831 protein-coding genes, 10 tRNA genes, 3 pseudogenes and 1 riboswitch (1 of these 845 running past the window's edge) are annotated in these 916,599 nt (G+C 66.7%); of the genes and pseudogenes, 410 read left to right on the forward strand and 434 right to left on the reverse strand.

Features of this window, described 5'->3' with window-relative positions; genetic code table 11:
• The 4 genes in view from FHR20_RS04450 to mtaB are tightly spaced (at most 30 nt apart) and all read right to left on the reverse strand, a layout consistent with a single transcriptional unit that may run on beyond the window.
• Positions 1–1,207, reverse strand: partial view of a chloride channel protein gene (locus FHR20_RS04450; protein ID WP_167299368.1) — the 5' portion only. Its footprint begins 518 nt before the window's first position; only the first 1,207 of its 1,725 coding nucleotides appear in the window; it begins with the start codon at positions 1,205–1,207; its stop codon lies off the left edge, out of view.
• 30 nt (positions 1,208–1,237) lie between these two features.
• Positions 1,238–1,852: an inner membrane-spanning protein YciB gene (locus tag FHR20_RS04455; RefSeq protein WP_243857116.1), complete on the reverse strand. Its 615-nt coding sequence runs from the start codon at positions 1,850–1,852 to the stop codon at positions 1,238–1,240.
• A complete protein-coding gene (gene ftsY / locus FHR20_RS04460) occupies positions 1,845–2,780 on the reverse strand; it encodes a signal recognition particle-docking protein FtsY (protein WP_167298388.1) in 936 nt (311 codons plus the stop codon). The genes FHR20_RS04455 and ftsY overlap by 8 nt, the downstream gene beginning before the upstream one ends.
• A complete protein-coding gene (mtaB, locus tag FHR20_RS04465; protein WP_167298389.1) occupies positions 2,777–3,994 on the reverse strand; it encodes a tRNA (N(6)-L-threonylcarbamoyladenosine(37)-C(2))-methylthiotransferase MtaB in 1,218 nt (405 codons plus the stop codon). The genes ftsY and mtaB overlap by 4 nt, the downstream gene beginning before the upstream one ends.
• Between mtaB and FHR20_RS04470 the strand changes: the two genes are divergently transcribed.
• Positions 3,995–4,570 (forward strand): DUF924 family protein, encoded by a 576-nt coding sequence (locus FHR20_RS04470; RefSeq protein ID WP_167298390.1) that lies wholly within the window; start codon positions 3,995–3,997, stop codon positions 4,568–4,570.
• 43 nt (positions 4,571–4,613) lie between these two features.
• Here the strand turns inward: FHR20_RS04470 and FHR20_RS04475 are convergent, their stop codons facing one another.
• Together FHR20_RS04475 and FHR20_RS04480 are read right to left on the reverse strand one after the other, a co-directional pair.
• On the reverse strand, positions 4,614–5,288 hold the full coding sequence (locus FHR20_RS04475; protein WP_167298391.1) for a dioxygenase family protein: 675 nt from the start codon (positions 5,286–5,288) through the stop codon (positions 4,614–4,616).
• Between the two features lie 67 nt (positions 5,289–5,355).
• Positions 5,356–6,987: a putative bifunctional diguanylate cyclase/phosphodiesterase gene (locus FHR20_RS04480; RefSeq protein ID WP_167298392.1), complete on the reverse strand. Its 1,632-nt coding sequence runs from the start codon at positions 6,985–6,987 to the stop codon at positions 5,356–5,358.
• Positions 6,988–7,284: 297 nt separating this feature from the next.
• Between FHR20_RS04480 and ffh the strand changes: the two genes are divergently transcribed.
• From ffh to FHR20_RS04530, 10 genes are all read left to right on the forward strand, one after another.
• Positions 7,285–8,787, forward strand: a complete 1,503-nt coding sequence (gene ffh, locus FHR20_RS04485; RefSeq protein ID WP_167298393.1) for a signal recognition particle protein — start codon at positions 7,285–7,287, stop codon at positions 8,785–8,787.
• Between the two features lie 88 nt (positions 8,788–8,875).
• Positions 8,876–9,427 (forward strand): 30S ribosomal protein S16, encoded by a 552-nt coding sequence (gene rpsP / locus FHR20_RS04490; RefSeq protein ID WP_167298394.1) that lies wholly within the window; start codon positions 8,876–8,878, stop codon positions 9,425–9,427.
• Between the two features lie 3 nt (positions 9,428–9,430).
• Positions 9,431–9,922 carry a ribosome maturation factor RimM gene (rimM, locus tag FHR20_RS04495; protein WP_167298395.1) on the forward strand — a complete coding sequence of 164 codons (492 nt, stop codon included), beginning with the start codon at positions 9,431–9,433 and terminating at the stop codon, positions 9,920–9,922.
• Complete coding sequence (locus tag FHR20_RS04500; protein ID WP_243857117.1) at positions 9,919–10,644, forward strand: metallophosphoesterase family protein; 726 nt, start codon at positions 9,919–9,921, stop codon at positions 10,642–10,644. The genes rimM and FHR20_RS04500 overlap by 4 nt, the downstream gene beginning before the upstream one ends.
• 235 nt (positions 10,645–10,879) lie before the next feature.
• Positions 10,880–12,397 (forward strand): serine hydrolase domain-containing protein, encoded by a 1,518-nt coding sequence (locus tag FHR20_RS04505; protein WP_167298397.1) that lies wholly within the window; start codon positions 10,880–10,882, stop codon positions 12,395–12,397.
• 59 nt (positions 12,398–12,456) lie between these two features.
• Positions 12,457–13,035, forward strand: a complete 579-nt coding sequence (locus FHR20_RS04510; RefSeq protein WP_167298398.1) for a glycine-rich domain-containing protein — start codon at positions 12,457–12,459, stop codon at positions 13,033–13,035.
• Positions 13,036–13,040: 5 nt separating this feature from the next.
• The gene (locus FHR20_RS04515; protein WP_167298399.1) at positions 13,041–13,868 is read left to right on the forward strand and encodes a TIGR04222 domain-containing membrane protein; all 828 of its coding nucleotides are present in this window, start codon (positions 13,041–13,043) and stop codon (positions 13,866–13,868) included.
• 218 nt (positions 13,869–14,086) lie between these two features.
• Complete coding sequence (gene trmD, locus FHR20_RS04520; protein WP_167298400.1) at positions 14,087–14,836, forward strand: tRNA (guanosine(37)-N1)-methyltransferase TrmD; 750 nt, start codon at positions 14,087–14,089, stop codon at positions 14,834–14,836.
• Complete coding sequence (gene rplS, locus FHR20_RS04525; protein WP_167298401.1) at positions 14,833–15,219, forward strand: 50S ribosomal protein L19; 387 nt, start codon at positions 14,833–14,835, stop codon at positions 15,217–15,219. Before trmD ends, rplS begins: the two co-directional genes overlap by 4 nt.
• Positions 15,220–15,401: 182 nt before the next feature.
• Complete coding sequence (locus tag FHR20_RS04530; RefSeq protein ID WP_167298402.1) at positions 15,402–16,940, forward strand: hypothetical protein; 1,539 nt, start codon at positions 15,402–15,404, stop codon at positions 16,938–16,940.
• Positions 16,941–16,961: 21 nt separating this feature from the next.
• Here the strand turns inward: FHR20_RS04530 and FHR20_RS04535 are convergent, their stop codons facing one another.
• Entirely contained in the window at positions 16,962–17,414 is a 453-nt protein-coding gene (locus FHR20_RS04535; RefSeq protein WP_167298403.1) for a ferritin-like domain-containing protein, read from the reverse strand.
• An 85-nt stretch (positions 17,415–17,499) separates the two neighbouring features.
• Positions 17,500–17,877, reverse strand: a complete 378-nt coding sequence (locus FHR20_RS04540) for a VOC family protein (RefSeq protein WP_167298404.1) — start codon at positions 17,875–17,877, stop codon at positions 17,500–17,502.
• Positions 17,878–17,955: 78 nt separating this feature from the next.
• Here FHR20_RS04540 and soxR point away from each other — a divergent pair, with 78 nt between their 5' ends.
• Together soxR and FHR20_RS04550 are read left to right on the forward strand one after the other, a co-directional pair.
• Positions 17,956–18,423: a redox-sensitive transcriptional activator SoxR gene (soxR, locus tag FHR20_RS04545; protein WP_167298405.1), complete on the forward strand. Its 468-nt coding sequence runs from the start codon at positions 17,956–17,958 to the stop codon at positions 18,421–18,423.
• A gap of 157 nt (positions 18,424–18,580) precedes the next feature.
• The gene (locus FHR20_RS04550) at positions 18,581–19,441 is read left to right on the forward strand and encodes an OmpA family protein (protein ID WP_167298406.1); all 861 of its coding nucleotides are present in this window, start codon (positions 18,581–18,583) and stop codon (positions 19,439–19,441) included.
• Between the two features lie 123 nt (positions 19,442–19,564).
• Here FHR20_RS04550 and FHR20_RS04555 read toward each other — a convergent pair whose 3' ends face one another.
• Together FHR20_RS04555 and FHR20_RS04560 are read right to left on the reverse strand one after the other, a co-directional pair.
• A complete protein-coding gene (locus FHR20_RS04555; RefSeq protein WP_167298407.1) occupies positions 19,565–20,485 on the reverse strand; it encodes a S41 family peptidase in 921 nt (306 codons plus the stop codon).
• A gap of 18 nt (positions 20,486–20,503) precedes the next feature.
• A complete protein-coding gene (locus FHR20_RS04560; protein WP_167298408.1) occupies positions 20,504–21,091 on the reverse strand; it encodes a hypothetical protein in 588 nt (195 codons plus the stop codon).
• Between the two features lie 162 nt (positions 21,092–21,253).
• On the opposite strand from FHR20_RS04560, the gene FHR20_RS04565 reads away from it, so the two are divergent.
• Positions 21,254–23,476, forward strand: coding sequence for a S9 family peptidase (locus FHR20_RS04565; RefSeq protein ID WP_167298409.1), 2,223 nt, complete (start codon positions 21,254–21,256; stop codon positions 23,474–23,476).
• Between the two features lie 76 nt (positions 23,477–23,552).
• Here FHR20_RS04565 and FHR20_RS04570 read toward each other — a convergent pair whose 3' ends face one another.
• Both FHR20_RS04570 and FHR20_RS04575 read right to left on the reverse strand, forming a co-directional pair.
• The gene (locus FHR20_RS04570) at positions 23,553–23,771 is read right to left on the reverse strand and encodes a hypothetical protein (RefSeq protein ID WP_167298410.1); all 219 of its coding nucleotides are present in this window, start codon (positions 23,769–23,771) and stop codon (positions 23,553–23,555) included.
• A gap of 24 nt (positions 23,772–23,795) precedes the next feature.
• The gene (locus FHR20_RS04575; RefSeq protein WP_167298411.1) at positions 23,796–25,238 is read right to left on the reverse strand and encodes a patatin-like phospholipase family protein; all 1,443 of its coding nucleotides are present in this window, start codon (positions 25,236–25,238) and stop codon (positions 23,796–23,798) included.
• A 161-nt stretch (positions 25,239–25,399) separates the two neighbouring features.
• Here FHR20_RS04575 and FHR20_RS04580 point away from each other — a divergent pair, with 161 nt between their 5' ends.
• A complete protein-coding gene (locus tag FHR20_RS04580) occupies positions 25,400–26,428 on the forward strand; it encodes an aspartate-semialdehyde dehydrogenase (RefSeq protein WP_167298412.1) in 1,029 nt (342 codons plus the stop codon).
• A gap of 1 nt (position 26,429) precedes the next feature.
• Positions 26,430–26,867: a GFA family protein gene (locus FHR20_RS04585; protein WP_341786405.1), complete on the forward strand. Its 438-nt coding sequence runs from the start codon at positions 26,430–26,432 to the stop codon at positions 26,865–26,867.
• A 162-nt stretch (positions 26,868–27,029) separates the two neighbouring features.
• Here the strand turns inward: FHR20_RS04585 and FHR20_RS04590 are convergent, their stop codons facing one another.
• Positions 27,030–27,686 carry a hypothetical protein gene (locus FHR20_RS04590; RefSeq protein WP_208413398.1) on the reverse strand — a complete coding sequence of 219 codons (657 nt, stop codon included), beginning with the start codon at positions 27,684–27,686 and terminating at the stop codon, positions 27,030–27,032.
• Positions 27,687–27,822: 136 nt separating this feature from the next.
• On the opposite strand from FHR20_RS04590, the gene FHR20_RS04595 reads away from it, so the two are divergent.
• Positions 27,823–29,184 (forward strand): DUF418 domain-containing protein, encoded by a 1,362-nt coding sequence (locus FHR20_RS04595; RefSeq protein WP_341786406.1) that lies wholly within the window; start codon positions 27,823–27,825, stop codon positions 29,182–29,184.
• Here the strand turns inward: FHR20_RS04595 and FHR20_RS04600 are convergent.
• The 3 genes from FHR20_RS04600 to FHR20_RS04610 all read right to left on the reverse strand — a co-directional run bounded on the left by FHR20_RS04600 (position 29,108) and on the right by FHR20_RS04610 (position 32,271).
• Positions 29,108–30,583: a DHA2 family efflux MFS transporter permease subunit gene (locus FHR20_RS04600; protein WP_243857118.1), complete on the reverse strand. Its 1,476-nt coding sequence runs from the start codon at positions 30,581–30,583 to the stop codon at positions 29,108–29,110. The two genes, FHR20_RS04595 and FHR20_RS04600, sit on opposite strands and share 77 nt — an antisense overlap.
• Before the next feature lie 145 nt (positions 30,584–30,728).
• Positions 30,729–31,832, reverse strand: coding sequence for an HlyD family secretion protein (locus tag FHR20_RS04605; protein WP_167298415.1), 1,104 nt, complete (start codon positions 31,830–31,832; stop codon positions 30,729–30,731).
• Positions 31,825–32,271 (reverse strand): MarR family winged helix-turn-helix transcriptional regulator, encoded by a 447-nt coding sequence (locus FHR20_RS04610; protein ID WP_167298416.1) that lies wholly within the window; start codon positions 32,269–32,271, stop codon positions 31,825–31,827. The genes FHR20_RS04605 and FHR20_RS04610 overlap by 8 nt, the downstream gene beginning before the upstream one ends.
• 97 nt (positions 32,272–32,368) lie before the next feature.
• On the opposite strand from FHR20_RS04610, the gene FHR20_RS04615 reads away from it, so the two are divergent.
• The 4 genes from FHR20_RS04615 to FHR20_RS04630 all read left to right on the forward strand — a co-directional run bounded on the left by FHR20_RS04615 (position 32,369) and on the right by FHR20_RS04630 (position 36,247).
• Positions 32,369–32,812 (forward strand): GFA family protein, encoded by a 444-nt coding sequence (locus FHR20_RS04615; RefSeq protein WP_167298417.1) that lies wholly within the window; start codon positions 32,369–32,371, stop codon positions 32,810–32,812.
• Positions 32,793–33,557, forward strand: a complete 765-nt coding sequence (locus tag FHR20_RS04620; protein ID WP_243857119.1) for an alpha/beta fold hydrolase — start codon at positions 32,793–32,795, stop codon at positions 33,555–33,557. The genes FHR20_RS04615 and FHR20_RS04620 overlap by 20 nt, the downstream gene beginning before the upstream one ends.
• 61 nt (positions 33,558–33,618) lie before the next feature.
• Positions 33,619–35,454, forward strand: a complete 1,836-nt coding sequence (locus FHR20_RS04625) for a M2 family metallopeptidase (RefSeq protein ID WP_167298418.1) — start codon at positions 33,619–33,621, stop codon at positions 35,452–35,454.
• A gap of 52 nt (positions 35,455–35,506) precedes the next feature.
• Positions 35,507–36,247 carry an SIMPL domain-containing protein gene (locus FHR20_RS04630; RefSeq protein WP_167298419.1) on the forward strand — a complete coding sequence of 247 codons (741 nt, stop codon included), beginning with the start codon at positions 35,507–35,509 and terminating at the stop codon, positions 36,245–36,247.
• A gap of 35 nt (positions 36,248–36,282) precedes the next feature.
• Here FHR20_RS04630 and FHR20_RS23010 read toward each other — a convergent pair whose 3' ends face one another.
• The 4 genes from FHR20_RS23010 to FHR20_RS04645 form a co-directional block, all read right to left on the reverse strand.
• Entirely contained in the window at positions 36,283–36,414 is a 132-nt protein-coding gene (locus FHR20_RS23010; protein ID WP_279589387.1) for a hypothetical protein, read from the reverse strand.
• Positions 36,415–36,507: 93 nt separating this feature from the next.
• The gene (locus tag FHR20_RS04635) at positions 36,508–37,953 is read right to left on the reverse strand and encodes an AMP nucleosidase (protein WP_167298420.1); all 1,446 of its coding nucleotides are present in this window, start codon (positions 37,951–37,953) and stop codon (positions 36,508–36,510) included.
• A 99-nt stretch (positions 37,954–38,052) separates the two neighbouring features.
• Positions 38,053–38,307 carry a hypothetical protein gene (locus FHR20_RS04640; RefSeq protein ID WP_167298421.1) on the reverse strand — a complete coding sequence of 85 codons (255 nt, stop codon included), beginning with the start codon at positions 38,305–38,307 and terminating at the stop codon, positions 38,053–38,055.
• Between the two features lie 77 nt (positions 38,308–38,384).
• Entirely contained in the window at positions 38,385–38,867 is a 483-nt protein-coding gene (locus FHR20_RS04645) for a peroxiredoxin (protein WP_086129161.1), read from the reverse strand.
• A 102-nt stretch (positions 38,868–38,969) separates the two neighbouring features.
• Here FHR20_RS04645 and FHR20_RS04650 point away from each other — a divergent pair, with 102 nt between their 5' ends.
• Entirely contained in the window at positions 38,970–39,530 is a 561-nt protein-coding gene (locus FHR20_RS04650; RefSeq protein WP_167298422.1) for a YqgE/AlgH family protein, read from the forward strand.
• 40 nt (positions 39,531–39,570) lie between these two features.
• Here FHR20_RS04650 and FHR20_RS04655 read toward each other — a convergent pair whose 3' ends face one another.
• Genes FHR20_RS04655 through metE form a run of 3 tightly spaced genes read right to left on the reverse strand, consistent with a single transcriptional unit; the run spans position 39,571 to position 43,219 of the window.
• Positions 39,571–40,116, reverse strand: coding sequence for a hypothetical protein (locus FHR20_RS04655; RefSeq protein ID WP_167298423.1), 546 nt, complete (start codon positions 40,114–40,116; stop codon positions 39,571–39,573).
• Positions 40,117–40,175: 59 nt separating this feature from the next.
• Positions 40,176–40,919, reverse strand: coding sequence for an acyl-CoA thioesterase (locus tag FHR20_RS04660; protein WP_208413399.1), 744 nt, complete (start codon positions 40,917–40,919; stop codon positions 40,176–40,178).
• Complete coding sequence (gene metE, locus FHR20_RS04665) at positions 40,919–43,219, reverse strand: 5-methyltetrahydropteroyltriglutamate--homocysteine S-methyltransferase (RefSeq protein ID WP_167298424.1); 2,301 nt, start codon at positions 43,217–43,219, stop codon at positions 40,919–40,921. The genes FHR20_RS04660 and metE overlap by 1 nt, the downstream gene beginning before the upstream one ends.
• A 109-nt stretch (positions 43,220–43,328) precedes the next feature.
• A riboswitch (cobalamin riboswitch) is annotated at positions 43,329–43,524 on the reverse strand.
• 141 nt (positions 43,525–43,665) lie between these two features.
• Here metE and ahcY point away from each other — a divergent pair.
• The 3 genes from ahcY to FHR20_RS04680 all read left to right on the forward strand — a co-directional run bounded on the left by ahcY (position 43,666) and on the right by FHR20_RS04680 (position 50,831).
• Positions 43,666–45,066 carry an adenosylhomocysteinase gene (ahcY, locus tag FHR20_RS04670; protein ID WP_167298425.1) on the forward strand — a complete coding sequence of 467 codons (1,401 nt, stop codon included), beginning with the start codon at positions 43,666–43,668 and terminating at the stop codon, positions 45,064–45,066.
• A 237-nt stretch (positions 45,067–45,303) separates the two neighbouring features.
• Positions 45,304–48,342, forward strand: a complete 3,039-nt coding sequence (locus FHR20_RS04675; protein ID WP_167298426.1) for a TonB-dependent receptor plug domain-containing protein — start codon at positions 45,304–45,306, stop codon at positions 48,340–48,342.
• Between the two features lie 149 nt (positions 48,343–48,491).
• The gene (locus FHR20_RS04680; protein ID WP_167298427.1) at positions 48,492–50,831 is read left to right on the forward strand and encodes a PAS domain-containing sensor histidine kinase; all 2,340 of its coding nucleotides are present in this window, start codon (positions 48,492–48,494) and stop codon (positions 50,829–50,831) included.
• Positions 50,832–50,869: 38 nt separating this feature from the next.
• On the opposite strand, the gene FHR20_RS04685 is transcribed toward FHR20_RS04680, so the two are convergent.
• A complete protein-coding gene (locus tag FHR20_RS04685) occupies positions 50,870–51,334 on the reverse strand; it encodes a hypothetical protein (protein WP_167298428.1) in 465 nt (154 codons plus the stop codon).
• A gap of 68 nt (positions 51,335–51,402) precedes the next feature.
• On the opposite strand from FHR20_RS04685, the gene tsaE reads away from it, so the two are divergent.
• The 6 genes from tsaE to trxA all read left to right on the forward strand — a co-directional run bounded on the left by tsaE (position 51,403) and on the right by trxA (position 60,461).
• The gene (gene tsaE, locus FHR20_RS04690; protein WP_086129177.1) at positions 51,403–51,846 is read left to right on the forward strand and encodes a tRNA (adenosine(37)-N6)-threonylcarbamoyltransferase complex ATPase subunit type 1 TsaE; all 444 of its coding nucleotides are present in this window, start codon (positions 51,403–51,405) and stop codon (positions 51,844–51,846) included.
• A complete protein-coding gene (locus FHR20_RS04695; protein ID WP_208413507.1) occupies positions 51,843–52,823 on the forward strand; it encodes an aminoglycoside phosphotransferase family protein in 981 nt (326 codons plus the stop codon). The genes tsaE and FHR20_RS04695 overlap by 4 nt, the downstream gene beginning before the upstream one ends.
• On the forward strand, positions 52,820–53,581 hold the full coding sequence (locus FHR20_RS04700) for a nucleotidyltransferase family protein (RefSeq protein ID WP_167298430.1): 762 nt from the start codon (positions 52,820–52,822) through the stop codon (positions 53,579–53,581). Before FHR20_RS04695 ends, FHR20_RS04700 begins: the two co-directional genes overlap by 4 nt.
• A 129-nt stretch (positions 53,582–53,710) precedes the next feature.
• Positions 53,711–56,647, forward strand: coding sequence for a double-strand break repair protein AddB (gene addB, locus FHR20_RS04705; protein ID WP_167298431.1), 2,937 nt, complete (start codon positions 53,711–53,713; stop codon positions 56,645–56,647).
• Positions 56,631–60,062, forward strand: a complete 3,432-nt coding sequence (gene addA / locus FHR20_RS04710) for a double-strand break repair helicase AddA (protein WP_167298432.1) — start codon at positions 56,631–56,633, stop codon at positions 60,060–60,062. The genes addB and addA overlap by 17 nt, the downstream gene beginning before the upstream one ends.
• 54 nt (positions 60,063–60,116) lie before the next feature.
• The gene (trxA, locus tag FHR20_RS04715; protein WP_167298433.1) at positions 60,117–60,461 is read left to right on the forward strand and encodes a thioredoxin; all 345 of its coding nucleotides are present in this window, start codon (positions 60,117–60,119) and stop codon (positions 60,459–60,461) included.
• A 162-nt stretch (positions 60,462–60,623) separates the two neighbouring features.
• On the opposite strand, the gene argJ is transcribed toward trxA, so the two are convergent.
• Positions 60,624–61,850: a bifunctional glutamate N-acetyltransferase/amino-acid acetyltransferase ArgJ gene (argJ, locus tag FHR20_RS04720; RefSeq protein WP_167298434.1), complete on the reverse strand. Its 1,227-nt coding sequence runs from the start codon at positions 61,848–61,850 to the stop codon at positions 60,624–60,626.
• A gap of 56 nt (positions 61,851–61,906) precedes the next feature.
• Here argJ and FHR20_RS04725 point away from each other — a divergent pair, with 56 nt between their 5' ends.
• The 4 genes from FHR20_RS04725 (at position 61,907) to secA (ending at position 66,244) form a co-directional block, all read left to right on the forward strand.
• The gene (locus FHR20_RS04725) at positions 61,907–62,575 is read left to right on the forward strand and encodes a TonB family protein (RefSeq protein ID WP_167298435.1); all 669 of its coding nucleotides are present in this window, start codon (positions 61,907–61,909) and stop codon (positions 62,573–62,575) included.
• A 92-nt stretch (positions 62,576–62,667) separates the two neighbouring features.
• Positions 62,668–62,973 (forward strand): energy transducer TonB, encoded by a 306-nt coding sequence (locus FHR20_RS04730; protein WP_086129187.1) that lies wholly within the window; start codon positions 62,668–62,670, stop codon positions 62,971–62,973.
• 154 nt (positions 62,974–63,127) lie between these two features.
• A complete protein-coding gene (locus tag FHR20_RS04735) occupies positions 63,128–63,388 on the forward strand; it encodes a hypothetical protein (RefSeq protein ID WP_167298436.1) in 261 nt (86 codons plus the stop codon).
• Positions 63,389–63,502: 114 nt separating this feature from the next.
• On the forward strand, positions 63,503–66,244 hold the full coding sequence (gene secA / locus FHR20_RS04740; protein WP_167298437.1) for a preprotein translocase subunit SecA: 2,742 nt from the start codon (positions 63,503–63,505) through the stop codon (positions 66,242–66,244).
• 241 nt (positions 66,245–66,485) lie between these two features.
• On the opposite strand, the gene FHR20_RS04745 is transcribed toward secA, so the two are convergent.
• The 4 genes from FHR20_RS04745 to FHR20_RS04760 form a co-directional block, all read right to left on the reverse strand.
• Positions 66,486–67,082: a CC0125/CC1285 family lipoprotein gene (locus tag FHR20_RS04745; RefSeq protein ID WP_167298438.1), complete on the reverse strand. Its 597-nt coding sequence runs from the start codon at positions 67,080–67,082 to the stop codon at positions 66,486–66,488.
• A gap of 122 nt (positions 67,083–67,204) precedes the next feature.
• Positions 67,205–67,717 carry a phosphoribosyltransferase gene (locus tag FHR20_RS04750; protein WP_243857120.1) on the reverse strand — a complete coding sequence of 171 codons (513 nt, stop codon included), beginning with the start codon at positions 67,715–67,717 and terminating at the stop codon, positions 67,205–67,207.
• Positions 67,714–68,730: an adenosine deaminase gene (locus FHR20_RS04755; protein WP_167298439.1), complete on the reverse strand. Its 1,017-nt coding sequence runs from the start codon at positions 68,728–68,730 to the stop codon at positions 67,714–67,716. The genes FHR20_RS04750 and FHR20_RS04755 overlap by 4 nt, the downstream gene beginning before the upstream one ends.
• Before the next feature lie 133 nt (positions 68,731–68,863).
• Complete coding sequence (locus tag FHR20_RS04760; RefSeq protein ID WP_167298440.1) at positions 68,864–69,952, reverse strand: AraC family transcriptional regulator; 1,089 nt, start codon at positions 69,950–69,952, stop codon at positions 68,864–68,866.
• A 193-nt stretch (positions 69,953–70,145) separates the two neighbouring features.
• Here FHR20_RS04760 and FHR20_RS04765 point away from each other — a divergent pair, with 193 nt between their 5' ends.
• Positions 70,146–70,946, forward strand: a complete 801-nt coding sequence (locus FHR20_RS04765) for a sensor histidine kinase (RefSeq protein WP_208413400.1) — start codon at positions 70,146–70,148, stop codon at positions 70,944–70,946.
• Between the two features lie 89 nt (positions 70,947–71,035).
• Here FHR20_RS04765 and FHR20_RS04770 read toward each other — a convergent pair whose 3' ends face one another.
• The 13 genes from FHR20_RS04770 to FHR20_RS04830 all read right to left on the reverse strand — a co-directional run bounded on the left by FHR20_RS04770 (position 71,036) and on the right by FHR20_RS04830 (position 87,457).
• Positions 71,036–71,812 carry a 4'-phosphopantetheinyl transferase family protein gene (locus FHR20_RS04770; RefSeq protein WP_167298442.1) on the reverse strand — a complete coding sequence of 259 codons (777 nt, stop codon included), beginning with the start codon at positions 71,810–71,812 and terminating at the stop codon, positions 71,036–71,038.
• Entirely contained in the window at positions 71,812–72,783 is a 972-nt protein-coding gene (locus FHR20_RS04775; RefSeq protein ID WP_167298443.1) for an ABC transporter substrate-binding protein, read from the reverse strand. Before FHR20_RS04775 ends, FHR20_RS04770 begins: the two co-directional genes overlap by 1 nt.
• Positions 72,780–73,820 (reverse strand): NAD(P)/FAD-dependent oxidoreductase, encoded by a 1,041-nt coding sequence (locus tag FHR20_RS04780; RefSeq protein WP_167298444.1) that lies wholly within the window; start codon positions 73,818–73,820, stop codon positions 72,780–72,782. The genes FHR20_RS04775 and FHR20_RS04780 overlap by 4 nt, the downstream gene beginning before the upstream one ends.
• Positions 73,821–73,826: 6 nt before the next feature.
• A complete protein-coding gene (gene ectB, locus FHR20_RS04785; RefSeq protein WP_341786407.1) occupies positions 73,827–75,143 on the reverse strand; it encodes a diaminobutyrate--2-oxoglutarate transaminase in 1,317 nt (438 codons plus the stop codon).
• Entirely contained in the window at positions 75,140–76,795 is a 1,656-nt protein-coding gene (locus FHR20_RS04790; RefSeq protein WP_167298446.1) for a GMC family oxidoreductase, read from the reverse strand. The genes ectB and FHR20_RS04790 overlap by 4 nt, the downstream gene beginning before the upstream one ends.
• A 34-nt stretch (positions 76,796–76,829) precedes the next feature.
• Entirely contained in the window at positions 76,830–77,642 is an 813-nt protein-coding gene (locus FHR20_RS04795) for a cupin domain-containing protein (RefSeq protein ID WP_167298447.1), read from the reverse strand.
• Between the two features lie 14 nt (positions 77,643–77,656).
• Positions 77,657–78,994 carry a SidA/IucD/PvdA family monooxygenase gene (locus tag FHR20_RS04800; protein ID WP_208413401.1) on the reverse strand — a complete coding sequence of 446 codons (1,338 nt, stop codon included), beginning with the start codon at positions 78,992–78,994 and terminating at the stop codon, positions 77,657–77,659.
• Between the two features lie 26 nt (positions 78,995–79,020).
• Entirely contained in the window at positions 79,021–82,233 is a 3,213-nt protein-coding gene (locus tag FHR20_RS04805) for a non-ribosomal peptide synthetase (RefSeq protein WP_167298449.1), read from the reverse strand.
• Complete coding sequence (locus FHR20_RS04810; protein WP_243857121.1) at positions 82,230–84,071, reverse strand: methionine--tRNA ligase; 1,842 nt, start codon at positions 84,069–84,071, stop codon at positions 82,230–82,232. Before FHR20_RS04810 ends, FHR20_RS04805 begins: the two co-directional genes overlap by 4 nt.
• 59 nt (positions 84,072–84,130) lie before the next feature.
• Positions 84,131–84,556, reverse strand: a complete 426-nt coding sequence (locus FHR20_RS04815) for a hypothetical protein (RefSeq protein ID WP_167298451.1) — start codon at positions 84,554–84,556, stop codon at positions 84,131–84,133.
• Between the two features lie 154 nt (positions 84,557–84,710).
• Positions 84,711–85,100: a hypothetical protein gene (locus tag FHR20_RS04820; protein WP_167298452.1), complete on the reverse strand. Its 390-nt coding sequence runs from the start codon at positions 85,098–85,100 to the stop codon at positions 84,711–84,713.
• 474 nt (positions 85,101–85,574) lie between these two features.
• Positions 85,575–86,768: an ATP-binding protein gene (locus FHR20_RS04825; RefSeq protein ID WP_167298453.1), complete on the reverse strand. Its 1,194-nt coding sequence runs from the start codon at positions 86,766–86,768 to the stop codon at positions 85,575–85,577.
• Complete coding sequence (locus FHR20_RS04830) at positions 86,765–87,457, reverse strand: response regulator (RefSeq protein ID WP_167298454.1); 693 nt, start codon at positions 87,455–87,457, stop codon at positions 86,765–86,767. The genes FHR20_RS04825 and FHR20_RS04830 overlap by 4 nt, the downstream gene beginning before the upstream one ends.
• A gap of 644 nt (positions 87,458–88,101) precedes the next feature.
• Here FHR20_RS04830 and FHR20_RS04835 point away from each other — a divergent pair.
• Entirely contained in the window at positions 88,102–89,181 is a 1,080-nt protein-coding gene (locus tag FHR20_RS04835; RefSeq protein WP_167298455.1) for a serine hydrolase domain-containing protein, read from the forward strand.
• A 272-nt stretch (positions 89,182–89,453) separates the two neighbouring features.
• Positions 89,454–91,595, forward strand: coding sequence for a TonB-dependent siderophore receptor (locus FHR20_RS04840; protein ID WP_167298456.1), 2,142 nt, complete (start codon positions 89,454–89,456; stop codon positions 91,593–91,595).
• Between the two features lie 46 nt (positions 91,596–91,641).
• Here FHR20_RS04840 and FHR20_RS04845 read toward each other — a convergent pair whose 3' ends face one another.
• The gene (locus FHR20_RS04845) at positions 91,642–93,099 is read right to left on the reverse strand and encodes an alpha/beta hydrolase (protein ID WP_167298457.1); all 1,458 of its coding nucleotides are present in this window, start codon (positions 93,097–93,099) and stop codon (positions 91,642–91,644) included.
• A gap of 111 nt (positions 93,100–93,210) precedes the next feature.
• On the opposite strand from FHR20_RS04845, the gene FHR20_RS04850 reads away from it, so the two are divergent.
• The 4 genes from FHR20_RS04850 (at position 93,211) to FHR20_RS04865 (ending at position 98,529) form a co-directional block, all read left to right on the forward strand.
• Entirely contained in the window at positions 93,211–94,647 is a 1,437-nt protein-coding gene (locus FHR20_RS04850; protein WP_167298458.1) for a LytTR family DNA-binding domain-containing protein, read from the forward strand.
• A 134-nt stretch (positions 94,648–94,781) separates the two neighbouring features.
• The gene (locus FHR20_RS23120; protein WP_167298459.1) at positions 94,782–97,931 is read left to right on the forward strand and encodes an intermembrane phospholipid transport protein YdbH family protein; all 3,150 of its coding nucleotides are present in this window, start codon (positions 94,782–94,784) and stop codon (positions 97,929–97,931) included.
• 26 nt (positions 97,932–97,957) lie between these two features.
• Entirely contained in the window at positions 97,958–98,152 is a 195-nt protein-coding gene (locus FHR20_RS04860) for a YnbE family lipoprotein (protein ID WP_167299375.1), read from the forward strand.
• Complete coding sequence (locus FHR20_RS04865) at positions 98,152–98,529, forward strand: YdbL family probable chaperone protein (RefSeq protein ID WP_167298460.1); 378 nt, start codon at positions 98,152–98,154, stop codon at positions 98,527–98,529. The genes FHR20_RS04860 and FHR20_RS04865 overlap by 1 nt, the downstream gene beginning before the upstream one ends.
• Positions 98,530–98,547: 18 nt before the next feature.
• Here FHR20_RS04865 and FHR20_RS04870 read toward each other — a convergent pair whose 3' ends face one another.
• The 5 genes from FHR20_RS04870 to FHR20_RS04890 all read right to left on the reverse strand — a co-directional run bounded on the left by FHR20_RS04870 (position 98,548) and on the right by FHR20_RS04890 (position 102,375).
• Positions 98,548–99,249 (reverse strand): 2OG-Fe(II) oxygenase, encoded by a 702-nt coding sequence (locus FHR20_RS04870; protein WP_208413510.1) that lies wholly within the window; start codon positions 99,247–99,249, stop codon positions 98,548–98,550.
• Positions 99,250–99,377: 128 nt separating this feature from the next.
• Complete coding sequence (alkB, locus tag FHR20_RS04875; protein ID WP_167298462.1) at positions 99,378–100,028, reverse strand: DNA oxidative demethylase AlkB; 651 nt, start codon at positions 100,026–100,028, stop codon at positions 99,378–99,380.
• Positions 100,029–100,097: 69 nt separating this feature from the next.
• Positions 100,098–101,513: a sensor histidine kinase gene (locus FHR20_RS04880; RefSeq protein ID WP_167298463.1), complete on the reverse strand. Its 1,416-nt coding sequence runs from the start codon at positions 101,511–101,513 to the stop codon at positions 100,098–100,100.
• Between the two features lie 20 nt (positions 101,514–101,533).
• Positions 101,534–102,205, reverse strand: coding sequence for a response regulator (locus FHR20_RS04885; RefSeq protein WP_167298464.1), 672 nt, complete (start codon positions 102,203–102,205; stop codon positions 101,534–101,536).
• A gap of 32 nt (positions 102,206–102,237) precedes the next feature.
• Positions 102,238–102,375 (reverse strand): hypothetical protein, encoded by a 138-nt coding sequence (locus FHR20_RS04890; RefSeq protein WP_208413402.1) that lies wholly within the window; start codon positions 102,373–102,375, stop codon positions 102,238–102,240.
• Positions 102,376–102,665: 290 nt separating this feature from the next.
• On the opposite strand from FHR20_RS04890, the pseudogene FHR20_RS04895 reads away from it, so the two are divergent.
• Positions 102,666–102,986: pseudogene (locus FHR20_RS04895) on the forward strand (helix-turn-helix domain-containing protein); the annotation flags it as partial.
• A 20-nt stretch (positions 102,987–103,006) separates the two neighbouring features.
• Here the strand turns inward: FHR20_RS04895 and FHR20_RS04900 are convergent.
• From FHR20_RS04900 to FHR20_RS04915, 4 genes are all read right to left on the reverse strand, one after another.
• The gene (locus FHR20_RS04900) at positions 103,007–103,675 is read right to left on the reverse strand and encodes a hypothetical protein (RefSeq protein WP_167298466.1); all 669 of its coding nucleotides are present in this window, start codon (positions 103,673–103,675) and stop codon (positions 103,007–103,009) included.
• A gap of 61 nt (positions 103,676–103,736) precedes the next feature.
• Positions 103,737–104,309 (reverse strand): hypothetical protein, encoded by a 573-nt coding sequence (locus FHR20_RS04905; RefSeq protein WP_243857123.1) that lies wholly within the window; start codon positions 104,307–104,309, stop codon positions 103,737–103,739.
• Positions 104,310–104,567: 258 nt separating this feature from the next.
• Positions 104,568–105,656, reverse strand: coding sequence for a prolyl aminopeptidase (pip, locus tag FHR20_RS04910; RefSeq protein WP_167298468.1), 1,089 nt, complete (start codon positions 105,654–105,656; stop codon positions 104,568–104,570).
• Positions 105,657–105,754: 98 nt separating this feature from the next.
• The gene (locus FHR20_RS04915) at positions 105,755–106,753 is read right to left on the reverse strand and encodes a dipeptide epimerase (RefSeq protein WP_167298469.1); all 999 of its coding nucleotides are present in this window, start codon (positions 106,751–106,753) and stop codon (positions 105,755–105,757) included.
• 150 nt (positions 106,754–106,903) lie between these two features.
• On the opposite strand from FHR20_RS04915, the gene FHR20_RS04920 reads away from it, so the two are divergent.
• Both FHR20_RS04920 and FHR20_RS04925 read left to right on the forward strand, forming a co-directional pair.
• On the forward strand, positions 106,904–107,518 hold the full coding sequence (locus FHR20_RS04920) for an FMN-binding negative transcriptional regulator (protein ID WP_167298470.1): 615 nt from the start codon (positions 106,904–106,906) through the stop codon (positions 107,516–107,518).
• Entirely contained in the window at positions 107,515–108,954 is a 1,440-nt protein-coding gene (locus tag FHR20_RS04925; protein WP_167298471.1) for an amidohydrolase family protein, read from the forward strand. Before FHR20_RS04920 ends, FHR20_RS04925 begins: the two co-directional genes overlap by 4 nt.
• Here FHR20_RS04925 and FHR20_RS04930 read toward each other — a convergent pair.
• The 3 genes from FHR20_RS04930 to FHR20_RS04940 are packed head-to-tail and all read right to left on the reverse strand — an operon-like array spanning position 108,951 to position 112,725.
• Positions 108,951–110,225: a spinster family MFS transporter gene (locus FHR20_RS04930; protein ID WP_167298472.1), complete on the reverse strand. Its 1,275-nt coding sequence runs from the start codon at positions 110,223–110,225 to the stop codon at positions 108,951–108,953. The two genes, FHR20_RS04925 and FHR20_RS04930, sit on opposite strands and share 4 nt — an antisense overlap.
• On the reverse strand, positions 110,209–111,330 hold the full coding sequence (locus FHR20_RS04935) for a helix-turn-helix domain-containing protein (protein ID WP_167298473.1): 1,122 nt from the start codon (positions 111,328–111,330) through the stop codon (positions 110,209–110,211). The genes FHR20_RS04930 and FHR20_RS04935 overlap by 17 nt, the downstream gene beginning before the upstream one ends.
• 6 nt (positions 111,331–111,336) lie before the next feature.
• The gene (locus FHR20_RS04940) at positions 111,337–112,725 is read right to left on the reverse strand and encodes an amidase (protein WP_167298474.1); all 1,389 of its coding nucleotides are present in this window, start codon (positions 112,723–112,725) and stop codon (positions 111,337–111,339) included.
• A gap of 241 nt (positions 112,726–112,966) precedes the next feature.
• Between FHR20_RS04940 and dgcN the strand changes: the two genes are divergently transcribed.
• A complete protein-coding gene (gene dgcN / locus FHR20_RS04945) occupies positions 112,967–113,965 on the forward strand; it encodes an N-acetyltransferase DgcN (RefSeq protein ID WP_167298475.1) in 999 nt (332 codons plus the stop codon).
• Positions 113,966–114,172: 207 nt separating this feature from the next.
• Here the strand turns inward: dgcN and FHR20_RS04950 are convergent, their stop codons facing one another.
• The 7 genes from FHR20_RS04950 to FHR20_RS04980 form a co-directional block, all read right to left on the reverse strand.
• Positions 114,173–115,675: an alpha/beta hydrolase gene (locus FHR20_RS04950; protein ID WP_167298476.1), complete on the reverse strand. Its 1,503-nt coding sequence runs from the start codon at positions 115,673–115,675 to the stop codon at positions 114,173–114,175.
• An 18-nt stretch (positions 115,676–115,693) separates the two neighbouring features.
• Complete coding sequence (locus tag FHR20_RS04955; RefSeq protein ID WP_167298477.1) at positions 115,694–117,820, reverse strand: TonB-dependent receptor; 2,127 nt, start codon at positions 117,818–117,820, stop codon at positions 115,694–115,696.
• Between the two features lie 148 nt (positions 117,821–117,968).
• Positions 117,969–119,492 carry an L-piperidine-6-carboxylate dehydrogenase gene (amaB, locus tag FHR20_RS04960; protein ID WP_167298478.1) on the reverse strand — a complete coding sequence of 508 codons (1,524 nt, stop codon included), beginning with the start codon at positions 119,490–119,492 and terminating at the stop codon, positions 117,969–117,971.
• A 109-nt stretch (positions 119,493–119,601) separates the two neighbouring features.
• Entirely contained in the window at positions 119,602–121,002 is a 1,401-nt protein-coding gene (gene astD / locus FHR20_RS04965; protein WP_167298479.1) for a succinylglutamate-semialdehyde dehydrogenase, read from the reverse strand.
• Positions 121,003–121,117: 115 nt separating this feature from the next.
• Entirely contained in the window at positions 121,118–122,314 is a 1,197-nt protein-coding gene (locus FHR20_RS04970) for an aspartate aminotransferase family protein (protein WP_167298480.1), read from the reverse strand.
• A complete protein-coding gene (locus tag FHR20_RS04975; RefSeq protein ID WP_167298481.1) occupies positions 122,311–123,747 on the reverse strand; it encodes an FAD-binding oxidoreductase in 1,437 nt (478 codons plus the stop codon). The genes FHR20_RS04970 and FHR20_RS04975 overlap by 4 nt, the downstream gene beginning before the upstream one ends.
• Complete coding sequence (locus FHR20_RS04980) at positions 123,744–124,766, reverse strand: 2-oxoadipate dioxygenase/decarboxylase family protein (RefSeq protein ID WP_167298482.1); 1,023 nt, start codon at positions 124,764–124,766, stop codon at positions 123,744–123,746. The genes FHR20_RS04975 and FHR20_RS04980 overlap by 4 nt, the downstream gene beginning before the upstream one ends.
• A 95-nt stretch (positions 124,767–124,861) precedes the next feature.
• Between FHR20_RS04980 and FHR20_RS04985 the strand changes: the two genes are divergently transcribed.
• The 6 genes from FHR20_RS04985 (at position 124,862) to FHR20_RS05010 (ending at position 130,251) form a co-directional block, all read left to right on the forward strand.
• The gene (locus FHR20_RS04985; RefSeq protein WP_167298483.1) at positions 124,862–125,776 is read left to right on the forward strand and encodes a LysR substrate-binding domain-containing protein; all 915 of its coding nucleotides are present in this window, start codon (positions 124,862–124,864) and stop codon (positions 125,774–125,776) included.
• Positions 125,777–126,064: 288 nt separating this feature from the next.
• Positions 126,065–126,844: a sulfite exporter TauE/SafE family protein gene (locus tag FHR20_RS04990; protein WP_341786408.1), complete on the forward strand. Its 780-nt coding sequence runs from the start codon at positions 126,065–126,067 to the stop codon at positions 126,842–126,844.
• Between the two features lie 20 nt (positions 126,845–126,864).
• Positions 126,865–127,542: a DOPA 4,5-dioxygenase family protein gene (locus FHR20_RS04995; RefSeq protein ID WP_167298485.1), complete on the forward strand. Its 678-nt coding sequence runs from the start codon at positions 126,865–126,867 to the stop codon at positions 127,540–127,542.
• Between the two features lie 272 nt (positions 127,543–127,814).
• Positions 127,815–128,783: a methionine ABC transporter ATP-binding protein gene (locus FHR20_RS05000; protein WP_167298486.1), complete on the forward strand. Its 969-nt coding sequence runs from the start codon at positions 127,815–127,817 to the stop codon at positions 128,781–128,783.
• Entirely contained in the window at positions 128,780–129,445 is a 666-nt protein-coding gene (locus FHR20_RS05005; RefSeq protein ID WP_167298487.1) for a methionine ABC transporter permease, read from the forward strand. The genes FHR20_RS05000 and FHR20_RS05005 overlap by 4 nt, the downstream gene beginning before the upstream one ends.
• 8 nt (positions 129,446–129,453) lie before the next feature.
• Positions 129,454–130,251 (forward strand): MetQ/NlpA family ABC transporter substrate-binding protein, encoded by a 798-nt coding sequence (locus FHR20_RS05010; RefSeq protein WP_167298488.1) that lies wholly within the window; start codon positions 129,454–129,456, stop codon positions 130,249–130,251.
• 40 nt (positions 130,252–130,291) lie between these two features.
• Here FHR20_RS05010 and FHR20_RS05015 read toward each other — a convergent pair whose 3' ends face one another.
• Positions 130,292–130,903 (reverse strand): TetR/AcrR family transcriptional regulator, encoded by a 612-nt coding sequence (locus FHR20_RS05015; protein WP_167299377.1) that lies wholly within the window; start codon positions 130,901–130,903, stop codon positions 130,292–130,294.
• A 403-nt stretch (positions 130,904–131,306) separates the two neighbouring features.
• Here FHR20_RS05015 and FHR20_RS05020 point away from each other — a divergent pair, with 403 nt between their 5' ends.
• The 5 genes from FHR20_RS05020 (at position 131,307) to FHR20_RS05040 (ending at position 140,335) form a co-directional block, all read left to right on the forward strand.
• Complete coding sequence (locus FHR20_RS05020; protein WP_167298489.1) at positions 131,307–134,090, forward strand: TonB-dependent receptor domain-containing protein; 2,784 nt, start codon at positions 131,307–131,309, stop codon at positions 134,088–134,090.
• Between the two features lie 44 nt (positions 134,091–134,134).
• Positions 134,135–135,709, forward strand: coding sequence for a zinc-binding metallopeptidase family protein (locus tag FHR20_RS05025; RefSeq protein WP_243857125.1), 1,575 nt, complete (start codon positions 134,135–134,137; stop codon positions 135,707–135,709).
• A gap of 14 nt (positions 135,710–135,723) precedes the next feature.
• Positions 135,724–137,313 carry a long-chain-fatty-acid--CoA ligase gene (locus FHR20_RS05030; RefSeq protein WP_167298490.1) on the forward strand — a complete coding sequence of 530 codons (1,590 nt, stop codon included), beginning with the start codon at positions 135,724–135,726 and terminating at the stop codon, positions 137,311–137,313.
• A 310-nt stretch (positions 137,314–137,623) separates the two neighbouring features.
• Positions 137,624–139,111 (forward strand): DUF1800 domain-containing protein, encoded by a 1,488-nt coding sequence (locus FHR20_RS05035; protein ID WP_341786409.1) that lies wholly within the window; start codon positions 137,624–137,626, stop codon positions 139,109–139,111.
• An 18-nt stretch (positions 139,112–139,129) separates the two neighbouring features.
• Positions 139,130–140,335: a DUF1501 domain-containing protein gene (locus FHR20_RS05040; protein WP_208413403.1), complete on the forward strand. Its 1,206-nt coding sequence runs from the start codon at positions 139,130–139,132 to the stop codon at positions 140,333–140,335.
• Between the two features lie 165 nt (positions 140,336–140,500).
• On the opposite strand, the gene FHR20_RS05045 is transcribed toward FHR20_RS05040, so the two are convergent.
• Positions 140,501–153,940, reverse strand: a complete 13,440-nt coding sequence (locus tag FHR20_RS05045; RefSeq protein WP_167298492.1) for a beta strand repeat-containing protein — start codon at positions 153,938–153,940, stop codon at positions 140,501–140,503.
• Positions 153,941–154,104: 164 nt separating this feature from the next.
• On the reverse strand, positions 154,105–154,923 hold the full coding sequence (locus FHR20_RS23125) for a helix-turn-helix domain-containing protein (protein ID WP_167298493.1): 819 nt from the start codon (positions 154,921–154,923) through the stop codon (positions 154,105–154,107).
• Between the two features lie 525 nt (positions 154,924–155,448).
• Between FHR20_RS23125 and FHR20_RS05055 the strand changes: the two genes are divergently transcribed.
• Positions 155,449–157,878: a TonB-dependent receptor plug domain-containing protein gene (locus tag FHR20_RS05055; RefSeq protein WP_167298494.1), complete on the forward strand. Its 2,430-nt coding sequence runs from the start codon at positions 155,449–155,451 to the stop codon at positions 157,876–157,878.
• A 48-nt stretch (positions 157,879–157,926) separates the two neighbouring features.
• Here the strand turns inward: FHR20_RS05055 and FHR20_RS05060 are convergent, their stop codons facing one another.
• The 9 genes from FHR20_RS05060 to FHR20_RS05100 all read right to left on the reverse strand — a co-directional run bounded on the left by FHR20_RS05060 (position 157,927) and on the right by FHR20_RS05100 (position 169,982).
• The gene (locus FHR20_RS05060; protein ID WP_167298495.1) at positions 157,927–158,343 is read right to left on the reverse strand and encodes a hypothetical protein; all 417 of its coding nucleotides are present in this window, start codon (positions 158,341–158,343) and stop codon (positions 157,927–157,929) included.
• A gap of 195 nt (positions 158,344–158,538) precedes the next feature.
• Positions 158,539–160,614, reverse strand: a complete 2,076-nt coding sequence (locus FHR20_RS23130; RefSeq protein WP_167298496.1) for a porin family protein — start codon at positions 160,612–160,614, stop codon at positions 158,539–158,541.
• Between the two features lie 183 nt (positions 160,615–160,797).
• Positions 160,798–162,345 (reverse strand): amidase family protein, encoded by a 1,548-nt coding sequence (locus FHR20_RS05070; protein ID WP_167299379.1) that lies wholly within the window; start codon positions 162,343–162,345, stop codon positions 160,798–160,800.
• A gap of 28 nt (positions 162,346–162,373) precedes the next feature.
• Complete coding sequence (locus tag FHR20_RS05075) at positions 162,374–164,005, reverse strand: alkaline phosphatase D family protein (protein WP_167298497.1); 1,632 nt, start codon at positions 164,003–164,005, stop codon at positions 162,374–162,376.
• Between the two features lie 25 nt (positions 164,006–164,030).
• Complete coding sequence (locus FHR20_RS05080; RefSeq protein WP_167298498.1) at positions 164,031–164,399, reverse strand: hypothetical protein; 369 nt, start codon at positions 164,397–164,399, stop codon at positions 164,031–164,033.
• 68 nt (positions 164,400–164,467) lie between these two features.
• Positions 164,468–164,962, reverse strand: coding sequence for a hypothetical protein (locus FHR20_RS05085; protein ID WP_167298499.1), 495 nt, complete (start codon positions 164,960–164,962; stop codon positions 164,468–164,470).
• A 104-nt stretch (positions 164,963–165,066) separates the two neighbouring features.
• A complete protein-coding gene (locus tag FHR20_RS05090) occupies positions 165,067–168,429 on the reverse strand; it encodes a TonB-dependent receptor domain-containing protein (RefSeq protein ID WP_167298500.1) in 3,363 nt (1,120 codons plus the stop codon).
• Positions 168,430–168,550: 121 nt separating this feature from the next.
• Entirely contained in the window at positions 168,551–169,426 is an 876-nt protein-coding gene (locus tag FHR20_RS05095; protein WP_167298501.1) for a FecR family protein, read from the reverse strand.
• Positions 169,427–169,466: 40 nt separating this feature from the next.
• Positions 169,467–169,982 carry an RNA polymerase sigma factor gene (locus tag FHR20_RS05100; protein WP_208413404.1) on the reverse strand — a complete coding sequence of 172 codons (516 nt, stop codon included), beginning with the start codon at positions 169,980–169,982 and terminating at the stop codon, positions 169,467–169,469.
• Between the two features lie 310 nt (positions 169,983–170,292).
• On the opposite strand from FHR20_RS05100, the gene FHR20_RS23135 reads away from it, so the two are divergent.
• Complete coding sequence (locus FHR20_RS23135; RefSeq protein ID WP_341786428.1) at positions 170,293–170,418, forward strand: type IV toxin-antitoxin system AbiEi family antitoxin domain-containing protein; 126 nt, start codon at positions 170,293–170,295, stop codon at positions 170,416–170,418.
• On the forward strand, positions 170,381–170,602 hold the full coding sequence (locus FHR20_RS05105) for a hypothetical protein (protein ID WP_167298503.1): 222 nt from the start codon (positions 170,381–170,383) through the stop codon (positions 170,600–170,602). The genes FHR20_RS23135 and FHR20_RS05105 overlap by 38 nt, the downstream gene beginning before the upstream one ends.
• A 194-nt stretch (positions 170,603–170,796) precedes the next feature.
• Here the strand turns inward: FHR20_RS05105 and FHR20_RS05110 are convergent, their stop codons facing one another.
• Positions 170,797–171,090, reverse strand: a complete 294-nt coding sequence (locus FHR20_RS05110) for a helix-turn-helix domain-containing protein (protein ID WP_167298504.1) — start codon at positions 171,088–171,090, stop codon at positions 170,797–170,799.
• 255 nt (positions 171,091–171,345) lie between these two features.
• Here FHR20_RS05110 and FHR20_RS05115 point away from each other — a divergent pair, with 255 nt between their 5' ends.
• Complete coding sequence (locus FHR20_RS05115) at positions 171,346–172,077, forward strand: argonaute/piwi family protein (protein WP_208413406.1); 732 nt, start codon at positions 171,346–171,348, stop codon at positions 172,075–172,077.
• A 188-nt stretch (positions 172,078–172,265) separates the two neighbouring features.
• Here FHR20_RS05115 and FHR20_RS05120 read toward each other — a convergent pair whose 3' ends face one another.
• The 8 genes from FHR20_RS05120 to moaA form a co-directional block, all read right to left on the reverse strand.
• Complete coding sequence (locus tag FHR20_RS05120; protein ID WP_167298505.1) at positions 172,266–173,906, reverse strand: type I restriction-modification system subunit M; 1,641 nt, start codon at positions 173,904–173,906, stop codon at positions 172,266–172,268.
• On the reverse strand, positions 173,903–175,123 hold the full coding sequence (locus FHR20_RS05125; RefSeq protein WP_167298506.1) for an ATP-binding protein: 1,221 nt from the start codon (positions 175,121–175,123) through the stop codon (positions 173,903–173,905). The genes FHR20_RS05120 and FHR20_RS05125 overlap by 4 nt, the downstream gene beginning before the upstream one ends.
• On the reverse strand, positions 175,120–176,394 hold the full coding sequence (locus tag FHR20_RS05130; RefSeq protein WP_208413407.1) for a restriction endonuclease subunit S: 1,275 nt from the start codon (positions 176,392–176,394) through the stop codon (positions 175,120–175,122). Before FHR20_RS05130 ends, FHR20_RS05125 begins: the two co-directional genes overlap by 4 nt.
• Positions 176,395–176,431: 37 nt before the next feature.
• Positions 176,432–179,473, reverse strand: coding sequence for a type I restriction endonuclease subunit R (locus tag FHR20_RS05135; protein WP_167298508.1), 3,042 nt, complete (start codon positions 179,471–179,473; stop codon positions 176,432–176,434).
• A gap of 9 nt (positions 179,474–179,482) precedes the next feature.
• Positions 179,483–179,716 (reverse strand): type II toxin-antitoxin system Phd/YefM family antitoxin, encoded by a 234-nt coding sequence (locus tag FHR20_RS05140; protein ID WP_243857126.1) that lies wholly within the window; start codon positions 179,714–179,716, stop codon positions 179,483–179,485.
• A 440-nt stretch (positions 179,717–180,156) separates the two neighbouring features.
• A tRNA-Asn gene (locus FHR20_RS05145) sits at positions 180,157–180,231 on the reverse strand.
• A 73-nt stretch (positions 180,232–180,304) separates the two neighbouring features.
• Positions 180,305–181,075, reverse strand: coding sequence for an NAD kinase (locus FHR20_RS05150; RefSeq protein WP_167298509.1), 771 nt, complete (start codon positions 181,073–181,075; stop codon positions 180,305–180,307).
• Positions 181,072–182,061, reverse strand: a complete 990-nt coding sequence (gene moaA, locus FHR20_RS05155; protein ID WP_243857127.1) for a GTP 3',8-cyclase MoaA — start codon at positions 182,059–182,061, stop codon at positions 181,072–181,074. The genes FHR20_RS05150 and moaA overlap by 4 nt, the downstream gene beginning before the upstream one ends.
• Positions 182,062–182,120: 59 nt before the next feature.
• On the opposite strand from moaA, the gene FHR20_RS05160 reads away from it, so the two are divergent.
• On the forward strand, positions 182,121–184,103 hold the full coding sequence (locus tag FHR20_RS05160; protein WP_167298511.1) for a putative bifunctional diguanylate cyclase/phosphodiesterase: 1,983 nt from the start codon (positions 182,121–182,123) through the stop codon (positions 184,101–184,103).
• On the forward strand, positions 184,100–184,483 hold the full coding sequence (locus FHR20_RS05165; protein WP_167298512.1) for a hypothetical protein: 384 nt from the start codon (positions 184,100–184,102) through the stop codon (positions 184,481–184,483). Before FHR20_RS05160 ends, FHR20_RS05165 begins: the two co-directional genes overlap by 4 nt.
• A 2-nt stretch (positions 184,484–184,485) precedes the next feature.
• On the opposite strand, the gene FHR20_RS05170 is transcribed toward FHR20_RS05165, so the two are convergent.
• The 3 genes from FHR20_RS05170 to FHR20_RS05180 form a co-directional block, all read right to left on the reverse strand.
• Positions 184,486–184,995 carry a GAF domain-containing protein gene (locus FHR20_RS05170; RefSeq protein WP_167298513.1) on the reverse strand — a complete coding sequence of 170 codons (510 nt, stop codon included), beginning with the start codon at positions 184,993–184,995 and terminating at the stop codon, positions 184,486–184,488.
• A gap of 370 nt (positions 184,996–185,365) precedes the next feature.
• Positions 185,366–188,821 carry a transcription-repair coupling factor gene (gene mfd, locus FHR20_RS05175; RefSeq protein ID WP_167298514.1) on the reverse strand — a complete coding sequence of 1,152 codons (3,456 nt, stop codon included), beginning with the start codon at positions 188,819–188,821 and terminating at the stop codon, positions 185,366–185,368.
• Between the two features lie 6 nt (positions 188,822–188,827).
• Positions 188,828–189,094, reverse strand: coding sequence for an FAD assembly factor SdhE (locus FHR20_RS05180; RefSeq protein ID WP_167298515.1), 267 nt, complete (start codon positions 189,092–189,094; stop codon positions 188,828–188,830).
• A 188-nt stretch (positions 189,095–189,282) separates the two neighbouring features.
• On the opposite strand from FHR20_RS05180, the gene FHR20_RS05185 reads away from it, so the two are divergent.
• Both FHR20_RS05185 and recG read left to right on the forward strand, forming a co-directional pair.
• Positions 189,283–189,501 (forward strand): hypothetical protein, encoded by a 219-nt coding sequence (locus tag FHR20_RS05185; protein WP_086130900.1) that lies wholly within the window; start codon positions 189,283–189,285, stop codon positions 189,499–189,501.
• A 50-nt stretch (positions 189,502–189,551) separates the two neighbouring features.
• Positions 189,552–191,609 carry an ATP-dependent DNA helicase RecG gene (recG, locus tag FHR20_RS05190; RefSeq protein WP_167298516.1) on the forward strand — a complete coding sequence of 686 codons (2,058 nt, stop codon included), beginning with the start codon at positions 189,552–189,554 and terminating at the stop codon, positions 191,607–191,609.
• A gap of 71 nt (positions 191,610–191,680) precedes the next feature.
• Here the strand turns inward: recG and FHR20_RS05195 are convergent, their stop codons facing one another.
• Both FHR20_RS05195 and FHR20_RS05200 read right to left on the reverse strand, forming a co-directional pair.
• A complete protein-coding gene (locus tag FHR20_RS05195) occupies positions 191,681–191,980 on the reverse strand; it encodes a hypothetical protein (RefSeq protein WP_167298517.1) in 300 nt (99 codons plus the stop codon).
• A 349-nt stretch (positions 191,981–192,329) separates the two neighbouring features.
• Positions 192,330–193,898 (reverse strand): right-handed parallel beta-helix repeat-containing protein, encoded by a 1,569-nt coding sequence (locus FHR20_RS05200; protein WP_167298518.1) that lies wholly within the window; start codon positions 193,896–193,898, stop codon positions 192,330–192,332.
• A gap of 40 nt (positions 193,899–193,938) precedes the next feature.
• Here FHR20_RS05200 and FHR20_RS05205 point away from each other — a divergent pair, with 40 nt between their 5' ends.
• The gene (locus FHR20_RS05205) at positions 193,939–194,127 is read left to right on the forward strand and encodes a hypothetical protein (protein WP_167298519.1); all 189 of its coding nucleotides are present in this window, start codon (positions 193,939–193,941) and stop codon (positions 194,125–194,127) included.
• Between the two features lie 37 nt (positions 194,128–194,164).
• On the opposite strand, the gene FHR20_RS05210 is transcribed toward FHR20_RS05205, so the two are convergent.
• Positions 194,165–194,485 (reverse strand): PilZ domain-containing protein, encoded by a 321-nt coding sequence (locus FHR20_RS05210; protein ID WP_280279222.1) that lies wholly within the window; start codon positions 194,483–194,485, stop codon positions 194,165–194,167.
• Positions 194,486–194,596: 111 nt separating this feature from the next.
• Positions 194,597–195,823 (reverse strand): tyrosine--tRNA ligase, encoded by a 1,227-nt coding sequence (tyrS, locus tag FHR20_RS05215; protein WP_167298521.1) that lies wholly within the window; start codon positions 195,821–195,823, stop codon positions 194,597–194,599.
• Positions 195,824–196,110: 287 nt separating this feature from the next.
• Between tyrS and FHR20_RS05220 the strand changes: the two genes are divergently transcribed.
• The 6 genes from FHR20_RS05220 (at position 196,111) to FHR20_RS05245 (ending at position 203,200) form a co-directional block, all read left to right on the forward strand.
• A complete protein-coding gene (locus tag FHR20_RS05220) occupies positions 196,111–197,604 on the forward strand; it encodes an alginate export family protein (RefSeq protein ID WP_341786410.1) in 1,494 nt (497 codons plus the stop codon).
• Between the two features lie 42 nt (positions 197,605–197,646).
• Positions 197,647–198,162 (forward strand): DOMON-like domain-containing protein, encoded by a 516-nt coding sequence (locus tag FHR20_RS05225; protein WP_167298522.1) that lies wholly within the window; start codon positions 197,647–197,649, stop codon positions 198,160–198,162.
• Between the two features lie 63 nt (positions 198,163–198,225).
• On the forward strand, positions 198,226–199,422 hold the full coding sequence (locus tag FHR20_RS05230; protein WP_167298523.1) for an exo-beta-N-acetylmuramidase NamZ family protein: 1,197 nt from the start codon (positions 198,226–198,228) through the stop codon (positions 199,420–199,422).
• A gap of 44 nt (positions 199,423–199,466) precedes the next feature.
• The gene (locus FHR20_RS05235; RefSeq protein WP_341786411.1) at positions 199,467–200,669 is read left to right on the forward strand and encodes a hypothetical protein; all 1,203 of its coding nucleotides are present in this window, start codon (positions 199,467–199,469) and stop codon (positions 200,667–200,669) included.
• 36 nt (positions 200,670–200,705) lie between these two features.
• The gene (locus tag FHR20_RS05240) at positions 200,706–201,806 is read left to right on the forward strand and encodes a DUF2336 domain-containing protein (protein ID WP_167298524.1); all 1,101 of its coding nucleotides are present in this window, start codon (positions 200,706–200,708) and stop codon (positions 201,804–201,806) included.
• Positions 201,803–203,200, forward strand: coding sequence for a sensor histidine kinase (locus FHR20_RS05245; protein ID WP_286711349.1), 1,398 nt, complete (start codon positions 201,803–201,805; stop codon positions 203,198–203,200). The genes FHR20_RS05240 and FHR20_RS05245 overlap by 4 nt, the downstream gene beginning before the upstream one ends.
• 49 nt (positions 203,201–203,249) lie before the next feature.
• On the opposite strand, the gene FHR20_RS05250 is transcribed toward FHR20_RS05245, so the two are convergent.
• The 4 genes from FHR20_RS05250 to gltX form a co-directional block, all read right to left on the reverse strand.
• Positions 203,250–203,567, reverse strand: coding sequence for a hypothetical protein (locus tag FHR20_RS05250; protein WP_167298525.1), 318 nt, complete (start codon positions 203,565–203,567; stop codon positions 203,250–203,252).
• 87 nt (positions 203,568–203,654) lie between these two features.
• The gene (locus FHR20_RS05255; protein ID WP_167298526.1) at positions 203,655–203,903 is read right to left on the reverse strand and encodes a hypothetical protein; all 249 of its coding nucleotides are present in this window, start codon (positions 203,901–203,903) and stop codon (positions 203,655–203,657) included.
• A gap of 98 nt (positions 203,904–204,001) precedes the next feature.
• Positions 204,002–205,285: a citrate synthase gene (locus tag FHR20_RS05260; protein ID WP_167298527.1), complete on the reverse strand. Its 1,284-nt coding sequence runs from the start codon at positions 205,283–205,285 to the stop codon at positions 204,002–204,004.
• A 33-nt stretch (positions 205,286–205,318) separates the two neighbouring features.
• Complete coding sequence (gene gltX / locus FHR20_RS05265; protein ID WP_167298528.1) at positions 205,319–206,758, reverse strand: glutamate--tRNA ligase; 1,440 nt, start codon at positions 206,756–206,758, stop codon at positions 205,319–205,321.
• Positions 206,759–206,840: 82 nt separating this feature from the next.
• Between gltX and FHR20_RS23200 the strand changes: the two are divergent.
• Both FHR20_RS23200 and FHR20_RS23205 read left to right on the forward strand, forming a co-directional pair.
• Positions 206,841–207,617: pseudogene (locus tag FHR20_RS23200) on the forward strand (DUF4131 domain-containing protein); the annotation flags it as partial.
• A 124-nt stretch (positions 207,618–207,741) separates the two neighbouring features.
• Entirely contained in the window at positions 207,742–208,941 is a 1,200-nt protein-coding gene (locus FHR20_RS23205; protein WP_425057376.1) for a ComEC/Rec2 family competence protein, read from the forward strand.
• A 20-nt stretch (positions 208,942–208,961) separates the two neighbouring features.
• Here FHR20_RS23205 and lexA read toward each other — a convergent pair whose 3' ends face one another.
• From lexA to trpD, 7 genes are all read right to left on the reverse strand, one after another.
• The gene (lexA, locus tag FHR20_RS05275; RefSeq protein WP_167298529.1) at positions 208,962–209,654 is read right to left on the reverse strand and encodes a transcriptional repressor LexA; all 693 of its coding nucleotides are present in this window, start codon (positions 209,652–209,654) and stop codon (positions 208,962–208,964) included.
• A gap of 58 nt (positions 209,655–209,712) precedes the next feature.
• A complete protein-coding gene (locus tag FHR20_RS05280; protein ID WP_167298530.1) occupies positions 209,713–210,897 on the reverse strand; it encodes a molybdopterin molybdotransferase MoeA in 1,185 nt (394 codons plus the stop codon).
• A gap of 38 nt (positions 210,898–210,935) precedes the next feature.
• Positions 210,936–211,886, reverse strand: a complete 951-nt coding sequence (locus tag FHR20_RS05285) for a PilZ domain-containing protein (RefSeq protein WP_167298531.1) — start codon at positions 211,884–211,886, stop codon at positions 210,936–210,938.
• Positions 211,887–211,988: 102 nt separating this feature from the next.
• On the reverse strand, positions 211,989–212,642 hold the full coding sequence (locus FHR20_RS05290) for a glutathione S-transferase family protein (RefSeq protein WP_167298532.1): 654 nt from the start codon (positions 212,640–212,642) through the stop codon (positions 211,989–211,991).
• A gap of 176 nt (positions 212,643–212,818) precedes the next feature.
• The gene (gene moaC, locus FHR20_RS05295; RefSeq protein WP_167298533.1) at positions 212,819–213,286 is read right to left on the reverse strand and encodes a cyclic pyranopterin monophosphate synthase MoaC; all 468 of its coding nucleotides are present in this window, start codon (positions 213,284–213,286) and stop codon (positions 212,819–212,821) included.
• A 43-nt stretch (positions 213,287–213,329) separates the two neighbouring features.
• On the reverse strand, positions 213,330–214,118 hold the full coding sequence (gene trpC, locus FHR20_RS05300) for an indole-3-glycerol phosphate synthase TrpC (protein WP_167298534.1): 789 nt from the start codon (positions 214,116–214,118) through the stop codon (positions 213,330–213,332).
• A complete protein-coding gene (trpD, locus tag FHR20_RS05305; RefSeq protein ID WP_167298535.1) occupies positions 214,118–215,110 on the reverse strand; it encodes an anthranilate phosphoribosyltransferase in 993 nt (330 codons plus the stop codon). Before trpD ends, trpC begins: the two co-directional genes overlap by 1 nt.
• 125 nt (positions 215,111–215,235) lie before the next feature.
• Here trpD and FHR20_RS05310 point away from each other — a divergent pair, with 125 nt between their 5' ends.
• Positions 215,236–216,435, forward strand: coding sequence for a M23 family metallopeptidase (locus FHR20_RS05310; protein ID WP_167298536.1), 1,200 nt, complete (start codon positions 215,236–215,238; stop codon positions 216,433–216,435).
• A gap of 67 nt (positions 216,436–216,502) precedes the next feature.
• On the opposite strand, the gene FHR20_RS05315 is transcribed toward FHR20_RS05310, so the two are convergent.
• The 3 genes from FHR20_RS05315 to FHR20_RS05325 form a co-directional block, all read right to left on the reverse strand.
• Complete coding sequence (locus FHR20_RS05315) at positions 216,503–216,820, reverse strand: hypothetical protein (protein WP_167298537.1); 318 nt, start codon at positions 216,818–216,820, stop codon at positions 216,503–216,505.
• 107 nt (positions 216,821–216,927) lie between these two features.
• On the reverse strand, positions 216,928–217,512 hold the full coding sequence (locus FHR20_RS05320) for an anthranilate synthase component II (RefSeq protein ID WP_167298538.1): 585 nt from the start codon (positions 217,510–217,512) through the stop codon (positions 216,928–216,930).
• 11 nt (positions 217,513–217,523) lie between these two features.
• Positions 217,524–218,273 (reverse strand): phosphodiester glycosidase family protein, encoded by a 750-nt coding sequence (locus tag FHR20_RS05325; RefSeq protein WP_167298539.1) that lies wholly within the window; start codon positions 218,271–218,273, stop codon positions 217,524–217,526.
• Between the two features lie 114 nt (positions 218,274–218,387).
• On the opposite strand from FHR20_RS05325, the gene FHR20_RS05330 reads away from it, so the two are divergent.
• Positions 218,388–218,807: a hypothetical protein gene (locus FHR20_RS05330; RefSeq protein ID WP_167298540.1), complete on the forward strand. Its 420-nt coding sequence runs from the start codon at positions 218,388–218,390 to the stop codon at positions 218,805–218,807.
• Positions 218,808–218,846: 39 nt separating this feature from the next.
• Here the strand turns inward: FHR20_RS05330 and trpE are convergent, their stop codons facing one another.
• Positions 218,847–220,343 carry an anthranilate synthase component I gene (gene trpE / locus FHR20_RS05335; protein WP_167298541.1) on the reverse strand — a complete coding sequence of 499 codons (1,497 nt, stop codon included), beginning with the start codon at positions 220,341–220,343 and terminating at the stop codon, positions 218,847–218,849.
• A 4-nt stretch (positions 220,344–220,347) separates the two neighbouring features.
• Positions 220,348–222,282 (reverse strand): peptidylprolyl isomerase, encoded by a 1,935-nt coding sequence (locus FHR20_RS05340; RefSeq protein WP_167298542.1) that lies wholly within the window; start codon positions 222,280–222,282, stop codon positions 220,348–220,350.
• Between the two features lie 121 nt (positions 222,283–222,403).
• Here FHR20_RS05340 and tpiA point away from each other — a divergent pair, with 121 nt between their 5' ends.
• The gene (tpiA, locus tag FHR20_RS05345) at positions 222,404–223,156 is read left to right on the forward strand and encodes a triose-phosphate isomerase (protein WP_167298543.1); all 753 of its coding nucleotides are present in this window, start codon (positions 222,404–222,406) and stop codon (positions 223,154–223,156) included.
• Here tpiA and FHR20_RS05350 read toward each other — a convergent pair.
• Positions 223,104–224,501: an MFS transporter gene (locus FHR20_RS05350; protein WP_167298544.1), complete on the reverse strand. Its 1,398-nt coding sequence runs from the start codon at positions 224,499–224,501 to the stop codon at positions 223,104–223,106. The genes tpiA and FHR20_RS05350 overlap by 53 nt on opposite strands.
• A 93-nt stretch (positions 224,502–224,594) precedes the next feature.
• On the opposite strand from FHR20_RS05350, the gene FHR20_RS05355 reads away from it, so the two are divergent.
• Positions 224,595–225,632, forward strand: a complete 1,038-nt coding sequence (locus FHR20_RS05355) for an alpha/beta hydrolase (protein WP_167298545.1) — start codon at positions 224,595–224,597, stop codon at positions 225,630–225,632.
• A 65-nt stretch (positions 225,633–225,697) separates the two neighbouring features.
• Positions 225,698–225,937: a hypothetical protein gene (locus FHR20_RS05360; protein ID WP_167298546.1), complete on the forward strand. Its 240-nt coding sequence runs from the start codon at positions 225,698–225,700 to the stop codon at positions 225,935–225,937.
• Positions 225,938–225,991: 54 nt separating this feature from the next.
• Here FHR20_RS05360 and FHR20_RS05365 read toward each other — a convergent pair whose 3' ends face one another.
• Complete coding sequence (locus FHR20_RS05365) at positions 225,992–226,306, reverse strand: hypothetical protein (RefSeq protein ID WP_208413410.1); 315 nt, start codon at positions 226,304–226,306, stop codon at positions 225,992–225,994.
• Between the two features lie 106 nt (positions 226,307–226,412).
• Entirely contained in the window at positions 226,413–227,807 is a 1,395-nt protein-coding gene (locus tag FHR20_RS05370) for a leucyl aminopeptidase family protein (protein WP_167298548.1), read from the reverse strand.
• 210 nt (positions 227,808–228,017) lie between these two features.
• On the opposite strand from FHR20_RS05370, the gene FHR20_RS05375 reads away from it, so the two are divergent.
• The gene (locus FHR20_RS05375) at positions 228,018–230,450 is read left to right on the forward strand and encodes a membrane-bound PQQ-dependent dehydrogenase, glucose/quinate/shikimate family (protein ID WP_167298549.1); all 2,433 of its coding nucleotides are present in this window, start codon (positions 228,018–228,020) and stop codon (positions 230,448–230,450) included.
• 293 nt (positions 230,451–230,743) lie between these two features.
• On the opposite strand, the gene FHR20_RS05380 is transcribed toward FHR20_RS05375, so the two are convergent.
• The gene (locus FHR20_RS05380; RefSeq protein ID WP_167298550.1) at positions 230,744–231,652 is read right to left on the reverse strand and encodes a hypothetical protein; all 909 of its coding nucleotides are present in this window, start codon (positions 231,650–231,652) and stop codon (positions 230,744–230,746) included.
• Positions 231,652–233,061 carry a serine hydrolase gene (locus FHR20_RS05385; protein ID WP_167298551.1) on the reverse strand — a complete coding sequence of 470 codons (1,410 nt, stop codon included), beginning with the start codon at positions 233,059–233,061 and terminating at the stop codon, positions 231,652–231,654. Before FHR20_RS05385 ends, FHR20_RS05380 begins: the two co-directional genes overlap by 1 nt.
• Before the next feature lie 97 nt (positions 233,062–233,158).
• Between FHR20_RS05385 and FHR20_RS05390 the strand changes: the two genes are divergently transcribed.
• On the forward strand, positions 233,159–233,830 hold the full coding sequence (locus tag FHR20_RS05390) for a hypothetical protein (RefSeq protein ID WP_167298552.1): 672 nt from the start codon (positions 233,159–233,161) through the stop codon (positions 233,828–233,830).
• On the opposite strand, the gene rimO is transcribed toward FHR20_RS05390, so the two are convergent.
• The gene (rimO, locus tag FHR20_RS05395) at positions 233,827–235,158 is read right to left on the reverse strand and encodes a 30S ribosomal protein S12 methylthiotransferase RimO (protein ID WP_167298553.1); all 1,332 of its coding nucleotides are present in this window, start codon (positions 235,156–235,158) and stop codon (positions 233,827–233,829) included. The two genes, FHR20_RS05390 and rimO, sit on opposite strands and share 4 nt — an antisense overlap.
• An 80-nt stretch (positions 235,159–235,238) precedes the next feature.
• Positions 235,239–235,595, reverse strand: a complete 357-nt coding sequence (locus FHR20_RS05400; RefSeq protein ID WP_208413411.1) for a DMT family protein — start codon at positions 235,593–235,595, stop codon at positions 235,239–235,241.
• 184 nt (positions 235,596–235,779) lie between these two features.
• Here FHR20_RS05400 and FHR20_RS05405 point away from each other — a divergent pair, with 184 nt between their 5' ends.
• Together FHR20_RS05405 and FHR20_RS05410 are read left to right on the forward strand one after the other, a co-directional pair.
• Complete coding sequence (locus FHR20_RS05405; RefSeq protein ID WP_167298554.1) at positions 235,780–236,484, forward strand: tetratricopeptide repeat protein; 705 nt, start codon at positions 235,780–235,782, stop codon at positions 236,482–236,484.
• Positions 236,485–236,536: 52 nt separating this feature from the next.
• Positions 236,537–237,292 (forward strand): AAC(3) family N-acetyltransferase, encoded by a 756-nt coding sequence (locus FHR20_RS05410; protein ID WP_243857128.1) that lies wholly within the window; start codon positions 236,537–236,539, stop codon positions 237,290–237,292.
• Here FHR20_RS05410 and FHR20_RS05415 read toward each other — a convergent pair.
• The 3 genes from FHR20_RS05415 to serS form a co-directional block, all read right to left on the reverse strand.
• Positions 237,289–238,296, reverse strand: a complete 1,008-nt coding sequence (locus FHR20_RS05415; RefSeq protein WP_167298556.1) for a potassium channel family protein — start codon at positions 238,294–238,296, stop codon at positions 237,289–237,291. The two genes, FHR20_RS05410 and FHR20_RS05415, sit on opposite strands and share 4 nt — an antisense overlap.
• On the reverse strand, positions 238,296–239,408 hold the full coding sequence (locus FHR20_RS05420; RefSeq protein WP_167299385.1) for a M23 family metallopeptidase: 1,113 nt from the start codon (positions 239,406–239,408) through the stop codon (positions 238,296–238,298). The genes FHR20_RS05415 and FHR20_RS05420 overlap by 1 nt, the downstream gene beginning before the upstream one ends.
• A gap of 85 nt (positions 239,409–239,493) precedes the next feature.
• Entirely contained in the window at positions 239,494–240,771 is a 1,278-nt protein-coding gene (gene serS, locus FHR20_RS05425; RefSeq protein WP_167298557.1) for a serine--tRNA ligase, read from the reverse strand.
• Positions 240,772–240,861: 90 nt separating this feature from the next.
• Here serS and FHR20_RS05430 point away from each other — a divergent pair, with 90 nt between their 5' ends.
• From FHR20_RS05430 to FHR20_RS05445, 5 genes are all read left to right on the forward strand, one after another.
• Positions 240,862–241,305, forward strand: coding sequence for a host attachment family protein (locus tag FHR20_RS05430; RefSeq protein ID WP_167298558.1), 444 nt, complete (start codon positions 240,862–240,864; stop codon positions 241,303–241,305).
• 52 nt (positions 241,306–241,357) lie between these two features.
• The gene (locus tag FHR20_RS22670) at positions 241,358–241,942 is read left to right on the forward strand and encodes a hypothetical protein (RefSeq protein WP_208413412.1); all 585 of its coding nucleotides are present in this window, start codon (positions 241,358–241,360) and stop codon (positions 241,940–241,942) included.
• A 33-nt stretch (positions 241,943–241,975) separates the two neighbouring features.
• A complete protein-coding gene (locus FHR20_RS22675) occupies positions 241,976–242,113 on the forward strand; it encodes a hypothetical protein (protein WP_179188339.1) in 138 nt (45 codons plus the stop codon).
• Between the two features lie 511 nt (positions 242,114–242,624).
• A complete protein-coding gene (gene dksA / locus FHR20_RS05440; RefSeq protein WP_086130855.1) occupies positions 242,625–243,092 on the forward strand; it encodes an RNA polymerase-binding protein DksA in 468 nt (155 codons plus the stop codon).
• A 156-nt stretch (positions 243,093–243,248) separates the two neighbouring features.
• On the forward strand, positions 243,249–243,626 hold the full coding sequence (locus tag FHR20_RS05445) for a PilZ domain-containing protein (RefSeq protein ID WP_167298560.1): 378 nt from the start codon (positions 243,249–243,251) through the stop codon (positions 243,624–243,626).
• A 109-nt stretch (positions 243,627–243,735) separates the two neighbouring features.
• Here the strand turns inward: FHR20_RS05445 and FHR20_RS05450 are convergent, their stop codons facing one another.
• A complete protein-coding gene (locus FHR20_RS05450) occupies positions 243,736–243,888 on the reverse strand; it encodes a YdcH family protein (protein WP_078103281.1) in 153 nt (50 codons plus the stop codon).
• Between the two features lie 179 nt (positions 243,889–244,067).
• On the opposite strand from FHR20_RS05450, the gene FHR20_RS05455 reads away from it, so the two are divergent.
• Positions 244,068–244,265 carry a YdcH family protein gene (locus FHR20_RS05455; protein WP_137862129.1) on the forward strand — a complete coding sequence of 66 codons (198 nt, stop codon included), beginning with the start codon at positions 244,068–244,070 and terminating at the stop codon, positions 244,263–244,265.
• 71 nt (positions 244,266–244,336) lie between these two features.
• Positions 244,337–244,795, forward strand: a complete 459-nt coding sequence (locus FHR20_RS05460) for a DUF1465 family protein (protein ID WP_167298561.1) — start codon at positions 244,337–244,339, stop codon at positions 244,793–244,795.
• A 36-nt stretch (positions 244,796–244,831) separates the two neighbouring features.
• Here FHR20_RS05460 and FHR20_RS05465 read toward each other — a convergent pair whose 3' ends face one another.
• The gene (locus FHR20_RS05465) at positions 244,832–245,776 is read right to left on the reverse strand and encodes an NAD(P)H-dependent flavin oxidoreductase (RefSeq protein ID WP_167298562.1); all 945 of its coding nucleotides are present in this window, start codon (positions 245,774–245,776) and stop codon (positions 244,832–244,834) included.
• 180 nt (positions 245,777–245,956) lie between these two features.
• Between FHR20_RS05465 and FHR20_RS05470 the strand changes: the two genes are divergently transcribed.
• Positions 245,957–246,124, forward strand: coding sequence for a hypothetical protein (locus tag FHR20_RS05470; RefSeq protein WP_167298563.1), 168 nt, complete (start codon positions 245,957–245,959; stop codon positions 246,122–246,124).
• Here FHR20_RS05470 and FHR20_RS05475 read toward each other — a convergent pair.
• The 5 genes from FHR20_RS05475 to FHR20_RS05495 form a co-directional block, all read right to left on the reverse strand.
• The gene (locus tag FHR20_RS05475) at positions 246,121–246,546 is read right to left on the reverse strand and encodes a hypothetical protein (protein WP_167298564.1); all 426 of its coding nucleotides are present in this window, start codon (positions 246,544–246,546) and stop codon (positions 246,121–246,123) included. The two genes, FHR20_RS05470 and FHR20_RS05475, sit on opposite strands and share 4 nt — an antisense overlap.
• A 77-nt stretch (positions 246,547–246,623) precedes the next feature.
• Positions 246,624–247,148, reverse strand: a complete 525-nt coding sequence (locus FHR20_RS05480) for a gamma carbonic anhydrase family protein (RefSeq protein ID WP_086130850.1) — start codon at positions 247,146–247,148, stop codon at positions 246,624–246,626.
• 5 nt (positions 247,149–247,153) lie between these two features.
• The gene (locus FHR20_RS05485) at positions 247,154–247,384 is read right to left on the reverse strand and encodes a hypothetical protein (RefSeq protein ID WP_167298565.1); all 231 of its coding nucleotides are present in this window, start codon (positions 247,382–247,384) and stop codon (positions 247,154–247,156) included.
• Between the two features lie 113 nt (positions 247,385–247,497).
• Positions 247,498–248,433 (reverse strand): hypothetical protein, encoded by a 936-nt coding sequence (locus FHR20_RS05490; protein WP_167298566.1) that lies wholly within the window; start codon positions 248,431–248,433, stop codon positions 247,498–247,500.
• Between the two features lie 114 nt (positions 248,434–248,547).
• A complete protein-coding gene (locus FHR20_RS05495) occupies positions 248,548–250,005 on the reverse strand; it encodes a UxaA family hydrolase (RefSeq protein WP_167298567.1) in 1,458 nt (485 codons plus the stop codon).
• Positions 250,006–250,104: 99 nt separating this feature from the next.
• On the opposite strand from FHR20_RS05495, the gene FHR20_RS05500 reads away from it, so the two are divergent.
• Positions 250,105–250,524 carry a VOC family protein gene (locus FHR20_RS05500; RefSeq protein WP_167298568.1) on the forward strand — a complete coding sequence of 140 codons (420 nt, stop codon included), beginning with the start codon at positions 250,105–250,107 and terminating at the stop codon, positions 250,522–250,524.
• On the opposite strand, the gene FHR20_RS05505 is transcribed toward FHR20_RS05500, so the two are convergent.
• Genes FHR20_RS05505 through FHR20_RS05530 form a run of 6 tightly spaced genes read right to left on the reverse strand, consistent with a single transcriptional unit; the run spans position 250,521 to position 256,408 of the window.
• Complete coding sequence (locus tag FHR20_RS05505) at positions 250,521–251,405, reverse strand: RDD family protein (RefSeq protein WP_167298569.1); 885 nt, start codon at positions 251,403–251,405, stop codon at positions 250,521–250,523. The genes FHR20_RS05500 and FHR20_RS05505 overlap by 4 nt on opposite strands.
• Positions 251,398–252,417: a stage II sporulation protein M gene (locus FHR20_RS05510; protein ID WP_167298570.1), complete on the reverse strand. Its 1,020-nt coding sequence runs from the start codon at positions 252,415–252,417 to the stop codon at positions 251,398–251,400. Before FHR20_RS05510 ends, FHR20_RS05505 begins: the two co-directional genes overlap by 8 nt.
• Positions 252,414–253,706 carry a DUF58 domain-containing protein gene (locus tag FHR20_RS05515; RefSeq protein ID WP_167298571.1) on the reverse strand — a complete coding sequence of 431 codons (1,293 nt, stop codon included), beginning with the start codon at positions 253,704–253,706 and terminating at the stop codon, positions 252,414–252,416. The genes FHR20_RS05510 and FHR20_RS05515 overlap by 4 nt, the downstream gene beginning before the upstream one ends.
• Positions 253,703–254,659 carry an AAA family ATPase gene (locus tag FHR20_RS05520; RefSeq protein ID WP_167298572.1) on the reverse strand — a complete coding sequence of 319 codons (957 nt, stop codon included), beginning with the start codon at positions 254,657–254,659 and terminating at the stop codon, positions 253,703–253,705. The genes FHR20_RS05515 and FHR20_RS05520 overlap by 4 nt, the downstream gene beginning before the upstream one ends.
• Complete coding sequence (locus FHR20_RS05525) at positions 254,649–255,794, reverse strand: hypothetical protein (RefSeq protein ID WP_167298573.1); 1,146 nt, start codon at positions 255,792–255,794, stop codon at positions 254,649–254,651. Before FHR20_RS05525 ends, FHR20_RS05520 begins: the two co-directional genes overlap by 11 nt.
• Positions 255,791–256,408 carry a hypothetical protein gene (locus tag FHR20_RS05530; protein ID WP_167298574.1) on the reverse strand — a complete coding sequence of 206 codons (618 nt, stop codon included), beginning with the start codon at positions 256,406–256,408 and terminating at the stop codon, positions 255,791–255,793. The genes FHR20_RS05525 and FHR20_RS05530 overlap by 4 nt, the downstream gene beginning before the upstream one ends.
• A gap of 131 nt (positions 256,409–256,539) precedes the next feature.
• On the opposite strand from FHR20_RS05530, the gene FHR20_RS05535 reads away from it, so the two are divergent.
• Complete coding sequence (locus FHR20_RS05535) at positions 256,540–257,322, forward strand: DUF7847 domain-containing protein (RefSeq protein WP_167298575.1); 783 nt, start codon at positions 256,540–256,542, stop codon at positions 257,320–257,322.
• Between the two features lie 71 nt (positions 257,323–257,393).
• Here the strand turns inward: FHR20_RS05535 and FHR20_RS05540 are convergent, their stop codons facing one another.
• From FHR20_RS05540 to FHR20_RS05590, 11 genes are all read right to left on the reverse strand, one after another.
• Positions 257,394–258,740, reverse strand: coding sequence for a sensor histidine kinase (locus tag FHR20_RS05540; RefSeq protein WP_167298576.1), 1,347 nt, complete (start codon positions 258,738–258,740; stop codon positions 257,394–257,396).
• On the reverse strand, positions 258,737–259,417 hold the full coding sequence (locus FHR20_RS05545) for a response regulator transcription factor (RefSeq protein ID WP_167298577.1): 681 nt from the start codon (positions 259,415–259,417) through the stop codon (positions 258,737–258,739). The genes FHR20_RS05540 and FHR20_RS05545 overlap by 4 nt, the downstream gene beginning before the upstream one ends.
• A gap of 14 nt (positions 259,418–259,431) precedes the next feature.
• Positions 259,432–260,859, reverse strand: a complete 1,428-nt coding sequence (locus FHR20_RS05550) for an efflux transporter outer membrane subunit (protein WP_167298578.1) — start codon at positions 260,857–260,859, stop codon at positions 259,432–259,434.
• Positions 260,856–263,972 (reverse strand): efflux RND transporter permease subunit, encoded by a 3,117-nt coding sequence (locus tag FHR20_RS05555; protein WP_167298579.1) that lies wholly within the window; start codon positions 263,970–263,972, stop codon positions 260,856–260,858. The genes FHR20_RS05550 and FHR20_RS05555 overlap by 4 nt, the downstream gene beginning before the upstream one ends.
• A gap of 10 nt (positions 263,973–263,982) precedes the next feature.
• A complete protein-coding gene (locus tag FHR20_RS05560; protein ID WP_243857129.1) occupies positions 263,983–265,062 on the reverse strand; it encodes an efflux RND transporter periplasmic adaptor subunit in 1,080 nt (359 codons plus the stop codon).
• Between the two features lie 124 nt (positions 265,063–265,186).
• A complete protein-coding gene (locus FHR20_RS05565; protein WP_167298580.1) occupies positions 265,187–266,122 on the reverse strand; it encodes a hypothetical protein in 936 nt (311 codons plus the stop codon).
• Entirely contained in the window at positions 266,098–267,252 is a 1,155-nt protein-coding gene (locus FHR20_RS05570; protein WP_341786412.1) for a glycosyltransferase, read from the reverse strand. The genes FHR20_RS05565 and FHR20_RS05570 overlap by 25 nt, the downstream gene beginning before the upstream one ends.
• A complete protein-coding gene (locus tag FHR20_RS05575) occupies positions 267,240–268,010 on the reverse strand; it encodes a DUF2334 domain-containing protein (RefSeq protein WP_167298581.1) in 771 nt (256 codons plus the stop codon). The genes FHR20_RS05570 and FHR20_RS05575 overlap by 13 nt, the downstream gene beginning before the upstream one ends.
• A gap of 54 nt (positions 268,011–268,064) precedes the next feature.
• Positions 268,065–270,365, reverse strand: coding sequence for a TonB-dependent receptor (locus FHR20_RS05580; RefSeq protein ID WP_167298582.1), 2,301 nt, complete (start codon positions 270,363–270,365; stop codon positions 268,065–268,067).
• Positions 270,366–270,372: 7 nt separating this feature from the next.
• Complete coding sequence (locus FHR20_RS05585) at positions 270,373–271,305, reverse strand: FecR family protein (protein WP_167298583.1); 933 nt, start codon at positions 271,303–271,305, stop codon at positions 270,373–270,375.
• A 73-nt stretch (positions 271,306–271,378) separates the two neighbouring features.
• Positions 271,379–271,915, reverse strand: a complete 537-nt coding sequence (locus tag FHR20_RS05590; RefSeq protein ID WP_341786429.1) for an RNA polymerase sigma factor — start codon at positions 271,913–271,915, stop codon at positions 271,379–271,381.
• Between the two features lie 183 nt (positions 271,916–272,098).
• Between FHR20_RS05590 and FHR20_RS05595 the strand changes: the two genes are divergently transcribed.
• A complete protein-coding gene (locus FHR20_RS05595; protein ID WP_167298584.1) occupies positions 272,099–273,265 on the forward strand; it encodes a glycosyltransferase in 1,167 nt (388 codons plus the stop codon).
• Between the two features lie 301 nt (positions 273,266–273,566).
• Complete coding sequence (locus tag FHR20_RS05600) at positions 273,567–274,613, forward strand: rod shape-determining protein (RefSeq protein ID WP_422051131.1); 1,047 nt, start codon at positions 273,567–273,569, stop codon at positions 274,611–274,613.
• Positions 274,614–274,818: 205 nt separating this feature from the next.
• Here FHR20_RS05600 and FHR20_RS05605 read toward each other — a convergent pair whose 3' ends face one another.
• Positions 274,819–275,736, reverse strand: coding sequence for a hypothetical protein (locus tag FHR20_RS05605; protein ID WP_167298586.1), 918 nt, complete (start codon positions 275,734–275,736; stop codon positions 274,819–274,821).
• 707 nt (positions 275,737–276,443) lie between these two features.
• On the opposite strand from FHR20_RS05605, the gene FHR20_RS23140 reads away from it, so the two are divergent.
• The 13 genes from FHR20_RS23140 to FHR20_RS05670 all read left to right on the forward strand — a co-directional run bounded on the left by FHR20_RS23140 (position 276,444) and on the right by FHR20_RS05670 (position 286,634).
• Positions 276,444–276,935 carry a hypothetical protein gene (locus tag FHR20_RS23140; protein WP_167298587.1) on the forward strand — a complete coding sequence of 164 codons (492 nt, stop codon included), beginning with the start codon at positions 276,444–276,446 and terminating at the stop codon, positions 276,933–276,935.
• 32 nt (positions 276,936–276,967) lie between these two features.
• Positions 276,968–277,234 (forward strand): hypothetical protein, encoded by a 267-nt coding sequence (locus FHR20_RS23145; protein ID WP_167298588.1) that lies wholly within the window; start codon positions 276,968–276,970, stop codon positions 277,232–277,234.
• A gap of 1 nt (position 277,235) precedes the next feature.
• On the forward strand, positions 277,236–277,376 hold the full coding sequence (locus tag FHR20_RS23210) for a hypothetical protein (RefSeq protein WP_167298589.1): 141 nt from the start codon (positions 277,236–277,238) through the stop codon (positions 277,374–277,376).
• Positions 277,377–277,378: 2 nt separating this feature from the next.
• Positions 277,379–277,780, forward strand: coding sequence for a hypothetical protein (locus FHR20_RS05625; protein ID WP_167298590.1), 402 nt, complete (start codon positions 277,379–277,381; stop codon positions 277,778–277,780).
• Between the two features lie 70 nt (positions 277,781–277,850).
• Positions 277,851–278,003, forward strand: a complete 153-nt coding sequence (locus FHR20_RS05630) for a hypothetical protein (protein WP_167298591.1) — start codon at positions 277,851–277,853, stop codon at positions 278,001–278,003.
• A 199-nt stretch (positions 278,004–278,202) separates the two neighbouring features.
• On the forward strand, positions 278,203–278,757 hold the full coding sequence (locus tag FHR20_RS05635) for a hypothetical protein (RefSeq protein WP_167298592.1): 555 nt from the start codon (positions 278,203–278,205) through the stop codon (positions 278,755–278,757).
• A complete protein-coding gene (locus FHR20_RS05640) occupies positions 278,690–279,256 on the forward strand; it encodes a restriction endonuclease (RefSeq protein ID WP_167298593.1) in 567 nt (188 codons plus the stop codon). The genes FHR20_RS05635 and FHR20_RS05640 overlap by 68 nt, the downstream gene beginning before the upstream one ends.
• Positions 279,257–279,729: 473 nt before the next feature.
• Positions 279,730–280,527, forward strand: coding sequence for an SDR family NAD(P)-dependent oxidoreductase (locus FHR20_RS05645; protein WP_167298594.1), 798 nt, complete (start codon positions 279,730–279,732; stop codon positions 280,525–280,527).
• Between the two features lie 201 nt (positions 280,528–280,728).
• Entirely contained in the window at positions 280,729–282,183 is a 1,455-nt protein-coding gene (locus FHR20_RS05650; RefSeq protein WP_208413415.1) for a catalase, read from the forward strand.
• Positions 282,184–282,350: 167 nt separating this feature from the next.
• Positions 282,351–283,418, forward strand: a complete 1,068-nt coding sequence (locus FHR20_RS05655; RefSeq protein WP_167298595.1) for a zinc-binding dehydrogenase — start codon at positions 282,351–282,353, stop codon at positions 283,416–283,418.
• A 62-nt stretch (positions 283,419–283,480) separates the two neighbouring features.
• Positions 283,481–284,596, forward strand: a complete 1,116-nt coding sequence (locus tag FHR20_RS05660) for a redoxin family protein (protein WP_167298596.1) — start codon at positions 283,481–283,483, stop codon at positions 284,594–284,596.
• Positions 284,597–284,925: 329 nt separating this feature from the next.
• On the forward strand, positions 284,926–285,642 hold the full coding sequence (locus FHR20_RS05665; RefSeq protein ID WP_167298597.1) for a hypothetical protein: 717 nt from the start codon (positions 284,926–284,928) through the stop codon (positions 285,640–285,642).
• A 68-nt stretch (positions 285,643–285,710) separates the two neighbouring features.
• A complete protein-coding gene (locus tag FHR20_RS05670) occupies positions 285,711–286,634 on the forward strand; it encodes a LysR family transcriptional regulator (protein ID WP_167298598.1) in 924 nt (307 codons plus the stop codon).
• 3 nt (positions 286,635–286,637) lie between these two features.
• Here FHR20_RS05670 and FHR20_RS05675 read toward each other — a convergent pair whose 3' ends face one another.
• The 5 genes from FHR20_RS05675 to FHR20_RS05695 form a co-directional block, all read right to left on the reverse strand.
• On the reverse strand, positions 286,638–287,636 hold the full coding sequence (locus tag FHR20_RS05675) for an alpha/beta fold hydrolase (RefSeq protein WP_167298599.1): 999 nt from the start codon (positions 287,634–287,636) through the stop codon (positions 286,638–286,640).
• Between the two features lie 9 nt (positions 287,637–287,645).
• On the reverse strand, positions 287,646–288,434 hold the full coding sequence (locus FHR20_RS05680; RefSeq protein ID WP_167298600.1) for an alpha/beta fold hydrolase: 789 nt from the start codon (positions 288,432–288,434) through the stop codon (positions 287,646–287,648).
• 80 nt (positions 288,435–288,514) lie between these two features.
• On the reverse strand, positions 288,515–289,804 hold the full coding sequence (locus FHR20_RS05685) for an alpha/beta fold hydrolase (RefSeq protein ID WP_167298601.1): 1,290 nt from the start codon (positions 289,802–289,804) through the stop codon (positions 288,515–288,517).
• A gap of 13 nt (positions 289,805–289,817) precedes the next feature.
• On the reverse strand, positions 289,818–290,231 hold the full coding sequence (locus FHR20_RS22785; protein WP_167298602.1) for an Ohr family peroxiredoxin: 414 nt from the start codon (positions 290,229–290,231) through the stop codon (positions 289,818–289,820).
• Positions 290,232–290,498: 267 nt separating this feature from the next.
• On the reverse strand, positions 290,499–292,103 hold the full coding sequence (locus tag FHR20_RS05695; RefSeq protein WP_341786413.1) for an aldehyde dehydrogenase family protein: 1,605 nt from the start codon (positions 292,101–292,103) through the stop codon (positions 290,499–290,501).
• Between FHR20_RS05695 and FHR20_RS05700 the strand changes: the two genes are divergently transcribed.
• Both FHR20_RS05700 and FHR20_RS05705 read left to right on the forward strand, forming a co-directional pair.
• Positions 292,077–293,045: a GlxA family transcriptional regulator gene (locus FHR20_RS05700; RefSeq protein WP_167298603.1), complete on the forward strand. Its 969-nt coding sequence runs from the start codon at positions 292,077–292,079 to the stop codon at positions 293,043–293,045. The genes FHR20_RS05695 and FHR20_RS05700 overlap by 27 nt on opposite strands.
• A 104-nt stretch (positions 293,046–293,149) precedes the next feature.
• Positions 293,150–293,986 carry an alpha/beta fold hydrolase gene (locus FHR20_RS05705; RefSeq protein WP_167298604.1) on the forward strand — a complete coding sequence of 279 codons (837 nt, stop codon included), beginning with the start codon at positions 293,150–293,152 and terminating at the stop codon, positions 293,984–293,986.
• A gap of 127 nt (positions 293,987–294,113) precedes the next feature.
• Here the strand turns inward: FHR20_RS05705 and FHR20_RS05710 are convergent, their stop codons facing one another.
• Positions 294,114–295,457: an aminotransferase-like domain-containing protein gene (locus FHR20_RS05710; protein ID WP_167298605.1), complete on the reverse strand. Its 1,344-nt coding sequence runs from the start codon at positions 295,455–295,457 to the stop codon at positions 294,114–294,116.
• 99 nt (positions 295,458–295,556) lie between these two features.
• Between FHR20_RS05710 and FHR20_RS05715 the strand changes: the two genes are divergently transcribed.
• From FHR20_RS05715 to FHR20_RS05780, 14 genes are all read left to right on the forward strand, one after another.
• A complete protein-coding gene (locus FHR20_RS05715) occupies positions 295,557–296,315 on the forward strand; it encodes a sulfite exporter TauE/SafE family protein (protein WP_167298606.1) in 759 nt (252 codons plus the stop codon).
• Complete coding sequence (locus tag FHR20_RS05720; protein WP_208413417.1) at positions 296,285–296,977, forward strand: FMN-binding negative transcriptional regulator; 693 nt, start codon at positions 296,285–296,287, stop codon at positions 296,975–296,977. Before FHR20_RS05715 ends, FHR20_RS05720 begins: the two co-directional genes overlap by 31 nt.
• A gap of 32 nt (positions 296,978–297,009) precedes the next feature.
• Complete coding sequence (locus FHR20_RS05725; protein WP_167298607.1) at positions 297,010–300,078, forward strand: sensor histidine kinase; 3,069 nt, start codon at positions 297,010–297,012, stop codon at positions 300,076–300,078.
• Positions 300,079–300,107: 29 nt separating this feature from the next.
• Positions 300,108–300,710, forward strand: a complete 603-nt coding sequence (locus FHR20_RS05730; RefSeq protein WP_243857132.1) for a response regulator — start codon at positions 300,108–300,110, stop codon at positions 300,708–300,710.
• A 449-nt stretch (positions 300,711–301,159) separates the two neighbouring features.
• Positions 301,160–302,143, forward strand: coding sequence for a LysR family transcriptional regulator (locus FHR20_RS05735; RefSeq protein WP_167298609.1), 984 nt, complete (start codon positions 301,160–301,162; stop codon positions 302,141–302,143).
• Positions 302,144–302,289: 146 nt separating this feature from the next.
• A complete protein-coding gene (locus tag FHR20_RS05740; protein ID WP_167298610.1) occupies positions 302,290–303,624 on the forward strand; it encodes an epoxide hydrolase family protein in 1,335 nt (444 codons plus the stop codon).
• 156 nt (positions 303,625–303,780) lie between these two features.
• Positions 303,781–304,137, forward strand: coding sequence for a hypothetical protein (locus FHR20_RS05745; protein ID WP_167298611.1), 357 nt, complete (start codon positions 303,781–303,783; stop codon positions 304,135–304,137).
• A gap of 103 nt (positions 304,138–304,240) precedes the next feature.
• Positions 304,241–304,630: a winged helix-turn-helix domain-containing protein gene (locus FHR20_RS05750; RefSeq protein WP_167298612.1), complete on the forward strand. Its 390-nt coding sequence runs from the start codon at positions 304,241–304,243 to the stop codon at positions 304,628–304,630.
• A gap of 396 nt (positions 304,631–305,026) precedes the next feature.
• Complete coding sequence (locus FHR20_RS05755) at positions 305,027–305,188, forward strand: hypothetical protein (RefSeq protein WP_167298613.1); 162 nt, start codon at positions 305,027–305,029, stop codon at positions 305,186–305,188.
• Between the two features lie 859 nt (positions 305,189–306,047).
• Positions 306,048–306,578, forward strand: a complete 531-nt coding sequence (locus FHR20_RS05760; RefSeq protein ID WP_167298614.1) for a MarR family winged helix-turn-helix transcriptional regulator — start codon at positions 306,048–306,050, stop codon at positions 306,576–306,578.
• Positions 306,579–306,580: 2 nt separating this feature from the next.
• Positions 306,581–308,050, forward strand: coding sequence for an efflux transporter outer membrane subunit (locus FHR20_RS05765; protein WP_167298615.1), 1,470 nt, complete (start codon positions 306,581–306,583; stop codon positions 308,048–308,050).
• Positions 308,047–309,267 (forward strand): HlyD/EmrA/EmrK family protein, encoded by a 1,221-nt coding sequence (locus tag FHR20_RS05770; protein WP_167298616.1) that lies wholly within the window; start codon positions 308,047–308,049, stop codon positions 309,265–309,267. Before FHR20_RS05765 ends, FHR20_RS05770 begins: the two co-directional genes overlap by 4 nt.
• Positions 309,264–310,811 (forward strand): DHA2 family efflux MFS transporter permease subunit, encoded by a 1,548-nt coding sequence (locus tag FHR20_RS05775; protein ID WP_167298617.1) that lies wholly within the window; start codon positions 309,264–309,266, stop codon positions 310,809–310,811. The genes FHR20_RS05770 and FHR20_RS05775 overlap by 4 nt, the downstream gene beginning before the upstream one ends.
• Positions 310,812–311,001: 190 nt before the next feature.
• Entirely contained in the window at positions 311,002–311,901 is a 900-nt protein-coding gene (locus tag FHR20_RS05780) for a LysR family transcriptional regulator (protein ID WP_279589389.1), read from the forward strand.
• Between the two features lie 24 nt (positions 311,902–311,925).
• On the opposite strand, the gene FHR20_RS05785 is transcribed toward FHR20_RS05780, so the two are convergent.
• Both FHR20_RS05785 and FHR20_RS05790 read right to left on the reverse strand, forming a co-directional pair.
• Positions 311,926–312,390 carry a MaoC family dehydratase gene (locus tag FHR20_RS05785; RefSeq protein ID WP_167298619.1) on the reverse strand — a complete coding sequence of 155 codons (465 nt, stop codon included), beginning with the start codon at positions 312,388–312,390 and terminating at the stop codon, positions 311,926–311,928.
• A 239-nt stretch (positions 312,391–312,629) separates the two neighbouring features.
• Positions 312,630–313,499, reverse strand: a complete 870-nt coding sequence (locus tag FHR20_RS05790; RefSeq protein ID WP_167298620.1) for a LysR family transcriptional regulator — start codon at positions 313,497–313,499, stop codon at positions 312,630–312,632.
• Positions 313,500–313,604: 105 nt separating this feature from the next.
• Between FHR20_RS05790 and FHR20_RS05795 the strand changes: the two genes are divergently transcribed.
• Positions 313,605–314,243, forward strand: coding sequence for a LysE family transporter (locus tag FHR20_RS05795; protein WP_167298621.1), 639 nt, complete (start codon positions 313,605–313,607; stop codon positions 314,241–314,243).
• A 159-nt stretch (positions 314,244–314,402) separates the two neighbouring features.
• Here FHR20_RS05795 and FHR20_RS05800 read toward each other — a convergent pair whose 3' ends face one another.
• A complete protein-coding gene (locus FHR20_RS05800) occupies positions 314,403–315,146 on the reverse strand; it encodes a gamma-glutamylcyclotransferase (RefSeq protein WP_167298622.1) in 744 nt (247 codons plus the stop codon).
• Between the two features lie 252 nt (positions 315,147–315,398).
• Between FHR20_RS05800 and FHR20_RS05805 the strand changes: the two genes are divergently transcribed.
• The 15 genes from FHR20_RS05805 to FHR20_RS05875 all read left to right on the forward strand — a co-directional run bounded on the left by FHR20_RS05805 (position 315,399) and on the right by FHR20_RS05875 (position 333,112).
• On the forward strand, positions 315,399–315,848 hold the full coding sequence (locus FHR20_RS05805) for an ester cyclase (RefSeq protein WP_167298623.1): 450 nt from the start codon (positions 315,399–315,401) through the stop codon (positions 315,846–315,848).
• Between the two features lie 194 nt (positions 315,849–316,042).
• Positions 316,043–317,134, forward strand: a complete 1,092-nt coding sequence (gene ada / locus FHR20_RS05810) for a bifunctional DNA-binding transcriptional regulator/O6-methylguanine-DNA methyltransferase Ada (protein WP_167298624.1) — start codon at positions 316,043–316,045, stop codon at positions 317,132–317,134.
• 118 nt (positions 317,135–317,252) lie between these two features.
• Positions 317,253–317,897, forward strand: a complete 645-nt coding sequence (locus FHR20_RS05815; RefSeq protein ID WP_167298625.1) for a DNA glycosylase family protein — start codon at positions 317,253–317,255, stop codon at positions 317,895–317,897.
• 5 nt (positions 317,898–317,902) lie between these two features.
• On the forward strand, positions 317,903–318,532 hold the full coding sequence (locus FHR20_RS05820; RefSeq protein WP_167298626.1) for a hypothetical protein: 630 nt from the start codon (positions 317,903–317,905) through the stop codon (positions 318,530–318,532).
• Positions 318,525–319,172, forward strand: a complete 648-nt coding sequence (gene alkB / locus FHR20_RS05825; protein ID WP_167298627.1) for a DNA oxidative demethylase AlkB — start codon at positions 318,525–318,527, stop codon at positions 319,170–319,172. Before FHR20_RS05820 ends, alkB (FHR20_RS05825) begins: the two co-directional genes overlap by 8 nt.
• A 130-nt stretch (positions 319,173–319,302) precedes the next feature.
• Positions 319,303–319,545, forward strand: a complete 243-nt coding sequence (locus FHR20_RS05830) for a hypothetical protein (protein ID WP_167298628.1) — start codon at positions 319,303–319,305, stop codon at positions 319,543–319,545.
• 138 nt (positions 319,546–319,683) lie between these two features.
• Positions 319,684–320,250 carry a methylated-DNA--[protein]-cysteine S-methyltransferase gene (locus tag FHR20_RS05835; protein ID WP_167298629.1) on the forward strand — a complete coding sequence of 189 codons (567 nt, stop codon included), beginning with the start codon at positions 319,684–319,686 and terminating at the stop codon, positions 320,248–320,250.
• Positions 320,251–320,333: 83 nt separating this feature from the next.
• The gene (locus FHR20_RS05840; RefSeq protein ID WP_243857133.1) at positions 320,334–320,996 is read left to right on the forward strand and encodes a 2OG-Fe(II) oxygenase; all 663 of its coding nucleotides are present in this window, start codon (positions 320,334–320,336) and stop codon (positions 320,994–320,996) included.
• Positions 320,997–321,134: 138 nt separating this feature from the next.
• Positions 321,135–321,785: a methylated-DNA--[protein]-cysteine S-methyltransferase gene (locus FHR20_RS05845; RefSeq protein WP_167298631.1), complete on the forward strand. Its 651-nt coding sequence runs from the start codon at positions 321,135–321,137 to the stop codon at positions 321,783–321,785.
• Positions 321,734–323,089: an SWIM zinc finger family protein gene (locus tag FHR20_RS23150; protein WP_208413418.1), complete on the forward strand. Its 1,356-nt coding sequence runs from the start codon at positions 321,734–321,736 to the stop codon at positions 323,087–323,089. Before FHR20_RS05845 ends, FHR20_RS23150 begins: the two co-directional genes overlap by 52 nt.
• Positions 323,086–326,034 (forward strand): DUF6493 family protein, encoded by a 2,949-nt coding sequence (locus FHR20_RS05855; RefSeq protein WP_167298633.1) that lies wholly within the window; start codon positions 323,086–323,088, stop codon positions 326,032–326,034. Before FHR20_RS23150 ends, FHR20_RS05855 begins: the two co-directional genes overlap by 4 nt.
• Positions 326,035–326,574: 540 nt before the next feature.
• Complete coding sequence (locus FHR20_RS05860; RefSeq protein WP_167298634.1) at positions 326,575–328,266, forward strand: Hsp70 family protein; 1,692 nt, start codon at positions 326,575–326,577, stop codon at positions 328,264–328,266.
• Positions 328,267–328,307: 41 nt separating this feature from the next.
• Positions 328,308–329,927 carry a hypothetical protein gene (locus tag FHR20_RS05865; RefSeq protein WP_208413420.1) on the forward strand — a complete coding sequence of 540 codons (1,620 nt, stop codon included), beginning with the start codon at positions 328,308–328,310 and terminating at the stop codon, positions 329,925–329,927.
• 269 nt (positions 329,928–330,196) lie between these two features.
• A complete protein-coding gene (locus FHR20_RS05870; protein WP_167298636.1) occupies positions 330,197–331,414 on the forward strand; it encodes an integrase arm-type DNA-binding domain-containing protein in 1,218 nt (405 codons plus the stop codon).
• A 360-nt stretch (positions 331,415–331,774) separates the two neighbouring features.
• Complete coding sequence (locus FHR20_RS05875; protein ID WP_167298637.1) at positions 331,775–333,112, forward strand: tyrosine-type recombinase/integrase; 1,338 nt, start codon at positions 331,775–331,777, stop codon at positions 333,110–333,112.
• A gap of 242 nt (positions 333,113–333,354) precedes the next feature.
• On the opposite strand, the gene FHR20_RS05880 is transcribed toward FHR20_RS05875, so the two are convergent.
• From FHR20_RS05880 to FHR20_RS05905, 6 genes are all read right to left on the reverse strand, one after another.
• On the reverse strand, positions 333,355–333,657 hold the full coding sequence (locus FHR20_RS05880) for a hypothetical protein (RefSeq protein WP_167298638.1): 303 nt from the start codon (positions 333,655–333,657) through the stop codon (positions 333,355–333,357).
• An 82-nt stretch (positions 333,658–333,739) separates the two neighbouring features.
• Positions 333,740–334,708 carry a magnesium and cobalt transport protein CorA gene (locus FHR20_RS05885; protein WP_167298639.1) on the reverse strand — a complete coding sequence of 323 codons (969 nt, stop codon included), beginning with the start codon at positions 334,706–334,708 and terminating at the stop codon, positions 333,740–333,742.
• 19 nt (positions 334,709–334,727) lie between these two features.
• Positions 334,728–336,176, reverse strand: a complete 1,449-nt coding sequence (locus FHR20_RS05890; RefSeq protein ID WP_167298640.1) for a hypothetical protein — start codon at positions 336,174–336,176, stop codon at positions 334,728–334,730.
• Positions 336,176–336,625, reverse strand: coding sequence for a hypothetical protein (locus FHR20_RS05895; protein ID WP_167298641.1), 450 nt, complete (start codon positions 336,623–336,625; stop codon positions 336,176–336,178). The genes FHR20_RS05890 and FHR20_RS05895 overlap by 1 nt, the downstream gene beginning before the upstream one ends.
• The gene (locus FHR20_RS05900) at positions 336,622–337,545 is read right to left on the reverse strand and encodes a class I SAM-dependent methyltransferase (RefSeq protein WP_167298642.1); all 924 of its coding nucleotides are present in this window, start codon (positions 337,543–337,545) and stop codon (positions 336,622–336,624) included. The genes FHR20_RS05895 and FHR20_RS05900 overlap by 4 nt, the downstream gene beginning before the upstream one ends.
• Before the next feature lie 409 nt (positions 337,546–337,954).
• Entirely contained in the window at positions 337,955–338,341 is a 387-nt protein-coding gene (locus FHR20_RS05905) for a hypothetical protein (protein WP_167298643.1), read from the reverse strand.
• Positions 338,342–338,590: 249 nt separating this feature from the next.
• On the opposite strand from FHR20_RS05905, the gene FHR20_RS05910 reads away from it, so the two are divergent.
• Positions 338,591–339,088, forward strand: coding sequence for a GNAT family N-acetyltransferase (locus tag FHR20_RS05910; RefSeq protein ID WP_167298644.1), 498 nt, complete (start codon positions 338,591–338,593; stop codon positions 339,086–339,088).
• Positions 339,089–339,276: 188 nt separating this feature from the next.
• On the opposite strand, the gene FHR20_RS05915 is transcribed toward FHR20_RS05910, so the two are convergent.
• Positions 339,277–340,524: an outer membrane beta-barrel protein gene (locus FHR20_RS05915; RefSeq protein WP_167298645.1), complete on the reverse strand. Its 1,248-nt coding sequence runs from the start codon at positions 340,522–340,524 to the stop codon at positions 339,277–339,279.
• Positions 340,525–340,920: 396 nt separating this feature from the next.
• Here FHR20_RS05915 and kdpF point away from each other — a divergent pair, with 396 nt between their 5' ends.
• The 7 genes from kdpF to FHR20_RS05950 all read left to right on the forward strand — a co-directional run bounded on the left by kdpF (position 340,921) and on the right by FHR20_RS05950 (position 350,251).
• Positions 340,921–341,016, forward strand: coding sequence for a K(+)-transporting ATPase subunit F (gene kdpF / locus FHR20_RS05920; RefSeq protein ID WP_167298646.1), 96 nt, complete (start codon positions 340,921–340,923; stop codon positions 341,014–341,016).
• A 145-nt stretch (positions 341,017–341,161) separates the two neighbouring features.
• The gene (gene kdpA, locus FHR20_RS05925; RefSeq protein ID WP_167298647.1) at positions 341,162–342,865 is read left to right on the forward strand and encodes a potassium-transporting ATPase subunit KdpA; all 1,704 of its coding nucleotides are present in this window, start codon (positions 341,162–341,164) and stop codon (positions 342,863–342,865) included.
• Positions 342,866–342,875: 10 nt separating this feature from the next.
• Complete coding sequence (kdpC, locus tag FHR20_RS05930; protein ID WP_167298648.1) at positions 342,876–343,550, forward strand: potassium-transporting ATPase subunit KdpC; 675 nt, start codon at positions 342,876–342,878, stop codon at positions 343,548–343,550.
• 54 nt (positions 343,551–343,604) lie between these two features.
• Positions 343,605–345,647 (forward strand): potassium-transporting ATPase subunit KdpB, encoded by a 2,043-nt coding sequence (gene kdpB / locus FHR20_RS05935; RefSeq protein WP_243857233.1) that lies wholly within the window; start codon positions 343,605–343,607, stop codon positions 345,645–345,647.
• A gap of 49 nt (positions 345,648–345,696) precedes the next feature.
• Positions 345,697–348,363, forward strand: coding sequence for a sensor histidine kinase (locus FHR20_RS05940; protein WP_167298650.1), 2,667 nt, complete (start codon positions 345,697–345,699; stop codon positions 348,361–348,363).
• A complete protein-coding gene (locus FHR20_RS05945) occupies positions 348,356–349,093 on the forward strand; it encodes a response regulator (RefSeq protein WP_167298651.1) in 738 nt (245 codons plus the stop codon). The genes FHR20_RS05940 and FHR20_RS05945 overlap by 8 nt, the downstream gene beginning before the upstream one ends.
• A gap of 249 nt (positions 349,094–349,342) precedes the next feature.
• Positions 349,343–350,251 carry a LysR family transcriptional regulator gene (locus FHR20_RS05950; RefSeq protein ID WP_167298652.1) on the forward strand — a complete coding sequence of 303 codons (909 nt, stop codon included), beginning with the start codon at positions 349,343–349,345 and terminating at the stop codon, positions 350,249–350,251.
• Here the strand turns inward: FHR20_RS05950 and FHR20_RS05955 are convergent.
• The 25 genes from FHR20_RS05955 to FHR20_RS06075 form a co-directional block, all read right to left on the reverse strand.
• Positions 350,227–350,469, reverse strand: a complete 243-nt coding sequence (locus tag FHR20_RS05955) for a DUF2274 domain-containing protein (protein ID WP_167298653.1) — start codon at positions 350,467–350,469, stop codon at positions 350,227–350,229. The genes FHR20_RS05950 and FHR20_RS05955 overlap by 25 nt on opposite strands.
• Positions 350,466–351,743 carry a TraB/TrbI/VirB10 family type IV secretion system protein gene (locus FHR20_RS05960; protein ID WP_167298654.1) on the reverse strand — a complete coding sequence of 426 codons (1,278 nt, stop codon included), beginning with the start codon at positions 351,741–351,743 and terminating at the stop codon, positions 350,466–350,468. The genes FHR20_RS05955 and FHR20_RS05960 overlap by 4 nt, the downstream gene beginning before the upstream one ends.
• The gene (trbG, locus tag FHR20_RS05965; protein WP_167298655.1) at positions 351,740–352,738 is read right to left on the reverse strand and encodes a P-type conjugative transfer protein TrbG; all 999 of its coding nucleotides are present in this window, start codon (positions 352,736–352,738) and stop codon (positions 351,740–351,742) included. The genes FHR20_RS05960 and trbG overlap by 4 nt, the downstream gene beginning before the upstream one ends.
• The gene (trbF, locus tag FHR20_RS05970; RefSeq protein WP_167298656.1) at positions 352,735–353,418 is read right to left on the reverse strand and encodes a conjugal transfer protein TrbF; all 684 of its coding nucleotides are present in this window, start codon (positions 353,416–353,418) and stop codon (positions 352,735–352,737) included. Before trbF ends, trbG begins: the two co-directional genes overlap by 4 nt.
• 2 nt (positions 353,419–353,420) lie before the next feature.
• Positions 353,421–354,701, reverse strand: coding sequence for a P-type conjugative transfer protein TrbL (gene trbL, locus FHR20_RS05975; RefSeq protein ID WP_167298657.1), 1,281 nt, complete (start codon positions 354,699–354,701; stop codon positions 353,421–353,423).
• A gap of 1 nt (position 354,702) precedes the next feature.
• Positions 354,703–355,077: a putative entry exclusion protein TrbK-alt gene (gene trbK-alt, locus FHR20_RS05980; protein ID WP_208413421.1), complete on the reverse strand. Its 375-nt coding sequence runs from the start codon at positions 355,075–355,077 to the stop codon at positions 354,703–354,705.
• Positions 355,074–355,829 carry a P-type conjugative transfer protein TrbJ gene (gene trbJ, locus FHR20_RS05985; protein ID WP_167298658.1) on the reverse strand — a complete coding sequence of 252 codons (756 nt, stop codon included), beginning with the start codon at positions 355,827–355,829 and terminating at the stop codon, positions 355,074–355,076. The genes trbK-alt and trbJ overlap by 4 nt, the downstream gene beginning before the upstream one ends.
• Positions 355,826–358,261 (reverse strand): conjugal transfer protein TrbE, encoded by a 2,436-nt coding sequence (gene trbE / locus FHR20_RS05990; RefSeq protein WP_167298659.1) that lies wholly within the window; start codon positions 358,259–358,261, stop codon positions 355,826–355,828. The genes trbJ and trbE overlap by 4 nt, the downstream gene beginning before the upstream one ends.
• Before the next feature lie 10 nt (positions 358,262–358,271).
• A complete protein-coding gene (locus tag FHR20_RS05995) occupies positions 358,272–358,541 on the reverse strand; it encodes a VirB3 family type IV secretion system protein (protein ID WP_167298660.1) in 270 nt (89 codons plus the stop codon).
• Complete coding sequence (locus tag FHR20_RS06000) at positions 358,541–358,873, reverse strand: TrbC/VirB2 family type IV secretion system protein (RefSeq protein WP_167298661.1); 333 nt, start codon at positions 358,871–358,873, stop codon at positions 358,541–358,543. The genes FHR20_RS05995 and FHR20_RS06000 overlap by 1 nt, the downstream gene beginning before the upstream one ends.
• Positions 358,870–359,838: a P-type conjugative transfer ATPase TrbB gene (gene trbB / locus FHR20_RS06005; protein WP_167298662.1), complete on the reverse strand. Its 969-nt coding sequence runs from the start codon at positions 359,836–359,838 to the stop codon at positions 358,870–358,872. The genes FHR20_RS06000 and trbB overlap by 4 nt, the downstream gene beginning before the upstream one ends.
• Positions 359,839–360,005: 167 nt before the next feature.
• The gene (locus FHR20_RS06010) at positions 360,006–360,449 is read right to left on the reverse strand and encodes a CopG family transcriptional regulator (RefSeq protein ID WP_167298663.1); all 444 of its coding nucleotides are present in this window, start codon (positions 360,447–360,449) and stop codon (positions 360,006–360,008) included.
• Complete coding sequence (locus FHR20_RS06015) at positions 360,449–362,452, reverse strand: conjugal transfer protein TraG (protein WP_167298664.1); 2,004 nt, start codon at positions 362,450–362,452, stop codon at positions 360,449–360,451. Before FHR20_RS06015 ends, FHR20_RS06010 begins: the two co-directional genes overlap by 1 nt.
• 33 nt (positions 362,453–362,485) lie before the next feature.
• On the reverse strand, positions 362,486–364,237 hold the full coding sequence (locus FHR20_RS06020) for a relaxase/mobilization nuclease domain-containing protein (protein ID WP_167298665.1): 1,752 nt from the start codon (positions 364,235–364,237) through the stop codon (positions 362,486–362,488).
• Positions 364,238–364,559: 322 nt separating this feature from the next.
• Positions 364,560–365,315 (reverse strand): lytic transglycosylase domain-containing protein, encoded by a 756-nt coding sequence (locus tag FHR20_RS06025; protein WP_167298666.1) that lies wholly within the window; start codon positions 365,313–365,315, stop codon positions 364,560–364,562.
• Positions 365,315–365,653, reverse strand: a complete 339-nt coding sequence (locus tag FHR20_RS06030; RefSeq protein ID WP_167298667.1) for a DUF736 domain-containing protein — start codon at positions 365,651–365,653, stop codon at positions 365,315–365,317. Before FHR20_RS06030 ends, FHR20_RS06025 begins: the two co-directional genes overlap by 1 nt.
• A 33-nt stretch (positions 365,654–365,686) precedes the next feature.
• A complete protein-coding gene (locus tag FHR20_RS06035; RefSeq protein ID WP_167298668.1) occupies positions 365,687–366,220 on the reverse strand; it encodes a S26 family signal peptidase in 534 nt (177 codons plus the stop codon).
• Entirely contained in the window at positions 366,217–366,738 is a 522-nt protein-coding gene (locus tag FHR20_RS06040; protein WP_167298669.1) for a DUF2840 domain-containing protein, read from the reverse strand. The genes FHR20_RS06035 and FHR20_RS06040 overlap by 4 nt, the downstream gene beginning before the upstream one ends.
• Positions 366,735–366,980: a ribbon-helix-helix protein gene (locus FHR20_RS06045; RefSeq protein ID WP_167298670.1), complete on the reverse strand. Its 246-nt coding sequence runs from the start codon at positions 366,978–366,980 to the stop codon at positions 366,735–366,737. The genes FHR20_RS06040 and FHR20_RS06045 overlap by 4 nt, the downstream gene beginning before the upstream one ends.
• Positions 366,977–367,615 carry a ParA family partition ATPase gene (gene parA, locus FHR20_RS06050; RefSeq protein ID WP_167298671.1) on the reverse strand — a complete coding sequence of 213 codons (639 nt, stop codon included), beginning with the start codon at positions 367,613–367,615 and terminating at the stop codon, positions 366,977–366,979. The genes FHR20_RS06045 and parA overlap by 4 nt, the downstream gene beginning before the upstream one ends.
• A gap of 319 nt (positions 367,616–367,934) precedes the next feature.
• Positions 367,935–368,888, reverse strand: coding sequence for a replication initiator protein A (locus FHR20_RS06055; protein ID WP_167298672.1), 954 nt, complete (start codon positions 368,886–368,888; stop codon positions 367,935–367,937).
• Positions 368,836–369,102: a helix-turn-helix transcriptional regulator gene (locus FHR20_RS06060; protein ID WP_167298673.1), complete on the reverse strand. Its 267-nt coding sequence runs from the start codon at positions 369,100–369,102 to the stop codon at positions 368,836–368,838. Before FHR20_RS06060 ends, FHR20_RS06055 begins: the two co-directional genes overlap by 53 nt.
• A gap of 105 nt (positions 369,103–369,207) precedes the next feature.
• Positions 369,208–369,840, reverse strand: a complete 633-nt coding sequence (locus tag FHR20_RS06065; RefSeq protein ID WP_425057377.1) for a DUF2285 domain-containing protein — start codon at positions 369,838–369,840, stop codon at positions 369,208–369,210.
• Positions 369,725–370,024: a transcriptional regulator domain-containing protein gene (locus FHR20_RS06070; protein ID WP_167298674.1), complete on the reverse strand. Its 300-nt coding sequence runs from the start codon at positions 370,022–370,024 to the stop codon at positions 369,725–369,727. Before FHR20_RS06070 ends, FHR20_RS06065 begins: the two co-directional genes overlap by 116 nt.
• 156 nt (positions 370,025–370,180) lie before the next feature.
• Positions 370,181–370,477: a DNA -binding domain-containing protein gene (locus tag FHR20_RS06075; protein WP_167298675.1), complete on the reverse strand. Its 297-nt coding sequence runs from the start codon at positions 370,475–370,477 to the stop codon at positions 370,181–370,183.
• Positions 370,478–370,663: 186 nt separating this feature from the next.
• On the opposite strand from FHR20_RS06075, the gene FHR20_RS06080 reads away from it, so the two are divergent.
• Positions 370,664–370,924 (forward strand): helix-turn-helix domain-containing protein, encoded by a 261-nt coding sequence (locus tag FHR20_RS06080; protein WP_243857135.1) that lies wholly within the window; start codon positions 370,664–370,666, stop codon positions 370,922–370,924.
• A 21-nt stretch (positions 370,925–370,945) separates the two neighbouring features.
• Here the strand turns inward: FHR20_RS06080 and FHR20_RS06085 are convergent, their stop codons facing one another.
• The 3 genes from FHR20_RS06085 to FHR20_RS06095 form a co-directional block, all read right to left on the reverse strand.
• Positions 370,946–371,413: a hypothetical protein gene (locus tag FHR20_RS06085; RefSeq protein WP_167298676.1), complete on the reverse strand. Its 468-nt coding sequence runs from the start codon at positions 371,411–371,413 to the stop codon at positions 370,946–370,948.
• Positions 371,414–371,722: 309 nt separating this feature from the next.
• Positions 371,723–372,562 (reverse strand): DUF932 domain-containing protein, encoded by an 840-nt coding sequence (locus tag FHR20_RS06090; protein ID WP_167298677.1) that lies wholly within the window; start codon positions 372,560–372,562, stop codon positions 371,723–371,725.
• A 287-nt stretch (positions 372,563–372,849) separates the two neighbouring features.
• Complete coding sequence (locus FHR20_RS06095; RefSeq protein WP_167298678.1) at positions 372,850–373,161, reverse strand: DUF736 domain-containing protein; 312 nt, start codon at positions 373,159–373,161, stop codon at positions 372,850–372,852.
• 657 nt (positions 373,162–373,818) lie between these two features.
• Here FHR20_RS06095 and FHR20_RS06100 point away from each other — a divergent pair.
• Positions 373,819–374,154, forward strand: coding sequence for a hypothetical protein (locus tag FHR20_RS06100; protein ID WP_167298679.1), 336 nt, complete (start codon positions 373,819–373,821; stop codon positions 374,152–374,154).
• Here FHR20_RS06100 and FHR20_RS06105 read toward each other — a convergent pair whose 3' ends face one another.
• From FHR20_RS06105 to FHR20_RS06120, 4 genes are all read right to left on the reverse strand, one after another.
• Positions 374,155–375,057: a 3'-5' exonuclease gene (locus FHR20_RS06105; RefSeq protein ID WP_167298680.1), complete on the reverse strand. Its 903-nt coding sequence runs from the start codon at positions 375,055–375,057 to the stop codon at positions 374,155–374,157.
• Positions 375,050–377,053: an ATP-binding protein gene (locus FHR20_RS06110; RefSeq protein ID WP_167298681.1), complete on the reverse strand. Its 2,004-nt coding sequence runs from the start codon at positions 377,051–377,053 to the stop codon at positions 375,050–375,052. The genes FHR20_RS06105 and FHR20_RS06110 overlap by 8 nt, the downstream gene beginning before the upstream one ends.
• Entirely contained in the window at positions 377,043–378,362 is a 1,320-nt protein-coding gene (locus FHR20_RS06115; RefSeq protein WP_167298682.1) for an SIR2 family protein, read from the reverse strand. Before FHR20_RS06115 ends, FHR20_RS06110 begins: the two co-directional genes overlap by 11 nt.
• Positions 378,363–378,480: 118 nt before the next feature.
• Positions 378,481–378,633 (reverse strand): hypothetical protein, encoded by a 153-nt coding sequence (locus FHR20_RS06120; RefSeq protein WP_167298683.1) that lies wholly within the window; start codon positions 378,631–378,633, stop codon positions 378,481–378,483.
• A 76-nt stretch (positions 378,634–378,709) separates the two neighbouring features.
• On the opposite strand from FHR20_RS06120, the gene FHR20_RS06125 reads away from it, so the two are divergent.
• Positions 378,710–379,069, forward strand: coding sequence for a hypothetical protein (locus tag FHR20_RS06125; RefSeq protein ID WP_167298684.1), 360 nt, complete (start codon positions 378,710–378,712; stop codon positions 379,067–379,069).
• Between the two features lie 148 nt (positions 379,070–379,217).
• Here FHR20_RS06125 and FHR20_RS06130 read toward each other — a convergent pair whose 3' ends face one another.
• Positions 379,218–381,317 (reverse strand): ParB/RepB/Spo0J family partition protein, encoded by a 2,100-nt coding sequence (locus tag FHR20_RS06130; protein WP_167298685.1) that lies wholly within the window; start codon positions 381,315–381,317, stop codon positions 379,218–379,220.
• 477 nt (positions 381,318–381,794) lie between these two features.
• Here FHR20_RS06130 and FHR20_RS06135 point away from each other — a divergent pair, with 477 nt between their 5' ends.
• Complete coding sequence (locus FHR20_RS06135) at positions 381,795–382,532, forward strand: competence protein CoiA family protein (protein WP_167298686.1); 738 nt, start codon at positions 381,795–381,797, stop codon at positions 382,530–382,532.
• 12 nt (positions 382,533–382,544) lie between these two features.
• Here FHR20_RS06135 and FHR20_RS06140 read toward each other — a convergent pair whose 3' ends face one another.
• From FHR20_RS06140 to FHR20_RS06155, 4 genes are read right to left on the reverse strand one after another with little or no spacing between them, the layout of a single operon-like run.
• Entirely contained in the window at positions 382,545–383,651 is a 1,107-nt protein-coding gene (locus FHR20_RS06140; RefSeq protein ID WP_167298687.1) for a hypothetical protein, read from the reverse strand.
• Complete coding sequence (locus FHR20_RS06145; protein ID WP_167298688.1) at positions 383,639–384,526, reverse strand: hypothetical protein; 888 nt, start codon at positions 384,524–384,526, stop codon at positions 383,639–383,641. The genes FHR20_RS06140 and FHR20_RS06145 overlap by 13 nt, the downstream gene beginning before the upstream one ends.
• Before the next feature lie 51 nt (positions 384,527–384,577).
• Positions 384,578–387,139 (reverse strand): S8 family peptidase, encoded by a 2,562-nt coding sequence (locus FHR20_RS06150; protein WP_167298689.1) that lies wholly within the window; start codon positions 387,137–387,139, stop codon positions 384,578–384,580.
• Positions 387,140–387,193: 54 nt separating this feature from the next.
• Positions 387,194–388,201: an AAA family ATPase gene (locus FHR20_RS06155; protein ID WP_167298690.1), complete on the reverse strand. Its 1,008-nt coding sequence runs from the start codon at positions 388,199–388,201 to the stop codon at positions 387,194–387,196.
• A 244-nt stretch (positions 388,202–388,445) separates the two neighbouring features.
• Here FHR20_RS06155 and FHR20_RS06160 point away from each other — a divergent pair.
• Positions 388,446–389,206, forward strand: a protein-coding gene (locus FHR20_RS06160; protein ID WP_167298691.1) for an IS5 family transposase whose coding sequence is annotated in 2 segments (ribosomal slippage) — positions 388,446–388,770 and positions 388,770–389,206 — 762 coding nt in all. Because the reading frame shifts where the segments join, the coding sequence is not laid out codon by codon here.
• 381 nt (positions 389,207–389,587) lie between these two features.
• Here the strand turns inward: FHR20_RS06160 and FHR20_RS06165 are convergent.
• The 6 genes from FHR20_RS06165 to FHR20_RS06190 all read right to left on the reverse strand — a co-directional run bounded on the left by FHR20_RS06165 (position 389,588) and on the right by FHR20_RS06190 (position 395,404).
• A tRNA-Lys gene (locus FHR20_RS06165) sits at positions 389,588–389,663 on the reverse strand.
• A gap of 101 nt (positions 389,664–389,764) precedes the next feature.
• Positions 389,765–390,901 carry a rod shape-determining protein RodA gene (rodA, locus tag FHR20_RS06170; RefSeq protein WP_167298692.1) on the reverse strand — a complete coding sequence of 379 codons (1,137 nt, stop codon included), beginning with the start codon at positions 390,899–390,901 and terminating at the stop codon, positions 389,765–389,767.
• Entirely contained in the window at positions 390,901–392,934 is a 2,034-nt protein-coding gene (gene mrdA, locus FHR20_RS06175; RefSeq protein ID WP_167298693.1) for a penicillin-binding protein 2, read from the reverse strand. The genes rodA and mrdA overlap by 1 nt, the downstream gene beginning before the upstream one ends.
• Positions 392,934–393,440 carry a rod shape-determining protein MreD gene (gene mreD / locus FHR20_RS06180; protein ID WP_256924136.1) on the reverse strand — a complete coding sequence of 169 codons (507 nt, stop codon included), beginning with the start codon at positions 393,438–393,440 and terminating at the stop codon, positions 392,934–392,936. The genes mrdA and mreD overlap by 1 nt, the downstream gene beginning before the upstream one ends.
• Before the next feature lie 2 nt (positions 393,441–393,442).
• Positions 393,443–394,348 carry a rod shape-determining protein MreC gene (locus FHR20_RS06185; RefSeq protein WP_167298694.1) on the reverse strand — a complete coding sequence of 302 codons (906 nt, stop codon included), beginning with the start codon at positions 394,346–394,348 and terminating at the stop codon, positions 393,443–393,445.
• A gap of 15 nt (positions 394,349–394,363) precedes the next feature.
• Complete coding sequence (locus FHR20_RS06190; protein WP_086129461.1) at positions 394,364–395,404, reverse strand: rod shape-determining protein; 1,041 nt, start codon at positions 395,402–395,404, stop codon at positions 394,364–394,366.
• A gap of 152 nt (positions 395,405–395,556) precedes the next feature.
• Here FHR20_RS06190 and mutL point away from each other — a divergent pair, with 152 nt between their 5' ends.
• Positions 395,557–397,359 carry a DNA mismatch repair endonuclease MutL gene (gene mutL / locus FHR20_RS06195; RefSeq protein ID WP_167298695.1) on the forward strand — a complete coding sequence of 601 codons (1,803 nt, stop codon included), beginning with the start codon at positions 395,557–395,559 and terminating at the stop codon, positions 397,357–397,359.
• 131 nt (positions 397,360–397,490) lie between these two features.
• Here the strand turns inward: mutL and FHR20_RS06200 are convergent, their stop codons facing one another.
• The 6 genes from FHR20_RS06200 to rpsF form a co-directional block, all read right to left on the reverse strand.
• Positions 397,491–397,778 (reverse strand): hypothetical protein, encoded by a 288-nt coding sequence (locus tag FHR20_RS06200; RefSeq protein WP_167298696.1) that lies wholly within the window; start codon positions 397,776–397,778, stop codon positions 397,491–397,493.
• A 45-nt stretch (positions 397,779–397,823) separates the two neighbouring features.
• Positions 397,824–398,540 carry a CAP domain-containing protein gene (locus FHR20_RS06205; protein ID WP_167298697.1) on the reverse strand — a complete coding sequence of 239 codons (717 nt, stop codon included), beginning with the start codon at positions 398,538–398,540 and terminating at the stop codon, positions 397,824–397,826.
• A gap of 109 nt (positions 398,541–398,649) precedes the next feature.
• A complete protein-coding gene (locus FHR20_RS06210; protein WP_167298698.1) occupies positions 398,650–399,252 on the reverse strand; it encodes a CAP domain-containing protein in 603 nt (200 codons plus the stop codon).
• Between the two features lie 345 nt (positions 399,253–399,597).
• Positions 399,598–400,215, reverse strand: coding sequence for a 50S ribosomal protein L9 (rplI, locus tag FHR20_RS06215; protein ID WP_167298699.1), 618 nt, complete (start codon positions 400,213–400,215; stop codon positions 399,598–399,600).
• Between the two features lie 14 nt (positions 400,216–400,229).
• Entirely contained in the window at positions 400,230–400,454 is a 225-nt protein-coding gene (rpsR, locus tag FHR20_RS06220) for a 30S ribosomal protein S18 (protein ID WP_010543816.1), read from the reverse strand.
• Positions 400,455–400,467: 13 nt separating this feature from the next.
• A complete protein-coding gene (rpsF, locus tag FHR20_RS06225) occupies positions 400,468–400,857 on the reverse strand; it encodes a 30S ribosomal protein S6 (protein WP_086129467.1) in 390 nt (129 codons plus the stop codon).
• Positions 400,858–401,083: 226 nt separating this feature from the next.
• Here rpsF and FHR20_RS06230 point away from each other — a divergent pair, with 226 nt between their 5' ends.
• Positions 401,084–402,550 (forward strand): hypothetical protein, encoded by a 1,467-nt coding sequence (locus FHR20_RS06230; protein WP_167298700.1) that lies wholly within the window; start codon positions 401,084–401,086, stop codon positions 402,548–402,550.
• Positions 402,551–402,592: 42 nt separating this feature from the next.
• Here the strand turns inward: FHR20_RS06230 and FHR20_RS06235 are convergent, their stop codons facing one another.
• Together FHR20_RS06235 and FHR20_RS06240 are read right to left on the reverse strand one after the other, a co-directional pair.
• Positions 402,593–403,558: a hypothetical protein gene (locus tag FHR20_RS06235; RefSeq protein WP_167298701.1), complete on the reverse strand. Its 966-nt coding sequence runs from the start codon at positions 403,556–403,558 to the stop codon at positions 402,593–402,595.
• Positions 403,559–403,692: 134 nt separating this feature from the next.
• Positions 403,693–404,025, reverse strand: coding sequence for an RcnB family protein (locus FHR20_RS06240; RefSeq protein ID WP_167298702.1), 333 nt, complete (start codon positions 404,023–404,025; stop codon positions 403,693–403,695).
• Between the two features lie 222 nt (positions 404,026–404,247).
• On the opposite strand from FHR20_RS06240, the gene fabD reads away from it, so the two are divergent.
• The 8 genes from fabD (at position 404,248) to FHR20_RS06280 (ending at position 411,471) form a co-directional block, all read left to right on the forward strand.
• On the forward strand, positions 404,248–405,183 hold the full coding sequence (gene fabD / locus FHR20_RS06245) for an ACP S-malonyltransferase (protein WP_167298703.1): 936 nt from the start codon (positions 404,248–404,250) through the stop codon (positions 405,181–405,183).
• A 54-nt stretch (positions 405,184–405,237) separates the two neighbouring features.
• Entirely contained in the window at positions 405,238–405,654 is a 417-nt protein-coding gene (locus tag FHR20_RS06250; RefSeq protein ID WP_167298704.1) for a GxxExxY protein, read from the forward strand.
• A 22-nt stretch (positions 405,655–405,676) separates the two neighbouring features.
• Positions 405,677–406,414: a 3-oxoacyl-[acyl-carrier-protein] reductase gene (gene fabG / locus FHR20_RS06255; RefSeq protein ID WP_167298705.1), complete on the forward strand. Its 738-nt coding sequence runs from the start codon at positions 405,677–405,679 to the stop codon at positions 406,412–406,414.
• 28 nt (positions 406,415–406,442) lie between these two features.
• Entirely contained in the window at positions 406,443–406,979 is a 537-nt protein-coding gene (locus tag FHR20_RS06260) for a hypothetical protein (protein ID WP_167298706.1), read from the forward strand.
• A gap of 101 nt (positions 406,980–407,080) precedes the next feature.
• Complete coding sequence (locus FHR20_RS06265; protein ID WP_086129474.1) at positions 407,081–407,329, forward strand: acyl carrier protein; 249 nt, start codon at positions 407,081–407,083, stop codon at positions 407,327–407,329.
• 167 nt (positions 407,330–407,496) lie between these two features.
• Entirely contained in the window at positions 407,497–408,756 is a 1,260-nt protein-coding gene (fabF, locus tag FHR20_RS06270) for a beta-ketoacyl-ACP synthase II (RefSeq protein ID WP_167298707.1), read from the forward strand.
• 109 nt (positions 408,757–408,865) lie between these two features.
• Positions 408,866–409,777 carry an endolytic transglycosylase MltG gene (mltG, locus tag FHR20_RS06275; RefSeq protein WP_167299395.1) on the forward strand — a complete coding sequence of 304 codons (912 nt, stop codon included), beginning with the start codon at positions 408,866–408,868 and terminating at the stop codon, positions 409,775–409,777.
• Positions 409,778–409,860: 83 nt separating this feature from the next.
• Positions 409,861–411,471: a S10 family peptidase gene (locus FHR20_RS06280; protein ID WP_167298708.1), complete on the forward strand. Its 1,611-nt coding sequence runs from the start codon at positions 409,861–409,863 to the stop codon at positions 411,469–411,471.
• 8 nt (positions 411,472–411,479) lie between these two features.
• Here the strand turns inward: FHR20_RS06280 and FHR20_RS06285 are convergent, their stop codons facing one another.
• The 3 genes from FHR20_RS06285 to FHR20_RS23215 all read right to left on the reverse strand — a co-directional run bounded on the left by FHR20_RS06285 (position 411,480) and on the right by FHR20_RS23215 (position 413,199).
• Entirely contained in the window at positions 411,480–411,947 is a 468-nt protein-coding gene (locus FHR20_RS06285; RefSeq protein WP_208413423.1) for a group III truncated hemoglobin, read from the reverse strand.
• 326 nt (positions 411,948–412,273) lie between these two features.
• Complete coding sequence (locus tag FHR20_RS06290) at positions 412,274–412,624, reverse strand: hypothetical protein (protein ID WP_243857137.1); 351 nt, start codon at positions 412,622–412,624, stop codon at positions 412,274–412,276.
• A 143-nt stretch (positions 412,625–412,767) separates the two neighbouring features.
• A complete protein-coding gene (locus FHR20_RS23215; RefSeq protein WP_425057374.1) occupies positions 412,768–413,199 on the reverse strand; it encodes a polymorphic toxin type 37 domain-containing protein in 432 nt (143 codons plus the stop codon).
• 158 nt (positions 413,200–413,357) lie between these two features.
• Here FHR20_RS23215 and FHR20_RS06300 point away from each other — a divergent pair, with 158 nt between their 5' ends.
• The 5 genes from FHR20_RS06300 to FHR20_RS06320 all read left to right on the forward strand — a co-directional run bounded on the left by FHR20_RS06300 (position 413,358) and on the right by FHR20_RS06320 (position 418,997).
• Positions 413,358–413,570, forward strand: coding sequence for a hypothetical protein (locus FHR20_RS06300; protein ID WP_243857138.1), 213 nt, complete (start codon positions 413,358–413,360; stop codon positions 413,568–413,570).
• A gap of 594 nt (positions 413,571–414,164) precedes the next feature.
• Entirely contained in the window at positions 414,165–415,430 is a 1,266-nt protein-coding gene (locus FHR20_RS06305) for an RHS repeat protein (RefSeq protein ID WP_167298710.1), read from the forward strand.
• A 22-nt stretch (positions 415,431–415,452) separates the two neighbouring features.
• Positions 415,453–418,104 carry an RHS repeat domain-containing protein gene (locus FHR20_RS06310; protein WP_167298711.1) on the forward strand — a complete coding sequence of 884 codons (2,652 nt, stop codon included), beginning with the start codon at positions 415,453–415,455 and terminating at the stop codon, positions 418,102–418,104.
• A gap of 19 nt (positions 418,105–418,123) precedes the next feature.
• On the forward strand, positions 418,124–418,528 hold the full coding sequence (locus tag FHR20_RS06315; RefSeq protein WP_167298712.1) for a hypothetical protein: 405 nt from the start codon (positions 418,124–418,126) through the stop codon (positions 418,526–418,528).
• Positions 418,529–418,715: 187 nt separating this feature from the next.
• Positions 418,716–418,997, forward strand: a complete 282-nt coding sequence (locus FHR20_RS06320; RefSeq protein ID WP_167298713.1) for a hypothetical protein — start codon at positions 418,716–418,718, stop codon at positions 418,995–418,997.
• A 189-nt stretch (positions 418,998–419,186) separates the two neighbouring features.
• Here FHR20_RS06320 and eda read toward each other — a convergent pair whose 3' ends face one another.
• From eda to FHR20_RS06360, 8 genes are all read right to left on the reverse strand, one after another.
• Positions 419,187–419,777: a bifunctional 4-hydroxy-2-oxoglutarate aldolase/2-dehydro-3-deoxy-phosphogluconate aldolase gene (gene eda, locus FHR20_RS06325; RefSeq protein WP_167299399.1), complete on the reverse strand. Its 591-nt coding sequence runs from the start codon at positions 419,775–419,777 to the stop codon at positions 419,187–419,189.
• A 14-nt stretch (positions 419,778–419,791) separates the two neighbouring features.
• A complete protein-coding gene (gene glk / locus FHR20_RS06330) occupies positions 419,792–420,760 on the reverse strand; it encodes a glucokinase (protein WP_167298714.1) in 969 nt (322 codons plus the stop codon).
• A gap of 148 nt (positions 420,761–420,908) precedes the next feature.
• Entirely contained in the window at positions 420,909–422,729 is a 1,821-nt protein-coding gene (gene edd / locus FHR20_RS06335) for a phosphogluconate dehydratase (protein ID WP_167298715.1), read from the reverse strand.
• A 14-nt stretch (positions 422,730–422,743) separates the two neighbouring features.
• Positions 422,744–423,451: a 6-phosphogluconolactonase gene (pgl, locus tag FHR20_RS06340; RefSeq protein WP_167298716.1), complete on the reverse strand. Its 708-nt coding sequence runs from the start codon at positions 423,449–423,451 to the stop codon at positions 422,744–422,746.
• A 151-nt stretch (positions 423,452–423,602) separates the two neighbouring features.
• Positions 423,603–425,060: a glucose-6-phosphate dehydrogenase gene (gene zwf, locus FHR20_RS06345; RefSeq protein ID WP_167298717.1), complete on the reverse strand. Its 1,458-nt coding sequence runs from the start codon at positions 425,058–425,060 to the stop codon at positions 423,603–423,605.
• A 395-nt stretch (positions 425,061–425,455) separates the two neighbouring features.
• On the reverse strand, positions 425,456–426,397 hold the full coding sequence (argC, locus tag FHR20_RS06350; protein WP_167298718.1) for an N-acetyl-gamma-glutamyl-phosphate reductase: 942 nt from the start codon (positions 426,395–426,397) through the stop codon (positions 425,456–425,458).
• Positions 426,394–426,588, reverse strand: coding sequence for an SH3 domain-containing protein (locus FHR20_RS22795; protein WP_243857139.1), 195 nt, complete (start codon positions 426,586–426,588; stop codon positions 426,394–426,396). The genes argC and FHR20_RS22795 overlap by 4 nt, the downstream gene beginning before the upstream one ends.
• A gap of 118 nt (positions 426,589–426,706) precedes the next feature.
• Positions 426,707–427,057 (reverse strand): MarR family transcriptional regulator, encoded by a 351-nt coding sequence (locus FHR20_RS06360; RefSeq protein ID WP_086129485.1) that lies wholly within the window; start codon positions 427,055–427,057, stop codon positions 426,707–426,709.
• Positions 427,058–427,263: 206 nt separating this feature from the next.
• Here FHR20_RS06360 and secG point away from each other — a divergent pair, with 206 nt between their 5' ends.
• The 5 genes from secG to FHR20_RS06385 all read left to right on the forward strand — a co-directional run bounded on the left by secG (position 427,264) and on the right by FHR20_RS06385 (position 432,946).
• On the forward strand, positions 427,264–427,656 hold the full coding sequence (secG, locus tag FHR20_RS06365) for a preprotein translocase subunit SecG (protein ID WP_167298719.1): 393 nt from the start codon (positions 427,264–427,266) through the stop codon (positions 427,654–427,656).
• Between the two features lie 107 nt (positions 427,657–427,763).
• The gene (locus FHR20_RS06370) at positions 427,764–429,398 is read left to right on the forward strand and encodes a CTP synthase (RefSeq protein WP_086129487.1); all 1,635 of its coding nucleotides are present in this window, start codon (positions 427,764–427,766) and stop codon (positions 429,396–429,398) included.
• 183 nt (positions 429,399–429,581) lie between these two features.
• Entirely contained in the window at positions 429,582–430,145 is a 564-nt protein-coding gene (locus FHR20_RS06375) for a hypothetical protein (RefSeq protein WP_167298720.1), read from the forward strand.
• A gap of 108 nt (positions 430,146–430,253) precedes the next feature.
• Positions 430,254–430,889 carry a peptidylprolyl isomerase gene (locus tag FHR20_RS06380; protein ID WP_167298721.1) on the forward strand — a complete coding sequence of 212 codons (636 nt, stop codon included), beginning with the start codon at positions 430,254–430,256 and terminating at the stop codon, positions 430,887–430,889.
• Positions 430,890–431,089: 200 nt separating this feature from the next.
• Positions 431,090–432,946, forward strand: a complete 1,857-nt coding sequence (locus FHR20_RS06385; protein WP_167298722.1) for a methyl-accepting chemotaxis protein — start codon at positions 431,090–431,092, stop codon at positions 432,944–432,946.
• Positions 432,947–433,289: 343 nt separating this feature from the next.
• Here FHR20_RS06385 and FHR20_RS06390 read toward each other — a convergent pair whose 3' ends face one another.
• A complete protein-coding gene (locus tag FHR20_RS06390; RefSeq protein WP_167298723.1) occupies positions 433,290–433,760 on the reverse strand; it encodes an Hsp20 family protein in 471 nt (156 codons plus the stop codon).
• A gap of 251 nt (positions 433,761–434,011) precedes the next feature.
• Here FHR20_RS06390 and FHR20_RS06395 point away from each other — a divergent pair, with 251 nt between their 5' ends.
• Together FHR20_RS06395 and FHR20_RS06400 are read left to right on the forward strand one after the other, a co-directional pair.
• Positions 434,012–436,507, forward strand: a complete 2,496-nt coding sequence (locus tag FHR20_RS06395) for a TonB-dependent receptor (RefSeq protein WP_167298724.1) — start codon at positions 434,012–434,014, stop codon at positions 436,505–436,507.
• A 156-nt stretch (positions 436,508–436,663) separates the two neighbouring features.
• Positions 436,664–437,353, forward strand: a complete 690-nt coding sequence (locus FHR20_RS06400; RefSeq protein ID WP_167298725.1) for a hypothetical protein — start codon at positions 436,664–436,666, stop codon at positions 437,351–437,353.
• Here FHR20_RS06400 and FHR20_RS06405 read toward each other — a convergent pair.
• Entirely contained in the window at positions 437,347–438,171 is an 825-nt protein-coding gene (locus FHR20_RS06405) for a PAS domain-containing protein (RefSeq protein ID WP_243857140.1), read from the reverse strand. The two genes, FHR20_RS06400 and FHR20_RS06405, sit on opposite strands and share 7 nt — an antisense overlap.
• Before the next feature lie 365 nt (positions 438,172–438,536).
• Here FHR20_RS06405 and FHR20_RS06410 point away from each other — a divergent pair, with 365 nt between their 5' ends.
• From FHR20_RS06410 to FHR20_RS06445, 8 genes are all read left to right on the forward strand, one after another.
• Entirely contained in the window at positions 438,537–438,986 is a 450-nt protein-coding gene (locus tag FHR20_RS06410; protein WP_167298727.1) for a TadE/TadG family type IV pilus assembly protein, read from the forward strand.
• Between the two features lie 8 nt (positions 438,987–438,994).
• Positions 438,995–440,638, forward strand: coding sequence for a pilus assembly protein TadG-related protein (locus FHR20_RS06415; protein WP_167298728.1), 1,644 nt, complete (start codon positions 438,995–438,997; stop codon positions 440,636–440,638).
• Between the two features lie 62 nt (positions 440,639–440,700).
• Positions 440,701–441,021, forward strand: coding sequence for a PilZ domain-containing protein (locus FHR20_RS06420; RefSeq protein ID WP_167298729.1), 321 nt, complete (start codon positions 440,701–440,703; stop codon positions 441,019–441,021).
• Between the two features lie 358 nt (positions 441,022–441,379).
• Positions 441,380–442,630, forward strand: a complete 1,251-nt coding sequence (locus FHR20_RS06425; protein WP_167299401.1) for a lipoprotein-releasing ABC transporter permease subunit — start codon at positions 441,380–441,382, stop codon at positions 442,628–442,630.
• On the forward strand, positions 442,623–443,315 hold the full coding sequence (locus tag FHR20_RS06430) for an ABC transporter ATP-binding protein (RefSeq protein ID WP_167298730.1): 693 nt from the start codon (positions 442,623–442,625) through the stop codon (positions 443,313–443,315). Before FHR20_RS06425 ends, FHR20_RS06430 begins: the two co-directional genes overlap by 8 nt.
• Positions 443,312–443,977: a signal peptidase I gene (gene lepB, locus FHR20_RS06435; protein WP_167298731.1), complete on the forward strand. Its 666-nt coding sequence runs from the start codon at positions 443,312–443,314 to the stop codon at positions 443,975–443,977. Before FHR20_RS06430 ends, lepB begins: the two co-directional genes overlap by 4 nt.
• Positions 443,974–444,570, forward strand: a complete 597-nt coding sequence (locus tag FHR20_RS06440; protein ID WP_167298732.1) for a GNAT family N-acetyltransferase — start codon at positions 443,974–443,976, stop codon at positions 444,568–444,570. Before lepB ends, FHR20_RS06440 begins: the two co-directional genes overlap by 4 nt.
• Positions 444,567–445,046 (forward strand): glutathione peroxidase, encoded by a 480-nt coding sequence (locus FHR20_RS06445; RefSeq protein ID WP_167298733.1) that lies wholly within the window; start codon positions 444,567–444,569, stop codon positions 445,044–445,046. The genes FHR20_RS06440 and FHR20_RS06445 overlap by 4 nt, the downstream gene beginning before the upstream one ends.
• Here FHR20_RS06445 and FHR20_RS06450 read toward each other — a convergent pair.
• Both FHR20_RS06450 and FHR20_RS06455 read right to left on the reverse strand, forming a co-directional pair.
• A complete protein-coding gene (locus FHR20_RS06450) occupies positions 445,000–445,470 on the reverse strand; it encodes a hypothetical protein (RefSeq protein WP_167298734.1) in 471 nt (156 codons plus the stop codon). The two genes, FHR20_RS06445 and FHR20_RS06450, sit on opposite strands and share 47 nt — an antisense overlap.
• The gene (locus tag FHR20_RS06455; protein ID WP_167298735.1) at positions 445,470–445,979 is read right to left on the reverse strand and encodes a hypothetical protein; all 510 of its coding nucleotides are present in this window, start codon (positions 445,977–445,979) and stop codon (positions 445,470–445,472) included. The genes FHR20_RS06450 and FHR20_RS06455 overlap by 1 nt, the downstream gene beginning before the upstream one ends.
• Before the next feature lie 293 nt (positions 445,980–446,272).
• Between FHR20_RS06455 and FHR20_RS06460 the strand changes: the two genes are divergently transcribed.
• Entirely contained in the window at positions 446,273–447,529 is a 1,257-nt protein-coding gene (locus tag FHR20_RS06460; protein WP_167298736.1) for a hypothetical protein, read from the forward strand.
• A 56-nt stretch (positions 447,530–447,585) separates the two neighbouring features.
• Here the strand turns inward: FHR20_RS06460 and FHR20_RS06465 are convergent, their stop codons facing one another.
• The gene (locus tag FHR20_RS06465) at positions 447,586–448,047 is read right to left on the reverse strand and encodes an Lrp/AsnC family transcriptional regulator (protein WP_086129504.1); all 462 of its coding nucleotides are present in this window, start codon (positions 448,045–448,047) and stop codon (positions 447,586–447,588) included.
• Positions 448,048–448,227: 180 nt separating this feature from the next.
• On the opposite strand from FHR20_RS06465, the gene FHR20_RS06470 reads away from it, so the two are divergent.
• The 4 genes from FHR20_RS06470 to FHR20_RS06485 all read left to right on the forward strand — a co-directional run bounded on the left by FHR20_RS06470 (position 448,228) and on the right by FHR20_RS06485 (position 451,740).
• Entirely contained in the window at positions 448,228–450,468 is a 2,241-nt protein-coding gene (locus FHR20_RS06470) for a sensor histidine kinase (RefSeq protein WP_243857141.1), read from the forward strand.
• Between the two features lie 37 nt (positions 450,469–450,505).
• Complete coding sequence (locus tag FHR20_RS06475) at positions 450,506–451,486, forward strand: polysaccharide deacetylase family protein (protein ID WP_167298737.1); 981 nt, start codon at positions 450,506–450,508, stop codon at positions 451,484–451,486.
• 25 nt (positions 451,487–451,511) lie between these two features.
• Positions 451,512–451,588: transfer RNA gene (locus tag FHR20_RS06480), tRNA-Ile, on the forward strand.
• A 75-nt stretch (positions 451,589–451,663) separates the two neighbouring features.
• A tRNA-Pro gene (locus FHR20_RS06485) sits at positions 451,664–451,740 on the forward strand.
• An 11-nt stretch (positions 451,741–451,751) separates the two neighbouring features.
• Here the strand turns inward: FHR20_RS06485 and dctA are convergent.
• From dctA to FHR20_RS06500, 3 genes are all read right to left on the reverse strand, one after another.
• A complete protein-coding gene (dctA, locus tag FHR20_RS06490; RefSeq protein ID WP_167298738.1) occupies positions 451,752–453,080 on the reverse strand; it encodes a C4-dicarboxylate transporter DctA in 1,329 nt (442 codons plus the stop codon).
• A 127-nt stretch (positions 453,081–453,207) separates the two neighbouring features.
• Positions 453,208–453,441 carry a hypothetical protein gene (locus FHR20_RS06495; protein WP_086129506.1) on the reverse strand — a complete coding sequence of 78 codons (234 nt, stop codon included), beginning with the start codon at positions 453,439–453,441 and terminating at the stop codon, positions 453,208–453,210.
• Between the two features lie 184 nt (positions 453,442–453,625).
• Positions 453,626–455,008 carry a M20/M25/M40 family metallo-hydrolase gene (locus tag FHR20_RS06500; RefSeq protein ID WP_167298739.1) on the reverse strand — a complete coding sequence of 461 codons (1,383 nt, stop codon included), beginning with the start codon at positions 455,006–455,008 and terminating at the stop codon, positions 453,626–453,628.
• A gap of 212 nt (positions 455,009–455,220) precedes the next feature.
• Here FHR20_RS06500 and ettA point away from each other — a divergent pair, with 212 nt between their 5' ends.
• Positions 455,221–456,900 carry an energy-dependent translational throttle protein EttA gene (gene ettA, locus FHR20_RS06505; protein ID WP_137864789.1) on the forward strand — a complete coding sequence of 560 codons (1,680 nt, stop codon included), beginning with the start codon at positions 455,221–455,223 and terminating at the stop codon, positions 456,898–456,900.
• 143 nt (positions 456,901–457,043) lie between these two features.
• On the forward strand, positions 457,044–458,810 hold the full coding sequence (locus FHR20_RS06510; protein WP_167298740.1) for a methyl-accepting chemotaxis protein: 1,767 nt from the start codon (positions 457,044–457,046) through the stop codon (positions 458,808–458,810).
• A gap of 25 nt (positions 458,811–458,835) precedes the next feature.
• Here FHR20_RS06510 and FHR20_RS06515 read toward each other — a convergent pair whose 3' ends face one another.
• Entirely contained in the window at positions 458,836–459,636 is an 801-nt protein-coding gene (locus tag FHR20_RS06515) for a transporter (RefSeq protein ID WP_167298741.1), read from the reverse strand.
• Between the two features lie 61 nt (positions 459,637–459,697).
• On the opposite strand from FHR20_RS06515, the gene FHR20_RS23020 reads away from it, so the two are divergent.
• Complete coding sequence (locus FHR20_RS23020) at positions 459,698–460,648, forward strand: M28 family peptidase (RefSeq protein WP_167298742.1); 951 nt, start codon at positions 459,698–459,700, stop codon at positions 460,646–460,648.
• Complete coding sequence (locus FHR20_RS06525) at positions 460,645–461,562, forward strand: DUF2268 domain-containing protein (protein ID WP_167298743.1); 918 nt, start codon at positions 460,645–460,647, stop codon at positions 461,560–461,562. The genes FHR20_RS23020 and FHR20_RS06525 overlap by 4 nt, the downstream gene beginning before the upstream one ends.
• Positions 461,563–461,597: 35 nt before the next feature.
• Here FHR20_RS06525 and FHR20_RS06530 read toward each other — a convergent pair whose 3' ends face one another.
• The 4 genes from FHR20_RS06530 to FHR20_RS06545 form a co-directional block, all read right to left on the reverse strand.
• A complete protein-coding gene (locus FHR20_RS06530) occupies positions 461,598–461,978 on the reverse strand; it encodes a DoxX family protein (protein WP_167298744.1) in 381 nt (126 codons plus the stop codon).
• Positions 461,979–462,104: 126 nt separating this feature from the next.
• Positions 462,105–462,383 carry an acylphosphatase gene (locus tag FHR20_RS06535; RefSeq protein WP_137864784.1) on the reverse strand — a complete coding sequence of 93 codons (279 nt, stop codon included), beginning with the start codon at positions 462,381–462,383 and terminating at the stop codon, positions 462,105–462,107.
• 106 nt (positions 462,384–462,489) lie between these two features.
• Positions 462,490–462,966, reverse strand: a complete 477-nt coding sequence (gene greB / locus FHR20_RS06540) for a transcription elongation factor GreB (RefSeq protein WP_167298745.1) — start codon at positions 462,964–462,966, stop codon at positions 462,490–462,492.
• Positions 462,967–463,085: 119 nt separating this feature from the next.
• Positions 463,086–465,092, reverse strand: a complete 2,007-nt coding sequence (locus tag FHR20_RS06545; RefSeq protein ID WP_167299403.1) for a lytic transglycosylase domain-containing protein — start codon at positions 465,090–465,092, stop codon at positions 463,086–463,088.
• Positions 465,093–465,163: 71 nt separating this feature from the next.
• On the opposite strand from FHR20_RS06545, the gene dapA reads away from it, so the two are divergent.
• The gene (gene dapA, locus FHR20_RS06550) at positions 465,164–466,045 is read left to right on the forward strand and encodes a 4-hydroxy-tetrahydrodipicolinate synthase (RefSeq protein WP_167298746.1); all 882 of its coding nucleotides are present in this window, start codon (positions 465,164–465,166) and stop codon (positions 466,043–466,045) included.
• 22 nt (positions 466,046–466,067) lie between these two features.
• Here the strand turns inward: dapA and FHR20_RS06555 are convergent, their stop codons facing one another.
• The 4 genes from FHR20_RS06555 to FHR20_RS06570 all read right to left on the reverse strand — a co-directional run bounded on the left by FHR20_RS06555 (position 466,068) and on the right by FHR20_RS06570 (position 469,146).
• The gene (locus tag FHR20_RS06555; protein WP_286713093.1) at positions 466,068–466,790 is read right to left on the reverse strand and encodes a prolyl hydroxylase family protein; all 723 of its coding nucleotides are present in this window, start codon (positions 466,788–466,790) and stop codon (positions 466,068–466,070) included.
• Positions 466,791–466,821: 31 nt separating this feature from the next.
• Positions 466,822–467,505: a prolyl hydroxylase family protein gene (locus FHR20_RS06560; RefSeq protein WP_243857142.1), complete on the reverse strand. Its 684-nt coding sequence runs from the start codon at positions 467,503–467,505 to the stop codon at positions 466,822–466,824.
• A gap of 89 nt (positions 467,506–467,594) precedes the next feature.
• Positions 467,595–468,512, reverse strand: a complete 918-nt coding sequence (locus FHR20_RS06565) for an RcnB family protein (protein WP_208413424.1) — start codon at positions 468,510–468,512, stop codon at positions 467,595–467,597.
• Between the two features lie 121 nt (positions 468,513–468,633).
• Positions 468,634–469,146, reverse strand: a complete 513-nt coding sequence (locus FHR20_RS06570) for a (2Fe-2S)-binding protein (protein ID WP_167298749.1) — start codon at positions 469,144–469,146, stop codon at positions 468,634–468,636.
• A 77-nt stretch (positions 469,147–469,223) separates the two neighbouring features.
• On the opposite strand from FHR20_RS06570, the gene FHR20_RS06575 reads away from it, so the two are divergent.
• Positions 469,224–470,024, forward strand: coding sequence for a DODA-type extradiol aromatic ring-opening family dioxygenase (locus FHR20_RS06575; protein ID WP_167298750.1), 801 nt, complete (start codon positions 469,224–469,226; stop codon positions 470,022–470,024).
• An 83-nt stretch (positions 470,025–470,107) separates the two neighbouring features.
• Here FHR20_RS06575 and FHR20_RS06580 read toward each other — a convergent pair whose 3' ends face one another.
• The 3 genes from FHR20_RS06580 to FHR20_RS06590 form a co-directional block, all read right to left on the reverse strand.
• The gene (locus FHR20_RS06580; protein ID WP_167298751.1) at positions 470,108–470,866 is read right to left on the reverse strand and encodes a class II aldolase/adducin family protein; all 759 of its coding nucleotides are present in this window, start codon (positions 470,864–470,866) and stop codon (positions 470,108–470,110) included.
• A 96-nt stretch (positions 470,867–470,962) separates the two neighbouring features.
• Entirely contained in the window at positions 470,963–471,595 is a 633-nt protein-coding gene (locus FHR20_RS06585; protein ID WP_167298752.1) for a hypothetical protein, read from the reverse strand.
• A 147-nt stretch (positions 471,596–471,742) separates the two neighbouring features.
• Positions 471,743–473,140: a helix-turn-helix domain-containing protein gene (locus FHR20_RS06590; protein WP_167298753.1), complete on the reverse strand. Its 1,398-nt coding sequence runs from the start codon at positions 473,138–473,140 to the stop codon at positions 471,743–471,745.
• Positions 473,141–473,301: 161 nt separating this feature from the next.
• Here FHR20_RS06590 and FHR20_RS06595 point away from each other — a divergent pair, with 161 nt between their 5' ends.
• From FHR20_RS06595 to FHR20_RS06630, 8 genes are all read left to right on the forward strand, one after another.
• On the forward strand, positions 473,302–474,828 hold the full coding sequence (locus FHR20_RS06595) for an acyl-CoA carboxylase subunit beta (RefSeq protein ID WP_167298754.1): 1,527 nt from the start codon (positions 473,302–473,304) through the stop codon (positions 474,826–474,828).
• Positions 474,825–475,043 (forward strand): hypothetical protein, encoded by a 219-nt coding sequence (locus tag FHR20_RS06600; RefSeq protein WP_167298755.1) that lies wholly within the window; start codon positions 474,825–474,827, stop codon positions 475,041–475,043. Before FHR20_RS06595 ends, FHR20_RS06600 begins: the two co-directional genes overlap by 4 nt.
• A complete protein-coding gene (mce, locus tag FHR20_RS06605) occupies positions 475,040–475,462 on the forward strand; it encodes a methylmalonyl-CoA epimerase (protein WP_167298756.1) in 423 nt (140 codons plus the stop codon). The genes FHR20_RS06600 and mce overlap by 4 nt, the downstream gene beginning before the upstream one ends.
• A gap of 109 nt (positions 475,463–475,571) precedes the next feature.
• On the forward strand, positions 475,572–477,713 hold the full coding sequence (scpA, locus tag FHR20_RS06610; RefSeq protein WP_167298757.1) for a methylmalonyl-CoA mutase: 2,142 nt from the start codon (positions 475,572–475,574) through the stop codon (positions 477,711–477,713).
• Positions 477,710–478,384 carry a lysozyme inhibitor LprI family protein gene (locus FHR20_RS06615; RefSeq protein ID WP_167298758.1) on the forward strand — a complete coding sequence of 225 codons (675 nt, stop codon included), beginning with the start codon at positions 477,710–477,712 and terminating at the stop codon, positions 478,382–478,384. Before scpA ends, FHR20_RS06615 begins: the two co-directional genes overlap by 4 nt.
• Positions 478,374–479,375 carry a biotin synthase BioB gene (bioB, locus tag FHR20_RS06620; RefSeq protein WP_167298759.1) on the forward strand — a complete coding sequence of 334 codons (1,002 nt, stop codon included), beginning with the start codon at positions 478,374–478,376 and terminating at the stop codon, positions 479,373–479,375. The genes FHR20_RS06615 and bioB overlap by 11 nt, the downstream gene beginning before the upstream one ends.
• Entirely contained in the window at positions 479,372–479,653 is a 282-nt protein-coding gene (locus FHR20_RS06625; RefSeq protein WP_167298760.1) for a hypothetical protein, read from the forward strand. Before bioB ends, FHR20_RS06625 begins: the two co-directional genes overlap by 4 nt.
• Complete coding sequence (locus tag FHR20_RS06630) at positions 479,653–481,674, forward strand: acetyl-CoA carboxylase biotin carboxylase subunit (RefSeq protein ID WP_167298761.1); 2,022 nt, start codon at positions 479,653–479,655, stop codon at positions 481,672–481,674. The genes FHR20_RS06625 and FHR20_RS06630 overlap by 1 nt, the downstream gene beginning before the upstream one ends.
• Positions 481,675–481,912: 238 nt before the next feature.
• Here FHR20_RS06630 and FHR20_RS06635 read toward each other — a convergent pair whose 3' ends face one another.
• Positions 481,913–482,668 carry a creatininase family protein gene (locus tag FHR20_RS06635; protein WP_208413425.1) on the reverse strand — a complete coding sequence of 252 codons (756 nt, stop codon included), beginning with the start codon at positions 482,666–482,668 and terminating at the stop codon, positions 481,913–481,915.
• The gene (locus FHR20_RS06640) at positions 482,665–484,248 is read right to left on the reverse strand and encodes a benzoate-CoA ligase family protein (RefSeq protein ID WP_167298762.1); all 1,584 of its coding nucleotides are present in this window, start codon (positions 484,246–484,248) and stop codon (positions 482,665–482,667) included. The genes FHR20_RS06635 and FHR20_RS06640 overlap by 4 nt, the downstream gene beginning before the upstream one ends.
• Positions 484,249–484,466: 218 nt before the next feature.
• Here FHR20_RS06640 and FHR20_RS06645 point away from each other — a divergent pair, with 218 nt between their 5' ends.
• Positions 484,467–485,198, forward strand: a complete 732-nt coding sequence (locus FHR20_RS06645; protein WP_167298763.1) for an META and DUF4377 domain-containing protein — start codon at positions 484,467–484,469, stop codon at positions 485,196–485,198.
• A gap of 39 nt (positions 485,199–485,237) precedes the next feature.
• On the opposite strand, the gene FHR20_RS06650 is transcribed toward FHR20_RS06645, so the two are convergent.
• From FHR20_RS06650 to FHR20_RS06665, 4 genes are read right to left on the reverse strand one after another with little or no spacing between them, the layout of a single operon-like run.
• Entirely contained in the window at positions 485,238–486,668 is a 1,431-nt protein-coding gene (locus FHR20_RS06650) for an efflux transporter outer membrane subunit (RefSeq protein ID WP_167298764.1), read from the reverse strand.
• On the reverse strand, positions 486,665–489,853 hold the full coding sequence (locus tag FHR20_RS06655) for an efflux RND transporter permease subunit (RefSeq protein WP_167298765.1): 3,189 nt from the start codon (positions 489,851–489,853) through the stop codon (positions 486,665–486,667). The genes FHR20_RS06650 and FHR20_RS06655 overlap by 4 nt, the downstream gene beginning before the upstream one ends.
• On the reverse strand, positions 489,850–492,984 hold the full coding sequence (locus tag FHR20_RS06660; RefSeq protein ID WP_167298766.1) for an efflux RND transporter permease subunit: 3,135 nt from the start codon (positions 492,982–492,984) through the stop codon (positions 489,850–489,852). The genes FHR20_RS06655 and FHR20_RS06660 overlap by 4 nt, the downstream gene beginning before the upstream one ends.
• Positions 492,981–494,204: an efflux RND transporter periplasmic adaptor subunit gene (locus FHR20_RS06665; RefSeq protein ID WP_208413426.1), complete on the reverse strand. Its 1,224-nt coding sequence runs from the start codon at positions 494,202–494,204 to the stop codon at positions 492,981–492,983. Before FHR20_RS06665 ends, FHR20_RS06660 begins: the two co-directional genes overlap by 4 nt.
• Positions 494,205–494,706: 502 nt before the next feature.
• Here FHR20_RS06665 and FHR20_RS06670 point away from each other — a divergent pair.
• From FHR20_RS06670 to FHR20_RS06685, 4 genes are all read left to right on the forward strand, one after another.
• Entirely contained in the window at positions 494,707–495,279 is a 573-nt protein-coding gene (locus tag FHR20_RS06670; RefSeq protein WP_167298767.1) for a hypothetical protein, read from the forward strand.
• A gap of 67 nt (positions 495,280–495,346) precedes the next feature.
• Positions 495,347–495,796, forward strand: a complete 450-nt coding sequence (locus FHR20_RS06675; RefSeq protein WP_167298768.1) for a hypothetical protein — start codon at positions 495,347–495,349, stop codon at positions 495,794–495,796.
• A complete protein-coding gene (locus FHR20_RS06680; protein WP_167298769.1) occupies positions 495,796–498,327 on the forward strand; it encodes a TcfC E-set like domain-containing protein in 2,532 nt (843 codons plus the stop codon). The genes FHR20_RS06675 and FHR20_RS06680 overlap by 1 nt, the downstream gene beginning before the upstream one ends.
• Positions 498,315–499,022 carry a fimbrial biogenesis chaperone gene (locus FHR20_RS06685; RefSeq protein ID WP_167298770.1) on the forward strand — a complete coding sequence of 236 codons (708 nt, stop codon included), beginning with the start codon at positions 498,315–498,317 and terminating at the stop codon, positions 499,020–499,022. Before FHR20_RS06680 ends, FHR20_RS06685 begins: the two co-directional genes overlap by 13 nt.
• A 49-nt stretch (positions 499,023–499,071) precedes the next feature.
• Here the strand turns inward: FHR20_RS06685 and FHR20_RS06690 are convergent.
• From FHR20_RS06690 to gyrA, 3 genes are all read right to left on the reverse strand, one after another.
• A tRNA-Glu gene (locus tag FHR20_RS06690) sits at positions 499,072–499,146 on the reverse strand.
• A gap of 94 nt (positions 499,147–499,240) precedes the next feature.
• A complete protein-coding gene (locus FHR20_RS06695) occupies positions 499,241–499,588 on the reverse strand; it encodes a DUF952 domain-containing protein (RefSeq protein WP_167298771.1) in 348 nt (115 codons plus the stop codon).
• 138 nt (positions 499,589–499,726) lie between these two features.
• Entirely contained in the window at positions 499,727–502,495 is a 2,769-nt protein-coding gene (gene gyrA, locus FHR20_RS06700; protein ID WP_167298772.1) for a DNA gyrase subunit A, read from the reverse strand.
• Between the two features lie 169 nt (positions 502,496–502,664).
• Here gyrA and FHR20_RS06705 point away from each other — a divergent pair, with 169 nt between their 5' ends.
• Both FHR20_RS06705 and FHR20_RS06710 read left to right on the forward strand, forming a co-directional pair.
• On the forward strand, positions 502,665–502,964 hold the full coding sequence (locus tag FHR20_RS06705) for a PadR family transcriptional regulator (protein WP_167298773.1): 300 nt from the start codon (positions 502,665–502,667) through the stop codon (positions 502,962–502,964).
• Positions 502,961–504,034 carry an FtsW/RodA/SpoVE family cell cycle protein gene (locus FHR20_RS06710; protein WP_167298774.1) on the forward strand — a complete coding sequence of 358 codons (1,074 nt, stop codon included), beginning with the start codon at positions 502,961–502,963 and terminating at the stop codon, positions 504,032–504,034. Before FHR20_RS06705 ends, FHR20_RS06710 begins: the two co-directional genes overlap by 4 nt.
• Before the next feature lie 96 nt (positions 504,035–504,130).
• Here the strand turns inward: FHR20_RS06710 and FHR20_RS06715 are convergent, their stop codons facing one another.
• Both FHR20_RS06715 and FHR20_RS06720 read right to left on the reverse strand, forming a co-directional pair.
• Positions 504,131–504,562, reverse strand: coding sequence for a hypothetical protein (locus FHR20_RS06715; protein WP_167298775.1), 432 nt, complete (start codon positions 504,560–504,562; stop codon positions 504,131–504,133).
• A gap of 1 nt (position 504,563) precedes the next feature.
• On the reverse strand, positions 504,564–505,049 hold the full coding sequence (locus FHR20_RS06720) for a hypothetical protein (protein ID WP_167298776.1): 486 nt from the start codon (positions 505,047–505,049) through the stop codon (positions 504,564–504,566).
• A gap of 310 nt (positions 505,050–505,359) precedes the next feature.
• Here FHR20_RS06720 and dnaE point away from each other — a divergent pair, with 310 nt between their 5' ends.
• Together dnaE and FHR20_RS06730 are read left to right on the forward strand one after the other, a co-directional pair.
• Positions 505,360–508,833 (forward strand): DNA polymerase III subunit alpha, encoded by a 3,474-nt coding sequence (gene dnaE / locus FHR20_RS06725; RefSeq protein WP_167298777.1) that lies wholly within the window; start codon positions 505,360–505,362, stop codon positions 508,831–508,833.
• A gap of 132 nt (positions 508,834–508,965) precedes the next feature.
• Positions 508,966–510,558 (forward strand): long-chain fatty acid--CoA ligase, encoded by a 1,593-nt coding sequence (locus FHR20_RS06730; RefSeq protein ID WP_208413427.1) that lies wholly within the window; start codon positions 508,966–508,968, stop codon positions 510,556–510,558.
• Between the two features lie 43 nt (positions 510,559–510,601).
• Here FHR20_RS06730 and FHR20_RS06735 read toward each other — a convergent pair whose 3' ends face one another.
• Entirely contained in the window at positions 510,602–513,211 is a 2,610-nt protein-coding gene (locus tag FHR20_RS06735; RefSeq protein WP_167298779.1) for a M1 family metallopeptidase, read from the reverse strand.
• Positions 513,212–513,569: 358 nt separating this feature from the next.
• Between FHR20_RS06735 and FHR20_RS23225 the strand changes: the two genes are divergently transcribed.
• Positions 513,570–515,669, forward strand: coding sequence for a GDSL-type esterase/lipase family protein (locus FHR20_RS23225; protein WP_167298780.1), 2,100 nt, complete (start codon positions 513,570–513,572; stop codon positions 515,667–515,669).
• Positions 515,670–515,676: 7 nt separating this feature from the next.
• Here FHR20_RS23225 and FHR20_RS06745 read toward each other — a convergent pair whose 3' ends face one another.
• Positions 515,677–516,747, reverse strand: a complete 1,071-nt coding sequence (locus FHR20_RS06745) for a PA0069 family radical SAM protein (RefSeq protein WP_167298781.1) — start codon at positions 516,745–516,747, stop codon at positions 515,677–515,679.
• 52 nt (positions 516,748–516,799) lie between these two features.
• On the opposite strand from FHR20_RS06745, the gene FHR20_RS06750 reads away from it, so the two are divergent.
• Positions 516,800–517,141 (forward strand): VOC family protein, encoded by a 342-nt coding sequence (locus tag FHR20_RS06750; protein WP_167298782.1) that lies wholly within the window; start codon positions 516,800–516,802, stop codon positions 517,139–517,141.
• Positions 517,142–517,242: 101 nt separating this feature from the next.
• The gene (locus tag FHR20_RS06755; protein ID WP_167298783.1) at positions 517,243–517,755 is read left to right on the forward strand and encodes a YbjN domain-containing protein; all 513 of its coding nucleotides are present in this window, start codon (positions 517,243–517,245) and stop codon (positions 517,753–517,755) included.
• Positions 517,756–517,881: 126 nt separating this feature from the next.
• Here the strand turns inward: FHR20_RS06755 and moaB are convergent, their stop codons facing one another.
• Genes moaB through FHR20_RS06770 form a run of 3 tightly spaced genes read right to left on the reverse strand, consistent with a single transcriptional unit; the run spans position 517,882 to position 520,914 of the window.
• Complete coding sequence (moaB, locus tag FHR20_RS06760; RefSeq protein WP_167298784.1) at positions 517,882–518,409, reverse strand: molybdenum cofactor biosynthesis protein B; 528 nt, start codon at positions 518,407–518,409, stop codon at positions 517,882–517,884.
• Complete coding sequence (locus FHR20_RS06765; protein ID WP_167298785.1) at positions 518,396–520,195, reverse strand: lytic transglycosylase domain-containing protein; 1,800 nt, start codon at positions 520,193–520,195, stop codon at positions 518,396–518,398. The genes moaB and FHR20_RS06765 overlap by 14 nt, the downstream gene beginning before the upstream one ends.
• Before the next feature lie 2 nt (positions 520,196–520,197).
• Complete coding sequence (locus FHR20_RS06770) at positions 520,198–520,914, reverse strand: uracil-DNA glycosylase family protein (RefSeq protein WP_167298786.1); 717 nt, start codon at positions 520,912–520,914, stop codon at positions 520,198–520,200.
• Positions 520,915–521,041: 127 nt separating this feature from the next.
• Here FHR20_RS06770 and FHR20_RS06775 point away from each other — a divergent pair, with 127 nt between their 5' ends.
• The 9 genes from FHR20_RS06775 (at position 521,042) to FHR20_RS06815 (ending at position 531,556) form a co-directional block, all read left to right on the forward strand.
• Complete coding sequence (locus FHR20_RS06775; RefSeq protein WP_167298787.1) at positions 521,042–522,694, forward strand: electron transfer flavoprotein-ubiquinone oxidoreductase; 1,653 nt, start codon at positions 521,042–521,044, stop codon at positions 522,692–522,694.
• Positions 522,695–522,806: 112 nt separating this feature from the next.
• Positions 522,807–524,276, forward strand: coding sequence for a tetratricopeptide repeat protein (locus FHR20_RS06780; RefSeq protein WP_167298788.1), 1,470 nt, complete (start codon positions 522,807–522,809; stop codon positions 524,274–524,276).
• On the forward strand, positions 524,273–525,073 hold the full coding sequence (locus FHR20_RS06785) for a 4-(cytidine 5'-diphospho)-2-C-methyl-D-erythritol kinase (RefSeq protein ID WP_167298789.1): 801 nt from the start codon (positions 524,273–524,275) through the stop codon (positions 525,071–525,073). The genes FHR20_RS06780 and FHR20_RS06785 overlap by 4 nt, the downstream gene beginning before the upstream one ends.
• Positions 525,074–525,267: 194 nt before the next feature.
• Positions 525,268–525,990: an enoyl-CoA hydratase/isomerase family protein gene (locus FHR20_RS06790; protein ID WP_167298790.1), complete on the forward strand. Its 723-nt coding sequence runs from the start codon at positions 525,268–525,270 to the stop codon at positions 525,988–525,990.
• On the forward strand, positions 525,987–526,688 hold the full coding sequence (locus tag FHR20_RS06795; protein WP_167298791.1) for an N-formylglutamate amidohydrolase: 702 nt from the start codon (positions 525,987–525,989) through the stop codon (positions 526,686–526,688). The genes FHR20_RS06790 and FHR20_RS06795 overlap by 4 nt, the downstream gene beginning before the upstream one ends.
• Before the next feature lie 132 nt (positions 526,689–526,820).
• Entirely contained in the window at positions 526,821–528,542 is a 1,722-nt protein-coding gene (gene ilvD / locus FHR20_RS06800; protein WP_167298792.1) for a dihydroxy-acid dehydratase, read from the forward strand.
• The gene (locus FHR20_RS06805) at positions 528,523–528,978 is read left to right on the forward strand and encodes a hypothetical protein (protein ID WP_243857143.1); all 456 of its coding nucleotides are present in this window, start codon (positions 528,523–528,525) and stop codon (positions 528,976–528,978) included. Before ilvD ends, FHR20_RS06805 begins: the two co-directional genes overlap by 20 nt.
• Positions 528,975–530,369 (forward strand): NAD(P)H-hydrate dehydratase, encoded by a 1,395-nt coding sequence (locus FHR20_RS06810; protein WP_167298793.1) that lies wholly within the window; start codon positions 528,975–528,977, stop codon positions 530,367–530,369. Before FHR20_RS06805 ends, FHR20_RS06810 begins: the two co-directional genes overlap by 4 nt.
• Positions 530,360–531,556, forward strand: coding sequence for a class I SAM-dependent RNA methyltransferase (locus tag FHR20_RS06815; RefSeq protein ID WP_167298794.1), 1,197 nt, complete (start codon positions 530,360–530,362; stop codon positions 531,554–531,556). Before FHR20_RS06810 ends, FHR20_RS06815 begins: the two co-directional genes overlap by 10 nt.
• Positions 531,557–531,579: 23 nt before the next feature.
• Here FHR20_RS06815 and truA read toward each other — a convergent pair whose 3' ends face one another.
• Together truA and fmt are read right to left on the reverse strand one after the other, a co-directional pair.
• Complete coding sequence (gene truA, locus FHR20_RS06820) at positions 531,580–532,320, reverse strand: tRNA pseudouridine(38-40) synthase TruA (RefSeq protein WP_167298795.1); 741 nt, start codon at positions 532,318–532,320, stop codon at positions 531,580–531,582.
• Positions 532,317–533,255, reverse strand: coding sequence for a methionyl-tRNA formyltransferase (gene fmt / locus FHR20_RS06825; RefSeq protein ID WP_167298796.1), 939 nt, complete (start codon positions 533,253–533,255; stop codon positions 532,317–532,319). The genes truA and fmt overlap by 4 nt, the downstream gene beginning before the upstream one ends.
• 122 nt (positions 533,256–533,377) lie before the next feature.
• Between fmt and recR the strand changes: the two genes are divergently transcribed.
• From recR to FHR20_RS06840, 3 genes are all read left to right on the forward strand, one after another.
• The gene (gene recR / locus FHR20_RS06830; protein WP_086129561.1) at positions 533,378–533,974 is read left to right on the forward strand and encodes a recombination mediator RecR; all 597 of its coding nucleotides are present in this window, start codon (positions 533,378–533,380) and stop codon (positions 533,972–533,974) included.
• Positions 533,975–534,032: 58 nt separating this feature from the next.
• The gene (gene def / locus FHR20_RS06835) at positions 534,033–534,560 is read left to right on the forward strand and encodes a peptide deformylase (protein WP_167298797.1); all 528 of its coding nucleotides are present in this window, start codon (positions 534,033–534,035) and stop codon (positions 534,558–534,560) included.
• Between the two features lie 141 nt (positions 534,561–534,701).
• On the forward strand, positions 534,702–535,967 hold the full coding sequence (locus FHR20_RS06840; RefSeq protein WP_341786414.1) for a DNA recombination protein RmuC: 1,266 nt from the start codon (positions 534,702–534,704) through the stop codon (positions 535,965–535,967).
• Positions 535,968–535,980: 13 nt separating this feature from the next.
• On the opposite strand, the gene FHR20_RS06845 is transcribed toward FHR20_RS06840, so the two are convergent.
• The 8 genes from FHR20_RS06845 to FHR20_RS06880 all read right to left on the reverse strand — a co-directional run bounded on the left by FHR20_RS06845 (position 535,981) and on the right by FHR20_RS06880 (position 541,865).
• Positions 535,981–536,670: an META domain-containing protein gene (locus tag FHR20_RS06845; protein WP_167298798.1), complete on the reverse strand. Its 690-nt coding sequence runs from the start codon at positions 536,668–536,670 to the stop codon at positions 535,981–535,983.
• A gap of 75 nt (positions 536,671–536,745) precedes the next feature.
• Positions 536,746–537,546 carry a TrmH family RNA methyltransferase gene (locus FHR20_RS06850; RefSeq protein WP_167298799.1) on the reverse strand — a complete coding sequence of 267 codons (801 nt, stop codon included), beginning with the start codon at positions 537,544–537,546 and terminating at the stop codon, positions 536,746–536,748.
• 33 nt (positions 537,547–537,579) lie between these two features.
• Positions 537,580–537,834 (reverse strand): HPr family phosphocarrier protein, encoded by a 255-nt coding sequence (locus FHR20_RS06855; protein WP_373384898.1) that lies wholly within the window; start codon positions 537,832–537,834, stop codon positions 537,580–537,582.
• A gap of 14 nt (positions 537,835–537,848) precedes the next feature.
• Positions 537,849–538,256: a PTS sugar transporter subunit IIA gene (locus FHR20_RS06860; RefSeq protein WP_086129567.1), complete on the reverse strand. Its 408-nt coding sequence runs from the start codon at positions 538,254–538,256 to the stop codon at positions 537,849–537,851.
• 1 nt (position 538,257) lies between these two features.
• Positions 538,258–539,187: an RNase adapter RapZ gene (gene rapZ, locus FHR20_RS06865; RefSeq protein WP_167298800.1), complete on the reverse strand. Its 930-nt coding sequence runs from the start codon at positions 539,185–539,187 to the stop codon at positions 538,258–538,260.
• On the reverse strand, positions 539,184–539,609 hold the full coding sequence (locus FHR20_RS06870) for an HPr kinase/phosphorylase (protein ID WP_167298801.1): 426 nt from the start codon (positions 539,607–539,609) through the stop codon (positions 539,184–539,186). The genes rapZ and FHR20_RS06870 overlap by 4 nt, the downstream gene beginning before the upstream one ends.
• Positions 539,609–541,189 carry a sensor histidine kinase gene (locus FHR20_RS06875; RefSeq protein ID WP_167298802.1) on the reverse strand — a complete coding sequence of 527 codons (1,581 nt, stop codon included), beginning with the start codon at positions 541,187–541,189 and terminating at the stop codon, positions 539,609–539,611. Before FHR20_RS06875 ends, FHR20_RS06870 begins: the two co-directional genes overlap by 1 nt.
• Complete coding sequence (locus tag FHR20_RS06880; RefSeq protein ID WP_086129571.1) at positions 541,158–541,865, reverse strand: response regulator transcription factor; 708 nt, start codon at positions 541,863–541,865, stop codon at positions 541,158–541,160. The genes FHR20_RS06875 and FHR20_RS06880 overlap by 32 nt, the downstream gene beginning before the upstream one ends.
• Positions 541,866–542,040: 175 nt before the next feature.
• Here FHR20_RS06880 and FHR20_RS06885 point away from each other — a divergent pair, with 175 nt between their 5' ends.
• Both FHR20_RS06885 and FHR20_RS06890 read left to right on the forward strand, forming a co-directional pair.
• A complete protein-coding gene (locus FHR20_RS06885; RefSeq protein ID WP_167298803.1) occupies positions 542,041–543,648 on the forward strand; it encodes a phosphoenolpyruvate carboxykinase in 1,608 nt (535 codons plus the stop codon).
• 87 nt (positions 543,649–543,735) lie between these two features.
• Positions 543,736–544,056 (forward strand): hypothetical protein, encoded by a 321-nt coding sequence (locus FHR20_RS06890; RefSeq protein ID WP_167298804.1) that lies wholly within the window; start codon positions 543,736–543,738, stop codon positions 544,054–544,056.
• Positions 544,057–544,102: 46 nt separating this feature from the next.
• Here the strand turns inward: FHR20_RS06890 and FHR20_RS06895 are convergent, their stop codons facing one another.
• The 6 genes from FHR20_RS06895 to FHR20_RS06920 are packed head-to-tail and all read right to left on the reverse strand — an operon-like array spanning position 544,103 to position 550,447.
• Positions 544,103–545,845, reverse strand: a complete 1,743-nt coding sequence (locus FHR20_RS06895; RefSeq protein WP_167298805.1) for a serine hydrolase domain-containing protein — start codon at positions 545,843–545,845, stop codon at positions 544,103–544,105.
• 22 nt (positions 545,846–545,867) lie between these two features.
• A complete protein-coding gene (locus FHR20_RS06900; protein WP_167298806.1) occupies positions 545,868–546,701 on the reverse strand; it encodes a helix-turn-helix domain-containing protein in 834 nt (277 codons plus the stop codon).
• A gap of 32 nt (positions 546,702–546,733) precedes the next feature.
• Positions 546,734–547,102: a ribosomal maturation YjgA family protein gene (locus FHR20_RS06905; RefSeq protein ID WP_167298807.1), complete on the reverse strand. Its 369-nt coding sequence runs from the start codon at positions 547,100–547,102 to the stop codon at positions 546,734–546,736.
• 55 nt (positions 547,103–547,157) lie between these two features.
• A complete protein-coding gene (locus FHR20_RS06910; RefSeq protein WP_167298808.1) occupies positions 547,158–548,978 on the reverse strand; it encodes a DUF885 domain-containing protein in 1,821 nt (606 codons plus the stop codon).
• Positions 548,979–549,003: 25 nt separating this feature from the next.
• Entirely contained in the window at positions 549,004–549,453 is a 450-nt protein-coding gene (locus tag FHR20_RS06915) for an NfeD family protein (protein WP_167298809.1), read from the reverse strand.
• Position 549,454: 1 nt separating this feature from the next.
• Complete coding sequence (locus FHR20_RS06920; protein ID WP_167298810.1) at positions 549,455–550,447, reverse strand: SPFH domain-containing protein; 993 nt, start codon at positions 550,445–550,447, stop codon at positions 549,455–549,457.
• A gap of 93 nt (positions 550,448–550,540) precedes the next feature.
• On the opposite strand from FHR20_RS06920, the gene FHR20_RS06925 reads away from it, so the two are divergent.
• The 4 genes from FHR20_RS06925 (at position 550,541) to FHR20_RS06940 (ending at position 554,444) form a co-directional block, all read left to right on the forward strand.
• Positions 550,541–551,380, forward strand: coding sequence for an HpcH/HpaI aldolase/citrate lyase family protein (locus FHR20_RS06925; protein ID WP_208413428.1), 840 nt, complete (start codon positions 550,541–550,543; stop codon positions 551,378–551,380).
• A 39-nt stretch (positions 551,381–551,419) separates the two neighbouring features.
• Entirely contained in the window at positions 551,420–551,917 is a 498-nt protein-coding gene (locus FHR20_RS06930) for a hypothetical protein (RefSeq protein ID WP_167298811.1), read from the forward strand.
• Positions 551,886–553,343 (forward strand): IMP dehydrogenase, encoded by a 1,458-nt coding sequence (gene guaB, locus FHR20_RS06935; RefSeq protein WP_167298812.1) that lies wholly within the window; start codon positions 551,886–551,888, stop codon positions 553,341–553,343. Before FHR20_RS06930 ends, guaB begins: the two co-directional genes overlap by 32 nt.
• Before the next feature lie 216 nt (positions 553,344–553,559).
• Positions 553,560–554,444, forward strand: coding sequence for a phosphatase PAP2 family protein (locus FHR20_RS06940; RefSeq protein ID WP_167298813.1), 885 nt, complete (start codon positions 553,560–553,562; stop codon positions 554,442–554,444).
• 12 nt (positions 554,445–554,456) lie between these two features.
• On the opposite strand, the gene FHR20_RS06945 is transcribed toward FHR20_RS06940, so the two are convergent.
• Complete coding sequence (locus tag FHR20_RS06945; protein ID WP_167298814.1) at positions 554,457–555,218, reverse strand: class I SAM-dependent methyltransferase; 762 nt, start codon at positions 555,216–555,218, stop codon at positions 554,457–554,459.
• Between the two features lie 173 nt (positions 555,219–555,391).
• Positions 555,392–556,561, reverse strand: a complete 1,170-nt coding sequence (gene purT, locus FHR20_RS06950) for a formate-dependent phosphoribosylglycinamide formyltransferase (RefSeq protein ID WP_167298815.1) — start codon at positions 556,559–556,561, stop codon at positions 555,392–555,394.
• Positions 556,562–556,728: 167 nt separating this feature from the next.
• On the opposite strand from purT, the gene FHR20_RS06955 reads away from it, so the two are divergent.
• Both FHR20_RS06955 and FHR20_RS06960 read left to right on the forward strand, forming a co-directional pair.
• On the forward strand, positions 556,729–557,913 hold the full coding sequence (locus tag FHR20_RS06955; RefSeq protein ID WP_167298816.1) for an SAM-dependent methyltransferase: 1,185 nt from the start codon (positions 556,729–556,731) through the stop codon (positions 557,911–557,913).
• A gap of 29 nt (positions 557,914–557,942) precedes the next feature.
• Positions 557,943–558,458: a tetratricopeptide repeat protein gene (locus FHR20_RS06960; protein ID WP_208413430.1), complete on the forward strand. Its 516-nt coding sequence runs from the start codon at positions 557,943–557,945 to the stop codon at positions 558,456–558,458.
• Between the two features lie 98 nt (positions 558,459–558,556).
• Here the strand turns inward: FHR20_RS06960 and rsmA are convergent, their stop codons facing one another.
• The 4 genes from rsmA to FHR20_RS06975 all read right to left on the reverse strand — a co-directional run bounded on the left by rsmA (position 558,557) and on the right by FHR20_RS06975 (position 564,157).
• Complete coding sequence (gene rsmA / locus FHR20_RS06965) at positions 558,557–559,372, reverse strand: 16S rRNA (adenine(1518)-N(6)/adenine(1519)-N(6))-dimethyltransferase RsmA (RefSeq protein WP_167298817.1); 816 nt, start codon at positions 559,370–559,372, stop codon at positions 558,557–558,559.
• The gene (gene pdxA, locus FHR20_RS06970; RefSeq protein WP_341786415.1) at positions 559,369–560,364 is read right to left on the reverse strand and encodes a 4-hydroxythreonine-4-phosphate dehydrogenase PdxA; all 996 of its coding nucleotides are present in this window, start codon (positions 560,362–560,364) and stop codon (positions 559,369–559,371) included. Before pdxA ends, rsmA begins: the two co-directional genes overlap by 4 nt.
• Position 560,365: 1 nt before the next feature.
• A complete protein-coding gene (locus FHR20_RS22815; RefSeq protein ID WP_341786416.1) occupies positions 560,366–561,760 on the reverse strand; it encodes a peptidylprolyl isomerase in 1,395 nt (464 codons plus the stop codon).
• Between the two features lie 96 nt (positions 561,761–561,856).
• On the reverse strand, positions 561,857–564,157 hold the full coding sequence (locus FHR20_RS06975; RefSeq protein ID WP_341786417.1) for an LPS-assembly protein LptD: 2,301 nt from the start codon (positions 564,155–564,157) through the stop codon (positions 561,857–561,859).
• Between the two features lie 120 nt (positions 564,158–564,277).
• Here FHR20_RS06975 and FHR20_RS06980 point away from each other — a divergent pair, with 120 nt between their 5' ends.
• Both FHR20_RS06980 and ndk read left to right on the forward strand, forming a co-directional pair.
• A complete protein-coding gene (locus tag FHR20_RS06980) occupies positions 564,278–564,721 on the forward strand; it encodes a DNA polymerase III subunit chi (protein ID WP_167298820.1) in 444 nt (147 codons plus the stop codon).
• Positions 564,722–564,920: 199 nt separating this feature from the next.
• A complete protein-coding gene (ndk, locus tag FHR20_RS06985) occupies positions 564,921–565,343 on the forward strand; it encodes a nucleoside-diphosphate kinase (RefSeq protein ID WP_086129591.1) in 423 nt (140 codons plus the stop codon).
• A 110-nt stretch (positions 565,344–565,453) separates the two neighbouring features.
• Here ndk and FHR20_RS06990 read toward each other — a convergent pair whose 3' ends face one another.
• The gene (locus tag FHR20_RS06990) at positions 565,454–565,900 is read right to left on the reverse strand and encodes a hypothetical protein (RefSeq protein WP_167298821.1); all 447 of its coding nucleotides are present in this window, start codon (positions 565,898–565,900) and stop codon (positions 565,454–565,456) included.
• A 140-nt stretch (positions 565,901–566,040) separates the two neighbouring features.
• Here FHR20_RS06990 and FHR20_RS06995 point away from each other — a divergent pair, with 140 nt between their 5' ends.
• Positions 566,041–567,156, forward strand: coding sequence for a purine-nucleoside phosphorylase (locus FHR20_RS06995; RefSeq protein ID WP_167298822.1), 1,116 nt, complete (start codon positions 566,041–566,043; stop codon positions 567,154–567,156).
• A gap of 29 nt (positions 567,157–567,185) precedes the next feature.
• Here the strand turns inward: FHR20_RS06995 and FHR20_RS07000 are convergent, their stop codons facing one another.
• From FHR20_RS07000 to FHR20_RS07025, 6 genes are all read right to left on the reverse strand, one after another.
• Entirely contained in the window at positions 567,186–568,598 is a 1,413-nt protein-coding gene (locus FHR20_RS07000) for a sensor histidine kinase (protein WP_208413431.1), read from the reverse strand.
• Positions 568,595–569,314 carry a response regulator gene (locus FHR20_RS07005; RefSeq protein ID WP_167299412.1) on the reverse strand — a complete coding sequence of 240 codons (720 nt, stop codon included), beginning with the start codon at positions 569,312–569,314 and terminating at the stop codon, positions 568,595–568,597. The genes FHR20_RS07000 and FHR20_RS07005 overlap by 4 nt, the downstream gene beginning before the upstream one ends.
• A gap of 89 nt (positions 569,315–569,403) precedes the next feature.
• Complete coding sequence (locus FHR20_RS07010) at positions 569,404–569,826, reverse strand: EF-hand domain-containing protein (RefSeq protein ID WP_167298823.1); 423 nt, start codon at positions 569,824–569,826, stop codon at positions 569,404–569,406.
• 111 nt (positions 569,827–569,937) lie between these two features.
• A complete protein-coding gene (locus FHR20_RS07015) occupies positions 569,938–570,711 on the reverse strand; it encodes a thioesterase family protein (protein ID WP_167298824.1) in 774 nt (257 codons plus the stop codon).
• Complete coding sequence (locus FHR20_RS07020; RefSeq protein ID WP_167298825.1) at positions 570,708–572,231, reverse strand: class I adenylate-forming enzyme family protein; 1,524 nt, start codon at positions 572,229–572,231, stop codon at positions 570,708–570,710. Before FHR20_RS07020 ends, FHR20_RS07015 begins: the two co-directional genes overlap by 4 nt.
• 73 nt (positions 572,232–572,304) lie before the next feature.
• Positions 572,305–573,531, reverse strand: a complete 1,227-nt coding sequence (locus FHR20_RS07025) for a TCR/Tet family MFS transporter (protein WP_208413432.1) — start codon at positions 573,529–573,531, stop codon at positions 572,305–572,307.
• Positions 573,532–573,745: 214 nt separating this feature from the next.
• On the opposite strand from FHR20_RS07025, the gene FHR20_RS07030 reads away from it, so the two are divergent.
• The 8 genes from FHR20_RS07030 to FHR20_RS07065 all read left to right on the forward strand — a co-directional run bounded on the left by FHR20_RS07030 (position 573,746) and on the right by FHR20_RS07065 (position 585,196).
• On the forward strand, positions 573,746–574,966 hold the full coding sequence (locus FHR20_RS07030) for an acyl-CoA dehydrogenase family protein (protein WP_167298826.1): 1,221 nt from the start codon (positions 573,746–573,748) through the stop codon (positions 574,964–574,966).
• A 105-nt stretch (positions 574,967–575,071) separates the two neighbouring features.
• Positions 575,072–576,142, forward strand: a complete 1,071-nt coding sequence (locus tag FHR20_RS07035) for an acyl-CoA dehydrogenase family protein (protein WP_167298827.1) — start codon at positions 575,072–575,074, stop codon at positions 576,140–576,142.
• Positions 576,143–576,499: 357 nt separating this feature from the next.
• Positions 576,500–579,271 (forward strand): TonB-dependent receptor, encoded by a 2,772-nt coding sequence (locus tag FHR20_RS07040; protein WP_425057378.1) that lies wholly within the window; start codon positions 576,500–576,502, stop codon positions 579,269–579,271.
• Positions 579,272–579,387: 116 nt separating this feature from the next.
• Positions 579,388–579,762: a hypothetical protein gene (locus FHR20_RS07045; protein WP_167298828.1), complete on the forward strand. Its 375-nt coding sequence runs from the start codon at positions 579,388–579,390 to the stop codon at positions 579,760–579,762.
• Between the two features lie 55 nt (positions 579,763–579,817).
• A complete protein-coding gene (locus FHR20_RS07050) occupies positions 579,818–580,591 on the forward strand; it encodes a DeoR/GlpR family DNA-binding transcription regulator (protein WP_167298829.1) in 774 nt (257 codons plus the stop codon).
• A gap of 17 nt (positions 580,592–580,608) precedes the next feature.
• Positions 580,609–581,754: an MFS transporter gene (locus FHR20_RS07055; protein ID WP_208413433.1), complete on the forward strand. Its 1,146-nt coding sequence runs from the start codon at positions 580,609–580,611 to the stop codon at positions 581,752–581,754.
• 125 nt (positions 581,755–581,879) lie between these two features.
• Positions 581,880–584,111, forward strand: coding sequence for a TonB-dependent receptor (locus FHR20_RS07060; protein WP_167298830.1), 2,232 nt, complete (start codon positions 581,880–581,882; stop codon positions 584,109–584,111).
• A 14-nt stretch (positions 584,112–584,125) separates the two neighbouring features.
• Entirely contained in the window at positions 584,126–585,196 is a 1,071-nt protein-coding gene (locus FHR20_RS07065; protein WP_167298831.1) for a PepSY-associated TM helix domain-containing protein, read from the forward strand.
• On the opposite strand, the gene FHR20_RS07070 is transcribed toward FHR20_RS07065, so the two are convergent.
• Positions 585,193–585,909 (reverse strand): hypothetical protein, encoded by a 717-nt coding sequence (locus FHR20_RS07070; protein WP_167298832.1) that lies wholly within the window; start codon positions 585,907–585,909, stop codon positions 585,193–585,195. The two genes, FHR20_RS07065 and FHR20_RS07070, sit on opposite strands and share 4 nt — an antisense overlap.
• A gap of 59 nt (positions 585,910–585,968) precedes the next feature.
• The gene (locus FHR20_RS07075; RefSeq protein WP_167298833.1) at positions 585,969–587,207 is read right to left on the reverse strand and encodes a TetR/AcrR family transcriptional regulator; all 1,239 of its coding nucleotides are present in this window, start codon (positions 587,205–587,207) and stop codon (positions 585,969–585,971) included.
• A 142-nt stretch (positions 587,208–587,349) separates the two neighbouring features.
• On the opposite strand from FHR20_RS07075, the gene FHR20_RS07080 reads away from it, so the two are divergent.
• The 6 genes from FHR20_RS07080 to FHR20_RS07105 all read left to right on the forward strand — a co-directional run bounded on the left by FHR20_RS07080 (position 587,350) and on the right by FHR20_RS07105 (position 593,263).
• Positions 587,350–588,633, forward strand: a complete 1,284-nt coding sequence (locus FHR20_RS07080) for an acyl-CoA dehydrogenase family protein (RefSeq protein ID WP_167298834.1) — start codon at positions 587,350–587,352, stop codon at positions 588,631–588,633.
• Positions 588,634–588,736: 103 nt separating this feature from the next.
• Entirely contained in the window at positions 588,737–589,822 is a 1,086-nt protein-coding gene (locus FHR20_RS07085; protein ID WP_167298835.1) for a Zn-dependent alcohol dehydrogenase, read from the forward strand.
• Positions 589,819–590,835 carry a phosphotransferase family protein gene (locus FHR20_RS07090; protein WP_167298836.1) on the forward strand — a complete coding sequence of 339 codons (1,017 nt, stop codon included), beginning with the start codon at positions 589,819–589,821 and terminating at the stop codon, positions 590,833–590,835. Before FHR20_RS07085 ends, FHR20_RS07090 begins: the two co-directional genes overlap by 4 nt.
• Before the next feature lie 62 nt (positions 590,836–590,897).
• Positions 590,898–591,671 carry an SDR family oxidoreductase gene (locus FHR20_RS07095; protein WP_481883022.1) on the forward strand — a complete coding sequence of 258 codons (774 nt, stop codon included), beginning with the start codon at positions 590,898–590,900 and terminating at the stop codon, positions 591,669–591,671.
• 32 nt (positions 591,672–591,703) lie between these two features.
• Positions 591,704–592,489: an SDR family NAD(P)-dependent oxidoreductase gene (locus FHR20_RS07100; RefSeq protein ID WP_167298838.1), complete on the forward strand. Its 786-nt coding sequence runs from the start codon at positions 591,704–591,706 to the stop codon at positions 592,487–592,489.
• 54 nt (positions 592,490–592,543) lie between these two features.
• Positions 592,544–593,263 carry a TonB-dependent receptor gene (locus FHR20_RS07105; RefSeq protein WP_167298839.1) on the forward strand — a complete coding sequence of 240 codons (720 nt, stop codon included), beginning with the start codon at positions 592,544–592,546 and terminating at the stop codon, positions 593,261–593,263.
• On the opposite strand, the gene FHR20_RS07110 is transcribed toward FHR20_RS07105, so the two are convergent.
• Both FHR20_RS07110 and FHR20_RS22685 read right to left on the reverse strand, forming a co-directional pair.
• Positions 593,260–594,159, reverse strand: a complete 900-nt coding sequence (locus FHR20_RS07110; RefSeq protein WP_167298840.1) for a PhzF family phenazine biosynthesis protein — start codon at positions 594,157–594,159, stop codon at positions 593,260–593,262. The two genes, FHR20_RS07105 and FHR20_RS07110, sit on opposite strands and share 4 nt — an antisense overlap.
• Positions 594,160–594,184: 25 nt before the next feature.
• Positions 594,185–594,586 carry a hypothetical protein gene (locus FHR20_RS22685; protein WP_208413434.1) on the reverse strand — a complete coding sequence of 134 codons (402 nt, stop codon included), beginning with the start codon at positions 594,584–594,586 and terminating at the stop codon, positions 594,185–594,187.
• Positions 594,587–594,718: 132 nt separating this feature from the next.
• Here FHR20_RS22685 and FHR20_RS07120 point away from each other — a divergent pair, with 132 nt between their 5' ends.
• Positions 594,719–595,453 carry a pentapeptide repeat-containing protein gene (locus tag FHR20_RS07120; RefSeq protein ID WP_167298841.1) on the forward strand — a complete coding sequence of 245 codons (735 nt, stop codon included), beginning with the start codon at positions 594,719–594,721 and terminating at the stop codon, positions 595,451–595,453.
• A gap of 6 nt (positions 595,454–595,459) precedes the next feature.
• Here FHR20_RS07120 and FHR20_RS07125 read toward each other — a convergent pair whose 3' ends face one another.
• The 5 genes from FHR20_RS07125 to FHR20_RS07145 form a co-directional block, all read right to left on the reverse strand.
• Complete coding sequence (locus tag FHR20_RS07125; protein ID WP_167298842.1) at positions 595,460–596,353, reverse strand: acyl-CoA thioesterase; 894 nt, start codon at positions 596,351–596,353, stop codon at positions 595,460–595,462.
• A gap of 117 nt (positions 596,354–596,470) precedes the next feature.
• Positions 596,471–597,589, reverse strand: a complete 1,119-nt coding sequence (locus FHR20_RS07130; RefSeq protein ID WP_167298843.1) for an acyl-CoA dehydrogenase family protein — start codon at positions 597,587–597,589, stop codon at positions 596,471–596,473.
• A 108-nt stretch (positions 597,590–597,697) separates the two neighbouring features.
• On the reverse strand, positions 597,698–598,855 hold the full coding sequence (locus tag FHR20_RS07135; RefSeq protein ID WP_167298844.1) for an acyl-CoA dehydrogenase family protein: 1,158 nt from the start codon (positions 598,853–598,855) through the stop codon (positions 597,698–597,700).
• A 135-nt stretch (positions 598,856–598,990) separates the two neighbouring features.
• Positions 598,991–601,018, reverse strand: coding sequence for a 3-hydroxyacyl-CoA dehydrogenase NAD-binding domain-containing protein (locus tag FHR20_RS07140; RefSeq protein WP_167298845.1), 2,028 nt, complete (start codon positions 601,016–601,018; stop codon positions 598,991–598,993).
• Between the two features lie 132 nt (positions 601,019–601,150).
• Entirely contained in the window at positions 601,151–602,374 is a 1,224-nt protein-coding gene (locus FHR20_RS07145) for a serine hydrolase domain-containing protein (protein ID WP_167298846.1), read from the reverse strand.
• A 217-nt stretch (positions 602,375–602,591) separates the two neighbouring features.
• Here FHR20_RS07145 and FHR20_RS07150 point away from each other — a divergent pair, with 217 nt between their 5' ends.
• Both FHR20_RS07150 and FHR20_RS07155 read left to right on the forward strand, forming a co-directional pair.
• Entirely contained in the window at positions 602,592–604,295 is a 1,704-nt protein-coding gene (locus tag FHR20_RS07150; protein WP_167299416.1) for a class I adenylate-forming enzyme family protein, read from the forward strand.
• A gap of 64 nt (positions 604,296–604,359) precedes the next feature.
• Positions 604,360–605,496: a threonine aldolase family protein gene (locus FHR20_RS07155; RefSeq protein WP_167298847.1), complete on the forward strand. Its 1,137-nt coding sequence runs from the start codon at positions 604,360–604,362 to the stop codon at positions 605,494–605,496.
• 23 nt (positions 605,497–605,519) lie between these two features.
• Here the strand turns inward: FHR20_RS07155 and FHR20_RS07160 are convergent, their stop codons facing one another.
• Positions 605,520–607,016 carry a glycerol kinase gene (locus FHR20_RS07160; protein ID WP_167298848.1) on the reverse strand — a complete coding sequence of 499 codons (1,497 nt, stop codon included), beginning with the start codon at positions 607,014–607,016 and terminating at the stop codon, positions 605,520–605,522.
• A 72-nt stretch (positions 607,017–607,088) separates the two neighbouring features.
• Between FHR20_RS07160 and FHR20_RS07165 the strand changes: the two genes are divergently transcribed.
• The 3 genes from FHR20_RS07165 to FHR20_RS07175 all read left to right on the forward strand — a co-directional run bounded on the left by FHR20_RS07165 (position 607,089) and on the right by FHR20_RS07175 (position 608,616).
• Complete coding sequence (locus tag FHR20_RS07165; protein WP_380926226.1) at positions 607,089–608,327, forward strand: AI-2E family transporter; 1,239 nt, start codon at positions 607,089–607,091, stop codon at positions 608,325–608,327.
• Between the two features lie 46 nt (positions 608,328–608,373).
• Positions 608,374–608,450, forward strand: a tRNA-Asp gene (locus FHR20_RS07170).
• A gap of 89 nt (positions 608,451–608,539) precedes the next feature.
• Positions 608,540–608,616 (forward strand) — tRNA-Asp (locus FHR20_RS07175).
• Positions 608,617–608,623: 7 nt separating this feature from the next.
• Here FHR20_RS07175 and FHR20_RS07180 read toward each other — a convergent pair.
• From FHR20_RS07180 to FHR20_RS07195, 4 genes are all read right to left on the reverse strand, one after another.
• On the reverse strand, positions 608,624–608,851 hold the full coding sequence (locus FHR20_RS07180; RefSeq protein WP_167298849.1) for a DUF2842 domain-containing protein: 228 nt from the start codon (positions 608,849–608,851) through the stop codon (positions 608,624–608,626).
• Positions 608,833–609,384, reverse strand: coding sequence for a 5-formyltetrahydrofolate cyclo-ligase (locus tag FHR20_RS07185; protein WP_167298850.1), 552 nt, complete (start codon positions 609,382–609,384; stop codon positions 608,833–608,835). The genes FHR20_RS07180 and FHR20_RS07185 overlap by 19 nt, the downstream gene beginning before the upstream one ends.
• Positions 609,385–609,654: 270 nt before the next feature.
• Positions 609,655–609,957: a cell division protein ZapA gene (locus FHR20_RS07190; RefSeq protein ID WP_167298851.1), complete on the reverse strand. Its 303-nt coding sequence runs from the start codon at positions 609,955–609,957 to the stop codon at positions 609,655–609,657.
• Positions 609,957–610,142 (reverse strand): hypothetical protein, encoded by a 186-nt coding sequence (locus FHR20_RS07195; RefSeq protein WP_086129626.1) that lies wholly within the window; start codon positions 610,140–610,142, stop codon positions 609,957–609,959. The genes FHR20_RS07190 and FHR20_RS07195 overlap by 1 nt, the downstream gene beginning before the upstream one ends.
• Before the next feature lie 186 nt (positions 610,143–610,328).
• On the opposite strand from FHR20_RS07195, the gene tkt reads away from it, so the two are divergent.
• From tkt to FHR20_RS07210, 3 genes are all read left to right on the forward strand, one after another.
• The gene (gene tkt / locus FHR20_RS07200) at positions 610,329–612,305 is read left to right on the forward strand and encodes a transketolase (protein ID WP_167298852.1); all 1,977 of its coding nucleotides are present in this window, start codon (positions 610,329–610,331) and stop codon (positions 612,303–612,305) included.
• Positions 612,302–613,312 (forward strand): type I glyceraldehyde-3-phosphate dehydrogenase, encoded by a 1,011-nt coding sequence (gene gap / locus FHR20_RS07205; RefSeq protein WP_167298853.1) that lies wholly within the window; start codon positions 612,302–612,304, stop codon positions 613,310–613,312. The genes tkt and gap overlap by 4 nt, the downstream gene beginning before the upstream one ends.
• Positions 613,313–613,430: 118 nt before the next feature.
• Entirely contained in the window at positions 613,431–614,648 is a 1,218-nt protein-coding gene (locus FHR20_RS07210; RefSeq protein ID WP_167298854.1) for a phosphoglycerate kinase, read from the forward strand.
• Positions 614,649–614,771: 123 nt separating this feature from the next.
• Here the strand turns inward: FHR20_RS07210 and FHR20_RS07215 are convergent, their stop codons facing one another.
• A complete protein-coding gene (locus FHR20_RS07215) occupies positions 614,772–615,293 on the reverse strand; it encodes a TlpA family protein disulfide reductase (protein WP_167298855.1) in 522 nt (173 codons plus the stop codon).
• 180 nt (positions 615,294–615,473) lie between these two features.
• Here FHR20_RS07215 and FHR20_RS07220 point away from each other — a divergent pair, with 180 nt between their 5' ends.
• The 7 genes from FHR20_RS07220 to FHR20_RS07250 all read left to right on the forward strand — a co-directional run bounded on the left by FHR20_RS07220 (position 615,474) and on the right by FHR20_RS07250 (position 621,307).
• Positions 615,474–616,388 (forward strand): class I fructose-bisphosphate aldolase, encoded by a 915-nt coding sequence (locus tag FHR20_RS07220; RefSeq protein ID WP_167298856.1) that lies wholly within the window; start codon positions 615,474–615,476, stop codon positions 616,386–616,388.
• 155 nt (positions 616,389–616,543) lie between these two features.
• The gene (locus FHR20_RS07225) at positions 616,544–617,209 is read left to right on the forward strand and encodes an O-methyltransferase (RefSeq protein WP_167298857.1); all 666 of its coding nucleotides are present in this window, start codon (positions 616,544–616,546) and stop codon (positions 617,207–617,209) included.
• A gap of 22 nt (positions 617,210–617,231) precedes the next feature.
• Positions 617,232–617,918 carry a thiamine phosphate synthase gene (thiE, locus tag FHR20_RS07230; RefSeq protein WP_167298858.1) on the forward strand — a complete coding sequence of 229 codons (687 nt, stop codon included), beginning with the start codon at positions 617,232–617,234 and terminating at the stop codon, positions 617,916–617,918.
• A gap of 142 nt (positions 617,919–618,060) precedes the next feature.
• Entirely contained in the window at positions 618,061–619,023 is a 963-nt protein-coding gene (locus tag FHR20_RS07235; protein ID WP_341786431.1) for a L,D-transpeptidase family protein, read from the forward strand.
• Between the two features lie 5 nt (positions 619,024–619,028).
• Entirely contained in the window at positions 619,029–619,628 is a 600-nt protein-coding gene (locus FHR20_RS07240) for a M23 family metallopeptidase (protein ID WP_167298860.1), read from the forward strand.
• Positions 619,629–619,800: 172 nt separating this feature from the next.
• On the forward strand, positions 619,801–620,364 hold the full coding sequence (gene efp, locus FHR20_RS07245; protein WP_086129635.1) for an elongation factor P: 564 nt from the start codon (positions 619,801–619,803) through the stop codon (positions 620,362–620,364).
• A 127-nt stretch (positions 620,365–620,491) separates the two neighbouring features.
• Positions 620,492–621,307 carry an inositol monophosphatase family protein gene (locus FHR20_RS07250; RefSeq protein WP_167298861.1) on the forward strand — a complete coding sequence of 272 codons (816 nt, stop codon included), beginning with the start codon at positions 620,492–620,494 and terminating at the stop codon, positions 621,305–621,307.
• Positions 621,308–621,389: 82 nt separating this feature from the next.
• Here FHR20_RS07250 and FHR20_RS07255 read toward each other — a convergent pair whose 3' ends face one another.
• A complete protein-coding gene (locus tag FHR20_RS07255; RefSeq protein ID WP_167298862.1) occupies positions 621,390–622,379 on the reverse strand; it encodes an acyl-CoA thioester hydrolase/BAAT C-terminal domain-containing protein in 990 nt (329 codons plus the stop codon).
• 265 nt (positions 622,380–622,644) lie between these two features.
• Here FHR20_RS07255 and FHR20_RS07260 point away from each other — a divergent pair, with 265 nt between their 5' ends.
• The 24 genes from FHR20_RS07260 to FHR20_RS07375 all read left to right on the forward strand — a co-directional run bounded on the left by FHR20_RS07260 (position 622,645) and on the right by FHR20_RS07375 (position 643,641).
• Positions 622,645–623,019: an NADH-quinone oxidoreductase subunit A gene (locus FHR20_RS07260; protein WP_086129639.1), complete on the forward strand. Its 375-nt coding sequence runs from the start codon at positions 622,645–622,647 to the stop codon at positions 623,017–623,019.
• Positions 623,010–623,585: a NuoB/complex I 20 kDa subunit family protein gene (locus tag FHR20_RS07265; protein WP_086129640.1), complete on the forward strand. Its 576-nt coding sequence runs from the start codon at positions 623,010–623,012 to the stop codon at positions 623,583–623,585. The genes FHR20_RS07260 and FHR20_RS07265 overlap by 10 nt, the downstream gene beginning before the upstream one ends.
• A gap of 5 nt (positions 623,586–623,590) precedes the next feature.
• Complete coding sequence (locus FHR20_RS07270) at positions 623,591–624,490, forward strand: NADH-quinone oxidoreductase subunit C (protein WP_167299417.1); 900 nt, start codon at positions 623,591–623,593, stop codon at positions 624,488–624,490.
• Positions 624,490–625,725, forward strand: coding sequence for an NADH-quinone oxidoreductase subunit D (locus FHR20_RS07275; protein ID WP_167298863.1), 1,236 nt, complete (start codon positions 624,490–624,492; stop codon positions 625,723–625,725). Before FHR20_RS07270 ends, FHR20_RS07275 begins: the two co-directional genes overlap by 1 nt.
• Positions 625,725–626,045 (forward strand): hypothetical protein, encoded by a 321-nt coding sequence (locus FHR20_RS07280; RefSeq protein ID WP_167298864.1) that lies wholly within the window; start codon positions 625,725–625,727, stop codon positions 626,043–626,045. The genes FHR20_RS07275 and FHR20_RS07280 overlap by 1 nt, the downstream gene beginning before the upstream one ends.
• Complete coding sequence (locus FHR20_RS07285) at positions 626,038–626,373, forward strand: nuclear transport factor 2 family protein (RefSeq protein WP_208413437.1); 336 nt, start codon at positions 626,038–626,040, stop codon at positions 626,371–626,373. Before FHR20_RS07280 ends, FHR20_RS07285 begins: the two co-directional genes overlap by 8 nt.
• Positions 626,373–627,041, forward strand: a complete 669-nt coding sequence (locus FHR20_RS07290) for a complex I 24 kDa subunit family protein (protein ID WP_167298866.1) — start codon at positions 626,373–626,375, stop codon at positions 627,039–627,041. The genes FHR20_RS07285 and FHR20_RS07290 overlap by 1 nt, the downstream gene beginning before the upstream one ends.
• Positions 627,041–627,214: a hypothetical protein gene (locus FHR20_RS07295; RefSeq protein ID WP_167298867.1), complete on the forward strand. Its 174-nt coding sequence runs from the start codon at positions 627,041–627,043 to the stop codon at positions 627,212–627,214. The genes FHR20_RS07290 and FHR20_RS07295 overlap by 1 nt, the downstream gene beginning before the upstream one ends.
• Positions 627,215–628,513, forward strand: coding sequence for an NADH-quinone oxidoreductase subunit NuoF (gene nuoF / locus FHR20_RS07300; RefSeq protein ID WP_167298868.1), 1,299 nt, complete (start codon positions 627,215–627,217; stop codon positions 628,511–628,513). It abuts the gene before it with no gap.
• A complete protein-coding gene (locus FHR20_RS07305) occupies positions 628,510–629,172 on the forward strand; it encodes a hypothetical protein (RefSeq protein WP_167298869.1) in 663 nt (220 codons plus the stop codon). Before nuoF ends, FHR20_RS07305 begins: the two co-directional genes overlap by 4 nt.
• Positions 629,169–629,825 carry a hypothetical protein gene (locus FHR20_RS07310; RefSeq protein ID WP_208413438.1) on the forward strand — a complete coding sequence of 219 codons (657 nt, stop codon included), beginning with the start codon at positions 629,169–629,171 and terminating at the stop codon, positions 629,823–629,825. The genes FHR20_RS07305 and FHR20_RS07310 overlap by 4 nt, the downstream gene beginning before the upstream one ends.
• A gap of 1 nt (position 629,826) precedes the next feature.
• Positions 629,827–631,845 carry an NADH-quinone oxidoreductase subunit NuoG gene (nuoG, locus tag FHR20_RS07315; protein ID WP_167298871.1) on the forward strand — a complete coding sequence of 673 codons (2,019 nt, stop codon included), beginning with the start codon at positions 629,827–629,829 and terminating at the stop codon, positions 631,843–631,845.
• The gene (gene nuoH, locus FHR20_RS07320; protein ID WP_167298872.1) at positions 631,842–632,897 is read left to right on the forward strand and encodes an NADH-quinone oxidoreductase subunit NuoH; all 1,056 of its coding nucleotides are present in this window, start codon (positions 631,842–631,844) and stop codon (positions 632,895–632,897) included. Before nuoG ends, nuoH begins: the two co-directional genes overlap by 4 nt.
• Positions 632,894–633,349 carry a hypothetical protein gene (locus tag FHR20_RS07325; protein ID WP_167298873.1) on the forward strand — a complete coding sequence of 152 codons (456 nt, stop codon included), beginning with the start codon at positions 632,894–632,896 and terminating at the stop codon, positions 633,347–633,349. The genes nuoH and FHR20_RS07325 overlap by 4 nt, the downstream gene beginning before the upstream one ends.
• The gene (gene nuoI / locus FHR20_RS07330; RefSeq protein ID WP_167298874.1) at positions 633,346–633,831 is read left to right on the forward strand and encodes an NADH-quinone oxidoreductase subunit NuoI; all 486 of its coding nucleotides are present in this window, start codon (positions 633,346–633,348) and stop codon (positions 633,829–633,831) included. The genes FHR20_RS07325 and nuoI overlap by 4 nt, the downstream gene beginning before the upstream one ends.
• Positions 633,832–633,864: 33 nt before the next feature.
• The gene (locus tag FHR20_RS07335; RefSeq protein WP_167298875.1) at positions 633,865–634,476 is read left to right on the forward strand and encodes an NADH-quinone oxidoreductase subunit J; all 612 of its coding nucleotides are present in this window, start codon (positions 633,865–633,867) and stop codon (positions 634,474–634,476) included.
• Entirely contained in the window at positions 634,473–634,778 is a 306-nt protein-coding gene (gene nuoK / locus FHR20_RS07340) for an NADH-quinone oxidoreductase subunit NuoK (protein WP_086129652.1), read from the forward strand. The genes FHR20_RS07335 and nuoK overlap by 4 nt, the downstream gene beginning before the upstream one ends.
• Entirely contained in the window at positions 634,778–636,901 is a 2,124-nt protein-coding gene (gene nuoL / locus FHR20_RS07345; protein WP_167298876.1) for an NADH-quinone oxidoreductase subunit L, read from the forward strand. Before nuoK ends, nuoL begins: the two co-directional genes overlap by 1 nt.
• Complete coding sequence (locus FHR20_RS07350) at positions 636,898–638,508, forward strand: NADH-quinone oxidoreductase subunit M (RefSeq protein ID WP_167298877.1); 1,611 nt, start codon at positions 636,898–636,900, stop codon at positions 638,506–638,508. Before nuoL ends, FHR20_RS07350 begins: the two co-directional genes overlap by 4 nt.
• Positions 638,508–639,956, forward strand: coding sequence for an NADH-quinone oxidoreductase subunit NuoN (gene nuoN / locus FHR20_RS07355; protein WP_167298878.1), 1,449 nt, complete (start codon positions 638,508–638,510; stop codon positions 639,954–639,956). Before FHR20_RS07350 ends, nuoN begins: the two co-directional genes overlap by 1 nt.
• A gap of 47 nt (positions 639,957–640,003) precedes the next feature.
• Entirely contained in the window at positions 640,004–640,654 is a 651-nt protein-coding gene (locus FHR20_RS07360; RefSeq protein WP_243857145.1) for a biotin--[acetyl-CoA-carboxylase] ligase, read from the forward strand.
• Between the two features lie 11 nt (positions 640,655–640,665).
• Positions 640,666–641,442 carry a type III pantothenate kinase gene (locus FHR20_RS07365; RefSeq protein WP_167298879.1) on the forward strand — a complete coding sequence of 259 codons (777 nt, stop codon included), beginning with the start codon at positions 640,666–640,668 and terminating at the stop codon, positions 641,440–641,442.
• A gap of 101 nt (positions 641,443–641,543) precedes the next feature.
• A complete protein-coding gene (locus FHR20_RS07370) occupies positions 641,544–643,181 on the forward strand; it encodes an MBL fold metallo-hydrolase (protein WP_167298880.1) in 1,638 nt (545 codons plus the stop codon).
• Positions 643,182–643,356: 175 nt separating this feature from the next.
• Positions 643,357–643,641 carry a DUF1467 family protein gene (locus FHR20_RS07375; RefSeq protein WP_167299419.1) on the forward strand — a complete coding sequence of 95 codons (285 nt, stop codon included), beginning with the start codon at positions 643,357–643,359 and terminating at the stop codon, positions 643,639–643,641.
• A gap of 106 nt (positions 643,642–643,747) precedes the next feature.
• On the opposite strand, the gene FHR20_RS07380 is transcribed toward FHR20_RS07375, so the two are convergent.
• On the reverse strand, positions 643,748–646,057 hold the full coding sequence (locus FHR20_RS07380) for a coiled-coil domain-containing protein (protein ID WP_167298881.1): 2,310 nt from the start codon (positions 646,055–646,057) through the stop codon (positions 643,748–643,750).
• A gap of 73 nt (positions 646,058–646,130) precedes the next feature.
• Between FHR20_RS07380 and FHR20_RS07385 the strand changes: the two genes are divergently transcribed.
• The 4 genes from FHR20_RS07385 to FHR20_RS07400 all read left to right on the forward strand — a co-directional run bounded on the left by FHR20_RS07385 (position 646,131) and on the right by FHR20_RS07400 (position 649,301).
• Complete coding sequence (locus FHR20_RS07385) at positions 646,131–646,424, forward strand: Hpt domain-containing protein (protein WP_167298882.1); 294 nt, start codon at positions 646,131–646,133, stop codon at positions 646,422–646,424.
• Positions 646,425–646,500: 76 nt separating this feature from the next.
• Positions 646,501–647,388, forward strand: coding sequence for a hypothetical protein (locus FHR20_RS07390; protein ID WP_167298883.1), 888 nt, complete (start codon positions 646,501–646,503; stop codon positions 647,386–647,388).
• A 117-nt stretch (positions 647,389–647,505) separates the two neighbouring features.
• Complete coding sequence (locus FHR20_RS07395) at positions 647,506–648,354, forward strand: hypothetical protein (RefSeq protein WP_167298884.1); 849 nt, start codon at positions 647,506–647,508, stop codon at positions 648,352–648,354.
• A gap of 80 nt (positions 648,355–648,434) precedes the next feature.
• Positions 648,435–649,301: a hypothetical protein gene (locus FHR20_RS07400; RefSeq protein WP_167298885.1), complete on the forward strand. Its 867-nt coding sequence runs from the start codon at positions 648,435–648,437 to the stop codon at positions 649,299–649,301.
• 16 nt (positions 649,302–649,317) lie between these two features.
• On the opposite strand, the gene FHR20_RS07405 is transcribed toward FHR20_RS07400, so the two are convergent.
• The 10 genes from FHR20_RS07405 to FHR20_RS07450 all read right to left on the reverse strand — a co-directional run bounded on the left by FHR20_RS07405 (position 649,318) and on the right by FHR20_RS07450 (position 659,839).
• Complete coding sequence (locus FHR20_RS07405; RefSeq protein ID WP_167298886.1) at positions 649,318–650,496, reverse strand: vWA domain-containing protein; 1,179 nt, start codon at positions 650,494–650,496, stop codon at positions 649,318–649,320.
• 9 nt (positions 650,497–650,505) lie between these two features.
• Complete coding sequence (locus FHR20_RS07410) at positions 650,506–651,918, reverse strand: hypothetical protein (protein ID WP_167298887.1); 1,413 nt, start codon at positions 651,916–651,918, stop codon at positions 650,506–650,508.
• Positions 651,919–651,956: 38 nt separating this feature from the next.
• On the reverse strand, positions 651,957–652,535 hold the full coding sequence (locus FHR20_RS07415; RefSeq protein ID WP_167298888.1) for a CHAP domain-containing protein: 579 nt from the start codon (positions 652,533–652,535) through the stop codon (positions 651,957–651,959).
• A 152-nt stretch (positions 652,536–652,687) separates the two neighbouring features.
• Entirely contained in the window at positions 652,688–653,113 is a 426-nt protein-coding gene (locus FHR20_RS07420) for a GFA family protein (protein ID WP_167298889.1), read from the reverse strand.
• Positions 653,113–653,964 carry an AAA family ATPase gene (locus tag FHR20_RS07425; RefSeq protein WP_167298890.1) on the reverse strand — a complete coding sequence of 284 codons (852 nt, stop codon included), beginning with the start codon at positions 653,962–653,964 and terminating at the stop codon, positions 653,113–653,115. Before FHR20_RS07425 ends, FHR20_RS07420 begins: the two co-directional genes overlap by 1 nt.
• A gap of 52 nt (positions 653,965–654,016) precedes the next feature.
• On the reverse strand, positions 654,017–654,631 hold the full coding sequence (locus tag FHR20_RS07430) for a DUF6975 family protein (protein WP_243857146.1): 615 nt from the start codon (positions 654,629–654,631) through the stop codon (positions 654,017–654,019).
• Between the two features lie 310 nt (positions 654,632–654,941).
• Complete coding sequence (locus FHR20_RS07435) at positions 654,942–655,259, reverse strand: hypothetical protein (protein ID WP_167298892.1); 318 nt, start codon at positions 655,257–655,259, stop codon at positions 654,942–654,944.
• A gap of 173 nt (positions 655,260–655,432) precedes the next feature.
• Positions 655,433–657,460 (reverse strand): RNA polymerase sigma factor RpoD, encoded by a 2,028-nt coding sequence (gene rpoD, locus FHR20_RS07440; RefSeq protein WP_167298893.1) that lies wholly within the window; start codon positions 657,458–657,460, stop codon positions 655,433–655,435.
• A gap of 41 nt (positions 657,461–657,501) precedes the next feature.
• The gene (gene dnaG, locus FHR20_RS07445) at positions 657,502–659,385 is read right to left on the reverse strand and encodes a DNA primase (protein WP_167298894.1); all 1,884 of its coding nucleotides are present in this window, start codon (positions 659,383–659,385) and stop codon (positions 657,502–657,504) included.
• 1 nt (position 659,386) lies between these two features.
• Entirely contained in the window at positions 659,387–659,839 is a 453-nt protein-coding gene (locus tag FHR20_RS07450) for a GatB/YqeY domain-containing protein (protein ID WP_167298895.1), read from the reverse strand.
• Between the two features lie 125 nt (positions 659,840–659,964).
• Here FHR20_RS07450 and carA point away from each other — a divergent pair, with 125 nt between their 5' ends.
• From carA to FHR20_RS07475, 5 genes are all read left to right on the forward strand, one after another.
• Complete coding sequence (carA, locus tag FHR20_RS07455; RefSeq protein WP_167298896.1) at positions 659,965–661,128, forward strand: glutamine-hydrolyzing carbamoyl-phosphate synthase small subunit; 1,164 nt, start codon at positions 659,965–659,967, stop codon at positions 661,126–661,128.
• Positions 661,125–661,964, forward strand: a complete 840-nt coding sequence (locus FHR20_RS23155) for a ribonuclease E inhibitor RraB (RefSeq protein ID WP_167298897.1) — start codon at positions 661,125–661,127, stop codon at positions 661,962–661,964. The genes carA and FHR20_RS23155 overlap by 4 nt, the downstream gene beginning before the upstream one ends.
• 1 nt (position 661,965) lies before the next feature.
• Positions 661,966–665,295, forward strand: coding sequence for a carbamoyl-phosphate synthase large subunit (carB, locus tag FHR20_RS07465; protein ID WP_167298898.1), 3,330 nt, complete (start codon positions 661,966–661,968; stop codon positions 665,293–665,295).
• Between the two features lie 207 nt (positions 665,296–665,502).
• A complete protein-coding gene (gene greA / locus FHR20_RS07470; RefSeq protein ID WP_086129679.1) occupies positions 665,503–665,979 on the forward strand; it encodes a transcription elongation factor GreA in 477 nt (158 codons plus the stop codon).
• Positions 665,980–665,981: 2 nt separating this feature from the next.
• Complete coding sequence (locus tag FHR20_RS07475; RefSeq protein ID WP_167298899.1) at positions 665,982–666,617, forward strand: rhomboid family intramembrane serine protease; 636 nt, start codon at positions 665,982–665,984, stop codon at positions 666,615–666,617.
• Positions 666,618–666,636: 19 nt separating this feature from the next.
• On the opposite strand, the gene FHR20_RS07480 is transcribed toward FHR20_RS07475, so the two are convergent.
• From FHR20_RS07480 to FHR20_RS07500, 5 genes are read right to left on the reverse strand one after another with little or no spacing between them, the layout of a single operon-like run.
• Positions 666,637–666,855: a DUF4170 domain-containing protein gene (locus FHR20_RS07480; protein WP_137861039.1), complete on the reverse strand. Its 219-nt coding sequence runs from the start codon at positions 666,853–666,855 to the stop codon at positions 666,637–666,639.
• A 59-nt stretch (positions 666,856–666,914) separates the two neighbouring features.
• Entirely contained in the window at positions 666,915–667,226 is a 312-nt protein-coding gene (locus FHR20_RS07485) for a hypothetical protein (protein WP_167298900.1), read from the reverse strand.
• Complete coding sequence (locus FHR20_RS07490; RefSeq protein ID WP_167298901.1) at positions 667,226–667,558, reverse strand: DUF3618 domain-containing protein; 333 nt, start codon at positions 667,556–667,558, stop codon at positions 667,226–667,228. Before FHR20_RS07490 ends, FHR20_RS07485 begins: the two co-directional genes overlap by 1 nt.
• Positions 667,555–667,896: a phage holin family protein gene (locus tag FHR20_RS07495; RefSeq protein WP_167298902.1), complete on the reverse strand. Its 342-nt coding sequence runs from the start codon at positions 667,894–667,896 to the stop codon at positions 667,555–667,557. The genes FHR20_RS07490 and FHR20_RS07495 overlap by 4 nt, the downstream gene beginning before the upstream one ends.
• A gap of 15 nt (positions 667,897–667,911) precedes the next feature.
• A complete protein-coding gene (locus FHR20_RS07500) occupies positions 667,912–668,361 on the reverse strand; it encodes a hypothetical protein (protein ID WP_167298903.1) in 450 nt (149 codons plus the stop codon).
• 114 nt (positions 668,362–668,475) lie between these two features.
• Here FHR20_RS07500 and eno point away from each other — a divergent pair, with 114 nt between their 5' ends.
• The 6 genes from eno (at position 668,476) to FHR20_RS07530 (ending at position 674,320) form a co-directional block, all read left to right on the forward strand.
• Entirely contained in the window at positions 668,476–669,753 is a 1,278-nt protein-coding gene (gene eno / locus FHR20_RS07505) for a phosphopyruvate hydratase (RefSeq protein WP_167298904.1), read from the forward strand.
• 299 nt (positions 669,754–670,052) lie between these two features.
• Positions 670,053–670,496, forward strand: coding sequence for a hypothetical protein (locus FHR20_RS07510; RefSeq protein WP_167298905.1), 444 nt, complete (start codon positions 670,053–670,055; stop codon positions 670,494–670,496).
• A complete protein-coding gene (locus FHR20_RS07515) occupies positions 670,493–671,233 on the forward strand; it encodes a TorF family putative porin (protein WP_167298906.1) in 741 nt (246 codons plus the stop codon). Before FHR20_RS07510 ends, FHR20_RS07515 begins: the two co-directional genes overlap by 4 nt.
• Before the next feature lie 105 nt (positions 671,234–671,338).
• Positions 671,339–671,686 carry an FtsB family cell division protein gene (locus FHR20_RS07520; protein ID WP_167298907.1) on the forward strand — a complete coding sequence of 116 codons (348 nt, stop codon included), beginning with the start codon at positions 671,339–671,341 and terminating at the stop codon, positions 671,684–671,686.
• Positions 671,687–671,856: 170 nt separating this feature from the next.
• Positions 671,857–672,903, forward strand: a complete 1,047-nt coding sequence (gene pdhA, locus FHR20_RS07525) for a pyruvate dehydrogenase (acetyl-transferring) E1 component subunit alpha (RefSeq protein ID WP_167298908.1) — start codon at positions 671,857–671,859, stop codon at positions 672,901–672,903.
• A 1-nt stretch (position 672,904) separates the two neighbouring features.
• Positions 672,905–674,320 (forward strand): pyruvate dehydrogenase complex E1 component subunit beta, encoded by a 1,416-nt coding sequence (locus FHR20_RS07530; protein WP_167298909.1) that lies wholly within the window; start codon positions 672,905–672,907, stop codon positions 674,318–674,320.
• Positions 674,321–674,394: 74 nt separating this feature from the next.
• On the opposite strand, the gene FHR20_RS07535 is transcribed toward FHR20_RS07530, so the two are convergent.
• Genes FHR20_RS07535 through FHR20_RS07545 form a run of 3 tightly spaced genes read right to left on the reverse strand, consistent with a single transcriptional unit; the run spans position 674,395 to position 677,482 of the window.
• Positions 674,395–675,063, reverse strand: coding sequence for a TadE/TadG family type IV pilus assembly protein (locus tag FHR20_RS07535; protein ID WP_167298910.1), 669 nt, complete (start codon positions 675,061–675,063; stop codon positions 674,395–674,397).
• Positions 675,060–675,686 (reverse strand): TadE/TadG family type IV pilus assembly protein, encoded by a 627-nt coding sequence (locus FHR20_RS07540; RefSeq protein ID WP_243857147.1) that lies wholly within the window; start codon positions 675,684–675,686, stop codon positions 675,060–675,062. The genes FHR20_RS07535 and FHR20_RS07540 overlap by 4 nt, the downstream gene beginning before the upstream one ends.
• Complete coding sequence (locus tag FHR20_RS07545) at positions 675,683–677,482, reverse strand: TadE/TadG family type IV pilus assembly protein (protein ID WP_243857148.1); 1,800 nt, start codon at positions 677,480–677,482, stop codon at positions 675,683–675,685. The genes FHR20_RS07540 and FHR20_RS07545 overlap by 4 nt, the downstream gene beginning before the upstream one ends.
• A gap of 126 nt (positions 677,483–677,608) precedes the next feature.
• Between FHR20_RS07545 and FHR20_RS07550 the strand changes: the two genes are divergently transcribed.
• The gene (locus FHR20_RS07550; RefSeq protein ID WP_167298911.1) at positions 677,609–678,268 is read left to right on the forward strand and encodes a squalene/phytoene synthase family protein; all 660 of its coding nucleotides are present in this window, start codon (positions 677,609–677,611) and stop codon (positions 678,266–678,268) included.
• Between the two features lie 45 nt (positions 678,269–678,313).
• Positions 678,314–678,808 carry an EF-hand domain-containing protein gene (locus tag FHR20_RS07555; protein WP_167298912.1) on the forward strand — a complete coding sequence of 165 codons (495 nt, stop codon included), beginning with the start codon at positions 678,314–678,316 and terminating at the stop codon, positions 678,806–678,808.
• Here FHR20_RS07555 and trmFO read toward each other — a convergent pair.
• Entirely contained in the window at positions 678,781–680,124 is a 1,344-nt protein-coding gene (trmFO, locus tag FHR20_RS07560; protein WP_167298913.1) for a methylenetetrahydrofolate--tRNA-(uracil(54)-C(5))-methyltransferase (FADH(2)-oxidizing) TrmFO, read from the reverse strand. The two genes, FHR20_RS07555 and trmFO, sit on opposite strands and share 28 nt — an antisense overlap.
• A gap of 56 nt (positions 680,125–680,180) precedes the next feature.
• On the opposite strand from trmFO, the gene FHR20_RS07565 reads away from it, so the two are divergent.
• Genes FHR20_RS07565 through FHR20_RS07575 form a run of 3 tightly spaced genes read left to right on the forward strand, consistent with a single transcriptional unit; the run spans position 680,181 to position 681,598 of the window.
• Complete coding sequence (locus tag FHR20_RS07565; protein ID WP_167298914.1) at positions 680,181–680,825, forward strand: lysoplasmalogenase family protein; 645 nt, start codon at positions 680,181–680,183, stop codon at positions 680,823–680,825.
• Positions 680,822–681,253, forward strand: a complete 432-nt coding sequence (locus tag FHR20_RS07570; RefSeq protein WP_167298915.1) for a DUF488 domain-containing protein — start codon at positions 680,822–680,824, stop codon at positions 681,251–681,253. Before FHR20_RS07565 ends, FHR20_RS07570 begins: the two co-directional genes overlap by 4 nt.
• An 18-nt stretch (positions 681,254–681,271) precedes the next feature.
• Entirely contained in the window at positions 681,272–681,598 is a 327-nt protein-coding gene (locus FHR20_RS07575) for a VOC family protein (protein ID WP_167298916.1), read from the forward strand.
• 140 nt (positions 681,599–681,738) lie between these two features.
• Here FHR20_RS07575 and FHR20_RS07580 read toward each other — a convergent pair whose 3' ends face one another.
• The 9 genes from FHR20_RS07580 to FHR20_RS07620 form a co-directional block, all read right to left on the reverse strand.
• On the reverse strand, positions 681,739–684,462 hold the full coding sequence (locus tag FHR20_RS07580) for a PAS domain S-box protein (protein ID WP_279589392.1): 2,724 nt from the start codon (positions 684,460–684,462) through the stop codon (positions 681,739–681,741).
• 147 nt (positions 684,463–684,609) lie between these two features.
• On the reverse strand, positions 684,610–685,983 hold the full coding sequence (locus tag FHR20_RS07585) for a class II 3-deoxy-7-phosphoheptulonate synthase (RefSeq protein WP_167299422.1): 1,374 nt from the start codon (positions 685,981–685,983) through the stop codon (positions 684,610–684,612).
• Between the two features lie 288 nt (positions 685,984–686,271).
• Positions 686,272–687,228, reverse strand: a complete 957-nt coding sequence (locus FHR20_RS07590) for a hypothetical protein (protein WP_167298918.1) — start codon at positions 687,226–687,228, stop codon at positions 686,272–686,274.
• A gap of 105 nt (positions 687,229–687,333) precedes the next feature.
• A complete protein-coding gene (locus tag FHR20_RS07595) occupies positions 687,334–687,789 on the reverse strand; it encodes an SRPBCC family protein (protein WP_167298919.1) in 456 nt (151 codons plus the stop codon).
• Positions 687,782–688,117 (reverse strand): ArsR/SmtB family transcription factor, encoded by a 336-nt coding sequence (locus FHR20_RS07600; protein WP_167298920.1) that lies wholly within the window; start codon positions 688,115–688,117, stop codon positions 687,782–687,784. Before FHR20_RS07600 ends, FHR20_RS07595 begins: the two co-directional genes overlap by 8 nt.
• A gap of 61 nt (positions 688,118–688,178) precedes the next feature.
• Positions 688,179–689,114, reverse strand: coding sequence for an NAD(P)-dependent oxidoreductase (locus FHR20_RS07605; RefSeq protein WP_167298921.1), 936 nt, complete (start codon positions 689,112–689,114; stop codon positions 688,179–688,181).
• A 55-nt stretch (positions 689,115–689,169) separates the two neighbouring features.
• On the reverse strand, positions 689,170–690,633 hold the full coding sequence (gene cysS, locus FHR20_RS07610; RefSeq protein ID WP_167298922.1) for a cysteine--tRNA ligase: 1,464 nt from the start codon (positions 690,631–690,633) through the stop codon (positions 689,170–689,172).
• Between the two features lie 115 nt (positions 690,634–690,748).
• Positions 690,749–690,967: a hypothetical protein gene (locus FHR20_RS07615; protein ID WP_167297630.1), complete on the reverse strand. Its 219-nt coding sequence runs from the start codon at positions 690,965–690,967 to the stop codon at positions 690,749–690,751.
• A gap of 180 nt (positions 690,968–691,147) precedes the next feature.
• A tRNA-Cys gene (locus FHR20_RS07620) sits at positions 691,148–691,221 on the reverse strand.
• A 168-nt stretch (positions 691,222–691,389) separates the two neighbouring features.
• Here FHR20_RS07620 and FHR20_RS07625 point away from each other — a divergent pair.
• The 12 genes from FHR20_RS07625 (at position 691,390) to FHR20_RS07680 (ending at position 707,013) form a co-directional block, all read left to right on the forward strand.
• Positions 691,390–692,070 carry a protein-L-isoaspartate O-methyltransferase family protein gene (locus FHR20_RS07625; protein WP_167298923.1) on the forward strand — a complete coding sequence of 227 codons (681 nt, stop codon included), beginning with the start codon at positions 691,390–691,392 and terminating at the stop codon, positions 692,068–692,070.
• 14 nt (positions 692,071–692,084) lie between these two features.
• A complete protein-coding gene (locus FHR20_RS07630; protein ID WP_167298924.1) occupies positions 692,085–693,686 on the forward strand; it encodes a TolC family outer membrane protein in 1,602 nt (533 codons plus the stop codon).
• Positions 693,687–693,722: 36 nt separating this feature from the next.
• Positions 693,723–694,214, forward strand: a complete 492-nt coding sequence (locus tag FHR20_RS07635) for a DUF2497 domain-containing protein (protein WP_167298925.1) — start codon at positions 693,723–693,725, stop codon at positions 694,212–694,214.
• Between the two features lie 121 nt (positions 694,215–694,335).
• Positions 694,336–696,405, forward strand: a complete 2,070-nt coding sequence (locus FHR20_RS07640; protein ID WP_167298926.1) for an alpha/beta hydrolase family protein — start codon at positions 694,336–694,338, stop codon at positions 696,403–696,405.
• 82 nt (positions 696,406–696,487) lie between these two features.
• Positions 696,488–699,166 carry a valine--tRNA ligase gene (locus tag FHR20_RS07645; protein ID WP_167298927.1) on the forward strand — a complete coding sequence of 893 codons (2,679 nt, stop codon included), beginning with the start codon at positions 696,488–696,490 and terminating at the stop codon, positions 699,164–699,166.
• Between the two features lie 165 nt (positions 699,167–699,331).
• A complete protein-coding gene (locus FHR20_RS07650; protein ID WP_167298928.1) occupies positions 699,332–700,372 on the forward strand; it encodes a choice-of-anchor A family protein in 1,041 nt (346 codons plus the stop codon).
• A gap of 72 nt (positions 700,373–700,444) precedes the next feature.
• Positions 700,445–701,893: an MATE family efflux transporter gene (locus tag FHR20_RS07655; RefSeq protein WP_167298929.1), complete on the forward strand. Its 1,449-nt coding sequence runs from the start codon at positions 700,445–700,447 to the stop codon at positions 701,891–701,893.
• Positions 701,894–701,911: 18 nt separating this feature from the next.
• Positions 701,912–702,898, forward strand: coding sequence for a porphobilinogen synthase (gene hemB, locus FHR20_RS07660; RefSeq protein WP_167298930.1), 987 nt, complete (start codon positions 701,912–701,914; stop codon positions 702,896–702,898).
• Positions 702,895–703,431 carry a GNAT family N-acetyltransferase gene (locus FHR20_RS07665; RefSeq protein ID WP_167298931.1) on the forward strand — a complete coding sequence of 179 codons (537 nt, stop codon included), beginning with the start codon at positions 702,895–702,897 and terminating at the stop codon, positions 703,429–703,431. The genes hemB and FHR20_RS07665 overlap by 4 nt, the downstream gene beginning before the upstream one ends.
• Positions 703,428–703,970 carry a GNAT family N-acetyltransferase gene (locus FHR20_RS07670; protein WP_167298932.1) on the forward strand — a complete coding sequence of 181 codons (543 nt, stop codon included), beginning with the start codon at positions 703,428–703,430 and terminating at the stop codon, positions 703,968–703,970. Before FHR20_RS07665 ends, FHR20_RS07670 begins: the two co-directional genes overlap by 4 nt.
• A complete protein-coding gene (locus FHR20_RS07675; protein WP_167298933.1) occupies positions 703,967–704,497 on the forward strand; it encodes a GNAT family N-acetyltransferase in 531 nt (176 codons plus the stop codon). The genes FHR20_RS07670 and FHR20_RS07675 overlap by 4 nt, the downstream gene beginning before the upstream one ends.
• Before the next feature lie 233 nt (positions 704,498–704,730).
• Positions 704,731–707,013: a fused MFS/spermidine synthase gene (locus FHR20_RS07680; protein ID WP_167298934.1), complete on the forward strand. Its 2,283-nt coding sequence runs from the start codon at positions 704,731–704,733 to the stop codon at positions 707,011–707,013.
• Here FHR20_RS07680 and FHR20_RS07685 read toward each other — a convergent pair whose 3' ends face one another.
• Complete coding sequence (locus tag FHR20_RS07685) at positions 707,014–707,511, reverse strand: hypothetical protein (protein WP_167298935.1); 498 nt, start codon at positions 707,509–707,511, stop codon at positions 707,014–707,016.
• 82 nt (positions 707,512–707,593) lie between these two features.
• Between FHR20_RS07685 and FHR20_RS07690 the strand changes: the two genes are divergently transcribed.
• Positions 707,594–707,670, forward strand: a tRNA-Arg gene (locus FHR20_RS07690).
• 96 nt (positions 707,671–707,766) lie between these two features.
• On the forward strand, positions 707,767–708,054 hold the full coding sequence (locus FHR20_RS07695; RefSeq protein ID WP_167298936.1) for a barstar family protein: 288 nt from the start codon (positions 707,767–707,769) through the stop codon (positions 708,052–708,054).
• 5 nt (positions 708,055–708,059) lie between these two features.
• On the opposite strand, the gene FHR20_RS07700 is transcribed toward FHR20_RS07695, so the two are convergent.
• From FHR20_RS07700 to FHR20_RS07730, 7 genes are all read right to left on the reverse strand, one after another.
• Positions 708,060–709,361 carry an ATP-binding protein gene (locus tag FHR20_RS07700; protein ID WP_167298937.1) on the reverse strand — a complete coding sequence of 434 codons (1,302 nt, stop codon included), beginning with the start codon at positions 709,359–709,361 and terminating at the stop codon, positions 708,060–708,062.
• 70 nt (positions 709,362–709,431) lie between these two features.
• Entirely contained in the window at positions 709,432–709,644 is a 213-nt protein-coding gene (locus tag FHR20_RS07705) for a hypothetical protein (protein ID WP_167298938.1), read from the reverse strand.
• A 104-nt stretch (positions 709,645–709,748) separates the two neighbouring features.
• Positions 709,749–710,990, reverse strand: coding sequence for an N-succinylarginine dihydrolase (locus tag FHR20_RS07710; protein ID WP_208413439.1), 1,242 nt, complete (start codon positions 710,988–710,990; stop codon positions 709,749–709,751).
• Positions 710,990–712,000: an arginine N-succinyltransferase gene (locus FHR20_RS07715; RefSeq protein WP_167298940.1), complete on the reverse strand. Its 1,011-nt coding sequence runs from the start codon at positions 711,998–712,000 to the stop codon at positions 710,990–710,992. The genes FHR20_RS07710 and FHR20_RS07715 overlap by 1 nt, the downstream gene beginning before the upstream one ends.
• Entirely contained in the window at positions 711,997–713,205 is a 1,209-nt protein-coding gene (locus FHR20_RS07720) for a hydrolase (RefSeq protein WP_167298941.1), read from the reverse strand. Before FHR20_RS07720 ends, FHR20_RS07715 begins: the two co-directional genes overlap by 4 nt.
• Before the next feature lie 120 nt (positions 713,206–713,325).
• On the reverse strand, positions 713,326–714,240 hold the full coding sequence (locus tag FHR20_RS07725; protein ID WP_167298942.1) for a DUF481 domain-containing protein: 915 nt from the start codon (positions 714,238–714,240) through the stop codon (positions 713,326–713,328).
• Between the two features lie 44 nt (positions 714,241–714,284).
• On the reverse strand, positions 714,285–714,764 hold the full coding sequence (locus FHR20_RS07730) for an RNA pyrophosphohydrolase (RefSeq protein ID WP_167298943.1): 480 nt from the start codon (positions 714,762–714,764) through the stop codon (positions 714,285–714,287).
• Between the two features lie 121 nt (positions 714,765–714,885).
• Between FHR20_RS07730 and FHR20_RS07735 the strand changes: the two genes are divergently transcribed.
• The 6 genes from FHR20_RS07735 (at position 714,886) to FHR20_RS07760 (ending at position 722,743) form a co-directional block, all read left to right on the forward strand.
• Entirely contained in the window at positions 714,886–715,794 is a 909-nt protein-coding gene (locus tag FHR20_RS07735; RefSeq protein ID WP_167298944.1) for a histone deacetylase family protein, read from the forward strand.
• A 78-nt stretch (positions 715,795–715,872) separates the two neighbouring features.
• Entirely contained in the window at positions 715,873–717,816 is a 1,944-nt protein-coding gene (locus FHR20_RS07740) for a 2-oxoacid:acceptor oxidoreductase subunit alpha (protein WP_167298945.1), read from the forward strand.
• Between the two features lie 115 nt (positions 717,817–717,931).
• Positions 717,932–718,966, forward strand: a complete 1,035-nt coding sequence (locus FHR20_RS07745; protein ID WP_167298946.1) for a 2-oxoacid:ferredoxin oxidoreductase subunit beta — start codon at positions 717,932–717,934, stop codon at positions 718,964–718,966.
• 138 nt (positions 718,967–719,104) lie between these two features.
• Complete coding sequence (locus FHR20_RS07750) at positions 719,105–720,271, forward strand: acyltransferase family protein (protein WP_167298947.1); 1,167 nt, start codon at positions 719,105–719,107, stop codon at positions 720,269–720,271.
• Positions 720,272–720,323: 52 nt separating this feature from the next.
• Positions 720,324–721,565, forward strand: a complete 1,242-nt coding sequence (locus FHR20_RS07755) for an SAM-dependent methyltransferase (RefSeq protein ID WP_167298948.1) — start codon at positions 720,324–720,326, stop codon at positions 721,563–721,565.
• Complete coding sequence (locus FHR20_RS07760) at positions 721,562–722,743, forward strand: serine hydrolase domain-containing protein (RefSeq protein WP_167298949.1); 1,182 nt, start codon at positions 721,562–721,564, stop codon at positions 722,741–722,743. Before FHR20_RS07755 ends, FHR20_RS07760 begins: the two co-directional genes overlap by 4 nt.
• A 37-nt stretch (positions 722,744–722,780) precedes the next feature.
• On the opposite strand, the gene FHR20_RS07765 is transcribed toward FHR20_RS07760, so the two are convergent.
• On the reverse strand, positions 722,781–723,494 hold the full coding sequence (locus tag FHR20_RS07765; RefSeq protein ID WP_167298950.1) for an SDR family NAD(P)-dependent oxidoreductase: 714 nt from the start codon (positions 723,492–723,494) through the stop codon (positions 722,781–722,783).
• A 7-nt stretch (positions 723,495–723,501) separates the two neighbouring features.
• A complete protein-coding gene (gene purF / locus FHR20_RS07770) occupies positions 723,502–724,962 on the reverse strand; it encodes an amidophosphoribosyltransferase (protein WP_167298951.1) in 1,461 nt (486 codons plus the stop codon).
• 131 nt (positions 724,963–725,093) lie between these two features.
• Here purF and FHR20_RS07775 point away from each other — a divergent pair, with 131 nt between their 5' ends.
• The 9 genes from FHR20_RS07775 (at position 725,094) to FHR20_RS07815 (ending at position 734,906) form a co-directional block, all read left to right on the forward strand.
• Positions 725,094–725,348 carry a DUF7218 family protein gene (locus FHR20_RS07775; RefSeq protein ID WP_167298952.1) on the forward strand — a complete coding sequence of 85 codons (255 nt, stop codon included), beginning with the start codon at positions 725,094–725,096 and terminating at the stop codon, positions 725,346–725,348.
• 131 nt (positions 725,349–725,479) lie between these two features.
• A complete protein-coding gene (hisI, locus tag FHR20_RS07780; protein ID WP_167298953.1) occupies positions 725,480–725,836 on the forward strand; it encodes a phosphoribosyl-AMP cyclohydrolase in 357 nt (118 codons plus the stop codon).
• Entirely contained in the window at positions 725,833–726,339 is a 507-nt protein-coding gene (locus tag FHR20_RS07785; protein ID WP_167298954.1) for a hypothetical protein, read from the forward strand. The genes hisI and FHR20_RS07785 overlap by 4 nt, the downstream gene beginning before the upstream one ends.
• 204 nt (positions 726,340–726,543) lie before the next feature.
• The gene (locus FHR20_RS07790; RefSeq protein ID WP_167299423.1) at positions 726,544–726,963 is read left to right on the forward strand and encodes a MerR family transcriptional regulator; all 420 of its coding nucleotides are present in this window, start codon (positions 726,544–726,546) and stop codon (positions 726,961–726,963) included.
• Positions 726,964–726,980: 17 nt separating this feature from the next.
• Positions 726,981–728,783, forward strand: coding sequence for an acyl-CoA dehydrogenase C-terminal domain-containing protein (locus FHR20_RS07795; protein ID WP_167298955.1), 1,803 nt, complete (start codon positions 726,981–726,983; stop codon positions 728,781–728,783).
• Positions 728,784–729,534: 751 nt separating this feature from the next.
• Entirely contained in the window at positions 729,535–729,774 is a 240-nt protein-coding gene (locus FHR20_RS07800) for a hypothetical protein (protein ID WP_243857149.1), read from the forward strand.
• A gap of 82 nt (positions 729,775–729,856) precedes the next feature.
• The gene (locus tag FHR20_RS07805) at positions 729,857–731,734 is read left to right on the forward strand and encodes a hypothetical protein (protein WP_167298956.1); all 1,878 of its coding nucleotides are present in this window, start codon (positions 729,857–729,859) and stop codon (positions 731,732–731,734) included.
• Between the two features lie 23 nt (positions 731,735–731,757).
• Positions 731,758–734,325 (forward strand): RHS repeat domain-containing protein, encoded by a 2,568-nt coding sequence (locus tag FHR20_RS07810; RefSeq protein WP_167298957.1) that lies wholly within the window; start codon positions 731,758–731,760, stop codon positions 734,323–734,325.
• Positions 734,326–734,327: 2 nt separating this feature from the next.
• A complete protein-coding gene (locus tag FHR20_RS07815) occupies positions 734,328–734,906 on the forward strand; it encodes an Imm42 family immunity protein (protein WP_208413440.1) in 579 nt (192 codons plus the stop codon).
• A gap of 119 nt (positions 734,907–735,025) precedes the next feature.
• Here the strand turns inward: FHR20_RS07815 and FHR20_RS07820 are convergent, their stop codons facing one another.
• The 3 genes from FHR20_RS07820 to FHR20_RS07830 are packed head-to-tail and all read right to left on the reverse strand — an operon-like array spanning position 735,026 to position 747,828.
• The gene (locus FHR20_RS07820; RefSeq protein WP_167298959.1) at positions 735,026–735,436 is read right to left on the reverse strand and encodes a hypothetical protein; all 411 of its coding nucleotides are present in this window, start codon (positions 735,434–735,436) and stop codon (positions 735,026–735,028) included.
• 33 nt (positions 735,437–735,469) lie between these two features.
• Entirely contained in the window at positions 735,470–737,170 is a 1,701-nt protein-coding gene (locus FHR20_RS07825; protein WP_167298960.1) for a ShlB/FhaC/HecB family hemolysin secretion/activation protein, read from the reverse strand.
• Entirely contained in the window at positions 737,170–747,828 is a 10,659-nt protein-coding gene (locus tag FHR20_RS07830; RefSeq protein ID WP_167298961.1) for a YDG domain-containing protein, read from the reverse strand. Before FHR20_RS07830 ends, FHR20_RS07825 begins: the two co-directional genes overlap by 1 nt.
• 652 nt (positions 747,829–748,480) lie before the next feature.
• Between FHR20_RS07830 and FHR20_RS07835 the strand changes: the two are divergent.
• A pseudogene (locus FHR20_RS07835) lies at positions 748,481–748,753 on the forward strand (transposase); the annotation flags it as partial.
• Between the two features lie 195 nt (positions 748,754–748,948).
• Here the strand turns inward: FHR20_RS07835 and FHR20_RS07840 are convergent.
• The 9 genes from FHR20_RS07840 to FHR20_RS07880 all read right to left on the reverse strand — a co-directional run bounded on the left by FHR20_RS07840 (position 748,949) and on the right by FHR20_RS07880 (position 759,611).
• On the reverse strand, positions 748,949–749,449 hold the full coding sequence (locus FHR20_RS07840) for an SRPBCC family protein (protein ID WP_167298962.1): 501 nt from the start codon (positions 749,447–749,449) through the stop codon (positions 748,949–748,951).
• On the reverse strand, positions 749,446–751,926 hold the full coding sequence (locus FHR20_RS07845) for a heavy metal translocating P-type ATPase (RefSeq protein ID WP_167298963.1): 2,481 nt from the start codon (positions 751,924–751,926) through the stop codon (positions 749,446–749,448). Before FHR20_RS07845 ends, FHR20_RS07840 begins: the two co-directional genes overlap by 4 nt.
• Before the next feature lie 64 nt (positions 751,927–751,990).
• Positions 751,991–752,677 carry a ZIP family metal transporter gene (locus FHR20_RS07850; protein WP_167298964.1) on the reverse strand — a complete coding sequence of 229 codons (687 nt, stop codon included), beginning with the start codon at positions 752,675–752,677 and terminating at the stop codon, positions 751,991–751,993.
• 37 nt (positions 752,678–752,714) lie between these two features.
• Positions 752,715–753,116 carry a CopM family metallochaperone gene (gene copM, locus FHR20_RS07855; protein WP_167298965.1) on the reverse strand — a complete coding sequence of 134 codons (402 nt, stop codon included), beginning with the start codon at positions 753,114–753,116 and terminating at the stop codon, positions 752,715–752,717.
• 70 nt (positions 753,117–753,186) lie between these two features.
• Positions 753,187–753,513 (reverse strand): DUF190 domain-containing protein, encoded by a 327-nt coding sequence (locus FHR20_RS07860; protein WP_167298966.1) that lies wholly within the window; start codon positions 753,511–753,513, stop codon positions 753,187–753,189.
• Positions 753,514–753,524: 11 nt separating this feature from the next.
• Entirely contained in the window at positions 753,525–756,782 is a 3,258-nt protein-coding gene (locus FHR20_RS07865; protein WP_167298967.1) for an efflux RND transporter permease subunit, read from the reverse strand.
• A 3-nt stretch (positions 756,783–756,785) separates the two neighbouring features.
• Positions 756,786–757,949 (reverse strand): efflux RND transporter periplasmic adaptor subunit, encoded by a 1,164-nt coding sequence (locus FHR20_RS07870; RefSeq protein ID WP_167298968.1) that lies wholly within the window; start codon positions 757,947–757,949, stop codon positions 756,786–756,788.
• The gene (locus tag FHR20_RS07875; RefSeq protein ID WP_167298969.1) at positions 757,946–759,211 is read right to left on the reverse strand and encodes a TolC family protein; all 1,266 of its coding nucleotides are present in this window, start codon (positions 759,209–759,211) and stop codon (positions 757,946–757,948) included. The genes FHR20_RS07870 and FHR20_RS07875 overlap by 4 nt, the downstream gene beginning before the upstream one ends.
• 61 nt (positions 759,212–759,272) lie before the next feature.
• A complete protein-coding gene (locus FHR20_RS07880) occupies positions 759,273–759,611 on the reverse strand; it encodes a hypothetical protein (RefSeq protein ID WP_167298970.1) in 339 nt (112 codons plus the stop codon).
• Between the two features lie 87 nt (positions 759,612–759,698).
• Between FHR20_RS07880 and FHR20_RS07885 the strand changes: the two genes are divergently transcribed.
• On the forward strand, positions 759,699–759,947 hold the full coding sequence (locus FHR20_RS07885; protein ID WP_167298971.1) for a hypothetical protein: 249 nt from the start codon (positions 759,699–759,701) through the stop codon (positions 759,945–759,947).
• Positions 759,948–760,079: 132 nt separating this feature from the next.
• Here the strand turns inward: FHR20_RS07885 and FHR20_RS07890 are convergent, their stop codons facing one another.
• Both FHR20_RS07890 and FHR20_RS07895 read right to left on the reverse strand, forming a co-directional pair.
• Positions 760,080–760,466, reverse strand: coding sequence for a Rid family hydrolase (locus tag FHR20_RS07890; RefSeq protein WP_167298972.1), 387 nt, complete (start codon positions 760,464–760,466; stop codon positions 760,080–760,082).
• Positions 760,463–761,185, reverse strand: a complete 723-nt coding sequence (locus FHR20_RS07895) for a transporter substrate-binding domain-containing protein (RefSeq protein WP_167298973.1) — start codon at positions 761,183–761,185, stop codon at positions 760,463–760,465. The genes FHR20_RS07890 and FHR20_RS07895 overlap by 4 nt, the downstream gene beginning before the upstream one ends.
• A gap of 210 nt (positions 761,186–761,395) precedes the next feature.
• Between FHR20_RS07895 and FHR20_RS07900 the strand changes: the two genes are divergently transcribed.
• Positions 761,396–762,817: an aminotransferase-like domain-containing protein gene (locus FHR20_RS07900; RefSeq protein WP_167298974.1), complete on the forward strand. Its 1,422-nt coding sequence runs from the start codon at positions 761,396–761,398 to the stop codon at positions 762,815–762,817.
• A gap of 167 nt (positions 762,818–762,984) precedes the next feature.
• On the opposite strand, the gene FHR20_RS07905 is transcribed toward FHR20_RS07900, so the two are convergent.
• Entirely contained in the window at positions 762,985–763,425 is a 441-nt protein-coding gene (locus FHR20_RS07905; protein WP_167298975.1) for a hypothetical protein, read from the reverse strand.
• Between the two features lie 128 nt (positions 763,426–763,553).
• Between FHR20_RS07905 and FHR20_RS07910 the strand changes: the two genes are divergently transcribed.
• Together FHR20_RS07910 and FHR20_RS07915 are read left to right on the forward strand one after the other, a co-directional pair.
• On the forward strand, positions 763,554–763,775 hold the full coding sequence (locus FHR20_RS07910) for a hypothetical protein (protein WP_243857150.1): 222 nt from the start codon (positions 763,554–763,556) through the stop codon (positions 763,773–763,775).
• Positions 763,776–763,834: 59 nt separating this feature from the next.
• Positions 763,835–768,133, forward strand: a complete 4,299-nt coding sequence (locus tag FHR20_RS07915; protein WP_167298976.1) for an RHS repeat domain-containing protein — start codon at positions 763,835–763,837, stop codon at positions 768,131–768,133.
• A 497-nt stretch (positions 768,134–768,630) separates the two neighbouring features.
• Here FHR20_RS07915 and FHR20_RS07920 read toward each other — a convergent pair whose 3' ends face one another.
• Complete coding sequence (locus FHR20_RS07920; protein ID WP_208413441.1) at positions 768,631–768,957, reverse strand: phage portal family protein; 327 nt, start codon at positions 768,955–768,957, stop codon at positions 768,631–768,633.
• A gap of 1,636 nt (positions 768,958–770,593) precedes the next feature.
• On the opposite strand from FHR20_RS07920, the gene FHR20_RS07925 reads away from it, so the two are divergent.
• From FHR20_RS07925 to FHR20_RS07935, 3 genes are all read left to right on the forward strand, one after another.
• Positions 770,594–771,139 (forward strand): RNA polymerase sigma factor, encoded by a 546-nt coding sequence (locus tag FHR20_RS07925; protein ID WP_243857151.1) that lies wholly within the window; start codon positions 770,594–770,596, stop codon positions 771,137–771,139.
• A gap of 106 nt (positions 771,140–771,245) precedes the next feature.
• Positions 771,246–772,985, forward strand: coding sequence for a vWA domain-containing protein (locus FHR20_RS07930; protein WP_167298978.1), 1,740 nt, complete (start codon positions 771,246–771,248; stop codon positions 772,983–772,985).
• A 172-nt stretch (positions 772,986–773,157) separates the two neighbouring features.
• Positions 773,158–774,309 (forward strand): tetratricopeptide repeat protein, encoded by a 1,152-nt coding sequence (locus tag FHR20_RS07935; RefSeq protein ID WP_167298979.1) that lies wholly within the window; start codon positions 773,158–773,160, stop codon positions 774,307–774,309.
• 57 nt (positions 774,310–774,366) lie between these two features.
• On the opposite strand, the gene FHR20_RS07940 is transcribed toward FHR20_RS07935, so the two are convergent.
• A complete protein-coding gene (locus tag FHR20_RS07940; protein ID WP_167298980.1) occupies positions 774,367–775,491 on the reverse strand; it encodes a zinc-binding dehydrogenase in 1,125 nt (374 codons plus the stop codon).
• 221 nt (positions 775,492–775,712) lie between these two features.
• Between FHR20_RS07940 and FHR20_RS07945 the strand changes: the two genes are divergently transcribed.
• Entirely contained in the window at positions 775,713–775,880 is a 168-nt protein-coding gene (locus FHR20_RS07945) for a hypothetical protein (protein ID WP_167298981.1), read from the forward strand.
• 150 nt (positions 775,881–776,030) lie between these two features.
• On the opposite strand, the gene FHR20_RS07950 is transcribed toward FHR20_RS07945, so the two are convergent.
• The 3 genes from FHR20_RS07950 to FHR20_RS07960 all read right to left on the reverse strand — a co-directional run bounded on the left by FHR20_RS07950 (position 776,031) and on the right by FHR20_RS07960 (position 780,598).
• Positions 776,031–778,997 (reverse strand): TonB-dependent receptor, encoded by a 2,967-nt coding sequence (locus FHR20_RS07950; protein WP_243857152.1) that lies wholly within the window; start codon positions 778,995–778,997, stop codon positions 776,031–776,033.
• 120 nt (positions 778,998–779,117) lie between these two features.
• Positions 779,118–780,065, reverse strand: a complete 948-nt coding sequence (locus FHR20_RS07955) for a FecR domain-containing protein (RefSeq protein WP_167298983.1) — start codon at positions 780,063–780,065, stop codon at positions 779,118–779,120.
• Entirely contained in the window at positions 780,062–780,598 is a 537-nt protein-coding gene (locus FHR20_RS07960; RefSeq protein WP_167298984.1) for an RNA polymerase sigma factor, read from the reverse strand. The genes FHR20_RS07955 and FHR20_RS07960 overlap by 4 nt, the downstream gene beginning before the upstream one ends.
• Before the next feature lie 187 nt (positions 780,599–780,785).
• Here FHR20_RS07960 and FHR20_RS07965 point away from each other — a divergent pair, with 187 nt between their 5' ends.
• From FHR20_RS07965 to FHR20_RS07975, 3 genes are all read left to right on the forward strand, one after another.
• Positions 780,786–781,667: a metallophosphoesterase gene (locus FHR20_RS07965; protein ID WP_167298985.1), complete on the forward strand. Its 882-nt coding sequence runs from the start codon at positions 780,786–780,788 to the stop codon at positions 781,665–781,667.
• A gap of 96 nt (positions 781,668–781,763) precedes the next feature.
• Entirely contained in the window at positions 781,764–782,525 is a 762-nt protein-coding gene (gene mazG / locus FHR20_RS07970; RefSeq protein WP_167298986.1) for a nucleoside triphosphate pyrophosphohydrolase, read from the forward strand.
• Complete coding sequence (locus tag FHR20_RS07975; protein WP_167298987.1) at positions 782,525–782,821, forward strand: YciI family protein; 297 nt, start codon at positions 782,525–782,527, stop codon at positions 782,819–782,821. The genes mazG and FHR20_RS07975 overlap by 1 nt, the downstream gene beginning before the upstream one ends.
• 4 nt (positions 782,822–782,825) lie before the next feature.
• Here the strand turns inward: FHR20_RS07975 and hflX are convergent, their stop codons facing one another.
• Positions 782,826–784,115, reverse strand: a complete 1,290-nt coding sequence (gene hflX / locus FHR20_RS07980) for a GTPase HflX (protein ID WP_167298988.1) — start codon at positions 784,113–784,115, stop codon at positions 782,826–782,828.
• 12 nt (positions 784,116–784,127) lie between these two features.
• Complete coding sequence (gene hfq / locus FHR20_RS07985) at positions 784,128–784,613, reverse strand: RNA chaperone Hfq (protein ID WP_086129801.1); 486 nt, start codon at positions 784,611–784,613, stop codon at positions 784,128–784,130.
• Positions 784,614–784,913: 300 nt separating this feature from the next.
• Here hfq and FHR20_RS22825 point away from each other — a divergent pair, with 300 nt between their 5' ends.
• On the forward strand, positions 784,914–785,231 hold the full coding sequence (locus FHR20_RS22825; RefSeq protein WP_167298989.1) for a DMT family transporter: 318 nt from the start codon (positions 784,914–784,916) through the stop codon (positions 785,229–785,231).
• A 79-nt stretch (positions 785,232–785,310) separates the two neighbouring features.
• On the opposite strand, the gene ntrX is transcribed toward FHR20_RS22825, so the two are convergent.
• The 5 genes from ntrX to dusB are packed head-to-tail and all read right to left on the reverse strand — an operon-like array spanning position 785,311 to position 792,516.
• Positions 785,311–786,690 (reverse strand): nitrogen assimilation response regulator NtrX, encoded by a 1,380-nt coding sequence (gene ntrX, locus FHR20_RS07995; protein ID WP_167298990.1) that lies wholly within the window; start codon positions 786,688–786,690, stop codon positions 785,311–785,313.
• Positions 786,687–788,942, reverse strand: a complete 2,256-nt coding sequence (locus FHR20_RS08000; RefSeq protein WP_167298991.1) for a sensor histidine kinase NtrY-like — start codon at positions 788,940–788,942, stop codon at positions 786,687–786,689. The genes ntrX and FHR20_RS08000 overlap by 4 nt, the downstream gene beginning before the upstream one ends.
• Positions 788,943–789,002: 60 nt before the next feature.
• Positions 789,003–790,448 carry a nitrogen regulation protein NR(I) gene (gene ntrC / locus FHR20_RS08005; RefSeq protein ID WP_167298992.1) on the reverse strand — a complete coding sequence of 482 codons (1,446 nt, stop codon included), beginning with the start codon at positions 790,446–790,448 and terminating at the stop codon, positions 789,003–789,005.
• Positions 790,445–791,542 (reverse strand): ATP-binding protein, encoded by a 1,098-nt coding sequence (locus FHR20_RS08010; protein ID WP_167298993.1) that lies wholly within the window; start codon positions 791,540–791,542, stop codon positions 790,445–790,447. The genes ntrC and FHR20_RS08010 overlap by 4 nt, the downstream gene beginning before the upstream one ends.
• Positions 791,518–792,516 (reverse strand): tRNA dihydrouridine synthase DusB, encoded by a 999-nt coding sequence (gene dusB, locus FHR20_RS08015; RefSeq protein ID WP_167298994.1) that lies wholly within the window; start codon positions 792,514–792,516, stop codon positions 791,518–791,520. Before dusB ends, FHR20_RS08010 begins: the two co-directional genes overlap by 25 nt.
• Before the next feature lie 243 nt (positions 792,517–792,759).
• Here dusB and FHR20_RS08020 point away from each other — a divergent pair, with 243 nt between their 5' ends.
• Together FHR20_RS08020 and FHR20_RS08025 are read left to right on the forward strand one after the other, a co-directional pair.
• A complete protein-coding gene (locus FHR20_RS08020) occupies positions 792,760–793,884 on the forward strand; it encodes a bifunctional 2-C-methyl-D-erythritol 4-phosphate cytidylyltransferase/2-C-methyl-D-erythritol 2,4-cyclodiphosphate synthase (RefSeq protein WP_167298995.1) in 1,125 nt (374 codons plus the stop codon).
• Positions 793,885–794,023: 139 nt separating this feature from the next.
• Positions 794,024–794,569, forward strand: a complete 546-nt coding sequence (locus FHR20_RS08025; protein ID WP_167298996.1) for a CinA family protein — start codon at positions 794,024–794,026, stop codon at positions 794,567–794,569.
• On the opposite strand, the gene FHR20_RS08030 is transcribed toward FHR20_RS08025, so the two are convergent.
• Both FHR20_RS08030 and lipA read right to left on the reverse strand, forming a co-directional pair.
• The gene (locus FHR20_RS08030; protein ID WP_167298997.1) at positions 794,485–794,991 is read right to left on the reverse strand and encodes a type II toxin-antitoxin system RatA family toxin; all 507 of its coding nucleotides are present in this window, start codon (positions 794,989–794,991) and stop codon (positions 794,485–794,487) included. The two genes, FHR20_RS08025 and FHR20_RS08030, sit on opposite strands and share 85 nt — an antisense overlap.
• A gap of 43 nt (positions 794,992–795,034) precedes the next feature.
• On the reverse strand, positions 795,035–795,961 hold the full coding sequence (gene lipA / locus FHR20_RS08035; protein ID WP_167299426.1) for a lipoyl synthase: 927 nt from the start codon (positions 795,959–795,961) through the stop codon (positions 795,035–795,037).
• A 125-nt stretch (positions 795,962–796,086) separates the two neighbouring features.
• Between lipA and FHR20_RS08040 the strand changes: the two genes are divergently transcribed.
• Positions 796,087–796,716 (forward strand): carbonic anhydrase, encoded by a 630-nt coding sequence (locus tag FHR20_RS08040; RefSeq protein ID WP_167298998.1) that lies wholly within the window; start codon positions 796,087–796,089, stop codon positions 796,714–796,716.
• 28 nt (positions 796,717–796,744) lie between these two features.
• Here FHR20_RS08040 and FHR20_RS08045 read toward each other — a convergent pair whose 3' ends face one another.
• A complete protein-coding gene (locus FHR20_RS08045; RefSeq protein WP_167298999.1) occupies positions 796,745–797,419 on the reverse strand; it encodes an ankyrin repeat domain-containing protein in 675 nt (224 codons plus the stop codon).
• A 55-nt stretch (positions 797,420–797,474) separates the two neighbouring features.
• Positions 797,475–798,251, reverse strand: a complete 777-nt coding sequence (locus FHR20_RS08050) for a polyphosphate kinase 2 family protein (protein ID WP_167299000.1) — start codon at positions 798,249–798,251, stop codon at positions 797,475–797,477.
• A gap of 102 nt (positions 798,252–798,353) precedes the next feature.
• Between FHR20_RS08050 and FHR20_RS08055 the strand changes: the two genes are divergently transcribed.
• The gene (locus FHR20_RS08055; protein WP_167299001.1) at positions 798,354–798,980 is read left to right on the forward strand and encodes a DUF805 domain-containing protein; all 627 of its coding nucleotides are present in this window, start codon (positions 798,354–798,356) and stop codon (positions 798,978–798,980) included.
• A gap of 13 nt (positions 798,981–798,993) precedes the next feature.
• On the opposite strand, the gene FHR20_RS08060 is transcribed toward FHR20_RS08055, so the two are convergent.
• From FHR20_RS08060 to aspS, 6 genes are all read right to left on the reverse strand, one after another.
• Entirely contained in the window at positions 798,994–799,518 is a 525-nt protein-coding gene (locus FHR20_RS08060; protein ID WP_167299002.1) for a hypothetical protein, read from the reverse strand.
• A 2-nt stretch (positions 799,519–799,520) separates the two neighbouring features.
• Positions 799,521–800,894, reverse strand: a complete 1,374-nt coding sequence (locus tag FHR20_RS08065; protein WP_167299003.1) for a serine hydrolase domain-containing protein — start codon at positions 800,892–800,894, stop codon at positions 799,521–799,523.
• Between the two features lie 84 nt (positions 800,895–800,978).
• The gene (locus tag FHR20_RS08070) at positions 800,979–801,995 is read right to left on the reverse strand and encodes a 2-hydroxyacid dehydrogenase (RefSeq protein ID WP_167299004.1); all 1,017 of its coding nucleotides are present in this window, start codon (positions 801,993–801,995) and stop codon (positions 800,979–800,981) included.
• Positions 801,996–802,119: 124 nt separating this feature from the next.
• Positions 802,120–803,511: an L-serine ammonia-lyase gene (locus tag FHR20_RS08075; RefSeq protein WP_167299005.1), complete on the reverse strand. Its 1,392-nt coding sequence runs from the start codon at positions 803,509–803,511 to the stop codon at positions 802,120–802,122.
• A gap of 122 nt (positions 803,512–803,633) precedes the next feature.
• On the reverse strand, positions 803,634–803,936 hold the full coding sequence (locus FHR20_RS08080) for a hypothetical protein (RefSeq protein ID WP_243857153.1): 303 nt from the start codon (positions 803,934–803,936) through the stop codon (positions 803,634–803,636).
• A gap of 127 nt (positions 803,937–804,063) precedes the next feature.
• The gene (gene aspS / locus FHR20_RS08085; RefSeq protein WP_243857154.1) at positions 804,064–805,902 is read right to left on the reverse strand and encodes an aspartate--tRNA ligase; all 1,839 of its coding nucleotides are present in this window, start codon (positions 805,900–805,902) and stop codon (positions 804,064–804,066) included.
• A 408-nt stretch (positions 805,903–806,310) separates the two neighbouring features.
• On the opposite strand from aspS, the gene FHR20_RS08095 reads away from it, so the two are divergent.
• The 4 genes from FHR20_RS08095 (at position 806,311) to FHR20_RS08110 (ending at position 808,902) form a co-directional block, all read left to right on the forward strand.
• The gene (locus tag FHR20_RS08095; protein ID WP_167299007.1) at positions 806,311–807,027 is read left to right on the forward strand and encodes a hypothetical protein; all 717 of its coding nucleotides are present in this window, start codon (positions 806,311–806,313) and stop codon (positions 807,025–807,027) included.
• A 53-nt stretch (positions 807,028–807,080) separates the two neighbouring features.
• Positions 807,081–808,259, forward strand: coding sequence for a ribonuclease D (rnd, locus tag FHR20_RS08100; protein ID WP_167299009.1), 1,179 nt, complete (start codon positions 807,081–807,083; stop codon positions 808,257–808,259).
• On the forward strand, positions 808,256–808,546 hold the full coding sequence (locus FHR20_RS08105) for an I78 family peptidase inhibitor (protein ID WP_167299011.1): 291 nt from the start codon (positions 808,256–808,258) through the stop codon (positions 808,544–808,546). The genes rnd and FHR20_RS08105 overlap by 4 nt, the downstream gene beginning before the upstream one ends.
• A 71-nt stretch (positions 808,547–808,617) precedes the next feature.
• Positions 808,618–808,902 carry an I78 family peptidase inhibitor gene (locus tag FHR20_RS08110; protein ID WP_167299013.1) on the forward strand — a complete coding sequence of 95 codons (285 nt, stop codon included), beginning with the start codon at positions 808,618–808,620 and terminating at the stop codon, positions 808,900–808,902.
• A 70-nt stretch (positions 808,903–808,972) separates the two neighbouring features.
• Here FHR20_RS08110 and FHR20_RS08115 read toward each other — a convergent pair whose 3' ends face one another.
• The 4 genes from FHR20_RS08115 to FHR20_RS08130 are packed head-to-tail and all read right to left on the reverse strand — an operon-like array spanning position 808,973 to position 814,543.
• Entirely contained in the window at positions 808,973–810,472 is a 1,500-nt protein-coding gene (locus FHR20_RS08115) for a Ppx/GppA family phosphatase (RefSeq protein ID WP_167299015.1), read from the reverse strand.
• The gene (locus FHR20_RS08120; protein ID WP_243857155.1) at positions 810,469–812,619 is read right to left on the reverse strand and encodes an RNA degradosome polyphosphate kinase; all 2,151 of its coding nucleotides are present in this window, start codon (positions 812,617–812,619) and stop codon (positions 810,469–810,471) included. Before FHR20_RS08120 ends, FHR20_RS08115 begins: the two co-directional genes overlap by 4 nt.
• 47 nt (positions 812,620–812,666) lie before the next feature.
• Complete coding sequence (locus FHR20_RS08125) at positions 812,667–813,272, reverse strand: P-loop NTPase family protein (protein ID WP_167299018.1); 606 nt, start codon at positions 813,270–813,272, stop codon at positions 812,667–812,669.
• Positions 813,269–814,543 (reverse strand): heavy-metal-associated domain-containing protein, encoded by a 1,275-nt coding sequence (locus FHR20_RS08130; RefSeq protein ID WP_167299020.1) that lies wholly within the window; start codon positions 814,541–814,543, stop codon positions 813,269–813,271. Before FHR20_RS08130 ends, FHR20_RS08125 begins: the two co-directional genes overlap by 4 nt.
• A gap of 129 nt (positions 814,544–814,672) precedes the next feature.
• Between FHR20_RS08130 and purM the strand changes: the two genes are divergently transcribed.
• From purM to FHR20_RS08175, 9 genes are all read left to right on the forward strand, one after another.
• Entirely contained in the window at positions 814,673–815,767 is a 1,095-nt protein-coding gene (gene purM, locus FHR20_RS08135; RefSeq protein ID WP_167299022.1) for a phosphoribosylformylglycinamidine cyclo-ligase, read from the forward strand.
• Positions 815,760–816,341: a phosphoribosylglycinamide formyltransferase gene (purN, locus tag FHR20_RS08140; protein WP_167299024.1), complete on the forward strand. Its 582-nt coding sequence runs from the start codon at positions 815,760–815,762 to the stop codon at positions 816,339–816,341. Before purM ends, purN begins: the two co-directional genes overlap by 8 nt.
• A complete protein-coding gene (locus FHR20_RS08145) occupies positions 816,317–816,709 on the forward strand; it encodes an MmcQ/YjbR family DNA-binding protein (protein WP_243857156.1) in 393 nt (130 codons plus the stop codon). The genes purN and FHR20_RS08145 overlap by 25 nt, the downstream gene beginning before the upstream one ends.
• Before the next feature lie 102 nt (positions 816,710–816,811).
• Positions 816,812–817,012, forward strand: coding sequence for a hypothetical protein (locus tag FHR20_RS08150; protein ID WP_167299025.1), 201 nt, complete (start codon positions 816,812–816,814; stop codon positions 817,010–817,012).
• Positions 817,013–817,055: 43 nt separating this feature from the next.
• Positions 817,056–817,754, forward strand: coding sequence for an endonuclease/exonuclease/phosphatase family protein (locus tag FHR20_RS08155; protein WP_167299027.1), 699 nt, complete (start codon positions 817,056–817,058; stop codon positions 817,752–817,754).
• The gene (locus FHR20_RS08160; protein ID WP_167299029.1) at positions 817,754–820,048 is read left to right on the forward strand and encodes a patatin-like protein; all 2,295 of its coding nucleotides are present in this window, start codon (positions 817,754–817,756) and stop codon (positions 820,046–820,048) included. Before FHR20_RS08155 ends, FHR20_RS08160 begins: the two co-directional genes overlap by 1 nt.
• Before the next feature lie 74 nt (positions 820,049–820,122).
• Positions 820,123–820,461: a lipopolysaccharide assembly protein LapA domain-containing protein gene (locus FHR20_RS08165; protein WP_167299031.1), complete on the forward strand. Its 339-nt coding sequence runs from the start codon at positions 820,123–820,125 to the stop codon at positions 820,459–820,461.
• Positions 820,458–821,129 carry an orotidine-5'-phosphate decarboxylase gene (pyrF, locus tag FHR20_RS08170; protein ID WP_167299032.1) on the forward strand — a complete coding sequence of 224 codons (672 nt, stop codon included), beginning with the start codon at positions 820,458–820,460 and terminating at the stop codon, positions 821,127–821,129. Before FHR20_RS08165 ends, pyrF begins: the two co-directional genes overlap by 4 nt.
• 12 nt (positions 821,130–821,141) lie before the next feature.
• Positions 821,142–821,834 (forward strand): lysozyme inhibitor LprI family protein, encoded by a 693-nt coding sequence (locus FHR20_RS08175; protein ID WP_167299034.1) that lies wholly within the window; start codon positions 821,142–821,144, stop codon positions 821,832–821,834.
• On the opposite strand, the gene FHR20_RS08180 is transcribed toward FHR20_RS08175, so the two are convergent.
• Positions 821,828–822,577: an SDR family oxidoreductase gene (locus tag FHR20_RS08180; RefSeq protein ID WP_167299036.1), complete on the reverse strand. Its 750-nt coding sequence runs from the start codon at positions 822,575–822,577 to the stop codon at positions 821,828–821,830. The genes FHR20_RS08175 and FHR20_RS08180 overlap by 7 nt on opposite strands.
• A gap of 100 nt (positions 822,578–822,677) precedes the next feature.
• On the opposite strand from FHR20_RS08180, the gene FHR20_RS08185 reads away from it, so the two are divergent.
• Together FHR20_RS08185 and FHR20_RS08190 are read left to right on the forward strand one after the other, a co-directional pair.
• Positions 822,678–823,067: a winged helix-turn-helix transcriptional regulator gene (locus FHR20_RS08185; RefSeq protein ID WP_167299038.1), complete on the forward strand. Its 390-nt coding sequence runs from the start codon at positions 822,678–822,680 to the stop codon at positions 823,065–823,067.
• 40 nt (positions 823,068–823,107) lie between these two features.
• Positions 823,108–823,620, forward strand: coding sequence for a GNAT family N-acetyltransferase (locus FHR20_RS08190; RefSeq protein ID WP_167299039.1), 513 nt, complete (start codon positions 823,108–823,110; stop codon positions 823,618–823,620).
• Here the strand turns inward: FHR20_RS08190 and FHR20_RS08195 are convergent.
• Complete coding sequence (locus tag FHR20_RS08195) at positions 823,607–824,116, reverse strand: P-loop NTPase family protein (RefSeq protein ID WP_167299041.1); 510 nt, start codon at positions 824,114–824,116, stop codon at positions 823,607–823,609. The two genes, FHR20_RS08190 and FHR20_RS08195, sit on opposite strands and share 14 nt — an antisense overlap.
• Before the next feature lie 59 nt (positions 824,117–824,175).
• On the opposite strand from FHR20_RS08195, the gene FHR20_RS08200 reads away from it, so the two are divergent.
• The 7 genes from FHR20_RS08200 to FHR20_RS08230 all read left to right on the forward strand — a co-directional run bounded on the left by FHR20_RS08200 (position 824,176) and on the right by FHR20_RS08230 (position 830,358).
• The gene (locus tag FHR20_RS08200; RefSeq protein ID WP_167299043.1) at positions 824,176–824,805 is read left to right on the forward strand and encodes a phosphoribosylanthranilate isomerase; all 630 of its coding nucleotides are present in this window, start codon (positions 824,176–824,178) and stop codon (positions 824,803–824,805) included.
• A 90-nt stretch (positions 824,806–824,895) separates the two neighbouring features.
• Positions 824,896–826,155 carry a tryptophan synthase subunit beta gene (gene trpB, locus FHR20_RS08205; protein WP_167299045.1) on the forward strand — a complete coding sequence of 420 codons (1,260 nt, stop codon included), beginning with the start codon at positions 824,896–824,898 and terminating at the stop codon, positions 826,153–826,155.
• A complete protein-coding gene (locus FHR20_RS08210; protein WP_167299047.1) occupies positions 826,152–826,439 on the forward strand; it encodes a hypothetical protein in 288 nt (95 codons plus the stop codon). Before trpB ends, FHR20_RS08210 begins: the two co-directional genes overlap by 4 nt.
• A complete protein-coding gene (trpA, locus tag FHR20_RS08215) occupies positions 826,432–827,223 on the forward strand; it encodes a tryptophan synthase subunit alpha (protein WP_167299049.1) in 792 nt (263 codons plus the stop codon). The genes FHR20_RS08210 and trpA overlap by 8 nt, the downstream gene beginning before the upstream one ends.
• Positions 827,220–828,074 carry an acetyl-CoA carboxylase, carboxyltransferase subunit beta gene (accD, locus tag FHR20_RS08220; protein WP_137863614.1) on the forward strand — a complete coding sequence of 285 codons (855 nt, stop codon included), beginning with the start codon at positions 827,220–827,222 and terminating at the stop codon, positions 828,072–828,074. The genes trpA and accD overlap by 4 nt, the downstream gene beginning before the upstream one ends.
• 308 nt (positions 828,075–828,382) lie before the next feature.
• Positions 828,383–829,690: a bifunctional folylpolyglutamate synthase/dihydrofolate synthase gene (locus tag FHR20_RS08225; RefSeq protein WP_167299051.1), complete on the forward strand. Its 1,308-nt coding sequence runs from the start codon at positions 828,383–828,385 to the stop codon at positions 829,688–829,690.
• Between the two features lie 242 nt (positions 829,691–829,932).
• Positions 829,933–830,358 (forward strand): DUF6628 family protein, encoded by a 426-nt coding sequence (locus tag FHR20_RS08230; protein WP_167299053.1) that lies wholly within the window; start codon positions 829,933–829,935, stop codon positions 830,356–830,358.
• Here the strand turns inward: FHR20_RS08230 and FHR20_RS08235 are convergent.
• From FHR20_RS08235 to FHR20_RS08245, 3 genes are read right to left on the reverse strand one after another with little or no spacing between them, the layout of a single operon-like run.
• The gene (locus tag FHR20_RS08235) at positions 830,352–830,840 is read right to left on the reverse strand and encodes a DUF2939 domain-containing protein (protein ID WP_167299055.1); all 489 of its coding nucleotides are present in this window, start codon (positions 830,838–830,840) and stop codon (positions 830,352–830,354) included. The two genes, FHR20_RS08230 and FHR20_RS08235, sit on opposite strands and share 7 nt — an antisense overlap.
• Positions 830,837–831,598: a tetratricopeptide repeat protein gene (locus FHR20_RS08240; protein ID WP_167299057.1), complete on the reverse strand. Its 762-nt coding sequence runs from the start codon at positions 831,596–831,598 to the stop codon at positions 830,837–830,839. Before FHR20_RS08240 ends, FHR20_RS08235 begins: the two co-directional genes overlap by 4 nt.
• On the reverse strand, positions 831,598–833,271 hold the full coding sequence (locus FHR20_RS08245) for an AmpG family muropeptide MFS transporter (protein ID WP_341786419.1): 1,674 nt from the start codon (positions 833,269–833,271) through the stop codon (positions 831,598–831,600). The genes FHR20_RS08240 and FHR20_RS08245 overlap by 1 nt, the downstream gene beginning before the upstream one ends.
• A gap of 67 nt (positions 833,272–833,338) precedes the next feature.
• Here FHR20_RS08245 and FHR20_RS08250 point away from each other — a divergent pair, with 67 nt between their 5' ends.
• Together FHR20_RS08250 and FHR20_RS08255 are read left to right on the forward strand one after the other, a co-directional pair.
• The gene (locus FHR20_RS08250) at positions 833,339–834,463 is read left to right on the forward strand and encodes an aromatic ring-hydroxylating oxygenase subunit alpha (RefSeq protein WP_167299059.1); all 1,125 of its coding nucleotides are present in this window, start codon (positions 833,339–833,341) and stop codon (positions 834,461–834,463) included.
• A gap of 78 nt (positions 834,464–834,541) precedes the next feature.
• The gene (locus tag FHR20_RS08255) at positions 834,542–834,691 is read left to right on the forward strand and encodes a hypothetical protein (RefSeq protein ID WP_167299061.1); all 150 of its coding nucleotides are present in this window, start codon (positions 834,542–834,544) and stop codon (positions 834,689–834,691) included.
• Here the strand turns inward: FHR20_RS08255 and FHR20_RS08260 are convergent.
• On the reverse strand, positions 834,688–835,122 hold the full coding sequence (locus FHR20_RS08260; protein ID WP_167299429.1) for a response regulator: 435 nt from the start codon (positions 835,120–835,122) through the stop codon (positions 834,688–834,690). The genes FHR20_RS08255 and FHR20_RS08260 overlap by 4 nt on opposite strands.
• A 108-nt stretch (positions 835,123–835,230) precedes the next feature.
• Between FHR20_RS08260 and FHR20_RS08265 the strand changes: the two genes are divergently transcribed.
• Together FHR20_RS08265 and rsmD are read left to right on the forward strand one after the other, a co-directional pair.
• Positions 835,231–836,412 carry a pseudouridine synthase gene (locus tag FHR20_RS08265; protein ID WP_286711254.1) on the forward strand — a complete coding sequence of 394 codons (1,182 nt, stop codon included), beginning with the start codon at positions 835,231–835,233 and terminating at the stop codon, positions 836,410–836,412.
• On the forward strand, positions 836,409–836,957 hold the full coding sequence (gene rsmD, locus FHR20_RS08270) for a 16S rRNA (guanine(966)-N(2))-methyltransferase RsmD (RefSeq protein WP_167299062.1): 549 nt from the start codon (positions 836,409–836,411) through the stop codon (positions 836,955–836,957). The genes FHR20_RS08265 and rsmD overlap by 4 nt, the downstream gene beginning before the upstream one ends.
• Before the next feature lie 3 nt (positions 836,958–836,960).
• Here the strand turns inward: rsmD and FHR20_RS08275 are convergent, their stop codons facing one another.
• A complete protein-coding gene (locus FHR20_RS08275; RefSeq protein WP_167299063.1) occupies positions 836,961–838,121 on the reverse strand; it encodes a retroviral-like aspartic protease family protein in 1,161 nt (386 codons plus the stop codon).
• Positions 838,122–838,181: 60 nt separating this feature from the next.
• The gene (locus tag FHR20_RS08280; protein WP_167299064.1) at positions 838,182–839,438 is read right to left on the reverse strand and encodes an MFS transporter; all 1,257 of its coding nucleotides are present in this window, start codon (positions 839,436–839,438) and stop codon (positions 838,182–838,184) included.
• A gap of 124 nt (positions 839,439–839,562) precedes the next feature.
• Between FHR20_RS08280 and FHR20_RS08285 the strand changes: the two genes are divergently transcribed.
• The 3 genes from FHR20_RS08285 (at position 839,563) to FHR20_RS08295 (ending at position 842,619) form a co-directional block, all read left to right on the forward strand.
• Complete coding sequence (locus FHR20_RS08285; RefSeq protein WP_167299065.1) at positions 839,563–839,748, forward strand: hypothetical protein; 186 nt, start codon at positions 839,563–839,565, stop codon at positions 839,746–839,748.
• Between the two features lie 70 nt (positions 839,749–839,818).
• Positions 839,819–840,778, forward strand: a complete 960-nt coding sequence (locus FHR20_RS08290; protein ID WP_167299066.1) for a peptidyl-alpha-hydroxyglycine alpha-amidating lyase family protein — start codon at positions 839,819–839,821, stop codon at positions 840,776–840,778.
• A 119-nt stretch (positions 840,779–840,897) separates the two neighbouring features.
• Positions 840,898–842,619: a serine hydrolase domain-containing protein gene (locus FHR20_RS08295; protein WP_279589393.1), complete on the forward strand. Its 1,722-nt coding sequence runs from the start codon at positions 840,898–840,900 to the stop codon at positions 842,617–842,619.
• Between the two features lie 34 nt (positions 842,620–842,653).
• Here FHR20_RS08295 and FHR20_RS08300 read toward each other — a convergent pair whose 3' ends face one another.
• The 3 genes from FHR20_RS08300 to FHR20_RS08310 form a co-directional block, all read right to left on the reverse strand.
• Entirely contained in the window at positions 842,654–844,297 is a 1,644-nt protein-coding gene (locus FHR20_RS08300; RefSeq protein ID WP_167299068.1) for an inorganic phosphate transporter, read from the reverse strand.
• An 84-nt stretch (positions 844,298–844,381) separates the two neighbouring features.
• Positions 844,382–844,879: a hypothetical protein gene (locus FHR20_RS08305; protein WP_167299069.1), complete on the reverse strand. Its 498-nt coding sequence runs from the start codon at positions 844,877–844,879 to the stop codon at positions 844,382–844,384.
• 100 nt (positions 844,880–844,979) lie between these two features.
• Complete coding sequence (locus tag FHR20_RS08310; RefSeq protein WP_167299070.1) at positions 844,980–845,150, reverse strand: hypothetical protein; 171 nt, start codon at positions 845,148–845,150, stop codon at positions 844,980–844,982.
• Between the two features lie 99 nt (positions 845,151–845,249).
• On the opposite strand from FHR20_RS08310, the gene FHR20_RS08315 reads away from it, so the two are divergent.
• On the forward strand, positions 845,250–847,577 hold the full coding sequence (locus tag FHR20_RS08315; RefSeq protein ID WP_167299071.1) for an ATP-dependent helicase: 2,328 nt from the start codon (positions 845,250–845,252) through the stop codon (positions 847,575–847,577).
• A 42-nt stretch (positions 847,578–847,619) separates the two neighbouring features.
• On the opposite strand, the gene FHR20_RS08320 is transcribed toward FHR20_RS08315, so the two are convergent.
• Positions 847,620–848,909: a hypothetical protein gene (locus tag FHR20_RS08320; RefSeq protein ID WP_167299072.1), complete on the reverse strand. Its 1,290-nt coding sequence runs from the start codon at positions 848,907–848,909 to the stop codon at positions 847,620–847,622.
• A 190-nt stretch (positions 848,910–849,099) separates the two neighbouring features.
• On the opposite strand from FHR20_RS08320, the gene FHR20_RS08325 reads away from it, so the two are divergent.
• The gene (locus FHR20_RS08325) at positions 849,100–850,587 is read left to right on the forward strand and encodes a serine hydrolase domain-containing protein (protein WP_167299073.1); all 1,488 of its coding nucleotides are present in this window, start codon (positions 849,100–849,102) and stop codon (positions 850,585–850,587) included.
• Positions 850,588–850,605: 18 nt separating this feature from the next.
• Here FHR20_RS08325 and FHR20_RS08330 read toward each other — a convergent pair whose 3' ends face one another.
• Positions 850,606–850,938: a hypothetical protein gene (locus tag FHR20_RS08330; RefSeq protein WP_380926241.1), complete on the reverse strand. Its 333-nt coding sequence runs from the start codon at positions 850,936–850,938 to the stop codon at positions 850,606–850,608.
• A gap of 323 nt (positions 850,939–851,261) precedes the next feature.
• Between FHR20_RS08330 and FHR20_RS08335 the strand changes: the two genes are divergently transcribed.
• The 7 genes from FHR20_RS08335 to FHR20_RS08365 all read left to right on the forward strand — a co-directional run bounded on the left by FHR20_RS08335 (position 851,262) and on the right by FHR20_RS08365 (position 858,292).
• Complete coding sequence (locus FHR20_RS08335) at positions 851,262–851,792, forward strand: glycine zipper 2TM domain-containing protein (protein WP_167299074.1); 531 nt, start codon at positions 851,262–851,264, stop codon at positions 851,790–851,792.
• 130 nt (positions 851,793–851,922) lie between these two features.
• A complete protein-coding gene (locus FHR20_RS08340) occupies positions 851,923–852,564 on the forward strand; it encodes a hemerythrin domain-containing protein (protein ID WP_167299075.1) in 642 nt (213 codons plus the stop codon).
• Between the two features lie 63 nt (positions 852,565–852,627).
• Entirely contained in the window at positions 852,628–854,019 is a 1,392-nt protein-coding gene (locus FHR20_RS08345) for an MFS transporter (RefSeq protein WP_167299076.1), read from the forward strand.
• A gap of 122 nt (positions 854,020–854,141) precedes the next feature.
• On the forward strand, positions 854,142–855,473 hold the full coding sequence (locus FHR20_RS08350; protein WP_167299077.1) for an MFS transporter: 1,332 nt from the start codon (positions 854,142–854,144) through the stop codon (positions 855,471–855,473).
• Positions 855,470–856,390, forward strand: coding sequence for a cysteine synthase A (cysK, locus tag FHR20_RS08355; RefSeq protein WP_167299078.1), 921 nt, complete (start codon positions 855,470–855,472; stop codon positions 856,388–856,390). Before FHR20_RS08350 ends, cysK begins: the two co-directional genes overlap by 4 nt.
• A 73-nt stretch (positions 856,391–856,463) precedes the next feature.
• A complete protein-coding gene (locus FHR20_RS08360) occupies positions 856,464–856,781 on the forward strand; it encodes a hypothetical protein (protein ID WP_167299079.1) in 318 nt (105 codons plus the stop codon).
• A gap of 92 nt (positions 856,782–856,873) precedes the next feature.
• Positions 856,874–858,292, forward strand: a complete 1,419-nt coding sequence (locus FHR20_RS08365) for a cell wall hydrolase (protein ID WP_243857158.1) — start codon at positions 856,874–856,876, stop codon at positions 858,290–858,292.
• On the opposite strand, the gene FHR20_RS08370 is transcribed toward FHR20_RS08365, so the two are convergent.
• Both FHR20_RS08370 and FHR20_RS08375 read right to left on the reverse strand, forming a co-directional pair.
• Positions 858,289–859,731 carry a PH domain-containing protein gene (locus FHR20_RS08370; RefSeq protein ID WP_167299080.1) on the reverse strand — a complete coding sequence of 481 codons (1,443 nt, stop codon included), beginning with the start codon at positions 859,729–859,731 and terminating at the stop codon, positions 858,289–858,291. The two genes, FHR20_RS08365 and FHR20_RS08370, sit on opposite strands and share 4 nt — an antisense overlap.
• The gene (locus FHR20_RS08375) at positions 859,724–860,203 is read right to left on the reverse strand and encodes a PH domain-containing protein (protein WP_167299081.1); all 480 of its coding nucleotides are present in this window, start codon (positions 860,201–860,203) and stop codon (positions 859,724–859,726) included. The genes FHR20_RS08370 and FHR20_RS08375 overlap by 8 nt, the downstream gene beginning before the upstream one ends.
• Positions 860,204–860,620: 417 nt before the next feature.
• On the opposite strand from FHR20_RS08375, the gene FHR20_RS08380 reads away from it, so the two are divergent.
• Both FHR20_RS08380 and FHR20_RS08385 read left to right on the forward strand, forming a co-directional pair.
• Positions 860,621–862,354 carry a gluzincin family metallopeptidase gene (locus FHR20_RS08380; RefSeq protein WP_167299082.1) on the forward strand — a complete coding sequence of 578 codons (1,734 nt, stop codon included), beginning with the start codon at positions 860,621–860,623 and terminating at the stop codon, positions 862,352–862,354.
• 2 nt (positions 862,355–862,356) lie between these two features.
• Entirely contained in the window at positions 862,357–863,661 is a 1,305-nt protein-coding gene (locus tag FHR20_RS08385; RefSeq protein WP_167299083.1) for an MBL fold metallo-hydrolase, read from the forward strand.
• Between the two features lie 7 nt (positions 863,662–863,668).
• Here the strand turns inward: FHR20_RS08385 and FHR20_RS08390 are convergent, their stop codons facing one another.
• From FHR20_RS08390 to FHR20_RS08430, 9 genes are all read right to left on the reverse strand, one after another.
• Positions 863,669–864,313, reverse strand: coding sequence for a retropepsin-like aspartic protease family protein (locus FHR20_RS08390; protein WP_167299084.1), 645 nt, complete (start codon positions 864,311–864,313; stop codon positions 863,669–863,671).
• Positions 864,310–865,077, reverse strand: a complete 768-nt coding sequence (locus FHR20_RS08395; protein ID WP_167299085.1) for an MBL fold metallo-hydrolase — start codon at positions 865,075–865,077, stop codon at positions 864,310–864,312. Before FHR20_RS08395 ends, FHR20_RS08390 begins: the two co-directional genes overlap by 4 nt.
• Positions 865,074–865,853 carry a TatD family hydrolase gene (locus FHR20_RS08400; protein ID WP_167299086.1) on the reverse strand — a complete coding sequence of 260 codons (780 nt, stop codon included), beginning with the start codon at positions 865,851–865,853 and terminating at the stop codon, positions 865,074–865,076. Before FHR20_RS08400 ends, FHR20_RS08395 begins: the two co-directional genes overlap by 4 nt.
• The gene (metG, locus tag FHR20_RS08405) at positions 865,850–867,349 is read right to left on the reverse strand and encodes a methionine--tRNA ligase (protein WP_167299087.1); all 1,500 of its coding nucleotides are present in this window, start codon (positions 867,347–867,349) and stop codon (positions 865,850–865,852) included. The genes FHR20_RS08400 and metG overlap by 4 nt, the downstream gene beginning before the upstream one ends.
• Positions 867,350–867,427: 78 nt before the next feature.
• Entirely contained in the window at positions 867,428–867,748 is a 321-nt protein-coding gene (locus FHR20_RS08410) for a hypothetical protein (protein WP_167299088.1), read from the reverse strand.
• A gap of 53 nt (positions 867,749–867,801) precedes the next feature.
• The gene (locus tag FHR20_RS08415) at positions 867,802–868,779 is read right to left on the reverse strand and encodes an AAA family ATPase (RefSeq protein ID WP_167299089.1); all 978 of its coding nucleotides are present in this window, start codon (positions 868,777–868,779) and stop codon (positions 867,802–867,804) included.
• Between the two features lie 73 nt (positions 868,780–868,852).
• Entirely contained in the window at positions 868,853–870,019 is a 1,167-nt protein-coding gene (locus FHR20_RS08420) for a D-alanyl-D-alanine carboxypeptidase family protein (protein ID WP_167299090.1), read from the reverse strand.
• A 17-nt stretch (positions 870,020–870,036) separates the two neighbouring features.
• Complete coding sequence (locus FHR20_RS08425) at positions 870,037–871,236, reverse strand: SPOR domain-containing protein (protein ID WP_167299091.1); 1,200 nt, start codon at positions 871,234–871,236, stop codon at positions 870,037–870,039.
• Positions 871,220–872,245, reverse strand: coding sequence for a lytic murein transglycosylase (locus FHR20_RS08430; protein ID WP_167299092.1), 1,026 nt, complete (start codon positions 872,243–872,245; stop codon positions 871,220–871,222). The genes FHR20_RS08425 and FHR20_RS08430 overlap by 17 nt, the downstream gene beginning before the upstream one ends.
• Before the next feature lie 128 nt (positions 872,246–872,373).
• Here FHR20_RS08430 and FHR20_RS08435 point away from each other — a divergent pair.
• Both FHR20_RS08435 and FHR20_RS08440 read left to right on the forward strand, forming a co-directional pair.
• Positions 872,374–872,463, forward strand: a tRNA-Ser gene (locus FHR20_RS08435).
• A 20-nt stretch (positions 872,464–872,483) separates the two neighbouring features.
• Entirely contained in the window at positions 872,484–873,215 is a 732-nt protein-coding gene (locus FHR20_RS08440) for a hypothetical protein (protein WP_167299093.1), read from the forward strand.
• A gap of 34 nt (positions 873,216–873,249) precedes the next feature.
• Here FHR20_RS08440 and FHR20_RS08445 read toward each other — a convergent pair whose 3' ends face one another.
• The 18 genes from FHR20_RS08445 to FHR20_RS08530 form a co-directional block, all read right to left on the reverse strand.
• The gene (locus FHR20_RS08445) at positions 873,250–873,726 is read right to left on the reverse strand and encodes a hypothetical protein (protein ID WP_167299094.1); all 477 of its coding nucleotides are present in this window, start codon (positions 873,724–873,726) and stop codon (positions 873,250–873,252) included.
• A 141-nt stretch (positions 873,727–873,867) separates the two neighbouring features.
• Positions 873,868–874,125 (reverse strand): PilZ domain-containing protein, encoded by a 258-nt coding sequence (locus FHR20_RS08450; protein ID WP_243857159.1) that lies wholly within the window; start codon positions 874,123–874,125, stop codon positions 873,868–873,870.
• A gap of 136 nt (positions 874,126–874,261) precedes the next feature.
• Positions 874,262–874,492 carry a 50S ribosomal protein L31 gene (gene rpmE / locus FHR20_RS08455; protein WP_086130097.1) on the reverse strand — a complete coding sequence of 77 codons (231 nt, stop codon included), beginning with the start codon at positions 874,490–874,492 and terminating at the stop codon, positions 874,262–874,264.
• A 135-nt stretch (positions 874,493–874,627) separates the two neighbouring features.
• Positions 874,628–875,122, reverse strand: a complete 495-nt coding sequence (gene fabZ / locus FHR20_RS08460; RefSeq protein ID WP_341786420.1) for a 3-hydroxyacyl-ACP dehydratase FabZ — start codon at positions 875,120–875,122, stop codon at positions 874,628–874,630.
• Positions 875,119–875,877, reverse strand: a complete 759-nt coding sequence (locus tag FHR20_RS08465; protein ID WP_208413443.1) for an OmpH family outer membrane protein — start codon at positions 875,875–875,877, stop codon at positions 875,119–875,121. The genes fabZ and FHR20_RS08465 overlap by 4 nt, the downstream gene beginning before the upstream one ends.
• Positions 875,877–878,645, reverse strand: a complete 2,769-nt coding sequence (bamA, locus tag FHR20_RS08470) for an outer membrane protein assembly factor BamA (protein ID WP_208413444.1) — start codon at positions 878,643–878,645, stop codon at positions 875,877–875,879. The genes FHR20_RS08465 and bamA overlap by 1 nt, the downstream gene beginning before the upstream one ends.
• 69 nt (positions 878,646–878,714) lie before the next feature.
• Entirely contained in the window at positions 878,715–879,848 is a 1,134-nt protein-coding gene (locus FHR20_RS08475) for a M50 family metallopeptidase (protein ID WP_167299096.1), read from the reverse strand.
• The gene (gene dxr, locus FHR20_RS08480) at positions 879,845–881,005 is read right to left on the reverse strand and encodes a 1-deoxy-D-xylulose-5-phosphate reductoisomerase (RefSeq protein WP_167299097.1); all 1,161 of its coding nucleotides are present in this window, start codon (positions 881,003–881,005) and stop codon (positions 879,845–879,847) included. Before dxr ends, FHR20_RS08475 begins: the two co-directional genes overlap by 4 nt.
• Entirely contained in the window at positions 881,002–881,781 is a 780-nt protein-coding gene (locus tag FHR20_RS08485) for a phosphatidate cytidylyltransferase (RefSeq protein ID WP_167299098.1), read from the reverse strand. The genes dxr and FHR20_RS08485 overlap by 4 nt, the downstream gene beginning before the upstream one ends.
• Entirely contained in the window at positions 881,778–882,509 is a 732-nt protein-coding gene (locus FHR20_RS08490; protein WP_167299435.1) for an isoprenyl transferase, read from the reverse strand. Before FHR20_RS08490 ends, FHR20_RS08485 begins: the two co-directional genes overlap by 4 nt.
• 157 nt (positions 882,510–882,666) lie before the next feature.
• Positions 882,667–883,224 carry a ribosome recycling factor gene (gene frr, locus FHR20_RS08495; protein ID WP_086129886.1) on the reverse strand — a complete coding sequence of 186 codons (558 nt, stop codon included), beginning with the start codon at positions 883,222–883,224 and terminating at the stop codon, positions 882,667–882,669.
• 16 nt (positions 883,225–883,240) lie between these two features.
• Entirely contained in the window at positions 883,241–883,972 is a 732-nt protein-coding gene (gene pyrH / locus FHR20_RS08500; protein ID WP_086129887.1) for a UMP kinase, read from the reverse strand.
• Between the two features lie 83 nt (positions 883,973–884,055).
• Positions 884,056–884,463, reverse strand: coding sequence for a hypothetical protein (locus FHR20_RS08505; RefSeq protein ID WP_167299099.1), 408 nt, complete (start codon positions 884,461–884,463; stop codon positions 884,056–884,058).
• 64 nt (positions 884,464–884,527) lie between these two features.
• Positions 884,528–885,028 (reverse strand): hypothetical protein, encoded by a 501-nt coding sequence (locus tag FHR20_RS08510; RefSeq protein WP_167299100.1) that lies wholly within the window; start codon positions 885,026–885,028, stop codon positions 884,528–884,530.
• A gap of 90 nt (positions 885,029–885,118) precedes the next feature.
• Positions 885,119–886,045 carry a translation elongation factor Ts gene (tsf, locus tag FHR20_RS08515; protein WP_167299101.1) on the reverse strand — a complete coding sequence of 309 codons (927 nt, stop codon included), beginning with the start codon at positions 886,043–886,045 and terminating at the stop codon, positions 885,119–885,121.
• Positions 886,046–886,270: 225 nt separating this feature from the next.
• Positions 886,271–887,068 (reverse strand): 30S ribosomal protein S2, encoded by a 798-nt coding sequence (gene rpsB, locus FHR20_RS08520; RefSeq protein ID WP_167299102.1) that lies wholly within the window; start codon positions 887,066–887,068, stop codon positions 886,271–886,273.
• A 464-nt stretch (positions 887,069–887,532) separates the two neighbouring features.
• Entirely contained in the window at positions 887,533–888,333 is an 801-nt protein-coding gene (locus FHR20_RS08525) for a CDP-alcohol phosphatidyltransferase family protein (RefSeq protein WP_380926298.1), read from the reverse strand.
• Between the two features lie 38 nt (positions 888,334–888,371).
• The gene (locus FHR20_RS08530; protein ID WP_086129893.1) at positions 888,372–889,100 is read right to left on the reverse strand and encodes a phosphatidylserine decarboxylase; all 729 of its coding nucleotides are present in this window, start codon (positions 889,098–889,100) and stop codon (positions 888,372–888,374) included.
• Between the two features lie 108 nt (positions 889,101–889,208).
• Between FHR20_RS08530 and FHR20_RS08535 the strand changes: the two genes are divergently transcribed.
• From FHR20_RS08535 to FHR20_RS08545, 3 genes are all read left to right on the forward strand, one after another.
• Complete coding sequence (locus FHR20_RS08535) at positions 889,209–890,591, forward strand: cytochrome P450 (protein WP_167299103.1); 1,383 nt, start codon at positions 889,209–889,211, stop codon at positions 890,589–890,591.
• Between the two features lie 122 nt (positions 890,592–890,713).
• Positions 890,714–891,331, forward strand: coding sequence for a class I SAM-dependent methyltransferase (locus tag FHR20_RS08540; protein WP_167299104.1), 618 nt, complete (start codon positions 890,714–890,716; stop codon positions 891,329–891,331).
• Between the two features lie 78 nt (positions 891,332–891,409).
• The gene (locus FHR20_RS08545; protein ID WP_167299105.1) at positions 891,410–892,630 is read left to right on the forward strand and encodes an NADP-dependent isocitrate dehydrogenase; all 1,221 of its coding nucleotides are present in this window, start codon (positions 891,410–891,412) and stop codon (positions 892,628–892,630) included.
• A gap of 63 nt (positions 892,631–892,693) precedes the next feature.
• Here the strand turns inward: FHR20_RS08545 and FHR20_RS08550 are convergent, their stop codons facing one another.
• Positions 892,694–893,890 (reverse strand): acetyltransferase domain-containing protein, encoded by a 1,197-nt coding sequence (locus tag FHR20_RS08550; protein ID WP_243857160.1) that lies wholly within the window; start codon positions 893,888–893,890, stop codon positions 892,694–892,696.
• Between the two features lie 74 nt (positions 893,891–893,964).
• On the opposite strand from FHR20_RS08550, the gene FHR20_RS08555 reads away from it, so the two are divergent.
• From FHR20_RS08555 to FHR20_RS08570, 4 genes are all read left to right on the forward strand, one after another.
• A complete protein-coding gene (locus FHR20_RS08555; protein WP_208413445.1) occupies positions 893,965–896,010 on the forward strand; it encodes a TonB-dependent siderophore receptor in 2,046 nt (681 codons plus the stop codon).
• 147 nt (positions 896,011–896,157) lie between these two features.
• Positions 896,158–897,957 carry a cation:proton antiporter domain-containing protein gene (locus FHR20_RS08560; protein WP_167299107.1) on the forward strand — a complete coding sequence of 600 codons (1,800 nt, stop codon included), beginning with the start codon at positions 896,158–896,160 and terminating at the stop codon, positions 897,955–897,957.
• Between the two features lie 73 nt (positions 897,958–898,030).
• The gene (locus tag FHR20_RS08565; RefSeq protein ID WP_167299108.1) at positions 898,031–898,543 is read left to right on the forward strand and encodes a hypothetical protein; all 513 of its coding nucleotides are present in this window, start codon (positions 898,031–898,033) and stop codon (positions 898,541–898,543) included.
• A gap of 2 nt (positions 898,544–898,545) precedes the next feature.
• The gene (locus FHR20_RS08570; protein WP_167299109.1) at positions 898,546–899,058 is read left to right on the forward strand and encodes a hypothetical protein; all 513 of its coding nucleotides are present in this window, start codon (positions 898,546–898,548) and stop codon (positions 899,056–899,058) included.
• Between the two features lie 18 nt (positions 899,059–899,076).
• Here the strand turns inward: FHR20_RS08570 and alaS are convergent, their stop codons facing one another.
• The gene (gene alaS, locus FHR20_RS08575; RefSeq protein WP_167299110.1) at positions 899,077–901,758 is read right to left on the reverse strand and encodes an alanine--tRNA ligase; all 2,682 of its coding nucleotides are present in this window, start codon (positions 901,756–901,758) and stop codon (positions 899,077–899,079) included.
• Between the two features lie 217 nt (positions 901,759–901,975).
• Positions 901,976–903,223, reverse strand: coding sequence for a M24 family metallopeptidase (locus FHR20_RS08580; protein ID WP_167299111.1), 1,248 nt, complete (start codon positions 903,221–903,223; stop codon positions 901,976–901,978).
• 163 nt (positions 903,224–903,386) lie between these two features.
• On the opposite strand from FHR20_RS08580, the gene FHR20_RS08585 reads away from it, so the two are divergent.
• The 3 genes from FHR20_RS08585 to FHR20_RS08595 all read left to right on the forward strand — a co-directional run bounded on the left by FHR20_RS08585 (position 903,387) and on the right by FHR20_RS08595 (position 905,682).
• Positions 903,387–904,706 carry a dicarboxylate/amino acid:cation symporter gene (locus FHR20_RS08585; protein ID WP_167299112.1) on the forward strand — a complete coding sequence of 440 codons (1,320 nt, stop codon included), beginning with the start codon at positions 903,387–903,389 and terminating at the stop codon, positions 904,704–904,706.
• Positions 904,707–904,782: 76 nt separating this feature from the next.
• Positions 904,783–905,349 (forward strand): hypothetical protein, encoded by a 567-nt coding sequence (locus FHR20_RS08590; protein ID WP_167299113.1) that lies wholly within the window; start codon positions 904,783–904,785, stop codon positions 905,347–905,349.
• Positions 905,350–905,358: 9 nt separating this feature from the next.
• A complete protein-coding gene (locus FHR20_RS08595; protein ID WP_167299114.1) occupies positions 905,359–905,682 on the forward strand; it encodes a hypothetical protein in 324 nt (107 codons plus the stop codon).
• A 44-nt stretch (positions 905,683–905,726) separates the two neighbouring features.
• Here FHR20_RS08595 and FHR20_RS08600 read toward each other — a convergent pair whose 3' ends face one another.
• The 4 genes from FHR20_RS08600 to recA all read right to left on the reverse strand — a co-directional run bounded on the left by FHR20_RS08600 (position 905,727) and on the right by recA (position 909,533).
• Complete coding sequence (locus tag FHR20_RS08600) at positions 905,727–906,353, reverse strand: glutathione S-transferase family protein (protein ID WP_167299115.1); 627 nt, start codon at positions 906,351–906,353, stop codon at positions 905,727–905,729.
• On the reverse strand, positions 906,350–906,841 hold the full coding sequence (locus FHR20_RS08605; protein ID WP_167299116.1) for a hypothetical protein: 492 nt from the start codon (positions 906,839–906,841) through the stop codon (positions 906,350–906,352). Before FHR20_RS08605 ends, FHR20_RS08600 begins: the two co-directional genes overlap by 4 nt.
• Positions 906,838–908,232, reverse strand: coding sequence for an RNB domain-containing ribonuclease (locus tag FHR20_RS08610; protein WP_167299117.1), 1,395 nt, complete (start codon positions 908,230–908,232; stop codon positions 906,838–906,840). The genes FHR20_RS08605 and FHR20_RS08610 overlap by 4 nt, the downstream gene beginning before the upstream one ends.
• Before the next feature lie 221 nt (positions 908,233–908,453).
• A complete protein-coding gene (recA, locus tag FHR20_RS08615) occupies positions 908,454–909,533 on the reverse strand; it encodes a recombinase RecA (protein WP_167299118.1) in 1,080 nt (359 codons plus the stop codon).
• A 174-nt stretch (positions 909,534–909,707) separates the two neighbouring features.
• Between recA and FHR20_RS08620 the strand changes: the two genes are divergently transcribed.
• Positions 909,708–910,424: an MOSC domain-containing protein gene (locus FHR20_RS08620; RefSeq protein WP_167299119.1), complete on the forward strand. Its 717-nt coding sequence runs from the start codon at positions 909,708–909,710 to the stop codon at positions 910,422–910,424.
• Between the two features lie 44 nt (positions 910,425–910,468).
• On the opposite strand, the gene FHR20_RS08625 is transcribed toward FHR20_RS08620, so the two are convergent.
• The 5 genes from FHR20_RS08625 to smpB all read right to left on the reverse strand — a co-directional run bounded on the left by FHR20_RS08625 (position 910,469) and on the right by smpB (position 916,555).
• A complete protein-coding gene (locus tag FHR20_RS08625) occupies positions 910,469–910,831 on the reverse strand; it encodes a response regulator (RefSeq protein ID WP_167299120.1) in 363 nt (120 codons plus the stop codon).
• Positions 910,832–910,871: 40 nt separating this feature from the next.
• On the reverse strand, positions 910,872–913,268 hold the full coding sequence (locus FHR20_RS08630) for a hybrid sensor histidine kinase/response regulator (protein WP_167299121.1): 2,397 nt from the start codon (positions 913,266–913,268) through the stop codon (positions 910,872–910,874).
• Positions 913,269–913,346: 78 nt separating this feature from the next.
• A complete protein-coding gene (locus tag FHR20_RS08635; protein WP_167299122.1) occupies positions 913,347–915,428 on the reverse strand; it encodes a M13 family metallopeptidase in 2,082 nt (693 codons plus the stop codon).
• 73 nt (positions 915,429–915,501) lie between these two features.
• The gene (locus FHR20_RS08640; RefSeq protein ID WP_286710948.1) at positions 915,502–916,083 is read right to left on the reverse strand and encodes a DUF2062 domain-containing protein; all 582 of its coding nucleotides are present in this window, start codon (positions 916,081–916,083) and stop codon (positions 915,502–915,504) included.
• Positions 916,076–916,555: an SsrA-binding protein SmpB gene (smpB, locus tag FHR20_RS08645; RefSeq protein WP_086129916.1), complete on the reverse strand. Its 480-nt coding sequence runs from the start codon at positions 916,553–916,555 to the stop codon at positions 916,076–916,078. The genes FHR20_RS08640 and smpB overlap by 8 nt, the downstream gene beginning before the upstream one ends.
• Positions 916,556–916,599 lie beyond the last annotated feature (44 nt).

The following is a 916,599-nucleotide window of genomic DNA, read 5'->3' on the forward strand; positions in this document are numbered from 1 at the left end:
TGGCGGCCACCGCGACGCCGGTGATGCTGAAATCATGCGTCACTTCCAGCACCAGCAGCGACATGGTGAGCGGGCCGCCGACCACCGCCACGGCGAGCGCGGCCATGCCGACCACGGTGGCGTCGTCGGGGGCGAGGACATGGAGGCCGGGAATTTCCGCCAGCACCACCTGATAGAGCCGCCCGACCAGCGAGCCGAGGAACAGCGAGGCGAAGAACAGGCCGCCGCGGAAGCCGAAGCCGAGCGACAGCGCCGAGGCGAGCATCTTGAGCAGGATCGTCAGCGCCAGGCCGGCGATCGTCACTTCGGCCATCAGGTTGAGGTTGAGCGCACCATGCCCGCCGGAGAGCGTCTGGTGCGAGAGCAGGCCGAGCGGCACGAGCAGGAGCCCGCCGACCAGGGGCGCCCAATGCGCGGGCAGCGTCGAGCGATGCACGGCGCGCTCGACCAGCGAGACCATCCGCATCAAGGCGATCCCCAGCCCGGCGCAGAGCAGCCCGAGGATCGCGTAGAGCGCATAGTCGGCGGTGCCGATCGGGTGCATGCCGCCGGCCGCGATCACATAGGGCGTCATGCCCATCGCCCGCGCGAGCACGGCGGCGGCGAGCGCGGCGAGCATCACCGGGGCGACGGTGGCGGTGCTATAAGCGCCGAGCACCACTTCGAAGGCATAGAAGGCGCCGGTCAGCGGGGCGCCGAACGCGGCGCTGACGGCGGCGCCCGCGCCTGCCGCCATCAGCGTGCGCAAGTCGCTCCGCCGGAGCTTCATCTTCTGCCCGAGCAGCGATGCCAGGCCGCCGCCCGCCTGGGCATAGGCCGCCTCGAGCCCCACCGATGCGCCGAAGCTGTTGGAGAGCAAGGTGGTGCCCACCACCGTCGCCGTGTCCCGCGCAGGGATGCGGCCGCCGTGCAGCGCATTGGCTTCCACGATGTCGACGGCCTGGCGCCGGCGCAGGAACCACAGGACCAGGCCGAGCAGCGCGCCGCCGATGGGCAGGGCGATCAGCCGCCAGGGCGCGATCGCCTCCGCGGCGCTGAGATGCTCGCCTTGCGCCAAGCCGAACAGCAGCCGCTGGGTGCCGCGCGCGATCTGGCCGAGCGCGATCGCGCAAAGGCCCGCACCCACCCCGACCAGCAGCGCCAGTGCCAGGAACCCCGGGGCGCTGGAGCGGATCCGGCGGCGCAGCCAATTGGCCGCACGGACCATCGGATAGCGTGCGTGCGACACCGCGCCCGCTCACTCCTGGGGCGGGATCGGCGCGTCCTCGGGCTTTTCCAGCTGCAGGCCGTGCTTGAGCAGCAGCGGGATGTTGAGCATCGCGAACGCCAGCGTGACCGGGATCATCACCCAGGTCTTGAAGAGGACCCACTGATCCCAGGTGACGAACTGGCGAACGATTTCGTTCGCCACCGCGGCGGCGACGAAGAACAGCGCCCAGTTGATCGTCAGCAGCCGCCAGCCCTTGGCCGAGAGGCCCGGATAGGCCTGTTCGAGCAGCATCTGGAGCAGCGGCTTGTCGGCGATCACGCCATAGCCGAGCACGATCGCGAACATCGCATAGATGATCGTCGGCTTGATCTGGATGAAGGTCTGATCGTGGAAATAGAGCGTCAGGCCGCCGAACAGGAGCACGAAGGCGGCCGTGATCCACAGCATCGGCGAGACGTGGCGCGTCTTCCACCAGCTCAGCGCGATCGCCGCGGCCATCGCGACCATGAACGCCACGGTGGCGGCGAACACGCGCGCGAGCACCGGCCCCTGGGCCAGCGAATTGACCAGGAAGAACACCGCGAGCGGGCCATAGTCGATCAGCATCCGCACGCCGGGCGTGGCGGCCTTCTTCTCAGCCATTGGTAAGCTCCTCCACCCCGGCAATGATGCGCGCGACTTCCTGCGCGTCGAACGGACGCAGGTCGTCGACCTTCTCGCCCACGCCGATCGCATGGATCGGCAGGCCGTATTTCTCCGCCGCCGCGACGAGCACGCCGCCGCGCGCGGTGCCGTCGAGCTTGGTCATGACGAGGCCGGTCACGCCCGCGACTTCCTTGAACACTTCGATCTGGTTCAAGGCGTTCTGGCCGGTGGTCGCGTCGAGCACCAGCACCACGTCGTGCGGCGCCGCCGGATTGAGCCGGCCGAGCACGCGGCGGATCTTGGCCAGCTCGTCCATCAGCTCGCGCTTGTTCTGCAGGCGCCCGGCGGTATCGACGATCAGCACGTCGGTGCCGATCTCGGTCGCCTTCTTCACCGCCTCGAACACGATGCCGGCGGCATCGCCGCCCTCGACGCCGGAGACGATCGGCACGCCGATCCGCTCGGCCCAGGTGCGAAGCTGCCCGATCGCGGCGGCGCGGAAGGTGTCGCCGGCGGCGAGCATCACCGAATAATCCTGTTCCATCAGCAGGTTGGCGAGCTTGGCGATCGTCGTGGTCTTGCCCGAGCCGTTGACGCCGATGACCAGGATCACCTGCGGACGGGGAAAGGCCTCGATCTCCAGCTTCTTCGCTACCGGCTCGAGCGCCTTGGCGACTTCGTCGGCGACGACGAGGCGGATGCCGAGCTCCTCCATGTTACGCTCGAACTGGCCGTCGGCCAGCCGCTGGCGCACGCGCGCTGCGGTGGCGGGGCCGAGGTCCGAGGCGATCAGCGCTTCCTCGATCTCGTCGAGCGTCGCGTCGTCCAGCCGAGCCAGGCCCAGGCCGGCAAGGTTGCCGATCAGCCGGTCGGACGTCTTGCGGAAGCCGCCGAGAAGGCGCGCGTGCCAGCTGGGGCCGCTCATGCGATCAGCTTCCCGTCCCGGACGTCCACGATCTTGAGGCTCACAATCTCTCCGACTTGGCTTGGGGCGAGGCGGACCTCGGCGAAATTGCCGGCATGGCCCCGGTCGCCCGGGCGCTCTACCAGCACTTGCTGCGTGCTGCCTACCAGGCTTTGCAACCAGGCGGCGCGGATCCGGGCGGCGGCGGCGCGCAGGCGAGCGGCGCGGGCCTTCACCACTTCGGGCTCGACTTGCGGCATCTTCGCGGCAGGCGTGCCGGCGCGGGGGCTGTAGGGGAAGATATGGGCATGGACGATGCCGCATTCCCCGATCAGCGCCAGCGTGTTCTCGAACATGGCTTCGCTCTCGGTGGGGAAGCCGGCGATCAGGTCGGCGCCGATCGCGATTTCGGGGCGCGCCGCGCGCAGCCGCTCGACCAGCGCAACCGATTGGGCGCGGTCGTGCCGGCGCTTCATGCGCTTCAGCACCATGTCGTCCCCCGCCTGGAGCGAGAGATGGACGTGCGGCATCAGGCGCGGCTCCCCGGTGAGCAGGGCGAATAGCCGGTCGTCGACTTCGATTCCGTCGAGCGAGGAAAGCCTGAGCCGTCTAAGCTCCGGCACATGCGCCAATATGCGCTCGACCAGCTGGCCCAGGCTCGGTGCGCCGGGCAGGTCGGGGCCATAGCTGGTCAGGTCGACGCCGGTCAGCACCACTTCGGCATGGCTTTCGGCAAGCTGGGCGACGCGGTCGATCACGGCACCTGCCGGGACGGAGCGGCTGTTGCCGCGGCCATAGGGGATCGCACAGAAGGTGCAGCGATGGTCGCAGCCATTCTGCACTTCCACGAACGCCCGGGCATGCGTCGAGAAGCTGGCGGCGAGATGGGGCGCGGTTTCGCGCACGGCCATGATGTCCTGCACCGCCACCGGCTCGGGCGAGAGCCAGGCGTCGGGCCGCAGCTTCTCGGCATTGCCGATCACCCGGTCCACCTCGGGCATCGCCGCGAACGCTCTTGGGTCGATCTGCGCCGCGCAGCCGGTCACCACCAGCTCGGCGCCCGGCCGTTCGCGCCGAGCGCGGCGGATCGCCTGGCGGGTCTGCTTGACGGCCTCGTTGGTCACCGCGCAACTGTTGATCACGATCGTGTCGCGATCGGACAGTAAAGTGCGGATCGTCTCGCTCTCCGCGAGGTTGAGCCGGCAACCCAGACTGATGACGTGAGGGGATGACATTTGGCCGGTGATCTAGGCGCAGCTACACGCGATGTCCACGCGAAGACCCGCGAAATACTGGGCTTCTGGTTCGCGCTCACGCCCGAGCAGCATTTCGCCAGCTCGGCGAAGCTCGATGCGGAGATCAGGTCGCGCTTCGGGCCGCTGCGCGATCTGGTGCTGGGCTCGGGGGCCAGGGGCTGGCGCGACGATCCCGAGACCCTGCTCGCGGCGATCATCCTGCTCGACCAGTTCAGTCGCAACATCCATCGCGGCACGGCCCAGGCCTTCGCCGCCGATCCGCTCGCGCTGCAGCTGGCGCTGGAGGCGATCGGCAAGGGCTGGGATGCCGGAATGGGCAATGACCGGCGCCAGTTCCTCTATCTGCCGTTGGAGCATGCCGAGGACCCGGCGATGCAGAAGCTGAGCGTGGAGAAGTTCGGCGCGATGGGCGATGCCTATGTGCTCGATTTCGCCCGGAAACATGCCGAGGTGATCGCGCGCTTCGGGCGCTTCCCCAGCCGGAACGCGGCGCTGGGTCGGGAATCGACGGCGGCGGAGGCGGCGTTCCTCAACGAGGAAGGGGCGGGGTGGTAGCCTGTCGCTGGCGCCCGCCCTCCCGCGAGCGCATGAGAAGGCGTCAGGCCGCTCCAGGCCGCCCGCCCGCGGCATCCGGATGGCGTTCCAGCCTTATGTCGCGTCGTGCGAGCAGGACGCCGCCTTCGCCCTGGCCAAGCCGCACGATCCCGCTGCCGCCGCGCAGTTCCTGTCGGGCGCGATAGGCGGGCGTGACGCCGAACTCGCCATCGAACACCAGGTCGTCGACATAATAGGGTCGCCGGCCCGGCTCGCCGATGAAGAGATGGACGTGCGCGGGCATCGTCATGTCCGGATAGGGCGCCGGCTTGATCGTGTCGAAGGCATAGGTCCCGTCCGCGCCGGTCCTTGCCCAGCCGCGCAGCCGGCCGTGGCGGCGGCTCCATTCGGTCTCGCCGGTGCCATCGGCATAGAGGCCGCGCGCATTGGTGTGATGCGCATAGACGATCACGCCGGGCGCCGGAGTCCTCCCGTCCGCCGCGAATATGCGGCCGGTCAGGCGCATCCGCGCGCCGGGCTCCTCGGGCGGGGCGAGCGATACCCTTGCGGAAAGCATGTCCGGCGCGCGCTCGCCTACCGCCTGGCATCCTTCGCAGTCATAGAGGTCGGGCCGGGCTTCGGCATGGGCGCCGCCGCCGGATGGCAGGAACACGCTCGCGCTGGCCAGGCCGCCCGCGGCACCGCCCAATAGGACCAGAGTCGTTCGACGATCGAGCATGCCGATTTCTCCGCCTGCCATATGTGCCGGCTGCGAAGGATAGACGATGTCGGGCCCGGGCGGAAGTTCAGCCCGCCAGCCGCCGATCGTCCGAAGGCGCTGCGGGCGCTGCCTGTGCGCTCGATCCGGTCAGGATCAGCCGTCGCTCGGCAAGCAGGCGGCGCACGCCGCTCACCGACAGCGGCTTGCCATAATGCCAGCCCTGCGCCTTGGCGCAGCCCGCGGCGCGCAGTCGCTCCTCGATCGCGCCGTCCTCTACGCCCTCGGCGGTGATCGGCAGGTTGAGGCTCTCGCCCAGGCTGATGATCGCATTGACGATCGCGGCCGAGTCGGCGCTGGTGTTGAGCGACATGACGAAGCTCTTGTCGATCTTGATCCGGTCGAAGGGCAGCGCGCGCAGATGCGCCAGCGACGAATAGCCGGTGCCGAAATCGTCGAGCGCCAGCCGGGCGCCCTGATTCTTCAGGCTGCCGACGATCGACTGCGCCAGCGCCAGATTGTCGAACAGCGAACTTTCGGTGATTTCCACTTCGAGCCGGCTCGCGGGGAAGCCGGTCTCGGCCAGCACCTTGATGATCTTCTGCGCCAGCCAGGCGTCGCGCAGCTGCCAGGGCGAGATGTTGATCGAAAGCGTGAGTGCGGGATCCCAGTCGCGCGCGGCGACGAAGGCCTGGCGCATGATCGAGAGCGACAGGTCGGCGATCATTCCCGTCTCTTCCGCGATCGGAATGAACAGCTCGGGGGAAATCAGCCCGCGCGTGGGGTGCTCCCAGCGCGCCAGCACTTCGAAGCCGTGCAGCCGGTTGGTGGTCAGGTCCACCTGCTGCTCGAAATAGGGGACGATCTCGCCGCGCGGGATCGCGGTGCGCAGCCCGCTCTCCAGCTCGTTGCGGATCTGGAGTTCGCGCTCCATCGAATGATCGAACCAGGCATAGCGGTTTCGGCCCGATTTCTTGGCCGCGTACATCGCGATGTCGGCCGAGCGCATCAGTGCGTCGATGCTCGCGCAGTCGAAGTCCGAGCGCGCGATGCCCAGCGAGCAGGAGATGTGCAGGCGCAAGCCCTCCGCCTCGAAGGGCTGGGCCATGCGGCTGACCAGCCGCTCGGCGATGCGCTCCACCACGGCCGGTTCGGTGGGATCGAACAGGAAGCCGCAGGCGAACTCGTCGCCGCCCAGCCGCGCGGTGAGCGCGATCGGCGGCATGACATGCGCGATCTCGGCGGCGACGGCACGCAGCAGCGCGTCGCCCACGGCATGGCCGTGCATGTCGTTGATCGTCTTGAAATGATCGAGGTCGAGCATGATCATCGCCATGGCCTTGCGGCGGCGCTGGGCGCGGACGAACATCGCCGCGCCTTCCTCGGCAAGGCTGCGGCGATTGTAGAAGCCGGTCAGCGGATCGCGATTGGCGAGTTGCTGGGCGCGCTCCTCGGCGGCGGCGCGGACCTGCACCTCGTGGCTCAGCTCCGAATGCCGGCGCCAGCCGAACAGGATCAGCGCGACGTTGAGCAGCAATGCGATGACGAGCGTGCGGTCGGCGGGGGCGCCGCCTTCGAAATAATATTGCAGCGTCTTGGAGAGCACGGCGCTGCCGGTGCCGATGAAGAGCAGAATCGCGGCAACGCTGATCGCACCCGACAACAGGGCCGGGCGCGGGGCGCTTCGCGATAAGGCTTGTTCTTCGTGGTCCAGCGACATGCCGGGAACGATCCCCCAACTGCAACCGGGTTCGTTTCTCACGCACTCGGTATAGAACGGGTTAAGCCGACGGCATGTTCGCGCAATAAATGCAGTTCGCTCATTCCCCCGGCAGGCGCGGCGAGGCGTTTGATGCACTTGCCTCCCACGCTCCGATGGAGTAGGGGCCGCCGCGACCGTTCTCTTCGAACGCGAAACATTTGCCGCCCCGAGGGGCGACGCTGGCCGACGAGGTTTCGTCCGCCGGCGTGTTTTGCGTTTTGACGGGCCATGGTCGGATTTGGAGTTTTTTGGTCGATGTTCGAAAGTCTGAGCGAACGGCTGGGTGGCGTATTCGAGCGCCTGCGTGGTCGTGGCGCGCTGACCGAGGCCGATGTCCGCACCGCCATGCGCGAAGTGCGGATCGCCCTGCTGGAGGCCGATGTCGCGCTTCCGGTGGCGCGCGACTTCGTCGAGAAGGTGACCGAGAAGGCCATTGGCCACGAGGTGCTGCGCTCGGTCACGCCGGGCCAGCAAGTGGTGAAGATCGTCCACGACGCGCTCGTGGACATGCTGGGTCCGGACACGGCCGAGCTTTCGATCGACGTGACGCCGCCGGCCGTGATCATGCTTGTCGGCCTCCAGGGTTCGGGCAAGACGACCACCACTGCCAAGCTCTCGCGCCTGCTCAAGAGCCAGGGCAAGAAGGTGATGATGGCGTCGCTGGACGTGAATCGTCCCGCCGCGCAGGAGCAGCTCGCCGTGCTCGGCACCCAGACCGAGGTGCAGACGCTGCCGATCGTCGCCGGCCAGCAGCCGGTGGAGATCGCCAGGCGCGCGCTGAATGCCGCCAGGCTTCAGGGCTATGACGTCCTGATGCTCGACACCGCCGGCCGCCTGCACGTCGACCAGGCGCTGATGGACGAGATGAAGGCGGTGGCGGACATCGCCCGGCCGAACGAGATCCTGCTCGTCGTCGACTCGCTTACCGGCCAGGACGCGGTGAATGTCGCGACCAGCTTCTCCGAGCAGGTGCCGCTCACCGGCGTGATCCTCACCCGCATGGACGGCGATGCGCGCGGCGGCGCGGCGCTGTCGATGCGCGCGGTCACCGGCAAGCCGATCAAGTTCGCCGGCATGGGCGAGAAGCTCGATGCGCTCGAGCCCTTCCATCCCAAGCGTGTCGCCGGCCGTATCCTGGGCATGGGCGACGTCGTCAGCCTGGTGGAGAAGGCGGCGGCGGCGATCCAGGAGGAAGACGCCGAGAAGATGGCGGCGCGGCTGGCCAAGGGCCAGTTCGACATGAACGACCTGCGCGGCCAGCTTGCCCAGATGCGCCGCATGGGCGGCCTGGGCGCGCTCGCCGGCATGATGCCGGGCATGAAGAAGGCGCAGGCGGCGGTCGACCAGGTCGGCGGCGACAAGGTGCTGATCCGCATGGACGCGATGATCACCTCGATGACGCCGAAGGAGCGCGCCAAGCCCGACCTGATCAACGCCAAGCGCAAGATCCGCATCGCCAAGGGCTCGGGAACGACCGTGCAGGACGTCAACAAGCTGCTGAAGATGCACCTCGAGATGCAGACCGCGATGAAGCGGCTGAAGAAGATGGGCGGGCTCAAGGGCCTGATGGGCATGCTCGGCAAGGGCGGTCCGGGCGGCGGCATGGGCGGCGTCGGCAACGCGCTGGGCGGCGCCGGCCTGGGCGACATGATGGGCAAGCTGGACGGCCCCGGTGGCGCCGGCGGGCTTCCCGGTCTCGGCGGCCCCGGCGCCCCGCAGCTCCCGCCCGGTTTCGAGAATTTTCTGAAGAAGAAGTGATCCCCCGCCCAGCCGTCAGGCGGCGGGGCAACAACCAGACCAGACCCGGTGCATGCCGGGCTGACGAATACGAAGAAGGAAGATTGTAATGGCTATTTCCCTGCGTCTGTCGCGCGGCGGCTCGAAGAAGCGTCCGTACTATCGCATCGTCGTTGCCGATGCCCGCTCGCCCCGCGACGGCAAGTTCATCGAGAAGATCGGCACCTACAACCCGCTCCTCGCCAAGGACGATGCCAAGCGCGTCGTGCTCGACAATGATCGCGCCACCTACTGGCTGGGCGTCGGCGCGCAGCCGACCGACCGCGTCGCCCGCTTCCTCGACGCCGCCGGCCTCAAGGAGCGCACCGCCAAGAACAACCCGAACAAGGGCAAGCCGGGCGAGAAGGCCGTCGAGCGTGCCGAGGAGCGTGCCGAGAAGCTGAAGGCCGCCGAGGAAGCCGCCGCCGAGGCGAAGGCCGAGGCCGCCGCCGCTGCCGCTGCACCGGCTCCGGCCGCCGAGGAAGCCCCGGCCGAGGGCTCGAACGAGGAAGCCGAGGCTGTGATGGCCGCCGAAGTCGAAGCGGCGACCGAAGAGCCGACGGCGGAAGCCGAGCAGGTCGCCGAGGCGACCGCCGAAGAGACCCCGCCGGCCGAGGCGTAAGCCTTGTCCAGCGATCAGCCCGTTACGCTCGCCGTCGTGATCGGCGCGCACGGCGTGACGGGCGAGGTCCGCCTGAAGGTCTTCGCCGAGGACCTGTCGACGCACCGCCGGTTCAATGGCGGTGCGCTGACGCTGAAATCGGTGCGCGGCGGGCCGAACGGCACGATCGCGCGCTTCGCCGAAGTGGCCGACCGCAATGCGGCCGAGGCCCTGCGCGGGACCGAACTCAGCGTCCCGCGCTCGGCGCTGCCCCCGCTCGGCGAGGGCGAATATTATCATGTCGACCTGTTGGGTCTCCCCGCCGTCTCCGATGAGGGCGCGGCGCTGGGCAAGGTCGTGGCGATCGACAATTTCGGTGCGGGCGACGTGCTCGAGATCGAGCGGCCGGCCGACGAAACCGGCAAGGCCAAGCGCTTCATGGTGCCGATGATCCCCGCCGCCGTGCCCGAATGGGATGCCGAACGGCTGGTGGTGAGCGCCGCCTTCGTCGAATGACGCGCATCGCGGTCCTTTCCGACATCCACGGCAATCTTCCGGCCCTGATCGCAGTCGTCGCCGATGCCCGGGCGCGGGGCTGCACCCGCTTCGTCAACCTGGGCGACATCCTCTCGGGCCCGCTCTGGCCGGCCGAGACCGCCGCCTGGCTGATGGCACGCGACTGGCCGACCATCGCGGGCAATCACGAGCGGCAGGTACTCACCGATCCGCCGGCGCGGATGAACGCCTCCGATGGCTTTGCCAATGCCGTGCTGGGTCCTGAGGCGCTGGCCTGGCTGGCGGGCCTGCCGGCGACGCTGGCGCTGGAGGACATGTTCCTGTGCCATGGTACACCGGACAGCGACGTCGCGCCGCTCACCGAGACGCTGGCGGGCGCGAGCCTGCGCGCCGCGAGCGAGGCCGAGCTCGCCGAGCGGCTGGCGGGGCGCGGGGAGGGGCGCATCCTGTGCGGCCACACCCATGTTCCGCGCCTGCTGACGCTCCCCGGCGGGCGCCGCGTGCTCAATCCGGGCAGCGTCGGGCTCCAGGCCTATGACGACGATCATCCCCGGCCCTATCGGGTCGAGAATGGCGATCCGCTTGCCCGCTATGCGGTGATCGACGGGGAGGAGATCGGGCTCCATGCCGTCGCCTATGACCATCGCGCCGCTGCGCGAAAGGCGGAGGCGGAAGGGCGCCCGGACTGGGCGATCGCGCTGGCCACGGGGCGGATGCGCTGAATGTTCGCGCCGCTGCACCGAATTCTCACCCGAACCTGATTGGCCGCGGGCGGGCCCGGGCGGCATCCTGCGACCATGACGTGGATCGCCTGATCCTTCTGCTCCTCAGCATCGGCAGTGGAGCGAGTGCGGCAATCATCGGGCTGCTGGCCTGGTTCATATCCGAGGCATGGTTCGGCTGGCGCGCCCGCTAGGGGCCGGTTATCCTCCCCGCGAACATCGGGGGATATGCGCAATGAACTGGCACCGTACCGCGCTTGCCGTGGCGCTCTGCTGCCCGGCCATGCCGGCCGTCGCGCAGACGACGGAAGCGGCGCTCCAATCGCAGTTCGAGGCGATCGACCGCCAATTCGAGGCCTTCCAGCGCGATACGCCTGTGCCGGGCCTGGTTTACGGCATCGTCGCGGAGGGGCGTCTCGTCCATGTCCGCGGCATCGGCGTGCAGGATCTGGCCGAGAAGCGCCCGGTCACGGCCGACACGCTGTTCCGCATCGCCTCGATGACCAAGGCCTTCACTGCGCTGTCGATCCTGTCGCTCCGCGATGCCGGCAAGCTCTCGCTCGACGATTTCGCCGAGAAATACGTCCCCGAAATGCGCGGCTGGAAATATCCGACGACGGACAGCCCCCATATCCGGATCCGGGACCTGCTCTCCCATGTGGCCGGCTTCGTCACCGATGATCCCTGGGGAGATCGCCAGACGCCGATGCCCGAGGCCGAGTTCGCGAAGCTGCTCCGGGCCGGCGTTCCCTTCAGCCGCGTGCCCGAGACCGAGCACGAATATTCGAACTTCGGCTATGCGCTGCTCGGGCGGATCGTCGCCAAGGCGTCGGGCATGCCCTATCGCACCTATGTCGAGCGCACGATCCTCGCGCCGCTGGGCATGGGTTCGAGCGGATTCGAAGTGTCCGAATGGCCGATCGCGCGCCGCGCCATCGGCTATCGCTTCGAGGATGGCGCCTGGCGCGAGGAGCCGACCATGCGCGACGGCGCCTTCGGCCCGATGGGCGGGCTGCAGGTGAGCGCCAACGACTATGGCAAGTGGATCGCCTTCCTGCTCTCCGCATGGCCGCCTCGCGACGGGCCGGACACGGGGCCGGTCAAGCGCGCCACGGTGCGCGAACTGGCGCAGGGGCTGAACTTCGTGCGGGCCACTCCGCGCATGGGCGGCGCGGCCAAGGACGGCTGCACGCAGGCGGCCGCCTATGGCAAGGGCCTGCGCGTGTCGCAGGACTGCCAGCTCGGGCTGATGCTCCATCATGGCGGCGGCTATCCCGGCTATGGCTCGCACATGCTCCTGCTGCCCGGGGCGGGCGTGGGCATCTTCGTCTTCACCAACCGCACCTATACCGGTGCCGCGGGCACGGCCTGGGATGCGATGTTCGCGCTCGACAAGGCCGGTGCGCTCCAGTTCGCCGAGCCGCCGGCGACTCCGGAACTGGTTGCGGCCCAGCAGACCGCGCGGGCCATCTATGCGGCGGGCGACGTCTCCGTCGCGGGTTCCGCCCTCGCGATGAATTTCCTGATGGATCGCTCGGCCGAGGGGTGGCGCGGCGATCTGGCGGCCCTGCGCGCGCAGCTTGGGGCGTGCACGGGCAAGGTCGAGCCGCTCTTCCCGAGCGGCGCGCTCTCCGTCGCCTTTCGCTGGCACTGCGACAAGGGGCTGCTCGACGGCACGGTGCTGCTGGCCCCGACTCGTCCGGCGACCATCCAGGCATTGCGCTTCCGGCCGAAACCTGCCGCCAAGCCTTGAGCGAGCGAGGCGATCCGGGGGCTTGACATTTTAAACCTACTGAGTTAGTGGGAATTTAGATGAGCAAGGCCCCCGGTCTGTCTCGAACCCCCACCGGCCACCCGGTCTGGATGGCGCTTTCCCATTACACCATCGGTCCCGAGGATGCGGAGCTTAGCTTCGCGGCGCGGCTGGCGCGCGAGAATGGCTGGACCGGCGCCGAGGCCGAGCGCGTGATCGAGGAGTATAGGCGCTTCTGCTTCCTCGCGGTGACGGCCGATCATCCCGTCACGCCCTCGGACCAGGTCGACCAGGCCTGGCACCTGCACCTCACCTATACCCGCGACTATTGGGAGCGCTTCTGCCCCCAGGTGCTCGGCCGCGCGCTCCATCACGGGCCCACGGCCGGCGGGCGAATGGAGGGGCATCGCTATTTCACCCAATATGCCGAGACGCTGCGCAGCTACGAGCGCGTCTTCGGCGCGCCGCCCGCGGATCTGTGGCCCGACGCGGGGCGGCGGCTTCTGGAGGACCACAAGGCGCGCCGCGTGCATCCGCGCGACGCATTCATCGTGCCCCGGAGGCCATTCCGGATCGCGCTGCCGATCTTGTTCGCGGTGCTCTCCGTCCTGGTCCTGGGGTATCTGCTGAGGAGCTAGGACTTATGTCGCTCGGACCCTTCGATCTTACCGGCGGGCCGTTTCTCATCCTCTATGGCGGGCTGCTGATCCTGACGATCATCGCCGGCTTCACCATTCCGCGCTGGCTCAGGCCCGAAGGCCGCACGCCGCGCCGCATCGATACCGAAGATCTCGCCTGGCTGGCGGGCGGCGGCACCCGCCTTGCCGAAACCGTCGCTGCCCGCCTGCTCGCCACCCGCCAGCTGGCGATGGCGGGCAAGAACAAGTTCACGCCCAGCCAGCTCGGCGGAGGCACCCCGGTCGAGCGCAGCGTGCTCGCGCTGCCCGACGGGGCGAGTTGGGACCGGGTCGCCGGCGCAGTGGGCAGGCATGGCGAACGCCTCCGCGAACGGCTGATAGATGCCGGGCTGCTGATGGACGGGTGGAATGCGCTGCAGATGCGCTTCTTCCAGACGCTGCCCTATGTCCTGCTCCTTGGCTTCGGCTATGCCAAGCTGCTGATCGGCGAGGCGCGGGAGAAGCCGGTCGGCTATCTCACCGCGCTGCTGGTGGTCACCGGGATCCTCGCGCTGATCCGCTTCGCCGCGCTCGACCGGCGGACCCGCGCGGGACAGGAGGCGCTCGCCGAGGCGCGTGCGCGGAGCGAAAGGCTTCGCCGGGCTCCTGCCGGCGGCGAGACCGATCTCGCGGTGGCCCTGTTCGGTACCGTGGTGCTGGTCGGCTCGGACTGGGGCGGCTTCCACCAGATGCGCGCTACAAGCTCGGGCAGCGACGGCGGGAGCGGCGGCAGCGGTTGCGGCAGCGGCGGAGGGGGCTGTGGCGGCGGTGGCTGCGGCGGTTGCGGGAGCTAGCGGCCGCGCAGGATGGAGGCCGGGCGATCCGCGGGATCGTCCGGCCTCTTCATGTCAGGGCAGGGAGGCGCCCGACCTGACGTCGATCACCTTATCGCCCCGATAGGCGAGCACGCCGTCGATCGGCATCACCCGATCGATCGCTGCGGGCGGGAGCCGCGTCGATGATGTCGCAATCCGCCCCTTGCCAATCGCGTTCCCGGGGGGGAAAGGCTCCCATGCCCTTCGTCGCCACCATCCTCACGCTCTACCCGGAGATGTTTCCCGGTCCGCTCGGCATCTCGCTCGCGGGCAGGGGGCTGCGCGAGGGGCTGTGGAGCATGGAGGCCGTCCAGATCCGCGACTTCGCGACCGACAGGCATCGCTCGGTCGACGACACGCCGGCCGGCGGCGGAGCGGGGATGGTGATGCGCGCCGACGTGATCGCCGCCGCGCTCGACAGCGTCGTGCCGGGCCAGGGGCCCGCGCGCCCGATCCTCGCGATGACGCCCCGCGGCAAGCCGTTGACGCAGGATCGGGTCCGCGCGCTGGCCGACGGCCCCGGCGCGGTGATCCTGTGCGGCCGGTTCGAGGGGATCGACGAGCGATTGTTCGAGGCGCGCGACATCGAGCAGGTCTCGATCGGCGACTATATCCTCTCGGGCGGCGAGATGGCGGCGCTCACGCTTCTCGACGCTTGCATTCGCCTCATTCCCGGAGTAATGGGCGCGCCTTCCAGCGGCATGGACGAGAGCTTCGAAACGGGGCTGCTCGAATATCCGCAATATACCCGACCTGTCGAATGGGAAGGGCGCACGATCCCCGAAGTGCTGCGATCGGGGGATCATGCGAAGATCGAGGCCTGGCGACGCGCCCGTGCCGAGAGCGATACACGGCTACGGAGGCCGGACCTTTGGGAGCGCCACGAGGGCGCTCGGGTCCAACCTCCCTCTGGCGCGCGGCGACGAAAACAGGACGATGTGAAATGAACCTGATCCAGACGCTCGAAGCCGAGCAGATCGCCAAGTTCAACGCGGCGAAGAAGATTCCGGAGTTTCGCCCGGGCGACACCCTCAAGGTCGGCGTGAAGGTCGTCGAAGGCGAGCGCACCCGCGTGCAGAACTATGAGGGCGTGTGCATCGCCCGCTCGAACAAGGGCATGGGTTCCTCGTTCACTGTCCGCAAGATTTCCTTCGGCGAGGGCGTCGAGCGCGTCTTCCCGCTCTATTCGCCGAACATCGACAGCATCGAAGTGGTCCGCCGCGGTGTCGTGCGTCGCGCGAAGCTCTATTATCTGCGTGGCCGCACCGGCAAGTCGGCGCGTATCGCCGAGCGTCGCGAGGTCCGCACCGAGGCAGTTGCCGCCGAATAAGCCCGGCTGCATTCGAACGAGCGCGGGGCGCGGAGGCAGACGGCTTCCGCGCCCCGCTTCGTTTGCGCGCCATCGCGAGCTTCGTCGAGCGGGGCGGCGGGTTTGTCGCAGCACCGATTGAGACTCGGTCCCGGGCCGGGAACCATGCTTCCGAAGCCATGCCGGCATTTGGGGGACGATCGATGCAATCCCGGTTCCGTATCGCCATGCTGGTGTTCCTGCTGTTGCTCGGCCTCCTCCAGGCATTGCCGGCCGCCGCGCAGCGATCGCGGAGCCTGCCGCTCGGGGAGCGCAGGAATCCCGAGGCGAATGTCGAAAATTGGTTCATTCAGCTCGAAGAATATCAGCGCTACCCGCAGGTAGCGCGCGATCTGCGTTGCCAGGCCCTGCTCGAAGAGATCGCCTGGATGTATTTCGGCACCGAGAACCTGCCGAGCATGCGCATTCAGGGCGTGGACAAGCTCAAATGGGGCGCGCTGAAGCCCCGGATCTCCGCCGAGGAGGAGCGGTTGAGCGCCGCGCTTCGCAATGCCGCGCTGGCGCCGGCCGATCGCGCCTGGAACGCCGCGAAGCAATGGCCGGCATCTTCCTACAAGAACTATCTGAAACTCTACAACGGAGTCCGATATCACGCCGGACTTCATCTGGCCGGGGGGCGAGGCGCGCAGGCGCTGAACGCCCGTTCGTCCCAATGCCTGGCCGATCCCGCCGCGACTCCGCTCGCGCAACAGGTCCTGGCCTTGCTGGCCAAGCCGATCCGCGGCCTTCCCACGATGGCGGGAGTGAGCTTCATGCAGGGGCTGCCGATGCGCCTGCCGGGCTATCTCTATCAGCCCGAAGGATATCGGCACATCGTCTGCGCATCGCTCGTCGAAAGCATCGCCAATCAGCGTTTCGGCCATGTGCCGGGCGCCGGCGAGCCCATCCCGCAGGGTTGGGAAACCGGCGCTACGGCGCGCCTGTCGTCGCAAGCGGCGGCGTTCCGCAGCCTGCACGTTCGCACCGCCCGGGCAATCCATCAGGCGGGGATGGGCGCCGTCGGCGCCGTCACTCCCGCGGACAGGCAGGCATGGCAGCAGAGCTACAGCTTTGCGGCGGTTCGAGTCTCGGGGTTGGCGCAGAAGGGCGTGGCCGAGGAGAAGTTGCGCGATCCGGCGATGGGGTGCTCCGGCTTTGCCGGCGTGAAGGAGATACTCGCCCCTGCCGCCCCGGCCACGATGGCGAGCGGCCCGGTGGGAATAGGCTCCTGGCCCGATCGCCGCGTCGGCTATCTGGCCGATGACGCGGCGTTTCGCCCGATGTTCTGTTCGGCGCTCGTCCATGCCGCCTATAACTGGCGCGTCGTCGAGAAGGACTGGTTCCGGGCTCCGGCCGGGAAGCAGAGCCACTGGTCCCGCGCCGCGGGCTTCCCGGAGCCGGAGCCCGCATCCCCGGCCGAGTTGCAGATGCGCCAGGCCGTGCGCAAGGCGATACAGGCGTTGTACGAGGCGGGGCAGGTGGATGCGGAGGCGAAGCGCTGGGGCAATGGTCCGAACGCAGCCTACAGCGTCTATGGCGGGGACTATAACCTGTTGTTGAACAAGGCGCAGAGCATCGTGCAGGCGCGCAAGGCGGTGGCGGCGTTCAACGAGCCGCGCCTTGCCTGTGCCAGCTTGCCCCAACTCGCGCCGGTGCTGGCGGCGGTGCGGCAGCGGCTGGCGGCGGAGGACGGACGCCGCTAGCCGTCGCCGCGGCCCGGCGCGTCAGCCCGCCGCCTGGAGCAGGTCCCGCAGCTTCTTCGCCGTATCGTGCCCCTTGAGCACCGATGCATAGCATTCCCGAACCACGCCGAGCGCGCCCGTCGACATCCGCTCGTCGTGCAGCACGCGATCGAACTCTTCCTTCAGATAATCCTCGCCGCGCTCGATTTCGCTCAGGATCGCTTCGTCGCCGCCACCCAGCACTCGGCGCAGATCCTCCACGCGGCGATGGATGGTCGCGGCGGTCGAGCCATATTCCGCCGGCGTGCCGCCCAGCTCACGGCTCTTGGTCGAGAGCGCGTCGATCACGCGGCGGCGTTCGTCGGCCATATCGTCGAAAAAGGCGCGGAAGCGGCCGGCATCGGCGTGCCTGGCCGAATGTTCGTAGCCGCGCACGCTGTCGATGGTGGTGACGATCAGGTCGTCCAGCTTGGACACGTCGTGATTGGTGGACATGCGGGTTCTCCCTGCGATCGGAATTCGCTGGAAGAACCCGGCACGGCCGCGGCAGGTTGCCGAAAATTGATGGTTAGTCAGATATTCAGGCGTAGCTGACGATCTCGAATTCGGTCCCGTCATGGTCGAGGAAATAGAAGCGCCGGCCGGGATCGTAATCGGCATGGTTGAACGGGATCAGCCCGGCCGCGACGACGCGGCGCTCGATTTCGTCGAGATCGTCGACCAGGATGCCGACATGATTGAGCGGACGGCCCTTCTCGAAGGTTGCCTGATCGGGCGTCTCGGGCGGAGTGTAGACCGCGAGATAGGTGCGATCGTCGCCGACATGGATGGTACGGCCGCCGTCGCGCGCCGGGCCTTCCCAGCGGATGTGCCAGTCGAACAGGTCGCCGAGCAGCTTCGCCGCGCGCTCGGGGCTGCGCACCGTCACGTTCACATGCTCGATATAGGGTTGGGACATGGATTTCCTTTCCGGTTGGATGCCATGTCGCGAGCAGCTACAACCTCAACCTAAGTTCAGGTCAAGCGGGAAATCGACGTGCGCGGGAACGAGCTTCTGACGATCGGCGAACTGGCGGCGCGCACGGGCATCGCGGTCTCGGCCGTGCGCTTCTACGAAGGGAAGGGGATCGTGCATCCGATCCGCACGCGCGGCAATCAGCGCAGGTTCCTGCGTTCGGACATCCGCCGCATCTCCTTCGCACTGATCGCCCAGCAATTGGGCCTCACCTTGCCGCAGATCGCGGACGAGCTGCGCAAGCCGCCCGAGGGGCGCACGCCCACAAGCGAGGATTGGGCACGGATCAGCAGCGCCATCCGCCGACGGATCGAGGTGCAGATGGCCCGGCTCCAGCGCACGCTCGACGATCTCGACGGTTGCATCGGCTGCGGTTGCCTGAGCCTCCGGAAGTGCGCGCTCTACAATCCGGATGACCGCGCCGCGCTGAACGGCGCCGGTCCGCGTTTCATCCTCGTCTCGCGCAAGGTGGCGCTGGGCCTGGACTAAGGCATGGCTCTCGCGGGTCTCCGCCATCGGCTCGTCGCACGGCGCGCTCGAACCGTCCGCTCGGCGAGCGGGCGTTCCGGGCCTGTTCATCTGCCGGACAGCTTTACCGGAACACGCAAGGCGCGCCGGTGGGGGGCAATTTGAAGGAGGTTGCTCAATGCGTGTCATTTCCAAAAAGCAGGGGGTTCGCTTCCTGGCTGCCATGCTGGCCGTATCTGCGTCGGGCGGCGCATATGCGCAGCAGCAGAGCGCGCCCGATCCCAATATCGTCGTGAACGGTCCTGCCCCGTCCGCGATGACCGAAGGGCCCGAAATCAAGGGCGTCATCACCGCGCGCACCGGCGACAGGATGAAGGTCACGAGCGCCGATGGCGCAAGCACGACGATCGCCATCACCGACATGACGCGGGTCAAGGCGGGAGGCGGTCTGTTCGGTGGCAGCAAGCTCGCCCCGAACGCGCTGCTCAACGGACTGCCGGTCACCGTCAAGACGATGCAGGCGGACGGCATGCTGGTGGCGAGCCAGATCAGCCTTCGGAAGAACGACCTCAGGACCGCGACGATGATCCAGAGCGGAACGTCGCAGCGCTTCGAGGAGCAGGCGGCGGCTACCGAGGCCCTGCGCGGCCGCATGGCCGATATCGACAAGTACAACGTCAAGAGCACGACGAACGTGCACTTCGATGTCGGCAAGACGGAAATTTCTCCTCAGGACAAGGCCGAGCTCTGCACCGCCGCGAATTCGGCCGGGCAGACGGAGAATGCCCTGTTGCTGGTGGTCGGCTATACGGATTCGACCGGAAGCGACGACTTCAACCAGGAACTCAGCGAAAAGCGTGCCGGCCGCGTCATCAACTATCTGCAGCAGGTCTGCGGATGGAAGCCGTACCGCATGCTGACTCCGACCGGCATGGCCAAGGCTGATCCGGCGGCGAGCAACGACACGCCCGAAGGCAAGGCGCAGAACCGCCGCGTTGCAGTGAACGTCCTGGTCAGCAAGAGCGTCGACGGCCTGTAAGCTGCGGGAGCCGGGAGCGGCAATGTCGCTCCCGGCTCCATGCATGCCTCCGCAAGCGGCGGTGGCGTCCGGCAAGGGGGATCGTCGCGGAAGCTCGGAAAGCCGATATCCGGGCGACGGACCCTAACGTTGCCGGATGCGGGAAAGCGCCTCCTTCAGGACCAGGTCCTCCGCGGCGCCGATCGGCGGTCGTGGGATCGCGATGTCCGGCGCTACGCCCGAGACATCGTCCTTGCCATTTGGCCGGACGAAATGACTCTTGGGATAGGTCACCACGATCTGCGTCCCCGGCAGGGTGAAGGACTGGACGGATGCGAAGTTGGAAGCCACGTCGGCGGTTTCTTCTCCGATGACCTTCCCGAAACCATAGTCCTGAACGAGCGCGGCGACGGAGGTTGCGTTCGAATAGCTATGCCTGTTGATCAGCGCCCACACCTGTCCGTGGAAGCGAGGTTCGCCACGCGGCTGGACGAGGGGAAGATCATATTTGTATCGCGTGCCGTTCGGAGTGTGCGCCTCGGCATCCATCTGGCTGGCAAAGGAGGGATCGATCGGCGTTCCGGCGGCGCGCTGGCGGGCATAGTCCGCCTTGGTGGCTGCGCTTGCCTTCAAGGTGAAGGAGGAAGTGAACCGAAACGGCCGGGTAGCGAACCAGGCGACCATCGGATCGCTGAAGCTATTGTCCCCTCCCGGGTTGTTGCGCAGATCGAGGATCAGGTCGGTGGCCCCGCTCGCCAGGATCTTCCGGAAGCTGTCGTCGATAAAGGCCAGGAACGATGCTGCCTGATAGGAGGGAGCGGAGCCGGCCGATGGCTGTTCGATATTGAAGAACGGGCCAGGCCGGAGATAGGCGATCCCGTTGCCGAGCGGCTTGTACTCCCGGGTCGAGAAATCGGTGGCGAAGCTTCCGGTGGGATATTTTGCGGCGAGGGCGCGGCGCTGGGCCAGCGTCAGTGCGGGAACCGAGATCGTCTGGGGCCGTCCGGCAACGATCGCCGTCACTTCGATCGACGCGACCTGCCCCCGGTCGAGCCACAGCAGCACGGGAAAGCTCTCTTCCATCTACGCATGGGCCATATACGGCCGCTCCGCGGAGACGTAGCTGCCCAGGTGCGCGATGACGTCGTGGACCGGCTTGCCGTCGATCGCGATGATTTCGGTGCCGGCGCGTAGCTTGCCGCCATCATCCGCCGGTTCCGTCAGCAGGACCTTGTTTCCATCGACGCGAATGAACAACGGCAGCAGCGTCCCACCCCCCTGGAGGTAGGTCACGAACTCGACTACCGGCGCCTCGATGCGCGCATGGCCGATCTTCCCATAGGCCACGAATTTCTGGAACATCGTTGCGACTGCAACCGAGGTCATCGGCCCGCGGATGGAGTCGCTTAGCGTCCGGTAGAGCTTGTCATATTCGGCCTTGGAGCGATGGGCATAGAGATCGAAATGCGCTTGCTGCAGCGTTTCGTAGAGAAGCTTGAGATCCGAGCGAGCAACCTCCGGAGCAACGATCGACGGCAAGCCGGATTCCGGGGGCGCCGGCGGAGCGGTACTGGCAGCTGTCGGGTTCGTGGCCGCGAACGTCGCGAGCATGGCGAGGGCCAGTCTGATCTGCATGCCGGCATCGTAATCAATGTCGGTTGCCCCGATCAACTGGACGCTCCCGGGATCGGCACGAAATGCGAATGAAATGGAAACATCGTCGCGTGATTTTATTGCCGGAGCGCGCAAGATTCGTGAAGTGCGGCGCACCCGCCGGGGCTTTACCGCGCCGCGTTCCCCCGCAATAACGCTGCCCCAAGGAGAATGGGGTTTATGCGGAAATGGCTGGTCGGGCTTGCGATGCTGGGAACGCCGCTGATGGCGAATGACGCCTTGGCGCAGACGAAGGGGCTCACGCTCGAGCGCGTCTTCGCCAGCCCCGATCTGAACGGACCGCAGCCCCGCGCCGCCAAGCTTTCGCCCGACGGCAAGTTCCTGACGCTTCTGCGCAACCGTGCCGACGAGAAGGAACGGTTCGACCTGTGGGCGATGGACACGCGCACCGGCGAGTGGCGGATGCTCGTCGATTCGAAGAAGGTCGGCACCGGCGCCGCGCTTTCCGAGGCCGAGAAGATGCAGCGCGAGCGCGCGCGCATCGGCGGCAGCAAGGGCATCGTCGCCTATGACTGGGCGCCCGACGGCAAGTCTGTGCTCGTGCCGCTGGAAGGCGAGCTCTATCGCGCCGGAATCGACGGCACCATCGCGAAGCTGCCCGCCAAGGCCGGGCCCAAGCTCAATGCCGAGGTCAGCCCCGCGGGCGGCTATGTCTCCTGGGTGCAGGACCAGAATCTGGTGGTGCTGGGCGCGGCCGGGGGCGAGCCGCGCGCCATCACCGACGACGGCCGGGGCACCGTCCATTGGGGCGAGGCCGAGTTCGTCGCGCAGGAGGAAATGGCGCGGTTCAACGGCTATTGGTGGTCGCCGGACGACAAATATGTCGCGGTCGAGCGCTTCGACGAGGCGCCGGTGGGCATCGTCACCCGCGCCGCGATCGGCGCCGAGGGCACGCAGCTCTTCCAGCAGCGCTATCCCAAGGCCGGCACGCCCAATGCGAAGGTTGCGCTCTATGTGATGGACCCGCAGGGCGGGCACAAGGTTGCGGTGGATCTCGGTGCCGATGCCGATATCTATCTCGCCCGGGTCGACTGGTCGCAGGACGGCAGGACGCTCTACGTCCAGCGCCAGAACCGCGAGCAGACCGTGCTCGACCTGCTCCAGGTCGATCCCGCCACCGGCAAGTCGATCCTGCTGTTCAGCGAGAAGGCGCGCGCCAGGAGCTGGGTGAACCTCTCCAAGGCGCTCACGCCGCTCGGCGACGGCAGCCTGCTCTGGTGGTCCGAGCGCGACGGCCATGGCCATCTCTATCGCTTCGCCAAGGGCAAGTTCGCCCAGATCACCAAAGGCGATTGGGAAGTGACTCCCGATATTGTCGGCGTCGACGAGGCCAGGGGGCGCGTCTTCTTCCTCGGCAACAAGGACGGGGTGCTCGAGCGGCACCTCTATTCGGCCGACTATCGCAAGGGTGGGGCGGTGACGCGCCTCACCGAGGCCGGCTGGTGGAACGAGGCGGTGATGGACCTCTCGGGCACCCACGCGATCGTCAAGCGCTCGAACCCGAGCCAGCCCGCCCAGACCTATCTCGCCGATGCCTCCGGCAAGCGCATCGCCTGGGTGAACGAGAATGCGGTCACCGCCGCGGATCACCCCTACAACGCCTATCTCGCCGGCCATCGCGAGCGCAGCTTCGGCACGATCAAGGCGGCGGACGGCTCGGTGCTGCACTGGGAGATGATCACGCCGAAGCTGGAGCCGGGGAGGAAATATCCGGTGTTCTTCCAGCATTATGGCGGCCCGCATGCGCAGCAGGTGAGCAAGGCCTGGGGCGGCGCGCTCCAGCAATATCTCGTCTCGCGCGGCTATATCTGGTTCCAGCTCGACAATCGCGGCTCGGCCAATCGCGGCGTCGATTTCGAGAGCCAGATCTGGCACGCGATGGGCTCGGTCGAGGTCGAGGACCAGGTGGCGGGTGCCAATTATCTGAAGTCGCTGGACTATGTCGATCCGAACAAGGTCGTCACCTATGGCTGGTCCTATGGCGGCTACATGACGCTCAAGCTGCTGGAGAAGGCGCCGGGCGTGTTCGCCGCGGGCGTGGCCGGCGCGCCGGTGACCAAGTGGGAACTGTACGACACCCATTATACCGAACGCTACATGGGCGATCCGAACAAGGTGCCCGAGGCATACAAGGCGTCGGACAATATCGGCGAAGCGGCGAAGATCGCCGATCCGATGCTGCTGATCCACGGCATGGCCGACGACAATGTCGTGTTCGAGAACAGCACCGCGCTGGCGGCGACGCTGCAAAGGGCCGAAGTGCCGTTCGAGATGATGTTCTACCCGGGCCACACCCACAAGGTCGGCGGCCCCGGCATCAGCGTGCACCTGTGGAACACGATCCTCGACTTCCTCGATCGGAAGACGGGGGCGAAGCGCTAGCTCGGGATCGGGCGAGCGCCCGAGTTCCCGAATGGCCGGGCGAGGAGATCGCCCGGCCCCGGTCCCGGCCCGGCGCCTAGGCGCGATAATCGACGATGACGAAGTCCCCGAGGTCGGTGCGCTTGTACATCATCTCGAAACTGTCGTCGCGATCGTCCACGGGCCAATTCTCGCGCACGAACTTGGCGGTATCTTCCAGAAGCTGCGCCATTTCACGGGATCTCACGCCCCTGACGCTCACCCGGTGCGCGCCCCATTTCGCTGCACCCATCTCATCGTCGCTCGTATCGGTCATGCGCATTTCCTCCTGTGCTGAACGTCAGAATCTTCCCACTGCGCCCGGCATCGTCCCGTCGGGCCGCCGGCACACTGCCCGCGTCTCGGTGCCGTCATAATGGCACAAGTCGATCCACGGTTCGCCGCCCGTCGCGCGATTGCGGCCATAGTCCATCATGCAGCGCATGAAGCCGGGGACGAACATCGCCCCGCGCGCCGCTTCCTTGAGCGGTCCGCATTTGATGCCGCGGTCATAGGCCGGCGTATAGTTGCGATAGCCGTCGGCGCTGACGAACCAGACCGCGCCTCCCGGCCGGCCGAGCCGCAGCGCCGCGATCGAGCCGATCTCCAGCTGGTTGACCATGATCGCCTCGCTCCGCTGCACCGCGCGTAGCGCGTCGGCATGCGTGTCGATGTCGGCGGGATGGCCGGGCAGGACCGCCTGGTCGGGCGGTAGCCAGGTGGGGCCGTTGCGGATCACATAGATATCGCCCGCCGCCTGCGATGCCGCCTCGGGCTGGCGGTCCAGCAGCCGCGCGCGCTCCCTGCGGACCAGCTCGCTCGCCAGCCGCTGCGCGTCCGCCACCGAGGCGAGGAACACCGATTGGCGGACGCCGCCGTCATAATAGGTTTTCCCGTCGACCCGCACCTGCTGGTAGAAGGCCGGCACCGCCGCCGAGGCGAGCGCCGCGCCGGCCAGGCATTGCGTGGCGCGGGCGAGGTCTGCCGCGCCGTCGCCATAGGGGGCGAGCAGCTCCTGCACGTCGACATAGCCGAACTCGCCCGAATTCGCTTCGATGAACCCGAGCAGCACCTTGCGGCCCTTGGCGTCGCGCAGCGTCCTGACGATACACAGGCCCGCCCGGCCGGCGGGCGATGCCGGATCGTAGATCGCCGGGCAGATGCGTTGCTCGAAACGGCGTCGCAGCGGCTTCAGATTGGCCAGCGCGCCATTGATCGCGGCCATGGCCTGCCAGCGCTCGCGATCGATGATGTCGCTTTCCCGGGCCGGCGAATAGGCGTCGGCCAGCGCCTGGCGGATCGCCGCGCCTTCGCCGTCCTGCCGGTCGAGCCCGGCGCCCACGAACAGCGCCTGGAGCGCGCCGGTGCTCACGCCGGTTACCACGGCGAAATCGGGGAATTGGCGGTTCTCGACCAGCTGGTTCATCAGCCCCACGCCGAATGCGCCCCATTGGCCGCCGCCCGAGAGCAGCAGCAACGGCCGCTCGGGGCTGGGACGCGCGGCGAGGAAGGCGGGATCGCCGCGCAGCCGCGCGATTTCGGCCGCGGCGAGCCGGTTGGCGAGTTCGCGCTCGGCGGGGGGCAGCGTCTCCAGGTCGAGCGCGCGGATCTGGCGCTCGAGCGGGGTCAGCTCGATCGGATGGACGAAGGCGGCGAAATCGGCGCAATCGAGCTTGAGCGCGCCCTTGGCCGCGCAGCCGGCCAGGCTCAGCCCCAACAGCAGGATCGTCAGAATGCGGCCCATCATCCCCCCTTCATTCTTCCGCTACGCGTAACAAAATTGCGTGAAACCTGTCTCTGGCGAAATCGCCCAAAGCGGAGCCATGCCGTGAAACAAGCAGCCCTTGCTTGCGCACCTGCACCGATAGGCGTAGCGCGGCCCCAGTTTCCACCCTGGAGTATGTGATGGGCTACCGTGTCGTCGTCGCAGGCGCCACCGGCAATGTCGGGCGCGAAATGTTGAACATCCTGGCCGAGCGGGAATTCCCGATCGACGATCTGGCGGTGCTCGCCTCGTCGCGCTCGACCGGCGATATTATCGACTTCGGCGAGACCGGCAAAACCTACAAAGTCCAGAACATCGAGCATTTCGATCCGGCGGGCTGGGACATCGCCCTGTTCGCGATCGGCTCGGAAGGCTCGAAGCTCTACGCGCCCAAGTTCGCCGCCGCCGGCTGCACGGTGATCGACAATGCGTCGCTCTATCGCATGGATCCGGACGTGCCGCTGATCGTGCCCGAAGTGAATCCGGAGGCGATCGACGGCTATACCAAGCGCAATATCATCGCCAATCCGAACTGCTCGACCGCGCAGATGGTGGTGGCGCTGAAGCCGCTGCACGATGCCGCGAAGATCAAGCGCGTCGTCGTCGCGACCTATCAGTCGGTCTCCGGCGCGGGCAAGGCGGGCATGGACGAGCTGTTCGAGCAGAGCCGCAACATCTTCGTCGGCGACCAGGCCGAGCCGAAGAAGTTCACCAAGCAGATCGCGTTCAACGTGATCCCGCACATCGACAGCTTCCTGGAAGACGGCTCGACCAAGGAAGAGTGGAAGATGGTGGTCGAGACCAAGAAGATCCTCGATCCGAAGATCAAGGTCACCGCCACCTGCGTGCGCGTGCCGGTGTTCGTCGGCCATTCGGAAGCGATCAACATCGAGTTCGAGGACGAGATCTCGGCCCAGCAGGCGAAGAACATCCTGCGCGAGGCGCCGGGGGTGATGCTCGTCGACAAGCATGAGGATGGCGGGTACGTCACGCCGATCGAGTGCGTCGGCGAATATGCCACCTTCATCAGCCGGGTGCGCGAGGATTCGACGGTCGAGAACGGCCTGTCGCTCTGGTGCGTGTCGGACAATCTGCGCAAGGGCGCCGCGCTGAACGCAGTGCAGATCGCCGAGCTGCTGGGCCGCCGCCATCTGAAGAAGGCGGCCTGACGTGATCGCGGGCGGCTGCCGCTGCGGCGCCGTCCGCTACACGCTGGCGATGGACGATCTGCCGACCGTCTATTGCTGCCATTGCCTGAAATGCCAGAGCTGGGCGGGCAGCGCCTTCACCCAGCAGGCGCCGGTGCGCGCCGAGACGCTCGCCGTCGAGGGGCAGGTGGCGGAGTACAGCTTCGCCAATCCCAGCGGATCGGTGTCGCACCAGCGCATCTGCGGCACCTGCCACACGCGCATCTACAACACCAACAGCGCCTGGCCGGGCATCGCGATGCTGCGTGCCGGCACGCTCGATCGCAGCAACGAGCTGGTTCCGCGCGCGCATATCTGGGCAAAGCGCAAGCAGCCCTGGATCGCCATCGCCGCCGACGTGCCGCAATGGCCCGAAAGCGCGCCGATGGCGGAGTTCGTGGCGCTGCTGTTCCCGCGCTAGGGTTGAACCTCGTTCAGCTAATCCTCTCCCTCCGGGAGAGGAATTTGGGCGGCGCCTCGCGTCGCTGAATGTCAACAGATCCCAGGCTCAAGCCGCATTCAGCGAACCCCGTCATCCCCGCCTGCGCGGGGATGACGAAAGAAATCAAGGTCTAACCCTAGCTCAGCTGTCGCAGCTATAGTCGGGCGGGTAGATCGAGCGGCCGAGATCCTTGCGGACGCGCCGGGCCAGGCCGGTGGCCTCGCGATTGCCGAGCTTCTCGGCATGGGTCAGCACCTCCGTGAGCGGGCCCGAGCAGCCGCCGACCGAATTCAGCATCGCCACCATCCGCGAAGCGCGCACCGGCCCGTCGCCCGCGTTCTGGTGCGCCGGGGGAAACCAGCCGAGCCCGGCATATTTGCGCTGGCGATCTTCCCGGCTGTAGGAGGAGTCATCGACCGGATCGATCACTTGCGTGCCGAGCAGGATCATGCCCGCGGCGGCGGCCATGCTGCCGATCCGGGAGGGGCCCTTGGAGATCCGGTCGGGATCGGGCATCGCATAATAGCTGAGCAGCAGCGCGGCGACTGCGCGGGCGCTCTGGATGTCTTCCACCAGGGTCAGCGCGTCGGGATCCACTTCGATCCGGTCTGCCCGCGCGCGGGCGAAGGCGCCGCGCTCCTCGGCGGGAATGGTGGCGAGCGTGAATTCGGCGCCCTTGGCGGTCAGTTCGTGCAGCGCGACGTCGAGCTGCTCGATCGGGGCAGGGCGCGGCGGGGCGGCGGCGCCCAGCGCGAGCGCGGCGGAAACCATGGCGAGCAGCTTGATCCGCATGTGCATTCCCCTCTTCCCATTGCCCGATCATAGCCGGGATCGGTGCCTTGGGCGAGACGTTGCGGCGAAGCGCAAACCGTAGCGCGAACGGCGTCTTTACCGGGAATTGACTGATCCGCGCTAGAAGGAAGGCCTCTTACGGGTGGGCCGCGTGGTGGTGGAAACGAGCAATGCCGGATTGGCGCCCGTGCGCGGCAAGGCGCGTATCGACGTGCTCGACATGCTGCGCGGGCTGGCGATCCTCGGCATCTTCTACATCAACGTGCCCTATATGGCGGCGAGCGTCTGGACCTTCTCGGCCGACGTCCGGCTGATCGGCTGGACGCCGGCGGATCGCGACGCCTGGGTGGCGGTGAACCTGTTCTTTGCGGGCACGCAGCGCTGCCTGCTCGAATTCCTGTTCGGCGCCGGCATGATGGTGCTGGCCCGCAAGGCGATGGCGCCCGACGGGCCGGTGGCGGTCGCCGACCTCTATTACCGGCGCAACCTGTGGCTGCTCGCCTTCGGCCTGTTCGACGTGTTCGTGCTGCTCTGGCCCGGCGACATCCTGCACATCTATGCGCTCGCCGCGCTGTTCCTGTTTCCGTTCCGCACCTTGGGTCCGAAGACGCTGGTCGCGCTGGGGCTGGGCTGGGCAGTGCTCACCGGGCTCGGCATCCCCGAATATGGCGCGCGCGAATATGCCGCGCGGACGGAACTCGTGCAGCAGGTGGAGCGGGGCGAGCCCGCCGCGCTCGCCGAATGGCGCAAGCTCTCCGTCCATGTCCCCGATCCCGTGCGGGTCGCCCGCGAGCAGGCCGCGCATCAGGGCGGCTGGCTGCCCTATGCGAAGAATGCGTGGAGCTATTGGAGCTATCTCGCCGACGAATGGCTGCTCTGGGACGTGTTCGAGGCGTTCTGCACGATGCTGATCGGCGTCGCGCTGTGGAAATGGGGCGTGATCCAGGGGCTCAGGAGCGCGCGCTTCTATCTGTGGCTGCTGGTCGCCGGCTACGGCTTCGGCCTCACCGCCCGCGCGATCGGGCTGGCGGAGACGCTGAGCTTCGCGCCGGGCCCGCGGAGCCTGTGGATCACCGGCGAGTTCGCGCGCATCGCGATCGGGCTCGGCCATCTCGCGCTGGTCAACCTGCTGGTGAAGAGCCGCGCCGGCGCCGCTGCGCTGGGCGTGTTCAAGGCGCCCGGCCGCATGGCCTTCTCGCTCTATTTCCTCCAGCAGATCGTGGGGATGTACATCCTGTTCGCGCCCTGGGGCCTGCTGCCCTGGGGCCGATATGGCTGGGCGGAATCGGCGCTGATCTCGACGGTCGGCATCGTCCTGCTGGTGGCCTTCGCCAATCTCTGGATGCGCCATTTCGTCAGCGGTCCGCTCGAATGGGCCTGGCGCAGCCTCGCCTATGTGCGGTGGCAGCCGATGTTGCGGGCGGAGCCTAGTGCCCCGCCGCAGCCGGATCGTTCTCCACTTTCCCGCCCGGCTTCTGGAGCAGCACCACCAGCGGCACGCTGACCGCGGTGACGATCGCCATCAGCCAGAAATCGTTGAGATAGGCGATCATCGCCGCCTGCCGGTTCACTTCGGCGTCGATCAGCCCGGTGATCATCGCGCCCTGCTGGCCCATGCCCTGCACCAGCGAACCCAGGCCGTTCATCGTCGTCGCGGTGACGTGCTCGCCCAGATATTGGTGGCTGCGCTGGATGTTCTGCGCGAGGATCGCGCTCACGGCCGATATGCCCACCGACGCGCCGATGTTGCGGGTCAGGTTGAGCAGGCTCGATCCCTCGGTGCGGAAATGCGGGGGCAGGCCGGCAAAGGCGAGGCCGTTCAGCGGCATGAACACCAGGCCCAGGCCCAGGCCCTGGACGAAGCCGGAGACGATGAAGGGCGTGCTGCCCATCTCGAGCGTCCAGCCCGACATTTCCCACAGCGAAAGGGCCGCGATGGTGAGGCCGATCCCTACCGACCAGCGCGGATCGAGCCAGCCGCGCTGGATCAGCTGCGCGCCGACGAACATGGTGATCACCACGCCGAAGCCGCGCGGCATCAGCAGCATGCCGGTCTGGAACACCGAATAGCCGTAGAGATTCTGCAGCATCGGCGGCAGCAGCGCCATCGTCGCCATCATCACCAGGCCGATCACCAGCATGAAGAAGATGCCGGTCACCAGGTTGCGATGCCTCCACAGCTCGCGCTCGAACATCGGGTTCTTCGCGGTGAACAGGTGGACGGCGAACATCCACAGCGCGATCACGGCGACGAGCATCTCGATCCAGATCTCGGTCGAGGAGAACCAGTCCTGGTCCTGTCCGCGATCGAGCATCAGCTGGAGCGAGGCGATGCCCAGCGAGAGCAGGGTGAAGCCGAAGATGTCGAACGAGCGCCTGCGGATCGGGCGCGAGGGCAGCAGCCACCACAGGATGGCGAAGCAGACGACGCCGACGGGCAGGTTCACGTAGAACACCCAGCGCCAGTTGAAATTGTCGGTAAGATAGCCGCCGATCAGCGGGCCCATGATCGGGCCGACCATGATGCCCATGCCCCAGATCGACATCGCCTTGGGCTGGTCCTTCGGCGCGTTGATGTCGAGCATCACCGTCTGGCTCAGCGGATTGAGGAACGCCGCGGTGATCCCCTGGAGGATGCGGAAGGCGACCATCTCCTCCAGCGTCTGCGCCGCGCCGCACATGGCGGAGGCGATGACGAAGCCGACGGTGGCGATCAGGAACAGGTTGCGCGAGCCGATCCGATCGGAGAGCCAGCCGGTGATCGGGATCGCGATGGCCGAGGCGACGATGTAGCTGGTCAGCACCCAGTTGATCGTGTCGCGGGTGGCGCCGAGCGAGGCCTGCATGTGCGGGATGGCGACATTGGCGATCGTCGTGTCGAGGATCTGCATGATCGTCGCCATCATCACGCCGAGCGTGAGCAGGCCCTTGTACCTTACGGGGAGGGCGGCCCCGCCACCGCCCGGAGGGGCGGCTTGCGGGCGGGGAGGCGTGGGGGGAGACGCCTCACCCGCCCTGGTGGCGCGGCCGGGGGCTGCCGTCGCCATTTCAGTTGCACGCGCCCTTGAACACCACCTTCACATCGGCGGAGAGGCCGGCGATCAGCGCGCGCGGGCTCTTGTCGTCGATCGCGATGCGCACCGGCACGCGCTGGGTGACCTTTACCCAGTTGCCATTGGCGTTCTGGGCGGGGAGCACCGAGAATTCCGATCCGGTTCCGGCGCCCATGGATTCGACATGGCCCTTCAGCTTCAGGCCAGGATAGGCGTCGAGGGTCACGATCGAGCATTGGCCGACCCGCATCTTGTTGAGGTCGGTCTCCTTGAAGTTCGCATCGACCCAGGCCGGCCGGTTCGACACGATCGTCACCGCGGCGAGGCCGGTGATCATCTGCTGGCCCACCTGCAGGCTCTTGGTCTGGCTGACGATGCCGCTCACCGGCGCGCGCACTTCGGTGCGCTGCAGGTCGAGCAGCGCCTTGGCGAGCTGGACGCGGGCGGCCGCGATCGCCGGGTTCTCGCCGGGCACCGCCGCGCCGGTGGCGATCTTGGCGCGCGCTTCGGCGGCGCTGGCCTGGGCGTTCTGCAGCTGGGCGCGGGCCTGTTCCAGCGCATGCTGGGCCGACTGGAAATTGGCGCGGGTGGTGAAGCCCTGCTTCATCAGCGCGTTCTGGCGGTCGTAATTCTCCTGGGCGTTCTGGATCGCATCGTGCGCGGCCTGGATGTCCGCGCCCTTGCCCTGGTAGCTCACCTCGTCGGTATTGAGCTGCACCTGCGCGGCGGCGATCGCGGCCTGGGCCTGCGACACGGCGATCCGATAGGGCTCGGGGTCGATCCGGAAGAGCAGGTCGCCGGCCTTGACCGTCTGGTTCTCCTTCACGCCCACTTCGACGATGCGGCCCGCCACATCGGTCGAGACCGAGCTCTTGTCCTGCTGGACATAGGCATTGTCGGTCGAGACGCTGTTGCCGCCGGTGAAGTAGAAATAACCCATGATGGCCAGCAGGATGGCCGGCACGCCGAACATCAGCAGCGGGCGCAGCAGGCTGCGCTTCGGCTTGGCCGCGGGCGCCTCGGGCACGGTCGTGCCTTCGGTCGGGATGGTGATCTTGGTCTCTTCGGACTTTTCGATCTTCGGATCTGCATCAGCCATTTGCGGCCTCGTTGCCCTCTTGAACGGTGGTCAGGTTCGCGCGGAGCCCCTCGAGCGCCGCAATCAGTTCCTCGCGCTGCCGGGTGCTGAACCCCTGGAGCGTCTCTTCGATCAGATCGGCCGCGAGCACATGGAGCTCGTCGAGCACCGGCGCGGCCTTGTCGGTCAGGTGGATGCGCCAGGCGCGGCGATCGGCGGGATCGCGGCGGCGCTCGACAAAGCCGGCCTCCTCGAGCCGGTCGATCATCCGGCAGGCGGTGATCGGCTCGACCTCGAGCGCCTCGGCGAGCTGGCCCTGGTTGAGGCCGGGGCTGCGCGAGAGGATCTTGAGCACGCGCCACTGCGCCACGCTCGCGCCGCTCGTGCGCGCCCGCTCGTCGAAACGGCGGCGCAACAGGCGCGAGACATCGCTAAGAAGGAAACCCAGACTCTCGGTCATGCGCGGCACATAATAAGCATACTCATAGATTTCAATCGGCAACGCGATTGCATTGTGCGGCGCACCCATTGCAACGAACGAAACAGGAGGGCGAGCCATGGCAGAGGAAATGACCGGCGGATGCCAGTGCGGGCGGGTGCGCTATGTGGCGCAGGTGGCGGACGACGAGGCCTATCTCTGCCATTGCCGGATGTGCCAGCGCGCCACCGGCGGCGTCTCGATCGCGTTCAAGAACCTGAAAAAGGCCGATGTGCGCTGGGAGCGGGCGCCCGATCGCTACGCCTCGTCGCCGATCGCCGTGCGCGGTTTCTGCGCTACGTGCGGCACGCCGCTCAGCTTCGAATTCCCTGACAGCGCCAATATGGACCTGACGGTGGGCAGCTTCGACGCGCCGCACCGCTTCCGCCCGGTCCATCATTTCGGCGTGGAGAGCATGCACGAGCAGTGGCTCGACACGACCGGCCTCACTCGATACCGGACCGACGACAATCCCCAACTCGTCAAGCGCTGGATGGACTCCGTTGGCAAACTTCCCGACTGAAACGCACCGCTTCCCGAGCTTCGACGGCGTCGAGCTCGCCTGGACCGAAATGGGGCAGGGGCGGGATGCGATGCTGATCCATGGCTATGCCTCCACGGCGGAAGTCAACTGGATCAAATATGGCCATGCCGCGAAGCTGGCGGAGAAGGGCTTCCGGGTGATCATGCCCGATCTGCGCGGCCATGGACTGAGCGCGGCACCGCACGACGCGGCCAGCTATCCGCCCGACGTGACGATGCGCGACGCGCTCGCGCTGGTCTCGCATCTGGGTCTCGTCGATTACGATCTGGGCGGCTATTCGCTCGGCGCGCGCACCACGGTGCGGATGATCGTCGACGGCGGCGCCACGCCGCGCAGGGTGATGCTGGCCGGCATGGGGCTGGCGGGCATCGTCGCCGCTTCGCGCACCGGCACTTATTTCCGCCGCGTGCTCACCAATCTCGGCGGCTTCGAACGCGGCTCGAGCGAGTGGCTGACCGAGGCCTTCCTCAAGACCACCAAGGCCGATCCCGCCGCGCTGCTGCCGATCCTCGACACCTTCGTCGACACGCAGGAGGAGCATCTGGCGCGGCTCACCGAGGAGACGCTGGTCGTCGCCGGCGCCGAGGACGATCACAACGGCTCGGCGCACGAACTGGCGGACATGCTGCCGCATGCCACCTTCGTGGAGATCCCCGGCAATCACATGAGCGCGGTCACCCGGCCCGAGCTGGGGCGGGCGATCGCCGATTTCTTCGCGGCTTGACCGGCTGGCGGGGCGCGCGCATCGTCTCCGCCATCCAGAAAATCCGAGGGGAATTCCGTACATGATCCGCACCGGCATCTCGATGCTCGCGCTTGCCTCGCTGCTCGCCGCCGCGCCGCTGGGCGCGCGCGACCGCGACGGCGAAGCTGCCCAGGCCGCGCCCACCGCCGCCGACGCCAAGGCCTTCGTCGCCGATGCCGAGGCCAAGCTCTTTGCCCAGGGCGTCGTCGCCTCGCGCGCCGAATGGGTCTACGAGACCTATATCACCCCCGACACCGAGGCGCTGACCGCGCGCGAAGGCGCGGCGCTCACCAAGCTGCAGGTCGATCTGGCGCTGGGCGCGGCGAAGTTCGCCAATGTCGCCGGGCTCGACTATGACACCAGCCGCAAGCTCGGCATGCTCCGCAACAAGATCGTGCTGCCCGCCCCGGTCCGTGCCGGCGCGGCGGACGAGCTGGCGGCGCTCTCGGCCAAGATCACCGGCATGTACGGGGCAGGCAAGGGCATGCTGAACGGCAAGCCGATCAACGGCTCCGACATCGAGGCCGCGATGGGCGAGGAGCGCGATCCCGCCAAGCTCAAGGAGATGTGGGTCAGCTGGAACGACAATGTCGGCGCGCCGATGCGCCCCGATTACGCCAAGCTGGTCGGCATCGCCAATGAAGGCGCCAAGGGCCTGGGCTATGCCGATGTCGGGGCGATGTGGCGCTCGGGCTACGACATGGATCCGGACGCCTTCGCGGCGATGACCGACAAGATCTGGAACGACCTCAAGCCGCTCTACGTCGCGCTGCACACCTATGTGCGCCACAAGCTCAACGAGAAATATGGCGAGGCGGTCCAGCCCGCCAAGGGCCCGATCCGCGCCGATCTGCTCGGCAACATGTGGGCCCAGGAATGGGGCAATATCTACGACATCGTCGCCCCGGCGGGGTCGGGCAGCGTCGGCTATGACGTGGGCGAGCTCCTCAAGGCCAAGGGCTATGACTCGCACAAGATGGTGAAGGCGGGCGAGGGCTTCTACTCCTCGCTCGGCTTCAAGGAACTGCCCACAAGATTCTGGGAACGCTCGCAGTTCGTGAAGCCGGCGGATCGCGAAGTGGTGTGCCATGCCTCGGCCTGGGACATCGACAATGTCGACGACCTGCGCATCAAGATGTGCATCAAGGTCAATGCCGACGACTTCGTGACCATCCATCACGAACTCGGCCACAATTATTATCAGCGCGCCTACAACCAGCAGCCGGCGCTGTATCTCGACGGCGCGAACGACGGCTTCCACGAAGCGATCGGCGACTTCATCGCGCTGTCGATCACGCCCGATTACCTTGTGCAGATCGGCCTGCTCGACAAGAGCCAGGTGCCGAGCGCCGACAAGGACACCGGCCTGCTGCTCCGCCAGGCGATGGACAAGGTGGCGTTCCTGCCCTTCGGCCTGCTGGTCGACAAGTGGCGCTGGGGCGTGTTCTCGGGCCAGATCCCGACGAATGGCTATCAGGCCGGCTGGGACAAGCTGCGCCTGCAATATCAGGGCATCGTGCCGCCAGTGGCGCGCGACGAGACCAGGTTCGATCCGGGCGCCAAGTTCCACATCCCGGCGACCACCCCCTATACCCGCTATTTCCTGGCGCGGGTGCTGCAGTTCCAGTTCTACAAGGCGGCGTGCGACCAGGCGGGCTGGAAGGGCCCGCTCCATCGCTGCTCCTTCTACGGGAACAAGGAAGTGGGCGCGAAGCTCGACAAGATGCTCCAGATGGGCGCCTCCAAGCCCTGGCCGGACGCGCTGCAGGAATTCACCGGCACGCGCGAGATTTCAGGCAAGGCGATGGCGGAATATTTCGCGCCGCTGAAGAAGTGGCTCGATCAGCAGAACAAGGGCCAGCCGCAGGGGTGGTGATCTTCGGGGGCGGGCCGCAGGGCCTGCCCCCTTTGCATAGGGAGGTCCGTAAATGCTCAGATATGCAGTTGCTCTCGCCATGATCGCGCTGCCCCAGGCGGCAATGGCCCAGTCGGCGCCGGTGGACGGGCCGGTGACGGTGGAGATCGTCGCCGCGGGCGAGGCCAAGGTGCCCGCCAATCGCTTTCGCTTCTCGGTGAAGGTCGCGGGGAAGGGGGCGGACGACAAGGCGGCGGAAGCGGCGCTCGCCGCGAACCGCGCCAGGCTGGTCCAGGCGCTCGCCGCGAAGGGCATTCGCGAGGGGCAGCCGCTGGAGGGCGCCGGCGCCAATCCGCTCGCCAGCCTCGTCGGCGCCTTTACCGGGCATGGCAAGCCCAGCTTCGCGCTCGACACTGCCGATGGGAATGAAAAGCCGCAGTCGACGGCGACCGAGACGGTCTTCTTCGATGCGCCCACTCGTGCCGCGGCGACCGCTGCAAGTCCCATCGCCGAGGCCAATGGCGGGAAGATGGCCGATGAAGTGATTGCGCTGCTCGACGATTATGTAGGGCCGACGCGCCAGGCCAAGGCCGATGCCCTCGCCAAGGCCCGTGCCGAAGCGGCCGCCTATGCCACCACGCTGGGCCTGCGCCGCGCCACGATCGCACGGATCAGCGAGAAGCAGGACATGGTCGCCGGCTCGATGAGCTTCTTCCTGCAACTCATCGGCATGTTCGCCGGCAAGCAGGGCGCGGCGTCGGACACGGTGACGGTGAACGCCAACCTGTCGGTGGAGTTCCAGCTGAGCCGCTGACCCTTTCGTGCCGCCGTGACCTGACCGCTGAAAGCTCAGCCCGGCGGATCGCTGTCCGGGATCATGCTCTCGTCGGCGATCTGCGCGTCCCATTCGGCCGAGCTGTCGGTGCCGTCGGGCTGGTGCGCGCGGGGCGGTTCTTCCTGCGTTTCCTCGGGATCGATCATCGCGCGTCTCCTCAAAAGGCTCAACGCACCGACAATAGCACAGGTCGCTTCCCTATCCGTCATCCCGGCGTGCGCCGGGACGATGGGCGCGGCTCATCGGAACGGCGGCTCGTTGAACGCGCGCAGCTTGCGCGAGTGGAGGCGGGGGCCTTCGCGGCGCAACTCCTCGCAAGTCTCGATGCCGATCTTCAGATGCTCCGCGATGGCGCGCTCGTAGAAGCGATTGGCCTGGCCGGGCAGCTTCAGCTCTCCGTGCAGCGGCTTGTCCGAGACGCAGAGGAGCGTGCCATAGGGCACGCGGAACCGGTAACCCTGCGCCGCCAGGGTCGCCGATTCCATGTCGATGCCCACCGCGCGGCTCAGCGAGAAGCGCAGCGCCGACTTGGAATAGCGCAGTTCCCAGTTGCGGTCGTCGGTGGTGACGATGGTGCCGGTGCGCAGCCGCTGCTTGAGTTCCTCGCCGGATTGGCCCGAGACCGTCTCGGCGGCGCGGGCGAGGGCCAGCTGCACTTCGGCGATCGCCGGGATCGGGATTTCGGGCGGCAGCACGTCGTCCATGATGTGGTCGTCGCGCAGATAGGCATGGGCGAGGACATAGTCGCCGATCCGCTGGCTGGGGCGCAGGCCGCCGCAATGGCCGATCATCAGCCACGCCTCGGGGCGCAGCACCGCCAGATGGTCGGTGATCGTCTTGGCGTTGGACGGGCCGACGCCGATGTTGACCAGGGTGATGCCCGATCCGTCCGCGGCCATCAGGTGATAGGCGGGCATCTGGTGGCGCCGCCAGGCCGAGGTGTCGTTCAGCAGCCGGTCGGTATCGTCCCCGGCCTCGACCAGGATGCCGCCCGCGCCCGAGACGCCGGTGAAGCGGCTCCCCTCGCCCAGCTGGTCCACGGCCCAGCGGACGAACTCGTCGACATAGCGGTGATAGTTGGTGAACAGGATATACTGCTGGAAATGCTCGACCGGGGTGCCGGTATAGTGGCGCAGCCGGGCCAGCGAGAAATCGGTGCGCAGCGCGTCGAACAGCGCGAGCGGGCGGGTGTCGTCGGTCGACAGCCACAGCCCGTCGGCGATCTCGTCGCCGATATGCGCCAGTTCGGTCGCGGGGAAGTGGCGGCCCAGCTCGGTGACCGAGATCTGGTCCATGTTGGCGATGTGGCCGGGATCGAGGACATAGGGGAAGGGGATCTCCTGCCGCCCGGTGACGGCATGGACCTCGACGTCATAATCCTCGATCAGCAGGGTCAGCTGCTCGGTAAGGTAGCGGCTGAACATCGCCGGGCGGGTGACCGAGATGCGATACTCGCCTTCCTCGACCAGCCGGCCGAACGAGCGGCGCGGGGCAGGGCGGCCGCGCTCCTCGCCGCCGCGATAGACGAGGCGCAGCTCGGGATAGGCGAAGCTGCCATCGGTCCGGTCCTCCGGATTCGGCGGCGTGCCGTCGTTGATGTAGCGGTTCAGGGCAGCCTTGAGGCGATCGACCGAGGCGTTGTAGAGGCGCTCGAGATCGGCGACGATATCGGAAGCTTGAGTCATCTTCGAGGGCTAGAGCGCAAAGATGACGCTGGCAAGACCATGGGCCGGAACAAGTCCCGGCCCGGGCCCGGCCCTCCCCATAGGGGAGGGAAATTTTTCCTATTCCTTCGCCTTGGCGGGCGCCGGTTCCTTGTCGCCGCCCAGCTGGGTGGCGGCATAGGCGGCGCCGCCCACCGCGGCGGCGACTCCGGCGGCGATGCCGGCCGCGGCGATCGGGTGTTCCTTCACCGCGGCGACGGTGGCGTCCACCGCATCGCCGATCGCTTCCTGCGCCTGGGCAAGGAAGCTCTTCGCTTCTTGCTTGGCTTCCTCGATCGTCTCGGGAAGTGCGTTGGCAGTTTCGGTATCGGCCATGTCGGTCCCTTTCTGAAAAGCTCGCCGGATCAACTCCGGCGAGCCCTTCGCGGTTCCGTTACGCCGTCATGTCCGGATCACAGCCTTCCGAGCAGATATTCGGCCGAGCTGACCTCGAACTGGCCCGGCGCCTCGACATGGAGCTGCTCGACCACGCCGTCGTTCACCAGCATCGAGAAGCGCTGGCCGCGCGTGCCCATGCCGAACTTCGCGCCGTCCATGGTGAGATCCAGCGCCTTGGGGAAGTCGCCATTGCCGTCGGCGAGCATCGTCACCTTGCCGGCCACGCCGCTCGCCTGGCCCCAGGCGCCCATCACGAACGCGTCGTTGACGGCGGTGCAGGCGATCTCGTCCACGCCCTTCGCCTTGATCTCCTCGGCCTTCTCCACGAAGCCGGGCAGGTGCTTGGCCGAGCAGGTGGGCGTGAAGGCACCCGGCACCGAGAAGAGCGCGACCTTGCGGCCGGCGAAGAAATCGTCCGAGCTGGTCTGCTCGGGGCCGCCCTCGGTAACCTTGACGAAATTTACGCTGGGAATGCGGTCGCCAACCTGGATGGTCATTCTACTCTCCTCGGGAATGATGAGTCGCATGTCCCAATCGGCTCCCCGGCCATGATTTTCAAGCGTGGCGGAGCCGAAACGGTGCGGCTACGTTGATCGGCCATGGACTCGACGCGCTTCCTCACCGGCCAGTTTCTCCTCGCGATGCCCGGCATCGGCGATCCCCGCTTCGAACGCGCGGTGATCGCGGTGTGCGCGCACGATGTGGAGGGCGCCCTCGGCATCGGCATCGGCGACACGATCGACGGGCTGACGCTGCACGATCTGCTGGATCAGTTCGAGATCGAGCCCGGCGTCGCGCCCGACACGCCGGTGCATTTCGGCGGCCCGGTCGAGCCGCGCCGCGGCTTCGTGCTCCACTCGCCCGACTGGGGCGGGCAGGACACGATCGACGTGGGCGGCCGCTGGTCGCTTTCCGGCACGATCGATGTGCTGCGCGCGATCGCGGAGGGGACGGGGCCGTCCCGGTGGCTGGTCGCGCTGGGCTATGCCGGCTGGGGCGAGGGCCAGCTCGACAGCGAGATGGCGCGTCATGGCTGGTTCAACACCATGGGTACGCCCGACCTGATCTACGACATCGATGCCGAGGACCGCTGGACGGTTGCCTTTGCCGGGGCGGGCATCGATCCGCGGCTGCTGGCGAACAGCGCGGGCACGGCCTGAGACACGGGGCAGGGGACGGGCTGAAGACGGCGTGCCGGGATCAGTGCGTCGGGCCGGGTTCCGGCTCGTCGTCGCCACGGACGTAGACCTTGCCCTCCAGCATCTTGATGCGGATCAGCGTGTCCTTGTGCGGCGCGGTGCAGAAGCTGGAGGTGCCGCTGATCTCGGTCTTCTCATGCGTCTCGCGGTGCCGGAGCACGAAGCGCACGGGCAGGGTGCAGGTATCGGCGTTGCCCGTCTTGAAGCGCAGCGTCGCCTTGCTCGGCCAGAGCGGCTGGGCGAACTGGTTGTGGCTCCAGTGCACGCTCTGCCCCGGCTTGGCCGAGTCGAGGTAGAAGCCGATCACGTCATAGCCGCTGGTATCGTTGACGATCAGCACGCAGCCAAGGTTCCAGCAATTGTCCCGGACTTGCGTGCTGGCGCCGCGCATGATCGTCATCATCGACTGGGCGGCCTCGAAGGACATGCCGCGCGGCGGGATCGCGCCGGCGCTGTCCACATCCTGGGCGACGCCACCGTCCTGGGCGGCGGCGGGCTGGGCAACGGCAATGGCGAGCAGCGACGCGAAGGCGATGAACCGGAACATGGGCTTGGCTCGCATGATGGTTGGACGCCGGCGCATTCTGCCTTGCCCCGGGCGCTTCGTCACTTGCCAAAATGCGCGGGAGCCGTGGCGACCATCACGAATTCGGCCGAAGCCGCGCGGCGCCGCGCGGCGCTGAGCAGGTCCTCGGCCCATAGCTCCACCCGCACGCGCCGCGACCGATTGCCGCGCATGATGATGCGGGCGGCAAGCTCCACCATTTCGCCCTCGTGGATCGGCGTCGCGAAGTCGACGCGGTCGGAGGCGGCCATCACCATCACTTTCCGCGTGTCGCGCGTGGAGGCGATGAAGGCGGCCTTGCCGAGCATGCGCAGCGCGTCGCCGCCGAACAGCGTGCCGTAATGGTTGGTCTGGGGCGGGAACACCATGTCGGCCATCACCAGCACGCCCTCCGGTTCGGCTTCGGAGCCGGTCGGGGACGGGGCGAGGGGCGGCAAGCGGGTTGCCGCTCCCCCGCGCGCCACCAGCGTGAAGCGGCCGCGCGTGCACAGCCGCCGCTCCCCGCTGAGCAGCGCCTCGGCGACCAGCTCGACCTCGATATCGAGCGAGCGGGTGCCGACGCGGACCACGCGGCCCACCGCCTCGATCAGCTCGCCCTTCAGCGCGGGGGCGGCGAAGTCGATCCTCTCGGAGGCGGCGGTGACGAAGGGCGCCCGGCCATGGCGCGAGGCGGCGAGGAACGCCACCTTGTCCATGTGCGCGAGCGCCACGCCGCCGAACAGCGTGCCATGGTGGTTGGTGTCGCCCGGGAACACCATGTCGATGAGGCGGACGACACCCGCCATCAGGCCGGCTCCGCCACGCGCACGCGAAGCTCCCGCGCCGCGGAGACCATGGCGTCGATCGCCGGCTTCACTTCCTCCCATTTGCGGGTCTTCAGGCCGCAATCGGGGTTCACCCACAGCTGCTCGGGCGCGAGGTGCGCCTGGGCCAGCTGCATCAGCCGGACGATCTCGTCGACCGAGGGCACGCGCGGCGCATGGATGTCGTAGACGCCGGGCCCGATCGCACTCGGATAGCGATAGGCGGCGAAGCCTTCGAGCAGCTCCATCTGCGAGCGCGCGGTCTCGATCGAGATCACGTCGGTGTCCATCGCGCCGATCGCCGGCAGGATGTCGTTGAACTCCGAATAGCACATGTGCGTATGGATCTGGGTTGCGTCGCCCACGCCCGCGGCCGAGAGGCGGAAGCAATCCACCGCCCAGTCGAGATAGGCCTGCCAGTCGCGCTTGCGCAGCGGCAGGCCTTCGCGCAGCGCCGCCTCGTCGATCTGGATCGCCTTGCAGCCGGCTCTTTCGAGATCGACTACCTCGTCGCGGATCGCCAGCGCGATCTGGGCGCAGGAGGCCGAGCGCGGCTGGTCGTCGCGCACGAAGCTCCAGTTGAGGATCGTGACGGGGCCGGTGAGCATGCCCTTCATCGGCCTGGCGGTGAGGCCCTGGGCATAGCGCCACCACTCGACGGTCATCGGCTTCGGCCGCGAGACGTCGCCGAACAGGATCGGCGGGCGCACGCAGCGCGAGCCATAGCTCTGGACCCAGCCGTTCACCGTGAAGGCGAAGCCCGCGAGCTGCTCGCCGAAATACTGGACCATGTCGTTGCGCTCGAACTCGCCGTGCACGAGCATGTCGAGCCCCGCTTCCTCCTGCCAGCGGACGGTGCGTTCGGTCTCTTCGCGCAGGAACCGTTCGTACGCGGCATCGCCGAGGTTGCCGCGATTATGCTCCGCGCGGGCATGGCGCACCTCGGCGGTCTGCGGGAAGGAGCCGATCGTCGTGGTGGGGAAGGGCGGCAGCGCGAGGATCCCGGCCTGCACCGCGGCGCGCGCCGCATAGGGCGATTGGCGGCTGCGCATCGCCTCGGTGATCGATGCGGTGCGGGCGGCGACCAGCGGATCGTGGATGCGCGGCGAGACCTTGCGCGCCGCCGCGGCCCGGCCGGAAGCGGCGAGCTTCTCCGCCACCCAGTCACGGCCGCCGTTCAGCGCGTCCTTCAGCGTCACCAGTTCGTCGATCTTCTGCGCCGCGAAGGCGAGCCATTGCTTGATCTCGTCGTCGAGCTTCGGCTCGAGCGCGAGGTCGACGGGGACGTGGAGCAGCGAGCAGGAGGGCGCGAGGACGATGTCGCGCGTGGCCGCGACCGGCTCGATCCGGTCGAGCAGCTTCTCCAGGTCGGCGCGCCAGATGTTGCGGCCGTCGATCACGCCCAGCGAGAGCAGCAGCCCCTTGGGCGCGGCGACGAGGACCTTGTCGAACTGGTCCGGCGCGCGCACCAGATCGACGTGCAGTCCCGCGACGGGCAGGTTCACCGCCAGCGTGAGATTGTCCTCCAGCGCGCCGAAATAGGTGGCGAGCATGATCTTGAGGCCGAGGCGCGGCAGCTTGGCATAGACGCGGGTGATCGCGGCGCGCTGGCGCTCGTCCAGGTCGAGCGCGAGGATCGGCTCGTCGATCTGCACCCATTCGGCGCCGGCATGGGCGAGCTGGGTGAGCACCGCCGAATAGAGGCCGAGCACTTCGTCGAGAAAATCGAAGGGATCGACGTCGCGGCCCTTGGCGAGGCTGAGCCAGGTGACGGGGCCGAGCAGCACCGGCCGTGTCTCGTAGCCGAGCGCCTTGGCCTCGCGATATTCGTCGACGATCTTGGAGGAGGAGAGGGCGAGCTTCTGTCCCGCCGCCAGTTCGGGCACCATATAATGATAGTTGGTGTCGAACCACTTGGTCATTTCCTGCGCGGTATGGCCATGGCCGTGCGCGCAGCCCGCGCTCTCGCCCGTCGTCCCGCGCGCCATCGCGAAATAGGTGGCGAGGTCGGCCGTGCCCGCCGCGACGCCGTAGCGCTCGGGAATGGCGCCCAGCATCAGGCTGGTGTCGAGCACGTGATCGTAGAAGGAGAAATCGTTGCTCGGCAGCCAATCGGCACCGAGCGCGGCCTGGCGGGCCCAGGCCGCGGCACGCAGGCCCGCGGCGGCTTCGAGAAGCTCCGCCTCGGTGGACTTGCCGCTCCAGAATTTCTCGAGCGCGAATTTCAGCTCGCGCCGCGGGCCGATCCGCGGAAAGCCGAGCGTGGCAACAGTGACGGTCATGGTCTTCATACCCCGATGAAGGACGGGGGAGACCGGCTTGGACACAGGCATGCGCGGACGGTCGCCCGGCCGCGGCATGCAAGCGGCCAGACCGGGCACCCCGCCGGTGGACGTTATCGCGTCAAAGGCAGGTCTCCTGGCTCGCGGGTCAGCGCGGACGATCCGTCTTCCCAGGGCGGTGAGGCCCCAGTGACTCGCTTGGATCGCCGCTCGCCGCTTACAGTTGCGGGGGCAGCGCCGGACTTGCACCGGCTTCCCGTCTTAGCTTCCGGGCAAGCCGGAAGAACCTCGACGCCCCAAGCATCCGCTTGTCGAAGCTCCGCGTCAAGCGTCATATAAAGATATCTTTATATTTGGAATTGCACCTGCCCGGCGAAGCGGCTAGGGCGCCCCCATCGCGGCCGGCGATTCCCGGCGCGCAATCGATTCACATCTGGAGACAGCTCGTGGCTACCGTGCTCGACAAGGATTACGTCGTTAAGGACATCACTCTGGCGGATTTCGGCCGCGCCGAGATCAACATCGCCGAGACCGAGATGCCCGGCCTGATGGCGCTCCGCGCGGAGTTCGGCGCGTCGCAGCCGCTCAAGGGCGCGCGCATCACCGGCTCGCTCCACATGACCATCCAGACCGCCGTGCTGATCGAGACGCTGACCGCGCTCGGCGCGCAGGTTCGCTGGGCGACCTGCAACATCTTCTCGACGCAGGACCATGCCGCCGCCGCCATCGCCGCCACCGGCGTGCCGGTGTTCGCGGTGAAGGGCGAGAGCCTGGCCGAATATTGGGACTATGTCGGCTCGATCTTCGACTGGGGCGACGAGACCTGCAACATGATCCTCGACGACGGCGGCGACGCGACGATGTTCGCGCTGTGGGGCGCCAAGCTCGAGGCGGGCCAGTCGTTCGGCGAGCCGGAGAATGACGAGGAAGTCGAGATGCAGCGCGCGGTGAAGGAATTCATCAAGCGCAAGCCGGGCTACCTCACCGAGACGGTAAAGAACATCAAGGGCGTCTCGGAAGAGACCACCACCGGCGTGCACCGCCTCTATCACATCGCCAAGAAGGGCGAGCTGCCGTTCCCGGCGATCAACGTCAACGACAGCGTCACCAAGTCGAAGTTCGACAACCTCTATGGCTGCAAGGAATCGCTGGTCGACGCGATCCGCCGCGGCACCGACGTGATGCTGGCCGGCAAGGTCGCCACCGTCGCCGGCTTCGGCGACGTGGGCAAGGGCTCGGCCGCGTCGCTGCGCAACGGCGGGGCGCGCGTGCTCGTCACCGAGATCGATCCGATCTGCGCGCTGCAGGCGGCGATGGAAGGCTATGAAGTCGTCACGATGGAAGAGGCGGTCACCCGCTCGGACATCTTCGTCACCGCCACCGGCAATGCCGACGTGATCACCGCCGAGCACATGGCCGGCATGAAGAACATGGCGATCGTCTGCAACATCGGCCATTTCGACAGCGAGATCCAGATCTCGGGCCTGTCGAACTACAAGTGGACCGAAGTGAAGCCGCAGGTCGACCTGGTCGAGTTCCCGGACGGCAAGCAGATCATCATCCTGTCGAAGGGCCGCCTGGTGAACCTGGGCAACGCGACCGGCCACCCGTCGTTCGTGATGTCGTCGTCGTTCACCAACCAGACGCTGGCCCAGATCGAGCTGTGGACCAAGTCGGACACCTACAAGAACGACGTGTACGTCCTGCCCAAGCATCTCGACGAGAAGGTGGCCGAGCTGCACCTCGAGAAGCTGGGCGTGAAGCTCACCAAGCTCTCGAAGAAGCAGGCCGATTACATCGGCGTGCCGGTCGAGGGGCCGTTCAAGCCGGATCACTATCGCTACTGATCCCGCCGCGCGATCGCGCAGGAGCCGGAACGGGCCGCGTTCCCCATAGGGGGAGCGCGGCCCGTTTCGTTAACATCTCCGTTACTGTAACATTGTTGTAATTATGCAACGCGCCGAGAGAAAGCGTTGTGGACCCGCAACTAACCCACGGTTTCCTACGTCCTGCTCCTGCTTCGGACAAAGGCTAGCAACAATCGATTCCGAGGACGGGAAAGTCTTTTGCTAAAGGGATGTAGCATGCGTCGTTTTCTCTCCCCCCAGTACGACCGCCTTTCGCTGACCGCGTCTGCCGCGGTTCTTGCTCTCGCTTTGGTCGCCACGCCTGCGGTCGCGCAGACTGCCGACCAGACCCCGGCGCCCGCCGATACGCAGGACGATCAGCCTGCCGCTTCCGAGGGCACGATCGTGGTGACCGGCTCGCGCATCGCGCGCCCGGAGTTCGACACCGTGCAGCCGACCCAGGTGGTCGGCGCTGCCCAGATCGAATCCCGCGGCTACACCAATGTCGGCCAGGCGCTGCGTGAAATTCCGTCCTTCGGACCTCCGGGCAACAGCGCGGTCGGCGCGCAGTCGTCGTTCGGCCCGGCGCAGACCTTTGTCGACTTTTTCGGCCTCGGCACGCAGCGCACGCTCGTGCTGGTCAACGGCCGCCGCTTCGTCTCGTCGAACACCGCGAGCATCTTCGGCCCGGTCTCGCCGGGCAGCCAGGTCGACCTGAACAACATCCCGACCACGCTGGTCCAGCGCATCGAGACCGTCGCCATCGGCGGTGCGCCGATCTACGGCTCGGACGCGATCGCGGGCACCGTCAACATCATCCTCAAGAAGGATTATGAGGGCCTGGAGATCGGCGGCCAGTACGGCATCTCGCAGGAAGGCGATGCTCCCGAGGCGCGCATCAACGTCCTGGCCGGCAAGAACTTCGCCGGCGGCCGCGGCAACATCGTGATCGCAGCCGAGTACAACAAGACCACCGGCTTCACCTCGGCCGACCGGGCGATCACCGCGGCGGGCAATTTCTTCGGCACGCCGCCGGCCTCGCTGGGTTCGCCGTATCAGCGCCTGCTCTATCCGTCGCAGCGCTACACCGCCTTCACCTCGGGCGGCGTGCCGTTCAGCGACGACGACTATCTCGCCTCGCGCTCGGGCATCCGCGACGGCAATGGCCAGCTGCTCCAGTTCGGTCCCAATGGCCGCCTCGTCCCGCTCAATCTCGGCACCGTGATGCGCCAGGGCTATATCAGCAGCGGCGGCAACGGCTTCGACCTGCCGGCGCAGAGCAACCTGCTCACGAGCTCGGAGCGCTACCTGGTCAATGCGCAGGTCAATTATGAGCTGACCGACCATATCCGCGCCTTCGGCGAGGCCTGGTATTCGCACAACAAGGGCGTCAACCTGATCGACCAGCCCAACTACAACACCGCGCTGTTCGATGCCGCCGGCACGCCTGACGGCAATCTGCTGCTGTCGATCAACAACCCGTTCCTGAACCCCGCCGACCGCGCGACCATCGCGGCGAACCTGCCGGCGGGCGCCACCCAATTCTATGTCGGGCGTGCGCTTTCCGACCTGACCACCGGCCGCGCCGAGGCGAATGTCGAGACCTATCGCTTCGTCGGCGGCTTCGCGGGCGACTTCTCGCTCGGCAGCCGCCAGTTCCAGTGGGAAGTGTCGGCGAACTACGGCCGTTCGCAGACCGTCGGCAAGAACTACGAGATCGTCAACGACAACTTCTTCAACGCGCTCGACGCGGTGCAGGACGTCAACGGCAACATCGTGTGCCGCCCGGGCTACACCAATTCGCCGGCCCAGACGATCAGCAACACCTGCGCGCCGCTGAACATCTTCGGCGTCGGCCAGGCGAGCCAGGCCGCGAAGGACTATATCTTCGCGATCGCCCGTCCGGTCTCGACCAACGATCAGCTGGTGTTCAACGCGAACGTCACCGGCCCGGTGTTCTCGCTGTTCGGCAACGACGTCAGCGTTTCGCTCGGTTATGAGCATCGCCGTGAATCGACCAAGTTCGATCCGGGCTCCTATTATTACGGCCATGACAATGGTGACGGCACGCGTACCCAATATGGCCGCATCATTCCGATCGATCCGATCAGCGGCTCGTTCAACACCAACGAAGTGTTCGGCGAACTTCGCGTGCCGCTCGTCACGCCGGAAAACGGCTTGAGCTGGCTGAAGACGGTCGAGTTCGACGGTGCGGCGCGCTGGGTGCACAACTCGCTCTCGGGCGGCGATCTCACCTGGACCGCGGGCGGCCGCATCGGCTTCGTCCGCGACATCACCTTCCGCGGCAACTTCACCCGGTCGATCCGCTCGCCGGCCATCACCGAGGCGTTCAACCCGACCTCGCGGGCCTTCGACGTGGGCAGCGATCCGTGTGACACGCGCTATGTCGGCAGCGGCCCGAACCCGTCCGTCCGCAAGGCGAACTGCACGGCGGCAGGCATCGACACCACCAACTTCACGTCGAACTACAGCGACTTCACCGTGCCGGTGACGGTCTCGGGCAATCCGGGCCTCAGCAACGAGAAGGCGAATAGCTGGACGGTGGGCGCGGTGATCCAGCCGAGCTTCGCGCGCAGCTTCACGCTGGCGGTGGACTGGGTGGACATCAAGCTGACCGATGCGATCACCTCGCTCGGCGGCGATGACATCCTCAACGCCTGCTATGACTCGCCCAGCTATCCGAACAGCTTCTGCGGCCTTGTCGATCGCGACTCCACCGGCCAGATCACGATGATCCGCGAGGGCTATTACAACGCGGCGTCGTACAAGACTTCGGGCCTCACGGTCACCGCGGCCTATCGCCTGCCGCTGGAGCGTGTCGGGGTCAACAATGCGGGCGTGCTCGGCCTCTCGGTGAACTATTTCTACCGCGACAAGCTGGAGCAGCGCGTCGGCACCGGCGACGTCAACCACCTTGCGGGCGAGATCGGCTATCCGCACCATTCGGGCACGGCCAATTTCACCTATGAGAGCAAGGACTTCAACGCGCTCGTCCAGGCCCAGTATTTCGGCAAGGGCAAGTATGACGTGGACGAGGCTCCCAACGCCCGCAACATCATGGGCGTGGGTGACTGGTGGCTGTTCAACGCCACGGTCGGCACCCGGGTGAACGACCAGTTCAGCCTGAAGCTGATCGTCGACAACGTGTTCAACGTGAAGCCGCCCTATCCGGCGCCGGCCGGCGGCGGCACCGTGACCTATTATTCGGGAATTCTCGGCCGCTATGCGCGCATCGCGGCGAGCGTGAAGTTCTGATCGTCAATTCGCTTTGACGCGAGAACGAGGGGGTCCGGCTTGCCGGGCCCCTTTTCGTTCGCGCGCGGGCGGCATGCGGCCTTCCCGACCGGCGATGCATTGCCTAATGGTTGCGCCATGATAGTGCGCAAAGGGCGCGGGGACGCGGCTTGATTCATATTTCCCAGGCATCCGCGGTCGTCGCGGGAGCGGTCCTCGCGCTGCTGTTGATCGGTGCCGTCTGGGCGCTGTATCTGGGCCTGCGCGCCCGTGCCGAGGCCGTCGCGATCGCCGATGCCAATGCGCGTCTCTCCGCGCTGGTGAGCGGATCGCCGGCCCAGGCGATGCTGGTCCGCGCCGACGGCCGGCTCGAGCTGCCGCGCCGGCTGGGCGACTGGCTCGGCTTCCAGCAATTGCCGCGCGAACTGGCCGAACTGAGCGGAGACGGGGCAGGGCTGCTGCCCGAGGATGCCGAGGCGCTCGGCGTGCGCGTCGCCGCCGCGCAGAAGGCGGGCAAGCCGTTCAGCCTTTCCGTGCGGGCATGCGGCTCGGAGCGCGCGCTGCTGGTGATCGGCGAGCGGGCGCCCCAGGCAGTCAACGCACCGGGCGGCGTGGTGCTCTGGTTCCTCGACGCGACCGAGAGCCAGGCCGAGATCAACCGTCTCCAGCGCGAGGCCACGCGCCTGCGCGCCGCCTTCGACGCACTTACCGCACTGATCGAGGCCGCGCCGATGCCGATGTGGTACCGCGGCGGCGACCTGCGCCTGCTCATGGTCAACTCGGCCTATGTCGAGGCAGTCGAGGGCAAGGACGCCGAGGACGTGGTGGCGCGCGGGCTGGAGCTGGTCGAGGGGGTGGGGCTGGGCGGGCCGCTCGCCAATGCCGCGATCGCGCGGGATACCGGCGAACCGCAGACCGCGGCGATGCCGGCGACGATCGGCGGCAAGCGCCGGATGCTGCGCCTCCACGACGTGCCGCTGCCCACCGGCGGCGTCGCCGGCTTCGCGGTGGACATCGAGGAACTGGAGCAGGCGCGGGGCGGCCTGAAGCGGTTCGCCGCCGCCCAGCGCGCGATGCTCGACCGGATCTCGGCCGGCGTGGCCCAGTTCGGCCCGGATCGCAGCCTCATCTTTTCGAACCAGCCCTTCCGCCGCATGTTCGCGGTGAAGAACGAGTGGCTCGCGGACCGGCCCGAATTCGATCGCGTGCTCGATCGGATGCGCGAGGCCAATCGCCTGCCCGAGGTGCGCGACTATCCCGCCTGGAAGGCGGAGCGGCGCGAATGGTTCGTCGCGCCCGATGCGGTCGAGGAGACGTGGAGCCTGGGGGCGACGCACCTGCGCGTCGTCGCCCAGCCGCTGCCCGAGGGCGGGCTGCTGCTGCTGTTCGAGGACCGGACGCAGCAATTCGAGCTGCAGCGCGAACATGGCGAGATGCAGCAGGTGCGAACCGCCACGCTGGAGAGCCTGGCCGAAGCGGTCGCGGTGTTCGGCAAGGGGCGGCTCCAGCTGTGGAACCGCAAGTTCCGCCAGGTCTGGGACTTCGAGGACGCTTTCCTCGACGGCCATCCGCAGGTGCAGCAGCTGGTCCGCGCCGCCGGCCCCCGGCTCGCCAAGTCGGCGCGTGCCGAAGTGATCGGCGACCTGATCCGCATGGCCGCGCAGGATCGCCAGTCGCGCGGATCCAGCATCGCCTTTGCCGATGGCAGGCATTTCGACATCACCGCGGTGCCCTTGCCCGACGGCAATGCCCTGGTGACGATGCTCGACACCACCGATCACCACCGCGCCGAGCGCGCGCTGCGCGATCGTAACGAGGCACTGGAGGCGGCCGATCGGGTGAAGACCGCCTTCGTCGCGAACATGAGCTACGAACTGCGCACCCCGCTCACGTCGATCAAGGGCTTCGCCGAGATGCTGCACGGTGGCTTTGCCGGCCCGCTGAGCGCGAGCGGCGGGGAATATGCCGAGGCGATCCTGGTCTCGGTCGAGCGGCTGGGCCTGCTGATCGACGATGTACTCGACCTTACCCAGAGCGAGGGGGCGCCGCTGGAAAGGGCTCCGGTCGATATCGAGATCGCCGCGCAGAACGCGGCCGAGGCGGTGGCGCCGCTCGCCAAGGCCAAGGGGATCGAACTGGTGGTCGAGGATGCGGGCAGCGCGGGCAGCATCACCGGCGATGCCCGGCGGATCCGGCAGGTGATCGAGCATCTCCTGCGCCATGCCGTGGCGGCGACGCCCGAGCAGGGGCGCGTCCTGCTGCACCTCGACGGCAACCAGCGGGTGGCGCGGGTGATCGTTTCCGACAATGGCCCGGGGATGAGCCACGAGGCGGCGGCAGGCGCGTTCGATCGGTTCGCCCAGTTCGGCAATGCCCGGGGCGGCGAGCGGGCTACCGGGCTCGGCCTGCCGCTCGCCCGGCAGTTCGTCGAGGCGCATCGCGGCCGGATCGAGCTGATCTCGGAGCCGGGCGAGGGGACGCTGGTGACGGTGGAGCTGCCTCGGAAATAGCCGCTCCCCTTCCCCGGGAGGGAGGGGAGCGCACAGGCCTAGTCCCTCACCGGGCACTCCGGCGTGCCGGCGTTCGAATATTCCGGGGCGCTGTTCACGAGCCAGCCGCTCCGCTTCTCCTGCGCCTCGACGTCCGACGGGATCAGCGCCCATTCGCTGCGCGTGCACTGCTTCGACAGCGTGCCGTTCGCCCCGAACGGGCAATGGACCTTCACCGAGACGAAATAGCCGACATCGCTGGTCGTGCCGCGATAGGTGAAGTCCACCGCGTCGCCCGTATCCGTCCAGCTGGGCGAGCGATAATAGCAATGCTTGAAATGCGCGATACGGGCGCCGAGCTGCTCGCGCGTGCTGCCCGCCGGCGCGGAGAGCACATAGGCGTCGAGCCCTTCGAGCGAGACATCGCCCATGAAATCCTGACTGAAGAAATAGAAGACGAAGAATAGCGGTACGATGATCCGGTCGATCCAGCGGTGGGCGGGCGATCGCGCTTCCTCGTCCATTGCTGCCGATTCTCGCAGATATTCCTCAAGGAAGTGTTCAAGCCCGGTGCGGGTGATAAAGGAACGCCATGTTGTTGCGCTCGCCGGAAGAATCGCTCGAACTGGGCCGCCGCCTCGCCGGGCTGGCGCGCCCCGGCGACGTGATCGCGCTGTCCGGCCCGCTGGGCGCGGGCAAGACCAGCATCGCGCGCGGGCTGCTCGCCGCGCTCGGGCTGGAGGGCGAGGCGCCGTCGCCCAGCTTCGCCATCGTCCAGCCTTACGACCCGCCCGAAGTGCGCTTCCCGGTGCTCCATGTCGATCTCTACCGGCTCGACGATCCGTCCGAAGCGGCGGAGCTGGGCCTCGACGATGCCCGAATCGATTCGCTGCTGATCGTCGAATGGCCCGAGCGGCTGGGGGCGGCGGCGTGGCACGATGCGCTGTGGCTGTCCCTGGATGTGGCACCGGACGGCGCGCGCGCCTTGACAGCGAAAGTGCCGGCGGCATGGAAGGACCGATGGTTCCCGACATGAATCCGCCCGCCGCGGCGCCCGACTTCCTCACAGCCGCCGGTTGGGGTGGCGCCGAGATCCGCCCGCTCGCCGGCGACGCCTCGTTCCGCCGCTATTTCCGCGTGGTGGAACATGACCGCACCGCGATCCTGATGGACGCGCCGCCGCCGCACGAGGATCCGCGCCCGTTCATCAATGTCGCGCGCTGGCTGACCGGCAACGGCTTTGCCGCGCCCGAGATCCTGCACGAGGACCTGGCCGAGGGGCTGGTCCTGATCCAGGACTTCGGCGACGCCCGCATGCGCGAGACGGTCGACGCCGCGCCCGAAAGCGAACTGCGCCTCTACGAGGAAGCGATCGACCTGCTCATCCGCCTCGCCGCATATCCGGCGGCGGCCGAGCTGCGGCCCTACAGCCATGCCGAATATCAGCGCGAAGCCGCCCTGCTTCCCGAATGGTATTGCCCCGCGATCGGCCTCGACGTCGATCTGGACGGATACCGCGCCGCCTGGGATCAGGCGCTCGCGCCCGTCCTTGCGGGTCACACGCCTGTCACGGTGCTGCGCGACTATCATGTCGAGAACATCATGCTGATCGACGGTAGCGCGGAAACCTTGGGCCTTCTCGACTTTCAGGACGCGCTGGCGGGCCATCCCGCCTATGACCTCGTCTCGCTGCTGCAGGACGCGCGCCGCGACGTGCCCGAGGCGCTGGAGACCGCGATGCTCGATCGCTACAAGCGCATCACCGGCGCGGGCGATGCGTTCGACGTGGCCTATCACGTGCTCGGCGCGCAGCGGAACGCCAAGATCGTGGGCATCTTCACGCGCCTTTGGAGGCGCGACGGCAAGCCGCGCTATCCAGGCCTGTGCCCGCGCGTGTGGACCTATCTCAACCGCGACCTGCGGCACCCGGCGCTGAAGCCCGTCGCCGACTGGTTCGACGCCAATATCCCCGCCGACATGCGCGGCGATCCGCTCACCATCGCCGGCGCATGAAACAGTCCGCCACCTATTCGCTGCGCCCCAATCCGGACGTGGCCATGCCGGAGACGGCGATGGTGATGGCTGCGGGCCTGGGCAAGCGCATGCGCCCGCTCACCGTGACGCGCCCCAAGCCGCTGGTGGAAGTCGCCGGCAAGCCGCTGCTCGACCATACGATGGACCATCTGCGCGATGCCGGCATCAAGCGCGCGGTGGTCAACGTCCATTATCTCGCCGACCAGGTCGAGGCGCATCTGAAGGCCCGTGCCGGCGATATCGAAGTGCTGATCTCGGACGAGCGCGCCCAGCTGATGGAGACCGGCGGCGGCATCGTCCAGGCGCGGGCGATCCTGGGCGACAAGCCCTTTTTCACGGTGAACAGCGACACGCTCTGGGTCGATGGGCCTATCGACGCGCTCCATGCGCTGGCGGCGGCCTGGAACGACGAGAAGATGGACGCGCTGCTGCTGCTGGTGCCGCTGGCGCGCGCGTTCAGCCATCGGGGGCAGGGCGATTTCCGCCTCGATCCGCTCGGCCGCATCACCGAGCGCCGCAAGCCGGGCCGCCTCGCGCCCTTCGTCTATGCCGGCGCCCAGATCCTCCATCCGCGCGCGATCCGCGACTGGCCGGAGGGGCCGTTCTCCACGAACCTGTTCTGGAATCGCGCGATGGAACAGGGGCGCCTGTGGGGCGTGGTCCATCAGGGACTGTGGTTCGACGTCGGCACGCCGTCTGCGGTGAAGGAAGCCGAAGAGGTGCTGGCGACGGTGTGATTCTCCCGCTCTCCGTTTGCGGGGAGAGGGGGCGGGGCGTAGCCGAAGCCGGGAGGGGGAGTTATCCACAGCCCCCGCTCCCCGGCCCCCTCCCCTGAAGGGGAGAGGGAGATTAGGGTCGCCCAGCCCATGCCCACCGCCCTTCGCCTCTACGCCATCCCGCCGCACCGCGCCTTTGCGGATGCGCTCGCGAACGGGCTGATCAAGCGCTTCGGCAGCGACCCGATGGGCCTGGCCCGCGGGCTGGTCCTGCTTCCCAACAACCGTGCCAAGAAGGCCATCCAGGACGCGTTCGTCCGCGCCAGCGGCGGCGGCCTCCTCCTGCCGCGGCTCGTCGCGGTCGGCGATCCCGAGCTGGACGAGGCGGTGTTCGATGCCGCCGGCGATCCCGATCCCGTGCCGCCCGCCGTCCAGCCGCTCCAGCGCCAGCTGATCCTCGCCCGTCTCATCCAGCAGGCCGAGCCCCGCCACGACGCCGCCGAAGCCGTCCGCCTCGCCGGCGATCTCGCCGCCACGCTCGACCAGCTGCTCATCGAGGAAGTGCCGCCCCGCCGGCTCAAGGAGCTGGACCTGGGGCCCGAGCTTTCCGCCCATTGGGAGCGTTCGCTCAAGCTGTTCGAGATCGTCCTCGAACATTGGCCGAAGGAACTCGCCCGCCTGGGCCGCATCGATCTCGCCGACCGTCGCCGCCTGCTGATCGACAAGGTGGCGAAGCGCTGGAAGGCCGATCCGCCGGCGGGCTTCGTCTGCGCCGCCGGCATCACCGCCAGCGCGCCGGCCATTGCCCGGCTCCAACGGGTGGTGGCGGGGTTGCCCAAGGGGATGGTGGCGCTTCCCGACCTCGCCATCGCGATCTCCGATGCCGAATGGGACATGCTCGGGCCCCATGCGCCCGATCCCGTCACCGGCCGGCGCCGGCGCAACCTTGAGACCCACCCCCAATTCCATCTCAAGCTCCTGCTCGAGCGCATGGGCGTCCACCGCAGCGAGTTCGATCCCTGGCGTGCCGCCAGCGAGCATGATGCCGCGCCCTCGCGCAGCAAGGCGATCGCCTCGGCGATGCAGCCACCCGAGCTGACTCATGGCTGGACCACGCTTCCCGAGCGCGAGCGGCGGCTCGACGGCGTCCGCGCCCTCGAAGTCGCCACGCCTGCGGAGGAGGCCCAGGCCATCGCCCTGGCGCTGCGCCAGACGCTGGAGACCCCGGGCCGCACCGCCGCGCTGGTCACGCCCGACCGCGCGCTCGCCCGCCGCGTCGCCGCGCATTGCGCGCGCTGGGGCATCGCGATCGACGATTCCGCCGGCCAGCCGCTCTCGATCCTGCCGCCGGGAACCCTGCTGCTCGCGCTCGCCGATGCCGCCGCCCAGCGCTTTGCCCCATTGCCGCTGCTCACGCTCCTCAAGCACCCGCTGGTGATGCCCGGAACGCGGCCCGAATGGCTGGAGGGCGCTCGCCTGCTGGATCGCGCGCTGCGGGGGCCGCGCCCGGCGCCCGATCTTGCCGGTATCGATCGCTATCTGGCGGAGCAGGATGGCAGGGACGGGCCGCTCCGCCAGGCCGCCCTGCGCTGGTGGCCGGCGGCCCGCGTGCTGCTCGCCCCGCTCGAGACCGTCTTTGGCGGGGGGGCACAGCCGATCCCGGAGCTGCTCGCGGCGCTGCGCGAAGTCGCCCAGGCGCTGGGCGGCGACGGCCTGTGGAGCCGCGCCGAGGGCCGCGCCGCCGCGACTCTGCTCGACGATCTCGAGCGCGAGGCCGGGGACGGCCCGCGCCGCGCCGATCCGGACACGCTTGCGCCGATGCTGCGCACGCTGATGGACCAGATCGCCGTACGCCCGCCCCAGGGCGGCCATCCGCGCCTCGCCATCCTGGGCCAGCTGGAAGCGCGGCTGCAGACTGCCGACCTGATGATCCTGTCGGGCCTCAACGAAGGCGTCTGGCCGGGCCTGCCCGCGCCCGATCCCTGGCTCGCCCCGCGCATCCGCGCCGAACTGGGCCTGCCCGGCCTGGAGCGCCGCATCGGCCTGGCGGCGCACGACCTTGCCGGTGCGCTGGGCGCGCCGGAGGTGCTGCTCACGCGCGCGCGACGCGACGCCACTGCGCCGACCATCGCCTCGCGCTTCTGGCTGCGCCTCGAGGCGCTCGCCGGCGGCCTCGACCGGGCCCAGGATCTCGCCGCCTGGCTCCACGCGATCGATCGGCCGGGCGCCCATGAGCCTGCAGAGCGCCCCGAGCCGTCGCCCCCGGTCGAGGACCGCCCCAAGGCGATCTCGGTCACTGAAGTCGATCGCCTGAAGGCCGATCCCTACGCCTTCTACGCGCGCCGCATGCTGAAGCTCATGCCGCTCGATCCGGTCGATGCCGATCCCAGCGCGGCGTGGCGAGGCACGGCGGTGCACGATGTTCTTCAGAAATGGTTCGAACTCGACGGCTGCGATCCGGCGAAGCTGCGCGCGCGCGCCGAGGCGATGCTGGTGGACGCGCGCACCCATCCGATGATGCGCGCGCTCTGGCAGCCGCGGCTGATGGAAGCGATCGACTGGATCGCCCGGCAGATCGCCGAGGACCCGGAGCGCAAGGTGCTCGCGGTCGAGCTCGACGGCGACATCGAATTCGCCGGCGTGAAGCTGCGCGGCAAGTTCGACCGGATCGATCGCCTGCCCGATGGCGGCCTGGCGATCGTCGACTACAAGACCGGCCAGCCGCCCAGCACCCGGGCCGTCCGGGCCGGGTTCAGCCTTCAGCTCGGCCTGCTTGGGCTGATCGCCGAGCGGGGCGGGTTCGCCGATATCGAGGGCGTCGCGCGTGCCTTCGAATATTGGTCGCTCGCCCGTTCGCCGCGCACCGGCGGCTTCGGCTATGTCGACAGCCCCGTCGACCCGAAGAAGAAGGAGCCGATCCCCGCCGAGGAGTTCGTCGACATCGCCGCGCATCACTTCGCCGATGCGGTGCGCGCCTGGCTGACCGGCGACCAGCCCTTCACCGCCAAGCTGGTGCCGGAATATGCGCCCTATGCCGAATATGACCAGCTGATGCGCCGCGACGAATGGTATGGCCGGCGTGACTGAAGCCCGTCCCCTCCACCCGCTGAAGGGCAACCAGAGCCGGGCGAGCGACCCGGAGCGGCATGTCTGGCTGTCCGCCTCGGCCGGCACGGGCAAAACCCAGGTGCTCGCTGCCCGTGTCTGGCGCCTGCTGCTGCACGGCACCGATCCGGGTGCGATCCTCTGCCTCACCTTCACCAAGGCCGGCGCCGCCGAAATGTCGGAGCGCATCACGAGCCGCCTGGCGCGATGGGTGCGCATCGACGAGGGGAGCCTGCGTGCCGATCTCGCCGCGCTTGGCGAGACTGCGACGCCGCAGATGATCGGCAAGGCCCGCCAGCTCTTCGCCAAGGTGCTCGATGCGCCCGGCGGCGGTATCCGCATCCAGACGATCCACAGCTTCTGCCAGTCGCTGCTCGCTGCCTTTCCGATGGAGGCGGGGCTGGTTCCCGGCTTCCGCCCGCTCGACCAGCGCGAGGAAGCGGTGCTGGCGCGCGAGGCGCTGGCCGAGATGCTGGTCGATGCCGAGCGCGATGGGCGCGGCTGGATCGTCGACGCGGTGGGTGCGCTGTCGTTGCGGCTGGGCGAGGGCAAGGCCGAGGATTTCCTCAAGGCCTGTGCCAGGGAAGGCGAGGCGCTCGCCGGGTTGCCGATCCTGATCCAGCCTTTCCTGCGCGAGGCGCTCGGCCTGCCCGAGGGCGACGTGGATGCCGAGATCGCCCGGCGCTGCGGAGACGACGCCTTCGATCTCGGAAGCTTGCGCGCGCTCACGGTAATGAATGCCGACTGGGGCACGGCGCGCGGCCTGGAGCGCGCGGACATCGCCGCCGCCTGGCTGTCCGGATCCCCCGAGGCGCGCGCCGCCGGCCTCGCCGATCTCCATTCGATCTGGGCCACGGCCAAGGGCGAGCCGCGTTCCTTCGGCAAGGGCCAGGCACCGCAGGACCCGGCCTATGCCGATCATGCGATGCGCCTCTACGAGGCCTGCGCCGAACTGCTTGGCATGAAGACCCAGGCCGCCTATGCGGACCTGCTCGCTTCGGGCCTCGAAGCCGGCCGGGTCTATGCCGAGACCTATGCACGGGCCAAGCGCCGGCTCGGCGCGGTCGATTTCAACGACCTGATCCACCGCACCGTCGCCCTGCTCGCCGAGCCCGGCATGGGCGAATGGGTGCGCTTCAAGCTCGATTCCGCGACCGAGCATGTCCTGATCGACGAGGCGCAGGACACCAATCCCCAGCAATGGGCGATCGTCAGCGCGATTGCGGACGAGTTCTTCGTCGGCGAAGGCGCGCGCGCGGAGACGGTCCGCACCCTGTTCACCGTGGGCGACTACAAGCAGGCGATCTTCGGCTTCCAGGGCACCGACCCGATCTTCTTCCGCGCCGCCTTCGAGCGCTTCCTGGCAAAGTCGCGCATCCATCCCGATCCGGACTTCGACATGGCGCCGCGCGAAGTGGAGGAGCTGTCGCTCACCCACAGCTTCCGCTCGACCCGGCCGGTGCTCGAATTCGTCGATGCCGCGATCGGCGCGCTGCCGATGCCGGGCATGGGCGAGCTTTCCGATGTCGAGCCGCATGCCAGCGAAGTGCCCGGACCGGGCACCGTGACGTTGTGGCCGCCGGTCATCGAAGGCGGCAGCGAGGCCGACGAAGAGGCGTGGGTGAGCGATGCCACCCGCAAGCTCGCCGGCGACATCGCCCGGGCGATCAAGGGCTGGATCGGCACGCTCGACCTGGAGAGCAAGGGCCGCAAGCTGGCGCCCGAGGACGTGATGATCCTGGTCAAGCGCCGCGGCGAGCTGGCCTCGCTGATCGTCGCGCGCCTTTACGCAGAGGGAGTGCCGGTGGCGGGCGTCGATCGGCTGCGGCTGAACGCGCCGCTGGCGGTGCAGGACCTGCTTGCCGCCATCCGTTTCGCGCTCCAGCCCGAGGACGATCTGTCGCTGGCGTCGCTGCTGGTCTCGCCGCTGATCGGCTGGAGCCAGGAAGCGCTGATGGACGCGGCGGTCCGCGAGCGTGGCGGTCTCTGGCGGCACCTGCGCAACACCCAGCCTGCGGAGCGCCTCGCGCCGCTATACGCACTGCTTGCCCGCGCCGACATCGCGACCCCCTATCGCTTTCTGGAGGAACTGCTTTCCGGGCCCCTTGACGGCCGCCGCAAGCTGCTTCGCCGGCTGGGCGAGGAAGCGCGCGATCCGATCGAGGAACTGCTCAACGCGGCGCTCAACTTCGAGAAGCTGGCGACGCCTTCGCTGCAGCGCTTCCTGGACTGGTTCGATCGCGGCGATGTCGAGATCGTCCGCGACGCGGCCCAGCCCCAGGCGGCGGTGCGGGTGATGACCGCGCATGGTGCCAAGGGCCTCCAGGCGCCCCTGGTCATCCTTGCCGACGCCACGGTCGACCCGACGCGGTCCCCGCGCGACTTCCTGCATTGGGAACCGTCCGCGGCGCCCGGAAAGCTGCCGATCTTCCGGCCCCGCGCCGCTGAGCGGGGCGTGCTGGGGCAAGTCCTCGAACTTGCCGATGCTCGCGAACTCAGCGAGCATTGGCGCCTGTTCTACGTGGCTGCCACCCGGGCCGAGGAACGGCTGGTCGTGGCCGGTGCCCTGGGCCCTCAGGCCAAGGGCGTCCCTCCGCAGAAGAGCTGGTATGCCGCCAGCGCCGCCGCGCTGGACGCCCTGGGCGTGGCCGAGGGGGATATCCGCGAGTTCAAGGGATTGCAGCCCCAGGCGCCGCTTCCCGCCCGGCCCCGACCGGAACAGGGGCCCGTCGCGGCCTTGGCGCTTCCCGGATGGGCACGCCGCCCGGCACCCGAAGAGGCCCGCCCGCCGCGTCCGCTCGCGCCCTCCGCGCTGGGTGACGACGCCGTCGCCGATCCGCCGCCCACGCCAGCGCTGCGCGCCGCCGCCGAGCGCGGCCGGCTCCTGCATGCCCTTTTCGAGCGGTTGCCGTCGGTCGGGCCGGCCGAGCGCGCCGCCGCCGCGCAGCGCTGGCTGGCCGGGGCAGGGGGCGTGGGCGACCCGGCCCTGCGTGCCGAGCTCGTCGCCGCGGCCCTGGCAGTCACCGAGGATCCGCGCTTCGCCGAGCTGTTCGGCCCAGCCTCGCTGGGCGAGGCGCCCATCGCCGCAGTGGTGGGGGACGGGCTGGTCGTCTCGGGCACGGTCGACCGGCTGGTGGTCGCGCCCGGCCATGTCCGGGTGATCGACTTCAAGACCGGCCGCCGCGCGCCCGCGTCGCTGGACGACATTCCTCCCTATCACCTCCGGCAGATGGCGGCCTATGTCGCCGCGCTGGCGGTGATCTTCCCGGGGCGCACGATCGAGGCGGGACTGCTCTATGCGGCGGGGCCGGTGCTTCACCTCCTGCCGGCCGATCTGCTCTCGGCGCACAAGCCGGGCTTCACGGATATGGAGCAAAGCTTGGGCTTGCGCGCTTGACCCGGCGAGGTGCCATCATAAATTAGCGGCCGATATCGTATCAGGAGTTTGATCATGGCCACCAAGGCGACCACCGACGCCAGCTTTTCCGCAGACGTTCTCGAGGCCGGCAAGCCCGTGCTCGTCGATTTCTGGGCGGAATGGTGCGGGCCATGCAAGATCATCGCCCCGGCGCTCGAGGAACTGGCCGAGGAGCTGGCCGACAGGGTGGAGATCATCAAGATCGACATCGACGAGAATCCCGACGCGCCGACCAAATATGGCGTGCGCGGCATTCCGACGATGATCCTGTTCAAGGACGGCCAGCCGGCGGCGACTCAGGTCGGCGCAATGCCGAAGAGTGCGATCAAGCAGTGGGTCGAGCGCTCGCTGACCGCGGGCGCGTCGAACCTGGCCTGAAGCCCCGGCAACGGCGCAGGCGGGCCCATTTCTCCCCGTCTTCCCCGCGTTCTCCCCGTCATCCCCGCGAAGGCGGGGATACGGGACAGGGAGTGCGGGGGCTGCTGATTGCGTCCCCGCCCTGGCCGGCAGCGGCGCGAGGCACCCGCCGCACCGCGACGCTCAGCTGCGATAGTCCGCGTTGATCGAGATATAGCCGTGCGTCAGGTCGCAGGTCCACACGGTGGCGCGACCCTCGCCGAGACCCAGCTCGACGCCGATCTCGATCTCCCGGCCCTTCAGGTGCGCGGCGACGGGCGCTTCGTCATAGCCTTCCACGGCCAGGCCGTCGCGCGCCACCTGGGTGGCGCCGAAGCGAATGGCGAGCCTGTCGCGTTCGGCGGGTTCGCCGGCCTTGCCCACTGCCATCACCACGCGGCCCCAATTGGCGTCCTCGCCGGCGATCGCGGTCTTCACCAGCGGCGAATTGGCGATAGACATGGCGATCCGGTGCGCGCTGGCATCGCTCTCCGCGCCCTCGACGGTGATCTCGATCAGCTTCTGCGCGCCCTCGCCGTCGCGGACGACGAGCTGGGCGAGCTGGTGGCAGAGGTCCTGAAGCGCGGCGCGAAAGGCGTCGGCGCCGTCATCCTCGTCGCCTGCCAGCACCGCATTGCCCGCACTGCCGGTGGCGAAGGCGAGCACGGTGTCGCTGGTCGAGGTATCGCCGTCCACGGTGATGCACGAGAAGCTCTTGCGGTTGGCATCGCCCAGCGCGGCCTGCAGGAAGGCCGGATCGACTGCGGCATCGATGAAGAGGAAGCCGAGCATCGTCGCCATGTCCGGCGCGATCATGCCCGATCCCTTGATGATGCCGATCAGGCTGACGGTCTTGCCTCCGACCACCGCGCGCGTGACCGCGCCCTTGGCGAAAGTGTCGGTGGTCATGATCGTGGCGGCGGCGTCTTCCCAGCTGCAGGGCGGGGCAGCGAAGGCATTGTCGAGGCCCGCCTCGGCCTTGTCGATCGGCAGCGGCACGCCGATCACGCCGGTGGAAGCGACGAATATGTCGGAAGGCCGGCAGCCGAGATGCGCGGCGGCGCGGGCAGCGATCGCCTCTACCGCGGCACGGCCGCGATTGCCGGTGAAGGCGTTGGAATTGCCCGCATTCACCACCAGCGCGCGCGCCTCGCCCAGCGGCAGCGCCTTGCGGCACCATTCCACCTCGGGCGAGGGGCATCTGCTGCCGGTCAGCACGCCCGCCACCGCCGTTCCCGGCGCCAGCTCGATGAAGGTCAGGTCGCAGCGATCCCAGCTCTTGTATCGCGCCCGGGCGACGCGCGCGGTGACGCCGGGAATGGCCGGCAGGGCGGGGAAGGGAAGCGCGAGCGGGGAGCATTCGATGGACATGCGGGGACCTGTTGCTAAACTGGCGTCCGCTTCGGGGAAGCTGGGGGAAAGATCAAATGCTTTTGGTATTGTTGGCGGCGCTGGCGATGCAGCCCGCGCCGGCGGTGCAGGATGCGAAGAACGCGCGGAGCGCCGAGGGCGGGAGCAAGCCGGTGCCAAGGGGGATGCCGCAGAACTGGATCACCGACAGGGATTATCCGATGGGCTCGCGGCAGCGGCGCGAAGTCGGCGCGGTGGCGTTTCGAGTCGACGTGGATGCGAAGGGCGAGCCCGCCGCCTGCCACATCCTGGGGACCTCGGGCTATGAGATGCTTGATCTCGCCATCTGTCCGCTGCTGATGAAGCGTGCCCATTTCGCACCGGCGACCGATGTCGCGGGGAAGCCCGTGGCGGACTTCTACGACGGCCGCTTCTTCTGGCTGATCCCGGGCGGCGGGCACGCGGATCTGAACAAGCTGGCCGCCGAAGTCGGCAGGCCGCTGCCGCTGATCGTGGGGCGGCCGGAGCTTCCCGGGAGCTACGCCCATCCGGCGCTCCTGCGGGTTGTGTTCTTTGGCTCCAAGCCGCGGAGCTGCAACGTGGAACTGGGCACGGGCGACGCCGCGCTCGATGTCGTGGCCTGCGAGCAGACGATGGCGAAGATCGCCATGCCGGATCTCTCCACCCAGATCCGCCCGAGGCCGGACAGCCGGATGGTCATCGTGGGGTTCGAGGCGGCGAAATAGCCCCGGGGCCGGACCGGCCATGGTGGCGCGATGGACATCAGCGCCGCCGGTGATAGCAATGCGTCAGTCGCCGAAGACATGAAAGGCATCCGATGATTCTCGCTACCCTCCTGGCCCTTGCCGGACAGACGGCGCCGGTCGCGCCGGCTCCCATCATGACGATCACCGTGCAGAAGCTGCCCGCGAGCTATACCAAGGCGCCGGTAGTCCATCTCGACTTCGACAAGCAGGGCGCGGTCTCGGCCTGCACCGTCGAGCAGTCGAGCGGCAGTGCGGGTATCGACAAGGTGGCCTGCCAGCAGGTGCAGACGCTCAAATTGCCGGCCGAAAGCGGCAAGGCGCCGGAATCGCGCTCGGCTTCGGTGGATTTCGTCGCGGGCGGTGCCACGGCGCAATGATCCGCGCGGGCCGGGGCAGGCTTTGCCCCGGCCCGTTCCGACCTGCGACGGGCGGATACTCGCTTTCGATTGGACGAAGGCGATCGGAATTACTATGTCGCCGAAAGCGCGCCCCATGATGTTGGGGCGCCGGAACATTTGCGAGCTTCGTTTCTTGGAACTGCTGCTTCTCCTCACTGCCTTTCTCGCGAGCCTGACCGGTGCCGGTTCGGCCGATCGCGGCGGACTTCGGCAGATGCAGGGCGTGGCGGTGGTCCAGGCTGCCCAGGCGGCGCAGGCGGCGGTGCTTCCGGCCCGTCGCGCCGTGGCTGCGCTCCCCGTGCCGCTGCTGCGGCCTGAAAGGGTTCTTCCGCTCGCGGCCGTGCGGAACGCGCCCGCCGCCCTGCGCCTGCCCTTCGAGCGCCGGCTCGAATAAGCTTCCTCGCGGCCCGCTGAACCCGGCGGCCGTTCTTTCCGTTTTCGCATCCAAGCGGGCGCCGGCCGCAGCGGCGCGCCCGTCCGACCACCCTAGACATAGACTGGAAAATCCATGCTCGGCGGTTTTGCCAAGACCCTCTTCGGCTCCTCGAACGATCGCTATGTGAAGTCGCTCGGCAGCATCGTGAACAAGATCAACGGCTTCGAGCCGGCGATCTCGGCGATGAACGACGAGGAGCTTTCGAGCCAGACGGTGAAGTTCCGCGAGCGGCTCGCGAATGGCGAGAAGCTCGACGCGCTGCTTCCGGAGGCCTTCGCCACGGTGCGCGAGGCGGCCAAGCGCGTGCTCGGCCAGCGCCACTATGACGTGCAGATGGTGGGCGGCATCGTGCTCCACCGCGGCGAGATCGCCGAGATGCGCACCGGCGAGGGCAAGACGCTGGTCGCGACGCTGGCGACCTATCTCAACGCGCTGCCGGGCGACGGCGTCCATGTCGTCACCGTCAACGACTATCTCGCCAAGCGCGATGCGGAGTGGATGGGCCAGGTCTACAAGTTCCTCGGCCTCACCGTCGGCGTGATCGTGCCCAATCTCTCCGATCATGAACGCCGCGAGGCCTATGGTTCGGACATCACCTATGGCACGAACAACGAGTTCGGCTTCGACTATCTGCGCGACAACATGAAGTACGAGCGCGTCTCGATGACGCAGCGCCCGTTCAACTTCGCGATCGTCGACGAGGTCGACTCGATCCTGATCGACGAGGCCCGCACGCCGCTGATCATCTCCGGCCCCACCGACGACAAGTCCGAGCTCTACATGGGCGTCGACGCGGTGGTGAAGCAATTGGCGCCGGAGGACTATGAGAAGGACGAGAAGCAGCGCACCATCGTGCTGACCGAGGACGGCACCGAGAAGGTGGAGCGCATGCTCGAGGCCGCCGGGCTGCTCCAGGGCGCCAATCTCTACGACTTCGAGAATACCCAGGTCGTCCACCACCTGAACCAGGCGCTGCGCGCGAACGTGATGTTCAAGCGCGACATCGATTATATCGTGAAGGACGACAAGGTCGTCATCATCGACGAGTTCACCGGCCGCATGATGGATGGCCGGCGCTGGTCGGACGGCCTGCACCAGGCGGTGGAGGCCAAGGAAGGCGTCCAGATCGAGCCGGAGAACCAGACGCTCGCCTCGATCACCTTCCAGAACTATTTCCGCATGTATCCCAAGCTCTCGGGCATGACCGGCACCGCGGCGACCGAGGCACCCGAATTCTTCGATATCTACAAGATGAACGTCGTCACCATCCCGACCAATCTGCCGGTGCAGCGCGTCGACGAGGAGGACGAGTTCTACAAGACGCTCGACGAGAAGTTCGCGGCGATCGCCAGGAAGATCAAGGAACACGCCGTCAAGGGCCAGCCGGTGCTGGTCGGCACCGTCTCGATCGAGAAGAGCGAGATGCTCTCCGAGTTCCTGACCAAGGAAGGCGTGGAGCACAGCGTGCTCAATGCGCGCCAGCACGAGCATGAAGCGCATATCGTGGCCCAGGCGGGCCGGCTGGGCGCGGTGACCATTGCCACGAACATGGCCGGCCGCGGCACCGACATCCAGCTGGGCGGCAACCTCGAGTTCCGCACCCATGACGAACTGGCCGAGATGGAGGATGGCCCCGCCAAGGATGCCGCGATCGAGCAGATCCGCGCGGAGATCGCGGCGGAGAAGCAGAAGGTGAAGGAAGCCGGCGGCCTGTTCGTGCTCGGTACCGAGCGGCATGAGAGCCGCCGCATCGACAACCAGCTGCGCGGCCGCTCGGGCCGCCAGGGCGATCCGGGCCTGAGCCGCTTCTACCTGTCGCTGGACGACGACCTGCTGCGCATCTTCGGCTCGAACACGCTGTTCGCCAAGATGATGCGCAACAACATCGCCGATGGCGAGGCGATCGGCTCGAAGTGGCTGAGCAAGGCGATCGAGACCGCGCAGCGCAAGGTGGAGGCGCGCAACTACGACATCCGCAAGCAGGTCGTCGAATATGATGACGTGATGAACGACCAGCGCAAGGTGATCTACGAGCAGCGCGCGGACATCATGGACGCCGAGACGGTGGGCGACGTCGTCACCGACATGCGCGCCGAGACGGTGAACGCCATCGTCGGCGAATATTGCCCGCACGGCTCCTATCCCGAGCAGTGGAAGGTCGAGGAGCTGAAGGAGAAGGTGCTGAGCACCCTCAACGTCGATGCGCCGGTCGAGCAGTGGATCAGGGACGAGGCGCAGATCGAGCCGGAGATGGTCGAGGAGCGCATCCGCGAGGCCGCGGACAAGCTCGTCGAGGCCAAGGCCGTCGATCTGGAGCCCGAGACCTGGAGCCAGATCGAGAAGTCGATCCTGCTGCAGAATCTGGATCATCACTGGAAGGAGCATCTCGCGATGCTCGACGCGCTGCGCCAGGTCGTGCACCTGCGCGCCTATGCCCAGAAGACGCCGATCAACGAGTACAAGCACGAGGCGTTCGCGATGTTCGAGCGCATGCTGGGCCAGATCCGCGAGGATGTGACTCGCACGCTCGCCTTCGCCCAGTTCCGGATGGAGCCTGCGCCGCAGTTGCCCGAGCTTCCCGACTTCCTGACCACCCATATCGATCCGCTGACCGGCGAGGACGATACCTATGATTATGACGGCGGTGCGGCCGGGCTGATCACCACCCGCTTGCCGCAGATGGGCATTCCCCAGCCTTCGGCCGAGGAACTCGGCACCGATCCGGCGCAGTGGGAAGGGCTGGTCAGCCGCAACGCGCCGTGCCCCTGTGGCTCGGGCCGCAAGTACAAGCACTGCCACGGCCAGGTGGCATAACTTCTTCTGCAGTCCCCTCCCGCTTGCGGGAGGGGCCAGGTTGAGAACCCGAACAAGTATCTGATTCCTTGCCGTCATCCCCGCGCAGGCGGGGATGACGATTGAAGGAATATGAGGCCTCGACCTGGGAGAGGATCAACCTGGGAGAGGGGATGTCCCGATATCCCCAAACACAAAAGGGCAGACACAGCAGGCCCGCCCCCAACCCCTCCCGGTTGCGGGAGGGGCTTTTCGTGCGTTCTTACTTCGTGGCCGGCATCTGGATCGACGGGCCCAGGCGGCTGACCACCTCGTGCGCATCGAAGGCGCGCAGGTTGTCGGAGGGCTTGGGGCCCTTGCCCATCACCACTTCGGCCATCGCCTCATATTGGGTGACGGTGCGATAGTCCCAGTCGCGGTCGCGCCAGAAAGGGTCGTCGAAGAACGGATCCCAGCTGCGCCAGCCCCAGCGCGGACCGCGATAGAAGCGCCAGGACGGGCTCCAATAGCCCCAGGGCCCGGGGCCCCAGGCACCCGGCTCGCGCACGATATCGGTCTTCTTCTCGGTGTCGCGATCGGACAGGATGAAGTGATCGAAACCCTGTTGGAGCGTCAGCTCGGCGGCACGGTAGAGCAGGTAGCGCTCGACCGTCTCGCGCGAGGTGAGGCTGTTGCCGGAGAAGCTGATGCGGAAGCGGTTGCTTTCGATCTGCGTGTCCGAATAGCCGTTGCGGACAGCGGTGCCGTTGCCGGTGGCAGGCTGATAGGGGGTCGCGGTCATACAGGCGGACAGCGAGATGCTGCCGGCGAGGATGAGAGCAAGCGCTGCGAACCGAGGGCGCTTGGGAGTTCTCAACATGGTTCCTCCGAAGTTAAAGTCTGGGCACTGCTATGACGGAACGAACGCGCGCCGGCAGGGATGTGTCCACGATGGAGCGTGGCATATCCGCGATTGACGGAGGCTGAACAACCCATGCCAGATCACGCCAGGCGTTCGGGAACTTCCATCGCATCCTCGGCGAGCGTGTCGCGAGGCGCCATGGCTTCCCAGGGGAAGACGAACCAGTCCTTCTCGACCGAGCGATCGATGCGGCGGGAGCGATAATCGACCTGCTGCGAGGAGCGGAGATTGTCGAGCAGCACGGCGAAGCGGATGCGGCTGGCGATCGCGCCTTCGCCGGCAAGCGCGTTGCGGATCTCGCCGATCGTCTTGCCGCTGTCGTTGATGTCCTCGACGAACAGCAGCCGATCGCCGTCGCGCGTCCGCCGGGCGAGCACCGAGACCAGTTCCTCGCCGAACTGGGCGATCCTGGTCGAATGGTCGATCGAAACGAGCGGCAGGCCCATCCGGTGCGACAGGAACACCGCCGGCGTCAGCCCGCCGCGGCCGACGCCGACCAGCAGTGTCGGGTTCCAGGCTTCCGCGGCGGCGGCGATGGCGTGGACGCCCGCCACCATCTCCTCATGCGTGAAATGGGTGAAGACGATGCTCAAGCGTGTTCCTCCGCATAGGCGTCGACCCGGGCGAGGTGCGCGGCGACTTCGTCGTCGGAAAGAAAGGAACCCAGGAAACTGTTCCGCGCCAGCGTCACCAGGTCGCGGCGGCTGAGATCGCGGCCCTGCGCGATCGCCCGGTAATTGTCGGCGACATAGCCGCCGAAATAGGCGGGATCGTCCGAATTGACCGTGGCGCGCAGGCCCAGTTGCAGCATCCGGTCGATCGGATGCGCGTCGACCGAGGCGACGTTGCACAGCTTGACGTTGGAAAGCGGGCAGACGGTGAGCGTCATCGAGGAGCGGGCCAGGCGCGCGACCAGGGCCGGATCCTCGAGGCTGCGATTGCCATGGTCGAGCCGGTCGATCGCCAGCAGGTCGAGTGCCTCGGCGACATATTCGGGCGGCCCTTCCTCGCCGGCATGGGCGACGCGCTTGAGCCCCATCGCGGCGGCGGCGGCGAAGACGCGCTCGAACTTGGCAGGGGGATGGCCGAGCTCCGACGAATCCAGGCCGACGCCGGCGATCCGGTCGAGCCAGGGCTGGGCCTGGGTCAGCGTCTTGAAGGCATCCTCCTCGTCCAGGTGGCGCAGGAAGCAGAGGATCAGCTTGGACGTGATGCCGAGCCGCGCCTCGGCCGCCTCCATGCCGGCGAGCAGCCCGTTGGCGACCACGCCGAACGGAATGCCCCGATGGGTGTGCGTCTGCGGATCGAAGAAGATCTCGGCATGGACGACCCCGTCCTGCGCCACCCGCTCGAAATAGGCGAGGGCGAGGTCGTGGAAATCCTCCTCGGTGCGCAGCACGTCGGCACCGGCATAATAGATGTCGAGGAAATCCTGGAGGTTCGAGAATGCATAGGCGGCCCGCACTTCCTCCACCGAAGCGAAGGGAATGGCGACGCCGTTGCGCCGGGCAAAGGCGAACATCTGCTCGGGCTCCAGGCTGCCTTCGATGTGCAGGTGAAGTTCCGCCTTGGGTAGTCCGGCGATGAACGTGTCGAGGTCGTGCATCGTGCGAACATCGCAGGCGGGGCGAGGAGTCGCAAGGGGAGGGGCGCGGCCTGCGACGCGTCCGCCTGTGGCGCCGCGGGATCCCGGCTCGCTCCCCAACCGGAGAATGGCGCGCAATCGCGATTCCGCCGCATCATGGCGTCGGCACCTCGATCGCCTGCGCCCCGGCCGGGTCCGGGTCCCTGTCCTCCGCCGGGGCCGGGGCCGGGGCGGCCAGGGCATCCTCGCTCGCCGAACGGCGCCACGCGCTGGGCGACATGCCGAACTCGGAGGTAAACCAGCGCGTGAACGCGGCGGGCGAGGCATAGCCCAGCATCTCGCCGATCGTGGCGAGCGGCTGGACGTTGTTGAGCAGGTGGCGGACCACCAGCTCGCGGCGTATTCCGTTCAGCACCGCGCTGAAGCCGGCACCTTCGGCCTCCAGCCTGCGCTGGAGCGTGCGCGGCGAGACGCCGATGTGGCGCGCGACCTTCTCGATGGAGGCGTTGCCGGACGCGAGCAGGATGAAGAGCGCCCGGCGCGTCCGCTCCACTTCGGTGAGCGGGGGGGCCGCGGGCAGCTGCGTCTCGAAATAGCGGTTCGCATAGGCGGCAAGGTTCGAGCGATAGCCCGGGTTGCGGGCACGCAGCGTCTCGCGGCCATAGACGACGCCGTTCGCGTCGCTGCCGAAGCGCACCGGGCAGCCGAGCACCCGGTGGTGCACGTCCAGCGAGCGGGGAGCGGCATGCATGAAATGCAGGCATTCCGGCTTCCATGCGCTGCCCCCGATCTCGATGAAGACGCGCGAGAGCATCGCGGCCACCGCTTCATGGGCCTGGCGCGGCGCGAAATCGATGTTGCTGACGATCTGGGTCCGCACCAGCGCAGCGTCGCCCTCGATCTCGAGGCTGAAGGTGAGCAGGTCGCTCAGCAGATGCTGGTAGCGGATCAGCGTGCGGACGGCGTCGTCCAGCGTCTCCTGCTGCTGGAGGACGAGGCTCAACGGGCCGAGCGAGGATAAGTCGCGCCGCTCGGCGATCAGCATTGCGAAGTGCGGGCAGTTCGCTTCCATGGCCGAGCGCTCGAGGATCGAGGCGATCACGCCGCGGGGAAGCCGTTCCTCGGGGTTGCGGAGTTGCGACGGGCTGACGCCGATGTCGGCAAGAATGCGATAGGGATCGAGGCCAACTTCCAGGGCGACCGGGACATAGTCCATCAACATGGCCGCACGCCCCGAAGTCATGCCGGACCCTCCCCATGCCCGGCGTGCATCCGGGACGTTCCAATTCTTATGCAGGGTGACGTGAACTGCCAAGTGGTTGGCGTGAAATGCAAAGCAGTCTGGCGCAACTCGTCCTAATGAATCCGCGAATACTGGTTTCCATGGGCAGGAAATCGGAAGAACGGAGAAGTAAATGGGGTTCGATGGGGCATCGATGGCCAGGCGCAGCGCCGGCGCCGACGCATATGCATTGCGCGAGGCGCTCGATTCGGTGCGGTTTGCGGCGAATGATTCGCCGCGCGATCCCGGTGCGCCGGGGGATCCCGCGGCGCGCGCGCGGCTGACGGCGATGAGCGCGATGGCGGCGGCGATGGCGCATGAGCTGAGCCAGCCGCTGACTGCCGCGAGCAACTACATGCTGGGCTGCGCCGCGGTACTGCGCGAGCGGATCCAGGGGCTGGAGCAACTGCTCGGCTTCATCGAGGATGCCGCGGCCCAGACCGCGCGCGCCTCGGACATCGTGCTGCGCATGCGCAGCTTCGTGAAGACCGGCCGGATCGACGCGCGGCCGGAATGCCTGATCGAAATGCTCGACGCCGTGCGCCCGCGCCTGTCGTGCCTGGACGATGTCGACATGGTGCGCAGCTTCGCGCCGGGATCGACCTGCGTGCTGGGGGATCGCATCCAGATCGAGATGGTGCTCTCCAATCTCCTGCTCAACGCGGCCCAGGCGATGGGGGACAGCCCGGCCCGGCAGATCGCGATCTCGAGCTGGACCGAAGGCCCCCGGGTCCGCATCCGCGTGGCGGATACCGGCCCCGGCGTGCCTCCAGGCGTCCGCGAGCATCTGTTCGAGCCGATGGTGAGCACCAAGCCGGCGGGCACCGGCCTCGGCCTCGCCATCTCGCAGACCATCGTCGACGCGCATGGCGGCACGCTGACGCTCGAACCCTCCGAACCCGGCGAAGGTGCCGTCTTCGTCCTCGCCCTGCCGCGCGGTTCCGACTTCCTCTGATTTTTCCCCCCGAGGCCCGTCCGGCACGGGCGGGGCGTTTCGCAACTGGCATTCCGTGGGGCGCGCGGCGGGGAGCGCGAGCTGGGGTTCTAGTCGAAACTTGGTTCCGCCGCATATTCTGCCTCTCCGGTGGTGACGGACCCTCTGAACCCGTCCGGATCGTGGAGATCGATCGCGACCGGTCGGTTGCCGGACGGGGCCAATGCCACGGCAACGGCAGTGCCGTCGTCGGGTTCGATCAGCCTGACCTGCCAGGCGGCGTCGTCCGGCGCATAGGGGTCGCGGATGCCGAAATGCCCCGGCGCGACCTCGATGGTGTCGATTGCGTCGAACCCCAGCGCCAACCCTCTGCCCAGCGCCTTGGCATAGGCTTCCTTCGCCACCCAGCGCGCCAGCAGATAGCGTCGTCGGCGTTCTCCGGTGCCCAGGCAATGATATTGGGCGAGTTCGGCCGGCGAGAGCATCACCGGCGCGAGCAGGGGGTCGTCGCCGCCGAGCCGATCCTCGAGATCGATGCCCAGGCCGGCGCCGCAATCATGGCCGATCGCGAGGGCGATGGTGTCGCGTCCATGGGCGAATGCGATCGTGATTTCCCGCGGCGCGTCGCGCAGGGTCGCTCGGCCGTTGCAGTCGATGCCGACGCTCCAGTGTGCGCTCGCCGGCCCGAATTGCGCGCGCAGCAGGCGTGCCAGCCATGCGCGGCTGAGCAACTGGGTGTCGCGCGCTTCGGGCGCGCGGATTTCCTCCAGTCGCGCGCGCGCGGCGGCATCGAGTTCCGCGAACTCGGCCCCTGGATCGCGATGTTCTCCTTCGCGCGGCACCAGCCAGAGGGTGACGGTGCCGGATGGCCTCGGGGTTGTCCGCATCAGTTCGCCTCCACCGCAAAGGCAGGCGCGATCCGCAGCCAGTGCCAGTCGATACCCAGGGGTTCGCCCATCGCGTCGAACTCGATGGTGCCGAGGCAGGTGGGCCAACGCCGAATGCGCAGCACTTCGGCCACGGCCGCCGGGCCGGGGCCCGCGATTTCCACCGCTCCCGCCAATATCTCGAGGGCCGCGCGGCTGGTCAGCGCATAGGCGCCGCCGTTCGGCGCCGGGTCGGCGGCGCCGCCGAGCGCCGCCACTCGCAGGTCCGAACTGCCGGGACGGATCGCGTCGAGCAGATGCGGCGTGCGGCAATCGTCGCTCAGCAGCACGCGCGGGTGCGATGCCAGCCGTGGCAACAGCGCGGCCGCGAATGCATGGCGCCCGATCACCGCCACCGGCCCGGGCGGGAGCGGGGGTATCTCCGCGGGGCGATCGGCATCGATGCGCAGGGGCGTGCATCCGGCCGCGCGCAGCAGATCCTCGATCGCATCGCCAAGGCTCTTGCCATGGGCGATGCGCTGCGTGACCAGCACCGGGCGTTCCCCGGTGACGACCAGTTCCTCGGCGAACAGCCTGGCCTGGCGCAGATCATGGGCGCACAGCCGGAAGCAATGCGGCATCGCCCCGGTCAATGCGGGATGCGTCGCGCCGGGCGCCAGCAGCACCGCGCCGCCCCGGGCATAGAGGGGCGCCGCGGCGAGCGCGGATGCGCTGTTGAAGTGCCCGACGACCAGCCGCACGCCGCGCGCGTCCATTGCCCGTGCGGCTGCTGCGCCGCCCGCGGCGCTCGCTCCGTCGTCCAGCCACAGATAGCCGAGCTCCGGAAAGTCGTCGGCCAACACTGTCGCCGCCCGGAGCAGGTCGGCACCGTGCGGACCGGTATCGACCGCGAGGCCGATGGTGGTGCGCCCCGGCCCGGGCTCCGGCAATCGGGAGAGCAGGGCCGCCCATTCCGGCTCCGGCGCCGTCATGCGAGAGCCTCCACTTGGCCGCGGGCATGCTGCCAGACCAACTCCGCCACCAGCGGCGCCAGCTTGAAGCCACCACCATTGCAGCCCGCTACGACCCAGGCCCGCTGGTCGGTGCCCCTTACGGGTTCCAGGATGCGGGCGCCGTCGGCCGTGCGGGCATAGCGGCAACGCGCCTGGCGCACGAACCGCCATTCGATCGTGCGGAACGTCTCGGCGATCCGCTCGGACAGGGCGTCGCTGTCGAACGGGCCCCCCGGGACGGCAAGATCGCTGGCGGCGAGCTTGAGCATCGTGCCGGCCACCGGCGGCGCGGCCCACAGGTCGTCATGCGGACCGAAATCGACGAGAAGGGGCGCGCGCTCCCAGGCGCGCGGGGCGGAGAAATAGAACATCGTCTGGTCGACACCGGTGAGACGCGGCGCCAGCATCCGTATCACCTCGCCGGTTCCGGCCCCCGCCGCGACGATGGTCAGGTCGGGCGCGAACGCCTCGCCAGGGCCGAGGCGGAAGCGCCCCTCGCGGATCTCCTCCTCCAGGATGGGCCGATTGGGCAGGAGGCGGCAGCCGAGCCCCTCGATCAGCCGGACCATGTCGGTGACGATGCGATCGGCGAGCAGCACGCCGGCGCGGGGTGTCCATAATCCGCCGCCCTCCGGGTGGCGGCGCAGTCCCGGCACCAGGGCCGCCAGGCTGGCGCTGCCCACGCGCTGGCAGGGCCAGCCGGCGGCGCCCAGGAAGATCGAGCGCGCTTCCATGCGGTTGCCGAGCAGGCCCCCGGTCTGGCGGTAATGGCTGTGGCCGAGCCGCGACCAGAGCTCCGCCCAGCCGCCCAGTGCCCGTTCGATGGCATGGACGTCGGCTTCGGATTCCGCGCCCAGCGGATGGATCAGCCGGTGCTGGTCCCAGGAAGCCGCCGCCGGATTGGGCAAGGGGCCGGCATCCGCCAGCGTCACGTCCCAACCGGCGCGGAGGAAGCGCCACGCGGTCCACAGGCCGTTGATGCCAGCCCCCACCACGAGAAGGCTGGGCCCGCGCATTGCCGGTCAGGCCGTCTCGAGCGCAGTGGCGGGAGCGGGGACGACCTCGGCGATCGCCTCGCCCAGCAGATCGGCCGCTTCGTCGATCTCCGCCGCGGTGATCGTGAGCGGCGGCAACAGCTTCAGCACTTCGCTGTGCGGGCCGCAGGTCTCGACGATCAGGCCACGCGCATAGGCGGCAGCCGAGACTCGTCCGGCGACATGCGGGTCGCGCCAGGCCAGGCCGCGGATCATGCCCCGGCCGCGCAGCTCGAAGCCGCCCGGCCTGCCATGGCCCGGCAACGCGCGCAGCCGCGCATCGAGCTGCGCGGCGCTTGCCGCAATGCGCCGTTCCAGCCGCTCGTCGCACCAATGGTTCTCGATGGCGGCGGTTGCCGCGACGAAGGCGAGATTGTGACCACGGAAGGTGCCGTTATGCTCGCCGGGCCGCCAGCAATCATGTTCCGGCGCCATCAGCACCAGCGACATCGGCAGCCCCATGCCGCCGATCGCCTTGGACAGGCAGACGATGTCGGGCCGGATCCCGGATTTCTCGAAGCTGAAGAAGCTTCCGGTACGCCCGCAGCCCGCCTGGATGTCGTCCACGATCAGCAGGGCGTCATGGGCGCGGGCGATCTCGGCTATCGAGCGCAGCCAGGCGTCCGACGCGACGTTGATGCCGCCTTCTGCCTGGACGACTTCCAGCAGGATCGCCGCGGGAGGATCGATCCCGCTGCCGGGATCGGCGAGCATGTGCGCGAGATAGGCGGCCGTATCGATCTCGCTGCCGAAATACCCGTCGAAGGGCAGCCGGTCGACGCCGCCGAGGGGAATGCCGGCGGCGCGCCGCTTGGCGGCATTCCCCGTCGTCGCCAACGCGCCGAGCGATACGCCGTGATAGCCGTTGGTGAAGGCGATCACGGCGTGGCGGCCGGTGACCCGCCGCGCGATCTTGAGTGCCGCTTCGATGGCGTTGGTGCCGGTCGGGCCGGTGAACTGGATCTTGTAGTCCAGGTTTCGCGGCACGAGGATATGGCGTTCGAACGCGTCCAGGAACCGGCGCTTCGCCACCGTGTGCAGATCGAGCGCATGGACGATCCCGCCATCGGCCAGATAGCCGCTGATCGCCGCGACGATCTCGGGCGGATTGTGCCCATAGTTGAGCACCCCCGCGCCGGCCAGCAGGTCGAGATAGCGCCGATCCTCCTCGTCGAAGAGCTCGGCGCCCCGCGCCCGCGCGAATACCGCGGGGAAGTCGCGGCAATAGACGCGCACTTCCGATTCCAGCCGGGCGAAGGATGCGGTGCCGCCAGTCGCAATGTCGGCGCGGGCGCGCCGGCTCACGGGCGCTTGCCCCTGCCGAGGATCATGTCGGCGGCACGCTGGCCGATCATCGCGCATGCGGCGTTGGTGTTGCCGCTGACGACCTCGGGCATGATCGAGGCATCGGCGACGCGCAGGCCGGCGATGCCGTAGACCTTGAGCTCCGGATCGACCACGGCATCGGCGCCGAGCCCCATCTTGCAGGTGCTGGCGAGGTGATAGATCGTCCGCACGTTCTTGCGGACATAGTCGGCCATTTCCCTGGGCGTTCTCGCCGATCCGAAGTCGTGCAGCGGCGCGCCCGCAATGCCCTTGAACGCTCGCTGGCGCACCAGTTCGCGCGACAGCTCCATGCCCTTGATCATCACGTCGATATCGGCCTGGGTCTGCATGTAGTTCGGGTCGATCAGGGGCGCGACGGTATAGTCGGCCGACTTGAGCCGGATCCGGCCGCGGCTCGACGGCCGGACGACGGTTGGCGAGAAGGAGAAGGAATTGGCGTCGTCGTCGTCGCCCTGCCAGAAATGGAACTGGAGGTCGGGCGCGGCCGAGGGTGCGTGGCTCTGCGTCTTGACGAACAGCCCGGCCTGGACGCCGCTGGCCCAGAGCGGCGGCAAGGCGGGAAGGGCGTGATAGGCGACCGGCAGCACCGGATGGTCCTGCAGATTCTCGCCGACGCCCGGCAGGTCCAGGACGACGGGGATGCCGAGCGCGCGCAACGCGTCGGCCGGGCCGATCCCCGAACGCATCAGGATCGCGGGAGAGGTGACCGCGCCGGCGCACAGGACGATCTCGCGGCTTGCGCGCGCCTGCAGCGTCTGGCCGTCGAGCACATATTCCACACCCACCGCGCGGCCGCCCTCGACGATCAGCCGCTTGACCGGCGCATCGTGCCGGACGGTGAGGTTGGTGCGCCCCATCGCGGGATGGAGATAGGCCTTGGCCAGGCTGCACCGTTCCAGCCTTGGCTTGCCGTCGCGCAGCTCGGTGCGGATGGTGAACTGATAGAAGCCCGCGCCGTCCTGCTGGATCGCGCCGTTGAAGTTCCAGTCCGGCCCCTTGAAGCCCATCTGCACCGCCGCCTGCACGAACGCCGTGCCCGGCAGGCTCTTGTGCGGATAGTTCTGGACGGTGAGGGGCCCCTTGTTGCCGGTCAGCGGCCCGCGGATGTCGCGATTGCCTTCCGCCGCGATGAACAGCGGCAGCACGTCCTCATATGCCCAGCCCCTGTTTCCCTGATAGGCCCAATTGTCATAGTCGGCCCGGTTGCCGCGGATATAGATCATCGCGTTGATCGAGCTGCATCCGCCATAGGCCCTGCCGCGCGGCGCGGGGATGATGCGGCCGTCGATGTGCGGCTGGGGGATCGTCTGATAGTTCCAGTCGTAGATCGGGGAGCCCTTGGCCTTGTAGTAATTGTCGGGGTTCTGGATGATCGGGGTATAGTCGGTCGGGCCGGCTTCCAGCGCGAGCACGCGAAGGCCCGCCTTTGCGCTCAGCTGGTTGGCGACGACGCAGCCGGCCGATCCCATGCCGATGACGATATAGTCGAATTCGGTGTCCTGTGCGGCGATCGCCGCACGGGCGGATGCCGTGCCGGCGGCCGCCACGGTCGAGCCCAGGGCGCCCAGGAAACCGCGCCGGTTTAGAGTTGCCGTCTTCAGGTCCGTCATTGCTCCGCTCCCGCCAGAAACGCGAAGGATCGCGTCAGATCTTGCGTCCCGCCCACGCCACGCCATCGGCACCGCCCCACCAGAGGAACAGCACGACCAGCGGCTCCCCGGGCTGGTCGTTGGTCACGACGTGCTCGCATTCGGGTTCGAAATAGATGAGGTCGCCCTGGCCGATCGCGCGCTCGTGCGCGTTGAGCCGCAGGCTGCCGCTGCCCGACAGCACGAAGGCGAGCTCTTCCTCGTCATGGGGGAACAATTCGCTGGCCGTGCCCGGCGCGATGGTGGCGACGGCGCCGCCCCAGGGCGTGCGGACCCCGCCCTTCCACGGCAGCAGACGCCGGAACAGCGTGCCATATTCCATGCGCGGCTGGGCATCGGCCGCCCATTGCGCGGGAAGCCCGTCGAACAGCCAGCGCCGGTCCAGCGCGGCGCGGATCACGGCGTCGACCTGCGCGACCGGGTAGAAGCCGGTCAGGCCGTAGCGGATGCGCGCCATATAGGCATCGGTGGGCGAGGCGAAGCCATGGATCGTGCGCGGCAGCAGCACTTCCGCCTCGACGGTCTCCCCGCCGATCCGCGCCTGGATCGGCTGCAGCGCATAGTCGGGATCGGCCTGTGCGAGCTTCGCATGCTGTTCGGGCGTGATGCGATAGGCGACGCCGATCGCCTCCGCGCCGGGCGCCGGCACGATCGCCGAAGTGCCGCCGCCGAACGCCTCGCGATAGTTGACGAAGGCCAGCCGATAGTCCGCCACGCGCGCGGCGGCAAAGGCCTCGGGCTTGCCGAAATCCTCCGCGAAATGATCCGGATCGGTGCTCGAGCCATAGGTAAACAGCCAGGTGGACATGCGCGCGGCTCCGTTCAGCGGTTCCGGTTGGTCAGGAAGGATTCGAGGATCGTCTGGGCCTTCAGCGCGGTCATGCTGAGCGACGAGGCGTCGCTGGCGCCGTGGGTGCGCTCGGTGACGCCGTTCAGGTACAGCGCCGGGCCGAAGCCGGACGCGGTCCGGACGCGATAGTCGAGCGCGACTTCGGGTCCTCCGCTGGAATCGGTGACGATCCATTTGCGCAGCGGCTCGAGCAGCGGCGGGAAGGCGGGTTCGTGATAGCCGGTGCAGAGCACCACGATATCGGCGTCCACCATCCGTTCGGCACCGCTGAGTCCGTCGACGAAGCGGATCCGGAATCCCTCGCCGACGGGTTCGATCTCGCTGGCGGCGTGGCGGGCGATGACTTCGGCGCGCGTCGTGCCGAGCACGCGGTCCTCGTACATCCGCCAGTAGAGGCCCTGGCTGATGTCGATGTCCACCGCCGAGAAGTTGGTCAGGTGATATTCCTGTGCGGCCATGCGCCGCTTCTCGGGGGAGAGGGCATGGAAATAGGGCACCTGGTCGGGAAAGAAGACCTCGTTGCTGAAATGGCCGATATCGACGAGGCGGAACGGCAGGCCGCGATGCACCGAGGTGAGCTGCGCGTTGGGGAAATGGTCGTAGAGCCAGAGCAGCGTCTCGCCCGCGCTCTGGCCCGAGCCCAGCACGCAGATCTTGAGCGGCGCCGCGCGATCGAAGGCGGAGATCCGGTCGAGAAATCCCGCGCTGTGGAACATGCGCGGACCCAGATGCGGGCGGAACGGCTCGGGCACGCGCGGGAACTGGCCGGTGCTCACCACCAGGTTGCGCGCCGCCATCCGGCTGCCGTCATCCAGTTCGAGCTCGATCAGGTTCGGCGCGCCGTTGCGCATGGCCGCGGGGGCGATCGATCGCACCGCCAGCCCGTAGCGGACCAGCGGATCGAAATGGCGGGCGGTCCAGACGACATAGTCGTTCCATTCGACCCGGCTCACGCGCCCGCCGAGATGGCCGAACTGGAACAATCGGCCGGTTTCTTTGAGATAGCAGGCGAAGGTGAAGCGGCTGCGCGGGTCGCGCGGCGTGGCGAAGTCGCGGAGGAAGTGATGGTTGAGGTCGGCGCCGCGGATCAGCAGCCCGGGCTGCCAGGCAGGGCCGGGGCGCCGCTCGATGAACCGCAGGCTGGGTACCGAGGCGCCCTGCGGCTGGACGTCGCGCCAATCGCTATAGGCGGCGGCAAGGCTTATTCCGCCGGGGCCGAAGCCGATACAGGCAAGGTCGATGGCAGTGACCGCCGGCTCGGCGACGGTTTCGAGGACTTCGGCGGATTTCAATCCGGTTTCGTTGTACATCTGGCAGAGCCCCGTACTGGATTCGGTCAAAGGGATCGCCGCGGCCGGCGCAGCATCGCACTGAGATCGTCTTCCGCGATCGGCGCCGCGGCGACGGCTTCCGCCATCGCACCCAGCTTCGGCGTCTCGAACACCGCGCGCACCGGCAGCACCCGGCCCAGGCGCGCGCGGACATGGGCGACGAGCCGCGCGGCGAGCAGGGAATGGCCGCCAAGGTCGAAGAAATCGTCCTCGACGCCTTCCACCGCGGAGCCGAGCAGCGAGTTCCAGATCGCCGCCAGCCCGGTCTCGATCGGGCCCTCGGGCGCCCGGCCCGCATCGCGCTGATACCGGCCGGGTGCCGGCAGCACGCGCATGTCCACCTTGTCGTTCGCGGTGAGCGGCAAGCTGTCCATCATCACGATCGCGCTCGGCACCATGTGCCGCGGGAGGTGCTGCGCCGCATGATCGAGCAGCGCGGCCTCCCCCAGGCCGGCTTCGCTCGCGACGACATAGGCGACGATGCGCAGATCGCCCGGCATGTCCTCGCGGACGATCACCAGCGCTTCGCGGACCTGCTCGTGCTGGCGCAGCGCATGCGCGATCTCGCCCAGCTCGATGCGGAAGCCGCGGATCTTGAACTGCCGGTCGCGCCGTCCGATGAACTCGATATTGCCGTCGGCGCGAAAGCGGCCGATGTCGCCGGTGCGATACATCCGGGCATCGGGCCCGTCGGTGAAGGGGTCGGCGACGAACCGGGCCTCGCTGATCTCCGGGCTGTTGCGATAGCCGCGCGCGACGCTGGCGCCGCCGATATGGATCTCCCCCGGTACGCCGACCGGCACGGGTTGCAGGTCGGGATCGAGGACGTACAGGCGCACGCCGGGCATCGGTCGCCCGATCGGGATCACCGCGGGCTGTTCGCCGGCCAGGCATTCATACCAGCTGTTGTGGACGGTCGTCTCGGTCGGGCCGTAGAGATTGTGCAGCCTGGCATGGAGCCGCTCGAAGAAGCGCGACGGCACGTCGCGCGCCATGGTCTCCGCGCCGCACAGCATCCAGCGGACCGAAGCGTCGAGCAGCGCGATGCGGGGATGCTCGAGCAATACCGTGAGCGCCGAGGGGAGGAAGCACACGATGGTGACGCCCTCGGCGACGATCCGGTCGATCATATAGTCGAGGTCGCGCTGGCCGCCCGGGCGCACCATCACCGTGCTGCCGCCGGTTGCCAGCGGGAGGAAGAATTCCCAGACCGACACGTCGAAGTTGAACGGGTGCTTCTGAAGGAAACGGTCGGCCGAGGTCACCGCATATTGCTCGCGCATGCCCCAGAGATGGTGGATGACGCTGCGATGCTCGACCTCCACGCCCTTGGGCAGGCCGGTGGTGCCCGAAGTGAAGATCACATAGGCGAGCGTGCGGGCGGAGACCGCGACTTCGGGGTTGCCGATATCGGCTCCAGCCGCGGCATGCGCCCCGTCGATCGCGATCACGGGGGCTCCCGGATCGCCGGCCAGCTCCGCGAAGCGCTCGAGCGTCAGCACTGCCTTGGGTGCCACGCTGTCGATCAGATATTCGATGCGCTTCTGCGGCAATGTCGGGTCGATCGGCACATAGGCGGCGCCGGTCTTGAGCACGCCCATCAGCGCGACGATCATCTCGATGCTCTGCTCGCAGACCACCGGCACGCAAGTCTCCGGTCCCGCACCCAGTGCGATCAGCTGGTGGGCGATGCGATTGGCGGCGCGATTGAGCGCGGCGTAGCTGAGAGTCAGGTCCTCGAAGATCACCGCGACCGCGTCGGGATCGCGCGCCGCCTGTTCCTCGAACAGGCCGTGGATCGTCGCCGTGTCGGGATAGTCGAGCTGCACGGCGTTCCAGTCGTGCAGCATCGTCCGCTGCGTCGGCGCATCGAGCAGCGCGAGGCTGCCCAGCCGCGCATCCGGGCGGGCGACGGCATCGGCCAGCAGCGCGCGATAGGCACTGGCCATCGCCGCGATGGTGGCTTCGTCGAACAGGTCGCTGCGATATTCGAACGCGGCGGTGATGCCGGAGGCGCTCTCCCATAGTGCGACCGAAAGCTCGAACTTGGCGTTGAGCGACAGGCCGGGGCCGTCGACGGGCTCGCTCTCCGGCGTTGCCTCCGCCATCGTGCGCGGGGCGTTCTGCAGCACCAGCATGGTCTGGAACAGCGGGGTATGGGTGCGGCTGCGCTGCGGCTTGACTGCCTCGATCACCACCTCGAGCGGCACGTCCTGGTGCGCGAAGGCGTCGAGCACCGCCACGCGCGTCGCGGCAAGGAATTCGCGGAAGCTCTGCGTGCGGGCAGGCCGGCCCCGCACGAGCACATTGTTGAGGAAACAGCCGAAGATGTCGTCGAACTCGGCCCTTGGCCGGCTGCCGACCGGCGAGGCGACGATGATGTCGTGTTGCCCGCCCAGCCGCGACAGCAAGGCCTGATAGCCTGCCATCAGCACCATGTAGAGCGTGGCATTCTCCGCCCGTGCGAGCTGGTTGAGGCCGTTGCGCAGTGCGTTGGGGAAATGGACCACCCAGGTGCCGCCGCGCGCTTCGGGCTGCGGCGTGCGCGGCCGATCGAGGGGGAGGTCGAGCACCGGCGGCGCTTCCGAAAGCGTGCGTACCCAATGGTCGAGCTGTTCGGCATAGGCGCCACGCTCGACCTGGTCGCGCTGCCAGGTGGAGAAATGGACATATTGATAGTCGAGCGGCGGCAGCACGGGCGCGCGTCCGGCGACGTGCGCGGCACAGAATTCGGCGAGGTCCCGTGCGAACAGGTGCATCGACCAGCCATCGGCGATGATGTGGTGGAGCGCGATCACCGCCAGCGTCCCGGCCTCGCCGAGATCCGCATGGCGGCAGCGCAGCGGCGGCGCTGCCGCAAGATCGAAGGGAGTCGCGATCTCACCGGCAATCAATTCGGCCAGCGCCTCCTCGCGTGCCTCGGAGGGGAGCTCCGCGAAGTCATGGGCCGTCACCGCCGGCGTATAGGGTGCCAGCACGCATTGCCATGGCACGCCGTCGCGGTCCTCGAACAGCGTGCGCAGGCTGTCGTGACGCTCGATCATGTCGGCCATGGCCGCGGTGAGCAGCGTGGCATCGGTGCCGGGCGGCAGCGGGATGGGAATGACGAGGTTATAGCCGCTGTCGGAGGGATCGAGCTGCTGTAGCAACCATAGCCGCTCTTGCGCGAAGGAAGCGCGCTCCTCGTCGATATAGATCCGTTCCGCCGTCATCGTCATCGAGCCCTCCTCCGATTGGCACGCGGTGCGGGTTCGGTGCGCTCCGCAGGGGAAGGCGCTTCGGCCCTGGCCTCGGCGTTCGCTTCGATCGGTTCGCCTTCGGCCTCGGACGGAGCGGTTTCGATGTCGTCCGCGGGTGGTGCCGCTTCCGCTTCGGAAGTCGGTTCGGGCGGGGCCGGCTCGCTGCCGGGCCGCGCGGGCTCGAAATAGCCCGTGGTCGAGAGCGAGATCGCGGTGCCCGCCGTCGGCATCGCCGGCAGCAGCTCCCAGCGCGCCTCCGCCACCGCGCCGCGCTCGCCAAGGTCGCGCCACAAGCGATCGGCGAAGCCGGGCAGGATGGGCGCGGCGGCGAGCGCCAGGCTCCTGGCAAAGGCCAGCTCGACTGCCAGGGCGCCGGCCGCCTCGAGCGCCGAGGCAGGCTTTCCGTCGAACACCGCATGCTCGGCGCGGAAGCGGCGCGCGACGCGCACGATCTCGCTCAGCAGATGTGCGGCGCGACTGGGCGAGAAGCCCTGGACCGAGTAGCAGTGCGAAAGGTCGCCAAACAGGCTGGCGAGGCGGGCGAGGGCGAGCGGCGCACTGCGCGGCGCCGGCGCGAGCGGCACCATCCCGCCCGCCGCCTCGCAGCGCTTCGCAAGGTCCTTGAGCCAGTCGTCCCAGATGCCGATCAGCTCGTCGCGCCGCGTGGCCTCGAACTCGTCGAGCGTGAAGTTGGTCTGCTCGATCTCGGGCGCGACCCGCGCGAGATGGAAGCGCAACGCATCGGCATCATGCTCGCGCAGGAACGCGCCGGCCCAAAGGGCGTGGCCGCGGCTGGTGGAGAATTTGCTTCCGTCGAGGCGGAAGAATTCGTTGGTGATGAACCCGATCGGCGGGCGGAGCCGGGGATCGAAAGCCTGGAAGATGGCCGGGAACAGCACGACGTGGAAATAGATCGAGTCGAATCCGAAGCATTGGACGACATTGTCGAATCCCGTCCACGGCGTCTGCCAGCCGCCGGGGTTGCCCCTCGCCTCGGGCAGGAGGTCGGTAAGCGCCAGATAATGCGGGCCGAGCTCGAACCAGGCGGAGATGCGCTGATCGTCATAGCCGCTCGCGGGAACCGCGATGCCCCATTCGGCAGGCTGGGTGGCCGGCACGTCGGGCAGCGGCTGCGCCAGCATTTCGGCCACCAGGGCGCGGGCCCGCGGGTTCAGCCAGGCGCAGGCGAACGTAAACTCGGCGGCGCTGCGATAGCGCTCGAGCGGAAACCAGAGCTGGCGTAGCGGGCGGCGTTCGGGCGTGCCGCCGCAAGTGACGCAGGCAGGATCGATCAGATCCGCGCCTGCATTCGGTTTGCCGCAGGCCTCGCAGATCCCCCCGTCGCTCTCGGCATCGCAATGAGAGCAACGGCCACGCAGATGCGCTTCGAACGCGAAACGGTCGCAGGTGATGCAGAAGGGCTGATCGGTGGTCCGCTCCTCCAGCGCGTCGCGGTCAAGCAGGGTGCGGAAGAAGCGCTCGATGAATCCCGAATAGCGCGGCGATTGCGCCGGAGAGGCGAACAGATCGAGCGAGATGCCGGCGCTCGCCAACGACTCCCGAATTCGCGCGCCATTCTCCGCGGCTACGGTTGCAGGATCGCGCCCCTCCTGCTTGGCCATTCGCGCGACATAGCTTTGATGATCGTCACCGGCGGAGATGTAAGTCGCGCGTTCGCCGATCATTCGCAAATAGCGCGTCAGAATATCACCTGCGAGATAGGGGCCGGAAAGATGGCCGAGATGAAGGTCGCCATTAGGTGTTGGCGGACCCGCAGTAACAAGGTAGCTCACGAGACACCCCCGATATATTGTCATGAAATATCGAACGGATTCGTCCGTGGGAGATTGCTCGAGATTTCTGCCTCAAGTTCCTCTCACGGAGATTTGATCGTGATTAAAGTTGTTGCTGCAAATCTATCAGAATCAAATTTTTGTAAAAATGCTATTGTGTTCATTGTGGTGTGTTGTTCATCGACATCGATGAAATCTTTTTGAATCCAGAGATTTAATGCGTTCAAAAAATTGAAGGCAGCGCGCTGATGCGGTGGATTCATCCGCGATTTGAGATAGATGTTACGATGTTGAAGATGGCGACTCGTGATATATTTGAAGAATTCTACCGTAGGAGAGGTATAAAATAGAGCGCGACTCCATAACGATTCCTCGGAAAGTAACGAATTTCCATGGGCAGGGATCATGGCCATGGCAAGGTCGTGATTATGTCGAGCGCCGTCGGAAGGAGTACTGGCATCCCCGTTGCCCATGTCGACGCGGGGAGTTTGTCCGCTCCATGTTGTCACCACGGCATTCGATCGAGTGAGCCTCGTCGAGAGTGGGGCTATACTTGACGGGGTGATGAAACGAGTAGGCTCGTGGTTTCCTCCATTGTGGAGGCTGGCTGCGCGAAGCCTGGATCAGGCCGCCGGGCCGGGAGCGCTGTCTCGTATCGCCGTCTCAGGTTGCCAAAGGCCCCACCGCCACGACCAGCCCGCAACAGAGGAGAAGCGCGGCGACGGGCGTCATGAGCCGGCGTTCGGCCCGGCTCGGCGAGATCCGGTTCAGCGCCAGCGCGAGCGCGAGATAGAAGACTGTCGCCCAGGCGAAGCCAGCCGACCAGGCGCTGGGCAGAATTGCGATCAGACCGGCTCTGTCGAGGATGACGAGTGCAAGCGCCCCATAGATCAGGATCGCCATCCCGCTGCCGAATCTAAGGCGCGCGGGGAGTATCCGATACTGCCCGCCCCAGGCGAAGCGACCCAGCGGCACGCCGGCGATGAGGCAGAGCTGGAATATCGTGAGGCCAGCCAGAAGGCCGCAGAAGAGAGAGGCCGCGACGAGCATCATGATCAGGAGATGTTGCAGCGAAGATGAGGCAAGGGCGGGTCTCCCTGCCAAGCGCCTGCCGCAATATCCGGCGGTGCCGCCCGGAAATTGGTCAAGTGTTTCGATCCGCGGAAGGTGCGTGGTCCGGCACTTCCTCTTCCGTGTCGATCGCATATTGCAATCGCGCGGCTGCGACGGGATCGCCGTACCGATCGAGCAGCGCCAATGCCATTCGCATCAGTGAAAGTGCCACCGCACGGCTACGCTCTCCTTCGCTCACGACTTTGCACCATGATCCACACGGCGTTCTGTGGCCGATCTCTTCATGCGATCATGAAACCCCGCATCGCCCCGTCCATGCGCTGATCTAGGCCGCGAATGCTGCGGTTTTGAGAAAATTGTACGATTATTTGTACGAATTGTCGCGATACTCGATTTCGGCAACATGGGGCGGCTTTCCGCGAGCCTCTGTCCAAGGAGGCCAGGGCCTGCGGATCAGGCCGTATCGGGCGCGATGCCTGCCGGCAGGCGCAAGGTGAAGATCGCGCCGCCGCCATCATGGTTCGCCAATGTCGCGGTTCCATCATGCGCCTCGGCAATGGCGCGAACGACCGAAAGGCCGAGGCCGCTGCCCCCGCTGTGCCGCGCGCGCGATGTTTCGGCGCGCCAGAACCGGTCGAAGGCCTTGTCCATGGCCTCCTCCGGCAGCCCGGGGCCGTGATCGACGATCTCGAGCACCGCCCAGCCGCCATGCCGTGCGGTGCTGATGCGTAGCGGACCGCTTCCGGCGGCATAACGCTGCGCATTCGAAAGGACCGCTCCGATCATCTGGCGGATCCGGGCGGCGTCGGCGACGACAGCGGTCGGCCGAAGGAGAAGCACCGGCTCCAATCCCGCCGCCTCCAGATCGGGCCGGATCAGGGCGATGACCCGCTCCACCTCCAGGGCGAGGTCGATATGGTCGGGATTCAGGATCATGCGGTCCGATTTGGCCAGGTTGATGGTCTGGAGATCGTCCACCAGCTGCCCCAGCCCTTCCACCTGCAGCAGCAGGGACCGCATCTCTTCCTCTTCGCGCGCGAATATCCCGTCGATGGTCCCCTGGATGCGCCCGCGCAGGATGGTGAGCGGCGTGCGCAATTCATGGGCGATCGCAGCCGTGCTTTCCGCGAGCTCCCGCTCCGCGCGCTGCAGCGATTGCGCCATGGCGTTGAAGTCGTCGATGAGCTGCGCTTCCTCCACCGAGGCCCAGCGCACCAGCGGCGCCCGCGCCGACAAGTCGCCATCGGCCAGGCGCCGGGCGCTGAACGCGACGTCGTTCAGGGCGCGTGCCAGCTTGGCCAGGAAGATGCTGCCGAGGACGAAATCGCATATCGCGACGAACAGGAGGCAGATCAGCAGCGCGGTATTGCCGCGTTGATTGACCGTGTCCGTCAGTTCGTCCAGCTCCTTGATGACCTTGTCGATTCCGTTGAAATCGGGCACCCGGCCGGCCTCCAGCGCGGCGAGGGCGCGCTGGGCGGCAGGCGATGCGTTCTCCTTGATCAGGCGCTCTTCGTTGCTGGTCCATAGCGTCATCGCCACGAAGATCAGCACGCAATTGGTGATGACGATCACGACCAGCGCCGTCGCCAGCTGGCGCGCGATGGGCCAGCGGCGGCGCAGGCGGGCGCGCAACGCGGCGATCATGATGCCGCCAGCCGATAGCCGACGCCGCGCACCACGACGCAGAGACCGGTCATGCCGGCCCGGTCGAGCTTGCGGCGAAGGTTGCTGATATGGCTGTCCACGGTCCGTTCGAGCGCATTCCCCTCGGGCAGGCAGGCATCGACCAGTTCGGCGCGGTCGAACACGCGGCGCGGCGCCCGGAGCATGTGCGAGAGCAACCGATACTCGGTCAGCGTCAGGTCGAGCGGGATCGTGGCCGCATCGTTCAATACCGCCGCGGTATAGCTCAAGGTATCGAGCTGCAGCGCGCCGAACCGGATCAGCGATTGATCGGCGCCCGCACCGGCCGAGCGGCGCAGCACGGCCTTTACCCGCGCGACCACCTCAAGCGGATTGAACGGTTTCACGACATAGTCGTCGGCACCGATCCGCAGCGCGGAAAGCTTGTCAAGGTCCTCCGCCCGCGCAGTCGTCATGATGACCGGAGTCATGCCGCGCGCGCGGAGATCGGCCAGCACCGAAAAGCCGTCCCGTTTCGGCAGGCCGACGTCGAGCAGGACGAGATCGGGCTTCAGCGACTGGTGATGGATCAGCGCGACCTCTCCGTCCTGGGCGGTCACGGTCCGGTATCCCTCGCGCTCCAGATAGGAACACAGGATACGGGCAATCTGGGGTTCGTCCTCGACGATGAGGATCAGGGCATTTTCCACGATATTCTGCCTAATGAAGGATGTCCGCCATCCTGTGACCTGGTTATTCGGGGCGCGTGAAGATCATGTGGAGAAATGATGGAGGCGGTGGCCGGTTGCGGACGCGGCCCCTCGGAACCGCATCCGCGTGCCGGCAACCAGCCGCAGATCGTCGCGGCCGCCCCGTCCGATAGCGCCGGTTGCGCCAAGCGGGAAGGCCGCTGGCCCGCATCGATAGCGATCCCGGTCCGCCCGCCGCTCCATGCGCGATCGATCGGAGCGGCGGCGAACCGCCCCGCGTCACCACGGTGACGACCCGATCGTTCCAACCTGCAGTCTCGCCTTCATTGCGCGTTCTCCGTGAGAGCATGGGAGCGGTGCCGGGCGATCGTGCAGGCCGCGGCTAGAGGGTGTGGAGACCTTGTGCAGGCGCGGGCCTTCGTGCCGGCTGGCAATCCGTCCGGCGGATCGAGGCCGCGGACGGGTTGTGCCTCGCGCGCGCGATGGATCGTCGGAGAGGGGAGGGCGGCGCGCGGTCGCGCCTTCGCATTCGCTTCGCAGAGGCTCCACGCATTCTCCACGCAATGAAGGATGACCATCCTGAGAGGCGGCGACTCGCCGCGCGACCGTTTCGGCGGATCGCCTTCACGATCAGGAAAGCTGCCATGTCATCGTCCTCCCAGCCGGCCCCCGCATCGTCGCAGCCGATGACGGCGAGGCTGGATCTGTTCCGCGATGCCTTTGATTTGCCCGCGGCGGCGTGCGCCGTTTTCGATGCGGGTGGCGAAGTCGTCACCGCGGTGCGCGGCATCCGTCAGCTCGGCGGGACGGCCGCGACGATCGAGGACCTTTGGCATTATGGTTCGATCGGCAAATCCATGACCAGCCTGATGATCGCGCGTCTGGTCGAGGCGGGCGTGCTGCGCTGGGACATGACGGTGGGCGAGGGCCTGGCCGCAATGCCCGATGCGCGGGCCGGTGCGCTCCAGGACGTCACGCTGCTGGACCTCCTCGCGCATCGTGCCGGCCTGCCCGCCGATCCGTCGCGGCCGGGACTGGTGCGATATCTGCTTCTCGGCGGCGATCCCGGGCGGACGTCCGCCCGGCTGCTCGGCAACGCGCTGCGCGCATCGCGGCCGCAGCGCGACGGCGATTTCCAATATTCCAATCTCGGCTATGGCCTGGCCGGAGCGATCGCCATGGCCGCGACCGGCGAGGATTATCGCACCCTGATGCGCAGATATGTGCTGGATCCGCTCGAATTGCGTGGCGCGGGATTCGACCGGCCCCCGCAGGACGGTTCGCAGCCGGTCGAGCACCGGCACGCGCTATGGGGCGAAAAATGGGTGGCGCTGAAGCCGGGCAAGCGGGCCGTCGACGATCTGGATATCGTCCGTCCGTCCGGCGACGTCCATGGGCGGATCGTCGATCTCGCGCGGTACGGTGCGGCGCATCTGCGCCTGCTTGCCGATCCGGCCGCGCAGGCGGGGGTGCTGGGAACGCTCTATCGCCCGGTCGGCTGCGACCCCGAGCCGGGGGTCGACTGGAACTATGCGCTCGGATGGTGCGTCGAGCGGCCGACGGATGGGCGGCTGCTGCTATGGCATGCCGGCTCCACGGGCAGCTGCTTCGCCTATCTTGCGCTCGATCCGGGCGGGTCCTGCGGCTTCGCCTTCGCCACCAATGCCTTTTCCCCCACCTGGGACGAGGGCTTCATGACCCGGCTGCGGGCGGTGTGGCTTTGAGGTCGGCCGGCGCGCGGCCCTGCGGCACCCGGTAACGCGGGGGCCCCGCTCCGGCATTTGCAGATTTGCAATTGCTAATTAATCGCATTAGTGGCGCGCATCGGGAACGCGAATCATCGCTTCCGTCTTCGCGAACGGTTCACGCTCGCTCCATCTCCCGGATCTGCCGATCCGCCCCAGGGCGACGGCTCCATTCCGGCGGGAGCGATCGCGGCTGCATCCGGGACGGAGGGAAGGATGAGGCGCGGCGAAAGACAAGAAGGGGGACGATGATGCGCCGTTCGTTTCATTTGCTGCTGGCCGGCTCTGCCGCAATGTTCATGCCGGCGTCGCTCCACGCCCAGCACGCCCCGCAGCAGGGCACCGCAGCGGAGGAAGAGACCGGGGAGGGCATCGTCGTCACGGGCTATGGCCGGAGCGACCAGCCCACCACCGCCACCGGGCTGCACCTCACGCCGATCGAGACGCCGCAGACGATCAGCGTCATCACCCGGCAGCAGATCGACGACCAGGCGCTGATCTCGATCAACGACGCGCTCGATTTCGCCGTGGGCATTTCCAAGAAGGACATCGATCGCGGCCGCAGCGCGATCTCCGCGCGGGGCTTCGAGGTCCAGAACTTCCAGCTCGACGGTGCGCCGTTCGCCAACGGCAATGTCGGCTTCGGCGAGACGAGCACCGCGATTTACCAGCGCGTGGACCTGGTGCGCGGCGCAGCGGGCCTGATGCATGGGGCAGGGGATCCTTCCGCGGTCGTCAACCTGATCCGCAAGCACGCCGATGCCGACGCCTTCTCCGGTCAGGTCAGCCTCGAAGCGGCATCGTGGAACCGCTTCGCCGGAACCGTGGACGTGCAGTCGCCGCTCGATGCCGCCGGAACGGTGCGCGTGCGCGCCGTCGTCCAGGCCTATCGGCAGGACGGCTTCGTCGATCGCGAGGAGAAGAAGGGCCTCGTCCTCTATGGGGTGGTCGACGCCGATCTCGGTCCGCGCACGAAGCTGTCGGTCGGCGCCAGCTATCAGCGCGACGACCGCGACGGCGTGATGTGGGCGCAGCTTCCCTATTGGTATACCGACGGCACGCGGACGCGCTGGCCGCGCTCCAAGACCACCGGCACCGACTGGGGCTTCTGGAACACCACGGAGATTTCGGGCTTCGCCACCCTCACGCACGACCTTGGCGGGAAATGGAGCATCCGCGGCGACCTCGGCTACCACAAGGGGCTGGAGGAATCGCGGCTGCTGTGGCTCGATGGCATGCCCAACCGGGTGACCGGTGCCGGCATGGCCACCTCGGCCTATTGGTTCAAGGCCGATCCCGAGCAATGGAACGGCAGCATCCAGGCCAGCGGCCCGTTTTCGCTGCTTGGCGGCGAGCACGACCTGGCCGTCGGCGCGATGGTGAATCGCCTCACCGACGGATGGTCCAACCGAGATCCCGTCGCGATGGATCCGATCGCCGATTTCAACCATTGGGACGGGACGCTCGCCCAGCCGGCCTGGGGGCCGCGCTACGTGTCCAGCCGCGGTTCCACGACCCAGGCCGCGCTTTTCGCCACGACGCGGATCGGCCTGGTCGGCCCGCTCAAGCTCATCGGCGGCGGGCGGCTGAGCTATTTCCGGCGCAACGAGGAGGCCGCGGGGACGAGCCCGGCCTACCGGCTGACCTACAAGGGCGTGCTCACGCCCTATGCGGGGCTGGTCCTCGACATCACCCACAACCTGTCCGCCTATGCGAGCTATACCAAGATCTTCAAGCCGCAGGGCAATGTCCGCGACCGCAACGGGCGCCTGCTCAATCCGCTGGAAGGCAAGAATTACGAGGCCGGCCTGAAGGCGCTGCTGCTGGGCGGCAAGCTCCTGGCGACGGCGGCCGTGTACCGCATCGAGCAGGACAATCTCGCCGTTCCGGATCCGGGGCAGTTCGTGCCCGGTACGTCCAACCCGGCCTATCGCGGGGCGACGGGGACCGTCGCCAAGGGATATGAGCTCGAAGTCGTCGGCAAGGTCACCCGGCAATGGGACCTCAGCCTGGGCTGGAGCGACTATAGCGCAAAGGACGCCCAGGGCGTCGACGTGCTTGCGCACCAGCCGCGCCGGGCGTTCAACCTGGCGACCAAATACGCCCTTGCCGGCGCGCTCGACGGACTGAGCCTGGGCGGAGCGCTCAAATGGGAGAGCCGGCCGCCGGTGACCGCGCAGAATCCGGGCACCGGCATCGTGGAGCCGATCGGCCAGCCCGCCTATGCCATCGTCAATCTCATGGCCCGCTACGAGATGACCAGGCAGCTGTCGCTCCAGCTCAACGTCGACAATCTGTTCGACCGGACCTTCTACAGCGGCAACAGCTGGTTCCCCGGCTTCGTCTATGGCGAGCCGAGAAATGCGCGGGCGACGCTCAGATACAATTTCTGAAGCGCCGTCCGGAGACGGGGTGCCGGCCGCGCGGCACCCCGCCCGATCAAGCCACCTGGAACTTCGGCGGCGGCAGCGTCAGCCGGGTGTCGGCCACGGCCTCGCCGCGGAAGAAGCGCACCAGCAGGGGCTGCACCTCGGGATGCGCCTCGAAGACGTTGTGGCCGGCATTCTCGACGACGAGCCGGGACTTGCGCCGGAACTGCGCCGCCACTTCGTCCTGCTCGGCCAGGGGCGTGCGGCCGTCCAGCGATCCGGCAATCAGCAGGGCGGGGTGGTCGATGCGGATCGCGGCGCGGAAGCCGTCGCCCAGGTCGACGCCCGGGATGGCGCCCATCAGCTGCGGCATGGGGAAGTTCAGCGCCTCGCCCAGCACGGCGGTCCGCGCCTCGCGCCGGATCAGGGCCAGCCGGCGCGGCGATATTCCGGACGCCAGATCCATGGCCTCGGGCATTCCCCGCAGGTTCAGCAGGCCGGCCACGTCGCCCAGGAACGGCGTCAGCGCCGCGGTCTTGCCGGCATCCAGTGCCAGATAGAGGCCCGGCAGCATGGCGAGGGTGCGGGGATTGGCGATCAGCCCGCTCGCCAGCATCTGCACGCCGAAGCCGCCCATCCGGATCTCGGCCGGCGCGCCGTTCAGCGTGACCGCGGTCAAGGCCGGCTGCGCTTCCATCCGGGCATGCACGCGGCGCATCAGGGCCGACAGGTCCGGCACCGCCGCACGGGCGGCCGGGTCGGTGCCGAGCAGCGCGTCCACCTGGCGCAGATAGGCATCGATCCGTGCCGGCCGCTTCACCGTCTGGTCCTGGCCTTCCAGGCTGGACAGAGCCACGCGGTTCACTCTGTCGCCATGCCGCTTGAGCACGCTGAGCGCCAGGTGCGAGCCATAGCTGGTGCCCCAGAGGTCGATCTTCTCCGCGCCCAGATGCCGTCGCAGATCGTCGATATCGTCGGCGCTCTGCTCGGTATTGTAGCCGGCCATGGCCACGCCGGCCTTGGTCCAGTCGGCCCAGGCGCTCTGGAGTTCCGAACGGAAATAGGAGGTCAGCCCGGCTTCGGTGAATTCCGGCGCGGGACGCGTCGAGGCGGGCCGCTCCGGGATGGTGCTGGACAGGCCGGTGCCCCGCTGGTCGAAGGCGATGACGTCGGCCACGGCGCGCAGGGCCATGAAGATCGGAAAGCGCGGCCCGGTCGCCGCGCCGGTCGCCTCGCCGCCGGGTCCTCCGGCCAGGTAGATGATCGGCGGGCCCGGCCTGGCCGCCGTCGAGGGGAACCGGACATAGCCGAGCCGGATCTTGCGCGAACGGGGATCGCGGCGATCCTCGGGTACTTCGAAGAAGCCTCTTTCGGCATCGGTCTCCGCGTCGCGCCAGCCCTTGAAGCGGAAGGGGCCGGCCTGCGACGGAGGCGCGGTCTGCGCCGAGACGCGAGCGAACGCCAGGGCGGGAAGGGCGATGGCGGCGGCGGCGAGCAGGCCGCGGCGATTGAGCGATGTGCAGGTCATGCCGATGGCTGAGCCGCTCGCGGTGCCGACCGCCACCCCGCTTCGGTCAACGACAGCCGATCATCGGCGAATGGCGGTGCATCTCGGCGAGTGGAGCCCTAGAGGGGGCGCATGCGGCGAATCCTGTTCCTCACCATCCTCCTGATGGGCTTCGTGATCCCGGCCCGGGCCCAGGGCATTTCGTGGCAAGCCTGTCGCGGCGCGGCCGGTCCGGCGGGCCCGCTGCTGCGCGATTGCCACCCGATTCAGGATTTCGTCGACCCGCAGGGCCGCGAGCTCTGGATCCGCGCCGTCCTCGGCGCCCCGGCCGACGCCCGGCCGCGCGTCCTCTATGTGGCGGGCGTCGCCTCGTCCGAGGCCTGGCTCAACGGCCGGCACCTGGGCATCAACGGCCGCCCGGGCGCCACGGCGCAGGCCGAAATCCCCGGCCGCTACCAGGCGATCTTCCCGATCCGCGAAGGCGCCTGGCAGCCCGGCGGGAACCAGTTGGTACTGCATCTGTCGTCCTTTCATGGCGGCCTGCATTTCGCCCGCCCGATGAGCGCCCTGGCCGTGTTGCCCTATCCCCGTCCGCAACGCGTCGCGCCGCTGGCCGTCACGTTCCTTGCGGCCGGCAGCCTGCTGGCCGCTGTGTTCGGCTTCGGCGCCATCCATGCCATGCGCCGCACCGGATCGAGCCTGATCCTGGCCGGCATGGCCGCGGTCGCCACCTTGCAGGCGATCGTCGAGAGCATGCGGACGCTGTTCGACTATTCCTATCCCCTGCATGCTTGGCGAATGAGCGCCATCTGGGTGCTGGCGGCCAGTTTCGCGCTTCTGCTGGTGGCCTATGTCACGACCCGGTTCTTCCCCAGGGCCCGCGCGCCGATGATCGGCCTGGCCGTCGGCGTGATCGGTGCCACGGCGCTGCTTCCGGGCTTCGACATCAAGACGGCCTGGGCGCTGATCCTGGGGGTTGCGCTTGCCGTCGTGCCGGCTGCGGCGGGCGTGCGCCTGCGGGTTCCCGGCGCGCGGCCGGCCCTAGCCTATCTGGCGCTGTTCCTCGCCCTGGCCCTCGCATTTCCCGAATGGCTGGCCGATCTCTCCTATTTCCTGCTCGCCGCCGGCCTGGTGCTGCCGCTGCTGATGGTCGAAGTCGTTCGGCTCGGCCGGGACGATCGCGGCCGCGAGGCTGCCCTTACCCGCGCCGTCAGCCGCCCGGACCGCCTGACCGTGGCTTCGGCGCGGGGCGTCGAGCTGGTGCCGATCGCCGAGATCCTGGCCGTGGTGGGCGCCGACGACTATGTCGAGCTGCGGCTGGTCGGCGGCCGCAGCCTGCTGCATGCCGCGCGCCTCGACGGCCTGGCGGCGCAACTGCCGGGGAGCTTCCTGCGCATCCACCGCTCGGCGATCGCCAACCTGGCCCAGGCGCAACGCCTCGAGCGCGACGGCGATCGGTGGCGGCTATATCTGAGCGAAGGAGCGCCGCTGCCCGTCAGCCGCTCCCGCCAGCCCGCCCTGCGCGAGGCCCTGGACGTTCCTCCTGCCATGGCGGCGATGCCGGCATAGCGCATGGAGCAGAGGCAAGGTCGTGGCCGACGAATTCCCGTGCCGCTTGCCTTTGACGGAACCTTTGGGGGATGAAAATACTCTAGGAGATCGCGGCGCCGCAACCGAATGGGCGCTTGTTGGCTGGAGCGGGCGTGGACCTTAGTGACCAAGAAGCGGACGCCGGAAGCGCGCGAGCGGCTGCTCCGCGCGCGCCATGGCGTTGGCGCCGTGCGGCCATCGGTCTGCTGGTCCTCCTGGCCGTGGCGGTGGGGGCGGCATGGCTGCAGCGCCGCACGATCGCGCGCGGCTTCGTCGATCGCGAACTGGCCAGGCGCGGCGTTCCCGCCCGATATGAGATCGAGCAGCTGTCGCCCTGGCGGCAACGGCTGGTCAACGTGTCGATCGGCGACCCGCGCGACCCCGACCTCGTCGCGGACTGGATCGAGCTGCGTACGTCGCTCTACCCCTGGCGGGCGGAGGTGCTGGTGGCGAAGGCGGGCAAGGTCCGGGCCAGGGGCCGGATCGTCAACGGCGCGCTTTCGATGGGATCGCTGGACCGGCTGCTGCCGCCGCCATCGGGCAAGCCATTCTCGCTGCCCCGCCTGATCGTGGATGTCGCCGACGCCCAGCTCCGGCTCGACACCGGCGGCGGCCTGGTCGTGCTCGGCCTCAGCGGCAAGGGAATGCTGGCCGACGGCTTTGCCGGCACGCTGCGGGCCGACGCCTCCCGCCTGCGCATCGCGGACTGCGCCCTGGAGGGTGTCGCGGCCAGGATGCAGGTGGGCATCAGGCACGGGGCACCGCACCTCGACGGCCCGGTCCAGGCAGCGCGGATCGCCTGCGCGGATACCCATGTGACTCAGCTCCGTGTCGCGGTCCGGGCGGCGCTGGAAGCATCGCTGGCACGCTGGAAGGGCAGTGCCGACCTGGATGCCGCGGCCATGGATTCGCCTTTGGGGCAGTTGCGCCGGTTGCGTGGCGGCATCGGGTTCGATGGGGATGGCGCCCGTACGGAGGGCAGCGTCGCGCTGCGCTCCGGCGCGCTTGCCGCCGCGCAGGTCAGCGCGGGTTCGGCGGCGATATCCGGCCGCTATGCATTCGGCGGAACCGCTGCGTTCCAGGGCGAGGTCGCCCTGGAGGGAGCGGCATTGCCCGCGTCCCTGCTCGGCCGGGTCGCGGGCTATGGCAATGTCGGGCAGGGAACGCCGGTCGCGCCGCTGGTCCGCCGGCTCGTGCACGCCATGGGCGAAGCCGGCCGCGCCTTTGGCGGATCCGCGGCTCTCGAGCTCGCGATGCATGCCGATCGGACCACGCTCCGCGTGCGCCGGTTGGACCTTGCCGCGCGCTCGGGAGCGCGATTGCGTTTCGGCCAGGATACGGGGCTGGGGCTCGACCTGCGCGATGGCGGGCTCGATCTCGCGGGGCAGCTCTCGCTTGGCGGCGGCGGACTGCCGGATGCGGCGGTCCGCCTGTCCCGCCGGCCGGGGAGCCGCGAACTGCGCGGCACCGGCCTGGTGCGCCCCTATGTCGCCGACGGCGCCCGGCTCGAACTCTCGGGCCTCGATTTCAGCGTGCGCGGAACGGCTGGGGACGTACGGACCGCCATGACCTTGTCGGGGCCGGTGCGCGGCGGGCGCGTCGACGGGCTGTCGATGCCGCTCCTGGTGCACTGGGATGCGCAGATGCTCGCGGTGAACCCCCAGTGCAGCATGATCGGCTTTTCGCATGTGGCGATGGGCGGTGCCGTCCTGGACGGCGATCGCCTCAAGCTGTGCCCGCTCGGGCCGGCAATGGTCCGATGGGGGCCGCACGGGCTCGCCGGCGGTATTCGGCTCGCACAGCCGGAACTGAAGGGCAGCGTGGGCGACAGCGCCTTGCGCGTTGCGGCGGAAGCGGCACAGCTCGATCTGGCCGCCAGCCGGTTCACCGTCACCAGGGCTGCGGCGCGCCTGGGGGGCGATCGGCCGACCCGCCTCGATATCGGCCAGCTGGATGGCAGCTTCCGCTCGGGCCTGAGCGGGGAATTCGACGCGCTCGGCGGCCAGATCGGCGCGGTGCCGCTGCAGCTCTCGGAAGGCAAGGGCAGCTGGCATGTCGAGAACGGTGACTTCTTGCTGCGGGGCAGTTTCACCCTTGCCGACGCGGAGGCGGCGGCGCGCTTCGAGCCCCTGGCGGCGCCGAACGGCAGCTTGCGCCTGCACGACGGCAAGATCGACGCGCAAGCCGCATTCGTCAGCCCCAAGCACCAGCTGCCCGTGGGGACGGTGAAGATCGCGCATGACCTGGCCCGCGCGGAAGGACAGGCCCTGCTCGACGTGCCCGGCATCCGCTTCCATATGGACGGCCTTCAGCCCAGCGATCTCACTTCGCTGACCTATGGCGTGATCGCCGATGTGGACGGGCTCGTCGCCGGGACCGGCCGGTTCGGCTGGTCGGGCGACACGGTCGCCAGCACCGGCCATTTCACGGCGACCGATGTCGCCCTGGCTGCGGCCTTCGGCCCGGTGCAGGGGCTCACGACGCAGCTCGACTTCACCGACCTGCTGAACCTGCGCAGCGCGCCGGGGCAGACAGCCAATATAGCCGAGATCAATCCGGGCGTTCCGGTGCGCGGCGGCGTGCTGCGCTATCAGCTGCTCGACAGCCGCCGCGTGCGAGTGGAAGGTGCCCGCTGGCCCTTCGCGGGCGGCGAGCTCGTCCTGGATCCCACCGTCCTCGATTTCGACGTGGCGGGCGAGCGGCGGCTCACCTTCCATGTGAAGGGCGCCGACGCGGCGCTGTTCCTGAAGGAGATGGCCTTCGACAATCTGGATGCCACCGGAACCTTCGACGGCACCCTGCCGATGATCTTCGACGCGCGGGGCGGGCGGATCGAAGGCGGCGAACTCCGCGCCCGGACGGGCGGGCACATCGCCTATGTCGGCGAGGTATCGCGGCAGGATGTCGGCTTCTGGGGCAACATGGCGTTTCAGGCGCTGAAATCGCTGGACTACAAGGATCTCACCATCCGGATGAACGGCCCGCTGGCCGGGGAGATGATCACGGACATCGGCTTTTCGGGCGTGAGCCAGGGCAAGGGCACGAAATCGAACTTCCTGATCCGCAGGCTGGCGCGGCTGCCCTTGGTGTTCAACGTGCGGATCAGCGCGCCCTTCCGCCAGCTGCTGGACTCCATCCAGTCCTGGTATGATCCGCGCCGCCTCATCGAGCGCAACCTGCCGTCATTGATCGAGGAGCAGAATCGTGCACAGGAAGGCGCCAAGCCCGCCGTTCAGCCCCGAGAAAGCGCCCCTGTCCCATGAAAGGCAAGAATATGCAGCTTCGAAGCATGATACAGGCGTTGCCACACTGGATCGGGTACCTTGGAGCGGCACCGGCGATGCTCGCGGGCGGTTGCGTGAACGTGACCGCGCCCGACAAACCGATCGTCATCAACCTCAACATTTCGATTACCCAGGAAGTGGTCTATCGTCTCGACAACAAGGCGAAGGCCATAATCCAGGACCATCCGGGGATATTCTGATGCGCAAGTTGCTTCCCACCTTCAGCCTGGCCGCGGCGCTCGCGGTTGCCATCGCCGCGCCTGCCTTCGCGCAGCGGGATCCCGCCTATCAGGCGGCGCGCCAGGCCGGGCTCGTCGGCGAGCAGCCCGATGGCTATCTCGGCATCGTCGGCAGCCCGACGGCCGAGCTTCAGGCAATGGTGAACAACATCAACATCCAGCGGAAGCGCCAATATACCCAGCAGGCGGCGGCGAGTTCGACGGTCGAGCAGATGGCGTTCGTCACCGGCTGCAACCTGATCGCCCGCACCGTGGCGGGCGAGAAGTACCGGGCGCCCGATGGCCGCTGGCTCACCCGCGGCAGCGACGCGCCCGTCAGGGATCCCCGCTGCCTTTGAGCGGCGGGCGCCCCGGCCCTATGTCGCGTCGTGGAAGATGATCCCCAGGGTGTGGCGCGTGCCGGACCGCACGCGGCTCACGCCATGGCGCAGATTGACGCGATACGTGCCCCTCGTGCCTTGTACCGGGCGATGATGGACGGCGAATGCGACGGCATCGCCTTGTCGCAGCGGAACTATCTCGGCCCGGCTCTGCATGCGCGGCCGCTGCTCGGTCAGCACGAACTCGCCCCCGGTGAAATCCACTCCCGGCTCGGAAAGCAGGATCGCCACCTGGATCGGAAAGACGTGCGCGCCATAGAGATCCTGGTGGAGGCAGTTATAGTCGCCGGGGCCATATTGCAGGAGGAGCGGCGTCGGCCGACGCTGGCCAGCCGCATGGCATCGTTCGAGAAAGGATGCATGGTCGGCGGGATATCGCACGTCGATGCCCATACGGTCGTTCCACGCATTGGCGAGGTCCGCCAGGCGCGGATATAGCGCCGCGCGCAATTCGCCGACGAGATCGGGCAGCGGGTAGCGGAAGTAGCGATACTCGCCCTTGCCAAACCCGTGCCGGGCCATGTGCACCTGGCTTCGAAAGCGGCTCTCGTCGGAATAGGATGCCGCGATCGCGCGGCACGCTCCCGGGGCGAGCAGCCCGGGCAATATCGCCGAACCCTGGCCGTCCAGCTCCCGGGTAGCGGCCGGCCAATCATGGCCGGCGACCCGCGCCGCCATATTCTCCAAGGTCGTCAGGGTCATGGCATGCGCTCCTTGTGGTGCCTCGGGAGCATCGATATCGGGCGCTCAGGCTTGCCGAACTCCGGTCCTTGCTCTCGAACCTGCGACAATGGGTTCGATCGCGTTCAGCGGGCGCGTCGGAAGGTCAGGTTGATGCGCTGCCGGCCCAACTGGTCGTGGAAGCCGTCCTTCAGCTCCGCCACGCCGTGGAAGCGAAGGCGCGCCGGCCCGCCCCAGACGACGACGTCGCCATGATGCAGGGCGAACTTGCGTACCGGATCGTTGCGCCTGATCCCCCCGAACCGGAAGATGGCGGGCAGCCCGAGCGAAACCGAGACGATCGGTTGCGCGAAGTCCCGCTCGTTCCGGTCCTGATGCAGCGACAGGCGCGCGCCGGGCACATAGCGATTGATCAGGCACGCGTCCGGCCGGAATTGCGCATGGCCGGCCTGTATCGCCGCCAGTTCCGCCAGCGCCGCGAAGCATTCGGGCATCTCCGGCCATGGCTTGCGGGTTTCCGGGTCGATCGCGTCGTAGCGATAGCCGCTCCGATCGCTGACCCACCCGGCCGCGCCGCAGTTGGTCGTGGCGACCGACATGGCATGGCCGCCCGCCGTGACCATGTGCCGGAAGGGCGAAATGGCGGCGATGCCATGGATCGCCTCGATCAGCGCCGACGCGAACGGCAGTGCCAGTCCGCGCAGGAGCATCGCACCATCGGCAAGGGCTTCGCGTGCGGGTTCCTCCGCGAGCAGCGGAGTGAACAGGTCAGCCATATGCGCATCTTTCCGGCATCGCGAACGCCCTGCCGGCGGCGTCGATCCGCCGCACTCCGATCCTTGCCTTCAAATCGAGCCTGGGGCGCCTCGTCCCGCATCCCGATCGGCGTCGGAGGCGACGATCGATTTCTGGGCGAATTGCCATGCCTGCTTCCTGCGTGGCCTTGCCGGGCCGCTGGGGGCGATGGTGTCGGGGGGAGGGGGCACTGCCCGGAGCCTGACGACGCATCGCGTTCCATTCGGAGCGAGATTGTCGATCTCGAGCGTGCCGCCGCAGGCCGTCATGATCCGCTCCACGATGGACAGTCCCAGGCCGGCGCTGTCGGTTCGATTGGCGCCCTCCTTTCGGTAGCGCTTGATCTGCTTGGCCACGATCTCGACGGTGAAGCCAGGGCCGTCATCCGCCACGACCATGCTGCCGTCCTGCTCGACCCGGACCGAAACCGTGCAGCCCGCGGGCGTGTGGCGAACGGCGTTGTCGATCAGGTTCGTCAACGCGATCTGCACCAGTCCGGTTATGCCTTCTACCCAGGCATGAACGCCGGTGGGCGCCGTGAAGTTGATATCGTGATCCCGGCGAAGCGCGAGCGGCGCCATCACGCTGACCACTTCGCCGGCAAGCGCCACGGGATCGAATATCTCGACCCTTGGATGGTGGCGGTCCACGATCGCCAGGTCCATCAGCTGCTGGACCACGCGATTGGCCCGCTCGACGCCCAACTGCACGGCGTCGCGTTCGGGAGAAGGGTCGAGCGCTTCGAGACGCAGCGAGATAAGCGCCAGCGGCGTACGCAATTCGTGAGCGACATTGCCGATGAACTCGCCCTGGAAACGATAGCCGGCTTCCAGGCGGTCGAGGGCGTTATTGGTGGCGTGCACCAGAGGAACGGCTTCGAGGGGAACGCTCGTCGGCTCCAGACGGCGACCGATATGGTCCAGGCCGATCGCATCGGCCTGGCGGGCCATTCGCCGAAACCTGCCCGTCACGCGACCCAGGATGAGAAGCCCGATGATCAGCGAGGCGAACAGGGAGGCCGGAACGATCCAGCCGGAACGCTCGAGAAAGGTCGTGACCACATCGTCGACGATATGATTGGGAAAGGTTCGATCCTGCGCGACGACGATCCATTCCTGGCGCCCGGGCCGGGGGGCCGGGAGAGTCACCACGTCATAGCGACCATATTTGAAGAATATCGGCGTGTCGCCACGTTCGAGGTCGGCAAGGGGGATCGGAGGCAGGCCCGAACTGGACTCGAAGTCGAGGCCACCGGTATCGGTGACGCCGAGCCTGCCTTCGAAGGTGAAGCCGCCAGCCTGCGATCTTATGGGGCTGCCCGTTGCGATGATCAGAGCCTCATGCCTCAGCTTGTCCGCTACGAACTGATCGGCAGTCGTGCTCAGAAGATATCCGAGCAACATGGGCAGGAACACCGCCAGAAACAGCACGAGAACGACTTGAGACAGGAACAGCTGCCAGAACATCGATCTGGGGAAGTGAACCTTCACGAGTTCAGCAATATGTAGCCGATGCCGCGCACGGTCTTGAGCCTGACCTGTGCCGCAACGCTGTCCAGTTTTCGTCGGATCCGGTGGATATACACTTCCACTGCGTTCGAGCCCAGCATGTCCCCCGAGCCGAATAGCTGATCCTCGATGACGCGCTTGGAGAGGACATGGCCCGATCGACGCATCAGCAGCTCGAGCAGTTCGGCCTCGCGTTCCGAAAAATCGGCAGGCTCGCCTCCCACTCGCACTTCGCGGGTCCGGGTATCCAGCGACAGGTCTCCCACGGCGAGGAGATGTTCGACATAGCCGCCCTGCCGGCGGAGCACCGCGCAGATCCGCGCATGCAGTTCGGGAAAGAGGAAGGGTTTGACGATATAGTCGTCGGCACCGCTATCCAGTCCCTGGACGCGCATCTCCCCCTCGCCGCGTGCGGTCAGCACGAGAATTGGTTCCATGCGCTTATAGGCGCGCAGGCGCCGCAACAGGGCAAGGCCGTTCTCGTCCGGGAGACCGAGATCGAGGACGATGGCCGCATAGTTGATGGTCTGGATCAGGAGCTCGGCATCGCCCGCGGTCCTGGCAAGGTCGCAACGCACGTCGCGCTTCGCAAATGCCGAAACCATCGCATGGGCGAGGTCCGCATCATCTTCTACGATCAGCAAGCGCATCTAACTCGCTCCGTCGCGGCCAGGGGCCGCATCTAGTCAGGATCCGTCTCCGAACATGTCGGGGGCAAAATGCCGTCAGGATCGCCGGTGAAGGTATCGGCGGGCGCGCGGTCGGTCGGAAGCGCCGGATCGGTATCCACGTGGCCGTGCTCGATCATCGCCTTCGCCACGGCTTTCATCTGTCCCATTGCCGGACAGGATGGCGTGTACCTCATGAGGACGACTATCGTAGCGTTGCGCCGCGTCGACAAGCGGCTTCGCGTGGTGACGGGGCGGCTGTCGCCCTCCGGAAAACTCCCTAGCCACATGGCTGCCCGGTGGGCCGGGATAGTGCGGAATTCCGCCATTCCCCGACCGTGTCCCCCGGAAAGGCCGCGCGGGGCCTGTGCGGATTTGAGACAGCGCCCAATCGGCCGACATATACCCGTAAGGTTGGAGTAAGCAGCCTCGCCCACGAGGGGCTGGCCGAGTTTCGGCATGGCTGGATCTTCAGGGAAGCACCATGCGCGAGGCCAGTATCGGAGAATGCACCATGGAAGAACGAGCGCATTCCTATGACCATCTCACTCCCCGCGAACTGCAGGTCCTCGATCTCGCCGCCGGCGGTTTCTGTGCGAAGGAAATCGCCAGACGGCTCGAGATCAGTCCGAAGACCGTGGATCGCCACGTCGAGAACATTCGCCTGAAGCTTCGTGCCCGCAACCGCGCCCATATGATCCAGCTGGCGTTCCGGTTCGGTCTCCAAGGTCACCTCGACATTCCCTTCATCATCGCCGGTTGAGACAAGGCCCGTTGCCGCCCCTATTGCTGGGGCAGCGGCGGCGGCGGCGGCGGAAGCATGCCCTTGGGCGCTTGCGGCGCGAAGGCGTTCGTGCGTGCCAGGCGCGCGGCTTCCTCGTGGATCGCCGCCTGTACCGCCGGATTGTTCAGGTCCACCGGCCCGGCATTGGGGTTCCCGGGGATCGCGCGGCTGTTCGCGACGAGCATGGCCATGGGCGCCTTGCTGCCATCGGCGGCCCGATAGCGGCCGGGATCGGCGCCGGGGCATGTCGTGCCCGTGGCGGCGAAGAATGCATCGGCGCTCTTGCGATCCTGGCACATCCGGGCGACCGCGACATTGTCGAAGCCCATCGCATGCCATGCCGCGGCATCGGACCTGCGCGTACAGCCTTCGTCGCTGCGGCCGAAATTGAGGTTGATTCCGATCGGCCCGCCCGCAATGCCGCCGCCCGTGCCGATGAGGCAGGGATTGGCGCCGGCGAAATAGCTGCCCTGGACGCTCGGGGTGGTCCACTCATGCCCGCTATAGGTGACGGTCTCGTGGGCCGGAGCCTCGCTGACCGGACCGGTGATCGCCTCGACGGTCACCGCACTGTTGGTCGTGGCGGTATCCGACGTGTTCTGCTGGGCGTTGGCGGCTGTGGCACTGACCATCAGGACGAGGGTCGCCGCGACTGCTAGGTGCTTCATGATCGAACTCCTGAACGGAAAGGGAGGCGGGACGGCGGCTGCCGCCCCGCCTGTAAGCCTCCTATTCGACGGTCCAGCCGAGCGAGCCGAACCCGAACCCCACCAGTCCCACTGCTCCTGCGGCGTTCCAGTCGATGCTCGCTGCATTCACGTTGGTGGTGTTGGACGCATTGAAGTTGGCGGTGAACTTGTAGTCGCCGGCGCTCTCGCCGAAGTTCATCACCTGCATGTTCAACGCGGCGTTTCCGTGCGTCAGGCCGCCATAGACGCCGGCATTGTAGCTGTTGCTGGTGATCGATCCGACGCCCGAGGGGCTCACGCTGGAGCTGATCGAGGTGCCGGCGTCACCGACTCCGCCGACCACCGCATAGCTGGTGCCGCCGGGCAGGCTGTTGATGTTCATCGTACCGCCGAAACCACTGCCGGACGACGCCGACAGCTCGTTGTTGATGGTTCCGCTGACTCCGCTGGTGCTGGTGCTGCTCAGCGAGTCGGTATTGATGCCGCCATTGGTGAAACCGCCGACACCCACGCCGATACCTCCGCCGATGTTGCCGGAGCCCGACGATTGGGCGAGGGCCGGAGCGGCCGTGAGTACCGCCAGGGCTGCTGCGCCGATTGCAATAATCTTCATCATACATCTCCTACCGTCCCAGCGACTGCTGGTGGCCGGATTAGGACATGGGGGCAGGCTTACAGCTATCCGGCGGAACCCGCCCGATGCCTTCCGCCTTACAGCGCTCCAACATGCTAGGCCGTGGGGGATTTCCCGGGGGGCGTTAGCCGTGCGGAGGCGTTGCCGCGAAGGAAACATGTTTCCTTACAGCGGGATAGCGGTCGATCGTCTGCAAATCGATTCAGGGCCGGAAGGCGCCTCGGCGCCCGTCGGCGGTCAATCGAGCGGGGGCAGACCATCCATGATCGCAGTCAGCGCGAGTGCGTTCTCGCGTTCCATCGCGCTGTGCCCCGCATTCGTCACCACGAAGGTCGCGGGTTCGGTGCCCGCTTCCCGCAAGGCGGCGGCCAGCCGCGAGGCCTGGGTCAGCGGGCAGACCAGGTCGAACCTCCCATGGACGATATGCACCGGGATGCTCGCCAGCGTGGCAGCGTTGCGGACGAGGTGGTCCGGTTCCAGGAACAGCCCGTTGGCGAAATAATGCGCTTCGATCTGCGCGAAGCACAGGGCGAACACATCCTCGCCGAACTTCCCGCTGTCGTCGACGTCGGGGATCGCATTGGAGATGGTGCCTTCCCAGATCGACCATGCCAGCGCCGCCGCCAATTGCCGCTCGCGCTCCTGCTTCGTCGACGGCACTCGGTCGAAGATCGCCTTATAGGCCTTCATCACGTCGCCGCGCTCGGCAGGGGCGATCGGGGCCAGGAACCGGCGCCACGCTTCGGGATAGCTGACATAGGCGCCCGGCGCGGTGAGGGCGAACGGAGCATCCTCGAACGTCGCCGCATTGCCCTGATACATGAAGTCGAGATCCTCCGCCGCGCCCAGGAAGATGCCGCGCAGGATCAGGTTGGCGCAGTGATGGGGGTGGGCGATCGCATAGGCCATTGCCAGCGTGCTGCCCCAGCTTCCGCCGAACACGTGCATCCTTCCCTCGATGCCCAGCGCCGCGCGCAACCGGTTGATGTCCTCGATCAGATGCGGGGTCGCGTTGTTGGCGAGCGCGACCGCGGGGCCGGCGGATGCGACGGTCGGCTCGCTCTTGCCGCAGCCGCGCTGGTCGAACAGGACGATCCGATAGCGTCCGGGATCGAAATAGCGCGCCATGACGGGCGCGCAGGCCCCACCCGGACCACCATGGAGCACGATGACCGGCTCGCCGGCCGGATTGCCATATTCCTCCCAATAGAGGCGATGATCGGGATCGTGATCGACCTGCAACAGCCCGCTCCTGCGGGGTTCGGCCGCCGGATAGCGCCATTCGTCGACGATCTTGCTGGTGCGCTGGAGCAGGGAGAAATCCATATCCGTTTCCCGTATGTGGGCGATGCGCGGCGCCGGGCCGCATTCGGGCTGTATCCCGGGCAGGCGCACCGGCATAGCCGCCTGTCTCGCCGCGGTTGCTACGGTTCGCGTCGGCGCCCGCCGCCCCAAATCGCATCCGGGCAATGAATCAGGCCGTCGGCATAGCGGACGCCCGGCGTGCGATCCCGGGCGAGGAACGTGGGCCCGTCCAGGTCGCAAAGGTCGCATCGCTGGCCGAGGATGAAGGCGGGGGCTTGTGACCAGCTCGTGCCGGTCATGTTCCCGACCATGACGCCGAAGCCCATGCGGCGCGCATTGCGCTCCATTTCGAGCGCGTGCGTAAGGCCGCCGCACTTGTCGAGCTTGATGTTGACGAGGTCGACCAGGCCGACCAGCCCCTCGAGATCGTCGCTGTCCTGGACGCTCTCGTCCGCCGCGATCGGGATGGCGCGGTCGACATGGCGCAGGTCCGCATCTCGCCCGATCGCGAAGGGCTGTTCGATCAGCGTCACGCCGGCCGCGCGCAATATCGGCATGATCGCATCGAGCCCATCCGGATCGAAGCCGCGGTTTCCATCGACGGCGATCGCGGCATCGGGGCGAGCCGCGCGCACCGCCCTGACCCGTTCCCCGTCCTCGCCATTGCCTTCCAGCTTCAGCTTGATCTGGCGCGCGTGCGCCATGCCCGCCGCCTTCCGCGCCATTTCCCCCGGCGAAGCGATGCCGATCGTGAAGACGGTGGGGAGCGACCGTGTCCCTGACAGGCCGGCGAGCTGCCATACCGGCTTTCCGGCATGGCCCGCCTCGATTTCCCAGAGCGCGGCGTCGAGCGCGTTTCGTGCGCCCCCGGCCGGCAGCAGGCGCTGAAGCGCGGCGCGATCGATGCCTTCCGCGAGTATCGGCGCGAGCCGCGTCACCTGCTCGACGATCCGCGCCGAGGTGTCGCCCCGATAATAGACGCCGCATGCCTCGCCGCGGCCGATGACGCCGCGATCCTCGATCGTGACCACGGCGATCTCGGCATGGGTGAACGTCTCGCCGGAGATGCGGAACGGCTCCGCCATCTCCCATTGTTCGGCTCGTGCATCCACTTTCATCGCGGTTCCTCCCTGCTGCCGGCATAGAGGCGCGGCGCGGGCCGGCTTTGCAGTCCGGCGCGCGGTTTCGCGAATTCGCGGGTCGGATTGCAAAGCGGGGCGCGGCGCGATGTGGCTGTCTCTCCGGCCTGGCATCCGGAGGAACATCGAGTGCATTCGCCTTTCGCGCCCCGTTCGCCGGAGGATGTCGCCACACTGCTGCGCACGTGCCCGCTGGCATGGCTGGTGAGCGTCGATCCAGCCGGCGAGGTACTGAGCAGCCAGCTGCCGCTGCTGACGCTGCCGCCGGAGGATGGCGGGATGCTGTTGCTGGGCCATATGGCGCGCACGAACCCGCTGGTGGCGCGCCTCGGCGATCGGCCGCGTGCGGCGATCCTGTTCCAGGGGCCGAATGCCTATGTCTCGCCGAGTTGGTACGCCGATCGGGATTCGGCGCCGACATGGATCTATGTGAACGCGACGCTCACCGCCGACATCGCCCTGCGCGAGGATCTGACCGATCGCGCGATCAACCTGCTGGTCCACCAGATGGAGCAGGGCCGCCCGGAGCGCTGGCGCGTGGCGGAGATCGCGCACCGCTACGCCGCGCTGCGCGATCGCGTGATCGGGTTCACGGCGACGATCCTGAAGGTCGATGCGCGGTTCAAGCTTGCCCAGGACGAACCGCCGCCGGTGGTCCGCGAGACGCTCGACCATCTGGGGGATGACGCGCTGATCCGCTGGGTGGAAACCATGAACGCCGATCGGCTGGAGGCGGAGGCGTGATCGACCTTGCCATTCGCGGCGCGCTGGTGATCGACGGCACCGGTGCGGCGGGCACCGTCGCGGATGTCGCGGTGGAGGGTGACCGAATAGTCGCGATCGGCGGGAATATCGGCGGGGCGCGGGAGGAGCTCGATGCGGCGGGGCTCACGCTCGCGCCGGGCTTCATCGACGCGCATACGCATGACGACCGGCTGATTCTCGGCGGTGCGGACGCGATGCTGTGCAAGCTGTCGCAGGGAGTCACGACGGTGATCGTCGGCAATTGCGGGATCAGCCTGGCCCCGGTCGCGTTCGACAGCCGCCCGCCCGCGCCGCTCGACCTGCTCGGCGACGCGCGCTGGTGGCGCTTCCCCAGCTTCGCCGCCTATGCCGGGCAGCTGGCGGAGGCCCCGCCGGCGGTGAACGCGCTGGCGCTGGTCGGCCACATGCCGCTCAGGGTCGAGGCGATGGGGGGAGATACTGGGCGGGCGGCGACCGCCGCGGAAGTCGGGCGGATGGCGGCCCGGCTGGCCGAGGCGCTCGAACAGGGCGGGGCAGGCCTGTCGACCGGGCTCTGGTATGCTCCCGGCAGCGGCGCGGAGATGGACGAACTGGTTGCGCTCGCCCGGTGCGCGGCGGCGCGGAACGGGCTCTACGTCACGCATCTGCGCGACGAGGGCAACGCAGTCGAGGCGGCGGTCGCGGAAGCGATCGACATCGGCGTGTCCGGCGGCCTGCCGATCGTCATCAGCCATCACAAATGCACTGCCCCGGAGAATTTCGGCAAGTCGCGTGCGACGCTGGCGATGATCGACGCTTGCGCCACCCACCATCCCATCGGCCTGGACGTCTATCCCTATTGCGCATCCAGCACCGTGCTGCGCCCCGAATGGGTGCGCCCCGATATCGAGACGGTGGTGAGCTGGTCGGTGCCGCATCCGGGCCGCGCCGGACAGTCGCTCGCGGCGATCGCCGCCGAATGGCGGGTTCCGTTGCAGGAGGCGGCGGCGCGCCTGGTGCCGGCGGGGGCAGTCTATTTCTCGATGGACGAGGGCGAGGTGCGCCGCATCATGGCGCACCGGCTGGCGATGATCGGCAGCGACGGGCTGCCGCATGACGAGCGGCCCCATCCGCGCCTGTGGGGCACGTTCCCGCGCGTGCTGGGCCATTATGCGCGCGATCTGGGGCTGTTCCCGATCGAGACCGCCGTCCACAAGATGACCGGGCTGACCGCCGATACCTTCGGGATAGCCGGCCGCGGGATGGTGGCGGCGGGCGCCTATGCCGATCTCACCCTGTTCGACGCATCGCGCATCATCGATCGTGCCGATTTCGCCGCGCCGACCCGCTTGTCGGCGGGCGTCGTCGCGACCTGGGTGAACGGGCGGCTGGCCTATAGCGAGGCGAAAGGCGCGACCGGCGACTGCGCCGGGCGGCTGCTGCGGCGCGGCAGCTAGTCCAGCCCGTCCAGCCGTTCCAGGTCCTGGGGCACATGGCGGGCGGCAACCAGGTAGAAGGGGATCGAGGCCACCGCCGCTGCCACGCCGGCGAACATCGCGTATCGCAGCGAATCCGCGCCGAACACCGGCCGCAGCAGGTCGCTCAGCACCCCGATCACCAGCGGGCCGAGGCCGAGGCCGATCAGATTGCCGACGAACAGCTGGATCGCCGCGGCGCGCGCGCGCATTGCCGGCGGCGTGATCGTCTGGATCGTCGCGATGCACGGCCCGATGAACGCGGCGCTGAGCGAGACGGGGATGACCGCCGCCGCGATCGCGACCGCGACGTTGCCGGCCAGGAAGAACGGCACCCAGAAGGGAATCGAGATGACGGCGGCGATGGCCGGCGCCAGCAGGTTGCGATGGATGCCGCCGCGCCGCGCGGCGATGTCGGCGAACCGGCCCGAGGCATAGGTGCCCAACCCGCCGCCCAGCCCGACGATCAGCGCGAATGTCAGGCCCACCTCGGTCGAGCCCATGCCATGCGAGCGGATCAGGAAGGCGGGGACAAAGGCCGTGATGCCATAGCCGGAAAAGGCGCTCATCGCCGTTCCCAGCACGATGTAGCGATAGGAGCGCTGCCGCCACAGGAAGCCGAGCCGCGCGGCGGTGGGCGATGGCGATTGCACCGGCGCGGGCCGGGGCGGGTCGCGCAGGACCGCCATCGCCAGCAGGGTGAGCAGCAGGCCGGGCACGCCGGCGGCGACAAAGGCCGCGCGCCACCCATAGGCGTCGGCGATCCAGCCGCCCGCGAAGAAGGCGATCATCAGCCCGACATTGACGCCGGTGGCGTAGATCGCCTGCGCCGTCGCCCGTTCGGACGGGCCGTAGAGATCGGAGATGATCGATTGCGAGGCCGGCCCGGTGCCGGCTTCGCCGACGCCCGTCAGCATCCGCGCGACGACGAGCTGCCAGAAGCGCGCGACCAGCCCGCATGCCAGCGTCATCGCGCTGAAGCAGGCGAGCGAGGCGATGATGATCCGCGACCGGCTCATCCGGTCGGCGGCCAGTGCGATCGGCATGCCCAGCGTCGCGTAGAACAGCGCGAAGGCCGGACCGACCAGCAGCCCGAGCAGCGTGTCGGAAACCCGGAACTCGTGCTTGATATGCTCCAGGATGATCGCGAGGATCTGCCGGTCGATGTAATTGACGGCGTAGATCGCGCTCAGCAGCAGCACGATCGCGCCCCGCGGGATCCTCGCCCCGCGCGCCTCAGGCCGCATCGTCATCCCCTTCGCTCGCCGGCTTGGCGCCGCGCTTCAGGCTGGAGGCCAGGTGCCGCACGCGCAGCTCGTCGTTCGCCACCTTGCGCATCTGGATCGGCGAGACGCCGAACGCCGCCTTGAAGGCGCGCGTGAAGCTTGCGGCATGCTCATATCCGGTCTCCAGTGCGATCTCCATCATCGACATCCTGGAATCGCGGATGAGGTCGAGCGCCAGCTCCATGCGCAGCTTGTCGCGGATGCGGCCCACCGTCTCGCCATAGATCATGCGGAAGCCGATCTGCAGGCGGTGGCGCGTCATCCCCACCATCTCGGCGATCTCATGGATGCTGATCTGCTGGTCGATATTGTCGCGGATGATCTGCATCGCCCGCTTGAGCCGCCGGTGATCCTCCGCTTCGAACCGGCCGCCGAACTGCTCGCTGTCCGGCTGGGACAGGCCGAACAGGATGTGGCAGGCGAGCTCCAGCGCCTTGGCGGACATGAACGCGCCGCGAAAGGCGCGGGCGAAGGGCGGCGAGATGAGCTGATGCGCGGTGAGCGAGGCGAGCTCCGACAGCGGCACGTTGCGGACGGGATAGTCGCCGCCGTTGCGGACATACTGGGCGAGATCGGCGGGGATGTCGCTCTCGGTCAGGCCGGTAAGCTCGAAGAAGCGCCCGCGTTCGAAGTACAGGGTAACCCAACGCAGATGGTCACCCGCCTCGTAGACGGTGTCGAAGCTGCGCCCGCCGCCCGTGCCGTAGATGGTGCAATAGCCATCGGCGAGCTCGCCGTCGGTGCCCGCCGCATCGGTCAATCGGACATTGCCGTTGAGCACCGCCGACAAGGCGAGATAATCGTCGCACCGGTGGCTTCGGGCGAGCTGGCGGCGCGCCACCATGTTGACCAGAGCGACGCAGACGCCGTTGTGCAGCTCGTAGAATTCCCATCCGCCCTTGGCGACATTGCTGTCATATTCGTAGCGAAAGCCGAGACCGCCAGGTGTCGGATGGCTCCAGCCGTCCGATTTCCGCGTCGAGAGCCCCTCCGCGGCGGCCGGGTCGCGAAGCTGCGCCAGCATGTCGTGCAGGCTCCGGGAGAGGATCTCGGGCGGGGGCGGGTCGGCCATCGCGGGTCAGCCCATCTTCGCGCCGGGAACGCAGCCGGGCCAGCGATCCTGCCACGGCGCGGCCTGCTCGAGCTGGCGGGCCAGGTCGAGCAGCAGCGGCTCGCCGCCGCGCCGCGCGGCGAACATCGTGCCGATCGGTACGCCGTCCGGCCCCGGCTGGACCGGCAGCGACATTGCCGGATGGCCGGTCAGATTGTGCAAGGGCGTGTAGGATACATAATCGAACATCAGCTGCATGATGTGATCGAAATCCGCGTCCGGGGCCAGTTCCCCGATGCGCAGCGCGGGAAGGCCGAGCACCGGCGACAGGATGGCATCGGCATCGCCGAACGCGGAGTCCAGTGCGCGGCGGGCCTCCTCCGTCGCGCGGAACAGATGGTCGACATCGTCGATCGCGGCGCCGCCCGCCCATTCGCCCAGCCCCAGCGTCCAGGGCTCGACGGCACCGTCTGCGGCGGCGCCGAAACGCGCACGGGCCGATTGCAGCACGTCGCGCGCCAGATAGGCCCAGATCGCCTTGAACGCCACCATCACCGCCGGGCCGTCATAGGGCGGCGGCGCCTCGAACACATGGTGGCCCAGTTCCTCGCACAGCCGCGCGCTGCGCAGGGTGCTGGCGAGCACGTCGGGATGGGGCTGGTCGCCGTTCAGGTTGGTCGTGACCACCGCGATGCGCAACCCCTTCTCGCGGCGAGGCGCAGGCGAGGGCGCGTTCGCGGCAACCATGCCCATCGCCCATTCCACGTCGCGCACGCTGCGGGCGAGCAGCATGTCGCAGGCGAGCAGGTCCTCCATCAGGTGCGGCGCACGGGCGCGCCGGGTTGCGCCGCGCCCCGGCTTCAGGCCGATCAGGCCGCAGCACGAGGCCGGGATGCGGATCGATCCGCCGCCATCCGCCGCATGGGCCAGGGGCACCATGCCGGTCGCCACCGCGATGGCCGCGCCGCCGCTGGATCCGCCGGGCGAGCGCTCCGGCGCCCATGGATTGCGGGCCGGCCCGTAGAGCAGCGGTTCGGTGGTCGGCAGCAGGCCGAATTCCGGCGCGTTGGTCTTGCCCAGCGCGACCAGGCCGCCATCGTCAAAGGCCCGGGTGAAGGGAAAGTCGACATCGCCCGGCCCGGCATCGCGATGAAGGCGGCTGGCGCTGCGGTTCGGCATGCCGCGATAGTCGAGCCCGTCCTTGAGCAGCCACGGCACGCCCGCCATCGGCCCGGCGGCACGGTCGGCGCGGGCCAGCGCGGCATCGTAATCGCGATGGGTGATGACATTCAGTGCGCCGTCGAGCGCTTCGATCCGCACGATCGCGCTCTCGCACAATTCGCGCGCCGACACCTCGCCCCGGCGGACGAGCGCGGCCTGGTCATGCGCGTCGAGGCGGCCGATCTCCCATGCCATCGTCGTTCGTGGCGCCAGGGGTGTCTGTTCCGCGATATCCTGCATCGGTTGCGTCGTCCGTCCCACATTGATTGACGGCGATGATTTGAGACCATTCCGAACCTTCCCGTTTAGCCGTCGAGGCGCGCCAGTTCGCGATTCCTTCCGCGGGCACCGTGATGGCTAATGGCGGGCCCGGAATGGCAAAGCGGTCTGCGCCGCGCTGCGCCATCCCGCATCGTCTTCTGGCAATGAAACGGGGATGACGATGCAGGCACCATATCTGCTTTTCCTAGGCGACGTGGAGGAATTCAGCGCGGCCAAGACCGCCGCGGGAGTCAATCAATGGCGCCGCGAACGCGTGCTGGCGCAGCACCGGCTGCCTGGCTGCACGGTCGATCTCGGCATCGCCGAGATGACTCCCGCCGAGGCCGCGCGGGCGGGCGCGCGGACCATGATCGTCGGCGTGGTGAATGTCGGCGGCTTCATTCCCGAGCATTGGGTCGCGACCATGGTCGACGCGCTGGAACAGGGGCTGGACCTTGCCGCGGGGATGCACCAGCGTCTCAACGACATCCCGGCGATCGCCGAAGCCCGCGACCGGACGGGGCGCGCGGTGCTCGATCTTCGCCAGCCCGATCGCGGCTTCCTGCCCGGCTCGGGGCGCAAGCGCTCCGGCAAGCGGCTGCTGACCGTCGGCACCGATTGCGCCGTCGGCAAGAAATACACTGCGCTGGCGCTGGAGGCGGGATTGCGCGCGCGCGGGGTCGATGCCGATTTTCGTGCGACGGGGCAGACCGGCATCATGATCTCCGGGCGCGGCGTCGCGATCGATTCGGTGATCGCCGACTTCATCTCCGGCGCGGCCGAATGGCTGTCGCCCGATGCCGCGCCGGATCATTGGGACGTGATCGAAGGCCAGGGCTCGCTGTTCCATCCGGCCTATGCCGGCGTCACGCTGGGGCTGATCCATGGCAGCCAGCCCGACGCGCTGGTGGTGTGCCACGAACCGGTCCGCACCCATCTGCTCGGCTTCGACTATGGGGTGCCCGACTTGCGGCGCTGCATCGACATGAACGTCGCCGCGGCGCAGCTGACCAATCCGGAGGCGCGCGTGGTGGGGATCAGCGTCAACACCTCGCGCATGGAACCCGCCGCGATCGACGCCGCGATCCGGGATATCGAAGCGCAGACGGGGCTGCCCTGCAGCGATCCGATCCGGCACGGCGTCGATCGCATCCTCGACGTCCTGTTGAACTGAGCGGCTCGAAGGGCGCTCCCTCTCATATTCCTTCAATCGTCATCCCCGCGCAGGCGGGGATCCGGGGTAATGCGGGATATCGGCACCACCACGCGAACGCCGTCCGGAGAGGACGGCACCCCGCCACCTCGGCTCCGCGCCTGGCTCTGGATCCCCGCCTGCGCGGGGATGACGACGTAAAATCAGATACTTGTTTGAGTTCTCAACCTAGCGCGGAGCGCCCGTTCCAGGCAGGTGGCGGACCGCCGAGGGATATCGCGATTGCTGGGCCTGCGGGAAGCCCGTGTCCCTTCCTTCGACGAACCGGTCCAGGAAGCCGAGCGAGAAGTCGCCGATCACGCCGTCCATCTCGGCCGCCGGGATGGTGCCGTAGAGGGCGGGCGGCGTGCGATGGCGGAACATCCGGATCAGGTCGGTGAAGGCGAGATGGCCCGACCCCTCGACCCGGAACCGGAAATCGTCCGGCGCCGCAGGAGCCGTCCAGGATCGGAACGCGAAGTCCATCGGATGGGTGTGGGGATCGCGCGGCTGGTTCGGATAGAGCGGATATCGCGGCCAGTCGGATTGCAGCCACAGCATCGGCCGGCCGGCGGCGCGATCGAACATCCTGGGGTCATAGGTCACGCCGTCCAGGCTGATCGCGGCACGGCACCGCGGTTCCTGCACACAGGCTTGCGCCGCGATCCCGCCGCCGAACGACATGCCGCCGAACGCCAGGCGCGAGAAATCCGTCGAGCTTGCGATCCGCGCGGCGAGCGGCGAGGGCCGGCCGCGCTGGAGGGTGGCCAGGGCGAAGCGGGTATCGGCCAGCCATGCCTCGGTGCTGCGCATCAGCCGGTCTTTCGCCGCGGCCTCGGCATAGGCCGGAAAGCGCCGGCGCCAGCCCTTGGCGCTCTGGTCCTGCACCAGCGCGCCCAGCGCTTCGATCATTGCCGGGGACACCACCAGCGGCGTGGTCTCGCGGCTCCATCCGTCGGCGAATTGCTGTCGCGCGGAATCATAGGGATGGCCGATGCTGGCCACGACATAGCCATGGCTCGCCAGGCGCTCGAACAATGGCGTGTTCTGTGCCGGGTACATCGTATAGCCATGGTTGAAGACGAACAGCGGATGGCCGCTTCCCGCCGGTTCGGCATCCAGCCGCGCATGAGTCGGGACGGCGGCGAGATGCAGCAGCTCGAACGGGCGATGCAGGGCGTTGCGCGCGATCGACCCCGCATCGGTCGCGACGGTGTCGCGCGGCAGATAGCGCGCGAGGGGATGATGGCCCCCCGGCGAGGCCGGGTACCAGAGCTGCACCGTCACGCGGCGCCGTTCGGCCGCTCCGTCCTCCAGCACGCCATGCCGGCCGGCGTCGATGAGCTCGATGCGCGTCGTCCCGATCGGATAGCGGCCGTCCGGCGCGGGCAGCGAAAAGAGCGGGAACAGGTAATAGGGGATCGCCGCACCCAGGATGCCCAGCGCGAACGCGGTGTGCACCGCGATCCGCATCCAGCGCCTTCGCCAGGCGGGGCCGCGCCACAGACAGGCCGCCGCGACGGCTGCGATCGCCGTCGCCGGGGCCACCTGCCAATGGTACAGGGCAAGCGCCGCCAGCGATGTTCCAAGCGCGGCCAGCGCCGCCAGCAGCGCGGGCCGCCGCCGGCCGATCGCGGACAGGGCGGCGGCCGAGCCGAGCAGGAGAAGGGCGGCGACGTCGATCGGGTACACGGGCGGCCCTCCGCTTGGTTAGAACGACTTTCCGAGCCTGATGCCGATCTGCCGCGGCCGCGGCACCGCGCCGATCCCGCCGAGCGTCGGGTAATAGGGCGAATGCTCGTTCAACAGGTTCCGCGCGAAGATCGCAATGTCCAGCCCTTCCACCGTCGCGCCCAGGCTGGCCCCCAGGAAGGATTGCGGCCCGGTGACGATGCGCGTGACGCCCTGTCCGCCGACGAGCTCGTCCTTGTGGTTGAAATCGATATCGAGATAGCCGGGAACCGAGGCCGCCCAGCGGAAGGCATAGTTGGCGCCGAGCTGGATCGAATATTTGGGCAGCGCGAGCGGGCTGGTGCCGGGCGGGAAATCCACTTCCGCCTCGGGGGTAGAGGCGACGAACACCGATCCCATCACCGTGCCGCTGGCGGACAGCCGCAGGGCGCGCACCGGACTGGCGGTCAGCTGCCATTCCACGCCCCGGATCCGCGTGTTGCCGCCATTGGCGGTATATTGCAGGAACACCGGCGTCAGCACGACGCGATCATAGACCTGGCCGCGATAATATTGCTGGAACGCCGCGATATTCACGCCCAGCTTCCCGTCGAGCAGGCTCGCCTTGAAGCCGGCCTCATAGGCCATCGAGCGTTCGGGCGCATAGGTCAGCGGGGGCGGGAAGGCGGGGTTGACCACCGCGTTGAAACCGCCGCTGCGGAAGCCGTTGCCGACGTTGAAATACAGGTTTGCGTCGCGGGCGACGTCGTATTTCACGAAGGCGCGATAGGTCACGCGCGAGAAGGTGCCGGAAGCGGTCGGCAGGGTGCCGTCGGTGAAGCTGCGGTCGTCGTGCGAATAGCGCAGGCCTCCGCCGATCTCGAGCCGGCGGAACGGCGAATAGGAGGCGTCGCCATAGACCGCCCAGGACTTGGAGGTCGTCCTGATCGGCTCCTGGAGGATGGTGACGGTGGTGGACGGCGGATAGAGCAGCTCCGCGCCGTCCAGGAAATGGCGCAGCAGGTCGTCGTCCTTGTAGATGCCGCCCAGCACCCATTTGAACGGGCCGTCCCCCTTGGAGGTCAGGCGCAGTTCCTGGCTCGTGATCGACTGTTTGTTGAGATAGCGCGTGTTGGCGATCTCCAGCACGATCGGCGCCGCCGGATCGTTGGTGGCGTAATAGATCTGGTCGAGATTGCTGTTGCTGTAGCGCCGGCTGTGCGCGGTGTTGCTCATCAGCTCGGCGAAGCCGAGGTCATATTCCACGCGCAGGCTGTAGAGGTCGAGTTCGGACACGCCGCTCGTCCGGCCATGGGGATCGATGGCGTGGCGATACAGCCCTTTCTCATAGGGCAGGATATTGGCGTAGGAGGGGGAATCCTCGTCATTGTGCCGGATGTCGACCATGCCGACGACGCGCAGCCGCGAGTCCGGCTGCCACAGCAATTTGACGCGCCCGTCATAGATCTGGTTGGAATTGACGTTCCTGGCACCGGTGCCGGCATTGTCCAGCCAGCCGCCATTGTTCTGATACTCGCCGGCGAAACGCACTGCGAGCGTATCCGACAGGGGCAGGTTGAGCGCCGCCTTCACCTGGGCGGAAGCGCGCCCGCCATCGGTGGCGAACAGGGAATAGTCGACGGTGCCGCCGATCCGGTCGAGCTTCGGGTCGTTGGTGACGTAGCGGATGACGCCGCTCATCGCTCCTTCGCCGAACAAGGTGCCCTGCGGCCCCTTCAGCACTTCGACCCGGGCCAGGTCGAGCGCCCCCGCGTCGGCATAGACCGGGTAGAAGCCGTCCTGCGATCCGGTGAGCGGCGTTTCGTCGAGATAGATGCCGACGAGCGACGAGGTGCCCCTGAGGCTGTTGATGCCGCGGATCTGGATCAGCTGCTTGCCGCCGCCCTGCGAGAAGACGTCCAGGCCGGGCACGTTGTCGGCGATATCCTGCAGCGACGTGATGTTGCGCTTGGTCAGCTCCGATCCGGACAGGACGTTGACGGTCAGCGGCACGTCGACGACGTTCTGCGCCCGCCGCTGCGCGGTGACGACGATATCGGCCTGGGAGGGCGGGTCCGCCGCCTCCTGTGCCATGGCGCCCGCTGGCGCGAACAGGGCAGCCAGCGACGTCGCGCAAAATAGTAGCCGGTCTTTCTTTCCCGCCATCTTCATGCCCTCCCAATAGCATCGGCAATCGAACGCGCCGTAATGGTTCGATCTTCGATGCTCGGGGCCTGCGCTGCTTAGCGGGGAGGACGGGCGTTTTTACACATAAGCGTCACGGAGCGCGCCGCCGGAGCGTTCCGTGCGGATTTCACACCTCCAGGTCGAAGCGCACGCCCTGCGCCAGCGGCAGCGAGCGGCCATAGTTGATGGCGTTGGTCTGGCGCCGCATATAGGCCTTCCAGCTGTCGCTGCCGCTTTCGCGGCCGCCGCCGGTTTCCTTCTCGCCGCCGAACGCGCCGCCGATTTCCGCGCCGGACGGCCCCATGTTGACATTGGCGATCCCGCAATCCGATCCGGCCGCCGAGAGGAACCGCTCCACTTCGCGGATGTCGGTCGAGAAGATCGAGGAGGACAGGCCCTGCGGCACGCCGTTCTGGAGCGCGATCGCCTCGTCCAGCGTGGAATAGCGCAGGACGTAGAGGATCGGCGCGAAGGTCTCCTGCACCACCGGCCCGTCCTGCCGATCGGCCTCGACCAGGGCGGGGCGAACATAGAAGGCATCGCCGCCTCCGATCGGCAGGCGTTCGCCGAAATGGACGCGGGCGCCGGCATCGCTCGCCGCATTCAGCGCCGCCTGCATCGCCTCGAATGCGCCGCGATCGATCAGCGGACCGACTAGGGCATTGCCATGGAGCGGGTCGCCCACCGTCACCCCGGCATAGACCTTGCGCAGCCGCGCGACGAAATCGTCGGCGATGTCCTGGTGGACGATCAGCCGGCGGAGCGTGGTGCAGCGCTGGCCCGCCGTGCCCATCGCCCCGAACGCGACCGCGCGCAATGCGAGGTCCAGATCGGCCGAAGGCGTGACGATCGAGGCGTTGTTGCCGCCCAGTTCGAGGATGCTGCGGCCGAAGCGGGCGGCGACCACGCGCCCAACCTCGCGGCCCATCCGGGTCGACCCGGTTGCGGACACCACCGGCACGTCCGGATGCTCGACCAGCCGCTCGCCCAGTTCGCGCCCGCCGATCAGCAGCTGCGACAGGCCGCGGGGCGCATCGTCGCCGAAATCGGCGGCAACCTGTTCGAAAAGGGCCTGCACCGCGAGCGCGGTCAGCGGGGCCTTCTCCGACGGTTTCCAGATCAACGAATCGCCGCACACCAGCGCCAGCGCCGCATTCCAGCTCCACACCGCGACCGGGAAGTTGAACGCGGAAATGATGCCGACCGGGCCGGCCGGATGCCATTGTTCGACCAGCCGGTGGTCCGCGCGCTCCGACGGCATCGTCAGGCCGTAGAGCTGGCGCGACAGGCCCACCGCGAAGTCGCAGATGTCGATCATCTCCTGGACTTCGCCCAACCCTTCGGACAGGACCTTCCCGGCCTCGATCGTCACGAGCCGGCCGAGCGCGTCCTTGTGCAGGCGAAGCTTCTCGCCCAGCCGGCGCACGAACTCGCCGCGGCGCGGGGCGGGCACCAGCCGCCATTGCCGGAACGCAGCCACGGCCGCCGCCACCGCGGCGTCGCAATCCCCGGCCGTGTGCACCGTCAGCTCGGCCAGCGCCTCGCCGGAGATGGGGGAGGTCGCCACCAGCGGCCCTCCTTCCAGCGCCGATGCCGCCACGCCGAAATCGTTCAGGATCACCCGGACCTGATCCCGTAGAATTCCCATCATCGCGCGCGGCTCCTGAATTGCTGTGGTCGAACGGCCCCTACCAGACGGCCCATCCGGCGTTTCGCATTTTGGGCGAGCATTTGATCGGCTGACAAGGGACCGGCAATGCCTATAGGCCGGGTACCGGCTGCGCCTCGATCGCTTCTGCCTCGAAGCTCGCCATCGGATAGGCGCAGTAATCGGCCGCATAGAAGGCGCTCGGGCGATGGTTGCCCGATTCCCCCAGCCCGCCGAAGGGCCGGTTGGAAGCAGCGCCCGTGGTCGGCCGGTTCCAGTTGACCACGCCGGCGCGAATCTCCGTCGAGAAACGCTCCCACAGCGCCGGATCGGCCGAGATCAGTCCCGCGGACAGGCCGAAGGCCGTGGCGTTGGCGCGGGCGAGCGCCGCGGAGAAATCCGCGACCCGAGTAACCTGGAGTGCCGGCGCGAAGATCTCGCGATCGGGCAGGTCGATCCCGGTAGCATCGAACAGCGCCGGGGCGATGAAGGCCGGGCCACGCCCGGGGATCGAGCCGCCGGGCAGCAGCGGCGCGGCGCCCTGAACGACCAGGCCATCGAACGCGGCCCCGGCCGATGCCGCCGCACGCGCGGAAACCAGCGGGCCCATGAAAGCGTCGGCCCCGTCGTTCCACGCCGCCACCGGCAGGCGCATGGCCAGTGCCTGCACCGCGTCGACGATCGCGGCGCCTTGCCGGTCGTCCGGCACGATCAGGCGGCGCGCGCACGAACAGCGCTGGCCGGTAGTGACGAAGGCGGAGTGGACCACCAGGGTCGCCACCGCCTCGGGATCGCCGTCCCAGGCGATGAGCGGGTTGTTGCCGCCAAGCTCCAGCGCGAGGATCACCGACGGCCGGTCCAGGAACGCACGGCGGAAATGGCGTCCGGTCTCGGCCGATCCCGTGAACAGCAAGCCGTCGATATCTGCCTCGATCAGCGCCGCCCCGGTTTCCCGGCCGCCCTGGACGACTTGCAGCACATTGCCGGGCAGCCCGGCGCGGGACCAGATGCCGGCCATGCGTTCGCCGATCGCGGGCGTTTCCTCGGACGGCTTGAAAACCACGCAATTCCCCGCCAGCAGCGCGGGGACGATGTGCCCGTTGGGCAGATGGCCGGGGAAATTATAGGGACCGAGCACCGCCATCACGCCATGGGGACGGTGCCGCAGGACCGAGCGGCCGAACGGCATGGCGGCCTCGTCGAGGCCGGCGCGTTGCGCCTGGGCGGCGATCGATATCTCGACCTTGCCGATCATGGCAGCCACTTCGCCCCGACTGTCCCACAGCAGCTTGCCGGTCTCGCGCGAGATCAGGATGGCGAGGTCCTCGGCTTCATCGCGCAGGATCTCGGCAAAGCGGCGCGCGATCGCGACGCGCTCGGCCAAGGGCGTGCGAGCCCAGCCGGGAAAGGCGATGCGCGCGCGCTCCACCGCGGCAAGGCATTCCGCCGGGCTGGTCGGCCGACCTTCCCAGATGGTCTCGCCGGAAGAGGGATCGGTGGATCGCAGGAACATGGCATTCACTCGCTTGCAGGGACAATGTCGCCGACACGCCCGTCCGGGGGCGTATCGGCATCGGATATAGGCAGGCCGTCGCCGTTTTGCCCGGCAACGGCCCGAGCGACCAGCATCAGGCCGCGGCGGCGAAGCGAACGCGCGCCGCGGCGAACGTTGCCTCGATCCGGCGCAGCACTTCGTCGGCCTCGTCGAGGGTGATCGTGAGCGGCGGCAGCAGGCGGATGCAATTCTCGCCGCCGCCCGCGACCAGCAGCCCGTGGTCGCGCGCCAGCGCCATGATCTCGCGGTTGTTCGGCACCATCCGGATGCCGATCAGCAGGCCCTTGCCGCGCACGTCGATGGCGACGTCCGGGAAGCGGGCGACGAGATCGCGAAGGCCCGTCGTCAGCCGGTCCGAAGCCGCGCGGACATTGGCCAGCGTCTCTTCCCGGGCGATCTCGTCAAAGGCGGCGATGCCCACTGCCATGGCCAGCGGATTGCCGCCGAACGTCGAACCATGGGCCCCCACCGTCATCGCTCCGGCCACTGCCGCGGTGGCCAGGCAGGCGCCGATCGGGAAACCGCCGCCCAGCGCCTTGGCGACCGCCATGATGTCCGGTTCCGCGCCGTCGAACCATTGATGGGCGAACAGCCGGCCGGTGCGGCCCATGCCGCTCTGCACCTCGTCATGGATCAGCAATACGCCGTGCGCGTCGCACAGGCGGCGCAACCACGACAGCCATTCGCCGTCGAGCGCCCGGGCGCCGCCTTCGCCCTGGACCGGCTCGACGATCACCGCCGCCGTCGTCGGGCGCCGCACCGCTTCGTCGATCGCGGCGCGGTCGTCGATGGTGAGCTGGACATAGCCCGGCAGGCGCGGGCCGAAGCCGTCGAGATAGGCGGGATTGCCCGAGGCATTGACCGCGGCATAGGTGCGGCCGTGAAAGGATCCCGCGAACCCCACGATGTCGATCCGCTCCGGAGCGCCGTTGACCGCATGATATCGGCGCGCGGCCTTGAGCGCGCACTCGACCGCCTCCGATCCCGAATTGCCGAAGAACACCGCGTCCGCGAACGTCGCTCCGACCAGGCGGGCCGCCAGTTCCTCCTGCCCGGGAATGCGGAAGATGTTCGAGACGTGCCACAGCTTGCGCGCCTGCTCCTCCAGCGCCGCCACCAGGCGCGGATGGGCATGGCCCAGGCAGTTGGTGGCGATGCCCGCCACGCAATCGAGAAAGGTTCGTCCGTCGCGGGTGTGGAGCCACATGCCGTTGCCGCGTTCCACTTCGAGCGGGGCGCGGTTGTAGACGCCCATCAATGCTTCGCTCATTCCGTGCCTTCTCCTGTCGTTCCGAAATCGACCCGGCCGATCGACACCGGGGCCATGATGTTCTGGATCTCGCCGGCCAGGCGGCGCACCGCGCCCGGCACGAAGCGCCGGTAGCTCGCGATGTTGCGCGGGCCGATGCCGTGTTCTGCGCTGAAGCTGCCGCCGAATTCCCCCACTACGGTGTCGAAGATCAGCGTGCGGGCCTTGTCGAGCAGGGCCGGGTCCGGCGTGCCGCCGGTGCGCGGCCAGACGAGATTATAGTGGAGTCCGCCGTCGCCGATATGGCCGAAGTCATGGGGCACCAGCCCAGGCGCATGCTGGGCGAGCAAGCCGGCCATCCGCTCGCGAAAGACCATGACGTCGCCGCGGCGCAGCGCGATGTCGCAGGCCACCACCGTGCCGCTCGCGCGCAAGCCCTCGGGAATCGCGTGCCGCAAGGCCCAGAGCCTGTCGCGCCGATCGATCGCCGCGTCGCGGATGCTGGCATCGGTGCCGGTCATGAACGGTTCCAGCGCGGCCGCCAGCCGCTCCTCCAGCAGATTCTCGTCGAACGCCGCGCCGGCGGACAGCTCGACCAGCACCGCATAGGGTGGAACGCTGTCGAACGGCAGCCGGAGGCCGGGGACGTGATCCGCCGCCGTGCGGATCGCCGCTTCGCTCATGCCCTCGAACGCGGACAGGCAGCTGCCGAAGTCACGCTCGAGTGCCAGCAGGAGCCGCGGTGCGGAATGGGGGTCGTCGAGCGCGAGCAATGCGGTCAACCGTGCGGCGGGCAGGGGATGCAGGGCGATGGTGGCGCGCGTGACGATCCCGGTCGATCCGCAGCCGCCGACGAGCAATTGCTTGAGATCGAGCCCGGTATTGTTCTTCCGGAGCGGCGCGCCCAGCGCGATGCGCGATCCCTTCGCGTCGGAGCGGACGACCTCTACCGACAACAGGTTCGCGCGCACGTCGCCATAGCGCAGCAGCCGGGCGCCTCCGGTATTGCTGGCAATCATGCCGCCGATGGCCGGATCGGCGCCGAGATCGATCGGAAAGCTCAGCCCGTGCTCGGCCGCGGCCGCATTGAGCGCCGACAGCCGAATCCCGGCGTCTACGGTGGCAGTGCGGTTGACCGGATCGATTTCGATGAGGCCGGCGAGCCGCTCCAGGCTTACCAGGATGCACGGCTCGCGTTCGGCGGCCAGGCCCGCGCCGGCCAGGCCGGTCCGGCCGCCCGCGACGACGAGGCGGATATTCGCTCCGGCCGCCAGCCGCACCAGCGCCGATACCTGGGCCGCATCGCTCGGCCGCACGACCGCGATCGGCGCGCCGCCGCCGGCGCCGCGGCCATCGGTGCGATAGGTGGCCAGGTCGGACGTGTCCGTCAGCACCTGCGCCGCGCCGACGATCTCGGCGAGCATGTCGAACAGGGAGGTTGCGGCGTCGGTCATGCGGCCTTGGTCATGCCGAAGATGCCGGTGGCATTGCCGCTGTCGAAGGACAGGTCGAGCGTGCCGGTTGCCGGATCGACGTCGCGCGTGATGAATTCGTAGAATGAGCCCGGCACCGACAGGGTGCGATCCGGGCCCACCGGCATGCCGAACGCGCGATCGACCGGATCGGCGCGGAAGGCGGTCTGGCGGACGCGCCCGGAGCCGGAGACCTCCACGCTGTCCTTGATCGGCCGGCCGAGCGCGCGCTGCGCTTCGGCCAGGGCAGCCACATCGGGCACTCGGTCGGTCGCATGATTGAAGGCATTGCCCTCGGTCGCGATCCAGGCGGCCTCTGCCGAGGTGCGCTTGAGGAGCTCATAGTCCGCGAGCATCGGCCGGTCGTGCTGGCGCCCGAACGCGCCGACAGCCACGCGTAGCGCATGCGCCGCGACGTCGGGAGGCAGCGTCTCCCCCCGGCCAAGCCGGGCGAGCGCCGCCGCGGTCTCCGCGTCGATGGGATCCCGGGACGTGCCGAAGACGCGTGCGGCCGCGCCGGCGAATTCCGCGTCGAACCGGTCGACGTGCAGCTCGCTGACGAAGAATTGGGGAATGGTCTCGGGATGGGTGCGGTGGCGATAGGCGCGACCCGTCATCCGCAGCCGGGGCAGCGGATAGATCGCCGCCTCCGCATAGCCGAGCGGCTCGAGGATCCGGCGAAATGCCTGCTCGCCGGCAGGCAGGCTGCCGGTATCGCCATGTGGAAGGCGGATCGTCCGCAGGGCGCCATGGTCGAAACGGACGCGCCGGCCCGAACGGCGGACATCGTCGACATAGGCCGCGCCCGTCGCGGTGCGATCGAGCAGGTCGGCGAAGAGGATCGTGTTGAGCGCTACCGTGAAGTCGAGCGCATCGACGCCGGAGGCGGTCTTCGCCGAATCCGCCATGGGTTCGATGATATCCCGCGCTGCCCGCATCCGATCCGCGGGCAGGATGGCGCCGACCAGTGCATCCAACGCGCTTTGATGCTTATTCATCATTTACCTCGACCTGGTTGCCAATGGCTTGCGGCCATGTGAGGTATGGATGGAGCGATTCAAAACGGATTAGTGTCATCTACAGATGAGCATTTGGAATGAGTGAAGGCAGGCGGCTATTGCCCCCGATGGCGGCGCTCAACAGCTTCGTCGCCGCGGCGCGCCATGGCAGCTTCTCGCGGGCGGCAGCGCATATCGGCCTCACGCAGAGCGCCGTCAGCCGGCAGGTGGCGTTGCTGGAGGACTGGCTGCAGACGAGCCTGTTCGACCGGCACGGACGCCGGGTTACCCTCAACGCGGCCGGCCGCGCCTATGCCGACGAAGTCAGGCCGGCGCTGGATCGGATCCGGCTGGCCACCGACCGGCTGGCAAGCGGCACCGGGCGGACCCTGATGATCGCGACGCTGCCGAGCTTCGGGATGCGCTGGCTCGCGCCGCGGCTGCCGGGACTCTCCGCGCGCCACCCCGAGATGACCGTCAATTTCGCGGCGCGTTCCTTTCCGTTCGACCTCGAAGAGGAGGGATTCGACGGGGCGATCCATTTCGGCCAGCCGGACTGGCCGGACGCTTCGCACCTGCGCTTGTTCGGGGAGCGGGCGGTGGTGGTTTGCAGTGCCGATTGGCTGGCATCCCATCCGGTAGGATCGCCGGCGGACCTGATCGACAAGCCGCTCCTGTTCCAGGCATCCCGCCTCGATGCCTGGAACCGCTGGTTCGCGGATTGCGGGATCGTCGACCTGCCCAGGCTGCAGGGGCAGCGGTTCGAGCATTTCCTGATGCTGGCTCAGGCGGTGGCGGCCGGCGTCGGCGTCGCGCTGATACCCGAGTTCCTGATTTCGCCGGAGCTCGCGAGCGGCAATCTGGTCATACCCTTCGACCAGCCGCTGCACACCGACGACGCCTATTATCTCGTCCGGCGTACGGATTGGCGGAGCAACGACGCGATGGTCGATTTCAGCGCATGGATGGGCGAGCAGATCGATGTCGCCAGACTGCCCGCGCGCGCGGGATAGATGCTGCTCCGCCCTTGACGCACAGGGGATCGGCGCCGGGATGCGGGCAGGGAACGATAGGGGGATGCGATAGCGCGGCCCATCGCGCGCAACGCCAGCTTGGGGCGGCGATAGATTTTCACGCGCCTAAATTCCTATTTGATGAATAGGAATAAACGGGCGGCGGCCATGGCCTCGCATTGCGGGATCAAACCATGGGAGAAACCCAGTGAAGATCAGCCTGTTCGCGCCGCAAGCCACGCGCGATGCGCGCGATCCGGCCTATCGCCCGGCGACGGTGGCCCGTCGGTGACGCATTTCGATCCGCTCTATTCGCTCGCCGGGGTGCTGGTCGGCCTGCTCGTCGGCATGACGGGTGTCGGTGGCGGTTCGTTGATGACGCCGCTGCTCGTCCTGGTCTTCGGCTTCCATCCCGCCACCGCGGTGGGCACCGATCTGCTCTATGCCTCGGCTACCAAGGCAGTGGGCACTGCGGTCCATGGCGCCGGCGGCACGGTCGACTGGAAGGTGGTGCGGCGGCTGGCCATCGGGAGCGTGCCGGCCACGCTGGTCACGCTGCTGGCGCTGGCGGCGCTCGGGACGCATCTCGAGAGCACCGGCCGCGTGATCAGCCTCACGCTTGGCGTCGCCCTGATCGCTACCGCCGTGGCGATCTTCTTCCGGCGCCGGATCGTCGAATATTTCACGAACGACCGACCGCCGCGGCCCGAACGCCAGGTGGCGGTGCTGACGATCGTCCTTGGCGCGGTGCTCGGCGTGCTCGTCTCGCTGTCGTCCGTCGGCGCGGGCGCGCTCGGCATGACCGTGCTGCTGATCCTCTATCCGCGCCTCCCGACCAATCGCCTCGTCGGCTCCGACATCGCCCATGCCGTGCCGCTGACCCTGATCGCGGGGGTCGGGCATTGGGTTCTCGGTTCGATCGACTTCGTACTGCTCGGATCGCTGCTGCTGGGATCGGTGCCCGGCATCGTCGTCGGCAGCCTTGTCGCTACGCGCGTCCCCGATCGGGTGCTGCGTCCCGTGCTTGCCGGAACGCTCGCCATCGTGGGCGGCAAGCTTGTCCTTTGAACCGCATCGGAGAACGACCCATGTCGCTGGAACCCAATTTCTTCAACGAACGCGACGACCAGATGTGGGCCGATCTGCTTTCTCCCGGGCGCAGGGCCTTGCTCGGCGGCGGCGCCGCGGCGCTGGCTGCGCTCGGGCTGGCACGGGATGCGCGGGCGCAGACCGTGCCGGTCGCCGCCCCCGCGCCGGGCGCAGCGGGCCGCAGTCCCTGGGGCTATGAGACCTACAGGGAGCCAACGCCGCGCCCCAGCTCGGTACGTCCGGGCGAGGCGGTACTGCCCTCGGCTCCGCGCGCCTATACCGATATCGAGAGCTATCATGCGCACATCTATTTCGACGAGGACAGCTACGCGAAGGCGGCGCTGATCCGCAAATGGGCGGCCGAGCGCTTCTCCGTCGAACTCGGCAACTGGAACCTCGAGCCGCGCGGGCCGCACGTCACGCCGTCCTTCTATTTCGGCTTCACCAACGATCTGCTGCCGGTGATCGTGCCGTGGCTGCAGCTCAACAGCCTCGGCCTCACCATCCTGCTCCATCCGAACACCGAGGATCCGCGCGCCGACCATCTCTATTATGCGCTCTGGGTGAACCGTTCGCAGCCGGTGAACGCCTATGGGATGCGCGGCCCGGCGCCCGGCGAGCCCAGGGTCGAGCAGATCTATCCCAATACCCGGCCGACTGTCCGGCCCGAAGCCTGAGGGAAAGAAGGGCCGCGCTCATCGGGGGGAAGAGCGCGGCCCAGACCTGAGCTCGGGGGGATGACCTAGCCCGGGGAAGCGACGAAGCCGGACGAGAGCGAATGCTGGCTTCATCGGCACGCATCAATTCATACTGATCGAGTAGACATTAAGAAGCAAGTTCGGCTATCGCACGCTAAAGCTCATCTCGTGCGTGCGGCGAAGCAGAAGCGCTATCCACGTCGCTCGTGAACCTGCCGGGCAATCCCAGCCCGGCGCCATCCGGAAAGCCCATGATCCATCTCGAAAACGTTCATAAGGCCTTCGCCAATGGTCATGCGGCGCTGGCTGGCGTCGACCTCGAGATCGCGCGCGGCGAAGTGTTCGGCATCATCGGCCGCTCGGGCGCGGGCAAGTCCACCCTGGTGCGGCTGCTCAACGGGCTCGAGCGCCCTACCGCCGGCAAGGTCGAGATCGACGGCATCGCGCTGGACGGCCTTTCCGGCGAGGGCCTGCGCGCGTTGCGTCGGCGCGTGGGCATGATCTTCCAGAATTTCGGGCTGCTCGGTTCGCGCACCATATTCGACAATGTCGCGCTGCCGCTGCGGATCGCTGGAGCCGACAAGGCGCGGATCGCCGCGCGCGTGCCCGAATTGCTCGCCCGTGTCGGCCTTGCCGACCATCGCGCCAAATATCCCGCCCAGCTGTCGGGAGGGCAGAAGCAGCGCGTCGGCATTGCCCGGGCGCTGGCGACCGATCCCGACATCCTGCTCTGCGACGAGGCGACCAGCGCGCTCGATCCGGAGACGACCCGCAGCATCCTCGCGCTCCTTGGCGACCTCAACCGCGAATTGGGGCTCACCATCGTGTTGATCACCCATGAGATGGAAGTCGTCCGTCAGGTCTGCGATCGCGTCGCGGTGCTGCACGCCGGCCGCGTCGTCGAGGCGGGCAGCGTCGCCGATGTCTTCCTTCGCCCGCGGGCAGCGGAGACCCGCGCGTTGATCGACGAAGACGGCGAGGACGCGCGGCCGCTCGCCTTTGACGGGCCGCTCGCCCGCCTGACGTTGCAAGGCGATGCGGTCCTGCAGCCCGTGCTCACCCGTATCGCGCGCGAGACCGGTACGGACTTCGTAATCCTGGACGGCCGGATCGGCCGGCTGAGGGACGCCAGCTTCGGCCAGCTGACTCTCGGCCTGTCGGGCGGGAACACCGAAGCCGCGCTCGCGGCGCTGCGTCAGCATGGCGAGGTGGCGGCATGAGCGGCTGGTTCGCCAATGTCGACTGGAGCGAGATCGGCCAGGCTTGTCTCGACACGCTTGCGATGCTCGGCGGCTCGCTGTTGCTGACCCTGGCGCTGGGCTTGCCGCTCGGCGTGCTGCTGTTCCTCACCAGCCCGGGGCAGGTCTGGCAGAATCGCGTGGTGAGCGGGGGATTGGCGCTCGCCGTCAACCTGTTGCGCTCCGTGCCCTTCATCATCCTGCTGATCGTGATGATCCCGCTGACGGTGTTGCTGGCCGGCACTTCGCTCGGCGTGGCGGGCGCGATCCCGCCATTGGTGGTCGGGGCGGCGCCATTCTTCGCGCGGCTGGTCGAGACTGCGCTGCGCGAAGTCGATCGCAACACCATCGAAGCGGTCCAGGCCATGGGAGCGACCACGCGCGACCTGGTGTTTCGGGCTTTGCTGCCCGAGGCGCTGCCCGGGATTCTGGCGGGGGCGACCGTCACTGCGATCGCACTCGTCTCGTTCACCGCCATGGCGGGCGCCGTCGGCGCCGGCGGCCTTGGCGATCTCGCCATCCGCTTCGGCTATCAACGCTTCCAGACCGATGTGATGCTGGTCACCGTCGCGCTGCTGCTCGTCCTCGTCCAGCTTCTCCAGATGGCGGGAGACCGCCTCGTCCGCCACTTTACCCGCCGATAGGATTTCCGATGCAACGACGCCTGCTCCTCACCGCCCTTGCCGCCTTCGCGCTCGCCGGCTGCGGCAAATCCGCGAAGACCGAGGATCCCGACATGCTGAGCGTGGCCGCTACGGCGGTGCCGCATGCCGAGATCCTCGCATTCGTGAAGCCGGCGCTGGCCAAGCAGGGGCTGAAGCTCGATGTTCGGGTGTTCAACGATTATGTTCAGCCCAACACGCAGGTGGCGGAAGGCCGCATCCTGGTGAATTACTTCCAGACCGCGCCCTATCTCGCCGAGTTCAACCGGGCCAAGGGCACCCATCTGGTGACGATTGCCGGCGTGCATGTCGAGCCGATGGGTGCCTATTCGCGCAAGTGGAAGGCGATTGCGGACGTGCCCGAGGGCGCGACGATCGCGATCCCCAACGACCCGAGCAACAGCGGCCGCGCGCTGCAGCTGCTCGCCAGGGCCGGGCTGATCACCTTGCTCGATCCCAAGGCCGTTTCGGCCACGCCCAAGGACATCGTCGAGAACCGCAGGAACCTCAAGTTCCGCGAACTCGAGGCGGCGACGCTGCCGCGCGTGCTCGACCAGGTCGATCTGGCGCTGATCAACACCAACTATGCGCTCGATGCGAAGCTGAACCCAAGGCGCGATGCGCTGGCGATCGAGGGCAAGGACAGCCCCTATGTGAACTTCATCGTGGGCCAGGAAAGCGCGAAGAGCGACCCGCGCGTTCAAAAGCTGGTCGCGGCGCTGCACAGCCCCGAGACGAGGGCGTTCATCGAGCGCAGATATGGCGGGGCGGTGATCCCGGCCTTCTGAACCGGTTCGTGCATTCCGGCCGTGCCGGAAGGGCGCACGATCAGCGCGCGGCCAGCGACCTTATGCCGGCAGCGACGAAGGCAGGCAGGCGATCGGCAATTCCAGCGAAATCCTCGGAGGAGACGGAGCCTCCGGAGATGCGGTCGATGCGGCCGGTCTGGCCGAGCGAGAAGGTGAAGGCGCCCGTGAGGAAGTGATAGCCCCAATATAGCGTTTCCCGTGGGACATCGGGCATCAGCCGCTGCATGTCGTCGATCAGCACGCGGGAAACCTCATCGAAGACTTCCGACATCAGCGCGTGCATCGTGCCGCGCGAACTGTTCACGAATGCGACGATAGCGGCGTAGTTGCGATGGCCGTCGCTCAACATGCCGAATTCGAAGCCGGGGCGGGTAAATGCTTCGATGAGCCCCTCGAGCGTGCCTTGTCCGCCCGTCGCGGCGCGATACGCGTCCAGTGCCTGCACGCGCAGCGCGTTGACCATGGGGCCGCGCCTCCGGAAAACGGCCGCGAACAGCTGCTCCTTGTCGCCGAAATAATAGCGCATCAGCGCGGCATCCACGCCCGCGGCTTCGGCAACGCTGACGAATGTGGTGCCGTCATAGCCCTTGGAGGCGAATTCCGCCTCGGCATGATCGAGAATGATCGTCATCGACTCTTCGCGGCGTTCGGCATTCGAGCACCGCGACGATGGCGACTTTCTCGACTTCCCTTGCGTTGTCACGTCCAGACCTCGGTTGAAACTGCTGCCGCTCCCCTCTTTCAAGGGGTGATTGAAACTTGAGCCGATGCTCGGGCTTCCGATCTTCGGTAGGCACTTTTTCCCAGGAAAGAAAATAGATTCAACCCCGATCCGGAGGGGCTTGGCCTCAGGGGGCGTGGCGACCGGGGAACATATTCCTTCCTAACAAAAGAAAGATGTTGACTCGCGGCGGCTATTGGCGGAGGTCTCAGGATGGAGAGGACGGGCAGACGACGATGGTCGCGCCCAAGCTGGAAAGGGGCGGTCAATGATCAGGCCGATATTGTTTGCGTCCGCGTGCTCGGCAGCGCTGATGGCGGTTCCCGCATATGCGCAATCCGCAGCGAATGCGTCGGGAGAGACGCTGCCGCAGGACCCGCAGGGGGACGCGGGGGCGGTCTCCGCCGGAAGTGCCGATATCGTCGTCACCGGATCGCGGGCGATCCGCGACGGATCGCAGGCGCCGACGCCGGTAACGGTCATGGCGGCCGAGGACCTGGCCAAGGGCCAGCCCGGCCTGATCGGCGAGGCGCTCAACCAGCTGCCGTCGTTCCGCGGGTCGACGCGTCCCGCGGGCGCCTTCACGGGGGCGGTGGGGCCGCAGTCCGGAAGCTATCTCAACCTTCGCAATCTCGGGGTGCAGCGCACGCTGGTGCTCATCGACGGCCGCCGGGCGGCGCCCTCGTCCCGCGACGGTTCGACCGACATCAACCTGTTTCCGCAGGAGCTGGTGAAGCGTGTCGACATCGTGACCGGCGGCGCTTCGGCCGCCTATGGGTCCGATGCTGTGGCCGGCGTCGTGAACTTCGTGCTCGACACGCGCTTCACCGGGATCAAGGCGACCGCGCAGGCCGGCATCTCCGACAAGGGAGACGCCCCGACCTACAAGGCCAGCATCACCGCCGGCCAGTCCTTCGCGGAAGGGCGCGGGCGGATCGTGGCAAGCGCCACCTATTTCGAGATGGGCGGCATCCAGAGCGTCGGCGATCGGGACTGGGGCCAGCGCGGCACCGGCTTCCTCGGCAATCCGGCCGTTCCCGGGCAGTTGATCTTCCGGAACGATCTGCGGTCGTCGACTGCGTCTCCTGGCGGCCTGATCCTGAGCGGGCCCCTGGCGTTCCAGCAATTCGCGCCCGGCGGGACGCTCGTTCCCTATTCGCGCGGGTCGGCGCAATCGGGGCTGATCCAGGTCGGCGGCGACGGCGCCCAGGTGTTCAGCAACCTTTCCGCCGACGTCACCACCCGCAGCTATTTCGGGCACGCGGAGTTCGACGTCACGCCGTCGCTCACGCTCTACGCCCAGGGCAGCCTGGCGCTTGCGCGCAACCACTACAACCAGGCCCAGCAGTTCAACCCCGGCGGCTTCAACGGCTTCACCATCTTCAGCGGCAACGCCTTTCTGAACCCGGCGGTCCAGCAGGTCCTGACCGACACGAACACGCCTGCATTTGCGATGGGCCGGGTCAATTTCGACTTCGGGGAGCCGGCGAACGCGACGGCGCGGGCGCGCACGCTCGATCTCACCGCCGGCTTCCGCTTCGCCGGGGCGGGCGGGCTCCAGATCGAAGGCTATTTCGAGCATGGCAGGAACCGGACGAACATCCGGACCTACAACAATGTCGCGCTCGAGCGCCTCTATGCCGCGGCGGACGCCGTGCGCGATCCTGCCACCAGCCAGATCGTCTGCCGGGTCGCGCTCACCAATCCGGGCCTGTATCCCGGCTGCGTTCCGATCAACCTGTTCGGGGCCGGCGCCCCCTCCCAGGCTGCCATAGCCTATGTCGAGGGCGCGTCGAGCTACACCACCAACTTCACCCAGGACGTTGCCGACCTCTCGTTGCGCGCGCAGCCTTTCTCCACCTGGGCGGGCCCGGTCTCCATCGCGGCCGGTGGCCAGTATCGTCGCGTCGCGCTGAACCAGGTCGCCGACGACATTGCCCAGAGCATCAACGATGCCACCGGCATCCGCGGCTTCCCCCCGGCCTATCAGAACCAGCCCGGCGGCTGGCTGCTCACCAACGTCTTTCCGGTGAAGGGCGCGTACCATCTGTGGGAAGTGTTCGCGGAGGCGGCGGTGCCGCTCGCCCGCGATCTGCCCTTCCTCCATGCGCTCGATATCAACGGCGCCGTGCGATACACCAACTACAGCACCAGCGGCGGGGTGACGACCTGGAAGGCCGGCATGGTCTGGGAGCCGGCCGCCGGGGTGCGCCTGCGCGGCACCGCCTCGCGCGATATCCGGGCGCCCAACGTGCCGGAGCTGTTCGCCGGGATCGTGCAGAACACCGGCTCGGTGATCGAGAACGGCATCACCGTGCCCATCGTCCAGGCGGCGCGCGGCAACCCGTCGCTGCAGCCGGAAAAGGCCGATACCTACACCGCGGGCATCGTCCTGAGCCCCGCCTTCGCGCCGGGCCTGACCTTGTCGGTCGACTATTATTCCATCGACATCGCCGGCATCATCTCGTCGCTCACGCCGCAACTGACCCTGAACCAGTGCCTCGCGGGCGCCACAAGCCTCTGCGCGAACATCACGCGCAACACGGCGGGGCAGATCACGCGGATCGAATCGCCGACCCTGAACCTCAACCGGCTGGCGACATCCGGCCTCGACATCGAGCTCGGTTACCGGCCGCGCGGACAGGTCCTTGGCGGTGCGGCGAGCGTGCGGTTCATCGCCAGCTATCTCGACAAGCAGCGGCAGGACATCAGCAACGGCCCATCGATCGACCGGGCAGGGGAAGTCGGCCTCAGCGCCAATCCGCGCTGGAGCGCGACAGGCAGCCTGGATTGGAAGAGCGGACCGGTCGAGCTCTTCGTGCAGGAGCGCTTCATCGGCGCGGGGACCTATGACGTCACCCGGGTGGAGCCCAGGACCATCGAGAACAACCGCGTGAAGTCGGTCTTCTACACCGATCTCACCGCCGCGGTGCGGCTCAAGGAGGGCTATCGTTTCTTCCTGACCGTCAACAACCTGTTCGATCGCGCCCCGCCGCTGGCGCCGAACGGCACGCTCTTCACGTTCATCCCCACCAATCCGTTGCTCTACGACGTGACTGGACGCCAGTTCACGGCGGGTGTGAACATCAAATTCTGACCAGGCGAGAGATCGCTGCCGAACATGAATGGGAGATCGTCCGCATGCATGACCCATCGCTCATTTCCCGCCGGAGCGCGCTCCTTGCCGCCGCTTGTGCGCTGGCCAGCGCCAGTGCCGCGGGCCGCGCGCTCGGCGCCGGCCGGCATCGCCGGGCGCCGGTGCCGCTGCCGTCCGCCGCGGATATCCGGCGGGACTATCAGCAGATGGTCGATTTCGGCCCTCGGCTTCCCGGCAATGCCAACCACCTGGCATTCGTGGACTGGATGGCCGGCCAGTTTCAGGATGCCGGCCTCATGCTGGGGCCGTGCGAATCGTACAGCTATCGGCGCTGGGATCCCAGGCGCGTCAGCCTCGACGTGCTGGACGATGGCGTGCGGCGGCCCATCGCCAAGGTCACCTTCTTCGTCCGTTCGGCGCCTACCGGCCCGGAGGGGGTCACCGGGCCGCTCGTCTATGGCGGCTTGCTGAAGCCGACCGGCCCCGATGCGCTTCCGGACTTCCCCAAGGGCAGCATCCTCGTCTTCGACGGGCAGCTTCCGCGCCTGACGATGGGGAGCCTGACCCATCCGCACTTCGTCCATATGGGCGATGAGCCGAAGGCGGCCTCGCTCGACACGCCCTATCACCGGCTGTGGACGACCCCGGCATTCCCGCTCGACGACCTTGCCGCGCGCGGCGTCGTCGGCGTCGCGATCATCATGGACGTCTCCTCGGCGATGATCGAGGGCAACTACTCTCCGCATGCCTCGCACTACCGGCCGAAGCTGCCGGCACTCTTCGTCGGCCAGGACGCGGGCGAGGAGCTCCGCCGCGCGGCCAAGGCCGGCAGGACGGCGCATCTCACGCTCGATGCCGAATGGACGACGGGCGACGTGCCGCAGCTGACCGCGATCCTCCCCGGCGAAAGCGACGAGGTGATGATCGTCGACACCCATACCGACGGCCAGAATTTCGTCGAGGAGAATGGCTGCATCACCCTGCTGCACCTCGCTCGCCACTTCGCGAGCCTGCCCCAGGGCGAGCGGCTGCGCAGAAGCATCGTCTTCGCGGGCTGGCCCGGCCACATGACGGGCGAGATGCCGGAGGCACCGGGCTGGGCGCTGGCGCATCCCGAACTCATGAAGCGCGCGGCGGCGGCGTTCACGATCGAGCATCTGGGCTCGAGCGAATGGCTGGACATCCCCGGCAAGGGTTACGCGCCCACCGGGCACAATGAATATATGAACTGCCCGACCTCGGCCGGCCCGCTGACCGACATCGTGGTGGCGGGCATCAAGCGGCAAGACCTGTTGCGGCACGGCGTCGAGCCGGGGCCGGGAGTCACGACGGGCGTGGTGTTCCATGAAAGCGGCGTTCCGCACATGGGGCTGATCGGCGGCCCCAGCTACCTGCTCAGCATCGCGCCCAACGGCCATATCGACAAGCTGGACGCCGGGCTGGCCGCACGGCAGACGGCCATGCTCGCCGATGTCATCCGCCAGGCGGACAAGGTTCCGATGGCGGCGCTCAAGGGCGGCGATCCCAGCCTTGGCGCAAAGCCGGTGACCGGGACGGACACCAGCAGGCGCGGCGCCTGCCGTTCGCCGCGGCGCACCCCGACCAACCGATCGCAATGACCGCCGGAGAAGCCATGGGCACCCCCAGAATCCTGACGACCCCGGCGGAGGATGCCTATGCCTATCCGCTCCTGCTTCGCCATCTGCTCGCCAATGTGGCGCGGCAGACATCGGCGGAGATCGTGAGCGGCCAGTGGCGCCTCACCTATGACGCGTTGCTCGATCGCGTGACTCGCCTTGCGACGCTGCTTTCCGAGCGCGGGGTGCGTGCCGGCGATACGGTGGCAGTGATGGACTGGGACAGCCATCGCTATCTCGAATGCTATTTCGCGATCCCGATGATGGGCGCGGTCCTGCAGACCGTGAACGTCCGGCTGTCGCCGGCGCAGATCGAGTACACATTGCGCGAATCCGGCGCCGTATTTGCGCTCCATCACGCGGATTTCGCGCCGCTGTTCGATGCGATCCAGCCGAACCTTCCCGCGATCCGTGGGGCGATCCCGATGGAGGAAGATGCGAAGGCGGACAGCTATGAGGCGCTGATTGCGGCTACCGCGCCGTCCTTCCGCTTCGAGGATTTCGACGAGAACGCGATCGCCACCACATTTCATACCACCGGCACCACGGGCAATCCCAAGCAGGTCTTCTTCAGCCACCGGCAGCTCGTCCTCCACACCCTGGCGCTGGCGGCCACCCTGGCGAACCAGCCCAGCGGCCAGGGTCTCCGGCGCGGCGACGTCTACATGCCGATGACGCCGATGTTCCATGTCCATGCGTGGGGCCTGCCGTTCGTCGCGACGATGCTCGGGCTGAAACAGGTCTATCCGGGACGCTATGACCCAAGGCGCCTGCTGGCGCTGAAGGAGCGCGAGCGCGTGAGCTTCTCGCACTGCGTGCCGACGATCCTGCGAATGCTGCTCGACGCGCGGGACGATGGGGAGTCGCTCGGCCCCTGGACGGTGATCATCGGCGGCTCGGCGCTGGCGCCCGCGCTGGCGGAGGAGGCGGCGCGCGCCGGCCTGTCGACGCTGGTCGGCTTCGGGATGTCCGAGACCGGGCCCGTCGTCGCGTTGGCCCGCGCACCGGGCGGCGATGTCGCGGATCTTTGCCGCGCCGGCTTTCCCATCCCGCTGGTCCATGCGCGGGTGGACGCGGAGCGCGGGGGCGAACTGTTGCTGCGCGCGCCCTGGCTTACCCAGGGCTATGGTTCCCAGGCCGCTTCCGACGCGCTCTGGGAGGGAGGCTGGCTGCATACCGGAGACGTTGCCGCCACGGACGGGGACGGGGCCATCCGGATCGTCGATCGCCTCAAGGACGTGATCAAGACCGGCGGGGAGTGGGTTTCCTCGATCGCCATCGAGGAGCTTCTCATGGAGCTGCCCGGAGTGGCCGAGGCTGCGATCATCGGGGTTCCGGATGGCAAATGGGGCGAGCGGCCGGTCGCCTTCGTCGTCGCGGCCGCTGCAGGCAGCCCGCCGGATACCAAGCTGTTGCGGGAAGGCCTGATGCGCCATGTCGATGCCGGGCGTCTGAGCGGATACGCCATTCCCGAACGAGTCTTCGTGCTTGAAACCCTTCCCCGGACCAGCGTCGGCAAGGTGGACAAGCGGGCGCTTCGGGCGCGCCTGGCCACCGATGCGGCGAACGCAGCCATGACGATATGAGCGTCGGTTGCTGATCGGCCAGGTTGGGAACCCGAACAAGTATCTGATTTTACTTCATTATATCCGACTTCGCGGGGATGGCGATTGAAGGAATATGAGTCTCCAGCCTAGCGGCCCAATTCCCGTCCAGGCGCGCTTTCCGGACAGCGCCGGTTCATTTTGGAACGCGCATGTTCGGGGCAATGGATCGCGCCGGTGAAGCGCAGGGGCTTGTGGACCCGACGGGTCTGGCAGGCGGCGTCGCATTGGCCGGTCGCTCGGGAATCGTCGGCCGATGATGAGAGTTCAGCTGAGCATCCGTACGGTTCTCGTGGCCCTCTGTTCACTGTCGGCGCCACCGCTGCAGGCGCAGTCCGCCGGCATCCCCGTCAAGAACCTGGCCTGGGCAGACAGGCTGACCTGGGGCGTCGAGGGTTCGGCTGCCTCCCGCGGCGGCACCGCGCCCGATGCCGGCCGCTGGCTCGACGTGCAATTGCGCGCCGGCCCCGGGGCGCTGCCGCCCGACGCGCAGCGCCAGGTCGATGCGATGCGGATCGTCCGCGAGCCGATGGCGCAATTGGTGGTCGAGGAGGATTCCGCGATCCGCGCCGCCAACGCACTGACCGATCCCGACCAGCGCAAGGCGGCACGCGACGCCTATCAGAAGGACATGAACGCGCTCGCCGACGAGGCGCGCGCAAGGTCGATCCTGCGCGCGCTCTATGGCCCGGATCAGTTGCGCGAGCAGATGACGTGGTTCTGGTTCAACCACTTCAACGTCCACGCGCCGAAGCGCGACGTGCGCGCAATGGTCGGCGACTATGAAGACACGATCCACGCCCGCGCGCTGGGCAAGTTCCGCGACCTGCTCGAGGCGACGCTGCGGCATCCCGCGATGCTGCGCTATCTCGACAACGACCAGAATGCGGCGGGGCATATCAACGAGAATTATGCGCGCGAGATCATGGAGCTGCACACGATGGGCGTGGGCTCCGGCTATTCGCAGCAGGACGTGCAGGAACTGGCGCGGATCCTGACTGGCGTCGGCGTCGACCTGAAGCCCGATCCGCCCAGGCTGAAGCCGCAATGGCAACCGCTCTACGTCCGCGCCGGCCTGTTCGAATTCAATCCCGCGCGCCACGATTTCGGCGACAAGCATTTCCTGGGGCATGACATCAAGGGGCGCGGTTTCGCCGAGGTCGAGGAAGCGCTCGACCTGATCGCTTCCTCGCCCGCGACCGCGCATCATGTTTCGCTCCAGATCGCGACCTATTTCATGGGCGATACGCCGCCCGCGGACGTCGTGGCACGCATGGAACAGGCGTTTCGGCATAGCGATGGCGACATCGCCAGGGTGCTGCGCGCGATGATCGGGGCGCCGGCGTTCAGGGCCTCGCTCGGGACGGTGTTCAAGGATCCGGCCCATTATGCGATATCGGCCGTGCGCTATGCCTATGGCGACCGGGTGATCCTGAATACCCAGCCGATCGTCGGCTGGCTCAACCGGATGGGCGAAGGGCTCTACAACCACGAGACGCCCGATGGCTATGACATGCGGTCGGACGCCTGGTCGGGCCCCGGCCAGATGGCGACCCGGTTCGACATCGCCCGCCAGATCGGTGGCGGATCGGCCGGCCTGTTTCGCCCACCGGGCGCCTCCGCCGACCAGCCGGCCTTTCCGCAGCTGCAGAATGCGCTCTATTTCGGGGGGCTCGGCACCACGCTGGGCCAGCCGACGCGCGACGCCCTGGCCAGGGCGACGTCGCCGCAGGAGTGGAACGCACTGTACCTGTCCTCCCCCGAATTCATGCACCGTTGAACGGCAGGAGATGTCGTGATGCCGCCTATCCAACGCCGAGATCTTCTGAAGGGCGCCGCCGCGTTCGCGCCCTCGATCGTCGCCGGCCGTGCCTTTGCCGCGCCGCAGGCGGGCAGCCGGCTGCTCGTCGTGTTCCTGCGGGGCGCCTATGACGCGACGAGCATCATCGTCCCTACGGGCAGCGATTTCTATTACCAGTCGCGCCCGACGATCGCGCTCGCCAGGCCCAATCCCGCCGATCCGAAGGCGGCATTGCCCCTGGACGGCGACTGGAGCCTGCATCCCGCGCTCAAGGAGAGCATCCTTCCGCTGTGGCGGCAGCGACAGATCGCGTTCGTGCCGTTCGCCGGCACCGACGACCTGAGCCGCAGCCATTTCGAAACGCAGGACACGATAGAATTGGGCCAGCCTGTCGGCGGCTCGCGCAACTATGGCTCCGGCTTCCTGGCTCGTCTGGCGCAGATGCTGGGCAGGGACGACCGGCCCATCGCCTTCACCGATCAGTTGCCGCTGTGCTTCCGCGGCGATCCGGTGCCGGTGCCCAATCTCGGGCTCGCGAATGTCGGCAAGCCGATCGATCGGCGCCAGACGGCGATCATCGAGTCGATGTACGGGAAGCGAGGGCAACTCGCGCAATCCGTCGCCGAGGGCTTCCATGTCCGCGAAACCGTGTTCGACACGCTCGACCAGGAGATGAAGGCGGCGGGACGGGGTGCGGTGAGCAGCAAGGGGTTCGAACTCTCGGCGCGGCGCATCGGCGCGCTGATGCGTGACCGGTTCAACCTGGCGTTCGTCGATGTCGGCGGATGGGATACGCACGTCAGCCAGGGCAATGCGAGCGGCTATCTGGCCGACCGGATCGGCGAACTCGGGCGCGGCCTGGCCGGATTCGTCGACGCGCTCGGCGCCAGGGCCTGGGGATCGACCACCGTGGTAGTCGTCTCCGAATTCGGCCGCACGTTCCGCGAGAACGGGGACAAGGGCACCGATCACGGCCATGGCAGCATCTATTGGGTGATGGGCGGCGACGTTGCGGGCGGCCGGATGGCGGGCGCGCAGGTGGCGCTGTCGGCCGCGACGCTCAACCAGGCGCGCGACCTGCCGGTGCTGACCGATTACCGCGCGCTGATCGGCGGGCTGGTCGCGCGGCAATATGGGCTGTCGGCCGACCGGATGGCGACGGTCTTTCCTCAGGCGCGGCCGGCCGACCTGAAGCTGGTCTGACGGCGCGGGGCGGGGCCGCCGGACGAGGACAGCGCCGGCGGCAGACGGCAAGAGAGCCCGTGCAGTCTTCCTGCCCGGGCTCTCGGCCCCCCCGAGTGAGGCCTGCAACGGCGCCACGGTGCGGAGCGGGATTCCAGGCCCTCCGCACCCTGGCGCCGACTGTCGTCAGAAGCCGATCTTCACGCGGACCGATGCACGGCCCTCGCGGGTGTTCTCGCCTGCCGAGCCTTCCAGCGCGATGCCCAGCCGGACATTCTTGCTGGCCCGGGCATCGATGCCCACGCCCAGCGTGCCGAGCACCGGGGCGATCCGCACGCCGGTCACGCCGAAGCCACCGGTGCCGCTCGGCGCACCCGAGAAGCGGACGGCGCCGACGGTATCGAGATCGCCCGAATTGTAGCGGACGCCCATGCTGACCCATGGCATCGCCGTGCCCCCGCCGGCCTTCACCCTGGCGCCAAGGCGCAGCTCCGCGCCCGCGGTGAACAGGTCGCGGTTGGCCGACGCCATCTGCAGGCCCAGGCCGCCGGCGGCATTCTCGGTGAAGCCGTCGCGCTGGTCGCGGACCTTGCTTGCGCTGCCGATCAGGGCGAGGCGCAGGCCGTTCGCGAACTCGGTGCGGAAGCCGCCGGAGATGCCCACCGAATAGCCGGTGGCGCGGATGTCGCCGGTGGCGAGCGCCGTGGTCGTGCCGATGGCCAGCGTGCGCTTGCTGTTCAGGTCGCTCGAATACCAGCTGCCCGAAGCGGCGACGAAAGCGCTGCCCGCATCGTAGCTCAGATAGCCGCCCAGCTGATACTGGTTGCCGCTCACCGTCGAGGAGCGGCTGTCCATATCCGCATCGATCTGGGCGACGCCGCCGGCGATGCCCGCGGTGAAGCCGTCCAGCCGGGTCTCCACGCCCATGGCGACGCCCGCCACGGTCGTGTCGAGGCCGGCATGTACGCTGTCGCCCAGCAGCTTCTGATAGCCGCCATAGACCTGGCCCCAGACGCCGCCATTGCCCGTATCGTCATTGCCCGCGCCCGGCAGCGTCGCGCCGGAGAGTGCGCTGGCGAAGCCGTTGCCCGCCGTGCTGGTGGTGCGGACATCGGCCAGGCTCGCGCCGGCGAACCCGCCGCCGATCAGCGCATCGCTGCCATCGCCCACGCGCCGGCGGAGCAGGTCGGTGAACAGGTTGTTCGCCGAAATCGTCGCGGTCGAGACATTGGCGAGGACTTCGCCGCTGAAGCTCCCGAACGCCGCGACGCGCTGCCGGGTGTCGAGCGAAGTGATCGTGTTGAGCGTCGCCGCCCACTGATCCGAGGCGTTGCCGGTGGTGGAGTTGCCGAGCGCATTGGCGACTGCGAGCCTATTCGTGTCGCCCGCCGCCACGCCGTCGTTGAACTCCATGTTCTTCTGGACCTGAAGGACGACGGCGTTGGCGACCAGATCGTAGCGCAGGCGCCACTTCAGGTTCGGGTTGCTCGCCACGGTGGCGAACACCGAGCCGTTGGCGAAGGTGCCGGTGAGGGCGTTCGCCTGGACGATGGTGTAGAGCTGGTTGAAGCGATAGTCGCTTGCCGCCGCGGTCAGCGCGTTGACCTGAACCGTGCCGCCCGTGAGCGTGGCGGCGCCGTTCACCTTGATGCTGTCCGAAGCGAAGTTCAGGCTCGTGCCGCCGAAGTCGAAGAGCAGGGTGCCGCCGCTGACGGTCAGGCTGCCCGCGGTGAAGCTGCCGATCGGGTTGATCGCGCCCAGCGCCCCGGTGGCGAGACCGCCCGGCGAGAAGGTGCCCGAGCTGATCGTCAGCGCGCCCGCCAGCGTGCCGCCGCCGATCAGCGTGCCGCCCTGGACGCGCATGCCGCCCTGGGTGGAGCCGGAGAAGGCGAGGGTGCCCGCCGTCACATCGAAGCGTCCGGTGGTGGCGAAGGTGCCGGCCAGCGTCAGCGTGCCGATGCCTTGCTTGTCGATCGAGCCCGATCCGGTGATCGCGCCGCCAAAGGCCGAGTTGGCGCCGCTCGCCAGGGTCAGGCGGCCGGTGCCCAGCGCGATGGTGCCGGGGCCGGAGATGCCGGCGACGGTCTCGTTGAAGTTGGCCAGGTCGAAGGCCGCGCCCGAGGCGACTCCGATCGTCGCGCCGTCGGCCAGGCGGTCGCTGGCCCCCAGGCGCAGCGTGCCGGCCTGGACGGTGACGGCGTTCGCTGCCGCCGTCCCGTTCAGCACCGAGGTGCCGCCGATGTTGTAGAGCGTGCCGGCGCCGAGGCTGGCGTTCACGGTCGCGCCGGTGAGCTGGTACTGGCCGGCGGTGAGCGTGCCGGTGCCGGCCAGCGTGCCGCCGAGCGCGAAGACGCCCACCGTGTCGCTGTTCGCGCCGAGGTCGAGCGTGGCGCCGGTGCTGACCAGCACGGTCGCCGCGTCGGCGATGCGGTTCGAGGTGCCGAGCGTAAGCGTGCCGCCCTGGACCGCGATATCGCCGGCCACCTTGCCGTTGAGCGTCGAGGCGCCGCCCAGGTTGAACACGGTGCCCGCACCGAGGTTGGCGTTCACGGTCGCGCCGGTCAGCTGATACTGGCTGGCGGTGAGCGTGCCGGTGCCGGCCAGCGTGCCGCCCAGGCCAAGGGCGCCGATCGTGTCGCTGTACGTGCCGATATCCAGCGTCGCGCCCGAGGCGACGGTGACATTGGCAGTGTCGGCCAGGCGATTTGCCGCGCCTAGTGCCAAGGTGCCACCATTGACGGCGACATCGCCGCCTGTGGTGCCGTTCAGCGCCAGCGTGCCCGCCTGCACGACGAGCGGACCTGCCGCATTGCCGTTCAGGGTCGAGCTGCCGCCCAGGTTGAACACGGTGCCTGCCCCGAGATTGGCGTTCACGGTCGCGCCGGTCAGCTGATACTGGCTGGCGGTGAGCGTGCCGGTGCCGGCCAGCGTGCCGCCGAGCGCGAAGACGCCCACCGTGTCGCTGTTCGCGCCGAGGTCGAGCGTCGCGCCCGAGGCGACGGTGACATTGGCAGTGTCGGCCAGGCGATTTGCAGCGCCGAGCGCCAGCGTACCGCCATTGACGGCGACGTCGCCGCCCGTGGTGCCGTTCAGCGCCAGCGTGCCCGCCTGCACGACCAGCGGGCCTGCCGCATTGCCGTTCAGGGTCGAGCTGCCGCCCAGGTTGAACACGGTGCCTGCCCCGAGATTGGCGTTCACGGTCGCGCCGGTCAGCTGGTACTGGCTGGCGGTGAGCGTGCCGGTGCCGGCCAGCGTGCCGCCGAGCGCGAAGACGCCCACCGTGTCGCTGTTCGCGCCGAGGTCGAGCGTCGCGCCCGATGCGACGGTGACATTGGCGGTGTCGGCCAGGCGGTTCGATGCGCCGAGCGCCAGCGTGCCGCCATTGACGGCGACGTCGCCGCCCATGGTGCCGTTCAGCGCCAGCGTGCCCGCCTGCACGACGAGCGGGCCTGCCGCATTGCCGTTCAGGGTCGAGCTGCCGCCCAGGTTGAACACCGTGCCCGCACCGAGGTTGGCGTTCACGGTCGCGCCGGTCAGCTGATACTGGCCGGCGGTGAGCGTGCCGGTGCCGGCCAGCGTGCCGCCGAGCGCGAAGACGCCCACCGTGTCACTGTTCGCGCCGAGGTCGAGCGTCGCGCCCGATGCGACGGTGACATTGGCGGTGTCGGCCAGGCGGTTCGATGCGCCGAGCGCGAGCGTGCCGCCATTGACGGCGACATCGCCGCCCGTGGTGCCGTTCAGCGCCAGCGTGCCCGCCTGTACGACGAGCGGGCCTGCCGCATTGCCGTTCAGGGTGGAGCTGCCGCCCAGGTTGAACACGGTGCCTGCCCCGAGGTTCGCGTTCACGGTCGCGCCGGTCAGCTGATACTGGCTGGCGGTGAGCGTGCCGGTGCCGGCCAGCGTGCCGCTCAGGCCAAGGGCGCCGATCGTGTCGCTGTACGCGCCGATATCCAGCGTCGCGCCCGATGCGACGGTGACATTGGCGGTGTCGGCCAGGCGGTTTGCCGCGCCGAGCGCCAGCGTACCGCCATTGACGGCGACGTCGCCGCCCGTGGTGCCGTTCAGCGCCAGCGTGCCCGCCTGCACGACGAGCAGGCCTGCCGCATTGCCGTTCAGGGTGGAGCTGCCGCCCAGGTTGAACACCGTGCCCGCACCGAGGTTCGCGTTCACGGTCGCGCCGGTCAGCGCATATTCGCTGGCGGTGAGCGTGCCCGAACCCGCCAGCGTGCCGGCGATGGCGGCGATGGCCACCGCGTCGCTGTTCGCGCCCAGATCGACCGTGCCTCCGGCCTGGACGACCAGAGTCGAGCCGTCGGCCAGCACGTTCGAAGCGCCGAGCGTGAGCGTGCCCGCCACCACGGTCTGGCCGGTATAGGCATTGGCGCCCGACAGGGTGGCAGTGCCGCCGATCAGCAGGTTGCCGCTGCCCGAGATCGTGCCGGCGAAGGTGGTGCCGTTGCCGAGCAGGGTCAGTCCGTTGGCGCCAAGCGACACTGCGCCGGTGCCCGACAGGCTACCGATCGCTTCCGACGCGCCCAGCTGCAGCGTGCCGCCGGTCATCGTCACCATGGCCGTGTCGGCGATGGCATTGCCGCCGGAGAGCAGCAGCGTGCCGTCGACGATCGTCCACGAGGTCATGCTCGTCGGGGCCGAGATGGTCCAGGTGCCGCTGCCCGACTTGGTGGCGCTTCCGATGTTCATCACATCGCCCAGCGTTGCCGAGCCGCTGCCCGTCAGCGTCAGCGTGTCGTTGCCCCCATAGCCGCCATCCAGCACGCCGGTCACGATCGCGCTGGTGTCGAGCGTGATCCTGTCGTTGCCCGCGCCGCCGGCATAGCCGCCGTTGAGCGTGCCCGAGATGTTGATCACGCGGTCGCCGGAGCCGCCCGAGAAGATCTTGCCGGTGGTCGAGCCCGCGTCGAGATTGACCGTGATCGCGCCCGTGCCGTCGAGATACATGCCGCCGAGGCCGCCGGTGATGGTGCCGCCCGACTGGTTGGTGAAGGTGCCGCCCGCGCTGGTCCACAGGCCATAGCCGGCGGTGCCGCCGGTCAGGCCGCCCGAGTTGATGACCGTGCCGCCCGCGCCCAGATAGACAGCGGTCTCGTCGCGCGACGTCACGGTGCCCGCGTTGGTCAGCTTCGAGCCGGCGTCGTACATTGCCACGGTAGTGCCATTGCTGGCGATCAAGCCGCCGGCATTGTTGGTGATCGTGGCCGCTCCGCTGCCGACATAGACGGCGGGGTAGCCGTTGAGCGACTGGATCGTGCCCGAATTGTCGATCGTGCCGCCCTGGGCGAGGTACACCGCGTTGTTGGTGTTGCCGATGATCGTGCCGTGGGCGCCGTTGATCAGCTGGATATTGGCGGCATTGCCATAGACGCCGCGGGTGCCGCCGATGGTGCCGTCATTGTCGAGCAGCGCGTTGGCGCCGCCCAGCTGCACGGCCGCATTGCCGGTGCTGGCGATCGAGCCGAGATTGTGCACGCTCTGGTTCGCGCCATAGGCAGTCACTGCGGTGTTGCTGCTGGTCAGGCTGCCCGTCGCCGTCACATCGAGCCGGCTGGCGTCCGCGCCCAGATCGACGCTCACATGGGCGCCCGTGCCGGTCGCGCCGCTGATCGCGACTCGCGACGCGTCCTGTATCAGGATCGAGCCGTTGAAGCTGTTGGTGCCGGAGAAGGCGAGGGTGTTGCCAGCCGCCAGGCCGCCCACGCGCACCTGGCCGTTGCCGGTGATGTTCTGCGAGACGGTGCCGCCATAGGCCTGCTGATAGGCGAGGGTGCCGTTGTTGACGATCGCGGAGCCCGAGATCGTGTCGCTCGCCCCCTGGAGCGTCGCGCCCGACTGGATCGTGGTGGTGCCCAGCCAGCTGTTGGCGGTGTTGGTGAGGACTATCGTGCCCTGGCCGCCGATGACCAGGTCCTGGCTCGGATCGATGCCCGCGCCGGTGCCGGTGGTGATCGCGCCGGTCAGCGTCGCGGTCACGCCCGCATCGGCGTTCAGCGTCGACGGGTTGGCCGAGGACGGAGCGACCACTTCCAGCGAGATGTTGTTGGCATAGCTGCCGGTGGCGCCGAAGGTCGCGGTCGGGTCGATCATGTGGATCGTGCCGCTGCCGAAGGCGCCGGCGGTGTTCGCGCGGATCGCGCCGCCATTGACATAGATGTCGCCGGTCAGGCCGCTCGTGCCGTCGAAGGTGATCGTGCCCGCAGGCATGCCGCCGATACCGGCATGGATCGCCTGGCCGGGATCGTTGCTCGGTCCGGTCAGGGTCATGTTGCCGGAGACCAGGCCGATGCTGTCGAAGTTGATGAAGTTGGCCAGGCTGACATTGTAGCTCTGCCCGGCACCGAAATCGGCAAACAGCCGGTCATAGCCCGCGCCGCCATCGACGATGCCGGTGATCGTGCCGCCGAAATAGGTGAAGCTGTCGTCGCCGTCTCCCAGGTACACATTGGCGATCAGGCCGGAGCGCATGATGACATTGTTGGTGCCGGTGCTCGACCTGGCGTCGTAGTCGCCATAGACGATGCCCGACAGGTCGATGTTGCGCGTGCCGTTGCCGGTCGAGACGATGCTGCCATACATCGCCGAGCCGACCTCGTTGGTCATGTTGACCGTGCCGTCGCCGGAGAGCAGCACCGCGCCCGTGGCGCCGACGAACGAACCGCTCCTATGGTTGGTGATCGTCGAGGTCTGGCCTGCCGCCGTGTCCAGCGAGACGCCGTAGCCGGTGTTGCCCTGGATGGTGCCCGAGTTCTCGATCGTCGCCGCGCCGCCCGTGATGACCAGGCCGTTGGCGCCGCCGACGATGATACCGCCATTGTTGGCGCTGCCGGTGTTGATCACCGTGCCGCCGGCAGTGAACCGAACGCCGTCGCCGTTGCTGTAGTCCTGGTTGATCTGCCAATATTGGGTGACGGTATTGGCCGCGGTGCCGACGGCGATGACGCCGGTGTTGTTCAGCGTCTGATAGCCGTCGCTGCCGATCACGCCGCCGGTGCGGCCGACGATGATGCCGGCATTGTCGATGGTGTTCGCGCTGGCCGAGGCGGTGACGCCATTGCCTTCGGCGACGATCAGGCCGGGAGCCTGGTTCCCGAGCGTGCCGCCGAACAGGGCGACGCCGCTATAGTTGGCGTCGGTCGAGCGGATCAGACCGGCATTGGTCACGGCGGTGCCGGTCTGGGCGAAGACGCCGTTGCCGAGATTGCCGATCACCGTGCCGCCATCGGCGATGGTCAGGCTCGTGCCGCTGCTGGCCAGCGTGACGGCCGTGCCGTCGGTTCCGATCTGGACGGTGCCGTCGAGCGTCAGCGTGCCGTCGTTGACGATCCAGCCGCCGATGCTCGCCGACGCGCCGCTCAGCGTCAGATCGCCGCCGTTGAGGGAAAGCTGCTCGAAATTGCCGAGCTTGCCGAGGTCGAGCGTGGTCGGGCTGGAGACGCTGGCGTTGAACCTGTCGAAGCCGATCGTGCCGGCTTCGATATGGCCGAAGCTGCCGCCATACCAGTTGACCGTGTCGTTGCCGTTGCCGAGCATGATCGCGCCATCGGTTACCGAGCCGGCAAAGAGGCTGATCGTGTTGTCGTTGTCGCCGGTCAGGTAGATCGCATAGTTGCCGCCGGTGATGGTGCCGCTGTTGAGGATGTTCACCGCGGTGCTGCCGCCCGAGTAGACGCCGTAATTGCCGCCGACGATCGTCGCGCCGGCACCGTTGGTGAGGTAGCCGCCGTTGAAGACGACGCCGCTGCCGGTGCTGTTCGCCGTGAAGGTGCCGGTGGTGCCGCCCGAGAGCGTGCCCGCGCCGATGAAGCCGGCATTGTTGATGTTCGCGGTGGCGCCGCCCTGGATGCCCCAGCCCTGGCCGACGATCACGCCGCTCGCCTGGTTGGTGACGGTGGCATTGCCGAACTGCTGATAGACGCCGCGGCTGCCGGTGCCGGTGCCGACGATGGTGCCGCCATTGTCGACGGACACGCTCGCGCTTCCCGAATAGACGCCGCCGGCGGTGCCGCTGATCAGCCCGCCCGACTGGTTGTTGAGCGTGCCCCCGGCGGCGGGGACGAAGCGCACGCCATAGCCCAGCGTCGCATTGGTGCCGCCGGTGATCGTGCCCGAGTTGTAGATGGTGTTGCCGATACCCAGCAGGTTCACGCCTGCGTTCGTCGTGGCGGTGATGGTGCCGCCGTTGCCCAGGCTCAGCGTGCCGGCCGCGGTGATACCGGAGGCGCCGCGGATCGTGCCGTTATACTGGTTGGAGACGCTGCCCGAGCTGAGCACCAGGCCGGTGCCCGCGCTGGGAGTGTAGGTGTCGGTTGCCGAGTTGTAGGTCGCCGCCGCGATCAGCCCGCTGTTGTTGACGGCGCCGCCCGCCAGCATCGACGCGCCCCCGGCGACGCCCAGGAGGCGGCCGCCGGCATTGTTGGTCAGGGTGCTGGCGTTCTCGACGCCATAATATTGGTAGCCGGCGATCGTGCCCGAATTGGTCACCGTGCCGCCCGCCGCGACGTACACGCCGTCCCAGCCGCCGGTGATCAGGCCGGTGGCATAGTTGGTCACCGTGCCGCCGCCGCCCGAGACATAGACGCCGTTGGTGCGCACGTTCGAAGTCGATCCGTACGCGACGCCCAGGATCTGGCCGGAATTGCTGATGGTGGTCGCCGCGGTCGAGGTGATCGCGTTGGTATTGTCGCCGTTGCCGCCCAGGAACGAACCGCGGATCACGCCGCCCGCCTGGTTGGTGATGGTGCCGCCCACCGTCTGGATGCCGTTGCCGCCGCCCGCGACCAGCGTGCCGCTGGTGCCGCCCGAGAGCGTGCCCGCCGCGATCGTGCCGCTGTTGGTGATGCTGGCCGAGCTGCCGGTGAGGACGCCGTTGACGCGGCCGACGATCAGGCCGGCATTGGTGAGGCCGAGCGCGCCCGAGCCGACCGCGTAGATGCCGTTGCCGTTCGTGCCGCCGGCATTGCCCTGGCCGACGATCCTGCCGGTGCCGTAGTTGGTGACGATGAGGTTGCCCGAGCCGGCCTGGTTCTCGATCGCGTTGGAGAGGTTGCTGGCGATCAGGCCGTAATTGTTGACCGACAGCTGGCCGGCGGCGACCACGCCGTCCGAGCCGAGGTGATTGATGCCGCTATTCCGGCCGCTGATCGTCGCGGTGGCGTTGCTCGCCGAGCCGTTGTTGATGATCGAGGTGCCGCTGGTCGCCGCGACGCCGATCGCCGCGCCCCAGTCCTGGTCGATGGCGGTGCCGGTGTTGCTGATCGCGCCGAAATTGTCGACGCCGTTCCCGGTGCCGCCGAGATAGACGCCAAGATACTGGCCGCCCGCGATCGTGCCGCTCTGGACGACGCGCAGGATGTTGTTGGCGCTGCCCAGGGTGACTGCGGCGGCATTGGCGCCGCCGCTATACGCGCCGCTGCGCGCGCCGCTGAGCGTGATCGTGCCGCCGGTGGCCGAATTGACGTTGAATGCGCCGGTGTTGGTGATCGGGCCGCTCAGCGAGAGGGTGCCGAGCGCCTGGAGGTCGCCCGCGCCGCTGATCGCGCTGGCGAAGTCGTAATTGTCGTTGCGGCTGAAGACCAGCGTCGCGCCAGAATCGACGGTGATGGCGCCGGTGATGCGGCCATTGGTGGTGCCGTCGCCCACCTGCAGGCGGCCGCCGGCGACGGTCGTGCCGCCGGTATAGGTGTTGAACCCGGTCAGCGTGACCTGGCCGCTTTCCAGCCGCAGCGCGCCGCTGCCCGAGATCACCGTGCCGCTCGAGCTGCTGCCCGACTGGGCATAGGCGACCGTGCCGTTGCTGACGATGTCGCTGCCCGAGATCGCAGTGGTCGAGCCCCGCGCCGTCACGCCCGAATTGATCGTCGTGGTGCCGGTCCAGCCATTGGTGCCGGTCAGGCTGAACAGGCTGCCCCCGATGCCGGCGAAGGTAACGGCCTGCGAGGTACCGATCGCCTGGCCGGCGGCGTTGGTGCCGCTGCCCGAGGTGATGTTGCCGCTCAGGATGGCATTGCCGCCGAACAGGTTCTCGAACATGACCGGCTGGCCGTTCAGCACCGCGGGAATGTCGAGCACGAAGGTGTTCGCATAGACGCCGGATGCGGCGAACTGCACGTTCGACGTGAGCATGTGGACGGCCGCGCTGCCCAACGCGCCGGAGCCATTGGCGCGCAGGATGCCGCCATTGACGTTGATCGTGCCGACGCCGCTGGTGCCCTGGAAGTTCAGCGTGCCGCCATTGGCGTTGACGGTGATGCCGGGCACCGCTGCCACGCCGGTGAGGGTCCAGGTGCCGCTGTCGAGCTTGGTGACGGTCCCCGCGCCGGTCGAGGTGGCGAGCGAGAAGCTGCCTGCCTGCGCGCCGGTGCCGGTGCCGCGCAGCTGCAGCGTGTTGTTGCCGCCGCCGAGGTCGATCGCGCCGAAGGTTGCGGCCGCCAGCGTGCCGCTGTTCTGCAACGTCACGTTGCCCGTCGCGCCGCTCACTGCGTCGGTGTAGCCCTGCGTCACCGCACTTGCATTGATCTGGCCGTTGTAGATCGCCAGCGTGTCGTTTCCGGCGCCGCCGGTGATGCTGCCCGAAGCCGAGCCGGCGAACAGGTTGATCGTGCCGCCGGCATTGCCGGTGATTGCGGTAGCGCCGGTCCCGCTGCCTGCCTGGCCATAATTGTTGAACGTGCCGCCGTTCAGGAAGACGGCGGCGCCGGAGCCGGGGTTGTTGCCGCCGCCCAGCGCGGCACCCACCGCATTGGTGATCGTGCCGCCGCCATTGGCATGAATGGCCGCGCCGCTGCCCTCGCTGATCGTGCCGGCGTTCAGGATGTTCGCCACGCCGCCGACATAGACGGCATCGAGATTGAGCGAACCGGTGCCGGCCCCGCGGATCATGCCGGTGTTGACCAGGGTGAGGGCGCCGCTGGTCTGGATGCCGCCGGACGCGCCTTCGATCAGGCCGGTATTGGTGATGTTGGCGCTGGCGCTGCGGATCGCCGTGGTGGTGCCGCCCTGGACATAGTTGTTCGCGCCATTGAGCGTGCCGGTGGCGATCGTGCCCGCGTTGCTGACGCTCAGCAGGCCGGTGCCGCCATTGTAGATGCCGGCATAGCCCGCGCCGACGATCTGGCCGCCGGATGCGTTGGTCACGCTGGCGGCGCCGCTGTTGATCAGCACGCCCGCACCTTCGCTCGTCGCGCCATAGATGCGGCCGGTGGCATTGTTGAAGACGACGCCGGGGCCGCTGATCTCGATGCCGGCGAAGCGGTCGCCCTGGATCAGGCCGCCATTGACGATATGGGCGCCATTGTTCGCGCGCACGCCGTCCCAGCGGCCATAGAGGCTCGCGCCGGCATAGTTGGTGAGGCTGAGCTGGTTGGAGCTGGCGAGGACGCCGTTGCCCTGGGTCGCGATCGAGCCGCCGGCGGCATAGGTGATCAGGCCATAGTTATCGACCGTGCCGCTGCCGATCGCGATGCCGGAGGAAGCGCCGGTGCCCGACATGATCGTGCCGCTGTTCTGGATGTTGTTGCCGGTCGCGAGCGAGTAGATGACGTCGCCGGTCGCGCTCAGCTGCGCGCCCGACTGGACGACCATCAGGTCGGCGGTGGTGAGCGTGACCGCGTTGCCCGCGACATTGGTCAGCGCGCCGTTGACGATGAGCGTCGTCGCATTGCCGCCCGCCACCGTCCAGCCCGGGCCGCCGTCGCGGCTGCCGGTGAGCGTCAGGTTGCCGGTGACGAGGTTGTAGGCGTCGAAATTGACGATGTTGGCGAAGAAGCTGCTCTGATCGATCGTCCGGCTGGTCAAGGAACCGATATCGACCGCGAAGGTGTCCGTGCCCGTGCCGGCATCGACGGTGCCGCCGATGGTGCCGCCGCCCCAGGTGAAGGTGTCGTTGCCCGAGCCGAAGGTCGCGCCCTGCATCGCACCGGTCGCGCCGAGCGTGAAGTTCTGGGCGCCGGTGGCGGCGCTGGCGTCGTAGTTGCCGTTCAGCGTGCCGCCGAGATTGGTGGTGGTCGCGCCGCTGCCGGTGATCTGGATCAGGCCGTTCGTGGTCGATCCGGCATTGAGGTTGAACAACGAGGCGGTGGTGGCGTCGAGCCGGATCGCACCTGCGCCGCCGCCGGTGATGGTGCCGTTGTTGGTGACCGTCTGGCCGGTCGAGAAGGTGCTGCTGTCGAAGCGGATCGCCCAGCCGGTAGTGGCGTTGGCACCACCGGTGATGGTGGCGCCGGCATTGTTGGCGATCGTGCCGCCACGGCCCGAATAGATCGCCATGGAGTTGGTCGCGGTGATCGTGCCGGCGTTGGTGACGTTGGTGGTTCCCTGTCCGTCCACCACGGTCTTGCCGGCGCTCATCGCGCCGTTGTTGGTCACGCTGAGAGTGGAGGGCGCCTGGGAATTGCTTACGCCGGTTCCGGCGCCGCTGGTCGCGTTGACCGTGCCGTTGTTGACCAGGGTGATGTCGCGGCCGGCCCGGATCGCGAAGGAGCCCTGCGAGGTGACGCTGACGCCCGACGCCACGTTCACCGCGAGATCCGTGTTTATGGTGTTCGAACCGATCGCGGCAAAGCCCGTGCCGCTGCTGATATTGGCGTTGGCGTTGGCGGTGTTGGTGCCGCCGACCACGCCGGTGCCCTGGAACACCACGCCCGAACTCGGGCGCGTCGCGTTGCCGATTGCGGCGCCTACCGTCACGGTGCTGGTCTGGCCGGTCAGGGCGGCATTCACCTGGATGCCGACGCTGCCGCCATTGATCGTGCCGCCCGGAGTGGTGGTCACGCTGGTGGCGGCGTTGTTCGACGAGGCGTTGATGCCGATGCCGGCGCCGCTGGTGCTGATCGCCGAACCCGAACTGACCGTGACGGCGCCCCCCGCGCTGCTTGCGGTCGCGCTGATCCCGGTACCGCTGGCAGGGGTACTGATCGAGCCGCCGGTGGTGGTGACGTTGGCGCCCGTGGCCGAGATCGCGGCGATGCCGGTGGAGAAGCCCGAGATGACCGGCGCCTTCAGCGACAAGGTCACCGAGGAACCGCTGGAGCTGGCGTAGATGCCCGCCCCGCCGGCCCCGTCGGCGGTGACGCTGCGCAGGCTGGTGACGGTGCCGAAATCGACGACGTTCACGAAGCCGGTGGCGATCAGATAGGCGCCATAGGTGGCGGTGAGGTCGGTGGTCGAGGCGGCATCGAACTGGCCGATGGCCCAGGTAAGGTTGCCGTTGGCGGCCGTCATGCCGATGGCCGCGCCGTTCTGGTTGCTCGAGAGCGCGTTCGCGCCGCTGGTGAAGAGCACCGCGCTCTGGCCGTTGCCGGCGATCTGCTGATAGGCGATGCCGGTCGGGTCTCCGGTGGTGTTGTTGATGGTGACGCCGGACAGGGTGACGCCGGAGTTCTGCGTGTTGGTCACCTGCACGCCACCGCCGGCACCGGTAACATCGGTATAGGAGCCCGTGCCGGAGATCGTGCCGCCGCCCACGGGGTTGGTCGACTGGGCCAGCGCCGGCGTGGCGAGCGCGATGCCGATCAGCGCCGTTGAACCGAGCAGTGCCTTGCGCAACAGCGCCTCGCGGCCCACGCGCACGGAAACCGCCTTGGACGCACGCGCGCCATTGCCACGATCGATCATTTCAGAAGCCCCCGAAATCCTAAGGACCGTGCGCCCCCGACTCATTCGGGACGCACGGCAGACAGGGGGAATTCCTTAGGCCCGGGTGGGGATTTTGCTGTTGAACGCCCGTCTCACCGATTTGGATCGATGTCGCACGGCGACACGGGTCCCGCTTTGGGACATCAGCGGTTCAGGATGCTCCGCGCGCGGCAATCGCTGGGAGTCTCGCCGAAGCGGGCCTTGAACAGCCGGCTCAGATGTGCGGCGTCGCTGAAGCCGAGCCGCTCGGCGATATCGCCGATCCGCTCGGGATTTTCGGGGTTGAGCAACGCCTGGCGCGCCGCTTCCAGCCGCATGTCGCGGATATGGGCCTGCACGCCGCCGCTCTCCTCGAACAGCCGGTGCAAGGTGCTGCGCGACACGCCCAGCTTGCGGCAGAGATTGGCGATCGTCAGGCTGGGCGAGCCGAGATGCTCCTGGATCTCCTTGCGGGTGCGCAGCAGCAGCGTGGCGGGGTCCTCGCGGAAGCCCGGGGCTTCGCTGCGATTGGCGCCCTTCAGCGTCAGCATCAGCACGTCGAGCATCGATCGGCCGAGCCGGGGGGCATCTTCCTCGCCGAAGCGGGGCAGGGCCTCGCGCACCTGAAGCATGTGCGAGGCGAGCATGGCGCTTTCCGCCGGGCTCAGCACCATGCCGTGCAGGCTGGCGGCATCCAGTCCCGCTTCGGTCGCCAGGTGGCGTGGCACGGAAAAGCCGATGCTGCGTCCGCCGGCGGAATCGTGGAGCGAGGTCTGGCCATGGTCGACGAGCACCGCGGCGCCCGGCATCTGCACCCAGTCGTTCCTGCCCGCGATGCCGGCTGCCTTGCCGTCCAGGTTCACGGCGACCGCTATCGTGTTCCGCCCGATATCGACGAGCCGCCTGTCGCGTTTCCAGCGTTGCGAGGAGATGTCGGTGTACATGAAACCGATCTCGCCCAGCCGTACGAACTCGCTCGACACGCGGAACGCTTCCAGGGGTTCGGTGCTGAAGAGCGGGCCGGCATTCGGCCAGTGACTCTCCCACGCGTCAAAGCGCTCGCTGGGGGCAATATCTGCGGTCGTGTAACGGTAAACATGGACGGGATGTGATGCCAAATCACGCTCCGGAGTTGCTTTGCTTCCAGGTTTCCATTCGATTCCCGGCATTTAAGCCATTCACATTAAAGGTGGGAAGATTCGGCTGCACGCAGATTCTGTGCATGTGCCCTGAAGCGGCACGAATATTAACAAGAATTAATCTTCGTCCGCAAGGGATGCCGCCGGCCATCGAACTGCGGCCCCGGCTCCGATCATGGTCGATGGCGCAGCGCGCCGCGACATCGGCGGCCGGCGAGGATCACGCCGAATGCGCGGACAGAAGGCGGTGCGGGCGTGCCGCTGCCTGCGAGTGGTTGACACGCCGTCGCCGCAAAAATACGAAGCCGGAAGGATATGATGCAACATATCATTGAAGGGGGCTCCGTGAACTTATCTGGGATGGGCGTCTTGGCGGCGTCTCTGGCGTGCGTTTGCCAGCCTGCCCTTGCGCAGGAAGCCAGGAATGACGAAGCGCCGCAGCGGGGAGCACGCCAGGATCGCCCGGCGGCACATGGTGATGGCGGGGCGGAGTCCGAAGCCGGTGCCATCGTCGTGACCGGCTCGCTGATCCGGGGCCTGCCGCGGGAATATATGGCCAGCCCGGTCTTCACGCGCGACCGAATCGATATCGACCGATCGGGCGCTGGTTCGACCGCCGAGTTCCTGCTGACCATCCCGCAGAACTTCACCGGCGATCTGAGCGAATTCGCGACCACCGGCGCCGGTATCGGCAGCCCGCTCGGCGATGGGACGACCTACAACCAGTTCGACGGCTTTGCCGGCTTTGCCCTGCGCGGGCTCGCCTCGGATGCGACGCTGACGCTGCTCAATGGCCGGCGCATGCCGTCGGTCGGCATGACCGAAGCGCCGACCGTCTCCGTGCTGCCCTCGATGCTCATCGAGCGGATCGACATCATTCCGGATGGCGCTTCCGCCACCTATGGCGCCGATGCGGTCGCCGGCGTGGTCAATATCGTCACGCGCAAGCCCAGGCAGGGCCTCGAGGTCGAAATTCGCAACGCGATGGCGACCGAGACCGGCAAGACCAGCCTCCAGGTCAGCGCGCTCGCCGGGCATAGCTGGAACAGCGGTTCGATCTACGGCATGGCGATGTACCAGAAGCGCGCGCCCTACACGCGCGATCCTGTCCGCGTGTCGAACGAGTATCTCCAGATCGACGCGTTGCCCGACGAACTGCTCACCGGCTTCTATGCCGGCGGCCAGCAGTCCTTCGGCGATTTCACCTATTCGCTCGACGCTTCCTATTTCGAGCGTGAGCGCAGGTCGCAGCAGCGCTACCTGGACGAACCCCAGTACAATCGGCGCTTCCATACCGGCACCTCGGGCTATTCCTTCTACAACAATCTGCACTGGCAGGGGCGCGGGCGGACGGCCATCGACCTCTATGTCGATTATGGCCGCAACGACACCGGCAGCGATTCACGCCGCGTCACCGGCAGGCCCAGCTTCCGCAATTATTCGAACACGCTGTTCGTCGCGGAACTGCACGGGCAAGCCGAGCTGTTCCGGCTGCCCGCGGGCCCGGTAATCGCGGCTGCCGGTGCGCAATATCGCGCCGAGACGCTCTGGACCGATGCGAGGATCTTCTTCAACCGAAGCGGCGGTTCGCGAAGGACCAGGTCGGTGTTCGGTGAGGTCAACGTGCCGCTGGTCGGTGTCGATCAGGCGGTCCCGCTGGTCCGTTCGCTGACCTTGTCGGCAGCCGGCCGCTTCGAGGATCTGGGTTTCGACACCGCCTTCTCGCCCAAGCTCGGGTTGCGCTGGCAGGTCGATCGCTCGATCGCCCTGCGCGGGACCTATGCGCGCTCGTTCCTCGTGCCGCGCTTCCGCAGCACGATCGGCATTGCCGAGCAGGTTTCGATCGGGCTCTATCCCTACAAGTTCCTCGATCCCGCATTGCAGAACCCGGCGCTTCCGGCCGGCCAGACGCTGGTGATGTATCGCGCCGGCGCCAATCCCGCGCTCAAGACACAGAATGCCGACACCTTCACGATCGGCGCCGATCTCACGCCGGCCCTTATCCCGGGCCTGACGATCAAGGCGGATTATTACCGCATCAAGATCACCGGCCGGGTGGGCACGCCCGCGCCCGATGACAGCCTGTCCGTTGCCGACCTCCAGATCTTCAACACCAGGAATCCGAATATGGCGCAGCTGCAGGCGGTGCTGCGGAACCCGGATGTCTTCCGGCGCTTTGCCGAGGTGCCGGGCTATAATGGCGGCGAACTGACCTTCTTCGACAATGCGGGCCAGGTGCCGGCGAGCCTGCTGTCGCAGATCCAGCTGATCGCGGACATCCGCTCGCAGAACTTCGCCGTCGAATCCACCGACGGCATCGACCTGGATCTGGATTACAAGACCCGGCTGTTCGGAGGAACCGCCGCGTTCACCCTGTCCGGCCAGTATATCCTCAACCTCGCGCTGAACGCAGGCGGCGCGACTGCGATCTCGCGGCTCGACGGCTATGCCAAGCCGGCCGACCTGCGCTTCAACGGGACCATCGCCTGGGGCCGCGACGGTTTCTCGATCGGCTCGATGATCAACTATGTCGACGGCTTCGTCGACGATCGTGCCGGCCAGCCGCGCCGCCGGGTCGGATCCTTCACGACCGCCTCGCTGTTCGCCAGCTTCGACCTTGGCCGCCTGTCGCGCGCATCCTGGCTGCGCGACAGCGCGCTCCAGCTCGTCGTCGCCAATGTGTTCGACCAGGCTCAGCCGCGGATCGTCGACGGGGTAGTGGGCTATGATCCGTACAACAACCCGCCCAATCCCCGGACCGTCGCCGTCACCTTGTCCAGGCGCTTCGGCGGCCGTTGATGCATTTCCCCGTTCGCAGCGCGAAATCCCTGGAGTCTCGCATATCTCTCAATATTGGCCATGCTCCATGGCTTCTCCCCATGCTTCGAATTCCTGACTACCGACCAGGGTAGTGAAGACGACATGAGCCCTGTTCAGAGAATGGCCGACCGCCTTCTTTCCATTCAAACTGCCAACCCACCAAGTCACAGCTTCTCCTCCTACTCCGGCAAACCTGGTGATCTTGCCGATTTTTCCTATCCACTCGAACGTATAAACCCTTCTACCTTTGTCATCTTTTCCATAACCAATGCCGATATACTTGCGACATGGATCCGTGCGCAGGCGAACTCCGGCATCTTCGCCATATGCGCAAAACATGGGAACATATTCGCCATGAAACTTCTGAAAGGATGCATTGGCATCCGGTAGAATAACGCCAGAGATGGCGGCGGAAATGAAAATTACCTCCGAAAATTTCTTCATGCGCACTGCCTCCGGCTACCGCCAGTTGGAGTTCACTCTATCCATTATGGCTTTTCCTGCGGCCTTTCGCCTTTCCACATGGCGTTTCTTAGAAGATGCCCCGTACGCTTATGGGAGCAGCACGACCGGAATTGCAGCATGCAGCACCGATTTGCGCTCGGCCCTGTGCTTTCCGCCGATTGAGGGCAGAATGCACTAGAAACGGTTTCTGACGGTCAGGCGGATCGTCCTGCCCACCGGATCCTGGTCGTCCCGGCCATAGCCTGGCGCCGGGCTGCCCCTTCCCAGGCGGGCGCTGGGCCGCGTATCGAACAGATTGTCGATATCCAGCCCGAACTGCATGCCAGCGGCACGGCGTGGAGTGGCGCCATCATGGCCCGGTCGGATGGCGCGTGCCAGCGCATAGCTGAATTTCAGATCCACCGTGCCGATCGCGGATACCAGCAGATCCTCGGGGCCGTCGCGGCCGGTGTCGCGCCGCACGCGATAGGCACTGCGCCAGCGCGCCGCCAGGTTGACGCCCCATGGCCCGTCTCGCCCGTCCATCTGCACATCCAGCTGGTGGCGCGGCACGCCGCCGCCGTCACCAACCAGCCGGTCCATTTCCGGCAGGCCCGCATGGATCATGGTGAGATTGCGCAATTGCAGATTGTGGTTGATCGCGATCCGCAGCGTGCCCGGCTTTGCCCCGCCGAGCGGGAAGGTGATGCTGAGGTTCGAGGCCAGGCTCTCGGCACGCGTAGAGCGGAAATTGATCGGGCGCCGGTCTATGGTGGTGAGCCGTCCGCCGGCATCGCGCGTGAACCGCCCGGGGAATGCCGCCTCCAGTTCGGGCGTGACTTCCGGCAGGGAGCCGATGCCATTGACGGCATTCGATCGTTGCAGGCTGACGCTCCCGGTCAGGTTCCAGGGGGAGAAGGGGCCCGCCGATGCCGATAGCGCGATCCTGTCGAAGCGCGGCGGAAGCAAATCCGGTGTGCCGCCCAGGATCGGCAGGACCTGCGCCGATTCCCCGGTGGCGAAGTCGAACACCGTGATCGGGGCGCCATAATAGGCCGGCGCAAAGCGCTGCGCATCGGGTACGCTGTCGATCGAGGTCGACCAGTTGCCGATCAGCCGCAGCTTGGTCGTGGGCATCCAGATCAGGCCGGTGCTCAATCCCTTGCCTTGTCCGGCGTCCGTCTGGCGCAGGGTGCCGCCGAACGTCGCGGACATGCTTCCCAGCAACCGCGCGATCGCCGAACCGTTGCCGGGCGAGGGCGGGCGCCAGAGCGGAAGCGACACGGTGCCGCCCAGGTTGAGGTCGCGGGCGGAAAAGGCGCGTTTGGGCCCGGCGCCCAGGATGGACGTGCGGGACAGGGAGGCCCGCATGGTCAGGTTGACGGTCACCGGTCCGGCGGGAAGGTTCAATACGGGGCGGTTGGCCGACAGGGCGGTCGCCAGCGATTGCTGGCGGGAAGCCGTGTCTGCCAGGCCTGACTGGCTGCTCGCCAAGAGCTGCCCGGTCAGCGATGCCTGCAGGGACCAGCCCAGGAGCGAACCGCTCAGGCCGCCGATCACCAGCAAGTTGCGCGTGCTGTGCCGGCTTTCGATCGGTCCGTCGCCGGACAGGGATATGGCGCGGTCGCTTCGTACCTGACCCTGGATGTTGAGGCTCGAGGACCAGCGCCCCAAGGCGCGGGTCAGCGCCAGATTAGCGTCCATGGTCTGTACCGAAGGGCGAAGGCTGACCGCCTCATAGCCGGGATGATCCTCCAGATACTGCGATCGTTCCGCGCCGAGCAGCGCGGTGTCCCGTGCGGCGCGGATGCCGAATTGAGTCGTGCTGTTGCCGGATATGGCGCCTTGGCGAAGATCTCCGGACAGGCTCGACATCCCGCCGGCGGTGGGCGCCTTGGCGTCGAACTGGCCGTCCCGGCTCTTGAAGCGTCGTTGCAGCACGATGTTGAGCACCCGCCGCGACGAATCGCCGCCATATTGCGCGCCCGCGCCGCGCGGCAGCACTTCGACCCGGACCAGCGCATCCGACGGAAACCGGGAGAAGACGCCGGGATTGGCGACGCGCTGGCCGTTGACGATGACGACGGGATCGTCTCCCAGCGCATTGCTCTGGATAGTGCGCTGGATCACTTCGCCGATATCATAGGCGCCCAGCGCGTCGATCTCTTCTGCGTTCAGTTCGATCTCGGGTGCCATGTCCGCGGCTCCGCGGCGTCCCGTCACCACGATCTGGTCGTGCTGGGGCAGGGGCAGGGGCAGGGGGGCAGGCACCTCCTGTCCCGCCGGGGCTCCATGGTCCTGTACGGGGACGGGGCCAGCGGATTGCCCGCCGTTCGCGAGGGCCGCAAGCGCGCAGACTAGCAACTGCATTGCAAGCGCCATCCTCCTCGTGCCCGGCAGGCTGCCGAACTGCCATCCCGGCCCACGCCCGTTTCGCGGCTTCCCGAAGGTGCCCTAGGTTCGCGATGCGACGCGCGCCGGCGCCCAGAGCGGTGGGCGCCGCCTGGCCCAGGGTGCCGCCTGTTCCAGCTCGAAGGCGATTTCCAGCAGTGTCCGTTCGTCGCCCAGCCGGCCCGCGAACTGCACGCCGATCGGCAGGCCTTCGGCGGTCCAGTGGACTGGCAGGCTGATCGCCGGTCCGCCGAATGCATTCTGCACCATCGTGTAGTCGGCATAGCCGTTCAGCCGCGAGGCCAGCATGTCGAGCGGCAGCGAGCCGTTGATCTCGCCGATCTTCACCGGCGGCTTGAGCAGGACCGGGGACATGAGGACATCGACCTTGTCGAATGCACTGTAATATCCCTTGGCATAGCCGTTCACGCGCCCGAGCGCCTGGTCGGCACTGGCAGGCGGGATGAGGTCCCCCATCGCGCCGATCGCCGCGGATGCGGGTTCGATCAGCTCGGCGAGATGCTGTGCATCGAGCTTGGTGGCCGAGAGCAGATAGCGTTTCAGCTGAGCGCCCTCGAGCAGGTAGATTTGCGTGAAATCGGCCAGGAACGCCTTGGTGTCGAATGGCCATTTCACTTCCTTGACCGGATGGCCGAGGCCGCTCAGCACCTTGTAGGTGGCATCGAGCGCCAGGAGCGCTTCCTTGTCCGGCAATGCCCCGCTGAGACCGCCGATCAGCAACCCGACGCGCAGCCGCCGGGTCGACGGCCCTTCGACGCGTCCCACCGGCGGATAGATGCCACCCCGGCGGATTTCGACCGCCGCGAGGAAATTGGCGGTATCGCGTACCGTCCGCGAGACGCATAGCGGCTCGGTCAGGTCGAGCTGGGCGAGATGGCCCGGCGCATCGGGCACGCGCCCGCGCGACGGCTTGAGGCCGACCAGACCGCAATTGCTCGCCGGAATGCGGATCGAGCCCGCGCCGTCCGCCGCATGGGCCATCGGCACGATGCCGGCGGCGACGGCGGCCGCCGATCCGCCCGACGAGCCGCCCGGCGTATGGTCGAGCGCCCAGGGGTTGCGCGTGATCCCGTAGGCCAGCGTCTCGACGGTGGGCAATGCCCCGAACTCGCTCATCGTCGTTCGCGCAAAGGCGTTGAATCCCGCCTGGCCGATCGCCGCGGCCATCGGGCCGTCCTGCCTGGCGATCGGTGTGACCTTGTCGAGCCGCGAGCCGAAATGCACGTGCGTCCTGGCAAGGTCCTCTTCGTCCTTGACCAGGAACGGTACGCCCGCGAAGGGCGCGGAGAAGTGCTTCGTGGCGAGCGCCTGTTTGCGCGCGCGCTCGTAGAGTTTCTCGCTGAAGCAGTTGAGGTCGGGCAGCACGGCTTCCGCGCGGGCGATGGCGGCGTCCAGCGCCTCTACCGGGTGGATCCGGCGCGTGCGGATCGCTTCGGCCAGCGCCGTCGCGTCCATCTCGGCGAGGTCGCTCGCCGCAGCCGGCCCCACCAGGGCAGCGCCGGGGAGCAACGCGCCGACGCCCATGGCGCCGGCCCGCTGCAGGAAGTCGCGGCGCGTGCCGGCGGACGAGAGGTCGTTGCAATCCACCATGATCGGCTTCCTTCGGGTTTGCTGGAGGTCAGGCGCTGAAAATCCGGCGGCCTCGTTCCACCGACATCGTCTTGCCGGGGCGAATGGCGAGCGAGCGTGCCTTGACCGTGTCCATGAACACCCATTCGCCCGTTACCCGTTCGGGCGTGAGCTGGACGGCCATGTAGCCGCGACTGCTGGTATCGGCCCATTTGAGCTCGGGGCTGGCGCGCATGATGAACTGGGCGGTCAGCTGGGGCGGCAGCGCCAGATAGGCTTCGATCCCCGGCGACGAGACGCTGTGTCCGCCGAACTCGACGCCTGCCGGCTTGCCTTGCGAAGCGAGATCGAACGCCCAGCCATTATGGCTGTCGCCCGACAGCACGACCAGGTCGGCATCGGCGGCCTGGGCGGCACCGAGCAGGCGTGCGCGCGCTGCGGGGAAACCGTCCCAGGAATCGAAGTCGGGTGCCGTGCCGGCCTTGCCGGCGGCCGAGAGCACGTTGAGGAACGCGGCCTGCTCGGGTGGCAATTTGAGGCTGGCGACAAATGCGGCCGGCAGCTCGGGCAGCCGCATCTGCCCCATGACCACCTGTTGCGCGAGGACCTGCCACTTCGCGCCGCGCCGCTTCGAGCGCGCGATCCCGTCTTGCAGCCATTGCTCCTGCTCGGGCCCCATCAGCGTCCGCTTAGGATCGGCCAATGGCCCGTCGCGCAGCGCCTTGAGCTTGGCGACCGGATCGCCGCTCGTACCGATGATCGCCACCGGATCGAGCCGTTCGCTGCGGGCGGTCAGACGGGTTTCCGGGCGGAAGATCGTCGCCAGGTCGCCGATCTCGAAGCTCGACCAGGGCTTGCCCGATACCGGCAGCCATTCGTTCCAGGCTTTCATCGAGGCGCGCTTGCGCTCCTCGTAATCGCCTTCATCGGGCTGATGGTTCTCGGCGCCATGTGCCCAGGCGTCGTTCGCCGTCTCGTGATCGTCGTGCTGGACGATCATCGGGAACATCTGGTGCAGGCGCTGCAGATCGGGATCGGCGCGATAGCTGGAATAGCGCAGGCGGTAGTCGGCCAGGCGGATCGCCTCGCCGGCCGGCTCGATCAGGCGGCCGGCGATCGCCTGGTCCGCCCCCGGATAATAACCGCGCTGATATTCGTAGATATAGTCGCCCAGATGCACCATCAGGTCGATGTCGTCCCGCGCGGCCGCATGGGCATAGGCGTTGAACCAGCCATAGGGCAGGTTGGCGCAGGAAAAGACGCCAAGGCCGAAGCGCTCGACCGGCCCGGCCGGCAGCGTCCTGGTCCGCCCGACCGGCGAAACCGCGCCGTCCGGGGCGATGAAGCGGTAATAATAGGTCCGCCCCGGCTGCAGGCCGCCAACGACGACGCGCGCGGTATGGTCGTCGGCTCTGCTCGCCCCGGCGCCGCCGCTCGTCTTCTTCCGGAAATCGGGCGTTTCGGAAAGCTCCGCGGTCAGCTGCACGTCGCCGCCATCGGCAGGCACATAGCGGGTCCAGAGCAGGATCGAGTCCGGCCCAGGCTCGCCGCTGGCGACATTGTGGGTGAAGCCGCGTGCGGTCAGCAACGCCTGGGCACGTGCCGCGCCGCCCATCGCCAGCGCGCCGATTCCGAAACTGCCTGCCAGGACCAGGCTGCGGCGGTCGATGATGATCGTCATGTCGGTTCTCGCGGGAAAGGAGGGACTATCGCGGAGCGATTGGCGACGGCGACGGCGACGGTGCCGTGGCGGAGGCCGGGGGCGATTTCGCAGCGGCGGGGATCGCACGCAGCGCTGCGTCGATCGCCTTCAAGCGCTCATGCGGCATCGCATCGGGAAACATCGCTTCCAGCGTCTCCAGGCTCATCGCCTTGAACTGATCATATTGCGGATGGGTGGTGAAACCCGGCAGTTCGCGTTCCAGCACCGCCTTCGCCGCGGGATTGGCGGCGAGCTGCTCGATCGGCGTCCTGGCGCTGAACGCGGGTTTGTCCTGGCCGGCAACGGCGTGCAGCGGAGCGGCAATCGCCTGAAGGGCGATGGCGAGCTGCAAGATACGGAAACCCGTGCGCATCCATGCTGTCCTTGCTGGGCAAAGGAGCGATGCGGCGGGTGGAGCCGCCGCATCGCCCAGTTGGGGGGTCAGTTGATCGTGATCGCCGGCGAGACCGTGAGGCTGCCCGAGGCGTTGCAGACGCCGCCGATCAGGGCCAGGAAGCCGGTGGTGCCGGGCAGCGCGGCAGAGAGCGGGCCGGCGGTCGAGGTGAGGTTGCTCCACGGGCCGACGACGTCGCGCGGGCCGCAGTCGCCGAGGCGGGTCGAGACGGCCATGTCCTTGATCGTCACGCTGGTCGAGGAGTTCGCCTGAACGCGCAGCGGAAGCACCAGGCCATCGTCGCACGCCAGCGGGCCGCTGACGGCGCTGCCGGTGTAGCTGGTGAAGGTGATGCCCGTCGAGTCGGTGGTGCCGCTCAGCGTGACATTGCACACCGTGGTCAGGGTGCCGTTCAGGTCCTGGGTGAGCTGGCCCGAAGCGGTCACCGCCGTGTTGGCGGGCGACAGGGTCTGGGCCATCGCCGCCGACTGGAAGGCAACGAGGCTGATGAGAGCGGCGACAGACTTGGTGAAGATATTCATCGTGAGTTTCCTTTTCAATTGGGATGAATTTGAAACAAGGCACGTCCTTCACGAGTAGTTTCTTGTTATATGTGCGACCACATCTTCGAATTTTTGAGTGATTGTTATTTAATTCCTACGCGCACGCTGAAGCCGATGATGCGCGGATCGAGCGTGAATACATTGGAGAAGGTGCCGACTTCGTTCGGCCCGGTGAAGGCGTCGGTGATCGGCGTGCTGTTGAACACGTTCTTGACGTAGAACTGGTACGTCAGGTTCGAGGCCGGGCGGCTGAGCGTGATCGCCAGGTTGGCGTTGCCCCAGGCGCGCAGGCGATCATAATCGGTGTTGTAGACGCGGGCGAAACTGGCCGACTGGCGATAGTAATCGCCGCGCAGCGACAGCCGCCAATCGTCGAGGAACAGGGTGTATTCCGCGCCGATATTGAAGGTGAGGTGCGGCGCGTTGGGCAGTTCGTGGCCGCTCAGATCGGCGGCGAAGCCATAGCCGTTGTTGGGCGCGCCATAGTTGGACGGGTTCGGGCCGTAATAGTTCGCCGGCTTGCTCGGATCATAGGGCGCGGTCGGGCTGTAGGTAAATCCATAAAGGGCCTGGCCTATCCCGCCAGGCGCAAATGGATTGCCGGCGGATCCGAATACATGGGGCGCTTCGCAGAAGAAGTTGATCCCCGAATCCGAGGTGCTGTTGATATCCTTGGGATTGACCTTCTTGAGATAGGCGGCGACCAGCGCCTTGGGCGCGATGCAGGTGTTCGGGCTCTGGGCCCAGGGATTGACGGTCATCCAGTCGTCATGGCCCTGTACGCGGTCCATGACGTCGATCGAGCTTTGCCCGTTGCCGATCCGGGTCCTGAGATACCCTAACGTCGCACCTACCTTGAAGTGCCGAGAGGGGATCCACGCGGCTTCCAGCTCCGCGCCATAGGTGATTGCGTTGAGGTTCTCGGTGTTGATCGCCCGATTGATCAGCTGCGAGATCTGGTAATTCTTGTAGTCGTTGAAGAAGGCGGAGAAATTCAGCAATATCTTGCCGCCGGCAATCTTGTTCTTCATGCCGATTTCGAAGGTATTGAGTTCCTCCGGTTCGAATTTGGTGGGAAGCCGCGTGTAGGTGCCGCACACCAGCGCCGGCGCCACCGGCAGCCCGTTCGGGCCGCAGGGCTTGTCGGCCTGCCCCCGGGGATTGTCGCCACCGCCCTTATAGCCGCGCGCATAGGAAGCGTAGAGTGCGGTTTCGTCGGTGAACGTCAGATTCGGCTTCCAGTTCAGCGCAAGCCGGCCGGTCACGCGCCGCCATCGCATCGTCTCGGCGGGATCCGCGGGATAGCCGCGATCGACCGTGCCGCTATTGAGCCCTCGGGTGTCGCTCAGCAACTGGGTGGCATAGGGTATGATCAGCTTCTGATCGTCGGTATAGCGCAGCCCCCCGGTGACCTTGAAATTCTCGGCGGGCTTCCAGTAGAGCTCGCCGAACGTCGCCCAGGATTTGGTCTTTAGCTGCTGAATACTCCGAAAGTAATTGTGCCCCTCGCCATTGATCTTGTCGATGGGGTTCGGGTCGATATAGGCGCAACCAACACCCTTGGCATCGCAATACGGGCCCTCGGACAGCGCGGCGATGGTGAAGAGGTTGCTGAAGACGTAATAGTTTTCGGTGGTCTCGTAGGACAGATAGTTGGCGCCGAGATTGAAGTTGAACGGTCCGTCAAAGGACGAATTCAGCCGGACCTCTTGCGCCCATTGCTCGCTGCGTGCCTCCGAACGATCGATTGCCGCTGGCGTGGTCAGCTCGCCGAGCTGCGGATCCTTGAACGTGCCGAGGCCATTGCGCGAACCGAGATATGGCTTCCAGGCTGCCTTGACGCCGGTGGCGTATTGCTCCGGCGCAATGAAATAGGGCACCGCCTGAAATCGGAAGAAGTCCTGCGAGGCGCTATAATAGTCCTTCGTGTAGAGAACCTGACCGGTGAAATGCAGGCGATCGGTGATGTCGATCTCCGCGTTGAACTGGAACAAGTCGTTCCGCGCCCGGTATTTCGGATCGTAGAAGGTGCCGATCTCCCGCAGGTCATGGGATTGCTGCCCATTGGCGGTGCCGAACGGATCGAGCCCCATCGGGGTATAGTAGCTGCCATAGGGGCCCCGGTTTCCGGCCAGCGCCAGGGTGAGCGCCGTCACGATCGGAAATCCGCGGCCATTGGGCACGCCATAGGCGGCATCGGAATAGAGGGTCTTTTGCTGGCACCCCGGCGTCAGCGCGCCAATGCTCCACGCGCCGACCACGGGCTGCGACTGGGCGACGCCGTTCCGGTCGGTATAGTCGATCTTCTGCGGCGTCTCGCCGCGCGTGCAAAGCTGCTTGCCGGTGCGCGCGCGGTCGTCATTCTCGTTGAAATGCTCCCAGAAGAAGCTGAAGCGCAGCGCCGGATCGGGCTCCCACAGCGCCGACAGCCGCGTCGAATAGAGATTGCGGCCGTTCACATTCTTCTGCGTGACCGTGTTGTAGTCATAGCCGTCGCGCTTCGTCCACGCGCCCGCGGCGCGGAACGCCAGGGTGTCGCCAAGGGGAATGTTGACGAACCCGCGCACGCGGGTGGAGGCATAATTGCCCACCTCGCCCTGGATTTCGCCGCCCCATATGCCGAGCTTCGGCTTGGCCGGCAGCATGTTGACGACGCCTGCCGTCGCGTTGCGGCCGTAGAGCGTGCCCTGCGGTCCACGCAGCACCTCGACGCGCTCGACATCGAAATATTCCTGCTCGAACAGGCGGTTGCGGATCAAAGGCGTGTAGTTGAAGCTGATCGCGACCGCCGGATCGGCAGTGACGGAGATCGCCTTGGTGCCGATCCCGCGGACGGTGAAATTATAGCCCGAGAAATTGTCCTTCGAGAAGGAGACGTTCGGGATGGCGCGCAGCAGCTCGGGGCCGCCTTCGATCTTCTGGTCCGACAGGTCCTGCGCCGTGAAGGCCGAGACCGCGGCGGGCACATCGATCAGGCGCTCGGACATCTTCTGCGCGGTGACGACGATGTCGTTGCCGCTGCCGGCGTCTCCGGATGCCTGTCCGTCATCGGCCGCGAGGGCCGGGCCTTGCCCGCGGATTGCAGCCTTGGGCCGCGGACCGGCGACGGTCCTCCTGGCAGGCTGTGCATGGCCTCCCCGAAGGATCAGGAAGGCATCGCCGCGCTTCTGATAGGTCAGGTCGGTTCCGTGCAGGAGCTGGATCAGCGCTGCCTCGACGGAGGAAGCCCCTTTGATCGCGCGCGCCTTCTTGCCGCGCACCAGATCCTGATCGACCAGGATCTGCGCGCCGGACTTGCGCGACAGCACGTTCAGCGAATCCTCCAGGCTGGCTGCAGGAAGCGTGATGCCATGTTGCGCCAATGCTGGCGGAGCGGCGCAAATGGCGCCGATGGCGAGCGCGAGAACGGCAACGCCTGTACGAAGCGACCCCTTTAACTTCGGCACTATCTATTCCCCCCTTGGGCTCGGATTGAGCGACCTCAGGGGAAAGACGCGGCGCACGCCGAAACTTCACAAAGTTTCTTGCTTCAGTCCTGTTGCGACTGGAACGGGTAACGCGGAGCAATCAGCGCTTCGATAGCGCCAATGCGTTCTCTGTCTTGTGAATCCGGAATGCGTGCGTGATCGACAGGTTCTCGAGCTGGCCGACCGGATCGGTCAGCCTTATCCGGCCGCTCACCGGCTTCTCGGCCAGGCCCTTGTCGGTGATGTCGATGGGCAGCGGGGACAGGCTTTGCAGGTCGGCGATCACCTGCCGCAACGGCGCCCCCCTATATTCCATCCACTCGCCGCGCCAGCGGGCGACTTCGTCCGGCTTCACGTCGGCGATCCGGTTGAGGCCCGCCTTGTCCAGAATGGCCGCCTGCCGGGCCTGGAGCTGGATCGGCGTGTCAAACCATCCGTTCCTGCCGAACCGGACCACGCCGGATGCGACGGCGACACGGACGCTTCCGGGCTTGTTCGAGACCTCGAAGCTGGTCCCCACGTCCACGATACGCGCGTTTCCGGTATCGATCCGGAAGGGGCGCCGCGCGTCATGCGCGACCTTGGCGTAGAGCGTGCCTTGGGTCAGTTCGACCACGCGGTCATGGCGCGTATAGCGGATCTTCACCTGCGCGCCGCCCCCCAGGGTCAGCTGCGTACCGTCGGCAAGGGTGACTGCGCGCACCTTGCCGTCCGCCACGGAATAGTCCTGCGGCTGGGCGAGGTACAACGCGATCAGGGGGAGCGACTGGTAGCCGCCCAGCATGACGAGCAGGACGGTCATGCCGCCGACCAGCCAGGCATGCCCCGATCCGCCCGGGCGCCCATAGGCTTGCAGCGCGGCGTCCATGTCGGACCCCATGATGCGCCGCCACATGGTGTCATAGGCAGGTCGGCAACGCGGATCGCCGGCAAGCCATGCGTCGAAGGCGGCCTCGTCAAAGGCCTCGTCGCCCATGCGCCGCTCGATCCACTGGGCTGCTTCCCATTTTATGGAGCTAGTCTCGGACAGGGCCGCCTCTCTTCTCGATCTTCTCGATCGCCGAATCGAGATCGAATATGGCGCGCGCAACATGATTGCTCACGGCGCTGGGGGAAAGGCCCAAGGCCAAGGCCACCTCGCTCGCCGATTGTCCGCGTACGCGCCGGCGGATGAAGACTTCCCGCCTGAGGGAGGGCATGGTCTCGAGGATGCCCGCGATCAGCTCGATCAGCTGTTTGCGCGCCAATTGCTGATCTATCATCGGCTGGGGGCAGGGGATCGCGTCGGACAGTTCGACGAGCGGAGCCCGGCCGACTCTGCGGAAATGGTCCCTGACCAGATTCAGCGAGATGCGACGCAGCAGGGCAGGCGCATTCTTTACGCTGTTGTCCGGCTTCGCTTCGAAGATCAGCAGCCGCAGATAGGCTTCCTGAACAATGTCCTCGCTGAGCGCCGAGTCGTGGACCTGCCGTCCCACATATTCAAGCAGGCCAATGCGTTGCGCGCTCAAATGGGCGGGACTCGAAACCATCGAAGAGGTGCATATGCGTTCGATGTGACATGGGGGTTTCGGTCGGGGCAGGCCGGTTGGGGATGCTCGCCGCGCAATTCGAGTGGCTGACGGAGCCCGAATTCCGGCGCGTTCGCGCCATGCCGGAGGATGGCTCCCCGGGACCGACGAAATCCAGAACTATGAACTGCCGATTGCCGTCGAATCTTCGCCACAGCTTCCGAAGCGGCGGAAACGCGACCGGGACCGTGACGAGCGTATTCGGTTGGCCGGTGGCCCGAAGCCCTCACTGCGAGAAAAGGCATACGCCTTTGCCCGTGAAAGGGCCACCGTGAGAACCTACGATTTCACCGCCGTCGGTATCCCAAGACACTACCTTGCTTGGATGTGCGAAGAGGGCTTGCTGGTGAAGGTCGGCTATGGAGTCTATCGCGCTGCGGATCGCGAGGCTGCGTGATTTGACTCGACTACAGGTCAATGTCGTGTGGAAGTTCGCGCTCGCGTGTCAGATCGAGCTCCGCTCCGATCAGCGGCGATCGCAGGAGCGCGGCGACGATACTGCCTTTGCCGTCGAGAGCCTCGCCGATTTTGGTTCTGATGCGATCGGCGTCAGAGCCTCCTTTCGCGAGCCTTTTCGCTAGGGATCGGATCATGTCGCGGTCGCGCTCCAATCCTGCAACCTCGTATTGGACGATCTCGGTTTGCGGTGTCGTGTTCGCGGCTGATTTCCCTTCACATGCTCGCCATCGGCGTCGGCCAGGCTAGGTCGTCGTTTGGTCGGTGCGACTAACGCCCGCGGGTAGAAGGCTGCCTCCAAACCCGCGGGCCAACTGGACTATGCCTTTTCGGACATATCCTCCAGTTGCTTGAGCGGGCTTTCCAGCACAGCGCCCCATTTGGCAGGATAGACGATGTCAGGTCCGGCCTCTGAGGTCGAGTATCGCAGACCCTTGTCGGCCCACGCCTGCAGATCCGAAAGCGCATAGACGACCCGCCCGCCAATCTTGCGATAGACCGGACTGGTCCCATAGGTGCGATGCTTCTCGAGCGTCCGAGCCGAAAGCGCCAGGAACCGCGCGGCCTCTTTAGTGACAAGGAAGCGTGGCGGAATTGTAGGTAGATGATTCACTTGTATTTCCTCATTCCCTCCCGTCGCAGATGACGGGCGCGGACAGGCGTCGGTCAAGCACCCCGGTGCGCAATGGATCTGGCGACTGGTGAATGATTGCGGAGTTTGTCGGCTCTATTCACCGCAACTCCTGCAGCGAATAGGCGTGCGTCAAGATTGACGGGCATGTCTCCACTGCGACGTCCGTCATGTAGCGATTACGCGTTCTATAGCTCGGAGCAATTCCATAATTTGCATACGACGGGCGGGGCGCATTTGCTCCATTCGCGTAGCGAGTGGCGGCTGCCCCCGACGGGGCCGGATACGTGCTTCGTCGGCATCAGCTTCCATCATTTCCGCACCACACGGCGCGCCATCGTCCGCTCCAGTCTGGCGCAAGCCTTCTCGAGCGACGGTGAAGGGTTTGCCACCCGCGGAGAGGGTGTTCCCGTCGAACCCGAACAGGGTCGGAACGCGCATCTTTCCGAGCAGCAGGCGTTCGAGCTCGCCCAGAACGTGCTCGCCGAATACGAGCTGCGAACGGGCGGCGCGCCGCTCCGGGTCGTGCTACACAAGACTTCCTATTTCGACCCCGCCGAACAGGCGGGTTTTGCCGCGGCGCTCAAGGACACGCCCATCGTTTCGATGGTCACGCTCGTGCCCAGCCTGTTCCGGCTGCTGCGGTACGGGGCCTATCCCCCGAAAGTCGGAACGGTATGCACGGTCAACAGTGACCGGTCCTTCCTCTTCACGTCTGGCTTCATGCCAGAGCTTGGTACCTATCCGGGCCCGCACGTGCCCCAACCGTTCGAGGTTCGCTGTCTAGGCGTCGAGAGCGCCGTCGCTGCGGCGCAGGACGTTCTCAACCTCACCCGGATGAACTGGAACACGGCCGACATTCGCGGAAAATGGCCCGTGTCCTTGTCCTTCGCCCGCCGGGTGGGCGGTATCCTGGACGAATATGGCGACGACGATCTTACTGAGACCTCGTTCCGCTATTTCGTTTAGCCACTACGCAAAACAGACACGACTTGGGAATCGACGGTCACCGCCGCGGCCGACACCAAGGCCGCATGGCTCGCCGCCCTGACGGAGCTCGAAGGCCTCGCGCATTATGATGCCGAGCGCGCCCGCCTTCCGGCTACGCCGCGAGAAATACGGCTTCTGATTGCGAGAGCTTACTGGGCCTGTGTTTTTCACTCAGCCCCCGGCAGGGAGGGCAGAGCCAATTCCATAAGGAAAGCATTGTGCTTCGCCGTTGCTGCGCGGACTTGCTTTTCGATTTCAACGAGTTCCCGATGGGTCTCGGCTAGCTCAATCTCTTCCTCGCCCACAGCCGTGCTGATGTAGCGAGAGATGTTGAGGTTGAAGCCTTCTTCAGCAATTCGCTCCATGCTTACGCGCTTGGAATAGCGGTCCTCTTCCGTGCGGAATTGGTAAGTGGAGACAATCTTGCCGATATGATCCGGTGTTCCATTCTTGCCATCTCCCAGCTTGTTTTGGCGCTTGTCCTTCAAGAAATGCTCTGCCGCGTTGATGAAGAGCACGTCGTCCGGCTTTTTGCACTTCTTCAGCACAAGGATACAGACTGGGATGCCGGTGGAATAGAACAGGTTCGCAGGCAGTCCGATGACCGTGTCGATGTGACCATCTTTCAGCAGCTTGGTTCGGATTCGCTCTTCCGCCCCGCCTCTGAACAGCACCCCGTGGGGGAGAATGATGGCCATCACGCCCTCATCCTTCAGGTGGTGGAATCCGTGCAGCAGGAAGGCAAAGTCCGCGGCCGACTTGGGCGCCAGCCCGTAATTCTTAAACCTCACATCATCGCCCATCGCCTCAGTCGGTTCCCAGCGCAAGCTGAAGGGCGGGTTGGCTACGATGGCATCGAAGGAGGGCTTCTTGGCCGGATTCAACTCACGCAGGATGTCCCAGTCGTTGGTCAGAGTGTCGCCGTGGTAGATTTCGAACTCCGTGTCCTTCACGCCGTGCAGCAGCATGTTCATGCGCGCGAGGTTGTAGGTGGTGATGTTCTTTTCCTGCCCGTAGATTCTGCCGATGCCGTGCGGCCCCATGCGCTTGCGAACATTGAGTAGCAGCGAACCGGAGCCGCACGCGAAATCGAGCACGCTGGCGAGCCGTTCTTTCTTTCCGGTTGCGGGCTCCTGGCTGTCCAGTGTCACGATCGCGGAAAGGATGTCTGACACCTGCTGCGGGGTATAGAATTCGCCAGCCTTCTTGCCCGAACCGGCGGCGAATTGGCCGATCAGATATTCGTAGGCGTCGCCCAGTGCATCCACATCCGAGGAGAAGTCGGCGAGCCCTTTAGCGATCTCGGTGATGATAGCGCAGAGTTTGGCGTTGCGATCAGCGTAGGTCCGTCCGAGCTTGTCAGAGGCAAGATTGATTTCCGAGAACAGGCCACCGAAAGTGCTCTGGAACGACTCGTTTTCGATGTATTTGAAGCCCGCCTGCAGGGTGTTCAGTAGTTCGCCGTTCTGGGTGCGGGCCATATGGGCGATGCTGGTCCAGAGGTATTCTGGCTTTATTAGGTAGTGCGCCTTGAGGCGCATCTGCTTTTCAAAAGCCGCAACATCATCGGGGTTCTCCGCGTACCAAACAGATAGGGGTGAGCGCCCGCCGTTGCCGATCGCGTTGGGATCTGGGTAGTCGCGCCCGAGCTCCTTCTTCGCGGCCATCTCGTAATTGTCAGAGAGGTAGCGCAGGAAGAGGAATGACAGCATATAGTCACGGAAATCGTCCGCATTCATCGCGCCGCGAAGCGTATCGGCGATGTTCCAGAGCGTTTTGCCCAGTTGCTTTTGATTTTGGTCGTTCATTCTGCAGGTGCTTCCTCAGGGGCGGGCGCCGGTGCTGTGAGTTGCGCGGGAGCAATTCCTGGTAGGGCGAACTCAAACCGCGTGATGAACTCGCTCAGGATGCGGCGGAAAAGTGCCTTGTTGTCCTCGCCCATTTCAGTCGGTTCGTGAATGGCGTAGGCGCCGTGACTCAGCAGGTTCAGGGCACGGTTGAACAGCGCCCGATCCTCTTCATTGTTCAGCGCCTTCAGGCAGAAGGCAATGCTCGGGTGACCGAAGAAAGAGGCTGTCTTCTCCATGACGCTGCGCAAGGCGTTGAAGTGGAAGGTGTAGAGCTTCCCCTTGCCGGGATCGGCGGCACGCTGCAGCTCGGCTAAAGTGGCGACGTGATGGAAGAGGGGCGTATCCTCGCTCGCCTGAAGCGTGTAGGCGCCGTCGCCGTTTGGGCGGTGCAAGAAATAGCGCTTGTGGGTTATCTTCGGTTCGCCCTCAGTCCGCCTGCCCATCTCGTTGCACATGACGTTAAAGAAAAGCGCGTGGTGCGAAGAGAAGATCACTTTTATCGGGGCGGGCGCACCATTCGCATCCTTCCGCGTGGCCGCCCGGCGGAGAAGCTTGGCAAGATCGCAGGCCACGGAAATCGCGTTGTTGTCATCGAGCGACGAAATCGGGTCGTCGACATAGAGGTATTTCTTCCCCTGATAGGACTGATGCCCATCCAGCATACGTTCACAGATGGCCATGAAGATGCACCAAATGAAGATGTTCTGTTCGCCCCGAGAAACCTTGATGTTGGACTGAGCGCCCTTTCGGAAGCTCACAAAATCGGGCTTCGAGATGGCTTCGTTGCCCTGCTGAACAGCTTTATAGGTGAAGTCGAATTCGAAGTCGGCGTATCGGGAAAGGTAGAGATCAATCGTCTCTTCCAGCGCGAGTTCCGTCATCGCGTTGAAGAAGGATGATTTTTCGTTCAGTTGCAGGCGGCGCACGCTGTCGCCGTCAAGGTCGTTTTCCCAGACGAACAGGTCCTCAGTAAAGGCGTTGAAATAAAGCGTGTCGGGCGTGCCGGTTGGGTTCTTCCTTGTCTTGCGTTTTCCTGCGTCCTTGAACTCCATAGACAGGCGTGTCTTGCCGGTGCGGTTGTAGGCGTAAAGCAGCACAAGATCAGTGTCGTTTAGATCGTCTCGCAGGCGAGTCACAAGTTTGCCCAGGCTCTGATAGGTGCGGATTCCACTCATGCGTCATCCTCCCCGACAGAAGGGAAAAGCTGCTGCATCAACCCATTCTTGTGAGTCTTCAGGTTGTCGAGCTTTTGGGTTTGCGCCGCGATGAGGTCGTCGAGGCTCGTGAGGCATTCGGCGATGCGTTGTTGTTCGTTGATGGTGGTCGGAACAGAAACAACGACGTCGCCGATCTTCGTTGGTGAGGTGTGACGGACTTTCGCGCCGGATGCAGTGTCATGGATCGACTTCCGAACCGGCATAGTATTCAGGACGTAGAAGAAGAATTCGTTTAGCCAAGCACTTCCAGGCTTGGGAGTTACGAGGCCGAGCCGCTGATTATGAAGAAACTTGTCAGAATCCGGAACCAAAATCGGGCTGCCGAGCAGACCAGCTGCCTGTTCAGTCATGGCGACCAGCATGTCTCCGGCGGTGAGCACGTAGGCCCGTGGAATCTCGCCGATGAAGTACTTCTGCTTCTCGCCCCGGTCGCGGTAGCCGCCCTCCTCGTAGAAGTTACCGGGCGTAAGGAGCACATAATCGCCCTCGTTGCTGAAGAACTCACTTTCGAATGCGTAGCCGTGTTTTATGTCACAGAGTTCGGAGAAGGCTCGTTCCTCCCAATCTCCCGCGCTAACAAACTCGGGGAAGCGGAGGCGGGGTTGGGTTTCACGTTCCTGAGGGAAAAGCTGCTGCATCAGCCCCTTTTTGTGGGCCATCAGCGCCTCTACCTTCCGCCCCTGCGCGGCAATCAGCGCGTCGGTCGAGTCCAGACAATCGGCGATTTTTTGTTGTTCGAGTTCCTCTGGCCGCCACGCATATGTCGACAGGAACTGAGTAACAGAGATATTGAAGCGGCCAGCTCTGGCACCCTCATTGATCAGCCCGCCCAGCGCTGGATCATGGCTTCCCGACTCGAAATACCATTCCCAGAAAGCTGGGTTCTCACTCGTTTGGAAGCGGAAGCATTTATAGATGGGCGAGACGATCCCACTCGCATGGTTTGAAAGCCGCTTGATCGTGCCAAAGCTTGATGCCTTGGTTGTCCGATCGTTGTAGACAAAGTCGTCTTTGCGAATCTTCAGATAACGATCGGTACTGTCTCCCGCGATCTTCTTGCCAAAGTAGTCGCTTTGCAGCACGAGACCATGGTCTCCTGAGAGGCTCAGAATGTTATCCGCATCTCCCGTTGTCGCCCGATCCGTCACGGGCCGGGCCAGCTTCTGAAGCGAGATTTCCTTCCATCCCATCGCGTCCTGAAACTCAGGAAAGCGCAGCTTGGGAACCAAGGCAGACTCATCACGCGTCGCGGCTGGCGATTTCCCCTTACTGCTCATAAGCGCTCAGCCCCGAAATCTCGCGCCCACCGGCCCGCTTCAGCAGCAGCGGCAACAGGTCGGCCATCAGGTCCAGTTCCTTCACCCGCCGGGCCTTCCAGTTCAGGCCGAGGGGTTCCATCAGGTCGGTCAGCGCCTCGCCGTCAAAGATCATGCGTTGCAGGATGGTATCGACAAAGCCTTGCAGCGCTTGCGATCCCACCCCGTGCTTGCCCGCAATGCCCGCCAGTTCTGCCGCGTTCTTTTCCGCCTTGAAACGGCTGTAGCCGTCGCGGATGGCCTTTTCGCTCAAGCCCTCGCCAGCCTTCAGGGTGTTGATATAGGCGGCGATATCCTCCCGCTCGTCCATGAACTTGGCATCGGACTGGATCAGGCCGATCAGCTCTGCGCGGCTCATCTTCTGCTTGCCGGGCGCGCTTTCTGAATAGCGGGCGATCAGGCCCATGATGTAGTCATAGTCGATGACGGCCGAGGCGAAGAGGACGAATTCGAAATCCATTTGGTCGGCATCCTGGCTGGGCTTGCCGTCGCCCTGATCCTGGCCCTTGCCCTGCCGCGCCCGCAGGCGTTGGGCGGTTTCCAGATAGGCACCGCGGAAGCCAAGCAGGTTGTCGCGCGGCAGGACCTGTTCGATGGCGGTGCGGTTCTCGTCCGTCAGGTCAGTGTACTGGTCAAGCTGGGTCTTGAGGCGCTGGACCTCCTTGAAATGCTCAATGAAGGCGGCGCGGGCAGCGTCGCCCTTGAGGTTGGGCACCGCTTCCGGGGCGCAATCGAGGCCCTGCGACTTCATGAAGGTGTCGAGCTTCTGGACTGCCGTTTCCAGTTTCTGGATGACCACAGGAGCCTTGTCGACCAGCCAGATTTCGCGGGCTTTTTCGGCGGCTGCCTCGCCCGAGAAGAGAGCGATGGCGGCATCGACCGCGCCCTGCTGCTGGCGGAAGTCAAGGATGTTGCCATAGGGCTTGGTGGCATTCAGCACGCGGTTCGTGCGCGAGAAGGCCTGGATCAGACCGTGATGCTTGAGGTTCTTGTCGACGTAGAGGGTGTTAAGGAACTTTGAGTCAAAGCCGGTCAGCAGCATGTCGACCACGATCGTGATGTCGATCTTGTGGTGCAGTTGGTTGGGGTAAGCTTTCTTGAGATCGGCATCCGGCCATTGCTGATCTTTGATCCGCCTCTGCACGTCCTGATAATAGAGATCGAATTCACCGATTTTGTGATTGGTGCCGTACTGGGCGTTGTAGTCGGCGAGGATGGCCTTCAACGCTTCCTTCTTTTTTTCAGGCTCGACCGCGTTGTCTTCCTTCTCCTGCGGCAGGTCTTCCTGGATCTGCTTCACATCAGGATCGCCGTCAGCCGGCGGGGAGAAAACGCAGGCGATGTTCAGCGAACGGAACCCAGGATCAACGGCCAGCTTCTCTGCCTGCATGGTCTTGAAGAGGTCGTAGTACTCAATGGCATCATTGATCGACGACGTGGCGAGCAGGGCGTTGAACCGGCGCTGCCCGGTCGCCGCGTCGTGCTTGGCGAGAATCGCCTCGATCACCGCCCGCTTGGCCAGCGGTTCGCCCGGCTTGGGCAAGGTTTTGCCCTGCGGCTTGTAATAGTCGACGTGGAAGCGAAGGACGTTGCCGTCCTCGATGGCATGCGTGATCGTGTAGGTGTGAAGGCGCTGCTGGAAGAGGTCTTCCGTCGTCTTCATGCTGGCCTGCGTGTCTTCGATCTTCTGCTGCGCAGCGTTCTGCTCGAAGATGGGTGTCCCCGTGAAGCCAAAGAGCTGGGCGCACGGGAAGAATTCCTTGATTGCCTTGTGGTTCTCGCCGAACTGCGACCGGTGACATTCGTCGAAGATAAAGGCGAAGCGCTTGTCGCGAAGGGGTTCGAGCTGTTCCTTGAAGCTCTTCTTGCCGTCTCTCTTCTGCTGCTTGTTGCGCTTGCTGTTTTCGTCCAGCGCGAGGCCGAGCTTCTGGATCGTGCAGACGATGACCTTGTCGGCGTAGTCGTCCGACAGAAGGCGCCGAACGAGGGACGCTGTGTTGGTGTTTTCCTCGACACAGCCTTCCTGAAACTTGTTGAACTCCTCGCGCGTCTGCCGGTCGAGATCCTTACGGTCCACGACGAAGAGGCACTTCTCGATGTCGGGATTGTTCTTCAGGAGCGTTGACGCCTTGAAGGAAGTCAGCGTCTTGCCGCTGCCCGTCGTATGCCAGACGTAACCATTGCCGCAGTCTTGCGCGATGGAGTCGACGATCGCCTTCACCGCGTAGACCTGATAGGGCCGCATCATTAGGAGCTTCTGCTCACTTGCCACCAGAACCATGTAGCGGCTGATCGTCTGGCCGAGGGTGCATTTGACGAGGAAAGTCTCGGCAAAGCTATCAAGGCGGACAATCTTTTTGTTGTCTACGTCGGCGAACTCGTAGACCGGCAGAAAGCGCTCCTCGGCATTGAAGGCGAAATGGCGCGCATTGTTGTTCGCGAAATAAAACGTCCGATCGCGGTTGCTGACGATGAAGAGCTGAATAAAGCACAAGATCGTCTTGGTATACCCGTTTCCGGGGTCGTTCTTGTATTCGACGATATGTTCCATGGCCCGACGCGGGCTTACGCCGAGAGTCTTTAGTTCTATTTGAACAACGGGGACACCATTGATCAGCAGAATGACGTCGTAACGATGATGGCTATTGTTTGTGTTAATACGGAGCTGACTAACTACCTCAAACGAGTTTTTGCACCAGTCCCTGATGTTGACGAGGGTGTAGTTGAGCGGCGTGCCATCATCACGGATAAAGGTATTGCGCTCTCGGAGGATACGGGCAGCGATAAAAACATCCGGCGTGACGATCTCGTCGAGTAGGCGAGTAAACTCGGAATCGGTGAGGCTGACACGATTAAGCGCCTCGAACTTCGTACGAAAATTTTGCTCGAGAGTTGCTCGGTCGCGAATGTCAGAGCGATACTCATACTTCAGATCGCGGAGCTTGTTGACCAAGTTCGCTTCTAGATCGCGTTCGGGAGTTGCCATTGCCATCGATGCAGCTCAATTCTTATCAATGCCAGTTGGGTGGGCCGTTTTGCTTTTAGTCAAATTAATGTCCTCGCCACTCACCTCGCCAACCTTCAATCTCTCGTATTCCTCCACTGCCATCACCACCACCACTGGCCGACCATGTTTAGCGACCAACACTGGTTCGGCGCGAGCTAGGTCGATAAGTCGGCCGAAGCCGTACTTCGCGTCTTTAGCGCTCAGGATTTTCATGGCGATTCCCAGCATTCAGTCTGCATTTTGGCCATTTTGGCCGATAGTGCAACGGGGTCTGCTTTGCAATGAGGTCGATGTCGGGGGACGAAAATGCCTGCTGCGGCCCCGCTCCGCCGGAAGCGGTGCCATCAGTTATCCAATTGCAGCATAAGCCAGCATGCCCCTGCGAGCGCCGCAGTGATGGCATTACCCGTACTAGGCCCGCGCGAGGTCTTGCTATTCGGCAATCAGTCAAAGCCCGCTGTTGGCGCTAAGCCGCAATCTGCCCCCGATCACATGTCTTCTCGCGCTAGGGCCGGCGATTCTGCGGAGGGTGTTCCGAAGCAGTAGGCGACCGTGGCACGTATTCGGTCTCGCCGTCCTACGCTCACTGTGCCAGCGATAGCGCATCGGATCGTAGGGAAAAATCGCACGCTGGCGCGCAATATCGCGCCGTAGCGTACAAAAAGGTGTGGCTCCCTGAGTAGGATTCGAACCTACGGCCGCTCGATTAACAGTCGAGAGCTCTACCGCTGAGCTATCAGGGATCACCATCTTTCCACCCGGCGAACCGCGGCGGAGGCGGCCCTATAGCAGCGGGTTTTCGCGGATTGCAAGGGGTCAGGCGACGAATTGTTCCATCGTTATCCGATCGTCCAGCGCATGCTCCGGATCGAAGAGCAGAGTGAGGTCGCGGTGGTGGTCGATCTCTATCTCCACCCGGGCGACGTCGCGCACTTCGCGCTGGTCCGCCACGGCGCTGACCGGCCGCTTGTCTGCCTCCAGCACGCGAATCGCGATGCGGGCCTTGTCGGGCAGGATCGCGCCGCGCCAGCGCCGCGGACGGAACGGGCTGATCGGCGTCATCGCCAGCATCGCCGAGCCGAGGGGCAGGATCGGGCCCTGCACCGACAGATTATATGCGGTGGAGCCGGCAGGCGTCGCGACGAGCAGGCCGTCGCACACCAGCTCCGGCAGCACGACGCGATCATTGACGGTGACTTCGAGCTTCGCCGTCTGGCGGGTTTCGCGCAGGAACGAGACTTCGTTGATCGCCGGCAGTTCGAAGCGCTCGCCGGCGGCATTGATCGCGTTCATCTTGAGCGGGCTCACCTTGAACGGCTTGGCCCGCGCGAGCCGCTCGTCGAGCCTTTCGCGCCGCCAGTCGTTCATCAGGAAGCCGACCGTGCCGAGATTCATGCCGAACACCGGAACGCTGCGGCGGCTTTCCAGCAGATTGTGGAGGGTCTGGAGCATGAAGCCGTCGCCGCCCAGGGCAACGATGGCCTCGGCCTGTTCGAGGGGAACCCATTCATACGCCTCGCGCAACTCGTCGGCGGCGAGCTGGGCGGGTTCGGTGGGCGAGACGACGAGCGCGCGGAGCTGGCTCATCCGCCGGTGACGCTCATGTGGCGGCGTGTGGCCGGAGCCGCGCCGGCGGCGATGCGGAAATCATGGCGGGCGGGCTTGCGCCGCAGCGCGGCATCGATCGCTTCGTCGAGGCCGTCACCGCGCAGCGCGGCCTTGATGTCCACTCCCTCGTCATGGCCAAGGCACATATAGAGCTTTCCGTCGCTGGCGAGGCGAACGCGGTTGCATCCGTCGCAGAAATTGGCGCTGAGCGGCGTGATCAGGCCCAGCCGCATGCCGGTGCCCGCAACGCGCCAATAGCGTGCGGGGCCGCCGGTGCGATGCGTATCGGGGATCAGCTCGAAGCGCGCGCGGAGCGCGGCCAGCACGCCGGTGAGCGGCAGGAAGCGATCGACGCGATCCTCGTCGACTTCGCCGAGCGGCATCGTTTCGATCAAGGTGAGATCCATGCCCCTGGCCGCCGCCCAGTCGAGCATCGCGGGGATCTCGTCCTCGTTGAGGCCTTTCAATGCGACCATGTTGAGCTTGACCGCAAGGCCGGCGGCCTGGGCGGCGGCAATGCCGGCCAGCACTTTCGACAAGTCGCCGTGCCGGGTGATGTGCCGAAAGACCGCCGGATCGCGGCTGTCGAGGCTGACATTGATGCGGCGCATGCCGGCCTCGCGCAGCGCTTCGGCATGTTCGGCGAGGCGAGTGCCGTTGGTGGTGAGCGTGATTTCATCGAGACCCGCGCCGAGATGACGGGCGATGCGGCGGACCAGTTCCATGGTATCGCCGCGGACCAGCGGTTCGCCACCGGTAAGGCGGATCTTGCGCACGCCACGCGCGACGAAACGGTCGGCGACCAGGGCGAGTTCGTCGAGGCGCAGCAACGCGTCGCGCGGCAGGAAGCGCATATGCTCGGACATGCAATAGCGGCAACGCAAGTCGCAGCGATCCGTGACCGAAATGCGCAGATACTCGATCGTGCGGCCATGGGCGTCGATCAAGGCGGGCGCGGCTGCCATGCAAGACGAGTTACGCATGATGATGGCGGTGGGCAAGCGTTCGCGTTATCGAGAGTGGAATGTCCGAAGATTTCACAGTCATCGAAAGCGCCAACGCAGATGCGGCCCCGGTGTTCGTCCTCAGCTTTCGCCAGCGCGACGAAGTCGCCGCGGCCGCGGCGGGGGGCGGTTGGCGCGTGGTGGCGGCGCGGCGCTCGGATGCGCTCGAGCGGCGCTTCCTGTCGAGCGGAGCCGCCGTCGCGGTGATCGACGCGCGCGGCGCGCTTTCGGAGGGGATGGACGCGGCCAGGGTGCTGGGGCCGACGATCGAGGCGCATGGCGCCGCGATGCTGATCCTTGTCTCGCAGAGCGACACGGTGCACATGCGCCATTTCTTCGACGCCGGCGCCACGCACTTCCTGTCCAGCCCGATGTCCTCGGCGGCGATGGCGCATGCGATCCGCTTCGCCCAGCGGCATGTCGAGCGGCTCTCCGGGTGGAACGGGCAGGAAAAGGGGCCGCCCGAGCCGCTTGGCTGGCGATTCGATCCGGCGATGCGCTCGCTCCAGCTCACGCCGGCGCTGGCGAGCCTGTTGGGCCTGCCCGAAGCGCCGGGCACGCGGACCTTCTTCGCCCGGCTCGATCCGGCGGATCGGTCGCTGGCGCGCAGCGCGCTGCGCCGCTTGAGTGCGGCTACGCCTTCCACTGCCTTTGCGCATGACCTGGCCGGGGTGGGGCGCGTGGTGCAGCATCTGCAGTACGACGTGCAGACCAACCGCTTGCATGCGCTCGTCGAGGCCCTGGGTGTGGCGCCCGACGCGAATGCGGCGGTGCGCGACGCGCTCACCGGCGCGCGCGACGGGCCCAGTGCGCGCCGTTGGATCGACCGGCGCCTTGCGGAAGGCGGCCGCGTGGGCGTCGTGCTGATCGGGCTGACGCGTTTCGAGACGGTGAACACCGCCTATGGCCGGGCCGTGGGGGACGAGCTGTTGCGCAGCGTCTCGCGCCGCGTCGGCGAAGTCGTGCGCGAGACGCTGGGCAAGGGCGCGATCGTCGCGAGGATCGGCGGATCGGAATTCCTGGTCGCCAGCGACGATGCCGATGCCGCGAGGATCGGTGCCGCGGTGGCGCGGCTCGAAGACGCGCTGGCCCGCCCCTTCGTGGTGGGCGGCGATATCGCGCCGCTCGGGGCGCGGCTCGTGACCGGGGAGAGCGTTGCCGGCGACAATGCAGCGGCACTGCTCCGCCGAACCAGCGAGGCGCTGCTCGGCGACGTGCCGCTGGAGAAGGGCGCGCCACCGGTCGATCTGCTCGTCGACAACCTTCACCGTGCGCTGGAGCGCGGCGAGATCGGCGTGCTGTTCCAGCCCCAGGTCTCGATCGCCACGGGGCAGATCATCGGGGTGGAAGCGCTGGCCCGCTGGAACCATCCCGAGTTCGGCGAGCTGGGTGCCGATACGCTGTTCGCCGCCGCGGAACGGGCAGGGCTCGACGCGACGCTCTCCGACCATGTCCAGCGCCGCGCGCTGGCGGCGGCGGCGAATTGGCCGATGTCGCTGAGCAAGTTGCGGCTTTCGATCAACGTGACTGCCGCCGACGTGGCGCGGGCAAGTTTTGTCGATGCGCTTCTCGGGCGCATCGACGCGAGCAACTTCCCGCGCAATCGCCTGACGGTGGAGATCACCGAAAGCGGCATCATGTCGGATCTGGGCGAAGCGGCGCGGCTGCTCACATTGCTGCGGGCGGCAGGATGCCGGGTGGCGATCGACGATTTCGGCACGGGATATTCAAGCCTGGCCTATCTCAAGGCATTGCCGCTCGACTATCTCAAGATCGACAAGAAGCTCAGCCAGGACATCACCGGTTCGCCCCGCGACCGCGTGGTGGTCCGGGGCGTGATCGACATGGCGCGTTCGCTGGGCCTGGCGGTGGTGGCCGAGGGCGTCGAGACCGCCGAGCAGCTCGATCTGCTCGCCAAGGAAGGCTGTCAATATTTCCAGGGCTTCCTGTGTTCGGCCCCGATCGACGTGCCCGCGCTGGCCCAGCTGGTGAGCCGGGGGTGAGCGACCCGCGCGATGTCAGCGGTGTCTGGTACGGCCGCTATGTCAGCAGTGTCGATGGGCAGGACAATGGCTTCATTGCCCTGCTGGAAGAGGCCGGCGGCGTCTTCTCGGGCAGCATCAGCGAGCGGGACGGGCAGGGCGGCGTGCGCAGCGCCACCGTGGCGGGGCGGCGCAGCGGCGCGCGCATCCAGTTCGTGAAGCAATATCGCGGCGACTGGAACCATGCCGTCTTCTATGAAGGCAGCGTGGACGACCGAGGCACTGAGGCGAGCGGCAACTGGAAGGTGGACTGGGTTCACGGCGGCTTCAGCATGCAGCGCGAGAAATTCTCGGCGGACGTGCTGGAAGAGGAGCGCGAGGACAGCCTCCCGGTCCGTTGACCTCAGGCCGGATCGGCGCCCTTGCCATGGGTGACCCGGCCCAGCGTGACTCCGGCATAGCGAGCCAGGCTGGCCAGCAGCGCGCTGGTGCTCGGATCGATCGGCCCGGCTTCCGCCCAATAGGCACCCATCGCCATGCTCGGCCCCATCAGCCCGATCGGATACATCGACATGCTGCGCACGAAGGTGGGCCGGTAGGCGTCCACGGGAACGCGCGGATCGTCATAGATGTCGGGGATATGGATCGGACGCGCCTCGAGGATGGCGAGGCCCGATATGCAATTCTCGATCGGGAACCGTTCGCCCGCCCAGAGCGGAGTCATCGCGTCCTCGGCGACATAGGCGACGCGGTCGCCCTCGCGGCGAATGACGGTTACGCCATCGCACCGCGCAATGGTGCGTGCGCATTCCCGCAGCACGTTGACCAGCTCGTCGATCGAGGTCGCATGCGACAACCGGGCCATCGCTTCGGTCAACAATCGGCGTTGCTCGAAACTGTCCGGCTCCCTCAAGCCTCGCTCCTCACGAGCGGACCCGTTCAGGGTCTCGCCTGCCTCAATCCCATTGGTCACGGCCAGATACGCAGCCTTGTTCTGTTCGTTTCAACGCGAAACCGGCGAAATCGGATCGGCTTCAACACGACGAAGCCGCGCGATGACCCGAGGCCACCTGCGCATCATGGGGCAGGCGGTCCAGGCATTGCGCCGAATAGCACCATTTCGCCTGCATCCTGAACGGAGTTCCAGTATGCGCAACTACGCAAAAATACCGGGTGCCCTGGAAACCGTCACCCGGCACTCGCTGGAGGACGCCCGCCGGACAGGGAGCGGCCCATCTCCGTCCTGGAAGGCTGCGACGGCGGAAGCGCGGGCCGCCAAGGGCTTATCCCGCTGCTTTCGCCAGGCCCCGCGAAAGCTGGAGCGCGCCGTTGAGCCGCGCCTGGGGCGTCGCCCATGCGCGGGCGATGACGAGCTTCATGTCGGGACGCAGCTTGGCCGTCCCCTCCAGCTTGTCGACATAGGCGAGCAGGCCGTCGACATTGGGGAATTTGTCGTCGTGGAAGCTGACCAGCGCACCCTTCGGGCCGACGTCGAGTTTGGCGATGCAGGCCCGTTTGGCGTTCAGCTTGGCCTCGATCAGCGTGATCAGGTTCTCGGTCGCCTCGGGCAGCTTGCCGAACCGGTCGATGAGCTCGGCGGCGAAGGACTCGATGCCGGCACGGTCCTCCACGTCGTTGAGGCGACGATACAGGCCCATGCGCAGGTCGAGATCGGGAACGTAGTCCTCCGGGATCATGATCGGCGCGTCGACGGTGATCTGCGGGCTCAGGTCGCGCGGGCGCTCGTCGCGCAGGCCGCCGGCCTTGGCGTCGAGGATCGCCTCCTCCAGCATCGACTGATAGAGTTCGTAGCCGACTTCCTTGATATGGCCGGACTGTTCGTCGCCGAGCAGATTGCCCGCGCCGCGGATGTCGAGATCATGGCTGGCGAGCTGGAAGCCGGCGCCCAGCGATTCCAGGTCGGAGAGCACCTTGAGGCGCTTTTCCGCCGCCTCGGTCATCAGGCGCTGGGCCGGGGTGGTCAGATAGGCATAGGCGCGGGTCTTGGAGCGCCCGACCCGGCCGCGCAGCTGGTAGAGCTGGGCGAGGCCGAACTTGTCCGCCCGGTTGATGATCAGCGTGTTGGCGCTGGGGATGTCGATGCCGCTCTCGATGATCGTGGTGGAGACGAGCAGATCATATTTGCGATCGTAGAAGGCGGACATGCGCTCCTCGACCTCGCCCGCCGCCATCTGGCCGTGTGCGACGACATAGCGGATCTCGGGCACGTCGTTGCGCAGGAATTCCTCGATCTCCGGCAGGTCCGAGATGCGCGGCGTGACGAAATAGGCCTGGCCGCCGCGATAATGCTCGCGCAGCAGCGCCTCGCGCAGCACCACCGGATCCCAGGGCATCACATAGGTGCGCACCGCCAGGCGATCGACCGGCGGGGTCTGGATCACGCTGAGCTCGCGCAGGCCCGACATCGCCATCTGGAGCGTGCGCGGGATCGGCGTGGCGGTGAGGGTGAGGACGTGGACGTCCGCCTTCATCGCCTTCAGCCGCTCCTTGTGGGTGACGCCGAAGCGCTGCTCCTCGTCGACGATGACCAGGCCGAGCCGCTTGAACTCCACGCCCTTGGCGAGGACGGCGTGCGTGCCGACCACGATGTCGATCGTGCCGTCGGCGGCACCGTCCTTGGTCGCCTTCATCTCGGTGGTGCCGACGAGGCGGGAGAGGCGGCCGACCTTGATCGGGAAGCCTTCGAAACGCTGGGTGAAATTGTTGAAATGCTGGCGGGCGAGCAGGGTGGTGGGGCAGACCACCGCGACCTGCATGCCGGCCATCGCCGCGACGAAGGCGGCGCGCAGCGCCACCTCGGTCTTGCCGAAGCCGACATCGCCGACGATGAGCCGGTCCATCGGGCGGCCGGCGGCGAGATCCTCGAGCACGTCGCCGATCGCGCGATCCTGGTCGTCGGTTTCCTCATAGGGGAAGCGATCGACAAAGGCGGGATAGCCGCCGGCATCGGGCTCGGCGACTTCGGCGGGGCGGGTGGCGCGCTTGGCGGCGGTGGCGATGAGCTCGCCCGCGATCTCGCGGATGCGCTCCTTCATGCGGCTCTTGCGCCGCTGCCAGGCCTCGCCGCCCAGCCGGTCTAGCGCCGCGCCTTCCTCGCCCGCGCCGTAGCGGCTAAGAACCTCGAGATTCTCGACCGGAACATAGAGCTTGTCGCCGCCGGCATAGGTGAGCGCGACGCAGTCGTGCGGGGCCTTCTGCACGGGGATCTGGGTGAGCCCCTCGTAGCGGCCGATGCCATGATCGACGTGCACGACCAGGTCGCCCGGCGAGAGCGTCGCCAGTTCGTTGAGGAAGGCGTCGGTCGACTTGCGGCGTTTGGAACGGCGGACGAGGCGGTCGCCCAGCATGTCCTGCTCGGTGAGCACGGCGACGTCGGGGGCGGAGAAGCCGTGATCGAGCGGCAGCACGATCATCGCGACCGCGCTGTCGGCGATGCCCATCGCCTCGTGCCAGCTCTCCGCCTTGCGTGCGGTCTTGAGGCCGTGGTCGGCAAGCAGCCCGGTCAGGCGCTCGCGGGCGCCGTTCGAATAGCTGGCGAGCACCGGTTTCCTGCCCGATTTCCGCAGCTTGGCGATATGTTCGACCACGGCTTCATAGACATTGGCGCCGGCAGCGCGCTCGGGTGCGAAGTCGCGCGGGCCGTCGACGTTGAAATCGAGGACGGTGGCGCTTGTCGGCTCGTGGAAGGGGGTGCTGACATGCGCCGGCCAGTCGGCAAGGCGCTTTTCCCATTCGTTCGCAACGAGATAGAGCGCATCCGCGGCGAGCGGGCGATAGCTGCCCGGATCGGCCGACTGGGCGCGGACGCGGTTCGACTGATAGTCGGCGATCGCTTCGAACCGCGCTTCGGCGGCGCCGGCATCGCCCGCGTCGCGGATCAGGATCGCATCGGCGGGGAGATGCTCGAACAGCGTCTCCAGCCGCTCCTCGAACAGCGGCAGCCAATGCTCCATGCCGGCGAGGCGGCGGCCGTCGCTGATCGCCTGGTAGAGCGGATCGCCGGTCGCGGTGGCGCCGAACTTCTCGCGATATCGCGTGCGGAAGCGCTTGACCGATTCCTCGTCGAGCAGGGCTTCCGAGGCGGGAAGGAGCGTGAAGCCGTCGATCCGCCCGGTTGTGCGCTGGTCGGCGGGGTCGAAGGTGCGGACGCTCTCGATCTCGTCGCCGAAGAAATCGAGGCGCAGCGCCTGTTCGGCACCCGAGGGAAACAGGTCGACCAGGCCGCCGCGAACGGCGAACTCGCCGGCGTCGTTCACCGTGTCGACGCGGACATAGCCGTTCGCCTGGAGCAGATTGCCTAGCTTTTCCAGGCTGATGCGCTCACCGGGCGCAAGGCGGGCGACGAGCTGGCGGATGCGGAAGGGCGTCAGCGTCCGCTGCGTTGCGGCGTTGACCGTGGTGACCAGCAGGCGCGGCCTTTCGCTCTTGGCCTGAAGGGCATGGAGCGTAGCCAGCCGCTCGGCCATGACGCGCAGGGTGGGGCTGGCGCGGTCATAGGGAAGGCAGTCCCAGGCGGGGAAGCCCAGGACCTCGAGCTCGGGCGCGAAATAGGGTGCGGTGCCCGCCACGGCGCGCATCGCCGCCTCGTCGGGCGCGACGAACACGGTCAGGCGCCCGGTGCGGGCAAGATCGGCCAGCATCCAGGGAAGGAAGCCGGCGGGAGCGCCCGACAGCGTGAGGAGCTCTTGCGCGGAAAGGATGGTCTTGAGGTCGGGCATTCGGGCTCAGCGAGAAATGGGCACGTAGTTCAATGCCTTGAGGGCGGTCATTACCGTGCCGGCATAGCATTCGGGCACTGGCTGCATCCCCATTGCCCAGGCCATGATGTCGACATCCTGTTCCTCGAGCAGCGCTTCGAACAGGTCCATCTCGGTATCGCTCCAGCCGGCGCCATGCCGGTCGAAGAAGCCGCCGATCAGCAAGTCTGCTTCCTTGACGCCGCGGTGCCAGGCGCGGAAGCGCAGGCGCTTGAGACGGGTTTCGCGGTCCATTCGGTCCTCAACGGGAAATGGCCGGCAGCGCAAAAAATGCGTGTCGGCGAAAATGGTGGGTACGGTTCCCCCCAGATAGGTTGCCGCGCAAACGAACGCCAGCCGCAACTTAATCGGCCGTTTCCGCCCGCCCGGCCGGCGATCTTCCTATGATGGACAGATACTCTGCGTAGAAGGCCGTCCAGAAAATGCGTTTCGTGATGCTCAAGTCGATCAACGGCGACCCCATTCTCGTCAACATCGCCGCCGTGCGCACGGTCGCGACGATCAACATGGCCGGGGCCGATGTCGGCGTGCTCTCGTTCGACGGCGCGCACGAAGTGGTGGTCGGCTCGACCGTGACCGAAGTCCATGCCGCGATCGAGGCGGCGGGCCAGGCGATCGCGCCGGTGCGTAGCGCCGCCTGATCCCGCGCGCCCTCTAGCGGCGCGCCATCGCAGGGATTAGGTCGGGGGCCATGCGTCCCGAGATCCTCAATCCGCTCTTCGCCGAAGTCACGGCGCTCAAGGGGATCGGTGCCGCCCTGGCCAGGCCGCTCGAGCGGCTGGGCCTGGCGCGCGTCGTCGACGTCGCCTTCCACCTTCCCACCGGCTTCATCGACCGCATTCCGCGCGACGCCCTGGCGGCGTCGGACGCAGGCCGGATCATCGCGATCGAACTGACCCCGGTGCAATATCGCTTCGGCGGCAGTGCCCGTTCGCCCGCGCGGGTGCAGGCGGTGGACGCGCACGGCAACCATGCCAGCCTCGTCTTCTTCGGCGGCAATTCCGGCTGGGCGAAGAAACTGCTCCCCCTGAACGAGAAGCGCTGGGTGTCCGGCCGGCTCGACCAATATGGCCAGGAGTTGCAGATCGTGCATCCCGAGGTCGCGCTGCCCGAAGAGGCGGAAGGCGGCGGGCGCGAAGCGATCTATCCCTGTTCCGAGGGCATCACTTCCAAGCGGATCGCGGCGCTGGCCGCCCAGGCGATCGCGCGCGCGCCCGAACTGCCCGAATGGATCGAGCCGAGCCTGAAGGACCGGCGCCAATGGCCCGGCTGGAAGGAGGCGCTGGCCCGCATCCATGCCGATCCCGCCGATGCCAAGGCGCGCGAGCGGCTCGCCTATGACGAAGTGTTCGCCAACCAGCTCGCGCTGATGCTGGTGCGCGGCGAGGCGCGGGCCAAGCGCGGCCGGCCGCTCACCGGCGACGGGCGACTGCGCGACGGGCTCCGGCTACCCTATACGCCCACCGGCGCCCAATCGCGCACGATCCGCGAGATCGAGGGCGACATGGCGCAGAGCCAGCCGATGCTCCGCCTGCTCCAGGGCGATGTCGGCTCGGGCAAGACGCTGGTGGCGACGATGGCGCTGCTGATCGCCGCCGAGGCGGGGGCACAGGGCGCGATGCTGGCTCCCACCGAGATCCTCGCCCGCCAGCATTACGAGAACCTCTCGCGCCTGCTTGCCGGGCTCGACATCCGCATCGCGATCCTCACCGGGCGCGACAAGGGCAAGGTGCGCGAGGCCATTCTGATGGGGCTCGCCGCCGGCGAGATCGACATATTGGTGGGCACCCATGCGATCTTCCAGCAGGGCGTGATCTATCGCGACCTGGGGCTGGTGGTGGTGGACGAGCAGCATCGCTTCGGCGTGGCCGAGCGGCTGATGCTCCAGGCCAAAGCGCAGGTGCCGCCGCACCTGCTGGTGATGACCGCCACGCCGATCCCGCGCACGCTGCAGCTGGCCAGCCATGGCGAGATGGACGTGAGCCGGCTGGACGAGATGCCGCCCGGCCGCCAGCCGATCCAGACGACGGTGATTTCCGAGGACAAGCTCGACGCGGTGATCGCCGGGCTGAGCCGGCATCTCGATGCGGGCAAGCAGGCCTATTGGGTATGTCCGCTGGTGGAGGAGAGCGAGAAGACCGATCTCGCTGCCGCCGAGCATCGTGCCGCCACGCTCACTGCGCGGTTCGGCGACAAGGTCGGGCTCGTCCATGGCCGGATGAAGGGGCCGGAGAAGGACGCGGTGATGGCGCGCTTCGCCGGCGGCGAGCTGGGCGTGCTGGTGGCGACCACGGTGATCGAAGTGGGCGTCGACGTGCCCAATGCCACGCTGATCGTGATCGAGGCGGCGGACCGCTTCGGCCTGGCCCAGCTCCACCAGCTGCGCGGGCGCGTGGGCCGGGGTGGGGGGCAGTCGCACTGCATCCTGCTGCGCGGTGAGAAGCTCAGCGAAACGTCGCGGGCGCGGCTGGCGCTGATGCGCGACACCACCGATGGCTTCCTGATCGCCGAGCGCGACCTGGAGCTGCGCGGCGCGGGCGAGATACTCGGCACCCGCCAATCGGGCGAGCAGACGTTTCGGCTGGCGACGCCCGAGAGCCTGGCGACGCTGATCGCGGCGGCGAATGCCGATGCGCGGCTGCTCGAGGACCAGGACCGCGCGCTGCACACCGCTCGCGGCGAGGCGGCGCGGATCGCGCTGTACCTGTTCGAGCGCGACGCGGCGGTGAGCTTGTTGCGGGCGGGATAGGGCTACCCGCACGCTCTCCTTCCGGCGGGTTCGCCGCCGCCGATCGATCGGCGGCGGCTATTCGGTTGCACTCAGTCCGCGCGGCGCGGCGTGACCTTAATCGACTGCGCGGGCAGCGGGATGCCGCTTGGATCGAAGATATTCGGGCTGAACGCCTTGTCCCGGCTGCTCGGGCAGTTGAGCGGCCCCACCGTGCCTGGGGTGCCATCCTTGTTGTAGCAGGCGACCGATCCCGGTTGCGATCCGTTTATCCAGCTACCCGAACATGTTCGAGTACAACCGTTGGAGAAGGTGTGGACCTGATCGGCCGAAGCCGGCGTCGCCCAAGCAGACATCGCGAACAATGCTGTTCCTGCAATATATACCTTCATTTCAGCTTCCCTCCTTTAGTGGGGGTCAATGCTTCTCATTGGACGATATTATGCAAGCTGAATGGTGTGTTGTAGAATGGAAAGAAGATATACGTAATATATGAGAATGGCCAAGAACCGATATCGACGAAGATATCGCCATGGCCTTTTCCTGTCTTGCCGATGCTCCGGGGGCTCATTCAAGGACGGCGCAAAGCTATCCTCTCTCGTCTTCGCGGAGATCGCGAAGGAGGGGCACTTGCCTCAAGGGGAGGCTCGCTTGCTCGCGGGCGATCCGGCTGTTCGTGGAACCGGGCGCTGCAACGGATAGGCCGCCGGCGACAGAAATCGCCGACGGCCGTTCGGGAAATCAGGTACGGAACACCAGAACGGTCAAGGTTCCCGAGAACCCGCCATCGCTTGCTCCGGTGAAATTCCGCAGGTCCACGCGCACGGTATCGGGGCCGATGCAATTGCCGGCGGCTTCCCAGCCAGGCTTGAGGCCGGTGTGAGTCACTTCGATCCGGTCGCCACGGGCCGCACCGGGAATGATGACGTTGAACGAATCGCTCAGGCCGTGACCGATGCTGGGCGACGCGGTGTAGGGCTGGCGGTGCAGGAGCGGCGCGCTGCGGTTAAGCAATGCACTTGCCCCGCTGCCCTGGAAATCGGTGAAGGACACCAGCCCGTTCGCTTCATTCTCGGTATTGTCCTCGACGACGATGTGGCTGACATATGTGTCGCCCACCGAAAAGGACCCGAGCCGATTGCGAATGAAATAGAACCTGTCGGCGCAATCGACGATATTGACGCTGAGGCCCTTATTGTCGACGAAGACGAAGTTATTCGAGATATACTCGCCCGCGCTGTCGCCGTTCTGCACGAAGCAATTTTCCGTCGCCTCGAAGTAATTCGAATCGAATTTGACCTGGGTGCTCCAATTATAGGAAACCACGTCGGCGCCGGCATAATTTCCCTGGATCGCATTCGCGCGAATGCTGAGCAATGAGGCTGTCCAGATCCCGATGCCGATCCCATTGCGTTCGATCATATTGCCGACGACATTTCCGGTCGTGGTCGCCGCTCTGAGATCCAGGCCGATCATGTTGAACCGGATGTGGCATTCCGAGATCGTATACGCATAGCCCTGATGGGTCCTGATGCCGGTTCCGAAGCATTCGATCATGCAGTTTCGAACCGAGCTCATGGGCTCGAATTCCCATTCGATGGCCGTCTGCGTCGAATCGCAGCCGGCATAGCCGTTGCCGGCCTGGGTCGTGAACTGGCCATAGGTGACGGCGATGCTTGCGCCCTTCACGCCGGCACCCACCAGGCCGAGGCCATCCAGCGAAAGGACCTGAGGGTAGCCCATGCCAGGATAGCCGGCGTTGGAGACGGTGGTGCCGCCCTTGAGAAAGGTGCCGCTCCCGGTGAACTTGACGACCGAACGCGCCGCGCCTTCGCCATGGAGCGCGACGACCGGGATCTCCTTGCCGGTTGCAGCCTTGATCGCCGCGAAATCGAAGTTCCCGGATACCAGATAGGGAACGCCGTTCTCGGTGCCGGGGAAGAATACCGGCTTGTTGGTGAGCAGCGCCGCCATAAGGGCAGCGGTGTTGTCCGTGACGCCGTCACCGACCCCGCCGAAATCCAGGATCGAAACGGTTTCGCGAAGCTTGTCCGCCGTCGTTCGATGCGATGCGCCGCCGCCCGACTGGGCGAAGCCGACCATATCGGCGCCCTTGCCGGCCGCAGATGCGGCAAGGTCCGTATCGATCACATATGCCATGCTCGTTCTCCAAATCTCCATCGCCACGCGCGATGAGAACATTTGGAGAACATTGGAAATCCTACATTGCAAGCGGCAACGCTCTTCGGCGAAGCCGGGGCGGCGGCCCTGCCGGCGCACGGATCCAGGATGCCGGGACTCGGAATCCATGCTATCGTCCCACGCATCGAGCGCAGGAAGAGAGGCTTCTATGCGAAGGTCCTGGTGGTTGGCGGCGGGGCTGCTGGCAGTCGCGATCGGCCTGGTGGCCGTGGTTTACGAAGGGGCCCTGGCGGCGATGCGCCTGGACATGCCCCATTGGGTGATCCTCATGCTGGCCGTCGCCGTGCCGCTGGCGCTCGGCAAGGCCGCGGATCGCGTCTGGCGCCAGTTGCGATAGGGGCCCTGCATTCCGGTCGCGGGAAGGGGGAAGGCGCCTATTTCGCCTTCACCATCGTCGAGATCAGCTCGTAATAGCTGGCGAGATCGATCGCGCGCTCGAACTGGCAGCCGATCCGGCCACCCAGCGCCCAGCGCACATCGGCCACCACGGTGCCGGCATGCGGCAGCACCACGCGGATGCGCGCGCCCGTCTCGAACGGATCGTCGCATCGCGCCATCAGGCCATGCGGCGAGATGTTGACGATGATGAAGTTCAGCTGCTTCGCATCGGGGCCGAAGGCGCGCGCGCGGTAATAGACGTCTTCACGCCCCTCCCGCCGGATCTCCGAATAAGCCAGGTTCGATCCAAAATTCACGCACGGCCTCATGAAACGCTTGAGGTACGTCTGCGGTTGATACCGTTACCGCGTGAATCTCGTTGCAACGAAGACGCTTAACAGCGACTTATCAGGCCTGTCCGAGGAATGTCACGCGGGCACCAGCATCCCGTGCCTCTTCCTGCCGAAGCTGAGCTTGACCGGCGCGGTCACCGCGATCTCGAGCATGGGGTCGTGCACCACCTGGTCGTCGACGCGGATCGCGCCCTCGGCGATCTTGCGGCGCGCCTCGCCCTTGGAGGGGCAAAGGCCGAGCGCGATCAGCCCGTCGACCACGGCGATGCTGCCGCCCGCCACCGGATGAGTGGGCAGCGAACCGCCGGCCGAGCCTTCCTCGAACACCTTGCGGGCCGTCTCGGCGGCTTCCTCGGCGGCGGCGCGGCCGCGGCACATGGCAGTCGCCTCATTGGCCAGGATCTTCTTGGCCTCGTTGATCCCGGCGCCTTCCAGCGCCTCGAGCCGGGCGATCTCGTCCAGCGGCAGGTCGGTGAACAGGCGGAGGAAGCGACCGACGTCGCGATCGTCGGTGTTGCGCCAGAACTGCCAGTAATCGAACGCCGGGAGCTGGTCCTCGTTCAGCCAAACCGCGCCCGACATGGTCTTGCCCATCTTGCCGCCATCGGCCGTGGTGATCAGCGGCGTGGTGACGCCATAGACTTCGGTGCCGTCGACCCGCCGCGCCAGTTCGATGCCGTTGACGATGTTGCCCCATTGGTCCGATCCGCCCATCTGCAGGCGGCAGGCGGCGCGGCGCGACAGCTCCAGGAAATCATAGCCCTGGAGGATCATGTAGTTGAACTCGAGGAACGAGAGCGACTGTTCACGATCGAGGCGCAGCTTCACCGAATCGAAGCTCAGCATCCGGTTGATCGAGAAATGCCGGCCGATGTCGCGCAGGAAGGGGATATATTCCAGCTTGTCGAGCCAGTCGGCATTGTCGACCATCACCGCATCGCTGGGGCCGTCCCCGAAGGTGAGGAACTTCTCGAACACGGTCTTGATCGAGGCGACGTTCGCGCGGATCGTCTCGTCGGTCATCAGCTTGCGCGCCTCGTCCTTGAACGAGGGGTCGCCGATCTTGCCGGTGCCGCCGCCCATGAGGACGATCGGCTTGTGCCCCGCCTGCTGGAGGCGGCGCAGCAGCATGATCTGGACGAGGCTGCCGACGTGCAGCGAAGGCGCGGTGGGATCGAAGCCGATATAACCGGGCACGACCTGCCTGGTGGCGAGATCGTCGAGCGCCTCCGGGTCGGTAACCTGGTGGATGTAACCGCGCGTGGAGAGCAGGCGGAGCAGATCGGACTTGAATTCGGTCATGATGCGCGCCGCATAGCCGAGGCGCGCGGGCGCGTCATCCCCGGCCAGGATATGCGACAGGTCCGGAGAATGTGCGGAATATCGCACGACGCTGACAGGGGGTGTCACCAGATTCGCACGCTTTAGGCTTGTCGCTGGAAGGCCTATGTGGATAAGTATCTGTGAAGATATGAATTTTCTCGGATGCTTTGCCGGGCGGCGGGCTTTGGCGAGTGGCTGTACAATGGCCGGACATCAACATCGTCCGTCACGAAACCGGCCGAGTATCCGAGAGAGGATTCGATCCCGTGCCCATAGCGCTGCGCGCCCTTGCCGGCGGCACCGTGCCGCTTGCCTTGCTGCTGACCGGCGGCGCGGCGGCGGCGCAGGCCGTCCGGGAGGTTCCGGCCCCGGCGCCACAGGACAAGGCGGGGGGCGGGAGCTATCCCGCGGCGGGGGCGGGCGACGGCGCGGTCCCCGGCGGCTACAGCCTGTCGCGCTGGGCCGAGGACTGGCGGGCGATGCGCGACCCGGCGCGGCGCGACGATCCGCTGGACCGGCTGAAATTCCTGCCGCTCGACGCGGATGGCGACATCTATCTGACGCTGTCCGGCGAGGCGCGGCTGCGCGTCAACCTGACGAGCAATCCGGGCCTGCGCGCGGCGCCGCACCAGCGGCAGGACATCAACCGGCTGGTCGCCGGGGCCGACCTCCATCTGGGCCCGCATCTGCGCCTGTACGGGGAAGTCGCGCATGGCGGCATTTCGGGGCGGGAGCTGGGCGTGCCGGCGGCTTCGCTGCGCAACGACCTCGTCTTCCAGCAATATTTCGTCGAGGCGACCGCCGAGCTGGGCGGGGTGGCGATCGGTGCCCGTTATGGTCGGCAGGAATTCACCGACGGGCCCAACCTGCTGGTCTCGCAGCGCGACAACAACACGATCCGCTATACGCTGAACGGCGTCCGGGCCTGGGCACGGAGCAGCTCGCTGCGGGTCGACCTGTTCGATCTGCGGCCCACGGCCTATGGCGATCTGGGTCCCGACGACGACGTCAACGATCCCGCGCGCCGTTTCTCGGGCGTGACCTTCGGCATCGCGCTGCCGAAGACCTGGCTGGGCGGCTCGAAGCTCTATCTCGATCCCTTTCTGTGGCGCCGGCGCAACGATGTGGGCGCCTGGGGCGGCCGGGTGGGCCCTGCGCGGCGCTATTATGCCGGCGCGCGGCTGTGGGGCGATGTGGGGCGAGTCGCGGTCGACTGGTCGGTCAACCATCAATGGGGCCGCTATATCGGCCAGGACATCGATGCGTGGCAGGCATTCTTCGCCCAGAGCTATCGCCTCGGCAAATCCGCCACCGCGCCGCGCATCGGCTTCCATGCCGATTATGCCAGCGGCGGGGGCGGCTATGGCGACGGCAGGCTGCGCAACGCCTATGCCCCGTTCGGTAACAACATCTATTACAGCTACCAGCTGTTCCTGACCCCCTCGAACCTGATCACGGTGGCGCCGACGCTGGCCTTCTCGCCCGTGAAGGGGGTACGGCTGACGGCGGAGTATGAGCTGGCCTGGCGCGACGATGCGCGCGATGCGGTGTACCGCGCCAACGGCCAGCCCTTTGCCGGCACGCAGAAGGTCGCGGATCGCAAGATCGCGGACGTGAGCCGGGCGCAGCTGGTCTGGACGATCTCGCCGCGCCTCTCCGTCACCGGCCGGTACGAGCATCTGGCGGCCGGCCCGTCGCTCGCCAAGGCCGGGTATCGCAGCTCCGATTTCCTGTCCGGCTGGGTCAGCTTCCGGTTCTGAACCCGTTTCGCCGATCGGGCGAACTGGGCTAGGGCGGGGCGCATGCCACGCCATGTCCCTCTGGTCCCGCATCCCGCCCATCCGCCGCATGGGGTGGAGCGCGTCGAGGCCACCGCCGATATCCGGCGCGGCCCGAGCGTCCTTGCCTATCGCGTGATGGGATCGATGCCGAAGCTGCCGGCGCCCGCCATGCCGGAGCGGACCGACGGGCTATGGCGGCACACCTGCTTCGAACTGTTCGTGAAGCCGGCGGGCGGCGAGGGCTATTTCGAGTATAATTTCTCGCCTTCGACGCAGTGGGCGGCGTACCGGTTCGACGGGTATCGCGAGGGCATGCGCGACCAGCCGCTCGTCGCGCCGGTGATCGAGCCGCTGGAGGACGGCATCCGCGTGCGGGTCGATCTGGGCGCATTGCCCGGCGGCGTCTGGCACGTCGCCATCACCGCAGTGATCGAGGAGACGGATGGCGCCAAATCCTATTGGTCCACCGCGCACGGCCCGGGGGCGCCCGATTTCCATGCGCCAGGCAGCTTCGTGATCGAGGTGCCGGCGGGATAGCCTGCCGGTCGGGTGCGACGATCCGGCTTGCTTCGCCGCCGAACTCCCGGCACCTGCTGCGCCATGAAATTCGGCATCGACCGGCTGCTCGCCGACCCTGAGCTTCGTCGCCCCCTCGCGGGCAAGCGCGTGGCGCTGCTCGCGCACCCCGCCTCGGTGACGGCGGACCTGACGCATTCGCTGGACGCGCTGGTCGCCGCCGGGCTCGACGTCTCGGCGGTATTCGGTCCGCAGCACGGCGTGCGCGGCGACCTGCAGGACAATATGATGGAGTCGCCCGACTTCACCGATCCCACCTATGGCATGCCGGTGTTCAGCCTCTATGGCGAGGTGCGGCGGCCGACCGGCCAGTCGATGGGCACGTTCGACGTGCTGCTGGTCGACCTCCAGGACGTGGGCTGCCGCATCTACACCTTCGTGACGACCCTGCTCTACGTGCTCGAGGCGGCGGCGGCGCACGGCAAGAGCGTGTGGGTGCTCGACCGGCCCAATCCCGCCGGCCGGCCGGTGGAGGGCACGACCCTGCTCCCGGGCTGGGAGAGCTTTGTCGGCGCCGGGCCGATGCCGATGCGCCACGGCATGACGCTGGGCGAGATGGGGCATTGGTTCATCGCCCAGTTCGGGCTGGACGTCGACTATCGGGTGATCGCGATGGAAGGCTGGCAGCCCGACGCCGCCCCGGGCTTCGGCTGGCCGCCCGAGCGGCCCTGGATCAACCCGAGCCCCAATGCCGCCAATGTCAACATGGCGCGTGCCTATGCGGGCACGGTGATGCTGGAGGGGACGCTGCTCTCGGAAGGGCGGGGCACCACGCGGCCGCTCGAGCTGTTCGGCGCGCCCGACATCGATGCGAAGGCGGTGATCGCCGAGATGCGCGCGCTGGCACCGGCATGGCTCGCCGGCTGCTCGCTGCGCGATCTCTGGTTCCAGCCGACGTTCCACAAGCATGTGGGCCAGCTCTGCTCGGGCGTGTTCATCCATGCCGAGGGGCAGGCCTATGACCATCGCGCCTTCCGGCCCTGGCGGCTCCAGGCCCTGGGCTTCAAGGCGATCCGCAAGCTGTATGGCGATTACCCGCTGTGGCGCGACTTCCCCTATGAATATGTCTTCGACAAGCTGGCGATCGACGTAATCAACGGCGGCCCGGACCTGCGCGAATGGGTCGACGATGCCGGGGCCGAGCCGGGCGATCTCGACGCGCGCACCGCGCCGGACGAGGCGGCCTGGGAAGAGGCGCGGCGGGGGCATCTGCTTTACTGACTTCACGCCCTTCCAGGGAGGGGATCAGCGGGGATTTGATTGTCGTGCATGAACCCCTTAACCACCCCAAGATGCTCGCGGGGCTCATATTCGCAGTCGAGGAGGCCGAGGGTCGTCCGGGGACGCTGATGGCGACATTGCCCTTTGGCGGGATGACGCTGCTCGAATATCAGGCGCGGCTGCTGTTCGGCGCCGGGGCCGAGCAGGTGCTCGTCGCGGTCGGCAAGATGACGCCGGCGCTGCTCGCCGCGGTCAACCGCGCCGCCAAGCGCCATCCCCGGATCGAGATCGTCCGCTCGGCCGAGGAAGCGGCCGAGAAGATCGCGCCCGGTGCGCAGGTGCTGGTGATGGCCGACGGGCTGGTCACCACCGATCCGGTGATGGACAAGATGGCGACGGCGAGCGGCGAGGCGCTGCTCGTCACCGACGATCCGGCCTCGCCCGCCGCGATCGAGCGCCTCGACATGCGCGACAGTTGGGCCGGCGTCGCCCGGATCACGGTGGAGCAGCTCGCCCAGATCGCGCAGATGCCCGAGGATTACGACTTCCAGTCGGCGCTGCTGCGGGTCGCCGCGCAATCGGGCGCCGAACATGTCCCGCTCACCGCGGGCTGGCTCAAGAGCGGCCATGCGGTGGAGCGCAGCGTCGAGGGGCTGGCGGCACGCAACACCGGGGTGCTCGCTGCGCTTACCGAGCGACGCACCGACTGGGCGGACCGCTGGGTGTTCACCCGCGCCGCACGGATCGCGCTGCCCGAGCTGGTGGGCCGCAACGTGCCCGGCTGGTCGCTGAGCATCGCCGGCGGCGCGATCGCCGCGCTGGCGCTCGTCCTCACCGCGATGCGCTGGCCCGGGGCGGGCACCGTCGCCGCGCTGGTCGGCACCGCGACGCTGGCCACCGGCGCGGCGATGGCGGTGCTGCGCGGCGAGGACAAGCGCGCGCGCTTGCTCGAATGGGCGATCTTCGCGCTGTTCGCCCTGATCGCGCTGCTCATCGGCTGGGGCGAGTTCGCCGCCACGGCCAGCACCACGCCGCCGGTGCTCGCCCTGGTGGCCATGGCAGCCCAATTGCTCGTCGAGCGCGCGCCCTCCCGGCCGAAGCGCTGGTGGTCGAGCCCCTCGGCGCATCTGCTCATCCTGACGCCGTTCGCGCTGGCCGGATTCGCCACGATCGGCCTTGCTGCGGTTGCGATATATTCCTTCGCCACGCTCGCCGCGGCGGTTGAGGGCGCACGCGAAAAAGCTTAGTCTCGTCTTAAGGACATTTCCGCTAGCTTGAGGTCGATGTCGGATAATCCCGTCGACATGCGCGATGGTTCGGCCGTCGGCGCCCGGGAGCTGCTCGCACGTGCGGCGGCTGCGGAGCTGCGCGCCTATAGGGGTCTGATGGTCGCGGTCGAAGATTTCTTCCTGCCCGAGGAGGCACGGCTCGACGAGCATAGCCGCGCAGGCCTGGCCGCGCTGCTTCGCGGGCTCGTGGAGACCGTGGAAGGCGAGATTCGCGAGCATGCGGTGCGCCTGCTCACCGGGCGCGGCGAAGCGGAACTGGTCGGCGCGCTGATCGAGCCGGGTACTGCCGTGCTCGCGCGCCTATGGTCGTCCGGCCTGCTGCGCGACGGCGACCTGATGGCCGAACTGATCGCCCGGGTGCGCCAGGAGATGCTGGGCACGGCGCTGCCCATGAGTGCGCCGGACGACCCCGAGCGGCCCAGCCTGATCAACCGATTCGTCCAGCACCCCGACCGGGTGGTCGCCGCCAGCGCCATGGCCGTGCTGATCGCCGAAAGTCGCCGCAGGACGAGTCCCGAAGTGGGACAATTCCAGACCGAGCTTCCCGCCGAACTGCACCACAAGCTGGTGTGGTGGACGGCCGCCGCGCTCCGCGAAGGGGTGGAGGGCATCAACGAGGCGCTCGACCGGGCACTTTGCGACGCGGCGCAGCGCAGCCTCGCCGCCTATGACGAGGGCGACCGGCTCGAGGCCGCCGCGATGCGCTTCGCCGCTGCGATCGACGCCCAGCCGGGTGAGCTTTCGGGCATGCTTGTCGAATCGCTCGGCGACCGGCGGGTCGTGCTGTTCATCGCGCTGCTCGCCCATGCGATGGGCGTGCCCTATGCGCTCGCCCGCGATCTCGTGCTCGATCCCGCCGCCGAGCGGCTGTGGCTGGCGCTGCGTGCGCTCGAGATCGGCCGCGAGGGCGTGGCCCAGATCGGCTATGCGCTGAGCGAGGCCGATCCGCGGCGCGACCTGGAGAAATTCGCCGACACGCTCGATACGATCGCCGCGATTGCCCCGGCCGAGGCGCGCAATGCGCTGGCGCCGCTCCGGCTCGATCCCGATTATCGCGCGGCGCGGATCGCATTGCAGCAGGGTGGGGCGAAGTGAACGTCATCGACCCCAATCTTCCGCTGTCGATCGCCAGGCTGGACGCCGAAGGACGGCTGATCGACGCCGAGGCACGGCTGTTCGAGCTCAACATGCGTGCCGGCGGCACGATCGGCGCCCCGCTCGCCGTGCCGCAGATCGCCACGCTCGCACGGCTCTCGCAGCGGCTGGGCATCGCAATCTCGCGCAACGTCATCGCCGCGGATGGCGAGGACGATCTCGAATTGTGGGTGCGGGCCGAGCCCGAGCAGGGCGGCGTGCGCCTCGAAGTCAGCGGCTGGCGGCTGCGGCCGGGCTGGCGCGCGCCGGCGGGCGAGCCCGAGCGCGACGGCGACTTCTTCCGCTCGGCGGCCGACTGGTTGTGGGAGACCGACGCGTCGCTGCGCATAACCTTCCTCTCGATCGAGGCGGGCGCGCGCTACGGGTTCGACAGTTCGATGATGCTCGGCCAGCCGCTGACTCGGCTCTTCCGGCTCGAACAGGACGAGGCCGGCGAATTGCCGATCCTTTCCGCGGTCGCGGCGCACGGGCGGTTCGATGGGCAGAAGGCCGAACTGCGCGGCACCGGCCGGATGGTGCGCCTGGCCGCCACGCCGCGCACCGATCCGGGCGGCCGCTTCGCCGGTTTCGTGGGGGCGGCGCACATGCTGGACCAGGCGATGCCGGCCGCGCCCAAGGTGGATGCGCCGGTGCCCGCCGCCGCCGTGCCCTTTGGCGGCTTCCCCGATTCGTTCAGCCAGCGGCTCGACCGGGCGCTGCGCGGACCGCTCGGCAAGATCATCGCCAATGCCGATTCGATCAGCGCGCAGACCGAAGGGCCGCTCAAGCCCGATTATGCGGAATATGCGAGCGATATCGCCAATGCCGGGCGGCATCTGCTCGGGCTGGTCGACGACCTGGTCGATCTGCAGGCGATCGAGCGCGACGATTTCGACACGGCGGACGAGGAGATCGACCTGGCCGATGTCGCGCGCCGCGCCGCCGGGCTGCTCGCGGTGCGCGCCGCCCAGGCCGAGGTGCGGATCGACCGGCCGGCAATGGACGAGAGCATTCCGGTGCAGGGCGAGTTTCGCCGCGCGCTGCAGGTGCTGGTCAACCTGATCGGCAATGCGGTGCGCTATTCGCCGCCGGGCGGGATGGTGTGGATCCGGCTGGAGCGCGACGAGGCGCGCGGCCATGTGATCGTCGCCGATCAAGGCAAGGGCATCGCCCAGGCCGATCAGGAGAAGATCTTCGAGAAGTTCGGCCGCGTCGATCCGAACGAGCCCGGCGGATCGGGGCTGGGCCTCTACATCGCCCGCCGGCTTGCCCGGGCGATGGGCGGCGACCTGGTGGTGGACAGCGCGCCGGGGCAGGGCGCCCGCTTCGTGTTCAGCCTGCCGATCCGGCAATAGGGCGCCCGCCGGAACCCGGCGGACGCCCCAGCAGCCTCCTCAGGCTCGATCAGCGGCGATAGCAGACCGTCACGCGGCGATGATGGCGCCATTCGGTGCGGCAATAGCGATTGCCGCGATGATAGCGGCCGCGATCCCAGCCGCGACCACGGTCCCAGCCGCGGCCGCGATCCCAACCGCGATGGCGGCCGCGATCCCAATGGCGGCGGTCACGGTCGCGATGGCGCCAGTCCTGTGCCGCCGGCGCGGCGGCGGCCAGCGCGATCACGCTGGTGGTGGGTACCGGCGCGGCAGCGGCCGGCGTTGCGGCGCTGGCGATGCCGACAGTGGCGAGCGCGGCCGCGGCGATCAGCTTGGCAAGGTTCATTTCGAGTCTCCATTCCTCTCTTCCCGCATGGGCAGAACGATAGAGAAGCGATTGAGTCGCGTTGCTGAACCCGTTCGTATGCTGCGGTTAAGGTTGGCGCTCTCCGCGCTCGGCGCGGCGGGCGGCCTTGCGCTCGGCGCTGGTAGGGACGAGGCGGACCCCGCCGACCAGGATCGCGCTCAGCAAGGCGATGATGCCGCCGCGGATCGCCCAGGTCTGGCTGCCGATCATCGGGCTGGAAGCAGGCAGATGGAGGATGCCGAGGCCCTGGAGCATGAATACCACGCCCGCGAGGATGCCGAGGATGCCGGCGAGGATCAGGATGTTCTGGCGCATTCCACGACTCCGAAGCGAAGGTCGCGGATGGTTAACCGAAAACGCCGCCCCCGCGAAGGCAGGGACGGCGTTTTCGAGCCGATATCGGGAAGGGCGGCTCAGCGCTGGCCGACGGGCACGTAATCGCGCTGCACGGGGCCGGTGTAGAGCTGGCGCGGACGGCCGATCTTCTGCTCGGGATCCGAGATCATCTCGTTCCACTGCGCCACCCAGCCCACGGTGCGGGCCAGCGCGAACAGCGCGGTGAACATGGTGGTCGGGAAGCCGATCGCCGAGAGGATCACGCCCGAATAGAAGTCCACGTTCGGGAACAGCTTCTTCTCGATGAAATAGGGGTCGTTGAGCGCCATTTCCTCGAGCTGCAGCGCCACTTCGAACACCGGGTCGTTGACCTTGAGCGCGTCGAACACCTCGCGCACCGTCTTCTGCATCACGGTCGCGCGGGGATCGTAGTTCTTGTAGACGCGGTGGCCGAAGCCCATCAGGCGGAACGGGTCGTTCTTGTCCTTGGCGCGGGCGATATATTCGGGAATGCGCTCCGGACGGCCGATCTCGCGCAGCATGTTGAGCGCCGCCTCGTTGGCGCCGCCATGCGCCGGGCCCCACAGACAGGCGATGCCCGCCGCGATGCAGGCGAAGGGATTGGCGCCCGACGAACCGGCGAGGCGCACGGTCGAGGTCGAGGCGTTCTGCTCATGGTCGGCATGGAGGATGAAGATGCGGTCCAGCGCCTTCTCGACGACCGGGTTCACTTCATAGGGCTCCGCCGGCACGCCGAAGGTCATGCGCAGGAAATTGCCGGTGTAGCTCAGGTCGTTCTGCGGATAGAGGAACGGCTGGCCGACGCTGTACTTGTAGGCCATCGCCGCGATCGTCGGCATCTTCGCGATCAGCCGGTGCGACGCGATCATCCGCTGCTGCGGATCGGTGATGTCGGTCGAATCGTGATAGAAGGCCGAAAGCGCGCCGACCACGCCGCACATCACCGCCATCGGGTGCGCGTCGCGGCGGAAACCGCGATAGAAGGTCGCCAGCTGCTCGTGCAGCATCGTGTGGCGGGTGATCGTGTGGCTGAACTTGTCGAGCTCGTCCTGCGAGGGCAGCTCGCCGTTCAGCAGGAGGTAGCTGACCTCCATGAAGCTCGAATGCTCGGCGAGCTGGCCGATCGGATAGCCGCGATGGAGCAGCACGCCCTCGTCGCCGTCGATATAGGTCAGGCCCGATTCGCACGACGCGGTCGACGTGAAGCCGGGGTCGTAGGTGAACATGCCGGTCTGGCCATAGAGCTTGCGGATGTCGATGACGTCCGGTCCGACGCTGCCCGACAGGACCGGATACTCGACATCCTTCCCCGGAACCTGCAGCTTCGCGGTATCGCTCATAAACGTCGTCCTATCTTTGGGCCGGGCCTGGAATCAGGCCGGCACGGTCATCTGATCAGCGATGCGGGCCAGGCTCTCCTCGCGCCCCAGCAGAGCCAGGACGTCGAAGATGCCCGGGGACGTCCGGCGCCCGGTGAGCGCCGCGCGCAAAGGCTGCGCGGCCGCACCGAGCTTGACACCCGCATCTTCCGCAACGGTGCGTACCGCCGCTTCGAGCGCTTCCGTATCCCAGCTTTCCACGCCGTCAAGCGCGGCGTGCAGCTGGGCCAGCAGCGCCCGCGCGTCGCCCTCTAGCAGAGCCTGGGCACCGTCGTCCAATTCCAGTGGGCGGGTGCGAAACAGGAAGGCCGCTCCGTCCGCCAATTCGAGGAGATTCGCGGCGCGCGGCTTCAGTGCAGCCATGCTGCGGCGCAGAAGATCCCGCTGCGATTCCGAAAGTTCGAAACCGATTCGCGCGGCTACCAGATCGGCGAGGCGATCATCGTCCGTGGCGCGGATATAGTGGCCGTTGAGATTCTCGAGCTTCTTGAGGTCGAAGCGGGAGGGCGATTTGCCGACGCCGGACAGCTCGAACCATGCGATCGCCTGTTCGCGGCTGATGATCTCGTCGTCGCCATGCCCCCAGCCGAGCCGGAGCAGATAGTTGGACAGCGCCTCGGGCAGGATGCCGAGCTGGTCGCGATATTCGTCGACCGCGACGGCATTCTTGCGCTTCGACATCTTGGTGCCGTCGGGATTGAAGATCAGCGGGATGTGCGCGTACTGGGGCTCTTCCCAGCCTCCCTCGATCGCCTGCATGGCGCGATAGATCGGCAGCTGGCGGAACGCGTTGTTGAGGTGATCGTCGCCGCGGATCACATGCGTCACGCCCATGTCGTGATCGTCGACCACCACTGCGAGCATATAGGTCGGCGTGCCGTCCGAACGGAGCAGGACGAGATCGTCCAGCTCGCTGTTGTTGACGGTGACCGGGCCCTGGACATGATCCTCGATCGTCACCGCGCCTTCTCGCGGCGCCTTCAGGCGGATGACATAGGGCGCGTTGCCGCCCTCGGCGGGGTCGCGGTCGCGCCAGCGGCCGTCATAGCGCAGGGGCTGCTTGTTCGCCTTCTGCTCGGCGCGCATCGCCTCCAGCTCCTCGGCGGTGGCGAAGCACTTATAGGCATGGCCGCCCGCGAGCATTGCGTGCGCCACCTGGGCGTGCCGCTCGGCGCGGGCGAACTGATAGACTTCGTCGCCGTCCCAATCGAGGTTCAGCCAGCGCATCCCGTCGAGGATCGCGGCAATCGCCGGCTCGGTCGAGCGCGCGCGATCGGTATCCTCGATGCGCAGCAGGAACTTGCCGCCATGATGGCGGGCGAACAGCAGGTTGAACAGCGCGGTGCGCGCGCCGCCGATGTGGAGAAAACCCGTAGGCGACGGCGCGAACCGCGTGACGACCCGTTTCGCACCCGTATCAGATGTTGCGCCCAACCGCGCTTGCTCCCAGACTAGATTTCCGATGGCCCATTCAGCCGCCGCAGGCGCCCCTAGCACGGGGTTTTCCCACCTTCAAATGGGGGGTGCGGCACTGTTCCGCCAGACCGGGGAGGCAGTCGAGCGCTGGCTCGAGGCGGAACGGGCGCAGTTGCCGCTCTGGCTGCCCGTGGCGCTGGGCGGCGGGATTACCGCCTGGTTCCTGCTCTCCGACGCGACGCGCTGGATCGCGTTCCTGCTTGCAGCGGGCGCGGTGGCGCTGCTGGGGCTGGTGCTGCCCGGGCGGCTGGGGCGGGTGCTGCTGCTCGGCGGGCTTGCCCTGGTAGCTGGGTGCGCGCTGATCTGGTGGCGGGCGGAACATGTCGCGGCGCCCGTGCTGGCGCGGCCGGCAGTGGTGGAGATGACCGGCCGCGTGGCGGCCATCGAGCCGCTGCCGGCGCGCGCGCTGGTGCGGGTGACGCTGTTGCCGGGCCGGCGCGACCTGCCGCCGCGGGTGCGCGTGAACCTGGCGGCGAAGGACGTGCCCGAAGGCGTGGCGCGCGGCGCGACGGTGCGGCTGCGGGCCCGGCTGATGCCGCCCGCGGGCGCGTCGGTGCCGGGCGGTTACGACTTCGCCCGCGCGGCATGGTTCAACGGCCTGGGGGCGACGGGCAAGGGCTTCGCCCCGGTGGACGTGGTGGCGCCCGCCGAAGCATCGGGCGCGGACCTGCGCGCCGCGCTCTCGGCGCATATCCAGTCGCGTATTCCGGGCAGCGGCGGCGGCATCGCTTCCGCGCTCGCCACGGGGGACGAAGGCGCGATCGCCGAAGCCGATGTCGAGGCGATGCAGCGCTCGGGCCTTGCGCACCTTCTCTCGGTGAGCGGGTTGCACGTGACGGCAGTGACCGCGGCGGCGATGCTGCTGGTGCTCAAGCTGCTCGCCCTGAGCCCGACGCTGGCGGCTGCCGCTGGTCGCGGCCGGGGCGGGGGCGCTGGCCGCGATCGGCTATACTTGGCTCACCGGCGCCGAAGTGCCGACGATCCGCTCCTGCGTCGCCGCGTTGCTCGTGCTGCTGGCGCTCAGCCTGGGACGCGAGGCGATCACGCTGCGGCTCGTCGCGGCGGGCGCGCTGCTCGTGCTGCTGCTCTGGCCCGAGGCGCTGGCGGGGGCCAGCTTCCAGCTGAGCTTTGCGGCGGTGACGGCGATCGTCGCGTTGCACGAGAGCCCGCGCATGCATCGCTGGTTCGGCAAGCGCGAGGAGGGTCGGGGCGCGGCGCTGCTGCGCGGTGCCGGCTCGCTGTTGCTCACCGGGGTGGTGGTCGAACTGGCACTGATGCCGATCGGGCTGTTCCACTTTCACCAGGCCGGCCTCTATGGCGCGCTCGCCAACATCGTCGCCATCCCGCTCACGACCTTCGTGATCATGCCGCTCGAGGCGCTGGCATTGCTGCTCGACCTGATCGGGCTCGGCGATCCCGCCTGGTGGCTCACCGCGCGGACGCTCGACCTGCTGCTCTGGCTGGCCCGGACCGCCGCTTCGGCGCCGGGCGCGGTGGCGGCGCTGCCGGCAATGCCGCACGGCGCCTTCGCGCTGGCGATGGCAGGCAGCCTGTGGCTGGCCCTGTGGCGTACCCGGGTGCGCTGGGTGGGCGCGGCGCCGCTGGCGATCGGGCTGGCCTGGATGCTCGCCACGCCCGCGCCCGATCTGATCGTCACCGGGGACGGGCGGCATCTCGCGATTCGCATGTCCGATGGCAGCATGGCCCTGCTGCGCGACCGGGCGGGGGACTATACCCGGGACATGCTGGCCGAGACGGGCGGCTCCGATGCCGAGCCGGTTGCGCTCGCCGACCAGCCGGGCGCGCGATGCAGCCTGGACCTCTGCATGATCGAGCATCGGGCTGGTGGCCGCGCCTGGCGCGTGGCGGCGACGCGGAGCGGCTATGCGCTGCCCTGGGCCGAGTTCATCGCCCTGTGCCGCAGCGTCGACGTGATGATCAGTGACCGGCGCCTGCCGCCCGGCTGCATGCCGCGCTGGCTCAAGCTCGACCGGCCGGCGCTGGCGAAGACCGGCGGGGTGGCGATCGCCTTTGCCAGCGGGCGGGTGACGATGGTGCGCGGGGCGGGGCGGCACCCCTGGCTAGATCCGTCCAGGGTACAGCCGGCCCGCACTCCCATTGCCGGGGCGCGAAATCCCTAGCTTTCAGCCGGGCCGGGCGCTCAATATTTGCGAAGCAGCCCGGCAAGGCGGCCCTGCACGCGGACCTGGTCGGGACGGTAGCGCTGGGGATTGTAATCGCGATTGGCCGGATCGAGGCGGATCATCGCGCCTTCCTTGCGGAAATATTTCAGCGTCGCTTCATTCTCGTCGATCAGCGCCACCACGATTTCGCCGTCCCGGGCAGTCTCGGTGCGGCGGATCAGGGCATAGTCGCCGTCGAGAATGCCGGCCTCGACCATCGAATCGCCCGCCACTTCGAGCGCATAATGCTCGCCCGCGCCGAGCAGCGCGGCGGGAACGGGCAGCATGGCCGAATCCTGCAGCGCCTCGATCGGCGTGCCGGCGGCGATGCGGCCGTGCAGGGGAATCTCGACCACGTCATTGGCGGGAGCCGGGAGTGTCGACGGCGCGGAAGTTGCGGAAGTCGAGGCCATGGGAGACGCGGTTTTCGTTCCCGAAGCCTTCTTGGTCTCGCCCCGTTCCGGCATGCGCAGCACTTCAAGCGCGCGGGCACGATTGGGCAGGCGGCGAATGAACTCGCGCTCCTCCAGTGCCGAGATCAGCCGATGGACACCCGACTTCGACTTGAGGTCGAGCGCTTCCTTCATTTCCTCGAACGAAGGTGACACGCCAGTCTCGGCAAGCCGATCGGCAATGAAGCAGATGAGCTCGTGCTGCTTGCGCGTGAGCATCCAGTTTCTCCCGGTCTGGAACAGACTGGGAACGTTTTTGCAATGTTCCGCTTGCTTGTCAAGCGATGTCGAGGATTTCCGCCGAGTCGCCGGTTTTCGCCTCAGGAGCGCCCGCCGGGCGGACGATCAGGCAGGTGGCGCGCGCCAGCGTGCGCAGCATCGAGGAATCCTGGATCGTCGCGGCGCGGGCATGGCCGTCGATCAGCTCGGCGCGGAGATAATCGGCGCGGGGGCCGGTGGCGGGCAAGGGCTCGCCCAGGGGAACGGTGCGAGTGCGCGGCAGCGGATCGGCGGCACCGGCGAGACGCGCGACCAGCGGACGGACGAAGAGGGTCGCGGTGACGAAGGCAGAGACGGGATTGCCGGGCAGGCCGAGCACCGCCGCATCGCCCAGCCGACCGGCCATCATCGGCTTGCCGGGCCGCAGCGCGATCTTCCAGAAATCGATCGCTGCGCCGGCGGCCTCCAGCGCGGGGCGGACAAGGTCGTGATCGCCGACCGAGGCGCCGCCGGTGGTGACGAGCAAATCGCAGTCGAGCGCGCGGAACGCCGCTTCGAGCACGTCCTGGCGATCGGGCAGGATGCCGAGGTCGATCAGCTCGACCGGCAGCCCGGCGAGCTGTGCCGCGAGGAGCAGGCGGTTGGTCTCGGGGATCTGGTCGGGGCCAAGCGGCGCGCCGGGGGGAACGAGCTCGTCGCCGGTGGAAAGCAGCGCGACGCGCACCTTGCGGCGGACGGGCAGGGCGGCATGGCCCGCGATCGCGGCGAGCGCGATCCGGGCGGGCGTGATCGCTTCCCCGGCGCGGATGAGCAGGTCGTCCTGGGCGAAATCGAGCCCGCGCGGACGGACGCTGCTGCCCGGATGCGGCGGGCCTTCGCCGGCGAGCGCGAGGCGGCTGCCGTCGCGGGCGGCTTCCTCCTGCACCAGTACGGTATCGGCGCCGGGCGGGAGCGGGGCGCCGGTGAAGATGCGCAGCGCCTGGCCGGGGCCGATCCCGCCGCCGAAGCCATGGCCGGCAGCGCTTTCCCCGATCACCTCCCAGGGGCCGGGCAGGTCGGCGAAGCGGATGGCATAGCCGTCCATCGAGGAGAGATCGGAGGCGGGCTGGGTGCGCAGCGCCGCCACGTCCCGGGCCGCCCATCGCCCTGCCGTCTCGGCGAGCGGGCATGTCTCCTCCGCCACCGGCATGGCGCGCGCGAGCAGGCGGCGCTGGGCTTCGGCGACGGGGAGGAGGGCGGACATGGATCCGGCCTAGGCCAGCGCCGCGCACGGCGCCAGCCTCAGGATCGGCCGGCGATCCGCCCCAGGTCGTGCTGCTTCAGCGGCAGGCGGAATTCGCACAGGAAGCGGTGGCGGTCGTCGGTTTCGATCACCGAAGCCGGGCCGCCGCCGATGTTCGGCAGCGAGATCCACAGCTGGGCGCCGGTGGCGAAGGGCGCGCGCGTCTCGAACTCGACGAGCTGGGGCGTGATCGCGCGCAGCTTGACGTTCCACCAGCGCACGCCCTCGCGCACGCGTGCCGGCGCGTCGAGGCGGATCGCCTGCTTGTCCGGGATCAGCCCGGTCGGCTCGTGCATCATCGCGACCCGCGTGTGATGCGACGGAGTCTGCTGCACCTGGCGCAGCCACGGCATCAGCACCTGCCAGGGCAGGTCCTCGTCAAAGGCGACGCCGGCGAGATTGCCCTGCGACCATTTCACTGCGCCGTCGAGCGGACGCAGGCCGTCGAAGTTGATCTGCACCAGATCGCCCAGCTGGAGCGCGATATCGGTCTCGAAGCCGCAGCCGCCCTGGGAGAGGTTGCGGCTGCGCGTGAATTCGACCTGGTTGCCGCGGCGCACGCAGATCGTCTGGTGCAGCTCGACGCGGGGCACCGAGCGGCGCTCGGCGGGAAGGGCGGCGAGATTGCGGGCGAGCGTGCCGATCACGTCGATCGGCAAGTCGAACAGGAAGCCCGCCGAGCCCTGCTCGGTCCAGGCGATGCGGCCGGGCAGCGACTGGCCGTTGGCGAGTTCGAGCCGGAGCCCTTCTTCCTCCACCACCTCGTCATCGAGCTGGAGCATGGCGCCGACCGCGCTGAGCTTGCGGATCGCGCAGGCCAGGCGGCCGGTCTCGCCGGCCAGGAAGGCCGAATCGAACGCGGCATGCTCGCCGGGTTCGGCAAGAAGCTGCGTGCCCGGAGGCTCGGCCGACAGGCTGAAAATGGTGGAGGACGCAAGTCCTTGTCGCATAAATGATTTTCCCGCCCCGGCCCATGCGGATAGTGGAGCCCAGGATCTGAAGGCGGGGTTAATCCGCAGGGTTGCGGAATTCCTAATGCGCGCGCCGAACCCTCAATCCCGATCCGGCGCCCCCAACGGGAAATAGGCGCGATAGGGCCGTGCTTCCTCGACGCAGCGGGCGACCGAGGGGCGGGCGAGCAGGCGGGCGCGATAGGCGCGCAGATTGGCCAGTGCCTCGGGGATCGGGCGTACCCAATCGGCATAGAAGAGCGAGGGCGCAGCGGCGCAATCGGCAAGGGTGAAGCTGTCTCCCACCGCCCAGGCGCGCCCGGCCAGATGGGCGTCGAGCCAGGCATAGACCTTGTCGAGCCGCGCCATCGCCTCGCCGAGGCCGACGGGATCGCGCCGTTCCTCGGGCAGCAGCGCGTCGAGCACCGGCCTCTGCATCGTGCCCATCACGTAATTGTCGAAGATCCGGTCGAGCATCCGGGCCTGCACGGCGATATCGGCATCGGCGGGGATCATCGGCACCGGGCCGAGGTGATGGACGTGAAGATATTCGATGATCGCAGTCGCCTCGAGCACCGTACGGTCGCCTTCGACCAGGACCGGGAAGAGCTTGAGCGGCCAGCGCGCCTCCAGCTCGGCATTGGCCTCGGCGTCCTCCAGGTTGCGGAAGGTGAAGGCGGTGCCGTTCTCGTAGAGCGGGATCAGCGCCTTCCAGGTGTAGGACGAGAAGGGGTGGCCGAAGAGCTGAAGGGTCATGGCATCCTCTAATAGTTAGGTTATTGGCTAACTATTTCGATTCGACGGCGCTGTCACGCATTTTCTCGCCCTTGCCTCGTCCTCCTTGCCTCGTCCTGACATCGCTTGTCATCCCCGCCAGCGCGGGATGACGGGGTTTGCTGATTGAGACGGGATCCGCTGATCCGAGCGCGACCTCAGGCCGCCCAGTCGCCCGATTTGCCGCCCTTCTTGGAGAGCAGGCGGATCTCGCCGATCACCATCGCCCGGTCGAGCGCCTTGGCCATGTCGTAGAGCGTGAGCAGCGCAGTGGAGACGGCGGTGAGCGCTTCCATCTCGACGCCCGTCTGTCCCTCGGCGGCGGCAGTGGCGGTGACCGTCACGCCCGTCTCGTCGGGCGCTAGGTCGACTGCGACCCGGGTGAGCGGCAGGAGATGGCAGAGCGGGATCAATTCGGCAGTGCGCTTGGCGGCCATGATCCCGGCGATGCGGGCGGTGGCGAGCACGTCGCCCTTCCTAACCGCCCCGGCGCGGATCGCGGCGGCCGCCTCCGCCGACATCGCGATCCGCCCGGTGGCGACTGCCTCGCGCAGGGTGACGGCCTTGCCCGCGACATCCACCATGCGCGCCGCGCCGGTTTCGTCGAGATGGGTGAGGTCCGTCATTTCCCGTTCCCCAAGGGGAAGAGGGAAGTTGCGCGCGCCCCGCTCATCCCACCAGGGCCCGGGTTGCGGCTTCCACATCGTCCTGGCGCATCAGCGACTCGCCGATCAGGAAGCAGCGGATGCCGTGCGCGGCCATCGCGTCCAGGTCGGCGCGGCCGTTCAGCCCGCTCTCGGCGACAAAGGTGCAGTCGGCCGGCGCATGGGCGACGAGTTCGTAGGTTTTCTGGACATCGACTTCGAAGGTCTTGAGATTGCGATTGTTCACGCCGATCAATCGCGAGCGGAGCCGAAGCGCCCGTTCGAGCTCGGCGGCATCGTGCACCTCGACCAGCACGTCCATGCCAAGGCCGAGCGCCGCATCCTCGATCTCGGCCATCTGCGCATCCTCGAGCGCGGCGACGATGATCAGGATCGCATCGGCGCCGATCGCGCGCGATTCGAGCGCCTGCCACGGATCGACCATGAAGTCCTTGCGGATCACCGGCAGGTCGCAGGCGGCGCGCGCGGCGATCAGATACTTCTCATGCCCCTGGAAATATTCGAGATCGGTGAGCACCGAGAGGCAGGCGGCGCCGCCGGCCTGATAGGCGCGGGCATGGGCGGGCGGATCGAAATCCGCGCGGATCAGGCCCTTGGAGGGGCTGGCCTTCTTGATCTCGGCGATCAGGCCATAGCCGCCCGCTGCGGCCCGGGCATCGAGCGCGGCCCGGAAGCCGCGGGGCGGCGTGCGCGTGAGGGCAAGGCCGTGCAGGTCGGCGACGGAGGTGGCGCGGCGGCGCGCGGCGACCTCGTCGTGCTTGGTGGCGATGATCTTGTCGAGGATCGTGGACATCAAAAGGCGATCCAGCAGTCGAGCAGGGCCTTGGCAAGCCCCTTGTCGATCACTTCGGCGGCTTCCTCGACGCCTTCGCGCAAGTCGCTCGCCTGGCCGGCGACCACCAGCGCGGCGGCGGCGTTGAGCAGGACGGCGTCGCGATAGGGGCCGTGCTCGCCCTGGAGCAGGCGGTGCAGGGCGAGGGCATTGTATTCCGGGCCGCCGCCGCGAATGGCCGCCAGGGGGTGGCGGGGCAGGCCGGCATCCTCGGGGACGATCCGCGCCGGCAGGCCCGAACTGCCGATGCTGACCACGACGCTGGCCCGCTCGGTCGAGAGTTCGTCCAGCCCTTCCTCGCCCGAGACGATCGCGGCGGAATCCACGCCGAGCTGCTGGAGCGCCTCGGCATAGATCGGCGCATAGTCCGGGCGGGCGATGCCGATCAGCTGGCGGCGGACATGGGCGGGATTGGCCAGCGGACCCATCAGGTTGAAGATGGTGCGGCGGGCGATGCGGCGGCGCAGCGGCCCGATCCGCGCCAGCGAGGGGTGATGCGCCTGGGCGAACAGGAAGGCGATGCCGAGTTCGTGGAGCGATTCCTCGGCCCGGGCGCCGGCGCGGTCGAGATCGAGGCCAAGCGCCTCCAGCGTGTCGGCGGCGCCCGATTTGGACGAGGCGGCGCGGTTGCCATGCTTGGCGACCGGCACGCCCGCCGCGGCGACGACCAGGCTCACCGCGGTCGAGACGTTGAGCGTGTGGTGCCCGTCGCCGCCGGTGCCGCACACGTCGATCGCGCCTGCGGGGGCGGTGATCGGGATCAGCCGGGCGCGCATGGCCCGCGCCGCCTCGGCGATTTCGATGCTGGTCTCGCCGCGCACCGACAGGTCGATCAGAAAGCGCTCGATCTCGGGCTCGGGCACATTGCCGTCGAGAATGTCGGCAAAGGCCTGGGCGGCGGATTCGCGGGCAAGCGGCGTCGCGGGATCGGGAAGGAGGGCAAATGGCGTCACGCGGGCTCTATCGGCCCTTGGGCGGGGCGAAGTCGAGCAAATCCTGCTGGAGGCGGTGTGAAGTCCGGCTGGAGCGGAAGCGGCTTGACCGGATCGCCGGGGCATCGTCTTGAAGGCGTTCAACCTTGGGACTTCGCGTCGATATGGTCTCCCCTCTGGTGCAGGCGCTGGCCCTGTTGCTGACGATCGCCGCGCCGACGGGGCAGGATCGGAGCGAGCCGGTCCATCAGGCGCAGATGGAAGCGCGGATCCGCGTGGCGCCGCGCCCGGTTGCCGGCAGCGACGGTGCGCGTCACCTCGCCTATGAGCTACAGGTCACCAGCCATTATTCGGGCGACGCGCCGCTCCGGCTGACTCGCCTGGCGATCTTCGCGGGCGATGCGCGGACACCGCTGAAGACGCTGGAAGGCGCGGCGCTATGGGCGCTGCTCGGCCCGCAGGCGGCGGACGAGGCGCGGCAGGACGGCATCCCGATCGCCGACGGCGCGAGCCGGACGTTCTTCCTCTGGCTCGCCTTGCCGCCCGGCATGCGGCCCGCGTCGCTGCGGCATCAGCTGACCTTCCGTGCCGACAAGGGCGCGGTCCAGCGCGCCGACGACGTGCGGACGCCCGTGGTCGCGGCGGCGCCGGTGCGGATCGGGCCGCCCCTGCGCGGCGGGCGCTGGCTGGCGGTCGAGGGGCCGGGCAATCATCTGTCGCATCATTGGGGCAGCATGGTCGCGATCGACGGCACGCTGAGCATCCCGCAGCGCTATGCGATCGACTGGTTCGGGCTGGACGCTGGCAGCCATTCGATTCGCGGTGTGCATGCCTCGCCGGCGGCCACCGTGGATGCGGACTGGATCGGCTATGGCCGGGACGTGTTCGCAGTGGGCGACGGCGTGGTGGTCGATGCGCGCGACGGCGTTCCGAACGGCAAGCCGCTGGCGCCGCAGCAAGTGCCGGACGACCTCACCGCGCGGAGCCTGTACGGCAATTTCGTCGTCCTGCGGATCGCGCCGGGCGTCTATGCGCACTACGCCCATCTGCAGGCCGGCAGCGTGCAGGTGCGGCCCGGCCAGCGCGTGCGCCGCGGCACGGCGATCGGCCGTCTCGGCCAGACCGGGAGCGCGGGCGCTCCGCATCTCCATTTCCACATCAGCGACCGGCCGGGCTTCGAGCGATCGGAGGGGCTTCCCTTCGTCATCGATCGGTTCACGCTGCTCGGCGGGGCGACGATCGAGGATAGTTTCGACCCGGCGGTGCCGGTTCCCGTGCGGGCGCCCGGCGCGCGCGTCCACCGCGACGAACTGCCGCTCGACGGCAGCATCGTGGCCTTTCCCTAGCCCGCCTCGATCGGGCGGCGGCCCTCGGGGCCGATCGCGAGGTCGCGTGCAATGGCCTCCGGATCGATCAGCTCGCGTTGTCGGAGGGCGCGTCGCCGTCGCCATCCAGGGCGCATCCGCCATGGTGGCGGCCATGGCGCGGCGGCATCTCGTCGGGAGTGAGCTTGCCGTCCTTGTTGACGTCGAGCTTGTCGAAGCGGGCAGTGGCCGCCGCGATCCATTCGGCGCGGGTGATCGTGCCGTCGCCATCGGCATCGGCGCGGGCGAACTGGCCCCCGGCCCCGTTTCGGGCGTGACCCATGCTGGCGGAGGCGATGCCGCCCGCCGCCACGGTGACCAACACGCCAGCGAGCGTCGCGCTGACCAGCTGCAGCTTGTGGTCCATTGCGTTCTCCTTCCCGCCCGGAATCGGGCCAGGCTGGAGAAAATCGCGGGCGAACGTCGCGCGACTATGTCGGCGGACGGCCGAATTTGTCGCAAATTATCCTAGCGTCAGGCGAGCGCGCCCGCCTCGATCCCGGCGATCCGGAGGAAGTTCGCCAGCATCGCATGGCCATGTTCGGTGGCGATGCTCTCCGGATGGAACTGTACCCCGTGGATCGGCAGCGTCCTGTGCCGGAAGCCCATCACATGCGCGTCGTCCGCAGTGGCGTTGACCACCAGATCCTCGGGAATGTCGGTGACGATCAGCGAATGGTAGCGCGTCGCGGTGAAGGGCGAGGGCAAGCCTTCGAACAGGCCGGTGCCGTCATGGCTCACCGGGCTCGTCTTGCCGTGCATCAGCCCGCCGCGGACCACCGATCCGCCGAAATGCTGGCCGATCGCCTGATGGCCGAGGCAGACGCCGAGCAGCGGCTTGCCAAGGTCGGCGCAGGCGGCGACGAGATCGAGGCTGATCCCCGCTTCGTTGGGCGTGCAGGGGCCGGGCGAGATCAGGAACGCCTGGGCATTGCTGGCGACGGCGTCCCGCGCGGTGAGCGCGTCGTTGCGCACCACCTGCACGTCGGTGCCCAGCTCCATCAGATAATGGACCAGGTTCCAGGTGAAGCTGTCGTAATTGTCGATGACGAGGATCATGGTGGAACGCGCTACCGCGTCTGGAACGCTACGACAATCGGCCCGATCGGTGCGCCGCCGTCCAGCCGGTCGGACACCGGGTCCCACAGGCGGGAGACGGCACCATCGAGATAGAGTGCATCGGGCGCGGCGAGCCGGTCGCGGAACAGCCGGGCGAAGCGGCCGAACGACACCGGTTCGTTGCTGATCGCGAACCAGGCGCTGCCGTTCAGCCCGACCCCGACTGCGTTGCGCACCTGGAGCGAAGTGCCGTTCTCGGCCAGCTTGGGATGGAGCTGGCCGTCGATCAGCAGCATCGGCCCCGACTGGGTGGCGAAACGGACGTGATCGGGTTTGTTCTTCGCGAAATCGTCGGTGGTGGCGACGTGCCAGCCCTTCGCATCGCCCCAGAACACGCCGTTCGGCTGCATGTGGAAATTTCCGGGGCCGGGGCGCCGGTTGAGCGGCTTCTGCTCGGCGCCGTCCTCGACATAATAGCCGATCGGCAGGCCGGACGCATCGAACATGCCGGCGTTCATCGCGAAGGCGATGCGCGGGTAGCGCGGGCCCAGCCGCGGCTCGAGCCCGGTGAAGTCGCGCATCGGGCGGCCGTCCTTGCCCTTGTCGACCAGCATCAGCTCGTGCTTCTGCGGATCGGCGCGGCACACGGTGAAGCGGCTGCCTTCGAAGCGGATGTCGCGGCACGCCGCGTCGATGCTGCCGTTGGAGGCGCAGGCGGCAAGCAGCAGGAAGGCGCCGGCGGGGGCGATCGGCCGGATCATCCGTGCCACTTAGGGGCAAAAGACGCGGAGGCAAGACGCCGCGTGCCTTGGGCTTGCCATAGTGAGACGGCACGCCGGGCGGCGAGGGGCGTTGTTGCGCCGGAAGGAGTGCTCATGATCGTTCGTTTGCTCGTTGCCGCCGCGTTGCTCGCGGGGCCCGCCATGGCGCAGGACGGCAAGCAGTCGCAGAATACCGATAGCAGCGGCCCGCCCAAGCGGGTGCGCAGTATCCTGCTCTACGGACAGGAGGAATGCCCCAAGCCGCAGAGCGAGGAAGAGATCGTGGTGTGCGCCAATGCCGGCGAATCGCCCTATCGCATTCCCAAGCGCTTCCGGAACCAGCCCAAGGACGATGCGGCGTCCCAGGCCTGGACCAACCGAGTGGAGACGGTGGAGGAAGTCAATCGCGCCGGGCTGCCCAACAGCTGCTCGCCGGTGGGCATGGGCGGCCAGACCGGCTGCACCCGCCAGATGATCCGCCAATGGTATCAGGAGCGGCTCGACCAGAAGGCCAAGGCCGCGCAGGTGCCGTGATCTTCGTCTCTCCCTCTCCCTCGGGGGAGAGGGAGTCGGCTATTGCCCGAACCCGGCCTCGCCGGCCTGCCTGACTGCCTCGCGCGCCGCCGCGAACAGGGCGCCCGCCTTGGCCTCGCACTCGCGCTGCTCATATGCCGGATCGCTGTCCGCGACGATGCCGGCGCCGGCCTGGACGTGCATCGTCCCGTCCTTCACCAGCGCAGTCCGGAGCACGATGCAGCTGTCCATCGAGCCGTCGGGCGAGAAATAGCCGACGCCGCCGGCATAGGGGCCGCGCGTCTCGGGCTCCAGCTCGGCGATGATCTCGCAGGCGCGCACCTTGGGCGCGCCGCTCACCGTGCCCGCGGGGAAGCCCGCGAACAGCGCGTCGAGCGCGTCCTTGCCCGGTGCCAGCCGGCCGACCACGTTCGAGACGATGTGCATCACATGGCTGTAGAATTCGACCGTATAGCTGTCGGTCACCCGCACGCTGCCTGCCTCCGCCACGCGGCCGACATCGTTGCGGCCCAGGTCGAGCAGCATCAGATGCTCGGCGCGCTCCTTGGGGTCGGCGAGCAGGCTGGCGCGGTTCTCCTCGTCCTCGGCCGCGGTCTTGCCGCGCGGGCGCGTGCCGGCGATCGGGCGGATGGTCACTTCGCCGTCGCGCACCCGCACCAATATCTCCGGGCTCGATCCGGTAAGTGCGAAGCCCGGCAGGTCGAGATGGTAGAGGAAGGGCGAGGGGTTGATCCGGCGCAGCGCGCGATAGAGCTCGAAGGGCGGCAGCGCGAAGGGCGTGGTGAAGCGCTGGGCGAGCACCACCTGGAAGATGTCGCCCGCCGAAATATACTCCTTCGCCGCGGCGACCATCTCGCCATAGCGGCCCGGGCGCAGCACGGGGGTGAGGCGCACCTCCTCGGGCTCGGCGCGGACCGGGGCCGGGAGCGTCGCCCCGGCGAGTTGCGCCGCCACCGCATCGATCCGCTCGGCGGCCAGGTCCACATTCCCGTCCGGCCAGACCGGGGCCACCAGGAACAGCGCATCGGCAAGCCGGTCGAACACCAGCACCACCGTGGGGCGCACGAACATCATGTCGGGCACGCCGATCGGGTTCTCGGGCGGGCGCGGCAGCTTCTCGACCAGGCCCACCGTCTCGTAGCTGAAATAGCCGACCAAGCAGGCGAGCGCGCGCGGCAGTTCGGGCGGCACGTCGGTGCGGCAGCGGGCGGCGAGGGCGCGCAAGGCGTCCAGCGCGGGCTCGGCGCACGGCCGGAAGGCATGCCGGTCGGTCAGCCATTCGGCATTGATCGCCGCTTCGTTGCCGGTTGCGCGGAAGACGAGGTCGGGCGCCAGGCCGATCAGGCTGTGGCGCCCGCGCACCGATCCGCCCTCGACCGATTCGAGCAGGAAATCGCCCCGGCCGGGCTCGATCAGCTTGAGCGCGGCGGCGACCGGGGTCTCCGTGTCCGCGATCTGGCGCCGCCAGAGCAGCGCCGGCCGCCCGGCGGCAAGTGCCGCGCGGGCGGCTTCGATCCCCTCGACGCCGTGCGGCACGTCCTTAACGAGTGCCCTGGCGGGTCAGGTCGGCGCGCAGGCGAGCGATCGCCGCCTCGTTGCGGGTGACCTTCAGGTCGCCGCGGATCGCGCGGATGAACTCGCGGGCATATTCGGCGGGAATCTGCTGCTGCAGCGCGCTGCGCATGCCGGCCATCGCCATGGCGTCGCCCGATGCATCATGCGGCTCCACCGTGCCCAGATACACGATGTAGAAGCCGCTGCGGTTGGGCGCGTCGAGCATGCGGGCGGTCTTCGGCTGCATGCTGAAGGCCATCTTGATGAAGTTCTCCTTCTGCGCGATTTCCTGGCGCTTGAAGTCGAACGGCTTGGGCGGCGGTCCCTTGGCGCCCGCATCGGCCAGCGCCTTCTCCATCGGCACGCCCTTGTTGAGCGCGGCGACGACCGCGGTGGCGACGGCCTTCGCCTTCTCCAGCGCCTTGTCGGTCAGATAGTCGCCCTTCACCTTGTCGCGGATGCCGGCGAGCGGGCGCGGGGCGGCAGCGACGATCCGGTCGAGCTTCACGATCGCGAAGCCACCCTCGGGCGAGACCTGCACGATCTGCGAATCGTCGTCGGGATTCTCCATCGCGAAGCCGCCGCGCATGATCGCGGCCGTGGCGGGGTCAGGCTTATATGCTTCGTTGTCGGGATCGATGCCGCCTGCGGCGAGCGCGGGAGTGACCTGCGCGGTCAGCTTGGCATCGGCCAGCAGCTCGGCGAAATTCTTGCCGTCGCCCACGCCGTCCTCGATCTTCTGGCGGATGTCCGCCAGCGCCTGCGCGGTCTTGCGCTGGGTGATCTCGGTCGAAAGCTCCTCGCGCGCCTGGTCGAGCGACTTGGCGGCGATCTTCTCGATCTTCTCGACGACCAGGATATGCCAGCCGAGCTGCGACTTGATCGGGCCGACGACGCCGCCCTGCGCGGCGGCGAAGGCGGCATCGGCGATCGCGGCGGTGGTCTGGCGGCCGAGCTCGGCCTTCTCGACGCCCTCGAAGTTGCTCGGCTCGAGGCCGGCGGCCTGGGCGGCGGCGGCCAGCGCCTTGCCGCCCTTCACTTCGCCGGCGATCCTGTTGGCGGTCGCCTGGTCGAGCACGACCAGCTGGCGCACGCCGCGCTTCTCGGTCGCGGCGAAGCGGGTGCCGGCCTTCTTATAGGCATCGGCGATCTCGGCCTCGGTCGCGGTCTGCTGGGCGCGGATCTGGTCCGGCATCACCGTCGCATAGCGGACGATGCGGCGCTGGGGCACCAGATAGCGGGCGCGGTGGCTGACATAATAGGCGTTGAGTGCCTTGTCGTCGGGATCGGCGCCCGGATCCATCTGGGCAGTGTTGACCATGCCGACGATGCCGGCGCGGCGCTCGAGCAGCAGCGAGGCATAGGGCGCGACCACGCCGTTCGGAATGTCGGTGCCGATCGTCGCCCGGTTGATCAGCCAGTTGCCGAAGCGCTCCCGCATCATGCTCTCGCGGAAAAGGGCGGGCGCCAGGCGATTGTCGGCGAGCACCTTCTCGAAATTCTGCTGGCTGAACTTGCCGTCGATGCCGGCGAAGGACGGGTTGCTGGCGATTTCGGTGTCGATCAGCTTCTTCGAGACCTGCATGCCGGACTTCTTCGCGAATTCCACCAGCGCGGCCTGGTTGATCATCTCGTCGATCGCGACATCGAGCCCGCCCTGCGCGAGGAACTGCGCCATCGTCACGCTCTGGCCCTCGCGCTGGAGGTTGCGGATGAACCGGTCGATCCGGTCCTTCACGTCGGTGTCCTTGATCTTCTCGCCGCCTACCGTGGCCAGGGTGCTGCTCGTCGCGCCGCCGCCCGAGTTGCGGATGCCGGTGATGTCGCCGGCGGCGAAGGCGATGGCGATGAGGCCAAGGAAGAGGAACACCGCGATCAGGCCGTAGCGCGACTTGGTGAAATTGCGGAAGAAGCTGAGCATGAAGGGCCGATCGTTGGAGACGCGTTTCCCGGTGCTTTAGGGCGCTCATCCGCCGCCATCAAGCTTGTGCGAACGCCCGCGCCTGCTATCCGCGAACGAAATAATCAAAACGGGAGGTTGGGTGATGCGCCGCAAGTTGGTGGCCGGGAACTGGAAGATGCACGGGCTGCGTGCGCAACTGCCGGAGATCGAAGCGATCGCGGCCGCGGCCGCCGTAACGCCGGCGGTGGACGTGGCGCTCTGCGTGCCCTTCACGCTGATCCATCCCGCGGCGCAGGTTGCCGGCAGCCTGCCGATCGGCGCGCAGGACCTGCACGAGGCCGATCAGGGTGCGCATACCGGCTGCATCTCCGCGCCGATGCTGGTGGAGGAGGGGGCGACCCTGACCATCGTCGGCCATAGCGAACGCCGTGGCGACCAGCACGAGACCAGCCACGATGCCTATATGAAGGCCGCCGCCGCGCATCGGCACGGCCTTGGGGTGATCCTGTGCTGCGGCGAGCTCGAGGCCGAGCGGGCGGCGGGGCGGGCCGAGCGCATCGTCCAGTCGCAGATCGAGAAATCGCTGCCCGACGATGCCGATCCAAGCTGGCTCACGCTCGCCTATGAGCCGCGCTGGGCGATCGGCACCGGCAAGACGCCGACGCCCGACGAGATCGCCTCGATGCACGCGATCCTGCGCGCCAAGCTGCGCATGATGATCGGCGAGGCCAAGGCCGACGGCATCCGCATCCTCTATGGTGGATCGGTGACCGGGGCGAATGCCGCGCAGATCCTGGCGCTCGACAATGTCGACGGCGCGCTGGTCGGCGGCGCGAGCCTCACCGCAGAGAAGTTCGTGCCGATCCTTCGGGGGGCTGCGTCGGTTTCCTGATTTCGCCGAGGGTCAGATAGGCGGTCACGCCCGAGAGCGCCGCCGCCGCGGCGCCGGCCAGCGCCCCCATGTGAAAGGCGCTGACCAGCCCGGCACCCGCCGCAGCGATCACCGCGCCGGCGATCGCGGTGGCGATCAGGCCGCCGGTGCGCGCGATCGCGCTGTTGAAGCCGGACGCCGTGCCGGTATGCGTCTCGTCGACCGAGGCCAGGACCGCCGTGGTGAGCGGCGCCGCGACGCTCGCCATGCCGATCGCGATGGCAAGCGCGCCGGGAAACACCGAGGTCCAGTAGGGCGCGCCGGCATCGACGCGCAGCAGCAGCGCGAAGCCGATGGCGACGATCAACGGGCCGATGGTGAGCGGCCAGCGCGGGCCGATCCGAGCGGTCACCTTGCCCATCACGCGGCTGGCGATTCCCATCCCCAATGGCATCGGCAACAGCGCGAAGCCGGCATGGAGCGCCGAATAGCCGCCCGCCTGGATGAGGACATAGGGAAGCAGCAACAGCACGCCGCCCAGCGCGCCGTAGAGCAGGAAGGTGAGCAGGGTGAGCCCGGCAAAGGCGCGCGAGCCGAACATCGCCACCGGCATCATCGCCCGGTCGCCGCGAGCGTGCTCGACCCACAGGAACAGGCCGATGGCGAGCGCGCCGGTGACGAGGCCGATCGCCACCGGCGCGTCCAGCGCGTGATGGCTCGACCAGAGCGTGAGCGCCCAGGTGATCGCGCCCAATGCCAGCGTCGCGGCGGCGGCGCCGGGCAGGTCGAGCGGCAGGTCGCCCTCGGCGCTCTCCTCGACATAGCGCATCGCGATGAAGATCGCGGCGAGTGCCACCGGCACGTTGACATAGAAGATCGCGCGCCAGCCGATCGCATCGACCAGCCAGCCGCCGAGCGGCGGGCCGACCGCACCTGCGATCGCGCCGACGCCGGCCCAGGTGCCGATCGCCTTGCCGCGTGCCTCGCCGGTAAAGGCATGGCCCAGCGTCGCGAGGCTGTTGGGCAGCAGGATCGCCGCGCCGATCCCCTGCACGGCACGGGCGGCAAGCAGCAGGGTGAGGTCGGCCGCCACCGCGCAGGCGATCGAGGCCGCCGTGAACAGCGCGATGCCGAGCACCAGCAGGCGGCGACGCCCGAAATGATCCCCCGCCGCGCCGCCGATCAGCAGCAGGGCCGAGAGCGGCAGCATGTACGCATTGATCGTCCATTGCAGCTCGGCGGGCGTCGCGTGCAGGTCCGCCCCGATCGCCGGCAGCGCGACATTGGTGACCGATCCGTCGATGAACGCGAGGCTGGAGGCCAGGATGCAGGCGGTGAGGGTGAGATTGGGGTGCCTGGCCTGCATGGCGCATCCCTAGCAGATCGCACCGCCATGGTGGAGCAGGCTTGTGCCGCGCCGCCATCCGCATAGCATGCGCGCGGTTCACGGGAGGGTCCGATGCCGCTTCTCGCTTGGTTCGCCTGCCTGCTCGCCCTGGTCGCCGCGCCCGCCGGCGCGAGCACGCTCGACCATGGGCGGATCGACGCGGCCAGCCTGAGGGGCAATGCCGCCGGATTGCCGAGCGCACGCGGGGTCACCGTCTATCTCCCCGACGGCTATGCCGCGAACCGCACGAAGCGTTTCCCGGTGGTCTATTATCTCGGCAATTTCTTCGAGGACGACCGGGCGCCCTGGGCGAACAGCGGGGCACAGGCGCTGTTCGACCAGGCGGTGGCGCGGGGCGTGATCGGCGGCGTGATCGTCGTGACCGTCGACTGCACCACCCCGGCAGGCGGCTCCTGGTACGTCAACTCGCCGGCGACCGGGAATTGGGAGGACTTCCTCTCCGGCGAGCTCGTCGCCTGGGTGGATGCGCGCTATCGCACCCTGGCTTCGCGGGATTCGCGCGGGATTGCGGGCGACCGGATGGGCGGGCACGGCGCGATCCGCCTGGCGATGCGCCATCCCGAGGTCTTCGGCGCGGTCTATGCGCTGCATCCGATCGGCATGGGGCCGGGGCTGCAGACGATGTTCTCGCGGCCCAACTGGCAGCTGCTTCGGGACGCCAAGGGCATCGACGACCTGCGCGGCGACGGCTTCTCGCTGATCTTCACCTCGATCTTCCAGGCGCATCTGCCCGATGCGGCGCGCGCGCCGCTGTTCTTCGACCCGCCGGCGCGGCTGAAGAACGGCAGGCTGGAAGTGGATCCGGCGCTCACCGAGCGGCTCAACGCCAGTTTCTTCCTCGAGCGCCAGGTGCCGGCGCATGCGGATAATCTGAAGCGCCTGCGCGGCTTCATGTTCGACTGGGGGCGGGGAGACGCCAATCCCGACCATATCGTCTCGCTCCAGGCCTTCACCCGCACGCTCGATGCGTTCGGCATACCCTATGAAGCCGAGGAATATCGTGGCGGCTGGGGGGATCGGCACTGGGGCGAGGAGGGGCGCATCTACACCGAGATGCTGCCGTTCTTCGCCCGCAAGCTGGTGTTCTAGGATATGCCCCGGGGGCACCGAATGCTCCCTTGCGGACATCGCCCGCGGCATGCGAGCATCTTCCGATGTCGGATGAAGACGAGGATTTCCGCACCCGCCGGATCGGCCAGTGGGAGATGCTGCCTCGTTGGGTGAAATGGATCACCACGCTGATCGGGCTGCCCGCCTGGCTGGTGTTCATGGCCGGTATCTTTCGCGGGGATATCGGCAGCAGCTATCAGATGTTCGCGTTGGCCATATTCGCAGGCGTGGCCGCTCTTCAGGCTTTCTTCACCGTGCGCGCCCTTGTCCGGATGGATATCTAGCGGCGGTTTGCGCCAGTGGGCCGCGGGCGCGGCAGGTGCTTCGGGTGCCGATGCTCATCCAAGTCCGGCCGCGATGCTCCCCAGCGCCAGGGCCAGAATCTCCGCAAGCAGCCAAAGGGCCCCGAGGACGCCATAGACCACGGCCAGTCCGCGCCTGGTCTTCCCCGCGGCGGCGGCAGCCGCGATGCCGAAGGCAGCGGAAGCGCACAGCAGGACAAGCTCCCTTGCTCCCCACAAGGCGCCCAGGAGCAAGAAGGTGATGAGGAAGGCGAGCGCGCCGGCCGTGCATGCGGCCACCAGCCTGCGGGCTGGCGTGGGCGCTTCCGCAAGCGCGGCGACCCGGTGATATCTTGTCAAGCGGCCCTTCACCCGCCGAGCCTATATTCGGCGAGGCCGGGCCGCAATATCGTCGCCCCGCCGAGCTGGGCCCGGCCGGACCCATAGCCCCTCCCGGCAAGGGAGGGGAGGGCCGGGTTCACTTCGCGTAGCGGTCCTTCAGCACCTTCCACACGGCGCGCAGGCTCACTGCCTCGGCGCCCTTGGGACGGCCCGGCTTGTGGCTGCCGTTCCAGCAGAAGATGTCGAGATGCGCCCATTGCGCCTTTTCGGGGACGAACTCCTTGAGGAACAGCGCGGCGGTCAGCGCGCCGCCGAACGGGGCTTCGGCCGCATTGACCATATCGGCCACGTCCGACTTCAGCATCTCCTTGTACGGATCGTAGAGCGGCAGGCGCCACATCGGATCCGCCTCGGTCTCCGCCGCGGCCAGCAGCTCGCTCGCCAGCGTGTCGTCATTGGCGAACAGCGCCTGCAGGTCGGCCCCCAGCGCGACGCGGGCGGCACCGGTGAGCGTCGCATAGTCGATCACCAGTTCCGGGCCCTTTTCCTCGGCCTTGGTCAGCGCATCCGCCAGGATCAGGCGGCCCTCGGCGTCGGTGTTGCTGTTCTCCACCGTGATGCCCTTGCGCGAACGCATGATGTCGCCCGGGCGCGTCGCTTCGCCGTTGATCGAATTCTCCACCGCGGGGACGAGCATGTGCAGCCGCACCGGCAGGCGCGACGCCATGATCAGCTCGGCGGTGGCCAGCGCGTGCGCCGCGCCGCCCATGTCCTTCTTCATCAGCCGCATCCCGGCGGCGGGCTTGATGTCGAGCCCGCCCGAATCGAAGCACACGCCCTTGCCGATGATCGCGACCTTCGGATGCTCGGGGTTGCCCCATTCGATCTCGATCAGCCGCGGCTCGCGGCCCTTGCCGGCGGCCTTGCCGACTGCCCAGAGCAGGCCATAGCCCTTCTCGATCTCGTCGCCCTTCACCACCGTCAGCTGGCCGCCATGGGCCTTGACCAGTTCGGCGGCGGCGGCCTCGAGATCGGCCGGGCCCATGTCGTTGGCGCCGGTGTTGATCCGGTCGCGCAGCTTGTATGTGGCATTGGCCATGCGCACCGCTTCCTCGATCCGCGCAGGCTCGGAAGTGAGCAGCACGCGCGGGCCGACCGGCGCCTTCTCGTCCTTCTTGTAGGCATCGAACTTGTACTGGGCGGCCAGCCATCCATGGATCGCCTTGCCGGGGTCGACGCCTTCGATGCGGTATGTCCCTTCCGGAAGCGTTTCGGCGAGCTTGGCGAGGCACCACACCGACAGGCGCTCCGCATTGGCGACGACGCTCACCACCGACCAGTCCTCCGCGCCGTCGCCGGGCAGGATCGCGCTGGCATAGGCACTGGGCACCAGCTTCTGCGCGGTGGCCGTGGTGCGGTGGCGCGGCGGCTGGGCGGCGAGCCAGGCATCGAAACCCTTGGCGTCGATCACATGGATGGTGCGGGCGGGCTGGCCCTTGTCGGGCTGAACGAGCGTGTTGGGATCAGGCATGGGCGTTGATCTAGGTAATGGCGGCGGCGAGGGCTAGGGGGCTTTTGTTCCTTTCCGCGATCTATCCAGCCGCGGCCGTTCCCGTCTTGGCAGGGGTGACGGCCGATACGCGCGGGCAGTCCGTGGCCGGGCAAGAATTTTCCCCCGGGATGGAACTCAATCGTTGCGCTCCCGGTTTCCAATTCGTCCGCGGGCAACAGGGAGCAAGCGATGACCGACACGCGCTATGAAGGGGAGCGCATCCCCTATCTCGAGCCGGTGGAGGAAAAGCCGCGTCTCCGCAGCATCGCCGCGACGATCGTCGGCGCGGCGATCGGCCTGATCGGGCTGGTGCTCGCGATCGGCGGGGTCTGGCTCGCGGTGCTGGGCGGCTCGCTCTATTATCTCCTCACCGGTGCGCTGATGCTGTGGTCGGGCTGGCTGCTGATCCGCGGGCGGATGAGCGGAGGCTGGCTCTATCTCGCCATCGTCGTCGCCAGCATCCTATGGGCCTGGTGGGAAGTCGGGCCCGATCCCTGGGCCCAGGTGCCGCGCGTGGTCGCGCCGATAGTGCTCGCCGTCGCAGTGATCCTGGTGCTGCCGACGCTCACCCCGGCGCCGGGCAAGTGGCGGCTGGCGCTGGGCGGTGTCGGGGTGGCGCTGCTGCTCACCGTGATCAACTTCTGGGCCGCCGCGGCCGGCCAACCCGATCCTGTACTTGCCGGCCTGCCTTCGCCGGGGACCGCGGGGATGGTCGACCCCTCCGGCCAGCAGACCGGCGCCGACTGGCCCGTCTATGGCGGCACCACCAGCGCCAGGCGCTATTCGCCGCTCGTCCAGATCACGCCGGCGAATGTGTCGAAGCTCAAGCAGGCATGGCTCACCCATACCGGCGACCTGCCGTCCTCCGCGATGATCCGGAAGACCTATGGCGCCGAGAACACGCCGCTCAAGGTGGGCGACAGCCTGTACATCTGCACGCCCAAGAACATCCTGCTCGCGCTCGACGCGGCGACGGGCATGGAGAAATGGCGCTACGATCCAAAGGTGCCGGACGATGCGATCCCCTATACCGCGGCGTGCCGCGGCGTGGTCTATTACGCCGTGCCCAATGCGCCGGCGAACCAGGCCTGTGCGACGCGGGTGATCGAGGGCACGCTCGATGCGCGGCTGATCGCAGTCGATGCGAAGAGCGGCAAGCCCTGTGCCGATTTCGGCACGAATGGCCAGGTCGATGCCAAGCAGGGCATGGGCAAGGTTCCCGCCGGCTTCGTCTCGATCAACTCGCCGCCCACGCTCGTCCGCGGGGTGCTCGTCACCGGCCATCAGGTGCTGGACGGGCAGGATCGCTGGGCGCCGTCGGGCGTGATCCAGGGGTTCGACGTCGTCACCGGCCAGCTGCGCTGGGCCTGGGACATGATGCATCCGGACTGGAACGGCGCGCCGCCCGCCGGGCAGGAATGGGCGCGCGGCACGCCGAACATGTGGACGATGGCGAGCGGCGACGAGCAGCTCGGGCTCGTCTATCTCCCGATGGGCAATGCCGCGGCCGACTATTATTCGTCGCTGCGCCGGCCGGAGGAGAATTTCTACGCGACTTCGCTGGTGGCGCTCGACGTGACCACCGGCAAGCCCAGATGGCGCTTCCAGGCAGTGCGCAATGATGTGTGGGACTATGATTTCGGCGCTCAGGCCACCTTGGTCGACTATAAGGGCGCGCCCGCGCTGATCCTGCCGTCGAAGCAGGGCGATATCTACATCCTCGATCGCCGCAGCGGCCAGCCGCTCACACCGGTGGGCGAGATGAAGGTGCCGGGCGGCGGCGTCGAGCCGGAGCAGCGCACGGCCACCCAGCGCGTGTCGCTGTGGCATACGCTGCGCAAGCCCGACCTTGCCGAGCGCGACATGTGGGGCATGTCGCCGATCGACCAGATGCTCTGCCGGATCAATTTCCGCCGGGCGAGCTACAAGGGCTTCTTCACCCCGCCCGAGGCCGATCGGCATTCGATCCAGTATCCGGGCTATAATGGCGGGACCGACTGGGGTGGCGTCGCGGTCGATCCGCAGCGCGGAGTGATCGTCGCCAACTACAACGACATGCCCAACTATGTCCGTCTCGTGCCGCGCGCCGAGGCCGACAGGCTCGGCTGGGCGCCGCGCGACCAGGCGCGGGGCAGGATCGGCGGCGCCGAGGGTGCGGGCGATCCGCAGGCGAACACGCCCTATGCGATCAACGTCAATGCCGGCTGGCGGATGCCGTTCACCGGGCTGCTCTGCAAGCGGCCGCCCTATGGCGGGATCCGCGCGATCGACATGGCCAGCGGCAAGACGATCTGGGACCGCCCCTTCGGCGAGGCGCGCACCAATGGGCCGTTCGGCATTCCCTCGATGCTGCCGGTGACGATCGGCACGCCCAACAATGGCGGCGCGGTGGTGACGGCGGGCGGGCTGATCTTCGTGGCGGCGGCGACCGACAACCTGATCCGCGCGATCGACCTGAAGACCGGCAAGACGCTGTGGAAAGCGGTGCTGCCGGCGGGCGGGCAGGCGACGCCGATCACCTATGAGGCGAACGGCAGGCAGTATCTGGTCATCTATGCCGGCGGCCATCATTTCATGGAGACGCCGGTGGGGGACGAGGTAGTGGCCTATGCGCTGCCATGAGCGCCTCGCGGTCTTGCAGGACCGCGGGCGCGCGCTACGCTCCTTGCCGTAGGAAGGAGAGGTCCCCGTGAAGGTAAATGAGGTCCCTGGATTCCCTTGTCCCCAGTGCGGCAAGCTCGTCCATATCGATTTTGCGGAGTTTCTGCGCACCGGGGAGGCGACCTGCTCCTATTGCCTGCTTCGCCTTTCCATAGACCGCAAGGCAAGCGATGCGTTCGTCGAAACGATGCGGAGTCCGCCGATCATGCGGGGCGGCAAGGGCAGGTAAGGGCCAGGCCGGCCGGCGCCGGCGTTCAGCGCAGCGCCTTCACCTGCGGCGCGCACAGGGCGATCGCACGATCGATCATGAAGCTCAGCCGGTCGCGCGCCAGGGCGAGCTCGGCCGGATCCGGGCCCCGGTCGAGCGTCTCGAAGTTGAGATAGGCGAGGCCGTGCAGCACGGCATAGTTGGAGAGCGAGCCGTCGCTCGTCACCACGCGCTCCTGCACGACGTTGAAATCCGCGCCGACCATCGCGTCTCGGCAAAAGGCGGCGCCCGGCGGGTCCCTGGCGAGGAAGGTGGCGAATGCGACGGTGTCGTCATCGTCGAACGGCCAGGCCTTCGATATCGAGGGGCTGGGGATCAGCGTATCGTCGCAATAGCGGATCGAGATGATCCCGCTGCCCTCCGGATCGCCCTTGTTGCAGTACGAGCCCGCCGTTTCGAAACCCCTGGCGTTGGTATGGAGCGCGATGATCGGCCAGGCACCGTGCGCCAGATCGGCCAGGATATTGTGCGCATAGCCGGGGAGCGCGGTGTCGAAATTGCGATTGGGGTCGATCGGCCTGCCGTAATCGACGGCTTCGTTGAGGCGCCTGCCGTCGCCGCCGGGCGCGATGCCGGAGTCGATCGCGATCAGCACGCCGCCATATTTCCGCACGGCCACCAATCCGGCTTCGAACCCGGCATTCTCGTTGTCGTGCGGCACGAAGAAGAGCGGTCCCCCGGGGTGTTTCGCATTGGCGATGCGCCACAGGCGCCAGCGCGCACGCTCCTCGCGAAATTCCAGGGCCGAGACAGTGAGCCCTTGCCACGCCGCGGGGTCGCGATGCCGGGCGAAGTCGTCGTCCTGCACGGTCAGCGGGTCCACGGGCCGTACCGTCGCCGCATCGGGCGGGCTGGCGGCGAACAACGCGGCGGCGGCCAGGGCGGGAAGGCGCATCAGTCCCTCGGCTGGATCAGGAACTGCTCGAACTTTCCGTGAAAATCCGGCTCGGCATAGGTGATGGCGATCAGCTTGCGGCCATCGGCATAGACGATGTCGTAGTTGCGATTGACGAACCCGCCGCGCAGTCGCGGCTTGCCACGCGGCGTGAAGCTCACCGGATCGCCCAGCGCGAAGAGGCTGGTGTAGTAATCCCCGGTTGCCTGGGCAGTGAAATAGTAGCTGGCGTCCTCGGTGAGTTGCGACCGGTCCAGCGTGCCGGTGCGGAGCTGGTCGAACAGCTTGCGCGCGAGTTGATCGCGATAGAGGTCCGTCGAGATCACGGGGACGGGCGGGGGAAGCGGATGGAGGAGATCGGTGATCCCGCCGGTGATCGCGTCCTGCGCGCCCCCGAAATCGGCATTGACCAGCGCGACCACGGCGAAGCGCTTCTCGGGCATCACGAAATTGTCGGAAAGGAAGCCCACGGCTTCGCCGCCATGCTCGACGGTCCTGTCGCCTGCGCGGTTGCCGACCGAGACGCCGAGGCCATAATGGGTATCGGTGCCGTTGGTGAGCTTGATCGCGGTTTCCTGCGTCGCCCAGTCCTCGGGGCTCAGGATCTTGCGGTCGATCCGGGCGATGTCCCATTTGGCGAGGTCGCTGGCCGACATGGCGAGCTCGCCCGCCGCCCATAGCCAGCCATGCGCCGCCGGACGGGCCGCACGGACGGGCCCGAGCGCGAAGCGATGATTGCCCTGCGGGAAGCCCTTGCCCACCGCATAGTCCTGATCCATCGCGTCGATGCCGAGCGGCTTGAAGATCTTCTTCTGGAGATAGTCGAGCAGCTTCATGCCCGACGCCTTCTCGATGATCAGGCCGGCGACGACATAGCCGGTGTTCGAATATTGCCAGGCGCTGCCCGGTTCGAAATCGAGCGGCTTCTTCGCCCAGCGATCGAGGATCTGCTGGGGTGTGACCGGCTTCTGCATCGCGGCGAAGTCATAGTCCTGCGGCCAGTAATCCTGGATGCCGGCGGTGTGGCTGAGCAGCTGGCGGACGCTGATCCGGTCGGCGCCGGTGATGTCGGGCACCCATTTCGACACCTTGTCGTCGAGGCCGAGCTTGCCTTCGTCCTCGAGCAGCAGGATCGCCGCCGCGGTGAACTGCTTCGAGATCGATGCGATCTGGTACTTCGCCGCCGGGCTGGTCGCCTTCATCCCCGGACCCTGATCGCCATAGGCCTTGGCGAAGACGATCTTGCCGTCGCGCACGATCGCGACCGAGGCGGAGGGGGCGCCCGACGACTTGAGCGCATCGGCGACGATCGTATCGACCCTGGCGGCTTCGTCGGCGGTGAGCTGCTGCGCGGCGGCGGGAGTGGCGACGAGAAGGGCGGCGGCGAGGGCGGAGCGAGACCAGGGCACGTGTGGCTATTCCCGTAACGATTGCGGTGCAGTCGTTTGTTGAGAATTACGCCGGGGCAGGCAAGATGTCATTGCCGCATATCGGGGAGGACATAGCGTGCAGGCATGGCTGACCGGAGTCCTGATACCCCTGTTCCTGTCGGGACAGGCGGCACAACAGAGTGCGATCGACATCACCGGCTATGACGAAAACGTCATGACGAGTGTCGAAGGTGACATCACCGCGGCAATCCTCTGCGATCCCGGCACGTTCCGGCTCTCGATCCGGGCGGCGGACGGCGACTCGCTCGATCGCAGCTATCCCCGGCGAGCGACCGTTGCCGCCGAGGCGCTCATCCAACCGCTCCCCAATCATGGCGGCGACATGCAGTATCGCGGGGCGCTGACTCGCTATTTCCAGTGCGGCCCCTATTCGATCCGGCTGACAGGCGGCTTCTACAACGCCAATGTCGAGGGGCAACTGGGCGCCTATCCGGCTTTCCCGATCGTGCAGGTCTTTGCCGACAACCGGATGATCGCGCCCAATGACCGGCGGCAGGGAATCGCGATTGGAGCGTGTGAGCGCGACAACCGGCTCGCGCCGGAGTGCCCCGGTGACTGGGCCGTCCGGATCGATATCGCGTACGACGCGAGGCGCGAGAAGGTCGCGGTCGTCGAGCAAGCCCTATCGACGCGCCATCTGGGCGATGATCCCTCTGTCGGCCGCCAGCGCAGCGAGCGCCGCTACGAGGCGGACAACGCGCTGCTCCTGTGGCGGAAGAGACCTTAGGCCAGCGGCACGCCGTAGAGGTCATGCTCGTCGGCATCCTCGATCTCGACCCGGACGATATCGCCCTGGCCGAGATGCCCGGCGTCGCGCAGGAACACCTCGCCGTCGATCTCCGGGGCATCGGCCTGGCTGCGGCCGGTGGCGCCGCCTTCCTCGCCGACCTCGTCGATGATCACTTCGAGCGTGCGGCCGATCCTGGCCTGGAGCTTGGCGGCCGAGATCGCCGCGGTCTTCGCCATGATCCGGGCGTAGCGCTCTTCCTTCACCTCTTCCGGCACCGCGCCGGGCAGGGTGTTGGCCGCCGCACCCTCGACGGGCTCGAAGCGGAACGCGCCGACCCGGTCGAGCTGGGCCTCGTCGAGCCAGTCGAGCAGGTACTGGAAGTCCGCTTCGGTCTCGCCTGGGAAGCCGACCACGAAGGTCGAGCGGATCGTCAGGTCCGGCGCGATCTCGCGCCACTTCTTCAGCCGCTCGAGCACCTTGGCTTCGTTCGCCGGGCGCTTCATCGAGCGCAGGACGCTCGGGCTGGCGTGCTGGAACGGGATGTCGAGATAGGGGAGGATCAGCCCCTCGGCCATCAGCGGGATGACCTGGTCGACATGCGGATAGGGATAGACATAGTGCAGCCGCACCCAGGGCGCGATCCTGCCGAGCTCGCGGGCGAGGTCGGTCATGTGGGGGATCACGTCCCGGCCCTTCCACAGGCGCGGCTCCTTGCGGATGTCGACGCCGTAGGCCGAGGTGTCCTGGCTGATGACCAGCAGTTCCTTCGTCCCGGCTTCGACCAGCTTCTCCGCCTCGCGCAGGATCGCGTCGGGACGGCGGCTGACCAGGTCGCCGCGCAGCGCCGGGATGATGCAGAAGGCGCAGCGATGGTTGCAGCCCTCCGAGATCTTCAGATAGCTGTAATGGCGCGGCGTAAGCTTCAGGCCCGCGTCAGGCACCAGGTTGACGAAGGGTGAAGGCGGCATCGGGGCCGCCTCGTGCACCGCGCCGACCACTTCCTCATATTGATGCGCACCGGTGACGGCGAGCACGTTGGGGAAACGGGCGCGGATCGTCTCGGCCTCCTTGCCCATGCAGCCGGTGACGATCACCCGGCCGTTCTCGGCGATCGCCTCGCCGATCGCCTCGAGCGATTCCTCCTTGGCGCTGTCCAGGAAGCCGCACGTGTTGACCAGCACGACATCGGCGCCGGCATAGTCGGGCGACATCGCATAGCCGTCGCTGCGCAGCTTGGTGAGGATCCGCTCGCTGTCGACCAGGTTCTTGGGACAGCCGAGCGACACCATGCCCACGCGGGGCGCCTCGGGGAGTTTGGTTGCCATGATTGGCGGGCGACATAGGGATTTTCGCCGAAAAAGCTAGGCCGGTGCTTTCCGGGGGGCGATTCGGCCCGCGTTCCGGATCAGCCGGGCGCGCGGAAGATGAACCACGCGCCCGCCGCGATCAGCGCGAAGCCGATCAAGTGATTCACCGTGATCTTCTGTCCGAGATAGAGGAGCGAAAAGCCGACGAACACGGTGAGCGTGATCACTTCCTGCATCGCCTTGAGCTGCGCCGCCGAATAGACTGCGCTGCCCCAGCGATTGGCCGGCACCGCCAGGCAATATTCGACGAAGGCAATGCCCCAGCTTGCCAGGATGACGAGCAGCAACGGCGCCTGCTTGAACTTCAGATGCCCATACCAGGCGAAGGTCATGAAGACGTTCGAGCCGATCAGCAGCAGGATCGGGACGAGGCGGGCGAAGAGCATTTCGGGCATGGCGCGACCATGGCCGCGATGGGGCAGCGGTCAAGATGGAGCCGGCGCGGTTTCCAGGGGTATCCAATCCTCTTGGCCTCGCATCCGGACCGCGACGCCTGTCATCCCCTTCATTTACGTGGTTGCAAGCAGCTGGTAGCCTGGTTGCGCAAGCATTGGTGCGGGGCGGCAAGGAGCCTGGACGGTGGCCTGCAAGTTGTGCGCATGGTTGTGTCGCTGGCTCTGTGCCGGGCTGGCGGACTCCCTTTTGAAACGGTCCGGTGACTGGGAACGCGCGCATTCCAATGACTATGCGCTTTGGCTCGAAGCACCTGTGGAGACGCGCGAGCGGGCGGAGGCCGCGCTTGCGATCTTCGACGCGGATCCTGAAACGGCCCTGCGCACATTCCTCGACTTGGCGGAGTCGGGAATGCCCTGGGCGATGGAAGCGGTCGCGGGTTATTATGAACGCGGTACTGTCGTCGCTGCCGATTTCGGGCAGGCGCAGGACCAGTATCGCCGCGCGATCGAGGCCGGCTCCTGGGCGGCGACGATCGGCTACGCCAAGCTGCTGGCCCGCCATGGTCATTTCGATACTTGCGACACGCTGCTGCGAGACTGTGCCGAGCAGGATTTCGTTCCGGCGTGCTTCTGGCTCGCATGGTATCGATTGAAGCGATCTCGTAGCGCCGCGACTTGCCGGGAAGTGCGGCCCCTGTTGGAGCGTGCCGCCGATGCCGGGCACCCTGCTGCCGAAATAGTCTTGGCCCGGCTGAAATTGCTGGGGAAGTTCGGCTTCCGGGAAATTCCGGCCGGCCTCCGGCAGCTTTCCAGGGCGATGGATCGAAGCAGGGCGGATGCTTCCGGAAGGCACATCGCCCTGGAGGGGCGGATTCCCGCCGCCGGCTAGCCTCTCGGGTATGGCGGGCGCCCGCCCGGAATGGCATCAGGGCAGGATGGAGATGATTTCCCGAGAGACGCTGCACGCGCAGCTGCGCGCGCTGGGCGTGCGCGAAGGCGGCGTGCTGCTCGTCCATATGAGCTATCGCGCCGTCCGTCCGGTCGAGGGCGGTCCAGAGGGGTTGGTCGAAGCGCTCACCGAGGTGCTGGGGCCGGAGGGCACGCTCGCCATGCCCTCGGCGACCGGCGATGACGACGCGCCCTTCGATCCGGCGGCCACGCCCAATCGCGACGATCTGGGCGTCGTCGCCGACCTGTTCTGGCGCATGCCCGGCGTGCTGCGCAGCGCGCATTTCGACGCGGTCTCGGCACGCGGACCCCAGGCCGAGTGGATCGCCGGGGGCCCGTTCGTGCTGCCGCCCGCCGCGCCGGGCAGCGCGATCGACCGGATTCGCCAGGCCGGCGGGCAGGTGCTGCTGCTCGGGGTGGGGCATCACGCCAATACGATGCTGCACCTGGCCGAGCTCGTCGGCGGCGCGCCCTATCGCAGCGACTTCCACTATATCGATGCCAGTGGCGCCGAAGTGCATTACGGCGAGAATGACAGCTGCTGCGAGAAATTCGAGCTGGCCAATGCCTGGCTGAAGGCGGAGGGCCTGCTGCGCGAGGGCAGGGTCGGCCATGCCGAGGCACGGCTGATGGATGCCGAGGATCTGGTGCGGATCGCAGCGGCGAAGGTGCGGGCCGATCCGCTGCTATTCCTCCACGGCGCCGAGGACGGCTGCGAGGAGTGCGACGAGGCGCGCGCGAGCGTCTAGCCGGTCACGATCTCCAGGATCGTGTCCCCGGCCTGCAGCGCGTGCGCTTCGGGCGCCTTGTGGCCAAGCGCCACTCCGCTGCGATAGATGCGGACGCCCAGGCCGGTCGCGATCGCCGACAGCGGTTTGCCGACCTCTTCCGGCCGCACCTTGCGCTCGGCAAGCTCGACCGTGCCGTGGATCGAGGCGAGGTCGGTCAGATAGTCGGCAAGGTGGCGGCCCTGGCACGAACTGGCCAGGAGCAGCCCGGCGAAGCTCACCGGGTTCACCACCGTGGTCGCGCCCGCCGCCCGCGCCGGCAGCTCATTGTCCTCGTTGCGCACGATCACGCTGATCGGCACGGCTTGCGCCAGGTGCCGCGCCGTGAGCGTAATCAGGATCGAGGTATCGTCGCGCCCGGCGCAGACGATCATCGATTCGGCGCTCGCGATGTGCACGTCCTGGAGCACCTGGTCGCGCGTCGCATCCGCCTGCAGGACGATACAGCCGCGCTCCTCGGCACGGGCGATATTGGCTTCGCTCTGGTCGATCACGACGATGTTGCCCGGATTGCGGCCCCGCGCGATCAGCTCGTCCACGGTTTCCGAACCGGTGGTGCCGTATCCCGCCACGATGATGTGCCCCGAAAGGGTCCGCTGGATCACTGCCATACGCCATTTTTCCCAGGTGCGCTTGAGCACGAAATTATAGGCGGTGCCGAGGAAGAGCAGCACCACGAAGATGCGGATCGGCGTGACGACGAACGCGTCGAACATCCGCGCCGAATTGCTCACCGGCACGATGTCGCCATAGCCGGTCGTGGTTATCGAGATCGACGTGAAGTAGAGGATGTCGAGGAAGCTGACATGCCCGTCGGCCGAATCCTTCAGCCCGTCGCGTTCGATCCAGTGAACGCCCACCGCCAGCGCGAGCAGGGCCAGCACCGCCAGCACCCGCCATCCGATCGAGGCCCAGACGGGCAAGCTCGACTTGCGCTTCAGCGTGGAAGGCGGCCTGAGCGCCATCAGCGCGCGGGCAGCCTCGGCAGCGGATCGACGGGGCTGCGGCCCTGGCGGATCTCGAAATGGAGTTCCGGGCGGTCCGCAAAGCCCGAATTGCCGGATAGCGCGATCATCTGGCCCTTCTTCACTGCCTGGCCGCGCTGCACGAGCAGCTGGCCGGCATGACCATATACCGTCGTCCAGCCATCGCCATGGCGAAGGATCACCAGGCCGCCCAGCGCCGGGATGTCCGATCCGACATAGGCGACCACGCCATCCGCCGCGGCGAGCACCGGCGTGTCGAGCGGCGCGGCGATCTTGATGCCGTCATTGCGTTCCCCGCTCGCGCCGGGGCCGAAGCGCCGGATCACGGTGCCCTTGAGCGGCCATTGGAAACCGCCGGCGAGCCGGGCCGGCGCCGCCACCGGGGTGGTGGGCGACAGCACGCGGGCCGAAGAGGCGGTCGGCTGGGCCGGCTTGGCCTTCTCGGCGATGGCGGGCTGGCCGCCGGTGACGATATCGTCGACGCCCAGGTCGAGATGGAAACGCGCCGCGCGCTGCTCGATCGTCTCGGGGCGGCCCGAAGGCGACGCCGTGTCGGGGATCAGCAGCCGCTGGCCCGTGCGCAGGATGTACGGCTCCTCCAGGTCGTTGACTGCGATGATCCGCGACCAGTCGACCCCATAGGCGATGGCGATGGCGATGCCGGTCTCGCCGTCGCGGACCAGGTGATAGCGGCCACCCGGGATCGTCAGCTTCTGGCCGACGCGGATCACGAAGGGCGAGGGGATGTTGTTGGCACGGGCGATCGCTTCCGATCCGGCCCCGGTCTTCATCGAGATCGAACGCAGCGAATCGCCCGGCTGGACGGTGTAGCTGGTGCCTGCCACGACCCGCGAATCCGCCTGTACCTTGCGCGCCTGCCAGGCGGGCGGCGGGGCAGGGAGGCGGCGGACGTCCTGTTCGTTGCCGAGCGCGGGGCGTTCCCAGCCATCCTGTTGCGACTGGGGCTGCGAGTGGCGGTCCTGGCGGGGCGCGGGCCGGTCATAGCCGGAGTCGCGATAGCCGCCGCCGGTCTGCGGAATGCAGGCGGCCAGCATCAGTAGCGCCAGCGGCGCCATCGGCCTTGCCCCCATCATCCCGACCCCCAAATTAACCATATCCGGTCGTACCATATCGCGCATTTCCGCGCACGTCAGGTACGTCTGAATGCGGAGGTGCTCAGTTTGCCGGTCCCAGCCGGTTCAGGCCGTTGAGATAGGGCTTCAGCGCCTCGGGGATCGCCACCGATCCGTCTTCCTGCTGGTAGTTCTCCAGCACGGCGACGAGCGTACGCCCCACCGCCAGGCCCGAACCGTTGAGCGTGTGGACGAAGCGGGTCGCCTTCTCGCCCGCCGGGCGGCAGCGCGCATTCATCCGGCGCGCCTGGAAATCGCCGCAGGTCGAGCAGGACGAGATCTCGCGATAGCGGCCCTGGCCGGGCAGCCACACCTCCAGATCATAGGTGCGCGCGGCGGTGAAGCCCATGTCGCCGGTGCACAGCTTCATGCGGCGGAAGGGCAGGCCCAGCGCCGTGAGGAGGCCCTCGGCGCACCGGGTCATGCGCTCATGCTCGGCTTCGCTCTGTTCGGGCGTGGTGATCGAGACCATCTCGACCTTCTCGAACTGGTGCTGGCGGATGAAGCCGCGCGTGTCGCGGCCCGCGGCGCCGGCTTCGGAGCGGAAGCAGGCGGTGAGCGCGGTGAAGCGCAGCGGCAGCTCCTCCTCGGCCAGGATCTGCTCGCGGACGATGTTGGTGAGGCTCACCTCGGCGGTGGGGATCAGCCAGCGGCCGTCGGTGGTCCGGAACAGGTCCTCGGCGAATTTGGGCAGCTGGCCGGTGCCGAACACCGCCTCGTCGCGCACCAGCAGCGGCGGGATGGTCTGCTCATAGCCCTGGGCCTCCAGCGTATCGAGCATGAACTGGCCGAGCGCGCGGTGCAGCTTGGCGGCGGCGCCGCGCACCAGCGTGAAGCGCGCGCCCGAGAGCATCGCGCCCGTTTCGAAATCGAGCCCGAGCGCCGGGCCGATCGCGTCGTGCTCCCTGGCCGGGAAGGCGAGGACGGTCGGCGCGCCGACGGTTGCCATCAGGGCGTTGTCATCCTCGTCGGCGCCCTTGGGAACGTCGTCATACGGGAGGTTGGGCAGGCTCGCGAGCCGGGCCTCCAGCGCCTCGCCGGCTTCCTTCTCCTCGGCCTCCAGCGCGGGCAGGCGCTCCTTGAGGCCGGCCACTTCGGCCATCAGTGCCGCCGCGGTGGCTTCGTCCTTCGTCGCCTTGGCCGCGCCGATCGCCTTCGAGGCTTCGTTGCGGCGCGCCAGGCCGGCCTGGAGCTCGGTGATCAGGGCGCGGCGCTTCTCGTCCAGGGCGACGAGCTCGGCCGCCTGCGGTTCCAGCCCCCGCTTCGCCAAACCGGCGTCGAAGGCAGCGGGATTCTCTCGGATGGCGCGGATATCGTGCATGGCCGGGCGTATGACCGGGCTCCCGCCCGCGCGCAACCCTGGCGCGCGTGGCAGCGTTCAGTGTGGCAGGATCAACGAAGGAGACAGGATATGCGGGTTCCCCGTGATGCGATCGTTCTGGTTGCCGATGGTCGCAAGCTGCTGATGCTGCGCAACGAAGGCGACGCGCTGCGCCCGAACCTGCAATTGGAGCGCAAGGAGGAACAGGAGAACCCGGCCAATGGCGAGCAGGCGAGCGATGCGCCCGGCCGTTCCTTCCAGAGCGTCGGCGCGCGGCGCAGCGCCTATGAGGAGACCGATTTCCACCAGCTGGAGGAGGATCGCTTCGCGGCCGACGCCGCGGCCCTGCTCAAGGCGCGGGCGCTGCGCAACGAATTCGAATCGCTGATCATCGTCGCCCCGCCGCGCACGCTGGGAGCGCTGCGCAAACATTATCACAAGGAAGTGAGCGATCGCCTGACGGCCGAGATCGCCAAGGACCTGACCCGCCACACCGTCCCGCAGATCGAGGAAGCGCTGATCAACGCCGAATAGGGCGGCTCAGCCTTCCGGCTGCGCGTCCGGCGCCTTCTTCTTCAGGAAGCGCTTGCGGGCGACCAGCGCCGCCGCGGCGCCGCCGAACAGCAGGATCATCGGTGGGGCCGGCACCGGCGCCGGTCCGCCCGAGCTGCTGCCGCCGCAGTCGCGCCGGCAGCCGCCATGGCTGCTCGATCCGTGCCCGCCGTTCGAGCTCCAGCCGCTCGAATTGCTCCAATGGCCGCTCGACGAGGACGATGTCGAAGACGAGTTGGACGAACTGGTCGAGGAGCTGTTGGACGACGAGGTGCTCGAGCTCGTCGAAGTGGAGGACGAGACGTCGCCGCTCGACGACGAGGTCGATGTCGAACTGATCTGGCCGCTCGATGTGGAGGTGGACGAGCCGCCGGTAGACGTGGAAGTCGACGAACCGCCGGTCGAGGTGGAGGTCGAGCCGCCCGATGAGGAGGAGTTGGACGACGAGATCTCGATGTTGATGCCGCTGGATCCGCTCGAGCTGCCGGAGCTGGTCGACCCGCCGAAGAAGCCGCCCGCGAAGAAGCCGCCCATGAAGCCGCCGCCGCCCGAGCCGCCGATCACGCCCGAGGAGGAGGAGCCGCTGCTGCTCGACGAAACCACCGGCATCTCGCCATAGGGCGGAGGCACCGGGATCGGCGCGCCCTGCGCAGTGACGACGACGACCTGGGGCTGGCCCTGGGTAGTGGTGGTGACCGTGCGCTTGACGACTCGCTTCACCGGACGCGCCACGGTGCGCTTCACGACGCGCTTCTTCGTGACGGTGACGTGTTTCACCACGCGCGGCTGATGGATGCGTTCGGTGACGTAGACGCCACCGCCGCCGATCACCGCGCCCCCGCAAGTGCAGGCGCACAGTTTAGCCAAGGCCATGCGAACCGACATTGTTCCCACTCTTCCCGTTGCTGGCGTGTCGCTCCCCGCGGGACCGTCAGCAGCTTCACACTCGTCAATGCGCGAAAAGTGCAAAACAAATTGTTAAGTGCAATGCCGTTAAGACGGCTTAACCATATTTGCGCGTATTTTTCGCGCCCCGGATTTCTGTTGGCGTGGTTAATGTTCTACTTCGGCACGAAGCGAGTGTTTCGTGGCCGCCGGTTCATGAACATTCCCGGTTAATTTCCGATGGATCGGGCCGCGGTTCACCCGCTGCTAATTTCCCTCCATTTACGGGGTATTACGCCTGTGGATTAAAATGACGGCGCGCTTGTTAACGCCGCCGCGCGTAAGTATAGGGCCGCGCAGGGCAAACGGTCTCCGTATGGCTCGGGCCTTACTGAGGACCGTAGTGGAGAGTGGGGATGGCTACTGTTTTGGATCGCTTCGACGAACCGGGTAAACGCGTTCCTCCCGCCGCAAATGACGGCGACGACGGCTATCGGCCGAGCAACGACGAACCCTTCATGAACCCGCGCCAGCTGGAATATTTCCGCAACAAGCTGAACGCGTGGAAGGACGACATCTACCGCGAGGCCGCGGGGACGCTCAACCAGCTGCAGACCGACTCGCTGCGCGAGGCCGATCTCACCGATCGCGCGTCGAGCGAGACCGACTGGTCGATCGAGCTGCGCACGCGCGATCGCCAGCGCAAGCTGATCTCCAAGATCGACGCGGCCTTGCGCCGGATCGAGGACGGCGAATATGGCTATTGCGAGGTGACCGGCGAGCCGATCAGCCTCGGCCGGCTGGAAGCGCGGCCGATCGCGACGATGACCGTCGAGGCGCAGGAACGCCACGAGCGCAACGAGAAGGTATCGCGGGACGAATGACAGGGGGCTGAGGGCCTCCTTTTTTGTGCCTCCTCCGTTCGGCGGCGGAGGCACATTTTCGGCCTTCGTTTACGGTTTCGACGCCTTCGTTTACGGTTTCGACAAGGTTTGCTGCTCTATTCTGCGCGCGTAACTCCTTGCGTTTCGAGCGACATGATGGACCAGTTTCCCTTCGACCCTCTCACTGCGCTCTCGGCGGACGATTTCGCCGCCAGCCAGCGCAACGGTTCGCGCGACAGCCTGATGCTGGCCGCGCAGTTCCGCGTGGCGGGGCGCCCGGACGAGCAGGTGCGCGTGCGCAATCTTTCGCAGGGCGGGCTGATGGCCGAATATACGCAGCCGATCGAACGGGGCTCGCCGGTGGAAGTGGAGGTGCGCGGCGTGGGCTGGGTCAGCGGCCGCATCGCCTGGGCGACCGATGGCCGCGTCGGCATTGCCTTCGACACGCCGATCGACCCGCTGCTCGCCCGCAAGCCGGTGGGCGGGGGCACGCAGACGCCGACTTTCGTGAAGCCGATCTTCACGCGCCGCTGACGTCTTTCCGAGCCGGATATCCATCGGCTCGAATCTTTTCGGAACCAGGTTTCGGAGATTTCGCGCAGTCGGGGTGCGGCTTGGGCCACACCCCTTTTGCGCGGCGCTTCTAGCGCGCCATTTCTTCCTTGATGCGAAGCTTCTGCTTCTTCAGGGAAGCCAGGACCATCTGGTCGGGGCGGGGCCGTTGCGATTCGGCGGCGATTCGCTGGTCGAGCACCGAGTGCTTGGCCGAAAGTGCCGAGAAATGCGCGTTCTGCATCGAAGCAGTCTCCTTCTTCGGGTGGCCGGAACCCGCGACTAGATCACTTTTCCACAGCTTTGTCGCGGGGGAAACGCGGCTAACCGGCGGCTAATCGACAGCATGCGGAAATAGCGCGATGATCCGTTGCGGAGCCTCTCGGGCTGGTGCAGGGAGATCCCGCTACGGGGGCTTTCGCGATGGACGAGAAAGAGATTGTGCGACGGCTCGAAGCGGTGCGGACCGAGCATCGCGACCTGGATGCGGCGATCGACGCGCTGCTCGCGACGGGCACCTCCGACCAGCTCCAGATCGCGCGCCTTAAGAAGCGCAAGCTCATGCTGCGCGACGAGATCGTGCAGCTCGAGGACCAGTTGATCCCCGATATTATCGCCTGATCCGGATCGGGACGAAATCACTGCGAAATTAAGCATTTCGTTACCATGCGGGCTGTGGCAGCGTTGTTTTCATGGGCAAACAGGGCACGACGACGATCCATCGCAAGCTGATCGACACGCTCTATGTCGAGGCGATGCTGCTGGCCGACGAGGCGCGCGCCTATTTCGACGAACTGGGCCGTGACGAGCGCGAAGCGCTGGAGGCCTTGAATCGAGTCGCCTTCTCCTGCGAGTCGCTCAAGGTGACGACGCGGCTGATGCACATCATCGCCTGGCTGCTCACCCAGCGCGCGGTCGATGCCGGCGAACTGACGCCGCACGACGCGCTTGCCTCCTCGCGCCGGCTTGGCGACGCGCCCGAAACCGAGGAGGCGCTGCTCGACGCAATGCCGCCCCAGGCGGTGGCGATCATCAACACCAGCATCGACCTGTATCGCCGCGTGGCACGGCTCGACGAGTCGCTGGGGGAGGCGTCGGTGATCGAAAGCCCCGCGCGCTCGATGATGGACCGGCTGGCCGCCGCTTTCTGATCCTCGGCACGCCGGCCTGGGCCGGGCAGCGCCCGCTCAGCCGCAGAGCGCCGCCCTGGCCGCGGCATATTCCCGCTGCATCCGTTCGATCTTCGCCGTGGCAGGCTCGATCGCATGTACTGCGCCGATGCCCTGGCCCGATCCCCAGATATCCTTCCAGGCCTTTGCCCCGCCGAAGTTCATCGCGCTGGGATCGCTTTCCGGAAGATTGTCCGGATCGAGCCCGGCATTGACGATCGACGCCTTCAGATAGTTGCCGTGCACGCCGGTGAAGAGGTTCGAATAGACGATATCGTCCGCGGTCCCTTCGACGATGCCCTGCTTGTAGGCGGGCGCGGCATTGGCCTCGTCGGTGGCGATGAACGGCGAGCCGATATAGGCGAGGTCGGCGCCCATCGCCTGGGCGGCCAGCACCGAGCGGCCATTGGCGATCGCGCCCGAGAGCACCACCGGCCCATCGAACCATTCGCGCACTTCCTGGACGAGCGCGAAGGGGCTGAGGCGCCCGGCATGGCCGCCGGCGCCGGCCGCGACGAGGATCAGCCCATCCGCGCCCTTCTCGATCGCCTTGTGGGCGAAGCGATCGTCGATCACGTCGTGCAGCGTGATGCCGCCCCAGCCATGCACGGCGTCGTTGAGCTCGGGCCGTGCGCCGAGGGACGTGATCACGATCGGCGCCTTCCACTTGGCACAGGCGGCCACGTCATGCTCCAGGCGCGGATTGGAGCGATGGACGATCTGGTTGACCGCGAAGGGCGCCGCCGGCGTGTCCGGATGATCGCGGTCCCAGGCAGCCAGTTCCTCGGTGATCTGGTGGAGCCATTCGTCGAGCCTGGTGTCCGGCCGGGCGTTGAGCGCCGGAAAGGAGCCGACGATCCCCGCCTTGCACTGGGCGATGACCAGGTCGGGCACCGAGATGATGAACAGCGGCGATCCGATGACGGGAAGGCGCAGGCGATCGAAGAGCGGGGGCAGAGCCATGGACCAGTTTTGTAGCGAAACCGGAATGGCCGTCCAGCCCGATGCCGGCGACGCTACGGCATGCATGGTTGCACGCGGCGCAATCATTCCGGTGACAGGGCCGACTCGGCCGTACCCCTATTGAAGCGAGCGGCGCGATTCCCCATTGTCGTTCCGCGCAACGGCCCCGGGGAGCCCCATATGGTCACCAACGAGATGTACGTCATCGTTCGCAAGGCGATCGAGGCCGCAACCCTGCAGAGCGGCAAGCTCTATGAGGAAGGGCAGGAGAGCCATTACCAGGCGCTCGCCGCGGTGATGGCCTTGCGCAAGGCAGGCTATGAGGTGACGCGTCGCCTCGACAATTAGTCGAACGGCCGCTGCCAGATCACGAAGGTATCGATGCCGGCCGATCGAATCGCGGTGGCATAGGCATCGTGGCGAAAGCCCGGCAGTGCGGCGATCCGCTCGACCATCGCACCTTCGCCCCGCGCGCCCAGCGGCAGGGTGAAGGCGACATCCTCGTCCGGCCCGTAGAACAGCCACCAGGCGCCGCGCCCGTCGGGGCCGGTATCGCTGGTCTCGATCGCGACTGCCGCGAGCGCCTCGAGCGTCACGGCCTGGCGATCGCCTTCGGGAGCGCGCACCCAGAGGCGATCGGCCTCCACGCCCGTCTGCCACAGGCCCTCGGGCTCCATTTCGGGCGCAGCGGCAGGGGCCGGTAGCGCGATCGGTGCCGGCATCGGAGCCTGTGCCCTGGCGCGGCGCTTCAACCAGTCGAACAAACCCATCACGACCCCCGACCCGACTCGAAAGAGGCCCGGGCTAGAACGGCAATATGACGATTGTCCAAGCGGCAGGCGGCGGATCAGTCGACCCGTTTCAGTCCTGCGGCATATTCGCGCTGCTTGGCGGCGTAGAGCGCGGCGCTGGCCTTGAGCAGCGCCTTCTGCATGTCGTCGAGCGGCCGGATCGCCTTGGCCGGCGAGCCGACGATCAGATGGCCGGCGGGGAACGTCTTGCCCTCGGTCACCAGCGCCCCCGCGCCGACCAGGCAATCCTCGCCGATCACCGCGCGGTTCAGGATCGTCGCGCCCATGCCGATCAGCGTGCGGTCGCCGATCGTGCAGCCGTGCAGGATGGCGTGATGGCCCACGGTCACGTCCTCGCCGACGGTGCAGGGCGCGCCCGGATCGGAATGGAGCATCGCCCCGTCCTGGATGTTCGAGCGGGCGCCCACCAGGATCGGCGTGTTGTCCGCGCGGATGACCGCGCCGAACCATATCGAGGCGAGCGCGGCCAGGCGCACATCGCCGATCAGGTCGGCGCTTGGCGCGATCCAGGCATCCTCGGCGAGTTGGGGGCGATGCCCCGCGAATTCGTAGAGCGGCATGCCGCTCAGGATAGCGGCGCTTCGAAGCCCGGGGGAAGGGGGATATTGGCGCCCAGCGCGAGCGCCAGCGCCACCGCGCCGAGCAATACCGCCAGCGTGGAGGAGAGCGAGAACAACCCCCAGCCGACCATGGTGACCATCTGCGAATCGGCGCGCTGCGCGCGTTTGTTGCGCTGCATCGACTGGATCACGAACATTGCCAGCATCGCATATGCGAAGACGATAAACTCGGTCATCAACCCACCCGGAAAACCCCTGCGCGCGAACCTACGGGAGGAGGGTTAACGCTTCAATGCCCCGCGCCTCCGGTTTATCGCAGTGCAGCAATGTTCCGTCGTCGCCGAAACGATCAGGGATGGGCCGGCGCCGGAGCGCTCGCCGTCTTGCAGCTGCACGCGCAGGCGCAGGGCACCGGGGCGCAACGGCAGGGCCGGGGCATTGCGCAACCGCAGATCTGCGCCGCGGGCTTGGCCTCTTCCTTCTTCTTCGGCTTCTCGGGCAGATCGGGCAGGGCAGGCAGCGGCAACAGGTCGCGGGTATTGGCGCCGGCATAGACGCCATGCTGGCTCGCGCCGCAGGCGGGGCAGCCATGATCCTGTTCGTCAGGATCGTGATCGCCCCCGCCGAAGCGGAAGCCGCCCGGTGCCTTCTTCAGCACCTTCTTCGCCGCCTCGCACACCGCTATCGCATGATTGCCGAGCGTCGACACGGTCTGGCCCATCGCCACCTGCTCGGTGGCATAGAAATGGACAAGCATCGCGTCGCGGTGCGCATCCACCGGCTCCTTCACCGCCGGATAGCTCAGCATCTGCTGCATGTCCGCCAGCTGGGATTCCATTGCGCAGATCTGGCCGCCCCAATTGTTGAAGGCGGCGAACAGTTCATAGTCCGGCCAGGTCGCCGGCGCGTGCGGGCGCATCTGTTCGACGAAGTTGACCGGCCCGGCGATGTCCTCGCGCAGCAGGCGGAGGAGAACCCGCAGCGTCACCAGGTCGCGCTGCGGCTGGCGCAGGCGCTGCGCGAATATGTCGGTGACCGTGGCCGTGTGCTTCCACACCTGCTTGCAGAGCATGCGGGTGAATTCCTCGTCGCGCTTCCTCGGCTTGGCGAGCAGCGCGGCCTTGAGCGACGCGAGCACGCCGATGACGATCAGCAGCGCGATCAGCACGCCGCCCACCAGGATCCAGGCCGGCCAGTAGATCGCCTCCGCGCTGATCGGCCGGACAGCCATGGCATGCGCCGCGCCCGCTGCCAGATTGCCGATCGAAGCCAGAATGATCGCCACGCTATTCCCCCTGAGTCGCGCGCGATATGGTTAACAGAAACCGACGGGCCGCACAGTCATGACTCGCCCGTTTCGAAACGGAGATGTTTCAATCCCTGAGAAAATCTCCGCCCGTCAGAGCGTGACGCCGCGCTTCCAGATCGCGATTTCGCGTTCGCCATTGCGCTCGGCGGCGGTTTCCCTGCCCGATGCGATCGCGACGATCGTCTCCAGCAGCGCGCCGGCGGCCGCATCCATGCCCAGTTCGAGCACCTGGCCGGCGTCGAAATCGATCCAGCCGGGCTTGCGCGCGGCCAGGTCGCTGTTCGAGGCGATCTTGATCGTCGGCACCGGGAAGCCGAGCGGGGTGCCGCGCCCGGTGGTGAACAGGATCGCCGTCGCGCCCGCCGCCGCCAGCGCGGTGGAAGATACGGCGTCGTTGCCGGGCGCTTCGAGCAGCGTGAGGCCGTGGTGCCGCACGCGCCCGCCATAGGGGATCACGTCGGTGACGATCGCATGCCCGGCCTTCTGCACCGCGCCGAGCGACTTCTCCTCGAGCGTGGTGATGCCGCCGGCGATGTTGCCGGGAGAAGGGTTCTCGGAGACCGGCTCGCCATGCCGGGTGAAATAGGCCTTGAAGTCGTTGACCAGGGCCACGATCGCTTCGAACACCGCTTCGTCGCGGGCGCGCGCCATCAGCAGCTGCTCGGCGCCGAATATCTCGGGAATCTCGGTGAGGATCGCGGTGCCGCCCGCCCCGGTGACTGCGTCGGCCATGCGCCCGACCAGCGGATTGGCGGTGAGCCCCGAAAAGCCGTCCGAACCGCCGCATTTCACGCCGAGCACCAGCTCGGAGAGAGGGGCAGGGGTTCGTTCGGCGGCCGCGGCGGCCACCAGCTCGGCAACCAGCGCCACGCCTTCCTCGACTTCGTCCTCCGCCATCTGCGCGCCCAGGGTGCGCAGATTGGGGTGGTCGATCCCTTCCAGCATGCCCTTGATCTGGTTGTTCTCGCAGCCGAGCCCGACGATCAGCACGCCGCCCGCATTGGGATGGCTGGCCAGGGCGGCGAGGATCGCCCGAGTGCCTTGCAGGTCGTCGCCCAGCTGCGAGCAGCCGAACGGATGGGGGAAGGCGTGGATGCCGTCGATCTTGCCCGCATGCCGCGCCGCGGCGCGTTCGGCGATCTTCTGTGCGGTACGCGCGACGCAGCCGACGGTGGGGATCACCCAGACCTCGTTGCGGGTGCCCACCCGGCCGTTGGCGCGGCGATAGCCGAGGAACGCCGGCCCCTCGACCCGGGCATCGTCGTGCGCGGCCGGCGCAAAGGCATAGTCGCCGCTGCCGCCGAGCGCAGTGGCGACATTATGGGTGTGGACATGTTCGCCCGGCGCGATCGCGCGGGTGGCCATGCCGATCGGAAAACCGAATTTGAGCACGGGGTCGCCCGCCGCGATCGGCTTCACGGCGACCTTGTGCCCCTTCGCCACCGGCCCGGCGAGCGTGACGCCCAGCGCTTCCTCCCCGGCGGCCATGTCGCGTAGCGCCGTGGCGGTGCTGTCCTCGGGGGCGATACGGAACAGGGCTGGAGTCATATGCCCGACATAGAGCCGTGGTCGAGCTATGGAAACCGGTTTCCATCACCCGCCCTGACGGTCTTCCGCAATCGCCCGGGCCTTTCTATGCTCGCTTGGATGACCGTGCCGCTTTTCCATCTCGCCATCCCCGTCGACGATATCGAGGCGGCGCGCGCCTTCTATGGCGGCACGCTCGGTTGCCCGCAGGGGCGCGAGGATCCCGGCCACTGGATCGATTTCGATTTCCGAGGCCACCAGCTGGTCGTCCACAAGGCGGAAGGCGCGGGCGTGAAGGCGCGGGGCTCCGTGGATGGCGACGCGGTGCCCGTGCCCCATTTCGGGCTGGTGCTCGAATGGGAGGAATGGGAGGCGCTTGCCGGGCGCTTGCGCGCCGCGGGCACCGAATTCGCGATCACGCCGCATATCCGCTTTCCGGGCAAGCCCGGCGAGCAGGCGACGATGTTCTTCTTCGATCCTGCCGGCAACGCACTGGAATTCAAGGCATTCCGTGACATTGGCCAGCTATTCGCCAGCTAGTGCTGATATTTGTCCTTCTTGCGCTTGCCGAACAGCATGTTGCGTTCCAATCGCTGGCATAGCGCAGTGTAATAGGCTTCGAGAAAGCCATGCTCGTCGCCCTCGACGCCGGCCATGCCGAGCCGCTCGCGGATCGTCCGCGCGACGACGATCATGGAATATTCGTCGTTCCGCCGCAGCACTTCCTCCAGCTTCTGCAGCTCGAACTCGCCATAGACGCTCAGTTGCGCATCGGTGAAGGCGTAGCGGGCCTGTTCGGGCTCGGCGCGCGACGCGACGCTGTGGTTCAGGCTCCGGCGCGGCAATCGCACCACCCAGGTGCCGGCGATCAGGTCGCCCACGCGCAGCCGATCGCGGTTGAAGAAGGGAAAGAGCAGGAAGATGCCGGTCCAGAGCAGCCCGAACAGGCCGGTGGCGAAAGTCGCCATCCCGGCGGAGCTCTGATAGGCCAGGAAGGATAGGGGGAGGAACAGTTCCAGTTCGCGCATGGCGTTGCGCGCCACCACCTGGTGCCCGCGCAGCCGCGATCCGTCGCGCGCCACTACGCGCAGCCGCATCAGCCGCTTGCCCGGTGTCGCCGCCCGCGGGCCCAGCTCGAAGATCGCGAAATATCCGTTGCGCAGCGCGAAGAAGCCGAGCAGCCAGATCATCAGCAGGATCTGCGCCAGCGCCTTTCCGGTGCCCATCAGCACCAGCAGCAGGACGATGGTGAGCACCACCAGCGTGAGGACGATCACCGTCAGATCGAGCATGAAGGCGCCGGCGCGCTCGCCGATCGTGGCGATGTCGAGCTTCAGGTCCACGCCTTCGGGCGTGACGAAGGTGCGGCGGTCGGTGCCCCGCTGCCGGCCCGATCCCTGCGTCGCGCGAGCCTCAGCCATCCAGGTCACCGCTGCGCACCGGCATCACGTAGAAATAGAGCAGCCAGCCGAGCAGCGCAGCGCCGCCGATCGCCACGCGGATCAGGTCCGAAGTGATCGTTTGCCGCCCCACGCCCTCGAGCAGCCCGGCCACGGCGAGCATCAGCACCACGCCGATCATGGCGAAGGCGGCGGTGCGCCCGGCCCTGGCGGTGGCGGCGGTGCGCGAGAGCTTGCCTGGAAAGGCCAGCGCCATGCCCACGCGCAGCCCGGCCGCGCCGGCAATGGCGATGGCGAACAGTTCGGTGGTGCCGTGGATCGTCAGCCAGGCGGCCAGCGGCAGACCGAGCCCCTTGGAGACGAACACCGCGAGGAAGGCGCCGAGGATGCAGCCATTGTAGACGAGCAGCAGCAATGTCGGCACGCCGAATGCGAAGCCCAGCGCGAAGCACATCAGCGCGATCTGCGCATTGTGGGTGAACAGATAGGTAGCGAAGGCGCCGAGCATGTTGCTGTCGTCGCCCCCGCCGTCATAAAGGCCCTGGCGCAGCTCCGCCGCGCTCGATTGCGGCCCCCGTCCGCCGGCCAATCCCTCGGGCACGATCGAATGATACCAGCTCGGATCGCTGGCAACCAGGCAATAGGCGGCGATGCCGCCGAGCAGCATCATCAGCACCGCGATCAGCGTCTCGCGTGCCAGGCTGCGCAGCGCCAGCGGCCAGCTTGCCCCGAAGAATGCTGCGATGCGCCGGCGAAGGGGAGGCTGGACGCCGTAGAGCACGAAATAGGATCGCGCGCACAGCGCCTCGAGATAGGCGACCAGATCGGCGTCGAGCGATGTCTCGCGCGCTACCGAGAGCGAGGAGAGCGCGGCGCGATAGAGCACCGGCAGCTCGAACAGGTCCTCGTCCGAAAGCGATCCGGCACGGCCGCGCTCGATCTGGAGGATGCGCTGCTCCAGTTCCAGCCAGTCGACGGTGCGCGCCTCGCGGAAGCGGGCGCTGGCGAACTGGGACGATGCGGCGCCGCTCACAGCAGATTCCTCCGCTTGAAATCGAAATATTGGCGGACGAGTGCCGGCCCCACCTGGTCGTGCCGCGCTTCCAGCACATGGATGCCGGCATGGCGGAGCCGCGCCTGGACGATCCGGCGCTCGCGCAGCATCGACGCGGCGATCACCGCGCGCGAGACGTCGTCGATCGCCATCGGTTCTGCCGCGGCCAACGCCTCCAGTTCGTCATCGGCCAGGATCACGAACAGCACCAGGTGCCCGCGCAGCAGGTTCACCGCGGCGCGCAGCATCAGCTCGGCGCCGGTGGGATCGGTGAACTCGGTGAAGATCACCACCAGCGAGCGCCGGGTGAGGTCGCCCGCCAGCGTGGCGAGCCCGAGCGTATAGTTGGTCTCGGCCGTGCTGTAGTCGAGCTGCCCGGCGAGCCGCTGCATCAGCGGGAAGGCGCGGGTGCCCGACACCGCGCCCGAGGCGACCCGGGGCTGCGAATCGAAGCCGAACAGCGCCACCCGGTCCCCGAGCTTCAAGGCGGCATAGGCGCCGAGCAGCGCCGCGGTGATCGCCCGGTCGACGCGCGGCAGGCCGTCGACCGGCTCGCACATCACCCGGCCGGTATCGATCGCGAAGACGATCTGGTTGTTGCGCTCGATCCGGTTCTCGCGAGCGAGCAGCTGAAGGTGGCGGGCGCTGTGGTTCCAGTCGATCGTGCGGCGCTCCATGCCCGAGCGCCATTCGGTCAGCGCTTCGAACTCGCTGCCTTCGCCGCGATCGACGCGCGCCATCTCGCCCATCTGCGCGTCGCGCAGCAGCAGATGGGCCGAATTGCGCACGGGGCGGATGTCCGGCGTGATCACCACCAGCCGGTCGAGCTTCTCCACGCGCTGCCGCCAGATCAGGCCGAACGGACCGGTCCAGCGGCTCCACAGCGCCTCCACCTTGTCGGTGCCGCGCCGCACGGGGAGGAAGGCGATCGCGGCATGGTTCTCGCCGCGCGCCAGCCGGATGCGCCCCTCGGCGCGCGGCGCCAGCCTGGGCCCCGTCGCCACCGCGAGCTCCAGCCCGTCGATCGGCCGGCCCGCCACCATCACCTCGACGATCAGCGGCGCGCCGATCTCGATCGCGCCCGGGCACGACGCCTTCAGCACCGGCGCGCGCGGCGCGAGCAGGGCGTCGACCGCGGCGAAGGCGAGCATCATCGGCACCCATATCAGCCCGGCAAACCAGAGCTGCGGCGCGAATACGCCGACGAGCAGCGCCAGCGGCGCTCCCGCGGCGGTCAGCAGCACGCAGCGGATGCTGGGTCGGATCAACGCGGCGCCTCGACCTGCTCGACCAGGCCCGCGATCACTGCGTCGGCGGTACGGCCGTCGATCTCGGCAGCGGGAGAGAGAATCACGCGGTGGCGCAGGGCCGCGGGGGCGAGCTTCTTCACATCGTCGGGCAGCACGAAGTCGCGCCCGTCGAGCGCGGCATGCGCGCGCGCCGCGGCGGCGAGCGTGGCGCCCGCGCGCGGGCTCGCGCCGATCTGGAGGTCGCCGGTGGTGCGAGTCGCGCGGACGAGGCGGACGACATAGTCCACCACCTCGTCGGCCAGGCGGTTCGCCGCCACCGCATCGGCTGCGGCGCTGATCGTCGCATGGTCGGCGACCTGGGCGACGCCCCATTGCTCGGGCCGGGGCATGCCGAAGCGGCTGCCCTGCTTGGCGACGATCTCGCGTTCCTGTTCGAGGCTGGGATAGCCGACCTCGAATTTGAACAGGAAGCGGTCGAGCTGCGCCTCGGGCAGCGGATAGACGCCCTGGCTCTCGATCGGATTCTGCGTCGCCACCACCATGAACCGTTCGGAGAGCTTGTGGTCGATCCCGTCGATCGTGACGGTGCGCTCCTGCATCGCTTCCAGCAGTGCCGCCTGGGTCTTGGGCGGCGTGCGGTTGATCTCGTCGGCGAGCAGCAGCTCGGTGAAGATCGGGCCGTGCGTCAGGGTGAACTGGCTCGTCTGGAAATTGAACAGGTTGGAGCCCAATATGTCGCCCGGCAGCAGGTCGGGCGTGAACTGGATGCGGCCATAGTCGAGCCCCGCCGCGCGCGCGAAGCATTGGGCAAGGAAGGTCTTCGCCGTTCCGGGCGGCCCTTCGAGCAGGATATGCCCCGACGCGAACAGCGCGACGAGCATCAGCTCCACTGCCTCGTCCAGCCCCACCACGGCCTTGCCCACTTCGGCGCGGATCGCGTCGCCCAGCGCCTTCACTTCCTCAATGTTCACGCGTGACGGTCCTTTTCCATTGATAGAGCGCGCGGGCGGCAACGAGCAGCGCGCGCGTGTCCTGGGCATGGCCCGCGCGGGAAGCGAGGGCAGTGAAGGGTTCGCCCTGCTTGTCGAGCCGGTCGAGATAGTTGTCGAGCGCATCGGGCGGCAGGTTGGCCGGTGCGGCGGTGGCGCCCGCCGCCGCGTCGCGGATCAGCGCGGCATAGCGATCGCCGGTGCGGTGCCGCCGCCCGGCAAGCCGCAGCAGCGCCGCGCCATTCTCCGCGATCGCCCGCTTGCCGAAGGCGACGCCGCGGCTCTCGGGCAGGGCGGGGCCGAAGCGCATGAGCGCATGCCAGCCCGCGAGCAGCGCCGCGATCAGCAGGCACAGGGTGAGCGGCAGGAACGGTGGTTCGAACGCCAGCTTGAGCAGGTTGGGATTGCTCCCGAAGCCGTGGAGCGTGAGATCGAAGGCGATGCCGCGATCGCCATCGTCGAACCAGTCGAGGAGCTGCATCGCCCGCTCGGCGCCCGCAAGCGTCTTGAGGCCCTGATTGTCGAGCAGGTCGGGGTCGGCGACGATCAGCGTCGGTTGGCTCTTCAGCGTGGCGACCAGCGTGCCGCCATGCCCGTCGCCGATCACCGGTTCGAGCGCCTGGCCCGAGATGGTCCTGAGGCCCTCTGCGTTCTCCTGCACCTGGGCCTCGGTGACCTGGGCGATCTGCCGCGAGGCCTCGCGAGGCGGGAGGCGGCCGAACGACCTCACCCAGGCCGGCTTGTCGGGTCGGGGCATGGTCAGCCATTTGGGCAGCACCAGGATCGTCGGCTGCGAAGCGCGGCGATCGATGATCCGCTTCACCATGTCGGGACTGGTCGTCGGCTCCAGCGTCACCACCAATATGTCGCTGGTGTCGAGATCGCTGTCGCGCCGCACCATCTTCACCGAGCCGTGGACGCGCCGCACCAGGTCGGCCGCGCCGGCAAAGCCCACTGCCGAAGTGGCGAGCGCATGGTTGCCCGGGCGCTGCGCGGGTTGCAGGTCGTCGGCATAGGCGGTGAGCAGCAGGAAGGCGACGAAGCCGACCACGCCGAGCAGCACGAGCACCAGGACGGTGCGCAGAGTGAAGGGCGTGGCGGTGCCTTCGCTGCTCATCGCCAAGCCCCGGGCAGCGCGAACTCGCCATAGGCGGCGCGCGCTTCCTCCCAGTCGGCCCGGGCCAGGCTGCGGCCGCCGAACAGGCTGCGCTCCACCGGCCTGGCCATCGCGGCGAAGGCGCGGCGGACGATGCCGGGCATCCATTCGGATCCTGCGATCTCGCGGCTGGTCAGGGCGGGGCGGAGCAGGCGCGGGCGATGGCGCTGGATGTCTTCCAGGCTGCGCTGGAGCAGCAGATGCACGGCTTCCTCGTAACGTCCCTGGGCCGCCAGCGCCTCGGCATCGGCAAGCAGCGCGCGCGCGGCCTTCTCGCTCGGGCGCCAGGCAGCGACATCCCGTGTCGCCATCGCCTCGGCATCGCCCGAGGGCCGGGCGCGGATCAGCGAACTGACGACGAGATAGAGAATGATCGCCGCGCCGATCACCACGCAGGCGAGAAGAACCCAACCCATATAGGGCGCGACTTCTCCGAGCTGCCTGGCCAGCCAGCGCATCCAGGGCGGAATCTCGGGCGGCTTGGCCGCGCTCATCTCGAACTGGATGTCGGAGCGCGCGCGCAAGGCCTCGTGCGCCCTGGCGACGGACTGTGCAGTCGATCCCTGTACGGTCACGTCGAATCCCCCACGCGCCCAGTGCTACCGGAACAGCGCGCCGCAGGAAACCCGGCAAGACTGGACTTTGCACCCGTTTTTGTTCAGTTTTTCCTCAGCGTCGATTGCACTTCGATGAAAGAGGGGAAATCATGGCTGAAGCGGATCTTGGTGGAGCGCGCTACGAAATCGGCGCGGTCATTTCACGCGCGTTCGAAACGATCGGGTCGAATTTCCTGCTATTCTGCGGGCTTGCGCTGGTGCTGGCGGGCACGCCCCAGCTCGTGCTGGGATATTGGCAGGCGATCAATTTCAACCTGCACGGCGGCGCAGCGGACGCTGCGATCTTCTACAGCGGTTCCTATTGGGGCATGGCGGGCCTCACCTGGCTGGTCTCGATCGTCACCGGCGCGATCCTCCAGGCGGCGCTCACCCGCGCCACGGTGATGCACCTCTCGGGCGAGACGCCGCAGTTCGGCGCGCTTCTGGCGGTGGGGATCAGCATGATCCTGCCGATGATAGCGATCGGCCTGATCGCCGGCATCGGCGTCGGCATCGGCATGCTGCTGCTGATCGTGCCGGGCGTCATCCTCTGGCTGGTCTGGGCGGTGGTCACGCCGGCCTATGTCCAGGAGAAGGTGGGGATCCTCGAGGCTTTCAGCCGCAGCGCCGCGCTGACCAGCGGCGCGCGCTGGCGCATCTTCCTGACGATGCTGATCGTCGTCGTCCTGCTCTGGGTGCTCAGCATCCCGGTGAGCTTCCTCACCGCGGCGATGATCGCGACCGGCAATGCCTTGCTGACCGCGTTCGTCGGCGCCGCCGTGGGGGCGCTCGGCAGCATGGTAATGGTGGCGGTGCAGGCAAGCATCTATGTCGAGCTGCGCCAGCTCAAGGAAGGCATCGCGCCTTCCGATCTCGAGGCGATCTTCGCCTGAAGCTAGGTGCGGCGGCCTCGCCAGGAGGCCGCCGCACCCGCTTGCCGCGCGGCTGGCCCCGGACGGCGGGTTCAGCCGTCGAAGCGGATGACGACCCGCAGGCCGGGGGCCGCGTCCGACAATTCGATCGCCGCGAAGTGCGCGCGGGCAATGGCCGCCACCAGGCTGAGTCCGAGGCCGTGCCCGGGCGTCGACCGGCTGCGCTCCAGCCGGACGAAGCGCTGGAGGACGCGCGCGCGCTCCGCAGGCGGGATGCCCGGCCCCGTGTCGGCAACGACAAGGCATACGGCATCCGCCTGCCGCTGCACGCAGATGGCGATCCGCGTTCCGGAAGGCGTATGCCGTAGCGCGTTCTCGACCAGGTTCGCGCACATCTGCGCGAGCAGGTGCCGGTCGCCCGCGATCGTCGCGCCCGCATCGACATCGAGAGCGACTTCGTGGCCGGTCGCCTCCGCGCTTGCGCGAAAGGCATCGGCGACCCGCTCCGCCACCTCCGACAGATCGACCGGCCTGAACGCTTCGCGGACCTGATAGGTCTCCACTTCCGAAATCCGCAGCATCGCCGTGAAGATGTTCAATATCTCCTCGCTCGAATCCGCGGCGCGGCGGATGGCTTCGCGATAGCCATCGGCGTCGAGATCGGTCTCGAGCGCGGTTTCCAGTATCTGTTTCTGGCGCGCCAGCGGCGTCCGCAGATCATGCGCGACGTCGGTGGTGACCTGCTGCAGATTGTCGAGCAGCGATGCGATGCGATCCAGCATGCGGTTGAGCGTCTCGGCCAGCCTGTCGAATTCGTTCGGGACGTCGTCGCGATCGACGCGGCGGCTCAGATCGCCGTCGATGATCGCCTCCGCCGTCGCATGGATGCGTCCCAGGCGTCGCCGGACCACGAAGCCGAGCCCCCAGGCGCAGACGATGCCGATCAACAGCATCGCGCCGAATGCCGCGGAGAAGATCATGAGGATGGAGCGGTCGATCTCGTCGATCGGCGTGCGATCCGCCGCCACCACCAGCATATATCCGCCCTGCAGCGGCGTCGCCAGGGCCTGGGCCACATTCGCGCCCTCGCGGGCATCGTGGAACGGCAGCAGTTCGTGCCAGCCCGGGCGCGGCAAGGCAGCGTCGAACCGGCCCGCCACCTTGGTGCCGGAACCGGCGAAGAGCATATAGCCCAGCCCGTTGGTGTTGTGGCCGTCCTCGCGCCGCGCAATGGCCATGGCGAGCGCGCCGAGCCCGTCCTGTTCGGCGACGGCCTTCAGGCTGCCGGTCTCGGCGGCGATGCGGTGGTCGAGCTGCTGTTCCAGCGCCTCGTGCGACACGAAATAGACGATTCCGCCGAGCAGGATCGTGGCGATGGCGAGCGCGAAACTGGCGAGCGCGGCAAGGCCGAAGGTGGAGCGGGGCAGATGCGGCTTCATTCGGTGCGGATCGTGTAGCCGGCACCCCGAACGGTGAGGATCGCATCGGTATCGAAGCCGGCGTTGAGCTTCGCGCGCAACCGGCTGATATGCGTCTCGACGATGTTGGTGCGCGGATCGAAATCGAACTCCCAGACTCGTTCGAGCAGCATCGTCTTGGTCATCACCCGGTCCGAATTGCGCATCAGCTCCTCGAGCATCAGCACTTCGCGCGGCTGGAGATCGATCGGGCTTCCGCCGCGCGTCACGCGCCGCCGCCGCAGGTCCAGTTCGAGGTCGCGGACCCGCAGCACGGTTTCGGCCGGCATGGCGGAAGTCGCGGGGCGGCGGATCAGCACGTTGAGCCGGGCGCGCAGCTCGGAAAAGGCGAACGGCTTGACCAGATAGTCGTCGGCGCCGCTCTCCAGCCCCTCGACCCGGTCCGCGATCTTCGCCATCGCGGTGAGGAGCAGGACCGGCGTGGCGATTCCGCCGGCCCGGATCATCCGGAGCACCGCGAGTCCGTCGATCGCCGGCAGCATCCGGTCGAGGATGATCGCGTCGAACTGCTGCTGCGTCGCGTGGAACAGCGCATCGGGGCCGTTCGCGACGACGGTGACGTTCATGCCGGATTCCGTCAGTCCCTTGGCGAGGTAATCGGCGGTTTCGCGGTCGTCTTCGGCAATCAGGATCTTCATGGCGACGTGCGACTCTATCTGCTGCCGACGGGAAGCGCTTCTCCCCTAGTGGATGCCGTATCGGGCTGTGAAGCCCAACCGCCGCCGAGCGCCCGGAACAGCGCGACCTGGGTCAGGGCGATCCTGAGGTTCGACGCGGCCAGCAGGGCCTCGACGTCGTTGCGGGTGCGCTCGGCATCGACGACCTGCAGATAGCTGTCGGCGCCCAGGCGGAAGCGCGCTCCGGCGCGGGTCACGACCTTCCCGGCTTCCGCGAGCGCGCCGCGCAGCTCGACATTGCGCCGCTTCTCCGCCTGATAGTCGGCAAGCATGGTCTCGACTTCGCGCAGCGCGCGCAGCACCGCGACATCCCAGCTGGCCAGGGCGGCTTCCTGGGTTCCCCTGGCTGCGGCGATCCTGGCGCGCGCGGCGCTCTGGTTGGGGAAGGCCCAGCTGATCAGCGGCGTGAGGAAGCCGGTGAAATCGCCGCCGAGCAGGCCGGCCGATCCGCCCAGCTGGAAACGGGGATAGAGATCGGCGGTGGCGACGCCGATCCGCGCGGTGGCTGCCGCGAGCTTGCGCTCGGCCTCGCGAATGTCCGGGCGCCGGGCCAGCAGGGCATTGCCGTCGCCCACCGGCAGGGCCCGGCGCGCGGTCGGTGCGGCCGTGCAGGGCAGCGCGAGACGTGCCGCTTCCTTCGGCGGCAGCCCCTCGAGCGTGGCAAGCTGGAACAGGGCGCGCGCGCGGTCTGCATCGAATGCCGGCAATGCGGCGCGGGTGCGCTCGAGCAGGGTCTTCGACTGGGCGAGTTCGAAGGGGGAGGCTTCGCCCGCGTCGAGCTGGCGCGCAATCAGGTCGTAGCCCCTTTGTTGCGCCGCAAGCTGTGCCTCGGCGATCTGCTTCCCCGCAACGGCGCCGCACGCCGCCGCATAGGCGGCAGCCGTATCGGCGGCGACGGCGACGCGCACCGTGTCGCGCGCGGCTTCGCTCGCCTGGAGATCGGCGCGGGCGGCCTCGGCGGTCGCCCGCAGCCGGCCGAACAGATCGACTTCATAGGCAATGGTCGCGGCGAGGTCGTAGCTGGATTTCGGCACGGCGCCGGTGCTCGGTTGTCGTTGTGCGGGGCTGGGGCCGGCACCGCTTTCGAGCGTGGTGTTCGGAAGCTGCGCCGCCCGGGCACCGCGCACCGCGGCGCGCGCCACTTCGAGATTGCCGAGTGCCACCCGGATATCGGCATTGGCGGCCAGTGCCCGCCCGACATGCGCGTCGAGTGCCGGGTCGTCGAACAGTCGCCACCAGTCATCGGGCACCGGGGCCGAGGCGATCCCCGCCTCCGAAGCGCCGAGAAATGCCCCCTGTGCGGGAAGCGGCGCAACGGGAGCGACATGCCGCGGCCCGACCGCACAGCCCGTCGTCAGCGCCAGCGCACCGGCAAGCGCGACCTGCGGGAAACGGATATTCATGCCGGAACAACCTTTCCTTCGAGTGCCGCGCCCTGCGCGTCGCGGGGTTCGCGCCGTTCCCGGCCGAAGCGCCCGTACAGCGACGGCATCAGCAGCAGGTTGAGCACGGTCGAGCTGACCAGGCCGCCCAGGATGACGAGTGCCATGGGATGCTCGATCTCGTGCCCCGGCGCGTCGCCGCGCACGACCAGCGGCAGCAGTGCCAGCGCGGCGCACGAGGCAGTCATCAGGATCGGCACCAGCCGCTCCTCGGCACCCCGCAGCAGCAGTTCGGGGCCCCATGCCTCGCCTTCCTCGTTCTCGAGGTGGCGATAATGGCTGATCAGCATGATGCCGTTGCGCGCCGAGATTCCGAGCACCGTGACGAAGCCGACCAGCGAACCGAGCGACAGGACGCCGCCCGACAGCAACACCGCGGCCACGCCGCCCACCAGGGCGAAGGGCAGGCTGATGCCGACCAGCGCGGTCACCCGGAACGAGCGGAACTCGAGCCAGACGAGCAGCAGGATGCCGATCAGGCAGAGCGCGCCCAGCGTCGCCAGCTGCCGGCGCGATTTCTGCAGCGCCTCGAACTCGCCGATCACTTCGGGATGATAGCCGGTGCCGAACGTGAAGCCGTCCACCTTGGCCTGCACCGCGCGGGCGACCGCGCCCAGGTCCGATCCCGACACGTTCATCGTCACGTCGATGCGGCGCGAGCCATTCTCGCGCTTGATCTCGTTCGCCGCGGGCATGACCAGCACATCGGCAACTTGCGACAGGCGAACGGCGGTGCCGCCGGGCAGCTGGATCAGCGCATCGCGGATCGATCGCAGGTCTGCCCGTGCCGCGGGAACGCCCCATACCACCACGTCGGTCGAGCGGTTGCCCTCGTAGAGCTCGCCGGCCTTGCTCCCCTGGATCAGGGTTGCCGCGGTGCGGCGGACATCGCCGGTCGTCAGGCCATAGGCGGCCAGGTCGGCCGGGCGCGGACGCACCTGGATCTGCGGGATCGCGGTCTGCATCTCCACCTTGAGCTCGCTGGTGCCCGGAATGCCCTCCAGTTCCTTCTTGAGCCGGTCGGCGGTCTGGCGGAGCGTCGCCATGTCGGGGCCGTAGACGCGCACGACGATGCTGGCGCCCGCGCCGCTCAGCACTTCCTTGATGCGTTCGCGCAGATAGGTGAGCACGTCGCGATAGAGGCCGGGATAGCCGTCGATCGCTTCCTGGATCTTCCGGACCGAGCCGTCATAGTCGGCCTTCTCGTCGAGGCTGATCCACAGCTCGGTGAAGTTGGGGCCATAGACTTCGTCGCCCGCCTCGGCGCGGCCGATATGGGCGCCGAAATTGCGCACGCCGGGGATGGCGCGGAGTTCCTTCGAGGCGCGGATGGTGATCCGCTCCATCGCCTCCACCGAAGTGCCGGGCTTCTCGACGAAGTGCATCAGGAAGTCGGTTTCGCGGAAATTGGGGAGGAACTGGTCCTTGAACCCCGCATAGCCGATCCCCGCGAGCAACAGCCCGCCCGCGACGACGCCGATCGCTGCGCCCGGCCGGGCGATGGCGAGGGGAAGGAAGCGGCGATAGGCGGCCTTCAGGCGGGCGACCAGGCGGGTCTCGCGATGGACCTGCGTGCCGTTGGGCAGCAGCATCAGGCAGAGCGCCGGGGTAACGGTGAGCGCTACCAGCAGCGAGCAGCCGATCGCGAGGACATAGGCAGTGGCGAGCGGGCGGAAGAAGGTCCCCGACACGCCGTCGAGGAAGAAGATCGGCAGGAACACCAGCATGACGATCAGGCTGGCGAACACCACCGCGGTCCGCACTTCGAGCGAAGCGGAGAGCACCACCGCGAAGGGCGTGCGGGGCGATCCGGCCTCGCGGTTCAATCGCAGCCTCCGCCCGATATTCTCGACGTCGATGATCGCGTCGTCGACGATCTCGCCCAGCGCGATCACCAGGCCGGCGATCACCATCGTGTTGATGCTCATCCCCGATTTGGCGAGGACGAGCGCGGCGCCGAGCAGCGAGAGGGGAATCGCGGTCAGGCTGATGGCCGCCGAGCGCCAGTCGCGGGTGAACAGGATCAGCACTGCCGCGACGAGGATGCAGCCGATCCACAGCGCTTCGGTGAGGTTTCCGATCGAGCGCTCGATGAAGGTGGCCGGGCGGAAGATCGTCGAATCGATCTGGACGTCCTTGAGCCCGGGGCGCAGTTCCTTCAGCGCGGCCTCGACGCCCCGCGTCACCGCCAGCGTGTTGCCGCCCTGCTGCTTCTCGACGATCAGCAGGATGCCCGATCCATCGTTGATGATCGCGCTGCCGATGGGTGCGGCATGGCCCTCGACCACCGTGGCGACGTCGCGGAGCCGGACGGGGGCGGTACCGGCGAGCCTGATCACCGTATTGCCCAGATCGTCGGCGCCGGCGATCGGCGAGAGATGGCGCACCGCGAGGCGCTGATTGGGCGTGTCGACGAACCCGCCGCCCAGCGTTACCGCGGCGTCGCCCGCGGCCTTCTGCACCTCGGCCATGGTCACGCCCATCTGCTGCAGCCGGTTCGGATCGACGAGCACCTGGAGCTGGCGATCCCGCTGCCCCCAGACGGCGACATTGGCGACGCCCGGAACGCCCATCAGCTTGGGCCGGATCGTCCAGCGCACCAGTTCGGAGAGCTGGATCTGGCTCAGCCGGGAAGACGTGAGCCCGATCTTCATCGCCCGGCTGGTCGCCGAAAGCGGCGGCAGCATCGTCGGCGGGCGGACGTTCGCGGGCAGGCGCGGCGCGGCGATCGCGACGCGTTCCTGCACCAGCTGGCGGGCGCGGACCACATCGGTGCCCTCCTGGAAGATCAGCTGCACGGAGGACAGGCCGAGTACCGACTTCGAACGCAGGGTCTTGAGACCCGGCGTGCCGTTCACTGCGAATTCGAGGGGCGTGGTGACGAGGGCTTCGACCTCCTCGGTCGACAGGCCGGGGGCCTCGGTCTGCACCTCGACCATCGGCGGCGCGAATTCGGGAAATACGTCGAGCGGCACGTCCTGGCTGGCGCGGACGCCGAAGAAGACCAGGACGAGCGCCAGCGCGATGACGAGCACGCGCTGCCTGAGCGCGGCGGCGATGAGCCAGTTCAGCACGGCCGGGCCCTCACTTCGCGCCGAATTCGGTGCCGAACAGCTCGGCGGCGCCGGCGGTCACGGCCTGGTCGCCGGGCTTGAGGCCCATGGCGAGCATGGCCGTGCCCCCGCTGATCCCGGCAAGCTGGACGCGCCGTCGCTCGAACGTGCGCGGCGCGGTCCGCACATAGACCCATTCGCCGCCATAGGCGTCGTGCAGGATCGCGGACGCGGGGACGGTGAGGCCTTGCGCGCCGTCGCCCGCTGCCGGCAGCGCGACGGCGACACGCTGGCCGATGCCGAGCGTACGCGTGTTCGGGATCGCATAATAGAGATCGATGCTGCCGGCGGCGACGTTCGAAGAAGGCGGCGCGGCCACGGGGCGCCCCGACAGGGTTCCGGCCCCTCCGCCCAGCGGCCGGATGGCGGCGGGTGCGCCGCGATCGATGCGCGTCACGTCCGCAGCCAGCACGGGCACGCGCACCCACAGGATGTCCTGGCGCCCGAGCGACGCGACCGGCGCGCCGAGCAGGTGGCGCTGCGCGCGGGCGGCTGCCAGATCGGCCTGGGCGACTGCGGCGGTAGCGAGCGCGTCGTCGCGCGCCCTGACGCTGCCCGCTTCCTCCCGGACCAGGGCATCGGCGCGTTGCGCATTGACGTGCGCCACCCGTGCCTGGGCGGCGGCGCGGGCGATGTCGCCATCGGCGCGTGCCTGGCTGGCGGCGAGCGTCATCAGATCGGTCGCGGTGGTGATCGGGACCCCTCCGCGCGCGGCGGGGGGGACGACCACTTCGCCGTGCGTCGCCACCCTGTCCTGCGCGGGCGCGAGGCTGGCCGTCGCGACGGCAATGCCCAGCCGGCGCTCCGCCTCGGGCGTGAGCGTGATCCGCATCAGCTCGGATTCGTGCGCGACGGGATCGACCTTCGCCGGCTTGATCGCGGCATGGGTATCGGACGGGCCGCCGCAGGCGGAGAGAGCCAGCAGAGCCAGGCACGGCGCGGCGCCACGCAGGGCGATCCGTCTGGCAGCGTCGCGCGGCCGGGCGCGCGGGAGCTCTCCGAAACGCTGCCGCGCACCGGCCGGCGTCTGGCGCGCAAGTTCGAGAAGCATCCGGCAACCCTCCACGTGGAATTCGTGGTCGCGGGTCTAGCGGCCGGCAGCTTCGCGGATTTCCGCCGGAACTATACGAGATGCGAAGGTCGCGCTGCCCCCGGAGACGCCCGCCGAACGGACGTCAGAGAGAAGTCCGGGAGGCGGGCAGGAACGAGGCGATCGATGTGAGCGCGCCCACCGCCAGGTGCGTGACCAGCGTCAGCGCCGCGACCAGCATGGTGGCGGCCGCAAGGCCGGAGCCCGGCCCCAGCAATGCGAGGACCAGCGGCGCCAGCAGCGCGTCGCGGGCCGGCACCAGCGGCAGGCGGTGGACCATCATGCGCAGCGTCGCCACCGCGATGAGGATCATGGGCGAAAGACCGGGCAACAACAGCTTCCAGAGCAATGCCGTAAACACCAGGCTCAATATGATCCTGAGGCTGTGCAGGCAGAATGTGACGATCAGATCGCGCCGCGAAAGGGTGAGCAGCGAGACGAACCGCCGCATCACCAGGATCCCGAGCGAGGAGAGGATGATGACGGCGACGGATGCCGCGAAGCTGTTGAGAAGCGTGCCGCCGGCGATCGCATAGAGCAGGGGAGCGTTGATCACCATCATCGCGAGCGTGGCGAGATTGCCGGCAAGCGCGGAGAGGACGGCGACATCGCGCAGCGTGCCGAATACGGAACCCTTGAGCGGCTGGTGCTGCCGCGCCCAGAGATAGAATTGCGCGTCGCCCGAATAGCCGAAGACGATCTCGTTCGCGACCTGCTTGCGGAACAGGGCCGGCAGGGCAGCGGCGCGCAGTTTCCACAGCCGATGGAGGATAAGCCACTCCATCGCCGGGCCCAGCGCGTAGAAAAGCGCGAAGCAGAGCCAGAACCAGGGATTGGCGGGCGCGGCGGCGAAGCGCGAAGTATCGATCCCGCCGAGCTGCACCAGGACGGCGAGCAGGATCGCCGCCGAGAGGCCGAGGCCTGCAAGCGTCAGCAGCCACTCGCGGACGGGCGGCGTGGGGGGAAACAGCAGCGCGGCCTGATCGGCGCGCGCGTTCATCTGGCTGGCGGAACTGGCCATGCGAACTCGTCGATTTGAGATGGGGCGGAGGTCGTGTGCGCCTCGCCGCGTGCGGCGGCGACAAAGGTATCGAGATAGATTCCGGCGGACTGCTCGATGGTGAAGCGGCGTACATGCTCCCCTCGGCTGGCATGCGGCGCCGGCGCGGAGTCCGCGTCCGCGATCGCGGCGGCGAACGCGGCTTCGTTGCGCGCCACGATCATGCCGTGACGGCCATCGCCGAGCACGCTGCGCACCCCCGCGCCGCTGTCGGTCGAGATCACCGAGAGTCCGGCTGCCAGCGCCTCGATCAGGACAGCGGGGACGCCTTCATAGCGGGAGGAGAGCAGCAGGGTGTCGAAGCCCGGCAGCTGCGACGCGGCGTCGGATACGTGGCCGGCGAAATCGACGCGCTCCGCGACGCCGAGAATGGCCGCCAGCGCCTCCAGCGCCGCACGATCCGGGCCGTCGCCATAGATCGTCAGCGTCTCGTCGGTGCAGGCGCCGTGCGCGAAGGCGCGGAGCATCAACGGATAATCCTTTTGCGGCGCCAGGCGCCCGATCGCGACGAACCGGCGGGGGGCGCCGGTGCGGCGCGGCGCCGGCGCACGGATGCGGGATTCCTCGATCGCCGGGTCGTGAACCACCCGAAAGGTCCCCCGCATGCCGGGGGGCAGGTCCTTGGCGATCGCCTCGTCCATGATCACCCAGGCCCATGCGAAGCGCGCCTGCATGCCCAGCCAGAGCCGCCAGAAGAAACGCCCCGTCGGCTGCAGGTCGCGCCGGGCCAGGTCGTTGCTGATCTTCACGACGATTGCCGGGCAGCGCTTGCCGAAGCGCAGCCGCATCGCGGCCGCAACGATGGTATAGGTGCTCCCGGAGACGAACAGCACGTCCGGGCGTGTCCGGCGTATCTCGGCGGGCAGCCTTGCGATCATCCAGAGGGTTTCCCACCAGGCGGTGCCGATCGAAGGCTGGGACGGCGTGGTATAGGTCAGGCCGTCGGCCAGTTCGGCGCGAAGCGCCCCATCCTCGCGGCCCAGGAAGAGCGGCGCCTCCACGCCCATCGCGCGCCAGTGCCGGACGAGGCGCAGCGCGACTCGCTCCACACCGCCCGGTTCGAAGCTGTGCAGAAACGTCAGGACGCGCACGCAAGGTCTCCGACCATGTCGCGATACTGGCTGGGGACATGGGTCCGTGCGATCTTCGCCACGGTCCGCCGAATGCTCGAAAGCGTCGCCGGCACCGTCACGTCGCCCGGATGCACGCCGAGCCGAACCACCCGGGGCAGCGGGATCGTCCTGGCGACGCTGGCGACGGCGAGCGACGAGAGCATGCGCGCGCGCGTGCGCGTTGCCCATGTGATCACCGGAGACTTGAGGAATATGCGCCCGGTATCCGGCGCCCAGACCCGCATATGGTCTTCGGCGAGTGCGATGCCGAGCGTCTTCATGGCGCTATGCGCGCCATCGCCGTAGAGCCAGGCCGGTGCGATGAAGCCGGCAATGGGGCGGCCGGTGATGTCCTCGATCAGGGTCCGGCCGGCACGGATGCGGCGCTCGGCCTCTTCGGCATCCAGACCGAGAAATTCCCCTTCGCCCGCCGTCATGCGGCTCGCCTTGACGCGATCCTGCCAGGAAGCATGCTCGGCCTCGTCCCGATGGCTGTAGCCGTGGAGAAACATCTCCACCCCATCCTCGGCCCAGCGGCGCAGGCGGGCCGCAAAGGGCGAGCCGGGCCGGATTTCCGCCTCCCGCCAGAAATCGGGCACCACGAGCATGGCCGGGCGCTCCACGCCTGCCGAAGCAAGCTCCTCGACCAGCCGATCGATCGCCGGCTCGTGGCGCGGCGACACGTCATGGATCGAGGCGAGGAGCCGGCGGGGCGGTGTTGTTCCGGTTCGGGTCACATGGGCAAGACGCCGCCGCGGGCCGGCGCCACAGCCATGCCGCGATTTTTTTCGTCAGAAACTGCGGGAAAGGGAAAGCGAAAAGGTGCGCGGCCGAAGCGGCGTGTACTGGTGTTCGCTGTGGATCGAGAAGGGATTGCCATAGGCGAAGCTGTCCGCGCGCGCGTCGAACAGATTGTCGACGTCGAGTGCCAGGGTGAACGGCCCGATCATCGTCGTCGCGCCGGCGCGTGCCAGCGCATAGTCGCCCATGCCGCGATCCAGGCCGTCGTCGAAGCTCAGCCGGGAGGCGCCGACATAGTTGAATGCGGCATAGGGCGTGACCTCGTGTCCGAACAGGCGGATGGTGCGCGCGATCGCAAAGTCGCCGGCAAGGTCGGGGACGACAGGCAGGCGACGATCCCTGGGCAGGCGCGTGCCGTCCGCCGCGTTTGTCAGCCTTGGGCGTTGGATGGTGAAGCCGCCGCGCAATTGCCAGCCCCCGCCCGGGCGCCAGGTCGCACTTCCTTCCACGCCGAATATCGTCGCGTCGCCGGCATTGTGGGTGGCGACCAGGCCCGCGGGCTCGAGATAGTCCGACTGGATATTGTGCCAGACGGCATGAAAGCCGGCAAAGTTGAGGTCCAGCCGGCCGCCGTCGAAGCTCGCGCGGCCGCCGGCCTCGATGCTGCGGACGGAATCCCCGACATAGCGGCCGGTCCGGCTGTTGCTGGGATCGATGCCGCCCGGTCGATAGGCGGTGCCCAGCCGGACATAGAGAAGGCGATCGTCCGCGAGCTGATAGGAAAGCGAGGTGCTGGGCGTGAAGCCGATCACCGCGTGATTGACCCTCCGCGCGTCGAGCTCCTCCTGGCGCTCATCCTCGGTCGTGGCGCGGAACAGGCGCATGCCGATCGCCAGCTTGAGGCGCGGGGCGAGCGGATAGGCGCCGTCGGCGAACAGGGATGTCTCGGTAACCCGGCGATGGAGCGCGAAATAGTCGGGTACGGTGATGGTCGCCGTTTCTATCGCGCCCGTCGCGCGCGTCACCGCCGAGATGTAGGAGACGCCCGCGGTCCAGGCGAAGGCGCTGCCGGGCGCCGAGGTCAGCCGCACTTCCTGGTCGAAGACGCGATAGGCGCGGCCGTCGAGGTAGCGCAGTGCGCCGGGCACGCCGAGCTGGGTGGCCGCGGCGCTCGCATCGAACACGTCATGCTGGTCCTGCCAGGCATGGCTGGTGACTGCGGTGAGCCGCAACGCACCGATCGGACCGGAGAGGATCGCCTGGGCGAGCCCGAAGACGCCGCGGCGCGGTTCCCGCTGGGAGATGTTGCGCGTCAGGTCTTCATAGTCGCGATCGACATATTGGCTGTCGGCGGTGTGGTTCACCTGATAGGCGCCGATGAGATCTGCGGTCCATCCGGTCGCGGATGCGAGACGGAGCGCGGCGCGTCCGCCGGCGATGCGCGTGCGATTCACGTCCGACGGGCCGTCGGCGTCATCGACCCAGCCCGCGTCGCTGCGCGCATAACCGACCAGGCGCAGCGCCGCGAGATCGCTGACGAGCGGCAGGTTGAGCATCGCTTCGGCATTTGCGCCCAGGCCGCCCGATCCGACCATCTGCGCTCCGATGGTCGCCGTACCCGATGTGGCGCCGATCACCGGCCGATTGGTCACGATGCGATAGACGCCGCCGAGCGCGCCGGTGCCGTAGAGCGGCCCCTGCGGTCCCTTCAGGACTTCGACGCGGGCGATATCGGTGAGATAGAGCCCGGGCTCGGCGGCGTCGTAGGTCACGCGGCCCTCGTCGATCTGGACGCTCACCGTGGACTGGCTGAAGCCGTTGAAGGGGCTGTCGGCAAGGCCGCGGATGAAGGACCTTTCCCGGCCCAGGCCGCCATTGGCCACGTTCAGGCCCTCGATGCCGCGCGCCACGTCGCCGGCGCGAGTCGCCCGGTCCTGCCGCGCGGGATCGCGCGGCACATAGACTGCGATCGACCCGGCGATCGAGGACAGGGCCTCGGGCAGCTTGCGGGCGGTGACCACGATTTCCTCGTCGGCGGTGGCGATGGCCTGCGGTTCCGGTGGCGCGGGCCGCGCGGTATGGCGTGCCGCGGCGCGGGGGCGTGCCGTGATCCGGAAGGCCCGGGGACCGATCCGCACCGCATGCACCGGCGTGCCCTGCAATATGCGGTCCAGCGCGTCGCGTGCGGACATGTGTCCGCGTGCGGCGCGGGTGCGCGCGGAGGGCAGGCGGACGTCATAGACGAACGAGATGCCGGTCTGGGCCGAAAGCGCCTCGAGGATGTCGGCCAGGTTGCCGGCGGGCAGGGAAATCGCGAAACGCTCGTCCCGCGCCTGGGCGGGAGGCGGCAACCGGGCGCTAGCCGCCAGTACGATCGACCAACCGGACCGTCTGACCATCGCTCTCCGCATGCAGCCCCGTCAATTGGGTGAGGGTGGAAACCATTGCCTGTCGGTCGCCGGGCGCGAGCACGCCCGAGAATGGGCGTTGGGCAGCGGGGCCGGAAACCGACACGGGCTGCCCCGTGTAGCGGGCGATGTCGGCGGCGACCAGTGCGAGCGGGGTCTGATCATAGACGAAACGTCCGCTGCGCCAGGACGCGATGTTCGCCACCCGTGCCGGGCGCAGGGTGACCCTGCCGGCCTGGGCGATCGCCTCCTGGCCGGCCGCGACCAGCGTTTCCGAGGTCTGCCCGGGCAATTGGAGCGCGACGGCGCCTTCCTCGACGGACAGGCTCAGCACCCCGTTGGCGGAGTTGACTGCGAAGCGGGTCCCCACGTCGCGGATGCGATACCCGTCCACCTCGACGACGACGCTCCGCGCGGGATCGTGGCGGATGTTGAAGAAGGCGCTGCCGCGCAGCCGCATCGGCCCGCCTGCCTCGGGCTCGGACAGCCGCGAGCCGGCGCCGAGCGACGCGGTGACGCCATGGGCAAGCTGCACGGTGCGCGTCGTCCTGGCGGCACTGGCGAATTCCCGCGCCGCCGGTGCTTCGGGCTGCTCGCCCTGGAAGCCGATGCCGAGGGCAAGGGCGATCGTCGCCGCGGCGGCGATGCCCGAACCGACGGCCCAGCGCGGGAAGCCGCGCATGGGCATCTCCGACGTTCCGCCACGGGCCGCCGGCCGCGGGAGCGTCGCGTCGATCCGCGCGTCGAGCAGCGCGATCTCGTCATAGGCGAGGCGATGGCGCGGATCTGCCTCCAGCCAGCAGGTGAAGCCGCACCATTTCATGTCGTCATGCTGTTGCGCGACGTGCCAGCGCGCCGCAGCCTCGTGGATATCCTCGTTCATCGCCCGTTCCCGGCACCGGTTCGAGCCGATGCCTCCCTGTTATCGTATGAGACGCCACCATATCGGTGGCACCTCAGTTCTCCAGCGCGCGGCGCAGATGCGCCATCGCAACGGCGATGTGTTTCTCGACGCCGCTTCGGCTGATGCCCAGCCGCGCGGCCACCTCGGCATGGGGCAGGCCTTCGAGCTTGTGGAGCCGGAACGCGCGTCCCGCTCCCTCCGGCAGGCGCGCGATCGCCGCATGCAGCGCCGCATTGTCTTCGCGGGCGATCATCGCATCGAGCGCCCGGGGCTGCGGATCGACGCGGTCGCCGGCAATGGTCTCGGCCTGGCTGTCGCTCCAGTCCTTGTCGCGCGCCTCGCGGCGGCGCGCCTCGCGGATGCGGTCGAGCACGAGATTCTGTGCGGCGCGATAGAGATAGGCGCGGCCATTCGCGATCGGGCCGGGGGGCGCCTCGCGGGTGCGCAGCCACAGTTCCTGGAGCAGGTCTTCGGCTTCGACCGGATTGCCGGTACGCGCGACGAGGAAGCGCAGCAATTCGCCGCGCAGTTCCTGGTAAAGCTGCGTTAGCCCGGAAGCAGGAGAATGGATCGGTCGACTCCTTCCGATCGCGGGCTTTGCCCGATGTCCCTCCGCCGGGCAAGCGGGGACGGAATACAAAAAGTTCGCGCCCTACTGCGGTGCAGCGTAATCGGCGGCGTCCTTGCTTCGAATGATGGAGAAGCGAGCGAAGTTCATGCCTGTCCTGCGGCAATCAGGCTCGAATCGCACCTGCGGCGCAGTTGGTGCAAGATGAGGATCGTCGATGTCAGCGCCTTCTACGCGCCCAAGGGCGGGGGCGTGCGTGCCTATGTCGATCGGAAGCTGGCGGCCGCGGCGGCGCTGGGCCATGAGATCATCGTGCTGGCCCCGGGCAAGCACGATGCCGTGATCCGGCGCGGCCCTGGCGCGGTGCTGGAGACGCTGGCGTCCCCACCGTTTCCGCTCGATCGGCGCTATCGCTACTTCGACAATGAGAAGACGCTCCATCGCGCCCTGGATCGTTGGCGCCCCGATTTCGTCGAGGCATCCTCACCCTGGGGCAGCGCCTCGATGGTGGCGCGCTGGGACGGCGCCGCGCCGCGTGCGCTGGTCATGCACGCCGACCCGCTCTCCGCTTATGCCTATCGCTGGTTCGGGCCGGTCGCGAGCATCGAGACGATCGATCGCGGGTTCGACTTCTTCTGGCGGCATTTGCGCCGGCTGGGCGAGGCCTATGACCTGGTCGTCAGCGCCAGCGGGGAGTTCGCGGCGCGGCTGAGCGGTGGCGGGATGCCCGGCGTGGTCACCATTCCCATGGGCGTCGAGCCCGGCATATTCGCGCCCTGGCATCGGGACCCGCACTATCGCGCCGCGCTGCTTGCCGAATGCGACCTCGATCCCTCCGCCACGCTGCTGGTGGGAATCGGCCGCCACGCGGCCGAGAAACGCTGGGGCATGGTGATCGACGCTGCCCTTTCCGCGGGCACGCTGCATCCGATCGCGCTGCTGCTGGTGGGCGAGGGGCGGCTGCAGGGGCGGCTGGTGGCCCGCGCGGGCGGTTCTCCGCATATCCGGATCCCGGGGCCGCTCGCCGACCGCGCCGCCCTCGCGCGATTGATGGCGAGCGCGGATGCGCTGGTCCATGGCTGCGAGGCCGAGACCTTCTGCATGGTCGCGGCCGAGGCGCGGGCGAGCGGGCTGCCGGTGATCGTGCCCGATCGCGGCGGCGCCGCCGACCATGCCGACCGCGCGCCGAGCCGGAGATACCGCGCGGGCGACGTGCAGGCGCTGCGCGATGCGATCCTCGCTTTCGTCGCAGGCCGCTCCTCCGTCGCGCCTCGTGCCCTTGAAGAGGCGCCGCGGACGATGGACATGCACTTTGCCGAGCTGTTCCAGGCCTATGCGGCGTTGCGGTCCGCCGTCAGCCGCGCGGCCTGAAACACGCTCCCGCGCCCATCGGGACGATGCGCGGTGACGTGCCGGCCCGCCGCGTGCGCGCCCTTGGCTGAAGCTGCCATCGGCCGGGCCTGATCCGTGCCGGAGGCGGGGATCCGGCCGGCCCCGGGTGCACAATGGAAGCGGCACGAGACTGGGGAGCGGCTCGCATCGGCGCCCGGAGCGGTCGTTCAGCCGCTAATGGCTTGACCCTGGCTGGGCGCGGACCCACCGCAGGGGCCCCACGCAATCGATATCGCCCCCCGTGAACCCGCGAAGCGCAAGCGATTCCAACAGATTGAACTTGATGCGATTTCCTCGTCTAATTCCAGGTGGCTCGTACGATCTCGCGATCGACCTCGGCACCGTGAACACCGTCATCTATCTGAAGGACCGCGGCATCGTGCTCAGCGAGCCGTCGGTGGTGGCCATGGAAACGGTCGGCGGCATTTCCCGGGTGCGCGCTGTCGGCGCGGAAGCGAAGCTGATGCTTGGGAAGACCCCCGACAACGTCCGCACGATCCGGCCGATGCGCGACGGCGTGATCGCGGATCTGGAAGTCGCCGAGCGGATGATCAAATATTTCATCGACAAGGTACGCGGCGGCACGAGGCGGCTCGGCCGCCGCCCCGAAGTCGCGATCAGCATCCCCAGCAGCGCGACCCAGGTCGAACGGCGCGCGATCCAGCAGGCGGGCACCAATGCCGGTGCTCGCAAGGTCTATCTCATCGAGGAATCCATGGCCGCGGCCATCGGCGCGGGCCTGCCCGTCACCGAACCTGTCGGTGCCATGGTGGTGGATATCGGCGGAGGCACCACCGAGGTCGCCGTCCTTTCGCTCAACGGCCTTGCGTACAGCGCCTCGGTCCGCGTCGGCGGCGACCGGATGGACGAGGCGATCGCGTCGTCCATCCGTCGAAAGCACAATCTCATGATCGGCGAAGCCACCGCCGAGCATATCAAGGTCGAGATCGGCACCGCCCAGGTTCCGGAAGACGGGATCGGCCTTGTCCGGAAAGTCAGGGGTCGAGACCTGGTCAAGGGCATGCCTTCGGAAGTGGAGGTCAACCAGGCCGAGATCGCACATGCGCTCGCGGAGCTTACCGCGCAGATCGTCGAGGCAGTGCATAGCGCGCTGGAGAAGACCGAGCCCGAACTGGCCGCCGACATCTATGATCAGGGCATCGTGATGACCGGAGGGGGCAGCCTGCTCGCGCATCTGGACGATGTGCTGTCGAAGGCGACCGGATTGCCCGTCATGGTTGCGGAAAATGCGTTGATGTGCGTGGCGACCGGCGCCGGACGCGCACTCGAGGAACCGGTATATCGCGGCGCGATGTCATCCAGTTGAGATGTCATCCAGTTGAGATGCCTTGTCCCGGAACGGGGATGGAGCCGGATTCGACGGCTTCGCGCCCCCGCGGCCTGCCTTGGCCGGGCGCGCTTGCGAACCGCAATGGCGCCGTCGGGATTCCCGTCAGAATTCGCATGAGAGGCCGCGGTTGCTCCTGCCGCCGGCGTGGCCCCGAGCGTTGCGAATATCTTGGTCGCGGTGCTCAGCGATAGCCACCGCGAACCGGCCCGCACACTTTCCAGGCGCCATTTTCCAGCTTCACGAACAGGCTGTTCGAGCCGCCCAGGATCCGTCCGTTCTGATAGATCGGTGTCACGCTGCCATTGGCCGCCGCGATATTGCCTCCGACGCGAACGACCGAGCCTCGTGCACCCGAGGCGACCGTCTGAAAGCGCAAGCCGGAAAAGTCGAACCCATGGGATGCGCGTGCGACCAGATCCATGGATCCGGGGCTCGCAAACGACATGAGCAACATCGACATCTGTGCCTGGCTGCAGGCGAGCGGAGGGAGTGCGCGGGAGTCGCCAAGACGCAGGACGCGATACCAGTTCTTCACCGCTGCGCCGGCGCCATCAAGCGGACGGCTCGGCCAGGGCATGCTCATCGAAGCGACCGTCTGAAACAGCAGCGGGAGCCGTCCCGGTGCGTCGCGCAGGCTCGCCGCCATGCCCGCCACGTTGAGGTATCCGCCCACCGAAACCGCCGCATAGTCGGTTTCGAACCCGTTGCTCGTGTCGCTCGCGAAGAGATAGGTCACGCCGCCATAGGTGCGCCGGCCGAAGGTCGCGCCGCTTCCGCCCGGCATGGCCTGGACAAAACGCTGGAACAGCACGTCCGGCGACGCCGGCAATCGAACGCGTGCCTCCTCGACGACATACATCGGATCGAAGATCCGAACGACCACTTGCCCCGGCCGGCCGGTGAAGTCCTGTCCGGCCGGTTGCACCGCATAGTTTTCAATATAGCGGCTTGGCTGACGATCCGTCGCGATCACATTCCACCCTTGGGGATAGCGAAAGGCAATCGCGCCGGAATTCGATGTGAATGTCTGAAGAGGCTGACCCCAGGCAGGCTCAATCGCGAGCAGAGTCAGTAAAAGGCAAATGATCGAGCGCAACATGCGAATCCCCCAATACGCATCTGTGGTGCAGTATCCGGGTTATTCCGAGAAGTGGAAGCTATAATCGCCTGAGTCTTGCGACCATTTTGGTGCCGTGGGGCAGTCGATGGCAGTTGTCTTTTCTCTGAAGGGCGTGTGGTTGTCACAATTTCTACACATCCGTGGAAAGTACCTGATAGGGCTAGGGAAATGAGCCTGTGTGGTGCGATCGAATTCCTACAGCCCTTTGGACCTTCGTTCCATTACGGTTTGTTGAGCGGAGAGTATCAATCGACCGAGGCAGGTGAACTAGAGGTCATCGTCCCGCTCGATACTCCCTTCTCTGAGTGCCTGTATGAGAATGCGCTTGCTGGCTCGTTAGACATGGTAACGATCGGCGGACTACCGGAATATGCTGACGCGATCTGCTCGGGCGTAGAGCAGGTGAGCATAGGTGCTCGGCCATGTGGGGTTCTGAATATCACTTGTATGGCGCACGGTGAGATCGGCTCGGCACCCATCATGTTCAGCTCGCTCATGCGCGCGCTGATAATAGCTCTTTGTCGCTCGGATCAGCCTGCTTCGTTAGATGAGGCGATGGCTCTCTTAGCCGCCTAACCTAATGCTCTGTTGCCGCAGAGAGTGGAGGGGTCAAAGTTTGGAAGCTGGGCGCTGGACCTCGCGGCGAGGCGATAGAGCAAGCGCTAGGGCATAATCTTCCCTATTGGGTGTCTTCCTGGCAGTACCAGACCGGGACCCAGACGATCTCGAGCCAGTCGGCGAGCTATGATGCGCTCGGCCGGCTGACCTATTGGTCGGCGCTGGCCACCGCGACGCTGCCGGCGGCGTCGACCAGCTACGGATATGACGCCAATTCGAACATCCGGCGCAGCGTCGCGACGTTCCGGACGCTCGACCAATATGGCGCGCCCGGCCCGGCCGGCACCCAGGATTATTGGTATCGCTACGACGCGATGAACCGGGTGGTGACCGCCAAGGGTATCCTGTCCGGCGGCGCGATCGCGCGCGGCAGCCAGGGCGTCGACATCTATTACGATGTCGCCGGCCAGCGGACCCAGACGGTGACGCAATTCACCGGCTGGGCGACGACAAGCGTGGTGAGGGCGCCGGTCCTGGGTACGGCCTATGTCATCGACGCCGGCCTCACGGGCAACAAGGCTTCGCTCGGGCGGGGGCGGCGCTCTACACCGAAACCGTAGGTGAGATCCTGCTGACAAAGGGCGCCGGCAGAGTGGTGCGCGGCGTTCGCGCGGGTGTGGCCGTAGAGGGCAGCGCTGTTGAGTTTGCTGCGGGACAGCAGGCATTCACTGCTGATATTTCCAACGTAACTGGAAAGACAGCCATAGCTAGAAATCGCGCCATCAATGCAGTGATCAGCGAAGATCTTAGCGGTGTTCGCTTAACCCATGCTCCTGAATACAGCCCTTTCATTGGACATGGCGTCGTCATGAAGGGAACCGGCACTCAGATGGGAAAAGGTATTCGGTTCCAGGGCTGATTTGCGAAATACCATCGTACATGAGGAGCTTCACCATCGATGGCGGTCGCATGGGGTCTACGATCATCATCCGTTGGGTAGCGCAAAGGAAGCCAAGTTTTACAATACCATAGAACGCTACGAGTGGATGCGAGGGTGGTGACCATGAGCCAAGAAGTCAGAGTGCCGGCTGAAGAATGCCTTCATGGTGGGATCGCGCGCGTCGGTGAAACTGTCGTGTCAGGCCGCTTACGTTGGTATCGATCAACCTCGTGCCCGGATTGCGGAAATGTCGAAGAGGACGGTATCGGCATGCCGCCTGAGGAAGTAAGGAAACTAATTCTGAACGAAGGTGGGCATTGGGATGTTGTCGCGCAGGAGGCCAATGGCGCTGCGGCAATCAAGGTGGTGAAGGGCGCTCTTAATCTTTCAAACGTCGAAGCTGTCGAGCAACTGCGTCGTTTCCCAATTGTTTTTCGGGGCACTTTGACGGAAGCGGAATGGTTGCGAGAGAAGTTGTCCGCCTCATCTATCGAGGCATCGATAGTTAAGGCCGTAGGGTCCTAAGCTAAGGCTTTATGCCGACAGCTATACCAGCCAGTCCTATGCCTGGCGCGACGGCGCGCAGCAGACGCTGGTGCAGCTGACCAACCGCGACGGCACGAGCAGCTCGAGCTACAGCTATGACCGCGACGGGGCGCTGACCGGGGTCGCCATCAACGGCGGCACGCGCCCGGCAAGCGGCGAAAAAATGGTGGACGCACTAGGGCTCGAACCTAGGACCCGCTGATTAAGAGGGCATCCGTGAGCTTAAGGACTCTACAATCCGCAACCGCGTTTGCGCGTCCATCACCAAGGGTATGTCACAAATTCACCTACATGTAGCGGAGCCCGCTTCGCGCCCCTCATTGCTGTCGTTCAAACACAAGCTTAGCATTCCCAAAGGCGGTCGTTCGGTCGATCGTTGCGTTGATACTATGGGGAAAGCGATGCGGGATCTGCGAAGCCCCTATGCCTACAACGACTTCGAAATCGTCCAGGAATGTGAAGAGAGTAACCGTCATGGTGCGCGGTCGAGCTACTATATCGGTGGCGAAGAGTTCGTCTGGTCGAACCCCGAAAGCTGCTATCTGCGCGCCACCGACATGGACGACTGGGGCGAGGCAACCTACTCCGGGGGCGAGGTTCCCTATTCGATCGAGCATCCGACCCATACCCGCTTCCGCTGCCTCTATTGCAGTGAGCGAATGGCGCCAATCTTCACCTTTCACGAGGAGGGGTATGAAGAAGCCCTCGACCGCTTCTTCAGCACGCGCGTCATGCCGGAGAAGGATGGCTACGAGCGTACTGGTTACAATTGCTACGAATGCGGTTGGTGGCTGATAGACATCGCGTACACTGCCCCGTCAGATGACGATCTTGCTTGGGCGCTCAATGAATCGATCTTATGTTCAGGGGGTTCTGCGCCACTTCGATGTGAGCGCACCCGACGCGGCGCTCGAGGACCTCGTCTACTGGCTGAAACGGCACAATCAGAGCATTAGCGAAGTCGACCCGTTCCGCTTCGAAGACTTGATCGCTCAGTTTCTGAAAGAGCGGTTTGGGCCGACCCAGGTGCGAAAGGTCGGTGGACGGAAGGATATGGGTATCGACATGCTCGTAGCCCAAGCCGGCGATGACCCGCTTTTCGTACAAGTAAAGCGCCGCAGCAAACTGAATCGCTGCGAGTCGGTAGCCACTGTGCGGACCATGAACGGGGTGCTGCTGCGCGAGCGCTCGCCGTATGGGATGGTCATCACGACCTCCAAGTCCTTCTCACCCGATGCGATCCGCGAAGCCTACGCGGTCCGGAAGAACTATGTCGACGGTCCGTTTTCACGTCACAACATCGAGTTGGTCGATCTGCCCGGGGTTCTAGCAATGCTCGGTGAATCGGAACTCGACCGAGCCGCCTATCGCAATCACGAGTCCTACGTTGATTTCGAGAACTGGCGAAAAACGATGAGCTTGACGCTCCATCCACGGTTCCGCCGCCTTCGCTAACCCTTTCGCGCTGTGCTGCAAGGCAGGAGAGGCCAGCTTAAGCGCTACTGCTGCGAGAACAGGACCCATGTACCCCGTGTCTCGCCATCAGCGAAGCGGACAGTGAGTCTACTTCTCACGCTCGGTCACTCGAGAACTGTCCGTCCGGAAAGGCTCTAATTACGGTCATTTGGTTGCCTTGCGCCGTTCTCAAGGACCGCTATTCGTCCGAGTTGGCACCGGTGATACGAAGCTGAACGTTCTGAGCCCATTTAATCACTGAACAGAACTGGCGCTTATGCTCGACGAGCATTGTCACTTCTCCGCAGCGTAGAAATCCGAGCTGATTAGCGCGGGTCTTCCAAGTGCCGCATTTCGAGAGGCTGGCTATCATTCTGAGCGGCTGCCGCCTCTCGCTTCGCCCGACTAGATCCCCATCCACTATCGGACGCCGCCCACCGCGACGCCCTGCGGATCGATGAGGAGTTACAAAAATGGCAAGCACCATGGGAACCGCCGTCGTCACCGGTGCGTCGACAGGAATTGGCGCGATCTATGCGGATCGGCTCGCTGCCCAGGGCTATGACCTCGTCCTGGTCGCCCGTAATGCCGACAGGCTGGAGCAAGTGGCCAAGCATATCCGCAGCGGGACCGATCAGCAGGTCGACGTTTTTCCCGCGGATCTCACGGACGCGGCAGACCTTGCCAGTGTCGAGGACTTTCTGAGGAACACGCCGGATATCACGTTGCTCGTGAACAATGCCGGTCTGGGCGGCGCGCTTAAATTGGTCGATTCGGATGTCGAGCAGATGACGTCGATGATCTCGCTCAACGTCACCGCGCTGACACGGCTGGCCTATGCGATCGTGCCCCAATTCATCGCGCGCCGCTCGGGAACGATCATCAATATCGCATCCGTCATCGCCATCAGTCCCGAGACGCTCAATGGAGTCTATGGCGGCACCAAGGCGTTCGTCGTCGCCTTCAGCCAGAACCTCCGGCACGAGCTGGAGGGCTCAGGGGTCCATGTGCAGGTCGTTCTGCCGGGGGCGACCGCGACCGATTTCTGGGCCATCGCCGGCCACCCCGTGGAGCTGCTGCCGAGCGCCATGGTCATGAGCGGCGAGGACATGGTCGACGCGGCAATGGTCGGGCTCGGCCGTGGCGAGTTCATCACCATCCCGTCGCTTGAAGACGCGAATCTCTTCGACACCTACGAGACGGCGCGCCGGGCGATGGCCGGACAGCTCTCCAGTTCCACCCCGGCAACCCGCTACCGGGCCGGAGCCTGAGAACCCCTCTCATACAATGGGAGATCGAGACGGCGGCGGCTTCATCAACGGATCAGGCCGCGAAGCGTCGCGTGCTCGAAACCCGGGTCGGCGGCTCGCCGCCCGCCAAATGGCCAGGCACGCCGCTCTTCTCCCGATGTCCAACAATCAAAGCAAGGGAATGCGACCATGAATTCGGGGAACGACAAAGATAATCGCAAAATGGCCATGTCTCATGCCCATGGAGCGCCCACGGCCGACAATCTCAACATCATGACTGCCGGTCCGCGCGGCCCCGCATTGCTGCAGGACATCTGGCTGATCGAGAAACTGGCCCATTTCGACCGCGAAGTCATTCCGGAGCGCCGCATGCACGCCAAGGGCTGGGGTGCCTATGGCAAATTCACGGTGACGCATGACATCACCCGTTTCACCAAGGCGAATCTGTTTTCGAAGGTAGGCCAGGAAACGCCGCTCTTCGTGCGGTTCTCGACGGTCGCCGGCGAGCGCGGCGCGGCGGACGCCGAGCGCGACATCCGCGGCTTCGCGATCAAGTTCTACACCGAGGAGGGAAACTGGGATCTGGTCGGGAACAACACGCCGGTCTTCTTCTTCCGCGATCCGCTGCGCTTCCCCGACCTCAATCACGCGGTCAAGCGCGACCCGCGCACGGGCCTGCGGTCTGCCGATAACAACTGGGACTTCTGGTCGCTGCTTCCCGAGGCCCTGCATCAGGTGACGATCGTCATGTCGGACCGCGGCATGCCGCGCACGTTCCGGCACATGCACGGCTTTGGCAGCCACACTTTCTCGATGATCAACGCCGCCAATGAGCGCGTCTGGGTGAAGTTCCACTTCCGCACGCAGCAGGGCATCGAGAATCTCACCGACGGAGAAGCTGCGGCGCTGGTCGCGGGCGATCGCGAGACCAGTGGTCGCGATCTGCTCGACGCGATCGACGGGGGCGACTTCCCGCGCTGGACGCTGTTCATCCAGGTGATGACCGATGCACAGGCGAAGGCGCACAAGCACAATCCGTTCGATCTGACCAAGGTCTGGCCGAAGGGGGAATATCCCCTGATCGAAGTCGGCGTGATGGAGCTCAACCGCTATCCGGACAATTACTTCGCCGAAGTCGAACAGGCGGCCTTCTCGCCATCCAACGTGGTGCCGGGGATCAGTTTCTCGCCTGACAAGATGCTGCAGGCCCGCCTGTTCTCCTATCCCGACGCGCAGCGATACCGTCTCGGCGTCAATCACCACCATATCCCGGTGAACGCGCCGCGGTGCCCTTATCATAGTTATCATCGCGATGGCGCGATGCGCACGGACGGCAATCTTGGCGCGACGCCCAGCTACTGGCCGAACAGCAAGGGCGAATGGATCGACCATGAGCCTGCCTTGCGGGAGCCGGCGCTCCCCCTCGAAGGAGAGGCCGCCCACTACGATCACCGGATTGACGACGATCATTACGAGCAGCCGGGCAACCTCTTCCGATTGATGACCGCGGACGAGAAGCAGCGCCTCTTCGAGAACACGGCCCGCTCACTCGGCGACGCACGATCCGAGGTGAAGCAACGCCATATCGAGAACTGCCGCAAAGCCGATCCCGACTATGGTGCTGGCGTCGCGGAGGCCGTTGCCCGGCTCTCCTCCGGCGGCACCAAATCGGCCTAGTCGCAATGTCGTGGCGACGCCGGTCCTTCCCAAAGCGCGCCGTGCAGAGCGGCGTAGGGGGGGCGACCGGCGTCGCCTTCTTCTCTCTCCGAATTTCGGGCCAGCCGCGAGATGAAGCCCGGCACGCCCTCGCATTCCCCCACTCAGCATCATCGGGAGTAAGGATCATGCACGCGTATCAGGTTGTTGAATTCGGCACGCCAATTGTCCGCAATGACGTGATCGACCCGACTCCAACGGGGACCGAAGTCGTGGTTGACGTGGTCGCTTGCGGGCTGTGTCACTCCGACGCTCATTTCCATGAGGGGCATCTCGGTCTCGGCGGCGACGCCCGGCTCCCGGTGGATATGATCGGAATCCGCCTGCCGACTTCGCTGGGTCATGAGATCTTCGGCCGGATTGCGAGCTTTGGTCCCGATGCGGGCCTTTCCGAAGAGGATGTCGGTCGACCGGTCGTGGTCTATCCCTGGATCGGCTGCGGCACCTGCGAAGCCTGTCTGGCGGAGCGCGACAATGAATGCCCGAACCCGCGCTCGATCGGCCTGCAGGTGTCCGGGGGGCATGCGGAAAAGGTGGTCGTCCGCGAGCCCAAATATCTGGTGCCCGCCGATGGCCTGGATGAGGATTACGCGGGCATCTTCGCCTGCTGCGGCCTTACGGCCTACGCCGCTCTCGCCAAGCTGCCGCGTCGTGACGGCTGGATCGGTATCATCGGTGCAGGCGGCGTCGGAACCATGGCGCTTTCCATCGAGAAAGGCCTGGAGAACACCAAGGTCGCGGTGTTCGACATCAACCCCGCGAAGCTCATCGCCGCTGCCAACGATTTCGGCGCGGACAGAACGGTGAACAGCAAGGAAGAAGGCGCCGCCGATGCCATCAAGCAGGAGACGGGCGGCTTTATTGGCGTGCTGGACTTCGTCGGCTCCCAGCAAACGGCTGACTTGGGTATCTCGCTGCTCCGTAACGGCGGCACCTATGTCGGCGTCGGGCTGTTCGGTGGCGAGGTTCGTTTGCCCCTCGCCGTCCTCGCGTCCCGCCAGCTCAACCTGCAGGGGTCCTATTGCGGCTCGCCGGCGGAGTTGAGGGCGCTTGTCGAGCACGCCAAGGCAGGCCGGATCAAGCCGATCCCCACGCGGGTCGCGCCTATCGACACGATCAATCAGGGTCTGGCGGAGCTGCGCGGCGGCAAGATCGAAGGACGCCTGGTCCATCGTCACGCGGGCCCGCATTCGTAGACCATAGCGGGTGCGTCCGCTTCAGAGGCGGGCGCGCCCTTCTCGAGACCAAAGGACTAGCCATGGCAGCCAAACGGCCCACTTGGCGCTTCATCGGCATTTGCCTGCTCGGAGCAGCCAGTGCCGTCGCCTGGTGCTTCAGCGACATTCCCGTCGGCAATCCGGCCGACGGGGCGACCCCAAGCTCGGTCCAACCGGCCAATGCGGCGGCGTTATCAGTGTCACCGATCAATGCGCTGATCGCCGGCGATCAATGGCTGGGCGGTCGCGCTCCAGTCCCGCAGTCGCTTCGCGGAAAGGTGATCCTCGTCAATTTCTGGACCTATTCGTGCATCAATTCGCTCCGGCCACTGCCGTATCTTCGCGACTGGGCACGCAAGTACAAAGATGACGGCCTGGTCGTGATCGGCGTGCACACGCCCGAATTCGGCTTCGAAAAGGACGTTGCGAAAGTACGGCGCGCCGTGGCCGAACTCGGCATCTCCTATCCGGTCAAGCTCGACAGCGCCTACGCGACATGGACGAGGTTCGGCAATGATGGCTGGCCCGGTTTCTACATTATCGACGCGCGGCGACGCATCCGCGATCATCACATCGGCGAGGGCGGCTATGAAGCTTCCGAGCGGCTGATCCAGCAATTGTTGTCGGAAAGGAATGGAGCGCCCGTCAAGGCCGGGCTTACCGGCGACCTCGGTACCGGGATCGAAGCGTCGCCCGATTGGGCAAGCCTAGGCTCGCCCGAAACCTATATCGGCTATCGGCAGGCGCACCGTCTCGCCGCCCCGCAGCGCATCGAGGCCGATGGCTCGAAGCACTATGAACCGTCGGCGGCGATCGCATCAAATGAATGGAATTTCATCGGAAACTGGACGGTAGGGGCGGAGTCCGCTCGCACGGATGCACCATCGGCGGGCATCCGATACCGCTTCCGGGCGCGGGACCTTCACATGGTGCTGGGCGCGCGCGCCGACGGCAAGCCGGTCCGTTTCCGGGTCACGCTCGACGGCCGACCGCCCGCGGCCGATCACGGCGTTGATGTCGACGCCGAGGGCTTCGGCAGAGTGACGGAAGACCGGCTCTACCAGCTCGTGCGTCAATCCGCCTCCGTGAGAGATGCAACCTTCGAGATACGATTCCTCGACGCGGGCGCGCGCGCCTACACGTTCACCTTTGGCTAGGGCCCTTCGGCCGCGAAGGTCGGAAAAGATGCGCAATACCAAAAAGGTTGGGCGCCCAAGGCCAATGATCTTGGACCGAGCAGCCCGCGATTTCTAGATATCGTTCAGCGGCGCAGATCCCACCACCCCGGGGGAAGCCGTCGCTCCGGTCCGCGCCCCCAGCGCTTCCCCCCGCCTCTGGAGGCGCGGACCGCCCCAAAATGAGCGCCGGCGGAACGCTCGTGCAGGATTGGTGATGAACTGCCTGGGCCCCTTGCCCTGACCGTACCGCCTCATCCTGGGCGCGTGCCGGCGCACCGAGCCGACGAACCATGAGAGGAGTTTGCCAAATGTCGCTTCTGGACGACGTGATCGACGCGCATGGCGGCCTTGGCCGGCGCAAGGCATTTGAACGGGTCGAGGCTGGTGCTGTTACCACCGGAGGCCTGTTTCCCCTCAAGGGGTTTCCCACCGACACCACGCGCAGGTGGATGACGGTCTGGCTTCACGAACAGCGCGCGTCGGTGACGCCATTTGGCGCTCCCGATCAACGGACTGCCTTCACGGCCGATCGCGTGGCGGTCGAGAAGCTCGACGGCGCGATCGTCGCCGAAGATCGTGACCTCCCATATCTTTTCGCCGGACATGGGCTCAACACGCAGTGGGGGCCGCTTCAGCGTGCCTATTTCAACGGCTATGCGATGTGGCTCTATCTCAACTCGCCCTTTGCGCTGGCAGCGAAAGGCGTCGAGGTTCAGGAGATCGATCCGTGGATCGAGGGCGATGAGGAATGGCGCGTGTTGCGGGCCTTTTTCCCGGGTACCATCGTCACCCACAGTCGGCAGCAGGAATTCTATTTCGACCGTGCGCTCAATCTGCGGCGTCACGATTATCGCGTGGATATCGCTGGCGGCTTGCCGTCTGCGCAGATGATCGGCGATTATGTCGAAGTCCAAGGGCTGCGCGTTCCGACCAAGCGACGCGCCTATGTTCGCGGACCCGACGGCCAGCCGGTGACCGATCTGCTGATGGTCGCGATCGATCTCGATGACGTGAGATATTTCTAGGAAGCCGGCCGCTCTTCCCGCCGCTGCGGTACGGTGCCCGCCGGCCGACGAAATCAACTGGAGGTAGCATGGATCGCCTTGATGCGATGGAAGTCTTCCTGGCCGTCGTCGACGCCGGCAGCCTTTCAGCGGGAAGCCGCAAGCTGGGTGCGCCGCTTCCCAGCGTCAGCCGAAAGGTCGCGGAGCTCGAGCGCTTCTTGGGCACTCGTCTGCTCATTCGGACCAGCAGGAATGTGCAGCTGACCCCTGCGGGCCGCGACTATGTCGATGCGGCCCGGCAGATCGTCGTACAGCTCAACGAGGCCGAGCGTCGGGCGTCCGGCGAATATGAAGTACCGAGAGGCAGATTGACGGTAACAACCCCGCTGGCGTTCGGACAATTGTGCATGCTGCCGCTGGCGTTCGACTTTCTGGCCGAACATCCCGAAGTCGACATCAATGTGCTCGCGGTGGATCGCGTGGTTCAACTTCTCGACGAGCAGGTGGATGTCGGCCTCCGGCTGGGAGAACTCGCCGACAGTTCGCTTTACGCGACCAAGGTGGGTAGCTTTCGTTTCCTGACCTGCGCCAGTCCCGCTTATCTGGAGCGAAAGGGATATCCGTCCACTCCAGATGATCTGCGCAACCACGACGCGGCGATTTGCACCACCACTGAAGAGGCCGCCTGGACCTATGAACGAGACGGTCAGCCCATACAGCTGACGCCGATTAGCCGCTTCCGCGTCAATTCCAATCCAGGCGCGGTCGCGGCAGCGGTCGGAGGGATCGGGATCGCTCGCGTGCCGAGCTACATGGTCTTGAACGAGTTGCGGACGGGCGCGCTCGTGTCCATTCTCGATGAGCATGACAGCCGGAGATACCCGGTGCATCTGGTCTATGCCCGCCAGGGTCTGCTTCCGGTGAAGCTGCGGGTCTTCCTGGACTGGATGGCGCCACGGTTGCGGGACATGCTGCAGGAGATCGAAGATCTCCTGCCTGCGCTAAGCGCCTGAGCGTCAGGTCCCAGCGAGATCGACAATGGCTTGCGCAAACGCCGCCGGCGCCTCCTGCGGCAGGTTGTGGCCGATGCCCCCGGTGATCAAACGATGCTCGTATCGACCAGCGAACTTCTTCGCATAGGCGCTCGGTTCAGGATGTGGCGCGCCGTTGGCGTCGCCCTCCATGGTAATGGTCGGAACGGTAATGACCGGCGCGGCGGAGAGCTGGCGCTCGAGATCCGCATAGTGCGGCTCGCCGTCCGCCAGGCCCATTCGCCAGCGGTAGTTATGGATCACCACCTCGACCTGGTCCGGATTGTCGAGCGCCGCGGCCGACCGCTCGAACGTGGCATCGTCGAACGCCCATTTGGGTGACCCGAGGCGCCAGATCAGCCGCGCGAAGTCGCGACGATATTTGGCATAGCCCGCGCGGCCGCGTTCGGTGGCGAAATAGAATTGATACCACCATTGCAGTTCGGCTTGGGGCGGCAGCGGCAGGCTTCCTGCGGCCTGGCTCCCGATCAGATAGCCGCTGACCGCGACGAGTCCGCGTACCCGGTCGGGCCATAGCGCCGCGATAATGTCGGCGCTGCGGGCACCCCAGTCGAAGCCGCCGATGACGGCGCTCGGAATACCGAGCGCATCCATCATCGAAACCGTGTCGGCCGCCAGTGCGGCAGGTTCACCATTGCGCTTCGTCGCCGCCGAGAGGAAGCGTGTTGCGCCATAGCCGCGAAGATACGGGACTATGACGCGATATCCCCTGGCGGCGAGGATCGGCCCGACTTCCGCGAAGCTATGGATGTCATAGGGCCAGCCATGCAACAGGACGACCGCCGGCCCGGTTGCCGGACCATATTCCGCATAGGCGATCTCGAGCAGATCGGTGCGAACCGTTTTCAGCGGCGACATGGCGAGTGGGGCTCCGTGGAGGGCAGCGCCCGGAACGAGGGGGGCCACGGCGGCGACCGCCGCGACCCCCATCAAGCGCCGCCGGGTGAAATCGGCGATGGGCATGTCGGCGTCTTACTTCGTCGCGGTCGCGGACGCGGCGCGCTCGATCATGTTTGCGACTTCATGCGGGTGCGAAATCATCACGACATGCGACGCGCCGGGCACGACTTCGACCCTTCGGGCATGTGCACGTTCGGCCATGAACGCTTGGGAGGCCGGCGGAATGGCAAGGTCCTTCGCGCCATAGATGAACCAGGACGGCAGGTTCTTCCAAGCCGCGACCGCCACTTTCTCTTCGCCGGCCTGAAGCGTGACCGGGCGCTGCGCATAGGCCGCAATCTGCGCCGGAGCGACCGGCAGATCGCCGGCGAACGCGGCGGGGAATTTATCGGTGCGAATATAGAGATCCTGCTTGCCGTCCGGAGTCGTAACCGGCTGCGCGAGCACGCCATTCAGCACCGATCCCGGAAACTTTCCCGCCAGTTCGAAGCTGCTCTCGCCGACCTCCGGCGCAAAGGCGGCAACAAAGACCAGCGCCTTCACATTGTCCGAACCGGCGGCCGCCTGGGTGATTACGGTGCCGCCATAGGAATGGCCCACGAGAACCACCGGGCCGTTGATCGACTTGACGATCGAGGCGACATAGGCGGCGTCGCTGGCGGCACCGCGGAGCGGATTGGCGGCGGCGACGACCGGATAGCCGTCACGCGTCAGGTCGGCGATGACGCCATTCCAGCTCGAGGAATCAGCGAAGGCGCCATGGACGAGTACGATGGTAGGCTTCGGCGCCGCCTCGGACGCGGGCGCCGCGGCGGTGAGCAAGAGGCCGGCGGCCATCGCTGCAGACTTGAAGAAAGGCATGGGACAAATCCTTTGTATCTTGGGAAAGAGGGTTGGGCGGCGCGCGGGGCATGGCGCGCCGCCCGGCTCCGCGCCGGGGATCAGCGGAGCGATCGGAACGCGGTACGCATCTCGCTGGTAAAGGCGGCGGGCTGCTCCCAGGCCGCGAAGTGGCCGCCCTTGGGCAGGCGATTATAGTGAATCAGCTTTGGATAGGCCTTCTCCACCCAGGCCTGCGGCGCTTGGTAGATTTCATCCGGAAAAGCGCTGATCGCGGTCGGCAGCATGACGTGCTTCGGCGCGAAGAAGGCAAGCTTGCTCTCCCAGTAGAGCCGTGCGGACGAAACCGCGGTTCCCGTCAACCAGTAGAGCGCGACATTGTCGATGAGGTCCTCCCTCGAGAGACCTTCCTCGCCGCCGTCGAACACACGGGTGATCAGCTCCATGCTCGCGCGGTCATGGTCGAACATCCATGAGGCAAGACCGATCGGCGAGTCCGCGAGCGCGTAGAGTGTCTGCGGGCGCTTCGCCATCTCGGTCGCATAGCCGAGGCCATTCTTGTAGAAGCTGTCGAGCTGGTCATAGGCGCGCTGCTCGTCGGCTGAGAGACCGGCCGGGGCTGCACCGCCTGTCGCAAGCGCCTGCGCGATATTGTCCGGTACCGACGCCGGCATGTTGGTGTGAATGCCGATAAGGCCCGGCGGAAGCAGCAGCGCGAGCTGCTCGGTGACCGCATTGCCCCAGTCGCCGCCCTGGGCGACATAGCGCGTGTAGCCGAGGCGCTTCATCAGCACCGCCCAGGCCTTGGCGATGCGGATCGGATCCCAACCGAGCTCGGTCGGCTTGCCCGAGAAACCATGGCCCGGCAGCGAGGGGATCACCACGTCGAACGCATCCGCCGCGGTCCCGCCATGGGCAGTCGGGTTGGTCAGCGGGTCGATGATCTTGAGCTGTTCGAAGATCGAGCCCGGCCAGCCATGGGTGATAATCATCGGCAGTGCGTTGCGGTGCTTCGACTTCACATGGATGAAATGGATGTCGACACCGTCGATCTCGGTGATGAAGTTGGGCAAGTTGTTGAGATAGTCCTCGGCCTTGCGCCAATCATATTCGTTGGCCCAATAGTCGGCCGCCGCTTTCATCGTCGAGAGCTTCAGCCCCTGCGAGGTGTCGCCGACGGTCTCGCGATCCGGCCAGTTGGTCGCCAGGACGCGGCGCTTCATGTCGGCGAGCGCCGCTTCGGGGATGTTGATCTTGAACGGGCGTACTGCAGCACCGCCGAGGGCGGATTGCGCTGCGGTGGCGGCGCGCGGCAGGCTGAGGGCGGCAGCACCGACCAGCGACGTCGCTAGGAATCCGCGCCGGCCGATCTGTGTAGGGACAGTTGACACTGTGCTTCTCCCGTCAGGCGAGCGAGACGTCCGCAGCGATCCCGCCGCGCGTCATCTTCGAATAGGGGCAGATCGCATCGGCGCGATCGACGAGGGCCTGGGCGGTATCCGCATCCAGGCCCGGCAGGCTGACCTTGAGCCGCGCGGACAGGATGAAACCCTCCTGGTCATCGACGTTCAGATCGACCTCGGCATCGACGGCTGTGTCGGCCGGAAGCTTGATGCCGGCTTGGCCGGCGGCGAAGCTCAGCGCTCCTTCGAAACAGGCCGACCAGCCTGCGGCGAACAGCTGTTCCGGATTGGTGCCGGGACGCTTCGTCCCCGGCGATCCGAGCTGAACATCGAGCTGGCCATCCGAGCTACGGGCTGCGCCGTCGCGGCCGCCGATGGTATGAACCTGGGCGGTGTAAAGTGTCTTGAGCGCCACGATGATACTCCTTTGTCTGGTTGGAATGAGAGGTAAGGGCGCAGCGGCGGCGGGGTAGCGCTGGAGAATGAGAGCGACCCTCTCATTTCCTGAGCGGCCAGCCAGCGAAGCGCCACGGTCCAGGCCTTTGGGGGCGACACCCGCAGCTCGGGCCCACCCGCCGGATTCGTCAGTGGCCTTCGACCGACCACTTTCCTTGCATTGGGCTGGATCAAGCCAAGGGTGGCGGGCCGGAGCGACCATGGCTCAGGCCCGCCACGCGCATTCTCAGGCTTTTTCGCGGTGAATGACGGCCTTCATCTCGAGGAAGTCGCCAAACGCGATACGACCCCACTCGCGACCATTGCCCGACATCTTGTAGCCACCGAACGGCGCCGTCGGATCTTCGAAAGCACCATTCAGATAGACCATGCCGGATTCGATCCGGGCCGCGACGTCGGACGCTTCCTGATCGGTCGCCGCCTGCACATAGGCGCCGAGACCATAGATGGTGTCGTTGGCGATCTCGACGGCTTCATCGACGTCCGAATAGGTCTGGATCACGAGCACCGGGCCGAAGATCTCTTCCTTCACGATCGTCATGTCGCGCGTGACGTCCGCAAAGATCGTCGGACGGACGTAGAAGCCCCGGTCCAGACCGTCGGGGCGGCCCATTCCACCGGCGACCACGGTCGCGCCTTCGTCGATACCCGTCTGGATCAGATGCGAGACGCGCTCGTGCTGACGACGCGAGACGAGGGGGCCCATGTCCACATCGGTGTTGGGATCACCGACCTTGATCGATGCCGCCACCGCCGCGGCGACTGCCTTGGCCTCGTCGAGGCGATCCTGCGGGACGATCAGGCGCGTCGGAGCATGACAGGTCTGGCCGCTGTTGCGGATCAGGCGCTGGACATTCTCGGTCACGGCCTTGGCGAGGTCGGCGCTCGGCAGGACCACATTGGGCGACTTGCCGCCCAGTTCCTGATGGACGCGCTTGACCGTGTCCGCGGCCCGCTTGGCGACATCGATCCCCGCGCCGGTCGAACCGGTGAACGAGACCATCGCAATGCCCGGATGGCTCGAGATTGCGGCGCCGACCTCCGGTCCCATGCCGTCGACCAGATTGTACACGCCCTTCGGCGTTCCCGCGTCGTGCAGGATCTCGGCGATGATATGAGCCGAGAAGGGCGTCACCTCCGAGGGCTTGTGAACAAGCGTGTTGCCCGTCGCCAGCGCCGGAACAATCTTGCAGATGATCTGGTTGATCGGCCAGTTCCACGGAGTGATCATGCCGACGACGCCGATCGGTTCCATGCGGATCCGGGTGCGATCGCTGGCCAACTGCTCGAACGGATAGTCCTTGAGCGTCTCGAGCGCCTGCTGGAGGTGCAGCGCGCCGATGCCCGCCTGATGATCGAAGGCAAGTCGCGCGGGCGCGCCCAGTTCCTCGACCAGCGCATCGGCGAGATCCTGGCGCCGCGTCATATAGGTCTGGAGGATCGAGCCGAGGAGATCGATCCGCTCCTGGCGAGTCGAGCGAGAGAAGCTGCGGAACGCCGCCCGCGCAGCCGTGACCGCACGATCGACGTCGTTCGCCGTCCCGAGCGCAATCCGGCCCACGGCGGCCTCGGTAGCAGGATTGATCACGTCGAGGGTGGGGCGATCATTCGCATCGACCCACTGACCGTCGATGTAGAATTTCGTGTAATTTCTCATGATGATACCATCCTTCATATGCGGCGCCGGAAACTTGTTCGCCGTTGATCGGTCGGCGAGATTGCCGAGCGGTCCTAGGATGGGATTGATTGGCCTCGTCTCAAATGTCATATAAACGGCGATTTGAGACATTTTACGGAGATCGCCATGCTGCGCGTCGATTTCGTCACCCATCCGGGCTTCAACGTCCTCTCCCTCTCGATGCTGACCGTGTTCGAATTCGCCAATCTCGCAGGCGAGACGCCGGCCTATGAGGTCAGGCTCGTGTCGGAAGGTGGTGGACCGGTGAGAGGTTCAATGGGGGTCGTCGTCGAAACGGCGGCGATGGATGAGTCGGCCTGCGACACGCTCATCATTGCCGGGGCCACCGGCATAGCGGTGCCGTCTCCGGCACTTGTCGGACTCCTGCGCCGGGCACCTGATCGTTACCGTAGGGTTGTCGCGACGTGCACGGGAGCCTTCCTGCTCGCTGAGGCAGGTTTGCTCGATGGCCGCCGCGCGACGACGCACTGGCTCTATGCGCGCGAGCTCGCAAACCGATTCCCCAAGATCAAGGTCGAAGATGATCGAATCTTCATCGGGGATGGGCCGGTTTGGACGTCCGCCGGCGCGACGGCAGGCATCGATCTGGCGCTCGCGCTGGTCGAACAAGACCTAGGCGCGGAGATAAGCCGCACCATTGCCAAGCAGATGGTTGTCTATCATCGGCGGGCGGGGGGGCAGTCTCAGTTTTCCGAACTGCTCGATCTCGAACCGAAATCGGATCGCATTCAGAAGGCGCTGACCTATGCCAGGCGCAACCTGCAGACGCCGCTTTCAGTGCCGCAGCTCGCCCAAGCCGCGAATCTGAGCCCTCGACAGTTCAGCCGTGCCTTCCAGGCTGAAACCGGTCAGTCGCCGGCCAAGGCAGTCGAGCGCATTCGCGTCGAGGCAGCACGCCTGATGATGGAGCAAAGTCGTCATCCCATCGAGGTCGTCGCGCGGGAAACCGGATTTGCCGATCGTGATCGTATGCGTCGCGCTTTCTTGCGCACTTTCGGACAACCGCCCCAGGCAATCCGTCGTGCCGCCACCGGCGATGCCATCGATATCAGGTCGAGCACCATCGAAGCCTGACCGTGGCAACACTTGTCCTAAAACGCCGTTTATATGACATTTGAGACGAGACGGGTCCGAACTATGTCTTCTTCCAGCCAATCCGGCGGTGAAGGAGAAATAAGATGTCAGTAGATGTTGCCACGTTGATCCGCCCCGAGATCAAGACGATCGACGGGCTCGCCATTCGCGTCGCCAAGGGCGACTGGGACCCGAAGCTGCGCGCGGAGGCTCTCCTGCTGAGCCCCTGGCCCGAAAGTCTCTATGCCTATGAGCCGACCTGGGCCCGCCTTGCCGAACACGCCAATCTGATCGCGGTCGATCTTCCAGGTTTCGGTCACTCGGAACGACGTGAATCCCTTATGTCGCCGAGCGCGATGGGCGACTTCATCGTGAAGATCGCCGATGCACTCGGTCTCGAGCGTCCGCACGTCGTGGGGCCGGACGTCGGCACGGCGGCATCGCTCTTCGCCGCCGCGCGGCATCCGGGTCGCTTCCGGACCCTGTCGATCGGGACGGGTGGTGCAGCGGTGCCGCTGGAGCTGGGCGAGCCGCTGAAGGGCTGGGTCCAGGATCCGGATGTCGAGGGCTATCGCAGCATCGACGGTCGCGAAGTCGTCAAGGTCGCGCTCGGTACCCTGGAGAGCTACACGCCCTCCGAGACGGCGCGCGAGGACTATCTGTCGGCCTATGCCGGCGAGCGCTTCTACGAGTCGCTGGCCTATGTTCGGAAGTATCCGCAGGAACTTCCCGTGCTTCGTGACCTGCTCTCGAAGATCGAGATCCCGGTCAACGTCGTCTCCGGAGCGAAGGACACCGTGGTGCCGCGGGTCAACGCCGAATTCCTCGTCGAACGCCTCCCCAACGCGAATCTCGCACTGATCGATGCGGGCCATTTCATCTGGGAGGATGGCGCCAACGACTATGCTGCGGAGATTATCTCCTGGTGGGAGCGCCACTGAGCGGACGCATCGACGCGCGGAGGGATATGATTTCCCGGTGTTTGTGGGAAATCAGATAGTCTCCCTCTACCGTCAGGAGGTTTCGGCGTCGTCGCTCGTCGCGCGCCGGAACCTCCTCTCATGCCCTTTATTCAGTCGAATCGACATCTTCTTCCCTCGTGCTCATCAGGGAAGCCAGAATTCGCAGGCCATGATCGAGTTGGTCTATCGTCGGGGTCGCCAGCGCCAGCCTGACGGCATTTGGCGCATGGCCCGGCGTAACCGCGAAGGTTGTCGAGGGGGTCAAGGCGATGTCGCGCCGGGCTGCCGCGACGACGAAACTCTGCGAACGCCAATGCTGCGGCAGTGATAGCCAGAGATGATAGCAATTCCCGTTTGCCTGCACCTCGAACCCCGAGAGGCGATCGGCCGCCAGCCTTTGACGGGCGCGGGCGTCAAGGCGCTTCAGCCTGACCAGTTCCGCAACGGTTCCATCGCCAATCATCCGTTGAGCTGCCGCAAAGGCAAATCCCGAAGCGGTCCAGCCGCCCGAGCGAACCATGGCCATGATGCTTTCGCGCAAGCGCGCAGGGGAGACGATGAAGCCCAGTGATAGGCCTGGCGCCACCCTCTTGGACAAGCTGTCGATGACGACGCACGATTCCGGCGCAAGTGCTGCTAGCGGCGGCGCCTCGTCGAGGAAGCCATAGACCCGGTCCTCGATGATCGTGAGACCAAGTTCCTCGGCCACCCGCAAGAGATCAGCCCGGCGCGCCGGAGGCATCGTTATCCCAAGCGGGTTCTGGATCGCCGGCTGAATATAGATCGCCGACAATTGGGCCTCGCGATGCGCCCGTTGCACTGAATCCGGCCGCACCCCGTCAACATCCATCGCGAGCGGCACCAGGCTGATACCCAGTCGGGCCGCGATCCCCTTGATGAAGGGATAGGTCAAGGCCTCCACGCCGCATCGCCCCCCTGTCGGGACCAGAGCGGCGAGCGCAGCTGCGATGGCCTGTCGGCCGTTTCCGGTAAACACAAGCTGTTTTGGGCTGGGCGTCCATCCGTCCTGCGACAGATAGGCGGCGCCGACGCTTCTGGCCGCCGCGGTCCCGGTGCTGGTCGTTTGTCTCAGCGCCGCATCCAGCGCCGCAGGTTTGTTCAAGCCGTTCAGGCTTTTCGCGATCAGCACGGTCTGTTCGGGCAGGATGGGATAATTGAATTCGAGGTCGATCTTGATGCCGCGCGGTTCGCCGAGGGCTTCGGTCCCACGGCCCGCTTGCCCCGAGACGAAAGTGCCCCGGCCGACTTCGCCGACGACCAGGCGGCGGCGCAGCAGCTCGGAATAGACCCGGCTCGCCGTCGAGACGGCGATGCCATGTTCATAAGCGAAGCTACGCTGGGGTGGGAGGCGATCACCCGGTTTGAGCGCGCCGCTGGCGATATCGGCAGCGATCGCATCGGCCAGCTTCGCATATTCGGAGGTGGGCATTTATTGCTCCTAGAACAATGTTTCGATTGCACCGATAGTTATGTCGGATCATTTCCCCTGCATCAACCCACTCGCACCGAACAGGCGAAAGGCGCCGGCATGGAACTGACATTTGCGACGATCCTGGTCGCCTTTGCCGGCGTATTCCTGATCAGCTTCATGCGCGGCGCCTTTGGCGGCGGCTTCGCGATCATCGGCATTCCGCTGCTGTCGATCGTAATGGATCCAGTGACCGCCGGTGGCCTCCTCGCGCCGCTATTCATCGCGATGGATCTGGTCGCGCTGCGATACTGGAAGCCATCGACCTGGTCGAAACCCGATCTGGTGCTGCTCGTACCGGGTCTCGTGGTCGGCATCGGGGTGGGGTATCTCGTGTTCCGTGTGCTGGATCATCGGGCCATCGCGATCCTGATGGCGGCGATCACGCTCGCCTTCGTCGCCCTCTGGCTTGTCCGCGGCGCCGAGGTGACACCTCGCCCGCGCTCGACGCCCAAGGCGATCGCCGCAGGTTTCACCTCCGGGATCACCACCATGGTCGCGCATTCCGGCGGCCCGCCGCTCGCAATGTATTTGCTCCCACTCGGTCTCAGCAAGGAAATCTATGCCGGCACCACGAGCCTGTTCTTCACCGTCGGCAACGCGACCAAGCTGGTACCGTGGCTGCTCCTGTCACAGCCAACGACAAGGACCTGGGAGCTGATGGCGATCTGTCTGCTCGCCATTCCGACCGGTGTGTGGGCGGGCTGGCGGCTCCATGGCGCGCTGGATCAGCGTCAAGTCTATCGCGTCTGCTACGGCTTGCTGGTCGTGACCGCGTTGAAACTCTTGTGGGACGGTGTCTCGGGCTATCTCGTCTGAAGCTGCCCCCCAAAGACCGGAGGAACCAGGTTACGTACATCCCGCCGCATTTTCGCGAGATCAGCCCCGATACCATCGGGGAAATCATCGCATCCGCTCCGCTCGCTTGTATCGTTGTGCAGACGGACGAGGGGTTGATCGCCAATCACATACCCTTGCTGCTTGGTCCGGACGGTTCGCTTATCGGGCACATAGCCCTTGCAAACGACATGCATCGGTTGATCGCCGAAGGCTCGGAGGTGCTGGCGATATTTCGCGGCGAAGACGGCTATATCTCGCCGAACTTCTATCCGTCCAAGGCCGAGCACCATCGGCACGTGCCGACATGGAACTACCAGGTCGTCCATGTCTATGGCGATATCGGCTTCCAGCACGACGAGCGTACCAAACGTGCCGCTGTGGGTCTGTTGACGCGCGAACACGAGCGCAGGCTGAATGGGAAGGACGCGTGGCGCATGGCCGATGCTCCGCCCGATTACATCGAACGACAGCTCGGTGACATTGTCGCGTTCCGCATCACGGTGACCCGAACGCTCGCCAAATCGAAGCTCAGCCAGAACAGGGAAGAGCGCGACTATCTCGGAACGATTTCCGGACTCCGTGCCACGGGCCGGAGTGCCCTCGCAGAACGGTTGGAAAAGCGGTGGCACAACGCCGGGTGACCAGATCGCACGCGCCCACGATTGCGTGAGGAATGGCGTGGAAGGAGAGAAACATCCTTGGGGGAAGCATTGTGAGGATAGGGGGCTGGCTCAAATGGCTGACCCTCTGTGTGGCGGGGCTGGCTGTCGCGCCGGCCGCCGCGCTCGATCCGGCAAAGACAATAGCACAATACAAGCACAGCAGATGGCTGGTCGAAGACGGTGCGCCTGAATCGATTTCCTCCTTCGCGCAGGGCGCGGACGGCTATCTCTGGATTGGCGCACGGGACGGACTGTTTCGCTTCGACGGAATCCGCTTCGAGCATGTCGCAACAAGCCTCCCGGGACGCAGCCCCTCAATGGTGACCGCCCTTCTAGCGGCACGCGATGGCTCGATATGGGCGGGCTTCGAAACCGGAGGCATCGCTCGCTACAGCCGAGGGGCCTTGGTCGATACTAGGGTGCCGAATGCACAGGGCTATGTGATGTCGTTGGTGCAGACGGCCGACGGTGCGATCTGGGCCCAGATGGGCGGCGGTCTCCCATCTCGTGTTCGCTTCGCCAAAGGTGGCTGGGAAGCCCTGGGAGAGAGTTGGAATCTGCCGAACGAGGGCAACGTCGATGCATTGGCCGCGCGCGACGGCAGTCTCTGGATGACGACCATCCGGTCCGTCTTCTTCCTGAAGCCGGGAAGTCGGCGATTCCAGCGCCTGTCGGTGGACCTTGGAGGGCACGCCGCGCTCAGCGAGGATGCCTCCGGCCATATCTGGCTTTCCGATAGCCGTGGTTCGCGTGCCATCGCTGGCGGCACGACCGCGGGCGTTGCCTATCCGACACCTCCGTTTCCGCGTGGGGCCCGTACCTTCTTCGATCGCGATAACGTGCTGTGGGGCGCGACGCGCAGTGGATCGGGCATTTTCCGCGTCCGTTCGCCGCGTCCGGGTGGGGAGCCCACGCTCGCCCAGGCGGCCGCCAAGACCGAAACGTTCGGGCGATTCGATGGTCTGACATCGCAGAATACCCGCAACATTTTCGAGGACCGGGAAGGCAATATCTGGATTGCCCATACCGGCGGGCTCGACAGGTTTCGCAGCGCGAGCATCATCAATGAGCCTTTGCTCACCCAAGTTCCGCGATGGGGCGAGGTGCTCCTCGGCGCCTCTGATGGTAGTGTCTATGTCGGGGAAGCCCCCGGGGTCTACCGGATCCTCCCCGGCGGACACCCACATCTGGTCTTGAGCGGCGCGGGCGAGTCCGAGGCGATGTGCGAAGGGCCCGATGGCGCGGTCTGGATGATCCAGGCACAGCGTGTCGTCCGCTTCATGGAAGGCAGGCGCACCAATTTACCCCGTCCGGCCTCGCACCAGGCGATCATCGATTGCGCGGTCGACAGTAACAACGTCTTGTGGCTGACGGCGGCCGAAGGTCTCTATCGGCGCATCGGCGCGGGCTGGTCTCTTCATCCGATGCCCGAAAACGAGGATAGCAGCGGCAACATGCCGATCATCGCCAAACGCGATGGCAGCTTGCTGGTCTATGCGACGGCCCGGTCGCTTCGACGCATTTCCTTTCCGCGCAGCACCGATCTTCTTCTGGCGCGTGCCGGGGCCTTGAATGGTCTGAGGACCATCTATGAAGGTCCCAACGCCGTTCTCGCCGGAGGCTCCTTCGGGCTCGCAAGGCTGGATGGAGACCAGGCTCGGTTCCTAAGCAGCAAACAAATATCCATTCTCGCCAACGTTAGTGGCATCGTCCAAACGCCAGCAGGCGAGACTTGGCTCATGACCGGTCGTGGGATCGTTCGTATTTCCACCGCCGCGCTGAGCTACGCGTTCGACAAGAGCCGATTTCCCCCACACTACGAGGTATTCGATTACCGCGACGGCATCCCCGCGTTCAATTCGCGCGACGGCAAGCGCGACGCCGTACGCGGTGGTGACGGCCGGATCTGGTTTGCGACCACGGCCGGGACGGTGTGGATCGACCCCGCGCGTCTCAGGCGAAACAACCTGCCGCCGCCACTCGCCATCACCGCTCTGAAGGCGGGAGGCGCGATCTATCGCGACCCTGCGCGGCTCAGTCTCCCGGCGGGGACGTCGACCGCCGAGATAAATTATGCCGCCCTCAGCCTCGCTGTCCCGGAGCGCGTCGAGGTCCGCTACCGGCTCGAGGGCGCCGATACCGACTGGATCGATCCCGGAATGCGCCGCCAGGCCTTCTACACCAATCTCGGCCCCGGAACGTACCGCTTCCGAGTTATCGCCGCGAACAATGACGGAGTCTGGAACCGCAAAGGCGCGACCCTCGAATTTACTATTGCTCCGACCTTCTTCCAGTCGAACTGGTTCCTGCTCCTATGCCTCATCGGTGTCGCCATGCTCGCGTGGCTGGCCTATTCGATTCGCGTGCGGCAGGTCACATCCCGCATCCGGGCAGGGCTCGAGGTGCGGCTCGCGGAACGCGAGCGGATCGCGCGTGAATTGCACGACACGCTACTGCAGACCTTTCAGGGCTTGGTGCTGCGCTTTCAGGCCGTGGCGGAAAGGATTCCGGCCGACCAGCCGCTACGTTCTGTGATCGACCATACGCTCGATCGCGCCGACGACGCTCTTGCCGAAGGACGCAAACGGGTTCTCGAACTGCGGACGGTCAGCGGCGATCTCGCCGAGGCGCTGGTTCGTAGCGCTGAGGAATATGGCGGCCACGGCTCGATCCGCTTCAACCTTACCATCGAGGGTCATCCGCGCGCACTCCAACCGGTTGCGCGCGACGAAATCGAGCAAGTTGCGGCAGAGGCGATCCGAAATGCGTTTCTGCACGCCAGGGCCCGGGAGATCGAGGCAGCGCTCAGCTATCGCGCGAACGAGCTTCGCTTCGATCTGCGCGACGACGGCATCGGTCTGCCAGCCAATGTGATGGAGCGTGGCGGGCGTGAAGGGCATTTCGGCCTTGTCGGTATGCGCGAGCGTGCCAGGCGGCTTGGCGGCATGCTGACGATCAGCAGTCGGGAGAAGGGGGGCACCGAAGTGGCGTTATCGGTGCCCGCGCGCTCGGCCTATGCCGACACGCGACAGCGCAGGCGGCTGGCATCCATTTTCAGCGCCGGCGGAGGGGGCTACTAATGCAGGAAGCGCAGAAGCAAATCCGGGTTATGACCGTCGACGATCATCCGGCCCTGCGCGAGGGTATCGCGGCCATCGTCGAATTGCAGAATGACATGGTGATGGTCGGCGAGGCATCGAACGGTGCGGAGGCAGTCGCGGCCTTCAATAATCTGCGCCCGGACGTAACGCTCATGGACCTGCAAATGCCAGGCATGGGCGGCATCGAAGCGATGGCCGCGATCCGCAAGGAATCGCGCAATGCCCGCATCATCGTGCTCACCACCTATGATGGTGACGCTCAAGCGGCGCAGGCAATAAAGGCGGGGGCGTCTGGCTATTTGCTGAAGAATACGCTGCGCAAGCAACTCCTCGATACGATCCGCGCAGTACACGCCGGACAACGCTATATCCCGCCCGAAATTGCGCAGGAGATTGCGTTCCACGCCGCCGATGATCCTCTGAGCACACGTGAGATCGATATTTTGAAATTGGTCGCGGACGGCAACGCGAACAAGGCAATCGCCTGGCAATTGTCGGTCGCGGAAGACACGGTGAAGGCGCACCTCAAGAGCATTTTCACCAAACTTGACGTGAATGATCGCACGCGAGCCGTAACAACCGCGCTGCGCCGCGGGATCATCACCTTGTAACGGCCGCGCTGCCTGCAGCTTGCAGCATCTAACATTTTCTCAGCTCATCCAACTGGGTCGACCCGCAACGCCGGCGCATAACTCTTCGAGGGAAGCGATTATCGCTCCTCACCGACACCCCGACGGAGAATTGCCATGTCCAGTAGCTCGTCGCGCGAGCCGACCGCGGCATCCGCGCCGGATCGACGCCACCGATAGGAGAATTCGGCGCAGGAACCCTGGTCTGCGCTGATCCCGAGGACGCGGGCAGTCCTCTCCCCCAGCACGCCCGCGTCCTCACCCCCTCTTTGAAATTGGCGGCGGGAGCGTCGCGCTCCCCGTGCGGGAACGGAGATGGATATGCGTTGGCTGAAAGCGATCAATGCAGTGTCGGCCGTCAGGAGCTCGCTGCCTGGACACGAAACCCCGTTGTCGAGAGGCTGCGTACTGCGCTCGGCTCGAGACTTTCGATGAATCGACTGGAAGCAATGCGAATCCTGCTCGCAGTTGTCGACGCGGGAAGTCTGTCGGCGGGAAGTCGCAGACTCAATGCACCTCTGGCGAGCGTCAGCCGGAAGGTCGCGGAACTCGAGCGACATCTGGGAGCGCAGCTGCTTATCCGCACGAACCGGCAGATTCAGTTGACCGATTCCGGACGCGAATATGTCGAGGCGGCCCGGCAGATCGTCGCGCGGATCGAGGAGGCCGAGCTTCGGGCCGCCGGAGAATATGAGGCGCCCAGAGGCGTACTCACCATGACGGTGCCGATGGCCTTTGAGCCGCAACGCATATTGTCGCTCGCCTATCAATTCCTGCGCGACCATCCCGAAATATCACTGAACCTGATTGCCGCCGATCGAGCTGTCCAGCTGGTCGAGGAACAGATCGATGTCGCGATTCATCTTGGTGATCTCGGCGACCTTGCCGACAGTTCGCTTTTCGCCGTCAAGGTGGGCGAATTTCGCCTGATGACGTGCGCCAGCCCGGACTATCTGGCGCGCAAGGGACGGCCGGTACATCCCGAGGACCTAGTCAATCACGACGCCGCCGTGTTCGAGGAGCTCTTCGATACCGCCTGGACCTTCGAACGCGACGGGCGGTCGATCAAAGCCAGACCGGTCCCAAGGGTGAGAACCAACACGAGCACGGCTACCGTGACCGCCGCGGTGGATGGCATCGGAATCGCCCGCGCTCCCTGCCACCACGTCAGGCGCGAACTGCGCTCAGGCGCGCTGGTCAGCATCCTCGACGAGTTCGATACACGTTCGTTTCCCGTCCATCTCGTCTATCTGCGCCAGGGCAAGCTGCCGCAGAAAGTGCGGGCGTTTCTCGACTGGATGACCCCGAGACTGCGCGCCGCACTGAAGGACATATCCGGGGTGGCGCCCTGGGACGATGCCGAGCCGGCGCTGATGGACCGCGCGAGCAGTGCGCCTCTGGCAGCGATTTCATAGCCACCGCCAAGCAGATGAGAGGCTGCCTATCAATTCGAGCGGCTACCGGGCTCCCCGCTGCTCTGCGAAGCACAAAGCAACATCATGAACCGCTCTGGGCCCCGCGACCGCCGCGGCGCCGAGCGTACGCACACCAGGAGAAGACTATGCGCGACAATGGAATCCCGGTGTCACCGGCCGGCACGGATGCGAACCGTCGCAGATTTCTTGCTGGCTCGGCCGCCGCGGTCGGGCTGATGGCAATCGCGAACGCCGATCCCGCGATCGCGGGACAGCTCGGGGTGGCGGCTAAGGGGCCGCCAAGCACTATCCGCCCCTTCCGCATCAACGTGCCGGAAGCCGCGCTGCGGGACATGAAGCGTCGCATTGCCGACACGCGCTGGCCGGATCGCGAAACGGTCCCGGACAGTTCCCAGGGCGTGCAGCTGGCCCGCCTCCAGGCGCTGTGCAACCATTGGGCGACATCCTATGACTGGCGGAAGATCGAAGGGCGGTTGAATGCGCTGCCGCAATTCGTCACGCAGATCGACGGACTGGACATCCACTTTTTGCACGTTCGTTCGCGCAATCCGGACGCACTGCCGATCATCATCACCCATGGCTGGCCGGGCTCGATTCTCGAAATGATCAAGACCATCGCGCCGCTGACCGACCCGGTCGCGCACGGCGGCCGGGAGGAAGATGCGTTCCACGTCGTTATCCCCTCGATCCCCGGATATGGCTTCTCGTCGCGGCCCACCGAACTTGGCTGGGGACCCGACCGCGTCGCGCGCGCCTGGGACGTGCTCATGAAACGGCTCGGGTATAGCCGCTATGTATCGCAAGGCGGCGATCACGGCTCGGTCATCTCGGATGCTCTGGCCCGCCAGAAGCCAGCCGGACTGCTGGGTATTCATGTCAACATGCCCCCGACGATCCCTCCCGAACTGGTGAAGGGCATCAACGCCGGCGATCCGCCACCGCCAAACCTGTCCGAGCCGGAGCGCGTCGCGTTCGAGACCCTCAGCAAGTTCTTCGCGCGCAACGCCGCCTATGGCGCGCTCATGGTCACACGCCCCCAAACGATCGGCTATGCGCTTTGCGATTCGCCCACCGCGCTCGCAGCCTTCATGTACGAGAAGATCGCGGAATGGACCGACAGCGGCGGCGAACCGGAACGGGTTCTTACCAGGGACGAGATTCTGGATGCCATCTCGCTCTACTGGCTTACCGACACCGGCGCGTCGTCAAGCCGATTCTATTGGGAGAATAACAACAACAATTTCAGCTCGGCCGCGCAAAGGACCGGGGAAATCACAATTCCCGTCGCCGTCACCGTATTCCCGGGTGAGATCTATCGCGCGCCGAAGACCTGGACCGAGCGGGCATATCCGACGCTCGGCTATTTCAACCAGGTCGACAAGGGCGGCCACTTCGCAGCCTGGGAACAACCCGAGCTGTTCGCCGCGGAAATGCGGGCGGCCTTCAAGTCGTTGCGCTAGCCGGTCGACCAGCGCGCATTTCGCCGTCCTGCGGAATCACATCGATCCGGCAGGACGGCATGGACTCGACGGAAGCGCCGGCCCTCAAAGAGGTGATGCTTTGCTACCCCGTCTGGATGTGTCGCTCGGTAGCGTTGCTCGGATAAACGAGCTCTCATGAGACAATTGTTTTCCGCCTATCCTGGCGGGTCGGCTGGCATCGCGCTACTGCTCTTCCGCTGCGCGCTCGCATTATTCATTGCCATGACAGCAACCGGCATGTTCGCACTGCTGCCGTGGTTGGCGCTTATTCTCGACCTGCTGGCGCTTTCGCTGGCAGCGGGTTTTGCCACCCGCTCCATTGCCGCGGTCGCGGCCCTTGCAGGTATTGCCGTTCAGTTGGCAGGGGCATGCCCCCAAACGGAATTTCTTCCCCAAATTCTCGATGCGGTCGCATTGGCCTTGATAGGTCCAGGCGCCTTTTCGGGCGACGCGCGACTGTTCGGGCGTTCCACGATCCACCTTCCGCGCTAGCGGCTACCCAATGGTGGAGTTCCATCGCTCCACGACCGGGGGTGGCGCACGAAGGTCGCGCCTGCCAGTCGAAAGGAGAGCAAAAGGCGCGGGAGTTGGAAGCATGTACTATCAGCCCATGTTGGTCCGGCCGGTGGTGTCGATCGCGCCATTTTCGCTTCCAATTCCGGCTGGTGACCCCGGCGGGAAGACCATCGCTTTTGGCGAATTCCTGGCGATACCCGCGGCGCGGTCCCTTACGCGTAGGGGAGAGCCGATCGACATCGGCGGGCGTGCATTCGACCTGTTGATCGCGCTGCTCCGGCGACGTGGTACGATCGTAACCAAGCAGGAAATCATGCGCCAGGTCTGGCCATCGACGGTCGTCGATGAAGGCAATCTCCGCTTTCAAATGGCAGCGTTGCGCAAATTGCTCGGCAACGATCGTGATATGATCAAAACCGTCAGCGGCCGGGGCTATGTCCTCATCGACGACCGGCGCCTGCTCGGATAGGTCATCTGACTTCACCAGGCGCAAGGTAGAGACGGCAATCGGCAAGGCGCGATAGCCGGCTTATGCAGCGAGATCATCGGCGATATGCGGCATGGATCGCGTTTCTATTTCGCCGAGATTGTCGGGCGACGCGCACCAGCCTGCGCATGCCCTCAGGGTATCCTGATCGCCCCGCGGCAATTGCGGATAGCGCCTCGCGGCCATCCGGCGGCGGCGGTTCGGCGCTTCCACCTGCATTTTCCGAGAGGCTGATTATCATTTTCTGTGGCTGCCGCCCGGGGCCGGTTCCTTCTAGATTTTTCCTCCTAGTCAAACGTCAGCCCGCGGCGCCTGGTGCGTCAAAAGGAGTGGCACTGCCTCAGGCGGTGTCCCCCAGTTCAAGGAAGGAAATCCCAAATGACGAACGCAATTCAGAATACGCCGAACCAGAACGAGCGCGCTCTCGACGGTGGGATCGAATGGATCGTGGCACGGCAACTGGCGCCCCTGCAGGATGAACTGGTTCGCCTGCGTGCCTATGTCGATGCGCTCCGCGAGGTGGTCGTGGAGCCGTGGTGATCTCGCCGCCGGTGAACGCTTCGAACGCTATGGTGAGACACCACTGAGTTCGATTTCGCTGATCGCTACACCTCGAGACATGTATTGTCCTGCCACAACGACGAGGGGACGTGATCATCTCGATGAGATTCAGGTCCTGCTGGCGGTGGTCGAAGCGGACAGGCTTCCTACGGGAGGCCGCAAGTTAGACGCGCCGCTTCCCGGTGCCGGCAGGATAGTTGCCGAGTTCGAACGCCATTGGCGCGCGCGGCTGCTCTTTCGAACGAGCTGAGGTATCCGGCGTCACTGCTGCCAGCCGCACTATGCCGATGTCTCGCGGATACGCGACGCGGCGCGCATCCGGCGAATATGAAGCGCCGAGAGGCGAGCTCGCACCGACCCCGCCGATGGCATTCGGCCGACGCGATGTCCGGCGGCTCGCATATCCACTCCGTGCGAATGTCCCGAATCACGCTGAAGATGCTCTCGCTCGAGCGGCTGGTTCAAGTTGGGAGAGTTTCGTCTTCTGACTCGCGTGGTGTTGCCTCCAGACACGTCACTATCAATTCAATGAGACCCAAGTCGGTCGCGTCCTGCGACAACGGTCATCGTCTATTATCCTGCGCGCGCGCCGCTGTTCGACGGCCCATCATACCAAAAAGGTTGGGAGCCCAAGACCAATGGTCTTGGACCGGGTGATCAGCGATTTCTAGATAAGTGTCAGCGGAGACACCTATCCCCGGCCCTCCGGGAAGGTTCCTGCCACGGTCCGCGCCTCTCCTCCCTCCTCGGAAAGGCGCGGACCGGCTCCTTTGAGATCAAGGCTTTCGCCGGGACGTCCCTTTCGGGACGGCCGCGGAGGCGCGCGGAAAGGACAGGGATGAACCGTCTCGCCATTCAACCTGCCGGTACTGGCCAACCTGGCGCGTCGTCGGAAACGAGCGAGCCGACGCGATGCGCTCGACTCTCGCTCGGACGCCTGCTGCGGCGCGCCAACCGGACCGTTCAATCGACCATAGAGGCGCGTTTCGGTGCGGCCGACCTCAATTTCACGCAATGGGTGGTGCTCGATCTCGTTGAGCGAGCAGGCTCGATGACCATCAGCGATCTGGCGGCGTCGATGGAGATAACTTCGGGAGCCCTGAGCCGGATTGTCGAAGGTCTTGTCGCCCGTGGCTTGCTCGACCGTCATCGCGGAGTTGTCGACCGTCGGGTAGTGATACTCCGTCTCACCGAAGCTGGCCTGGGAAAATACGAGGCGATCCGACCTGTCGTCATGCAGCGATGGGACGAACTCCTGACCGACCTTTCCGCTGACGAGGTTGCGCACCTTGCCGTGCTCCTCGGCAGGTTCGCTGACTCGATCGAACGAAGCGCCATCGCATCGCGCCAGCCCGTGGTGGAGGCATAATCATGAAAACCAAATCGACCCTGACGATGCTCGTCGCCTCGCTGCTCGCGGGCTGCGCCGCAGTTCCCCATCTCGAGCCGCAACTGGCGCCGGTTCAGGCGGATACGCTTGGCCTCGGGGATCAGGTTGCATCGATCGATGCGAGCTGGTGGTCGGGCTTTGGCGATCCGCAGCTCAACCGGCTCGAAGAAATGGGGCTCGCGGGAAATCCATCGCTCGACACAGCGCTGGCACGACTACGCTCCGCCGAGGCGTTGATACGCGTGCGCCGAGCCGACCAGCTGCCGCAGATCGGTGCTGACGCCAGCGTTGTCCATGAGCGACTAAGCGAGAAGTCATTGATCCCGCCCCCCTATGGCGGCACCGATCAAACCATTTCAGCCGTGCAAGGCGCACTGAGCTGGGATCTCGATCTGTTCGGCCGACAGCGTTCGGTGGTGCGGCAAGCCGCGGCCAATGCCGATGCCGCTAGATTGGATGCAGCGGCGGCAAGGCTCGCAATCTCGACCTCGATCGCGCAGACCTATGTCGGTCTGGCACGCGCCGAGCGCCTCATCACCGTCGCGGATGGCTTCATCGCCACCCGCCAGAACGCGCTTCGCTATGTCCGATCGCGGATCAAGAGCGGGCTTTCGAGCGAGTTCGAGCTCAGGCAGGCCGAGACATTGGCCGCCCAGGCCGAGCAGGCGAACATCCGCGCCCGCAAGCAGCGCGACCTGCTCGTCCATGCGCTGGCTGCTCTGGTTGGCCGGGGCGCGGATTTCTATCCGTCCATTGCCGCGCCGACCCTCGCACTCGATAGCCCGCCAGCGGTCCCGGCGGTCCTGCCCGCCGATCTGCTGGGCCGCCGCCCCGATTTGCTCGCCGGTCAGGCGCGGATCGCGGCCGCGGTCCAGGGCCGCGCAGTCGCCCGGGCCGACTTCCTGCCCAACGTCAACCTCCAGGCCCTGGTCGGCCTTTCGGCGCTCGGTTTCGGCAACCTCTTCTCCGCCGGAGCACTCCAGGGTGGCGGCGGCGTTGCGATCCACGTCCCGATCTTCGAGGGCTGCAAGCTCAAGGCGCAATATGCTCGCGCAACTGCCGATCTCGATACCGCGGTTTCGAGCTACAACGAGACGGTGATCGGCGCAGTCCGCGAATCCGCGGATGCCGCCACCAATGTTCGCTCGGCGGACGAAGACCTCGCGGCACAGGGACGGGTGGTGGCTGGTCTGCGTGAGACTGTGCGGCTCGATCAGGTACGCATTCGCACTGGTCTGGGCTCGCAGCTCGATGCGATCGATTCCGGCTTCCGCCTGCTCGAAGCGGAACAGGATCTCGTCAATCTCCAGGCTGCGTCACTTACCAGCCGCATCCAGCTCGTCGCCGCACTCGGCGGCGGTTTCGATCCGGCGCGGCCGCTCGGTGCGGCCGCGGCAAGTGCATCGCTCACCAATTCTCCGAACCAGCCCTTGAAGGGGATGCAGCCATGAACGCCCATACGACCGTTGCCCTGAAGCGCGACCAGGCAGTGAACGACGACGCCCTCACCACACCCAAAGTTGATGTAGAGCGCTCGTCTCAGGCCCGGAAACGCCGACGGAGATTTCTCATTCTCGGCGCCGTGGTTGCCATCGCGGCGATCCTCTACGGCATCACGACACTGCTCGCGCCTTCGCGCGAGAGCACCGACGATGCCTATGTCGGCGGCAATGTCGTTTCGATCACAACGCGCGAAGGCGGGACTGTCATCGCGCTTCACGCCGACAACACCCAGCATGTGAACCGCGGTGCGGCGCTGATCGACCTGGATCCGGCGACCGAGGATGTCGCGCTCGCCTCGGCCGAGGCGCAGCTCGGTTCGGCGGTCCGCGCCTATCGCTCGCAACGCGCCGCCGTGGACGAGGCTTCGGCTGAAATCCTCTCTTCGCAAGCCGATCTCGGCAAAGCGCACAACGATCTTGCGCGTCGCCGGGAGGCGGCCAGCGATGGTGCCGTGTCGAGCGAGGAAGTGAGCCACGCCGGCGACGCCGTCTCCGTCAACCGGGCGAAGGTTCGCCTCGCCGAGGCAAAGCGTGCGCAAGCGGTCAGCGCGGTCGAAGGAACCAGCGTCTATGACAATCCGGCGGTGCTCGCGGCAATCGCGCAGGTTCGCCGGGCCGCGATCAGCCGGGCCTATATGCACATCTCTGCGCCAGTCGCCGGGGTTGTGGCACAACGAACCGTGCAGCTCGGTCAGCGCGTCGCCGCGGGTACGCCGTTGATGTCCGTGGTGCCGCTCGATGCCCTTTGGATCGATGCCAATTTCCGCGAGACGCAATTGCAGCATATGCGCGTTGGTCAGCCTGTGACGATCGAGGCCGACATCTATGGCCGGTCCGTCGTCTATCACGGCAAGGTGCTGGGTCTGGGCGCCGGCTCGGGCAATGCCTTCTCGCTGCTCCCTCCGCAGAATGCCTCGGGCAACTGGATCAAGATTGTCCAGCGCGTGCCGGTTCGCATCGCGCTCGATCCCAAGGAACTCGCCCGCAACCCGCTGCGCATCGGCCTGTCCGTGACGACTACCGTCGACACCAGCAACCGCTCGGGCCCGACGGTCGCGGGCAGCACGCCGCCCGCCGGCGGAACGCAGGAAGTCGTCGACGGCGGTCCGCAGGTCGAGGCGCGGATCCGTCAGATCATCGCCCGTAACCTCGGGAGTGTCCGGTGAGCGCTCCGTCGGCAACCGGCGCGGCACCTGTGCCGCTGGCCGGCAAGGCCTTGGCCATAACGGCAGTCGCGCTGGCGCTCGGTACCTTCATGCAGGTGCTCGACGGCACGATCGCCAATGTTTCCCTCCCCACCATCTCCGGGAACCTCGGGGTCAGTACCGACAGCGGCACCTGGATCATCACTTCGTTCGCCGTCGCGAATGGGGTGACGGTGCCGCTGACCGGCTGGCTGATGGGTCGCTTCGGCGTGGTCCGAACCTTCACCGGTTCGGTGATCGCCTTCACCATCGCGTCGCTTCTCTGCGGCATCGCCTGGGACCTGCCTTCGCTGATCTTCTTCCGCATCCTTCAAGGCGGCGTCTCCGGGCCGATGATTCCCGGTAGCCAGGCGCTGCTGCTGTCGATCTTCCCGCCGCACAAGCGCGGTACGGCCCTCTCCATCTGGTCGATGACGACATTGGCGGCGCCGGCGCTCGGCCCGGTGATGGGAGGCTATATCTCCGACAATTATTTCTGGGGCTGGATCTTCCTGATCAATGTGCCGTTCGGCCTCATCACGGCAGCATTGACCTGGCACTATCTGCGTGACCGCGAGACCCCGACGCGCAAGCTGCCGATCGATACCGTCGGGCTCGTGCTGCTCGCCTTCTGGGTGTTCAGTCTTCAGACCATGCTCGATCTGGGCAAGGATCGGGACTGGTTCCACAACTCGCTGATCGTCACGCTTGCGATCCTCTCGGTCATCGGCTTCGCCGCCTGGGTGATCTGGGAGACGACCGAGAAGCATCCGATCGTCGATCTCTCGATCTTCCGCCGTCGGAATTTCCTGCTTGGCGCGCTCGCGCTCTGCCTTGGCTACGCGATTTTCTTCGCGAACAACCTGCTGCTTCCGCTCTGGCTCCAGCAATACCAGGGGTATAACGCCACCTGGGCCGGTCTCGTCGCTGCGCCCTCAGGCGTGATGGCGGTCCTGGCCGGGCCGCTGGTGAGCAAGCTCAAGATTGACGCACGCTGGCTCGCAACCTTCGCCTTTCTTTGCCTTGGCGGATCATTCTGGCTGCGGTCGCAATATACGCCAGACGCCAGCTTCCTTGTCCTTGCCGCACCACTCGCGCTGCAGGGCATCGGCCTCAGCATCTTCTTCGTACCGCTGCTCACCATCACGCTTGACGGGATTCCGCCCGAGGGCGTGCCCGCGGCGAGCGGTCTCTCGAACTTCACCCGGATTACCGCGGGAAGCTTCGCCGCTTCGATCATCACCACCTATTGGGATCGTCGCGAGGCGCTGCATCAGGCCAGGCTGAGCGAGGTCGGGAGCGAGACCTCTCCAGTCTATCGTGCCGCGGTCGACCAGCTCCAGTCCTATGGACTTAGTCCATTGCAAGCGGCCGGGACGCTCTACCGCCAGGTCACCAATCAGGCTTACCTGCTTTCGTCACTCGAATTGTTCTGGATCAGCTCGATCCTCGCAGTCGCCATGATCGCGGTCGTGTGGCTTTGCCGTCGCCCCGCGCAGACCGACCAGGTGATTGCCGCCGATTGAGTGTCGGCATCGATGCTGACCACGTGTCACCCGTCGTCCGGAAACAGAAAACCGGATGACGGGGGCGCTGCTATCCCGGCCCGTGCTTCGCGGACGCCGACAGCGGACTGCATGAAACTCGCTGTGGAAATCACGGCGAGGCTGGTCCAAGATCGTTGTTCCGGGGCACAATTTTATCGGTAAGATTGCTATGGAGCTACGACAGCTTCGCTATTTCCTCGCCGTTGCGCGCACGATGAACTTCACCCGCGCGGCCGAGGAGATGCATATCGCGCAGCCGCCGCTCAGCCGGCAGATCAGCAATCTCGAGGACGAACTCGGCGTACGTCTGATAGACCGCGACGCCAGGCCGATGCGGCTCACCAGCTCGGGCGAGTTCTTCAAGGAGCGCGCGCAGGAAGTCATTTCCCGTGTCGACCGCCTCAAGGTCGATACGATCGCCTATGGCCGGGGCGGGCGGCAGACATGGCGGATCGGCTTCGAAACGTCGGTCCTCTATGGCCATCTGCCGGCAGTCATCAAGCATTTGCGAGCGCTCAACCCCCACTTGGACATCGACCTTCGCGCGCTATCCACCAGCGCGCAGATCGCCGGCATTCACGATGGAACGATCGATGCTGGAGTCGGGCGCGAGCGCGTGAGCGACGAGCATATCGAACAGATGGTGATCCGCGAGGAACCGCTCCTCGTTGCGCTTTACCCTGATCATCCGCTTGCCGCAGAAAGTACCCGCGCGCTCCGGTTCGCCGATCTCGCGGGGGACACCTTCATATCCTATCGCGACGAAACCATGGGCCACCGCTCCGATCCGGTGGCGCGCCTCATGGAGCGGGCGAGTTTCATGCCCGTTCGAAAGACGGAGATCCGCGACGTGGTTGCAGCACTTGGGCTGGTAGCGGCAGAAGCCGGGGTCTGTGTCGTCCCGGCTACCGTGCAGCGAATGCGGACCACCGATGTCTGTTACCGGCCGCTGGATGAAAATGGCGCAACCTCTTCGATCTTCCTGAATTTTCCGCGCGGACCAATGTCCCCGATTATCCATCAGACCAAGGAGGCGCTCGATCAGCTGCTCCAAATCGCCGCGCGCTGATCGTTCGCCCGCCCTCGCTATCTGCTAGCCTACCTGTTTCCTGAACAGGACCAGCTTCGCGGTGGAGTCCTGCAGCACCTCGTCACGCTGGTTGAGCGTCAGGCTTTGCACCATCACGATTCCGCGATCCGGCTTGGAGCGCGATGGTATGATTTCCACCACTTTGCTCCGGACATACAGGACGTCATCCGGCCGCGTTGGGCGTCGCCATGACAATTCGCCGCCCGCGCCGACGATTCCGCCGGCAAAGGGCACACTCTCAACGATCAGCCGCATCGTAATCGACATGGTGTGCCAGCCGCTCGCGGCCAGCCCCTGGAAGAAGCTCTGCTTCGCCGCTTCAGGATCGGTGTGGAACGGCTGCGGGTCAAACTGCGAAGCGAACGCCATGATTTGCTCCGCGTCGATATGATATCTTCCGCTGACGAATTCATCGCCAACCGCAATATCGTCCAGATAGAGAGCTTGCGATACAGCTGATGACGTCATGGCCGAGATCCACTTCTCTATCACGTTGAGACCTAGCGCCGAGACGGGTTCCTCGAAGGAAGGGCGCTACATGGCGATGCGGAGCGGGCACCATCTTCGGCCTTATAAGGACGAGGGGTTTCTGCGCCGCCGCCTGTTGTAGGTAGAATTCGCGAGCGTCGCGGTCCAAGATCATCGGGCTTGGGCTTGCGACCTTTTCGGTATGGCAAAGCCATCCGCGACCGGCTGCATTGCCGCGATCATTCTCCCAATGAGCGGGTCATACGGTCGCGAAGCCAGGCAATGAGGGCGTCCCGCCGATCGTCTCCCTGGCCAGTCGGCCAAATCGCAACGTAACGCGTACCATCGGGCAAGAATCCGTAAGGAGCGTGCAACCGCCCGTCGTTTAGGGCATCGGCGACCATATGGATCGACGCCATCGCCATGCCCTGGCCCGCTTCAGCCGCTTGGATCGCCAAATAGAAATGCTCGTAGGGGATGACTGGTCCGACAAGGCTGGTGGGGTGCCGCTGTCCCCAGGCAGCCCAGGCCGTTGGACGCGTATCGCTTTGCAAGCGAGGCAGGGTCTCCATATCCCGAGCGGAGAGCACCGGGTGCATGACCGGGCCCATTCGCTCATCGGCGAGTATCATCGTCTCGACCGCGGTCGGCAGAGCGAAATCGCTTCGGCGGATCGCAATGTCGACCTGATCGCGTCGGAAATCGACCGGGCCGCCGGCAGCCAGCACGCGTACATCTAGGCCTGTCACAATCTTCAGATCGGCGAGCGCGGGGATGAGCAGCCGTAGGCAAAGCGTCGGTTCGCACGATATCGTCAGGGGGCCGGGGATTTCCCCGACATCTGGAAAATCCTGCATGGTTCGGTGCAGGTCGGCAAACACCGCTTCCAGCCGCTCGGCGAGCCAGCGGCCGGAGGGCGTGAGATGGATACCGCGATTGCGCCGTTCGAACAGCGGAGCGCCGAGTTCCTGCTCTAGCATCTGAATCTGCTTCGACACGGCGCCATGCGTCACGTGCAATTCGGCCGCCGCCGAAGCCATGCTCGAATGACGGGCCGCCGCCTCGAAGGCGCGCAATGAATTCAGCGGTGGAAGGCGGCGATATCGCATGACTGTCCGTGAGATTTTCTCACTGATCTAGCGGAGGAACATTCGATTTTCAAAGCGCTTCCGGCGGTCGAGATCGCGGCTGTTCCTCTTACGAAGGCTACGATCATGGAAGGGCTTTTCCTTATTCTCGGCATTATCTGGCTGGCCGTGGTCAGCCCTGGCGCCGATTTCGCCATGGTATCCCGGCTGAGCTGCATCGACGGGCGCCGTGCCGGGCTGCTCGCCGCGCTGGGCATTGCGATAGGGTGCTGGTTTCACATCGGCTATGCCATGTTCGGCATCGCTATCGTCGAGCGGCTGTTTCCGCAGTTCCTGATCGTTCTCAAGATCAGTGGCGCCGCCTATCTGATCTATCTGGGCGGCACGATGGCCCTGTCGCAGCCGGCCTCGACCCTCGACACCACACTGCCATCCCGCCTGTCCGGCTCGCGTTCGCTGACGATGGGACTGCTGACCAACGGCCTGAACCCGAAGACCGCGGTCTTTGTCGTCAGCCTATATGCGCAAGTGATCGGGCCAGGCATGCCGCTCGCAGCGCAGCTCGGCTATGGAGCCGTTATCTCGCTATCGCATCTGATCTGGTTTGCAGCGGTCGCCACATTTCTCTCGCGGCCGTCAATTCGCGCAAGAGTGCTTGCGCGGCAGCGTTTGGCGAACGCCTGCATCGGCACCATCCTGATCCTGCTGGGCGTTGTCCTTGGGCTGAGCGACATCGTGAGCCCAGGAGCACCTACTACCACGTGACGTGACTATCGCGCTTTCCGCTTCAGTCTGAAAATCTTCATCATACTGCCGGTGCGACAAGACAGCCGATCTCGCCAAAACCTTGCCATATGTACAATTGTGGAAGCCTCCGAAGGCGCCGCGCCGGTTCCCACGGACGTGTTGCCCGGTGTCCTTGGTTCAGGCGACTTTGGCAAGCTCCAGGCCGGCCAGCACGGCTTCCACCAGGGCGCCAAGGTTTTCCAGCTTGGTATCGGGGATGCCATGCAGACGCAGCGCGTCACGAGTCCTGAAGAGATAGTCGGCCGAGGAGCCCCAGTTTCCGGCCGCCGTCGCCAGGCATTCGACCACGGACGAGCAGGGACGGTCGCCCGCGTAGAGATCATGCCCCGTATTGATCACGAACGTGATTGCGTGGCCGATCATCCTCCCGTTCGAAGCGAGCAGCTCGACCCATTGCGGAATATAGCCGCCGAGCAGCATCTCGCGGTCCCATAGGATGGGTAGCTCGGACTCGATATCCTCCTCGGCGACTCGATAGGCCATGCCCTGGCAGCTTCCTCCCCGATCGAGCCCGAGTGCCAGCCCGGGAGCGCCAGGGGTGCCGCGTCCGGCTGGCATCGATAGACAGAATGCGCGATGCCATCCGTCAATCCGGGCGATGCGGCGTTCCACGCTCTTGAAGCCTGGGTTCCAGATTAGCGAACCATAGCCAAAGACCCAGAGATCGCCCGCTGGCCTCCGGCGCAGGCTGGCCGCCAGCGATGCCGCTCGTTCGGTCTCCGGGAACAGACGCAGGTCGGGCGCGTCCTGCGCCGCAAGCCGCGCCGCGCCGCCGTCCGCGATCAGCGTCCTGGTGAGGACGGCATGCTGCGGGGCAGGTCTCACAAGATGGTGCAGCGTGCCGGGTAGCATCGCGTTCATGGCTGTCCTGTCTCTGCTCGTTTGCGGGATCGGCCGTCCCGGCGGACGGCGCGGCTGCCGGATGGGGCGGCCTTGGCTCGCAAAGTCGTGGAAGCCGCCGCGCACGGAACTCCGGTTCCTGCCCGCCAATCGGCTTTCGATTCGGGGAGAAGAACCGGAGTTCGACTGGATTCGAGGGCGGCTAGCTCCCGGTCTTGGTCATCGGGCGCCGTCTCGATGCACCAAGCGGAACACTCGATGAGGACAATTCAAATGACCAAGGAAGAAGCCAACAAGGCAGTCGTCGGCCGCTGGTTCACGCTGTTCTGGGGCGAGAATGTCGATCTGTCGGTGGTCGATGAGATCGCGGCTCCCGACATGCTGCTGAAATACTCCCTGCATGAGCCGCGCCGCGGTCATGACGATATCAAGGCGTTCATGACTGATTTCCGCAGCGCATTCCCCGACTTGAACTTCTGGGGCGTGACCGACCTGATTGCGGAGGGTGACTATGTCATCGGCCAGTGGGAAGGGGGCGGCACCCATACGGGTCCTGCTTTCGACGATTTCCTGATCGGCGGATTGCCCGCGGCGACCGGCCGCAAGATGCACTTCACCGGCACGACGGTGCTCAAGGTCATCGACGGCAAGATCGTCGAGGAGGTCGGCCTCGACGACGGCGTGACCGCGCTGACGCAATTGGGTCTGATCAAGGCTGCCTGATCGAAGTGCGATGCGCGGTCATGACGCGTGTCACCCCTTCGGTCGCCGGATGAGGCCCGCACGCAATGGTGCGGGCCTCATTTGGGTTATCGATTCCCTCCGGGGCGAGCCATTCGCGATTTGAAGACAAGGACCGGAGTGTGTTGCCGCTCGATCGGCGGCATCTTGGACCGGCATTCGATGATAGGCCTGAAATGACCGAGACGCCCTCCAATTCCGTGACATCGCGGCCGCTGCCCGTGGCGGAGGACCCCCGCTGGGCGCGCATCGTCGCACGCGACAAATCTGCCGACGGGCATCTGTGGTATTCGGTCGCGACGACGGGCGTCTATTGCCGGCCGTCCTGTCCGTCGCGTACCGCCAACCCTAAGAACGTGCAGCTTCACGAGACACTCGCTGATGCGCAGGCGACGGGTTTCCGACCCTGTATGCGCTGCAATCCCGATGGACCGTCCGCCGAAGCCGGGAACGCCGCACTGGTCGCGCGAGCCTGTCGCATGATCGAGGAAAGCGAGGACGAACCCTCGCTCGATGCGCTTGCGGAAGCAATCGGTCGCAGCCCGAGCTACTTCCATCGCCTGTTCAAGACATTCACCGGCCTGACTCCGAAGGGCTATGCCGATGCCCATCGGGCCCGGAAGGTGCGCGAGGAACTCGCGGCAGGCGGTAGCGTCACCGAAGCGATCTACGGTGCGGGCTTCAACTCGAGTGGGCGCTTCTATGAAAAGGCGACGGACATGCTCGGCATGACGCCGACCCGATATCGGGCCGGCGGGGTGAACGAGGAGATCAGGTTCGCCATTGGGGCGACCTCGCTCGGCGCCATCCTGGTCGCATCGAGCACCAGGGGAGTCGCCGCGATCCTGCTTGGGGAGGATCCCGACGCGCTGGTCCGCGATCTGCAGGACCGTTTTCCCAGGGCAGCGCTGATCGGTGCGGACAGCGACTATGAGGCGCTGGTCGCCCGGGTTGTCGGTCTGATCGAACAGCCCGGCCTCGGCTTCGATCTGCCGCTCGATGTCCGCGGTACCGTATTCCAGCAGCGCGTCTGGCAGGCGCTGCGGGAGATCCCGGCCGGCGCCACGGTCTCCTATGCCGAGATCGCCCGCCGGATCGGCTCGCCCAAGGCGGTGCGCGCCGTCGCTGGGGCCTGCGCGGCGAACCAGCTTGCCGTGGCGATCCCCTGTCACCGCGTCGTCCGCAATGACGGAGCGCTCTCCGGCTATGCATGGGGGGTGGAGCGCAAGCGTAGCCTGATCGAGCGCGAGGCGCTTCAATGCGCCTGATCGCGCTGGCATCGTCGCTCTGGCATCCCGTTCATCCCGCACGGCGCGCCGCGGCTCTCTTCGGCATTCCCTCAACTTTGTCGGGACCCGGATTGCGGGATGCTCCCGGAGCCTGGGCGTGAGCGGTCTCGCGTCGCGATACGAGACTGCCGTCGCCTTTCTCGCATCGATCGACGCCGACTGGGCCGCGCTCATCGCACAGGTGGGGCCGTGCCGTCATGATCCGAAGGCGGCGCGCGAACCCTATGAGGCGCTGGTCCGCGCAATCGCCTATCAGCAGCTGACGGCGAAGGCAGGAGATGCGATCATCGAGCGGCTCAAGACTGCCTTTCCCAGCACCGGCTTTCCGACAGCGCGGGCGCTTGCCGTTGCGGACTTCGGGACGATGCGTGTCTGCGGCTTTTCTGCCGCGAAGATCTCGACCATCCAGAGGATCGCGGAGGCCGCGCTCACGGGGCTCGTCCCTCCGCGCGATGTGGCGGTGGAAATGGCGGACGAAGCACTGATCGCGCGGCTCACCACCATCAAGGGCATCGGGCGTTGGACGGTCGAGATGCTGCTCATGTATTCGCTGGAGCGTCTGGATATCCTGCCTGCCGATGATTTCGGCGTTCGGGAAGGCTATCGCGTCCTCAAGTCGCTCCCCGAGCAGCCCAGGCCGAGGGAGTTGCGCGAGATCACCCTGGCCTGGGCACCGCACCGAACGGTCGCGTCCTGGTATCTTTGGCGGATCCCGCGCGATCGCGGCAACGTCCTGGAGTAGCGGCAATGCCCCTACAGAACCGTGTCACCCCTCTTGGCGAGATCGTCGCGATCGCGCAGCGCGGCATGTTCACGGGCAATCGTGGAATCCTCCATGACCTGGCAACCAGGACGCTGCTGCGCCGCCGTTGGGCGAGCCGTGCATGGCTGACGTGCACCTGCGACTACAGGGGACGCCGGCGCACCGTCATGGGCGGTCGCAGCTGGACCGAGCTCTTCTTCCTCGACGAGGCGGTCGCACTGGCAGCCGGCCACCGGCCTTGCTTCCTCTGTCGCAGGGAAGCTGCAGAGCGCTTTCGCGGCGCTTGGGTCGCGGCGAAGGGCGGAGCGCGCCCGTCAGCGGCGCAGATGGATCTGATCCTCCATCACGAACGGCTCGATCGTGGTCAGAAGCGCGTCCACCCGCTTGCGCTCCCGCTCGCCGCGCTTCCCGACGGCACCGGAGTTCTCGCAGAGGGATATGCATATATTCTCAGTCGCGGTTGGGCCTGGCGCTGGACCTGTGAAGGCTATGCGGAGCCCGAACGGCTCGATCGGGCGCAAGGTCTGCTGACGCCGCCATCGGTCGTGCAGGTGCTGGCCGCCGGCTATCGGCCGGTATTGCACCCTTCGATTGCGGATGCCGCTTATGTCTGACCTGTTCGACAAGCTCGCTACCAGCGAGCCGAGGGAGGCGCTTGGCGAGGGGGCCGTGCTCCTGCGCGGCTATGCGCTGTCCGAGGCGCCCGCACTGCTTTCGGCGCTCGATCAGCTCGTCTCACAAGCGCCCTTCCGGCATATGGTCACGCCGGGCGGCTATGCGATGTCGGTTGCGATGACCAATTGCGGCGCCGCCGGATGGGTTACCGACCGCAGCGGCTATCGCTACGACGCGATCGATCCCCATACGGGCCGCCCTTGGCCGGTCATGCCGGCCTGCTTCGCGGGGCTGGCGACGGCCGCTGCCGAGACGGCGGGATATCCCGGGTTCGACCCCGATGCGTGCCTCATCAACCGCTACGCCCCGGGCGCGCGCCTGTCGCTTCATCAGGATCGCAACGAGCTGGACCTTGCGCATCCGATCGTCTCGGTCTCGCTCGGGTTGCCGGCCACTTTCCAGTTCGGCGGCATGAAGCGCAGTGATCCCGTCCGCAGGATCGGGCTGCGCCATGGCGATGTCGCCGTCTGGGGCGGGCCATCGCGTCTTCGATTCCATGGCGTTGCCGAACTCAAGGACGGCCATCATGAAGTACTCGGGCGTCAGCGTATCAACCTGACTTTTCGCGTCGCATTCTGAGACCTTTCTTCGATTTGAAGAGAATTTGCGGAGTGCCGGCGTCCAGGCTGTCGGTGATCCCTGCGGACGATGCAGATGGAAGTCGCCGGCGATTTGGCCGCTTTCGCGACAGGGTAAGGAATATCTCGTCATGCTGGGCGCGATCGATCCGGACATCAGATCAAGGTTGTGCGCTACACCGGCCTCGCTCGGTGTGGTGGTGGAATTGCTCCAGGGCGATCCGGTCAAGGCGCTCGTGGTGGGCTATTTTGCCCGGTTCGTGGCCGAAGGAACGGCTGCGTGGGACGTTCTTGGCAACGGCGATATCGAGATCCGCTTCTGCACCGGTGAGACCTATGTGCTCGCCGAGGCGGGTGTCCTCCGCCTCTCCTGATTGCATGGCGCGCCTTCGGTGAACCTCCGGGAAATTCGAAGACGAAGGACAATCCGATTCGAAAGCAAGGACCGGAGTTCGATCGACCGGGCCCCGGAATACCAAGCTCCATGAGGAACCAGACAAGGAGTATTGGCCATGAACCTCACGACGAACAAGAGCCCCGCGCGGTTCGCAGCGCGCGGGGCGAGGGCCGATGGCGGCATCGATAAGATCAGCTTCGGGATGGGCGATAGCGCGATCGGGCGCATGCTGGTTGCGCGTAGCGCTGACGGTGTCTGCACCATCCTGTTCGGCGATGACGACGAACAGTTGGCGGCCGACCTGAAGGGGCGCTTCCCCGGCGCGACGCTGGTGCGGGACGACGCCGCGGTCGCCACGGACCTGGCGCGGCTGGTCCGCTTCGTGGAACGCCCGGTCGAGGGACTCGCCCTCCCGCTCGATTTGCGCGGTACACCGTTCCAGCAGCGCGTCTGGGACGTACTGCGCGGCATCCCGAGCGGGAGCACCGTGACCTATGCCGAAGTGGCGCGCCGTATCGGTGTCCCCAACGCAGTCCGCGCGGTCGCCGGCGCCTGCGCCGCGAACCCTGTCGCGCTGGCCATTCCCTGCCACCGGGTGGTGCGCAGCGATGGCAGCCTTGGCGGCTATCGATGGGGCCTCGATCGCAAGCGCACCCTGATCGCGCGGGAGGCGATGGCGTGACCGCGGTGACTTCCGCGCATAAGCCGGCCTCCGGAGCGATAGCTGCGGAGGCAAGGGTCGGCAGCTATGATTGGCAGGCGCTCATGGGCGAGCTCGACGGGCAGGGATCGGTCGTGCTTCCAAAGCTGCTGTCGGTGGAGGAGTGCCGGGCCATCGCCGGCCTCTATCCCGACGAGAGCCATTTTCGAAGCCATGTGCATATGGCGCGTCATGGGTTCGGCAAGGGCGAGTATCGCTATTTCCGCTATCCTCTGCCCGACATTGTAGGCGGCCTGAGGACGGCGCTCTATCCGCATCTCGCCGGGCTCGCGAACGCCTGGAACGAGCGGATGGGGATCGAGGCGCGCTATCCCGACGACCATGCCGCGTTCCTGGAACGTTGCCATCAGGCCGGACAGCGCCGCCCGACGCCGCTCCTGCTCCAATATGTGCCGGGCGACTATAACTGTCTTCATCAGGACCTGTATGGCGAGCATGTCTTCCCCATTCAGCTGGCGATCCTGCTATCCGAGCCGGACGAGGATTTCACCGGTGGCGAGTTCGTCCTGACCGAGCAGCGTCCGCGCATGCAGAGCCGTTGTGAGGTCGTGCCCCTGCGGCAGGGCGATGCCGTTGCATTCGCCGTCCATAATCGGCCGGTGCAGGGAACGCGCGGCACGTACCGGGTGAACCTCCGGCACGGCGTGAGCCGGCTGCGCTCCGGTAAGCGTCACACGGTCGGGATCATCTTCCACGACGCGACTTGAGCCGGTGACTGGAAGCGGGCGAGGGGCTTGGGCGCTTCCCTCGCCCGTAGCGATCGGATTTGAAATTAAAAACCGGAGCACGAGACGCGGGATCCGCGATCATTCTCAGGCGCAACAACGAGGTCAGGCGGTGCAATCATGCCCGAGCGTATCGACTATTCAATCGGCTCAAGTTCGCTGGGCGAGTTCGTCGCGGCAAGGTCCGGGAAGGGATTGAGCGTCTTCGAATTCATCGATTCACCGCCTGACGCGGAACGTCTATTGGTTGATCGCCTCGGCGATGTCGAACTCGTGCGCGACGATGTCCGCATGGCCGATCTGGTCGCCAGCTTGGCGAAGAGCGTCGATTACCCGATGACCGGCGGCGACATAGAATTGGATCTGCGCGGTAGCGATTATCAGAAGCGGGTGTGGGAGTTGCTGCGGGAAATCCCCGTGGGCCGGACGACCAGCTATGGCGCGCTCGCGGAGAAGCTGGGTACGCGCGATGCGCGGGACGTCACCGAAGCGATCGCTTCGAATGGGATCGCGATCCTGGTTCCGTGCCACCGTGTCGTGAAGAAGGACGGTTCGCTCTCGGGCTTCGCTGGGGCGTATGGCGCAAGCGGGCCCTGCTCAAGCGCGAGCAACACGCGGTTCCGTTCACGGCCTAGTTCGAGAATAGATTTTTCACCACGTGCAATCGAACTGTTGCGTCGCCAATTGCATCTATCCAAGATGCGTGGGGGGGAAGGGCTGTGTCGGCTGCGATCGATTTCACATATCAGTACGCGTTCCCGTCAGGCGTAGCTGCTGCCTCCGGGCGCCCCCAGCTCTCGCTTGCGACCTGCAACGCGGACCAGCAGCGCCCCTACTTTTTCGACGGCCGCGTCCGACAGCCGCGGATACTCGGCGAGATGCTCTATACGCTGAGCGATGTCGTGCGAACGCACTTCTTCCTGCCCCGGCCCGCCATTCTCGACCCCGTGCTCACCAGCAATGAGGAGATGCTGCGGTTGGAGGGCTTCAGCGGTTGCTGCGGCGTCTATGCGCGCGTCGACCTGCCAACGGAGGCGTTCGACGGCGAATGCCATGGGCGCGGGACGACCAACGTCGATTTCAACCAGCCGATGCGTAATGCGCTTCTCCGACTGCGTGACGAAGAGGATGTGCAGTTCGCGGTTGGTGCCGATGAGGTGGTGCTCAGCAAGGGCAATGAGAAGACCGTCGAGAAGAAGGTCAAACTACCGCTGCGCTGGATAAAGGGGTTCAGCGAGGTGCAGGCCTATCAGCCGCGATTGCAGTTGATGATGGAAGTCAGCGCGGTCGAAGCGCTGCGCTTTGTCCGGACGCTCCCCAAAGCGGCCAAGCCGAGGATGCCGAGCTATGCGGTCTCGGCCGCTCGGTCGATCCGGCTGAGCCAGCGGCCGCAAAAGGGCGCCGTGCCGATCTTGGGGACGCATCGCGTCAAGGTGATCGAGCCGCTACTGCCGCGCGCGCAGAGCGTGCGGATCTGGTGCGACGAGGAAAGCGGCGCCAGCGCCTGGGAAGTCCGCTACGCGGTCGGCTCCTTTTTCCTGATGATCAGCCCCGAGGTTTTTCGCGGTTTTTCCGGCGAGGGGCAGATTCTCGCGACGCTCGCCAAACCGCCGGAGGACGCGGTAATCGCGAAGGTGCGCGCCGGACTGAGATGGCAGTCACGGGTGGACGCTGATGTAATGGCCGGCAGCTTCGGCCTGGATACGGCGGAGGTCGAGGCGGCGCTGGCGGTGCTGGGGAGCAGGGGGATGGCTGGGTTCGACGCTGAAGCCCAGCGATATTTCCACCGCGAACTGCCGTTCGATCTCGACAAGGTGGAGGAAATGCAGCCGCGGCTCGGCAATGCGCGCAAGCTGGTCGACGGCGGACTAGTTCGGCGTCTGCCCGATGACGACCGTGCGGTCGCGACCTTCGAAGTGCAGGGCACCGGCACGCTCCACCGCGTCCGTATCTGCGAGGACCATCAGAGCTGCACCTGCCCCTGGTTCAGCAAATATCAGGGCCAGCGTGGCCCGTGCAAACATATCCTGGCGGCATCGATCGTAGCGGAAGACGCGGAAGCGGTGGCCGGATGACCTATGACGAGCTCGAAGCGCTGGTCCTCGATCCGAAGGACGGCTGGGCATTGCAGCGCGCGCTTGCACCGCTCGATGAGAAGGCGCGCGCCAAATTGTCGGCACCGGTTCAGAAGCTCTACAAGCAGCTCTACAGCAGCGTGACGGACAAGGACGCATCAGACCGACTGAAGGCTATTTTGGCTAGCCGCAAGGGCGACAAATGGAATTACTGGAACGCGGCAGAAACGCGCCATGCCATGCTGGCGCTGTTCGCGGTTGGGCCGCTGTCGATCGTCAAGAAGCGCCAGGTTCATGTGTGGCACGAACAGGTGCCGTTGCTCGACCGCATCCTGCGTGATCGGCGCCCGGCATGGCTGAACGAATGGATCGCCCATGAACTCGAGGCTGAATTCACGCATCTGAATTTCGCCGCGTTGCGGGAATGGATCCGGGATGGTGTCTGCGCGAAGCCCGAAGTGGATGGCTATTACCGCATGTTCGCGGGCTACCTCATGCGGACAGGATTTTATCACAAGAATGAAGTCGTCCCGCCGATCACGACCCAGTTGCTTGCCGATCCTGACCTGCTGGCCGACGTCGAGGGCCTCTTCCGAGTCGAGAGCATTGCCTTCAACACCAACGCTTGGCTGACCAAGGGCGCCGCGTCCGACTATGAGACCTGGACGGAGGCGCTGCTGAAGCTGTCCGCCGAGGGCCATCTCGATCGTGCGGCCCTGCTTCAGTGGGCGCTCGACGGACTGAAGCTCGACTTCAAGCAGAATCAGCTTTCGGGCTTCCACGGCTTCTACAAGAAGATGGGGCCGAGCGAGGCCGAACTCCGCCGGCACCAGTCCGACTATATCGACCTGCTCTGCCATCCCGTCGGCCACGTCGTGAAATTCGCGATCGAGATGCTCTCGGAGGTCGAGAAGAAGAGCGCGTTGGATATCGATCCGGTGCTCCGTGAGCTGCCGCTGGTCCTTTCGAGCGATGGTAAGGGCAATGCGGTCGCGGCGCTGAAGTTGCTCAAGCGGATCATCGCGCGGCAGAAGCGCCATGCGCGGGCGGCACTTTCGGTCGTTGGGGAAGCACTGCAGCACGCGCAAGCCGACGTACAGGCGCTGGCCCTCGACATCCTGGGCGCGAATGCCGCCCAGCTGGCATCCGAGGATTTGGCGAACTTGCGCGACAGGGAGCCGTTCGTGGCGGCAAGCAATCGTGCTCGTTTTGCGCAGCTGGTCACGACCAACGACCAGGACTCCGCCGATCCAGAGGCAGGAGGCACCGAACCGGGCGGATTGGTCGCGGAGGCAACCGAAACCAGGTTCGACTATCACCCGATCGCGAGCGATCGGCTCGCGGAGCCGATCCTTCTGCCGGAAGATAAGATCGCTCCCATCGAAACCGCAGAAGCGCTGATCGAAGCCGTCCTGCATGCTGTGGAGACCGTGGATTCCCCCGATGAGGTGGAGCGAATCATCGATGCGATTTCGCGGCTCGCGAATGACCGGCCCACGGATTTCGATGCGAAGGTCGCTCCACTGCTGCACCGCCTGAAGACCGGCCGGGGGACGGCCAGCATTGTTCTGGGAACCGTGGGCGTCGGCGGCGCGCTGCTCGACCTGCTGTACACTTGGCTGACGGGGCGGCTCTATCGAACGCCCGGCGAGGAATCGCAATATTACACGCTGGAGGACGGCTTCGTGCCAGTGAGGGCGCATCTTCGTGCGATTGCCGAGGCCATCCATCGCGGCGAAAGGCGGCCGCTCCTCTCTGCGCCCACGCACAAGGGCGGATGGATCGATCCGCTAGTCTGGGTCGAGCGGCTGATCCAGGCACATGGCGGCGCCTCCGCCGACAGCATGGATTTTCGCTTATCGTTGCTCCGGCTGGCCCCGGATCACCGGCGGGAAGCGCTGGAGCGTGCCGTCGGGCTTCCCGCTCCATTGCGAGGGATCGTCGATTTCGCCCTGGGCGGAGAAGCGCGCCTAGCGCGGTCGGATCGCTCCCACTCCGCAGCCTGGATCACGGCGGCACGGTGCCGCGATCCGTACCGGGACTGGACCGAAGAACTGGCGCCGCTGAATCTGGACGATGCGCTGCCCGACGGCGTTCGGCCCGCACGCTATATCTGGCGTTCGTCCCACAAGGCTCATCAGTATGACAGGACGCGCTGGAAGATTCCGGAGTTCACGATTTCCGTGACCTGCGAGGGGCGGGACGAAGCTGCCGAGCGGCGGGCTGGACTGCTTGGACGGGTCACTGCCGCGTTTGGCGCGCGCACCCGTGCCGATTGGAGCGAACTGCCGACCGCCGCTCTCAACCGTCGCATGGACACAAAACGCTACTGGTCCGGAGAGATGAACTCGCCGTGGGTGGCGCACTGGCTCGCGTTTGTCTGGCCGCAGAATCCGGCCGCCACCTGTATGCGCGGCGTCACGAGGCTGATGCTGAGGACCGACGACAACAGCAGCAGCTGGACCCCGAGCCATGGCTATTTCCAGCCGCTGTTCCAGCATGGCCGGCCGTGGCGAGAGGCGGGCCATCTGCTGCTGTGCCTGGGCCTCGTCGGCAAGGACGCCGATGCCGGCGGGCTCGCGGTCGATGCGCTGATCGATGGCATCGATGCGCGGCTCTTCGATCCGGAGCTGTTCGCATCGATGATGGCCCGGCTGGCTGAAGGCGAGTGGATAAAGCTGAACCGGCTCGGCGACGCGTTGATGCAGGTCGTTCAGATCTCGCCGCTCCACGCCAAGGTGATCAGCGATGCGCTTCAGCTATGGCTGCCGAAACTGGATTTTGGAGCGAACAATGCGTTTCGCTTGCTTGAGGTCATCGTTGAAGCGCGGGCAATAACAGGACAGGCGCTTGCTGAGGAAGCGCGCGATGTGCTCTTGACGGCGACAGGCAAAGGAAAATTTGCGAAAGTTGCCAAGCTACTTGCCGAGGCTGGCCATTCGTAGGGACGTGCAACTCCTCCGGGGGCACGCCAGTAAGCATTCCCTGGCGAGTGGCGCGGGGTGCCCTCGTCGGATTCTCAAACCAAGCTGATTAGCAAGATCGGCCTCTTACGCGAGCCTTCAGTTTTTTCACTTCCAGCTTGCCTTAGTTGAACATCAACCACCTAAAGTCGGTCATTCCGTACCGCCCGACTGAAAGGCCCGGGTTTTCGATATCAGCCTTCGACACCTGACAAAGCCGCCAGTCAGCCTTGCGCCCCAATGCCGGTCGTTCAGCGCGGTGGCAGCGGAACCCCAAAGCGGCCATCCGCTCAGCATCTAAATTCAAACTGTTAGCGCCGAGCGGTGCTCGGCAGGAGCCTGCGGACTATGACCGAAACGTAGCAAGCGAGGTTGCGACCGGTAGCCATTGATTCGCTTGCTCAAACAGGATTGGCGTGAACAGCGGCGACTAGGCTTTGTTTGCTCTTGCTTGCCAGCAGATTATACTTTTTAGCGTCGAGATGCCTTCCGGGGGGAATGGCGTCAGACATGGAGGCTTGCGTGATCGTTGGTATCGATCTCGGCACTACAAATAGTGCTGTATCGCGTTGGCATGGCGGCAGAGCCGAACTCATCCCCAATAGCCTGGGCGACTTTCTGACGCCCTCGGCAGTGAGCTTGACGGAGGATGAGCAAGTGCTGGTCGGCATGGCTGCGCGTGAACGGCAGTCCGTGTATCCCGATCGCACCGCTACAGCATTCAAGCGGCTCATGGGATCCCAGAAGCCGATCTTCCTCGGTCGTATTCAATTCACCGCCGAGGACCTGTCTTCCCTCGTGCTGCGCAGCCTGAAGGAAGACGCGGAGCGTCACTGCGGCGAAGAAGTCACCGGCGCGGTCATCACGGTGCCGGCGTATTTCAACGATCGTCAGCGCAAGGCGACGCGCCGCGCTGGCGAGCTTGCCGGGCTGAAGGTGGAGCGGCTGGTCAACGAACCGACGGCTGCGGCGTTGGCCTATGGCATTGTGGATCGCGAAGACCGAGAGCCTTTCCTAGTGTTCGATCTTGGAGGCGGTACCTTCGACGTATCGATTGTCGAGATATTCGATGGCATCATCGAAGTACGCGCGTCAGCTGGCGACAACCGACTGGGTGGCGAGGATTTCAACGACGTGATCGTCGATCTCGCCAAGGCAAAGCTGAACTTGTCGGTGGGTAGTCAAGCCAAAGCGGTGGAGGTCGTCCGGGCGGCTGCCGAGCGCACGCGTCGCGCGCTGAGTGAGGCAGATACCGCGATGTTCGATGTGGTTTTGCGAGACATCGCAATTTCCACCGAGATTTCCGCCGCGGAATTTGAGGATGCCGCCGCGCCGTTGCTCGATCGGTTGCGCGAGCCGGTGCTGCGCGCCATGCGCGACAGCAATATCCGGGCGGAAACCATGAGCGAGATCGTCATGGTCGGTGGTGCGACCCGCATGCCGATTATCCGCAAGACGGTGACGCGGATGTTCTCACGCTTTCCGAACAGTGCGGTCCATCCCGATCACGCGATTGCGCTGGGCGCTGCAGTGCAGGCCGGATTGAAGGCGCGTGATGCGGATCTGGCGGAAATCCGCCTTACCGACGTGTGCCCCTACACGCTCGGTGTCAATATCGCGGAAACCGATCACCGCGGCGTGGTACACAACGGTGTGTTCGCCCCGATCCTGGAACGCAACACGGTTCTGCCCGCGAGCCGGATCCATCGGTTTCAGACCATGTATCCTCAACAGAAGAAGGTCGAATTCGGGATTTATCAGGGGGAATCCCGGAGCGTCGCAGCGAATGTGAAGCTGGGCGAGGTCAGCATCGCCGTGCCCCCGCGCGCGGTCGGGGAGATCGTGATTGACTGCCGCTTCAGCTATGACGTCAGCGGTCTGCTTGAAGTCGATGTGTCGGTTCCGGCGACGGGCGAGAAGCGGCAACTCGTCGTTCAGGATAACGAGGATCTCGATGTTGGCGAGCTCGAAGAACGGCGTGCGGCGCTTGCCGAGCTCAAGATCCACCCTCGGGACCAAGCCGGCAATCGGGCGCTGATTGGGCGTGCCGAGCGCTGCTATGAATCTTTCGTGGGGGAGCGGCGCGAAATAATCGGCCAATTGCTTGCCTATTTCGAGGGAGCGTTGGCGAGCCAGGATCCTCGCGTGATCGCGGAGGCGCTGACAATGGTCAGTAGTCGCCTGGATGAGGTTGAAGGCGAGCGTTACCTGTGACTAGTCCGTGGGACAGGCTGGGGATCGCCCCGACCGAAGATGTGGCCGCGATCCGCAAGGCCTATGCCCGATTGCTCAAGGGGATCGATCCGGAGAGTGATCCGGCTGCATTCCTGGCGCTGCGGGAGGCCCGCGACTGGGCCATGCATCTCGCAGAACAGGGAGACGGCCAGCACCAGCTCGCCGCCATGGAATCCGATGGCGACCCTGTCGAGACCGTCGCCCCTGTGGCGGAAATGGTCGCGGAGCAGCCGGGTCCGCCGGAAGTCGATTTCGAGGCGCTCCGGCAACTTCACCGTTATGTGCTCGACCCGGAAAGCGGCGCGACCTGGGACGAGATCGCCGCACTTTCGGAACAAGTGCTCGCCGATCCCGCGATGCTCAACATCGATCATTCGGAAAATGTCGAGCGCTTCTTCGCGGAGACGATCACGCAAGGGACGCCGCGCAGCGATCCCATGATCGAACCCGCCATAGCTCGTTTCCGCTGGAATGCGTCTGAAACCGAGTTGCGGCGGCCACCCATCGTCAACTGGATTCTCCAGCGGGTCGAGGATCGCTATTTCGAGATCGGCTTGCCGAACGAGAGGCACGCATACGCCCGCCTGCTTGCCAAGCTGCGCAGGCCACCGCCAAGGCAATGGCTGTCGCTGGTGGGCGCCTGGTGGCCCGGCCCCCGGATGGAATTTCTGATCGCCTATCTTCAGGCGAATCATCCTACGATATTGCCGGGTGTACGCCGCGATACCTTGGATTGGTGGCTGGCGCGCATCGAGCATCAGCGCAATGCCGTCGCGCCCCTGCGCTGGATTCGTGAATGGCGACGGCGCAACATATGGGGGCCCTCGCTGACGGGGATAGGCCGCAACGTCAGGCGCGACGTCGCATTTACCTATACGCCTATTCTGCTCGGCTTGATTGTGATGGGGCGGCTGGCTTCCTGCTCGCAGGAACAAGCGCGATCACCCATGCCGTTCGCACCTCCGGCGACAACGACCCCCTTCACGGTGGCAGCGCCATCCGTCATGCTCGATTTCAAGAGCGACCTCACACGGACGTTGCAGCGCCTTGACGTGACGCTGACAGCCGATCGCGTTCTTGCCGCTAATCCGTCGCTATACAAGCAGCTGGAAGTTGAATGGCAATCCGCCAGGACGGGCAATCAGGGTAGCGCGGCCCAATTTGCGCAGTTCGTTAGCGGCGCGAACGCACAACTGGATTCCGTGTTCAGTCAAGCGCTGCACGGGTCCGATGAAAAATTAATCATGGATTACGCGAAATTCTACGAATCCCGCCTGCGCTGGGCGGAGCGAGGAACGCCGCAGGACTGCGCCGATCTGATTGCGGGAAGGACGGTTCGGAGTGAACTATCGTCATTCTCCGATATCCATCGGAGGCTGGTTACCCGTGCCGTGCTGTCCGGCACGCCGCCTGCCAAAGACAAGGCGGAGAAGGAATGGTCCTTCTCGATACCGCCGGCCTTGCTGCGGACCGCCGTCCAGCGGTCCCGTTTGCGTCCGGCGGATTTCGAGAAGGCAATGCGCCAGCAGGGTCCCGCCACCGGAATATGCAATGCGAGGATTGCCTTGATCGACAGTGCGATCGTAAATCCGAAGCCGGAAGGAATGGAGTTGCTGCGATCGATGTTCGGAGGCCACTAGTGGCTTCATCGCAAATGCGATGTCCGCCTGACCTGCGCGAAGTCGGCAAATAGGGCGTTAGTGTTCGTCAGGCGATGCTAGACTGGACACGAACAGTGGCTATCGTTGGGTTCGTTTCTGAAAGCTGCCGGTCGGCAAACGGCCCAAAACCCGTCTCGCGGTAGCGCATCGCGAATGGCGTCAATACGAAACGTGCCATTGATCCGATCCCATAAGAGCGACGTTCCTCTGCGCGCCGGTGTTTTCCCGGTGCTTACGTGGAGAGAATGGTGTCAACTAAGAAGGTGACCACACGAATGGTCGATATGGCGAGGCCGCAGCGCAAGGATGTGTTTCTATGGGATAGCGAATTAGCTGGTTTCGGTGTCCGAGTGACGCCCGGCGGTACGAAATCCTATATTTTCCAGTACCGGCTTGGCGGCAGGGGATCGGCTTCCAGGCGCTATACGATCGGCCGGCATCGATCACCATGGACGGTGCAAACGGCACGGACAAAGTCTGAGCGGTTGGCCAGGCAGGTCACGAAGGGGAGGGACCCGGTCGCAAGGCGCCGCGAGCGTCGACGAAAGGAAGCCGAGCTCCGTTTCGATGCTTACGTCGATGCCTTCACGGAACGGTACCTCAAGCATCGCTGGAAAGACTGGAAACGCATTCGCGCCATGCTGGACAATTACGCCATTCCGGTAATCGGCAGCACGAAGCTCTCCGATATCAAACGAGCGGATTTGGCGGCGATCTACCGACGCCTCGACAACATACCCTCGGTCGCCCGAGCGATGCACGCGACGCTTCGGAAAATGTTCAATTGGGCGATGAGCCAAGACGATCTCAAACACTCTCCGGCGAAGGGGGCAGAGGCCCCGGCGCGGCCAAAGCCGCGCACCAGATATCTGTCGGATGTTGAATTGGCCTGCGCCTGGACGAAGAGCTTTCGGTTGCCGGGAAACTACGGCGCCTTGTTCCGGATGATGATGCTGACCGGCCAGAGGCGCGGAGAAGCTGTGGGGCCGGACTGGTCGGAACTCAGCCGGCCGCGAAAGGAGTGGGTTCTCTCGGCAGAAAGGACGAAGAATGGTTATATGCACGTTGTTCCGCTCAGCCAACTGACGATAGCTTTGCTCGACGGCGCAGCGGGTGGGACGACTTGGCCATCGTCTGGCTTGGTGTTTCCCTCGACGTGCGGGACACCGCTCAGCGGGTTCTCCAAGATCAAGCTGCTATGGGACCGCGAGATCGCCAACGCGTTGCGATCACGAGGCGAGGGAACAGCGGTTGCGCCTTGGCGGCTTCATGACCTGCGGCGCACGGTTGCAACTGGCATGCAGGCCAGAAAAGTACTGAGAGAGGTTGTGGAAGCCGTTCTAAACCACGTCTCCGCCCTCAGAGGAACCATTGTCGGCGTCTATCAGTGTTACGAATATCACGAGGAGAAGCGTGCGGCGCTTGGGAAGTGGGGGCGGCACATCACGACGGTCACCGCGGCGTGACAAACTCTCAGTGGTCGATGCGAGCGGACTCTGGCACTAACTCTTTGAGATCGTGGGGCGTGGCGCGCGCTTTGTCGAGCGCGCCGTGCTTACCCGGTGCTTACGTAGTACCTAGAATCTTTGGAAACCCTATGAGGGTATACCGGTAAGTCATTGAAAAAATGGTGGACGCACTAGGGCTCGAACCTAGGACCCGCTGATTAAGAGTCAGCGGCCATGCCTTTCCTGCTGTATCCCACACTTTCCCATTATACGCTAAGTGACTGAAATACATATCTGCTTCCCGAAGAGCCTGTCCCGTGTTACGCCAGTGCTGGCATCAAAGTGATTACGTGGCGATTACGCGGGAGGCAATGCTCGATGGCAAATCGGAGGCTCACCAAAACCAGCGTTGACGCGATTGAAGCGCTGGTTGGGAAGGACAGTTTCGTCTGGGACACCGAGCTTCGTGGTTTCGGCGTTCGGACCTCGCCCAAGGGCGTGAAGTCGTTTGTCCTCCAGTATCGCATGAAGGGCAAACCAGCCCGGCGCATGACGATCGGGGGCTTCGGAAATCCCTGGACCGTCGAAACCGCGCGCAGGGAGGCCGAGCGTCGGTTGATCAAGATCCGTCAAGGACTCGATCCCGTCGAGGAGGAGCGTCTGCGGATTGAGGAGGAGGCGCGCCGCGAAGAGGAGGAGGCGCAGCGGATCGCAGATGAAGCCCGGCGCCGGGCGGACGCCGAGACATTCGCTTTCGGTACCTACGCTGAGACTTTCGTCGATGTTTATTTGAAGGCGAACTGGCAGGACTCGTGGAAAACGGCTGAGGGTATCCTGAACGCTGCCAAGCCTCATTTCGACAAATCGATCCGCGACATCACACGGGCCGACGTTGTTCAGCACCTCGATCGCTACAATGACCGGCCAGGCATGAAAAAGCTGGTCCATTCGACCCTTCGCAAGCTTTTCAATTGGGCGGAGGATCGAGGTGATATCGAGCGCTCGCCGATCGACCGGATGAAGGCGCCGAAAGCAGTCGCGGCCCGTCGGCGGATACTCTCGCCGGAAGAAGTCATTGCGGTTTGGCACGCGGCTGCGGAACTCGGTTCGCTCTGGCGCCCCTACATCCGGCTTCTCCTTTGCACGATGGCCCGGCGCGAGGAGGTCGCCAATATGGATTGGGCGGAGGTCGATCTGGATGCTGCGATGTGGCAGCTCCCGGCAGAGCGAGCGAAGAACGACCAACCACACCGCATCCCTCTCAATGTCCTAGCTTTATCTGAATTGGAGTCACTTGCGGTTGCTCGGAAGGGGTTTGTGTTCACGACGACTGGCAAAACCGGCATTTCTGGCTTTTCCAAGATGAAGAAGGCGCTCGACGAGAAGATGCTTGGCCTTCTACGTGATCGAGCAGCCAAACGCGGTGAGAAGCCTGAATCCGTTGAGTTGCCGCAGTGGCGGCTTCACGACCTCCGACGTACTGGGACGACGAACCTCCAGGCGCTCGGTGTCCCTGTTGAAGTGACAGAGGCGATCTTGAACCACATCAGCGGGACGACCGCCGGTGTCGCCGGCGTTTACAATCTCTACCGCTATGATCCAGAGAAGCGGAGCGCCCTCGACAAATGGTCCAAGCAACTCACGATTCTGGTGCGCAACGCCGACAGTCCTTTAACAGCCACAGGTGTCCGTCGTTCAGGGCGCGCGTCGAAATGACTGGTCAGTGTGTCCGCGTGATAGTGCAAGGAGCGTCGTGATCGGCGCGAATGCGCCCCTGCGCTGCAGCGTAACGCGGTTGGCACCGAGCTTTCTGAACTCTATGTCGCCAGGCCAGTGCGAACCATCATAACCCAGCCGTTGCAGGCTCGCAATACTCTGCACAACGGGCCTCTACTGCCCTGCGGGTTCGATTCCTTCCTTTGGCAGGAGGAGATCACCGCGTTGAGTTCGCACCGCTATCACAACGCACCAGTCAGTCCCTTGTGAATTCCGGTGAAGATCAGACCTGTCGCCAACAGCCAGAGCGTTTCGTCCCAACGGGTGAAGGTGTCGCGCTCAAATGTCTCGCGCCGGAGAAGCGCGAAACAGAGCGTGACGAAGGCGTAGAGGCTGATCCATTTGCCCATCGCCAGACAAAACGGATATGGATCGAAGGCGGCCAGTATGCCGCTGACCCCAACCTTTAGCGAGAATCTCCCGATCACATCGCCTGATCGGGCGTTGATGTTGAGTGGCATCACCAGCGCCGCAAAGGTGGACAACCACCGCTTGGAATAGCGCGTGCAACATACGAACAGCGTCGAAAATGTAGTCCTGCTCGCTTCTGCGTCCTATGTATCGGCATTACAGCCATCCAGTCCGTTTGAAACGGGCGTAAAGGATGACGCAAATGGTCATGATGACACCCAGAATGACGAAATAGCCGTTGTGGGCCTTCAATTCTGGCATGTACTCGAAGTTCATGCCGTAGATGCCCGCGATCGCAGTCGGCACCGCGAGAATCGCTGCCCAGGCGGCCAGTTGCCGGGTGATCACGCCGGTACGCTGCTGTTCGAGTAGATTGCTGAACTCGAAAACCGAAGTCAGCACCTCGCGCAAATCGTCCACCATTGCCTGAACCCGGCGCACATGGTCGCGGACGTCACTGAAATAGGGTCTTGCATTGCCGTCGATGCACGGCAGATCGATCTTCACGAACTTGGTCGCCACCTCGTTCATCGGTGCAAGGACGCGCTGGAACCGCATCAACTCGCGGCGCAGCATGAAGATGCGCGTGATCTCTTCGCGCCCGATGAAGCTGTCGAGCGTATGCTGCTCCATCGCCAGCACTTCCTCCTCGATCGTCTCGACGATGGGGAGGTAGCCGTTGACGATATAATCGAGGATGGCGTGCAGGACATAGTCTACGCCCTGCCCAAGCAAAGAGGGCGCGGCTTCGAGCTGATCGCGGAGCGGCGTATGCGATCGAGCCGATCCGTAGCGCACGCTGATAATGTGGCTGTGCCCGACGAATATTGCGGTCTCGCCATAAGCTATGGCAGAGCCTTCATATTGCGCGGTGCGAGCGATGATGAACAATTGACCACCATAGACGTCCACCTTTGGCAACTGGTCTGCCTTGAGCGCATCCTCGACCGCAAGAGGATGGAGGTCATAATGGGCGCGCAGTTGCTCCATCTCCTCGGCAGTCGGATCACACATGCCGATCCAGACAAATTCGGAACGGTCGGTCGGGCAGTTGATCCGCTCCTCGATCGCGACCTCGCGCACGCGTTCGCCATTACGATACAAAAAAGCAGCCACCACCGGCATAGTAGGCCCTCCGTTTGGTTCAGGCTGCTACCGGGCGCGTCTGCGAGGGGCGTGCCGATTTGTTTTTGACGCGGCGCATCGGCAGGCTGCGGCAATGCCGCTTGAAATAGACGATTTCGAGCAATGTTGGCCAGATTTCGAGCGAGGAGCGAATGAGGCCCACCTCGTCATCGACCATGCGGCTGACATTCTGTTGGAAGAAGTCGGGCTCGAAATCATAGAAGGTCCGCGACAGACCGGCCGCAAAATGGCCAAGCGCATCACGCCGCTCGGACGACTGGGCATCTGCCATGCGCTGAAGCACACGGGAATGCAGTGCACGGGCGCTATCGAGGATCTGTTCACTGTCCTCCAGGGAGACGGCTCCGTCATAGTCGAAGGTAATCGACCATTCGTCGGTCTTCCTCAGGCTGGTGCGGATCTTGCGCTTCAGCAGTCCGCAGATCGCTTCGTTGAACACTTCCGATGCCAGCGGGTTACGCATGTAACTGTTCTTGATGTGGGTCTGCGCGGAATCGACGTGTGCCGCGACGATATTGGGCTGCTGTATCCAGAGCCGGTAGATATAGTCCTCGAAGCGCAGGCGCGTTGGAAAGAAGGGTGGGAGACCCGTGCGATTGTCGTAGCCAGCGACCCCGCAGTCCATCCGCCAGTTGAGGTTAGTAAGGCACGGCCTGAAATTCACGAGCACATAGGTGTCGTTGAGGCGCTCGGCGTCGATCTCGTCCGGATCGTCGAGGAACATGTCGACGAAATCCACCGCGTCTATATCGTTGGTTCCGGTGCGGAAGGTCTGCGCCATCTTGACGACAGCACCGCGAGACAGGCGCCCTTCCTGTAGGGTGAGCGCGTTGTCGCGGGCGAAGCCGAGCGAATTGTTGGACTCCAGGTCCATCGCGCTATCGATGACCAGTTCGCCCTGGTCGTAGTTGGCGGGCGCTTCGGCAACAGTCTTGCCCAATATGTCACGAAAGGATTCGAGGATGTCGTAGGACTTGCGCGTGTGGCCATTGGCTCCGCGGGGGATCAGCTTGCCGCGGCTGATCTCGTTCTCGCCTAGCGCTTCCGGGCTGTCCTCGATCAGGGCGTAAGGCCGCATATCATCATCGGCGCTGACCATCAGGTCGCCCAGCGTGTACATCAGAGTGAAATTGCGATTGCCGCCATAGCTCGGCCGGAAAAGATTCCGGACCAGCACATCCAGTTTGCGGTCGCGCAGGCGTTTGCAGATGTAAGAGACGAACTGCTCCTTTTCGGCCGGTCCGACGTACCACAGTTCGTTGGTGGTCTTGGTCGCCTCGAGCGATCCGAAATATTTATCGTGATTGGCGACCGAGCTGTCATCGAACACGACGATCGGCGCGGTCTGGCCGCTGCGGGCGAAATTCTCGTCATAGGCCTCGACGGTTTCTCCAACATCGCGGAGACGGTAGGTCGGGATCACAAAATGCAGATTGGGTTCGGTCACTACTGTGCTCCGGGTTCATATTTTTCGGTGGTGGTTTTGCGGACAAGCCTCGCATCGAGCGCGGCTTGGCGTGCTCGCATGACGAGGAATGTGGCGATCGCGGCACGGCCGCCGGCAAATGCCATGGAATCCACCGCAGCTACCATGATGCGACGGTGCTCGGCTTCGGCATCGACCGTACCCTGGTCCGGCTTTACGCGCTGTTCGCGGCGGCGCGCGGCACGATCGCAGTCGCGCTTCCAACCGTCCCGAAGTCTGGCACCGCCGATGACGAGCAGGATGCCGAGGCTCGCCAAGGCGAAGGTCAACAGTCCGAGCACTGCTTCCAGGCCAGTCGCTGGACCGGAAGCATGAGCCAGCCAAACCTCCCGGTGCAGGAGCGTGCTGGCCCCGGCTCCGAGCACAAGGGCGACGCCCGCCAGGCGATGCAGGATGTCACGGCGGTTCATTCTTGCCTCCCTCTGACATGGAGCAGGACGTGCGCTGCGCGGTCGAGGAAGCAGGGATCGTTGGCGCATAGATGCTCAAGCCGTTCGAGGGCTTCCCGGAAGGCGGTGTCTGCCATTCCCTCAGGATTCCAGCGGTGATCCGGTGCGAAGCGCCCGTGGAAGAGGTCGAGGCCCGTCCGCTCAACGACATACCCATAGGTTGCGAACAGGGCTTGGAACTCATCGGCCGCGAAAAGATGCGAGGGGAACTCGATATGGCGGCCATCGACGAGGTCGATCTCCAGCCTGTCTCGCTCGTTGTCCTGGTGAAAGTCCCGGGCTTGCTCGATACCCGCGATGAAGATTGATGGCAGGCTGCCGATCGTTCTCACCGTAACGAACAGTGAGCGGCCGGCATGTGCCAACTGCGAAGCGACCACCTGGTGCTGGGAAACCGGCAGATGGTTGAGCACGCCGTAGAGGCACAGGACGATATCTGCGCTCTTCTCGGCGATCAGGCCATCGGTGATGTCCGCGACCGTGAAGTCGAGCTTGATCGCGGCATCATTTAAGGCCGCGCGCCCTTTCACGGCCAGATCGATCATTGCGGGCGAAATATCGAAGCCGAGGCCTTCGACGGCGGTGAAGCCGAGCGCTCTGGCGCGTAGTGCACAGCGCAGGAGCCAGGTGCCGGGGCCACATCCTGCATCGACGATACGGATGCTGGTGCGCCCGGACGACCTGATGGAGACGAGCTCCGCATCGATCCGGCGCCATATTTCGCGATCCGCGAAGCCGTACCGGCTCGAAAACTCGAAGAGCGCGCGGGCGTCGCCATCGGCATAGCGCAGATAGGCATCGCCTACCGCATCATAGGCATCGGCGGCTTCATTCAGGGGCGCAGAGGCGGTCGTGGAATCAAAGGCCGGCAAGCTGGCCATGGCAGTTCTCCATTCTTGGTTGGGAAGGGTCAGCCCTGCTCGTCGTCAGGCGCTGGAGGTCGAGGCATGTTCGCGGACTTCAGGGACAGCCGTCCCGTGATGCGCGTTTTCGGCTCGGACGAGGGGGAAGCCGCCGCAGGGCGGGCATGTGATCGGAGAAGACGGGTCACGACGCGACGCGGCTGCCGATATTCAAGATTTGACATTGTACCCCTCAGCGCTCGCTACAGGGGCCGTAGGTCTGCAAGAGATGGCGATGGCCGCACCGGCGAACGGGGGTGGTGCGTGGTCGGCAAAGCTCAGGGCCGCTTCAAGCGAAGCAAAGTGCCGACATAATCGGCCTAGTGCTTCCTGGACCAGCCAGCGGCCGGCGGCATCCTTGGCAACGACAAGGATCGACGCCGGGCCTTCAGGTCCGGCGGACGAGATCGAATACACGCGTGTTGTCCTGATTTATGACGAAACGAGAAGAATGCTCATCGTCGGGGCCTTTGGGGTCAGCCTTGCCCATAAGCTTGGCTGAATGGCTCTCCGCCCGAGGTTTGGTGCGCCAGCGCTCGCTGATCTCGACTTGGTCGAAGATATGATGGCCGAGGCCCAGCAGCACGGCTCCCCCGCTCGCGCACAGAAAGCCGACCGCTGCGAGAAAGAAGGGCAGCGCCCCTTGCGGCAAATGACCGTCGGCAAAGCGCAGGGCCATGAGGGAGTGAATCGCGAGATAGGATATGCCGCACGACGTCGCGCCGCACAGTCTCAGCCCGATGTCCGTTTTCCAGTCGTGATGCCAGTCGTCCATTGCCACAAACCCCGATGTGGCGATCTATTTATTGGTGACGGCATAAAGGTTCGAGACGGAATTCTCTCTTCGGCGTAGTGATTGTATAAAGATGCCGCAATTCGTCTTACATAAGTCTCGGATCGACTATCATGCCAAGGTGTCGCCCAGCCGGAGCTTCTTCACGGGATTTCGGCATTCCGGTTACTGCGCCTCGGATAAGCGAAGGCGGCGGTTGCGGTTTGCCAGTCGGGGCGCCAACATATCGTGATGATTCTCCGTTCTGAAACTCCCGCAGACACTTCCCTCGTTCGGTCGCTGACCGATGCCGCTTTCAACGGCGCCGCGCACAGCAGTCAGACCGAGGGGGCGATTGTTGCTGCTTTAAGGCAGGCTGGTGCCTTGACCATTTCGCTCGTCGTAGAGCAGGACGACACGATCATTGGTCATGTCGCCTTCTCGCCTGTGCTGATCGACGGCGAGGACCTTGGCTGGTTTGGCTTGGGACCAGTGTCGGTTTCGCCAAGCCTGCAACGCGGCGGAATTGGGATCGCGTTGATCGAGGAGGGGTTGAGACTGCTCAAGCATCGCGGCGCGGCCGGCTGCGTCGTTCTAGGCGATCCGAACTATTATCGCCGATTTGGTTTCACAAGCGATCACGCCCTTCGCTACGGCGACGTTCCACCCGAGTATTTTCAGTCGATGATTCTGTTAGGCGACCCAGCCAAGGGCGAAGTCACCTATCATGAAGGCTTTGAGGCTCGCTGACCCGACAACCCAAGTCGGGCCAGCGGCCTGTCTCGGCCCTTCTGATGTATGGATTCACGGTCTAATTAAGACCGGTGCTCGCCCTTCGGCGGCGGGTTTGCTAGGATCGTCTTCCTGAAAAGGCGGTCCGGCTCGTTAAACTAGATGATAGGTGTGGCGCGCCGGTCGCGCACGCCACACCCTTGAATTCAGAACAGGAAACCGGTTTCGAGCAGCACGCGCGCCTGATCGCGCTCGTTGAAATCCTGGCCAAAGCCCGAACCTGGCGCGAGATTGCCGATCCGGGTGTAGGACGCCTCGGCACGCGCGAAGAAGATGCCCTTCTGGTAGGTCGGGGTGAAGGTCAGCGACCAGGCATCGCTATGTGGACCGTAAAGGAGATTGGTCTGCGTGCAGTCGGGATCGATGCCGCAACCCTGACCCGAGGATTTCAGATACTCGCCCCTCGCCGCAAGCGAGAAGCTGTTAGAGATCGTGTATTTCGCCAGCAGCGCCCCCCCATAGGTCTCCGCTGACCGGCTGATCCCGAGTGCGTCGTCACGGTCGACGCGATTGTACTGGAGATAGGGCGTGAGCGTCAGCGGCCCGCTATTATAGGTATAGATGATATTGAAGATGCTGCCGTTGTTCTGCGCCACCGGAGTCGCAAACGAGGCATGGCGGGAGCGCGAGAGGCTGCCCGCACCGATCAGGGTGATCGAATTCGAGCTGTCGATGGCATAGGACAGCATGCCCGACACCCAGTTGAACTTGCCCGAATAATAGCCGTCATTGAGCGAGACGGCGGCGCTTAGCTTGCCATGCGTGTAATTGATCTGAGCACCGCGGCTGATTGCCGGCTCCTGGTTCCAGAGCAGGCCGCGCTCGATGTTCATGTTTTGGAAGGTGAAGGTGGATTCGGCGCCCACCATGGTGGGGAGCAGGCCAGCCGAAATGGAGAGGTCCGGGCTGATCACCGCCTTTGCATAAGCGACCGGGACCGGCCCGTAGAGCTGGTCCAATGCCTTGCCTGAACGCAGATAGGGCGTGCCGAGCGAAGGCAGCGCATACGTGCCGGCCTGCACATAGAGCTGTAGCGGGCCACTGGTCGTCTGGATCTCGATCTGCGCGTTCGACAAATCGGCCATGGTATCGGAAGTCACGGTGCCGGCCGCGTTTGTTACATGGCTCTGGGCCATGGCGATCCCGCTGACCTGGCCGGTTACCGTCACTTCGCCGAACGGACCGGCATCGACCGTGAGCGGTTTTGCATTGGGAGCCAGTGGGCCAGAGAAGCTGGGTGCGCCGACAGGATCGGCCCATGCAGCAGTGCCAGTGAACAGTGTACCGCAGGCGCAGAGAAGGGCCAGCCGATGCGCCCCGACCGCTTTACGTCCGCCTCGCTGCTTTCCATTGCGAGCCCCGTTCGCGTGTGTCGGCCGAATACAGAAACTCATACGTGCATTCCCTCTTTGCTAGGTCAATGCACGGGGCAGTTAAGGGCGTTCCTGTAAATTTGGCGTCGAATCTCATTCGAACTGTATAAAGATGGTGTAAATACCGAGATATTGAAACGACAGGATCGTCGAGCTATATTGCGGCATGCACGGTCTCCGTGCCAAAATCCGTAATGCAAATGATCTGATCAGATTTCGATCGATCATTCACGAGATATTTATACGATCTTTACGCGAACGCATAAAGATTCAGCGCCGTATTTATATCATCGCCATTAGATGCGCTCCGGCGAAATTCGCAAAGCGGAGCTGGCAAATGATGCGTTACACCTATCACCAATACAACAAGCCTCAGGCAAATCGCCGCGCCCCTAAAGCGCAGGGGAAGGATCTGTAATGGCAACCGATCTCGCAGCCGTGCTGGCCGGAATCTCGGCGGCAGGGCTCTTCGTCTATCTGTTCTACGCCCTCGTGAAGCCAGAGCGCTTCTGACTCCGGCGTCGGACCGAATCCCGTAAACTCTAATTATCGGTGGCAACCATGGGCGACCTCATATTCGTAGCGTTGACCCTCGTCTTCTTCGTCCTGACGGCGGGGTTCACCCTCGCCCTCGACAAGATTTGAGGGGGCGTTTTCAATGTTCAACGACATTACCCAATTCGCGATCATCCTTGCGATCATGACCGGCCTGGCCGTGGTGCTCGGCAAATGGATGACTCATCTTTTCACCGCCCCGGCCCACAATATCGTGGAGCGGGGCACGTACCGTATCCTCGGCGTCGATCCCGAGGAGAAAATGTCCTGGAAGCGGTACGGCATGGTCCTGCTGCTCAGCAACGCGGCCATGATGCTGCTGGGTTATCTCATCCTGCGGCTGCAGGCGTTCATCCCGGGCGACTCGCTCCAGCGCGCATCGCAGGCACCGGACCTGGCCTTCAACACCGCCGCATCCTTTATCACCAATACCAACTGGCAGTCCTACGCGGGCGAATCGAGCCTATCGAACTTCTCCCAGATGGCGGTCATCACGTTCCTGATGACGGTCGGCGCCACGACGGGCGTCGCGGTGGCTGGCGGCTTCATCCGCGGCCTCAGCCGCAAGAGCACGGGCGATATCGGCAATTACTGGGTCGATTTCACGCGCGTCGCCTATCGCCTGCTGATCCCTCTCTGCTTCGTGATGGCGCTGATCTATGTCTGGCAGGGGATGCCGCAGACGCTGACCGCAGATACGGTTGTAACCACGCTCGAAGGCGCCAAGCAGCAGATCATCCTCGGGCCGGTGGCGAGCTTCGAGACGATCAAGCATATCGGCACCAACGGCGGTGGCTTCTTCAGCATGAATGCCGCACATCCGTTCGAGAACCCGACGGCGCTCACCAATACGCTGCACATACTCAGCATGCTGCTGATCCCGTCGGCGCTCACCTACGTCTTTGGCGCGATGATCATGCGTCGTCGGCAGGGCTGGGCGATCTTCGCAGCGTTTCTCGTCATGTTCCTCGGCTTCCTCACGCTGACCTATAGTTCGGAGCAGGCGGGTAATCCCATGCTGGCGTCGATGGGCGTCGATCAGGCCCAGACCGCCTATCAGGCTGGCGGTAACATGGAAGGCAAAGAGCTTCGCTTCGGCATCGCTCAGACCAGCATGTTTGTGACGACGACGACCGCGGCAACGACCGGTTCGGTCGACTCGATGCACTCCTCGCTGACCCCGCTGGGTGGCTTCGTTCCGCTCGCCCAGATGATGCTCAACAATGTGTTTGGCGGTGACGGCGTCGGTCTCATCAACCTCATCACCTACGCCATCCTCACCGTCTTCCTTGTCGGTATGATGATTGGACGTACGCCTGAGTTCCTCGGGAAGAAGATCGAGGCGCGAGAAATGAAATTCGTGATGTTGGCGGTGCTGGCGCATCCGTTCAGCATTCTCGGTTTTACCGCGCTTGCCTGTATCACGCCTTCGGTAATGGCGAGCCTCGCCAACAGCGGGCCGCACGCGTTCAGCGAGGTGCTCTACGCCTACACGTCCGGAACCGCGAACAACGGTTCAGCGTTCGCCGGCCTCAACGCCAACACGCCGTTCTTCAACACGACGATCGGCTTGGCAATGCTCGTCGGCCGCTATCTGACGTTGCTGCCCATGCTCGCCGTTGCAGGCGTTCTGGCTGCGAAGAAGGCGGTTCCGGCTGGTCCCGGCACGCTTTCGACCTCGACCCCACTTTTCACCGGCCTGCTGGTGTTTGTGATCCTGGTCGTCGGCGGCCTGACCTTCCTACCGGCACTCGCTCTCGGACCAATCGTGGAGCATCTGCTGATGCTCTCGGGCACGACATTCTAAGGACATTTCCATGCGCGAGATAAACCAAGCGGCTGAAAAGTCGTCCGTGCCCGTGATGCACGGCATCGCCCGACCCGTCATCGTTTCCGCCGTGTTCTTCATGGTGGTGACGGGCATCGGCTATCCGCTGGCGACGACCGGCGTCGCCCAGCTCCTCTTCCCCGATCAGGCTCGGGGGAGCCTGATCGAGAATGGTGGACAGACTATTGGCTCCGGCGTGATCGGCCAATATTTCACTAAGCCGGAATACTTCCACGGCCGACCAAGTGCGACCTCCGGGCCGGATCCGAGCGATCCGTCCAAGACAGTTGACCAGCCTTACAATGCTGGCGCGAGCGCCGCGAGCAACCAGGGTGTGTTGAGCAAGAAGCTGCTTGATGCCGTGGCCGAGCGAACCAAAGCCTATCGCGAGGAGAATGGCCTTGCCGCGGACGCCAAGGTTCCGGTTGATGCTGTCACCGCGTCGGCGTCCGGCCTTGATCCCGACATCTCGATCGCCAACGCCCGGCTTCAGGCCTCACGCGTGGCAAAGGCTCGCGGGATGTCGGCCGAAGAGGTGTTGAGCCTCGTCGACCAGAAAACCACCGCGCGTCAGCTCGGCGTGCTCGGCGATCCGCGGATCAACGTTCTGCAACTCAATCTAGCGTTGGACGCGGCCTCAAAGGGCCGCGCCGCGACGCACTAAGAAAGCGGTACGATCATGTCACAAGCAGACGCTGCTGCGCCGTTGGGCGCAGGTATGAGCGGAAGTCTCAAGCCCGTTTCATGGAGTTCCGTGATCGGTGAGGCCTTCAAGAAACTGTCGCCCAAGGTTCAGATGAAGAACCCGGTGATGTTCGTCGTCTATCTCGGTAGCATCATTGCTACCCTGCTGTGGTTCGGATCCCTCTCCGGCGAGGGCGAAGAATCCGGCGCGTTCATCTTTGCAATCGCAGCCTGGCTTTGGTTTACGGTGCTGTTCGCCAACGCGGCCGAAGCGCTCGCCGAAGGCCGAGGCAAGGCGCAGGCGGACGCACTACGAGCGACCCGCCAGAAGGTCCTTGCTAAGGTTCTGAAGGAGCCGAAGCTTGGAGCCCAGTCTTGGCCTATGCCAAGCGACGAGCTGGAGGTCGGCATGTACGTCCTGGTCGAGGCGGGTGAAATCATTCCCGCCGACGGCGAGGTCGTTCAGGGCGCCGCGTCGGTCGACGAAGCCGCGATCACCGGTGAATCCGCACCAGTGATCCGCGAGGCCGGCGGCGACTTCTGCTCGGTCACCGGCGGCACGCGTGTGCTTTCCGACTGGATCATCGCCAAGGTCACTGCCAATCCCGGAGAGGCCTTCCTCGATCGCATGATCGCGATGGTCGAGGGCGCTAAGCGCGGCAAGACGCCAAACGAGATCGCGCTCACGATCCTGCTGGTTGCGCTGACCCTGATCTTCCTGCTGGTGTGCGTGACGCTGCTGGCCTTCTCGAGCTTCAGCGTGCAGGTTGCGGGCGGCGGCAAGCTGGTCAGCATCACCGTGCTGATCGCGCTTCTGGTCTGCCTCATTCCGACGACGATCGGCGCCTTGCTGTCCGCAGTCGGTATCGCCGGCATGAGCCGGATGATGAAGGCGAACGTGCTTGCCACATCGGGTCGCGCGATCGAAGCGGCGGGCGATGTCGATGTGCTGCTGCTCGACAAGACAGGCACAATCACGCTCGGCAATCGCGAGGCGACCAAGTTCATTCCCGCCCCACGTGTGTCCGAGCGTGCTCTTGCCGACGCGGCGCAGCTCGCCTCGCTCGCCGACGAGACGCCGGAAGGCCGCTCGGTCGTTATCCTCGCTAAGAATGCGTTCGACATTCGTGGGAGAGAGCTGAACGGCGCCGAAGCGATCGCGTTCAGCGCCCACACCCGCATGAGTGGTATCGACATCGATGGCCGTCAGATCCGCAAGGGTGCGGCCAGTGCCGTTCGGGCGCACGTCGAAAAGCTGGGTGGAGTCTTCCCTCAGGAGGTCGGCAAGATCGTCGATGAGGTCTCTCGGCGCGGCAGCACACCGCTGGTCGTCGCTGACGGTGTTCAGGTACTCGGGGTGATCGAGCTCAAGGACATCATCAAGGGCGGCATCAAAGAGCGCTTCGCCGAGCTGCGCGCAATGGGCATTAAGACGGTGATGATCACCGGCGACAACCAGCTAACCGCCGCCGCGATTGCGGCCGAGGCCGGCGTCGATGACTATCTCGCCGAGGCGACACCCGAGGATAAGCTGGAGTTGATCCGCAAATACCAAGCGGAGGGCCGCCTGGTTGCCATGACCGGTGACGGCACCAACGACGCTCCGGCGCTTGCTCAGGCAGATGTCGCCGTCGCGATGAATAGCGGCACGCAGGCGGCGAAGGAAGCCGGCAACATGGTCGATCTCGACAGCAACCCAACCAAGTTGCTGCGCGTGGTCGAGGTCGGCAAGCAGATGATCATGACTCGCGGTGCGCTCACGACCTTCTCGGTCGCGAACGACCTTGCGAAATATTTCGCGATCATCCCTGCTGCTTTCGTGGCGACCTATCCGGCGTTGGGCGCGCTCAACATCATGGGTCTGCATAGCCCAAGTTCGGCGATCCTGTCGGCCGTGATCTTCAACGCGCTGATCATCATCGCACTCATCCCACTGGCGCTCAGAGGCGTGAAGTATCGGGCGGAGCCGGCGGATAAGCTCCTCACCCGCAACCTCATCGTCTACGGCCTAGGCGGGATTATTGCGCCGTTTATCGGTATCAAGCTGATCGACATCGTGCTGACGCCCTTTTTCTAAGGCGCGTTGGATTCAACCTATGTCGGAAACAGAGTAATAGTTCGATACGATGACGGATGGACGACCCGATCCCGACGACCTCCTGCAGGTCGTGAAGGAAGAAACCCACCGCTCCGGCAGGGGCCAACTGAAGATATTCTTCGGAGCCTGTGCCGGCGTGGGCAAGACCTTCGCGATGCTCCAGGCAGCGCGCCAGTTGCACGCCGAAGGCGCTTCGGTCGGGATCGGGATCGTCGAAACCCATGGGCGCAGGGAAACCCAGGCGCTCACCGAGGGGCTCCCAGTGGTGCCCCTCAAGCTGGTCGGAAGCGGGCGGCCGATCAAGGAATTCGATCTCGACGGCGCGCTCGCCTCCGGCTTCAAGCTCCTGATCGTTGACGAACTTGCGCACACCAACGCGGCGGGTAGCCGTCACGCAAAGCGCTGGCAGGACGTCGAGGAGCTGCTCGACGCCGGCATCGACGTCTATACGGCTGTCAACGTCCAGCACCTCGACAGCGTCAACGACATCGTCGGCGGCATCATCGGCGTCCGGGTCCGAGAGACCGTTCCCGACCGGATTTTCGATCGGGCGACCGATGTGGTGCTAGTCGATCTGCCGCCGGACGACCTCCTCACCCGCATGAGCGCGGGTAAGGTCTATCTTCCTGTCTCCATCGAGCGGGCACGGCAGAATTTCTTCCGGCGCGGCAACCTGATCGCGCTGCGCGAGTTGGCGCTGCGAAAGGTAGCAGATCGGGTAAATGCCGACGTCCGCACCTATCGCATTTCGCATGCGATTCAGAAGGTCTGGCCAACGCGCGAGTTGGTCATGGTGTGCGTGAGTGCGCATCGATCGCAGGAAGCACTGGTTCGAGAGAGCGCCACACTTGCCAAACGCCTTGAGGCCAACTGGATAGTCGTCCATGTCGATCAGCCCCATCAAGGCGACGATGAACAGGCGAGACAGACCCTGTTCAATCTCGCTGCTACCGCCCAGGGCATGGGTGCGGAGTTCGCGAACATCCCTGGCCAAGATGTAACGCAGACACTGCTCGATTATGCCCGCAAGCGCAACGCAACCAAGCTCGTCATGGGCAATCCGGCCGGGCGGAACGTCATACCCTTCCGACCCAGGCTCGCCGAGCGGATCGCGCGTGCCAATCCGGAAATCGGTCTGATCCTGCTGGGGGTACAGGGCACGGGGGGGCAGCCGCTCAGATTCCGGCCGGAACGTACTGCACCCGGATATGCGAAAGCGCTGCTGATCGCGACGGCCGCGTGCAGTGTCGGGGCGTTCGTCGCGAACCTGCTGCTGCGTGTCTTCGATGTCGCCAACATCGTCATGCTCTTCCTGGTGGTGGTCGTCTTCGTCGCCCTGCGCCTCGGCCGGATGGCCGGCGCCTGGGCATCGCTGCTGAGTGTCGCGATGCTCGATTTCTTCTTCATCGAGCCGCGCTTGTCGTTCGTAGTATCGGACACGCAGTATATCTTCACCTTCGCGCTGATGCTGGCCGTCGCGCTGATGATCAGCCAGCTTGCGGCGCGATTGCGGTCAGAAGCACGCGTCGCAAGAGCTGGCGAGCGGCGCGCTTCTGCTCTCGCACGGGTCGCGCGGAATCTCTCGGGCGTGATCAAGATCGAGCAAATCAGCACGATCTGCGAGGAGGCGATCGCGCCGCTGTTCGACGCCCGGCTGGAATTACTGCTCCCGGGCGCGGACAACAAGCTGGTCGCGACACGCGAATACCGGTTCCTTGACCTGTCGGTCGCGCAATGGAGCTATGATCATGTTCAGGAAGCTGGACTTGGAACCCAGACGCTCAACGCGGCGGAGGCCCTATACATACCTTTGAAGGGGCCGATGGCGCCTCGGGGCGTGCTTGCCGTCTATCCGGGGGATCAACCGCTAACGACCAATCCCGATGACCGGCGACTGCTGGATGCGTGCTGTTCGTCGATCGCTCTAGCGCTCGAGCGCATCCATTTTGTCGAGGTCGCTCAGGACACGATCCTGCGCATGGAAGGCGAGAAGCTGCGCAACACGCTGCTCTCGGCCGTATCGCACGATCTCAAAACCCCGCTGACTGCCATACGCGGCCTCGCGGAGACGCTCGAACATCCGGCCGATCTGTCCGAAGGCGAGCGCGGCGAACTGGCGCGGTCGATCCGGATGCAGGCTGATGAGCTGAAGCGCCTGGTCACAAATCTCCTCGACCTCGCGCGCATGCAAAGCGAAGGGGTGCGGCTGAACAAGGACTGGCATACGATGGGAGAGATCGTCGGCAGCGCGCTCTCGCGATCGGCGCCGGTTCTGGCCCCGAGGCTGATCAGAGCGGACCTACCTGCTGCTCTCCCGCTGGTCGAGGTCGATGCACCCCTTATCGAACGGGTGTTGATCAACCTCCTCGACAATGCCGCGAAATATACTCCGCCGGGAAGCACGGTCCTTGTCCGTGCCGGCACCTCGGGCGAATCCATGTACCTGGTAGTGGAGGACAATGGTCCGGGCCTGCCTGGTGCCGATCCCGAGAAGCTGTTCGAACCATTCAGCCGCGGGCAGAAGGAATCGTCCATCGCGGGCGTGGGCCTGGGCCTATCGCTCTGCCGAAGCATCATTGTCGCGCACGGCGGGACGATCCACGCGGAGTCGCGTGCTCCCCATGGTTCCGTGTTCGAAATCCGCCTGCCCTTGGGCGCCCCCCCCGAAATTGAGAGTGAGACCGGGCATGATTAAACCGCGCATCCTGATCGTGGAGGACGAGGCCGATATCCGCCGGTTCGTGCGGCTGGCGTTGGAAAAGGAAGGCATGAATGTCTTCGAGACGGCAACCGCGGAGCACGCGCGCATCGACGCGGCCAGTCGCAAGCCCGACCTCTTCATCGTTGACCTGGGCTTGCCTGACGATGATGGCAAAACGCTGATCCGGGAACTGCGCGGTTGGGTCTCGTCGCCGATCCTAGTTCTGTCCGCTCGCGAACACGAGACGGAGAAGGTGGAGGCGTTGGACGCCGGCGCCGACGATTATCTCGTGAAACCGTTCGGTGTGCCGGAATTGCTCGCTCGAGTTCGCGCCCAACTGCGGCGGTCCAGCATCGTTTCCAATGGTGCTGCCGCATCGTCGATCGTGCGCTTCGGAGACGTCACAGTCGATCTTGCAACCCATGAGATCCTGCGCTTCGGCGAAGCGGTGCATCTGACGCCGATCGAATTCCGACTGCTATCGGCCCTCATTCGAGGACACGGTAAAGTCATTACGCATCGGCAGTTGCTGATGGAGGTCTGGGGACCGGGTTATTCGGAACGGCCCCATTACATCCGCATCTATATGGCTCAACTGCGCCAGAAGCTGGAGGATGATCCTTCGCAACCACATCATCTGATAACCGAACTCCAGGTCGGTTATCGGCTGTCCGGACTGGAGATATCCGAAGGGTCAACTCCTCCGTCAAATTCTACTGTCTGAATGAGAAAATCGAGCGAATTGCAGTTCGCCTCCTCCTCTAATCAAAACTGAAGCAAACCTATTTTTACATGGCAAGAAACTTGATGATTGGCACGAGCCAAGTTGTTTCTGGCAGGTGAGACCAATGCAGGGAATGAGAAGACGGGTGGTCTATGTCGTGCTGTTCGAGGCACTTGGGATACTGATCGCATCCACGGCGTTCGACGTGGTTTTCGGTTTGCCAGAGGCCGTAGTTAGCACCGGCCCTTGATGCCATTTGAGCTGCGCCAATTGCGTTTCGCGGTCGTCGCCGGGGAAACGCGGAGCTTCGCGGAAGCCGCGCGCAAGCTGTGTGTCAAACAGACCACGCTGAGCAAACGGATCGCGCTGCTGGAACAGCGCCTGGGCATGACCCTGTTCGAGCGATCGACCCAAGGCGCCGTTCCGACGAAAATGGGCGCGGATTTCCTCGAAACCGCGCGTCGGATCGTCGAGGAGATCGATGCCCTTCGCATCAGCGCCCGCGCGATGGGGCGCGGGGAAGCCGGAACGCTGACGTTCGGGTTCAGCACATCTCTATCGGCGAGCCATCTACGCGCGACCTTGCTTGATTTCGTCCATCGCTTTCCTGGCGTTGAGTTGATCGGCATCGAGGGCGGCCATGCAGAACTGGAGCGGGGTCTGATGTCTCGCCTGATCGACATCGCGCTTATCCCAGGCGAGCTAATGGGCGTCGGCCTTCAGAGACGGCATCTTTGGCCCGAACGATGGCTGGTGGCCTTGCCCGAGGAACATATGCTGGCGGAGGCGGACCGGATTTATTGGCATGATCTCCGCAACGAGAATTTCGTGGTGCCCGCTGCCGATCCAGGTCCTGACGCAGCCGATCTCCTGCGGGTACGTCTCGCGGAACCTGGCCTGAAACCCGACATCGCCATGCGGAGTGTCAGCCGCGAGAATATCCTGAACATGGTGTCCACCGGCCGGTTCCTGACCCTCGTTTGCGACACGGCAAGCGGCGTCAAATATCCAGGGACGGTGCTACGCGAGATCCACGATACGTCGGGCCTGGCGCATGTCGATTTCACGGCATTCTGGCGGGACGGCAATGACAACCCCGCCCTGAAAAGCCTATTCAGCGTAATCGGCGAGCGTTACCCGGCCTTCGCTGGCCCCTGATGCGTGCGCCGCGCCTTGGCGAAACCGCGATCGGTCGCGAGGAAATGGCTCAACATCGGCACAATGAGGCGAACGGGTTCAACGGTCGCCGCGCCATCTCCCTGCTCGCCCAATATCTGGCCATAGGCGGCAAGGTCCGCGAACAGCGCGGCGGGCAGCTCAACCGTCACCTTCACGGGCTTCTCGTCGACAAGGCTGCCGAGTTTCAGTTTCGTCATCGCCGGATCTCCTGGACAAGCGCGGGCAAGATCAGATCGCGCGTGACGAGCACCCGCAGCGGATAGCCCGGCCGGATGGTGATCGTCGGCTGCACATTGAGCTGACGCCGAACGATCTGCTGGCCGCTTTGGTTGATGGTATCCTGCGACCCGCGCCGCAACGCACGGGTAAGCTCGCCATCGTCATCGGCGCCCAACTCCGATCCCACACCGAGCAGGGTCGAGGTCAGCGCAGCCCGCAGCATCGAGCCCCAATGATAGTCGGTGCGGTCCTGCAAACCGGCGAACCCTGCGGCATCGGCGCCAGGTTCGCGCTCCAGCATGATCGATCTGCCGCCGGGCAGGATTAAGCGATCCCAGGCGAGCAGCACCCGGTTCTGGCCGAACGAGACCTGGCTGTCATATTCGCCGATGAGCCGCGCACCCTGGGGTATGAGCAGGACGCGGCCCGTCGGGCTGTCATAGACATTCTCGGTCACTTGCGCGGTGATCTGGCCAGGCAGGTCGGACCGGATGCCCGTAATCAGCGCCGCCGGGATGACGCTGCCGGCCTGAACCACCCAGGGCGATGCGGCGGCCACCACGCGGTTCGTATTGGTGAGATTGCGATCGGCCGAGGGATTGAGAAACGCTCGTTTGGCGGTCTGACCGTTCTGCGCGCTGTCTTCGGACTGCGGGTTTGCCGCCGCGATGTCGCTCGCCGCCGTTGGCGTCGGCGCCGGGAGGCCCTGAAATCCCGGCATCGCGGCGGCGAGCGGATCGAGCATTGCTCCCGCGCCCGCCGATGCCGCCCCGGCGCCAAGAAACAGCCGGCTGGTCCGAGCGGCGTCACGCTCCTGCACCGCACGCTCGCGCGCGGTATCGGCCGCACTTGGCGGCCCGCCGCCCGGCGACGCCGCGCCGATCGGCGGCACGGGCACGGTTTCCCCGCGCTGCTGGGCGGAGACGATTGGGCCGCCAAGATCGCCCGGCAATGGCGGGCCGAGCCGGGGAATCTCGGCATAGTCCTTTGGCGCGCTGTTGAGGCCGTCGGCCGTCGCGCGCCCTTCGGTGCTGTATAGCTCCTCGGCAACGCCCTTTTCAGAAGGTTGCAGCGCGTAGATCAAAGCGCCGCCGACGCCCGTGGCGGCCACGACGCCCAGGGTGGCCAGCACCTTGCGCGATAGGCGCATGACGCGAGGCGGATCGCTGCGCAGACGCAGGTTTGCCGGCGCGGCTGGACTGGCAGGGGATGGCGCCGGGCTTTCGGCGAGCGGCGGTTCGGCCTCGCTCATCGCCGTGACCTTCCATCATCGCGCACGATCCTGACCCGCTGCTCGGACGTCTTGTCGCCGAGGCGAAGTTCCGCCGCCGCGAACAGCCGATCGACGATGATGTGGCGACCCGAGACCCGGTAGTTGACGAGTTCGCCCGCACCGCTCGGACCGATCACGAACAAGGGCGGCATCTCGCCTTGCCCGATCCCGGCCGGAAACTCGATAAACGCCTGGCGGCCGTCATCGAACGCACGGATCGGCCGCCACGGCGGATTGTCACCCTCGATGCCATAGCGGAAATTGAGCGAGGCGACGTCCACCCCGGCGGCGATCGGAGCCGCGTCGGCTGCGGCTGCATTCTGACCCCGGAGCGCGATCAGGCGGTCCTGCGGATAGGTCCAGGACACCGACGCCATATAGGTCGATGGCGTCGCTCGAAGCTCCAGATGGTAGGTCCGGCGATCGGTATTGATGACCAGATTGGTGATGAGGTCCGCGCGGGTCGGCTTGACCAGAATATGGATGCGCGCCGTCGGACTAACGCCGCTGACCGTGTCGCCGATAATCCACCTGACGGTATCGCCCGCGGCCACCGGCCCGGCGCCCACGAGCTGCTCGCCTTCCTGCAACGCGATGTCCGTGACCTGGCCCGGCGCCGTATAGACCTGATAGAGCGCGCCGTCCGTCCAGGGATAAAGCTGGATCGCATTGAGGAAGCCGTCACGCACTGGCTCGATGCGGGCGGCGGCGTTGGCCGCCCCGACGCGCAGGCGCGGATCGGCGGCCTCCGGGGGCCGTGGTGTGTCGTCGACTGGCTTCAACTGGCCCGGCAACGGCAACGGCTCGGGTATCGCCACCACCTCAACGGGCTTTGGCGGCTCGACGGTCAGCATGGCCGGCGCGGCATCGTCGTAGCGGATTGCGGGCGGGCGTGCGGCGGTCGTCGCGCAAGCCGTCAGCGTGGATGCGGTTATCAGCAAAGCCGGAATTGCTGATTTACGGAAATGCGTCATTGGCCCAGCTCCTTCGACCAGTTGATGGCGTTGACGAACACGCCGAGCGGATTTTTCTTCAGCCGTTCGACGTCTCGCGGCGGCTGCACGGCGATGGTGAGGATCGCGGACCAGCGCTCCGTCACGGCCAGGCTGCCGTCCTGATAGCGCCGCTCGGTCCAGGCGACGCGGAAGCTATCCGGCGAGGCCCGGATCACACTGGAGACATCGACCGCCACCTGGACCTTGCCGATGTTGGCGAAGGGGTCGTTGGTGCGGGCGTAATCGTTGAGGGTGAGCGCGCCCTTGTCCGTGGTGAAGTCATAGGCGCGAAGCCAGTTTTGACGCACGATGATCGGATCGGCCGAGACGCTGCGAACCTGCTCGATGAAGCGGGCGAGGTGGAAGGCGATCTGCGGATCGGTCGGCCGATAACCTGCCTCGGCCGGGGCGACGGCCTGGGCCTCGCCAAGCTGATCGACCTGAACCACCCAGGGAACGATCGTTCCGCGCGCGCCCTGCCACACCAGGCCGGCGGCAAGCCCACCCGAGAGCGTCAGGGCGCCGAAGAAGGCAAGGCGCCAGTTCTTCGCCTGGACGCGCGCCGAGCCGATCCGGTCATCCCAGGCCTGCGCCGCACGCTGGTAGGGCGTCTCCGGCTGGGGGGCTTTCCCGTAGTTGGTGTTGGGTCTGCGGAACATGCTCAATCCTTCTGGCTGAGGTCGATGGAAGCACCGCTGCCGCCACCGTCGCCGCCGCGCAGCGTGTGCGCGGCGACGTTCGCGCCGTGGGTCATGGCCTGGCGGCGCTTCATGGCGGTCGCCCAGGCGGGCGGACCCGATGACGCGGACGGGCTGGATGCGGCGGCGGATGATCCGCCGGCCCCGGCCTGGTAGCTCTGCTTCACGGATTCCGCCGCGCGGTGCAGGGGCGACATGGCGGCGCTGGTCGCGGCCTTGCCGACGCCGCCGAGCCCTGCGGCGACACCGCCCATGCCGCTCTTTCCAGCCGATCCCGCCGTATAGGCCGCCGACGTGGCGCCGGCGGCATGAGCGCCGCCGTGAACAGCGCCAGCAACCGCACCGCCCGCAGCGCCTGCGGCGAGACGCGCGCCGGCCGCGCCGCCGAGCAGAGCGCCACCGGCGGCTAGCGCGGTGCCGGCTGCGGCGCCCGCGCCGAGTTGCGGCCCGCCGGAGACGATGCCGCTCGCGATGCTGGGACCAAAAATCCCCAGGCCGAGCAGCGCCAGGGCGGCGAGCACGATGGTCATCGCGTCCTCGATCGACGGCTGCGTGCTGCCGATCGCGGTCGTGAATTCGGTGAACAGCGTCGATCCGATGCCGACGATCACCGCGAGGACCAACACCTTGATGCCCGAGGAGATCACATTGCCCAGCACGCGCTCGGCCATGAAGGCGGTTTTGCCGAACAGCCCGAACGGGATCAGGACGAACCCGCACAGCGTCGCCAGTTTGAACTCGATCAGCGTGATGAAAAGCTGGATCGCGAGGACGAAGAAGGCGATCAGCACGATCACCCAGGCCAGCAGCAGCACGGCGATCTGGATGAAATTCTCGAAGAACGAGACGAAGCCCATCAGCTCCGAGATCGATGCGAGGATCGGCCGCCCGGCATCGAAGCCGACCTGCGCGACGCGGCCGGGCTGGAGCAGTTCGGCGGTCGTGAATCCCGTTCCCGACGCCTTCAGGCCAAGGCCGGCGAAGCTCTCGAAGACGATCCGCGCCAGCGTTTGCCAGTTGCCAATGATGTAGGCAAAGACGCCGACGAAGAGGGTTTTCTTGACCAGCCGGGCGATGATGTCGTCGCCTTCCCCCCAGGTCCAGAACAGTGCTGCCAGCGTCACATCGATGACGATCAGGGTCGTGGCGATGAACGCGACTTCCCCGCCCAGCAGTCCAAAACCGCTGTCGATGTAGGAAGTGAAGACCTCCAGAAACCGATCGATGACGCCGGTGCCGCCCATCTCAGCGGCCCGCGTCCTGCGCGGGCGTGCTCTCCTTGACGACAGCATCGCTCGCCGTGCCCGGAATGGCCTGGATCGGTTCGGCGATTGCCGCTTGCGGCCGAGAGCCTGGCGCGAGGAAACGCCGCCGGTTCTCCGCCCATGCACGCAGGCAGGCGGTATCGCTGGCGCCCGCCGCGCCGATCGCCTGGCAACGGATCAGCTCGCCGCGCAGCGGATCGGCGTCGGGTTCGATGACCGTCGCATGGGCGGACTCGGGCGACGGCGACCCCTTCGAGGCATCGCGCATCTGGATCGCCGTCATGGTGATCGCGATCGCCACGAACACGATGGCGCCGATCCGTGCGAGGAGCTTGGAGTCCACCGAGATGCTCATTCGTGGAACATCCGGGCATTGCCGGGCTGATAGCCCACGCCCGGCGTCAGGAACCGGCGGAGCTGTTCCCGACCTTGCGCCTGCGCGGCGGCGCGCTGCGCCGATTCCAGCGCCTGCGCCCGGCCTTGCGCCGCCATCATCGCGGTCAGGTCGGCGAGTTGCTGCGACTGGAGCGCCAGAAGCTGGTTGCCGGCCTGGGTCGCCTGCAAGGCGCCGGTCGCCGATTGGCTGGCCGTCACCAGACCGTCCATCGTGCTCCGTGCGCCTTCGATATTGCCGACGACGCCGGCCTGCACCTTCAGCGAGTCCTGGAACGCGCCGACGCTGTCTTCCCAGCGTCCCTGGGCGCCGTCGATCAATGCCTGATCGGACGCATTGAGGTTGATGTTGCGGTAGCGGGCACTGAACGCCTGATCGATCTGCTGGACGTCATAGGCGATGCGCTGGGCCTGGCTCAGCAATTGCTGCGTCTGCCGGACCTGCTGCTGGAGCTGCTGGAGCGAAGAAAACGGCAGGCTGGCGAGGTTCTTCGCCTGATTGATCAGCGAGTTCGCCTCGTTCTGCAAACTCTGGATCTGGTTGTTGATCTGCTGGAGCGAGCGCGCGGCGGTCAGGACATTCTGCGCATAGTTGGTGGGATCATAGACGATGCCCCCCAGCCCGAATTGGGCGCTGGCGGGGGCTGCGGCCAGTCCAAGGCCGATCGCTGCGACGCCGGCGATCAGCGCGCGGCGCATATGGGAACGGATCATCCTATCTTCTCCTTCTCTGCGGGGGTGAGCAGCTCGACAGCCCAGTCGAGGCCGTGCGCGCGCAGCCAGGCGGCAGCGAAACCCTCACGGCCGTGGACGCTGACAAGGTCGGCGATGCGGGCTTGGTCGGTCTTGGAAGATGCGGCGGTGAAGGCCAGCGCGATGTCGCCGAGCCCAAGATCGAACAGCCGGTTGCCGCGCCGGGACTGGCAGTAATAGTCGCGCTGCGGGGTCGCCCGGCTGAGAATCTCGATCTGCCGGGCGTTCAATCCGAACCGCTCGTAGATGGCGGTGATCTGCGGCTCGACGGCCCGGTCATTGGGCAGGAAAACCCGCGTCGGGCAGCTCTCGATGATGGCCGGCGCGATGGCGCTGGTCTCGATGTCTGCGAGGCTCTGCGTCGCGAAAATGACGCTGGCGTTCTTCTTCCTCAGCGTTTTCAGCCATTCGCGAAGCTGCTGGGCGAAGGCGGGCGAATCCAGCACCAGCCAGCCCTCGTCGATGATGATGAGGGTCGGCGACCCGTCGAGCCGCCCTTCGATCCGGTGGAACAGGTAGGACAGGACCGCCGGCGCGGCGCCCGTCCCCGTCAGGCCTTCCGTCTCGAACGCCTGGACGCTGGAGTCGCCGAGACGTTCGGATTCCGCATCGAGCAACTGCCCGTAGGGACCGCCGACGCAATAGGGCGCGAGCGCTTGCTTCAGATCCTGCGCCTGGAGCAGAACAGCCAAGCCCGTCAGCGTGCGCTCAGTCGCCGGCGCCGAGGCCAGCGATCCGAGCGCCGACCACAGATGCTCCTTGGCCTGCGGGTCGATGGTGACGCCTTCGGCGGCGAGAATGGCGGCGAGCCACTCGGCCGTCCAGTTGCGCTCGGCCGGTTCATCGATCCGGGCGAGGGGCTGAAGGAACACCGAAGCCGCGGCGCCGTCGTAGAGGCTGCGGCCCAGATCCTGCCAGTCGCCGCCCATCGCCAGCGCCGCGGCCCGGATCGAACCGCCGAAGTCGAAGGCGAACACCTGCGCGCCGCTGTAGCGCCGGAACTGCATCGCCATCAGCGCGAGCAGCACCGATTTGCCGGCGCCGGTCGGACCCACGATCAAGGTGTGGCCGACATCGCCCACATGAAGGGAAAACCGGAACGGGGTCGAGCCTTCGGTCTTGCCGAACAGCAGTGGGGGCGCTGCTAGATGCTCGTCCCGTTCCGGCCCCGCCCACACCGCCGAGAGCGGGATCATGTGGGCGAGATTGAGGGTGGAAATCGGCGCCTGCCGGACATTGGCATAGACGTGACCGGGCAGGCTCCCCAGCCATGCCTCGATCGCGTTCATGCCCTCCGGGATCACCGTGAAATCGCGGCCCTGGATCACTTTTTCGACCAGCCGCAGCTTCTCGGCCGCGATGCCGGGATCGGTGTCCCAGACCGTCACCGTCGCGGTGACATAGGCTTGGCCGATCATGTCCGAGCCCAGCTCTTGCAGCGCCAGATCGGCGTCGGCCGCCTTGTTGGAAGCGTCGTTGTCCATCAGCGCGGACGCCTCGTTGGTCATCACCTCCTTCAGGATCGCCGCGACCGATTTGCGCTTGGCGAACCATTGCCGGCGGATGCGGCTGAGAAGCTTGGTGGCATCGGTCTTGTCGAGCATCACCGCCCGGGTCGACCAGCGATAGGGAAAGGCGAGCCGGTTCAGCTCGTCGAGCAGGCCGGGAAAGGTGACGGTCGGAAATCCGGTGATCGTCAGGGTGCGCAGATGATGATCGCCCAGACGCGGCTCGAGCCCGCCGGTGAGCGGCTCATCCACCAGCAGCGCGTCGAGATGCATGGGCGTCTCGGGCACGCGCACATTCTGGCGTCGGGTCGAGATCGTGCTGTGGAGATAGGTGAGGGTTTGAGCATCATCGAGCCAGCGCACTTCGGGCACAAAGCCTTCGACCAGGTGCAGCACCCGATCGCTGCGATCGATGAAACCCTTGAGCAGTTCCCAGGGATCGACGGCGCTGCCCGATCGCCCCTCATAGAGCCAGCCTTCCGCGCGGGCGGCATCTTCCGCCGGGGGCATCCACAGCAGGGTGAGGAAATAGGCGCTTTCGAAATGGGCGCCTTCCTCGCGGAACTGTTCGCGCCGCTCCAGATCGACCAGCGCCGAAACAGGGTCGGGGAAATCGGAGGCGGGATAGTCCTGCGCGGGACCGCGCTGCGCTTCGACGAACAGCGCCCAGCCCGATCCGAGCCGGCGCAGCGCATTGTTGAGGCGTCCGGTCGTCGCGACCAGTTCCGCGGGCGTGGCGCTGTCGAGATCCGGTCCCCGGAATTGGGCGGTGCGCTGAAACGAGCCGTCCTTGTTGAGGACGACGCCTTCGGCGACCAGGGCCGCCCACGGCAGATAGTCGGCCAGGCTGGCGGTGGTGTTGCGATATTCGCGCAAGGACATCATGGCCAATGCCTCACGCGCGCAGGAATGAGGGGTAGCGCAGGTGCCGGCGGGCAACGTCGACGAACTGTGCGTCGCGCCGCGCCGCCCACACCGCGAAGGCGTGACCGATCGCCCAGATGACCAGGCCGGCGAGCCAGAGGCGCAGACCGAGCCCGATCGCCCCGGCCAGGGTGCCGTTGGCGATGGCGATGGCGCGCGGCGCTCCGCCCAACAGGATCTGTTCGGTCAGCGCGCGGTGGACCGGCGCGAAATAGCCGGGGATCGGTTCGCGGCTGTCCATCAGACCAGCAGCCCGCCGCCGAAGGAAAAGAAGCTGATAAAGAAGCTCGACGCGGCGAATGCGATCGAGAGACCGAAGACGATCTGAATCAGCCGGCGCGATCCGCCCGACGTATCGCCGAACGCCAGGGTCAGGCCGGTGACGATGATGATAATGACCGCGATCACCTTGGCGACCGGCCCCTCGATGCTTTCGAGGATCGATTGAAGCGGCGCCTCCCACGGCATCGACGACCCGGCCGCTTGGGCCGGCATGGCGACGGCGAGCGCGATGAAGCTGGACGTGGCGAGCGCGAACAGGCGCCGCCGCGCCGAGAGGGCATGGTGGATCATGGCTGGTCTCCTGCGGGGGTGAGCGAATAGTCGCCGTCAGGGCCAAGCCCTTCGATGCGGGCGAGTTCGGCGAGCCGGCGGCCGTGGCCGTCCCGGACAAGCACGGCGACAAGGTCGATGGTCTCCGCGATGAGCGCCCGCGGGACGGTGACGACCGCCTCCTGGATGAGCTGCTCCATGCGGCGGATGGCGCCGAGCGCGGTGCCGGCATGGATCGTCCCGATCCCGCCGGGGTGGCCGGTGCCCCAGGCCTTCAGCAGGTCGAGCGCTTCGGCGCCGCGCACCTCGCCGATGGGGATGCGGTCGGGCCGCAGGCGCAGCGATGAGCGCACGAGATCCGACAGCGACGCGACGCCGTCTTTCGTTCGCATCGCGACCAGATTGGGTGAGGCGCACTGAAGCTCGCGCGTGTCCTCGATCAGGACGATGCGGTCGCCGGTCTTGGCGACCTCGGCGAGCAGGGCGTTGGTCAAGGTGGTCTTGCCGGTGCCGGTGCCGCCCGCGACCAGAATGTTGCGCCGCGCCGCGACCGCGCTGCGCAGCAATTCGGCCTCGGCCAGCGACATGATGCCGGCAGCCGCATAGTCCGTGAGCGTGAATACGGCGACGGCGGGTTTGCGGATCGCGAAGGCCGGCGCGGCGACGACCGGCGGCAACAGCCCTTCGAAGCGTTCGCCGGTTTCCGGCAGCTCGGCCGAGACCCGCGGGCTGGAGCCATGCACCTCGACGCCGACATGGTGCGCGACCAGACGGACGATCCGCTCGCCGTCAGCCGCCGACAGTCGGTCGCCGGTTTCCGAGATGCCTTCGCCGAGCCGATCGACCCACAGGCGGCCATCGGGATTGAGCATCACCTCAATGACGGTGGGGTCTTCGAGCCAGGCCGAGATCGACGGTCCGAGCGCCGTGCGCAGCATCTTCGCGCCGCGCAAACTCGCTTCGGATCGGATCGGATGAACGGCCACGTCGGTCCCCTCGAACGCACCGGCCAAACGGAGGCCAGTGATCGGGGGTGATTAAGAGACGCAGCAAAAGCTGATCTGCAACAAGCAATTAGCGTCGTCGTAGTGTGGCGCAGAAAGACAGGGACACGGCGGGTTTGGGGATCGCCGCCCGGCGTCCTATCCGCCGGTCATGGCGCCGATCCGGCGTCCGACTCGGTCTTGCCCGGCACGTCGAACGATAATTCGTTCGTCAGACGCGGCCCGAATTCCATCCGACGATTGAGGGCTTCAATGAAGCTCTCATAGCGCTCGCGCCCCATCGCCTGGGCTGCCGCAAGGACCGTGTCGGGAAGGGGCGCATTGTTCGTCAGCCAGAAGCGGATGAACAGCGCCAGCGCCTCGTTCGACACCTCGACATGATAGGCGAGACGGTCGGCCTGGCGGCTCAGCCGGTCGAGGCGCCGGCTCAATGCGGCCTCCAGGCGGTCCGACCCATCCGGCGACAGGAAGGACGCAAGCGCCGTCTCAACGACGACGGCCTGGGCGATCCGTTTGCGCCCGGCGAAATCGGCAAGCTGGGCCGAAAGGTCGGGCGGCAGCCGGAAGGTGTGCTTGATGCGCTTGGGGGCCATCACAGATCCACCCCGTCATTGGGATCGAGCGACGCTTGCCGGGCAAGGCCGGTCATCCGGTCCATGAGCTTGCGATTGCGCGCGGCATCATCGTCGCCGCCATCGTCATCGCCGAAATTGAACTCATGTTTCGGGATCGCGGGCGTGGGTGCGATATCCTCATGGGGCTGCAATTCCGGTTCGCGGCGGATTCCGCCATTGGCGGGATCGGCGGCGACGGCCTTGCCCGGCTTTGCCGATGTGGGCGACGCCCGTTTTGTCGCCGCGGACACAGGCGCGGCCGTGCTCCAATCATCCTTGGGCAACGTCTTGGGGTCGGGAGGGACCAACGCGGGCGGTGGCAGGAGACGTTCGGCGAAAGCCCGATCCTGATAGTAGCGCGCCTTCTTCGCCCGGATCGGCAAGACGCCGGCGACCATCACGATTTCATCGGCGGGCGGAAGCTGCATTACCTCGCCGGGCGTGAGGAGCTGGCGGGCGGTTTCCGAACGGGAGACCATGAGGTGGCCAAGCCAGGGGCTCAATCTGTGCCCGGCATAGTTCTTCATCGCCCGCATTTCGGTCGCGGTGCCGAGCGCGTCGGACACCCGTTTCGCCGTCCGCTCGTCATTTGTCGCGAAGCTGACGCGCACATGGCAGTTGTCGAGGATCGAGTTGTTCAGGCCGTAAGCCTTCTCGATCTGGTTGAGGCTTTGGGCGATCAGGAACGCCTTCAGCCCATAGCCAGCCATGAACGCCAGCGCCGATTCAAAGAAATCCAGCCGGCCCAGCGCGGGAAACTCGTCGAGCATCAACAGGACGCGGTGCCGATCGCCACGCGGGGTCAGCTCCTCGGTCAGGCGTCGGCCGACCTGGTTGAGCACGAGCCGGATCAGGGGTTTGGTCCGGCTGATGTCGGAGGGCGGCACGACGAGATAGAGCGTGACCGGCCGTTCCCCATCGATCAGCTCGGCGATCCGCCAGTCGCAGCGCCGCGTCACCTGCGCGACGACGGGGTCGCGATAGAGGCCCAGGAACGACATGGCGGTGGACAGCACGCCCGACCGTTCATTTTCCGACTTGTTGAGCAGTTCGCGTGCCGCACTGGCGACGACGGGATGGACGCCGGCCTCGCCCAGATGGGGCGTCGACATCATCGCCGCGAGCGTAGCTTCGATCGACCGCTTCGGATCGCTCAGGAAGGCGGCGACACCGGCCAGGGTCTTGTCGGCCTCGGCGTAGAGCACATGCAGGATGGCCCCCACCAGCAGCGCATGGCTGGTTTTCTCCCAGTGGTTCCGCTTTTCGAGCGACCCTTCGGGATCGACCAGCACATCGGCGACATTCTGAACGTCGCGCACTTCCCACTCGCCTTTGCGGACCTCCAGCAGCGGATTGTAGGCGGCCGACGCGGCGTTGGTCGGATCGAACAACAGCACCCGGCTGAACCCGGCGCGGAACCCGGCGGTGATCGTCCAGTTTTCCCCTTTGATGTCGTGGACGATCGCCGATCCCGGCCAGGTCAGGAGCGACGGTACGACCAAGCCGACGCCCTTGCCGCTGCGGGTCGGCGCAAAGCACAGCACATGCTCGGGGCCGTCGTGGCGCAGATAGCGCGGACCGAACTTGCCGAGCACCACGCCGTCGTCGCCCAGCAGTCCAGCGGCGCGAACATCGCGGGCCTGCGCCCACCGGGCCGAGCCATAGGTCTGCGCGTTCTTCACTTCCCGCGCGCGCCAGACCGACATGCCGATGGCGACGATGATCCCGACGAACCCGCCCGATGCCGCGATATAGCCGCCGGTCAGGAAGATATGGGGGGCATAGGCGTCGAACGAGAACCACCAGGCGAAGAAGGCCGGCGGCGCATAGATCGGCGTATCGCCAAGCATGAACCAGGGCGGGCCGAGCTGAGACTGATACCCCAGCGCCGCGGCGGTCCATTGGGTCGCGCCCCAGATGCCCAGCAGGACGACGGTGAAGACGGCGATGATCTGACCCCACAGAATCTTGGTGGCGGACATATCAGATGACCTTTCGGTTGGAGGGAGGTGCGATCACAGGCCCAGCCCCCGCTGTCGGCCGAAGGTCCAGTTGACGCCGCCGCCCGGCGTCATCGTGCCGGTGACGGCGCTTCCGAGATGCGGGTCCAAAGCGGGCCGCCACGGCACGAGCTGGAAGCCAAGCCCATCGTCGATCATCGCGAACCGGCCCGAGGCCAGCGTCACCCGCTCGCGATAGGCGCCGGTGACATAGTCGCCCGAGGCGGACGGGCGGTGCGGGAGACCCGTGCGGTCGGCGATCTGCTGAACCGCATCGTCCAGGTCGCGGCGCTTGAGCGTTTCGAGAAGATCGCGCGAGACTTTGAGCCGCTGGCCCTGTCGTCGCGCCTGGCCGTCCGCCACGAGATGATCGGCGCGCGCGGCCATCGCGCTGCGGATCTCGGCGCCGAACCCCGCGCCGGTGGCAACCGGATCGCGGGCGACGAGCTGGCGGTCGAGCCAGGTCGCACCGCGGGCGGTGATCTGCGCTTCCAAGGGCAAATCCGAGCGCGTGGCGAGTGAGTGCCTTGCTTGCCCCTTGGCATCGTCCCATGATCGCAGCTCGACGACAGCGCCGGGCGGCGCATCGCCGGTCATATCGAGATCATTGAAACGCAGATGATGGGTGCGCCCATCGGCGCCGTCAATCACGGCATAGGCGGTGCCCGATAGTTCATCGTGAAGCCCGCGCTCGACCAGGCGTCCGATAACCGGATCGCTCACCTCGTCGCCGTGCAAGGCGAACCCCGCCGGATCGGCGCTTCGCCCCGTCGCCGCCATCGCGCGGTGCATGGTCTTGATGATGTCGCCGCGGATCGAGATGTCGCGAAGGGTCGTCTCGAGGTCGGGCTTCAACGTCCAGCAGGCGGGCTCGATCTTCACCGCCAGGCCAAGGCGCTCCAGCTTCATCGCCCGCCCGACCATCAGTTGCCGCTGATCGGGATGCGCGCCGGACGGATCGGGCCGCAGGTCGATGATGCCCATGTTCTCGTCGGCCAATCGCTGGAGCTTTTGGTCCAGGCTGGTCCACCGCTCGGCATCGACCTCGCGGGTCAACGCGGCCTGGATGTCGTGTTCGGTGCGCGGACCCAGTTCGAGCGTCACGCGCCCCTCGGCGCGGGCGCGCATACCTTCGCGGATATAATCCCGGTCAACGACCAGATCCTTGCCGTCATCGGCGACCCCGCGCACGAGGATATGGATGTGCGGATTGTCCGTGTTCCAGTGATCGACCCCGACCCAGTCCAGGGTGGTGTCGAGGTCGCGCGCCATGTCGCTCATCAGTTCGCGGGTGAAGGTGCGCAGGTCGGCCATCTCGCCCGCGTCCTCGGGCGAGACGATGAACCGGAAATGGTGCCGGTCATCCTCGCACCGCTCCGCGAAGGCATCGCCGTCTGCCGCGTCCGATCGCGCATCGAACATCGAGGCGTCACGGCCGTCGCGCGTCACCCCGTCGCGTTCGAGATAGGCGACATGCCGTGCGAGGGGCGCGGCCCGAAACCGGGCGCCGGTGTGCCGCACGACACGGGCCTTGATGACGACCCGCCGGCCGGTCGCCGATCGGCGCGCTGACAGCGCCGCCCGCCGACCTCGGCCATGCTGCCCGGTGCCGCCGCGCCGAACGCCGGGGGCGCGGCGCGTGTAGCCGGCCTTCGCCGCCGCGCGCCGGACCTGGGCCACCAGGGTCTTGGCCTTGCGACCGCTCCCATTGCCGCCGTCTCGTCCCTTTCCTGGCCGAACCCGAAAATCGTCCTCGCCATCCCTCATCGAGATGCTCCGGGCGACGAAAGCGGCTGCGACGGCGCATGATATGTTGATTTCGTTGGCGTTTCTGGCCCAGGCGACGGCAGGTCATTGCGGGCGACGGCGCTAAAAGCGCAAGCAAACCAACCACATGCGCACCGGCCGACGGCGGTGCTTTTATCTCGCCATCGTTTTTGCCGTGATCTTTCTGCGACCTTCCTTCCCGCCGATACTGCGCCCGTCCGCTCTCCCGTATCCCGGCGCACGCCATCGGACGCCGGAGATAGCGCAGGCACCGATATGGCGTTCGTAACGCCATGAACTGCGCAGAGAAGGGATCCGCAGATCATCGCGGAAGCTGGCCGGAACGCGCGACAAAGAGACCTTCCGCCGGTGCTCCGACTGCCGGGATCACGGTGGTTTCTGGTGCTGCGGGCGCATCGGATTTGACCGTCGTTGGCTCCGCATCCGAAGGTTCGACGGTTACGGTGGCGATGACGGTGGATCGCACGGCGAACAGTGCCGACCGTGTCCAGGCCAGCGGATCAGGCGCTGCGGCGGCGACATGTTGAGAGGTCGCATCGCCGCCGACGATCGGCGCGAGCTTGGCGAGATAGGCGACAGTTTCCGAGCGGAGCGGACGGCCGCGCTTCAGGTGTTCGTCATAGCGACCCGGCCCCGCATTATAGGCCGCCAGGAACCCCGGCGAACCGTAGCGATCATGCATCTCGCGCAGATAGGCCGTCCCCGCCATGATGTTGTCACGCGGGTCGAACGCATCGTCGCCGAGGCCGTAGCGGGCACGTAAACTCGCCCAGGTCGCCGGCATGATCTGCATCAGGCCCATCGCCCCGGCCGAGGACACAGCGCGGCGATCACCCGCGCTTTCCACGCGCATGACCGCGTAGATCCAGTGTTCGGGAAGACCAAAACGCCGCGCCGCCTCGGTGACGAAGGTGGCGATGGAGGGTGCGGCCGACGGTGGCGCGACGGCCAGTTGGGCGCGCGCCATTCCGCCGATCGGCGGCAATCCGAATGCGATCGCCGCCGCCGTCATGACGGACAGGACACGCACGCTTTGGCGGTGACGCGCGCCCAGCATCAGTCCTGCTCCTTGCGCGGCTGCGGGCGGCTCCAGAGCAGATGATTGACCGCGCCGGTCTCGTCGGTGCGGAACAGGTTGGCGCGGATGGGCTGCACGAAAATCGGGCTGTCGAGCTGGATGGAGAGATAGGCGCCGGCCTTCTTGCCGGTCTCCTTCCAAGCCGCGCCGACCTCCGGTCCATCGTCCGCATTGAGGTGGATGCGATAGTCCGGCGCGTTCTCCGCCTCGCGCGTTTCGATCGGCACGAGATGGAGTTCCGCGTCGATGCCGAGCGTCTCGATACGTCCCTGATAGCCGTCCTGGGTGCGGACGAATTCCCCTAACAACAGTTGCATGATCGACTCTCCTTGCTGGATGGGCGCTGCGGATCACCCGGCAGCGGCGCGGGTTGGGCGCGGCGGATCGGTCCAGAGCGGCGTCGCCCGGCCGAGGATCGTGGCGGTGGGAAGCGGTCCGAAATACCGGCCGTCCAGGCTGTCGGGGACGTCCGGGTTCATCAGGAACAGCTCGTCTTCCCCAAGCGTCCGACAGCCCTGCCAGACAGGCAGTGGACGCCCGTGACTGTCGCGTTCACGGGCATCGCCGATCGCTTGACGGTCGATGCTGACCCGCCGGCCGATCCGGCAAACGCGCTGACCCGGCAGCCCCATGACGTGCTTCAGAAGCGGGATGTTTCTGGGCAGATAGCCGCGCGTCTCCAGGAACCGTGCAAGCCCTTCCGGCGGCGCGACGGCGACCAGGTCGCCCAACTTCGGCGCGTCGATCCTGCGCACCGCGTAGAGCCCGGTCGGCACGCTGGCGCTGACGTTCCAGATCAACCGTGGCGGCGGGTTGATGAAGAGGGCGATCATCGTCGCCGTCGCCGAGATCGAAGCGATCAGGGCATAGCCCCGCCGCGTCATGGCTTGATCTCCCGGCGCAGCAGCCAGGCGCGGTGGCGCTCGATCGTATAGTCGCGGGGACGATGCCCGGCCGCGATGCGGTTGTGGACATGGCGCCAATGGTCGGGCGCGGCATCGGCCGGATCGACACCGATCAGATCGACGGCGTCGATGGCGCGCAGCACCTGCGCGACTTTCGGCCAGCCTTCGATCTTCAGCAGGATTTCGCCGCCGGGGCGCACGAAGGGAAGCGTGGAATAGGCCTCGTCCGGTGTGACGACGCGGACGATGTCGATGCGCGAGATGATCGTGCCATAGTCGTTGGACGACCAGCGGACGAAGGCGAAGATGCTGCCCGGCGCAAAGCCGACGGTGCGGCGACGGCGATCGATGATCTTGTCCGCCGTCTGACGGCCAAAGCGAATCCAATGCTCGATCCGCTTCTCGATCCACGTCAGCTCGACATGGGTGAGCCCATCGCCGGACAATGCGGTCGGCGTGCGGATTCCATGCGCGCGGGTGGGCGCATTGTCGTTCATGGCGCATCTCCATTGGCGTCGGGAAATTCGCGCGCGAGCAGCTCGCGCAGCATGTCGGCGACCGTTGTGCCGCGGGTCAGGGCGGCGAGCTTTAGCCGCCGCCGCAGATCAGGCGTCACGTCGATCGTGAGCCTCGCCGTGAACGCGGCGCTCGCGCGCGGATCATCGGCGGGCGACGGATCGGGCGCCGCGACCCAGTGATCGGGACTGCCGGGCCGCGCCAGAAACCCACACCGGGTCATGGCGCGAGCCTTGCGACATCGACCGCCAGGGCCGCGATCTCGCGGTCGGCGGGTCCGTGTTCGTCGATCTCGAAGGCGAGCCGGCCGCGCTGCATCGCCTCGGCGAACAGAACACGCTGGCCGATCCTCGTGCCGATCAGGGGCGGATCATGATCGGCGAGCGCCGCGCCGGTTTCACGGGCGATGACGGTGCGCGCGGCGCAGCGGTTGAGAACGAACCGGGCGGCGAGCTGCGGACGGAAGCTGCGCGCCTCGGCGAGCAGCGACAGCATTTCCGCCGACGCCCAGCCGTCGAGCGGCGAAGGCTGAACCGGGATCAGCACGAGGTCGGCGGCGAGCAATGCCGAACGCATCAGCCCGGCGACACGCGGCGGCCCGTCGATGACGACATGCTCGGCATCGCGCGCCAGCTCGGGCGCTTCATGGTGGAGCGTATTGCGGGCCAGGCCCAGGACACCGAACAGCCGGACCGCGCCTTCGTGGCCGCGCTGTTGCGACCAATCCAGCGCGGAGCCCTGCGGATCGGCATCAACCAGGGTGACACGCGCACCCTGCCGAGCCCATTGCCCGGCGAGGTGCAAGGCGAGCGTGGTCTTGCCCGTCCCGCCTTTCTGGTTGAGCAGCGCCACGATCATCGGGCGCGCTCCAGCGTAGGGGCGAACGCCTTGGCAGGCTGGTGACAGGCCGATCGTTGCCGATCGCGACCCTTCGTAGGATGGCGTAGTATTGATGCCGACGTCGTCAGTCGGTGCGGGCGCCGGCTGCTGACGTTATCCACAGGCCGCGATGCAGATCGCCAGGTTAGTAAGAATCCGAAGGATTCTATGTTAGCTAAGTTAAGGGGCGGATTCGGCTTTTGTTTATCGTGACTTAGGACCGTTTTCGGTTCCTGATAGCACGACTCTCCGGTTCCTGATGGCACGACTCCGGCGGTTCCTGATAGCACGACTCCCATCACGGATTTTCCACAGGCGGGTAGCCGACGCGGCGCATGGCTGCGTCGAACGGATCGACCGGGATGGGTTGGAAGGTCAGCCGTTCGCGGCCGAGCGCGATTTCGAGCGCGAGCTGGTAGCCAGGAAGCGGTTGGCGCCGGACGATGGCGCGTAGCTCGAAGCTGAACCGCTTGAGCGGCGACAGCACCCCGGACTTGAGGTGGAGATGGGAGACATCGAAGCTCCAGCCGCCGCTCTGCCGTCCGCCATGCTTGCGGACGATGCGGTACAGCCACCGCTCCAGCCCGCCGGTCAGATCGAAATAGGCCCGGTCGATCGTCAGCACGAGCGCCTGGTCAAGCACGCCGCCATAGAACCAATCGGGGACGATCATCTCGATCCCGAGCGGACGGCCATCGCCGTCGAGCCGCTCCTTCCATTCGTTGATCCAGGAGAAGCGATGCCGCCGGCGCTGGGATGGTTGCCGGATCGAGGTGGCGATGGTGGTGGACTGAAGCCGGTCGAGCGCGGCTTTTAGCCGGTCATAGTCGCGAGACGACGTGCCGCGGCCGATGAAGGTCAGGATTTCGTGTGGCGTGGTCGCCATCAGCCGCGATGTCGCTCGGCCCGCGTCGCGCGCCTCTACGAGTTGGCTCGCCGCCCAGATCAGGACGTCCGCGTCCCAGATGGTCGCCATGCCATGCTCGGTCGTGGCCTCGACCACGATCCAGGTCTCGCCCATGCGGAAGTCGATCGGCGCGGCGCGCTTGCTCTTGGCGAGCGAGAAGAACGGCCAGGCCATCAAATCCTGGGCGTCGCGCGGCGCGAGGTCGCCGGGGATCGACCGGAACAGATCGAGCTGCGCACGCTCGGCGCTTATCGTGATGCGGGCGGGGCGTTGACCGGACACGGGCGGACGCTCAGCGCTGCACGGCGCCGGCGGGCAGGCGCTTGGCCGGATGGACGACGCCATTGCCTGGATCAGAGGTCGAGCGGCGCGCGCCCAGCTCGGCCCAGGCGTCGAGATCTGTGATCGCGTAGACGATCCGCCCGCCGAGTCTGCGATACACCGGCCCCGTCCCGTAGCAGCGATGCTTCTCCAGCGTGCGGGCGGACAGGCCGAGATGGATGGCGGCGTCGGGCGTCTTGAGAAAGCGTGGCGTGACGATGTGGGCGGGTTGAAGCATGATGATCCTCCAGCGAGGCGCCGGCCGTCATGGGCGGGCGCTGATGCGTTGGAGGCGAACCTGGCGAAGTGGCGGCGCCCCGAGGGAGTGGCTAAATGGACGGGTCTAGAAATGTCCCCGCTTCGGCGATCGTTCGACCCCGAGCAGGAGCGCGCGATAGCCGCCCGACATGATCGCACGCGCCTCGTCGAGCAGGCGCTGCGTGCGGCGGCGCTCGGCTGAGGCCGCCCATTCGCGTCCCGTGAGCGGTCGCATCCGGGGATAGACGATGACGCTCGCCATCTCGCGGCGGCCGGCGCGAGCCTGATAGGCATCGAGGAGATTGAGCAACAGCGTCAGACGCTGGCGCTGGAACCGCGTCGGCTGAAAGGCGGCCGGAAGCGGTCCTGGCCGTAGCCCGTCCATCCGTCGCACGAGGCGATGGGCGATCGCCGAGCGCAACAAGGCATGATCGTCATTCGGGATCATGATCGCGAGCGGTCGGCCGGGATCAGGATCGGGAAGCCAGAGGCGATGCACACCGTCGTCATCGGCAATCACCAGATGGCGACCGTCCGGCAGCGCGCGGTCCGCGACGATCTTTCCCAGCAACGCCGGATCGACCGGCCGGGCAGTATGGAAATCAGCCGGAGCGGCGACCAGAACGACTGTCGCGCTGGCGGCATCGGGCGCCCATAAGGCGGGCGCATCGATGGCGGAAAGATCGGGAACACACGCGAAATGACAACCCCCAGCGATGCCCCAGCCGGGCCATCTCGATATCCTCGTCGACGGGCTGGTCGATGAGACGGCGCATCAGATCATGATATTCGCGGCAGTAATCGGGATTGCGCCGCAGGAACTCCTGAGCGAAATCCGCATAGTCCAGATGAGCGAAATCTTCGGCTGTTTTTGGCGAACGCCAATCACTTACAGATTGCATCCATGCTCTCCCTCGCGACTTCTCCGAGTCGAAAGCGGCAAACGTGAAGCAGCCGGAAGTGGAGTGAAGCCACCGATGATGCGTAAGGTTGTCTGGCCGTTTTCGTGACGCGCAGAGCCTGCAACATCTCCACGCTAGGCTAGAGATCGGCGGGCCTTATTGCAGGCGCGGTTCCAGCAGGTGCCGGTAGCCCGATTCGGTCATCCACCGTGCGCGGGCGAGATGGCTGTCATGGACGGTTCTGGCGCGCACCGGATCGGCGTCGGCATCCAGCCCGAAGATCACTCTCGCAACCTCGCGCCAATCCGCGCCTTCCTTGGCCGCTTCGAGAAGACGCAGATAGGTCACGAAGTGGCGCTCGTCATAGCTGCTCACGCGCTCGGTCTGTGGCGGACAGTCCTGGAATGCCGGGATGGTCCCGCAATCATTCCGGTGTGGCGGCTTCTCCGTCATAGCCCGCGCCATAGCATAGATCGATCCATATTGGACCGAACTGGTCGGTCCCGACATGGGTCATCTTTGCCCCCATTTTCGGATGACTGAAGGTTCGGTACTTCCATAAGATGTTCGACAGTTCGCGTTAGAAATCACCCAGACGCCGCGCCCGCGTATTATAATACGTAGCACGATAATACGCGATTGCTTTCTAACCTGCGGATGGACATCCGCAAAGTCTTTGGCGCGAACGTGCGTCGATATCGTGTCGCCGCAGGCCTGAGCCAGGAAGCGGTCGCCGAGCGGATGGGTGTCGATCGGGCCTATGTGAGTTCCGTCGAACGCGGAGCGCAGAACGTCACCTTGCTGTCCCTTTGGGAGGTCGCGCAGGCCTTGCGGGTCCGCCCCGCCGCCCTGTTGGACGATACACCAGAACCATCCGCCGAGACCCCGGTCCCGTCATAGGCGTCTCGCCCGACGGGCGGATCAGCTTTGCGCTTGGGCTGTGATGGTCGGGGCGCGATCCGCCTGCGGAACGGCCCGCCGCGCGGCGGGGCCGACGCTGGCGAGACGGAGCCAAGCGGACACGCCGATCACAAAGGCGCCAATCCAGGCAAGCGTCGTGCGGATCGTGCCGGGATCGAGCGCGAGGCCCGCGACGCCGTGGACGGCATGATAGCCCGCCAGTCCTGCCGGAATGGCGAACAGCAACGCGAGGGCGACGCGAAGGGCGGGTGAGCGGATGGTGGCGAACAGGAACTGCCCGATCACCCAGGTCAGGATCGCCGCCCCGAAACCAATGCCAACGGAGGCGAGGACGCCATAGCCCGCGCTCTGCGCCCAGAATCCGGCGCTGAGGCCAGCGTAAAGCGGCAGAGCATAGACCGCGAGCGTGAACAGCATCGCCAGCATGTAGAGGCCGGCAATCATGCCCAACACTAGAAGAATGGCCACGGCCCCCTCCTTTTCAACTGAGGGTGTTGCTTATGCGTCCCTCATCCTGTCCACCCCATGAACTTAACCTACCTCCCTCAAAACCGGAAGCCAGCGCGTCCACCTGAACCGACTTTGCGAGCCGGGCATGGCCCGGCGAGCGCGGCCGCGCGTCCCTTGTGGGCGCGTGGCGGCCGCCAATCCGCATCGACGGATCGGCGTAAGTCCTGATGTCCGTAAAGCCTGAGTTCCGTATCTCCGCAAACCCGGCGATCCGGTCCTGCGGAGATACGGAAAGGCGGTGGGGCCGCCCGAAAGCCGCCCTTGCGGTCAGCCGGTCTTGAGCTTCTGCATTCCCTCGGCGAGCGTCCAGAGCGCGCGATTGAGGCCGACATTCTGGTCGATGCCGTTGATCGGACGGGTCCGGCTGCGGCGGATACGCCCCTCGGCGTTCTGCCTGCGCCCGTCGATCCCGCCGCGCATGATATTTTCCTGAATGACGTTGAACGTGGACCACAGGCTTTGCCCGACATCCTCGCGCCGGCGCGGGGCGATGATCTGGTCGGGGCGCACCGGGCTTTCCTCCTCGCCATAGCGGGCGACAAGGCTGGCCTCGGCAAAAACCTGTTGCTCCGGCGCAGTCAGCCGGGTGTCCTTCATCGCCTCGGTGGCGTCGATCAGGCGTGGGAAATCCTCCGCGACGGTAAACACGCCCTCGATGATCTGGTCTTGAATGCCGCCTTTGTGAGGAACGCGGACCTCCTCGAAACGGTCGCCCGCAATCATGCTGTTGGTGCAGACGAACCGCAGCATCCCAGCGAACATCTGATAGGCGCTGGTCCCGTCATGGCTGTTGACGATAATGACCTCGGCGGCCTCGGCCTTGCCGATGCCGCCATCCCGGCGCAGGCGCAGCATATGCTTGGCGTGGCCGTGGCGGCTGCCGTCGCGCGGAACGGACTGGACGGCAAAGAATGGATTCCAGCCTTCCCGACGCAACCCCTCCACGATGTCGATGGTCGGCACATAGACATAGCGGTCTGACCGGCTGTCGTGCGCCTCACGGGCGAAGATCGACGGCACATGACGATAGAGCGCCTCGTTATCGAGCGGTTCGCGGCCCGTAATCTGATGGGCGTTGCGGCCAAACCGGGTGGCGAGTTGATACATGGTCGGTTCCTTCCTTGGGTCTGAGTTTCAGCGAAGCGCCAAGCCGCGCTGCAAACTCTGCCCGTCGGCGAGACCGGGTGTGCAAACGGAGGGGCGGCTTCGCGGGGAACCGGCTGCAAGGAGCATCGCGACTGAAGCTGGGCGGAAGACGATCCGAAGTGCGCCGAGGGCTGGCCCTAAGCACCCTGCACGATAGGCGCCGGGCCGAACGGCCCGCCCGCAGTCTCTCGCGGTCCTGAGCATGACGAAACGCCCCGCTCCGAGGAGCGGGGCGTCGTCCGGATTGGTCAGCGCGACCAGATCAGATGGTGGTCGCCCGGCATGTCGGGGACTTCGACCAGGGAACCGTAGATCGGTGCGGGGAAGCTGGGGTCGTCCAGCTTGATGGAGACGTAGTCGCGGCGTTCGCGGCTGACCTTGCTCCAGCCGGCTCCGATCTCGATGCCATCTTCGACTGTGTAGATGCGGAAGTCGGGCGCCTTGTCGTTGTCTTTCTCCACCGGACGAACTTCGACGTCGCAGTTGAGGGTCAGCGTCTTGATCGTGCCAGTGAAGCCCTGGTCGTTCTCGTCGTTGATGAATTTTCCGATGATGGCCATGTCGTCGTTCCTTCTTGCTCGGACCGCACCATCGCGGCCTCGATGGCGATCGACCGGCCGGGGGGCGAACGACCGCGCACCCGTCAGGGCCGCAGCATCGCGGAGGACGGCGGCGGGCGGCTTTTTTGTTTCGCGATGCAAAGCCGGCTTGTCCGGCGGCGGAAAAAAGCCGCCCGCCGCTGTTGCGGGAAGGCGGGCGAACCTCGGCCAGATCCAGCCATTTGAGAGGCCGTGCTGGTGCAGTTGATTGAGAGGAACGGTGATTGGTGGTCGGTGGTGCGTTCACCTGACGATGTTAGGGACTGGCCTACCGCGATCAGGACGCTGGCGCTTTCGCCGCGCGTGACAATGACGGGGAAGCACTGGCCTGGCTCTCTCTCGCCCTGACCGTTGAAGACGGTATTGGGGTCGGCGCCGTGCGCGCTGTCATCCCGGCCGCCGCCCATCGTTCCCGCTGGACGATCCGGGATTTTCCGCCCCTTGCGCCCTGGCCGAGATGCTCGCTGCCGCCGCAACAGCCCTGGTCGCGCCGACCAATCCGGCCCGCATCGTGCGCCTGCGCGGCGGCGTTTTAGTGGGCGAAAGGACTGCGCTCTTGCATTATGTTCTATGTTTGTTCCATTTTGCCGCTTTCCGACTCGGACAAGGACAAAAGGAATGAGCGTGCTAATCCGCGGTGAGAACCGCGAACGATTGACTGTGATGGGAGACATTGAGGCCGAGTTGCGGGTGCCGGACGGCAGCGATGGCCGATGCTGGCTGAGCTTCTCGGACGGCACGCTGATCGAAGCGGCCTATGGCGACGATGATGATTGCCGTTTCGCCGTGAGCGAGGAAGGCGCCGGTATCACACAGATTCGACGCGAGGGCGGGGGCGATGTTCTGCGGCTCGACTGGCGGGTGGAATGGGTGACGGTCGCCGCAGCGGCCAATGCCGCCCGCGCTTCACGCGGCGAACCGATGCCGGTGTTGCCTGGCCTGTTACCTAGCTGATCATCCTTGTCCGATGAGCGTGATGCGACCGGAATGGCGATTGAACGCTGTAACTGCCGCCGTTCGAAAGGTCACGTCACGCTTGTATATCTCGGCGCGGAGGAACGCCTTCTCGGCCTCGATGTCGGCTTCGCTGACGTCGATCCACCAAGCCCGAGGCTGACCGTTGTCGTCACCGTTCCAACGATACCCACGCTGCTTCAGCACGTCCTTCGATTCGAATGGCGAGTTCTCTGCCCAGCACCGGAGGGTCGTTCCACGCGCCGAGGCGAGAAGGGCAGCGAGCGCGCGTCCGCCGGTGACTGGAAGCGTGCGGGAGAGAAGTTCGATCGCCGCATGGCAGTCGTTCACCGCGCGGTGCCGGTCGTAGTAAAAGCCGCTGCTCAGCGCGAGATAGGCGAGCTTGCTGCTTTCGAAGCCCTCGGCGGCCCACGGCACCTCGCTCATCGAGCAGGCCCACGGATTCTGCGTCAGCGCCGAGCAAAACCTCTCCAGGAATCGTCGGTCGAAGGGCGCGTTGTGGGCGATTACAAGATTATTGCTCGCGAACGCGGCCACGTCTGCCGGATCAATCGATTTGCCCACGACCATGCTGTCATCGATGCCGGTGAGCTTCGTCACCTCGGCTGGGATAGGTAGCGCCGGCTGCCTTAGCGCACTGAAAGCGTCGCCAATGCCAACGATAGCGTCGTCGGCGGAATAGAAGAATGGAACCATCGCCAGTTCGATGATTTCGTCCTTGTCGGGATCGAGGCCTGTCGTCTCGACGTCCACGAGCAGCGCGCGCCGCGTGCCGGCGGGCGCCTCCTGTAGGGGCTCGCTCGGCCGCAATCGGCGCAGCACCCTGAAATCTCCTTGCGCTTCGAGCGCAGCGACCATCTCGTCCGGAGTCGGGCTAGTCATTGCTGATCGCCGGGGCGGCGGCCGGCATCAGCGGCAGGACGGATGGCCGTCCAGCTTCGTGGAACCACAGGTCCACGATCTTCGCATCGTCGCTTGCCGGAAGGGGCTCGGCGCGTCGCACCTTGAAGGTGGTGGGCAGGTTGACCGAGTTGCCAAACACCAGCGCGTGCTGCTTCGGCAGTGAGGGCAGTCTGCGGAGCACGCTGTCGGAGATGAAGGGCGTCATCTGCCTGATCTGGGACAGGTCGTCCGGGTTTTGAATCCGGTGGACGACGAAGTTCGAGCATTGCGACAGGACAGTCTTCGATAGTTCGCTGGGGCGTTGCGACGCGACCAGCAGGAACAGACCGTACTTTCGCCCTTCCTTCGAGATCCGCTCGAATATCCGGCTCGCGTCGACCGCGTAGCGAGACGGCGTAGACGCGACGTAGCGGTGCGCCTCCTCGAGCAAGAGGTGGACGGGGAAGCGGTTGCGCGGCTCGGCCTGCCGCAGGAGGCGGAAGATCATGCGGGCGATCACCGCGCTGACCAGTTCGACTACCTCGTCCTCGACAGCATTCATGTCGATAATGACGATTTGCGCACCCTTGGTATGGCCGCCAGCGATCGGACTCAGGCCCAACAGGCTCGCGAAGAAGGTGGAGCGATCACCCGCCGCTGCGGCGTCGTGGCGCAGGAAGCGGTAGTCGCCACGCTCCTCCAGGGCCTTGAATCGCGTGACCATCTGCGCACAGTAATCGCGTATCTGGCGATTTCCGTGCGCCTCCTCGTACAACAACGCTAGGTCGATGGCGTCGCCGAGGGCGGAGAAGTCGAACGGCGTGCTATCATAGTCTGGGAGCTTCAGATTAGGGACAATGAAGCCGGCGTTATGATCATCGCCCGTCAAGTACCCATGTGCTTCGTCAGTGCCCGCCATGTTGCCGTAGCTGACCGAGATCCAGGCGCCGAGATGGCCCACATTGATTTCAGCAGTACTGAAACGCTGGAGGACGCCGCGAATCCTCGTCTCTTTCGCGCCCGGCTGTGTCTCATCGCCGAGAATCTGTGTGATGCAGGTGGCCAGCATATGATTGCGGATGATGTTCAGTTGACCGGCGTCCGCCGCTCCGAACAGTGTCGCCAGTCCGAGCGCCATGCGGAGGATGGGCACTTGGGTGCGCTCGCTGGCTTGAAGCAGCAGTTCCCATTCCGACAGATCCAAATACCAGTGCGGGAGTCGGAAGCGGCCCTCGGATGCCGAGCCGTCGAGGATCAGGCGTTTGACGCCTATGTCCGCAATCTCCGGCAGTCTTCCGAACGCTCGGCCGTACTCGCCGTTCACGTCAAGGACGACGAACGTGGCGCCGCGCGCGTGATGCTCGTCCGGTTTTTCGAACAGCGCCTGAAGTATCGACGCGACCGTGCACGACTTCCCGCTGCCCGTATTGCCGAGGACTGCGACGTGGCCCCCGAAAAAGTCGTCGATCCGAACCTTGACCTCGTAATCCTCGAAGACGACCGACTGGCCGATCCCAAGGTTGCGGTATCTCGTTGCGTCGGTGGGCACGCAGTCTGCGCCATCGTGCCCCAGCGCCGGGACCGCGTCAGTCTCGGTGTCGAAAATCCGGTCGAGTTCGCTATCCAAGGCGTAGAGCGCATCTGCATAGAGCGACGGGAAGATCGAGACGCCGAAACGGAACTTCTTGTCACCGTCGGTCGGCAGCATCCCGACGGGAACAACGTCGAGGTATTTCGCGGAGTTCGCTTTGTCGAGCTGCCCGTCGCCGGCACCACCGCCGGAAACGTCCCGCTCGCGAAGTCCGATTACCTCTGCGACGACGTACTCGGACTGGGCGGGTATCATAAGAAACGAGCCCAGTCGGGCAACATAATGGAGGTCGTCAAATCCGACGACGGTGAAGTTGTCGGTGCCGCCGAGCATCTCGATGACAAACCGGTCTGCGGCGACGGACGTGACCTTGCCGATTGCGCGGCGACGATCGTCAGAGCTCATCTTCGCCCCCGGTTTTCTTGCGGCCGAGGTTTTCAAGCACGAGCTTCACAGCGTCGTCTATGCGCTCAGCGGGCCGCTGTGGCAGGAAGTGCTCGACCACGGTGTTGAAGTAGTGTGCGCGGGTGTCGTCGGTCGGGCCGTCGCCACCGATGATCCAGATGCGGGGATCATTCAGCTTGCGGAGTTTTGCGATCTCGCCTTCCGAATTTGGATCGGCGAAAATGATCAGCCGGAAGGTGGGGATCGTAAGCGCCTGGTAGATGATGTTATTGAGGTGCTCGTCGCCGAAGGCGAAACCGGCAGTGATTAGAACGCTCTGCTCCCGCACGATCCTCGACTGAAATTCGCGGAACAGGTCTGCGTAGGGTGATCCGAGGCTCGAGTTCTGTTTGGCTGGAGTCGGGTAGATCATGACCTTGCTGGGCGCATCCTGCGGCCACAGCTCCCGCACCGGGAAGAGACCGTGGTCGTCCTCGGTCCAGCTGATCGAACCGTGAACCTTGCATAGGTAAACGAACCCATCGACGGCGGACCACTTCCGGTTCGATAGATCAAGCTGCTCAGCGAGAGCGTATCGGAAGGTCGCCGGATTGAAGCGGCGCTCGACCACGCCCGAAAAGCCGTTCGCATAGGGAAGGCCGAGGCGGTCCATCGCGCGCTCGTTAAAGAGGTCGTAATTAGTCGTGAACACCCATGGCCGCGGCAGAGACCGGTCGCGCATCACGAGTTTCCGGTAAAAGGATTCGTACAGTTCAAGCACTGCGCCGTCACCGTGCGCGAACGCGCCGTCGGTGCAGCGCACCCACAGGAAGTCCTGAACCTTTTTAATGATGGCCTCGACCTTCGCCCCACTCACTCCGTGCTCGGGCTTGTCGCTGCGCGAGAAGACGAAGCGAAGGCTGTGAAGCAATTCCATCAGGCGTTCTAGGTTGCGCGCGTATTCCGTGCCCGTGAGCTTAGCGCCTAACTTTGCCAGGTACTCCACGTCGTCCTTGTCGAGCGCCCAAGCGGGCGGAACGACGAGTTCCAGGTTGTCGTCGAGTTCGCCAGTCGGATGACTGCAGAACTCTTTCGCAAGCGGCGCCATCGTCGAGATGCCGCGCTCCTTGTCGTCCTCCATGAGCGACGAGCAACCGGCGCCCAGCAGGAATGCAACATTACGCGCGTTGAGCGCTTCGCTGATCGCCTTGCGGACCTGCTCTTGGCCTTGCCCCCACTCCAGCGGCGGCGCAGGGGCGTCGCCGGCTCGGACAAATTGAAACTGGCGGGTGGCCGCTGCCGTGACATCAGCCGGCACGAGAGACACCATCCTGCGAACGCCCGAACTCCATGATCCAAATTGACATTTTCGATGCCCCCCTATCGGCATCGTATTAGTCTATTGCCATACCAAATCCAGCACCGCGCCGATGGAGCCAACGCCGCGCTTATTCGGTTCTCCAGCAGTTCGGTGTGATCGCGCCGCTGTTGAAGTGATCGTGGGTGACGATCGCGGCGGCGACCAATGCCACCTGGGCCACGCGGCGGTTGACGCTCTGCCCATCCGATGTCGGCAGTCGCGAGATGATGAGAATCGACATTTGCGCGCTATTTGGGCAGCTCTTGTGTCAACAAGAGGGTAATCGCGCCCGATAATAGAGTGAAGGGATGAGAGCCGTGGCTAAATCACCCAGTAAGCCTGCCAAAAAGGCCGCCGCAAAACCTGTGGTCGCTGCCAAACCAAAACCGGCCCCGGCACCGAAGCCCGCTAAACAGGCTCCCGCTGCAAAGGCGGCCAGCAAAGCTTCCACGCCGAAGGCGACCAAGGCTGCACCGCCCAAGGTAAAGGCGCCGGTCGCAAAGAAGGCGTCATCTAGGTCGGTTCTCAATGAAACCTCCCAGAAAATATCCCAGCTTGCGTCGGATATTCTGGCGGACCGCATCGTGCCCACAGTCGAGCAGATCAAGGCCATTGCCGCTTCGGCGCTGGGCCAAGACGAAACCAAGGGCAAGAAGCCAAAAGGCAAAAAGAAATAGGTGAACCCGATCGGAAGCGTTTGACCGCGAGCCGGGCCTGGCCCGGCGAGCGCCGGTAACACCAAAAGGCCGCGCGTCCCCAGGACGCGCGGCGAATTTCGGGAAGGTCGAAGAGGCCGGGACCGCCTGCGCGATCCCGGCCCATCCGTTATTCGGCGGCGACGGCGTAATGCGTTTCGCCGTCCTTCACTTCGGTATTTGGCGCCTGCGTTTCGGACGGCTGTTCGACCAGATCGCTGTCCGCCACCTCGTGCGCCTCGGCCGCTTCGGGTTCAACCTCGGCCTCGAAACCCTCCGGCTCCGCAACGGCGCGGGTCCGCAAGACGGACGGTAGCCATCCGGTCGCCGCCATAAGCTGCTCGGCAGTGTCGGCCATGTCCGGCTTCTTCATCGGTGCGATCCGCTCGGCGGCTTCGGGGGATACCGCCTCACGCACAGCTTTTCCGACATGCGCCTTGGTGACACGCCCGAAATAGCTGCGAACGGTCGGCGTCCAATGGGCCGTCATGTCGAGGTCCACCGCCGTCGCCAGCGCCTCCGCTGCCTCCAACGGCCGGGTCCGACGCTCCCACGGCACTTTGACCGCATTGATGCTGAGAGACACGCAATGGGCCAGCAGCACCGAACGGCTGTCGCCATCCAGCGCGACGATGAACGCCCACAGATCGGCCACGTCACGGGGCAGTTGTTCCGCCCATTGGTCATGACGATAGGCCAGCGCCTCGCCCGCCTTGGTGTCGGCGATCCCTTCGGCATGTCCGCCAAGGGCTTCGCTGCTCACCCGGATTTCGAGGCAATAGGCGTCGCTATGATAGAAGAGTTGCGACACCAACGCATGGGTGAGGGCGATCATCGCCATGTCCGGCTGCTCGCCAAGCGCAAGGCGAAGGCCAAGCGTGCGGTGGGCGGTCAGATCACGGATCAAGCTGTCGGGGATCGGCTTGCCGTCATCGATTTCCTCGACGTCCGCGCCTTCCTCGTCCTCCAAATCCTCGGCCAACTCGTCCTCGTCATCGCCGCCGACAACATCGTCTTCGGTGTCCTCGGCATCCGGTTCGGCCAGCTTCTCGTCCTCGGGCCGCACGAACCCGCGTTCGATCCGTGCCTGACCGCTCGGCGCAAGCACCACGAACACGCCACCCCGCGCAATCACATCGGGATCATAGGCCGTTCGCTTGGCGGCGATGGCGTCGATCTCGTCGCTCAACGCCTCGACCTTGGCTCCCACGTCCTCGGGCATCTCGTCATAGGAAGAATAGCCCTCGGTCAGCTGGTCATGCTCTGCCGATGCCTCGGTCAACCGGGCCTCGTCCTCGTCCGACAGGGTGACGGCTTCGGAATAATAGCGCCGCATCCCGTGGGCGTGGGGAAAGTCGATAGACGCCTCGGCCCATTGCCAGCCCTCGGCCAACACCTCGGCGGCAACCTCTTTCAGCTTTTCGACGACGAGCATGTCGAGCAAGCCCGCATCCTCGAAAAACCCGCCCCGATCCTCAGTGAACAGATCGCGGATGATGATGCCGCCCGCTTCGCTATAGGCATCCGCTCCGACGAACATGGCGCGGGGATCGTGCGCGGGCACGTTGTTGGCGGTCAGGTCGCGCCGGATGAGCCACGGCTCCCTGTTATAGGACAGGTTCTCGAAAACCTGTTCCTGCCGGGCATGATCGCTGGTGATGGCGAACGCCATAAGCTGATCCAAGGTCACGCCATCCTCGCGATAGACCTGAATGAGCTTGGGGCTGACCGCGCCAAGGCGCAGCCGCTGTTTCACCACTTGCGCCGACACGCCGAACCGCGCGCCAATTTCCTCCGCGCCCCAACCCTTGTTTTCCGAAAGCTCGTGGAACCGCTCGAACTGGTCGGCAGGGTGCATGTTGGTGCGGGTGACGTTCTCGTCCAGACTGAGTTCCGCCGGGTCGTTCTCGGTGTCGAGATAGCAGCGGATCGGCTCGGTCTTCTTGATCTGCCTGCGCTTGGCGCGGAGCAACTGCGCCTGTCTGCGGCCCTCGCCAGCGGTGACGAGATAGAAGCCGGTCGGTGCGCCATCCTCATTGGTTTCGGGTTCGACCACCAGATTCTGGATCATCCGCTTGTGGTGGATGCTGGCGGCCAGCGCCTCGATAGCAGCATCCCCATGCGGCACCTTACGCGCGTTCTTCGGGGACTTTTTGAGCTTGTTAAGCGGAACGAAGATTTCGACGCCAGAGACAGGCTCGGCAGCGATGATTTCGGTAACGGCGTTCATGTCCTTACTCCTTCAAAACCACACGCACCCCGGAATGGGGTGGGCGGCGAAAGAGCGACCGGCGGGCCCGCCGACGGAGCCGGGCAGCACCCGAAGGGCCGAAACGAAGAGAAGGTAAGCGCGGCACGCGCGTTGCGGCCCGGCGCGGCGGGCCTATAGGGAAGCGACGCCCACCCCATCGCGGGAGTGCAACGACCAACCATGCGATCGGGCCGGCGAACGCCCTGGCCTGATCTCCGTATCTGCTGAGAACCGCAAATCCGCGGATGCGGATTTACAGAAACACGAGGCGTTGCGGGGTGCCCCCGCTTGAAGGGGTCCGGCGAGACCGGAACGGGCTCGCCGGCAGGGGAAGGCCTTCCCCATTTTTATCCACCCTTCATCGCCCCTGAACAGATTCTCATCTGGAGGACTTCAATAATTCTGGCTCTGCCCAACCTGACTCACCTAAGAGAAACCTAGAATAGGAGCGTCGAATTGGGCCAGATTGCTTATCACGCGACCTCTGGGATTATGGCGGAGGCGTTCTCGATCACGGACGCCGAGTGGAACGGGATGCGCGCGGCGCCTCGCGGCACCTGGTTAATGCCTCGCACCGACTGGCCGGCGGTTCCCAAGACGTCAATTCGCGGACTTCACTTCTTCGCACATCATCCGGGTTATTCGGGCATCTTGCCCAAGCCAGAGAGCTACGCTCATACCCGCCTCAAGATCGATATCGTTAAGGCGGCGCGTAATTTGGGATACCGCGCCGAGCTTGAGGTGGCTGGTTGCGATTCCGAAGGGGCCGAGTGGATCGCCGATGTTCTCGTGACCTTGGGCGACGGGAAAAGGATGGCGTTCGAAGTGCAGCTCTCCAGTCAGCATTTGCGTGACTTCCGTGCCCGTACCGAACGCTATCAGCGCTCCGATGTCCGATGCTGCTGGGTCATTTCCAACAAGCCGGTGGATACGCGGCTATCAAAGGCCATCCGCTACGAAAACGCGGACTTTTACCGTGCCCACGGCGAGATCCAGTCCGATGTGGAAGAACTCATAATTTTGGGCGTGGGCCTGGAAGGAAAGGACAGCTACCCCGATGAGCGCCCTCAGTTGCGCTTCAGTCGCGGTAAGCAAATTCGGCGTATGGAAATGGAAGAGGCAGTCGACGGAGTGCTTAGAGGGCTTCCGCGATGGGAGCGGCCGAACTGGCATTGGAATACGCCGGCTCGCTAGGCCCTGCCTTTTCTAAAAGCCGAGGATCGCACTGCGGTGCTGATGGTCTTTCAGCGAGACGACATAGTGGGCGAAGGCGGGGCATTCCTCAATTGAGCGGTCGAGGAAGCCGATCAGGGTGTCGAGCGCCTCGTGCTGACGGGCGTTGAGATTGGCTAGCGCTGTCTCGATCTCGTCCACCGGCGTATTGCTCGCATAGCTGAAGAGCTTGCCGAGCAGGCCGACGAGCGCGTCGGATACCTGCACCCAGGGCGTGGCGCGGGAGTCGACGAAAGTGAAATTGCAAAGCGGTGTCGCGCCGTCGCAAAGATCGAGGCCGGCAAGGTAGGCCTGGATCGTCGTCTCGATGTCGAGGATGTGCGTGGCGTTTTTGAACAGCGCGAGGCGGTGCAGATAGAAGTCCCCGAAGCCGTCGATCAGGATGTTAGGGCTCTCGTCTTCGAGATACGGCAAGCTGTCGAGACCGGCCGCGATCTCAAGGAGGCCCTTCAACATCTGATAGTTGAAGTCCGGCAACAATTCGGAGCGGGCTTCGAGCACATCCCGTAGTTCCGCGACAAACGCCGGGCGCTGGGGGCGACCGACGTCGGGATAGCTGTAGCGCCCGAGCAGTTCGGCCGTCCCGGCGACATCCTCACGGAGCACGGTATAGAGGTCGTTCTTGAGCAACGGCGCGATCATCATGAGTTGGACATTGCCGTCCTCGGTGACGATTGAATCGACGACGTCGACGAGCGACCAGTAGAGGGGGTCTAGAACCTGATAGTGCGCATGGACGCCCGACGCCGATAGCCAGTCGAGAAAGAGTCCGATCCGGGGGGCGTTGAGCAGCGATAGGAAATCGCCTTTGCCGAGTTGCTCCAGCTTTAGTTCCAGCGAGGATTTCTGGAGTCCGAACGCGCGACGGAGGTCCTCGAAATCGAGGCTCGGCACGGGTCCGGGATGAACGACGCCGCCCAGAACGAAGCACTGCGGGGCGCGCACATTCAGCCCATCGGGCGTGAGGTGCAGGCGGCGGATATTGTTCGTCTCGTCATAGTGGAACGTGAGGGCGCGATCGACTCCAGTCAGGCCGCTCAGCGCGATGGCTGGATCACGAATCTCGTTCACGTCGAACATCGCACGCCGCCTTCAAGAGTCTCGGTCGTAGGCGGCACGACGTCGATATAGTCCATGTCGATCGAGAACACCTGGTCGGCGACGGGCTGAAAGAAATACCACATCTCGTCGCCGGTCGTGTCGGCGAGGAAGATATGGACGGGGCAGTCATCCCGATCGACCAGCTCCGCCTCAAGCGCTTGGGCGACCAGCACCTGATTGGTCAGAGCGGTATCCGCATATTCGAGGACGAGCACGGTGACGTCGCCGTCTGCCCGGCACGCCGCCAGCTTCGGCAGCTTCTTGTTGAGCGCCGTCCGGATGCGGATGCGACGCTGGTCTTGGACATCGTCGCCGACAGAGCGAGCCAGGAAGAGCGCGCCGTCACGGTGGCCTTTTTCCGACCAATGCACCACGAGCGAGAGCGACAACGGTATGCCGTCGATCTCGGTCGTGCGCACGCCGCGATAGCCGTGCGGCTGGTGATCCCTGTCGAGGCGCGCGGGGCATTCGGCGTGCAGCTCGGCGCCAGCCGAGCGGACCCATTGCATGATGTGCTCGCGCAGAGCCGCGTGTGTCCGTCGAGGCTTGCCCTCAGTCGGGTGGATCGGAAAGACGAGCTGGTAGGTGCCGGGCGCCGGCATCGAGCCGTTGAGCACCGCCTCGATCTCGGCGGTGAGTTCCTGGAACCATTTGCCGGTCTGGATCGCCAGCGGGAACGGCTCGATGAGCGTGTGCTCGATCGCAAACCGGGCCGCGCCCAGCCGCAGGCGCATCTCGACAGGCGGACCCGAATGGTCGGTCTCTGGGTAGGTGACGTCGCTTCGCTCCGCGCCGAGATCCTCTTCGAAAAGCCGGATCAGGGCCTCGCAGAGTGCCTGTTCATTATCGGCCATGGCTACGGTTGGTCAGATATGGCCGAATAAGCTCCGACACGTTCAGCCGCATCATTCGTGACCCGGCGCCGCCTCAATCTGGGCGGCTGCAATTTCCAGCACCTTGGCATCGACCTTTGCTGTGATGTCGGCATGGAGATCCACATCCAGTCCAGGCGCGCTCAATGAGATGATCAGGGCATAGCGCGCTTTGTCGTTCATGCGGCGCTGGCCGACATGCGACTTCCACCATCCGCCGACTGGGTAAACGGCGATTGCATCATGACTGGCGAGATCGACGGCCGCGCCGCGCCAAAGGTCGCAATGCAGCGAACCGGCCTGAACGGCATTCGGGCCAAGCAGCCAATGGCTGGCTTCATTCGCCGGCTGTTCGTTGGGATCGCGCCGGGCGGTCATCCGGCGTCGAAAGGCGGCCGCGGTTTCGGTTCGCTTCTTCATCTCGAAGCGCAGGCCAAACGAGCGGTACGTATCCGGGCGTGTCGCGGCGCGACCGGACACATTCGGTTCGACGAAATAGGAAAGCGTCACCTTCAGGATGACGATCTCGTTCTCAAGACCTTGCAGGATCGCTCGCGGCCACGGCAGATCGTAAAAGTGCATTTCATTGAATACGGGCGGCTGGCCGTTGATGCTGGCGAAGGGCTGAATCTCCGCCTGGGCAATCATCGTGACATCGTTGGCTGCGGACTGGATCGCGCGATCGAGGTCGGGAACGCCATAGCCGACCTCGCGCAGAATCTTCTGCCGCTTGCCCTTCGAAATCGATTTCCAATGCGCTCCAGTACCGATCAGGCGTGAGCGGATCGGCTGGGGCCAGTCCGCAGCATTGACCGTCAATGCACGATAGGTTTCCGGCCAATAGCCGGGAATGCCAGCCTTCAATCGTCCTAGAAAATTGCCGGCGACACCGGCGGCCGCGCTCGTAGCGTTGAACGGGATGAGCGGCTCGCGCTCGACGTCGGAGCCGGCGGCGAGCAGAGAAACCGCCGGATGAACGCCGCAATATCCGGTGGCATCGACCAGCATATTGCCGGCTTCGAACAATACCTCCGGTTTGATGGGAGTCAGGTCATCCGGCAGATCGCACGATCCACGGCTGTACGGGCTGCGGTGATTGGCGGGGACGATCGGCCTCAGCCCCGGTGGGTCAACCGGGATCGCCTCCTTGGTGGTGTAGCCGCCGACCGTCAGCGCGTTCCAGCTCTGCGCCGGGTCTTCGAGCGATTTGAGAGTCTCGACCGCTTCGCGCTGCCCGGGTTGCGCATTGCCGATGGCGATGAGCAGAAGACGCTTGGGATGCCTGGCAGCGTTGATATTGTCAGTTCGCTCGCCGGGCATGGCGCCGGCGCAGAGTTGGTCGATCGCCCCGCTCCAGCTCGATGGCCGGGCCGGTGAGAAGTCGGGCGATGACGTCGCGACGCAGAAGCTGCGTATTGCATCGGGGCGATCGATTTCGACTTTCGCCACCGCCGCCTGGGTGACGACACCATAGTTGGCGGGCTCCGTGGCATCGAAGCCCCTTGGGGGAAGGAATTTGACCGACTCGACAGAGTGCGCGAGCGCAATGGCGCGCTGATCGTTCATTGCGGGTTCGAGGTCGCCATAAAGAACGAGGCCCGCCATCGCCGTACCATGACCGCCGTGCGGCTCATGGTCGTCTACTCCCCAACGGTCATCGAACGCCCATGCGCCAGCGAGACCTGGAGCGATGAGCGGGTGGCCGGCCGAAACCCCCGTATCGATCACGCAGATCGTCGGAGCATCGTTTGCAGGCGCGGTGACTCGTTGTGCCAGCTCCGCAACGAAGGCGGCCTGGCCGAGAGCGTGATCGCCTTGATCAAGAAACGGCTCGATCGTTCCACTCGCCTTTCGGATTTCGCTCACCGCGCCGGGCATTCGCCTGGCGAGATCGACCAGTCGGGCGGCCGTGGAATGGACAAAAATGACTACGGTGTCGGGAAAAATCAGCCGCTCCGGGTGGACATCAAGCTCGGCATTGCGCGCAGCGTCGGCGACGGCATTGGCACGAAGCTCGGGCTGCCGAATCCACAGCTCCCACCAGTTCGCTGTCGGTTCAGCGAGATCGACAGGCCCTTGGAAAAGAGCGCCGACGACCGCAGCGCGGATCGCTTCAATCGTCTCGAAACGATCGACGTCTGGCCGAGCCCGGTTGCCGAGATCATCTTCGCCATAGCGTTCGATCTTGTCGCGTAGAAATCCGCGGGCATCATCTGGGACGAATAGGACAGCGCTTTCGGTGCGATCGTCATTCCGTTGTGACCGCAGGACGACGATGTCCTGACCCGGAAATTCAATCGCGGGGATCTTGGCGGCCTTCACCCGATCTCCGTCGGGCGCCAGCGTTTCGATTTCGACGATCGTTCCGGCCTTAAGCCCAGCGATCGGCACACGATCGTCAGCGCCAGGCACGGGTAACGCGCCCAGCGCAGCCGTCAGCTGCTGGAGAAGGGCGTCTGCGTGCGCGTGGTAATCGTCCCGTTTCGGCTTGCGATCCTGTGGTCGGTTGGGAAACCGATACTGACCAGGGTCACGAAACAGATCGATGGCGACGTGCGGAAGCGCGCGACCGGCGAAGTCAGCATTGTCGGGCATTCACCCCCCAGTTGGGTCTGCATGATTGTTCTAGTTGAGCGATGCAGACCGTCGTCAATTCCCCCGATCCGAGCGAAACTTGTCACGGAAGGCTTGTCGATCCCGGAGCGCGGCGCGAAGATCATCGGCCGTCGCCTTGTCTTTCCCGGCGAGAATTGCGTCCTTCACGACCGCGTCGGCTGCTCGGACCAATTCACCCTGACTAAGGCCTTCGACAAGCGGGTTCAGGGTTCCCCAGCCACGCGCGCCGAGTTTGAATCTGCCCAAGCGCCTCTCCACGAGCGCCCGCGCGCCTGCTGCGTCGGGGGTGGAATATTCGACAACTTCGTCGAAGCGGCGGGCGAGCGCCTTGTCGAGGATCTCCGAATGGTTCGTCGCCGCGATCACGAGGCTGTCGGTGGAGTTGGGCTCCTCCATGAACGCAAGGACAGAGTTGAGGACGCGGCGGACCTCGCCGATGTCGTTGGGATCACCGCGCCGCGCGCCGATCGCGTCGAACTCGTCAAGAAGATAGACGGCCCGGGTCTGGGCGATCTGGTCGAACAGCAAGCGCAGTTTTCCCGCGGTTTCGCCGAAGAAGCGACTAAACAGCGCCTCGAGCCGCACTGTGAACAGCGGAAGGTGGAGTTCGCCGGCTAGCGCCGAGGCGGTCATTGTTTTCCCGGTTCCGGGTGGCCCCACTAGGAGCAAATGGGTTGCCGGCACTTGACCATGCTCGCGCAGCACCGCGCGGTCGCGCTGCTGCCGGACCACGCGGTCGAGACGCGCGCGAACGTCGTCGGCAAGCACCATGCTGTCGAGTTTCGTCTTAGGATAGGCGCTCTCGACAAGCCCCTGCAATTCCCCACGCGGACGGGCGAGAGGAATAGCGGCCTGGCCCTTGGGTGTGCCCGACGCGAGGCGTTCTCGGGTGGTCTGAACGAGGCGTTTGAGCGCGTCGGCATCGTCCTTGTTGCCCTGACGGGCTTGCTGCGCGGCTATCTGCAACGCAATCGACAGGAATTGCTCGTCATCTCCGTCCAGGCGGGATTGGAGCAGCGCGACGATCTGCTTGGTAGACATCAACACTCCTCCTTTCCAGTTCTAAACGCGTACAGAATGAGAACCTTCATGACAACGAGATGATGCGCTGAGGTCGTTTATCACCTGTATCGATCAGCCGGCCTTTTAACATAACACTCTGTCCGTCGTAGCTGGCTAGGCCGAAAGTGCGTCTGCTTCCAGGCAAACCACTAGGTCGTGGTGACATTTTAGGGATTCACGGGATTGAGGATTTCTGATTCAACGCTGGCTTTTGGAGGCTGGTGTGGAAGGCGAGGTTCTCAGGGACGATCAGTGGGAGCGGCTGCGGGATTTCGTACCTGGCAGTCGCAAGGGGCGACGGGGCCCGCGTAGCGACGGCCGGCGTTTTCTGGATGCGTTGCTTTGGTTGGCGCGTTCGGGTGGGCGCTGGCGCGATCTGCCGGAGAAGTTCGGCCCCTATCAAACCGCCAAGCGGCGCTATTACCGCTGGGTCGAGCAAGGCGTGATCGACCGGATATTCGAGGCCGTGTCGGATGATCCCGATATCGAGTGGCTGGCGATCGACGCGACCGTGATCCGCGCTCAGGCCCAAGCGGCCGGGGCACGGGTAAAAAGGGGGGCACTCAAGCCCAGGCTCTCGGGCGATCCAGAGGCGGGTTCGGCACCAAAATCCATGCCGTAGTCGATGCCCTCGGCTTGCCGATCCGCTTCATTCTCGGCCCCGGCCAGCAAAATGACATGGCACCCGCCTGCGATCTGATCCGCAGTATCCCCGCTGACAAGGTTCTGGCTGATCGCGCCTACGACGCGGACAGATTGCACGACCTGATCTACGAGCAAGGCGGCGAACCGGTCATCCCGCCCCGCCGCCATCGCAAATATCAGCACCGCTATGATCGCATCGCCTACAAGCAGCGGTGGGGCATCGAGGGGTTCTTCGCCAAGCTCAAGCAATGGCGTCGCATCGCCACACGCTACGACAAAATCGCCGCAAACTTCCTCGGCTTCGTCAAACTCGCCAGCATCATGCTATGGCTCAAATAACTAAAATGTCACCACAGCCTAGAGCGATGAAATGACCCGCCGATTCGTAATCTGAAAGCCGGGGGAGGCGCCGATCCAGAGCAGGAGGAGATCATACATCACTGATATTTTTGGATATTTTGGCGCGCCCGAAAGAATTTTAACCTCTGGCCGCTGCCTTCGGAGAGAGATGATCGCCGGTCACACTACGGTTCCGAAGGCTAAATTCCCGTCCTCGGCATTTAGCGCGAGGCGAGAATTGCTACGAACGCTTGCGCCAGACGAGCCTGGAGCAGGCATCAAACCGATTACGTAGCGATTACGTAGCACCAAAGGCTGGCCGCGTAATCGGCGTAATCGCCGGCCCCGGCGGGGCTAAGTTGCTGATTCTTCAAGGAAATATGGTGGACGCACTTGGGCTCGAACCAAGGACCCGCTGATTAAGAGTCAGCTGCTCTACCAACTGAGCTATGCGTCCATTCCGGCTTGTTTCGGCGCTCTTGGTGGGTGCGCCTCCGCAGTGGAGGGGCGCCTTTAGCGTCGCGCTTCGCGGCTTGTAAAGCCCCAATCACAAAAAAATCACCAGCGCTGCACGCGACGGCTCTGGCGGTCGATCGAGAGCAGGATTCCGAAGCAGATCATGAAGGTCATCACGGCCGTGCCGCCGAAGCTGATCAGCGGCAGCGGCACGCCCACCACCGGCGCCAGGCCCATCACCATCGCCATGTTGATCGCGCAGTAATAGAAGATGGTGGCGGAAAGGCCCGCCGCCGTCAGCCGCGCGAAGCGGCTCTGCGCGCGCATGCTCACGCCGATCCCCCAGCGGATCAGGATGCCGAAGCCGACGATCAGGAAGAAGCCGCCCATCAGGCCCCATTCCTCCATCATCGTCGCCAGCGCGAAGTCGGTATGCCCCTCGGGCAGATAGTCGAGATGGCTCTGGGTGCCTTGCAGGAAGCCCTTGCCGAACACGCCGCCCGATCCGATCGCCACCTTGGACTGGCTGATGTGATAGCCGGTGCCCAGCGGATCGCTCTCGGGATCGAGGAAGATCAGCACGCGGTTGCGCTGATAGTCGTGCAGGACGAAGTTCACCGCCAGCGGCGCCGCCACCGCCAGCGCCAGCGCGCCGCCGATGAACAGCCGCAGCGGGATGCCGGCCAGGAACATGATCGTCACCCCGCCCGCGGTGATCATCAGTGCCGTGCCGAGGTCGGGCTGGAGCATGACGAGGCCGGCCGGGATGCCGATCAGCACGCAGGCGGGCCAGATCGCCCCGAACTTCCGGATCTCGCCCGCCGGCAATATCTCGTAGAAACGGGCCATCGCCATCACGATCACCGGCTTCATCAGCTCGGAGGGCTGCAACCGGATGAAACCGAGGTCGAGCCATCGCTGGCTGCCGCCCGCCACCGCGCCGAGCAGTTCCACGCCGACCAGCATCACCACGATGACGATGTACATGGGGAAGGCGCCCAGTGCCCAGAAGCTCTCCGGCACGCGCGAGAGGCCGATTGCCATGGCGAGGAAGACGAAGAAGCGCAGGCCCTGGTTGAACGCCCAGGGCGTCATGCTGCCGCTCGCGGCCGAATAGAGCACGACCAGCCCGAACATGCCGATCGCCACCACCAGCCCGATGATTCGCCAGGGCAGCTGCGCCAGCGGCCCGGGAACGATGCCCGAGGGGCCGAGGCCCGAGGATTGGAGCGTGGCCATCAGTCTGCCTCCACGCTGCCGCGTTCGGCCGCGCTGCTGTCGATCGTGTTGCTGGTCGTGGCGTTGGCGGCTTCGGAAGCGACGGTGCTCGCCGCCTCGGCCGCGTCCTCGGGCGCTTCGGGCGGCGGCGCGCTCTGCGCCGCCTTGAAGGCCTTGGCCTGCTCGGCCATCCGGGTGCGATAGTCGCCGCCCCAGGTCGGTTCCTCGCGGTGCAGCGATTCCATCGCGCGCTTCCGGTCGAACAGGAAGGTCATGATGTCGCGGCCGATCATCGGCGTGTCGAGGTTGCGGATGGTGTGGCCGTTATGCTCGAGCACGATGCCGGCGGCATATTTCGGGTTCTCGGCCGGAGCGAAGCAGACGAGCAGCGCGTGGTCGCGCAGCTTGAAGGGCAGCGAGGCGTTCTTGAGCACGCCCGATGCACGCTCTGCCATGGTGATGCGGCGGACCTGCGCGGTGCCGGTCTTGCCGGCCAGCGTGATGCCGGGAACCTGGATCCGCGCTGCGCCGCCGGTGCCGCCCGAATTGATCACGCCGAACATCGCGTCGCGGATGATTGCCAGCTGCTCGGGCGTGGAGGCGAGGGGCGGGGCATCCTGGTGCGGGGCGTCGGCGAGCAGCCGCGGGACGAGCTGGCGCCCGGAAGCGAGCCGGCTCGCCATCACCGCCAGCTGCAGCGGATTGGCCAGCACATAGCCCTGGCCGATCGAGGCGTTGAGCGAATCGGCGACGGTCCATTGCTGCTTGTAGCGCTTCAGCTTCCAGGCGCTGTCGGGCACGGTGCCGAAGCGCTGGGTGGAGAAGGGCAGATCGAACTTCTGCCCCAGGCCGAGCGCGCGCGCCATCGGGGCCACCGCGTCATAGCCTACGCGGCGCACCATCTCGTAGAAATAGATGTCGCAGCTCTGCATGATGGCATGCTTGAGGTCGAGCGCGCCATGGCCCCCGCGCTTGTGGCAGTGGAACACGCCGTTGCCCACGCGCAGCGCACCCGAGCACACCACCCGGGCATTGGGATCGACGCCGGCATGCATCAGCGCCAGCCCGTTCATCGGCTTCACCGTGGAGCCCGGCGGATAGAGGCCCTGCAGCACCTTGTTCATCAAGGGCACATGGTCGTCCTCGCTCAGCATCTTCCACTCGTTGCGGCTGATGCCGTCGGAGAAGCTGTTGGGATCGTAGGCGGGCATCGAGACCATGGCGAGGATGTCGCCGTTGCTCACGTCGATCACCACCGCCGAGCCGGAATTGGTGCCCAGGCGCCGCGCGACATATTCCTGGAGCAGCGCGTCGATGGTGAGCTTCACCGTCTCGCCCGGCTGGTCGGGCCGGGTGGCGAGTTCCTTGACCAGGCGGCCATGCGCCGTCACCTCGACGCGCTTGGCACCCGGCGTGCCGCGCAGGCGATCCTCCAGCGTCTTCTCCAGCCCGTCCTTGCCCAGCTTGAAGCCGGGGGCGACGAGCAGCGGGTCCTTTTCCTTCTGATATTGCTCGGCCGAAGCGGTGCCGACATAGCCGACGAGATGCGCGACGCCGGCGGCCAGCGGATAGTTGCGCGAGAAGCCGCGGGTGGGCTGCACGCCGGGCATCTCCGGCACGCGCACGCTCACTGCGGCGAAGCGCTCCCAGTCGAGATTGTCGGAGACCTGCACCGGCTGGAAGCCCGCCGCCCGCTTCAGATCGGTGCGGATGCGCGACATTTCCTCTTCGGAGAGGCTCAGGATCTGCTGGAGCATGCCCAGCGTCTTCTCCTTGTCCTCCATCCGGTCGGGGATCATGTCGACGCGGAACGCAGTGCGATTGTTGGCGATCGGAATGCCGCTGCGGTCGACGATCCAGCCCCGCCGCGGCGGCGTGAGCGTCAGGCGGACGCGGTTGCTCTCGGCGGTCAGCCGGTAGCGCTCGTTCTCGAACACGGCCAGCCAGGTCATCCGCCCGGCCAGCACCAGCGCGGCCGCGCCCTGGATCCCGCCGAGCACCAGCGCGCGGCGGGAGAAACTGTAAGCCTGCGCTGCTTCGGTGATCCGGGCCATTATTGTCGCTTCTTATCCCGATCGAGCCACGCACAGAACCGGGCAACCACGGGGAACAGCGCCGCCGAGATGAGGATCTGGATGAGCAGCGCCGTATCGACATGGGCAGTGAAGGGAGCCGCCACCAGCCGCCCGCCGATCAGCACGAAGGCGATCGCGCCGCCGGCGATCAGCCAGTCCTGCCAGAAGTCTCGCCACACGAGCCGCGTATCGAGCACGTCCACCATCAGCACCGCGGCCGACCAGAGCAGCATCGCGCTGCCTAGGGGCTGGCCGCTCAGCATGTCGTCGAAAAAGCCCAGTGGGACGGGCATCCACACCTTCATCGAATCGCCGCGCATCAGCCGCCAGGCGAGCAGCATCATCAGCCCGAAGGGCGGCAGGAACGGCACCGTGGCCACCACCGGCAGCAAGGTCGTCATCGACCCCAGCACCACCGAGAGCGGCGCCAGCCAGATGCTGCGCGGCATCTTCTCGCTGCGGCCGAGGGGAATATAGTCGGTCACCGCTATTTCTTCCCGGCCTTTGGCTTTGCGCTGGGCGAGGGCTTGGGGGACGGTGTGGGCGTGGGGTCAGGCAGGAACGTCGCCTGGACGAGCGCGAAATCGAGCGCGTCGGGATTGGCCGAAGGCTGGGCCACCGCGATGTCGCGCGAAGTGCGGATCACGCGCGCGACGGGGATGTTCGGCGAGAAGATGCCGCCGGTGCCCGACGTGACGAAGGTGTCGCCCGGCTGGAAGATCATCGTCGCCACGCTCGCCGAGCGGATGTCGAGCAGCCCGTCGCCGCGCCCGGTGGCGATCGCGGGCAGGCCGTCGCGGGTACGGCGCACGGGGACGATGCTCTCCGGATCGACGATCAGGAGCACGCGCGCGGTATTGGGGCTGGTCTCCACCACCTGGCCGATCAGCCCGTCGGGCTGGCGCACCGGCTGGCCGGCCTTCACGCCCTGCCAGCCGCCCGCGTTGAGCGTGGCATAGCGCCGGGTGCTGCCCATCGAACTGGCCACCAGCCGCGCCACCACCACGGCATCGGTGGAGACGTCGTGCAGCTTGAGCATCTCGCGCAGGTGCCGGTTTTCCTGGTTGAGCGTGCGCGCGCGCTCGACGAGCAGTTCATTGTCGGCGATCTGCTTCTTGAGCCGCGCATTCTCGCCGCGCACATTCACATAGCTGGAGACGCCTTCGGGCACGCCGGCGACGCTGGTGCGCACCCAGGTGAAGGCGGAGGCGACGGGCGTGGTGATCTCCGAGAAGAAACCCCGCACCGCGCCGAAGGCCGGCGGATTGAATATCGAAAGCAGCAAGAGGCCCGCCGCGACCAGCATTCCGCCGACCAGCCCCACATAACCGAGGAAGAGCCCGTATTGCGCCCGCCGCGAAAACCCCGGGCGCCGGTTGCGTGGCGGCGCCATACCCCTTTGCTCCGATTAGACCGAGATGAGGACGCCGCGGAACACCGGATCTTCCAGCGCGCGCCCGGTGCCGAGCGCCACGCAGGTCAGCGGGTCCTCGGCGATCGTGACGGGCAGGCCGGTCTCGTCGCGCAGCACTTCGTCGATTCCCTGGAGCAGCGCGCCGCCGCCGGTGAGGACGATGCCCTGGTCGACGATGTCCGCGGCCAGTTCCGGCGCGGTGTTCTCGAGCGCGATGCGCACGCCCTCGACGATCGTGCCCACCGGTTCCGACAGCGCTTCCGCGATCTGGCCCTGGTTGATCTGGATTTCCTTGGGCACGCCGTTGACGAGGTCGCGGCCCTTGATGTGGATCGTCTGGCCGATGCCGTCCGCCGGCGGCTTGGCGACGCCGACTTCCTGCTTGATCCGCTCGGCCGTGGCTTCGCCGATCAGCAGGTTGTGGTTGCGGCGGACATAGCTGACGATCGACTCGTCCATCTTGTCGCCGCCGACGCGGACCGAGGTGGAATAGGCGAGACCGCGCAGCGAGAGCACCGCGACTTCGGTGGTGCCGCCGCCGATATCGACCACCATCGAGCCGATCGGCTCGGTCACCGGCATGTCGGCGCCGATCGCGGCCGCCATCGGCTCCTCGATCAGCCACACCTGCGAGGCGCCGGCGTTCGACGCGGCGTCGCGGATCGCGCGGCGCTCGACCGAGGTGGAGCCCGAGGGCACGCAGATCACGATCTGGGGCCAGCGCATGAAGCGCCGCTGGCCGTGCACCTTGCGGATGAAGTGCTTGATCATTTCCTCGGCGATGTCGATGTCGGCGATCACGCCGTCGCGCAGCGGGCGGATCGCCTCGATGCTGCCCGGGGTCTTGCCCATCATCAGCTTGGCGTCGTCGCCGACCGCCTTGACGCGCTTGACGCCGTTGAGCGTCTCGACCGCCACCACCGACGGTTCGTTGAGGACGACGCCGCGGCCGCGGAGGTACACCACCGTGTTCGCGGTGCCGAGGTCGATCGCCATGTCGTGGGACATGAAATTGAACAAGCGGGGAAATGCCATCTATGTTTCCGTCCTGCCGGGCGGGCGCCCGCCGCCGGCTAATCGCACAAAATATCTAGTCCGGGACCTTTCCGGGACGGACTGAAGAATCCGGCCTGGTTGCCATGCGGTTGGGGTCGCGGGATGCCGCCGCTTGGGCTAGAGCAACGACCATGTCAATACGCCGTCTGCCCGAACACCTTGTCAACCGAATTGCAGCGGGAGAAGTGGTCGAACGCCCCGCCAGCGCGCTGAAAGAACTGGTCGAAAACGCAATCGACGCCGGCGCCGCCCGGATTGCCGTCAAACTGGCCGGCGGCGGCACCGACCTGATCGAAGTCACCGACGATGGCTGCGGCATGTCGCCACCCGAAATGGCGCTCGCGCTGGAGCGCCACGCCACCTCCAAGCTGCCCGACGACGAGATCGACCAGGTCACCACCCTCGGCTTTCGCGGCGAGGCATTGCCTTCGATCGCCAGCGTGGCGCGGATGACGCTGGAAAGCCGGGTGCGCGGCGCCGAGGGCTGGAGCCGGGTGGTCGACAATGGCGTGCTCGTCTCCGAAGGCCCGGCCGCATTGCCGCCGGGCACCCGCGTGCGAGTCGAGGCGCTGTTCGGCCGGGTGCCGGCGCGCCGCAAGTTCCTTCGCTCGCCCCGCGCCGAATATGCCGCCAGCCTCGACGTGATGAAGCGCCTCGCCATGGCGCGGCCCGACATTGCCTTCTCGGTCGAGCATGACGGGCGCAAGGCGCTGCAGGTGCAGGGCGGCGAGACGGGGCCGGAGCGCGTCGCCGGGCTTACCGATCGCGCGCTCGCCGAGAACAGCGTTGCGGTGGATTTCGAGCGCGAGGGGATCACCCTTGGCGGCGTCGCCGGCCTGCCGACCTTCAATCGCGGCGTGGCCGATCACCAATATCTGTTCGTCAACGGCCGCCCGGTGAAGGACCGCCTGCTCATCGGCGCGCTCCGCGGCGCCTATGCCGAGATGCTGGCGCGCGACCGCCATCCGGTGGTCGCCCTGTTCCTCGACGTGCCGCCCGACCAGGTCGATGTGAACGTCCACCCGGCCAAGACCGAGGTCCGCTTCCGCGACCCGGCCTTGGTGCGCGGGATGATCGTCTCCGGTCTGCGCCGCGCGCTCGACGAGGCGGGCCATCGCAGCGCCCAGCGGCCGAGCGAGGCGGCCCTGGGGATGTGGACGAGCGAGGCCAGTGCTCCGGTGGCTCCTGCGCCGCGGCTCTGGGACGCCGAGCCCGGCTTCACGCCGGCGCCGCAATATGACCCGGCGCCGACCTATGGCTATGCGAGCGTCCAGGACCGTCGCCCGGGCTTCTCGGCCCCGCCGCCCCTCGCTCGCGCCGAGCCGGCGCTCGCGCCCGTCCCGCAAGGCATCCAGCATCCGCTCGGCGTGGCGCGCGGCCAGGTCGCCAAGACCTATATCGTCGCCGAGGCCGAGGACGGCCTAGTCCTGGTCGACCAGCATGCCGCGCACGAGCGGCTCGTCCTGGAGCGGATGCGGCGCGCCATGTCCGAAGGCGGCGTGGCGTCGCAGGGGCTGCTCGTTCCGGAAGTCGTGGAACTGGACGAGCCCGGCTGCGACCGGCTCGAGGCCCGCGCCGGCGAGCTTTCCGAGTTCGGCCTGGATCTCGAGCGCTTCGGCCCCCGGGCGATGCTGGTCCGCGCGGTGCCCGCCGCGCTCGGCAAGGGCGACGTCCACGCGCTGGTGACCGATCTCGCCGATGAGCTGGCCAGCTTCGACGAGGCGCTCAGCCTGAAGGAAAGGCTCGACCATGTCGCCGCGACCATGGCCTGCCACGGCTCGGTGCGGGCAGGGCGGGTGCTGTCGGTCGCCGAGATGAACGCGCTGCTCCGCGAGATGGAAGTCACGCCGCATTCCGGCCAGTGCAACCATGGCCGCCCGACCTGGGTGAAGCTGGCGCATGGCGATATCGAGAAGCTGTTCGGGCGGAAGTGAGGGGCGACCTGGATTGGAAATTTGATCAGGCACCGAACGTTGCATGCATTACCTGCAAATCAGTGATCGCGGGCGAGCCTGTTCTCGTGGTCATTCACTATGAGGACGATCATTCCCCGCATGTGGGAGGACTAGCGCCGCACCCTCCCGAAATGCCAGGCGCAATAGCTCCCCAGCACCAGCCATCCCGCGATCACCGGCCAGATGCCGTAGGTCCGCAGCGAATAGCTGAGCAGCGCCGAGATCCCGATCAGCAGGTTCGCCGAGCCCCAGTAGAAGTTCATCAGCGGGGTCGAGAGCCCCACGCCGCGCGGGCGGGAGAAGGGCGTGGGGAAGGGCTCCCCGCGCAGGCCCGCAGCGAGGTGGGGGATCGCGTTGCAGAGCAGCGCCCCGGCGAGGAACAGCACCAGATAAGCCATCGAGGCACGATCCTTCACCGATAAGGGAGCGGCTGGCAATGCGCCTCAGCGCCTGGTCGTCGCCGGCATCCGAAAAACCTGGCCGCCGCGCGCCCTGGCCCAGTCCGGCACCACCGGCGAGCCGTCGGCGGTGCCGCTGAAATCGACCACGCAGATGCTGCCGAAGCGGCGATGCGCGCCGCAGCCGACGCCGGCGAAGCGGAAATCCGACTGGAACAGCAGCGCGCGATGCCCCCTGCCGCGCACGCCGTCATCGACGATCAGGCTGCGGACGACCGCACCCGCGTCGCCGCTGCCATACCAGATGCCTTCGCCGACATAGATGTCGCCGCCACGCTGCCGCACGCGTTCGCCGGGCGTGCGCCCGTCGCGTGAGGCATGGCCGCTGCCGCCGGTGGCGCCCTGCTCGTCGGCATGGTCCTGCGCCGCCAGCGCCAGCAGTTCGGCGCGGCCGAGCGGCGGCAGTGGTTCCTGGCGTTCGAGGAAGTCGATCGCCTCGTCGACTGCGGCGATCCCCTCATTGGTTATCACGCCGTTGCTGTCGCCGGGCAGGAACAGCACTCGGCCGTCGAAGAATTCGCGATATTCCCGCAGCATCTCGGCATATTCGCGTGGATTCTCGCGCGCGCGGTTGATCTCGGCGAGCACGTCGCGCTCGAGACGCGAGACATTGGCGGCACGTTCGCCGGCAGAGGCGGCGCTGCTGGCCAGCAACAGGGCGCACGCGCCGAGCGCGGCAGTCCAACGGCTCTTGGCAATCACGATCGGGCTCCCCCCGGAGCCGGCCGGGCCCCGCGCCCGTCCGTTATGTCACGGATAGCGGCATCCGCTTAACCGCCTGAGAAGGCAAGCGGATATTCGGGAGTTAACCTTAGGGACGGCCATCGGGCCGCCGGCCTAGATCGGCGACGCACATCACGCGATAGCCCTTGTGCGGCCCACAGGCGATGCCGGCATAGCGCATTTCGGCGGCGAACAATGTCCTGCGATGCCCGCGACCGGGCACCGCATCGTCGACGATCAGCTGGCGCACCACCTCGACTGCGCTGGGCGGGCCATAGGTGATCACCTCGGCCACATAGTCGCCGCCGCCGCGGCGTTGCACGCGGGCGCGTGGATTGCCGCCATCGGCCGAGATATGCCCCGTGCGGCCGCTCGGTCCCTGTTCGCGGACATGGTCGCGCGCCGCGCGGGCGAGCAGCGCGGATGGTTCGATCGGCTCCAGCGGAGGCTGGCGCTCGAGGAAGCGGATCGCCTCGTCCACTGCGCGCGTGCCCTCGGCGGTGCGCAGTCCATCCGGATTGCCGGGATAGCGGACGATCCTGCCCCTGAAGAACTTGCGATAGTCGCGGAGCCGCTCGGCATAGTCGCGCGGCCGGGTGCGCGCGAAATTGATCTCGGTCAGCACCGCCGCCTCCAGGCCGGCCTGGGGCGGCATGGCGATCGCCAGGGCGAGGGGCAGGAAAGGTGGCATCGTGCCCCTATAGGCCAGATCCGGGTGAACGCGTTCCGAACAAAAGATTAACGCCCGCTGCAACCTTGCCTGGCGAGGCTCGTTCTATACGGTGAACAACAGGCAAGGTTCTGATCGATATGAACAAGGTTTTGCCCGTAGTGTTGGCGTTGATTCCGTTGGCTGCGATAATCGGAGCCTGTGTTTCTTGTCCGTGATGCAATAGTTTCATTCGAGAATGCGGATATATATTCAAGATCTGCCCGGAGGCCTTCTCGAATACTGATATTCCCTGACGGGTCGCACAGGAAAAGGGCCGCTCCGGCATTCCGGAGCGGCCCTTTCATTTTCCCGTTACGGGGGCGATCAGCCCTCGGCGGTCTCGCCTTCGTCGGCGGCCGGAGCCTCCTCGCGAACTTCGGCAGTCGCGCCCGGCTCGGCATTGGGATCATAATCCTCGACGAAGCCGGTGGTGTCGCGGCCTTCCTCGAACATCTGCGCCATCACGTCGACGCCCTGGGCCTGCATGTCGGCCTCTTCCGGCGAGCGGGCGACGTTGACCTTGACGGTCACCGACACCTCGGGGTGCAGCGCGACGCGCACCTCGTACACGCCGATCGCCTTGATCGGCTTGTCGAGGACGACCTGCGCCTTGGTCACCTTGTGGCCGTCGGCGACGAGCGCCTCGACCAGATCGCGCACCGCGACCGAGCCGTAGAGCTGGCCGGTGTTCGAAGCCTGACGGATCAGGGTGACGGACACGTCGTTGAACGTGCCGGCTTCCTTCTCGGCGTCGGTGCGACGCGCGGCGTTATCGGCCTCGATGCGCGCACGGTTGGCTTCGAAGACCTTCCGGTTCGCGGCGTTCGAGCGGAGCGCCTTCTTGTTCGGGAGCAGGTAGTTGCGGGCGAACCCGTCCTTGACCTTCACCACGTCGCCGATGGCGCCGAGCTTGTCGACGCGCTCAAGCAGAATGACTTCCATGGGTCGAGCCTCCCTTACTTAACGATGTAGGGCAGCAGGCCCAGGTGACGGGCGCGCTTGATGGCCTGGGCCAGTTCGCGCTGCTTCTTGGCGCTCACCGAAGTGATGCGCGACGGGACGATCTTGCCGCGCTCAGAGACGAAGCCCTGGAGCAGACGGACGTCCTTGTAATCGATCCGGGGAGCGTCCTTCGCGGAAAAGGGGCAGCTCTTGCGGCGGCGGAAAAACGGGCGTGCCATGGTCTATGTCTCCTTATTCGCCGCCGAAACCGGTGTTGCCGGCCTCGTCACGATCGCGACGGCCGCGGCCGCGCTCACGGTCGCCCTTGCGCATCATCACCGAGGGACCCTGCTCCAGCTCGTCGACCTTGACGGTCATGTAGCGGATCACGTCTTCGTTGATCTGCGTCTGGCGCTCCAACTCGGCGACCACGCCGGCCGGCGCGTCGATCTCGAGCATCACGTAATGCGCCTTGCGGTTCTTCGCGATGCGATAGGCGAGCGAACGAAGACCCCAGGTCTCGGTCTTCACGACCTTGCCGTTATTGTCCTCGACGATCTTGGTGGCGGCTTCCGCCAGAGCGTCCACCTGCGCCTGTGCCAGATCCTGGCGCGCAAGGAACACGTGCTCGTAAAGAGCCATGCGTCTTTCTCACTGTTGGCCGATCGCTGACGCCACCCCGTGCGGCGCCCCTCCGGCTGTCGTTTCAAATCAATGGCTCGAAAGGGCAGGGAATCGCTTCCATGCCCGAACGAAGGGGCGCCCTTAGCGGAGGTGGGGCGGGAACGCAAGCAGGCGCGCAGATTGGTGCTTGCAATGTAGGATTTCAAATGTTCTCCATTTGTTCCATCCGGAATGGAGACAGTTGATGGTACTCGCTTCTAGCTATGGTTTTTCCTCGAGCGCATCGGCGTCCGCGAACAAGACGGCGCTGCAGAATGCGATCAATGCGGCATATCATGTCGAGCTCCCGGAAGACGCCAATGTCGTCGATTTCGAAGGCCCGATCACGCTGCGTCCCGGCACGCGGCTGACCGGCGCCGGTGTCACGGCCTCCCAGATCCGCTGCACGACCGATCTCGCGTTCGTCTACTACGCGCCGACCGGCCTGAACCTGATGGATGGCCCGGAGCTGACCAATTTCAGGCTCGCCTGTGCCGGTTCGGGCATTCAGCTCAACGACCCGAACGGGAACTTCTCCGAGGCCAGCGGCAGTGCTGGCCAGAGCTATATCATGCGCCCGCGTTTCCGGCGCCTGTCGCTCCTGGGCCCGAGCGTCTCGGCGACGGGTTCGTTCGGCATCAACCTGAACAAGTGCTTCTCCGCAGTGGTCGACCAGTGCACCATCGAGCGGTTCGAGCGCGGCTATTGGGGGCGCGGCAGCGACTTCGAGACGATTACCAACCGCACGCGAATCCTCGATTGCGACACGCTGATCCATACCGAGAAGGTCGACACGTTCGGCAGCGGCATGCTGATCGACGGCGCGGACTTGCTGGCTCCGATCCGGACCTTCATCAAGTCGAGCAATCGCCATCTAATGGTGCGCGACAGCTATCTCGAGAAACAGAACGGCTACACGCTGGTCGGGCCGGTGCTCGACATCGAGCACAACTACATTACCAGCTTCGAGCGCAACCGGCTCGAAGTCCCGTTTTCCGGCAAGTCTCCGGAGAACGAGACCATTCAGATGTGCCCCCAGTTTCTGAAGGTGAGCGGCGACGGAAGGGGCGCGCTCTTCGAGTTTGTCGGCAACACTTCGCTCAGCCTCGGCTGGGGCACCGTCGACTGGTATGGCGGCGCCGGCTCCTTCTACGTGCACGATGAATTCGTGCGGCAGAAGATCGTGGTGCGGGACAATCGCCAGTCGTTGCCGGTGCCCTTCGTCACCGAGGATTCGCCGCCGTTGCGGAGCGAGTATCGTGACCTCTGGGTGCTGTCGCCTTCGACGAACGGCCTCTCCGCCGGCAATTATGGCACGGGCTGCAAGGTGGTCGATGGCGCCTTCGTCATTCCGGCGCTGAGCAGCTATGGTTCGCTGCTGCTCTTCCGGGACGACGAGCGTCCGGTGAGCGGCCCGGTGGTCATCCGCGTCCTGGCCAAGGCCAGCGTCGCTGGACAGCAGCTCTATGTGCAGCCGCAGAATTTCGGCGGCACCGCGTCCGCGAGCACGATCACGCTGACCAGCGACTATCAATGGCACGAGTTGCGGCCGGCTATCGGCACCCCGGCGGTGCCGATCTCGTTCACCGATCTCGCAATCTATCTGTGGAATGACGACACCACCCATGGTGGCGCCGCGCATGTGAAGCAGATCGTGGTCGAGCGCGCCTGATCCGAAGGGGAGGGTGCTCCGAAAGCGGCGCCCTCCTTTCCCCTAGTAACGGTCCCCATTGCCGGCGCCATTCCCTCGCGGCCGCGGCATCGGCCGGGTGTCGCTCGCCACGATCGGTGCCGGGCTGCGCGAGAGCCAGCCCCCGTCATCGTCGAGCCGCGGCTTGGGGAAGTCCGCCGGCGGGTGGATCGGGCCGCAGGGCTCCTCGTCCCATTGGAGGCAGCGCAGCCGGTCGTTGTAGATCACGCCGCGGATGTTGCCGGTGCTGCCGTCCTGCCGGGTGTAGCTGCTGTCGAGATACCATTCGCGGTTCTTGCGGGGCTTGCCCGAGCGCACCGGTTCGGAGACCCGCCCCATGTCGATGCCGCGGAAATGGCGCGAGAAGCTGTCGAGCTCGATCGCCGCGCGGAAACGGCTCTCGGGCGCGCCCGGGCCGTCGATCTTCTGGCTGAGCCAGTTGATCCGCCGGTCGCGCCGCGCCTCTTCCTCGCCCAGCTTGGTGATCCAGCCAGTGTCGCGCACGAACATGCCGACGGTGGAGAAGCTCACTTCCGATTGCTTGGGAATGCCGCGCACCGAGACGATCTGGCCCTGGAAGCCCTTGGAGCCGCAGGTCGTCGCCTGCCACATCGTGCCGTCCGCCTCGTAGAGTTCGCAGCCCATCGCGGTGCGCCGGCCGATGAGCGTGCCTTCGCGCAGCCCGTTCGGCCCCTCGAACCCGCCGACCGAATAATAGAAGCCGGTGACGTGCTCGCCGTCGAAGCTCAGCACCACCTTCACGCCGCCGCCCACGATCTGCTGGTAGCAGCGCTGGTCCTGATAGGGGCAGGGGGTCTGTTCGCGGCGGCGCAGATCGGCGGTGACCGAGGTCTTGCCGGTGTAGTTGCCGAAATAGGCGACCTGGCCCTCGAAATCGGGCGCAAGGCCGCCATCGTCGCGGTCGGCCGCCAACGCCGCCAGCGGCACGAGCATGGCGGCGGCAAGGGCCGTAACGGCTGCCCTGAACATCCTGCATTCCTCCCAGTCGACGCGCGTTAACCATAACACTAACGCAGCCGAAACGAGGAGTCGGATTCTTTCGCGCAAACGTAAAACGGCAGGGTGGGGCCCTGCCGTTTCGCGTGCCCGTCAGGCGTTCCGCTTCAGCGGATCGCGCCCGCGAACACCGCCGCGACGATGCCGGAAGTGATGCCGACCAGCACCGCGTCATTGCCCGACCGGACATAGCGATAGCCGCGCGGCGGGGCCTTCAGGCCGCGATAGTGGCGATAGTCGATCTGGCGATAGTCGCGGGCATAGCGGCTGTCGAAACGTTCGCCCTTGCGCCAGTTGCGATATCCCGGCTTGGTGACGACGACCTTCTTCTTGACGACCACCTTCTGCTGCACCGGCGGGCGGCCGTGCTGCGGGGCGGCGGCGAGCACCGGGGTGGCGACCAGCGACGCGGCGACGGCGGCGAGAACGAACTTCTTCATGACTGCACTCCTCATTGTCGGCGACGCCGGATTGCGCCGGCGTCGAGGGCAATCTGGGCTGGCCGTGTCGCAGGTATTTCCCGTTCGATGCGCGAAATGGTCGCAATGTTTCGCAAGTCGGCCGGGTCCGTTCAGCTTCCGCGCTGCGCGCGCGGGGTTGCGTCGGGCAGGGCGCGGTTCTAACGCGCGGCCCCATTGCAGCGCCGCCGACAGGAGAGAGACATGCGCGCCTTCATCTTCCCCGGCCAGGGCAGCCAGGCCGTCGGCATGGGCAAGGCCCTTGCCGAAGCGAGCGCCGCCGCCCGCGAAGTCTTCCAGGAAGTCGACGAGGCGCTGGGCCAGAAGCTGTTCCAGCTGATGACCGAGGGCCCCGAGGATCAGCTGACCCTCACCGCCAATGCCCAGCCGGCGATCATGGCCAATGCCATCGCGGTGCTGCGCGTGCTGGAGAAGGAAGGCGGCATCCGCCTTGCCGACAAGGCCGATTTCGTCGCGGGCCACTCGCTTGGCGAATATACCGCGCTCTGCGCCGCCGGAGCGCTGGATCTCGCTACCACCGCGAAGCTGCTCCGGACCCGCGGCGATGCGATGCAGGCCGCGGTGCCCGTGGGCATCGGCGCGATGGCCGCGATCCTTGGTGCCGACCGCGAAAAGGCCCAGGCGATTGCGGACGCCGCGGCCGAGGGCCAAGTCTGCACCGTCGCCAACGACAATGATCCGGCGCAGGTGGTGATCTCGGGGCATCGCGAGGCGATCGAGCGCGCGCTGCCGATCGCCAAGGAGATGGGGGCCAAGCGCGCGCTGCTCCTGCCGGTCTCGGCGCCTTTCCACTGCCCGCTGATGCAGCCGGCCGCCGATGCGATGGCCGAGGCGCTGGCGGCGGTCTCGATCCGCGCGCCGCTGGTGCCGGTATATGCCAACGTCACGGCAGCGCCGGTCGCCGATCCCGACACGATCCGCGCGCTGCTCGTCGAGCAGGTGACCGGCATGGTCCGCTGGCGCGAATCGGTGCTGGCGATGTTCGCGGCGGGCGTGGGCGACTATGTCGAGTTCGGCGGCAAGGTGCTGGGCGGCATGGTCAAGCGCATCGCCCCCGACGCCGCGCCGGTGAGCGTGGTGACGATGGAGGACATCGAAGCGCTGGCGAAGACGCTGTAGGAATAGGAAGAAGAGATCGGTTCACGCGGAGACGCGGAGGCGCGGAGAACGGGCTTGAAGGATATCGAGCAGATCAGCGGCGACGGGGTCGATGTGGCGCTGCGGCTGCATCGGGAGCTCGGGCCGGGCCTGCTCGAAAGCGTCTACGAGGCCATCCTCGCCAGCAAGCTGATGACGATGGGGTATTCGGTGGCGCGCCAACGGCCGATCGACATTGAATTCGACAACCTTCGATTTGAAGCTGCTTTCCGTATCGATCTGCCCGTGGACGAGCGCTTGCTGGTCGAGATCAAGTCGGTCGAGCGGCTGACCGCAGCGCATGGGAAGCAGCTTCTCAACTATTTGCGTCTGACCAAACAGCCCGTAGGGCTGTTGATCAACTTCGGCGTCGCGACGTTGAAGGAGGGGCTCAGGCGAATCGTGAACGACTATGCCCCCTCCGCGTCTCCGCGCCTCCGCGTGAACCAATAACTTCCTTCTTCTGGAGACCTCAATGTTCGACCTCACTGGCATGACCGCCCTCGTCACCGGCGCCTCGGGCGGTATCGGCTCGGCGATCGCCAGGGCGCTGGCCGCGCAAGGGGCCCGGCTCGCCGTGTCCGGCAGCAATGCCGACAAGCTCGAAGCCTTCCGCGCCAGCCTGGGCGGCGACCATGTCGCGCTCGCCTGCAATCTTTCGGACAAGGCGCAGGTCGATGCCCTCGTGCCGCAGGCGGTCGAGGCGCTCGGCCAGCTCGACATCCTCGTCAACAATGCCGGCGTCACGCGCGACAATCTGGCGATGCGGATGAAGGACGAGGAGTGGGAACAGGTCATCACCGTGAACCTCGAGGCCGCCTTCCGCCTGATCCGCGCCGCCGCCAAGCCGATGATGAAGGCCCGATTCGGCCGTGTCGTCTCGATCACCTCGGTCGTGGGCGCGACGGGGAATCCGGGCCAGGCAAACTATGCCGCGTCCAAGGCCGGCCTGGTCGGCATGTCCAAGGCGGTGGCCCAGGAGCTGGCCAGCCGCAACGTCACGGTCAATTGCGTCGCCCCGGGCTTCATCCGTTCGGCGATGACCGACGTGCTGCCCGATGCGCAGAAGGAAGCGCTGCTCGGCCGCATTCCCGCGGGCAAGCTGGGCGAGGGCGAGGATATCGGCGCCGCCGTCGTCTACCTCGCCAGCAGGGAAGCGAGCTACGTCACCGGCCAGACCTTGCATGTGAACGGCGGTATGGCGATGCTGTGAGCCTGGCGGGGGCTGGAGTTCGATGTCTATGCGTCTTTTCGGAATCGCGGCCCTCATGGCTGCCGCCTTCGCAGTCCCGGCCCAGGCCGCCGATCTCGCGACGATCGATTGCGTGATCGGCAAGCTCAAGCCGGCCCTCACCGAGCAGATCGGCAAGGACGTCACGCGCAACATGGGAGAGGGCGTCGCGGTGCGCCCCACCTATGATCCGGCGGTCGGCAGCGGCATCTCGATCGCGGCCAAGGAATGCGCGGACGCGCACAAATGGTCCGAGGCGGCGCTGTGGGCCGCGCGAGTCTACACGCTCGCTAGGCTTGGCCAGCCGATCGCCGAAAAGGCCGTCGTCGCCCAGGGATTCGATCCGAACGAGCTCGAGAACAAGTTCGACGCGCTGCCCGAGGAGACGCGCGACCGTCCGCTCACCACCGAGGAAATGCAGCAGCTGGTGATCGCCTCGGTCACCGACGAAGCGAAGCAGACGCGCGCCAATGCGGCGCTGCTCAACAAATATTTCCTCTTCCTCAGCACCGTCCGCTATGCGGCCTGGCAGTTTTCGCAGGCCTGACCGCATCGGCACCGGCGCGCACCCTCTTGCAACGACATCATGTGCGATCTAGGTGCGTTCCAACGATATTGAGCCCCTAGCTACAAAGGAAAACAGGGACCATGGCCACTCAGGAAGAGATCACCACCCGCGTGACTGCGCTCGTCGTCGATCACCTCGGTGTCGATGCCGGCGACGTTTCGCCGACGGCGAGCTTCATTGATGACCTGGGCGCCGACAGCCTCGACATCGTCGAGCTGGTGATGGCGTTCGAAGAGGAATTCGGCGTCGAGATCCCCGACGACGCGGCTGAGAAGATCAGCACCGTCGGCGACGCGGTCTCCTACATCTCCGAGCATCAGGCGGGCTGATCGTCCCCGGACGATCGCGCCCTTATGGGCCGAGCTTGAGAATCCAGCGGCTCCCCGTCCCGGGCTCGAAGAGAGTTGGGCGGGGAGCCGTTTTGTTTTGACCATGAAATCAGGTATTTCGCCGATTTTCATGCGCGAATTTCGAGAAGTTTTGACGGAGAAAGCGGATGCGCCGTGTAGTTGTCACCGGCCTTGGCCTCGTCACCCCGCTGGGCGCGGATGTCGAGACTGCCTGGAAGAACATCATCGCCGCCAAATCCGGCGCGGGCACGATCACGCGCTTCGACGCGACCGATTTCCAGAGCAACTATGCCTGTGAAGTGAAACCGGCGGGCCATGAATATGGCTTCGATCCGAGCCTGCGTGTCGATCACAAGGTGCAGCGCCAGGTCGATCCGTTCATCGTCTACGGCATCGATGCCGCCGGCCAGGCGATCGAGGATGCCGGCCTCACCGACATGGACGAGGCAACCCGTTTCCGCGCCGGCTGCTCGATCGGCTCTGGCATCGGCGGCCTGCCGGGCATCGAGAGCGAATCGCTCGTCCTGGCGGAGAAGGGCCCGAAGCGCGTCAGTCCGCACTTCGTCCATGGCCGCCTGATCAACCTGATCTCGGGCCAGGTCTCGATCAAATACGGCCTGATGGGCCCGAACCATGCGGTCGTCACCGCCTGCTCGACCGGGGCGCACTCGATCGGCGATGCCGCGCGCATGATCGCGATGGACGATGCCGACATCATGCTCGCCGGCGGCGCCGAGAGCACGATCTGTCCGATCGGCATCGCCGGCTTCGGCCAGGCGCGCGCGCTGTCGACCGGCTTCCGCGACGCGCCGTGGCGTGCCAGCCGCCCCTGGGACCAGGACCGCGACGGCTTCGTCATGGGCGAGGGCGCGGGCATCGTCGTGCTCGAGGAATATGAGCACGCCAAGGCGCGCGGCGCGAAGATCTATGCCGAAGTCGTCGGCTATGGCCTGTCGGGCGACGCCTATCACGTCACGGCGCCGCATCCCGAGGGCTCGGGCGCTTTCCGCTCGATGCAGATGGCGATGAAGAAGTCGGGCCTCGCGCTTTCCGACATCGACTATATCAACGCGCACGGCACTTCGACTCCGCTGGGCGACGAACTCGAGCTGGGGGCGGTTCGCCGCCTCTTCGGGGACGCGATCGGTGACCTGTCGATGAGCTCGACCAAGTCGGCGATCGGCCATCTGCTGGGCGGCGCGGGCGCGGTGGAGAGCATCTTCTGCATCCTGGCGCTGCGCGACCAGGTCGTGCCGCCGACGCTCAACCTCGACAATCCGAGCGAGAATTGCGCGGGCGTCGACCTTGTCCCGCACGTCGCCAAGCAGCGCAAGGTCCGCGCGGTGCTGAACAATTCGTTCGGTTTCGGCGGCACCAATGCCAGCCTGGTGATGAAGTCTGTCTGACGACGCGCCAAACTCGGCACCGGCCACGCAGCCTGCCAAGCCCCGCAAGAAGCGGCGGCTTGGCGGGTGCGCGTTGCTCGTCGGCATCCTGGTGCTGGTCGCGCTCGGCATGGGCGTGCTCCAGCTCTGGGGCGGGGCCGGGCCGGCGAAGCAGAATCTGACGGTGATGATCCCGGACGGGGCAAGCCTGTCGCGCGCCGCCACCGAACTGGAAAAGGCCGGCGCGATCGGCTCGGCGCGCCAGTTCCTCGTGCTCGCCAAGCTGCTGGGCAGCAAGGATGCGATCAAGGCGGGCGAATATCGCGTGCCGGCGCATCTCAGCCAGTCCGACATCCTCAAGATGATGCAGGGCGGCCGCACGCTCCAGCGTTTCGTCACGATCCCCGAGGGCACGCCGTCGATCCTGGTCTACGAGACGCTGATGAAGGCGCCGCAGCTGACCGGCGAGATCCAGGTGCCGGTCGAAGGCACCGTGCTGCCGGACAGCTATGCCTATAATCGCGGCGATACCCGCCAGTCGGTGCTCGATCGCATGCAGAAGGCGATGGCGAATTATCTGGCCAAGGCCTGGGAAGCGCGCAAGCCGGGCATCGCGGTGAACGATCCGCGCGACGCGCTGACGCTCGCCTCGATCGTCGAGAAGGAAACCGGCAAGCCCGAGGAACGCCGCACGGTAGCCGCGGTCTACTCGAACCGCCTGCGGCAGAACATGATGCTCCAGGCCGACCCGACCTTCATCTACCCGATCACCAAGGGCAAGCCGCTCGGTCGCCGTCCGCTCCTCTCCGAGGTGCACGCGAAGAACGCCTACAACACGTACGAGAAGACCGGCCTGCCGATCGGCCCGATCACCAATCCCGGCCGGGCGAGCATCGATGCCGTGCTCGATCCGGCGACATCCTCGGCGCTCTATTTCGTCGCCGACGGCACCGGCGGGCATGTGTTCGCCGACACGCTCGAGCAGCACAACGCCAATGTGCAGAAATGGTATGCCATCCGCCGCGCGCGCGGAGAGATGTAGGCTTCGCCCGCCCCTCTGCTTGTTTCCCGAATCGCGGCGTGTAACATTGTTTCGTCATCGCCACGAAACCGGGGAATCGCCGCATGCATCGCCTTGCTCTGACCAGCCTTTTGCTCGCCACCGCCGCGCCGGTCCAGGCGCAGGAAAAGGCCGAGCAGCCGGCCGCCAAGGGGCAGGGCTATCGCGAGCAGATGAAGGCGGAGGTCGAGGCGGCATGGGCACGCCCGCCGGTGGAAGAAGCCAGCGCGGTCAGCCACGGCGCCGTGACGGTGGCGGGGCAGAGCATCGCCTATACCGCCACCGCCGGGACGCTCACCATCCGCGATGACGAAGGCAAGCCGACCGCATCCTATTTCTACACCGCCTATACCCGGGACGGGGTGGGGAAGGGGCCGCGCCCGGTCACCTTCTTCTACAATGGCGGCCCGGGCTCGCCTACGATCTGGCTGCACATGGGCAGCTTCGCGCCGGTGCGCGTGACGACGGCCAATCCCGAATATATCCGTCCCGCACCCTATGGCTTCGGCCCCAATCCCCATTCGTTGATCGACAAGACCGACATGGTGTTCGTCGACGCGATCGGCGCCGGCTGGTCCCGGCCGCTGGGCGACAAGACGGGCAAGGATTTCTGGGGCGTCGATCAGGACGCCGATGGCTTTGCTCGCGCGATCCAGCGCTACACCAGCAAGTTCAACCGCTGGGCGTCGCCGAAATTCCTGTTCGGCGAAAGCTATGGTACGCTGCGCAACCCGGTGGTCGCCGCCAAGCTGGAGGCTGCCGGCCTCAGCCTGAACGGCATCGTCCAGTTCTCGACGATCATGAACTATGGCGTACGCCAGCCGGGCTACGACCAGAATTATCTCACCCTGTTCCCGACCATGGCGGCGACTGCCTGGTATCACGACCGGCTGCCGAACCGGCCGGCCGATCTGCGGGCCTTTCTCGACGAGGTACGGGCCTTCACCAGCGGTCCCTATGCCGCGGCGCTGGCCAAGGGATCGACGATCTCGCCCGAGGAAAAGGCGGCGGTCGCCGCGAAGATGAGCGCATATACCGGCATCGGCGAGGCCTATATCCTGCGCGCCGACCTGCGCCTCACCCTGCCGCGTTTCCAGACCGAGCTGCTGCGCGATCGCCGCCTGGCCGTGGGCCGGCTCGATTCGCGCTATTTGCTGAACGTAACCGATGCGAATGCGGACAGCCCCGAGGACGATCCCGCCTCGACTGCGGTGTCGGGCGCCTTTGTCGCGACGTTTCAGGACTATGCGACCCGGGTGCTCGGCTACAAGACCGACATGCCCTATCGCATGAGCGCGCGCGGCCCGGGTTTCGAATGGGACTGGAAGCATCGCGCCCCGGGCGACGGCACCCATCTGGCGCCCGACAGTGCCGTCGACCTTGCCTATACGATGCGCACCAATCCCTATCTCAAGGTGCTGTTCATCAACGGTTATTTCGATTTCGCCACGCCGTTCTACGGGGCGGAATTCGACGTCAACCACATGCTGCTGGACCAGCAGCTCCAGAAGAACATCCGCTTCACCTATTATCATGCCGGGCACATGGTGTATCTGAACCCGGACACGCTCCCCGAGATGCACCGCGATCTCGCGACCTGGTATGACGACGCGCTGCGTGCCGCGGCCTCGAGCAACCCGCCGGCCCGTCCGGAGGCGAAGGCCGGCAGGAACTGATCCCGCTTTCAGGCGAACCCTTCGCCTGGCTCCAGCCCCAGCTTCCCGTGATGGTGGATCGCGATCCCGTTCAGGAAGCTGTTGGCGATCATCCGGGCGCGTTCATGGACGTGCTCGGCTGCATCCCCGTCGCCAATCTCTGCCAGCGTCGCGGCGAACAGGTCGAGCCAGCGCGCGAACATCGGCTTGTCGAGCCCGGGAATCGCGAGGTGCAGCGGCATCGGCCGGCCGAGATATTCGCCGCTGCTGAACAGGATCGAGCGCCAGAAGCGCTTCATCTGATCGAGATGCGGCCCCCAATCCGCGATCCGCTCCGCGAAGATCGGGCCCAGCACCGGATCGGCCTGTACGCGCACATAGAATCGGTCGACCAATTCGGAGACGAAGGCATCGTCGATCCCCATCTCGGCAGCGGAGCGCCGCTTTTCTTCGCGGATCGCGGTGGCATGGGGGGAGGGCGTGCCGGTCTTTTCCATGGCACCCATCTGGGGTGGATGCGCCGGGATGGAAATGGGACATTCGGTCCGGGCACCGAGGAGCTGCGACTTCGCGTCGCCTTCCGATATAGTCGTCATCCCGGCTTTCGCCGGGATGACGACGGCTATCAGATGGTCGGCCGAACCGTCACCCCCGACGAAAGCCGGGGGTATAGTGATGGCGGATCAAAATCGTATTTTTGACCACGGTCAGGAAATTCGTCAAGTGCAATGCCCCCGCCGCCTTAAATGGCTTATCGGCGTCGTTCAATCACAGCATCGTAAAGGCTATTTGCCTTGGTATTATCGAAATCGCAATTAATTTGTCATCGGTTTCGAGAGAATAGTTCTCTTTGCGCGGGATTTATAGAATTATTATCCCAATCTACTTCGCGTTTTGATTGAGGAATGCACTCTCTTCTTGTTTCGTTGTCATAAAACAACGTGCCATGAATCCCCAGTGCATCTCGCTTCAGGATAGGACGATCCCAGATGGGTGCCAGCACCGAGGCTGCCGCTTGATCACCAAGTCGTTCGAATAGATCTTCTGCCAGCTCCATATCTCTTCCATCTGGAAAAATGGCGAGGAACTCGTCCTCCTTTGCCTGGAAAACGCTAAAGGTGGCGTTCACAGCACCATCTATGACCTGGATATTTTTCATACTGAGATATACCATACTCAATTATTTGTAACACCGTTGTATAAAGCAATGCCCATCCGATAGCGATTTGTATAAATAGATAATGATATTCTCGTAACATCGACGCAGATTATTTCCGGTTAACCGATGAGATTTCAAATTAAGATTCTTATTTGTAATTATTTCTTTGGAAATACGTTCCTGTGATCTCTTCCGGGGCGATCTTGAACATCCCAGTGGGGGCCTCCGTGTGCCAACGGCCCATGACCGGTAGGCACCCATATCATGTCATCGGCATCAACCCAGCCGCTCTTACCTTTCAATGGTCCTTCTTCAACCTTCCCCCAATCCTCGCCATTCTTGGGGTCGGAGAATCCCTGATCTTCGCCCGGCTTCCCTGGAGCCTTTGCCCCATTAGGATCTTTCGCATCTGCGGGCGGCTTGATGCAGAATACGCCCGTCCAACTACATATATTCCGGCGCCCGTTCTCAATCGACGGTTTGGTGATGGGAATCCTAGGCACTTCTGTAGGCATCGGCGGCGCCGGAGGAGCAAAAATTGGGGTCACCAGTCGGTCTTGCCATCGAACAGGCAGGCTCGAAGAGGGCATTAGAGGTTAATCGGGGCTGTGGCTGAAACTGGCCGTGGACTAAATGGTGCGCGCCGATATGGTGCTGAAGGCAATAGTTCGGCCCGGCATCAGCTATGCATGTCGGGAGGGCGTTTCAAAAGGGGGAGGCGATGCGTAACGTCAGGAACGTCCTAACAATGTCCGCAGCAATTTTGCTGGGCGTCGCGATGCTGGCTGCCACGGCCGCACCACCATCTCCGGCGAACGACACAACGAACTATACCTATGACGCGCTGGGCCGCTTGGTGAAGGTCGAGCAGGAGGGTGGCGTGAGCAACGGCGTTGCCAGCAACTATAGCTACGACAAGGCGGGCAATCGGACCAATGTGAACGTCACTGGGGCGCCATGAGAATTGCGGCGGCTCTTCAGTAGCACCGGCGATCTCGGCGGAGCATGCTCCACGTAGATGCTCTCGGAAGCATGTTCCAACGACCAGGTCAATATGAGCAGATTTCGCAGATCCTGCGAAGCGCTATCCAGATTGGTGGATCAAGTGATGTCCTTTAGGATTGAATCGGCCGTTCCGAAGATTGTTACGGCAGTTCGTGGCGCATTAATGTGCACGGTGATGTCGCTGATTTTCTTAAGTGGCCATGCGCATGCGCAACTTATGCCGCCTAGAATGTACACATTGAGTCCAACTGGTGTCGATCGCGCAACGGGTAGTTTCGTAACTTCTGTAAAGGATCTCTCTATCGGTGGGATGTCACTTGACAGATCGTATGTAACTGCGGACAGGCCCGGGAATTGGACGTCGAATAACTATTTTGGTTATGGCTGGACGCACAATTTCGATATATACGCCAGGCAGGATTACTTCAACGGTCAGGCAACGTCTCTCGTCGGCATTGGTCGATCGGTCTATAGATTCTCGGGTTGGCCTCCTAGTACCTACCCGGAGATCGATGAGGCCGGTACAACGCTGACATCCGTCGGTGGAGCGATGGTTTTCACGGATCGCGGGGGAGTGATCTATAGATTTCTCTCTGGAACAGGCCTCGTGAAAGTTTCATCGATTACCTACCCGGACGGAACGGTACTCAATTTTAACTATGTTTCCGGCTTGCCGAAGACGATCATCAGCAATCGTGGCTATGCGCTGGTTTTTGATTATTCCTCGACGCGCGTGACTTCGGCCTGTGGATACAGCCTCGCTGTGACTTATGTCACTACTTCTTCGACGTGCGCGGCGGCCAAGCTAAAGGTTAATTACGGATACACGTCGTCAAGGCTGACCAGCGTGACCGATGTGATGAATAACACCGCGAATTATAGCTACGATGCCAACGGCTATCTTTCGTGCCTTACCGATCCTGGTACGACGACTTGCAGAATTACCAACACCAACACGGGTAACGTGTATACTGGCCAGCCCAACGTAACCGCGCAAGTTACCGCCGACGGAGCAACTTGGGGATTTGAATGCGATTGCGGCGCGTATGAGCTCGCCGTTCCGGACGATCCATATCCTCAGGAAGGAAGCAAAGTGACGCAGCCTAACGGCGCCACGTCGGATATGACTTTCGTCCACGGGTCGCCGGTCTACTACAAAAACGAAAACGGCCAAGTATATACATCCAGATATGTAGGCCGGACCTTGTTCTCGATCACCTCTCCGGAAGGCAACATCGTCAACTACAGCTACAACGGGAATCTCGTGGGTAGCAAAACGTCGTTTGTCGCAAAACCTGGCAGTGGCCCCGCGAACGTCGACCAGGACACGAAGGTCTTCCCGGCTTCCTGCTCTAATCCGGCGATTTGCAATCTGCCGCTGTCGATCACCGACGCGAAGGGCAACCAGACCGACTATGCCTATGCGAGCTGGGGCGGTGTGACGAGCGAGTTGCGGCCGGCGCCCACCGTGGGTGCAGCGCGCCCGCTCAAGCTCAACACCTATGTTCAGAAATATGCCTATGTGAAGAATGCTGGCGGGGCATTGGTCGCGGCGGCATCGCCGGTCTGGGTGTCCGATACCGAGACGATATGCCAGACCTATGCGGGCAGCAGCGCTCTGACTTGTGATCCGGCGGCGCCGATCACGATCACGGCTTACGAATATGGCGCGAGCGGCACTGCGGACAATCTGCTGCTGCGCGGCAGGGTGGTTAGTTCGGGCGGGGTGAGTTTGCGCACCTGCTACGGATACGACTGGAAGGGACGCAAGATCTCCGAAGCCAGCCCGCGGGCCGGCCTCGCGAGCTGCTCGTAGACCGTAGGCGGGGGAAGCATCGATGAGGAAGATTGTTACCCGGCTGCTCGGTGTGGCCGCCCTGTTCATGCCTGTCGCCGCGATGGCGCAGGCCTTGCCGTCGGATTTCACGAGTGCCACGCGCTATGACTTGGCGGATCGCGTCACCGGCACGATTGCGCCGGACCCGGACGGTGTGGGGCCGCTGCGCTATCTGGCGGTGCGCAACAGCTACGATGCGGCTGGTCGCCTGGTGAAGGTGGAGAAGGGCCAGCTCGCGGACTGGATGCCGGAAGCCACGGAGCCGAAGGACTGGACTGGCTTCACTATCCACCAGACGGTGGAGACCGTCTATGACGTGATGAGCCGCAAAACGCACGAGCGGGTGCGCGAGGGGGTCAACGGCCCGATCCATCAGGTAACGCAATACAGCTATGACGCTTTGGGCCGGCTGGAGTGTACGGCGGTGCGGATGAACCTGGCGGCGTTCGGAAGCCTGCCGGCAAGCGCCTGTGCGTTGGGGGCGGAAGGGAGCCAGGGCCCGGACCGGATCACGAAGAACGTCTATGACGCGGCCGGCCAACTGGTGCAGGTGCGCAAGGCCGTGGCTTCGAGCCTGGAGCAGGCCTATGCGACCTACAGCTACACGGCGAACGGCAAGCAGGAATATGTCGTAGACGCGAACGGCAACAAGGCGCGGCTGGTCTATGACGGGCACGATCGCCAGGTGCAGTGGCAATTCCCCTCGGCGAGCGCGCCGGGCGGCTACAATCCCTCGACGCCTGCCAATGCGCTGGCGACGGCGGGCGCGGTCAACGCCAACGACCGCGAGGAATATGGCTATGACGCGAACGGCAACCGCACGTCGCTGAGGAAGCGCGACGGGCGGGTGTTCGGCTATACCTTCGACGCGCTCAACCGGATGAGCTCGAAGATCGTGCCGACGGCGTGCGTGGCGGGCTATGCCTGCACCAGCGTGAACCCCTCGGCGACGCGCAGCGTCTATTACAGCTACGATCTGCGCGGCCTGCAGACGGCGGCGCGGTTCGACAGCGCGAGCGGCGCGGATGCAGTGACCAACGGCTATGACGGGTTCGGGCGACTGACATCGAGCACCACCAGCATGGCCGGGGTGAGCCGCAGCCTGAGCTATCAATATGATGCCGACGGCAACCGGACGCGGATCACCCATCCGGACGGCAATGTCTTCACCTATGCCTATGACGGTCTCGACCGGCCGGTGGACACCTATGAGAGCGGGCTGTACCAGCGGCTGCATTTCGATTGGGACAGCCAGGGGCGCCGCTGGGGCGAATGGCGCGGTTCGGTCTTCTCGACCTATGGCTATGATCCGATCTCGCGGCCGGCGAGCATCACCCATGACCTGGCCGGCTCGGCCTATGATGTGACGACGTCTCTCGGCTATAATCCGGCAAGCCAGATCGTCAGCAGGACGCGGTCCAACGATGCCTATGCGTTCACGGGTTTCGTGAACGTCAATCGAGGCTATGCGCCGAACGGGCTCAACCAATATGCGAGCGTGGCCGGCACCGGCTTCGGCTATGATGCCAATGGCAACCTGATCTCGGATGGCACTACCAGCTACGCCTATGACGCCGAGAACCGGCTGGTCGCGAACTCGGCGGGCGTGAACCTGGTCTATGATCCGCTGGGGCGGCTCTACCAGGTCTATCGGGCCGGAGTGAGCGATACGCGCTTCCTCTATGACGGCGACCAGCTCACGGTCGAATATGACGGGTCGGGCAATCTGCTGCGGCGCTATGTGCACAGTGTTGGCGAAGACGATCCGATGCTCTGGTACGAGGGGGCATCGCTCGCCGACCTGCGCAGCATGCAGGTCGATCATCAGGGCTCGATCGTGTCGGTCGCCGATGCCAGCGGCAACAAGCTCGCGATCAACAGTTATGATGAATATGGCATCCCGGGGGCGGGCAACATGGGCAGGTTCCAATATACCGGCCAGGCCTGGATCCCCGAACTGGGCATGTATCACTACAAGGCCCGCATCTACTCGCCCACCCTCGGGCGGTTCCTGCAGACCGACCCCATCGGGTATCAGGATCAGGTCAATCTCTATGCTTATGTCGGGAATGATCCGGTCAACGGCAGAGACCCGACAGGCAATTTTGCCGAGGATTTCAGTTTGGTGGGGAGGGAATGTTCAGCTGGTAGCGTATGCGTTACCTATGGCGGCCTCAATGCAGCTATCGATCCGGGTGGCGCCGGAAAGAAGGGGGGCGGTGGTCGACCTGGCAATGGCGAAGCCGGTAGGACTAGCAGCGCGGCGGGAAGCGGCAATGCTGATAAGAAATATCGCCCCGGGCCGAACCCTGGAACCCGCCAATGGAAAGATCCCAACGGGAAAACACATTATGGGTCCTGGCCTCAAGATGGCAGAAAGGGAGGAGATGGGACTGGCGTGCATCCCAATAGCAAATATCCCGACGGAACACCCGTTTCCGGAAAGGGGGCGCCCACGCCTAGCCCAACTCCCAGCCCGGAAGTAGCATCACCATCCAATGCCCGTGCTATAAATGGGGTTTCTCCCACTGCAGGCACTGCCCTTGGTATCCTTGGGATTGGCGTTGTCGGCGCATGCATCTTACTTGAGCCGTGTGGCGCGGTTCTAGGTACTATCACGGCAGCAGGTGCAGTGGTGGTGGTTGCGCAGTAGGAGGTCATCACCATACTCTATGGGTGGAGAATGGGTTGCAAATCCCTTTGCGGGAATAGCCTCCGATGCCCGGCTCTCCGAAGCGTCTCAAAGAAGTGCGAGGGTAGCGATCATGATGAGTGAAGAAAATAAATTGAGAATATTTGATGAGGCGTTTCTTGCTGAAGAAAATGGCGAGATTTCGTCTGCTATAGAATTGTATCTCATAATCGCTAATGAGAAGTATGTCTCTGCGCAGGTAAATCTTGGGAACATATTTGATGATATAGGCAGGCATGAGGATGCCGCATACTGGTACAAGCGGGCCGTTAGGCAGGGAAATAGAGATGCTGCTCAGAATTTAGTCGTGCATTTCAGGGATCTTGGACAAAGAAGAAGGGAGAATTACTGGAAAAGAAGATATTCCGATATGGGCACTGCTTAAATAATAGAATCCATCTATGCGTTGCGATACGTGCCGTCCTTTCGCCATGCTGCATCCGCTTCTTTCCGGTCATTGCCTGTAAGGTGCGGTGTAAGGAGCGCGGCAATCCCGAATGGCGCGATAACGATCTTCAGGCGCGCACCTCACCCCGGAGTATGCGGCAACGCGGGTCCAGTCGGTAAACGCAATGATCGACGGCATGATTAGCCCGCAGGCAATTCAAGTGGCAATGGAGCGTGCGGCGCAATTGCCGCCGGATAACCGGGCCAGAAAGCCACTCGACCTCACATCAATTCATCACGGCGGTTTCAATCAGTTTCATGTGTCGATTGACCCCCGCGACACCATTGCAATTAGGTTCGAGCGGCGCAGGTTGAGCTGGCAAGTGACCGATCTCAAGCTGGTCCATGACTTAAATCGAGCATTCGCTCGACCTGACGACGCCGCCATGATTCCCAACCCGGAATAGAGAGCCAGTCTTTGCGAGAATGTCTGCAAGCAGCGCGAACATCTCATTGTCGTAAGGCCGCTTGGACCGCTGTTCGATAATGAGGCGCGCTGCGTCGAATATCCGAGCGCATCTCCAGCATGTGGTCATAAATGTAATTTTGACCCGCTATCACTATACCCCCCCGACGAAAGCCGGGTTTCCAGGCGATCAGCCCTTCAGCAAAGCCGCTTCGCGCGCCAGCGCCTCGACCTGCTCGTAGCTCGCGCCCTTCGGCGTGACCCAGGATCCGCCCACGCACAGGATCGGATCGAACGCCAGCCATTCCGGCGCGGTCGCGGCCGAGATCCCGCCGGTCGGGCAGAATTTGCACTGGTAGAAGGGCGCGGCGAGTGCCTTCAGCGCCTTCAGTCCGCCCGAAGTCTCGGCCGGGAAGAATTTGAAATGTTCCAGCCCCAGGTCGAGCCCGCGCATGATGTCGCCGGCATTGGCAACGCCAGGCAGATAGGGCACGCCGCTGCGGGTGATTGCGTCGCCCAGCCTGTCCGTCAGGCCCGGCGAGACGATGAACTCGGCATCCGCCTTCATCACCTGCTCGAACTGATCGGTATTCACGACCGTGCCCGCGCCGACGATCGCACCCTCGACCTGCTTCATCTCGGCGATCGCTTCCAGCGCCGCCCCGGTACGCAGCGTCACTTCGAGCACGCGCAGGCCACCCTTCACCAGTGCCTCCGCCAGCGGGCGGGCGGTAGCGGCGTCTTCGATCACGAGCACCGGGATCACCGGCGCGGTCTTCATGATGGCTTCGATATTCAAAGGGCATGCTCCTGCGCGAATGCCGCGGCGGCGCCGTACAGGCCCGGCTGCGGGTGCGTGATGAGCTTCACCGGAATGGAAGACATCAGCCCCTGGAACCGGCCCTTGGCGACGAACCGCTGGCCGAAGCCCGACTGCAACAGATGGTCCTTCAAGCGCAAGCCCAGACCGCCGGCGATCACGACGCCGCTGGGGCCATGGCACAGCGCCAGGTCCCCGGCGACCGCGCCCAGGCTCAGGCAGAAGCGATCGAGCGCCGCCACCGCCAGTTCGTCCTTGCCGTCCAGCGCCAGGCTCCAGATCGCCTTGTCGTCGAGCCGATGGACCGGCTTGCCCTCGAGCTCGGCCAGCGTTTCGTAGAGCGAGACGATCGCCGGCCCGGCCGCTACGCGTTCCTTGGAGACGCGGGTATAGGTCTTGCGCAGCCGCTTCACGAGCGCGTCCTCGATCGGATCGAGCGGCGCGAAGTCGCTATGCCCGCCCTCGGTGGCGATCACGTCATATCCGGCGCGGTGGCGGAAGACCTGCGCCACGCCCAGTCCGGTGCCCGGGCCGCACACGGTGATCGAACCCTTGCCGGGCAGCGGTTCGTCGGGCCCGCACAGATGGAGGAAATGCTCCTCGCCCATCTGCGCGACGGCATGGCCGATCGCTTCGAAATCATTGACCACCGTCCAGGTATCGGCGCCCAGCCGCTCGGGGATGAGGGCGGGGCGGATGACCCAGGGATTGTTGGTCAGCTTGATGATGTCGCCGCCCACCGGCGATGCCACCGCCAGCGCCGCCGCCTTGGGCAATTCGCGGCCCAGCGCCTCGCCATAGGCCTGCCAGGCGAGTTGCAGGCTGGGATGCTCGGCGACTTTCTGCGTGACCGGCTCGCTGATCGAGACCACGCGACCCTCTGCCACTTCGGCAATGGCAAAGCGGGCGTGCGTGCCCCCGATATCGACCGCGACGACTTCCATTCGGGCTCCTGATCCTCTCTCGCGCCGTGGCCTGTCAACGTTGCCAGACCCGGCTGCGCCCTTCTTCCCCCGTGCGGCGCAGAAGTAAAGGGTAACCGTTCTCACGATGCCCCGGTCATCCCGGCGGAAGCCGGGATGGCGGTTGAACCTACAGCCCGGCTTCCGCCAGCATTGCCGAGGCGCCCCTTTCGGCCTCGTCGCAATGGTGGCGCAGCATCGCGAACAATTCGCGGCCGGTGCCGATCGCCGGAGGGGGCGTGGGAACGTGCGCGCGCGCATCCCATTCGGCGGCATCGACCAGGGCGTTCAGCTCGCCCGTCTCGGCGCAGAGCCGCACCACATCGCCGTCGCGCAGCTTGGCGATCGGCCCGCCACCCAGTGCCTCGGGGCTGAGATGGATCGCGCACGGCACCTTGCCGCTGGCGCCCGACATGCGCCCGTCGGTTACCAGCGCGACCTTGAACCCGCGATTCTGGAGGACGCCCAGCGGCGGCGTGAGCTTGTGCAGTTCGGGCATGCCGTTGGCCTTGGGGCCCTGGAAGCGCACGACCACCACCACGTCGCGATCGAGCTCGCCGGCCTTGAATGCGGCCTGTACTTCGGCTTGGTCCTGGAACACGCGGCATGGCGCCTCGATCGTCCAGCGCTCGCGCTCGACGGCGGAGACCTTGATGCAGGCGCGGCCCAGATTGCCCTTGAGGATGCGGAAGCCGCCTTCGGGCGAGAAGGGCGCATCGGCGGTGCGCAGGATCGTGTCGTCGCCGCTCCGGGCGCCATGCTCGGTCCATACCAGCTGGTCGCCCGCCATTTCCGGCTTGCGGCCATAATCGGCCATACCGCCCTTGCCGACGGTCAGCGTGTCGCCGTGCATCAGCCCGGCGTCCAGCAACTCGCGGATCACGAAGCTCGGCCCGCCCGCATCCTCGAAGCCGTTCACGTCCGCCGAGCCATTGGGGTAGACGCGCGCCAGCAGCGGCACCACGCGCGAAAGCCGGTCGAAATCGTCCCAGTCGATCGTGATCCCGGCTGCCCGCGCGAACGCCGGCACATGGATCAGATGGTTGGTCGAGCCGCCGGTGGCGAGCAGCACGATTGCCGCGTTCACGATCGCCTTTTCGTCGACGACATGGCCGATCGGGCGATAGTCGTCGCCGTTCCAGCCGATCTCGGCGAGCCGGTGGACGGCGGCACGGGTCAGCTCCTGGCGCAGCTTGGTGCCGGGGTTGGCGAAGGCCGCGCCCGGCATGTGCAGGCCCATCGCCTCCATCATCATCTGGTTGGAATTCGCGGTGCCGTAGAAAGTGCAGGTGCCCTTGGAGTGATAGGCCGCGATCTCGGCGTCGAGCAGTTCGTCGCGGCCGATCTTCCCTTCTGCGTACAGCTCGCGGATCTTGGCCTTTTCCTTGTTGGCCAGGCCCGATCGCATCGGTCCGCCTGGCACCAGCACCATCGGCAGATGGCCGAAGCGCAGCGCCCCCATCACCAGGCCGGGCACGATCTTGTCGCAGATGCCGAGCAGCGCCGCGCCCTCGAAAGTGCGGTGGGAAAGGGCGACCGCGGTGCTCAGCGCGATCGTGTCGCGGCTGAACAGCGAGAGCTCCATGCCCTGATAGCCCTGGGTCACCCCGTCGCACATCGCCGGCACGCCGCCGGCCACCTGCGCGGTGGCCCCGGCCTCGTGCGCCCAGACCTTCATCTGCTCGGGATAGCGGTAATAGACCGCGTGCGCCGAGAGCATGTCGTTATAGGCGGTGACGATGCCGATGTTCATCGAATGCCCGGCCTTTAGCTGGTCGCGCTGCTCGTCGGTGCCCGCATAGGCATGGGCGAGGTTGGCGCAGCCGAGCTTGGGCCGGTCGTTGCCCGATTCGCGCTCGGCATCGACCAGCGCGAGATAGGCGCGGCGGCGCGCCTTGGAGCGTTCGATGACGCGATCGGTGACGGCGGCGATTTCGGAATGCAGGGTCATGACTTGGCCTCGGATTACGCTGCCCAGTGGATATCGACGGGCAGCTCGACATCGGCGAGCACCCGGCCGACCGGATAGCTCGAAGAGGCGCCCTGTTCGATCGCCGCTTCCAGCACCTCCTTCTTGGCCTCGCCGACGATCGCGATCATCAGCGCGCGGGCGGAGACAATGGCGGCGCGCGACAGCGTCACGCGGGCGACGGGGGCTTCCGGGGGCAGGGGATCGGGCATCACGCCCAGCGCGCGGCGTTCCTTCGGGCCGTTCAGCGCCTCGTCGAAATCGGGGCCGGGGAAGATCGAGGCGCAATGCCCGTCGCCGCCCACGCCGAGCAGGCACAGGTCGAGCGGCCAGTGCACGTCCTGGAGCAGCGCATCCGCCGAGCGGCCCGCCGCCTTGTAGTCCGGCGCCTTGTCGCTCACCAGCGGGATGACCCGCGCGCCCTTGGGGATGAAGATCTTGCCGATCGCGGTGACGTTCGACAGCGGATCGCCCAGCGGAACGATGCGATCGTCGCCCGGGATGATCGTCACGCGCTTCCAGTCGATCTTGGCCTTGGCCAGCTTCTCGTAGATCGGCAGCGGCGTCCTGCCGCCCGCCAGCGCGATCACCGCGGCACCGCGGGCGTCGATCGCGCTCTCGATGATGAAGCCGATATCGCCCGCGACGGCCTCGGCCATCTCGTCGGCATCGTCATAGTCCCACCATTCGATTTCGGTCGTCATGTTCGTTCCTTGTGTTCGGGTGGGTGTTCCTGGCGCAAGATCATCGTCGCACCGAACTGTTCGACGATTATCTCCCGCCAAATATCCCATCTTCGTCCTCCCTGCCTGCGCAGGGAGGACGGCTAAGTTCGTGGCGCCGCCCCAGTGTAGCTCACTCGTTCCACGTCACCCCGTCGCGCTCGGTCAGCGCGATCGCGGCGCTCGGGCCCCAGCTCCCCGAGGCATAGGGTCTGGGCTTCACGCCGCCCGCCTTCCAGCCTTCGCGGATCGCGTCGATCCATTCCCACTGCGCCTCCACTTCGTCGCGGCGGACGAACAGCGTGGGATCGCCCTCGATCAGGTCGAGGAACAGCCGCTCATAGGCGATGCGGCGGCGCGTGCCGGCGAACTCGTGCTCGAGGCTCAGGTTCAGCGGCACTTCCTTCAGGCGGATACCCTCGCGGTCGAGCCCCGGCTGCTTCGCCATCACGCGCAGCTGGATATATTCCTCGGGCTGCAGGCGGATCACCAGGATGTTGGGTTGGAGCGCGCCCCCGCGATCCGCGAAGATCGAGTGCGGCACGGGCTTGAACTGGATCACGATCTCGCTGCGCCGTTCCGCCAGGCGCTTGCCGGTGCGCAGGTAGAAGGGAACGCCGTGCCAGCGCCAATTGTCGACATGCGCCTTGATCGCGACGAAGGTCTCGGTGTCCGAGGGCTTCTCCAGGTCGGTGTCGTAGGAACGGACGATCTCGCCCTTCACCGCGCCGCCGCCATATTGGCCGGTCACGGTCAGGTTCGGCACGTCGACGCCCGCGACCGGGCGAAGCGAGCGCAGCACCTTCACCTTCTCGTCGCGGATCGAGGTGCCGTCGAAGCGGGCGGGGGGTTCCATCGCGATCAGCGCGAGGAGCTGGAGCATGTGGTTCTGCACCATGTCGCGCAGCGCGCCGACATCGTCATAATAGCCCGCGCGGCCTTCCAGGCCGACCGTCTCGGAGACGGTGATCTGGACGTGATCGATTCCCTGCGCATTCCACACCGGCTCGAACAGCGAATTGCCGAAGCGCAGCGCCAGGATGTTCTGCACCGTCTCCTTGCCGAGATAATGGTCGATCCGGAAGGTGCGGTCCTCCGGAAAGGCCTCGGCGACGATGTCGTTGACGATGCGGCTGGAGGCGAGGTCGACGCCCAGCGGCTTTTCCAGCCCGATGCGGACATTGGCACCGGTCAGCCCTGCGGATTCGAGCCCCTTGATCGTCGGGCCGAACAGCGAGGGCGCGGTCGACAGGAAGATGGCGAGCCCGTTCGAGATGTCGCCCAGCTTCTCGGCCAGCGCGGCGAAGCCTTCGGTCTTCGAGGCGTCGAGCCGCTGGTAGAAGAGGCGCTCGAGAAAGCTTCCGACAGCGCTGTCATCCTTCCTGTCGGCCGGCACGAAATGATCGAGCGCCTCGCGGGCGAATGCGCGGAAGCCGGCATCGTCATAGTCCGAACGTGCGGTGCCGGTGATGGTCAGCCCTTCGGGCAGCAATCCGTCGGCGTGAAGACCATAGAGGGAGGGGAGCAGCATCCGCTGGGAAAGGTCGCCGGTGGCACCGAACAAAAGCAATTTGCCCGCGGGCTGTCGCATGGATCGCCTCTCTGTCGTCGTTTCGAGCCCGCGAGACACCAAAGGGGCGCAAAGATCAAGGCCGGTGGCAATGGTTACCAGGGGAAACCGGTGACAGCCGGCGCGCGGAGCGGTGCAAACCATGTTCGCGCAACGTCGCGGCGGCGCGATGAAGCAGAAGGGAGAGAATGGTCCACGCGGAGGCGCGGAGACGCGGAGATTTGCGCTCGCGACTTGCGCCCGTGCCGTGTCAGCGGCAGCACTCGTGGAAGTGTCGTGGTGGGGGGCACCGCTGCGCGGCGCGAGACAGCCTCCGCGTCTCCGCGTGCACAAAACTTCCTCTTCATCGCGTGCGAACAAAAAAGGCCGGGCATCGCGCCCGGCCTCCCAATTGCTTCGCGCCGTCGCGCGCAGGCCTAGAGCACCAGCCCCGCGGTCTGCTCGAACCCCGCCATGATGTTGAGATTCTGTACCGCTGCGCCCGCTGCGCCCTTGCCCAGATTATCGAGCGTCGCCACCAGCCGGGCCTGGCCGGTTTCGGGATTGCCGAAGACCCGCAGCGAAAGCCGGTCGGTCCCCGCATCTTCCTCGATCCGCACCGTCGCCACATCGCCGGGCAACACGCGCACGATCGGCGAATCCTTGTACGCCTCGCGCAGCGCGTTCTCGATGGCGTCCAGCGACGGCCGGCGCGTGAACGCCTGGAGGGGCAGGGGGACTTCGACGAGCATGCCGCGATAGGTCCGCGCCACTGCCGGCTGGAAGATCGGCGGGTGCACGATTCGGGCGTGCTTGGTCATCTCGGGCACGTGCTTGTGCGCGAGGTTGAGGCCATAGTTGCGGAACGCGGTGTCGGTATGGTCCGGTGCGCCCGCATCCTCGAACTCGGCGATCATCGACTTGCCGCCGCCCGAATAGCCCGAGACTGCGTTGACGGTCAGCGGATGGTCGTGCGGGACCAGGCCGGCACGGATCAGCGGGCGGACCAGCGCGAGGAAGCCGGTGGGGTAGCAACCGGGATTGGAGACGCGTGCCGCCTCGGCGATCTGGGCCGCCTGGCCGGGCTCCAGTTCGGGAAAGCCATAGGACCAGCCATCGGCGACGCGGTGCGCGCTCGAGGCGTCGATCACGCGGACCTTGGCGGCCTTGATCATCTCCACCGCATCGCGCGCGGCATCGTCGGGCAGGCAGAGGATCACGAAGTCCGCCGAATTGAGCGCATCCTCGCGCTTCGCGGCGTCCTTGCGGTCCTTGTCGCTCAGGATGATCTGCTCGATCCCGTCGCGGCCGTCCAGCCGCTCGCGAATCTCCAGGCCCGTGGTGCCCACGGCGCCGTCGATGAAGACGCGAATCGTCATGCTGCCGGGCGCTCCAGCATCGCGGCGGGCACATAGCCGACCAGCTTGTGCCCGGGCGCGACGCCCCAGGCATGGTCGCCGGCGAATTCGAGCACTTCGAACGAATCCCCCGCCGAAAGCTGGGCGAGAGTCTCCGTATCGGGCTTGGGGCCGGCGTGGAGCGATATGGACGTGGTGATGATGCGGGGCATAGGCGCCGCATAATGGGGTGCGAAAACCCGATCCGCCAGACGTACGTCTGCCAGGTCACGACGAACGGCATCGACCCTGGGATCGATGGGAACCGAACGGCCCTTCAGCGAGAAACGCTTACGCGCTGGCCCTGCGGGCGACTGGCTCGATGTGCTGGCCAGTGAGGAAATGCCCGAATTCTGCAAGAAACTCTGCCCCTTCCGCGGTCTTTGCGACGAAGATGTTCCGCTTGTCGGTATCGTCGCGCTGACGGCGCAGATAGCCGAGCGTGCCTAGACGATTCAAGGCACGCGTGACAACGGGCTTCGAGACGTTCAAAGCCCGGGCCAATCCGCGCACGGTATGGGGGCCGGGATCGAGATAGACGAGCATCAGCAGCGCCATTTGCCGATTGGTCAGGTCCGGTTCGCCCGATCGCACATAGTCGACGAGCGTGTTCTTCCAGGAAGAAAGCGAGCTGTCGGTCATTGCGTTCACGGCATCTACTCTAGTTGTAACGCCCCCGGTACGCCGGGGCCGAAGCTCATAACGCGCGTGAACCGATCCGGTTTCAGTCCGGATGCGAAATGTTACAGCTTTGTTGGGCGCGTGCGGCGAGAAGGGGCCTGCCAACGGTTGATCGGAGCGGGCGGCTCCCCTATGTGCCGCCTTTCTTCAAGAGGTCCGCGCATTTCATGTTCACCTTCCTGCTCATCGTCCAGGCCTTCATCGCCGCGGGTCTCGTCGGCGTGATCCTCCTGCAGAAGTCGGAGGGCGGCGGCCTCACCTCGAGCGGCAGCCCCTCGGGCCTGATGTCGGCGCGCAGCGCGGCGGACTTCCTGACGCGCACCACCGCGATCCTCGCCACGGCGTTCATCGCCATGTCGATCCTGCTGGCCTTCCTGGCCGCGAATCGCCACGGCGCGACGATCGACGCCTCGCTCCAGCGTACCGCGCCGGCCGCGGCGCCGCAGGCGCTGCCGACCACGGCGCCTCGGGGCGGCGCGGCGCCCTTCGCTCCGGGCAACTCGACCGCGCCGGCGGCTCCGGCCGGGCAGGGCAACAGCGCGGTTCCGCTGGCCCAATAAGCTTCGCCGGCCCCGGCGCGTCCGGGGCCTGTCCACAAAAAATCTGCGCACCGGCGTGAGTCGCACGCTTGCCGGTGCGCGCCCATTCACGTTAGGCGTTTTCTCCCATGGCGCGGTATATCTTCATCACCGGCGGCGTGGTCTCCTCGCTAGGCAAGGGTCTCATGGCGGCGAGCCTCGCGGCGCTGCTGCAGGCGCGTGGCTATCGGGTCCGCATCCGCAAGTTCGATCCCTATCTCAACGTCGATCCCGGCACGATGTCGCCCCACCAGCATGGTGAGGTGTACGTGACCGATGACGGCGCCGAGACCGATCTCGACCTCGGCCATTACGAGCGTTTCACCGGCGTCGCCTCGCGCCAGTCGGACAACATCACCTCGGGCCGGATCTACAAGACGATCATCGAGCGGGAGCGCCGCGGCGACTATCTCGGCGCCACCGTCCAGGTGATCCCGCACGTCACCGACGCGATCAAGGCCTTCGCCCAGGAAGACACTGAGGATCTGGATTTCGTCCTGTGCGAGATCGGCGGCACGGTGGGCGACATCGAGTCGCTGCCCTTCGTCGAGGCGATTCGCCAGCTGCGCAACGATCTCGGCCGCAACCAGTCGGTCAGCGTCCACCTGACGCTGGTGCCATATATTGCCGCCGCCGGCGAGCTGAAGACCAAGCCGACCCAGCACAGCGTGCGCGAGCTGGCTTCGCTCGGCGTCCATGCCGACGTCATCGTCTGCCGCAGCGAGAAGCCGCTGCCGGCGAGCGACCGCGCCAAGATCGCGCTGTTCTGCAACGTGCCCGCCTCGTCGGTCATCCCTGCGCTCGACGCGAAGACGATCTACGGCGTGCCGCTCCAATATCATGCCGAGGGGCTCGACGTCGAAGTGCTCAAGGCCTTCGGCATCGACGTCGCCGGTTCGCCGGACCTTGGCCGCTGGGAGGAGATCGTCGACCGCGTGCTCAATCCCGAGGGCGAAGTCACGATCGGCGTGGTGGGCAAGTATATGGGCGTGCCCGACGCCTACAAGTCGCTCACCGAGGCGCTCACCCATGGCGGCATCGCCAACCGGGTGAAGGTCAACATCCGCTGGCTCGACGCCGAATTGTTCGAGCATGACAATGAGGAAGAGATCACCGCGGCGCTCGAGCCGCTGCACGGCATCCTCGTCCCCGGCGGCTTTGGCGAGCGCGGCAGCGAGGGCAAGATCGCCGGGGTCCGCTTCGCGCGCGAGCGCAACGTGCCGTTCTTCGGTATCTGCCTGGGCATGCAGATGGCCTGTATCGAAGGCGCCCGTGCCGGCGGCGTTGCCGACGCTTCCACCACCGAGTTCGGCCCGACCGAGCAGCCCGTGGTCGGCATGATCACCGAGTGGATGACCACGGAGGGCCTGCAGAAGCGCGAGGAGGGCGGCGATCTGGGCGGCACGATGCGCCTGGGCGCCTATCCCGCGAAGCTCGGCGGCAATTCGGTGGTCGCCTCGATCTACGGAGCGGAGGAGATCAGCGAGCGCCACCGCCACCGTTACGAAGTCAACACCGCCTATAAGCCCGTGCTCGAGCGCGGCGGGCTGGTCTTCTCCGGCATGTCGCCGGACGGCTCGCTCCCCGAGATCGTCGAGCGGCCGGACCATCCCTGGTTCGTCGGCGTGCAGTTCCACCCGGAACTCAAGTCCAAGCCCTTCGATCCGCATCCCCTGTTCGCCAGTTTCATCCAGGCCGCGGTGCGGCAGAGCCGGCTGGTCTGATCCCGATCGGACCGAAATGCGAAAGGCCGGGCCTGGTGCCCGGCCTTCCTGTTCGCGCAACGACGCCACGAAGACATGGGCAGCGGGGTTCGCTTCCCCTTCGCGTCCCGGCATAGTCCGCGCGAACCGACATTGCCCGTCGCCGACCCGCCAGGCTAACAGCGGAAGCAGGGGGCACGCCGCATGTCGGATTTCGAGTTCATCTTCGCGCTGTTCGGCTTGTTGCTCGGGCTTTCGCTTGCCGAGGTGCTGGGCGGCCTGGCCCGGGCGATCGAGGCGGGTCTTCGCCCCGGCTCGGCCATCCGCATCGGCTGGCTGACTCCGCTGCTCGGCGCCTTCGTGATGCTCGACCTGCTGTCCTTCTGGCAGGCGGCCTGGACGGTGCGCGACGTCGTCGGCGTATCGGGCAAGTCGCTGATGGCGATCACCCTTTTCGCCAGCGCCTATTATCTGGCGGCCCATCTCGTCTTCCCGCGCGCCATCGAGGGTCAGCCCGATTTCGACGCGCATTTCTTCCGCGTCCGTCGCATCGTCATCGGCGTGATGTTCGGCCTGCTGCTCTGCCAGCTCGCCTGGTATGCCAGCCTCCCCGCGCTCGCGCCGCACCTGCTGCGCCCGCTGTCGCTCGGCCTCACCGCGATCCTCGCGCTGCTGATGGCCGCCGCGATGTTCGTCCGCGGCGCGCGCTGGGCCCGGCTGGTGATGCTGGCCCTCGTCGCGCGCTACATCCTCGTCTACCTGCTCTAGCTTCGCGGCGCCGGGACCATGGCAGCTCGGATGCCCTGTTCCCCGAAACCGGCACTCCGTGTCGAAACCCCCTCCAAATCCGGATCCGCATCGACTAGCGAACGGCGCATGCGTATCCTGTTCGCCGTCCTCGCCCCGTTCCTCATCGCCGCCGCCGCGCCGCAAGAGCCTGCCACGGTCCGCGTCCGCATCGTCACTTCGGCCGGCAACATCACGCTTGCGCTCGATGCGAAGCGCGCGCCGAAGACCGTCGCCAACTTCATGGCCTATGTCGACGATGGCCGGCTCGACGGCACGCAATTCTATCGTTCGGCCCGGCGGAAGGGCGCGCCCGGCCAGGGCTTCGTCCAGGGCGGCATTGGCACCGATGCGCGCCGCATGCTGCCCTCCGTCCTGCTGGAGCCGACCAGCCAGACCGGCATTCGGCACCTCGATGCCACGGTCTCGATGGCGCACGGCCCCAATCCCGATGGCGCCAATTGCAACTTCTCGATCATGGTCGGGCCGAACCCCGGCCTCGATGCGCGCGGAGCCTATCGCGGCTTCGCGGCGTTCGGGAAGGTGATCTCCGGCATGGAGGTGGTGAAGCGCATCCTCGCACTCCCCACCGGCGGCGGCCGCGATGCGATGAAGGACCAGATGATCCTCCAGCCGGTCAGGATCCTTCGCGTCGAGCGGCTGGACGGTGCCGCCCGGCCGACGGGCTATGCCAAGCCCTGGTTGATCGGGCCCTCATCGCGGTAGTTTCCCGTTCCGGGGAAGTCCGGGCTCGCGCCTGGACACAAATCGGAAAAATATATTCCCCCAATTCGGTTCGATCGGCCCGGCCCTCTCCTATGACAAGGATTGGGATAGATCGAAACGCCCTCCGCTCGCAGGCTTCTCGCGTCTGGCCCGAAAATAGTTTCGGATGCCGGCCCCCCGGTCCGGCAGGGAGGGAATTGATGAATATTCAGGATATGCCGATACCGCGTAAGCTCGCGGCGGCCTTCGTCGCGCTCGTCTGCATCTTCGCCGGTATCGGCTGGTTGCTCTTCTCGAGCCTGCAGACGGTCGGAACCGCCTCCGAAGACAAGGAACGCGCATTCGACGTCACGGCCAGCTCCGACCAGATCATGATGCAGATCCTCGAGGGGCAGAGTGCGGTGCGTGCCTATGTCATTCTTCGGAATCCGGATTTCCTGGCCACCTATCAGGATTCCCGCAAGAAGATCGGCGCGGCTGCCGAGGCCTTCCGGAGCCAGACCAAGGTGCCCGAGCAGCGGGCGCGGCTCGACAAGCTGGTGAACGCCGTCCAGGAGCTCGACGGCAAGCTCGATCACATGATCACGCTTGCCCGGAATCCCGCGACCCAGGCGGAGGCGCAGCAGCTGGCCGGCGTCAAGCAACTCGGCGCGATCCGCGAGATCATGGGTGAGATCGACCGGGGTCAGCACGAACGCGTGGCCTCGACCAAGAAGGTGGAAGCCGATGCACGCGCCGGAGCGGTCGCCGCGCTCACCTTCGGCGGCGCATTCGGCATCGCCATTGCGGTGCTGCTCGGCTGGCTGCTCACCACGATGATCGCGCGGCCGATCAAGGGAATGACTTCGCTGATGGGCCGTCTGGCCGGGGGCGAGAACACGATCGAGGTGCCGGGCACCGAGCGCAAGGACGAAGTGGGCGGCATGGCCAAGGCGGTGCTGGTCTTCCGCGACGCCGCTGTCGCGAAGGAAAAGGCCGATGCGGCGAAGCTGGTCGCCGAGGCCGAGCAGCGGCATGTCGTCACCGAGCTCACCACGGGGCTGGACAATCTGGCGAAGGGCGATCTCACCACGGAGATCTCGAGCGACTTCGCGCCCGAATACGGCGCGCTCAAGACCAACTTCAACTCGGCGCTCGCTGCGCTGCGTACCCTGATCGGCTCGGTCGTCGAGGGGGCGGCGAGCATCCGCACCGGCTCGGGCGAAATCGCCCAGGCCTCGGAGGATCTGGCCCGCCGCACCGAGAGCAACGCGGCGTCGCTCGAGGAGACTTCGGCTGCGATCAGCCAGATGGACGACCGCCTCAAGGCGACGGCCAAGGCGGCGGGCAGCACGCTCTCGCGCGCCAATCAGGCGATCGCGACGGTCGGCGACGGCCGTTCGGTCGCCGACGATGCCGTCCAGGCGATGACGCGCGTGTCGGAAAGCGCCAAGGGCATCGATTCGGTGATCGAGGGACTCGACAAGATCGCCTTCCAGACGCGGGTGCTCGCGATGAACGCAGCAGTGGAAGCGGGCCGCGCGGGAGAGGCGGGCCGCGGTTTCGCGGTGGTTGCCGACCTCGTCTCGGCGCTCGCGATGCGCGCCGAGGAGGAAGCCGGCCGCGCCCGCGACCAGCTGACCGCGACCCAGGCGGACATCGTCGATGCCGTGGCGATGGTCCAGAAGGTGGACGGCGCGCTGGTCGCCATTTCGGGCGATGTCGACGAAGTGCACGATCTGCTCGCCAACATCGCGGCCGACAACGAGGCGCAGTCCTCGGCGGTCACCCAGATCGCCGTGGCGATCGGCACGATGGACCAGGCGACCCAGCAGAACGCCGCGATGGTGGAGGAGACTTCGGCCGCCTCGCGTAACCTGAGCTCGGAAGTCCAGCTTCTCTCGGAACAGGCTTCGGCGTTCAACATCGGCGCGGGCCAGGCGCCGCCACGTCGGCCGGCGCCCGCCGCGAGCGGCATTCGCGAAAAGGTCGCGCCCGGCTATGTGTCGCCGGTCAAGCCGCTGCCGGCTGCCGCCGTCTCCGCGCTCACTCGCGCCGACGACTGGGCTTCCTTCTGATAATTCATATAAGAAAATCGATTTTAAATTTGAAAAGAAACGTGCGGCGCGCTATATTGCAAGTGCGAGCATTGAAGAGGGGAGGGCGAAAGCTCTCCCTTCTTTTTTTGGTGATCGTATCGCTTGCGAACTCGGGCGATGCCCATCCGGCATCCATGCAGCGATCCCAAGTGCCGCCCACATGCCTCCCCCCTCCGGGAGAGGAATGCAGTTACCGAGGCGAACTTGCAGGCCCGGAGGACCGTTTCCCGCACCCAAGACAAAGGGCGCCCGAACCATGGTCCGGGCGCCCCCCGCTGCGACGTCCAAAGGGAGGAAGACGTCGCAAGCCATGGTCGGTCCGTCAGGCCGCGTCGGCCTCGCGGTGCGCGATCGGGCGCGGCTGGCCGCCGGCATTCACCGCGATCTTCTTGGGCTTCATCGCCTCGGGCACTTCGCGCACCAGCTCGATCACCAGCAGGCCGTCGGCAAGGTCGGCGCTCTCGACGCGGACGAAGTCGGCCAGTTCGAAGCGGCGCTCGAAGCTGCGGGTGGCGATGCCCAGGTGCAGATAGGCGCCCTGGTTGTTCTCGTTCTCCTCGCGCCGCTTACCGGCCACGAGCAGCAGGTTCTGCTGCGCGGTGATGTCGATCTCGTCGGCCTTGAAGCCGGCGACGGCGATCGTGATCCGGTAGCGGTCCTCGGCGACGCGCTCGAGGTTGAACGGGGGATAATTCTCGGAAGCCTGCGCGCGGGCGCTGGCCTCGAGCAGGTCGAACAGCCGGTCGAACCCGATGGTCGATCGGCGGAAGGGTGTGAAATCGAACTGACGCATATCAAGACCTCCATGCGAAGCGAATTGATCGATGTGCCTGGCGTCCGGTGACCCGCGACGCCGGGCCGGCGGCCCCTGCTGGGCACCGCCTGAAATTGAGATCGTGTTGGATCGCATGGCTTTCAAGATGCGCTGGAACGCGGGCCGCGATCGCCGGTCAACCCAGGCTAGGGATCGCTAAACATCTCCTTGTTCGCTAATATCCATCAAATGAGTGGAGATTAGGCGCGACACGGCCAAAGGGGATGATGATGAGCCTTGCTTCGCTTTCACTGCTGCTTCTGGCGAGTACCGCGCCGGCACCCGCCGGAGCGCTGCGCGACGATCCGGTTGCCGCGAGCGCCAAGGACGAGCAGCAGGCCAGGCCGGCGCAGGAAAGCGGCAGCGGCGAGATCGTCGTCACTGCGCGTCGCCGCGAGGAAAAGGCCCAGGACGTGCCGATCGCGATGTCGGTGATCGGCGGCTCGACGATCGAGCAGACCGGCGCCACCAACCTCAACCGGCTGCAGACCTCGCTGCCCGCCGTGCAATTCTATTCGAGCAACCCGCGCAACTCGGCGATCAACATCCGCGGTCTGGGCGCGCCCTTCGGCCTTACCAATGACGGCATCGAGCAGGGCGTCGGCTTCTATCTCGACCAGGTCTATATCGGCCGCATCGGCGCCTCGACCTTCGATTTCGTCGATATCGAGCGAGTGGAAGTGCTGCGCGGGCCGCAGGGCACGCTCTATGGCAAGAACACTACTGCCGGTGCGATCAACATCACTACCCGGGCGCCGAGCTTCACGCCGGAGACCAAGGTTGAGCTGAGCCTGGGCAATTACGACCTGATCTCGGCCAAGGCCTCGGTCTCGGGCCCGCTCAGTGACAAGCTCGCGATCCGCATCTCCAGCGCGGTCACCAGCCGCGAGGGGACGATCGAGAATGTCCGCACCGGCGAGGATCTCCACAAACAGCGCACGAGCAGTTTCCGGGGCCAGCTCCTCTGGAAGGTGAACGACGATCTCGACTTCACGCTGGCGGGCGACTGGAACCTCCAGAACCCGCTGTGCTGCGTGCAATATTATGCCCGGGTCGGCGCCACCCAGCGGCCGCTGTCCCGCCAATATGCGGCACTCGCGGCGGCGTTCGGCTATGCGCCGCCGAGCACCGATCCGTTCGACCGCAAGACCGATCTCGATGCCCAGATCAAGTCGCGCCAGGAAATCGGCGGCGCCTCGCTGGTCGCCAACTGGAATCTCGGCCCGGCGACGCTGACTTCGGTCACGGCATGGCGCTATTGGGACTGGCAGCCGAAGAACGACCGCGACTTCACCGGCCTGCCGATCACCACCATCTCCCAGAACCCGTCGCAGCAGCGGCAGGTCAGCCAGGAGCTGCGGCTCAGCTCGAACGGCGACGGCCGGCTGAATTATACGCTCGGCGCCTTCTTCTTCCACCAGACGATCAACACCCAGGGCTCGCAGGTCCAGGGTTCGGCGGCGAGCCGCTGGCTGCTCAACCCCGGCAATGTTCCGCCTGGAGCCACCGGATGCGCGACGGCGACGGCGGCGGCCTGCAATCCGCTGGTGCTGAACGGGCTGACCTCGACCAACACGATCAACTTCGACAACACCAGCTTCGCGCTGTTCGGCAAGCTCAACTGGCAGCCGGTGGACGGCCTCCATATCCAGCCGGGCCTGCGCCTGAACTATGACAAGAAGTCCGGCTTCTACGAGGCCGTCGTCAGCATTCACAACGCGCGCTACAATTATGTCGCGACGGCGGACAATGTCGCGGCATTGCTGGCGAATGGTACGGCGACAGCGGACCAGCTGAACACGCTGGCACCGCAGCGCTACAGCCCGCGCTTCAGCGACTGGAACGTCTCGGGCGACATCACCGTCTCGTATGACGTGTCGCGCGACGTCCATGCCTATGCGACCTATGCGCGCAGCTTCAAGTCGGGCGGCATCAACCTTTCGGGCCTGCCGCTCAATTCGACCAGTACCGGCGTCGATCTCTCCACCCAGACGGTGAAGCCGGAGAAGGTCGATCACTTCGAAATCGGCCTCAAGACCCAGTTCCTCGATCGTCGGGTGACCTTCAATACCGCCGCCTTCTGGACCGAGATCAAGGATTACCAGGCGACGGTGAACAATAACGCGATCAACGTGATCCGCGGCTATCTCGCCAATGCCGGCAAGGTGCGGGTGCGGGGGTTCGAATGGGACCTGGCGGCGCGCCCGAGCCAGCGGCTCAATCTCTATTTCAACGGTGCCTATACCGACGCCAAATATACCGACTTCAAGAACGCGCCGTGCCCGCCCGAGCTTTCCGGCGGCACCGCGACCGCGCCCGGCGGGGCCACCGATCCGGCGGGAACGCCCGGCGGCCGCAGCCCTGCCTTTTGCGACATTTCGGGCCAGGTGCTGCCGGGCATCTCGAAATGGTCGCTCAGCTGGGGCGGCGAAGTGCGCCAGCCCGTGGGCGACGGCAATGTCTATCTGGGCTATGATGGCAGCTGGCGCTCGCGATTCTCGTCCAACCCGTCGCCCTCCGCCTATACCTGGATCGACGCCTATTCGCTGTCCAACGTCCGCCTCGGCTGGCGGCGTTCGGACCTCAACATCTATGGCTGGGTCCGCAACGTCTTCGACAAGCGCTATTTCGAGCTGCTTTCGGTCCAGTCGGGCAGCACCGGCCTGGTCGTCGGCCAGCCCGGCGATCCGAGGACCTATGGCCTGACGATCAGCAAGAGCTTCTGAACCTTGCGAGACTGACCTCCTGCCATGGCCGGGGGAGGTTGGGGAAGGGAGGCGGCGCCCGCACCGCCTCCCTTCTTTTCTTGTCGATTTGCACCGGACAATTTGAGCGAAGCTTAACCAACATCAAGTATCCCGATCTCCTATATTGGGAAGATCATGCGTGTAGCCACGGGATCCTTGCCGAGTTTCAGCAATGCGGGCCTGCTCGCCACGCTGGTCTCTGCCTGCCAGATCTGCGGCGGGCTGATCTGGGTGAACTCTTCCGCCTTCGCGCCCTCGGGCTATACCAATGTCGCATTGATCGCGTCGCTCTGCATCTCGGTGCTGGTGCTCTCGCGGCTTACCATCCCCAATGGCGTCCGCGTGTCGCTGGTCCTCGGCGTGATCACGGTGCTGCTCGGCGTGGCGGTGCGTGGCGACATCACCGGGGTGAAGCAGGTGAGCGAGATCGTCTCCGCCGTCGCGAATGGGCGCCCCGGCGGCGTCGCGATGCCCGAGGAGCAGGTCGTCGGCGGGGCGAGGCGCAGTTCCGCTTCACCGGCGCGTATCGATCTGCGGCCCGGCGAAGGCGGGGACGGGGGCTGGGCCGCCCGGCTCAACGATGCGGCGCGCGTCCAGATCGATGGCGGCGCCCCTGCGGAAATCCATGGCAATGTCACGCTCGAGGGCGGCAATATCGGCAATCCGCGCATCGGCTGGGCAGTGACCTGGGCAGGCGTCACGCTCTCCTGCGGCCGCCTCAGCGCGGAAGCGAGCCGTACCGACGCTCTCACCAACCAGGTGGTGGGAACCTTCAAGCGCTCGATCTCGCGCACTGCGGCGCTGCAGCGACCTTCCTGCTACTGAACCGTTTCCGTGTTCGGATCGAGCGTGACGATCACGATCGCTCCGCCCACGGCATAGCCGCTGGCGAGCGGCGCGATCGAGACGCGCGCGCCGATCTCCTCGGCGCCGCCGCATAGCAGCCGCGCATCGAATGCCTCCGCCTCGGAACGGCCGCTCAGCACGCGCTCGATCGCATCGCGCGCAACGGTGCGGTCGCGCACCGCGAGCAGGTCGACGAAGCGAAGCCCCAGGATGCGTTCCCGCGCCAGCCCGACCATCCGGGCAAACTCGGCCTCGACCATCGTAACCGTGCCGCGCACCGTCAGGCGGATCACTTCGATCCGGCCATGCGCAGCGCGGGCCTTTTCCAGCGCTGTCTGCTCGGCCAGCCGGGCTTCCTCGTCGCCCTCATAGCTGACCCGTACCAGCAGCGCGACGCCCTCCACCCAGGGAAAGGCGCGGATGCGCAGTCGCGTGCCGCTCTCCTCGTCGAGCGCAAGATCGAACTGGGATTGCTCGCCGCTGCGCAGCACGTGCCGCAGGCTGGAAAGCATGGTGGCGTGCGTGGAAGCGGGCAGGGCATCGGTGATCGGCGAACCGATCAGCGCGGGGGGCGTGCGCCCCAGGATCAGCGCGGCGGCACTCGACGCATCGGTGACCTTCAACTCGGGATCGATCACAAGCAGCCCGCCGTCCATATGCTCGACGAGGAACTGATATTCGAGTTCGCGATGCGTGCCGTCCCGTTCGCCGATCGCATGCTCGGCATCCCAGCTCTCGGCTGCCAGCAGCACGTAGCGTGGACGTCCGTGATAGGTGATCGTGACGGGGCCGTGCATGGCGCGGTCCTGCCAATATGCGAAATTGCGCGTAAGTTCAGCTGATGAAACAGTCTGCACTGATGAGCGTTGCATAATTGAATGCTCTCGAACGTTTTCGGGACGACGGCAGTTTTTTACGTTGCGACCGCAGTAGATTCGAGAATTGCGTAATTTGCTCAATTTCAGTTTGACATGTAGAATACAACAAAGTTAACGTAAATCAAGACCGCCTAGGTCGAAAATGGTGTGAAAAATCAAGGGGATCGTCCCGATCCGGGCGGCTCTGGGTTCGTGCCTTCGCGGCCAAGGTTTACTGAAAATCCGGATATCGTGCCGGCAGGCGTGCGAGCGATTTGGAAGCTCTCCTGTGCGAAGAATCGCGCATGTGTTCGCGTTCGCCTTCCCTGGCCGAGAAGCCGCTCCGCGCCGGCCGCGGGCTGTGGCGCGAACGGCGCGGTGCGGCCGCGATCGAGATGGCCTTCTCGCTGCCGATCCTTCTGATGCTGATCTGCGGGATCGTCACCTATGGTGGCTGGTTCCTCTGCGCCAACAGCGTGCAGCAGGCAGCGAACGAGGCGGCGCGTGCGGCGGTCGGCGGGCTGGACCCCAATGAACGCGCCGCTCTGGCGCGCACCGCGCTGGATGCCAATCTGCGCAAGACCGGCACGCTCAAGCCCGAGCGCATGGACACGCTGATCGACGATGATGGGCGCACCCTGACGGTCCACCTCTCCTATGACGCGTCGAACGATCCGCTGCTTTCGATCAAGCTGGTGCCGCTGCCCAGCAAGGTGATCGAGCGCAGCTCGACCGTGACGCTCACCGCCCCATGAGGTGCGCCATGGCCATCCGGTCCTTCCTTCGCCGCTTCAGGGTCGATCGTGGCGGCAATGTCACCATGCTCTTCGCCGGCGGGTTCGTGATGCTGGCGGGATCGGCGGCGTTCGCGGTGGATACCGGCTCGCTCTATCTGGAGAAGAGGCGGCTGCAAGGTGTTGCGGATGCGGCGGCGCTGAGTGCGGCGAACAGCCAGTCGGCGGATGCCGCGGCGCGCCAGGCAATGGCGGCGAACCAGGCGAGCGACGCGAACATCGAGAAGCTGGAACGCGGCACCTATTCCGCCGACAGCACCGTGGCACCGGCCGCGCGTTTCGTCGCGTCCGGCGACGGCAACGCCGTCCGCCTCGTCATGGGCCGGGACGTGCCGCTGTTCTTCGGCAAGTTTCTTACCGGACGCCCCACGGCGCGCGTGTCGGTGACGGCAACGGCGGCGCGGGTGGACCTCGCTTCCTTTTCGATCGGCTCGCGTCTGGCATCGGTGAGCGGCGGATTGCCCGGCCAATTGCTTTCGGGACTCGCCGGGACCGAGCTGAACCTCAACGTGATGGACGCGCAGGGGCTGGTGACCGCGGATGTGGACCTCCTTTCCTTCATCGACGCGCTGCGCACCCAGACCAGTCTCCAGGGCCTGACCTTTGGCGAGACGCTTGCCACCAATGTCAGCCTGCCCAAGGCGCTCAATGCCCTGGCCGCGGCGACGGGCAACTCGAGCGCCCAATCGGCGCTGCGCGGAATTGCCGCGCGCGTGCCGCCGGTCACCGTGCAACTCTCCAAGATTATCGACCTCGGCCCGCTCTCCGGCGAGACCAAGACCGATCCCTCGCGCCCGATCGAGGCCGATAGCTATGCGCTCGTTCGCGAGATGCTCCAGATCGCCACCGGCAAGCGCCAGGTCGATCTGGATCTCGCGGCGGGCGTTCCGGGGCTCCTCTCCACCAAGGTATCGCTGGCGATCGGCGAGCGGCCGGCGCAGTCGCCCTGGCTTGCAGTGGCCAAGGACCGCAGCGTGAAGGTGCGCACGGCGCAGACTCGTCTGTATGTCGACACCAAGGTGGGTGGTGCGGGCCTGTTGGGCGCGGCTTCGATCCATCTGCCGCTCTTCGTCGAACTGGCCAAGGCCGAAGCATCGCTGCGGAGCATCTCATGCCCGACGCCGGCGACTGCCACGGTCGGCCTCGACGTCACCACCTCGGCGGGGCAGGTGGCGATCGGCGACGTGGATACCGCGTCGCTGGGCAATTTCGGCACGGCGATCACCCCCCGCCGGACGACGCTGGTGAAAGTGCTGCTGCTCGCCGAGGTGACCGGCCAGTCGAACGTCAATCTGGGTGGCGCGGGCGCGCAGCAGGTGACGTTCACCGCCCAGGAGATCGCCGCCGGCAAGACGCATACCGTGTCGACCAACGACATCGCCGCCGGCGTGGCGGCATCGCTGGTCCGCGACATGGATCTGCAGGTCAACACGCTGGGGATCGGGATCAATCTATCGCTGGTCACCGCGGCGGTGGGGACGGTGCTTCAGGGGGCGGCGGCGCCGCTCGATTCGCTGCTCGGCAGTCTCACCGGGCTTCTCGGAGTCAGTGTCGGGCAGGCCGATGTTCGCGTGAACGGGCTGCGTTGCGGCAAGCCGATCTTGGTTGGGTAGGGGATTAGAGTCGGGGTTGGGGAATGCGTGGCGATCGAAGAGGACTGAAGATTACGCAGGGCGTGGACCGGCGTGAGGCGATGCGCTGGCCGGTATCGATTGCGGTTGCGGTGAAGGAATCCCGTTTCTGCTTCCAGGACGTGCGCCTGGTCGAGATTTCGCGCCTGGGCTGTCGGCTCGAGACCGGTTTCCTCCTCGAACTGGGGATGGAAACGGTGTTGCGGCTGCCCGGTTTCAAACCGCTGCCCGCCAGGGTGGTCTGGAGCAACCGCGCCGCGGCCGGCCTGCAATTCCTGGCGCCGCTGCATCCTGGCGTGGTCACGCATATCATCAGCCTGCCCACGCCCGAGCAGCAGGCGAGCTATCGCCCGCTTTCGGAATAGCGCCGAAAAGGCGGGATTTCCAACGGGCCGAAAACGGCAAACGCCCGGACCGTTTCCGATCCGGGCGCCTGCGTGACGAATGCTCGTCAGCCCCCTTTGTCAGGCCCAGCCCGCACACTCGTACTTGCCTACGAGCGGGGCTTGGAGCCTCCCCGAACCACGGCCTTTCGCCTGCGCTTCGACAGGAGTTTTGCTAGGCGCACGCACCCGTTTTGTCACTGGCATTACAAGGGGTAGGCGCAGATTGGTCTCACCCTGTGTTGAATCGGCAACATAGCGGTTGGCAGTAGGAATTCGCCGCCATCTGCCCTAGATCGGCAGGAGACCTGTTTTCCCGGCGAGTTACAAGGCCCGCATGCTGTTGATTTCACGCTATGAGCGGATGATCGCCCGCCGCTATCTGCTGCCCGGGCGGAGCGAGGCGTTCATCGCCGTCGTCGCCGGGTTCAGCCTTGTCGCCGTCATGCTCGGCGTTGCCGCGCTGATCGTGGTGATGAGCGTGATGAACGGCTTCCGCGCCGAATTGTTCGACAAGATCACCGGGCTGAACGGCCATGCCGTGGTCCAGGGCTATGGCGGCCAGCTGCGCAATTGGCGCGCGGTGCTCGACGAAGCGAGAAAGACGCCCGGAGTCACCAGCGCGACGCCGCTGATCGAGCAGCCGCTCTTCGCCACCTATAATGGCCGGGCGGAGTTCATCCAGCTGCGCGGCATGCGGATGGAGGACATCCTCAGCAATCCCACGCTCAAGGGCAAGGAAGTCGTCGGGTCGCTCAAGAGCCTGAAGCCGGGGGGAGAGCAGGTCGCGATCGGCTCGCGCCTGGCGGAATCGCTGGGGGCCACGGTGGGCAGCGAGATATCGATTCTCAATCCCGCCGGAGCGGCGACGCCCTTCGGCACCATGCCGCGCATCGTGAAGTACAAGGTCGCCGCCATATTCGAGGTGGGCGTCTATGACTATGACAAGGTCTTCGCCGTCATGCCGATCGAGGACGCGCAGACCCTGTTGCTGCTCGGCGACGGCGTTTCGATGATCGAGCTGGAGACTGTCGACCCGGACCGGGTGGCGCAGATCCTTCAGCCGCTGAACGACAAGGTGAGCGGCGTCGGCCAGATCACCGACTGGCGGATGATGAACTCCGAGCTGTTCGAGGCGCTGGCGGTGGACCGCACCGTCTCGTTCACCATCCTCTCGATCATCCTGGTGGTCGCGGCGTTCAACATCGTCTCCTCGCTGATCATGCTGGTGCGCGCCAAGACGCGGGACATTGCGGTGTTGCGTACGATGGGTGCGACGCGCGGCGGACTGATGCGGATCTTCGTGACCGTGGGCACCACGATCGGCGCGCTTGGCGTGGCCGCGGGCGGCGTGCTGGGTTTCCTCTTCATCACGTTCCGGGAAGGGGTGGTGAAGTTCATCGGGCTGGTGACCGGCCAGAATATCTGGGATCCGCAGATGCGCTTCCTCACCGAGCTGCCGGCCAAGACCGATCCGTTCCAGACGATAGGCATTTGCGTGATGGCGCTGATCTTCTGTTTCCTGGCCACGCTCTATCCGGCCTGGAAGGCTGCGAGCACCGATCCGGTGCAGGTGCTGCGCTATGAGTGATGCTGAGGGACGCGTCGTGCCGGTCCTCCAGACGCACGGCCTCAAGCGCAGCTTCAGCCAGGGCGGCGAGACGATCGAAGTGCTGCGCGGCATCGACCTCGCGGTGCAGCCGGGCGAGATCGTTGCGCTGCTCGGCCCTTCGGGCTCGGGCAAGTCGACCCTGCTCCAGGCCGTCGGCCTGCTCGAGGGCGGCTTCCAGGGATCGATCCAGATCGTCGGCAAGGAGGCCGCCCAGCTCGACAGCCCGAGCCGCACCGCGGTGCGCCGCGACCATCTGGGTTTCGTCTACCAGTTCCATCACCTGCTGCCGGATTTCAATGCGCTTGAGAATGTCGTGCTGCCGCAGATGATCCACGGCGCGTTGCGCGCGGATGCGGACAGGCGCGCGGAGGAACTGCTCACCGCACTCGGCCTCGCACACCGGCTGACGCACCGGCCGAGCCAGCTTTCGGGCGGCGAGCAGCAGCGCGTCGCCGTTGCCCGGGCGCTCGCCAACAAGCCGGCGCTGGTGCTGGCGGACGAACCCACCGGCAATCTGGACGAGGCGACTTCGGACAAGGTGCTCGCCGAATTCCTCGGCCTGGTCCGCACCCAGGGTTCGGCCGCGCTGATCGCGACGCACAACGAGCGCCTTGCCGCCCGGATGGATCGCGTGGTGCGGCTGCACGAGGGGCATCTGGAGTGAAGCATCGCGAGCGCTGGATCCCGGTCACCCTGGGGCTCGGAACGCTCGCGCTGGCAACGGGCATCTGGTTTGCCTGGCCGGTCGCACGCCATGCCTTCGACTCCGGGCGCCAGTTCCGCCCGCTCTACATCCCCTCCCAATCGATGCGGCCTACGCTCGAGGTGGGGGATCGATTCTATCCGCGCGATCTCGGCCCGAAGGGACCGGCGCGTGGCGAGGTCATCGTCTATCGACTGGGTGAGGAGAAGCGTGTCGGGCGCGTCGTCGGGCTTGCCGGCGACAGCGTCGCGCTGGCGGGCGGCATCGTCTCGATCAACGGCAAGCCGGTGCCGCAGAAGCAGATCGGCATGGGAACCGCGGATGAGCCTGGCTCGCCCGCCCGGAAAATGCTCGAACAGTTCCCCGGGGAGGCGCAGCCGCATGCCATCCTGGATCAGCATGCCACGCCCCAGGACGATTTCGCCGCCGTCGTCGTCCCCGCCGGGCACCTCTTCGTGATGGGCGACAATCGCGACAACAGCTCGGACAGCAGGTTCCCGCGCGAGAGTTTCGGTGTGGGCATGCTGCCGGAGAGCGATGCGCTTGGGCGCGTCGATTTCATAGCCTGGTCGATGGCGCTGCCGGGGCGCTTCGATCGTCCGATCACCAGGATCGACAAATGACGGCCTGGCGCGAGGTCCCGACGCTTGCCGGCCGTCACGTCACGCTCCGCCCGATGGCGCGCGCGGATCGTGCCGACCTGCTCCTGGCCTTTGCCGGGCTCCGCCATCTGTTTCACACTACCGTGCCCGACGATGCCAGCATCGACGCCTGGATGGACCGGATCGAGAATGACGTGGCGGCGGGGCGGAGCCTGCCGTTCACCGTGCTCGATGCCGAGGGGCGAATCGCCGGTGCCACCCGTTTCCTGCGGATGAGCGAGGGGCATCGCCGCGTCGAGATCGGCGGCACGCTCTATGCGCCACGCGTCCAGCGGACGGGGCTCAACACCGAGGCCAAATACCTGCTGCTCCACCATGCCTTTCACGAGCTTCGGGTCAATTGCGTGCAGATCCGCACCGATTTCCTCAACCAGGCCTCGCGCCGCGCGATCGAGCGGCTGGGCGCGCGGATGGACGGCGTGTTGCGCGGCCATCTGATCCTGAAGGGCCATATGCGCGACAGCGTGGTCTATTCGATCCTGGCACATGAATGGCCCGGCGTCCGCCGCAATATCGAACTGCTGATGGCCCGCTACGAAGGAGAGGCCGCATGACTGCGATCACCGACATTCCCGTCCGCCAGCCCGGCGGCGCGGAGACCACGCTCGCCGATCACGCCGGCGAGGTTCTGCTCATCGTCAATACCGCGTCGAAATGCGGCTTCACGCCGCAATATGCCGGCCTCGAGGCGCTGCACCGCAAGTACAGGGATCGCGGCTTCTCGGTGCTGGCCTTTCCCTGCAACCAGTTCGGCGCGCAGGAGCCGGGGGATGCGGAGGAGATCGCGAATTTCTGTTCGCTCACCTATGACGTGACCTTTCCGGTCTATGCCAAGATCGACGTCAATGGCCCCGATGCGGCGCCGCTGTTCGATGCGCTGAAGGCTGCGGCGCCGGGCGTGCTCGGCTCGAAGGGGATCAAGTGGAACTTCACCAAGTTCCTCGTCGACCGGACGGGCACGAAGGTGGAGCGGTTCGCGCCGACTACCAGCCCCGACGCGATTGGCCCCGAGATCGAGAAGCTGCTGTAATCCGGCCCGGTGCCGGAAGCAGGCGCGTCTGCGGCGGCACCGGCCGGGCGGGGCGGCGCAGGCGATCGAAGAGGCCGGCCACTACATAGCGACCGGTGAGCCCCAGCAGCATCACGGCGCCGGCCCGGCGCGGACGGCTGCGGCGCTGGCCGCGCGCCTCGATCGGCGGTTCGTTGCGCGGGCGATGGCGGCGCGGGGCAGGGGGCAAGGTCATCCGTTCGGCCACTGCCGCGGCGCTGCCGCCCCGGTCGCGCCGCCGCCAGACCACTTTCTGCCCGGCGGGAACCTCTTCCCATTCCTCCGCCCCAACCGCGCGAAGCAGGTCGTCGCCGCAGCGGATGCACAGCGAGAATTCCGTTTCGCCGCTGCGATAATGCGTCGGCATCGCGGCATGGCCGAGCAGCCGGCAGCGCAGCGCGCCCATCAGCGGCGGACCGGGCGGGTGCGGCGCGAGCCGGCGCGGGGCGCGCGGCGATGCATGACCTGCCAGCTGGCGAGCTCGCGGAACCGGCCGTCGACATGCGTCACCGCGAGTCGCGGGTTCCAGATTTCGAACCGGTCGCCGGTGCCGACGATCAGCGCCATGCTTTCGATCCGGCCGAGATGGCGCATCACCGCCGGGAGCATCAGCCCCTGCTCGCTGCGTGGCGCGACCTCGACGATGCCGAACAGCCGGCGCATGCGCTCATGATGCCGTTGCGCATCGCGCCCGGCATCCTCGTCGGCAAGGCGCCAGCGCTCGGTACGCGTGCGAATCTCCTGGAGATGCGATCTGGCATAGCCGACGAGGCACTGATCGCGTTCGTGGGTTGAGAGAAACAAGGGCTCCTCCGGGGCGGGAAGACCCAGCGTCCGGGCCATGGTGTCGGCAAGCAGGACATTGCCTTCCGCATCGACTTCACAAAGCGCGCACCCGAGATACAGGGAACTCATTTTACCCCTCCAACGCAACGAGTTACTCGTGCTGTCCACAAACTTATCCACAGGGTTAACGCACATCAACCAAAATATGCGGACGAGTCGTTCGAATTGTGGGGCGGGCCGTTGGATTGCAGAGCCGGGAAGGGCGGGCGGGGGCCTCCGACGCCTCAGGGAGAGCCCGGCCGTTAAAATGACGTTCATCGCAGAACCGGCATCGGCGACGGGGATCGGCTTGAACGGCGCGTGTGGGGCAACTAGAGGTGCGCCGAAAGCCCCCGCCCTTTCCCCGTTTAGGAGAGTTTCGCATGAACTTCGCTTCCAAGCTCGCGCTGGCCGCCGTGCTGTCGCTGGGCGCCACTGCGCTGACGGTGGCCCCTGCTGCCGCGCAGAAGAAGAAGGACGACAAGAACGCCCCGGCTGCGAACCAGCTTCAGGTCAGCGATGAATTCCGCAAGCCCGCCGCTGCCGCCGAAGCCGCGGTGAAGGCCAAGGACTGGGCGACCGCCGAACCGCAGATCACCGCTGCCGAAGCTGCGGCGAAGAATGACGACGAGAAATTCTTCGCGGCCTCGATGCGCCTGCAGCTCGAGCTCGGGCGCGGCAACGAGGCGGGCCAGATCGCGCCGCTGCAGGTGCTGGTGGCCAGCCCGCGCAGCGCGCCGGACGCAGTGGGCCCCTACAATGCGCGTCTGAACTTCCTGCTCGGCAAGGCCGCCGCGTCGCAGAAGAAGCATGCCGACGTCATCAACTACATGACCAAGGCGCGCCAGCTGGGCGAGAAGAACGTCGACATTCCGCTGATGCTGGCGAATTCCTACGCCGCCACCGGCAAGAATGCCGAGGCCGCCGCCGAAGCGCGCAATGCGATCGAATTTGCCAAGTCGACGGGGCAGAAGGCGCCGGAGGCCTGGTATCAGTTCGCCATTCCGAAGGTGACCGCCACCGGCAATCGCGAGGCGACCTATGACTGGCTCGCTTATTATCTGAAGGACTATCCGGCGGTGAAGAACTGGCGCTGGGCGATCGAAGTGCTCGGCCAGGGCGCCAAGGGCTCGGATCGGGCCGCCAAGACCGAGCGCATCGACCTCTATCGTCTTCGCCGCATCACGAACTCGCTCGCCGATCGCGGCGACTATGCCGACTATGCCTATGCCGCCCAGTCCTCGGGCCTGCCCTGGGAAGCGATCTCGGTGATCGAAGAGGGGCGCAAGAACGGCAAGCTGCCGACGACCGACCCCGATGGCAACCGCACCTACACCGCGGCCCAGGCCGGCGTTAAGAGCAGCCCGTCGCTCGACGTCCTGGCCAAGCAGGGCGGTGCCGGCAATGCCGACGCGCTGCTCGCCGCCGGCGACAATGCGCGCGCGCTCGAGCTCTACGACGCTGCGCTGGCCAAGGGCGGCGCGGATGCCAATGAGATCAACCTGCACCGCGGCATCGCGCTGCAGCGTCTCGGCCGCAAGGAAGAGGCGAAGACGGCGTTCCAGGCGGTGAAGACCGGCCCGTACGTCAATGTCGCGCTGCTCTGGCAGGTCTCGCTCGAAACGCCGCCGCTCAGCTGAGCGCGGCTTCGCGCCGAACAGGGAAGGGGGCGGCAGCGATGCCGCCCCTTTTCGTATCAGGCGACCGGCACGCCGGGCAGCGCCTTGGAGGTTCGGATGGTGAGCGAGGTCTTCACATGCTCGACGTTCGGCGCCGGGGTGAGGCGCGTGGTCAGGATGTGCTGGAAGCTCTGCAGGTCGGGCGCGACGATCTTCAGGATGAAATCGATCTCGCCGTTGAGCATATGGCATTCGCGGACTTCGGGAATGTCGGCCATCATCTGTTCGAAGGCGCGCAGGTCTGCTTCCGCCTGGCTTTTCAGGCTCACCATGGCGAACACGGTGAGGTTGTAGCCCAGTGCGGCCGGATCGAGCGCGGCATGATAGCCGGTGATCGCTCCCTGCTGCTCCAGGGCCCGCACCCGCCTGAGGCAGGGAGGCGCCGTCAGCCCAACGCGTTCGGCAAGCTCGACATTGGTCATGCGGCCATTGTCCTGCAACAGGCCGAGGATCCGTACGTCGATATCGTCGAATCGCATTTATGTTCCTTCTATCTGTTGATTCGTTTCCGTGTGTTGCGTTTAGACATAATATTATTACGCCGCAACGCAATTGTCCCACAATGCGACGTGCCGAAATCGACAGTTCCGAACCGACGTTTCACGGGTTAAGGATTCCTTACGGCGCGTGTTGCTGCGCCGGGTAAAGGTGGGCACGCGTTGCGCTTCGACGATACATTGGAGACGGTGCTGGCCTCGGATCTGGGCACGCCTTATGGCGTCCAGTCCGCCTGGCGGCAGCTCGTCGACCTGATCGGTCGTCGCCGTGCCGTTGCGGGCAATCGTGCGATGGGCGTGCTCCGCACGATTCGCGAATCCGTGCCGCTGCCGGTGCGTGCCGCCAGCGCCCGCACCCTCGAGCATGCCGATCCGCCGCCGCCGCTCGTGCGCCTGTTCGCGCTCGACGAGCTGCAGGTGGCGCTGCCCGTGCTGCGCAGTGCGCGGATGAATTCGGCCGAGTGGATCCAGCTGCTGCCCGAACTCGCACCGGCCGCACGCGCGATATTGCGCAATCGGCGCGACCTCAGCCCGGCGGTGCGTCGCGCGCTGGAGAGTTTCGGCCCGATCGATTTCGTGCTGCCCGACGAGACGGTGAAGCAAGTCCCGGTCGAAACCGTGACCGCCGAGCCGGAAGTGATGGCCGAGGTGACGGCAATCGATTGGGCCGAGGTGGTCGACGCGCGCCCGGCCGAGCCGGTGCCGGCCGAGATTGAGGCGGTCGAGCATCTCGACGCAGCGAATGCGGACTCGCACGAATCCATGGCGGCAGCCGCGCCGGAGGCCGAGGGCAAGCCCCTGGTCTATTGGAGTTCCACCACTCCCCAGCGGTTGCCGGCGCACGAGGCGACCCTTGCCGCATTGCTGGGCCGGTTGCCCGTCGCCGCTCCAGTCGACGAAGCGAGGGAGGGCTTGCCGGCCGAAGACCTCGATCCGGTCGACTCCGGATTGGCGGAGCCGCAGGCCCATATCGGGTCCGTGCCGGTGCCCGAGCCCGAAGTCGCACCCGAAGCGGAGGCCCCTCCGCTGGTGGAGGACCTTTCCTTCGTCGCACTTGCCGGCCTGGCGCCGTCGATCACCGCTTCGGCGGCGCAAGTAGCCGAAGAGGCCGAAATTCCGATCCGCCCGGTCCAATCCGGGACAGACGAGTCAGCCGATTCCGCCGAAGCGATTGCGCTGCCGGAGGCAGGGGCGCAGGGTCCGGCCATGGAGTATAGCGATAGCCTGGCCGCAGAAGTGCGGCAGATTGCGGCAGAAGCCGCGGGCGACGACGACGGCACCTTCGAGATTGCCGACGTGGTGGCGCGGATCGACGCGTTCTGGCGCCATCGCGAGGAAACCGGCCCGCAGGACCCGCCCGCACCGCGCCCGGCCGACGACTTCCGTTTCGAGACCGATGCCAAGGGCATGATCCGCTGGGTCGACGGCGTCAGCCGTGCGCCGCTGATCGGCGTATCGCTCGATAGCCAGGCTGCTCCCGGCGTATCGGAGGCATCGCGCGTGGATGGTGTCGCCGCGGGGGCTTTCCGGCGCCGCGCCGGCTTCTCCAATGCCCGGCTTTCGGTGGAAGGCGAATCCGATGCTGCGGGGGACTGGCTGATCTCGGCCATCCCGGTCTTCGATCCCGGCAATGGCCGCTTCACCGGCTATCGCGGAACCGCGCGCCGGCCGCGAGTCGACGAACGCGCCGAGCCGGTGCGCACTGCGCCGGCGCCGGCGATGCCGGCCGATTCACTCCGCCAGCTCGTCCATGAACTGCGCACGCCGACCAATGCGATCGCGGGCTTTGCCGAGATGATCGAGGCGCAGATGCTCGGCCCCGTGGGCGATGCCTATCGCGACCGGGCCCAGGTGATCCGCTCCCAGGCGCGCGAACTGCTTGGCGCGATCGACGATCTCGATCTCGCCGCGCGGATCGACAGCGCGGCGCTTTCGCTCGTGCCCGGCCAGATCGCGTTGCGGCCGGTGCTCGCGACGATCGTCGACGACCTCGCGCCGCTTGCCGAACTGCGCGGCTCGGTGATCGCGCTGCCGATCGCCGATCTTTCGGTCACCGGTGATCGCCGCGCGGTCGAGCGATTGCTGGCGCGCCTCCTCGCAACGCTCGTTTCGGCCAGCGGGCACAGTGAACGGATCGGCGTACACATGGCGCTGGAGACTGCCGAGATGGTGTCGATCACCATCGATCGCCCCCAGGCCCTTGCCGACTATCCCGGCGATTCGGTGCTCGACATCGACGATGAGCGCGAGGACGCGACGCTGCTCGGCACCGGATTCGCGCTGCGGCTCGCCCGGAACCTCTCCCGCGAACTGGGCGGCACGCTCGTCATCGGCCGCGAAAGCTTGACTTTGCGGCTTCCGGCCGCCGTAAACGAGCAGGTGGGCCAGGCACATCTAAGCTGAAGTGGGGGGTGACGCTCCAGATCGCGGCGGTTACCGCGTGCCCGCGCCCGTTCCGGGTGCGCGCCTGCACTGGCCGGACGATTTCGGCACGCGCTTCACCATCTTCGTCGACACCGAGGAGGAGTTCGACTGGGGTGCGCCGCTCAGTTCCGATGCGGACGGGACCCGGCATATGGCCGCGCTGCCTGCGGTACATGCCCGCTTCGCCGCCGCGGGCGTGCCGCTCGCCTATCTGGTCGACTATCCGATCGCGACTTCGCCGCTCGCCATCGACGTGCTGCGCGAAGTCATGCAGGACGGGCGCTCGGCGATCGGTACCCAGCTCCATCCCTGGGTAAATCCCCCGCACCGGGAGGAAGTGAACGGATTCAACAGCTTCACGGGCAATCTCCCGATCGGCCTGCAGCGCGCCAAGCTGACAGCGCTCACCGATGCCGTGGAGCGCGCCTTCGGGCGCCGTCCGCTCGTCTATCGCGCCGGCCGCTACGGGATCGGGCCGGAGACGCCGGCGCTGCTTGCCGAGCTCGGCTATCGGATCGATAGCTCGATGCGATCGGCCTATGATTATTCCGCGGAGGGCGGGCCCGATTTCCTTGCGGTGCCCAATCATGCGTTCCGCTTGGGCGAGCTGATCGAGCTGCCCTTCACCACGGTTTTCACCGGCCGCCTGCGGCGGGGCGGGGCGGGGCTGCATCGCAGCCTGGGCCGTTTCCCGCACGGGATCGGCATCGCGTCCCGCCTGGGTATGCTTTCGCGCGTGTCGCTCACACCCGAGGATATGCCGCTGGACGAGGCCAGGGAGGCGATTCGCGTCGCGGTGGGCGAAGGGTTGCGGCTGCTCAACTTCGCCTTTCATTCGCCTTCGGTGGAGCCCGGCCACACGCCCTATGTGCGCACCGAGGCGGATCTGGCGGCATTCCTGCGCTGGTGGGACGAGGTGCTCGCCCTGCTCGACCGGCTGGGCGTGCGCGCCGCATCGGTCGATCAGATCGTCGCGGCGACTTGCGGCCCGGCCTGAGGTTCCGCTAGGGCCGGTTTGCTGGGGGCCTGTAGCTCAATTGGTTAGAGCTGGCCGCTCATAACGGCTAGGTTGCGGGTTCAAGTCCTGCCGGGCCCACCAGCGGCGGATCGCGGGCAATGGCGAAGCTATTGCCTTGTGTAGTTCGCAATCACGGCCTAGGGCCGCAATCCGCGTCGGGGAGTGGCGCAGCCCGGTAGCGCGCTTGCTTTGGGAGCAAGATGTCGCAGGTTCGAATCCTGTCTCCCCGACCATTTTCCGGTCCTCACCCCATATCGGCTTCGATGGCGGCGCGTGCGGGCGCCGCGTCGGCCGTGCCGTCGAGCGCGCGTCGCAAGGCTTCGCGGTCGAGCCGGCCTTCCCAGCGCGCCACCACGATCGTCGCCACGGCGTTGCCGATGAAATTGGTGAGGCTGCGGCACTCGCTCATGAAGCGGTCGACGCCGAGGATCAGTGCCATGCCCGCCACGGGGATCGAGGGAACCACCATCAGGGTCGCGGCCAGCGTCGCGAAGCCCGCGCCGGTGACGCCCGCCGCGCCCTTGGACGTGAGCATGGCGGTGCCGAGCAGGATGAGCTGCTCGCCGAGCGAGAGGTGCACGCCGGTTGCCTGGGCGATGAACAGCGCAGCGAGCGTCATGTAGATGTTGGTGCCGTCGAGGTTGAACGAATAGCCGGCCGGCACCACCACGCCGACCACTTCCTTGTCGCAACCGGCGCGTTCCAGCTTGTCGATCAGCGCGGGGAGGGCGGCTTCGGAGGAGGAGGCGCCAAGGACGAGCAGCAGCTCGGCCTTTATGTAGCGGAGCAGCTTGAAGATCGAGAAGCCGGCCAGCCAGCCTACGATCCCGAGTACGCCGAGCACGAACAATGCCGAGGTGAAATAGAAGGTGCCGACGAGCCAGGCGAGATCCCGCAGCGATTCCACGCCATATTTGCCGATGGTGAAGGCCATCGCGCCGAACGCGCCCACGGGCGCCGCGCGCATCAGGATGGCGACGATGCGGAACACCATTTCCGATGCCTGTTCGAGCAGATCGACCAGCGGGCGGACGCGCTCGCCGATGCTGGCAAGCGCAATGCCGCACAGGATGGCGACGAACAGCACCTGGAGGATCGACCCCGCCGTGAGCGCCGAGACCAGCGTGGTCGGGATGATCGCCATCACGAAGCCTGTGATGCTGGTCTCATGGGCCTGCTTCTCGAAGCCGGCGACCTTGGCTTCGCTCAGGCCGTGCGGATCGACATGCATGCCCGCCCCGGGCTGGACGACATGCGCGACGATCAGGCCCAGAATCAGCGCCAGGGTGGAGAAGAACAGGAAATAGGCGAAGGCCTTCACGACCACGCGGCCGAGCGAGCCCAATTCGCGGGCGCCGGCAATGCCCGTCACCAGGGTAAGGAAGATCACGGGCGCGATGATCATCTTGACGAGGTTGACGAAGGCGAGGCCCAGCCATTCGAGCGATGCGCCCCAGGCAGGCCAGATCGCGCCGACCAGCATGCCCGCCGCGATGCCGATCAGCACCTGCACATAGAGCATCTGCCACCAGCGCTGCGGCTTGCCGGCCTGGCTCGTTGCTACTGCGCCCATTCTTCCTCCCCTCGATCCGACCGGGCATAGCGGAGCGCGCGATTGCCCCCAACAGGAAAGGGCGCCCCCTTTCGGGAGCGCCCTTCCTATTCCTCGGTCCGGCCGGATGGCCGGCGCCGAACGGAGATCAGTGCGCGTTCGCCGTGGCGGCGTCGGCCTTGTTCTCTTCCACGTTCGCGGCGTTCTCGAGGGTCGCCTCGGCGGCGGCGTTGGTGGTGTTGTCGGCGGCAGCTTCGTACGCAGCGGCATTCGCCTCGTGCGAGTCGGCAACGTTCTCGGCGGTGGTGTTGGTGGTGCCGCCGTTGCAAGCCGCGAGCGACATCAGGCCGGCGGTCGCAGCAACAATGAGGATCTTCTTCATGTGGTGCTCCTAAAGGAACTCAAACGTTTCGCAACCGGCCCGATTGCCGTCGCGAACCGCTGGCATAGCGGTCGTTGCGTATGCGTCAATCGCAAATTCACCCGATGGCAAAATTTAGGACATTTTTTTGCCCAAATCTTGCCCATTGGTGGCCATCAATGAGCGAGGCCGCCATAGGGTTCCCTCACTCGCCGCCGCCCTTGGCGATCGGCCCGATATCCTCGGGCGCGTTCGCAGTCACCGCGAGCATCGCCGTCCAGGCTGCCACATTCTGGCGGAGCTGTTCCGGATCGATCTTGTCCAGCGTGTCGTCGGGCGTGTGGTGATAGTCGAAATAGCGCAGGCCCGACTGGCTGAGATCGATCACGCCCACGCCGGTGTTGATGATCGGTCCGACATCGGTGCCGCCATGCGCCGTGCCGCGGCCGCGCGAGATGCCGAGCGGGGCGAGGACGGTCGCCAGGCGATTGGCGATCGGCTTGGCGCCTTCGGGCAGGTTCACTTCGAACTTCCAGACGCGATCGGCGCCGAAATCCGATTCCTGGGCGAGCACATGGCGCTCGTTCGCATGCGCCTTGGCATAGGCTGCGCCGCCAAAGCCGCCGACTTCCTCCGCACCGAACCACACGACGCGGATCGTGCGCTTCGGCTGGCCCGCATCCATGATCCGCTTGGCGGCGGCGGTGGTTATCGCCACGCCCGCGGCGTCGTCGATCGCGCCGGTGCCGAGATCCCAGCTGTCGAGATGGCCGCCCACCACGATGATCCCCGCCGAAGGGTCGCTCCCCGGCACTTCGGCGATGACGTTGCCCGATTCCGCCTCGCCCTTGAACTCGGGGGTGACCAGCAGCCTGAGCCGCACAGGGCCGCGCCGGAGCAGCCGCTCCAGCTGGTCGGCATCGGGCAGCGAAAGTGCCGCGGCGGCGATCGGCTTCACGTCCTTGGCCCAGTTGGTCACGCCGGTGTGCGGATTGCGGTGGTGATCGGTGCCGATCGAGCGGATCAGCACGGCGACCGCGCCCTTGCTGGCGGCAAGGTTCGGCCCGGCCCGGCGGGCGCCGCCGAAATAGCCATATTGCGAGCCGTCCTGCGTGGGCGTCATCGTATTGCCGATATAGACGATCCGGCCCTTCACGGCCTCGGCCGGCGCGGCCTGGAGATCTGCGAGCGTGGGGAAGAAGGCGATGTCCGCCTCGACGCCCTTGGGCCCGGTCGAGCCCGAATTGCCGAGAGCGGCGAGAACGAGCTTCTGCGCCGAGGGACCGACCACTTCCGCGGTCTCCGCGCCGCGCACCCAGAGCGGCATCCGGAAGGTCTCGATGCGCACGTTCCGGAAGCCGAGCGCAGTGAGCTTCTTCACTGCCCAGGCCCGGGCGCGGGTTTCCGCTTCGGTCGCCGCGAGGCGCTGGCCGATCTCGGTGGTGAGGCCTTCGGTGATCTCCCAGGCGAAATCGTCCTTGAGAGCCGCATCGCGCAGGGCCGCCGGATCGTGCGCGGCGCCCTGGGCCAGGGCGGGAAGGGGCAGGGCGAGGGCGGCGACGGCCGCGAGCAGGATGCGCTTGGTCATGGCGGCGGACGCTAGCCGCAGCCGAAACGTTCGGCAATGCGGCGCGGGTTTCCGCTGCGTTTCCGCGGCCGCGCCAGGCCGTTCCGCGGAGGCGACGGCAGGGGAAGCCCAGCATTGCAGGCGCATGACCGCTGCGTTGCCATTTCCGCGTCCCGTCGCTACATCGCGCCCGAACTTCCTGCATATCCAGACCTGCGAACGGAGACCGCCACGTGGCCGCCCAATACGCCTTCGTCATGAAGGACATGACCAAGACCTTCCCCGGCGCTCCCAAGCCGGTGCTGAACAACATCAACCTGCAATTCTACCAGGGTGCCAAGATCGGCATCGTCGGCCCGAACGGCGCCGGCAAGTCGACGCTGATGAAGATCATGGCGGGCATCGACAAGGACTTCTCGGGCGAGGCCTGGCCGGGCGAGCACATCACTGTCGGCTATCTGCCGCAGGAGCCGCAGCTCGATCCGACCAAGAACGTGCTGGAGAACGTCAAGGACGGCGCGCGCGAGGTGGCCGACATGGTCGATCGCTTCAACGCGATCTCGGCCGAGATGGGCGATCCCAAGGACGACACCGATTTCGACGCGCTGATGGAGGAGATGGGCGACCTCCAGACCAAGATCGACGCGGTCGATGGCTGGACGCTCGACAACCAGCTCGAGATCGCGATGGAAGCGCTGCGCTGCCCGCCGTCGGATTGGGAAGTCGCCAACCTTTCGGGCGGTGAGAAGCGCCGCATCGCGCTCACCCGGCTGCTGATCCAGAAGCCGGACATCCTGCTGCTCGACGAACCGACCAACCATCTCGACGCCGAGAGCGTCGAGTGGCTGGAGAATCACCTCAAGGAATATGCCGGCGCGGTGCTGATGATCACCCACGACCGCTATTTCCTGGATAATGTCGTCGGCTGGATCCTCGAGATCGATCGCGGCAAGTATTTCCCGTACGAGGGCAATTACTCGACCTATCTGGAGAAGAAGGCCAAGCGCCTGGAGCAGGAGGACCGCGAGGAATCCGGCCGCCAGAAGGCGATCAAGGACGAGCTCGAATGGATCCGCCAGGGTCCGAAGGGCCGCCAGACCAAGTCGAAGGCGCGTATCGCCAAGTTCGACCAGCTCGTGGCGAGCCAGGAGAACCGCAAGCCGAGCGGCGCCCAGATCGTCATCCAGGTGCCCGAGCGCCTGGGCGGCAAGGTGATCGAAGTGGAGAACATCTCCAAGGCTTACGGCGACAAGCTGCTGTTCGAGAATCTCTCGTTCACGCTGCCGGCCGGCGGCATCGTCGGCGTGATCGGCCCGAACGGCGCCGGCAAGTCCACGCTGTTCAAGCTGATCACCGGCCAGGAGACTCCGGACGAAGGCACGATCGAGATGGGCACCACCGTCCGCCTCGGCTATGTCGACCAGAGCCGCGATCACCTGGACGACAAGAAGAACGTCTGGGAGGAAATCTCGGACGGGCTCGACTACATGAAGATCAACGGGCACGACCAGTCGACCCGCGCCTATGTGGGCGCTTTCAACTTCAAGGGCGCCGACCAGCAGAAGAATGTCGGCAAGCTCTCGGGCGGCGAGCGCAACCGCGTGAACATCGCCAAGATGCTGAAGCGCGGCGGCAACGTGCTGCTGCTCGACGAGCCGACCAACGACCTCGACGTGGAAACGCTGGGCGCGCTGGAAGAGGCGATCGAGAATTTCGCGGGCTGCGCCGTGGTGATCAGCCACGATCGCTTCTTCCTCGATCGTCTGGCCACCCACATCCTCGCCTTCGAGGGCAACAGCCATGTCGAATGGTTCGAGGGCAATTTCGAAGCCTATGAGGAAGACAAGCGCCGCCGCCTGGGCGACGCTGCCGACCGCCCGACCGCGCTGGCCTATAAGAAGCTGACGCGCTGATCGCATATGCGCGCCAGCCGGGCGCGGTGGCCGATGCCGCCGCGCCCGGCTGGCGTTCTGCCCGGCGATTTTCCCCGCCCGCCATGCCGCACTTCGATTCGGCTCTATAAATTTCGTAATTTACGAAGTTTTGGAGTTGAATGATGACGTTGAAGCAGAAGCTGCTCGCCGCGCTGACGATGCTGGGCATCGTCCTCGGCGCGCTGATCGCGGGTTTTTCCTGGTCCGCGACCGCCAGCCGGGCGGCGCTCCATACGGTGCTCGCCGATCGGGTGATCCCGCTCAAGGACCTGAAGCTGGTCGCCGACAATTATGCGGTGCGCATCACCGATGCCGCGCACAAGGCGCGCAACGGCAATATCAGCTTCGCCCAGGCGGCGGCCGATATCGGGAAGGGCAAGGCCGATGTCGATGCGGCATGGAAACGCTATGCCGCGACCGACGCCACCGCGGAAGAAGAGGCGCTGGCGAGTGAGGCCGAGGGGGTGATCGCCAGGGCGGATGAGGGAGTCGTCCGGCTGGAGGGCATCCTGCGCGCCGGCGACCGGGCTGCGCTCGACCGGTTCGTCACCAACGAGCTCTATGCGGATGTCGATCCCGTCTCCGAAAAGGTCGGCAAGCTGGTCGACATGCAGATCAGCGTCGCCGGCGACGTCACCACCAGGGCGCTGGGCCTGGCGAATGTCGCCACCACCGTGGTGATCCTGCTTGGCTTGGTCGCGCTCGCGGTGCTGGGGGGTGCCTTCTACATCGTCAGCCGCAAGGTCGTCGTGCCGATCAAGGGCCTTGCCGAGGTGATCCACGGCCTTGCGCGCCAGAACGGCACGGCCAAGGTTCCGCATCTCGACCAGCATGACGAGATCGGCGACATCGCCCGCTCGGTCGATGCATTTCTGGAGGCGGTGATCGCCAAGGAGCGCGATGCCGCCGCCGCGGCGGCGGAGACGCAGAGGATCGTCACCACCGCGCTGGAGCAGGGCCTGTCGGCGCTCGCCGATGGCGACCTGACCGGTGAGATCCATGCCGAATTCCCGGAAAGCTATGCGGCACTGAAGGCGAACTTCAACAGCGCGCTCGCGGCTCTGCGGGTCCTGATCGCCACGGTGAGCGAAGGCGCCACGGCGATCCAGACGGGCTCGCGAGAGATCGCACAGGCGTCGGAGGACCTGGCACGCCGTACCGAAGGCAATGCCGCGAGCATCGAGGAGACTTCGGCTGCGCTCGCCCAGATGGACGAGCGGCTGCGCGGCACCGCCGAGGCGGCGAACCAGACGGTGCGCAGTGCCGACGACGCGATCCGGGTGGTCGGCGACGGTCGTGCGCTTGCCGAGCAGGCCGTCACCGCGATGGGCCGGGTCAGCGAGAGCGCGCGCGGCATCGATGACGTTATCGAGGGCCTCGACAAGATCGCGTTCCAGACCCGCGTGCTCGCGATGAACGCGGCGGTGGAAGCGGGTCGCGCCGGCGAAGCCGGGCCTGGCTTTGCGGTGGTCGCCGATCTGGTCTCGGCGCTCGCGATGCGGGCCGAGGAAGAGGCGAAGCGGGCCCGCGAACAGCTGACGCTCACCCAGGACGAAGTGGGCACCGCCGTGGGAGCCGTACAGCGCATGGACAGCGCGCTGGAGGCGATCTCGGGCGGCGTCGGCGCGGTGCACCGGCTGCTCGACGCGATGGCGGCGGACAACCAGGCCCAGTCGACCGCGATCACCCAGATCGTGACCGCAGTGAACGAGATGGACCAGTCGACTCAGCAAAATGCCGCGATGGTGGAGGAAACTTCGGCTGCTTCGCGGAACCTTGCCGAGGAAGTGGGCAATCTCGCCGATCAGGCGGGCCGCTTCCGCACCGGTGGCGCGGCCGGCACGGCGCGCCGCGGCCGGGTCGTCGAACTCCGCGGGGTCGCTGCCTGAAGCGCCATCGGGGATCGCGCCCGACTCAGAAGCGGCGCGCGATCCCCAGATAGATTTCCAGATCCGGGCTGGCGGCATTGAGCCCGGCGACGGCGCCGACGTCGAGCTGGAGATCGCGCCGCGGCTGCCATGCGAGGGACAGGCTGGCCAGCGCCTGGGTGGCGTGCCCGGCGGGATCCTGGTCGCGCAGCGCCTGCAACTCGATCGCGCTGCTCAGCGAGGCGGTGAGGACGGTGCTCAGGCCGATCGCGCTGCCATAGGCGAGGTGGCGTCCGCGCCGGTCGCCGTCCACCGCCGCGTCGACTTCGGGAGTGAGCGACAGGCCGAGCCTGTCGGTGAGGCCGTAGCTGAGCGGCACGATCAGGCCGGCGCCCCAGTCACCGGCCCCGATCGTCGCGCCGCCCATGGGCAGGGTGGCATAGGGCATCACCGCCACGGCGAAGCCCGAGCCGTCGGGGTGGGAGAGGTTGCGGCGCACCGCCAGGGTGAGATCGCCGGTGCCGCTGGCATGCGTGACAGTGCCGCTCGCCCGGTCGCGCGTGCGCACCGCGCCCAGCGCGGTCCAGCCGAGTTGCACTTCCATGTCCTGGGTCATGCCATAGCGGACCAGCAGGTCGCCGAAGGTCCAGCTGTCGGTGCGCTGGGCGGAATCGCGTTCGAGCGACCAATCGATCGCGCCGCTCTCGATCACGAGATGTCCCCGGTCCACCGTGCAGGCGGGGGTATCGAGCCCCGGTCGGTCGGGGCAGAGCGGGCGCAGGTCCTGCGCCTGGGCGGTGCCGATCCCGGCGAGCGTCGCGGCGGCCAGAATGAACGCGTGCTTCATGACGGATACATAGACGGTCCCCGAACCGCGCGGTAGCGTTCGCGGCGAAGGGGGAGAGGCGATGCGCGCGTGGATCCGGGAGCATGGCATCCGGCTGAGCGCGCTGGCGCTGGTGGGGCTGCTCTTCGCCTTGCCGGTGGCGGTGCTGATGTGGATGACCGCGGTGTCCGGCACATCGTGGCGGGGGGCGCTGCCACCGCCGACGCCGGAGGAACGCGACCTGGAGGGGCGATTGCACGGTCATGTCGTCGCGATCGCCGGCAAGCCGCACAATGTCGGTCATCCAGAGGCCTATGCCGCCGCCGCGGCCTATATCGAGCGGACGCTTGCCGGGCAGGGTCATGCCGTTCTGCGTCAACCCTTCGATGATGGGCACGCGGTCAATCTCGAAGCGGTGATCGAGCCGGCTTCCCCCGGGGCGCCGACACTGGTGGTCGGGGCACATTACGACAGTGCATTCACGGCGCCGGGCGCCAACGACAATGGCAGCGGCACCGCGGCGCTGCTCGAACTGGGGCGGCTGCTCGGCGATCTGCGCGGCCGGGCGAATGTCCGCATCCGGCTGGCCTTCTTCGCCAACGAGGAACCGCCCTTCTTCAAGACCGACCGGATGGGCAGCCTGGTCTATGCGCTGGCGCTTGCGGAGAAGGGGCAGAAGCCCGATGCGATGTTCTCGCTGGAAACCATGGGCTTCTATCGCGACGAACGCGGCAGCCAGCACTACCCGTTTCCGCTCGCGCAGCTCTATCCGGACACGGGCAACTTCGTCGCCTTTGTCGGGCCCGTTTCGGCGCGGCCGCTGGTGCGACGGGCGACGGGGGCGTTCCGCGCCGTTCCGCTATCCGCACTATCACACGCCGGAGGATACTCCCGACAAGATCGATTACGGGCGGCTCGCCCGGGTCACCGCGGGGCTGGCGCGGATGCTGCGCGACTGGCGCTGACGCTTGCTTCGCCGGATGCGACATGGTGCATTGCATTGGTGATGCGGATGGAAAAGGGGCCCCGGTGACGAGATCGATCCTTCTGGCGGCCGCGTTGTTCGCGGCGGCACCGGCCGCGGCGCAGGCGCCGGCCTTCCAGTCCCAGGTCGAAGCGTTCGACGATTTCGCGACGGCGAGCACGGTCATGCCGCCCGCCGAGCGCGTGAAGGCATTCCGGGCGAAGTTCGATGCGCTGCTCCCGGGATTCTACGAACCGCGCTTCGGCGCCACCGAGGCGCAGTATGACGCGCGCGTCCAGAAGGCGCTGGAGGGCTATCCGGCGACGCGCGACAAGCTGCTGGCCGCGGCGCGCGACTTCACCGGGGCCTATGCGACGGCCAATGCGCGTTTTCGCAGCGTCTTTCCCGATTATGCGCCCACCATGCCGATCTACCTGATCCACTCGCTGGGCGAGATGGACGGCGGCACGCGCGAACTCCGTGGAAGGACGGTGGCGATCTTCGGGGCGGACATGATCGCCAGGATCCATGACGGCGGCACGATCGGGCCCTTCCTCGACCATGAGCTGTTCCATTTCCACCACGCAAGATATTTCCCGGATTGCCCGGCGCTATGGTGCTCGCTCTGGCAGGAAGGGCTGGCCGTCTATGTCGCGGCGCGGATGAACCCGGGAGCGGACGACCGGGCATTGCTGCTCACCTTCCCGCGCCCGATCCGCCCCGAGGTGGAGCCGAAGCTCGCCCAGGCGATGTGCCTGGTGCGCACCAAGCTGGGGTCGACCGACCAGCAGGACTATGCGACCTTCTTCTTCGGCAGGGGCGGAAAGGCGCAGGGCGGCTGGCCGCCGCGCTTTGGCTATTATCTGGGTTATGTGCTGGCCAGGCAGCTGGGCGACACGATGACGCTCGATGCGCTGGCCAGGCTGCCGCCGGAGCAGGTGAAGGCGAAGCTCGAGGCCGCGCTGGCGGCCTATCGCTGCTGACCGCGCCGGGTTGCCGGCACGGTCAGCATTCGATCTCAGGCCTTTCTGGTCGCCGCGTCCGCGCTCCACGCGCCGCCGCCGGCGGCCGCGAGGTAGAGGAAGACGAAGCAATAGAGCATGATCGCCTCGCCCCCGTTCGCGGCGGGGAAGAAGCCGTTCGGGAAATGCGCGATGAAATAGCCGACCGCGCACATGCCCGACGCAATGAACGCCACCGGACGCGTGAACAGGCCGATCACCAGCAATGCGCCGCCGACCAGCTCGATCGTGCCCGCGGCATAGAGCATCGGGTTGAGCGGATAGGGAAAGGGCGGCAGGCCGAAGAACTTCGATACGCCGTGCTGCAGGAAACCGAGCCCGGCGACGATGCGCAGGACGCTCAGCAGCCGGGCCGACCAGCTTGCGGGAATGGGCATGGACATTTCTCCTCGCCGGACACGCCCCTGCGCGCCGTTTCGAGGCTGAAATGTTTCATCTCATGCCCATCCGGTCAACCGACGCCCCGGAAACCGATCGTTTCCAGGCGCGCGCTGCCCCGGCTCTCAGGCGGTGAAGCGCTTGGTGAAGCCCTTGGCGTGCTTGTCGCCTGCTGTCTGAAAGGCCTCGACATGATCGACCACCGCCATGGGCGGGCCTTCCCGCAAGGCTTCGGTGAGCGAGGTCAGCGCCTCGTCATCGCCCTCGGCAAGCAATTCCACCCGTCCGTCATTCAGGTTGCGAACCCAACCCCGCACGCCCAGTTGCTTGGCAAGGCGCACCGCCCAGTCGCGATAGCCGACGCGCTGCACGCGCCCCGACACATAGATACGCTGTGCCGTCATATGTCCCCACGCCCATTTTTTACCCGGCCGCATCCCTTCGGCCTGGATGCAACTCTATCAATTTGAAGATGCGAGGGAATCGGGCGAAGGCGCGGCTCGTCGCGCGCTAGGGGTAAGTGATCGCAATCACTTCATATTCGCGCTCCCCGCCGGGCAGCATCACCCGGCGGAGGTCACCGATCCCGGCGCCGCGCAACGCGCGCGCGATCGGGGCGTTCCAGCCGACCAGGCCCTTGCCGGCATCGGCCTCGTCGTCGCCGACCAGGGTGAGGATGCGGTGATTGTCGTCCTCGTCGGCAATGGTGACGGTAGCGCCGAAATAGGCGCGGCTCTTGTCCGCCTGTTGCGCCGGATCGACGACCTTGGCCGCCTTCATCCGCCTCGACAGCCAGCCCAGCCGCCGGTCGATCTCGCGCAGGCGCTTGCGGCCATAGATATAGTCGCCATTCTCCGAGCGATCGCCATTGCCGGCGGCCCAGGAGATGGTCTCGACCAGGGCGGGGCGCTCGGTGGCGAAGAGCGCGTCATATTCGGCCCGGAGCGCGGCATAGCCTGCCGGGGTGATATAGTTGGGGCGGTCCATTCCTAACCCGTAGCCCAAACCGTCATCCCCGCGAAGGCGGAGATCCGGCGTAACGGAACCATGCCCTTGGCGACCTGGATCCCCGCCTTGGCGGGATGGCGCGAGGCGGCGCAAGCGCCTCAGCCCGGCTTGTTCTTCCCCAGATACCAGCTCGTGTTCGCCGGCCCCTTCGAGCGCGAGCGCTCGGGGTTGAGCAGATCATAGACCACTGCGTTCTCGATCACCCGCTGCACGTAGTTCTTGGTCTCGAAGATCGGGATCTTCTCGATCCACTGGACGATGTCGCCGCCCGGCAGGCGCGGGTCGCCATTGGCGGCGATCCATTTGTTCACATTGCCGGGGCCGGCATTATAAGCCGCGATCGCCAGCGGATAACTGCCGTAGAGATTGTACATCCGCTGGAAATAGGTCGAGCCGAGCTGGATGTTGTAATCGGTATCGGAGTTCAGCGAGCCCGGATTGTAGCTCATGCCGAGCTTGGTCGAGACTTCGCGTGCGGTACCCGGCATCAGCTGCATCAGCCCGCGCGCGCCGGCATGGCTCACCGCATCGCGATCGAACTGGCTCTCCTGGCGGGCGATGGCGTGGACGATCGTCCAGTAATCCTGCTGCGATGCCGGCACCGCCACCGTCGGATAGCCCGCGGCGGTATAGTCGGACAGGCCGTTCTGCAGCGCGCTCTTGCCGACCAGCACGCCCAGGTCCGGGCGGCCGATCGCCCGGCTCAGCTCGGCGGCGAGGATGTGATCGGTATCGCTGGTCGCGTCATTGGCGATCTGGCGGATGAACAGGCCCTGGTCCTGGCGATTGCCCATCGTGCCGAGCAGCTGCGCGGCGCGGACCGTTTCCTTCTTGAAGAAGGCATCGCGGACCGCCGGGTCGGCGACCTTCGCGTTGAAATCGGGCGGGCGCTTCAGCGGCTGGCCCAGCCGTTCGGTGGCGAGCTGGCCGTAATAGACGTCGGGGAAACCCGCTGCCTTGCCATAGAAACGCGTCGCTGCCGTCTGGTCGCCCGAAGCCTCGGCGGCGCGACCGGCCCAATAAAAGCCCTTGGACTGGGTGGTCGGCGTCTTGGAACCATGGCCGTAGCGATCGAACATCCCGATCGCGTCGCGCGCCCGGCCGAGATTGTTGAGCGCCACCGAACCGGCCAGCCAGGTGAGGCTGGTATAGTCGTCGCGCTCGCCCAGAGGCTGTTCGCTGATGTCGGTGCCCGGCGGGAAGGCGTCATCGACCTGGCTGGCGATCTGATATGCCAGGCTGAACTGGCCGTCCGACTGGGCGCCCCGCGCGCCGGTGAGCAGCGCCTCGTACCATTTCTCGGCATCGCCGGGATAGGAGGCCAGCTGGCGCGGCTGGGCGAGATAGGATCGCATCGCCGGGCTCTGGCCGGTGTCGCGCAGCCACAGCGCGCGATCGGCGATGAAGCCCGGATTGGCACGGCCGATGGCGAGGGCGGCGGCGCCCCTGGCATCGGCGTCCGGCGCCTTGGTACGAAAGGCGATGCGGGCATCGAACACCGGGCGCATGCCGGGGGAGACATAGGCGAGCTGGCGTTGCGCGGCAGTGAGCGCGCCTGCCCAGAGCAGCATGTCCATCCGCGCATCGTGATCCGCCGGCGTGAACGCGGAAGAGAAGCCGGCGAGCAGAGCCGTCTCGTCACGCGGGCGCAGGACGCCGTGGCGCCAGGCGCGGCGAGCCTGCTCCTCCGCTTCGGCGCGGCGGCCCGAGGCGGCGAGCGCCTCCGCATAGCGGGTGCGCCCGGCGGCGGTCAGCGGCGGGAAACGCTCGAAATACCGGATGACCAGGCCGGGCGCCCAGGTGCCGCTTTCCAGCACGGTCTCGGCGGCGGCGCGGCGGCTCTTCTCGCCGGGCCAGCCGGGATGGAGCAGCAGGAAATTGGCATAGTCGGAAAAGGGATAATTGTCCGACTGCTGGAGTCGCTTCCATTCCACCAGCGCATCGGCGAGCTGGTTGGCCTGGATATAGGGGGGCGGCACGCGGGGGACGCCGGCTTCCAGCGCCACCTTGTACCACTGGATCTGTTCCTGCGTGAGCTGCGAAGAGACGGCGAGCCCCGAAACGCCGGCAAACAGCAACGCACTTTTGAGTAGCGGAGCAAGCATACTGGACATGATACGCGTGTCGCCCCTATCTGCCAGCCCCGAATTGGGGAATTAAGGAAGATTCTGGGACCATGTTTTCGGGCTCCATTCCCGCGCTGGTGACGCCGTTCCGTGGCGGCAGCTTCGCGGAGGAAGATTATCGCGCGCTAGTTGAATGGCAGATTGCCGAAGGCTCTGCCGCGCTGGTGCCCTGCGGCACCACCGGCGAGGCGGCGACGATGCCGAAAGAGGAGCATTTCGAAGTCGTCCGCGTCTGCGCCGACCAGGCGAAGGGCCGCGTGCCCGTGCTCGCAGGTGCGGGCTCGAACGACACGCTGGTCGCGATCGAGAATGTGAAGGCCGCGCAGGATGCGGGCGCCGATGCGGCGCTGATGGTCCCGCCCTATTACAATCGGCCCAGCCAGGAAGGCATCTTCCGCCATTTCGAGGCCGTGGCCGAAGCGACCGACCTGCCGATCGTGCTCTACAATGTGCCGGGCCGCACGGTGACCGACATCCAGCCCGCGACGATGGCGCGGATCGTCAAGGCGTTTCCGGGCAAGTTCCTCGGCGTCAAGGACGCGACGGGTGCGCTCGCCCGCGTGACCGAGCAGCGCGCCGGCTGCGGGCATGACTTCATCCAGCTTTCCGGCAACGACGAGACTGCGCTCGCCTTCAACGCGATGGGCGGCACCGGCTGCATCTCGGTAACGGCGAACGTCGCGCCACGGCTCTGTGCGGAATTCCAGGCGGCCTGGGCGGCGGGGGATACCGCGCGGGCGCTCGCATTGCACGACCGGCTCTATCCCCTTCACGTCGCGATGTTCACCGATGCCTCGCCGGGTCCGGTGAAATATGCGTTGACGCGGGTTCGTCCGGGTTTTCCCGAAGAGCTGCGCCTGCCGATGACTCCGGCGGGCGAGGCGAGCCGCAAGGCAGTCGATGCGGCACTGGCGCGTGCCGGGCTGATCTAGGCTCCCCGCCTTTCCCGGGAGGTCAGGTCCGCTGCTCTCCGCCGGCATAATAGGTCGGCACATGGCCGCGGATCCAGGCATTCTCGCGGAACCATTTGGTGACGATGTATTTCGTCCCCTCGAGCACGCGCATGCCCTCGTGCAGCGTGTCGTAGTTCGGCGTGCCGTCCTCCATCATGTTGTTCCAGATCAGCATCAGCCCCTTTCTGGGCTTGAACCGCACGCCGGCGCGCGGGAACCAGGTCGCCCCGCCTTCGTCGACTTCGTTGAGATAGATCATCGCGGTCCAGGTGCGCTGGCCGCCATATTCGACCATCTTGTCCCAATATTCCGCGCCTTCGTGGAAATAGTCGCAATGCGCGCGGAACTGCTGGCCGGGCGTGTAGCGCTGGCCCTGCATCGTCTCGGCATTCGCCGGCGGCAGGCCGAGCACATTGGCGATGCGGTCGTCGATCGGCCAGATTTCCTCGGACCAGCGGTCCAGATCGGTCGAGCTGCTGGTGCGGAACTCGGGATCCTCGTGCATCGCGAGCAGCGTGGAAGGGCGTGCGGCCGCCTCGATCAGGGCGACGAGCATGTCGCATTCGGCTTCGCTCAGGAAATCGGGATAGGTGAACATCTGCGCATTTTCCACCTTGGCGCGCCTGATGTGCGGGTTGTTCTCCAGCTTCGCCACCACCTCGCGGCCGATGCGCGCGCGATTGGGGGAGGGCGTACCCGATACTCTGCCGATATTCTTGCTCACGACGGCCAATTTGCGCCTGCGGGGCTCGCGGTCAATAGGCCCGGGCGCCGGTGGGCGTCCAGGGGCGTTCGCGGAACCATTTGGTGATGATGTACTTGGTGCCGCCGAGCACCGGCCGCGCCTCGTGCAGCGTCGCGTCGTTCGGGCTGCCGTCGGCGGCCAGGTTGTTCCAGGCGATCAGCAGGCCGCGAGTGGGGGTGAGGCGGATGCCGGCGCGGGGGAACCACGTCTCGCCGCCCTCCTCGACGTCATTGAGGTAGATCATCGCGGTCCAGATGCGCTGGCCGCCCTGTGCCTTCATCTCGGGCCAATAGTCCACATCGTCGCGGAACCAGTCGCAATGGGCGCGGAACTGCTGGCCCATGGCGTAGCGCTGCCCCTGGATGGGCTCGCCGTGATCGAGGGGAATGCCCAGCAGATCGGCGAGGCGCGCGTCGAGCCGGCGGATCTCCGGATCCTGCCGTTCGAGATCGCAGGTATAGCTCGTGCGCAGGCCGGGCTCCTGATATTGCGCGAGCACCACCGAGGGCTTCGCATCGGCGTCGATCATCCGGATCAGCGCCTTGCACTCGGTGCGGCTGAGGAAATTGGGCAGGTGATAGAGCTGGAGCGCATCGAGCCCGGCGTGGCGGACCAGCGGATTCGCCTCGAGCCGGGCGGTGGCGCGGCGGCCGGTTTCGGCGCGGTCGGGATCGGGGGCCATGGGGCTCGTCATCGCCGCCAGCATGCGGGGGCTGGAGCCAAAAGCAAGAGGCCCGGCCCTGATGGGCCGAGCCTCCCGTTTCTGGCAAGATGCGGGCTTGCTTACCAGAAGATGTCGTAGATGGTGTCGACCACCTCGCCGGTCTCGACGTCCACCAGCAGCGCGTCGTTATAGTAGCGCACCCAGCGATACGGGCCGTAGACTTCCGGCAGGCGATAATAATACGGATCGTTGATCCAGTATTGCGACGAGAACAGGATCGAGTTCAGCGTGTAGCCGATGGTGAAGCGGCGATAGCCATAGCCCCAGCCCGACGGCGCATAATAGCGCGGCAGGCGGTAGATGCCGCGGTTGCTGTTGCGATAGTCGCGCCAATCGTAGCGGCGGTCGTTGCGCCAGCCATTGTTCCAGCGGCCGCGATCGTTGCCGTGCCAGCCGCCACGGTTCCAGCCGCCGCGGGGATTGTTGTCCCAGCGGTTGCGGTCGTTCCAGCCGCGATCATTGTTGCGGTTCCAGTCGTTGCCGCGGCGATCGTTGTTCCAGTTGCGGTCGCGGTTCCCATTGGGATTGCCGCGGTCCCACTGGCCGCCGCGATTGCCGTCGCGGTTCCAGTCGCGACGGTCGTTGCCGCCGCGATTGCCGTCCCAGCGCTGCTGCGGACGATCCTGGGGCGGGGAAACCTGGCCGCCGCCGGGCTGCTGCGGACGGTCGCCGCCACGATTCCAGCCGCCACGGTTCCAGCCGTTGGGAGGCGTATTGCCGCCGCCGTTCCATTCGGGGCGCGGCTGCGTGGGTTGCGCGGGCTGCTGCGGCTGGCCCGGGGACTGGCGCCAGCCGCCACGGTCGCCGCCGCGATCCCCGCGATCCCCGCGGTCGCCGCGATCCTGGGCCGGCTGCGCGGCGCCCGCATTGCCGCCGGAACGGTCGCCGCCGCCCCAGCGATGCCCGCGTTCCTGCGCCAGTGCCGGCGGGACCAGGGCTGTTGCGGCGATGATCGCCGCGAGCAAGGTCTTCTTCATCTGAATGTCTCCGCTGGGACCGGCAACGCGCCGGGCTTTCGGGGGTATCCCCTCCTTAGGCCCCGGCAACTGACGCGACTCTGAATTCGCCTGTCAGCATATTGAAAGCATTTGAAACAATTCAGGGTCCGGCCTGGGGGGCGCCCGGCGCGTCATGCCCGGCCTCGGGCACGGCGACGTCGCCACGGGCGATGCGGGCGGCGTTCTGGATCGCCTCCGCCAGTCGCGGATAGATGCCGCAGCGGCAGATATTGGGGATGGCGTCCTTGATGTCCTGTTCGCTGGGGTTCCTGTTGCCGCGCAGCAGCACCGCGGCCGCCATCACCACCCCCGGAATGCAATAGCCGCATTGCGGCACGTTCGCCGCGATCAGCGCCTGCTGCACCGGATGGCTGCGATCCCTGGACAGGCCCTCGATCGTGGTGACGAACGTGCCCTCGAGCGCGCCGATCGTCTCCTGGCATGCCAGGCGCGCCGTGCCGTCGACATCGACCGTGCAGGCGCCGCAATCGCCGGTGCCGCAGCCATATTTGGTGCCGGTGAGGTTCGAGGCGTCGCGCAGCGCCCAGAGCAGGGGCGTTCGCGGATCCATCTTGTAGGCGACCGGCTGGTTGTTGACGGTGAAGCGAGTCATGCCGGGGGTGTAGCGGGAAACGCGCCGTTTCCGAAACCGCCATTGCGCCGGGATGCCCCGGGGCCGACATCAACGGCATGACACTTCCCGCACTCTTCATTCCGCACGGCGGCGGCCCCTGCTTCTTCATGGACCCGGATGGCGGCCCGCCCGATCCGATGTGGCGGCCGATGCAGGCCTATCTCGCCGGGCTGATCGGCTCGCTGCCCGAGCGGCCCGGGGCGATCCTGCTGGTCTCGGGGCATTGGGAAGAGGAGGTCGTCACCGTCCATGCCGGCAATGGGCAGCCGCTGCTGTTCGACTATCATGGCTTCCCGGAACATACCTATCGCCTGCGCTGGGATGCGCCGGGCTCCCCGCAAGTGGCGGAGCGCGTGAAGGCGCTGCTCGAAGGCGCCGGCTTTCCCGTCGGAGAGGAGCGCGAACGCGGCTGGGATCACGGCGTCTTCATCCCGATGATGGTGGCGGTACCCGGAGCGGATATCCCGCTCGTCCAGCTGTCGCTGCGCAAGGATCTCGACCCGGCCGACCACATCGCGCTGGGCAGGGCGCTTGCCCCGCTGCGCGATGCGGGCGTGCTGATCGTCGGTTCGGGGATGAGCTTCCACAATCTGCGCGCCCGCGGGCCGCAGGTGACGCCCTATGCCGATATGTGGGACGATGCGCTGACCGAGGCAGTGACGGACCCCGATCCGGCAAGGCGCGCCGCACGGGTGGCGGCCTGGGACAGGCTGCCCCACGCCCGTTTCGCTCATCCGCGCGAGGAGCATCTCCTGCCGCTGATGGTCGCGCTGGGTGCGGGCGGGGAAGGGCCGGCGGTGCGCGACTATCGCGATCACGTGCTGGGATGGACGGTAAGCGGCTATCGGTTCGGATAAGCGTCAGGTCCGTTCCCGATACGCTATCGTCCCCCCGGCAAAGGGCCGGGGGAGGACGTTCGGGGTCGCGGAGGTGCCGGCCCCTATTCCCGCCAGCTCTTGTCCGTCCGGTCCACCAGCCGCACCATCGCCGCGAAATCGGCCGCGCCGGGCCCGCCGGGAACCTGGGCCATGTGGAGGTCGCGCTGATGGACGGCGACGACTTCGTCCGGGACCGTGATCGGCGCGCCCATGCTGGCGGTGGCGATCTGGATCTCGCAGGCGCGCTGGAGCGACCAGTGCTTGATGAACGCCTCCGGCACCGTCCTGCCCATCACCAGGATGCCGTGATTGCGGAGCAGCATCACGCGCATGTCGCCCAGGTGCGCGAGCAGCCGCTCGCCTTCCTCGTCACGCACCGTCACACCCTCGAAATCGTGATAGGCGATCTGGCCGGCGAAGTTGCAGGCATAGAAATTGGTGGGGCGCAAACCTCCTTCGACGCTGGCGACCGCCATGCCCGCCGTGGTGTGGGTATGCGCGATGCAGTGCGCATCGGGCAGGTGGCGGTGGAACAGCGCGTGCTGGACGAAGCCGGCGCGGTTCACCGGATAGGGCGAGTCGTCGAGCTTGTTGCCGTCGATGTCGATCTTGACGAGGTTCGACGCCTTCACTTCGCTGAAGTGCAGCCCGAACGGGTTGATGAGGAAGGCGCCTTCCTCGCCCGGCACCTTGAGCGTGATGTGGTTGTAGATCATCTCGGACCAGCCGAGCATGTCGAACACCCGGTAGCAGGCGGCGAGCTGCTGGCGAGCCTCCCACTCGGCTTCGGTCATGGTGGAATTGCGCAGCGCGGTGGCCATCATACCTCTCCCAAGGCTTTTCGTGGATCGGGTATGCCACGTCCTTGACGGCGTCTGCAACCGTTGTCGCTGGCAGTTGGCGCTTCGGGGCGGGTTCTAGAAATACGCCAAATACGCCGTGCCGAACCACAGATATGCGGCGAGACCCGTTACCAATACGGGTGTTGTCCCCATAATAAACCACATGCGCTGCATATGGCGGGGGAAGCCGCGCATTATGCCGCTGCCCCTTTCGAGGGCAGCCTTTTCCCTGTCGCTGAGCTCTCGAGCATCCGTCAGATGCGGGAAGTCGCCACGCGCGATCGGAGCGGCAAGCCGGATATTTCCCTTCTCCCGTAATATCTTGAGGGAGTCGGTAGCGGCCTGGATGGATGATCTGGTGAGCCTCGCGGCATCATAGCCGATATAGGCAAGTATCGCGTGAACCAGGGTTCCGAGCGCCAGCAAGGCGAGGAGCTTGGTATCCGGGCGCATTCTCGAAGCCGCGCTGAGCATGCCGCCGAGGACAAGCACGGAAAAGCCGATCAGGAAGGAATTCATGCTGAGGAAGGAGGACAACCGGGTATTCATCAGCCCGTCCTCATGTTTGATATAGTCGCGGAAGACGTTGTAGATTTCCAGATCGCTCAGCGGCTTGGCATGCGGAGCGGGGTCGGGGGCAAGCGCGGCAGGCGGGGCGACGCCGTCGCCGTCGCTCCTTTCGGCGTAGGTGTTCGCAATCTCGTGCATTGAGGTCTCCGTGTGCGGCGATGGCGCAGGCCGGTCACGCGGCTGGGAGAGGCTGCTTGAGGTGCCAAGCGCCGACAATCGAAATCGCGGTCGTTTCGGAGCATTCGCGATGCTCTCGGGCCGCTTCGATCGGGTGCGGCAGGCGATTCACCTGAACCCGTACGGGACCACCGAACGCCGATCCGGATCGATCGCGATCGCCGATGCCGCGGGCGGGAAGGCGCGCTGGTCGCAATCCCCGCGCGGGCAGATGCGGCAACTGGTACCGATCGGCGTGGCCGCGCCGCCGGGCCTGAGATCGTCGGCATAGACGAAGTCCGCAGCATGCAACTCCTCGCAACCCAGGGCCACGGCATAGCGGCGCGGGGGGCGGGCATAGCTGCCCGAGGGCTTCACCAGGCCCTTGGCCATCGAGACGTAGCGCGTGCCGTCGGGCATCTCGGCATGCTGGACGAGGATGCGGTCCGGGATCGCCACCGCTTCGTGCACCATCCAGAGCGGGCAGGCGCCGCCAAGTGCCGCGAACTGGAGGCGCGTGGCGGAATGGCGCTTGGTGACGTTGCCGGCCATGTCGACCCGGCAGAAAAAGAAGGGCAGCCCCTGTGCGCCCGGGCGCTGGAGCGTCGAGAGCCGGTGGCAGGCCTGCTCGAAGCTCGCGCCAAAGCGCTGGCGCAGACGATCGATGTCGTGGCGGACCTCGCGCGCGGTGTCCCTGAATGCGCCGTACGGCATCAGCAGCGCGCCGGCGGCATAATTGGCCAGCCCGATGCTCAGCAGCTCGCGCGAAGCCGGGGAGGCGAGGCCGGAATCCTCCACAACCTGCCGCATCTCGTTCTCGAACTCGTAGCGGACCAGCCGGTGGGCGAGAAGGAAGGCCCGGCTTTCCGGCGGGAGCGCGCTGTTGACCGCAAGGCGGCGTGCGCGGGGATCGAAACGGCTCAGTTCGCTGCCGTCGCCATCCTGCGCCACGACCTGCACGCCATGCCAGCGCAGGCGATCCTCGAGGCCCCGGTTCGGCCGGTGGGGATCGAGATCGGCGGCGAGCGTTTCCGCCGACCGGTCGATCGCATCGATGTAGTTGCCCTCGGCCTGGAACCAGTCGCGGACCTCCTCCCAGGGGAGCGGGGCGGCGTCGGTCGAGCCGCTGTCATAGCGGTCGTCGAGCACGCGGAGCTGCTCCTGGCTGCGCCGCCAGGCTTCGTGCAGCGCGACCATGCGTTTCGCGAGCAAGGGTTGCTGCTCGATGCCGCGGCGCACATCGGCCTCGCCCATGCGCTCTGCCGGGACGCCGGCATCGGTGGCGGCATCGATCGTGCGGAGCAAAGAAGCGCTCTCATCGACGTCGCCGAACGCCTCGAGCGGAAATTCGCGGCTGAGGGCGACGAGGACGATGTCGGTGATCGGGCGGTCGTTATTCTCGATCTGCGAGAGATAGGAGACGGAGATGCCGAGCCGCCCCGCCATCGCCGCCTGGCTCAGCTCCGTGCGCCGACGCAGCTCGCGCAGGCGGAACCCTTCGAACAGGCGCCGGCGGGGAGGGGTCATGTCCGCTTCCCGGCTGGGAGAGGAGGCGAGGGAGCGGGACGAAGCGATCTGCGCATATCCGCACTATATCTGCAAACCAGCTGCTCGCAACTTCGCAACATTGCATTTGCGGTCGCCGCATGTCCGGATGCAGAAGCCGCCGCTATCCAATGGGGAACCGCATGTCGTCGACGATCGAGGAACTGGAACGCCGCCGCACCGCCGCCCGCCTGGGCGGGGGGCAGAAGCGGATCGACGCGCAGCACGCCAAGGGCAAGCTCACCGCGCGCGAGCGGATCGAAGTGCTGCTCGACCAGGGCTCGTTCGAAGAGCTCGACATGTATGTCGAGCATAATTGCGTCGACTTCGGCATGCAGGACCAGATCGTCCCCGGTGACGGCGTCGTCACCGGATCGGGCACGATCAACGGCCGCCTCGTCTTCGTGTTCAGCCAGGACTTCACCGTGTTCGGCGGCTCGCTCAGCGAACGACACGCGCAGAAGATCTGCAAGATCATGGACATGGCGATGAAGGTCGGCGCCCCCGTGATCGGGCTGAACGACAGCGGCGGCGCGCGCATCCAGGAAGGTGTCGCATCGCTCGGCGGCTATGCCGAAGTGTTCCAGCGCAACGTGCTGGCATCGGGCGTGGTGCCGCAGCTCTCGCTGATCATGGGCCCGTGCGCCGGCGGCGCGGTCTATTCCCCCGCGATGACCGACTTCATCTTCATGGTGAAGGATTCGTCGTACATGTTCGTCACCGGCCCGGATGTAGTGAAGACCGTTACCAACGAGATCGTCACGCAGGAGGAACTGGGTGGTGCGGTGACGCATACCACGAAGTCGGGGGTCGCCGATGTGGCCTTCGACAACGACATCGAGGCGCTGCTCGCGGCCCGCGACTTCGTGGACTTCCTTCCCGCCTCGAACCGCGAGGAAGTGCCCGAGCGGCCGTGCGACGATCCCTGGGATCGCGCGGAACCGAGCCTCGATACCCTGATCCCGCCGAGCGCGAACCAGCCGTACGACATGCACGAGCTGATCCGGAAGACGCTCGACGAGGGCGAATTCTTCGAGTTGCAGCCGAGCCATGCCGGCAACATCCTGATCGGCTTCGGCCGGATCGAGGGGCGCACGGTGGGCGTGGTGGCGAACCAGCCGATGGTGCTGGCCGGATGCCTCGACATCAACTCGTCCAAGAAGGGCGCGCGCTTCGTGCGCTTCTGCGACGCGTTCGAGATCCCGATCGTTACCTTTGTCGACGTGCCGGGCTTCCTGCCGGGGGTCGGCCAGGAGCATTCGGGCATCATCAAGCACGGCGCCAAGCTGCTCTTCGCCTATGCCGAGGCGACGGTGCCCAAGATCACCGTGATCACCCGCAAGGCCTATGGTGGCGCCTATGACGTGATGGCGTCGAAGCACCTGCGCGGCGACTTGAACTATGCCTGGCCGACCGCCGAGATCGCGGTGATGGGCGCCAAGGGCGCGGTGGAGATCATCTTCCGGGGCAAGACGCCCGAGGAGATCGCCGAGCGCACCGCCGAATATGAGGCACGTTTCGCCAACCCGTTCGTTGCGGCTTCGAAGGGTTTCGTGGACGAGGTGATCATGCCGCATTCCACGCGCCGCCGCGTGGCACTGGGGCTCAGGAAGCTGCGCAACAAGCAGCTCGAGAACCCGTGGAAGAAGCATGACAATATTCCGCTATGAAGCCCGTCGCACCCACTGATCCCATCGCGGAGCAGGTGCAGGGGCGCGCGGCGCTTTGGCTCGATCGCTCTGATCTCGAATGGCTTTCGCAGTTCTGTGGTTGCGCCGATGATGCGACGGAAGATGTGCGGGAACGCTGCGCACGCATTCGCTTCCGAGCAAGCGCGGCCTTGCACAAGGCGGGCATGAAACGCCCAATCGAGGATGAATCATGAAACTCGGCCGCCTCAACCATGTCGGCGTCGCGACGCCTTCGATCGACGCGTCGATCGCCTTTTACCGCGATGTGATGGGCGCGGAGGTGATCCGCGAACCTTTCGACCTGCCTGCGCAGGGCGTGAAGGTCTGCTTCGTCGACACGCCGAACAGCCAGATCGAACTGATCGAGCCGCTGGGCGAGAACTCGCCGATCCACGGCTTCCTGGCGAAGAACCCGGCGGGCGGGCAGCATCACCTTTGCTATGAAGTGCCCGATATCCACGAAGCCAAAGCCTGGTTCGAGGCCAAGGGCGTAAAGGTGCTCGGCGAGCCGCGCATCGGCGCGCATGGCACGCCGATCTTCTTCGTCCACCCCAAGGACATGGGCGGGGTGCTGACCGAGATCATGGAGACGCCGAAAGGGGAAGGGCATTGAGCACCCCTTTCTTCGTCATCCCCGCGAAGGTGGGGATCCAGAGCCAAACGGGACGTAGCTTTGTTACCCTGGGTCCCCGCCTTCGCGGGGATGACGATGAGTTTTTGCGATGACGGATAAACCCAATCTGCCCGGCTGGCAGGCCCTCGCGGCCAAGGAGGTCAAGGGCAAGGACCTGACCTGGCACACGCCCGAGGGCATCGCGGTGAAGCCGCTCTACACGGCGGAAGACACCGCACATCTCGATCCCGGCCTGCCGGGCTTCGCGCCGTTCACCCGCGGCGTACGGGCCTCGATGTATGCCGGCCGGCCCTGGACGATCCGCCAATATGCCGGCTTCTCGACCGCCGAGGAATCCAACGCCTTCTACCGCCGCAACCTCGCGGCCGGGCAGAAGGGGCTGAGCGTCGCCTTCGACCTCGCCACGCATCGCGGCTATGACAGCGACCATCCGCGCGTCACCGGCGATGTCGGCAAGGCCGGCGTGGCGATCGACAGCGTCGAGGACATGAAGATCCTGTTCGACGGCATCCCGCTCGATCAGATGAGCGTCAGCATGACGATGAACGGCGCGGTGATCCCCGTGCTCGCCTTCTTCATCGTCGCGGGCGAGGAACAGGGCGTCGACAAGAGCCTGCTCGACGGGACCATCCAGAACGACATCCTCAAGGAGTTCATGGTCCGCAACACCTATATCTACCCGCCCGAACCGAGCATGCGGATCATTTCGGACATTTTCGCATATACGTCCGCCAATATGCCGAAATTCAACAGTATTTCGATTTCCGGCTACCATATGCAGGAAGCCGGGGCGACGCAGGTGCAGGAGCTTGCCTTCACCATCGCCGACGGCATGGAATATGTGAAATACGGCGTCGCCAGCGGCCTGGATATCGACAAGTTCGCAGGGCGTTTGAGCTTCTTCTTCGCAATCGGCATGAACTTCTTCATGGAGATCGCGAAGCTGCGGGCAGCGCGCGTGCTCTGGCACCGGGTGATGACCCGGCTCGAGGCGAAGGACGAGCGTAGCAAGATGCTGCGCACGCACTGCCAGACCAGCGGCGTGTCGCTGACCGAGCAGGATCCCTATAACAACGTCATCCGCACCACGATCGAGGCGATGGCGGCGATGCTCGGCGGCACGCAGAGCCTGCACACCAACGCGCTCGACGAAGCGATCGCGCTGCCCACCGACTTCTCGGCCCGGATCGCGCGCAACACCCAGATCGTCATCCAGGAAGAGACCGGGATGACCAAGGTCGTCGATCCGCTGGGCGGCAGCTATTATATCGAGAGCCTTACCCAGGAGCTGGTCGACAAGGCCTGGGAGATCATCGAGCGGGTCGAGGCCGAGGGCGGCATGGCCAAGGCCGTGGCCGCGGGCTGGCCCAAGGCGATGATCGAGGAGGCGGCGGCGGCAACGGCAGCGCGGATCGACCGCGGCGAGCAGGTGATCGTCGGCGTCAACAAGTACCGCAAGGCCGAGGAAGAGCCGATCGACATCCTCGATGTCGACAACCACGCCGTGCGCGAGGCGCAGATCGCGCGGATCAAGCGCGTGAAGGCGGAACGCGACGAGGCGGCCTGCCAGAAGACGCTGTTCGCGCTTCAGCAAGGCGCCCGGACCAGCGGGAACCTGCTCGAGCTTGCCGTCGATGCGGCGCGCGCCCGCGCCACGCTGGGCGAGATCAGCGCGGCGATGGAAGCGGGTTTCGGCCGCTACGCCACCCAGCCGACGCCGGTGCAGGGCGTCTATGGCGGCGCCTATGCCGACGACGCGGTCTGGGCGCGGCTCAAGGACGGCGTGGACGCCACCGGGCGCCGGCTGGGCCGCAAGCCGCGCATGCTGGTCGCCAAGATGGGGCAGGACGGGCATGATCGCGGCGCTAATCTCGTCTCGTCGGCGTTCGGCGACCTGGGCTTCGAAGTGGTTCCAGGCCCGTTGTTCCAGACCCCGCGGGAAGCCGCCGCGCTGGCAATCGCGAGCGATGTCGACGTGGTCGGCGCCTCCAGCCTCGCCGCCGGGCACAAGACGCTGATCCCCGAGTTGATCCGCGAACTCCAGGATGCGGGCAGGGCGGATATCAAGGTGGTCGCCGGCGGGGTGATTCCGGCGCAGGATTACGAGTTCCTCCGCGAGGCGGGGGTGCAGGCGATCTTCGGGCCGGGCACCAACCTTGTCAAAGCCGCCGAAGAGGTGCTGAGGCTTCTCGGCCACAACATGCCGCCCGTGGAGGAAGCCGCAGAGTGATCCGCAGCGCTGCCCTGGTCCTGCTGGCGTTGTTCTGCCTGGTGCGCCCGGCCGCGGCGCAGGGCGCGATGAGTCAAGACCCGATGGTCGAGGCGTCACGGGCTAAGGACAGGGCGGATCGCCGGGAGATCGATCGACGCGCGGCGGCGGGTGAAACCCCAGCCCGGATCATTGCGGCCAAGGCGGCGGCGGGGGACTATCTCGGGCGCTGCCCGGACACGGCTTATGTGGTGAACGAGGATTGCCGTTTTTCCGAAGCGCTTGCGTTGTGGCGCGCGAAGGGTATGGCCAGCGCGCGGGTCGGTCGAGCGCTGGTGCAATGCGGGCAATATTCGCAGGTCGTATTCAATTTCTGCTCGGGTGCGCTGACCATTGCGGTCCAGCATGATCTGGATGCCGAAATCGCTACGATCCGCGCTAAACTGACTGCGGAGGACCGCGAAGAGCAGCGCGCCTGCGACAAGAATGAAGGGCCTTGCGCAATCGCTGGCCATCATGTGGAGGCGCTCGACGCGTTCCATACGACGTGGCTGGCCTATGTGGATGCGCGCTGCTTGTATGAAACGCAGTACTCTATGGGCGGATCGGGCTATGGCGGGTTCAACGCCGGATGCTGGCTGCAACTTGCCGCGGCGCACATGGAACAACTGGAGAAGCCGCTTGAAAGCTGAAGTGCGTACCGACTGGACCCGTGAAGAGATCGCCGCGCTGTTCGATCTGCCGTTCACCGAACTGGTATTCCGCGCCGCCGAGGTGCATCGCGCCAATCACGCCGCCAACGAAGTCCAGCTCTCGACGCTGCTCAGCATCAAGACCGGCGGCTGCCCGGAGGATTGCGGCTATTGCAGCCAGTCGGTCTCTGCCGAGACCGGGCTGAAGGCGACCAAGCTGATGGACGTGCGCCAGGTGCTCCAGGCGGCGGCGCAGGCCAAGGACCATGGTTCGTCGCGCTTCTGCATGGGGGCCGCCTGGCGCAACCCCAAGGATCGCGACATGCCCGCCATCGTGGAGATGGTGCAGGGCGTCCGCGCCATGGGCATGGAGACCTGCATGACGCTGGGGATGCTCAGCGAAAAGCAGGCGCGGATGCTCGCCGATGCCGGGCTCGATTACTACAACCACAATATCGATACGTCGCCCGAGCGCTATGCCGAGGTGATCACCACGCGCAGCTTCGAGGACCGGCTCGACACGCTCGAGCATGTCCGCGAGGCTGGGATCAACGTGTGCTGCGGCGGCATCGTCGGCATGGGCGAGACCCGGCCGGACCGCGTCGGCTTCATCCATGCGCTGGCCACGCTGCCGGTGCACCCGGGAAGCGTGCCGGTCAATGCGCTGGTGCCGATCAAGGGCACGGTGCTCGGCAACATGCTCGCCGACACGCCGCTGGCGCAGATCGACGATATCGAGTTCGTGCGAACCGTCGCGGTGGCGCGGATCACCATGCCGGAGAGCATGGTGCGGTTGAGCGCGGGCCGCGAGAGCATGAGCGACGCTACCCAGGCGCTGTGCTTCCTGGCCGGCGCCAATTCGATCTTCACCGGCGACAAGCTGCTCACCGCGGGCAATGCCGGCGACGACAAGGACGCTGCGCTGTTCGCGCGGCTGGGCGTGAAGCCGATGCAGGCGGAGGTGAAGGTGGAGCTGGAGGCGGCGGAGTGAACCCATGGCTCGGCCTGCTGGCCGGTTTGTTCATAATCGCGGCGTCGGCGCTCGGATTCTGGCTGGGCGTACGCATGATGCGGAGCGCCGGCTGGAATCTCGAGGCGCGAGGGTCTGGGCGAGACCGCGCCTTGCGCGCCATTCTTGCTTTGACCGCGGTCTGGACCGGCGCGTGGGTTGCCGGATTTCGCTTTGGCGATCCGCTCGAATGGTTCACGCCGATCCTCGGCTCCGGCATCGTTCTGGTGGTGATCTTTTTCGGATTTAAGAGGGCCTGATGTTCAAGAAGATCCTGGTCGCCAATCGCGGCGAGATCGCGTGCCGCGTGATGCGCACTGCCAAGAAGATGGGGATCGCCACGGTGGCGGTCTATTCGGATGCCGATGCGCGCGCGCCGCACGTGCTGATGGCGGACGAGGCGGTGCGGCTCGGGCCGGCGCCGGCGGCGGAGAGCTATCTGAAGGCCGAGCTGATCCTGCTCGCCGCGCGGGAGACCGGGGCGGACTGCATCCATCCCGGCTATGGGTTCCTCTCCGAGCGCGAGAGCTTCGCCAGGGCCTGTGCCGAGGCCGGGATCGCCTTTGTCGGGCCCCCGCCCAAAGCCATTGCGGCAATGGGAGACAAGATCGAGTCCAAGAAGCTCGCCAAGGCGGCGGGCGTGAACGTCGTGCCGGGCTTTGTCGGGGTGATCGAGGATACCGAGCATGCCGTGCGCATCTCGAACGAGATCGGCTATCCGGTGATGATGAAGGCCTCGGCCGGCGGCGGCGGCAAGGGCATGCGGCTGGCCTGGAGCGAGACCGATGTGCGCGAGGGCTTCGAGGCGACGAAGCGCGAAGGCCTGGCGAGCTTCGGCGACGATCGGGTGTTCATCGAGAAATTCATCGAGAGCCCGCGCCATATCGAGATCCAGGTGCTGGGCGACCAGCATGGCAACATCGTCTATCTGGGCGAGCGCGAATGCTCGATCCAGCGCCGCCACCAGAAAGTGGTCGAGGAGGCGCCGTCGCCCTTCGTCTCGCCGGAGATGCGCAGGGCGATGGGGGAGCAGGCCGTCGCGCTGGCGCGGGCCGTGGGCTATTTCAGCGCCGGCACGGTCGAGCTGATCGTCTCGGGCGCCGACAAGAGCGGCGCGGGATTCTATTTCCTCGAGATGAACACGCGGCTCCAGGTGGAGCATCCCGTGACCGAGGCGGTGACCGGCATCGACCTGGTCGAACAGATGATCCGCGTCGCGGCCGGCGAGAAGCTGGCCTTCGCCCAAGACGATGTGAAGCTCACCGGCTGGGCGATCGAGAACCGCGTCTATGCCGAGGATCCCTATCGCGGCTTCCTGCCCTCCACGGGCCGGCTGGTGCGCTATCGTCCGCCGGCGAGCGAGGAGACGCCCTATGGCGGCCCGGGCACCCATGGCGACCATGGCTATGTCCGGGTCGATGACGGCGTGACCGAGGGCAGCGAGATCTCGATGTTCTACGATCCGATGATTGCCAAGCTGATCACCTGGGGCGAGACGCGCGACGAGGCGGCGGACCTGCAGGTGGCGGCGCTCGACCGGTTCCGGATCGACGGGATCGGCCACAATATCGATTTCCTCTCGGCGCTGATGCAGCATCCGCGCTTCCGCTCGGGCGCGATCACCACCGGGTTCATCGCGGAGGAGTATCCCGAGGGCTTCCATGGTGCGCCCGCGTCGGACGCGCTGAAGCGCAGGCTGGCGGTGATCGCCGCGGCGATCGATTTGCAACGCGCCGAGCGGGCCGCCTGCATCTCCGGCCAGCTCGCGGCGCACCAGCCGATCCCGGGCGAACGGGTGGTGACGCTCGGCGGCGAACGGTTCGCGATCTCGGCCGATGCCGGCCGGCTTTTCCTCGACGGCGTGGAAGTGGCGTTCGACAGCGACTGGCGGCTCGGCGACATCCAGCTCGATGCCGAGATCGATGGCGCGGCGCTCAGCGTCGCGGTGGATCGCAAGGGCGCGGCGTGGCGGCTGACGGCGCATGGCGCATCGCACCTGGTCGAAGTCCATCCGCCGCATGTCGCGCAATATCGGCACCATATGATCGAGAAGGTCCCGCCCGACATGAGCCGGTTCCTGCTCGCGCCGATGCCGGGTCTGCTCACGCGGCTCCATGTCGCGCCCGGCGACAAGGTGGAGGCCGGCCAGCCGCTTGCCGTGGTGGAAGCGATGAAGATGGAGAACATCCTGCGCGCCGAGCGGGCGGGGGTGGTGAAGGCGGCGAATTTCGGGCCCGGCGACAGCCTGGCCGTGGACGCGGCGATCCTCGAGTTCGAATGACGAGCCAACCGGGTCGGGCGACGCCGCGGAACCAAACGCAGCGCCGCCCTTGTCCGGGTTGGGCACAAAGACTCCTCCGGGATGGCGGGGTCTTAGCCGCCCGAAGGGTTGCAGCAGCCTTTGCTAAGGCCCGGACGGCGACGAAATGCGGGCGGGACCGGGGGCGCGGCAATTTGGCTGCGACGAACATGCCGCTTCGCGCGACCGGCTCGTTCGGGCAGGGGCCTGCGGCGCGGCGCTATTCCGGTCCCGACATTGCCGTCCGCACCGCGCGGACGATCGCTTCGGCCATGATCGCGGACGTCTCGGCGCCTTCGCCTGCCGTGGCGCGGGACGGATAGCCGAAATAGGCCTGGGGCCCGCCGGCCTCGCTGAAGGTGCTGGCGCCGGCGGCGAAGGCAGTGACGAGGCTGGCCGGATTGTCGGCGAGCGCGGCGCGGGCGGGCTCGTCCACCAGATCGGGCCGATCGGCGAGGACCAGGCTGGTCTCGAACTGGCCGGCATGGCAGGCGCCCGACACGAACTCCTCGGTCAGTTCCGCCGCCAGGGCGCGCCGGGTGAAATCGGGATAGGCCAGAGGAAGTCCCAGCGCCACGACTTCCGCGGCCAATCCCCGCAGCATCGCGACATTGGCCGGATCGAAATGGCTGTTCGCCAGCGCCAGGCAAGCGAAACCCTGTGCCTTGAGGCTGGCGGCAATATCCAGGATCGCCGCCCGCGCGGTGGCTTCGCCGATCGAGATGGTGCCGGGGAATTCGGCGGCATAATGGGCGGGGGCATAAGCGAGGGCGGGCAGCACGAAGCCGTGCATGCCCTGGCCTTCGAGCAGCGCGGCCGCGCGCTGCGCCATGCCTTCGGAGATGATCACGTCGGTGCACAGCGGCAGATGCGGCCCATGTGCCTCCACGGCGCCGAGCGGCAGGATCGCCACCACCGGCACGCCGCTCGCCAGTGCCGCCCGCACGCGCGTCCAGGGCTGGTCGCCGAGCATCATCGCCAGATCTCCCGCAGCTTCTTGCGGTCCATCTTGTCGCGGTCGTTCCGGGGAAGGGGATCGGGCGAGAAGAAGACGCGGTGCGGCACCTTGTAATGGGCAAGGCGCGCCCGCGCAAAGCCCAGCAGATCCGCCTGCAGCGCCTCGCTCGCCGGCGCATCTTCCCGCGGCACGATGACTACCACCGGTTTCTCCAGGCCATTGGCATCGGCACGGCCGAACACACAGCATTCGAGCACGGCGGGGTGCTCGCTCAGGCATCCCTCCACTTCGAGCGGGCTGACATAGATGCCGCCGCTCTTGATCATGTCGTCGCCACGGCCCTCATAATACCAATAGCCCTCGGGATCGCGCCGGAAGAGATCGCCGCTGACGATCGCGCCGCCGCCCAGGTGGCGCTTCGACTTGGCATAGTCGCCATGATAGTAGAGCGCTGCGGAATCCCCGCGGATGCGCAGCACTCCGATCTCGCCGCCGGCGATCGGCATGCCGGCATCGTCGAGCAGATCGGCCGCATAGCCGGGCACCAGCTTGCCGAGGCTGCCGGGGCGGATGTCGCCGGGGCGGTTGCTGATATAGATGTGGAAGCTCTCGGCGCTGCCGATCCCGTCGATGATCGGTACGCCGAAACGGGCGTTCCAGCGCTCGTGGAGCTCGCGCGGCAACGCCTCGCCGGCGCTCCACATCATCCGGATGCTCGACAGGTCCGGCGCGCGCGCCTCCGCCTCCAGCATCTTGTTGATGAGCGTGGGCACGTTGGTGAGCACCGTCGGGCGATGGCGCTCGATCAGCGCGAAGAGATTGTCCGGCGTCGGCTGCTCGCGGAACAGGATCGCGGTGGCGCCTACTGCGAAGGGGAACATCAGGTTGGTGCCGGTGGCATAGCCGAAATAGAGCCGCGGGCCCGACAGGGTGATGTCGTTCTCCGTCATGCCGATGAAGCGCCTGGCATAGACTTCGGTGTTGTAGGCGAAGTGGAAATGGCAATGGACGGCACCCTTGCTCTGCCCGGTGGTGCCGCTGGTGAAGAGCCATACCGCCGGATCGTCCTTGCGCGTCGGCCAGGGCGGCGGCGCGGCGGGGGTGGAGGCGGCGATCCAGGCGTCGAAGCCGGGAAGGCCGGGCGCCTCGCCGACCAGGATCACCGCGTTCGGATCCCGGCAGTGGCGGGCCTGCGCGCGCGCTGCCTGGAATGCCTCCAGGCTCGTCTCGTCGATGAAGGCGAATTGCGGCTTCACATAGCCGAGATAATAGGAATAGTCGGCGGCCGGCAGCATGGGGTTGATCTGGGTGACGACCGCGCCCGCCTTGAGCGCGCCGAACCAGGCATAGACGAATTCGGGGCAGTCGCGCATGCACAACAGCACGCGCTGCTCCGGCAGCAGGCCCGATGCGAGGAGCCGCTCGGCGACCTGCGTCACCCTGGCGGCCACTTCGTCATAAGTGATCGCCTGGCCCTCGAACAGCAGGGCGGTCTTCGATCCGCGCCCGGCGGCTATGTTCGCGAACACGAAATAGTCGGCCATGTTGAAGCTGTCGGGAAAGACCGGTGTCTCGTCCGTCGTCACGCCTGTCGTCATTCTCTCCGCGTCCATCCTGTGGCCATCGTCATCGATGTGCCGGAACTGCCCGGATCATTGGGAAGCCGGCGGCTCTCGTCAATCGCGCTGACCTGGCATAGGATCGCGCCGTCACTTCCCGGCCGGCGCAGCCTGCCTTTCTGGCCGGCAACGGCGGGGACACGTCTCGTTCATTCCGCGGCGTCCACAGGCGCCGCCAGTATCAACGGGAGTTTGAAATGATTTTCTCGCATCGGGCCGGTCGGGCCGCGATTGGCCTCCTTGCCCTGGCTTCGGCGGGCGCAACCGCCGCGGTGGCCGCACCCGCGCCGCAACGGGCCGGCACGGCCGCCCTGGCCGCCCATCATTGGGATCTGGTGGCATGGAGCGGGCGGAAGCTTCCGGAGGGCAGGCCGCTCCGGCTGGACTTCGACGCCGGCCGCCACAGCTTCTCCGCGGACACGGGATGCAATCGCGCCGGCGGTGCCTATCGGGTGAAGGGCCGGACGATCCGGTTCGGCGACGGCAAGGGCGGATTCGCAAGCACCCTGATGGCATGTCCCGAGCCCGGGATGGCGACCGAGCGCGCCTATGTCGCCATCCTCGGGGCCGTCCGCTCCTATCGGATCGACGGCGACCGCCTCGTCCTGCGGACCGCGAGGGGCGCCACGCTGACCTATCGCGCCGCGCACAAGCCGGCCGCCAACGCGCCGCGCAAGTTCCTCTACGTCTCGGCCGAGACCAAGCCGTGCATGGGCGTTGCGCCGATGACCTGCCTCCAGGTGCGCACCAAGGAAAGCGATCCCTGGCAGCTCCATTATGGCGGCATCGTCGGCTTCGAACCGCAGCCGGGGATCGAGTATCGCATCCGGATCATCGAGGAGAAGATCGCCAATCCGCCGGCGGATGCGTCCTCGATCCGCTGGACTCTCGATCAGGTGGTCGAGCAGCGGGTAATCAAGCGCCGATAGGGCATGGCCCGCACCCTTGCCTCGCCGGCGAGGGTGCGGTCATCGCGGCAGCGGCACGCCCGGGTCGGGCGCATGCCAGCCGCCGCCGATCGCCTGGACCAGCGAGACGGCGGCGACCTGCCGGTTGACGACGGCGAGGATATCCGTGTTGCGTGCCGCCAGCGCGGTGTTCTGCGCGACGATCACGCTCGAATAGGCGACGGTGCCCGCGCCATATTGGTTGCGCGCGATACGCTCGGCCGCATTGGCGGCGGTGGCGGCGGCCGCACGCTCGGTCGCGACGGTATCGAGTACGCGCACGGCGGCGAGCTGGTCCTCCACCTGCTGAAAGGCAGTGAGCACGGCCTGGCGATAGCTCGCCACCGTCTGGGCATATTGCGCGCGCGCCTGATCCACCTTGGCCGTACGCGCGCCGAAATCGAGCAGCGTCAGCGCGCCGGTGAGCCCCAGCGACCAGGCACTGCTCGCCACCCCGAACAACGCGCCCAGCGCCGAGGATTGCTGCCCGATCTGGCCGGTGAGCCCGATCGTCGGGAAGAAGGCGGCGCGCTGGACGCCGATATTGGCATTGGCCGCCGCCACGCCGCGCTCGGCCGAGGCGATGTCGGGCCGGCGTTCGAGCAGTTCGGCGGGTAGGATGGCGGGAACTTCGGGCACCGCGCGGTTCCAGGTCGCGGCCGGCGCGATCGAGAAGCTCGATGGATTTTCCCCCACCAGCACCGCGATCGCATGTTCGAGCAGCGCGCGCTGGCGCACCAGGTCGGCGGCATCGCCGCGTGCGTTGCGCAGGGCGGTCTCCGCCTGCAGCACGTCCGCGCGCGCCGATACGCCGGCATTGTAGAGGTTGGTCGTGATGGTCAGCGCGCGCTCATAGTCCACCACCGTGGCGTCGAGCGCGGCCTTCTGCGCCTCGATGCCGCGCAGCTGGACATAGTCGAGCGCCAGTTCGGCCTGGGCCGAGAGCGTGGCATTGGCGAGATCGGCTGCGCTCGCCTGCGCCTGTGCCCGCGCCTGCGACACGGTATTGCCGATCTTGCCCCAGAGGTCCGGCTCCCAGCTGGCCTGGAGGCCGAGCTGGATCGAGCCCGCGGGCTTGATGCTGCTGTTCGCCGCCAGGCCCCCGCTATCGTTCGCATTAGTTTGCAGGCTGACTGTGGGGAGCGCGGCGGCGCGCTGCTCGCGCACCAGCGCCCGGGCCGCGTCATAGGTGGCCTTGGCCGCCGCGAGATTCTGGTTGGAGACGATCACCCGCCGCTCGAGATCGTCGAGCACGGGATCGCCGAACATCGTCCACCATTCGCCCTTGGCCATGGCATCCGAAGGGGTGGCGGGGCGCCAGCCCGGCGCTTCCTTGAAGCTGGCGGGAACGGTGGCGATGCCCGGCCGCGCATAGGGGGGCGCCAGGTTGCACCCGGAGAGCAGCGCCGCGGCGAGCGCGGGCATGGCGAGCAGGGGGCGGGTTCGAGTCATGCGGGCTCCAGTCCGGGTTCGTCCGGGCCATGGCGCGCGAGCAGGCGTTCGTGCGGGCTGCGGCGGCGGAACCGGTCGAGGGCGAGGAACACCACCGGCGTGGTGAACAGGGTGAGGAATTGCGCGGCGACCAGCCCGCCGACGATCGCGACGCCCAGCGGCTGGCGCAGCTCGGCCCCTTCGCCGAAGCCGATCGCCAGCGGCAGCGCGCCGAGCGCCGCCGCGAGCGTGGTCATCACGATCGGACGGAAGCGCTGCAGCGCCGCCTCGCGGATCGCGTCGACAGGGGCGAGGCCGCGGCCGCGCTCGGCGTCCAGCGCGAAGTCGATGATCAGGATCGCGTTCTTCTTGACGATGCCGATCAGCAGGATGATCGCGATAAGCCCGATCACGTCGAGCTGCATCCCCGCCAGCATCAGCGCCACGACGGCGCCGACGCCTGCCGAGGGAATGGTCGAGAGGATGGTGATCGGGTGGATCGCGCTCTCGTAGAGGATGCCGAGCACCAGATAGATGGCGACGAGCGCGGCGAGGATCAGTAGCGGCATCGATCCCATGGACTGCTGGAGCAGCTGGGCATTGCCCGCGAAGCCGCCATGCACGGTGGCGGGCAGCCCGGCGCTGCGCTGGATGGCGATGAGTCGCTCCGCCGCCTGGCCGAGCGTGACGCCGTTGGGCAGGTTGAACGACACCGTGGCCGAAGGCTCGCCGCCCTGATGGTTCACCACCGCCGGCGTCGAATTGTTCTGCCAGCGCGCAATGGTGGAGATCGGCACGATGGTTGCGGGGGTGGTGTTCACTGCGTTGCCGGTCGAGGCGTCGCGGCCGGCGCCGGTGGTGGATACCGGTGCGGAGCCGGTCGCCGCCGCGCTGCTGCCTCCGGCAGGCACATAGGTGCCGTTCAGCGCCTCGGGCGAGGTGCTGAACTCGGGCGCGACGCCCAGCACGACATGATATTGGTTGAGCCCCGAATAGAGCGTCACTGCCTGGCGCTGGCCAAAGGCGTCGTACAGGGCGTTGTCGATCGCCTGGTTGGTGATCCCCAGCCGCGCCGCGGCGACGCGGTCGACCGTGAGATAGGTCTCCGACCCGCCGTCCTGCTGGTCGATATCGACATCGGTGAAGGTCTGGGGCTCGCGTTTCATCAGGTCGACGAGCTTGGTGCCCGCCGCGCGCAGCGTGACGGGGTCGTTGGCCTGCAGCGTGTACTGATAGCTGCTGTTCGCGCTGCGCCCGCCGGTCTGCAGGTCCTGCACGGGATTGAGGAAGGCCGTCACGCCGGTGATGCGGCCGAGCTGGGGGCGCAGCCGGTTGATCACGGTGCGGGCCGGATCGCGCTTGCCCTGCTTCAGCATGATGAACAGGAACGCGCCGCCCGTGCGCGATCCGCCGGTAAAGGCCACGACATCGGCCACCGCCGGATCGCGTTTCACCATGCCCACGATCTGGACGAGACGGGACTGTACCGCGGAAAAGGACATGCTCTGGTCGACATGCACGCCGCCCATCAGCGAGCCGGTATCCTGTTCGGGGAACAGGCCCTTGGGCGCCTGGACGATCAGCGCCACGTTGAGCGCCACCGTCGCGGCAAGCAGCGCCAGCGTGATGCCGCGATGCGCCAGGGCGCGGTCCAGCCCGTGGGAGTAGCGCGTGCGCACATGCTCGAAGCCGCGCTCGAACCATTGCGCGAAGCGCGGCGTGCGCTCCTCGCCGCGCAGCAGCAGCGCGGCGAGCATCGGGGTGGCGGTGAGCGAGATCACCAGGCTGATCGCGACCGCCACCGACATGGTCACCGCGAACTCGCGGAACAGCCGCCCGACCACCCCGCCCATGAACAGCAGCGGGATGAACACCGCGATCAGGCTCGCCGAGATCGAGAGCACGGTGAAGCCGACTTCGCGGGCGCCGGTGAGCGCCGCCTGCACCGGCTTCATCCCGCGCTCGATATGGCGGGCAATGTTCTCCACGACGACGATGGCGTCGTCGACGACGAAGCCGGTCGCCACGGTGAGCGCCATCAGCGAGAGGTTGTTGAGCGAGAAGCCCAGCATGTAGATCACCGCCACCGTGCCGAGCAGTGAAGTGAGCACCGCCATGGCGGGCACCAGCGTGGCGCGCAGCGAGCGCAGGAACAGGCTCACCACTCCCACCACCAGCAGCGTGGCGATCAGCAAGGTGATCTCCACTTCGCGCAGCGAGGCGCGGATCGTGGTGGTACGATCGCTGGCCAGGTGCAGCTTCACATCGGCGGGGATCGACGCCTGGAGCCGGGGGAGGGCCGCCTTCACGGCGTTCACCGTCGCGACGATGTTGGCGCCCGGCTGGCGGGTGATCACCACCATCACCGCGCGCTGGCCGTTGAACAGGCCCATGGTGCGCACATCCTCGGGCCCGTCATGGACATTGGCGATGTCCTCGAGCCGCACCAGCGTTCCGTTGCGGCTGGCGACGGGCAGGTCGCGGAAATCCTCGGCGCGCACGCCTGGGGTGTCGGCATAGATCTGCCAGGCCAGCCCGGCTCCCTCGATCAGGCCGCGCGGGCGGTTGGCGGCGCTGGCCGACAGGGCGGCGCGCACATCCTCCAGCGGGATGCCGTAGCGCGCCACCGCGAGCGGATTGACGTCGACCCGCACCGAAGGGAGCGCCGCGCCGCCCAGCTCGACATCGCCCACGCCCTCCACCTGGAGCAGCCGCTGCTGCACGATCGCCGAGACCGTGTCGAAGATCTCGGCCGGGCTGCGCCGGTCCGAAGTGAGCGCCAGGATCATGATCGGCGCGTCGGCGGGATTGACCTTGCGATAGGTGGGGTTGGTGCGCAGCGTCGAGGGCAGGTCGGCACGCGCCGCGTTGATCGCCGCCTGCACGTCGCGCGCGGCGCCGTCGATGTCGCGGCCCAGGTCGAACTGCAGCGTGATCCGCGTCGATCCGGTGGAGGAGGCGGACGTCATCTGCGTCACTCCCGCGATCGTGCCCAGCCGCTTCTCCAGCGGAGCGGCGACGCTGGAGGCCATGTTCGACGGGCTGGCGCCGCTCAGCGTGGCGGTGACGCTGATCGTCGGCAGGTCGATCTGCGGCAGGGGAGATACCGGGATCGAGAGCGTCGCCGCCACGCCGGCCAGCATCAGCCCCAGCGTCAGCAGCAGCGTGCCGACCGGCCGGCGGATGAAGGGGGCGGAGAGGTTCATGCCGCCGCCGGAGCCTCCGCAGGCGGCGGGCGCCGCCCGAAACGGGCTCCCAGTCGCTCGAATGCCAGGAAGATCACCGGCGTGGTGAACAGGGTGAGCAGCTGGCTGACGATCAGGCCGCCGGCGATGGCGAGGCCGAGCGGCTGGCGCAGCTCGGAGCCCATGCCGGATCCGAAGATCATCGGCAGCGCGGCGAACAGCGCAGCGAAGGTGGTCATCAGGATCGGGCGGAAGCGCAGCCGGGCCGCCTGGCGGATCGCGGCATCGGCCTCCATCCCTTCCTCGCGCTGGGCCCGGATCGCGAAGTCGATCATCATGATCGCGTTCTTCTTGACGATGCCGATCAGCAGCACGATGCCGATGATCCCGATCACGCCCAGCCCTTCGCCCGACAGGATCAGCGCGAGCAGCGCGCCGACTGCGGCGGCGGGCAGGGTGGAGAGGATGGTCAGCGGGTGGATGAAGCTCTCATAGAGCACGCCCAGCACGATATAGACGATCACCACCGCCGCCAGGATCAGCCAGAACTCGTTGCCGAGCGAGCTGCGGAACGCCTCCGCAGCGCCCTGGAAATGGGTATCGAGCGACGTGGGCACGCCGATCCTGGCCTCCACCCGCGCGACGGCGTCCACCGCGGCGCCCAGCGAGACGCCCGGCGCCGGATCGAAGCCGATCGTCGCGGCCGGGAACTGGCCGACACGGGTGATGAGCAGCGGCGCGGTGCCCTTGTCGAAGCGCGCCACGGTGCCGAGCGGGACCGAGCTGCCGCTCGATGTGGGGACATAGAGGCTGTTCAGCGCATCCGGCGAGGTGAGCATGCCCGGCTGGCTCTCCAGGATCACGCGATACTGGCTGGCGGCGGTGAAGATCGTCGAGACGATCCGCTGGCCGAACGCGTCGTAGAGTGCGCTGTCGATCGTCGAGGCGCTGATCCCCAGCCGCCCGGCGCTCTCGCGGTCGATGATGACCGTCACCGCGCGGCCCTGGTCGAGCACGTCGGACGTGACGTTGGCGAGCGCCGGCTCGCGGCGCAGCGCGGCGGTCAGCCGTTGCGCCCATTGGTTCACTTGCGCCTGGTTCGCACCCTGGAGCGCGAAGCGGTAGCGCGTCGGCCCGCCCTCCGAATCGATGGTGAGGTCCTGGACCGGACGGAAATAGACCTGCACGCCGGGAATGCCGCGGGCGCGCTCCGCCAGCCGCTCGAGCAGCGCGGCTTGGCTGCCGCGCTCGGACTGAGGCTTGAGGTTGATCAGCATCCGCCCCTGGTTGAGCGACGGATTGACGCCATCCACGCCGACATTGCCGCTCAGGCTGTCCACGTCCGGATCGCGCAGCACCGCGTCGGCCACCTGGGTCTGGATCGCCTGCATCCGTGCGAACGATGCTTCCTGCGGCCCGATCACCACGGCCTGGAGCTGGCCGGTATCCTGTTCGGGGAACAGCCCCTTCGGAATGGCGAAGGCGAGCAGGGCAGTGAGCGCCAGCGTGCCGGCGAAGAGCAGCAGCACCAGCCGCTGGCGCTCGAGCACCCAGGCGAGGCCGCGGGCATAGCCGTGCGCCACCCGGTCGAACGTCGCGAGCGACCAGCGGACCGGCGCGATCAGCCGCTCTTCCGATTCGCGCCGCAGCCAGCGGCCCGAGAGCATCGGCACCAGGGTGAGCGCGACGCCGGCCGAGATCACGATCGTCACCGACAATGTCACCGCGAATTCGCGGAAGAGCCGGCCGACCACGTCCCCCATGAACAGCAGCGGCACCAGCGCGGCGATCAGGCTGACGGTGAGCGAAACGATGGTGAAGCCGATCTCGCCCGATCCCTTGAGCGCGGCCTGGAGCGGCGTGTCGCCTTCCTCGATATGGCGCTGGATATTCTCGATGACGACGATCGCGTCGTCGACGACGAAGCCCGCGGCGATCGTCATCGCCATCAGCGTGAGATTGTTGATCGAATAGCCGAGCTGATACATCGCGGCAAAGGCGCCGACGAGCGATAGCGGCACGGCGAGGCTGGCGACGAAGGTGGCGCGCGGGCTGCCCAGGAACAGGAACATCGCCAGCGTCACCAGCACGACCGCGAAGGCCAGCTCCATCTGCACGTCCGCCACCGAGGCGCGGATGCCGGCGGTGCGATCGGTGAGCAGCGTCACATGGACGTCGGGCGGAAGCTGCGCCTCGAGCCCGGGCAAGGTCGCCTTGATCGCGTCCACCGTGGCGATCACGTTGGCGCCCGGCTGGCGCTGGACGTCGACGATCACTGCCGGCGTGCGGTTCATCCAGGCGGCGAGGCGCACATTCTCGGTGGAATCGACCACGTTGGCGACGTCGCTCAGCTTGACCGGCGCATTGTTCCGCCAGGAGACGATCAGGTCGCGATATTCCTGTGCGGTGCCGAGCTGGTCGTTGCCGTCGATCGACCAGGAGCGCGTGGGGCCGTCGAAGCTGCCCTTGGCGGCGTTGGCGTTGGCGGCGGCGATTGCCGTGCGCAGCGTCTCGCTCGAGAGCCCGTACGATGCCAGCGCCTGGACATTGGCCTGGATGCGCACCGCGGGCCGCTGGCCGCCCGAGAGCGTGACCAGGCCGACCCCGCTCATCTGGGCGATCTTGGCGGCAAGGCGCTGGTCGGCCAGGTCCTCGATCTGGGCCAGGGTGCGGGTGCGCGAGGTGAGGCCGAGCGTCACGATCGGCGCGTCGGCGGGATTGACCTTGGCGTAGATGGGCGGGGCGGGCAGGTCCGACGGGAGCAGTGTGCCCGCCGCGTTGATCGCCGCCTGCACTTCCTGCTCCGCCACGTCGAGCGACAGGTCGAGCTTGAACTGGAGCGTGATGACCGAGGCGCCGGCGGAGGATTGCGACGACATCCGCGCCAGCCCCGCCATCTGGCCGAACTGGCGCTCGAGCGGGCTGGTGACGGTGAGCGCCATCACGTCCGGGCTGGCGCCGGGATAGAGGGTGCGCACCTCGATCGTCGGGTAATCGACTTCGGGCAGCGCCGACAGCGGCAGCACCCGATAGGCGACCAGCCCGGCGAGCAGCACCGCCACCGCCAGCAGCGTGGTCGCCACCGGCCGCAGGATGAAGACGTGCCAGGGGCCCGCCCGCTCGACTGGGCCGGGCTGTTCGTCCGCGCTCACTGGTCCGCGCCGTGCCGGTGCCTGTGCCCGCCACCGGGCTGGCCGGTGCCCCCGCTGCCGCCGCCAGCACCCTGCTTGCCCGGCAGCGAGACGCGGGCGCCGTCATCCAGGGTATCGGCGCCGTCGGTTACCACCGCCGCGCCTTGGGGGAGCCCGCTCGCCACGATGATGCTGGTGCCGTCGCTCGGTCCCAGCTTCACCAGGGTGAGCTTCACGGTGCGATCGGGCTGGATCACGAAGACGAAATCGCCATTCGCGCCGTGCCGCACCGAGTTGACGGGCACGGCGAGCCCCTGGTGCACGGTGCCGATCTCGGCCGAGACATTGACGAACTGGCTGGGGAAGAGCGCGCCGCCGCCATTGCCGAAGCGCGCCTTCGCCTTCACCGTGCCGCTGGTCGGGTCGATCTGGTTGTCGAGCGTCAGGAAGCGGCCCTGGGCGAGCGTGGTGGCCCCCGTGGAATCGGTGGCGCTGACGGGCATGTCGCCGCCGCTGGCCAGCCGCGCCTGCAGCGTCGCGATCTGGTTCTGCGGCAGGGAGAAGGTCACGTCGATCGGGTCGATCTGGGTGATCACTGCGAGCCCGGTGGTGTCCGAGGGCGTCACGTAATTGCCGATATCGACCTGGCGCAGGCCGATCCGTCCGCTCACCGGCGCGCGGATCGAGGTATAGGCCAGGTTGAGCGCGGCCGTGCCGATCGCCGCGCGGTCGGCGCCGATCGTGCCGTCGAGCTGCTTGAGCGTCGCCGCCTGGGTCTCGACCTGCTGGCGTGCGATCGAATCCTGGGCAAGCAGCCCCTGGTAGCGCTTCAGATCGGTCGCCGCCATGTCGCGCTGGGCGAGGTCGCGGGCAAGGTTGGCGCGCGCCTGGGCCAGGGCGAGCTTGTAGGGGCGGGGGTCGATCTGGGCGATCAGCTGCCCCTTCGTCACCATCTGCCCTTCGGTGAAGTGCAGGCTGAACAGCGTGCCGGCGATCTGGGTGCGCACCGTGGCGGTGGTCAGCGGCTGGACGGTGCCGATCGCCGCCAGCCGGATCGGCATGTCGATCCGCCCGACATGCGCGACGCCGACCGTGATCGGCTGGCCCGCGCCGCGGTGCCGCCCGCCCGAGCCGCCTTCGCGGGAGGCGTTCCATCGCCAGGCAGCGAAAATGACCAGGAGAAGGACAAGGACGATGCCGATGGCGCGCCAGCGGGGCGAGGTCAGCTTGAAGCCTGTCACCAGCGCACCTTTCGTGCTGTCAGGTTGTTCCGGGGATATTAGACGCGCAATGCAACTGCGGGTCTAGGTGCAAATATGTATCAAAATTGGGAAGGTTCGGAAGCTGTTCGGATGTTGATTTTCCGGCAATTTCCTCCGGATCGGAACTATTCCGTCGGCGATTATGTCGCAATTTTTCTCGCGGCACGGGGCGTGCATGCCATTTGCCGACACATGGGGCGCCCGGAGAAAGTGAACGTGCCGGCCGGGCGGTGCGCAGGACGTAAATTACGCTATTCGCCATGACCCGCGCTCGCGTGGAAATTCGCGCGTTCGCGAGCGCCAAGGCGAGCAGCGTCGACGGAAGGACCCCCATTCGGCGCGACGATCGTCCGGGCGCTAACTATCCTGATAATACGGATTTTGCCGAGGTCGCGAATCGACGATAGTTTAATCCGCCTTGTAATAATCTGCCGCTTGCCGAGAGAAATTCTCGTGGAACCTCAATAGCGAGGTAAGGTAAATGGCGATCGATACTGGCAAGATTTTCGTTCCCGCCCGCCGGACTGCCCGTCTGTGCGTCGTGGCAAGCGCGCTGGTGGCTGCTCCGCCGGCATTTTCCTCCACGCAGGGTACGCTGGGCGCCACTTCGACGGGTTCGGTCAGCATCACCGCAAGCGTCGCGAACCGCGCGCAGATCACCGGCCTGACGGACATATCCTTCTCGGCCGTCGATCCGGCCACCGCCGCGACCAGCGCGCAGAGCGACTGCGTGTGGAGCAACACGGCAACCAAGGGATACAGCATCACCGCGACCGGCAGCGGCACCAGCGGGGCGTTCACGCTCGCCAACGGCTCGCTGACCGTGCCCTATTCGGTGCAATGGGCAGCGAGCACCGGGCAGACCAGCGGCAGCGCGTTGACCGCGGGAACCGCGCTCGGGGGGCTGACCACGACCGCCGCCAACCCGACCTGCAGCACCGGCGCAGCGACGACTTCGAGCCTCATCGTCTCGATCTCCGCGCCGAACCTGCAGGGGATGGAGGCGGGAGTCAGCTATACGGGCACGCTGACCCTGCTGGTAACGCCGCAATAGCCCCCGGGCGATCAGGAAGGGTTCGGCCATGCAGGGTCGCTCCCATTCCCGATCCACGGCGGCGGGGGTGCTCGCAACGCTCCTCCTGGCGGCGATGCCGGTGCCGGCCTTCGCCCAGAACGTGCAGATAACCCAGCTGAGCGACGTGTCGTTCGGCGCGATCACGAATGTCGGCGTCGATCAGGTCCGGAGCCAGTCGGTGTGCGCCTATAGCGGGCTGCTGGGCGGCCGCTATTCGCTGACGGCGACCGGTTCCGGCGCCGGCGGCGCGTTCACGCTCTCCAACGGGGCGAGCGTGCTTCCCTATGAAGTCCAGTGGAACACCTCCGCCGGGCAGAGCTCGGGCACCAATCTCGTATCGGGCGCGGCACTGACCGGGCAGACGGTGCTGTTGAGCTGCCCGCTTCTTCAGGTCACCAATTCGAGCCTCATCATCATCCTGCGCGGTGCCGCGCTGACCACGGCCACCGCCGGGAATTATAGCGGCACGCTCACGATCATGCTCGCGGCGAACTGATGCGGATGCGCCGCGCGATCGGCGTTGCGCTGCTCTCGCTGCTGGCCGCGGCGGGCATCGGTGCCATTCCCTCGGCGGCGGCGCAGGGCAACCGGCAGGCCGGCGGCGTCGAGGGGCGCGGGCCCTCGCCGGCAGGCCCGGCCAGGCCCGTGATGGTGACGGCCGCGATGCCGAGCGACTTCGCCGACCTCGCCCAGGCGCAGAGGCTCGTCGCCGATGTCTTCTTCGGCGGCGTCCGGATCGGGCAGTTCGACATCGAGGCGAAGCCCGGAGAGGTTCGCTTCGCCCGCCCCGCAAGCGTCGTCGCGGCGATACCGAATGTCGCCGATGCCGGGGCCGTCACGCATGCCCTGACCGGCGCGCTGGATGCGAACGCCCGGTTCCTGTGCGCGGACACGTCCAGCCCTTGCGAGACTCCGCACCCCGAAGCGGCCGCGATCGTTTTCGATCCGCGGCGTTTCCGCATCGACCTCTATCTGAACCCGAATCTGCTGGCGATCCGTGCGGCGACCGTCGATCGCTTCCTCCAGCCCTATAGCAAGGGCCTCTCGTTCGTCGACGTTGTGGGCGGCGCCATTGCAGGCGGCGACGGGCAGGCGGTCAATTACAACATCTATAACCGCGCGATCATCGGCGCTGGAAATACCCGCCTGATTTCAGAGGCTTCGGTTTCGTCGGGGCGGGGCCTCGACGTCGATACGCTCGCGGTTCAGCGCGACAGCCCCGGCACGCGGTACAGCGGGGGGCTGTTCTACGCGCCCGGCGCCGATCTGGTCGGGCGCAGGCGCATTCTCGGCGTCGGCATCGCTTCCCAGTTCGACACGCGTGCCGATCGGATGCAGCTGTTCGGCAGCCCGCTCGTCGTCTTCCTCGGCCAGCGATCGCGCGTGGATATCTATGTCGAGGGCCGCCTGGTGAGTTCCCAGAGCTTCGAGGCCGGCAACCAGACGCTCGACACTGCCGCACTTCCGGACGGCTCCTATCCGGTCGAGCTCCGCGTTCAGGAGGCGAGCGGGGCGACGCGCACCGAGCGGCGCTTCTTCACCAAGAGCACTGCCATCGCCCCGGTCGGGCATCTTGCCTTCTTCGCCAATGCGGGCCTGCTGGCCGTGGATCGCAAGGACAAGTGGCTGTCGGTCTCGCACGTGCCCCTGCTGACGGCGGGACTGGCGGGGCGCGCCGGCCCCACCATTGCCTGGGACGCGACCGTGATGCTGACCGATCGCAAGGCGCTGAGCGAAGTCGGCGTGACCTATCTCGCGCCCAATTTCCAGACTCGCCTCGCGGTACTGGGCTCGAGCGCGGGCGACTATGGCATTGTCGGGCAGGCCGGTTCGACGACGGGCGGCGCGTTCGGCTATAATTTCGACCTGCGCTATGTTCACAGCCGCGATCGGGCGCCGTTGATCCCGCTCGCCGACTATGTCTATGACAATTTCTCGTCGCCTAACCCTGTTATCCAAGGTTTTCAGGGAGCTAGCGCCAGCTTTGCCCAAGCGATCGGAAATATCTCCTACTATGTCGGCGGCGGGCAGATCGGCGTCAGCGCCTATCTGCGGCATGACGAAGGACGCCCCACATCCTATGCAATCGGCCCATCGGTGCGATGGACGGTATTGCGGCGGCGGCAGTTCCAGCTGACCTTCAACGGCACATATGCCGCGACGAACCATGGAAAATCCGTGGCATTTGGCCTTCAGTTTCAGGTGTTTCGTCCAAGATCCTCATTCAGTGTGCAAACTGGTTTCCAAACCGGCCTCGGCGAGCGGCAGCGGCGGCTCGACGATGTCGAGGAAGTGTCGGCCTCGATCCATCGCAGCGGCGTTCTGGGCGGCGAATTCGATGCAGCGGGCACCGTCCAGCATAGCGGCGACGGCACAGTGCTCCAGGCTTCCGCCAGCGAGCGCAATGCCACGGGCTTCGCCTCGGCGAGCGTGGTCCATCGGATCGGGGGCACGGGCAGCGCCAGCCAATATGCCCTGACCGCACAGACTTCGCTCGCCGCGGGCGGAGGGATCTTCCACATCGGCGCGCGCGACCAGAATGACAGCGTGATCAGCGTGCGGGTGCGCGGCACTGCCCGCAACGCGCGCTTCGTGGTGCTGGTCGATGACGCGCCCCGCGGCGAACTCGCCGCCGGCGAGCATCTGAACCTGGCGGTCACGCCCTATCGGCGGTACAAGGTCAGGATCCGTCCGGCCGGCAGCGAACTGGTCAGTTTCGACGCGCAGACCCGATCGGTCGACGTCTATCCGGGCACCGTCGCGGTGCTGGACTGGAAGGCGAACGCGGTGCTGGCGATGTTCGGGCGGCTGACCTGGCCCGATGGCAGCCCGGTCGCCAATGCCGATATCGTCACGGACGGAGCCATCGCCGCAAGCGACATGCGGGGCTATTTCCAGTTGCAGGCGCCGGGCGATGCGCAAATCGTCGTGCACGCAACCGACGGCCGGACATGCCGGGCGAAGCTCAGCGCGAAACCATCGCAGAACGAATATTCCGCAATCGGAGACGTCCAATGCAGACCCTGACGCGTTTTCTCACCAGCACGCGCATCCTTGCGGCCGCAGCGTCCATCGGGCTCCTCGCCCTGCCTGCCAGGGCGGGGATCGTGCTCAGCCAGGCCGTGGTCGATATCCTGCCCTCGGGTGCGATCGCGCAGGACATCGACATATGGAACGACGGGACCGAAGTCTCCTATGTGACGGTCGAGCCCGCCGAGATCGTGTCTCCCGGCCACCCGGGCGAAACCAGGACGCCGATCACCGATCCTGGCGCAGGCGGGTTGCTCGTCACCCCGCAACGGCTGATCCTCCAGCCAGGCGAGCACAAGCTCATCCGCATCGCGGCGATCGTGCCGCGCGGGGCGACGGACCGGATCTACCGCGTCGCCGTCAAGCCGGTCGCGGGGCCCGTCAGTGCGCCGGTCACCGCGCTGAAGCTGCTGATAGGCTATGACGTGCTCGTCATCTATCGTCCCGCGCAGCCGACGGTGAAAGTGGTCGGGGAGCGTAACGGCAACGTGCTGACCCTCCGCAATGCCGGCAACAGCAATGTCGAGATCTATGAAGGAAAGCAGTGCGATCCCGCGCGTCCGGCAGTGTGCGTGACGCTGCCTGCGAAGCGGCTCTATGCCGGGCAGGTCTGGCAGCAGACGCTGACCATGGCCGGGCCGGTCGACTATCGGATCGCACAGGGGCCGCAGAGCATGCAGCAGCGGTTCTGAACGGGAACCCGGGGCGTGCAGGATGGCAGGCGCGGCATATTTCAGCCGCTGGTGACCCCTACGAGAATCGAACTCGTGTTTTCGCCGTGAGAGGGCGACGTCCTGACCGCTAGACGAAGGGGCCGTTAGCGCTGCGGAAGCGGGCAATTACGGGGCAGCTGCATGCCCGTCAAGCGCCTTCCGGGGGCAGGGGCAATTTTATTTCGCGATCGGTGGCCTCACCCCGCGACCGGCAGGCGCAGCGCGCCGTCCGGCTCGTAATGCACTTCGCCGTACGCCGTCACCGCGACCAGCGGCAGCGGGGCATAGAGGTGCGGGAACAGCTGGCCGCCACGCGAGGGCTCCCAGCGCACCGCATCGCCCATGGCCTCCAGATCGACGGCGGCAAGCCACAGGCCGGCCTGGCCGGAGAAATGCTTGCCCAGCGTCTCCTCCACCTGCGCAGCGGTGGAGAGGTGGATATAGCCGTCCGCCAGGTCGATGGGCGCGCCCTCGAACACGCCTTCATGCTCCAGGACGTGCATCTGATCCGCGGTAAGGATCTTGTAGGCGATATTGTCGGCCATGGCGTTTCCTGAGCCTTGCTGCGCCCCGGCAAGGGCCGGGACCCGGTCTCGACGCAGCGAGTGAGGCGCGTCAACCTCTCGAGCGACATTGCAACCGGACCCCGGCCTTCGCCGGGGCGCAGTCATGCCAATACGGTCCTACTGCCCGTCCTCGGGCCCTTGTGCGAGATCCTCGCCGGTGGTGCCGTCGGGGGTCGGGTCGCCGGCGATGGGGCCATCGCCCAGCTCCGCCTCGGCATCGCCTTCGCTTTCCTCGATCCGCGCGGCGGAGACGACATGCTCGTTGTCCGCGACGTTGAACAGGCGCACGCCGGCCGAGCCGCGGCCGATCACGCGCAGGTCGCCCAGCGACATGCGGATCATCTTGGCCTGGTCGGTGACCAGCATCAGCTGATGCCCCTTGCTTGCCGGGAAGCTTGCCACCACCGGGCCGTTGCGGCCGATATTGTCGATATTGGTAATGCCCTGGCCGCCGCGGCCGGTGCGCCGATACTCATAGGCCGAGCTCAGCTTGCCATAGCCATTGGCGCAGACGGTGAGGATGAACTGCTCGCGGTTCTTGAGTTCCTCGAAGCGATCGGCTGCCAGGTCGGGCTCGCCTTCCTTCTCGGCCTTCCACGGCGCGAAGCGGAGATAGGCCTCGCGCTCCTCGCTGGTGGTGCCGACGCGGTGGAGGATCGACAGCGAGATGACTTCGTCGCCCGTCGCCAGCTTCATGCCGCGCACGCCGGTGGAGTTGCGGCTCTGGAACTCGCGAACGTCGTCGGCAGCGAAGCGGATGGCCTTGCCCTGGCGGGTGGCGAGCAGCACGTCGTCGCCCTCGTCGAGCAGCGCCACGCCGATCAGCCGGTCATCGGCGTCCTCGCCTTCGAACTTCATCGCGATCTTGCCGTTCGAGGGCACGTTGTTGAACGCGTCCATCGAATTGCGGCGCGCCGAGCCCTTGGCGGTGGCGAACATCACATGGAGCTTGCCCCACTCGCTCTCGTCCTCGGGCAGCGGCAGCACGGTGGAGATCGTCTCGCCCGCCGCCAGCGGCAGGATGTTGATCATCGGCCGCCCGCGCGTGGCCGGGCCGCCCTCGGGCAGCTTCCAGACCTTCATGCGATAGACCTTGCCCAGGGTCGAGAAGAACAGCACCGGCGTGTGCGTCGAGGTGACGAACAGCTCGGTAACGGCATCCTCGTCCTTGGTGGCCATGCCGGCGCGGCCCTTGCCGCCGCGATTCTGGGCGCGGAACGTGTCGAGGCTGGTGCGCTTGATGTAACCCTGCACGGTCACGGTGACGACCATGTCCTCGCGCTCGATCAGATCCTCGTCCTCGATGCCGTCGGCGGCCGGAGCGATCTCGGTGCGGCGCGGCGTGGCGTAGAGGGCGCGGACCGTGGTCAGCTCCTCCACCATCACTTCGTAGAGCTTGGCGCGGTTGCCCAGGATCTCGAGCAGCTCGGCGATCGAATCGGCCAGTTCCTTCAGCTCGTCGCCGATCTCGTCGCGGCCGAGCGCGGTGAGGCGATGGAGGCGCAGGTCGAGGATCGCCCGGACCTGGGCGTCGCTCAGGCGATAGACGTCGCCGGTGATCTCGGTTTCCACCGCCTCGACCAGCTTGATGTACTGGGCGATCTCCGCGATCGGCCATTCGCGCGCGAGCAGCTTGTCGCGGGCATCGGCCGGGCTCGACGAACCGCGGATGATGCGGACGACTTCGTCGAGATTGGTGACCGCGATCACCAGGCCGAGCAAGATGTGGGCGCGCTCGCGGGCCTTGGCCAGCTCGAACTTCGAGCGGCGGGTGATGACCTCCTCGCGGAACTTGACGAAGGCCTGGATGATGTCCTGCAGGTTGAGCAGTTCCGGGCGGCCGCCGCGGATCGCCAGCATGTTGGCCGGGAAGCTCGACTGGGCGGGCGTATTCCGCCAGACCTGATTGAGCACGACCTCGGGCGTAGCGTCGCGCTTCAGGTCGATGACGATGCGAACGCCCTCGCGCGACGATTCGTCGCGGATGTCGCTGACGCCTTCGATGCGCTTGTCCTTGGCGGCTTCGGCGATCTTCTCGACCAGCGCGTTCTTGCCCTGCTGGTAGGGGATTTCGGTGAGCACGATCGAACGGCGGTCGCCGCGCTGCTCGAACTCGTGGCGCGAGCGCACGATGATCGAGCCGCGGCCCGTCTGATAGGCATTGCGGCAGCCCGAGCGGCCGAGGATCAGCGCGCCGGTCGGGAAGTCCGGGCCGGGTACGATCTCCATCAGCTCCTCGAGCGTGAGCAACTCGCGCTGGCCGAGCATGCTCTTGATGTGCTCGAGGCAGGCATCGACCACTTCGCCCAGATTGTGCGGCGGGATGTTGGTCGCCATGCCGACCGCGATGCCGCCGGCGCCGTTGACCAGCAGGTTGGGGAAGCGGGCGGGGAGGACCGCGGGCTCGCTCTCCGAACCGTCATAGTTCGGGACGAAGTCGACCGTGTCCTTCTCGATATCGTCGAGCAGCGCCGAGGCGACCTTGGCGAGGCGCGCTTCGGTATAGCGCATCGCGGCGGGCGGATCGGGGTCCATCGAGCCGAAATTGCCCTGGCCGTCGATCAGCGGCACCCGCATCGCCCAATCCTGGGCCATGCGCGCCATCGCGTCGTAGATCGAGCTGTCGCCGTGCGGGTGGTATTTACCCATCACGTCGCCGACCAGACGGGCCGACTTGCGATAGGCGCGGCCGGCGACATAGCCGCCTTCCTGCGCGGCGTAGAGGATGCGGCGGTGGACCGGCTTCAGACCGTCGCGAACGTCCGGGAGCGCGCGCGCCACGATCACGCTCATCGCGTAATCGAGGTAGCTCGTCTTCATCTCGTCGACGATCGAGATCGGCGTAATGTCGGAGGGGTCGTCGGCGAGGATGGTCTCGTCGGTCAAAGGATCACGCTTTCGGGTTCTTGAGTGTGTCGTACGGCTCTAACGATGCCGATGCATCCTGCCAACCCCGCGCCCGCGCGCGCCCGCGTGAGGAGCGGAAACCCGTGGATAAGTCGCGCCCGAGGCGAGGGGGTTGACTCTAAGTCTACCTAGGTAGATTTATTGTCCCATGGTTCGGAACCGCTCACTTTCGCCGGCAGCTCGCAACCTTCTCGCCATCCTGCTGGAGGCGGGGGAGAATTGGTCGCACGGCTATGCGCTGGGCCGGGCGGCCGGAATAAAATCGGGCACGCTCTATCCGCTGCTGATCCGGCTGGAGGGGCAGGGGCATCTCGAAGCGCAGTGGCAGCCGCCGAGCGAGCCAGGGCGGCCGGCGCGGCACGCTTACCGGCTCAGCGCGGATGGCCGGGCCCTTGCGCGCGAGCTGCTGCGCGGCGTGGCACCGGCGCTGGCGGGGAAGCCGGCATGATCCGCCTGCTGGCGATGGCGCTCGTCGACCTTGCCGCGGCGCTGCTGCCCGCGCGGCTTGGTCATTGGGGCGAGGCGATGCGACGCGAGACCGGAGAGATTGCGGCGCCGGCGGAAGCCCTCCGCTTCGCGTTCGGTTGTCTGCGGGGCGCGATCGGCGAGGCGATGCGGGTTCATGGAGGAGACGGGGCGATGTGGCATGGAAGAGGGTGGGTGGGGTTTTGCGCGATCGGCGCGACCGGATTGGGGATCGCGTACATGGCGATCGGCGGCGCGCCGTTCGGCTATCCGCTGCGTAACCTCGCGGCGCTGCTGATCGGCTTCCTTGCTGTCGGGATCGTCACGCACCTGCCGCGCACGCGGCTGCTCGCGGCGGGACCGGTCCTGCTTGCGCTCGGGCTGTTCTTGCTCGCGGCCAGCCTGCTCGGCGTCTCGAACGAGGGTGCGACGCGCTGGATCTCGATCTACGGGCTCAGCATCCAGCCGAGCCTCGTCCTGGTGCCGGTGCTGGCGATCGGCTTCGCCGCCGTGCGGGACCGGCTTTCGATGCTGGGCGTAATCGCTGCGGCGGGCGCGCTGGCGCTGCAGCCCGACCGGGCGATGGCGGGCGCGCTCGCCGCCGGACTCGCCGCGCTGGCACTGGTCCGCCCTGAGCGGAAGGTTTGGCTGGCACTGCTGGCTGCCAGTGCCGGCTCGGTCGCCACGCTGCTCCAGCCAGACGTGCAGCCGGCCATGCCCTTTGTCGACCAGATCCTGTTCACTGCCTTCGCCGTCCACCCGCTCGCCGGGCTGATGGTGGTGGCGGGATCGCTGCTGTTGCTGGTGCCGGCGCGTGCCAGGTGGGGTCGCGATCCGGGCTACGCAGTGTTCGGGGCGCTGTGGCTGGCGATCGTGCTGGCGGCGGCGCTGGGCAATTATCCGACGCCGCTGGTCGGCTATGGCGGGAGCGCGATCGTCGGCTATCTGCTGAGCATGCTGGGCCTGCCCAAGGCGATCGGCGCTACGGACGGGGTGGCGGACCTGCCGCGGCGGGAAGCGGAGCACGGGGTGCTGCGAACGAGCATCGCTTGAGAAGCTGGCCGGCGGCGGAGCGGGAGGAGGGCGCCCCGTCGCCGGCACTTGGGGGATGGGGCTGTGCCGGCCCAGTCCCCTAAGGCATCGCTTGGCTCAGTGCTTCGTCGTGCCGGTGTGCGGCAGGCGGATCACATATTGGCCATCGGCCTCGATGCCGGTGCTGTCGTCTTCCACCTCGCTGGTCACCAGCTTGCCGAGGTTCGCGAGCGCGCCGAGCATGCCGAAGTCGGCGCTGAACGGGCGGCCGCGCGGATCGCGGCGCGGCGCGGGCCGGGCGTTCCGCGGGTCGCGGCGGCGCGGTGGCGGCGCCATCCGCGCCATTCGGTCGGCGACCGAGGCGGCGTCGCTCGCCCGGCCGAATTCGCGCCACACGACCTGGAATCCTACCGGCACTTCGCTCCACTCGCCGCCTTCGGGGCGGACCAGGTCGCGGCCGCAATGGTGGCAGACCGCGAAGTCGAGCCCCTGGTTGTGATGATGGATGGTGCCGGCGGCATGGCCCATCACGCTGCAACGGATACGCATCTCACTGCACTCCCTTGGATCTGCTGCCGCGCATCCGCAGGCGAAATTCGGCCAGGGCGCGGAAATGCTCGTCGCCGCTTTCGAGGGCGAGCGCCGGGTTCCATATCTCGAAACTGTCGCCGGCGCCGACGAACAGGGCGAGGTCGCCGATGCGGCCCAGATGGCGCATCGCAGCCGGGATGCGCAGCCCCTTGGCGTCGCGTCGCATCCGTTCGGAAAGGCCGAAGATGTCGCGCATCCGGCGATAATGGTCGCGGGCTTCCGCGCCTTGTTCCTCCTCGGCCAGGCGACGGCGCTCGGCACGCTCGGCGAGCGTGGCAAGGTGCGCGCGGTCATAGCCGACCAGGCAGCTGTCCGCCTGGTGCTTGGCGACGATGATCTCGGGGCTGGCTTCGGGAGGCAGCGCGGCTGCGAGAAAGGCCGGGACGGCGACGCTGCCGTCCGCATCGACCTCGCAGAGCTCGCTACCATGGTAAAGGGCATTCATGGGCATCGACTCGTCAGAAAGGGGTGATTCTGTTCTGGTAAGTCACTGAAACCACATATGGTTTCCTTGCTTGCCTTATGTTTGCCATAATAGCGCCTAATTCTGATCCGCCGATGAACCGTTCCGTTTCGTCGGCGAAATGTTTATTGCCGTTAACCATGATGTGAACGATCGGTAATGAAGCCGCCATTCAGGAGAGCACCCGTCCGAGTCCGCGCGTAGGGAAGAATCCTGAGCCCAAGGACTTGAAAATTGTGGACAACGCTCTCCACGGGTGGCGCTGCCGAGAGCGGCTCCCTACACTTGGGCCATGCATTCCGGCTTCGTTCCGCTTCGGGTCTTCTCGTCCTTCACCATGCTGGAGGGCGCGATCGAGCCGAAGGCGATCGCCAAGCGTGCGAAGGAACTGGGTTTTCCGGCGGTCGCGGTGGCGGATCGCAACGGCCTCTACGCCTCGATGAGCTTCGGCGATGCCTGCATCAAGTCGGGTATCCAGCCGATCATCGGCAGTTTGCTGGCGGTCAAGCGGCCCGACATGCCGGACGGTGTCGCGGCGCCGATCGACTGGCTCGCGCTCTATGCGCAGGACGAGGCCGGCTATCTGAACCTGTGCGACCTCGTCTCGATGGCGCATCTCGATCGCCCGGTCGAGGAGGATGCGCACATACCCTTCGACGCGCTGGAAGGGCGGACCGAGGGGCTGCTCTGCCTCACTGCCGGTCGCGAGGGGGCGCTGGCGCGGCTCTATGCCGAGCAGCAGTACATTGCGGCGGATTCCTATGCGCGCCGGCTCGAGGCGCTGTTCCCCGAGCGGCTCTATGTCGAGATCGTCCGCCGGCTCGACGAAGTGGAGGGCCGGGCCGAGCCCAAGCTGCTCGACCTCGCCTATGACCGGAACCTGCCGCTGGTCGCGACCAACCCGAGCTGCTTCGCCGAACCGACCTTCCATGAAGCGCATGACGCGATGCTGTGCATCGCCAACAGCTCCTATGTGGCTTCCGACGATCGCCCGCGCTCCTCGCCCGATGCGTGGATGAAGCCCGCGAACGAGATGAAGAGCCTGTTCGCGGACCTGCCCGAGGCCGTCGCCAACACGCTCGTCGTCGCCCAGCGCTGCGCCTATGCCGCGCCGAAGCGCAAGCCGATCCTGCCCAGCCTGGCCGGCGACCGCGAAGGCGAGGCGGCGATGCTGCGCGAGCGTTCGTGGCAGGGGCTGGCGAAGCGGCTGGAAAGGGCCGGCATCACCGATCCGGCCGAGCGCGAAGTCTATGACAAGCGGCTGCAGTTCGAGCTCGACGTCATCATCCAGATGGGCTTCCCGGGCTATTTCCTGATCGTCGCCGACTTCATCCAATGGGCGAAGGCGCACGACATCCCCGTGGGGCCGGGTCGCGGCTCGGGCGCGGGCTCGGCGGTCGCCTGGGCGCTGACCATCACCGATCTCGATCCGCTGAAGCTCGGCCTGCTCTTCGAGCGCTTCCTCAACCCGGAACGCGTCTCGATGCCCGACTTCGACATCGACTTCTGCGAAACCCGGCGTGGCGAGGTGATCCGCTACGTGCAGCAGAAATACGGCGCCGATCACGTCGCGCAGATCATCACCTTCGGTACGATGAAGGCGCGCGCGGTGGTCAAGAACGTCGGCCGCGTGCTGCAGATGAGCTATGGCCAGATCGACCGCCTGGCCAAGCAGATCCCGAACCACCCGACCGATCCCTGGACGCTGGAGCGCACGCTGAACGGCGTCGGCGAGTTCCTTGCCGAGTATAACGCGCACAAGGACATCAAATATCTGGTCGACCTCTCGATGCGGCTCGAGGGGCTGCCGAGCCACTCGTCGACGCACGCCGCCGGCGTGGTGATCGGCGACCGGCCGCTGTCGCAGCTCGTGCCGCTCTATCGCGACCCCCGCTCGGACATGCCGGTCACCCAGTTCGACATGAAATATGTCGAAGGCGCGGGTCTGGTGAAGTTCGACTTTCTCGGCCTCAAGACGCTGTCGGTGCTGAAAAAGGCAGTCGAGCTGCTCTCCGACCGCGGCATCGACGTCGATCTGGACGCGCTCGCCTGGGACGACACCGAAGTATATGACCTGCTCCAGCGCGGCGACACGGTGGGCGTGTTCCAGCTGGAATCGGAGGGCATGCGGCGCACGCTGACGGCGGTGCGCCCGACGAATTTCGGCGACATCATCGCGCTCGTCTCGCTCTATCGTCCCGGCCCGATGGACAACATCCCGAGCTTCGGCCACCGCAAGGGCGGGCGCGAGGAGATCGTCTATCCGCACGACCTGCTCGAGCCGATCCTGAACGAGACCTATGGGATCTTCGTCTATCAGGAGCAGGTGATGCAGGCCGCCCAGATCCTGGCTGGCTACAGCCTGGGCGGCGCGGACATGCTCCGCCGCGCGATGGGCAAGAAGATCAAGGCGGAGATGGATGCCCAGCGCGAGACCTTCGTGAAGGGCTGTGCCGAGCATAACGGGATCAAGCCGGCCAAGGCCAACGAGCTGTTCGACCTGATCGACAAGTTCGCCGGCTATGGCTTCAACAAGTCGCACGCCGCTGCCTATGCGCTGCTCGCCTATCAGACGGCCTGGCTCAAGGCGCACCATCCGCACGAATTCTTCGCCGCCTCGATGGCGTACGACATCCACCAGACCGACAAGCTGGCGATCTTCGCCGACGACATGAAGCGGCTGGGCGTCGCCTGCCTGGGGCCGGAGATCAATTGCAGCCAGGCGGACTTCTTCGTCGAGAAGACCGAGGACGGCCTCGCGGTGCGCTATGCGCTGGGCGCGCTGAAGGGCGTGGGCGAGCGCGCGATGGAGCTGCTGGTCGAGGAGCGCGAGGAGCGCGGCGCGTTCAAGTCGCTCGACGATTTCGCCAAGCGCGTCGACCCCCGGCTGCTCAACAAGCGCCAGGTCGAGACGCTGGCGGGGGCGGGGGCATTCGATGCGCTCGACGACAATCGCGCCGGGGTGTTCGCCGCGGCGGAGACGATCCTGGCAGTCGCGCAGCGCACCTGGTCGAACAAGACCAGCGGGCAGGGCGGCCTGTTCGGCGAATCCGAGCCGAGCGGCGGCGCGATCCAGCTGCCGCAGAGCGCGCACTGGTCGCTGGCCGATCGGATCGGGGCCGAGCGCGACGCCTTCGGCTATTATTTCTCCGCGCACCCGCTCGACCGTTTCCAGCATCTCGCCAAGAGCTTTGGCGCGCGCGAGATCGCGACCCTGGGCGAATTGGACATCCCCGCCGGCGCGCGTGTCGGCGCGACGATCGCGGCGCTGGTCGAGGATTGCCGGCCGCGTACCTCCGCACGCGGCAACCGCTATCTGATGGCGACGATCTCGGACAAATCGGCGCAGACGCTGGCGACCTGCTTCGAAGACAGCGCCGCCAAGGACCTGGAGGATTGCGCCCGCGCCGGCGGTTGCGCGGTGCTGACCGTCGAGCTCGACAAGCGCCCGGGCGAGGATACGCCGCGCGTCTCGATCAAGCGCGTCCAGCCCTTCGAGGGGCTGGCCAACACGGCGCGGCTGGTGCTCGACGTCGCGATCGACGATGTCCGCGCCGTGCCGGTGCTCGCCGGCATCATCGGCGACCAGCGCGGCGGACGCGGCGAGGTGCTGGTGCGCGTGGGCATTCCCGGCGGCGAGGCCGAACTGGTGCTGGGCCGCGACTTCCGGCTGGACGGCGAGCTTGCCCAGAAGATCGAGAATGTGCCGGGCGTTCGCTGGGCGACGCTCAAGAGCGCGGCCGCGAAGCTGGCCGAGGCGGCTTAGTCCGCCCTGCTCCCCTCCCTTCCAGGGAGGGGAATGCGCATGCGGTGTCCGACATCCTTCCTTACATTCCCCGCTCTCGACACCCGCGCGCTTCGCGGGTTACGCTCTCGAAAAATCGGTATGGAGAGCCGGATGCTTGGAGGAATGCAGGATTTCGAGCTGCGCGTCACGACGCTGCTCGATCACGCCGCGCGCGAGCATTGGGGGCGCGAGATCGTCACCCGCTGGGCGGATGGCAGCGAGACGCGCACCACCTGGGCCGGCATCGCCCGCGATGCCCGCAAGCTGGCCCAGGCGCTGGAGCGGCTCGGCGTGCGGAAGGGCGACCGGGTCGCCACGCTGGCGATGAACCATGGCCGCCACCTCGTCACCTGGTACGGCGCCGCCGGCATGGGCGGGTTGGTCCACACGATCAATCCGCGCCTGTTCGAGGATCAGCTGGTCTTCATCGGCAACCATGCCGAGGACAAGGTGCTGTTCTACGATCGCGCCTTCGCGCCGCTGGTCGAGCGATTGAAGCCGCACTGGAAGACGATCGAGCATTATTATTGCTTCGACAGCGACGGGCCGGACGGGTTCGAGGCGCTGCTGGCCGCCGAGGACGGCAATTACAGCTGGGTGACGGGCAGCGAGCGCGAGCCCTGCATGATCTGCTACACCAGCGGCACCACCGGCAATCCCAAGGGCGTGACCTATACCCACCGATCGAGCGTGATCCACGCCCTTGCCGAAATGCAGCCCGACGTGTTCGACCTTTCGGCCCGGGCGGTGGCGATGCCGATCGTGCCGATGTTCCATGCGGTCGGCTGGGGCCTGCCCTGGGCGGGCGCCGCGGCGGGGATCAAGTTCGTCTTCTCGGCGGTCAACGATCCGCTGGTCCTGTGCGAACTGATGAACCGCGAGAAGGTGACGCACACCGCCGGCGTGCCCACCGTCTGGTTCGCGATGTTCCAGCACATGGACGCCACCGGCGAGGAGCCGGCGTTCCTCAGGATCGTCACCATCGGCGGGTCGGCCGCGCCGCGCGCGATGATCGAGCGGCTGATGAAGATGGGTATCCGCGTGAACCATGCCTGGGGCATGACCGAGACGAGCCCGATCGGCACGATGGGCGCGCCCTCGTGGAACTGGGACGAACTCAGCTTCGAGCAGCAGGTCGATCAGGTCTGCAAGCAGGGCAAGGTTCCCTATGGTGTCGAACTGCGCGTGGTGGACGACGAGGGCCGGGTGCAGCCGCGCGACGGCAAGAGCTCGGGCCGGCTGCAGGTGCGCGGGCCGTGGATCGTCGAACGCTATTTCAAGGCGGACGAGTCCGCAGTCGATGCCGACAACTGGTTCGACACGGGCGACGTGTCGGTCCTCTATCCGGACGGCACGATGCAGATCACCGATCGCGCCAAGGACGTGATCAAGTCGGGCGGCGAGTGGATCAGTTCGGTCGATCTGGAAAATGCCGCGGTCGGCTGCGCGGGCGTGGCCGAAGCGGCGGCGATCGGCGTGCATCACCCCAAATGGGAGGAGCGGCCGATCCTGCTCGTGGTCCGCAAGCCGGGCAGCGGAGTGACGGCGGAAGCGGTGCAGGCGCATCTCGCGCAGCACGTCGCCAAATGGTGGCTGCCCGACGAGGTGCTCTTCGTCGAGAGCCTGCCGCACACCGCCACGGGCAAGCTGCTCAAGACCGCGATCCGGGAACAATATAAGGATTTCAAGCTGGCCGCGGCCTGAGAATGCCGCCCCTCCCCCCGGAAAGGGGAAGGGGCCTGTCTTCTCACATTCCGGCGAACGCTGCCGTGACTTCTCCGGCCTTGGCATCCTTGAAGCGGGCGCAGTTGCGGATACCCTCCACTGCGCGATCCAGTCCAAGCCTGCTGCCGCCTTCGGCCCGCAGCTTGGCGTCGACCGTGTCGGCCGCCGCGAGCGAGCATTGCGCCTTGAACATCTCCGCCGAACGGCCCGAGAAGATGCCGCCGCCGCCGGTCAGCTTCGAGAATTCGTCGAAATGGGCGAGCATATATTCGAGCGCCGCGTCGCGGGTGTCGGCGTCCTTCAGGAATAGCGATGCCCCGAACAGCCGCTGGCGCGGTTTGTAGCGGGGATCGTTGAACTCGGTGAAATACCATTTCGCGACATCGGCATTGCCCGAAGAGGCGATGGCGCGAAACGCTGCCTCGCGCAGGTCCGGTGCCTTGCCCGCCAGTGCCATTTCGGCGAGCGTCCTGGCGAAGGGCACGCCGCGATCCTGGACGGTAATGGCCAGCGCCAGCGGCAGGAAGGCATCGTCGAGCGCATGGGCGTCGCCGGCGAGCCGCGCGTCGGCGGCGGCGGCCAGCCTGGCGCGCAACACGGGGTCATGACCATTGTCCGCCACGAAGCCGACCAGCTGCTCGCGCAGCTCGACGGTGTCGGCGTTGTCGTTCGCATGCGCGCCGGGCTTCGGATCGAAGCCGATCTTCGCCAGCATCGGGCCGTAGATGTCGACGAACAGCTTGCGATAGGCGGGCAGCGCCGCGGCGCCGATCAGCCCGCGATCGCGCAGGCCGGCGAGCCGGGTGCCGTTGTCGAGCTGCATCTTGGTCTTGGGATGGCGGGCCATCGCGCGGGCGAGCGCGACGAGCTGCGCGGTGTTCGCCTTGCCGGCATAGAAGCTCGCCCACAGGCTGTCGTCCACCGCCAGCGCCTCGCCGGTCGGCAGGGTGGGGGCAGCGGCAATCAGCGAATCCCAGTCGGCGGGATCGAGGTCGAAGCGATAATAGCCCCAGCCGCCCGCATTGGGGACGAGCGTGCCCGTGCCGTTGGCGACGACCGGTGCGCTAGGCTTGTCCAGCAGCGTACAGTTCCTGGCATCGCCCTGGCGGATGCAGAGCGGGATGATCCACTGTTCGGCGGGCGCATTGGTGCCGAAATAGGCGAAGCGCTGCTGGCTGGCGGTGAGCACGCCATTGGCGCGGTGGAAGGTCACCACCGGCACGCCCTGCTGGTCGACGAAGCTCCGCAGCGATTCGAGCACGCGCGGATCGTGCGCGGCGTCGGCCAGCGAAGCGAAGAACTGGTCGGTGGTCGCGTTGCCATATTTGTGGCGCGACATGTGCAGGCGCACGCCGTCGCGGAACTTCTCGTCGCCCATATAGCCGGCGATCATGCCGACGACCTGGCCGCCCTTGCCATAGGTGATCTGATCGAACGCCGCGTCGATATCCGCATCGTTGCTGATCTTCTGGTGGATCGGGCGGCCGGCGACCAGGGCGTCGAGGTCCATCGCCTCGAAACCCTCAGAGATGGCGTCGACGCCGATGTCGAGGTCCGGGCGCCATTCGTTGCCGATGCGATAGCCCATCCAGTTGGCGAAGCTTTCGTTCAGCCAGATATCATCCCACCAGGCCGGCGTGACCAGATCGCCGAACCATTGGTGCGAAAGCTCGTGCGCCACGACCATGCCGAAGGTCTGCTTGCTCGACGTGGCATCGTCCTCGTCGACGAACAGGATGCCGTCGCCATAGATGTCGGCCCCTGCATTCTCCATCGCGCCCGGCATCACCGGCGAGCCGATCTGGTCGAGCTTGGGGAAGGGGAAGGCCTGACCGAAATATTTCTCGAGCAGCGCGACGATCGGGCCCGAATTGTCGAGCGCGAACTGCATCCGGCCCTTGTAGGGCTGGGTGCCGACGATGCGCAGCGGCAGCGGCGTCTTGCGCTCGGGCGTGGGCGCCACCTTGGCGCCGAGGGTCGAGAAGGGGCCGACGACGAAGGCGACCAGATAGGTCGGCAGCGGCTTGGTGGCGATGAAGCGGTGCCTGACCAGTTCGCCGACCTTGGCCGGCTTGCCCGTTTCCGGTGCGTTGCTCAGCGCGACGAAGCCCGGCTTGGTGGTCAGCGACACGGTGAAGGGAGTCTTGAAGCCCGGCTCGTCGAAGCCCGGAAAGGCCGCGCGCGCATCGATCGACTCGAACTGGGTCCAGCTGTACCAGCTGCCGGCCACCTCGACGCGATAGGGCCCCGAAGCGCCAGTGCCGAAGGCCGCGTCATAGTCGAACTTCAGCGTCAGCTTCCCCGGCTGCACCGTCTTGCCGAAGTCGATCTGGGCGAGGCCATGGGGGCTCTTCTGGGTGAAGCCGAGCGGGATCTCCTTGCCCGCGACCACCGCCACCGCCTTGGTGACGTTGAGGTTGCGGCCGTGCATCCATACCGTCTGGGCAGCCCGGTTGAGCTGCACGTCGATCTCGGCGTGGCCGCTGAAGCGCGGCTTTTCGGGAACGATCGTCAGGTCGAGCCGATAGGCGAGGGGAGTCACCGTGTCCGGCAGCTTGCCGGTAGGCTGGACGTCCTGGGCATTTGCGACGGCGGGAAGCGTGAGGGCGAAAGCGAAGGCAAGCGCGCGCATGAAGGGTCCTTATGATCTGGCACTTGGCCTAGGCCCGCTGCCTGGCAGGTGCAATCGGCCACATGTTTCTGTTCGACTACTGTATGTTTCCATATTGTGTCTGTATCGTGGACGGCTATGGTGCGCGCAGGTCTCAGACCACCGGGCGGCGTTTGGATCCCTCTTTCCGCTGCCCGGTCCTAACTTAGGGGCCACCTGCCTTCGCGCGGTGGCCACCATTTTCCTCGCCGGCAGGCTGCACTAGGCCATTGCGCAGCGGCGCGGCTCCGATATGGTAGCGCTATCATAGTGCATCGACATGGCGCATGGACATGATGGCGCATCGACATGGCGCATGGACGCAAGAGGGAGAGGGGATATGGGCCTGATCGTGCGCCTGGCGGCGCTGGTCCTGTTGCTGGGCGCCGCGGCGGCGCCGGGCGAGCGCTGGGTGACGGCCTGGGCCACGTCGCAGATGATCCCGGGCAACAATGCGCTGCCGACGGAGGATCTGAAGGACGCCACGCTGCGCCAGGTGGTGCGCATCCAGATCGCCGGCACCCGGCTGCGCGTGCGCTTCACCAACGCCTATGGCACCCAGCCGCTGCGCCTCGGCGCGGCGACGATTGCGCGGGCGGCCGACCCCGCCTCGCCGCGGATCGATGCCGCGAGCCTGGTGGCGCTGCGCTTCGGCGGGGCGAGGAGCGTCACCATTCCGGCGGGTGCGGATTACTGGTCCGATCCGGTCGCGCTGCCGGTGCAGGCGGGCGCGGACCTGGCGATCACGCTCTATCTGCCCGATGCCCCGGCACAGCAGACCGGCCATCCGGGCTCGCGCGCGACCAGCTATTATCTCCATGGCGACCATGTGCGCGATCCGGACCTGCCGGGCGCCGGCAAGGTCGATCGCTGGGTGCAGATCGGCGCGATCGAGACGGTGTCGGCCAAGGCGTCGGCGGTGGTGATCCTCGGCGATTCGATCACCGATGGCTATGGCGTGCCTGCCAACAGCAACCAGCGCTGGACCGACGCGCTCCAGCTGCGCCTGCGCGCCACGCCGGCGCTTGCCGACATGGCGGTGCTCAACGCCGGCATCGGCGGCAACCGGCTGCTCAACGACGGGCTCGGCCCCAATGCGCTCGCCCGGTTCGACCGCGAGGTGCTGAGCTATCCGGGGGTCACCCATCTCGTGATCCTGGAGGGCGTCAACGATCTCGGCACGCTCACCCGCGACGCCCCGGCCACGCCCGATGCGCACGCTGCGCTCGTGGAGGGGATGATCGGTGCCTATCGCCAGATGGTCGCCCGCGCCCGCGCGCGCGGGATCAAGGCGATCGGCGCGACGATCCTGCCCTATGGCGGCTCGGCCTATTACCATCCGGATGCGCAGAACGAGGCCGATCGCGCCGCGGTGAACGCCTGGATTCGCGCACCCGGCAATTTCGACGGCGTGATCGACCTCGACGCCGCGCTCCGCGATCCCGCCGCGCCGACCCGGCTGCGCAGGGAATATGACAATGATGGGCTCCATCCCTCGATGGACGGCTATCGCGCGATGGCCGATGCGGTGCCGCTGTCGCTGTTCTCCGACAAGGTGAAGGATGCGGGCAGGGTGGCCGCCGCGCCGGCGGGGCCCGCGCCGATGATCGCCTTCACCTTCGACGATCTCCCCGCCCACGCGTCCCTGCCCGAAGGACAGAGCCGGGCCGGCATCGCCGAGCAGGTCATCGCCGCGCTGAAGGCCGGCGGGGCGCCGGCGATGGGCTTCGTCAACGGCGTGCAGCTCGAGCGCGAACCGGCCTCGGCGCCGGTGCTCGGCAAATGGCGCGCGGCGGGACTGACGCTGGGCAACCATGGCTGGAGCCATGCCAATCTCGACCAGCTGAGCGATGCGCAATTCCTGGCGGAGCTGGAGAAGAACGAACCGATCCTCGCGGCCAGGATGGGCGCTGCCGACTGGCGCTGGTTCCGCTATCCCTTCCTCTCCGAGGCCGCGACCGACCCCGCACGCCGCGCACGCATCCGCAAGCTGCTGGCGGAGCGGGGCTACAAGGTCGCCACGGTGACGATGGATTTCTCCGACTGGGCCTATAACGACGCCTATGCGCGCTGCGTGGCCAGGGGTGACGGCGATGCGATCCTGAAGATGGAGCACGCCTGGCTGGGCACCGCCGCGGTCCAGGCCGATCGCGCCCGCGCGATGAGCCAGGCGCTCTACGGCCGCGACATCCCCTATGTGCTGCTCCTGCACCTGGGCGCGTTCGACGCACGCATGATGCCGCAACTGATCGCCCTCTATCGCGAAAAGGGCTATCGGTTCGTCTCGATCGACGAAGCGGAGCGCGACCCCCATTATGCATCCGAGGTGAACCCGGCGCTCGTACCACAGCCCCAGGGACTGAACGGCGCGGTGGCGGCCAGGGGGCTGAAGGAACCGCAGGCGCCGGCGCTGCTGCCGCTGGAGACGATGTGCCGCTAGGAAGGCGCTAGAACAGCTCTCCCTGCGCCCCCCTGGGCGGCCGGAACAGGTCCGTCCGCAGCCGCAGCACTTCCCGGTCCAGCCCATGGCGTTTCGCCGCCATCCGGAACCGCGTCCGCAGCAGTTCCGCCCAGGGCCCCTGGCCCCGGAAGCGCGTGTGGAAATCGGGGTCGTTGTCCCTGCCGCCGCGGATCGACTGGATCGTCGCCATCACCTTGCCGGCGCGATCGGGGAAATGCGCATCGAGCCAGGCGCGGAACAGCGGCGCGACTTCGTGCGGCAGCCGGACCGGCAGGAAGAAGGCGGTGCGCGCGCCGGCTTCGGCGGCGCGCTCCAGGATGCGCTCGATCTCGTGATCGGTCACCTGTGGGATCACCGGCGCCAGCGAGACGAACACCGGCACCCCCGCATCGGCCAGCTGCCGCATCGCGGCCAGCCGCTTCTCGGGATGCGGGGCGCGGGGCTCCACCGTCATCGCGATCCTCGGGTCGAGCGAAGTAACCGAGATCATCACCGCCGCCAGGCCCTTTCTGGCCATCGGCGCGAGCAGGTCGAGGTCGCGTGTTACCCGGTTGGACTTGGTGGTGATCGTCAGCGGATGATCCTGTTCGGCCAGCACTTCGATGCAGCCGCGCGTGATCCGCCACTCGGCCTCGATCGGCTGATAGGGATCGGTGTTGGTCCCGAAGGCGATCGGCCGGCAGACATAGCCGCGCTTGCCCAGTTCCGCGCGCAGCAGCGCGGGCGCATCGGGCTTGGCGAACAACCTGCTCTCGAAATCGAGCCCCGGCGACAGGTCGAGATAGGCATGGGTCGGCCGGGCGAAGCAATAGATGCAGCCATGCTCGCAGCCGCGATAGGGGTTGATCGAGCGATCGAAGGCAATGTCGGGCGATTGGTTGCGGGTGATGATCGTCCGTGCCCGCTCCACCGTCACGGTGGTCCGCAGCGGCGGCGGGGCGTCGTCCAGCGCCGCGCGCGCATCCAGCCAGTCGCCGTCCGCTTCGCGCGCGGGCAGGTTGAAGCGGCTGCTTTCCTGGTTGAGGGTGGCGCCGCGCACCGGACGATTCTTCGCCATTGCCAAAGCCTAGGCGCAGGATTAGAACATATCAAGAACATTGGAGGCGAACATGGCACGAATCAGTTATCTCGAACTGCCCGCGAAGGATGTGGCCGGCACCCGCGATTTCTACGCCAGGGCGTTTGACTGGCAATTCACCGACTTTGCCCCGCATTACGCAGCGACCACCACCGGCGACACCGATCTGGGCATCAACGGCTCCGGCGACCAGCCGATCCCGCTGCTGCTGCCGATCGTCGAGGTGAAGGACCTCGAGGCGGCATTCGAGAGCGTGACGGGCGCGGGCGGCGAGATCACCGTGCCGATCTTCGCGTTTCCGGGCGGTCGCCGCTTCCATTTCCGCGATCCGGCGGGGAATGAACTCGGCGTGTTCGTCAACGAGCCGGAATGATTGCCGCGCCGCGGCGCCGTGATAGGATGGGGCCCTGGGGAAGTTCCTCCCGGCGGCGGCCGTGGATTTCCCGCCTGGGAACCGAAGGAAGAGGGGGAGTGATGGGCAAGGCTTTGATCGCGGTCGCATTGGCGGCCGGCCTGTGGGCGATGCCGGCGGCGGCGCAGAAGGGCGATCCGGCGCGGATGGTCGACATCGCGCATCCCGAGGAAGTGGTGAAGCTGCTCCAGAGCGAAGGCTACAAGGCCGAGCTGAAGAAGCATGAGGACAGCGGCGAGCCCTATATCAGCAGTGCGGCCAACGGATCCCCTTTCACCATCGAATTCTATGATTGCGGCACCGCCAAGGGCTGCACGTCGATGCAGTTCTTCTCCTGGTACAAGAAGAAGCCCTGGTATGATGCCGGGCTGGCCAATCGCTGGAACGCCAAGAAGCGTTTCCTGCGCATCGTGATCGACAAGGACGGCGACCTTTCCACCTGGATGGACGCCACCACCATCGGCAAGGTGAGCTATGCGAATTTCGCCGACACGATCGACTGGTGGTCGTCGATGACCGGCGACCTGTTCACCTTCCTCGACGAGGAGGAGAAGGCGGCCGGGGGGAAGAAATAGGGTTCCGTTCCCTCCCTTCCGGGAGGAGCGGGGTCGCATCGGGATGCAACGCTTCGGTTCCGCGGCGGCTACCCATCCAATTGTGCCGAGACTGGAGCCCGGCCTTCGTCGGGGAATGGCGTGTGCCTATCGCTCCCCCAGCCGCGGCAGCAGCTCGACGAAGTTGCAGGGCTTGTGGCGGATGTCGAGCTGGGTTGCCAGGATGCCGTCCCAGGCATCGGTGACTGCGCCGGTCGAGCCGGGCAGGGCGAAGACATAGGTGCCGCGCGCCACGCAAGCCGTGGCGCGCGACTGGATCGTGGACGTGCCGATCGACTGGTAGCTGAGCCAGCGGAACAGCTCGCCGAAACCCGGTATCTCCTTGTCCTGGACGCGGGCGAGCGCCTCGGGCGTCACGTCGCGGCCGGTCACGCCGGTGCCGCCGGTGGTGAGGATCACCTCGACCTGCGGATCGTCGATCCAGGCGTGGAGCCGGGCGACGATCGCATCCGCATCGTCGGTCACGATCATGCGGTCTGCCAGCACATGCCCGGCGGCAGTCAGCCGCTCGACCAGCCGGTCGCCCGAGCGATCGTCGGCCATGGTCCGCGTGTCGGAGACCGTGAGCACCGCGATCCGCACCGGGCGGAACGCGATGGCTTCATCGATTGGCATTGCCGTCCTGATGAAAGGCGAGCTTGCGCATGTTGAGCTTGACTGCGGCCGGACCCTGCATGCCGGGGAATTTCGGCCACATGCCCTGCGCCAGCGCCTCGCGGCTGCTCGATTTCCGGCCTTCCTGGTTCTCGTACATCCAATAGTTGCGCAGCACGGTCATCACATAGCCGCGCGTCTCCCAATAGGGGATGCTCTCGATGTAGAGCAGCGGATCGCCGCCATCCTTGATCATCGCGTTCCAGTTGGCGACGGGAGTGGGGCCGGCATTGTAGGAGGCGATCACCTTGGGCAGCAGCCCGCCGGTAAAGGGCTGGTCGCGCAACTGCTCGAGATAGGACTGGCCGATCTCCATGTTGACCGAAGGCTTGGTCAGGTCGCTGGCGGCATAAGTCCTGCCGTTGCGCCGGCCGATATCGATCGCCGCGCCGGTCTTCACCTGCATCAGGCCCATCGCGCCGGCCGCGCTGCGGATCTCCGAGTTGAAGCGCGATTCCTGGAGCGTGTGGGCGAACACCAGCGCCTTGTCGACGCGCCAGCCGCCGGCCGGGGTCCAGTTCGGCGCCGGATAGCGCGCGGCGGTGAGCGGCTGGGTGCCCTGCGGGCAATTGTGGGTGAGCCAGAGCTGGGTGGAGGGCAGGCTCAGGCGGCCGGCCAGGCGGGTGAGGGCGAGATGTTCGGAAGGGTTGCCGATCTTGGCCTGGTAGCGCAGCACCTCGTCGGCCAGGCCGTCCTCGTCGATCTCGACCAGCGCGGCGGCGACGCGCACGTTCGGGCGGCGCTCCAGCGCGCGCCAGTCCTCGGCGACGAACTTCTCGCCCTTGCCGGGCTTGTCCTCGATGCCGAGCGCCGATTTGGCGAGCAGGCCATAGAAGGTCTCGCCATATTGCGTGGCGGCGCGCAGCTTCGTCGCCACCCTGTCCGGGCGGCCGCACGCCATTTCGGCGCGCGAGCCCCAATAAAGGCCGGCGGAGCGCAGCTCGGTATCGGCGGCGCGGGTGGCGACGCGTTCGAAGGCGGCGGTGGCGCCGCTGCAGTCCTGTTCGCGCCAGGCGGCGAGCCCGGCGACCCAATCGGCCTGGGGCGCCCAGTCGCCCGCGCCGTCCTGTGCCTTGGCGGCGACGCGGCGGGCATTGCCGTCGTCTCCGGCGACGTAATAGATCCAGGCGACCTTCTGCTGCCACTCCGTCCTGGCCTCGGGCGTCAGGTCTGCCTCGAACCTGGCGACCACGCCTTCGGCCTCGGCGCCCTGATCGGCCTTCACATAGGGCTGGATGGCGAGCGCGATCTCGGTGGCGGCGGTGTCGCTCTTGATCGAGCGGGCGCGCTGGCGGACGGGCGCGCCGTCATACCAGATCAGCCGCGCCGCCGCCGGGATGGCGGGGGTGGCCGCGGCGCCGCGCGTCCTGGCCATGCGGCTGAGCTGGTCGGCCTGGGGCAGTTCGGGTGCATCGCCGATCAGCTGGAGCAGCGGGGCGAGTTCGACCTTGGGCGAGTTCTTCGCAGTGTAGAGCTCGGCGCGCGCGATCGCATGGAGCGGGCCCGGCTTCATCGAATCGAGCTGGAGCTGCGCATCCTGCCAGCGCTGGGCGTGGATCGCGGCGAATACCTTGCGATATCCGGCCTTCTGGTCCGAATCGAGCTGATCGGGAATGCCGTCGCCTTCGCGCGGGGCGGGGGCAGCGACGCCGTCGTCGGCGGTGTTGGCACCGTCCGCGCCCGGAAGGTCGGCGGCATGGGCGAGCGCCGGCGACGCAAGCAACGCGGCGGCAAACAGGATACGCATGGTCACAGGCTCCCCCGGGTCAACAGCAACAGGTGCTTCCAGGCTTCGCTTTTGGCGGCGGGGCGCTCCAGCAGGAAACGCGGGTGCAGGCTCGCCACTGCCTGTGTTTTTCCGCCGAAATGGTTAACATCGACTAAACCATTGGCCGATGCGCCGTCGTTCGCCTCGACCACGACACGGCTCGCCGCCTGGCCCAGGATCAGCAGCCTGGCGGGCTGGAGCAGCTTCAGGTGATGCTTGGCGATCTCGATCAGCCTGCCCTCCTGGTCGGGCGGGATGCGCCCGGCCAGCGGACGGGCGACGGCGAGCGACAGGAAATAGACCGAATCGCGGGCGATTCCCGCGGCAGTCAGCATGCGCGAGAACAGCTTTCCGGCCGCGCCATCTGCCAGGAGCGCGTCCTGATCGTCGCTTTCGGGCATGTCGGTGAGCACCACCAGCGCGGCATCCGCGGGGCCGCCGGGGCCGATCCGCGGAGTCAGCCAGGCGGCTTCGGGAACGGTCTCGCCGGTGCGCCAGGCCGTGAAGGCGGCAAGCGTATCGGGCAGGGTTTCGGGCTGGGGCGACGTTACGGCAGCCTGTGCCGGCTGCACCGGGGCGGGCCGCGCGAGCCAGTCGCGAGCCTCCTCTTCCTGAAGGGTTTCGACCCCCGCGTCGCGCCACCATTCGAGCGCGCTCGCCAGGGTACGCCCCCAATCCGCTGTGTACTCGCCTCCCACGCTGCCTAAGAGTCATGCCTTGACGGGCGGGTCAATCTGCCTTCATCGACCAAGGGACAGGACGTTGCCAGCATGCGACGACAAGCGATGCGGCAGGTGCCAGGCCAAGATTATGAAGGATGCGATGATGAGCGAACGGGAGTCGATGCCCTATGACGTCGTGATCGTCGGCGCAGGCCCCGCGGGCCTTTCGGCGGCGATCCGGCTGAAGCAGCTGGCCGGGGAGGCGGGCAGCGAGCTTTCGGTGTGCATCCTCGAAAAGGGCTCGGAGGTGGGCGCCCATATCCTCTCCGGCGCGGTGATCGACCCCAGGGCGCTGGACGAGTTGCTGCCGAGCTGGCGCGACGATGGCTGCCCGCTGGCGGCCACGCCGGTGACCGAGAATCACCACTGGGTGCTCAGCGAGAAGGGCAAGTCGGGCTTTCCCGAGTTCATCACGCCGCCGTTCCTGCACAACAAGGGCACCTATACCGGCTCGCTCGGCAATCTCTGCCGCTGGCTGGCCGACAAGGCGCAGGAAATGGGCGTCGAGATCTTCCCGGGCTTTGCCGCGGCCGAGATCCTCTATCACGACAATGGCAGCGTGAAGGGCGTCGCCACCGGCGACATGGGCGTGGCGCGCGACGGCGAGCACAAGCCCGACTATCAGCCGGGCCTCGAGCTGCACGCCAAATACACGTTCTTTGCCGAGGGCTGTCGCGGCCACCTGACCAAGCAGCTGATCCGCAACTTCGCGCTCGATGCGGACAGCCAGCCGCAGATCTACGGCATCGGCATCAAGGAGCTTTGGGACATCGATCCCGCCCATCACGTGCCGGGCCGCGTGATCCACACCCAGGGCTGGCCGCTGACCGACGGCGCCAATGGCGGCGGCTTCCTCTATCACCAGGCGGACGGGCAGGTCGCGCTCGGCTTCGTCACCTGGCTCAGCTACAAGAACCCCTATCTCTCGCCCTTCCAGGAGATGCAGCGCTGGAAGACCCATCCGGAGATCGCGGCGATCCTGAAGGGCGGCAAGCGCGTCTCCTATGGCGCGCGTGCCATTTCGGACGGCGGCTTCCAGTCGGTGCCCAAGCTGGTCGCGCCCGGCGCTGCCCTGATCGGCGACGCGGCGGGCTTCCTCAACGTGCCGCGCATCAAGGGCACGCACACGTCGATGAAGAGCGGCATGATGGCGGCGGAAGCGGCCTTCGCCGCGGTCGGCGCCGGGCGCGAGGCGGACGAACTGGCCGCCTATCCCGAGGCCTATAAGAAGAGCTGGGTCTACAAGGAACTGCGCGGCGTGCGCAACGTGGCGCCGCTGGTCAAGAAGTTCGGCGACACCTGGGGCACGCTGCTCGCCGGCGCGGCGATGTGGATGGAGCTGCTCGGCCTGCGCTGGCCCTTCACCATGAAGCACAAGCCCGACAATGAGGGCCTGTGGCACGCATCGGTGGCGCCGAAGATCGACTATCCCAAGCCCGATGGCGTGCTCACCTTCGATCGCCTCACCTCGGTGTTCATCTCGAATACCAATCACGAGGAGGACCAGCCCGTCCATCTGACGCTGAAGGATCCGGAAATCCCGATCGGCTACAATCTTCCGGTGTACGCCGAGCCGGCCCAGCGCTACTGTCCGGCGGGTGTGTACGAAGTGGTCGGCGAAGGCGACGATCTGCGCTTCCAGATCAACGCGCAGAATTGCGTCCACTGCAAGACGTGCGACATCAAGGATCCCACGCAGAACATCAACTGGGTGGTCCCCGAAGGCGGGGGCGGACCCAATTATCCGAACATGTAGCCTCGCGCTCGCGCTGCTGGCGGCGCTGCCCGCCACGGCGCAGCGGGCCGCGCCGCCGAACGAGCTGCGCGACTATGCCCGTGCCCGCGCCGCCGATGCGGCGGGCGAGCCGGTGCTCGCCGCCGCCGGCTATGCCCGCACGCTCGCCGCCGTGCCCGACGATCCGGTGCTGGCGATGCGCGCCTATCGCCAGGGGCTGGCGGCCGGCGACTTCGCCCTCGCCACCCGCGCCGCCGCCGTGCTGGTCAAGGCCGGCACCGCGCCGCCCGATACCGACCTGCTCGCCTTCGCCGTCGCGCTGCACGGCAAGGACCGGCTCGGCGCCGAAAAGGCATTGGAGCGGCTCGCGCGCGCGCAGCTCGACTTCATGGTGCCCGTGCTCGGCGCCTGGCTCGCGGTCGATCGCGGCCAGGACCCGTTGCCGCTGCTCGACACCGCGCGGGGAAATCCGCTCGCATCCCGTTTTGCCGGCCGCAATCGCGCGCTGCTGCTGATCGCCTCGGGCAAGGCCGATCAGGGCCTGTTCGCGCTCGCCGCCGCGCGCGGTACCGAAGACGCGTCGGACCGGCGGATCGATGCCGGTATCGCGCTGCTCCGCACCGGCAAGGGCGACCAGGCGCAGTTCGTCCTCGGCGATCTTGCCGGCGCTTCCCCGGCCTGGCGCAAGCGCGAGGCGAAGGCCGGCAGGCCCGGTGCCGCTTTCGGTGCGGCGCACGTCTTCCTCAGCCTCGCCAGCGACCTGGGCAGCGAGGATATCGCCCCGCTCTCGATCCTGCTCGCCCGTGCGGCGCTGCTGCTCGATCCGCAGGAGGAGCGGGCGCGGCTGCGGCTTGCCGACGCCCTGTCGCGCAGCGACGCGACCGACCTGGCGCTGGCGACGCTGGCCGCGATCGCTGCCGACAGCCCGTTCGCGCGCGGCGCCGCTGCCGGCCGGATCGCCGCGCTCCGCCGCGCCGGCCGCCTGCCCGAGGCGCTCGCGGATGCCCGGGCGCTGGCCGCGCCGGCAGGGGCAAGCGCGCAGGAGATCCGCGACTATGGCGAGCTGCTGTTCCAGGTCGAGCGCTATGCCGATGCGGCCGACGCCTTCGCCCGGGCGATTGCGCGGACGGGCGGCGATGGCGGTTGGGAGCTTCACTATCTGCACGGCGCCGCGCTCGATCGCGCCGGCCGCTGGGACGCGGCACTGCCCGAGCTCCAGCGCGCCGTCCAGCTTGCGCCCGAAGAGCCCGAAGCGCTGACCTGGCTCGGCAATGCCCAGGTCGAGCGCGGCGTCGACCTGCCCGCGGCCCAGGCGCTGCTCGAGCGTGCCAGCAAGCTGAAGCCCGACGATCCCGAAATCACCGACTCGCTCGGCCGCGCCTATTATGCCGACGGCCAGCTGGCCAAGGCAGTGCCGCTGCTCGAAGCGGCGGTGCGCGCCGATCCGGGCGGCGCCCGCGCCAACGAGCATCTGGGCGACGCCTATTGGAAGCTCGGCCGCCGGGTGGAGGCGCGCTACGCCTGGCGCGCTGCCCAAGTGACCGCCGACGAGGGCGATGTTGCCCGGCTCAAGGCCAAGCTCGCCGACGGGCTGACGCAATGATCGTCGAGACCGCGAAGGCCAAGCTCAACCTGGCGCTGCACGTGCGCGCCCGGCGGGCGGATGGCTATCACGAGCTGGAGACGCTGTTCGCCTTTGTCGAGCATGGTGACATCGTCAGCGTAACGCGCGCCGAGGCCGACAGCTTCATGCTCGCCGGCCCCTTCGCCGGGGTGCTCGCCGGGGAGGGCGGCAATCTGGTTACCCGCGCGGCCGCGGAATTCGCCCGCGAATTCGGCCATGGCGCGCACGCGATCACGCTCGACAAGCGCCTGCCCGTCGCCTCGGGCATCGGCGGCGGCTCGGCCGATGCGGCGGCGACGCTGCGGGCGCTGGGGCGGCTGCACGGCATCTCGGTGGCGGACATGTTCCCCATCGCCGCCGCGCTGGGCTCGGACGTCCCGGCCTGCCTTCATGGCGTCACTGCGATCGGGCGGGGCAGGGGCGAGCGGCTGGAGCCGGTTCCCGGCCTGCCGGGCACGCCGGTGCTGCTGGTCAATCCGGGCGTCGCCGTCTCCACTGCCGAGGTGTTTCGCCGCTGGGACGGCATCGATCGCGGGCCGCTTCCGGCCGATCCGCGCGCGGGCCGCAACGATCTCGAGCCGCCGGCCCGGGCGATTGCGCCGGTGATCGACGATGTGCTGGACGCATTGGCGGGTGCGCCGGGGGCGGGGCTGGTGCGCATGTCCGGCTCCGGCGCGACCTGCTTCGCGCTGTTCGACGGCGAGGCGAGCCGCGATGCGGCGGCGGCGGCGCTGTCCGGCCGGGGCTGGTGGATGCTGTCGACTCGGTTGACCTGATTTCCCGGGGCTTGCCTGGCGCCCCTCGCCATTAACCATGCTCGCACACCCGGTCTTTCCCCTTTTCGGCCTATGTCATGGCCAGCGGATCGACTGCCGGGAGCAGAACGTCTGTCGGTGGCGCGGGCGAAAGCCCGCCCCATCCTGGCACCCATCCCCTTGACAGCGCCGCCCCATTCGGGCCGATCCGCGCCATGATCCATCTCACCCGCAACGGCCATGTCGCCACCATCGCGCTCGCCCGGCCCGAGGCGAAGAACGCGCTCCCCACCGCGGCCTGGCAGGCGCTGGCCGCCGCGGCGCGCGATGTCGGCGATGCCCGCGCCGTGATCCTCAGGTCCGACGTGCCCGGCATCTTCTCCGCCGGCGCCGATATCCGCGAGTTCGAGCAGCTCCAGGCCGATCCGGCGCTGCGCACCCGTTTCCGCCAGGCCATGCGCGAGGGGATCGAGGCGATCGCCGCGCTGCCCATGCCGGTGATCGCTGCGGTCGATGGCGGCTGCTTCGGCGCAGCGGTGGCGCTGATCCTCGCCGCCGATATCCGCATCGCCGGCGCCCAGGCCGAATTCGCGATCACGCCCGCCCGGCTGGGGATCGGCTATCCGCGCGAGGACGTCGCCCGGCTGGAGGCGCAGGTGGGGAGGGGCATGGCTGCGCTGCTGCTCTTCACCGGCGACAAGCTGCGGCCCGACGAGGTCCACAAGATCGGGCTGGTCGAGCTCAAGACCCGCAAGGCGATCGAGACCGCCACCGCCATGGCGAACGCGATCGCGGGCAACGCCCCCCAGGCGGTCAGGCTGCTCAAGCGCACCCTGGGCGGCGAACAGACCGACCGCGACTTCGAGGACGCGTTCGGCGGCCCCGAATTCGCCGAGGGCCTTGCCGCCTTCCGCGCGCGCCGGAGCCCCGGCTGGTGAGCGCCGCCGAGATCCTGGAAGGCAGTGCCCGGGGCGTGCTCCTGTTGTGCGACCACGCCTCCAGCGCCGTGCCGGCGGACATCGATCTCGGCATCGATCCCGCGCTGCTCGACAATCACATCGCCATCGATATCGGCGCCGCCGCCGTCACGCGCGCGCTGGCGGCCCGGCTCGGCTGCCCGGCGATCCTTGCCACGGTCTCGCGGCTGGTGATCGACCTGCACCGCGAACCCGATCATATCGGCCTGATCCCGCACCGGAGCGACGGCCATCCGATCCCCGGCAACGAAACGGTCGACCGGGCCGGGCGCATCGCCCGTTTCCATGCGCCCTATCACCGCGTGCTTCGCGACCATGTCCGCGCCCAGCGGCCCAGGTTGATCCTCTCGATCCACAGCTTCACGCCTTGCCTGGAACATGGCGGCACCGATCGGCCCTGGCAGGTGGGCGTGCTCTACAACCGCGATGTCCGCGCCGCGCACCCGACGGTCGCCTTCTTCCGGGAGCACGGCTTCGTCACCGGTGACAACGAGCCCTATTCGGGCCGGCTGCTGAACGCGACGCTAAACCGCCATGCCGAGGGGCAGGGCATCCCCTCGGTCGCGATCGAGATCCGCAACGACCTGATCCGCGATGATGCCGGGGTGGCGGAGTGGGCGGCGGTGCTGGCGGCGCTGGCGGGGCATTTGCTCCGATAGCCGTCATCCCCGCGAAAGCCGGGACGACGGCAGATGGGAGGCCGGGCACAGGCGCGCTTCTTCCTCCGCCACAAAAAGTTTGCGCAATAGTCTTGCGTAAAACCGCCTTCTCGCGACATAGGCTTGCGCATCATGACCCAGCGATTCGACAAGTCCAAGCTCCCCAGCCGCTATGTTTCCGTCGGCGTGGAGAGTGCCCCGCACCGCAGCTACTATTACGCCATGGGCCTCACCGAGGAGGAGATCGCCCGGCCGTTCGTCGGCATCGCCTCGGCGGGCAATGACAGCGCGCCGTGCAACACCACGCTCGATCAGCAGGCGGACTGGTGCCGCCAGGGTGTGAACGCGGGCGGCGGCATGCCCCGTCGCTTCAACACCATCACCGTGACCGACGGCATCGCCATGGGGCACCAGGGGATGAAGTCCTCGCTGGTGAGCCGCGAAGTCATCGCCGACTCGGTCGAGCTGTCGGTCCGCGGCCATTGCTACGACGCGCTCGTCACCTTCGCGGGGTGCGACAAGTCGCTTCCCGGCATGATGATGGCGATGCTCCGCCTCAACGTGCCGTCGATCTTCGTCTATGGCGGCTCGATCCTGCCGGGCCGCTGGCATGACCGCGACCTGACGGTGATCGACGTGTTCGAAGTCGTCGGCCGCTATGCCGCCGGCAAATGCCCGCTCTCGGAAGTCACCGAGATCGAGAAGGCGGCCTGTCCGGGGCATGGCGCCTGTGGCGGCCAATATACCGCCAACACCATGGCCTGCGTTGCCGAGGCGATCGGCTTGTCCTTGCCAAACAGCAATATGGCTCCGGCTCCTTACAAATCGCGTGAGGAGATCGCGGTCGCGGCGGGCCGCCAGGTGATGGAGCTGATCGCCCGCAACATCCGCCCGCGCGACATCTGCACGCGGGAGGCGTTCGAGAACGCCGCCCGCATCGTCGCCGCGACGGGCGGGTCCACCAACGGCGCGCTGCACTTGCCGGCGATGGCCAATGAGGCGGGCATCGCGTTCGACCTGTTCGACGTTGCCGAGATCTTCAAGACCACGCCCTATGTCGCCGACCTGAAGCCCGGCGGCCGCTATGTCGCCCGCGACATGCACGAGGCGGGTGGCATCTACATGCTGATGAAGACGCTGGCGGCGGAGGGCTTCCTCCACCTCGACTGCCTGACGGTGACGGGGAAGACGCTGGGCGAGAATATCGACGAGGTCACCTGGAACCCCGACCAGAAGGTCATCTACGACGCCAGGACGCCGATCACGCCCACCGGCGGCGTGGTCGGGCTGCGCGGCTCGCTGGCGCCGGAGGGCGCGATCGTGAAGGTCGCGGGGATGAAGCGGCTCCAGTTCACCGGCACGGCCAAAGTGTTCGAGCGCGAGGAGGATGCCTTTGCCGCGGTCGAGGCCAATGCGATCGAGGAGGGGACGGTCGTCGTCATCCGCTATGAAGGGCCCAAGGGCGGTCCCGGCATGCGCGAGATGCTGTCGACCACCGCGGCCCTCTATGGCCAGGGGCTGGGCGAGAAGGTGGCGCTGATCACCGACGGCCGTTTCTCGGGCGGCACGCGCGGTTTCTGCATCGGCCATGTCGGGCCCGAGGCGGCCGATGGCGGCCCGATCGCCCTGGTCGAGGATGGCGACGAGATCAGCATCGATGCCGAGGCCGGCACCGTGGACCTCAACGTGCCCGAGGACGTGCTCGCCGAACGCCGCGCCAGATGGCGGCCGCGCGCGAACGATTACCAGTCCGGCGCGCTCTGGCGCTTTTCCCGGAATGTCGGCCCTGCCTATAAGGGAGCGGTAACGCACCCGGGAGCCAGCGCCGAAACCCATGTCTTCGCGGATATCTAGACCAGGTCCTTCTCTCTCCCCCGGGGCCGGGGGCGGCGCGCAACGGGCATTTCCGCTGGCTGCGCTCGTCCTCCTCGCCGCCTGCGACACCCAGGTCCGCGACAAGGCGGCGGAGGCCCGCAACCAGGTCCAGGCGGAGAAGCGGGAGAAGGCGGAGGGCCGCATCGAATGCGCGCCGCCCGGTGCCGAGGCCTTTTCCTTCGCCTGCACGATCGATCGGGTCCAGTCGCAGGACGGGCTGTTCCTTACCCTGCGCCATCCCGATGGCGGGTTCCGCCGCCTGCTCGTCACTACCGACGGGCGCGGGGTGGTCGCCGCCGATGGTGCCGAGAAGGCCGTGGTGACGCCGCTTGCCCCGGACCTGATCGAAGTCGCGATCGGCGGCGCGCGCTATCGCTTGCCCGCTACGGTGCGCGGGGCGAGGGCAGGGCAATGATCCCGCCCGGCGCGCCGATCGTCACCGCTGCCCGGATGCGCGCCGCCGAGGAGGCGCTGTTCCGGCGCGAACCCCAGCTGGACGTGATGGAGCGTGCCGGCGCCGCCGTGACGGGCGCTGTGGCGCGCTTCGCCCGGAGCAGCCCGATCCTCGTCCTGGCCGGGCCCGGCAACAATGGCGGCGATGCCTATGCCGCCGCGCGCCTGCTGAAGGCAGCCGGCCATGACGTCGCGGTCGCCGCCTGTGGCGAGCCCGGCACGCCTGCTGCGCGGGCGATGCTGGAGCGCTGGGGCGGGGACGTGGGCGCGCTCTACCAGGCCCGGCCGCGCCCGGTGCTGGTCGACGGGTTGTTCGGCACCGGCCTCACCCGCCCGCTCGAGCGCGGCATCGCGCCGGTCCTGGCCGAGCTGGTCGCCGCCGCCCGTTTCTCCCTCGCGATCGACTTGCCCTCGGGCCTGGCCACCGACAGCGGCGCCGATCTGGGCGCGCCACGCGGGATCGGCGCGACGCTGGCGCTGGGGGCGCTCAAGCCCGCGCATCTCCTCGATGCCGGGCTGGAACGCTGCGGACAGGTCCTGCTCGCCGATATCGGCATCCCGGTGGAGAGCGACTGGCGCACCGTTGCCCGGCCGAAGCTGACGGCTCCGGGGCCGCGTGCCCATAAGTACAGCCGCGGCCTGGTCGTAGTGGTCGAGGGCGACATGCCCGGCGCCGCCCGGCTCGCCGCCCATGCCGCCATGGCGGGCGGCGCCGGCTACACGATCCTCGCCTGCCGCGACGAGGGCAGCGGCGGTCCCGACGCGCTGGTGCGCCACAGGATCGCGAATGGCGACGATCTGGCCGATTTCCTCACCGAGAAGCGTATCGGGGGAATCCTGATCGGCCCCGGACTGGGCCGCGATCGCCGCGCCGAAGGGCTGCTAAAGGCCGCGCTGAACGCCGATCTTCCCTTGATCCTCGATGGCGACGCGCTGACCTTGCTGGGAAAATCCGCTGCCGCCTGGCTGCAGCGCCGCACCGCCGCGACCTGGCTCACGCCCCATGCGGGCGAGTTCGGCCGGATGTTCGAAGGTAATGGCGACAAGATCGTGCAAACTATTGCAGCAGCGTCAGAATCTCGAACGACCATAATCCACAAGGGCGCCGATACGGTGATCGCCACGCCCCGTGGCGAGGCCCGCGTGCTCGCCCGGGCTTCGTCCTGGCTCTCCACCGCAGGCACCGGCGACGTGCTTGCCGGCACGCTTGCCGCGCAAGTTGCTGCGGGCAATAAGGATGCTGCCGAAACAGCGGTTTGGCTCCATGCTCGTGCGGCGGCTCTTGCGGGGCCGGCTTTCATCGCCGATGCGCTGCCGATGCATCTTTCCCAGGCGATCTCCGAATGTCTCTGAGCGAAGTCCTCCGCGTCGCGGGGCGCGGCGAGGGCGTCACCGCCGATGGCCGTTACGTGCCCCTTGCCGCGCCCGGCGACCGGATCGGCGCCGATGGCGCTATCCTCCCCGGTCCGCACCATCGCGAGCCGCCCTGCCGCCATTTCCCGGAATGCGGCGGCTGCCAGCTCCAGCATCTCGACGATGCGGCGTGGAGCGGTTTCATCGTCGACCGGATCGCCGGCGCGCTCGCCCAGCACAAGCTCGAGACCGAGATCCGCACGCCCCAGCTGTCGCCGCCGCGCACTCGCCGCCGCGCCACGCTCCATGCCGAGCGCCGCGGCCGCCAGGTCCATATCGGCTTCACCGCGCAGGGCAGCCACGCGCTGATCGACCTGCAGGAATGCCATGTCCTCGCCCCCGAACTGTTCGCGCTGCTTGCGCCGCTCCGGGGCCTGCTCGCCGCGATGCTGCCGGCATCGCGGCGGATCAACATCCATCTCGCCAGGGCCGACCAGGGCGTGGACCTGCTGCTCGACGGGCTGGAGGCCGAGGGGCTGGCCGCCGCCGAGGCGATCACTGCCTTCGCCCAGCGCCACCAGCTCGCCCGCTTCGCGATGGACGAGGGGCTGGGCCCCACCGCGCGCTGGGAGCCGGACCCCGTCACCATCACGCTCGGCGGCGTCGCCGTGCCATTCCCGCCGGCCAATTTCCTCCAGGCGACGGCCGAGGGCGAGACGGCGCTGGTCTCCGCGGCCCGCGAGATCGTCGGCAATGCCGGCACTGTCGCGGATCTGTTCGCCGGGCTTGGCACCTTCACCTTCGCCTTTCCCGAGGCCAAGGTCTATGCGGCCGAAGCGGCGCGCGACTCGATCCTGTCGCTCAAGGCCGCGGCGGCGCAGGCCCGCCGGCTGGTCTTCGCCGACCATCGCGACCTGTTCCGCCGCCCGGTGACCGGCGCCGATCTCGACAAGTTCGAAGCCCTGGTCCTCGATCCTCCGCGCGCCGGCGCACGGGAGCAGGTGGCCGAGATTGCCAAGGCGCGAACCCCTCTTATCGCCTATGTTTCCTGTAATCCCAGTACGTTCGCGCGTGATGCGCAGATATTATGCGAGAGTGGGTACGCTCTGGACTGGATTCAGCCGGTCGGCCAGTTCCGTTGGTCGACCCATGTCGAGCTGGCAGCGCGGTTCAGCCGGCAGGGGTAATCCGCCCATGCGCGGGAGGGACTTCAGGGATAGTCGGCCCTGAGGAAGAACAGCCCGTCCGACGGTGCGTTGAGGCCCAGCGCCGCGCGGTCGCGGGCTTCCAGCGCCGCGCGCATGTCGTCGGGGCTCCAGCGCCCCTGGCCGACCAGCACCAGGCACCCCACCATCGAGCGCACCTGATGGTGGAGGAAGGAGCGGGCCGAGGCGAACACGCTGATCCGCTCGCCATCCTGCACCACGTCGAGTCGGTCGAGCGTGCGCAAGGGGCTGTCGGCCTGGCAATGGACCGAGCGGAAGGTAGTGAAGTCGTGTCGACCCACCAGCCGGGCCGCGCCCTGTGCCATCAGCCCCGCATCGAGCGGCGGGATCACCCGCCAGGCAAGGCCCTTCTCCCAGGTGAGCGGCGCCCGCCTTGTCGAGATTCTATACTCATAATGGCGTGCAACGCACGAGAAACGCGCGTGCCAGTCATCCGCGACTTCGGCGCAATCGAGAATCGCCACCGGATTGGGCCGCACGCGGGCATTGAGCGCTTCCATCAGCCGGAAGGCCGCAATCGGCTTGTCGATATCGATGTGCGCCCGCATGGCGAGCGCATGGACGCCCGCATCGGTGCGCCCCGCCGCCTGCACCGAGGCGCGCTCGCCGGTGACGGCAAAGGCGGCCTCCTCGATCGCCTGTTGCACGCTCGGACCATGGTCCTGTCGCTGCCAGCCCATGAAGGGCCGCCCGTCGAACTCCACCGTAAGCGCGAACCGCGTCAAAGCCGGGTACCCGGAGGAACGGGAAAGCCGCGCAGCAGCTCGGTTACCGTCATGACGCCACGGCCCGCGCGTTGCACGGTATCCGGCCGGATGGCGCCGTCTCCGCAGCCGATCGCGAGTTGGGCGTCCAGGACGAGGCCCGGCGTAGTGCGGTAGTGGATATCGCCAGGATTTTCGGAGCTGCTCTGGATATGGGCAGTCAGCACCTTGATGCGTTCGCCGGCATGTTCGAACCATGCCCCCGGTGCGGGGTTGAACGCCCGGACATGGCGATCGACCTGCCGGGCGCCGACGCTCCAATCGATCCGCGCTTCGGATTTGTCGACCTTGGCGGCATAGGTCACGCCTTCCGCCGCCTGGGGTTGCGGTGGATAGCGCGCGATGTCGTCGAGCACCCGCACCATCAGCTTGGCGCCCAGCAGCGAAAGCCGGTGAGAGATCGTGCCGCTGCTATCCTGGGCGCCGATGGGAATCCGCTCCTCCAGCCGTACCGGACCGGTATCGAGCCCCGCTTCCATCTGCATGATGCCGACGCCGGTCTCGTCATCCCCGGCCAGGATCGCCCGCTGGATCGGCGCGGCGCCACGCCATCTCGGCAGCAGCGAGCCATGGATGTTGAGGCAGCCATGCCTTGGCGCATCGAGCAGTGCCTGAGGCAGGATCAGGCCATAGGCGGCGACCACCGCCACATCCGCCTCCAGCGCGGCGAAGGCCGCGATCGCCTCCGGTTCCTTCCGGAAGGAGAGCGGCGTGCGCACGTCGATCCCCAGTTCCTCGGCCCGGGCATGCACCGGCGAAGGCGTCAGCGCCTTGCCCCGCCGCCCGCCGGCGCGCGGCGGCTGGCTGTAGGCCGCCACGACGTCGTGCCCGGCCTCGACCAGCGCATCGAGCGCCGGCACCGCGAAATCCGGGGTTCCCATGAATATCACTCGCATAGGCGGGTCTCTAGCCGCCCAGCACCTTCCCGTCATCCCTACCTTGGCGGGGACGAGGGCGGAAGTGCCGCGGGACAACGGCATGGTTTCCTTTCTGTTCCTGCATGGCTACATCTCCATCCATGGCATCTCCCGAGATCGAAGCGCTCACCCAGGCCCTGTCGCGACTTCCCGGCCTCGGCCCCCGTTCGGCGCGCCGCGCGGTGCTTCACTTGCTCAAGAAGCGCGAGACGGCGCTCGATCCGCTGCTCTCGGCGCTGGGCGCGGTGAGCCGCAACCTGGCCACCTGCGGGATCTGCGGCAATGTCGACACGTCGGACCCTTGCCAGATCTGCGCCGATCCGCGCCGCGACACGCGCGCGCTTTGCGTGGTCGAGGAAGTGGCGGACCTGTGGGCGCTCGATCGCTCGCGGCTGTTCCCGGGTCGTTTCCATGTGCTTGGCGGGCGCCTCTCGGCCCTGGAGGGAGTCCGGCCCGAGGATCTGCGCATCGACAGGCTGGTCGCCCGGATCGCCGCAGGGGGGATCGACGAGGTGGTGCTCGCGATGAACGCCACGCTCGAGGGCCAGACCACCGCCCATTACATCGCCGAACGGATCGAGACCTATCCGGTGCGCGTCACCCAGCTCGCCCATGGCCTGCCGGTGGGCGGCGAGCTCGACTATCTCGACGAAGGCACGCTGGCCCAGGCGTTGCGAGCGCGACGGCCGGTAGCCTGAAATCCGTTCGCGCGAACCAAATCTTGCGACATGCGCCCCGTCGGCCTAAATTGGGCCAATGGCCATTCTACCCATTGTCGAAGTACCCGATCCGCGCCTGCGCCTCATCTCCGAACCCGTTGCGGAGGTGACCGACGAGTTGCGCGACCTGATCGCGGACATGTTCGACACCATGTACGACGCGCCCGGCATCGGCCTTGCCGCCATCCAGGTGGGCGTGCCCAGGCGCGTGATCGTCATGGACCTGCAGGAGCGCGAGGACGAGGAAGGCAAGCCGATCCGCGAGCCGCGCGTCTTCATCAACCCCGAGATTCTCGATCCGGCCGAGGAACAGTCCGTCTATACCGAGGGATGCCTGTCGATCCCCGAGCAGTTCGCCGATGTCGAGCGCCCCGCGCGCTGCCGGGTGAAGTGGCTGGACGAGAAGGGCGCCGCGCATGACGAGGTGTTCGAGGGCCTGCTCGCCACCTGCATCCAGCACGAGATGGACCATCTTCAGGGCATCGTCTTCATCGACCATCTGTCGCGCCTGAAGCGCGACATGATCCTCAAGAAGCTTGCCAAGGCACGCAAGGCCGCCGCCTGAGGCCGGTCGGGGGCGGCGGTGCACGCCCTCGAAATTCCCGCTGTCCTATGCGTAGCGTTCGGTATATGTTCCGCGCGCGGGCGCTCGCATGCGCGCCTGTCGTGACTTTAGTGACCTTTCGGGAGGCGAGGCTTGGATCTGTTGGCGGTTCTGATTGCAGTTGCCGCGCTCGTGACGGGGCTCGGCCTCGGCATGTTCCTGGGCGGGCGTCCGGCGGCGCAGATGCGCGCGGAGCGCGATGCCCGCGAGGCGGAGTTCAAGGCTGCCGCCGCCGATCTCGGCCGCGCCCAGATCGAGCTGGCCAGCCTCAAGGCCGAGACCAGCGGCATGGAGAGCCGCTTCGCCGAGCTGGCGCACCGCATCCTCGGCGAATCGCAGAAGAGCTTCCTCGAGCGCGCCGATCAGCGCTTCGCCCAGGCGGGGGAGAGCAACGAAGCGAAGATGAAGGCGCTGCTCGCCCCGGTGCAGGAGACGCTCACGCGCTACCAGCAGGGCCTGAGCGAAGTCGAGAAGGAACGGGTAGGCAGCTATCAGGCGCTGCGCGAGGCGGTGCAGCAGCTCCATGCCGGCCACACCCAGGTGCGCGACGAGACCGCCAAGCTGGTCAATGCGCTGCGCGCCAGCCCCAAGGCGCGCGGCCGCTGGGGCGAGCAGAGCCTGCGCAACGTGCTCGAACAGGCCGGCCTGTCGCAGCACGCCGATTTCCAGACCGAGGTTTCGGTGAACACCGAGGACGGGCGGCTGCGCCCCGACGTGATCGTGCGCCTGCCCGGCGGCAAGAAGCTGATCATCGACGCGAAATGCTCGCTGAACGCGTTTCTCGACGCCAGCGAGGCGCATGAGGAGGGCAGCCGCGCCGCCCACCTCGCCGCGCATGCCGCCGCGATCCGCCGGCATGCCGAACAGCTCGGCTCGAAAAACTATTGGGCGCAGTTCGGCGACGCGGCCGACTATGTGATCCTCTACATTCCCGGCGAGCATTTCCTGACCGCGGCGCTGGAACAGGACGATGCGCTGTGGGAATGGGCGTTCGAGCGCCGCGTGCTGCTCGCCACGCCCACCAACCTCGTCGCGATCGCCCGCACCGTCGCCAGCGTCTGGCGTCAGGAGAAGCTGGCCGAGGAAGCCGCCGAGATCGCCCGGCTCGGCAAGGAGCTGCACTCGCGGCTTGCCACCATGGGCGGCCATGTCGCCCGGATGGGCCGCAACCTCGAACAGGCGACGGGTGCCTATAATGCGATGGTCGGCAGCCTGGAGAGCCAGGTGATGACTCAGGCCAAGCGTTTCGAGGCGCTGGAAGTGTCGAGCGGCACCAAGGAGATCGAGCCGCTGCCGATGGTCGAGAGCGCGCCGCGCCCGCTCACCAAGCTGGTGGCGGGCCCGGACGCGGCGGAAGCGGCCGAATAGCCCGGGCGATCGCTCAGGGCCGGGTGCGGGCCAGGGTCATGGTGCGGCCGCGGGCGCCGGTGAGCACCAGCTTGCCGGCGCGGTTGCCCGACACGCTCAGGCGCTCGCCGAGCAGGCCGAGAATGGCCTGTTCCTGCAGGTTCCGGCCGCGATCGATACAGGCCATCTTCGTGCTGGCCACGCCGCCGGTGCTGAGCCGGCCGCGCGCGAAATCATAGCTGCCGGTGAAGCGGTTGCAGCTCGCATTGCCCGAGATGCGGCCCTGGTCGAACACGACCGTTGGGCTGGTGCCGCGCAGCACCGGCCGGCCGTTCAACGCTTCGATCCGCCAGTTGCCGTCGATCACGCTGGCGCTGACCCGCGGCTCGCCGCCGCAGCCCTTGAAGGCGCGGCCGTCCACCGTGACCGTCACCGTGTCGGGATAGACGCGGTCGCTCATCCCGTCGCTGCACTGGCGGTGGTTGGTGTTCACGTCGATCCGGCGGGTCTGCCAGATCTCGCCGGCAAAGCCGTGGATCACCCTGGGCGTGGGGACGCTGACCGTGGGCCGGCCCGGCGCCTCGAAGCGCATGGTCCGCGCGCCGATGGTCAGGCTCCAGAAGGGCTCGGTGCCCGAAGCGCGATACTCGCCCTGGGCCTGGGCGGCGGCGGGCAGGGCGGTCAGCGCGATCAGGCTGGCGGCGGCGATCGTCGAAATGCGCATGGTCTCACTCCTCTTCGCCGCGGGAAATGCGCGGACCGGGCTGAACGCTCCATGGCCGTAACGATTATCGGAGGTTCAGCTTCGTTGCTGGCCGAGCACCTCATAGGCCATTACCGCGGTGGCCACGGCGGCGTTCAGGCTGTCCGCCTTGCCGAGCATGGGGATCTTGACCAGCAGGTCGCAGGCCTCGGCCATGAAGCCGGGCATGCCCTGTGCCTCGTTGCCGGTGAGCAGGAAGGTCGGCGCCTCGTAGCGGGGCGCGCGATAGTCGTGCTCGGTGTCGAGGCTGAGGCCCACCAGCTGGCCGGGGGCCTTGCGCAGCCAGACCAGGAAATCGCCCCAGCTCGCCCGGGCCACCGGCACGGTGAACAGCGCGCCCATGCTCGCGCGCACGGCCTCCACCGAGAAGGGGTCGACACAGTCGTCGATCAGGATCAGCCCGCCCGCGCCCACCGCATCGGCGGTGCGCAGGATCGTGCCCATATTGCCCGGATCGCGCAGCCGCTCGGCGACCAGCCAGATGCCCGACCGGCTCCGGTCGAGATCGGCCAGCGTCACGGCGAAGTCGGGATAGACGCCCACCACCGCGCCGGGATTGTCCTTGCCCGAGAGCTTGGAGAGGATGTCGGCATTGGTCTCGATCGCCCAGCCGCCCGCGGCCTCGGTGGCGGCGATCAGCGTTCGGACCAGTGCGTGGCCGGCCATGTCCTTCGAAAAGAACAGATATTGTGGAACGCGCCCGGCCTCGTGCGCTTCGGTGAGGATGCGCAGGCCTTCGGCGAGGAACAGGCCTTCCTCGCGGCGGTGCTTCTTGTCGCGCAGGTTGCGGACGCGCTTGATGAGGGGATTGGAAAAGGCGGTTATCTCGCGAGGCATCGGCGATGCCCTAATGCCAATTTCCGCCCGAGGCTATTCCTCGTTGAACCGCGCCTCGACCAGCGCGACCAGCGCCTGGACCGCGCCGTCGGCGCCATCCCCCTCGGCGCTGATGGAGATGGTATCGCCCTTGGCGGCGCCCAGCATCATCAGGTCGAGGATCGACGTGCCGGAAGCGGTGTTGCCGTCCTTCTCGACGGTGAGTTCGACCGGCTGGGCGGTGGCGAGCGTCACGAAGGCCATGCTGGCGCGCGCGTGCAGGCCGCGCTTGTTCTCGATCGTGACCATACGGATGCAGCGGTTCAAGCGGCGGCCTCTCCCAGCACTTCGGATGCGATCGTGATATATTTCCGGCCTGCGTCGCGCGCCGCGGCCACCGCTTCGGTGACCTTCATGGTCTTGCGCGCGCTGCCCAGACGGATCAGCATCGGCAGGTTGATCCCGGCGATCACTTCGACCCGGCCCGCTTCCATCAGCGAAATGGCGAGGTTCGACGGGGTACCGCCGAACAGGTCGCTCAGCACGATCACGCCCCGGCCCGAATCGACGCTCTTGATCGCCGCGGCGATATCCGCGCGGCGACCTTCCATATCGTCCTCGGGCCCGATGCAGATCGAGGCGACCTGCTCCTGCTTGCCCACTACATGCTCCATCGCGACTACGAACTCCTCCGCGAGTCGTCCGTGCGTCACGAGCACCAAACCGATCATCTCAAACTCCGCCCCCTGCCGTGGTCACCGGGGCCCCCTCCAGCGAGTCCTGCGGCGCGGTCTTCGTATCACGATGCGTCACCGTGGGCGAAAAACCCGCGCCGCGCAACCGCGCGGCCATCCGTTCGGCGACATGCACCGAACGGTGACGGCCTCCGGTGCATCCGAACGCTATCGTAACATACGCCTTTCCCTCGGCCTGGTAGCGCGGGAGCAGCAGGAGCAGCAGCGACTCGATCTGCGCCATCGCCGCCGGATAGGCCGGGTCGGCCGCGATATAGGCGGCGACCTTGGGATCCTTGCCGGTGCCGGGGCGCAACGCCGGATCCCAGTGCGGATTACGCAGGAAGCGCATGTCGAACACCAGGTCGGCATCGCGCGGGAGCCCGCGGGCGAAGCCGAACGAGACGACCGAGAGGATCGTGTCGCTCAGGCCGGCGCCCGAGAAAGTGGTCCGGATCTGCTGGGCGAGTTCGTTGGCGCTGAGATCCGTCGTGTCGATCAGCCGGTTCGCCCAACTCCGGAGCGGGGTGAGCAGTTCGCGCTCGTGCGCGATGCCGTCCTGTGCAGGGCGATCCTGGGCCATGGGATGGCGGCGGCGCGTCTCCGAGTAGCGCCGCTCCAGCTCGGCGCCCGAGCATTCGAGGAACAGCGTGCCGACGTCATGGCCGTGCTCCTCGCGCAGCTTCTTGATGCGGCGGACGATGTTCTCCGGATCGAAACCGCGCGTCTGGGTGCCGATGCCGATGGCGAGCGGCCGATCGTCGTCGGCGTCGCCCGGCGCAGTATCGAGCAGGCGGTTGAGCAGCAGCAGGGGCAGGTTGTCGACGGTCTCCCAGCCGAGATCCTCGAGCGTGCGCAATACCGTCGACTTGCCGGCGCCGGACATGCCGGTGACGAGCAGGATCTGCTTCGGGCGCTTGCTCGTCACGCGAACGCCTTCAGCGCATATTCGATCTTGATCGGTGCGGCCGGCTCGCTGGGGGCAAGCGCGATCACGGGCACGTCCACGCCGGCGATGCGCTGGCTGCGCCGATCCTCGGGCAGGCGCGGCGCCGTGTCGAGCACCACCGCGATCAGCGCCACCGGCACTTCGGCGAGGCAGGGCAGCTCCACCGAGCCGATGCCGCGAATCTCGACGCGGCCGGCAGTGCCCGTCGGTGCCGTGCCGAGCAGCTCGGCGCCGCGGCGCACGCAGACGGTGCGGGTATCGGCCACCAGGGTGGCACCGCGATCCAGCAGGCGGAGCAGCAGGTCGGTGCGCTGGGCCTCGTCGCGTGCCTCGATCAGCACGCCGCGGCCGCCGATCGCCACGCAGGCGCCCAGAATCGCTTCCGAGGACAGCTCCGCCATCAATTGCGTCCCGTCAGTGGCAGTCGCACCACGAATCGCGCCCCGCTCAATCGATCCTCCCGCGATTCGACTGAAATGCTCCCCTGATGGCCCTCGACGATCGTGCGGGCGATGGCAAGCCCCAGGCCGGAATGCTGGCCGAATGCCTCGTCCTGCGGGCGCACCGAATGAAAGCGGCGGAAGATGTTCTCGCGTGCCTCTTCGGGTACGCCGGACCCCTCGTCCTCCACCCGGATGGTGAGATAATCCTCGTCGCTCGAAGCCGAGATCGCGATCAGGCTCCTGGGCGGCGAGAAGGAGATGGCGTTCTCGATCAGGTTCTCGAACACGCGTTCCAGCCGCGCGCCTTCGCCGAGCACCGTGAGCTCGACGCCCGGCCCGCGATCGAAGGCGATGCGGATGCCGTTCGGGATGCCGCGCGCTTCGCGCTGGTCGAGCAGCGCCTGGATCATCGCGCCGATATCGACCGGCTCGAAGGTGGCGCGGCTGAGCTGGGCGTCGAGCCGGGAAGCCTCCGAGATGTCCGTGATCAGCCGGTCCAGGCGGAACACGTCGTCGCGCACGATTTCGAGCAGCTGGTCGCGATGCTCCTTCTTCTTCACCGCCGCCATGCCGTCCACCGCGGAGCGCAGCGAGGCGAGGGGGTTCTTCAGCTCGTGGGTGACGTCCGCCGCAAAGGCCTCGGTCGCGTCGATCCGTGCGCGCAGCGCCTGGGTCATGTCGGACAGTGCGCGGGCGAGCAGGCCGATCTCGTCGCTGCGATCGGGCAGGCGGGGCACCACCACTTCGCGCGCGCGCCCCAGCCGCACCCGGATCGCGGCGCGCGCGAGCAGGCGCAGCGGCCGCACGATCGTGCGCGCCAGGAACAGCGACAGCAGGATCGAGAAGACCGAGACGAACAGCAGGACCATGCCCAGGCGGAAGCGCTCGGCCCGCACCGTCTGGGTAATGTCGCGCGCGTTCACCGTGGTCATCACCACGCCCAGCTCGGTGATCGGCGCGGCGGCGGTGATCACCGGGGTGCGATCGGGCGCGCGCCAGACCGTCGCGGGGGTGCCATGCGCGGAGAGGGCCGTGCGCACGTCCGGCCAGTCGAGCCCCTGATCCGCCGGGCGCTCGCGATAGAGCGGCGCGCGGTCGGCCCCCGCCACCGTGTCGATCACGGCATCGAGGAAGCGCGCCGCTTCCAGCCCCCAGGGATCCTTGTCCGGATCGCGCAGCACCACGTTGCGCAGGCCCAGCGCCTTGCTGTCCGAGAGCAGTTTCCCCTTCTCGTCGAACAGGCGGATGCGCGTGCCCGTGTCGCGCGCCAGGCTGAGCACCAGCAGGTCGCGGCGTTTCGCGTCCTTGGCGGAAGCGAGGGCCTGGGCGATCAGCCGCACCTCTCGGCCTGCCTGCTCCACCCGGCTGTCGACGATCCGGCTGCGATAGGAATCGAGATAGGAGAAGCCGCCGCCCAGCAGCGCCAGCGCGAAGATGTTCACCGCGAGGATGCGCGGCGTCAGGCTGACCCGGTTGGACCATTTGAGCGCGAGGTCGCGCTCGTCCCTATTCGTCCGAGAACCGGTAGCCCGCGCCATATAATGTCTCGATGGCGTCGAACTGCGAATCGACCTGCCGGAACTTGCGGCGCACGCGCTTGATGTGGCTGTCGATGGTGCGGTCATCGACATAGATGTCGTCCTGATAGGCGGCATCCATCAGCTGGTTGCGGGTCTTCACGATGCCCGGGCGCTGCGCCAGCGTCTCCAGGATCAGGAACTCGGTAACGGTCAGCGTCACGTTGATGCCGTTCCAGGTCACGCGGTGGCGCGCCGGGTCCATGGTGAGCCGGCCGCGCTCCAGCGCCTCGGCGGTCACTTCCTCGCCGCCCTCGGCGCTCGGCTGCGTGGCCTCGGTACGGCGCAGGATCGCGCGGATCCGCGCGATCAGCAGGCGCTGGCTGAACGGCTTGGCAATATAGTCGTCCGCGCCCATCGCCAGGCCCAGCGCCTCGTCCAGCTCGTCATCCTTGCTCGTGAGGAAGATCACCGGGATCGTGCTCTTCTCGCGCAGCCGGCGGAGCAGCTCGAGCCCGTCCATCTTCGGCATCTTGATGTCGAGCACCGCCAGGTCGGGCGGATTGTCGATCAATGCCTTCAGCGCACTCTCGCCGTCCGAATAGACGCGCGTGAGGAAACCCTCGGTCTGCAACGCGATCGAGACGGAGGTGAGGATGTTGCGGTCGTCGTCGACCAACGCGATCGTTGCGGTCATGCTTGTGTGGCACTCGGGTCCATTGAATCCGTGGCGTAACCGAAAGTTCTTTGCCGCTCAATCGGCTGACAACGTTTACTCGGGTTGACCCCCGTCCGGCTGAGGTTCAAGGCCGCGCAATATTATTGCACCGGAGGGCAACAATCCGGGCAAGCACTTGGAGACGGAGGCCAATTTGACCGAGCGCACCCCGCGCCATGGTCTCGATGCGATGGGCATCGGGACGGACGCCGATATCATCTGGAACCTGGAGACCGCGCAGCTCGTCGAGCACGCCGTGCGCCGCGGCGAGGGCAAGCTGGCCAAGGACGGCCCGCTGGTCGTCACCACGGGCAAGCACACCGGCCGTTCGGCCAAGGACAAGTTCATCGTCCGCGACGCCGCCACCGAGGACAGTGTCTGGTGGGGCAAGGTCAACAAGGAGATGAGCCCGGCGCATTTCGCTGCGCTCAAGGCCGATTTCCTTGCCGCGCTGGCGGATCGCGACACGCTGTTCGTGCAGGATCTCCACGGCGGCTCGCAGGCCGAGCACCGCGTCAACGTGCGCGTGATCAACGAGCTGGCCTGGCACAATCTGTTCATCCGCACGATGCTGGTCCGTCCGCCGGCCGGAGACCTTGCCGGCTTCGTGCCCGAGTATACGATCGTCGACCTGCCCAGCTTCCGCGCCGATCCGGAGCGCCATGGCTGTCGCAGCGAGACGGTGATCGCGGTGAGCTTCACCGAGAAGCTGATCCTGATCGGCGGCACCGCCTATGCCGGCGAGATGAAGAAGAGCGTCTTCGGGCTCCTCAACTATCTGCTGCCCCAGGACGGCATCATGCCGATGCATTGTTCGGCGAACATCGGCGCGGACGGCGATACCGCGGTGTTCTTCGGCCTGTCCGGCACCGGCAAGACCACGCTTTCGGCCGATGCCTCGCGCACGCTGATCGGCGACGACGAGCATGGCTGGTCGGACACCGCCGTGTTCAATTTCGAGGGCGGCTGCTACGCCAAGATGATCAACCTCTCGGCCGAGGCCGAGCCGGAGATCTTCGCGACGACCAGGCGCTTCGGCACGGTGCTCGAGAATGTGGTGATGGACGAGGAGAGCCGCGCCCTCGATCTCGCGGACAACAGCCTCGCCGAGAACAGCCGCGGTGCCTATCCGATCGACTTCATTCCCAACACCTCCGAGCGGAATCTCGGCCCGGTGCCGCGCAACATCATCTTCCTGACCGCGGATGCCTTCGGCGTGATGCCGCCGATCGCCAAGCTGACGCCCGATCAGGCGATGTATCACTTCCTCTCGGGCTACACCGCCAAGGTGGCGGGCACCGAGATCGGCGTGACCGAGCCCGAGGCGACCTTCTCCACCTGCTTCGGCGCCGCCTTCATGCCGCGCCATCCGGCGGTCTATGGCAATCTGCTCAAGGAGCGGATCGCGACGGGCGGCGTGGATTGCTGGCTGGTCAACACCGGCTGGAGCGGCGGCCGCGCCACCGATCCGGGCATCAAGCGCATGCCGATCCGCGTGACGCGGGCATTGCTCAACGCCGCGCTCGACGGCAGCCTGGCCCAGGCCGAGTTCCGCAGGGATCCCAATTTCGGCTTCATGGTGCCGGTCGCGGTGCCGGGGGTGGACGGCGCGATCCTCGATCCGCGTGCCGCCTGGGCGAACAAGGCGGATTATGATGCGACCGCCGGCAGGCTGGTCGACCAGTTCGTCGAGAATTTCGCCCAGTTCGCCGACCATGTCGATGCGGGCGTGCGCGAGGCGGCGCCCAAGGTTACCGCCTGAGCGCGATCCATTCCGGCGGCTGTGGGCGGGCGCTTCAACCTGTGCTAAATTGCTCCCGTTCCGATCACTCGTAACGGGAGCAACAGCATGAGCATTCTCGACGGCATTCTCGGCCAGGTTTCGCAGAACGTGGACGTGGCCAATCTCGCCTCCAAGGTCGGGCTTTCGCCCGAGCATGTCGAGCAGGCGGTGCAGGCGCTCGCCAAGTTCCACCCGATGGACACCGATACCGCCGAGGGTGCCGCCTCGGAGACCGGCCTGCCGGTGGAGAAGCTCCAGGAGATCATCGGCCATATCGGTGGCGAGGGTTCGCTCGGCCGCTTCTCGCAGCTGATGCAGGAAGGCGGCGAGGGCGTGCTCGGCCAGCTCGGCGGCCTGGCCTCCGGCCTGTTCGGCACCAAGAGCTGATATCCGCGCAGGCTCGCCCGGCGGGTGGCCGGGCGAGCCTCGCGTTTCAGCGTATCGCCGGCAGGATATGGTCCGGCACGTATTTCTCCTGGGGCACGTACGTCACCTTGTCCCCGTAATTGCCGCCGAAGATCGCCACCACGAGGTCGAGCTTCGGCACGACCATCACCACCTGGCCGCCATTGCCAGCCGCGAAGAAGGCCGGCAGCTTTCCGCGCTGCCAGGGAAAGTCGATCCCCCACCAGAGATAGCCATAGTGCAGCCCGCGCAGCTCGCCGCTCGGCGCGGTGGAGCGTCGCGCCCAGTCGGCGCTCAGGATGCGCTTGCCCTGCCAGGTGCCGCCGTCGAGCATCAGCTGGCCCAGCTTCATGAAATCGCGCGGCCGGAACTGCGCGCCGCCGCCCATATAGGGCTCGCCGGTCGGCTGCAGGTTGAGGGCATAGGGCCCGAACTGCATCGGCCGGGCGATCAGCCGGTCGAAACTCTGCTCCAGCGGCTCGCCGGTAACCCGTGCCAGCACGCCGCCGGCAAGGTTGGGATTGGTGCTGCAATAGACGCGGCTCGCCCCCGGTGGCGCGACCATCGGCAGATCGAGCGCATAGCGATACCAGTCGGGCTGGGCCTCCTGATCCTGCATCACGTCCTCGTTGCCCGGCGCCTTGGGGTCGCGATCGTCGCAGTGGAAGCCCGATGCCATGCCGAGCAGGTCGCCCAGCGTCATCGCCCGCTTGCGCGGATCGAGATCGGCGGGGAGCGTCTTCTCCATCGTCGCATAGACCGGCGTTTCCGGCCCGATCCGCGTGCCCTGCTGCATTGCCGCGCCGACCAGCACGGAGGTGAGGCTCTTCGCCGCCGAGCGCGTGTCGTGCAGGGCGTCGCCGTCCGTGCCGTGGAGATACTCCTCCAGCACCAGCTTCCCGTGCCGGGCGATCAGCACGGCATGGATATCCTGAGCGTGAACCGAGTCGATCGGCTGGTCGATCAGCATCTGGACGAAACGCTCGATCGCCGTGCGGTCGATCCCCTCCGCCGCCAGCGTGGACACCGGCCAGCCGTCCTGCTTCGGCAGCGGCGGGCGATAGGCATAGGGCGCCGTGAGTCCGGGGCGGGGATAGAAATCGCTCAGCGCCCCCGCCGGCTCGAAATCATAGCTGTTGCCGCGCCCGGGAATGGCGATCGAGAGCAGTCGGTTGCCGGCATCGAAGTTGCCGGTGGCGATCTCCACTTCCTCGGTTGCGCCGCCGGGCTTGCCGAGCAGCCGCACATGGCCGTCCTTCAGCTCGATATGCCTGAGGTCAACATTGCGCCCGATGTTGCGGTCCGGATTGCGCAGGAACACGCCGAGCCGCCCGTCCGCCTCGCGGTCGATCTTCAGGTAGAGCGTGAAGCTCTCGTCGAGCGGCCGCACCTCGCCGCGCCATAGCGACGGGCCGGCGGCGGCGAGCACCACCGGAGTCGCATAGCGCATCCCGCCGGTGACGCTCCGGGGCTGGATCCAATGGCCGCGGATGCGGTTGCCTTCGATTCGCCCGCGAAAGCCGCCCAGTTCGCCCGCCAGCGCGAAGCGCAGCGTGTCGCCCGCCTGCGTCACCGCCGCCTTGCGTCCGGCGATCTCGGCGCGCCAGCCCGACGCTTCCCGGACCAGGGTGAGCGTGCCGCGCACATCCGGGCCGAAGCGCTTCTTCGCCGCCCAGAGCCCGGTGATATCCTGTTTCGCATCCTGCGCGGCGAGAGGAGCGGGGAGGGTCATTGCCGAGGCCAACAGGACGGAGAGAAGGACGGAACGCATCGAAACCCTTTCATCGGTTGCGTCAGCCGCTTTGCGCCGCCGGCACGCCACCGTCTTGTATCCGCGCAACTTCCCGCCGCCAGCGCGCCGGCGTTGCGCGAAAGGCTTCGCGAAAGGCGTGGCTCAGATGCGCCTGGTCGACGAAGCCGGCGGCACAGGCCACTTCGGCCAGCGAGGCGGTGCCGCCCCCCAGCATCGCTGCCGCCCGTTCCAGCCGCCGCCCGCGCAGCAATTCGCCCGGCGTGCAATGGAGATAGCGGCGAAAGACGCGGGCGAGGTGCACCGGGTGGACCCCCGCCTCGCGGGCAAGGTCGGCGACGCATAGTTCCGGGTCGTCCGCGGTGAAGCTCATCTCGAACACCCGGCGCAACCAGGAAGGCGGCCTGGCGGCACGTCGCGCCTCGTCGGACGCGAGCGGCTGCACGCTGGCGACCAGCTGGTGCGCGCGCCCGTCAAAGGCGAGGGGAGTGGGGGCCGCCCGGTCGAACTGCGCCGCGACGGCATGCGCCGTCCAGATCGCATAGGGATCGAGCACCCGCACCGCCGGACCTTCGCCGCGTTCATATCCGCCCGAGATGGCGAGGAAGCTGCCCTGGCCTTCGTGGAACCGGTCGCGGTGCGTCGTGCCGGGCGGGTTGAACACCAGCAGCGGCGTGCGCGATACCGGCGGCGCATCCCTGGCCGAGGACTTGTATCCGCCGGAGAGGACGAGCACGAAATGCGCCTCGTCATGCGTGTGCGTCTCGACCTCGTGCTCGGGCGCCGTGGCGGCAAGGCGGTGATAGGTGAAGCCGCCGATCGCGCGATAGGCGGGACCGTCGCCCCAGAATTCATGCCGCGCCCGCCGCAACGCCACCGTTCCCGACCTCTTGTGGTTCGCCGGCTGTACTAGTTGTGCAATACTCTTCGATCAACTGCCAGCGCGATTCCTGCGCCGGCGGCATAGGCGAGGAAGTCGAGCCATTCGAAGCTCCCGCCGAGCACCACCGCGACGATCCGGATGGTGCGTATTCCGAGCAGGTCGAGGATGTGGATCGCCTGGCCGAGTTCGATCAGCGCGCCGATCCCGAACGCCGTGGCCGCGGCGGGCAGGGGCCGGATAGGCAGCACCGCGCGCAGCCCGCAATGGACCAGGATCACCGCCAGCACGTCGCCCAGATACGGCCGGATGAAGCGATCGCGGGCGTAGAGCGCGATCGCCACCTCGATCGCGAGCAGCAGCGCCGCGACGGCCGCGTGGCCTGGGCGCCAGACCATCAGCTGCCGCGATACATGCGGATCAGCGCGGCACGGGCGCGAACGATGGCGCGCATCAGCCCTTCCGCTCGGCGATGTGCCGATCGATCACATGCCCCAGCACGGTCATCGGCACATTGCCGCCCAGCACCACCGCATCGTTGAACGCGCGGAAGTCGTAGCGCTCGCCCAGCGCCGCCCTGGCATGGTCGCGCAGGCGATTGATCTCGCTATGCCCCACCTTGTAGCCGCATGCCTGGCCCGGCCAGGAGCAATAGCGATCGACCTCGCCCGAGACTTCCTCCACCGAGGAGCCGTTGGCGGTGACGAACCAGTCGATCGCCTGTTGCCGCGTCCAGCGCTTGGCGTGGAGGCCGGTATCGACGACCAGCCGGCAGGCCCGGAAGCCGAGCGACTGGAGGTAGCCGAGCTTCTCCGCCGGATTCTCGGCATAGACGCCCAGCTCGTCGGCCAGCTGCTCGGCATAGAGCGCCCAGCCTTCCGAATAGGCGTTGAAGGCCAGGATCGAGCGGATCAGCGGCATCCTGTTGGCATATTCGCCTTGCCAGACATGGCCCGGGATGGCCTCGTGATAGGCGAGATCGGGCAGGCTGAAGCGCGTGTGCAGGCTGGTGGTGCGCAGGTTGATCCAGAATTTGCCCGGGATCGTCCCGTCGATCGAGCCCGCACCGCCATAGGCGCCGGGCGCGCCGGGCTCCTCCTCGGGCGGCAGCCGCTTCACCTCGACATTGCCCTTCACCAGCGTGTGGAAGGCCTGGGGCATGCGGCTGCGGATATCCGCGACGCGCTCGTTGAGGAATTTGAGGATCTCGGCGCGACCCGGATCGCCCTCGGGGAAGGCGAAGCGCGGATCCCTGGCCAGCGCCTCCATCCGTGCGCCGACCGAACCCTGCGAATAGCCCTGCTTCTTCAGGATGGCGTCCATCTCGGACTGGATCTTCGCCAATTGCTCGATGCCCATCCGGTGGACTTCGTCCGGCGTCATCGTCGTCGTGGTGCCCGCGCTCAGTGCCCAGGCATAATAGGCGTCCCCGTCCTTGAACTTCCACACGCCGGCATCGCCGGTCGCGCGGGCGCGGTGCTTCTGCAGCTCGGCGATCTGCCGGTCGAGCGCGGGCGCGAGCTTGTCCCTGGCGAGCAGCCAGGCCCGCTCGCCGAAATCGCCATCCATGCCAGCGGTGCGATTGGCGACCGAGGTGACTACGCCCCAGCCGGCGGGATCGCCGCTACGGGCCAGCCTGATCTGCTTCAGGCACTTGTCGAGCAGGAAGTCGGGCGCGATCACGCCTCTGGCCGCCGCGCGCTTCAGCCGTTCGGTTTCGCCGTCCACCTGCTCGGCATAGCTTTCCAGCCGGTCGAGATAGGCCTCGCCGTCTTCGGGCGTCGCAATCTGGTGATCGCTGTCGAGCATGCGCGGCAAGTCGAGGAACGCGCCGACATTCTGCACCACCACATAGGGGGTGTTGCGCCAGCTGCCCGTGGCCACGTCACCATAGCCGAAGGCGAAGCCCTTGAGTGCGTTGGAGAAGCTCGCCTGGATCACGTCGACATGGGTCCGCATCGCCGGGCTCAGCGCGTTCATGTCGAGCTTGGCCAGGTCGGCCAGCCCCTTTCTCAGGTTCGCCGCGATCTTCGCCTGGCCCTTGACCGAGCGGTCCGTCAACTGGTGCTTCAGGTTCGCCCGCTTGTCCTTGTCGACGCCCAGCGTGGTTGCCGTCTCGGGATAATCGCGCAGCATCTGCTCGGCGATCCTGTCGATCAGCGCCTGGGCCGGCGCGTCATTGTCGGCCAGCAGGGCACGGGCCCCGGCGGGCGCGCCGGCGAACGCGAGCGTCGAGCCTGCGCCAAGCAGCAACTGGCGGCGAGTGGTGTTCATTCGGAATTCCTCGAAACGAAAATCTTCAGGCCGGCTCGACGTCGAGCGAACCGCTCCGCGCGCCGGTGATGCGGACATGCGCGCCGGCCGGGGTATCCGGGCCGTTGGCGAGCCATTCGCCGTCACCCACCTTCACCCGGCCCTGGCCGGCGACGATGGGCTCGACCACGGTGACCACCTGGCCGATCAGCCGGGCGACGCGGTCGTTGAGCAGCGGATCCTCGCTCGGCACCGGATTGGTGCGATACCAGCGCCGCCCGACCGCCACGGCCGCTGCCGAGGCTCCCGCGAACAGGAACACCTCGAACACCAGGTCGAACGCCGGTACGAGCAGGGTGACGATGCCGGTCACCGCAGCTCCCGCAGCGATGAAGACCAGGAAGACGCCCGGCACGAGCAGCTCGGCGATGGCGAGCAGCGCGGCGAGGATCAGCCAGGCCAGACCCGGCACGGCGAGCAGTTGGTCGAAGTTCATCTCAACTCTCCTGGGGTCCGAACGGCCGCGGGCGCGACGGTGCCGGCGGCGCGGGCGGACGCGGCGCGCCGCCATTGCCGCTGCCGCCCAGCGCGTCGCGCGCCAGCTCGCCGATGCCGCCCAGCGTGCCGATCAGCTGCGTCGCTTCGACCGGGAACAGGATGGTCTTGGCATTGGGCGAAGTGGCGAACTTGCCCACGGCTTCCACATATTTCTGCGCGATGAAGTAGTTGAGCGACTGGCTCGAGCCCGCCTCGATCGCGTCCGAGACGAGCTGGGTCGCCTTGGCCTCGGCCTCGGCCGAGCGCTCGCGCGCCTCGGCGTCGCGGAAGGCCGCTTCGCGCCGGCCCTCGGCCTCGAGGATCTTGGACTGTTTCTGGCCCTCGGCGCGCAGGATTTCCGAGGCGCGGGTGCCCTCGGCCTCCAGGATGTTGGCGCGCTTCTCGCGCTCGGCCTTCATCTGGCGGCCCATCGCGTTGACGATGTCGGCGGGCGGGCGGATGTCCTTGATCTCGACGCGCGTGATCTTGACGCCCCAGGGCGTCGTCGCATGATCCACCACCGAGAGCAGCCGCGCGTTGATCTCGTCGCGCTTCGACAGCGTCTCGTCCAGGTCCATCGAGCCCATCACGGTGCGCAGGTTGGTCGTGGTGAGCTGGAGGAGGGCGATATAGAGGTCCGACACCTCATAGGCCGCCTTGGCCGCGTCGAGGACCTGGAAGAACACCACGCCGTCGGTGGAGATCATCGCATTGTCCTTGGTGATGATCTCCTGGCCGGGAATGTCGATCACCTGCTCCATCATGTTCACGCGCCGGCCGACCCGGTAGAAAAAGGCCGGATAGAAGTTGAAGCCCGGCGTCGCGACCGTGGTGAAGCGGCCGAAATGCTCGATCGTGTACTGATAGCCCTGGCGGACGATCGTGACGCTGGAGAAGAGATAGAGCACGACCACCGCCGCCACCGCGCCCAGAAAGACATTGAGTACGAGCATTCCGACTCCCCCAAAAGAACCTGGCCCGAAAGAACGCGGCCCAGAAGAATGTGGCCCTCGCCAATCCGCTCCTTGCTAGCATAGAGAAGGGGTATGATCACAGCCCGTCTCGCACCGCGCACCGCCCTGTTCCTTCCGGCATCGAACCCGCGCGCGATCGAGAAGGCACGGGAGCTTCCCGCCGACCTCGTGATCCTCGATCTGGAAGACGCGGTGAAGGACGCGGACAAGGCACAGGCCCGCCTCGCCGCGGTGGCGGCGGTGGCCGAAGGGTTCGGCTCGCGGCTCGCCGCGATCCGCCTGAACGGAATCGGATCGGGCGAGTATCCGGAAGATGTCGCCGCCGTGGCGTCGTCCGCCGCCGATTTCGCAGTACTGCCCAAGGCCGAGGGGGCCGCCGAGGTCGCCCAGGTGGCGCGTGCGCTCGGCAAGCCGCTGCTGGCGATGATCGAGACTCCGCTCGGTGTGCTCGCCGCCGCCGCGATCGCCGCGGTACCGGGCGTGGCCGGCCTGATCGCCGGTACCAACGACCTTGCCGCCACGCTCCGCCTGCCGCCGTCGAGCGGCCGCGCGCAGATGTCGGTCGCGTTGCAGACGATCGTCCTCGCTGCCCGCGCCGGCAGGGTCTGGGCGCTGGACGGCGTGTTCAATCGGCTCGACGATGCCGAGGGCCTGGCGGCGGAGTGCCGCGAGGGGAGGGCGCTGGGCTTCGACGGCAAGTCGCTGATCCATCCCGGCCAGCTTGCCATCGCCGCCCGCGCCTTCGGTCCGAGCGAGGCCGAGATCGCCGATGCCCGCGCGCTGATCGCGGCGGCGACGGGAGGGGCCGAGCGGTATGAGGGGCGGATGATCGAGGCGATGCATGTCGACCAGGCACGGGCCCTGCTCGAGCGCGCCGCCGATCGGACCACTACGGAACATTTCGGAGCCTGAAGCCGGCCGGGTTGGGCGGAGAGCCTCTATGATGACCTTATGCCCGGCCTGCCCATATTGCATCGTGACCTGCTCGCGGCGCTCGACGAGATCGAGTCGCTCCTCGCCCAGCCCGAGCTCGATCAGCTGCGGCTGTCGCGCGTCCGCCTCTATATCTCCAGGGTCAACGGCGAGCGCCGCAACACGGTCGACGCGCTTTGCCTGGCACGCGAGCGCCAGGCCGGCGGCGTCATCGCCCAGCAATTCGCGGCGCTGCGCCAGTCGAACATCGACACGAGCATCGAATATACGATGCATGTCGGCGCCTGGGGCCTGCGCGAGATCGCGGAGGACTGGCCGGCCTATTGCCGCGCCTCCACGGCGCTTGTCCGCAGCCTCCGCCAGCAGATCGCGATCGAGCAGGCCCTGTTGTGCATGACGCCGCATGATGCCGACCCCCTAGCGCTTTCCGACCCTCGCGGTTACATGGGCCGCCAACTTCCGAATCAGGACATTGGCGCACCCCATGGACATCCCCCTCGGCCTCACCTTCGATGACGTTCTCCTCTATCCGGGAGAATCCGAAGTCCTGCCGAGCATGGCCGATACCCGCACACGGGTGACCCGCGGCCTTTCGCTCAACATTCCGATCCTCTCCTCGGCGATGGATACCGTCACCGAAGCCGATATGGCGATCGTGATGGCCCAGCTGGGCGGGATCGGCGTGCTCCATCGCAATCTCGACATCGAGGAGCAGGTGGAGGCGGTTCGCGCGGTGAAGCGTTTCGAGAGCGGCATGGTCGTCAATCCGATCACCATCGCCCCCAACGGCACGCTGGCCGAGGCCCGCGCGCTGATGGCGCAGCACAAGATCAGCGGCGTGCCGGTGGTCGAGGCGAGCGGCAGGCTCGCCGGCATCCTCACCAATCGGGACGTCCGCTTCGCCGAGCGTCCCGACCAGCTCGTTTCCGAACTGATGACGCATGAGAACCTCGTCACCGTTCGTGCCGGGGTTGCCCAGGAAGAGGCGCGCCGCCTGCTCCATTCCCGCCGGATCGAGAAGCTGCTGGTGGTGGACGACGCCTATCGCTGCGTCGGCCTGATCACGGTGAAGGACATCGAGAAGGCGGTGAACTATCCCGCCGCCACCAAGGATGCTGCCGGCCGCCTGTGCGTCGCCGCGGCCTCGACCGTGGGCGACAAGGGCTTCGCACGCACCGAGGCGCTGGTCGATGCCGAGGTCGACCTGATCGTGATCGACACCGCGCACGGCCACAACAAGGACGTATCGCGCGCCGTCGAGCGCGTGAAGAAGCTGTCCAACCGGGTCCAGGTGATCGCGGGCAACATCGCCACCGCCGAAGCGGCCAAGGCGTTGATCCACGCCGGCGCGGACGGCGTGAAGGTCGGCATCGGGCCGGGCTCGATCTGCACGACCCGCGTGGTCGCCGGTGTCGGCGTGCCGCAGCTCACGGCGGTGATGGATGCCGCCAACGAAGCTGCGAAGCACGACGTGCCGGTGGTCGCCGATGGCGGCATCCGCACCTCGGGCGACGTCGCCAAGGCGATTGCCGCCGGCGCCTCGAGCGCGATGATCGGCTCGCTGCTGGCGGGCACCGAGGAAGCGCCCGGCGAAACGTTCCTGTATCAGGGCCGTGCCTACAAATCCTATCGCGGCATGGGCTCGGTCGGCGCGATGGCGCGGGGCTCGGCCGATCGCTATTTCCAGCAGGACGTGAAGGACCAGCTCAAGCTCGTTCCCGAAGGCATCGAGGGCCAGGTGCCGTACAAGGGCCCGGCGCGCGACGTGATCCACCAGCTGGTCGGCGGCGTGAAGGCCTCGATGGGCTATGTCGGCGCGGGCACGATCCCCGAATTCCAGCGGAAGGCGCGCTTCGTGCGGATCACCAATGCGGGCCTGCGCGAGAGCCATGTCCATGACGTGACGATCACGCGGGAAGCGCCGAACTACCCGACCCGCTGAGCGACGGTTCCCGATCTAAGACGGGTGGGTAGGTCGGCTCGGCCGAAGTGATTGCGTGCGCTTGGTAATTCGCTATCCATCGGGATAGTGCCAAGTTTCGATCGCGCCCGACTGCTGCCGGGCTACGCCCCTTTTCGCCCGCTCAGTGCAGCGCCCGAGATTCCCGCCAACCCCGTTTCGGAGCATCGTCCATCCCCATCGGCCGGCTTCTCCACGATGCAGTTGTGGGGTGCGCTCGGGCTGAGCGTGGCGATCTGTGCCGTGCTGCTGTGGAAGGCGGAACTCCGGGTGGACCTGCTGCGGCCAGGCAATGCGCCCTATCTCGTCGGGCTCGCGCTCACCTTCGCGGTTCGACCCGCGCTTGCCAGAACCGGCTTCCGCTGGGCGAAACCGGCATCCGATAGCGCGGACTATTTCGGCCTGTTCACGGCGATGGCGCTGACCGGTGCGGTGAGCTCCTATCCCCTGGCCGCGTTGTCGCAGGGCTTTGCCGATGCCCCGCTCCAGCGGATCGACGAGGCGCTGCACTTCCACTGGCTTGCCTGGTACGAGACGGTGGCCGCCCGCCCCAGCCTCCAGCGGCTCGGCGTGGCTGCCTATCAGTGCATCTATTTGATTCCGGCCGTGCTCCTCGCGGCCTTCGCGATTCGAGGCGAGCGGCGCGAGGCGCACCGCTTCCTTGCCGGCTTCTGGCTGGCCGCGCTGATCACGCTGAGCCTCTACCTGCTGATGCCCGCCGTCGGCCCTTTGACATATCTCTGGAAGGGTCCGATCCCCTATATGCCGACCAGCGCGATATGGCAGGAGCAGCTGATCCCGGCGTTGCGCGCCCACCAGGTCGGGCTGGTCAACCTTGACGAGCTGCGCGGCCTGGTCTCGGCGCCGAGCTTCCATACCGCCTCCGGCGTTCTCTACATCGCCGCTGCCTGGCGCTGCGGCCGCCTGCGCTGGCCGCTGATCCTTCTCACCCTCGCGATGCTGCTGGCGACTCCGATCGAGGGGACGCACTATCTGTCGGATATGATCATCGGGGCCGCGGTGGCGCTGGCGGCGCTGGCGGCGGCGGCGAGGCTGGTGGAGCGGTTCGGAGCGGCGCACTGAACGGGCATGGCGTCAGCGCCTGCGATAGGCGTACATGCTTGTCTCGTAGGGAAAGGCGATCTCGCCCCCGCCGGCCAGTTCGGGCGTTCGGGCGATGAACGCCCGGATGTCGCGCTCGACCTCGTCGCGTTGTTCCGCGGGAAGCCCGGCGATGAAACTCACCGAAAGCGTGCGCCTGAGCACCACCTGCTCGGCGGTGCCGATATGGGCGTTGCGGACATGGCGCTCGTCGACCGGTTCGAAACCGGGCGCGGGGAAGACGCTGCGCCATGCGCCGGTGCGATAGCGCGGGGTGTCGCCTTCATGGCGGTTGGTGATTTCGGAAAGCGCCGCGACCCAGGGCACCGCCTCGTCGCGGCCGTTCCAGATCAGGCCGAGCATCCCTCCCGGCACCAGCACCCGGTGCATTTCCGCCAGTGCCGCGGGCGTGGCAAACCAGTGGAAGGCCTGCGCGCAGACCATGGCATCGACCGAGGCATCGGGAAGCGGGATCGCCTCGGCGGTTCCGGCCAGCGCCTCCACGTCGGGATGGGCGCGGACCAACTGCTCCCGCATCTCGGCGATCGGCTCGACGGCGACGATGTCTCCGCCGGCTTCCCGCAGCACCGGGATGAACTTTCCGGTGCCGGCACCAACCTCGAGCACCCGGCGGCCCGGGCCGATGTGCAGAACCTCGCGCAGCCAGGCGAGCGCTTCGGGCGGATAGCCCGGCCGGCCGGCGGCATAGTCCCTTGCACCCCGGTGATATCCCCTTGACTGTTCGTGGACCCGCATCGCGCCAGCTCCCTGTCCCGCATCGTCACCGTCAACGCGCCGGCCGGCCCGCCGGGCCCGTGCCGATCAGGAAAGCCAGCGCATTCGGCACCGCCCTTCGCAAGCGGCCCGGTTGTCCGCCGCGCAGGTTCGCGCGCGGCGATAGGAGGGGGAGGCAGGAGCGGGCTGCCCGCTCAGTCCCCATAGCCGATCCGCACCGCGCCTGCAGCCTCGGCCGCCACCCGTCGCGCCGTATCGGTATCGCTTGCCAGGGCGAGCGCCACGCCCATTCGCCGATAGGGTCGCGAATTCGGCTTGCCGAAGATGCGCACGTCCACCTCGCCGCCCGGCACGGCCAGCGCCTCGGCCAGCCCCGCATAGGAAAGCGCCTCCGAAGCCCGGTCCGCCAGGATCACGGCGCTTGCCGAAGGTCCGCGCAGCGCGATCGACGGGATCGGCAGGCCCATCACCGCCCGTGCGTGCAGGTCGAACTCGCTTAGGTTCTGCGAGATCAAGGTCACCATGCCGGTGTCATGGGGGCGGGGCGACAGTTCGGAGAAGATCACCTCTTCGCCCTTCACGAAGAACTCCACGCCGAAGATGCCATAGCCGCCCAGATCGTCGACGACCTTGCGGGCCATGTCCTGCGCATCTGCGATGGCGGAGGCCGACATGGCGGCGGGTTGCCAGCTCTCCTGATAGTCGCCGCGCTCCTGGCGGTGGCCGATCGGCGGGCAGAAGAGCACGCCGGCGCGCGTGCGGATCGTCAGCAGCGTGATCTCATAGTCGAAGTCGACGAACTCCTCGACGATCACGCGCTTGCGGTCGCCGCGCATATTGGCCACGGCATAGTCCCAGGCCGCTTCCAGCGCACCCGCCTCGCGCACCGTGCTCTGGCCCTTGCCCGAAGAGGACATGACCGGCTTGATCACGCAGGGCAGTCCGGTGTGCCCGGCCCCGGCCAGCACTTCTTCCAGGCTTTCGGCGTACCGGTATCGGGACGTGCGCAGGCCCAGCTCCACGGCGGCGACCTCGCGGATGCCGTCGCGGTTCATCGTCATCATTGTCGCGCGAGCGGAGGGGACGATGGCGAAGCCCTCCGCCTCCAGCTCGGCGAGCACTTCGGTGCGGATCGCCTCCACTTCGGGCACGACATAGTCCGGCCGGTGCTTCTCCACCGCCGCGCGCAGCAGCGCGCCGTCGAGCATCGGGAACACTTCGAAATCGTCCGCCACCTGCATCGCGGGTGCACCCGCATAGGCATCGCACGCGATCACCTGGGCGCCCAGCCGCTTGGCGGAGATCGCGAATTCGCGGCCAAGCTCGCCCGAGCCGAGGAGCAGGATCTTCGCCGTGAATGCCATATGCTTGCCCTTACGATCGGAGGATGCCCGCGTCCCTGGCCGGATAGGGGCGGATTGTCGAGATTTCGCTGTCAAAACAGGAAATGTTCTGCTTGTGCGGGAAAGATGCGTGGCACGATTTTTCCCATTTCCGTTCGCTCGTGCACCCGTTCGGCGAGTTTGATGGCGTGAACCCCGCGGCACGGCTCCAGGCTGCCATCGACCTGCTCGACAAGATCATCGCCGCCGCCCGCGATCAGGGTGGATCGGCCGATACGATCATCGCCCGCTGGTTCGGCGAACGCCGCTATGCCGGCTCCAAGGATCGTCGGGCCATCCGCGCGCTGGTCTATGACGCGATCCGCATGCTCGGCGAGCGCCCGGAGAGCGGCCGCGCCGCCATGCTGGCGCTGGTCCGGCGCCAGCCCGAGCTGGCTGCACTGTTCGACGGATCGCCCTATGGTCCCACGTCGATCGCGCCCGATGAACCCGTCGCCGCGGCGGGCGTGCTGCCGGCCTGGCTGGCCGAGGCTTTCGCCCTGTCCGGCCTGGATGCCGATGAGCAGGCGGCGCTGCTCGAGCGCGCGCCGCTCGATATCCGCGTCAACACGCTCAAGGCCGACCCGGCGGCGATCCAGGCCGAGATCCCCGGCGCCGTGCCGCTGCCGTGCTTGTCCGCCGGCCTGCGGGTGCCGTCGGATGCGGCTGTCGAGCAGCTGCCCGCCTATAAGGAGGGCCGGCTCGAAGTGCAGGACGCCGGCAGCCAGTTCGTCAGCCTGGCGGCGGGGGTGGAGCGCGGGCAGCACGTCATCGACCTGTGTGCCGGCGGCGGCGGCAAGACCCTCGCACTGGCCGCAGCGATGGCGAACCATGGTTCGATCCTCGCCTGCGATATCGATCGCCCGCGGCTTTCGCGGCTGATGCCCCGTGCCGAGCGGGCGGGGGTGTCTATTGCCGAGACACGCCTCCTCAACCCGAACCAGGAGGCAGCGATGCTCGCCGACCAGGCCGGCCGTGCGGATGCGGTGCTGATCGATGCGCCTTGCTCCGGCACCGGCACTTGGCGTCGCAATCCCGAGGCGCGCTGGCGGCTTACGCCGCAGCGCCTGGACCGTTATGTCGCGACTCAGGCCGCGCTGCTCGATATCGGCGCCGATCTTGTGCGCCCCGGCGGCGTGCTCGTGCACGTCGTCTGCTCGCTGCTCGATGCGGAAGGTGCGGGTCAGGCCCAGGCGTTCCTCGACCGGCATCCGGGCTGGAGCGCCCAGCCGCTGTCGCTCGGCGCCGGCACGCCGCATGGCCCGGGACTGCGCTTCACCCCGCTTGCGGACTCGACCGATGGCTTTTTTGTCGCGAGGATGCGCCGGCCATGATAGCGACGGGGCAGATTTCGGAGAATGTGATGCGTTTCACTGCGATTGGGGCGGCCGGTGCGTTGCTGCTGCTGTCGGTTTCCACCTCGCTGATGGCGCAGCGTGCAGACAACCAGATCGATCCGCGTTCGATGGAACTCGTCAGGCAGGGCCGCGCGGCGCTGGCAGCCGGCAATGTCGACGGCGCGGGCGATGCGCTGGAGAGCGCCTTGGCGGTGGATCCACGCAATCGCGAAGCCTATCTCGTCCTCGCCGAGATCGCCCGCAAGAACAGCCTGCCGGGCAAGGCGATCCGGCTCTATCGCGAGGCGCTGAGCCTCGAGCCGAACGATACCGCGGCGCTGCGCGGCCAGGGCGAGGCGATGGTCGCCAAGGGTGCGATGGAGCGCGCCAAGGAGAATCTGGCCAAGATCGAGAAGCTTTGCGCCAAGGCATGTGCCGACGCGACTCAGCTCTCGGCGGCGATCGCCAAGGGGCCGCCGGTCACCACCGCCCAGGCCGAGCCCGTGCCGGCGCCGAGCGCCACGCCGACGGCCAAGCCCTGATCCCGCTTGCCCAGGCCCCGATCCGGCCTGCAATATAGGATTTCGCCTGTCGGGTTGCCCCGGCGGGCCGTGCCGGTGCCGCCCGCTCCTTGAGGGGTTCAACCCAGGATACGGGCCAGCGCGACGAATTCAGCGACGGTCACCGTCTCGGCGCGGCGGCTTGAATCGATGCCCAGCGACTCCATCGCCGCCAGCGCGCCGGGCACGCCCTTCAGGCTCTGGCGCAGCATCTTGCGGCGCTGGCCGAAGGCGGCGGCGGTGAGCGTCTCCAGCGTCTTCAGCCGCACGCCCTCCGGCGACGCGCCGGGGACGATGTGGACGACGGCCGACATCACCTTGGGCGGCGGGGTGAAGGCCGAGCGGTGGACGTTCATCGCGATCTTCGGAGTGGAGCGCCACTGGGCGAGTACCGCCAGCCGGCCATAATGTTCGGTGCCGGGGCCGGCGACGATCCGCTCGGCGACTTCCTTCTGGAACATCAGCGTCAGGCTGGCCCACCAGGGCGCCCATTCGGCCGAGAGCCAGCCCACAAGCAGCGCCGTGCCGACATTATAGGGCAGGTTGGCGACGACATGGGGCTTGCCCTGGAACAGCGCAGGCGCGTCCACTTCCAGCGCATCGCCTTCGATGACGCGGAGCTTGCCCGGAAAATAGGTGTCGAGTTCCTCCAGCGCGGGAATGCAACGCCGGTCCCGTTCCACCGCGGTGACGCTGGCCCCGCCCTGGAGCAGCGCGCGCGTGAGGCCGCCGGGGCCGGGGCCGACCTCGAACACTTCGGCGCCTTCGAGCCTGCCCGGCACCTTGGCGATGCGGGCAAGGAGCTGGTGGTCGAACAGGAAATTCTGGCCCAGCGCCTTGCTCGCGCTGAGACCATATTTGCCGATGACTTCCCGGAGAGGCGGAAGCTCGGTCACGCCGCGGCTTCGGCCCGGCGCTGCGTGGCGCTGGCAGCCATCTTGATTGCGGCGATCATCGCCCCGGGATTGGCAGCGTCGGTGCCGGCGATGCCGAAGGCGGTACCATGGTCGGGCGAGGTGCGGACGATGGGCAGGCCGAGGGTGATGTTCACGCCTTCGTCGAAGTGCAGCGTCTTGATCGGGATCAGCGCCTGGTCGTGCGTCGGGCAGAGCGCGGCATCATAGCCGGCCCGGGCACGCGCATGGAACATCGCATCGGCGGCGAAGGGTCCGATCGCGTCGATGCCTTCCTCGCGCAGCCGGGCGATGGCGGGCTGGAGCACGTCGATCTCCTCGCGCCCGATCTCCCCGCTTTCGCCGGCATGGGGGTTGAGGCCGGCAAAGGCGAGCCGGGGGCGCTCGATGCCGAAATTGCGCAGCAGCCCGCGTGCGGTGACGCGCGCCTTGGTGAGCACCAGGTCGATGGTGAGCAGTTCGGGCACCCGGGCCAGCGGCTCGTGTACCGTGATCGGCACCACTCGCAGCGTGGGGCCGGCAAGCATCATCACGGCGTTCTCGGGCGCGATGCCGCAACGTTCGGCGACGAATTCGGTCTGGCCGGGATGCGTGAAGCCGATCTTGTAGAGCTGGACCTTCGATACCGGGCCGGTCACCACGCCGCCGGCCGCGCCGGCATTGGCGAGGCCCACCGCCAGTTCGAGCGACTGGAGCGCCGCCTTCGCGCTGGCCTCGTCGGGGCTGCCCGGGGTGACTTCGCAGGTGTCGCTTACCGCAAGCACCGGAAGCGCGTCCCCGAAGACGCCCGCTGCTTCGTCCGGATTGTTGATGCGGGCGACCGGACCGTCCCACACGCGTTCGACGGCGGCGGGACAGCCGATGGCAAAGAAGGGCGCGAGCGAGTGGAGCTCCCGCGCCTTCCATGCCTTGGCTGTGATCTCGGGGCCGATTCCGGCCGAATCGCCCATCGATATGGCGAGCGGCCGGGTCACTTCAGCGATATTCGATGAGCGCGTCGCGCCGCAGATCGCGGAGCATGCGCTGCGCACGCAGATTGGTCCGCTTGTCGGATTCGCCGTCCTGGATCTGCTCGATCGAGGGAAGGCCCGGGGGCGGCGGATCGTCGCGGCCGCACACCACGAGGACGCGGACGCCATCCTCGATCGTGCCGAAGGGCTGGGTTACCTGGCCCACCTGCAGCGGCAGGATGATCTGCTGGAGCGCGGGCGGCAGGTCGCCGATCACCACGCCGTCCTTCTCCACCACTTCGGCGTTCTGCGCGGCAGCGACGTTGGACGCATCGCCGCAGCCCTTGATCGCCTGGGTCGCCGCGGCGAACTGGCCGGCACGCGCCGTGGCCTGCGCCTCGTTCGTGCCCTTGGGGAAGTTGATGGTGATCTGGCGCAGCGAGAGCTTGGCACCGCGCGGGTCGGCCATGCCTACCTTGCGCTTGTCGGCGAGATAGACGACCGAGAAACCCGTGGTGAGCGGGATCGGGCCGGCGACCTGGCCGGGCTGCATTTCTTCGACGGCCTTGGCCATCTCGTCCGGCAGGATGCCCGGGGCGAGGCGGACCCAGCCGAGATCGCCGCCCTGGCCCTTGGTCGAGCTCTCCGAATAGGTCTTGGCGAGATAGTCGAACGGCGCGCCTTCCTTCATCTGCTGGATGATGCGCTGCATGCCCGCATAGACTTCCTGCTTACGGTCGTCGGTCGCGTTCATGTAGATTTCGTAGACGTGATATTCCTCGCTGCCCTGCGCGGCCTTGAGGCGGTCGAGAATGGCCTTGGCCTCCTCGTCGCTCACGTTGATGTCCACCTTGCGGCGCAGCAGGCGGCTCCAGGCGACTTCGCCCTCGACCTGCTTGCGCATCGTGCGCTCCGAAGCGCCGGCCTGGCGCAGGAATGCGCGCATCTGCTCCGGCGTCTTCTGGAGACGGCGGGCAACCGAAGCGAAGCTCTGGTCGATCTCCTTGGAGTCGACGGTGATCTCATTGGCCTTGGCTTCCTGGATCTGCAGCGTCTCGTCGATCAGCTGGCGCAGGATCATCATGCGATACTGATCGCGCTCTTCCGGCTTCAGGTTGAGCTTGTTGAGCGCGATGATCAGGTTGAGCCGCTGATCGACGTCGGTGCCGGTCAGCACCGTGTCGTTCACGATCGCCGTGGGTTTGCGGACGTTCGGATCGGCCTTGCCGAACAGCTTGAGATCGCGGGGAAGATCGAGCTGGGCGGCGAGCGCCGCTTCCTGATCTTCCTGTGTCGGCGGCGCCGGTGCCGGCGCGTGCGGGGCGGTCTGCGCCATGGCGGCGGATGCCAGGCTGGAGATCGCGAGCGCCAGAACGGACGAGCGACCTGCGCGGATCGCCTTGGTAACACCAATGTTCACGTGAATCCGTACCCTCAAATCTGCCGGAAGCGTGGCGCTTACTGGCCAATTGTGCCTGAACTTAGGCTTACCGGCGGTTCCCCTCTGTCGCCGAGCCTAGCGCCCGAGATTCTTGAACGCCAGCGTGAACAGATAGGAATTGCCGCGCGACGCATCGCCGGTGGTGGCATAGTCGCGCTTCCAGGTGAAGCCCAGCCTGAGGCAATCATCCTCATAGGTGATGCCGACGCGGTGGCGCACCGGCTCGAACCCGTCGGCGAGCGAAGTCGGGTCTTCCTTGCGATCCGTGAGATCGACCAGCGTCGAGCCCGAGATCGACCAGAAGCGCGCGATCTGGACGCGGGCGCCGAGCCGCAGTTCCTCGCGGTCCTGCAGGTCCTCCAGCGACGCGTTGATGTTGCGGTTGAGGCGCAGATAGCCGAGCTGGACATAAGTCGCCCGCGAGCCGAGCGTCATGTCGACTTCGTTGCGGCGGAAGGCGAGGTTGTCCTTGTCGAGCCGGTAGCGGTGCGTGAAGCTGACGAAGTCGCGGAAGCGGATCACCGTGCGGCCGACGATGTCGGACACCCGGTCGGTCAGTCCCGTCCCGTCGGGGAACAGCGTGGGGCGCGACGAGATGCGGTAGCTCTGGCCGATATTCGCGTCGATCGAGAAGCCTGGCAGGTAGAGCGCGTAGTCCATGCCCCAGGTGAAGCGGGTCGAATCCTCGAACCGGTCATAGCCGGGGAAACGGTTGAGCGCGAAGAGGTTCGAATCCTCCAGGTCCACCGCGCGGGCGTCTTCGTTGGGGACTTCCAGATTGGCGATCTTGGGCGAGGCGACGACCTGGAAGCGGGGCGTGATCCGCTGGGTGCCGCCGAACAGGCTGCCGATCAGCGGCCATTTCACGTCCACCGCCGCGGCGGCGATGCCGCGGGTGTGGAAGCCATCCTCGCCGCGATAGCTGACCACGCTGGTCAGGTTCGTGTGCGACGCGTTGTAGAGATCGCCCCGGGCATAGGCGGTAAGGGTCACTTCCTGGCCCCAGTTGGTCAGGCGGCGCAGGTCCCAGCGGGCGCTGGCGAAGGCGCGTTGCGAATCCTGCCCGTCCGACCGGCCGATCGCCAGGGTGTTGAGCTGGAATTCGAAACGTCCGCCCACCAGCCCGTCGTCCATGCGGCGGCGATAGTCGATCTCGGGCAGGGCATAGGGCTGCAGGCCCTGGCGGTCGCCGACCCGAAGCGTCTGCACCACCCAGGCGTTGATCGAGAAATAGCTATCCGCATCAATGCGTTCCACGCGAATATTGTTACGCAACCTATCGTCGCGCGAAATATCGTAGCGACGCAGGAAGGTGCGGTCGGTGGTCAGGCGCAGCGAGGCGCTGGCGCTCCAGGCCGGATCGAGCTGGAAATTGCCGACCGCGTCGAGATAGCCACGGAAATCGTTCTTCGAGGTGGCCGGAGTGACGGGAACCGTCAGATCGTCCGCCCGGCGGCTATAGGTGCCATAGGCGCTGAGGCGGAAGGCGCCGAGCGAATTCAGCTCGCGATAATCGGCCTGCAGCACCGGCAGCACGTTGGTGTAGATACGCGGCGTGATCGTCAGGTCGCGATTGGGCGCGAAGCTGAGATAATAGGGCAGCGCGAACTGGAAGCCGTTGGTGCGGTTGTAGCGCAGGTCGGGCGACAGGATGCCGCTGGCGCTCTGGCCGCCCACCGGGTGCGAGAAGACCGGCAGCGGGATCGTCGCGAAGCCGAACACCGAGACACGGGCGCCTGTGTAGCGCAGCCGCTTCTTGTCGGGTTCATAGACCACGCGGTCGGCAGTGACCTTCCAGGTCGGCTCCTTGGGGCATCCTTCCGAATCGCTCACCGCGCAGGGCGTGTAGGCGGCATTGTGAACGGTGAAGCTGCCGTCCTCGTGGCGCTCGCCGCGCTGGGCGGCGACGCGGCCGCCCGCGTCGAGCACCACCAGCATGTTCTGGACGACGCCGTCCTTCAGGGTATCGGTCAGCTCGATCCTGTCGCCATAGGCGCTGTCGCCCTGCGGATTGACCAGGACGACATTGCCCTCGGCCACCACCTGGCCGGACTTGCGGTTCCACACCACCTTGTCGGCGCGCAGCCGCTCGCTGCGGCGATAGAGGCGCACGTCGCCGGTGGCGGTCACCACGTCCTGCTCATTGTCGTATTCGAGCTGGTCGGCAGTGAACTGGATCTGGTCCTCGCCCTCGGGAAGCGCCGTCGGCGAAGGGGGCGGCGGCTCGACCGCGGGAGTCTGCAGGTCGGGGGCCGCAGCCGGGGCCGGCGCCGGGGTGGGGGCGCCCCGAGTCGGCTCGGTCTGCGTCTGCGCGCGCGCCTCGGCCGCCAGGCACAGGCCAAGCGCGGCCGACAGCAGCAAGGCCTTGCGCGTCACTTCGATTCCCACCTTTGCTTCAACTCCCGTGCACGCGGCTTCCACCGCCCTATCGCAGCGGTTGCGCCACCGCAACGTCACGTGCGTTGGCCCGAACGCACGGAAGCGCTAACAGGAGCCATGCAGGTCGACTTCTACCATCTGACGCAGCTTCCCCTGGAACGCGCGCTGCCCCGCATCGCCGAACGGGTGATCGAGAGCGGCGGGCGGCTGCTGATCGTGGCGGCCGAGGCGAGCCAGCGCGCCCGGCTCGACCAGCTGCTCTGGACCTATGCGCCCGAAAGCTTCCTGCCCCATGGCCAGGCCGGCGGGCCCGACGACGACCGCCAGCCGGTGCTGATCGCGGCCGAGGCCGGTGCCCCGGCCAATGGCGCGCGCAACGTCGCGCTGGCCGACGGCATGTGGCGCGAGGAGGCGCTGGGTTTCGACCGGGCCTTCCACTTCTTCGACGAGGAGCGGATCGCCGAGGCGCGCATCGCCTGGAAGGCGCTGGCCGACCGCGAGGGCGTGGAGCGCAACTATTGGAAGCAGAACGCAGAGGGGCGCTGGGAAAAGGCGGCCTGAGTTCCGGACATTCCGGACACCTGGAACCGCCCGCGGGCAATCGCGCAATCTTCACGGTTCAAGGGGCTCCGGAAGGAACAATGACGGAACATCGCGCCGCAGGACCGGCCCGGCTCGGCAGGAGCGCTTGCATCGCGCGCCGCCGGGGACTAGGGAGCCGCGACTTTTCCACAACTTCAAAAGCAGGAGCCGCACGGCCATGGCCGCGAACCGGACCTTTTCGATCATCAAGCCCGATGCCACCCGCCGCAACCTCACCGGTGCGGTCACGAAGATGCTGGAGGAGGCCGGCCTGCGCGTCGTCGCTTCCAAGCGCATCCAGATGAGCCGCGAGCAGGCCGAGGGCTTCTACGGCGTCCATCGCGAGCGCCCCTTCTTCAACGACCTGGTCGAGTTCATGATCTCGGGCCCGGTCGTCGTGCAGGTGCTCGAGGGCGAGAACGCCGTGCAGCGCAACCGCGACATCATGGGCGCCACCAACCCGGCCAATGCCGATGCCGGCACCATTCGCAAGGAACTGGCCGAATCGATCGAGGCGAACTCGGTGCACGGTTCGGACTCGGACGAGAATGCCGCGATCGAGATCGATTTCTTCTTCAAGCCGGAAGAGATCGTCGGCTGATCGCCGGGTTTCTACACCGATCTGGATGCGAAAGGCCGGGGTGGAAGCCCCGGCCTTTTTCGTTTCGGGACGCGTATGGACTGGCGTGACGGAAGCGGCCGATGCTCCCCCTAGCGCATGGCGAGGTGGCCGCAGCCGCGCATCTGGCTGGTGCCCGGCACCACCCCCTCGGCCGTCACCGATACGCTGTGCAGGAAGCTGGCGCCCGCATCGTCCTTGCAGGGCTCGCGCTTGATCTCGACGATCACCGGCCGGAGCGCGCCGCCCGCCCGCATCTCGCCGCTCAGGACGATCAGCGTGCTCGGCGCGTCCGCCGGCTGGCCGCGATAGAACAGCTTGAAATCGCCGCGCTGCGAACCGCTGGCCCAGACAAGGCTGGCGTCATGGGCGCCCCCGCCCGTGGAGGTGATGTCGATGCTCCAGCCTTCGCCGCCGCCGTTGAAGGCCGGAACCGGGCTCAGCCCGCCGCCGCGGACCTCCGGTGCCGGTCCGGATGTCGAAGTCGATTGGGTGCAGCCGGCCAGGGCCAGCATCGTCATGGCGATCATCGCGCGCATTTTCGCAAATCCTCCCTTGGTTGTTTCCCGAAGCTGCAAACGCGAAACGGCGACCGTGGTTGCCGCAGGGCCATCGATTGCAACCCCGGCCCTCGCTATCATGATCGCGCGACGAGCAGGCAGGAAGGGGTGCGACCGGGATGAGGAAGCTTGGAATGGCGGCGGCGCTGATATCGGCCGTCCTGTCTTCGAATGCCGGGGCCGCGGTGCTGCACCCCAAGGTGGTGATCCTGGGATATTTCGAGACGAGCAAGGCCTATGGCGAGAAGGGCTATTGGGGCGATGCCGACAAGCCGGGCGAGCTGCATCACTGGATCGAGGGCCTGAACCTCAAGCGGCGGCTGCCGGTGAAGGGCGCGTTCAACCCCGTTTGGGCCAATGCCGACGGATCGATCATCGCAATGAAGATCGGGCCCAACAGCCTGCACCCCGCCGTGAACCTGATGGCGCTGGGCCTGGATGCGAATTTCGACCTTTCGCGCTCCTACTGGCTGATCAACGGCATTGCGGGCACTTCGCCGGAGACGGGAACCATCGGCGACTTGATCTGGACGGATTTCGTCGTCAACGGCGACGTCGCCCATGAGATCGATGCCCGCGAGATCCCCGCCGACTGGCCGGAAGGATATTTCCCCGCCGGCAGGACCAGGCCCTATCCCGAGCCGCGGGTGGCGGCCGGCTCGCCGGAGGACGTTCGCGGCTGGACCGGCCCGTTCCGCACGAACCGCGCGCGGACGGTCACCATGCTCAACGCGTCGCTTGCCCGCTGGGCGTATCGGCTGACCGTTCGTGTCGCGCTTCCGGACAATGCCGGGATGCGGGCCGTTCGGGAGGAATATGACCAGGCCCGGGCCCGGTCGGCGCCGGAAGTCGCGATCGGATCGACGCTTTCGTCCGAGACCTTCTGGCTGGGCGGCCGGCTGGACGCATGGGCGCGCCGCTGGGTCGCCTACATGACCGACGGCCGCGGAACGTTCCGCACCACCGAGACCAACGATGCCGGGGCGATGGTGGCGCTGTCGGCGCTGGGCCGGGCAGGGCGGGTCGACCCCGACCGGGTGTTGCTGCTCCGCGCGGCGAGCAATTTCGACATGCCGCCCAGGGGCGTGCCCGCGTCGGAGCAGCTCGTGCGGGAGGGGCCGCAATCCTTTGCCGGCTATCTGCCGGCGCTGGACGGCCTGTATCGCGTCGGCGCGCCGGTGGTGCACGAGATCGTCCGCGGCTGGCCGACCTATTCCAAGACGCCTCCGAAATGAGCGCGCGAGGGCGGTGAGGCCGTCGGGGATCAGCTGCGCGGCAGGGTGATCGTCGCCACCAGGCCGCCGCCCTCGCGATTGGCGAGGCTGATCTCGCCGCTCGCGTCGCGGACGATGGCGCGGGCCAGCGCGAGGCCGAGGCCGGCACCGCCGGTCTCGCGGTTGCGCGATTCCTCGAGGCGGGTGAAGGGATCGAAGACCTTCTCCAGCTTCTCCGGCGGGATGCCCGGGCCGCGGTCGCAGACTTCGATCGCGACGCGCTGATCGCCCGGGCGCAGATGGACCTCGGCGCCACCGCCATATTTGACGGCGTTCTCGATCAGGTTGCGCACCGCGCGGCGCATCAGCGCGGGGCGCAGGTGCATGCGCAGCCGCGGAGCTTCCTCGAAGGTCACGTCCCGGCCGAGATCGCGGAAATCCTCGACCACTGCGTCGATCAGCGCGGACAGGTCGACATCGGTCGGCGGCTCGCTCGGGCGCCCGAGCCTGGCGAGGCTGAGGATGTCGTCGAGCGTGCGGTTCATCTCGTCGATCGTGTCGGCCATGCGGGCGCGGTCGTCCTCGTCTTCCACCGATTCGATGCGGACGCGCAGCGCGGCGAGCGGCGTGCGCAGGTCATGCCCGATCGCCCCGAGCATGCGGTCCTTCTCGTCGAGCATGCCCGTCACGCGGGTGCTGAGCGCGTTATAGGCGGCGATCACCGCCCGCACGTCGCTGGGGCCGCTCTCCTCGACCGGGCGGGCGCCGTCGCCGGGATGGAAATCGCGCGCGGCAGTGGCGAGCTTGCGCAGCGGACGGGCGATGCGGTGGCCGGCCCAGAGCACGGGCAGGAGCACGACGATATAGAGGATGAGCGTCTGCGCCAGCAGCTGCCAGATCAGGGCACGCTCCGAGCGTGGCCAGGCCGAACTGAGCGAGAGCCAGCCCCTGCCGGGAAGCTCGACCGCGACCATCAGCTCGGCGCCCATGCGGCGAAGGCGTTCGGCGCGGGCGGGGTCCATGCGCTTCAGGAGCGGGCGGCTGCCGTCGATCGGGCGGACCACGGCGATGACCTGGCCGACGGCGACGCCGCCATCGGTAAGCCCGCGGCGAAAGTCGCGCTCGATGTCGCTGCGGCGGGTGAGCTCGGCGGGGATCGGGTTGGCCGGGCCGAAATCGACGCGCCCGCGCAGCTGGCGACGTCCCTCGTGCCCGTCATGCCCGCCGCGGCGATCGGCCATGCCTGGCGCGTCCGGGCGCGGGTTCACCGGCGCGCCGAGCCGCTCGGCGGCGTCGATCAGCCGGGTGACGGTGGGGACGATCACCTGGGCGAAGCGCGCGTTCTGGCGCTCGCGGACGAGGAAGCCGAAATTGATCGCCTGGGCGACGAACAGCGCCACCGCGACGAGCAGCGCGATCTGGCCGGGAAGCGAGCGGGGAAAGAGGCGGATGCGCCCGATCAAAGCCGGGTCACTTCGGCCGCCAGCGTATAGCCGCCGCCCCAGACGGTCTTGATGATCGCCGGGTTGCGGGGGTCGGGTTCGATCTTCTTGCGCAGCCGGCTGACCTGGTTGTCGATCGCGCGGTCGAAGGCGGCGGCCTCGCGGCCCTGGGTCAGGTCGAGCAGCTGGTCGCGGGTCAGCACCGCGCGCGGGCGGGTGACCAGCGCGTGGAGCAGGCTGTATTCGCCGGTGGAAAGCGGAACCGAGACGCCCTCGCGGTCGACCAGGGCGCGTTCGCCGGTCTTGAGCACCCAGCCGGCAAAGGCGAAGCTGCCCGCGTCGGGCGCGTGCTGGCGGATGCCGCCGGCCTGGAGCCGGCGCAGGACCACCTTGATGCGAGCCGCGAGCTCGCGCGGGGAAAAGGGCTTCACGACATAATCGTCCGCACCCATTTCGAGGCCGACGATCCGGTCGGTCTCCTCGCCCCGGGCCGTGAGCAGGATCACCGGCGTGTCGCTGCTCTCGCGGATGTGGCGGCAGAGCGACAGGCCGTCCTCGCCGGGCATCATGATGTCGAGCACCACCAGATCGATGGCATAGGCGGCCATGCGGGCGCGGGCGCCCTCGGCATCGCCGGCCTGCGTGATCCGGAACCCCTGTTTGGTGAGATACTGGGCGAGCGGCTCGCGGATCGAGCGTTCGTCCTCGACGAGCAGGAGGTGCGGCGTGTCCGGCATGTCGGGTTCGTAAGTCATGGGCATGCCGCAAGACAAGGGGTGCCCGGGCGGGTGAGGAGGCGAACCCGCCCGGGCCAGATCGGGCGGGCTCAGTTGCTCTCCGAGCCGCCCGGCGGGGGACCGCGACGTTCCATCCGAGCGCGCATCGCCGCGAACTCGGCCTGATCGATCTTGCCGTCGTGATTGGTGTCGAGCCGGTCGAAGCGGCGCTCGGCCTGGGCCTGCATGTCGGCAAGCGTCATGTCGCCGGCCATGCCGCGGCCACCACCGCCGCCGGGGCGCGCGGCGGCGCGCTCTTCCGCGCTGACCTTGCCGTCATGGTTGGCGTCGAGCCGCGCGAAGCGGGCGGCGACATCGGCCTGGAACTCTTCCTTGGTGATCACGCCGTCGTGATTGGTGTCGAGCCGGTCGAACATGCCGCCGCCGGGCGGGGGGGGCGGGGCGTCCTGCGCGAAGGCGGGGGCGGCCAGCAGCGTCGCGCCGAAGGCGGCGGCGAGGGCGAACTTCTTCATCGGGGATCGAACTCCTGTGCATCCGGGGGGTGTGGCCCCGACAGGATCCGGTTCTGGACAGCAGCTGTCGCACGGGTTTGTCATGCGCCCGGGAAACTGTCGCAAATTGTCTCAGCCGAAGATGGCGACTCCCTGCATCGCCTCGGCGACGGGCTCGCCCGCCGCGTTCCAGATCGCCATGCGCTGGGTGGAATAGCCGTGATGCGCGGTGTCGGCGGCGGCGTGGAGCAACCACCAGCCATCGGTGGTGCGGGGCTCGGCGGTCTGGAAATTGATCTGCCAGTTCAGTGAACTGAGCGGCGTGCGGCGTTCCTCGATCAGCTTGAAGGCCGCGGGCGGCAGCGCATCGCCGATCGCCATCAGCTCGACAAAGGGGTGGAGGCCGTCGAACGCGCGCAGCCGGGCCCAGCGCAGCCATTCGGCCGGGCGGGTGCCCTCGCGATGGTCCTGGAAGTTGAAGTTGCCGGTGAAGAAATCCTCGGGCCCCGTATAGAGTTCGGCGTCCGCCGCCGGCGGCGACACGGGCGCGCGTGCCGCCGTGTCATGGGCGAGTGCCGAGGCAAGCGGTGCCATGAACACGAAGGTGGCGCGCAGGCCCAGCCCCGCTTCCGAGACGACGTCGGACTGGAGGAAGGCGGCGTTGCGGCCGCGCCGCAGCCGGGTGGCGGTAACGCGGACTTCCCCGGCGAGCGGGCCGATAAAGGCGATCTGGGCCGAGCGGAGCGGCGGCAGGTCGGCCTCGGCTTCGAGCGCCGCCTGGAGCGCGAGCGCGGCGGAGAGGCCGCCATAGGCGGTGCGCCCCTGCATCCAGTCGGCGGGCACGGCCGTGGTGAAGCCGCCGTCGGTGCGCACGGCGCCGGCCAATATGTCCGCGAGCGGCGTCATGCCGCGGCGTACCGGTCGCGCAGCTCGCGCTTGAGGACCTTGCCGATCGCATTGCGCGGCAGTTCGTCGAGCTTGACCAGGTCGGCCAGGCGCTGGGTCTTGCCGACCCGGGCGTTGAACCAGGCGAGGACCTCCGCCGGGTCGCCGGGGCCGGTGAAGAAGCCGACCGGCGTCTCGCCCCATTGCTCGGAAGGGATGCCGACCACTGCGCAATCCGCCACGCCGGGGTGTGCGCCCAGCTCCGCCTCGAGGTCCGAGGGATAGATGTTGAACCCGCCCGAGATGATCAGGTCCTTCTTGCGGTCCATCAGGATCAGGAAGCCGTCCTCGTCGAAGCGGCCGACATCGCCGTGGCGGATGTAGCGATTGCCCTCGGCGTCGTGCCAGGTGGCGTCGCGCGTCGCCTCGGCGCGGCCGTGATAGCCGCTCATCATCGCGCCCGAGCGGCCGACCACTTCGCCCATCTCGCCCTGGGGCACTTCGTTGCCCGCCTCGTCGATCAGCCGGATGTCCTGCCCCGGCAGCGGGGTGCCGACGGTGTGGAGCTTGGTGGGGTGCATGTTGCAGAGCAGCGCAGTGGTGCCGCCGCCCTCGGTCATGCCGTAATATTCGACGAGCAGGCCCGGCCAGCGGGCGAGCACATCGGCCTTGAGCGCGGCCGAGAAGGGCGCGCTGGTGCAGGTCTTGAGGACGAAGGCGGAGAGGTCGAAGCTGTCGAAATCGGGCAGCGCCATGATCCGCTGATACTGGACGGGCACGAGCATCGCATGGGTGGCGCGGTGCTTCGCCGCCTGAGAGACGAAGCTGTGCGCGTCGAACTTGCCGAGCAGCACCGCCGTGCCGCCCCAGGCGATCGTCGGGATGAAGCTGACCAGCGTGGTGTTCGAATAGAGCGGGGTGGCGATCATCGTCACCGCATTGGCGAAGCCGCCGGGCGCGCGGGCGATGTGGATCCAGCGCATCGCCTGGGGCTGGACGATGCCCTTGGGCACGCCGGTGGTGCCGGAGCTGTAGATGATGTTGAACGGATCGTCCGGCCCGACCTCGACCGGTACGGGCCTGCTGCCCTCGGGCGCCAGGAAGGCGTGGAAGGCGATGCCGGCATCGCCGTCGTCCAGCGCCACGCGCTGCGCCGCGACCGTCGCGTCGCCCAGCGCCCTTGCCCCGGTGGCATCGAGGAACAGGATCTTCGCGCCGCAATCGGCGATCATCGCGGCGAGTTGCGCCGGCGTGGCCGAAGGCTGGAGCGGCGTGGGGACGCAGCCGGCCCGCAGCGCGCCGAAAAAGGTGCAGGCATATTCGATCGAGGGCGCCCCCAGGATCGCGACCGCTTCGTTCCTGGCCAGCCCCTCGCGCTGGAGCGCCGCGGCGACGCGGTCGAGCATCGCATCGAGCGCGGCATAGCCGATCGACCGGTCCTCGCAGATCATCGCCGGCTTGTCCGGCCGCTCCTCCGCATGGCCGCGGATCAGATCGGACAATGTGGCGAATTCGCCGGTGAGCATCGCTTCGGTACGCATAGCTTCTCCCCCGTTCCCGGCACGCCTAGAAGAGCGCCGGGACGAAGGCCATACGCATTCTTCGAAAAAATGCCTATTCGCTCGGTTGCGGTTCCGCGGCGGGGGCGGGGCGCATGTGCACGAACAGCGCGATGATCAGCGCGGCGCAGGCCATCAGCGTACCGGCGACGAGGAAGGCGGCGCCGTCGAAGCCGCGATGGGAGCCGGCTGCCAGCGCCTGGGTGGCGATCAGCGGGCCGAGGATCGCCGCGACGTTGTTCATGCTCGAGATGCCGCCTTGCAGCGCCCCCTGGTGCGAGGCGCCGACCATGCCCGACAAGGTGCCGTTGAGCGCCGGATAGGCGAAGGCCCCGAAGGCGCCGACCAGGAAGAAGGCATAGACCTGCCAGCCCTGCTGGATGAAGGCATAGGAGAAGAGCGTGAACGACGCGGCGCAGAGCGCGATCAGCGCCGCCCCGCGCTCGCCGAACCGCTTGATCACTCGCCCGGTGAGCAGCGCCTGCACCAGCACGGTGAGGAACCCGACATAGGCGAGCGACCAGCCGATCGCCGTCGCATCCCAGCCGAAGCGGATCGCGGCCCAGAACGACCAGGTGGAGGGATAGACGGTGCCGGCGAGCTGCCAGAAGAACCAGGCGAGCAGCAGCGGCCCGGCATTGCCGGCATGGAAGAGCGGGCGGAAGGCCCCGATGATGTGCGCGTCGGACCAGCGGAAGGGCCGGCGATTCTCCTTCGCCAGCGTTTCCGGCAGGAAGAAGAACATCACCACCGCGTTCAGTGCGGCGCAGATCGCGGCGATCAGGAAGGGCGCGCGCAGGCCGAGCACCGAGCTGATCCCGCCCAGCGCCGGGCCGAGGATGAAGCCGACGCCGAACGCCGCGCCGACCAGCCCGAACACCGCGCTGCGCTTCTCGGGCGGCGTCACGTCGGCGATCACTGCGCTCGCCGGGCCGAAAGTGGCGCCCGCGATGCCGGCGATGACTCGGCCGACGAACAGCCAGGCGAGGCTGGGCGCGGCGGCCATCAGCGCATAGTCGATCGCGAAGGCGACCATCGACAGGATCAGCACCGGGCGGCGGCCATAGCGATCACCCAGATTGCCGAGCACCGGGCCGGCGAAGAAGCCGGCGATGGCGAAGGCGGCGAGCATCCAGCCGGCGATGCGGGTGGCGGCGTCGAGCTCGACATGCCCCAGCTCGGTGACGAGTGCGGGCAGCACCGGCATGACGATGCCGAAGCCGATCACGTCGATGAGCACGGCGATCAGCACGATCGGCACCGCGCGATGTTCGAACTTCATGATTATCCCCTTTTCCGGCCCCTTAGCAGAGGCGGGCATTCCCGCCACGCGCAATATCTTCGGAACATAATGGGAACAATGCCGCCGTGGCAAGTGGCGGTCATGAAGGATGGCCGGGGATGGCGGAGGGGCGGCGCGCGCGACGATGGAATGGCTTGACGCCCGCGTAGCCGTACCGCAAATTCGAAACGACAAGAACATCCGGAGTAGAGTGATGGCCACGGCCCCCGATATCGACGCCCCGGCGAATCCCCTGGATGCGTTCCGCGCCGAGGCCCGCGCATGGATCGCGGCCAATTTCCCGCCAGCCCTGAAGGGCAAGGACAATGCGATGTCCGCGATCGAGGGCCCGCACGAGAATTCGCCCGAGGAAGCCGCCTGGCAGCAGGCGATGGGCGACAAGGGCTGGGGCGTGCCGACCTGGCCCAGGGAATATGGCGGCGGCGGCCTGAGCCGGGCCGAGGCGCGGATCCTCCAGGAAGAGATGCAGCGCGCGGGCGCCTGGAACCCGATCGGCGGCATGGGCGTGATGATGTTCGGCCCGACCCTGCTCGAATATGGCTCGGAGGAGCAGAAGCGCGCGCATATCCCGGCGATCGCCAAGGGGCTGGTGCGCTGGTGCCAGGGCTATTCGGAGCCGGGCGCGGGATCGGACCTCGCCTCGCTCCAGACCTTTGCCGAGGACCATGGCGACCATTATGTCGTCAACGGCCAGAAGACCTGGACCAGCGGCGGGCAATGGGCGGACAAATGCTTCATGCTGGTCCGCACGGACAAGACGAAGAAGCATGAGGGCATCACCTTCCTGCTGGTCGACATGGACACGCCGGGCGTGGAAGTGAAGCCGATCCGGCTGATCTCGGGCAGCTCGCCCTTTTGCGAGACGTTCTTCACCGATGTGAAGGTGCCCAAGGCCAACCGGGTGGGCCAGGAAGGCGAGGGCTGGACGATCGGCAAGCGGCTGCTCCAGCACGAGCGCTCCAGCCTGTCGGGCGGCGGATCGGCGGCAGGGCGGATGTTCGCCGGCGCCTCGCTGGGGCAGATCGCCAAGAAACATGTCGGCGTGGATGCCGAGGGGCGGATCGCGGACGCCGATCTGCGCGGCCGGATCGCCCGGCACGAGATGGACCTGCGCAGCTTCATGCTGACGCTGCGGCGCACCGCGCTGGAGGCCAAGTCCAACCAGGGGCCGAGCGCCGCCACTTCGATCATGAAGAATGTCGGCGCGCGGATCATGCAGGAGCGCTCGGAGCTGCTGATCGAGATCCGCGGGCTGGCCGGCCTCGGCTGGGACGGCGACGGGTTCGAGGAAGACGCGATCAAGGACGTGCGCAGCTGGCTCTTCGGCAAGGCGGTGTCGATCTATGGCGGCTCGACCGAGATCCAGAACAACGTGATCGCCAAGCGCATCCTGGGGATGCTGGACCATCAATAGTTGCTCCCTCTCTCCTTCGGGGGAGAGGGCCGGGGAGAGGGGGAGAGCGCGGGTGGCATGCCCCTCTCCCCGACCCTCTCCCCGCAAGCGGAGAGAGGGAGTTTCATGGCAATCCTGACCGAAGAACAGACGATGCTGCGCGACATGGCGCGCGAATGGGCGGACAACGAGGCCCCCGTCACTGCGTTTCGCAAGATGCGCGATGCCGCCCCGGCCGCCGGCTATGACGCGGAAATGTGGCGGGCCCAGGCCGAGATGGGCTGGGCCGGCATCCTGGTGCCCGAGGCGCAGGGCGGGGCGGGGATGGGCTATGTCTCGCTGGGCCTGGTGCTCGAGCAGCTCGGCCGCAACTTGGTCGCGACGCCGCTCGCCGCCACTGCGGCGGCGACCAGCGCGATCCTGATGGGCGGATCGGAAGCGCAGAAGGCGGAATGGCTGCCGAGGATCGCGGCGGGCGCGCTGGTTGCCACGCTGGCGATCGACGAGGGCCCGCGTTTCGATCCATCGAAGATCGCGACGAAAGTGGAGGGCGGCAAGCTCAGCGGCGTGAAGGCCTTCGTGCCCGAGGGCGACAGCGCGCAGCTGTTCGTGGTGGCGGCGACGGACGGGCTGTATCTCGTCTCGGGCGATGCCGGCGTGACGCGGTCGCCGCGTCACCTGACCGACGCGCGCAGCCATGCGCAGGTGACGTTCGACCGCGCGCCGGCCGAGGCGCTGGGCGGCGGCGCGGAGCTGATCGCGCAGGTGGCGGACCGAGCGGCGGCGGCGAGTGCGGCGGAGATGCTCGGCATGGCCGAGAGCGCCTTTGCCCAGACCAACGACTATCTGAAGACGCGGGTCCAGTTCGGGCAGGTGCTGGCGAGCTTCCAGGCGCTGCAGCATCGCATGGCGAAGATGTTCACCGAGCTGGAGCTGTGCCGCTCGGCGGTGGAGGGCGCGCTGGAGGCGATCGACAGCGGGCGCGCGAACGTGGCGCAGGAAGCGAGCCTGGCCAAGGCGGTGGCGAACGAGACGCTGCACCTGGTCAGCCGCGAGATGATCCAGCTGCACGGCGGCATCGGCATGACCGACGAGCATGACGCGGGCTTCTACCTGAAGCGCGCGCGGGTGCTGGAGGCGCAATGGGGCAACGCCGCCTGGCATCGCGACCGGTTCGCTCGGCTGAACGGATATTGAGGCGCGCCGGCGACATTTTCGATCGCCGCTATTCTCATGGGTCCCGCGCCGTCATTCCCGCGGAAGTGGGGATTCAGAGGCATGAAGGGCATCGCGCTGCCACTCCGGATCCCCGCCTTCGCGGGATGACGGCTTGGAGCTGACGAACCGCGTAGAAATGACGGGCCGGCATTCGAAGATCGATTCGGCCAAGCGGTGGAGACATAAGCCAGCAATATATGACATTTGCGCAACACTGCTGAGTTAGTCCCCTTTTGCAACCTTTGTTCTGCTTGACGTCCCTCCGGGACCTGTCAGTATTCGAGGATAGGGTATGGAGCCGGCAAAGTGCTCTGGCCCGTGGTGGGAGAGATGATGATGATGCGGTTACGCCTTTTGTCGTGCGTTGCTGTTCCTGCGCTCAGCTTTGCTCTGGCGGCCCCTGCCTTCGCGCAGGACAGCCAGACGCCGGCCGACGCGACTGCCCAGAACCAGGCCGAGCAGAACACGGGAACACGCGATCCCAACGAGATCGTCGTCACCGCCCAGGGCCGCGCCCAGGTGCTCGCCGACGTGCCGCTCGCCGTCTCGGCAGTGACCGCCACCCAGCTTGAGCGCACCGGCGCCAACGACATTCGCGCGCTCAACCAGGTCGCCCCCTCGCTGCTCGTCTCCTCGACCGGCAGCGATGCCAACACTTCCGCCCGCATCCGCGGCGTCGGCACGGTGGGCGACAATCCCGGCCTGGAAAGCTCGGTCGCGACCTTCATCGACGGCGTCTACCGCTCGCGCACCGGCCTGGGCTTGAACGATCTGGGCGAGATCGAGCGCATCGAAGTGCTGCGCGGGCCGCAGGGCACGCTGGGCGGGCGCAACGCCTCGGCCGGCATGCTCAGCGTCACCACCAAGGGGCCGGAGTTCACCTTTGGCGGCATGGCCGAGGCGACCTACGGCAATTACGACGCGTGGCGCCTGCAGGGCGCGGTGACGGGGCCGCTCTCCGAGCAGGTCGCGTTCCGCCTCGACGGGCTCTATTCGAAGCGCGACGGCTTCTATCACGACGTGAATACCGGGCGGGACATCAACAATCGCGACCGCTATCTCGTCCGCGGCCAGCTGCTGTTCCAGCCGAGCTCCGATCTCTCCGTCCGGCTGATCGGCGACTATAGCTATCGCAAGGAGGATTGCTGCGCCGCCGTCTATGCGACCGCCGACGTGTCGCAGGCCAATGCCTATGTCTCGCCGACCAATCCCGGGCTGATCGCACCGGGCACGCCGGTGGCGACGGTGCTGACCGGGATCACGGGCACGACCTTCGCGCAGTATTTCCCGGGCTACAACAACGCCTATTCGCGCCGCATCGCGACCAGCGCCAACCGCTCCTATACCGGCAAGACCAAGGACTGGGGCTTTTCGGGCGAGGTCAACTGGAACCTGGGCGGCGTCGAGCTGACGTCGATCACCGCCTATCGCAACTATGACAACACCCAGGCGGCCGATGCCGATTACGGCCTGGCCGACATCCTCTATTTCGGCCCGAAGAGCGGCCGCCAGTTCAAGACCTTCACGCAGGAGCTGCGCTTCCACGGCGAGGCGTTCGGCGGCAAGCTCGACTGGCTGGTGGGCGGCTATTACGCACACGAGGACCTGGACACGAAGAGCGAGCTGAAGTTCGGCAACGATTATGGCCGGTTCGCCGCCTGCCGCATCGTCTATGGCTCGTTCAGCGCCTTCTACAATCCGAACAATGTCGGCTGCCTGACGCCCACCGGCGTCGCGGTGCTGAGCAACACGCTCGGGCCGCTCGGCGCGGCGGGCGCGGCGATGGTCGGCGGGCTGCAGCGGCTCGACACCGTGCGCAATGTCGGTGACGACACGGCGAACTTCGACCAGACCAGCTCGAACTTCGCCTTCTTCACGCACAATATCTTTCACGTCACCAGCAACGTGGATCTGACGGTGGGCCTGCGCTACACCAACGAGACCAAGAAGCTGAACGCGAACTTCAACAATACCAACACGATATGCCCGGTGCAGCAGGCGAATCTGCTGCCCTTCATGGGCGTGCCCGCCCTGGCGCCGCTCGCGGGCGGCATCATCACGCTGAGCTGCCAGGGCGGCTCGTCCTCGGCGCTCAACGGGCTGACGCTGAACGACCAGCGCAAGGAGAACAAGTTCACCGGCACCGCGATCCTTTCGTGGAAGCCGGTCGACAACATCCTGCTCTATGCAAGCTATTCGCGCGGCTACAAGGCCGGCGGCTTCAACCTCGATCGCTCGGCCTTCAAGAACCCGAACCCGGCCCAGCCGCTGCCGATCTTCCCGATCAGCCTGGCCAATGCCGGCTATTATGCCGATGTGCTCCAGTTCGAGGAGGAGACGGTCACCGCCTATGAAGCGGGCATGAAGCTCTCGACCAGGGGCTTCAACCTGAACGTCGCCGGCTTCCGCCAGGAATTCAGCAACTTCCAGCTGAACACGTTCAACGGCACGGTGTACCTGGTCCAGAACATCAATGGCTGCAAGGTCGACCTGGGCGGCGGCGATCGCGACCTGAGCGCCACGACCGGCGCCTGCCCGTCGAACCAGATCAAGCCGGGCGTGGTCTCGACCGGTTTCGAAGTCGAAATGGGCATGTCGCCGGTGCGCGACCTGAACTTCAACTTCGGCGTGACCTATGCCAAGACCAAATATGCCAACAACCTGGTCGGCTCGGGGAGCGGCGCGCCGCTCGATCCGGCGCTGCGCCTGCTGCCGGGCCAGCTCCTCTCGAACGCACCCGAATGGGTGGTGACGAGCTCGGCGGGCTGGACGCCGTCGCTGGGCGGATCGCTGCGCGGCCTGCTCTATGTCGATGCCCGCCTGGCGGATCGCTACAACACCGGCTCGGACCTGTTCCCGCAGAAGGAGCAGCAGAGCTTCGTGGTGGTCAATGGCCGTATCGGCATCAGCGGCAACGACCAGCTCTGGGCGCTGGAGTTCTGGGTCCAGAACGCGACCAAGGCCAATTACATGCAGGTTGGCTTCAGCTCGCCCTTCCAGGCGGTGAGCACCACGCCGACGCCGGGCTATCCGGGCGGGTCGCAGATCTTCTCGGCCTATCTCGCCGAGCCGCGGACCTATGGCATCACGCTGCGTTCGCGCTTCTGACGCCTGAGGGAGGGATCGGGACGGGCCCGCGGAGCGATCCGCGGGCCCGTTTCGCTGTTTCAGACGCGGTTCAGCCGGCAGGCCGGAGAACGGCATCGATTCTGGAGAAATGGCCCATGCGCTCGTTCCTGCTGCCCATCCTTGCCTTCCTCGCGTCGGCGGCGCCGGCATCGGCCTTTGCCCAGGCGGCGCCGGCGGGCGAATGCGCCGTCAGCGTCCGGTTCGGCAGCTATGCGATGGGAATCGACAGGCCCGCCTTCGAACGGGTGCGGGCGCTGCTCGCGCGCGATCGCGGCGTGCGCGCGGTGGACGAGCAGCATTGGGGGCGGGAAGGGGAGACGACGCTCTGCGTGCGGACGCGCCGGGCGGGCGACGCGCGGCGGCTGTTCGGGCGCGTGAAGGCGGCGCTGCCCGCCAAGCCGCGCGGACCGATCACGGTGGAGACGCGCGGCGGGCTGCGCTTCGAGGCGCCGCGACAGCGAAACGGCTAGATTGTGCACAATCACGTGCGTTGACTCGCATGATCATGCACGATATTGCCGATTCATGCTTGTTGATCTCCCCAATGCGCGGCGCGATGCAATTGCCGCGCGCCTTGCCGATGGGCAGCCGGTTTCGGCTGGCGCCCTGGCCGCCGAGTTCGAGGTTTCGGAAGATGCGATCCGGCGTGATCTGCGTGCCCTGGCTGCCGAGGGAAAGTGCCGGCGCGTCTATGGCGGCGCGCTGCCCATTTCACCGATCTCGGCCCCGATGGCGGCGCGGATCGAGGGCGACCAGGGGCATAAGCGTGCGCTGGCCCGCGCTGCCGCGACGACGATCCGGCCGGGCGAGTTCCTGTTTCTCGACAGCGGCAGCACCAACCTTGCCCTGGTCGAATTCCTGTCCGAAGACAATGACCTGACCATCGCGACCAATTCGATCGACATCGCCGCGGCGGTGCTGCGGCGGCAGGACCTGAAGCTGATCGTCCTGGGTGGCGAGGCCGATCCGATCATCGGCGGCTGCGTCGATGCCGTGGCGCTGCAGGCGCTGGTGCAGATGCGGTTCGACCGCGCATTCATCGGCGCCTGTTCGGTGTCGGAGGAGGGGGTGGGAGCAGCGCAACTCGCCGATGCGACCTTCAAGCGTAGCGTCATTGCCCGGGCCGAGCGCACGGTGGTGCTGATCGCCAACGACAAGCTCGACCGCGCCGCGCCGCACCAGGTCGCAGCGCTTGGCCAGATCGACATGCTGGTAGTCGAGGCGAGCGCCTCCGCCGCGCAACGCGCTTCGCTCGATGCGGCGGGGTGCCGCGCCATCCTCGTCGCCGATCCCGCCTGAACCTGCCGGAGCATCCCATGATTTCCGCCGATCGCCCGGCCACGCGGCTGGCCACTCGTCTATCCTTCCTGGTCGCCGGGTTCGGGATCTCCTGCTGGGCGCCGCTGGTGCCCTTTGCCAAGCAGCGCCTTCACATCGATGCTGCGATGCTTGGCATGCTGCTGCTCTGCATCGGCATCGGCTCCATCGCAGCGATGCTGGCAACCGGGCCGCTCAGCGCGCGCTATGGCGGCAAGCCGGTGATCGTGACGAGCGGCATTGCGCTTGCGCTGATCCTGCCGCTGCTGACGATCGCCGCTACGCCCGTTGCGCTTGGCGGCGCGCTGCTGCTCTTCGGTGCCGCGCTCGGCTCGCTCGACGTGGCAATGAACGTGCATGCGGTGGAAGTGGAACGCGCGGCGAAACAGCCGCTGATGTCCGGATTTCATGCGTTGTTCAGTATCGGGGGCTTTGCCGGTGCCGGGCTGATGACGATCTTCCTGTCGCTCAAGATGAGCGCGCTCGCCGGCAGCCTGGTGTGCGCGGGGATCATGCTGGCGGCGATGCTGGTCGCCTGGCCGCGATTGCTGCCGGCAATGACAGGCGAGGACGGGCCGCTGTTCGTGCGGCCGCACGGCGTAGTGGTGCTGCTGGCGGTGCTCGCCATGGCAACCTTTCTTGCCGAAGGTGCGATGCTCGATTGGAGCGCGCTGCTGATCACCCAGATGGGGCTGGTCGGCGCGACGCAAGGCGGCCTGGGCTATATCCTGTTCGCGATTGCGATGACGAGCGGGCGATTGCTGGGGGACAGGCTCACGGCACGCCTGGGCGATTATCGCACCTTGCTCGGCGGCGGCGTGATTGCAGTTGCAGGATTCCTGGTGCTGCTTAGCGTGCCGGTCGCACCGATCGCGTTGGCGGGGTTCCTGCTGATCGGGCTGGGCGCGTCGAACATCGTGCCGGTGCTGTTCCGCATCGCGGGGGCGCAGACCCATATGCCGCCGGCATTGGCGATCGGAGCGATCACCACGCTTGGCTATGCCGGAATCCTTGCCGGGCCCGCGGCGATCGGCGTGGTGGCGGAGGCGGTCGGGCTGCGGGCCGCTTTCTGGATGCTGGCGGTGCTGTTGCTGCTGGTCCCCTTTACCGCCCGGCGGACGGCGCGGGCGGCCAATTCGGGCTGAAGCGATGTCGGTGCCTCGCAAAGGAGCTATTGCGACTAGCTTGCAATAGCATCTCCTCGCTGCTAGCGGCTCCCGCGAACAGGCCGGCCCGTGGCGGCACGGCGAAACTCCTGGGGGTCTCCTACATGGCCGTGCGCGCGCGCCCTTCGCTGCTTTCCTTGCCGTTGCTGACGCTCGCCGCGACCCTGCCGCAGGTCGCCCATGCCCAGCAGGCGGAACCGCGAAAGGATGCGGACGCTTCCGAGGAGATCATCGTCACCGCGGCGCGCACGGTGCTCCCGCCCAACGCGCTGCCGCTCACCATCGACGTGATCGACAAGCAGCGGCTCGACCAGCAGATCGCGATCTCGGGATCGGTGACCGATGCGGTGGCGAACCTCACCCCGTCCTTCTCGCCGACGCGCCAGAAGCTGTCCGGTGCGGGCGAGACGCTGCGCGGGCGCTCGCCGCTCTATGCGATCAACGGCATCCCGCAATCGACGCCGATGCGCGACGGCAGCCGCGACGGCTTCACCATCGACGGCTTCTTCGTCGACCGGGTCGAGCTGATCTATGGCTCCAACGCGCTGCAGGGGATCGGCGGCACCGGCGGCATCGTCAACCAGGTGACGGTGGGCGCGCCGAAGACCGAGGGGATCAGCGGGCGCGTGCTGCTGCAGGGGACCGCGGACAACGACTTCCGAAGCGACGGCATCGGCGGCAAGGCCGCGGGGCTGGTGCAATGGAAGTCCGGCCGCTTCGACGCGAGCTTCGGCGCCGCCTATGAGAAGCGGGGCGTCTTCTACGACGGCGACGGGCGCCGCGTCGGGCTGAACCTCACCCAGGGCGAGACGCAGGATTCGACCACGGTCTCGCTGTTCTCGCGCATCGGCTACCAGCTGGGCGATACCGGCCGGATCGACTTGATCGCCAGCCGTTTCGAGCTGAAGGGCGGTGGCAACTATGTCGCGGTGCCGGGCAACCGCGCCACCGGCCTGCCGACCAGCGCGATCCGCGGCGATGCCCCGGGCAAGCCGGCGGCGAGCCGCACCGAGAGCGTGGCGCTGACCTATACCGATACGGCGCTGGGCGGCGGCAATTTCGTCGGCCAGATCTTCTTCAACCGCACGCACGACCGGTTCGGCGGCGAGATCGCGCCGATCGCGACCTTCCAGGACCCAAGGCTCGACCCGGCCGAGAAGCTGTTCGACCAGTCCGAGAACCGCTCGCGCAAGCTGGGCGCCAAGCTGAGCTATGAGCGCGCGGTGCCCGGCTTCGAGGCGCTGACCGCGACCTTGGGCTTCGACGCGCTGATCGACAAGACGGAGCAGCGGCTGATCGCCACCGGCCGCGTGTGGGTGCCGCCCAGCGACTTCCGCAGCCTGGCGCCCTTCGCCCAGGCGAACCTCAAGCTGTTCGGCGGCAAGCTCCGCCTGGCCGGCGGCGCGCGCTACGAGAATGTCGCGATCAGGATCGACGATTACCACACGCTCGCCTCGACCACCTATGTCGCGCCCAACAAGGCGACCTATGGCGGCGTCGCGGTGGCCGGCGGCAAGCCGAAGTTCGAGGACCTGCTGTTCAACGGCGGCGTGATCGTGGAGCCGGTCGCCGGCATCCGCGCCTATGCGAGCTATGCCGAGGGCTTCACCGTGCCCGACGTCGGCCGCATCACCCGGGCGATCAAGGTGCCCGGCGTCGACCTGGACCATTATCTCGACATCTCGCCGATCGTCTCGAACAACCGCGAGATCGGCGTGGAAGTGAAGCGCGGGCCGCTCGACGGCTCGGTCACCTATTTCTGGTCGTCGAGCGACAAGGGGCAGCTGCTGATCGCGCGCGCGAGCGGGATATTCGACGTGCAGCGCCAGCGCGTGGAGATCCAGGGGCTCGAGGTCAATCTGGGCGTGAAGCTGCCGGTGCCGGGGCTGAAGGCGAGCATCGGCTATGCGCATCTGAACGGCCGCTACGACGCGGACGCGGTGCCCGACGGCAAGGTCGACACCGACCTCGACGGCACCAACATCTCGCCCGATCGCATCAACCTGGCCGCGGACTATGCCAGCGGGCCGTTCAGCGCGCGCGTGCAGACGCAATTCTACCTGTCGCGCCGCTTCGACGGCAAGGCGCGGGCGATCGACGATGCCAATCCGCTGCACCCGCAGAAGCTGTTCATGAACGATTTCGGCGGCTATGTGCTGACCGACGCCTATGTCCGCTACCAGACCAGGCTGGGCGGGCTGAGCCTAAGCGTCACCAATCTGTTCGACAAGATGTACATCGACTATAGCTCCGACACGCGCCTGCCCAACGACAACACGGTGTTCTATGCCGGGCGCGGGCGCACCTTCACGCTGGGCTGGGACTATCGCTTCTGATGCGGCGCGGCGCGATGCACTGGCTGGACCTGGTCCATCGCTGGACGGGCGGAGTGCTCGGCCTGGTGCTGGCGATCATGGGGCTGACCGGCGCGATCCTGGTCCATGAGGAGAGCTGGCTGGCGCTCACCCTGCCGCATGCGGTGGACGTGCGCGTGGCGGACGAAGGCGCGATCGCGGAGACCACGGCGAGGCTGATGGCGGCCGAACCAGCCGTGCAGAGCATCGTCTATGCCGACGATCGCTTCGGGCTGCACCAGCTGCGCCTGGCCAAGGGCGCGGGCGCCTATGCCGACCAGGCCGGCAATGTGGTGACGCGCTGGGACAGCCAATGGAGCCGCCCGGAACTGTGGCTGTTCGACCTGCACCACCATCTCTTCACCGGCGATGTCGGCGAGACGGTGATCGGCATTGCCGGGCTCGCGGCGATATTGTTCGTGATCACCGGCACGATCCTGTGGTGGCGGACGCGCAGGACCTTCAGGTTCCGGCTCTGGCCCAAGCGGCTGAGCCGGCCGATGATCGTGATGCAGCACCGTGACCTGGGGATCGTGGTGGCACCGCTGCTGCTGCTGTCGGCGGTGACTGGCACGATGATGATCTTCAAGCCCTTCGCCGCGATACTCACTGCGCCCTTCTCCTCGCCTGCGGCCGATGCGGCGGCGATGAAGCCGCCTCGCACGAAGAGCGGTCCGCTGGCGGCGCATCCCGACTGGCGGGCGATCGTGGCGGCGGCGCATGCGCGCTTCCCCGATGCGCAGATCCGCATCCTCTCGCTGCCGCGCAAGGCCGGTGACCCGATCCTGGTGCGGATGCGGCGGGCGGGCGAGTGGCTGCCCAATGGCCGCTCGAACATCTGGTTCGATGCCGCCGACGGGCACGTGCTGGGATCGATCGACGCGCTGGCGCTGCCCAGGGGCGCGCAGATCTTCAACGGCGCCTATCCGGTGCACGCCGCCAAGGTGGGCGGGTTGTTCTACCGGCTGCTGCTCACCGTATCGGGGCTGGCGATGCTGCTGCTCGGCAGCCTGGCGGTGTGGAGCTTCTGGTTCAAGCGGCCCGGGATGAAGGGGCGGCGGCCCTAGCGGCAGTCTTCTTCAACGACCCTTGCGAGGTCGGTGATCGTATTCGGGGACTTTTGGAGCAGCGCCTCGAAAAAACCCTGCTTGTCGGGGATGATGGCGTGATCTGCCTCGGCCAGGGCCGAAAGGGCGAGATCGGACATTTCCGCGTTCCTGCCCTGATCGGTGCTGACCCCGATCAGCGAAGCGCGCATCGCCGCCACGCCGACGAGGATTGCACCGTGCTTCTCCATATCGGTAGCACAATAATAGGATAGAACGGATCTCATCAGTTCGCGGAAGGAAAGATCCTGAACGGATTTGGGGAAGGAGTCCGCTGCGAGCAGATCGGTGATCTCCGCCTTGATGGCCATGGCGGCCTTCGCCGCTTCCGGAAAGGGCGAGTCATCGGTCAGTTCGAACCGAGCGAGCTGCCAGCCAAGATTCAGCCCGAATCGCAGTTTCTCGCGCGCGATATAGGCCAAGGGTACGCTGTTCGATTTGGTCGCCACCTTGCGTGGCCAGATCTTCGCATAGCCGAGCAAGACCATGGCCAGCAGGGCAGGGCCAATGATCTTCAAGTCGATGGCGTGCGATTTGATCTCCGGAACCTTGGCGATGCCGAAATCGGCGCCGGCCAGATAGGGGGACAGAAATAGGAGCACGGAAATCGCAAATATCGTGTGTCGTGCACCGTCGGGGAGCCCCAAATTCTCATAGGTGCTTATCTTCGGCATGATGGCTCCCCCGCTGCGCTACTTCCCAGTGCTTGCCATGACTGGGCTGGTTCGCGTGCTTATGCCATCAGCACCCGATCGTCGAACAGGCCGAATGCGATCGTCGAGGCATAGAAGGCCACTGCGCGCTCGCGCGGCATGGTGCTGGCCCATTTGCGCATGTCGAACGCGGCGTTCTGGAGCGCCATCAGCGTCTGCGAGGCGACCAGCGGGTCGATCGCGCGGATCGAACCCTGGGCGATGCCGTCCGACAGCATGCCGGCGAAGCGGCGCGCGATGCGGTTCGAGCGGTCGATCATCGTCGAGCGGACCTGGGGCGGCAGGCCCGAGAGCGCGGTGGTGCGCAGCAGCGGGCCACGCTCGCTGAACTGATAGTCGAGCAGCGTGGCGATCGTGCTCTCCAGCTGCTCCCAATGCGTGCCGCCCGCATTCTCGGCCAGGCGCTGGGCGTCGGCGATGATGTCGAAGCTGCGCTTGTAGCAGGCGATGACCAGCTCGTCCTTGGCGTCGAGATGGTGGTAGAAGCTGCCCTTGGTGACGTTGAGCTCGCTAGCGATCTTCTGGACCGAGGCGCCGCGATAGCCGAGCTCGTTGATCAGCCGCGTGGCGGCGAGCAGGAAGGCCTCGCGGCCCGGCTCGGGCTCGTCATGCTCGATGTCGAGCATTGCGGGCGTCCAGGCTTCGCCCGGGGCGGCGATGCCGGTGCGGAACACGTCCATCAGGCGCGCCTCGACACGCGGATATTCGTCCACCTCGTAGCGCGGCAGCCAGGCGGTGAGCCAGAAGGTGTTCTCGAGCAGCACGTGCGCACGGGCGCCGTGGAGGTCGGTCTCGGCCCGGCTGGCGGCGGGGCCCCAGAGCGCGCGCGTCTTGCGGAACACGTCGCGCCAGCGGTCGAGCAGCTCGCGCTTGATCGGGTCTTCCATGGCGCGCAGGTCGGACAGGATGGCGAAGTCGCGCTCGGCGCCGCGGCGGATGCGCGCGAGCCGTTCCATGTTGATGTTGAGGTAGCGCGCCACCCGGGCCTCGGGCGTGGGCTCGCGCGCGGCATCTTCGAGCATCGCCTCCAGCCGGTCGAGCGTCTGCTCGAAGGCGGCGGCGGCAAGGTCTTCCTTGCGCTTGAAATAATAGGTTACGGACGTGGTGTTGAGGCCGACGCGGCGGGCCACGTCGGCGAAGGTCATGCCCTTGGCGCTCTGCTCGTTGATCGCGTCCGCGGCCGCGGCGAGGATCGCATCCCGCTTGGCCTGGAAGCGTTTCGTCGCGCTTGCGATTTCGACTTTCCCCGGTGCATTCATTGCAACCAGTCTAACGGATTTGGTGTGAAGCCAAAGCGTTTTTTCGAATCGCCGTTGTGCCGATTTTCGCGCCGGCCCGACTTTACCGAATATCCGGTATGCTCTACTCCGGTCCTGAAACTGAAATCGGAGAGGATGCGCCATGGATTTCACGCTGAGCGAGCGCGAGACCTATTTCCGCGACCGGGTGAAGGCGTTCATCGACGCGCGCATCCGGCCCCGCGACGGCGAGTATCGCGCCCAGCAGAAGGAGGGCGATCGCTGGAAGGTGCTGCCGGTGATCGAGGAAGTGAAGGCCGAGGCCAAGGCTGCGGGCCTGTGGAACTTCTTCATGCCGCCGCATTCGGGCCAGGCCCATGTCGACGACAGCTTCGAGTTTCGCGGCACGCAGCTGACCAACCTGGAATATGCGCTTTGTGCCGAGGAGATGGGGCGGCTCGGCTGGGCGTCCGAGTGCTTCAACTGCTCGGCCCCGGACACCGGCAATATGGAAGTCCTCCACCGCTACGGCACGCGGGCGCAGAAGGATCGGTGGCTTGCGCCGCTGATGGAGGGCGATATCCGCTCGGCCTTTCTGATGACCGAGCCGGCGGTGGCGAGCTCGGATGCGACCAACATCCAGACCAGCATGGTGCGCGACGGCGATCACTATGTGATCAACGGGCGGAAATGGTGGAGCTCGGGCGTGGGCGACCCGCGGTGCGCCGTCTCGATCGTGATGGGCAAGACCGATACCGGCGCCGCCAAGCACGCCCAGCAGAGCATGATCCTGGTGCCGATGGATGCCCCGGGCGTGAAGATCGAACGGATGCTTTCGGTTTTCGGGTATGATCATGCGCCGCATGGGCATGGCGAAGTGGTGCTCGAGAATGTCCGCGTGCCGGCCGAGAACGTGCTGCTCGGCGAAGGGCGCGGCTTCGAGATCGCACAGGGACGGCTCGGGCCGGGGCGGATCCACCATTGCATGCGGACGATCGGCGTGGCGGAAGAGGCGATCGAGGCGATGGCCAGGCGGCTCGTCAGCCGCGTGGCCTTTGGCAAGCGCATCTCGGACCATTCGATCTGGGAGCAGCGCATCGCCCGCGCCCGCATCGACATCGAGATGACGCGGCTGCTCTGCCTGAAGGCGGCGGATATGATGGACAAGGCGGGCAACAAGGCAGCCCAGCTCGAGATCGCGATGATCAAGGTGCAGGCGCCGCAAATGGCGCTGCAGATCATCGACGACGCGATCCAGGCGCATGGCGGGGCCGGCGTCTCGGGCGATTTCGCGCTGGCGCACGACTGGGCGGGCATCCGCACGCTGCGCCTGGCGGACGGGCCGGACGAAGTGCATTGCCGGGCGATCGCGCGCAACGAGTTCGGGAAGTATGCGGACTTCAAGGCGGACCGGGCTTCGTCGGGTGAGATTGGGGTGAGCCGATAATTCGTCGTCATCCCCGCGCAGGCGGGGATCTTGAGTCGCTGGCGAGACGGAAGAGAAACCCTGGATCCTCGCCTGCGCGGGGATGATGGTTGAGGGGAGTAGGATGAAGGCTGCAGTCCTCTACGAAGCGGGCAAGCCGCTCGAGATCACCGATGTCAACGTGTCCAAGCCGGGCCCGCGCGAAGTGCTGATCCGCACCGCGGCGGTGGGCGTGTGCCGATCGGACCTGCACTTCGTCGACGGCGCCTTCCCGCATCCGGTGCCGACGGTGCCGGGGCATGAGGCGGCGGGGGTGATCGAGGCGGTCGGCAGCGACGTCGCGCACCTGAAGGTGGGCGATCACGTCATCACCTTCTTCACTGCGTTCTGCGGCAGCTGCGAGATGTGCGTGACCGGGCGACCCTCGCTCTGCGTGGATCCCTCCACCCGGCGCCCGGCCGATGCGGAGCCGCGGCTGTCGCTCGGCGACGGGACCGCGCTGGCGCCGTTCCTCAACCTTTCCGCCTTTGCCGAGCAGATGCTGGTGCACGAAAATGCCTGTGTGGCGATCTCGAAGGAGATGCCGCTGGACCGCGCCGCCTTGCTCGGCTGCGCGGTGATCACCGGCGCGGGCTCGGTGTTCAACGACAGCCGGGTGCGCCCCGGCGAGAGCGTCGCCGTGATCGGTGCGGGCGGCATCGGGCTGGCGGCGATCAACGCAGCGAAGATTGCCGGCGCCGGCATGATCCTGGCGATCGACCCGGTGGCGGAGAAGCGCGAACTGGCGCTGAAGCTGGGCGCGACGCATGCGCTGGACGCGATGGCCGACGGGCTGGCCAAGGACGTGCTCAAGCGGACCGGCGGCGGCGTCCATTATGCGATCGAGGCGGTCGGCCGGCCGAACACCGCCGAGCTGGCCTGGAACATCCTGCGCCGCGGCGGCACCGCGACGATCCTGGGGATGATCGCGCCGGGGCAGAGCGTGAGCCTGTCCGGGCCGACCTTCCTGACCGGCAAGAAGATCCAGGGTTCGCTGCTGGGCAGCACGCGCTTCCCGATCGACATGCCGCGGCTGGTGCAGATGTATCTCGACGGGCTGCTCGACTTGGACACCATGGTCGCCGAGCGGATCGGGCTGGGCGAGGTGAACGAAGCGCTCGACAAGCTGCGCAAGGGCGACAGCGTGCGCTCGGTGATCGAATTCGCATGAGCGACCTGGACGAAGCCCGGCTGGCGGATTGGCTGGCCGCGAATGTCGCCGGGTTCGCCGGGCCGATCGCGGTGACCAAGTTCCCGGGTGGGCAGAGCAACCCGACCTATCGGATCGATGCCGGCGCGAGCGCCTATGTGCTGCGGCGCAAGCCGTTCGGGCCGATCCTCCCCTCCGCGCATGCGGTGGAGCGCGAATATGCGCTGATCGCGGCGCTGCACCCGACCGGATTCCCGGTCGCCCGGCCCTATGGGCTCTGCGAGGATCCCGGGGTGCTCGGCGCCCCCTTCTACATCATGGAGATGGTGGAGGGGCGGACCTTGTGGGACGGCGCGCTGCCCGGCATGGCGCCGGCGGAGCGGACCGCCCATTACGAAGCGATCGTCGACACGCTCGCGGCGCTGCACGCGGTGGAGTATGAGGCGGTAGGCCTGGGCGGCTATGGCAAGCCGGGCAATTATTTCGCGCGGCAGGTCGAGCGCTGGTCGAAACAATATCGGATGAGCCAGACCGACGACCTGCCGGAGGTGGAGCGGCTGATCGAATGGTTGCCGCGCACCGTGCCGGAGCAGACGCGCACCAGCATCGTCCATGGCGACTTCCGCATCGACAACATGATCTTCGCGCCCGAGGGGCCAAGGATATCGGCGGTGCTCGACTGGGAATTGTCGACGCTGGGCGATCCGCTGGCGGACTTCTCCTATTTCCTGATGAGCTGGGTTACCGAACCGGAGGGCCGATCCGGGGTAAAGGGGCTGACCGGCCCCGGGACGGGCATCCCGACGATCGAGCAGGTGGTCGCGCGCTACTGCGCCGCAACGGGGCGCGACGGAGTGCCCGACCTCAACTGGTATTTCGCCTATAACCTCTTCCGGCTGACCGGCATCGTGCAGGGAATCAAGAAGCGGATGATCGACGGCAACGCCTCCAGCGCCCAGGCGGCGGCGACGGTGGAGCGGCTTCCCGGCCTGGTGGCGGCTGCATGGCATTTCGCACGGGAGGCGGGGGCTTAGCACCGTCGTCGCACCAAGACGCCGTCATCCCCGTCTTCGCAGGGACGACGAAACACCGGGGAATGGATATGCGCGGATTGTTCGATCTGACCGGCAAGGTGGCGATCGTCACCGGATCCTCGCGCGGGATCGGCAGGGCATCGGCGGAGGCGCTGGCCGGGCACGGCGCGAAGGTGGTGATCTCCAGCCGCAGGCAGGATGCGTGCGACGAGGTGGCGGCCGCGCTCAACGCAACGCACGGCGAGGGAACCGCGCTGGCGGTGGCGGCGAGCATCTCCGACAAGGCGGCGCTCCGGCATCTCGTCGACGAGACCCGGCGGGTATTCGGCCGGATCGACGTGCTGGTCTGCAACGCGGCGTCCAACCCCTATTACGGGCCGCTCGAGGGGATCGCGGACGAGCAGTTCCGCAAGATCCTCGACAACAACATCCTCTCGAACCACTGGCTGATCCAGCTCGTGGCGCCGGAGATGCGGGCGCGGCGCGAGGGATCGATCGTCATCGTCTCGTCGATCGGCGGCCTGCGCGGATCGCCGGTGATCGGGGCGTACAACGTCTCCAAGGCGGCGGACCTGCAGCTGGCGCGCAACTATGCAGTGGAGTTCGGGCCGGACAATGTGCGGGTGAACTGCATCGCGCCGGGCCTGATCCGGACCGATTTCGCCCGGGCGCTGTGGGAAGATCCCGAGCGGGCCAGCGCGACCAACGCGACCACGCCGCTGCGCCGCATCGGCGAGCCGGAGGAGATTGCCGGTGCGGTGGTGTATCTGGCAAGCCGGGCCAGCGCGTTCATGACCGGGCAGGTGATGGTGATCGACGGGGGCGTGACGATCTGATGCGCGCGACGTCTGATGGTGGAGAGTTGAAGATGCAGTTCGAAGGCAAGGTTGCGATCGTCACCGGCGCCGGCTCGGGGATCGGGCGGGCGACGGCGCGGGCATTTGCCGAGGCGGGCGCCCGGGTGGTCGCGGCGGATCTGAGCGCCTCGGTCGACGAGACGGTGGCCGGCCGCGAGGGGATGATCGCGGTGCGCATGGATGCAGGCGACGAGGCCGATGTCGAGCACCTGGTTGCCACTGCGATCGACGGGTTCGGCGGGCTCGACATCTTCTATGCCAATGCCGGCATCTCGGGCGGTGCCACGGGCATCTTCGACACGTCGGTGGAGCTGTGGAGCGAAGTGCTGCGCGTGAACCTGATCGGCCCGGCGCTGGCGATCAAGCATGCGGGCCCGCGGATCGTGGAGCGCGGCGGCGGGGCCATCATCTGCACGGCCAGCGTGGCCGGGCTGCGATCGGGCGCCGGCGGCCCGGCCTATTCGGCGAGCAAGGCCGGCGTGATCAACCTGGTCCAGACCGCTGCGCAGCAATTCGCGGGATCGGGCGTGCGGGTGAACGCGATCTGCCCGGGGCTGATCGAGACGGGGATGACGCAGCGCGCGTTCGATTATGCGCGCGAGAACGGCAAGGAAGACAAGCTCGGGCGCCTGAACCCGCTGCGCCGCGCCGGCGTGCCGGAAGAGATCGCCCGCGTGGCGCTGTTCCTGGCGAGCGACGCGGCAAGCTATGTCAACGGCCAGGCCTGGGTAGTGGATGGCGGGCTTTCGTCGAGCCACCCGGTGACGCGGCAGGAATTCGGCAAGCCGGCCTTCTGATTGACTTGGGGCGGGCCGCTTCGCAATCTCCCGAGCAACAGAGGGAGAGCGGGCATGAACATGAAATGGCTGTTGGCGGCATTCTCACTGATATCGGTCGGGCCGGCCTTCGCGCAGCAGGCGGTCGAGGCCACGAGTGCGCAGGAGATCGTGGTGACCGGCTCGCGGCGCGAGGCGGACGATTATTCGGATACCATGCCGATCATCACCCTGCGCCGCACGGCCGACTTCGCGGTGCAGGAAGTGCGGGTTGCCGGCGACACGCGCGAGGCGGGCAAGCGCCGCGACGAGATCTATGCGATGATCCGGGGCGCGATCGACCTGGCCGGCAGATATGACGTGGAACTGGCGACGGGCGAATATGTCGTCGAGCCGCTGACCGTGGCCAACTACCGGAACCTCCCCTTGTCGAACGACGGGCGGCCGGACACCGACAAGACGGTGTTCCTGGTCAAGACGCGCCTCGCGCCCGGTGTCGACGCCAAGACCGCGCTCGACCGGATTACGCGCTTTCTCAAGGCAGTGCCGAGCGTCGGCCGGGCGGAGATGACCGAAAAGGGGGATCTCACCCTCTCGGTGGTCAATCCCGACCAGTATCGCCCGCAGATCATCGGGCTGATCGCAGCGGATGCCGAGGCGACGGCGGCGAAGTTCGGCACGGGCTATGGCGTGGAAGTGCGTGGCCTGGACCGGCCGGTCGAATGGGCGCGGGCCAGCCTGACCGAGGTGTTCCTGTATCTGCCCAGCGCCTATGTGGTGCGGCCGAAGAACTAGAGCGCGACGCTGCCGCTGAACACCGGCACGCAGCGGCCGGCGACGCTGGCGCGGATGCCCCCGGGCGCACGCCAGGCGCGGACGGCAAGGTTGCTCGGGCGGCCCATCTCCACGCCCTGGCGGATTTCGAAACGGGCTGTCTCCGCGTCGCCGAGCGACAGCAGCAGGGCGCCGAGCGTGGCGTTGGCGCTGCCGGTCGCGGGGTCCTCCCAGGTGCCGCTGAGCGGGGAGAACATGCGGGCACGGACGCGATTGCCCTCGCGGGCATAGAGGAAGATCGAGAGGCGCGCGGCGCTGTCGCGCTCCGCATCGGCGAGACGCTGATAGGCAGCGATGTCGGGCCGGGCGAGGCCGAGCGCCTCTTCGGTCACTTCGACGAAGACGAAATCCACGCCCAGGCTGGCGCGCGTGGGAACATGCGTGGTGGTGACCAGGTCCGCTGTGTCGAGGCCGAGACAGGCAGCGACATCCGCCACCGGAAGCGTGCCGAGCAGCTGGAGCGGCTGGGGCGCATCGATTTCGGCACCGAGCGCACGGCCCGCATCGTCGCGCGCGATGCGGACTTTGACCAGCCCGGCGATCTCCTCGAAGCGGAGCGTGTCGCCGGCGTCGGGGCGCAGGCCCGCAAGGACGAAACCGGTGCCGACATTGGGGTGGCCGGCAAAGGGCATCTCGGCGGTGCGATGGAAGATGCGGACGCGGGCGGAGTGGGCCGGATCGGCAGGGGGCAGGACGAAGGTCGTCTCGCTATAGTTCATTTCGGCGGCCAGGGCCTGCATCTCGGCATCGGTCATGCCCCGAGCATCGGTGAACACGGCGAGCGGATTGCCGCCGAAGCGCGTATCGGTGAACACGTCGAGCGTGACATAGGCGAAGTGGCGCGGGGCGGTTTCCATGCTCCGCGATCTAATGCTTCCTGGCTCAGGCGCAATTGGGATCGGCGACGGAATTGCCGGTGGCGCGGAACAGGCCGTCCTTGCCCTGGGCCACTTCGATCGGTTTCACGCTGAAATAGCTGCCGCCGTTCAGCGCGCGATCGAGGATGCAGAGCTTCATCGCCTTGTCGCGGCGATCGAGGATGCTGACGCGGAAGGTCCAGCTCTTGTCGGCGGCGTCGAGCACCGCGGCATTGCCGTCACGCACCACGCTGGTGAAGCCATAATCGGCGAAGGTGCGCAGCCCGTCCTTGCGGCGCGGGGCGGTGGAATTGGGGAAGGAAGTGAGGTCGAGCCGAGCGGCGATCGCCACGGGATCGGCCGCATCGGCGGTCACCAGCGCCAGGTCCTGCGCGACCAGTGCCGCCAGCAGCATGCCGATTGCCATTTCCAAAACTCCCCACCATGGCGCCTCCGCTCCCAACGCCTGGGCGGAAGGAGGCGTTCCGGAGGCGGGCGATCCATATGTTCTTGATACGTTCGCGTCGGGGCGTTATCCAGGCCGGACGGGAGAAGGGGCATGGCATTGGAGGCAGGCGGCGTGGCGTGTGGCGAAGACCTGTCCGCGCGCGAGTTCGGCGACGCCGACCTGGCGGGAATGCGGTTCGAGAACTGCGTGCTGCGCGATGTCCGGCTGACTGGGACCTGCCTGCAGGACGCGCGGTTCCGCGATTGCCGGATCATCCGGTGCCGCTTCGCCAATGTCGATCTGCGCGATGCCGATTTCGAGAATTGCAGCTTCGCCGACGATGCCGGGCATGTCGGGGTTCAGTTCGCCTTCTCGCAGCTCGACCAGGCGCGGTTCGAGCGTTGCGACCTGTCCTTCGCCCGGATCGAGCGATCGAGCCTCCATGCCGGCCAGCTCCGGGGCTGCAACCTGCGGGGTGCGGTCTTCCAGAAAGTGGATTTCGGCCATGCGCTGGGGCGCCGGCTGGTGAAATGGGCAGGCACGATCGCCGATTGCAATCTGGAACTCGCCGATCTGAGCGAGCTGCGCATGCCCGATTGCACGCTGACCGGCTCGCGGCTCCGCGAAGCGCTGCTGTTCGATGCCGAGCTGGAGGGCGCGGACTTGCGTGGCTGCGATTTCACCAATGCCCAGCTCGCCGGCGCGAAGCTTGCGCGGGCCGATCTGCGCGGGGGAGACCTGGCCGGGATGGTGCTGCGGGAGCTCGGCAGCGTCGAAGGAATGATGGTCTCCGCCGACCAGCAATTCGCCCTGCTCACGGCGCTGGGCGTCGACGTGCACCCCTAGGGGGGCTCAGTCCTTGACGCGGACGAGCCCCTCCTGCGCCACGCTGGCGACGAGGCGGCCGTCGCGGGCATAGATGCGCCCGCGGTTGAAGCCGCGCGCATGGCCGGCCCAGGGGCTGTCGGTAGTGTAGAGCAGCCATTCGTCGAAGCGGAACGGCTCGTGCAGCCAGACGGCATGATCGAGGCTGGCGGTCTGCACCCCGCCGTTCATCCAGCTGACGCCGTGTGGCAGCATGCAGGTGCCGAGCAGCGTCATGTCGGTGGCGTAGGTCAGCATCGCGCGGTGGAGCGCGGGATCGTCGGGCAGGGGCGCCACGACGCGGAACCAGCTGTGCTGGACGGGCGCGCTCTTCACCGGCTTGAACCAGTTGCGCGGGTTGACCGGGCGAATCTCGATCGGCCGTGCGCGCAGGAAGAAGCGGCGGAACTTCTCCGGAACCTCGTCGCGGATCGCCTCGCGCAGGTCGCGCTCGGAGACGAGGCTGTCCGGATCGGGTACGTCGGGCATGTCGAACTGATGGTGCAGGCCGTCGGCGGGCAGCTGGAAGCTCGCGGTCATGTTGAGGATCGGCTGGCCGCCCTGCATCGCGATGATCCGCCGATTGGCGAAGCTGCGCCCGTCGAAATCGCGCACGACGCGGTAGATGATCGGGTGGTTCTCGTCGCCCGGGCGCATGAAATAGGCGTGGAGCGAATGGGCGAGCTTGTCGTCCTCGACCGAGCGCTGCGCGGCCTGGAGCGCCTGGGCGACCACCTGGCCGCCGAACACCCGGCCGACGCCGCCGGGCTGGCGGGGCCCGCGATACAGATCGGTGTCGATGCGCTCGACGTCGAGCAGCCGGGTAAGCTGGTCGACCAGCGCCTGAGGTTCGGTGGCGCGTTCGGAGATGTCGTCAGCCATTCTTCCCTCCGTCATCCCCGCAAGGGCGGGAGCGCAGAGTCACGCAGGGCGTCGCTCTGTCGCCCTGGATCCCCGCCTTTGCGGGGATGACGGGGAGGGAGGGGGCGTGGGGGGCCATCAATACCCCGCGCTTTCCGCCAGCGCATTGGCGTGGAAATTACTGTCGCCGAACATCTCGGCGAGGATGCGGGCGCGCTTCATGAAGAAGCCGATGTCGAATTCGTCGGTCATGCCGATGCCCCCGTGCATCTGGACACCCTCCTGCACGGCGAGCGTGGTGGCAAGCCCCGTCATCGCCTTGGCGACCGCGACGGCCTCTGCGGCGGCGGCGGCGTATTCCGGGCCGGCATCGAGCAACTGCTGCGCCTTGAGCACGGCGGCGCGGGCGACTTCCATTTCGCTGTAGAGATGCGCGGCGCGATGCTGGAGCGCCTGGAAGCTGCCGATGGCGACGCCGAACTGCTTGCGCTCGCGCAGGTACGACACGGTCATGTCCATGGCACCGCCGCCGACGCCGATCATCTCGGCCGAGGCACCGGTGCGGCCGGCGGCGAGCAGGCGGGCAAGCGGGCCGTCGCCCTGGTCGACTTCGCCGATCACCGCATCGGCATCGACTTCGACGCCATCGAACTGAAGGCGGGCGGCGATGCTGGAGTCCGCCAGGCGCTGGGGCGTGGCGGTGAGGCCCTGGGCATCGCCGGCAACGGCGAACAAAGTGGTGCCGTTGCCGGTGCGGGCGGCGACGAGCAGCAGGTCGGCGACATGGCCGTTCGTTACGAACTGCTTGGCGCCGGTGAGGCGGAAGCCATTGCCTGCGCGCTCGGCCTGCATTGCGATCCTGCCGTCATGCTTGGCGCCTTCGTCGATCGCCAGCGCGGCGACGGTCTCGCCGGCGAGGATGCCCGGATACCAGGCCCGAGCGGCGGCGCTGCCCTTCAGCGCCTCGACCGCCGCCACTGCGGTAGCAAGGAAGGGAGAGGGCGAGAGGTTGCGGCCGATCTCCTCGAGCACCACGCCCGCCTCGACATGGCCGAGGCCGAGGCCGCCATCCGCTTCGGGGATCAGGATGCCGGTGAAGCCCATCTCGGCGAACTGCTTCCATAGCGTGCGCGAGAAGCCGGCGGTGTCATCGGCATCGCGCAGCGCGCGCATATGGGCGATCGGGGCCTCCGAGGCGATGAAATCCTTCGCAGTGTCGCGGAGCATCGTCTGGTCGTCGTTGAGGTAGAGGGGCATTTGAGTTCCTTTCTCCCTCTCTCCGCTTGCGGGGAGAGGGGCGGGGAGAGGGGGAAGGCGGCGTTCATGCCCCTATCCCCGGCTCTCTCCCCTGAAGGGGGGAGGGAGCTAGGACGGCAGGTCCAGGATCCGCTTGGCGATGATGTTGAGCTGGATCTCGCTGGTGCCGCCTTCGATCGAATTGGCCTTGGTGCGCAGCCAGGTCCGGGCGGCGGCGCCCTGGTGGCTGGCGTCGCTTTCCCATTCCAGCGCATCCGATCCGCCGGCGGCCATCTGCAACTCGTGCCGGGCCTTGTTCAGCTCGGTGCCGTAATATTTCATCATCGAAGGCTGGGCTGGATGCGCCTTGCCGGCCTTCAGCTCGTCGATGAACTTCTCCGACATCGCGGTGAACGCCTTGGAGCGCACCTGGAACAGCGCGATCTGGGCGCGCAGGATCGGGTCCGCGCCCTTGCGCGCAGCCTCGACCAGCGGGTCCTTGCCCGTACCGCCCAGGCCGAAGCCCGAGATCATCTCGCGCTCATGGCCGAGGAGATATTTGGCGACGTCCCAGCCCTTGTTCAGTTCGCCAAGCAGATTGGCCTTGGGCACTTCGACATTGTCGAAGAAGGTCTCGCAAAAGGGCGAATTGCCGCTGATCAGCAGGATCGGCTTGGTGCTGACGCCGGGCGAGGCCATGTCGAACAGCAGGAAGCTGATGCCGGCCTGCTTGACGCGCTTGTCGGTGCGGACGAGGCAGAAGATCCAGTCGGCCTTGTCGGCATAGCTGGTCCACACCTTCTGGCCATTGACCAGGAAGCGATCTCCCTTGTCCTCCGCCGAAGTTTGCAGGCCGGCGAGGTCCGAGCCGGCATTGGGTTCGCTATAGCCCTGGCACCAGCGGATTTCGCCGCGCGCGATCTTCGGGAGATGTTCGAGCTTCTGCGCCTCGGTGCCGTATTTCAGTAGCGCCGGGCCGAGCATCGAGATGCCGAAGGAGTTGAGCGGATTGCGCGCCTTGATCCGTTTCAGCTCCTCGCGAAGGATCTTGGTCTCGGCCGCGCTCAGGCCGCCGCCGCCATATTCGCTGGGCCAGTCGGGCACGGTCCAGCCGCGTGCCGCCATGCGATCGAGCCAGACCTTCTGGTCGGGATGCGCATATTCGGGATTGCGGCCGCCCCAGGTGGTCTCCCTGTCCGACTTGGGCGGGGTGCGCATCTCGGCCGGGCAATTGGCTTCGAGCCAGGCGCGGGTTTCGGCGCGGAATTGGTCGAGGTCTTCGCTCATTTTCTTCTCCAAAGCCCTCTCCCGCCTGCGGGAGAGGGTTGGGTGAGGGTGAATGGGTGCCTCAGGCGGCTCGCTCGCCGCTCTCTCGCGCCCTCACCCCGGCCCTCTCCCGCAAGCGGGAGAGGGAGATTTTGCTCACTTGTTGAACTTCTCGCCCTTCTCCGCCTTCTCGCGGAGCAGCGGGGCGACTTCGAAGCCGTATTTCTCAAGGCCCTCGACGATCTTCTTGAGGCCCTCGGTATCGGCCCAGAACATCGGGCCGCCGCGATACGGGGGCCAGCCATAGCCATAGACCCAGACCACATCGATGTCGCTTGCGCGCTGGGCCATCTTCTCGGCGAGGATCAGCGCGCCTTCGTTGACCATGGTGTAGAGCGTGCGGACGACGATCTCCTCCTCGGTGATCTCGTGCTGCGGCACGCCCAGCTTCTCGCGCCATTCGGCGATCAGCTCGGCGACGCGCGGTGAGTTCGAGGGGCTCCGCTTCTCGTCATAATCGTAGAAGCCGGCATTCTTCTTCTGGCCCCAGCGGCCCTCGGCGGCGAGCGCGTCGCGGATGTTCTCGATCCGGTTCGGGTCGCGGTGCCAGCCAATGTCGACACCGGCGAGATCGGCCATCTGGAACGGGCCCATCGGCATGCCGAAGGCGACATGGACCTTGTCGATCTGCTCGGGCGTGGCGCCTTCGAGCAGCATCTTGTTCGCCTCGACCTGGCGCGGCATCAGCATGCGGTTGCCGATGAAGCCGTAGCAGACACCGGCGATGACGGCGACCTTCCTGATCTTCTTCGACACGGCCATGGCGGTGGCGAGCACGTCGTCGGCGGTCTTGGCGCCGCGGACGATCTCGAGCAGCTTCATCACATTGGCCGGCGAGAAGAAGTGCAGGCCGAGCACGTCCTGCGGGCGGCTGGTCGCGGCGGCGATCTCGTCGATGTTCAGATAGCTGGTGTTCGAGGCGAGGATGGCGCCCGGCTTGGCTACTTGATCGAGCTTGCCGAAGATCTCCTTCTTGACGTCCATATTCTCATAGACGGCCTCGATGATCAGGTCGCATTCGCCGAGCGCGCCGAAATCGAGCGTCGGGTTGAGCAGGCCCATCGCGCCTTCCACCTGCTCGGCGGTCATCCGGCCCTTGGCGGCGGTCGCCTCGTAATTCTTGCGCATCACGCCGGTGCCGCGGTCGAGCGCATCCTGCGCCATCTCGACGATGGTGACCGGAATGCCCGCCGACAGGAAGTTCATCGAAATGCCGCCGCCCATCGTGCCGGCGCCGATCACGCCGACGCGCTTGATGTCGCGCAGCGCGATGTCCTCGGCGATGCCGTCGATCTTCGCCGCCTTGCGCTCGGCGAAGAAGATGTGGCGCAACGCCGCCGACTGGGTGCCCATGATCAGCTTCATGAAGCCCATGCGCTCGGCCTGGACGCCCTCGGCATAGGGCTTGCCCGCGGTCTGCTCGATCAGGTCCATGATCGTGTTCGGTGCGTCCATGCCGCGGAAGCGCTTGGCGTTCTTGGCGCGGAAGCCCTCGAATACTGCCGGATCGACGGTGACCGGGCGCTCGGACGAGCGCGACACGGGCTTGCCGATCACTTCCTGGGCGAAGGCGACGGCATCGGCGAGGAGATTGCCCTCGGTCGCGAGGCGATCGACCAGACCGGCGGCCTTGGCCTGCTCGGCCGAGATCGGATCGCCCTTGGTCGCCATTTCGAGCGCGGTTTCGACGCCCGCGACGCGCGGCATGCGCTGGGTGCCGCCGGCGCCGGGCAGGATGCCGAGCTTGACTTCGGGCAGGCCGAACTTCGCCGAGGGGACGGCGATGCGATAGTGCGAGGCAAGGGCGACTTCGCAGCCGCCGCCGAGCGCGGTGCCATGGACGGCGGCGATCACCGGCTTGTCGAGCGCTTCGATCTCGTCGACCAGCACGGGGAGCGAGGGCTCCTGCATCGGCTTGCCGAACTCGGTGATGTCGGCGCCGGCGAAGAAGGTCTTGCCGGCGCAGGTGATGACGACGGCCTTGATGCCGTCATCGCCCTTGGCTTCCTGGATGCCCGCCTGGATGCCCTGGCGGACCGCGGCGCCCAGCGCGTTCACCGGCGGATTGTCCGAAGTGATGATCAGGACGTCGCCCTGGCGAGTGGTGGTGATGGGGGAGGTCATTGCTTGCTTCTCCGATTTATCTCTTGTCCGTCATCCCCGCGAAGGCGGGGATCCGGGGTCACAAACTTTGTCGGCCTTGGCTCTGGATCCCCGCCTTCGCGGGGATGACGAGGAAAGGGCGGGCAGGGCACTTCAATCCGCCAGTGCCGAATAGATCAGCGTCTTCAGCTCGCGCCGGATCGGGTAGAGCATGGACGGGGAAAGCTGCGTCATGAAGACCATCGAGAGCCGCTCGACGGGATCGATGAAGAAGGCGGTCGAGAACATCCCGCCCCAATAATATTCGCCGGGCGAGCCGGGCATCATCGCCTTGGCCGGATCCATGGTGATCGCGAAACCCAGGCCGAAGCCGGTGCCGGCATTGGTGGTCTCGCTGAACAGCGACTTGGACATGGCGTGCAGGTCCGAGCCGCCGGGCAGATGGTTGACCGTCATCAGCTCGATCGTCTTGCGGCTGACCAGCCGGACGCCGCCCAGCTCGCCCCTGTTCAGGAAGAAGGTGCAGAAGCGGTGATAGTCGAGCGCCGTGGAGACGAGCCCGCCGCCGCCCGAGACCAGGCGCGGCTCCCTCGACCAGGCGCTTTCGGCCCCGCGATCGTACATCACCCGGCCCTTGCCCTGGACCATCGCCCAGCAATCGGCGAGGCGATCGGTCTTGTCCGCCGGGACGGTGAAGCCGGTGTCGTGCATGCCGAGCGGCACGAAGATGCGTTGCGCGAAGAAGTCGCCCAGCTTCATGCCCGAGACGCGCTCGACCACGGCGCCGAGCACGTCGGTGGAGACCGAATAATTCCATTCGGCGCCCGGCGAGAATTCGAGCGGAATGCCGCCCAGCGCCGCGACGAATTCGTCGAGCGTCAGGTTGCCGTGCCAGTTCTCGATCTTGCCCTCGCGATAGGCTGCGTCGACATTGGTGCGGTTCTGGAAGCTGTAGGTGAGGCCCGAAGTGTGGCGGAGCAGGTCCACCATGCGCATCGGCTCGTCGGTGGGCAGGGTCTGGAACGGCACGCCGCCACCGCCCGCCTTGAACACGCCCAGCCCCTTCAGCTCGGGCAGGACGTGGTGGACGGGCGTGTCGAGCGCGACCAGCCCTTCCTCGACCAGCATCATGAAGGCGAGGCTGGTCACCGGCTTGGTCATCGAGGCGATGCGGAAGATCGTGGTTTCGTCCACCGGCGCGCCGCCCTCGCGGGCCGCGCCCTGATGCGAGAAATGCACGATCTCGCCGCCGCGCGCGATCAGCAGCTGCGCGTGCGGGAGCTTGCCCGAGTCGAGATAGCGAGTCTTCAGGTACGGATCGATCCGGGCCAGCCGGGCCGCGTCGAAACCCTGGTTTTCGGGCTTGGCAATCGTCATGCGGCTGGCATACCTCTCATTCGAAACCAGTGACTCGCATCTTGGCGCGGATGCGGTTCCCCTATTGCCTTGAGCGCGCGATGAATCAACACTAACGTTGTTTACGGTACGGCATCCGGTGCCAAACCCAACATTCTAGAAACATAACGCACATAGATTGGAGAGAATCGCCTTGGCCCCCGAACCGATCGTCCCGCTCGACCCCAATTGGCCGGCGATGTCGCTGGCGCAGGTGAAGGCCGCGCTTACCGCGCCGGGCGCGCGCTTCGAGATGGACGAGGTGGACATTCGCGGCGTGCCGACGCGGATCTGGAAGAACGCACCGCCCACGCTCGGCGTGCTCCAGCAGCTGGTGCGGCTCTATGGCGACCGCGTCTTCACCATCTATGAGGACGAGCGGGTCACCTATGACGCGAACTACCGCGCGGTCTGCCACCTCGCGCAATGGTTGACCGAGATGGGGGTGGGGAAGGGAGACCGCGTCGCGCTGGCGATGCGCAACCTGCCCGAATGGCCGACGATCTTCTTCGCGGCGACCAGCCTGGGCGCGATCATCGTGCCGCTCAATGCATGGTGGACGGGCGGCGAGCTCGAATATGGGCTGAAGGACTCGGGCGCGAAGATCCTCTTCGTCGATGCCGAGCGGCATGCGCGGCTGAAGGATTGCTACGCGCAGCTGCCCGCGCTGGAGCGCGTGGTGGTGAGCCGCTGCGACGAGGAGCTGGGGGGCAACGCCAGCCGCCTGGAGGTGCTGATCGGCACGCGGAAGGACTGGGCCGGCCTGCCCGACATTCCCTTCCCGCAGGTGGCGGTCTCGCCCGAGGACGATGCGACGATCTTCTATACCAGCGGCACGACGGGAAACCCCAAGGGCGCGCTCGGCACGCACCGCAACATCTGCACCAACATCCTGTCGAGCGGATACAGCGCGGCGCGCGCGATGCTGCGCCGGGGCGAGGTGCCGCCGGCGGTGATCCCGCACAAGGTGGGCCTGCTGGTGATCCCGCTGTTCCACGTCACGGCGTGCAGCGCCGCCCTGATGACCGGCATCGCGACGGGGCAGACCATATTGTTCATGCGCCGCTGGGACGCCGAGCAGGCGATGGGGCTGATCGAGCGCGAGAAGGTGACCTTCACCGGTGGCGTGCCGACGATCGCCTGGCAGCTGCTCGAGCATCCGGCGCGCGAAAAATACGATCTCTCCAGCCTGGAGGCGATCTCCTATGGCGGCGCGCCCTCGGCCCCGGAGCTGGTGAAGCGCATCTATGAGGAATTCGGGGCGCTGCCCGGCAATGGCTGGGGCATGACCGAGACGATGGCGACGGTAACCCAGCATAGCGGCGAGGACTATCTCACTCGGCCGACCAGCGCGGGCCAGCCGGTGGCGACCGCAGACCTCAAGATCATGACCGTCGAGGGCGATCGCGAGCTTCCCGTCGGGGAAGTGGGCGAGCTCTGGGCCAGGGGGCCGATGATCGTGAAGGGCTATTGGGGCAAGCCCGAGGCGACCGCCGAGACCTTTGTCGACGGCTGGGTGCGCACCGGCGACCTGGCCAGGCTCGACGAGGAAGGTTTCCTCTATATCGTCGACCGGGCCAAGGACATCGTGATCCGCGGCGGCGAGAACATCTATTCGAGCGAAGTGGAGGACGTGCTCTATGCCTTTCCCGGGGTGATGGACGCGGCGCTGATCGGCGTGCCGCACAAGATCCTGGGCGAGGAGCCGGTGGCGGTGGTCCATATGGCGCCGGGCGCCAGCGCGAGCGAGGCGGAGCTCCAGGGCTTCGTCCGCGAGCGGCTGGCCGCGTTCAAGGTGCCGGTGCAGGTGCGCTTCGCGGCCGATACGCTGCCCCGCAACGCCAATGGCAAGATCCTGAAGAAGGACCTGCGGGCGTTGTTCGTCGGAGAGACTGCCGCCTGAGGCGTAATGGCGCTGGCGGAAGGAGCGGCGCGCGCTAGGATCGGCATCCGAAGGGAGACACCCGATGCATTCCGATCGCCGCGCGTTCCTGGGGCTCGCCGCCGCCGCCATGGCCATGCCGCCGCTGGCCCGGGCGGCAAGGTGGCAGTCGGCCCCGGCCTTTCCTCCGGCCGATGCGCGCAGCGTCTGGCTGGTCGGCGATTCCGCGCCTCCGGACCCGGTCGCCATGTCGGCGCGACTGGCGGCGCTGGCCGGCAGCGGATCGGTGCGCGACGGCTATCTCAACGGCGGCGCGGTCGAGGCGCTGGAAGGGGCCTTTGCGGCCTATCTCGGCAAGGAGGCCTGCGCCTTCTTCCCGACGGGCACGCTCGCCAACAATGTCGCGCTGCGGGTGCTGTGCGGCGAGGCGCCGCATGCGCTCTGCCAGTATGACAGCCATCTCTATCGCGACGAGAGCAACATGGCGCAGCGGCTGGCGGGCATCAACCTGGTGCCCCTGGGCGCAGGGCGCGTGGCGCCGACGCAGGAGGAACTGGTCGCGGCGTTCGATGCCGCCGAGAAGGGCCCCTATGCGCTCAAGGTCGGCGCGATCTCGCTGGAGAGTCCCGTGCGGCGGCTCGACGGGCAGCTGATCCCGCCGAAGCGCATCGCCGAGATCGCGGCGCTGGCGGCGGCGCATGGCACGCGCATGCACCTCGACGCGGCGCGGCTGCTGCTTGCGCCGCCTTCGCTCGACCGCAAGGCGTATGTGGCGCCGTTCGAGACGGTCTATGTCTCGCTCTACAAATATCTGGGTGCGCCGTTTGGCGCGGTGCTGGCCGGGCCGGCGGCGACGATCGCCAAGGCGCGCGAATGGCGGCACCTCTATGGCGGGCTGATCTATCAGGGCTGGGCACCGGCCCTGCTTGCGCTCGACGGGCTGCAACGCTTTCCCGAGAGCATCGCCACGGCGCATGGCGCCGCCGAAACGCTGTTCGCGGCGCTGGAGCATGGCGGCAAGGTGAAGCGCGTGCCGAATCCGGATGCCTCGAACATCTACCGGCTGGAGATGCCGCAGGCACTTGCCGAAGCGGCGTTCGAGCGCGGCCGTGCCGCCGGCGTGCGGATCGGGCGATGGGAGAAGGGGTCGATCCCCTTCTTCGTCAACGAGACGCTGCTGCGCCGCCCGGTGGAGGAATATGTGCGGGTGTTCCTGGGGTAGATGCCGCCTCGCTGCCCCCGTTGCTATCCCGGCTGGGCCACCGTCATCCCCGCCTTCGCGGGCGCGACGACCGAAGTGACTGCGCTTCTCCACCCGGCGAGGCGTGCCTCGCGCCTGTCCGGCTCCAGCCTCGGCTCGAAGGTCAGCCCCGCGCCGCGCATCCGGGCCGCTTCCTCGAGGTCCGCGAACATCCCGCAGCCCACGCCCGCCAGCATCGCGGCGCCCAGCGCGGTGGTCTCGGCGAAATCGGGGCGGTCCACCGGGATGGCGAGGATGTCGGCCAGATCCTGGGCGATCCAGTCGTTGGTGACCATGCCGCCGTCGATCCGCAGGCGCGACCAGTCGGCGCCGTCGGCAGCGAAGGCGGCCTTCAGGTCGTGGCTCTGGTGCGCCATCGCCTCCAGCGCAGCGCGGACGATATGGGCACGGGTAGCGGCAAAGCTGAGACCCGAGATCGCGGCGCGGGCTTCCGGTTCCCACCAGGGCGCGCCAAGGCCGCTAAGGGCGGGGACGAGGTATACGCCGCCATTGTCCTTGACCGAGCGGGCCAGCGCCTCGGTCTCCTGCGCGGTTTCGATCAGCTTCACCGAATCGCGCAGCCATTGGACCAGGCTGCCCGCGACGAACACCGAACCCTCGATCGCATAGGTGCGCCGCCCGCCCAGCTGCCAGAGCACGGTGGCGAGCAGGCGGTTCCTGGAGGAGGGCGGGGTGCCGCCGGCGTTGGTGAGCACGAAGGCGCCGGTGCCATAGGTCGCCTTGGTGTCGCCGCGCTCGAGACAGGCCTGGCCGATCGTCGCGGCCTGCTGATCGCCGGCCAGGCCGCAGATCGGGATTTCACCGCCGAACAATCTGGTGGTGCCGAACCTGCCGGCGCAATCGACGATCTCCGGCAGCGCGTCGCGCGGCGCGGAGAACATGTCGAGCAGCCCGTCGCTCCATCCGCCGGAGCCCAGCCCCATCAGGAGGGTGCGCGAAGCGTTGGTGGCATCGGTGACGTGCAGGCCGCCGGTGAGCTTCCACACCAGCCAGCTCTCGATCGTGCCGATGGCGAGGCGATCGCCGACGCCCTTCAATTGCGGCCAGTTGCGCATCGCCCAGGCGATCTTGGTGCCGGAGAAATAGGGATCGAGCAGCAGCCCGGTGCGCGCCTGGACGCCGGCTTCCTCGCCCGCTTCGCGCCAGGCCCGGCACATCGCGGCCGAGCGGCGGTCCTGCCAGACGATCGCCGGCGCCAGCGGCTCGCCGGTGGTCTTGTCCCAGAAGACGATGGTCTCGCGCTGGTTGGTGATGCCGATCGCGGCGATCGCCTGGGCGCCGCCGGCCTGCTGGACCATGGCCATCGCGCATTCGAGGGAGCGGCGCCAGATCTCGCCCGCATCATGCTCGACCAGGCCCGGGCCGGGATAATGCTGGGCAAGGTCGGCGCTGTGGCTGCCCAGACACTTGCCCGACGGCGCGAACAGCATCGCGCGCGTGGAGGTGGTACCCTCGTCGATGACCAGTATGTGTTCGCCCATCCCGATCAGACTAGCCGGGATTACATCCGTTGCAATCCGCGCTAGGGTCGGCCGCGAAAGGGAAGGGCAGAAGTGAGCGATCGACCCGGCAGCATCGGCGGCGAACCCCTGGATGACGGCGCGTCGTCCGGATCGGCAAGGGTGCCCCTGCTGGGGCCATCGAGCCAGGAAAGCATGGGCGACGGCCAGAAGCGGGACCGGCTGATGGCGGCGCTGGCGCTCATGGCGGGCATCGGCCTGTTGCTGGCGCTGCCCTTCGCGCTGCAGGCGGGCGCGGTGTTCTTCCTGCCGCTCACCACCGCGCTGGTGATCGCGATCGCGCTGGTGCCCCTGCTCGAATGGCTGGAGCGCCACCGCGTGCCCGCGCCGATCGCGGCGTTCATCTGCGTGCTGCTGTTCCTCATCGCGGCGAATGTCGCGCTGGCCTCGATCGTGGTGCCAGCCTGGCAGTGGATCCGCGATCTTCCCGCCAAGATCCCGCAGATCCAGGAGAATCTGAAGCCGCTGATCGAGTTCTACGCCAACCTCGACAGTTTCGTGAACAAGACGGTGATGAACTTCGCCTCGGCGCCGATGAAGCAGCCCGAAGTGATGGCCGCCACGCCGCCGCGCTCGCTGATCGACCTGTTCGCCACCTCGGCTCCCTCGGCGCTGGTGGAGATGTTCTTCGCCATCCTCGTCATCTATTTCTTCCTGTCGGGCTGGACCCGGCTGCGGCGCAACGCAATCACCAGCCGCGCGAGCTTCGGCGGCGCGATGGCGACGGCGCGCGTGATCCAGGACGTGGTGGACGATACTTCGGCCTATCTGGGCACGATCACGCTGATCAACCTGACGCTGGGGCTGATCGTGGCGGGCGTGCTCTGGGCGATCGGCATGCCGACGCCGCTGATGTGGGGCGGCATCGTCGCGCTGCTCAACTATATCCCCTATTTCGGCCCGGTCTTCGCCGCGCTGCTGCTGGCCATGGGCGGGCTGATGACCTTTCCGGACCTGGGCTGGGCATTCGTGCCGCCGATCGTGATGATCGCCTGCCACCTGATCGAGGCGAATGTGGTGACGCCGCTGATCGTGGGGCACCGGCTGACGATCAGCCCGATCATGATCCTGATCTCGCTGAGCTTCTGGGGCTGGGTGTGGGGCACCACCGGGGCGCTGCTCGCGGTGCCGCTGCTGATCATCATCCAGACGGTGGTGAACGCGGCGGGCAAGCCGGACATCGCCGGTTTTCTCTTCGAGCACGGGACCTTGGTGAACGATCCTGTGGATAATCGTCCGCTCCGGCGAAAAAGTCGCGACCAATCCGGTTGACACCCCCGAATCTCGCGTCTAGTGCCCGCCTCCTCGCTTCGAGAGAGCGGGTGTAGCTCAGTTGGTTAGAGCGCCGGCCTGTCACGCCGGAGGTCGCGGGTTCGAGCCCCGTCACTCGCGCCATTCCCCATTGCCGGACCGGAAAGGCGCCGCTCGTGCGGAGCCCGGGGGACCGATGCCGTGGCGGCTATGGTCCATTCTCGTGCGCGGATGCGGGTGTAGCTCAGTTGGTTAGAGCGCCGGCCTGTCACGCCGGAGGTCGCGGGTTCGAGCCCCGTCACTCGCGCCATGCGCCTTCAGGCGCGGCGCCAGCGCCCCGTCTCCATCCAGCGCAGCACCCCGCCGAGCGGCAGGATCCAGACGATGCCCGTCACCACGTAGATCGGCAGCTGGGCGAGAACGTGCAGCTGCCCGATCCAGTGCGAGAAGCTCGCCACCAGGACGATCCACGCCAGGATCCAGGCGACGATGCCCAGTGCGCCCGCCGGCTTGCGCCAGCTCGGCGCTACGCCCCCGCGTGCCATGTCATGCCTTTCTCGGTGATCACGGCCTGGAGCGGCACGTCCCAGATGTCGGAGGGGACGGCCGGCACTTCCTGCATCGCCCAGGCGACGCCGACGCGCCAGGCATCGGGATAGCGAGCAAAGGCGCGGTCGTAATGCGCGGCGCCCTGGCCGAGGCGGTTGAGGCGCGCGTCGAAACCGACAAGGGGCGTCAGGATCACGTCGGGCGCCACTTCCGGGCTGTCGGCGCGTGGCTGGCGCAGGCCGAACGGGCCGTCGGCCAGCGGCTCGCCCATCCGCCATGCCAGGAACCGGATCGGCGCGGCGCGATCGACGACGAAGGGGAGGGCGAGCGCGCAACCCTTCTCCGCGGCGGCGGCGGCGAGCTGGGTGGGGTCGGCTTCGCTGCCGATGGCGACATAGGTGGCGACGGTGGCCCCGGCGGCCAGGCGATCGACGAACGCCTCGGGCGCGAGGATCGCTTCGCTGGCTTCGATGGCGAAGGCGTCGCGCTCGGCGCGGAGCTGTGCCCGCAGGGCTAGCTTGTCGATCATGCCACGCTTCTAGGGGAGCGGTGGCGGGACCGCCATGGCCGTTTGCCAGAATATCCACTGACGCCCGTTACGTCAGGTGGGGACCATATGCCGCGGACCAGGATCCGCACAGGGACAGCCCCCATGGATGATGAATAGCCTCAGGGATAATTGCTATGGCTCGTACCGGGCAGTGCCCGCCATGGACGGATGTAGGGGCTTGAAGGCGCTCCCGCAACTACCCTCCTTGCGCCAGCGCCGCGAAAGCCGGGGGCGAAGGAGGCACGAGGCCTATGCCTCGCTTGCATCCTCTTCGAGCGCCGCGGCAACGGCTTCCAGCCGATCGGCGATGCGCTCCAGCAGGACCGGCGAGACGCCCTCCGGCGGATTGCGTTCGGTCTCGTCGAGCAGGTCGGCGAGGATCAGCGCGAGATAGACGAGCGTGCGCTCGGCGTTCAGGCCGCCCGACGCGCGCAGGGCGGTGTCGGCATGGCGTTGCAGGATCGCTTCGAGGTGGCGAATATGCCCTTCGTCGCCTTCGCGGGTGGCGACCGAATAGCTGCGGCCAGCGACGGAGATGTCGATATCCGCCATCAGTCCTGCTCCGCCCCGGCTTCGCGCGCGATCAGCGCGTCGAGCGAACTCACCGCATCCTCGATGCGGGCGCGCAGCTTGGCGTGGCGCTGGGTGATCCGTTCGCAGGCATAGGCCCGCGCTGCGGCGGCTTTCTCGATGCGGACGAGGGCCTGTTCGATACGATCGGCGGGCGTACTTGCCATGCCGCAAGCGTTACGCACCCCATCCGAACCTAGCAACCCCTGAATGGCAACGCCTGCCGGGCGGGTTCGACGAGGCGGACCGGAGCCGCGCCGGCCCGAGTCCGCCCGCCCTTCGGGATGTCGAGGCGGTTGACGTGGCGGTCCAAGGTGACCAAAGGCGTGCGCGCCAGCATCAGGGGACTCCAAGTGACCGCAAGCTTCGCCGATTGCGCCAATGCCATCCGGGCATTGTCGATGGACGCCGTCGAGGCGGCCAATTCGGGGCATCCCGGCATGCCGATGGGCATGGCCGACGTGGCCACGGTGCTGTTCCAGGAGTATCTGAAGTTCGATCCGGCCGACCCGAAATGGGCGGACCGCGATCGTTTCGTGCTTTCGGCCGGGCACGGCTCGATGCTGCTCTATTCGACGCTCTATCTCACCGGCTATGCGCAGCCGACGCTGCAGGACATTCGCGACTTCCGCCAGATCGGCAGCCCCTGCGCCGGCCATCCCGAGAATTTCGAGCTGCCGGGCGTGGAATGCACTACCGGCCCGCTCGGCCAGGGCTTTGCGATGGCGGTCGGCATGGCCGCTGCCGAGCGGCATTTGAACGCCATCTATGGCGACGGCCTGGTCGATCACCGCACCTGGGTGATCGCCGGCGACGGCTGCCTGATGGAAGGCATCAACCATGAGGCGGTCGGTCTTGCCGGGCATCTGAAGCTCGGCAAGCTGATCGTGCTGTGGGACGACAACAAGATCACGATCGACGGCGCGGTCTCGCTCTCGTCGAGCGAGGACATTCCCGCGCGCTACCGTGCCTCGGGCTGGCAGGTCGTCGAATGCGACGGCCATGACCGGGCGGACATTGCCCGCGCGATCGACGAAGCGCTTGCCAGCGCGCTGCCCTCGCTCGTCCAGTGTCGCACGGTGATCGGCAAGGGCGCGCCCAACAAGCAGGGCTCGTCCAAGGTGCACGGATCGCCGCTGGGCGCGGACGAAGTCGCCGCTGCCCGGCAGGCGCTGGGCTGGAACCACCCGGCCTTCGAGATTCCGGGCGATATCCGCGAGACTTGGCTGGCGGCGGGCAAGCGCGGCGCCGTGCCGCACGCCGCGTGGAAGCAGCGCCTCGCGGAACATGAGGATCGCGCCGAGTTCGAGCGCCGGATGCGCGGCGAACTGCCGGCCTGGTTCTCGATGGCCGACCATATCCAGGGCCTGTTGGCCGCGCCGCAGAAGGTCGCGACCCGCAAGGCGAGCGAAATGGCGCTCGAGGCGATCAACGCGCAGATCCCGGACACCGTCGGCGGCTCGGCCGACCTGACCGGTTCGAACAACACGCTGACCAAGGGCCTGGGCACGTTCGGCGCGGACAATTACGCCAGCCGCTACGTCTATTACGGCATCCGCGAGTTCGGCATGTCGGCGGCGATGAACGGCATGGCGCTGCACGGCGGCGTGATCCCCTATGGCGGTACCTTCCTGGTCTTTGCCGACTATGCCCGCGCGGCGATCCGCCTTTCGGCCCTCCAGCAGGCGCGCGTCGTCTATGTGATGACGCACGATTCGATCGGCCTGGGCGAGGACGGCCCGACGCACCAGCCGGTGGAGCACCTGACCAGCCTGCGCCTGATCCCCAATCTCGACGTCTATCGCCCGTGCGACGTGGTCGAGACCGCCGAATGCTGGGAACTCGCGCTCCAGCGCCAGGACGGCCCGGGCCTGCTCGCGCTCAGCCGCCAGAACCTGCCGCAGCTGCGCACCGAGGCCGCCGAGAACCGCTCGGCGCGCGGTGGCTATGCCATTCGCGAGGCCGAGGCGCCGCGCCAGGTGGTGCTGATCGCCAGCGGCTCCGAAGTCGAGATCGCCGTCGCCGTGCGCGACGGGCTGGAAGCCCAGGGCATAGGCGCCGATGTCGTCTCGATGCCGTGCTGGGAGCGCTTCGACGCGCAGGATGCGCAGTACAAGCGCGACCTGTTGCCGGCGCATGCGCTCAAGGTCTCGATCGAGGCCGGCGCGACGCTGGGCTGGGAGCGATATACCGGCTTGGACGGGCTGAATTTCGGCGTGGATGGATTCGGCGCCTCGGGCCCTTATCTGAAGCTCTACGAGCATTTCGGGCTCACCGCGGGAGCCATCGTGCCGCGGATCGTCGACAAGTTGAACGGAGAACAGGCATGACGAAGGTTGCGATCAACGGGTTCGGGCGCATCGGTCGACTGGTGGCGCGCGCGATCCTCGAGCGTCCCGACAGCGGGCTCGAGCTGGTCACGATCAACGACCTGGCCGATGCCAAGTCGAATGCGTGGCTGTTCTCGCGCGACAGCGTGCACGGCAAGTATCCGGGCACCGTCACCGCCGAGGGCGACGATCTGGTCATCGACGGCAAGCACATCAAGGTGACCAAGGAGCGCGACCCCGCCAACCTGCCGCACGCCGAGAATGGCGTGGAGCTGGTGCTGGAGTGCACGGGCTTCTTCACCGACCGCGCCTCGGCCCAGAAGCATATCGATGCCGGCGCCAGGAAGGTGCTGATCTCGGCTCCGGGCAAGAATGTCGACCTCACCGTCGTGTTCGGCGTGAACCACGACAAGCTCGAGGCCGGCCATGCGATCGTCTCGAACGCGTCGTGCACCACCAACTGCCTGGCGCCGGTCGCCAAGGTGCTGAACGACACGATCGGCATCGAGCGCGGCCTGATGACCACGGTCCACGCCTATACCAACGACCAGAAGATCCTCGACCAGATCCACCCGGACCTGCGCCGCGCCCGTGCCGCCGCGATGAGCATCATCCCGACCACCACCGGCGCCGCCCGCGCCGTGGCCGAGGTGCTGCCCGAGCTCAAGGGCAAGCTCGACGGCTCGGCGATCCGCGTTCCGGTTCCGGACGGCTCGCTGGTGGACCTGACCTTCACGCCGAAGCGCGACACCACCGTCGAGGAAGTGAACGCGGTGCTGAAGGCGGCGTCGGAGAGCGGCCCGCTCAAGGGCATCCTGTGGTATACGGACGAGCCGCTTGTCTCGATCGACATCGTCCACACTTCGGCCTCGTCGACCGTCGACAGCCTCGAGACCGCAGTGATCGACGGCAAGCTGGTGCGCGTCGTCAGCTGGTACGACAATGAATGGGGCTTCTCGAACCGCATGGTGGACACCGCCAGCGCGATGGCGAAGCTGACGGCCTGAGCCGTCATCCCGGCGAAAGTCGGGATCTCGTGAGGCACTCTGCTCGCTCCATCTCCTGAGGTCCCGGCTTTCGCCGGGATGACGGAGTTGGGGCGAGCGCTCGATTTGTGAGGACGATATGACCCGCCCCTTCAAGACGCTCGACGACATCTCCGAAGTCATGGGCGGCGACATCGCCGGCAAGCGCGTGCTGGTCCGCGAGGACCTGAACGTGCCGATGGCCGATGGCCAGGTGACCGACGATACCCGGCTGCGCGCCGCGGTGCAGACCGTCGCCGAGCTGGCGGACAAGGGCGCCAAGGTCGTGGTCCTCGCGCATTTCGGGCGCCCCAAGGGCCAGCGCAACCCGGAGATGAGCCTGTCGCTCGTCACCCGGCCGTTCAGCCATGTCCTCGGCCGCGAAGTGCGCTTCATCGACACCGACGGCGCGGCGGAGGCGATCGACGCGATGGGCGAGGGCGACATCGCCCTGCTGGAAAATACCCGCTTCGACGCCGGCGAAGAGAAGAACGCGCCCGAGACCGTCGAGGCGCTCGCCGCGCTGGGCGACCTCTATGTCAACGACGCCTTCTCGGCGGCGCACCGCGCCCATGCCTCGACCGAGGGGCTGGCGCACAAGCTGCCCGCATTCGCCGGCCGCCAGATGGAAGCCGAGCTCGACGCGCTCGACAAGGCGCTGGGCAATCCCGAGCATCCGGTGGCGGCGGTGGTCGGTGGCGCCAAGGTCTCGACCAAGCTCGACGTGCTCAAGCACCTGGTCGACAAGGTCGATCACCTGATCATCGGCGGCGGCATGGCCAACACCTTCCTCGCCGCGCGCGGCGTCGATGTGGGCAAGAGCCTGTGCGAGCACGACCTGACCGGCACCGCCGAGGAGATCCTCGACGCGGCCGATCGCGCGAACTGCACCGTGCATCTGCCCTATGACGTGGTGGTGGCGAAGGAATTCGCGGCCAACCCGCCGAGCCTGCGCACCGTCAACGTCCATGAAGTCGCGGCCGACGAGATGATCCTCGACATCGGCCCGGCGGCGACCGAGGCGCTGGCGGACGTGCTCAAGACCTGCCGCACCCTGGTGTGGAACGGCCCGCTCGGCGCCTTCGAGACGCCGCCGTTCGACGCGGCGACCATCAGCCTCGCCAAGACCGCGGCGGCGCTCACCAAGGAAGGCCAGCTCGTCTCGGTCGCCGGCGGCGGCGACACGGTGGCAGCGCTCAACCAGGCCGGCGTGGCGAGCGACTTCACCTTCGTGTCCACGGCGGGCGGCGCTTTCCTCGAATGGATGGAAGGCAAGGAGCTGCCGGGCGTCGCCGCGCTGCATCGGACGCGCGACTGAACGGGAAAGGGCGCCTGCCGGTGCCCCTATTCCTTGTATTTTACGGCGCTTCCGAAGGGATAGCACCAGAACGGCTATTGTGCCCGGCAAGTGCCGAGCCTGGTGACGATGCGCTGAGCGGCGCTATTTCGCCTTCTCGTTGAGCAGCGGCACCAGCAAGGTGTTGAGGCTCTCCAGCGTGAAGGCGCCGGCCTTGGCATAGCGGACCACGCCGTTGCGATCGATCACGATATTGGTGGGCACCGCGCCTCCGAGCACGTCATAGGGGCCCTTGATCGAGCGGACCGGCTCGATGTGCATCACGTCGAACAGCTTCTTGAGCTGATAGGGCTTGAGCGAATCCTCGGTCGTGACCGCATAGACGCGGAGGCCGGCGTCCTTGCGCAGCTCGTAATAGCGATCGAGCGTCGGCAGTTCCGTGCGGCAGGGGACGCACCATGTCGCCCAGAAATTGAGCACGACCACATTGCCGCGCAGCTCGTCGAACGAGATCTTGCCGCCATTGATCAGCCGCAAGGTGAATGGCGGTGCCGGCTGACCCTCCTTGACTGTCGCGAACATCGGCTGCGGGGCCGGTGCGGCACCGAGCAGTGCCAGCGGCAGCACGGCGAGCGCCAGCCGCCTGGAAAGCGAAGAGATCCCCATGTTTCGTCCCCTGTTGCCCGGCTTCATGCTGTCGCGGGCAGGAGGAGGCGTCAAGCATGGCCCAGGGGCCCGTTCGTAGCCTTGCTGGAAAAGCCCGTGCGTGGCAGCGTTGTCAGGCTTTTCGCTTGCGAAACCGGGCGATAGGGGCTCGTTCAGCACTACACGAACAAGGGAAAATCCATGTCGATCACGCCCGCTGTCAAAGCCATCCTCGCCAATTACGAGTCCGACAATCCCGGCGTGAAGGCCAATCTCGCCCGCATCCTGATGCAGGGGAAGCTGGGCGGCACCGGCAAGCTGATCATCCTGCCGGTGGACCAGGGCTTCGAGCATGGTCCGGCGCGCAGCTTCGCGGTGAACCCCGCGGCCTATGATCCGCACTACCATTATCAGCTGGCGATCGACGCGGGCCTCAGCGCCTATGCCGCGCCGCTCGGCATGATCGAGGCCGGTGCGGACAGCTTCGCCGGCCAGATCCCGACCATCCTCAAGGTCAACAGCTCGAACAGCTGGGCGACCGCGATCGACCAGGCCGTCACCGGCGGCGTCGACGATGCGCTGCGGCTCGGCTGCTCGGCGATCGGCTTCACCATCTATCCGGGCGCCGACGACGTTTTCGGCATGATGGAGGAGATCAAGGAGCTGCGGGCGGAGGCTGCCTCGGTCGGTATCGCCACGGTGATCTGGTCCTACCCGCGCGGCGGCAAGCTCTCGAAGGACGGCGAGCTGGCGCTCGATGTCGGCGCCTATGCCGCGCACATGGCGGCGCTGCTCGGCGCGCACATCATCAAGGTGAAGCTGCCGAGCGCGCATATCGAGCAGAAGGAAGCGCAGAAGGTCTATGAGGGCACCGATTGGTCGGCGCAGTCGGACCGCGTGAAGCATGTGGCGCAGAGCTGCTTCGCCGGCCGCCGCATCGTCGTCTTCTCGGGCGGCGCGGCCAAGGGCGCCGACGCGGTCTACCAGGACGCGCGCGACATTCGCGACGGCGGCGGCAACGGCTCGATCATCGGCCGCAACACCTTCCAGCGCCCCCGCGACGAGGCGCTGGCGATGCTCGACAAGCTGGTGCGCATCTACAAGAACGAGGAATGATCGATCGCCGACCCGCGCCGGCACGGGGAAGGCCGGTCGCGCTGCGCTCGGGCGGCCGCTGATCGCGGGGTTCGAACCCATGTCGAGACGCGGCCCGTGGGCGGCGTGCGGATAGCGGGCTAGCGGCGGGCGCAATCGGGACGAGGGAGCGAGGCATGACCCAGGATTGGACCGCAGTGGATGGCTATATCGCCGGCAAGCTGATCGGCGCGGACCCGGTGCTCGACGCCGCGCTTTCCGCCAATGCCGGGGGCGGGTTGCCGGCGATCGACGTATCGGCGGCGCAGGGGCGGATGCTCGAATTGTTCGCACGGATGACCGGTGCGCGCCGCATCCTCGAAGTGGGGACGCTGGGCGGCTATTCGACGATCTGCCTTGCCCGCGCCCTGCCCGAGGACGGGCAGCTGGTGACGCTCGAGCTCGATCCGCATCATGCCGAAGTGGCGCGGGCCAATCTGGCCCGGGCCGGGCTCGGCGATCGCTGCGAGGTGCGGGTCGGGCCGGCGGTGGAAACGCTCGCGACGATGATTGCGGCGGGCGAGGGGCCGTTCGACCTCGTGTTCATCGATGCCGACAAGCCGGGCAACGTCGCCTATCTGGACGCCGCGCTGAAGCTCGCCCGGCCGGGCAGCGTGATCGTGGTCGACAATGTGGTCCGGGGCGGCGGGGTGCTCGACGCGGACAGCACCGATCGCAGCGTGATCGGCACCCGGGCGCTGTTCGACGCGGTCGCATCCGAGCCCCGCCTCGACGCCACCGCGATCCAGACGGTGGGCGACAAGGGCTGGGACGGCTTCCTGCTGGCAGTGGTGAAGCGCTGAAAGCTGGGCTAAGGCTCCAGCGATGATCGACCTGGATGAAGACGGCCTGCCGCCGCTCGACCCGAATTTCGCCGCGCAGTTCCAACGGGACGTGCGCCGCCCGCCCTGCCAGCTCTACCTGATCTCGCCGCTCGAGGTGGGGGGCTCCTTTCCGGAGCGATTGAAGCGCGCGCTCGGTGCCGGCGCCGTGGCGGCGTTCCAGTTTCGAGTGAAGGGCGTCGACCAGCACGAGGCCGCCCGCCTTGCCGAGCCTCTCCGGAAGATCTGCGCCGATGCCGATGTCGCCTTCATCGTCAACGACAGCGTGAGCCTGGCCAAGCGGCTGGGCGCCGACGGCGTGCATCTGGGCCAGGAGGACGGCGATCCGCGCGAGGCGCGCTCGGTGCTCGGCCCGCAGGTGCAGATCGGGGTGACGTGTCACGACAGCCGCCACCTGGCGATGGAAGCGGGTGAGGCGGGGGCGGATTATGTCGCGTTCGGCGCCTTTTACCCCACCGCCACCAAGGAGACCCGGCATCGGCCCGAGCCGGTGATCCTCAGCTGGTGGTCGGCGCTGTTCGAGCTGCCCTGCGTTGCGATCGGCGGCATCACGCCGGAGAACGCCGCGCCGCTGGTCAAGGCGGGTGCGGACTTCCTCGCGGTGTCCAATGCCGTGTGGGGCGGGGACGAGGAAGCCGCGGTGAAGGCGTTCGCCGAGATGCTGGCCTGACCCCATTCGTCGCCCCGGGGGAAGAGCCGGGAAGGCGGAAACACTCGGAGTTCCAGCCGTTGTTCTTGCGGAACGTCATCTGCAGGAGCTTGATTCGGTGCGGAAATTTCTCGGACTAGCAACTTGTCTCGCCTGTGCCTCCATCGGTCCCGCCGCGGCGGGGCAGGCGGGAACTTCCGGCAGGCCGCCGCTCGATCATTCGGTCCTGCATGCCCAGGTGATCCTCGATCATCTCGGCTTCTCGCCCGGCATTCTCGACGGGCGCGAGGGCCAGTCGCTCACGGCCGCGCTGAAGGGGTTCCAGGCCGCGCGCGGGCTGCCGGCCACCGGCAAGCTCGACCCGGCGACGCTGCGCGCGCTTGCGCCCTATGCCTCGCTGCGCCCGGTCCGTCGGCTGACGCTCGATGCCGACACGCTCCGGGGGCCGTATGTCAATCCGATTCCCAAGGACCCCGAGGAACAGGCGAAGCTGCCCTCGCTCGCCTATACGCGCCCGCTCGAGAAGCTGGCCGAGATGTTCCACACCACGCCCGAGGTGCTGGTGGAGCTCAATCCGGGCGGCGCCAGGATCGCACCGGGTGCGGAGTTCGTCTTCCCCAACGCGCTCCCGGCCTCGCGCGACTATCCGGCGGACATCAAGCCGGAATGGCGGCGGACGCTCGCCATGCTCAACGTCGAGGCCAAGGTGCCCGAGGCCGATCACATCGTGGTCGACAAGAGCGAGAAGGTGCTCAAGGTCTACGACAGGCGGGAACGCCTGGTCGCCCAGTTCAGCGCGACCATGGGCAGCGCGCACGATCCGCTGCCGATCGGCACCTGGAAGATCAACGGGGCGGACACCAATCCGAAATTCCATTACAACCCCAAGCTGTTCTGGGACGCGAAGAAGGGCAGTGACCCGGCGATGCTGCCGCCGGGACCGAACGGCCCGGTGGGGGTGGTGTGGCTGGACCTTTCCAAGGAGCATTACGGCATCCATGGCACGCCCGAACCGCAGCTGATCGGCCGCACCGAGAGCCATGGCTGCATCCGCTTGACCAACTGGGATGCGGCGCGGCTCGCACTGATGGTCAGGCCGGGCACCCGGGCGGTGTTCCGGGAATAGGAACCATGCGGCTCTGGGCGAAGCGGGCCGGCTGGGGCCTGGGCGCATTGCTGGCGCTGCTGGCGATGGGGTTCCTGTCGCTGGTGCGGGTCACGGTGCAGCCCGCCGCGCCGATCGCCCTGCCGGAGCTTGCCGGCCCCCAGAACGCGGCCCCTGCCGGCTCGGGCGATTCCACCGAGCTGATCATTCCGGTGGAAGGCGTGACCGCGAGCCAGCTCCGCGACAGCTGGGGCCAGAGCCGCGGCAACGGATCGCGCGCGCATCATGCGATCGACATCATGGCCCCCCGGGGTACGCCGGTACTCGCCGCGGCATCGGGCACGGTCGAGAAGGTCTTCGACAGCGTGAACGGCGGGCACACCCTCTATGTCCGCACCCGGGACGGTGCGACGATCCATTACTACGCGCATCTCGACAGCTGGCTGGTGGAGGAGAGGCAGCCGGTGCGCCAGGGCGAGCGCATCGCGGCGGTGGGCGATAGCGGCAGTGCGTCGGGCGGCGCGCCCCATCTCCACTTCGAGATCAAGCGCATGCGGCCGGGCGAGGGCTGGTGGCAGGGACAGAATGTCAATCCCTATCCGCTGCTGCGGAATGCCGGGCCGTGATCCGTCCTCTCGTCGGAAGCCGGGATCTCGTGCGGCAGATCGGACAGCATGCGGCACGAGACCCCGGCTTCCTCCGGCGCGGCCGGAGAAGGGCGGGGGTGGCTTGCCCAAGTCCTCGCGCGCGGCTAAAGGCGCCGGCTCAGCTCTTTCTCAGTTCCAGTAGGTCTCGACCATGAAGATCAGCGGCGTGGACATCCGTCCCGGCAACATCATCGAATATGAAGGCGGCATCTGGCGTGCCGTGAAGATCCAGCATACGCAGCCCGGCAAGGGCGGTGCGTACATGCAGGTCGAGCTCAAGAACCTGCGCGACGGCCGCAAGAACAACGTCCGCTTCCGCTCGGCGGAAACGGTGGAGCGGGTGCGCCTCGACACCAAGGATTTCCAGTTCCTGTACCCCGAGGGCGACAGCCTGGTGTTCATGGACAAGGAAACCTACGACCAGACCACGCTGCCGCGCGACCTGCTCGGCGATGCCGCCGCCTTCCTGCAGGACGGCATGGACGTGATCATGGAACTCTATGACGAAGAGGCGATCAGCGTGCAGCTGCCCGACACGATCGAAGCGACGATCGTTGAGGCGGATGCGGTGGTGAAGGGTCAGACGGCGTCGTCGTCGTACAAGCCGGCGGTGCTGGACAATGGCGTGCGCATCATGGTGCCGCCGCACATCGCCTCGGGCACGCGCATCGTCGTCGACGTGTACGAGCAGACCTACGTCCGCCGCGCGGACTGAAGCCCTCTCCCCTTTGGGAGAAGGTTGGGTGAGGGCGGTATCGGACTGCCCTCGACCCGCATCCTCCCGTCGCTGACGCGATGGGCCCCGCCCTCTCCCGATGGGAGAGGGGTTTTGGAGCATTGACTTGGTTTCCCATTCCGGCCTCATCACCGTCATGGAGCGCGCCTGCCGCAAGGCGGGGCCCCGCCTGCGTCGCGACTTCAACGAAGTCCAGCACCTCCAGGTCAGCCGCAAGGGCCCGGCGGACTTCGTCAGCCTCGCCGACAAGCGCGCCGAAGACACGCTGATCGAGGAACTCCAGAAGGCGCGGCCGGACTGGGGCTTCCTGGTCGAGGAACGGGGCGAGATCGCCGGGGATCCGGACAAGCCGCGCTGGATCATCGATCCGCTCGACGGAACCAGCAACTTCCTGCACGGCATCCCGCATTTCTGCATTTCGATCGCGGTCGAGGATCCGCACGGCGCCCAGGGCAAGCCCGAGGTGACGCACGGCTATATCTACCAGCCGCTCACCGACGAGAGCTTCTGGTCGGAGAAGGGCCGTGGCGCCTGGCTCCAGGATCAGCGTCTGCGCGTTTCGGCGCGTCGTCATCTTGACGAAGCGCTGATCGCGACGGGCATTCCGTTCCTCGGCCATGGCGACTTTGCCGAATGGAGCCGCATCTTCGGCGCGGTGGCGCCCGAAGTGGCCGGTATCCGCCGGCTGGGCTCGGCGGCGCTCGACCTTGCCTGGGTCGCGGCGGGCCGGTTCGACGGTTTCTGGGAATCGAACCTCAAGCCCTGGGACGTGGCGGCGGGCATGCTGCTGATCCGCGAAGCGGGCGGCTTCGTGACCGATTATCGCGGGCAGGACCTGTCGCGCGAGCGCAACCAGTATCTCGCGGCCAACGACGTGCTGCATTCCAAGCTGCACAAGCTGGTGGCGAACTCGCTGCGCTGAGCGGCGGGTCGATATTTTCTCCGTCACCCCGCGAAGGCGGGGATGACGGAGGCAGTTTCAAGGGCTTGCCTGGATTTCCGGTCTAGGGCCGGAGCGTAGTGGCCAGAAAGGCCACCATCCTGGGCCAGGCATCGGCGCGCGCCTTGGCGTTTGCCTCCGGCGTGCCGCCGCCGCGCGGGTCTGCACGCGGTTCCGCCGATCCGCCGCCCAGGTCGTGCCCGGCATCCGGATAGATCAGCGCCTGGGTCTCCAGTCCCTTCGCCTTGCGCGCCGCGACGATGTTGCGCGCCATCCGGCCCGAATTCCACAGGCGGTCCGCATCGCCGGTGATCAGCATCAGGGCGCCGCGATATTCCTCGACCGGAATGCGGGCGGCGGCTTCGCGATCGGGGTGATCGGCGCGGCCATTCTCGTGGATGGCGCGCAGATCGGCGGCGGGCCCGGCCTGCAACCCCGCAACGAACCCGCGATAGGGCATGAAGGCGAGCGGCTTCCCGCCGAAGGAGAAGGAAGAGCGCGTGCCTTCCGCTTCCAGCATTTCCAGGCCCCAGCCTTCCCACACCAGGTCGGACGGCGTGTAGGCGACCACCGCGTCGATCCAGGGATAATGGCTGGCCGCGATCAAGGCGAACTCCGACCCCTTCGAGCCGGCGAACAGGCCGAATCGCTCGACATCAACGCCGGGGAACTTGGCCAGCGCCGCGCGGAGATCGGCAAGCTGGTCCACGCGGATGTCGATGAAGCTGCCCGGCAGGTCCGGGAACGCCGGTGCCGGGGCGAACTTGCCCCAGTTGGGCGAATAGTAAGGCAGGCTCACCGCGGCATAGCCGAGCCTTGCGAGGGTGGGGCCGAAGCGGCGGCCGGCTTCGTCGCCACCCTCGGCGCCGGGCAGGATCACCACCACCGGGCGGCGTGCCTCGCCGGCGATCCGATAGAGCCGCGCATGCGGGAAGCCCGCGATCTCGCGCTCGTCGAGCGCCGCCGCCTGTTTCGTCGCCGTGGCCGGTTGGGCGATGGCCGGGCAGGCCGCCATGGCCAGTCCGATTCCGAGCAGCAGATTCCGTGCGATCATGTGAAGAAACCCCCGTTCACAATATTTCACAATAGCTAGTGTATTGTGCATATAAGTCACCGACTGGCAACCGGCGATTGTGCCGCCGCGGTGCGGTTTGCGCGATGCCGGAGCCGCCCGGAGCGCCGTTTCGGAAGGCTTCGGGGACAAGGCATCCACAACCGGTTCTTCTTGCGAGTCATTCTCACCCGTCGAGGCGTTGCGTCCCGGGGAAGTGAGTCCTAGAAGCCCCCTCAGATTCCGCATCCGCGAGAAGAGAAGGCCCTTGGTCGACCTGTCACAATATCTGCCGATCCTGTTGTTCCTCGGGGTCGCTCTCGCGCTTTCCAGCGCCTTCGTGTTCCTGCCCATGCTGGTCAGCCGGCTGACGGGTTCGCACAAGCCGACCGAGGCCAAGCTCAGCGAGTATGAGTGCGGCTTCCCGGCCTTCGAGGATTCGCGCAGCCAGTTCGACGTGCGCTTCTACCTCGTCGCCATCCTGTTCATCATCTTCGATCTCGAAGCGGCGTTCCTGTACCCCTGGGCCGTCTCGGTCTTCTCGCTGGGCTGGACCGCCTGGATCTCGATGATGATCTTCATCGCCGAGCTCACGCTCGGCCTCGTCTACGCCTGGAAGAAGGGAGCGCTCGAATGGGAGTAGAACTCGCCCCGTCGTCGTCGCCTTTGCCGGGCAGCGGCCTGATCGGCGCGCCGCCGCCGGGAACGCTCCCGGACGTCGGCTTCCTCAATGACATCAACGCCGAGATCGGCGACAAGGGCTTCCTGGTCACCTCGACCGAGGAACTGTTCCAATGGGCCCGCACCGGCTCGCTGTGGTGGATGACCTTCGGTCTCGCCTGCTGCGCGGTCGAGATGATCCACGTCAACATGCCGCGCTACGACATGGAGCGCTTCGGCGCCGCGCCGCGTGCGTCGCCGCGCCAGTCGGACGTGATGATCGTGGCCGGCACGCTGTGCAACAAGATGGCCCCGGCACTCCGCCGCGTCTACGACCAGATGTCGGAGCCGAAATACGTCATCTCGATGGGCAGCTGCGCCAATGGCGGCGGCTATTACCATTATAGCTACAGCGTCGTGCGCGGCTGCGACCGGATCGTGCCGGTGGACATCTATGTCCCGGGCTGCCCGCCGACCGCCGAGGCGCTGCTCTATGGCGTGATGCAGCTCCAGCGCAAGATCCGCCGCGTCGGGACGATCGAGCGATGAGCGCGGTGAAGACCGCTGCGCCGCGCTTCGCTTCGAACGAAGGCGTGATCGACGCGGCCGGGGCGGCGCTCGGCGGCATCCTGCTGTTCGCCGAGGACAGCGTGGGCGAAGTGAACCTGGTCCTCGACCGCGCCCGCCTGGTCGAGGGGCTCACGCTGCTGCGCGACACGCCGGGGCTGGAATATCAGCAGCTCATGGAGATCGCCGGCGTCGACTATCCGGACCGCGAGGAGCGGTTCGAAGTGGTCTATTGCCTGCTCAGCCTGACGCGGAACCACCGCATCAAGGTGAAGACCAGCACCGACGAGGAGAAGCCGGTCCCGTCCGTGACGGGGATCTGGCCGGTGGCGGGCTGGCTCGAGCGCGAAGTGTACGACATGTACGGCGTGCTCTTTTCGGGCAACACCGATCTGCGCCGCATCCTGACCGACTATGGTTTCGTCGGCCATCCGCAGCGCAAGGACTTCCCGCTGACCGGCTATGTCGAACTGCGCTACTCGGAAGAAGCGAAGCGCGTGGTCTATGAGCCGGTGACGCTGGCCCAGGATTTCCGCAATTTCGACTTCATGAGCCCCTGGGAGGGCGCGAAATACGTGCTGCCGGGCGACGAGAAGGCGGCTGCCCCTGTTGCGCCGGCTCCCGCGCCTGCGCCCGCCCCGGCGCCCAAGCCGCAGCCCGAGGCCAAGGGCGCGCCGACACCGCTGACCGCGGACGAGACGGGCAAGCCCGCGCCCGCCGCCAAGCCGGCCAAGGCGAAGGTGACCAAGCCCAAGACCAGCGACGGCACCGCCGATACCGGCGCCGGCAAGGCCGGTCCCGAGGCCGGCCCGGCGCCCGCCGATCCGGACCTGGTCAAGAAACCCCGCAAGCCGCGCGCGAAGAAGGCGCCGGAGGGTGAAGCGTAATGGCTGACTATCTCGACGAGATCGAAGGCGTCATCGACGGCGGCAAGCCGGAGAAGGGCGACACCGAGATCGCGAACTACACGATCAACTTCGGACCGCAGCACCCGGCGGCGCACGGCGTGCTGCGCCTGGTGACCGAGCTGGACGGCGAGATCATCGAGCGCATCGATCCGCATGTGGGCCTGCTCCATCGCGGCACCGAGAAGCTGATCGAGTACAAGACCTACACCCAGGCGCTGCCCTATTTCGACCGGCTCGACTATTGCTCGCCGCTGGGCATGGAATACAGCTTCGTGCTGGCGGTGGAGAAGCTGCTCGACCTCGAGGTTCCGCTGCGCGGCCAGTATCTGCGCGTGTTCTTCGCCGAGCTGACCCGCATCTGCAATCACATGCTGAACCTCGGCTCGCATGTGATGGACGTCGGCGCGATGACGCCGAACCTGTGGATGTTCGAGATCCGCGAAGACTGCCTGAACTTCCTGGAGCGCGCATCGGGCGCGCGCATGCACTCGAACTGGTTCCGCGTCGGCGGCGTCCGCCAGGACGTGCCGCTCAAGCTGCTGACCGACATCGCGGAATGGCTCGACACGCGCCTGCCGCGCCTGTTCGGCGACGCGATCAGCCTGGTCGCCGAGAACCGCATCTTCAAGCAGCGCAATGTCGACATCGCGGTGGTGAGCCGCGAGGACGCGGTGGCCTGGGGCTTCTCCGGCCCGATGATCCGCGGCGCGGGCATCCCCTGGGACATCCGCAAGTCGCAGCCCTATGACGTGTACGACCGGGTCGAGTTCGACATCCCCGTCGGCACGCGCGGCGACTGCTATGACCGGTTCATGGTTCGCGTCGAGGAAGTCTACCAGTCCGCGCGCATCATGAAGCAGTGCCTCCAGCAGATGCCGGAGGGCCCGGTGCTCACCCTCGACCGCAAGATCGCGCCGCCGCGCCGCGGCGAGATGAAGCAGTCGATGGAAGCGCTGATCCACCACTTCAAGCTGTTCAGCGAAGGCTATCACGTGCCCGCGGGCGACGTGTATGTCGCGACGGAGAGCCCGAAGGGCGAGTTCGGCGTCTATCTGGTCTCGGACGGCAGCAACAAACCGTATCGCTGCAAGATCCGCCCGACCGCGTTCAGCCATCTCCAGGCGATGGACTTCATGTCGAAGGGCCACATGCTCGCCGACATCACCGCCATCCTGGGCGCGCTCGACATCGTGTTCGGGGAGTGCGACCGGTGATGGGCGGCGCGATCGGCCTCTTTCTGATGCTGGCCTTTTTCGCGGCGCAGGGCGGGGCGATTTTCGCCACGGCGTTCCTCTGCCTGCGTCGGCTCGGCGCGGACCAGCGGCTGAACCGCCTGCCGGCTATCATGGTCTCCTATGCGGCGTGGATCATGTTCACCCTCATCGGTTACTTCATGCTGGGTGGTGAAGGCGGCCTGATGGACGGCTTTGGCCTTGTCCTGATGCTTTGCGGCACTGCGCTGATCAGCGCGCTGGTCTATGCCGCCGTCTGGAGCTTCGTGCCTTCGCGTGAACGGGAGGGCTGTCATGGCTGACCGCATCGCGATCGCGCACGAGATGATCGCGCACTACAATGCGCAGGATGCCGATGCCTATGTGGCGCTGATGACCGACGGGGCCTGCGAGGCGGGCTATCGCGGCGCGGTGCTGCGCGAGGGCAGGGAAGGCGTGCGCTCGGGGTTGAAGGCGATGTTCGCCGAGTTCCCGCAGAACCGCGCCGATATCCTGGGCAGCTATGCGCTGGGCGACACCGTGGTGCTCCACGAGAAGGTCGCCCGCTCGCCCGAGGCCGAGCCCTTCGAAGTTATGTCCATCTATTCTTTCGCCGACGACCTAGTCGATCGCGTGGAGTTCATTCGTTAATGGCCGACGCACCCGAACTTCCCAATGAAGCGGAAACCCGCGCGCGCTGGGGCAATTTTGCCTGGACGCCGGAGAATGCCGTCAAGGCACAGGAAATCATGGGCCGCTATCCGGCGGGCCGGCAGCTCTCGTGCAGCATCCCCTATCTCGACCTGGCCCAGCGCCAGGTGGGCGCGGAGACCAACACCCAGGGCTGGCTGCCGATCCCGGTGATCGAGTTCGTCGCGCGCGAGCTCGGCGTGCCCTATATCCGCATCTTCGAGGTCGCGACCTTCTACACCATGTTCAACCTGGTGCCGGTCGGCCGCTATCACGTGCAGGTCTGCGGCACGACGCCGTGCATGCTGCGCGGCTCGGACGACGTGATGGCCGCCTGCAAGGCGCGCGGCATGAAGAAGGGCCACACCACCGAGGACGGGCTGTTCACGCTCACCGAGGTCGAGTGCATGGGCAATTGCTCCTCGGCGCCGATGGTCCAGATCAACGACGACAATTACGAGGATCTCGACTACGATCGCACGCTGGCGATCCTCGATGCGCTGGCGCGGGGCGAGAGCCCCAAGACGGGCACGCAGGAGCCCGGCCGCCACACCGTGGAGCCGCTCGGCGAGCCGACCAACCTGGCGGCGATGGAGACCGGGAACCACGATTATCGGGGGGAATGGTGATGAAGCCCGAGACCAAGAACCTCGTCTTCGTCATCCTCGCGATCATCGGCGGCATCGTCGTGCTCGGCTGGGCGCTGAAGATCGCCTTCAAGCTGGTCGGCATCGCAATCGTGCTCGGGCTCGCAGTGCTCGCGTACATTTTCATTCAGAACATGGTGGGGAAGGGCCGATAAATGCTCGCGGATAAGGACCGCATCTTCACCAATGTCTACGGCTTCCAGCCGTGGAACCTGCCGGCTGCCCAGAAGCGCGGCGATTGGGACAAGACCAAGGATCTGATGGCGATCGGACAGGACGCCATCATCGACAGGATCAAGGCGTCGGGCCTGCGCGGCCGCGGCGGCGCCGGCTTCCCGACCGGCATGAAGTGGAGCTTCATGCCCAAGGAACCGCGCCCGGATCGCCCGAACTTCCTGGTGATCAACGCCGACGAGTCCGAGCCCGGCTCGTGCAAGGACCGCGAGATCATCCGCCACGATCCGCACAAGCTGATCGAAGGCGCGCTGATCGCCGGCTTCGCGATGCGCGCGCGTGCGGCGTACATCTACATCCGCGGCGAATATATCCGCGAGGCCGAGACGCTCTTCGCGGCCGTGAAGGAAGCGTATGACGCCGGCCTGCTCGGCAAGAATGCGTGCAAGTCGGGCTATGACTTCGACGTGTTCGTCCATCGCGGCGCCGGCGCCTATATCTGCGGCGAAGAGACCGCGATGCTCGAGAGCCTCGAGGGCAAGAAGGGCCAGCCGCGCCTGAAGCCGCCCTTCCCGGCGGGCGCGGGCCTTTATGGCTGCCCGACCACGGTGAACAACGTCGAATCGATCGCGGTCGTGCCGACGATCCTGCGGCGCGGCCCGGAATGGTTCGCCAGCTTCGGCAACGAGAACAACAAGGGCACCAAGCTCTTCCAGATCTCGGGCCATGTGAACAAGCCGTGCGTGGTCGAGGAGGCCATGTCGATCCCGTTCCACGAGCTGATCGAGAAGCATTGCGGCGGCATCCGCGGCGGCTGGGACAACCTCCTCGCCGTCATCCCGGGCGGCTCCTCGGTGCCGCTGGTGCCGGCGGCGCAGATCAGGGATTGCCCGATGGACTTTGACGGCCTGCGCGCGCTCGGCTCGGGCCTGGGCACCGCGGCCGTGATCGTGATGGACAAGTCGACCGACATCGTCCGCGCGATCAGCCGGCTCAGCTACTTCTACAAGCATGAGAGCTGCGGCCAGTGCACGCCGTGCCGCGAAGGCACGGGCTGGATGTGGCGCGTGATGGAGCGGCTGCGCACCGGCGACGCCGACATCAGCGAGATCGACACGCTCCAGCAGGTCACCAAGCAGGTGGAGGGCCACACGATCTGCGCGCTCGGCGATGCCGCGGCGTGGCCGATCCAGGGCCTTATCCGCCATTTCCGTCCGGAGCTGGAGCGCCGGATCAACGAACGCCAGGCAGGTGCCGGCATGCAGGAGGCAGCGGAATGACCAAGGCCATGATGATGCTTGCGGCTTCGGCCGCGCTCGTCTGCGGTGCCGGCACTGCCGCCGCGCAGTCGCGCGGTTCGCAGGAAGACATCGCGCCGGGCGGTTTCGGCAACGATGTGGTCGCCGCGCGTCGCAGCACGCCGGCCGGCGAAGGGCCGGCGGTGTTCGGCAAATGCGCGGTCGATGCCGATCGCGCCGGTGCCACCGCGCTGCTCGACGCGAAGATCGGCAGCGGGGAATCGAAGAACGCCGCGAAGAAGCTGGCCGACAAGAAGACCAATTGCGGCGCGATGATCGGCCGCGATCGCAGCGAGGAGATCGTTCGCGGCGCGATCGCCCGGCAGCTCTATACCGAGACCTATGCGGCTGCCCCGGCGCCGCTGACCAGCGAGCCGGCGCCCTTCCAGGGCAGCGGCGATCCGAGCCTCGTCCAGTACGACCTCGCCAGCTGCGCCGTGACGCGCGATCCGGTTGCTGCCGATGCGCTGGTCCGTGCGGCCGAGGGCTCGGCCGAGGAGCGGACGGCATTCCCGGCAGTGGTAGCCGCGGTCGGCCGCTGCACGCCGAACGGCGCCAAGATCGGCTTCAGCAAGGCGCAGCTCCGCGCCGGCGTCGCCGAGGGCCTGTGGGCCTATCGCAAGGGCATGGCCGCACGATGAGGCAGTGCCTCGCCCTGGCTGCAGCCCTTTGCGTCTTTGCGGGCGCGAGTGCGCACGCCCAGACGCCCTGGGGCGCCGACATGGGCCAGATGTCGGCCCAGGGCGATGTGCGCCTCCATCGGCCTGAAGAGGATGCCGCCTGGGCCGTCAGCACTGCCGGTGAGGCGCGGCTGCACGCGCTGGCCGCCTGTGCGGTGGCGAAGGAACCGCGCGACGCGGGCAAGATGGTCGCGCTCGGCTTTCCGGGCGAACGTCCTTCCGCAGAGGTGCTGGGCCTGTTCGCCGAAGCGAATTGCGGGGCGCGGGCGGAAGAGATCAGCGCCGGCGGGCGCTTCGTGCGCTGGGCGCTGATCGAGCAGCTCTATCTCGCCAGCCTGGCCGTGCCGGCGCCGGCCAATGCCGTGATGGACGGCGCGGCCAGCAGCAGCGCGCTCGGCGCCTGCGTGGCGGGGCGCGATCCGGTGGCCAGCGACGCGTTCGTGCGCAGCGCGCGGCGCTCGCCTGCCGAGGCGGCGGCCTTCAAGCGGATCGTGCCGGCGATCAACGCTTGCGCGGGCAAGAAGAAGTTGAACCTGAGCGGTGCCGAGATCCACGGCGTGCTCGCCGAGGGACTCTACAAGATGCGCGGTTCGGCCGCGCGGGGAACGAACTAGAATGCCGAAGCTAACCGTCGACGGAATCGAAGTGGAGGTGCCCGCGGGCGCCACCGTGCTCCAGGCCTGCGAGGCCGCGGGCAAGGAGATCCCGCGCTTCTGCTATCATGAGCGGCTGTCGATCGCCGGCAATTGCCGCATGTGCCTGGTCGAAGTGAAGCCCGGGCCGCCCAAGCCCCAGGCTTCGTGCGCGCTGCCCGCCGCCGACAACCAGGAGATCCGCACGGATTCGCCGATGGTGAAGGCCGCGCGCGAGGGCGTGATGGAATTCCTGCTGATCAACCACCCGCTCGATTGCCCGATCTGCGATCAGGGCGGCGAGTGCGACCTGCAGGACCAGTCCGTCGCCTATGGCCGCGGCCACTCGCGCTACACCGAGAACAAGCGCGCGGTGACCGAGAAGTATATGGGTCCGATCATCAAGACGATCATGACCCGCTGCATCCAGTGCACCCGCTGCGTCCGCTTCGGCGAGGAAGTGGCCGGCGTGGAGGATATCGGCGCGATCTATCGCGGCGAGAACATGCAGATCACCACCTATCTGGAAAAGGCCTTCAAGAGCGAGCTTTCGGGCAACGCCGTCGACCTTTGCCCGGTGGGCGCGCTGACCCACAAGCCCGTTGCCTTCGAATATCGTTCGTGGGAGCTCAAGAAGAACCTGTCGATCGATGTGATGGACGCGGTCGGCACCAATATCCGCCTCGACAGTCGCGGCCGCCAGGTGATGCGCGTGCTTCCGCGCATCAACGAGGACGTGAACGAGGAGTGGGCGCACGACAAGACCCGCTATCATGTCGACGCGCTGGTTCGCCGCCGCCTCGACAAGCCCTATGTCCGCAAGGACGGCAAGCTGGTCGAAGCGAGCTGGGACGAAGCGTTCGACGCGATTGCCGCTGCCGCCAGCAAGGCCGGCGCGAGCGTCGCCGCGATCGCCGGCGACCTGGTCGATTGCGAGACCATGTATGCCGCCAAGGCGCTGGTGAAGGCACTGGGCTCGGATCTGCTCGAAGGCCGCCAGACCGGCCTCGCCTATGACGTGTCGAACCTCGGCTCGGTGGCGTTCAACACGACGATCGCCGGCGTCGAGGACGCGGACGCGATCCTGCTGGTCGGCTCGAACCTCCGCTTCGAGGCGCCGCTGATCAACACCCGCGTGCGCAAGGCGATCAAGAGGGGCGCCAAGGTCTTCGCGATCGGGCCGGAGACCGACCTGACCTACAAGGTCGAGTGGCTGGGCAACGACCTGTCGATCCTGGGCAAGCTGCCGGATCGTGCGGCAGAGGCGATCGACGCGGCGAAGAAGCCGGTGCTGATCGTCGGCCCGGGCGCGCTCAAGGAAGGGCAGGGCGCCACGCTGGCGATGGCCCAGGCTTTCCAGCGGCCCGCCACCGAAACCGAAGGCGCCTGGAACGGCTTCAATGTCGTCCACACCGCTGCCGCGCGCATGGGCGGGCTGATGCTCGGCTATGCGCAGAGGGGCGGCATTGCCGACATCGTCGCCGCTGCGCCGAAGCTCACTTTCTTCCTCGGCGCCGACGAAGTCGATTTCGACGCGTTCAAGGACAGCTTCAAGGTCTATATCGGCCATCATGGCGACAATGGCGCGCATCATGCGGACGTGATCCTGCCCGGCGCCACCTATGCCGAGAAACCGGGCACCTATGTGAACCTGGAAGGCCGGGTGCAGCGCGCCGACCGGGCGGTGTTCGCTCCGGGCGACGCCCGCGAGGACTGGACGATCCTGCGCGCGCTGTCCGATCGCCTCGGCCACACGCTGCCGTTCGACAATTTCGAGCAGCTGCGTGCGGAAATGGCGGGCGACGTGCCGGCGCTGGGCCGCGAAGGCCTGGCCGGCTATGATTTCGCGCCGCCCAAGCTGGCCGCCAAGGCCAAGGGCGAACTCGGCTATCCGATCGCCGATTTCTACCTCACCAACGCCATCTGCCGTGCGTCGCCGACGATGCAGCGCTGCTCGGCCGAGCTGATCCACGGCGAAGACTTCGCAGAGGCCGCAGAATGACTCCGTTTTTCCAATGGCTCGGCCTGCCCTTCGAATGGGCGTGGTTCGTCGCGACGATCGTCGGCATCCTGGTCATCGCGCTGCCGCTGATGCTCGCCGTGGCGATGATCATCTATGTCGACCGCAAGATCTGGGCGGCGATGGCGCTGCGCCGCGGCCCGAACGTGGTCGGCCCGCTCGGCCTGCTCCAGTCGTTCGCCGACGGCCTGAAGGTCTTCCTGCAGGAAACCATCATCCCGTCGGGCGCCAACAAGACGTTGTTCCTGCTCGCGCCGATCATCACCTTCACGGTGGCGCTGATCGTGTGGGCGGTGGTGCCGTTCCAGGCGGGCGTGGTGTTGTCGAACATCAATGTCGGCCTGCTCTACGTGCTCGCGGCCTCGTCGCTCGGCGTCTACGGCATCATCCTGGCGGGCTGGGCCTCGAACTCGAAATACCCGTTCTACTCGGCGATCCGCGCCGCGGCGCAGATGGTGAGCTATGAAGTCTCGATCGGCTTCGTGCTGATCTCGGTCGTGCTGTGGGCCGGCACCTTCAATGTCGGCGGCATCGTCGAGGCGCAGAAGGGGGCGGCGATCTTCGGCTGGGTCAACGGCTATTTCGCCAATCCGCTGCTCTTCCCGATGGCGGTGGTGTTCTTCATCTCCTCGCTGGCCGAGACGCAGCGCGCGCCGTTCGACCTGACCGAGGCCGAGAGCGAGCTGGTCGCGGGCTATCAGACCGAATATTCGTCGATGGCCTTCGCGCTCTACTGGCTGGGCGAATATGCCAACGTCATCCTGATGTGCGCGCTGAACGCGACGCTGTTCTGGGGCGGTTATCTCCCGCCGCTGGACATTCCGGTGCTCTATTACGTGCCGGGCATCATCTGGCTGCTCGCCAAGATGTGCTTCTTCTTCTTCTGCTTCAGCTGGGTGAAGGCCACGGTGCCCAGGTATCGCTACGACCAGCTGATGCGCTTGGGCTGGAAGATCTTCCTGCCGCTGTCGCTGCTGTTCGTGTTCCTGGTGTCGGGCTGGCTGATGATCCAGCGGGTAGGGCTGCCGGCATGATGCTCGCGCTCTTCACTGCATTCCTCACGCAATCGGCGCCGGCTGTAGAATCTGCTTCGCCGGACGAATTGCGGCGCGGATTGCTTTTCTCAATTCTCTGTGTGGAAGAACGCCCCGTTGGCACACCCGCTTCGGGAGCGATAGATTTTGTGCCGGGGGAGAACGTCCCGGACATCGTTTTCAATCGTTACGCGCCGGAAGGTGGGAAGCCATTTTTCCACAAGGGCCGGATTGAAAGCGCCTCGATTGGACAGGAAGGCGACCGTCGAGTTTTGAGCATAGTTTTGAGCGGACAGTCCGAGGAGGGCGAGGCCGGCGCATTACTTACGTTTGAAACTCCTGAGCCCAAGCCTCACGAGATAAAACTGAAGCTGGAGCCGGCGGCGGGAAAGCCAGTCGCTTTCGAATGTATTTCTGTCCCGCCCATGCCACCCGCAGGAAAGAAGCAATGAACGTCGCCCATTTCATCCGCACCTGGACTCTCTGGGAGTTCGTCAAGGCGCACGCCCTGACCTTGAAGTATTTCTTCAAGCCCAAGGCGACGATCAACTATCCGTACGAGAAGAACCCGATCTCGCCCCGCTTCCGCGGCGAGCATGCGCTGCGCCGCTATCCTAATGGCGAAGAGCGCTGCATCGCGTGCAAGCTGTGCGAGGCGGTGTGCCCGGCGCTGGCGATCACGATCGAGGCCGAGCCGCGGGAGGACGGCAGCCGCCGCACCACCCGCTACGACATCGACATGACCAAGTGCATCTATTGCGGCCTGTGCCAGGAAGCCTGCCCGGTCGATGCCATCGTCGAGGGCCCGAACTTCGAGTTCGCCACCGAGACCCGTGAGGAGCTGATCTACCAGAAGGAGAAGCTGCTCGAGAATGGCGACCGCTGGGAGCGCGCGATCGCCGCGAACCTTGCCGCCGATGCACCGTACCGTTAAGCGCACGCCAATCTACAGGGGCCATCCGATTCCGTGATCCAGCTTCTCGCCTTTTACCTGTTCGCATTCGTTGTGTGCGCCTCCGGCGCCATGACGATCCTGTCGCGCAACCCGGTCCATTCCGTCCTGTGGCTCATCCTGGCGTTCTTCAACGCCGCCGGCCTGATGGTGCTCGCCAATGCCGAGTTCATCGCGATGCTGCTCGTCATCGTCTATGTCGGCGCGGTCGCCGTGCTGTTCCTCTTCGTGGTGATGATGCTCAACATCGACTTCGCGGAGCTGCGCGCCGGGGTGATGCGCTATGCCGCGGTCGGCGTGGCGCTTGCCGTCGCGCTGGTCGCCGAGATCCTGATCGCGGTGGGCGCCTATAGCGCCGGTGCGCTCCAGCTCGGCCGCCGCGTCGCGCCGGTCGATGTCAAGGTGCCCAACATCGAGGCGATCGGCCAGCTCCTCTATTCCCGCTACCTGTTCGTGTTCGAAGGCGCCGGCCTGGTGCTGCTCGTCGCGATGATCGGCGCGATCGTGCTGACGCTGCGTCCGCGCACCGACGTCAAGCCGCAGAAGATCAGCCGTCAGGTCCAACGCCGCGCCAAGGACGCGACCCGCAACGTGAACCATCCCGTGGGGCAGGGGGTCGAGCTGTGATCACCCTTACGCACTATCTCGTCGTCAGCGCGATCCTGTTCACGCTGGGCGTGCTCGGCATCTTCATGAACCGCAAGAACCTCATCGTCATCCTGATGGCGATCGAGCTGATCCTGCTGTCCGTGAACCTCAACCTCGTGGCGTTCTCGAACGCGCTGGGGGACCTGGTGGGCCAGGTCTTCGCGATGTTCGTGCTCACCGTCGCTGCCGGTGAGGCCGCGATCGGTCTCGCCATTCTCGTTATCTACTTCCGCGGCCGCGGCACGATCTCGGTCGAAGACGTCAATCGGATGAAGGGCTGATGTCGGCGATCCATTTCATCGTATTCCTGCCGCTGCTCGCGGCAGTCGTGGCCGGGCTTGCCAACAAGTCCTTCGGCAGCACGTTCCCCAAGGTGATCACCACGGGGTCGCTGTTCATTGCCTGCGCGCTCTCCTGGCCGATCTTCCTCCATTTCCTGACCGGCAATTTCGGTCCGGACACGATGGTGTACGACGCCAATGCGATCCCGGGCGGGGGCTGGGTCGCGCCGGTGTTCACCTGGATGCTGAGCGGTTCGATGCAGGTCGACTGGGCGCTGCGCGTCGACAGCCTGACCGCGGTGATGCTCGTGGTGGTGACCAGCGTCTCGGCGCTCGTCCACCTCTATAGCTGGGGCTATATGTCGGAGGAGCCGGATCAGCCGCGCTTCTTCGCCTACCTGTCGCTCTTCACCTTCGCGATGCTGATGCTCGTGACGGCCAACAACCTGGTCCAGATGTTCTTCGGCTGGGAAGGCGTGGGCCTGGCATCCTACCTCCTGATCGGCTTCTGGTTCCGCAAGCCGAGCGCGAACGCCGCCGCGATCAAGGCCTTCGTGGTCAATCGCGTGGGCGATCTCGGCTTCATGCTCGGCATCTTCGGCACCTTCCTGGTGTTCGGCACGATCGACATACCGACGATCCTCGCCGCCGCGCCGAACATGCACGGCTCGACCATCGGCTTCCTGGGTCACCGCTTCGACACGATGACCGTGCTCTGCCTGCTGCTGTTCGTCGGCGCGATGGGCAAGTCGGCGCAGCTCGGCCTGCACACCTGGCTTCCGGACGCGATGGAAGGCCCGACCCCGGTGTCGGCGCTGATCCACGCCGCGACCATGGTGACCGCCGGCGTATTCATGGTCTGCCGCATGTCGCCGATGTTCGAGCAGAGCGCGGTCGCGCTGGGCGTGGTGACCTTTGTCGGCGCCGCGACCTGCTTCTTCGCCGCCACCGTCGGCACGACGCAGACCGACATCAAGCGCGTCATCGCCTATTCGACCTGCTCGCAGCTCGGCTACATGTTCTTCGCCGCCGGCGTCGGCGCGTACGGCGCGGCGATGTTCCACCTGTTCACGCACGCCTTCTTCAAGGCGCTGCTGTTCCTGGGTGCCGGCTCGGTGATCCACGCGATGCACCATGAGCAGGACATGCGCTTCTATGGCGGCCTCAGAAAGCATATCCCGGTCACCTTCTGGACGATGCTGTTCGGCACGCTCGCCATCACCGGCGTCGGCATCCCCGGCATCTTCGGCAACACCGCGTTCGGCTTCGCCGGCTTCCACTCGAAGGACGCGATCATCGAGGCGAGCTATGCCGCGGGGCAGACCAGCGCCTTCTGGGTCGGCGTGTTCGTCGCGCTGCTCACCAGCTTCTACAGCTGGCGCCTGGTGTTCCTGACCTTCTACGGCAAGCCGCGCTGGGCGGGCTCGGAGCATATCCAGCACGCGGTCCACGATCATCACGGCCATGGCCATGACGATCATCACGACAGCGAAGCCGAAGCGAGCGACCATGCGCCGACCGCGGACGAGATCCTGCACGGCCACCATCCCGAGGGCACGGCGGGCTATCACCCGCACGAGAGCCCCTGGGTGATGCTGGTGCCGCTGGTGCTGCTGACGCTGGGCGCGATCTTCGCCGGCTTCGTCTTCCACGGCGCGTTCATCGAGCCGAGTGCGGGCGAAAGCTATTGGCGCGGCGCCATCGCCTTCAACGAGCATCTGATGCACGCGATGCACGAGGTGCCGGTATGGGTGAAGCTCAGCGCGACCTTCGCGATGCTGAGCGGCCTGGCCATTGCCTATGGCGCGTACATCGTGTCGCCGAGCTTCCCGGCGAAGTTCGCCGAGGCGTTCCGCCCGCTGTACCTCTTCTCGCTCAACAAATGGTATTTCGACGAGCTCTACAACTTCCTGTTCGTGCGCCCCGCCTTCGCGATCGGCCGCCTGTTTTGGAAGAAGGGTGACGAAGCCACGATCGACCGGTTCGGCCCGAACGGTGCCGCCAAGGTCGTCCAGCTCGGCAGCTTCGGCGCTGCCCGGCTGCAATCCGGATATGTCTACGCCTATGCCTTCATCATGCTGATCGGCCTCACTGCCGCGCTGACCTGGGTGATCGCGCGATGAGCGGCTTCCCGATCCTCACCGTCATGCTGGCGGTGCCCGCGTTCGCCGCGGTCGCCTGTCTGTTCGTCAACGCGCAATCGGCCCGCTGGCTGGCGCTTGCCGCCACCTTTGTCGACCTCGCGCTCGGCATCCTGCTCTGGGCCAATTTCCAGACCGGCGACGGCGCTGCGCAGTGGCAGTTCGTCGAGCATGTCCGCCTGTTCGGCATCGGCGGCGCCGAGTTCGCCTGGGCGCTGGGCATCGACGGCTTCGCGCTGCTGCTGATCGTCCTCTCGGTCTTCCTGATGCCGATCTGCATCGGGGCGAGCTGGCGCTCGATCGAGAAGCGCGTGCCCGAATATATGGCCGCCTTCCTCGCCACCGAAGTGCTGATGATCGGCACCTTCGCGGCGCAGGACCTGATGCTGTTCTACGTCTTCTTCGAAGGCGGCCTGATCCCGATGTTCCTGATCATCGGCATCTGGGGCGGCGCCAATCGCATCTACGCGTCGTACAAGTTCTTCCTGTACACGCTGCTCGGCTCGCTGCTGATGCTGATCGCGATCCTCTACATGATCCTGACCACGGGCACGACGTCGATCCCGGCGCTGATGGCGCATGATTTCCCGCCGCATGTGCAGACATGGCTATGGCTGGCCTTCTTCGCCTCGTTCGCAGTGAAGATGCCGATGTGGCCGGTCCATACCTGGCTTCCCGATGCGCACGTGCAGGCGCCGACCGCCGGTTCGGTGATCCTGGCGGGCGTGCTGCTGAAGCTTGGCGGCTATGGCTTCCTGCGCTTCTCGCTGCCGATGTTCCCGGAGGCTTCGGCCCAGTTCATCTGGCTGGTCTTCGCCCTGTCGGCCGTCGCGGTGATCTACACGTCGCTGGTGGCGCTCGTGCAGAGCGACATGAAGAAGCTGATCGCCTATTCGTCGGTCGCGCACATGGCGATCGTCACCTTCGGCCTGTTCGCGTTCAACGCGCAGGGCGTCGAGGGCGCGATGATGGTGATGCTCGGCCACGGCGTGGTCTCGGGCGCGCTGTTCCTCTGCGTCGGCGTGATCTATGACCGGCTGCACACCCGCGAGATCGACCGCTATGGCGGCCTTGCGATCAACATGCCGCGCTATGCCGTGCTGTTCCTGCTGTTCACCATGGCCTCGGTCGGCCTGCCGGGCACCAGCAACTTCATCGGCGAGTTCCTGAGCCTTGCCGGCCTCTACCAGGTCTCGACGCTCTATGCGCTGCTGGGCACCACCGGCATCATCCTGGGTGCGGCGTACATGCTGTACCTGTACCGCCGGGTGGCATTCGGCGACCTGACCAAGGACGATGTGAAGGCGATGCCGGACCTCGACCTGCGCGAGTTCGTCATGCTCGGCGCGCTGGCCGCGGTGACGCTCTGGATGGGCGTCTATCCGGAGAGCTTCATGAAGCCGATGCGCGGCGACGTGCAGAAGCTGGTCGCGCGTCTCGAGCGCGCCGCGCCCGCCGGAGACTCGGCGCCGACCGTCGGCAAGCCCGCGCCTGCCGCCGCTGAACATGGCGAACACGCCGCTGCCCCTGCTGCGCACGCGCCCAAGGGCGCTCCGGCAGAAGCCTCCGCGCACGGGGAGGCGCACTAATGAACTATTCGTTGCAATTGATGATGGCGCTGCCCGAGCTGGTGCTCGCTATCGGCGCCGTCCTCCTCCTGCTCGTTGCCGCATGGGGCGGCGCCCAGTCGACCAAGCTGGTCAGCTGGACCGCGATCGCGGTGCTGGTCGGCGCGGGCATCGCGCTGGCCGGCCCGGCTTCGGCCGGGGGCGAGGCCTTTGGCGGCCTCTATCGTCCGGACATGTTCGCCGCCTTCGCCAAGGCGCTGATCTTCCTGGCCGCCGGCGTCTCGATCCTGATCGCGCCGCGCTTCTTCCAGCAGACTTCGGGCGACGATCTGCGCCCGGAATATCCGGTGCTGATCCTGCTCTCCGCGGTGGGCATGGGCATGATGGTCTCGGCGGGCGACCTGATGAGCCTCTATGTCGGGCTCGAGCTGCAGAGCCTCTCGGCCTATATCCTGGCGAGCTTCATGCGCCGCGACACGCGTTCGGCGGAAGCGGGCCTGAAATATTTCGTCCTCGGCGCGCTGGCTTCGGGCATCCTGCTCTACGGCATCTCGCTGGTCTATGGCTTCTCGGGCACGACGCTGTTCTCGGGGATCGCCGATGCCTATGCGTCGGGCGATCAGAAGATCGGGCTGCTGTTCGGCCTGGTGTTCGTCTTCTCGGGCCTTGCCTTCAAGATGTCGGCCGTGCCGTTCCACATGTGGACGCCGGACGTCTATGAAGGCGCGCCGACCCCGGTGACGGCCTTCTTCGCCTCGGCGCCCAAGGTCGCGGCGATCGCACTCGCCACGCGCGTGGCGATCGATGCGATGGGCCCGGCGATCGCCGACTGGCGCCAGATCGTGATCTTCGCTTCGCTGGCCTCGATCCTCTTCGGCTCGGTCGCGGCGATCCGCCAGGAGAACATCAAGCGGCTGCTCGCCTATTCGTCGATCGCGAATGTCGGCTTCGCGCTGGTCGGCCTTGCCGCCGGCGGCGAGGCGGGCGTGTCGAGCGTGCTCTATTATGTCGCGATCTATGTGGTGATGACGCTGGGCAGCTTCCTGGTGGTGCTGCAGATGCGCGACCATGAGGGTCGTCCGGTCGAGACGATCTCGAGCCTGGCCGGCATGTCGCGCACGCGGCCCGGGCTGGCCGTGGCGCTGGCGATCTTCATGTTCAGCCTTGCCGGCATCCCGCCGCTGCTCGGCTTCTTTTCGAAGCTGCAGGTGTTCTTGGCGGCAGTGCATGCGGGCCTCTATGTCTTCGCTGCGGTGGCCGCTGCCGCCTCGACGATCGGCGCCTATTATTATCTCCGCATCGTCAAGGTGATGTATTTCGACGAGCCGGCGCCGGCCTTTGGCGGCCGCACCGATCCGGTCGAAGGCGCGCTGCTGGCGGTTGCCGCAGTGGTGATTTCGCCGCTGGGCTGGCCGCTGCTCGGCTATCTCGAGGTCTGGACCGGCGCGGCCGCAAAGGCGCTGTTCTGACCGGGATTGTCCGGACCGTCGCCGAGACGGGATCGACCAATGCCGACATGGCCGAGCTCGCCCGGAACGGGGCGAGCGAGGGCCTGTGGCTGCGGGCCGAGCGGCAGAGCGCGGGCAAGGGCCGCCAGGGCCGTGCCTGGCGGTCGCCGCCCGGCAATCTCTATGTCTCGACGTTGGTGCGCACCCGGCCGGGCGAGCCTTCGCCCGCCACGCTGGCGCTGGTCGCCGCCGTCGCTCTGGACGAGACGGCGCGCGTGTTCGGGCTCGTGCCGATGCTCAAATGGCCCAACGACCTGCTGGTCGACGGCGCCAAGCTTTCCGGCATCCTGCTCGAGCGGGTGGGGGATGCGGTGATCCTCGGCTTCGGCGTGAACCTTGCGCATCATCCGGAGGATCTGGACCGCGCGACGACCAGCTTCGCCGCCCATGGCCCGGCGCCCGACCCGCAGCTTTTCGCGGAGACGCTGGCCGAGAGCTTCGCCCGCTGGGTATCGCGCTGGCGCGAGGGGATCGCCCCGGTCCGCGAGCGCTGGCTTGCCCGCGCCCATCCGCTCGGCACCGCGCTGACTGCCCGTCTTGCCGACGGCACCAGCCTGGACGGGCTGTTCGGCGGGCTGGATGGCGAAGGGGCGCTCATCCTGCGCTTGGCCGACGGCACCAGCCATGTCATCCATGCCGCGGACGTGTTCCTGCTCTGAGAGGCCCTGCCATGCTGCTCGCGATCGATGCCGGCAACACCAATGTCGTCTTCGCCCTGCTCGAAGGCGGCGAGGTTCGTGCCCGCTGGCGGATCGCCACCGATCCGCGGCGCACGGCGGACGAATATGCGGTGTGGCTCAGCCAGTTGCTCGGCCTGGAGGGCTATGAACGCTCCGACGTGACCGGCGTGATCATCGGCACGGTGGTGCCCCGCGCGCTGCACAACCTCCAGGTGCTGAGCAGCAAATATTTCAAGACCGACGCGGTGATCGCGGGGCAGGGCAAGGCCGAATGGGGATTCCCGCTCGACGTGGAGGAGCCCCAGGGCCTGGGCGCGGACCGCGCGCTCAACATGATCGCCGGCCATGCTCGCCATCCCGGCGACCTGATCATCATCGATTTCGGCACGGCCACCACGTTCGAGCTGGTCGATTATCGCGGCGCCTATAAGGGCGGGATCATCGCGCCGGGCATCAACCTGTCGCTGGATGCGCTGGTCACCGCGGCGGCCAAGCTGCCGCGCATCGCGATCACCGCGCCGCAGAGCGCCAGCGTGATCGGCCGCAACACGGTGGACCAGATGCATATCGGCATCTATTGGGGCTATGTCGCGATGATCGAAGGGCTGGTCGCGCGGATGAAGGCCGAGATCGGCCGCCCCGTGAAAGTGATCGCCACCGGCGGCCTTGCGGTCCTGTTCGAGAAGCACACCGATGTGTTCGATGCGCTCGAGGCGGATCTCACCATCCAGGGGCTGGCGATGCTGTGGGAACGCGCCAGTAGATAGCCGCCGCCCCGGCACGGGCCGGGGTCTCGCACCGTCGGCAGCGCCTCCGCCGCCCGAGATACCGGCTTCCGCCCGGGCGACGAACAGAGCATAGGACTAACGTGACTCCAGAAAACGAACTTCTCTTCCTCGCGCTGGGCGGCTCCGGCGAGATCGGCATGAACGTCAATCTCTATGGCTGCCAGGGCAAATGGCTGATGGTCGATTGCGGCATCACCTTCGGCAGCCCCGATTATCCGGGCATCGACGTGATTCTGCCGGACCTGCAGTTCATCGAGGAGCGGATAGACGATCTGCTCGGCATCGTCCTCACCCATGGGCATGAGGATCATATCGGTGCGCTGCCCTATCTCGCCGCCGATCTGGGCGTGCCGCTCTATGCCACGCCGTTCACCGCGGGCCTGATCCGCGGCAAGCTGGAGGAAGAGGGCATCGAGGAGAAGGTCGAGCTCAACATCGTCGACGAGGAGGGGCCGTTCAACCTCGGGCCGTTCCGCATCACCTATACGCCGCTCGCCCATTCGATCCCCGAGGGCAATGCCGTCCTCATCGAGACGCCCTATGGCCGCGTCTTCCACACCGGCGACTGGAAGCTGGACGACGCGCCGGCTCTGGGCGGCGCCTCGACTGCGGCGGAATTGACTGCGATCGGCGACAAGGGCGTGCTCGCGCTGGTCTGCGACAGCACCAACGTCTTCAATCCCGAGGCCTCGGGCTCGGAAGGCGCCGTCCGCGAAGGACTCGATCAGGTCATTGGCGCCGCCAAGGGCCGGGTGCTGGTCACCACTTTCGCTTCCAATGCCGCTCGCCTGCAGACCCTGGGCGAAGTCGCCCGCGACACCGGGCGCGAGCTGTGCGTCGCCGGGCGCTCGCTCGACCGCATCCTGCGCGTCGCCAAGCAGACCGGCTATCTGCGCGATTTCCCCGATACGGTCGATTTCGAGACCGCGATGGACCTGCCGGCGAACGAGGTGCTGATCGTCGCCACCGGCGGGCAGGGCGAGCCGCGCGCTGCGCTCAACCGCATCGCCGAGGGCAGCCATGTCCTCAAGGTGCACGAAGGCGACACGGTGGTGTTCTCCTCGCGCCAGATCCCGGGCAACGAGATCGCGATCGGGCGGATCATGAACACGCTCGCTGCCAAGGGTGTCGAACTGATCACCGATCGCCAGGCATTCATCCACGTCTCCGGCCACCCGGGCCGCCCCGAACTCGCCGAGATGTACAAGTGGATCCGGCCCGAGATCGTCGTGCCGGTGCACGGCGAAGTCCGCCACATGTACGAGCAGGCCCGGTTCGCGCTCGAGCAGGGCGTGCCCAAGGCGATCCGCCAGGTGAATGGCGACATCGTCCGCCTGGCGCCGGACGGCCCCGAGAAGATCGGCGAGGCGCCGGTGGGCCGGCTCGTGCTCGACGGCGATATCATCCTGCCGGCGGACGGCACCACGATCAACGAGCGCCGCCGGATCGCGCTCTATGGCCAGATCAGCGTCGCGGTGGCGATCCGCAACGGCAAGCTCTCCGGCGAGCCCCAGATCCGCCTCCAGGGCATCCCGGTGGAGGAGGACCGCGAGGATTTCATCGACGAAGCGGTGGATGCCGCGCGCGAGGCGGTGAAGAAGGACGGCAAGGGCGATATCGAGAAGCTGCGCGAGTCGTTGCGCCTGGGCGTGCGCCGTGCCGCAGTGCGCTTCACGGGGAAGAAGCCCGTCGTCGATGTGCTGATCATCGAGCAATAGGCCCGGCCGCCAACACCGTATCTGTTCCCCGGTAGGGGCCGGGTCCCGGTATCGGGCTGGCGGGTGAGGCGGGTGCGCCTGTCGAAGGACATTGCGGCTGGGCCCCGGCCTTCGCCGGGGAGCGGGCATGCGGATGGCGCTTCCGTTCTGCCCGGCTGCGCCCTATCACCATCCCATGCCCTGGAAATCCGCGCTCGCCATCTATTTCCTCTTCTGGGCCTTCTCGGTGTTCCTCGTCCTGCCGTTCGGGGTGAAGACGAGCGAGGAGGCCGGCGTGGCGCTGGTGCCCGGCCAGGCGCCGAGCGCCCCGCACGAGTTCAGGGCCAAGCGCATCGCATTCCGCACGACGATCGTGGCGACGATCCTCTTCGCGATCTTCTACCTGAACTACCGCAACGGTTGGGTCACCACCGATATGCTCGACTGGTGGGCCCATCTACAGCCGGGGAACGGGGCCTAGGGGCACGCCCGATCGGCAAACCCCGTCATCCCCATGCAGGCAGGGATGACGAACGCTGGTCTCGCAGACTTGCCGGAATCCCCAACCCGAGGTGCCGCACCGCGGATCAGGTCCGCAGCCGCTCGATCGCCTGGGCCAGCGCGACATAGAGCTTGCCCATGTCCGACGAGAGCAGGGTCACGCCCATCGGCGATCCGTCGCGCAGCGCCAGGATCTGCCGGAGCATTGCTTCGAAATCATGGATGTAGCGATTGACGTTGTCGCGGAAATCCTCGTCTTCCTCGTAGAGCCGGTGGATGTCGCGCGTTTCGGAGGGGTCGAGCAGGCGCACCGCGCGGCGCGTGAAGACGCCGCGATCGCCCTTCAGATAGGCCGACCAGGCGCTGTCGGTCACATCGGCCGAGAAGGCCTTGGTGATGTCGATCGAAGCCGAGTTGAGCGCTTCGATGAGCAGCGAGACGCGGCGCGCGAAGTTGTCGCTGTCCGAATCCTCGCGCTCCTTGCGGCCCTCGGCGATCCGCGCCTCGACCTGGGCAGTGGTATCGGCCAGGGCCACCATCTGCTGGGTGAGCCGCTCGGAGGCGCGCGTGGCCGCGACCACGGCCGCCTCGGTCGTCTCGGCCAGATCGGCGAGCTGGCGGCGGATCGAAACGTCGATCGCGCGGCGCAGCGCATCGCCTGCGGCTTCCTCGATCGCCCGCTCGGCATGAGGCACGATGCCCGACAGCGTCTCGCGGGCATGGCTGGCGGCGGCGCTGGAAGTCTCGCGGACGCTCACCAGCGCCTCGACCAGTTGCGGCGCCGCGCTCTCGGCGAAACGGCGCGTGGTGGCGATGGTCTCGTCGACCATCGCGCCCAGCTGTTCGGCCTGTTCGCCCCCCGTGGCCAGGGTCTCGAGCAGGGAAGCCTGGGTCTTGGCGAGCGTGTCGCGCTGCTGGCCGACGACATCGGCAATGGCTTCGATCGCATCGTGCGTGCTCTCGGCGGCGGTGACCAGGGCCAGCAGCTCGGGCTTGGAAGCGGCGACCACCTGGCGGCTCGCGTTGATCCGGGCATCGAGCCGGGCGAGCGCTTCTGGCAGGGTCTCGTCGATCTCGCGGGCCGAGGCGTCGAGCGCGGTCAACAGGTCCTCGGACGTGCCGATCACTCTGCGCGCGGTCTGGTCGCCGGTGTCGAGCGCCACCGTCATCGCCGAGACCGAGCCATGCAGCGCGCTCATCGATGCGGCCAGGTTCCCCGTTCGCTCGGTGCCCGCGGCATGCAAGCCTTCCATGGCGCGATCGAGCCGATCGACGCCGGAGGCCAGCCCTTCGAACAGCATGTCGCCGCGACCCTGCTCCTCGGCGAGACGGTTGCCGATGCGGCCGATCGCTTCCTCGATCGCGGCCATGCGCGCGCCCATCGCCTCGGCGCTGTCACGGCCCGCGCGGTCGAGTGCGGCCTGGTTGGCGGACAGCATGGCGAGGATGGCCTCGCCCTGGGTGGCGATGCCCTTGCGCGCCTCGTCGACGGCATTGGCGGCGCGATCGAGCACGGCATCGACCTGGGTCGACATCTCGCCGGTGACCCTTTCGAGCCGCGCGCTGGCGGTCTGGCTGGTCGCTTCCATCCGGGCGATGTGCGCGGCGAGCCGGTCGGCCGCGCCGCCAGCGATCTGGTCGGCTTCCCGCCCGCGTTCGGCGAGCGCGGAGAGCTGGGTGTCGAGGGCGGCCGCCCGCTCGCCGGCGAGCAGGCCGGCGGCATCGACTCGGTCGGACAGGCCGCGCATCTCCTCATGCGCCTTGGGCAGCGACGCGAGGACCACGGCGACGCGATGCTCGGCATCGGCGGCCGATTCGCCGAGATGGCGCGTGCTGGCGTCGATCGAGCGGGCATGCTGCGCGGCGCTGCCGGCGGCGCTTTCAAGCTTCTCGGAGGCGCGTTCGCCCATGGCGATCAGGATGTTGGTCTGCTCGGCAAGTGCCGCGCGATTCTCCTCGATCTTGCGCGAGAGCGTGGCGACGACACGCTCGAGGCTGGCGGCCTCCGCGCGCATTGCGCGCGCGCTGGCGCCGAAGCGCTGGGCCTCGGCGCGGCTCGTGCGCAGGGCAAGGAGGCAGAGGATGCCGACCAGGGCGGGAGGAACGCACAGCGCGGCGATCAGCTGGACGAGCCCGGCGGGCGCCATCGGCGCGGCGAAGGTGTCGCGCAGCAGCCAGCCCATCGCGCCGAACCAGCCCAGCACCGCGAGAATCGCGAGAGCGGGCAGAATCCAGCCGGCCCGGCGGGGCGCCTCCTCCTCTTCCTCGATCACGTCATCGGCGGCGAGCGCCGGCGCGATCCGCGCGGGCGCCACGGTTTCGGACAGGACCAGCTCCTCCGCGTCTTCGTTCGCGGGCAGCGGTTCGGCAGGTTTTCCCCCAATCATGACGCGCATTTACCACATTTCGGCGTCGTACCAACAGCGGCATGGAAACGCGCTATTAACGGTATCCGGCTAGGGACGGATCATGGCGTACGATCCGGGTGCAATCGATGCGACGCTGGCGGCGGCGGTGGGCGACGAGCCCGCGCTGATCGCCGAGCTGCGCGAAGCCTTTCACGACGGGGTGCAGAGGTGCCTCGAGACCATGAAGACCGCCGAGAGTCCCGATGGCTGGGCGGCGGCGGCGCTGCGCCTCAAGGGCCTTTCGGCCAGTTTCGGCGCGGTCCGGCTGATGGCGCTCGCCACCGAAGCGGCCAATGGACAGGCGCATGACGGCGCGATACTCCGGCGTCTCCATCGGGCGGTCGACCGACTCTGAATTCCACGGCGCGGCTGCGCCCTGAGTTCGCGTCATGCGGCCCCGCAACGCTTTTGGTTTGATGCTGGGGAAACGCATGCGCAAGCTGGCCATCGGTCTCGCCTTCGTTCTCGCCACGATTTCCGGCGGCGTCGCGCAGGGACAGCAGGTGCCCGAAGGCGGCCAGGATGGCGGCATCCTTGTCGAAGGCCGCAAGCAGGGCCCCCGGAAGGAGGCACGGCGCTTCGTCGAGCGGATCGTCACTACCACCAAGGACCAGCTCTCGCGCTTCAACGATCCGGTATGCCCGGTGGTGCTGGGGCTGACGCCGCCCTATGCCAAGGCGATCGTCAAGCGGTTCCGCGAGGTCTCCGCAGAGGTCGGTGCCCAGGTCGATCGGGACGAGAAATGCTATCCGAACGTCTTCGTGATCGTCGCGGCGGATGCGGGCGCCATCATTGCCCAGCTGCGCGAGAAATATCACGGCTTCTTCCGCGACCTCGCCTATGACGACAAGCGCACCGCCCTTGACGAGGGGCCGGTGCGCGCCTGGCGGGTGTCCGAGGAGCTCGACCAGAGCGGCAGGCCCGGGGCGCAAGGCCCGGATGGCCTGCGCAGCTTCCGCGGCATAGACCCCGGTTCGCGCATCTCGCTCTCGACGCAGCAGGCCACCTATGCCGCGGTGGTGGTCATCGACGTCAATGCGATCGACGAGAAGTCGGTGGGACAGATCGCCGACTATGTCGCCATGCGCGTGCTTGCCGGCGCGCGCCCTCCCAAGGAGGGCGGACGGCTCGATACGATCCTGACCTTGTTCGACGGGGATGCCATCGTCCCGGAGGGGCTGACTCAGGTCGATCGCAGCTTCCTTACGGGCATCTATCAGATGCAGGCCAATGCCCGGCTCGGCAGCCAGGCCGGCACGATCGCCGATCGGATCGTGCGGGACGCCCGGGAAACCGGAACGGCGAAGAAACCCCGTTAGCATCGGGCCCCGAAGCTGCCGGATGGACAGGCCCGGCTGCGCGCGATACGCCCATACCGCGAGAGATCGGTTCAGCCGGCGCATTCGACACGGAGAGGCCTGGGAAGGATCGACTCTATGCGCACGCCGTTTTGCCTGGCCTCGCTTCTGCTGCTTTCCATGGCCGGCGCGCCCCTGGCCCCGGCACAGGATGCCAAACCGGTGCAGGACGGCGGTATCGTCGTAACCGGCAAGGGTCCCGAGCCGATCGGGAAGGCCCGGCGCTATCTCCGCCAGGTCCTCGAGAGCGACAGCGGCCAGCTCGCGCGCTTCGTCGATCCGGTCTGCCCGCTCGTCCTCGGCCTGCCCGAGCGCTTCCGGGCGCCGATCGACGAGCGTTTCCGCATCGTCGCCGGGGCCAGTTCGGTTCGCCTCGCCAGGGGGAAATGCCGGCCGAACCTGATGATCGTGTTCGCCGACAATGCCGACGCGTTGATCGAAACGATGCGCAAGCGCCGCAATGCCGCCTTCGCCGATCTGGACGAGGGCGCGCTGCGCGATGCGTTCAAGGCGGGGCCGATCCATGCCTGGCGCCTGGTCGTGACGCGGGACGACATGGGCAATGTCGCCACCGGGGACGACGATCCCGATTTCCCGACCATCTTTGAGAGCGAGACCCAGACAGTCACGATCAATTCGGTGATCGTGATGGACAAGCGGGCCGCTCAAGGCAAATCGGTACGCCAGATCGCCGATTACGCCGTGATGCGCACGCTGGTGGGCGCGCGGCCGCCCGACAAGGGATCGATCGCAGCCGCTTCGATCCTGTCGCTGTTCGACCCCGCGGTGGCGCCGCCGCCGGCGGAGATCACCGATATGGACCTGGGCCTGCTCTCGGGGCTCTATCGGCTGCGGGATCCCTATGCGCAGGGCGGGGACCAGGCCTATCGGATCTCGCGCACGATGGTGACGGGCCGGCCGCGCTAGCGGGCTTCACCGGCGGGGCAGGGGAATGCTATATCGATGGCACGCCCGATTTGACGGGAGCGAGGTGGGAGTGAGTTAGCGTGCGCATGGCCCTGATCGGTTTCGCCCTGGCGATCGCTGCCCCCGGCACGGCGCAGGCGCAGGACAAGCCCGCCGACGATCCCAGCATCGTGGTTCGCGGGCAGAAGGGCGTTCCGCCGCGCGAAGCCCGCAAGTTCGTCCGCCAGGTGGTGACCAGCACCGAGGGGCAGCTCGCGCGCTTCGTCGACCCGGTCTGCCCGTTCGTGCTCGGCCTGCCGCGGCAATATGCCATGGTGGTCGAGGATCGCATTCGCGACGATGCCCGGCAGGCCGGGATCAGGACCGGAGCGGAGGGCAAGTGCCAGCCCAACCTGGTGATAATGGTCGCCGACAATGCCGATGCCGTCGTCAGGAAGCTCCGCCAGAAGTTCAGCGGCCTGTTCCTGGGCGTGAGCGCCAAGGAAATGAGCCGGGCGATGCGCGAGGGGCCGGTGCATGTGTGGAGCGCGGTGCAGGTGCGCAACGAGAACGGCCAGGCGCCCCGCCAGACCGAGTCGGACGGCCCGCCGACGCTGCGGGTCTATGGCGCCTCGCTCGTCGACCTCCAGACCCAGCAGGCGGTGCTCCAGTCGATCATGGTCCTCGATGCCGATGCCCTGCTCGGCAAGACGCTGACCCAGATCTCGGACTATGTCGCGATGCGCACGCTGGCCGGGGCCCGCCCGCCCCGCGAAGGGGTGGAGGCGAACACGATCCTCACGCTGTTCGATCCCCAGGGCGCACCGCCGCCTGCGATGACGGGCATCGACCGCGGTTTCCTCGCCGGGCTCTACAAGGTGCGCCCGAACGGTACGTCGGTGACTCAGATGAGCACCATTTCGCGCCAGATCGTGAAGGATTCGAAGCCGCGCACGGAAAGGGAATGACCCGGGTGCTCGGCGCTCAGCGCTTGCGGCTGAGCTCGCGCATCGCCTCGTCGAGGCCGGCCAGGGTGAGGGGGTACATGCGGTCGCCCAGCAGCTCGCGCAGGATCTTCACCGACTGGGTATAGCCCCATTGCTCGCGCGGGATCGGATTGAGCCATATCGCGGCGGGATAGGTGTTCAGCGCCCGCTGCATCCAGACGGCGCCCGCCTCCTCGTTGAAATGCTCGACCGAGCCGCCCGGATGGGTGATCTCGTACGCGCTCATCGAGGCATCGCCGACAAAGACCAGCTTATAGTCGTGCCCATATTTGTGGAGGATGTCCCAGGTGGGCGTGCGCTCCTGGAAGCGGCGGCGATTGTCCTTCCACACGCCTTCGTACAGGCAATTGTGGAAATAGAAGAACTCCAGGTTCTTGAACTCGCTGGTGGCGGCGGAGAACAGCTCCTCGCACAGCTTGATGAACGGATCCATCGATCCGCCGACGTCGAGGAAGAGCAGCAGCTTCACGGCATTGTGCCGCTCGGGGCGCATGTGCACGTCGAGCCAGCCCTGTTTCGCGGTGCCTTCGATCGTCGCGTCGATGTCGAGCTCGTCGGCCGCCCCCTCGCGGGCGAAGCGGCGCAGGCGGCGCAGCGCCACCTTGATGTTGCGGGTGCCCAGTTCGCGGGTGCTGTCGAGATTGCGGAACTCGCGGCCCTCCCACACCTTGAGCGCGCGCTTGTGCTTGCTTTCGCCGCCGATGCGCACGCCTTCGGGATTGTAGCCGCCATTGCCGTACGGGGATGTGCCGCCGGTGCCGATCCACTTGTTGCCGCCCTCGTGCCGGCCCTGCTGCTCCTCGAGCCGCTGCTTCAGCGTCTCCATGATCTCTTCCCAGGAGCCGAGCGACTGGATCTTCGCCATTTCCTCGGGGGACAGGAACTTCTCCGCGATCGCGCGCAGCCATTCCTCGGGGATCGCGGCGGGGGCGACGCCATAGCTGGCGGCGATGCCCTTGAAGACCTTGGCGAAGACCTGGTCGAACCGGTCGAGCAGCCCCTCGTCCTTCACGAAGGTGGCGCGGGCGAGATAGTAGAAGGCCTCGGGCGTACGCTCGATCACGTCGCGGTCGAGCGCTTCCAGAAGCACGAGATGCTCCTTCAGGCTGGCCGGTATGCCCGCGGCACGCAGCTCGTCGAGGAAGGAAAGGAACATCCGCTTTCCTTAGGGTTGGCTCCGCCGCTCGTACAGGTTCCAGTTGGTGCCCGAAAGGCTGCGCATGCGATGCTGGGCGATCAGCGCGAAATGGCCGCCGCAGCGATCGGCGTCCGCCGGGAACGCCTCGCCCAGGAAGCGGTCGACCAGCAGGAAGCGCGCCTGGGGATCGCAGCGGCCCAATATCACCTTGAGCTTGTACTTCCGGCGCGCGGCGGCGACGTCGGTGGCCGCCTGGCCGGTGTCGCGATCGAGCAGCATCGTCGTGCCTTCGGGCGCGCGCGCCATCATCTCGCGCACCGGGCCGCCCGGATCGCCGCGCTGGTCCACGGCCAGCACATAATCGCACCACAGGCTTCCGCCGAGCATCGCGGCCAGGCCGATCCCTGCCGCGATCCGCCGCCAGTCGCCCTTCTCCAGTCCGAAGCCGGTCATCTCGCCCAGCATCAGCAGCAGCGGCAGCAGGGCAGGCATATAGTAGCGGGCATGGCCGACATTGCCGGCGTGCAGCACGGCTAGCAGGAAAGGGAAGGCGAAGATCGCCAGCCGGTACAGCGCCATGCGCGATGCGCCCCAGCGCGGCGCCAGGACGAGCAGCACCAGCACCAGCACGATCGGCCAGATGTCCTTCCAGGGCAGGCCGATCGTATAGCCGATCGCCGTGGTGGTGCCGTTCAGGTACATCATGAAGTCGAACGGATCGTAGCGCCCGAAACGGAAGCCGGTGCCGGCGAAGTGACCAGCGGCGAGCACGAAGCCGAGCACGCCCGCCAGCACCAGCACCGGCAGCCAGAAGGTCCGGAAGATCTCGAGCGCCGCCGCCCGGAAGCCGTTGCGCTTCCACAGCACGAAGGAGGGCCAGCCGACCAGGGCGACGGCCGCGAAGATCATGGTGAGCTGCGACAAGGCACCGAGGAAGAAGCAGAGCGCGAACGTGGTCGGGCGGCGATAGCCAAGGTCGCCCGCCAGCCAGCGATCGATGAACAGGATCGCGATCAGCATCGCGAGCGACATGCCGGCATAGCCGCGCGCTTCCGATCCCATCGTCACCAGCATCGGCGAAAAGGCGAAGAGCAGGGCGGTCGCCACCATGGTGATCCGTCCGCGCGGCTCGGCGATCCTGGCGGCCACGAGGATCGCCGCGCTGCTGCTCAGGATCGAGAGCAGGCGGACGAGCGGCGGCCAGGCGCCGAAGCCCACCATCTGCATCCAGAGCGAGTTGAGATGGTGGTTGTTGTCGTGATTGATTCCGATGAAGACGCCGATCGGCGTCAGCGCATCGCGCGCCTGCGACGCGGACCAGGCCTCGTCGAACCACAGGTCGCCCAGCGAACAGACGAAGCGCAGCGCCAGGCCCGCAACCGCGATCGCGCAGATCGCCCACCACCAGCGCCGATTCGCGCGCAGATCCCCCCCGGTCATGCTCTGCTAGATGCCTCGCCGCTCAGCTTCGGGCAAGCTCAACGCGATGCATAGGCGTCGATCAGCGAGCCGACATAATCCGGCTGCCTGGCGGTCAGCTCGGCCGAGGGGCGGGCCTTGCGCACCGTGGCGGGCGCATCGCGGTCGGGCGTGCCATAGATGAAGCCGTGCGCCGGGTAGATCGAACTGCCCAGCCCGCCCCGATCGCGGTACCAGACCTTGACCATGCTCCAATCGCCGCGCTCCGACACGTCGAACAGCGTCACGTCCTGCTCGGCATGGCCGCGTTCGCCCTCGAAGCGGGACCAGTTGGCATGGGTGATCATCAGCACGCGCTTCTCGACGATCCGGCTCACCACCGCGACATGGCCGAGCGGCAGGCGCGCGCTCTTCGAAAAGGCCAGGACGGCGCCCACCCTGGGCACGCGGCCGCGCTGGTAGCGGCCCTCGGCCTGGCCCCACCAGGTCCAGGCGTCGCCATAGATCTGGATGCCGGAAGCGGCACGCGCGAAGGGCACGCATTCGCCGACATAGTCGAGAAGGGATTGCGCACCGGCAGGCACCGCAGCGGACAGCGCGGCGGCGAGCAGCACGGGAAACGCGATACGCGGACACATACTCGGGACCCATACAAGGTCCCCCCCAAGCGGTCCGTAACCCGGAGTGGTTTAGGAAGGGTTAACTATGATCGGCGCCGAATGGAGCGTGATGCGGATAGTCTTCCGTCAGGCCCCGCCGAACAGCTTGCGGAGGACCTTGATTGGCTCGGCTACTCGGGCCTGGGCGCGGGTGCCGGAGGCTGGCGCGGGAAGGTTTCCAGCATCGGATCGATCCTTGCCCAGGCGGGTGCCTCGTCGGTCCAGATCGCGACGGTCGGCGCCAGGCCCTGGGCATCGTCGAGAAAGCCCAGGCGCAGCGTGCGGAATTGCGGGCGGGCCGAGGACTGGCCCATCACCGGCGTGCCGCAGGCGCCGCAGAAGCTCTGCGTGAGCGTGTTGCCGCTGTCGGCGACATAGCTGGTGCTCGAAAGCATGCCGGTGAGCACGATATCGTCGGTCGCGAACATCGCATTGGTGGTGGCCGAGCCGGCGGCGACGCGCTGGCACCGGCGGCACCAGCATTGGCGCACCGCCACCGGCTCGCCGCCGATCGTGGCGGTGACGGCGCCACAGGCGCAGCTTCCGGTATAGGGCATCAGGCCTTGCCCTGCTGGCGCCGCGCCATGAAGGCGAGCCGCTCGAACAGCATCACGTCCTGCTCGTTCTTGAGCAGCGCGCCGTGGAGGGGCGGGATCGCCTTGGTCGGGTCCTTGTTCTGCAGCACGTCGAGCGGCATTTCCTCGTGGAGGAGCAGCTTGAGCCAGTCGAGCAGCTCGCTGGTGCTGGGCTTCTTCTTCAGGCCCGGGACCTCGCGGATCTCGTAGAAGATATCCATGGCCTTCGAGACCAGGATCTTCTGGATGCCGGGGAAATGGACGTCGACGATGGCCTGCATCGTCTCGCGGTCCGGGAACTTGATATAGTGGAAGAAGCAGCGGCGCAGGAACGCGTCCGGCAGGTCCTTTTCGTTGTTCGAGGTGATCACCACGATCGGGCGCTCGGCGGCGCGGACGGTTTCCTGCGTCTCGTAGACGTGGAACTCCATCCGGTCGAGCTCCTGGAGCAGGTCGTTCGGGAACTCGATATCGGCCTTGTCGATCTCGTCGATCAGCAGCACGGGCAGTTTGGGCGCGGTGAACGCCTCCCACAGCTTGCCCTTGCGGATATAGTTGGCGATCTCGTGGACGCGCGGATCGCCGAGCTGGCCGTCGCGCAGGCGGGCGACCGCGTCATATTCGTACAGGCCCTGTTGCGCCTTGGTGGTCGACTTGACGTTCCACTCGATCAGCGGGGCATTCACTGCCTTGGCGATCTCATAGGCGAGCACGGTCTTGCCCGTGCCCGGCTCGCCCTTGACGAGCAGGGGACGCCGCAGCGTGACGGCGGCATTGACCGCGACCTTCAGGTCCTCGGTCGCGACATAGCTTTGGGTGCCTTCGAAGCGCATCGCCATGGCTTAGAGGGGCGAAGCCGTCTCGCGCAAGATCGGTGTGGGGAAGTTACTGCTTGTCGCGCGCCGAGGCGCGGGCCTCGAGCAGGTCCCACAGGCCGCGATGCTGGGCGAAGAGCTGCTGCGCGCCGAACAACATGGCCCGCTCGAGCATGCCTTCGCGCACCAATGTGTCGACCACGGTCACCGTCTCCTCGGCAAGCGGCAACTGCGAGGGGGGAGGGGTGAGGCCCAGGCGCTCGCCGGCGGCATCCAGTGCCTCGCGGATCACCGCCCAGTCCATCGCCAGCGCGATCGCCGCGCCGGTGGCGCAGCCCGCGCGATCCGACTGGGCGAGCATGTCGATCGCATGGCGCTGGGCTGCGGTGGCGGCCTCGGTCTCGGCATGGCCCGGCGTGCTGGGCATCGGGCCCGCCGAGGCGACGATGCGGACGAGATAGGCGCGTTCGATGACGAAGGCGTCGGCGGCGACTTCCAGCCAGTCGCGTTCGATGCCGAGGCGGGCATGGCCCAGCGCATGGTCGATCACGCCGGGATGGCGGCCATGGAGCAGGCAGATATGATGCATCGCGTCCGACAGGTCGCGCAGCGGCTCCTCGTTGCGGGCGAGGCGCTGCAGATAAGGGTGGTGGGCGCTGCCGTCCGAGGCGATGAGCGCCCCCATCGAGCCCCACGCCCCGCCCAATCGCGCAACTTGTACGGAATCAAACGGCATAAGCCCCCGCATCTCCTGACGGCTTCATGCCGACGGGTTAGGTCTTGCAACTCCGGGGTATACCGAAGCACGTAAAGACGCGGTGAATCCGGAATTTACTGTGGATAAACCACATGTTCCCGCGCCATCCCGCGCAGGAAACGGAAACGCCCCAGAAACAAGTTCCGAGGCGATCCGATAGTATCCGCAAATAGCCCGATAGTTACGGCCATGCACCGATCCGCCTTCCCGGCGGCGCGATACGCTGGGTGGCGGCGGGTCAGATCACCAGCCCGAAGACCGCGGACACGCCATTGCCGTCCGCCGGGCTGCCGAGGACCTGATAATAGAGATAATTGCCGTTGTAGACGATCTGGTTGCCGGCAATGCCCGAGGCGATGTTCTGATAGCCCTCGCTCCAGGAAATCGTGACGGCATAATGCCCCGGCTCGAGATCGGCCCAGCTCTCATTGACCGGGCTCCCCGAAGTGGCGGTGCCATTCCATTCGAAGCTCGGCCCCGGCGTGGCATAGGTCCAGACGCGTACATGAACTTCCCCGGGATTGAAGGGGGCAACCTGCACGGACAAAGTAGACATACCGAACCTCGCGCTGATGGAAGATGGCGCGAGGCTATAGCTCCGGTGCCGGCGGGTCGAGATCAGGACAGGCAATCCATCCGGATTGGTGACATCTATTTCCTACCCGAAACGAAAACGGGGAAGGCGATGCCTTCCCCATTCCGAACTTCTGCACGGCGTTCAGCGATGGATCACTGATCGAGGAACGAGCGCATCTTCCGCGAACGGCTCGGGTGCTTGAGCTTGCGCAGCGCCTTCGCTTCGATCTGGCGGATTCGCTCGCGGGTGACCGAGAACTGCTGGCCGACTTCCTCGAGCGTGTGATCGGTGTTCATGCCGATGCCGAAGCGCATGCGCAACACGCGCTCCTCGCGCGGGGTGAGCGAGGCGAGGACGCGGGTTACCGTTTCCTTCAGGTTCGCCTGGATCGCGGCATCCACCGGGATCACGGCGTTCTTGTCCTCGATGAAATCGCCCAGATGGCTGTCTTCCTCGTCGCCGATCGGCGTTTCGAGGGAGATCGGCTCCTTGGCGATCTTCATCACCTTGCGCACCTTCTCGAGCGGCATGCTCAGGCGCTCGGCCATTTCCTCGGGCGTGGGCTCGCGGCCCTGCTCGTGGAGGAACTGGCGGCTGGTGCGGACCAGCTTGTTGATCGTCTCGATCATGTGGACCGGGATGCGGATCGTGCGCGCCTGGTCGGCGATCGAGCGGGTGATCGCCTGGCGGATCCACCAGGTCGCATAGGTGCTGAACTTGTAGCCGCGGCGATACTCGAACTTGTCGACCGCCTTCATCAGGCCGATATTGCCCTCCTGGATCAGGTCCAGGAACTGCAGGCCGCGGTTCGTATACTTCTTGGCGATCGAGATCACGAGGCGGAGATTGGCCTCGACCATCTCCTTCTTGGCGATGCGCGCCTCGCGCTCGCCCTTCTGCACCATGTTGACGATGCGGCGGAATTCGCCGAGCGCCATGCCGGTCGACTGGGCGATCTCGGCGATCTCGATGCGGATGCGGTCGACCGCGCCGCCCTCGTTCGCGGCAAAGGCCGCCCATTTCTTGTCGAGGCCCTGGACCGACTGCAGCCACTGCTCGTCGAGCTCATGGTCGACATAGCGGTCGAGGAAATCCTTGCGGCTCACCTTGTGGCGCTCGGCAAGGCGCAGCATCTGACCGCCCAGCGCGGTGAGGCGCCGGTTGAAGCTGTAGAGCTGGTCGACCAGATACTCGATCTTCTGCTGATGGAACTGGACCGACTCGACCTCGGCCGTCAGCTCCTCGCGCAGCTTCTGGTACTTCTTCTCGTCCGAGGCGACGAGCTCGCCGCCGGCAGCCATCGCATCGAGGCGCTGGAGCTGCATCTTGGAGAATTTCTTGTAGATCGACGTGATGTTGGCGAACTTCTCGAGCGCCTGCGGCTTGAGCGTCTCCTCCATCTGGGCGAGGCTGAGGGTATTGTCCTCCTCCTCGTCGTCCGAAGGCCGCGGCGCGCGGCGCTCGGTCATCGAATCCTCGTCTTCCTCCTCGGCGACTTCCTCGACCTCTTCCTCTTCCTTGTAGGAGGGGCCGGCGGCGGCTTCGCTGATCTCGCCATTGTCGTCCTCGGCGCCCTCGACCTGCTCGGCCGACGGCCCCTTGGAGAGCATCGCGTCGAGATCGAGGATCTCGCGCAGCTGCATCGTGCCTTCGTTGAGCGCGTTGGACCAGCCGATGATCGCGTTGAAGGTGATCGGCGACTCGCACAGGCCCAGGATCATCGTGTCCCGACCGGCCTCGATGCGCTTCGCGATCGCGATCTCGCCCTCGCGGGACAGGAGCTCCACGGCGCCCATCTCGCGCAGGTACATGCGTACCGGATCGTCGGTGCGATCGACGGTTTCCTTCTTCTTGGTCTCGAAGGCCGGCGCCGAATCGTCGTTGCCGTCGTTCGAATCGGCATCGTCGGCGCTGTCGTCCTCGGGCTCGGCGTCCTCGCCGGCTTCCTCGTTCTCGACCACGTTGACGCCCATGTCGTTGAGCGCCGCCATCACGTCCTCGATCTGCTCCGAGGACATCTGGTCCTGCGGCAGCATCTCGTTGAGCTGGTCGACGGTGATGTAGCCGCGCTTCTTCGCCCGCGCGACTAGCTTCTTGATCGAGCCTTCGTTGAGATCGATCAGCGGCGCGTCACCCGCCTCGCCGGTGTCGGTGACGTCCGCCATGTTCGCCTTGGCCATTCAAATCCTCGAAACTTGGATGGCGGCAATTATACGCCGCCCTAATCCTCGAAATTCTCGTCGTCCGCAAGCATCAGATTCGCGAGGCGCGTTTCCAGCTCCTGGCGCTGCCGGAGCAGAGCCGTTTGCCGGGCGAACGCCGCATCGTCGAAACGCTCGAGCATCGCGGCCGTTGCCTCTGCCAGCGCCGCGTCCACCGCGGGGCGCGCCACCATCACCGCGATCGCCTCGTTCAGGTCTTCGCGCGCTTTCCTTTCCTCGGCTTCGGGCCGGGTGAAGGAGAAAGGCAGGGTATCGGCCCGGAGCAGCTCGCTCGCCATCTGATCGAAACCGGACCGCGCCAATATGGTGAGTACCTTGGCACGATCAAGCTGCCGGTCTTCGAGCGCGACGTCGACCACCGCCTCGAACAGCTTGCCGAGCGCGCCCGATGCGCCGCGCAGGGAGCCGAGCACCTCCATGTGGCGCGCGATTTCGGCGGGGTGGCGGATCAGCCCGGCGAGCACCGCCTTGGCGAGGATGGGGTCGAGCCCGCCGGCCTGCACCGAGCGGGTCCGCTGGGTGAGCGGCGGCTCGGGCGGGATCCAGTTGCCGCGCTTGTCCCGCCTCCCGCGCGCCGCCGGCGCACCGGGGCCACGGGGGGCTCGCGCCTCGAACCCGCGTTGCCCGCGCCCGAAATGCGCATCGGTGCGCTCGCGAAACTCGGCGAGATATTCGTGCTTCACATTCGGATCGCCGATCCCCCCGGCAAGTTCGCCAAGACGGCGCTTCAGGCCGGCGCGCTGCTCGGGCGTGTCGAGCGGTTCGGCGGCAACCTCGCTGTCCCAGAGCAGATCGACCAGCGGCCGCGCCTTGCCGAGCAGCGCCTCGAAGGCGGCGGGTCCCTGGGCACGGACGAGATCGTCGGGATCGAGCCCATCGGGCAGCGTGACGAAGGCGAGGCTGCGCCCCGGCTCGAGCATCGGCATGGCGCGATGCGCAGCGCGGAGGGCCGCCTTCTGGCCGGCCGAATCGCCGTCGAAGCAGAGGAGGGGGACATCGGCTATCCGCCACAGCCGTTCGAGCTGATGCTCGGTCATCGCGGTGCCGAGCGGCGCCACCGCCTCGCCGAAACCGGCCTGGGCGAGGGCGATCACGTCCATATAGCCCTCGACCGCAATGATCCGCCCGGACTTGCGTGCCGCGGCCTGGGCACGATCCAGATTGTAGAGCGTGCGCCCCTTGTCGAAGAGCGGCGTCTCGGGGGAGTTGAGATATTTCGGCTCGCCCTCGCCGATGATGCGCCCGCCAAAGGCGATGGCCCGGCCTCGCACGTCGCGGATCGGGATCATCAGTCGGCCGCGGAACCGATCGTACGGGTCCTTCTTTTCCACCGAGATCAGCAGGCCGGCCTCGACCAGCATGGGATCGCCATAGCCTTTGAGCGCTTCCTTGAGCTTGCCGCGCGAATCGGGCGCGAAGCCGATGCCGAAGGCCCTGGCGGTTTCGTCGTTGATCCCGCGCTTCCTGAGCACCGCGCGCGCCTCGGCGCCTTCGATGCCGTGGAGGCGCTCGACGAAGAACCTGGCGGCGTCCTCCATTGCCTCGTGCAGCCCCTTGGCGCGCTCGGCCTTCTCGGCGCTGCGGCGATCCTGCTCGGGCATTTCCATGCCGGCCGCCTGGACCAGCTCCTTCACCGCATCGATGAAGGGCAGGCCGCGCTGATCGGTCATCCAGCGGATCGCATCGCCGTGCGCGCCGCAGCCGAAGCAATGGTAGAAGCCCTTGTCGTCGTTGACGTAGAAGGACGGCGTCTTCTCGTTATGGAACGGGCAGCAGGCACGAAACTCCCGTCCCGCCTTCTGGAGCTTCACCGTCTTGGCGATGAGGCCGGAGAGCAGGGTGCGGGCGCGGAGCTCGTCCAGAAAGGCGGGAGTAAGGCTCACCTCAGGAGAGCGCCGCCTTCACCAGGCTGCTCGCCTTGCTCATGTCCAGCGTCGTCGCATGGCGCGCCTTCAGCTCCGCCATCACGCGGCCCATGTCCTTCATGCCCGAAGCGCCCAGTTCGGCCTTGATCGCCTCGATCGCCGCTATCGTCTCCGCGTCGCTCATCTGCGCCGGCAGGAAGCGCTCGATCACCGCGACTTCGGCCTTCTCCGTGTCGACCAAGTCCTGGCGGCCGCCCCCTTCGAACATCTCGATCGATTCGCGGCGCTGCTTCACCATCTTCTGGAGCACTTCGATCACCATCGCGTCGTCGTCCATCTGGACGGATCTGGTGCGCTCTTCGATGTCGCGGTTCTTGATCGCGCTCAGGATCAGGTTGGTCGCCTGACGGGTCCCCTTGTCGCCGGCCTTCATGGCGGTGATCTGGGCTGCCTTGATGTCGTCTCGGATCATTTCGTCTCTCGTGAATCGGGAATTACCCGCAATAGACCCGCGAACCGGTTGACGCGAGGGGGGTAGGGGTCTAGCGGGCGGCACTTAGCGACATTGCTGCACCTCAAATGGAGAGCCACCCCTAAATGGCCGACGCCACGCCTACGCCCATGCCTGCCGGAGCTACCGGCGTTCTGGTTTTGGCGTCGGGGGACGTGATCTGGGGGCGGGGCTTCGGCGCCGAGGGGCAGGCGGTCGGCGAAGTGTGCTTCCACACCGCGATGACCGGCTATCAGGAGATCATGACCGACCCGTCGTTCGCGGGCCAGATCATCAACTTCACCTTTCCCCACATCGGCAATGTCGGCGCGAACCCCGACGATGTCGAGGCGGACGATCCCCATGCGCTGGGCATGATCGTGCGCGAGGACGTGACCGAGCCGAGCAATTTTCGCGCGACCGAGCATCTCGATGCCTGGATGAAGAAGCATGCGCGGATCGGCCTGTCGGGCATCGACACCCGCGCGCTCACCCGCCGCATCCGCCTGGCCGGCGCGCCCAACGGCGTGATCGCGCATTCGGCCGAGGGCAAGTTCGACATTCCGCTGCTGCTCGAAATGGCACGCGCCTGGCCGGGCCTGGAGGGCATGGACCTCGCCATCACGGTCACCGCCGAGACGCATTTCGGCTGGGAAGGCGGCGTCTGGCGGCTGGGCTTCGGCTATGGCGAGGGCGGCCAGGAAGATGCGCGGCCGCATGTCGTCGCGCTCGACTATGGTTCGAAGCGCAACATCTTCCGCAACCTGGTCCATGCCGGCGCCAGGGTGACCGTGCTGCCGGCGGCGGCGACCTACGAACAGATCATGGCGTTCAACCCGGATGGCTTCTTCCTGTCGAACGGCCCGGGCGACCCCGCCGCGACCGGCGAATATGCCGTGCCGGTGATCCGCCAGCTGCTCGAGACCGGCAAGCCGCTGTTCGGCATCTGCCTGGGCCACCAGCTGCTGGGGCTGGCGGTGGGCGCCGAGACGACCAAGATGTTCCAGGGGCACCGCGGCGCCAATCACCCGGTCAAGCGGCTGGAAGACGGCGCGGTGGAGATCACCAGCATGAACCACGGCTTCGCGGTGGAGCGCGAGACGCTCCCCGAGAATGCGCGCGAGACGCATGTGTCGCTGTTCGATGGCTCCAACGCGGGCATCGCGCTGACCGACCGCCCGGCGTTTAGCGTGCAGTATCACCCCGAGGCGAGCCCGGGGCCGCAGGACAGCTTCTATCTGTTCGAGCGGTTCGTGGGGATGATGAAGTGAGCGCAGCCCCACCCGACATGTCGGTTGGTGGTGATCACGATCGTTGGATTCTCCTGGAGCGGGACTCGGTTGAGGATTTTCCTCTCATGGTCCGCGTTCGCGAGAACTCCAACATCCGTCAGTTCGTCGAAGCCAATGCGTTGACCGCGATCTGCTTCTGGGCGGAGCGCGATGAACTCGTCGATGATTTCGGCTTCCCTCGCGATTTGAGCGCGTTGCAGGCGAAGGAAGATGCCGCGATCGCGCAATTGACTGCAGCGGGCGTCGCCGCCTTTCATACCGCCAGCGTGACCGGAGAAGGGCAGCGCGTAGTCTATTTTGGGCACGCATCCGACATTGCCCTGCCATTCGACATGGGAGCCCTTTCCATGCCCGGCTTTGAAGTCAGATTGCTGTCGGTCGAGAACCGGGAGGCCTATCTCGGGCTGGTCACGCCAACCCAACTCGATTTGAAATTGAACGGTGATCAAGGCGTTATTGCCAACCTTGAAAAGCACGGCGACCTCGGTGCGGCACCCCGGAAGACCGATTTCTGGTTCTACGGCGAACGCGAGCGCCTTCAGGGGCTTGCCAGCGAACTCGAAGGGTTGGGCTATATGCTCGATCACTGGATCGAAGAACCCATCGGAATCGTGCTTACCAAGGTGACCGCCGTCGATTTCGGTGCCTTTCGCGAGATAAGCCCGGAACTGCTGGCCGCTGCCAATAGGCACGGCGTCGAGTATGACGGATGGGAAACCTTCGTCCTGAAGCAGGGTTCGCCGGAACCGGAGCTCACCTCCGCTGCAAAACCCAGATCATTCCTGAGCAAATTATTCGGGGCCAAGAAGAACTAAGATGCCCAAACGCACCGACATCTCCTCCATCCTCGTCATTGGCGCCGGTCCGATCGTGATCGGCCAGGCCTGCGAGTTCGACTATTCGGGCACGCAGGCGATCAAGGCGCTCAAGGAAGAGGGCTATCGCATCGTCCTGGTCAATTCGAACCCGGCGACGATCATGACCGATCCCGAGCTGGCCGACGCCACCTATGTCGAGCCGATCACCCCGGCGATCGTCGCCCGGATCATCGAGAAGGAGCGCCCCGACGCGGTGCTGCCGACGATGGGCGGCCAGACTGCGCTCAATACCGCGCTGGCGCTTGCGAACGACGGCACGCTGGAGAAGTTCGGCTGCATCATGATCGGCGCCGATGCCGAGGCGATCGACAAGGCCGAGGACCGGCTGAAGTTCAAGGACGCGATGACCAAGATCGGGCTCGAAAGCGCCCGCTCGGCGATCGCGCATAGCGAGGCCGAGGCGCTGGCCGCGCTCGAGCATGTCGGCCTGCCGGCGATCATCCGCCCCAGCTTCACCATGGGCGGTTCGGGCGGCGGCATCGCCTATAACCGCGAGGAATTCACCGCCATCGTGCGGACCGGCCTCGACCTGTCGCCGACGACCGAGGTGCTGATCGAGGAGTCGCTCCTCGGCTGGAAGGAATATGAGATGGAGGTTGTCCGCGATCGCAAGGACAACGCCATCATCGTGTGCAGCATCGAAAATGTCGATGCGATGGGCACCCACACCGGCGATTCGATCACCGTCGCCCCGGCGCTGACGCTGACCGACAAGGAATACCAGATCATGCGCAATGCATCGATCGCGGTGCTCCGCGAAATCGGCGTGGAAACCGGTGGTTCGAACGTGCAGTTCGCAGTGAATCCGAAGGATGGCCGCCTGATCGTCATCGAGATGAACCCGCGCGTGTCGCGCTCGTCGGCGCTGGCATCGAAGGCGACCGGCTTCCCGATCGCCAAGGTCGCGGCCAAGCTGGCGGTGGGCTATACGCTCGACGAGATCGACAACGACATCACCGGCGCCACACCGGCGAGCTTCGAGCCGACGATCGACTATGTCGTCACCAAGATCCCGCGCTTCGCCTTCGAGAAGTTCAAGGGCGCCGAAGCCACGCTCGGCACCGCGATGAAGTCGGTCGGCGAAGTGATGGCGATCGGCCGCAACATCCACGAATCGATGCAGAAGGCGCTGCGTGGCCTGGAGACCGGCCTGAGCGGCTTCAACAATGTCGAGAAGCTCGCCGGTGCCCGCCGCGACGAGATCGAGGCGGCGCTGGCGATCCGCTCGCCCGACCGGCTGCTGATCGCCGCCCAGGCGCTGCGGGAGGGCTTCACCGTCACCGAAGTCTGCGCGGTCGCCCAGTACGACCCCTGGTTCATGGAGCGCCTGGCGGAGATCATCGCGGCCGAGGCCGAGGTGATGGACAAGGGGCTTCCCCAGGATGCCGCCGGCATGCGCCGCCTCAAGGCGATGGGCTTCAGCGACAAGCGCCTCGCCTTCCTCGCGCTCAAATCGGCGAACCTGCGCGAAGGCGCCGATGCCATGGCCAAATCGTCCGGGCTGATCGGCGAAGTCGTCAAGGCGATGACCGGCGGCGTGACCGAGAACGACGTGCGCGCGCATCGCCACAAGCTGGGCGTCCGCCCGGTGTTCAAGCGCATCGACACCTGCGCGGCCGAGTTCGAGGCGAAGACGCCCTATATGTACTCGACCTACGAGGCGCCGAGCTTCGGCGAGCCCGAGAACGAGGCGGCACCGAGCGACCGCAAGAAGGTCGTCATCCTGGGCGGCGGCCCGAACCGCATCGGCCAGGGCATCGAGTTCGACTATTGCTGCTGCCATGCCTGCTTCGCGCTGGCGGATGCGGGCTATGAGACGATCATGGTCAACTGCAATCCCGAAACGGTGAGCACCGACTATGACACGTCGGACCGCCTCTATTTCGAGCCGCTGACTGCCGAGGACGTGCTGGAGATCCTCCACGTCGAGCAGTCGAAGGGCGAGCTGGTCGGCGTGATCGTCCAGTTCGGTGGCCAGACCCCGCTCAACCTCGCCAAGGCGCTGGAAGATGCCGGCATCCCGATCCTCGGCACCAGCCCCGATGCCATCGACCTGGCCGAGGACCGCGAGCGCTTCGCCGATCTGGTCGAGAAGCTGGGCCTCAGGCAGCCGGCCAACGGCCTGGCCCGCACCCGGGACGAAGCAGTGAAGATCGCCGAGCGGATCGGCTATCCGGTGCTGATGCGCCCCAGCTACGTGCTGGGCGGCCGCGCGATGGAGATCGTCGACTCCACCCAGCAGCTCGACGATTACATCCAGACCGCGGTGCAGGTATCGGGCGACTCGCCGGTGCTGATCGACCAGTATCTTCGCGATGCCGTGGAAGTGGACGTGGACGCGATCGCCGACGGCAGCGATGTGGTCGTGGCCGGCGTGCTCCAGCATATCGAGGAAGCCGGCGTCCATTCGGGCGACAGCGCCTGTTCGATCCCGCCCTACAGCCTGCCGGCGGAGATCGTCGCCGAGATCGAGCGCCAGACCGATGCGCTGGCCCGCGCGCTCGGGGTCAAGGGCCTGATGAACATCCAGTTCGCGGTGAAGGACGGCGAGGTCTATCTGATCGAGGTGAACCCGCGCGCCAGCCGCACGGTGCCCTTTGTCGCAAAGGCGATCGGCATCCCCGTCGCCAAGATCGCCAGCCGGGTGATGGCAGGCGAGATGCTGGCCGACCTGCCGAAGATCGACCGGGACATCGATTACATCGCGGTCAAGGAAGCCGTCTTCCCGTTCAACAAGTTCCCCGGCGTCGATCCGGTGCTTTCGCCCGAGATGAAGTCGACCGGCGAAGTCATGGGCATCGACATGGATTTCGCGACCAGCTTCGCAAAGGCGCAGCTGGGCGCGGGAACGGTGCTGCCCGGCACGGGCCGGCTGTTCGTCAGCGTCAAGGATACCGACAAGCCGGTGGTGCTGCCGGGGGTGCGCCTGCTCGCCGAACTGGGCTTTACCATTGTCGCCACCGGCGGCACCGCCGACTATCTGACGAACGAGGGCATCAGGGTCGAGCGCGTCAACAAGGTGGCGCAGGGCCGTCCGCACATCGTCGACCGCATCCTGGACGGCGATATCGCACTGATCTTCAATACGACGGAAGGCTGGCAGTCGCTGAAGGATTCGTCGGACATCCGGCGTTCGGCGCTCAATCTCAAGATCCCGTACTTCACCACGGCGCAGGCGAGCGTAGCGGCGGCACGGGCGATCGAGGCGCTGTCCAGGCACAGCCTCGACGTGCGGCCGCTCCAGGATTTCTACGCCTCGCGCGGTTGATCCGATCCCTCCGGCTCCCCGCGTTTCGACGGGGAGCCGGACCGATTATTCCAGCTTCGGCTCGAAGATAACTTTCCTAGCCTTGCAGTGCGGCATTGGCAGGCTTATTATTCGCGTTCGCACAATTGATCTTCCCCCATCAGTATCCATGTGCGGGCGTTCCCCCGGGGGCGCTTGTGGGACGGGGCGTTTTGAAGGACTTGGTGGATGGCGACGGTCGACAAGATGCCGATGCTTCAGGAAGGCTATGACAAGCTTACCGCGGAGCTGAAGCGCCTGAAAATCGAACGCCCGCTGATCGTGGATGCGATCGAGGAGGCGCGCGCGCACGGCGACCTGTCGGAAAATGCCGAATATCACGCCGCCAAGGAGCAGCAGGGCCAGAACGAAGCCACGATCGCGGATATCGAGGGCAAGCTCAGCCGTGCCCAGATCATCGATCCTCGCGAGCTTTCGGGCGACAAGGTCGTGTTCGGCGCGACGGTGACGCTGCTCGACGAGGACGACAAGCCGATCAAGTACCAGATCGTCGGCGAGACCGAGGCCGATGTCAGCAAGGGCCGCATCTCGTACAACTCGCCGATCGGCCGCGCGCTGATCGGGCGCAAGGTGGACGAGGAGGTCGAGGTCTCGGTTCCCGCCGGCGACCGCTATTATCTGGTGTCGCAGATCGAATTCATCTGACGATGGATTTGCGCCGGATTACGGCCACGTCCTGGATCGTGCTGGTCACGGTCCTGGTCAGTCTGTTCGTGCTGTTCACGCATCGCGAGATCGAAGCTGCCGTGCTCGGCGGCTTCATTCCCGCGCGCCTGACCGGGACGGTCGATACGCAAGGGCTCACCATGGTCCCGGCGTTGCTGACTCCGCTCAGCGCGACGCTGCTCCATGCCGGTCTGTTCCATCTCGGCATGAATATCCTGATGCTCGCCTATACGGGCCGGGAGACGGAGAAGGCGATCGGGCCCTGGGGCGTGCTGATCCTCTATCTGGTGGGCGCCTATGCTGCGGCGGGCGCGCAGTGGCTGGCCGATCCGCAGTCGGTACGCCCGATGATCGGCGCGAGCGGCGCGGCTTCCGCGATCGTCGGTGCCTATTCGCTGCTCTATGGCCGCTCGCGCGCCAAGCCGATCGGGCCCATTCCGGCGCGCGCGGTGCACGTCGCATGGCTCGCCGCCGCCTGGGTGGCGATCAACCTGATGACCGGGCTGGCATTCCAGGCCGCGAATGTGGGAATTGCCGCCGCCGCGCATATCGGCGGCTTCGCGGCCGGACTGATATTGGCCCGGCCGCTTTTCCAGTGGAACTGGCGCAAGGCCTGAATTCCACCGGGCCCGCGGCTCAGCCCTTGAGATCGGGCTCGAGCAGGCGGTGCAGGTGCACCACCACATAGCGCATCTCGGCATCGTCCACCGTGCGCTGGGCGGCGCTGCGCCAGGCATTCTCGGCGCTGGCATAGTCGGGATAGATGCCGACGACATCCAGCTTGGACGGATCGACGAAATCGAGCGTCTGCGGATCGGTCACGCGACCGCCGAAGACGAGATGCAGCTTGCTCATTGGGCCTCCGAAAGCATTTTCTGGTTTATAGAGGCCTCTAGGAAGGGGGGGCGCCGGCCTCAAGCCTTTTGCGCTGCACCCTTCGCGGCATCGACGAGATTGCCGAACAAGGAGGTGACGCGTTCCTTGGCGTCGTCGCGGCTGGGCAGCAGCGCGTCGAACTCCGCCTTGCCGGCTTCCTTCACTGCCTGGACGGTGCCGGTGACCTTGCCGGCGATCTGGCGGCCGGTGCCTTCGAGCAGTTCGCGCTCCTTCCGGCTGCGCGGAACCAGCATGCCGATCAGCACGCCCAGCGCGACGCCGCCGGCGACCAGCACATAGGGGTTCTCGGCCAGGCTTTCGCCCTGCTCGTTCGCGGGATTGGTGCTCATCAGGAGGATCCTTTCTTGCCTTTGTGCTTCAAACCCGTGGCCGGGTCGCGAGTTTCATGCCGCCTGGAGAGGATGTCGCCGATCCAGCCGCGCGCCATGACGAGGCCGATGGTAGCGGCGATGCCGGCGGCGGCGAGGGGGCGGCTGCGCACCGCCTCCGCACCCTTGCGCGCGACGGTGGCGACGCCTTGCGCGGCGGTCTCCACTGCGTCCTGCGCCAGATTGGCGGGGCGCAGCCGTTCCTGCACCTGGCCGAGCGTGCCGAACAGCCGGGCCCGGGCCGCCGCGATCCGCGCCCTTGCGGCGTCGACGTCGTGCGGATTCTCGCTCACGGCCTTTCCTTGAAGATGCGCTTCACATGGGTCCAGGCGAGCCAGCCCATCAGCCCGGCGATCGCAAGGAACGCCAGGACGACGATCAGCGTCGCCAGTCCCGGGCCGACCAGCGGGGAGAGAGTGAGGACCAGCCCGACCACCAGCGCCACTGCCGCGGCCTGGGCGAGGGCGAGCGCAACCGCGCCCATCCACAGCATCTCGCGCGCGTCACGCAGTTTCGCGCGCAGCAACGTGCGATAATAGCCAAGCTCGGCATCGGCATAGGCCCTGCCGTCCTCGGCGAGCTGCTGGAGCAGCTCGCCGATGCCCTTCTCGTCAGGCTGTGGCGCGTCCACCCCCCGCTTCGCCGCTTACGACTTGTCGCTGTCGCCGGCGTCGGACGCGGCGTCCACGCCCGACTTGATCAGGCGCGCGAGCACGAAGCCCAGGCCCGCCGCGACACCCACCGCCACCGCCGGGCTCTTGCGCACGAAGGCCGTGACGTCGGCGACCAGATCGTCCACTTCCTTGCCGCGCAGGCTTTCCGCGAAGTTCGAAATGCCGTCCGCGGCGGAGCGGGCATATTTGCCGTAATTCTCGCCGAGCCGGGCATCGACGTCGTTGGCCGCCGACTTCATCATGCTCGCGACTTCGTCGAGCGCACCCGTCGCCTTTTCCTTGCCCTCGCCGGCCAGCGCGCGGGCGCGCTCGGCGGCCTGGCTGCCGAGCTTGCTCGCTTCCTCGCGCAGCTTGTTGGTCGCGGAGCCACCCTCGGCCGCAGCCGGAGCATTCAGCGTATCACCCGTCGTTTCGTCAGCCATGCCAAAAAACCTCCATGCCCATTGCGAAACAACCACGGCCACGTTTGCGAGTTCCATCCGTTGCCGTTAGAGGCCGCGTCGCGCCCTCACTGCCATACCTAGGGAGACCGTTCCGTGACCGCAATCATCGACATCCACGCCCGCCAGATTCTCGACAGCCGGGGCAACCCCACCGTGGAGGTCGACGTGATGCTCGAGGACGGCAGCTTCGGCCGCGCCGCAGTGCCCTCGGGTGCCTCGACCGGCGCGCACGAGGCGGTGGAGAAGCGCGACGGCGACAAGTCGCGCTGGCTCGGCAAGGGCGTCGACGCCGCGGTCGAGGCAGTGAACAGCGAGATCTTCGAGGAAGTCGTCGGCATGGAGGCAGAGGACCAGGCCGATCTCGACGCCGCGATGATCGAGCTCGACGGCACCGAGAACAAGGGCCGCCTGGGCGCCAACGCCATCCTCGGCGTCAGCCTGGCCGCCGCCAAGGCCGCCGCCGACGCGCGGGGGCTGCCGCTCTATCGCTATGTCGGTGGCGTCAACGCCCATGTCCTGCCGGTGCCGATGATGAACATCATCAATGGCGGCGAGCATGCCGACAATCCGATCGACTTCCAGGAATTCATGATCGTTCCCGTCGGTGCCGAGAACATCGTCGAGGCGGTGCGCTGCGGCTCGGAGATCTTCCACACGCTGAAGAAGAAGCTGCACGAGAAGGGCCTGGCCACCGGCGTGGGCGACGAGGGCGGCTTCGCCCCGAACATCGCCAGCACCACCGAGGCGCTGGACTTCATCATGTCGTCGATCGAGGCCGCGGGCTACACGCCCGGCGACGACGTGATGCTCGCGCTCGATTGCGCCGCCACCGAATATTACAAGGACGGCGCCTACCGGATGGTGGGCGAGGGCAAGACCCTGTCGTCGGCCGAGAACGCGGCGTTCCTGGCCGACCTGGCGGCGAAATATCCGATCTTCTCGATCGAGGACGGCATGGCCGAGGACGATTGGGAAGGCTGGAAGGCGCTGACCGACCTGCTCGGCGGCAAGGTCCAGCTGGTCGGCGACGACCTGTTCGTCACCAACCCGAAGCGCCTGCTGCGCGGCATCGAGGGCGGCTATGCCAATTCGCTGCTGGTGAAGGTCAACCAGATCGGCACGCTGACCGAGACGCTGGAAGCCGTCAGCCTGGCCCAGCGCTCCTCCTATACCGCGGTGATGTCGCACCGCTCGGGCGAGACCGAAGACGCGACGATCGCCGACCTGGCGGTCGCCACCAACTGCGGCCAGATCAAGACCGGCTCGCTGGCCCGTTCGGACCGGCTTGCGAAGTACAACCAGCTGATCCGCATCGAGGAAGAGCTGGGCGACGCTGCGGTCTATGCCGGGCGTTCGGTGCTGAAGAAGTAAGGCTGCCCTCCCTCCCATTCGCGGAAGCGGTGCGCTCGCCTCCCGATCGTCGTCCTCGCCTTGGCGAAGATGACGGTCGGGGGAGGGCGGTGAAGAATAAGGGCGGCTATCTCGTGCGCCTTGGCATCCATCGCCACGGCAGGCCGGCTGGCGCCGATTGCCGCAGCGCGAGCGAATCCGCGCGATTATCGTGAGGAAGTGTTTCTGCCCGGTCCCAGCGGTTGCGGCCCGGCGCCTGCTTGTCCATCCGCGGGGGGACACTGGCCGACAGGAGCCGGTGCGCCGCACGGAGATGAGCCATGAGCATTGTTCTCGCGATCGGGCTGGCGCTTGCAGCCCCGGGATCCGTCCATTCCACCCTGGAGCATCGCACCAGCTTCGACCATGCCGGCGAGCGGATCGACACGCATTATCGCGCGCGCGTCGTCCTCGTTCGGCGGCAGGTCGGCGCAGCCACCAAGGCCGGCATGCCGTCCACGCTCCGCTGTACCTGGCGCGCGCATCTGCGCGTCGAGCGCGAGGCACGATCCGGCGAGAAACTGCGTTCGAATCGCAGCATCGAGCATAGGGCGATCCTGGAAGGCAGCCGCCCCGGCTGGTGCGGTGCGAGCGAGAATGCGGTAACGGAGGAAATCGCCCGACGCGCCGACGATATCCGCATGCGCCTGTTGACCATCGCGGACGAGGACAGGGCGATGCTGAAGGCCGAGATCGAACCGAAGGGAGTGAATCGCGGGACATGAGGGTGAGACGGGCAAGGGCATTGCCGGCGGCGGCGCTCGCAATCTTCTCGGGCGCGGCGGCGCATGCGCAGGACATCTCCGGTGGCGTGGAGCTGGCAACCGACGAGAGCCGCCGTGGCCTGAGCTGGAGCGGCGGGCGAGCAGTGGCCTCTGCCGATGCGCTGGTCGCGATCGGAGCGGCGGACGCGTCCGTCCGGATCGTCAGCACGCGCAACGCGCCGAGGCACGCCGATGCCGATGCCGTGGCGGACCTGGAACTGGGGGCGGCGACCGATGCCGGGCCGTTCCGGCTGCGCGGGCATGTGACCGCGCATCTGTTCACCGGCGCGCGCGAGCGCATGGACTATGTCGAGCTGGGCGCCCGGGGCAGCTATACGCTGGGGCCGCTCCGGCTCGGTGCCGGTGCGGTCTATGCGCCGAGCCAGCGCGCCATCGGCGGGGACAATCTCTATCTGTTCGCGTCGGCCGATGCGGGCATCCCGGCCACGCCGCTGTCCGTATCCGCGACGCTGGGGCGCAGCACGGGAAGCACGGACGATCCGGTGCGCGCCGCCCGGCTCAGGCCCCTGGGCGATTATACCGACTGGCGGCTGGGGCTGGAGTACAGCCAATTCCCCTTCACGATCGGACTCGATTATGTCGGCACCGACTTCGCCCGGCGGACGAGCGCCTCGCCGTTCGCAGACCTGGGCCATGACGGAGATCGCGTGGTCGCGCGCGTTCGCCTGGCATTCTGACGCTCTCGCCCGGCGCAAGCTGCCTGCAAGGGGGCAGGGGACGACTCGCGCCTCCGCACCAATACGGGCCTTGCGTGCGGCGCGTGGTTAAGCGAAAAACACCAGATGCGCTCGCGTAACGCTTCTCCGTTCCAGACCTTGCTTCGCCGGGCCGGGCTGCCCGCACTGACGCTGATCGCCATCGGCTTCTTCGGCTACAACGCCGTGCTCGGGCCGACCGGCATCATGCAGACCAAGCAGACCAAGGTGGAGTATGAGCAGAAGAAGGCGGAATATGCCGGGCTCGACAAGCAGCGGGCCGCGCTCAAGAATCGCGTCGACCTGCTCGACAAGAAGCGTGGGGTCGACCCCGACCTGGCCGATGAACTGGCGCGCAAGCAGCTGAACGTCGTCCGCCCGGACGAGGTCGTGATCCCCCTCCAGAAGCATGCGCCGGCACCCGCCGGGCGCTGATCTCTGGACGCTGCATTGCAGCGTACGCAATCTGCACCCCTGGTTGCGCAGACTGCAATTGCCGTGGCGTCAACTGAACGGCACGCGCATTCCCGCGTTAGTTGCGCGGCGGGCGAAAACGCGCTTATAGGCACCCGCCTTCCCCCTCCCCGGACGAGGATTTCCTGATCGTGGCCAAAGCACCGGCTCGCAAATCGACTGAACCCGCAAAGACCAATCGCGAGCGGCCCGAAGAGCCGCAGCGCTACCAGGCTTCGAAGGAGGAACTGCTCGAGTTCTACAAGCAGATGCTCCTGATCCGCCGCTTCGAGGAGAAGGCGGGCCAGCTCTACGGCCTCGGCTTCATCGGTGGTTTCTGCCACCTCTATATCGGCCAGGAAGCGGTTGCGGTCGGCCTGCAGTCGGCGCTCGACGGCGACAAGGATTCGGTGATCACGGGCTATCGCGATCACGGCCACATGCTCGCCTATGGCATCGATCCCAAGGTGATCATGGCCGAGCTCACGGGCCGCGCCGCCGGCATCTCGAAGGGCAAGGGCGGCTCGATGCACATGTTCTCGACCGAGAAGAAATTCTACGGCGGGCACGGCATCGTCGGCGCGCAGGTTGCGCTCGGCACCGGCCTGGCGTTCGCGCACAAGTATAACGAGGATGGCGGCGTCGCCATGGCCTATTTCGGCGACGGCGCCGCGAACCAGGGCCAGGTCTATGAATCGTTCAACATGGCCGAGCTGTGGAAGCTTCCGATCATCTACGTGATCGAGAACAACCAGTACGCCATGGGCACGAGCGTGAACCGCTCGTCGGCGGAAGACCAGCTCTACAAGCGCGGCGAGAGCTTCCGCATCCCCGGCATCCAGGTGGACGGCATGGACGTGCTCGCCTGCCGCGGTGCCGCCGAGGAGGCGCTGGCCTGGGTCCGCGCGGGCAAGGGCCCGATCATCCTCGAGATGAAGACCTATCGCTATCGTGGCCACTCGATGTCCGATCCGGCCAAGTATCGCAGCCGCGAGGAGGTCCAGTCGGTCCGCGACAAGTCGGACCCGATCGAGCAGGTGAAGCACGAGCTGGAGGACATGAAGGTCACCGAGGCGGAGCTGAAGGCGATCGAGGCGGAGATTCGCAAGATCGTGAACGAGGCGGCGGACTTCTCCGAGCAGACGCCCGAGCCCGATCCTTCCGAACTGTATACCGACGTGCTGGTGGAGTCCTACTGAGATGGCGATCGAACTGAAGATGCCGGCGCTGTCGCCCACCATGGAGGAGGGCACGCTCGCCAAGTGGCTCGTCAAGGAAGGCGACGCGGTCAAGTCGGGCGATATCCTCGCCGAGATCGAGACCGACAAGGCGACGATGGAGTTCGAGGCCGTCGACGAGGGCACGATCGCCAAGATCCTGGTCGCCGAGGGCACCGACAATGTGAAGGTCGGCACCGTGATCGCTACGATCGCGGGCGAGGGCGAGGATGCCGCCGCACCGGCGCCCGCCGCCGCACCGGCGCCCGCCGCCGCACCGGCCCCGGCGCCCGCTCCCGCGGAGCCTGCCGCCGGCGAGGATGGCGGCCCCAAAAAGGCCGATAGCGGCACCAAGCAGCTCGCCAGCGAAAAGGCGGCCACCGTCAAGGATCCCGCGATCCCGGAAGGCACCGAGATGGTCAAGACGACCGTCCGCGAGGCGCTGCGCGATGCGATGGCCGAGGAAATGCGCAAGGATCCGCGCGTCTTCGTGATGGGCGAGGAAGTCGCCGAATATCAGGGCGCCTACAAGGTGACCCAGGGCCTGCTCGAGGAGTTCGGCGCCAAGCGCGTGATCGACACGCCGATCACCGAATATGGTTTTGCCGGCCTCGGCTCGGGCGCGGCGATGGGCGGCCTCAAGCCGATCGTCGAGTTCATGACCTTCAACTTCGCGATGCAGGCGATCGACCACATCGTGAACTCCGCGGCCAAGACCAACTACATGTCCGGCGGCCAGATGCGCTGTCCGATCGTGTTCCGCGGCCCCAACGGCGCCGCTTCGCGCGTCGCCGCGCAGCACTCGCAGAATTATGGCCCCTGGTATGCCAGCGTTCCCGGCCTGATCGTGATCGCGCCCTATGACGCACAGGATGCGAAGGGGCTGCTCAAGGCGGCGATCCGCTCGGAAGACCCGGTCGTGTTCCTCGAGAACGAGCTGATGTACGGCCGCACCTTCGAAGTGCCGAAGCTCGACGATTACGTGCTGCCGATCGGCAAGGCGCGCATCGTCCGCGCCGGCAAGGACGTGACGATCGTGAGCTATTCGATCGGCGTCGGCGTCGCGCTGGAAGCCGCCGAGAAGCTGGCGGCAGAGGGCGTGGACGCGGAAGTCATCGACCTGCGCACGCTGCGCCCGCTCGACACCGCGACGGTGCTCGAGAGCCTGAAGAAGACCAACCGCATGGTGGTGGTCGAGGAAGGCTGGCCGGTCTGCTCGATCTCGTCCGAGATCGTCGCCGTGGCGATGGAGCAGGGCTTCGACGATCTGGACGCGCCGGTGCTGCGCGTGACCAACGAGGACGTGCCGCTGCCCTATGCCGCGAACCTCGAGAAGCTGGCGCTGATCACTGCGGACAAGGTGGTCGCGGCAGTGAAGAAGGTCACCTACAGGGGTTGATACCGGGGCCGCGCCCCGCCGGATTGCATCGGATACGGAAGAGGCCGGGGGAGACCCCGGCCTTTTTCATGCGATCAGCACGCTGCCTTGGGAGCGTTCTCGACATTGTAGATCTGGCTGAGGTCGCGCCGGTCGCGAACCATCATCGATGCGATCTCGGAAATGGTGCCGGCGGGGGTGAGCGAAGTCCTGATCAGCGGCTTGTAGTTGTAATAGACCTCGACATACATCGTCGCGCCGCCATCGGGTGCCATCACCTGCCGGTTCTGGGGCCCCATGCCATCCATGTTGGACGTCGTGGTGGTCGGATCCTTCAGATTGCCATATTGCGGCGAGAAGCCGGTGACCGCGCCTTTGCAGCGCTGCCAGACGATCTTGTACTTCCCGCTGGTATTGGGATTGGCCATCGGCTCGAGGTCCGAGATGATCACCCGGCCGTTGGTGAACAGGTCGAGTTCCCCCGATTGCAGCTGCGCACCGGTCAGCAGGTCGTTGATGTCGATCTCGCTGATCGTCTTGGCCTGAAGCTGGCTGCCGGTGCCGATGCGCGAGGCGTTGTCGGCCAGATGGAGGGCGATCTGGCTGATGCGCATCTTGGTGATGATGTAGTTGGTCATCTCCGCGCCGGCCAGGCTCAGGGTCAGCACGATCGGCAGGATGAAGGCGAACTCCAGCAGCGCCAGCCCGCTGGTGTCGTCACCCAGGCGGCGCAGGCGCGCGAGGTGGGGAAGGGCGCGGATCATGAGCAATACCGGACCGTCGGCGTGCCATAGCTGCCCTGGTCGCCAAAGGGCTGGTTCTTGAGTACCGTCGATGCCGTCACTGTCGTGGTCCTCGATCCGCCGATGAAATTGTAGATCGGGAAGAAGCGCGGATAGGAAACCTTCACCGTGTAGAGCACGGCGTCCTTCGCGCCGCCCTGGCCGGCATTGCCGCCGTCCTTGTCCCAGATGCCGTTCTGGTTGGCGTCCTCATAGGGTTCGCCATTGTTGCAGGTGCCGTTGCGGTCGGTGTCGGTCCATGCTTCCGCCCGCGCCGCCGAGGCATCGGAGAAGGTCCGGTAGTTGCGGCGGGTGATCGCCACTACGGCGTTGTTCGCCAGCGCCTTGGCCTGGGCGACCACGGCGCCGTCGAGCCGGGACTGGACCTCGGGGTCCCCGGAGTCCTCCAGCGTGGAATCGCGCGCGGTCTTCTGCACGATGCCCTGCAGCACCGCGCGCATGTAGAGCGTGTGCGCGATGTCGAACCCGCCGAGCAGGAACAGGCCCATCACCGGCGCCACGATCGCGAATTCGACTACGGTCACGCCGCGCGCGTCGCGCGCCAGGGGCCGGGCCCGCAGGAGGAAGGAACGGAAGCGCATCATTTGGTAAGCCTGAGCTGCGAGATCTGGTCGGCGATCGATTTGAACGTCTGCTGCAGAGCCGCCGAATTGCGGGCGGTGAAATAGCGCCCGTCGCTCGCACAGGTCTGCAGGCGGCTCTCGGTCGTCGCGTTGGAGCCGCTGCCGAACGAGATCACCCATAGCGTGATGTTCTTGTTCTTGACTGCGGTGCACAGCGCGGTGAAGCGGGCATTCACCTGATCGTCGAACGACTGGCGTTCGCTGCCGCAGCTGGACGCGCTGCCGACGTCGGAAGTGGTCCGCCTGTCGAAATAGCCGACGCCATAGGCCGTATAGTCGCAGGGTGCCGACACGGCGTCGCCATCGGTCATGAAGATCATGTGCCGTTCGATCTCGCCGCCCTGCGGAGTATAGGCGTTCTCCGTTCCGAAGATGCCCGTCGGCGACATGAAGCGCGCGCCCCACAGGATGCCGATGTCGTGATAGGTGTTGCCGGTGGGATAGAGGCTGTCGACATAATTGTCGAAACTATCGGCGCTCGGCCATTGCTGCAGCTTCTTCGCCTCGGCGGGGCAGTAATAGGGGATCGAGTTGTAGTAATTGTCGGTGGTGGTCGTCTCGGCGGTGTTGAGCTGCGACCAGCTGCTGGTCATGCTCCGGGCGTAGATGAGATCGGGAAGCGCCGGCCCCCACAGCGTCTTGCTGTCGCCCTGGCTCGGCATCAGATCGATGTTCAGGTCATAGGCGGTGTTGGGGATCGGATAATAGCTCGACTGGCTGACGGTCGGCCGCCGCTCCTCGATGCAGCCGTCCCAGCCGATCGATCGGTTCGAGCCGTCATCGTTGAGCGGCAGGACGAAGCTGTTGTTCCACTGCGTGCCGTTCTTGAGGCCGCTGATCGAGGTATTGATCTGCCCGTATTTCCATTGGGGCACATAGTTGCGCACCTGTTCGAGACAGGCTCTGCTGCCGCTCTGCCCGGTCGCGCTCGACTGATATTGCGCGGTCGCGGTGTTCGCCTGCGCCACACAGGCGCTGCCGCTCTTGCTGTGATAGCGATTGTTTCGCCATGCGCTCCAGTCCATCCCGACCTTGACGCGCGACTGATAGTCCCAGCTGTTCGCCAGGAAGCTGGTCGGCAGCAGCTTGCCCACGTTCACATTGGTCGAATAGGGCACGAAGCCGAAGCGGAGCTGGACCTGGCTGCCGGTGCCGCCGCTGGGCGAGCCGGTGGTGCAGTTTGCATCCGTGTCGAGCCGCGCCACGATCTCGTAGAAGCACTTCACCGCGGTCTTGAGCGAGTTGATCTTGGTATCGGAATCGGTGCTGACTGCCTTGCTGCCCATCGATCCGGTGACGTCGAGCACGAACATCACGTCGGTATTGGGCAGGCGCATTTCGGCGTCGCAGGTTACCGACAGCGTCTCGCTGGTCTTGCCGAAGATGCGCATCAGCGTCATCGGCAGGTCGGCCGATGCCGTGCCGCTCACCTTGCCGGCATTCTCGGAGAAGGCACGCGAACGCGCGGTCACGCCATAGGCGGACGCATTGTAGTTCGCATCGAAGAACTTCTCGGCCTGGGTGCGGGCGTAATAATTGTTGAAGTTCCACACGCCGCCGCCCATCGCCTTGCGTCCGGCGAGCGCACCCGCGTCGCAAGCATGTTGCAGGCGCGTCTTGACGATGTACATGCGGCTGATGTCCACGCCGCCGCCCACCATGCCCGCCAGCGGGATCAGTGCCATGGTCATGATGGCAAGCGTGTTGGCGCGCACGTCGCGCGCAAGCCTGCCCATGAAGGCGCGCGCGGTCGCCAAATTCAGCCGTCCTTCGTGCATGGAAGGGCCCCCCGTCCCCGATCAACGAGGCACCTTGGATCAATTGTCGCTAATTACGTATAAATCCGGATGGTTAACGCTACCCTTATGCAGCGGAGGGCCGGCATGACGGGGATCGTGGAGGATCCGGAACGCGATCTGATCCTCACCTATGCCCCGGTCGCGCGCCGGGCAGGGTTGCTGGCGCTGCTCGTGCTCGACGACGCGCTCGCCCGGCTGTTGCGCACCACGCGCGAGCCCGCGCTCGGCCAGATGCGGCTCGCCTGGTGGCGCGAGGCGCTGGAGAAGCTCGACTACGCGCCGGCGCCTGCCGAGCCGGTGCTCAAGGCGCTCCAGGCCGAGGTGCTGCGTCACGGCATCACCGGTGCGTCGCTGGTGCCGATCGTCCATGGCTGGGAAGTGCTGATCGAGGAGGAGACTCTCGATGCCGACGCCATGCGTCGCTTCGGCGAGGGGCGAGGGCAGTTGTTCGTCGCCGCGGGCATGGTGCTCGGCAGCAGGGGCGATCCCCTGTCGGCGGCGGGGCAGGGCTGGGCACTGGCCGACCTCGCGCACAACCTGCAGGCCGGGGAGGAACGCGCCACCGCGCGCGACATCGCCCGCCCGCTGCTGGACGCCGCCGGCCGGGCACATTGGAGCCGCCCGGCCCGCGCGCTCGGTGCGCTCGCGCACAGGGCCCGGCTGGATCTAGCCGATACGCCGAAGCCGGCGGGCGCGCCGGCCCGGGTGGGCCGGCTGCTCTGGCACCGCCTCACTGGACGCTGACCGCGGCATCGGGCTAGCCTCGAATCCTCTAGGGGGAGAGAGGTGATGTGGCGCTATTTGGTGGGTGCGGGCGGTGCGTTGTTGCTGGTCGTTGCTGGTTTATTCCTGTTCCGGGGCAGTGCGAGCACCGAAACCAGGCTTCCTCCGGCACCCAAAGAGGCAGTTGCATCCGGAACGGAGCAGGATCTCCCGGCCGAGCCGCCCAGCGCCACGGCCAGGACGCGCGAGCAGAAGCGCTTCGACCGTATCGACAAGGACAAGAACGGCACGATCGCCAAGGACGAATATTTCGCCCTGCGCCGCAAGCTCTTCGCCAAGCTCGATACCGATCGCGACGGCAAGCTGAGCTTCGAGGAATGGTCGGTGAAGGCGGTGGAGCGCTTCCAGGGCGCCGACAAGGACAAGTCTGGCACGCTCACCCGCGCCGAGTTCGCCACTACCGCGGTGAAGCGCAATGCCAAGCCGCGCTGCGCCTGCGCCCCGGCGAGGGCGCAGGCGCCGGAAACGCCGCGTCAGGAAGCGGGCGACAACGAGGATTGAGCCATCCAGCCCTGCATCGCCTCGCGGGCGCGGCCGGTATACATCTGTTTGCGGTCCGCCTTCTTGGTCTTGCCCGGGATCGGCGGGAACAGCCCGAAATTGACATTCATCGGCTGGTAGGTTTCGGCTTCCGCCTCTCCGGTGATATGCGAGAGCAGGGCGCCCAGCGCCATTTCGCGCGGTGGCGGCGCCAGCGCTTCGCCCGCCAGCTCCGCGGCCGCGAAGCGCCCCGCCAGCAGCCCGATCGCCGAGCTCTCGACATAGCCTTCGCAGCCGGTGATCTGTCCAGCGAAGCGGATATGCGGGGCGTTCTTCAGGCGCAGTTCGCCATCGAGCAGTTCGGGCGACTTGATGAAAGTATTGCGATGCAGCCCGCCAAGGCGCGCGAACTCGGCCTTCTCAAGCCCAGGAATAGTCCTGAAAAGAGCAACTTGCTCGGCATATTTAAGCTTGGTCTGGAAGCCGACCATGTTCCATAGCGTGCCGGAGGCGTTGTCCTGCCGCAGCTGGACCACCGCATAGGGCCAGCGCCCGGTTCTGGGATCGTCGAGCCCTACGCCCTTCATCGGCCCGAAGCGCAGGGTATCGACTCCCCGCTCGGCCATCACCTCGACCGGCATGCAGCCTTCGAAATAGGGGACATTCTCCCATTCGCGGAACTCGGTCTTCTCGCCCGCGAGCAAGGCCGCATGGAAGGCGAGATACTGCTCCTTGGTCATCGGGCAGTTGATATAGTCCTTGCCCGTGCCGCCGGGTCCCACCTTGTTCCAGCGCGACTGGAACCAGGCGGTTTCCATGTCGATGCTCTCGCGATGCACGATCGGGGCGATCGCGTCGAAGAATGCGAGCTGGTCCTTGCCGGTCGCGGTGCCGATGCTCTCGGCCAGACCCGGTGCGGTGAGGGGGCCGGTGGCGACGATCGTCGGCCCGGCCTCGGGCAGCGCGTCCACACGCTCGCGGACGATCTCGATGTTCGGATGGGCCGCCAGCGCCGCGGTCACCCCCGCGGAGAAGCCGTCGCGATCCACCGCCAGGGCCGAGCCGGCGGGCACCTTGTGCCGGTCGCCCTCGGCCATGATCAGCGAGCCCAGGTCGCGCATCTCCTGGTGGAGCAGGCCGACGGCGTTGTTCTGCGCATCGTCCGAACGGAAGCTGTTCGAGCAGACCAGCTCCGCGAGCCCGTCGGTCTGATGCGCCGGGGTCATGGTGCCGCTGCCGCGCATTTCGGAGAGGCGGACCCGGAAACCCTTGTTCGCGAGCTGCCAGGCGGCTTCCGAGCCGGCCAGGCCGCCGCCGATGATGTGGATGTCGTGCATCGGCTTCCGATAGAGCCATGCTTGGCAGAGCGCCAGTCACGCGGCATCAAGGGGGCATGGACCGTTCCCGCATCGAACCGCTCTTCGCCGCCGCCCTTGTCGCCGGCGCAAGCTATTATGCCAATTACTGGCTGGAGGCCGGCGGGATCGCCGCCATCGTCTGGAAGGGGGCCGGTGTCGGCCTGCTCGCGTTCTGGGCACGCGGCAAGGCAGTGAACCAGGACGGGCGGATGATCGGTGCGGTGCTGGCGCTCGGCGCGCTGGGCGATGTGCTGCTCGAACTGCACGGGCTCACCACCGGCGCGGTGGCCTTCATGGCCGGCCATTTGCTGGCGAGCTATCTGTACCTGCGCCACCCCCGCATTCCTGCGGCCAATTGGATCGCCCCGCCGGTCGCCGCCGCGGTGGCGGTGTTCGCCTGGTACGTGTTCGGAACGCTGCCCAATCCCGAACTGCTCGCGGTCTATGTGTTCGGCCTTGCGCTGATGACCGCTTCGGCGATGCTCAGCCGGCTGGGCACGCTGGTCGCGGCGGGAGCGCTGCTGTTCTTCGTCTCCGACTGGCTGATCTTCCTGCGCATGGGCCCGCTGGCGGGGTCGCCGATCCCGCAGCTGCTGGTCTGGCCGACCTATTTCGTCGGCCAGGCGTTGATCGCCTGGGGCGCGGTCCATGCGCTCCGGGGAGAGAAGGCGGCTGCATGAGGATCTTCACCATCGGCTATGAGGCGACGACGATGGACGCGTTCATCGCCGCGCTGCGCAAGGCCGGGGTGGAGCGGGTGATCGACGTGCGCGCGGTGCCGCTCTCGCGGCGGCCGGGCTTTTCCAAGAACATCCTAGCCGCGAGCTTGAAGGCTGCGGGGATCGATTATGTGCTGCTCAAGAATCTGGGCACGCCCAAGCTCGGCCGCGATGCCGCCAAGAAGGGCGATGTGAAGACGCTGCGCCAGGTCTATGCCGGGCAGCTCCATCTGCCCGAGGCGCAGGCAGAGGCGGCGATGATGCGGGCGTTGGCCGCGGAAAGGCCGAGCGCGCTGCTCTGCTTCGAGCGCAATCCCGAACATTGTCACCGCACGCTGCTGCTGGCGGCGGAAGGCGAGGGCGCGGAGATCGTCGATCTCTATCCCTGAGCAGAAAGGAACAGGCAGGTGCTCGATCATGTCGGCTTCGCGGTTTCGGACGCCGAGGCCTCGAGGCAATTCTACGCGGCCGCCCTGGCTCCGCTGGGCATCACGCTGCTGATGACCGTGCCGGCGCAGGAGAATGGCTCGGGCGGCACCGCCCATGGCTTCGGGAGAGGCGACGATCCCTTTTTCTGGATCGGCGACAATGAGCGCGTGGGCGAGGGGACGCACATCGCCTTTCGCGCCGGCACGCGCGCCGAGGTGGATGCCTTCCATGCGGCGGCGCTGGCGGCGGGCGGGCGCGATCCCGACGGGCTCAACATCGAGGCGGTCTGCCACGCGCCGGGCTGAGAAGGGCTTGGCCGGGCTGAGAAAGGCCAGGGCGGCCGGAGGTTGCAGTCCGGCCGCCCCGTAGTTTGGGGAGCCGGCGGCACAGAGGGGCAAGGCGCCGGCTGAGGTCGCTCCTGGAAGGCCGGTCTTGCAGGGGTGTTTCAGTATGTTTCGTCATGGAGCGGGGCGGTTTCGCGCGTCTCCGCGATCGGCAGCGCGAAGCTGAAGATCGCCCCGCCGCCCGGGCCGTTCTCGGCCCAGAGCCGCCCGCCATGCGCCTCGACGATCGTACGGCAGATCGGCAGGCCGAGCCCGGTGCCGCTCTCCTTCGTGGTGCGGAAGGGCTCGAACAGATTGTCGAGCATCGCTTCGCTGAGGCCGGCGCCGCTATCGGCGATCTGGACGACGACTTCCTCCGGCCCGACGCGGGTGGTCACGCTCACTTCGCGCCGGGCGCGACCCGTCGTCGCCTCCACGCCGTTGCGGATCAGATTGCTCAGCACCTGTTCGATCTGGAGGGCGTCGCCGATCAGATTGGCGGGCGCGGGGTCGAAATCGCAGTCGATCCGCGCGCCCTGCGCTATCTTGAGCTGCCGCACCGCCGCACTGGCCGAATAGATCACCGCGTTCAGGTCGAAGCTTGCCTGGACGATCTCGCCGCTCACCGTGAAGGAGCGGATCTTGCGGATGATGTCGCCGGCTCGCAGCGCCTGCACCCGCGCATGATCGAGCGCATCGAGGATGTCGTGGTCCGGCTCGCCGCGCGAACGCGTGAGATAGCGGCAAGCCTCGATATAGTTGGTGATCGCCGCGAGCGGCTGGTTGAGCTCGTGCGCCAGCGTCGAGGCCATTGCCCCCATGGCGTTCAGCCGGGCGAGGCGGAGCAGCTTCTCGTGCACTTCGCGCAACTGGGCATCGGCTTCCATGTCGTGCGTGATGTCGATCACCAGGCCGAGCAGCCGCGGCTGGCCGTCATGCGGGTCGTAGCGGCCCTGCAGCGTCACCCAGCGCGCCTCCCCATCGGGCATTGCCAGCCGCAGCGTCATGTCGAGCGGGCCCTTGACCCGCCTGGCGCTGCCGATCGCCCGGCGCAGTTCGGCGACCTGTTCCGGGCCGAGCCGATCGGCGACATCGGCCATGCGATACTCGCCCTCGTGCCATTCCAGGCCGAACAGGCGCGCGCTCTGCGGGGAGTGCCGCGAGCCGCCGCGCACCAGGTCGATCTCCCACACCCCCACGCCGGCGGCTTCCTGGGCAAGCCGGAGCAGCTTCTCGCTCTCCTCCAGCGCGCGCTGCGCGGCGATGCGCGGCGAGATATCCTGGAGCACGACGGCGATATAGTCTTCGGTGCCGTCGCCGGAGCGGACGAGGTTGGCGGTGCAATGCACGGGGCGCAGCGCGCCTTCATGCGTCACCACCATGCGATCGTCGGAATAATAGGCAACCTCGCCGCGCGCGAGCGCCTGGATCCCGTCCATCGTCGCGGGCCACTCCTCGGCAGTGCTGGTCTTGCGGCAGCTTTCGCCGATCAGCGCTTCGCGAGGATGGCCGGTGAGCTCGCAGATCCGATCATTGACTTCGAGGAACACGCCTTGAAGCGAGAGCCGGCCCACGCCGACCCCGGCCTGCTCGAACACGGCGCGATAGCGGCGCTCGGCCTCTTCCAGCTTGCGGCGCGCCTCCATCTCGGCGGTGACGATCTCGCTCGCCAGCACGATGCCGGCAATGCGATCGTCCTCGTCATACCAGGGGCGGTGGCTCCAGCGCACATAATCGACGCTGCCATCGGGATGCCGCAGCGGATCGCCGTAGCCCGAGAGCTGCTCGCCGTCGAGCACGCGCGCGAGCATCGCGCGGCGCTCGGGGGAGCAATCGGGAAAGACCTCGAAGTGGCTGCGCCCCTCGAGCGCCGTGCCCTCGGGCAGGCGATGATCGGCGACATAGCGCTGCGAGGTGGCGACATAGCGCATGTCCCGGTCGAGGATCGCCACCGCGGTGGCGGCGTCGCGCGCCATGTTGGTGAGGTTGCGCCGCGAAACCTCGATCCGCCTGGCGGCGATGCGGAGCTTGTCCTCGGCGTGGCGCTCGTCCGCATGGGCGGCGAGCAGGACGATGGTCGCGCAGGTGACCGCCACGAACATCTGCGCCAGCAGCACGCGATTCCCGGGCGCAGCGAGCGCGAACGGCCCGGTGGCGATCTCGGTGCTCAACAGCACGATCACCGCGCAGATGGCCATGGCGGTAGTCGCGCCCCGCAGGTGCCAGCCCAGGGCGGCAAGCACGAGCGGCGGGAAGATCGCCCAGGCCACGGGATCCTCGCGCGGAAGCAGGAAGACGGCCGTCGTCACGATTCCGCAGAGGAGCATGGTGACGACGAAGCCGGCCCATCGAAGGGCCGACCAGCGTTCGCGCAGCGGCGTCGCCCAGACGAGCACGAACGGCGCCGCCAGGATCATGCCGAGCCCCTGTTGTGCGAACTTCTCGACGAAGATGGTCGGCCGCCCTGCCGCGATGGTGCCGAGTGCGACGATCCCTGCCGCCAGCAGCGATCCGGCCAACGCCGCGACGAATACCCACAGGATCGAGCGCGGATCGAGCAATTCGGTGGGCCGGACGCCGCGACGCCGGATGATCGATGCCGTCAGCAGCGCGCCGAATGCCAGGCCCATCGCCGCGGCGAGCTTGGCCACCAGCGGATATTGGGGCTCGAATATCTCATATGTGGCGAGCACGGCGATCGCGAGCAGCGGCCAGAGCCGGGTGCTGCTCAGGATCAGTCCGCTGACCGAAACTCCGATGGCGATGCCGATCGGAGGATTCCTGCCGGTGAAGCGATGCCACAGGGCCCAGCTAATGCAACCGATCAAGGCGCCCGCAAACAGCATTAGCGCCGGACGTACCGACGCAGCCCAGTTCTCTGGCAGACGCTCCCTCACCGTTGCCAACTAAAACTCCGCGTAAAGCGCAGTCCATCCAAGATGCTGACAGCGATGTAAATCCGCTAAATTACGGATGTGTTCCGCAACAATTGATCAAGCGGCGGCCTTGCGGCGTTCCGCCATTTCCTCGTTGAGCATTTCAGCCAACAGGAAGGCAAGTTCCAGGCTCTGTCCCGCATTGAGACGTGGATCGCAATGGGTGTGGTAGCGATCGGCGAGGCCCTGTTCGGTGATGTCGATCGCACCGCCGGTGCATTCGGTGACGTTCTGCCCCGTCATCTCCGCATGGATGCCGCCGGCGAAGGTGCCTTCGGCGCGATGCACCGCGAAGAAGCCGCGCACTTCGGCGAGGATTCGCTCGAACGGGCGGGTCTTGTAGCCATTGGCCGCCTTGATCACGTTGCCGTGCATCGGATCGCAGCTCCACACCACCGGATGTCCCTCGCGCTTCACCGCGCGAACCAGCTTGGGCAGGCCGGCCTCGATCTTGTCATGGCCATATCGCGTGATCAGCGTCATCCGCCCCGGCGTGCGGCTGGGGTTGAGTGCGTCGAGCAGGCGCAGCAATGCGTCGGGCTCGAGGCTGGGGCCGCACTTCATCCCGATCGGATTGCCGATGCCGCGCAGGAACTCGACATGCGCCGAGCCTTCGAAGCGGGTGCGGTCGCCGATCCAGAGGAAGTGCGCGCTGGTGTCGTACCAGTCGCCGGTGAGGCTGTCCTGGCGCGTGAGCGCTTCCTCATAGGGCAGGAGCAGCGCTTCGTGGCTGGTATAGAAATTGGTCGCCTTGAGCTGCGGCACGCTGTCCGCATCGATGCCGCAGGCGGCCATGAAGTCGAGCGCTTCCCCGATCCGGTCGGCCAGATCGGCATATTTCTTGGCCCAGGGGCTGCGGCCCATGAAGTCGTGGGTCCATTTGTGGACCTGGTGCAGATTGGCATAGCCGCCCTGCGCAAAGGCGCGCAGCAGGTTGAGCGTCGCCGCGGACTGCGAATACCCCTGCAGCATCCGCTGCGGATCGGGCGTGCGACCCTCGGGCGTGAAGGCGATGTCGTTGACGTTATCGCCGCGATAGCTGGGCAGTTCCACCCCGCCGATCGTCTCGGTATCGGCGGAACGCGGCTTGGCGAACTGGCCGGCCATGCGCCCGAGCTTCACCGTCGGCAGCTTCGAGGCGAAGGTCAGCACCACCGCCATCTGGAGGATGACGCGGAACGTGTCGCGGATGTTGTTCGGGTGGAACTCGGCAAAGCTCTCGGCGCAGTCGCCGCCCTGGAGAAGGAATGCCTCGCCGCGCGAAACCTTGGCCAGTTCGCTGGTCAGCTCGCGCGCTTCGCCGGCGAAGACCAGGGGCGGGAAGGAAGTGAGCTGCGTCGTCGCTGCATCGAGTGCGCCCTGATCGGGGTAATTGGGCAGCTGGCGGGCCTCCGCCGCCTTCCAGCTCGACGGGCTCCAGCTCGCATGCATGTCGTTCTCCGCATCGCGCACGGTGACGTTCCAGTCGGCGGCGCCGGCGATGCCGTGCGCGGCGATCAGGTTCATCACCTTGGCGTTCGCGCGCTTGCCGTCCTTCTCCCAGCCCTGGACCGTGGAGCCCGGAATATCGAACCACGCGCCGAACGCGGCGCGGGTAAGAGAGCGTTCCTCGCGGAAGCGGCGAATCTTGGTGCCTGCAAGTGTCGTCATAGCCCGAACGGCTTACCCCGGCGGGGTAAAATCGTGCAAGCGAAAAATTTCCCCGCCAGGGTAAATCGCTCAACCGCGGCGGAACGCCCAGTTCACGCCGCCCGGGCCGGTCAACCGCAGGCCGCCGCCTGCATTGCTGTAGCCATATGTCTCGCTACGCGGCGAGATCGTCCCCGAGCCGCCCTTGCCGCACCCGCTCCAGCTCTCGTTGCCGCCCTGGATCGCAAAGGTCATCTTGCCGCCCGCCGTCTGGATGCGGCCCAGCTTCTCCTGATTGATCGTCTTGGTGCAGCTCTTGCCTTCCGGCTGGATCTTGGTGATCCGCCAGGTGAAGGTGCCGTCCCGGCGGATGACGAGGGTCATCTGGCGCCGCACGGTCACCGGCATGGACTCGGTCACGATCGTGGTGTTGGTCGCCGATCCGGGGCCGAAGGTGCCGCCCAGATTGGTGCCATAGCCGGTCGCCATGCTCGGCTGGAACTTGATCTTGGAACCGATCACCAGTTCCGTGGCAGTCGAGGACTGCGACCAGCTTCCCGCCAGCCCCGGAATGTCGCCGTTGGAAGCCTTGGCGGCCGCCTGGTCTCCCGCGACCAGCTTCACCGCGATGCGCACCGCACTGGCCGGCGCCGAGATCTCGGCGCCGTCGCGGGCAATGCCCAGATAATCGCCCGGAGAGGCTTCGTCGTCGCCATCCGCATCCTGCCATGCGATGAGCTGCCATGGCCCGCGATCGGGCAGCTTGAGTTCATAGGCCCAGCTCGAGCCGCCGGCCTGCCGCAGTGGCGCCTCGATCTTGGTCTTGCAGCTCTGATAGGGCGAGGAGCAGGCGACGACCTTGCCACCTTCCATCCGCGCGCCCGCCGGCGCCTGGACGTCGCCGGTGATGGAGGCGCCCTGCTGCGCCGGCGCGGCCCCCGCTTCGGAGGCATTGGCGGCGGCCTTGTCCGAGGCGCCGGCGAAACAGGCGGTCGCAGCGAGCAGCAAGGCGGGCGCGAAGACGATGGGGCGAGCGGCAACGGGCATGGCGGTCCTCCTGAACCCGGGGAAGGGACGGAGGCCGTGCTCGCGTGCGGAGCGCGGCGAGCATAGCGTTCCGCGACGAATGCCCGCCCTGACGCAACGAAGCCGTCAGCCCGGCAATGTCTCGGCCAGCTTGTCGTACTGAAGGCCGATCCCGTGGAAGCGGGACCCATTGTCTTCATAGCCGTCCAGATAGATGCCGTGCTCGGTGTGGAGCAGGCGGGTGCCGTCGCCATCGGGCAGCAACTCGATCGAGCAGAGGTTCACCGAGATCGGCTTGCCGTTCAGCTTCATGCGATAGGCATAGACGATGCGGCCATCCGGCACGATGTCGTGATAGGAACAGTCGAAGCGCGTGACCGTGCCGCTCTTCCAGCGGCCTTCCAGGTGCTCGGTGCCGCCCACCCGGAAATCGAAGTGGCGATCGACCATTTCCCAGGCCTCGTTCGGCCCCGAGAACCAGCGCGCCTTGCCCTCTTCGGTGGCGAAGGCGGCGAACACCCTGGCGGGGGCCTGCCTGAAACGGCGCTCGATGACGAACTTGTCGTGGACGGCTTCAGCCATGGTCGTTCTCCTTGTCCTGCGCGTCGAGGAAATGGGCGAGGCGGTCGTAGCGCGCCTCGGTCGTGCGGCGGCGCTCGACGATCCATTGCTCCACCGCGGCGAGGGCAAGCGGCTCCAGCGTGCAGGTGCGTACCCGGCCCTGCTTCGCGGTGCGCACCAGGCCGGCGCCCTCGAGCAGGCGGATGTGCTGCAGGAAGCTCGGCATCGCCATGGTGAAGCCGGCGGCGAGCGCGCTCACGCTGGCCGGACCGTCGCCAAGCCGCTCGACGACCACGCGGCGGGTGGGGTCGGCCAGGGCAGCGAATGCGGCGTCGATTTGATTAGGCATTTGCCTAACTAATCGCCGCACGGCGCCCGATGCAAGCGAAACTCGGAGGGGCAGGGAGGTTTCAATATCCCGCGGCGAGGTCGACTTCGTTCCTGAGCGGGCGCCCTTCCGCAAATGCCCGGGCATTCTCGACGAACAGCGCGGCGGCGCGCAGGAACATCCGCGTCTGGCTGCGGCCGGAGAGGTGCATCGAATGGATGACGTTCGCCGTGCTCCACAAGGGATGTTCGGGCGGTAGCGGCTCGGGCGTCACCGTATCGAGAAAGGCGCCGCCGATACGCCGCCTGGCGCAGGCCTCGATCAGCGCATCCTGGTCGATCAGCTCGCCGCGGCCGACATTCACGATCCAGGCCGAGGGTTTCATCGCGGCCAGTTCCTCGGCGCCGATCATCGCCCGGCTCTGGGGGGTGGCGGGCGCGGCGAGGAACACCCAGTCGGTTTCGGGCAACAGCGCGCGCCAGGCATCCGGGCCCACCGTACCTGCAGCGCCGGAACGGGTGACGCCGGTCACCTCGACGCCGAAGGCTGCGAGGCGTTCGCCGATCAGCCGCCCGATCGTGCCATAGCCGATCACCAGCGCCTTGCTCTCGAACAGTTCGAGCTTGCCGGGCGCATCGGTCGGCCATTCGTGGCGATCCGCGGCGCGGACCACCTGGTCGAAGCGCTTGGCCGCGACCAGCGCCCCCATCACGGCATATTCGGCGACGGTATGCGCATTGACGCCGCTGCCGTTGGTCACGCGCGTGCCGCGCGTCCGCAACAGGTTCGTATCGAGCGCATCGAGCCCGGCATAGATGGTCGACAGCCATTGCAGCCTGCTCGCAGCCGCCACGGCGCGCGCCCATTCGCGCGGATCGTTGTTGTCGAGCCAGCCGATGTCCGCATCCGCGACGAGCGCGACCGCTTCGTCGGTGCTCATGAACCAATGGACGTCGAGCCCCGGCGGGAGCTGCGGCTCCACCAGCGGGCGGGCGAGGGCGGGGAGTACGGCCTTCATGGATCAAAGGCTAGCGCGTGGCCGGCCCGGGTTCAAAGGCCTTAGTTGCGCCCGCCTATTCGCCGAGCACCGGTTTCCAGTCCCAGCCCAGCGCGTCGCCGTCCATCACTTCCACGCCGGCGGCGGCGAGTTCGTCGCGGATCGTGTCGGAACGCTGGAAATCCTTCACCAGCCGCGCTTCCTTGCGCTCGACCAGCCGGTCCTCGATCTCCTGCACGGTGATCGTGGCGCTCACGGGCCGCATGCGGAGCGCCTCGCGAGTCAGGTCGAGCAGCCGCAGGCCCAGCACCGCGTCGAATGCCGCCAGGCCGGCCAGGCGATCCGCGGGCGACAGCTTCTTCTCGGCGAGGAGGTCGTCGAGCGCCGGCAGCGCCCTGGGCGTGTTGAGATCGTCCGATACCGCCTCGTCGAGCCGAGCGAGCCAGGCCTCCGGCGCAATGCCTTCGCCTTCGGCCCGGGCCTTGAGGGCAGTCACGGTCATCACGAGCCGCTTCAGCCGGGTCAGCGCCGCCGCCAGGTTCTCGGCCGAGAATTCCAGCTCGCTGCGATACTGGGCGGAAAGGCACATCAAGCGATAGGCGAGAGGATGCACGCCGGCGTCGATCAACGACTGGAGCGTTGTGAAGCCGCCCTTGGACTTGCTCATCTTCCCCTGGCGATCCACCAGGAAGTTGTTGTGCATCCAGAAATGCGCACCCGAATCGCCGCACCCGCAAAAGGCCTGGTTCTGCGCGATCTCGTTGGGGTGGTGGATTTCGCGGTGATCGATGCCGCCGGTATGGATGTCGAACGGCGCTCCCAGATACTTGATGCTCATCACCGAGCATTCGAGGTGCCAGCCCGGCGCCCCCTTGCCCCAGGGGCTGTCCCATTCCATCTGGCGCTGCTCGCCCGGCGGCGACTTGCGCCAGATGGCGAAATCCTGCGGGTGACGCTTGCCGGCCACCGGATCGATCCGCCCCTCGGCGGCGTCGTCCTGATTGCCGGCCAGGCGGCCATAATCGGGCACGGTGGTCACGTCGAAATACAGGCCCGAATCGAGCGCGTAGCAATGCTCGGGCGCGATCTTCTCGGCGAAGTCGATCATCTCGGCGATGTGGTCGGTCGCGACCGACCAGCGCGAGGGCTGGCGGATGTTGAGGTCGGCGATGTTCTGCTTGAACGCCGCCGTATAGTGCGCCGCGATGTCCCAGATGCTCTTCGCCTGGGCACGGGCCGCCGCCTCCATCTTGTCGTCGCCGACATCGGCATCGGACGTCAGATGGCCGACATCGGTGATATTGATCACATGCGTGAGGGCATATCCCTTCCAGGTCAGCACGCGGCTCAGCGTATCGGTGAACACATAGGCGCGCAGATTGCCGAGATGGGCGTAGTTGTAGACCGTCGGCCCGCAGGAATAGACGCGCACGCCGCGCTCGGGATCGAGCGGCTGGAAAGCTTCCAGCCCGCGGGTCAGCGAATTGTAGAGCGTGAGTTGAGCGCCGGTCATAGCGGCGGCATAGCGGCTCGTCGCCATGCTGCAAGCCCAAGGCGCCTCGCCCGCGACGGCGGCGGCAACAGCCCGCGCGATCCGCCCGACAGGGAAAGTCGCGGAGCGCCGGCCCGCGAAAGCACGCGCGCCGGCAGCGGGTTCAGGCGGCGAGTGCCGTCACGCCCCGCTGACGGATCAGCCCGCTGCCAGTGCTCCCGCCCACCATCAGCGGCAGGGCAGTGGCGCAGAAGGCACATTCCGCCGTGAGCCGGCCGATCACCCAATGCGACCTGCCACAGCCCGGACAGTAATTCTCCTGCTCCGGACGGTACGCGACGCGATAGCCGGTTAGGGCGTGTCGGATGCCGAAATCATACATGCCTCGTCTCCCGATAATCGGGGGACCAACGGCAATGAATCGCGATTTGTTCCGCATCCGGGCCGGTATGGTGTCGATGGCCCGTGCGATTCGATCGATGAGTTGCGGGAAAGACACACATGCGGCGGGAATGCCGGCGCCGGGACGCGGGCAATGAGGTGGTGATGCCGCAAGAAGAAGTGGAGGCCCGAGCCGGAATCGAACCGGCGTGCAAGGATTTGCAGTCCTCTGCGTCACCACTCCGCCATCGGGCCTCGGAGCGAGCGGCGGCAATGCGCAGGCTGCTGCCGACATGTCAACATTGCAGTGCAAAAATAGCTGCGCGCATTGCTTGGCGAAGGGTTGCGAAGGGGATACAAGCCGCCCTACATAATCAGTGTATTGCACAGCTAACACGGTTGTGCCAGATAGCCGGGGTAATGATGGCTCTTACGGTAGATTCCGCGCCTGCCGAGGCGAACCGCTTCGATGTGATGCGCCATGCGATGGTCGCCAGCCAGCTGCGCACCAACGCGGTCAACGACGCTCGCGTGGTCGAGGCGATGGCGCGCCTGCCGCGCGAGGACTTCCTTCCCGAGGCGCATCGCGCGATCGCCTATCGCGACACGCTGCTGCCGCTCGCCGGGGGGCGCAGCCACAACCTGCCGCTCGCCACGGGGCGGTTGCTCACCGCCGCCGAAATCCGCCCGACCGACAAGGTGCTGCTGATCGGCGCCGCGGGCGGCTATGCGGCAGCCCTGCTCGCCGGTCTCGCCGGTTCGGTGGTGGCGGTGGAGGAGGAGCCCGGCCTCTCGGCGCTCGCGCGCACCGCGCTCGCCGCCTATGCCAATGTCGAGCTGGTCGAGGGGCCGCTCGCCGCCGGCCATGCCGCGCAAGGCCCCTATGACCTGCTCGTCGTCGACGGCGCGATCGAGGCGCTTCCCGCCGCACTGCTCGATCAGCTCGCGCCCGACGGGCGGGTGGTGACCGGCCTCCTGGATCGCGGCGTGACGCGCCTTGCGGCGGGCCGTCGCACCGAAGGGGGCTTCGGCCTCGTCGATTTCGCCGATATCGAATGTGCAGTTCTTCCTGGTTTCGAGCGCCTACGAACCTTTCAATTCTGATCTGAAAGAGGCTCATGCGAATTTCCTCTCTGTTTCTGGGCGCCAGCCTTGTCGCGATCGCCGTGCCTGCCGCCGCGCAGACCACGACGACGCGTGCCGGCACCGACACTCCCGTGCAGGGGGTGGGCACCGGCGCACCGGGCCAGACCGCGCAGCCGACCACCACGCTGCGCGACGCGCTGGTGCTTGCCTACAACACCAATCCGGGCCTTCAGTCGGAGCGCGCCAACCAGCGCGCCAATGACGAGAACGTGCCGATCGCCAGGGCCGCCGGCCGTCCCGGCGTGAACGGCACGGGTTCGCTGAGCGACAGCATCTATAATAGCGACGCGCTTGCCGGCCCGCTTGCCGGCCCGACTCGGACCGCCCGCCTGGGCCTCAATCTTTCGGTGCCGATCTATTCGGGCGGCGGAGTGCGCAATTCGGTTCGTGCGGCGGAGACTCGCGTCGATGCTGGCCATGCCAGCCTGCGTGGTATCGAAGCGCAGCTCTTCACCGATGCGGTGACCGCCTATGTCGACGTGCTGCGCTTCGAGGCGATCGTCCGCCTCAACCAGCAGAACGTCCATGTTCTCGAGGTCAACCTCCAGGCGACCCGCGATCGGTTCGAAGTGGGCGATCTCACGCGCACCGACGTCGCGCAGTCCGAAGCGCGTCTCGCGCTCGCCCAGAGCCAGCTGCGCACTGCCGAGGCCGGGCTGATCGGCTCGCGCGAGAATTACATCCGCGTCGTCGGCGCCCCCCCGGGCGTGCTCGCCCAACCGCCGGCGCTGCCGAATCTGCCGGGCGACGTGCAGGATGCGGAACAGGCCGCGATCAGCAACAATCCCAATCTCGAGGCGGCGCAGAAGCAGCGCGACGCGACTGCGTTCGACGTGAAGGCAGCCAGGGCCAGTCGTTCGCCGCAGGTCTCGCTGACCGCCGGCTCCAGCTACTATAATTACCTGGGCTCGCTCAGCGAAGAAGCGCGTACGCTGGGCGGCCAGAACCCCAACGGCATCTCGAACACCATCGGCGCGCAGTTGACGCTGCCGGTCTTCCAGGGCGGGCTTCCGGCGGCGCAGGTTCGCCAGGCCCAGGCGCGCCGGGCCTCGGCGCTGGAGACGGTGACGCTCACCGAGCGCGGCGTGATCGCCCAGGTGCGCTCCGCCTATGCCAACTACCAGTCGGCGTTGCGCGTGATCGAATCGTCGCGGGTCGCCGTGGATGCCAACAAGCTGAGCCTGGAAGGCGTCCGCGCCGAGAACAGCGTCGGCACCCGTACGATCCTCGACATCTTGAACGCCGAGCAGGAACTGCTGACCAGCCAGGTCAATTACGTCACCGCCGAGCGCGACGCCTATGTCGCCGGCTTCACGCTGCTGGCGGCGATGGGCCGGGCCGAGGCACGCGATCTTAACCTTGACGGCGGGCCGCTCTACGATCCGGACGTCAACTACAAGCGCGTGAAGAATCGCTGGTCGGATCGCAACGACGATCCCGAACCGCAGCCGGTGGGCACCCGCACCAACCAGACTCCCGCGCAGACGCCGGCCGTCACCACCACCTCGCTCGATCCCGTGCTTCAGCGCGACGATGCGACGCGGCCTGTTGACATTAACCGTAAAAATCCCTGATGACGCGCCTCCGGGGCTTTCAGGAGTAGCCGGTTGATGGGGGACATCAGTAGCGAGCCGTCGATGGAGGAGATTCTTTCCTCCATCAAGCGCATCATCGCCGAGGAAGGCGATGCTGCCATCGCGACGCGTGCGCGCCGCGGCGGACGTGCGGCGACGGTGGCGGAGAAATCCGCCGCCATCGACGAAGTGCTCGAGCTGAGCCAGCCGGTCGACGAAGACAGAGTGGAGACGCCGACCCCGATGTCGATGGGTTCCCCGACGCCGCCCGAAGCCGCCCCGAAGGGAGCTGCCGAGCAGCCCGCCGACCCGATCCTGTCCGATCGTGCCGCCGAAGCGACTCGCGGCCCGCTCGAAGCGCTGTCGCGGATGGTGGTCAAGCCGGAGGTGACCGGCACCGACACGCTCGAGGGCATGGTGCGCGAGATGCTGAAGCCGATGCTGCGCGACTGGCTCGACGCCAATCTGCCGCGGCTGGTGGAGGAAATGGTCGCACGCGAGATTTCGCGAATCACCGGGCGGCAATAAGCCCGTCTTCCATTTCGGCGCATGGCACCCGCCCCGGCGAACGCCGGGGTGCCGAAAATGGCCGCCCGTCGCGCGTGCGGACGATTGTAACGCCTGCAACCTTCCGGCTATCGTAGCCGGCATGAAGCACATCCTGCTCGCGGGCGTCGCGCTCGCTTCCACCGCTGCGCCCGCGCTGGCGCGTGACCTCACCATCCAGGACGTCGCCACCCTGTCGCGCGTCGGTGCCCCCGCAGTTTCGCCCGACGGCCATTGGCTGGTCTGGCAGCAGCGCGAGACCGATCTCGCCGCCAACCGGGGCCGCTACGACCTTTGGCGCCTCGACCTCACCGTGAAGGGCGCCAAGCCCGAGAAGCTCGTTGCCGAAGCCGATGTCAACGAAACCAGCCCGCAATTCTCCGCTGACGGCAAGACCGTCTGGTTCCAGTCGGACAAGGGCGGCGAGGACGCCGTCTGGGGCATCGCGATCACCGGCGGCACCGCGACTCGGCTCACGCATATCCCGGGCGGGTTCAACGGCTTCAAGGTTTCGCCCGACGGCAGCAAGCTGCTTGTCTGGGCCGATCGCAAGCCCGGTGCGCCCAGCCTGGAGCCCGCGATGGTCAAGAAGGACCCGAATGCCGGCTCTGGCCGCACCTATGACCAGCTCTTCGTGCGCCATTGGGATACGTGGAGCAACGGCGAGCGCTCGCAGCTCTTCGTGCTGCCGTTCGGCCCGGACGGCGCGACGGGCAACGGAGTCGCCATCGAAGGCGGCCTGATCGGCGACAGCCCCTCCAAGCCCTTTGGCGGCGGTGAGGAAGTCGCCTGGAGCGCCGACGGCAAGACCGTCTATTTCGCCCTGCGCGAGGCGGGCCGGATCGAGGCCAAGTCGACCAATCTCGACATCTTCGCCGCGCCGGCGGACGGCAGCTCGGCGCCGGTGAACCTCACCAAGGCGAACGAGGGCATGGACAATCTTCCCACCGTCTCGCCCGACGGCAAGTGGCTCGCCTATTTCTCGATGGCGCGCGCCACGTACGAGGCCGATCGCCAGGTCCTCCAGCTGCGCAACCTCGCCACCGGCGAGACCAAGGCGCTGACCCAGGCCTGGGACCGCTCGGTCGGCTCGATCGCCTGGGCGCCGGATTCCAGGACGATCTACGTCACTGCCGAGGATACGCAGGAGAACCCGATCTGGTCGGTCGACCCGCAGACCGGCAAGGTCGCCCGGCTCACCCAGCTCGGTAACGTCACCGCGGTGGTGCCGACCAAGGGCGGCATCGTCTATTCGATGAACAGCCTCACCGCGCCGGACGATTTCTACCAGCTCAAGGGCAAGGCCAGCACCCGCCTGACCTCGGTCAACGCCGAGAAGCTGGCCGGCATCGACCTGCCCAAGGTCGAGCGCTTCAGCTTCGCCGGTGCCAACAACGACACCGTCTGGGGCTATTCGGTGCGTCCGGCCGGCCTGGCCGCGGGCGGGAAGGCACCGATCGCCTTCATCGTCCATGGCGGGCCGCAGGGCAGCAGCAACAACAGCTGGTCCTATCGCTGGAACCCGGCGGTGTTCGCCGGTGCCGGCTATGCGGTGGTCGCAGTCGATTTCCACGGCTCCACCGGCTATGGCCAGGCCTTCACCGATGCGATCCGCAACAATTGGGGCGGCTGGCCGCTCGAGGACCTGCAAAAGGGCCTCAAGGCCGCGACGGACAAGTTCTCGTACCTCGATGCCGACAATGCCTGCGCGCTCGGCGCCTCATATGGCGGCTATATGATGAACTGGATCGAGGGGCAGTGGCCCGATCGGTTCAAGTGCATCGTCCAGCATGACGGCGTGTTCGACGCCCGCGCCATGGCCTATGAGACCGAGGAGCTGTGGTTCGACGAGTGGGAACATGGCGGCAAGGCCTATTTCGAGGATCCCGCCGCGTTCGAGAAGTGGAACCCGGTGAACCATGTCGATAAATGGAAGACCCCGCAGCTGGTGATCACCAGCGAGAAGGACTTCCGCATTCCCTATACCCAGGGCCTGGCCGCCTTCACTGCGCTCCAGCGCCGCGACATCCCCTCCAAGCTGCTGGTCTTCCCGGACGAGAACCATTGGGTGCTCAAGCCGAAGAACTCGATGCAATGGTATGGCACGGTGCTCGGCTGGCTGAACCGATATACGGGCAAGCAGCAGGACGCGGGGACCGCCGCGGCGAAGTGACCCATCCGCAATTCGTCATCCCCGTGCGAGCGGGGATGACGATGGGTTGTGTGTATAGCCTACACATCGCTAAGGGCAGGGCATGTCCGAACTGCCCAAGACCTTCGACCCCGCCGAACTCGAATCCCGCTGGTACCGGCATTGGGAAGCCAATGGCCTGTTCCGCCCCGCGCGCGACGGCGCCGATCCCTGGACGCTGGTCAACCCGCCGCCCAATGTGACGGGCAGCCTCCATATCGGCCACGCCCTCGACAATACGCTGCAGGACATCCTCGTCCGCCATGCGCGGCTGAAGGGCAAGGACGCGCGCTGGGTGGTCGGCACCGATCATGCCGGCATCGCGACCCAGATGGTCGTCGAGCGCCAGATGAACCTCAGGCAGCAGAAGCGCACCGACTTCACGCGCGAGGAGTTCGTCGCCAAGGTCTGGGAGTGGAAGGAGGAGAGCGGCGGCGAGATCACCCAGCAGCTCCGCCGCCTCGGCTGCTCGATGGACTGGTCCGACGAGCGCTTCACCATGGACGAGGGCTTTTCCAAGGCCGTTCTCAAGGTGTTCGTCGAGCTGCACAGGCAGGGCCTGCTCTATCGCGACAAGCGCCTGGTGAACTGGGATCCGGGCCTGGGCACCGCGATCAGCGACCTCGAAGTCGAGACCAGGGACGTCAAGGGCAGCTTCTGGCACCTGAAATATCCGCTCGCCGACGGATCCGGCCATATCGAGGTCGCCACCACGCGCCCCGAGACGATGCTGGCCGACATGGCGGTCGCCGTGAACGCCGAGGACAAGCGCTACGCCGATCTGGTCGGCAAGATGGTCAGGCTGCCGATCACCGGCCGCCTGATCCCGATCGTCACCGACGAGCATGCCGATCCCGAGCTGGGCTCGGGCGCGGTGAAGATCACGCCGGGGCATGACTTCAACGACTTCGAGGTCGGCAGGCGGGCCGGGATCGAGGCGCGCGACATGCTCAACATGCTCGATGCAAAGGCGCGCATTACCCAGACATCGGACGGGCTGATCCCCGCCGAACTGCTCGGGCTCGACCGGTTCGACGCGCGCAAGCAGGTGATCGCGCGGCTGAAGGAAGAAGGCTTCCTGATCCCGCATGTCGACAAGGAAGGCGTCGAGCACGACGCCGAGCCGCGCACGATCGCGACGCCGTTCGGCGACCGCTCCGGCGACGTGATCGAGCCCTGGCTGACCGACCAATGGTATGTCGACGCCGCGACGCTGGCCAGGCCGGCGATCGAGGCGGTGCGCTCCGGCGCGACCAGGATCGTGCCGAAGAGCTGGGAAAAGACCTATTTCAACTGGATGGAGAACATCCAGCCCTGGTGCGTCTCGCGCCAGCTCTGGTGGGGACACCGGATCCCGGCATGGTTCGCCGAGGACGGCAGCATCTATGTCGCAGAAAGCGAGGCCGAAGCCCAGGCGCTGGCCGGGGAGGGCGTGAAGCTCACCCAGGACAATGACGTCCTCGACACCTGGTTCTCCTCCGCGCTCTGGCCCTTCGCGACGATGGGCTGGCCGGAGAACCCCGATCCCACGCTCGGCGGGCGCTATCCGAACGACGTGCTGATCTCGGGCTTCGACATCCTGTTCTTCTGGGATGCGCGGATGATGATGCAGGGCTTGCATTTCATGAAAGCAGTGCCCTTCAAGACCTTGTATCTCCACGGTCTCGTCCGCGCGGCCGATGGGCAGAAAATGTCCAAGTCGAAGGGCAATGTCGTCAATCCGCTCGGGCTGATCGACAGCTATGGCGCCGATGCGCTGCGCTTCTTCATGGCGGCGATGGAGAGCCAGGGCCGCGACATCAAGATGGATGAGCGCCGGATCGAAGGCTATCGCAACTTCGCGACCAAGCTATGGAACGCGGCGCGCTTCGCCCAGTCGAACGGCATCGGCGCGTCGACCACGCTCGAGCCGCCCGCGGCCGAGCTCGCGGTCAATCGCTGGATCGTCGCCGAGACGGTGGCGACGGTGCAGGCGATCGACCTGGCGCTGGCCGACCTGCGCTTCGACGAGGCGGCGAATGCCATCTACCAGTTCGTCTGGAGCCGGTTCTGCGACTGGTATCTCGAGCTGATCAAGCCGGTGCTGCAGGGCGAGGGCGCAGAAGGTGTCGAAGAGACGCGCGCGGTGGCGGGCTGGGTGCTCGACCAGATCCTGGTCATGCTCCATCCGTTCATGCCCTTCATCACCGAGGAACTCTGGTCGAAGATGGGCCCGCGCGATCACGAGCTGATCGTGGCGAAATGGCCGATGGCGGATGCCCGCGCGCTCGATCCCTCGGCCGCGCAGGAGATCGACTGGCTGATCCGCCTGGTGAGCGAGATCCGTGCGGCGCGGACCGAGCTGAACGTGCCCCCGGGCGCACGCCTGCCGATCTTCGTGCGCGATGCCGCGGCCGAGACGAGCGCTCGCCTCGGCCGGCAGGAAGCCGCGCTCGCTCGCCTTGCGCGCGTCGATCAGGCTTCGGGTGAAGTGCCCGCCGGCGGCTCGCTGCAGATCGTCGTCGACGAAGCGACCTTCGTGGTGCCGCTCGGCGACGTGGTCGACCTCGAGGCCGAGAAGACTCGCCTCGCCAAGGCGATCGCGGCGGCCGGGAAGGAGCGCGACGGCCTGGCGGGCCGGCTGAACAACCCGAGCTTCGTCGAGAAGGCCAAGCCCGAGGCTGTGGAAAAGGCGCGCGCCGACCATGCCGAGAAGGCCGCCGAGGCCGAGCGGCTGAGCGCCGCGCTGGCGCGACTGGGTTGACCCAGATCCGCCGTCCCCGCCCGGGCGGGGACGGCGTGTCCGGGGGTTGGCGCGTCCATTCGTCGCAACTCCCGAATCGGGACGCCATTAACCAAGCTTCTCAATATCTTCCGGGCGCCCCGTGCCCTTAACCAAGCTCCGAGTCGTCAATCCCTCGGAGTCGCCATGAACCGCTTCCTGCTCTCCGCCGGCGCCGCCGCGGCGGCGCTGTTCGCCGCCGTGCCCGCGTCCGCCCAGTCCATCGCCGGGCTCGATGCGCTGCGCACCTGGAACCTGGTAGTGCTCGGGGACCTGACTTCCTCCTCGGAAGTCGAGGGGCGGACCTTCGTCGGCGGCAACCTCAACGGCAATTCCTCCAACTATCAGATCGCCAATCCCGCCCCGAGCCCGCTCGGCGTGCCCGGCCTCACCGTGGTGGGCGACGTCAACGGCTCGACCAAGAACCTCAACAACGGTTCGGGCGCGGTGATCGGCGGCAACGTCAACAGCGGCTTCAACCTCAACGGCCCGGCGCAGACGGTGAAGGTCGGCGGCACGATCGCCAACACCAACGTCAACCAGAACACGGTGCAGTCGGGCCTGTCGGCAAGCGATCCGGCCTTCTCGGTCAATCTGAAGCAGCAGGGCAGCCTGCTCACCAGCAGCCTTACCGACCTGTCGCGCACGCTGGGCGGGCTCGATGCCAACAGCAACCTGGTGATCGCCGGCAATCGCGGCACCTTCAACGCAGTGCCGAATGCCAGCGGCGTGGCGGTGTTCAACATCAGCGCCGCCGATCTCGACAGGATCGGCGAGATCCAGTTCAACCTGAACGGGGCGGACACTGCGATCGTCAACGTCAGCGGCGCGAACGTGACGCTCAACGACAATTTCCTGGGCGGCACCCAGGGGCTGGGCCAGCACGTCATCTGGAACTTCCCCGACGCGAAGACGCTGAACGCCACCACCGCCTGGGGCGGATCGGTGCTCGCGCCGAATGCGGCAGCGACCACGGGCAATTACATCCAGGGCTCGGCGGTGTTCGGCAGTCTTGTCCAGAACGGCGAGTTCCATCTCGGCACCTATACCGGCACCTATACGCCGCCGGGCACCACCAATCCGGGCGGCGGCGACCCCAGCCCGATCCCGGAAGAGGCGGTCGGCCTGTTCGCGCTGGGCATGGTCGCGCTCTGGGCCATGCGCCGCCGGAGCGCCCGCACGGCTTGACCTGACCGCCGCCCGGTGCTGGTGAGGGGAGGCGGGAGGTCCTTTCCGCCGACTCCAACCAGAGCGAGCGCCATGGCCGGTCCCCCCCAACGCCACGACCTGACCCAGGGCCCGATCAGCCGGACGCTGCTGCTGTTCGCGCTGCCCACGCTCGGCTCGAACATCCTCCAGTCGCTCAACGGCTCGATCAACTCGATCTGGGTCGGCCGGTTCCTGGGGGAACAGGCGCTGGCGGCAACGGCCAACGCCAACATCATCATGTTCCTGATGTTCTCGGCAGTATTCGGCTTCGGCATGGCAGCGACCATCCTGATCGGCCAGTCGATGGGCCGGCGCGACGTCGAGGCGGCGCGGCGCGCCTTCGGCTCGGCGATCGGGCTGGTGATGGGCGGCGCCGTGGTGATCGCCATCCTGGGCTGGCTGTTCGCCCCGCAGATCCTCCGCCTGCTCGCCACCCCCGGCGAGGCGCAGGACATGGCGCGCGACTATCTGCGCGTCATCTTCCTCGGCCTGCCGTTCAGCATGCTCGGCGTGCTCATCCAGATGAGCCTGCGCGGCACCGGCGATTCGATCACGCCGCTGTGGTTCATGGTGCTGAGCGTCACGATCGACGCGGGGCTGAACCCGCTGCTGATCCAGGGCATCGGCCCGTTCCCCCGCATGGGCATCGCCGGCTCGGCCACCGCGACGCTGATCGCCGGGCTGGTCTCGTCCTTCGGCCTGCTCCTCTATGTCTATTGGCGCGACTTGCCGGTGCGGCTGCGCGGTCATGAGCTGCATTATCTGATCCCGGAACGGGCGCTGGTCCGCACCATCGTCGCCAAGGGGTTGCCGATGGGCGCGCAGATGCTCGTCATGTCCACTGCCGGCCTCACCATGATCGGGCTGGTCAACCGCCTGGGCGTCGACACCGCGGCGGCCTATGCCGTCTCGCAGCAGCTCTGGACCTATATCCAGATGCCGGCGATGGCGATCGGCGTCGCCGTGTCGAGCATGGCCGCACAGAATATCGGCGCGGGCCGGTGGGATCGGGTGAACGCCATCACCCGCTCCGGGCTGGTCTACAACACTGCGATCACCCTGGTCGTGATCGTCGCGATCCTGCTGTTCGACCGCCCGGTGATGGCGCTGTTCGTCGGCGGCGACAGTCCGGCGATCCCGATCGCCCGCCACATCCAGCTGCTTGCCAGCTGGACCTTCGTGATGTTCGGCGCGACCATGGTGCTGTTCTCCACCGTGCGGGCCAATGGCGCCACCGTGCCGCCCCTGGTCATCCTGGCGATCACGCTCTTCCCGATCCGCTTCGGCTTCGCGGTGCTCGGCCAGCGCTGGTTCGGCAGCGACGCGCTGTGGCTGGCCTTTCCGATCGGATCCGCCTGCTCGCTGACGCTCGCGGCGCTCTATTATCGCTATGGCCGCTGGCGCAGCGAAGTGCTCGAAGTGCCGCCCGAGCCCGCCACGGTGGAGGAGGAGGCGCTCGCCGCCACCGAGCCCGCGGGACGCTTGCAACCCAATTGCTGAGGGCGCATCAGCGCGGCCATGAGTCAGTATCCCGCGCTCCGCCTCCGCCGCACCCGCGCTTCCGAATGGAGCCGCCGGCTGCATGCGGAAACCCTGCTCACCCCGGCGAACCTGATCTGGCCGCTCTTCGTCACCGAAGGCGAGGCGGAAGAGCCGATCGCATCGCTGCCCGGCGTCTCGCGCTGGGGCCTGAGGGACATCGTGGCGCGCGCGCGCGAGGCCCGCGACCTCGGCATTCCCTGCCTGGCGCTCTTCCCCAATACGCCGCGGGAACTGCGCACCGATGACGGGCGCGAGGCGCTCAACCCGGACAATCTGATGTGCCGGGCGATCCGCGCGATCAAGGATGCGGTGCCCGAGATCGGCGTGCTCACCGACGTGGCGCTCGATCCCTATACCGCGCACGGCCATGACGGCATCGTCGACGCCCAGGGCTATGTCCTGAACGACGAGACCAGCGCGGTCCTGGTCGACCAGGCGCTGCTCCAGGCCGAGGCGGGGGCGGACATCGTCGCCCCGTCGGACATGATGGACGGCCGGGTCGGCGCGATCCGCGGCGCGCTCGAGGCCAATGGCCATGTCAACGTCCAGATCATGGCCTATGCCGCCAAATATGCCTCGGCCTTTTACGGCCCGTTCCGCGACGCGGTCGGCAGCCGCGGGCTGCTCAAGGGCGACAAGAAGACCTATCAGATGGACCCGGCCAATGCCGAGGAAGCGCTGCGCGAAGTCGCGCTCGACCTGGCCGAGGGCGCGGACAGCGTGATGGTGAAGCCCGGGCTGCCCTATCTCGACATCATCCTGCGGGTGAAGGACGCGTTCCAGGTGCCGGTCTTCGCCTATCAGGTCTCCGGCGAATATGCGATGATCGAAGCCGCCGCTGCCGCCGGGGCTGGGGAGCGCGACGCGCTGGTGCTCGAGACGCTGATGGCCTTTCGCCGCGCCGGCTGCTCGGGCATGCTCACCTATCACGCGCCGCTGGCGGCAAGGCTGCTCGCCGGATGATCGCCACCGAACGCCTTCTCCTCCGCCCCTGGCGCGAGGCGGACAAGCCCGTCTTCCATACCCTCGCCAACACGCCGGCGATGATGGCGCATTTCGGCGGCCCCGTGCCCCAGGCGAAGCACGATGCCATCATCGACAGGATGATGGCCCAGCAGGCGCGCCACGGCCATTGCATGTGGGTGGTCGAGCTCCTTGGGACCGGCGAGATGGCCGGTGTCTGCGGCGTGCGCATCGGCGGCCATCCCGACACGCCGGTGCCCGAGGAGCTGGAGATCGGCTGGCGCATCGGCGAGAAATTCTGGGGGCAGGGCATTGCGCGCGAGGCAGCGGAGGCAAGCATCGCCTGGAGCTGGGCCAATACCGACCGTCCGCGCATCGCCGCCTGGACGGTGATCGGCAACAGGCGCAGCTGGGGGCTGATGGAGCGGCTCGGCATGCACCGCCGCGCCGATCTCGATTTCCGGCACCCCGATTATGCGCCCGGCGATCCCTTCGGCGCGATGATCGTCTACGCGATCGACCGTCCGGCATGATCGAGACCGCCCGCCTTCACCTGCGCCCCTGGGCGCCCGAGGATCGCCCGGCGTTCGAGGCGCTGGTCAACACGCCCGCGATGATGGCCCGGCTCGGCGGCCTGAAGGGGCCAGCGGACATCGATGCCATGTTCGCGCGCCGGCTCGACGATCAGGCCCGCTACGGCTTCTGCTATTGGGCCACGGTGCTGCGCGACACCGGCGAACTGGTCGGCAGTTGCGGCATCCGCATCGCCAGCAACTACGGCTCCGAAGCGCCCGTCGCCGGAATGCCGGAAATCGGCTGGCGCGTCGCCGAGGCGCATTGGGGCAAGGGCTATGCCCGCGAGGCCGCCGAGGCGAGCATCGCCTGGGGCTGGGCCAATCTCGACGCGTCTGCGATCGGCGCCTGGACTACCATCGGGAACACCGCCAGCTGGGGACTCATGGAGCGTCTCGGCATGCAGCGCCGTGCGGATCTCGATTTCCGCCTCCGCGGCTATTCCGCGGAGGACCCGGTGGGCGCGATGATCGTCTATATGCTGGAGCGCCCCCGATGATCGAAACCGAACGCCTGATCCTGCGTCGTTGGCGGGACAGCGATCGCCCGGCCTGGCATGCCATGGGCCGGGATCCCGCGGTGATGGAGTTTCTCGGCCCGCCCCTGTCTCCGGAAGCGGCGGACGCGGCCATGGCGCGGCAGAACGCCCTGCTCGACGCGCACGGCCATTGCTTCTGGGCGGTCGAGCGCAAGGAGGATGGTGCCTTCCTGGGCTTTTGCGGCCTCAAGCCCGGTCCGGAGGGCACGCCGCTCTTCGGCGAAGTCGAGATCGGTTGGCGCTTCGCTCCGGCCCATTGGGGCAGGGGCTATGCCCGCGAGGGCGCGCAGGCCAGCCTCGACTGGGCCTGGGCCAATCTCGACGTGCCGACGGTCGCGGCGATGACAGTGCTCGGCAACACCCGCAGCTGGGGATTGATGGAGCGTCTGGGCATGGTGCGGGCGCCCGCCGACGACTTCATCCATCCGCAGGCGCCCGATTGGCTGAACCCGCACATCACCTATCGGATCGCGCGACCCGCCGGGTAGGACACCGGGCATATCGGCGCTCGGGCACCGGCGACCCTTTACTAGCGGGATTTCCTCTGCTTGCGTCCGCTGCATGATCGTGTCGCACATCCTGCAGCTTGCCTCGTCCGAGCGGAGCGGAGACTCCGGACGGGGAAATCGGGGCCCCCATGCCCCGAACTTCCTGAATTTCCGCCCGCGGTTCATCCATCGGCAAGCCGAATCGCTGCACAGCGGCGCGGAGGCCTGAGGCGATGGAGAATGCAATCGACGACGTGACGCCGCAGGCCGGCACGCGCACCACGCGCTGGCTGTTCGTCGCCGCGATCCTGGCTGGCTCCTTCCTGCTCTTCCTCGTTCAGCCCATGGTCGCGCGCATGGCGCTGCCCCAGCTGGGCGGCGCGCCCGCAGTGTGGAACAGCGCGATGCTGGTCTATCAGGCGCTGCTGCTCGGCGGCTATTCCTATGCGCACTGGCTCGGCCGGGTGCCGCCACGGGCCCAGGCGACGATCCATCTCGCCGTGCTTCTGGTAGCGGCGCTCTGGCTGCCGATCGGCGTGATCGCCATGGAACTGCCCGGCGAAGCGGAGCCGGCGCTCTGGGTGCCCTGGCTGCTCGTCGCCTCGATCGGCCCGCTGTTCTTCGCCATCTCGGCCCAGGCGCCGCTTCTCCAGCGCTGGTACAGTATCGCCAGCCATGGGCGGGATCCCTATGCCCTTTACGCCGCCTCCAATATCGGCAGCTTCGGCGGGCTGATCGCCTATCCGCTGATCGTCGAGCCCAATCTGGCGCTCAAGGGACAGAGCTGGCTGTGGACCGGCGGTTACGTGCTGGTCCTGCTCCTCGTTGCCGGCTGCGCCGCGCGCCTGCCGCGCCGGGCGGAAGACGAGCCGCATGTCGCGCACCATACGCCCGCGCCGCCCTGGCGCCGGGTGTTCCACTGGATCGCGCTGGCGCTGGTCCCCTCGGGCCTGATGCTGGCGACCACCACCTTCCTCACCACCGACATCGTGGCAGTGCCGATGCTGTGGGTGCTGCCGCTCGGCCTCTATCTGCTGAGCTTCTCGGTCGCCTTTCGCGACAATGCGGTGCTGCCCGAGATTCTCACCAAGTTCGCGCCGGTGATCATCCTGATGTTCGGCGCAACGCTGATCGCCGGCCATCAGCAGCTCGCCTATCTCAACGCCGTCATCGGGCTGTTGCTGCTTTTCACCGTCTCGGTGACGCTGCATGCCCGCATGTATGCCTTGCGGCCGGCGCCGGACCGGCTCACCGGCTTCTATCTCGCCATGTCGGTGGGCGGCGTGCTCGGCGGCGTGTTCGCCGGCCTGATCGCGCCGATCCTGTTCGACTGGACCTATGAATATCCGCTGCTCGTGCTGGCGGCGGGCGCGCTCTGCCCGCAGATGTTCCTCCTGTCGGCGATCGGGGATTTCTGGCGGCACGGGACGCGGGGCAAGACGATCACGCTGGTCGCGCTCGTCGTGCTGCTGGTCTGGCTCGGCGCGGTCAATCCCGGCAACCTCCTCGGCATCATGCACGAGCAGATCGCCTTCGTGCTCGTCGCGCTGCTCGGCCTGTTCGCAGTGGGGCGCCGCCCGGCCTATCTGGCGGCGCTGGCGGGCGGGCTGATCCTGTTCGGCGGCTATCGCTCGATCCAGCTCTCGCTCACCGATGCGCGCACGCGCAGCTATTTCGGCGTCTACACCGTCACCGACTATGACAATGAGCGCCAGCTCGCGCACGGCACCACGCTGCACGGCATCCAGCTGAAGGGCGCGCTCTCGACGCGGCCGACGACCTATTACGTGCCCGGATCGGGCGTGGGGCAGGCGATGCAGGCGCTGCCCGACCTCTATGGTGCGGCCGCACGCGTCGGCGTGGTCGGCCTCGGCACCGGTACGCTCGCCTGCTATGCCAAGCCCGGCCAGAGCTGGCGCTTCTTCGAGATCGATCCGGCGATCGTCCATCTCGCCCGCGATTCGGGCAAGTTCACCTTCCTGCGGCAATGCGCGCCCCAGACGCGCATCTCGATCGGCGATGCGCGCGTGCGCCTGACCGAGACGCAGAGCGCCAGCCTGGACCTGCTCGCGCTCGACGCCTTCTCGTCGGATACGGTGCCGATGCATCTGCTCACGCGCCAGGCCTTCGCCACCTATGGCCGGGTGCTGGCGCCGAACGGGCTGCTGCTCGTCCACATCTCCAACCGGTTCATGGCGCTGGCGCCCGTGGTGTCCGCCGCGGCGCACGATGGCGGCTGGAAGGCGGTGCGGCTGTCCTATGAGCCGGAGCCGCATTTCGTCGCCACCCCGCAGCCGGGCGGCGGCACGAAGGTGGAGCAGATCGAGCCCGAGGCCGAATCGGCTTCGGAATGGATCGCGCTCAGCCATGACCAGGCGATGCTCGACCGGCTGGTGGCCCGCGGCGGCGGCTGGCGGCGGCTTCAGTCCTGGCCCGGTTTCGAACCCTGGACCGATGACTATGCTTCGGTGATGCCCGTGCTCCGGGTGCTGCACCCGGAGCTGGCGGGGAACTGACTAGCGGCCGGTGCCGCCCAGCGCGGCTTCGAGCGAATCGATCCTTGCCTGTTGCGAGGAAGCGGCCCGGTCGGCATCGGCCAGGGCGGCATCGAGCGCGGGATAGGGCGGCAGGCCGTCGACGCCGCGCTGGGTCGCCAGCGCGTCCAGGTCCGACAGGGCAGTCACGGCCGGGCGGCGCAGCTCGGCGAGCTGACCCATCGCTACCTGCGCCTGCAGCCAGGCCTCGGAGCCCTGGGGCAGGCCGCGCGAGACGGCGATCCTGGCCTCGGCATCCTGGGCACCGGCGGTGAAGGCCTTGGTGCCTGCATCCAGCGCCCCGCGGATCTCGGCGATTCGCTTGTCGAGCGCGGCATCGGGCGTCGCGACCGGCACCGGCCGCTCGGGCTCGGCAAGGCTCGTCGATTCGATGGGGCGAGGCAGCAGCGAGGGATATCGGCCCGTCGCCTGGGTGCAGCCGGCGAGCCCGGCGAAGCTGAGCAGCAGAATAAATCGCATGTCAGCGCCTTATGCTTGTGGAAAACTGCACGCAACGGCTTGCGCGATCCGAAAACCGCTTCTAAAGGCACCCCTCCACAGCGCGCCCGTAGCTCAGCTGGATAGAGCATCAGACTACGAATCTGAGGGTCGGACGTTCGAATCGTTCCGGGCGCGCCATTAAAAACCCCGCTAGGCCAACGGCTTAGCGGGGTTTTTATGTTCCGGGGTTCGAGCGTACTTGGCGCTCCGGCCGCGCCCTGCGATGCAGGCATCATGCGGACCATCCATATCGATTGCACGGGGGTGACGTCGCCGGGGGCGTTCTGGCAACGCTATCTCGACGCTGCCGCCCCCGAGCAGGCGGACCTGTTCGGATGCAATCTGGACGCCTTCTGGGACGCCATGGAAGCGGGAGGGCCGGGATGGCCCGGCGGGGCAAGGCTGGTCTTCACCCATTCGGAGGCGCTGCGGCCGCTGAAGTGCCGGGACGGCATGTCTTTCCTGGATGCGCTGCGCCGAATCGCGACCGAGTCGACCGCGACGCGGATCGAGTTCACCTGACCGAATCAGGCCGTGGGTGGGTTGCCCGGCAGGATCACGGTCACGCGCAGGCCGCCGATCGGCGAGCGGCTCGCCTCGATCCGCCCGTGATGCGCCTCCACGATCGCTCGCGCGGTCGCCAGGCCCAGGCCCGAGGCCGCCGATTCGTCGGCACGATCCGAACTGCGGTAGAAAGGCTCGAACAGGCGCTGGGCGAGCATTACGTCCACGCCGGGCGCATTGTCGTCGATGATCAGTCGCCAGGCGTCGCGCGAACTCTCCAGGCCCAGCACGATGCGGCCGTTGCGCGGCGTGTAGCGCAGCGAATTGTCGATCAGCGCGCCGAACAGCTGCTCGATTCGCGCGCCGTCCCATTTCACGATCACCGTATATTCGGGGAGCGTGCTCGTCTCCAGCCGCACGCCCTGCGCCTCGGCGCGCTTGCGATCGGCATAGATGGCATTGTGGATCAGCGCGCGCGGATCGACCGAGGCGAAGGTGACGGGCAGGCGGCCGAGATCGGCGAGCGCGACCGCGTTCAGGTCCTCCGCCATGTGGATCAGCCGCCGGGTATCCTCCTCGATCGCGCCGATCAGCGCGGGCGGAAGCGGCGGCTGCACGTCGCACAGCTTGATGAAATGCTCGCCCATATTCTCGGTCGGGCCCTTGAGCTCGCCCGAAATCGAGACCAGCCAGGTGCGGCGCGCGGTTTCCAGGCGGCTGAACTGGCTGGCGATGCGGCGCAGGTTGCGCATCGTCGCCACCACTTCGGCCGGCCCTTCCTCGTCGAAATAAAGGTCGAGGTCGCCGTTCACCACGTCGCGGCTCATCCGGTAGAGCTGGAGCTGCGGCCGCGACCAGCGCCGCGCGAAGACATAGGCCATCACCAGCAGCAGCACGAACAGCACCACCACGATGGCGGCCACGCCGATATACTGGGTGGCGAGCACACGCCGGTCCTGGTCGGAAAGTTCGGGCGGGCGGACCACCCGCGCCGTCGCCACCGTGCGGCCGTCGACCTGGACGGGGCGCTCGGCGCGCGCGGCCAGGGAAGTGGTGGGGCCGGCGATCGCGTGGCCCTGCGGATCCACGAGCAGGATGCGGCCGGCAAGCGGCCCGGGCAGGTTCGCGACCTGATCGAGCGGGCGCCCGGCGCGGGCCGCTTCGGCAACCGTCTGGACAAAGGCGTCGAGCCGCTCGCGATCGCGCTGGGCCAGCTCGGCCTGCTGGCTCTCGTGCATCACGAACACCATCAGGCCGCCCGGCACGATCGCCGCGAGCAGCGCCTGCGCCGCCAAAGAGGAAAAGATGCCTCGAAACAAACGCACGCGCTCAGAACCTCCCCACAGGCCAGCTCGCCGGCCCTAGCCCCCGACTATTACAGACGCAATTCCCCGCTCAATCCGGAACATCGAAGCTGTCCAGTATCTTGGCGCCCGCCATGAATACAGCAATCGGGCACAACGCGAAGAGCATCCAGCCACCCCAGCCCGGAAACTTCCCCAGATAATGGACCCCGCGTTCGGTCGCGCCACAGGCAAGGCCATAGATGACCAGAAAGGCCTCGAACTTGGTCTTGATCGTGAACAGGCGACGGATGCGATGGAGCATGGCAAAGGTTAAGCAAGCGCCGGGCCAAGCGCCAAAACACGTAGTTTCGCGTTAAATTAGATAGTTAACTGTCAATTATTCCGACAGTTCGGCCGTCCGTGACGCTAGAGGAGCTCCGGGATCTCCAATGCCTCCAGCAGCGCCCGGCGCGCGGCCTCGACCCGGGCGATCAGCGCCGGATCGGCAATCGAGTCGAAGGGGATGGCCTCGGGCCAATGCACCTCGATCACCCTGGCGATGCGATCGAGCTTGCCTTCGTCCACCAGGAAGCGCGGATCGACCGTCGCGGGATCGCACACCACGCGCAGGCGCAGACAGGCGGGCCCGCCGCCATTGGCCATGGACTGGCGAACATCGACCACTTCGAGCCGCCGGATCGGGCCATTGCCTGCGACATGTTCCTGCAGCCAGCGCCATACCGACGGCGTGTCGCGTGCCTCGCCGGGCAGCACCAGCGCCATTTCGCCCGAGGGCAGGGTGACCAGCTGGGCATTGAACAGATAGGATTTGATCGCATCCGCGAGGCTCACCTGGGCAGCGGGCACTTCGACGATCTCGAGCTGAGGCAGCATCGTGCGCAGATCGGCGTAGAAGCGATCCTTCCCGGCAAAGGCCAGCTCGTGCGCGAACAGCACGGGGCCGTTCGCCACCGCGACCACGTCGTTGTGAAACGCGCCCGCCGCAATCGCTTCCTCGGATTGCTGGACGAACAGGACGCGCTCGAGCCGATGCTTCCGCGCCACCGCCGCGCTCGCGTCGGGGTGCTGGCGCGCGGGGAAGGGGCCGCCCGAGATGCCGTAGACGAACACTTCCACGCCCGGCGCTTCATGGCTGGCGGCAAGCCGCATGTGATTGGCCGCGCCCTCGTCGCCGAACGGCGCCGGCACGGGAGCGTGCACCGTGAAGGCGGGATCGGCGAAGGCGAGGCGGAGCTGTGCCAGCGTCTCGGGCCATTCATGGCTGCGATGGGGCATCGTCACCAGATTGGCGACGCTGAGATGGCATGTTCCGTCCGCGGCGTCGGGCGCGGGCGAGACGGTCGCGGCATTGGCCGCCCACATCGGCGAGGCAGACAGCGCCTGGGCCTGGCTATGCGGCGGAGCATCCTCGAAACGCGTGCCCAGGCTGGCGAGCCAGCGATGGTCGGGCCGGGCATGGGGGAGGAAAATGCCCTGGGCGAGCCCGAGCGCGAGATTGGCGCGCATCTTGGCGACCCCCTGCAGCGCCGCGGCGCGCGGGAAGGACGTCTCGCCCCGATTTCGCGTTGCGGCGAGGTTGCCATGGCTGAGGCCGGCATAATTGTGGCTCGGGCCGATGATCCCATCGAAGTTGATCTCGATCAGCATCAACGCCCCACATGCATGACTTCGCCGCCCTTGCCGACGCCGAGCAGCTCGGCGGTACGCGAGTCGATCGCCACGCCGCCTTCGCGCTCGGCCACGCGGCCCTGGGTCACCCGGAACTCCTGGAGCCTGCCCGTGGCGACCAGCGCCGCCTCGCCACCGGCTTCGATCGCCACCACCGTCGCGGTCCTTGCGTCACGCACCGTCTTCACCTGATCGGTGCGCGCGGTCATCGTCGGGCCGCCGTCGAAGATGTCGACATAGCGTTCCCAGGCAAAGCCTTCGCTCTCCAGCATGCGCATCGCGGCGCGGCCGGAGGGGTGGGGCAGGCCGATCACGCCGCGCGCGCTCTCCTGCAGCATCGCCGTATAGATCGGGTGCTTGGGCATCAGGTCGGCGATGAACTGGTTGCCATGAACGGCGTTGAAGCTGTCCGCTTCCTGGAAGTTCATCCCGAAGAAACGCCCCGCGACGCCGTCCCAGAAGGGCGACCCGCCGGCTTCGTCGATCACGCCGCGCAACTCGGCCAGGATCCGCTCGGCGAAGCGATGGCGGTGGCGCGCGATGAAGAGGTAGCGGCTGCGCGCCAGCAGCATGCCGAGACCGCCGGCGCGCTCGCCCGGGTGCAGGAACAGGCCGCCGACCTCGCTGGCCCCTTCCAGGTCGTTGACCAGGCTGAGCGTCTCGGCGCGGAAGGTGCGGCCCAGTTCCTCGCTGTGCTTGGTCTCGGTGGCGAGGCGATAGGAATAGAAGGGCCAGCGCTGCCCGACCGCGGTGAAGATCTGGCAGGTGCCGCGCACTTCGCCGGTATCCATGTTCTCGAGCACGAGCACGAACACGTCGTCGCCGCTCTCGTCGTCGCCGCGCTCGAAGGCGGCGTGGCTGCGCGCGAGCTTGGCGCGGAGCACTTCCTTCTCGGGCTGGAGATTGGTGAAGCCGCCGCCGGTCAGCTTCGCCATCTCGTAGAGCGCCTGCAGATCCTCGTCGCGGGCGGCACGGATCACGAAACTCATATTTTCCCCTTCTCGGCGATACGCAACATGGTGACGGCGGAGAGGGCGGCGCGCTCGGCCAGGCTCTCCGGGATCAGGAATTCTTCGGCGCTGTGGATGAGGCCGCCGCGCGCGCCCATGGTGTCGACCACCGGCACGCCCGCCGCGGCGATGTTGTTGCCGTCGCATACGCCGCCGGAGAATTTCCATGCGACGGGGATGCCCAGATCGGCACCCGACGCCTTCACCAGTTCGAACAGCCCCTCCGCGCCTGCGTCCAGCGGCTTGGGCGGGCGATTGAAGCTGCCATGGACATGGATGCGCACGTCATGCTTGACCGAGACGATCGCCACCGCCTGGTCGATCGCGATCCGCGCCCGGGTTATCGCTTCGCTGTCCCTGGGGCGGAAATTGACGCGCAGGATCGCGAGTTCCGGTACGACATTATTGGGTCCGCCGCCGTCGATCTTCGCGGGGTTGACGGCCAGGCCGGGAGCCTTGGCGTCATTCAGCCGCATCGCCAGGTCGGCCGCGGCGACGAGCGCGTTGCGCCCCTCGTCCGGATTGCGCCCGGCATGGGCCGACTTGCCATGGACGAGAATCGAGAAATTGCCCGTGCCGCCGCGCGCGCCGGCCAGCGTGCCGTCGGGCAAGGCAGGCTCATAGGTGAGCGCCGCGATCTTTCCCTTCGCAGCGCCGGCGATCAGCCCGGCGGAGGAGAAGGAGCCGGTCTCCTCGTCGGAATTGATCAACACCTCGTACCCAAGCCGCACCGCGAGCGGGCTGTCCTCCACGGCCTCCAGCGCGGCGAGCATCAGCGCGAGCCCACCCTTCATGTCGGCGGCGCCCGGCGCATTGAGGTTGCCGTCCGGCAGCCAGCGGTTCGCCTGGAAGGGATGATCGGCGCCGTAGACGGTGTCCATATGGCCGGTGAGCAGGATCTGCACCGGCGCCTCCGGCCGCACGGCGAGATGGAGGTGGCGGCCATGCGCCAGCGCCTCCACGCGCCCGTCGGCGGTCACGCTCTCGGCAGGCTCCGGATCCAGCAGCGCCAGGTGGCCGGGCAGAACGGAGAAGGCATCGGCCAGCGCATCGGCCATGCGGCCCAGTCCCGCCAGGTTGCGGGTGCCGCTGTTGATCGCAGTCCAGGCCTCGGTGCGCGCCAGCATGGGCGACGCCGCGGCCCTCTCCACTGCCGCGCATTCTGTCTTGGAAAGCTCGGTCATCCCGAGCACCTAGCGCGTAAAACCATCTTCGTCATCCCGCCGAACGCTGGGATCTCATGCAATCAGGGCATGATCTTCGGAGTTGGGGCCGGCGCCTTTGCCGAAAGGACGACCGCCACGTCAGAAATCGACGACCAGGGCCGCGCGGCTGGTCGTGTCGGTGGTCTTGCGCCCGAGCGGCGGCGTGCTCTCATATTGGAGCGAGTAGCTGAACTGCGCCGACAGCGGCCCGATCAGGCGCGTCAGCAGCGCCGATTTGGACGACACCGTGCTGTTCGCATCCTGCATATAGGCCGAAGCGACTTGCGTCACCGAGATGCCCTTGGTGATCTTCCAGCCGAAATCGATGCTGCCGCGCGCCGCGGCGTTCTTCTCGGCGGTGTCGTTGATGAAGCGCGTGTAGCGGAAGGCCGGGCCGACCTCGAGGTCGAGCTTCACCGCCGGCGACTTGATCGCGCTGTAGCCGATGCCGCTCGACAGCGAGATGCGATCGGTGAAGCCCGAGAAGCGATCGCTCTCATATTGCGCGGCGCCATAGAGATAGGCGCGGTCGTCGAACTTCCAGTTGGGCTCGTAGGCAGCGAGATAGCGTTCCCGCGTCGTGATGCCCAGGCTTTCCTGGTAATCGGCCTGCACCCGCAGCTTGTGGCGCCATTGCAGCGCCTCGCGCTTGAGCTCCAGCGCCGCGGTGATGCCGATATTCTCGGTATTGCCGGTGGTCACATAGCCACCCAGTTCGGCGTGTCCCTTCACCAGCGCGAAGAAATCGGCGCTGCGAATCTTGGCCTGGGCCTTCTTCGTCCGCTCGTTGCGCCAGTCCGCGGCGATCTTCACCACCTGGTCGGCCGTCGCGGGCGAGGCGGTGCGGGCATATTTGACGATGACGGCGACATCGCTTTCGCTGCCGGATTCCATCGCGGCGTCGAGCATTGCCCGGATCGTCGCCGGGATGGCTGTGGGATCGGCCGCGGCGGCAGGATCATCGTCCGGTGCATTGGCAAGCAGCAGCGGCAGGGCAAGGAGCAGGGCGCGCATGAACGGGTCCGTATCGCCGTTATGGGAGCGAAACTAGGGCAGGATCAGACGAGATGTTGTCCAAAGACGGTCAACAGTTCCTTATAGAGCGCGCGCTTGAACGGCACGATGATGTCGGGAAGGTCCTGCGGGGCGGCCCAGCGCCACGCACGGAATTCGGGTTCGGCGGTCTCGATGTTGACGTCGGCGTCCTCGCCCAGGAAGCGGAACAGGAACCAGCGCTGGCGCTGTCCGCGCCACTTGCCCTTCCACACCCTGCCGACCAGATCCTCGGGCAGGTCGTAATAGAGTTCCTCGGGCCCCTCGGCGATCAGTTCGGCCAGATCGCGCCGCACCCCGGTCTCCTCCCACAGCTCGCGCCAGGCCGCCTCGATCGGCGCTTCGCCGGGATCGATCCCGCCCTGCGGCATCTGCCAGGCCTCGAGCACCGAATCGAGCCGCTGGCCGACGAACACCCGGCCGGCACGGTTGAGGAGCATCACGCCCGCGCAGGGGCGATAGGGAAGGGAAGCGATGTCGGTCATGCCTTCCCACCTACAAATATCGTCACCCCGGCGAAAGCCGGGATCTCGGGCAAGGGCGCGGGGCGGGAGCCGCAAGAGATCCCGGCTTTCGCCGGGATGACGGGATACCTAGCTTGGGCAAGTGATCCACCTCGTCCACCATCCCGACTATGTCGCGCCCGCTCCGGCCCGCAGCCAGTATCAGTGGAACAAGAACGGCCTGGTCCGCGACCTGCTGCGCGCGGAAGGGCCCGTCTTCGTATGGCACGAGCCCGAGCCGATGCCGCGCGCCTGGCTCGAAGCGGTGCACGATCCGGACTATGTCGAGGAAGTGCTGCGCGCCGCCGTCCCGCCCGAGAAGGAGCGCCGCATCGGCTTCCCGGTCACTCCCGAAGTCGCCCGCCGGTCCCAGGTCGTGCCCGGCGGCACCTATCTGGCGGCCCGGCTTGCGCTGGAACATGGTTTCGCGGCCAACACCGCGGGCGGCAGCCACCACGCGCTGGCCAATACCGGTGCGGGCTTCTGCGTGTTCAACGACCTCGCCATCGCCGCCGTCCGGCTGGTGGAGGAGGGCTATCGCGTCCTGATCGTGGACTGCGACGTGCACCAGGGCGACGGCACCGCCGCGCTGACCGCGGGACGGCCGGAGATCGCCACCTACTCGATCCATGCGGAGAAGAACTTCCCGGCCCGCAAGGCGCGCTCGACGCTCGACGTGCCGCTGCCCGACGGGGTGGGCGATGCGGAATATCTGGAAACGCTGGAGCGCACGCTCCTGCCGCTGCTCCGTGGATTCGCTCCCGATCTCGTCCTCTACCAGGCCGGAGTCGACCCGCTCGCCGGCGACCGGCTCGGCCGCCTGTCGCTGAGCTACCGGGGGCTGGTCGCTCGCGACCGCTGGATCGCCGGCGTCATGACGTCACGCGGTACCCCCTTCGCCAGCGCGCTGGGCGGCGGCTATGGCGAGGATGCGCTCGAGGTCTCGCGGCGCCATGTCGCCTCCGTCCTCGCCCTGGGAAGCATGGCCGCAAAGGAGCCTTTGCAGGGCTGAGGGCATTTTCTACTTTGGGTTGGGAGAAATTGGGGCGTACACGTCCTTGTAACGATAGAGAACCGCAGGATACCGGCCATGGCGACTGCCGCGCACACGCTCACGCCCCAGGAGGCGTCGGCGCATCCCGCACCCGAAGCGATCGTGGTTCGCTTCGCCGGTGATTCCGGCGACGGCATGCAGCTCACCGGCGGCCAGTTCACGCTCTCAACCGCGCTGGCCGGCAACGATCTCGCCACCTTCCCCGATTTCCCCGCCGAGATCCGCGCGCCGCAGGGCACGTTGTTCGGCGTCTCCGCCTTCCAGATCAATTTCGGCTCGGCGCAGATCGATACCGCGGGCGACCAGCCCGACGTGCTCGTCGCGATGAACCCGGCGGCGCTCAAGACCAACGTCGATGCGCTCAAGCCCGGCGGGCTGATCATCGCCGACGAGGGCGAGTTCGGCCAGCGCAACCTCGACAAGGCGAAATACGCCGCCAATCCGCTCGAGGATGGCAGCCTGGCCAAGTGGCAGCTGCTCAAGCTCAACATCTCGCAGCTGACGCTCGACGCGGTGAAGCCCTTCGGCCTCGGCAACAAGGAAGCGCTGCGCTGCAAGAACATGTGGACGCTGGGCCTGGCGCTCTGGATGTTCGACCGCGATCGCCAGCCCCTGATCGACTGGCTCAAGGCCAAGTTCGCCAAGGCGCCCGAACTGGCCGAAGCGAACATCGCCGCCCTCAACGCCGGCCATGCCTATGGCGAGACGGCGGAACTGGGCGCCATGGGCATCAGCCAGCGCCAGGTCGCCGCCGCGCCCGCCGAGCCGGGGCTCTACCGCACCGTCACCGGCGCCGAGTCGATCTCGCTCGGCCTGGTCGCGGGCGCGCAGCTGGCGAGCCTGCCGATGTTCTTCGGCGGCTATCCGATCACCCCGGCCAGCGCGATCCTGCACACGCTGTCGCGCTACAAGGAATATGACGTCACTACCTTCCAGGCGGAGGACGAGATCGCCGCGGTCGCCTCGGCGCTCGGCAGCGCCTATGCCGGCAGCCTCGGCGTCACCTGCTCCTCCGGGCCCGGCATCGCGCTGAAGACCGAGGCGATCGGCCTGGCGATCATGACCGAGCTGCCGCTGGTGATCATCAACGCCCAGCGCGGAGGCCCCTCCACGGGACTTCCCACGAAAACCGAGCAATCGGATCTATATCAAGCGGTTTATGGCAGGAATGGCGATGCGCCGGTGCCGGTGATCGCCGCGCGCTCGGCCGCCGACTGCTTCGACGTCGCGATCGAGGCGGTGCGCATCGCCACGCAATACATGACCCCGGTGATGCTGCTCACCGACGGCTATCTCCAGAATGCCGCCGAGCCCTGGAAGGTGCCGGACATGTCGGCCTATGCGCCGTTCCCGGTGACCTTCCATACGGAGGTCCCGCCCGAGGGCGAGAAGTTCCAGCCCTATGGCCGCGACGCGAAGCTCAAGCGCCCCTGGGTGAAGCCGGGCACGCCGGGCCTGCTCCACCGCATCGGCGGCATCGAGAAGGCGCAGGGCAGCGGCAATATCGACTATTCCCCCGCCAACCATCAGGCGATGACCAACACGCGCCGCGACAAGGTGATGGGCATCGAGGTGCCCGATCAGGCGATCGAGCAGGGGCAGGCGGGCGGCAAGCTCGTCGTGGTCGGCTGGGGCTCCACCTATGGCCCGATCGCGCAAGCCGTGCGGCGTGCGCGGAGCAGGGGGCATGACGTCAGCCATGTCCATATCCGCCACATCTGGCCGCTTCCGAAGAATCTCGGTGATCTCTTAAAGAGTTACGAGCATGTTCTCGTACCGGAAATGAACACCGGCCAGCTCAAGACGCTGCTGCGTGACCAGTATCTCGTCGATGCCAGGTCGCTCACCAAGGTCTCCGGCCAGCCCTTCCGCATCGCCGAGATCGAAGCCGCCATCGCCCAGCATATCGGCGCCGACTTCGACCAGGAGGTCCCGTCCGACGACAGCCAGCTTCCGAGCCCGGAGGCAGTCAACCCGTGATCCTGTTTGAGTTCAAATTCGTCGCCCCGGCCCCGAGCCGGGGTCCCGCTTCTTCCCTTGTCACGCAGAACAGCGGGACCCCGGGTCAGCCCCGGGGCGACGTTGGAGAATTGGCATGAACGAGATCACCACCATCCGCCCGAGCACCCCCAAGGACTGGGAGACCGACCAGGAGGTTCGCTGGTGCCCCGGCTGCGGCGATTATGCGATCCTCAAGGCCGTGCAGCGCACCATGCCCGAACTGGGCGTCGCGCCGGAGAACACCGTGTTCGTCAGCGGCATCGGCTGCTCGTCGCGCTTCCCCTATTACATGGAGACCTATGGCTTCCACACCATCCACGGCCGCGCGCCGGCGGTGGCGACGGGGGTGAAGCTCGCCAATCCGGAGCTCGACGTATGGATCATCACCGGCGACGGCGATGCACTGTCGATCGGCGGCAACCACACGATGCACCTGCTCCGGCGCAACCTGGACTGCCAGTTCCTGCTGTTCAACAACGAGATCTACGGCCTCACCAAGGGCCAATATTCGCCGACCAGCCGCGAAGGCACCCGCTCGCCGTCCACGCCCTTCGGCTCGGTCGACCATCCCGCCAAGCCTTGCGCCTTCGCGCTGGGGGCGGGCGCCCGCTTCGTCGCGCGCGGGATCGACGTGCACAAGAACCTGCCGAGCGTCCTCAAGGCCGCCCATGCCCATCGCGGCGCGGCGTTCGTCGAGATCTTCCAGAACTGCATCGTCTATAACGACGAGGTCTTCGAACCCTTCACCGCCAAGCCCAATGCGGCGCTGGGCCAGCTGTGGGTCGAGCATGGCCAGCCGATGCTGTTCGCCGGCGGTGCCAAGGGCATCGCGCTCGACCGGGAACGGCTCACGCTCAAGGTCGTCGACGTGGCCGATGGCGATTGGCAGGGAGCGGAAGTGATCGTCCACAACGTCACCAACCGCGCCATCGCGCACATGCTGGTCGAGATGCCCTTCGGCCCGTTCCCGATGGCGCTGGGCGTGCTCTACGACGATCCCGCGCCGACGTTCGAAAGCGCGGTCGCCGCCCAGAACCGGGCCGCGAGCGAGGGCAAGTCCGCCGATCTCCAGAAGCTCGTTTCCAAGGGCCAGACCTGGATGGTCGACAAGGAGCCGCACAAGCTCTGAGAACCGCATGAACGCGGACTGTTATCGCTATCGGCTTGCATTGAGCGCGGGCAAGCCTATCGCACCGTTCATGTTGACCCGTGCCAGCGCCGGCCTCATCCCCCATGCAGTCACGCCGCTCCGGCGCGTCGGGCGGCGATGACTCCCGGCAACGGCACCTCCGGCACGTTCCGCGCACCCGAGGAGCGGGCCCGGCGCCACGATCTCGATGCCTTGCGGGCGGTATTCCTGCTGTTCGGCATTCCCTATCACGCCGCGCTCACCGTCCGTCCCGGGCCGTGGATCGCCAATATGCACGAGCGGTCGCGCGACTTCATCCAGCTCGCCGACTATCTCCACCTGTTCCGCATGCCGGGCTTCTACATGATCGCCGGCTATTTCGCCGCGATGCTGCTCCAGCGCCGACCGGTGGCGAGCTATCTCCCGTCACGCCTCCACCGGCTCGTCCCGCCCTTCCTCGCGGGGACGCTGCTGCTGGTACCCGCGATGCATTTCCTGCTCCTGCTGGAAACCGGCCATCCGCAGCCCCTGGTGCGCTGGTGGGAGATCATGACCTGGGCCGAGCGCAATCCGTTCGAACATCTCTGGTTCGTGCAGGTGCTGCTGTACTACACCGCCGGGCTTGCCGGCCTGGTCTGGCTGTTCCCCGGGCTCGCCCATGCCGGGATCGAGGGGGAGCGGCCGGGGCTCGTCCGCTGGTTCGTGCCGCTCACGCTCGCCACCGGCATCGTCCTCGGCCTGTGCGGCCTCGGCGCGCTTCAGCTCGAGCGCTACCGCTATCTGGACAATTTCGCGATCAATTTCCTCTCGGCCCGCTATGCGCTCGACTATCTGCCCTGGTTCGCCCTTGGCGCGATACTCCAGCGCATCCCGGCGCTCGACCGGCGCTTCGCCCGCTTCTCCTGGATGCTGTTCCTCGTCGGCCTGGCCGCAAGCATCGCCCTGGTCTTCGCCGCGCGGTCGATCCCGCTGGTCTGGCGTCCCGTGTTCACCGGCGTCGCCGCGATCTGTCTTACCCAGGCCTCGCTCGGCGCGCTCGCCTATTTCATCGATGGCGAGCGCCGCTGGGTGAAGGCGCTCGTCTCGGCTTCCTTCGTCATCTATCTGTTCCACGAGCCGCTGATCGTGCTGGCAACGCCCTGGATCGACCTGGCCCCGCTTCCGATCTGGCCCAAATTCATCCTGCTCTGCCTGACGGCCTTTCTCGGCTCCTACGGGATCTGGAAGCTGATCAGGCTGAGCCCGGCACTGCGCTACCTGTTCAATGGCGAGCGCGTGAAACGCCGCATCGAGTACGGACCCTAGCGCCGAGCTTGGGCTTGCCCGACTCAGTGACGCGTGCATTGTGCACTCTGCAATGCACGCGCCGCTGAGCCAGTCCACATCGAACGCCCCCGCGCCGCAAGGGGGAGGCTGGCTCTCGCGGGCACTCGCTCCCTTCTTCCGCCGCCAACTCGACAGGATCGATGCCGGCATCGCCCGGGGCAGCCTGTCGCTCAGCCTGCCCGGCGGAGCCGCGCGACTGCTCGGTGGCCGGGAGGAAGGGCCCGCCGCAACCGTGGACCTGCGCAGCTGGCGTGCGTTGCTCCGGCTCGCGATGGGCGGCTCGATCGGCTGGTACCGGGCCTGGACCCTTGGCGAATGGGCGAGCCCGGATCCGGTGGCGCTCTTTGCGCTGTTCGGTTGCAATCGCGCCGAACTCGCCCGCCAGGCCCGGGCCACCGGCCCATCGCTCCGCATCAAGCGCCTGATCCATGCGATGCGGCGCAACGATCGTCACGGCTCGCGGCGGAACATCCATTTCCATTACGATCTGGGCAACGACTTCTATCGGCTCTGGCTCGATCCCGGCATGACCTATTCGAGCGCGCTGTTCACCGCGCCTGGCCAATCGCTCGGGGAAGCCCAGCAAGCGAAGCTTGCCGCGATCCTCGCCCGGACGGCCACGCGGCCGGGCGAGGAGATTCTCGAGATCGGTTGCGGCTGGGGCAGCTTCGCCGAACTGGCGGTGCGGGAGGGGCGCAGGGTCCACGGCATCACCCTCTCGACCGAGCAGAAGGCCTGGGCGGAAGCCCGTGTCCCGCATGGCGCGCGCTTCACCCTCACCGACTATCGCGACGTCGGCGGAAGCTATGACGCGGTCGCCAGCATCGAGATGGCCGAAGCGGTGGGGCGGGAATATTGGCCGGCCTATCTGGACGCGATCGCCGGGGCGCTGAAGCCGGGCGGCCGCGCGGCGCTGCAGATCATCACGTTCGACGACGCCTTCTTCGAAGACTATGCCGCGAACGTCGATTTCATCCAGGCCTATGTCTTCCCCGGCGGGATGCTGCTCTCGGAAGCCCGCCTGCGTGCGCTTGCCGAGGCGCGGAGCCTGTCCTGGCGCGATCGCACCAGCTTCGGCGCCGACTATGCCGAGACGCTGCGGCGCTGGCGCGAAACGTTCGACGCGGTGGTGGAGGCGGGTGAGCTGCCGAAGAAATTCGACAACAGGTTCATCGACTTGTGGCGCTATTATCTCATGTATTGCGAAGGCGGGTTCAGAGGCGGCGGGATCGACGTCGTCCAGCTCACCTTGGTGAAGGAGGAGAGGATATGAGGAACTGGCTTCTGGCGGGCGCGCTGGCGCTTGGAACATTCGCGGGGCAGGGAGCGATGGCCCAGGCAATCGCGTCGCCCGGCGTGCAGATGCAGCCCGGTGACAATTCGGGCCTCCGCAAGGTGGGTGCCGAAGTGCTGTTCTGGAGCCAGGCCCAGCGCGACCAGAATTTTCCGCACATGGAGAAGCTCTTCCCCGGCCATGTCGTCCAGGCGGGCGGCAAGGTCCATCCGCTGCCCGCCGGCAAGCCGCTGGCCTTTCCCGATGCCGATCTCGACGCCTTCATCGCCCAGCAGAACATCGCCGGGCTGATCGTGCTCAAGGACGGCAAGATCGTGCTCGAACGCTATGCCCGCGGCTATTCGCAACAGGGGCGCTGGACCAGCTTCTCGGTCGCCAAATCCTTCACTTCGTCGCTCGTCGGCGCCGCGATCGGGGACGGCTTCATAAAGTCGGTCGACGAGCCGGTGACCCGATATATCCCCGAGCTGGCCGGCAGCGGCTATGACGGCGTGACGATCGCCCAGCTCCTCACCATGACCTCGGGGGTCAAGTGGAACGAGGACTACACGGATCCCAAGTCCGATGTCGCGCGCATGTTCCTAGAGCCGGTGCCGGCGGGGGAGGACCCCACTGTCTTCTACATGAAGAAACTCCCGCGCGAATTCGCGCCCGGGACAAAGTGGGTCTACAAGACCGGCGAGACCAATCTGATCGGCGTGCTGGTGATGCGCGCCACCGGGAAGCCGCTCGCCACCTATCTCAGCGAGAAGATCTGGAAGCCGTACGGCATGGAGCAGGACGCGTTCTGGATGGTCGATCCGTCCGGCCACGAAGTCAGCGGCTGCTGCCTTTCGGTGTCGTTGCGCGACTATGCCCGGATGGGCCAGTTCGTGCTCGAAGGCGGGAAGGGCGCCGTGCCTGCCGACTGGTACCGCCGGTCGACCGCGTCCCATGCCGATATCGGCGTGCCGGGCCGGGGCTATGGCTATCAATGGTGGACCTATCCGGAGGGCCGCTTCGGCGCCCAGGGGATTTTCGGCCAGACGATCCGCATCGATCCGAAGTCGAAGGTGGTGATCGCGGTCTCGGCCGCCGCACCCAAGGCCAGCGACGACGCCTATGGCCAGGCACGCACGGCATTCCTCAACCGGCTGTTCGAGGTGGCGGCGAAGTAGGCGTTGCGGGCGACGCCGAACGGAGCCCGTCGAAGTCCTAGCCCGCCACCCGCTCGAAATGTCCGGTCTCGAATCCGGAGGCCGCCAGCGCCGCGATCCGCTCCGCCACGACCTCGGGCGCCTTCACCGTCGCCGGGTCCTCGCCCGGGAAGGCGCGCGCGCGCATCTTGGTGCGGGTGGCGCCCGGGTCGACGATCCCGACGCGCACCTTGCTGATATGCGCGACTTCCTCGCCATAGGTGAGCAGCAGGTTCTCGAATGCCGCCTTCGACGCGCCATAGACGCCCCAATAGGCCCGCGCCGTGCGGCCCACGCCGGAGGTCACGCCGATCACCCGCGCGCCGCGCGATGCCTTCAGCATCGGATCGAACGCGGCAAGCATCGCCGCCTGGGCGGTGACGTTGAGCGTCAGCACCTTGGCGAATTCCTTGAAGTCGATCGCCGGCACCGCGCTCAGCGTGCCGAGCGTCGCCGCGTTGAGCACGAGCACGTCCAGGGCCGCCCAGCGCCCGGAGATCGCCTCGGCGAGGCGGGAGATCCCGTCATTCTCCGCCAGGTCCAGCGGCGCGATCGTCGCCGATCCGCCCGCCGCGAAGATCGCCTCCTCGACTTCCTCGAGCCCGCCCGCGGTCCGCGCGGTGAGGACCACATGCGCGCCTTGCCTGGCCAGTTCCAGTGCCGTCGCCGCACCGATGCCGCGGCTTGCGCCGGTGACGAGCGCAATGCGCCCCGAAAGTGCCCCTTCGCTCATCGCCGGATCAGCCCACCCGCTCGTGGAGCAGCGCGAACTGGTCGTCCGGCGGACCGTTCTCGTCCTGGTCGGTCAGCGTGGTCGGATATTCGCCGGTGAAACAGGCGTCGCAATATTTCGGATGGATGTCCGCCCGGTGCGCCTCGCCCAGTGCCTTGTACAGGCCGTCGATCGAGATGAAGGCCAGGCTGTCGGCATGGATGAAGTCGGTCATCCCGCCCACGTCCAGCTTGGCCGCCAGCAGCTTGGCGCGTTCGGGGGTGTCGACGCCGTAGAAGCACGAGTGCCGCGTCGGCGGCGAAGCGATGCGCATGTGCACCTCGGCCGCGCCGGCCTCGCGCATCATCTGCACGATCTTCAGCGACGTGGTGCCGCGCACGATCGAATCGTCGATCAGCACCACGCGCTTGCCCTTGATCAGCTCGCGATTGGCGTTGTGCTTCAGCTTCACGCCCAGGTGGCGGACCTTGTCGCCCGGCTGGATGAAGGTGCGGCCCACATAGTGCGAGCGGATGATGCCGAGCTCGAACGAAATGCCGCTCTGCTGGGCATAGCCGATCGCCGCCGGCACGCCCGAATCGGGCACCGGCACGACCAGGTCGGCCTCGACCGGCATCTCGATCGCCAGCTGCGCGCCGATCGCCTTGCGCACCGAATAGACCGAGCGATCGTTGCTGATCGAATCCGGGCGCGAGAAATAGACATATTCGAAGATGCAGGGCCGCGGCCCCACCGGCGCGAACGGCTTGTGCGAGCTGATCTCGCCGCCCTTCACGATCACCAGCTCGCCAGGCTCGACGTCGCGGACATAGTCGGCGCCGACCACATCGAGCGCCACCGTCTCCGATGCGAACACGATCGTGTCGTCGAGCTTGCCCATCACCAGCGGGCGGATGCCCAGCGGATCGCGGCAGGCGATCATGCCCTCTGGCGTCATCACGATCAGCGAATAGGCGCCCTCGACCTGCTTCAGCGCATCGATGAACCGGTCGATCAGCGTGCGAAACTGCGAAGTGGCGACGAGGTGGATGATCACCTCGGTGTCCGACGTCGACTGGAAGATCGCGCCGCGGCGGATCAGGTCGCGGCGCAGGCGCATCGCGTTCGAGATATTGCCGTTATGGGCGATCGCAAAGCCGCCGCTCGCCAGCTCGGCATAGAGCGGCTGCACGTTGCGCAGCGCCGTCTCGCCCGTGGTCGAGTAGCGCACATGGCCGCAGGCGACATTGCCATGCAGCGCGCGGATCACTTCGTCGCGATCGAAATTGCCCGCCACATGCCCCATCGCGCGATGCGTGTGGAACTGGTGGCCGTCGAAGCTGGTGATGCCCGCCGCCTCCTGGCCGCGGTGCTGCAGCGCGTGCAGGCCGAGCGCAACCGCGGCGGCGGCGCCGTCCATGCCGGATACGCCGAAAATGCCGCACTCTTCGCGCAGCTTGTCGTCATCGAACGGGTTCGTGGTAAGCATCAGCCCTCGAGGGGGTTGGGAACTGTCGAGCGGGCATATAGGCGCTTCGGCGCGGTTTGTCGCCGGTCTGTCACAAAGAAATGAACTTGCTGGGTTTTTCGTTGGTTTTTCAGGGCAGAAGGAGACGATCCATGCCTGGGCACGACCACGGACCGCAGATCAGGAACGGCGAACTCTACGAGAAACTCCGCGACGAAGGCGCCTCGAAGGAAAAGGCGGCGCGAATCGCCAACGCCCAGGCGGCGGGCACGCTCCACCATCCCGGTGGCACGCTGGAGAGCCGCTCGAAGAAGCAACTCTACGACGAGGCGAAGGAGATCGGCATCGAAGGCCGCTCGGGGATGGACAAGGGCGCGCTGGCGAAGGCGATCCGGGAGCATGGATGACCGCCATCCACCCCTTGAACGCCATCCTCGCGAAGACGGGGAGCCGGAGCCACGCGCGACGTCGCGTCGCTACCCCGGATCGCCGCCTTGGCGGGGATGACGATGGGGGCCTGGCACGCTAGATATCTGGCGTGGACACCAATCGCGAAACGGGCACCTTGCTCGACCCGAAATATGACGCGGCCGGCCTGATCACCGCCGTCTGCACCGCGCCCGACGGCACGGTGCTCATGGTCGCGCACATGAATGCCGAGGCGCTCCAGGCGACGCTCGACAGCGGCGAGGCGACCTTCTGGTCGCGCAGCCGGGGCAGGCTCTGGAAGAAGGGCGAGACCTCGGGCCATGTCCTCAAGGTGGTCGAGGCCCGCATCGATTGCGATCAGGATTGCGTCTGGCTCAAGGTCGAACCGCGCGGCCCCGCCTGCCATACCGGCGCGCCCAGCTGCTTCTACCGCGCAATCGAGGGCGGAAAGCTCGTCCGCAAATGAAGCGCGCCGGGCTGTTCCTCGCGCTGCTCGTGGCGGCCTGCTCCGGCGGCGCCAAGCAGGCCGACAAGCCCCAGCCTCCCCAGGACCTGGAGAAGGCCGCTATCGAGCGCGGCCTGATCCGCAACCCCGCCGATACCGATATCGCCGGCCTCTATGCCCGCGACACCGATCGCATCTGCATCGTCCCCGACGAGCAGCTCGGCTACCGGATCGGCGCCTTCGTCGACTATGGCGACCGGATCACCTGCAGCGGCTCCGGCCGGGCGAGCCGGGTAGGGGAGTCGCTCCATATCGAGCTGGGCGAGGACGGCAGCTGCTCGTTCGACGCGAAATATGATGGCGACAAGATCGCCTTTCCGGGCGCGCTGCCTGACGGCTGCAACCGCTATTGCGCCAGGCGCGCCTCCTATGCCGGCCTCGAAGTCGTCCGGCTGAGCGAATCGGCCGCCGAGGCATCGGCGATGCGCGACGCCAATGGGCGCAGGCTCTGCGGGGGCGGCTAGAGGGAGACGCATATTCCCCACCGCGATTTCCCCTGAAACACGCGCGTCATGTCGATGCGCGAACATGGATCCTGCCGCGCCCCTTGTGGGCGGCGCATCCGCGCATGCCGAACGGCGAGGCGAGAGGATGGGGTCGCGACCTCCGCGGCCTTTCGGCGCCCAAAGAGTTGACGTTCACGTAAAGGGAAGGTAGTTTCCATGCCCATGAACGCACCAGCCTTTCCGCTCGAGGCCCTGGCGCCGATCGAATCGCGTCCGGATCGCGACGCCTTCACCATTTCGGACCTGTGCGCCGAATTCTCGGTCACGCCGCGGGCGCTGCGTTTCTATGAGGATGAGGGCCTGATCGCGCCCGAGCGCCGCGGCACCGCCCGGATCTATTCGCACCGCGATCGCGCGCGGCTCGCCTGGATCCTGCGCGGCAAGCGCGTCGGCTTCAGCCTGGCCGAGATCCGCGAGATGATCGATCTCTACGATGTCGGCGACGGCCGCCGTACCCAGGTGCAGGTCACGCTCGAACGCTGCCTCGAGCGGATCGGCCTGCTCGAGAACCAGAAGCGCGACATCGACGCGCACATCGCCGAGCTCCAGCAATTCGTCGAGCTGCTCAAAAGCAGCGACTAGCCCCCGAGGAACCTGAAATGCCCCAATATACTCCGCCGGTGCGCGACACGCGCTTCATTCTCGAGCAGGTGATCGGCCTCGATCGCTACGCCAATCTTCCGGGCTTCGAGAATGCGACGCCGGACACGGTCGACGCGGTGCTCGAGCAGGGCGGCCAGTTCGTCGCCGAAGTGCTGTTCCCGCTCAACCATTCGGGCGACCAGCAGGGCTGCACCCGCCATGACGACGGCAGCGTCACCACGCCGGACGGCTATAAGCAGGCCTATGCCCAGTTCGTCGAGAGCGGCTGGGGCACGCTCAGCTTTCCCGAGGCGGTCGGCGGGCAGGGGATGCCGCACGTCATCTCCACGGCCTTTCAGGAGTTCATGATCTCCTCGAACATGGCGTTCGCCATGTATCCGGGCCTCACCCATGGCGCCGTCGCGGCGCTGCTGGTCAAGGGTTCGCCCGAGCAGCAGGAGAAATACGTCCCCAAGATGGTCGCGGGCGAGTGGGGCGGCACGATGAACCTCACCGAGCCGCAGTGCGGCACCGATCTCGGCCTGATCAAGACCAAGGCCGAGCCCCAGGCGGACGGCTCGTTCAGCATCACCGGCACCAAGATCTTCATCTCCTCGGGCGAGCACGACCTGACCGAGAACATCATCCACCTCGTCCTTGCCAAGACCCCGGGCGCGCCGGAGAGCAGCAAGGGCATCTCGCTGTTCGTGGTGCCCAAGTTCCTGGTCAACGACGACGGCTCGCTCGGCGCGCGCAACGCCGTTTCGTGCGGCTCGATCGAGCACAAGATGGGCATCCACGCCAATTCGACCTGCGTGATGAACTATGACGGAGCCACGGGCTGGCTGGTCGGCGAGGAGATGAAGGGCCTCGCCGCCATGTTCATCATGATGAACGCGGCGCGCCTGGGCGTGGGCCTCCAGGGCCTGGGCGTGGGCGAGGTCGCCCTTCAGAACGCCGTCCAATATGCGCATGACCGCCGCCAGGGCCGCGCGCTCACCGGCCCGCAGGAGCCGAACGAAAAGGCCGACACGCTGTTCGTCCACCCGGACGTGCGCCGCATGCTGATGGAGGCCAAGGCGCAGACCGAGGCGCTGCGGGCGCTCTGCCTGTGGGGGGCGCTCCAGGTCGATCTGGAACATGCCGCCGGCACCGAGGAGGAGCGCCAGCTCGCCGCCGATCTGGTCGGCCTGCTCACGCCGGTGATCAAGGGCGTCGGCACCGATATCGGCTACAAGGTCGCGACCGACAGCCAGCAGGTCTATGGCGGCCATGGCTACATCGCCGAATGGGGCATGGAGCAATATGTCCGCGATGCCCGCATCTCGATGATCTATGAGGGCACCAACGGCGTGCAGGCGATGGACCTGGTCGGCCGCAAGCTCGCCATGAACGGCGGGCGCGCGGTCCAGGCCTTTTTCAAGCTGGTCGCCGAGGAAGCCGCCGCCGCCAAGGGCGACGCCCGGTTCGCCGTGCTGGCGGAGGGCCTGGAAAAGGCCTTGGGCCATCTCCAGGGCGCGACGATGTGGCTCGCCCAGAACGGCTTCAAGAACCCCAATGACGTCGGCGCGGGCGCTTATCCCTATATGCAGCTTACCGGCACCGTCGCGCTCGGGCTGATGTGGCTGCGCATGGCCCGGGCAGCCGCCGCCGCGCTGGCCGCCGGCGGCGGCGACACCCGCTTCTACGAGGCCAAGCTGGTTACCGCGCGCTTCTATGCCGAGCGCTTCCTTCCGGACGCGAGCGGCCTGCGTCGCAAGATCGAGGCGGGCAGCGAAACGGTGATGGCGCTCGATCCGGAGCTGTTCCGCGCCGCATGACCGCGTTTCGCCAGGGTCCCCGGCTTTGGCCGGGGGCCGGATGGCCGGGGAAAGGGGCGTAACGCCCCATTCTCGAAGCTGTCTGTATTTTACATTTATCTATACCAAAGCGTGTACATACCCTGTTTAATCAAAGACATAGACACTAGGCGCATGTCCACTTCGTTCAAGGCGCTCGAGTGATTTGCAAAGCGCCACTGCACTTTGCAAATCACTCGAGCGCAAGCGCCGAAGGCGCCGAGCACAGTAGATACAAACGGATACCTAACCGGCCTGACGAAGGCGCGCGCGGCGGTGCCGCAGCACCGGTGCCGGTTCTCGCCGTACCGCTGCGGCCGGTCGTGCTGGTGGTGCGCAGTGGCCAGCGCGAGCAACTGACGGCGGCTTGTCCGCTCGCGCTGTCGCTTGGGCTGCGCCCCGGCATGGCAGCGGCGCATGCCCGGGCGCTGGTCGGGGGGTATAGTGATGGCGGCCTAGAATAGCATTTATGACCACAGCCGGTGACCGATCACGCCATGGTAGATTCGAGGCTCGTTTGTCCTTTGACGAGGCAACCATCACCTTCCGTTGGAAGCTTCTGGTAACGGTAGCGGGAACGATGGACGACGGATCATTTCCGACAAGAGCTACATATGATGGGGAGGTTCATTTCGTCTGTGGACTAAATGGCATGGGGCGATATGGTTGCTGGAGCGATGTTTCCGCCCGGCATCAGAGTGCATACCGGGAGGTCGTTTCGAAGGGGGAAGCGATGCGTCATGCCAAGCATGTTTTGACAATGTCCACGGCGATTCTGCTTGGGGTTGGGGCGCTGGCCGCGACAGCATCGGCGCCATCTCCGGCTAACGAAACGACGAACTACACCTACGACGCGCTGGGCCGGTTGGTGAAGGTTGAGCAAGAAGGCGGCGTGAACAACGGAATCGTCAGCAATTATAGCTACGACAAGGCCGGTAACCGCGCCAATGTCAACGTCACGGGAGCGCATTGACTGCGATAATCTCGTAGAATTCTTCAATTCAACGAGAAATGGTGGCGTTTATCAGCGTATATTCATGCATTCAGGGGTAGTAATGCTATTAGAATTCATAAATCGCGACCTGTGCTCAAGGAAATGCGGTTCGAAGTTTTTTGCAAGCATTGCTATATTTGGATTTATGCCTGGCGGTGTGGCGCTTGCACAAGAAAATCCCTATCAATATCTAACCGCCATCAAGCCCGCCATCAGCACGCTGGACGAGAACGGGGTAGATATGGTGTCCGGCAAGGCACATATCGAGATTCCGTTGCTAAGTTTCAGCAAAGATCTGACTGCGCTCGAGCTGAAGCTAGATATCACCCAACCCGGTGACGTAGCGCTTTCGTTCAGTGACATTCAAAGATTTGGCTTGCCGCATAATTTTGATTTTGCGGAGAATGCCTTCTATTCAGAGAGTATCGGTGCGGTGAACGCAGTCAGTACTCCCGTAGGCGGCGGAATGACTCGCGGTGGCTACAGTTGGTTAATGACCAATTCGGATGGCTCAACCTATCTCCCGAGCATCGGCCCGACGAATATTATCTATTTGAGCAACACTGCTCGCGGCGAGGGATATTACACCGCGGACGGTACCAGAGTGCATCCGCTGAATTCGCCTGGGCTCCGATATCCGGATCGGATCCAATTTCCGAACGGCGAAGTCTGGCGTTTTTATATCCAGACGGCCTTCGATTCCGCTGCGCAGACGCTCCGCATGCGCCCGCGATCGTTTAGTTCCAGCCGCGGCGTGACGATCGAGATCCAATATCGGTCCGATGATGTGACGCAGCCGGCCTGGGGCGGGGTGGCTCGCGTGCTGTCCTTCAACAAGGCTCAGGTCTATTGCGATGAGAGCGCGATGGCCTTGTGCTCGAACACCACTACCGCGCTCGACTATGTTGATTTCGTCTCCAGTAACAGCGAGCGGAGCGTGATGTTTCGCCGCAAGGGACAGACACAGGGTCGGAAGATCACATTCGCTCCCGGCAGCCCCATATCGGCCGATATTCAGAAAGTCGAAGATGCTGGTGTGCCAGGATCGGAAGTCAGCTATACCTATGCCGCTGCGGGAAATGATAATGACGGCTACAATATTCGTCACGTTTCATCCGTCACGAAGGGCGGAGGTACTTGGGATTATACTTATTGGAGAACCATGGAGGAGGGACGCATCACTGCATATAGCATGATGTATGTCTATGGCCCTCTTGGAACCAGCTATAGCGCTTCAGGAAATTTGGCATTCGGCGCAGTCGAGTGGATCACCGACACGCTCGGCCGTACCTATGGGCAAGGCCTGGATAGCTATATCCGGCAGGATTTCCGTATACTGTCAGACAGCCAGCCGGATGGAACGGTGCGCGAATATCAGCGCGACTGGCGGAACAACATTACCAAATTGCGCTTCGTTCCGCAGACAGGGTCGAGCGATCCGGCTTATGAGATCAACGCTACCTATCCGGGCGAATGCGCGAACCCCAGGACCTGCAACAAGCCATTGACCGTTACCGATGCACGCGGCGCGGTCACTACCTACACCTATGATCAGAACCATGGCGGCATCCTAGCGAAGACGATGCCAGCGGTGAACGGAATCTCGCCGGTGACCCGCTATGCCTATGCTCAACGCTATCCGTGGCTGAAGAACGCAAGCGGAGGGTTCAGTCAGGCTACAGAGCCGGTCTGGCTGCTGACCGAGGAGCGGGTTTGCAGGACTACGGCGACGGTTGCCAATGGCTGCGCGGGTGGCCCGGCCGACGAGGTGATCACCAGCTATGACTATGGCAGCGATGGAACGGCTAACAACCTGATGTTGCGTGGCACCGCGGTTACCGCCGACGGGCAGACACTGCGAACCTGCTACGTCCATAACTATCGCGGCGACATCATTAGCCAGACCAGTCCGCGTGGTACCGGAGGTTCGTGCCTGTGAACGCGCTGCCGTCCGGAGCTCCTATGCGATTTGCACTCAAGGCGGCGCTTTGCTGCCTCCTGTTTCTGCCCGACATCGGGCAAACCCAGGATAGTCCCGCCTTCACCTTCGATACGCGGTATGATTCTGCGGGGCGCAAGACGGGAGAGATGCAGCCCGATCCGGATGGAGCAGGGCCACTTCACAATTATGGCATCCGCTACACGTATGATTCCGCCGATCGGCTGACGAGCGTCGAGCAAGGAGAGTTGAACGCTTGGCCAAGCGCCAGCGTTGCGCCTGCGGACTGGCCTAACTTCAGTGTGAGCAAGCGGGTCGACTATCTCTACGATGGCCTCGGACGAAAGATCAGGGAAACCGTGAGTAGCGGGTCGATCTATTCAGTCACGCAATATAGTTATGACATACTCGGCCGACTGGACTGCACGGCCGTCCGCATGAATTCGAGTCAGTTTGGCGGATCGTTGCCGGATGCCTGCACACTAGGAGCGCAAGGCAGCCAGGGCCAGGATCGCATCACCAAGAATATTTACGACTTGGGCGGCCAACTGCTGCAGGTACGCAAGGCCGTGGGGACGAGCCTTGAACAGGCCTATGTCACCTACAGTTACACGCAGACGGGCAAGCAGGAATATGTCATTGACGCGAACGGCAACAGGGCGCGGCTGGTCTATGACGGGCATGGCCGGCAGGTGCAGTGGCAATTCCCCTCGGCGAGCGCGCCGGGCGGCTACAATCCTTCGACCCCGGCCAATGCGCTGGCGACTGCGGGCGCGGTCAACACCAATGACCGGGAGGAATATGGCTATGACGCGAACGGCAACCGCACCTCGCTGAGGAAGCGCGACGGACGGGTGTTCGGCTACACGTTCGACGCGCTCAACCGGATGACGGCGAAGATCGTGCCGACCGCATGCGTGGCGGGCTATGCCTGCACCAACGTCCCCGCCTCGATGGTGCGCAGCGTCTATTACAGCTACGATCTGCGCGGCTTGCAGACAGCGGCGCGGTTCGACAGCGCGAGCGGTGCCGATGCGGTGACCAACGCTTATGATGGCTTCGGGCGGCTGGCCAGCAGCACGACGAGCATGGGCGGGGTGAGCCGGACGCTGAGCTATGTGCGGGACGCCGATGGCAACCGGACGCGGGTGACGCATCCGGACGGCACCTGGTTCGCGTCGGCCTATGACGGTCTCAACCGGCTGGTGCACACCAATGTGAACAGCCTGGTCGGGATCATGGACACGACGTTCCGTCCGGAGGGTAATCGGGGCAATCTGTGGCACGGGGCGGGGTACACGAACTATTCCTATGACGGGATCGGGCGGCTGGCGGGGGAGTATCAGATCTTCGGGGCGAGCGCGGGCACGCATAATCTCTACACCGGCTATGGCTATAATCCGGCCGGCCAGATCGTCAGGAGGGATCGCGACAATGGCGCGCCCTATGCCTATGGCGGCTTCGTGCCGGGCAATCGCGCCTATGTGGCGGACGGGCTCAATCGCTACACGTCGGTCAACGCCAACGGCTATGGCTATGATGCGAACGGCAACCTGACGTCGGACGGCGGGATCGCGTATAGCTATGACGCGGAGAACCGGCTGGTCGTCACCTCGTCGGGGGCCAATCTGGTGTATGATCCGCTGGGGCGGCTCCAGCGGGTTTATAGCGGCAGCAGCGACACGCGGTTCCTGTACGATGGTGACGAGCTAGTGGCGGAATATGACGGCGCGGGCACGATGCTGCGCCGCTATGTCCACGGCGCGGGCGATGACGACCCGGTCGTGCGGTATGACGGCGCCGGGGTGTCTGCGCCGCTCTATCTCTATTCGGACTACCAGGGCTCGATCATCGCGACCGCGGATGCGAGCGGCACGGTGGTGCAGGTCAACAGCTATGACGAATATGGGGTGCCGGGCGCGGCCAATGGCGGGCGGTTCCAATATACCGGCCAGGCCTGGATCCCCGAGCTGGGCATGTATTACTACAAGGCCCGCATCTACGCGCCCATGCTCGGACGCTTCCTCCAGACAGATCCCATCGGCTACAAGGATCAGGTCAACCTCTATGCATATGTCGGGAACGATCCCACAAATCACACAGACCCGACAGGAACCTGTGCTGGCCCGCTTATAATTCCATGCGCGATCGCGGTGGCCGAGGCAGCTCCAGTGGTGTGGTCAGGGGCGACGGCTGCTGTTACCTTGGGTGGTGCGGCGATCTTGTACATTATTGGTCCGCCCGAAAAGCCTTCCACTAAAGCACGGCGCCAAGCATCTGCCGCCCGTACTGCATCTGCGTCTCCGCCGCCCGATGACAATGATCCACGTAACAAGCCTGCTGAGAGGGAATCAAACCCCAAACACCATAAGAATTCTTCGAGCCCTGAGCCGGAAAATGTCCGTGAATTGTATAGCAAGTCAGCTCCAGACAAGAGTGGCGTGCGCTGGACTAGGGATTCTGATGGTGTATTCCATAGATTTTCTCGCCCGAGTAATGGAAAGACGCACTGGAATGGATCGACTGCTGGAGATAATCCCATTCAGCTAAGAAATATCCCGAACGAAATACTTAAGAGAAAATGGGATTGATAATGCATATATTAGTAGGAAACCCGGAGACGCTGGCGATAGAATCGTACGTTGACGAATTTGTCGCGCAGAAGAGTCAAATGGGCATAGGATATTTTCTGATCCACGTAGGAGGCAAGCAATATGGCGTCAAAAAGCCGCGAGCTTGCGTAATGGGCAATTCATATAACGAGATCGTATCGAGAATTAGCCAAGAGGGTGAGCATAGGCTTAGTTTTTCATCGAAGATTGATTCGAAAGAACTATCGATTTATATCGCAAACTCTATTTATAATCGAGGGTTTGAGGGTGGTGTAATTCCTGCTCAGTGGAGTAAGGAGATTGATGATAGCTTGTACGCCAATGCGCTAATGTGGGCGCCAGATGGGGACTCTGCATTTGATGATGGGAGTCACATCGTGCAGGTTGACGATGAGCAACGCGTGCGAATAACGGCTTTTGTAAATGCAGAAACGCAGGGCGAGTTTGAGAATAGCATTAGCGATGTAATATTGGGACAAGAGACGTTTTACGAAACGCTTGGTGCCTGGGCGCGAGAGTTTGATGGCCAATGGAAAGTTTTTCTCAATAGCTTATCATAAGTGATTCCTTCAAAGGTTTGGCTGTGGTCGGTCGCTATTGTCGGATCTGAGAGGCCGGCTGTACTCAATGTACATGGACATATGTGGTATTGGTATTTACATAATATATATTATCGATTTCACGGGTTGTAAGCGCAAGTTTGAAAAGAGACGATTGTCCAAGAAGGAACTCCTGACGTGAACAGGCGCGCCACAAAGGGCGCGTCGGCAGCGGTCAGGCGATAGGAGGACGGAGCGGCGTATCCACTTCGCGCGCACTCAGCGACGCTGGCAATGAGGTAGATGATGCGCCGGGCGCAATCGAAACCGGGCGCCCTCAACGCTCGTATCGGCGCGGCCAGATCATGGCCGTGACAGATCGAATGGCGATGCGGATAATCCTTGCCGCCATGGGCCGGCACTTCATCTGCGTCGCCAGGAGCATGGGTCATCGCCAGCTCGATGCCGGTCACGCTGGCCTCCGGTGCATGCACGACCGAGGTGATGCCGGTGATCGCCAGCATCAGCGCGGCAATGAAAGGCAGCAACAACCCAATCGCCCCACCGCATAGCACGGCATCGGCTCAGAACCCGATGGTCGCGATGATCGACGCCCGCGTCTTCTTCTCGGTCTCGAACGGCGCCCGCTTCAGCTGGCGCCCGACCTGGAGCTGCAGGTCGAGATGCCGGCCGATCCCGTAGTTCACGTTGAAGCCGATGCTGGCCAGTTCGTCGCGATGCGGGAGATCGGGATAGGGCGTGGGCTGCCACAGGCTGGCATAGTCCACGAACACGCCGAACTGGAGATAATCGTCCATCTTCTTGTCGAGCAGATGGAAGACCGGCGTGCGCAGCTCGGTGCTGAGCAGCAGGCCTTCGCTGCCGAGCGCGGTGTTTGGATCATAGCCGCGCACGCTTCCGATGCCGCCGCCACCGAGCTGCTCGCTGTTGGGCAGGTTGCCCGTCGCCCCCTGGAACATGCCGCGCACGATCCAAGTGACACCCTTGGGCAGGAAAGTGGTGCGCGTCACCGAGATGCGGCCATAGCCATAGGTCGCGTCCGAATAGGGCACGAGCAGGTTGAGCGCTGCATCCTTGTTGTGCGCAGTCACTCCGCCCGGCGAGAAGGTCCAGCTTGCGTCGACCACGGTGCGGCCGCCGCCATCAATGAAGGTGCCGTTATAGGTGACGGGAATCTGGAATATCTCCACCGCGGAATCGAGGATGCGGAAACCCAGAAAGTCCAGGTTGTTGTCGGTGCGCTTGTAATCCACCCCGATCTGGAGGTTATGCTTCACGCGCGTCGAGCCCGGCAAATCATGCGCCCAGCGGCCGCTGATCTGCCCCGAATGCCCCTTGCTCTTGAAGATCGGGCCGAGATCGGGATCCTGGATCGCATAGGCGCCAAAGAACAGCAGCCGATCGTCCGGGCCGAGCGGCACGGTGTCGCTCACCGAATGCGAGGTATAGCGGCCCTTGAAGCTGCGGGTGAACTGGTAGGACAGTATCTGCCCCGTGCCGAGCACATTCCCCCAGTTGAAACCAACGTACCATTCGTCGCGCCCCAGCAGCGCCGTGCCCTGATTGTCGTAACCGCCATAGACGCGAAGCGGAAAGGTCTCCTTCGCCTCGAGATTGATGTCGGTCACCCCTGTCTCCGCGCCCGGACTGGCGATGGCATTGATCGTGACGAAGGGATTCTGGTTATAGTCGTCAAGAGCCTTGCGCAGCCGCGGCAGCGTGAGCTGTTCACCGCTGTGCAAGTCGCCCATCCCGCGAATCAGCCGGCCGGAGAAATGCTTGTTGCCGGTCACGCGTATCTCGCCGACGCGGTAGGGCGTGACTACGAACTGCACTACGCCCGACTGCACATTCTGCGGCGGCACGCTGACTTCCAGGAAAGGCTGTTCCGCGGCGCGATACGCGTCACGCGCCAGCTGGGCGATCGCGTTCAGTCCTGCGCGGGTGAGCGGGCGACCAAGATAGGATCGCACGCGGGCAGCGAATTCGGGGGTCTGAAGCAGCGGCAGATCCGGTGCGGCCAGGCCGCCGGGCATGTCGGCGACAGGCTGAACCGCCGCGGTGCCGTTGACGAATACAACGCCCTTGAGCTCGGGCACCAGCACCGTCTGATCGTCCACCGGCGGCGGGGCCTGATCGGGGACCCTCACCTCGGCCGGCGCCGGCGCCGGCGGCAGCTTCGGGACTACGCGCTTGAAATCCTGGGCGGCAGCGGGAGTCGCGGCGGCGAGCGCGGCCAACGACAGGCATGCAAGGCGGCGCATCAGGGCTTGGTCTCCTCAAGATCGAGCGGCGCTGGGGTTTGCTCGGGCGGGAAGAGGATCGTGAAGGTCTTGCCCGCTTCACCCTGCATCAGGATCGCCTCGGGCGAGTTGATCGTCGGCATGCCGGTGCGGATCAGCAGGCCGCCCGGAATGGGAGTGACGCTCGCCTCGCGCAGCACGCCCGGCAGGCCGGCAAGCCCGTTGGTCCGCGCGAAATACGGCGTGTAGGCCGAGGGATAGGGGATGTAGAAGCGCGGCACGCCGAACAGTTGGGCCAGCCCGTTGAGCTCGCAATCGGCGGCATAGGGGACCGCGCAGGCAGTGCCCGACCGGGTAATCTCGCCCGGGCCGACCGCAACCGAAGGCAGATTGTAGTTCGAGAGCAAAGTGCCCTGGCTCGCCGAATAGTCCCCGGGATCGAGGGATACGCTCACCTGATGAGTCCCGGGCCTTGCACTGGCATAGTTGCCATGGGTCTCGGTGATGATCGCCCCTTCTCCCGGTACGAAGCCGCCGATGGTGAAGTCCCATGCGCCGAGCGTGGCACTGGTGTTACCGTCAAAGGGCTTGGTGGGGTTGCCGGTGACGGTGACCACAAGGTCGGCCCGGTTGATCAGGCCCGCGCCGGTCGCCCCGGCCGGCAGGATATAGTTGGACAGCAACGTGCCCTGGTTCGCGGCGAAATCGGAAACGACCAGACTGGTAGTGACGGTACGCGCCCCGGCGTTGGCGGAACTGTAGATCCCGGCATTGCGGGTGACCATTGCGCCTTCCCCGGCGACGAAGCCGGTAAGCGCGAAATTGCCGGCAGTCAGCGTGGCGAGCGTCGTGCCGTCATAGGTCTTGGTCGGCGTGTTGACGATCGCAGCTGTCAGCAAGGCGCGGTCGATCTGCCCGGCGCCGCTCGCGCTGACGGGCAGTACATAGTTTCCGAGCAGCGTGCCCGCATTCGCCGCGAAGTCCTGGCTCGCCAGGATCGCCGTCACGGTGCGCGCGCCCGCGTTGGGCGTGTCGTAATTGCCCGTCGCCTGAGCGATCGTTGCTCCCTCGCCCGCGATGAACCCGGTCAACTGGTAATTGGCGGCGGTTAGCGCGGCGGCGGTGGTGCCGTTGTAGATACGTGTCGGGTTGCCGATGATCGCAGCGGTGAGCATTGCGCGATTGATCGTTCCGGGCCCCATGGCGCTGGTCGGCAGGATGTAGTTGGCGAGATCGGTACCCGCATTGGCGGTGATGTCCCCCGAGCCGAGCAGCGCGGTCACCAGCCAGGATCCGGCATTGGACGAGGCATAGCTGCCCGTGCCCTGGCTCACTACCGCCCCCTCGCCGCTCGCAAAGCCGCCTAGCTGGTAGTTGCCGGAATTGAGCGTGGCGAGCGTGGTCCCGTCATAGGCCTTGGTCGGCATGCCGATCACGATCGCGGTGAGCGCTGCCTGGCTGATCAGCCCCGGGCCGGTGGCGCTGGTGGGCAGGATGTAATTGGCCAGGTTGGTGCCGGCATTGGCGGTGAAGTCGCCGCTGGTGAGCGTGGCATTCACGGCACGCGAGCCGGCATTGGCGGAGGCATAGGTGCCGATGGTCCGGGTCACGGTCGCCCCCTCGCCTGCGACGAAACCGGTGAGCTGGTAGTTGCTGCTCAGCAGCGTGGCGATATCCGTCCCGTCATAGACCTTGTTGGGTGTGCCGATGATCCCCGCCAGGATCTGGGCCTGGATGATCGTTCCCGTGCCGCTGGCGCTGAGTGGCAGGACATAGTTGGAGAGCAGTGTCCCGCTGTTCGCAGTGAAGTCCCCCGCGGACAGACCCGCCATCACCGTCCAGGTGCCCGCGTCGGCGCCGCCATAGGTGCCCGCCGTCTGGGTGACGGTCGCGCCTTCGCTGCCGATGAAGCCCGTGAGCTGGTAGTTGGCGGAAGTCAGCGTGGCGGTGGTGCTGCCGTCATAGACCTTGGTCGGGTTGCCGACGATCGCGGCGGTGAGCATTGCGCGATCGATCGTGCCGATACCGGAAGCACTGACCGGCAGGATATAATTGGTCAGCAACGTGCCGGGATTGGCGACGAAATCGGCGCTGCCAAGGCTGGCCAGGATCGTGCGGACGCCTGCATCGGCGATGTTGTACCGCGCCGTGGTTTCGGTGACGGTAGCACCCTGACCAGACACGAACCCCAGCAGCTGATAGTTCGCGCTGGTGATCTGCATGCCGATCGTACCGTCATAGACCTTGGTCGGATTGCCGATGATCAGCGCAGTCAAGGTCGCGCGCGTGATCAGGCCGGCGCCGCTGGCGCCGACCGGCAAAGTGTAGTTGCTGAGCAACGTACCCGAGTTTGCGACGAAATCTCCGGCGCCCAGTCCAACCGTGACCTGACGGAAGCCCGCATCGCTCGACGCATAGGTGCCACTCGTCTGGGTCACCGTCGCCCCCTCGCCTGCGACGAAACCGGTGAGCTGGTAGTTCGCCGAAGTCAGCGTGGCGAGATTGGTGCCGTCATAGACCTTTTCCGGAACACCAGTCACCGCGGCGGTGAGCGCGCGCTGGTTGATCAGCCCGGCGCCGCTGGCGCTGGTGGGCAGGGTATAGTTGCTGAGCAGCGTCCCGCCCGAGGCAGTGAAATCGCTAGCCAGAAGATTCGTCGTCACGTTCCGGGATCCGGCATTGGCCGAGCTGTAGGCGCCGCTGGTGCGGGTCACCACCGCGCCCTCGCCGCTGACGAAACCCGTCAGGCCGAAATTGGTGCTGGTCAGCGTGGCTATCGCATTGCCGTCATAGATTTTGGTCGGCGTGTTGATGATCGCAGCGGTCAGCATCGCCTGGGTGATCGTGCCGGCGCCGGTGGCCATGGTCGGCAACACATAGTTGGCGAGATCGGTGCCGGCATTGGCGGTGAAGTCGCCCGCTGCGAGCAGCACATCCACCGTTCGCGATCCCGCATTGACCGAGTCATAACTGCCGGCTGTCCGGGTGACAGTCGCCCCCTCCCCCGTGACAAAGCCGGTCAGCTGATAGTTGGTGCCGGCGAGGATGGCGTCGTCCGTGCCGTCATAGACCCGGCTGGGGTTGCCGATGACCAGCGCGGTGAGCACCGCACGGCTGATCAGCCCCGGCCCGGTCGCAACCCCGGGCAGTACATAGTTGGAAAGCAGCGTGCCCGGATTGGCGGCGAAGTCTCCGGCGGCGAGCGACACGGTGACCAGCTGGTTGCCGGCGTTGGCAGCGGCATAGGTGCCGCCGGTCCGGGTGATCGTTGCGCCTTCGCCGGTGACGAAGCCGGTAAGCTGATAGTTGGACGAGAGCAGCGTGGCGATCGTGTTGCCGTCATAGGTCTTGGTCGGCGTGCCGATCACTGCCGCGGTGAGAGCCCGCTGGTCGATCTGGCCCGCACCGCTCGCGCTGGTCGGCAGCACATAGTTGGAAAGCAGCGTGCCCGCATTGGCGGTGAAGTCGCCCGCAGCGAGGGTCGTCGTCACCGTGTGCCCGCCCGCGTTGGCACCGTCATAGCTGCCCGCCGTTTGCGTGACCGTCGCCCCTTCCGACAGGAAGAAGCCGGTCAGCTGATAGTTGGCGCCGGCAAGTGCCGCGGCAGTGTTACCGTCATAGATCTTGGTCGGGCTGCCGATGATCGCGATCGTCAGCGCTGCGGGATTGATCATGCCCGCGCCGCTCGCGCTGGTCGGCAGGTCATAATTGTTCAGGTCGGTGCCGGTGCCCGCGACGATGAAGCCGTTGATATTGGCGGTAACCGTGGCGGCGGTAAGAACATCGGGGGAGTTGTAGCTGCCCACCGTCTGGCTCACGGTTCCGCTTTCACCTGCGACGAACCCGGTCAGTTGATAGTTGGACGAAAGCAGTGCGGCCCCCGTCGTGCCGTCATAGGTTCGCGTCGGCGTGCCGATGATCGCCGCGGTCAGCGGCGCGCGGGTGATCGTGCCGATCCCCAGGTTCGTGATCGACGGCGCGATCGAGTAGTTGCCCGAGTCCGCGCCGGTGAGCTGCAGATTGCCGATCGATACAAGGATGGCAGTGTTGACGTTCTTGTCGCCATAGCTGCCACTCGCTACCGCCGCCGCGGTATCGATCGTCACGGTATCGCCCGGCACTATGCCGCTCAGCGTATACGCGACCGCCGTACCCGGCAGCGCGATGGTGCCGTCATAGACCTTGGTCACGCCGGTGAGGGTAAGCAGTGCCTGGGTGATGTTCGCCGAAAGACCGGCGGGCTGCTGCAGCGTGTAGTTGCCGAACGAATTGTCATCGAGCGTGTAGCCCGATGCCGTCACGATGATGCCGGTGCCGACATTTTTGGTAGCGAACTGGCCGGTCGCCGTGCTGCTGTTTAGCACCACGGTGTCACCCGGCACGACGTTGTTGAGCGTCGCGCCCGCGTTGTTGAGCGTGGCGACGGTGTTGCCGTCATAGATCTTGTTACTGGCGATCACCCCTGAGACAGTGAGCATCCGGGGATCGATCGTGCCGTTGCCGGTGGCGCTGGTCGGCAGGATATAGTTGGAGAGCGCGGTAGCGCCTGCGACGTCGAAATTGCCGGCCGTCAGGGTCGCCGTGACCGACCGGGTGCCGGCATTGACCGAGCCGTAGGTGCCCAGGGTCTGGTTGATCGTCGCACCTTCGCCGGCGACGAAGCCGGTGATCTGGTAGTTGCCCGTGGCCAGCGTAGCGACGTCGTTGCCGTCATAGGTCTTGGTGGGATTGTTGACGATCGTGGCAATGAGCTGCTTCGGATCGATAATGCCGATCGGCTGGCTGGCGACGGTCGGGTCAACGAAATAATTGCCGGCGCTGGCACCGCCGAGCATCAGGCCGGTCACCGTGACCGGAATGCCGTTGTTCACCGTGGTGCCCGAAAGCGAGCCAGCGACATTCTTGTCGGCATAGGCGCCGCCGATGCCCGCCAGATTAGCTGATACCGTGTCGCCCGCGATCACGCCGTCGAACAGATAGCCGGAGGCATCGGTGGGCAGAGTGACATCGCCGGTATAGTCGCGGCGCACCGCGATCAGGAAGACCTGTCTGGGATCGATCGTCGCGCTGAGACCGACCGGCTGGAACAGTTGATAGTTTCCGGCGTCCGCGCCCGAAATGCTGTATCCGGTGGCGCTGACAGGCTTGTTGGTGCCGGCATTGGCGTTGTTGAAATTGCCGGTGCTCGTCAGGTTGAGAGTCACCAGGTCGCCCGCATAGACGGTGGCGAGCGCGGTATTGGTGTTGTCGATCTGCGCCGTGGTGGTGCGATCATAGGTCTTGCGCTGCGCCACAGCGCCGACGACATCGAGCCGCGCCGGGGTGATGATGCCGATATTCTGGTTCGTGGCCGTTGTCGCGATCGTATAGTTCGCTGCGTCCGCACCGCCGATCGCGACGCCCGACACGGTGACGCCCTTGCCGGTGCCTACATTCTTGTCGGCATAATTGCCGGTGATCCCCGCGGCGTTGACGAACACTGTGTCGCCGGCGACGACGCCGCTCAGCGTATAGGCGCTGTTTGCGGTCGGCAGGCCGGTAGTCGCATCATAGACCTTGATGACCGACGCGAGCGAGATCGTCGCCTCGGTGATATTCGCGGCCAGCCCGGTCGGCTGCAGCAGCGTGTAGTTCAGCGCATCGATACCGGTGATGCCGTAGCCGGTTGCGGTAACGGCGATGTTGGTGCCGACATTCTTGGTCGCGAAGGTGCCGCTGGCACCGCCCGAAACCAGCGTGACGACATCGCTGCCGAGAAGACCCGACAGGCCGCCGCCCGCGCTGTTCAGCGTCGCGACGGTTGCACCGTCATAGACTTTGTCGTTGGCTAGAATGCCGATCACCTGCAGCTGGGCCCGGGTGATCGTGCCGGTGCCCGCCGCGCTGACCGGCAGCAAATAGTTGGAGAGCAGCGTGCCGCTGTTCGCGGTGAAATCGCCCGCGCCAAGCGTGGCGGTGACACCGCGGGTGCCGACATTCTTCTCGCCATAGGCACCCACGGTCTGATTGACGGTCGCGCCCTCGCCCGCGACGAAGCCGTCCAACTCGTAGTTGGAGGCACCCAGTGTCGCCACAGTGGTCGCGTCATACACCTTGGTCGGGTTGCCCACGATCACGGCGGTCAGGATCGCCTGGTTGATCGTGCCCGCACCGGAGATCGTGCCGGGCAGGATGTAGTTGCTGAGCAGCGTACCGGCATTGGCGACGAAATCGGAAACCACCAGCGTTGCGGTCACCGTGCGCCCACCGGCATCGGCGCTGTCATAGGCAGCACCGGCGGACTGGGCGATCGATCCACCTTCGCCTGCGATGAAGCCGGTCAGCGAATAATTACCGGCACCCAGCGACACGCTCCTCGTGCCATCATAGGTCTTGGTCGGGTTGCCGGTGATCGTACCGATCAGCGTCACAGGATTGATGTCGGCGGTCAGCCCGGTCGGCTGGCTGAGCGAATAATTGCCGGCCTGGGCGCCGGCGATGGTGAAGCCACCAATATTCACCCGCAGATCAGCACCGACATTGGACTGGAGGAAGCTGCCGGTCGATGCGGCGCCATCGAGCATCACCGTGTCGCCGCCCAGCACGCCGACGAGCACGGGCGATCCGCCCAGCGTAGCGGTCGTGTTGCCGTCATAGAGTTTGTCGTTGGCGATCAGCCCTGCGATCGTCAGCCCGCGCCGAGTGATGTTGGCGGTGATTCCGCTCGGCTGGAAGAGCTGGTAATTGGCGGCATCTGCACCTGAAATCGTGTAACCTGCCACCGTCACAGCGATCCCGTTGCCGACATTCGCTGTGGCGAAGGTCCCGGTCGAGCCCACCGAGCTCAACACGACATCGTCACCCGAGATGACACCGAACAGGCTCGCGGCCCCCGTCAGCTGGGCAGCGGTCGTCCGATCATAGACCTTGTTCAGCGCTGAAACGTTTAGGACGTTGAGCGGTGCCGGCGTGATCGTGCCGGGTCCGGTCGCCACCGTGGGCAGCGTGTAGTTGGTGAGCAAGGTGTTCGCGCCGGCGATGAAATTGGCCTGGCTCGGGAAATTGACGGTGAGCGTGCGGTTGCCGGCATCGTCGCTGTCGAAATTGCCGATATTGCCGGGCGTCACCGTGACGCTCTCGCCCGCCACCACGCCGGTGATGGTGAACACGTCATTGGTGAGACCGATGCGCGTCTGACCGTTATAGACACGGGTGGGATTGCCCGTGATCGCGATGCTCAGCGGCGCCTTCAGGATCGTGCCGATGCCGGTCGCCACCGTGGGCAGCGTGTAGTTGTTGAGGTTGGTGCCAGGGGAGGGATTGAAGTCGCCCGGGGCAAGCTGCACCGTCACGGCCTGGGGGCCGGCATCGATGCCGCCATATTGGCCCACCGTCTGGGTGATGATGGCCCCCTCACCCGCGATGAACCCGCCCAGCGTATAGTCGCCGGGCACAAGCGTCGCGATGTTGTTGCCGTCATAGATCTTGGTGGGATTGCCGGTGATGTCGACATAGATCACGCCCGGCCCAAGGTTGCGCCGGACGATCGTCCCCAGGCCGGTGGCCGTCGCGGGAATATAGTAGTTCGACATCAGCGTGCCCGCGAAGGGATCGAAATTGCCGCCGTTCAGCACCGAAGTGACTGTCCACACACCGGCATCCGAAGAGGCATAGGTGCCGTTCGGCTGGTTGACCGCTGCGCCCTCGCCGGTGATGAAGCCGTCCACCTGATAATTGGACGGGCCCAGCGAAGCGCTGTTGTTGCCGTCATAGGTCTTGGTCGGGTTACCGATGATCGTGATATGCAGCGGCGCCGGCGTGATTTCGCCCTGGATCGTGCCAAGCGTCGGCAGGATATAGTTGGAAAGCAACGTGTTCGGCCCGGCCTGGTAATCGGACGGATTCAGCGCGACATCGACGTTCCAGATGCCGACATTCTTCGAGGCATAATTCACCCCCGATGCCTGGGTGATGAAGATCGACTCTCCAGCAACAAGGTTGCCGAGCCCGACTTGCGAGGAATCGACCACGGCGTTGGTCGTGCCATCATAGACCTTGGTCAGCATGGCGTTGCCGCTGATCGTCAGCGGCCGCGGCGTGATATTGGCGGCCAGGTTCGAGGCGAAGTTGAGGTTGTAGTTGCCGCCATCGACGCCGCCCAGCCCGATGCCCGAGATGGTGACGCCGATCGCATTGCCTACGTCCTTTTGCGCAAAGGCGATCTGCGCACCGGTGCCGGCAACCGGGATTACGTCGTCTCCGACGACGATACCGCTGATGACCAGGCCATCGGCGTTGACTGAGGCGAAGCGCGTGCCGTCATACACCTTGTCGTTGGCGACCAGGCCAGTGACCAGGATATCGCGCGGGGTGATGTTGGCGGCAAGGCCAGTCGGCTGGCTGATGACGTAATTGCCCGCACTCGCCCCGCTCAGCACGAAGCCGGTGCCCGTGACTGCAATCGCATTGCCGACATTCTTCGTCGCGAACACGCCGGTGGCACCGGCCGCATCGAGTGTCACCGTATCGCCGGGCACCACGCCGAAAATTGTCGCGCGGGCAGTATTGAGCAGAGCGGTCGTGTTGCCGTCATAGATCTTGTCGTTGGCGGTCACACCGCTGATCAGGATCTTGGCCGCATTGATCAGTCCCGCTCCGGTTGCGGTGGTGGGCAGGATATAGTTGGTGAGCAGCGTGCCGCTGCCCGCAGAGAAATTCGGTGCCTGCAATGTGGCGTTGACCGTGCGGGAACCGGCACCGGCACTGTCATAGGCCGCGCTCGCCGCGCCGGTGATCGTGATGCTTTCACCCGAGACCACGCCGGTCAGTTGGAAATTCGCCGATGTGAGCGCGACGGCCGTGGTCGCGTTATAGGTCTTGGTCGGTGTGCCGATGATCCCGGCGGTCAGTGCCGCGCGGTCGATGGTGCCCACCGCCGCGGTGACCATGGGCGTGGTGACGCTATAGCCATAGACCGGGACGCCGCCGCGGTTCGCCAGGAAGTTGCTGGCAGTCACTTCGATCCCGTTGCCGGCATTCTTCGAGGCGTAGACCCCGTCGAGCGTGAAATCGTCGCCATTGACCAACCCGGTCAGGTTCACGTTGCTCGCGCCCAGCACGATGTCGGGCGTGCCGTCATAGGTCTTGGTGACTGCGCCGAGCGTGAAACTGACGCTGGGCGCCTCACGATATTTGCGGCTGTTGCCAGTCGTCGGCGCGCCGGTGGCGTTGAGATAGTCGTAGAGATAGTAATCCGGCGTCAGGCCGCCGTCGCTCGAATTGGCGGCATCGTCGCTCACGATGGACCAGGTGCCGCCGCTCGAGCTAACAGCGCCTGCCCCAGCCAGATTGGTGAAGCTGGCGCCCACAATGTCGACATTGCCAGTGCCGCTCAGCGATCCCCCGGCGTTGATCGTCACTGCGCCAGCGATCTGCGCAAGCACTGCTCGACCCGAAACGGCCGCGCCCACGCTTAGCGCGCCCCGCGCGTTGAGCGTGATGTCTCCCGGTCCGGTGATCGCGGCATTGATCGCGATATTTCGATAGGCATCGATGGTGAGGTTGCCTGTCGGCTGGGTCCAGACGATCGGCGAAGCGACGGTGATATCGCCCACCCCGCCGGTCCCGCCGGCGGTGGTTTGCACCATGACCGTAGAGCCGCCCGCATTGAGCGAGGTCACGATCCCGGTCGCTGCGGCGGCATCGATCACCAGGTCATCCGGATCGATCAGCCAGGTGCCGCCGGCGCCCGGCAGGATCGTGGCCGCGCCGAGATCGAAGCGATGCCCCGACGTCTCGATCAGCCCGCCCCCGCCCGGGCCGCCGGTGCTGATCCGCGCGCCATCCGCGATCGCAGTGCTGTAGGCCAGCCCCTCGCCGGTGCCATAGCCGGACGTGCCGACCAGCACCTGTCCTCCACGCGTGCCCACCGCGGACAGGTTGGCGGTTCCCGCCAGGATTATTTCATGGCCGTTGACGCCGATCCGCCCGCCGCTGCCATCGGCGTTCACTGCCTTGAGCGTGCCGGATACTTCCACCTTGCCCTGCGGCGCGGTGAGCCAGAGTTGACCATCGATCGTCGCGGATCCGGTGGCCTGGATCAGTCCGTCGCGATTGCCGGCGAGCGCGAAGATGTTGCCGTTCACCGCGCGCAGCGCGACCGAAGCGGCTTCGATCCGGCCGGTTTGGGTCACGTCGCCACGCCCGCCGGCGATGGAGACATAGATGCCGTCCGACTTGCCATCGGTGGCGGCGAGCAGCACCTCGTCGGCGGCCGCCAGCGTTACATGGCCCTGCCCGGCCACGATGGAGCCGCTATTCTCCACCGCGCGAGCGATCATCACCACGCTACCAGTCCTTGAGACGATCGATCCGGCATTGACGATCGCGCCGTCGGAACTGCCCTTCGCCGTCAGCGCGCCGCCGGCCATGAACACATCGCCGTCGATCGCCCGGGTCGAGGCGATGAAGCTGCCGCCGGTGATTACCTGCCCGCCTGGGCCGACGACCACGCCATGCGGGTTCATCAGATAGACCGATCCCGTCGCGGTCAGCATGCCGTCGATCCGCGACAACGTGCCGCCATTCACCCGGTTGAGCGTGGCGCCGCTGCCGTTGAGGATCGAGACCTGATGATCGGCAGCGATCGAGAAATCATGCCAGTCGATCACCCCGCGATCCGAGCTCTGAGTGATCGTCATCGTCGACGGACCGGGTTGGATCGTGCCGCTCCCCGCAGTGAACACGCCGCCGCTCGGCAGGGGCGGAGCGCTTTGTGCGAAAGCCGGTACCGCGGTCGCCAGGAGTATCGCCGCGCCAAGCAGCGCGGCCGCCTGCCTTCGCCCGCTTCGTGCCTGATCTCGAAGAGCAAGTGTACTGCTGCCCAACAGAGCTACACGGCACGAAACAACGCGGGTCATCAGCAACCTCCGCTTCGTATCGGTTTTGTTCACATATGCTGTAGGGAAGAACGCCCCTATTCAAGCAAACCTAGAGAGATGCTTGAAGTTCCTGCGGAACCGAGATTTTTATCGCGTCCGCAATGTTCATCATATTCAGGACAAAGGAAGAGTCGCCCCTGAGCCGGGAGGCTTCGCGCGGATCGTCTCACGCACGTCGAGCATCGGCCGCCGGGAAACGGTGACGCCTTCTAGAGCACATAATGTGCTCCAGGCCACGGCCGTCCGGTTCGAATTTTGACGGACCAGCATGCGACTGTTTGGTCGGCCGAGGGCCGAACCGCATCCACTAAGGCGTTGAACAGGGTCGGCATCGTACACACTTTTGCATATTCGGACGTACTCCCCAGAAATCATGCTATTGGTAAGTTAGCTCGTCAGATGGAGACGAGTGATGCGGCGAAGCCGATTCACCGAGGATCAAATCATAGCCGTGCTGCGCGAGCATTAAGCTCGCCTGAAGGCCGCCCACCTGTGCCGCAAGCATGGGATCAGCGATGCGACGTTCTACAACTGGAAGTCGAAGTATCGCGGGATGAGGGTGCCGGAGGCGGCGCGGCTACGCACGCTGAAGGATGAGAACCGTCGGCTGAAGAAACTTCTGGCGGAGTCGATGCTGGACGTGTCGGCACTGAAGGATTTGCTGGGAGAAAACTGACCCGGTCTGTGGATCGCTACGCTGCGATGGAGAGGCTGATGGCCGGTCACGGCTTCTCCGAGCCTCGTGCCAGCAGGCTGATCGGGGTCAACCGGTCGGCATGGCGATATGAGCCGCTTCGCGGGAAGGCTGTTGGCGCGGTGATCGGGGCGCGCCGGGCGCTCCCTTCTCCGCTTCAACCCGGACTACCCTTCGCGCGGCCGCTCATCTCCGCCTCCGCTTGCCGCTGGCAGGCTTGCCCGGCCCGGCTTTGCCAGGTCGCGCCCACGCCTTCAGCCGATGCCGGGCGAGATAGGCGGCAAGCGACTGGCTTGTGCGCATAACCATGGCGTTCGCCTTGCGCGCCAGCCGCCCATGCAACAGCGCTGAGAGCGCGCCGCGATATTCGAGCCGGTGGATCAGCAACGTTCCGGCACCTCTGGGTTCGAGCGTATAGGACTCGATCGTCAGGAAGATCCGCCGGACGCCGCTGCGCCATTCGAAGCAGCGCTCGGGATCGAGCCGGGTAATCGTCGCCGGCGCCAGTAGAATGCGGACGCGCGCGAGCGAGGACGAATACGTATAGGCGATCTCGCCCAAGCCGGGTTCGCCCTTCAACCGGACAAAGGGATGCCAGGCGGCATAGTTGTCGAAGTCCATCAGCAGTTGCCAGACCGACGCCGGCGATGCTCCGAGCGAGATCTCGCGTTCCGCTTCCACCATCATTCCTGCTCCCGATAGGCAAGCAGGCGCAGCGCGTTGAACACGACCAGCAAGGTCGACCCTTCATGTGCGGCGACCGCGGGGCCGATACCGAGGCCGAGGATCGTCGCCGGCACCAGCAGCGCCACCACACCCAGGCTCACGAACAGGTTCTGTCGGATGATCCGGCGGGTCCCCCGGCTCAAGCCCACCGCGAAGGGCAGATGCGCGAGATCGTCGGCCATCAGCGCCACGTCGGCAGTCTCGAGCGCAACGTCCGAGCCCGCGGCACCCATCGCGATGCCGACTGTTGCGTTGGCCATGGCGGGGGCATCATTGACCCCGTCGCCGACCATCGCGACGCTGCCCTGGTTCCGCAGCTTGCGGATCGCGCCGACCTTGTCGTCGGGCATCAGGTCGCCCCAGGCTTCATCGATGCCGACTTCGTCGGCGATGGTCTCCGCAACCCTTTGGTTGTCACCCGAGATCATGATCATCCGAGTCATGCCGAGCGCGCGCAGCCGGGCGAGCGCGTCCTTCGCAGCCTTGCGCGGGGTATCCATCAGGCCGATCGCGCCGAGATCGCGCTCGCCCTGGCGCACCACCATCGTCGTGCGGCCTTCGGCCCGCAATTTCTCGATCGCCTTCGCCATGGCGCCCGACAGCGGCGCGATCCCGTCCGCGCCGAACATCTCGGCCTTGCCGATCGTCACGCGCTCGCCATCGATTGTGGCGGTGACGCCGCGCCCGGTCAGGCTTGCGAGGTCGCTCGCGACCGGCAACGCTCGTTCGCCGAGGCGCTCCGCGCCGTCGCGCGCGATCGCCCGGGCGAGCGGATGGTCGCTGAGCTTCTCGACCGCCACCGCGATCGCGAGCAGGGCTTGCCCATCGACGCCGTCGGCCGGCACGACATCGGTGATCCGGGGACGCCCCTCGGTAAGCGTGCCGGTCTTGTCGAAAGCAATCGCAGTCAGTGAGCCGAGATTCTCGAGCGGCCCGCCGCCCTTGATCAGCACGCCGCCACGCGCAGCCCGCGCCACGCCCGACAGGACTGCGCTCGGCGTCGCGATCGCCAGAGCGCAGGGGCTGGCGGCGACCAGCACCGCCATGGCGCGGTAGAAGCTGTCGCGAAACGGCTCGTCGATCACCACCCAGGCGAACAGCAGCAGCACGGCCAACCCAAGAACGGCGGACACGAAGATCCGCTCGAACCGATCGGTGAAGCGCTGGGTCGGCGACTTCTGGGTTTCGGCCTCGCTGACCAGCTTGACCACCTTGGCGAGCGCGCTGTCGGTCGACTTGCGAGTGACTTCGATCTCGATCAGCCCGCCGCCGTTGATCGTGCCGGCGAACACGCGATAGGCTGCCTCGAGCCTGTCCGGATTGGCGCGCGCCTGTGCCTCGTCCATCACCGGCCTTTTGTCGACCGGCATGCTCTCGCCGGTTACCGGCGCCTGGTTGACGCTGGTCGTGCCCTTGAGGACGAAACCGTCAGCGGCGATCCGCTCGTCGGGTCTCACCGTGACGACGTCGCCGACAAGGAGCGCCTCGACCGGCAGTCCCTGGAGCTTGCCGTCGCGTGAAACCAGCGCGGTCTCGGGCGCAAGCTCGGCCAGCGCTTCGATCGCCCGTTTGGCGCGGCCCATGGCATAATGCTCAAGGGCATGGCCAAGGCTGAACAGGAAGAGGAGCAGCGCGCCTTCCGCCCAGGCGCCGAGCGCCGCGGCGCCCGCGGCGGCGACCAGCATCAGCGTGTCGATCTCGAAGCGCTTGCGCTTCAGATTGCCGATCGCCTCGCGCAACGTAAAGAAGCCGCCGCAGTAATAGGCGCCGAAGAACAGCGCGACGGGCAGCCAGGCCGGTGCGGCAATCAGCTTCTCGATCGCAAAGCCGATGCCGAGCAGGGCACCACAGGCGAGCGCGAAGACCAGCTCGGTATTGGGGCCGAAAATGCCGCCATGTGCATGGCCGTGGTCATGCGCCTCGCCTTCGGCGTGCACATGATCCTGGCCGCCCCGATGATCGTGCTTCTTTGAAGGGGCCGGCCTTGCCGGCTCCCGGTGCCCGACGCCGAGCCGATTCAGATATTCCTGCAGCGCCTCGGCCGAGGTCCGATTGCGGTCGAACTCGATCCGCACCAGCCCGGCCGAACTGGCTTCGGCCTCGAGCACGCCGCCGACCCGCTCGAGCTGTTCGGTGACGCTGCGTGCGCGGCGTTCATGGCCGATACCATCCACCTCCCAGAGGAGATGCCCGAACTGTCCGGTGATCCTCGCGCCCGCCCCCTTCACCAGATCGCTGATCCGCGCGAGCGAGAAGGTGTTGGGATCGTAGTGGACGCAGAGCTGCGCCTCGCGGCCATCCTGCGGTGGGACGACATGCGCCTCGGCGATGCCGTCCCGGCCTTCAAGGCTGGCGATCAGTCGGGCGACGCAGGCATCCGCCGCATCGGGAACTTCGGGCAGCACGACCGGAATATCGAGACGTAGCGTAGCGCGCATCAGAGCATTTCCCTTGCAAGAATGGGAGTGGTCGGGAGCGGGGACTGGAATGCGAAACGAGCCGTCATCCCAGCGCCTCCTCGATCAGGAGCAGGACGAGGAAGCCGATGAAGAACATGGCGGAGATGAGCGGCGTGTCCCGCCGCGCATGCGCCTCCACAAGGAGTTCCTCGGTGACGAGATAGAGCAGCGCCATCAGGCCGAAGCTCAGGAAGCCGGCAATCACCACAGGCGGGAGCGTGGCGAGGGGAACCGCGGCGAGCGCGCCGAGAGGCAGCATCAGCGCGAGCAGGGCGACGATCGCGATCGCCCGCGGCTTCGAGCGCGTCTCTTCCGCCAGTTCGGTGGTCACCGACAGACCGAGAAACAGGACTTCGAGCGTCAACGCGATCGTCAGCAACAGACCGGCCTTGGCGCCGGCGAGGAACGCCAGCCCGAGGACCAGGCCATCGACGAGAATATCGAGGCCCACCGTCGCGACGAGCGCCAGCTTGCCGGCGAAGCGCTCTTCGATCCGCTTGAGGCCGAGCATGACCATGACGCCGAGACCGCCCCCGACAAGCGTCGCCATCGGCGATGCCCGATGCAGCACCGGAGGCAGGATCTCGGTGGCGGCAGCCGCGAATACCACGCCGGCCGCAAGATGCTGCATCGCGCTGACCAGCGCCTCGCCCGGCCGCCGGAGAATGGCCATGATCGATCCGAGCAGGACCGCGGCGACCGGAATCAGCGTATAGGCCAAGGCGCCCATCAGAGGATTTCCCTGGCGCTATGGAAATAGCGGCGCGTCATTTGGCACCGGCCTTGGCGGGTTTGTCCATCGAGGCGCCTCGCGCCGCGAGCCATGCCCGCATCTGAACCATCTCCGCTTCCCGGGTGGCGATGACCTTCTCGGCAAGGGCGCGTACCTGAGGATCCCGGCCGTATTCGAGTTCCGTACGGGCCATGGCGACCGCGCGCTGGTGGTGCGGGATCATCGCGCGCAGGAAATCATTGTCCGCGTCGCCGGCGGAAATCATGTTCATGGTATCGTGCACGCCGCCGCCGGCTTTATCGGGTGCCCGGGCAAACGGGCTCTCTGCGGCATGCCCCTTCGGATCGTGTGTCTCGTGAGAGTTGTGCGTCTCGCCCTGCGGCGAGCAGGCGGCGACCAGCAATGCGAGGGCAACGATCGTTCCTGTGTTCTTCATCTCGGTCTCGCTTCCGGGAGGAAAGGCCAGGTCGCCGCGCGGTTCGGAGCCGCGCCGCGACCCGGGCCGGTCAGTCGGCGGTCGCCGGCATGCCGAGCAGCACTTCGACGGGCTCGAGCGTGATCAGCCCGATCCCGCCAATATCGGCGATGCTGGAGACGAACCCGCGCAACCGGTCCTCGCGATCGACAATCTCGATCACGAGCGACCGATCCTCCTCGAGCACATGCGGCCGGTGCAGGTGCGCCGAGCGCCCGAAGCCGATCAGCGCCTGCAGCACGGTCGCTCCAGCCAGCCGGGCGTCACGCGCCCGGCTGGCCACTTCCTCGAAGGCCTTGCGATCCCCGTGAAAGGCCGCCTCGTCGGTGTAGATGCGGAGCAATTTGACGTCTGACATCTCGTCTCTCCTCAGGCTTGGGGCTGCGGCGCGGCGTCGCCGCCCTGCCCCTGCTCGCTCTCACGCTTCGCCCTGCGGCCTTCGGTCATGCCGAGGACGACCCTGGCAATGGCCGGAAGGACCAGCAGCGTGAGGATGGTTGCGGCGATCAGGCCGCCGATGACGGTGGTGGCGAGCGGCTTCTGGACCTCGGCGCCGGTGCCATGGGCGAGCGCCATCGGTACGAAGCCGATAGCGGGGACGAACCCGGTCATCACGACCGCGCGCATCTTCTCGGCCATGCCTTCGCGGATGGCTTGCGCCAGCGCGAGTCCCGCCTCGAGCCGCTCGCGGATCGCCGTCATCACGACGAGCCCGTTGAGCACCGCCACGCCGGCCAGGCAGATAAAGCCAACGGCAGCCGAGACCGAGAAGGCGATACCCGTCATGGCGAGCGTGAACACACCGCCGGCAAGCCCCAGCGGGACCGCCAGGAACACCGCCGCTGCGCGCCCAAGGCCACCCAGCGCCATGTAGAGCAGCCCGAAGATGATCGCGAAGCAGATCGGCACCACGATCGACAAGCGCTGTGCGGCCGCCTGGAGATTCTGGAACTGGCCGCCCCACTCCAGATAATAGCCGGCCGGGAGCTCGACCTGTCCGACCTTGGCCATTGCCTCGTCGACGAACGAGCCGGCATCGCGGTCGCGCAGGTTCATCTGGATCACGACGCGGCGCTTGCCATTTTCCCGCGTGATCTGGTTGAGCCCGTCAGCGAAGCGGATCTGGGCGACCTGACTGAGCGGGATCGACCGCCGCGCCCGACCGTCCTGCTGCGGCAGCAGGACAGGAAGCGCCAGCACCTCGTCGAGATTGGCGCGTGTCGTCGCCGGCACGCGCACCGCCACTTCGAAGCGGCGATCGCCCTCGAAGAGCAGGCCGGACTCGCGCCCGCCCATCGCCGCGGAGACGGTGTCCGCGACTTCCTTCAAGGTCAGGCCGTAGCGCGCGATCGCGGCGCGATCGAAGCGTATGTCGAGGGTCGGCGCGCCGCCCGTCTGGTCTGCCTTGACGCTCGCCGCGCCCCGAATGCCCTGGAGCACGCGGACGATCTCGTTGGCCGAGGCCGACATCTTGTCGAGATCGTCGCCATAGAGCTTGATCGCGACATCGCCGCGAACGCCGGCGATCAGCTCGTTGAAGCGCAGCTGGATCGGCTGGCTCAGCTCATAGAGATTGCCGAGCTGGCTGCCCGCCGCCTTCTCGATCCGGGCGAGCACCTGCTCCTTGGTGGTCACGCCGGCGGGCCATTGCTCCTGCGGCTTCAGGATGACGAACGCGTCCGAGACGTTGGGCGGCATCGGGTCGGTGGCGACCTCTGCCGTGCCGGTCTTGGAGAACATCAGTTCTACCTCGGGCAGCTTGCGCACGGCTTCCTCGACCTTGCGCTGCATCGCCAGCGACTGGTCGAGGCTGACCGAGGGTACGCGGGTAGAAGCGAGCGCCACGTTCTTCTCGTCGAGCTGCGGGATGAACTCCGAGCCCAGCAGGCCGAAGGCGGGCACCGCGGCGAGGAAGAAGGCCAGGCCGCCGATGATGAACGGCCATGGCCGTGCGATCGCCTTGTCGAGCAGCGGCAGATACCGCTCCTTCGACTTGCGGATCAGCCAGACTTCCTTCTCGGCGACGCGCCCACGAATCAGCAGTGCGACCAGGGCCGGCACCAGGGTGATCGCGAGGATGAAGGCTGCGACCAGCGCGAGCATGATGGTGATCGCCATCGGCGAGAAGGTCTTGCCCTCGACGCCGGTGAACATCAGCAGCGGCGCGAAGGCGAGCAGGATGATCGCCTGGCCGAACACGGTCGGGCGGATCATCTCCTGGCTCGCCCGCATCGTCTCTTCCAGCCGCTCGCGCAAGGAAAGCAGCCGGCCTTCATGCTCCTGGCGGTGCGCGAGGCGCGCCAGGCAGTTTTCGATGATGATCACGGCACCGTCGACGATCAGGCCGAAGTCGAGCGCGCCGAGGCTCATCAGGTTTCCGGGCACCCGGAACGCGTTCATGCCCATTGCCATCATGAGGAACGAGAAGGGAATGACGAGCACCGCGATGATCGCTGCACGCCAGTTGCCGAGCAGCAGGAACAGTGCCGCCGCGACGAGGATCGCGCCTTCGGTCAAGTTGCGTTCGACCGTCGACACGGTGGCGTTGACCAGCTTGGCGCGGTCGAGCACCACCTGCACCTTGACGCCGGGCGGCAGGGTCTTCGCGACCTGATCGAGCTTGTCGCCGACCGCCTTGGCGACGATGCGGCTGTTCTCGCCGATCAGCATCAGCGCGGTGCCGACCACCGCTTCCTCGCCGTTCATGCTGGCGGCACCGGTACGCAGATCGCCGCCGACCTTCACATTGGCGATCTGGCCGACCGTGATCGGCACGCCGCCGCGCGTCGCCGCCACTGCGTTGCGGATCTCCTCGACCGAGCGGATGCGGGCATCGGCACGGACGAGATAGGCTTCCCCGCCGCGGTTGAAGAAATTGGCGCCGACCGCGAGATTGGCGTTCTCCAGCGCCTCGCCCAGCTCGCTGTACGAGATGCCGTAATTGGAGAGCTTGACCGGATCCGGCTCGACCACGAAGGTCTTGGCATAGCCGCCGATCGAGTCGACGCCGGCGACCCCGGCTACCGTGCGAAGCTGCGGCCGGATGATCCAATCCTGCACCGTGCGCAGATAGCCGGCCTTGGCTACCGCATCGGTCAGCCGCTCACCCTCGGGCGTGAGATAGCTGCCGTCGGACTGCCAGCCGGCGTGTCCGTCGGCCTTGGGCGCGCCCTTGCCGCCCGGATTGGCATAGCCGACCGTGTACATGACGACCTCGCCAAGGCCCGTGGTCACGGGTCCGATCTGCGGCTGGACACCTTGGGGCAGGCTTTCCTTTGCCTGGGTGAGCCGCTCGCCGACCTGCTGGCGGGCGAAATAGAGATCGGTCGAATCCGAGAAGATCGCGGTCACCTGGCTGAAGCCGTTCCGCGACAGTGATCGCGTAGTTTCAAGGCCGGGAATGCCGGCAAGCGCCGTCTCGATCGGATAGGTGACGAGCTTCTCCATCTCGACGGGCGAAAGCCCGCGGTCGACGGTGTTGATCTGGACCTGCTTGTTGGTGATGTCGGGCACCGCATCGATCGGCAGCTTGGTAAGCTGCCAGACTCCGACGCCCGCGATTGCCAGGAATATGAAGAGGATCGCCCACCGTGCTCGCACGGAAAGCGCCATGATATTTGCGATCATCGCTTATTCCTCCTCGCCCACGCCCTTGCCGAGTTCGGCCTTGAGCAGGAATGCGTTGCGGGTGGCGATGGCCTGACCGGCCTGGAGGCCCGAGACGATCTCGACCCGGCCGGCGCTGCGCTGGCCGAGCCGAACGCCGACGGCGCGGAAGCCCCGGGCAGTGCGGATGAAGACGACATCGCGACCTTCGAGCGACTGGACCGCATCCTCCGGCACGACGATCGATTTGGTGAAGTCGCCCCTGGCGGGCAGCAGGCGTACCCGTACCGCAAGGCCCGGCTGCAGCCCGGCGGGCACGTCGAGCACCGCAGTCGCCGAGCGCGACTCCCCGGTCAGCGTCGGGGTGACCGCGCGAACCCTCGCCTCGACGGTACGGCCATCGGGCAGCTCGACGATCGCGCGGTCGCCGGGCGTCACGCGGGTGGCGTCGGCGGGCGCGATCGCGGCCTCGATCTGGATCTTGCTCGGATCGGCGACGCGGTAGAGTTCGGTCTCGGGCTGGACGAACGCGCCCAGCGACACCGCCTCGGCGGTGATCTTGCCCGAGATCGGGCTGGCAACGATCACGCCGCGGCCGTCGCGGGTGACATTCGCCGCACCGGCCGCCACCTGGGCGCGGCGCGCCTCGGCCGCCGCGGTCGCCGCTTCGGCCTGGGCCTGTTCGAGCTCCACCCTGGCCGAGACACGCTCCTTGTAGAGATATTGCTCGCGAGCGAGCGCCTTTTGCGCCTGCACGACCTTGGCATTGGCGACCGAGCGATCAGCAGCGATCTGCGCCGCGTCGCGGCTTTCGACGATCGCCAGCGCCTCGCCGGCGCGGACGGGATCGCCAAGCCGCTTGAACACGCGAGTGACCGCGCCGGCTGCGCGTGCGGTGACGATCGCCTCGCCCGAGGGCGCATGAGCGACAGTCGCCTGCGACACGATCTCGGCACCCAGGCCGCCACGCTTGATCGCCTCCGTCGCGATACCGGCCTGGCGGACCGCATCCTCGGTCATCGCGACGCTGTCGGGCAGTGCTTCGGCGGCCGCATCCCGCTTCGGCGCCTCGGCACCGATCGGCGCGGCGGGCCCCGATTTCCATTGGGCCATGCCATAGCCGCCCAGTGCCGCGACCAGCGCGATGCCGGCCGCGCCGCCCAGAAGGCGCTTGTTCTCATTCGTCATCGATTGTCTCCGGAAACTGCGGGCGCCGGCGCGATCAGGCGCGCCAATCGGGCCTCGGCATCATGATATTGGGCAAGGGCATTGACCGCGGCGTTACGGGTCTCGGCGAGAGTGCGCTCGGCCTCGAGCAGCACAAGCTGATCGAACTTGCCCCGCCCATATCCGAGCCGCGCGATGCGAGCGGCTTCGGTCGCGGCGGCCAGCGCAGGGCCTGATGCCCGGACACTCGCCTCGGCATTGTCGCGATCGCGTCGGGCATTGGCGATGTCCTGCTCGGCGTCGAGCTTGGCCGCCCACTGGCGCGCATCCGCCTGGTCCCGTTCGGCGCGTGCCTGGGAAATCAAGGCCCGCCCATTGTTGAAGAAGGGCAAGGGCACCGACACGCCCAACACCGCCGCCGTGTCGCCGGTGGCGGACAGGCGCCGCGCGCCCGCGCTCACCGTCAGGTCAGGCACGCGCTGGCTGCGTGCCAGCCGGACATTTGCATCCGCGATGCGCAGGTCCGCTCGGGCCGCCGCAAAGGCCAATGTTCCCTCGGCGCGCGGTTCACTCGCCGGGCCATAGCCTCCGGTCCGCTCGAACCAGGCTTGGTCGAGCGGCGTATTCACCGCCCGCCCGGTCAGCAGCGCGAGATTGCTCCGCGCCACCTGATAGGCGCGCTCGGCGCGCTCCAGGTCGGTCTGCGCGTTGATCCGGTTGACGGAAGTGCGCTGCTCGTCGATCGGCGAGCTCTCGCCGACCATCACCCGATCCTTGGCTACGCGCAGCGCCTCATCCGCGATCTTCAACTGGTCCCGGGCGATACCGAGCCGGCGTTCGGCCGCCACGGCCTCGATATAGGCCCGGGCGACCTTCAGCCGGACATCGGCCAGCGTGATCGCGGCGTCGAGCTGTGCCCGGCCGATCCGCGCATCGGCGACGCCGACCCGCGCACCGCGCTTGCCGCCCAGCTCGACCGGCATCGAGAAGGTGACCGTGGTCTCGGCCTGGCCGAACCCGCGATAGGGGCCAGTGCCGACGACGTTCTCGGACTGGGCCGAGACCGAAGGATTGGGCCGCAGGCCGGCAACGGTGCGCGCGGATTCGGACGCCCGCACGCCGGCGGCGGCAGCCTCGTTGGAGGGAGAGGACAGGCCGGCCTCGGCCAGCGCCTCGTCGAGCGTTAGGGCGTCCTGCGCGCCCGCGGGCGGCGGTGACGTCTGCGCCTGCGCGATACCCGCACAGGACGCCGCGGCAAGCAACGCCGCGACAAATCGATGCATGTAGGAAACTCCTGACTGTCAGACATGCCCGCGCGAACAGAGTCCGGCGGGAGCGTGACGGTCAGGCTTGTGGCGGTCTCAGCGCCGGGTCGGCGGTCGCTGCCGGCAGGAAATAGGCAGGCGCCGGCGTCAGCCGCGCCTTGGCGACCGCGCGTGCAAACGGCGCGTCCTTCACGATCTTGGGCACGACCTGATGGCCGTGGCAGCCGCCATGATGATGGGGATAGCCCTTGTCGCCATCGGCGGGGACCTGATCGGCATCGCCGTCGGCATGCCCCATATCGACAGCGGTCTGGGTGTCGACGCAACCTAGCGGAACCTCGGTCGCATGCGCCAGCGACGTCGCGAACAGCGACATCGCGACCATGCAGATGGTCAGCAGGGTCCAGAGGGAGCGCATCGGGCCTGCCTTAGCAGCTGTCCGGCGAAGTTCCAAGCCGCGGCACATACGAAGCCGGCGGCGGCGTGACGAGGCCAATCCGGCCGGGTGCTGATCGGTACCCGGAAAGTCGAGCGCAAGAACAACAAACTGATCGCGAGTACGACCGGCATATCGGGCCCGGGCAGAGCGATCAATGCCGCCAGTGCGCCCGCGGCGAGCAGGCCGACGTTCGACGCGACATCGTTGCGCGAGCATTCGAAGATGCTGCTCAATGCAGCGAACGGCGTTTCCCTCGAGGCTGTGGTCGCGACAACCGAGGTGAAGATCCACGCCTCAGCCACCGACAGCTTTTAGGATCGCCAATCGGCGGCCGAATGTCGATAATTGGGGCGCATTTCCGTCTGACAGGAGGCCCGCAGCATGGTCAGGCGATTTACTATCAACCGGCGCCCAGCCGAGGACGTTCTGGATAACTCCACTAGCTTTCTAGCGTGCTGCGATCGCCTGGATTTCCACCCGCAGATTGGGCTCTGCGAGACCTGCGACGATGACCATTGTCGTCGCGGCGGCATGCCCGGCAAATCGACGTTCGCGCTCTTCCCGATAGAAAGGGACCAGATCGGGGCTGGTGATGAAACCGTCCACCTTCACCAGATCGGTCATGTCCATGCCAGCGTCCGCCAGCACCGCCTCGAGATTGTCCCAGGCCAACGCTATCTGCCGTTCCGGATCGGCGGGAACGACACCGTCCCGTGTCACCCCGACCTGTCCGGAAACATGGAGCCAGCGCGCGCCGGCCGGCACGGAAGCACCATGGCTGTAGCAGGAAAATGGCGGCGCGATCGTCGCCGGATTGTGCAGCGTGATCGTCACTGTGCGGTTCCGATCACGCCGTCGATCTCCGCTTGGGTGAAGCCGTATTTCGCTACCCGCGCACGATGATCGGCCGAGCCCAGATACTGGCGAAGCTGCTTGTTCACCGCATCAAGGAGGCCCCGATTATCCTTGGAGAAGGAGAACGCGCCGACCGGTGCATCGCTCGAGGTGCCGGCATCGACATCGATCGATTCCAGCGCGGGGTTGGCACCCGCGATGGCGCGGCTGCCGATCGCGGTACCAGGGAAGGCATCGATTTCCTCCGCCATCAGCGCCGCGACACCCTCTGGCTGACTCTTGAGGATCACGATCTGGCTGTCGGTGACACCCACCGCCTTCGCCGCGGCATATTGGATCTGCTCCCGAATGAGGCCAAGCCGGGCGTCATTACGCGCCGCGACCGCTTCGTAGCTGGTCAGTGCCTTCGGATTGCCCGATCGGACAACGAACCCATCGCCGATCGTCCAGATGGGATCGCTGAACGCCACTTCCCGCGCACGTTCTTCCGTAACGTAGATGGGGACGTTCATGTCCCAGCGCCCCTCCTGGACACCCGGCAGCAATTCTCCAAACGAGGTGAGGTGATACTCGATCGACGTCACGCCGATCGCGCGCAGGACCGCTTCCGCGACCTCTATATCCGCGCCGGTTGGCCGCTTGTCATCGCCGGTCCAGTAGAAGGGCGGCTCTTCGATATAGGCAATTCTGACGTTCATGGTCTTCTCGCTAACGGGCTTTGGGTATCCAGGCGCTGCCGTGCGATCGATGCGCGATGGACAGCACAGTCATTGGGGGAAGATAGAGCGCGTGCAGAAGCCATAACAGACACAGTATCGGCCTCTTCGGGCATAACAGATTCTTGGCTGCCGGGATGCGGGGCGCTACCAAGCGACATCGTCAACCACTTCCCTTCCCGATAGTCCCCTATGTACCGATACGAGCAGCTGGCCGAGTTGATCATCCGCATGATCGACAATGGCGCCCTCCCGCAGGGATCTCGCGTTCCCTCGGTGCGCGCATTGAGCGCACTATATAGCGTCAGCATCTCGACTGCCTTGCAGGCCTGCCGAAACCTCGAGGATCGCGGAGCAATCGTCGCGCGGCCGCGATCGGGCTTCTATGTCGCACCGAAGCAGCGCAACGCACTTGACCTACCATCTGCTTCTCGTCCCCGCGCGAAATCGTCTACCGTATCGATCAGCGGTGCCGTCGCGGGGTTGCTCGAACATTCCTCGAACCCCGCATTCCTGCCATTCGGCTGCGCCGTGCCCGATGGCGCACTGCTGGAATCTAAGAAACTCGATCTCGCGCTCGCACGTGCAGCTCGCCAGCGTGGCACGCGGTACAATGTCTACGGCACCCCGCAGGGCGACCCGGCGCTCCGCGGCGAGATCGCCAAACGCGCCATCCGCGTCGGGCACATGCTCGCGCCGGATGATGTAGTGATCACGAGCGGCTGCACGGAGGCATTGACGCTGGCGCTGACCGCCGTCGCCAAACCCGGCGATACGATCGCGGTCGAATCCCCCACCTATATGGGATTGCTGCACACTCTGGAGATGCTCGGGTTGAAGGCGCTCGAGCTGCCAACCGATCCCGTCCGCGGCATCGATGTTCTCGCGGTTGGCCGCTTTCTCGAAACGGAGCGGGTGGCTGCGTTTGCCATTGCCTCAAGCTTCAACAATCCGCTCGGCTCGATGATGGCCGAAGCCGACAAGCGGGCGCTGCTCGATCTCCTGCAACGGCATGACATCCCGCTCATCGAGGACGATGTCTATGGCGATCTCTATTTCGGCCTGGAGCGGCCTAAGCCATTCATCGCGCTCGATGGGGGTGCCAATACGATCTATTGCAGCTCGTTCTCGAAGAGCCTGGCGCCCGGCTACCGGATTGGCTGGATCGCGGCGGGCGGCCGCTCCCACCAGGTGATGGAGCGCAAGCTTGCCTTCAGCCTGTGCGGCGCTGTCCTGCCACAGGTCGCGCTCGCCGAATTTCTCGCGAGCGGCGGCCATGACGCCCATCTGCGCCGTGTCCGCCAGCTGCTGCAGGGAACGCTCGCGAGCATGGCAGATGGGATCGAGGCAAGTTTTCCGCCGGAAACGAAGATGAGTCGTCCTTCCGGTGGTTTTGTTCTGTGGCTCGAATTGCCGAAGCCTTTCGATTCACGCGCGCTCTTCGACCGGGCGCTCGAACAAGGCATCTGTTTCGCGCCCGGCGACGTGTTCTCGGCCAGCCGGCGGTTCAGGAATTGCCTCCGCCTGAGCGCCGGACATGGCTGGGACGAGCGGATCGCGGATGGAGTGCGCCGTCTGGGCTTGCTCGCCCACGGATTGCTCTCGGCCGGATAGCTCGATCCACACGAACTCGGAGCTTTGCTCTCGCGCCGCTGAGCCCACAATCCAGGCTCGCGCGAACGGGCACGACATGGCTCGGAACAGGCTCTAAGAGCGCAACGTGCCCAGGCTGCGCCCCAACAGCCGATGGCCCTCTTTCAAAGCAGCCATGATCCTGTGGTTCACCCGTCGCAGTTGGGCCTTGCGGCACTAATGGGTTGGACCGCACCGTTCCAGAGCAACGCGGTCGAAACCACATAGAGGGCCAGGAAACCGAGGTTGAAGGCCGCGCCGCCCAGCCAAGTCGCAACTGGTTCGGGCGCTACGAACGCAAGTCCGGTCCCGATGCCGACCAGCGATACCGGATTCGCGATCAGCGCAAACCAACGCGGCCAGGCCGTCATGCCCAACATGATCGCAGCGCCAAGCCCGAGAAGCGCCAGTCCGAGCGTGGCTACCGGCGGCAACCAGGCGACGCGCAGCACCGTGTCGAACTGCGCACCCAGGCCGAGCATCGCGGGATGCGCCTCTGGCGGCATCGCAAGCATGGTCTTGTAGACCACTATCCCGACATCTGCGACCAGCGCTCCCGCCGCCAACCGCTGTTCGGAGGAAGGCAGCATGCGATCAAGGCCACTGAACGGTATCTGGTCCGTATAGGTGCCGAGCAGCAGTTGTACTGATCAGTAACCAGTTGCCCGTTCATTTCGGTCGTGCGATGCTGCTTGAGTCAGATCGAGAGGGGGCAAGGATGCGTACAGGTATTCTGATCGGACTGGCTTTGGCCGCCATGATTGCTTCATCGGCGCGGGCCTCGGAGACCGTCACCTACACCTATGATGCCAAAGGCCGGCTGGTGAAGGTCGAGCGCTCGGGCACGGTGAACAACGGCGTCAAGGCCGAATACACCCATGACAAGGCCAACAACCGCAAGAACGTGAAGGTCACCGGCTCGCCGAACCCGGCGCCCTGATCTCGCGCGGCGCCCTCTGCGCCCGGATTGATGCTCACAAGATCAAAAGAGGGGGATTCATGCTGAATCACATCGGGCCCGTGCGCCCGCGCGGCCGCCGTACCGTCACCAGGCTGCTCGCCTGTTCGATCCTCACCACCACGGCGATCGGCGGCGCCGTACTCGGCCCCGTCGCCAGGGCGCAGACCGCAGCCACCGTGCCGGTGCGCGAGTCGATCGATGCGAACGGCGTAGACCTGTTCCTGGGAACGATGAATGCCGATGGGCCGGCACTGTCGGCCGGCCAGTCGGGCGCGCAGGGACTGGCCTACAAGCTGATCTTCCGCGGCGGCGGCTCGGGCGACAACCTGATGGCTTCGCTGAGCGTCAGCGGCAGCAGCGTCGTTATCTATATCGGCGGCAAGGCCGATCGCTTCACCGTCTCGGGCAGCACCTATACGGGCACCGAGGGGAACGGGACCAGACTGTCGCTGAGCGGCAATGTCTATACCTACATCATGGCGGACGGCAGCGTCGCCCATTTCACCAAGAACTATGTCGGCGCCTATCCCTATGGCACCACGACCGGCCTCATTACCGACCTCACCCGCCCGGGGGGCGAGGTGCTGACCTACAGCTATGACGGCACCACCTATTGCGCGGCGAACAAGCCCAGCGGCGGGGGCTATATCTGCACCCAGACCAAGACGGCCTACCGGATCGGCAGCGTCACCAACAATTCCAAATATCGGCTGAACTACCTCTATGGGAACTGGGATAGCCTTGACTGGGACCCGGATCAGGTTCCGAACAACACCTATTGGACAGGCTGGGGCGATATCACCGCCGTCTCGATGACGAATACGGCGGTGCCCGGGGCAAGTGTACGAACGCAGAGTTTCGGCTCCAGCGGCGGCGTCTACAACGTCACGGACGAGATCGGCAGGACGACAGGCTATCGCTCCAGCGCTGGTGGCCTATTGGGCATCACCCGGCCCGGCAGCAGCGCCGAGGATGTTACGGTGACCTATTCCGGTGGCCGGGTTTCGGCGGTGACCACGGCGGCCGGAACGACGAGCTATTCGTCCTATGATTCGAGCGGGGTGCGCTATGTGACGGTCACCCCGCCCAACGCGGGCGCGACCAACTACACATTCGACATCGCATCGCAGCGGATGACGTCGAGGATCGATCCGCTCAGCCGGACGACCAGCTGGCAGTATGATGCGAGCGGCCGCGTGACGCGCATTACGCAGCCTGATGGGAACTACACCCAGCTCACCTATGACAGCCGCGGCAACGTGACCGAGAAGCGTGCCGTGGCGAAATCGGGGTCCGGGCTCGCGGACGTCGTGACGCCCGCCGATTACGACGCGTCCTGCATCTCTGCCGCCAAGTGCAACCAGCCCAACTGGACGAAGGATGCGAAGGGCAACCAGACCGATTACACCTACAACACCAGCACCGGCAACCTGCTGACCGTCGCCGCACCTGCTGCGACCAGCGGCGGCACGCGCCCGACCACCACGTACAGCTACACGACCGTCAATGGCGCGCAGCAGGTGAGCAGCATCTCCGCCTGCCAGACCAGTGCGTCCTGCGCGGGCACGGCCGACGAAGTGAAGATCAGCATTTCCTATGACATCAACGGCCTGCCGAATGTCGTCAGCAAGGGCGCCGGCGATGGCTCGCTGACGGCAACCACGACCATCGCCTATGACGATGTCGGCAATGCGCGGACGGTGGACGGGCCGCTCCCGGGCACTGCGGACACCACGCGCTATCGCTATGATGCGGCACGCCAGTTGGTCGGCGTCGTCAGTGCGGACCCGGATGGCGCCGGGCCGCTCAAGCCTCGCGCGCAGCGCACCACCTATGATCCGAAGGGTCGGGTGACGTTGACCGAGACCGGCAACGTCAACAGCCAGAGCGACGGCGATTGGGCCGGCTTCACGAGCCTGCAGCAAGCCGCGACCGACTATGACGGCGTCGATCGCCCGGTGAAGCAGACGGCCAGCGCCGGCGGCACCATCTATCAGGTGACGCAGCGCAGCTATGACGCGGCGGGCACCTATGACTGTTCCGCGGTGCGGATGAACAGCGCGACCTGGGGCTCGCTGCCCGGCGCCTGCACGGCGACCACCACCGGCGCGGCGGGACCGGACCGGATCACGCGCAATCTCTACAACAGCGCCCGCGAAGTCACCACGGTCCAGACCGCCTATGGCACCGCCGACCAGGCGAACGAGGCAACAAGCGCCTATACGAACAACGGCAAGCTGGCGAGCGTGACCGATGGCGAGGGCAACAAGACCAGCTATGAATATGACGGCTTCGACCGGCTGTCGAAGACCTCCTACCCGGTGACGACCGCCGGCTCGGGCACCAGTTCGGGCAGCGATTACGAGCAGCTCGGCTATGACGCGGCGAGCAACGTCACTTCGCGCCGCCTGCGCGACGGGCAGACGATCACCTATGGCTATGACAATCTCAATCGCGTCACCAGCAAAGTCACGCCGGGCAGCGCGCCCAATTGGGATGTGGCCTATAGCTATGACCTGCTGGGCCGGGTGACCAATGCCACGGGCGATGGGTGGGCAGTCAACGCATTCACCTATGACGCGCTCGGACGCGTAGTCACCGAGCAGAATTATAATGCTCCGACCTATCATGCCTATGACCTGGCGGGCCGGCAGACGCGGCTCACCTGGTACGACGGCTTCCATGCCGATTACGACTATTATGTCACCGGCGAGGTGACCGCGATCCGCGAGAATGGCGCAACTTCGGGCGCGGGCGTGCTCGCGACCTATGCCTATGACGATCTCGGCCGGCGGACCAGCGTGACACGCGGCAACGGGACGACGACGAGCTATGGCTATGACGCGGTGTCGCGGCTTACGTCGCTGACCCAGGATCTGGCGGGTAGTGCCTATGACTTCACGCACGGCTTCAGCTACAATCCGGCGGGGCAGATCGCCTCGCTGACTCGCTCGAACGATGCCTATGCCTGGAACGGGCATTACAATGTCGATCGCGGCTATGGGATCAATGGCCTCAACCAGGCGACGAGCGCGGGCTCGACCAGCATCGGCTATGATGGGCGCGGCAACCTGACCAGTTCGGGCAGCTCGGGCTATGGCTATACGGTGGAGAACCAGCTGGTGTCCGGGCCGGGTGTCACGATGAACTACGAGCCCGGCGGCGGGCAGTTGCTGCAATCGTACAACACCGGCACGGGAGTGGACACGCGCTTCCTCTGGTCTGGCAGCCAGATGATAGGGGAAATCAACGCGGGGTCGGCCTGGACACTTATCAAGCGCTACGTGCCGGGCCCGGGCGTGGATGAAACGGTGACATGGTACGAAGGCTCGGGCACGAGCGACCGGCGCTGGCTGCATACCGACGAGCGCGGCTCGGTCGTCGCGGCGACCAACGGCTCGGGCAACGTCATCGGCGTGAACAGCTATGACGAGTACGGCATCCCGGCTGCCGGCAATATCGGGCGGTTCCAGTATACCGGCCAGGCCTGGCTGCCCGAACTGGGCATGTATTATTACAAGGCCCGCATCTACTCGCCGACCCTGGGGCGGTTCATGCAGACAGACTCGGTTGGCTATACCGCCGGCTTGAATCTTTATGCATATACCGGGGGAGACCCAATCAATCTCATTGACCCGACCGGCCATGATGTAACCTGCAATGACGGATACATAATTTCTTCCGAAAACAAGATGGATGAACCTTGCGTCGACCATGGAGGAGTTGACTCGAATTCCTTCACGAATGGACCTGGAACGCACAGTTATGGGATTTTTAGCGGAAGTATTTTGTTCGGGATCAGCGGCGGTGATTTTGGTATATCTTCTGCTCTGTCTGGCGGTGGCTGGGGCGCTCAAACAACACAAGCAACAAATCCGAACATATCGCAAGAGGACCGAGGCTGCCCGTCCTCAGGGCTCCCTTCGACAGGTGCCAGTGGCGTGTGGGGTGGAGCATCAATCGAGGCCGGCATCGGTGCGGTTGGCGCGGGAGGACAAGCGTCTGTATCTAGACTGAGATTTGATAACGGCACGGTTGTCAATTACATGACTACCGGCGGGTTCGCTGGAACCCTCAACCAAGGTAAGGGTCTCACCTTGGGCGCGGCTGCGGGTATAGGCGGCGGGTTGACGTTCTCCAACGCGGGTAGCCCTAGTGACCTGACCGGAGAGGCCATGACTTACAACGTCAATGTTGCCATTTTCAGTGGAAGCCTGTCACTTGGTAATGGCGGCATATTTAGTCTCAACTTAGGAATTGCCAAGGGGTTGGGACTTGATGTGAGTGGATACAAAACGAACACTAAGATTTTGTCTACCGGCTGCTATCCACGCTAGCACAGTTTTTTCTGGGATGAGCGTCATGAAAGAGATTTGGTTCAAGAAAATACTGTGGGGCTATATTCCATCCAATTGGAAGGGATGGGCCTCTATTTTTGCTTTGTTGCTCCTATTCGGTATCATGTATGCTGTGGTATCACTATTGATACACTTGTCTCACCGGAATGATCTAGACTTTTTACCATTTTTTTCCGCTTTTCCGGTGGTAATCGTGGGCTGGATAATCGCCGCGCGTCACAGTTGAATATCGGCTGGAGCTACGGATAGCAAAGGAGCATTGCCTCACCAGGCCATACACATCTGATCCCAGTCCGGGTTGGCGAGGCGGTGCTCGCAATCAACAGCTATGACGAATATGGCGTCCCGCCAGCGGAAATCAGAATCACTTCCAATATGCCAGCCGCTCCGGAAACCGCGATTTACATCATGCTTGAGCCGGGCCGCCACCCGGATCGCGCCCGCCCGATCGCGCCCGATCGGGCGGTGCCTGCGCCCTAGCTCACCGTCAGCCCCGTCAGAGCTTCCATGAGCTGCGTATTGTCAAACACAACCAGCGGGCGCCCGGTCTGGTCGTTCACCTGCTCGAACCGCCGCTGCAGGGCCATGATTTCCAGGGCGAGAAACATCAGTACCGAGTGGAGCGGGTTCCCCGGCGTCGTGCCCCGCGCCGGCACGATGCCGATCAGCGAGGGCGGCACCCGGTGCGCGGCAAGCACGTCGTCGCGCGTCGCCGTCTTGATCCCCAGGAATTCGTCCTTCGCACCCACTTCGGCGATCGGCAGGATCTTGAGGCTGCCCTCCTTCCCGCCTGGCGCATGCACGAACAGATTCTTGAGGCGCTTTTGTCACCGGCGAAACCACCGCCGTACCTTGGAGTGGCTCTTTCGGTTATGGAGGGTCGCTGGGCGGACAGGTCGGAGTGGCGAAGGACCTTCAGTCATTTGCTGGAGAGTATAGCGTAATCGGCTTGGGCGTTGGTCCCGTCGCCGTTAACTACTCCTTCACCAGAGGAAACATTCTATCACCCATATCGGTTTCCGCTGGCCCGGCGATAAACATGATACCATGGCCACCGCTGCCGGTAAGTGGACATTACTCTCAAGGTAAGACAGAATTACTCCCATTACCATTTACGAACATGAGTGAATGCTAATGATTATACATAGAGGTGCGCTACTAGCATTTATTTTGCTATCCATTGCAATCACGATTGCATCGTGGATGACTAATTTCTTGCCTTTAATATACATGACGCCTTTGCTTATACTATGCGGAATGACATTTATATTGCGTTGCCCGGCGTGTAACCATTCACCTTTTGTCTGGAAGCTTGGGCCGTTTCAGGTGGGCGTTCCTTGGGTGCGCAGAAAATGCCCCAACTGTGGTGAAGGAATCACATAGAGTTTGGATGCCATGACGAATACGGCATCCCGGCTGCCGGCAGTATCGGGCGGTTCCAATATACCGGCTAGGCCTGGATGCCCGAGCTGGGCATGTATTATTGCAAGGCCCGCATCTATTCGCCCACCCTGGGACGCTTCATGCAGGCAGACTCGGTTGGCTATGATGTAACCTGCAATGATGGATACATCATTTCTTCCGAAAGCAAGATGGATGAACCTTGCATCGACCATGGAGGTATCGACTCGAATTCCTTCACGAATGGACCTGGAACGCACAGTTATGGGATCTTTAGCGGAAGTATTTTGTTCAGGATCAGCGGCGGTGATTTTGGTATATCTTCCGTTTCTTCTCCACCATTAGGTCGCCAGCCATGGACAAGGTAATTTTAATCGATGCGACGTGGCGCATAACGAAAATATTGTTTTTCTTCGTTCAAATTATGTCTATTGTGGTTTTTTCGTCGATTATTTTGTATGGTAAAGGAATTTCTGTATATCAAGTCGTCGGCGCATACGTTATATTCTTGATATTAAGCGCAGTACTATTTTTTATCATGGTGGCCATTATTAGGATGGTGCGAGATAAATATAAAAACTAGGTGGTGGGCATTTGCTGAGCTTTAAAAAGGTGCCCCGCCAGGTGCCTGGCTAATGCCTCCGGCTGGGCCACCACCAGGCACTACGTGCCGCCCGGGCGCGGCGGTAGCATTATAACAATGCTGAACGCGACGCGGCATCCGCTGGACATGTAGGAAATCGCGATTCACATCGTGATCGAACCGGGCCGCAGTGCGCCGGCAATTTCATTCGGCTTGGCGTTCGGAATACGCGCTCGAAGCGCGTCGAACGCCTCGCTCGACAGCGTCACATTGGGGGCAACCTACTCACGCTCGACCGTGCCCAGGCCTCGCCTTCGGAGGCCGGCTTCTGATGCCCGATGGCGCCACAGCCGGGATTGAGGCAAATAGTGCAACATGCCGGGGGAAAGAGCGCCGCACAGTTCCGGGAATCGATGCGACCCCGCTGTCCCGCCGCGGCCAGGCCTGCTGGGGCCATGAAGATGCACCCCGCCGATCCGGATGCGGACCTCCTGGCCGGCGCGGTCGTCGGCGAACGCGAGGCGTTCCGGCTGCTCGTGGAGCGCCACTATGACCGCATCCATGGCCTGGCCTGGCAGTTGACCGGCTCGCGTGCCGATGCCGAAGACGTCGCCCAGGATGTGTGCTGCACGCTGGTCGAGCGGATCGGCAGCTTTCGCGGCGAGGCGAAATTCTCCACCTGGCTGTGCGGCATCGTATTCAATGCCTGCCGCGACGTGCACCGTCGCCGCCGGTCGTTCGGGGGCGTCGCCCAGCGGCTTGCGGTGCTGGCCGGGCTGGCGCGGGGGCCGGACGGGCGCGACCTGCACGACGCGCTCTGGGTGAAGAGCGCGATCGCCCGCCTGCCCCCGGCCTATCGCGATACTGCGATTCTCGTCGCCGGACAGCAGCTGACGCATGCCGAGGCCGGCGCGATCCTCGGCGTGGCGGAGGCGACGGTCTCGTGGCGCATGCACGAAGTACGGCGGATGGTCGCCGGGAAGCCGGGCGCGGACGACTGATCCGTCCGCGCGGAAAAAATTCCGATCCTCGCCCAAGGATCTCCCGGAACCGCGCGTCCAAGGGGGATGCGGACGATCTCGCCCGCTGTAACCAAGGGAGAAAGACATGCCCCGTTTGTCCCAGGCGCTCGCCACCGGACTCATGCTGGCACTGGTCGCAGCCTGCACCGATTCCGACAGGCGCGTCGCCGCGATTCCCGATCCGGCCGCTGCCGCGCCGGCACCCGAGGCGAAGACCGCGCAGGAAGCGCAGGACATCGTCTTGACCGGCTCGCGCGTGGCAGGCCGCCGCGACTCCGCGACGCCCGTCACGGCCCTCTCGTCCGCTTCGCCCGCCTTCGCACCCGCAGCCCGCAGCCGCGGCTATGTCGCGCGGGCCGAGCCGATGCCGGCGCCCCCCTATTATCGCGACACCGGGCGCGACAAGTTCACCGCGACGCAGCAGAACGCCTTCAAGATCGTCCGCGAAGAGCCCGTCTCCACCTTCTCGCTCGACGTCGATACCGCCTCCTATTCGTTCGTACGCGCGTCGCTGAACCAGAATGTCCTGCCGCAGCCGGCAGCGGTGCGGACCGAGGAGATGGTCAATTATTTCCCCTATGACTATGCGCCCGCGCGCACCGCGGACCAGCCGTTCAGCACCAATGTCGCCGTGTTCCCGAGCCCCTGGTCGCCGGGGCGCAAGCTCGTCAGGATCGGCGTGAAGGGATATGAGATCCAGCGCGCGTCCCGTCCGCGCGCCAATCTCGTCTTCCTGATCGACACATCGGGCTCGATGAACGCGCCCAACAAGCTTCCCCTGGTCAAGCAGTCGCTGGCGATGCTGCTCGACCAGCTGGACGGCAAGGACAGCGTGGCGATCGTCACCTATGCCGGCAGCGCGGGCACTGCGCTCGAGCCCACTCCGGCGAGCAGCAAGGACAAGATACTGGCCGTGATCGACCGGCTGGGTGCGGGCGGCAGCACGGCGGGCGCCGAAGGCATCCGCCAGGCCTATGCGCTCGCCGAGCAGAACTTCGATCCCAAGGGCGTCAACCGCGTGATCCTGGCGACCGATGGCGACTTCAACGTCGGCATCACCAACGACAACGAGCTGAAGGGCTATGTCGAGCGCGAGCGCGGCAAGGGCGTGTTCCTCTCGGTGCTGGGCTTCGGCATGGGCAATTACAATGATGCGCTGATGCAGACGCTCGCCCAGAACGGCAATGGCGCGGCCGCCTATATCGACACGATCGGCGAGGCGCGGAAGACGCTCGTCGACGAAGCGACCTCGACGCTGTTCCCCATCGCGAAGGATGTGAAGATCCAGGTCGAGTTCAATCCCCGCGCCGTCTCCGAATATCGGCTGATCGGCTATGAGACGCGGATGCTGAACCGCGACGACTTCGACAATGACAAGGTCGATGCCGGCGATGTCGGATCCGGCCAGACCGTGACGGCCATCTACGAAGTGACTCCGGTCGGCGGCCCGCGCGCCATCGGCGACCTGCGCTACGCGGAGCAGGCGCCTGTCGCGGCAGGCGCCCGGAGCGACGAACTGGGCTTCGTCAAGATCCGCTACAAGCTGCCCAAGTCCGACACGAGCCGCCTCCTCACCACGCCGATCGATCGCGGCACCACCTTCGCCCGGTTCGAGGACGCGCCCCGGGACGCGCGCTTCGCGGCCGCGGTGGCGGGCTTCGCCGAGCTGTTGCGCGGCGGGCGCTACAATGGCCAGCTCGGCTTCGATGAAGTCCTGGGCATGGCAAGCGCGGCGCGCGGAGAAGATGGTTTCGGCTATCGCTCGGAGTTCATCCAGCTCGTCCGCGCGGCCAAGACCGCCCATGCGATGGCGGCACTCCAATGATGACTCGATGGGTGCCGCCGCCAGGCGGCGGCACCTTCACGAGGCTACGGCCGTGCGCGATCATGCCTTCGACCTGGCCGATATTGCCGCTATAGATCGCCCAATGCCCGTACCCAGCCTCCGCTCCCCTTCCGGCTTCGGCACTTGCCGCCCCGCCGGCATGGAGGCCTGAATGGATCGCGACGACGATATCGCCCGGCTGCTGCCCGAGCCGCCACCGCCACGCCCTGGCGGGCGCAGTGCGGCGATCGCGCGTGCCATGCGCAGGTTCGACGGCGATGAGCAACCGATTGCAACCACCCCGCCCGGCCAGCCGGCGGCACCTGTCCGCCGGTGGCGCCAGCGGACGCAGATCGGCGCCTTCGCATCCATCCTGCTCGTCGCGGTGATTGCGATTCCCCTCGCCCTGCAAAGACAGGCCGAGACGCCGCCAGCCCCCGGTCGGCCCGTGCCGGCAATCGAACGGACAGTGGCGACCGGGCCGGCGCGGCCCCAGGCCCCGGCACCCGAGCGCCCCGTCCCGATCCGGCGGGCCTCTCCGCATTTGCCTCCCACGCCCCCTTCCGCAGCCGCAAGGCCGGAGCCGGAGCCCCAGGCAGAGGCGCAAGCGGAACCCCGGCAAGCCGCTCCCACGACAGGCTATGCTCCCTTTGCGAGCCAGGACCTGGCGGCATCCTCGCAGCAGGATGCGGCGCCCTCCCCGGCGGCGCCACGCGCCAGGATGGCCGCGGCCCGGCCTGCACCGCTGCCGAGCGCGCCGATCGTCGTCACCGGCGGAAGGCTCGCCGCACCCTCCGCGGCCACGGGCACGCCCGTTACCGTGGCCGGTGAAGCCGAATCCGGTGCCGGCGAGATCATCGTAACCACCGCACGCAAATCCCGCGCCCGCAGAGCCGCCCGGCGCGGCGATTGGAACGCCTGCACGGTCCAGGATCCGGAACGGAGCCTGCGCGCCTGCAAGCGGCTGGTCGATCCCGGCGCGAAGGGAGACGCCGGCGTCGCGGCCGCGCGGCTGGCGGACGGGCTGACGCGGGCATGGCAAGGCGATTGGCAGGGCGCGATCGGTGCGCTGGACCAAGCCGTTGCGGTGCGGCCCGAACTCGCCTTCGCCTATCTCAACCGGGGCCTGGCCCATGGCCAGGAAGGCGACCTCGCGCGCGCGGAGGCGGATCTCGATCTCGCCGTGCGCTATGCACCGCATGCGGCGCGCGGCTATTACAATCGGGGTCTCGTCCGCCGCATGCGCGGCAACGAACGCGGCGCGGACGCCGATATGGCGCGCGCCCGGGAACTCGATACGCGGTATGAAGCGCTGGGGGATTGAACCGGCCCGGCGGCCGGGGCACGGAATTGCCGCCCCCGGAGCCGTGCCGGCCGGCCCTCAGCCTCTCGTCGGGTCGATCAGGAACTTCTCGCCCGTCGCCTTGCGCTCATAGCTCCGGAGAACCTCCGGATCGAGCGCCTCGGCCAGGCCGATGACCCGTGTGTAATGGCTCGCGAAGGTCGTCGTCAGCTCGTCCGCCACGCGCCTGCGCATCCGGTCCGCCGCTTCCGCGCCCGCCTTGCGCAGGAACGGGAAGAGCAGCCAGCCGGAAACGCTCCACTGGAAGCCGAAGGCCAGCCGGTTGAGCGTGGTCGGCGACAGGTCGAGCGCGCCATAGATGTAGAGCTGCTTGAAGACCTCCGATCCATAGCGATTATACGCGCTCATGCGCCGGACGGCCGCACGCTCCATGGCCTGGACGATCTCGCTGCCGAGCGTGCCGCCGCCGATCGCGTCGAAGGCGATGGTGGCGCCGGTTTCCGCCACCGCATCGGTGAGCCGGGCCGCGAAATCGGCATCCTTGCTGTTGAGGACATAGGTCGCCCCGATCGCGCGCAATATGTCGGCCTGCTCGTCGGATCGGACGATGTTGACGAGCGGAATGCCGTCGGCGAGGCAGATCTTCTGGAGCATCTGGCCGAGATTCGAGGCGGCGGCGGTATGGACGATCGCCGCATGCCCTTCGCGCCGTGCCGTCTCGACGAAACCCAGGGCCGTGAGCGGGTTCACGAACATCGAGGCGCCGTCGGCGGAAGTCGCGCCTTCCGGCAGCGGAATCACGTCCCGCGCCTTGATCCGGCGATAGTCGGCATACATCGCGCCACCCACCATCCCGACGCGCTTGCCTTCGAGTGCCGCGGCGTCCTTGCCGGCGGCGACGACGATACCGGCGCCTTCATTGCCGACCGGCATCGACTGCCCCACCCTTCCCCGCACGCTTCCAAGCCGCGCGCCAGGCACGGTGAAGGCGAGTCCGGGGCGATCGCCGCCGGTTTCCCGCAACGTCGCCAGATCGGCGGGGCCGAGCAACAGCCCCAGGTCGCTGGGGTTGATCGGTGTCGCTTCGATGCGGACGACGATCTCGTCATCGGCCGGCTCGCCGATCTCGACATCGAGCAGCGACAGGGAGAGCGTGCCGTCCTCGGCGATTTTCGAATGCAGCTCGCGCCCGGCAAATGTCATGTCTCTCTCCGCCTGGATTGGTGAAGCGACAGAGATGGTGCGGAGCCCGGCGACTGCAAGAAGGACTGCAGGAAGGATGGAAAGCCGCTCGATGGGGGGTGAATGCCCTTTCCCCTCCGGTCGCCCCCAAACGGTACGGATCGGCCGCGACTAAGGGTTTCTACGGAATGGGACATGCCCCCCGATCGCTTACTTCCGAATAGGTTGGAGCCGGAGAGGTTATGACCGACAGCAAATATTTCGCGCAGCGCGCCGATGAGGAGCGTGATGCAGCGATGAAAGCCAAGGGAATGGCCAGCTTCCGCGCGCATATGGGCATGGCGCAGGAATATGAGCGCCGCGCGCGTGGCTTCAAACCCCGCCACGCCGACAAGGTCGTGCTCGACTGAACGTTCGCGGCGGCTGCATCGCGCGGCTTCCACCTTCCCGAATCGGGCCCGCGCCCCTTCGCGCCACCACCCTGGCCTTCGCCGATCCGCGCCCGTGCCCGATCAGCGAAGATCCGCCCCGGCGCGTGCCGGGGCGGAGGTTTTCGCGCATCAGAACTCGGCGCTGACGCCAAGAGTGAAGGTGCGGCCGCTGGTGGTGTAGACCACCCGGCGCGCGATCGGGCCGCCGGCAAACTGCTCGATCGGCTCGTTGGTGAGGTTGATCCCCTCGGCAATCAGGCGGACGCCCTTCATCAGGTTCACATGCGCCTGGAAATCGATGTTGTGCGTGGCGGCGATATAGTCGCCGACATTCCCCACCGTGCCCAGGCCGGTATAGTATTTGCTCCGATAGGCGTCGGACACGCGCACGCCCCAGTCCTTGTCCTCATAGTAGAGCGTCGCGTTCGCCGCCCATTTCGACAGGCTGAACAGCGGCAGGCGGACGAAGGTGTTGCCCACCTTGCCCTGCTGGTGCCCGTCGAACCAGGTGCCGTTGACGACCATGCCGAGATGCTTGAGCGGCCCCGGCAGGAAGGTGAAGTCGTGCTGGAACGCCACTTCGATGCCCTTGATGTCCGCGCCGGGGCCGTTGATGGGCTGGCTCACGTCATAGGGGGTGCTGGCATTCTGGTCCTGGATCAGCAGCGACAGCGGCAGGCCGGTCTGACCATAGGGGATGGTGACCGTGGACGGCGAGATGAAGCTGTCCATGTTCTTGTAGAAGAAGCCGACCGAGGCGAAGCCGGTACGGTCCATATACCATTCGATCGAGCCCTCGACCGAGGTGGCCTTGTAGGGCTTGAGGAACGGGTTGCCGAGGCTGAGGCTGCCGCCGTTCGGGCGCGTGGTGATCGAGCCGGCCGCAGCCAGATCCCCCAGGCCCGGACGGTTGACGTTGCGGCTGGCGCTGACGCGCACCACCAGGTTCCTGGTCACGTCGAGCGCGACATTGGCGGCGGGCAGCCAGCCATTGCTGTTGGTCTCGATCGAGACCGGCACGAAGCCGGAGCCGGTGGCAAGATGCCCCGACGAGGTCAGATCGGTCGAGAAGTAGCGAAGGCCCGCATTGGCGCGCAGGCGCATGTCGCCGACATGGGTATCCAGGTCGAACTGGGCGAACCCGTTCCAGGTCTTCTCGTCGACCCGATAGTCGCTGCCCGCCTGCAGATTGGCGGCGGTCAGGTCGCGCTTGTCGCCGACATAGGCATAGATCGCGTCGACATTGCCGACGATGTACTGCAGCAGCGTGTCGGGCCCGACGAGCTGTTTCATGCCGTTCGGCACGGGGATGTTCGCCGGCACGTTGTGGAACACCTTGTTGGCCCAGGTATAGCCCGTATTGGTGAACTTCTTGTAGGCGCCGCCGGCCTTGAAGGTCAGGCCGCCGCCCAGGTCGTAGGCGGCATCCAGCTTGCCGTTGAGATAGCGGTTGGTGATCGCATTCTCCTGCACGTCCAGGCGCTGGACGGTCCAGAGATCGGGGTTCTTCAGGTCGATGCCATAGGTGTTGACCGGGATGCGCGGCCGGGTGTCGTAGCTGAACGGCGTCTGCTTCGCCTCCATGAACACCTTGTCGAACACCGGCTGGGCGAAGTCCGACTGTTCATAGCCGCCCAGCGCATGGATGGTCAGCCGATCGCCGATCTTCCAGCTCAGATTGGCGACGCCCTGATAGAAATCGGTGTGGTTTTTGACGATGTGATGCTCGGAGCGCAGGTCGATGCCCGTATAGCTCGCGGCGCGCAGCGTATTGGTGTCGTCGATCACCGCGCTGCGGATCACCTGCGTGCCGCCGACGCTGGCGCCGGTCAGCGGGTTGCTGCCCGCAGTGGCCAGCGCATAATCGTCGCGATAGTCCCACAGGCGGCCATAGAGGAAGTCGACGTCGAGCTTGAAATCGTCGCCCGGGTGATACTGGACCGACGAGGTGATCCCGAGCCGGCGGCGATCGGTATACCAGGTCGAGGGCGACTGGGCGGTCGGCTGATACACGCCGGCGAGCAGCTTGGCACGGGTCGCCGCGTCGATCTCGGGGCCGATATTGGTGGCGCCATATTTGGTCAGGCCCCAGCCCCAGTTGCGATAGCCATATTCGTTGCTCTTGATCTGGCTATAGGCGACCGAGACCAGCGCACCGAAATCGCCGGAGCGAGTCGAGGCCAGGCCGACGACGCGCGGGGTGACTCCGCTGGTGTTGGTGTTCGTCTGGCCCTTGGCGGAGACGACGAACTTCGAACCGGCATAGTCGAACGGCTTGGCGCTGTAGAGTTGCACGGTGCCGGCGATACCGCCCTCGTCCTGCTCCGCCGCGAACGACTTCTGCACCGCGACGCGGTTGAACAGTTCGGACGCGAACAGGCTGTAGTCGAACGAGCGCGAACGGCTGACCGCGCCGCGATTGTCCATGCCCGAGGCGGTGTTACCCATCACTTCCATGCCGTTCAGCTGGGTGCGGGTGAAATCCGCGCCCAGGCCGCGAAGCGCGATCTGCCGGCCCTCGCCGGTGTCGCGGGTGATGGTGATGCCGGGGATGCGCTGCAGCGCCTCGGCGAGATTCAGGTCGGGAAAGGCGGCGATATCGGAGGCGACGATATTGTCCTCGGCGCCGACGGCCTTGCGCTTCAGCTGCTGCGCCGCGGTGAGGCTCTCGCGATAGCCGGAAACGACGATCTCGGACTCTTCCTGGACGCGCGGCGCCTCGGGCTCGGCCTGCGCAGCGGCTTGCGCGACCGGCTTGGCGGCACCGGCATGAACGGCGCGGCGCGGCGCGGCCACCGCCCGCGCCGGCGTAAGCACCACAACGCCGCCGCGCATCGAGGCGATCAGGTTGGTGCCGCGCAGCAGCTGATCAAGCGCCGCGCGCACGGTGAGCGCACCCCGCACCCCGCCGGTGCGGCGGCCGGCGACCACGTTCGGCGCGACCACCACCTGCACGCCGGTGGCCTGCGAGAACTGCGAAATGGCGGTGCGCAGGTCCGACGCGCCGATGTCGAAGCGCATCTGCACGTGCATCGAGACTTCGGCGCTGCGTGCCTGGGCCATGGCCGGCATGGCGAGCATGATTGCCACTGCCATGAGTGAAATTCCCCTAGTGCGATCCATTATGTTCCTCCGCTCGGGCGCGATGTGCGCCTCCGGGGAGGAAGACGGGGGCCGATCAGCTTCCGGACAAAAGAATTTTATTGCAGCGCAATGTCATCGATCTGACGACGGCGTGACACCTTCACGGGCGGGAACCAGGTGCAGTTCATCCCCCTTGCGAACGACCTGAAAATCATAGGCAGCGCCCATGGCGTCAAGTAATTGCCGTGGATTATCAAGGCGAAACCGCCCGGCAACCGCGATCGATGCGAGCGACCTGGGCGGCGGGACGATGCGCGAGCCACCGCGGCGATTGAGCGCATCGACCAGCTCGCCGAGCCGCATATTGTCGATGTCCAGCCAGCCCTGGCGCCAATCCTGTTGCGTCGCATCGAAGCGCGTCGGCGCGCGCGCCTGACCGCCGGCGAAGCGGCTGCGCCAGCCGGCTTCGACGATCACCGCATGTCTGTCGGCGCCGTCACCACCGAAGCGCACCTTGCCGCGATAGACCGCGATGCGAACGCCGCCGCTTGCGATATCGATGTCGAACGCAGTGCCGAGTACCCGCGTCGCCGATCCCTCGGCATGCACGGTGAAGGGCTGATCGGGCCGATGGGCGATGTCGAAATAGGCTTCGCCGCGCTGCATCGTCACGGTGCGGCGATCCGCGCCGAGCGTCACGTCGAGGCTGGTCGCGCCGTTGAGGTGGAGTTTCGAGCCGTCGGCGAGCGCGACATCGAGCTGCTGGCCCCGCGCCGTCTCGTAATGGATCGGCGCCGGCGCGGCGGCGCGGTACCAGCCGGCCTGCCAGCCGCCGATGCCGAACGCGGCGACCAACGCCAGCGCGCCGCCGGTGCCGATCGCGCGGCGGCGATTGGCGCGCATGGCCTGGACGTCCCCGTCCGAGAGCCGCGGGAGCTGGCCCATCGCATCGGCGAGCGCCGGATCGTCGAGCATCGCCTGGATATCGCCCGCCGCGGCGGGCGGCGCTTCGCCGAGCACCGCCTCGTCCTCGCGCATCGCCCAGTGGGCGGCATCCCGCAGAACCGCGCGCCGGCTCACCGGGCAGCCCCTGCCGGCAAGCCGCGCCGTTCGAGCGCCGCGCGCAGATCGGCGACCGCGCGGGTGCAATGCTTCTCCACCGCGGCGAGGCTCATCTCGAGGTCGGCGGCGATGATGGCGCAGGCCACGCCGTCGAGCCGGCGGCGCAGGAACACCTCGCGGCGCAGCGGCGGCATCACCTTGAGTGCCGCGACCAGGATTTCCACGCGCTGGCGATAATCCAGGACTTCCTCGGCCCGCGGCAGGGGGCAGGCGATGTCCTCGGCCAGTTCGGCGGCCTCCGGCATCGCGCGACGGCGCCGGAAATGATCGAAGACCAGGTTGCGCGCCACCGCGAAGCAGAAGGCGCCGACATCGGCGACGCCGCGCGTGCGGCGATAGTCATAGAGGCGGACATAGGTTTCCTGGACGATATCCTCGCCCTCGTCCCGATCGCGCAGCCGGCCCTCGACGAAGCGCTGGAGCGCGGCGCGCAGCGCTACTTCCTCGGCCGCCGCATGGCGGCGCGCGACGATGGCGGTCAGTTCGTTCATCGCGCCGCCTCCCCGCCAGGCCCTGCCCGCCCCGTCATGCCGCTCCTCCCCAGGGGAATCACCCTGCCCCTGCGAGGGCTAGACCCACTCCATGAAGCGCGCATGACAGCCGGGACCGCTCCGGCTGCTTAAAACTGCAACCTGGCGCGCCTAAGCCGCTGCGAATCGAGCCGGAGGGAATGAAGCGATGCGGTGGACGGTCATGCTGGCACTGGCGGCACTGGGCGCGGCGCCCGCGCCACGGGCGGAGAAGCCGGCCTTCAGCATCGGCGCGATCGCGGACGCGCAATATGCCGACGCTCCCGATAACGGCCAGCGCATGTACCACACGGCGCCCCGCAAGCTCGCGGCCGCGGTGGCGGATTTCAATCGCCAGCGGCTCGCCTTCGTCGTCCATCTCGGCGATTTCATCGACAAGGACTGGGCCAGCTATGACGCGATGCTGCCGATCGCGCGGCGGCTGCGGCATCCGGTGCATTTCGTGCTGGGCAATCACGAGTTCGCGATCGACGATGCCCATAAGCCCCAGGTGCCGGCCAAGCTCGGCATGCCCCGGCGCTATTACAGCTTCGAGCGGCAAGGCTGGCTGTTCCTGGTGACCGACGGCAACGACCTGAGCAGCTACGCCTGGCCGGCCGGCAGTCCGGAGCACAAGAGGAGCATGGCCGCGCATGCCGCGCTCTATCCCGACAAGCCACTATGGGACGGCGGCATCGGCGGCGAGCAGCTGGCCTGGATCGACAGCGAACTGACGCGGGCGGACAGGCGCAAGCTCAAGGTCATGCTGTTCAGCCACTTCCCCGTCTGGCCGGAAAATCCCCATAATCTGTGGAACGCGCCAGCGGTGACGGCCCTGCTCGAGCGCCACCCCTCCGCCAAGATCTGGCTCGACGGGCATAACCATGACGGCAATTATGGCGAGCGGGCCGGCATCCATTATGTGAACATGAAGGCGATGCTCGACACGCGCGAGACGAGCTACGCCCGGCTCGACTTCTTCGCCGATCGCGTCGAACTGCGCGGCACCGGGCGACAAGGCGATCTGGTGCTCAGGCTTCGCCCGGATTGAGCTTGCGGCATCCGGCGCGCATCGCCGGGCGGACGGGGCTTTCCTTCATATGGATGGCTTCCTAGGGTCGCCGCCGCATCCTCCGGAGTCCCAGCCTTGACCGCACCCGCCACCGCCATCGACCGCCTCGTCGCCATCATGGCGCGGCTGCGCGACCCCGCAAGCGGTTGCGAATGGGATACCGTACAGACCTTTGCGACGATCGCGCCCTATACGATCGAGGAAGCCTATGAGGTTGCCGACGCGATCGAGCGCGGCGACATGGCCGACCTCAAGGACGAGCTCGGCGACCTGCTGCTCCAGGTGATCTTCCACAGCCGCATGGCCGAGGAAGCCGGCGATTTCGCGCTGGCCGACGTCGCCGATGCGATCAGCGACAAGATGGAGCGCCGCCACCCGCACATTTTCCTGGGCGCCGCCGAGGGCGGCCATCACCTCTGGGAGCAGATCAAGGCGTCGGAGCGCGGTGCGAAGGGGCATGCGAGCGCGCTCGACGGCGTGGCGATCGGCCTTCCCGCCCTGCTTCGCGCCGACAAGCTCCAGAAACGCGCCGCCCGCACCGGGTTCGACTGGCCCGATCCCAGCGGCGCCCGCGCCAAGATCGACGAGGAACTGGCCGAGGTCGAAGCCGCCGCAACGCCAGCCCAGGTCGAGGAGGAAGTCGGCGACCTGCTGTTCGCGGTGGTGAACTGGGCGCGAAAGCTGGGTGTGGACCCCGAGGCCGCGCTACGCAGTGCGAATGGAAAATTCGAAAAGCGTTTCAAGGCAATGGAAGCAGAAGCTGGCAATGCCTTCGAGGGTCTCGACCTCGATGCCAAGGAAGAACTCTGGGTAAGGGCCAAGCGCGAGGAAGCCTGATGCGCGACTATATCCTGCTCATGCACAATGACGTGGACGAGGCGCCGACGCCCGAGATGTGGCAATCCTATCTCGAGCGGCTGCGGACCGGCGGCCGCTTCGATGGCGGGAGCGCGATCGCGGGTGGCGAAAGCCTCCGCAAGGCCGGTACGCCGGCACCGCCTTCCGAACATCTCGGCGGCTATCTTCGCATCCGGGCAGAGGATCTCGAAGCGGCCAGGGCCTTCCTTGCCGGCAATCCAGTCTATGAATGTGGCGGCACTATCGAGGTGCGGGAACTGCCGCGGGACCGTTGATCGCTCAACCCCGCGTCAGGAACCGCTCATAGTCCCGCGGCGCCATCCGCACCTCGTAGACTGCCCGTTCCCCGTCCATTCCCTGTTCCAGAACTTCGCCATGCTGATGGAGCCAGGCGGCGGCGGCGCCGTCGGCGGGATCGAGATGGACGGTGTAGCGGCGATGGCCCTGGGTGAGGCGCGCGGCGACGGCATGGACCAGCGCGTCCACGCCCTCCCCGCTCACGGCCGAAACCGGCATCACGTCCTCGCGCTTCGCCGCCTCGGCGAGCAGGTCGTCACGGGCTTCCCCCTCGAGCAGGTCGATCTTGTTCCACGCCTCGAAGCGCGGCGTGGTCTCGGCAACGCCGATATCCGCCAGCACCTGCTCGACATCGTCCTTCTGCGCTTCGCTGTCCGGATGCGCGATGTCGCGGACATGGATCAGCAGGTCGGCGGAGACGACCTCTTCCAGCGTCGCCTTGAACGCCGCGACGAGCTGGGTCGGCAGTTCGGAGACGAAACCGACCGTGTCCGAGAGGATCGCCTTGTCGATGCCCGGCAGCGAGATCTGGCGGAGCGTGGGATCGAGCGTGGCGAAGAGCAAATTCTCCGCCATGACGTCACTTCCAGTCAACCGATTGAAAAGCGTCGACTTTCCGGCGTTGGTATATCCCACCAGCGCAATGATCGGCCAGGGTGCGCGCTGGCGGCGATCGCGGTGGAGCGTGCGGGTACGGCTGACCGAATCCAGCTCGCGACGCAGGCGCGCCATGCGGTCGCGGATCAGCCGGCGATCGGCCTCGATCTGCGTTTCGCCCGGGCCGCCGAGAAAGCCGAAGCCGCCGCGCTGCCGCTCGAGGTGCGTCCAGCTCCGCACCAGGCGGCCGGCCTGGTAATCCAGATGCGCCAGCTCGACCTGAAGCCGGCCCTCGGCGGTGCGCGCGCGCTCGCCGAAGATCTCCAGGATGAGGCCGGTGCGGTCGATCACCTTGCAGCCCAGCCCCGTCTCGAGGTTGCGCTGCTGCACCGGCGTGAGGCTGGCATCGAACACGGCCAGCGTCAGTTCCCTGTCGCGCACCGTCTCGGCGAGTGCCTCGACCTGGCCCGAGCCGATCAGGGTGCCCGGCTTGGGCGCGCGGATGCGCAGGGGCACGCGCTCGACCACGTCGACCCCGATCGCCGCGGCCAGGCCGGCGGTCTCTTCCAGGCGCGCCTCTGCATCGCGCGAGCTGCCGCCGAGGTCCGGATAGACCACGACCGCGCGCGCCCCCCGGGTGAATTCGTCGGGGTCGCGCTCGAAACCGGTAGTCATGCTGGGCGCGCCTCAGTCGTCGCTATTCTGTTCCTCGGCGAGGTTCAGCGGGTGCGCCGGCTGGATCGTCGAGACGGCATGCTTGTAGACCAGCTGGGCCATGCCCTCGCGCTGGAGCAGCATGCAGAACAGGTCAAAGGCTGCGATCTGGCCCTGGAGCATCACGCCATTGACCAGGAACATCGTGACATTTTCCTGCTGGCGGCGAACCGCGTTCAGGAAAATCTCCTGCAATACCGGGTTCTTGGACTGGAATTCTCCCACCGCTTCGAGAAGCGGGGCAAGGTCCACCGGGCCCGATGGCATGATCGTGGAGATCGCGTGCTTGTAGATGAGCTGCGACTGGCCGTCGCGGCGGAGCAGCACCGAAAAATTGTCGAACCAGGTGACGATGCCCTGGAGCTTGACGCCCTTGACGAGGAACATCGTGACCGGCGTCTTCGACCGGCGCAGCGAGTTGAGGAAGAGATCCTGAAGCGAGGTCTGCTTTTCGGCCATCGGTCGTGACTCTCATTCTTGGCGGGAGTTTCCCGCATGGCGCCGTTCTCTGGCGTCGGAGCGCACACCCGTTCGGCGCACAGCGGCGCCCTTTTATGCCCTGGGGGCCGGATCGTCCAGCGAAGTTGCGGCCATTCCCCGCCGAAGTCGACAGAGGCCGCCCCCGGTGCGGCGGCACGATATCCCGCATTGCAAGCGGCCCGCTTCCTCCCTAGATGTCCGGCGCGAGGCAACGTCCTCCCCCTCCCTTGCGAGGGCAGAAGTCCGGGACGGCCCGGCCCTTGTCCGAAAGGAGGGCCCGTGGCCTGGATTCTGTTGTTCTTCGCCGGCCTGCTCGAGATCGTCTGGGCGTTCGCCATGAAGCAGTCGCACGGTTTCACCCGGCTATGGCCCAGCGTGACGACGATCGGCGCGATGCTCGGAAGCTTCGGGCTGCTCGCGCTCGCGATGCGCAGCCTGCCGCTGGGTACGGCCTATATGGTCTGGACCGGCATCGGTGCGATCGGCGCATTCGCGCTGGGCGTGCTGGTGCTCGGCGAGAGCGCGGGCGCGCTGCGGCTCGCGGCCGCGGCGATGATTCTGGGCGGGCTGGTGCTGATGAAGCTCGCCTCCTCCTAGGGGCCCTCATGCCGTCGCCCCGGCCTCGAGCGGGGGTGACGGCGCCGCAGCAGGCCCGTTCGAGTCTCGGCCCTGGCCTTCATTCCTCCCGGCTGTCCGTGATCCCCAGCAGTTTCAGCTTGCGGTGGAGTGCCGAGCGCTCCATGCCGATGAAGCTGGCGGTGCGCGAGATGTTGCCGGAGAAACGGCGGATCTGGACGCGGAGATATTCGCGCTCGAAGCTCTCGCGTGCTTCTTTGAGAGGGGCACCCATGATCGCATTGGTGCCCATGGCGCCACCATTGTCGGCCGGGCGGCCCAGCACTTCCGGGGGCAGCAGATCGAGGTCGATCCGGCCGATCCGGTCGCCCGGCGCCAGAATCACCGTACGCTCCACCACGTTGCGCAGCTGGCGGACATTGCCGGGCCATTCGTAACTCTGCAGCGCCACCATCGCATCGGGCGCGATCTCCGGCGTCGGCACGCGGCGTTCATTGGCATAATGCGCGACGAAATGCTCGACCAGGACGGGAATGTCCTCGCGCCGTTCGGTAAGCGGGGGGATCGACACCGGCACCACATTCAGGCGGTAATAGAGGTCCTCGCGGAAGCGGCCCTCCGCTATCTCGTGCATCAGGTCGCGCGCCGTGGCCGAGACGACGCGGACATCGACCTTGACCACGCGCGTGCCGCCGACGCGCGTGAAGCTCTGGTCGGTCAGCACGCGCAGGATGCGGGCCTGGGTGGCCACCGGCATGTCGGCGATCTCGTCGAGGAACAACGTGCCGCCATGCGCCTGTTCGAGCAGGCCGGTGCGGACCAGGTCCCCGCCCTCCTCCACGCCGAACAGTTCCTCCTCGACTCGCTCGGGCTGCATGCGCGCGGCGCTGACGATGACGAACGGGGCGGAGGCGCGCTGGCTCCAGCCGTGGAGCAGCCGGGCAGCGACTTCCTTGCCGGTGCCGGCGCTGCCCGTGATCAGCACGCGGCTACCGGTGGAGGCCACGCGCTTCAGCGTGGCGCGGACGGTGTTGATCGCGCCCGACTGGCCGGTCAGATCTTCCTCGCGGCCGATCGAGGCGCGCAGCGAGGCGACTTCGCGCTTGAGCCGCTCGGTCTCGGTGGCCCGCTCGACGAGAAACAGCAGGCGCTCGGCCTCGAACGGCTTCTCGATGAAATCGGAAGCCCCGCGGCGGATCGCGGCCACCGCGGTGTCGAGATTGCCGTGCCCGGAGATCACCAGCACCGGGATCGAGGGATCGCGGCGCTTGATCTCGTCGAGGATCTCGAGCCCGTCGAGCCGCGAGCCGTGCAGCCATACGTCGAGCAGCACCAGGCTGGGGCGGCGTTCCGCGATCGCCTCCAGCGCCGCATCGCTGTCCGCCGCTCCGCGCGTCGAATAGCCTTCGTCCTCTAGGACGCCGGCCACCAGTTCACGGATGTCGCGCTCATCGTCGACGACCAGGATATCGAGGCTCATGATTTGGCACTTCCACTACGCGTAAGCACGGCGGGGCGCGGCTCCTCGCCGCCCTCGCCCTCGGGGGTGCTCGCCATCTCGGCGAGCTGATCGGTGTCGAAGCAGATCGTCACCAGCGTGCCGCCGCCCGGGCGGTCGGAAAAGGCGATGGTGCCGAAATGCTCCTCGACGATCTTCTTCACGATCGCGAGGCCAAGGCCGGTGCCGCGGCTGCGCGTCGTCATATAGGGCTCGACGATCCGATCGCGCTCGACCGGCAGGCCGATGCCGTTGTCGGCCAGCGTGAGTGCGATCCTGCCCCCCGCCTCCGGGTCGATCGTCATGACGATCTCGCCGCGAGGCAGCGCCTCCCCCTCCCCGCGCGCTTCGATCGCCTCGACGGCGTTCTTGACGATGTTGGTGAAGGCCTGGCCGATCTGGCGGCGATCGCAGATCAGGCCCGGTGCCGGATCGGGCGCGTTCATCTCGAAGCGGATCGTGGGATGCGCGACTTCGTGGAGGAACATCGCCTGGCGCGCGATGTCGAGCAGGGACTCCTGGCGGAACACCGGCTTGGGCATGCGCGCGAACGAGGAGAATTCGTCGACCATGCGGCGCAGGTCGCCCACCTGGCGCACGATCGTGTCGGTCAGCTGGGCGAAGGTGCCGTCCTCGGGCTCGATCTTCTTGCCGTAGCGGCGCTTGAGGCGCTCGGCGGCGAGCTGGATCGGCGTGAGCGGGTTCTTGATCTCGTGCGCGATGCGGCGGGCGACGTCGGACCAGGCGGCGCGGCGCTGGTCGTTCAATTGCTGGGTGATGTCGTCGAAGGTGAGCACCCGGCCGGCCTCGTCGCTGGTGACCTTCACCGCGAGCGTGCGCGCATCGCCGCCGGTGCCGAGCTGGATCACCGCCTCGCGGTCGCCGCTGTCGAGCAGCGTGTCAAGCTCGGGCGCCAGCTCGCGGAGCGGGTGGCCGACAAGCTCCTGCTCGCCCGGGCGGAGCAGCTCGATGGCCGATTCGTTGATGAGGCGCAGCTTGCGCTGGGCGTCGATCGAGATGACGCCGGCCGAAACGCCCGACATCACCGCCTCGATCAGCATGCGGCGGCTCTCGAGCTGGGCATTGGCGGTTCGCAGCTCGCCGGTCTGGTGCTCGAGCCGTTCGGTCATGCCGTTGAAGGCGTTGCCGAGCGTACTGATCTCGTCGCCGGTCTGCGGAATGTCGACGCGCGCGGCAAGGTCGCCGCCGGCGACGCGCCGCGCGGCGATGACGAGCTGCTCGACCGGCTGGACCAGGCGATCGGCGACGGCGAGCGCGATCCAGGTCGCGATGCTGACGATCAGCAGCGCCACGCCGAACAGGACCGCGTTGAACTGGAGCTGGAGCGAGCGGGAACGCGCCTGGAGCGCGTTGAATTCGGCGACGATCCGGTCGGCGCCCGAATTCTGGCGATTCATGAAGCCCACGTTCACGCTGTTGGCGACGTAGAGGAAGATGTTGCGCGACCGATCCAGCGGCGTCACCACCCACTGCTTCTCGGCATCGAAATTCGTGTAGCTCTGCTCGTCGCGCAGGAGGTTCAGCACCTGGCCGGAAACGCGCGCGGCGAAGATCTTCGCCGGGGGAGCCTCCCAGGTGTACATCGCCTCGACCTGCTTCCCATCGACGACGCGGAACACCACGGCCTGGTCGAAGGAGCGATAATAGAGCTGCTCCAGCAGCTTGCGCTGGAAGGCCGAGGAATTCGCCGGGATCTTCGGGAAGAGCTCGGTCAGGTCGTCGACCATGGTCCGCGCCTCGGTCGCCCAGCGCTGGGCGACCAGACCCCTGCCTTCCTTGGCAAGATCGGTCGTCGCGTCGAATGCGCCCCGCGCCCGCTCCGAGCCCCAGAGCTGCACACCCGACTGGAACATCACCGAAGCCGCGATCACGGTGAGCACGATCGGAATGCTCGCCATCAGGGTGAACACCGCGACGAGGCGGACATGGAGCCGTCCGCCGCCGGCCAGCGCCGACCTGGTGGCGCGGTGGATGGCGATCCGCCGGCCGATCAGCACGATCAGCGCGACATAGGGCAGCAGGTTCGCCAGCAGCAGCGATGCCGCGACGCCGGGGTTGAACACCTGGTGCGCGAAATTGCGGACGAACAGGAACGTCGCCACCGGCGTGGCGATGGCCAGCGCCACCACCACCATCTCCAGCATCCGGATAGACGCCAGCCGCCGCGGCTGCGACGTTGCCTGGATCAGGGGCTCGGCGGTGAGGGCATCCATTCCCGGCAAGCTAGAGCGAGATTGTGGCAAAAAGAACACATAATATCGCTCAGCCTGTCGCTATTCGGCACCATCCGGGCGATTGGGGCCAAGATCGATGCCCAGCGTATCGAGGCGCTTGCGCAAGGTGTTGCGATTGATCCCCAGGGCGCGGGCGGCACGCAGCTGATTGCCGCCATGGCGGGCCAGCATCGCCTCGATCAGGGGGCGCTCCACTTCGCCGATGATCCGGTCGTAGAGCGTGCCGTCGTCGAGCGTGCGCGGCTCTTCGATCGCGATGCGTTCGAGCCGGGCGCGCACCGCCGCCTCGATGCCCTCGTCGCGAGTCGACTGGACGGGCAGCGAGCCAGTCTCGCCCAGTGCCCGGCGCAGCGCCTCCCCGTCGATCACTTCGTCGCGGCTGAGCGCGGCGATACGGCGCATCAGATTCTCGAGCTGGCGAACATTGCCCGGCCAGTCATAGCCTTCGAGCACCCGCACCGCATCGGCCGCGAGGCTCTTGCGCGGCAGGCCGTCCTCGGCGGCGCGGTCGAGGAAATGGCGGGCGAGCAGCGGCACGTCGTCGCGGCGCTCCCGGAGCGAGGGCAGCGCGACGGGGACGACGTTGAGGCGGTAGAACAGGTCCTCCCGGAACTGCCCGGCCTGGACCAGCGCGGCCAGATCCTTGTTGGTGGCAGCTACGATGCGCACGTCCGCCTTGATCGCGCGGGCGCCGCCGACGGTGGTGAACTCGCCCTGCTGGAGCACGCGGAGCAGCCGCGTCTGCGCGTCCATCGGCATGTCGCCGATCTCGTCGAGGAACAAGGTCCCCCCCGCCGCCTGCTCGAACTTGCCGGCCACCCGCGCCTGGGCGCCGGTGAAGGCGCCGCGCTCATGGCCGAACAGCTCGGCCTCGATCAGCTCGCGCGGGATCGCGGCCATGTTGAGCGCCACGAACGGCGCGCGGCGGCGAGGCCCGAGATCGTGGATCGCCTTGGCGACCAGCTCCTTGCCGGTGCCCGATTCGCCCGAGATCAGCACGGTGAGGTCGTTGGCGACCACGCGGGCGATGACGCGATAGACTTCCTGCATCGCCGGCGAGCGGCCGATCAGCGAGGAGCCGCCGCTCAGCTCCTCCTCGGGCAGCGCGGCGGGGGCGTGGCGGCCGCGGGCGATGGCGCTGCGCACCGCCTGGCCGAGCACGTCGAGGTCGAACGGCTTGGGGAGATAGTCGAAGGCGCCGACTTCGGTGGCGCGCACCGCCGTCGCCAGGGTGTTCCGTGCCGAGAAGACGATCACCGGCAGCGCGGGATGCTCGGCGGTGAGCCTGGCCACCTCGTCGAGGCCGTTGCCGTCGGGCAGCACCACGTCGGTGACCAGCACATCGGGCAAGGCCGCGCCGATCACGCGGCGCAGCTCCGCCAGGCTGGCCGCCGTCGTGACGGCATGGCCTTCGCGGCGCAACGCCGCCGCCACCACCGTGCGGATCGCGCTGTCGTCGTCGACGACCAGGACCGAGCCGGTCATGCCCGGGCCCTTGGCAGGAGGATGCGGAAGACGGTCATTTCGGGCGTGCGCTCGCGGGCATATTGGACGATGCCGCCCTGATCGCGGACCAGCTTCTCGACCAGCGGCAGGCCGAGCCCCTTCCCCTCCGGCTTGCCGGAGACGAAGGGCTCGAACAGATGCTCGGCAATGTCCTCGGGCGCGCCGGGGCCGTTGTCCATGACGAGGATCTCGATCGGGAGCGGCTGGCGCGGGCGGCCGCTGCCGGTGCTCACCGACATGCCGTGGCGATAGGCGGTGGAGAGGATGATCCGCGGCTGGGCGAGCCCGGCCAGCGCTTCTGCGGCATTCTTGAGCAGGTTCATCATCACCTGCTGGAAGGCATCGGGATCGATCAGCACCGGCGGCAGCGAGGGATCGAAGCGCTCCTCGATCACCATCCCCCGCGCGAACCCGGCCAGCGCGACGCGGCGGGCATGGTCGAGCAGCGGATAGACGTTGGTCGGCACCAGCTTGAGCGGCCGCGTGTCGGTGAAGTCCTGCATCCGGTCGATCAGCGCGGCGATGCGGTCGACCTCGGTCGTGATCAGGCCGGTGAGCTCGCGATCCTCGCCCGAGCTGGCGAGGAGCTGGGCGGCGCCGCGGATGCCCGAGAGCGGGTTCTTGATCTCATGCGCCAGCATCGCCGCCGCCCCCACCGCGGCGCGGGCTCCGGCGGTGCGGTCCGCCCCCTGCGCCACCCGCCGCGAATGGGGGGCGTGGTGCAGCGTGACGATCCGCCAGCCGGGATGATCGGCGACATGGCTCTCGACGAAGTCCACCCGGACGCGCAGGCCGCGCACCGCCTCGATCTCGGTGTCGAAGGCAGCGAAGCCGTGCCCGTCGCGGCGCTCGACATAGCCGTCGGGCGGGCTGAGCACCGCATCATAGGGCTGGCCGATCATCGTCGTCTCGGCATGGTTGAGCAGCGCCTCGCACGCCGCATTGGCATGGGCGATGCGGCCGTCGGGATCGATGACGAGGACGGCGACCGGCAAGGCGGCGAACGTCTCGGCGAAATTCGGCCCGAGAGCCGGTACCGGACGCCGCCTCAGGCCGCCGCGCGCGAACGCCACGGCGCGTAGAATTCGTCGAGCATCGCCAGCACTGTCCTGGCGTCGGCTATCTGGTTGACCTTGTTGCGGAACTCCGCCGATCCCGTGAGGCCCTTGGTGTACCAGCCCAGATGCTTGCGCATCATGTTGACGCCGGTCATCTCCCCATAATGTTCGAGACTCTCGACGTAATGCTCTATGATAACGCGATATTGTTCGTCGATTCCCGGATCGGCGCGCTCACCCTTGCCGGTCAGCGCGTCCATCACCTGGCGCAGGATCCACGGCTTGCCATAGGCGCCGCGCCCGATCATCAGCCCGTCCGCACCGGACTGGCGGAGCGCCTCTCGGGCATCCTCGACCGAGCAGATGTCGCCATTGACGATCACCGGGATCGACACCGCGTCCTTCACCGTGCGGACGAAGCTCCAGTCGGCCGAGCCGCGATACATCTGGTTGCGCGTGCGGCCATGGACGGTGACCATCTTCACGCCCAGATCCTCGGCAATGCGCGCCAGCTCGGGCGCATTGAGGCTGTCATGGCACCAGCCCATGCGCATCTTGAGCGTGACCGGCACGTTCACGGCCTTGACGCAGGCATCGACGATCGCGGCGGCGTGCTTCAGGTCGCGCATCAGCGCCGAGCCGGCATCGCCGTTGGTCACCTTGCGGACCGGGCAGCCCATGTTGATGTCGATGATCGCGGCGCCGCGATCTTCGTTGAGCTTGGCGGCCTCGGCCATTTCGGGGGGCGAGCAGCCGACGAGCTGCATCGACACCGGCTCCTCGATCGGATCCCAGGCGGCCTTCTGGATCGACTGGCGCGTATCGCGGATGGCGGCCGCGCTGGCGATCATCTCGGTGACGTTCAGCCCCGAGCCGTAGCGACGCACCGCGCGGCGGAACGGCAGGTCGGTCACGCCCGTCATCGGCGCGAGCAGCACCGGCGCTTCGACCGTTACCGGGCCGATCTGGATGGGGGCAAGTTCACTCATGATGCTGCCTGAAAAATAGGCAGAGGCGCCTACAGGTACAAGCGGCGATTGGCAAGTGGGCGCTTCGGACGCCGAAATCGGCTGCATATGGGCGAGATGGCCATGGCAGGCGCCTGCCGGCGGCGCGTCGAGGCTGTCGGGGCCCGTATTGGAAGAGGCTGGCGCTCTCCCTTCGCCTTCGTCATCCCGGCGAAAACGGGCAACGCCCTTCAACCCTGGCCTCACTTGCTCTAGGTCCGCGCCATGAAGACCGTCGCCATTCTCGTCGCCGCCGGGAGCGGCACCCGCGCGGGGGGCAGCGTGCCCAAGCAGTTCGCGCCGCTCGCCGGCAAGCCGATGCTCAAGCACGGCTTCGACGCCTTGACGTCGCATCCGGAAGTGGACGCCGTATATGTGGTGATCGGTGCGGGCCAGGAAGAGGCCCTGCGCGCGGCACTGGGCGACGTGCCCTTCGCCATCGGCGGCGCGACCCGGCGCGAGAGCGTGGCGAGCGGGCTCGCGGCACTGGGGGAGGCCGATCGCGTGCTGATCCACGACGCCGCCCGCCCCTTCCTGCCACGCGCGGTGATCGACCGGCTGCTGGCGGCGCTGGAGGCGCATGACGGCGCGATTCCGGGGTTGCCGGTGGCGGACACGCTCGTCGCCGCGTCCGGAGCGTCCGTTCCGCGCGACGGGCTGGTGCGCGTGCAGACGCCCCAGGCCTTCCGCTATGCCGGCATAGCGCGGGCCCATGCCGCCTGGCCCGGCGACCAGGAGGCGACCGACGATGCGCAGATGCTGCGCGCGCTGGGAATGGACGTTGCAATCGTGGAAGGCAGCCCGATGCTCGAGAAGATCACCCATCCCGCCGATTTCGCCGCGGCCGAGGCACGGCACGGCGCCGCGATGCGCGTGCGGACCGCCACAGGATATGATGTGCACCGCTTCGCCGAGGGCGAGGAACTCTGGCTGGGCGGAGTGCGGGTGCCGCATGCGCGCGGGCTTTCCGGGCACAGCGACGCCGATGTCGCGCTGCACGCGATCACCGACGCGCTGCTCGGCACGATCGGCGCGGGCGATATCGGCATGCACTTCCCGCCCAGCGACCCGCAATGGCGCGGGCAACGCTCGTCGAAGTTCCTCGAACATGCCGCCGCGCTGGTGGCCGCCAAGGGCGGGGTGATCGACTTCATCGACCTGACGATCATCTGCGAGGCACCCAAGATCGGGCCGCACCGGGAAGCGATCCGGGCGAGCATCGCGGGAATATTGGGACTGGAACCCTCCGAAGTGAGCGTGAAGGCGACCACCACCGAGCGGCTGGGCTTCACCGGGCGCGGCGAAGGCATGGCCGCGCAGGCGATCGCCACGGTGCGCGTGCCCGGGTAGCGGCTCTCTCATTCCGCTTCCTCTCCACACTGCCCATCCCCGAGGGGGGAGGGAGAAGAAGATGCCCCCGCCCATCTCCACACCCCCGCGAACGAACTGACTCGCGTCGGCAACAATAGGGTGGCAAAGGCCCGCCCCTATGGACACGATTCTCCCGCCGGAGCTGGTCGCCGCCGCGCGCAAGGTGCTCGATGCCAATCGCGCCGCCGGCCGCCGCGTCGCCGTTGCCGAGAGCTGCACCGGCGGCCTCGTCTCGGCCGCGCTCACCGAGATCCCCGGTTCGTCCGACGTCTTCGACGCCGGCTTCGTCACCTACTCCAACGAAGCCAAGCACGACGTGCTGAAGGTGGGCAGCGACGTGCTGGAGACGTTCGGCTCGGTCTCGATCGCCGTCGCGTGGAGCATGGCGCGGGGCGCGCTGGAGCGCACCCATGCCGATGTCGCGGTGGCGATCACCGGCATTGCCGGCCCCGATGGCGGCAGCGAGAAGAAGCCGGTGGGCACGGTGGTGTTCGCCCAGGCCATGCGCGGCGCCGACCCCGATCACATCGTGGCGGACGCCCGCCATTTCGAGAATAACGGCCGCGCCGGCGTGCGGCTTCAGGCGGCGCTGTGCGCGCTCGAGCTGCTGATGCCCGGCGCCTCTGCGCCCGAGGCCGACGAAGCCGACGTCGAATCGCCGTAGAGGCGCGCCGCGCGCTCCTCGAACGCATTGATCATCTTGCGGAGCGCCCGGTCGAACATCTGGCCGGCAAGCATCTCGAACACCCGGTTCTTGAAGGCAAAGTCGACCGAAAAGTCGACCAGGCAGCCGCCCTGCCCGTCCGGCCGGAAGCCCCAGTCGTTGCTCAGGTGCTTGAGCGGGCCATCGACATATTCGATGTGCAGCCCGCCGGGGCGCTGCTTCTCGACCTTGGACGTGAAGGTCTCGCGCAACCCCTTGAAGCCGACGATCATGTCGGCGACCATCTGGGTATCGCTGTTCGAGCGCACGCGGATCGCGCTGACCCAGGGCAGGAACTCGGGATAGCGCGCGACGTCCGCCACCAGGTCGAACATCTGCTCCGGCGTGTAGGGAAGCGGACGGGTTTCGGAATGCTTGGGCATTGCTTCCCTTAGATCCTCCCCGAGGCGAGCTCGGGGAGAAATTTCATTTGCCGCCCTTCGCCAGCTTCGCCTCGCGCGCGGCCTTCATCTCGGCGAAATCCTCGCCGGCATGGTAGCTGGAGCGGGTGAGCGGCGACGAGGCGACCTGGAGGAAGCCCTTGGCCCGGCCGATCGCGCCATAGGCCTGGAAGGCCTGGGGCGTGACGAACTCCTCGACCTTGGCATGGCGCGGCGTCGGCTGGAGATACTGGCCCATGGTGAGGAAATCGATGTCGGCCGAGCGCATGTCGTCCATCACCTGGTGCACTTCCAGGCGCTGCTCGCCCAGGCCGAGCATGATGCCCGACTTGGTGAAGATCGTCGGATCGAGCCGCTTCACCGTCTCCAGCAGGCGCAGCGACGCGTAATAGCGCGCGCCGGGGCGGATGTTCGGATAGAGCCTCGGCACCGTCTCGAGATTATGGTTGTAGACGTCCGGCCGGGCGGCGACGATCGCCTCGACCGCGGCTTCGTGCTTGTTGCGGAAATCGGGCGTGAGGATCTCGATCGTCGTGGTCGGGTTGGCCTTGCGGATCTCCTGGATCACCTTGACGAACTGCGACGCGCCGCCGTCGGGCAGGTCGTCGCGGTCGACCGAGGTGATGACGATATGCTCCAGGCCCATCTGCGCCGCGGCTTCGGCCACATGCTGCGGCTCCAGCGGGTCCACCTTGCGCGGCATGCCGGTCTTGACGTTGCAGAAGCGGCAGGCGCGCGTGCAGACGTCGCCCAGGATCATCACCGTGGCATGTTTCTTGGTCCAGCACTCGCCGATGTTCGGGCAGGCCGCTTCCTCGCACACGGTGACGAGGTTCTTGGCGCGCATCAGCGCCCGCGTCTTGGCGAAGCCTTCCGAGGTGGGCGCTTTCACCCGGATCCAGTCCGGCTTGCGCTGGCGTTCCGGGCGGGGCTGCGGCGAGAGATCGTTCATGCTCGCCAGATAGAGCGGGTGGGCCGACGATTCCAGCCCCGGTTGCACTTTCGTCAATCGAAGGCCCGAGCAACAGTTCGATACAAATCTTGGCAGCCGCTCACGCGGGCGTTAGGGCATCGGCCATGACCGATTTCACCGACCTGCTCGATGGCTATCAGCGTTTCCGGACCAGCGAATATCGCCGCCATCGCGACCGGTGGTCGGGCCTGAGCGAGGGTCAGAGCCCGCGCGTGATGGTGATCGCCTGCTCGGACAGCCGAGTCGATCCCGCCCAGATCTTCGACACCGTGCCGGGCGAGATCTTCGTGGTGCGCAACGTCGCCAACCTGGTGCCGCCCTTCGAGGACGATGCCAGCCGTCACGGCGTCTCCGCCGCGCTGGAATTCGCGGTGAATCAGCTCGAAGTGCCCGAGATACTGGTGCTGGGGCACGGCGCGTGCGGCGGCGTGGCGGCGGCCCTGTCGCAACGCTTCAAGGGCGCGCCGAACGGCCAGGGCGGCTTCATCGCCCATTGGGTCGACATGCTCGACCCCGCGCGCGAGCGGATCGTCGCCGAGCACGGCACCGGCCCGGAGGCGGTGCGCGCGCTGGAACTGGAGACGGTACGGGTCTCGCTGGTGAACTTGATGACCTTCCCGTTCGTCGCCGAGCGAGTGAAGGCGGGCACGCTCACGCTCCACGGCGCCTATTTCGCCATCGCCGACGGCGTGCTGCATGTGATGGACGCGGACGGGGCGTTCGCGCCGGCCTGAGCCGATCCGGTGCGTCAGGCGGATCGGCTCAGGCCGGCGCGACCGGCCAGCCGATCAGATTGGCCCGCATCGGCTGATGGTCCGGATGGATGCGGTGCGGGCCGAAGCAGAGCAGGCGGAGAATGTCCGATGGGCGATTGGCCCAGCTCGCCCAGCTGAGCGGCGAATCGCCCCGGGCATCGGGCTGGTCCACGCGCGCGCCCGCGGCCAGCAGCAGCTCGATCGATCCCCGTGTTCCAAAGGCGGCGGCGCGATGCAGCGGCGCTTCGCCATAGGTTCGGCAATCGCGCATGAAGCAACCCGTCTCGGCGCCATCGATCGTCACGCGATTGGGATCGGCGCCCCGAGCGAGCAGCACCCGGACGACCTGTTCATGCTCCAGGCTCTCGAACCGGTTGAGCGCGGCATGAAGCGGCACTTCGCCGGAATCTTCCAGCGGCCGATTGGGATCGGCGCCCTGTTCGAGCAGGAACTCGCAGAGCCGCCAGTGACCGTGAAAGGCCGCGCCGTTCAAGCCGAGCCCCTCACCCAGTTCGACGAGCGCGGCGCCGTTGCCGAGCAGGAACCGGATCGCGCTGACGTCTCCGTAATAGGCGCACCATGTCAGAAGGCCGCCACCCGCGACCGTCGCATCGACCGGATGGCCGCGCTCGATCCAGTCGAAGACGAGATCAGTGCGCCCGGCGGCTATGCGTTCGAGCATCGGCTATCTCCGTTCGAATTGCGATCCCGGCGTCGGCCTCGGGCGCGCGCGCAGCTTATATCTTGCCCAGCGCCTTCCGGGCGATCTTCTCCACTTCGGGATCGAGCTTGGGCGGCTCCATCGGCACATGCGCCTCCAGCACGTCGGCGATGGCGGTGAGCGCGGCGATGCGCGCCGCCTTCTTGTCGTTGCCGTCGATCACGATCCAGCGCGCATGCTCGGTGCTCGTGCGCGCAAACATCTCGTGCATCGCCTCGAGATACTGGGGACGCTTGGCGCGGTTGCGAAAGTCTTCGAGCCCGGTCTTCCAGCGCTTCCAGGGATGTTCCAGCCGGTCCTTCAGCCGCTTGTCCTGGGTCTTCTGCGTCACATGGATGAAGACCTTGACCAGCGTGGTGCCCGCGGCGACCTGCTGCGCCTCGAAATCGTTGATCTCGTCATAGCCGCGCTCCCATTCGGCGCGGTTGGCGAAACCCTCGACCCGCTCGACCAGGACGCGGCCGTACCAGCTTCGGTCGAAGATCGCGATATTGTGCTGGGCGGGCAGCCGCCGCCAGAAGCGCCAGAGGAAGTGGTGGGCGAGCTCCTCCTGGGTGGGGGCGGAGATCGGCCAGACCTCGTAGTAGCGCGGATCCCATTCGGCGGTGAGGCGCTGGATGATGCCGCCCTTCCCCGCCGCGTCCCAGCCCTCGAACGCGATGATCGCCCGGCGCCGATGGACGATGTGCGCATAATGGATATGGCTCAGCCGCTTCTGGATCCTGGCAAGCGCCTTGTCGTAGTCGCCGTCGAAATCCTTGCCGGCTTCGTAATCGCCCAGATCTATCTTCATGCCGCCTCCATGCGCGCCGAACGCACGATCCGCCTTGTCGCTCCCGCTGGCAAGCAGGAACGCGCGGCGCTATCCTGGCCGGCGGGAGAAGGGGGAGGCACGATGTTCAAGCCGATCGCACATAATCTTCAGCGGCTGACGCGGTTTTCGGGGCGGGACACGCGCGAGACCTTCTGGCCCTATGCCGTTACGCTGCTCGTGCTGGCGCTGGCCGCCTCCGCCCTGGTCGCAATGCCGCCCATGCTGGAGACGATGGCGAAGATGCAGCGCTTCGCGGTCGAGCATCCCGACCAGGCCACCGTCCGGCAGGGGCCCGGCTCCTATTCGATCCAGATCCAGGGTTCCCATCCCGAGCTGATGCCCGACCTGCACGGCATGTTGCCGGGAATGGCAATCATCCTGCTCGTCTTCGTGGCGCTGGTGGCTGCCGCGGTGGTACGGCGGCTGCACGATCGCGGGACCAGCGGCGCCTGGGCGCTGCCGCCCCTCGTCTTCCTCGCGATCGGCATGGCGCTGACGCCACGGCTGCTCGACGCCAGGCACGGCGGGCCGGACCTGTCCCTCCTGCCCTTGCTGTTCGTCAACAACCTCCTCTACCTCGCCGCGCTTGGCTGGCTGGCGATCCTGCTGATGCGGGACGGGACCATAGGCCCCAATCGCCATGGCGAGGACCCGACGCCTGCGGAAGTACGCCAGCGGCGGCGATCGCCGCCGCGCCCGCGCGACTGAGCGGCCCGCCGGATCAGTTGGGCGCGTCGGCCGCCGTCTCCGCCTGCATCGCCTTGATCTCCGCAGGCGACATGGGCGGGCCATAGGCATCCTCGCCGCATTTGTCGTGCAGCGCCTGGGAAGCGGCGACCATGCGTTCGCTCAGGGCGATCTGGCGGTCCATCGACCCCTGCATGTCCTTCGGCACGCCGCGCATCCCGGCACCCGCCGCGCGCGATACCAGCGAGCTCACCATGCCGCCCCCCGGTATCATCGACAGCAGGCCGGCCGCGCGCATCGTCTCCTGGCGCGCCCGCAGCTTCTTCTGCATGTCGTTTGCCTGTTTCGACATCGCCACGCCCTCGCGCTGGATGTCGATCTCGATCTGGGAGACCTCGGCGCGGAGCGCGGCGCAGGCAGGATCCTTCGCGGGCGCGGCCACGGGCGCGGCTGCCGGCGGCGGCGGAGTGGCGGGCACGTCCTGTGCCGCCGCCGGGCCCATGGGGCTCAGCAGCAGCGTTGCGGCGGCGAGGATCGCAGCGCGGGGATTTTGGGCCATGGTCAATCGTCCGCCGGAGGATGGAGATCGGTGATCTTGCCCGCGGCATCGACCGCGAAGCGCCAGATCATCGCCTGGTTCTGGAAGGTGATCGCATAGCGGCGGACATGCTCGTCCTTGCCCGGCACGTCCTCGATCAGGCTCACCTGCTGGACCGGCCCGAGCGCGGCGAGCAGCGCCTGGCCGAAATCCTCGAGGAAGGGCACCGGCCCCTGCAGCGCGCCGGCGGCATAGCGGCCGCGATCGAGCTTGCCGGCCGCCGCCTCGGCCAGCGCCGCACGCATCAGCGCGGTGAGCGCGGGCGCGCCGTCGGGCAACACCACGGGCGGGGGCGCCGGCGGGAGGTAGAAATCGGCGACGCGGCGCGCCAGCAGCGGATAATAGCGCTGCTGGTTGGTCAGCACGATCACCGTCAGCCCTTCTCCCTCCGCATGGAGGATGTCGGCCAGCGCCGGGCCGCCGCTATGCCCCACCACCTTGACGCCATGCCAGGTGCCGGCGGTCCACCCCACGCCGAAGCCTGCCGGCTTGCCGGTCTTGAGCAGGGGTGGCGTCTGGAGCAGCACCCGGCTCTCGGGCTTGAGCAGTTCGCCCCGATCGAGTGCGGCGAACAGCGCCGCCAGGTCGCGCGCCGAGCTGAACAGACCGCCCGCCGCATAGCCGGTCTCGCCATAGAGGAAGCCGCTGATCCGCTGCTCGCCATCCTTCCAGGCATGGACGGTCGCGCGCCGCGCCAGGGGCAGCGCCGAGCGGAACGGCCCCCATTGGCGCTCGTCGTTGAAGCCGGTGTCCATCAAACCGAGCGGCGCGCAGATCTCGTCGCGGAAGATCGCGGCGATGCCCTTGCCCGCCGCCTTCTCCATCGCCGCGCGAAGCACGACGAAATCGGTGAAGCCATAGCGGGTCTCGGTGCCGGGCGCATAGGCGAGCGGCACCTTCTGCGCGGCGGCGACGGTTGCCGCCACATTGTCCGCATGCTCGCCCAACTGCTCGGGCAGGCCGGAGCTGTGGCTGGCGAGCTGGAGGATCGTGATCCCGCGCCAGGCGGCGGGCGCATCGGGGAAGAAGCGGTCCAGCGTGTCGTCAAGGCGCAGCTTGCCGGCCTCGACCAGCCGCATCAATGCGATGCCGGTGAAGATCTTGGTCGCGGACGCGGTCTGGAAGCGCGTCTCGGGCGTGACGGGCGCATCCCATTCGAGATTGGCGAGCCCGTAGCTGCGCATCGTCTCGACCTTGCCCTTGCGCACCACCGCGACCGCGACGCCCGGGATATGTCCCACTTCCATCTGGCGACGGATATAGTCGTCGATCCCGTCGGCCCGGACGGGCACCGCCGCGACCATGGCCAAGGCGGCCGCCATTCCCAACATGCGCATGAAAAACCCTCCCGACACGAGCGGGGCGGGACTATCCGGCGCCGCGGCATCTCGGGAACGGCGCTGCGACCAAAGCCGACATTCTCACTTCGAAGGCGCCATCCGCGCCGCATCAACCCGGTCTTCGAGCGGCCTGCCCGCCTCGGCGTCGGCGGCGCTGCGCAGCGTGGTCTCGGCGATGGCGGCCAGCGCTTCCTCGGTCAGGAACGCCTGGTGGCCGGTGATCAGCACGTTGGGGAAAGTGAGCAGCCGCTGGAACATGTCGTCCGAGACGATCTCGTTCGACAGGTCCTCGAAGAACAGGTCGGCCTCCTGCTCGTACACGTCGAGCGCCACCGCGCCGACCTTGCGGCACTTCAGTCCCTCGATCAGCGCGGCGGTGTCGATCAGGGCGCCGCGGCTGGTGTTGACGATCATCAGGCCCGGCCGGGCGGCCTCGATCGCCGCCCCGTCGATCAGGTGGCGCGTCTCGGGCGTGAGGGGGCAATGGAGCGTGACGATCTCCGCCGCGCGCAGCAGCCGGTCGCGTGGCAGGTAGCGCACCCCGATCGCCTCCAGCGCCGGATCGGGATGCAGGTCGCTCGCCAGTACTTCGCAGCCGAAGCCGGCGCGCAGGCTGCGGGCGACCAGCGCGCCGATCTTGCCGGTGCCGATCACGCCGACGGTGCGGCCATGGAGGTTGCGGCCGATCAGCCCGTCCAGCGCGAAGTTGTTCTCGCGCACTCGGGCCCAGGCGCGGGGGATCTTGCGGTCGACCGCGAGCATCATGCCGATGGTGAACTCGGCAACCGCATGCGGCGAATAGGCGGGCACGCGGACGACGTCGATGCCCAGCCGCCGGGCAGCGGCGAGATCGACATTGTTGAAGCCGGCGCAGCGCAGGGCCACCAGCCTGGTGCCGCCGGCGGCGAGAGTCTCCAGCACTTCGGCGTCGACGGTGTCGTTGACGAAGACGCACACCGCCTGGTGCCCGGCCGCCAGCGCGGCGGTGGCAGGCTCCAGCCGGGGTTCGAGGAAAAGCAGGTCGTGCCCATAGGGGGCGTTCGCCTCGACGAGGAAGCGGCGGTCATAGGGCTTGGTGTTGAAGACGGCGATGCGCATGCACTTCTCCTGCCGCCAGGACAGACGAAATCCGTCAAGGCTTCAAGTATGCATGCGCGCAGCCGCTCCCCGGCAAGGGCCGGGGATCAGTGGGTCGCCTGGGGAAACGTCGGGGGCTCTCGGATCAGCAGGCCACCACGTTCACCGCAAGGCCGCCCTGGGCGGTTTCCTTGTACTTGGAGCGCATGTCCTCGCCGGTCTGGCGCATCGTCTCGATCACGGCATCCAGGCTGACGACGTGGCTGCCGTCCCCGTGCATCGCCAGATAGGCGGCGTTGATCGCCTTGATCGCGCCCATGGTGTTGCGCTCGATGCAGGGGATCTGGACCAGGCCGCCAATGGGATCGCAGGTGAGGCCGAGATTATGCTCCATGCCGATCTCGGCGGCATTCTCGATCTGGGCGTTGGTGGCGCCGAGCGCAGCGGCCAGTCCCGCCGCGGCCATCGAGCAGGCGACGCCCACCTCGCCCTGGCAACCCATTTCGGCGGCGGAGATCGAGGCGCGCTTCTTGTAGAGGAAGCCGATCGCCGCGGTGGTGAGCAGGAAGGTGCGCGATCCCGCCGGCGTGGGATTGGCGCAGAAGGTTTCGTAATAGCGCAACACCGCCGGGATCACGCCCGCCGCCCCGTTGGTCGGCGCGGTGACGACGCGGCCGCCCGCGGCATTCTCCTCGTTCACCGCGAGCGCCCAGAGGCTCACCCAGTCGAACACCAGCGAGGGGTCGCTGCGCGGCCCGCGCGCGAGCAGGCGGTTGTGGAGGTCGCGGGCGCGGCGCTTGACCTTGAGGCCGCCGGGCAATTCCCCTTCCCCGCGGCAGCCCCGATCGATGCAGGCGGACATGGCGGCACGCAGGCTGTCGAGGAACGCATCGGTCTCGGCATCGTCGCGCCAGGCGGCTTCGTTCGCGCGGACGATGTCGGCGATCGAGGCGCCCTGGGCTTCGGCGACCGCAAGCAGTTCGGCCGCCGAAGTGAAGGCGAACGGAAGCTTCACATTGCTTTGCGGCGGTTCGCATCCGCCCTCGACGATCGCGCCGCCGCCGATCGAGTAGTAGAAGGTCTCCCAGGGCTCTCCCTCGGGATAGTGCGCGACGAAGCGCATGCCGTTCGGATGGGCGGGCAGGAACTTGTCGTCGCGGAAGATCAGGTGGCGCCCCTCGACAAAGGGCACCACGACATGGCCGCCCAGCGCGAGCTGCTGCTCGGCCCGGATCGTGGCGACCAGCGTGTTTACCGCATCGGGGTCGACGCTCTCGGGCTGGTAGCCGGCGAGGCCGAGGATCGTCGCGATATCGGTGGCGTGCCCCCGCCCGGTGAGCGCGAGCGACCCGAACAATTCGCAGGAGACCGAGGTTGGCGTGCCCCTGTCCAGCGCCTGCTCGGCAAAGGACGCGGCAGCGCGCATCGGGCCCACGGTATGCGAGCTCGACGGACCGATCCCGATGGTGAACAGGTCGGCGAGCCCGATGGTCGCCTCCGCCCGGGCACGGGCCCGCGCGGTGTTATCGTCAGACATTCTCGCTCCTGCATCCCGGCTCTACCGGCCGGATGGCTCAATCTGGTTGTAGTTTAATGTCTGTAGGTTGTATTTTTCTATCTTCAACCGCCCCAGCACCTTTCCCTTGGCTGGGAGCGGGCTCAGTTCGGACGGCGCCAGACTGCGAACGTGGTGTTTTCAGTGGAGGTCATGGCCTTGATCATCTCGGCATGATCAAAGGACGGCAGCGCGGAGAGATGGTCGATCACTGTCCCCTCCCCCGTAGCGCCTTGCGGAAAGGCACAGGCGAGTTGATCGTCGCGGCCGAATAGCAGCCACCAGACGTCCGCACCCCACGGCCCGCTATCGTCTGTTTCGATTGCGATTCCGGAAAGATCGTTCCCGCTCACGGATTTGACCTGACCAGCGTCGTCACGAACGCTGATCAGGTCGCTTTCCACCATCACAGCCCATCTGCTCTCCGGCTCAAGCTGCCGAGGCCTTTTCCGAAACCATCCAAACATGCCCATTCCCCCGAGAGGAACGAAACTATCTATCCGAGGTGCCGTCGGCAATCGGAGCAGGGATGCTTCAACCCGCCGAAGGATCGACGATGCCGTCGGTGCCCTTCCTGGCGAGGTCCGCCGCCACCTGGGGCGCCAGGCGGATGTTGAGCTCCTTGAGCTGCTTCTCGCTGACGAACGAAGGCGCCTGCATCATCAGGTCCTCGGCCTTCTGCGTCATCGGGAAGACGATGACCTCGCGGATGTTCGGCTCGTCGGCGAGCAGCATCACGATGCGGTCGACGCCCGGGGCCGAGCCGCCGTGCGGCGGAGCGCCGAACTTGAAGGCGTTGATCATGCCCGCGAAGTTGGTGTCGACGTCTTCCTGGGTGTAGCCGGCGATCTCGAACGCCTTGTACATGATCTCCGGACGGTGGTTCCGGATCGCGCCCGACGACAGCTCGATGCCGTTGCAGACGATGTCGTACTGATAGGCGAGGATGTCGAGCGGATCCCTGGTCTCCAGCGCTTCCAGCTCGCCCTGCGGCATCGAGAAGGGGTTGTGGCTGAAGTCGACCTTCTTGGCGTCCTCGTCATATTCGAACATCGGGAAGTCGACGATCCAGCAGAATTCGAAGCGCTTCTTGTCGATCAGCTCGAGCTGCTCGGCGGCACGAGTGCGCGCCAGGCCGGCAAGCTTGGCGGCCTGGGCTTCCTTGCCGGCGGCGAAGAAGATCCCGTCATTGGGGCCGAGGCCCATGGCATCCGCAATCGCCTTCATGCCGTCCTGGCCATGGTTGTTGGCGATCGGGCCGCCGAACACGCCGTCCTTCTGGGTGGCATAGCCAAGGCCCGGAAAGCCTTCCGACTGGGCCCAGCTGTTCATGTCGTCGAAGAACTTGCGGCTCTTCTCGTGCGTGTTCGGCGCCGGCACGGCGCGGACCACGTCGCCGCCCTCGACGATCGAGGCGAAGCGGCCGAAGCCCGAGCCCCTGAAGAAGTCCGAGACGTCGGTGATCAGCAGCGGGTTGCGCAGGTCCGGCTTGTCGTTGCCGTATTTCAGCATCGACTCCCGATACGGGATGCGCTTGAACGGCAGCGCCGAGACCGAGCGGCCCATGCCCTCCCAGTCGGCGAATTCCTCGAACACGCCGTGCAGCACCGGCTCGATCGCCGCGAACACATCGTCCTGGGTGACGTAGCTCATCTCGAAGTCGAGCTGGTAGAACTCGCCCGGCGAGCGATCGGCGCGAGCGTCCTCGTCGCGGAAGCAGGGCGCGATCTGGAAATATTTGTCGAAGCCGGCGACCATCAGCAGCTGCTTGAACATCTGCGGCGCCTGCGGGAGCGCGTAGAACTTGCCGGGGTGGACACGGCTCGGGACGAGATAGTCGCGGGCGCCCTCGGGCGAGGACGCCGTGAGAATCGGCGTCTGGAACTCGGTGAAGCCCTGTTCGATCATCCGGCGGCGCAGCGACGCGATCACGCTCGAGCGCAGCATGATGTTCTTGTGGACCTTCTCGCGGCGCAGATCGAGGAAACGGTTCCGCAGGCGGATTTCCTCGGGATACTCGTTGTCGCCGAACACGGGGAGCGGCAGTTCCTGCGCCTGGCTCTGGATCTTCGCCTCGGTGACGCGCAGCTCGACTTCGCCGGTCGGCAGGTTGGGGTTCACCGCCTCGGCCGCGCGGGAGACCACCTTGCCGGTCATCGTCACCACCGATTCGCTACGCAGCGACTCGATCACCTGAAAGGCCGGCCCGTCGACCTCGGTGACGATCTGGGTGATGCCGTAATGATCGCGCAAGTCGATGAAGACCAGGTCGCCATGGTCGCGCTTGCGGTGAACCCAGCCCGACAGGCGGACTTCCTGACCGACATCGGCGGCGCGGAGCTGGGCGCAGGTGTGCGTGCGGTAAGCGTGCATGATTTCCGGGTCCTGAAAAGAAGGTCGCCGCCACACCGGATCAGAACTCGGTTGTCAAGGTGGCCCGCCCGTGATGTTCTCTCGAAAGGGGCGCGCGAAGGGCAATGAGGGGCAACTACGCAAGGGGGCGTGACGACCATGGTCGATATCGTTGAAGGTGCCGCTGCGGGTGCATCGATGGCGGAGGGTGGCTCGGGCAATGCTCCACCTACACCCCCGCCGCCGCCCCCACCACCACCACCACCTCCTCCTCCGCCGCCACCTGCACCACCCCCTCCTCCCCCTCCTCCGCCTGAAGAGGCGGAGCCCGCATGGAGAGACAACGACTCCGACTGGGAACTCCCGGCATTCCAAAGGGAACCGGAGCACTAGCGGATGGCCAGCAGCCCCGATCCGGGCGCCGCGCTGGTGGCGGCGAACGCCGCTGCCAGCACCAGCCTGCGGGAAACCGCCAAATGGCTGGTGAGCGGCGTTACCGCCACGGCGGTGGCAGTCTTTGCCGGGAGTTCTCTCACCAGGTTGGGCAGCCTCGACTTCACGAGCCAGCCAGTGCGTTTCTCGATCGCGATCGCCGGTGCGCTCCTGGGATTTGCCGGCCTGGGCCTGATACTTGCCCGGGCGATTTCCGTCCTCACCGTCGAGAGCTTCAGTTTTCGGCATCTGGTGTCGTCCGACGAACCGAGGCTCGTGGCGATACGCACCAGGATCGAGAAAGGGCAGACTGGCGGCATGCCCGGCAACGCTGCGACCTTCAAAGAGCTTCTCGAGCGGACCGATGCCGCGAGAAGGGCGCCGGACAAGGCCAGCAGGACCCTGATGGCAAATTTCGACATGTTCCGGCCCAAGGTCATGGCCCAGGCCGGTTTCTTCAACGTGAAGGCGAAATTCGACCAGCTGGTCTGGGCATTGCGGTGCGGCAGCCCGATGGCGATCGTCGGATTCGGCCTCTTCGCATGGGCCGCAAACCCGCCCGAGCCCAAGCCGGCGACCGCCGGACCGGGCCCGCTCGTGGTCATCGGCCCGCAGGAAGTGGCTGCGACTCAAACGGCGCGGGCCTGCCCGCCGGCCAGGCTGCGCCATTGCCCCACGCCTACGCCCGAACCGAGCCCGCTCATCGACAAATAGCGCCATGCGCACAGAATCTTTGTTCTTGCCGGATGATCGGTTATGGGCCTTGGATGCATATCCATGGTCTGATTGAAGACAGCGCGACTCTCGCCAACCTCTGCGCCCGCCTCGCCAACAAGCCCTATATCTGCGTGGACACCGAGTTCATGCGGGAAAACAGCTATTGGCCGGAGCTGTGCCTGATCCAGATAGCCGACGACGAAGAGGCCGCGGCGATCGATCCCATGGCGCCGGGAATCGACCTGAGCCCTCTGCTCGACCTGATGGTCGACAACGAGGAAGTGCTGAAGGTCTTCCACGCGGGCGGCCAGGACATCGAGATCGTCTACAACCTCACCGGCAAGACCCCGCACCCGCTGTTCGATACCCAGGTGGCCGCGATGGCGCTCGGCCTGGGCGAGCAGATCGGCTATTCGAACCTGGTCGACACCTATCTCGGCTTCCAGATCGACAAGGGCGCCCGTTTCACCGACTGGAGCCGCCGCCCGCTCGACAAGCGCCAGATCGACTATGCGATCGCCGACGTCACCCATCTCTCCAAGATCTTCCCCCGCATGCTGGAGAAGCTCAAGAAGACCGGGCGTGGCGCCTGGCTCGATCAGGAGATGGAACGGCTCGCCGATCCCGAGAACTACCACAATGATCCCGACGAGGCCTGGCAGCGCGTGCGCGTCTCCAGCCGCAAGCCCGAAGTGCTGGGGCGGCTCAAGGCGCTCGGCCGCTGGCGCGAGCTCGAGGCACAGGGCAAGGATCTGCCGCGCGGCCGCATCGTCAAGGACGAGACGCTGGCCGACCTCGCCGGCAACCCGCCGCGCAAGCAGAGCGACCTGGGCAAGGTGCGCGGCCTCTCGGCCGCCTGGGCCGGCAACGACATCGGCGGACGGCTGATGGCCGCGCTCGAGGGCGCGACGCCGATGTCGTCGGACGAGCTGCCCCCGCGCGACGATCGCAAGCCCTCGCTCGGCAAGGACGGCGCGCTGGTCGCGGACCTGCTCAAGCTGCTGCTCAAGATCCGCGCCAAGGAGATCAACGTCGCCCCGCGCCTGCTCGCCCGTTCCGACGATCTCGAGTCGCTGGCCGCGGGCGTGCGCGACGGACTCGCGATCCTCGACGGCTGGCGCTACGAGCAGTTCGGCCGCGACGCGCTCGCGCTGGTCGAGGGGCAGCTGGGATTCACCGTGAAGAACGGCAAGCTCAAGATGACCCGAACCGAGGACCCCGGGGAATGATCCGTCTCGCCCTTCCGCTCGCCGCCACCCTGATCGCACTGGGCGCCTGCGCGCCGAAGGCGCCGCCCAGGGCAGTGCCCGGCGTGGAATGCAATGCCGGGCGGCTGGGCGGGCTGACCGGCAAGCCGCGCAGCCCCGAAGCGGAGGCCGAGGCGCTGCGGCTCTCGGGCGCGAGGACCGTGCGCTGGCTCGAACCCGATGCGGCCGCGACGATGGACTTCCGGCCCGACCGGCTGAACCTGCATCTCGGCGCCGATGGGAAGATCGACTCCACCCATTGCGGCTGAAACGCCTCTCCCCTTCGTTTCGCGGCCGGGATATAAGCGGCGGCGCCGGGGGGCGATCGAGGAGAGACTTGATGCGCGCAATCGGCATGATCGCGACGGCCCTGCTGGTCGCAGGCTGCATGGACGGCCATCCCGGCCCGATGCCGGGACCACGAGTCTGCAATGCGGGCGCGGTCCAGGGTTTTGTCGGCGCGCAGATATCGCCGCGGCTCCAGTCGCGGCTGCGCGCCCGCAGCGGGGCATCGTCGGTCCGCGTGGTGCGCCCGGGCGAAGCGGTGACGATGGACTATCGACGCGACCGGCTGACCGTGGACGTCAATCAGCGCGGCCGGGTCACCGGGATGCGCTGCGTATAGGGCCCGGCGGAGCGTCCGGAATCGCCATCCCCGCAACGACGAGGGTAGCAAAGCGCGCCGGACGACGCGCTCACACTTCCAGGATCGGTTCCCTGCCGAACGCGGCGGCGAGCGCCTTGTGGCGCTTCTCCACTGCCTCGCCATAGAGTGCCTCGTCCTCGGGATCGAGGCAGAGGGCGAGCGTCTCCTCGTCCATGTGCAGCTCCGAGCGCTTGATCGGCGCGGCGACGCCGCCCGACAGGCGCTGGCCGAGGCGGATGGCGAGGCCCCAGAGCTTGGCGCGCCACAAAGTGTCGTCATCGGCGAGCTGCGGCAGCGGCGCCGGCGTGTCGAGCCCGCCGCCCAGCGCGGTATAGAGCGCCTGCCCCAGTGCCGCGCGGCCCATCGAATCGATCGCCACCCAATTGCCGTGCAGCGCCGCATCCAGGCCGCGCTCGGCACGGAACTCCGGATTGGCGTGCCAGCCCACATCGACAAGCTGGCAGGCGGCGTGGCGCAGGCGGGCCAGCTCGTGCGGCTCGCCGGCGAAGAGCGGCGCGATCCACCGGTCGAGCAGGTCGCCATGTTCCGGGAAACGGCCGAGCCGCTCGCCTTCGTCGCGGGTCGCCGCGATCAGCGGATCCTCCTGGCGCTGCTCGGCCGAGAGGCGCTGGAACAGCAGCCCCTCGCGCAGGCCATAGGCCGAGACGATCGTGCCCCTGCTGCCGAGCTGCCGGAGCACCACGCCGAGCAGCAATGCCGCGTCCTCCAGCGAGCCGATGCGGGCGCTGGAGATGTTCGGGATCGCCTTCAGATCGGCGCGCGGCATCGCCGCGATCGAGCTGGCCAGCTCGCCGATCCGCGCGACCGCCATCGGATATTGATGCGCGATCGGCAGCGGGTAATGCTTGAGGTGCATGTCGAGCCGGGCAAGGCTGCGCCAGGAACCGCCGACCAGGTAGAAGGGCAGTCCCTTCCCCCGCCCCTTCCATCCGGCATCGCCGAGCAGCCTAGCGACGCGGCGATCGAGCGCGGTCTTGCCCTCCGCGCGGATCGCGCCGAGGCGGAGCACGCCCAGCGGAAAGGACACGCGATCGGTCACCGTGCCGGCGACGACGCGCACCAGCTCCAGCGAGCCGCCGCCGAGGTCGCCGACGATGCCGTCCGCCTCCGGAATGCCCGAGAGCACGCCCAGGCCCGAGGCCATCGCCTCCTCCTCGCCCGACAGGGTCTCGACTTCCAGGCCCAGGCCGCGCGCCGCCTCGATCAGTTCGCGTCCGTTGGAGGCGTCGCGCACCGCGGCCGTCGCCACGGTGCGCAGTTCGCCCACCTGCATCTCGCGCGCCAGCGTGGCGAAGCGGGCGAGCGCGCCGCGCGCGGTGGCGAGGCTGGCGGCATCGATCGCCCCGGTCTCGGCCAGGCCGCGGCCCAGGCCAGCCATCACCTTTTCGTTGAACAGGGTCGCCGGCAACCGCGCCGAACCCTGATACACCACCAGGCGCACCGAATTGGAGCCGATATCGATGATCGCGGTGCGGCCTTCGATCCCCTCCGGCTTCGCGCGCGCCCTGCGGAACGGCAGCGTGTTCATGCCTTGGCCTTGGCCTTTGGCGGATTGCGGCGCCGCTTGAGCTGGAGCTTGGGCACCGGCTTGCGCGATTCGAGCGCCGCGCCGCGCCCGGAAAGCGACGGGTTGGTCATGAAATAGCGGTGCAGGTTGAAGCTGCCGTCCTCGCCCGGCACGATCCGGGTATAGTGCCCGTCGGGCTGGAGCACCCAGCTCTGCTCGTTGTCGAGCAGGTTCGCCACCATCACCTGGTCCAGCACCTGATCATGCACCGTCTTGTTGAGGATCGGCAACATGAACTCGACACGGCGATCGAAGTTGCGCTGCATCCAGTCGGCCGAGGAGATGAACAGCCTGGCGCCGTCGTTCGGAAGGGCCTTGCCGTTGCCAAAGGCCCAGATGCGGCTGTGCTCGAGAAAGCGGCCGACGATCGACTTGACCTTGATGTTCTCGCTCATCCCCGGGACGCCGGGGCGCAGGCAGCAGATGCCGCGGATGATCAGCTCGATCTCGACGCCGGCGTTGCTCGCTTCGTAGAGCTTCTCGATCACCGCGGGATCGACCAGCGAGTTCATCTTGGCCCAGATCGCGCCGGGCCGGCCGGCGCGGGCATGGGCAATCTCGTCGTCGATCATCTCGACCAGCCGGTTGCGCAGGTCGCGCGGGGAGATGCCGAGCAGCTCCAGCCCATGCGGCTCCACATAGCCGGTGACATAGTTGAAGATCTGCGCCGCATCGCGCCCCACCCGCGGATCGGCAGTGAAGAAGCTGATGTCGGTATAGATGCGCGCGGTGACCGGATGATAGTTGCCGGTGCCGAAGTGGCAATAGGTGCGATAGCCATTGCCTTCGCGCCGCACGACCATCGAGACCTTGGCATGGGTCTTCCAGTCGATGAAGCCATAGACGACCTGGACACCGGCACGCTCCAGGGCAGTCGCCCAATAGAGGTTCTGCTCCTCGTCGAAGCGCGCCTTGAGCTCGACCACCGCAGTGACCGACTTGCCGGCCTCGGCCGCGGCGATCAGCGCGTTGATGACGGCAGGCTGCTTGCCGGCGCGATAGAGCGTCTGCTTGATCGCCACCACGTCCGGATCGGCGGCCGCCTGGCCCAGGAACGAGAGCACGACGTCGAAGCTCTCATAGGGATGGTGGACGACGATGTCCTTGGCCTTGATCGCCGCGAAGCAATCGCCGCCATATTCGCGGATGCGCTCGGGGAAGCGCGCCGAATAGGGCGTGAACTTCAGGTCGGGCCGATCCTCGTCGACCAGCATGGCGAGGTCGCCGATACCCAGGAAGCCGCCGGTTTCGGTGAGCAGCGCCTCGCTGCCGCCCAGCTCCTCCTTGAGCACCGCCTCCAGCTCGGGGGAGATGCTCTCCTCCATCTCCAGGCGGATGACCCGGCCCCGCCGCCGGCGCTTGATCGCCGAGCGGAAGGTCATGACCAGGTCCTCGGCCTCTTCCTCGATCTCGATGTCGCTGTCGCGCAGCACCCGGAAGGCCGCGGCGCCGAGCGCGGTATAGCCGGGGAAGAGCAGGTGCGAGAAATGCTTGAGCACCGCCTCTACCGCGACATAGCGCGCCGGATTGCCGGGCAGCCGCACGAAACGCCTGATCGCAGTGGGCAGCAGCACCAGCTCGCGCACCGGCTCGCGGTCCGACTTGCGGACCAGGTCGAAGATCACGCTCGATCCCTGGTTGGGGATGAACGGGAACGGGTGCGCGGGGTCCAGCGCCTGGGGGGTGAGGATCGGGAAGATCTGGTCGCGGAAATGCCCTTCCAGCCAGGCCTCGGTCTCGCCCTCGATCGCATCGGCGTCGAGGACGTGGATGCCGGTCTCGGCCAGGTCGGCGCGGATCGCGGTCCACACCGCCTGCTGGTTGTCGGCCAGCATCTCGGCCTCGGCGGAGATCGCGGCGAGCTGCTGGCCCGGCGTGAGCCCGTCGGCCGAGCGCGCCTCCACCTTCTGAAGCTGCTGGCCCATCAGGCCCGCCACGCGGACCATGAAGAACTCGTCGAAGTTCGAACCCGAGATCGACAGGAAGCGCAGCCGCTCGAGCAGGGGATGGGCGGGGTTGGTCGCCTCTTCCATCACGCGGCGGTTGAAGGCGAGCCAGCTGAGCTCGCGGTTGAAGTAACGCGTGGAATTCTCCGGCAATTCGGTCATCTGGTTCCCTTCGACGGCCTGCCTGTTCGCTGCCTTGGCCATCGCCGTTAATCACCGTCCGTTTCGGTTATGAGACCAGCCGCGGCCAATGTGGCGCGAACCGCCGGGATCGACAAGCGCCGCCCCGCCTCGAGCTCCAATGCATCGGCAACGCGCAGGATCGCGATATGGCTACGCTCGATCCGCCGGGCGATCCAGGCGATGACGTCCGGCCGGGCATGGAGCAGGTGGCGCTCGAAGGCGCGCTCCAGCAGCTGGGGGATCAGCATATCGTCGGGCGGGCCGATCTCCAGCAGCGGCGAGGCGGCGAGGCGCGACTTGAGGTCGGGCAGCTTCACCGCCCAGGCGGGCGGCGCGGCCTGGGCCACGATCAGCAGCGGGCGGTGCTCGGCCTGGGCCTGGTTCCAGGCATGGAAGACCTCGGCCTCCTTGCCGAGATCGGCGTCGTCGAAGATGCGCGCGCCGGTCTTCGCCGCGAAGATGCGCGCGAGCAGGCTGCGGCCGGACTTGCGCGGGCCGGTGAGCAGCGCCGACATGACGGGCCAGGTGCCCCAATGTTCGAGCTGGTGGACGGCGCGGGCGTTGGAGTCGCTGACCAGGAATTCCGTCTCGCGCGCTTCGGGCAGTCCCAGCGGCAGGCGAAGCTGCGTCATCCGCCGTTCGGCGCTTCCGTCGCCTGCGGCGTGGGGGCCGGCTGGGCACCCCCGCCGCCACCGCCTGCGCGCCGGATGCGGAGCACGCCCGGCCCTTCCTGCACGCTCCAGCCCCGCGCCTCCAGCTGCGCGTGCAGCGAGGCGATCTGGCCGTCATAGGAAACCCGCATCACCGAGATGCCGCCCAGCGCCAGGCTCGAGGTGACCGCGGAGCGCACGCCCGGGATGCCGCGCAGCGCCGCTTCGCCGGCATTGACCGAGCCGACATTGGGCGTGTCGAACTGGACACTGACGGCGGTGCCGGCAGCCGCGCTGGGCTCGGGCGTGGGCGTCGCCGCCTCGGTCGCCTCGTCGCTCGGCTTTTCCTCGGCCTTCGCGCCCGGCGGACGGGTAGCGAGCAGCCGGTCGGTGCCGAGCTGGCCGAGCGCGAGCGCCTGCTGATAGGCCTTGTCGAGTCGCTGGACGCCCGCATCCATCAGCGTATCGAGCGAATCGCCATTGTCGACGCGCAGCGCGAAATCGGCGATCTTCTGGCGATCGGGGCCGTGCGTGGCCGAGAAGATGCCGATGATCGGCCCGCCCGGATATTCGCGGCGCAGCTGCACCTCGGCGATCAGCACGTCGGCCGCGCCATATTGGTCCAGCACCGAGCGCCACCAGTTGCGCCCGCGGCGCAGCACCTGGCCCGCATTGAGCAGCATGGAATCGGGGCCGTTGCCCTGTACGCGGACATAGTCGACCGTGCTGCCGCCGCTCTTGAAGCGGTTCCAGGCGCGCGCCCAGGCAGTCTCGCGCTCGAACACCAGGCCCGTGCCGCCCGAATATTCCAGCGGCACGATCAGCATGGGCGGCGACTGGTTCACCGCCACCGAAACGCCCAGGATGCCGCCCGCCTTGTTGCGATCGAACAGCACGCTGAGGCGCGCGATGTAGCGCGTCGGGCCGATCTGCTCCTTTTCCACGACGATGCCGGTGACGAGCGAATCGAGCGCCGAATCGGACATGGTGGAAGCCTTGCCGGTCAGCTTGCGCGACAGCATCTCCCAGCCCTTGCGCTGGGCGAGCCGCCAGCCGCCATAGCGGGCGGCATCGGCGTCCTTGCCCTTCACGTCGACATCGACGCCCGACACCTCGAAGCTGCCCGAGGCGTCGATCGGCACGGCGCTGCCGCCGCCGCTCTTCCCGTCGCCCTCGGCCAACACGGCGCCCAGCCCCGCAAGCGCGAGCGCGGAGGCGATGCCGATGGTGAGGGATTTGCGGGCAAGGGTCATGCAGCGGCCCTTTTGGCGAAGCGAGCGGGGAAATCCAAGCGCAGATGTAACATGTGGCGTTGCTGTCCCCTTCGCGAACAGGACGGATATTGAGATGACGGAGTGGGAAGATGGCGCTAAGCGCCCCGCATGAGCGACCAGAAGAACTATACCTATGCCCAGGCGGGCGTCTCGATCGCGGCCGGCAACGCGCTGGTCCGCGCGATCGGCCCGCTCGCCAAGTCCACGCGCCGCGCCGGCGCCGACGCCGATCTGGGCGGGTTCGGCGGCGTGTTCGACCTGAAGGCGGCGGGGTTCACCGATCCGCTGCTCGTCGCCGCCAACGACGGCGTGGGCACCAAGCTCAAGCTCGCGATCGATCACGACGCGCATGACGGCGTCGGCGTCGACCTGGTCGCGATGTGCGCCAACGACCTGATCGTCCAGGGCGCCGAGCCGCTGTTCTTCCTCGACTATTATGCCAGCGGCAAGCTGGTGCCGGAGACGGCCGAGCGCGTGATCGCCTCGATCGCCGAGGGCTGCCGCCAGGCCGGCTGCGCGCTGATCGGCGGCGAGACTGCCGAGATGCCGGGCATGTATGCCGAGGGCGATTACGACCTGGCCGGCTTCTGCGTCGGCGCGGTCGAGCGCGACCGGCTGCTCGACGGCAGCGCGATCCGGCCGGGCGACGTGCTGCTCGGCCTGGGCTCCACGGGCGTACATTCCAACGGCTTCTCGCTGGTCCGCCGCCTCGCCGCGGACAAGGGCTGGAAGATGGACCGCCCCGCCTTGTTCGATCAGGACGTGATCCTGCTCGACGCGCTGATGGCCCCGACGCGCATCTATGTGCAAAGCCTGCTTCCGCAACTTCGCAAGGGCAATGTCCGCGGCCTGGCGCACATCACCGGCGGCGGCCTGCTCGAGAATGTCCCGCGCGTGCTGCCCCAGGGTTGCCATGCGAAGATCGATGCCGGCTCCTGGCCCCTGCCCCGGCTGATGGCATTCCTGCAGGCCCAGGGGAATATCGAGCCCGAGGAGATGGCGCGCACCTTCAACTGCGGCATCGGCATGGTCGCGGTGGTGGCACCCGAATTGGCGGAATCGGTGAAGGACGCGCTCTACGCGGCGGGCGAGGAAGTGTTCGCGATCGGCACCGTCGAAGCGGGCGAGCGCGGCTGCACCGTGTTCGGCCCCACCGAAGTCTGGAGCGCGCGTTCGGATTGGTCCGCCACGCATAATGCGTAGGAAGCTCGGTATCCTGATTTCCGGGCGCGGCTCCAACATGGCCGCGCTCGTCGAGGCGGCGCGGGCGCCCGACTGCCCCTATGAAGTCGCGCTCGTCGCCAGCGACAAGCCGGAGGCCGAGGGCCTGGCCTGGGCCGCCGAACAGGGTATCGCCACCTTCGCGCAGAGCCCCAGGGGCATGGCCAAGGCCGAATATGAGGCGAGGATCGACGCGGCCCTGCGCGAGGCCGGCGTCGAGGCGATCGCGCTGGCCGGCTATATGCGCCTGCTCTCGGACGATTTCGTCGCCCGCTGGCGCCGCAGGATCCTCAACGTCCACCCCTCGCTGCTGCCCAAGTACAAGGGGCTCGACACCCATGCCCGCGCGATCGAAGCGGGTGACAGCCATGGCGGCGTCTCGGTCCATATCGTCACCGAGGAGCTGGACGGCGGCGAAGTGCTCGGCCAGGCCGAAGTGGCGATCCTGCCCGGCGATACGGCGGAAAGCCTTGCCGAACGGGTATTGAAGGAGGAACATCGGCTCTATCCACGGATAGTCGCCGAGTTCCTATGCCCCAAGAACCTGCAAGGCTGAGCCCCGATCCCGACACCGCCCTTGCCCGGGTCCGCGCGATCGCGCTGGAGCTTCCCGAAGCAGAGGAGCGCCCGAGCCACGGCCAGCCGACCTTCTTCGTGGCCGGTAAGCAATTCGCCCAGTTCCGTCACGATCATCATGGCGACGGCCGCACCATCGTCGCGGTGAAGACCGCCGATGACGAGGAAGGGCCCAACCTGATCGACATCGCGCCCGAAACCTATTCCAGGGTCGCCTATTTCGGCGTCGGCTGGGTGGGCATCTCGCTCGCCGGGCCGGATATCGACTGGGATTTCGTCGGCGACCGGATCGCGCGCAGCTGGGAACTTGCCGCCCCGCGCCGCCTGTTGGAAGCCGGCGGTCGCTGAGATCCGCGATCTTCCTCGCGGCTCCCGGATATTTTCCCGTTCACCCGAGTTTGTCCTCAATTCCCCGCCTTGCCTTGGCGGGAAATGGCGAACGGAGAAAATATGGGACAGAAGATCTCGCCCGCCGAGCCCGCGGAGGATCCGGGAGTCGCGACCGCCGAACAGGGCGTGGTATTGCTCGACGGCCCCGACGGGGTCGCCATCGCGATGACGCCACGCGCCGCGGAGGAGACCGGCCGCCGGCTCGTGGCGGCTGCCCACGAAGCGGCCAGCCAGGGCAGCGCCGAGGCGCATCCGAGCTGAGGCCCTTGCACATGTTCCGCAAGCCCCGCGATAAGGGGCGCCGATGATCAAGGTCGCCAGCTACAATATGCGCAAGTCGATCGGCACCGACCGCCGGCGGCGCCCCGAGCGCACGCTGCAGGTGCTGTGCGAGATCGATGCCGACATCGTCGCGCTTCAGGAAGCCGATCGCCGCTTCGGCGAGCGTTCGGCGGTGCTCACGCAGCATCTGCTCGCCGAGCATAGCGACTACAAGCCCGTCCCCCTCGGCACCAAGGCGCGCTCGATGGGCTGGCACGGCAACGCGCTGCTCGTGCGCAAGGATGCGCAGATCCTCGATTGCGAAGCGATCCACCTGCCGGCACTGGAGCCGCGCGGCGCAGTGATGGCGGATCTGCGCCTGGCCGGCGGGCCGGTGGTGCGGGTGGTCGGCATGCATCTCGACCTGTCCGGCCTGTGGCGGCGGCGCCAGGCGCATGCGATCATCACGCATCTCCAGGCGAGCACGCACCAATATCCGACGATCCTGATGGGCGACCTCAACGAGTGGAGCGCCCAGTCCGGATGCCTGCGCGACTTTGCCGGCCACTTCGCCTTCGCCGCCACCGGCAAGACCTTCCATGCCCGGCGCCCGGTGGCCCGGCTCGACCGGATCATGGCGAGCCCGGACCTGACCATCACCGATGCCGGGGTGCACGACAGCCTCCAGGCGCGTACTGCCTCCGATCACCTGCCCATCTGGGCGACACTGCAAAAGGCCTGATGACCGAAACCCGCGACAAGGAACTGCGCCTCGCGCTCGTCTGCTACGGCGGCATCAGCCTGGCCGTATACATGCACGGCATCACCAAGGAAGTCTGGCGCCTCGCCCGCGCCAGCTGTGCCGAGCGCGACGGGGCGGACGGACGGCCCGACGTGTATCGCGAGCTGATCGAGGAGATTCGCGAGACGTCGGGCGTCAACCTGCGCGTGCTCGTCGATATCCTCGCAGGCGCCAGCGCAGGAGGCATCAACACGGTGTTCCTGGCCCAGGCGATCGCCACCGGCCAGTCGCTCGATCCGCTGACCGACCTGTGGATGGACAATGCGGACGTCGAGGCGCTGCTCGAGCCGCGCCAGCGCCCGTCGCACCGCTTCGCCAAGATATGGGCGGTGCCGATCGCCTGGCTGGTCGCGAACCGTTCCAAGACGGTGGACGAGACGGTGGAGGCCGAGGCGCGCGACGAAGTGCGCCTGAAGCTCGAACATTTCGTCCGTTCGCGCTGGTTCGAGCCGCCCTTTGGCGGCAAGCGGCTGGCCAACACCATCCTCGATGCCTTCGCCGCCATGGCCAAGGGGCCCCGCGACAAGCGCCTGCTGCCCGATGGACAGCCGCTGGACCTGTTCGTCACCGTCACCGATTTTCGCGGCCATCCCGAAGCGCTGCGGCTCAATTCGCCCAGCTCGGTGATCGAGAACGAGCACCGGCTGGTCTTCTCCTTCACCGATCACGGCCTGCCCGGCGAGCGCTTCGCCGATGCCGCCAGCCTCACTTTCGCGGCGCGGGCCACCTCCAGCTTCCCGGGCGCCTTCCCGCCGATGACGGTGGGCGAGATGGACGATCTCCTCGCCGAGCGGAAACAGGCCTGGCCGCAGCGCGATGCCTTTCTGGAGCGCGTCCTGCCGCGCCAATGGGCGGACAGCCGCGGCGAGAAGGCGATCCTGATCGACGGATCGGTGCTCGCCAACGCGCCCTTCCGCCCGGCCATGGAAGCGCTCAAGGAGCGGCCGGCCCGGCGCCAGGTCGACCGGCGCTTCATCTTCGTCGATCCTTTCCCCAATTTCCGCTTCGACTTCTACGGCGCCGAGGCGGACAAGAAGCCCGGCTTCTTCGCCACGATCATCGGCGCGCTCTCCGAGCTGCCGCGCGAGCAGCCGATCCGCGACAATCTCGACGAGATCGCCCGGCGCTCCCACCGGATCGAGCGGATGCTCGCCATCGTCGCCGAAATCCGCGCCGAAGTGGAGACCCAGGTCGAGGCGCTGTTCGGCTATACGCTGTGGCTCGACTATCCCACGCCCAAGCGGCTCGCGACCTGGCGCCGCCGCGCGCAGGTCGCCGCGGCGGCCAAGGCTGGCTATGGCCACACCGCCTATGGCCTGCTGAAGGTGGAGGGTGCGATCGATCGCACGGCGCGGCTGCTCTACACGGTGGGCGAACGGCACGGGCCCGAGCGGCTGCACGAGATCCGCGAGGCGCTGGCCGCCACGGTCCAGTCGCGCGGGGCGGACCGGTTCGGCGCGACGCTTTCCTATGGCGCCTCCCCCGAGACGCTGGAATTCCTGCGCGCCCACGATCTGGGCTTCCGCATCCGCCGCCTGCGCCTGCTCGCCCGCCGGCTCACCGAAGTCGACTTGCCGACGAGCCATGGCGTGCTCCGCCCGATGCGCGAGGCGATCTATGATTCGCTCGCGGCCTATCTCGAACTCAAGCGCGCCGACACCTATGCGGACCTGCGCGACGAGGTCCGGATGATGACCGACGATGCCGGGCCGATCCTCGACCGGCTGGCCGAGCGGATGCAGCTGAAGAAGCTCGACGGCGAGACCGACGCACGGCTGGCGGAAGGGCTGAGCACGCTCGCGAAGGACCTGCGCCGTCCGCTCCTCCTCGCGCATCTGGGCTTTCCCTTCTACGACATCGCCACGCTGCCCCTGTTGCAGGGCGAGGGCGTGGACGAGTTCGATCCGATCCGGGTCGACCGCATCGCCCCGGACGACGCGACGGCGATCCGGGCCGGCGGCGCCGAGGCGACGCTGAAGGGGATCCAGTTCAACAGTTTCGGCGCGTTCTTCAGCCGGGCCTATCGCGAGAACGACTATCTCTGGGGCAGACTGCACGGCGCCGACCGGCTGATCGACATCGTGCTCTCGACGCTCGATCCCGCGACGCGCCCGCCCGAGGACCGTGCCGCGGCGATCAAGCGCCGGGCCTTCCACGCCATCCTCGACGAAGAGGAGAAGCGCCTGACGAAGATCCCCGGGCTGTTCGCGGAATTGCGGGCGGAGATCGGGTGACCGTCGCGTCCGCTATGGCCAAATTGGCCCGCGCGTCATAGAACCGTCCCCGCCTCACGCAGGAAGGGAGAGGGATGCGGTTTCTGAAGGTGCTGTTCTGGCTGTTGCTGGGCGGCCTCGTCGCTGGCTTCGTGATCTACAATGGCGACGAACGCGTGAACGTGCATCTGTGGAGCGGCCTCATTGCCGATTTCAGCCTGCCGCTGCTGCTGATCCTCGTCTTCCTCGCCGGGCTGCTGCCCGTGCTGCTCGCCTATCATGCGCTGCGCTGGCGGATGCGCCAGCGGATCACCGGGCTGGAGCGCGCCCTGAACGATCTGCGTGCGATCAACGCGATGCCCGAGCCGGCGCCCGTACCCATGCCCGTGCCGATCCCGCCCCAGACGGCGCTGCCGCTGGGAGATCCGCTATGAGCCCGGTCTATGTCGCGATCGATACGCCGGACCTGGAACGCGCCAAGGCCATCGCCACGCGAGTGAAGGCGCATGTCGGCGGGATCAAGCTCGGCCTCGAATTCTTCATGGCGAACGGCCGTGCCGGCGTGCACGAGATGCACGAGATCGGCCTGCCGATCTTCCTCGACCTCAAGTTCCACGACATTCCCAATACCGTCGCCAAGGCGATCCAGGCGCTGCGCCCGCTCGAGCCCGCGATCCTGACCGTCCACGCCGCGGGCGGCCGCGCCATGCTGGAGGATGCCAAGGCAGCCGCACCCGCGGGCACCAAGGTGGTGGCGGTGACGATGCTCACCAGCCTGGACGACAGCGACCTGGTCTCGGTCGGCCTCAAGCCGGATTCGCACGAGCAGGTGATGCGCCTGACCGAACTCGCCAGGTCGGCGGGCGTCGACGGCATCGTCTGCTCGGGCAACGAAGTCGCCGCCGCCAAGGCGCTTTGGCGCGACGGCTTCTTCGTCATTCCCGGCGTCCGCCCGGCGAACGGCACGGCAGGCGACCAGAAACGCGTGGTCACGCCGCGCGCCGCGCTCGATGCCGGTGCCTCGATCCTGGTGGTCGGCCGCCCCATTACCCAGGCCCAGGATCCCGACCTGGCCGCACGCGAGATCGAGGCGACGCTATAGCAGGAGGCAGTGATGATACGGATCGCGGGTTTCGGACTCTTCGCCCTTTTCCTCGCATTCTTCGGTCTTCACGCTGCCTCTCCGCCGCAATCGGCCAGCTTCGACTGCGCCAGGGCCAGCCACCCGCTAGAAAGGACGATCTGCGCCAGCCCGAAGCTGCGCGCGCTCGATGGCGAAGTGGCGGCGCTCTACAAGGCGAAGCTCGCCCTCCTGTTCGACAAGCAGGGCTTTCGCGGGCAGCAGCGCGACTGGCAGCAGATCCTGCGCACCCGCTGCGCCAAGACCTGCGATCCCGCTTCGGTGGAGCGCGACTATGCCGTCCAGCGCGATTCCCTGCGCAGCTTCAACGAGGAGCTGTGGGAAGCCAGCTACAAGACCGCCGACGTCGCCCAGCTGACGATCAACCATATCGACGCGAACCAGTTCGATTTCGCGCTGAACCGCGATCTCGAGGGCAAGGCGCTCTGCAAGCTGCCGGCCAGCGATGGCGAGGCCGGCGCGATCGCCACGCTCGCCTCGCCCGCCAAGGCGAGCTGGTCCGCCGGCGCGTGCAGGATCGACTTCATCCTGACGCGCGACGCCGGCGGCCATGTCACCCGGATCGACACGGCCGCGTCAGCGGGCTGCAAGCGCTATTGCACGGGCAATTACGGCCTGAGCGACACCTTCCTGCCCGCCAATAGCTGGGTCGCCAGCAATCAGTGAGCGCCGTCGTTGAGCAGGGCGAATACCTGGGCATAGTCCCCGCGCGCCTCGGCGAAGCGGAGGAATTTCACGCGCTCGGTCAGGTTCTCGGCCGCACCCGCCTCCAGCTGGGCCAGGGTCTCGGCGATATAGTCGGCGAGCGGCATCGAATTGGGGTTCTCGGCATGGCCGGGCATCAGGTCGGTCGCCACCGCCGGCGGGGCGATCTCGATCACTTCGACATTGGTACCCTTCAGCTGGTGGCGCAGCGACTGGGTCCAGCTGTGGATCGCCGCCTTGGTCGCCGAATAGGTGGGCGTGGCCGCGAGCGGGACGAAGGCCAGGCCCGAGCTGACGGTCAGCACTGCCGCCTTGGGACGGGCCAGCAGGTGCGGGAGCAGCGCGGCATTGAGGCGCAGCGGCCCGAGCAGATTGGTGGCGATCGTCGCCTCGCCGATGGCCAGGTCGGATCCCGGGGCGACAAGCTTCTCGGCCTGCATGATCCCGGCATTGTGGAGCACCACGTCGAGCGCCGGATGCGCCGCGACGATTTCGCGGGCGAAGCGGGCGACGTCGTCGGCATCGGCCACGTCCAGCGTTGCGGTGGCGATGCCCGGATTGGCGGCGGCAACTTCCTCGAGCGCGCTCGCGCGACGGCCCGAGACGATCACCTTGTTGCCCCGCGCATGCAGCGCCTCGGCGAGCGCGCGGCCGATGCCCGAGCCGCCGCCGGTGATCAGGATGGTGTTGCCGGTCATGTCCATGTTCGGATCCCTTCCGTGAATGCCTGGACGCTGGATATCGCATCATGGTACCCATTGGGGAGTAGGCACCCAAGATATTCATACATACCTTTTGGAAACCATGGCCGATTACGACCCCCATCGCTACCCCGATCTCGACCCGCGGGTGGAAGCGTTCGTCACCGAGATCATCGGCCGCGTCGCCGACAAATGGACGATGATCGTGCTCGAGGCGCTCGCCGAACATGGCGAGCTGCGCTTCTCCAGGCTGCGCGCCGAATGCGGCGGGATCAGCCAGAAGATGCTCACCCAGACGGTGCGCCAGATGGAACGCGACGGGCTGCTGGTCCGCACCGTTCATCCGGTGATCCCGCCACGGGTGGAGTACAGGCTCACCGACCTTGGCGGCAGCCTTGCAGAGGCTTTCTGCGGCGTGTGGGTCTGGGCGGCACGCAATCTGGGACGGATCGAGGCGTCCCGCGCCGCCTTCGATGCGCGGGCGGCGGCATAGGCGCTTGCCAAAGCCGCCCCGGCATCCGACAGAGCCCGCCATGCCCGACAAGCTGACGATCCGCCTTGCCACCCGCGACGACCTGCCGGCGCTCCACCCCGTGATCGAACGCGCCTATCGCGGAGACGCCGCGCGCGGGGGCTGGACGCATGAGGCCGACCTGATCACCGAGGGCAGCCGCACCGAACTGGCGACGCTGGAGGCGATCCTGGCCGATCCCGCCCAGCGGCTGCTGGTGGCGCTGGGCGAGAACGGCCCGATCGGCTGCGTCCAGGTGACCGACAAGGGCGATCGCCTCGCCTATCTCGGCCTGCTCTGCGTCGATCCGCTGCTTCAGGCCGGCGGGCTCGGCAAGCGGCTGGTCGCGGCGGCGGAGGACTGCGCACGGGAGGCCTTCGGCACCGTGCGGATGGAGATGACGGTGATCGACACCCGCACCGAACTGATCGCCTATTATGTGCGCCGCGGCTATGCGAACTCGGGCGAGAAGCGCGATTTCGTGATCCCGCTCGATCCGCCGCTGTTCATGGACGTGCTGGTCAAGGACCTCTGAAATCCTTCAGGAAACTGGCGATCTCGCGACGATTGCCGAGCCAGGCGAATTCGCCGGAATAGCCTTCCAGCATCGCTTCCACGCGCGGCAGGGTCTTGAGGCGGAACAGCAGGACATAACCGAGAAAGCCTAGGTCGAAGCGCTCGGGGCAGCCTTCTGCCATGTCCGGGCGCACCTTGCCGAAGCCGCCGATGATCCTGCGGATCACACGCCAGAGACAGCGCAGCGGCGACAGGTCGAGCAGCACCACCTTGTCGGCGGCGGCAAGGCGGACCGGGAGCGTGCCGGCATAGGTGCCGTCGATGATCCAGCGCGGGCCGGCGGCGAGCGCCCCTACCTGTTCCTGCCATGTCTCCTCGTCCGGCTCGACCCAGCCCGGCCGCCAGTAGAGCTGGTCGAGATGATGGACGGGCAGTCCGGTCCGCCCGCCGAGCTGGCGCGCGAGCGTCGATTTGCCGCTGCCGGGCGATCCGATGACGAGAATGCGTTCGGCCATAGAATTTCTTAGCGGCCCTGGCTGGTGACGTCGCGGCCTTATCCCCCTAAGGCTGCCGCATGCCCGTTACCGCCAAGATCTGCGGCCTGTCCACGCCCGAGACGCTCGACGCCGCCATTGCCGGCGGAGCGAGCCATGTCGGCTTCGTGTTCTTCCCGCCCTCGCCGCGCAATGTGGGCTTGGACCAGGCGCGGGCGCTGATCCGGCGCGTGCCGGGACATGTCGGCACGGTCGGCGTGTTCGTCGATCCCGACGAGGCGCTGCTGTCGGCGGCGCTCGCCACCGGGATCCAGGCGGTGCAACTCCACAAGACCGCCGCCGAGCGCGCCGCCGCTATTCGCACGCGGGTGCCGGTCTGGGCCGCAGTGGCGGTGAAGACCCGCGCCGATATCGACCAGGCGGCAGCCTATCGCGGCGCGGCCGACCGCATCCTCTATGACGCCAAGACTCCCGACGGCGCTGCGCTGCCGGGCGGCATGGGTCTGCGCTTCGACTGGAAGCTGCTCGAGAACATTCCCCAGCCGCTGCCCTGGGCGCTTTCCGGCGGGCTCGACGCCGGCAATGTCCGCGAGGCGGCGAGCGTCACCGGCGCCAGGCTGGTCGATGTCTCCTCCGGCGTCGAGCGCGCTCCGGGAGTCAAGGATGTTGCCAAGATCGCCGCATTCCTCCAAGCGGTGGCGCAATGTTGAGGCCGTTCGCACCTGTCCGCATCGGATTTCGATGGCGCTGATCGCTAGCTCCCGAGCCAGCCTCCGCCATCCGAACCCATGAGAGACGCAATGACCGACACCACCACGCTGCCCAACAGCCTGCGCAATCTTCCCGACGAGCACGGGCATTTCGGCCAGTTCGGCGGCCGCTTCGTCGCCGAGACGCTGATGCCGCTGATCCTCGACCTGGAGCGCGAATATCGCGCGGCCAAGGCCGACCCGGCCTTCCAGGCCGAATTCGACGACCTGATGGAGCATTATGTCGGGCGCCCGAGCCCGCTCTATTTCGCCGAGCGGCTGACCGAGCATTATCGCGCGAGCGCCGCACCCGGCCCAAATGGAGAAAGGCGGGGCGCGAAGATCTATTTCAAGCGCGAGGAACTGAACCATACCGGCGCGCACAAGATCAACAACTGCATCGGCCAGATCCTGCTCGCCCGCCGCATGGGCAAGACGCGGATCATTGCCGAGACCGGCGCGGGCCAGCACGGCGTCGCCACCGCCACCGTCGCGGCGCGGTTCGGCCTGCCCTGCGTGATCTTCATGGGCGCGAAGGACGTCGAGCGGCAGAAGCCCAACGTCTTCCGCATGAAGCTGCTCGGTGCCGAGGTGCATCCGGTGACGAGCGGCGCCGAGACGCTCAAGGACGCGATGAACGAGGCCCTTCGGGACTGGGTCGCGAACGTCCACGACACATTCTACATCATCGGCACGGCGGCGGGCCCGCACCCCTATCCGGAGCTGGTCCGCGACTTCCAGAGCGTGATCGGCACCGAGGCGCGCGAACAGATCCAGAAGGCCGAGGGGCGCCTGCCCGACCTGCTGATCGCCGCGGTGGGCGGCGGATCGAACGCGATCGGGCTGTTCCATCCGTTCCTCGACGATGCCGGCGTGGCGATGATCGGCGTCGAAGCCGCCGGGCACGGCATCGAGACCGGCCAGCATGCCGCCAGCCTGACCGGCGGCGCGCCCGGCATCCTGCACGGCAACCGCACCTACCTGCTCCAGGACGAGGACGGCCAGATCACCGAGGCGCATTCGATCTCGGCGGGGCTCGACTATCCGGGCATCGGCCCCGAGCATAGCTGGCTGCACGAGAGCGGCCGGGTCGAGTATCTGCCCGTTACCGACCAGCAGGCGCTCGACGCCTTCCAGCTCTGCTGCGAGCTGGAGGGGATCATCCCGGCGCTGGAAAGCTCGCACGCGCTGGCAGCTCTAGAATCCAAGGCACGGGAAATGCGCGAGGATCAGATCATCGTGGTCAACGTCTCGGGCCGGGGCGACAAGGACATCTTCACCGTGGCCGATGCGCTGGGAGTGCAGCTGTGAAGCGCCTCGGACTTGTGATGCTGGCTCTTGGTGGTGGGCTCGGATTGACATGGCTGCTGCTCCGGCAAGGCGGCGTAGCGGGGCATTGGGCCGGATCCTGGGTCGATGCCTGCAGCGCGGCGCCTGATGCCCGGGCAAAGGCAGGCGACTGTATCGACTGCGTCATCCATGGTTGCGATGCGAGCGCGGCCCTCTGGTTCGGCAGCCTCCCGGTTTTCACTTCTGCCGGCCTGCTGCTGTTCGGCGGGCTGATGTTCGCAATGGGGAAGCTTCGCCGTGGCTAGCCGTCTCTCCGCCGCCTTCCCCGCCGATCGCGCCGCGCTCGTCACCTTCGTCACTGCAGGCGACGGCCCCACCGGCGAAGTCCTCGATGCGCTCGTCGCGGGCGGCGCGGACGTGATCGAACTGGGCATGCCGTTCACCGATCCGATGGCCGACGGCCCTGCGATCCAGGCGGCGAACCTGCGCGCGCTCGCCAGGGGCACTCGCACCGCCGACGTGCTGGCGATCGTCAAGGGCTTCCGCGTGCGCCATCCGGACGTGCCGCTGGTGCTGATGGGCTATGCCAACACCATGACCCGCCCCACCCCCACGGCCTTTGCCGAAGCGGCGGCCCGGGCCGGCGCGGACGGCGTGATCATCGTCGACATCCCGCCCGAGGAAGCCGGCGAGGTCGCGCCCTTCGCGGCGAACGGGATCGACGTGATCCGCCTCGCCACCCCCACCACCGATGCCGGGCGCCTGCCGGCGGTGCTCGCGGGCGCGAGCGGGTTCCTCTACTATGTCTCGGTCGCCGGGATCACCGGGCTGCAACAGGCGGCCCAGGCCTCGATCGAAGACGCCGTGGCGCGGCTCAAGGCCGCGACCGACCTGCCGGTGGCGGTCGGCTTCGGGGTCCGTACGCCCGAGCAGGCCCAGGCGATCGCCCGGGTGGCCGATGGCGTCGTTGTCGGTTCGGCGATCGTGGAACTGGTCGGAAAACATGGGGTAGATGCGCCGGAGCACGTCCGCGCCTATATCCACTCCCTCAAGGCGGCCGTGGAAGCCGCAAGGAAAGAAGTCGCATGAGCTGGATCGATCGCGTCCGCAACGTTCTCGCCTTCACCCCGAAGAAGGAAACCCCCGACAATCTCTGGCACAAGTGCAAGGGATGCGGGCAGATGACCTTCATGAAGGAGCTGGAGGCCAACCAGCATGTCTGCCCGCATTGCGATCATCATGATCGCATCGGCCCGGCCGAGCGCTTCCAGTATCTGTTCGACGAGGGCAGCTATACCGTGCTGCCCAGCCCCAGGGTGGCCGAGGATCCGCTCAAGTTCCGCGACCAGAAGCCCTATCCGGCGCGCCTCAAGGCCGCGCGGACCAGCACCGGCGAACAGGACGCCTTCCTCAATGCCTCGGGCACGATCCTCGGCCGCAAGGCAGTGATCGGCGTGCAGGATTTCGCCTTCATGGGCGGCTCGATGGGCCAGGCCGTGGGCGAGGCGTTCATCCAGGGCGTCGAGGCCGCGATCGCGGCGCGCGCGCCCTATATCGCCTTCACTGCCTCGGGCGGCGCGCGCATGCAGGAAGGCATCCTCTCGCTGATGCAGATGCCGCGCACCACCGTGGCGATCGAGATGCTCCACGATGCGGGCCTGCCCTATATCGTCGTGCTGACCGACCCGACCTCGGGCGGCGTGATGGCCGCCTATGCGATGCTGGGCGACGTCCAGATCGCCGAGCCACGCGCCATGCTCGCCTTCACCGGCCGCCGCGTGATCGAGAACACCATCCGCGAGAAGCTGCCCGACGACTTCCAGACTTCGGAATATTATCGCGAGCACGGCCTGATCGACATGGTCACCCATCGCAAGGAACTGCGCGAGACGCTCGGCCAGCTGATCGGGCTGCTGTGCGAGGGGAAGAAGGCGGCGTGAAAGAAGTGGTCATTATGGCTTTGTTGTTACTAGCGAGCTGCGATGACCGTGCTGATGAATGGACAGGTTGGGCCTATCCCAATGCTGAGGATCGCACATTCTCGGTAAGTCTTTCCGGGTTCAAAACATTTGAGGAATGTCAAAGAGCTACGATCAACCAGCTTCGTAGCTTTCGCCACCCCGACAGAGGAAGTTTTGCCTGCGGACACCGGTGTAAGTGGAACCCGACAGTTCAGGCAAATGTCTGTAAAGAACTACGGAAATAGCCTGCAAAGCAACCGATAAGCCCTGAGCAATAAGCTGCACCAATGGCCGACCACGCGACTTCCTCCGATCCGCAAGTCCAGCGCCAGCTCGACCGGCTGGGCGCGCTGTCGCCGGGTGCCGACATTCTCGGCCTGGAACGCATCGCTCGCCTGCTGGAACGCGTCGGCAGCCCACAGCGCGCGCTGCCGCCGGTGCTCCACGTCGCCGGCACCAACGGCAAGGGCTCGACCTGCGCCTTTCTGCGCGCCGCGATCGAAGCCGCGGGGATGCGCGCGCACGTCTATTCGAGCCCGCATCTCGTCCGCTTCAACGAGCGGATCCGACTTGCCGGCGAACTGATCCCCGACGCCCTGCTCGCCCCGCTGCTCGAGGAAGTGCTCGATGCCGGCGGCGATATCGGCGCCAGCTTCTTCGAAGTGACCACCGCCGCCGCCTTCCTCGCCTTTGCGCGCGTGCCGGCGGACGCGCTGATCCTCGAAGTCGGCCTGGGCGGTCGGCTCGACGCCACCAACGTCGTCGCGCGCCCGGCGGTGACCGGCATCGCCCAGCTCGGCATCGACCATCAGGCGTTCCTGGGCGATACGCTGGAGAAGATCGCCGCGGAGAAGGCGGGCATCGCCAAGCCGGGCGTGCCGCTGGTGACGATGCGCTACGCCCCGCATATCGCCGAGATCGTCGCGGCCGCCGGCGCGCCGGTGTTCGCGCAGGGCGCTGCGTGGGACTTCGAGGTGCGCGGCGACCGGCTCCGCTATAGCGATGCCCGGGGAGCGGTGGAGACGCCCCTCCCGGCCCTTGCCGGGCCGCACCAGCCCGCCAATCTCGCGCTCGCCATCGCGATGCTGCGGCACCAGCAGGCCCTGGCCGTGCCTGACGAAGCGCTTGGCGCAGCCCCTCGCAACGCCCGCTGGCCCGCGCGCATGCAGAGGCTGGGCGACGGCCCCTTGCTGCATCTCCTGCCCCCCGGCAGCGAATTGTGGCTCGACGGCGGGCACAACGAGGCCGCGGCCGCCGCCGTGAGCGCCACGCTGGCACAGGTCGCGCGCGGCCGGCCGGTGCGGCTCGTCCTCGGCATGCTCGCCAACAAGGACGCGCAGGGCCTGCTCGCGCCGTTCGCGCCTCTCGCTTCGGGATTGCACGCAGTGCCGGTGCCCGGGCACGAGCACCATGCCCCCGCGCGCCTCGCCGAAGTCGCCCAGGCGCTCGGCATCCCGCATGCGGCGGTCGCGCCCGACGTCCCGCATGCCCTTGGCGCCATCGCCCGCGAAGGCGGCGCGCCGGTGGTGCTGGTGATGGGGTCGCTGTACCTCGCCGGCACCGTGCTCGACGCGAACGGCGAACTGCCCGCCTAGGCCAAGAGCCTCATATCCTTCCATCGACACCCCGGCCTTGCGCCGGGGTCCCGCTGCCTTGCCGACGCCTGAGAACGGGGCGGCGGCCCGGTCATGGGCGTCCTGTCCCCAACCCCGGATGTCCCATCGGTACATCGCGAACCGTGCTTCGCCCGCGACAGGCCGCCATCGCATTTCTGTTAATGCGATTGACTATCAATAGCGAATGCGCAAGGTTTCCGATCACAGCGATCGGAGTCCCCATGACTGTCAGTGCCACGCTCACCGCCCTGCCCGAACTCCAGCCCGAAGATCCGGGCGCGCGGCTGCTCCTGTTCGGCGTTCGCCAGATGGGCGCGCACGGCATCCATGATGCTTGCACCGCGCACGCCTTCGTCACGGCGTTCGGCAAGGGCTTCCGGCGCCCGCTGGTGCTGCTGCGCGCGCTGATGCAAGAGATGTCGGCGATGTCGGCCGGGCCGATCCAGATCGCGCCATGGTGCTGCGCGCGGATGACCGGGGCGGAGTCCGCGCTGCTCCAGGTGCTCGGCCGGGTACGCACCCAGCCCCAGGTCTCGGCGGTGCTGCTCGCCGACATGCTCGGCGTGCGCGACGCGACGGGCGTGTTGATCACTGCCCATGCCCTTGCCAACAGCTTCGCCGATATGGGGCTGGCGCTCGATCAGTGAAACGCGTCGGGCGGCAGCCTGAGGTCGGTCAGCACCCAGTTCGCGCCGTGCAGCCGGAACTCCAGCGCCGCCCCGTCCTTGCGGGTCAGCAGGAACCGGCCGAAGGCGACGCGGCGATAGCGCATTTCATTCGCCTTGAGCTTGATCGTGTCCGGGCGCGGGGTCTCGGCCAGTGGCGCCGCCGCGAAGATGAAACGCATCCCTTCGGGCGAGACCGCCGCATCGACCACCGTATCGGCGATCCCGGCACGAACCAGCGCCCCCAGCATGCCGCCGCCCTCGCCGCCCGTCCGCGCCGAAAGCTGGGCCTTCACGCTTTCCCGCACCATCGGGAAATCGATATGGCGCGCCAGCGCGTCGATGTCGCGCGCCTCGGCTGCGCGTTTCATCTGCCACAGCGTATAATAGGGCGATCCCCACACCCAGCCGCCGGCGGCGAACAGGATCAGTGCCAGCAGCACGATCAGCCAGCGCTTCTTCATGCCGTCACGCCCTTCGAACGCAGCCCGGCCAGCGTATCCGTCGCCCAGCGATACATGTCCGCCTCCGCCGCGCGCTGCTGGCGATCCATGCGCTTCATGCGTTTCTCCACTTCCTCGAGCACCACAAGAGCCCTGCGATCCCAGCCCTGCGCGATCAGCAGCGCGGCATAGCGGCAGCGCGCCTCCTCGCCCGGCATGCGGGTGACGACATCGGCATAGCGTTCCAGCGCTTCCTCCGCGCGGCCGAGATGCTCGAGCAGCTTGGCACGCAACAGGATCCGGCGATCCCGATCGCTCTGGCCGAGCGGCTCGGGCGCCGCATCGAGCAGCGCCAGCGCCTCCGCGCCCTGGCCGGTCTCGTAAAGCGCCTCGGCCAGCTTGCCCTGGGTCCGCACATCGGGCTCGCCCGCGGTCATCCGGATCGATTCGCGGTAGAGCGGAACCGCCTCGCCGTTACGGCCGAGCCCGGCCAGCGCGTCGGCGACGCGCAGCCGGTTGGCGGCCGTGTCGGCGAGATCGAGCGCATCGCGGGCGGCGCGCAGTTCGCGCTCGGGATCGAGGGCGGACACCGCCTTGGCGCGCGCCGTGCGCACATGGCGGTTCTGGCCCAGGCCAGGCAGGATCTCGACGAAGAAATAGGCGATGGCGCTGACCACGGGCAGGAAGATCAGCGCAGTCACCCACATCGGGTTGCCGCCGCGCCGCATCAGATGGACGATGCACGCCACCTGCAAGCCGATGATCAGCAGATAGGGCATCAGGCGCCCGCGCTTTCCGGCGCGCCCTCGGGCGTGGAGACGATCGGCTCGCCCTTGGGCAGCGGCGCTGGGCGCCACCATTCGATCAGCACCAGCACCACCGCGATCATGCCGAGCCCGGCAGTCACGTAGAAGATGTTGGCATAGCCGTGCTTCTCGATCGCCTCGCCCACCGCGGCACGGCCGAGCGCGCCGACGAGGAAGGTCATCGAGGAGAGCAGCGCATATTGCACCGCGCTATACTCGCGCGAAGTGATCGAGGAGATATAGGCGATGAAGGCGGTGCCCGCGAGCCCGCCCGCGATGTTCTCCCCCGAAATCGCCAGCATCAGCCGGATCATCCGCGGCTCGATGCCGACATGGTCCAGCAGGAACAGATGCGCGAACCCGTCGATCCACGGGCCGCCCAGTGCGAGATCGGCATAGAGCAGGTTCGACGCCGCCGCGACGATGCCGCCCACCAACAGGGTCGGCAGCCGGCCGATCGAGGCGAGCATCAGCCCGCCGATCGCCACGCCCAGGATCGTCATGATCACGCCGAACACCTTGGAAGCGAAGGCGACCTGGTCGTTCGTATAGTGGAGGAAATCGAGATAGAAGGGGAAGGCGAACGGCGCCCAGATCGAATCGGCGATCCGATAGACCAGGATCAGCGCGAGGACGAGGATCGCCCCCCAGCGCAGCCGCTGGACGATCTCGGCGAGCGGCAGGATCAGCGCGCGATAGCTGTGGTTGGCGGCGGCTCGCAGCGCGCTCGGCGCGGGATCCGGGCCTTCGACCTGCCGCGGCAGCCGGTTGGTCCAGCCCGCGACCAGTGCCGGCAGGATGACGGTGGCAACGATGATCCACGGCCCCCAGACCTGGGTGAACACCCCGGCCGACGGCGCCGGCACGCCGGGCACCGGCGGACGCAGCGCCGCGATCATGAAGCTGCCGAGCATGTAGATCGCCCAGGCCCAGCAGACCGCCACGATCCCCAGCGCGACGGCGCGCTGGCCCGCCGCGGGCACCGAATGGCCAGCCAGCGGCGAAGCCTCGTCGGCGGCGTTGCGCTCGGCCTCGGGAGTGAACAGCGTCATCGCCAGCGCGCCGATCATCACCACGCCGAAGCCGATATAGACGGTCGGCCAGCTCAGCCGCGCCGCCAGGATCAGCGCCAGGGCGCCCCCGGTGAGCGCCGCGAGCCGGTTGCCGAGCTGGTAGATCGCCGAGAGCAGGTCGACCGTCGCCGATTCGTCGGCGATCTCGATGCGCCATGCGTCGATCACCACGTCCTGGGTCGCGGAGAGGAAGGCCGCGATCACCGCCAGGCCGGCAAAGCTGCCGATCGCGGTCAGCGGATCGGTGAGCGCCAGCCCGCAGAGCAGCACCGCCAGCCCGGCCTGGCAGAGCACCAGCCAGGAGCGGCGCCGGCCCAGTTGCCCGATCAGCGGCAGACGCGCCCGATCGACCAGCGGCGACCACAGGAACTTGAAGGCATAGGCCAGGCCGATCCAAGAGAGCACGCCGATCGTGGCGAGGCTCACCTTGAGCTCGCCCAGCCAGGCGTTGAGCGTGCCGATCAGCAGCACGAAGGGCAGGCCCGACGCGAATCCCAGCACCAGCATCGCCGCCGTCTTGCGGTTGCGCGTCGCCGCGCGCAGCAGCGCCCAGCCTTTCAATTTGTCGCTCACCTTGCACCCTCGCTGTGTTGGGTGGAAACTAGCCGAAAATAACGGGAAGGCCAGAGGAGAGCATGGCATGAACGCGCCGACCGAAGGGCAATCGGCATTGGCGGGAGCCCTGGCCAGGGGTGGATCGCGCGGCGAGGGCGAGATCGCGCATGTCGCGGCCTCGGTCTACACCAGCGCCGAGCGTTTCGCCGCCGAGCAGGCCGGCATCTTCGCAAGCGTGCCCCTGGTGATCGCGCCCTCCGCGTTGCTCCCCGAACCCAATATGGCGATCCCGCATGACGGCTTCGGCAAGCCGCTGCTGGTCGCGCGCGACAAGGCGGGCCAGGCGCATGTCTTCCTCAACGTCTGCCGGCATCGCGGCACCCGCCTCGTCGAGGGCTGCGATCCGGTGAGGGGCGGGCGCCTGGTCTGCCCCTATCATGCCTGGACCTATGCGCTCGACGGGCGGCTGATCGGCCTTCCCCGCCCCGACACCTTTCCCGGCCTCGACAAGGGCGAGTACGGCCTCAAGCGCCTGCCCACGCACGAAGCCGGCGGGCTCATCTGGTTTTCCTTCGCCGAGGAAGCGGACTTCGCCGAGGCGGAGACGCTGGCGCGCGATTTCGAAGCGTTCGACCTGGCCGGCCAGCACCTGTTCCGCCGCCGCACCCATAGGGTGCAGGCGAACTGGAAGCTGATCATGGACGCCTTTCTCGAAGGCTATCACATCCAGCGGCTCCATGCCGACACGATCGCGCCCTTCTTCAAGGACGGCGTCTCCACTGCCGATACCATCGGCCCGCACCAGCGCTCGGCAGTGGGGCGCGAAGCCGCGCTCGCGGCGCTTTCCTCCAGCGACTGGGCAACGCTGCGCGCGGCGATCACCTATACCTATCAGATGTTTCCGGGCACGGTGCTGGTGGTGAGCCCCGACTATATCAACCTGATGGTGCTGATGCCCCAGTCCGAGGGGTGCGTGCTGGTCGAGGATTTCATGCTGATCCCGGAGCCGCCCGCCAGCGAAAGAGCGCTCGCCCATTGGGAGCGCAGCTGGGAACTGCTCGACGGCGGAGTCTTCGCCTCGGAGGATTTCCGCGCCTGCGAGCTGGGCCAGCAGGGCCTCGCCTCGGGCGCGATCGAGCGGGTGACGCTCGGTACCCTCGAGCTCGGCATCCGCCATTTCCACGATGCGGTGAATGCCCGGATCCGGTAGAATCCGGAGAGGAATTCCTCAGGATTTCGCGTGCCCGGCCTCCGGCCTACCTATGAGGTAGTTCGAGAGGATCGCCCGATGCCGCTTCGATTGCCGCCCAAGGAACTGCTCGACCTCAGCGACGAACCCCGCCTGCCGCGCGGCTCCGGGCTGCTGATCGCGCTCGGCATCGGCGCGGTAAGCTGGACCATCGTCGTCGCCGCAGCGCTTATCCTGCTGCGCTACTAGGCAGGGCTCAGGAACAGGCTGAAGCTGCCCGGCAGCCGCCTGGGTGCCCTGGTTCCCTCCAGCACTGCCTCGATCGCGGTGATCGCCGCGAGCAGGTCGCGCTGCGGATAGGGTTTGGCGAGGCATCCCGCCGCGAGCGCCCGCGCTTCCTGGGGAAAGCTTCCCGTCACGAACAGCACCGGCAGCCCGCGCCCCTGCGCCGCCCGCGCGACCTCCACGCCGCTGCCATCGGCCAGGCTCACGTCCGCCAGCACCAGGTCCAGCCCGGCGTCCGCCGCGATCACGCGCAGCGCCTCGGCGACCGTATCCACCGTCGCCGCCACCGCGAAGCCTTCGCCCGTCAGGAAATGTTCCGTGTCGAAGGCGACCAGCGGCTCGTCCTCCACCACCAGCAACCGCTCGATCCGCCGCTTCTTCCGCCCGAACATCATCTCGCCTGAAAACCCGCCAAGCCACTGAACCCGAGGCGCCAACGCGCCAATCCCTTTCGAGGACGCAATAATTTTTGAAGCGACCGCCACAATCGCTATATCGCCCAAGTGTCATCATCCAATACCAAAGAAGCGCAGCGCATCGCCAAGCTGCTGGCCCGTGCCGGAATCGCGTCGCGTCGCGATATCGAGCGCATGATCGTGGACGGGCGAATCGCGCTCGACGGGAAAGTGCTCGATACGCCCGCGACGCTGCTCACTTCCCTGCGCGGCGTTACCGTCGACGGCAAGCCGGTTGCCGCGCCCGCCCCCGCCCGGCTGTTCCGCTATCACAAGCCCGCGGGCCTGCTCACCACCGAGCGCGATCCCAAGGGCCGCCCGACCATCTATGATCACCTGCCCGAGGGGCTGCCGCGCGTGATGCCCGTCGGCCGGCTCGACCTGAGTACCGAGGGCCTGTTGCTGCTGACCACCGACGGCGAGCTGAAGCGCGCGCTCGAACTGCCCGCCACCGGCGTGGAGCGCAGCTACCGGGCCCGCGCCTATGGCAATGTCACGCAGGCGCAGCTCGAATCGCTGATGCTCGGCGTCGAGATCGAAGGCGTCCGCTATGGCCCGATCAACGCCAATATCGAGCGGCGCACCGGTGCGAACGTGTGGATCGAGATGACCCTGACCGAAGGCAAGAACCGCGAAGTGCGCCGCGTGCTCGAATATCTGGGGCTCGAAGTGAACCGGCTCATCCGCACCCGCTACGGCCCCTTCTGGCTGGGCGACATGCCCGCGGGCGATGTCGACGAGATTCGCCAGCACGACCTGATCACTTTCCGCACCGTGCTGTCCCGGCCAGGCGGCGGCAAGGCAGCCTCGAACCTGCAGTTCGCGGTCCGCTCGCGCGCGGTCGAGCCGGCGCCCAGGCCCAGCCCGGTCCCCGCGCCGGGCGGCCGGGAGCCCGAGGGCCGCCGCAAGATCGAGAAGCCCGAGGCGAAGAAGCCGGTCTTCACTGCCCGCGTCACGCCCCGGGCGAAGGACGAGATCGCGATCGAGCGGCCCCGCCCGTCCGGCAAGCCCGGTCCTCGCAAGCCGCGCGAGGACGGCGTCGCCAAGCCTGCCCGCGCCGCTCGCGCACGCGCGCACCGCGAGACGCAGGAGCCGCGCCCCGGCGATTTCGTCGACCGGCCCAAGGGTCCGCGCGGACCCGGCAAGGGCACCGGCCGTCCCGGGCCCGCCGGCGGCCGCGCGCGGCCCGGCGGCGGCAAGCCCGCCCGCCCGCCAAGGACCCGCAAATGAGGATCGTCGCCGGGGAATGGCGCGGCCGCCCGCTCGTCGCGCCCAGGGGGGACACCACCCGCCCCACTGCGGACCGCACGCGCGAGGCGCTTTTCTCGATGCTCGCCAGCCGCCTCGGCAGCTTCGAGGAGCTGGCGGTGGCCGATCTGTTCGCCGGCTCCGGCGCGCTGGGGCTGGAAGCCCTGTCGCGCGGCGCGGCCTCCTGCCTGTTCGTCGAACAGGATCGGGCGGCGCTCGATGCGCTGCGTGCCAATATCGCCAAACTGGGTACGAAAGCCGCGGAAGTACGCGCCGGTTCGGTCCTGTCGCTCGGTCCTGCCCGCGCGCCGCTCGACCTGATCCTGATGGATCCGCCCTATGGCACCGGCGCGGGCAGCGTCGCGCTCGACAAGCTCGGGCGGCTCGGCTGGGCGGGTCCGGCCACCTGGATCAGCATCGAGACGGCACGCGACGAAGTGCCCGACGTGGCCGGCTTCGTCGCGGACGTCAGCCGGGTGCACGGCAAGGCGCGGCTCACGCTGCTGCGCGCCGCGCCTGCCGTCTGAGCGCTAGAACCAGGGCGCCAGCGTATAGCCGATGTCCTGCCGTACGCCGCCACGCTCGATCTTGAGCGATACCTGCTTGCCCGGTGCTCCATCGGCCGCGCGCAGGATCGCGCCGATATCGTCGCCAACGATGATGTCGCCCCGGCGGATGCCCGCCTTCGCCGCCGGGCTGCCGGCACCGATATCGTCCACGACGATGCGGCCATCCTCCCGTTCGAGCCCAAGCGCACCGAGCGGATAGCCCTGGCGGAGCCGCTGCGCACCGTTCGGAGTGGCATAGAGCAGCCCCGCCGAGACATCGGTGGTCAGATGGAGCTGCGAGAGGATGCTCAGGCCGAGCAGCCCGTCATTGCGACCCTCGCTGAGCGTGCCCGGCTTGTCTACGGTCACCAGCAGGTCCTGGAACACGAAGGGCCCGACCTTGATCCGCTCCGCGCGATAGATACGGGTCCGGATATGGCCGCCGTCGCCAAGGCCGCTGGCCGTACTCACCGCATAGGGCCTGTCGCTTGCCCATAGGCCGCTCTTCGCGGCGGCACGGCCGTTCATCGTCATGCCCGGCGCCCCGGTATCGACGACGAAATCGCCCTCGAAGCCATCGATCGAAGCATCCACTTCGATACGCGGCACGTCGTTTTCCTTGCTCAGGCGCGAGGGCAGCCTGGTCAATCCGTCGAAGTTCGGCCGCCCGTCGAGATAGGCGCGCCATTCGCCCTTCATGAAATCGAAGTCGCTGTCGTAGCTGATGAACAATCCCACGCCGAAACTGCCCACTGCATCGGGCGAGGCGCGCTTGCCGACGCCGGTGAACAGCATGTTGCGGAAACGGATGCCGTTGGCCAGCATCACTTCCCTGGCGGAATACCAGCTATAGTCGGCCACCTTGCCGCCATAGCCGACCATGTGCCCCGAATGCTCGACCCGCTCCAGCCGCTGGGCCTTGGCGAAGGCGTCCTCGATGAAGCTCAGCGTGGCGCCGGTATCGACGATGAACAGGAACGGCCCGTTGCCGTTGATCTTGGCCGCCATCCAAACCCGGCCTTCGGTCAGCATGATGCGATTGACCACCGGCGCGCGATCCGGCGCCGCCAATGCCCGGCCCGCCATTCCCGCCATGGCCGCCAGCGTCACGCCGCCACCGATAAGTCTACGTCTGCCGATCATCTTTGGAATCCCCCGGTTCGGGAGGCGCAGTATTGATCGAAGATGACGGGGCGAAGTCGGTTACTTGTCTCTTACGAGAATCAGGCCGATCAGGCTAAGCAATCCCGCCCCGGCGAGATAGTAGCCGACCCAGGTGAGCCCGCCCTGCTTCACCAGCGTCTCGGCGATCAGCGGCGTGAGCCCGCCGCCCAGGATGCCGCCCAGGTTGAACGTAACGGAGACGCCGGTGTAGCGCACCCGCGCCGGGAACAGGCTGGGCAGCCAGCCGCCGAGCGGCCCATAGACGAAGCCCATCACGAACAGCGCGAAGGCCAACCAGGCCGCGACGCTCGCCAGCGAGCCCGGCACCACCAGCAGCGCCATCGCCATGCCGACCGGGATGGTGAAGATGCAGCCGAACATGAGCACCGCGTTGGCGGTGCGCTTGTCCGCGTTGATCCCCGCCGTGACGATGCCCGCGGCCATGAACAGGATCGCGAGCAGTTCCACCGCCAGGAAGGTCTCGCGATCATAGCCCAGCGTCTTGGTGCCATGGCCGATGATGAACACGGTCGAGATGTAGAACAGCGCGAAGCAGGCGACCGTTCCGACGGTGCCGGCGAAGGTGGCAAGGGCGCTGGTGCGGAACAGCTCGCCGATCGGCACGGCGGGCGGGGCCTCCTTCTCGGTCGCGGCGACGAACTCGGGCGTCTCGGTGATCTTCAGACGCACCCACAGGCCGAGGAACACCAGCACCGCGCTGGCGAGGAATGGCAGGCGCCAGCCCCATTCGCGGAACTGCGCGTCGTCCATCACCGCACCCAGGATCAGGAAGAAGCCATTGGCGAAGATGAACCCCACCGGCGCACCCATCGGCGGGAAGCTGCCATAGCGATTGGCCCAGCCCGGCGGCGCATTCTCCACCGCGAGCAGGCTCGCCCCGCCCCATTCGCCACCCAGCCCCAGCCCCTGGCCGAAACGGAGCAGGCAGAGCAGCAGTGGCGCCATCCAGCCGAGCATCGCATAGCCGGGCAGGAAGCCGATCAGCACGGTCGAGACGCCCATCAGCATCAACGAGGCGACCAGCGTGGACTTGCGGCCCATCCGGTCGCCGAAATGGCCGAACACCAGCCCGCCCAGCGGCCGCGCGAAGAAGGCCACGGAGAAGCTGGCATAGCTGGCGAGCTGGCGAATCCAGGGCTCGCTGGCGGGAAAGAACAGGTCCGGGAAGACGATCGCCGCCGCCGTGGCGTAGATATAGAAATCGTAGAACTCGACCGAGGTGCCGACCAGGCTGGCGAACAGGATGCGGCGGTGCGATGCGGCGGCTTTGGTCATGCCCTCTCCCCTTTTGCCTCCTCCTTGGATCGATCCGGCGCAAAGGGAAAGCCCGTTCATCGGCAGGACAGTTTCGCCCGCGTACCGGTGCGCCACCTCAGCGACCGGACCAGGGAGACGGGCGATGCGCGAATCGGCGGGAAGACGGCTGGCTTATGCCGTGTTGTTCGCTGTGCTCGCGGGCTTCGTCGTGGCATTCTGGAACCCGATCGACCATCTGAAGGCCGATCTTCGCGCCGATGGCCAGGGCTTCAAGTTCAGCATCGAGCTGGCGACGCACCTGTTCGAACTGGGCCTGAAGCGGCTCTGAGGACATCGCCATTCCGGCTTTCGCCGGGTCGGCGGTGAGGATAGGCTCCCGGGACGAACGGGAGGTCGGCATGCGCAGCATCAGATTGGCGGTCCTCGCCCCGCTGCTCCTGGCTTCCACGGCGCCCGCGCCGCACTATGCCGTCGTCCATGGCTGGCCGGTCCTGCCACCGGGCCGCCTGTTCGGCCCGTGCTCGGGCGTGGCGGTGAACGGCAAGGGCGAGGTATTCGTCCTCCACCGCGGCAATCGCGGCACCGATGCCAAGGGGCTCGCGACGCTGAAGGAACCGGTGGTCGCAGTGTTCGATGCCGCCACCGGCAGGCTGCTGCGCGAATGGGGCGCCGGACTGTTCGTGGTCCCGCACGGCATCAGCATCGGCCCGAATGGCCATGTCTGGATCACCGATACCGGATCGAACCAGGTCTTCGAGCTCACCCCCGACGGCGCGCTGCTGCGCACCCTCGGCGAGCGCGGCGTCGCCGGTGCGGATGCGACGCATTTCGATCGTCCCACCGATGTCGCGCCGCTCGCCGACGGCAGCTTCTATGTCGCCGACGGCTACGGCAATTCGCGCGTGATGAAGTTCGCTGCCGACGGACGGCTGCTCTTCCAATGGGGCACGCACGGTACCGGCCCGGGCCAGTTCGACATCCCGCACGCGCTCGCGATCGACGCCGGGCATCGCGTCTATGTCGCCGACCGGGCCAACGACCGCGTCCAGCTGTTCGACGGGAAGGGCCGCTATCTCGCCGAATGGAAATCCCCCTCGATCGGCCGCCCATTCGGTCTGGCGCTGTTGCCCGGTCGCCGCATCGCCATCCTCGACGGGGGCACGAGTTCGGGCAAGGTGCCGGATCATGACGGCGTGACCATCGCCGGCCTGGACGGTCGCGAAATCGCGCATTTCGGCGGCATCGGCAACCAGGACGGCCAGTTCCGGATCGCGCACGACATCGCCGCGGACCGCGCCGGCAATCTCTACGTCGTCGATATCGCCGGCCAGCGCGTGCAGAAGTTCGTGCGGCGATAGCAGCCCTGGTGACGCCGACGGCCGTCGTCGTTCACCGCTTGCACGGGACGTTCACCGATTCGAGGTTGGCCTGCCGACGGAACCTGGCTTGATCGGTCGCGCGTTCATCGGAGAGTTCAATGCATCTTGCCCGTTTCGTCATCGCCTTCTCATGCCTTCTTGCAAGCACCGCCTCGTCCGCCCGGAGCGCCACTACGGAGAGCGCGGGCCTTTCCCCCGTGACATCCCCGCAGGATCGGCCGGCAATTGATCTAGATGCGGACTTCGCTTCGATCGCGCCGACGGGCCCCGGATGCGCGGCGGGTGTCGTGATCGCCGGAGCGGCGCCGCTTATGCAAAGCCATGGCATGGCCGATCTGGAACATCCGGTGCCGATCACGGCGGACAGCGTCTTCGAGACCGGTTCGCTGGCCAAGCAGTTCACCGCCGCCGCGATGCTACTGCTCGTCCAGGACGGGAAGCTGACGCTCGACGACGATATCAGGCGCTACCTGCCGGAAATGCCGGACTATGGGACCCCGATCACGATCCGGCACCTGCTCAACCACACCAGCGGGCTGCGCGAGCAATGGAGCCTGCTGGCCCTGGCCGGCAGGGGCCCCGGAACTCAGGTGCATGGCCAGGGCACGATCCTCGACCTCGCCTCGCGCCAGAAGGGGCTGAATTTCGCGCCCGGCGCGGAGTTCCTCTATACCAATACCAATTACGTCTTGGCCGCGATCATCGTCGAACGTGTCAGCGGCAAGAGCCTCCAGCGCTTCACCAGCGAACGCCTGTTCCAGCCGCTCGGCATGACCCGCAGCCGGTGGCGGGAGGATTTCCGCACGGTGGTTCCGGGACGGGCAACGGCCTATGCCGCGACCGATGGCGGCTTCGTCGCCAACATGCCCTTCACCAATGTCTACGGAAATGGCGGGCTTCTCACCACGATCGGAGATTTGCTGCGCTGGAACGCGTTCCTCGATGATCCATCCCGGCTCCCCGGTGGCCCGGCCCTGGCGGCTGCCCTGCAATCGCCGGGGAGCCTGCGGGGTGGCGTCGCGCTCGAATACGCCCTGGGTCTTGAAATCACGCGCGCGCATGGACTGCGCCTCGTCTCCCATAGTGGCTCGACCGGCGGCTATAAGGCATGGCTGGGCCGCTATCCCGAAAGGCGCGTCTCGGTCGCGCTGCTCTGCAACAATGGCGACATCGATCCGGTCGGCCTGGGCGAGAAGATAGCGGCACGCGCGCTCCAGGCCGCCGGCCATCGCGGCGCGGACGTCGCAGCGCCCGCACCGTCCGCGCTCGTCCCGGCAGCCGCGACCCTTCGTCGCGACCTGGCGTCGTATCAGGGCCTTTTCCGCAGTCACGTCACCGGCGAGCTGGTCGAAACCAGGCTCGTCGATGGGGAACTCATGCTGCGACAGGGTGCGTCCCAGGCGCTGATACCCGGCGAGGGCGATCATTTTCGACGCGCCGACGGCGATCGCGTGCACATCGTCAGGAGCAACGGGAAGCCGACCGCGCTCACGATCGAGCGCGGCCCGATGCGCCAGCGTTTCATCGCGGTCGCGCCAGCCAGAAACGGCGATGCCGCGCTCGCTGCCTATGTCGGTACCTATTATAGCCCTGAACTGGACACGCGCATCTCGGTCGTGCGGCGGGGGCATGCCCTGGTCATGCGCCTGCCATTCGGGATCGAATGGCCGCTGACGCCGAGTTTCGCCGACGGCTTCACCACGCGGCTGCGCGGCACGACCAGTTTCGTCTTCACGCGCGCGTCTGACGGCAAGGTCGATGGCGTTGCCGCCTGGGCGAACGGGGCCCGCAACCTGCGGTTCGCGCGGCAGCCCCGCTGAAGTCGCGGTGGATCAGAACCGGCTGAGCTGCCGCTCAGAGCCCGAACGTCTTCACCGCGGTCAGCATCAGCCAATAGAGGCCGCCCGAGAGCAGCATCGCCGCCGGCAGGGTGAGCAGCCAGGCCAGCGCCAGGTTGCGCACCGTGCGAGCCTGCAGGCCCGCGCCGCTCGCCACCGAAGCACCGGCGACGCCCGAGGAAAGGATATGCGTGGTCGACACCGGCAGGCCGAAGCGATCGGCCGCCAGGATCGTGCCCGCGGCCACCAGCTCGGCCGAGGCTCCCATGGCATAGGTCATGTGCTGCTTGCCGATCTTCTCGCCGACGGTGACGACGATCCGCTTCCACCCGATCATCGTCCCCAGTCCGAGCGCCAGCGCGACGACGATCTTCACCCAGAGCGGGATGAAGCGCGTGCCGGCCTCCAGGCTCTTCTGATAGTCGGCCAGCGCCTTCAGTTCGGCAGGCTGGAAACCGTCCGGTTTCTTGGTGACGAGCTTGGTCGAGTCGAGCACCAGATACATGTCGTTGCGGACATTGCCGGTGGCTTCCGCCGGCACCTTGCTCAGCGAGCCGAAGCCCTGGACGCGGGCGGTGAGATCCTTCGAAAGGCCCTCGAGCGCGGCGAACACCTGCGGGTTCTCCGCCTTGCGCTGCTGAAGCGCGGTGGTGAGCACGGCACGCGCCTGGACCGGTGCCATGTCCGGCAATCCGCGGCTATGCGCATCGAACGCCGCCGAAGCGGTATTGGCGGTCTGGACGAAGGCCGGAGTCGCGCTCGCCGGCAGCGTGCGGTTGAGCGCATAGGCGGTCGGCGCGCAGCCGATCAGGATCAGCATGATCAGGCCCATGCCCTTCTGGCCGTCGTTCGAGCCATGGCTGAACGAGACCGCGGTGCAGGTGAAGATCAGCGCGCTGCGAATGCCCAGCGGCGGGGCAGTGTGCGGCATCGGCGAGGTGTAGAGCTTCGGGTTGCGCAGCACCGCGCGCATCACCAGCAGCAGCAGCACCGCCGCGAAGAAGCCGATCAGCGGCGCCATCCACAGGCCGGTGAGCACTTTCTGCGCCTGGCTCCAGTCGACGCCGGCGGTGCCGCCGCGCGAACCGGCCTGGATCAGCTGGTTGGCGAAGCCCACGCCCAGCACCGAGCCGATCAGCGTGTGCGACGACGAGTTGGGCAGGCCGACATACCAGGTACCCAGATTCCACAGCACCGCCGCGAGCAGCAGCGCGAAGATCATCGCGAAGCCGGATGCCGAGCCGACATTGAGGATCAGGTCCACCGGCAGCAGCGTGATGATCGAATAGGCGACGGCGCCGCTGGACAGCATCACGCCCAGGAAGTTCCAGAAGCCCGACCAGACCACCGCGAAATGGGCCGGCATCGAATTGGTGTAGATCACCGTCGCCACGGCATTGGCGGTATCGTGGAAGCCGTTCACGAACTCGAAGCCGAGCGCGATCAGCAGCGCCAGCGCGAGGAACAGGAACACGCCGGTGGCAAGCTCCTCCCCCACCCCGTGCGTGTCGGTCAGCACGCTCCAGCCGGCAAAGGCCAGCCCGCCGACCATAATCGCCGCGAAGAGCAGCTTGGCGAGGGGATGGGTCTTGTAGTCGAATCGGGGCCCCTGCTGCGGTTGATCAACCGGCGGGGCTTGGTCCAGAGCGAGTGATGCCATGATATGCGCGCCTCTGGCCGGAGGGTGTGACAGCCATATGACAAACGCATGACATGGCGAAGGATCACGCCGAAACGAACCGCTTCAGAAACGGACCTGCATATAGGCCTTGGGGCCCGGCTTGATGCCGCGATTGCCGCCGGGCAGGCTCATGAACCCGCGCCCGCGCAACCGCCGCAGCCAGGCAAATCCCATCTCGACATGGTCGGACGCCTCGAAGCTCAGCCGCGCGCCGGCATAGTGCCGCGCATCGCGCACCACGCCGCGATCGGCATCGAAGCGCGGCGCCTGGGCGTAGGCGCTCATGCCCAGCCAGGCATGCCCGATCACTTCCTTCTGCAGCGAGAAGCCATAGGTGGAGCGCGTCTCGTCGGCCCGCCAGCTTTCGTTGCTGCCACGCACGGTCGCGGAGGTGCGCAGCCACAGGCCCGATGCCCGCTCCTCGGTCTTCACGCGAATTTCCGGCTGCAGCACCAGATAGGCGGCCTGGGCCGCGGCAACGGCCTGACCCTGTGCCGGCATGGCAGCGAGGATCGCCCCCACCGCCAGTCCGATCGCGCCGCTTCGAACAACAACCCCCATGCCGAGCCCCCAGACAGGCAGTATGCCGCCGAATCCTCCCGGCGACGCTGGGATATTATTGCTGAAATGTTTCCAATACCAGCCTATATTGTTTCCACCGTCAGCCCTGCTCCCGCAGCAGTTCCTCAAGCACCTGAATCGCCCCGGCGAAGCGCAGCTGGGTCCGCTTCTGCTCGGCGATCTGCGTATCGAGCGCCTTCAGCCGCTCCTCGCCCGCGGCATGTTCCCGCCTGAGCAGATCGAGCCGCGCCTCAAGCATCGTCCTGTCCATTCGCGCCTCCCCGATCGTTGGGACGCGACGATCCCAGGATCACGCGCCACTGGCAATCCGCCATTGCCTCGCCCGCCCGCGTTCCCTACCTGTTCGCGGATGACCCTGCCTGTCGAGACCGATGCCAACGCCCCCTATCTCCAGGGCCTGAACCCGCCCCAGCGCGAGGCGGTGCTGACGGCCGAGGGGCCGGTGCTCGTGCTGGCCGGCGCGGGCACGGGCAAGACCGCGGCGCTCACCGCCCGCCTCGCCCATCTGCTCTGGACCCGCCGCGCCTATCCCAGCGAGATCCTGGCGGTCACCTTCACCAACAAGGCCGCGCGCGAGATGAAGGAGCGCGTCGGCCGCCTCGTCGGCGCGGCGGTGGAGGGCATGCCCTGGCTCGGCACCTTCCACGCGATCGGCGCCAAGATGCTGCGCCGCCATGCCGAGCTGGTCGGCCTGCAGTCCAACTTCACCATCCTCGACACCGACGACCAGCTCCGCCTGATCAAGCAGCTGATCCTCGCGGCAGACCTCGACGAGAAGCGCTGGCCCGCCCGCCAGCTCGCCGGACTGATCGACGAGTGGAAGAACAAGGGCCTGACGCCCGCCGAGATCGGCGCGGGCGAATCCGAGCGCTACGCCAATGGCCGCGGCGCCGCGCTCTACCATCTCTATCAGGAGCGGCTGAAGGCGCTCAACGCCTGCGACTTCGGCGACCTGCTTCTCCACATGCTGGTGATCCTCAAGACCCACCGCGACGTGCTGGAGCGCTATCAGCAGCGCTTCCGCTACATCCTGGTCGACGAATATCAGGACACCAACGCCGTCCAGTATCTCTGGCTTCGCCTCCTCGCCCAGGAGCGCAAGAACATCTGCTGCGTCGGCGACGACGACCAGTCGATCTATTCGTGGCGCGGCGCCCTGGTCGAGAACATCCTCAAGTTCGAAAAGGACTTCCCCGGCGCCAGGGTGATCAAGCTCGAGCAGAATTACCGCTCGACGCCGCACATCCTCGCCGCCGCGTCGGGCGTGATCGCCAACAATAGCGGCCGCCTCGGCAAGACGCTGTGGACCGACAAGGACCAGGGCGAGAAGGTCAAGGTGCTCGGCGTGTGGGACGGGCCCGAGGAAGCGCGCCGCGTCGGCGAGGAGATCGAGGGGCAGCAGCGTGCCTGGAGCAGGGAGGATGGGGGAAAGTCGCTCGACGACATGGCGATCCTCGTCCGCGCCCAGCACCAGACGCGCGAATTCGAGGACCGGTTCATCGCGATCGGCTTGCCCTATCGCATCATCGGCGGCTTCCGCTTCTACGAGCGCCAGGAGATCCGCGACGCCCTCGCCTATCTCCGCGTCGTCGCGCAACCGGCGGACGATCTCGCCTTCGAGCGCATCGTCAACGTTCCCAAGCGCGGCCTGGGCGACAAGGCGCTGGCGAAGGTCCACCAATATGCCCGCGCCGAGGGAATCCCGCTCGTCACCGCCGCCGCGCGCATCCTCGATACCGACGAGCTGACGCCCCAGGCCCGCCGCGCGCTCGGCAACCTGGTCGGCGACATGGCGCGCTGGCGGAGCATGGGCAACGACCTCCAGCACCCGGACCTCGCCCGCATCATCCTCGACGAGAGCGGCTATACCGCGATGTGGCAGGCCGACCGCACCGCCGAGGCCGCCGGTCGACTCGAGAACCTGAACGAGCTCGTCCGCGCGATGGAGGAGTACGAGACGCTCGGCGCCTTTCTCGAGCATGTCTCCCTCGTCATGGACAATGAGGGGCAGCGCGACGAGCCCAAGGTCACGATCATGACGATCCACGCCGCCAAGGGGCTGGAGTTCGACACCGTGTTCCTGGCCGGCTGGGAGGAAGGCATCTTCCCCTCGCAGCGCGCCCTCGACGAAGGGGGGCTCGCCTCGCTGGAGGAGGAGCGCCGCCTGGCCTATGTCGCGATCACGCGCGCGCGGCGCCAGGCAACCATCCTCCACGCCGCCAATCGCCGCATCTACGGCCAGTGGAACGCGAGCATCCCGAGCCGCTTCGTCGCCGAGCTGCCCGAGGCGCATATCGAGAGCGAAAGCACGATGACCGGCGGCGCCTCGCTATGGCAGGCGAACTGGAGCGAGCGCAGCGACCCCTTCGCGGACGTATCGCGCGGGACCGGGCGAGGGCCGGGCTGGCAGCGCGCGGCGGGGGTGGACATGAAGAACCCGGGCGGCGGCTTCACGTCGCGGACGTTCAGCCGCGAGCCTGCCCGCGTGGTGGAGAGCCGCGCTTCGGCGGTGAGCTTCGGCGCCAAACCGCGCGACGACCTGTCGCTGGGCATGCGCGTGTTCCATCAGAAGTTCGGCTACGGCACGATCGCCGAGATCGAGGGGAACAAGCTCGAGATCGACTTCGAACAGGCCGGGCGGAAGCGGGTTATGGATAGTTTCGTTACGGCGGGGTGAGAGGGAAGAACAGGGCGGCCAATGACCGCCCCGCCCCTCTATTCAGGGCTCGGCATAGAGCACCGCGCCATGGATGTCCCAGCTCAGAAATCCCCATTTGTTCGAAGGCGTGTGCGAATAGAATATCATCCGCGCCGCGCTATCGACCAGGAAATTGCCCGAGGCGAAGCCGTATTTCTCCGGGTCGGCCGCGCCGAAGGTGTTGGTGACGGCCGCCGGCGCGCGAACGATCGGATTATATACGGTAGGCGCAGTCAACCGGCTCCGGGACGCGAGGAGATGTCCCGCGATATCCGACTGCCCCTCGAGCAAGCCGGTCAAGAAGCTGACACCCTCGTTGATGACGCCGTAGCTGGCCTGGCGCATGTCCGTGACGAACTCATAGGTGCCGCCGGGCCCGGGCGCCGCGGGCGTGGTCAGATTGGCACCCACCCAGGGACTGATCGAGGCCAGCGCCAGGATCCGCTGCCCGCGGGGTGTGGAGAAGCTGCCGTCATAGAGCTCTCCCGCGCTGGGCGCCGAGGTGAATTCCCCGATCACGAAGGTCGATCCGGCAGGCCCGGAAAGCTGGACTCCCTCCTGCCAGGTCGAGATCGCGGCTGCTGCCGTCTTCTGGGCGCTCACCCAGGTACGCGTCGCCGTGGTGGCCGTCACGCCGGAGAGCGTAACGCCGGTCGCACTGTCCACTGCATAGGCCCGCGCGCTTGCCCCCGTGCCGCTGACGACACTGACCGCCAGTCCCACCGCACGGCCGGTACCGGCGATTGTCCGGAGGCGCTCGCCATTGGCTTCCCAGTAGATATACTCGTCTCCACCGGTCGTCTTCTGGACCACCAGCACGCGCCGGCAGCTCTTGAGGCGCCCGACATGCGCGGGCCGCTCGGAGATCCACACCGACGGCCACTGCCCGCCGCCAGCGTAGCGCCGGATGTTCGAAGTAACCAGCCCGCTGGGCGATGAAGCCGGCGCGCCGCGCTGAAGCGGATTGACCATGCATGCGGCCGAAATGCTGGGAGCGCCGTCCTTATATTCGGTGGTAAAGCTGAACGACGTGTTCGGCACCAGCGCCGTGATCCGAAACGACGATTGGAGCAGGGCGGTATCCGCAGGTGCGTTGAACCAAATGAGGTCACCTACCGCAAGTTGGTCGGTGAAGTTCGTATAGGCCGTCACGTTACGCGAGCCGGTGGTGTAACTCGTCACGCTGATCTGGTTCATCGTGCCGGTCATCTGGTCGTTGAGCATCGTAACCATGGAATTGGCGTCCTGGATGCAGAATTGCGGATCCGGCCATTCGTTGGCGGGGATGATGAATGGGGGTGGGGTCGTCATGCCATGCTCCTTCCAGCTCTGCCGCGGCACATTTGCCTCGATAGGAACATTTCAAGAACATTCAAAATCCTACATTGCAACAGCCACAGGCCGGCAAGACCATCCCTAGCGCCAACGTGTCTTACCCTATCATCACACCCTTGACGCAGGCATGACTACAAATGTAGCGTCACGGCAAAAGGGAGATACCATGCAGCAGAACGCCCCCGCCCTCCGCCTCGACCGCCGCCGCCTCCTCGCGCTGATGCCCGCCGCCGCCGGCGCCACGCTCCTCCTCCCCGGCCTGGCGCGCGCGGTCGTCGCCGCGGATCCGGTCCAGGCGCTGGTCGATGATTTCGTGGCGAGCGGCAAGGCGCCCGGCGTCTCGGTCGCCGTGATCCGCGACGGCAGCACCCGCTTCTACAATGCCGGCGTGATCTCGCGCACCACCAACGCCCCCGCCACCGAGCACGCCGTCCACGAGATCGGCTCGATCTCCAAGACCTTCACCAGCCTGCTCCTCGCCCATGCGATCGAGGAAGGCCGCGCCCGGATCGACGACGATGTCCGCCGGCACCTGCCGCCGGGATATGACAATCTCGTCCGCGACGGCCGCCCGATCCGCCTCGCCGACCTGGTCACCACCACTTCGGCGCTGCAGGACAATCTGCCCGACTGGAGCGGCTTCTTCGGCAAGGTGCCGCCCGAACAACTGCTCGTCGAGGTGTCGAAGCTGCTCAAAAGCTATGACCCGGCAAATTTCCTCACCGATCTCAAGGCGGTAACCCTACTCGAAGTGCCCGGCCGCACGCCGCGCCACAGCAACACCGCCTCGCAGCTCCAGGGCGTGCTGGCCGAGCGCATCTATGGCGCCCCCTATGACGCGCTGCTCACGCGCTTCGTCGAGAAGCCGCTCGGCATGCGCGCCGGCGGCGGCGCCGTCCCGCCCGGCCTGCTCGTCACCGGCTACAGCAGCAAGGGCGTGGAGGCGCCGACGCTCGACATGCCGGCGATCCGCGCCGCGGGTGGGCTGCGCTATTCGGCGGTGGACATGGCGCGCTACGTCGCCGCCCACATCTCTGCAGGCGATCCCGCCATCGCCCGCACCCACCGGCCGCTGTTCGGCACGCCCGAGACGAGGGCGGTCGGCTTCCACTGGGTGATCGCCAAGACCGCCGACAGCCAGACCTATCTGCGCCATTCGGGCGGCACCTTCGGCCATTCGAGCTATTGCGACTTCTATCCGGCCCGGCGCTATGGCGCGGTCGTCCTCGCCAACAGCGCCGCAGCGCAGGACACGAGCCAGGCGCTCGCCGACGCCATCCACACCGCGCTGTTCGGCCCGCCGCTCGGCCTGAAGGCGCTGGAGGCGGCGCTGGAGCGGAGCAACTATGCCGACGTGCCCGGCACGATCGCCGCGACCAGGGCGCGCTTCCCCGACCTGCACCTGACCGAGGATCGCATGAACAGCTGGGGCTACCGCCTGCTCGGCACATCGCCCCGGGCCGCACGGGGCATCTTCGCCTGGAACGCAGCGCAATTTCCGGACAGCTGGAACACGCATGACAGCCTGGCCGAGGCGATCGCGGCCACCGGCGACAAGGCCGGCGCGATCGCGGAATATCGGCGCTCGCTCGCGCTCAATCCGGCCAACGACAATGCGACGCAGATGATCGCGAAGCTGGAAAAAGCGCCCTAGGGTGGAGCGAACCGGAATTCAGGCCACTGCCATCAGCGTCTCGCCCCGATATTTATCGAGGCCGGGATCGAACAGCGCGCTCGGCACGAATGCCTGCTCCAGCACCGCCACGTCCTTCAGCCCGTCGAGCTTGAACGTGCCGATCTTCTCCTCGCGCGGCGGCAGGCCTTCCTTGGAGACGACAACGGCATCGACATGGAGCGCATCGTGGCGCGTGTAGAGGATATGCGGGGCGAGGATCATCGCGGTGCGATTATAGGTCGCGGCCAGGCATTTCTGGCGCACGATCCCTTCCAGGACCATCGGCGTGATGGGCGCGGGAGCGGCAGGCGGGTCGGCTTCGTGACTCAAGAACATGCGCCCTTATGGCAATTCCTGCTGCGGCGCAGCAAGACCCCAGCTTCGGATATGGCATTCTCGTTGCCATCGGATCGTCGCATCGCCCCTGTCCTCTCCTGCACCCGCGCCGCGGGACCGCGCGCGGCTTGCAAACCATCCAGAGCCCGACAGGTTGCATCATGCGGCACGGCCCGCCATCCCTGCGCCGGAACGATCCGCCTCGCTCCCTTGCGGTTCCACCGCATCGGCGCCGTCCGTTCAGCACGGCTTCACGCGCATGTCCGGAACGTTTCAGCGTCCCTGGCCGTATGGGCCTTCGGGAAGGAGAAGACACAATGAAGCATCTGGTAACCCTCGCCGCGGTCGCTGCGGCCAGCCTGGCGGTCGCGACCCCGGCCATGGCGCAGCGCGGCCCCGTCTACGGGCAGGACGAGGAGGCCCGCTTCGACGCCGCGCAGCAGCGCTTCGAGCGGGAATATGATCAGTTCCAGCAGGCGCTCGAGCGGTATCGCGCCTACAAGTCCCGCCCGGTCGTCGCCCCGCCGCCCCCGCCGCCGCGCGGCGGCTACTACGATCCGCGCGACGAGGAATATTATGATGCGGCCCGCGACTATCGCGCGCCGCCCCCGGGCTATCAGGAGCGCGTGCTGACGCAGGACGATCGCATCTATCGCGGACAGGACGGCAAATATTACTGCAAGCGCTCGGACGGCACGACCGGCCTGATCGTGGGCGCCGCGGCGGGCGGTCTGTTCGGCAACGTCATTGCCGGCGGGCGCTCGAAGACGGTGGGCACGCTGCTCGGCGCGATCGCCGGCGGCGCGCTCGGCAGCTCGGTGGACCGCGACCAGGTCCGCTGCCGCTGACCCGATCGGAGGCCCCGTCGCCGCGGCGGCGGGGCCTCCGTAGCTTTCCCGATGGGGACAGCTCCTGAGCCGCGACTTCACGCCCGTGCAGGCATGATGGGCCGATATGGGGGATATGAGGAGTCGCGCCATGCCCGTGGACCGCGTGCTGCGGCAGCACGGCCATATCCTGGCCAATGCCGATGCACTCGAGGCGCTCGTCTCCGGCCCGCGGCCCGCAAGCATCGAGGGGCTGGGCTTTCGGCGCTGGCTGTTCACGCGCGACCTGCTGATGCATTTCGCCAGGATGGAGGGCCAGGTCTATGGCCCCCTCATGGACGAGGTGGGCGGCGAAGTGGCGCACATGGCCAGCCATGCGAGCGCGGAGACTGCCGCCCTGGTCGCCGATTTCCGCGAGCACGTCACGCGCTGGCACGGTTTCCCGAGCGAGGCGCAGTGGGGCATCTATGCCCGCTCGACTCGCTGGCTGACGGCGCGCATCCGCGAGCGGCTCGAAAGCGAGGCGACCGATATCCTGCCGCTGCTCTCCCGGCTGCCCGTCGACGATCAGGGCGCTTGCCCCGGCAAGCCGGACCATCGCTATGTCGCGGATGCGTGGGAAATTCGCGAGCTGATCTTCGGGGCGAAACCGCGCGTCGAACCGCCCCGAGTCGGATCAGTGCCAGAAGATCAGGATCAGAAGGATGATCGGAATCGGGATGCCGAGCAGCCACAACAAGATGCCCTTGCCCATATAAAGCCTCCAAGTATCTGGTTTCGATTGCGAAAATAACCAACCGCACACGATGCGGGTTCCACTGGAACCCGGCGGCGGGTTGAGGCACTGAGCAGGTGGATGACCGATGGCCTTCCCTTGCCGCGCCGCACGCTCGCCATCGCCGCCGTCTCCTTCGGTACGGCGCTGGTGGTGATCGACGGCGCGATCGCCACCGTGGCGTTGCCCACCATCGCCAGGGACCTGCACGTCGACAGCTCCGCGGCGGTCTCGGTCGTCACCGTCTACCAGCTGACGCTGGTGATGCTGCTGCTGCCCTTTGCCGGGCTGGGCGAGCGGATCGGGCTCAAGCGGATGTACCAGGCCGGGCAGCTGGTCTTCACCGTGGCGACGGTGCTGTGCTTCTTCGCCGAGAGCCTGCCGTTCCTGCTCATCGTCCGCGCGGCGCAGGCGGCGGGCGCGGCTGCGGCGCTCAGCGTCTCCTCGGCGCTGATTCGCCGGATCTATCCCGCTAAACATCTGGGCCGCGGCCTCGGCATCAACTCGGTGGTGGTGTCGAGCTCGGCCGCGCTCGCGCCCACCATCGGCGGCTTGGTGCTGGCGGTGGGGCCCTGGCCCTGGGTGTTCGCCTCGGCAGTGCCCTTCGCCGTCGCCAGCCTGTTGTTCGGCCGCGCCCTGCCCGACACGCCCGCGCGTGACGAGCCGTTCGACGTGCTGGGAGCGTTGCTGTGCGCCGGCATGTTCGGGCTGGTGATCGGCGGCCTGGAGAGCGCCGTGCATGGCGACAGCCCCGTCGTCTCGGCGGCGGTGGTGGTCGCCGGCGCGGTGATCGGCCTGTTCTTCGTCCGCCGCGAGATGCGCGAGCCCAAGCCGATCCTGCCGGTCGACCTGCTCACCCGGCCGGTGCTCGCCCTCTCCGTGGTGGGTGCCTATACTGCCTTCATCGCCACGATGACGCTGCTCCTGTCGCTGCCCTTCCGGCTGCAGCATGGCTATGGCTTCGCCCCGTCCGAGGTGGGCGCGGTGATCGCGCCCTGGCCGCTCACCACGATGATCGTCGCGCCGCTCGCCGGCTCGCTGTCGGATCGTTACCCCGCCGGGGCGCTGGGCGGGATCGGCATGGTCATCGCAGTGGCGGGACTGCTCTTCCTCGCCTTCCTGCCCGTGGATCCCAGCTGGTTCGACATTGCCTGGCGCATGTCGCTCACCGGGGCCGGATTCGGCATGTTCCTCTCGCCCAACGCCCGGCTGATCATCGGCTCGGCCCCGATCGATCGCGCGGCAGCGGCCGGCGGGCTCATCTCCACGACCCGGATGGTCGGGCAGACGACCGGCGCCACGCTGGTGGCCGCGCTGCTTGCGATCGGCATCGGCGGCGGCACGGTGCCGCCCCTGGTGGCGGCCGGCCTCGCCGCCATTGCCGGCCTGTGCAGCCTGGCGCGCCTGCGCCCCGCCATCCGCAACCCGCGCTTCGCCGAGACCGAGGACGTCCAGCCCGCCAAGCTGCGCTGAGGCGGCAAGCGGCGCGCCCGGCCCCGGCGTCGACGCGGAATTCCCGGCTGATATCTCTACTTGGCCCTTCGCACGCAATCGCGCGTTGCGGTGGCCCCGCGGAAGCGCCTAGAGGCCCTTGCATGGCCGCCGAAGCAACGCATCCGTTCGCCGTTCCCAATTTTCGCCTCTATTTCCTCGCCCGGCTCTCGACGACGCTCGGGCAGATGGCGATGGTGATCGTGATCGGCTGGCAGGTATACGATATCGCCCGCCGGACGATGACGGTGAAGGAAGCCGCCTTCCAGCTCGGGCTGATCGGCGTCGCCCAGTTCCTGCCGCTGCTGTTCCTTTCGCTCTTCGCCGGCTGGGTGGCGGATCGGCTCGACCGGCGCTGGATCGCCCGCGCCGCGGTGGCGCTCGAGGCGTTCTGCGCGATCAGCCTGGGCGTGCTGACCTATACCGGCACGATCGGCCTGCCCGCGCTGTTCGGCATCGCCGCGCTGCTCGGCGTGGCGCGCGCCTTTGCCAGCCCCGCGCTGAGCGCGCTCTCGCCCAATCTGGTGCCCAAGGCGATCCTGCCCACCGCGATCGCGCTGAGCTCGCTGTCCTGGCAGATCGGCACGGTGATCGGCCCGGCCATGGGCGGCTATCTCTATGCGGTTGCCGACTGGCTCTCCTACGCAGTGGCGGGCGGCCTGTTCCTCGTCTCCTTCGTCCTGCTCATGCTGATCGGCGACGTGCCGCGCAGCGCGCGCAAGTTCAGCGGCAGCCCCTGGGCGCAGATGATCGACGGGCTCCACTATGTCCGTCGCAACCGGCTGGTGCTCGGCGCGATCTCGCTCGACCTGTTCGCGGTGCTCCTCGGCGGCGCGACCGCGATGCTGCCCGTCTATGCCCGCGACATCCTCCAGGTGGGCTCGGAAGGGCTCGGCCATCTGCGAGCCGCGCCCGCGGTGGGCGCCGTCGCCACGGCGGTGTTCTTCTCCTGGCGGCCGCTGAAGAGCGACGTCGGCGTGAAGATGCTGCTGGCGGTCGCCCTGTTCGGCGTGGCGACAGTGATCTTCGGCCTTTCCGCCCCGCTGCTCGTGCCCGTGCTCGGCCCGGCCGCAGTGGGGCACGACACGGCGCCCGCGGTGATGGTGGCGCTGTTCGCGCTGTTCGTGCTCGGCGCGGCCGACATGGTCTCGGTCTATGTCCGCCAGTCGCTGATCCAGCTCTACACGCCGGACGAGATGCGCGGCCGCGTCGGCGCGGTCTCCACGCTGTTCATCTCGGGCTCGAACGAGCTGGGCGAGGCCGAATCGGGTTTCCTCGCCGCGCTGATCGGGCCGGTCGCCGCAGTGGTGGGCGGCGGCGTGGGCGCGATCCTTGTCACACTGGCATGGGCCAAGCTATTCCCGGAGCTCAGGCGGGCTCGCACCTTCGATCCTCCGGCCAATCTCGAGATTCCTCCCAAGGAGATGATGACATGAAGGCCAACACGATCCTCGAGACGATCGGCAACACGCCCCATATCCGCGCGGGCAAGCTGTTTCCGGACGCCGAAGTCTGGATCAAGTCCGAACGGACCAATCCCGGCGGCTCGATCAAGGACCGCATCGCGCTGGCGATGATCGAAGCGGCGGAGCGGGACGGCAGCCTGCAGCCGGGCGGCACGATCGTCGAGCCGACCAGCGGCAATACCGGCGTGGGCCTCGCGATGGTCGCCGCGGTGAAGGGCTACAAGCTCGTCCTGGTGATGCCGGAGAGCATGAGCATCGAGCGCCGCCGCCTGATGCTCGCTTATGGCGCCACCTTCGACCTGACGCCGCGCGAGAAGGGCATGAAGGGCGCGATCGAGCGCGCGATGGAGATCGTCGAGACGACGCCCGGCGCCTGGATGCCGCAGCAGTTCGAGAACCCGGCGAACATCGACGTGCACGTGCGCACCACCGCGCAGGAGATCCTGAACGACTTCGCCGATTCGCCGATCGACGTGGTCATCACCGGCGTGGGCACCGGCGGCCACATCACCGGCGTCGCCGAGACGCTCAAGAAGCGCTGGCCGAACCTCAAGGTCTATGCGGTCGAGCCCGAGCTCTCGCCGGTAATCTCGGGCGGCCAGCCGGGCCCGCACCCGATCCAGGGTATCGGCGCCGGCTTCGTGCCGCGCAACCTGCACACCGACGCGATCGACGGCGTGATCAAGGTCGATGCGGGCGTCGCCAAGGACATGGCCCGCCGCGCCGCCCGCGAGGAAGGCATGCTCGTCGGCATCTCCTCGGGCGCGACGCTGGCCGCGATTCTGCAGAAATTGCCCGATCTCCCGGAGGGGACCCGCGTCCTGGGGTTCAATTATGATACAGGCGAGCGCTATCTGAGCGTCCCGGACTTTCTTCCCGAGAGCTGAGGCACTGGAATTAACGCCGGATTAACGCTAGATTTCCCGAGTCGGGGAAAACGTCGTTTCCGGGGGGAACTTCGTGCGCAATGCAATGATCCTGGTGAGCGTCATGCTCGCCATCTATCTGGGGTGGCCGCTTGCTTTCGGGGGGAAGCAGCGCGGGCTGGAAACACCGGCCGAGGCGCGCAGCTTGGCGGCCACCCCAGTTTCCGTATCGAAACCCGTGCGAACGGCCGCACTGGTCGCCAAGCCGTCCGCGCCCGCTCGTCCGGAGAGCTGCTACAAGCGCTATCAGCGCGAAGTGAAGCTCTGCACGGGCGCCACCGCGGCGGCGTGCAAGCTGGGCGCCGCCGATCATTGGGACATGTGCGAGGCAACCGGCTTCTGGCCGAACTGAGCGCGCGTCGGACGCACTGATCCGGGCATTGCGGCGTTCCGGCGCCGCAATGGTTCCAACTTCGCGACTTCTGCGTTATGGGCGGCGACCCCATGGCGACCGTCCCTTCCTTTCCCACCGCCGGAGCATTCTCCGTCCGCGTGCCGCCAGTGCTGATGGCATTGCTCGGCCTCCTCATGCTTGCGGTGGTCGCGCTGCCCTTGTGGCTGGTCACGCATACCCCGCGCGCGGTGGTGCACAAGCCCGCGCCGGTGAAGGTATCGCACCGGGTGGTGCCGAAGACCGAGCTGCCGGAAGTGGAGCCGGTCGAGCTTCAGGTCGTGACGCCGGACGACGCGCGCACCTGGAATGCGTCCATTCCCTTCTCGACCCTGCCCAATCCGGCGGCCCGGCCGTTCAATATCTACGGTGCCGAGGATAGCCGGGCCCGCGCCGTCGATTGCCTCGCTGCGGCAGTCTATTACGAGGCCGGCGACGATGCGGTGGGCGAGCGGGCGGTCGCGCAGGTGATCATCAACCGCGCACGCCACCCGGCCTTTCCCAAGACGATCTGCGGCGTCGTGTTCCAGGGCTCGGAGCGCTCGACCGGCTGCCAGTTCACGTTCACCTGCGATGGCGCGATGCTGCGCTATACGCCCACCGCCACCGCCTGGGAGCGCGCGCGCTATATCGCCCGCGCCGCATTGACCGGCTCGGTCTACAAGCCGGTGGGCCATGCGACGCATTATCACACCGACTGGGTTGTTCCCTATTGGAGCGCCAGCCTCGAGAAGATCACCGAGGTCAACACGCACCTCTTCTTCCGCTGGACCGGCTGGTGGGGCACGCCGCCGGCGTTCAACCGCATCTATGCGGGCATCGAGCCCAATATCGCGCTGATGGCCCGGCTGTCGCCCGGCGCCTTCCAGAGCGATCCCTCGCTCGAAACGCTGCTGCCCGGCGCGGTCGGGACCGACGGCGCCTTTGTCGATCCCGCATCGATCCCCCAGAGCGCCGTTCCCGCCCCGATGGCGGCCGAGGGCGGCGACTCGAACAACTTCATGCTCACCTTGCCCAAGGGGATCAACCCGGACGCGTTCGCGGCGCTGGCCATCCGTACGTGCGGCGAGCGGCCCTATTGCAAGTTCATGGCCTGGGCGGATGCGAAGCAGACTCCGGCCAGGTTGCCGCTCTCCAGCGCCCAGGTTTCGACCATGTCGTTCAGCTATCTGCGCGACGAGACGCAAGGCTTTGCCAAGGCGTTGTGGAATTGCGGCCAGTTCCGCCGCCCGAGCCCGGTCCAGTGCATGCGCGCCCAGATCCCGGCCGAGGCAGCGCCCGCCACCGTCGTGCCGCCGATCCCCGGAGCCACTCCCATTGCCGCTCCTGCCCCGCTCGCCGGCATCCGCCGCAAGGCCGAGGTGGCGGCACCGCCCGCCGGCACGCCTGCACAGGACAAGGCCATGGTGAGCCTCACCCTGCCCGCCCCCAAGCCCTCGCCGACGCCGCGCCCGACGCCCGAACCGCGCTAATCGCCTCGGGCCGTGAGCGCCCGGGCCAGCGCGAGCGCGGAATCGAACGGAACGTCGCTCACATCGGGGCGATGCCAACCGCTTGCGCCGGCCGTATCCACCGTCACCGTCGCCACGCCCAGCCGGCGTTGCAGCCAGCTGCGGCGCACCGTGAGCGTCTGGATCGATTCGATGGGCACGATCCAGTCGCGCTGCGAGAGCACGCCGCGCATCACCTGCAGGCTGGTGTCGCGCAGCGCATAGCGATGCCCGGCGCGCTGGAAGATCGCCAGGATCACCGGCGCGGGCGCCAGCAGCAGCCCCCACCATAGCGGCGACAGGAAGAAGCCGGCAATGCCCGGGACCAGCACGATCGGCATGCCGTGGTGGATCGCGAAGCGCAGGATATGGGCCGGCGCCACCGGACGCAGCCCCGGGCGCTGGAAAGGCGGGAGCGGCGTGGCGGCGATCACCTGTGCGGCCTCTTCCGCCGTGGCGAACGGCGCCATTTCCTGGCGGCCCGCCCGGTCGGCGCTGCCGCCGAGCGTCTGCACCTCGACGCTGTTCCAGCCCAGCCGCCCGCTGATCGCTCCGCGGCGGACCAGGCCCAGCTGGATGCGGCGATCGGCGATGACCACTTCCGAGCGCGTGAGCAGCCCCCGGATACGGCGGAAACGGCCCGATTCATGCGTGAGCGTGAAGCCATAGTCCTTGAGCAGCGTGCGCGCCACGCCGGCGATCAGGCACAGCAGCAGGGCCATTGCCAGCACCAGGAACAGCGCGAGAATGCTGAATCGGGCGAAAGCGAAGCGCTCGGCCTCGCCGAACAGCTTCTCCCAGTCGAGCTTCAGCACCCGGTCCAGCGAATGGATCGCGCCAAAGATCGCCGCGATCCAGATCATCGAGAAGCCGAACACGCCGCACAGCAGCACCCGGCCGAGCGACATGGCGAAGACGATGCGGCGTCCGGGCTGCACCGGCGCCTCGGCGCCCACCCGTATTTCGGCGACCGGCCGATGGCCGCGCAACAGGGCGCGGAGGCGCTCCGCCTCGGCCATGGAGACGCTGTCGAGCCTCGCCTCCTCGGCTTCGCCACCGCCCGTCTCGAGCTTGACCACCGCCAGTCCGAAGACGCGGGCAAAGGGGCTGCGCTCGATCGACACGTCCTGGATCCGGCCGCGCGGTATCGACCGGCGGCGGCGCTGGAGGACGCCGTGCTGGATCAGCACCTCCTCCGCGCCGATCCGGTAGGTGAAGCTCCACCAGCCCAGCCAGGTGGAAAGGATCACCGCCGCCGCAATGGCCGCAAAGGCCCCCAATGCCAGCGCCGGGTGGAACTCGCGCCCCGCAAAGCCGAGAATCAGCGGCGGGAGTATCACCGTGGAAGGCGCACGCTTCACGAAGCGCATGATCACGGTGAGGATGTGGAGCCGTCGGGGCGCGGCGCCGGGATCAATCATGTTGCGCGCCGCCGATGCGCTCGCGGATCGCGTCGCGGATTTCCTCTGCGGTGGAGCGGGCGATGCCGGGCAGGATCACCACATTGGTATCCGTGCCCGCCGTGTGAAGGACGAGCGTGGCGACCCCGAACAGCCGCTCCAGCACGTCCTGTGCCACGTCGATATGCTGGACGCGCAGCGTCGGAACGATCGTGTGCACCCGCGTCCACAAGCCATGCTCGACATGAAGCTCGCCGCCGGTGAAGGCATAGCCCCAGCGCCGCCAGCGCCGCCTCGGCGCGAAGCCGGCGATCCACAGGGCTACCAGCAGCGCGGGCGCGAGGATCGCTCCGGGCATCGGCAGTTCCGGCACGAAGAATTCCCCCGCGACCGCCGCCGCGAGCAGGATGAGCGCGGTGCGGACGGCGCGCAGGCGAATCACGTGAAGCTGCCCGCGCTCGAGCGGCATGAGCGGAACGATGGCCAGGGTCATGAAAGGAGTATCACCGAGTGTCTTATTTCACTCAAGCACTAGCAGTGCCGGAGCGGGGCGAAGTTTCCGGAATTCGCGCAAGGGGCCAGGCGCCCCTTCCTCCCGGCACGCCAATTGCGCCCCGTCTCGGGATGTGCAGCCATTCCGGAATCGAATTCCGAGTGCATCCAACGCATAATCGGATGAAATCAAAGTATAGATCGACGAATCTTCACGCATATGCGCAACAATTTGCGATGACTTCCATGGTTTTACAACGGCAATTACAGAAAATTCCGGAATAATTTCCGCACAGGGGGAAAAAGCCGAAACGGATATGCTCTCGATCCGATGGATTGACAGGTCGAACGCCTCACTTGGCTTTCATGAACGAAGCGATTATCTTGCGTCGTCGGGAGACCGAGGGGGAATAATCGCGTGTCCGAACCGCCACCAACACGCAAGCTCACGATCATCGCCAAGGATCCGGGACTGCGCCTGGGGCCAGGGGGGCCGATGGCGTTCGTGGAAGTCAGCGTGCCCGCGGAAATCCTGGCCAAGGGGCCGACCGGCTATCGAATCAAGGTCGTCGACTATAACGCGACCGAGCGGCGCACCTATCTGGACCAGCAGGAATATCAGGCCGGCGACGGAATGCTGGTCGATCCGTTCGCGCCCCTCCCGGGTGAGACGCGAGAGGATCCGGCCTATCAGAAGCGGCTGCTTGCAGACCCGAACTTCCACGCGCAGAACACCTATGCGATCGCGATGCGCACGCTGGGTGCCTTCGAGCGCGCCTTGGGGCGGCGGGTGAGCTGGAGTTCCGGCGGCCACCAGTTGCACATCGCGCCGCACGCCTTCGCCCAGGCCAACGCCTTCTATTCCGAGCCCGACCGGGCATTGATGTTCGGCTATTTCTTCCGGCAGGACGGCCAGCCGGTTTTCACCTGCCTGAGCCACGACATCGTCGCGCACGAGACGGCACACGCGCTGCTGGACGGCCTGCGGTCCCGCTTCAGCGAGCCTTCCGGCCCCGACCAGGCAGCGTTCCACGAGGGCTTTGCCGATATCGTCGCGCTGCTGTCGATCTTCTCCCTCAAGCCTGTCGTCGCCGCCGCGATCGGGGAAGACAGCCGTTTCGTCGACGCGGACCGCACCATCCGGCTCGTCGCGGTCGGCAAGCTCACCGCCGACGCGATCCGCAACTCGATCCTGCTCGGCGTGGCCCGCGAGGTCGGCGAGGCGCTCGAAACCGGCCAGCGCGGCGCGCTTCGCCGCTCGGTCGAGCTCACTCCCGAAGCGGCCCACCTGCTCCACGGCGAAGTGGAGGAACATGCGCGCGGCGAGATCCTCGTCGCGGCGATGATGAACGCCTTTGTCGAGCTCTGGAGCGAGCGGATCGCGGAGCTCGGGCGCTTCGCGGGTGACAGCTACAATCTGGACGCAGTCGTCGAAGAGGGCGCGAAGCTCGCCGGGCACCTGCTCAACATGGCGATCCGCGCGCTCGACTACTGCCCGCCGACCGATCTCGATTTCGGCCAGTATCTCAGTGCGCTGCTCACTGCCGACCGCGAACTCGTCCCCGAGGACGAATGGGGATATCGCGCGGTGATCCGCACCATGTTCGAGCGATACGGCATCCGCCCGCAGGGCGCCACCTGCGACGCCGAAGGATGCTGGCAACGCTACCCCGCCGACGGCAGGCTGACCTATGCCCGATCGAACTACCAGGCGATGACCCGAAGCCGCGACGAGCTGTTCCGCTTCCTCTGGGAGAATCGCGAGACGCTCGGGCTCAGTCCCCGCGCCTATTCCGAAGTGATTTCGATCGACCCGGCAAGCCGAATCGGCCCCGACGGCATCGCCCTGCACGAGACGGTCTGCCAATATGTGCAGCGCGCCGATCTGTTCGGTGCCGAATTCAAGGCCGTGCTCGGCACCGAGCGGCCGGAGGGCATGCGGAGCAGCGACCGCTACACCGCCTATGGCGGCGGCGTGGTGATCCTCGATCAATATGGCCGAGTGAAATATCATATCGCCAATCGGCTGGAGGACGCCGAACGCCAGCTGGCACGCGCGCAATATATGGTCGATACCGGGCAGATCGGTGCGCCGGCAGCGCCCGACCGGCTCCGCTTCGCGGCCCTTCACCAGCAACGCATGGGGGCCTGAACATGCCAGCCGCTCCGGAAACCGCGACGATCTATGCCTATCAGGTCGGCTTTGGCGACTGCATCCTTGTGCGCTTCACCTATGCCGGCGGCGCACTGCGCCACATGCTGATCGACTTCGGCACGACCGGCTTGCCCGAGCATGCCGAGAAGACGCAGATGCTCCAGGTCGCCCAGGACATCCAGGGAAAGGTGCGCGAGGGCGATCCCGACCGGCGCCTCGACGTGCTCGTCGCCACGCATCGCCATGCCGACCATATCAGCGGTTTCGCGACCAGGGACGGCGCGGGATCGGGCGACGTGATCCGCGCGCTCGACCCGCGCTTCATCGTGCAGCCCTGGACCGAGGCCCCGGAAGCACCCCTTGATTGGGAAGGGCCCGACGCCAGCGTCACCGGACAGGCATTGCGGCAGCGCCGTGCGTCGCTCCAGGCCATGGAGGATGCTGCCGGCACGCTGGTGGCCTTTGCCGACGCCCAGGCCGGGCACCTTCCCAAGGCGCTGGCCGAGCAGCTCCGCTTCATCGGGCAGGACAATCTCTCGAACCGATCGGCGATCGACAATCTGCGGACGATGCCCGGCGAGAAACGCTATGCCTATCATGGCTGCGACCTGGGCCTCGCCTCGGCGCTTCCGGGCATGGACGTGCACGTCCTCGGCCCGCCCACGCTGCGGCAGACCGACACGATCCGCAAGCAGCGCTCGAGCGATCCCGACGAGTTCTGGCAACTTGCCCCGAAGCGCCTCAATGACGCGCTGGCGATCGGCGACGAAGGCAAGCTCCTCTTCCCGAACGCCAGGCATCGGCTGCGCTCGAAGCCCCTGCTCGAGCATCGCTGGCTCCAGGATCGGATCGATGCCGCCAATACCGAGATGCTGGTCGGGCTGGTGCGCGCACTCGATGCGCAGATGAACAACACCAGCGTCATCCTGCTGCTCAAGGCCGGCTCGAAGACCCTGCTATTCCCGGGCGATGCGCAGATCGAGAACTGGGCCTATGCGCTGCAATCGGACATGGCATCGCTGCTCGACGACGTCGATCTCTACAAGGTCGGCCATCATGGCAGCCGGAACGCCACGCCGCGCAGCATGTGGCGCCGCTTCACCAAGAAATCGGACCGGAGCGGCCCAGGCCGCCTGACCTCGGTGCTGTCGACCAAGCACGGCAAGCATGGCAGCGAGGACCGCAAGACCGAAGTGCCCCGCCGAACGCTGGTCACCGAGCTCGACGCGCAGTCGAATCTCTACTCGACCGAAGCGCTGGAGCCCGATGCGCTCTATCAGGAGGTCGTGCTGGACCTGCGCTGACCGGCGGCTATTCGCGCGCCTGCGATCGCGGTGCGGTTCCGCGCGCTTCGATGCCCTTGCGCGGTTCGAGGATCAGGGTGCGATCCTCGACGCGCCAGGACTTGAGGCGCGACAGGAAGTTCATGCCCAGCACATCGAGATCGCCGAAGCTGTCGCCCACCACCAGGGGCAGGTCACGCGTCGATAGCGGCCCGATCGCGACATTGTCGGCCCGCGCCGGCTGCGCCTGAACCGTGCCATTGGCGGTTTCGATCAGCATCGGCGGCGCCAGGGCAGGCTTGACCTCGGCCGCCTCGGCGGTGTCGCGCGAAATGGCGGTGATCGTCGCGCCGCTGTCGACCAGCATGCGCCGCTCTACTCCGTTGATCTGCACGCGCGCCCAGAAATGCCCGTCCGGGCTCATCTTGATCCGCACCGTCTCGCCCTGAACCACCTGCTGCTCATAGCCGAGCTTCTCCGAGGCGCGCGCCAGCAGCCCGCCCAGTTCCTGGCGATGATACATCACGATCACCGCAGTCACGCCGATGATCGCCCAGAGCACGAGGGTCTGCAACAGGCCGCGCAAGGTGACGCGGTGGGACGACAAGGCCTTGAGCGCCAGCATCAGCGCGCCGAGCAACAGCAGCAGCTGGATGATGCGGTCGTCACTCATATCGCAACCTCCATGCCGTCAAAGCCGGGCTCGACTCCGGCGGGCAGCGTTGCCGCGAGCGTCGCATAGTCCATCGAATTGTCCATATGGGCGAGCACTGCGCGCCGCGGCGCCAGTTCCCGCACCCAGCCCAGCACGGCATCGAGGTGCGCGTGCGTCGGGTGCGGCGCCCGGCGGAGGCAATCGACCACCCAGACATCCAGATCCTGATACAAGCTACGCATATCTTGCGTCATCTCATTGAAATCTATGGCGTATGCCATGGATTTACCATCACTCTCGAAGCGCAGCCCCGCAGAGCTTATCCCTCCGTGCGGCTGATCCACGACGCGGATATGGATATCGCCGATCGTAATTGCATCGGGCAGCGGCGCGATCGCCACGGTCGGCCGGTAGAGCTTGCTGCCCCGGAAGGCATAGGCGAAGCGCTTCTCCAGCTGCTCCAGCGCAAAGGGCCGGGCAAGGCCGCGCACAGGCTCCCCTTGCCGCGCATGCATGATCTGCCGGAGGTCGTCGATGCCGTGGCAATGATCGGCATGATCATGCGTCCATATCACCGCATCGAGATCGGCGATCCCCGCGGCCAGCGCCTGCTCGCGAAAGTCCGGGCTGGTGTCGATCAGCACCCGGGTCGTCCGGGTCCACACCAGCGCCGAGGCGCGGGTACGCCGGTTCCTCGGCTCGGCGGGATCGCAAGCGCCCCAGTCGTTCCCGATCCGCGGCACGCCGGACGAGGTGCCGGAGCCGAGGATGCGCAGCTTCATGCCCGCGTCTTGGCGAACAGCTTGTGGAAGTTCGCGCGGGTAGCCTCCGCCAGCGCATCGGGATCCTCGCCGCGCAGATTGGCGAGGAAACGGCAGGTGTCGGCGACGAAGGCCGGCTCCCCCGTCTTCCCTCGATGCGGCACCGGGGCAAGGAAGGGAGCATCGGTCTCGATCAGCAGGCGATCGCGGGGCAGCCGCGCCGCGGTCGCCTGCAGGTCATGCGCGTTCTTGAAGGTCACGATGCCCGAGATCGAGATATAGAGGCCGAGATCGAGCGCGATATCGGCGAACGCCCCGCTCGCGGTGAAACAGTGGATCACGCCGGGAAAGGCGCCCTTCGCCATCTCGTCGCGCAGGATCTCGGCGGTGTCCGCCTCGGCATCGCGGGTGTGCACGATCAGCGGCAGCTGGGTCTCGCGGCACGCCGCGATGTGCGCGCGGAAGCTCGCCCGCTGGCGATCCCGGTCGCTATGGTCGTAATAATAGTCGAGCCCGGTCTCGCCGATGCCGACGACGCGCGGGTGGCGCGCCTTGTCGACCAGCCTGGCGGCATCGATGTCGGGATGCTCGTCGGCCTCGTGCGGATGGATGCCGACCGAGGCCCAGACGTCAGGCTCGCGCTCGGCGACGCCGATCACTTCGTCCCATTCGCGCTCGCGGGTCGAGATGTTGAGCATCGCGACCACGCCGGCCGCCCGGGCGCGCGCCAGCACTTCGGGCTGCTGCTCGCCCAGGCCCTTGTAGATCAGGTGGCAATGGCTGTCGGCAAGGTTCACGCGTCTTCCTTCAGCTCCAGCCGCGGGAAGATGGGGGTCGGCGGCGCGATGCGGAAGTCCCGATCCCCGTCCGGCCCCAGCTGCGCGAGCAGCTTCGCCGCCGAGCCCGGCACCACCGGCGCAATCGTGACGGCAAGACGCCGGATCGCGCGCAGCAGCGTGCCGAGCACGGCGTGCATCCGCTCAGGATCGGTCTTGCGCAGCCCCCAGGGCGCCTGTGCGTCGATATATTGGTTGCAGGCGAACACGCCGGTCATCCACAGTTCGACCCCCTGGCTGAGCGCGAGATCCTCGAAGGCGCGCGTGAAGCCGGCACAGGCGGTATCGACCTCGGCGAGAAGCACCGCATCGGCCTCCTCGGCGCGCCCGGCCTCGACGCGCCCGTCGCAATTCTTGGCGATGAAGGCGAGCGTCCGCTGGGCGAGGTTGCCGAAGCTGTTGGACAGATCGGCATTGGCACGCGTGACGATCGCTTCGTCGCTGAACGTGCCGTCATTGCCGAAGCTCACGTCGCGCAGCAGGAAATAGCGCAGCGCGTCGACGCCGTAATATTCGGCCAGCGCCATCGGATCGACGACATTGCCGACCGACTTGGACATCTTTTCCCCGCGATTGAGCAGGAAACCATGCCCGAACACCTGCTTCGGCAGCGCGATCTTCGCCGACATCAGGAAGGCCGGCCAATAGACGGTGTGGAAGCGGACGATATCCTTGCCGATCAGGTGGATGTCCGCCGGCCAGTAGCGCGCCAGCCGCGCGCTGTCGTCGGGATAGCCCGCGCCGGTCAGATAGTTGGTCAGCGCATCGACCCAGACATACATGACATGCCCGGGCGAGCCCGGCACCGGCACGCCCCAATCGAAGCTGGTACGCGAGACCGACAGGTCCGCCAGCCCGCCCTCGACGAAGCGCAGGATCTCGTTGCGGCGCGATTCCGGGCGGATGAAGTCCGGATTGGCCGCGTAGAGGTCGAGCAGCGGCTGCTGGTACTTGGACAGGCGGAAGAACCAGGTCTCCTCCGCCGTCCACTCCACCGGCGTGCCCTGGGGCGAGAGCTTCACGCCCCCTTCCCCCTCGACCAGTTCCTTCTCCTCGTAGAACGCCTCGTCGCGCACCGAATACCAGCCCTCGTAGCGATCGAGATACAGGTCGCCGGCATCGGCCATCGCCTGCCAGATCGCCTGGCTGGCCTTGTAGTGATCGGCCTCCGAAGTGCGGATGAAACGATCGGACGAGATATCAAGCTTCTCAGCCATCTCGCTGAAATATCCGGACATCTCGTCCGCAAGCTCGCGCGCGGTCATGTCGCGTTCGCGCGCCGTCTTGACCATCTTGAGGCCATGCTCGTCGGTGCCGGTCTGGAAGAAGACGTCGCGGCCCTGCGCGCGCTGGAACCGGGCGATCGCGTCGGCGGCGATCATCTCATAGGCATGTCCGATATGCGGACGGCCATTGGGATAGTGGATCGCGGTGGTGATGTAGAAAGGCTCGGCCATCCGGGCGCTTTAGGCGATCACTTTCGCCGCGTCACCCCGCCTCGCGCCCTTGCGGGGAAGCATGGGCGGCGTGCAGGTTCAGCCGAACAGCTTCGCGGTCGGCACCGGCGAGTCGCCGATCGCTACGCCGGTCTTGCGTTCGTGCACCTTGCGCACCGCCGCGGCGATCTCCTTGTCGATCGCTTCCTTCTGTCGGGCCGGCAGCTTCTTGTAATCCTCTTCGGAAAGGTCGTGCTTCTTGAGCACCGCGTCGCGAGCGCGCTGCTCGGGCGTCTCGCTCGCGGCCTTCTTGAACGCTTCCAGGATCGCGTCGAATTTGGTGTCGCCGGCGCCGTTGGTGGCGGCCGGCTGTGCGGCCGCAGTGCTGCCGATGCCAGAAATGCCGGTGATCGCGCCCATGGAAATCCCCTCTTGCTCCAGAGGCGAGATAGCCCGCTTTGCCTAAGGCAGCGTTAAATACGCCTCAGCCGCGCAAGGATGCCGCCCATTTCGAACACGGTGGCGGAGGCGTCGAGCGACAGGCCGGCCGCGGCGCCGCTCAGCTCGCGCGCGGCGGCATAGGCATCGAGCGCCGTGCGCAGGGCATCCCCGGAAAGGGATTTCGCCCGCTCGGCAATGAAGCTCGGCGCGCGTTCGAGAAACGCTTCGTACCGCGGCTGCGCGGCCTTGGCGCCGAGCAGCTTGGCGAGGCGCGCGCGGATCAGATTGGACGGATCCCCGGTATCGGCCAGCGCCGCCATCTCGCTCTCGATCGATGCGATGTCGAGCCCCGCAAAGCCCAGCGCCCGGCCCGGCGAGCCTTCGCCCGCCTTGACCAGCGCCGCGATCTCGCCCGTCGTGGCATCGGGCAGCTGGTCGCGCAGGATCGCCGCCACGTCCCCATCGTCCAGCGCCTCGAAGCGCAACAGCCGGCAGCGCGAGCGGATCGTCGGCAGCAGCCGGCCCGGCGCATGGCTCACCAACAGGAAGATCGTCCCCGCCGGCGGCTCCTCCAGGTTCTTGAGCAGCGCATTGGCGCCGCCGCGCTCGAGATCGTCGATCGCGTCGATCACGATAACCCGACGCGACGAGAAGCTCGGCTTGGTCGCGAACAGTGCCTGGAGCGAGCGGACCTGCGCGATCGTGATCGAACGGGCCAGCGCTTCGTCGGGCTTGTCCGGATCCTTGGGCAGGCGGACGAGCTCGCGATAGTCCGGATGCGCGCCCGCCTCGATCAGGTGGGCGGTCTGGCTCTCGGGCGGCACCGCCCAGCCAGGGGCGAGCCGGTCGCGCCCCGCGGCCTCCGCAAGCATGCGCAGCGCCGCCGCCCGCGCGAACATGCCCTTGCCCACCCCCTCCGGCCCGGCGATCAGCCAGGCATGATGAAGGTTGCCGTTCCGCATCGCGGCGGCCAGCGCCTCATGGGCGGATTCATTGCCGATCAGGGCCATCGAGACCGTTCAGACCTTGTCGTCCCCGCAAGCCCGGGGACGGCGGCAAGGGAGGCGGGACCCGCTTCCGCGATCACATCCCGAACAGCGACCAGAAGCCGCGCCAGGCGCGGCCGAAAAAGCCCGCCTCGCCCACATCCTTCTCCGCCACCAGCGGCACGGTCTGCGACGGCAGGCCGGGTGAATCGACCACCAGGTCGGCGATGTGATCGCCCGCCTTGAAGCCGGCCTGGACCGGGCCGTTATAGACGATGCGCGCCTGCATCTCGGGCGCGGTGCCGGCGGGCACGGTGGCGGTCAGGTCGCGCGGGGCGACCACGCCGACGCTGCCCGACGTGCCGCCCTGCACCTGCACCTCGCCCACCTTGCGGCCCTTCTTGACCAGCGGGCGGGCCTGCCAGGCACGGAAGCCCCAGTTCATGAACTTCACCGATTCATCGGCGCGGCCGTTATAAGTGGTGAGCCCCGCCACCACCATCACCAGGCGGCGGCCATTCTGCTCGGCCGAACCGGTGAAGCCGTAACCGGCCTCGTCGGTATGGCCGGTCTTGAGGCCATCGGCGCCCTGCACCCTGCCGAGCAGCGGGTCGCGGTTCGCCTGGGTGATGTCGGCGCCGGCGCCCAGCGTCTTGCCCCAGGTGAAGCTGGTGAGCGAGTAGAACTGCTTGTAGAGGTCCGGATGATCCTGGATCGTCGCCTTGGCGAGATGCGCCAGGTCGCGTGCGGTGACATAGGTCACGCCATTGTCGGGCCAGCCGTTCGAAGTGCCGAAATGGCTGTTGGTGAGGCCCAGGCGCTTGCCCGCCTCGTTCATCCGCTGGACAAAGGCTTCCTCGGTGCCGGAAATGCCTTCCGCGAGCACGACGCAGGCATCGTTGCCCGACAGCGTGACGATGCCCTTGAGCAAATCGGAGACGGTCGGCTTCTGGCCGACGCTCAGGAACATGGTCGAACCCTGGCTATGCCATTTCTTCCAGGTCTCGGGCGTCACTTCGATCTGCTTGTCGAGCTTCAGTTCGCCCTTCTTGATCAGGTCGAAGGCGACATAGACCGTCATCATCTTCGCCATCGAGGCCGGCGGGATCCGCCGGTCCGCATCCTTGGCATAGAGCACCGCGCCGGAGGACATATCCTCCATATACGCAATCGGCGCCGGCGTATCGAACGGCGGCGGGCCTGCGGCATTCGTGGACTGGGCGGCGGCAAGCGCCAGGAACGATGCGGCAAGCAACTTCTTCATGTGATTCGTCCGGCCTTTCAGTTGGCTTGGACGCGCGCATCTCCATAGCCCGCGCCCGCGGCACGCCGCCGCGCCGCTTCGGCCTCGCCCGCCGTGGCGAAGGGACCGAGCTGGACGCGATGGAGCCCGCCACCCGGCTTTACGAAGCCGCCTAGGCTTTGGGCAAGCGCTTGTGCACGACTGGCGTTAGAAAGTGCGGCGACTTGCACGATATATCTGCCGCCTGCGGCCGGGCGGGCGGCGGGCGGGGCCGTGCGCACGGGCGCCGGCCGTGGCGCAACGCTGACGCGCGGCGGGCCATAGGCCGCCGCGGCGGCACTCGGAGTGCGCGAAGCCGCATCCGCTTGGCCAGGGGCGCCGGGAAGCCGCTTGCGCAGCGCCGTAAGCAACACCGGGGGCGCGTCGGCGCGGTCCGCGGCGGGCCGGCCGGCCTGGAGCGCGGCCTTGTCCATCGCCGGCGGGTTCACCAGGCGGATCCGCACGCCGATCGAATCGCCGTTCGCGCCGAGCAGCCGCGCGGCTCCTGCCGACAGATCGATGGGACGATCGGCGCCCGGATCGGTGCCGGTGACCAGCACCAGGATCGTCCTTCCGGTTTCGAGCGAAGTGACTTCGACATAGGAGTTGGCCGGCAGCGAGCGATGCACCGCCACCACCGACTGGTCCATCGCGCCGCCGCCGCTCACCGGGCGGACACCGGCATAGCCGATCTCGTCGTAGCGCGGCGTCTCGCCCGGAGCGGGCTGGGACGATCCGCTGGGCCCGGCCGCACCGGCGGCGGGATCGGTGAAACCGTCGGGCATCACCGTCGCGACCTGCGGCGGTGCCTGGCGGGGCCGGGGCGCCTCCTGCCGCGGCGCGGGAGTGGCCGGTGCCCTGCGGGTCGGGGTGCTGCCGGGAGCGGCATAGGAAGCGCCGGGCGCGCCCGATTGCGCCGCGGCGGGTGCGGGATCGGCCCATTGCGGCTGCGGCTCGGGCTGCACCACCATCGGCTCGGGCGCCGGCTGGGATTGCGGCTGCACGCGCGCCGGGCGCGTCCGGATCGTGCCGTCGGCGGCACGCCACGTCTCGGCGGACGCATCGTCCGGCTGGGACTGCGGCCCGCCATAGGCCTGCGCCCCGACGGAGCCCTGCCGTTGCAGGGGTTGGGCATGGCTCGGGACTCCCCCGCAAAGGGCCAGGAGCGAGAGCGCGAAGATGCTAGCGTTCGACCTCATCGGCGAGCAGGCCTACCGACAAAGCGTAAAAATTCGAGCAATTATAGTCGAGGATCACGCGATAATTGCCGGTGAGCAGATAGCCGGTCTTGCCGGGCCCGTCCGGCTCGAGCAGCGTCGCCTGGACATTGTCGCCCGGCCAGGCGCGGGTCTGCGGCACCAGGCCCAGCGCCCGCCACTCCGCCATCGTCTTCCAGCGGCTGTGTCGTTCGAACACGCGCGGGCAGCGCGGGGACCTGGTCTTGCTGGCCAGCGCGGCGCGGTTCAGATTGGCGGGCACGCTCACCGCAAAGCCCCAGGGCTGGCCCTTGCGCCAGCCGGCATTGACGAAATAATTGGCGATCGAGGCCAGCGTGTCGGGCTCGCTCGTCCAGATATCGGCCATGCCGTCCCCGTCGCCGTCCCTGGCGAGGCGGAGATAGACCGAAGGCAGGAACTGCGGCCCGCCGAACGCCCCCGCCCAGCTGCCGACCAGCTTCTCGCGCGGCACGCCGCGATCGATCATCTTGAGCGTAGCGATGAACTCTCCCGCGAACAGTTCGCGGCGGCGGCCCTCATAGGCCAGGCTGGCGAGCGCGCGCGGCAGGTCGAACCCGCCCATCACGCGACCATAGTTGGTTTCGTGCCCCCAGATCGCGACCATGATCGATTCGGGCACGCCGGTCTCGGCTTCGATCCGCCGCAGCCGCGGGCGCTGGCGCTGATAGGCGGCCCGCCCCTGGCTGATCCGCGCGGCATCGACATGCGCCCGGCGATAGGGCTCGAAATTGGAGATGGGCGCGTTGGGCGCGGTCTCCGGTTGCTGCCGGTCGAGCTGCACCACGCGCGCATTGTAGGTGAGCGTCGGGATCACCGAATCGATCGTCCGCCGGCTGACTCCCTCTGCCGCCGCCTGGCGCGAGAGCTCGCCCAGATAGGTCTGGAACCCGCTCTCGTCCTGCGCGATCGCGGGAGCGCCCACCGGCGCCGCCGCGATCACGGCCACGCCAAGCGCCAACAGGCTACGCATTACGCCACTCGATCCCCGCATGCGCTTTTTGTGCCACAGGGCGGCGGGATGCAGAACCCCCCGCCATCCGCTTTCGTCAACAAATTGTGGCGGATCGTCGCGGATCGCATTAGCGCAGGCATCGACGCGGAGAGGTGGCCGAGTGGTTTAAGGCAGCGGTCTTGAAAACCGCCGTGCGCGCAAGCGTACCGTGGGTTCGAATCCCACCCTCTCCGCCAGACAACCGGGGGGCATGGGCATGTACAGGGGCTGGCTCGCAACGATCGCCACCATCGCGTTGCTCGCGCCGGGCGCCGCCCTAGCCGGCCCCTGCGAGGACAAGGCCGCCTGGGCCGCCGCCGCCCAGCCCGAAATCGAGAAGGCCTTCGCGCTGATGAAGGCGCAGGACAAGCCCGGCTTCGCGGCCCTGCTCCCGATCCTGCAGAAGCGCTACGCCCTCCTCCCCGCCACCATGCCGGCGCCCGAGCGCTGCGGCGCGGAAGTGCGGGTCTATGACGAGCACCAGTATCTCGCCTATGCCGATGCCGCCAGGGCCGGCCGCGCGATCGACGGCTTCCCGGCCGGCTCCAACTTCGTGCTGACCAACCTCCATTATGCCGACCTCGCCTATGCCGTCGGCTGGATCCAGTACGAGATGGAGGATTATGCCGCCGCCAAGGCCAGCTACGCCAAGGGGCTGGCGATCGCGCCGAACCAGCACGACCTGACCAAGGAATATGTCGCAACGCTGCTCAGCCTCTCCGCCTATGGCGAAATGGCGCCGTTCATCGACAAGTTCCTTGCCGGCGACCGCGACATGGATGGCCCGGGCCGCGCCAATCTGATCGCGGCGAAGGGCATCGGCTTCGTCGCGCTGGGCGACATGCCGGGCGCCGCCAATGCCGCGAACCAGGCCAAGGCGCTCGATCCGAACAACGAATATGCCAGCCTGGTGCTCAATCTCGTCGCGCAGAAGCAGAAGGCCAACTGAGCGCCCCGCCCCCGGGGCCGAGACGCGCCGGGCGTCAGTTCCCCGGCATCACCTGCCAGATGGCGGAGGCAACCCCGCCACCGCCCACGCTGAGCGGCGCGCTGCCTTCCTCGCCATCGATGCGCAGCACCAGCATCGTGCTGAACGCGGAACGGCGGAAGCGCGGTTTGCGGTAGTCGGAAAGTATGTCGTACACTGCCCAGCTGCCGCCACGCGCGCTGGTCGCATCGGCGCCGGTATCGAACGCCGCGAGATGCCGAAGCGGTCGGGCGCGCAATTCGGCGATCGAGAAATCGGTGGTGAGCCGAATCGGCTCCTGCGGCAGAGACGTGGTGGGCAGCGCGCGAATCCCGCCCCCCTCCAGTCCGCGATAGGCGATCGGCATGAAGGTCGTGGGCCGCGGCCGGACCAGCTTCCGGCCGGGGACCGTGCGCGCAACGCCATCCGCAGCGAGCAACGCCTTGAGATTGGGGACGATCGGCAGGTCCTTCTCGCCCGCCATAGCCGTCATGGGTGCGGCACATGCGGCCGCGCAAAGCAGCAGACCCTTTATCATCACCAGTTTCCCCAGCAGGTGAATTCGGGCGAGGATGTCCTATCTTGCGGGTGAACGCAATCGCGCCGCGCCGCCTTTCGGCGCACAATGCCGTCGCTACGTCGTAAGTGTCTCGAAAGCTTCGGGAGTCAGCGCGGCCTGAAATTCGAGGCCTGCCTCGAAATCATTGGACCATACGACGCGCGCCGCGACGTGCCCGATCCCCGGCAGCGCGAGCCAGATCATCGAACTGGCCTTGATCAGCGAATAGGTCTGGATGCGGGCGCCATGCAGCGACACGTCGACCACCTTGCACAACGCGCGATCGAGGCCGCCCCGGCCGATCTTCGCGTCGAGCGACACGGGCGCGCGCATCGAACGCCGCCGGCCAAGTTCCTCGGCCGGTTCGAATTCCGCTGCGAATGCTCGTGCTGCGCTTGCCATGACGAGCAAGCTAGCCCTGGCTGGCTAACGGCGCGTTAACGTCGTAACGCGCCGAAAGCCCAGGGAATTACTTCTTGCCGAGGTTGAGGCCGCCAAAGCGCTTGTTGAAGCGCGCGACCTGGCCACCCTGATCGAGAAGACGCTGCGAACCGCCGGTCCAGGCCGGGTGTGCCAGCGGATCGATGTCGAGAGTCATCGTGTCGCCTTCCTTGCCCCAGGTGGAGCGGGTCTCGTACACGGTGCCGTCGGTCATCTGCACCTTGATCATGTGATAGTCGGGGTGAGTGTCTTTCTTCACGTCGAATTCCTTGGAAAGCCGCCGGTTTCCGACCGGCAGCGGAGGCGCGCGCCTAGCAGAGACGCGGACGCCGCGCAACCTGGGGCTGCGCGGCGCCGGAAACCGGATGCCGGGCCCTGCCCCGGCACCCTTGGCTCATGCCGAAGGCGGATCCGCGATCATCGCGGTGAACTCGCATTCGGTGGCGACTTCGCCGTCGAGCATCGCCCGGCCGGCGAACTTGCAGACGCGCGAACGCTTCTGGACGAACTCGACCTCGAGGCGGAGCAGGCAACCGGGCTCGACCGGCTTGCGGAACTTCACCCCGTCGATCGACATGAAATAGACGAGCTTGCCCGAACCGGCGAGGCCGAGGCTCTCCACCGCGAGCACGCCCGCCGCCTGCGCCAGCGCCTCCACCTGGAGGACGCCGGGCATGATCGGCCTTCCCGGGAAATGCCCCTGGAAGAATTCCTCGTTCATGCTGACCGCCTTGATCGCGACGATTCGCTGGTCGGGGACCAGTTCCTCGACGCGATCGACGAGCAGCATCGGGTAGCGATGCGGCAGCGCCGCCATCACCCGCTGAATGTTCAGCGGGCCCCCGGACTTCTCCGGAGCGGCGGCGGCTGCCGAAACGTCCTCGCTCACCGCGGCTCGGCGGGCTTGTTGCCGGCCGGCTTGGCACCCGCGGGCGCGGCCGGCGCCGGCGCGGCACCCGCACCGCGCTGCTGCTGCTGTGCCGCTGCCTGATAGGCGCGCATCTGCTCGATCTGGGCCAGCTGCTGCTGCATCGCCAGCGTCTCGCGCGCCGGCTGCCAATCGGCCGGCGGCTGGATGCTCACCGTCGGCACCGACTTGTCGAGCTCGGCGGTGATCGCGTCGCTGATATCGGCCGAATCGGGAGCGTACATGAAGACTTCCGGCGAAAGCACGACGCTGATCTTGCGCGCGGTGACGACGCGCAGCTGCGCGGGCTCATACTGGCGCAGGATCGATTCGATCGCGAACAGCTCGGCGCGGGCGGCCGGATTGCTCAGCTTCTGGACGTCGGTATTCGCCGCGTTCTGGATCGCCGCGATCTTGTCGAGCACCGGGTTCTTGGCGGCCTGGGCAGCCTTGAGCTCGGCGTCGTCGACCTTCTTGTCCTTGTTGGTGTCGAGCTGCGCGAGGAGCGGCTCGGCTTCCTTCTGCGCAGCCTGACGGCGGGCATTGATCTGGTCGAACGCCGCCTTGTAGGTGGTCTGGATCTGCTGCTGGGCAGCGGTGAACGCCTTGCTGGCGTCGATGACGCGAACCGGGCTGGCGGTGGCGATGCCGTTGACCTGTGCGTGCGCGGGAGCCGCGACGACAAGCGCGGCGGGCGCCGCGAGCAGCGCGGCGAAAATGCGCTTCTTGGTAATCATCAGAATTGAGTCCCTACGTTGAAGGTTACAAGCTTGGTGTCGTCGCCCTTGGCGTGGAGCAACGTCTTGGCCACATCGATACGCAGCGGGCCGAAGGGCGAATTCCAGTTCACGCCGAAGCCGATCGACAGGCGCGGCGACGCGGTGTCGCCGACATAGCGTTCGAAGAAGGGCGCGATCGGCGAATTGGCGATGGCGTTGATCGAGGTACCGACGCACGGCGCAGTCGCGCTCGCCGAATAGCCGACCTTACAGGTGGTATAGGCGCCCGAATTGGTCGGGTCGGACGCGCTGACGATGTAGAGCTGGTTGCCGGACGGATCCTTGATGAAATTGTCCTTGGGCAGCAGCGTCGGCGAACCGTCCTTGTTGTACAGCAGGTTGCCGTTGGTGTCCTTCGCCTGGGCGAACTCGATCGTCTTGCCCGGGCGAGTGATGTTGAACAGGCTGCCCGCCATGATGAAGATCGACGGCCGCAGGCCCATCTCGCGCGCGCCGGCGCCCAGCGGAATCTCCAGCTCGGCCTTGGTGAGGTAATAGGCCTTGCCGCCGATCGCATCGTCGACGATCTGGTCGCGATCGGTCACCAGCAGCTGCGTGCCCGCGGTCGGGTCGCCCGTATAGTTGATGCGCTGGACGCGCGGGCCGACGCCGCGGATGTCGAAGCCGCGGAACTGCGGCTCGCCCAGATAGAAGCGGTCGGTGATGCGCACCGGATCGATGCCCGGGCCGCTCGCCTTTTCAAGGCTGTGGATGAGGCCGCCCTCGGCCGAGACCGAAGCGATGAAGCCGCCACCGACATTCCAGTATTTGTCGGCATTCGCACGCGCGCGCAGATAGCGCACGTCGCCGGCCAGGCCGGCGAAGTCGCCGCTCACCGACAGGCGCTGGCCGCGCGTCGGACGAATGCGGCTGTTCAGGCTGTCATAGGTCAGCGTCAGGCCGACCAGCGACGTGATGCGATTGCCCACCGCCTCGCAATAATAGCGGCCGGCCTTGAGCGGATCGCAGACGCCGTTGGTGTAGAAGCTCGCCTTGTCGAGCGTCACATTGTCCTGGGCGAGATAATAGCGGCCCGACAGCGTCCAATATTCGGTCAGCGGCACGCCGGCGACGATCTGGAAGCCGGTCGAAACCTGGCTGTAGGTCGTCGAGCGGTCCGAACCGATATAGTTGAACGCGTTATAGTCGCGGCGGAAGATCGTGCCGCCCAGCGCGATGTTCTTGTCGAACAGATAGGGCTCGGTGAATCCCAGCTCCACCGACTTGGAATAGGTCGAATAGTCGACCGAGGCGGACACCGTCTGGCCCATGCCGCGGAAGTTGCGCTGACGGATCGAGGCCTGGAGGATGAACTGCTCGAGGCTCGAAAAGCCCGCCGACAGCGTCAGCTCGCCATTGGCGCGCTCTTCCACATTGGCCTTGAGCACGATGCGATCCGGCGCCGAGCCCTCGACCCGCTCGACCTCGAACTTGTCCTGGAAATAGCCGAGCGAGTTGATGCGGTCCTGCGAACGCTTGACCAGGAAGGTGTTGAAGGCGTCGCCCTCGGCCACGCGGAACTCGCGGCGGATCACCTTGTCCTGGGTCTGGCGGTTGCCGGTGATGTCGATGCGCTCGATATAGGTGCGATTGGCTTCCGCGATGTGGAAGTTCATCGCCATGGTCAGCGTGTCCTTGTCACGCTGGAACTCGGGGCGCACATCGGCAAAGGCATAGCCCGCGATGCCGGCGGTCTCGCTCAGCTGCTCGACCGTGTCTTCCACGGCCTTGGCGTTGTACCAGTCGCCTTCCTTGATGCTCAGCGCGGCGGCGAGCTTCTTGTCGTCGAAGTCGCGGATCGCGCTGTCGACGCTCACCGGGCCGAACTTGTAGCGCGGGCCTTCCTCCACCACATAAGTGATGATGAAGTCCTTCTTGTCCGGCGTCAGCTCGGCTACGGCCGAGATCACGCGGAAATCGGCATAGCCGTTGGTCAGGTAGAACTGGCGCAGCTTCTGCTGGTCATAGGCCAGGCGATCCTGGTCGTAGCTCGTGTTCGAGCTCATCAGGTGGGTGAGGCTCGCCACCTTGGTCGCCATCTCGCCGCGCAGCTTGCTGTCGGAGAACACGGTGTTGCCGATGATGTTGATCTGGCGGACCTTGGACTTCGGCCCTTCATGGACCTCGAAGATCACGTCGACGCGATTCTGGTCGAGGCTGACCATCTTCGGCTCGACCACGGCGGCGAACCGGCCCTGGCGGCGATACAGTTCGATGATGCGCGCCACGTCGGCGCGCACGGCCGTGCGGGTGAAGATCTGGCGCGGCGCCAGCTTCACTTCCTTCTTGATCTTGTCTTCCTTGAGCCGCTTGTTGCCCTCGTAGATCACGCGGTTGATCACCGGGTTCTCGCGGATGCGGATCACCAGGTCGCCGGTCTCGACGCCTTCGATCGTCACATCGGCGAGCAGCTCGGAAGCGAGCAGGTCCTTGATCGCCTGGTCGATCGTCTCGTTGGTATAGGCGTCGCCCACGCGCAGACGCGTGTAGCTCATCACCGTCTCGGACTCGATCCGCTGCGAGCCCTGGACGCGGATCGACTTGATCGTGCGCGTCACCGGGGCGGGGACAGCGGGAGCCGGAGCGGCCTGTGCTGCCGGGGGCGCGGCGGCCGGAGCCGTCTGGGGCGCAGTCTGTGCGGCCGCCATGCCCGAGAGCATGGTGCCCGCGAGGAGGGTCGCCGTGGCGCGCGCGCCGATTTTCGTTGCCTTGATCGCAGTCACCATCCCACCCCAGTCGGAATCAAAATACCCGGCCGTCAGCCACGCGGCTTGCACCGCCCTGCACGAACCACATCAGCCGATCAACCCGGCCAGACTTCTCCACACGCCGAACGCGCCGAGATCGTTGAACGTAACGAACAGCATGAGCGCGAGAATTGCGACCAAACCGCCACGATAGGCCCATTCCATCACCTGCGGCTCCACCGGGCGGCGGCGAACGGCTTCCACTGCGTAGAACAGAAGATGGCCGCCATCCAGCACCGGGACTGGCAACAGGTTGATGAATCCCAGATTAATCGAAATCAGCGCGATCAGATACACCAGTTCGAGCGGTCCCATCGCGAGACTCTGGCCCGAGACCTGGGCGATCTTCAGCGGCCCGCCCAGTTCGCTCACGGGGATGCGGCCGAGAATGATGCGCTTCAGCCCTTCCACCGTGGTGCGCACGATGTCGATGGTCTGCGTCAGCCCCACCACCGGCGCTTCCCAGAGCGCGACCGGCTGCATCACCGGCCTGACGCCGTAGAAGCCGAGCACGCCGCGCGTGGAGATGTTGCCGAAGCGATCCTTTTCCTTGAGCGTGCCGATCGTGGCGGCGACGCTCCGCTCCTGCCCGTCCCGCACGAAGGCGATGGTCACGGTCTCGCCGGCGCGCAGCGCGGTGAAGAGCTGGAGATCGCGGAAATCGTCGATCCGCCGCCCGTCGAGCGTGGCGATCCGGTCGCCCGCCTGCAGCCCCGCATGCGCCGCGGCCCCGGCCGGATCGATCCGGCCGACCACGGGCGGCGTGACATTCTGTCCGAACGCGACCGCGAAGGCACCCAGGATCGCGATCGCGACGAGGAAGTTCATGATCGGCCCGGCGGCGACGATGATCGCGCGCTGCCAGAGCGGCTTGGCCTGGAAGGTCTGCGCGCGCTGCTGCGCCGGCAGCGAGAGCCATTCGGGCGAAGGCTGGCTGGCCGGGTTCATGTCGCCCGCGAAACGGACATAGCCGCCCAGGGGCAGCCAGCCGAACTTCCAGCGCGTCCCGCGCCGGTCGGTGAAGCCGGCCACCTCGCGGCCGAAGCCGATCGAGAACTCCTCGGCCTTCACGCCGAACCAGCGCCCCGCGAGGTAATGGCCCAGCTCGTGCAGGAACACGAGCGGCCCCAGCACCAGCATGAATGCGAATATGGTGACCAGGATGCCGGGATTTTGAATCAAGCGACGCCGTCCTTCACACGCTCGCCCGCGATCCGCCTAGCCTCGGCGTCGATTGCCCAAACGGCTTCGAGGCTTTCCGGAGCGACCGGGTCATAGCGATCAAGCGTATCGGCAGAGATTGCGGCAATTTCAAGAAAGTTGAGACGGCCCGCAAGGAAGGCGGCCACCGCCACTTCATTGGCGGCATTCAGGATCGCCGGGCGGGCGCCCCCGGCCTCCAGCGCCTCGCGCGCCAGCCGCAATGCCGGGAAGCGCACGGCATCGGGCGCCGCGAAGTCCAGCCTTGCCATCGCCACAAAGTCGAGCGGCGGCATCGGCGTCGCCATCCGGTCGGGCCAGGCGAGCGTGTGCGCGATCGGCACGCGCATGTCCGACGGGCCCATCTGCGCGAGCACCGAACCGTCGACATATTCCACCATCGAGTGGATAACCGACTGGCGGTGCACAAGAATCTCCAGCGCCTCATTCGCCACGGGAAACAGCCGCGCAGCCTCGATCAGCTCGAGTCCCTTGTTCATCATCGTCGCCGAATCGACCGAGATCTTGGCACCCATCGACCAGTTGGGATGCGCGCAGGCCTGGGCCGGAGTCACGCCGCGCATCGCCGCGACGTCCCAATCGCGGAACGGGCCGCCGCTCGCGGTCAGGATGATCCGCCTGACTCGCTCCGGCCGGGCGAAATCGAAGCATTGGTAGATGGCATTATGCTCCGAATCGGCGGGCAGGATCGTGGCGCCGTGGCGTCGTGCCGCCGCAGTCACCAGATCGCCGGCCGAGACCAGGGGCTCCTTGTTGGCGAGCACCACCGTGCCGCCGCCCTCGATCGCCGCCATCGCGGAACCCAGGCCCGCGAGCCCGACGATCGCCGCCATCGTCCAGTCGACGCCCATGCGAGCCGCCTCGCAGACCGCCCGCGGGCCGCCTGCCGCAGCGATCCCCGTCCCCGCCAGCCGCGCGCGGAGCGCCGGCAGGCAGCTTTCGTCGGCAACCACCGCATGGCGCGCGCCGGTGCGGATCGCGGCGGCGGCAAGCTTTTCGACATCGCAATTGGCGGTAAGCGCGATCACTTCGAATCGCTCGGGTTCGCGCTCGATCAGGTCGAGCGTCGAGCCGCCCACCGATCCGGTGGCGCCCAGGATCGTGACGCTGCGCCTCATCGGACCAGCCAAAGCACCAGCAAGGCCGCCACCGGCGCAGTCGCGACCAGCCCGTCCAGCCGATCGAGCATGCCCCCATGGCCGGGCAGCAGGTTACCCGAATCCTTCACGCCGGCCACGCGCTTCAAATGGCTCTCGAACAGGTCGCCGAGCTGCGCGAGCACCGCGAGCACCGGCGTCGCCCAGGCAAGCGCGGCCGGCAGGCCGCAAAGCCAGACCAGCACGAAGGCGAACAGAGTCGCGCCCGCGATCCCGCCCAGGAACCCGGCCCAGGTCTTGTTCGGGCTGATCGCCGGGGCGAGCCTGGGCCCGCCGATCGCGCGGCCGGCAAAATAGGCGGCGCTGTCGCACGCCCAGACCAGCGCCATCGCCCAGAAGGTGAGCAGCAGGCCATGCCCGGGCTGCTCGCGGAGCAGCACCAGCGCGAGGATCGGCAGGCCGACATAGAAGGCGCCGAATGCCAGTTGCGCGCGCTTCGTGACGATCATCAGGAAGAAGAAGGCGCCGATGATCAGCCCCAGCGCCAGGAAACCCGGCCCGGCCGCAAGTTCCGGCGCCATCGCGGCGAGCGGGACGGAGACCGCATATTGGGCGAGCCGCTTGCCCCGGAAATTCGCGCCCGCGAGCAGCGCCCATTCGCCCATCATCAGCACGCCGGCGACGCTGACCACCAGCCAGAAGCCCAGCCCCCCCGCATAGAGCGCGGCAAAGGCCAGGCCGATCAGCACGAAGGCGACGCCCAGCCGGGTGGCGAGCTCGGAACCGGTCTTGCTCACAAGCCCCCGAAGCGCCGCTGACGCCGGCCATATTGCGCGAGCGCCCCGGCCAGCGCGTCCTCGTCGAAATCCGGCCAGAGCGTGTCGACGAACAGGAACTCGGCATAGGCCGCCTGCCAGAGCAGGAAATTCGACAGGCGCTGCTCGCCCGAAGTGCGGATCAGCAGGTCGAGCGGCGGCAGGTCGCCGGTGTCGAGCGCCGCCTCGAACGCCTTCTCGTCGATGTCCGCGGGATCGATCTCGCCCGTCTTCGCCTTCTCGGCAAGCGTCCGCGCCGCTTCGGCCAGCTCGGCCTGGGCGCCATAGTTGAGCGCGATCACCAGCGTCGGCCCCGGATTGCCCGCGGTGCGCGCGATCGCCCCGTCGATCAGCGCGACCAGATCGGGCGACAGCCTTCGCCACGCACCGATCACGCGGAGCTTCACGCCTTCGGACACCAGCTCGTCCAGCTCGCTCGCCAGGAAGTGGCGGAGCAGGCCCATCAGGTCGCGGACCTCCTCTTCCGGCCGCCGCCAATTCTCCGAGGAGAAGGCATAGAGCGTCAGCACCTCGATGCCGAGCTTGCGCGCGGCGCGGCTGATGCGCCGCACCGCCTCGACGCCCTGCTTGTGCCCGGCGATGCGCGGCAGCAGGCGCTTCTTCGCCCAGCGCCCGTTGCCGTCCATGATGATGGCGACATGGCGCGGCGGCGCGGCGCCTTCCGACGCGGGAACAGGCTTGGCGGCCATCGTGCGAACCACCACCGTCACTCTCGCGAAAGCGGGGATCCATCTTCTGCCGGCGCCGCGTCGCACAACAGCCGTTGTGTGACAGGCCCGCCGGAGAGATGGCCCCCCGCTTTCGCGGAGGTGACGGGAAAAGACGAGGAAAAGGCGGAAGCCAGGCTCACTTGCCCAGGATTTCCTTTTCCTTGGCGCTCGCCGCCGCGTCGATGTCGGCGATGGTGCTGTCGGTCAGCTTCTGCACTTCGGTCTCGTGGCGCTTGCGGTCGTCCTCGCCGAACAGCCCCTTCTTCTCGTCGGCCTTGAGGCTGTCATTGCCGTCGCGGCGCACGTTGCGCACCGCGATGCGGGCCTTTTCGGCATATTGGCTGGCGAGCTTGGCGAGCTCCTTGCGGCGCTCCTCGGTCAGGTCCGGGATCGGCAGGCGCAGCGTCTGGCCGTCGACGATCGGATTGAGGCCGAGGCCCGCCGAGCGGATCGCCTTGTCCACCGGGCCGACATTGGTCTTGTCCCATACCTGCACCGAGAGCAGGCGCGGCTCGGGCGCCGAGACGGTGGCCACCTGGTTGATCGGCATGTGCGCGCCATATACCTCGACCGTCACCGGATCGAGCAGCGTCGCGCTCGCGCGGCCGGTGCGCAGCCCCGCCAGGTCATGCTTCAGCGACTCCACCGCGCCGTGCATGCGGCGCTCGAGGTCGGCCTTGTCGTATGCGGCCATTATCGGCTCCTCTTATCTATGCGAATTGGGGTTCGTTCTGAACGATGGTCGATGTGCCTTCACCGCGCAGCACGCGGGTGAGGTTGCCGGCATCGCGGATGTTGAACACGACGATCGGAATGTCGTTGTCGCGGCACAGCGCGACGGCGGACGCATCCATCACCTTCAGATTGTCCGCAAGGACACGGTCGTAGCTCAACGTATCGTAGCGCTTCGCCGTCTTCACCTTCTTGGGATCGGCATCATAGACGCCGTCCACCGAAGTGCCCTTGAACAGCGCATCGCACTGCATCTCGGCCGCGCGCAGCGCCGCCGTGGTGTCGGTGGTGAAGAACGGCAGGCCGGTGCCTGCCGCGAACAGGACCACGCGGCCCTTCTCCATGTGCCGCTCGGCGCGGCGGCGGATATAGGGCTCGCAGACCGACGCCATCGGGATCGCCGACTGGACGCGCGTGTCCACGCCGATCTTCTCGAGCGCGTTCTGCATTGCCAGCGCGTTCATCACCGTGGCGAGCATGCCCATATAGTCGGCCGAGGCGCGATCGAAGCCCTGCGCCGCGCCGGCGAGCCCGCGAAAGATGTTGCCGCCACCGACGACCATGCAGATCTCGAGGCCGCTCTCCTTGGCATCCTTCACTTCGAGCGCAACGCGCTCGCAGGTGTCCGGGTCGATGCCGAACTGTCCCTGCCCCATCAGGACCTCGCCCGAGAGTTTGAGGAGGATGCGTTTGAATCGGGGAGCGGTCATCGGAGCCTTTGGTTACGACGGATACTGGGAGCGGCGCGGACCCTAGAGGAGGCCGCCGACTGTAACAAGCGCTCAGATGCCGGTTATCCGCCGCTTTGACGACTCTGCCGCCATGCGAGCGCCAGCCCCCAGAGCAGCATCGCCGCGACCAGGCTCAGCGCCGCGATCAGCGCGACGACGATCGCTCCGGTCGGCTCGCCATTGGGTGCCCGGATGCCATGGGACATCGCCTCCAGCCGCCCGAACACGCTGCGCCAGCCAAAGCCGAGCGCATAGGCCCAGCCCGCCGCCAGCAGCCCCGCCGCGCTTCCCGGCCGGGCGGTCAGCGACGCGAAGCCGCCGAGCAGCATCAGCGCGTTGCAGATATAGTCCACCAGCAGCGCCTGGAGCGGCTGGCCCCAGATGAGATGATACCAGGTCTCCAGCGTGAAATGCGTCGCGGCGGCGAACAGGGTGATGACCGCCAGCGCGGTTTCCGAACGATGCCGCATTCCGAACCTCCCCGCCCCCGATCTAGGCAAATTCGCACGCCGGGCGCCGCGAGTCGACGGGGGCTCAACGCGCGGCCGAGTTGCGCGCGGCCGTGCAGGCGATCGTGCCGCCGCGCCCGTCCGCGACGCGGCGGATCCGGATGACCGGGACGGCCTCCGCACCCGGGACGAGAAACGCCACCTGGCATATTCCCTCGCGCGCCAGCGCGCGCATCGCTATCTGCATCTCCCGCTTCCCGGCGCCGTCCGGAAGGCGTGCGGTCAGATAGGGACCGATATCGTCCGGCCCCCGCGGACCCGGTTCCGGCCGGACCAACCCGGCGGCCGAGGCTTGCCGCCTGCCGTCGGCGATCCAGCCGCCCGTCGCCGGATCGAACATGGGAAGCTTCGCCAGCTCCGCCGCTTCCCGTCCCGGCGTAAGCTCGGCCGAGAAATTGGTGATCTCGAACTCGGTATCGGGCACTGCGACCTTGCCCGTCGCCAGGAACCACCAGCCATAGCCGAGCAGGATCAGGACGATCGCCCCCACCAGCACGATCCGCGTCTTGATCCCGAACCCCCGCATGCGCGCCAAGCTGCACGAGGCGCGCGCCAAACGCAAACGGGCGCGGCACCCCTGGGATGCCGCGCCCGCGCATTCAGGTCCGGGAAGACCTTACTTGGTGAGACCCGCAGTCGCGGCCACTTCGGCGGCGAAGTCGCTCTCTTCCTTCTCGATGCCTTCGCCGAGCTGGAAGCGGACATAGTCCTTGAGCACGATCGACGAACCGGCATCCTTGCCGGCCTTGGCGATCACGTCCGCGATCGGGGTCTTGCCGTCCATGACGAACAGCTGGCTGAGCAGCGCGTTCTCCTTGGCGAACTTCTTCACCGCGCCTTCGACCATCTTGTCGATGATGTCGGCCGGCTTGCCGCTCTCGGCCGCCTTCTCCTTGGCGATCGCGCGCTCGCGCTCCAGCGTCTCCTGGTCGAGGCCGGTCTCGTCGAGCGCCAGCGGGAAGGCCGCCGCGATGTGCATCGCGACCTGCTTGCCCAGCGGCTCGAGCACGTCGACGCCGGCATCGCTCTCGAGCGCGACGAGCACGCCGATCTTGCCCAGCCCCGGTGCCGCGGCGTTATGGACGTACGGGATCACCGCGCCCTGCGACACCTGCACCAGCTTGGCGCGGCGCAGGACCTGGTTCTCGCCGATCGTCGAGATGTTGTTGGTCAGCACTTCCTCGACGCTGCCGGCCGGCAGCGGCGCCGCCTTGATCACCTCGATATCGTCGCCCAGCTCGAGCGCCACCGACGTCACGTCCCGCACGAAGGTCTGGAAGATCTCGTTCTTGGCGACGAAATCGGTCTGCGAATTGACCTCGACGGCCACGCCCTTGGTGCCGGCGACGGCGACGCCGACCAGGCCCTCGGCCGCGGTGCGGCTCGACTTCTTGGCAGCGGCGGCCAGGCCCTTCGAGCGCAGCCAGTCGCTGGCGGCCTCGAGGTCGCCATTGGTCTCGGTCAGCGCCTTCTTGCAGTCCATCATGCCGGCGCCGCTCTTCTCGCGGAGCTCCTTCACGGCAGCAGCGGTGATCTCGGCCATGTCTCTTTCCTCTTGGTTGCGGCGGGCGCTTGCCCCGCCGGTATGTCAAACCCCCGTTCATCCCGAGCGGGTCGAAGGGCCGTCTCGCTTGCCGCTCCGGAAAGAAGGGCGGGGCTTCGACAACCCCGGACCGGCTCCGGGGACGAACGGGGGATAAGGCGTCGTTCCGAACTGACCGGGCGCCTAGTGCGCGCCTATGTCAGTTCGGAGACAAGCACTTGCAAGTCAGGCGTCGATCTGGCGCTCGCCTTCGACGGCCTGCTCCGAAGCCTCGGTCAGGGCCGGCTCGACCGGCGCTTCTTCCTGGGCGCCCAGGTCGACGCCGAAGCTCGCCTGGCGGTCCTGGTTGCCGCGGGTCGCCGCGATGGCAATCGCCTCGCAGTACAGGCGGATGGCGCGCGAGGCGTCGTCGTTCGCCGGAACCGGGAACGCGATGCCGTCGGGCGAGACGTTCGAATCGAGGACCGCCACGACCGGGATGCCGAGCGTGTTGGCTTCCTTGATCGCCAGCTCTTCCTTGTTCGCGTCGATCACGAACATCACGTCGGGCAGGCCGCCCATGTCGCGGATGCCGCCGAGCGAGAGCTCGAGCTTGTCGCGCTCGCGGGTGAGCTGCAGCACTTCCTTCTTGGTCAGGCCGTGCGTGTCGCCCGAAAGCTGCTCCTCGAGCGTCTTGAGGCGCTTGATCGACTGCGAGATGGTCTTCCAGTTGGTGAGCATGCCGCCCAGCCAGCGATGGTTGACGAAGTGCTGGTTCGCGCGGCGCGCGGCCTCGGCGATCGGCTCCTGCGCCTGGCGCTTGGTGCCGACGAAGAGGACCTTGCCGCCGGCGGCGACGGTGGAGTTCACGAACTCGAGCGCGCGCGCGAAGAGCGGCACGGTCTGCGAGAGGTCGATGATGTGGACGCCGTTGCGCTCGCCGAAGATGTAGGGCTTCATCTTCGGGTTCCAGCGATGGGTCTGGTGACCGAAGTGCGCGCCCGATTCGAGTAGCTGCTGCAGGGTGACGACAGGTGCCGCCATAGGGATAACTCCTTCCGGTTGTGCCTCTGGGAAGCGAGTGATCGCGAAACGCGACACCGGCTTATGATGCTTCCCATGCGGGTTGAGAGCGGCGCCCCTACTCGAAAGCGAGGAGCGGCGCAAGCGTCGAGATGGACGGCGCGCCTGGTGCGATTCCGGCCCGCGCGGAACATGCGGGGAACAACCGCTTGACAACGGAACGTTAGCGGAACATAAAGGGTTCACAACGCGGACAGGGAACGTCAGCGGGCGCCAAGGGGTTGGAATCGCAAGGTTCTCGCCAGGTAGGGCGCGTTTTGGGAGCCAAGTGATGACTGCACTGCTTACCGTTCTGCTGTTCGCCGCTGCCTTCGCCGTTGCAGGCTGGACGATCTTCTCGTCGGTCGCCGCCGCGCTTCCGCGTATCCGTGAACTGACGGGCCGGAATATCGCCCGGCCGCTGCCCGGGCCGGCGCAGGCCCGCGTTACCCTTCGCTACCCGGCTCCGGCGCGCCGCCCCGCGGCGTTCCCGCTGCGCGCAGCTGCCTGATCCGGCGATAGCTGCGCACGCTGAACGGGATCGACACGAGGTACAGGATCGCGATCGCAGCCAGCGTCGGCCAGGGCGCGGCCACCAGCGCCGCGACCAGCACCACCAGCACGGCGATCGCTTCGAAGCGGATGCGCTGCTTCAGCCGGACGTGCGGCGCGAAGGTAGCGACGCTCGAGATCATCAGCACCGCGACGAACGCGCTCCACGGCGCGACCACGATCGGCGAGCGCAGGTGCGGCTCGTCGGTGAACAGCCACAGATAGAGCGGCAGCAACGCGAGGACGGCGGCGGCGGGCGCGGGTACGCCGGTGAGGAAGCCGGCGGACTTGTGCGGCTGGTCCTCGGCATCGATCTGGGCGTTGAACCGGGCGAGGCGGAGCGCGCAGAACAGCGCATGGATCAGCGCGATCATCCAGCCGAACCGGCCGAGTGCCTGCAGCGACCACAGGTACAGGATCAGCGCCGGCGCCACGCCGAACGAGATCGCATCCGACAGGCTGTCCAGTTCGGCGCCGAACCGGCTTTCGCCGCGCACCATCCGGGCGATCTTGCCGTCCACGCCGTCGAGCAGCCCGGCGATGAGCACCATCAGGACCGCCAATTCCCATTTCCCGTCGATCGCGAACCGTATCGCGGTCAGGCCTGAGCACAATGCGAGCGCGGTGATGGCGTTGGGCGCGATGGCGCGCAGCGGTATCCCGCGCACCGGGCGCATCCGCCGCATGCGCCGCATTCGGCGCGGCCGCAGCACGCGCGCTTCGCGCCGGTCGCTCACTGCGAGATGCCGCTGACGGCGGCGGCTCCCTTCCTGGCGATGATCGTCTCGCCCGCGATCGTCCGCTGGCCAAGCGTGACCTGCGCGACATAGTCGGCGGGCAGGAACACGTCGACACGGCTGCCGAAGCGGATCAGGCCGACGCGCTGGCCGGCGACCACCATGTCCCCCGGCTTGGTGAAGCTCACGATCCGCCGCGCGACCAGGCCGGCGATCTGGGTGAAGCCGATGCGCAGGCCGTGCTTGTCCTCGACGATGAAGTGCTGTCGCTCATTCTCCTCGCTCGCCTTGTCCAGATCGGCGTTGAGGAAACGGCCCGAGATATAGATCACGTGCCGGATCGTGCCGGTGATCGGCGTGCGGTTCACATGGACGTCGAACACGCTCATGAAGATCGAGACGCGCACCATCGGCGCGTCGCCCAGCGCCTGGGGGCCGCGCAGTTCGGGGGGCAGCTCCACCGGCTGGATCATCGTCACCAGTCCATCGGCGGGCGCCACCAGCATCCCCTCTCCCTGCGGCGTCACGCGGATGGGATCGCGGAAGAACGCCGCGACGCCGAAGGCCAGGAACACCAGCGGCCAGGTGATGAAGTCGAAGATGAACAGGCTCGCCAGGGCAATCGCGGCAGCGATAGCCACATATTTGCGCCCCTCGGGGTGAATGTCCGGGAAACGCCACTTCACCGTCGAGGTCCCCAGCGGGGGCTTGTCCATGGATGCCATTGGAAGCCTCTAGCCCCGTGTCGCGGCCAACACAACGCGGGCCAGCGCCTCTTTCCCGCCACGGCCTTGGGGCGTAGGGAATGCGGCATCGTCATCGGGGGGACTGCGATGCTGACGGGCGGCGCGATTCGGGGCTTTGCCGAAACCGGGGGCGACAGCGCCGCCTTGCTCCATCCGCCCCGTCCCGAACCGTTCGCGAGCATCCTGCCCTGGCGGATCCTGTCCGCCGCCATGCGCAATCCGATCGCGGCCTGGCCGCGCGCGCTGTTCGAAGGGACGAGCTGGCGCCCGCCCTTTCCCGGCGCGCCCGTGTTCCTCACCGATCCCGCCGCGATCCGCGCCGCGATGGTCGAACATGCCGAGGATTTCCGCCACGGCGATCTGTGGCGCCGGGTGATGCACCCCGCCTGGGGTGAGGGGCTGGTCGCCGCGGAGGGCGCCGAGTGGCGCTGGCAGCGCCGTGCCGCGGCACCCGCATTCCGCGCCGCGCAGATGGCCGCGCTCGCCCCGCGCATGCGCACCGCCGCCGAAGCCGCCCTCGCACGCTGGCGCTCCGCCGCCCAGCCGCTCGACATCGCTGCCGAAACCGGCCGGATCGCCTTCGACATAATCCTCGATACCGTCCTTTCGGGCGGCGAGGATTTCGAGCGAACCGAGACGGAGGCGCGCGTCGGCGCCTTTCTCAACCAGCTCGAATATCGGCGGCTCAGCTATCTCCTTCTCCCGGACCGGGCCCATCGCGGCAAGGTGAACAAGCCCGCGCCCGAAGCCGCGTTGCTCCGCGCCGATGTCGATCGGATGATCGCCCGCCGCCGCGCCGCCGCGCCGCGCGGCGACCTGGTCGACCTGCTGCTCGATGCGACCGATCCGGAGACCGGTCGCCCGATGGACGACGGGCTGCTGCGCGACAATCTGCTCGGCTTCATCCTCGCCGGCCACGAGACCAGCGCCGTCACATTGGGCTGGGCGCTCTGGCTCGCCGCCGCGCACGCGCCCACGGCCAGGCGCCTGCGCGCCGAAGTCGAGACGGTCACCGGCGGCGGCCCCGTCGAACCCTGCCATCTCGAAGGCCTCGCCTTCACGCGCCAGGTGATCCAGGAAACCCTTCGCCTCTATCCCCCCGGCTATCAGCTCACTCGCGTCTGCACGCGCGATACCCAGGTCGACGGCCGCCGGATCCGCGCCGGAACGCGCATCCTGATTCCCGTCTATGCGCTCCACCGCCACCGCGGCCATTGGCGCGATCCCGACGCCTTCGATCCCGATCGCTTCGGCCCTGGCATGCCCGTGCCCGACCGGCATCTCTACATGCCCTTCGGCGCTGGCCCGCGCGTCTGCCTGGGCGCCGCCTTTGCGATGACCGAGCTGGTGGTCGCGCTCGCCACGCTCGTCCGCGCCGCGCGTTTCACGCCATTGTCGGCGCCCTTCCCGATCGCCGGCACCAGTATCCGGCCGGACGGCGGCCTGCCGATGCGCGTCGAATTCGCCTGAGCGCCGCGGAATTTACCCACAGCCCAGCCGCCCGGATGCGGCGAAATGCAACCGTGCCGCTTGCATGTTCGTTCGAATTGCCCAAATGCCGCGACTGTCCCCGAATTGTAATAAGGTCGCTCATGCCCGCTTCCACCGCCGCCAAGGCCCGTACCCGTAGCCGCCGTGCGCCCGGCACGCCGTCGCCCTGGGGCATGTTCTTCCGCGGCTTCCTGAAGCGCCCGGTGATGGTCGGCGCCGTCGCACCCTCGTCGCGCTTCACGATCAACAAGATGCTGGCCCCGGTCGACTGGGGGAACACCAAGCTCTTCGTCGAATATGGCCCCGGCGTCGGCACCTTCACCCGGCCGATCCTCGAGCGGCTCGCGCCGGACGCCAAGCTGATCGTGATCGACACCAACCCGGATTTCATCCGCTACCTGAAGCAGAGCATCACGGATCCGCGCCTGATCGCGGTGCAGGGCTCGGCGGCCGACGTGAAGCAGATCATCGCCGACCACGGCTTCGAACATGCCGACTATATCGCCTCGGGCCTGCCCTTCTCCACCCTGCCGCCGGGCGTGGGCGACGCGATCGCCAAGGCCACCCGCGAAGTGATCCGCAAGGGCGGCGCCTTCCTGGTCTATCAGTACAACCCGCGGGTGAAGAACTTCCTCACCCCGCACTGGTCGCACATCGACCATGCGATGGAGTGGATCAACATCCCGCCCGCGCAGCTCTGGTGGGCCTGGAACGACTGACACCGGGAGCGGGGCGCTTGATCCCCCCGCTCCATGCTCCTAGACGCTCGCCAAACCCCTCATAAGGAACAGCGAGCAATGGCGAAGATCAAGGTTGCAACGCCCGTCGTGGAGATCGACGGCGACGAAATGACGCGGATCATCTGGCAGTGGATCCGCGAGCGCCTGATCCTCCCCTATCTCGATGTCGAGCTGAAATATTACGACCTCTCGATCGAGAATCGCGACGCGACCGACGACCAGGTCACCATCGATTCCGCCAAGGCGATCCAGCAGTACGGCGTCGGCGTGAAGTGCGCCACGATCACCCCGGACGAGGCCCGCGTCGAGGAATTCAGCCTCAAGAAGATGTGGAAGTCGCCGAACGGCACGATCCGCAATATCCTGGGTGGCGTCGTGTTCCGCGAGCCGATCGTGATCAGAAACGTCCCCAGGCTCGTCCCGGGCTGGACCGACCCGATCGTCGTCGGCCGCCACGCCTTTGGCGACCAGTATCGCGCGACCGATTTCCGCGTCCCCGGCGCCGGCAAGCTCACCATGAAGTGGGTCGGCACCAACGGCGACGAGCTCGAATATGAGGTGTTCGACTTCCCCGCCGCCGGCGTCGCCATGGGCATGTACAATCTCGACGAGTCGATCCGCGACTTCGCCAAGGCGAGCATGAACTATGCGCTCGACCGCGGCTGGCCGCTGTACCTGTCGACCAAGAACACGATCCTCAAGGCCTATGACGGCCGCTTCAAGGACCTGTTCCAGGAGACCTTCGACGCCGAGTTCGCGCAGAAGTTCAAGGATGCCGGCATCGTCTACGAGCACCGCCTGATCGACGACATGGTCGCCTCGGCGCTCAAGTGGTCGGGCAAGTTCGTCTGGGCCTGCAAGAATTATGACGGCGACGTCCAGTCGGACACGGTGGCCCAGGGCTTCGGCTCGCTCGGCCTGATGACCTCGGTGCTGATGTCGCCGGACGGCAAGACGATCGAGGCCGAGGCGGCGCACGGCACCGTCACCCGCCATTATCGCATGCACCAGCAGGGCAAGGCGACTTCGACCAACCCGATCGCCTCGATCTTCGCCTGGACCCAGGGCCTGTCGTTCCGCGGCAAGTTCGACAACACGCCGGACGTCACCAAGTTCGCCGAGACGCTCGAGCAGGTCTGCATCGAGACCGTCGAGAGCGGCAAGATGACCAAGGACCTCGCCATCCTGATCGGCCCGGACCAGCCCTGGATGACCACCGAGCAGTTCTTCGAGGCGATCCGCGAGAACCTCGAAGCCAAGATGGCCGCCTGGGGCTGAGGCCCCGGCCATTCCTGAACGATCGCGTCCCGGTCAGGCCCCGCCTGGCCGGGACGTCTCGTTCTAGAGGTAGCGCATCCACCACGCCCCGCTTGCGCGCTTGACGGCGGCGAAGCGACGACAGGCGAACCAGCAGGGCAGCGCGACCAGCGCCGCCATCAGCCACAGGCTGCCGACATCCGGCAGGCTGACCAGCCCCTCCACGCCTGTGGCCGCGCCCCAGATCCGGTTGGCCGCGTGCAGCAGATAGAGGTGGAGCAGATAGAAGAACAAGGGCGCCGAACCATATACCGCAAGCAGCGCGACCGGGCGCGCCGGCAGTTTCTCGATCGCCATCAATATCCAGGCACCCAGCCCCAGCGTCAGCAGCAGGAAATCGGCGGAGGGGGGATATTTGGTCAGATTGACGAATGACATCATCGTATCGAGTGCGCTGGGCGTCGCTCGCCATGGCGCCGGCTCGCCATAGCCGTTGATCGCGCGCAGCAGCGCGAAGCCGCCCAGCATCGCCGCTCCCGCCACCAGGAGCCTGCGCTGCCGCCATCCGGCTTCCACCGCCCGCTCGAACCAGGGCCCTGCCGCATAGCCAAGCGCGATCACGCCGATCCAGGGCAGCACGGGGTAGGACGTGCGCGCCTGGGCACCCCAGGGCAGATCGATCAGGCCGCGCTCATGGAGTACCGCCCATAGCGCATGCGCCGCCGTCCCCGGCGCGAAGGCGATCGAATCGAGCAGATTATGCCCCAGCACGATCGCCGCCCCCACCCCCGCGATCGCCAGCCGCGGCAGGCGGACGAGCGCGGCGAGTGCGAGCATCGACAGGCCGATCGCCCAGATCACCTGCAGGAATATCCTGTCCGGCGTCGGGTCGAAGGTCCAGGCGAAATTCACCGCGGTCCATTCGAGCGCGATCAGGAACAACCCGCGCTTGGCGAGGAAGGCCGCCGCGGCGGGCGCGCCGCCACGCGGGTTCGCATAGAGCCAGGCCGCAATGCCGGTGAGCGCAACGAAGACCGGCGCGCAGAGATGCGCCGCCAGCCGCGTGAAGAACAGCGCCGGCGGCGTCGTCGCCAGATCCATTGGGTCGCCGATCTGGGCGTGCAGATAGAAGAATTCACGGGTGTGATCGACAAGCATCAACAGGATCACCAGGCCGCGCAGGGCATCGATCGAGGCGATGCGCGGTGCGCGGGCAGCCCCCGGCATTGCCTCGGCATCGGAACGGGGCACCGGCACGGCGGCGATGGGCAGGGTTGACAATATCGGCTCCTTTCGCGACGAGAAATGTTACATCATATCCTGAAAGGCAAGCCTTGCTGAATCGATCGCCCGCGATGGCCCTGCTGTCGCCGCTGTTGCTCTGCGCCCTTCCCGCTTCGGCCGATCCCACCGACGAGGAGAGTGCCGAGGAGCAGGAAATCGTCGTGCTCGGCACGCGCGGCGCGCGCGGCGACCGCACGCTCTCTTCAGGTCCCGTCACCGAGAAGATGTCCCAGTCGAGCCGCTCGGTGGAACGCGACCTGCTCACTGCCGCCGGCGTCCATCGCCTCGGCGATGCGCTCGAACTGATCAGCGGTGTCAGCAGCCAGAACAATCGTGGCGGCATGCTCGACAATTTCGCGATCCGCGGCTTTCTCGGCACGCCCGATGGCGGCGCCGAATATTATGTCGACGGCTTCCTTGCCAATCGCGGCATGGCCCCACCCCGCGATCCGGCCACCGCGGAACGTATCGAGTTGCTCAAGGGCCCCGCAGGCGCGTTGTTCGGAGACGTGGACCCCGGCGGCCGGGTCAATATCGTCACGAAGACGCCCGGCTTCGCGCCGGCAGCCAGCGCCACCCTCACCTTCGGCGCGTTCGGCACCCGCCGGATCGAGCTCGATGCCACGGTGCCGGTCTCTACCAAGCTCGCCGGACGCATGGTGGTCGCCGGCGAGGACAGCGACGGCTGGCGCGATTTCGTCACGCTGAAGCGCCGCGTGGTGTCGCCGTCCCTGACCTGGCGCCCGATCGAGGGAGTGCGGCTCACCTATATCGGCGAGATCACTCGGTTCGATGCGCCATTCGATCGCGGCGTGCCGGCAATCGCAGGCGACGCCAATGCCGCACCGCGCCACGCCTATTACGGCGAGCCGTCGGATGGCATGACGCGTTTCCGCAACAACCGCCATCAGGTGACTGCCCTGGCAAAGCTGGGGGGCGAATGGGTGTTGAACGGCGGCCTTGCCTGGCGCACCGGATCGCTCAGGGGCTTCTCCTCCGATCAATCGCGGCTGGTGAACGGACGCACGCTGTGGCGCCAGCGCCGCTCGCGCGACTTCGTCGTCGACGATCTTTCCGCCCGTATCGAACTCGCCGGGCAGATCGGCACCCACCGGCTGAGCCTAGGCGCGAAGGGCTATCTGCTCGACTATGCCGAACGCTGGATGCGCCGCAATCCGAGCGCGGCCATGCCCTATGCGATCGATGTCTTCGCACCCGTCCATGGCGGCGTGCAGCCGGAATTGCTGCCGTTCACCGACAATCGCGAGAGACGCTGGTCCGGCACGCTCTATCTCCAGGACATGTGGGAACTCGGCAGCCGCCTGACCCTTGGCGGCGGCATCCGTTTCGATGCCTATCGCCAGCAGATCCGCAACAACCGCACCGGCGCGACCGGGCGCACGACGGGCGAGCCGGTCCATTTCCGCCTGGGCGCGCGCTACCGCGTGAACCAGGCCATCGCACTGCACGCCAATTGGGGCGAGAGCTTCCTCCTCAACTCCGGCACCGATCGCTTCGGCCGGGGCTTCGCGCCCGAGCGCGGCAAGGGCCATGAGCTGGGAATTACCGGCGCCTGGACGGGGATCGATGTCGCGCTCACCTGGTTCAACATCCGCAAGCAGGGCATCCTGACCAACGATCCGATCGATTCGAACTATCTGGCTCCGATCGGCAGCCTGAAGAGCCGGGGAATCGAGATGGACGCCGCGATCAAGCTCGCGGGGCGCTGGCAGGTCGTCGCCAACTATGCCTGGACCCGGGCGCGAACCGACGACAGCAGCTTCGCAACCGATCGCGTGCTCAACGTGCCCGAGCATGCCGGCACGCTGTTCGTGCTCGGCCGCTTCCGCGACGCCGCCGGACGCGGCCCGTCGTTCAGTGCCGGGCTCAGCTATGTCGGCGACCGGGCCGGCGGGATCGATGGCAGCGGCCTGGTCCTGCCCGCCTATGTGAAGGCCAAGGCCGCGGCGGAATACGCCCTGTCCTCCGCGATCAACCTGCGCGCCGAAATCGATAACCTGTTCGATGCCCGCTACGCGCACAGCTCCTACAGTCCGGTATGGATCTTTCCGGGCCAGCCCCGAACAGCGCGCGTCTCGATGCGACTGGAGCTCTGATCCGATATCGGGCGGAAAAATCGGGGACGCGGGGTTGCAATGCGGGGGTTCCCATGCTGCGCTTCCGTACATGGCCAGAATCCAATTTCGATCCTGTATTCCGACGTTCCCGCACCGCTTCGAATTCGCCGACCGCGCCGCCGCCGCATGCTGAACCTCGGCAATCACGGCCTCAGCGACGCGCTGGTGATCCTCGGCGCCGCCGGGCTGGTGATCCCGGCCTTCGCCCGCGTCCGGATCAGCCCGGTGATCGGGTTCATCCTGGTCGGCGCGCTGGTCGGCCCGTTCGGCCTGGGCAGCCTGGTGCCGACCAATCCCTGGCTCTATCACATCACCATTTCGGACGCGCATGCGATCGAGCCGTTCGCCGAGTTCGGGATCATCCTGCTGCTGTTCTCGATCGGCCTGGAATTGTCGTTCAAGCGGCTATGGTCGATGCGCACCCTGGTCTTCGGCGTCGGCGCAACCGAGCTGCTCGGCGCCGGGCTGATCCTCGCCGCCGTCCTCTATCTCACCGGCCTCAGCACCGGCGGTGCGATCGGGCTCGGCCTGGCATTGGCACTGTCCTCCACCGCGATCGTGCTGCCCATCGCCGGCACCACCAGCGCGGTCGGTCGCTCCGCCTTTGCGATGCTGTTGTTCGAGGATCTCGCGCTCGTCCCGATCATCTTCCTGCTCGGCGCGCTCGCTCCCGCCGCGGGCGGCGAGGCCGGCTGGATCAAGCTCGGCGTGACGCTCGGCTTCGGCCTGGCCACGGTCGCCGTCCTGTTCGTCGGCGGGCGCATGCTGCTGCCGCGCATGTTCGCCCAGGCGGCGCGCACCAAGAGCCCGGAGCTGTTCCTCGCCGCCAGCCTGCTCGTGGTGATCGTCGCCAGCCTGGCCACCAGTGCCGCCGGCCTCTCGCCGATCGTCGGCGCGCTGATCGCCGGCCTGCTGATCGCCGAGACCGAATATCACGGCGAAGTCGAAGCGATCACCGCGCCGTTCAAGGGCCTGGCGCTCGGCGTGTTCCTGATCACCGTGGGCATGCGGCTCGACCTCGACTTCATCGTCCACAACTGGGCGCCACTGCTCGGCGCCTCGCTGCTGGTGATGCTGGTCAAGGCCGCGGTGACGACCGGCCTGCTCCGCCTCTCGGGCGCGCGCGCCGGCACCGCGGCGGAGGCCGGCGTGCTGATGGCCAGCCCTTCCGAGACGACGCTGATCGTGCTCGGCGTGGCCGGCGCGGCGGGGCTGATCAGCCCGAGCACCGCCGCCTTCTGGACCACGGTCACCGCGATCGGCCTCACCGCCACGCCGCTGCTCGCCAAGGCGGGCAGCGCGGTCGCCCAGTTCATCGAGCGCTCGAAGATGGAGGAAGCCTCCGATCCCGCGCTCGAGCAGGTGCAGAACGGCACCGTCATCATCGGCTTCGGCCGGGTCGGCCGCACGGTGGCGGACATGCTGCGCCGCCATAACCTGCCCTATATCGGCGTCGATGCCGATATCGACAATGTCAACGCGGCCCGGCGCGGCGGCTATAACGTGCTGTTCGGCGACGTCACCCGCTCCGAACTGGTCGACAAGCTCAATCTCGGCCATGCCAAGGCACTGGTGCTCACCATGGACGATCCGGTGCTCACCGTGCGCCTCGCCAAGCGGGTGCGCGGCTGGGTGCCCAACCTGCCGATCATCGCCCGCGCCCGCGATTCCGGCCACGCCGCCGAGCTCTATCGCGCCGGTGCGAGCGAAGCGGTGCCCGAGGCGCTGGAGAGCTCGCTCCAGCTTTCCGAAGTGGTGCTCGTCGATCTCGGCCTTGCCGTGGGACCGGTGATCGCCTCGATCCACGAGAAACGGGACGAGATGCGCAAGAAGATCAAGGAAGTCGCCGGCATGGATCGCGAGCCGCGCTTCCGCCGGGTGCGCATCGACAGGGGCGGCGGCGAGGAAGCGGACACGCCGGCCTGAGCCGAATTGCGCTTGCCGCCCGCGCCGGCGCAGCGCATTTCAGGGACCTGTTCCCGCTCGGAGAGTCTCGACGATGTTCCTCAGCCTGCTGCTTCTGGCCCATGCCGCTGCCGGCCAGACCGCCGATCCCGCCGCGCCCGCGCGCGCCGGCCAGTATCAGTGCGTCCTGCCCAACCGGGAGAAGAAGACGTGCCTCGGCACCACCAGCTACAAGATCGCCGGCAGCAGCTATGAAGCGACCACCCGCCTGTTCCTTGCCCCCACGCCGCTGATCACGATGGAACTGCACACCCGCGGCACGGTGACGGACGGCAAGTTCTGCGAGACGGTGAAACTCGCCGATTTCCAGGCGGGAACGGTGCTGGTGAACGGCGCGCCGGCCGACGCGGCAACCGCGACCGCGGTGAAGAGCCAGCTCGCCGCCGTCGTCGCCGCGCTCGACGGCAAGGCCAGCTGCTCCGCAATCAAGCCCGCCGAGGACGGCCTGCTGCTCAACGAGCTCAGCATCGATGGCGCCGTCCGCGCCGATCTCAGCCAGAAGTTCGTCTGGGTGAGCGAGAAGGACGGCTACGGCCTGGGAATGTGACGATGATCGCGCCTCTCCTCCTGCTCGCCGCCGTCGCACCGATGCCCGGCTCCGACGCCCTCGCCCCGGCCCGCGCCGGAAAGATCCGCTGCATCGGCCCGGACACGCACGCCCGCACCTGCGCCACCATGGTCCGCTACACGGTGCACGAGGACGACCGCTTCGAAGCGGTGGTCACTGGCGTCGTCTCCACCGAGCCGACCATCCTGATCGAATATCAAACCTCGGGCCGGGTCGAGGACGGCGCCGTCTGCTCGACCGTCCGGCCGGTCGACTTCGCGTCCGGCAGGCTCAGCAAGGACGGCGCACCGCTCGCGCCGGCGGTGGAGACTTCGGTCCGCGAGCGACTGATGCTCGCGCTCCAGCCCCTTGCCGGCAAGAAGCGCTGCTATCGCGACAAGGTCGATGGCGACGGGATCGTATCCGACATCACGATCGACGGGCTTGTCCGCGCCGATATGAACCAGCGTGCCCTGTGGGTCTCGCCCGAGGATGGCTGGGCGCCGGGCATGTGACCGGCACCCCGCGGCGGTTCAGGCCGCCGCGGTCGCCTCGGCCAGTGCGGCCTTGACTGCGTCGAGCGCGGCCGCGCCCTTGTCGCCGTCCGGGCCGCCGCCCTGGGCCATGTCGGGCCGGCCGCCGCCGCCCTGCCCGCCCAGCACCGCCACGGCAACCTTGACCAGGTCGACCGCGCCAACCTGCGAAGCGAGATCGTCGGTGACGCCGACTGCGACCGTGGCCTTGCCTTCGGTAACCGCCACCAGCGCGACCACGGCCGATCCCAGGCGCTTCTTCTGGTCGTCCACCAATCCGCGCAATGCCTTGGGCTCCAGCCCCTGGATCACCTGCCCCCAGAACGGCACGCCTGCGACCGTCTCGACACTGGTGCCGGCGCCGGCCGGCTGCACACCGTCGCCGCTGCTCGCGCCACCGCCCAGCGCCAGCGCCTTCTTCGCCTCGGCCAGCTCGCGCTCGAGCTTGCGCCGCTCCTCGACCAGCGCCGCCACGCGCGCCGGCACTTCGTCGGGGCTGGCCTTGAGCGTCGCCGCAGTCTCGCGCAGCCGTTCGTCGCGCGCATTCAGCCATAGCCGCGCGCCCTCGCCGGTCAGCGCCTCGATGCGGCGCACGCCCGAGGAGACCGCGCTCTCCGAGACGATCTTGAAGATCGCGATGTCGCCGGTGGCATTGACGTGGGTGCCGCCGCACAGTTCGACCGAATAGGACGCATCATCGCCCAGCCCCATCGAGAGCACACGGACTTCGTCACCATATTTCTCGCCGAACAGCGCCATCGCGCCGGCGGCGATCGCGTCGTCCGGCGTCATCAGCCGGGTCTCGACCGCGCCGTTATGGCGGATCTGCGCGTTCACATCGGCCTCGATGTCCGCGAGCTCGTCGGTGGTCAGTGCCGAGGGATGCGAGAAGTCGAAACGCAGCCGGTCCGGCGCGACCAGGCTGCCCTTCTGCGTCACATGCCCGCCGAGCCGCTTGCGCAGCGCCGCGTGCAGCAGGTGCGTCGCCGAATGGTTGGCGCGCACGCGGTCGCGGCGATCGGCGTCGACCGTCAGGTGCACGGCATCGCCCACCGCGATCTCGCCCTTCTCGATCTTGGCATGATGCGCATGCAGGCGCCCGAGCGGCTTGGACGTGTCGTCCACCGCCGCGCTCGCCTTGTCGTTCCAGATCACGCCGGCATCGCCCATCTGGCCGCCGCTCTCGGCATAGAAGGGCGTCTGGTTGGTGAGGATGGTCACCATGTCGCCGGCGCCGGCCTTCTCCACCTTCGCGCCGTCCTTGACGATCGCCAGTACCTGGCCTTCGCCCTGGGTGCCGGCATAGCCGGTGAATTCGGTGCCGCCCAGCTCGTCGGCCAGGTCGTACCACAGCTCTTCCGAAGCCTTCTCGCCCGAACCCTTCCACGCGGCACGCGCGGCATCCTTCTGGCGCTTCATGGCCGCATCGAAGCCGGCACGATCGACCGTCATGCCCTGGCCGCGCAGCGCGTCCTCGGTCAGGTCATAGGGGAAGCCGAACGTGTCGTAGAGCTTGAACGCGGTCTCGCCGGGCAGCACGCCGCCTTCGTTCATGCCGGTCGTCGCCTCATCGAGCAGACGCAGGCCGTTGGCGAGCGTCTGGCGGAAGCGCGTCTCTTCCTGGAGCAAGGTCGCCTCGATCAGCGGCTGGGCGCGGACCAGCTCGGGATAGGCGGCGCCCATCTCGGCAACCAGCGCCGGCACCATGCGGTACATCAGCGGATCCTTGGCGCCGAGCAGGTGCGCGTGGCGCATCGCGCGGCGCATGATGCGGCGGAGCACATAGCCGCGGCCTTCATTGGCCGGCAGCACGCCGTCCGCCACCAGGAAGCCCGAGGAGCGCAGGTGATCGGCGATCACCCGGTGGCTCGCCTGGTTCTCGCCGCTGGTCGAAGCGCCGGTCAGCGCGCCCGATTCGGCAATCAGTGCCTTGAACGTGTCGGTATCGTAATTGTCGTGGACGCCCTGCAGCACCGCGGCGACGCGCTCCAGGCCCATGCCCGTGTCGATCGAGGGGCGCGGCAGGTCGCCGATGATCTCGTCATTCTCCTGCACGAACTGCATGAAGACGAGGTTCCAGATCTCGACGAAGCGGTCGCCATCCTCTTCCGGCGATCCCGGAGGACCGCCCCAGATGTGCTCGCCATGATCGTAGAATATCTCCGAGCAGGGCCCGCACGGGCCGTCCGAGCCCATCGCCCAGAAATTGTCCTTGGTCGGGATGCGGATGATCCGCGCCTCGGGCAGCCCGGCGATCTTGCGCCACAGCTCGAAGGCCTGGTCGTCCGTGTGATAGACGGTCGCGGTCAGCCGTTCCGCCGGAATGCCCCACACCTTGGTGAGCAGCGTCCAGGCATGGGTGATCGCCTGTTCCTTGAAATAGTCGCCGAAGGAGAAATTCCCCAGCATTTCAAAGAAAGTATGGTGGCGCGCGGTATAGCCGACATTGTCCAGGTCGTTGTGCTTGCCGCCGGCGCGGACGCATTTCTGCGAGCTGGTCGCAGTCGAATAGGGGCGGCTCTCCAGCCCCGTGAACACGTTCTTGAACGGCACCATGCCCGCGTTCACGAACATCAGGGTCGGATCGTTGTGCGGCACCAGCGGAGCGCTGGGAACGCGGGCATGACCCTGGCCCTCGAAATAGTCGAGGAAGGAACGGCGGATATCGTTGGTGGACGTCATAGGCGCGACTTAGTTGCGACGCGATGTTTCCTCAAGCGAAACACTTCGATCAGGGTGAAAGGTCCCGCAACTGTGGCGCGGACGCCATTATCCTCCAACCGTCAGCCTGAACTTGGCGGCGATCCTCCCCCTTGAGGCGAGCCTCCTCTTCGCCATCCCCGCGAAAGGCCGGGGTGAAGACGAAGGAAGTTGGAATCCCTCGGCCCGCCCGGCCATTTCACCCCATCGGCGCGTCGATCGACCGGGGCGGCTCGCTGAACCATTTCGGCCCGCCATCGGTCATGTGGAAGCAATCTTCGAGCCGCACGCCGAAGCTGCCGGGAATGTAGATGCCCGGTTCGTTGGAGAAGCACATGCCCGGTGCCAGCTTCGTCGCCTCGCCGCGCACCAGGTTGACCGGCTCGTGCCCGTCGAGCCCGATCCCATGCCCGGTGCGATGCGAGAGGCCGGGCAGCTTGTAGTCCGGACCCCAGCCGAGCGAGGCATAATAGCGGCGCACCGCATCGTCGACGCTGCCGGCGGTCGCACCCAGCTTCGCCGCGGCAAAGGCGGTTCGCTGGCCCTGCGCCACCTGGTCCCACACCTTGCGCTGCTCCGCCGTCGCCGCGCCATGCACCCAGGTGCGCGACACGTCGCTCTGATAGCCTTGCACGGTGCAGCCGCAATCCATCAGCACGATCCGGCCCTCGGCCACCGGCGAAGGCACCTTGGTGCCATGCGGATAGGCGGCGCCCTCCCCCACCAGCACCATGCTGAACTCGGGGCTGCCGCCCAGCTTGCGCGTCGCCGCGTCCATCAACGCGGAGACGTCGCGCTGGCTCATCCCCTTCTCGACGCGCGGATGGACCCAGCGATAGGCGGCGATCGTCACATCGGTGGCGAGCTGCATCAGCGCGATCTCGGCCGGCGTCTTGATCATCCGGCAGCCGCGCACCACCGGGTTCGCCGAGACCACCTTCAGCCCGGCCCGCTGCAGGCCGTCGACCGCGAAATAGCGCACCGTCTCCTCGATGCCGACCGGCAGCCGCGCGAGCTTGCGGTCCTTGAGGAAGCCGGCGACCGTCTTCAACGGATCCTCGTCCTCGTTCCACACGCGGACCTCGGCGGGAATCGCCAGTCCCTCGCGGGTGCGCGCTTCCTCGAAGAAGGGCGTCACGATGCACGGCGCGCCCTCGGCCGGCAGCACCACCGCGGTCAGCCGCTCGCTGCGGCCCCAGCGCAGGCCGGTGAAATAGGCCAGCGACGATCCGCCCTCGATCAGCACCGCGCCGATGCCGTTCGCCCGCATCAGCGCCTGCGCCCGGGCGAGCCGCGCGGCGCGCTCCGCATTGTCGATCGGCACGGCGCCCCCGGTGATGTCCTGCAGCGTCGAAAGGTCCGGCTCGGCGGCGCGCAGCACGCCGGGAAGGGCGAGCAGCGGCGCGGCGGCGGCGGCACGGACAAGGGCACGGCGATCGAGGCGCATCGTCATTCTCCGGAAAGAGCGATGCATGCGATAGGGCCCCTTCGCGCGCCGCCGCAATACCCGCTGTGCATAGGGCAGCGCATATCGGCTGGCCGCGCGGGGCTTGACCCGGGGCGCGCAATCCCCTTTGCCTGCGGCCAAAGGATTTTTAGGGGGGCCTCCGTTGGGCAAGCGACTTACCTGGTTCATTTTGGCGGCGCTGCTGCTGGGCGGCCTGCTGGGCTATGCCCTCAACATCTCGCTGTCGGGCACGCCGGAAGGGGCGAAGGCGATCGAGAACTGGGCTTACGGCCTCGACATCCCGACCCAGATGTTCCTCCACCTGATCAAGATGATCATCGCTCCGCTGGTGGTCTCCACGCTGGTGGTGGGCATCGCCCATATGGGCGGCGGCGGCGCGATCGGGCGCGTGGGCCTGAAGGCGTTCTTCTGGTTCGTCTGCGCGAGCCTGGTCTCGCTCACGCTCGGCCTGATCTTCGTCAACCTGCTCCAGCCCGGCGTCGGCCTCAACCTGACGATTCCCGCGGCCACGGCATCGAGCGGCGTCGATCGCTCGAGCTTCGATCTCGCCAAGTTCTTCATCCACATCGTGCCGACCAGCGGCATCGATGCGATGGCGAGCAACGACATCCTCCAGCTCGTCATCTTCTCGCTGTTCTTCGGCGTCGGCCTCGCCGCCATCGGCGAGAAGGGCGCACCGCTCGTCCGCGGGCTCGAGGCGCTGGTGCAGGTGATGCTCACCGTCACCGGCTATGTGATGCTCTTCGCCCCGGTCGCGGTGTTCTGTGCAGTGGCGAAGGCGCTGGCGACCAAGGGCATCGGCGTGGTCGGCGACCTCGCCTTCTTCATGGGCAGCTTCTATCTGGGCCTGTTCGCGCTCTGGGCGACGCTCCTCGGCGCCTGCTTCCTGATCGTCGGCCCGCGCACGCGCACGCTGCTGCGCTACCTGCGCGATCCGATCCTGCTCGGCTTCTCGACCGCCTCGTCCGAGGCGGCCTATCCGCGCACGCTCGACGCGCTCGACCGGTTCGGCGTGCCGCCGCGCATCGCCAGCTTCGTGCTGCCGCTCGGCTATTCGTTCAATCTCGACGGCTCGATGATGTACATGACGTTCGCGTCCATCTTCATCGCCCAGGCCTATGGTATCCATCTCGACTGGATGACGATGATCCAGATGCTGCTGATCCTGATGGTCACCAGCAAGGGCATTGCCGGCGTGCCGCGCGCCAGCCTGGTGGTGATCACCGGCACGCTCAGCCATTTCAACATCCCCGAGGCGGGCGTGCTGCTGATCCTCGCGGTCGACCATTTCCTCGACATGGGCCGCACCGCGACCAATGTGATCGGCAATGCCGTGGCCAGCGTGGTGGTGGCGCGCTGGGAGGGCAAGCTCGACGCGCCGCAACCGATCGAGCCGCTCGTCCCGCCGGTCCAGGGGCCGGCGACCGAGACGGAGAGCTTCCAGGACTATGGCCGCCACTGAGCGCCGGTCCGCGGCGGCACCATCGCCGTTGGACTTTCCCGCGCGAAGATGAAAGTCTCCCCCCGGGGAGACTTTCATGCGCGCCTTGACACGGTTCGGACGGGATTTGCGGCGGCTTGCCGCGATGCTGATGCTCGCCGTGGCGCTGGCCGGCTGCACGCATGTCCAGCTCGCCGCTCCCTATGATGCGGCGACCGATACCGAGCTCGGATCGGTGCTGCAGGACACGACCAGCTTCGTCGCGAAGATGGTGACCAATGCCGGCCAGCCCGCCGGCGCCTATGCCCAGAACACCGACTTCTACGATAATATGGAAGGCCGGTTGGCGCTGCTCGTCGCCCGGGCGCAGGCGAACCGGGTGCTGGACACTTGCCCCTCCACCCAGGCGATGGCCCGGGCGCTGGCGGCCGCGGACCTGCCGCCCGCGGTCGGCGGGAAGATCGGCACCCCGCCCCAGGGCGATTGCGACGTGGTGCTGATGCAGCTGCTCCAGCAGCAATTCCACGATCTGCGCGCCTTCCATCAGGCGGAAGGTGCGCTGGGCATTCCCGCCGCCGCCGTCGGCCCGCTGCTCGACGGCGGGCTGGGCGCCACCCTGCGCGCGGCGATGGCCGTGCAGCGCGCCAAGCAAGTGAACCGATAGGAGAAGGCGATGCAGGTGGACGTGAACGGACTCGTCGACCGGATGACCGTCGCGGGGCGCGGGCTGGCGGGCGGCATCTGGGCAGAGATGGAGAGCTATGCCATCCCCGAGCTCAAGAAGATCGCCATCCAGGTCGAGGCGATCGCCGAGAACCACGCGCAATACACATTGCGGGGCGCCGAGATCCTGTTCGACATGCAGATCCGCGCCGCCGTTTCGGTGATCGTCGCGATGACCAGCATGACGCTGGTGCTGGTGCAGAATGCGATCAACGCGATCGTCGACGCGGTGAAGGACTTCATCAACGCCGCAACCGGCTTCGCCCTGGTCTGACCGCCACCGGCCGGGCGCTGCCGGGCCGGGCCGGGCGGAGAGGTTCAGGCATAGGCATAGGGGCCGCCGGCGGCCAGGGCCGCCTTATAGGCCGGGCGGGCATGGACTTTCTCGATCCACGCCGCGATGTGCGGGCGGCCTTCCGTCGCATTGGCCCGGCTCACCGCGGCTTCGAGCGGAAAGCTCATCATCACGTCGGCGGCGGTGAATTCGGGGCCGGCGAACCAGGGCCGCGCCGCCAGCTCGCCCTCGACATAGTCGAGATGGACGTCGACCATCGGCTGGAACTTCTTCTGCGCCACCTTGCCGAGCAGCGGCACGCGGCTGAGCACCAGCTTGGTGAAGAGCGGCGGCATCAGCGACCCCTCGGCATAATGCAGGAAATGGCGATAGCGCAGCGCGTCCTCGCGATGCCCGGGCATGCCGAGCCGGCCATCGGCCAGCTCGACCAGATACTCCACGATCGCCCCCGTCTCGGCGACGATGTTGCCCGCATGCTCGATCACCGGCGACTTGCCGAGCGGATGGACGCGGCGAAGCTCGAGGGGCGCCAGCATCGTCGCCTTGTCGCGCCGATAGCGGCGGACCTCATAGGGCAGCCCCAGTTCCTCCAGCAGCCAGAGCACGCGCTGCGAGCGGGAATTCTCGAGATGATGGACGATGATCGTCATGCGGCGTCTCCGGCTGGGCGGCGCGGGCGTTGCCGGGCCGATATCGACTTGACGATGGTCCGCCCGCCCTCCGGAGGCAAGGGGCGCCTTGCCCGGTCGAGCGCGGCCGCGATGAGCGCGATCACCGCCGGCGCGTCGAGCAGCGCCACCTCCCTGAGGCAGACATAGCGCCCCAGGCGCCCCTCGCCCTGGAGGAGCCCCTCGGGATCGGGCAATCCGACACCGGGGAGGAAATAGAGCAATAGGTTGCGCGGGTAGACCGCAAGGCTGAACACTGCGTCCGAGGTCTTCCCGCCAGCACCATAGCCGATCGCCAGCGCGTTGTAATTGTCGTAGACCAGCTCGGTCGCGCCCGGCAGCCGTTCGCGCAACACCGCCCGCGCGGCGCGAACACGGTTCGCGATCTCCGGGGTGAAACGCGCGATGAAGCCTTCGAGCTGCGCTTCGGTCGCCGCCACATCGCCGGGATCGGCGGGCATGGTCGTCACGGCACCGCTCCGATCGCTTCGAAACGGACGGCGCGATCCGCCGGGTCGGCATCGACCAGCCGCACGCGCAGCGGCGTCCCCGGCGCGGCGCCGGGTGCGTCGATCCGCGTGACTATGGGCAGGTCGGCGAGTTGCATCCGCGCGCCGCGCACATCCACGTCGGTAACGATCGCCGCGAATTCCTCGCCCTCGCGCCCGGCGAGCATCACCGCTTCGGCCAGGTCGACGACCGCGCGATCGATCTGCCCGCTCACCGCATCGGCACGCCCCATCACCTTGGGCAGCCGCTCGAAGGCCTGGCCGACCACCGGCGGCACGGGCTGGCCCGCCATGACCGCCAGCGCCGCGCGGATGACATAGCGATCGGCCAGCCGCCGAAGCGGCGCGGTGGCATGGACATAGGGCGCCGCGACGGCGGCGTGCCATGGCGACGTTCCCGCGCGCCACGGGGCATAGCTGGCGCCCTGCCCCGCCCGGCGGATCGCGAGCATCAGCGCCGCCTGGTGCGGATCGGCCGGATCCAGGCCGGTACGGAACGCGACGAGCGATTGCGCCTCGGGCCAGGCGATGCCGAGCGCGCGCGCAGTGTTCCGCAGGCGCGATATGGCCGGCGCATCGGGCTCGGCCATCACCCGGAACAGGCCGGTATGATGCGCCTGCAGCAACTCGGCGATGGCCAGATTGGTCGCGAGCGACAAGGCCGCATTGCGGGCCTCCGACGCATGGCGCGCGCGAAAGGCGAGCGCATAGCCGCCATCGGGGCGGCGCACGACTTCCTGCTCGGGCGGATCGACCCTGGCAGCGCCGCGGCGGGCCTCGGCAAGGGCGATACGGCGGGCAAGTTCGGCGAATTGCGGGGGTAGATCCGCATCGCCCGCTGTCTCATAGGCGAGTTTGGCGCGGCTCCTGACCAGCGCCCGTTCCGCCGCTTCCAGCCGGGCCTCGCCATCGGGCGCCACCCGCACCGTGAAGAGCACCGCCGGGCGCGGGCCGTCGGGCAACAGGCTGGCCGCTCCTTCGCTCAGCACCGGCGGATAGAGCCCGGCCTTTCCATCGGGCAGGTACAGCGTCGCGCCGCGCCGCCACGCCTCGCGGTCGATCGGGTCGTCATCGTCGACGAACCAGGCGACATCGGCGATCGCATAGCGCAACAGCAGGTCGCCGCCGCTGGCCTCGATCGCAAAGGCCTGGTCAAGGTCGGTCGAGCTTGCCGGGTCGAGCGTGACCAGGGGAAGCCCGGTCCGATCGACATGCCCTGCCGGCGTGCGCGACGCCGCGGCCTCGGCGGCGGCGATCACGTCCGGAGGAAAGGCGTGCGGAACGTGGAACTGGTCGCGGATGGCGGCAAGGCCGCCAGCCAGCACGCGATCGGGATCGAATACCGCCTTCATCGCCGGCGACTATAGCGCCCGCGACGGATCGGGAAACCGGCATCGCGGGATATCCGCGCCCCTCCGCAGGCGCGGGGAATGGCGAAGGTCGCGCATGCAGGGAATCGCGCGCTCCGCCCGAACGCGAAAGACCCGGCGCGGGGCAACGCGCCGGGTCTTCCCATGGGTCTCAGCCCGTGACCGCCGCCGCACGCATCACGCGCGGGCGCGGCCTGTATGGATCAAAGGTCGTCGTCGCCGTCATCGGCGTCGGGCCCGGTCATCAGGCCTTCGGCAACCTTTTCGGTACGCGCCCGGATCGCGGCCTCGAGGCGCTCGCGCAATTCGCCATTCTCCTTGAGGAAGTTCTTGGCGTTCTCGCGCCCCTGGCCGATGCGAACGCTGTCGTACGAGAACCAGGCGCCCGACTTCTCGACCAGCCCCGCCTTGACGCCGAGATCGAGGATCTCGCCGATCTTGGAGATGCCTTCGCCGTACATGATGTCGAACTCGACCTGCTTGAACGGGGGCGCCACCTTGTTCTTCACCACCTTCACGCGCGTGGTGTTGCCGATGATGTCCTCGCGGTCCTTGATCTGGCCGGTGCGGCGGATGTCGAGGCGGACCGAGGCATAGAATTTCAGCGCATTGCCGCCCGTCGTGGTCTCCGGATTGCCGTACATCACGCCGATTTTCATGCGCAGCTGGTTGATGAAGATCACCATGCAGCGCGAGCGGCTGATCGAGCCGGTCAGCTTGCGCAGCGACTGCGACATCAGCCGCGCCTGAAGCCCGACATGGCTGTCGCCCATCTCGCCCTCGATCTCGGCGCGCGGCACCAGCGCGGCGACCGAATCGACCACCAGCACGTCGATCGCGTTCGAGCGGACCAGCGTATCGGTGATTTCGAGCGCCTGCTCGCCGGTATCGGGCTGCGAGACGATCAGTTCGTCGATATTGACGCCCAGCTTCTTGGCATAGACCGGATCCAGCGCATGCTCCGCATCGACGAACGCCGCGACGCCGCCATTCTTCTGCGCTTCGGCGATCACGTGCAGCGCCAGCGTGGTCTTGCCCGAGCTTTCCGGCCCATAGACTTCGATCACGCGGCCGCGGGGCAATCCGCCCACGCCGAGCGCAATGTCGAGCCCGAGCGACCCGGTCGAGATCGCCTCGACCTGCATCGCCTCCTTGGAGCCGAGCTTCATCGCCGACCCCTTGCCGAATGCGCGGTCGATCTGTGCGAGGGCGGCGTCGAGCGCCTTCTGCTTGTCCGAAGAAATCGCCATGTTGCCGTCAATCACCTTGAGCGAAGCTGCCATTGGAAGTCCCCGTCGCTAGAAGGTTTGGCTTGCGCCTTCAACCTGTGTTGGAGGCCGTGTATCGCGTTTGTTCTCCAAGAACAAGAGCGGAACGGGATTTTTTGTTCCATAATCGTTCCACCTCCCCGCAAGGCCGCGATTGCCCTTCCGTCTCGTGCCCGCTAGCCGGGCGGAATGACCCGCATCGTCGGCCATGTCCGTGCGCTCAACCGCTTTCCAGTCAAGTCGATGGCCGGGGAACGACTCGACGTGGCGGAACTCGACTGGCAGGGAATCGAGGGCGACCGGCAATATGCGTTCGTCCGTGCGGCCAACGGCACGCGCTTTCCCTGGCTCACCGCGCGCGAGGTGCCGGCAATGCTCCTCCACCGGGCTCGCTTCGACGACCCGGCACGGCCCAAGACCAGCGCGGTGACGGTCGAGATGCCCGACGGCACGACGGTCCCGCTCCGCGATCCGCTGCTCAAGGCGCAGCTGGAAGCCGCCGCGGGCGAACCCGCCGCATTGATCCAGGTAGCGCGGGGCATCTATGATTCGATGCCGGTCTCGATCCAGACCAGCGCCGGCCATGCCGCGCTGGAGGCGGCGCATGGCGGCGCGCTCGACATCATGCGCTTCCGGATCAACGTGATCGTGGAGAGCGATGTGCCCGCCGCCGAATGGCGGGGCCGGCGATTGGCGTTCGGCGACGAGGAACACGGCGCGGTGCTGCAATGCGCCGATCCGATCGCGCGCTGCGTGATCGTGACGATCGATCCGGAGACCGGTGCGAAGGCGCCACGCGTGCTGCGCACCGTCGCACAGGACTTCGGCAACAGATACGGCATCTATGCCGGGCCGGCGCGGCCGGGGCTGATCCGGCTCGGGGACCCCGTGCGCCTGATCGACTAGGTCCGCGCTACGGTGCGGCAAAGAAAGAAGGGGAAAGCCTGCGCTCAGTCCGCCGCGACGAGGCTGTCGAGCACCTTTTCGACGCTGTCCATCGTGAACGGCTTGGAGAGCACGGGACGGTCGCGATAGGCTTCCGCGATCATGTCCCCCGCCCCACCGGTGGCGAGCACGAAGGGGATGCCCCGCGCAGCCAGCGCATCGGCGATCGGCCAGCTGGTTTCGCCGCCGCGCAGGTTCACGTCCATGATGGCCGCGTCGATGCCGCCGGCCTCGACCAGCTCGAGGGCCGAGGCGACGCTGTCCGCCGTGCCGGCGACGAGGCGATCGAGCGCATCGAGAAAGTCCTCGAGCATCATCGCAATGAGCGGCTCGTCTTCAACGATCAGGATTTTCTGGGGCCCCGGCATGGCCGCTCCCATCGCAGGAAAATCACGATACGCCAAGTATTTATTTGGGCGAAAGCACATCGCGCGCGGCTTCGGCAAGTTGCTGAACCGAAAAGGGCTTCGGCAGGAAGGCGACTTGCTCCAGATCAATCGACTTGCGCAGCTGTTCTTCGGCATAGCCCGACATGAACAGGATCGGCAGATCGGGATATTTGGCGCGGATCCGGCGCGCCATCGTCGGGCCGTCCATCACCGGCATGACCACATCGGAGATGAGCAGGTCGGGCCGGTCGATCGTCTCGATCAGCTCCAGCGCCGCCTCGCCATTGTCCGCGGTGACCACGGTATAGCCCTGGCGGGCGAGCGCGCGCTCGGCGATGGCGCGGACCATGTCCTCGTCCTCGACCACCAGGATCGTGCCGGTGCCCCAGGTATCGGCGGGCTTCTCCTTGGGCCCGGGCAGCTTGGCGACGACCGGCGCCTCGGTCGCGGCGTGGACCGGCAGGTAGATGGTGAACTCCGCCCCGCCGCCGGGCACGTTCTCGGCGAAGATGAATCCGCCCGATTGCTTGATGATGCCATAGACGGTGGAAAGGCCCAGGCCGGTGCCCTTGCCCACTTCCTTGGTGGTGAAGAACGGCTCCCAGATCTTGGCGAGGATCTCGCTCGGGATGCCGGTGCCGGTATCGGCGATGCGCAGCGCGGTATAGTCGCCGACCGGCAGCACGTCGTCGTCCATCCGGCGCACATCGGCGGCCGGCACCGCCATCGTCTCGATGGTGAGCGTGCCGCCGCCATTGGGATTCTGCGAAAGCATCGCGTCGCGCGCATTGACCGCGAGATTGACCACCACCTGCTCGAGCTGGCCCGGGTCGGCGCGTACCGGGCCCAGGTTGCGGCCATGCTTGACTTCGAGCCGCACGGTCTCGCCGAGCAGCCGCTTCAACAGGTTCGAGACTTCGGAGATGACGTCGGGCAGCTGGAGCAATTGCGGGCGCAGCGTCTGCTGGCGCGAGAAGGCGAGCAGTTGGCGGGTCAGCGAGGCGGCACGGTTCGAATTGGCGCGTATCTGCTGAATGTCGTCATAGTCGCTATCGCCAGGCGAATGGCGCATCAGCATCAAATCGCAATGCCCGATGATCGCGGTCAGGATATTGTTGAAATCATGCGCGACGCCGCCCGCGAGCTGCCCCACCGCCTGCATCTTGGTAGCCTGTGCGACCTGGCGCTTGAGCTTTGATTCCTCGCCCGAATCCTTGAGGCTGATCAGCACGGCGGCTTCGCCCAGCCCGCGCGCGCCGGCGATTCCGATCGAGACCGGCTCCTCGGGCGCATCGGCCATGCGCACGGTCATCTCGGCCGATTGCGGCGCCCCGCCGGCAAAGCGGCGAACGGCGTCGGCGAGCGCGGCCTTGTCCTCGCGCACCACCAGGTCGCCCGGATAGAGCGGCGGCGCCGCGGCATTGACGCGCGTGGCCCGAACGAACGCATCGTTCATGCTGGCGAAGCGGCCGTCGCGATCGACCAGGGCAAGTCCGAGCGGCAGCAGCGCGATCAGCGAGCGGACATGCGCGCCGGCGCTGGCGCCGATCGCCGGCGTCGGCAGATTGCCCTGCTCCTCGTCGAGCAGCGCCACGAGCAGCGGCGCCTCCTCGCCGTCGAGGAAGGGGATCTGCAGCACGCGGAGCGGATTGCCCTCAAGCCCCTCGCGCTCGAAACGGACCAGCCCCATGGAATCGGTGATCAGGAAGCGGGCGAAGTCGCGCCCCTCGGCGGCGGCGTCCGGGCTGCCCATGGCGCGCAGGCGGAACACGCGGTTGGCACTGCGCACCCGGCCCTCTGGCGACACCATCGCGGCCATGATGCCGGCCGAGCCCAGCCGGTCGCCGGTATGGCCGTCGATCAGCGCCTGGACCTGGCTGGCGAGGTCGAGCGCCTGCACGCCAATGAAGCGCCAGACGAGCGATTCCTCGCCCACCCGCTGGACGCGGGCCGATACGGGAGCGCCGAACACCTGAATGCCGTCTTCGCGCGCCTCGCCGTCGCGCCAGGCAGTTCGCGCCGCAGTGCCGAGCGCGGCGACGGCGGCGTCGCTGATCGGGAGATTAGGCGGTGTCGGCCAGCCGGCGAACAATGCCTCGAAGCGGCTGTTGGCGCAGACCAGGCGTCCGGCACGGTCGGTGACCGCCAGCGCGTCGTCGCTGGCCGCAGCGAGCGCCTGGGCGACCGACCAGTCGACCGGGGCCTCGCCGGCGATATCCGCATGGAAGAGCTTGCGCGCGCCCCAGAGCCCGCCTGCGGCAAGCAGCCCCGCCGCGACGAAGCCGACCGCGACCGCGCGGTCGTTCAAGGTGAGCAGGATCACCGCGCCCGCGAGGAACCCGGCCAGGATCGCCGCCGCGAAGGGCAGCCAGCGGCGGGACGTCGAAATGGGGCTATGGGCGGGCAACGTGGCCATGCGCCACCGATGTTCGGTCGCAGGGCGTGGGTCAAGCGAATCTCCCTCTCCCCGAACGGGGGAGAGGGAGAAATCGGATCACCAGATCCGGACGCGCTTGTCGGGCGTCAGGAACAGCTTGGTTGCCGGATCGGGGTTGTAGGCCCCGTACCAGGGATCGAGGTTGCGCACGACCCAGGCACGCTGCTGCGAAGGCGAGTGCGGATCGGTAAGCAGGCGCTGGCGCAGATTCGCCTCGCGATAGTTGCGGCGCCACACCTGCGCCCAGCCCTGGTAGAAGCGCTGGTCGCCGGTGGTGCCGTCGAGCACCGGCGCCGCCTGGCCGTTCAGCGAAGCCTTGTACGCGTCATAGGCGACGGTAAGGCCGGCCAGGTCGGCCACATTCTCGCCGAGCGTCAGCGCGCCCTTCACATGCATGCCGGGCAGCGGCTCATACTGGTCGTACTGGGCGACCAGCGCGTCGGTGCGCGCCTTGAACGCCTTGACGTCCGCTGGAGTCCACCAGTCGGTCAGGCGGCCTTCCTTGTCGTACTTGGCGCCCTGGTCGTCGAAATGGTGGCTCAGCTCATGGCCGATCACCGCGCCGATGCCGCCATAATTGACTGCCGGATCGGCGTTGGGATCGAAGAAGGGCGGCTGCAGGATCGCGGCGGGGAAGACGATCTCGACCATGCCGAAATTGGCATAGGCGTTGATCGTCATCGGCGTCATGCCCCATTCCCAGCGGCGGATCGGCTGGCCGAGCTTGGAGACATTGTCGTCATACTGCCAGTTGTTGGCGCGCACATTGTTGCCGAATGCGTCGCCAGGCGTGATCGTCAGCGCCGAATAGTCCTGCCAATGATCCGGATAGCCGATCTTCGGCTTGAAGGCGGCGAGCTTCTCATGCGCCTTCACCTTGGTCTCCGGCGCCATCCATTCGAGCTTGTCGATCCGGCGGTCCATCGCCGCGATCACGTTCTTCACCAGCTGGTCGGCAGCCGCCTTGGTCTCGGGCGGGAAATATTTGGCGACATAGACTTGGCTGACGTCGTCGGAGAGCGCGCCGGTGGTGAAGTCCACCGCGCGCTTCCAGCGCTCCTCCTGCTCCGGCGTGCCCGACAGGGTGGTGCCGTAAAAGGCGAACTGCTCCTTGTCGAAAGCGCTCGGCAGCACATCGGCGAAATTGTCGAGCGTGCGGACCAGCAGCTGGTCCTTCAGCACCGCCAGCGGCGCCTGCTGGATCAGGCGGGCGATGCCCGTAACCGCGCTGGGCTGGCCGACGATCACATTTTCCACCGGCGTCTTGCCGGCGGCGAAAAAGGCCTTGAAGTCGAAGCCCGGCGCCGACTTCTGCAGCTGGGCGACCGTCATCTTGTTATAGGTCTTGGTCGCGTCGCGGCTCTCGACGCGAGTCCACTGCACCCCGGCGATCTTCGTCTCGAAATCGACGATCGCCTGGGCGCGTGCCGCGGCGTTGGGCTCGCCGGCGAGCGTCAGCACGTTGGCAAGATGCTTGAGATAGGCCGCCTTGGTCTCGACGAACTTGGCGTCCTTCGAGAGGTAATAGTCGCGGTCGGGCATGCCCAGCCCGGCCTGGTAGAGGCTCAGCGCATAGACTTCCGGCTCCTTGTCGTCCTGGCCGACATAGGTGGCGAAGGGCACGCCCACGCCGCTGCGGCGCGCGGCGGCGGCGAGCGCGGGATAGCCGGCCTTGGAGGTCAGCGCCTTGATCTGGTCGAGCCACGGCTTGGCCGGCGCCAGGCCCTTGCCGTCGATCGCCGCGGTGTCGAGATAAGTGGCATAGGCAGTGCCGATCTTCGAGTTCGGATCGGCCTTCGCCGCATCGAGGATCTCGTGCGTCTGCTTCTTGGCGTTGTCGTCCAGGATGTTGAACGAACCATAGTTCGACTTGTCGGCCGGGATCGGCGTGTTCTTCGCCCAGGCGCCATTGGCATAGTTGTAGAAATCGTCGCCCGGCTTGATCGCGGGGTCCATGCCGGCGGTGTCGAAGCCATAGCTGCCGTAGACCGGCTTGGGCTTTTCGGGCTGCGGCGCCGGATCGGGCTCGGTGACGGGCGCGGCCTCGACCGGCACGGCCGGCAGCGGGGCATTGTGCGCGCAGCCGGCAAGCAGCACGGGCGCGGCGAGGAAACTGGTGGTGAGGAGCGACAGGCGCATGGGAACCCCCGATGGTTGATCGGGCTGTCTTAGACCGTCGATGGGCTCCGTCAATCGGGCGAACGTAACATTATTACGCCGTGATGACGGGTCCTCCGCCGCGCGCGGCCCGGGCATCGGCGCGCCGCTTCCATTTGCGGGCGATCCACAGACGCCACGCCAGCGCGGTGCCGAAATAGCCGACCAGGGCAAGCGCGCCGGTGATGGTGACCAGGCCGGTGAGCGTCGCCGGGCCGGCCTGGTGGACCAGCCAGTCGCTCCAGCTCCGCTCGATCACCTGCGCCTTCTCGATCGCCGCGCCGGGGCCGATCATCCAGCTGCCCAGCCAATAGGCCGCCACCCAGAGCGGCGGCGTCGTGAAGGGATTGGTGATGAAGGTGGTCGCGGCGGCCGCCGGGATATTGGCGCGCAGCGGGAGCGCGAGCACGGCCGAGGCGGGAATCTGCCCCATCGGCACCAACACGCCGGTCACCACGCCCAGCGCCACGCCGCGCGGCACCGAGCGGCGCGTGAATCGCCAAAGCGAGCTGTGCATCACCCGGTTCGCGACCGGGCGGAGCCAGCGATTGCTCTCGACCGATTCGCGGCTGGGCGTCGCCTTGTCGAGCCAGCGGCGGAAACGCGACTTGCCCGAAGCGGGCGCGGGATCAACCACGGTCGCGGAGCAGTCGCCCCTGCTCCCGCTTCCAGTCCCGCTCCTTGATCGAGTCGCGCTTGTCATGCGTCTTCTTGCCCTTCGCCAGCGCCAGCTCGACCTTCGCGCGGCCTCGCCCGTTGAAATAGATGGACAGCGGCACGAGGGTCATCCCTTCGCGCGCCACCGCGCCATGGAGCTTGTTTATCTCCCGCTCATGAAGGAGCAATTTACGGGGGCGCTTGGGCTCGTGGTTGAACCGATTGCCGTGGCTGAACTCGGGGATGTTCGAATTGACCAGCCAGACGCCGCCGTCGTTCACTTCGGCATAGGCCTCGGCGATCGAGCCCTCGCCGAAGCGCAGCGACTTCACCTCGGTGCCGGTGAGCGCGATGCCGGCCTCATAGGTCTGCTCGATGAAATAATCGAACCGCGCGCGCCGGTTCTCGGCGACGGTCTTCACTTTCTCTTGGGCGGGACGCGGACGGGCCATAAGGCGATGCGATGTAGGCGCGGATTGGCGGAAGCGCCAGCCCG

The organism is Sphingomonas leidyi (genome assembly GCF_011761945.1).
GTDB lineage: Bacteria > Pseudomonadota > Alphaproteobacteria > Sphingomonadales > Sphingomonadaceae > Sphingomonas > Sphingomonas leidyi.

Bases quoted from the DNA above. Each gene is read 5' to 3' on its own strand.
- FHR20_RS04455 (WP_243857116.1), bottom strand. From the start codon at position 1,852: ATGGCTGAGAAGAAGGCCGCCACGCCCGGCGTGCGGATGCTGATCGAC.
- ftsY (WP_167298388.1), bottom strand. From the start codon at position 2,780: ATGAGCGGCCCCAGCTGGCACGCGCGCCTTCTCGGCGGCTTCCGCAAG.
- mtaB (WP_167298389.1), bottom strand. From the start codon at position 3,994: ATGTCATCCCCTCACGTCATCAGTCTGGGTTGCCGGCTCAACCTCGCG.
- FHR20_RS04475 (WP_167298391.1), bottom strand. From the start codon at position 5,288: ATGCTCGATCGTCGAACGACTCTGGTCCTATTGGGCGGTGCCGCGGGC.
- FHR20_RS04480 (WP_167298392.1), bottom strand. From the start codon at position 6,987: ATGTCGCTGGACCACGAAGAACAAGCCTTATCGCGAAGCGCCCCGCGC.
- ffh (WP_167298393.1), top strand. From the start codon at position 7,285: ATGTTCGAAAGTCTGAGCGAACGGCTGGGTGGCGTATTCGAGCGCCTG.
- rpsP (WP_167298394.1), top strand. From the start codon at position 8,876: ATGGCTATTTCCCTGCGTCTGTCGCGCGGCGGCTCGAAGAAGCGTCCG.
- FHR20_RS04500 (WP_243857117.1), top strand. From the start codon at position 9,919: ATGACGCGCATCGCGGTCCTTTCCGACATCCACGGCAATCTTCCGGCC.
- FHR20_RS04505 (WP_167298397.1), top strand. From the start codon at position 10,880: ATGAACTGGCACCGTACCGCGCTTGCCGTGGCGCTCTGCTGCCCGGCC.
- FHR20_RS04510 (WP_167298398.1), top strand. From the start codon at position 12,457: ATGAGCAAGGCCCCCGGTCTGTCTCGAACCCCCACCGGCCACCCGGTC.
- FHR20_RS04515 (WP_167298399.1), top strand. From the start codon at position 13,041: ATGTCGCTCGGACCCTTCGATCTTACCGGCGGGCCGTTTCTCATCCTC.
- trmD (WP_167298400.1), top strand. From the start codon at position 14,087: ATGCCCTTCGTCGCCACCATCCTCACGCTCTACCCGGAGATGTTTCCC.
- rplS (WP_167298401.1), top strand. From the start codon at position 14,833: ATGAACCTGATCCAGACGCTCGAAGCCGAGCAGATCGCCAAGTTCAAC.
- FHR20_RS04530 (WP_167298402.1), top strand. From the start codon at position 15,402: ATGCAATCCCGGTTCCGTATCGCCATGCTGGTGTTCCTGCTGTTGCTC.
- FHR20_RS04535 (WP_167298403.1), bottom strand. From the start codon at position 17,414: ATGTCCACCAATCACGACGTGTCCAAGCTGGACGACCTGATCGTCACC.
- FHR20_RS04540 (WP_167298404.1), bottom strand. From the start codon at position 17,877: ATGTCCCAACCCTATATCGAGCATGTGAACGTGACGGTGCGCAGCCCC.
- FHR20_RS04550 (WP_167298406.1), top strand. From the start codon at position 18,581: ATGCGTGTCATTTCCAAAAAGCAGGGGGTTCGCTTCCTGGCTGCCATG.
- FHR20_RS04565 (WP_167298409.1), top strand. From the start codon at position 21,254: ATGCGGAAATGGCTGGTCGGGCTTGCGATGCTGGGAACGCCGCTGATG.
- FHR20_RS04570 (WP_167298410.1), bottom strand. From the start codon at position 23,771: ATGACCGATACGAGCGACGATGAGATGGGTGCAGCGAAATGGGGCGCG.
- FHR20_RS04575 (WP_167298411.1), bottom strand. From the start codon at position 25,238: ATGGGCCGCATTCTGACGATCCTGCTGTTGGGGCTGAGCCTGGCCGGC.
- FHR20_RS04580 (WP_167298412.1), top strand. From the start codon at position 25,400: ATGGGCTACCGTGTCGTCGTCGCAGGCGCCACCGGCAATGTCGGGCGC.
- FHR20_RS04590 (WP_208413398.1), bottom strand. From the start codon at position 27,686: ATGCACATGCGGATCAAGCTGCTCGCCATGGTTTCCGCCGCGCTCGCG.
- FHR20_RS04600 (WP_243857118.1), bottom strand. From the start codon at position 30,583: ATGGCGACGATCATGCAGATCCTCGACACGACGATCGCCAATGTCGCC.
- FHR20_RS04605 (WP_167298415.1), bottom strand. From the start codon at position 31,832: ATGGCTGATGCAGATCCGAAGATCGAAAAGTCCGAAGAGACCAAGATC.
- FHR20_RS04610 (WP_167298416.1), bottom strand. From the start codon at position 32,271: ATGACCGAGAGTCTGGGTTTCCTTCTTAGCGATGTCTCGCGCCTGTTG.
- FHR20_RS04615 (WP_167298417.1), top strand. From the start codon at position 32,369: ATGGCAGAGGAAATGACCGGCGGATGCCAGTGCGGGCGGGTGCGCTAT.
- FHR20_RS04625 (WP_167298418.1), top strand. From the start codon at position 33,619: ATGATCCGCACCGGCATCTCGATGCTCGCGCTTGCCTCGCTGCTCGCC.
- FHR20_RS04630 (WP_167298419.1), top strand. From the start codon at position 35,507: ATGCTCAGATATGCAGTTGCTCTCGCCATGATCGCGCTGCCCCAGGCG.
- FHR20_RS23010 (WP_279589387.1), bottom strand. From the start codon at position 36,414: ATGATCGATCCCGAGGAAACGCAGGAAGAACCGCCCCGCGCGCACCAG.
- FHR20_RS04635 (WP_167298420.1), bottom strand. From the start codon at position 37,953: ATGACTCAAGCTTCCGATATCGTCGCCGATCTCGAGCGCCTCTACAAC.
- FHR20_RS04640 (WP_167298421.1), bottom strand. From the start codon at position 38,307: ATGGCCGATACCGAAACTGCCAACGCACTTCCCGAGACGATCGAGGAA.
- FHR20_RS04645 (WP_086129161.1), bottom strand. From the start codon at position 38,867: ATGACCATCCAGGTTGGCGACCGCATTCCCAGCGTAAATTTCGTCAAG.
- FHR20_RS04650 (WP_167298422.1), top strand. From the start codon at position 38,970: ATGGACTCGACGCGCTTCCTCACCGGCCAGTTTCTCCTCGCGATGCCC.
- FHR20_RS04655 (WP_167298423.1), bottom strand. From the start codon at position 40,116: ATGTTCCGGTTCATCGCCTTCGCGTCGCTGCTCGCCATTGCCGTTGCC.
- FHR20_RS04660 (WP_208413399.1), bottom strand. From the start codon at position 40,919: ATGGCGGGTGTCGTCCGCCTCATCGACATGGTGTTCCCGGGCGACACC.
- metE (WP_167298424.1), bottom strand. From the start codon at position 43,219: ATGACCGTCACTGTTGCCACGCTCGGCTTTCCGCGGATCGGCCCGCGG.
- FHR20_RS04675 (WP_167298426.1), top strand. From the start codon at position 45,304: ATGCGTCGTTTTCTCTCCCCCCAGTACGACCGCCTTTCGCTGACCGCG.
- FHR20_RS04685 (WP_167298428.1), bottom strand. From the start codon at position 51,334: ATGGACGAGGAAGCGCGATCGCCCGCCCACCGCTGGATCGACCGGATC.
- tsaE (WP_086129177.1), top strand. From the start codon at position 51,403: ATGTTGTTGCGCTCGCCGGAAGAATCGCTCGAACTGGGCCGCCGCCTC.
- FHR20_RS04695 (WP_208413507.1), top strand. From the start codon at position 51,843: ATGAATCCGCCCGCCGCGGCGCCCGACTTCCTCACAGCCGCCGGTTGG.
- FHR20_RS04700 (WP_167298430.1), top strand. From the start codon at position 52,820: ATGAAACAGTCCGCCACCTATTCGCTGCGCCCCAATCCGGACGTGGCC.
- addB (WP_167298431.1), top strand. From the start codon at position 53,711: ATGCCCACCGCCCTTCGCCTCTACGCCATCCCGCCGCACCGCGCCTTT.
- addA (WP_167298432.1), top strand. From the start codon at position 56,631: ATGGCCGGCGTGACTGAAGCCCGTCCCCTCCACCCGCTGAAGGGCAAC.
- trxA (WP_167298433.1), top strand. From the start codon at position 60,117: ATGGCCACCAAGGCGACCACCGACGCCAGCTTTTCCGCAGACGTTCTC.
- argJ (WP_167298434.1), bottom strand. From the start codon at position 61,850: ATGTCCATCGAATGCTCCCCGCTCGCGCTTCCCTTCCCCGCCCTGCCG.
- FHR20_RS04725 (WP_167298435.1), top strand. From the start codon at position 61,907: ATGCTTTTGGTATTGTTGGCGGCGCTGGCGATGCAGCCCGCGCCGGCG.
- FHR20_RS04730 (WP_086129187.1), top strand. From the start codon at position 62,668: ATGATTCTCGCTACCCTCCTGGCCCTTGCCGGACAGACGGCGCCGGTC.
- secA (WP_167298437.1), top strand. From the start codon at position 63,503: ATGCTCGGCGGTTTTGCCAAGACCCTCTTCGGCTCCTCGAACGATCGC.
- FHR20_RS04745 (WP_167298438.1), bottom strand. From the start codon at position 67,082: ATGTTGAGAACTCCCAAGCGCCCTCGGTTCGCAGCGCTTGCTCTCATC.
- FHR20_RS04755 (WP_167298439.1), bottom strand. From the start codon at position 68,730: ATGCACGACCTCGACACGTTCATCGCCGGACTACCCAAGGCGGAACTT.
- FHR20_RS04760 (WP_167298440.1), bottom strand. From the start codon at position 69,952: ATGACTTCGGGGCGTGCGGCCATGTTGATGGACTATGTCCCGGTCGCC.
- FHR20_RS04765 (WP_208413400.1), top strand. From the start codon at position 70,146: ATGGCCAGGCGCAGCGCCGGCGCCGACGCATATGCATTGCGCGAGGCG.
- FHR20_RS04770 (WP_167298442.1), bottom strand. From the start codon at position 71,812: ATGCGGACAACCCCGAGGCCATCCGGCACCGTCACCCTCTGGCTGGTG.
- FHR20_RS04775 (WP_167298443.1), bottom strand. From the start codon at position 72,783: ATGACGGCGCCGGAGCCGGAATGGGCGGCCCTGCTCTCCCGATTGCCG.
- FHR20_RS04780 (WP_167298444.1), bottom strand. From the start codon at position 73,820: ATGCGCGGGCCCAGCCTTCTCGTGGTGGGGGCTGGCATCAACGGCCTG.
- FHR20_RS04790 (WP_167298446.1), bottom strand. From the start codon at position 76,795: ATGACGGACCTGAAGACGGCAACTCTAAACCGGCGCGGTTTCCTGGGC.
- FHR20_RS04795 (WP_167298447.1), bottom strand. From the start codon at position 77,642: ATGTCCACCTGGCTGTTTACCTATGGCTCGAGCACCGATCCGGATCAT.
- FHR20_RS04800 (WP_208413401.1), bottom strand. From the start codon at position 78,994: ATGTACAACGAAACCGGATTGAAATCCGCCGAAGTCCTCGAAACCGTC.
- FHR20_RS04805 (WP_167298449.1), bottom strand. From the start codon at position 82,233: ATGACGATGACGGCGGAACGGATCTATATCGACGAGGAGCGCGCTTCC.
- FHR20_RS04810 (WP_243857121.1), bottom strand. From the start codon at position 84,071: ATGACAATATATCGGGGGTGTCTCGTGAGCTACCTTGTTACTGCGGGT.
- FHR20_RS04820 (WP_167298452.1), bottom strand. From the start codon at position 85,100: ATGATGCTCGTCGCGGCCTCTCTCTTCTGCGGCCTTCTGGCTGGCCTC.
- FHR20_RS04825 (WP_167298453.1), bottom strand. From the start codon at position 86,768: ATGATCGCCGCGTTGCGCGCCCGCCTGCGCCGCCGCTGGCCCATCGCG.
- FHR20_RS04835 (WP_167298455.1), top strand. From the start codon at position 88,102: ATGTCATCGTCCTCCCAGCCGGCCCCCGCATCGTCGCAGCCGATGACG.
- FHR20_RS04840 (WP_167298456.1), top strand. From the start codon at position 89,454: ATGCGCCGTTCGTTTCATTTGCTGCTGGCCGGCTCTGCCGCAATGTTC.
- FHR20_RS04845 (WP_167298457.1), bottom strand. From the start codon at position 93,099: ATGACCTGCACATCGCTCAATCGCCGCGGCCTGCTCGCCGCCGCCGCC.
- FHR20_RS04850 (WP_167298458.1), top strand. From the start codon at position 93,211: ATGCGGCGAATCCTGTTCCTCACCATCCTCCTGATGGGCTTCGTGATC.
- FHR20_RS04860 (WP_167299375.1), top strand. From the start codon at position 97,958: ATGATACAGGCGTTGCCACACTGGATCGGGTACCTTGGAGCGGCACCG.
- FHR20_RS04865 (WP_167298460.1), top strand. From the start codon at position 98,152: ATGCGCAAGTTGCTTCCCACCTTCAGCCTGGCCGCGGCGCTCGCGGTT.
- FHR20_RS04870 (WP_208413510.1), bottom strand. From the start codon at position 99,249: ATGGCGGCGCGGGTCGCCGGCCATGATTGGCCGGCCGCTACCCGGGAG.
- alkB (WP_167298462.1), bottom strand. From the start codon at position 100,028: ATGGCTGACCTGTTCACTCCGCTGCTCGCGGAGGAACCCGCACGCGAA.
- FHR20_RS04880 (WP_167298463.1), bottom strand. From the start codon at position 101,513: ATGTTCTGGCAGCTGTTCCTGTCTCAAGTCGTTCTCGTGCTGTTTCTG.
- FHR20_RS04885 (WP_167298464.1), bottom strand. From the start codon at position 102,205: ATGCGCTTGCTGATCGTAGAAGATGATGCGGACCTCGCCCATGCGATG.
- FHR20_RS04900 (WP_167298466.1), bottom strand. From the start codon at position 103,675: ATGAAGCACCTAGCAGTCGCGGCGACCCTCGTCCTGATGGTCAGTGCC.
- FHR20_RS04905 (WP_243857123.1), bottom strand. From the start codon at position 104,309: ATGAAGATTATTGCAATCGGCGCAGCAGCCCTGGCGGTACTCACGGCC.
- pip (WP_167298468.1), bottom strand. From the start codon at position 105,656: ATGGATTTCTCCCTGCTCCAGCGCACCAGCAAGATCGTCGACGAATGG.
- FHR20_RS04915 (WP_167298469.1), bottom strand. From the start codon at position 106,753: ATGAAAGTGGATGCACGAGCCGAACAATGGGAGATGGCGGAGCCGTTC.
- FHR20_RS04930 (WP_167298472.1), bottom strand. From the start codon at position 110,225: ATGACGATGCGGCCTGAGGCGCGCGGGGCGAGGATCCCGCGGGGCGCG.
- FHR20_RS04935 (WP_167298473.1), bottom strand. From the start codon at position 111,330: ATGGCCGACCCGCCCCCGCCCGAGATCCTCTCCCGGAGCCTGCACGAC.
- FHR20_RS04940 (WP_167298474.1), bottom strand. From the start codon at position 112,725: ATGGCATGGGAGATCGGCCGCCTCGACGCGCATGACCAGGCCGCGCTC.
- dgcN (WP_167298475.1), top strand. From the start codon at position 112,967: ATGACGATGCAGGCACCATATCTGCTTTTCCTAGGCGACGTGGAGGAA.
- FHR20_RS04955 (WP_167298477.1), bottom strand. From the start codon at position 117,820: ATGGCGGGAAAGAAAGACCGGCTACTATTTTGCGCGACGTCGCTGGCT.
- amaB (WP_167298478.1), bottom strand. From the start codon at position 119,492: ATGATGGGAATTCTACGGGATCAGGTCCGGGTGATCCTGAACGATTTC.
- astD (WP_167298479.1), bottom strand. From the start codon at position 121,002: ATGTTCCTGCGATCCACCGATCCCTCTTCCGGCGAGACCATCTGGGAA.
- FHR20_RS04970 (WP_167298480.1), bottom strand. From the start codon at position 122,314: ATGAGCGAAGCATTGATGGGCGTCTACAACCGCGCCCCGCTCGAAGTG.
- FHR20_RS04975 (WP_167298481.1), bottom strand. From the start codon at position 123,747: ATGACCGACGCCGCAACCTCCCTGTTCGACATGCTCGCCGAGATCGTC.
- FHR20_RS04980 (WP_167298482.1), bottom strand. From the start codon at position 124,766: ATGATGAATAAGCATCAAAGCGCGTTGGATGCACTGGTCGGCGCCATC.
- FHR20_RS04985 (WP_167298483.1), top strand. From the start codon at position 124,862: ATGAGTGAAGGCAGGCGGCTATTGCCCCCGATGGCGGCGCTCAACAGC.
- FHR20_RS04995 (WP_167298485.1), top strand. From the start codon at position 126,865: ATGTCGCTGGAACCCAATTTCTTCAACGAACGCGACGACCAGATGTGG.
- FHR20_RS05000 (WP_167298486.1), top strand. From the start codon at position 127,815: ATGATCCATCTCGAAAACGTTCATAAGGCCTTCGCCAATGGTCATGCG.
- FHR20_RS05005 (WP_167298487.1), top strand. From the start codon at position 128,780: ATGAGCGGCTGGTTCGCCAATGTCGACTGGAGCGAGATCGGCCAGGCT.
- FHR20_RS05010 (WP_167298488.1), top strand. From the start codon at position 129,454: ATGCAACGACGCCTGCTCCTCACCGCCCTTGCCGCCTTCGCGCTCGCC.
- FHR20_RS05015 (WP_167299377.1), bottom strand. From the start codon at position 130,903: ATGACGATCATTCTCGATCATGCCGAGGCGGAATTCGCCTCCAAGGGC.
- FHR20_RS05020 (WP_167298489.1), top strand. From the start codon at position 131,307: ATGGCGGTTCCCGCATATGCGCAATCCGCAGCGAATGCGTCGGGAGAG.
- FHR20_RS05025 (WP_243857125.1), top strand. From the start codon at position 134,135: ATGCATGACCCATCGCTCATTTCCCGCCGGAGCGCGCTCCTTGCCGCC.
- FHR20_RS05030 (WP_167298490.1), top strand. From the start codon at position 135,724: ATGGGCACCCCCAGAATCCTGACGACCCCGGCGGAGGATGCCTATGCC.
- FHR20_RS05040 (WP_208413403.1), top strand. From the start codon at position 139,130: ATGCCGCCTATCCAACGCCGAGATCTTCTGAAGGGCGCCGCCGCGTTC.
- FHR20_RS05045 (WP_167298492.1), bottom strand. From the start codon at position 153,940: ATGATCGATCGTGGCAATGGCGCGCGTGCGTCCAAGGCGGTTTCCGTG.
- FHR20_RS05060 (WP_167298495.1), bottom strand. From the start codon at position 158,343: ATGAAGAAATTTTCGGAGGTAATTTTCATTTCCGCCGCCATCTCTGGC.
- FHR20_RS05070 (WP_167299379.1), bottom strand. From the start codon at position 162,345: ATGGTGGATTGCAACGACCTCTCGTCCGCCGGCACGCGCCGCGACTTC.
- FHR20_RS05075 (WP_167298497.1), bottom strand. From the start codon at position 164,005: ATGACGATCATCATCGACCGCCGCAGCCTGGTCCTGGCAGGCAGTTTC.
- FHR20_RS05080 (WP_167298498.1), bottom strand. From the start codon at position 164,399: ATGCGCACGGGTTTCCGTATCTTGCAGCTCGCCATCGCCCTTCAGGCG.
- FHR20_RS05085 (WP_167298499.1), bottom strand. From the start codon at position 164,962: ATGAATATCTTCACCAAGTCTGTCGCCGCTCTCATCAGCCTCGTTGCC.
- FHR20_RS05095 (WP_167298501.1), bottom strand. From the start codon at position 169,426: ATGGGCGACGAGGCCTTTGACGAGGCCGCCTTCGACGCATGGCTTGCC.
- FHR20_RS05100 (WP_208413404.1), bottom strand. From the start codon at position 169,982: ATGGTTTCGAGTCCCGCCCATTTGAGCGCGCAACGCATTGGCCTGCTT.
- FHR20_RS05105 (WP_167298503.1), top strand. From the start codon at position 170,381: ATGGAGTCTATCGCGCTGCGGATCGCGAGGCTGCGTGATTTGACTCGA.
- FHR20_RS05120 (WP_167298505.1), bottom strand. From the start codon at position 173,906: ATGAACGACCAAAATCAAAAGCAACTGGGCAAAACGCTCTGGAACATC.
- FHR20_RS05125 (WP_167298506.1), bottom strand. From the start codon at position 175,123: ATGAGTGGAATCCGCACCTATCAGAGCCTGGGCAAACTTGTGACTCGC.
- FHR20_RS05135 (WP_167298508.1), bottom strand. From the start codon at position 179,473: ATGGCAATGGCAACTCCCGAACGCGATCTAGAAGCGAACTTGGTCAAC.
- FHR20_RS05140 (WP_243857126.1), bottom strand. From the start codon at position 179,716: ATGCTGGGAATCGCCATGAAAATCCTGAGCGCTAAAGACGCGAAGTAC.
- FHR20_RS05150 (WP_167298509.1), bottom strand. From the start codon at position 181,075: ATGAGCCAGCTCCGCGCGCTCGTCGTCTCGCCCACCGAACCCGCCCAG.
- moaA (WP_243857127.1), bottom strand. From the start codon at position 182,061: ATGGCAGCCGCGCCCGCCTTGATCGACGCCCATGGCCGCACGATCGAG.
- FHR20_RS05160 (WP_167298511.1), top strand. From the start codon at position 182,121: ATGTCCGAAGATTTCACAGTCATCGAAAGCGCCAACGCAGATGCGGCC.
- mfd (WP_167298514.1), bottom strand. From the start codon at position 188,821: ATGCCCGACCTCAAGACCATCCTTTCCGCGCAAGAGCTCCTCACGCTG.
- FHR20_RS05180 (WP_167298515.1), bottom strand. From the start codon at position 189,094: ATGGACCGCGAAACCCGTCTCAAGCGCCTGCGCTTCCGCGCCTGGCAC.
- FHR20_RS05185 (WP_086130900.1), top strand. From the start codon at position 189,283: ATGCGTTTCGTGATGCTCAAGTCGATCAACGGCGACCCCATTCTCGTC.
- recG (WP_167298516.1), top strand. From the start codon at position 189,552: ATGCGTCCCGAGATCCTCAATCCGCTCTTCGCCGAAGTCACGGCGCTC.
- FHR20_RS05195 (WP_167298517.1), bottom strand. From the start codon at position 191,980: ATGAAGGTATATATTGCAGGAACAGCATTGTTCGCGATGTCTGCTTGG.
- FHR20_RS05200 (WP_167298518.1), bottom strand. From the start codon at position 193,898: ATGGATTCCGAGTCCCGGCATCCTGGATCCGTGCGCCGGCAGGGCCGC.
- FHR20_RS05205 (WP_167298519.1), top strand. From the start codon at position 193,939: ATGCGAAGGTCCTGGTGGTTGGCGGCGGGGCTGCTGGCAGTCGCGATC.
- tyrS (WP_167298521.1), bottom strand. From the start codon at position 195,823: ATGACCGAATTCAAGTCCGATCTGCTCCGCCTGCTCTCCACGCGCGGT.
- FHR20_RS05225 (WP_167298522.1), top strand. From the start codon at position 197,647: ATGCCACGCCATGTCCCTCTGGTCCCGCATCCCGCCCATCCGCCGCAT.
- FHR20_RS05230 (WP_167298523.1), top strand. From the start codon at position 198,226: ATGAAATTCGGCATCGACCGGCTGCTCGCCGACCCTGAGCTTCGTCGC.
- FHR20_RS05240 (WP_167298524.1), top strand. From the start codon at position 200,706: ATGTCGGATAATCCCGTCGACATGCGCGATGGTTCGGCCGTCGGCGCC.
- FHR20_RS05250 (WP_167298525.1), bottom strand. From the start codon at position 203,567: ATGAACCTTGCCAAGCTGATCGCCGCGGCCGCGCTCGCCACTGTCGGC.
- FHR20_RS05255 (WP_167298526.1), bottom strand. From the start codon at position 203,903: ATGCGCCAGAACATCCTGATCCTCGCCGGCATCCTCGGCATCCTCGCG.
- FHR20_RS05260 (WP_167298527.1), bottom strand. From the start codon at position 205,285: ATGAGCGATACCGCGAAGCTGCAGGTTCCGGGGAAGGATGTCGAGTAT.
- lexA (WP_167298529.1), bottom strand. From the start codon at position 209,654: ATGCTCACGCGCAAGCAGCACGAGCTCATCTGCTTCATTGCCGATCGG.
- FHR20_RS05280 (WP_167298530.1), bottom strand. From the start codon at position 210,897: ATGTCCGCCCTCCTCCCCGTCGCCGAAGCCCAGCGCCGCCTGCTCGCG.
- FHR20_RS05285 (WP_167298531.1), bottom strand. From the start codon at position 211,886: ATGCGACAAGGACTTGCGTCCTCCACCATTTTCAGCCTGTCGGCCGAG.
- FHR20_RS05290 (WP_167298532.1), bottom strand. From the start codon at position 212,642: ATGACCCTTCAGCTCTTCGGCCACCCCTTCTCGTCCTACACCTGGAAG.
- moaC (WP_167298533.1), bottom strand. From the start codon at position 213,286: ATGACGGACCTCACCCATCTCGACGAAACCGGCGCGGCGCGCATGGTG.
- trpC (WP_167298534.1), bottom strand. From the start codon at position 214,118: ATGTCCACGATCCTCGACAAGATCATCGCCACCAAGCACGACGAGGTC.
- FHR20_RS05315 (WP_167298537.1), bottom strand. From the start codon at position 216,820: ATGGACCACAAGCTGCAGCTGGTCAGCGCGACGCTCGCTGGCGTGTTG.
- FHR20_RS05320 (WP_167298538.1), bottom strand. From the start codon at position 217,512: ATGATCCTCGTCATCGACAATTACGACAGCTTCACCTGGAACCTGGTC.
- FHR20_RS05325 (WP_167298539.1), bottom strand. From the start codon at position 218,273: ATGATCCGGCCGATCGCCCCCGCCGGCGCCTTCCTGCTGCTTGCCGCC.
- FHR20_RS05330 (WP_167298540.1), top strand. From the start codon at position 218,388: ATGATCGTTCGTTTGCTCGTTGCCGCCGCGTTGCTCGCGGGGCCCGCC.
- FHR20_RS05340 (WP_167298542.1), bottom strand. From the start codon at position 222,282: ATGCTCAGCTTCTTCCGCAATTTCACCAAGTCGCGCTACGGCCTGATC.
- FHR20_RS05350 (WP_167298544.1), bottom strand. From the start codon at position 224,501: ATGCAGGCCAGGCACCCCAATCTCACCCTCACCGCCTGCATCCTGGCC.
- FHR20_RS05355 (WP_167298545.1), top strand. From the start codon at position 224,595: ATGCCGCTTCTCGCTTGGTTCGCCTGCCTGCTCGCCCTGGTCGCCGCG.
- FHR20_RS05360 (WP_167298546.1), top strand. From the start codon at position 225,698: ATGTCGGATGAAGACGAGGATTTCCGCACCCGCCGGATCGGCCAGTGG.
- FHR20_RS05370 (WP_167298548.1), bottom strand. From the start codon at position 227,807: ATGCCTGATCCCAACACGCTCGTTCAGCCCGACAAGGGCCAGCCCGCC.
- FHR20_RS05375 (WP_167298549.1), top strand. From the start codon at position 228,018: ATGACCGACACGCGCTATGAAGGGGAGCGCATCCCCTATCTCGAGCCG.
- FHR20_RS05380 (WP_167298550.1), bottom strand. From the start codon at position 231,652: ATGCGCCTTCCCGCCCTGGCCGCCGCCGCGTTGTTCGCCGCCAGCCCG.
- rimO (WP_167298553.1), bottom strand. From the start codon at position 235,158: ATGGCAACCAAACTCCCCGAGGCGCCCCGCGTGGGCATGGTGTCGCTC.
- FHR20_RS05400 (WP_208413411.1), bottom strand. From the start codon at position 235,595: ATGCCCGAAATGCTCTTCGCCCGCCTCGTCCCGATCCTGCTGCTGATC.
- FHR20_RS05410 (WP_243857128.1), top strand. From the start codon at position 236,537: ATGATTTCCCGAGAGACGCTGCACGCGCAGCTGCGCGCGCTGGGCGTG.
- FHR20_RS05415 (WP_167298556.1), bottom strand. From the start codon at position 238,296: ATGGCGCTCAGGCCGCCTTCCACGCTGAAGCGCAAGTCGAGCTTGCCC.
- FHR20_RS05420 (WP_167299385.1), bottom strand. From the start codon at position 239,408: ATGGGGGCAAGGCCGATGGCGCCGCTGGCGCTACTGATGCTGGCCGCC.
- serS (WP_167298557.1), bottom strand. From the start codon at position 240,771: ATGCACGATATCCGCGCCATCCGAGAGAATCCCGCTGCCTTCGACGCC.
- FHR20_RS05430 (WP_167298558.1), top strand. From the start codon at position 240,862: ATGCGGGTTCCCCGTGATGCGATCGTTCTGGTTGCCGATGGTCGCAAG.
- dksA (WP_086130855.1), top strand. From the start codon at position 242,625: ATGGCTACTGTTTTGGATCGCTTCGACGAACCGGGTAAACGCGTTCCT.
- FHR20_RS05445 (WP_167298560.1), top strand. From the start codon at position 243,249: ATGGACCAGTTTCCCTTCGACCCTCTCACTGCGCTCTCGGCGGACGAT.
- FHR20_RS05450 (WP_078103281.1), bottom strand. From the start codon at position 243,888: ATGCAGAACGCGCATTTCTCGGCACTTTCGGCCAAGCACTCGGTGCTC.
- FHR20_RS05455 (WP_137862129.1), top strand. From the start codon at position 244,068: ATGGACGAGAAAGAGATTGTGCGACGGCTCGAAGCGGTGCGGACCGAG.
- FHR20_RS05460 (WP_167298561.1), top strand. From the start codon at position 244,337: ATGGGCAAACAGGGCACGACGACGATCCATCGCAAGCTGATCGACACG.
- FHR20_RS05465 (WP_167298562.1), bottom strand. From the start codon at position 245,776: ATGGCTCTGCCCCCGCTCTTCGATCGCCTGCGCCTTCCCGTCATCGGA.
- FHR20_RS05470 (WP_167298563.1), top strand. From the start codon at position 245,957: ATGGTCACCAACGAGATGTACGTCATCGTTCGCAAGGCGATCGAGGCC.
- FHR20_RS05475 (WP_167298564.1), bottom strand. From the start codon at position 246,546: ATGGGTTTGTTCGACTGGTTGAAGCGCCGCGCCAGGGCACAGGCTCCG.
- FHR20_RS05480 (WP_086130850.1), bottom strand. From the start codon at position 247,148: ATGCCGCTCTACGAATTCGCGGGGCATCGCCCCCAACTCGCCGAGGAT.
- FHR20_RS05485 (WP_167298565.1), bottom strand. From the start codon at position 247,384: ATGACCGAGTTTATCGTCTTCGCATATGCGATGCTGGCAATGTTCGTG.
- FHR20_RS05495 (WP_167298567.1), bottom strand. From the start codon at position 250,005: ATGACTCCAGCCCTGTTCCGTATCGCCCCCGAGGACAGCACCGCCACG.
- FHR20_RS05500 (WP_167298568.1), top strand. From the start codon at position 250,105: ATGACCGTGCCGCTTTTCCATCTCGCCATCCCCGTCGACGATATCGAG.
- FHR20_RS05505 (WP_167298569.1), bottom strand. From the start codon at position 251,405: ATGGCTGAGGCTCGCGCGACGCAGGGATCGGGCCGGCAGCGGGGCACC.
- FHR20_RS05525 (WP_167298573.1), bottom strand. From the start codon at position 255,794: ATGAGCAGCGAAGGCACCGCCACGCCCTTCACTCTGCGCACCGTCCTG.
- FHR20_RS05535 (WP_167298575.1), top strand. From the start codon at position 256,540: ATGGCTGAAGCGGATCTTGGTGGAGCGCGCTACGAAATCGGCGCGGTC.
- FHR20_RS05540 (WP_167298576.1), bottom strand. From the start codon at position 258,740: ATGAAGCCGCATCTGCCCCGCTCCACCTTCGGCCTTGCCGCGCTCGCC.
- FHR20_RS05545 (WP_167298577.1), bottom strand. From the start codon at position 259,417: ATGAAGATCCTGATTGCCGAAGACGACCGCGAAACCGCCGATTACCTC.
- FHR20_RS05550 (WP_167298578.1), bottom strand. From the start codon at position 260,859: ATGAATATCCGTTTCCCGCAGGTCGCGCTTGCCGGTGCGCTGGCGCTG.
- FHR20_RS05560 (WP_243857129.1), bottom strand. From the start codon at position 265,062: ATGCTTCTCGAACTTGCGCGCCAGACGCCGGCCGGTGCGCGGCAGCGT.
- FHR20_RS05565 (WP_167298580.1), bottom strand. From the start codon at position 266,122: ATGGCCAGTTCCGCCAGCCAGATGAACGCGCGCGCCGATCAGGCCGCG.
- FHR20_RS05585 (WP_167298583.1), bottom strand. From the start codon at position 271,305: ATGAACGAGGATATCCACGAGGCTGCGGCGCGCTGGCACGTCGCGCAA.
- FHR20_RS05595 (WP_167298584.1), top strand. From the start codon at position 272,099: ATGAGGATCGTCGATGTCAGCGCCTTCTACGCGCCCAAGGGCGGGGGC.
- FHR20_RS05605 (WP_167298586.1), bottom strand. From the start codon at position 275,736: ATGTTGCGCTCGATCATTTGCCTTTTACTGACTCTGCTCGCGATTGAG.
- FHR20_RS05625 (WP_167298590.1), top strand. From the start codon at position 277,379: ATGAGCCAAGAAGTCAGAGTGCCGGCTGAAGAATGCCTTCATGGTGGG.
- FHR20_RS05635 (WP_167298592.1), top strand. From the start codon at position 278,203: ATGCGGGATCTGCGAAGCCCCTATGCCTACAACGACTTCGAAATCGTC.
- FHR20_RS05645 (WP_167298594.1), top strand. From the start codon at position 279,730: ATGGCAAGCACCATGGGAACCGCCGTCGTCACCGGTGCGTCGACAGGA.
- FHR20_RS05650 (WP_208413415.1), top strand. From the start codon at position 280,729: ATGGCCATGTCTCATGCCCATGGAGCGCCCACGGCCGACAATCTCAAC.
- FHR20_RS05655 (WP_167298595.1), top strand. From the start codon at position 282,351: ATGCACGCGTATCAGGTTGTTGAATTCGGCACGCCAATTGTCCGCAAT.
- FHR20_RS05660 (WP_167298596.1), top strand. From the start codon at position 283,481: ATGGCAGCCAAACGGCCCACTTGGCGCTTCATCGGCATTTGCCTGCTC.
- FHR20_RS05665 (WP_167298597.1), top strand. From the start codon at position 284,926: ATGTCGCTTCTGGACGACGTGATCGACGCGCATGGCGGCCTTGGCCGG.
- FHR20_RS05670 (WP_167298598.1), top strand. From the start codon at position 285,711: ATGGATCGCCTTGATGCGATGGAAGTCTTCCTGGCCGTCGTCGACGCC.
- FHR20_RS05675 (WP_167298599.1), bottom strand. From the start codon at position 287,636: ATGCCCATCGCCGATTTCACCCGGCGGCGCTTGATGGGGGTCGCGGCG.
- FHR20_RS05680 (WP_167298600.1), bottom strand. From the start codon at position 288,434: ATGCCTTTCTTCAAGTCTGCAGCGATGGCCGCCGGCCTCTTGCTCACC.
- FHR20_RS05700 (WP_167298603.1), top strand. From the start codon at position 292,077: ATGCTGCGCGTCGATTTCGTCACCCATCCGGGCTTCAACGTCCTCTCC.
- FHR20_RS05695 (WP_341786413.1), bottom strand. From the start codon at position 292,103: ATGGGTGACGAAATCGACGCGCAGCATGGCGATCTCCGTAAAATGTCT.
- FHR20_RS05705 (WP_167298604.1), top strand. From the start codon at position 293,150: ATGTCAGTAGATGTTGCCACGTTGATCCGCCCCGAGATCAAGACGATC.
- FHR20_RS05710 (WP_167298605.1), bottom strand. From the start codon at position 295,457: ATGCCCACCTCCGAATATGCGAAGCTGGCCGATGCGATCGCTGCCGAT.
- FHR20_RS05715 (WP_167298606.1), top strand. From the start codon at position 295,557: ATGGAACTGACATTTGCGACGATCCTGGTCGCCTTTGCCGGCGTATTC.
- FHR20_RS05725 (WP_167298607.1), top strand. From the start codon at position 297,010: ATGGCGTGGAAGGAGAGAAACATCCTTGGGGGAAGCATTGTGAGGATA.
- FHR20_RS05730 (WP_243857132.1), top strand. From the start codon at position 300,108: ATGACCGTCGACGATCATCCGGCCCTGCGCGAGGGTATCGCGGCCATC.
- FHR20_RS05735 (WP_167298609.1), top strand. From the start codon at position 301,160: ATGAATCGACTGGAAGCAATGCGAATCCTGCTCGCAGTTGTCGACGCG.
- FHR20_RS05740 (WP_167298610.1), top strand. From the start codon at position 302,290: ATGCGCGACAATGGAATCCCGGTGTCACCGGCCGGCACGGATGCGAAC.
- FHR20_RS05745 (WP_167298611.1), top strand. From the start codon at position 303,781: ATGAGACAATTGTTTTCCGCCTATCCTGGCGGGTCGGCTGGCATCGCG.
- FHR20_RS05750 (WP_167298612.1), top strand. From the start codon at position 304,241: ATGTACTATCAGCCCATGTTGGTCCGGCCGGTGGTGTCGATCGCGCCA.
- FHR20_RS05755 (WP_167298613.1), top strand. From the start codon at position 305,027: ATGACGAACGCAATTCAGAATACGCCGAACCAGAACGAGCGCGCTCTC.
- FHR20_RS05760 (WP_167298614.1), top strand. From the start codon at position 306,048: ATGAACCGTCTCGCCATTCAACCTGCCGGTACTGGCCAACCTGGCGCG.
- FHR20_RS05765 (WP_167298615.1), top strand. From the start codon at position 306,581: ATGAAAACCAAATCGACCCTGACGATGCTCGTCGCCTCGCTGCTCGCG.
- FHR20_RS05770 (WP_167298616.1), top strand. From the start codon at position 308,047: ATGAACGCCCATACGACCGTTGCCCTGAAGCGCGACCAGGCAGTGAAC.
- FHR20_RS05780 (WP_279589389.1), top strand. From the start codon at position 311,002: ATGGAGCTACGACAGCTTCGCTATTTCCTCGCCGTTGCGCGCACGATG.
- FHR20_RS05785 (WP_167298619.1), bottom strand. From the start codon at position 312,390: ATGACGTCATCAGCTGTATCGCAAGCTCTCTATCTGGACGATATTGCG.
- FHR20_RS05790 (WP_167298620.1), bottom strand. From the start codon at position 313,499: ATGCGATATCGCCGCCTTCCACCGCTGAATTCATTGCGCGCCTTCGAG.
- FHR20_RS05795 (WP_167298621.1), top strand. From the start codon at position 313,605: ATGGAAGGGCTTTTCCTTATTCTCGGCATTATCTGGCTGGCCGTGGTC.
- FHR20_RS05800 (WP_167298622.1), bottom strand. From the start codon at position 315,146: ATGAACGCGATGCTACCCGGCACGCTGCACCATCTTGTGAGACCTGCC.
- FHR20_RS05805 (WP_167298623.1), top strand. From the start codon at position 315,399: ATGACCAAGGAAGAAGCCAACAAGGCAGTCGTCGGCCGCTGGTTCACG.
- ada (WP_167298624.1), top strand. From the start codon at position 316,043: ATGACCGAGACGCCCTCCAATTCCGTGACATCGCGGCCGCTGCCCGTG.
- FHR20_RS05820 (WP_167298626.1), top strand. From the start codon at position 317,903: ATGCCCCTACAGAACCGTGTCACCCCTCTTGGCGAGATCGTCGCGATC.
- alkB (WP_167298627.1), top strand. From the start codon at position 318,525: ATGTCTGACCTGTTCGACAAGCTCGCTACCAGCGAGCCGAGGGAGGCG.
- FHR20_RS05830 (WP_167298628.1), top strand. From the start codon at position 319,303: ATGCTGGGCGCGATCGATCCGGACATCAGATCAAGGTTGTGCGCTACA.
- FHR20_RS05835 (WP_167298629.1), top strand. From the start codon at position 319,684: ATGAACCTCACGACGAACAAGAGCCCCGCGCGGTTCGCAGCGCGCGGG.
- FHR20_RS05840 (WP_243857133.1), top strand. From the start codon at position 320,334: ATGGGCGAGCTCGACGGGCAGGGATCGGTCGTGCTTCCAAAGCTGCTG.
- FHR20_RS05845 (WP_167298631.1), top strand. From the start codon at position 321,135: ATGCCCGAGCGTATCGACTATTCAATCGGCTCAAGTTCGCTGGGCGAG.
- FHR20_RS05855 (WP_167298633.1), top strand. From the start codon at position 323,086: ATGACCTATGACGAGCTCGAAGCGCTGGTCCTCGATCCGAAGGACGGC.
- FHR20_RS05875 (WP_167298637.1), top strand. From the start codon at position 331,775: ATGGCAAATCGGAGGCTCACCAAAACCAGCGTTGACGCGATTGAAGCG.
- FHR20_RS05885 (WP_167298639.1), bottom strand. From the start codon at position 334,708: ATGCCGGTGGTGGCTGCTTTTTTGTATCGTAATGGCGAACGCGTGCGC.
- FHR20_RS05895 (WP_167298641.1), bottom strand. From the start codon at position 336,625: ATGAACCGCCGTGACATCCTGCATCGCCTGGCGGGCGTCGCCCTTGTG.
- FHR20_RS05900 (WP_167298642.1), bottom strand. From the start codon at position 337,545: ATGGCCAGCTTGCCGGCCTTTGATTCCACGACCGCCTCTGCGCCCCTG.
- FHR20_RS05905 (WP_167298643.1), bottom strand. From the start codon at position 338,341: ATGGACGACTGGCATCACGACTGGAAAACGGACATCGGGCTGAGACTG.
- FHR20_RS05910 (WP_167298644.1), top strand. From the start codon at position 338,591: ATGATTCTCCGTTCTGAAACTCCCGCAGACACTTCCCTCGTTCGGTCG.
- FHR20_RS05915 (WP_167298645.1), bottom strand. From the start codon at position 340,524: ATGAGTTTCTGTATTCGGCCGACACACGCGAACGGGGCTCGCAATGGA.
- kdpF (WP_167298646.1), top strand. From the start codon at position 340,921: ATGGCAACCGATCTCGCAGCCGTGCTGGCCGGAATCTCGGCGGCAGGG.
- kdpA (WP_167298647.1), top strand. From the start codon at position 341,162: ATGTTCAACGACATTACCCAATTCGCGATCATCCTTGCGATCATGACC.
- kdpC (WP_167298648.1), top strand. From the start codon at position 342,876: ATGCGCGAGATAAACCAAGCGGCTGAAAAGTCGTCCGTGCCCGTGATG.
- kdpB (WP_243857233.1), top strand. From the start codon at position 343,605: ATGAGCGGAAGTCTCAAGCCCGTTTCATGGAGTTCCGTGATCGGTGAG.
- FHR20_RS05940 (WP_167298650.1), top strand. From the start codon at position 345,697: ATGACGGATGGACGACCCGATCCCGACGACCTCCTGCAGGTCGTGAAG.
- FHR20_RS05945 (WP_167298651.1), top strand. From the start codon at position 348,356: ATGATTAAACCGCGCATCCTGATCGTGGAGGACGAGGCCGATATCCGC.
- FHR20_RS05950 (WP_167298652.1), top strand. From the start codon at position 349,343: ATGCCATTTGAGCTGCGCCAATTGCGTTTCGCGGTCGTCGCCGGGGAA.
- FHR20_RS05955 (WP_167298653.1), bottom strand. From the start codon at position 350,469: ATGACGAAACTGAAACTCGGCAGCCTTGTCGACGAGAAGCCCGTGAAG.
- FHR20_RS05960 (WP_167298654.1), bottom strand. From the start codon at position 351,743: ATGAGCGAGGCCGAACCGCCGCTCGCCGAAAGCCCGGCGCCATCCCCT.
- trbG (WP_167298655.1), bottom strand. From the start codon at position 352,738: ATGACGCATTTCCGTAAATCAGCAATTCCGGCTTTGCTGATAACCGCA.
- trbF (WP_167298656.1), bottom strand. From the start codon at position 353,418: ATGTTCCGCAGACCCAACACCAACTACGGGAAAGCCCCCCAGCCGGAG.
- trbL (WP_167298657.1), bottom strand. From the start codon at position 354,701: ATGGGCGGCACCGGCGTCATCGATCGGTTTCTGGAGGTCTTCACTTCC.
- trbK-alt (WP_208413421.1), bottom strand. From the start codon at position 355,077: ATGAGCATCTCGGTGGACTCCAAGCTCCTCGCACGGATCGGCGCCATC.
- trbJ (WP_167298658.1), bottom strand. From the start codon at position 355,829: ATGATCCGTTCCCATATGCGCCGCGCGCTGATCGCCGGCGTCGCAGCG.
- trbE (WP_167298659.1), bottom strand. From the start codon at position 358,261: ATGATGTCCTTGCGCGAATATCGCAACACCACCGCCAGCCTGGCCGAC.
- FHR20_RS05995 (WP_167298660.1), bottom strand. From the start codon at position 358,541: ATGGACAGCCGCGAACCGATCCCCGGCTATTTCGCGCCGGTCCACCGC.
- FHR20_RS06000 (WP_167298661.1), bottom strand. From the start codon at position 358,873: ATGATCCACCATGCCCTCTCGGCGCGGCGGCGCCTGTTCGCGCTCGCC.
- FHR20_RS06010 (WP_167298663.1), bottom strand. From the start codon at position 360,449: ATGGCCCCCAAGCGCATCAAGCACACCTTCCGGCTGCCGCCCGACCTT.
- FHR20_RS06015 (WP_167298664.1), bottom strand. From the start codon at position 362,452: ATGTCCGCCACCAAGATTCTGTGGGGTCAGATCATCGCCGTCTTCACC.
- FHR20_RS06020 (WP_167298665.1), bottom strand. From the start codon at position 364,237: ATGAGGGATGGCGAGGACGATTTTCGGGTTCGGCCAGGAAAGGGACGA.
- FHR20_RS06025 (WP_167298666.1), bottom strand. From the start codon at position 365,315: ATGCTGGGCGCGCGTCACCGCCAAAGCGTGCGTGTCCTGTCCGTCATG.
- FHR20_RS06030 (WP_167298667.1), bottom strand. From the start codon at position 365,653: ATGCAACTGTTGTTAGGGGAATTCGTCCGCACCCAGGACGGCTATCAG.
- FHR20_RS06035 (WP_167298668.1), bottom strand. From the start codon at position 366,220: ATGACGCGGCGGGGCTATGCCCTGATCGCTTCGATCTCGGCGACGGCG.
- FHR20_RS06040 (WP_167298669.1), bottom strand. From the start codon at position 366,738: ATGAACGACAATGCGCCCACCCGCGCGCATGGAATCCGCACGCCGACC.
- FHR20_RS06045 (WP_167298670.1), bottom strand. From the start codon at position 366,980: ATGACCCGGTGTGGGTTTCTGGCGCGGCCCGGCAGTCCCGATCACTGG.
- parA (WP_167298671.1), bottom strand. From the start codon at position 367,615: ATGATCGTGGCGCTGCTCAACCAGAAAGGCGGGACGGGCAAGACCACG.
- FHR20_RS06055 (WP_167298672.1), bottom strand. From the start codon at position 368,888: ATGGCGTCGTCCATCCGGCCAAGCGCCTGCCCGCCGGCGCCGTGCAGC.
- FHR20_RS06060 (WP_167298673.1), bottom strand. From the start codon at position 369,102: ATGCTTCAACCCGCCCACATCGTCACGCCACGCTTTCTCAAGACGCCC.
- FHR20_RS06070 (WP_167298674.1), bottom strand. From the start codon at position 370,024: ATGCAATCTGTAAGTGATTGGCGTTCGCCAAAAACAGCCGAAGATTTC.
- FHR20_RS06075 (WP_167298675.1), bottom strand. From the start codon at position 370,477: ATGACGGAGAAGCCGCCACACCGGAATGATTGCGGGACCATCCCGGCA.
- FHR20_RS06090 (WP_167298677.1), bottom strand. From the start codon at position 372,562: ATGTATCAACTCGCCACCCGGTTTGGCCGCAACGCCCATCAGATTACG.
- FHR20_RS06095 (WP_167298678.1), bottom strand. From the start codon at position 373,161: ATGGCCATCATCGGAAAATTCATCAACGACGAGAACGACCAGGGCTTC.
- FHR20_RS06100 (WP_167298679.1), top strand. From the start codon at position 373,819: ATGAGCGTGCTAATCCGCGGTGAGAACCGCGAACGATTGACTGTGATG.
- FHR20_RS06105 (WP_167298680.1), bottom strand. From the start codon at position 375,057: ATGACTAGCCCGACTCCGGACGAGATGGTCGCTGCGCTCGAAGCGCAA.
- FHR20_RS06110 (WP_167298681.1), bottom strand. From the start codon at position 377,053: ATGAGCTCTGACGATCGTCGCCGCGCAATCGGCAAGGTCACGTCCGTC.
- FHR20_RS06115 (WP_167298682.1), bottom strand. From the start codon at position 378,362: ATGGTGTCTCTCGTGCCGGCTGATGTCACGGCAGCGGCCACCCGCCAG.
- FHR20_RS06120 (WP_167298683.1), bottom strand. From the start codon at position 378,633: ATGTCGATTCTCATCATCTCGCGACTGCCGACATCGGATGGGCAGAGC.
- FHR20_RS06130 (WP_167298685.1), bottom strand. From the start codon at position 381,317: ATGAACGCCGTTACCGAAATCATCGCTGCCGAGCCTGTCTCTGGCGTC.
- FHR20_RS06140 (WP_167298687.1), bottom strand. From the start codon at position 383,651: ATGTTCGACGTGAACGAGATTCGTGATCCAGCCATCGCGCTGAGCGGC.
- FHR20_RS06145 (WP_167298688.1), bottom strand. From the start codon at position 384,526: ATGGCCGATAATGAACAGGCACTCTGCGAGGCCCTGATCCGGCTTTTC.
- FHR20_RS06150 (WP_167298689.1), bottom strand. From the start codon at position 387,139: ATGCCCGACAATGCTGACTTCGCCGGTCGCGCGCTTCCGCACGTCGCC.
- FHR20_RS06155 (WP_167298690.1), bottom strand. From the start codon at position 388,201: ATGTCTACCAAGCAGATCGTCGCGCTGCTCCAATCCCGCCTGGACGGA.
- rodA (WP_167298692.1), bottom strand. From the start codon at position 390,901: ATGGCCACGCTCCAATCCTCGGGCCTCGGCCCCTCGGGCATCGTTCCC.
- mrdA (WP_167298693.1), bottom strand. From the start codon at position 392,934: ATGGCCCGGATCACCGAAGCAGCGCAGGCTTACAGTTTCTCCCGCCGC.
- FHR20_RS06185 (WP_167298694.1), bottom strand. From the start codon at position 394,348: ATGGCGCCGCCACGCAACCGGCGCCCGGGGTTTTCGCGGCGGGCGCAA.
- FHR20_RS06190 (WP_086129461.1), bottom strand. From the start codon at position 395,404: ATGGCATTTCCCCGCTTGTTCAATTTCATGTCCCACGACATGGCGATC.
- mutL (WP_167298695.1), top strand. From the start codon at position 395,557: ATGTCAATACGCCGTCTGCCCGAACACCTTGTCAACCGAATTGCAGCG.
- FHR20_RS06200 (WP_167298696.1), bottom strand. From the start codon at position 397,778: ATGGCTTATCTGGTGCTGTTCCTCGCCGGGGCGCTGCTCTGCAACGCG.
- FHR20_RS06210 (WP_167298698.1), bottom strand. From the start codon at position 399,252: ATGCCACCTTTCCTGCCCCTCGCCCTGGCGATCGCCATGCCGCCCCAG.
- rplI (WP_167298699.1), bottom strand. From the start codon at position 400,215: ATGGAAGTCATTCTGCTTGAGCGCGTCGACAAGCTCGGCGCCATCGGC.
- rpsR (WP_010543816.1), bottom strand. From the start codon at position 400,454: ATGGCACGCCCGTTTTTCCGCCGCCGCAAGAGCTGCCCCTTTTCCGCG.
- rpsF (WP_086129467.1), bottom strand. From the start codon at position 400,857: ATGGCTCTTTACGAGCACGTGTTCCTTGCGCGCCAGGATCTGGCACAG.
- FHR20_RS06230 (WP_167298700.1), top strand. From the start codon at position 401,084: ATGGTACTCGCTTCTAGCTATGGTTTTTCCTCGAGCGCATCGGCGTCC.
- FHR20_RS06235 (WP_167298701.1), bottom strand. From the start codon at position 403,558: ATGTTCAGGGCAGCCGTTACGGCCCTTGCCGCCGCCATGCTCGTGCCG.
- FHR20_RS06240 (WP_167298702.1), bottom strand. From the start codon at position 404,025: ATGAAGAAGTTCGTTCTCGCCGCCGTCGCCGCGTCGCTGGTCGCCACC.
- fabD (WP_167298703.1), top strand. From the start codon at position 404,248: ATGCGCGCCTTCATCTTCCCCGGCCAGGGCAGCCAGGCCGTCGGCATG.
- fabG (WP_167298705.1), top strand. From the start codon at position 405,677: ATGTTCGACCTCACTGGCATGACCGCCCTCGTCACCGGCGCCTCGGGC.
- FHR20_RS06260 (WP_167298706.1), top strand. From the start codon at position 406,443: ATGCGTCTTTTCGGAATCGCGGCCCTCATGGCTGCCGCCTTCGCAGTC.
- FHR20_RS06265 (WP_086129474.1), top strand. From the start codon at position 407,081: ATGGCCACTCAGGAAGAGATCACCACCCGCGTGACTGCGCTCGTCGTC.
- fabF (WP_167298707.1), top strand. From the start codon at position 407,497: ATGCGCCGTGTAGTTGTCACCGGCCTTGGCCTCGTCACCCCGCTGGGC.
- mltG (WP_167299395.1), top strand. From the start codon at position 408,866: ATGGGCGTGCTCCAGCTCTGGGGCGGGGCCGGGCCGGCGAAGCAGAAT.
- FHR20_RS06280 (WP_167298708.1), top strand. From the start codon at position 409,861: ATGCATCGCCTTGCTCTGACCAGCCTTTTGCTCGCCACCGCCGCGCCG.
- FHR20_RS06285 (WP_208413423.1), bottom strand. From the start codon at position 411,947: ATGGAAAAGACCGGCACGCCCTCCCCCCATGCCACCGCGATCCGCGAA.
- FHR20_RS06290 (WP_243857137.1), bottom strand. From the start codon at position 412,624: ATGGTATATCTCAGTATGAAAAATATCCAGGTCATAGATGGTGCTGTG.
- FHR20_RS23215 (WP_425057374.1), bottom strand. From the start codon at position 413,199: ATGCCCTCTTCGAGCCTGCCTGTTCGATGGCAAGACCGACTGGTGACC.
- FHR20_RS06300 (WP_243857138.1), top strand. From the start codon at position 413,358: ATGTCCGCAGCAATTTTGCTGGGCGTCGCGATGCTGGCTGCCACGGCC.
- FHR20_RS06305 (WP_167298710.1), top strand. From the start codon at position 414,165: ATGGTTTTCACGGATCGCGGGGGAGTGATCTATAGATTTCTCTCTGGA.
- FHR20_RS06310 (WP_167298711.1), top strand. From the start codon at position 415,453: ATGAGGAAGATTGTTACCCGGCTGCTCGGTGTGGCCGCCCTGTTCATG.
- FHR20_RS06315 (WP_167298712.1), top strand. From the start codon at position 418,124: ATGGGTGGAGAATGGGTTGCAAATCCCTTTGCGGGAATAGCCTCCGAT.
- FHR20_RS06320 (WP_167298713.1), top strand. From the start codon at position 418,716: ATGATCGACGGCATGATTAGCCCGCAGGCAATTCAAGTGGCAATGGAG.
- eda (WP_167299399.1), bottom strand. From the start codon at position 419,777: ATGAAGACCGCGCCGGTGATCCCGGTGCTCGTGATCGAAGACGCCGCT.
- glk (WP_167298714.1), bottom strand. From the start codon at position 420,760: ATGGAAGTCGTCGCGGTCGATATCGGGGGCACGCACGCCCGCTTTGCC.
- edd (WP_167298715.1), bottom strand. From the start codon at position 422,729: ATGACCCTGCATTCCGAAATCGCCGCCGTCACCGATCGCGTCATCGAA.
- pgl (WP_167298716.1), bottom strand. From the start codon at position 423,451: ATGACGACCGAAATCGAATGGTGGGACTATGACGATGCCGACGAGATG.
- zwf (WP_167298717.1), bottom strand. From the start codon at position 425,060: ATGCGACAGCCCGCGGGCAAATTGCTTTTGTTCGGTGCCACCGGCGAC.
- argC (WP_167298718.1), bottom strand. From the start codon at position 426,397: ATGACGATTCGCGTCTTCATCGACGGCGCCGTGGGCACCACGGGCCTG.
- FHR20_RS22795 (WP_243857139.1), bottom strand. From the start codon at position 426,588: ATGCCCCGCATCATCACCACGTCCATATCGCTCCACGCCGGCCCCAAG.
- FHR20_RS06360 (WP_086129485.1), bottom strand. From the start codon at position 427,057: ATGACCGACAGCTCGCTTTCTTCCTGGAAGAACACGCTCGTCGACTAT.
- secG (WP_167298719.1), top strand. From the start codon at position 427,264: ATGTTCACCTTCCTGCTCATCGTCCAGGCCTTCATCGCCGCGGGTCTC.
- FHR20_RS06370 (WP_086129487.1), top strand. From the start codon at position 427,764: ATGGCGCGGTATATCTTCATCACCGGCGGCGTGGTCTCCTCGCTAGGC.
- FHR20_RS06375 (WP_167298720.1), top strand. From the start codon at position 429,582: ATGTCGGATTTCGAGTTCATCTTCGCGCTGTTCGGCTTGTTGCTCGGG.
- FHR20_RS06380 (WP_167298721.1), top strand. From the start codon at position 430,254: ATGCGTATCCTGTTCGCCGTCCTCGCCCCGTTCCTCATCGCCGCCGCC.
- FHR20_RS06385 (WP_167298722.1), top strand. From the start codon at position 431,090: ATGAATATTCAGGATATGCCGATACCGCGTAAGCTCGCGGCGGCCTTC.
- FHR20_RS06390 (WP_167298723.1), bottom strand. From the start codon at position 433,760: ATGCGTCAGTTCGATTTCACACCCTTCCGCCGATCGACCATCGGGTTC.
- FHR20_RS06395 (WP_167298724.1), top strand. From the start codon at position 434,012: ATGAGCCTTGCTTCGCTTTCACTGCTGCTTCTGGCGAGTACCGCGCCG.
- FHR20_RS06400 (WP_167298725.1), top strand. From the start codon at position 436,664: ATGCGTGTAGCCACGGGATCCTTGCCGAGTTTCAGCAATGCGGGCCTG.
- FHR20_RS06405 (WP_243857140.1), bottom strand. From the start codon at position 438,171: ATGCACGGCCCCGTCACGATCACCTATCACGGACGTCCACGCTACGTG.
- FHR20_RS06410 (WP_167298727.1), top strand. From the start codon at position 438,537: ATGTGTTCGCGTTCGCCTTCCCTGGCCGAGAAGCCGCTCCGCGCCGGC.
- FHR20_RS06415 (WP_167298728.1), top strand. From the start codon at position 438,995: ATGGCCATCCGGTCCTTCCTTCGCCGCTTCAGGGTCGATCGTGGCGGC.
- FHR20_RS06430 (WP_167298730.1), top strand. From the start codon at position 442,623: ATGAGTGATGCTGAGGGACGCGTCGTGCCGGTCCTCCAGACGCACGGC.
- FHR20_RS06440 (WP_167298732.1), top strand. From the start codon at position 443,974: ATGACGGCCTGGCGCGAGGTCCCGACGCTTGCCGGCCGTCACGTCACG.
- FHR20_RS06445 (WP_167298733.1), top strand. From the start codon at position 444,567: ATGACTGCGATCACCGACATTCCCGTCCGCCAGCCCGGCGGCGCGGAG.
- FHR20_RS06450 (WP_167298734.1), bottom strand. From the start codon at position 445,470: ATGGGCGCGCTGCGCTGCCGGCTGCTCGGCCATGCCGCGATGCCGACG.
- FHR20_RS06455 (WP_167298735.1), bottom strand. From the start codon at position 445,979: ATGAGTTCCCTGTATCTCGGGTGCGCGCTTTGTGAAGTCGATGCGGAA.
- FHR20_RS06460 (WP_167298736.1), top strand. From the start codon at position 446,273: ATGAACTTCGCTTCCAAGCTCGCGCTGGCCGCCGTGCTGTCGCTGGGC.
- FHR20_RS06465 (WP_086129504.1), bottom strand. From the start codon at position 448,047: ATGCGATTCGACGATATCGACGTACGGATCCTCGGCCTGTTGCAGGAC.
- dctA (WP_167298738.1), bottom strand. From the start codon at position 453,080: ATGGGCGCAGTAGCAACGAGCCAGGCCGGCAAGCCGCAGCGCTGGTGG.
- FHR20_RS06495 (WP_086129506.1), bottom strand. From the start codon at position 453,441: ATGAAGAAGATCCTCATTGTTGCTGCGACCGCCGGCCTGATGTCGCTC.
- FHR20_RS06500 (WP_167298739.1), bottom strand. From the start codon at position 455,008: ATGACCAAGCGCATCCTGCTCGCGGCCGTCGCCGCCCTCGCCCTGCCC.
- FHR20_RS06510 (WP_167298740.1), top strand. From the start codon at position 457,044: ATGACGTTGAAGCAGAAGCTGCTCGCCGCGCTGACGATGCTGGGCATC.
- FHR20_RS06515 (WP_167298741.1), bottom strand. From the start codon at position 459,636: ATGAAGCACGCGTTCATTCTGGCCGCCGCGACGCTCGCCGGGATCGGC.
- FHR20_RS23020 (WP_167298742.1), top strand. From the start codon at position 459,698: ATGCGCGCGTGGATCCGGGAGCATGGCATCCGGCTGAGCGCGCTGGCG.
- FHR20_RS06530 (WP_167298744.1), bottom strand. From the start codon at position 461,978: ATGCCCATTCCCGCAAGCTGGTCGGCCCGGCTGCTGAGCGTCCTGCGC.
- FHR20_RS06535 (WP_137864784.1), bottom strand. From the start codon at position 462,383: ATGACGGCACAGCGTATCTATGTGTCGGGGCGCGTGCAGCGCGTCGGC.
- greB (WP_167298745.1), bottom strand. From the start codon at position 462,966: ATGGACCGCCCCAACTATATCACCCCGGCAGGCTATGCCGCGCTCCGG.
- FHR20_RS06545 (WP_167299403.1), bottom strand. From the start codon at position 465,092: ATGCTTGCTCCGCTACTCAAAAGTGCGTTGCTGTTTGCCGGCGTTTCG.
- dapA (WP_167298746.1), top strand. From the start codon at position 465,164: ATGTTTTCGGGCTCCATTCCCGCGCTGGTGACGCCGTTCCGTGGCGGC.
- FHR20_RS06560 (WP_243857142.1), bottom strand. From the start codon at position 467,505: ATGACGAGCCCCATGGCCCCCGATCCCGACCGCGCCGAAACCGGCCGC.
- FHR20_RS06565 (WP_208413424.1), bottom strand. From the start codon at position 468,512: ATGAAGAAGACCTTGCTCGCGGCGATCATCGCCGCAACAGCCCTGGTC.
- FHR20_RS06570 (WP_167298749.1), bottom strand. From the start codon at position 469,146: ATGACTCGCTTCACCGTCAACAACCAGCCGGTCGCCTACAAGATGGAT.
- FHR20_RS06575 (WP_167298750.1), top strand. From the start codon at position 469,224: ATGACACTTCCCGCACTCTTCATTCCGCACGGCGGCGGCCCCTGCTTC.
- FHR20_RS06580 (WP_167298751.1), bottom strand. From the start codon at position 470,866: ATGGCCACCGCGCTGCGCAATTCCACCATGACCGAAGCCGAGTGGGAG.
- FHR20_RS06585 (WP_167298752.1), bottom strand. From the start codon at position 471,595: ATGCACGAGATTGCGAACACCTACGCCGAAAGGAGCGACGGCGACGGC.
- FHR20_RS06590 (WP_167298753.1), bottom strand. From the start codon at position 473,140: ATGACCCCTCCCCGCCGGCGCCTGTTCGAAGGGTTCCGCCTGCGCGAG.
- FHR20_RS06595 (WP_167298754.1), top strand. From the start codon at position 473,302: ATGTCGTCGACGATCGAGGAACTGGAACGCCGCCGCACCGCCGCCCGC.
- FHR20_RS06600 (WP_167298755.1), top strand. From the start codon at position 474,825: ATGAAGCCCGTCGCACCCACTGATCCCATCGCGGAGCAGGTGCAGGGG.
- mce (WP_167298756.1), top strand. From the start codon at position 475,040: ATGAAACTCGGCCGCCTCAACCATGTCGGCGTCGCGACGCCTTCGATC.
- scpA (WP_167298757.1), top strand. From the start codon at position 475,572: ATGACGGATAAACCCAATCTGCCCGGCTGGCAGGCCCTCGCGGCCAAG.
- FHR20_RS06630 (WP_167298761.1), top strand. From the start codon at position 479,653: ATGTTCAAGAAGATCCTGGTCGCCAATCGCGGCGAGATCGCGTGCCGC.
- FHR20_RS06635 (WP_208413425.1), bottom strand. From the start codon at position 482,668: ATGATGCTCGGCGACCAGCCCTGGACGCGCGTGCGGGCGGCACTGGCG.
- FHR20_RS06640 (WP_167298762.1), bottom strand. From the start codon at position 484,248: ATGACGACAGGCGTGACGACGGACGAGACACCGGTCTTTCCCGACAGC.
- FHR20_RS06645 (WP_167298763.1), top strand. From the start codon at position 484,467: ATGATTTTCTCGCATCGGGCCGGTCGGGCCGCGATTGGCCTCCTTGCC.
- FHR20_RS06650 (WP_167298764.1), bottom strand. From the start codon at position 486,668: ATGACTCGAACCCGCCCCCTGCTCGCCATGCCCGCGCTCGCCGCGGCG.
- FHR20_RS06655 (WP_167298765.1), bottom strand. From the start codon at position 489,853: ATGAACCTCTCCGCCCCCTTCATCCGCCGGCCGGTCGGCACGCTGCTG.
- FHR20_RS06670 (WP_167298767.1), top strand. From the start codon at position 494,707: ATGGCGATCGATACTGGCAAGATTTTCGTTCCCGCCCGCCGGACTGCC.
- FHR20_RS06680 (WP_167298769.1), top strand. From the start codon at position 495,796: ATGCGGATGCGCCGCGCGATCGGCGTTGCGCTGCTCTCGCTGCTGGCC.
- FHR20_RS06685 (WP_167298770.1), top strand. From the start codon at position 498,315: ATGCAGACCCTGACGCGTTTTCTCACCAGCACGCGCATCCTTGCGGCC.
- FHR20_RS06695 (WP_167298771.1), bottom strand. From the start codon at position 499,588: ATGGCCGACAATATCGCCTACAAGATCCTTACCGCGGATCAGATGCAC.
- FHR20_RS06705 (WP_167298773.1), top strand. From the start codon at position 502,665: ATGGTTCGGAACCGCTCACTTTCGCCGGCAGCTCGCAACCTTCTCGCC.
- FHR20_RS06710 (WP_167298774.1), top strand. From the start codon at position 502,961: ATGATCCGCCTGCTGGCGATGGCGCTCGTCGACCTTGCCGCGGCGCTG.
- FHR20_RS06715 (WP_167298775.1), bottom strand. From the start codon at position 504,562: ATGCGTATCCGTTGCAGCGTGATGGGCCATGCCGCCGGCACCATCCAT.
- FHR20_RS06720 (WP_167298776.1), bottom strand. From the start codon at position 505,049: ATGAATGCCCTTTACCATGGTAGCGAGCTCTGCGAGGTCGATGCGGAC.
- dnaE (WP_167298777.1), top strand. From the start codon at position 505,360: ATGCATTCCGGCTTCGTTCCGCTTCGGGTCTTCTCGTCCTTCACCATG.
- FHR20_RS06730 (WP_208413427.1), top strand. From the start codon at position 508,966: ATGCTTGGAGGAATGCAGGATTTCGAGCTGCGCGTCACGACGCTGCTC.
- FHR20_RS06735 (WP_167298779.1), bottom strand. From the start codon at position 513,211: ATGCGCGCGCTTGCCTTCGCTTTCGCCCTCACGCTTCCCGCCGTCGCA.
- FHR20_RS23225 (WP_167298780.1), top strand. From the start codon at position 513,570: ATGGGCCTGATCGTGCGCCTGGCGGCGCTGGTCCTGTTGCTGGGCGCC.
- FHR20_RS06745 (WP_167298781.1), bottom strand. From the start codon at position 516,747: ATGGCGAAGAATCGTCCGGTGCGCGGCGCCACCCTCAACCAGGAAAGC.
- FHR20_RS06750 (WP_167298782.1), top strand. From the start codon at position 516,800: ATGGCACGAATCAGTTATCTCGAACTGCCCGCGAAGGATGTGGCCGGC.
- FHR20_RS06755 (WP_167298783.1), top strand. From the start codon at position 517,243: ATGGGCAAGGCTTTGATCGCGGTCGCATTGGCGGCCGGCCTGTGGGCG.
- moaB (WP_167298784.1), bottom strand. From the start codon at position 518,409: ATGCCAATCGATGAAGCCATCGCGTTCCGCCCGGTGCGGATCGCGGTG.
- FHR20_RS06765 (WP_167298785.1), bottom strand. From the start codon at position 520,195: ATGCGTATCCTGTTTGCCGCCGCGTTGCTTGCGTCGCCGGCGCTCGCC.
- FHR20_RS06775 (WP_167298787.1), top strand. From the start codon at position 521,042: ATGAGCGAACGGGAGTCGATGCCCTATGACGTCGTGATCGTCGGCGCA.
- FHR20_RS06785 (WP_167298789.1), top strand. From the start codon at position 524,273: ATGATCGTCGAGACCGCGAAGGCCAAGCTCAACCTGGCGCTGCACGTG.
- FHR20_RS06790 (WP_167298790.1), top strand. From the start codon at position 525,268: ATGATCCATCTCACCCGCAACGGCCATGTCGCCACCATCGCGCTCGCC.
- ilvD (WP_167298792.1), top strand. From the start codon at position 526,821: ATGACCCAGCGATTCGACAAGTCCAAGCTCCCCAGCCGCTATGTTTCC.
- FHR20_RS06805 (WP_243857143.1), top strand. From the start codon at position 528,523: ATGTCTTCGCGGATATCTAGACCAGGTCCTTCTCTCTCCCCCGGGGCC.
- FHR20_RS06810 (WP_167298793.1), top strand. From the start codon at position 528,975: ATGATCCCGCCCGGCGCGCCGATCGTCACCGCTGCCCGGATGCGCGCC.
- FHR20_RS06815 (WP_167298794.1), top strand. From the start codon at position 530,360: ATGTCTCTGAGCGAAGTCCTCCGCGTCGCGGGGCGCGGCGAGGGCGTC.
- fmt (WP_167298796.1), bottom strand. From the start codon at position 533,255: ATGCGAGTGATATTCATGGGAACCCCGGATTTCGCGGTGCCGGCGCTC.
- recR (WP_086129561.1), top strand. From the start codon at position 533,378: ATGGCATCTCCCGAGATCGAAGCGCTCACCCAGGCCCTGTCGCGACTT.
- def (WP_167298797.1), top strand. From the start codon at position 534,033: ATGGCCATTCTACCCATTGTCGAAGTACCCGATCCGCGCCTGCGCCTC.
- FHR20_RS06845 (WP_167298798.1), bottom strand. From the start codon at position 536,670: ATGCGCATTTCGACGATCGCCGCCGCCAGCCTGATCGCGCTGACCGCC.
- FHR20_RS06850 (WP_167298799.1), bottom strand. From the start codon at position 537,546: ATGCCTCGCGAGATAACCGCCTTTTCCAATCCCCTCATCAAGCGCGTC.
- FHR20_RS06855 (WP_373384898.1), bottom strand. From the start codon at position 537,834: ATGGTCACGATCGAGAACAAGCGCGGCCTGCACGCGCGCGCCAGCATG.
- FHR20_RS06860 (WP_086129567.1), bottom strand. From the start codon at position 538,256: ATGATCGGTTTGGTGCTCGTGACGCACGGACGACTCGCGGAGGAGTTC.
- FHR20_RS06870 (WP_167298801.1), bottom strand. From the start codon at position 539,609: ATGGCGGAGCTGTCCTCGGAAGCGATTCTGGGCGCCTGCGTGGCGATC.
- FHR20_RS06875 (WP_167298802.1), bottom strand. From the start codon at position 541,189: ATGGCGCGGGCTACCGGTTCTCGGACGAATAGGGACGAGCGCGACCTC.
- FHR20_RS06880 (WP_086129571.1), bottom strand. From the start codon at position 541,865: ATGACCGCAACGATCGCGTTGGTCGACGACGACCGCAACATCCTCACC.
- FHR20_RS06890 (WP_167298804.1), top strand. From the start codon at position 543,736: ATGAGCATTCTCGACGGCATTCTCGGCCAGGTTTCGCAGAACGTGGAC.
- FHR20_RS06895 (WP_167298805.1), bottom strand. From the start codon at position 545,845: ATGCGTTCCGTCCTTCTCTCCGTCCTGTTGGCCTCGGCAATGACCCTC.
- FHR20_RS06905 (WP_167298807.1), bottom strand. From the start codon at position 547,102: ATGGTCTGGCGCCCAGGCCACGCGGCCGTCGCGGCGCTGCTGCTCGCG.
- FHR20_RS06910 (WP_167298808.1), bottom strand. From the start codon at position 548,978: ATGAACACCACTCGCCGCCAGTTGCTGCTTGGCGCAGGCTCGACGCTC.
- FHR20_RS06915 (WP_167298809.1), bottom strand. From the start codon at position 549,453: ATGAACTTCGACCAACTGCTCGCCGTGCCGGGTCTGGCCTGGCTGATC.
- FHR20_RS06920 (WP_167298810.1), bottom strand. From the start codon at position 550,447: ATGCTCGTACTCAATGTCTTTCTGGGCGCGGTGGCGGCGGTGGTCGTG.
- FHR20_RS06925 (WP_208413428.1), top strand. From the start codon at position 550,541: ATGATCACAGCCCGTCTCGCACCGCGCACCGCCCTGTTCCTTCCGGCA.
- FHR20_RS06930 (WP_167298811.1), top strand. From the start codon at position 551,420: ATGCCCGGCCTGCCCATATTGCATCGTGACCTGCTCGCGGCGCTCGAC.
- guaB (WP_167298812.1), top strand. From the start codon at position 551,886: ATGGACATCCCCCTCGGCCTCACCTTCGATGACGTTCTCCTCTATCCG.
- FHR20_RS06940 (WP_167298813.1), top strand. From the start codon at position 553,560: ATGCAGTTGTGGGGTGCGCTCGGGCTGAGCGTGGCGATCTGTGCCGTG.
- FHR20_RS06945 (WP_167298814.1), bottom strand. From the start codon at position 555,218: ATGCGGGTCCACGAACAGTCAAGGGGATATCACCGGGGTGCAAGGGAC.
- purT (WP_167298815.1), bottom strand. From the start codon at position 556,561: ATGGCATTCACGGCGAAGATCCTGCTCCTCGGCTCGGGCGAGCTTGGC.
- FHR20_RS06960 (WP_208413430.1), top strand. From the start codon at position 557,943: ATGCGTTTCACTGCGATTGGGGCGGCCGGTGCGTTGCTGCTGCTGTCG.
- FHR20_RS06980 (WP_167298820.1), top strand. From the start codon at position 564,278: ATGCAGGTCGACTTCTACCATCTGACGCAGCTTCCCCTGGAACGCGCG.
- ndk (WP_086129591.1), top strand. From the start codon at position 564,921: ATGGCCGCGAACCGGACCTTTTCGATCATCAAGCCCGATGCCACCCGC.
- FHR20_RS06990 (WP_167298821.1), bottom strand. From the start codon at position 565,900: ATGCGCGCGATGATCGCCATGACGATGCTGGCCCTGGCCGGCTGCACC.
- FHR20_RS06995 (WP_167298822.1), top strand. From the start codon at position 566,041: ATGAGGAAGCTTGGAATGGCGGCGGCGCTGATATCGGCCGTCCTGTCT.
- FHR20_RS07005 (WP_167299412.1), bottom strand. From the start codon at position 569,314: ATGCCGGACACGCCGCACCTCCTGCTCGTCGAGGACGAACGCTCGATC.
- FHR20_RS07010 (WP_167298823.1), bottom strand. From the start codon at position 569,826: ATGAAGAAGTTCGCCCTCGCCGCCGCCTTCGGCGCGACGCTGCTGGCC.
- FHR20_RS07015 (WP_167298824.1), bottom strand. From the start codon at position 570,711: ATGACGCCGCTCGCGGACATATTGGCCGGCGCCGTGCGCACCGACGGC.
- FHR20_RS07020 (WP_167298825.1), bottom strand. From the start codon at position 572,231: ATGCGTACCGAAGCGATGCTCACCGGCGAATTCGCCACATTGTCCGAT.
- FHR20_RS07025 (WP_208413432.1), bottom strand. From the start codon at position 573,531: ATGAAGTTCGAACATCGCGCGGTGCCGATCGTGCTGATCGCCGTGCTC.
- FHR20_RS07030 (WP_167298826.1), top strand. From the start codon at position 573,746: ATGGCCACGGCCCCCGATATCGACGCCCCGGCGAATCCCCTGGATGCG.
- FHR20_RS07035 (WP_167298827.1), top strand. From the start codon at position 575,072: ATGGCAATCCTGACCGAAGAACAGACGATGCTGCGCGACATGGCGCGC.
- FHR20_RS07040 (WP_425057378.1), top strand. From the start codon at position 576,500: ATGATGCGGTTACGCCTTTTGTCGTGCGTTGCTGTTCCTGCGCTCAGC.
- FHR20_RS07045 (WP_167298828.1), top strand. From the start codon at position 579,388: ATGCGCTCGTTCCTGCTGCCCATCCTTGCCTTCCTCGCGTCGGCGGCG.
- FHR20_RS07050 (WP_167298829.1), top strand. From the start codon at position 579,818: ATGCTTGTTGATCTCCCCAATGCGCGGCGCGATGCAATTGCCGCGCGC.
- FHR20_RS07055 (WP_208413433.1), top strand. From the start codon at position 580,609: ATGATTTCCGCCGATCGCCCGGCCACGCGGCTGGCCACTCGTCTATCC.
- FHR20_RS07060 (WP_167298830.1), top strand. From the start codon at position 581,880: ATGGCCGTGCGCGCGCGCCCTTCGCTGCTTTCCTTGCCGTTGCTGACG.
- FHR20_RS07065 (WP_167298831.1), top strand. From the start codon at position 584,126: ATGCACTGGCTGGACCTGGTCCATCGCTGGACGGGCGGAGTGCTCGGC.
- FHR20_RS07070 (WP_167298832.1), bottom strand. From the start codon at position 585,909: ATGCCGAAGATAAGCACCTATGAGAATTTGGGGCTCCCCGACGGTGCA.
- FHR20_RS07075 (WP_167298833.1), bottom strand. From the start codon at position 587,207: ATGAATGCACCGGGGAAAGTCGAAATCGCAAGCGCGACGAAACGCTTC.
- FHR20_RS07080 (WP_167298834.1), top strand. From the start codon at position 587,350: ATGGATTTCACGCTGAGCGAGCGCGAGACCTATTTCCGCGACCGGGTG.
- FHR20_RS07085 (WP_167298835.1), top strand. From the start codon at position 588,737: ATGAAGGCTGCAGTCCTCTACGAAGCGGGCAAGCCGCTCGAGATCACC.
- FHR20_RS07090 (WP_167298836.1), top strand. From the start codon at position 589,819: ATGAGCGACCTGGACGAAGCCCGGCTGGCGGATTGGCTGGCCGCGAAT.
- FHR20_RS07095 (WP_481883022.1), top strand. From the start codon at position 590,898: ATGGATATGCGCGGATTGTTCGATCTGACCGGCAAGGTGGCGATCGTC.
- FHR20_RS07100 (WP_167298838.1), top strand. From the start codon at position 591,704: ATGCAGTTCGAAGGCAAGGTTGCGATCGTCACCGGCGCCGGCTCGGGG.
- FHR20_RS07105 (WP_167298839.1), top strand. From the start codon at position 592,544: ATGAACATGAAATGGCTGTTGGCGGCATTCTCACTGATATCGGTCGGG.
- FHR20_RS07110 (WP_167298840.1), bottom strand. From the start codon at position 594,159: ATGGAAACCGCCCCGCGCCACTTCGCCTATGTCACGCTCGACGTGTTC.
- FHR20_RS22685 (WP_208413434.1), bottom strand. From the start codon at position 594,586: ATGGCAATCGGCATGCTGCTGGCGGCACTGGTCGCGCAGGACCTGGCG.
- FHR20_RS07120 (WP_167298841.1), top strand. From the start codon at position 594,719: ATGGCATTGGAGGCAGGCGGCGTGGCGTGTGGCGAAGACCTGTCCGCG.
- FHR20_RS07125 (WP_167298842.1), bottom strand. From the start codon at position 596,353: ATGGCTGACGACATCTCCGAACGCGCCACCGAACCTCAGGCGCTGGTC.
- FHR20_RS07130 (WP_167298843.1), bottom strand. From the start codon at position 597,589: ATGCCCCTCTACCTCAACGACGACCAGACGATGCTCCGCGACACTGCG.
- FHR20_RS07135 (WP_167298844.1), bottom strand. From the start codon at position 598,855: ATGAGCGAAGACCTCGACCAATTCCGCGCCGAAACCCGCGCCTGGCTC.
- FHR20_RS07140 (WP_167298845.1), bottom strand. From the start codon at position 601,018: ATGACCTCCCCCATCACCACCACTCGCCAGGGCGACGTCCTGATCATC.
- FHR20_RS07145 (WP_167298846.1), bottom strand. From the start codon at position 602,374: ATGACGATTGCCAAGCCCGAAAACCAGGGTTTCGACGCGGCCCGGCTG.
- FHR20_RS07150 (WP_167299416.1), top strand. From the start codon at position 602,592: ATGTCGCTGGCGCAGGTGAAGGCCGCGCTTACCGCGCCGGGCGCGCGC.
- FHR20_RS07155 (WP_167298847.1), top strand. From the start codon at position 604,360: ATGCATTCCGATCGCCGCGCGTTCCTGGGGCTCGCCGCCGCCGCCATG.
- FHR20_RS07160 (WP_167298848.1), bottom strand. From the start codon at position 607,016: ATGGGCGAACACATACTGGTCATCGACGAGGGTACCACCTCCACGCGC.
- FHR20_RS07180 (WP_167298849.1), bottom strand. From the start codon at position 608,851: ATGGCACGCGGGGGCGTAGCGCCGAGCTGGCGCAAGCCGGCGGGCGCA.
- FHR20_RS07185 (WP_167298850.1), bottom strand. From the start codon at position 609,384: ATGATCGACAAGCTAGCCCTGCGGGCACAGCTCCGCGCCGAGCGCGAC.
- FHR20_RS07190 (WP_167298851.1), bottom strand. From the start codon at position 609,957: ATGGCGGATATCGACATCTCCGTCGCTGGCCGCAGCTATTCGGTCGCC.
- FHR20_RS07195 (WP_086129626.1), bottom strand. From the start codon at position 610,142: ATGGCAAGTACGCCCGCCGATCGTATCGAACAGGCCCTCGTCCGCATC.
- gap (WP_167298853.1), top strand. From the start codon at position 612,302: ATGACGAAGGTTGCGATCAACGGGTTCGGGCGCATCGGTCGACTGGTG.
- FHR20_RS07210 (WP_167298854.1), top strand. From the start codon at position 613,431: ATGACCCGCCCCTTCAAGACGCTCGACGACATCTCCGAAGTCATGGGC.
- FHR20_RS07215 (WP_167298855.1), bottom strand. From the start codon at position 615,293: ATGGGGATCTCTTCGCTTTCCAGGCGGCTGGCGCTCGCCGTGCTGCCG.
- FHR20_RS07220 (WP_167298856.1), top strand. From the start codon at position 615,474: ATGTCGATCACGCCCGCTGTCAAAGCCATCCTCGCCAATTACGAGTCC.
- FHR20_RS07225 (WP_167298857.1), top strand. From the start codon at position 616,544: ATGACCCAGGATTGGACCGCAGTGGATGGCTATATCGCCGGCAAGCTG.
- thiE (WP_167298858.1), top strand. From the start codon at position 617,232: ATGATCGACCTGGATGAAGACGGCCTGCCGCCGCTCGACCCGAATTTC.
- FHR20_RS07240 (WP_167298860.1), top strand. From the start codon at position 619,029: ATGCGGCTCTGGGCGAAGCGGGCCGGCTGGGGCCTGGGCGCATTGCTG.
- efp (WP_086129635.1), top strand. From the start codon at position 619,801: ATGAAGATCAGCGGCGTGGACATCCGTCCCGGCAACATCATCGAATAT.
- FHR20_RS07255 (WP_167298862.1), bottom strand. From the start codon at position 622,379: ATGATCGCACGGAATCTGCTGCTCGGAATCGGACTGGCCATGGCGGCC.
- FHR20_RS07265 (WP_086129640.1), top strand. From the start codon at position 623,010: ATGGGAGTAGAACTCGCCCCGTCGTCGTCGCCTTTGCCGGGCAGCGGC.
- FHR20_RS07275 (WP_167298863.1), top strand. From the start codon at position 624,490: ATGGCTGACTATCTCGACGAGATCGAAGGCGTCATCGACGGCGGCAAG.
- FHR20_RS07280 (WP_167298864.1), top strand. From the start codon at position 625,725: ATGGGCGGCGCGATCGGCCTCTTTCTGATGCTGGCCTTTTTCGCGGCG.
- FHR20_RS07285 (WP_208413437.1), top strand. From the start codon at position 626,038: ATGGCTGACCGCATCGCGATCGCGCACGAGATGATCGCGCACTACAAT.
- FHR20_RS07290 (WP_167298866.1), top strand. From the start codon at position 626,373: ATGGCCGACGCACCCGAACTTCCCAATGAAGCGGAAACCCGCGCGCGC.
- FHR20_RS07295 (WP_167298867.1), top strand. From the start codon at position 627,041: ATGAAGCCCGAGACCAAGAACCTCGTCTTCGTCATCCTCGCGATCATC.
- nuoF (WP_167298868.1), top strand. From the start codon at position 627,215: ATGCTCGCGGATAAGGACCGCATCTTCACCAATGTCTACGGCTTCCAG.
- FHR20_RS07305 (WP_167298869.1), top strand. From the start codon at position 628,510: ATGACCAAGGCCATGATGATGCTTGCGGCTTCGGCCGCGCTCGTCTGC.
- FHR20_RS07310 (WP_208413438.1), top strand. From the start codon at position 629,169: ATGAGGCAGTGCCTCGCCCTGGCTGCAGCCCTTTGCGTCTTTGCGGGC.
- nuoG (WP_167298871.1), top strand. From the start codon at position 629,827: ATGCCGAAGCTAACCGTCGACGGAATCGAAGTGGAGGTGCCCGCGGGC.
- nuoH (WP_167298872.1), top strand. From the start codon at position 631,842: ATGACTCCGTTTTTCCAATGGCTCGGCCTGCCCTTCGAATGGGCGTGG.
- FHR20_RS07325 (WP_167298873.1), top strand. From the start codon at position 632,894: ATGATGCTCGCGCTCTTCACTGCATTCCTCACGCAATCGGCGCCGGCT.
- nuoI (WP_167298874.1), top strand. From the start codon at position 633,346: ATGAACGTCGCCCATTTCATCCGCACCTGGACTCTCTGGGAGTTCGTC.
- nuoL (WP_167298876.1), top strand. From the start codon at position 634,778: ATGTCGGCGATCCATTTCATCGTATTCCTGCCGCTGCTCGCGGCAGTC.
- FHR20_RS07350 (WP_167298877.1), top strand. From the start codon at position 636,898: ATGAGCGGCTTCCCGATCCTCACCGTCATGCTGGCGGTGCCCGCGTTC.
- nuoN (WP_167298878.1), top strand. From the start codon at position 638,508: ATGAACTATTCGTTGCAATTGATGATGGCGCTGCCCGAGCTGGTGCTC.
- FHR20_RS07360 (WP_243857145.1), top strand. From the start codon at position 640,004: ATGGCCGAGCTCGCCCGGAACGGGGCGAGCGAGGGCCTGTGGCTGCGG.
- FHR20_RS07365 (WP_167298879.1), top strand. From the start codon at position 640,666: ATGCTGCTCGCGATCGATGCCGGCAACACCAATGTCGTCTTCGCCCTG.
- FHR20_RS07375 (WP_167299419.1), top strand. From the start codon at position 643,357: ATGCCCTGGAAATCCGCGCTCGCCATCTATTTCCTCTTCTGGGCCTTC.
- FHR20_RS07380 (WP_167298881.1), bottom strand. From the start codon at position 646,057: ATGCGCGTCATGATTGGGGGAAAACCTGCCGAACCGCTGCCCGCGAAC.
- FHR20_RS07385 (WP_167298882.1), top strand. From the start codon at position 646,131: ATGGCGTACGATCCGGGTGCAATCGATGCGACGCTGGCGGCGGCGGTG.
- FHR20_RS07390 (WP_167298883.1), top strand. From the start codon at position 646,501: ATGCGCAAGCTGGCCATCGGTCTCGCCTTCGTTCTCGCCACGATTTCC.
- FHR20_RS07395 (WP_167298884.1), top strand. From the start codon at position 647,506: ATGCGCACGCCGTTTTGCCTGGCCTCGCTTCTGCTGCTTTCCATGGCC.
- FHR20_RS07405 (WP_167298886.1), bottom strand. From the start codon at position 650,496: ATGTTCCTTTCCTTCCTCGACGAGCTGCGTGCCGCGGGCATACCGGCC.
- FHR20_RS07410 (WP_167298887.1), bottom strand. From the start codon at position 651,918: ATGACCGGGGGGGATCTGCGCGCGAATCGGCGCTGGTGGTGGGCGATC.
- FHR20_RS07415 (WP_167298888.1), bottom strand. From the start codon at position 652,535: ATGTGTCCGCGTATCGCGTTTCCCGTGCTGCTCGCCGCCGCGCTGTCC.
- FHR20_RS07420 (WP_167298889.1), bottom strand. From the start codon at position 653,113: ATGCCCTATACCGGAAGCTGCGCCTGTGGCGCCGTCACCGCCACGATC.
- FHR20_RS07425 (WP_167298890.1), bottom strand. From the start codon at position 653,964: ATGCGCTTCGAAGGCACCCAAAGCTATGTCGCGACCGAGGACCTGAAG.
- FHR20_RS07430 (WP_243857146.1), bottom strand. From the start codon at position 654,631: ATGGGGGCGCTCATCGCCTCGGACGGCAGCGCCCACCACCCTTATCTG.
- FHR20_RS07435 (WP_167298892.1), bottom strand. From the start codon at position 655,259: ATGTCTACTTTGTCCGTGCAGGTTGCCCCCTTCAATCCCGGGGAAGTT.
- rpoD (WP_167298893.1), bottom strand. From the start codon at position 657,460: ATGGCCAAGGCGAACATGGCGGACGTCACCGACACCGGCGAGGCGGGT.
- FHR20_RS07450 (WP_167298895.1), bottom strand. From the start codon at position 659,839: ATGATCCGAGACGACATCAAGGCAGCCCAGATCACCGCCATGAAGGCC.
- carA (WP_167298896.1), top strand. From the start codon at position 659,965: ATGGCCGACGCCACGCCTACGCCCATGCCTGCCGGAGCTACCGGCGTT.
- carB (WP_167298898.1), top strand. From the start codon at position 661,966: ATGCCCAAACGCACCGACATCTCCTCCATCCTCGTCATTGGCGCCGGT.
- greA (WP_086129679.1), top strand. From the start codon at position 665,503: ATGGCGACGGTCGACAAGATGCCGATGCTTCAGGAAGGCTATGACAAG.
- FHR20_RS07475 (WP_167298899.1), top strand. From the start codon at position 665,982: ATGGATTTGCGCCGGATTACGGCCACGTCCTGGATCGTGCTGGTCACG.
- FHR20_RS07480 (WP_137861039.1), bottom strand. From the start codon at position 666,855: ATGAGCAAGCTGCATCTCGTCTTCGGCGGTCGCGTGACCGATCCGCAG.
- FHR20_RS07485 (WP_167298900.1), bottom strand. From the start codon at position 667,226: ATGAGCACCAATCCCGCGAACGAGCAGGGCGAAAGCCTGGCCGAGAAC.
- FHR20_RS07500 (WP_167298903.1), bottom strand. From the start codon at position 668,361: ATGGCTGACGAAACGACGGGTGATACGCTGAATGCTCCGGCTGCGGCC.
- FHR20_RS07510 (WP_167298905.1), top strand. From the start codon at position 670,053: ATGAGCATTGTTCTCGCGATCGGGCTGGCGCTTGCAGCCCCGGGATCC.
- FHR20_RS07515 (WP_167298906.1), top strand. From the start codon at position 670,493: ATGAGGGTGAGACGGGCAAGGGCATTGCCGGCGGCGGCGCTCGCAATC.
- FHR20_RS07520 (WP_167298907.1), top strand. From the start codon at position 671,339: ATGCGCTCGCGTAACGCTTCTCCGTTCCAGACCTTGCTTCGCCGGGCC.
- FHR20_RS07530 (WP_167298909.1), top strand. From the start codon at position 672,905: ATGGCGATCGAACTGAAGATGCCGGCGCTGTCGCCCACCATGGAGGAG.
- FHR20_RS07535 (WP_167298910.1), bottom strand. From the start codon at position 675,063: ATGATCCGCGCCCTTCCCCACCTCGCGCGCCTGCGCCGCCTGGGTGAC.
- FHR20_RS07540 (WP_243857147.1), bottom strand. From the start codon at position 675,686: ATGATGCGCTTCCGTTCCTTCCTCCTGCGGGCCCGGCCCCTGGCGCGC.
- FHR20_RS07550 (WP_167298911.1), top strand. From the start codon at position 677,609: ATGACGGGGATCGTGGAGGATCCGGAACGCGATCTGATCCTCACCTAT.
- FHR20_RS07555 (WP_167298912.1), top strand. From the start codon at position 678,314: ATGTGGCGCTATTTGGTGGGTGCGGGCGGTGCGTTGTTGCTGGTCGTT.
- trmFO (WP_167298913.1), bottom strand. From the start codon at position 680,124: ATGCACGACATCCACATCATCGGCGGCGGCCTGGCCGGCTCGGAAGCC.
- FHR20_RS07565 (WP_167298914.1), top strand. From the start codon at position 680,181: ATGGACCGTTCCCGCATCGAACCGCTCTTCGCCGCCGCCCTTGTCGCC.
- FHR20_RS07570 (WP_167298915.1), top strand. From the start codon at position 680,822: ATGAGGATCTTCACCATCGGCTATGAGGCGACGACGATGGACGCGTTC.
- FHR20_RS07580 (WP_279589392.1), bottom strand. From the start codon at position 684,462: ATGCTGTTTGCGGGCGCCTTGATCGGTTGCATTAGCTGGGCCCTGTGG.
- FHR20_RS07585 (WP_167299422.1), bottom strand. From the start codon at position 685,983: ATGCATGCGAGCTGGAGCCCGTCGAGCTGGAAGGCGGCGGAGGCCCGC.
- FHR20_RS07590 (WP_167298918.1), bottom strand. From the start codon at position 687,228: ATGCCCGTTGCCGCTCGCCCCATCGTCTTCGCGCCCGCCTTGCTGCTC.
- FHR20_RS07595 (WP_167298919.1), bottom strand. From the start codon at position 687,789: ATGGCTGAAGCCGTCCACGACAAGTTCGTCATCGAGCGCCGTTTCAGG.
- FHR20_RS07600 (WP_167298920.1), bottom strand. From the start codon at position 688,117: ATGCCTAATCAAATCGACGCCGCATTCGCTGCCCTGGCCGACCCCACC.
- FHR20_RS07605 (WP_167298921.1), bottom strand. From the start codon at position 689,114: ATGAAGGCCGTACTCCCCGCCCTCGCCCGCCCGCTGGTGGAGCCGCAG.
- cysS (WP_167298922.1), bottom strand. From the start codon at position 690,633: ATGGCGACGAGCCGCTATGCCGCCGCTATGACCGGCGCTCAACTCACG.
- FHR20_RS07615 (WP_167297630.1), bottom strand. From the start codon at position 690,967: ATGTATGATTTCGGCATCCGACACGCCCTAACCGGCTATCGCGTCGCG.
- FHR20_RS07625 (WP_167298923.1), top strand. From the start codon at position 691,390: ATGGCTCTTACGGTAGATTCCGCGCCTGCCGAGGCGAACCGCTTCGAT.
- FHR20_RS07630 (WP_167298924.1), top strand. From the start codon at position 692,085: ATGCGAATTTCCTCTCTGTTTCTGGGCGCCAGCCTTGTCGCGATCGCC.
- FHR20_RS07635 (WP_167298925.1), top strand. From the start codon at position 693,723: ATGGGGGACATCAGTAGCGAGCCGTCGATGGAGGAGATTCTTTCCTCC.
- FHR20_RS07640 (WP_167298926.1), top strand. From the start codon at position 694,336: ATGAAGCACATCCTGCTCGCGGGCGTCGCGCTCGCTTCCACCGCTGCG.
- FHR20_RS07645 (WP_167298927.1), top strand. From the start codon at position 696,488: ATGTCCGAACTGCCCAAGACCTTCGACCCCGCCGAACTCGAATCCCGC.
- FHR20_RS07650 (WP_167298928.1), top strand. From the start codon at position 699,332: ATGAACCGCTTCCTGCTCTCCGCCGGCGCCGCCGCGGCGGCGCTGTTC.
- FHR20_RS07655 (WP_167298929.1), top strand. From the start codon at position 700,445: ATGGCCGGTCCCCCCCAACGCCACGACCTGACCCAGGGCCCGATCAGC.
- hemB (WP_167298930.1), top strand. From the start codon at position 701,912: ATGAGTCAGTATCCCGCGCTCCGCCTCCGCCGCACCCGCGCTTCCGAA.
- FHR20_RS07665 (WP_167298931.1), top strand. From the start codon at position 702,895: ATGATCGCCACCGAACGCCTTCTCCTCCGCCCCTGGCGCGAGGCGGAC.
- FHR20_RS07670 (WP_167298932.1), top strand. From the start codon at position 703,428: ATGATCGAGACCGCCCGCCTTCACCTGCGCCCCTGGGCGCCCGAGGAT.
- FHR20_RS07675 (WP_167298933.1), top strand. From the start codon at position 703,967: ATGATCGAAACCGAACGCCTGATCCTGCGTCGTTGGCGGGACAGCGAT.
- FHR20_RS07680 (WP_167298934.1), top strand. From the start codon at position 704,731: ATGGAGAATGCAATCGACGACGTGACGCCGCAGGCCGGCACGCGCACC.
- FHR20_RS07685 (WP_167298935.1), bottom strand. From the start codon at position 707,511: ATGCGATTTATTCTGCTGCTCAGCTTCGCCGGGCTCGCCGGCTGCACC.
- FHR20_RS07695 (WP_167298936.1), top strand. From the start codon at position 707,767: ATGCGGACCATCCATATCGATTGCACGGGGGTGACGTCGCCGGGGGCG.
- FHR20_RS07705 (WP_167298938.1), bottom strand. From the start codon at position 709,644: ATGCTCCATCGCATCCGTCGCCTGTTCACGATCAAGACCAAGTTCGAG.
- FHR20_RS07710 (WP_208413439.1), bottom strand. From the start codon at position 710,990: ATGCTGATCGAGATCAACTTCGATGGGATCATCGGCCCGAGCCACAAT.
- FHR20_RS07715 (WP_167298940.1), bottom strand. From the start codon at position 712,000: ATGAGTTTCGTGATCCGTGCCGCCCGCGACGAGGATCTGCAGGCGCTC.
- FHR20_RS07720 (WP_167298941.1), bottom strand. From the start codon at position 713,205: ATGACCGAGCTTTCCAAGACAGAATGCGCGGCAGTGGAGAGGGCCGCG.
- FHR20_RS07725 (WP_167298942.1), bottom strand. From the start codon at position 714,240: ATGCGCGCCCTGCTCCTTGCCCTGCCGCTGCTGCTTGCCAATGCACCG.
- FHR20_RS07730 (WP_167298943.1), bottom strand. From the start codon at position 714,764: ATGACCGACATCGCTTCCCTTCCCTATCGCCCCTGCGCGGGCGTGATG.
- FHR20_RS07740 (WP_167298945.1), top strand. From the start codon at position 715,873: ATGGCGACTGCCGCGCACACGCTCACGCCCCAGGAGGCGTCGGCGCAT.
- FHR20_RS07745 (WP_167298946.1), top strand. From the start codon at position 717,932: ATGAACGAGATCACCACCATCCGCCCGAGCACCCCCAAGGACTGGGAG.
- FHR20_RS07750 (WP_167298947.1), top strand. From the start codon at position 719,105: ATGACTCCCGGCAACGGCACCTCCGGCACGTTCCGCGCACCCGAGGAG.
- FHR20_RS07755 (WP_167298948.1), top strand. From the start codon at position 720,324: ATGCACGCGCCGCTGAGCCAGTCCACATCGAACGCCCCCGCGCCGCAA.
- FHR20_RS07760 (WP_167298949.1), top strand. From the start codon at position 721,562: ATGAGGAACTGGCTTCTGGCGGGCGCGCTGGCGCTTGGAACATTCGCG.
- FHR20_RS07765 (WP_167298950.1), bottom strand. From the start codon at position 723,494: ATGAGCGAAGGGGCACTTTCGGGGCGCATTGCGCTCGTCACCGGCGCA.
- purF (WP_167298951.1), bottom strand. From the start codon at position 724,962: ATGCTTACCACGAACCCGTTCGATGACGACAAGCTGCGCGAAGAGTGC.
- FHR20_RS07775 (WP_167298952.1), top strand. From the start codon at position 725,094: ATGCCTGGGCACGACCACGGACCGCAGATCAGGAACGGCGAACTCTAC.
- FHR20_RS07785 (WP_167298954.1), top strand. From the start codon at position 725,833: ATGAAGCGCGCCGGGCTGTTCCTCGCGCTGCTCGTGGCGGCCTGCTCC.
- FHR20_RS07790 (WP_167299423.1), top strand. From the start codon at position 726,544: ATGAACGCACCAGCCTTTCCGCTCGAGGCCCTGGCGCCGATCGAATCG.
- FHR20_RS07795 (WP_167298955.1), top strand. From the start codon at position 726,981: ATGCCCCAATATACTCCGCCGGTGCGCGACACGCGCTTCATTCTCGAG.
- FHR20_RS07800 (WP_243857149.1), top strand. From the start codon at position 729,535: ATGCGTCATGCCAAGCATGTTTTGACAATGTCCACGGCGATTCTGCTT.
- FHR20_RS07805 (WP_167298956.1), top strand. From the start codon at position 729,857: ATGCTATTAGAATTCATAAATCGCGACCTGTGCTCAAGGAAATGCGGT.
- FHR20_RS07810 (WP_167298957.1), top strand. From the start codon at position 731,758: ATGCGATTTGCACTCAAGGCGGCGCTTTGCTGCCTCCTGTTTCTGCCC.
- FHR20_RS07815 (WP_208413440.1), top strand. From the start codon at position 734,328: ATGCATATATTAGTAGGAAACCCGGAGACGCTGGCGATAGAATCGTAC.
- FHR20_RS07825 (WP_167298960.1), bottom strand. From the start codon at position 737,170: ATGCGCCGCCTTGCATGCCTGTCGTTGGCCGCGCTCGCCGCCGCGACT.
- FHR20_RS07830 (WP_167298961.1), bottom strand. From the start codon at position 747,828: ATGACGATCACTCAGAGCTCGGATCGCGGGGTGATCGACTGGCATGAT.
- FHR20_RS07840 (WP_167298962.1), bottom strand. From the start codon at position 749,449: ATGATGGTGGAAGCGGAACGCGAGATCTCGCTCGGAGCATCGCCGGCG.
- FHR20_RS07845 (WP_167298963.1), bottom strand. From the start codon at position 751,926: ATGCGCGCTACGCTACGTCTCGATATTCCGGTCGTGCTGCCCGAAGTT.
- FHR20_RS07850 (WP_167298964.1), bottom strand. From the start codon at position 752,677: ATGGGCGCCTTGGCCTATACGCTGATTCCGGTCGCCGCGGTCCTGCTC.
- copM (WP_167298965.1), bottom strand. From the start codon at position 753,116: ATGAAGAACACAGGAACGATCGTTGCCCTCGCATTGCTGGTCGCCGCC.
- FHR20_RS07860 (WP_167298966.1), bottom strand. From the start codon at position 753,513: ATGTCAGACGTCAAATTGCTCCGCATCTACACCGACGAGGCGGCCTTT.
- FHR20_RS07865 (WP_167298967.1), bottom strand. From the start codon at position 756,782: ATGATCGCAAATATCATGGCGCTTTCCGTGCGAGCACGGTGGGCGATC.
- FHR20_RS07870 (WP_167298968.1), bottom strand. From the start codon at position 757,949: ATGACGAATGAGAACAAGCGCCTTCTGGGCGGCGCGGCCGGCATCGCG.
- FHR20_RS07875 (WP_167298969.1), bottom strand. From the start codon at position 759,211: ATGCATCGATTTGTCGCGGCGTTGCTTGCCGCGGCGTCCTGTGCGGGT.
- FHR20_RS07880 (WP_167298970.1), bottom strand. From the start codon at position 759,611: ATGCGCTCCCTCTGGACCCTGCTGACCATCTGCATGGTCGCGATGTCG.
- FHR20_RS07895 (WP_167298973.1), bottom strand. From the start codon at position 761,185: ATGAACGTCAGAATTGCCTATATCGAAGAGCCGCCCTTCTACTGGACC.
- FHR20_RS07900 (WP_167298974.1), top strand. From the start codon at position 761,396: ATGTACCGATACGAGCAGCTGGCCGAGTTGATCATCCGCATGATCGAC.
- FHR20_RS07905 (WP_167298975.1), bottom strand. From the start codon at position 763,425: ATGCTGCCTTCCTCCGAACAGCGGTTGGCGGCGGGAGCGCTGGTCGCA.
- FHR20_RS07910 (WP_243857150.1), top strand. From the start codon at position 763,554: ATGCGTACAGGTATTCTGATCGGACTGGCTTTGGCCGCCATGATTGCT.
- FHR20_RS07915 (WP_167298976.1), top strand. From the start codon at position 763,835: ATGCTGAATCACATCGGGCCCGTGCGCCCGCGCGGCCGCCGTACCGTC.
- FHR20_RS07925 (WP_243857151.1), top strand. From the start codon at position 770,594: ATGAAGATGCACCCCGCCGATCCGGATGCGGACCTCCTGGCCGGCGCG.
- FHR20_RS07930 (WP_167298978.1), top strand. From the start codon at position 771,246: ATGCCCCGTTTGTCCCAGGCGCTCGCCACCGGACTCATGCTGGCACTG.
- FHR20_RS07935 (WP_167298979.1), top strand. From the start codon at position 773,158: ATGGATCGCGACGACGATATCGCCCGGCTGCTGCCCGAGCCGCCACCG.
- FHR20_RS07940 (WP_167298980.1), bottom strand. From the start codon at position 775,491: ATGACATTTGCCGGGCGCGAGCTGCATTCGAAAATCGCCGAGGACGGC.
- FHR20_RS07945 (WP_167298981.1), top strand. From the start codon at position 775,713: ATGACCGACAGCAAATATTTCGCGCAGCGCGCCGATGAGGAGCGTGAT.
- FHR20_RS07950 (WP_243857152.1), bottom strand. From the start codon at position 778,997: ATGGCAGTGGCAATCATGCTCGCCATGCCGGCCATGGCCCAGGCACGC.
- FHR20_RS07960 (WP_167298984.1), bottom strand. From the start codon at position 780,598: ATGAACGAACTGACCGCCATCGTCGCGCGCCGCCATGCGGCGGCCGAG.
- FHR20_RS07965 (WP_167298985.1), top strand. From the start codon at position 780,786: ATGCGGTGGACGGTCATGCTGGCACTGGCGGCACTGGGCGCGGCGCCC.
- FHR20_RS07975 (WP_167298987.1), top strand. From the start codon at position 782,525: ATGCGCGACTATATCCTGCTCATGCACAATGACGTGGACGAGGCGCCG.
- hflX (WP_167298988.1), bottom strand. From the start codon at position 784,115: ATGACTACCGGTTTCGAGCGCGACCCCGACGAATTCACCCGGGGGGCG.
- hfq (WP_086129801.1), bottom strand. From the start codon at position 784,613: ATGGCCGAAAAGCAGACCTCGCTTCAGGATCTCTTCCTCAACTCGCTG.
- ntrX (WP_167298990.1), bottom strand. From the start codon at position 786,690: ATGAGCCTCGATATCCTGGTCGTCGACGATGAGCGCGACATCCGTGAA.
- FHR20_RS08000 (WP_167298991.1), bottom strand. From the start codon at position 788,942: ATGGATGCCCTCACCGCCGAGCCCCTGATCCAGGCAACGTCGCAGCCG.
- ntrC (WP_167298992.1), bottom strand. From the start codon at position 790,448: ATGACCGGCTCGGTCCTGGTCGTCGACGACGACAGCGCGATCCGCACG.
- dusB (WP_167298994.1), bottom strand. From the start codon at position 792,516: ATGAGTGAACTTGCCCCCATCCAGATCGGCCCGGTAACGGTCGAAGCG.
- FHR20_RS08020 (WP_167298995.1), top strand. From the start codon at position 792,760: ATGAAGACCGTCGCCATTCTCGTCGCCGCCGGGAGCGGCACCCGCGCG.
- FHR20_RS08025 (WP_167298996.1), top strand. From the start codon at position 794,024: ATGGACACGATTCTCCCGCCGGAGCTGGTCGCCGCCGCGCGCAAGGTG.
- FHR20_RS08030 (WP_167298997.1), bottom strand. From the start codon at position 794,991: ATGCCCAAGCATTCCGAAACCCGTCCGCTTCCCTACACGCCGGAGCAG.
- lipA (WP_167299426.1), bottom strand. From the start codon at position 795,961: ATGAACGATCTCTCGCCGCAGCCCCGCCCGGAACGCCAGCGCAAGCCG.
- FHR20_RS08040 (WP_167298998.1), top strand. From the start codon at position 796,087: ATGACCGATTTCACCGACCTGCTCGATGGCTATCAGCGTTTCCGGACC.
- FHR20_RS08045 (WP_167298999.1), bottom strand. From the start codon at position 797,419: ATGCTCGAACGCATAGCCGCCGGGCGCACTGATCTCGTCTTCGACTGG.
- FHR20_RS08050 (WP_167299000.1), bottom strand. From the start codon at position 798,251: ATGAAGATAGATCTGGGCGATTACGAAGCCGGCAAGGATTTCGACGGC.
- FHR20_RS08055 (WP_167299001.1), top strand. From the start codon at position 798,354: ATGTTCAAGCCGATCGCACATAATCTTCAGCGGCTGACGCGGTTTTCG.
- FHR20_RS08060 (WP_167299002.1), bottom strand. From the start codon at position 799,518: ATGGCCCAAAATCCCCGCGCTGCGATCCTCGCCGCCGCAACGCTGCTG.
- FHR20_RS08065 (WP_167299003.1), bottom strand. From the start codon at position 800,894: ATGCGCATGTTGGGAATGGCGGCCGCCTTGGCCATGGTCGCGGCGGTG.
- FHR20_RS08070 (WP_167299004.1), bottom strand. From the start codon at position 801,995: ATGCGCATCGCCGTCTTCAACACCAAGCCCTATGACCGCCGCTTCCTC.
- FHR20_RS08075 (WP_167299005.1), bottom strand. From the start codon at position 803,511: ATGTCTGACGATAACACCGCGCGGGCCCGTGCCCGGGCGGAGGCGACC.
- FHR20_RS08080 (WP_243857153.1), bottom strand. From the start codon at position 803,936: ATGGTGGAAAGCGACCTGATCAGCGTTCGTGACGACGCTGGTCAGGTC.
- aspS (WP_243857154.1), bottom strand. From the start codon at position 805,902: ATGCACGCTTACCGCACGCACACCTGCGCCCAGCTCCGCGCCGCCGAT.
- rnd (WP_167299009.1), top strand. From the start codon at position 807,081: ATGCATATCCATGGTCTGATTGAAGACAGCGCGACTCTCGCCAACCTC.
- FHR20_RS08105 (WP_167299011.1), top strand. From the start codon at position 808,256: ATGATCCGTCTCGCCCTTCCGCTCGCCGCCACCCTGATCGCACTGGGC.
- FHR20_RS08110 (WP_167299013.1), top strand. From the start codon at position 808,618: ATGCGCGCAATCGGCATGATCGCGACGGCCCTGCTGGTCGCAGGCTGC.
- FHR20_RS08115 (WP_167299015.1), bottom strand. From the start codon at position 810,472: ATGAACACGCTGCCGTTCCGCAGGGCGCGCGCGAAGCCGGAGGGGATC.
- FHR20_RS08120 (WP_243857155.1), bottom strand. From the start codon at position 812,619: ATGACCGAATTGCCGGAGAATTCCACGCGTTACTTCAACCGCGAGCTC.
- FHR20_RS08125 (WP_167299018.1), bottom strand. From the start codon at position 813,272: ATGACGCAGCTTCGCCTGCCGCTGGGACTGCCCGAAGCGCGCGAGACG.
- FHR20_RS08130 (WP_167299020.1), bottom strand. From the start codon at position 814,543: ATGACCCTTGCCCGCAAATCCCTCACCATCGGCATCGCCTCCGCGCTC.
- purM (WP_167299022.1), top strand. From the start codon at position 814,673: ATGAGCGACCAGAAGAACTATACCTATGCCCAGGCGGGCGTCTCGATC.
- purN (WP_167299024.1), top strand. From the start codon at position 815,760: ATGCGTAGGAAGCTCGGTATCCTGATTTCCGGGCGCGGCTCCAACATG.
- FHR20_RS08145 (WP_243857156.1), top strand. From the start codon at position 816,317: ATGCCCCAAGAACCTGCAAGGCTGAGCCCCGATCCCGACACCGCCCTT.
- FHR20_RS08150 (WP_167299025.1), top strand. From the start codon at position 816,812: ATGGGACAGAAGATCTCGCCCGCCGAGCCCGCGGAGGATCCGGGAGTC.
- FHR20_RS08155 (WP_167299027.1), top strand. From the start codon at position 817,056: ATGATCAAGGTCGCCAGCTACAATATGCGCAAGTCGATCGGCACCGAC.
- FHR20_RS08160 (WP_167299029.1), top strand. From the start codon at position 817,754: ATGACCGAAACCCGCGACAAGGAACTGCGCCTCGCGCTCGTCTGCTAC.
- FHR20_RS08165 (WP_167299031.1), top strand. From the start codon at position 820,123: ATGCGGTTTCTGAAGGTGCTGTTCTGGCTGTTGCTGGGCGGCCTCGTC.
- pyrF (WP_167299032.1), top strand. From the start codon at position 820,458: ATGAGCCCGGTCTATGTCGCGATCGATACGCCGGACCTGGAACGCGCC.
- FHR20_RS08175 (WP_167299034.1), top strand. From the start codon at position 821,142: ATGATACGGATCGCGGGTTTCGGACTCTTCGCCCTTTTCCTCGCATTC.
- FHR20_RS08180 (WP_167299036.1), bottom strand. From the start codon at position 822,577: ATGGACATGACCGGCAACACCATCCTGATCACCGGCGGCGGCTCGGGC.
- FHR20_RS08185 (WP_167299038.1), top strand. From the start codon at position 822,678: ATGGCCGATTACGACCCCCATCGCTACCCCGATCTCGACCCGCGGGTG.
- FHR20_RS08190 (WP_167299039.1), top strand. From the start codon at position 823,108: ATGCCCGACAAGCTGACGATCCGCCTTGCCACCCGCGACGACCTGCCG.
- FHR20_RS08195 (WP_167299041.1), bottom strand. From the start codon at position 824,116: ATGGCCGAACGCATTCTCGTCATCGGATCGCCCGGCAGCGGCAAATCG.
- FHR20_RS08200 (WP_167299043.1), top strand. From the start codon at position 824,176: ATGCCCGTTACCGCCAAGATCTGCGGCCTGTCCACGCCCGAGACGCTC.
- trpB (WP_167299045.1), top strand. From the start codon at position 824,896: ATGACCGACACCACCACGCTGCCCAACAGCCTGCGCAATCTTCCCGAC.
- accD (WP_137863614.1), top strand. From the start codon at position 827,220: ATGAGCTGGATCGATCGCGTCCGCAACGTTCTCGCCTTCACCCCGAAG.
- FHR20_RS08225 (WP_167299051.1), top strand. From the start codon at position 828,383: ATGGCCGACCACGCGACTTCCTCCGATCCGCAAGTCCAGCGCCAGCTC.
- FHR20_RS08230 (WP_167299053.1), top strand. From the start codon at position 829,933: ATGACTGTCAGTGCCACGCTCACCGCCCTGCCCGAACTCCAGCCCGAA.
- FHR20_RS08235 (WP_167299055.1), bottom strand. From the start codon at position 830,840: ATGAAGAAGCGCTGGCTGATCGTGCTGCTGGCACTGATCCTGTTCGCC.
- FHR20_RS08240 (WP_167299057.1), bottom strand. From the start codon at position 831,598: ATGCCCTATCTGCTGATCATCGGCTTGCAGGTGGCGTGCATCGTCCAT.
- FHR20_RS08250 (WP_167299059.1), top strand. From the start codon at position 833,339: ATGAACGCGCCGACCGAAGGGCAATCGGCATTGGCGGGAGCCCTGGCC.
- FHR20_RS08255 (WP_167299061.1), top strand. From the start codon at position 834,542: ATGCCGCTTCGATTGCCGCCCAAGGAACTGCTCGACCTCAGCGACGAA.
- FHR20_RS08260 (WP_167299429.1), bottom strand. From the start codon at position 835,122: ATGATGTTCGGGCGGAAGAAGCGGCGGATCGAGCGGTTGCTGGTGGTG.
- rsmD (WP_167299062.1), top strand. From the start codon at position 836,409: ATGAGGATCGTCGCCGGGGAATGGCGCGGCCGCCCGCTCGTCGCGCCC.
- FHR20_RS08275 (WP_167299063.1), bottom strand. From the start codon at position 838,121: ATGATCGGCAGACGTAGACTTATCGGTGGCGGCGTGACGCTGGCGGCC.
- FHR20_RS08280 (WP_167299064.1), bottom strand. From the start codon at position 839,438: ATGACCAAAGCCGCCGCATCGCACCGCCGCATCCTGTTCGCCAGCCTG.
- FHR20_RS08285 (WP_167299065.1), top strand. From the start codon at position 839,563: ATGCGCGAATCGGCGGGAAGACGGCTGGCTTATGCCGTGTTGTTCGCT.
- FHR20_RS08290 (WP_167299066.1), top strand. From the start codon at position 839,819: ATGCGCAGCATCAGATTGGCGGTCCTCGCCCCGCTGCTCCTGGCTTCC.
- FHR20_RS08295 (WP_279589393.1), top strand. From the start codon at position 840,898: ATGCATCTTGCCCGTTTCGTCATCGCCTTCTCATGCCTTCTTGCAAGC.
- FHR20_RS08300 (WP_167299068.1), bottom strand. From the start codon at position 844,297: ATGGCATCACTCGCTCTGGACCAAGCCCCGCCGGTTGATCAACCGCAG.
- FHR20_RS08305 (WP_167299069.1), bottom strand. From the start codon at position 844,879: ATGGGGGTTGTTGTTCGAAGCGGCGCGATCGGACTGGCGGTGGGGGCG.
- FHR20_RS08310 (WP_167299070.1), bottom strand. From the start codon at position 845,150: ATGGACAGGACGATGCTTGAGGCGCGGCTCGATCTGCTCAGGCGGGAA.
- FHR20_RS08315 (WP_167299071.1), top strand. From the start codon at position 845,250: ATGACCCTGCCTGTCGAGACCGATGCCAACGCCCCCTATCTCCAGGGC.
- FHR20_RS08320 (WP_167299072.1), bottom strand. From the start codon at position 848,909: ATGACGACCCCACCCCCATTCATCATCCCCGCCAACGAATGGCCGGAT.
- FHR20_RS08325 (WP_167299073.1), top strand. From the start codon at position 849,100: ATGCAGCAGAACGCCCCCGCCCTCCGCCTCGACCGCCGCCGCCTCCTC.
- FHR20_RS08335 (WP_167299074.1), top strand. From the start codon at position 851,262: ATGAAGCATCTGGTAACCCTCGCCGCGGTCGCTGCGGCCAGCCTGGCG.
- FHR20_RS08340 (WP_167299075.1), top strand. From the start codon at position 851,923: ATGCCCGTGGACCGCGTGCTGCGGCAGCACGGCCATATCCTGGCCAAT.
- FHR20_RS08345 (WP_167299076.1), top strand. From the start codon at position 852,628: ATGACCGATGGCCTTCCCTTGCCGCGCCGCACGCTCGCCATCGCCGCC.
- FHR20_RS08350 (WP_167299077.1), top strand. From the start codon at position 854,142: ATGGCCGCCGAAGCAACGCATCCGTTCGCCGTTCCCAATTTTCGCCTC.
- cysK (WP_167299078.1), top strand. From the start codon at position 855,470: ATGAAGGCCAACACGATCCTCGAGACGATCGGCAACACGCCCCATATC.
- FHR20_RS08365 (WP_243857158.1), top strand. From the start codon at position 856,874: ATGGCGACCGTCCCTTCCTTTCCCACCGCCGGAGCATTCTCCGTCCGC.
- FHR20_RS08370 (WP_167299080.1), bottom strand. From the start codon at position 859,731: ATGATTGATCCCGGCGCCGCGCCCCGACGGCTCCACATCCTCACCGTG.
- FHR20_RS08375 (WP_167299081.1), bottom strand. From the start codon at position 860,203: ATGACCCTGGCCATCGTTCCGCTCATGCCGCTCGAGCGCGGGCAGCTT.
- FHR20_RS08385 (WP_167299083.1), top strand. From the start codon at position 862,357: ATGCCAGCCGCTCCGGAAACCGCGACGATCTATGCCTATCAGGTCGGC.
- FHR20_RS08390 (WP_167299084.1), bottom strand. From the start codon at position 864,313: ATGAGTGACGACCGCATCATCCAGCTGCTGCTGTTGCTCGGCGCGCTG.
- FHR20_RS08395 (WP_167299085.1), bottom strand. From the start codon at position 865,077: ATGAAGCTGCGCATCCTCGGCTCCGGCACCTCGTCCGGCGTGCCGCGG.
- metG (WP_167299087.1), bottom strand. From the start codon at position 867,349: ATGGCCGAGCCTTTCTACATCACCACCGCGATCCACTATCCCAATGGC.
- FHR20_RS08410 (WP_167299088.1), bottom strand. From the start codon at position 867,748: ATGGGCGCGATCACCGGCATTTCTGGCATCGGCAGCACTGCGGCCGCA.
- FHR20_RS08415 (WP_167299089.1), bottom strand. From the start codon at position 868,779: ATGGCCCTGATCGGCAATGAATCCGCCCATGAGGCGCTGGCCGCCGCG.
- FHR20_RS08420 (WP_167299090.1), bottom strand. From the start codon at position 870,019: ATGAAGAAGTTGCTTGCCGCATCGTTCCTGGCGCTTGCCGCCGCCCAG.
- FHR20_RS08425 (WP_167299091.1), bottom strand. From the start codon at position 871,236: ATGAGGTCGAACGCTAGCATCTTCGCGCTCTCGCTCCTGGCCCTTTGC.
- FHR20_RS08430 (WP_167299092.1), bottom strand. From the start codon at position 872,245: ATGCGTAGCCTGTTGGCGCTTGGCGTGGCCGTGATCGCGGCGGCGCCG.
- FHR20_RS08440 (WP_167299093.1), top strand. From the start codon at position 872,484: ATGTACAGGGGCTGGCTCGCAACGATCGCCACCATCGCGTTGCTCGCG.
- FHR20_RS08445 (WP_167299094.1), bottom strand. From the start codon at position 873,726: ATGACGGCTATGGCGGGCGAGAAGGACCTGCCGATCGTCCCCAATCTC.
- FHR20_RS08450 (WP_243857159.1), bottom strand. From the start codon at position 874,125: ATGCGCGCGCCCGTGTCGCTCGACGCGAAGATCGGCCGGGGCGGCCTC.
- FHR20_RS08465 (WP_208413443.1), bottom strand. From the start codon at position 875,877: ATGATTACCAAGAAGCGCATTTTCGCCGCGCTGCTCGCGGCGCCCGCC.
- bamA (WP_208413444.1), bottom strand. From the start codon at position 878,645: ATGGTGACTGCGATCAAGGCAACGAAAATCGGCGCGCGCGCCACGGCG.
- dxr (WP_167299097.1), bottom strand. From the start codon at position 881,005: ATGAGGCGCAGCGTCACGATCCTGGGCGCCACCGGATCGGTGGGCGGC.
- FHR20_RS08490 (WP_167299435.1), bottom strand. From the start codon at position 882,509: ATGGCCGCCAAGCCTGTTCCCGCGTCGGAAGGCGCCGCGCCGCCGCGC.
- frr (WP_086129886.1), bottom strand. From the start codon at position 883,224: ATGGCCGCATACGACAAGGCCGACCTCGAGCGCCGCATGCACGGCGCG.
- pyrH (WP_086129887.1), bottom strand. From the start codon at position 883,972: ATGACCGCTCCCCGATTCAAACGCATCCTCCTCAAACTCTCGGGCGAG.
- FHR20_RS08505 (WP_167299099.1), bottom strand. From the start codon at position 884,463: ATGCGGCATCGTTCGGAAACCGCGCTGGCGGTCATCACCCTGTTCGCC.
- FHR20_RS08510 (WP_167299100.1), bottom strand. From the start codon at position 885,028: ATGCGGGGGTTCGGGATCAAGACGCGGATCGTGCTGGTGGGGGCGATC.
- tsf (WP_167299101.1), bottom strand. From the start codon at position 886,045: ATGGCCGAGATCACCGCTGCTGCCGTGAAGGAGCTCCGCGAGAAGAGC.
- rpsB (WP_167299102.1), bottom strand. From the start codon at position 887,068: ATGGCGGCACCTGTCGTCACCCTGCAGCAGCTACTCGAATCGGGCGCG.
- FHR20_RS08525 (WP_380926298.1), bottom strand. From the start codon at position 888,333: ATGCGGCGCATGCGGCGGATGCGCCCGGTGCGCGGGATACCGCTGCGC.
- FHR20_RS08530 (WP_086129893.1), bottom strand. From the start codon at position 889,100: ATGGCATCCATGGACAAGCCCCCGCTGGGGACCTCGACGGTGAAGTGG.
- FHR20_RS08535 (WP_167299103.1), top strand. From the start codon at position 889,209: ATGCTGACGGGCGGCGCGATTCGGGGCTTTGCCGAAACCGGGGGCGAC.
- FHR20_RS08540 (WP_167299104.1), top strand. From the start codon at position 890,714: ATGCCCGCTTCCACCGCCGCCAAGGCCCGTACCCGTAGCCGCCGTGCG.
- FHR20_RS08545 (WP_167299105.1), top strand. From the start codon at position 891,410: ATGGCGAAGATCAAGGTTGCAACGCCCGTCGTGGAGATCGACGGCGAC.
- FHR20_RS08555 (WP_208413445.1), top strand. From the start codon at position 893,965: ATGGCCCTGCTGTCGCCGCTGTTGCTCTGCGCCCTTCCCGCTTCGGCC.
- FHR20_RS08560 (WP_167299107.1), top strand. From the start codon at position 896,158: ATGCTGAACCTCGGCAATCACGGCCTCAGCGACGCGCTGGTGATCCTC.
- FHR20_RS08565 (WP_167299108.1), top strand. From the start codon at position 898,031: ATGTTCCTCAGCCTGCTGCTTCTGGCCCATGCCGCTGCCGGCCAGACC.
- FHR20_RS08570 (WP_167299109.1), top strand. From the start codon at position 898,546: ATGATCGCGCCTCTCCTCCTGCTCGCCGCCGTCGCACCGATGCCCGGC.
- alaS (WP_167299110.1), bottom strand. From the start codon at position 901,758: ATGACGTCCACCAACGATATCCGCCGTTCCTTCCTCGACTATTTCGAG.
- FHR20_RS08580 (WP_167299111.1), bottom strand. From the start codon at position 903,223: ATGCGCCTCGATCGCCGTGCCCTTGTCCGTGCCGCCGCCGCCGCGCCG.
- FHR20_RS08590 (WP_167299113.1), top strand. From the start codon at position 904,783: ATGCGCGCCTTGACACGGTTCGGACGGGATTTGCGGCGGCTTGCCGCG.
- FHR20_RS08595 (WP_167299114.1), top strand. From the start codon at position 905,359: ATGCAGGTGGACGTGAACGGACTCGTCGACCGGATGACCGTCGCGGGG.
- FHR20_RS08600 (WP_167299115.1), bottom strand. From the start codon at position 906,353: ATGACGATCATCGTCCATCATCTCGAGAATTCCCGCTCGCAGCGCGTG.
- FHR20_RS08610 (WP_167299117.1), bottom strand. From the start codon at position 908,232: ATGAAGGCGGTATTCGATCCCGATCGCGTGCTGGCTGGCGGCCTTGCC.
- recA (WP_167299118.1), bottom strand. From the start codon at position 909,533: ATGGCAGCTTCGCTCAAGGTGATTGACGGCAACATGGCGATTTCTTCG.
- FHR20_RS08620 (WP_167299119.1), top strand. From the start codon at position 909,708: ATGACCCGCATCGTCGGCCATGTCCGTGCGCTCAACCGCTTTCCAGTC.
- FHR20_RS08625 (WP_167299120.1), bottom strand. From the start codon at position 910,831: ATGCCGGGGCCCCAGAAAATCCTGATCGTTGAAGACGAGCCGCTCATT.
- FHR20_RS08630 (WP_167299121.1), bottom strand. From the start codon at position 913,268: ATGGCCACGTTGCCCGCCCATAGCCCCATTTCGACGTCCCGCCGCTGG.
- FHR20_RS08635 (WP_167299122.1), bottom strand. From the start codon at position 915,428: ATGCGCCTGTCGCTCCTCACCACCAGTTTCCTCGCCGCGCCCGTGCTG.
- smpB (WP_086129916.1), bottom strand. From the start codon at position 916,555: ATGGCCCGTCCGCGTCCCGCCCAAGAGAAAGTGAAGACCGTCGCCGAG.